This window comes from Polynucleobacter sp. AP-Elch-400A-B2 (genome assembly GCF_018688355.1).
Classification (GTDB): Bacteria; Pseudomonadota; Gammaproteobacteria; order Burkholderiales; family Burkholderiaceae; genus Polynucleobacter.
Genome location: NZ_CP061317.1, coordinates 876,091 through 1,798,836, shown reverse-complemented (window position 1 = coordinate 1,798,836; position 922,746 = coordinate 876,091). Strand labels below are relative to the sequence as shown.

The window sequence follows — 922,746 nt, the reverse complement described above, 5'->3', positions numbered from 1 at the left end:
AGCGAGTTGAGTTTGCATAAGGGCGCTAAAAAAGATGCTTAGGGAAGGCGTGAAGTAGCAAATATGCCTGCTGGATCAAAGGCAGTTCTGAGGCGCGCTTGTACTGCCTCTAAAGCAGTGGAGTGCGCTTGCTCACTCAGTAAGGTAAAGCGTTGTTTGCCTGAGTCAACATTACTTCCTTGTTTAAAACGAGTTGCATGCCCGCCATGAGCGCTAGCTAAGGCCTTAATAGATGCAAAAGTGGCATCATCGCCCGGCGCTTTTAGCCAGCGTTGTTGGCCATGCCATTCCAAAGCAATATCACTGTTCACATTTTCAAAGGCAAGCGGTCCGCAGGCGGCTGGAAGTGCGAGACGATATAAAGTTTCATCACTATTGAGGCTTGAAAAAACAGCTAATTGCTGTTCGCGCAAAGCGGCCCAAAATTCTGAAGCAACTTGAGGGTCTAATTCGCTAGCTTTGACAGCTGCGCCCATAATCGGAATCGCCGCTTTAACTGCAGCAGCAGCACCAGCTAAGCGAATAGTGAGTTCACCATCGCCACCTATTGGGCTGCCGATCCAGCAGCTTGCTGAGAGCGGTAAAGGCTGCCCAGCCCATTCATTTAGGAGCTGCAGTGCACGTGCTTGGGTAATATTGCAACGAAGAGATGCTGTAGCAGCTGGTCGCGGTAATACTTTTACAGAAGCCTCTAGCAACAGCGACAAGGTCCCCATGGATCCAGGTAATAAGCGTGAAACATCATATCCCGCAACGTTCTTCATCACCTTGCCGCCAAAGGATAGGTCTTGGCCTTTACCGTCTAGTATGCGAGCACCCAGAACAAAATCACGTAAATTACCGGCGCTAATGCGCCCTGGGCCTGCCAAGCCTGCAGCAATCGCTCCACCAAAAGTCGCGCTCTCGCCAAAGTGAGGCGGCTCGAATGCCAGCACTTGATTCTTATCGGCTAGAGCAGCTTCAATTTCTTTTAGTGGTGTACCAGCGCACGCAGTAATCACCAGCTCTTCAGGCTGGTATTCCAAGATCCCCGAGTAAGTGCGGGTATCTAACTTGGTATAAGAATTGGCGTTCCCATACCAGGACTTTGTGCCACCACCTTCAATGGATAAAGGAGTTTTGTTTTTAACTGCTGCCAGAATTTGTTCTTGAAATAAGTCAATATTTGTATTGCTAGATGCCGACATTAAAAACGCTCCAACTCAGGATGCGGTAAGTTGCCACCACTAATGCGCATGCGGCCATATTCAGCACAACGGTTCAAAGTAGGAATAGCCTTATCAGGATTTAATAAGCGCTCTGGATCAAATGCGGATTTAACGCCCCAAAATGATTCGCGTTCGCCTTCACCAAATTGAACGCACATGGAGTTAATTTTTTCAATACCAACACCGTGTTCACCAGTGATCGTGCCATCAAGTTCAACACAGGCTTCTAAAATTTCAGTACCAAATTCTTCGGCGCGATGCCACTCTTCTTGATCCGCACCGTTAAATAAAATGAGGGGGTGCATATTGCCATCGCCCGCATGAAATACATTTAAGCAGGCAAGCCCATATTTCTTTTCCATACCCTGAATACGTTTTAGTAGGGTGCCAATATTTCTACGCGGAATAGTGCCATCCATGCAGTAGTAGTCTGCAGCTAAGCGACCGGCTGCTGGGAAAGCATTTTTGCGACCGCTCCAAAACTTCAAGCGCTCCGCTTCGTTCTGAGAAATCTGAATACCGCTAGCGCCCGCTTGCTCTAAAACTGTTGTCATGCGCTCAATTTCTTCTGCAACCTCTTCAGGCGTGCCGTCGGATTCGCAAAGCAGAATTGTTTCGGCCTCGAGGTCATATCCCGCATGAACAAATTCTTCTACTGCGCGCGTTGTGGCTTTGTCCATCATCTCTAGGCCGGCTGGAATAATCCCAGCAGCAATGATGGCCGCTACTGCATCAGCGCCCTTTTCAATATCGTCAAAGCTAGCCATGATGACGCGCGCCAACTTGGGTTTAGCAACTAGCTTTACTGTGACTTCAGTCACGACAGCAAGCATGCCTTCACTACCCATCACAATTGCTAACAAATCGAGTCCTGGGGAGTCTGGTGCAAGACTGCCGAACTCTACGATCTCGCCGTTCATCAAGATGCCGCGCACCTTTAAAACGTTATGAAGTGTCAGGCCATATTTGAGGCAGTGCACGCCGCCGGAGTTTTCATTGACATTCCCGCCAATAGAGCAGGCGATCTGTGAGGATGGATCTGGAGCGTAATACAGTCCGAGATGAGCCACCGCTTCGGAGATCGCTAAATTACGAACACCTGGTTGCACAACTGCAGTTCTCGTGAACGGATCGATGTTGATGATCTTTTTGAGTTTGGCTAGCGAGAGTACCAGGCCCTGGGAGATGGGCATGGCCCCTCCCGATAGACCGGTGCCAGATCCGCGGGGTACGATGGGCACCTGCATCGCAAAGCAAGTCTTCAAAATCTGGGCAACCTGCTCCTCAGTCTCCGGTAGAGCTACCGCTAGCGGCATACGTCGATAGGCTGCCAGGCCATCGCATTCATAAGGAATCGTGTCCTCAGGCTCCCATAGTAAGGCATGTTCGGGCAGGATAGGGCGCAAGGCCGATACCAATTTGGATTGCAGGGCGGTAATAGCCGCGAGTTCGGGGGGTGGGGTCACCATATTCATAGGAATCATTTTAGCCATTTACCTATAATTAGTTTTATGGGAAATCGACTTTCAAAAATAGCCACCAGAACTGGTGATGCCGGCATGACCGGGCTTGGCGATGGTAGCCGGGTAGAAAAGGATCATTTGCGCATTTGCGCTATGGGCGATGTGGATGAATTGAACTCCGAAATCGGGGTTTTGATGACTGAATCGATCCCCGAGAGCCTTGCAGAGGAGCTCAAAAACCTATTTTTGCAAGTACAGCATGACTTATTTGACCTGGGTGGGGAGCTTTGCATTCCTAACTACACCCTACTCAAACCAGAGCAAGTGGCTCAGTTGGATATTTGGCTGGAAAAATTCAATGCGACTTTGCCTCCTCTGACTGAATTTATTCTTCCGGGCGGCACTCGCGCAGCTTCTCAGGCCCACGTCTGCCGCACAGTCTGTAGACGGGCAGAGAGATCGATTGTGCGTTTGGGTTGGGAGGAGCCTTTGTATGATGCTCCGCGTCAATACGTTAATCGCTTATCGGATCTATTATTTGTATTAGCGCGGGTTCTGAATCGTGCGGCAGGCGGTCAAGACGTTTTATGGAAGCATGAAAAAAAAGAGACTAAATAAATTAGTCTCTTTTAAAGTTAATAAGGCAAGCTTGCCTTATTGTTCCATTTCTTCACTTCTTCACTTTTCTGCGATTCTTCACAGCTAAAGCCAAGCGTTGTAATACGTTGGCTGAGTCTTCCCAATTAATGCAAGCATCGGTAATACTCTTGCCGTATTCCAATTTGTTTGGATCGTCTTTTCCAGGTGAGAATTTTTGTGCACCATCATTGAGGTGACTTTCAATCATCACACCAAAAATGTGATGTGAGCCAGATTCAATTTGTTCGGCAATATTTTCTGCCACCACAATTTGACGCTCATGTTTTTTGCTGGAATTCGCATGAGATAAGTCAATCATCAAGCTGGCTGGAAGCTTAGCTACTTCTAGCTCGGAGCAGGCTGCTTGAACATATTGCGCTTCATAATTAGGCTCTTTTCCGCCACGTAAAATAACGTGACAGTCTTTATTGCCCTTAGTTTCCACAATAGATACTTGGCCGTTCTTATGCACTGATAAGAAGTGGTGTGGGCGGCTGGCTGCCTGAATGGCATCGGTAGCAATCTTGATATTGCCATCGGTGCCATTCTTAAATCCGATTGGTGCTGAGAGGCCAGAAGCGAGTTCGCGATGCACTTGACTCTCGGTTGTGCGTGCGCCAATAGCACCCCAAGAAATCAGATCTGCAATATATTGCGGAGAAATTACATCCAAAAATTCGCTACCTGCAGGCATGCCTAGGCGATTGATTTCCATCAACACTTGGCGAGCCATTCGCAGACCTTCTTCAATGCGATAGCTCTCATCTAAGTACGGGTCATTAATTAAGCCCTTCCAGCCAACCGTTGTGCGTGGCTTTTCAAAATAGACACGCATCACAATTTCGAGTTCACCCGCAAAACGATCACGCTCTGCGAGTAATCTTTGGCAGTACTCTAGCGCTGCACGCGGGTCGTGAATCGAGCAAGGCCCAATGATCACGAGCAGGCGATCATCTTTTCCATGAATGATGTCGCGAATCTTTTTACGTGTCTTGCTGATGAGTGCTTCTGTAGGTGTTCCAGCGATCGGAAAGAAGCGAATCAAATGCTCTGGTGGTGGCAGAACAGTAATGTTGTGAATGCGTTGATCATCCGTATCTGACGTTTTATCAACGGCAGCGTACCAGTTTGCGGGATTCGTATTTTGTTGGCTCATCCGATTATTTTAAGCCGTATTAAGCCGTACCTCCGACAGTCAGGCTATCGATGCGTAAAGTTGGCTGCCCAACACCCACAGGGACGCTCTGACCTTCCTTGCCGCAAACCCCGATGCCGCCGTCTAATTTCAGGTCATTTCCGATCATAGAGACCTGTTTTAAGGACTCCGGGCCGCTACCAATGATGGTGGCGCCCTTAACTGGATATTGAATTTTGCCGTTTTCTACCCAATAGGCTTCTGAGGCTGAAAATACGAATTTACCGCTAGTAATATCGACTTGACCGCCTCCAAAGTTAACTGCATATAGGCCACGTTTAATGCTGGCTACGATTTCTTGAGGATCATCCTTGCCCGCCAACATATAGGTATTGGTCATGCGGGGCATCGGTAGGGAGGCAAAACTCTCGCGCCGTCCATTGCCTGTCAGGGGCATATTCATGAGCCTGGCATTCAGGCTATCCTGAATGTAACCCTTCAAAATACCATCTTCGATCAAGGTAGTGCATTGGGTGGGCGTGCCTTCATCATCAATATTGAGTGAGCCACGACGACCGGAAAGTGTTCCATCATCCACCACAGTGACACCTTTAGCAGCAACGCGTTGTCCAATGCAGCCAGCAAAAGCAGATGAGCCCTTGCGATTAAAGTCCCCTTCAAGGCCGTGACCTACCGCTTCGTGCAATAAAACGCCAGGCCATCCTGGTCCCATTACTACTGTCATTGGGCCAGCTGGGGCGGGGCGAGAGTCTAAATTAATCAGTGCGCCATCAACCGCTTCATCAACATATTGATTAATGAGTTCTGTATTGAAGTAGTGGTAATCATGACGAGCGCCACCTCCCGAAGATCCAGATTCGCGACGACCATTTTGTTCGGCAATCACATGGACCGACACCCGCACTAGCGGACGTACGTCAGCTGCTAATAGGCCATCCGCTCGAACTACGAGCACCACATCAAACTCACCAGCCAAGCTAGCCATAACCTGGATGATGCGCGGGTCACGTGCTTTTGCGCGACGCTCAATGCTTTCAAGCAAAGCAATCTTTTCTTGGGGCGCTAGTGAATCTAGGGGATTTAAGTCTGAGTAGAGTTCGTTGGATACGGGTGTGAAGATTTTGCTTGCAACCGCACGTGTACCACCTTGGGGTCCAATCACGCGCGTAGATTTGGCTGCCTTGTTGAGGGCCTCTAAATTGATTTCATCAGAGTAAGCAAAAGCGGTCTTATCACCATAGATTGCGCGCACGCCAACACCTTGGCCAATGTTAAAGCTGCCGGATTTCACAATACCTTCTTCAAGGCTCCAGCTCTCGCTACGGGTGTGTTGGAAATAAAGGTCGGCATCGTCGAGCTGATGCGTAAACATATTGCCGAAGGTATGATGCAAATCTTGCTCAGAGAGCCCGCTTGGCTCAAGCAAAATAGATTTAGCCAGCTTGAGAAGGTCGGCCTGTTTTTTGGGCTTAGTCCAATCACTTGGAAATAATGCTTCTGGTGCTCTCATCTTGATTTTGCTGAACTTTCTGTATTAAAGCTTGCGGTGTTTTAGTGCGGGTAGCTTAGAGCGTACCTCTTTTAATTTATCTTTGCTGAGCGTGCCCTGAATAAAACCTTCACCTTCAGGAAGATTGCTCAATATCTCTCCCCATGGGTCAATTAGCATGCTCTCACCCCAGGTGCGCCGCTGATTCAAGTGAAGGCCGCCTTGGGCTGATGCTAGGACATAGCATTGGTTTTCGATTGCACGAGCCCGCAGAAGAATTTCCCAATGATCTTTACCAGTGGTGAAAGTAAATGCAGCTGGAATAATGTGGCAATCCACTTGGCCAAGGGCACGGTACAACTCTGGAAAACGTAGGTCATAACAAATGCTTAAGCCAAAACGCCATTCAACTTCATTTAGCTGGATTACAAATTGGCCTGGTTGGCTACCCGCTGAAATAGTTTCAGACTCTTCGTAACGCTCCGTTGGAGTTTGAAAACCAAACAAATGAATCTTATCGTAACGAGCGATTTGTGTGCCTTGGGGATCAAATACTAGTGAGGTATTGAGAACCTTATTGGATTCTTTGGCCTCCAAAGGAATGGTTCCGGCAACTAGATAAATATTATTTTCTTGTGCGATTGAGGCAAGTCGCTCTTGAATCGGACCAGACCCAGCTGGCTCCCGTGCATTGATCTTATCGGTATCTTTTAAACCCATTAAGCAAAAATATTCCGGCAACACAGCAAGCTGTGCTCCGCAAGCTGAAGCAGCCTTAATTAAGCGAGCTGCAGTCTCGAGGTTTTCATTGAGACTAGGAGTCGACACCATTTGTATCGATGCTATCTTGAGTTCAGAAGCATTTCTTGGTGCGTTCATCTATTTAACCTGGTATTTGGGTAGTGGTGTTTTGGTTTGCAGGTGGATTTACAGGAGCAGAATTAAGGGGGTTTGGTTTTGTTTGTTCTTTCAGTAGATTCTTAGTACGAATCGTCTCTAAAGTTTTAGCATCGAGTGGCTGACCCTTTTGATCTAGCGGGATCACTTCTGGATTTTCCCATGATCCTTGAACTAAATAATCTGTCTGCATGGTGCGGTTAATTTGATTAGTGATGAGGTACTGCCCTAACACTGCTCCTAGGCCAATAATGGGGTTGATTGCAAATGCTGCTAGTGAGCCTGCGGTGGCGTCAATCGTAGGAAAGATAGTGATTCGGAGATCCTGGGTTTCTTTAGCGACATTAATTTGACCTGTCATGGCAACCCGAGCTTGATCCAGAATCATGGTGAATTGTTTGGTTTGCGCAACGCCTTGCGTAATCTCAAAGTTACTAGCAATGGAATTAAAGGGCGTGCCTTTGGTTGCTAAATTTCCTAGACTACCTTTTAGGTCAAGGGTTGCAAATCTAAAGAGGCTTTGCAGACTCAGAACATCTAGTAACTTAGCGCCATCAGTGTTGACCTCTAGTAAGCGTCCTTTGGTGAGGTCTAGGCTAATGCTGCCAGCAAGAGAATCATATGCTGGAGAAAAGGGTGAGCCAGACCATGACATTGAGGCATTGAGCTTTCCTTCACCACCCTCTACCGACTTAGAGTTACTCCAATGGGCAATAATCTGCCCCGCATCTTTAATATTCACGTCCGCAGTGAATGCGCTCAGTTCAGGGTTATTTGGGGTGCGAGCCTGCCACTGACCTTTAATGGTTGAATTACCTTGAGGATTATTAATTTGCATTGACTCAAGCTTCACGAGATCGCGATTAGTTTTAGATTTGATCTTGACGGCACCGAGTTGTGCCTTGGCCCAACTCAAATCATCGATCGTTAAATCTAAGCTGGGGATAGCATTTGGATCGACAGGGGTCTTGAGGGGGGTTGCTTTTTGTGGGGCACTTTCCTTAGATACAAATTCTGGAGATATACGTTGATCTGGAACTTTTAGGCGTGTAAGTCTTCCAGAGACAAATCCACTAGGGTGATCACTGCCGCCGGGTTGCCATTGCACCTGACCAGCGATCTGGGGTGAATTTAAACGCAGTTGCCAAGCGATGTTTTTTTTCTGAGACTGCATGCTGACATCAGTCCACTCGCGGTCTAGGGCAATTAATTTCTTCACTTGGGCAGAGATTTGTACATCCTCCTCAAGGGTATTTGACGGATTAACTTCATTCGTTTTACCCTTTGGTTTTCCTGCCCCTAAAAATGCTACCCACTGATCAAGATCTAGCTCATTGCTTGCCAAGTGGAGTGAAGTGCCTTGTTGTGGCAATGCTGTTGGAGACCCAATGCCGACTGCATTTTTAATTTCATTCGCAGAATTGAGATTGCCCTGAAGGAAATATTGACCTCCTAATTTTCCAGACCAATCTGCGCGCACTAAATTCGTTTTGCTGGCTGGATAAATTTTTAGATTGAGCTCTCCCAACATAGGAGTTCCTGCTAATTTCTTGGCAGGTGAGGGGGCGGAACTAGCCCAATTACGTAAATCAAAATTGAGTTTGGTTTGGCTGCCTGCTTTATTAAAGTTAATCAGACCTTCATATTTAGCTGATCCACTCATCGCACTCAGGAGTGCTGGGTGAGCTCGAGATCTTAAATCTCCCGAAATGTAATCTTTGATGAAGCTAGCATTAATATTGCCTCCAATGCTAAAGCTAGTGTTGCCTGCCGAAGAGGGTGCGCTAGCAATTTTGAAAGCGCCACCTAAAAAGTTTGCGGTGACATTATCAAACTCAGGATTGACTTCGGTAATGCGCACCTTACCCTTTAGATTTTCCAAGGGGGGAGCCTGTCCCCATTGCACTTGATTTCCGGGAAGGTTAATTTTTGCATCGAAGCTAACATCGTCGCTGCCAGCTAGCGGAATTTTTAAGTCAAGACCCATATTCACAGGGCCTTTGAGAGTGAGATTTTTGGCTAAGTTGGCTTGCGCAATACCTACGGGTGATGCAAATAGGTATTCGAGGATTTCAGGGCTATCACCCTCAATGGAGCCATTCATGAGCAAGGCCAGATTTTTAGCGCTGAGATCTGGAATTTGAGCTTTGACCTTGGTAATACCCACCTTTTGATAGCTTGCTTTATCGACGTCAATATTCAAAGCTGCTTGTTTCAATTTGATGGTGCCGCTGACATTATTGAGTACCGACCAAACCCCTTGGCTTTTTGGTAGCAGAGGTGCTGGCTTGAAGCTTGTTTTGGAGAAAGGTAGATTTAAGCTGAGCTCTCCGACTGTGCCAGCTGGGTAAGGCGCTTGATTGGGGTCGCCCTTGATGTGCAAAGAGCCGTTTTGAATCTCCCCAGACTCAAAGGCTTTGCTAAGGTATAGGCGGCTATCTTTATCTATTCCTACTGGCAGATAGCGATGTGCTGTTGCTAGCTTAGCTTTAACAAACTCCATATCTAGCGTTATTTGATCGGGTTGTTTGGTTTCGCCGATCAGATAGCTGAGATCAAAATTGGTGGTGATTTCAGAGTTACTAAGCTGCAGTTTCTTAGCATTGATTAGCCAGCCCCCTTTTTGTTTGGACCAACTAATCTCACCTTTAGCGCGGTCTAATTGAATTTCAGAAGCGGATAAAAAGTCACTCATCTCTAATTCAAGATTGCTCGAATCTAGTGTGAGGTTACCTTGCTTCTGATTGCTCACTAAGTTGCCAGATAAATGTGAGGCTGAGGGCATCGATTTATTCACTCCAGTGAAGCTAATGTCATTGAGCCTTGCACTGATAGTGAAGTCGAGTTTGTTAGAGGAAAACCAATTTCCCGGAATGGGTAAAGCTGATAGTGCGGATTGGCTTTCGGACCAATTCATATCGACATTCTCTAACTCACCATCTGCTTCGGAAATTTTGATCCATTGATGGATCTTTTTTGACAGAGGAAGATTGAGTGCAAAAAGAGCGATATCTTCTAATTGTATTTTTGGTGATGAGAAGCCGAACTCTTTTATCTCGCCACCATCTTTTGGCGGACGCCAACGGAAAGTAATGGGGCTTAATTTTTCAAGGGGCGCTGTTTGTGGACTATCGATATTGCGCCATGCCAAGGTTTTTGTTGTGATGGAATTTAAGCCGCCATCTGTATCTTGGATGAGCTCTGTCTCCAGCCTGCCAAACTCAAGGGGATCCTCATCCTTGTTTAATTGCACTATCAGTTGATCGGCTATTAAGAATATTTGCCCGCCATTAGCCTTGCCGCCATCCAGCTTCAGGCTACCCTTAGAGTTGATTCTGCCGCCCAAGTCATATATCGGAAGACTGAGATCTTTAGAAATTTGACCGAGTTTGAGTTCAGCAAAATCCCATGAAACAGTTCCGACCCAGTCGCGCCAATTACCCGCCTGGCCACCAAGGTGATGGACAAAGTCAGCCTGGAGTTTGATTGGATTTGGACTCCAAGGAGTTTGAGTGATGAGCTGCCCCTCGTGACTACGAATGCCATTTATTAAGTGGAGGCTCTGAATATCAATGGTAGTTTTTAGTTTTCGACTTTGTTGGTCTTCCCAATAAATTTTGGCATTGTTAATTTGGATATCGTTTTGAGCGAGCAACCAGTTACCGGTTGAAAAATTATCAGCATCGCCTTGAATCGGAATTCCGGCAATGGAAACAATGCCTTTTGCATCGCGCTGTGCGTATAGCTGCGCCCGATCAATGACGATCTCGTGAAAATAGGGTGCTAAATAATAGAAAGAGAGCCAACTGAGTTGCCCGCTGATATTCTCAATGAGTAAGGGCGGGGTGGAAGTGCTTGCGCTATTAAATCGTAATCCTTGAATCGCAAAGCTTGGTCGAACTCCAGTCCAAGATACCTGGACATCATCCATCGTGACATTGGTCCCCAAGCGAGCACTCATTAAGCGCTCAATAGTGGGCTTTGATTTCTCAATCTGTGGCCATAAAACAAAACGCACCCCAAGATGGCCTAATACAAAAAAAGCCACAGTGACACCTGCAAGAATGAGGGCGCGCTTACGCCAGCGACCACCAGAACCTGGAGGACGTTTTTGAAGCACGCTCAGCAGGCGAGTCCAGATGATATTTACAAGCATGGACTCTATTATCCGTCAGCTATTAGGTGATCGCCAAGCTTCTGCAAGTTTGAGTCGAGAGTCGGATTAAGATGGAGAAATGACTGATTTTGCCGCTCAAATTGAATTTCTAAAGCAGCACTCCAGCTACGCGCAACGCTGGCTCAACTCCCACCCTGATTGGGTTGATTGGCTTCGTTCTCAGGGCGCCCAAAAAGTGGATCTGATTGGAATTGGAGATCTATTGAGTCCTTGCCAAGATGCTTTAGCAGCCCCTGAGCAAGATGAGGCTCAGTTTATGGCGGATCTGAGGCTGGCAAGGCAACGCCTCATGCTCTGGATTGCCTTCCGAGACCTCAATGGTATGGCCGATCTCAGTGAGGTAACGCAGGCATTGAGTCATTTTGCTGAGGAGGTAATAGCCCTTGCGATTGCCTATATCCGAGCAGATCAGCAGCGTCGTTTTGGCTTGCCTTGGAGTCGGGTTACAGATTCAGAGATGCCTTTAATGGTCGTGGGTATGGGTAAGTTGGGTGGGCTAGAGCTCAACCTTTCTTCTGATATTGACCTGATCTTTTTGTATGAGCACGAAGGTGATACTCAGGGTGGACCTAAGAGCCTGTCGTATCACGAGTGGTTTACACGAATGGGTAAGCGTCTGATTAAGTTATTGGCAGAGCATGATGCCAATGGGTTTGTATTTCGGGTGGACATGCGTCTGAGGCCTAATGGAGATTCAGGGCCCCTAGTCTGTAGTCTCGATATGCTCGAAGAATATCTATTGGTACAAGGTAGGGAGTGGGAGCGCTACGCTTGGATTAAGAGTAGGTTGATCTCGCCTTTATCTGACTCATCTTCCTTTGCCTATTGCGAGCGTGAGCTAGACCAACTGATTCGCCCTTTTGTTTATCGCCGCCATTTAGATTACGGTGTGATTGCTTCTATCCGTGAATTGCATAGGCAGATACAGCATGAAGCTGAGAAGCGCTCGTCCAATCATCATGGTCGATCTAGGGATATTAAGTTGGGTCGTGGTGGTATCCGCGAAATTGAGTTCTTGGCACAAATGTTTCAATTGATGCGCGGTGGGACAGATCCGCGTTTTCGCATTCGGCCTACTCTAGAGGTGTTGGAGTTGGTAAAGCAGCAAGGTATTTTGCCCGCTAAAGAGGTTGATGATTTAAAGGCGGCTTACGTTTACTTGCGTCGCTTAGAGCATCGGATCCAGGTTTGGGAAGATCAGCAGACACACTATTTGCCCGAGGACGAGGGTCCTCGTACTCGTTTAGCGGCGAGTATGGTCGGCCCTGATCAGATTCAAGAGCAAGCCCGTTTTTTATCTGAGCTCGATAAACACCAAACGGCAGTAGCCCAGTATTTCGAAAAAGCTTTTGTACTCGATGATGCTACACGCTTAGACAATACCTCATTGCCAGCAGGCTGGGAACCTGATACCACGCTGTTCCCAGAGGCTACAGCCCGTTGGTTAGCTTGGGGGGACAGCTCTAAGCAAAGACAGTTATCAGAAAAAAGCAGGATCATTTTCAACAACCTCATTCGCAAGGCGGCAGAGAACTTGCAAATGGATCAGCCTATTGTGATTAGCGCAGATCAAACCTTACTACGTTTTTTTGATTTGCTAGAAGCGGTTGCAAGGCGCAGTGCCTATCTATCTATCTTGTCTGAATATCCTCAGGCACTATTAAATGTATTAGCTTTACTCAAGACCTCTCAATGGGGAGCGCAATATTTAACTCGCCATCCCCATCTCTTGGATTACTTACTCAACTCGCGTACTGAGAAAGCCCTGATTGAAAATCCAGAGCAGTATTGGCAGGAAGTAAAAGCGACTTTAGATATGCGTCTTGATGACGTGATGGCAGATGGTGATGGCTCAGAGCAGGCGATGGATATTTTACGTATTACCCATCACACCGAAACCTTTATTACTTTGCTCGCGGATTTAGGAATTGGTGTGGATCACGAGCTTTCAGTAGAGAAGGTGAGTGATCATCTATCTGCTTTGGCAGACTTGATATTGCAGACCACTTTTGAGCGGGTATGGCCTGGCGTTGCCCAGAAGTTTGCATTGCCGCTGGATACGACTGCGCCATTCGCAGTCATTTCTTATGGCAAGTTGGGTGGTAAAGAGTTGGGCTATGCCTCCGACTTAGACTTGGTTTTTTTATATCAAGCCGAAGAAACTGATTTTGCTGCTCAAGAAATTTATGCCTTACTCGCTAAGCGGATGATTAACTGGTTAACTGCCTACACATCAGCTGGCAACTTATTTGAAATCGACACACGTCTTCGTCCAAATGGCTCTGCTGGTTTTTTGGTAACCAGTGTTGATGCATTTAAAAAATACCAGATGCGGGAGGGTGGTAATGCTGCGTGGGTGTGGGAACATCAAGCTCTGACGCGAGCTAGATTCTCGGCAGGATCCAGAGTGGTTGGAGAATTCTTTGACGGTGTGCGATTTGAAGTTTTAAGTCAGAAGCGTGATGTTGGACAACTGCGCCATGAGATTTTGGAAATGCGTCGCAAGGTTCATGCTGGACATCCAAACCCTAGCCCCGACTTTGATTTGAAGCATGATGCCGGCGGCATGGTGGATATTGAATTTATCGTGCAATTTTTAGTACTGGCATTCTCAAACACCTATCCACAGCTGATTGGCAATCTAGGAAACATCGCTTTACTTCGGATTGCTGGAGAGGCAGGCTTAATTCAAACTGCAATAGCGCAAGAGGTAGGAGATGCCTATCGCTTTCTTCGGGCGCGTCAACACCGCTTACGTTTAGATGGTGCAGAAAAGACGCGGGTAGATTTGGGGCTTGAGCCACAACTGGTTCAAGCAAGAGATATGGTTCTGACTTTATGGCAAGAAATATTTCTGGCCCCTTCGAACGCTGAACCGGCTTAGTTTTGCTCTAGGAGCTCGCGAGCGTGTCGGCGTGTGGTATCGGTAATCGTTGCCCCGCCAAGCATGCGCGCAACTTCCTCTACTCGCTCAGACCTTCCAAGTGGAGTGACCTGAGAGAGGGTTTTATCACCCGCCTGAGATTTACTGACTTTGAGATGGTGATTGCCTTGCGCAGCTACTTGCGGCAAATGGGTCACACACAGAATTTGATGAGACTCGCCAAGTTGTCGCAACAACTTCCCAACCGTCTCCGCAACAGCGCCGCCAATACCAGCATCGACTTCATCAAATATCAGCGTAGGTGTAAAGGATGCCTTGCTGGTGATGACGCTAATAGCTAAGCTAATACGAGCTAATTCACCGCCGGAAGCTACTTTAGCTAGTGAACGTGGAGTGCTGCCAGCATGGCCTGCAACCAGAAACTCAATTTGCTCAAGACCATGAGCGCCACCCTCGGCTAAAGGTAGTAAGGCAATCTCTAATTGTCCACCTGCCATCGATAGATCTTGCATTGCAGTGGTAACTTGCTTACCTAAATCTAGTGCAGCCTTGCTGCGTTTTTGTGAAAGCTGCTTTGCTTGCTTTAGGTAGGCGAGCTCTTCTTGTTTCACCCTCTCACGTAAAGCTTCTATATTTTGCGAGGCCGTTAATGCCTCTAAGCGTTCAGTAGTATCTAAAAGAAGCTTTGGTAATTCATCTGCTTCGGTACGGTATTTTCTAGCTGCACCATGAAGCGCTTGCATGCGCTCTTCCACCTCGCTGAGACGTGCAGGATCTAAATCGAGTTTTTGTAAATAACGATTGAGGCCATGGACCGCTTCATCAATCTGAATTTGGGCTGACTCTAAGGCTTGGCTGATATCACTGAGTGCAGAATCATGCTCTGCTAAGGTGCTGATATTGGCGCTGGCCTTAGAGAGGGTAGATTCGACAGAGTTATCTGCATCGCTCAAGGTATCAATTGCTTCTTGGCAGCCGCTCATAATTTTTGCGCCATTGGCCAGACGTGCATGCTCACTTTGAATGGCAGTCCATTCGCCTTCTTGCGGAGAAAGTTCGGTGAGCTCTTCTAATTGCCATTCCAAACGCTCACGCTCGCGTTCAATATCTTGTCCAGCATTTTCAGCTTGCTCGAGTCTGCGACGCGAGTCATTCAGGGTTTTAAATAATTGGGAGACCTCAGTAACCAGATCTAGGTGGTTGGCATGGCGATCCAGTAGTTCGCGTTGCGCGCCACCTTTAAGCAATAGTTGATGTGCATGTTGACCATGAATATCCACTAACTGATCACCTGCTTCTCGCAGTTGTACCAAGGTTGCTACGCTGCCATTAATAAAGGCGCGGCTACGGCCATTAGTCTCTACAGTTCTTTTCAGTAAAAGACTTTGTCCACCATCTTCCAGTGGAAAGCCTTGCTCATCTAGCCATTGATTGAAATGTTCAATTTGCTGTGGATCAATCCGAAAGAGGGCGCTAATTTCTGCGCGGTTGCAGCCTTCACGAATTTGGCTGCTATCTGCACGTTCGCCCAATACCAAGCTGAGAGCATCTAAGAGGATGGACTTACCAGCACCTGTTTCACCAGTTAAGACTGTAAACCCGGAGGAAAAGTCGAGCTCTAGCTGGTCAACAATGACAAAGTCGCGAAGCGATAGTGTTTGTAGCATGGTTTAGCGTACCAAAAAATTCGACATCAGAATGTCGATGGGTACTCATTCCAATGTAACTTCTCGCGCAAGGTTTTGTAGTCACTATGGCTGCGAGGGTGGAGTAGGGTGATAGTTTTTTCAGATTGACTGACTTCAATGATGTCACCGGAGTGCAAATGCGTTTGTGATTGCATGTCAAAGTTCACAATCACTTCTCTGCCATCAACTACCTCAATGCTCACCAGAATATCTTGTGGCAAGACGATGGGGCGATTAGATAAAGAATGCGGTGCAATTGGTGCCAATAGAATTCCGGCAACCCGTGGATGCAGAATCGGTCCGCCAGCGGAAAGGGCATAGGCCGTTGAGCCGGTAGGAGTGGACACAATTAAGCCATCTGATCGCTGGTTGTACATAAATGAACCGTTGACGCGCACTGCAAGCTCCACCATTCCTGATATTCCGGAGCGATTAACTACAACATCATTGAGGGCGAGGGCTTGATTAATTTTTTTGCCATCACGCAATACGACTGCATCTAGTAGTGTTCTGGTATCGGCTTCGTAGTCACCAGCAATAATTTGCGGCAAAACTGTTTCAACGTTCTGAATGGCGATATCGGTCATATAACCCAAGCGACCCATATTGATGCCAACGAGGGGGACATTACTGCCCGCCAGTTGACGTCCAATCCCCAGCATTGTTCCGTCACCACCTAAAACTACTGCTAAATCAATAGCTCCTGCAAACTCCTCTACTTTTTTGATCGGGTAGGCAGTTAGGCTTAAGTGGCTGGCGGTAGCGCTTTCAATATAGACCTCACAGCCTTGCTGGCCAAGTAGCACTGCCAGGTCCTTAAGGCGCTCTTGTATGCCGTCAGCCTGATATTTGCCGACAAGTGCAACCCGGCTAAAGGCCTTTTTGCTGGAATTTGGGGATGGGCTTAACATATAACGATTAAACCATACGCATAAAATCCCTTCCACCATGGATGATCGTTCCCGCGCCTTACTGAAAACCCTCATCGAGCGCTATATCGAAGAGGGGCAGCCTATTGGCTCACGCACCCTATCTCGATTCTCGGGATTGGATCTTTCTGCGGCCACGATTCGTAATGTCATGGCGGATCTAGAGGAAATGGGGCTGGTAACCAGCCCCCATACCTCAGCGGGCCGCATCCCAACCCCAAGGGGCTATCGCCTCTTTGTGGATACGATGGTGACCGTTCGCCCTCTAGAAGAAATTGCCGCTCGCGAGATGGAAAAAGGGCTTTTGCCAGATTCGCCCCAAAGGGTGCTGAATTCCGCTGCGCAAATTCTGTCCAATTTGACTCATTTTGCCGGGGTGGTGATGACGCCTAAGCGGGCTCAGGTCTTTAAGCATATTGAATTCTTGAGGCTGGGTGAAGGCAAAATCCTGCTCATTATGGTTACTCCTGAAGGCGATGTTCAAAACCGTATTCTCCCCACCTCGCAGGACTACACTCCAAGTCAGCTAGTTGAGGCCGGAAATTACATCAATACTCAGTTTGCCGGCAAGAGTTTTGCTCAGGTACGCGCTCATCTTGCCTCTGATTTAGATAACTTGCGAACCGATATCTCGGGGCTAATGACCTTAGCGTTACACAGTGGTGTTAGTGATTACGGTATGGGTCAAGGAGATATGTTGCTATCAGGTGAGCGACGCTTACTGAATGTGGGCGATCTCAGTACTAATTTGGATAAGCTGCGCAAGATGTTTGATATGTTGGAGCAAAAGTCGGTCCTTATGCAGTTGTTAGACGTATCTAGTCATGCCGATGGCATTCAAATCTTCATTGGCGGTGAAAGTGATTTGCTGCCATATGAAGATTTGGCGGTCATCAGTGCACCCTACAGTGTGGATGGTCAGATCGTTGGAACCCTTGGTGTGATTGGACCTACTCGTATGGCATACGATCGAGTAATTCCGATTGTCGACATCACCTCTAAGTTGTTATCGGGCGCATTAAGTGCGCCAATCAGTTCTTAGTAAAATTTATATCTTTTGGCTCTCTTTAATAAAGACGAATATTCCTTGAATCAAAATCCCCACTTACGCCCCTCTAAGACAGCAGTGTTATTGCTTAACTTGGGCACTCCTTCTGCTCCAACGGCTAAGGCAGTCAGACTCTATCTCAAAGAATTTCTATCCGATCCACGTGTTGTAGAAATCCCCCGCATTATTTGGTGGTGTATTTTGAACGGTATTATTTTGCCGATTCGTAGTGGTGCGTCTGCAAAAAAATATGCCTCAATTTGGTTGCCAAAATTAGGTTCTCCATTGATGCATTACTCACGCCTACAAGCAAAAGAGTTGGGTGAGAAATTCGCCAATCACGGTCAAGTCGTGTTGGTAGATTTAGCCATGCGTTATGGCGAACCTTCGACTCAACAAGCCCTAGAAGCCTTACAGGCACAGGGTATGGAGCGTCTTTTATTACTACCGCTGTATCCGCAGTATTCGGCAACTACTACTGCGTCGAGTTTTGATGAAGTGTTTCGCGTACTGGGGACTTGGCGCAATCAACCCGAGTTGCGTTTGGTTAAGTACTATCACGACAACCCTGCCTATATTGCAGCATTACGTGACCAAGTACTCGGCGCATGGGATAAAGATGGTCGCCCAGATTTTGCTGCAGGTGACCGCTTTGTGATGTCTTTCCACGGTCTACCCAAGCGCAATTTAATGAAGGGCGATCCCTACCATTGTGAGTGCTTGAAAACTGGCCGCCTGCTTGGTGAGTCATTAGGTCTAGAGCCTGGACAATACTTAGTCACTTTTCAATCTCGCTTTGGTAAAGCGGAGTGGCTTAAGCCTTATACGGCTCCGATAATTGAAGAGTTGGGTAAAGCAGGTTGTAAACGAGTGGATATTTTTTGCCCAGGATTTCCGGCCGATTGCTTAGAAACCCTAGAAGAGATTGCAATGGAAGCGCGTGAGATCTTTTTGGAGCATGGCGGCAAAGACTACCGCTATATCCCTTGCTTAAATAGCAATCCAAAGTGGATCGATGCCATGTACGACATTGCCCAGCAGCATCTATCTGGTTGGAGTTTAGGTGTTGAATCAGATGCGGTATTGCAGGAGCGCGACCGCTTGGCTGAGTTAGCTAAAGCGAAGATTACTTAAAGTTTGGCGCACTTGAAATTGCCTAAATCGGCCCCATATTGTTGAGAAGTAGCCATCCTGATAGAAAAGTGAATTTGCACCCATGACCCAAGAAAATCAAAATCCATCTCCTGAGCAAGAAAATACTGCTGCCGATCCTCAAGCTGTAGGTGGTTCTGAAGCCGCCCCTGCGGAGGCTGAAGTAAAAACTCCAGAGCAAGAAATTGCCGAGTTAAATCAAAAGCTCACCGAGATGCAGGATAACTTCCTACGCACTAAGGCCGAAGGTGAAAACATTCGCCGCCGTGCCGCCGAAGATATCTCAAAGGCACATAAGTTTGCGATTGAAAGTTTTGCTGAGCACCTCGTGCCGGTTACAGATAGTTTGTATGCAGCCCTGAACGCAGAAACTGTAGATGCCAAGGCCTTCAAAGAGGGCTTGGAGATCACCCTTAAACAACTACTGTCTGCCTTTGAAAAAGGTCGCTTGACTGAGATTAATCCTGCTGTAGGTGATAAGTTCGATCCGCACCACCACCAGGCTATTGCTTCAGTTCCTTCAGACCAGGAGGCCAATACGGTGGTTTCAGTCTTGCAAAGGGGTTATTCCATTGCTGATCGTATTTTGCGCCCAGCCTTGGTAACTGTGAGCGCGCCTAAATAAGGTGCTAAAAGTCCCTAAAAAAGCCTCTAAATGGGGTTTTTGGGGTCAAAAAAGATAAAAAAGGGCAGAAATCTGCCTTTTTTGCTTTTGAACCCTTGAATTTCTCTTCTTCGACCCCATTTATTCCTTATCGAATTATTCGCAGTTTGACGGAATTACACGTAACTTAATTTTTTGGAGCCATTATGGGAAAGATTATCGGAATTGACTTAGGAACCACGAACTCGTGCGTTTCGGTTGTTGAAAACAATGCACCTAAAGTTGTCGAGAACGCAGAAGGCGGCCGCACAACTCCCTCCATCATCGCTTATGTTGAAGACGGCGAAGTGTTGGTTGGTGCACCCGCAAAACGCCAATCAGTAACTAATCCTAAAAACACTATCTACGCAGTAAAGCGTTTGATGGGTCGTAAATTTACTGATGCGGAAGTGCAAAAAGATATTGGCCTAATGCCTTACAAAATTGTGCAAGCGGACAACGGTGACGCCTGGGTAGAAGCACGCGACAAAAAAATGGCACCACAACAAGTGTCAGCAGAAATTCTGCGCAAAATGAAAAAGACCGCCGAAGATTATCTCGGCGAAGAAGTGACTGAGGCAGTGATTACTGTTCCTGCTTACTTTAACGATAGCCAACGTCAAGCCACTAAAGACGCAGGTCGTATCGCTGGTTTAGATGTTAAGCGCATCATCAATGAGCCAACTGCTGCTGCATTGGCATTTGGTTTGGACAAGCAAGACAAAGTGGATCGTAAGATCGCTGTGTATGACTTGGGTGGCGGTACATTCGACGTATCCATTATTGAGATTGCTAACGTAGATGGTGAGAAGCAATTTGAAGTGCTCTCTACTAACGGCGATACCTTCTTGGGTGGTGAAGATTTTGACCAGCGCATCATTGACTGGATCATTGCTGAGTTCAAGAAAGAGCAAGGCGTAGATTTGAGTAAGGACGTATTGGCATTGCAGCGTTTGAAAGATGCTGCTGAGAAAGCCAAGATCGAATTGTCATCTGCACAACAGACTGAAATCAATTTGCCATATGTGACTGCTGATGCAGGCGGCCCTAAGCACTTGAACTTGAAGTTGACCCGCGCTAAGTTGGAATCTTTGGTAGAAGAGTTGATCAACCGTACGGCTGGTCCTTGCTTGACTGCAATTAAAGACGCTGGCGTAAATCCCGCTGAAATCGATGATGTGATTTTGGTCGGCGGTCAAACCCGTATGCCTGCTGTTCAGGACAAGGTAAAAGAAATTTTCGGTAAAGAGCCACGCAAAGATGTGAACCCAGATGAGGCAGTTGCAGTGGGTGCCGCGATTCAGGGATCAGTATTGTCTGGTGATCGTAAAGACGTATTGCTCCTGGACGTAACCCCATTGTCTTTGGGTATCGAAACCTTGGGCGGCGTCATGACCAAGATGATTCCGAAGAATACGACCATTCCGACGAAGCATTCACAGGTTTACTCTACAGCGGAAGATAACCAGCCTGCGGTAACCATTAAGTGCTTCCAAGGTGAGCGTGAGATGGCTGCTGCCAACAAATTACTCGGTGAGTTCAATTTGGAGGGTATTGCTCCGGCACAACGCGGTATGCCACAAATTGAAGTGACTTTTGATATTGATGCCAACGGTATTTTGCATGTCACTGCAAAAGACAAAACGACTGGCAAAGAGAACAAGATCACCATCAAGGCAAACTCAGGCTTGACTGAAGAAGAAATTTTACGCATGGTGAAAGATGCTGAGGCGAATGCCGATGAAGATAAAAAAGCATTGGAATTAGTTACCGCACGTAACACTGCTGACGCTTTAGCTCACTCCACTAAGAAGACTTTGGAAGAGCATGGCTCTGCTTTAGAGGCTTCCGAGAAAGAAGCAATCGAAGTTGCCTTGAAAGAATTGGACGAAGCCATCAAGGGTAGCGATAAAGCTGCTATTGAGGCTAAGACTGAGGCTTTGGGTAAAGCAAGTCAGAAGCTGGGTGAAAAAGCCATGGCTGCAGAACAGGCTAAGGCTGGTGGTGCTCCTGGCGCAGCGCCTGGTGGCGCACAAGCTGCTGCTCCCGATGCTGACGTGGTGGATGCGGATTTTAAAGAAGTGAATGACAAGAAATAAACCCTTAATTAAGAGTCATTTAACGTAGTTTAGAGGTACTTAAATAACAAGTCGGCCATGCGCCGACTTGTGTCATTCAGGTTGTTGAGAGGAATTTTGTGTCTACAAGTAAACGCGATTATTACGAGGTCCTTGGAGTTGCCAAAGGCGCAAGCGATGAGGAGCTAAAAAAAGCTTATCGAAAAATGGCGATGAAGCATCATCCTGATCGCAACCCCGATAGCAAAACAGCGGAAGCGCAATTTAAAGAAGTTAAAGAAGCTTACGAAACTTTAACGGATCCAAATAAGCGCGCTACATATGATCAGTATGGTCATGCTGGCCTTGATCAATCAGGTGGTTTTGGTAGCGGTGGCGGTGGCTTTGGCGGTGGCGGTTTTGCTGACGCTTTTGGCGATATCTTTGGCGATATTTTTGGACAAGGTGGCGGACGTCAGTCAGGACCGCAGGTCTATAAAGGTGCCGATTTACGTTACAACATGGAGATCACTCTTGAGCAAGCTGCCGAGGGTTACACGACTCAAATTCGGGTGCCAAGCTGGAGCAATTGCAAGCCGTGTCATGGCACTGGCGCTGAACCTGGTAGCAAAGCCGAGAGATGCACTACTTGCGGCGGTCATGGCCAAGTCCGTGTCCAGCAAGGCTTTTTCTCAATGCAACAAACTTGCCCCAAGTGTCGTGGCACTGGTGAGTACATTCCAAAACCATGCAAGACTTGTCATGGCAGCGGTAAACATAAAGAACAAAAAACACTTGAAATTAAAATCCCTGTGGGTATTGATGATGGTATGCGCGTGCGCTCGGTTGGAAATGGCGAGCCCGGCGTCAATGGTGGACCATCCGGCGATCTTTATGTAGAGGTGAGAGTAAAACCCCATAAGGTATTTGAGCGTGATGGCAGTGATTTACATGTCCAAATGCCGATCTCGTTTGCAACTGCAACGATTGGTGGAGATATAGAAGTTCCAACGCTTTCAGGGCGGGTTGAGTTTCCGATTCCTGAGGGTACGCAAACTGGAAAAACATTCCGCTTGCGTAACAAGGGTATCAAAGGTTTGCGCTCGACTATCGTGGGCGATCTCTTCGTTCACGTTGCGATCGAGACTCCAGTCAAGTTAACTGATGAACAGAGAAAATTACTGCAGAGCTTTGACGATAGCCTGAAATCGGGTGGCGATAAACATAACCCCCATCAAAAGGGTTGGTTCGACGGCGTCAAGAGCTTTTTTAGTTAACTAGTAGTTTGAACTTATCCAGCAAAGCCGTGTTCGGGTCCGGGGAACTTTCCGGATTTCACTTCTCGAACATAGGCTTTGACTGCCGCCTCAATTGAGGCGTGCCCATCCATAAAGTTTTTAACAAACTTTGGCGGCTTTCCAGGGCTGATACCCAACATATCTTGCAGCACCAATACTTGGCCAGAGCAATTTGCGCCTGCACCAATTCCAATGGTGGGGATAGAAAGTGACTCGGTAATGAGCTTGCCCAATGAGGATGGAATGGCTTCGAGCACAATCATTTGTGCGCCAGCTTGCTCGCACGCTATTGCCTGCTCAAGCATCAGGCTTGCAGCATCTTTGGATTTACCTTGAACTTTATAGCCACCCAGGATGTGAACGGACTGAGGTAATAAACCTAAGTGCGCACAAACAGGAACACTACGTTCTACTAAATACTGAATGATGCCAACTTGCCAATCACCACCTTCCAGTTTGACCATATCTGCACCTGCGCGCATGAGTTCTGCTGCTGAATCTAAGGCTTGAACAGGATCGCCATAGCTGGCAAAAGGCAGATCAGCAATGATGAAGGCGTGAGAGTTGGCGCGGGCCACACATTCGGTGTGATATGCCACTTGCTCAACGGTTACCGGAGTGGTGCTGGAGTGACCTTGAATCACATTCCCTAATGAGTCTCCAATCAGGATGGTGTCTACTCCGCTGCGATTTAACAAGGCTGACATGGTTGAATCGTATGCTGTCAGCATCGTAATTTTTTCACCCTCAGCACGCATGGCGAGGAGTTTAGAAATCGTCATTGGCTTATCGCCTTGTAAGTAACCCATGGCGTGAGTTTAATGAATTAATGCGCTGATTGGCTATAAACCTGTTTTTCACCGCAATTACAGTTGCGACAAGAGAGTTTTTCAATGCGCTGATCGGCTACATCAGGTAAATACGCCTTGAGTTCGCCCAGATTCGGCAAAAAGAAATCTGGAGCAATTTCCAGTAAAGGAAGCAGAACAAAGGAGCGTTCAATCATTCTGGGGTGAGGGATGGTGAGTTCTGTGTCCGTTTGAGATACGCCCTCAAAGGACAGGATATCGAGATCAATTGTGCGGGGTGCATTTGCATAGGGACGCTCGCGGCCAAATTCTTGTTCGACTGCTTGGCAGACATGCAAAAGGCCATACGGACTTAATTGCGTTTCAATTTCAATCACAGAGTTGATATAGTCGCCCCCGGTAGCTTGAAAGGGCGCACTTTGGTAAAAACAGCTTTTAGCTAGTATTTGGAGCTCACAACGCTGTGCGAGGCACACAATCGCATCAGTAATAAGCTGACGCGTGTCACCGACATTTCCACCAAATCCAATAAAAGCTCGAGCCATGCTCATTCCAAACGAGAGAAGGGTACACAAAGACTACTGAAACTACTTTACTGAATTTTTCTCAAGTCTGCTTAGTCCGCTGCACTTTCGGTAGGTTCGGCCACTTTGGCTTTTCTACGGCGACGTCGTTTTGTTGGGGAGGCGCTATTGCCAGTCTCGTTTTTAACGCTCGCCATCAGGGCTTCTTGCCCAGTCGGGTCAGTTTCAATAAAACTGGTCCACCATTCGCCTAGGGCTGGATTCTTTTCTCCTGTGGCACAGCGCAGGAGCATAAAGTCATAACCCGCTCTAAAGCGTGGAGATTCAATGAGGCGATAGGGGTAGCGTCCAACACGCTTTTCAAAGCGGGGTTGCATTGACCAGATTTCCCGCATATCGCTCTCGAAGCGACGCTGAATCACCATGCCACTGCTTTGACTGGCAATCGTCTCATCCATCGCATCATGCAGTGCAGGAATATTGGAAATCCCTTTGGCAATATTCTTTTTCCAGTTGCCTAGTAGATCTGGCCAGAGCAAAGTCGCGAACAAGAATCCGGCCGAAACACTTTTGCCGGATTGAATACGTTGGTCAGTATTGGCAAGGGCAATACGAACAAAATCATTCGCTTCTTTAGAGTCTGCACTCTGATCTAAGATGTGATCAAGTAAAGGCAAGAGGCCGTGGTGTAAACCTGCATCCTTTAAACCTTGAATCGCAGCCCATGAATAACCAGACATGAGTAGCTTGAGAATTTCATCAAAGAGGCGAGCCGATGGAACATCATGAATTAGCTTACCTAACTTAGCGATGGGCGCGCGTGTTGCAACATCCAATGTAAAGCCTGTCTTAGCAGCAAAACGAATGGCGCGCAGCATACGAATAGGGTCTTCACGATAGCGCTTCGCTGGGTCACCAATCATGCGCAAGGTTTTCTTCTGCATGTCAGCCATACCGCCGTGATAGTCGAGTACGGTTTCAGTAGCGGGGTCGTAGTACATCGCATTGATGCTGAAATCTCTGCGTGCAGCATCTTCATGCTGACTACCCCAGACGTTATCGCGCAAGATGCGGCCATTTTCTGCCACATGCTCGCCAGCGTTCTCTAATAGGGCTCTAAAGGTGGATACCTCAATAATTTCCGGTTGGCCTTTGCCGAAGAAAGTGACATGCACAATCTGAAAGCGACGACCAATGAGGCGTGCTTTACGAAAAAGTTTTTGCACTTGCTCTGGGGTGGCATTCGTTGCTACATCGAAGTCCTTAGGACCAATGCCCAAAGCTAAATCTCGTACGGCGCCACCCACAATAAAAGCATCATAGCCGGCCTGCTGCAAAGTCTGAGTTACCTTCACGGCATTTTTCGAAAGTAAGTCTGGGTCAATGCGGTGAGTTTTTTTAGGAACTCTTTTCGGCGCACCAGAGGTATGGGCTGCAGTATGTCGGATCATGGGATCACGACGCAAAATACGTTTAATAAATTTGGTAATCATGCAAACAGTTCAAGTATGGGCCAGTGACGTTTTAAGGCTTCATCACGTAGGCGAGCATCTGGATTAGTAGCAACAGGATTGCTCACTTTCTCCAGGAGAGGTAAATCATTCATCGAGTCTGAATAAAAATAACTTTGTGGCAATTCATCGAATGCGATCTTTTGAGTAGCGAGCCAATCATGCACTCGTTGAATTTTTCCTTCCCGAAAACTCGGGATTCCCTTAACCTCACCCGTGAAATCAGCGAAAGGCTGATCCCCCACAGTGGCAGGTTCTGTAGCGACAAGATGTTCAATCCCAAAACTTTCTACGATGGGGCGAGTAACAAAGCTATTGGTTGCAGTTACAACGCAGCAAAGATCGCCAGCATCTTGGTGACGCTTCACCAGATCAAGCGCCTGTTGACGAAGCTGGCCAGTAATGACTTCTTGCATGAAGGCGTCATGCCATTCTTTAAGCTGAGCGCGGGAATGTTCGGAGAGTGGCTTTAATGCAAAGCGAAGAAACTCTTGAATATTCAGCTTTCCATCCTTGTAATCTTGATAAAAGCGTTCATTCTGCTCCGCATAGTATTTGCTATCGACTACACCAATGCGTGCCAAGAATTGACCCCATTCGTAATCGCTATCGCAGGGGAGAAGAGTGTGATCTAAATCGAACAGTGCTAATTGAGTCATTAATATTTATTTAGGCTGCAAGAGCTCTCTAACGAGGGGCAATGTAACAGCACGTTTTGTTTCTAGTGAGTAAGCATCTAAGGCATCAATCAAGGCCATCAGGCTGGGCATGTCGCGATAAAAGCGATTGAGCAACCAAGGCAATACATCTGACGATAAAACCAAGCCGCGCGCTTGTGCTGCTTGTTGTAAGGCTTCTATTTTCTCATCATCGCCCAAAAGATGAGTTTGAAAGATCAAACCCCATCCCAGGCGGGTGCGCAGGTCTTCGCGAAGTTTTAATGCGCCAGGAGCGGCGTTACCTGCCATGAAAATATGAATTGCTTTACTACCCTGAATGGCATTCAGAATCCGAAATAAGGAGGCTACCAGGCGCTCATCCAGTCGATCCACGTCATCAACCGTAATAACTGAGGGCGTATCGCTGATGCACAGGGCAGGCAGGCCCTCCTCGAGACTCACCCAGGAAATGGGTTCACTGGGAGTCAGGTGGAAGCATTTCAAATCTAATTGCTGAGCAGCATTGCCAATTGCACCGAGTAAATGGGTGCGACCAGAGCCTTCGGGGCCCCACCAATAGATCCAGCGTTGATTAAGAGGATTCTCACTAGCTAATCTTGGAGCATGCGCTTCCCAGGATTTGGCTACAGCCAGCAAGGTAGAGTGCAGCGCTAGATTTTCCCCGGCTAAAAAATTACTCAAGCTGGGTTTAGGTGTGTGACCGATGTCGAGAGCAAACTGTCTTGGTAGTGAGGGGCTATTCATTGCTGCAGTAATTTACTTTTGGTACCACGGACTTTGGGTGTAGCGTGTCCAGCCATATTGCAAAAGTACTAAACCCACAGCGCTGATGGGTAATGCAAGTAGTACGCCAAAGAAACCAAATAACTTTCCAAATAACAATAAGGCAAAGAGCACGGCAACGGGGTGTAGGCCAATTCGCTCACCTACGAGACGTGGCGTCAGAAAGAAGCCTTCAATGAATTGACCCAGTCCATACAGTACTAGAACGCCGATAATTGCACCGCCAGGGCCAAACTGCAGAAGGGCTGCAAGGACGGCTAGAGTAAAGCCTAGAGTAATGCCGATGTAGGGAATCACAATCATGAGCGCAGTGAAGACGCCTAGAGCCGCTGCACCCTGCACTCCAATGACACTTAACCCTACACTGTAAAAGACGGACATGATCGAAATCACAATCAACATACCCCGGAGGTATTGCGAGAGTAAGCCATCAGCGTGCATTGCGAGGTGGTGAATTGTCTCTTGTGCGCGGACTGGAACAATCGTTCTAATGAGTTTGAAAAGATGGTCCCAGTCGATCAATAAATAAAACATCACAAACAAGATCAGAACCGCATTAACGAATCCTGCAATCACCGAGCTACCTGACATCAGTACAGTCTCCAAGGTGGAGGACATTAGCGCATCAGAGTTGTCGTTGAGGTGCGTAGTAATTTTTTGGGTAGCGCTGGATTTGAGCGTGCCCCAATCCACATCAATATGAAATTCACTCAACTTAGGCTCGAGCCAGGCTTGCGTGTTTTGGATCCAAGTCGGAAATTGCGCCTTAATTAGCGGGATTTCGGTTTTCAGGAGGGTAATAAAGAGGGTCAGTATTGAAAATATGACTACCAAGCCAATAATCATGGCAATCCCAGCGGCCGCTGCGCGGGGTAGGCTACGCCTCTCAAGCCACAAGCAAACTGGGCGTAAGGCGTAAGCCAGAATAAATGCAGTCAGAAAAGGGGTAAAAATTTCAGCCATCGTCCTCGAATCCTCTAGAATTCAATGATTCTACCGACCAAGTAGCGTTTCTTACTAATCTTCTATCTCTGCCATGAACTCATCTACCAATTCTTCCTCAAAAGGCCTCTCCTACCGTGACGCAGGTGTCGATATCGATGCTGGGGATGACTTGGTGGATCGCATTAAGCCTTTGGCCAAGAAAACCATGCGGGAAGGCGTGCTGGCTGGGATTGGTGGCTTTGGTGCCCTGTTTGAGGTCCCAAAACGCTACAAAGAGCCAGTGTTGGTATCCGGTACTGATGGGGTTGGTACAAAGCTCAGATTGGCCTTTGAGTGGAATCGTCACGATACGATCGGCCAGGATTTGGTGGCGATGAGCGTGAATGACATTTTGGTCCAGGGCGCTGAACCCCTCTTTTTCTTAGATTACTTCGCTTGCGGCAAGCTCACTGTGGATACTGCGGCTACTGTCGTTGGTGGAATAGCACAAGGTTGTGAGTTATCTGGTTGCGCACTCATCGGCGGTGAAACTGCTGAGATGCCCGGTATGTATCCTCCTGGTGAATATGATTTAGCCGGCTTTGCTGTTGGTGCGGTTGAAAAATCCAAAATTATTACTGGTGCAACGATTGCCCCGGGCGATGTCGTGTTGGCGATAGCTTCGAGCGGCGCACACTCCAATGGTTATTCGCTAGTTCGTAAAATTATTGAGCGTGCTGGAGCTAAGCCAACTGATGACTTGGGTGGCCGACCTTTGGGTGATGTAGTCATGGCCCCTACACAAATTTATGTGAAGCCTTTGCTCAAGTTGATTGGAGAGATCAATGTAAAGGGTATGGCTCACATCACTGGTGGCGGTTTAGTGGACAACGTTCCACGCGTACTTCCAGAAAATACTCAAGCTGTACTGCATCGCGATAGCTGGCAAATGCCAGAACTCTTCCGCTGGTTGCAGATGAAGGGTGGCGTGGCCGATGCAGAAATGGTGCGTGTATTTAACTGCGGTATTGGTATGGTGGTAATTGTGTCTACTGACCAGGCAGATGTTGCAATTCAATCTCTCAAGGCTGAAGGTTTACATGCTTGGACGGTTGGCGAGGTCGTAGAGCGTCCTGCTGGCGCGCCACAAACTATCGTTATTTAATGCGCGGTAAAAGCCTATTTATCTATCTAGGTTTTGCTTGCAATACTCCAGGGCTAGGTTTAATTCAGTTGGGTTGAACGGGTCAAACGTTTTTCGTCCAGCGATTGCGCGCAACCAAGTTAATTGCCGTTTACCAAGCTGCCGAGTAGCGGCTAATGCCTTGTAGCGCATTTCGGCTTGATCTACTTCACCAGATAAATATTCCCAGACTTGTCGATAGCCGACCGAGCGAATAGCAGGTAGATCGCCATGCAAGCCTGGATTTTTTCTCAACCGCTCAACTTCTTCTAATAATCCTCCGGTGAGCATTTCATCAAAGCGCTTTTCTAAGTTCTGATGTAGGCGGGAGCGATCGCTGGGCTCTAATGAAATGAGATCAATCCATTCTGGAATAGTCGATCCTTCTCGACCATCTTCGCTTGGTGAATCTGCCAGTAGTTCTGACATAGGCTTACCCGTAATTTCATAAACCTCTAAGGCACGTTGTACTCGTTGAGAATCATTGGGCTGTAAACGCGCGGCAGTCATAGGGTCCACTTTCGCTAATTCAGTGTGCATCGCAGGCCAGCCAATTGCCTTACCTTGCTCATCGAGGCGGGCGCGGATTTCTGGATCTGCAGGCGGTAGGGATGAGAGGCCATATGCCCAAGCCCGCCAGTACAACATCGTGCCACCCACTACCACGGGAATATTTCCACGCGCTCGAATTTCTTCGCTTAGCCGTTTGGCATCATTTGCGAAGCGCGCGGCTGAATAGGATTCGGTGGGCTCCAAGATATCAATTAGGTGATGCTGAACGGCAGCTTGCTCGGCCACAGTGGGCTTAGCGCTGCCAATATCCAAGCCGCGATAGACCAGCGCAGAGTCCATGCTGATTAACTCTACGGTTTGACCTCGGGATTTGGCATGCTCAGCCAATGCCATTGCGAGATGGGTTTTGCCTGCGCCCGTGGGGCCAACAATACAGAGTATGGGTGGCTGATGAGGTGAATGCGTAGGCTGAATGTGAGGTTCAGTTTGCATACCGCATTATAAGAATGAAATGTCGCAATCTGTATTGTTAGCCTGTTAATATCCTTGCAACAAATAGATGGAGCACGATTTGATCGATACCTTATTGCAGTTGGGTGACTTGCTATTGCACATTGATCGTCATTTAGACGTGGTGATTCAGCAATACGGCTACTGGGCTTATGGCTTGCTCTTTGCCATCGTATTTGCTGAGACTGGTTTAGTGGTAGCCCCCTTCTTGCCTGGGGATTCATTATTGTTTATTGCTGGAGCCTATTGCGCTACCGAGCACTTTAATCTGTGGACACTCTGTATTGGATTATTGATTGCCGCAATTGCTGGTAATACAGTGAACTACTTTATCGGTCGCTGGATTGGCGAACGAATTTTTAGCAGCGAATCACGTTGGATCGATCAGGCAGCTTTGCGAAAAACCCATTCTTTTTATGAGAAGCACGGCGGCAAGACCATCATCGTGGCACGCTTTTTGCCGATCATTCGTACCTTTGCACCATTTGTTGCTGGTGTTTCCGCAATGAACTTCTCTCGCTTCCAGTTTTTCAATGTGACTGGCGCACTCTTGTGGGTCTTTGGTTTAGTGATTGCTGGCTACTTCTTCGGAAATATCCCCATCATTCGCCAAAACCTCAATGTGATCGTATTGATTGGCATTGGTGCAGCAGCTATTCCAATTGTGTTGGCTGCTATCTATAAATTATTTCAAGGTAAAAAGAAATAAGGTCGCCCAATAGGGCTGCTTAGTGCAGTTTGGTTTGACTCTCTAGCGTAGCGATGTGCTCACGAATATCTGCCGCATCTTCTGCGCCAGGCATTTCGCTTAAGTAGTGATGCAGATCAGCTATCGCAGGTCGCACATACTCTAGTTGTGCAAAGATCAAGCCGCGATCACGAACCTCTTCAGCTGAGTCTGGCAACAAAATCACAAGACGCTCTTGAATACCCAGCAAACGTTCCCAGCGCTCATTTTCTGAATAAATCATTTTGAGATTTCTCATGAAGCGCGAGAGAATTTCTCGAGAACTAGAGGCTCGCAAGAAAATATTGAGTGGCAGACTGAGCTCACCCCGATAACCTTTGGCATCAAGATAGGGATCGAGCATTTCTTGTAACTGATTTTTGGAAAGGGATTCGCCATTCAGAGGATCCATGATGATTTCGCCTTGTTGCAAAGAAATGCGCATCATGAAGTGGTTTGGAAAAGATACTCCGCGAATATTCAAGCCAATTTGCTGTCCAAGCTCCATCATTAAGACCGCCAATGAGATTGGAATGCCGCGTCGACTCTCAATGATCTGGTGGAGGTAAGAATTCTCGGGCGCGTAAAAATCATTCTGGTTTGGGCCAAACCCTAGCTCGTTATAGAAAACATGTTTGAGCAACTGCAGGCGCTGCATCGGTGGTGTATCTGGAGTAATGCGCTGCTTAATTTTGTTACCCCATTGATCTATCTGATCAAGTACGCCCTGAACATCGAGATCTGGGTAGGCATGTTGTGCAACTGCGACCGCCGCCTCGGTTAAGGGGAAGTGCTCGTCTTCAGCTACGAGGGATGTGAAATAGTCTAATTGTTGTGTAGGCATAAGATCTATTTTGCATGACGCAGGAATTTTTGCCAGCGGATGCCGACAAGCCATAAAGCTGAGAAATACACCACAGCGGCAGCGGCTAGCCAGGCAGCCAGCAGTCCAACTCGACTCCAGGGGCTAGATTGCAGTGCAATCCAATTATGTGCAGTGGCGGCGTAATACAAGAGGAGCGCAAAAGGGATTAAGGCAAGCAATAACTGCCCCAAATACTTTAACCATGCGAAGCTAGGTAGTGCGCCAAGTCGATGCAGACCTACCCAGAGTAGTGCGGCATTTAAGCAGGCGCCTGCGCCAACCGACAGCGCAAGGCCGGCATGTCCCAACCAGGGAACAAAAACTAAATTGGCTAGTTGGGTTGCCACTAAAACTAGTAAGCCAATTTTTACTGGTGTACGGATATCTTGGCGGGAATAAAAGCCAGGAGCTAAGATCTTCACCAGAATGAGGCCAATCAGTCCAACGCCATAAGCTGCCAGAGCACGCTGTGTCATCAAGACGTCTAATGCTGTGAACTTGCCGTAGTGATACAAAACTGCTGCTAGCGGCTCGCCAAAAATAAAGAGGGCAATCGCACAAGGCGCTGCCAGTAAAAAGGTGAGTTGTAAGCCCCAAATTAAAAGCTCACCCGCATGTACCAAATCATTTTTTGCGTTTGCTTTACTTAGGCTCGGTAGTAAGACTGTTCCCAGCGCTACCCCCAAAAGTGCTGTTGGAAACTCCATGAGGCGATCAGCATAGGACAGCCAAGATACGCTACCTGTTTGTAGGCGAGAGGCAATATTAGTATTAATGATCAGAGAAATTTGGGCGACTGAAACCGCAAACACGGCAGGCCCCATTAATTTCATGACACGACGGGCATCCGGATTTTGAACTGCTGCTTTAATTGCACCTGGGAGAAGTCCCACCCTGGGGAGTAAGCCCAAATGCGCGAGAGCCGGAACTTGAATGGCCAGTTGTAATACGCCGCCTAGCAGTACGCCGATACTCAGGGCGTAAATGGGTTGATCTAAGTGGGGTGCTAAAAAGATGGCGCTGCCAATCAGGGCCAAATTGAGTAAAACTGGCGTAAATGCTGGAATGGCAAAGCGGCCAAAGGTATTGAGGATTCCCGCAGAGAGGGAAACCATCGAAATAAGCCCAATGTAAGGGAACATGATTCTGGTCATCACGACACTCGCATCGTAGGCTGGACCACCCTCAAAGCCTGTAGCAATCGCCAGAATCAACAAGGGCGCGCCCACAACTCCAAGGAGTACCGTGAGCAGCAAGGCCCAAAATAAGAGCGTAGCGACCGCGTTTACGAGGATTTGGGACTGTTTTACATCTCCCTTGCTCGAGATTTCTCCCAAAATGGGGACAAATGCCTGAGAAAAGGCGCCCTCGGCAAAGAGTCTGCGGAGCAAATTGGGTAGTCTGAAGGCCACATTAAAGGCATCAGTCCACTCGGAGGCCCCAAAACTACGGGCAATCAGGGTTTCCCGGAGTAGTCCGGTAATCCTGGAGAGCATGGTGAGGGAGCTGACCTTAGCGGCAGCTGAAAGCAGATTCATGGGCTAATTTTCCCCTATTTATCAAGCGGCTGGGCTTTTTTAGTCCTTTAATGTAAAATCTTGGGTTTTGGTGAGTCAGCTTACAAATTTGGCGAACCCACACAGAATTTTAGTTAACCGTATTTTGTAATTTTTATATAGCAAGGTTTAAAGATGGCCAATACCGCACAAGCGCGTAAACGCGCACGGCAGGCAGTAAAACAGAATGAGCACAACTCTAGCTTGCGTTCAAAGCTCCGCACTTCCATCAAGGCAGTTCGTAAAGCAATTGAAACTGGCGATAAGGATGCTGCTGCTAAAGTATTCGCAGCAACTCAGTCCACAATCGACAAGATTGCTGACAAAAAGATTGCTCACAAAAATACTGCATCACGTCAGAAGTCACGTTTGTCTGCAGCCATTAAGGCGATGGCAGCGTAAGACTTTTATAGATTTAGGCAGACTTTAGAGTAATCTGAGTCTAAGCCCGCTCCTTATCAGAGCGGGTTTTTGTTTTTAGGGCTGAGAATGCGACTTCGGTTCGAATTCACAGGCTTCTTCGATTGGCAGACAGTTGTCTTTGGCGAAGTTCATGACAAAGTCGAGCGCTCTTGGATCGAGATCTCTTAGCCTAGTGTCAATAACGACACATGTTACGTTTGCAATAACCACTGGTGTGGCATAGGGTGAGTAAGTGAAGCGGGGATCGCCAGAGTCGCCTGGCGGGCGAAATGTGGCCATCACTCCGCAAAGACGTTCGGCCCAGTCACTAGGGCGAAAAGGTTTGCCAGCGTTTGTAATGCCTTGAATGAAAAGCTTTTTGTGGTTCAAGTTGGCGTAGAAATCGTAGTAAGGAATCGGTGTTACTTAGACCTTAGCTTAACAGTCTGCGAAGGCTCTAAGATGACTTTAGTAACTATTTTCGTGCAGTTCGATGCCCCAAACAAAAAATGCAAGCTAAACCTTTTGTAGAAAGCTCAACAATGACATCTTTGGCAAAGCCCCAAGTGCCCGGCCAGGTTAAGCATTACTTGCAGTTTGCTGACCTGACGCGCGAAGAATACGACTATCTCCTCAAGCGCTCTGCTTGGCTTAAGACCAAGTTCAAAAGTTACGAGACTTGGCATCCCTTGCACGATCGTACTTTAGCGATGATCTTTGAGAAGCATTCGACTCGTACCCGCCTTTCGTTTGAGGCGGGTATACACCAGCTTGGCGGCCATGCTGTATACCTAAATACTCGAGATACCCAGTTAGGCCGTGGCGAGCCTGTAGAGGATGCTGCGCAGGTGATTTCTAGGATGACAGACATCATCATGATCCGTACCTTTGGCCAAGAGATTATTGAGCGCTTCGCAGCAAATTCTCGTGTGCCCGTGATCAATGGCCTTACTAATGAATACCATCCTTGCCAAGTATTGGCTGATATCTTTACTTTTGTAGAGGCACGCGGCCCGATTCAGGGTAAAACGGTCGCTTGGGTAGGGGATGCCAACAATATGGCGTACACCTGGATTCAGGCGGCGGAATGTTTGGATTTCCAAATTCGTTTCTCCGCTCCTGGCGGTTATCAGTTGGATGATTCCAGATTGACTCCGAAAGCTTTAAGGCACCTGACGATTTGCGCTGATCCAAAAGATGCCTGTAAGGGCGCTGACTTAGTTACTACCGATGTATGGACTAGCATGGGTTACGAGGATGAAAATACTTCTCGTATGGCTGCTTTTAAAGACTGGATGGTCGATGAAGAGTTAATGGCATTGGCAAAACCAGAAGCTTTATTTATGCATTGCTTGCCAGCGCATCGTGGTGAAGAGGTTTCTGCAGAAGTGATTGATGGTCCTCAAAGCATCGTTTGGGAAGAGGCTGAAAATCGTTTACATGTTCAAAAGGCCTTGATGGAGTATTTACTCTGCGGCCGTTTGGACTAAGTATTGAAGTAATTTATCTTTGTTAGTTATTAGTTAATTTTTTGATTGAATAGAAATCATGTCTGATATTAAAAAAGTAGTTCTAGCGTATTCCGGTGGTCTTGATACCAGTGTGATTCTTAAATGGCTTCAAGATACTTATCAATGTGAGATCGTTACTTTCACAGCGGATTTAGGTCAGGGTGAAGAGCTGGAGCCAGCACGGGCTAAGGCTCTACAGTTTGGCATCAAGCCAGAAAATATCTTTATCGACGACTTGCGTGAAGAGTTCGTGCGTGACTTTGTGTTCCCCATGTTCCGCGCTAATACGATTTACGAAGGTGAGTACCTTTTAGGTACCTCCATCGCACGTCCGTTAATTGCTAAGCGTCAAATTGGAATCGCGCGTGCGACTGGTGCTGACTCTGTATCGCATGGCGCTACTGGTAAAGGTAATGACCAAGTACGTTTTGAGTTGGGCTACTACGCACTCGAGCCAGGAATTAAGGTCATTGCACCATGGCGCGAGTGGGATTTACTCTCCCGTGAGAAATTGATGGCCTATGCAGAAAAGCATGGCATCCCAGTAGAGATGAAGCATAAGCAGGGCGGCTCACCTTATTCAATGGATGCTAACTTATTGCACATCAGCTACGAAGGTCGTCATCTCGAGAACCCAAATGCTGAAGCAGAAGAATCGATGTGGCGTTGGACGGTATCTCCTGAAAAGGCTCCAGACGCAGCAGAGATTATTGAAATTGAATTCCGTGCTGGTGATCCAGTGGCGATTAATGGCAAGGCTTACAAGCCACATGAGCTATTAGCCGAACTCAATCGCATTGGTGGCATGCACGGCATTGGTCGTCTTGACTTAGTTGAGAACCGCTTTGTAGGCATGAAGAGCCGTGGCTGTTATGAAACCCCTGGCGGCACTATCTTGTTAAAAGCACACCGCGGTATTGAGAGTATTACTTTGGACCGTGAAGTAGCTCACCTCAAAGATGACCTAATGCCACGTTACGCAAGCTTAATCTACAACGGTCTGTGGTGGGCGCCAGAGCGTCTGGCTCTACAGACCTTAATCGATCACACGCAGCAAATGGTGAATGGTGTTGTACGTTTGAAGCTCTACAAAGGATCTGTCTCTGTGATCTCGCGCGATTCAGCGAATACTTTGTTTGATCAGACTATCGCTACCTTTGATGATGATGGCGGCGCATACAACCAGGCTGATGCTGGTGGATTTATTAAGCTCAATGCCTTACGTATGCGGATTGCTGAAATTGCAAGACGTAAGCGCGCGAAATAATTTAGATAAATAACAAACTAGTAATTCGGATTAGAAAGAATAAAGATGCAATTTGATCAAGTTTCTGTAGGCAAAAAAGCCAATGTATTTTTCGATGGTAAATGTGTATCCCATGCCGTGACCCTGCCAAACGGTGTTCGTAAATCTGTTGGCGTAGTACTGCCAAGCACTTTACGTTTCGACCTGAGCACCAAAGAAATCATGGAAGTAGTTGATGGCAATGCGTTTGTCAGCATTAACGGTGCCCCAGAAGTGGAGTTCAAAGCGGGTCAAAGCTGGGAAGTAGAAAAGGGCGGTTATTTCATTATTCGTGCCGAGTCTCCAGTGCACTACGTTTGCCACTTTGAATAAAGTCCTTTGGCTAAGAGTAGAAAAACCACCTACGGGTGGTTTTTTCATGTGGATCGGTGTACAAAAGAGAGCATGAAGCTAGTACAAATAACCTTTTTTATTGGGATCGCGTTCTCTAATTTAGTGAGTGCGCAGATTTTTGATGTCCCGTACAAGGATGACCCACCAACAAGAACGCTACTGATACCGACACCAAAGGCAAAGGCAGTAGTTTTATTGTTTCCCGGTGGTGGTGGCATGTTGCGTCTTCAGGATGATGGATCTAGTACTAACTTCCATACTTTCGTGCGCTCAAAGAATTTATGGGCTCAATACGGAATAGATGCCATATTGGTTGATACGCCCTATGATTTAGGGGGCGGAATGAGAAACTCCAGATCTATTAGAAATCACCAGCAAAGAATCTTGAATGTTGTGCGCTATTACAAAGAGAAGCTCAATTTACCTATTTGGATTTTTGGTCACAGCATGGGGACTGTGAGTGTTACAGAGTTTGCGAATGGTGGAAAAGATCAGGCGGCATTAATTTCTGGAGTTATTGTTGCCGGTACCTATCGCTCGGCCTCCATTGACTCGGATGTCACTATGCCAGTACAAGCCATTCATCATGTGGATGACGGCTGTGCAAGCACTCCTTTTTCTACCTCAGAGGGAATTATTAAAAATAGACCCAGCAAATCTCCATCCCAGTTTATTGCGATGGAGGGCGGTGTGAGCGAGGGTGATGTATGTGGCTCAAAGGCATACCACGGCTTTAATGAAAAGGAGCCTGAATTTATTAAGGCCGCAGCGCAATTTATCTTAAAGAACTAGATGCTCTACCTTTTAGGTAATCCCTGAATGACCGTGCCTGGCACGATGACTCTCTCGGAGAACCACTGTTTATTCATCTCAAGTGCATAACGCACTGCTGCCTTAGGGCAGTGGTTGTTGGTGGTCTCCGCTTGCATCTCTTCGATATTCACGATCTTGCCGTCATCAGCAATGAACGCAATCGATAAGGGAATCTTGGTGTTGTTCATCCAGAAGCAATGCCCTGCTTTTTGCTCAAAGATAAAAAGCATGCCAGAGTTCGTAGGCATACTGGTGCGATTCATAAGTCCGACCTCGCGAGCCTTGGGTGTATCGGCTAACTCGGCCTGAATACGATAGATGCCTGTCTTTAGTTCAATTATTGGCAAGCCTACATTCTGCTGTGCAAAAGTAGTGCTTGAAAATATGCCAGCAATCACCGTCAGTGAAAAGATGAATTGTTTGATGTTGTGTGAGCGCATGGTGTTTTGATTAGTGGGTGTGAACTGATTCTAAGGCAGGGCTGGCAAGACAAGAAAATGTAGGCGAAAAAAAACCCAGGAACAAGTCCTGGGTTTTAGTAATGATCTAAAGCAGATTAAGCTGCTTGGATATTAGTAGCTTGCTTGCCCTTAGGACCTTGGGTAATGTCAAACGTTACCTTTTGGTTTTCCTTGAGTGTTTTAAACCCAGGCATTGTGATTGCGCTGAAATGCGCAAACAACTCTTCTTCACCATCATCAGGTTTGATAAAGCCAAAACCTTTTGCATCATTGAACCACTTAACAATTCCGGTCGCCATGCGAACTCCATTACATAAACTTAAAACAACCGTGATGAGGGTGAATACTTTTTAATCAGTCTCGCTCTACAACACGCCTAAATAGGACTTCAAATAAAGCCTACCCCCTGATTGTTTGCCCTTTATGGTGGGGTGTCAAGGGGGTGGGTAAATATAGTTACTCTTTAACCCCCCTTTTTTTATCGAAAAATGCCCCAATATAGTGTTTAAGGCCCTTTCTTGATGGTTTTTTTGCAACAAAGCTTTCAAATCCTAATTTTTATATCTGTGTTTAGAATGTTTCATATGAGTCGTACAACGAAAAATCCAACGGTTGGCAATCCAAACAACCCCCACATTGAAGACACCATTCTTCTCGAAAAACAGGCCGAGAAACTAAAGTCGCCTTCGATGTATAAAGTTTTATTATTGAATGACGACTACACGCCAATGGAATTTGTGGTGATGGTCATTCAGGAGTATTTTAATAAGGATCATGAGACAGCTACACGGATCATGTTGCAGGTTCATTTAGTTGGTAAAGGCATTTGCGGTTTATTTACACGTGATGTTGCAGCAACAAAAGTGCATCAAGTTATCGAGCTCTCCCGCGAAGCGGGTCACCCACTACAGTGCACTATGGAGGAAGCATGATTGCCCAGGAATTAGAAGTAAGTTTGCACATGGCGTTTGTTGATGCGCGAGCTTCAAGACATGAATTTATTACGGTGGAGCATTTGCTCGCCGCCTTACTAGACAATGCAACCGCGGTGGAGGTTTTAAAAGCCTGCGCTGTCAATATTGCTGAGCTTCGTGCCCAGCTCAAAAATTTTATTAACGACAACACGCCTGTGGTTCCGGGTAACGATGAAGTTGATACCCAGCCAACCCTGGGTTTTCAGCGAGTGATCCAGCGCGCCATCATGCACGTGCAATCTACTTCAAATGGGAAGAAGGAAGTTACCGGAGCAAATGTGCTCGTAGCTATCTTTGGTGAAAAAGATTCTCATGCGGTGTATTTCTTGCAACAGCAAGGCGTTACTCGTTTGGATGTGGTGAACTTTATTAGCCACGGTGTACGTAAAGATCAAACTGAGAGTGTGAAGCCTGCTGAGGCTGCCCAAGAGACCGAGGATGCATCGTCTGGTGGCAAGGAGAGCCCCTTAGAGCAATACACCCAGAACCTCAATGTATTGGCTAAGCAGGGCAAGATTGATCCGCTGATTGGCCGCGATAGTGAGGTTGAGCGTGTGATTCAGGTGCTGTGCCGTCGCCGTAAAAATAATCCGCTATTGGTAGGTGAGGCAGGCGTGGGTAAGACCGCGATTGCTGAAGGCTTAGCCTGGAGAATTGTGAAGGGTGATGTCCCTGAGATCTTGGCTGACGCCACAGTCTATTCATTAGATATGGGCGCGCTATTGGCGGGCACTAAGTACCGCGGAGATTTTGAGCAACGCTTGAAGAGTGTTCTGAAGTCTTTAAAAGATAGCGCCCATGGTGTTTTATTTATCGATGAAATTCACACCTTAATTGGTGCGGGTGCTGCATCGGGCGGTACATTGGATGCAAGCAATTTATTAAAGCCTGCGCTATCCAATGGCCAACTTAAGTGTATCGGTGCAACCACCTTTACTGAGTACCGCGGCATTTTTGAGAAAGATGCAGCGCTGTCACGTCGTTTCCAGAAGGTGGATGTGGTTGAGCCAACTGTCGATCAGACCGTGCAAATTTTGCGTGGCTTAAAGTCACGCTTCGAAGAGCATCACGGTGTTAAGTACGCCTCCGCTGCATTAGTAGCCGCAGCTGAATTATCTTCACGCTACATTAATGATCGCCATTTGCCAGACAAAGCAATTGATGTGATTGATGAGGCGGGTGCAGCGCAACGTATTTTGCCTAAGTCCAAACAGAAGAAAACTATTGGTCGCCCAGAGATCGAAGAGATCGTTGCAAAAATCGCCCGTATACCGCCACAATCTGTCACGGTGGACGATCGTAGCAAGCTTCAAACCTTAGATCGGGATATTAAGAGTGTGGTGTTCGGTCAAGATCCTGCCATTGAGGCTCTAGCGAGCGCAATTAAGATGACACGTGCCGGTCTTGGCAAAATCGATAGACCAATTGGTTCATTCTTATTCTCTGGCCCAACTGGTGTGGGTAAGACAGAGGTTGCGAAGCAGCTTGCTTACATATTAGGGATCGAGCTCCTGCGCTTTGATATGTCTGAGTACATGGAGCGTCATGCTGTCAGTCGCTTAATTGGTGCGCCTCCAGGATATGTAGGCTTTGATCAAGGTGGCTTACTCACTGAGGCTGTTAATAAGAAGCCACATTGCGTTCTCTTGCTTGACGAGGTTGAAAAAGCCCATCCAGATATTTTCAATATTCTCTTGCAGGTCATGGATCATGGCACTCTCACGGATAACAATGGTCGCAAGACTGACTTCCGTAATGTCATCATCATCATGACAACGAATGCCGGTGCTGAAGCAATGCAGAAGTCCACCATCGGCTTTACTAATGCGCGTGAGTCTGGTGATGAGATGGCGGATATTAAGAAGTTCTTTACGCCAGAGTTCCGTAACCGCTTAGATGCGATTGTTTCCTTCAAGGCGCTTGATGAGACCATCATCATGCGTGTGGTAGACAAGTTCTTGATGCAGTTAGAAGAGCAACTCCATGAGAAGAAGGTGGATGCTACATTTAGCCCAGCATTGCGTGCCCATTTAGCTAAGCATGGATTTGATCCACTCATGGGCGCAAGACCAATGCAACGCATCATTCAAGATACGGTGCGCAAAGCACTTGCTGATGAATTGCTATTTGGCAAGCTGGCGCAAGGCGGTCATGTGGATGTCGACATTGATGCTGATGGCAAAGTTCAGCTTCAGTTTGATGCTCCAGTAGTTCCGGGTAAACGTCCTAAAGTTGATGCAGCTCCGGTTGAGGAGATTTAAGGAAAATAAAAAAACCACCTACGGGTGGTTTTTTTATTTAGTACGACCGAAACATCTAAATCAGCCACGACCTGTACTGCCAAACCCACCAGCCCCACGACTACTCTCAGTAAACTCCTCAACGACTTTGAGTTCTACTTGTTGTACTGGCATCACTACCAGTTGCGCTAAGCGCTCCATGGGCTCTAATTTGAATGCTGTAGATCCACGATTCCACGTGCTCACCATCAGTTGGCCTTGGTAATCCGAATCGATTAATCCCACTAAATTTCCGAGAACGATTCCATGCTTATGGCCAAGACCAGAACGCGGCAGGATAAATGCAGCATAGCGTGGATCTTCTACATAAATCGCTAAACCTGTTGGTACAAGGATCGTTTGTCCAGGAGCAATTTCAATTGCTTCATCAATACAGGCGCGCAGATCTAATCCAGCACTACCAGGAGTTCCATATGCGGGTAATTGGTCCCGCATACGCTCATCGAGAATTTTGACTTGAAGTTGTTGCATGGGATTTCCTAAAACTGGGTTTGAGTATTATATTTTTTTGGCAACTAGTTGAATGAGCTGACGTGCAAGCTGGAGTTTTTCAGCTTTGGCCATTTTTTTGCTACCACTCTCATCAACGATGAGGAGTTGATTGAGGTCGCTACCAAAGGTATCTGGGCCAATATTGCCGATGACCATCGGAATGGCTTTGCGTTTACGCTTTTCTTCCGCATGCTTTTGGAGCTCAGTAGACTCAGCTGCAAAGCCAACACAGTAGGGGTATGGCTTCCCACCTTTAGTTTTAACCATTTTTGCTACATCAGCAAGAATATCGGGGTTGGCGACAAATTCTAAATTTGGAGCTTGCTTACCTTGGCGCTTGATCTTTTCTTTGGCTAGCTTTGCAATACCCCAATCAGCTACTGCAGCTACTGCAAAGAAAATATCGTAGTCAGTCGATTGCATAGTGGCTGCATGCATTTCTTTGGCGCTGACCACATTAGTGCGGGTAATTTTTCCTGTTGCCTCTAATGGTGTGCTGAGATCGCACGGACCTGCCACTAAGTGCACTTCTGCGCCAGCCTCAAGAGCTGCCCGGGCAATAGCAAAGCCCATCTTGCCTGAGCTACGGTTAGTGATGCCACGCACTGGATCAATGGCTTCAAAAGTCGGTCCAGCTGTAATAAGAACGCATTTGCCGAGGAGCGGCTTCTTCTGAAAGAAAGCAATCAGTTGCTCGGTGATCTCTGCTGGCTCGAGCATGCGCCCAAAGCCGACTTCACCACATGCTTGGAATCCGCTTGCAGGACCAAGTAATGTGACCTTGTCAGCAATGAGCCGTTCTGCACTTCTTTGTGTGGCCGCATGCTCCCACATTTGCTTGTTCATGGCAGGAGCCATGAGAAGCGGGCAATCTCTTGCTAGGCACAAGGTGCTGAGTAAATCATCGGCCAATCCAAGTGAAAGTTTAGCCATCAGATCTGCACTGGCAGGTGCAATCAAAATCGCATCGGCAGCTCTAGAGAGTTCAATATGCGCCATGTTGTTAGGAATGCTGCTATCCCATTGGTTGGTGTATACGGGATTGCCCGTGAGTGCTTGCATAGTGACAGGTGTCACAAATTGCTGCGCGGCTTCTGTCATCACTACTTGGACGCTGGCACCTTCTTGTATCAACTGACGTGCTAGCTCTGCAGACTTGTAGGCCGCAATGCCACCAGAAATGCCGAGAACGATTTTCTTATTTAAAAGTGATTGCATGGCGTCAGCTTACTGGGGTTGCGAGGTTTTGCCAAATGACTTCCGTAACTCACCCCAAATAATGAGGGCTGCACCGATACAAATAGCACTATCAGCAATATTGAAGGCTGGCCAATGCCAATTAGCGTAATGCAGGTCAATAAAGTCCACTACCGCGCCATACATGATGCGGTCTAAGACGTTGCCTAGTGCGCCGCCTAGAATGAGGCTGAGGGCCCAGCACAGCATTTTGTCACCCAAGCTCTTTCGTAGTAGCCACAGAATATAAGCCGATGCCGCTAAGCCCAGGACTGTAAAGAACCAACGTTGCCAACCAGAGCCCTGAGCTAAAAATGAGAATGCTGCTCCTGGGTTAAACAGTAACAACCAGTTCATGAATGGCAAAACAGGTTCAGGCATACCTAACTGCAAGTTACTTAAGGCAGACCATTTACTCAGTTGGTCTAGTAAGAGCGTAATGATTGCAATTGCTAGATAACGGAGAAAAGAGAGTTTTGTGCTCATGATGTGGTTGTGATCTTTTTACTATATTGCTTATGCAAATAGGCGAGATTCACCGCTTCCAAAAAGATTGCTAATGCAGCGACCACATAACTCTGAATGTTCAGCATTCGCACCAATATCTTGAGTGTGGTGCCAGCAGCGACCACACTTCTTATATTGACTGCCGCGAACAAGTACTTCAAGGCCTGCATTACTGAGCTCTAGTTTGGCGCTAGAAGTAATGGTGACAAAGCGCAGGTCATCTTCAAGAGAATGTAGAATTGCAAAATCAACATCACCTACTTTGATAGTCAGCTCAGCTTGCAGGGATGAACCTACATTGCCAGCTTCACGCTCAATCTCAATGGCTTTAGTGACCTCGGAGCGGATTTCTCGAACACGATTCCATTTGGCCAGGAGCTCAGTAGCATGAGCGATTTCTGGGAAAGTGCCGAACTCTTCCATGAAGATAGACTCTTTGGCTTTTTCATCCGCACCATGTGGGAATGACAACCAGGCTTCCTCAGCAGTAAAGGAGAGGAAAGGGGCTAACCATTTGAGCAGGTTGCGAGTGATATGAAATAGAGCACTCTGTGCTGCGCGACGTTCTTTGGAGTCCGGGGCACTTGTGTAGAGACGGTCTTTCAGGATGTCTAAGTAGAAGCCGCCTAAATCTTCTGAGCAGAAAGTCAGCATACGCGCTACGGCCGGCTGGAACTCATAAGCTTTGTAGTGCGCTTGGACATCTTGCTGCAACTGATTGGCTAGTGCAACAGCGTAGCGATCAATTTCTAGCCATTCGCTTGCAGGCATCGCATGCTTGCTTGGATCAAAGTCAGATAGGTTGGCTAACAAAAAACGCAATGTATTGCGAATACGGCGATAGCTTTCAACTACACGTTTCAGAATTTCATCAGAGATCGTCATCTCGCCAGAGTAGTCAGTAGAAGCTACCCACAAACGAATAATCTCTGCACCCAACTTATCAGCAACTTGTTGCGGGGCAATCACGTTGCCTACCGACTTACTCATCTTGCGGCCTTGGCCATCAACGGTAAAGCCGTGTGTCAACAGCGCCTTGTAAGGCGGCTTACCATCGAGCATAGCGCCTGTAAGCAGGGAAGAGTGGAACCAGCCGCGATGTTGATCCGAGCCTTCTAGATATAGGTCAGCTAATCGACCATCTGCATTTTCAGCTTCAGGGCGATAGAGTTCAGCGCGATGCGAGCCACGAATGACGTGCCAATGCGTAGTACCTGAATCAAACCACACATCTAAGGTGTCACGATTCTTTTCATATTGAGTCGCTTCTTCACCCAGTAGTTCGGCTACTTCTAGTTTTTGCCAAGCTTCAATACCTTCTTTTTCAACACGCTTCGCAATTTCTTCGAGCAATTCAACGGTGCGAGGATGTGGCTCGCCACTTTCCTTGTGAACAAAGAAAGCCATGGGTACGCCCCATTGGCGTTGACGTGACAAAGTCCAGTCAGGACGGTTGGCAATCATGCTGTTTAAGCGTTGCTTGCCCCACGCAGGGAAAAACTCGGTATTCTCAATACCCGCTAATGCAGTCTCGCGCAAACTTGCACTGCCATCAGAGGGTTTCTTATCCATGCTTGCAAACCACTGTGAGGTTGCACGATAAATAATCGGCGACTTGTGACGCCAGCAATGCATGTAAGAGTGGGTATAGGTCTTGTCTCGCAAGAGGCTGCCTGCTTCACGCATAGCCTCAACAATCTTCGGATTGGCTTTCCAGATATATTCATTGGCAAAGAGTGGGAGCCAAGAGGCGTAGACACCATTACCCATGACTGGATTCAAGATATCTTTATCTGCGAGCTTATTTGCTTTGCAAGACTTAAAGTCTTCCTCACCATAGGCGGGTGCAGAGTGCACGACGCCAGTACCTGTGTCGAGTGTGACGTACTCAGCAGGGTAGATTGGTGAAAGTCGCTTATAACCTTCATGCAGTGGAGCTAGCGGATGCCAGAAAGAAATATTGGCTAACTGACTACCCAGACAAGTGGCAATGACCTTGCCCTCGAGACCAAAATCTTCCAAACAAGTTTCTACGCGGTCTTCTGCCAGGATGAGTAACTTGTCACCAGTGTCGACCAAAGCGTAGCTGAGTTCAGGGTGAACATTCAATGCTTGATTAGAAGGAATGGTCCAAGGTGTGGTTGTCCAGATCACAATCATTCCAGGCTTAGCTGGGATCTCAGATAAGCCAAATGCTTTTGCCAGTTGTGGACGCTGCGCATCATCAAAAGCAAATCCCACATCTACTGTTGGATCAGTTTTGTCCTGGTATTCGACTTCAGCTTCTGCCAGTGCGGAGCCGCAGTCGAAACACCAGTTCACTGGTTTTAGGCCGCGGAAAACATAACCCTTTCCCCAGATCTTCCCAAGCGCACGAATCTCATCGGCCTCATTGCGAAAGTTCATGGTGAGGTAGGGGTTGTTCCAATCACCCAAAACACCTAAGCGCTCAAAGTCAACTTTTTGCTTATCTACCTGAACTTTTGCATACGCACGTGCTTTAGCTTGTACTTCAGCCGTCGGCAGATTTTTGCCAAACTGCTTTTCAATCTGAATCTCAATCGGCATACCGTGGCAATCCCAGCCTGGAACGTAGGCAGAGTCAAAGCCCATTAACCAGCGGGACTTCACGATCATGTCTTTGAGAATCTTATTTACCGCATGGCCAATATGAATGTCGCCGTTTGCATAAGGGGGACCATCATGCAAAATGAACTTCGGTTGATTGGCATGCGCTGCACGAATCTTTTCGTAGAGTTTATTTTTCTGCCACTGTGTAACCCATTGCGGTTCGCGCTTCGGCAAATCTCCCCTCATCGGAAACGGTGTTTCTAGAAGATTAACGGGATAAGAGTTTTCTTTTTCAGACATAAGATTTTTTCTGGAAATAATTTCTGGCATGCTCTGCATCAGATGCAATCGCTTTGGTAAGTGTATCGAGATCGGAGTACTTCGCCTCATCCCGAATTTTTTCTAAGAGCTCCACGGTAATAATTTTTCCGTAGACATCGGCGTTGTAATCAAAGATATGAGTCTCAAGCAATACCCGACCTTCATCTTCTACTGTCGGCCTCACGCCTAGACTTGCTACCGCAGGCAGTGGCTTATCTCCAAGGCCTAATACCTGTGCAGTAAAGATGCCAGAGCATGCGGGCTTGCGATGATGTAGATGATTGGCAACGGCGAGATTCAGTGTGGGAAAGCCTAAAGTGCGACCCAGCTTTTGCCCATGAATGACGTGGCCAGAGATACCGTAAGGTCGACCTAGTAATTTGCTAGCTTGATCCATATCCCCATTTGCCAAGGCATCGCGCAATGCTGAGCTAGAAATTCTTTCGCCATCTTCTTGCACGGTATGAATACTAGAAACTTCAAAACCAAACTGTTCGCCAGCGGCTTTCAGACTTACAAAGTTGCCCGCACGTTTGGCGCCATAACAAAAGTCATCACCAATCAAAATCCATTTGGCATTGAGCTGCTTCACAATAATCTCAGAAACAAATTCTTCTGGAGTGAGGCGAGCAAATGCGGAATTAAAGTGTTCCACTACTATGCGATCGACACCAATGTCGGCAAAGGCAGCAAGCTTGTCGCGCAAATTTAGAATTCGTGGCGGCGCTTGTTCTGGAGAAAAGAATTCTTTAGGGTGCGGTTCGAAAGTCATAACGCAGCTAACTAAACCGCGTGCTTGCGCGCCATCCTTCAGCTCCTTGAGCAGGGCGTGATGACCCCTGTGCACGCCATCGAAATTACCGATGGTTAAGGCACAAGCCGGTCCTGCAGAAAACTGGGTAGGGCCACGGAATACGTTCACTAAATCACTTTCAAGGTCGCTTTCGGGGTAACCATCAATTATATTGTGGGCATGCCATCTATCGTCACCTTAATCTCTGGCCGCGGATCTAATTTCGAGGCTATCGTCAAAACAGCTCAAAAAGAGCAGTGGCCGGTTACTTTTGCCGGGGTTATTGCAAACCACTCTGCCGCCAAAGGCCTTGATTTTGCTCGCTCTCAGGGTATTCCGGCCTTTGCCATTGAACATCACGAGCACGCTACTCGAGAGTCCTTTGATGCAGCTCTCATGGCGAAAATCGATGAATTAGGCGCTGATTTAGTGGTTCTAGCGGGTTTTATGAGGATTTTGACCCCGGGCTTTATTCGTCATTTTGAGGGTCGCCTGATCAATATTCATCCCGCCTTGCTACCAGCCTTCCCAGGATTGCATACCCATGAGCGCGCTTTGGAGGCTGGAGTGGCTGAACATGGCGCCAGCGTACATTTTGTTACCGAGGGTGTGGATGAGGGTCCTATCATCTGCCAAGCCTCGGTTCCAGTGCTTCCCGGAGATGATGCAAGTAGCTTGGCAGCGCGAGTTTTGGCTGCTGAGCATCAGATTTACCCGCGGGCCGTAAAATGGTTCCTAGATGGACGATTGCGAATAGAAGGTAATCAAGTTCAGGTTAAACCACCGGAGTCGCAATTAATAAAATTATGAGTAAAGAACGTTCATCCCGCGCAGCTAGCGCAGGCAGTAAATCTGGATCAAGATCTGGGTCACGCTTAGGCCCACAAAAAAGTTATGCCGCTAAATCTAAAGATCCATTGCGTCGCCCGGAGCGTCGCAATGCGAGTGGCAACATCATTGCACCAGAAGGCCAAAAAAACTTTTCTAATGCGAAGGCTTTGCCTCAGCATGCAATTCATTTGGAGCGTCTGCTTCCAGAGTTGCTGAATTTCGAGCAACCAGCTGATCGTGTGGTGAGTCGGTATTTCCGCTCTGAGCCTCAGCTGGGTAACCGTGATCGCGCCTTGATTGCAGAGAGTGCGTTTGCCATTCTGCGTCGCAAGAATGAGTTCTCGCAATTTGCTTCCAGCGGCGAGGGTTCGCAGGCTAGACGCCTAGCTCTATTGGGTTTGCTGTCCGCTTTGTCTGAGGGTGGTTTAGGTTCTGCTAACCGTGCTGAGAGTGCTATTGCCGACTTAGCTCACGTATTGAAGACAGGCGAGTACGAATGGTTGCAACGTTTTGCTACGGTCGATCCATCAGCACTTAATCCCTTAGTACAGAATAATTTGCCTGAATGGCTTTGGGATGCCTTTGGAAAATATCCCGGTGAAGAATCACGTGAAGCATTAGCTAAGTCACTCATGCATCCAGCCCTTTTGGATTTGCGTGCCAACACCATGAAGACGACTCGTGAGCAATTGCTTGCCGAGATGAACGCTCTTGGCGGTCGCTATCAAGCCATTCCAACTCCGTACGCGCCTGATGGTGTTCGCATTATGGGTAAGCCCGCTTTGCAAAATACTGTCAGCTTTAAGACGGGGATGTTTGAGGTTCAAGATGAGGGTAGTCAGTTATTGGCTTACTTACTTGCGCCTAAGCGTGGCGAGATGGTGGTGGACTTTTGTGCTGGCGCCGGCGGCAAGACTTTGGCAATTGGGGCAATCATGCGATCTACAGGCCGCTTGTATGCTCTGGATACATCAGAGCGTCGCTTAGCTAATTTAAAGCCTAGACAAGCCCGCAGCGGTCTCTCTAACGTTCATCCCGTCTGGATTGATAGTGAGAATGACTCCAAGATCAAGCGCTTGGCTGGGAAGATTGATCGCGTCCTAGTAGACGCTCCTTGTAGTGGCATGGGTACTTTGCGACGCAACCCGGATCTCAAATGGCGCCAGACCCCAGAAGGTGTTTTGGAGCTCAATCAAAAGCAGATGAATATTCTGGCCTCTGCAAGCCGCTTGCTTAAACCGGGTGGCCGCTTGGTTTATGCCACCTGCAGTCTGTTGCCACAAGAAAACCAGCAAATTGCAGAGGATTTCTTGGTTAAGCACCCTAATTTTGAAGTTGTGCCTGCAGCTGAAGTTCTTAAGCCATTGTTTCCAAAGGATAAAATTCCTTTGGGCTGTAGCCCTGACAACCCTTGGTGGCAGTTATGGCCCCATATTCACGGTACAGATGGCTTCTTTGGGGCTGTTTTTCAGAGAAAAGCGGCTGTTTCTGCAGTAACTGTCGACAAAGATGATGAAAAGTCGGTAAAAGTCAAAAGCAAGAAAGCGGATAAAGAACTAAAATAGGGTTTTAGACCTTCTTGGAAATCTCCTTTTGAACACAGCTTCTAGTTTTGATTTATTCCTGAATTGGCTTTCAAGTGGTTATTTAAATTGGGCTTGGTGGCAAATCCTTGTTTTTACCCTGGTTGCCACCCACATCACCATTGCTGCGGTGACTATTTTCCTGCACCGTTGCCAAGCGCACCGCGCTTTGGAACTGCATCCAATCATGTCCCACTTCTTCCGGTTTTGGCTTTGGCTAACCACTGGCATGGTGACCAAAGAGTGGGCAGCGATTCATCGCAAGCATCACGCCAAGTGTGAGACTGTAGATGATCCACATAGCCCACAAGTTTTAGGCATCAACACCGTGCTTTCTCGTGGTGCTGAGTTATATAAAAATGAGTCACGTAATCAAGAGACCTTAGATAAGTTTGGTCACGGTACGCCAGATGATTGGCTTGAGCGCAACATCTATGCAAAGTACTCATGGCAAGGCGTAGCTTTGATGTTGATCATCGATGTATTTTTGTTCGGTGCAATTGGTTTGACTGTGTGGGCAGTACAGATGCTGTGGATTCCTATTACTGCCGCTGGAGTTATTAATGGCATTGGCCACTTTTGGGGTTACCGTAATTACGATTGCGAAGATGCCTCAAGAAATATTATGCCTTGGGGTATTTTGATTGGTGGCGAAGAGTTGCATAACAACCACCACACCTTTGCTACTAGCGCTAAGCTTTCTAGTAAATGGTATGAGTTTGATATTGGCTGGATGTACATTCAAATCATGAGTGCAGTTGGCTTGGCCAAAGTAAAAAAGACTTCTCCAAAGCCGGTGCTGAGCGACTTACGTCCTGCAGATCAAAACACACTCGAAGCTATCATTGCGAACCGTTATGAAATCATGGCACGCTACAGTAAGACCTTGAGTACCTTCTTTAGTAATGAAGTTCAGCACATGCAGGTATTGGCTGCCCACTTAAAAGATGCTCGTGCCTGGCTGGGTAAAGATGAGTCTCGTTTGACTGTAGAAGAAAAAATCAAACTTGAAGAGCTGATGGCAACTAATGCGCAGCTACGAAAGATGATTGAGATGCGTCGTGACTTGCATGCTATCTGGGGTCGATCTAACGCTACTGGCGATCAACTGCTGACTCAGTTGCATGTATGGTGTCAGCACGCTGAAGAGAGTGGTTTATCGAGTCTGCGTGACTTCTCTTTAAGGTTACGTCGCTACGCTTAAAGGAAATAAGGACAATAAAAAACCCGCTGAAGTAGCGGGTTTTTTATTTGCTGCAAATAAATACCGAATCGATAAATTACTTGAGCTTGGTTTCTTTGTAAGCAACGTGCTTGCGAATGGTTGGATCAAACTTCATGATCTCCATTTTTTCAGGCTTAGTACGCTTGTTTTTTGATGTTGTATAGAAGTGACCAGTACCAGCTGATGACTCTAATTTGATTTTTTCTCTACCGCCTTTAGCCATTTGTGCGCTCCTTAAATTTCGCCACGTGCACGGAGATCAGACAATACGGCGTCAATGCCGTTTTTGTCGATAACGCGCAAACCAGCATTGGTTAAGCGCAAGCTAATCCAGCGGTTTTCAGATTCAACCCAGAAACGACGATTTTGCAAATTCGGCAAAAAGCGACGCTTCGTTTTATTGTTTGCATGGGATACATTGTTGCCAACCATCGGCTTCTTCCCAGTGACTTGGCAAACTTTTGCCATGACATAACTCCATTAATTGCGAAAAAAGAAGATTGTATCAGTCTCCGAGTACTTTGATCTAGCCCTAATTGGCTTTAGTTTTGGGGGTAAGGATAAATTGTGGTCAATATGGGTCAAAAAATACCATTAAGTTAGTAGTCACTTCTATTTATGGTCATTCTTCATAAGACCCTCATCTGAAAATGAGAAAAACCCACCATGACTTACGATGCAGTGGTCAAGCAGGGGGATATCTACCAACTGCAAGGCTTTAGCTAGTGTCTTGGTCAATTCTTGATCAGCAATACTGGGTTGTGGATTTCCGCTGGGGTGGTTATGTGCCACGATGAGAGCGCTAGCATTCCTAGCAAGAGCTTCCTTGAGGATTTCTCGTGGGTAGACAGCGGTGTGGCTTAGGGAGCCCCTAAAGAGCTCCTGGCACTCAATCAGGCGAAGGCGGGAGTCAAGGTATAGGCATATGAAGACTTCGTGTGGCAAGCGCCCAAATCTGGCCTGCAAGAACTCTCGGACATAGCCTGGTGAGGTCAGGACAGACTCCTGGGAGAGGGTTTCCTCAAGGCTGCGCTTGACCAGCTCGTAGGCCGCCTGGATTTGCGACCATTTAGAAATACCCATGCCATGAATCTGGGTTAATTCTTCTGGGGTGCAGGACATGAGGCGCGGCAAATTGCCGAAATGGTGGAGCAGGTCCTCGGCTAAAGCCACGGCAGTTTTGCCTTTGACGCCAACGCGCAGAAAGATCGCCAGTAACTCGGCATCGCTGAGGGCTGCCGCACCAAGGGCGCGTAGTTTTTCGCGAGGTTGCTCCATTTTTGGCCAATCCGTAATCGGCAAGTGCACGCCGGGGTCGGGCCTAGATACAATTACCTTATGAATAAGCTTACGGTTTTGCCCAATTCCTTTCTGACCCTGAACTATCGGCTGACTTTGCCCAGCGGGGATGACTACATCAATACGTTTATCGATCGCCCTGCGACGGTGTTGATGGGTTCTGGACAATTTGCGCCTTGTTTTGAAAAAGTATTAATCGGATTGGGAGTGGGTGATCAGAAAAGTGCCTTATTGCCACCAGAAGAAAGTTTTGGTGAGCGCAAAGAAGAATTAATTCAATGGGTTTCTTTGGGTGCCCTAAAAGAGGGTCGCGATGATGATGCGCAATTTAATCCTGGCGACGTCATTGAATTTAATGCGCCAGGTGGCGCTCAATACGCAGGCGTATTGCAATCGATTAACGAAGAGGGTGCCTGGTTTGATTTCAATCACCCGCTTGCTGGAAGGCCCGTTACCTTTGAAGCTCAAATTGTTGCGATTCTGTAACCAATGAATAAACAAACTATTACACAAGCCGGCGGTGATAGCACCTCCGAAATCTTGATGGCGCAGCCCCGTGGCTTTTGCGCTGGTGTTGATCGTGCAATCAATATTGTGAATGAAGCGCTGATACGTTTTGGTGCCCCAATTTATGTACGTCATGAGATTGTTCACAATGCTTATGTCGTGAACGAGCTGCGTGAAAAGGGTGCTGTATTTGTTGAAGAGTTGCATGAAGTTCCCAAAGGCGGCATTGTGGTGTTTAGTGCCCACGGTGTTTCTCAAGAAGTTCGTCAAGATGCTGAGACGCGTGGCTTGCAGGTATATGACGCAACTTGCCCCTTGGTTACAAAGGTGCATGTTGAGGTCATCAAGATGTGCAAGGATGGTTTTACCGTTTTGATGATTGGCCATGCAGGGCACCCGGAGGTCGAAGGTACGATGGGGCAGGTTAATGAAGGTGTTCATTTGATTGAGAAGGTGGCAGATATTACTAAGCTGCCTTTTACTGAGAATGAAAAAATCGCCTTTGTCACGCAAACGACACTCTCTGTGGATGAGACCAAAGAAATTGTCGATGCCTTAATTCAAAAATTCCCGAATATCGTGCAACCTCGTAAGCAAGACATTTGTTATGCCACTCAAAATCGCCAGGATGCTGTGAAATTTATGGCCCCTCAAGTTGAGGTAGTTATTGTGGTTGGAAGCAAGGCAAGCTCGAACTCGAATCGCTTGCGTGAATTAGCTGAAAAACTGGGTGTACCAGCCTACATGGTTGATGCACCAGAGCAACTTCAGGCTGAATGGTTTGTTGGTAAGAGGCGCGTCGGCTTGACTGCAGGGGCATCAGCCCCTGAAAGCCTAGCCCTCTCGATTGTGGCCAAGATTCAAGAATTTGGACCGCGCAGTATTCGTAATCTGGAGGGCGTGGTGGAGGATGTCACCTTCTCACTGCCAAAGAATTTAGTTGGCTAGCAAGTGGCGCCATTGTTAGAGTGATTACTGCAATAAAAGATAAAGGGGCTTAGAGCCCCTTTATTACATTTAGCCTGAGTATTGTTTAGCTAATTTGTTTGAGCAACTCTCTCAAAATATTACACATCTGACGGATTTCATCATCAGTGACATTGAGAGCTGGCATAAAGCGAAGCAGATTAGGTCTTGGTGAATTAATTAATAGCCCCTCTGGAGTTCTATCGCGAGCTAGTTCAACCAGCTTCCCGCCGATATCACTGCTCAACATCAGGGCGCGCAACAACCCTTCGCCACGCTCGCCATCCAGATTAAATTCTGCGGAGATGGCAAGGAGTTCCTTGCTAAGCAACTCACCCTTGGCGCGCACAGAATCCAGGAAACCTGGCGCTAATAATTGTTCAATCACACTGATGCCTACTGCAACCATCAGTGGATTACCGTTATAGGTGCCACCCTGATCGCCAGGTACAAAACAAGCAACCGCATCAGTTGCCATCAGTGCAGCTAATGGTACGCCACCACCAATGCCTTTACCCAAGGTCATGATGTCTGGTTCGATGCCGTAATGCTGATAGGCAAAGAGAGTGCCAGTACGACCGCAACCGGCCTGCACTTCATCCACGATTAACAAAATATTATTTTCTTTGGTGAATTTACGCAGGCTTTGCATAAACTCTTTAGTGGTGGGGATGACGCCCCCTTCACCTTGTACCGGCTCTAGCATGACCGCAACTGTTTTATCCGTTACCAGTTTTTTGACGGAATCCAAATCATTCAAATCGGCCTTTGGAAACCCGGGAACTTGTGGGGCAAACATCGTGTCCCAGCCTGGTTTGCCAGATGCGCTCATCGTCGCTAAGGTGCGACCATGAAAGCTGTGATCAAAAGTAATGATTTCAAAGGCGCCTGATTTATTTAGCTGCCCCCATTTGCGTGCCAACTTAATCGCGCCTTCATTGGCCTCAGCTCCACTATTGGCGAAAAATACTTTGTTAAAGCAACTGTTTTCAGTCAGAAGATTCGATAGACGAATCATTGGCTCGTTATAAAACGCAGGACTCGGATTAATGAGTTTCTTTGCTTGTGCGTTGAGCGCTTCAATCATGCCGGGGTTGCTATGACCGAGACAGTTCACTGCCCAGCCTTGCAAGAAATCCAAATAACGCTTGCCGTTGTTATCAGTCAGCCATGAGCCTTTACCCTCAACCATAGTTAACTCTGGGCGCGGAGTAATAAACATCACTGAGTGGGCATCTACGGATTGGGCTGGCTTATTCATATCGTATGCAAAGTGAAATCAAATGAGGTTTCTATTATCACGCTTAGCAGGCTAGTTTGTCGCGATGTCAGCAGCGCTAGTGAAAGAGTCTGCAAAGAATTCCTCTTCGGGCAAGCTGCACTGGGATGCAAAGTCCTGACGGGCCGCATTGACCATCACTGGGGCGCCGCAGGCATAGACCTGGTAAGGGCTCATATTAAGATGGTCGGCCATCACGGCTTGGTGCACAAAGCCTGTACGCCCAGTCCATTGGTCCTCCGGTAGTGCATCTGATATGACCGGGATGTACTTGAAGTCAGGAGTATCTTTTGCCCATGCTTGACAGAGCTCATTGTGGTAGAGGTCGCTCGGGCGCCGTCCACCCCAATACAGATGAATCGGGCGACTAATCTTTTTGAATTGCATTTGCTCAATGATGGATTTAATCGGTGCAAAGCCAGTCCCCGCCGCAACAAAAATAATAGGTTTTTTAGAATCTTCTCTTAAGAAGAAGCTACCTAATGGCCCTTCAAAGCGGAGGATATCTTTTTCTTTTAAGGTAGGATCTTTTGCACCAAAGACTAGATCGGTAAAGAGTCCGCCCGGCAAGTGTCGAATATGTAGCTCGAGTGGACCTTCTTGATCAGGGGCATTAGCAATGGAATAAGCGCGGCGCTGACCATCCTTAAGGAGGAATTCTAAATACTGCCCAGCCAGAAATTGAAAGCGCTCGGCAGCTGGTAATTGCAATTGAAGGATGGCCACATCTGCGCTCGGTTTTGTAATGGTGTTCACGCGACACGGCACTTTCCGAATGGCGATATCACCAGCACCTTGAACTTCACGAGCTTCAATGAGAAGGTCTGATTTGGGATGGGCGCAGCAAAACAAGGTGCCACCGGCAGCTTCATCAGCTGGGCTTAGGGCGGCAGCACTATGCTGACCATGCTCTACCTGACCTTCTAGAATCTTGCCTTTACAAGATCCACAGGCACCATTTTTACAGCCATAGGGCAGGGTGATGCCCTGCTGTAAGGCTGCCTCCAGGAGGGTCTCATCCTTCTGGACAGTAAATTTTTTACCGCTCGCCTTGAGCGTGACTTGATAAGACACTCTCATTCCTTTCAATAAATCGTTACGATGTGATCTATGCAATCTTTTGGTAAATCTCGAATCCTGATCGTTGGCTGTGGTGACATTGGTCTGCGTGTTGCCAAGCAGCTCGCTCGAAGTCATCGCGTATATGCCTTAACTTCCCAGAAAACCCGTTTTCAGGAGTTGAGAGCGGTTGGCGCGATTCCGATTTTGGGGGATCTGGATAAGCCCGATAGCTTGTGGCGTTTAAGTGGATTAGCACAAACCGTGATCCACTTAGCACCACCCCAAAATACAGGTCATCGTGATTGCCGAACTCGCAACCTCCTTCGAATTTTAGCCCAAGGCTCTGATATTGTTGGGCGTCTGATTTATGTGAGTACAACGGGTGTTTATGGCGATCACGCAGGCGCCAAGGTAACTGAAGTGACGCCAGTTAAACCCCAAAGCGAGCGAGCCAAGCGACGGGTAGATGCAGAAAACTGCCTACGTCTTTGGGCTCCAGCTCATGGAGTCGCCCTGACTATTCTGCGTGTCCCTGGCATCTACGCTGCTGACCGCTTGCCGGTTGAGCGCATCCAGGCGAGAACGCCTGCCTTAGTTGCGGCAGAGGATGCCTATTCAAACCATATTCAGAGTGATGACTTGGCAAGATTGGTTTGTGCCGCCGTCTATCACGGCAAGCCACAGCGTGTTATTAACGCTTGTGACGGTGGTGAAACCAAAATGGGTGATTACTTTGATGAAGTGGCTGATGCGTTTGGTTTGGAGCGACCACCCAGATTACCAGCTGAGCAGTTGGAGAAAATCGTATCCCCCATGCTCTGGTCGTTTATGCGGGAGTCTCGGCGCGTAACGAATGCGCGCCTCTCAGAATTAAAGACTCCGCTACGCTATCCCAGCGTTGCCGAGTTTTTAAAAACTATTTCCAAGAATCTTTAAGCCCGACCGTACGGTTAAATACCGGTTGTCCTGGTTTTGAATCGCTTTGATCCGCAACAAAGTAGCCATGGCGCTCAAACTGAAAGCGATCCTCCGCTTTAACGTCTTTCATACACGGCTCTAAGTACGCAGTAATCGTTTCCTTAGAGTGAGGGTTGATTGCGTCAAGGAAGTTTTTATCGCCACTATCGGGATGTGGATCATTAAACAGGTGATCGTAGAGGCGCACTTGTGCAGGCACAGCTTCCGCTGCGCTGACCCAATGAATATTGCCCTTTACCTTGTAGTTGTTTGAGCCGGGGGTGCCACTCTTGCTATCTGCGAAGTGCGTTACATTCACTTGAATTACCTTGCCATTGGCATCCACTTCAAAGCCAGTGCACTCAATCACAAAGCCATGACGCAAACGCACACGTCCACCAGCTTGATCACCAATCGGTGGGTAGAGTCTAAAGAACCCCTTGATGGGCTCTTGCATAAAGTCATCTTCTTCAATCCACAATTCTTTTGTGAAATGAAACTCGCGATTACCCCATTCAGGATGCTGTGGATGGCGAGGAGCTGAGCAAGGCTCGCTCGCGGATGCATCAAAATTATCAATCACGAGTTTGAGTGGCTTGAGAACCGCTGTAGCCCGTGGAGCCTTGGCCTCAAGATCATCCCGTAAGGCTTGATCTAGGGTGCTCATGTCAATCCAACTATCCGCTTTAGAGACACCAATGCGTTCACAGAACAGACGAATACTCTCAGGTGTATAACCCCTGCGACGAATACCTACGATGGTTGGCATCCGTGGATCATCCCAGCCATCCACATGTTTTTCTTCTACCAATTGCAGTAGCTTGCGCTTGCTAGTGATGGTGTAAGTTAAGTTGAGGCGGGCGAATTCATATTGATGCGGAACGGGATTTTTAAAGATTCCCAGCTCCGCTAATGAGGCAACAATCCAGTCGTAGAGCGGGCGATTATTTTCAAACTCCAGAGTACAAATCGAGTGCGAAACATTTTCCAGTGCATCAGAAATGCAGTGGGTGAAATCATATAAAGGATAGATGCACCATTTGCTACCAGTGCGGTGGTGATCAACATGGCGAATGCGATAGACCACAGGATCACGCATCACAATATTCGGATGCCCCATGTCGATCTTCAAGCGCAGTACATGCTCACCATCTTTATATTTGCTGTCACGCATCTCGCGGAACAAGGTAAGATTCTCATCGGGCGTGCGATCGCGGTACGGGCTATTTTTTCCAGCTTGGCCAAAGTTGCCACGGTTGGTATGGATGTCATCTGCACTCTGACTATCAACATAGGCTTTGCCATTCTGAATCAGAATTTCGGCAAACTCATAGAGTCGCTCAAAGTAATCACTCGCGTGATACAAGTGTGCACCCCAATCAAAGCCAAGCCATTTCACCGCATCCAAAATACTATCGGCATACTCAATGTCTTCTTTGACTGGATTGGTGTCATCCAAGCGCATGTTGCAACGCGCACCACCTGCTTGATTGTTGTAATCAGCAGCTAAGCCAAAGTTCAAGCAAATGCTTTTGGCATGACCAATATGAAGGTAGCCATTGGGTTCTGGTGGAAAGCGCGTAATGATCGAGGGAATAGCTTGACCATCTCGATTAGTACGATTTTGGTAGGCGCCACTTGCCAGGTCATGATCGATGATCTGGCGCAAAAAGTTGGAGGGCTCAGCAAGAGTGCCGGCAGGCGTTTTATATGGTTTGCTATCTTGGGACATGTGTCCATTGTAGAGAAAACCCCTGCCTATCAAGAAAAAAGCCCGCAAACTGCTGCGGGCTCGTTTCTGGGAAGTGCTCGAGTATTACTCTTCTACGAAAGCCTCTTCACGGGTTTTCTTAACCGCTGGTAAGGCCACGATCACCACTAATAGGGCTGCTGCGATGAGCAAGCCTAAAGAGAGTGGGCGGGTTAAGAAGGTTGTGAAGTCACCACGTGACAACAAGAGGGCGCGACGGAAATTCTCTTCCATCATCGGCCCAAGTACGAATCCTAAGAGCAATGGGGGTGGCTCGCAACCCAACTTAAAGAAGAGGTAACCAATTAAACCAAAGGCTGCGGTGACATAAACGTCAAATACAGTGTTGTTGACGGTATATACGCCGATACAGCAGAAGACCAAAATGGCTGGGTACATAAAGCGATAAGGAATCTTCAAGAGCTTTACCCAAATACCGATGAGTGGCAAGTTCAAGAGAATCAACATCACATTACCAATCCACATGGAGGCGATCAGACCCCAGAACAAGGCTGGGTTGCTAGTCATGACTTGTGGACCAGGCTGAATGTTATGAATGGTCATCGCACCAACCATCAAAGCCATCACAGCATTCGGTGGAATACCTAAGGTCAGCAATGGGATGAAGGAGGTTTGAGCGGCAGCATTGTTTGCTGCTTCAGGACCGGCTACACCCTCAATTGCACCCTTACCAAACTCATGGCTGTACTTGGAGGATTTCTTTTCTACTGAGTAGGCACCAAAGGCGGCCAAAGCTGCGCCACCACCTGGCAAGATACCTAGAATCGAACCAATAGTAGTGCCGCGCAGGATGGAGGGGATCATGCGCTTCACATCTTGTTTGGTTGGGATCATGGTGGTCATCTTATTCAAGAAGCCTTCGTCCTCACCCTTTTTCTCAAGGTTGCTCATGATTTCGGCAAAGCCAAAAACACCCATAGCAACTGCCACGAAACCAATACCGTCACTTAATTCAGGGATGTCAAAAGCATAGCGTGATACGCCAGAATTCACGTCGGTACCGATCAAGCCCATCAAGAGACCCAGGATGATCATGCCGATCGCCTTGATCAAAGAGCCAGAGGCAAGTACAACCGCACCAATTAGTCCAAGAACCATTAAGGAGAAGTACTCAGCGGGGCCGAACTTAAATGCTAACTGGGATAGTGGGGCGGCAAATGCAGCCAAAACCAATGTTGCTACGCAACCAGCAAAAAATGAACCCATGCCAGCAGTAAAGAGAGCTACACCTGCCCGACCATTTCTGGCCATTTGATAGCCGTCAATCGCCGTCACCACCGAGGACGTTTCTCCTGGGATGTTGAGCAAAATCGCAGTAGTTGAGCCGCCGTACTGTGATCCGTAGTAAATACCGGCCAACATAATCAAAGCAGCAATTGGAGGCAATGCATAGGTGGCTGGCAGGAGCATCGCAATCGTCGCGATTGGACCCAGACCGGGCAAAACACCAATTAAAGTACCCAAAATACAGCCAATCAGGCAGTAGAGTAGGTTTTGTAAGGTAAACGCTGTGTCGAAACCGAGCGCTAAATTAGCAAATAAATCCATTTTTAGAGTCCCGGTTCGTTATTGTTGTAAGAAGAAAGGTAGTAATGGGAACTGAAGCTTCAGCCCCAATACAAACACCGAGTAGGTGAATGCAACTAAAAAGGAGGCATTAATTAAAGTGCCCTTCCAGTGGAATTCATGGCTTGCGCTGGCAGACATGAATACCAGTACAAAGACCGCTACAACAAAGCCCATGGTTGGCAAGAGGATGCCGTAAAGGACAACAGAGCCAGTAATTAGGCCTATGATGCGCCAGTTAAATTTAGGAATGCTTTCAATGGCAGCCTTCGCCCCCAAGGACTTAACGAGCACTAGTAAGCCAAGTAGCGTCATGAGGATGCCCAGAAAGAAGGGGAAATAACCGGGCCCCATCTTGGCTGCTGTACCCATGGGATATTTACTAGCCACTATGGTGAAGAACAGGCCGATAACCATATACATGATTCCGGCACCAAAATCCCGTTGATTGCGAATTTTCAAGTTGAGCTCCTTATATCGACTTAAGGGTCGATCTATTTATTAACGTTACGGGATTGTAAGGCAGGATTGAGGTGCTTTACCAAGGGTTTGCCCCCGACAAGTGCCAATGCGATAATTATTCGCATGAAAGTCTCTCAAATTCGCCAGGCGTACCTGGACTACTTCGCCCAAAAAGGCCATCAAATTGTCCCATCTAGCCCAGTGGTGCCTGGAGACGACCCAACCCTGTTGTTTACCAATGCGGGGATGAACCAGTTTAAGGACGTATTTTTAGGCTTTGATAAGCGCCCGTATAACCGAGCTACCACCGCTCAGAAATGTATTCGTGCCGGTGGCAAACATAATGACTTAGATAACGTGGGCTACACAGCTCGTCATCACACCTTTTTTGAAATGCTGGGCAATTTCTCTTTTGGGGATTATTTTAAGAAGGATGCGATTCAGTTTGCTTGGGGTTTGCTGACTGAGGTCTTTCAATTGCCAGAAGAAAAGCTGCTCGTCACTGTTTATGCGGAAGACGATGAGGCTTATGAGATTTGGAACAAGCAAATCGGCGTTCCAGCGGAGCGCATCATTCGCATCGGCGATAACAAGGGTGCTCGTTACGCTTCAGACAACTTCTGGATGATGGGCGATACAGGACCATGCGGCCCCTGTACTGAAATCTTCTATGACCATGGCCCACATATTGCTGGTGGCCCTCCTGGTAGCCCTGATGAAGATGGCGATCGCTATATTGAGATCTGGAATAACGTATTCATGCAGTTCAATCGCGATGAAGCGGGCAATATGAATCCATTGCCCAAGCCGAGCGTCGATACTGGCATGGGCCTTGAGCGAATTGCGGCGGTGTTGCAGCACGTGCACTCGAACTATGAGATTGACCTATTTGTTAATTTGCTCAAAGCAGCTAAAGAAGCTGTTGATGCAGCAGGTGGTGAGAATTGCGATCCAACTAGTCCATCTCTCAAAGTCATTGCTGATCACATTCGTGCTTGTAGTTTTATTGTGGTGGATGGTGTGATTCCGGGTAATACTGGCCGTGGTTATGTTTTGCGCCGTATTACACGCCGTGCGATTCGTCATGGCTACAAATTAGGCGCACGCAAACCTTTCTTTTATCAACTCGTTCCTGCCCTCGTAAAAGAGATGGGTCAGGCTTATCCAGAGTTGCAGGCAGCGAAAGATAAAGTGAGTGAAGTGATTAAGCAGGAGGAAGAGCGTTTCTTCCAGACAATCGCTAACGGTATGGAGATTTTAGAGACTGCGCTTGCTGGTGGTACCAAGACACTTGATGGTGAAACTGCCTTCCGCTTGCACGATACCTTTGGCTTCCCATTGGATCTCACTGCTGACGTGTGCCGTGAGCGCGATGTCACAGTCGATGCAGAAGGTTTCGACTTGGCAATGCAAAAGCAGCGTGATCAAGCAAGAGCGGCTGGTAAGTTCAAGGTGGCTCAAGGATTGGAGTATTCCGGTAAGCCAACCCAGTTCCATGGCTACGACACCTTGAAGCATGATGGTGCCAAAGTCACTGCGCTTTATGTTGATGGCTCTGCAGTGCAGTCTATCAAGGCGGGGGATGCTGCAGTGATCGTATTAGATAACACGCCTTTTTATGCTGAGTCTGGTGGACAGGTTGGCGATAAAGGTGAGTTGCGTAATGAAGCGGTGCGTTTTGCAGTTGAAGATACCTTCAAGATTCAGGCGGATGTTTTTGGACATCAAGGTGAAGTGCAAGAAGGGGAGCTCAAGGTGGGCGATATGCTAAATGCCTCAGTCGATGCTCAGCAAAGAATAGAAACAATGCGTAACCATAGCGCTACGCACATTTTGCATAAAGCCTTACGTGAAGTATTGGGCGACCATGTGCAGCAAAAAGGATCTTTGGTGGATGCCGGCAAAACACGTTTTGACTTTACGCATAACGCACCTATAGCTCCACAAGAAATTCGTCGGGTAGAAGATATTGTGAATGCCGAGATTTTGGCAAATACTGCGACCTCCGGAAAAGTGATGTCCTTAGACGATGCTCAGAAAACCGGTGCCACGATGCTCTTCGGCGAAAAGTATGCAGACGAAGTGCGCGTACTAGAAATCGGTAGTTCTAAAGAGCTGTGCGGCGGAACTCACGTTGTGCGTACTGGTGATATCGGTAGCTTGAAGATTGTTTCTGAAGGTGGTGTAGCGGCTGGTATCCGTCGTGTTGAGGCGGTGACTGGCAAAAATGCCTTGAACTTCTTGCAAGGCTTAGAAGATAAGATCAATGAAGCGGCGATGATTCTGAAAACCCATCCAGGTGATTTAGTGAATCGCGTTACTCAACTTCAAGATAGTTTGCGTCAGGCAGAAAGAGAGTTAGATAAGGTCAATTCCAAGTTCGCTGCTAGCCAAGGTGATGAATTGGCAACGCAAGCAGTTGATGTCAATGGCCTCAAAGTATTGGCCGCTCGCTTAGATGGTGCTGATGCGCAAGTCTTGCGTGAGACTATGGATGCCCTGAAAGTAAAGTTAAAGACTGCAGCAATTGTCTTGGCTTCAGTGCAGGGCGATAAGGTGAGTCTGATTGCTGGTGTGACTGCGGATTCGATTGCTAAGGTAAAAGCAGGGGACTTAGTGAACTTCGTTGCTCAGCAAGTTGGTGGTAAGGGCGGTGGCAAACCGGAGATGGCGATGGCTGGCGGCACCGACCCAAGCAAGTTGGGTGCGGCTTTAGCTGGCGTAAAAGATTGGGTGGCATCTAAATGAGTGATGTCATCGAATTTAATCTCGAGGTTGATGCGATTGGCATGAATTGCCCGCTCCCAATCTTGCGCACCAAGAAGGCCCTAGCGACTATGCAATCAGGCGAAGTTTTGAAAGTGAAGGCCACGGATGCTGGTGCTGCGCATGACTTTCCTGCATTTGCTAAGCAGACCGGCAATGAACTACTTGCCAGTACTACTGAGGGTGACGTATTGGTTTTCTTCCTCAAGAGAAGATAAGGCGCGCTGAAACATTCGGCACTAAAGAAAAAGGCAGAAAGTGATTTCTGCCTTTTTACTTTTCTCGCTCTGGAGATTGACTGTGAAGCTTAGCTTAAAGAACGGCTCTTTAAGTAAGCCGCAAACTCGGTGCTGACTTCTGGATGCCGCAAAGCAAATTCTACTGAAGCCTTGAGGTAGCCAAGCTTGCTACCGCAGTCATAGCGCACGCCATCGTATTCATAAGCAAATACAGGCTCTTCTTTTAGTAAAGAGGCGATCGCATCAGTAAGCTGGATTTCACCACCAGCACCGGGCTTCAGATTACGAATGTGATTAAAGATATCTGAAGACAGAACATAGCGACCCACTACCGCTAAGTTAGATGGCGCATCCTTAGGCTGCGGCTTTTCTACAATGCCATTTAAGCGATAAATACCTTTGGATACTTCTGCTCCAGAAATAATGCCGTAAGAGCTACTTTTAGAGGGGTCAATTTTTTCCACCGCTAAGACGGAGCCATTTTGCTCATCAAATACTTTGAGCATTTGCTTGAGTACTGGTGGCTGGCCATCGAGTAAGTCATCGGCCAGGATGATGGCAAAAGGCTCATCACGTACAAGTTTTTCTGCGCATAAAACCGCATGGCCTAAGCCCAAAGCTTCAGGCTGGCGTACATAGACACAATCTACATGGCTGGGTTTGACGCTACGAACAATCTCCAGTAAAGCAGTTTTATTCTTGGCTTCGAGTTCAGCTTCTAATTCATAAGCTTTATCAAAGTGATCTTCGATGGCACGCTTACTTCGACCAGTGACAAAAATCATTTCGGTAATGCCAGCAGCAATCGCTTCCTCCACTGCGTACTGTATGAGCGGTTTATCTACGACATTGAGCATCTCTTTCGGGCTAGCCTTGGTGGCTGGCAAGAAGCGTGTGCCCAAACCTGCAACGGGGAAGACGACTTTGGTAACGGCTTTAGTGCTTAATGGCATTGCAATTCCGATCAGTTTTATTGATGCTTTATTTCAGTCGTTCTAATTGTGCAACAAGCTTCTCGTGGTTTTGCTCAAAGCCCGTAAGGCGTTGTTTTTCTTGGGCAACCACCTCTTCTGGGGCGCGAGCTACAAAGCTTTCATTACTAAGTTTGCTGCGTGCTTTGGTGATCTCATTGGCTAGGCGCTCAATTTCTTTACTTAGGCGAATTCTTTCAGCTGCTATGTCTACTTCAATTTTGAGTAACAACTTCAGATTGCCAACCAGGGCCATTGGTGCGCCAGGGGCATCCTTCTCTAAAGCGGACTCGTCATCGTAGATTTTGACTTCAGATAGTTTGGCTAAAGCAGTCACGTACGGACTTGCCTGTTTCAAGAAATCTTGCGGTCCGCTAATCCAGAGAGGCACTTTGAGTGCAGGAGAAACTTGCATCTCGCCACGTAGATTGCGACACGCATCCACAATCGATTTAATCTGGGCCACCCAAGCTTCGCTTTGCTCATCAATCTTATCGAGTTGAGCAATTGGGTATGGCTGCAGTGCAATGGTTTGCTTATCTTGCTTAGCCAACTCTTTACCAATCTTCGGCCCAACGGTTTGCCAGAGGGTTTCAGTAATGAATGGAATCAGTGGATGAGCCAGGCGCAAGATGGTTTCTAAAACACGTAAGAGGGTACGACGAGTGGCACGTTGCTGTGCAGGCGTGCCAGTCTGGAGCTGTACCTTAGCTAACTCTAAATACCAATCGCAGTATTCATCCCAAACAAACTGATAGATACTCGTAGCAATGTTGTCAAAGCGATAGTTTTGGAAGCTTTTAGCAACATCAGCTTCGGTTCTTTGTAATATCGAAACAATCCAACGATCTGCCGGAGAGAAATCAAGCTGTCCTTCTGGGCCGCATTGGCTGTCACAAGGAGCAAAGCCGTTCTCTTGGTCATTGCCAGGGCAATTCATGAGAACAAAACGAGTGGCATTCCAGAGTTTGTTGCAGAAGTTGCGATAACCCTCGCAGCGCTTCTGATCAAAATTAATATTTCGACCCAGTGACGCGAGTGAGGCGAAGGTAAAGCGCAGGGCATCTGTACCAAATGCAGGAATGCCTTCTGGAAACTCTTTCTTGGTTTTCTTACCAATGCTTTCAGCTTGCTTTGGATTCATCAAGCCGGTAGTACGCTTAGCCACCAAGTCTTCAATCTTGATGCCGTCAATTAAATCGATTGGATCCAAAGTATTTCCTTTGGACTTACTCATCTTTTGACCTTCAGCATCACGGACTAAGCCGTGTACGTACACGGTATGGAAAGGCACCTTGCCAGTGAAGTGGCAAGTCATCATGACCATTCTGGCTACCCAAAAGAAGATGATGTCAAAGCCGGTTACTAACACTGAAGAAGGTAAGAAGTGATTTAGAGCTGGCGTTTCTTCTGGCCAGCCTAGCGAGCTAAATGGCACCAGTGCAGAGCTAAACCAAGTATCCAAGACATCGGGGTCACGATTGAGCTGACCGCTATAACCGGCAGCAGCAGCCTTCACTTTTGCTTCTTCTGCAGAGCGCGCTACAAAAATCTGCCCATCATCACCATACCAGGCGGGGATTTGATGGCCCCACCAGAGTTGGCGTGAGATGCACCAGTCCTGAATATTTTCCAGCCACTGAGAGTAGGTGCTAATCCAATTTTCTGGAACCAGCTTAATGTCACCATTTTTTACTGCATCTAGCGCAGCGCTTGCAATAGAAGAGCCTGGTTGATATTTGTTATCTGGACTTGGTTTGGATACTGCGACAAACCATTGGTCAGTGAGCATTGGTTCAATAATGGTTTGGGTGCGATCACCGCGTGGCACCATTAATTTATGTGGCTGTACTTTTTCCAATAATCCGGCTGCATCTAAGTCGGCAACGATTTGTTTGCGGGCAGCAAAACGCTCAAGACCTTGGTACACCGCAGGTGCATTCTCATTAATCTTGGCATCGAGAGTCAAGATATTGATGAGTGGCAATTGATGACGTTGTCCAACAGCATAGTCGTTGAAGTCATGCGCAGGTGTCACTTTAACAACACCAGTACCAAAAGCTAAATCAACATAATCATCGGCAATGATTGGAATCTCGCGATTGCACAGCGGTAGCTGTACTGATTTACCAATGAGGTGTTTGTAGCGCTCGTCTTCTGGATTGACCATGACGGCTACGTCACCCAATAAAGTCTCTGGGCGCGTGGTGGCAACGGTCAGGTGTCCGGAGCCATCGGCTAATGGATAGCGAATGTGCCACATGGAACCATCTTCTTCTTCGCTCACCACTTCTAAATCAGAGACCGCAGTCCCTAAAGCGGGATCCCAGTTCACCAAACGTTTGCCGCGGTAAATTAATCCTTGCTCATGTAAGCGAACAAATACTTCGACAACCGCTTTGGACATCTTGCTGTCCATCGTGAAATATTCCTTACCCCAATCAATCGAGGCGCCTAAGCGACGAATCTGACGGGTAATCGTGTTGCCGGAAGTTTCTTTCCACTCCCACACTTTTTCTAAGAATTTTTCGCGACCTAAATCATGGCGAGATATTTTCTGCGCATCAAGTTGACGCTCAACGACGATTTGTGTAGCGATACCGGCATGGTCCGTACCTGGAACCCACAAGGTATTTTTGCCAGACATGCGGGCATGACGCACCAAGCCATCCATGATGGTTTGATTAAACGCGTGACCCATGTGGAGGGTGCCCGTCACATTCGGTGGCGGCAGCTGAATCGAGAAATCTCCCTTGCCCTCGTCTAGGGTGGCGTCGGCAATGCCGCGGCGTTCCCACTCCGGACCCCAATAAGCTTCAATTGGGGCGGGTTCGTAGGATTTGGCCAGTTCGTCTACAGAACTAGTTAATGGGGAGTCGGGTGAATTAGGGGTATTCGAAGCATTTGGCATAAGAGGCAAATTATAATTGGGGCGATGTACTCAGACCTACTCGCAAACCTTAATCCAGAACAACGCGAGGCAGTGACCCTCCCGCCAGTAAATGAAAATGGCCAGGCCCAGTCAGCCCTGATTTTGGCTGGCGCTGGTAGTGGAAAAACCCGCGTCCTGACGACCCGTATAGCTTGGTTGATCCAAACGGGTCAGGTTTCACCTATTGGTGTCCTGGCGGTGACCTTCACCAATAAGGCCGCTAAGGAGATGATGTTGCGTCTGAGCGCCATGTTGCCGATTAACACCCGAGGCATGTGGATTGGTACTTTCCATGGACTTTGTAACCGTTTATTGCGTGCGCATCACAAAGAAGCAGGTTTGCCGTCCACTTTTCAGATTTTGGATACCCAAGATCAGCTTTCTGCCATTAAGCGGCTTTTAAAGGGCTTAAAGGTCGATGATGAGAAATACCCCCCTAAGCAGTTGCAATATTTCATTGCCCACGCCAAAGAGCGTGGTCAGCGTGCCAAAGAATTATCTGTAGGGGATGATTTTCAGGCCAAGATGGCCCAGTTGTACGAGGCTTATGACGAGCAGTGCCAGCGTGAAGGCGTAGTCGACTTTGCTGAACTCTTGTTACGCAGTTATGAATTGCTCAAACATAACGAGGCTATTCGTACGCATTACCAAGAACGATTCCGTCATATTTTGATTGATGAGTTCCAAGATACTAATGCCTTGCAATACGCATGGCTCAAATTACTCTCTGGTCATGATGCTAGCCGCGTTAATGTCAGCGGCATGGGAAGTAGTGCAGTTTTTGCGGTAGGTGATGATGATCAGAGTATTTATGCTTTCCGCGGCGCAGATGTGGAGAACATGCGTCTTTATGAAAAGCAATACCACCCGATGATGGTCAAGCTTGAGCAGAACTACCGCTCGCATGGTCATATCTTAGATACAGCCAACTACCTCATTTCTAACAATACAGATCGTCTTGGTAAAAACTTGCGCACTGATGCAGGACATGGCGAGCCAGTCCGCATTTACGACGCGCCGAGCGATCATGCTGAAGCCGCTTGGCTTGTAGATGAAATAAAAGCTTTAGTCAGTAGCGGTATTAAGCGTACTGAAATTGCCCTGCTCTACAGAAGTAATGCTCAGTCACGCATTATTGAGCATGCCTTATTTTCTGCGGCGATTCCGTATCGGGTTTATGGTGGATTGCGCTTCTTCGAGCGTGCAGAGATTAAACATGCCTTAGCGTATTTACGTCTTCTAGAAAACCCGAACGATGACACTTCTTTCTCACGCGTAGTCAATTTCCCGACACGCGGTATTGGGGCGAGATCGATTGAAGCTGTGCAAGATTCAGCTCGTGCACAAAACAGTTCTTTGTATTTGGCGGCATCGACATTAGATGGCAAAGCTGGCGCCTCCTTGGGTGGCTTTGTGCGCCTTGTTGATCATATGCGTGAAGCTACCCGTCACAACACATTGCCTGAGACAGTGGAATTCGTGATTCAAAATAGTGGCCTGATTCAGCACTATCTCTCGGAGCGCGAAGGTCAGGACCGTGTAGAAAACTTACAAGAATTGATTAATGCCGCAACCGCATTTATTGCCGAAGAAGGCTATGGTCAGGATGCCACTGCTGCCACACTGCCGGGTGAGAATGCCCTTGGCATAGTCGAAGTCTCGCCATTAGCTGCATTCCTCTCACATGCTTCATTGGAGGCTGGAGATAACCAAGCTCAGGCAGGCCAAGATGCTGTGCAGTTGATGACGGTGCACTCTGCAAAAGGCTTGGAGTTCATCTCTGTATTTATTACTGGCTTAGAAGAGGGCTTGTTCCCACATGAGAACAGTATTAACGAGCAGCATGGTTTAGAAGAAGAGCGACGCCTAATGTATGTGGCGATTACTCGCGCAAAGGAACGCCTCTATCTCTCTCATACCCAGTCAAGGATGTTGCACGGTCAAGTTCGTTACAACATGCCATCCCGCTTCTTGGAAGAGTTGCCATCGGATTCACTGAAGTGGCTCACTCCAAAAGTAAAAGATGCCCGTTGGGGTAGTGCTAGCAATGGAAATAGCGGCCGCTCAGGGTCGACTTGGCAAGATGGCTACACCCGTCAGCGCGAGTTTGGATCGAATGATTTCTTTGACAGTGGTAATGAGCGTGAGCGACCTGCAAGGCAGATTGGTCGAGTAGGTTCTGCCTCAACCGCCGTGACCAGAATGGCCTCGCCACCACGGGGAAATTACCCATTTACGATTGGGCAAAATGTATTCCATACTAAGTTTGGTGAAGGGCGCGTTACAGGCCTAGAGGGTAACGATGCTGATGCGCGCGCTCAGGTGAATTTCAAGCGCCACGGTGTGAAATGGCTACAGCTCAGCATTGCTAAGTTGGCTGCGATAGATTAAGCGATTAAAGCAGCCGATTCTTTTTCAGCAAAGCATGCTTTCCAAGTGGCGAAGAAAGAGCAATGCATCACAGTCAGCCCCGCCATAGAAATAGGTGCGATGATGAATGATGCAGCTTGACCCAAGTCGAGAGCATCAAAAATAGAGCCAATCGTTAAAGGAATAGCGATTAAGATCGCACCCCAAATCGCGAGATATAAAAAGAATGCACCCCGATTGGTCCAGCAAGCAACAGCACTGGAAAAGAGTGCTTGCGCTATAGACATATCAGCCCAAGCAACGAGTACAGGAGAAAACCACATCAACATTGCTACTGGCACATAAAGCAGGCCACCAAAAAAGAGTATCAGGTAAATCTGACTGATGGCCTCTGAAGTAATGGGCTTTTCGTTAGTCATTAGTGGAATGAGCAACTCAAAATCTACCAACAAGCTTAAGATAAAGCTGAGGGCTAGGATTAGCGCGGCATAGACCAAACCTAATTGGAGAATACGTTTACGAACTAAGGGGTTGGATTGCAGGGCAACCACGTATACCGAGGGTCGAATACGTTCTTTTTGAATCGCTAGGCGACAGGCGGTCATAAAGCCCACTGATAAGGTAGGTGTGAGTAATAAGACGGCAAAAATACCAATCACGGGTACGAGTACTGCAAGTTGCGCTGCAAATATGTACATGAATACCAGCATTAAAAAACCCAAAGGATTTTGTTTAAAAAGCCAAATGCCTTGACGTATCCAGGTGTAACCCTCTTTTGGAGTGACGGAATTGAGTTTCATATTGCCTTGCGACTTAAGAGAATATTTTCAAAATGACGAGGGTCATGCGGGGTGAGCATTTGCGCGTCACGTGGCAAATAAAAATCCCACAGGCGGGAGATCCAAAATCGTAGAGCTGCGGCGCGTACCATTAGTGGCCAACTTGCTTGCTCTTCAGTAGTGAGTGGACGAACAGCCTGATAGGCATCCATCAGCGCCTTGAAGCGAGCAGGGTCTAAATCTTGTTTGTTGTCAGCGAGACACCAGTCATTTGCAGTGACCGCTAAATCAAATAACCACTTATCTGTTCCGGCGAAATAAAAGTCGAAGAAACCGCCTAGCTGATCTTGAGAGTCATCACTTGCGCCGTGAGGATTAAACAGTACGTTATCTCTAAAGAGATCGCAATGACTTGCCCCCTGTGGCAGTGATTGATAGGCTTCTGAGCTAAAGAATTGCTCTTGAGTTGCGAGCTCGCTAGTCAGTAATTCTTTTTGTGCGCCACTTAAATGTGACAACACTTGAGGCACTGTTTTTTGCCACCAAGCAAGACTGCGAAGATTCTCTTGAGTGTGCTTAAAGTCACTACTGGCCAAATGCATTTTGGCTAAATACTCGCCAACCAAAGCGCAATGCTGAGCTTTGGGTGCAAGCCTAGAAAGACCTGGAAGCTTGCTCACAATGGCTGCAGGCTTACCTTTGAGCGTAAATAAGATTTGCCCCTGTTTATTTTCAAGCGGCTTTGGTACGGGAATACTTTTATTCGCCAAGTGACGCATTAGCTCTAAGTAGTAGGGAAGTTGCTCTGCCGATAGTCTTTCAAAAATTGTCAGAACATATTCTTGTTTCTTGCCATCTTTCTCTGTGTCGAGAAAGAAATTGGAATTCTCAATCCCACCATGAATTCCACGAATGTCGATGGCCTGCCCGATATCAAAGTCGCTTGAGATCCAAGTAGAGATATCACTTAGTTCAATGGGAGTAAAGACGGCCATGAGTAAAGATTAAAAAGGAACTCTGATGCTCGGTACGCTGATTAGGTCAGTTTCTTTCGGTACGCCAGGCATGACTGTTGCCGGAGGAGCCATTTCGTAGTTGGTATAACGCGTCTTCACGTCTACCTGAGTAGGTGAGTTGGCATCCTTATATTCAGTAATTTCAGTGCCAGTAGCTTCTTTATGCTGAAAGCTCGGTTTGCGACCTTCGGGCGTATTCGTTACCTGAGAGGCGCTCACCGGAGGCGCCAAGGGCTGATTATTAATGCGCTGCAACTCGGAGGGGCTCAGCGCTTGAGAATTATTCTGGGCATGCGCTGAATGCAGGCCAAAAGAGGCAAAAGCCACTAAAAAGCTTGTTATAACAAGGGTTTGGCTCACACAAGCGTGGAGTAAGTTAGTTAGAGCGTGCATCATTTTTCACCTTTTTAGGCCTCTTTTCAGGAGGATTTGATCCTGATCTGTAGGCAGTTAGCAACTAGATTGTACGATTGCGGTATGACTAAACATAGACTCTTGTTGGTAGACGGCTCTAGCTACCTTTATCGCGCCTTTCATGCCATGCCAGACCTCAGAAATGGGGCAGGCGACCCAACGGGAGCCATCTACGGCATGGTAAATATGATGCGCCGAGCTCGCTCAGAACTCAAGGCTGACCACATTGCCTGTGTTTTCGACGCCAAAGGCAAGACTTTCCGGGATGAAATGTATCCCGAGTACAAAGCGCATCGCTCCCCCATGCCTGAAGATTTGGTTAAGCAGATTGAGCCAATCCATGCGATGGTAAAAGCTTTGGGCTGGCCAGTATTAATGGTTTCTGGAGTTGAGGCTGATGATGTGATTGCCACCTTAGCTAGTCAAGCAACCCAAGCTGGCTGGGAAACGATTATTTCTACTGGCGATAAAGATTTAGCTCAGTTAGTGAATGCTTCTGTCACCTTAATTAATACGATGACCAATGAGAAGTTGGATATCAATGGTGTGATTGAAAAATTTGGCGTATCTCCGGAGCGCATCGTAGATTACCTTTCCATCATTGGCGATACGGTTGATAACGTACCGGGTGTTCCTAAAGCCGGCCCTAAAACGGCAAACAAATGGTTAGCTGAGTTTGGCGATTTAGATAACTTGATGGCAAACGCCGACCAAGTGAAGGGTGTTGTTGGCGAGAACTTGCGAAATAGTTTGGAGTGGCTTCCTCAAGCACGTCAGCTCATTACCGTCAAAACCGATTGCGATTTATCGCCCCACCTTCCAGGCTTAGATGACCTGCATGCGAAATCAGAAGATGCGCCACTTTTGCGCGAGCTGTTTGAGCGCTATGCATTTAAGACTTGGTTGCGTGACGTGGAGAGACAGTTGGGTGATACTACTCCTGAAACCAACAGCAACTTTGATTTAGCTGGTAGTCCCATAAAAAATAGCTCAGAGGAAAATGTAAAAAGCGAGGCTAAGAAATTTGGCCCCACGGCTACAGAAGCGACCACTGCCTTATCGCAAGAAACAACGGATCTGCAAGGTGCGATTGCAAAACACTATGAGTGTGTAGTGGATGAAGTATCGCTAGATCGTTGGATTAAAAAAATTGAAGGCGCTACTCTTACGGCGGTGGATACCGAGACTACTAGCTTAGATGCATTGGCTGCAGAGCTTGTCGGCATATCACTTTGTGTTACCCCTGGGGAGGCTTGTTACATCCCAGTAGCGCATCGCAATGGAGAGACTCAGCTCAGTCGCGAACTGGTTTTAGCACGTATGAAGCCCTGGCTAGAAAGCGCTACTAATTTAAAGGTGGGGCAAAACCTGAAGTACGACAGCCACATCTTTGCAAACTACGGCATTACTTTACAGGGCATTGCTTTTGACACCATGTTGGAATCTTATGTGCTCGAATCGCATATGCCGCACAACATGGATAACTTGGCTGAGCGACATCTTGGCATGAAGACTATTAAGTATGAAGAGGTCTGCGGTAAAGGCGTTCATCAGATTGGCTTTGATCAAGTAGATCTAAAAATTGCTACCGACTATGCAGCAGAAGATGCTGACATTACCATGCGACTGCATCACGTGTTGTGGCCACAAATTCAGACAAGTCCAGGTCTTCTGTACATTTATGAAGATATCGAGATGCCAGCAATGCGGGTTCTGGGCATCATGGAGCGTAATGGCATTCGGATTGACTCTGCCTTGCTATCTCAGCAAGGTCAAGAAGTTGGTAAACGTCTGCTCGCTCTAGAGGGAGAGATTCACAAGCTAGCTGGGCAGCCATTTAACATTCAATCACCCAAGCAGATCGCAGAGATTTTATTTGGGCAGTTAGAGCTCCCCGTAATTAAGAAGACGCCATCGGGCGCGCCATCGACTGATGAGGAAGTGTTGCAGAAGTTGGCAGAAGACTATCCCTTGCCTGCGCGTATTTTGGACTACCGCAGTCTTGCTAAATTGATGTCAACCTATATCGAGAAACTCCCGCGCATGGCTGATCCTAAAACAGGACGAGTACATACGAGTTTTTCTCAGGCGACTGCGGTGACGGGGCGCTTGGCTTCAAGCGATCCGAACTTACAAAATATTCCTGTGCGCACGGAAGAAGGTCGTCGAATTCGGGAGGCGTTCATTCCGGCTGAGGGTTGTAAGTTGCTTTCGGCTGACTATTCACAAATTGAACTACGCATCATGGCGCACATTGCTGAGGATGAAAACCTATTAGCTGCATTCGCTGCAGGTAAGGATGTGCACCAAGCAACTGCCGCTGAGATTTTTGGCGTGCCGCTCGAGAGCGTTAATTCAGAACAGCGTCGCTATGCCAAGGTCATTAACTTTGGCTTAATTTATGGCATGAGCGCCTTTGGCCTAGCCGGTAATCTGGGTATTGAGCGCTCAGCAGCCCAAAACTATATTGCTAAGTACTTTGATCGCTATCCAGGGGTTGCTCAGTACATGGAGCGCACTCGCTTGGAGGCTAGGGAGAATGGTTATGTTGAGACAGTCTTTGGCAGGCGCCTATGGCTTCCAGAAATTAAGAGTAGCGGCCCTCGCCGCCAAGGTGCGGAGCGGGCCGCAATTAATGCGCCAATGCAGGGAACGGCAGCTGACTTGATTAAATTGGCTATGATTGCGGTCGAAAACTGGTTGGAAAAAGAGCAGCTCAAGACTCGCATGTTGCTCCAGGTCCACGATGAGCTGGTATTTGACGTACCACTGGATGAGCTGGAGCTTTTGCAAGCAAAACTGCCTGATTTGATGTGTAAGGTAGCTGAGCTGAAGGTTCCGCTGGTAGTGGGTATTGGGATTGGCGATAATTGGGAAGAAGCGCACTAAATTAGGAGACCAAGAGATGACAACTAAAAAAGATCAGGATTCAAAAATGGTGTCTAGCGATAGAAGAGGTTTTATGAAAGCCTCCGCCATTACAGCAACCACTATGGGAATTGGTTTTGTAGCCGCTTCTGAGCCAGTCATGGCCGCAGCGATTGAAACTGATTTCACTGGTATCAAAGCGGGCGAGCAAATGATTCCAGTGGGAAGTTTTCAGATGCCTGCTTATGTTTCACGTCCAGAAAAAGCCAAAGGTAATTTGCCGATTGTGATTGTTGCCAGTGAAATCTTTGGTGTGCATGAATACATTGCAGACGTCACAAGACGTTTTGCTAAATTAGGTTACTTGGCTATTGCCCCAGAATTCTTTACGCGCGCTGGCGATCCGAACACTTACGGCACTATTGCCGAAATTCAAAAAAATATCGTTGCCCCAACGGGGGATACTCAAGTTCTCAATGACTTACAAGCTGCCTTATTGTGGGCCGGCAAGAACGGCGGCAACTTGAAAAAAGTGGGTGTTACTGGATTTTGTTGGGGTGGTCGCATTACTTGGTTATCGGCCACACTGCCTCAGATTAAAGCTGGTGTAGCTTGGTATGGTCGTGTCATTGGTGAGAAAACCGAGGGCAACCCGCGCCATCCAGTCGATATCGCTGCTGATCTCAAGGCGCCAGTGCTTGGCTTGTATGGCGGGGCTGATACTGGCATCTCTCTGGAGAGTGTTGAGCAAATGCGTGAAGCACTTGCCAAAGCAGCTCCCAAAAATCCAGCAGCCAAAGCATCTCGTTTTGAAATCTATCCTGATGCACCACATGCTTTCCATGCGGACTACCGCGCTACCTATCGCGAAGGCCCTGCAAAAGATGGTTGGGAAAAATGCATTGCCTGGTTTAAACAAAACGGGGTTGCCTAACTTCCATGTCAGTACTGCAAACCATCTTGTTAGTCACAGCGTTAGCGGGAACCGCTAGCGTTCTCGTTGCCGCGAGTTTTTCTTTGTCTTTACTATCAAAGATGGTCCACAGCATGGTGAGCGTGTCAGTAGGTATTTTGCTGGCCACCGCCTTGCTGCATTCATTACCCGAAGCATTCACGATGCCGGGTGTGAACCCTCAACTCTTATTTGCTACCTTGCTTGCAGGCCTCTTAGGCTTTTTCTTGCTCGAGAAAATTTCTTTACTGCGTCATAGCCATCATCACGAAGGGGATGGCCATGATCATCACCATGGTCATGATGCAGAAGTCGCGGGTAGAAGCGGTTGGATGATTCTGGTCGGCGACGGCATACACAATTTTGTAGATGGTGTTTTGATTGCTGCCGCCTTTATGGCTGATTACCAAGTGGGTATCTTTACTGCGATTGCCATTATTGCTCACGAGATTCCGCAAGAGATTGGTGATTTCATCGTATTACTAAATGCTGGATTTACCCGTACTCGTGCTTTGATGTACAACTTCATTTGCGGCCTAGCTGCGGTACTAGGTGGCGTATTGGCTTACTTCTTTCTGGAGAGGGCTCATGCGGCAATGCCTTATTTATTGGTCATCGCCTCAAGTAGTTTTATTTATATTGCGGTGAGCGATCTGATTCCACAAATGCACCGGCGTCCACATTGGGCTGAGTCTTTACGTCAAACGATTTTGATTGCCGGTGGCGTTGGCTTGGTAATTCTGCTTTCACTCTTGCATTAAAGAGCCACTGGTCGGCTGGGGTCGGCACACCATTCGCTCCAGCTACCTGCGTACACTCGTGAGCCCTTGAGGCCCGCGACTTCCATGGCTAGTAGGTTATGACAGGCCGTGACTCCAGAACCGCATTGATGAATCACTTCAGAAGCTTTAGTTGAGCCCAAGAGATCTACAAAGTCTTTGAAGAGTTGTTCTGGGGCCTTAAAACTTTTTCTGGAAAGATTTTCTCTGAAGCAGTAATTAACTGCATCGGGAATATGTCCGCCAACAGGATCTAAAGTTTCATTTTGACCATGGAAGCGATCGTTTGCACGAGCATCAACAATGACATTTGTTTTAGCTTGGAGATTGTGCACAACCTCTTCTACTGTCACTAAGCCAACATAAGGCATTGAGGGTACTGGCGTTGTTGTTGGATTTGCTTCGCGTGGCAATGTGCCGATGGGGCCATTCCAAGCATCTAGACCGCCATCTAAGACTTGTACATTGGCATGGCCAGTGGCTTTGAGCATCCACCATAAGCGACTGGCATATACAGAGCCCTGATTGTCATAGGCAATAACTAAAGTATTGGAGTCAATACCTAAGCGAGATTTGGTTTGGGCCCAGGCTTCTGGGGTGGGCAGTGGGTGACGACCATTTTTACCTGTCTTTTCGCTAGATAAATCGTGGTCTAAATCAACATACAGCGCGCCTGGAATATGGCCTTCTAAATAAGACTTACGACCGGCTAGTGGGTCGACTAAATCAAAGCGGCAATCACAGACCAATACATTCTCGCCACTATTAATCATTTCTTCTAACTGGTTTGCAGTAATGAGAGGTGTCATGATGGCTTCCTATAAGGGGGCGTAATGGATGTTACTGAATTATGCGCCTTGATAGTTCATGGCACGACGGTACCATTCATGAAAATGTTGCATGCCGTCTTCCATGGGGCTTTGATATGGGCCCACTTCATTTTGACCACGGGCAAGCAGGGCAGCGCGACCCGCATCCATGCGCTCCGCGATTTCATCATCTTCAATGCAGGTTTCCATATAGGCCGCACGTTCTGCCTCTACAAATTCGCGTTCAAACAGAGCGATTTCTTCAGGGTAATAAAACTCCACCACATTACGTGTTTTATTGGGACCCATCGGATGTAGGGTGGAAACGCATAAAACACCTGGGTACCACTCGACCATCACATTAGGATAGTAGGTCAGCCAGATGGCGCCATGGCGTGGTGTCTTGCCTTGATGATGACGCAATACAGCTTCATGCCACTTTTGATAGACGGGTGAGCCAGGCTTCTCTAGGTCCTTGTGAATACCAACCGTTTGCACGCTGTGCCAGTCACCGAATTCCCAGCGTAAGTCTTCGCAAGAAACAAACTTACCCAAGCCTGGATGAAAGGGCACTACGTGATAGTCCTCAAGGTAGACCTCAATAAAAGTCTTCCAGTTGTAATTGCACTCATGAACCTCAACATGATCGAGGATGTAGCCTTCAAAATTGAGATCATCAGCTACGCCAAGCTTGGCTAGATCGGTACGTACATCACGCGGACCTTCAAATAGGAGCCCTTGCCAATTTTGCAAAGGGGACTTACCGAGATTGAGGCAAGGCTTGTCTTCAAAATGGGGTGCGCCCATGAGTTGACCGTTTAAATCATAGGTCCAGCGATGCAAGGGACAAACAATGTTGTCTACCTTGCCTTTGCCATTAAGCATAAGTGCTTGGCGATGACGGCAGACATTGGAGAGGAGTTCAACGCCAGCTTGGTTTCGGACCAATAAGCGGCCTTCATTCTCTGCTGTCAACGTTTGGTAGGAGCCCATCTCGGGAACCATGAGTTCGTGACCAACATAGCCTGGGCCCCGCTTAAAAAGCAGTTCAATTTCACGCTGATAGAGATCAACGTCAAAATAGGCCGAAACCGGCAGTTGTAAGTTGGACGGCGCAAGCTGCTGCGCGGTAGCCAGATTAGTCATTCTCCCCACCCCCGAAAACGTCAGCCGAAGCTAAGCGGAATAACCAATCCAACCATCGACGGATCGATATTGGAAAGGAAGGAGGCAATTATACCCATCTGACCCCTGTCTCGCTTTAATATATAGGACTACATCTCTAAGAAATTTGAAGGAAACAAGCCAATGCCAGCGAAGAAATCTGAAGATCAGAAGCCCGGTCTTGAGCTACAAATCGACCCTAATTTGCGTTATGAGCAGGCTGTCAAGGAGCTGGAAAAGCTAATTTCGGATATGGAATCAGGCAAATTCTCTTTGGAAGAGACGCTTTTAGCTTATCAACGTGGTGCAGCACTCTTAAAACATTGCCAGGCCATGCTTGCTCAAGTTGAGCAGCAAGTTCGGGTATTCGAGGCCTAAGTTGCCCTAAGGCTTTACTTTTATGAACAACGCACTTTCATTTGAAGATTGGGTTCGTGCTCACGGGCAGCGAACTGAATTTGCTCTCGATAGTTGGCTTGATGCAGTGAATGTTAACCCTGCACGTCTACATGAAGCGATGCGTTATGCCGCTCAAGGTGGCGGCAAGCGCATTCGTCCTTTATTGGTTTATGCCGCTGGTGAGTTAGGTAATGATTCCAATGAAGAGAAAAATACTGCTTTAGATTCGGCTGCGTTTGCAATTGAATGTATTCATGCGTATTCCTTAGTGCACGATGATTTGCCCTGTATGGATGATGATGATTTACGCCGAGGGCGACCTACTGTACATAAGGCTTATGACGAGGCGACTGCTTTATTAGTTGGTGATGCATTGCAGACTCGTGCATTTGAGGTTTTGGCAAATACGCAGTGCGATGCTGATATGCGCTTGGCGATGATCAGTGCACTGGCCAGTGCGTCTGGTTCGCGTGGCATGGCTGGTGGTCAGGCGATTGATCTGGAGAGCGTGGGAAAGAAACTGGACCTTGCTGGATTAAAACAAATGCACGCCATGAAAACAGGCGCTCTGCTTTCTTGTTCAGTGCAGATAGGCGGTATTGCTGCCAAGCTGAATCCGACTCAAATGCAGCATCTCAAAAATTACTCTGAAGCTTTGGGGCTGGCCTTTCAAATTGTGGATGATGTTTTGGATGCCACTGCAGATAGTCAAACCTTGGGTAAAACCGCAGGAAAAGACGCGGCCAATGACAAGCCGACCTATGTGACCTTGATGGGTTTAGACTATGCCAAGCAAGCAGCAGCCGATTTACAAGAAACAGCGATTGCTAGCTTAGAGAGTTTTGGCGCTAAAGCCGGGGCCCTGAAAGATTTGGCTCTATTGGTGGTTAATAGAGGCAAATAAGATTACTAAAGATTTGATGACTTTAAATTCCATTCACTCACCTGCAGACCTAAAAAAACTCTCGCGCGAGCAGCTTCCTGCGCTTGCAGATGAGTTGCGTCAGTTTGTCTTGGATTCTGTTTCCAAGACGGGCGGACATCTTTCTTCTAACTTAGGTACGGTCGAGTTATCCATTGCCTTGCACTACGTTTTTGATACACCACAGGATCGAATTGTGTGGGATGTGGGTCACCAAAGTTATCCGCACAAAATTTTGACTGGCCGTCGTGAGCGTATGGGTAGCTTGCGCCAGTTAGATGGTTTGTCAGGTTTCCCCCGTCGCGCTGAAAGTGAATACGATGCCTTTGGTACTGGCCACTCTTCAACCAGTATTTCTGCGGCGATGGGTATGGCCCGCGCTTTCCAAACCAAGGGCGAGAAGCAAGTCGCTGTTGCAGTGATTGGCGATAGCGCGATGACTGGAGGTATGGCATTTGAAGCGATGAACAATGCGGGCGTGTATGAGGACCTACCATTAGTAGTCATTCTGAATGACAACGATATGTCGATCTCGCCAGCCGTAGGTGCACTCAATCGACACCTCGCTAGACTATTGAGTGGCAACATTTACTCTGCAACGAAGAAGGGCATCGATAGCGTTTTATCTATTGCGCCACCTTTGCGCGAGTTTGCTAAGCGTTTGGAAGATCATGCTAAAGGCATGGTTTCTCCATCCACTATTTTTGAAGAGTTTGGTTTTAATTACTTTGGCCCAATCGATGGTCATGATTTAGATGCCCTCGTTCCGATGTTGCAAAATGTCCGCCGCTTGGCGCTTGAGGGGCGCGGTCCCCAGTTCTTGCATGTAGTCACTCGCAAAGGTCAGGGCTATGAGTTGGCTGAAGCAGACCCAGTGCTGTATCACGGCCCAAGTAAGTTCAATCCGGAAGAGGGTGTGAAGAAGTCTGCCGCCCCTTCTCAAAAAACCTTTACTCAAGTGTTTGGTGAATGGCTGTGCGATATGGCGCACGCTGATCCATTGCTGGTTGGTATTACACCCGCAATGCGTGAAGGCTCTGGCCTGGTGGAGTTTGAAAAGAATTTCCCTAAGCGTTATTACGATGTCGGTATTGCTGAGCAGCATGCAGTCACTTTTGCTGCCGGTATGGCATGTGAAGGTATGAAGCCAGTAGTGGCGATTTACTCAACATTCCTGCAGCGCGCATACGATCAACTCATTCATGATGTAGCGATTCAGGATCTGCCGGTTTTATTTGCATTGGATCGTGCCGGTTTAGTGGGTGCAGATGGCGCAACCCATGCTGGTGCGTACGACATTCCGTTCTTACGTTGCATTCCGAATATGTTGGTCTTGACACCGGCAGATGAAGCGGAGTGCCGTGATTTATTGACTACGGCATTTCATCAGCCGCATCCTAGCGCTGTGCGCTATCCGCGAGGTGCTGGTGTTGGGACCATTCCTTCAAAAGAGTTGCGTACCGTGCCACTAGGTAAAGGCGAAGTACGTCGTAAGTCGAGTGCACCTGCGGGTCAGCGCATAGCGATCTTGGCTTTTGGAACTTTGCTCTACCCAGCACTTGAAGTGGCTGAACAAATAGATGCTTCAGTTGCCAATATGCGTTTTGTTAAACCATTGGATCTTGAGCTACTCAAATCCTTGGCGCAAGATCATGATTATTTTGTGACGATTGAAGATGGTGCGATTCAGGGTGGCGCAGGTAGTGCGTGCTTAGAGGCACTTTCTGCAATGGGGGTAAACAAACCCCTTTTACAATTAGGTCTTCCTGATGTATTCGTGGAGCATGGCGATTACAAACTCCTGATGAGTCAGTGTGGCTTGGACGTTGCAGGGATTGCAAAGGCTATTTCCCAACGTTTTCCAGCTAAAACTGCAACAAATCCTGCGGCTGTGGGCAAATAAGTCATTTTTGCCTGAAAATAGAGTCATGAACGACATCAACACCGCCTTTCTCAAACCAAAAGCCATGCCTGACATTCAGTCTTCGCATGATGAGCGGGCCTTGCCAATTGAGCAGGTAGGGATTCGGGGATTGCGCCATCCGCTGAATATTCGTACTCAGACGGGTGTGATGCCAGCGGTCGGTAATTTTGAAATGGATGTGGCTTTGCCTGCGCATGTGAAGGGCACGCATATGTCCCGTTTCATTGCGCTCTTGCAAAAACACCATGAGCCGATTGATAGTGCATCTGTAGTTGCCATGGTGCGTGAGATGCTCCCATTGCTCAATGCAAATGAAGGTCGTATTCAATTTACCTATACCCACTTTGTAAAAAAAGCTGCACCCGTATCTGGTGTTGAAAGCTTGATGGATTACGAAGTGACTTGGACTGCAAAGGCAAAACAAAATGCAGCTGGTGCAATTGATGTTGAGTTAAACCTGCGCGCTGTAGTTCCAGTGATGAGTCTATGTCCTTGCTCTAAAGAGATTTCGGAGTATGGTGCGCACAATCAACGCTCGCATGTGACGATGTCAGTAGAGCTTGATTCGCAGACCAAGATGACGGTAGAAGATTTAGTTGCAGCCGCTGAGAGTCAGGCCTCCAGTGAGTTGTGGGGCTTGCTTAAGCGCCCTGATGAGAAGTGGGTTACCGAGCGTGCTTATGACAATCCGAAGTTTGTGGAAGACTTAGTGCGTGATGTAGCGGGCCAACTCAAAGGCGATCAGCGTATTTTGTCTTTAGTGGTTGAGGCTGAGAACTTTGAGTCGATTCATAACCACAGCGCCTACGCCAAAATTAGTCTGACTAAGTAATAAATTCAGCAATAATTTAAGTAAGATTATTGCTCGCCAAATCCCAGCGGGGTTTGATATCAAAAGCGCCTGAAGTAGTTGAGCCATTATTTTCTGCCAACATGCGCAGTGCTCCAGCAAATGCAATCATCACTCCATTATCGGTACATAGGTCGACTGGTGGATAGTGCACTTCAAATCGATTCTTCTTAGCGCTCGCATTCAGAGCTGCGCGTAATTGCAAATTGGCACCCACACCCCCTGCCAGCACAACATGTTTGCAGCCAGTTTGTTTTAGCGCTTTCTCTGATTTGCTAACGAGTACTGCGACTAAGGAATCGACAAAGCTTCGTGCGAGATCCGCATGAAAAGTTGCGATCTCATCAAAATCCGTAATACCCAGCGCCTCAAATTTTTTCACCTGGTTCAGAACCGCTGTTTTGAGTCCGGAGAAAGAAAAGTCTAAATCCCCCGAGTGCAGCATTGGCTTGGGTAGGTCAAATCTTCCAGATTGACCTTTTTCTGCTAATTTGGAGATGGCGGCTCCGCCTGGGTAGTCCAAGCCTAGTAATTTGGCTGTTTTATCAAAGGCTTCGCCAGCGGCATCGTCCAAGGTTTCACCTAGAAGTTGGTACTTACCAACTCCACTCACTAGCATCAGCTGGGTATGCCCACCCGAGACTAGAAGAGCAATAAAGGGGAATTCTGGTACAGAAACCCCTAAAAGCGGTGAAAGCAGGTGCCCTTCGAGGTGATGCACCCCAATTGAGGGCAGATTGAGACCCTGGGCTAGGGATTTGGCAAAAGCACTCCCCACGAGCAGGGCGCCAGCTAAGCCAGGACCCTGGGTGTAGGCGACCGCATCGATATCCTTTAATTTGAGCCCGGCCTCATGCAAAGTGTCGTCTAAAAGGGGTAAAACCCTTCTTATATGGTCCCTAGAGGCCAATTCCGGGACAACGCCCCCGTAGTCCCGATGCATGGCAATTTGGGAGTGCAGTGCCTGTCCTAGGATGCCCTGATGGGCTGGGGCGTGGTTTTCCCAGGGGGTGGTGTCATATATGGCTACCCCGGTCTCGTCACAAGAAGTTTCTATGCCTAAAACAATCATTTTTGTACTTGGTCGTGCTAGAATCGCATTTCAGTTAATTTATCGATATTTTTCGAGCATATACGAGTTAAACAAGTATGACTACAGTCCGCCTCCGTGAGAACGAACCTTTTGAAGTGGCATTGCGCCGTTTCAAGCGCACCATTGAAAAGAATGGCCTTTTGACAGACTTGCGTGCCCGCGAGTTCTACGAGAAGCCAACGGCTGAACGTAAGCGCAAGAAGGCCGCTGCTGCCAAACGCCATTACAAGCGTATTCGCAGCCAGATGTTGCCTAAAAAGCTTTATTAATCGAATTTAAAAGCTCTCCTCACCGAGAGGCTTTGAAACCCGCTGACGGTGAAACGCAGCGGGTTTTTGCTTTTGAATCGCCAGCAATTTATGAGATATTGAATACCGGGAAAAAATACCATGAGTCTGAAAGATCAAATTACTGAAGATATGAAAAACGCGATGCGTGCAAAAGCAGTGGCACGCCTTGGAACTATTCGTCTTCTATTAGCAGCCATCAAGCAGCGTGAAGTAGATGATCGCATTGTGATGGATGATGCCAGTGTCATCGCTACGATTGAAAAGATGATTAAGCAGCGCAAAGACTCCATCTCTCAATTTGAAAAAGCCAATCGTGATGACTTAGTAGCGATCGAAGCAGCTGAGATGGTCATCCTGCAAGATTACTTGCCGGCACAGTTATCTGATGCTGAAGTAGAGGCTGCTGTTGCTGCAGCAGTTGCATCCACTGGTGCTACTGGTCCACAAGATATGGGCAAAGTGATCGGCGTTCTTAAAGGTCAATTGGCTGGTAAAGCCGATATGGGCAAAGTTTCTGGTTTAGTAAAAGCGGCGCTAGCTAAGTAAGTTCACAAGCTAAGCCTCATCCCATACTGATGGCTCTCATACCCCAATCCTTCATTGCCGATTTACTAAATCGGGTCGACATCGTGGATGTGGTTGGGCAGCACGTGAAGTTAAAAAAAGCGGGTGCGAACTTTCAAGGTTTGTGCCCCTTTCATTCTGAGAAATCCCCTTCATTTTCTGTATCACCTACCAAACAGTTTTATCACTGCTTTGGTTGTGGAGCGCACGGCTCTGCTATTAGTTTTCTGATGGAGTATTCCGGTCTTGGCTATGTAGATGCGATTGAGGACTTAGCGCGTTCCGCAGGATTAGATGTGCCGCGTGAAGAGCGCACTGCGAATGATGTTGCGCGCCAACAGCAGACGATGGCACTAAGTGAAGTAATGAGTGCAGCTGCCGATTGGTATCGCCAACAACTGAAAGTAGCGCCCCGTGCTGTGGAGTACTTGAAGGGGCGCGGTCTCACTGGTGAGATCGCTAAACGGTATTCCCTGGGTTATGCACCCGATGGTTGGCAAGGCCTTGAGGCAGTCTTTGGTACTTATGCCAACGATGAAGTAGCTAAGACTTTGCTTGAGGGTGGCTTACTCATTCAGAGTGAGCAGACGGACAATAATCAGACTACCAGACGCTACGATCGCTTTCGTGATCGCATCATGTTTCCGATTCGTAGTCCTAAGGGGCAGACCATTGGTTTTGGTGGACGCATCCTGGATCAAGGTGAGCCTAAGTATTTAAATTCTCCAGAGACACCACTGTTCTCTAAAGGCAATACGCTTTACGGATTATTCGAAGCAAGACAAGCTATCCGCTCGCAAGAATATGTTTTGGTATGCGAGGGCTATATGGATGTCGTAGCACTCGCGCAATTGGGTTTTCCTAATGCGGTAGCTACATTGGGTACAGCCTGTACTGCAAACCACGTGCGCATGTTGTTGCGCCAAACCGATAAAGTCGTGTTTTCATTTGATGGTGACTCTGCCGGACAGCGTGCGGCACAACGTGCGCTGGAAGCGTGTCTCCCATTAATGTCGGATGACAAAGAAATTCGTTTCTTATTTTTGCCTACAGAGCACGACCCCGATAGTTATGTCCGAGCCTATGGTGCACCCGCCTTTGAAAAAGTCATCAAAGAAGCGATGTCGCTCTCAAGTTTCTTTTTTAAGATTGCAAGTCAAGATCATGAGCTGACAACGCCTGAAGGAAGAGCGCAAACGCATCATGCAGCAAAACCAATGCTGCTATCCATGCCACCAATTGCTCTGCGTACGCAAATCTTGCGTGAGCTTGCTATCCGAACGAATTCAACACCTGCAGAGTTAGAGTCTTTCTGTGGATTGACGATAGTGCCTGCACCAGTACAGCAAGGTTCTTATGCAACAACAAATCAACGCGCACCCAACTTTGTGCAAGCTAATAACGGCAACCGGACCCAGGGCGCGCCTTGGCAGGCTTCTAAGGGTTCGGCGAAAAGAGCCCCTGTACTCAATATCCCACCTCCGCAAGCCCCTACAGATTTGGCTGAGCAGATGTTGCGCGTCTTGATTCAGTTTCCACATTTAGGAAAAGCTCTAGATGCCAACAAGAGGGCGCTCGCTTTACAGGCTTCTGAGTTACGCTCAGAAAAAGCATTGGAACTCATGAAGGATTTATTGACTCAATGTGATCAGGTTGAATTGATTCCTGGTGAGAACGGTAAGCCACCAGCAGTAGGTGCCGGCGCATTTGCTTTATTTCAAGAGCAACTATCTCGCAGCGAGTTGGCCCCGCTCTATGAGGTACTAAGAAAGCGGGTCATGGGCTCCGATTTAGAGATTGAAGGAGCTATGGCAGATTTAGATGGGGCTTTCAAAAAGCTGGAGATTACCCACCTAAAAACAGAGATGACAGAAATTGCCCAAAAGATTGCTGGCAGCACAGCTACGGAGCAAGATCGAGCTCGATATCGCGAACTGGGCGAAAGACTGAAATTTTCCTAGGAATTTTCTGATTTAAGCCTAGAAAAACCCGAAATTTACCCCATATTTTGAGTGCGTATAGGGGTAAAAAAGTCGTAATCGACTATAATCCTCTATTCCCAGAAAAAAACCGATTTAATTCAGCCACTTGCGCTTTATTTTGAAGAAATTTGGGGCAAGTGGACTAAGTGGCTGCGCCTAAGCAGTCGAGAACAATCATCAGTAACGTGAGTAAGTGCTAATAAATGCCTAATACCAAGAAAAAACCAGCAGCTAAACCAGCAAAGCCAGTAGCAAAAGCCAAAGCCAAAGCACCAGCCAAGCCAGCGGCAAAAGCCAAGGCACCTGCTAAACCAGTGGCTAAAGCAAAAGCACCTGTAAAACCAGCCAAGCCAGTAGCGAAAGCTAAAGCACCAGCCAAGCCAGCGGCTAAAGCGAAGGCGCCTGCTAAACCAGCGGCTAGAGCTAAGACACCAGCAAAAGCACCAGCCAAGCCAGCGACAAAAGCAAAGGCACCTGCCAAACCAGTTGCTAAAGCTAAAGCAACAGCAAAAACAACAGCAAAAGCACCAGCCAAGCCAGTAAAGGCTCCCGCTAAAGCGGCAAAAGCTCCAATAAAGACCGCATCAAAGCCAGTAGCGAAAGTAGAGGCACCTAAAAAGGCTAAAGCTGCTAAGGAAGTTCCCGCAGCTAAAGAAGCTAAGGGTAAAAAAGCAAAAGCAGTTGAGCCGGGGACTGAACTTGTTGCGACTGAAGAAGTAAAAAAAGGTCGCAAACCCAAGGCGGATGCTCTTCCAGAGGGTGCTGAACCAGTTCTGACTGATCGTCAAAAAGCACGTGAGCGTAAGGCAAAAGAAAAAGCACTCTTAAAAGAATTCGCAGCACAACAGTTAGGCTCTGAAGAGCAGCAAGAATTACGTCGTACTCGTCTGAAGACATTGATCAAGATGGGTAAGTCCAAGGGTTACTTAACTCATGGCGAAATGAATGACGTGATGTCTGATGAGTTGTCAGATGCTGACGCATTAGAAACATTGATCAGCCTCTTAAATGACATCAACATTACTGTGTATGAGCAGGCTCCAGATGCTGAGACGCTCCTCCTGAATGAGAATGCCTCAGCAACAACCTCCGAAGAAGAGGCTGAAGAAGAGGCTGAAGCTGCTTTAGCTACTGTTGACTCCGAGTTCGGTCGTACAACCGATCCAGTACGTATGTATATGCGCGAGATGGGTACTGTGGATTTGCTGACTCGCGAAGGTGAGATCGTCATTGCGAAGAAGATTGAAGCAGGCCTTAAAGACATGGTGATGGCCTTGGCCGCTTGCCCCGTCACGATCGGCGAGATCTTAGCTAACGTAGACAAGATTACTAGTGGTGAGATGGAGATTGATCAATTTGTCGATGGACTAGTTGACCCTAACGCTGAAGATATTAAGCTTGGACCAGAAGAGCCAGAAATCGACCCAGATGCTGAAGTGGGTGACGAAGAAGGCGGTGAAGACGAAGGAGGCGGTGGTGGTGGCGCAGCTACAGCCAACGCTAAGCAACTTGAAGAATTAAAGCAGATCTCTCTGGAGAAGTTTGCAATTGTGCGCACTCAATCTGACAAGATGCGTCGTGCTTTTGATAAAGAGGGTTATAACTGTCCTGCTTATATCAAGGCACAAGAAGCTATTCGTGGCGAGTTGCTTGGTTTCCGCTTAACTGCAAAGAGTGTTGAGAAGTTGTGTGACACCATGCGTTCTCAAGTAGATCAAGTTTGGAAGCTCGAGCGCGGCATTGTAAGTTTGTTGGTAGATAAGGTTGGCGTTAATCGTGGTGAAGTATTAAAAGACTTCCCGAAAATGTCGATGAATCTAGAGTGGGTAAATAAACTCCTCAAAGAAAACAAGCCATATACAGCATTACTGCAACGTAACGTTCCAGCGATTCAGGAATTACAGCAGAAGTTGATCGATATTCAGACGCGTGTTGTATTACCACTTCCAGAATTAAAAGAAGTAAACAAGCGGATGACTGCTGGCGAGAAGCGTGCGCGTGAAGCTAAACGTGAGATGACTGTAGCTAACTTACGCTTGGTAATTTCGATTGCTAAGAAATACACCAACCGAGGTTTACAGTTCTTGGATTTAATTCAGGAAGGTAATATCGGTTTGATGAAGGCGGTAGATAAGTTTGAATACCGTCGTGGTTATAAGTTCTCTACCTATGCAACTTGGTGGATTCGTCAGGCGATTACTCGTTCGATTGCTGACCAGGCACGCACGATCCGTATCCCAGTTCACATGATTGAGACGATCAACAAGATGAATCGTATTAGCCGTCAAATCTTGCAAGAAACTGGTCATGAGCCAGATGCTGCAACCTTGGCTCTCAAAATGGAAATTCCTGAGGATAAGATTCGCAAGATTATGAAGATTGCTAAAGAGCCAATCTCCATGGAGACACCAATTGGTGACGATGCGGATTCAAACTTGGGTGACTTTATTGAAGATAGCAATACCTTGGCTCCAGCTGAAGCAGCCTTGCATGAATCGATGCGCGATGTAGTGAAGGATGTTCTGGATTCATTAACACCACGCGAAGCAAAAGTATTGCGTATGCGCTTTGGTGTTGAGATGAGTACAGACCATACTCTCGAAGAAGTTGGTAAGCAATTTGATGTGACTCGTGAGCGTATTCGTCAGATTGAAGCCAAGGCCTTGAGAAAGATGCGTCATCCAAGCCGCAGCGACAAACTCAAGACCTTCCTCGAAGAGGATTGATCCAAAGACTAACGGGCCTATAGCTCAGTTGGTTAGAGCAGAGGACTCATAATCCTTTGGTCCCAGGTTCAAGTCCTGGTGGGCCCACCAATAAAATCAATGACTTAGCGTGAGAACGCTAGGTCATTTTTTGTTAATGTGTAGTCGGTGTGTAGCAAATATTACCGCTAGACCCCAATAGATATATGGCTCTAGCTTGCAGCAATCAACTATTTGTTCATTGCGCCAGCTTCTCCGCTGCCAAGCTTGTTAATACCGTCTGCCTATGTTAATATGCATGAAACTTTAATAAAAAATCATGCAAAAAGAGCCTGTAACCCCCCCCTTAAATACTTCGCCTGAATTACGCGATAGCGCATTGGGGAGACTTCGCTCGCAGCTTAAGAGGGGTCATGTCTATAGAAGAGAGGATCTTTTAGGTAACTCCAATGCGGTTGACCGTCATTTAAAACAATTGGTTGATGCGGGTGATTTAGAGAAGCTTGCCCAAGGACTATATTACGCACCCAAATCATCTGTATTTGGTAGGGTGCCTCCGAAAGACAATGAGCTAGTAGAAGCTTTTTTAAAAGACGAGAACTTTTTGTTGCTTTCACCTAATAGCTATAACTCACTGGGCTTGGGAACAACTCAGCTATATAACAAGACTGTGGTGTACAACCATAAACGCCATGGCGTCTTTAAATTAGGCAATAGAAGTTTTGAATTTCGGGTAAAACCGCGCTTTCCAAAAAAGGTGGATAAAGAATTCTTATTGGTGGATCTATTGAATAATCTAGATTCGCTTGCCGAGAATAAAGATGATGTATTGACTAAGGCAGAGAAGCAGTTAAATAAGTTTGAAACTTCTAAATTGCAAAAAACAGTTAGTGCTTATGGGGCAGGGAGAACGAAGAAGCGGGTTTCATCTTGGTTGCGTGATACGCAGAGAGCGAGTGCTTAGTGCTTTTGCATGAACATAAGGATTTCAAAGATCTGATTGCTGCTGTATCAGACAATATGGGTATTGATCCCACATTGGTTGAAAAGGATTATTGGATCATGCATTGCCTTTGGGGATTGCAGCAACAAGGATTTACATTTGAATTGAAGGGCGGAACTTCATTATCCAAGGGGTTTGGATTAATCTATCGCTTTTCCGAAGATATTGATATCCGCATTGAGCCGCCAGTAGGCATGGATGTTAAGGCTGGTAAAAATCAAGATAAAGAAGCGCATATAAAATCTCGATCTGATTTTTACGATTGGGTTGCCAGTGAGCTAAAGATTCTTGGCATACAAGATGTTATACGAGATTATGCATTTGATGATCCAGAAAAAATGCGCAGTGGCGGGATCCGCTTAAATTACCAATCAATAATGCCATCGGTGGGTGGTTTAAAAGATGGTGTTTTATTAGAGTTAGGCTTTGACGATACGGCACCCAATCAGCCGGTAGATATTTCATCGTGGGCATACGATTATGCGATTAAGTACGTCAAAGAAATTGATGACAATAGAGCCAAAAATGTCTTGTGTTACTTGCCTGAATATACTTTTGTGGAAAAACTGCAAACCATCTCTACGAAGTATCGCCAATACAAAGATGGCAAAGGATTTCCTAAGAACTTCCTAAGGCATTACTACGACGTATATTGCCTCTTGGATTGCTCATCAGTGTTGGAATTTATTAAGACTGATAGGTATCAGACTAGGAAGGTAGAGCGTTTTCCCAAGTCCGATAACTTAATTATTTCTCAAAACCCAGCTTTTCTTCTGTGTGATTCGGAAGACCGAAAGTTGTTTGAATCAGAATATCAAAAAGTAGCTAGCCTATATTACAAAGGTCAGCCAAATTTTCCTGATCTATTAAATCGGATTAGTCATCATCTAAAGGTTTTGTAGGTAAATCCACCTTGGAGCAACGAAGTGTTAGATGGTTGCTCCAAAAATCCTTTGGTTTCGAAAACCAAAGAGTGAGGGATTACATTTTGTGATCTTGTTAATCTAGTTACACAAATACTCACACACCGATATTTAGGAGACGTAACCTCTTGAAATCTTAGTGGTTTTCTTTGGATGTCTGCTCTCATAACCAGAGAACCTAATCTCAACTTAAAACTCATAAAAAGCTAGCATTTGAGGCTAAAGGTTAGGTTCGGTCATTTGAGCGTTACTTTAAGTAACGCTGGGCATGCTAGAAAGTGTGCAGGCGATTACTGCACAGTTTGCCGATTGGCAAGACTAGATATATCAATTCAAGCTTATAAATTCATTTTTTAATAAGTGGAAACTTCTCTAAGGTTTTATTGAAAAAATAAACTGCTATCAGCAATATAAGAACATCAATTGCAATTGGATCAAAAGCCAGGGTGTAGTCCCTCAATCTCTCGCTAATAATCATAATAGGCAACATTATTGCGGGAGGGTGTAAGCATTCAAGCACCAGCATGAGAAAGAAGCTAATTACAAAGGCGGCGATCATTACCCATTGGGCATAGTCAAATACATATACAAATGCAAAGCCAATGAGTGAACATAAAAGATAAGATTGAAAAATTACACTAGCAGAGGTCATTTTCTTGCTTGGCATTGTAAATATCATTAATGCGCTAGCGATGAATGGCGCAAGCAGTAGCAAATTTTCTTTATCTAAGAGATGGTTAACCAATGATAGGATGCAGATAGTAGCGGTCGTGCCTATGGTGATGATAAATTGCTGCGTAAGAGAAAATTCAGAAGGGGTTGGCTTGAGCGCCTCATAAAGCTTATGGCACCAGATTTTTAATTTATTCATTAATCTATCGAGTAATTATTTAATAGTAGATAGCCACTAATTTAAACGATTTAATTTAGTTTTGGTGGTGCGAGAGTTATTAAACAAATTTTTTTGTCAAATATATCAACTGGGCCATTCTGTTTAAAATGTTGATGTATACGAGCTGGCATCTGGCCTATCTTTATTAGGCTTATGGGTTGAGATGGTTCCGATAGTGATGAAACATAAGGGCTGCTCTTTATCTTTTAATAAAAATAACTCTCTCATTTTTTGACTATAAAGAGCTTTGCCACTCGAAAGCCCAGATCCAAATCCTAAAGCGTTTGCCATTAATAAAATATTTTGAATTGCGCATCCCGCAGAGATGATTTTTTCTTGTTCGGGAATGTTATCTAGCTCATTATTGAGATTGACAGTTGCCAATAGCAACAAGGGACCTCGAAAAGCTTTCTGCTTGGCTTCATCAACCTGAGTTAGAGTTGCGCTTGGATCTCTTGCGATGAGAGCATCGGCAAATAAGTCGCCTAGTAAATTACGACTTTTGGAGCTAACTTCATAAAAGTGCCAGGGCGTTATTTTTCCATGATCAGGGGCAGCTCCTGCAGCATTGAGGATTTCTAATTTCTGAAATGGGCTTGGACCAGGATCAATTAGCCTTTTAGGCGAAACATGCTGGCGACTATGGATTAGTCCATGTGCAAAACTACCGAGCGAATCTAAATTACTAGAAGCCAAAATGACTCAGCCCCGGGTGATCATCCGGCCTTCTTCCAAGGGGCCAAAAGAATTTTCGATCTGATTCTTTAATAGGTAAATCATTAATACTAGCAAAACGCCTCATCATGAAGCCATTTTCATTAAACTCCCAATTCTCATTACCAAAGCTGCGGCTCCAGTTTCCCGAGTCATCATGGCACTCATAAGCGAAGCGAACTGCGATACGGTTACCTGTAAACGCCCATAATTCCTTTATCAATCGGTAATCAAGCTCCTTTGCCCATTTACGATGGAGAAACTCTTTTACTTGTTCTCGACCTTTCGGAAATTCAGCTCGATTTCTCCAAATGGTATCTTCAGTGTAGACCAAGGAGACTTTTTCAGGATCTCGGGTATTCCAAGCATCCTCAGCCATTCGAATCTTTTGGATAGCGGTTTCATTATTAAAGGGGGGTAATGGTGCTTTTTGTTCCATGGCTCTCTCTGTTTAATTTTAAATATTTGATCCCAACTACCCCCAAACGCTCCAGTCATTTGATTTCGGGGAGGGCTCGTTCCATTTCACCGGGTAATGCAGCGCCTTGCCAGGAGTTAATCGACTCCAGACGGCAGCTACTATTGCAAGAATCGTAACGCTTACTAAAACAACTGCTATGAGATGGCCAAAGCCAGCGTGCGCCTGAATCATAATCAGTGGATTAGCTCCCGCTGGTGGATGTACAGTTTGCGTTAATAATAGGATGCATAACGTAAGTACCTCTGCCAATAAGTAAACCCACAATGCGTCCTCAAAAAGTTGATAGCAAACTACTCCAATGAGGGCGCTGATTAAGTGACCACCAAATAAGGCTCGTGGTTGTGCCGCGGGAGCACCAGTCAGGCCAAATAGAAATATTGTTGAACCGCCTAGGGAGGCAAGTAGTAATGGGGTTGTCGGTGGTTTAGTAGCAAGAAGGGCCAAGCCAAGCGCAACGATTGCCCCCAATGAAACCCATGCCAAACGTTTAACTATTCTAAGCATGGTTTAGTGTAATCCAGCCATCGTCGATATTTGGGTAGCTTGTCTTATGATTGAGTTCGGACATATGACTTGTCCAGAGAGAATTTTCTGGGTAATAGACGCTGTTGATATGGCATCAATTTCAATAAACGGGGTGGGATCTTCGAATCGCTCTTCTGGGCTAGTAACTTGATTTCCATTTGAAGGTAAAAAATGCATTTCAGGTAATCGTTGTAGGGAGGCAGTGGGTTCACCCTCGCTTCCTCTCATCAAAATTGCATTTGCTGAACGAAGTTGAAAAAACTCCCGCAATTTTTCTGGATACTCTGGATGAGTGTAATTGGATACTTGCCAAGGGCTCTGAAGAGTTGGATTAATGAGTTTTGCAAGGACATGACCAGTATTCCGTAGGCCTATTCTTTCTCTGACGTCTAACAATCTTTGCAGCGCTGGGGAAATAACATTGAGGGGGCAAAAAATTGGCTGATTGGAATTTAAGAGGGTGCCAAATTCATTCTTAGTGTTTAGAATTGGCCACCCAAGCGATTTAAAAATTTCATGGCTCGTTACCCTAGTTTGATCTTTTTCTATTCCCTGAACAAGAACAGTAAAACCATAACTAGAAAGCATGCTGGCAAGAAGCGGCGTGAGATTTGCTTGCTTTCTAGCTCCGTTATAGCTTGGTAAGATTATGGTTGGACGAGAGCCTAGGTTGAGTAAATTTAGATGTGGTTCTAAAGCATCCATAAAGCCCATTAGCTCAGATACTGATTCACCCTTGATGCGCATAGCAATACAAAAAGCACCTAACTCAAGATCGCTTACGTTACCCTCTAGAATTTGAGCAAACACTTCTATGGCCTGATTGCGATCAAGATCGCAAGCGCCTTTACTACCTCGGCCAATGACCTTTAGGAATGATGTGATGCTCATTACAAGATTATGCAGCTACTTCTACTTGCTTGAGAAAGCTCGAAATAATTTGCTTGACTTCGGGTTTGCAAGAGCCACAATTGGTTCCACATTGAGTTTCAGATTGAAGCGAGTTCATAGCTTGATCGGGAGAGGTTCCTGTTGGCATTTTGCTTAAGCATTGCGTCATTGTGTCTGCAGAGATATTAAAGCAGTTACAAATTGCTTTGCCCTTAGACTTTATTTCCACAGGAGGTTTGCTGACGGGCATCAATAGAGATCGACCGAGCGTTTTTGCATCCAAGCCGCTCTCTAGGTACTCTCTTAGCCAGGCGGTACTTGCTAGACTATCAATGGAACCAGTGAGCATTGCAGATAGAACTTTCTCTTGAGCACGTACGAGCCGTACTATGCCTCTGCGTTTATCGCTATAGCGCATTACTGGCTCTCCAGAGGCCTCATCTAATTTGAATTTCTCCATCACTTGCTTTAGAGCTTGTGCGGCAAGAGATTCGGATTCTTCTAGCGGGTCATCGTGATGGGCAGCTTTGAATGAAACCCCAATCAGTTCACCATCTTGCTCTCTGCCAAATAAGACGCATTGGGCCGAGTCAAAGTGAGGCAAGATGCTGCGCAAACTGTTTTGAACAGAAAAGACTTCCTCTTTCGGGAATAGGCCGAAGGCAACGAGTTGCCAAGGAAGATTTGCTGGCAAAATCTTCACAGCTGCATGCTTCAACTCTGGCTGACCTGATACAGGATCAATCATGTTGCAGGTTAGTCCGTTGACTCCGCGGCCTGGTGTTTTACCAGCAGCGCCTGAAATAAACTCAGAACCCCAGTGCATCGCAATAAAGGCTTGCGAGGAGGCAATATCATCCGAAACTTTAATCGGAAAGATTTCGCTGCCTCTGCGACTAGTGACATGAACTAAATCACCATTTTCTAGATTCATCCTGCCTGCATCTTTGGGTGATAGCTCTACACAAGGCTCGGGTGAGTGCCCATAGAGTGTTCCAATCGTTCCGGTTCTACTCATACCGTGCCATTGATCTCTCAGGCGTCCCGTATTTAAGGCAAAGGGATAGCGTGCATCTACTGATTCTGCAGGTGCCTTATAAGGCGCAGCGATAAAGTGCGCTTTCTGATCTTTAGTGGGGAAGATACCATTTTCGTAAAGTCGCTTTTTGCCAAAGTAAGACCCTTTTGGCATTGGCCATTGTTGTGGCCCGCGTTCCTCGAGGATTTGGTAGCTCAGGCCAGTGATATCGAGATCACGACCGGCCGTACTCTCACGATGTTCATTCCAAATATCTTCTGGTCCGGCATAAGGGAAAAGCGTGGTAATTCCATCCTTTCTGTTTCCTGGAAGCAGCTCTTCTATAGCGTGTCCAATCTCCAAAGCAATTTGCCAATCATGTTTTGCAGATTCAAAGGGATCAATTGCGGGATTGACTTTGGAGATGCGGCGCTCTGAATTGGTAACAGTACCTACTTTTTCTGCCCAGGTAGTGGCGGGTAATAAGACATCCGCATAGAGGGTGGTTGCTGTATGCGCATAGGCTTCCTGAACCACAACAAACTCGGCTTTACTTAAGCCCTCATGAACGGCATTAAGATCGGGCATAGATTGTGCTGGGTTTGTGCAGACGATCCAAATAGCCTTAAGCTTTTCAGTGCGCAATGCTTCAAACATGGGGATGGCGCTAAGACCTGGTTTCTCCGGCACAGAGTGCACTCCCCAAAGGTTGGCAACTTCTGTGCGGTGCTCTGGATTGGCAAGATCGCGATGTGCAGATAGTAGATTTGCTAAGCCTCCAACTTCTCGGCCGCCCATCGCATTAGGTTGCCCGGTCAAAGAGAATGGACCTGCACCAGCTTTGCCTATTTGACCAGTAGCCAAATGCAGATTGACTAAAGCCGCATTCTTAGCGGTGCCTGATGCTGATTGATTTAATCCTTGGCAATACATCGATAAGGTTGCAGGTGAAGTAGCAAACCATTGCGCTGCTTGGAACAAGTCTTTTTCATTGATGCCGCAGATCTGACTCACTGCCTTAGGCGTGAAGTCCCTTACGAGATCACGCAGGGCATCAAAACCTGCTGTGTAAGAGTTGATATAAGACTCATCAATCCATTTCTCCCAGAGCATGATGTAAAGCATGCCGTGATATAGCGCAACATCAGTACCAGGCTGTATCTGAAGATAGAGATCGGCTTCTTTAGCGGTATCTGTTTTTCTGGGATCAACAACAATAACTTTGAGGTCTGGATTATTTTTACGGGCATCCTCAAGACGTCTATACAGAATTGGGTGAGCAAAAGCAGTATTAGATCCTGTAATAAAGATCGTGGATGCCGAATCTATATCTTCATAGCAGCAGGGTGGGGCATCCATCCCCAAAGTTTGCTTGTAGCCAGCTACTGCGCTAGACATACATAGGCGTGAATTGGTATCAATGTTATTGGAGCCAATTAAGCCCTTCATTAACTTATTGAAGATGTAATAGTCTTCGGTCAATAATTGACCAGAGACATAAATGCCAACGGACTCTGGACCATGCTCTTTAATGATGTCGGCAAATTTTTGGGCAACGGTTTGTATTGCTTCGGGCCAAGCAATATCTATCGGATCTTCGCCTCTTGTTTTGCGAATAGCCGGTGAACCTAACCGCGCTTGCATTTGAAGGCTTGGTTTTGCGGTGAGATGGAGGGTAGAGCCCTTACTGCAGAGTCTGCCAAAGTTTGCAGGGTGATCGGGATCGCCACGAACTCCGGTAATCTCGATCTTCCCATTGCTTGTAACTGCAGTTTCAATAATGACACCACAGCCAACACCACAGTAGCAACAAGTGCTTTTAACTTCAGCCATGTTTGTTTTGCAATTCCTCGCGGCTGAGCCAAACCACACCAGAATCAACTTTGACTGCAAAGGATTTAGCACAGCCCTCATCCGGAGCAACGGCGCAGCCAGTAGAAAGATCTATGTTCCAGGAGTGCAGTGGACAGGTTACAGATTTACCATGAACAATACCCTGTGAGAGAGGGCCACCCTTGTGTGGACACTTATCCAATACGGCAAATACTTCGTCTTCTGAATTTCTGAAAATTGCAATTTGACCAGCGGGTGCTTGAATAACCCGAGACCCTAGAACGGGAATCTCATCAACTGTTGTGATTTTCTGCCACTGATCAAGTTGGGTGGTGTTAGACATTGCCAACCTCAACAATAGGAATGGTTTTAAATTGACGAATATCTACACCAGCACGTTCAAACTCTTTCCAAGGATCTGGGGCATCTTTGAGATCAAATAGGAGTCTTTCATAAAGGGCTTTACGGCTTTCAGAATCTTCAACAACTTTTTGCTTAATGTATTCCATGCCAACTCGAGCTAGGTAATGGACGGTACGATCCAGATACCAAGCTTCTTCACGATATAACTGCAAGAATGCACCTGAGTACTCACGTACTTCTTCATCTGTTTTGACTTTACAGAGGAATTCAGCAACTTCAGTTTTAATACCGCCGTTTCCGCCAATATAAAGTTCCCAGCCAGACTCAACGCCTATGATGCCAACGTCTTTGATGCCAGCTTCTGCGCAGTTTCTGGGACAACCTGAAACCGCAAGCTTGACTTTATGAGGTGCGTACATGCCAAAAAGCATACGCTCAAGCTCAACACCCATTTTCATGGAAGACTGGGTACCAAAGCGACAATGTTCATCACCAACACAGGTCTTGACTGTACGAATAGATTTGCCATAGGCATGACCTGATGGCATATCTAATTCCTTCCATACTGCTGGAAGATCATCTTTTTTGATGCCAAGCAAGTCGATGCGTTGACCGCCAGTTACTTTTACTGTTGGTACTTGATATTTCTCAGCAACGTCAGCAATTCTGCGTAGCTCAGCAGGAGTGGTTAGTCCACCAAACATCCTGGGTATTACTGAGTAGGTGCCGTCTTTCTGAATATTGGCATGAGCACGCTCATTAATGAAGCGTGATTGTGGATCATCAATTGCTTCATGCGGCCATGTAGAAATCAGATAGTAGTTTAGGGCTGGGCGACAAGTCGCGCAACCGTTAGGTGTTCTCCAGCTCAATTCAGTGCGAACTTGTTCTTGGGATATAAGGTGACCAGAGCGTATTGCTTGACGAATCTCATCATGAGAAAGATCGGAGCATCCGCAAATCGACTTCTTTCTAGGGGTGGCTGAGTAGTCTGTACCAAGAACATTCATCAGTACTTGTTCAACAAGTCCAGTGCATGAGCCACAGGAACTACTAGCCTTAGTACACTTCTTCACTTCATCTAATGTAAAGAGACCTTGTTCACGAATGGCCTTAACAATCGTACCTTTTGTCACGCCATTACATCCGCAGATTTCATCTGCATCGGTCATACCAGCGGCTTTATTGTGACCTTGATGTCCAACGTCGCCAATATTGGATTCACCAAACATCAAAGTATCACGAATTTCAGCAACGCTTTGTTCGTCGCGCATGAGTTTGAAATACCAAGTGCTATCTGCGGTATCGCCAAACATACAAGCCCCAATCAAACGGTCATCTTTCAGAACTAATTTTTTATATACGCCGCCAATAGGATCAGCAAGCGTGATTTCTTCTGTGCCTTCGCCCCCCATAAAGTTCCCAGCGGAGAAGAGATCAACCCCAGTAACCTTCAGTTTTGTTGAGGTGACAGAGCCTTCATAACGACCGATACCGTATTCAGCCAGATGATTGGCACAAACTTTAGCTTGCTCAAATAAGGGGGCAACTAAACCATAGGCTGTGCCGCGGTGGCTTGCACACTCACCAACGGCATAAACTCTTGGATCAAATGTTTGCAGGGTGTCGTTAACAACAATGCCCCTGCTGCAATGTAAGCCTGCGGATTCAGCTAAGGCTGTATTAGGTTTAATACCTGCAGCCATGACAACTAAATCTGCAGGAATCTCAAGACCACCTTTAAAGCGAATAGAGCCTACGCGATCACCAACAGCATTAGGGCTGATTGCCTCAGTAGAGGTCTTAAGTAAAAACTTGAGACCTTTCTCTTCTAAAGATTTTTGTAGTAAATCAGCGGCCGCTTTATCTAATTGCCTTTCCATCAGCCAGTCTGCAAGATGGACCACGGTAACACTCATACCCCTGAGAGCTAGACCATTTGCAGCTTCTAGACCAAGTAGGCCTCCACCAATCACCACTGCATTTTTGTAGCGGGTTGCTACATCGATCATCTCGTTGGTATCTTTAATATCGCGGTAGGCAATAACACCAGGTAAATCATTTCCAGGTACTGGAAGGATGAAAGGAAGTGAGCCTGTTGCAAGTAGTAAGCGGTCGTATTTCTCAACTGTGCCATCATTGGCGGTAACAGTTCGCTCTTTACGATCAATCTTAGTAATCGTTTTGCCGAGATGAAGATGAATGCCATTGCTCTTGTACCAATCAAGGTCATTTAAAACAATTTGCTCTAGCGTCTGTTCACCAGCCAATACCGGAGAGAGAAGAATGCGGTTGTAATTGGGATGCGGCTCGGCACCAAAGATAGTGATGTCATAAAGCTCTGGGTCAAGCTTTAACAATTCTTCGATGGTCCGAACACCGGCCATCCCATTGCCAATCATGACTAGTTTTTGTTTTTTCATGCTTTGATCTTGAAGCTATCTGCGTAAGCTGCGGGGTTAGAGCCATTCCATACAACACCATCAAACAATTTGCTCGAGCGCATATCACTTTTTGGTATTGGAGTTTTTGAAGCCGTAGCAGCATCTTTGTAGATCGCGATATTGTTTACTTTTTTCGCAACCGCCAAGTAATCCGGATGTTCTTTGAGTAAACCCCAGCGCTTATGCTGAGTCATAAACCACATGCCATCAGATAGGTAAGGGAAGGTTGCTAAACCGTCGTTATAAAATTTCATAGCATGAGGATCGTCCCAAGTCTTGCCGATGCCATTGTTATAGCGGCCCATCATACGATCTTGGATTACGTTAACATCTGTGTTTACAAAGGATGGTGCAGAAACTAATTCTGCTGTTTTATGTTTGTTGGTTGTTGAAGAGTCGATATATTTTCCAGCCTCTAGAATGGCTGCTGTAACTGCCCGACAGGTGTTGGGATATTTTTTAGCGAAGTCAGAGGTTGTCCCTAAGGCTTTTTCTGGATGATCTTGCCAAATGGCTTGTGTGGTCATTGCTGTAAAGCCAACACCGTCAATGATCGCGCGGGCATTCCAAGGCTCTCCCACACAATAACCATCCATATTCCCGCTGCGCATATTGGCCACCATTTGGGGAGGAGGAACAGTAATGATCTTCGCATCTTTGAATGGATTAATGCCGTAGTTCGCAAGCCAGTAGTAGAGCCACATAGCGTGTGTGCCAGTAGGGAAGGTTTGTGCAAAAGTGTAATCACGCTTTTCTTTATCCATTAGGGCTTTGAGAGTTGCGCCATCGCTCACACCTTTTTGATAAAGTGCTTTTGACAAAGTAATTGCCTGTCCATTGTTATTCAATGACATTAGCAAAGACATGTCCTTTTGTTGACCGCCGATACCCATTTGCAGTCCGTACATCAAACCATAAAGGATATGCGACATGTCATTCTCACCATTGACTAGCTTGTCGCGAATTGCAGCCCATGAAGCTTCTTTGGTAGGAATGATCTTGACACCGTACTTTTTATCTAAGCCAAGATGGTTGGCCATGATGACTGAAGAGCAGTCGGTAAGGGCGATGAAGCTGATCTTTACATCAGTTTTTTCGGGGGCATCAGATCCAGCAGCCCATGCACCCGCCTTCACCATTGGGTCTATTAAAGACAATATGCTGGCAGAGCTAATACCTTGAATGAGTTTGCGTCGCGCAGGGTTGATATCGGAAGTTGTTGAAATAACAGTTTCTGGTGTTATCAGACTAGCTTTGATGTTTTCTTTCATACTGGGCTCCTTTGGTCGATAACTAACAATAAGGAATTTTAGTTTCTAGGAATTTTCTGAATGCTCTGAAATGGTGCACCAAAATAATGCATGAACCCTTTTGGTTCATTCATAAGTTTTAGAGGGATTCCCGACTGTTACAAATGATGCATGGAACAAATTGCACCATTAAGAGTTAAAGCCCTTAAATTAGATGGGCTAGTGTCCGGCGTTTACCTCATTGGTGCCGGACCTGGAGCTGCCGATCTTATTACTGTTCGCGGCTCGAGAATTTTGGCTCAGGCAGACATCGTTTTCTATGACGCACTCATTGATCTTTCCATGTTAGATTGGTGTTCTAGCACTAAATTGGTGCAAGTTGGTAAAAGATGTGGGTCACATTCGAGCTCTCAGCACTTTATTAACAAGCAATTAGTGGACGCTGCTAGCAAGTATTCAATAGTGGTGCGCCTCAAGGGTGGGGATCCACTAATCTTCGGTCGAGCGCAGGAGGAAATTGACGCCCTTGAGAAGTCAAATATTCCTTATGAAATTGTTCCAGGAATTACTACAGCCTTAGCGGCTTCTGCTGAATTGAAACAGCCGCCCACAACACGCGAACTAAGCCGTACCTTGACACTGACAACCTTGCCTGGTCGTTGTGCGCACGAAGATCATAAAACCGCCATTTATTACATGGCGCGTGACCAGTTATCTGAGGTTGCTACAGCCTTGATTACTCAAGGCTACTCAGCGGATACACCTGTTTGTTTAATGGAGTCAGTAAGCCTTCCAGCGCAGCGTAGTTTTGCTTGCACCTTAGAGCAATTGCGTTTTGGTGATGTTCATCATCATTTTTTAGATAAGCAACCAGTAGTAGTGATGGTGGGAGAAGTCTATAGAAAAAAACTTCAGACTTTATTTCCTTTCTTTGAGTCACAAAATCATTTAAATCTTTTGCAAAAAGCATCTTAATTATTTACTAGGAGATACATATGAATTCATATCGCCCGTTTGATCCAGATAGACCGCTATTTAGTAACCGCTGCAGTTGTGGACAGCATGCTTCTGAGTTAGACCATGCAAATTCTCTGTCAGCAAAAATGGATGTCGAGCAAGAAAGTGCAGATTTTGTCGAGGCTAGTTTAGTAAAAGCATTGTTTCCACAAGAGGCGCGTAGACGCGCATTCTTAAAAGCTGTAGGTGCTGGTGGTGCAATGAGTGCCTTATCAGGCTTCTTGCCGGTGGGTTCTTTGCAGGCAATGGCTCAAGAGAAGGCGCCACTCGAAAAACCAGATCTAAAAATTGGTTTTATTGCGATCACCTGTGCAACACCTTTGATTATGTCTGATCCACTAGGATTTTATAAAAAGCAGGGCCTCAATGTCACATTAAATAAAACGGCAGGCTGGGCTTTAATTCGTGACAAGATGCTCAACAAAGAACATGATGCATCCCACTTCTTGTCACCAATGCCGATTTCGATGTCTATGGGATTGGGTTCAGATCCTACCCAGATGCGTGTAGCAACCATTCAGAACGTAAATGGCCAAGCAATTACTTTAGCTAATAAACATAAAGATAATCGCGATCCTAAAAACTGGAAGGGCATGAAGTTCGCTGTACCGTTTGAATACTCAATGCATAATTTCTTATTGCGTTATTACGTTGCGCAAGCGGGGTTAGATCCAGATAAGGATATTCAGATTCGTGTAACGCCACCGCCAGAAATGGTTGCGAATTTACGTGCAGGCAATATCGATGGTTTCTTGGGGCCAGATCCATTTAATCAGCGTGCGGTATACGACGAAGTTGGATTCATTCATATCCTGACTAAGCAGATCTGGGATGGTCATCCTTGCTGTGCTTTTGGAACTTCAGAGGATTTCATTAAAAAAAATCCAAATACATTTGCAGCCTTATACCGTGCGGTACTAAATGCCTCCACTATGGCACGTGATCCAGCAAATAGACCTTTGATTGCCAAAGTGATTTCCGCGCCGAACTACCTTAATCAACCTGAGACAGTGGTAATGCAGGTTCTTACTGGTAAGTTTGCAGATGGCTTAGGTAATGTGCAAAACGTACCAGACCGCATCGACTTCAATCCAATTCCTTGGTACTCCATGGCGACTTGGATGTTGACTCAAATGCAGCGCTGGGGCTATGTCAAAGGTGACGTGAATTACAAAGACATCTCTGAAAAAGTGTTTCTACTTACTGATGCCAAAAAGTATATGGGCGAGACTGGTATTGCTGTGCCCCCATTGGCTAAGGTTGGATACAGAAAAGACAAAATTATGGGTAAAGAGTTTGATCCTAGCCAGCCAGCAGCCTACTTGAAATCCTTTGCAACTACCAAAGCCTAAACTCAGGGTTAATGAATGAAAACAGTATCAATTAAGGTTAAGGGCGCAATCCTATCAGTTGTGATTTTGCTAATGTGTCTTCTTATATGGCATATTGCAACGACTCAAAAGGTTGCGCCGCCTCCAGGTATCTCAACAAACTCTAGTGAGTACAACAGCCTCATGGGTCAAGGTGGTAGTGAGCCAGTTCAAAAAACTGGGTTTCCAACCTTAACGCAGATGGGGCAAACCATCTATAAGCAACTATCACATCCTTTTTATGACAATGGACCAAATGACAAAGGTATTGGCATTCAGCTTGCATATTCCTTAGCTCGTGTAGGTTTAGGTTTTTTTCTGGCAATGATAGTAGCTATCCCATTAGGATTTTGGATTGGTATGTCACCGTTGGCATATGCAGCATTCAATCCGTTTATTCAAATTCTTAAACCTATCTCTCCTTTGGCTTGGATGCCTATTGCCCTATACACCATTAAAGACTCTTCGATTTCTGGAATCTTTGTGATCTTTATTTGCTCAGTATGGCCAATGCTTCTAAATACTGCATTTGGAGTTGCCAGCGTCCGTAAGGAATTATTAAACGTTACCAAAACGTTAGAAGTCTCTTCATTACGCAAGGCATTCTTAGTAATTCTTCCTGCTGCTGCGCCAACAATACTTACTGGTATGCGTATTTCTATGGGCATTGCATGGCTGGTGATCGTCGCTGCTGAGATGCTTGTTGGTGGGACGGGAATCGGTTACTTCTTATGGAATGAGTGGAATAACTTATCGCTCTCCAGTGTAATTTTTGCAATTCTTTTAATTGGTATTGTTGGAATGTTGTTAGATACCGCATTCGCGAAGTTACAAAAGGCGGTTTCGTATGCAGAATGAAAATACCTTCCTTAAAGTCTCAAGCCTCAGTAAATCATTTAAAGCTGATGCACCCCCAGTATTTGAGGGTATCGATTTTGAAATCGAAAGAGGTGAGTTTGTTTGTATTATTGGACACTCTGGATGTGGCAAAACTACTATTCTGAATGTATTGGCCGGTCTTGAAGAGGCATCTGGTGGCGATGCGATCATGCTAGGTAAGCGCATTCAAGGGCCTGGCTTGGAGCGTGGGGTCGTTTTTCAAGGGCATGCATTAATGCCTTGGATGACTGTATTGCAGAACGTGGCCTTTGCAGTGAAGTCAAGGTATCCCGACTGGTCAAAGCAGCAGATTTCTGATCATTCCAAAAAATATTTGGCAATGGTTGGCTTAGTCAATGCTGAAAATAAAAAACCATCAGAATTATCTGGCGGTATGAAGCAAAGGGTTGGTATTGCAAGAGCTTTTGCAATTGAGCCCAAAATGCTACTGCTTGATGAGCCCTTTGGTGCTTTAGATGCATTAACACGTGGGGTTATTCAAGACGAACTCTTAAAAATCTGCAAAGAGACAAATCAAACTGTCTTCATGATCACCCATGATGTTGATGAGGCAATCTTGCTTTCAGACAAAATCATGCTGATGAGTAATGGTCCTAATGCACGCATTGCTGAAATCGTTGTCAATACCTTACCCAAAGGAAGAAAGCGAGCTAATTTACATCACGATGCTATGTACTATCCGATGAGGAATCATCTGGTTGATTTCTTGGTGAATCGATCAAAGGATTTGCAGATCAAGGGTGCAAATGGTGAGTTAGATGGCTATAAGCCTGTGAAAGTCCTTCCGGGCGTTGATACGGCTGTTGCTTAATATATTAAAACTAGGAGAAAAAGATGGATCGTTCAGTAGTTACACAGAAAATTATCGAAGCCAAAGTTCGTAAAGGAATGAAGTGGAGTGATATTGCCAAAGCCATTGGTGAGTCCAAGGAGTGGGTTACTGCTGGCTGCTTAGGTCAAATGACCTTCACTAAAGCCCAGGCTGAAGCTGCTGGCAAGTTATTTGAATTAACTGATGAAGAAATGGCATGGTTGCAGATTGTTCCTTACAAGGGTTCATTGCCTACCGCTGTTCCAACGGATCCGCTGATCTATCGTTGGTATGAAATTGTGAGCGTCTATGGCACTACTATCAAAGAATTAATTCATGAAGAGTTCGGTGATGGCATTATGAGTGCGATCGATTTTTCGATGGATATTCAGCGTGAGCCAGATCCAAAAGGTGACCGAGTGCAGGTAGTGCTATCAGGCAAGTATCTTTCTTATAAGACTTATTAATCAACCTAGCCTGTCCGTAAGCCACCTTCGGGTGGCTTTTTATTGGAGTATTCTTAGTAATCAATGACTAAACAATAGAGATTAAGCATGTCAGATAGCATTAATTTCAAAACGGTGGTGAGTCAAATCGGCGAGGCTGTGATTATTTCTGATCGGGATGAAAATATCTTGTTCTGGAATGCTTCCGCTGAGCGAATTTTTGGCTACAGTGAAGATGAGGCTTTAGGAAAAACTCTCAGCATCATTACGCCTGAGCGTTTTAGGGAGCGCCATTCTAAGGGCTACTTTCACACGATGGAAACTGGCAAAACCAAGTATGGCAATACTTTACTGCGGGTTCCAGCGATTCATAAAGATGGTAGATCTATTTCAATCGCCTTTTCAGTCACCATGATCTTTGATGACCATAATCAGCCTATGGCAATTGCAGCCATTGTTCGCGATGAAACAGAGCGATTCCAGGAGGAGCGCAAGCTCAAGGAAAAATTAGCCGCCCTTGAGAGCAGGATACAGCCTTAATATGAAAGCTATTATTTTTTTTGGGCATGGTGCGCGTGATTTACGTTGGCGTGAGCCTTTTGATCGTCTTGCTGCTTTGTGGCAAGCGCAGAATCCTGGTACTCCTGTAGAGCTTGCTTTCTTAGAGCTTATGCAGCCTTCTTTGTCTGGTGCAGTTCAAAAAATTGTTATACAAGGAATCAAGGATATTGTTGTTGTTCCAGTATTTTTTGGGCAAGGGAGTCACTTGCGCAATGACTTTCCTAAAATATTAGAAGACTGTCGGAGCGAGTTTTCAGAAATTTCTTTGAGTTCTACGCCTGCAGTAGGGGAAAATCTACTTGTTCTGCAGGCGATCATTAATTACAGCGAACATGCTTTGCGTTGATTTTTATAAAGAATTTTTTCTCCTATAGTTCGCTAGCAGTCATTATCTAAGGTCAGCAAATACAGCGTTACTTTAAGTAACGCTGTGGAGGCTACTTTCGACTAATAGTTGATTGATCTGTTAGATATTTAAAAAACCGGGTTGAATTTAGACTTTTTTCTTTGCTGGAGTCTTCTTAGCTATTGGCATAGATGGCTCGACAGTTTTTTTCTGCCTAACTTTTGGCGGCTGCCCATGAATCACTACTGCACTCATCTTTTTTGCAGGCGCAGAAATGGCACTAGATTTATTGGCGCCGCTCCAGCTTGGTTCAGGAATAGAATTAAATGCAGCTCGTAGCTTCTCTCCCCATACCTGATGGATCATTTTGTAATAGGGATTGGATTCATCTAAAGTCACTAGCTTACTTGCCTTAAGGGAATTCTTTTCGTAAACCAATAAATCTAGAGGTAGCCCAACAGAGATGTTGCTATTTAAGGTTGAGTCCATCGAAATCAAAGCGCACTTAGTAGCCAGATTTAGTGGAGTCAAAAAATTCAGAACCCGATCCAGAATAGGTTTGCCGTATTTGGATTCGCCAATTTGGAAGTAGCAAGTCTCTGGCGTTGCCTCAATAAAATTGCCAGCAGAGTAGATATTAAATAGACGTGGCCGCTCACCTTTTACCTGACCTCCAAAGATCAAGTTGCAGTTGAAATCAATGCCTGCTTTTTCTAAGGCCTTGTGATCGCGATCATAAACTTGCTTAATGGCATCTCCAACCACTACAGCTGCATCATGGGCGTTATCCACATTCCATAGATTTTTACCATTGAGCGTCTCACCTTGCAGAAGGATTTCTTTGGCAGCTTGGGTAATGGCTAGATTACCGGCGCTCATCATTGTAAAAAAGCGATCCTTGTCTTTTTGGAACAAGGTCATCTTTCTAAAGGTCCCGATTTGATCTACGCCGGCATTCGTGCGGGTATCCGATAAAAATACAAGCCCATCTTTTAAGCAAATCCCAACACAATACGTCATACCTTAATCCTTTGATTTAATCCCTAGAATTATCGCGCAATTATCTGAGGATGGTTTAAGGTAATTTTTGAATGGAAATAGTAGCGCTGAGCTCTTCACCGCCGCCACCTGTCCGAACTCCCTTAACGGGAGCAGCAGAGTAATAGTCTTTGCCAATAGCTAGACGAATATGGCGGGCATCTACTAGACATGCGTGAGTAATGTCAACACTGGTCCAGATTCCTTTATCGATATCACTGCAAAAATCAATCCAAGCATGGCTAGCTAAGTTTGGAGATTCTTCTGCAAAGAAATATCCGCTCACATAGCGCGCTGGAATATGGGATGCACGACATAAGCCGAGCATGACATGTGCATGGTCTTGGCAAACACCGGATTTCATGATGAAAGATTGCGCAGCCGTGGTCGCAAAATTGGTCTGTCCGGGTACGTATTGGATGGTCTCTTGAATAGCAGTTGCCAACTTGAGCACATCATCGACAGAATTCTTCTTGGGAAGTTTGCTAGCATAATAGGCCAGCATTTCTTCGCTTGGCTCGGTCAGGTTAGTTTGCTGCAAAAGATAGTATGGAGATACAGCTTTTTGGTTATCGATAAACTCATAGGCATCTTGGGTTCGTATTTCTCCTTCTGCCTCAATCATCATGGAGGTATAGGGGCTTTCTTGAACAAAGACGCTGCAGTGATTACCAAAGGCATCGATTGAATTCGAGGCTTTAATCGGAGTATTGATTTTCCATTTACCGACTTCCTGACCTGCATTGGTAATTGGTGTTAGACGTAGCTCTTGAATGGAATAGCGTACTGGGGTTTCATAGCGGTATTCGGTGCGATGGCGGATCTTTAGATGCATATATTTTTAAATTCTTTAGATAGCAGCTAATGGGATAAGGTAGGCACTACTAAACTCATCGGCAATATGATTGATGCGTTCCAAGAAGGTCTCAATAAACTCCTCTAAACCTTGCTCAAAGACTTCATCAATATCGGAGTAATCAAGACTTGCTTTGAGCTTTCCTAATAGACGATCAATTTCTTTTGATTGCTGGTTTTTCATCTCTGAGAGCAGTGGGATCAATTCATTGATACAGCATACTAATGAGCGTGGCATTTGCTTGTTGAAAATCAATAACTGAGCTACTTGCTTTGGTGTGACTTGATCTGAATAAATTTGTCGATAAATTTCAAAAGCGGATACAGAACGGAGTAGTGATGCCCAGTGGTAAAAATCAAAAAAGTTATCGTCATTGCCATCCTCTAACGCTTGAATAGCATCTTGTTCTTCATATTTATTTTCTAGAATGCGGGCGGTGTTATCAGCGCGTTCTAATAGCGTTCCTACGCTAATAAAGTAGAAGGCTTCATTTTTTAACATCGTGCCATGCATGACTCCTCTAAAGAGATGGCAACGGTGCTTTACCCATTCCAGTAATCTACTGGGGTCAGCTTGATGCCTTGCCTCTAGAATTTGCTGTAATTCCAGCCAGGTAGTATTTTGTGTTTCCCATACCTCAGAAGTAATTCGACCTCGTATGACGCGAGCATTTTCTCGAGCTGCAAATAAACAAGAAACAATGCTGGATGGATTGCTGGTTTCATAAATCATGAAGTCCAATACATTTTCACGATTGATCACATCATGTTTGCTTAGAAAGCTCTCTTCTAATTTCGAGATTGTGAGTAATTTTTTCCAGCTTTGCTCTAGAAATTGAGCAGGTTGAGGTAATAGTGATGTTTGATGATTCACATCAAGCATCCGAGCAGTATTTTCCGCTCGTTCAGTGTAGCGAGCCATCCAATAAAGGCAATCAGCCGTGCGACTTAACATGTTTGCTCTTTCTTCATTCCTCAAGCACCCAAGTATCTTTGGTGCCACCGCCTTGGGAGGAATTAACAACTAAAGAACCTTCTTTCAGGGCGACTCTAGTCAATCCGCCAGGGACCATTTTGATAGTTTTTCCCGAGAGCACAAATGGTCTCAAATCAATATGTCGAGGCGCAATGCCTGACTCCACAAAGGTAGGGCAGGTAGATAATGCTAAGGTGGGTTGTGCAATGTATCTATCTGGATTCGCAATCAAATGGGCTCTAAATTCTTCAATCTCTGCTTTTGTGGATGCTGGGCCAACCAACATTCCGTAACCACCAGCACCGTGAGTTAGCTTCACTACTAATTTCTCTAGGTTCGCTAGGGTGTACTCTAAATCATCTGGCTTGCGGCATTGAAAAGTTGGCACATTATTTAGAATTGGTTTTTCGCCAAGATAGAACTCGATCATCTTTGGAACGTAAGGGTAGATCGATTTATCATCGGCGATTCCAGTGCCAATAGCGTTAGCTAGGGTTACATTGCCAGCGCGATAAGCAGAAAGTAGGCCTGCCACTCCAAGAGTAGTGTCTGAGCGAAAGGTTAGTGGATCTAAGAAGTCATCATCAATACGGCGATAGATCACATCAACTCTCTCAGGCCCCTGAGTGGTACGCATAAAGACTTGTTCATTCTTTACAAATAAATCTTTACCCTCGACCAACTCAACACCCATTTGCTGTGCAAGATAGCTATGCTCAAAATATGCGGAGTTATACATACCTGGTGTCAGCACTACTACGTTCGGCTTTTTGACATCATCTGGTTTGACAGCTTTCAAGCACTCCAATAGAAGATCTGGGTAATGACCTACGGGGGCAACACGATATTTTTGAAATAGATCCGGAAAAAGGCGCATCATCATCTTGCGGTCTTCAACCATATAAGAAACACCAGAAGGAACGCGCAGATTATCTTCTAGAACATAAAATTCACCCTCGCCTGCTCTAACAATATCAATGCCTGCAATTTGTGCATAGATGTCACGAGGCACACTCACATTGCGCATCTCTGGGCGATATTGAGCATTGTTAAATATTTGCTCTGCGGGAACAATGCCGGCTCTGATGATATCTTCATCGTGGTACACATCGTAGATAAAACGGTTGAGTGCTTTAACGCGTTGCCGTAAACCTGTTTCTAGAAGTTCCCATTCCTTGGCGCTAAAGATGCGGGGTACTTGATCAAATGGAATAGTTCTTTCTGCACCCAGGTCATCTCCATAAACAGCGAAGGTAATGCCAACACGCCTAAAGATTAGGTCAGCTTCTGCACGCTTTAAACCCATCAAGGTTTCACTTTGTTGCATTAACCATTGATGAAAAATTTGGTAATGGGGACGGGGTTTGCCGTTAGCATCGAGCATTTCGTCATATGGCAAGTTCATAGTTCCTCAACATACGCCTGTAAAAAATACTGAGCCAAATTGATGGGAACAGCTTGGTGCTTTAGTGCACTACTTTAGTGCATTTATGAGATGAGACCGCCTATTTCAAACTTTCCATTCATGCTCTTTCGGGGTGTAGCAAGCAATGCATTCTCAATCTATTGAACTTGCATAGCTACCGCTATATTTTTGGGTAATCTGGCAAGTATCTTATGAGCGACTTTTAAGACTGAGACAATTTAAATAGCCACTTAGCTCACCGAAAAGAAACAAACCAAAAATATCTTCGAGTGATTTTTTTTGAGCGTTACTTTAAGTGACGCTTATTTCCTCAAAAATACTTTGGAGCAACGAGGTGTTAGATGGTTGCTCCAAAAATCCTTTGGTTTCGAAAACCAAAGAGTGAGGGGCCACTTCCTTTAAATCCCCGAATCTGCTTACACATTTGCTTACACACCGACACTGACCACCCGCAGACCCCCTGTTTATATGGCTCTATCTTGGGCTTCTGCTCTCATAAGAAAGAAGCCCTAGGGGTCTTGTAACAAAGACCTCAATAGATTCAAGAGGTTAGTGGTCGATTAGGCGGTCAAAATTGCTTACACACCGCTTACACACCAGAGCAAAAACCGAGGTGTGTAGTAAATGCGGTTTTAGTGTGGTTTTGCAGTGGTAAACACCAGCAGCAAGGTGTGTAGTAAATGTAATGATTAAGGGCCCATAGCTCAGTTGGTTAGAGCAGAGGACTCATAGCGAAAGTTGTGCCTTATGCGTGGAAACTGCATAAGGGATGGTGTCAAATTCGGAGAAAGCTAAGTTCAGCAATGAATACGCTAACGCCGAGCCAAGCTTCAGCGTGAAAGTGCTGTTGAAGGTGTAGAGACTAGACGGCACCCATCTAAGTTGAGCAATCAATATGATGAAGGCATAGTCCAGGGAGTAGTGAAAGCTACACAAACCGGAATCCTTTGGTCCCAGGTTCAAGTCCTGGTGGGCCCACCAGAAATGAAAATACCAACCTTCGGGTTGGTATTTTTTTGTCCATAATTAGGTATGCAGAAAAAAATTAAAGAATTCGAGAAAGCTAAAGAGCTAATAGAGCTTATGTCCTCAGTATCTAATCTAGAGGAGTATGAAGAGTATTGGAAAGAATTTCTACACAGTTTAGATAGAGGCTTTAATAAGCTAAAAGATTTATATAAAAATGATAAGCGAGCTAAAAGGGTAATTGATACTATAAACACGGCTAGAAATTCAGATCCTTTAATAGCCTACCTAATGCAAGCAAGAAATTCGGATGAGCATTCTATGCGTCAGATTACCGATAAGGCTGGAGGTTATACAAAAATTACAGGCGGATTGGGTGGTGGAAAAATAATTAGAGGAATTCTTGAAGGTGGAAAAGCGCCCGATAATTTAGTAATAGAGGGAAATTTTGATATTGAATTCAAAATTGATTCTTTACATATTATTTCGGTAATCAATTGTGGGAAAAAATTTGATCCGCCTAAAATATGTGCAGGTAAAGATATTTCTACCGAAACCCCGCATATCATTGCAGCAATTGGTCTAGATTTTTATCTTGAAAAAATATCTCAAATAGAAATAGCAATTGGCACATCATAGATAAGCGTTACTTTAAGTTACGCTCGTTCCCCGCAATCTCCCCAATAATCACCAAAAATAGCCACACTTTCTTTTGGCTAAATTGACCCCTGTTTTTGCTCCAATCAGGTTGCTCTAGCCTAGCGTCAGAAGCTAAAGTATGTGTATGGCAACTAAAAAAGAAAGTACACATCAACTCATACACCGTAACCTAACCCTCTATTAACGCGAGCATAGTGCCGTATGGCAATGTCGCTATAAGGTAGATAACAAGTGGATACGAGCCACTACTAAAGAGACTCAGCTTGACTTGGCAGTGAATAAAGCTAAAGAGCTTTTAGAGGGGTTTAAATGATATTTTTTGATGTTTCTTGTCAATCTCTGGCATAAAACTTTACAATAATTTCATAAAACTTTACAATAATTTCATAATACTTTACAAAAATAGACATGAAATTTGCTAAAACAAAACGCTCCCAAGAAGTACGTCAGTTCTTGGTGGATGGCGTTAAAGCCAATCAACTCGATTTAGCTCATTCCGCAATGGAAAGGTTTGGCCTCACTAGGCAGGCTATCCATGCGCATTTTGCAGCCTTAGTCAGCGATGGATTTTTAGCTTCCAGTGGTAGTACAAAGGCACGGGTATATCAGTTAGGCGTAAAGCGATTTCATGATGGCCTATTTAAATTAAAGGGACTAGAGGAGTCTGAAGTCTATTCACGTGACTTTAGTGAAATATTTAATGGCTTGCCTAAAGAAATTGCCAATATTTGTCATTACGGTTTTACTGAAATGCTAAATAACGCCATTGATCATTCGGAAGGCACCGAGGTCTATATTCATGTAGAAAGAACGCCCGATTTTGTTTCAATATCAATTATTGACAATGGCGAGGGAATTTTTAACCATATAGCTAGATTATTAAAGTTACATGATCCACGTGAATCTATTTTGGAGTTGAGCAAAGGAAAGCTCACTACGGATCCAAGCAATCATACTGGGCAAGGAATCTTTTTCTCATCTCGTGCTTTCGATGAATTTTTTATTTTTTCTGGTGATTTAGTCTTTACACATGCAGACGACTCGGGAATAGATTTTTTACTTCATAACGAAAAAAGTCATCAAGGAACCAGGGTTGTCATGAAGATAGCGCTTAATTCAGAAAGAATATTGCGTACAGTATTTGATAGTTTCAGCGGCACGGAAGACGAAGATTACGCGTTTAATAAAACCGTTGTTCCCGTTAAGCTAGCTCTATACGAAGGTGGGCAGCTTATTTCGCGTTCACAGGCGAAGCGTATTTTAAATCGCGTTGATCGTTTTAAAACTGTCCTATTGGATTTTAAGGGTGTTGAATCAATTGGTCAGGCATTTGCAGATGAAGTATTTCGTGTTTTTGTTAAACAAAATCCGCAAATTACCATTCACTCTATTAATGAGAGTCTTGAGGTGAAAAAAATGATTAAGGCTGCTCAAAGTAATTTTGGGTAAAGACTAGACTGCACCCATCTAAGTCCAGTAACGGATATGATGAGTCTATAAGCTGGGGAGTAGTGAAAGCTACGCAAACTGGAATCCTTTGATCCCAGGTTCAAGTCCTGGTGGGCGCACTAGAAATAAAAATACCAACCCTCAGGTTGGCATTTTTACATTCTTAGTAAGATAAGTTGAATAGTGCAAAAACTCGCTTATCTTATTTGTCAAAAGCTTGTTGTAATGATTTTTGATCCTTGGTGCCTTGCTGTAAAAGCAGCATTAACAAAATTCTGGCTTTCTGAGCGCGCAAGTCATCTGCCATAACTGCTCCTGCATCAACCGTAGTTTTTCCTCCACCAATAAATCCATAGCTACCCATAACGCGGCCATTAAGAACGCGAGTGGAAATCACCACGGGAATATTTTTTGAAATTGCGTATTTAACCCCCTCATACATGGATTCATTCATGTTACCCATGCCTAGAGCTTGAACTACTATTCCATCAGCCCCGCGATCCACGGCTGACTTTAGTGCAATTCCATCTGCACCACCATACATTGCCACGATATCTACCGTTGGCATTTTGTCAGACTTAATCTTGATGTACTGGCGTCTAATCGGATTGTAAGCATAAAAAATACGATCCTGGTAAACCTCGCCAATAATTCCAAAGATTCCAGAATTAAATGTTTCCACGTTAGCTGTATGAGTCTTGGTGACGTATCTGGCTGAGTTGATCTGGTTATTCATTGCCAGTAGAACCCCTTTGCCCTCTGATTGTTTGTCAACAACAATCCGTACAGCATTGGTCAGGTTTCTTGGGCCATCAAAATCGGATACAGATGCATTCCTTTGGGCTCCAATCAAAACGACGGGTTTATTAGACTTAATTGTTAAATCAAGCCAAAAAGCTGTCTCTTCTAATGTATCTGTTCCATGCGAAACAATGACGCCGGCTATATCTGAGCGCTCCAGGGCTTCTTGTACTGCTTTTGTAAGGCTTACCCATCGCTCGGGATTCATATAGTCCGATGGAACATTAGAAATATTGCTAACTTCAATTTTGGCGTATTTACCAACTTCTGGAGCTGCAGCAAGTAAGTCATCTCCATTGATGGCCGGTACAGGGGCATTTTTTACAGGATCAATCTTCATCGCAATCGTACCGCCAGTTGCAATGAATTTGACTGTCGGAAGATTTTGTGCGGCAACTTGCTTGAGCGGTATTAAAGAAATAAGGCTCAAAATTATTAGATGTTTGTATTTCATTTTGTAAGCGTACCCCTGTGCATATTTTTAGAATAATTAATGAATTTGGTAAATCTGTAATGAAATTTATCCTATTCACCCAAAGCTTAGGGTTTTTACTGGTTTTTTAGATTTCGCATCTTGGAGCAGTTATGAATTGGTAATTAGATTTACTGGCATCAGTAGTTTCCATTAACCCTGCACTAATTTGGAGCCTGATAGATTACGATGAAGTAGCAGTAATTAAAAATAAAAAATACGGGGATATGTAATGACTAATAAGAAACTCAATCCATCTTTAAAAATGCGTCGCGGTTTTATGCAAGCTTCAGGTATGGCGGCAATATCGCCACTTATCCCAGACTTTGCATTTGCACAGCCTGCATCAAAGAGTGCGCTGGCTACTTCGGGTAAGGGTATGGTGACAAGTCCACACGAGCTGGCGACAGAGGCGGGATTGAAAGTACTGCAATCTGGCGGAAATGCAATTGAAGCGGTTATTGCTATTTCTTCTTGCCTGTCGGTAACTTATCCGCATTTCTCAGGATACGGCGGTGACGCATTCATGATTATTAGTGATGCCAATGGTAAAGCCCAGACAATTTCCGGGATTGGGCAGGCGCCACAGGATATTAGCGGGTACTCGGGTAGTATCCCTGTTCGAGGCCCAAAATCCATGCTGACAAGTGCTGCTTATGTCGATACTTTGGGTAAGGCATATGAAATTAGCAAAAAAGATCTTCAAGGTAAGAAATCATGGTCATCACTATTGACACCGGCTATTAAATTAGCAAAAGATGGCTTTCCTGTTTCAGCATCGGAAGTGTTTTGGCTCAATTTCCGCTTAAAAGAAATGGGTTCACTGCCTGGAGTTGAGTCTGGTTATTTGATTAATGGAAAAGTCCCCGCAGTTGGTGAAATCTTTAAGCAAGCAAAGCTGGCTAAAACAATCGAGATGATTGCGGAGCGTGGATATAGAGATTTCTATGAAGGTAAGCTCGCTGCAATTTTGGCAAAAGGACTAAAGGATGCGGGCTCACCGTTAACAGCACGGGATCTGGCCTTAACCCAAGCACAAATTGAGCCGCCATTAAGTGTTGCGTATCGCGGAGGAACTTTGCTTGGCAACCAACCTCCAACTCAGGCTATTACAACTTTAGAGATCATGGGTATCTTAGAGCGCTTTGATTTATCTAAGATTCCTGAGGGTAGTCCTGATTATTACCATCTCTTAGTGGAGGCGGTGAAGCTGGCCTTTATTGATAGAAACAAGTTTGTGGCTGATCCGAAGTTTGTAGACGTTCCAAGTCAAAGACTGCTATCTAATGCTTACCTAGATCAGCAAGCCAAGAAGATTCAAATGGAATCGGCCATGCCTTGGCCATATGTTTACAAGAACGGCGATACAGTATTTTTAGCGGCAGTAGATAGCAAGGGAAACTGCGCTTCTATGCTCACTACGGTTTATTTCGACTGGGGTAGCGGTGTGCAAGTTGGTGATACCGGAATGCTTTGGCACAATCGTGGAGCCTCTTTTAACTTGGATCCAAAGTCACCCAATCGTCTTGAGTCTGGCAAGCGCCCATTTCATACACTGAATCCTGGTATGTATATTAAAGATGGAAAACCAACCATTCTTTACGGCACTCAAGGGGCGGATGGTCAGCCACAGACATTGGCAGCTGTATTAACTAGATTGATTGACTACAAGATGGATCCATTAACGGCATTGACCAAGCCTAGATTCTTGTTAGGTAAAACATTCTCAGATACTAGGGACTCCTTAAAGCTTGAAAAAGATGCTGGGCAAGAGGTATTTGTTGAGCTCGGCAAGCGTGGTCATGAAATGAGTGAGATTGCCGCTCAAAGCCCATTAGCTGGACACCCTGGCGCCATAGTGATTGACTACCAAGCTAAGAAGATCACTGGAGCACATGATCCAAGAAGTGATGGAAGGGCCTTAGGAGTTTAGATTCGATCTTTTAGTTTTAGGTTGAAGTCCTAGTGAACCACTAGCAAAAAAACCCTCATCAGCAATGGTGGGGGTTTTTGTCTTTTTAGTCCTTCTGGAGGATTTGCTCAAATGCATTTACGAATGACTCAGGAGCTTGGGCTCCTTGCAAGAGGTATTCCCCATTGAGAATGATGGATGGGACCGAGCTGATACCAGCGCCTGTATAAGTCACTTCTTCTTCTCGCACTTCGTTTGTAAACTCTTTGCCATTGAGTATCTCTTGGGCCCTGTCTTTATCGAGTCCAGCCCGTAGTACTGCATCTATTACATTTTCTTGTTTATCTAGATTTACTGCGAGGCAAAAGTAAGTATTGAGCAATTCTTTTTTTAGCTTAGCCTGTTTTTGTAGGTCATATTCTTTGCTAGCCCAATATAAGAGGCGATGAGCATCAAAAGTGTTGTAAACCCTTTTCCGTCCTTCTGGATGAAACTCAAAGCCTGCCTCTAGCGCCTTGGCCCGAATATTTGCTTGGTTGGCTTGGACCTGTTCTACGGTTAAGCCATATTTTTCAGTGAGGTGCTCAATGGCATCCTGACCACCCAAGGGCATCTTAGGATTGAGCTCAAAGGGCCGAAAATGAACCTCAAAATTTGCTTTGTCACTTAATTGGGCAATTGCCTGATTGAGATTGCCTAAGCCTACGGCACACCAAGGGCAAGCAACATCGGATACATAGTCAATTTTGATCGTTGGTTTCATGGGATTCATTCTACAGAAGCCAATGTATTGTGAAATGATTTAGAAGGTCAGATACATTGAGTGTCTCCTAGGGGCAACTACTTAAATACGCCCCAATTTATCTGAAGTACAGTAGATGAAAATAATACAAGGAGACAGTAAATGATTCGCTATACATTCAATACCATTTTGCTCATCTGTACTGCGGGCTTACTAGGGACTACTACCCCTCTATTCGCGCAAGTTGGATTCCCACCACCACCCCCGAAAGTGAGTCCGGCTGCTGGGGTGATTGATATGCATGTGCATCCAGATCCCGATGTATTTGGTAGATCGCTGACGGATATTGAGCTTGCAATGATCGCTAAACGCAAAGGCATGCTCGGTTTTGTAATTAAAAATCACGTTGTTACGACTGCAGACAGAGCTGCACTTGTGATGCAGCAAGTTCCGGGCATTGAAGTTTGGGGCGGAATTGTCCTCAATAAATCTGTCGGGGGTGTAAATCCATCTGCAGTGGAGTGGATGCACCGTATGTCAGGCGGTCGCGGCAAAGTGGTATGGCTCCCTACCTTTGACTCCGATAAGCATGTGAAGACACTAGTTGATAAAAATAAATCTGGTCTTGTTGTAACTGCTAATGGCAATGTCACGCCAGAGATGGAAGAAGTTTTAAAGATCATTGCGCGAGAAAATTTAATTTTGGCAACAGGCCACGTTTCAGCTGAGGAAATTATGGTGGTAGTTAAGCGTGCAAAAGAGTTGGGGGTAAACAATATTTTAATTACCCATGGCTTAACCAATATTCCAGGTCTGAGCATGGAGCAAGCTAAGCAAGTTGCTGCGATGGGTGCAAAGATTGAGATTTGTTACTTGCAGTTTATGACTGGCCCAGATGCTCAATACAAGTGGATGACGCATTGGGAGAAGGTAGATGCCAATACTGTGGCAAAGGCAGTCAAGGAAATCGGTGCAGAGCACTTAGTGTTATCGACCGACCTAGGTCAGCAAGGGATGATGACGCCTCCTGATGGAGTTGAAAATGAGATTGCAGCCGTTAAGGCTGCAGGCGTTTCTCAGTCAGATATTGACACTATGATGAAAAAGAATCCTGCCAAGTTATTAGGGTTGAAATATTAACTTTTGACTGTGGTTTTAGGGCCTAGGCCCAAGTGGCCTCACTAGCAACATTAATGCCAACTCTAGGGTTGGCATTTTTTTATTGCATTGAGTTTAAAGAGTTATATGAATCAGCTTAGTATTACTGTAGATTAAATCAATATACGAATGGTACTTATGTCATCAGATGCATTATTTCCTGGATTTCAGGCGCGTGTTTTTGAGGTGAATGGAATTCAAATTGCTGGCCATGTGGGTGGGTCTGGTTCACCACTATTGCTATTGCATGGACATCCCCAAACCCATGCTATTTGGCATAAGGTTGCCCCAGAGCTCATGAAAAAGCACACATTAGTCATGACGGACCTACGGGGTTATGGAGACTCTTCTAAACCTGAGGGTACAAGTGACCATAGTAATTATTCAAAGAGAGAGATGGCACAGGATCAAGTTGAGGTGATGCGCCAACTTGGATTTAATCGTTTTGATGTGCTGGCGCATGATCGGGGTGCGCGAGTCGCACATCGTTTAGCGATGGATCATGCTGCCTCAGTTAGAAGCTTGATCATGCTTGATATTGCACCCACCCTCTCTATGTATGAAAAAACCAATGATGCATTTGCTAAAGCCTACTGGCACTGGTTCTTTTTAATACAGCCTTCGCCTCTGCCGGAGCGACTCATTGAAGCGGATCCTGCAGCTTATATTCGGGATTTAATGGGAAGGCGCCATGCCGGTCTAAAGCCCTTTGATCCCAGGGCCTTAGCTGAATACATGCGCTGTATTGCCTTGCCTGGAGCGGCGCATGGGATGTGCGAGGATTACCGCGCTGCAGCCGGAATTGATTTGATTCACGATCGTGAAGACATTGCAACTGGAAGGAAGTTGGAGATGCCCACGATGGTGCTGTGGGGTGCGGATGGCGTGGTTGATAAATGCTTTAAGCCCCTCCAAGAGTGGCAGGCGATTTGTCGAAATGTGATTGGTGAGACTTTGCCTTGTGGGCACTATCTTCCAGAAGAGGCGCCAGATATTCTGCTGGAAAAAGTAATGCCATTTTTAAATCGAGATAGTCGATGAGCGCTAAAACTCTGTATCAAAAATTAGTGGATTCTCATACGGTAGTGAAGTTAGATGAGGAGAATGTGCTGCTCTTCTGCGATTTACATTTGATGAATGAATACACTAGTCCACAAGCGTTTTCAGGTCTGGATGAAAAAGGTCGTGAAGTGCTTATGCCGGGACAGAATATCTCTGTTGTGAGCCATATCATTCCTACTCATCATGAAATGCCTAGAAAGATTGCTGATCCAGCCTCTTCATTGCAAGCGTTAAATCTGAAGAAGAATTGTGTAAAGCACAACATCCCCTTGTTTGACACCAATCACCCATTGCAAGGCATTGAGCATGTCGTATCACCCGAGCATGGCATGGTACGTCCAGGTATGGTGATCATTTGTGGTGATAGCCACACTACTACCTATGGCGCTTTAGGGGCGCTGGGTTTCGGTATTGGAACATCCGAAGTTGAGCATGTACTGGCTACCCAAACCTTGGTATACCGCTTAGCTAAAAATATGCGTATCCAGATCAATGGAGTATTGCCAGCTGGCACCACTTCTAAAGACATGATATTGAACATCATTAGCCAGATTGGTGCTAAGGGTGCAATTGGCTACGTAGTTGAGTTCAGTGGATCGGCGCTAATAGATTTGAGTACTGAGGCACGCTTTACTTTATGCAATATGGCAGTGGAGGCGGGCGCTCGAGGAGCCTTAATCGCACCAGATAAAACAGCTATCGATTACGTGCTGGCGAGATGTCCTGATATTACGGGTAAGATAAAAGACCGTGCATTAGCGTACTGGGCAAGCTTATATTCAGATGCAGATGCTCAGTTTGAAAAAGAATATGAGTTTGATGCAAGTGATATGGCGCCCTTTGTAACTTGGGGAACCAGTCCAGATCAAGCCATTGCTATTAACGCTACTATTCCAATAAAGGATTCTATTCAAGATCCAATTGATCAGTTGAGTCTTGAACAAGCCTTGAGATATACCAAGCTATCTGATGGTCAAACATTAGAGGGTACGCCAATTGACCATGTATTTATCGGCTCTTGCACTAATGGCCGTATTGAAGACTTGCGGAATGTGATTGCCGCAATCGGTGATCGCAAAGTAGCGCCCGGTGTTCGAGCGATGGTTGTGCCGGGCTCTGGCGCCGTTAAAGCTCAGGCTGAAAAAGAGGGCATTGCCGACAAGCTCATTGCCGCTGGTTTTGAATGGCGCAAGCCGGGTTGCTCCATGTGCCTTGCCATGAACGATGATGTTTTAACTTCTGGCACACGCTGCGCCTCCACAACTAATCGCAATTTTGAGGGTCGTCAAGGTAGGGATGCAATTACCCATTTGATGAGTCCTGCAATGGCAGCTGCTGCTGCAGTCACGGGCAAGATTACAGATGTACGTAAGTTACAAGGAGCTAACAATGCATAAGCTATCCAAAATTAATGGACACGCCGCCTCGTTACGTATTGCTAATTTTGATACTGACCAAGTCATGCCAAAGCAGTTTTTACGCGGCATCGATAAGTCTGGCTTAGCGCAGGGTTTATTTTATGATCTGCGCTTTGATGAGCATGGAGAGCCAAAGCAAAACTTCTTTTTGAACCAGCCTGCTTATGCAAAAACGGATGTTTTGATCGCAGGCTCAAACTATGGCTGTGGTTCTAGTCGTGAACATGCTGTTTGGGGGATGCAGCAGTTTGGATTTAAGGCAGTCATTGCTTCTAGCTTTGCAGAGATTTTCTACTCCAATGCAATGGGTAATGGTTTATTGCTGGTTGTTTTGCCTGAAGATCAAGTGCAAGCTTTAATGAAAGAAGCTGATGATAAAGGCGCACCAATCAGCCTGGATATTGATATTGAGAGCCTCACGGTTCGCACTATCAATCATCAGTTCGCATTTGCCATGTCAGCAAGACATCGCCGCATGTTCTTGGAAGGCTTAGATGTGATTGGCCTTACCTTAAAGTACAAGGCAGAAATCGATGCTTTTGCCCAGGAGCACTGGAATAAGCAAGCTTGGGTAAAGGATGTTGCAAGAAAAACGATGGACAGGCTCAGTTGAGTGTACTGAGCGGCCATCTGTTGTGTAATTAGTACTTACGAAAACTATTTTGGCAAAAGAATAATCTCTCCAACGCCAGAGTGATCATGCCTATCGCCAAAACTGCGACTAAACTCAGCTTGAGCAAATTCTCCAGAACAATGGCCTGCAGCCACTCTTTCGATACCCCATTTATTCTTAAAGTTAGAAGCAATTTGAGTAATTTGTTGGTCGCTAACATCCACTAGATGGAGTCCTCCGGCCAGTGTATAAATTTTGGGATCAATTTCAGAGGCGGCTGCTAGTATTTTTTCAATACCCGGATGAGAGCATCCCACGATAACTGCTAGTCCCTTAGGGGTCTTAATGGCTAATGAAAGTTCATTCAACTCCATAGTTCCTTTATTCTCGGATATGGTCTTAAATAGATAAAATCCAGGCATTACTTCGGTTGGTTTATCGATTAATGTGATGTTTGCTGTTGGCCAAGCTGAGTCAACTTTGTACCTATCCTCATACTTACCATCAAAGTAATGTAGATCATGTGGAACATCATCTACTTTCCTAGATATCAATTTTCCAAGTGGACTGGCGCCATTAATTGGATTGCCAAACGAGCCGGGTTCAGTGGGGGCATAAAACTGAACCTTGGGGTTTTGCTCTAAAACAAATTGGATTCCTGATGTGTGGTCACCATGTCTGTGAGAGAGCACAACAAAGTCTAAGTTCTTCAGGTTAATTTTTAGTTTTTTAACATTTTCCGCAAATACTTTATATTGCCCGCCGGTATCAAACAGAATCCGTTTTCCACCATACTCGATAAGTGCCGCGTATCCCCAGCCACGACCCAGGTCAGAGGGTTTCCCAAAGGCATCATAAATAATCGTTATTTGTGCTGGCTTACTGTTCTGAGCGAGTAGAAACCCCGGCACAGAAATGACACTTGATGCGACCAACATTTTTAGTATCTGACGACGTTGCATATTTCCTCCTGGGTTGTGAATAGTCTAAGTCGATATCAAGCAACTTATTCCAATGAAGATTTGGTAAATACCCTTAGCAAGGGTTTTTTTCTTGATAGCCCTCCTATTTTGAGTCGGGATTCTGGATTTATCCACATCTACTAAAATTGCTTGCTATGCTTAGCCATCCTTTTAAATATCTGAATGTAATAAATGAATATCAACTCTGACTACAGTAAGAGAGTCGTGATTAATCATCATGATCTACCTTGGGTTCCTAGCCCTGAAGCGGGTATTGAAAGACGTATGCTGGATCGTGTTGGCGATGAAATTGCAAAGGCAAGCTCGATCGTTCGTTATTTACCTAATTCTCATTTTCCAACGCACACCCATGAATTTGGTGAGGAGATATTGGTGCTTGATGGAGTATTTAGCGATGAAGCCGGCGATTATCCGGCTGGCACCTACATCATGAATCCCCCTGGATCTTCTCATGCTCCTCATAGTCAAACGGGTTGCACTCTTTTTGTGAAGCTGCGACATCTTGGAGTTGAGCAAGTGGAGCGAGAGCTCGTTGATACCAAATCAGCGCCTTGGCATCAAGGCATGGTTCCTGGTCTTCATGTAATGCCGCTCATGCGGCAGGGTAATGGATCCACTTTGGTTCGATGGGCTCCCCAAACCTATTTCAACCCACATAAGCACTATGGAGGTGAAGAAATCTTTGTGGTGGACGGTGTGTTTGAGGATGAACATGGGCGCTATCCCGCTGGCTCATGGATCAGAAGCCCCCATTTGAGTTTGCATCAGCCTTTCAGTAAAGAGGGATGTACTATATTTGTTAAGACTGGTCATTTATTAGTTTGATTGTGTTTACAGGATTTTTTATGAAAAATTTATTCAAGATATTTTTATTGCCCCTATTCTTTATTGGCTCACTTCCCTTGTGCGTTCAAGCAGCTCCACCGCTTCCGCCTTTTTATGAAGCTGTCACAAAAATGAGCCCCGCAGGAAAATTGGGGCAAATCGTAAAGCAAGAGAAAATTAAAACATCAGTGCAGGGTGCGCAAGCATGGAGAATTGCTTATATTTCATCTGATGTAGCTGAGCGCAAGACTATTGCCACGGCGGTCATCATTGCCCCTCTGGGAGCCGCCCCAAAAGAAGGAAGACCTATTTTGGCGTGGGCGCACGGTACCACGGGATCGGCTCAAAGTTGTGGCCCATCCCAAATTGTTGATCCAACCGCTCCCTTGAATGAATATTTTTTAGCGGATGGCAACTCTTGGACCGACTACGGCATTCCGAATGTTGAGCAATTCATTAAGGAAGGCTATGTGATTATTGCCACGGATTACCAAGGGCTGGGCGGTGGTGGTAAACATCAATATGCGATTGCGGGGACCAATGGTAGAGATGTTATTAATTCTGTAAGAGCAGCAAGCTCAATGAAAGAGCCTGGCGCTGGCAAGAGGGCGATTGCTTACGGTTGGTCGCAGGGTGGCGGAGCAATTCTAGCTGCTGCAAGTTTGCTTGACTACCAATCCCTTCAAGGCACTGCCGCAGATAATCTTCAATTTCTTGGGTTTATTGGCTTGGCACCAGATGATCAAGCAGCTATGCTCCGTAACCCACCGACTGATGAGCTTGGCGCGAACAAGTTGATCAATGAATTTACTCAGGCCAATGTCCCGAATATATTTTTATTCGCTCACTATGTAATGGGTCTTTGGGGTGCTCAAGCCGCATATCCACATCTCAAGTTGACAGATATCCTGACTGATGAGGGCGCGCAGTTTGTGGATAAATTGGCTAGTAATAAGTGTGTTCATGTGATGGCTGATTCTTTTAATTATGCTTATGGAGACAAGTACAAGTCTTTGTTGAAGCCTCAGGCTAGCAACTCCTTAGCCTGGGTAAAAGCGTTAATTGATGGTAGTGTGAAGCCAATTAAACCTGTTGTACCAGTTGTTATTTACTGGGGCACTAAAGACACTGCAGTTCCCCCAATTGAGCATGAGCTATATCAAAAGCAGATGTGCGCTATGGGTGCAAACATACAGAGAGTCCAGTTGCCAGGAGAGCAAACCCACTTTAGTACTCCCGGCGTTTCAGCTCCCATGTATCTGACTTGGATTAAAGATCGTATTGCTGGAAAGCAATTGGCTAATGGATGTCCAGTTAATTAGATCGACGTTCACTTTCAAGGCGCTAAACTCTAAAATAGAAACTATTTTTAACGGCTTACTTTTTGCTTATTATGAAAAATATCTCATCATTGATTTTTTTGCTAGCTGCAAGCTTTGTATCTGCGGGATTAACTCATGCGGCAGAAGATGTTAGTCCTATTCCTGCAATTTCTGAAGCTTGGCGCTTTGAAGTAACGCCTTACGTTTGGGCGCCTGGTATTAGAGGCACTCTCGGTCTTGATAGTGGACTTGCGAAGTCGGCTAGCTTTAATTCAAGTGATGTTGTGAGTAATCTTAAATCTGGGGGCATGATTTCTGCAGAAGCGCATAAGGGGAATTGGGGTGTCATAGGCGATGTAGTTTCTGCCACTTTGCAAAAAACTGGTGTGATTCCAAATACAGGTAATACCGTTGGAGATAAGATTACTTTGCAGCAGACGATATTGACTGGTATGGCAAGCTATACAGTCGCTAATACCAAAGACGTTTATCTAGATGCCTTGCTTGGTGCAAGAGCGATCTATGCGACAGCTACATTAAATGTGAATGGATATGGCGCAGCATCTAAAACTACTTCTACAGTCGATCCTATTATTGGTGCTAAAGGTCGTTATCGAATTGCAGATTCCACTTGGTATGTACCGTTCTATGGCGATATTGGTAGCGGAGGAGGTGCGACAAACTTAACTTGGCAAGCAATGGCTGGAGTAGGTAAAACCTTTGGTAAGTTGATTGATGCTTCGCTGACCTATCGTGCTTTGTACTATGACATGAAAGAGGGTGGTGTTTTGCAAAAAACCACTATGCTGGGGCCCCAAGTTGCTGTGACATTTAAATTTTAATTTTCTTAAAAGATAGCCCATTCAAGCGTAAATATGGAGCCATTAGCCAAGCTAAAAGTGATTGAGATGGGCCAGTTAATCGCTGGACCATTTGCCGCTAAAACGCTGGGAGATTTTGGTGCTGATGTCATCAAGATTGAGCCACCCAAAGTAGGGGATGCCTTGCGTAAATGGCGCTTGCTTAAAGATGGCACTTCAGTCTGGTGGCAGGTTCAGTCGCGCAATAAGCGCTCTCTCTCATTGGATTTAAAGCAAGCTGAAGCTCAAGAAATTGTTCGCACCTTAATCAAAGAAGCAGATGTTCTGATCGAGAATTTTCGACCGGGCACTTTAGAGGGTTGGGGACTTGATCCAGAGAAATTGCTTGAGCTCAATCCTAAGCTGATTGTTTTAAGAATTAGTGGTTATGGCCAAACTGGACCTTATCGAGATAAGCCGGGATTTGGTGTGGTTGCTGAGGCGATGGGCGGCTTGCGACATTTAACTGCTGAGCCAGGAAGAGTGCCAGTTCGTGTTGGTATTAGCATCGGCGATACCTTGGCATCATTGCATGGCGTGATTGGAATTTTATTGGCACTACAAGAGCGTCATCAGAGTGGCAAAGGCCAAATCATTGATATTGCCTTATATGAGGCGGTCTTCAATTGCATGGAAAGCTTGGTGCCTGAATACAGCGCTTTTGGAGAAGTACGGCAAGCAGGCGGTAGTGCCTTACCCGGCATTGCTCCGAGCAATGCCTACCTTTGCGTTGACGGCGGCTATGTATTAATTGCCGGTAATGGTGATAGCATCTTTAAGCGCCTGATGAATCTCGTTGGTCGAGCAGATTTAGCGAATGATCCGGCACTTGAAAATAATGATGGCAGGGTAGCGCGGGTTGCGGAGTTAGATCAGGCGATTGGTATTTGGGCTCAAACAATGACGACTGATCAGGCTCTACAGTTACTCGATTCAGTGGCGGTTCCTGCTGGGAAAATATATACCGTCGCTGATATCGTCAGCGACCCCCATTACAAAGCGCGTGGCAATATCGAAAGTATTCAGATGCATGACGGGACCAAATTAGATGTTCCAAGCGTGCTGCCAAAGCTTTCGCGTACCCCTGGATCAATTAAAACTCTGGCTCCGGATATTGGAGAAAATACAGATGAAATTTTACAAAGCATCGGTTTGACGGAGGCTCAAGTGGCATCCTTAAAAGAGCGCGGTATTGCCTTCACTAAATAATCAACAACTTAAGCAAACGATTCAATCTTATGACTAGAATTTATTTCAATGATGTGGTGACTAGGGATGGGTTCCAGATTGAACCCAATTTCATTCCTACTGATGACAAGATAAAGTTAGTAGATGAGCTTAGCCAGTGTGGATTCGCCAAGATTGAGGTGACCTCATTTACATCGCCTAAAGCTATTCCTATGCTGCGCGATGCAGAAGAAGTCATGGGTAGAATCACGCGCGTACCTGGGGTTGAATATACGGTCTTAGTGCCGAATTTACGCGGCGCTGAGCGTGCCTTTGAATCTCGTGCAGATGAATTTAATCTGGTGATGTCTGCTTCTGAAACTCATAATTTAGCTAATTTGCGAATGGGCCGAGAAAAAAGTTTTGCTGGATTGGCTGAAGTGATCCAGTATGTAGACGGTAGAACCCCCATCAATGTTTCACTATCCACTGCTTTTGGTTGCCCGATGGAAGGCGATGTACCGCAAAGCGTAGTAGAGAATTTGGTGCAACGCTTTGCAGACTTGGGTATACGTGGTGTCTCTATTTGCGATACCACCGGTATGGCACATCCTGCACAAGTGGCGACCATGGCAAATGATTTACAGAAGAAGTTTTCTGACCTGCAATTGACCTTCCATTTTCACAATACTCGTGGAATGGGCTTAGCCAACCTGCTAGCTGCTGTGCAGTCTGGGATTACTCGGTTTGATGGCTCTCTTGGTGGATTAGGGGGATGTCCTTACGCGCCAGGTGCTAGCGGCAATATTTCCAGTGAAGATGCTGTTCATATGCTCGATGCCATGGGATACGATACAGGCATTAATATCTCTAAATTAATCGATTTGGCACGTGAGTTGCCTTTGATTGTTGGACATCCCGTGCCGGGACAAGTTGCCAAGGCTGGTAGTAGCTGCACTTTACATCCAGCCCCAGCTTACGTGGCTGAATTGCGTTAATTTGCTTTGCTTAAATTGAAAGTTAGTTCAATGCGTACCTATTTTTCTCGGATCAACTTTTTGGCTCTGATTCTGCTAAGTCAAGTATCTATTGCTGGCTATAGTCAGGATTCGGGTAAGTATCCGAATCGCCCGATTACATTCATCGCCTCTTCTGCCCCAGGCGGTACGACAGATTTCACGGCCAGGGTCTTGGCTCTACCTCTTGGGGCTGCTTTAGGCCAAACGATTGTGGTTGAAAATAAAGCGGGAGCATCTGGTGCGATTGCTGCTGCTGCTGTTAAGAAAGCAGATCCTGATGGCTACACTTTATTGGTTCAGTATTCTGGCTACCATGTCATTACGCCGTTGGTTAGCAAAAATCCATTGCCATGGGAGCTTAAAGATTTCAAGTCTGTAGCAAATGTGATCTCAGCACCACAAATTGTAGTGATACGTGCAGACCTAGCATTTAAGACAATGAATGATCTGATCGCCTATGCAAAGGCAAATCCTGGTAAGTTAAATTATGCGTCCTCAGGCAATGGCTCATTGCAACATGTTACTGGGGCGATGTTAGAGCAGCAGGCCGGTATCAAAATGACCCATATTCCTTACAAAGGTACTGGGCCGGCATTAGCTGATTTATTGGGTGGCCAGGTTGATTTGACATTTGGAACGCCTCCTCCATTTATTCCTCACATCCAAACTGGCAAACTGCGTGCATTAGCAACAACAGGCAAGAAGCGTTTGCAAAGTTTGCCTGATGTCCCTACAGCCGCTGAAGCAGGATTACCAAAGCTAGACGCGACATCATGGTTCGCAGTTTTTGCTCCAGTCAACACACCTACAACTATTGTCAATCAACTAACAACTGAAATCGCTAAGGTGATGACCGAACCGGCATTCAAACAAAAAGCGTTGGAGATGGGTGCTGAGGCCGTCTATATGAATCCCAAGCAGTTAGATGAGTTTATTAAGACTGAAAATACCAGGTGGACTGCGGTGGTCAAAGCAGCCAAGATTGAAGCTGATTGAGGCAGTTGCATTAGATAATCGATCATAAAGACCGCCTCGTATACCTACCGCTAATAAGAGTGTATGCGTGGACTTTTATACCCGAATTTTATTGTCGATAGACCTCTAGTTATTAAGATGCAGAAATACTGGACTACTTATAAAGCCAATCGGTATTGAGTAATACGATTAAAACTCTTTCATGAGTCTGACAGCAAGTAAGCGCGTTTGAACATAGCCGTTTTTAATTTCTGTGTCACGTCCGTATTGCAAAGAAATTCTACCAATCGATGTGTGGGCTTGCCCACTTAATAAGAATCTTTGTGTATTGGTAACGTTATTCTGATAGTTGTTGTTAATTGATGTTGCACCACCAGCGACATAAAAGTAAGAGGCTGCTACGGTAAAGGTTTGATTGATACGGTAGATGGGGCCTAGCTGAGTGGTTGTCAGTGGCTTTTGAGTTAAGGATCCGTTAGTAGTTAAGTTGCATGCAGTAGCACATTGACTATTGCTGCCAAACCACATGGTGTCGACTGCAATCATGCCATCCACATTGGAGGTGATCGGTGTTTGAAAGCCCACCTGCAAGTCCGTGCGAAAGCGATTCTCACCCACATTAAAAGCTCGCTGACTGGAGTAGCTGCCAGTTGGACTAATGAGGTATCCCGCTAGGCCAAGATAGGTTCTGGTGACTCTGTTGTGATACGGCCATATTGCTGTTGCAATCGTGAGATCACCAATCCCAGTATCGCCTGCTTGACTTACTAGTGAGCCCCCTGGTTGAATAGATCCGTAGGGTAGCTGAATAAAGCTGACTGCTGGCAGGCTGCCTAGATCATACGTTCTGGTGCCACGAAAAATTGCGCTCTGAGTATCAATGATAGGGCTGCTCGATGCAGCGCTACCGTTTCGATAGAACGTGTTGTTCTCGGTATTCAGGTAGCTCACCGTGACGTAATTTTTATTGGGCAGTGGCGCAACAATATCGTTAGGTTGCAAATCTATCGCCCACGTTAGAAGTGGTTTAGTTAAGGCTAATAAGACTAGGGCGGTTCGAATGTAAATCATGGTGAGCGTATTGTAGGGTAACTCAACCGTATTGCTGTTGAAACTGAAGTGCAGTTTGGATGGTCTGAAAATGAATGTCCACGGTTGACTGAATTTCTCTGCCATATCCGCCCGCCATACTAAAGGCAATTGGAATCTGGCGATCTAAGCCATACTGAAAAACAGCCTCATCTCGCTGCCGCATTCCTGCTTGAGTCAGACTGAGCTTGCCTAAGCGATCTCCCTCATGGGGGTCGGCCCCAGCTAAGTAAATAATGCAATTGGGCTTAAAGCGTGTGTCTATTATTTCTAGACTTTGATGAAGCGCTGCTAAATAGATCGCATCTCCCGTTTCGTCTGGTAAGCCAACATCAAGATCGCTACGCTCTTTTGTAAAAGGGAAGTTATTTTCCCCATGTATAGATAAGGTAAATATAGAAGCATCATTTTCTAAAATAGCAGCAGTACCATTGCCCTGATGAACATCCAAATCGATGATGGCGATCTTTAGGTTTGGATTGATTTCTTTCTGAAGTGCTCGAGCGGCAATCGCAGAGTCATTAAAGACGCAAAATCCACTCCCTTTATTGCGGTAAGCATGATGCGTACCGCCAGCGAGATTGGCTGCTAAGCCCTCACTGAGTGCCACCTTCGCAGCGGCAAGGGTGGCACCAGCAGAGCGACGTGAGCGCTCCACCATGAGCTCGCTCCAAGGAAAGCCAATCTCTTGCTGCTCCTTAGGACTTAAATTACCTGAGAGGATTTTGATGAGATAACTGGGATCATGCGCATACAGAATCTGAGTATCAGAGACAGCGGGAGCCTCTACTAGCTCTAGCCCTACTAGCTTACTCACTAAATCACGCAGCCGGCTGTACTTTTCCATCGGAAAGCGGTGTCCCGGTGGAAGTGGTAAAACATAGTGGTCGGTATAAAAGGCTTTCAATGCGTTCCGGTCTTTTCTTAGCTCTTGAATGAGTTGAATAGTCTATTCGTTTTTAAATAGGTAAGTATGGCTCGAGCTGAAAAATTAAGTTTTAAAGGAAATAAATCATTCCTGCCTAGCAAGACTTGTGCGGTCTGCGCTAAAGAAATGACTTGGCGTAAGTCCTGGGCTAAAAATTGGGATGAAGTGAAGTACTGCTCCGATGCTTGCCGCTCTAAAAAAACAACTACAAATACCGTAGCTAGCACTAGTGGAAAGAATAAGTGACAGTCATCGTCTATTGGTTTCGAAATGATTTACGTTTGGCAGACAATCCTGCCTTTGCTCAGGCATGTTTGAAAGCTGACCAGCTCTTGCCGGTTTATGTGCACGATTCAAAAGAACAAGGGAAGGTTTATGGCTTTGAGCGACAAGGACCGTATCGGCAGACTTTTTTAAGGGCATCCTTAGATGATTTAAAGGCTCAGCTTCAAGCTCAAGGGTCAGACCTATTGGAATTGTCCGGCGAGTCAGCAGAGGTATTACTGCAGCTAGTCAAAAGTACTGCTGCAATCGCAATCTATTGCGAGCAAATCGAAGCCCCTGAAGAGATTGAGCAAGTCAGAATAATGCAGGAGCAGGGTGTTGATGTTGAAGAGTTTTGGCAATCGAGTATGCTAGATCCACAAGCCTTTCCATTCTCCTTGGAAAAAATGCCCGATGTATTTACGGCATTTCGGCGTGATGTAGAGCGGGCACAACTCAAGTTCGCTCGGCCCATCAATGCGCCTAAGCAGATTCCGATGTTGCCGGCAGCCTTGCCTCAGAGTTCAATGCCATTCTGTAGCCCTCAATCTGATGCTCACCCTTTCTTTTTAGGAGGTGCTACTGCCGCACAAGTACACCTCAGTCAATATTTAGAGCGACGCCTTCCTGATAGTTATAAGGAGACGCGGAATCAACTCATTGGGAGAGATTACTCCAGTAAGTTTTCAGCATGGTTGGCTTTAGGTTGCATTTCAGCACGGGATATCGCAGCGCAAATCAACGAGTATGAAAATCACTTTGGCGCCAACGATGGGACCTATTGGCTTTGGTTTGAATTACTTTGGCGTGACTACTTCCGTTTTATTCATTTTAAGTATGGTCAGAAGTTGTATCGCGCCAGTGGTTTAACTGGTGTACCCGTAAAACCATCGTATGCAGCCAGTTTTGAACAATGGCGTACGGGCACCACGGGCACTGTTTTAGTTGATGCAGGTATGCGCGAGTTGCAGCAGAGTGGTTATCTATCGAACCGTATGCGTCAGATTGTGGCTAGTTACTGGATATACGATATGAAAGGTGATTGGCGCGCAGGCGCAGCGTGGTTTGAGTCTCAGCTAATTGATTATGACGTCTATAGCAATCAAGGAAATTGGCTTTATATTGCCGGGCGCGGAACGGATCCTAGGGGTGGTAGACCTTTTAATGTAGCCAAGCAAACTCAAGACCACGATCCAAAAGAAATCTACCGCAAACTTTGGCTCTCACCCCAATAGGGTTTAAAACTGCTCTACCACTGCATATTGTTCTAGTACTTCTAGCGAGACTTTCTTCAAAGCTTTGATGTGCGTGCTCTCTAGCTTAATCCTAGGCGCACAGTTGGCTTCTAAGGCCTCGATCCAGCGGTTCAAACAAAGACACCACTGATCTCCAGCAATCAGTCCTGGGAACTGATATTCAGGACGCGGGGTAATGAGATCGTTGCCACGTTTGAGGCTAAATTGCAGAAAGTCATTGCTCACAATCGCGCAGACTAAGTGACTACCAAGATCTTGTTCATTAGTCTTGCAGCAACCATCCCTAAAAAATCCAGTGAGTGGATCAAACGAGCAGGCAACCAAGGGTTGACCTAAAACATTGAGGGGTAGATCAGTAGACATGAATGTTCTTTAAGTGGTGATGTATGGACGATTGATAGATTGATGCATCAAGCTAAGGGCTAGGGTAGAGCTTATGGGACAAAGCTTGACCAGATGAATTTACTTTTACCAAAACCATATCCCCTGAATTAACAACCTTGCCGGTAAAGGATTGGATATTGACATGGTGGGTTACCATGATGATGGGTGCTTTAGGATATTTGATACGCTCATCCTGAATCAGCTTGGCTAAATCATCAGTTTGTTTTTTGGCCTGACTCATATCATCGAAAAAAGAACCCAATGCTGCCTCCTTGGTAACGGCACCCTTATTCAGAAGAATTGCCGTATCAAAGCAACGACACCAAGGACTGCTATAGACCTGTGCTTTGCTAATGCCCTGCTTAGCTAGCCATTCACCAGTCAGCTGAGCCTGGCGATTACCTGCTTCACCCAGATTGCGTTGGGTGGAGCACTGAGTTAATTGATAGCCTCTAGGATCTCCATACCCTGGTGCATCGGCATGCCGCATGAGTAAAACGTGCCGACCATCTTGCATTGCGCTGGCCAACTCAGTTTGGGCGAGAGCAGTACCTTGAGCACCAATGAGGGTCGTTAGAACAACAAGTAGTGGAGGTAAAAATTTCATCATCATGATTGGGTTACCAAGGCAACTTTTCTCCTGAATAACTCAGAAAACTACCTGAATCAGTTTTTTGAAGTGAGAGTAATACCGCAAGCATATCGCTTGCAGCATCTAAAGCAGGTCTACCTATTTGCTCGCCTTTAAAAGGCTTAGATAAACGCGAGTTTACCGTTCCCGGATGCAAGGCTACTAAGGCCGTATTGGGTTTAGTTCTGGCAAATTCAATTGAGGCTGTTTTGATCAGCATATTTAGGGCTGCTTTAGAAGCGCGATAGCTAAACCAGCCACCCAATCGATTGTCCTCAATGCTACCTACTTTAGCGGAAAGGGTTGCCATAACGGACCCCGCTGGGTCGAGTAATTTGGAGAAATACTTGATTGTCAATCCAGGGCCAATGGCATTGGTCTGCATCAACATCTGTAGCTGTTCGGCGTTGAGATCATCTAATTTCTTTTCAGGCATCCAGTGCTCAGAATGTAATACACCAATCGTATTAATGATGAGCTGAAAAGGACCCTTCTGAATAAGACTAGCTGCAGCAGATTCAATCGTGGTGAGATCTTGGTAATTGATTGGCTGCGCCGAGTTGCGATTTAGGCCCCAAACAAGCTCGCAATTAGGGGAGGCCTCTAATAACTCCATAAACGCTGTTCCTATGCTTCCAGAGGATCCAATAATCAAAGCACGAAAGGGTTGCGGAACTAGTGGCATAAATAAAGAGGCTCAAATGTTGGGTGAAGGCTGGCTCAGCTAGTTTATTGAATAAGTCTTAAACTTGCTTGATGGGCACCAAGATAACTCAAGCACTCTCCGCTGCCGATCTCTCACGGGTGATCGAGATGGCATGGGAAGATCGCACACCATTTGATGCTATTGAGCAACATTTTGGACTATCCGAGCCTCAAGTGATTGCGCTGATGCGCAAAGAGCTCAAGAGAGGCTCATTCAATTTATGGCGTCAGCGGGTAACCGGTAGGGCAACTAAGCATGTTGCTTTAAGAAGTAAGTTGGTAACCCGTGCCTATTGCTCGATGCAGTACAAGCAGAAGTAACAGTCATGAAGAAACTCACCATGTTCTACGATGGCCTTTGTCCTCTATGTCAGGCAGAGATTCTGTTTTTGTCTGGCCGTAATCAAGCAGGTTTACTCAGCTTTGTAGATGTCAACTCAAATCATTACAGCGCTGATAAGGTCGGTGTATCTTGCCAACAGGCCTTAGATTCGATGTACGCTCAGTATGACGATGGTGAGTTGATTAATGGTGTAGATGTTTTCTCGGCCGCGTATGCGAGAGCGAATTTACCGAAGTTGGCTTGGTTGTTTTCTCGACCAAGCCTGCGCCCTATATTGACCATGGCGTATCGTTTTTTTGCTAAGAACCGACATACCATTTCAGGTCTATTTGGACCATCTGCTTTATGGTTGGTGAATGCAACTCGTAAACATAAATAAAGGGGCGATGATGAAAATAATTTCACAAGGTAGTGCCGTCCTATGGCTGTCTTTGGCCCTGCTGAGTAGTCCTGTATCGGCCAAGAGCTTGGCGCACATTGAGAACGTCATTAATCAAGTGCAGCCTCAGGGTACTGGTCGCCTAAACTTTTGGGGTTTTCATGTTTACGACGCAACTCTATATCGCCCTGCGGGCAAGGATTCTGCAGAATTTGCCTTGGATATTAAATATCAAAAATCATTTTCTGGGGCGGCCATTGCAAGCCGTACTGCTGATGAAATGAAGAGCATTGGTGTATCTGAAGCGCAGTCCGCCATTTGGGGAAAAGAGCTTGCTGCAGTTTTGCCCAATATAGAGCCTGGACAAACACTCACTGGAGTCTACTCACCAAAACAAGGCACCACCTTTTTTTATGACGGCAAGAAAATTGCCCAATTTCCGGGGGCAGATTTTTCAAAGGCATTTTTCGGGATTTGGCTTGATTCCAAAACGAGCGTACCCAAGTTGAGATCTGAATTACTGGGCAATGGATGCCCACCCCCACTAATCACTGGAGCCTGCTAATGTCTAAGATCTATTTCGTTAAAAAGTATCTAGCTATTTATTTGATTGCATTTGGCCTATTAGGTTGCTCCTCACCTTCAGTCAATCAATATGCACAAGAGACACCCAAGCTTGATCTAAGTGAATACTTCAACGGCACGATTGATGCGTATGGCATCTTTACCGATCGTAGTGGTGAAGTTAAAAAACGCTTCTCCGTTTTATTGGTTGCTAAATGGTCAGTTGTGAATGGTAAAAAGACGGGTATTTTGGATGAGAGCTTTGAGTATTCCGATGGCACGAAGCAAAAGCGCATTTGGACTTTGGTTGAAACGGCTCCAGGCAAATACATTGGTACTGCAGATGATGTCATCGGCGAAGCTTTGGGAGAATCTGCTGGCAATGCATTGAACTGGGCTTACACATTGGCGCTGCCTGTAGACAATTCCATCTACCATGTGCAATTTAATGACTGGATGTATTTAGTCACACCTAAGGTAATGATTAATAAGGCGCAAATGAGCAAATTTGGTATCAATCTGGGTGAAGTGACTCTCAGTTTTTACAAGCGCTAAGTAGTCCTCTGATGTTGCGCGCTTTATACCCAGTATTTAGTATCTCTTCGAAAGATTAGAATTGAAAAAGCTTGTTCTCATTCTGGGTGACCAGCTTGATATCGATAGCCCGATATTAAAAAACCTGAATCCTAAGACTGAGCAAGTCGTCATGATTGAGTCTATCGATGAGGCTCAGTATGTTTGGTCGCATAAGGCCAAAATCGTTTTGTTCTTATCGGCGATGCGGCATTTTGCCGAGCAACTAAAAGAGCGGAGTTTGCCACTAATCTATATTGAGCAGTCTCCGCAGTCAATTGGCGATACGCTACGAGAAATAATTACCAAGAAAAAATTTACACACTTGGTATGTCTTGAGCCTGGAGAGTATCGACTCAAGTGCGAAATAGAGAATTTGGCATCTGAATTAAACATCGATTTAGAACTGCAAGAAGATCCCCATTTTTATTGTTCACGTCATGAGTTTGAAAATTGGGTTGCTGGTAAGAAAGAATTGCGTTTGGAGTATTTCTACCGACTGATGCGTAAGACCCACAACATCTTGGTTAATAAAGAGGGTAATCCTGAGGGTGGGCAGTGGAACTTTGATCGAGATAATCGTAAGCCGTTTCCAAAAAAAGGACCTGGCTTAATTCCGCCGCCGGAGTTATTTGAGCCCGATGACATTACTCAAGAAGTAATTGCACTGGTTGAGAAAAAATTTCCCAAACATCCTGGATCCCTGGAGCACTTTCAGTGGCCAGTCACACGCGCACAGGCTTTGCAGGCACTTAAAGGGTTTGTAGAGCATCGCTTAGTGACCTTTGGTATTCATGAAGATGCGATGTGGACGGATACACCTTTTGGTTGGCACTCCTTACTCTCCAGTTCAATGAATTTAAAGTTGCTCAATCCCAGAGAGGTGATTGCTGCTGTCCTCAAGGCATGGAAGAAAGACGATTTAGATCTTGCTACGGTAGAGGGATTTATTCGTCAAATCCTAGGTTGGCGAGAATTTGTACGGGGCATGTACTACCTTGATATGCCGCAAATGGCGCTTGATAATTTTTACGATCACCAGAATGCATTGCCTTCCTGGTATTGGACTGGCAACACCAAGATGAAGTGTATGCAGCAAGCAATAGGCCAAACGCTGGAGTATGGATATGCCCACCATATTCAACGCCTGATGGTGACAGGCAACTTTGCATTGCTCGCAGAAATCTTGCCAAAAGAGGTTTGTGATTGGTATTTGGCGGTTTATGTTGATGCGATTGAATGGGTAGAGTTACCCAATACAGCGGGCATGGCCTTATTTGCCAGTGGCGGCCGCTTTACTAGCAAACCTTATATTGCCAGTGGCGCCTATATTAAGAGAATGAGTAACTATTGCGGCTCCTGCCAATACAAGCCCGATATTCGATTTGGAGAGGGTGCCTGCCCGATGACTACCCTTTATTGGAACTTCCTTATCAAGCATCGCACCCAATTTGAGGCAAGCCCCCGTACCCGCCTGATGACAGCCAATCTATCCCGAATTAGTGAAGAAGATCAGCAGGCCATCCAACTTCATGCCAAAGGCCTTTTAGGGGATTTAAACTCCCTGTAAGAGTCTTGCCTTATTTATAGCTGGAAAAAACGCATTTTGTGAATTTGTGTCACACTTTCACCATATAAATCAGCAGGTTAAAAAGTTATGAGAATTGAAGATACTGATCCAGCACGGCATGCTGGCATTGAATATCCCATGGAAGTGGGTGCGCCTGTATTTGCACCGATTAAGGTCTTAGAAGAAAAAGATAAGGCGGTCAATGTCGCCCGCCAAAACGCCAAGCTAGAATACGATCGTATCATGGAGCAGGCTGAAGTATTGATGAAGCAGGCACGCTCTCTTCAGGCTCGTTTGGATGCCACAGAAATGGTCCATAGTGCCAAATTTAGTTTTAACCCCCTCCATGGAAAAACCTACCATCTCTACTTTGATAGCCGTATTGGCACTAATGTATTGATTCAAAATGGGCCTGATCAATGGAGTTGCGGCATTCCTGATGCTTGGACCTACTCGATGGCAGTCAAAAAGCTTGGGGATAGTACCTGGGCTATCGTTGAGGAGGAAGAGGCCGTCTCCTCCACGCTTGCAGTAAGATAATTTTTTTATAAAAATAATAAGGTGACTTGTGACAACTGCTCGAATTGTTAGTCTTTCAGAACTCGGCAATGCCGATGTGATTCAATTAATCGATAAAGAGCTTCCGGCTCCAGGTAAAGGTGAAGTGCAACTTCGTCAAACCGCTATTGGTTTTAACTTTATTGATGTGTACCAGCGCTCTGGTGTTTATCCCTTGGAACTACCAACGGGTTTAGGTCACGAGGCGGTCGGTGTTGTTGAGGCGCTTGGTGAGGGTGTTACTCGATTCAAGATAGGCGATCGTGTGACGTACATGAACGCCGGTATCGGTGCTTATGCCAGTGCGCGCAATGTTGCAGTCGATAAATTGGTTTCAGTACCAGATAATGTATCTGATGAAGTTGTTGCTGCTGTGTTTTTCAAAGCAATGACTGCCCAGTACTTGGTTCAAAAAACCTACAAGGTAAAGTCTGGAGACGTCGTCTTAGTTCACGCTGCTGCTGGTGGTGTAGGCCAAATCCTATCGGGATGGGCAAAATCTTTGGGTGCCTTTGTAGTGGGCACAGTAGGGTCTGAAGCCAAGTTTGCCGCTGCAAAAGAAGCAGGCTGTGATGCTGTGGTGGACTACTCAAAACCAAATTGGGTCGAAGAGTTTATGAAGGCAACAGGCGGCCGTAAAGCAAATGTAGTGTATGACTCAGTTGCTAAGACTACTTTCTTGGGCTCACTCGATTGTGCTGCACCATTTGGCATGGTGGCTTTGTTTGGTGCCGCCTCTGGACCTGCTCCAGAGATTCAGCCGGAGATTCTCAATAAGAAGGGTTGCCTCTTCTTAACAAGGCCTTCCGTATTCCCGCACAACGCTACTCCCGAGTTGCTTCAGGAAAATGCTCGCGCAGTATTTGATGCGATTGCTCAAGGCCGTGTGAAAGTGCAGATTGGCGCCAAGTTTAAGCTTGAGCAGGCAGTTGATGCTCATAAAGCTGCAGAAGGTAGAAAAGTTTCGGGCGCGATCGTCATTACCCCATAAAAGAAATGCTGAGTCATGAGAACCCCGCTACGGCGGGGTTTTTTATTGGAGACATGCAATATCTATAAATTGATGCAGTGCCATATAAACTCAGTTCCCAAAACCAATTCCACTTTCTCGGCTATAGTTTCATAAGATAAATCGTAAAAACTCGGAGGCAGTAATGCGTAAATATATTTTGTTGGACTCTTTTCTAGCTGGGATTGCTACTGCATTCTTACTGGCTTCCCCAGTATCTGCCCAAGCTCAAGCGCCTGGTAAATCTGGTATGCAGCCCGCAGCCGAAGTTCTGTGGTTAGGGCAGGCTGGATTTCGCATCAAAACTTCGGGCGGCAAGACAATCTTGATCGACCCATGGATTACTGGCGGTCCTAAAACCCCCGCTATTTATAAGAACGATTTGAATGCTATCGGCCCAATTGATTTGTTATTGGTAACGCATGCCCACGTCGACCATATTGGCGATGCACCTGCGCTTGCAAAAATGAATAACACCAAGTTATATGGACCTGCAGATATGGTGACCCCGTTAATTACTTTGGGAATATTGCCTGCCGATCTTGGTCATCGCTTCAACAAAACTGGCCGTGTTACACCATTGCCTGGCATCAAGGTTACAGCAGTACAGGCTGAGCACTCCTCCTTGCTGGTATGGAAAAATCCAGCAACTGAAAAGATGGAGTCTCACCCAGCAGGCGAGGCGATGGGTTACATCATTGAGCTTGAGAATGGCTTAAAAATTTGGCACATGGGTGATACGGGACTTTTTGGCGATATGAAATTTATCGGCGAGCATTACAAGCCGGATTTGGTAATGATTCCTATTGGTGGTAATTTCACTATGGCGCCAGATGATGCTGCTTATGCCTTGCGTACCTGGGTAAAGCCAAAAATGGTGATACCAATGCATTACAACTCCAACCCATTGACAAAGGGTACCTTGGCGGAATTCCAAGAGGCCATGAAGGGAAGTGCAATTAAGATTATTCCGATGACTGAGGGGCAGACAGTTCAGTTCTAAGTATGGGAATGCACTGTTAATTAGAAATTTTATGGGTTTTATTTCGCCTGAAGTCAGGATGCAACTTGCGCCTAATGGCATTCTGTCTGCTGCAGTGTATTTAGGTAATTTCTTACTAGTAACTGGCCGCTCATCTTCTGGCGAACCTATTGGTATCGCGCCTGATATCTGCCGAGCGATTGCAAAACGCTTGGGCGTAGAGTTAAGTTTGCAGGGCTTCAATACGCAAGATGAGGTCGTCGAGGCCGCTGTCAGCGGAAGATGTGGCATCTGCTTATTGGGCTCTGATCCCATGCGCGCTCAGAAGGTCACTTTTACTCCTGCTTATGTCGAGTTAGAGGCTTGCTATTTAGTGCCTGCCAACTCCCCCATCACTGAGTTGTCACAGGTAGATCAGCCAGGAGTGAGGATTGCATCTTTTTACAAAAGCGCTTATGACCTTTGGTTACAGCGTCATCTTAAACATGCTAGCTTAGTGCATGCTGATAGCGTGAAAGCCAGCAATGAATTGTTTGTCAGTGAGAAATTAGATGCTTTGGCAGGCTTGAAAACTGGCCTAGTTGCTGCTGCTCAAGATATCCCTGGCTCCAGAATTCTGGATGGTCAATTTACTGGAATACAACAGGCGATTGCCACACAAAAAACTCACCTAGAGTCGATTGAGTTTTTGAATGCTTGTGTAGAGGAATTCATTAGATCTGGCTTGGTGGCTGATCTCATTCGTCAATATCAGGTAGAGGGTCTATCTGTTGCACCACTGCCTTAAATAACCTCAGAAAAATAATATGCAAAAGTTACTCACAGCCCTTATTTTGGGCTCAAGTTTATTTACTCAAGTTGCGATTGCTCAAGTAGCCACTTATCCAAATCATCAAATTAAAATCATCTCTCCATTTGCTACCGGTGGTATCGCAGACGGCTTTTCACGAATCATTGCCCAGGGATTAAGCGAGGCTTTTGGGCAGCCAGTGATAGTAGAAAATAAAACGGGTGGTGGAGGCAATATCGGGGCTGATTTTGTGGCTAAATCACCGGCAGATGGCTACACCTTGATTATGGGCAGTATTGGTACGCATGCAGTAAACCCTTACTTAGTAAAGAGCATGCCCTATGACCCCTTCAAGGATTTTGTACCAGTAGCTTTTGTGCTGGATGCCGAAGGTTTGTTAGCGGTGAATCCTAGCGTCCCGGTAAAAAATGTCAGTGAACTCATTAGCTATATCAAAGCTAACCCAGGAAAAGTATCTTATGGGTCGGGTGGCATCGGTACCGCTAGTCATTTGGCGGGAGAGGTTTTTATTCTCACCGCAAAGGTTGATATGACGCATATTCCTTACAAAGGAAATGCATTGGCGATTACCGATTTGATTGGCGGCCAAACTCAATTAATGTTCGCGACGATGCCTACAATTCTGCCTTATGTGAAGAGTGATAAATTACGTGGCTTAGCGGTAACAGGTGCCACCAGAGATCCTTCGATGCCGGATTTGCCGAGTATGAGTGAGACACTACCGGGATTCGATGTCAAAAATTGGATTGGATTATTTGCTCCCGCAGGCACTCCCCCTGCAATTGTGAAGAAGCTCAATGCTGAAGTGGGAAAAATTATGCAACAGCCAGCCGTGCAGAAAAAGCTGGAGTCAGAAGGGGCAAAGTATTACGCCATGTCACCCGAAGCTTTTGGAGTGTTTCAGAAGAAAGAATCAGCCCGCTGGGGCAAGATTATTAAAAGTGCCGGCATTAAGCCCGAATAGTGCCAAGATTCAAGTGAGGGGCGCTTCCCCCTCACTCCGCATATAATTGTGTAAGCGATTGAATTAAAAGAAATTTATTCTTTAAATACTGTTTTAGGTGGTTTGACAGTCCCGAGTGGGTCTTAGACAATGCCTGAGGTGGTTTTATTCAAGCCATTGCTTCCAATGACAACGACCATTTCCTCCTTCCCAATATCTGTAACCGCAGCCCTCGAGGCTCAGAAAATCACTTGCGTGCGCGGTGATAGGGAGCTTTTCTCAGGCATTGATCTACAGTTATTTGCTGGACAGTGTCTCCATATTCGTGGTGAGAATGGCGTTGGTAAAACAAGCCTCTTGCGCTTACTCACTGGCTTGGCTGCTCCTGAGTCTGGCGAGATACTTTGGTGTGGCCATCCTATTAAAAAACAGGCATCGGAATATCACAGCAAGTTATTATTTTTAGGTCATCGCGATGCACTGAAAGAAGACCTCAGTGCGATTGAAAATTTGCGTATGTATGCAGCGATCGATGGCATTGCGCTCTCTGAGCAAGATGCGTTTGCTAGCTTATGGCGATTTGGCCTGAAGGGGCGCGAAGACCTGCCTGTCAATTGTTTATCAGCCGGACAGAAAAAACGTGTTTTGATGGCGCGCATGCTAACGCGACGGGCGCAAGTCTGGATTTTGGATGAACCCTTTAATGCCTTAGACACCCATGCCGTGGGAGAGTTACAAGATTTGATTGTCGAGCATCTTCAGGGTAATGGCTTGGTCCTACTGACAAGTCATCAGACCTTGACTATTTCCGGTCTGCGAGTATTGGATCTATGAACGCCTTTATTGCCATTATTCATCGCGATCTATTGTTAGTGATGCGTCGCAAGAGCGAGGTCCTTACTGCCTTATTCTTCTTTGTCATTGTGACGAGCTTATTTCCATTGGGGATTGGTGCTGATACTGCCTTGCTGAGAAAGATTGCGCCTGGCGTGATTTGGGTTGCGGCCTTACTCTCAACCTTGCTGGGTTTGCAGCGGATGTTTGCAGCGGATTATGCAGACGGCACCCTAGAGCAACTGGTCTTGTCCCCGAATTCATTTACTGCCTTAGTGTTTGGTAAGATCGTCGCCCATTGGCTGGTGTGTGGCCTACCCTTGGTTTTATTGGCGCCGGTGATCGGTATTCAGTTTGACTTAGATGCCCAGTCTTTAAAAGTGCTGATGGCAGCCTTATTGCTCGGAACACCTGTTTTATCATTGCTTGGCTCGGTTGGGGCGGCCCTCACTCTTGGGGTGAGGGGTGGTAGCGTATTGATGAGCCTGCTGATCTTGCCGCTCTATATTCCGGTGTTAATCTTTGGGGCAGGTGCCGTATACGCTAGCAGTGTAGGACTGGATATCACGGGGCATTTTTCACTGTTAGGCGCTTTATTGATTTTGGCATTAGCATTTGTACCTTGGGTTAGTGCGAGCGCTGTAAAGATTGCTATCGAATGAGTAATGTAAACAATTTATCTTCTAGTCACGTAATGAGCTGGTTCAAATTCTCGAGTCCGAGTGCTTTTTATCCACTGGCTGGAAAAATGATTCCTTGGTTCTGGGTGCTCACCATTATTTTTGGAGTTGCCGGCTTGTGGGTGAGTTTCTTTGTGGCGCCAGTAGATGCAGTCCAAGGTCAGGGATACCGCATTATTTTTGTTCATGTGCCCGTATCGTGGATGTCCATGTTCATCTATGTGGTGATGGCTGCATGGGCGGGATTAGGTCTGATATTGAATACTCGTCTATCAGCCATGATGGCTCAGGCTCTGGCCCCGATTGGTGCCTGGATGGCTTTCTTATCCCTGTGGACTGGTGCATTTTGGGGCAAGCCGATGTGGGGCGCTTGGTGGGTATGGGATGCGCGCTTAACTTCGGAATTAATCCTACTGTTTTTGTATCTCGGTTTTATCGCCCTGCAGGCCTCGATTGATAATGTCCGCCGTGCCGATAAAGCGGGCGCGATCCTCGCCTTGGTAGGCGTGGTGAATGTACCTATTATTTATTTTTCAGTGAAATGGTGGAATACCTTGCATCAAGGCGCCTCCGTTTCGCTAACTAAAGCACCAGCCATGGCTCAGACCATGCTTTGGGGGATGTTCTTAATGGCTTTATGCTTATGGATGTACTCAATTGCAGTAGGGTTAATGCGTGTGCGCGCCATCATTTTGGAGCGCGAGGCTCATACTGATTGGGTTAGGCAATTAAATGAGGTAAAGCAGTAATGTGGAATAGTTCGGCTGAATTCTTTGCCATGGGTGGTTATGCCCTCTATGTATGGTGCAGCTTTGGTGCCTGTGCTTTGGTGTTCTTATTAGAGCCCCTGGCTGTTCGAGCGCGCCATAAGACCATCGTACGCAGACTGCAACGTGAAGTTTTAGCGGAGCAGTTTGATCAAAAAGGTAGCAAGTGAAACCAAGATATAAGCGAGCTGCCATTATTGTTGGCGCACTGATTGTCATCAGTATTGCAGCAGTATTAATTTTGAATGCCCTCAATAGCAATATTGCGCTGTATGTCACCCCGAGTGAGGTGGCTGCTGGTAAGTCACCAGCTGGTCAAGTCTTCCGCATTGGTGGCATGGTCAAGGATGGATCGGTTAAGCGAGATGGTTTAACAGTGAACTTTGTCATTACTGATATGGTGAAAGATATTTCGGTGGCCTACACTGGCATTCTTCCGGATTTGTTTAAAGAGGGTAAGGGCGCAGTCATTCAAGGTCGCCTTGATCCAAGTGGAAAATTCGTTGCGAGTGAAGTATTGGCTAAGCACGATGAAAACTATATGCCTCCAGAGGCTAAGCATGCTTTAGAGCAAGCTCAAAAAAATGGAAATAAATAATGATTCCTGAGTTTGGGCATTACGCACTCATACTGGCCCTATGTGTCGCCATTATTCAAGGGACACTTCCGTTGGTCGGTGCACATCAAAGCCGCCGTGAATGGATTTTGTTGGCGAGGCCGGCTGCGCAAACCACTTTCCTATTGCTTGCTATCGCGTTTGTGATTTTGGCATGGAGTTTTTACTCGAATGATTTTTCTGTTCTTTATGTGGCAGAGCATTCCAATTCGCAAATGCCCGTCATTTACCGCTTAGGTGCTGTATGGGGTGGTCATGAGGGTTCCTTGTTACTCTGGATCTTCTTATTGTCTACCTGGACTTTTTTAGTGGCGCAGCTTTCTAAAGCGCTAGATGAATTTATGGTGGCGCGTGTAATCGGCGTATTGGGTTTGGTGACCACCGGTCTATTATTGTTTGTGCTCGCCACCTCCAATCCCTTTGAAAGGCTGCTGCCAGCCGCTCAGGATGGACGATCTTTAAATCCACTCCTACAAGATCCAGGTTTAGTGTTTCATCCGCCAATGTTATATATGGGATATGTTGGCTTCTCAGTAGCGTTTGCATTTGCTATTGCTTCTTTATTATCCGGCCGTCTAGATGCTGCTTGGGCGCGCTGGTCACGTCCATGGACAACGGCTGCTTGGATATTTCTGACTCTCGGTATTGCACTGGGTTCTTGGTGGGCTTATTACGAACTCGGTTGGGGTGGCTGGTGGTTCTGGGATCCCGTGGAGAACGCATCATTCATCCCTTGGCTGGTTGGTACCGCCTTGCTTCATTCGCTTGCGGTCACCGAAAAGCGTGGGGGCTTTAAGAGTTGGACGGTGTTGCTAGCCATTACTGCTTTCTCACTATCACTTTTGGGAACCTTCTTAGTTCGATCTGGGGTGCTCACTTCAGTACATGCATTCGCAACTGACCCTACGCGTGGCGTCTTTATTTTGATTTTCCTGGTTCTGGTGGTGGGCTCTTCTTTAACGCTTTACGCTTGGCGCGCTCCCAAAAGTACCCTTGGCGGTAAGTTCAGCCTAACATCGCGTGAAACCTTTATCTTGCTTGGCAACGTTTTCTTAGTAGTGTCTGCTGCATCAGTACTCTTAGGCACTCTTTACCCTTTGCTGATTGATGCGCTACATTTAGGCAAGATCTCAGTAGGGCCTCCATATTTCAATAGCGTCTTTGTGCCCATCATGATCCCTTTATTAGTGCTGATGGGGGTTGGGCCTTGGACAAGCTGGAAGAACTCTAATCTCCTAGATGTGATTAAGCGCTTGTGGATTGCTGCCCTAGTCGCAGTGATTGCTGCAGCTTTAATTTCGTTTGCGATGGGTGCATTTACTTGGCTCAGTAGCCTTGGTTTCTTACTGGCTTTCTGGGTGATTACTTCTGGCGTACTACAAATTATTCGCCAAGCAAAAGCAGGCAAACCAACACGTTCATTTATTGGTATGCAGGTAGCGCATTTGGGGATAGCAGTCTTTACGATTGGTGTCACCATGGTGGGTGCCTATCAAGAGGAGAAAGATGTGCGTATGCTCGCTGGTGAAAGTGTGAGTGTCGGCGGCTACGACATTCAGCTTCAGGGTGTAAGACCTGTTCCTGGACCGAATTATAAAGCGATGCAAGGTACTTTCTTATTAACTCGCAATGGGAAGCTGGAAGCGACGATGTACCCAGAAAAGCGTAATTATTTTTCATCAACGATGCCTATGACTGAGGCGGCGATTGATGCGAGTCTTACTAGAGATATCTATATTTCATTGGGCGAAGAGTTGGATGACAAAGCCTGGGCAGTCCGAGTGTATTACAAACCTTTTGTTGATTGGATTTGGGGCGGTTGTGTATTGATGGCTCTAGGTGGTTTGCTGGCGATGTCCGATAAGCGCTATCGCATGAAGTTGAAGAAGGTAGCAGCATGAAAGCCAAGTTTTTAATCCCACTGATTTTGTTTGTCATTTTGGTTGGATTTTTAGCGGTAGGTTTAAATCGTGATCCACAGGAAATACCGTCGCCACTAATTGGTAAGCAGGCGCCTGCCTTTGAAGTGCCTCAACTGGCAGATCCTCAAAAAATATTTTCACCAGAGAGTATGAAAGGTAAGCCTTGGATTTTGAATGTCTGGGCTTCTTGGTGTGTTGCTTGCCGTGAGGAGCACCCCGTTCTTGTTGAGCTGGGTAAATTGCAAGTGGCACCAATTATTGGATTGGATTACAAAGATAAGCGTGACGACGCAATAGCCATGCTTGCTCGTCAAGGCAATCCGTATCTATTATCAGCTTTTGATGCCAATGGCCGAGTAGGTATTGATTATGGTGTCTATGGCGTTCCAGAGACCTACGTAATTGACAAAGCTGGTGTTATTCGGTTTAAACATATAGGACCGATCACGATGGAATTACTTCGTAAGAAGATCATTCCTTTATTAGATGAGCTCAAATAATGTTGAGAAAGACGCTTCAATCCCTCTTGCTTACTTTTACCGTGTTGTGCTCTATCGGTGCAACCGCTAAGGATGCAGTCCCGTTAGCTGATGACCCGGTCACCGAGCAGCGTCTTATTGTGATTTCAGAAGAAATGCGCTGCTTAGTTTGTCAGAATGAATCCCTTGCCGGCTCACGCTCTGATTTAGCAAATGACTTGCGCCGAGAAATTCGCATCCTGATTAATGAGGGTAAGACAGACGAGCAAATTCGGAATTTTATGGTGGAGCGTTATGGCGACTTCGTCCTATATCGCCCGCCTGTGAAGCCAATCACCTGGCTCTTATGGATAGGCCCTTTTGTAATTTTGCTCGCAGGAATTATTGGCTTGCTGGTATATCTGCGTCGCAGAAATCAGGCTATGCCCAGTACCACGCTTTCTGAAGAAGATAATCATCGCATTGATGCGCTACTTCAGAATGCCAAGTCCAGTTCAATAGAAAAATAACATGACTAGTTTTGTAATCTCCGCTCTTCTTTTGTTGATCCTAGTCTTGGTGCTGTTATTACGCCCATTATTTTTTCCTGCAAAAGAATCCTCAACCTCGCGTCGTCAGATGAATGCAGCTATCTACCGAGAAGAGCTTGATAAGCTCGAGGCTGATCGTATGGCGGGTACTGTAGATAGCCATAGCTATGAGCAGACTCATGCAGAAATGCGTCAGCGGCTTTTTCAGGATACGGATGAAGCCGATGATCATGCAGTACTGGGCTCTCCTAAAAAAACTATTATTGGGATTTGTCTTTTTGTGGCAACACTCTCGGCGGGTTTCTATTTCTACCTTGGTGATGCTGCTCAGATTGCCCAAAAGAGCGCTGAGAAGCCGATGACTCAAGAGTCGGTTGAAAAGATGGTTGACGAGTTTGCCGCTAAGATGGATAAAGAGCCTGACAATCTCAAGGGTTGGGCTATGCTAGCTCGCTCCTATCGGATTTTGGGTCGCAATACTGAGGCTGCAAATGCCTATGCTCGTGCCGGCTCTTTTGTTGATTCGGACCCGCAATTATTGGCTGATTATGCTGATGTATTGGCGGCTAATGCAAATGGTAATTTTGCTGGTAAGCCACAGCAACTCATTAATAAGGCATTAGCCCAAGACCCAAATAATTTATTAGCTCTTTGGCTTTCTGGAACTGCTGCTTTTAATGTGCAGAATTATAAGGCTGCAGTGCAGTCTTGGGAGAGGCTGGCAAAGCAATTGCCCGCCGAGTCCGAAGAGGCGCGTGCAATCGCAGCTTCTATTGCAGAGGCGCGTAGCAAGGGTGGCCTTGCGCCGGCTAGTAAGCCAGTCATTAGCAATCAAGGTGTAGGCGTAACTGGGCAAGTAGAGATTGCGCCAGAACTGAAGTCTAAAATTAAACCAGGTGATGTTTTGATGGTGATCGCCCGTAAGCCAGGTGAGCGTATGCCAGTGGCTGTTCTCAAAACCCCGGTTACTGCATTCCCAATCAACTTTGTTTTGAATGATGATTTGGCAATGAGTCCCAATGCATTGATTTCTCAAATGTTTGAAGTGTCAGTTGAGGTGCGCATTTCTAAAACAGGAATGGCAATGCCAGAATCTGGCGATTTGATATCTGAGCCGCAAACAATCAAGGTGGGTACTGCTAATGCCCGCCTCATCATTGGACAGATTAGGCCTTAATTAGCCCCGACCAACAAATGGCATATTACTTGCCATGATAGTCATCGACAGAATATTGCTCTCTAAAGGCAGTTGAGCCATCTGCAGGACGGCTTGCCCAACATGATCCACATCCATGAGTGGCTCAACCTTTTTTGAGCCATCTGGTTGCAAAATGCCGGCAGCCATAGGGATGGTCATTTCAGTACCGGCATTACCGATATCGATCTGACCGCAGGTAATGTTAAAAGGACGACCATCTAATGCAATAGATTTGGTTAATCCAGTCATAGCATGTTTAGTGGCGGTGTATGGGGCAGACATCGGGCGGGGCGCATGTGCTGAGATCGAGCCATTATTAATAATCCGGCCACCTTGCGGAGACTGAGCCTTCATCATGCGGATAGCCTCTTGAGCGCATAGGAAAGCGCCGCAGAGATTGGCATTAACTACATTCATCCACTGTTCGTAGCTCAGCTCTTCCATGGGGATGGCTGGCGCTCCCATGCCGGCATTATTAAAGAGTACGTCAATGCGTCCAAACTGTTTTTGGATTTCTGCAAATAATTTCTTTACTTGCTCTGGTTTGCCGACATCACAGCTCACTGCGAGGCAGTTTTGACTGTTCCCACCAATATCATGAATGGCTAAATTGAGCTTCTCCAGATTTCTACCGGTCAGAACAACCCTGAATCCACCTCGCAACAGTGCCTTTGCTGCAGCTTTTCCGATCCCCGTTCCAGCGCCTGTGACCAGGGCTACTTTGTTGGCGGCTGAATTCATGATTGTCCTAATGGTCCCTTAAAACCCCCATCTTATCTCGAAACAATTCAAATCAATTCATTCCGCTCTAGATCCTTGGGCTCGGGGCATAATGGCAAAAACAAGCAGAATTCTGATGAACTTCATACGCAAAAATATCTATAACCCCGCGGCAGTTGCCATCGCCTTTTTGGGTCTAGTGGCCCTGCTGTTTGCCACGCTCTGGGTGCTCGTACCGCCTCCACCGAGATCGATTGAATTGGCAACAGGCTTCCCAACCGGTCTTTATCAGAAATTTGGTGAAAAGCTCCAAAGTGAGCTTGCTGAGGAGGGCATTTCTCTCAAGCTAAGAACCACTGGCGGAACCAGTGATAACTTGACGCTGTTAAAGGATCCGCACTCTGGCGTTGACTTTGCCATGGTTCAGAGTGGTGTAGCGGATCTATCCAAGTACCCTGATTTTATTTCTATTGCTGGCGTGTTTTATGAGCCAGTATGGGTTTGGTACAGAGAGTCGAGTTTTCCAAGTGAATCGGGGCGCTTAGGTTTATTGAGTCAGTTAAAAGGGAAGCGAGTATCCATCGGTAATGAAGGCAGTGGCACACTATCTCTGACCTCTCAACTACTTGCAGCGAGTGGATTGAGTCTTGGCGATATTCGTGCCGAAAAATTAAAGCCACTTGATGCATTGGAGAAGTTTAAAAAAGGGGAGTTAGATGCTGTATTTTTGGTAAGTGCTGCGGAGGCGCCTGTAGTCAAAAAGTTTTACGAAACTCCCGGCATACGCTTAATGAACTTTGAGCAGGCTGAAGCTTATGTCCACCTATTCCCTTTTCTCTCAAAGGTAACGGTGCCACGTGGTATCGTCAGTATTGCCTATGATCTTCCGCGTCAAGATATTCAGGTACTGGCCGCAACAGCTACCTTGGTGGGTAAGAATGATATTAGTCCTGCATTGGTAACGCTGTTGCTTAGCTCTACCTACGATATTTTAAAAACGTATTCCTACTTACAAAAGCCAGGAGAGTTTCCATCTGGAACTGGCCTTGATTTTCCTTTACATGTAGATGCTGAAATCTATCTAAAGGATGGCCCATCTTTATTGCATCGCTACCTACCTTTCTGGACGGCAGTATGGATTGGGCGTTTCGCTAAAATTGTGATTCCACTTCTAGTGATTTTGGTTCCCTTATTTACCTATATTCCTGCAGCTAAAAGCTTACTCTTACGACTGAAGTTATCCCGGGTGTATGAGGAGCTTAAGGCGGTAGAAAGAAATGCATCTAATCCAGACTTAAAAGAAAAGAACCTCAAGGATTTGGAAAATATTGAGCGCAGGATTAGTAATATTAAAATTTCTATGCTAGATGCAAAAGAGTTGTACGACTTAAAAGGTCATGTGGGAGAGGTGCGCAGCCGTTTGAACCTGTATCCCTAATTGATTGCTATACGCCTAAAATAAACCCATGACTCTTTCCAGCCTTTTACCTCCACTAACACCCGCTAAGGACCTGGTTCAATCTTTACGAGATGATGGTTTTGCAGTTGTCTCTGCTCAGGATGTTACACAAATTGCACATGTGGGTCTTGATCAGCTACGCAATCTCACTCAGTTCTGGGAAGGGTTACCCAGAGACCCCTATCTTAAGGATGGTGGACGGTATCGCTTTCGCCGCCATTCAAGTTTTGAGATCAAGGGGGCATCTTTGGCTACCGTACCGCATCGTGCCCACTGGCAGTCTGTCAATTACAACGCCCTGCATGGTGGTATCGAGCGTTGGTTTGAGCCTTCTCAAACTGAGCTCACTAGTGATCCTGCTTGGCATGCTCTTTTACTGGGACTGACTCATATTCTGGATGGCGTTAAGCAAGTAAATACCTGGTTTATTGAGGCTCACCAATTTCGGATCGATACGACCGATGGGATTGGCCGACCAACGCCTGAGGGGGCTCATCGTGATGGCGTTGATTTTGTAGCTGTCTTTTTAATCAATCGAGTCAATGTCAAGGGTGGCGAGACCCGAATTTTTAGTGCAACCGGTTCTACTGGTTTGCGATTTACTCTCACGGAGCCTTGGTCTTTATTGCTCATGAATGATGAAAGAATGATTCATGAATCTACCCCCATTCAGCCCTTAGGGCAGTACGGCTATAGAGATACTCTGGTACTCACGTTTCGCTCGAACGGCTTTCAAGATTCCCCTAATAGTATTCAGCAGTAATTTCTAATGCGTTTAAAGCCTACTGGTTACACACCCTTGATGCTGATGGCGCAAACTTGTGCGCTATTGGGTTTTACCTGTTATGCGGTGGTGTTAACCACACTACAAGATGAATGGAATCTGAGTAATTTGCAGTCTGGCTTAATTGCTAGTGCTTTCTTCTTTGGTTACATGCTGATGGTCCCATTGGCAACTGCTCTCACCGATCGCGTTGATGCAAAAAAAGTCTATCTCGTAGGTGGTCTTTCAGCGACCTGTGGATTACTCGGTATGGGTCTATTTGCCTATAACTTTTGGACCGCCTTAATATTTATGGCGCTCAATGGTGTCGGTTTAGCGGGCACTTATATGCCGGGCTTAAAAATTCTGTCAGATCGCATTAAGACCGGTGAGCTGACTCGTCACATTGCCTTCTATACCGCATTCTTTGGTATTGGCACTGGCTTCTCTTATATTTGCTCTGGTTGGATCTTAAATAGCTTGGGCTGGCGCTATGTTTTTGGAATCATCGCCTTAGGCCCATTTACTGCATTGTTGATTGTGTTTTTATTTATTCCTGCGCTCACCCATGAAAAGTGGCACGGCCCAATACGTATTCGCTTACATGATATTTTTCCGATGGATAAGTGGCGCCTAGTCTTGCAAGATAAAACAGCCTCAGGATTTATCTTTGGCTATACCGCCCACTCCATCGAGTTGTTTGCTTGCCGTAGTTGGATCGTAGCTTTTTTTGGTTTCTGTGCCATTGTGACAGGCGACCACTTTCTATTCACTGCAACCACTCTTGCGGGTGTGATTAATTTCTTTGGTGTTCCTGCATCCATTATTGGAAACGAGATTGCCTTAAGAATAGGGCGCCAAAAATGGATTTTCTTTGTCATGCTATCTAGTGCAGCATTTGGAGTGGCGCTCGCTTGGTCAACAGGACAATCTTGGTGGTTGATTATTGCCCTAGCAGTGGGGCATACGATTTTTATCATGGCCGATTCTTCCACCTTAACTGCGGGCTTAGTCATAAGTGCTAAAGACGATATAAAAGGTGCTGCAATGGGGCTGCATTCTCTAATGGGCTTTGGGGGTGGTTTGCTGGGCCCAGCTATTTTTGGTTTTGTACTGGATTTAACTGGCTCGCGTGCCTCACAAATATCTTGGGTTTGGGCCTATGCTGCGGTGGTAGTGTGGGGTGTTCTGTTTGTACTGTACGAGCGTCGTAACGGCTGGGTTACTGGATCTATCACCCGTCAGTCATGATTCATTCATGAACTCTAGCCTGCCAAGTAATAGTTGCTATCACTGCGGCAGCTTTATTCTTCCGAACGATTCTTACGAGCTTGAGCTTGCCGGCATCAATAGAAAATTCTGTTGTGCTGGTTGCATGGCCATTGCGCAAACAATTCATGGTGAAGGCCTAGAAGTATTCTATGCACGGCGTGCACAGTCAAGCGATAAGCCTGCAGCCTACCTTGCTTCAAGTGACATTCCTGACAGTTTAGCTCCCTATGATGATCCCTCTTTGCTCGGTAGATATACTCGCCCGAGTGGTGATGTCGACTATTTAGAGACCACTTTACGATTGGAGAAGATTCGCTGTGCTGCTTGTGTGTGGTTATGCGAGCAGCACTTACGACGTATCCCTGGCGTAAAAGATGTACAGATTAATTATGTTAGTCAAAAGGTCAAGGTGGAATTTTCACCTGAGAAAACCAGTCTGGCTCGCTTACTCTTTGAAATAGAACGCATTGGTTACGAGGCGTGGCCTTTTGAGCCCTCACTCTCCATTGAGAAATCTAAAAAAGAACGTCGGCAATTACTTACTAGACTGGGGGTTGCATTACTAGGCATGATGCAAGTCATGATGTATGCCTGGCCAACGTATGTGGGTGATAGTGATATTACGGTGGAGTATGACCTGCTGTTGGGCTGGACTAGCTGGGCGCTCACGGTTCCAGTAATCACTTATTCAGCAGGCCCTATTTTTCAGGCAGCTTGGCGGAGCATGGTTTCATTTCGGCAAACGCATATATTGGGCATGGATGTGCCGATTGCTCTAGCTCTAGCTCTAGCATTTGGTGTGGGAACTGTGAATCTCGTGACAGGCTCAGGTCAAGGCTATTTTGATTCCATCACTATGTTTGTCGCCTTTATTTTGGCGGCACGCTACGTAGAATTATTAGCACGACAAGATGCGCAGGGTGGAGCAGAGGCCCTAGCAAAACAATTGCCAGCTACGTGTGAGAGAGTTCCGAACTATCCCACGTCTTTGCAAGTTGAAATTGTGCCGGTGGTGAACTGTAACCCTGGTGAAGTGATTCGTGTTCCCCCAGGTGATGTCATTCCAGCTGATGGAATTGTGATTGAGTCTGAGAGCTCTTTAGATGAGTCACTTCTTACTGGTGAATCTAAGCCAATTGATAAAAAGATCGGTGACCGAGTATACGCAGGCACGCATAATATTCTCAATCCCATATTGATCAAAATTGATGCTGTAGGTCAAGCTACTCGTATTGCTGGTATCGCCTCGTTACTTGATCAAGCATTGCAGGCGAAGCCTGTCATGGTGAGTCTTGCAGAAAAGTGGGCCGGGTATTTTGTGGGATTTCTGCTGGTAGTTGCTTTTTTATCTTCAGCAATTTGGTACTACGTCGATCCCAGTAAAGCTTGGACTGTTTTGGTCTCGGTACTGGTTGCTAGTTGCCCTTGTGCTCTATCTCTCGCAGTGCCAACGGCGATGGCTGCAGCCCAGGGCGCCGTAACAAAACTCGGCTTGTTGATTGTGCGCGGCCATGTACTGGAAGGTTTGGTCAAAGCGACAGATTTAGTGCTGGACAAAACTGGCACCCTCACTATGGGTCAACCAGAATTAAAAGAAGTCTTAGTTGTTCGCTCAGAGTTTTCCCGAGCAGATGTATTGAGAATTGCTGCGTCCATGGAGATGGGTCAAAAACATCCCCTTGCGCTTTCACTGTTGCGTGCTGCAGAAGGTGATAATCTTTCGCTCAGCACCTTGCCTGAGGCAGTGATTAATCAATTAGGCAAAGGCCTGAGCTCGGGTGTTTATCGACTGGGAAGTGCTGAGTGGGTGGGTGCTCAGCAGATTGCGCAAGACGGTCAATATGGGCAAGTACATCTAGCAGATGACCAGGGGTTGATTGCGAGCTTTCTATTCTTAGATACTCCAAGAGCGGGGTTGGAAAAGTTATTAACTGCAGCGAGGTCTCGCAAGATTGCGGTCCATTTGGTTTCAGGAGATGATGAAGTGACGGTGGCATGGTGGGCGCACCATGTTGGTATCGATCGGTTCAAAGGTGCGTGCTCTCCAGAAGATAAATATCGCTATATTGAGAGCCTGCAAAAAAAGGATCGGGTTGTTTGGGCAATTGGTGATGGTATTAACGATGCCCCTTTATTGGCGCGAGCAGATGTTTCTATTGCGGTCGGAGCGGGTGCACCCCTCGCTACAGCGGGTGCGGATGCGATCTTGACTGCAAGCTCCCTAGCTCCTTTGGCCCAATCGCTACTATTGGCTGATAAAACGCAGCGGGTGATTAAAGAAAACTTGATTTGGGCGCTGGCCTATAACTTGCTGGCCATTCCAGTGGCGATGATGGGGTGGGTCAACCCCTGGGTTGCTGGTATTGGTATGTCTCTATCCTCCTTGGCGGTCACATTAAACGCCTGGCGCCTCAGAAAGGCCTAGACTAGAGGTATGGAAAGCCTTTTTCTATTAATTCCTATTTCCTTGCTGTTGATCGGCCTCTTGGCTTGGATTTTCTTTTGGTCTGTGAAGGCAGGTCAATTTGATGATCTAGAGGGCCCAGGGGAAGCAATTTTGATGGATGACGATACGCCTAAATCCAAGAATATAAGTGATCACTATAAAAAATAACTCTATTTTTTAAGTACTTAGGTAGTACAAGCACCTCATTCGAGTTGCAGGATGTCTAAATGCAGGCATCCTTTTTGACATAGATCAAAACGCCCCATAAAGCTTACTTTGATAATGACTTCAGTCTATTCGAATTATGTCGTTGTTGGGTCACAAAAAAGGAGAAACCATGGGACTTACCGTGGGGAGCAATCAAGATACCTTTAATTACAAGGTTGTCAGCCAATTTGCCATCGTTACGGTGCTTTGGGGAATCGTGGGAATGCTCGTGGGAGTTGTCCTTGCCGCACAGCTGATTTGGCCTGATATCACTTTTAATATTCCCTGGTTAAGTTACGGTCGCTTGCGTCCATTGCATACCAATGCGGTCATTTTCGCATTCGGTGGATCAGCTTTATTTGCAACGTCCTATTACATCGTGCAACGTACGTGCCAGGCAAGACTCTTTTGTGACAAGCTAGCGGCCTTTACTTTCTGGGGTTGGCAGGCTGTGATTGTGTTGGCAGCGGTAACCTTGCCTTTAGGTATTTCAACTTCTAAAGAATATGCAGAGTTGGAGTGGCCAATTGACATCCTGATCACTTTGGTTTGGGTTGCCTATGCTGTGGTGTTTTTTGGCACCATTATGAAACGCAAAACTAAGCATATATATGTTTCCAATTGGTTCTTCGGCGCGTATATCCTGACGATTGCCATTTTGCATATTTTTAATAATTTAGAAATGCCGGCAAGCATGTGGAAATCCTATTCTGCATATGCTGGTGTGCAAGATGCTATGGTGCAGTGGTGGTATGGCCACAATGCAGTTGGCTTCTTCTTAACAACTAGCTTCTTAGGCATGATGTATTACTTCATTCCTAAGCAGGCAGAGCGTCCAATCTATTCCTATCGCTTATCTATCGTCCACTTCTGGGCTTTGAACTTTACCTATATGTGGGCGGGTCCCCATCATTTACAACACACGTCTTTACCTGACTGGACTCAGTCGCTTGGTACTGTGTTCTCCATTATTTTGTTAGCTCCATCTTGGGGCGGCATGATCAACGGCATCATGACTTTGTCTGGCGCTTGGTTTAAATTGCGCACCGATCCCATCTTGAAATTCTTGGTAGTGGCATTGTCTTTCTACGGTATGTCTACGTTTGAGGGTTCAATGATGTCTATCAAGACTGTCAATAGCTTGTCGCATTACACCGACTGGACTATTGGCCATGTTCACTCAGGTGCTCTTGGGTGGGTTGCCATGATTACGATTGGCTCCCTGTACTACCTCATCCCCCGTTTAGTTGGACAGAAAGACATGTACAGCACCCGCTTAATTGAGGTGCACTTCTGGATCGCTACGATCGGTGTGGTTCTTTACATTGCCGCAATGTGGATTGCTGGAGTAATGCAAGGCTTGATGTGGAGAGCATTTGAACCAGACGGCACATTAACTTACAGCTTTGTTGAGTCTGTAAAAGCAACCTATCCTTTCTATGTGATTCGTTTATTAGGCGGCCTCTGTTACTTAAGCGGCATGTTCTTAATGGCATATAACGTTTACAAGACAGTGATTGGTAAAACATTCGTCAATGCCCCCATTCCACAAACTTCTGCAACTGCTCACTAAGGGGAAGAAAAATGTCTAGTGAAAATAAATTCTTTTCCCACGGAACGCTTGAGAAAAACGTTGGCTGGTTAATAGTTGCCACCATCGTTGTGGTGTCGATTGCCGGCTTAGTGCAAATTGTCCCGCTATTTTTTCAGCACACAACAACTGAACCAAGTCCTGGCGTAGCACCATACACAGCATTACGTTTAGCTGGCCGCGATATCTACCAGCGTGAAGGTTGTGTTGGCTGTCACTCACAGCAGATCCGCACATTGCGTTCAGAGGTGGAGCGTTACGGCCCTTATTCCTTAGCTGGTGAATCCGTATTCGATCGCCCATTCTTGTGGGGTAGCAAGCGCACTGGCCCTGATTTAGCTCGGGTTGGCGCTCGTTACTCTGATGATTGGCATCGCATTCACTTACGTAACCCGCGTGATGTAGTTCCCGAGTCCAATATGCCTGGATATCCTTGGTTGCAGAAGAGTGCTGCCGACGCTTCCTCGATTCAGGCTCATATGGTGGCAATGCGCCGTTTGGGTGTTCCTTACACAGATGACATGATTGCAGAAGCCCCCAAGGAATTAGAAGGCAAGACTGAAGAGGATGCTTTGATTGCTTACCTTCAAGGTTTAGGTATCAATCGTCGCTACATCATGGTTGATGAAGTTGTGGCGAAATAAATCAAATGGAACAGATTACCGCTTATCTCTCCGCTTTTTCGACCGTCATTGGACTCGCGTTTTTTGTAGGGATTGTTTGGTGGGCTTGGTCTCCAGGTAGAAAGTCTGCCAATGAAGAATCAGCCGAACTGCCATTTGATCTCCCAGATGAATTTAGTAAGGACAAATCATGAGTGACTTTTTTAATAGCGGTTGGAGTAATTACATTGCGCTAGTTTCATTAGTCGGTATTGTTTGGTGTATTTGGCTTCTAGCTTCACAACGTAAAGCCAAGGTAATCCATACCGCAGACGGTGCAGTAGCCGATACGGGTCATGTTTGGGATGGTGATTTGCGCGAACTTAATAATCCATTGCCACGCTGGTGGGCCTGGATGTTCTTACTATCTTGCATCTTTGCCTTGGTCTACCTAGTTTTATTTCCGGGCTTGGGTTCATTCCCAGGGGTAGTTGGCTACACCACTGACGGCGCTTTAATGAGTTCAATGACAGAAGCAAATGATGAGTTAAAGCCCATATACGCTAAATACGTGAAGATGGATATTGAGGAAGTTGCTGCAGATCCCAAGGCACGTCAAATGGGTCAGCGTTTATTTTTAAACTCCTGTGCTCAGTGCCATGGTTCAGATGCTGGCGGCTCTAAAGGCTTTCCAAATTTAACGGATGGTGACTGGCTTTACGGCGGATCTCCTGAAAATATTAAGACGACTCTCATTAATGGACGCAATGGAGTGATGCCAGCATATGGACATCTCGAGACTGCGCAGATTGTAGATTTAGCCAACTATGTTCGCAGTCTGTCTGGTTTGCCTGCTGATGATGCAAAAGTTGCTCGTGGCGCAGAATTATTTAAATCCAATTGCGTAGCTTGTCATGGTGCAGACGGTAAAGGCAATATTGCCATGGGAGCACCTAACCTAACTGATAAGACTTGGCTATATGGTGGATCAGAGGCAACCATAGTTGAGACTCTCACTAAAGGCCGAATGGCTATGATGCCGTCTCAAGATAAGGTGTTGAGCCCCGAAAAAATTCATCTTTTGACGGCTTATGTTTGGGGTTTGTCCAACAACAAGACGGCTGCAGCTAAGTAATCAGTGTCAGATCATTCGCCGGTAGGCAAGCCTATTCCGATAGATGTGATTGAGCAATCTCTTTACGAGATCCGGCGAAAGATTTACCCGCGATCTGTAAGTGGCTTATTTGCTCGTTGGCGTCTCATTTTGGTATTTGCAACGCAATTATTGTTTTATGGTCTGCCTTGGATTAGTTGGAATGGTCGTCAAGCAGTACTGTTTGATTTAATTCAGCGTAAGTTTTATATCTTCGGCCTCGTGCTGTGGCCACAGGACGTAATTTATCTCACGCTCCTGTTAATTCTCTCTGCATTGGCCCTCTTTTTATTTACTGCCATTGCGGGTCGATTATTTTGTGGCTACGCTTGTCCCCAAACAGTCTATACCGAAATTTTTATGTGGATCGAGCGTCAAGTTGAGGGGGATCGTTTTGCCCGTATTCGCTTAGATGGTGAAGATTGGCCTTGGGGTGTCCGTAAGTGGCGCCTCAAAATTACTAAGCATTTTCTGTGGCTCTTAATAGCCTTCCTGACTGGGTTTACTTTTATTGGCTATTTCACTCCAATTGAAACCCTCAGCGCCTCCATCTTGCATCTTTCTTTGGGACCATGGCAAAACTTTTGGTTATGTTTTTATAGCTTTGCAACCTGGGGTAATGCGGGTTTCATGCGCGAGCAAGTGTGTAAATATATGTGCCCTTATGCACGCTTTCAAAGTGTCATGGTCGACAAGGATACTTTCTTGGTTACCTACGATAAGGTTCGTGGCGAGCCACGAGGGAGTCGTAATAAGATAGCGGATCATGTAAATCTCGGTCTAGGTGATTGCGTGGATTGCAGTATTTGTGTACAAGTTTGCCCAACCGGCATTGATATCCGTGATGGCCTGCAATATATGTGTATTGGTTGTGGCGCCTGTATTGATGCTTGCGATCAAGTAATGGAGAAGGTGGATTATCCAAAAGGCTTGATTCGCTATACAACCGAGCGAGCTATTGAAGAAAAACAAACCAATCAAAGTGCAATGCGTCATATCTTACGACCACGTGTTTTGATCTACATTGCCTTTATTACCGTACTTACCAGTGCCTTCCTAATCTCATTACTTACTCGCAACCCCCTCAGGGTCGATGTGATGCGTGATCGAGGTGCATTAGCTCGCGAAGTAGATGGGTTGCGTATCGAAAATATCTACCGCATTCAGATCATGAATGCATCAGAAAGTAGTATGAACGTACAGCTCAAAGCAAGTGGTTTATCTGATTTAAGAATACTCAATTCTCAAGGAGAGCTAGTTACAGAGATTGCAGTAGGCCCGGCCAGTAATTTGTTGATACCGGTAAAAGTAAGTACTACTGTGGGTATGCATGAGCCTGGTAATTACCCAATTCACTTTGATGTGATTGGACAAGAGGTATCCGGTAAGGAGTTCATTACCAGAGTCCGTGATGAAAAATCTAGTTTTATTATTCCTCGCTAAGCTGTATAGCGAATGATAGAGAGAGGATAAATATGTCAGAACATGAAGCGAATAAGCCTTGGTTTAAACAGCTTTGGCCTTGGTTGCTAATTAGTGGTCCAGCAGTTGCTGCTATTGGCTGTGTGATTACTATTTATTTAGCGGTCAATCTCTATTCAGATAAGCCAGTGCGAGATGGTGTGGTGAAGCAAGGACTCAAAGTAGAGCAGCTTAAAGTGGAGCAGGACCGCAAATGAAGTACCGCCTATTCATCTGGATTATGTGGCCTTCATTCTTGGTCTCTATCTTGGCCGAAGGTCTCCTCTTTAGCATTGTGCATCCTGCTGAGATATTGTTTTTTGGTCATCACCCCAATATCTCTGATGAGGGTATTTACACTATTGGATTTTTTGTTATTTGGATCTTTTGCTCATTTTCGAGCGCGCTTACAGCCTATATTCTTCCGGGAATTCATGCTGATGCTAAGGGCTCGGATAAAAGCTTGATATAGGCTTTAACTAGATACAAGGTTTGATCTGAACTGTGCGTTCAGGGTTTGAGGTGCCTGCCAGTTCATGCAGTCCGTCCATGTCAATGAGTTTGATATGACGTTGTTTAATTTGAATAAGTCCTGATTCTGCAAAGCGTGAGAGCATTCGGCTCACCGTTTCAATCTGAATACCAAGATAGCTGCCAATTTCTACGCGACTCATGCGCAAATCAAATTCATTATTGAGATAGCCTCGTGCAGCCAGACGCTGAGAAAGATTGAGTAGAAAGGTTGCTAAACGCTCCTCAGCGCGCAAACTACCGAGTGAGAGTAGGTGACGTTGATCTTGTGTGAGTTCGCGGCTCAAAATGCGGTGAAATTGCTTTTGCAGTGCCGGAATTTGCAGTGCCAAATCCTCAAATGCCTCATAGCGAATAATACAAACCTCACTGTCTTCTAGGGCAATTGCTTCAGATTGATAGCTACCGTCTCCGATACCATCAAGTCCTAAGATCTCGCCAGGTAGATGAAAGCCGATGACTTGTTGACGCCCATCTTCTAAACCATACTCAGTCTTGAGAGTGCCAAAACGAATGCTGTAGACCGCAGAAAGTGGATCACCGTGGCGGTAGAGACTTTCACCTTTCTGTAGGTGAACCCGCTCTTTTACGAGGGTGTCAATCTTGGCAATGTCCGATGAGCTAACACCCACTGGCAAGCAAAACTGACCTAGTACACAGACTGAGCATTTGCCACTGGGCACATCTGAGTTGGTGTAATTCATATTAGATCATTTACCAGATCGGTTTATTCTACTCGGATAATGTGCAATTTTAATATTTCTCTCGAATGCTGACTTCCAGTCTTCTATTGGCGGTCTTCTTGGGCGCTTTAGTCAGTGGGTGGCACTGTGCTTTGATGTGTGGCGGTATTGCTGCAGCAGTTGAGCGTCAAGGCAACTCCAATGAAGTGATTTATGCCCCACTGCAAAGTAAGTCTGAACTCTTTTATCTTCAGCTCGTCATGCACTCTGGACGTTTGATGACCTATGCTTTGCTTGGTGGCCTGGCTGCATGGGCAGGCGCAATTCTTTGGCAGCAAAATATCGTGCCTATTCAGCGTCCTTTATTTGCCATTACATCACTCCTTTTATTAGTGATGGGTTTGCGTCTTTTACGTCCGAGGTCAAGTAGTCCTCTGTTTCTTGGAAAGTGGCTTGGAGCACGAATGGCTACTTATTGGGCTCAATATTTAGGGGGTTTCACAGGCCGTTCATCCCGCTGGTTTAGTGGGATGGTATGGGGTCTGGTTCCCTGTGGTTTGGTCTATAGCGTTTTACCGCTCGCTTTTTTATCGGGGGACGTCTTAACAGGTGCAGCGCTCATGCTGGCGTTTGGCTTGGGTACTTTACCTAACCTATTGCTGATTTCAAAATTTTCAGCGGCTCTAGCCCAACTGAGTCAATATGCTTTGGTGAGATACATTGCTGCAGGTCTTTTGTTGTCAGCCGCACTATTGGGTCTTTATCGCGCCTGGTATTTGCCGGACGCTTTACTGAAGGACGGTTTCTGTATCAGTTAATGCGATTGATTGCTCTAGCGATGCCGTGTTTCAAATCTGGATAGATGCAATCGACAGGTATGCGTTCGAAGAGACCCGCTCGAGTGGCCATCTCGTAGGGTTGATGGGCTAGCCCACAAATCATGAGCGTGATGTTGCGATTTTTACAAACTACTTCAAGTTCAAGCACCGCATCTATTCCGGAAACGTCGATATAGATCACATTCTTGAGGTCAAGTATCAATACTTGTGAGGGCAATTCGTTTTCAATGTTCTCCAGAATTTTGACTGCGCCGAAAAAGATAGCGCCATAAATTCTGAATGCAGCAATCCTTCCTTGATGCTGCTTTAGCTCTGGAAAATCAGTGAGATTGACCGGCTCATAGCGCGACAAACTTGAGATGCGGTAAATGAAGGTAATGAATGCAAGTAGTAAGCCCACTTGTATTGCAATGGTGAGGTCTAACACGATAGTCAGAAAAAATACACTCAACATCGTTAAGCGATAAGGTAGGCGAAATTGCTTGAGGTCTGCAAACTTTCTCCATTCACCCATATTCCAAGCAATAAACATCAGGATGGCGGCTAGGCTAGCCAAAGGAATACTTTCTGCTAGCGGAGCTCCAAATAAAATAATCACTAGCAAAGTTACTGAGTGAATGATCCCAGAAATTGGAGTACTCCCCCCACTCTGTATGTTGGTAACCGTTCTGGCAATCGTTCCTGTAGCCGGCATACCACCAAAGAATGGGGTGACTACATTAGCAACACCCTGAGCCATCAGCTCTTGATTGGACTCATGACGATCATGAATCAGCCCATCAGCAATTCGGGCGCACAGTAGCGATTCAATCGCCCCAAGTAGAGCGAGAGTAATTGCAGGTGCAATCACAAATTGTGCGGTGCCCCAGCTAATGGGAATCCATTCAAAACTCGGCAGACCAGAGGGGATGCCGCCAAAACGACTGCCAATGGTATCTACTGGAAGGTTAAATGTACTCGTCACTATGGTGGCCACAGCCATTGCAATGACGGTACCCGGTAGATGACTAAGATGTCCAAGCTGTTTTTGAAAGACTCGCCAAGTAATTAAAAAGGCGAGAGTTCCGCTGGAAAGCATGAGGGCAACAGGGTTAACCGTGTCGGCAGCAGCATACAGAGTTTGGACTGCTTGAAAAAACTCAGCAGGCATTTTGGCAATTTGAAGGCCAAAAAATTCTTTTACTTGAGATAGTCCAATTAGCACAGCGATACCGTTGGTAAAACCAATAATGACTGCTACTGGAATAAAGCGAATTAATGCCCCTAGCCTAAAGAGCCCCATGAGAAATAAAAAGACTCCAGACATGACAGTCGCTAGAAGCAAATTAGCAACGCCATAGTGCTCAACAATGCCGTAAACGATGACGATGAATGCGCCAGCTGGTCCACCAATTTGCACGCGACTGCCGCCCAAGACGGAAACTAAGCTGCCAGCAATAATTGCGGTAAAAATGCCAGCTTCTGGCTTGAGTCCGCTAGCAATCGCAAATGCCATTGCCAATGGGAGCGCAACTATTCCAACCGTAATGCCTGCTAAAACATCTTTGCTTAAAAGGGCGCCGTTATAACCCTGAAGGGAGTCAAGTAGTTTGGGGTGAAAAAAACGCATGTGCGAAAGGCTCTTAAGCCATCCGATTGCCAACCCAGTAGGCAATGGTTGCGGATAGTGCAGTAACAGCAGATCCCCAGGCAATGTCTACAAATGCCAGGCGCATGGGAAAGTCACGAATCACTGCGAGATTGGTGAGATCGTAAGTCATGTAGCAAAAGAAACCAAATAGGGCGCCATACTGCGCTGCATACACCCAAGACTGTTTTGAGATTGCTGGAAAGATCACGAAAATCGATGCCCCAAGCGCATATAAGAGATAAAAAGCCAGTCCTGCCCACAATTTTGGCTCGCTAGCCATGAGTGAGCCCATTTCGTCACGATAGAGGTTTCTGGCAATGCCAAGCAGCCAAATCAAATCAATGATGATCAGTGTTAAGAGGAACGAAAAATACACTGCAAAGTACTTGAGCAATTTAGTTTCCTTTTTTATGCTTTTACAGTTGAACAATAAAGACTATGATGGAATGAAAGGTATTAGGGTTAATTTAACAGGAGTTAAATATGTTTAAGCACTTATTAGTACCAGTCGATGGTTCAGATGTGAGTAAAAGGTCCTTAAAAAAGGTAGCTGAGCTTGCAAAGGCCGATAAAGCTGCCGTGACATTGCTTTATGTTTCTGATCCAATGCCGCCGATGGTGTATTCCGATAGCTCGATGGGTTACGGAATTTCTCAAAAAGATCATAAGAAGGTCTGCGAAGCTTATGCCGCAGATGTCTTTAAAAAGGCCTCTCTGTTATTGGGTGCTAGCGTAAAAGCAAGCAGCCTTCATATCTCTAATAGCAATTTATCAGAGGGTATTTTGGATGCTGCTAAGAAATCCAAAGCTGATGTGATTGTGATGGCCTCACACAAGCGGGCCGGTATTAAGAGCGTCTTACTAGGTAGCGAAACGCACGAGGTGATTGTGCATTCCAAGATGCCAGTATTGGTGCTTGGTTAATACCTAAGCATTAAAAAATAAAGGGGCCTTATGGGCCCCTTTTCAATTGCTGATTTGCATCTCCTAATTCATGGGTGGCGAACCCAGCAATAGAATTTCTCGAGTGAGTAATCCACTATCGCTATCGCGCATATTCCACAAATCCAGCTGGGTTTTGACTGCATAGGGATCAACATAGACCCCATCCTTTCTCAATTCAAAATGGAGATGGGGGCCGGTGGAGCGTCCAGTTGATCCGACATAGCCAATCTCAAGGCCACGCCGTACTTCATTGCCTACTTCCAGTTCTGCGTTGTAGCTACTCAAGTGTGCATAGTAAGTGCGGTAGTTTCCGGGATGCTCCAGAATGATGAGATTGCCAAACGCGCCGCTATAACCCAAATGCACTACCTTGCCTGTGGCTACGCTAAAGATTGGCGTCCCAATTGGCGCAGAATAATCAATTCCCATATGGGTGCGATATCTTTGCTTGGGGGCGGCAACAACAGCGCTACTGTTCTTTGGTGGCGCAGCTTTTTTGCTTGATGCTCTGACACTACCAACCCCGCGGGAGATGCGTCGATAGCTCAGGGGATTAGTCCAGAAGGTGCGTTCAATCGATTCTCCACTGGCAGTATAAAAACCCCCAGGGATATCGCTTCTCTCAACCCAAAAAGCGCTGGCAAATACTTCGCTGGAGGATGGTTCAATGATTTCTACCGCCCAAATTTGAGCCCAACGTTCCTTGTCGCCAAAATCCACAATCAGGCGAACAATGCTATTTGTATTTTCAAGCGCATTATTTTCTTCGGGGTAAATTTGCTTAATGATGGAGTTCAACTCCCAAACCAGTTCAACGGGTAATTTATCACCCACTTTTTTGGGGTCATATAAAACAGCACTCAGAGCTATTTGAATTTCCGTAAAGCGCTTGGACTCCTCTCTGAGGTAGTCCTGCTGAATTAAAAAATTACCTGCTGCTGATGGTGTAAAAGTCCAAATCTCAGTCTTCGCATCCTGAAGTGGGCCATTCATTACGCTCAAGGATTCAAAGCGGTTACGGTTACCAAGGGCTAATGCATAAGGAATGCAATTGCCCCGCATCCGATTAAAAAAACCTTTAGTTTGAGATTTGAAGAAATCATTGAAGTCTCGGTTTTGTAAACCTAGAGTTGCGGGAAGATTCTCTTCGCCAAAACTCCGACGCAAGCAACCACGCTGGACGCGATAGTCCAGATTCGCACCACTTTCATTGCTATCCGCACTCTCAATCCGTTTAAACAATTCAGGATTTAAGCTCATACTTTTGGTAGAGCGATTGAGTGAATTTTCTTTCAGCTGAATACCGGCCTGCTTATTACTAGTGCTGACCGTTTTTTGCTTTACCTGAGGGGTTTTGTTAGTTTTACTCGTTGAACTTGCTTGTTGAGCTTGCGTACTAGAAACGAATACGATCAGTGAGAGTCCAAAAACGCTGATGACGTTTTTCAATAAGTAAGGCAATTGGCTCGCTATTTTTTTCACCGCTCAATTATCCGATATTGTTGCCAAGCTCCCCGTTTTTTATGTTGTAGTGCAGCAATTTTCTGTTGAAGTTGGTCAAGGAAAGTAGCAAAAGTTGTAGATACAATTAATTTTTCGCTAAAGGAATTTTCATGCCCATTATTGAGTCAGTATCAGTTGCTGCAGTAGCGGTGCCCCTAGATAAGGTCACCTCCTTTTCCACTAGAACGGTTTCAGAGCGGCACTATTGCTTGGTCAAGGTACGTGGCAAGGATGGTAATGAGGGTATTGGATTTTGTTATGTCGGCAGTGCGGGTGGAGATATTGCCAAGATTGCAGTTGAGCAATTGCTGGCCCCAAAACTGATTGGTCAAAATAGTCACCGCAGCGAAGGTCTGTGGATCGACATGTATAACGAGTCTATTTTGCAAGGGCGCGCTGGTGCGGTGATGCGTGGCATCTCCATTCTCGATACGGCACTCTGGGACTTAAATGCCCGTGCTGCGAAATTACCTCTTCACCAATACTTAGGATCTGTCGTAGATGATCGCGTTCCAGCTTATGCCAGCGGTGGCTACTATCTGGATGGTAAAACGCCCGCCAAGTTGGGCAAAGAAATGGAATCCTACGTAAAACAGGGCTTTAAGGCTGTCAAAATGAAAGTAGGGCGCCTCTCACCAAGAGAAGAGGAGGCACGGGTTAAAGCTGCTCGTAAGGCCGTAGGTGAGGACGTTTTGCTTACCCTAGATGCCAATAATGCTTGGCGCGACCTGCCGACTGCTCTTGAATACATACGTCGTTTTGAGGCTTACAACCCCTATTGGATCGAGGAGCCATTTTCCCCAGATGCTATTGATCTGCATGCGGCCCTGGCCCGTCAAACCAAGATCAACGTGGCTACTGGTGAGATGGAGGCTGGACGCTGGCGCTTTAGAGAGCTCATTGAAGCTGGTGGCGTCGCTATTTTGCAGTCTGATGCGGCAGTCTGTGGCGGTATCACGGAGTGGCGTCGTATTTCTGCTTACGCAGATTTAAAGGGCGTGATTGTTTGCCCGCATTGGATGCATGATCTGCATGCTCCTTTAGTTGCAGCAACCCCAAATGCGCGTTTTGTGGAATTCTTCTTGGATGATCAGGTCTTGAACTTCCGCAGATTGATTAATAAGCAGCTCACCTTCAAGAATGGCGACTTGATTTTGCATAAGACGCCAGGCTTAGGATTTGAGTTTGATGAAAGTGCTATCAAAAAGTATGCTGGTAAGGCTGCTTGGACAAAGATTATTTAAAGTATTTAAATTCTCGGCAATAAAAAATCCCGCACAAGAGGCGGGATTTTTTATGATCTTGAACTACTTAAAAAAGGTTTAGGTGGATTTAGGATTCAGTTTGAAGTGGGTGATTGACTGGGTAATTAATACCAAGCCAAATCCGACGAATCCAATAATGTCAGCTTCAGTAGATGGGTAGGCAAGTGCCACACCAGCAATCACCATGATGACGCGTTCAAAGACTTTGGTCTTTTCAATAAACCAACCCTGCAAGCCGCCAGCCAAACAAATGATGCCAACTACAGCAGTAAATGAAATCCAGGCAATCTGCATCCAGTCAGCCTGCTCTAGAGCACTGGTAGATCCCATCAGGAGCAAGCTCACACCCGATTCATCGAGGACAAACATAAATGGCACCAAAATTGCTGGGGCAACGTATTTCCATGTCTGTAGCGTTGTCTTATAGGGATTGCCTTTGCAGATTGCCGCTGCTGCAAAAGGAGAAAGTGCAGTTGGGGGTGATACCTCTGAAAGTACGGCGTAATAGAAGATGAACATGTGTGCGGCAAATGCGGGAACACCTAAGTTAATGAGTGCTGGCGCAGCGATCACAGCACAAATAATGTAAGAGGCCGTTACTGGTACTGCAAGGCCGACGATCCAGACAATCAATGCTGTAAAGATGGCCGTTAGCAATAGTGAACCTCCCGCATACTGAATCACGATGGAGCTAAATTTGAGACCCAGACCAGTGAGGGTAACGGTACCTACGATGAGACCCGCACCCGCACAGGTTGCTGCAATTGCCAATACGCCTGTAGAGCCAGATGAGAGCGCCTTAGATAAGCTGGAATTGTAGAGACCAGAGAGAATGGGTTCTTTACCTTTAAACCAGGCCCATGGAATGATCGCGGTATCTTCGCGCAACATACTAGACAGTGCAGATACAACGGTAGCCCAAAATACTGACATCACTGGCGAGAAGCCAAACATCATAAAAACTACAATAGAAATTAAAGAGAAAAAATGAAACCAATATTTTTTGGTTAACTGCCAGGCGCTTTCCGCGGATGGAAAGTGAATATTTTTCATGCCGTACTTACGTACGTCGATTTCCACCATGACAAACAAACCGAGGTAGAACAGAATCGTAGGGATGGTTGCCATGAGCAACACATCTAAGTAGGAAATTTTGAGGAAGTCGGCAATCAGAAAGGCGGCCGCTCCTAATACTGGTGGTGAGATGATCGCACCAAGTCCACCTGCAGCTAAAAGACCACCTGCGGCATTTTTTTCGTAACCTACTTTATCAAGCATCGGTGCAGCGACAGAGCCGACTGTTACGGTAGTTGCAACACCGGATCCTGATGGGCCACCCATGAGGAAGGAGGATAAAACAATCGTTCTACCTACCCCAGATGATTTACCGCCCATTGCGGCAAAAGAGAAGTCGATAAAGAATTTTCCTGCGCCAGTGAATTGCAAAAAGGCACCAAAGATGGTGAAAAGAATAATCAGGGTTGCAGAGACGTCGACTGCGGTGCCATAGATGCCCTCAAGACTCATGTACATGTAACCCACAAGCCGATCTAAGTCATAACCTTTGTGAGTCCAAGGGGCGGGCAGGTAGTTGCCAAAGAAAGCATATAACAAGAAAAGTACAGTAACGGTGACGAGCACCATACCGTTGGTTCTTCTCACGCCCTCAAGGATGAGTAGTATGAGAGCGATACCAACCATGACATCAGTAGAGTTTGGGGCGGTGTTTCTATCCATGAGATCATCGCCGCCTGCCAGAATGTAATAGGCGATAGCAACTGAGCATATGGCAAATAAAACATCCCAAAATTTCAACTGGTTTTTAAAACGAGCAGCAATAGGAAAGCTTAAGAACACTAAAAACAAGACTAGGGCAACGTGGATGACTCTGAGTTGATGTGTTGGAACAATCGAATAGGCTGCATATAGATGAAATAAAGACATACCTATTGCCACCAGCGTAATGAATATAGCTAGCAGACCTTTGTAGTCATTAGAGTCACCCTCTTCTTGCTTAATGAAGGCATCTAATTTTGCTTGGGTTTCGTTATCAATTACATTTTGATTCATGTCTTTATCAGTCTATTTTTTTATATTTACATACAGCCCTAAAGCAAAAGGGTGAGATTAACTCACCCCGATATGGCTTAGTTTACTTTGATACCTTTTTCTTTAAAGTACTTGAGTGCGCCTGGATGATAGGCAATTGGTGAGGCATTTGCTTTTTGGTTCTCTAACTTGATATTTCTGTACTCAGCATGTGAGCGGACAAGTTCAAGCTGATTATCAAAAATAGCTTTAACAATTTTGTATGCCTCTGCATCAGACATCGAGGCGTTCACAACCAAAAGATTGGCAACCGCTGCAACTTTATTGTCTTTCTCCATACCGCTATAAGTTTGCTTTGTAATTACGGTTGGGAAATAAAGATTGCCATATTTTTTATTCATAGCAGGAACTTCAGCAGTAGTGTCAATCATGACAATTTTCATGCCAGGACTATTTGCTAAGTCGGTAACGGCAGCAGTTGGTAATCCGCCTACCCAAAAGAAAGCGTCAATCTTGCGGTCTTTGACAGCATTGACAGATTCTGCAACGCTCAAACGCTCGCGCTTGACGTCTTTATCTTTGTCCAGCCCTGCAGCCTCTAACAAGCGAAAGGCCATTACTTCAGTAGCGCTTCCTGGTGAGCCTGTACTGATGCGCTTACCTTTGAGATCTTTCATGGTCTTAATGCCAGTAGATTCCACGGTAGCAACGTGCATGAGGTTTGGATACAGTATGAGTAGGTTACGTAAATCTACTGGCTTACCCTTGAATTTATCCTCACCATCTTGAGCATCTTTGGCAGCATCAGCCATTGCGAAACCAACGTAAGGTTTACCAGTGCCGACGAGCTTTAAATTATCAACCGAGCCACCTGTCACTTCAGCAGTTGCTGACATTCCTGGAACATGCTTGGATAAGACTGAGGCTAAGCCTCCACCCATTGGGTAATAAACGCCACCAGTACCGCCAGTTGCGATAGAAATGTTTTGTGCTTGTGCAGTACCGAACAGCATCGTGATAGATACGGCAATTGTTTTTATAAGCTTCATTTTTTGTCTCCTGTTATGTGGCTTGGTAATCAAAGGCCCGGCATGCTGAAATTTATTTTTTGTAGCTCGCCCAATAACTTTGCCTGCTGGTCTGCGCTCAGTTGCATGAGTGGTGGGCGTACACGCAACCACTCTGAATCCTTACTGTAATGCGCAACTGCAGTTTTCATACCAGCAATCATTTGATATTGAGCAAAAATCGAGCGTACTTGATCTAGAGCGGTTTGGTGTTGATCTGCATCAGATTCTTGCCAATGGGCTGCTAATTGAGCGATCGCTTTAGGGTTTACGTTAGCTGTGGCAGAGATGCAGCCTACACCACCAGCGTGCAAGGTACGCATGAGAAAGACTTCGCTACCAGCATAAACCCTGAAACCGGATGGGGCCAATAATTTAATCACGGATTCTGTATAAGCCCAATCTCCAGAACTATCTTTCATGCCAACGATTGTTTTTGGATAGGCTTTTGCAAGGCGCTCTAAAAGAGAGAGACTCAAATTAATCTTGGTAACTGGCGGGATGTTGTAAATGTAAATTTGTAAACCAGCATCACCCACTTTTTGAATGACTTCTGAGTAAAAGGCAAACAAACCATCATCTGTGACATCTTTGTAATAGAACGGAGGCAGCATCAATACGCCAGCACATTTGTGCTGAACGGCATGACGGGTCATTGTGACAGTGGCATCAATCGAAGTGGCGCCAGTGCCAGGCATCATATGGGCGGGATTCAGGCCGCCTTGAACGAGTGCTGATAGCGTATCCATTTTTTGTGGAGCTGAGATGGAATTGGCTTCTGAATTTGTGCCGAAGATTGCTTGGCCAACACCATTGGCTTCGAGCCATTGGCATTGTTTGAGTAATTTTTGTGTATCTGGGCTGCCGTCAGCTTTAAACGGAGTCAATACAGGCGAGAGCACCGCAGGAAGTGTTGAGGGGTGTAAGGTCATTGTCATACTTGCTCCGTTTTAATTTTTTACTTCAGTCAGAAGTGGTCTTTTATTATAGAAAGCTTCTAAGTTATCTATTGCTAAATTTGTCATCAATTGCCGCGTTTCGGAGGTTGCACTGCCAATATGCGGAGTTAATAGAACATTATCGAGATTTAAGAACTCGGGGTTTGGATTAGGTTCATTTTCAAATACGTCAAGCGCTGCCCCGGCAATCCATTTTTGCTGCAGTGCAACTAAAAGTGCAGCCTCATCCACTACGCTACCGCGTGCAATATTGATTAGATAGCCCTGTGGACCTAGAGCCTTTAGGACTTCAGCATTCATCATTTTTTCTGTTTCTGGCGTGGCAGGGCAAGCAAGAAACAGAACATCAGAGGCCTTTGCTAACGATTGGATATCAGGAAAGTACTCGTAAGGCAGCTCTTTTCGGGTTGGGCCGGTGTAAGCCAAATTCACCTTAAACGGCTCTAAACGTTTTGCTAGATCTTGTCCAATGCGACCCATCCCTGCAATCCCGACCTGCTTGCCAGCAAGCGTGGTGGTGACGGTAAATAAACCCTTGGACCAGGCAGCGCTTTTAACAAACTCGTAAGCCTGGGGAATGCGACGTAATAAGCCAAAGAGCATGCCAATGGCTAGCTCGCAAACCGCGTCATTTAACACGCCTGGGGTATTACTGGCTTTGATTCCATGGGCCTTCAGGTAATCGAGGGGAAGATTGTCATAACCTACGCCACAAGTGGCCACCATCTTTACCGTCGGGAGTTTCTCGAGTAATTGGGCGGGTAGCTGGGTGTTTGAGCGAATCAAAATACTCTCAAAAGAGCCTGGTGGTAGATCGGCCTTGAGGTCGGGAAAGCGAACCGGGCTAATGCGCCGGTCAACTGCCGCTTGCATTACCTCAGGAAATTGCCCGACCTGCAGCACTGAATTGACTGGAATCATGTCTCACTTACTTTTTTATTGGAATAATGAGGGCATTGTAAGAGGATTTGTGATCCTTATCTTGTTCCCGAAGGAGAAATTGAGATGTTATTTACCCCATCTGAAACTAAAGTCATCATCGTTGGTGGCGGCACTATGGGTGCTGATGTAGCGGCGGTTTGTGCACGCGGGGGTTGTGCGGTTCAGGTGCTGGAACCTACGACCGAGCGCCGTGCACTTTTACCGGATTATTTTGCCAACACCATGATCGATCTGGGTTATGAGCACCGCTTACATTTACTCTCGACAGCTGGTTCTTTGGAAGAGATAGATTGGTCTGAAATCGACTTGGTAATTGAATGCGTGCCTGAACGCTTGGATATTAAGCAAGAGTTATTTGCCAAGCTAGAGCAGTATGCAAAACCAGAAGCGGTCTTGGCGAGCAATAGCACCAGCTTTCCAATTAGTGATATTTCAGCGGGACTAAAAACAGCGGCACGAATGATTGGCTTGCATTTCTTCATGCCTGCACACTTAGTACCTTGCGTTGAAGTGGTCTATGGTACAAAGACTTCGCCGATGGTGGGCGAAAGTCTGTCTCGTTTGATGACGGCTTGCGGTATGGTTCCCGTTGCCGTGAAAAAAGATTTACCAGGCTTCTTGGCAAATCGCTTACAGCATGCCTTATCGCGTGAAGCTTTCGCCATGGTCGACGCCGGCATTGCTAGCTTAGAAGATATCGATAAGGCCGTTCGCTTTGGCTTTGGCTTTCGTTATATTGCCGCAGGACCTGCAATGCAGAGAGACCATGCAGGACTTGATGTGCATGGTGCCGGCGGTGCAACAATTTACCCAACTCTCAATAACTCCCCGGATATTGCCAAGTGTTTAAGTGATCGTATCGCTAGTGGCAAGCTGGGTATGAAAACAGGCGAAGGTTTTTATTCTTGGACTGCAGAGACCATGAAGGCCGAGCGAGAGCGCTACCAGGAGGCCTTACGTGAAGGCCTGAAGATTATTCAAAAAGATTTGCCTAAGATTGACTGAGGTTAACTAGGTAAGGTCTTTGAGATTAAGGTTTTTTAGTTGAGGCGCAAGCTTGTAGGTCAGCAAGACAACCAGCAAGGTCGCTCCTCCTCCAAATACGATTGATGGAACAAGTCCCATCAGACTGGCTGCAATTCCAGATTCAAGTGCCCCCAATTCATTAGAGGAGCCAATAAATATCCCATTGATCGCACTGATCCTGCCCCGCATCTGATCTGGGGTAGTCAATTGCATAATGCTGCCACGGATGACTACCGAGATAGAGTCAAAGCAACCAGAGATAAATAAGAAGAGTGCACACAGCCAAAGATTGTTAGAAAGTCCAAAGGCAATAATGGCAATCCCAAAGCCGCTGACTGATAACAATAAATGCCTCCCCGAATCTTCTAGTAGGGGTCGACGCGCTAAGTAAAGGCCTGTAATCACGGCTCCAGCTGCTGGCGCTGCCCTCAGAATTCCTAGGGTTTCAGGACCAGCATTGAGAACCTCTTTAACAAAGGCGGGGAGTATCGATACTGCGCCGCCAAAAAGTACAGCAAACATGTCGAGCAGCATGATGCTGACAATCAGTTCGTGTTTTCGGACGTAATGAAAACCTTCCAAAAAGCTTTTTAAGAAATCATTGCTCATGCCTTCTGACTTTTCATGTTTTATGCGAATGAAGCTCACTCCATAGAGGCCGATTGCTCCACTCAACGCAGCTAGAGCATAGGTCCACTCCAACCCAGCAAATCCAATCATGAGTCCGCCTAGACCCGGCCCAGTTACCACGCAAATCTGAAATGCAGAGGATGCATAAGCGGTATAGCGCGGCATTTGATCTCGGGGAATAATTTGTCCAAAGATGGCTTGATAAGAAGGGCGCAATAGTGCACGAGCTAAACCTAAAAAAGCTACCGCTAAATAAATCAAGGGAACGGGCGGGGCCAACCAGTCAAGAGCTATTGCAACTAGAAACAAGGCAACGGCAATGTGAAAGGTGCAAGCAATCGCAGCGATCCATTTTCGAGAATGGCGATCTACTGCATGGCCAGCATAGAGGGCTAATGCAAAGTAGGGAATGAGTTCCGCAAGACCAATCAGACCAAGGGAAATGACGCTATTGGTAATCTCATAGATATGCCAACCCACTGCAACCATCATGATTTGATAGCTCAGGGTTGCGCCTATGCGGTAGAGCAGCAGAGTTTTGAAGGCTTGGCTAGTTTTCATGAATTTTTCTTATTCTAAAGGGGGTAGTGATTTATCCTTTAGATATGAAGAAAACCATCCGTGTCTGGGATTTGCCGATTCGACTGTTTCATTGGCTTTTGGTGGTCGGCATTATTCTGAGTTTTGTCACTGTCAAGATTGGCGGTAATGCCATGAGTTCGCATGCGCTTTCTGGCTACTGCGTGCTCAGCTTGATTATCTTCAGAATTGTGTGGGGCTTTGTTGGCTCTTACCATGCACGCTTTATTCATTTTGTACCTAGCCCAAAAGGCTTAATACATTTCTTAATGGGTAAAGCCAAAGCAGGATTAGGTCATAACCCCTTAGGTGCTTTATCTGTGCTGGCCTTACTCTTCTCAGTTAGCCTTCAAGCAGCAACCGGTCTTTTTGCAAATGACGATATTGCCTTCGAAGGACCTTTTGCAAAATATGTTTCCAGTGGAACAGTTGAGCTGCTAACTTCCATTCACCGTCAGAATGAAATAGTCTTAATGATTTTGATTGCACTGCATCTGTGCGCAATCCTGTATTACCAAAAATTCAAAGGTGAGAATTTAATCAAGCCCATGTTGGTGGGCGATAAAGAAATTGACCCAAGCGAAACAGAAATCAATCTCTCTGCAGACTTGGGTCATGCTTCCAAGGATGGAAGTTGGCAAAGAGGCTTTGCGCTATTACTGCTCAGCCTTATTGCGGTAACTCTGGACTACTTCATTACTAGCTGATTACTTTTTCTTAAAGTCATCATGACAAGTTTTGCAGGTAGCGCCTGCTGCACCAAAAGCCTTTTTGATTGCCTCTTGATCGCCTGACTGCGCAGCAGTATTGAGGCTCGCAACAGCTAACTGCATTTTCTCTCCAGCCGCTTTAAATTTAGCGTTATCTGACCATACGCCTGGGAGTGCATTACCACCCTCAGTGCCTGGACCAAATGCTTGCCATGGCAGAGTCGAGATCATTGCAACCACTGCTGCATCTTTTGCCACTTCATCTTTATTAAACGGCGCCTCACCTTTAACAACCGCACCAATTTTCCCAAAGGAATTGGCCATCACAGTAAAAGCACTTTGACGATATTTAATAGCGTCATCTGGTTTTTTAAATTGCGCATAAGCAATGCCTGTTCCAGCTACTAGTGTGGGTACGATGGCGGCCAAAATTACCTGTTTTAGTTTCATAGTTAAGCTCCAGTGAGGTCAGTGGGGTACTGCCGATCAATTCGGATTTTTAGAATACTTCAGAAAAGCATTTGTAGGGGGAGTGTGACAACGTAAACAACACTCTTAAAAAAGGCTGTCAAGGGCTCCATCCAAAAGCTGCCAATGACGCCCGTAAAGATGAGGGCCAGAACAATAAAAAATCCATAAGGCTCTAGTTTTCCAAAGGCGATGGATTGTCGTGCTGGTAATAAGCTCGCCAAAATACGACCACCATCTAGTGGGGGCAGAGGGAAGAGGTTGAACACCAGCAAGACTAAGTTCCAGGTGATCCCCGCTTGGGCCATGGCCAAGAGAAACCGTTCATTCACTCCAAAACCAAAGAGGATGATCAGGAAGATGGCCCAAATGAGGGCTTGAATGAAATTAGAGCCTGGGCCAGCTAGGGCTACCCAGATAGAGTCAATTCGGGGATTACGTAGACGCCCAAAATTGACTGGTACTGGCTTGGCATAGCCGACTAAAAAAGGAGCTCCACTCAGAATCAACAGCAGGGGGATGAGGATAGTGCCCACAGGATCTATATGTTTAATGGGGTTAAGGGTGACTCTCCCAAGCATGTAAGCGGTATTGTCACCAAATTTCCGGGCTGCATAGCCATGGGCAGCCTCATGAATGGTGATGGCAAAAATCAAAGGAATCGCATTAATGGCGACGGCTTGGATAGAATAGTCAGTAATCATGACAATATGATATCCATAGGAGCTTAAAGTGACTGAAGATAAAAAACCTGAATCAAAAATCCCCGCTAAGCCCACAGCAGCTAAGCCAGTAGCCCGTCCACCAGCCCCAAAAGGCCCATCTGGTCCTGGCGGCAGGCCTCAGGCAGGCTTTGGGGGCGGAAAAGCCATGATGCGCAAGGCTGGCCGCGGCCGATAGTGGATAATTGCACTATCAAATAATGTGATTAATAAGGGTTTAGCATGAACGAATGGCATAAAGAGTCGAAAGAAGAAATCAATAAGAAAATCATCACCTTGATCGTGATGTTGGCAGCTGCCACTAGCTTGGCTATTTTGTTTGCATTGGTTGCGGCTCACACTGGCTACGTATTCGGCTAATCTGCATTAATGACTAGCCATCGCCAACCTGCAGTATTTGCTGGTCATGGCAGTCCGATGTACGCCATTGAGCCCAATCGCTATACGGCTGCTTGGGCCAATCTGGGTAAGTCGCTTAAACGCCCAGATGCCATCTTGGTCATCTCGGCCCATTGGGTAACCCGCGGAGTGTGGGTTACTGCAATGCCAAAACCCAAAACCATTCATGACTTTGGCGGATTTCCGCAAGTCCTGTCTGATATTGAGTATCCAGCGCCTGGCAGTCCTGCGCTGGCAGATCGCGTAAAAGAATTATTAGATATTCCCGTAGTGCTTGAGGAGAACGAGTGGGGTATTGATCATGGCGCATGGTCTGTTCTGACATACCTCTATCCAAATGCAGATGTGCCGGTAGTGCAGCTGAGTCTAGATGGCTCCATGTCTGCCAATGAGCATTACGAGCTTGCTAAAAAATTACGACCTTTGCGTGACGAGAATATCCTAATCTTGGCTAGCGGTAATATTGTGCATAACCTGCGCACTATTCATTGGGAGGAGGGTGCAACACCTTATCCCTGGGCTAGAGAGTTCAATGATTTTTTTGTTTCTGAGATGCGCGCCAATCATCACGACAATTTAATTCATTGGGAGCAGTGCGGTGATGCCGCACATTTATCTATCCCAACCCCTGAGCATTATTGGCCTGCTTTATATGCGCTTGCTCTGCAAGAGCAAGGTGAGGCTCCTAAGGTATTAATTGATGGAGTAGAAATGGGCTCCATTAGCATGCTTACTTTCTCAATCCAATAAATATCTAATATGTGGCTATCCATTCTTGCAATTTTTTTTGGAGCTGGTCTTGGTGCTTTACTAAGGGCAGGCTTTAACCTGGCAACAGTCAGTATTGCCTCAACCCTTCCATTGGGAACTTTTATTTCCAATATGGTTGGCGGATATTTCATCGGAATTGCTATAGCCTTTTTTGGCAATAACCAAAGCCTCTCTCCTGAATGGAAGCTATTTGTGATTACGGGTTTTTTGGGTGGCCTCACCACCTTCTCCAGCTTCTCTGCTGAAGTGGTCGGTTTTATGCAGCGTGGCGAAGTGAGTTGGGCGCTAGGTACTGCGCTCTTACATTTATTTGGCTCACTCTGTCTAACCTTTTTGGGTATTCTGACTTACCAAGCGCTGAAGTAATTTTGCGTATCCAGCTTACTCAGGCTTAATATTTCCAGCCCTGACTACGGCACTCCATTTTGCAGCCTCGGATTTAATGAGGGCTGCGAAATCGGCAGGACTACCACCACCAATCTCATTTCCTTGGGAGAGCATTAACTCTCTGAGTTGTGGATCTTTAAGAGCTTCATTAGCGGCTTTATTTAATGTGTCGATAATCGATTTAGGTGTGCCAGCAGGCGCAATGAACCCTTGCCAATTGAGCACCTCAACTTTAGGGTAAGTAAGCTCTGCAAAACTGGGCACGCTCGGAAAGAGTGGCGATCTCTTTTTGCTGGTGATGGCAATAGGACGCAGTTTATCTGCTCTGATATTAGGAACTGCAGAGTACATCTGATCAAACATCATATCGACATTACCTGCCATCAAATCAGTCAGTGCAGCAGAGCCACTCTTATAAGGAACATGAATCATTTGGATGCCAGCATTTTGCATAAATAGCTCAGCTGAGAGTTGATGGCTACCACCGATTCCTCCCGAAGAGAATGTCAGAGTCCCTGGCTTTGCTTTAGCTGCTGTAACAATATCTTGAATAGTCTTGTATTGCGAATTTGGATTCACCACCAGAATTAGCGGACCCTTTTCGACTAGGATGATGGGAGTGAGAGCAGTTTCTGGGTCATATCGTAAGTTTCCAAAAAGCGTTTTGTTTACTGCCATGGGCGCAAAGTTTCCCATACCAATGGTGTAGCCATCCGGAGCAGATCTTGCGACAAACTCAGTACCGATATTTCCGCCAGCACCTGGTTTGTTATCAACCACAATCGGCTGCTTCAGAATGACACTCATTTTCTGAGCCAGCTGTCTGCTCCGAGAGTCTGCGCTGCCGCCTGCACCATAAGGCACAACTAAATTGATAGATTTATTAGGGTAACTACTTTGAGCTTGAGAAGTTAGCGCTAACGAGAGCGCTGCACCAGCAATAGTAATACTTAGAAGTGAAAAGAGTTTCATATCAATCCCATTGTTCCAAGGGCTGCGCCCAGTGCAATCAAATATAAAGGATGCCAGCGGGTAAAGACAGTCAACCCAATAGTTAGTAGAGTCAATCCATAGGCAGCATAGCTATGATTGATTTGTAAGGCAATCTGCCATGCAGAAGAAAGCACTAAGCCAATTGCCAGTGCGGCAGCAGCGTACTGAATCGACTTCTTTTTTTGTTCGTTATTCATGCTTAGGATCAGCCGTTGTACAAAGTACACCAAAATAGATGATGGCCAGGCAATTGCAAAAGTGGCGAGAAGTGCCCCCAGAATCCCTCCAACATGCCAGCCGATCAAGGTAACCGTCATAAAATTTGGGCCAGGAGCAGCTTGAGCAATTGCAAAGTAATCGGCAAAAGTTTGTAGGTCAATCCACCGTTCTTGATGAACCGATAGCTCTAAGAGGCTAGGAAGTAATGCATTGATTCCTCCGAAGGCAATCAGAGAAAAAGCAGAAAGCTTTAAGAATAGACTGAGGAGTATGCCCATTACTTGCGAGCCTTCCTGAATGCTAAAAGCAAAGCAAGCGGTGATACCAGAAGAACAACCCAGCCAAGACCTAAATGGAAGTAGCTTGCGGCTGTCACAGTCAGGGCTACGACTAAAAGCATTGCAGGATATTTAAACTCATCACGCAACATTTTGATGCCGGTGGAAGCAATTAATCCCACGCCCACTGCAGAGATGCCCCTGAGTAGACCTTGAACACTTTCTAAATTACTGTAATGCTGATACAAAACTGCTAGCAACATCACAACACAGATTGGTCCAAGAGTCAGACCAAGCGCTGCGGCAAAGGCGCCTTTAGCCCCACAGAGGCGTGAGCCAATACAGACAGCGAGATTCAGAATATTGGGTCCTGGAACAATCTGACATATTCCAAGAATGGCACTAAACTCTTCTGAACTGAGTACCTTATCCTGCTCTACCAAGGTGCGGCGAGCCCAGGGTAGCACTCCACCAAAACCAGACATGCCGATCTTGCTAAAGGTAATAAATAATTCTGTTGGAGTCAGTGTTTTCAAAGGCGTTAAGGCTGGTATGGATGAGGTACTGGCTTTTGATCTAACCATGCTTCCAGAGTTTCAGTAATCCCCTGGGAGAACATTTTAAAGACAGGCTCTGCGATAAAGCCTAGGTGGGGAGTTGCTAATAAATTTGGGGTACTACGTAAGGGATCATTCGATGGTAATGGCTCAATATCAAATACGTCTACAGCAGCTTGTCCTGGGCAACCTTTTTTGAGGGCAGCACATAAGTCGGACATATTAATCAATGCAGAGCGTGAGGTATTGACCAGAATGGAGTCTGGGCGCATTAAGGCGAGTTGATCGGCGCTGATCAGGCCTTTAGTGCCGGGGCCCGCTACTAAGTGCAGGGTAACTACTTTTGATGTGCGTAGTAATTCATCGAGACTAACGGAAGTGGCATGTTCAACTGCAGCGCGCTCTGGAGTCATGTTCGGGCTCCAGGTGACGATCTCCATGCCGAATGCCTTGCCAACGCGAGCAACAGCACTGCCGATAGCGCCTAGACCAAGAACGCCCAAGCGCTCACCGGAGAGTATGGGCAGAACGGAGAGTTCATCGCGCCAGCCACCGGTGCTCACGAGATTATTTTGGCGAATCAATTGTTTTGAGGCGCCCAAAATTAATGCCCAGGTTAACTCGGCAGTAGTTTCTTTCGAAGGGCCTCCTGGCGTGCAGGCAATCGGAATATTGCGAGAAGTAAGGGCGGCGCTGTCTAGCGTGCCATTTCGCTTACCTGTGAACATCAATAATTTGAGCTTTGGTAGCCTCGCAATCATGGCTTCGTTAAAGGGGGAGCGGTCACGTACGATGGCAATGACATCGGCATCTTTGACTGCCTCATACAAGGCCTCATCTCGCAATGGCTCATGATGAATTGTGAGATTTGAATTTTGCTCTATCCGATCCCATTGAGAAAAGCGACGCAGGGCGCGCTCGTAATCTCCGAGAATGACGATATTCGGTAGCTTGGTCATGATGACTGGTTTCTTCTTTAGGGGTGAGTTAGTCGGGAGTGCAAAGACTCAATATTTTCTTGAGATCAGGTGCGCTTCCCAGATTCCATAATGCTGCAATCAGTTGAGTAGTTTTTTCTTTGCCAATTACTGGCTCAGTCAAGCTAGTGAACTTTTGCTCTAAATTAGCGTCGCTCATTGGATTCTCAACAGACCCAATTGCATTTTTAACGAAGATGTGGACTTCTTTTCCATCCTTCAGAATCGCCTTGACATCCACCGATGCTTCGCTTATGGATGTATCAGTTGTGGCGTTTACTTTGGCGCGTAAGGCAACTACATCAGGACGATTGACAATATCGTCGGCATATTCACCTTCACCTGCTTGACCGAAAATTAAGCCGACGGCACAGCCATGATAGACACTGAATTTACCTTCTAGACCATCTTTAGGTGTTTTCTTGCCAGTTAATTCAAGTACGAGTGGGTGAACGCGTAACTCAATACGTTCCACTTCCTCCGCTTTAACGCCCTGCGCTTTGAGTTGTGCACACGCATCAATGGCAGGGTGAATCACAATTCCACAAGCGAATGGCTTGTAGGTATTCAACGAAATCTCAAATGATTTACCAAGCTCTCGATCAATCTCTGACCAGTCGCATTTAGTTGAAACGGTTTGCATATAGCCACGGCCCGCTTCTAAAGCTTTAGGACTGGCAGTAAAGCCATGCTTTGCCAATAGAGCAGAGAGTTGTCCTGCGCGTGCAGCACCGCCTGGGTGAAAAGGTTTTGTCATTGTGCCAAATTGCTCGCGCATACCCACTGGCTGTGATGCTGCGATGCCTAATGCCATAGTCGTTTTCTGGAGATCTAGCCCCATGAGGCGTGAGCAAGCTGCAGCAGAGCCTAGCATGCCAGTAGAGCCAGTGATGTGCCAGCCACGATGGTAGTGATCTGGGTACATGGCATTACCAACACGGCAAGCAACATCAATTCCTAAAACGAGTGAATCAATTATTTGACGACCTGTGACATTGGTATGTTCACCCAAAGCCAGGATGGCAGAGGCAACTGGGCCTGCGGGGTGTATCACCGTTTTGAGATGCGTGTCATCAAAGTCAAAGGTGTGCGAGCTAATGCCATTGATGAGCGCTGCACCACCCATATCCACACGATCTTTGCGACCCAGAATACTCGCCTGAGGCGCTGGTTGAAATTCACGGATGGCAGCTAATGAGGATTCAACGCTCTCGTGTTTAGCTGCACCAATTGCGCATCCAAGCCAATTTAAAAAGGTGCGATGCGCCTCATGGTCTACCTCAGTACTCCAGCCTTGACTGGCGTGTGAAGTAACAAACTCAGCCAATATTTTAGTGACTGGTGGCGCATTGAGATCGGCTGCTGCTTGAATAGCATGGGACATGTTATTTCCTATTTTTATAAGTATCGAATTTAGTAAAAGTGAGTAGCTGGGTAACTTTGTAACTGAATTTATTCCAATTCAATATTGCGTTCTTTGGCAACCTTAGCCCAGCGCGCAATATCTTCTTTAATATAGTTTTCAAATTGTTGTGGAGACATCGGCATTAATGTCATGGCTTCACTGGTCATTTTTTCTGAGAAATCGGGAAGTGCCAATGCTTTATTGAGCTCCGAATTGAGTTTCTTAATAATGGCAGGCGGCAGGTTGGCGGGGCCAACGATTCCATACCACTGCTGCCCATCAAAGCCGTTGTAGCCAAGCTCCTTGAAGGTGGGAATATTGGGGGCAGCAGGATTGCGCTTGGCGCCAGTGATAGCTAAGCCACGAACTCGATTGGTATTTAAGTAGGGCATGGCGGCAAATAGGGTTGGAAGCATTGCTTGAGTTTGACCTGCTAACAAATCCGTATAGGCTGGCCCTACACCACGATAAGGGACGTGAACCATAGAGATTCCTGCAGCTAGCTTTAATTGCTCCATCCCTAAATGGGTCAAAGTCCCTGGGCCAGCAGAGCCATAACTTATTTTGTCTGGATTCTTCTTGGCGTAATCAATAAATTCTTTTAAGTTTTTGATCGGTAACTCGGGATTGATTACCAGGGCGTTTGGTGTTGCTCCTATCATGCCAACCGCCGTGAAATCTTTAATGGCATCGTAAGGTAGCTTGCGAACTGCCGGGTTAGTTCCATGCGAGCCAACGTAGGCAACCATCAAGGTGTAGCCATCTGGGGTGGCTTTTGCAACTGATTGTGAAGCAATGGTGCCCCCACCCCCACCAATATTTTCTACAACGATGGTTTGACCAATGGATTTGGACATTTTCTCTGCGAGCGAGCGAGCGATGTTATCAAGACCACCCCCAGCCGCTACTGGGGCAATCAACTTAATTGGCTTGTTGGGGTAGCCCTGAGTTGATTGCGCTGCAGCATTGAAACTCGCCACTAAGCTTGTGCATGAAAAAATCAGGGCAGATAAAAAAATCGGCATTTGCCGATGGAGGGTATTAGACATGTCTCGAGCCCAGATATTTTTTGGATTAAGCTTCTTTTATAAATGAATTTTACTATTGATATAAAAATACTTTTTTAAAAAGGAAGCATCATGATTTTAGAGCACTGCGATATAGAAATTGACCCAACTAGGGGCGCTGAGTTTGAAGAGGCCATTTTGCGTGGCGTCAATACGGTAATAGCAAAAGCTAAGGGATTTCGTGGATTCAAGGTGAATCACAGCATTGAAACTCCTGCTCGCTACCTATTACTGATTTACTGGGATACCCTAGAGAACCATACGATGGACTTTAGGGGATCTGATGCTTTTGCTGATTGGCGAGCCATTGTTGGCCCATTCTTCGCAAAACCACCTTTTGTTGAGCACATGACTTTGGTGGGTAAGTCAGACTAATACCTTTAGTAGTTATGCACTTTGTTTTTTTCGGATCGAGCGTTCCAGTGGGATGGTGTCTAGATTAGGTTCTAGCGCTTCCCGTTCATCAAATACGAAGCAGCTGCCGGTGTAATGTGCGGAGCCAACGTCTTCAAAGTACTTGAGGATGCCACCCTCAAGCTGATAGCTGTGTTGCATGCCAATTTCGCGCATATAGAGCCCAGACTTTTCACAACGAATTCCACCGGTACAAAAGCTCACCAAAGTTTTATCCGCTAGCTCGTCCTTATGAGCTGAAATTGCCTTAGGAAATTCTGTAAATTTCTCGATATTGAAATGCAGCGCATTTTCAAAAGTCCCATACTCGACTTCAAAAGCATTACGCGTGTCCACCAAGACTACCGGACGTCCCAAGTCGTCTGTTCCACGATCAAGCCACTCTTGTAATTTTTTCGGTGTGATGAAGTTTGCGCGACCCTCTTCCGGACGAATCGCTGGGTGATTCATTCGAATGATTTCATTCTTAATTTTCACCAACATCTTTTTAAAGGGCTGTGTTTCTGACCAGCTATCTTTAGTTTGAAGGGGTGCAAAGCGCGGATCCTGGCGCAAGTAATTTAGAAAGCCGCGTAATTCGGGTTCGCTACCGGCTAAGAACATATTGATACCTTCGCCAGTCAAGAGAATGGTGCCCTTTAACTCGCCAGCATTGCACTCATCTAAGATCTTGGCGCGTAGCTCAGTTAAATTGTCTAGACTGACAAATAAGTAGGCAGCCACGTTCAATATTGGTTTCATAGGTAATCTCATCTTGCTCCGGTATCCATTATCAAACAAGCGGCGAGGATGGGTGGTAATCTTGCAGTCTTAATCGAGGGAGATAATGCATGCCGATTTACTTGAAAATAACTAAAAAAGCGCTTTTATTTGGCCTATTTATGATGTTTGCTGGTTCTTTTGCTGGCGCTCAAACTGCCGGTGTGGGCGCTTGGCCTACCCAAAAGCCGATTCGCCTGATTGCTGTTTTTCCGCCGGGTGGCTCTGTGGATCAAGTGGCACGTACCTTGGCCCCGGCTTTACAAGCAGAATTAAAGCAAAACGTCATTGTTGAAAATATTGGTGGGGCATCTGGTGTGATTGGAACTGCCGCGATGACCAGGTCAGATCCTGATGGTTATACCTTTGCAGTGGTTTTTGACACGCACGGCGTCAATCCAATCCTTAAAGATAAGCTTCCGTATGACACGATTAAAGATATTGCGCCTGTGACCTTAATTGGTACTTCGCCGATGGTATTGGTTGCTAGTAAGAATTCTGGGATCACGAGCTTCAAGCAGTTGGTAGACTTGTCTAAGACTGGTAAACAATTTAGCTATGGATCCATTGGCATTGGCAGCTTGGGTCATTTGGCTATGGCGCGTTTGGCTAAGCAAGCAGGCTTTGATTGGAATCATGTTCCTTACCGTGGTGGGGGCCCATTGATGCAAGATGTACTCGGTGGTCAAGTTCAACTAGCTGTTGGCTCAGAATTCTTGGTGAAGCCCCATGTTGATAGTGGCGGTGTCATTCCTTTGGTTATCACTACTGCCAAAAGATCTCCTGAGTTACCAAATGTACCAACGATTGCTGAGAGTGGATTCCCTGGATTTAATGCACCAGCATGGTGGGCAGTTTTGGCTCCAGGCAAAACTCCACCAGCGATCGTCAATGCCATGAACCAGGCTGTCACGAAAGCGCTCAAAACGCCTGCAGTTGCGTCTAAATTAAAATCACAAGGTATTGAAGTTGTTGCTGGTAATCCAGAAACTTTGCGCGACTTTATCGGCAAGCAAATTGCAGTATGGGGTAAGTTTGTGATTGAAAACAATATTAAAGAAACACAATAAGGAATTGATATGAGTGAGCGTTTAATTCCCTATCAGCCGATGGATCTAGCTGAGCCTGCTGAGTTGGTAGCGGCTATTCGTAAAAGACGAGGTGGCCAGTTCATTAACTTGGATCGCATGCTTTTACATAGCACCCCTATCGCCGAGGGCTGGAATCATTTTGTGGGCGAGATCCGCAATAACCTCTCCTTAGATCCAAAGCTGCGTGAGCTTGCGATGTGCGGGGTAGCTGTTCTCAATGGCGCTGAATATGAGTTTTTTCACCATGCCCCGCCGTTTATCAAGGCAGGCGGTACTGAAGAGCAAGTTCAAGCGCTGCGTTTAATTGGACAGCCAAGCTTTCCTAGCGCCTTATTCTCTGCTGTAGAGAATGACGCTGCAGAACTCACGTTTCAGATGACTCGCAATATCCAGGTGGATAGCGCTCTGATGAAGCGTTTGCAGACCGCTTTGGGTAACACCAATACCGTTGAGCTTGTCACTGTAGTGGCAGCTTACAACATGGTCTCTCGGTTTTTGATCGCCTTAGATGTCAATCCCGAGGAACATCCTCCTGAGTAATTTATGAGCCAAGGTGGCTCCATTCACTGGGAAGAGGGTGGCCAGAATTGCTCAGCAGTTTGGCATTCTGAAAATGGCATTGCAGCACATAAAAAAGTGGTGATTGCCGACGACACATTTACGGCTGATGATGCCTACCGTTTGGCATGTGAAGGTACGGCTATTCTTTGGAAAGGCGATTTCCAAAATGCCCGACAGCTATTGCAGGCCTTGGTTCGTCGCATAGATAAACCATCCAAAAAATCAAAGCGTGCCGGCAAGAGGGTGGATAAGTCTACTGATGTCACCCCCAAAAAAACAGCAAAAGATATTTTCAATCAACACCGGCTGATTCAATCTCAGCGTGCCCGAATATTGGGGATGTTGTTAATTCAATGTAATTCGGACCATACTATCCCCTTACGTCGTGCGCCCGATATCACGCAAGCATGTTCAGAAGCATATGGCACCGTTGATCACTCTTATATAGTTTCTTTGCGTGAACTTTTGGGCGTGATTAGCGCTCATGAATGGCGCAAGAATGGATTGCCTATTTTGGCCGATGAAAATGGTGAGCCAATCTACGTTCATCCGCATTACGGCGTTTTCTCACCCGTTCGCGGCGAGTACATTGAGTTAGTTTGTAGCGCCCCTCTGCCCAAATCCATCGATGGGGCATCCACAGCTTTTGATATTGGCGTGGGCACTGGTGTGCTATCGATTATTTTGGCAATGCGGGATGTCCAAGAAATTGTTGCCACCGATCAAGACGATCGAGCGCTTACCTGTGCCAAAGAAAATATTGCACTCTTAGGTTTGGGTTCTCAAATAGACATTGTGAAGGCCAATTTATTTCCAGCAGGAAAGGCTTCATTAATTGTCTGCAATCCACCATGGGTGCCCGCAAGACCTAGCTCCTTATTAGAGCATGCGGTCTATGATCCAGAGAGTCAGATGCTTAAAGGATTTTTAGCTGGGTTAAAAGAACATTTACTGCCTCAAGGTGAGGGTTGGTTGATTCTGTCTGATTTAGCCGAACATCTTGAGCTCAGATCCAGACAAGAGCTACTCTCTTGGATTGAAGACGCTGGATTAGTTGTTCTTGAGCGTATTGATACCAAACCTAAACATCCGAAAGCATTTGATGATTCAGACTCTCTTCATTTTGCAAGAGCTGCTGAAATCACTTCACTCTGGCGCTTACAAATTCATCAGAAGTATTAGATTCATCTAGCCAATCCGCTGAATACCCTTTGAGCCTGCGGGCTTTTAATTTAAAGGGTTGTTGGCCGAGAGAACATCCAATAAAATAAATGAGAATGATTATCATCTTTCATTTTGAGTTGATGCATGTAAGGGCTTTGTTTCTTGATAGGAAAAAAATTAAAGATTAGTGCGTCTAAGCTCATTCCTCTTTGGGTAATTGGGGCGCATATTTCTATTATTTTTGGAGTGGGAATATTTCAACAGAAGACTTCGCAGACTTTTGTACCAGAGAGGCTAAATCTCAGTTTGAGGGACTCGCTTGATCATCGCGTTATATCCAGGGTATCAAAACAAAATCAGGATATTAGTGCCACTCATCATTTTCTTGCGTCATCGATTGCAAAGGACTCAAGTAATCATGAGTCGATCATATCGTCTCCGGCAGTGAAAACCTTTCGTGATAGGGATATTTTTATAAATCCAAAACCGATTTATCCCCTTTTAAGTAGGCGTATGCGTGAACAAGGCGCCGTTCACCTCAAGCTATGTATTGATGAGCGAGGGGATGTGGAAAGTATTCTATTAGCCAAAAGCTCTGGCTACGAAAAATTAGATAGATCCGCTATGGATGGTGTCAGACGGTGGAAATTTTCTGCCCTAGGATCTCAGGATCAGACCATATCTCACTGCTACCATCTCCCGATCCACTTCAGGTTAGAGACTTAAATTGAAACCAGAGTTCAATGTCTCGGTAGTAGATTTTGTAAATCCTCAATTGAGCTTAAATAAGACGATTGCTAGTACGAGTTTGTTTGGCAAAGAGAAAACCGTTGTCATCATCCATGATGGCGAAAGATATATTTTAAGAATTACTAAATTAAAGAAGCTTATTTTGACTAAATAGTGATGTACTAAGCACCCTAATTTATTAGCCAGCAAAAGTGTTTTGATATGCGATTAGCCAGCGATTTGATGTTTTTATCTCTGGAGATTGCATATGAAACAAAAAAAATTGTTCTGGGCTTTACGCTTTGCCTTGATTTGTGGGTGTTCCTTGAATTCGGGTATTCAGGCTAAAGAAATAGATTTACCAAGAATGGATATTGTCGGCAGCGAGGAAAATGCGCGTTCGAAAATTCCGGGCACGGTCGACGTAATTAATCAAAAGCAGTTGGAGTTACTTCAGCCCTTATCCATTCAAGATGCTCTTAAGACCATTCCGGGTATTAATATCCGGGGCGATGAAGGTGGTTTAGGTTCCATTCCTAATATTGGGATTCGTGGGCTGAATCCTAGCCGTAGTCAGAAAGTGTTGTTGCTGGAGGATGGTGCACCTATTCATCCCAGCCTATTTATTTCTAGCGCCTCTTATTACAGCCCGCCTGTTGATCGTATGAGTGGCATTGAGGTTTTAAAGGGGGCATCTGGCTTGCAGTATGGTCCTTCCAATATTGGTGGCGTGATTAATTACCTCACCAAAACTCCAGAGGAGGGCTTTAAGCTTTCCGGTAAAGCGGGTAATTATGGTTATCAATTAGCTCAAATTGAGGCCGGCGGAAAGTCGGATAGTAATGGAGCGATTGCAGGCATCAACATCATTAAGTCAGAGAGTGATGGGTATCAAGGCAATGGCTTCAAGATGTACGACATTCTTTTTAAGGGCGGGGTGGCCATTGATCAAAATCAATGGCTAAGCCTTAAATATACTCACTATGACAACAATATTAATACCTCGTATGTCGGTTTGAGACCAAATCAATATGCCACTCGATTTTCAGGAAATCCCGCTCCCAATGATTATTTTGTTACGCAGAGAAATGCTGTTGATCTGAATCACTCCTGGGAGCTCGGCGCTGCCACAAAGCTGAACACCTTACTTTACTGGAGTCGCCTAGATCGAGATTACTGGCGTCAAAGCATCAGTAGTCGTACTTCGGACAAAACCAGTTTTACTCCGTGCAATGGCGATAATGATTGTATGTTTGGGCGTAATCGTGAGTTTCAAATGCTCGGAGTAGATTCAAGGGTGACTCATGCTTATGAGGCAATGGGTATAGGCAATGAATTTGAATTCGGACTGCGCTTACATACTGAGACGCAATCAAACCAGCTAGTGGCATCCCGCAGCTTAGCTCAGTCTGGAACAGTGTCTGGGCATGAGGAAAATAAAGCCAATTCAATCGCTTTCTTTGCACAAAATAGATTCTTACTATCAAAAGACTTTGCAGTTACTCCTGGGGTACGTATTGAAAGTTACAACCAATCCCGAAATAATGTCCTGACTGAAAAGTCAGGGAGTGCAAAGAATTTAGAAACTGTTCCACAAATTGGAGCAAGCTGGCAACTGATTCCAGAACTACAGCTTTACTCAAGCGTATATAAAGGATTTGCGCCTGCTCAATTAGCAACTGCCATTAGTGACAAGGGCGTGGATCAGCAATTGGATCCTGAGAGATCAACTAATTTTGAGTTTGGACTACGGGGTGTGAATAGTGGTTTTAGCTATGATGCGGCAATATTTAGCATGAACTTTAGTAATCAAATCGTCAATCAAAGTCTTGCTGCGGGCATTACTAAAGCTAATGGCGGCAAGAGCTTACATCAGGGCATGGAATTATCTTTAGGGTATGGACTTCAATCTGGATGGGGTCTGAGTGGGAATCTCACTTATATTCCCGTTGCTAAATTTGTTGGTAATTCATCTATGGGGAAAGATGGAAACCGTATCCCATACACATCAGAGTTGGTATCGAATTTAGGTGTCAGCTATCAGAAAAATGGCCTTAACACCTTAGTTAGTCTGAATTACTTATCGCCTCAATTTGCCGATTCAGCAAATACTGTCTTGCCAAACTCCATTGGTACTCTCGGGGAAATTTCTGCTATCACTACTGTTAATTGGAGTGCGAATTATGCGATCAATAAAAGTTTGAAAGTATTTGGTGTGGTTAATAACCTGTTAAACAAGCGCTATATTTCCAGTAGAAGTCCTGATGGAATTTTTGCTGGCGCACCCATCAATTTCCAGGCGGGTATGAGTTACCAGTTTTTCTGATGCGGTAGATAGCTTGTAGTCAGTTTTTTATCTCGGCCAATTATTTAGCAAATAGCTGGCTGGGATCCTCGAATGCCTTGAACTCTAGGGCATTACCAGCAGGATCAAGAAAGAACATGGTGGCTTGCTCACCTACTTTTCCTTTAAAGCGAATCTGTGGCTCGATGATGAACTTCATGCCACTGCTGCTTAATCTATCGGCCAATGCATGCCAATCTGGCATCGTTAGCACCACCCCAAAGTGTTTTACGGGAACTTGATGTCCGTCAACCTCATTTGAGGCTGCATGACTGCATTCTTCAGGTGCAAGGTGGGCAACTAATTGGTGTCCAAAGAAGTCAAAATCAATCCATTCATCAGAGCTGCGACCTTCTGCGCAACCTAAGGTGCTGCCGTAAAAAGTACGAGCTGCTTCCAGGTTGTCTACAGGAAAAGCCAGGTGAAAAGGTTGAATATTTGACATAACGGTCCTTGGCAAGATGTGGAATTAGGCTCAGCAAGCTTAAATGGATGTAATGATGAAGTTTAGTATATTGAGAGCATAAATATAAAACTGTGACACGGAGATAAAAATGATCACTTTTCAATTGGGTAAGATTTGCCGTTCTATCGCCCAGGCAACCCTGATCCTGAGCTTTTCTGGTTTGGTGCATGCCGCTTATCCGGACAGGCCAATTAAACTGATCGTACCCTATCCTCCTGGTGGGGCTACCGATGTCATTGGACGAATTCTAGCCAAGAACTTAGGCGACTCTTTGGGTCAGCAAGTGTTGGTTGAGAATCGCGGTGGAGCTGGTGGCAATATCGGCGCAGAAGCGGTAGCTAAAGCAAATCCAGATGGTTACACCTTATTGATGGGTGCGGTCACCTCACATTCCACTATGGCTACGCTTGAGAAGGGCAAATTACGTTACGATCTTTTGAAGGATTTCACCCCAGTCATGATTGTGGGTTCTGTGCCTTTGGTGGTGGTGGTGAACCCCAATGTTCCTGTAAGAACCTTAAAAGGCTTAGTGGATTACGCCAAAGCCAATCCAGATAAATTAAATTACGCCTCTTCGGGTGCAGGCGCACCACAAAGAATGGGTGCAGAAATTTTCCAAAAAGAAGCGGGTCTCAAAATCACGCACGTGCCATATAAAGGTAGCGGCCCAGCTATGACCGATTTGGTTGCGGGACAAGTCAATATGATGGTGGAAACGGTTCCGGCTGCATTACCATTTATCAACGCCGGGCAATTACGTCCTTTAGCGGTGACAACAGCAAAACGCATTTCGATGCTGCCTGATGTTCCTACGACCGCTGAATCTGGTATGCCCGCACTGGAAGTGAGCTCTACCTTTGGTGTTCTAGCGCCAGTCGGTACGCCCATGCCTATCGTTGACCAGTTAAATAGTGCTATCGCTAAACTATTGCTTAATCCTGAGGTGAAGGAAGCATTTCTAAAGCAGGGTGTTTACGCTGCAGCACCAACTAAGCCTAAGAAATCAGCTGAGTTGCTAGCTACTGAAGTGAAGCGTTGGGAAAAAGTCATTAGAGAAGCTGATATCAAAGCTGAGTAAGCACCATTTATTTTTTAATTTAAAGAATGATTTATGACAAGCAATATAGATAAAGAAAAAAAGCAGTCCACAGAGAGTGGTTTGCGTAAGGGCTTAACCAGTTATGGTGATAAAGGCTTCTCCTTGTTTTTGCGTAAAGCATTTATCAAGGGTGCTGGCTATACCAATAGCGCCTTAGACCGCCCCGTCATTGGCATTATTAATACTGGTAGTGCTTATAACCCCTGTCACGGCAATATGCCGCAACTGATTGAGGCCGTAAAACGTGGCGTGATGTTGGCTGGTGGTTTGCCGATGGATTTCCCCACCATCTCCATTCATGAAAGCTTTGCTGCTCCTACCAGCATGTATTTGCGTAACCTCATGTCAATGGATACGGAGGAGATGTTGCGTGCTCAGCCGATGGATGCGGTAGTGATGATTGGTGGTTGCGATAAAACTGTACCCGCACAAATGATGGGTGCTGCCTCTGCTGGTCTGCCAGCAATTCAGTTGATCACTGGTTCCATGCTGACCGGCTCCCATCGAAGTGAGCGTGTGGGTGCATGCACTGACTGTCGCCGCTATTGGGGAAAATTCCGCGCTGGCGAAATTGATGAAGTTGAAAAAGATGAAGTGAACGACCAATTAGTAGCCAGTGTAGGCACCTGCTCAGTCATGGGCACTGCTAGTACGATGGCTTGTATCTCTGAGGCGCTTGGTATGACTGTGCCTGGTGGCGCGACACCGCCAGCAGTTACTGCCGACCGTATTCGGATTGCAGAAGAGACTGGTACTCGCGCTGTACAAATGGCAAAAGACGGCCTAACAATTGATAAGGTATTAACAGCAGACGCTTTTGAAAACGCGATGCGTGTTTTATTGGCAATTGGTGGCTCGACTAACGGCATCGTACATTTAGCTGCCATCGCTGGTCGTATGGGCCTAGAGATTGACTTGGATGCACTCGATAAGATGGGTGATGAGACGCCAGTGTTAGTGGATTTAAAGCCCTCTGGTGATCACTACATGGAGAACTTCCATGATGCTGGTGGTATTACTACGCTGCTACGTGAGCTCAAGCCTTTACTAAAGCTAGATGCGATGACGGTAACAGGTCGCACTTTAGGCGAGGAGATTGATGCGGCCCCTCCAAGCTTTAAGCAAGATGTAGTGCGCAAGTTCGATAACCCGATTTATCCACGTGGCAGCATTGCAGTATTGCATGGCAACCTAGCACCCGGTGCCGCCATCATTAAACAATCAGCAGCTAATGAAAAGCTCATGGAGCATGAGGGTCGCGCTGTTGTGTTTGAAAACAGTGAAGACCTAGCCAATCGCATTGATAGTCCAGACTTAGATGTCACGGCAGATGATATTTTGGTGCTAAAGAACATTGGCCCCAAAGGCGCACCTGGTATGCCAGAGGCGGGGTACATTCCGATTCCGATGAAGTTAGCTCGTGCTGGCGTAAAAGATATTGTGCGAATTTCTGATGGGCGCATGAGTGGTACGGCTTTCGGAACGATTGTGTTGCACGTCACTCCAGAGGCTGCAGTAGGTGGACCATTGGCGTTTGTACATAATGGTGACCGCATCCGCTTGAGCGTGAAGAATCGTGAGATTAGCTTGTTGGTCTCAGATGAAGAGTTGGCTAAGCGTGCAAAAGAAAATCCAGTAATAGAGCCCACTGCAGAGCGTGGCTATCTCAAGCTATTCTTAGATACAGTCACTCAAGCAGACAAAGGTGTTGACTTTGATTTCTTGAGGGCGGTGAAGATAGTGGGCAAAACACCAAAGCGTTGAATCAAGATTGCGCAATATAAAGAGGGGCCTGATATCGATCTCAACCTATACGGGCGCGAACAGCAGATCTGGGTGCACCAGTGGCTAGCTCTGATCAACCGATGGATCGTATTACCCAGCACCTAGGCAATATGGGTATTTAGCCTTCTAGCGAGAAAGACTTGGTAGGGCTAGCTTAAGAGTTCTATGGAATGCAGAGAGCGCATCTTCAAATGAGGGTGCGTTCTTGTCATAGACCATCACCCTAATGAATTGATCATAGATTTCTTTGGTCTTCGCATCAGACTTTGCGTACTCCATCGCTTTATGAATTTCACCAAGCGGATCAGTCACAAAGGCGCTATGTTGACTTGCAAAATCTTCCGCATCCTTTTGGATTACTTGATTTACTAGGTTTGACAGATTGTCTTGGTTATCACTCAGGATGGATGAGTTCTTTTGGATAATCTGATAAACGTCGTAAAGGTGACGTACTAATGCGGTATCAAGCCCCTCATCATCCTTTGCCATCGATAGAGCTAGGCGCCTTGGGAAAGTAATGAGCTTCTCCGCTAATGCTTCACTTAAGTCTACGCAGGGCACCATGAAGCTAGGACCAGTATTCATGCCTGCCAATGAATCAAATAAGAGGGTAATTGCCCTATCTCGTTTGGGCGCGCGCAATGGGCTATAGCTCACTTCAAGCTTGAGGTTCGCGCGCATCCCAGGGCTTACTTCAAAGTGGGTGGAGTACTGGATATCAAATTCAATAAAGTTATTTCTATCTTTTGCATTTCTTGAAATGAACTCGGATTTGAAGCCTGCATTATTCAATGCCAATTCAATATCGGCCTTAAGCTTGCTCATCCTTGATTTGACTTTACTGTTTGTCAGTGCCTCTGTAGATTTTGGTGATGCCTTGATATCTACATCTTCAGAGACTCGCTCCAACAAGCCATAGGCCTTGGACAGGCAAGTGCCCCCGCAGAAGATTAAATCAAAGTCTGTGTTATTAATGCTGGCAATACCGGCCAAGGCATCAGTAACTATGAAATCTTTTTCAAGGGCGAATTCAGAAATGCCAAGCTCTAACTCATTGATGACATCTAAAACTTGGAGTCTTTGGGTGTCGCTAATTCTTTTCATAGACTAGGCAACGACTGCCTACTGAGAGCTTGCGACATACCCTGGCATTACCAATATTGAGAATGGGAAGCATGGGAACCTGAGTGCTGTCACCTTGAATCAGGGCGCGCATATCTTTACCTACATCAGCTTTGATACCCAGTTTTTTCATGGCCTCAAGGCCGATGTTGATCAGGCTTTCATCTGCGACGGGTTTGCCAGAGATAGAGGAGGGGCGCGCCTTTACATACGTGCCATACCCAAGGCGCATTAGTTTGCCTTCATCTGAGAGTTCTTTCACTACACGGCATACCTGGCGGTAGTTACCAAATCGATTGAAGTCATCACGCAAGAAGACCTTGCCTTTGGAATTACGTAGGCTGGCCAAGATACGGTCTTTAGTTGTTGCTTTAGCCATCTTGGCCTCCTTTCCTGATTAAGCCTTAATTATATACAAAAATAAGACATTGATGTCCTATTTTTGTATAAGTAGATTATGACGTAAATCCATATAAAACATGACTTAAAAGTTATTTTAATGGGTAAAAACCCCCTAGGTATACATAGTTAATAAACGAGGTCATATTTAGTCAAGGGCACCCAAAAGGGGTGGCTTGCGTACCCTTGACAAGCCTTTATATATAAAGAAAAACGCCACCCTGGTGGGTGGCGTTGGACTGTTACATACTTCAAAATGGTGGAGTCGGCGGGAATCGAACCCGCGTCCGCAAATCCTCTACAACAAGTTCTACATACTTAGTCATGTCATTTAATTTAGCTAGCTAGTCACAGACTGACATGTTCCACGCTGGCGATTCACTAAGTTTTCGAATCATTCCCCGTGACATGAAATGATCTTATCTCTTGTAAATGACCCTGATCTAGCTTGCGCTAGCTGACCCAAGAGAGAATCAGTTCAGGGGCAACCGCAATTAAGCGGCTAGTGCGAAACGTTCGTCGTTTGCAGTTATTACATTCCCATTGATTTACGAGATAACGGGTCCTCGGTATGCCCTTGATGCTTTGTAATCCACGTCGAAACCATGTCGACCCCGGAGTTTATGCATTGGAAGCTCCATTTTAAGGTGCTTACTCCTAAATTGCTCATTATCTTTTTATCTCCCTACTGCGGGAAGATGATTTCCAGCAATTCTTTTGGGTGATATACGAGATAATCCGCGCCCCAGGCCTCTGGGGGCTCCTCACAGCCACAATAGCCATAGGCTGCTGCGATTGTCTTCATACCCGCCGCTTTGCCCGCCACGATGTCTCTAATGTCATCACCAACATAGACAGATTTAGTCGGGTCAATATTGGCGAGTCTGGCAGCGTGCAAGATGGGCTCAGGATGGGGTTTTGAATGTGGGGTGGTATCGCCAGAGACTGTTGATGCTGCTCTTTGGCGTAAGCCCATTAACTCAGTTAGGGGATTGGTAAAGCGTTCGCTTTTATTGGTAACAATGCCCCAAGGTAGCTTTGCGCCATCTAATTGATCTAGTAAATGATCAACACCATCAAAAATAATGCTGTTGACCAATAGTGCTTTTTCATAGTTTGAGAAGAACTCATCCCGAAGTGGAATGAAATCGGGGTGATCAGCGTCGATCCCAAATGCCCCCTTAATTAGTCCACGAGCCCCTGCCGAAGCGCGTGGGCGCAATACCTCATATTGCATAGCTGGAAGATTGCGAGCGATGAGGAGTTGGTTAGCAGCTGCGACAAGGTCTGGAGCCGTATCGGCAAGAGTGCCGTCTAGGTCAAAAAAGATGCCATTGTAAGGGCTTACTAACCCGCTACTCATTTGCGTACAGCAATCATGTAGTTCACATCCACATCTTCACCCAATTTGTAAACTTGCGTAATGGGGTTGTATGTCATCCCCTTCATGCCGAGCATTTCTAATCCGGCGTGACGGGTAAATGCAACTAATTCAGAAGGCTTGATGAATTTGGCGTATTCATGGGTACCCTTGGGGAGCAGTCGCAAAATATATTCAGCGCCAATAATGGCAAATAAGTAGGACTTAGGATTGCGGTTCAGGGTGCTAAAAAAGAGGGTTCCACCTGGTTTACACAGCTTTGCACAGGCACGGACTACAGATGAAGGGTCTGGCACATGCTCAAGCATCTCCATACAAGTCACAACGTCATATTGCCCTGGCTCTTCCTCAGCTAGCGCTTCAGCTGAAATAGAGCGGTATTTCAGGGTTGCGCCTACCTCTAGCGCATGTAACTCAGCGACTTTAAGGGCCTTTTCGGATAAGTCGATGCCACAGGTGTCAGCGCCTGACTGTGCAATTGACTCTGCCAGAATCCCACCGCCACAACCGACATCGAGAACCTTCTTGCCTTGGAGATCAACGAAAGACTTGATCCAATTAAGGCGTAGGGGGTTGATGGCATGCAAAGGCTTGAATTCGCTTTGGGGATCCCACCAGCGATGGGCTAGGGCGCTAAATTTAGCGATTTCAGATTGATCGACGTTCATAGGGTTGAAAGCGCGGTAAGCGCGTTGATATAGGTGGATTATGAATATAGCGGAAATAAAAAAGCCCGGCAGAACCGGGCTTTTTTACAAGTAAAAAGAATTACTTAACTGCAGATGTACCAACAACTTCGATGTCGGTGCGGCGGTTCTTAGCGCGGCCTTCAGCAGTTGCATTGCTTGCAACTGGATTGCTCTTGCCTTTTGATTCTGTGTAAATACGGCTACCGTCAACACCTTTACTTACTAAGTAAGCTTTAACTGACTGAGCGCGACGCTGGCCGAGAGCCATGTTGTAGGCATCAGTACCAACGCTATCGGTGTTACCAACAGCAATAATTACTTCTAATTTGATCTTGTTCAAGTCAGCAGCGATCTTGTTCAAGGTTGCTTGACCTTCTGCCTTCAATGTTGCTTTATCGAAGTCATAGAGTGTGTCAGCTTGCAAAGTGATTTTGCTTTGGCTAACTCCAGATGTAGCAGCCTTGGGAGCCAAGAAGCCATCACAACCTTTAGCTGCAGTTGCAGGTGTCCAGCTGTTATCACGCCAGCACAATGTGCCATCGCCGTTTTTCCAAGAAGTACCAGTTGAGTTGACCCAGTTGTCAACGTTTTGGGCGGAAGTAGCAGTAGCAGCAACAGTGATTACGCCAGCAAGTACCAGTTTTAGGGTTTTGTTCATTTTTAGTCCTCAAAAATCTCTTTTTAATTAAAGTCAAACTTAAATGTAATTCGCCCTACTTTGAAGCAAAAGACCGCAAAGCGACACATCTCAATTTCGTACAAACTGACAGAATTTTAGCATAGGGGCTATCAGTCATCAAAATGATATTATTTCTAAATGGAACAAGCCGCTAAAGAAACACTACCAATATCCCTAGAAGACGAAATGCGGCGGTCCTATTTGGACTACGCAATGAGCGTCATTGTCGGCAGAGCCCTGCCAGACGTACGTGACGGGCTCAAGCCGGTCCATCGCCGGGTCTTATTCGCGATGTATGAATTAAACAACGATTGGAACCGTGCTTACAAAAAATCTGCCCGTATAGTTGGCGATGTGATCGGTAAATACCATCCACATGGCGATTCTGCGGTGTATGACACCATTGTTCGCATGGCCCAGGACTTCTCCCTGCGCTATATGCTGGTTGACGGGCAGGGTAACTTTGGCTCTGTAGACGGTGATAACGCTGCTGCAATGCGGTATACGGAGATCCGCCTTCGTAAGATCGCCCATGAGCTTTTGGCTGATTTGGATAAAGAAACCGTGGATTTCGGGCCAAATTACGACGGTAGCGAGAAAGAACCCTTGATTCTTCCTGCAAAAGTGCCTAATTTGCTGATTAACGGCAGCTCTGGCATTGCCGTGGGTATGGCTACCAATATCCCTCCCCATAACCTGGATGAGGTGGTTACAGCCTGTTTACACGTATTGCACAACCCAGAATGCACGATCGACGAATTAATCGAGATCATTCCGGCGCCTGATTTCCCGACCGCCGGCATTATTTATGGCGTTCAAGGAGTTCGTGAGGGCTATCGCACCGGCCGTGGCCGTGTGGTGATGCGGGCTAAAACCCACTTTGAAGACCTCGACAAGGGCGCTCGTCAGGCCATCATCGTGGATGAGTTGCCATACCAGGTAAACAAAAAGAACTTACTCGAGCGAATTGCTGAGTTGGTGAATGAGAAAAAAGTAGAAGGTATCTCTGATCTACGCGACGAGTCTGATAAGTCAGGCATGCGCGTAGTAATCGAGCTCAAGCGCGGCGAAGTGCCTGAAGTAGTTCTCAATAATTTATACAAGAGCACTCAACTGCAAGATAACTTCGGCATGAACATGGTGGCTCTAGTAGATAACCAGCCGCGCCTGTTGAACTTGAAGCAAATGCTGGAGTACTTCTTGCAGCATCGTCGTGAAGTAGTCACACGTCGCACAATTTTTGAATTACGCAAAGCGCGTGAGCGTGGTCATGTCTTAGAAGGTTTGGCAGTTGCGTTGGCAAACATTGACGAATTCATTGCCATCATTAAAGCTGCTGCGAACCCAGTAGTTGCTAAGCAAGAATTAATGAGTAAACCTTGGGACTCTTCCATGGTGCGCGAGATGCTGGCGCGTGCTGAGACAGATACTCCAGGTGGTCGCAACGCTTACCGTCCTGAAGGTTTGTTGCCAGAGTACGGCATGCAAACCTCTGGTCTCTATCGTCTATCGGATAGCCAAGCACAAGAAATTTTGCAGATGCGTTTACAACGCTTGACTGGCCTTGAGCAAGACAAGATCGTAAATGAGTACAAAGATGTGATGGCGGAGATTTCTGATTTGCTCGACTTACTTGCTAAGCCAGAGCGTGTTACTCAAGTCATTGAGTCTGAGTTGAAAGAAGTGCAAGCTGAGTTTGGTATTGCTGGTGGTGACTCTGGCCGTCGTTCATTTATTGAAATGAATGCAACCGAGTTGTTTACAGAAGATCTGATCACTCCGCAAGATATGGTGGTTACGCTCTCTAACACTGGTTACATGAAGAGCCAGCCTTTGAGTGAATATCGTGCGCAAAAACGTGGTGGTCGCGGTAAACAAGCTGCAGCTACCAAGAATGAAGATTGGATTGAGACACTCTTCGTTGCGAATACGCATGACATCATTTTGTGTTTCTCCGATCGTGGCCGTATGTATTGGCTCAAAGTGTGGGAAGTTCCACAAGGAAGTCGTAATTCACGCGGCAAGCCAATCGTGAATATGTTCCCGCTGATTGAAGGTGAAAAGATTACCGTGATTCTCCCGATTAAGGGATATCAAGATGATTATTACGTCTTCATGGCAACGAGCTTGGGTACTGTGAAAAAGACACGTTTATCTGACTTCTCTAATCCACGTAAGGCCGGAATTATTGCTGTCGATTTAAACGAGAATGACTTCTTAGTTGGTGCAGCGATTACTGACGGGCAGCATGATGTGATGTTGTTCTCGGATGCTGGTAAGGCAGTGCGCTTTGATGAGAACGATGTGCGTCCAATGGGTCGTACAGCGCGCGGTGTGCGTGGTATGAACTTGGGTGAAGGTCATCAAGTGATCGCCATGTTAGTTGCTCCAGCCGAAGCCGCTGAAGGTGCCGAGGCAGCTGTCGTTGATGCGAATGGTCTCGCAATTCCGAGCAGCGTACTAACTGCAACTGAAAATGGTTTTGGTAAGCGCACTCCGATTGGTGAATACACCCGTCATGGTCGTGGTACTAAAGGCATGATTGCGATTCAGACAACCGAGCGCAACGGTAAAGTGGTTGCCGCTGCTTTGGTATCTCCTGAAGATCAAATTATGTTGATCACTACTGGCGGCATCTTGGTGCGTACACGCGTTTCAGAGATTCGTGAGATGGGTCGCGCCACACAAGGTGTCACATTGATTAACGTTGATGAAGGCACTCGTTTGTCTGGCTTGCAGCGTATTGCTGAAAGCGATTCTGATGATGAGAATGATTTAGATGATGGTGAAGACGGTGAGGGTGGAGTTGTTTCCGCTGATCCAGCGCTTGGTTCCAATTCTGCTGAAGCTGGCGATGCCTAATTGGCATCCACATAAGGTCAACTAACTCATCATGACGTTTGACCGCCGCATTTTCAATTTCGCTGCGGGGCCCGCTACCTTGCCTGAAGAGGTATTGAGGCAGGCTGCTGCAGAGATGTTGAATTGGCGGGGCTTGGGCGCCAGCGTCATGGAAGTCAGTCATCGGGGCAAAGAGTTCATGGCCTTGTATGAGGAAGTGCTGCAAGACTTACGTACCCTCATGGGCATTCCTGACTCCTATGAAATATTGATGCTTCAAGGTGGTGGTTTGGGTCAGAATGCTGCCATCCCCATGAACCTGATGCCTTTGGCCAAAAATGGCCCCAAGGCCGATTTTTTAGTAACTGGCATTTGGTCAGAAAAGTCGTATAAAGAAGCGGACAAGTATGGCGTTGCTCATCTAGCAGCCTCTTCTGCGGCTGAAAAATTCAATACGATCCCAGATCGCTCTAGTTGGCAGCTATCAGATGATGCTGCTTATGTTCATTACTGTGCGAATGAAACCATTGGTGGCGTAGAGTTCCCCGATGTTCCCGATGTCAATGGCAAGTTATTGGTCGCAGATATTTCTAGCAATATGCTCTCTAGAGAAATCGATGTCACAAAGTGTGGCGTTTGGTTTGGCGGCGCTCAAAAAAATATTGGCCCATCCGGCGTAACGATTGTGATCATTCGCAAAGATCTGATGGGGCACAGTATGAAAATTACACCATCGATTTGGGACTGGTCTAAGCAAGCGGCAACTGATTCCATGTTGAACACGCCACCTACCTTTGCCATCTATATGGCTGGTCTTGGCTTTAAGTGGTTGATGAAGCAAGGCGGTGTAAAAGCGATTGAGAAACGCAATCAAGAAAAAGCAGACTTGCTCTATAACTTCCTAGATCAAAGTAGCTTGTATGAGACTCGCGTTACCAAGGAATATCGCTCCAGAATGAATGTCACATTCTTTTTGAAGGATGAGAACTTAAATGCCCAGTTTTTGGAGCAATCCAATGCATCAGGCTTAGTTGCCTTGCGCGGTCATAAGGCGGCAGGCGGTATGCGCGCTAGTATTTACAACGCAATGCCGCTTGAGGGCGTTAAAGCCTTAGTGGAATTTATGCGTGACTTTGAAAGGCGTGCCTAATGAGCTCTAAAGACCAGAGTACCGAAGAACAGCGCCTAGCGCCAATCCGCGACAAGATTGATATGTTGGATGCGCAGATTTTAGAATTGTTATCACAGCGTGCAAAAGCTGCTCAAGAGGTTGGCCATATTAAAGGTGGGTTTTCATCGCCCGTGTTTAGGCCAGAGCGTGAGCGTCAAGTAGTTGCGCGTTTACAGGAACTCAGTAAGGGTCCGTTGTTGCCTGATGGTATCGCTGCCATTTGGCGTGAGGTGATGTCTGCCTGTCGTGCTTTAGAAGCGCGTCAGACAATTGCTTATCTTGGGCCAGTAGGCACATTTTCAGAGCAAGCAGCGCAAACCTATTTTGGCCACTCGATTGCCGGTCTTCCTTGCAACAGTTTGGATGAAGTATTTAAGGCAGTAGAGAAGGGCGCGGCGCAGTTTGGTGTTGTGCCTGTAGAAAATTCCAGTGAGGGTGCGATTTCAAGAACCTTGGACTTGCTTCTAGATTCTCCGATGCGGATTAGTGGTGAAGTGGTGCTAGCTATTCGTCACCATCTTCTCACTAAGAGTGGGAGCTTAGATGGCGTGACTACGGTTTGTGCTCATGCCCAAGCTTTGGCGCAATGTCAGCAATGGTTGAGTTTGCATGCTCCCCACTTAAAGCGTCAGGCAGTGAGCAGTAATGCAGAGGCTGCTCGGATGGCCGCCAATGATCCGACTTTAGCGGCGATTGCTGGAGACCCTGCGCAAGAGGCTTATGGATTGCAGGCAGTAGCCGCACAGATTCAGGATGATCCACAAAACCGTACCCGTTTTGTGGTGGTCGGTACTTACGAGTGTCAGCCTACCGGCAAAGACCAAACATCTCTGGTGCTATCAGTAGATAACCAACCAGGTGCCGTACATCGTTTATTGGAGCCTTTAGCTAAGCATGGCGTTTCTATGAATCGCTTTGAATCTCGCCCTGCTCGCAAGGGAACATGGGAGTACCACTTCTATATTGATGTAGCGGGACATGCTGAAGATGCAAAAGTAGCTAAAGCCTTGGAAGAGTTAAAAACGACAGCTGCTTTTTATAAAAATCTCGGCTCATATCCTCATTCAGCATGACATCAAAATCTAACATTGGTTTAAAGCATATTCATGCGATAGCGCCCTATGTTGGTGGGCGACCCATCAGCGAGGTTGCGCGTGAGTACGGCCTTGATGAAAACAAGATTGTGAAGCTCGCATCCAATGAGAATCCATTAGGCATGCCAAAGTCGGCGCAAGACGCGATGCTCAAGGCTGCGAGTGACTTAGGTCGCTATCCAGATTCCAATGGTTTTGAATTAAAGAATGTTTTATCAGCGCGTTTAGGTGTTCCGGCGGATTGGATTACCCTGGGCAATGGTAGTAACGACATTTTGGAGTTGGCTGCACGCGCAGTAGCTCAAGCTGGCGATGAGGTAATTTTCTCTAAACATGCCTTTGCGGTTTATCCATTGGCAACACAAGCTGTTGGCGCCAAGGCGATTGAAGTGGCTGCCACTGCAATGTATGGCCATGATTTACCTGCCATGTTGCAAGCAATTAAAGCCTCAGGTGATAAAGCGAAGTTGGTGTTTGTGGCTAACCCAAATAATCCAACCGGTAGCTACTTAACTGCCAAAGAGATCGAAGATTGCTTAATGGCTGTGCCTGCTCATGTGGTGGTTGTATTGGATGAGGCTTATAACGAGTACCTCGCCCCAGAGCAGCGCTATGACGCAATTGCTTGGGTGAAGCGCTTTCCTAATATGATTTTGTCGCGTAGCTTTTCTAAGGCGTATGGTTTGGCAGGCTTACGAATCGGGTATGGCGTGGCTCAGCCTGCCTTGACGGATTTACTCAATCGTATCCGTCAGCCATTTAACGTCAATAGCCTGGCGCAAGCAGCAGCTATCGCCGCATTTCAGGATTCCGCTTTCTTACAGCAAGGTTTTGAATTGAATCGCGCTGGCTTAGTTCAACTAACGCAAGCATTTGATGCGCTTGACTTAACTTACCTTCCTTCGGCTGGCAACTTTGTGCTCGTGAGAGTGGGCGAGGATGATGGCGCTGGTGCTCGTATTAATTTAGAGCTCCTCAAGCGCGGCATCATTGTTCGGCCAGTTGGCAATTACGGTTTGCCGCAATGGTTGCGTATTTCCATCGGCTTACCCGAAGAGAATTCAGCTTTTATTGATGCCCTTAAAGATATTTTGGCTCAGCAGTAATTCATTACTAATTAGACAAATTTCATAAGCCAATGGCCATCATCAACCCATCTAGTAATTACGGTACCGTCGCGATTGTTGGTGTTGGATTAATTGGTGCCTCCTTAGGTCTAGCATTAAAAAAAGCAGGTATGGTCAATCAGGTCTTGGGTGTCGGCCGTAGTGCCCCAAATCTAGATCAAGCCCTCAAGATGGGTGCTATAGATGCTGTAGTCGACCTGGCTGAGGCGGCTAAGCAAGCTGACGTGATTGTGTTGTGCGTGCCAGTGGCCCAGATGCGTGCGGCCTTTGAAACCATCGAACCTCATCTCGAGCCCAGAACAATGATTACCGATGCGGGCAGCACTAAGGGTGATGTGATTTTGGCTGCCAAAGAAGTCTTGGGTAAAAAAGCTTGTCAGTTTGTACCGGCACATCCGATTGCAGGTGGTGCGCAACATGGTGCTAGCGCTGCGAAAGCAGATTTATTTGAGGGTAAGCAAACCATTCTTTGCCCCCTACAAGAAAACTCTCCACAAGATACCGATTTAATCGAAGGCTTTTGGCAGTCAGTTGGTTCTGTTGTCAAAAAGATTTCTTGTGTCCAGCATGATGCAATTTACGCAGCAGTCTCTCATTTGCCGCATCTCTTGTCTTATGCACTGATGGCCAGTGTTGTGAACTCAGAGGATGCTGATCAAAAGCTCAGTCATGTGGGTGCAGGCTTTAAAGATTTCACACGCATTGCAGCTTCGAGCCCAGAGATGTGGCGTGATATTTGCTTGGGTAATCGCACCGCAGTTCTCAAAGAGCTTGATCAATATTTACTCATCGTGACTCACATGCGTAAATTGATTGCTGACAATGATGGTGCTGGCTTAGAGAAGTTATTCAACAAGGCCAGCAAAGCACGCCAAGATTTGGATGAGCTTTGATGAGTGGCTTGCCGGATATCAAAATTGGACCATTCAAGCGAGCACAAGGCTCGATAGTCTTGCCAGGCTCTAAGAGCATTTCTAATCGAGCTTTATTACTAGCTGCCCTTTCTTCAGGCACAACAACCCTTAAAAATCTCCTAGATGCTGACGATACCCAGGTGATGCGTAATGCACTACGCCAGTTGGGGCTATCGGTAACCGATCAAGAAAATAAGGTCTGCGTAGTTGAAGGATGTGGCGGTAAGTTCCCCATACAAAATGCAGATCTCTTCATGGGCAATGCGGGTACAGCAATTCGCCCATTAACAGCAGCTCTTGCAATGCAAGGTGGTAACTACCGTTTATCTGGTGTGCCACGCATGCATGAGCGTCCGATTCGCGATTTAGTGGATGGTCTGCGCCAAGTGGGCGCAAAGGTTGACTACGAATTACAAGAAGGTTATCCGCCGATCAAGATTCTTGCCGCTGATATTGGAATCAAAGATGTTGTGAGGGTGCGCGGCGATGTCTCTAGCCAATTCCTGACCGCCTTGTTGATGGCCTTACCTTTAGTTGCAAAAGAGCCCGTCAGGATCGAAGTGATTGGTGAGTTGATTTCCCGTCCTTATATTGACATCACGCTCAAGCTGATGGCGCGCTTTGGCGTCAAGGTGACTTGTCCTGATGCCCAGTCGTTTGTGATTCCCGCCAAGTCCTCTGGTGCGGTATATCAAAGCCCTGGGGTCATATCGGTAGAGGGTGATGCGTCTTCCGCTTCTTACTTCTTAGCGCTTGGTGTGATTGGTAATGGACCAGTGCGTGTCTTAGGTGTTGGTAGTCAAAGTATTCAGGGTGATGTGGCTTTTGCTGATGCACTCGAACTGATGGGTGCAAAGATTTCTTCGGGTGAGGATTGGATTGAAGTTGCTGGCGTTAAGAATGCTAATGGCAAGCTCAATGGCATCACGATCGATTGCACAGAGATTCCAGATGCAGCGATGACTTTAGCTGTTGCGGCTTTGTTTGCTGAAGGCCCTACGCGCTTGAACAATATTGCGAGCTGGCGCGTAAAAGAAACTGATCGTATTGCGGCCATGGCAAAAGAATTAAAAAAGGTGGGCGCTATTGTCGAAGAGGGTGCTGATTACATCGTAGTGCAAGCGCCATCATCTGTTTCTGATTGGAAGTCTCCTGATGAGGGTATTGATACTTATGATGACCATCGCATGGCCATGTGTTTCTCTTTGGCTGCTTTTGGTCCCAATCCGCTCAAGATCAATGATCCCAATTGCGTTGCAAAAACCTTCCCAACTTACTTTGCTGAATTTGCAAAGATCGTTTCCTAAAAGTCGCTTTTGATGAATTTGCCTCCAGTCATCGCCATTGATGGACCCACCGCCTCTGGCAAAGGGACGGTTGCTTCCTTGGTAGCGGAAAAGTTGGGCTTTCATTATCTGGATAGTGGTGCGCTCTACCGGCTTGTTGCTTTGGGGAGTGAAAAAGCATCTGTTGATCCTCAAAATGGCCCGGAATTGGGTATTTTGGCCAAAAAACTGGTGATTTCGTTCAAAAATGGCCAAATTCTGCTCAATTCGGAAGATGTGACCGATGCCATTCGTACAGAAAGTATTGGTTTGCGTGCTTCTGCAATAGCGGTGCATCCAGAAGTTAGGCAGGCCTTAGTGGCTGTTCAGCAGGGTTTTAGGCTTGCTCCGGGCTTAGTTGCCGATGGTCGCGATATGGCCAGCGTGATATTTCCAGATGCGGTTTTGAAGATTTTCCTCACTGCGACAGCCCAAGCTAGAGCTGAACGTCGGTATAAGCAATTGATAGCTAAGGGAATTTCTGTTAAACTAGAAGACTTGTTGCACGATTTGCAAGAGCGCGATGCCAGAGACAGTAGTCGAGGTGCCGCACCTTTGTTGGTCGCAGACGGCGCCAAAGAGCTAGAAACATCGGAATTATCGATAGATCAAGCAGTTAAGACGGTTTTAGATTGGTATCAATCAAAAACAGCTTAGTTTTTGGCGGGCAGTAAAGAGTAGTAGAAGTTGTTTTGGCGTCTTAAGGAACTCTACAACGCGATTATCTAATTTAGCGTGTTTCTTGGGACTTTTTTTAACCTAACCCGTCAGGCCTTCTGGCGGCACAAAGTGAATATATAAATGTCTGAATCATTTGCAGAGCTATTTGAAGAATCATTAACCCGATCGAATATGAAGACCGGCCAAGTTATTTCGGCTGAAGTACTTCGCATCGACCATAACTTCGTCGTTGTTAACGCTGGATTGAAATCCGAGGCGTTTATTCCTGTTGAAGAATTCCATAACGACGCTGGCGAGATTGAAGTAGCTCCTGGCGATTTCGTTTCTGTTGCTATTGACGCTCTTGAGAACGGCTATGGCGACACTATCCTTTCCCGTGATAAAGCGAAACGCTTGGCATCATGGATGAACTTGGAGAAAGCGCTTGAGCAAGCTGAGATCGTTACTGGTACTGTTACCGGTAAGGTTAAAGGCGGCTTGACAGTCATGGTTAACGGTATCCGCGCATTCTTGCCTGGATCACTCGTTGATACACGCCCTATCAAAGACACCAGCCCTTACGAAGGTAAGACGATGGAGTTTAAGGTTATCAAGCTTGACCGCAAACGTAACAACGTAGTGTTGTCACGTCGTGCAGTGGTAGAGGCTAGCCAAGGTGAAGAGCGCGCGAAGTTGATGTCTAACCTCAAAGAAGGTAGCGTTGTTCAAGGTATCGTTAAGAACATCACTGACTACGGCGCGTTCGTGGACCTCGGTGGTATCGATGGCCTCTTGCATATTACCGATTTGGCATGGCGTCGTGTGCGTCACCCAAGCGAGATGTTGACTGTTGGTCAAGAAGTTACCGCAAAGATTTTGAAGTTCGATCAAGAGAAGAATCGTGTTTCACTCGGCGTGAAACAACTTGGTGATGATCCATGGGTTGGTATCGCTCGTCGCTACCCACCAAACACCCGTTTATTCGGCAAGGTAACCAACCTGACTGATTACGGCGCGTTCGTAGAAATCGAATCTGGTATCGAAGGTTTGGTACACGTTTCTGAAATGGACTGGACTAACAAGAACGTTGCTCCAAGCAAAGCTACTGCACTAGGAACCGAAGTTGAAGTCATGGTTCTGGATATTGATGAAGACAAGCGTCGTATCAGCTTGGGCATCAAGCAGTGCAAAGCAAATCCATGGGAAGAGTTCTCACGTGGCCAACAAAAAGGCGACAAGTTGACTGGCGCAATCAAGTCTATTACTGACTTTGGCGTGTTCATTGGCTTGCCTGGCGGTATTGATGGTTTGGTTCACCTCTCAGACATTTCTTGGAATGAGCCTGGTGAAGAAGCTGTTAAGAAATACAAAAAAGGCGATGAAGTTGAAGCTACTGTATTGGCCATTGATGTTGAGAAAGAGCGTATCTCTCTCGGTATCAAGCAATTGTCTGGTGACCCATTCAATAACTACACATCCGTAAGCGACAAGGGTAGCCTTGTAACTGGTACTGTGAAGGCTGTTGATGCTAAGGGTGCAACCATTCACTTGGCTGATGAAGTTGAAGCTTACTTGCGCGCTTCTGAGATCTCAACAGATCGCGTTGAAGATGCACGCAATGTATTGAAAGAAGGCGATAGCGTAACTGCAATGATCATTAATATTGATCGCAAGTCACGTGCAATCAATCTTTCAATCAAAGCTAAAGACAGCTCTGATCAACAAGATGCTATGAGCAAGCTCCAAGGTGATGCGCAGTCTGGCACAACCAACTTGGGCGCCTTGTTAAAAGCAAAAATGGACAATCAAGGCTAAATCAATATCGCCGCTTTCCATTGGGAGAGCGGCGGTTTTTTATTGATAGATATGTCAGATCAAGAGCAACAAGCAATTACTCGCTCCGAACTCGTGGAGAGCTTGGCGGAACAGTTTCCCCAGCTATTACCTAGAGATGTGGAGTTGGCAGTAAAAACATTGCTAGACACCATGACTCACGCTTTGGCCGAAGGCAAGCGAATTGAGTTACGTGGTGTGGGTAGCTTTGTTTTGCATCACCGTCCTGCGCGCACTGGTCGTAATCCGAAATCTGGTGAGAAGGTATTGATCCCAGAAAAACGGGTACCCCATTTCAAGCCAGGTAAAGAATTACGTGAGCGCGTTGATTACAAGCCTTTGAAGCAGGTGAGCCCTAAAGAGGGTTCTGGTGCCTAGTCACATAGCACATATCCAGTGGTCCATTCGGACCATTTTTTTATTTAAATTCTGCACAGCATGATTCAGATCGCAACCTCCTGGCTGTTATTAATACCAGTGATGTTTGGCATTGGTTGGTTGGCTAGTCGCTGGGATCTGCGCCTTGAAAATCGCATGGATGAGCGTGAGCGCATGCGTCAGCAGCGTTCAACCTTTAAGGGCTTGAGTCTCTTATTGAATGAGCAGCCTGATCAGGCAATTGAAACCTTAGTCAAGATTGCTCAGCTTGATCCTGAAACAATCGATCTTCACTTTGCTTTAGGTAATTTATTCCGTCGTCGCGGTGAGACCGAGCGTGCAATTCGAGTTCACCAACACCTAGCTAATCGCGATGACTTAAAGCCACGTGATCGAGATCACGCTGCCTATGAATTAGGCCGTGATTTTCTGCGTGCTGGTTTATTAGATCGCGCCGAAGCATCATTAAACCGCGTGGGTGAAGGCAAGTTTGCCGCCCCAGCAAAAGAGAGTCTGCTCGAGATGTATCAAATTGAGCGGGACTGGAAAAAAGCCATCATCGCTGCAAGCGAGCTCGAGGCCTTGCAAGGAAAATCACATCACACCGAGATTGCACAGTTTCATTGTGAGCTTGGTCAAGAAGCATTGCGTCGTAAAGATTTACCAGCGGTTGAACAGTCTGTTCAGTTGGCATTACAAGCGGTTCCGCATCACGCCCGTGCACTCATTTTGCAGGGTGATTATTTGATAGCTATGGATCGTCCAGCCCAGGCAATCGAGGTGTGGGCTGTCATTGCGAAGACTCATCCTGCTTATATGCATTTGCTTGCAGATCGCTGGATGTCTGCGCACACATCGCTTGATAAAGCAGATTCAGGCTTGAGTGCGCTATGTGAGTTGCTCAAAACCCAAGCCTCTGGTGAGTTGCTCGACATTGTGCAAAAGCATATGACCCAAATTCGTGGGGCTCAGGCTGCTGAGGTGATGCTAGTTGAGGTGATGCAGCACTCACCCAGTTTGAGTGCTCTCTCAAAATTAGCTGAGACCCGTTTGGTATTAGCTGAGAGTAATGGCACGCCAGAGAGAGTGTCTGATTTACAGGCAACATTGAGTTTATTGAAGCAGCGTACGACCAGTTTGGCCCGTTATACCTGTGGTAACTGTGGTTTTCGCGCGCGACGTTTTTACTGGCAGTGTCCGGGCTGTAATTATTGGGAGGCATACTCTCCAAGACGAAGTGAGGGAGCTGTTCCTAGTGGCCCCTCAATGTAATCTGAGCTGCAATTACTAATCTAATACTGAATTACTTGGAGATATCTTGAAAGTCACCATCATCGGCAGCGGTTACGTTGGTCTTGTTACTGGCGCTTGCTTAGCAGAGCAGGGCAATAATGTCTTTTGTGTAGACGTAGATTCTAAAAAGATTGAGATTCTCAACTCAGGTGGTGTGCCAATTTACGAGCCAGGCCTCATAGAGATGATTGAGCGCAATCGCGCTGCTGGCCGCCTGCAGTTCTCTACTGATATCGCCGCCTCTGTCGATCATGGCGATATTCAGTTTATTGCTGTTGGCACCCCTCCTGATGAGGATGGCTCTGCAGATCTTCAGTACGTTGTGGCAGCTGCTCGTAATATCGGTCGTCATATGACCACCCCTAAAGTGATCGTCGATAAATCCACTGTTCCAGTCGGTACGGCTGACAAAGTATCTGCTGCCATCAGCGAAGAACTGAGTAAAAGAGGTCTCTCATCGGAACTGTGTTCCGTAGTCTCTAATCCCGAGTTCCTTAAAGAGGGCGCAGCTGTAGAAGACTTTATGCGCCCAGATCGCATTGTGATTGGTACGCAAAGCACTCCAGCAGGTCTGCGTGCTAAAGAGCAAATGCGCAAACTCTACGCCCCATTTAATCGTCATCACGAGCGCACCTATTACATGGACGTGAAGAGCGCTGAGCTCACTAAATATGCAGCCAATGCCATGTTAGCTACCCGCATCTCTTTTATGAACGAGTTAGCTAATCTGGCTGACTTAGTCGGTGCTGATATTGAAGCAGTTCGCCAGGGTATTGGTTCAGACTCCCGGATTGGTTATGGCTTTTTGTACTCTGGTACTGGATATGGCGGCTCTTGCTTTCCGAAGGATGTTTCAGCCTTGTCTAAAACTGCTATTGAGCATGGACGTGATTTGAAGATTCTGGATGCTGTCGAAGCGGTGAACGAAGCTCAAAAGTACATCCTCGTAGAAAAGATTGAAAAACGATTTGGTAAGAATCTAGCTGGCAAAAAGTTTGCTATGTGGGGCTTGGCATTTAAGCCTAATACTGACGATATGCGCGAAGCCCCTAGTCGCGTCATTATCCAGGAGCTGGTCAAGCGTGGTGCCCAGATCGTGGCACACGATCCAGTAGCGATGCCAGAAGCCAAACATTGTCTTGAAGTAGACTTCAAAGGCAATCCAGAAGGCCTCAAGCAAGTGACTTTGGTAGATGATCCCATGGTAGCAACCCAAGGTGCCGATGCCTTGGTAATCGTGACGGAGTGGAAAGCCTTTCGTAGCCCGGATTTCGACCTTCTCAAAGCCAAACTCAAGAACCCAATTATCTTTGATGGTCGCAATTTATATGAGCCACAAGCTATGCAAGAATTAGGTATTGAGTACCAAGGCATTGGCCGTCATAATTAATTAGTAGTACAAAAAGAATTCCTTAGAGAGATTGGTTATATCGTGGAAAAAGCTAACCGAGAACAATTTTCTAAAGCCCGCTTATTGGTAGTGGGTGACGTCATGCTCGATCGTTATTGGTTTGGTGATACGAATCGTATTTCTCCTGAGGCACCAGTGCCAGTTGTTCAGGTAGGCAAGATTGATGAGCGTTTAGGCGGTGCTGCTAACGTTGCCCGTAACGTTGCAGCGCTTGGAGCTAAGACAACCATTTTGGGTGTGATTGGTGATGATGAGGCAGGACGACGTGTTACAGATCTCTTAAAATCCAGTGGCGTTAATAGTCAATTGGAGATTGATAGCAAAGTGCCGACAACTGTGAAGTTGCGCGTCATTGCAAGACAGCAACAATTGATTCGCTTGGACTTCGAGGAAGCTCCAAGTGAGGCAGCTTTGGCTCACAAACTCGAGCGTTATGAGAAGTTGGTTGGTGATGCTGATGTGGTGATTTTGTCTGACTATGGTAAAGGTGCCTTAGGTCAGGTAGCTTTGATGATTGAGCAGGCACGCGCTCAAAAGAAAATGATCCTAGTCGATCCTAAGGGTGACGACTACGCTAAATATCGTGGCGCTACTGTGCTCACTCCAAATCGTAGCGAGCTCCGCCAAGTCGTGGGTAAATGGACTAGTGAAGAGAATCTCACCAAGAGAGCGCAAGATCTCAGAAAGTCATTAAACCTCGAGGCGCTTCTTCTCACTCGCTCCGAAGAGGGTATGAGTTTGTTTACCGATGCTGGTGTGAGCCATGTGAAGGCGCAGGCACGCGAAGTATTTGATGTGTCAGGTGCGGGTGATACCGTTATAGGAACGCTAGCAGTAGCATTGGCAGCTGGTTGGCCACTGGAAAGAGCGATGGCTTTGGCTAATCGGGCTGGTGGTATTGTGGTTGGAAAGTTAGGTACAGCCACTGTTACTTCTGAGGAATTGCAATGACTATTATCGTAACCGGCGCAGCTGGGTTTATTGGTGCCAATATTGTTCAAGCGCTCAATGCGCGTGGCGAGAAAAATATTATTGCGGTCGATGATTTGCGTCCTGCAGATAAGTATCGCAATCTTGCTGATCTAGACATCATTGATTATCTTGATAAAGACGAGTTTCTAGAGGCATTTAGAAGCGGTCGCTTTGGCAAGGTGAGGGCAGTCTTTCATGAAGGGGCTTGCTCCGATACGATGGAGACGGACGGCATCTTCATGATGGCGAATAATTTCCGTTACACCATGGATTTGCTCGATATCTGTACAGAGCAAAAAGTGCAGTTGCTCTACGCTTCATCCGCAGCTACTTATGGTGGTTCTGATGTATTTGTAGAAAGTCGTGAGCACGAGAAGCCCTTGAATATTTACGGCTACTCCAAGTTTCTATTCGATCAAGTGATGCGCAAGCGCTTTGCTGAAAAAGCGAATACTGTACAAGTGGTTGGTTTCCGTTACTTCAATGTCTACGGTCCACGTGAATTACATAAAGGTCGCATGGCTTCAGTAGCATTCCACCAGTATCACCAATACAAAGCTAACGGCAAAGTTAAGCTCTTTGGTGAATATGGTGGTTATGGCGCTGGTGAGCAAAGTCGTGACTTTGTATCAGTGGAAGATGTGGTGAAAGTGAATTTGTATTTCTTGGATCATCCAGAAATCAGTGGCATCTTCAATCTCGGTAGTGGCCGCGCACAACCATTCAACGATGTTGCTCACGCCGTAGCTAACGCCATGCGCAAAATTGATAAAGCCAACCCTGCTAGCCTAGAAGAGTTGGTTAAAGAAAAGGCGATTGAGTACATCCCATTCCCAGATGCGCTCAAAGGTAAGTACCAGTGCTTCACGCAAGCAGATTTAACTAAGCTACGTGCTGCTGGATACTCGGAACCCTTCCTCAATGTGGAGCAGGGTGTCAGTCGTTATATCGCCTGGCTATCAGCTAATACGGATTTCTTAGCAAGCCCACTCTAGGAAGCTAAAAGTAGTCAACCGACTGAATCTTTATTCGTTGTAACTAATCCACTTGCACTTTGTGTAGGTGGATTTTTTATTAACTGATGGAGATTAAATGAATCAATTATTAAAGTCTTTAGTGTTTTCAGTATTTGTAGCTGTCACAGGCCTAGCTGCCGCCTCGCCAATCAATGTCAATACTGCAACCCAGTCTGAATTAGAAAGTATCAAAGGAATTGGACCATCTAAGGCAAAAACAATCATTGCCGAACGTTTAGATGGCGGGCATTTTCAGGATGCCAATGACCTCCAAAAACGGGTGCGTGGCATTGGTATGAAATCCGTAGAAAAGATGGTGGATAACGGCTTAACTATTGAGGCACCAAGTTCTTTTCGTGAACCGCACGGCCGCACCAATAAAGAGGGCGCAAAGGCTAGCAGACGTGGCTCACGCGGTCAAAGTGGTGCGCGCCATCATTCGGATCGTGCGGAACCAAGTCGCCGAAATTAAACCCTTTTACGTCTAGCCTAGCTTATGGCTAAAATGGTTTCATGAACACACCCTCTTACTTAACTATTTCACAGACCGTGGGTAATACACCCCTGGTTCGTTTGCTACGCATTCCGGGCGCTGAAAACGATTCCAAAAATAATCTGATCTTAGGAAAGTTGGAGGGCAATAATCCAGCGGGGTCGGTTAAAGACCGACCTGCGCTGTCGATGATCCTGCGCGCACAAGAGCGTGGCGAAATTAAACCTGGCGATACCCTGATTGAGGCTACCAGCGGTAATACTGGCATTGCTTTGGCAATGACTGCTGCAATGTTGGGCTATAAGATGGTCTTGGTAATGCCGGAAAACCAAAGTATTGAACGCCGTCAAAGTATGGCTGCCTATGGAGCGGAACTCATTCTGACAGCAGCTTCTGGTGGCATGGAATTTGCGCGTGACTATGCATCACAATTGCAGAAGGAAGGTCGTGGCAGATTATTGGATCAATTTGCAAATCCAGATAATCCACGGGCTCACATCGAGACGACTGGTCCAGAGATATGGCGCGATACCCATGGTCAGGTGACACACTTTGTCTCATCGATGGGCACTACTGGAACCATTACAGGAGTTTCCACTTATTTAAAAACCATGAATCCCAATATCCAGATTATTGGCGCGCAACCAGAAGAAGGTTCGCAGATTCCAGGTATTCGTAAATGGGCTCCAGAGTATTTGCCTAAAATTTACCAAGGCGATAGGGTTGATCGCATAGAGTATGTAAGCCAAGCAGATGCCGAAGAAATGGCGCGTCGCCTTGCGGCCCAAGAGGGTATCTTCTGCGGGATTTCAGCTGGTGGTGCTTTAGTAGTTGCCTTGCGAATTGCTCGCCAGGTAGAAAACGCCACGATTGTCTTTATCGTTTGCGACCGTGGTGATCGTTATCTATCCACTGGAGTTTTTCCAGCGTAAGTCATTCAAACTTCAGTATTAAGTCTGCCTTGGTTTTTTCTTATTGGCAGTTTTCTTTGGCTTGGATTTTGCTGATTCGCTCGCCTTTGTCTCAGACTTTGCTTTAGATATACTTGCCGGCACTACGCTTTGGTTCTTGTAGCCCAGAGCTTCTGCAAACTCTGCAATACTTTGCGCGTAAAAGTAACTGCGGTTATATTGCACAATCGTCAGGAAGTTGTTTAAGCCAACAACATAGCGCACCTGATCGTTGTCATCTTTATCGGGGTAAGAAAGATCAACAATGAGAGCCTTACTTTGTGGCTCAACGCCACCAGACTGAAGGTCGCCTTGCTCATTGATGAGGATGCCTTTTGTAATGAGTTCTTGAATAGTGTATTTGAGTTGAGGCTCACCATCAGCTAGGACTCTTGCTTCGCTGATCGCCGCTTCCTGTACCGGGAAGTAAATCGGCATACCAGGCTGCCAGCCATGTTTTTTCATAAAATTGCCCACACTAGCGATAGCATCTTTAGGACTTTGCTTAAGGTCAATACGACCATCGCCATCGCCATCCACCGCAAAGTTACGGATGCTGCCAGGCATAAATTGCGGTAAGCCAATAGCACCTGCATAAGAGCTATTTTGATTGAGGCAGCTATTAAAGCGAGATGGACTCAAGCCTTGATTACTATTATTTGCCGGCAAGCTGCCACCGCCCTCAGTCCAGCACATGAGGATGAGTTCTTGAAGCTGATCTTTAAACAGTTGCTCTCTACTCTCTTTATTAGGGGTGTCGGGATAGCTGAAGGCCAAGGTAGAAAGCACGTCCTTCACTCGAAAATTGCCAGTTTGACGGCCATAGATCGTTTCAATACCAATAATGGAGACAATGACTTCAGCTGGAACTCCAGATTCTTGTTCAACTTTACTGAGGAATGCTTGGTTTTGCTCCCAAAAAGCCTTGCCAGCCTTCAAGCGAACTGGCTCAATAAAGCGCTTGCGATAGGCCACCCAATTCTTTTTGAAGTTGCCCGACGGGGGTAATACCAATTTGCGTATGGACGGAATTGTTTTAGCATCTGAGAAGCCTGATTCAAGGCTTGCCTGAGGGATTCCCTGGGTTTGAGCAATTTGAGCGATTAATTGGTTGAGGTTTTGGCTAAAACGGGCTTCTGTCGCATCATCCTCAGACTGGTTTACGATAGTCTCTGTAGGGCTAACTTGCTGAACATGTGTGCTGGAGCAGGCGCTAAGTAATAGCGCTACTAATAGTGTTGAAGCAAGATAGGAGAAGCGAAAATTCATGGATATGAGGATGGGTTTTTGAAGAGTTGGCAAATTAAATTAGATTATAAAAACTACAGTTTTGCTATTGAGGATTTCCAGTAATGACAACAGGATACATAACTCACCCCGATTTTCTGAAACATGAGATGGGTAGCCATCATCCTGAGTGCCCGGAGCGTATTCAGGCAATCAATGATCAATTAATTCGAAGTGGCATTGATCGCTTTCTACACCACCTCGATGCTCCTTTGGCAACTGAAGAGCAGCTAGAGTTGGTTCATAGCCCAGATCATGTTGCCTTCGTTAAAGAGCGCTCACCAGCGAGCGGTTACTTTATGCTCGATGGTGACACCATTATGAACCCCCATACTTGGAGTGCTGCGCTACGTGCGGCCGGTGCTGCTATTGCGGGTGTTGATGCGGTAATGAAGGGTGAAGTTGAAAACGTGTTTTGCGCAGTTCGCCCTCCAGGGCACCATGCAGAGCCAACCCGCTCAATGGGATTTTGTGTTTTTGATAACGTTGCCGTAGCAGCGCGATATGCGATGGAGACATACGGTATCGAGCGCGTGGCCATCATTGATTTCGATGTTCACCACGGCAACGGTACTGAAGCAGCATTTTTTAATGACCCTAATGTGCTCATGTGCAGTTTCTTTCAGCATCCGTTTTATCCATACAGCGGCTTAGATAGAGCAAGTAATATGGTGAATGTTCCGCTTCCAGCATCTACGCATGGTGATGTGGTGCGCTCCATAGTGGAAGAACAATGGTTACCACGCCTAAGAGATTTTGAGCCTGAGCTCATCATCATTTCTGCGGGATTTGATGCTCACCGTGAAGATGATTTGGGTCAGATGGGTTTGGTAGAAGATGACTACGCCTGGATTACCAAGCAGTTAAAAGGCGTTGCAAGCCAATACGCTCAGGGTCGTATCGTCAGCTGCCTAGAGGGTGGTTACAACCTGTCTGCTTTGGGTCGTAGTGTGGTGGCGCATGTCAAAGCTCTTGCTGATATTTAATTGCAGTCAGACTCCAGAAATCTAGAAACAGAGAAGATCCATATTCAAGGAACGCATGGCTAATATTTTTGAGCAGGGCTTAGAGCGTAATCCCGCAAACTACACTCCGATTACCCCCTTATTGTTTTTGGAGAGATCCGCCCAAGTCTACCCAGATCGCTTGGCGGTGATTCATGGTAAGCTCCGTCAGACTTGGGGTCAGACTTATGAGCGCTGTCGTCGCTTAGCAAGTGCCCTACAAAAATACGGCATTGGCCTGGGTGATACGGTTGCCGTGATGTTGCCCAATACACCGCCCATGGTTGAGGCACATTTTGCAATTCCAATGTCGGGTGCGGTATTGAATGCTTTAAATACCCGCCTTGATCCTGAATCAATTGCTTTTATGCTCAATCATGGTGAAGCAAAAGTCGTAATCGTAGATCCCGAATTTTCGGGAGTGATGAAAAAAGCCCTTGAGATTGCCAAGAAAGAAAGCGGTCGTGAGTTTCTGGTGATTGATGTCGAGGAAAAAGAGTTTGATGTCCCTGGTGAAAAGCTTGGCAAACTCACTTATGAAAAGTTCTTATCTGAAGGCGATCCTCAGTTCGCCTGGCAAGTCCCTGCAGATGAATGGCAAGCCATTTGCCTAAACTACACCTCAGGCACTACTGGTAATCCAAAGGGGGTGGTGTATCACCATCGCGGTGCAGCGATCAATGCGATCTCGAATATTTTGGACTGGGATATCAGTAAGCATCCCACCTATCTCTGGACGCTCCCGATGTTCCATTGCAATGGCTGGTGTTTTCCGTGGACGGTAGCGGCACGCGCTGGCATTAATGTATGTCTACGTCGAGTAGATGCGCAGCATATCTTTGCCGCCATTAAAGATCACGGCGTCACCCATTACTGCGCCGCACCCATTGTGCATAACCTATTAGTTAATGCTCCTGACGAATTAAAAGTAGGGGTGCCGGTAGGCGTAAAAGGCTTGATCGCAGGCGCTGCACCTCCCGCATCCATCATTGAAGGAATGGAAAAGCTAGGGTTTGATTTAACGCATGTCTATGGATTAACGGAGACCTACGGACCAGCAGCGGTATGTGTTAAGCAAGATGAATGGAATGACCTTGATATTGGTGAGAGGGCTCGCCTCAATGCGAGACAAGGCGTTCGATATCACCTACAGCAGGCGATTGCTGTGCTTAACCCCGAAACTCTCGAGCCCGTTCCTGCTGATGGCGAAACGATGGGCGAGATTATGTTTAAGGGCAATATTGCCATGAAGGGCTACCTTAAAAATGAGAAGGCAAGTAAAGAGGCTTTTGAGGGTGGTTGGTTTCATTCGGGTGATTTGGCAGTGATGAACCCCGATGGCTATGTGAAGATGAAGGATCGTAGCAAAGACATCATCATCTCTGGTGGCGAAAATATTTCTTCCGTGGAGGTTGAAGATGTTCTGTATCGCCACCCAGCTGTTATGGCTGCTGCAGTAGTTGCCAAGCCAGACCCTAAGTGGGGAGAAACGCCTTGCGCCTTCTTGGAAATTAAGCCTGGAATGGAGGTTACACCCGCTGACATCATTGCCCATTGCAAGCAGCATCTAGCTGGCTTTAAGGTGCCCAAAGCCATTGTGTTTTGTGAGTTACCCAAGACCTCTACTGGCAAGATTCAGAAGTTTGAACTTCGCAAGCAGGCGGGCTCGGCTTCAGCAATCGACGTCTAGCCCTAAATAGCGTTGGGCGGATAAAATAGAAGAGTTACTCAAAAAATAGAGATCCAGCATGAAAATCTTAGTGGCGGTAAAGCGGGTTGTTGATTACAACGTTAAAATTCGGGTGAAATCAGATAACTCCGGTGTTGATCTGGCAAACGTCAAAATGAGTATGAATCCATTTGATGAGATCGCGGTAGAAGAAGCGGTTCGCTTAAAAGAGGCTGGCGTTGCTGCTGAGATAGTAGTCGTTTCTGCTGGCTCCACTCAATGCCAAGAAACACTGCGTACTGCACTAGCGATTGGCGCAGATCGTGCCATCTTGGTAGAGACCGATACTGAATTACAGCCTTTAGCCGTTGCAAAAATTCTCAAGGCGCTTTCTGAAAAAGAGCAGGCTCAGATCATTATCTTGGGTAAGCAGGCGATTGATGACGATAGCAATCAAACAGGTCAGATGTTAGCTAGCTTGATGGATATCCCACAGGCAACTTTTGCTTCTAAAGTAGTAGTTGCTGACGGTAAAGCGAATGTGACTCGTGAGGTAGATGGTGGCTTGGAAACTATTGCGATTACTCTGCCCGCAGTCATTACTACTGACTTGCGTTTGAATGAGCCACGTTATGTGACTTTGCCAAACATTATGAAAGCTAAAAAGAAGACTTTAGAAATCGTGAAGCCTGAAGAGCTTGGCGTTGATATTGCCCCACGTCTCAAAACCCTCAAAGTAGAAGAGCCGCCAAAGCGCTCTGCTGGCGTAATGGTGGCTGATGTGGCAGCTTTGGTAGATAAACTTAAAAATGAAGCGAAGGTGATTTAAATGGCCGCACTCGTTATTGCTGAACACGACAATCAATCTTTGAAGGCAGCTACGCTCAATGCAGTAGCTGCAGCTCTCCAATGCTCTCCTGAGGTGGATGTATTAGTGGCTGGTAGCGGTACTGATGCTGCCGCTTCTGCCGCCGCTCAAATCGCTGGAGTGCGTCAAGTGATTCAAGTAGATGCTGCATCTTTAGCCGATCAACTCGCTGAACCCTTAGCCGCACAGATTCTCTCCATTGCCAGTGGTTACAGTCACATCCTGGCTCCAGCAACTGCTAACGGTAAGAATGTCTTACCACGCGTTGCCGCGAAGTTAGATGTAGCTCAGTTATCCGATGTCACTAAGGTTGTTTCATCCGATACCTTTGAGCGTCCAATTTATGCGGGTAATGCGATTGCTACCGTGCAATCTGCCGACCCAGTTAAAGTCATTACCGTTCGCACTACTGGTTTTGATCCCGTTGCTGCAAGTGGTGGATCAGCTGTAGTAGAAAAGCAAGCTGCTACTGAAGTTTCTGGTGGATCGACTTTTGTAGGCCGCGAACTCACAAAGTCAGACCGTCCCGAACTTACTGCCGCCAAAATCATTGTGTCTGGTGGTCGTGGCTTAGGTTCTGGTGAGAAGTATCAAGAAATTATTGCGCCCTTAGCCGACAAGCTTGGTGCAGCACTAGGCGCATCTCGCGCTGCAGTCGATGCAGGTTATGTTCCAAACGACTATCAGGTAGGTCAGACAGGTAAGATCGTGGCTCCGCAGTTGTATGTTGCCGTTGGTATCTCTGGTGCTATTCAGCACTTAGCAGGCATGAAGGACTCTAAGGTAATCGTAGCGATTAATAAAGACCCTGAGGCACCCATTTTTAGTGTTGCTGATTATGGTTTAGTTGCAGACCTTAATATCGCTGTCCCTGAATTAACTAACTTACTTGCTTAAGGCTTTAAGAGATCTCTGTAACTATCCCCACTTCTGATCTATAGGAATACCTATGCCGTATGTAGCTCCAGTAAAAGACATGCTGTTCGTGATGAACGAACTAGCAGGGCTATCTGAAGTTGTTTCCTATCCCTCTTATGCTGAGGCTGGCGCTGATGTAGATTTAGCCCCGGCGATTTTGGAAGAATCTGCCAAATTTAATCAAGATGTTGTAGCGCCTCTCAATTGGCCTAGTGATCAACATCCTAGCTCATTGAAGGATGGTGTCGTCACCACTTCTCCTGGCTTTAAAGCAGCCTTTGAGCAATTTGCTGCAGCAGGTTGGCAAGGTGTCGTGCACCCTGCAGAGTTTGGTGGTCAAGGTTTGCCAAAACTGATTGCCACGGCGTGCTTTGAGATGCTGCACACTGCAAGTCTTTCATTTGCTTTATGCCCCATGCTGACCGATGGTGCGATTGAAGCCTTGTTAACTGCAGCAAGCCCCGAGCTACAAGAGCGCTATATCCCTAAGATGATCTCGGGAGAATGGACTGGATCCATGTGCCTCACTGAACCTCAAGCTGGTTCCGATCTATCGATGGTCCGTTCGCGCGCCGTCCCTGAATCTGATGGCACATACAAAGTCTTTGCTACCAAGATCTACATCACCTATGGTGAGCACGACATGGCAAAAAATATTGTCCATCTCGTACTAGCCAGAACACCAGATGCACCAGAGGGCGTGAAGGGTATTTCTTTATTTGTGGTGCCCAAGCTCTTGGTAAATACAGACGGCTCACTTGGTGAGCGTAATGATGTGCACTGTGTCTCGATTGAGCACAAGCTGGGTATTAAGGCCAGCCCAACTGCAGTCTTGCAGTTTGGCGATCATGGTGGCGCAACTGGCTACTTAGTTGGTGAAGAAAATCGTGGCCTGGAATATATGTTCGTCATGATGAACGCGGCCCGCTTTGCAGTGGGTATGCAGGGTATTGCCGTTGCAGAGCGCGCCTATCAAAAAGCGGTGCAGTATGCCAAAGACCGTGTTCAGAGTCGTGATCTAGAGGGCTCTCCAGGTCCCGTAGCCATCATTCATCAGCCAGACGTGAAGCGGATGTTGATGACCATGCGTGGCTACATTGAGGCATCTAGAGCCTTAGCGTATTACGCGGCAGCTGCTTATGATGCACAGCATGCCTCGCCTGATGAGGTCGCTCGCAAGGAGAATCAAGCGGTATATGAATTTCTGGTGCCGATTGTGAAAGGTTTCTCAACTGAGATGTCGATTGAGGTTGCAAGCTTGGGTGTTCAGGTGCACGGTGGTATGGGCTTTATCGAAGAGACGGGCGCAGCACAACACTATCGTGATGCTCGTATCCTGACCATTTATGAAGGCACCACAGCGATTCAGGCAAATGATTTGATTGGCAGAAAGACAGTGCGTGATGGTGGAGTAACTGCGAAACTGTTCTCGGAAAGAATCCAGCAAACTGAAAAAGATTTAGCAAGTAGTGGCACTGCAGATGCAAAAGCGGTATTGAAGCAGCTCACCTCCGCGCGTGAAGCGTTCGAAGTTTCAGTAGCTTACATTGTGGCTAATGCAAAAACAGATATCAAAGCAGTGTATGCGGGTAGTTTTGCTTATTTGCGTTTATGTGGCTTGGTGTTAGGAGCGTGGCAAATGGCACGTGCTTTACTAGCCGCACAAGAGTTGCGTGCAGGAGATCCGAATTTCTATGGCGCCAAGATTGCAACTGCACGCTTCTTTGCAGAAAATCTATTGCCACAATCTCAAGCTCTTGCAACTTCGATATTAGAGAGTGGCCAATCTACTAATGCGCTGACAGCGGAGCAGTTTTAAGATTTAAATAACTTTCGCCGACTATCAACAGTTGTTGATCAAAAAGCTATCCGCATTACTGAGATAGCTTTCTTGCTTCTTGAAGTTGGGAGATGAAGAATTGTTCAAATGCAATTGCTAAGAAGGTCATCATCACACCGGCACCCAAGACCAAAGAAAAAATCACGGTCAGCACAACCGGCCAACCAGACTGAGTTGCTCTACTAGGCTCTAGACCTGGATTAAATTGGGCATCCCACTTTTCATCAGCGCGCAAGCCATAAGTGATAGTGGTCAACCAACTGGCTTCAAGGGTGATAAAGCCGAAGATGATAAGCGCCCAACCTGGTGCAGATTGAAAGTGCGCCTCTTTCAGAATGAGCCATCCAGCAATTCCGCCGATAAAAGAAAGTAGTTGTGCCCAACCCCAGAAGGATTTCAATCCTTGCAAATAAAAACAGTTCAAGCCAGTTCCAGGAAAAAATAATCCAAGTGAGCAGAATAGGAGTTTGTATTTTTTCATTCAGACTTTCAGTAGTGAACCATTTTTTATTTTGATGAATTGCTTTTTTGCATAAAACTGAGGACTTCGCGATCTGCACCTATGATTAGCAGTTGATCACCATTGCGAATAATCGAGCGGTAATCATTTAATTCGTAGAGAAAATCATTTTCTAATTCCATGCGTTGGGGAGTGCAAGCCATCTTTGTGCTCGCGATTTGGTCTAGCGTAAAGCCTCTGGCATCTTCACTAATACGTGCAGTAAAGCGATTGCAGCCAGTAGACCCGCTAATCCGCTCACCGTTGGCATCAAAGATGATTTGGATGGGGTTGCTGTTGTCACCCTGGGGAATTTGTCGGGTACGCACTTCACCTTTGCTGTTAGGTGCAAGATTCCAGCGAACCAGCTCCCATTTAGTATTTCGAAACTCACTGCTTGGAGGGCTGGTTTTGGCATTGCAGGGTGGAATGACATTGGCGCAGGCCGTCAAAAGACCTAGGCCGAGACAAGAAAGCGTGAGAAAAAAGCGCTTTAAGGGGCCTTTGGATGGTCTAAAAGTGGCTATTTTCATGGTAATATTTCTGTAAGCTATTGTTTTTAATCATAATTTTATGATTTACTGGATACCATTCTACTGTTGAAGCTAAAGAGATGTTCGTTTAAATAGGTGGATCAAGTAGGGGTTTTCGTCTAGAATATGAGGTTTTCCGCTATACCGTGCATTTGTTTTGTTAATTTGCGCTTTAGCTGGAGCCCAAGATTTTGTAGTAATTTCATTGGGTTGTACTCAACCTGTTTTCATTTTAGATTTTAAGGAATAAGTATGGTCGTCATTCGACTGGCACGCGGCGGTTCAAAGAAGCGCCCTTTTTATAGCATCGTAGCTACAGACAAGCGCAATCGTCGCGACTCGAACTTTATCGAGCGTATTGGTTACTTCAATCCACAGGCAGCAGCGACAGAGCAAGCAATGCGCATTGCCCAAGATCGTTTGACCTATTGGACTGGTGTTGGCGCGCAGATCTCTCCAACTGTAGTTCGTTTGATCAAAAACAATCCTGCGGTTTAAAGACTTCAATTCTAAAGACTCTCTCTTCGCGATAAAGTCTTTGGTAGCAGAATTTACTGGTAGTGTTATTTGGGGATTTGAGGTGGCTTCAATATGAATACACCTTCCCTAAATGATTTGATTGAGCTCGGTGCAGTCCAAGACGCTCAAGGCTTACAGGGTCAGATTAAGGTTCGCCCTCATTCTTCCGATCCAGTAGCCCTCTTATCTAGCAAAGAATTGTGGTTATCTCTCATTCCTCGTCGGAGTGCGGGTGTTACTACATCTCACGAGCAGGCTTCGTTGACTTTGTATCAGGTGAAGCAATCCAAAATGCATAGCGGTACGGTAGTGATTACTTTGGATGGTATTTCTGACCGCGATCAGGCGGAGGCCTTAAAAGGTGCTCGCATCTTAGTTACGCGTGAGGTATTTCCCAAGACAGATAGCGATAGTTATTACTGGGTTGATCTGATCGGCTGTAAAGCAATCAATCTGCAGGGCGAGAGTCTGGGTGAGGTGCTTGATGTCAACGATAACGGCGCTCATGGAATCATTGCTCTTGGCGATGCGAAAACTAAAACGGTAAAACAGTTAGTGCCTTTTGTAAAAGAAGCAGTGCAAAATGTTGACTTGCCCAATAGGTTGATTACCCTAGACTGGCAATCCGACTGGTAATCTGAAAAGTCATTGATCTCCCATATGCGCTTTGATGTAGTCACCTTATTCCCTGAAATGTTCTCCGCTTTAACGCAGTGGGGCATCACTGGACGCGCTTGCGAACAAGGCCTTGCCAATATCAGCCTCTGGAATCCTCGAGATTATTGCCCTGACCCTCGCAAGACAGTGGATGATCGGGCATATGGTGGTGGTCCGGGCATGGTCATGATGGCAATGCCGCTGGAAGATACGATATCTGCTGTTAAAGCGGCGCACCAGTCTGAAAATGTCATTTCTGGCCCAATCTGTCTCCTTGCCCCCCAAGGAGAGGTCTTTTCTCAAAAGATAGCGACAGACATTCTGAACCATGGCAATTTCACCTTTATTTGCGGTCGATATGAGGCTGTTGATCAGCGCTTCATTGATCGAAATGTCGATTTACAGCTTTCAATGGGTGATTTTGTGGTTTCTGGCGGGGAATTACCTGCTATGACCATGATGGATGCCGTCATTCGCCTCATTCCTGGTGCCTTGGGTGATGGGGAGTCTGCCGTCCAGGACAGCTTTATAAATGGCCTTTTGGACCATCCGCATTACACACGCCCTGAAATATATGAAAATTTATCCGTTCCGGACGTGCTTTTAGGCGGACATCACGCTAAAATAGCGGACTGGCGTCGGCAGAAGTCTTTGGAGCTGACGCTAAGGCTTAGACCTGATTTAATTAAATCGGCAAGAGCTAATGGGTTGCTAAGTAAAGAAGATGAGCAATTTCTTCGAACGCTGTAAGTAATTACGGTTTTGAATAAAGTGTTTGTGTTTTGATTTAGCGAAATGGTTTTAACTGCATCCTCTGTCTGGTCCGTTGATGAAAGTCTCGGGATTAAACGCTGACAAGATGTTTAAGGATTAATAATGAATTTGATCGAAAAAATTGAGCAAGAAGAAATTGCTCGCTTAAGTGTTAACAAAGTACTTCCTGCTTTCGCTCCTGGCGACACAGTCGTTGTTGGCGTAAACGTAGTTGAAGGTACACGTAAGCGTACCCAGGCCTTTGAAGGCGTTGTGATTGCTAAGCGCAATCGCGGACTGAACTCCAGCTTTATCGTTCGCAAGATTTCATCTGGCGAAGGTGTAGAGCGTACATTCCAAACTTACTCACCATTGATCGCTAGCATTGAAGTGAAGCGTCGCGGTGATGTACGTCGCGCGAAGTTGTACTACTTGCGTGATCGTTCAGGTAAGTCTGCACGTATTAAAGAAAAACTTCCTGCTCGCAAAGTCAAGGCAGTTGCTGAGACAGCAGCGGAATAAGGTTTGCTTTAATCCAAAAAGAAGGCGGCCTAGGCTGCCTTTTTTATTGTCCTAAAATAAAAACACATGCCAAAGAATTTCAAACCCCAGGAGCCAGTATTGAGTATTGCTACGCCATTGAATTTTGATGCGCAGGCAATTCCAATTCATGAGGTTTGTACGGATCAGCCCAAAGTAATTGCGCATTATTTAGACCCATTCAAGCTAAAGCATCGCTTTCAGAATCCGCCTGTTTGGCAGCCAGAGATTACTGATGAGAATCGACATGTGATCGCTGCAGATATTATTTCCAAGCGTCAGGCCGCCGGAAAAGTGACCCGGGCAGCAGTGTTAATCCCTTTGCTTCTAAAGAGGGATGGGCTATCTGTGTTGCTGACCCAAAGAACAGATCATTTACACGACCATGCTGGTCAAATTAGCTTTCCAGGTGGGCGGATGGATCCGAGTGATTCAGACCCTAATCACACTGCCTTACGGGAAAGTGAAGAGGAAATCGGTTTGGACCCACAGGGGGTCGAGATCATTGGCCATTTACCTCAATATTTAACGGTTTCGGGCTATAGTGTGACGCCAGTTGTGGGCTTGGTAAAACCTCAGGCAGAATATGCATTAGATGCATTTGAAGTGGCGGATGTTTTTGAAGTGCCTTTACATTTTTTAATGGATCCTGCAAATCATCAAGTGCGGGTCTGGGAGAGTGATCAGGGTAGTCGTCGGTTTTATTCAATGCCCTATGAGAATCGTTTTATCTGGGGTGCTACTGCTGGAATGTTACGTAACCTTTACCATTTATTAAAAGTATGACTTTCTTTTCTATTCTCTTCGCCCTCATTGCTGAGCAATATCGCCCAGTAACCTCGAGCCATTGGATCACGCGTATGAGCGCTCGCTGGCTTGATTGGGTCGCTGGTGAATTCGGTGGCAAGACTGAGCAAGGTGCAAGTCCTGTAGGTGCGCGCATGGCCTGCTTGGTGGCGTTCATTCTGCCAACATTCTTGGTCTTCGTGCTGTATGTTGTTTTCATGGTGACCTTCCCAATTCTGGGATTCCTCTGGAACGTATTAATTGCCTATCTATTTTTTGGCTTTCGCCAATTTAGCCACTCCTTCACGTTGGTTCACGAAGCGATTGCAAACCATGATTTGCCAGCAGCTCGCTTAGCACTGGCGCAGTGGTATGGCCCTGAATTAGATGCTTCTGAGCTCACCGAGACTGAAGTAATTTCACTTGCACTTGAGCGTGCCATTATTGGCTCACACCACCATGTATTTGGTGTGTTGTTCTGGTTCTTAATGCCCATGGGCCCTGCAGGCGTAGTGTTGTATCGCTTAGCTGACACTGCTGCTCAGCGTTGGTCAGAAAAAGGCGACTTTAATTTGAGTGAAGCAGCACGCCACTTTTTCTACGTATTAGATTGGGTGCCTGCACGCATCACTGCAATGGGCTTTGCGATTGTGGGTAACTTCGAAGGTGCTGTCTACGCATGGCGTCACCTGACCAGTAAATGGTCTGACTCTCTATCAGCAGTAATCTTGGCATCTGGAAGTGGCGCCTTAGGTGTTCGCTTGGGTGAGCCCATGAGTGAGCCAGATAGTGATGAAGCTTTACGTATGGCTGAAGCTGGTGAACCTGTTTTTTACGAAGTGGGTCAGGAGCCAAATGAGCGCACCATGCGCTCTGCCGTTGGCTTGGTGTGGCGTTTAGTTATCGCTTGGATGGCTTTATTGCTAATGCTGACCATCGCTCTTTGGCTTGGCTAATACCCTGAATTTGCGTATCGGCGGTTTTTGAGTCGGAACGTAACTGCCTAAATAGCGCTAGTCTTTCTGGCGCTATTTCATTTTTGTCGACAGCTTCTCGTATTGCACAATCTGGCTCTGATTGGTGCGCACAGTTATGAAAGCGACACTTCCCCAGCAGATCATGAAACTCTCTAAAGGCATGCTCTAGCTCGCTCACCGACATGTGTGCCAAGCCAAACTCCTGAAAGCCTGGAGAATCAATTAAAGCGCCTAGTTTGCCACTCGCATCACGCCCCCAAGCTTCGGGTAGCTCAAAGTAGCGGCAAGCGGTGGTGGTGTGTTTGCCGGTATCTAGACGTACTGAATATTCTTGGGTAATCGCTGCTGCATTGGGAACCCAGGCATTCAGTAGGCTGGATTTTCCCATGCCAGATTGACCGACGAACACAGATACTTTCCCGCAAATGGCAGGGCGCAATGCTTCGATGGAGGCCTCATCAAACTTGGCGGAAACTTCTGTAACGGGATAGCCCATAAGAGCGTAAGGCGCAATGATCTTACGAGCGTGTTCCAAGTTATCTTTAAGATCACACTTGTTCAGCAAGATATGCAGGCCAATTTGATTGGTCTCAGCAGCAACAACCGCTCTTCCTAAAAGATCGGGAGAGAAGGCTGGTTGCGTAGCTAGCACGACTAATATTTGATCAACATTGGAAGCAATGAGTTTGCTTTTAAAAGCATCGGATCGATAGAGTAAATTTTCTCGTGTCTCGATGCGAATAATCCGCGCTTGGTCAATCGAAGTCATCTCGAGCAACATGCGGTCACCCACGGCGCCAATATGTTGCTTTGCCGGAGTGCTGACTTGAATCAATTCACCGGCAGGGGATTCATTTCCGTGCTCGTCTTTAACTAAGCGCTGCGCTAAATAATGCCTTCCATAGGAGGCAGTCAGTAGTGCATGAAATTGTTCCATTAATTAAACAATTCCAGATTACCTAGTTAAATCGCTTGAGATTAGCAATGCGCAATGGAGCGGGTGGATGCGAGCTATAAAAAGCGGTATAGATCGGATCTGGCGTTAAGGTCGATGCGTTGTCTTGATAGAGTTTGACTAAAGCGGAGATCAAATCACTCGCAGAAGATTTATCTGCAGCAAAACCATCTGCTTCATATTCGTGCTTACGTGATGCCAGGCTGGATAGCGGTGTCAGGAAGAAGCTAAATACTGGCGCAATGAGCATGAAGAGCGCTAAAGCCAAACCACCGTTATAACCATTTAGATTAGGCATCACACCCAGATCGCTATAGAACCATGGCTGGGTGCTAATCCATCCCAAGAGTGCAAATGTCAGAAAGCTCATGGCGAATGAGACTAGTAAACGCTTGCGGATATGGTTGCACTTGTAGTGACCCAGTTCATGAGCCAAGACGGCCTCTACTTCGCCGGGATTGAGCTTCTCAATCAAGGTATCAAAAAAGACAATACGCTTTGCTTTACCCATGCCTGCGAAAAATGCATTGCCGTGCGCACTACGCTTACTACCATCCATCACAAATAAACCTTGGCTAGCAAAATCACAGCGGCTTAATAAAGCTTCAATTTGGGTTTTCAGTGGTCCTTCTTCTAGCGCTTGAAACTTATTAAAGATCGGTGCGATGAAGGTCGGAAATATCCACTGCATTAATAAACTAAATGCAGTGATTACACCCCAAGCCCACAGCCACCAAAAATCACCTGCTTGAGCCATTAGACTAAGGATGACCCAGAGGAGGGGAACGCCAATTGCGCCACCAACTCCCAAGCCCTTGAACATATCGCTAAAAAAGAGTTTGCCGTTCATGCGATTAAAACCAAAGCGCTCTTCTAGGTAAAACTGTTTGTACCAAGAGAAAGGCAAATCCAGAATTCCGGAGATCAAGACGATGGATATCAGCAGAGCCATTTGCTGAGCAATGCCCTCACCCAATAGCTGTAGAAGCGATAGATTTAAAATCTGTAAACCACCCAAGAGTGTGAAGCCGATCAAGATAATGGCACTAACACCATTCTCTAAAATACCCAGGCGTAGTTTGGCGATCGTATAGTCTGCAGCCTTTTGATGCTCGGCCAAAGAGATCTGGGATGCAAACTCAGCAGGCACCATATCGCGATTAATAGCGACGTGCCGAATTTGGCGTTGGGATAACCAGTGGCGTAGACCAAAGCTGGCGATGAAGGCGATTAGAAAAACAATTGTGAATGTCATGAGATGATTATAGATATGAGTGAAAAAACAAGTACTCCAACACCAAAGGCGGCGCCAGCTAATGAGCACCTGATTTGGGTGGATATGGAGATGTCAGGCTTAGATCCTGAAAAAGAGCGCATTTTAGAAATTGCGGTGATCGTGACCGATGCGCACCTCAACACTATCGCTACCGCTCCTGTCTGGGTGATCCGTCAGGAAGACGCCCTATTGGAGGCGATGGATGCCTGGAATAAGGGTACTCATGGCCGTTCTGGCCTGATTGACAAGGTCAAGGCCTCAACCACGGATGAAGCCACTGCTGAAGCTGAATGCATCGCCTTTCTAAAGCAATATATCAAGCCGGGTATTGCGCCAATGTGTGGCAATACGATTGGTCAGGATCGACGCTTTATGGCAAAGTACATGCCAAAACTAGAGGCATTCTTTCATTACCGAAATATTGACGTTTCAACACTCAAGGAGCTCTGCAAACGCTGGCATCCGGAGTTGGTTAAGGGTTTCACCAAAAAGCAGGCGCATACTGCCTTGGCTGATATTGAGGAATCTATAGAAGAACTCAAGTATTACCGTGAAAAGTTTATCGTGCCTTTGCCAGAGTAATTCTGTATTCAAAGCCATCGCTCAGCTTATTTCTTAATGGCACTCTTTGGCCTAAAGGCTTTTACGATAGTTTCATCGGTCTCGATATAGGGGCCACCGATCAGGTCAATGCAATAAGGTACGGCAGCAAAGATACCTGGAGCAATAGATTTGCCCTCGGCATCCTTCAAACCCTCAAGGGTTTCTTTGATGGATTTGGGTTGACCTGGCAGGTTGATGATGAGGGCGGTATGCCCCTCGATTTCTCGTAAAACTGCGGTCTGGCGTGACAAGATCGCCGTAGGTACAAAGCGCAGGCTAATTTGGCGCATTTGCTCCCCAAATCCGGGCATTTCCCGGGTTCCAGCATCAATTGTGGCCTCAGGGGTGACATCTCTTCGGGACGGGCCTGTACCCCCTGTAGTGAGGACTAAATCACAGCCCAGATCATCTGTGAGTTCCACTATGGTTTCGGTGATGATCTCCCGCTCATCTGCAATCAGACGCTCATGAAAGACGCAGGGGGTGCTAATGGTAGTTTGTAGCCACAATTGCAGCGCAGGGATGCCCTCATCGGTATAAATGCCCTTACTAGCTCTATCGGAGATCGAGATGAGACCAATTTTGATTTCGTTGGGGGAGGATCTTTTTCGAGCTTCGGTATGCTTCATGTTTCTATTCTAGCTATTATTAGGGCATGTTTACACACTCATCAAATCAGTTTCAAGAAATCATCGATTTCATGCTCACAGAAGCCAAAAGACGCGGTGCCTCCGATGCCGTGGCTGAGGTTTCTGAAGGCCAAGGCCTCTCGGTTACCGTTCGCAAAGGCGAGGTTGAGACGATTGAGCAAAGCTTAGACAAGCAGGTTGGCGTAACGGTATTTTTAGGTCATCGTCGCGGTAATGCCAGTACTAGTGATTTCTCTAAGGATTCTTTAAAGGCGACCGTTGAGGCTGCGTACCATATTGCTCAACATACAGCGGAAGATCTGTGTGCCGGTCCTGCTGAAAAAGAGCTTCTAGAAAAACATCCACTCGATCTCGATTTATTTCATCCGTGGGATTTGGATTCGGCAACGGCAATCGATATTGCTCGAACTGCTGAGGGTGCTGCCTTTGCAGTCAGTAAGCAAATTCAAAATAGTGATGGCGCTTCGGTATCTGCCCATCATGCGCATTTTATGATGGGAACCAGTCACGGATTTATGGGCGGCTACCCATTCTCACGCCACTATATTTCCTGTGCACCGATTGCAAATGAGGGTGGCAAAAAGTCACTCATGCAGCGGGATGATTGGTATTCCAGCTCACGTATTCCTGGGGAGTTGGCTGATCCAGCTGCCATTGGTAAATACGCAGCAGAGCGTGCACTTTCACGTCTTAAGGCAAGATCGCTCAGTACGCGCCGTTGCCCAGTGATATTTGAAGCCCCCTTAGCAGCAGGTCTACTGGGTGGATTAGTGCAAGCAGTATCTGGTGGTGCTTTATATCGACGCTCTAGTTTTCTATTGGATAGCTTGGGCAAGCAAGTGCTACCAAAGCACATTAGCGTCTTTGAAAACCCTCACCTCAAGGCAATGACAGGAAGCGTACCTTTTGATGAAGAAGGTGTGAAGACCTCGGCGAGGACTGTGGTTGAAAAAGGGATTTTGCAAGGCTATTTCTTATCCACCTATTCCGCCAGAAAACTCGGCATGAAGACCACTGGTAATGCAGGCGGCTCTCACCATCTGACATTACAAAGTCGCAAGACGCCGAAGGGTGGACTACCCGCACTCCTTAAAGAGATGGGCACAGGTTTACTGGTTACCGAACTCATGGGGCAGGGCGTGAACTATGTCACTGGTGATTACTCGCGCGGTGCCTTTGGTTACTGGGTAGAGAATGGTGAGATTCAATATCCGGTTGAGGGTATTACGATTGCCAGTAACCTGCGTGATATGTTGATGGATATTCAGATGATTGGTAGCGACACGCTGATTCGGGGCACCAAGGAAACCGGTTCGATCCTAATTGGGTCAATGACGGTTGGTGGTAAGTAAATCAACAACATTATAAAAATACAGAGAACATCAATAAGAAAAAATTATCTTAGAGGAGAAGACAATGCAAAGACGTTCCTTTTTAAAGAAAGCCACTATCGGTGCAGGCGCGGCAGCATTAGCTGCACCATCGATCGCACAGAGTTTGCCAACCTTGAATTGGCGTTTAGTCTCCAGCTTTCCTAAATCTTTAGATACTTTATTTGGCACTCCAGAAGTCTTTGCCAATGCCTTGCGTAAGGCAACTGATGGTAAGTTCAATGTCAAAGTATTTGCTGCTGGTGAAGTCGTTCCAGCCCTGCAAGTATTGGATGCTGTTCAAAACGGCACAGTGGAGTGTGGCCATACTGCCAGCTATTACTACTTAGGCAAGAACAGCGCATTTATTTTTGATACGGCAGCACCTTTTGGCATGACAGCACGTCAACAAACTGCCTGGATGTTACATGGCAACGGTATGAAGCTGATGCGTGAGCTCTACGCTAGTTACAACATCGTTAATTTCTTGGGTGGACAAACTGGCACTCAAATGGGTGGCTGGTTTCGTAAAGAAATTAAATCCCCAGAGGATCTTAAAGGGCTCAAATTCCGTATCGCTGGTTTTGCAGGGCAAGTGCTGGCGAAGTTAGGTGTAGTGCCGCAACAGTTACCTGCTGGTGAGATTTACTCAGCATTAGAAAAGGGCACTATTGATGCTGCAGAATTTGTTGGCCCCTATGATGATGAGAAGTTAGGTTTAGCTAAGGTTGCGAAAAACTATTACTACCCTGCATTTTGGGAGGGCGCGGCTGGACTCTCATTCTTGGTGAATAAGAAGCAGTGGGATTCATTACCACCTTCATACCAAGCGGCATGGGAATCAGCCTGCTTTGAAGCGCATGTGGATATGTGCGCTAAGTACGATGCCTTAAATCCACCAGCTTTACAGCGCCTCATTCAGAATGGCGCTGTCTTGCGTAAGTTCAATACCTCTGTAATGGATGCCTGCTTTAAGGCAAGCCAAGAAACCTATGCCGAAGAGTCCGCTAAGAATCCTCAATTTAAGAAAATCTTCGAGGACTATCGTGTGTTCAGAAACATGGAAGCGCAGTGGTTCAATGTGGCAGAGCAGGCATTCGCTCAATATAGCTTTGCTAAGAAGCTTTAAGGCCTAAGCTATGAGCGAAAAACTTTAGCTGTGGATACAGAAAAACCACCCTCGGGTGGTTTTTCTTATAAGGCAAATGAAAGTATTTTTTACTGCTTCTTAAATACCTGTTTTCCATTAACCCAGGTTTCATTCACTTCAATATCTCTAATTTTGTAGGCATCCGTTTTCATTGGATTCTGATTCACGATAGCGAAGTCAGCATATTTGCCTTCCTGAATCGATCCAATCTTGTCATCCATCTTTAGTTGATAGGCAGCATCAATCGTGATGGCTTTTAGCGCATTATTGATGGAAATCTTTTGACTTGGATTCAGTACCTTTTGGGGTGAGACTTGCCATAAGCGAGCAGCACCTTCGGAGGCGTATTTGAGTGGATGAATTGGTGAGACAGGGGAGTCACTATGGTATGCAAAATGCATACCTCTTTTAATCAAGCTCGCGCTAGGGTCAATTCGATCAGCTCTTTCTGGCCCAATGAGGTGATTATGAAATGCCTCGCCCCAATAGTCGGTGTGCCCAATAGTAAAGCCAGGAACAACGCCAAGCTTTGCCGCTTTAGTAATCTGCGCTTCAGTTGCTACAGTGAAGTGCTCAATTCTTAATCTTGTTTTAGCATCGCTTGGTTTTGTAACTAACCTCGCAAAAACATTCAAAGTCTGCTCAATTGATCTATCACCATTTGAGTGAACGGAAAGTTGCCAACCCTGATCAAATCTTGGCTTGGCAAGATCATAAAGTTCTTGCTCAGTGAAGTTGAGGGTGCCCGTATTACTTGTACCTGTTGGGTAGTCATATGGCTTACTCATTGCACCAGTCAGGCCTTGATTGGAGCCATCAGCCACAATTTTGACGCCGATTAATTTAAAGGTGTCATCACCTTGCCCTGGCTTGTACTTGTTGTTCGTAGTTGGATATGCATTTGAATACATATAACCCCTCACTCGAACTGGAAGCTTGCCACTTTGGGTCATGGCATTAAACAGGGCGTATTCCTTATCAACGCCAAGGTACCCACCAACCGTAATTTCTGCTGAAGTGGTGACGCCCTTGCTAACGAGCCTTTGGCCAACCTTGGCCACTGCCTGCTCAACCACCTCTTGTGTAGGCTGAGGCATCTTATCGAGGAATAAATAAAAAGCAGGCGATTCATACACCACACCAGTTAAGCGCCCCTTGCTATCTTTCAGTAACTTACCGCCCTTGGGATCTGGGCTGGAATCAGTTAATCCTGCGATTTCTAGAGCCTTATGATTCACGTAAGCAATATGCATACTTTGATTCATAACAAAGATAGGCTTGGTGGTGGATACCTTGTCTAATATGTCCGCAGTTAATTCAGACATAAATGGTTCTGTTCTGGATGGATCAACGCCAAAGGCATTAATCCATTCACCATCTTTAAAGTTTTTACTATATGCAGTTAGCTTCGCTACCAAGCTATCTAAGGTGTCATGGGGCATCGTGAAGTTGGAGAGATTAAGGAAAATCTCTTCTGAAAATGCGGTACCTATGATGTGTACATGTGGTTCAACTAAACCGGGCATCAAGGTTTGCCCATTTAGATTAATCAGCTTCGTATCTTGCGCTTGTAAAGTTCTGAGCTTGGCTAGAGAGCCGACCTTAATAATTTTCCCATCCTGAATGGCTACAGCCTCAGCAGTAGGTTGGGATTTATTCATTGTGACAATATCGCCACCATAGAAAATCATGTCTGCTTCGCTTTTTGCAAAAACAAACGCGCATTGAACCATCAATAGGGTGGAAAGTAATTTTGATGAAAATTTCATGGGCACTTCCTTTTAAAAGCTGACTAAAGACAGGCGTCAGGTTAGGTGGTATTTTTATTTGCGTTCAAGCGTAATGAAATTAAAAGTAATTTCACCCTCAGAGGCTGGAGTGCGTTCTACTTCTGTCCAATCGGATGGATTGGGCACTTCAAAGAAAGTATCGCCACCCTCTACATCGATATCAATTTCGGTGATGAAAAGGCGATCTGCTTTGGGAAAGGCTTGAGTAAAGAGCTGCTCTCCACCAATCACAAATACCCGCGGGAATTCACTCAGAGTGGCAAGTGCTGCATCCAGGGAGTTCACTACTTCTGCACCTGTTAGTTGCAATTCAGTATTGCGACTCACCACAATATTACGACGCCCCGGAAGAGGGCGGCCAATCGATTCCCAAGTCTTACGACCCATAATGACAGGATGACCCATTGTTATCTTTTTGAAGAACTGCAGATCAGCAGAAATCTTCCAAGGCATTTGATTGTCTTTACCAATCACGTGATCACGTGAGCGGGCAACAATCATGGAGATGGCAGGGTGCTTATTTGTGGTCATGAGATCTAATTTCTTAAACAGCTACAGGAGCTTTGATAGCAGGGTGGGATTCATAGCCAGCGATTTCAAAGTCTTCAAATTCGTAATCAAAGATGGAGTCTGGCTTGCGCAAAACATTGAGCTTAGGTAGCGGGAAGTAGTCTCTCGAGAGTTGAAGATTAACTTGTTCCAAATGATTGCTATAGAGGTGGCAGTCGCCACCAGTCCAGACAAAGTCACCTACCTCTAAATTGCACTGCTGCGCCATCATGTGAGTCAGTAGGGCGTAGCTAGCAATATTGAAGGGCACACCCAAGAAGATATCCGCACTGCGTTGATAGAGTTGGCAAGATAGCTTGCCATCAGCAACATAAAACTGAAAGAATGCGTGGCAAGGCGCCAAAGCCATGCGAGGAATATCAGCTACGTTCCAAGCGGAAACAATAATCCGGCGAGAGTCTGGATTCTTTTTCAGGGTTTCTACGACTTCGGTGATTTGATCAATATGCTCACCATTAGGCGCAGGCCACGAGCGCCACTGGTAGCCGTAAATCGGGCCTAAGTCACCATCTGGCGCTGCCCACTCATTCCAAATCGAAACACCACGCTCTTTAAGCCAGTTGTTATTTGTACTGCCTTTGAGGAACCAGAGTAATTCTAAAATGATGGACTTGAGATGCAACTTCTTAGTTGTCACCATCGGAAAGCCTTCAGCCAGATTGAAGCGCATCTGGTGGCCAAAGATGGAGATAGTGCCGGTGCCGGTTCTATCGGATTTTTGGACGCCCTTTTCAAGGACTTCCTTCATGAGATTGTGATATTGACGCATAGGTTTATTCAGTCAAATAATTCAGTGATGTTAAGAGCTTACTCGAATGTCGATGGGCTTACCCCAAGCGCTTTATGAAGCTTTGGGGAGGTGGTGGTGTATTGGAGTTGAATCTGCTTTTCTGGAGCCAGATAGGCTGCTGCTGCAAAGGCTGCCAAAGCTGCCTCATGAAAGCCTGACAAAATCAGTTTTTTCTTACCTGGATAGATATTGATATCCCCCACAGCGTATATGCCCGGAGTACTGGTCTGAAAATAGGCAGTATCCACAATAACTTGCTTGCGATCGATATCTAAGCCCCAGTCAGCGATTGGGCCTAATTTAGGAGAAAGGCCATAAAACAATAAAAGTGCATCTAAAGCAATATTTTGAACTTCGCCATCAATATTGGTGACGGTAATTTCAGTCAGTTTGTCATCAGACGATTCAATGCCAGTAATTTGTCCAATGATGAGTTGTATCTTGCCGGCAGTACAAAGAGCTCGCATCTTGGTAACGGATTGAGGAGCTGCTTTAAATTCATCTCGGCGATGTATGAGTGTCACACTGGCCGCCTGATCGGCAAAATGCAACGCCCAATCCAGCGCGGAATCCCCGCCACCACAAATCACCATGCGCTTACCAGCAAATTGCTCAGGATTTTTGACGCGATAGAAAACTTGTTTGTCGACAAAAGCCTCGATGCCATCTAGATTGAGTGTGCGTGGCTGAAATGCGCCAACGCCAGCGGCGACAAAAATCGCTTTACTCAAAAATTGCTGATCTTGGGATGTGCGAATCAGAAAGCGTCCATCAGCCTGTTTCTCGAGGGTAGAAACCTCTTGATTTAAGTGAAACTGTGGTTTGAATGGCTCAATTTGTTTGAGAAGATTGCTAACTAGCTCACGACCAGTGCAAACCGGAATTGCCGGAATGTCATAGATGGGTTTATCTGGATAGAGTTCGGTACATTGGCCGCCTACCTCAGGCAATGAGTCAATGACGTGCGCTTTAATTTCTAGGAGGCCAAGCTCGAATACTTGGAAGAGCCCCACCGGACCGGCGCCAATAATGACTGCATCGGTTTCAATGGGGGGGTGCAATTTACTTTACCAGTTGATCAATTTTATTTTTAACTTCTTTCCACTCGTCCGCATCAGGAAGGGCTGATTTGGATTTGGTGATAGATGTCCATCCTGCAGAAAGCTCTGCATTTAATTTAATGAAAGACTGTTGATCTCCTGGAACATCATCTTCAGCATAAATGGCATTGACTGGGCACTCAGGAACGCATACTGCGCAATCGATACATTCATCTGGATCGATTACTAAAAAGTTAGGACCTTCGCGAAAACAATCGACTGGGCAGACATCAACGCAATCAGTGTATTTGCAGCGGATACAAGCTTCGGTAACAACGTAAGTCATGATGGTTTACAGGTAATGGGTCCAAGCGAATGGACTACCGAGTTATAAAAGCCCATTTTAGCTGAATCAGCTTATTTTTCAGGCGGAAGCATCAATTTACTTGAGGTAAAGTCACCCTATGAACACTCTAGCAAATACCTCCAAAAGTATCCCAAAACCCAAAATTTTGGTCGCAAGGGCCATTTTTCCTGAGGCGTTAGCCAAATTAGAGGAATTCTATGAGGTTCGCTCCAACCAGTCCGACAAAATATTGACCCCAGGAGAGCTGCAAAAAGCACTTTCAGAAGTGCAGGGCGCCCTAGTGGCAGGAAGCGAGCGAATTGATGCTGCCGCTTTAGCTCAAGCCAAAGATTTAAAGGTAGTGGCCAATATCTCTGTTGGCTATAACAACTTTGATGTCCCGGCGATTACTGCAGCTGGTGTCATGGCTACGAATACCCCTGACGTTCTTACGGATACAACGGCTGATTTTGGCTTTGCCTTGTTAATGGCAACTGCTAGGCGTATTACAGAATCAGAGCATTGGGTGCGAGCGGGCAAGTGGGATCAATGGTCGATTGTGAATAATCCACTGGGCATGGACTTGCATCACAGCACAGTTGGCATTATTGGTATGGGCCGTATTGGCCAAGGGATTGCAAAACGTGCCTTAGGTTTTGGTATGAAAGTGATTTATCACAACCGCAGTCGCTTATCCTCTGAGGATGAACAAGCTTGTGGTGCAAGCTATGCTTCTAAGGAGGAATTACTACGTACTGCCGACCATGTAGTGTTGGTGCTGCCTTATACAGCTCAAAATCATCACACGATTGGCGCTGCAGAAATTGCGCTGATGAAATCCACTGCAACCCTGATTAATATAGCCCGTGGCGGTATTGTGGATGATGCGGCTTTAGCGCAAGCATTGCAAAGTGGCAAGATTTTTGCAGCGGGCTTAGATGTTTTTGAAGGCGAGCCTCAAGTGCATCCAGAGTTACTCAAGTGCAGCAATATTGTATTGGCTCCGCACATTGCTAGCGCTACAGAAAAGACACGCAGAGCGATGGTGGATCTTGCGGTTGAGAATTTGCGAGCAGCGCTTGGTGGGAAAAAACCACCAAGCTTAATTAATACAGAAGTATTTAAAGCCTAGCTTAAAAAAACTAATCTGCTTCTATTTCTTCTGGGAGCTCACGAAGAGCAAGTTCGATTCCACCAAACTTACCTGCTACCCAGTTGTAGACCTTGCAAGCAATCCACAGCAAAGCAAAACCAAGTAGAGCATTCAGAATCAATGCAGAGAGAACGGTAAATCCAGGAATGGCGCCGTCCCGAATGAAGGCTACAAATAAGGCTAACAACACAATCGGTACAGAGAAACAAAGATAAACCAAAACCAGAGTTTTGGCGGTATGCATTGGATCTACGTAGACAATTTCTTTTTTGGTGAGTTTCATGAGGTCTAATCTTAAAGCAGTCCGTCGAAAAGCGCTACATCTACCCAGTCACCGGCCGCCACATTTCCTTGGTTGTGAGCTAGGATGACAAAGCAATTTGCCTCACTCATTGATCGTAAAATTCCAGCACCTTGGCTACCGGTCAGCTTGACCGTAGGCTTCCCATCGGGACCACGCCCCATAACAGCACGCTGAAATTCTGTTCGACCCGACTTTTTCCGAATCGGTGCCTCGGCAATTGCTTGGGTCATTAGCTGCTCAGTCTGGCTTGCACCATTGAGCTGCAACAAAGCCGAGCGAACGAATTGGTAGAAGGTCACCATGACTGCGACGGGATTGCCAGGCAGGCCAAAGAAGAGGGTTTTTCGGCTAGAGCCATTAACAGGCTTGAGCATTCCAAAGGCCATGGGGCGACCTGGACGCATAGCGATCTTCCAAAAGCCCACATCACCCAGTTCTTGCATGATTTGCTTAGTAAAGTCTGCCTCACCAACGGAGACCCCACCAGAAGAGATCAGAACATCTGCTTCAGAGGCAGCCTCTATAAAGGCGGCTTTGAGTGAGGCAGGGTCATCACGCGCAATACCGCAGTCAATAATTTCTAGATTGAGTCGATTTAGAAGTCCGGTCAGGCTGTAGCGATTACTGTCATAAATACTGCCCGTATCAAGAGGCTGTCCAAGAGGACGCAATTCATCTCCAGAGGAAAGAATGGCTACCTTGAGTTTACGATGCACTTTGAGGCTGGCGATACCCAGGGACGCAGCAAGGCCAAGATCGGACGGTCGCAATAAGCGACCAGCTGCAATGGCGGCTTTACCGCTTTGTAAATCTTCGCCACATAAGCGACGGTTCTCTCCCCGCTTCAATTGGTTTTGTTTAAAGCCTACAGTTGACTCACTTACGGATTCGGTAAATTCTTGAGGAATAACGGTATCGCAGCCCTTGGGCATGAGAGCACCAGTCATGATCTTGAGACATTCGCCTGAACCGATGGTTCCCTCATGAGGTTTGCCAGCATAGGCTGTGCCAACGATCTTCAAGGTGGCTATCGTCTCGTTATTTCCCAAACAATCCCCATTAAATGCAAATCCATCCATGGCGGAGTTATCAGCAGCAGGGACATCTATTGGAGAAAGCAAGTCTTCAGCCAAAATGCGATTAATCGCTTGATCCAAAGTGACTAACTCAATATCACTCGCATTATTCAGTTGGCGAGACTCTAGAAGTAATTCATTGACTAGGTCTGAGATAGCCTTGCGCGCCTCATCCACATGGAGTGAAGCAGTCAAGAGGATGGGACTGTTTGGAGAGTGCTTGATTGAATCGGTCATGACGATACTTTTTCTAAGGCAGCTAATTCTTCTGGTGTGTTTACGTTGGCGAATGCTTGAGCATTTTCAAATACCACGGTACCAGAGCGCAATTCTTTAAACCAGCGGTCAATCTTCAAATCCCCTTTACTTAAAAAGTTATGCAAAGAATGTTGCAAATCACTTTTCATTAAACAGAAAACCGGTTGGGACCAAATCTTGCCGTCATCCTCTTTTGAAGAAGCAAAGACAAGCTCTAAATCATTGTCTTCCAATTGGCGCGCCATCTTTTCGGCAAGATCGGCTGGCAACAAAGGGGAGTCGCAAGGCGATGTCAGCAAGTAGGGCGTTTTGCAATGCTTCAGTCCAACCGAGAAGCCAGCTAGTGGGCCAGAAAAATCCGGAGTTTCATCCATGAGTACTGGATAGCCGTAGTGGGAATACTTTGTAATGCTACGGTTAGCATTAATCAGGATAGTGCTCACTTGAGGTTTGAGTCGGCTGATGGCCGATTCAATCAGGGGCTTGCCATGAAAGGGAATTAAGCCCTTATCAATACCGCCCATTCTTTGGGCGCGGCCCCCTGCCAAAATGAGCCCCGTAATGTGTTCTGAGCTAATCATTAGCCGCCGATGTAAGACATCTCTACTTTGCGAGCAGATTTTGATCCAGCGGTGTTGGATCCTCGAATTTCTGAGTAGTGATCATTGCGCCCTGACCATGTCGACATGATGGCGTTGGCAACTTCTAAATCACTTCTACCGGAACGCAATAGCGTTTTGAAATCAAAACCTTCGTTTGCAAACAGGCAAAGATAGAGCTGACCATCCGTAGAGATACGAGCGCGCGTGCACTCGTGACAAAAAGTTTGTGTGACGCTAGATATAAAGCCAATTTCACCAGAGCCATCAAGATAGCGCCAGCGCTGAGCCACTTCACCAGAATAGTTAGCCTCTATAGCCTCTATCGGAAAGACAGCATGAATACGATTAGCAACTTCTTGTGAGGGGAGTACTTGAGACATATCCCAGCCGTTAGAACTACCCACATCCATAAACTCAATAAAACGCAGTGTTACACCGCTGCCTTTGAAATGCTTAGCCATGCCAATAATCTCTTGATCGTTTGTGCCCTTCTTAACCACCATATTGACTTTGAGATTGGTGAAGCCCGCCTCTTGTGCTGCAGCAATTCCATCAAGCACATGCGTAACTGGAAAATCGACATCATTCATTTTTTTGAAGACATCATCATTTAGACCATCAAGGCTGATGGTGAGGCGATGCAAACCCGCGGCTTTTAATGCAGCCGCCTTCTTGCGCAAAATACTGCCATTAGTAGTTAAGGTGAGATCAAGCGGCTGATCTGCAGTAGTGCGTATCTTGGCTAGCATCTCAATCAGCACTTCGAGATTTTTGCGCAGCAACGGCTCACCACCAGTGAGGCGAATTTTTTCTACACCCAGTGAAGCAAAGATGGTCGTTAAACGGGTGATCTCTTCAAAGCTGAGTAATTCATCATGGGAGAGATAGGGATAATCTTTATCGAAAATTTCCTTAGGCATGCAATAGGTGCAGCGGAAATTACAGCGATCAGTAACGGAGATGCGTAAATCACGTAGCGGGCGTCCGCGGGTATCTTTGGTCGAGGCATTAGCAGCCAAAAGCTGTCCTGGTATGGACGGCGTCAGGCCTTTACCTTCATCTAAACGTATAGGGATTACTTTTTCAACCATACGTAATTATGGCCGTGAAACCGTGTTTCTGCCAAACTGCCAAATATCCTTGTGGGATAAATAGCAGTCTGGAGAAATTGGATTAAACCGTTTTTTCTTGGCCGCCGGTTTCAACTAAAACCATCGGACCATTTTGCAAACTAACAGGTGCCTTAGGAGTTCGGCCGATTGGCAAAATTTCTGGCTCTGCTTGAATTTGCGATTGCGCTTCTTGATGTTTACTGGAATCCGTTGCTACCCAGACCATGCCAGCAGACTGAACTACGCTGTGCAATGGAGTCTCCTCGAGTGCCTGGAAGGCAACCTTGGGTAGCTCAGGCATCGGTTTAGCAATCACTTCAATTGCTGGAGCTGGTGCAGCTACTGGAGTAGATGCTGGAGCAGCATTATCAGTGTGATTGCTTTGACGTGGTGCACGTTGCTCTCTTGGCTCTCTGGGCGCACGAGGTGCGCGCTCTTTCACTTCGCTAGAAGCCACAGGTGTAGTTGTATGCCCAAAGCTTTGAGCAAGGTTCTGAATCGGCATTGAAGCAGATGCTCCGGCCATTCCTACTGGAGGACCGGTGAATGAAGTCGCTACTGCAACAACAGAAGCAATTGCTGCATCACCAGTAGATTCAGTGCGCTCACCACGTTGACCACGACCACGACCACGACGGTTACGACCACGACCACGACGCTCTTCGCCATCTGCGCTAGGAGTTGCATCAGTTCCAGGTGCAGCTTCAGTAGCTGGAGTTACCGCAGCTTGATTTTCTGGTTTTGGATTTTGATTGTTCTGGTTACGGTTGCCGTTATTCCCGTTGCGGTTACGACCATCTTGACGGCCCCTACCTGAACCTGCTTCGCGTGGCGCATTTGTACCTTCAGTACTTGCCGCACCTTCAGCTGGACGCTCAGCACGATCGTTACGCTCGCCACGACGACCGCGATTGCGATTGCGATCGCCATTACGGTTGTTTGGATTGCGACCACGGGGTGCGCTAGGAGTAGGCTGCGCTTCTGGTTTAGGCGCTGATGAGAATAGACCTTTAATGAATCCGAAGAATCCACCAGTGCTAGCAGTTTCTGTAGCTACCTTTTCAGTACGTGCAGGACGCGGCTGACTTACTGGCGCTGGAGCATTTGGCGTAATGCCTTTGACAGCAGCTTCAGGGCGAACTTTAACGTCAGCATCTTTACGGCTTACAGCGGTATCCGTTTCGAGTTCACGCGCAGCTTCTTCAGCCATCACATAGCTGGCCTTTTGATCGTCAAGACGTGGATCATCATGACGTAAACGCTCAAGCTTGTAATGCGGTGTTTCTAAATGCTTATTCGGAATCATCAAGACATTCACTTTGAAGCGTGATTCGATCTTGATGACTTCAGCGCGCTTCTCATTAAGCAAGAATGCAGCCACTTCGACTGGAACTTGTGTATGAATAGCAGCAGTGTTTTCTTTCATTGCCTCTTCTTGGATGATGCGTAAGACTTGTAATGCAGAAGATTCGGTATCGCGGATATGGCCTGTGCCGTTACAACGTGGGCAGGTGACGTGGCTACCTTCAGAGAGAGCAGGTCGTAAGCGCTGACGGGACATTTCCATCAAGCCAAACTTGGAGATCTTGCCCATCTGAACGCGAGCACGGTCATGACGCAAAGCATCGCGAAGGCGATTCTCCACATCCTTTTGCGCCTTACTTGATTCCATATCAATGAAGTCGATCACGATCAAACCACCCAAGTCACGTAAACGTGCTTGACGGGCGATTTCATCGGCAGCTTCTAAGTTGGTACGAGTAGCAGTCTCTTCAATATCGGAGCCACGGGTTGCACGTGCAGAGTTGACGTCCACTGAAACTAAAGCTTCAGTATGGTCAATCACAATCGCGCCGCCTGAAGGCAATGGCACGGTACGTGAGTACGCAGTTTCAATTTGGTGCTCAATTTGGAAGCGGGAGAACAATGGAACATCGTCCTGGTAACGCTTCACTCTTGGTAGGTTATCTGGCATCACTACTGACATAAATGCCGCAGCTTGCTCGTAGATGTCATCGGTATCGATGAGGATCTCACCAATATCTGGCTGGAAGTAATCGCGAATCGCACGAATCACTAAGCTCGATTCGAGATAGATCAATAGTGGTGCTGAATTGCCTTTAGCGGCTTCATCAATGGCTGTCCACAACTGCATGAGATAACTTAAATCCCATTGCAATTCAGTAGCATCGCGACCAATACCTGCGGTACGAGCAATGATGCTCATGCCATCCGGTACTTCTAATTGAGACATCGCCTCACGGAGTTCCTGACGGTCTTCGCCTTCAATACGCCGAGAAACACCGCCTCCACGTGGGTTGTTTGGCATTAATACTAAATAGCGACCTGCTAAGGAGACGAAAGAGGTGAGGGCGGCGCCTTTTTGGCCACGCTCTTCTTTTTCTACCTGAACAATAATTTCTTGGCCTTCGCGTAAGGCATCTTTAATAGACGCATTACGGACATCAATACCTTCTTTAAAGTAGGTGCGTGCAACTTCTTTAAATGGCAGGAAGCCATGGCGTTCTTCGCCGTAATTTACAAAGCACGCTTCGAGCGAAGGCTCAATGCGAGTAATAACACCTTTGTAAATATTGCCTTTTCGTTGTTCACGACCGGCAGCTTCGATATCGATATCGATGAGTTTTTGACCATCGACGATGGCAACTCGCAACTCTTCTTGTTGAGTTGCATTAAATAACATGCGTTTCATAACACTCTCCTATTGGGAGTGTGTCGTTGCGCGCTGCGTTAGGGACAAGTTAAATACCGCTTGGGGCATAGCCCATTGGCGGCTTTGGAGTGTGGATCAAACAAATCCAGGCATTTTTTGCCCGGTACACCAGGTTCAATGTTGTTAAACCGGTGCCACACTTGACGATCGCCGCAGAGACCTCCTTTAGGTCATCAATGCAGGCGCGCGCCTGAAAACTGTCTTCTAATCGCGGGTCGCGGCATACGGCACACCAACCCTGCGCCTCATTACAACGGGGGAGGGGCAACCCCGGGAGTCTATTAAGGGCGACTCCAAGCTCCACGATCTAAACCTGAATCAGGTCTATCTTGGGCCAATAAATTGGCTAGAGCGTTGATTATACGGCACAAGTTGAAAGACAATGGGGTATTGTTAAGTCCCTTGTCGACCCCCGTCGGGGTGGCAAGAGAGATAAGTCATGAAATCCGAATCCATTTCCAAGCCCTTACAGGTCAAAACCAGTGCTCCAGCCGCTGTTCATCTTCAGACTATTGGTCCAGAAGAGGCTGGCCAGCGCCTAGATAATTACCTGCTGCGTTGGGCAAAAGGGGTTCCCAAAAGCCACGTTTATCGGATTATTCGCTCCGGCGAGGTTAGGGTGAATAAGAAAAGGGCTGAGCCGACTACGCGCTTAATTGAGGGGGATGTCATTAGAGTCCCGCCAGTTCGTATTGCTGAGCCTGCCCAAATGGCGGCCGTCAATACCGCCCAAACCAAGTCCCGGGCACAGGGGTATTCCGACAAAATGCCCATTTTGTTCGAGGATGAGGCTCTATTAATAGTGAATAAGCCCGCAGGTTTAGCTGTTCATGGCGGCTCGGGTATCGCCCTAGGCGTCATTGAGACCTTGCGCATTACCCGCCCTGAACTCAAATTCTTGGAATTGGTTCATCGCTTGGATCGAGATACATCAGGCGTATTGCTCTTGGCTAAAAAGCGGAGTGCTTTGGTGGAACTGCATCGACAGATTCGCGAAGGGCAAACAGATAAACGTTATTACTTGCTGGCCCATGGGGAAATTGCTCAGGGCGCAGGCACGATGCAACTCAAGTTTGCATTGCATAAGTATCTATTAGCCAACGGCGAGCGTCGCGTTCGTGTTGACCCAGACGGCCTACCAAGCCATACCGCTTTGCGTGTTACTCAGGTAATGAAACGTGGGGAAGTGGCGATTACTCTGGCTGAGGCCCAATTAAAAACCGGGCGTACTCACCAAATTCGAGTCCACTTACAAAAACTGGGCCACTCGATTTTGGGTGATGATAAGTACGGCTTTGAAGATCAAGACAAAATTGTGAAATCTAAACGCCTATATTTGCATGCCCACTTAGCTGGCTTTACTCATCCACGGACTGGCGAGAAAATGCGTATCGAATCACCACTACCTGCTGAATTTGCAGCAATGATGAAAACTTTTGAAGCACCCAATAATGTCTGAAGAACAAAAACCCGATAGACGTTACGACCTGATCGTATGGGATTGGGACGGAACCATCATGGATTCCACGCCGACAATCGTCGATTGTATTCAGCAAGCTTGCCGTGATTTGGGTTTCAAAGAGCCTGATGACACTTTGGCTAGCTCGGTCATTGGTTTGGGTATTCAGGATTCACTGAGAAGAGCGGTGCCTTGGATTGAGCCTGCGCATTTCCCTAATTTAACGGAGCGCTTTCGATTTCATTACCTGGCTAAAGATCACGAACTCGATTTATTTCCAGGTATTCGTGAATTACTCCAAAGCCTACGTGAGGATGGTTATCTCTTAGGCGTTGCTACTGGCAAATCTCGCGTTGGACTGGATCGATCTTTAAAACATCATCAGCTAGAACAGATGTTTCATGAAACCCGCACTGCAGACGAATCTTTCTCCAAGCCTCACCCTGGAATGCTCTTAGAGCTCTCAGATGTGATGCAAGTACCCATGCGCCGCATGCTGATGATTGGGGACACCACCCATGATTTAGATATGGCGGCTAACGCAGGCGTGGATGCGGTAGCGGTAACGTATGGCGCGCATCCTCCGAGTACTTTAAAAGAAGCGCCATCACTGATGCATGTGGATGATGTCGCGCAGTTGGCAGCTTGGCTCAGTCAGAATCTCACTATTAAAAACTAGTTAGTAAATAAGGATTAAGAAGATGGATCAAAATCAATCTGAGAATGCGAATCAAAATTGGGAGCGTCAAGCCCTTGAGCATTTATTGCTAGAGAATTTAAAAGAGACTCGTAAGGCGCGTCGCTGGAAAGCAGTGTTTCGTATTCTCACCCTCCTGATCTTTGTTGGCGTAATACTGGCTGTATTTGATTTTCATCTACCAGGGCGCGGCATGGGGATGGAGAAACACACCGCCTTAGTCACACTGGAAGGGGAGATTTCTTCAAGCTCGATGGCCAATGCTTTGGATATCAATTCTTCGCTTACGGCTGCTTTTGAGAATGAAAACAGTGCAGGCGTAGTCTTGCGTATCAATAGCCCTGGCGGCTCTCCTGTTCAGGCTGGCATGATGAATGATGAAATTCATCGCTTACGCAAACTCTATCCAAGCAAACCGTTTTATGTCGTAGTAGAAGATATCTGCGCTTCAGGTGGCTACTACGTCGCTGTTGCTGGCGATAAAATTTTGGTCGATAAGGCGAGCTTAGTGGGATCTATTGGCGTGATCATGGAAGGCTTTGGTTTTACTGGTTTGATGGATAAATTAGGCGTGACTCGTCGCATGATTACTGCCGGCTCGAATAAGGGGATGATGGATCCATTCTCCAAAGAAAATCCACAGCAAGTAGAAATGATTAAAACCATGATTGATGAGATTCATCAGCAATTTATTGCGGTGGTCAAAGCAGGTCGTGGCGATCGTCTTAAAGAAACTCCAGAGATGTTCACGGGCCGCGTTTGGAATGGCGAGCAAGCAATCAAAATTGGCTTAGTCGATGGTTATGGAACAGTAGAGACAGTAGCGCGCGATATCTTCAAAGCGCCAGATATTTTGGACTACACCATGAAAGAGAATTTCGCAGAACGTGTTGCTAAACGTTTCGGCGCTGAAGTTGGCGCTGCAGCAGGCAAGGCTTTAATTAAAACCCCTGATCTAAAGTAAAAAAACGATAGATCAGTAACCTAGCTAACAAGACATCTAGGCCAGCAATAGAAATACTGCTGGCCTATTTTGTAATGAGGCGCAGGCAGCCTCATTTGGAAAGCGCTTGCGCCAATCTGCAATGGATAGCGTAGTGATCATCTCAGTTGGCAAGCTCAAATCCATTCCCATGCAAAGCATGGATTGCGGTGACAGCGTATTCAGGCAGGCCATCAGCATTGCAGTATTGCGATACGGTGTCTCAATCCAAATTTGCGTCTGCTGTAATTTTCTAGATTCCACTTCCAGTTGTTTCAGTCGTGCTACACGGTCTTGCACGTCATGCGGAACATAACCCTGAAACGCAAAGCGCTGACCATTCAAACCGCTGGCCATGAGGCCCAGCAGAATAGAGCTTGGACCAACCAAAGGCTTTACTTTGGCACCCAGCTTATGCGCTGCCAGTACAAGCTCTGCACCAGGATCCGCCACCCCCGGAACGCCAGCTTCTGACATGAGCCCCATGTCTTTTCCGGCAATGAGGGGCTTGAGTAAATCTATCGGTTTAACAGCGTCACCATACTTAGCATTGCGTGCAACACCACGCCACTCACTCATCTGCATTTCTTGAATAGTGCAAGCTAAGGGCGAAACGCTATCGACTGCTTTTAAAAAAGCACGGGCAGTTTTTGCATCCTCCACAATCCAGTGGGTGAGTTTGGCAGTTTGGGTAATAGTTTCACTTGGCAAAACCCAAGGTAACTGCTCCACCCGAGCATCATCACCCAAGGTATTGGGAATCAAAAAGAGAGTACCTAGTGTTGAACCCATTATTTTTTACCTGGAATAACAAAGCCAGCTTCACGCAATAAGCTACTGAGTGCAATTAATGGCAAGCCAATTAATGCAGTGGGATCATCGCTCTTGATGGATTCCAAGAGTGAGATTCCCAAGCCTTCAGACTTAGCGCTACCAGCACAGTCATAGGGCTCCTCGGCATGGAGGTATGCCTCCAGAACATCATCAGCCAGTTTGCGAAAGGTAACCTGCGTAGGAACATTGATTGTCGTTTCGAAATCGCCATGCATGAGACACAGCGCTGTTTGAAAAGTCACAGTGGCACCACGCATGAGTTGTAGTTGCGCCATGGCGCGCTCAAAGTTTCCTGGCTTACCAATAGCCGCTCCACACAGGTCGGCCACTTGATCTGAGCCAATGATCCAAGCTTGCGGATGATCTTTGGCCACTGCCGCAGCTTTTGCTTTAGCTAAGCGCAAGGCTAAATTCACAGTGTCTTCTCCTGGAAGGGGGGTTTCATCCACTTGGGGGGAGATGACATCAAAGGGAATACGCAGGCGTTCTAAAAGCTCCCGACGGTAGACCGAGGTAGATGCCAGAATTAGTTTTTTTGCAGAATTACTCATCGCTACTTGTACTTTCGCTAAAGCCTTCATTTAGACTGATGTCATGAATCGTAATCAAGTTTTACCTCAAGTTGAGCTATCCGCTGATCCTAAGGCTTTGAGCCGGATCGACTTTTGCGCCCCTCAGTCCTATCAAGGAGCTGGATTTTTGGAGATTTCAGCCCTACCTAGGCTGACTGAAGAGGCCTCTAGTGTTGAGCCTGGCGATGGCTTTCATTGGGAATTAAAGACCCATTTTGCAGATTCTCCTGGTTCTGAGCCCCGGCAAATTTTGAAATTAGCTGTAAAAGGCCGTATTCACCTAGTTTGTCAGAGCTGTTTGCAGGACTGCGGCCTGGATTTGGCTCAAGAGAGTCGATTTGTCATGGTGGCCACCGAGGAGGAGGCTGACGCCTTTCCTATAGAGGATGATCAACAAGAACCTTTGGTGGCAAGTCAGCAATTTGACCTTCTAGGGCTGATTGAGGATGAAATCCTCCTTTCCATGCCCTTAATTCCAAAGCATCCAGAGGGCGCTTGCCAGCCCCATGCCTCCTCATTTGGCGAGGGCGATGAAGCTAGAGATGCCTCAGAAAAGCCTCAGAATCCCTTTAACATATTGAAAAATATAAAGAAAAATTGATTTAACCCCACCCTTTAGGGGTGGGTTTTCAAATCTGCTTTATCAGTCAATCAGGCATTTATCTCAATTTACATGCTAGAATGTCGCCTTGCTTAGGAGTTCAATATGGCCGTCCAACAGAATAAAAAATCCCCATCCAAACGTGGCATGCACCGTGCGCACGACTTTTTGACCGCACCTGCTACGGCTGTTGAAGCCACAACTGGTGAGGCTCATTTGCGCCACCACATTTCACCAAACGGCTACTACCGTGGCCGTAAAGTTGTTAAAACAAAAAACGACTAATTCTTTAGTCTGAAAGATAGAAGCGGCTCCATTTAAAGCCGCTTTTTTCTTTAAAAAAACCACTTGCAGCAATACCTGATTTTATGAGTGTCACACTTGCTATCGATGCTATGGGCGGAGATCATGGGATAGTCGTTACTGTCCCCGCTTGTTGCGATTTTCTCGAAAAACATGCTGATGTGAAGATTGTTTTAGTTGGCAATTCGGAGTCGCTCGAGCAAGCCCTGAGTCAATTTCCAAAAGCGCTTATGGAGCGCATTCAAATTATTTCCGCTAGTGAAGTCGTCTTGATGGATGACCCCATTGAGGTGGCATTGCGTCGTAAAAAAGATTCTTCCATGCGAGTTGCCATCGAGCAGGTTAAAGAAGGCCTGGCTGACGCGATCATCTCCTCTGGTAATACTGGCGCCTTGATGGCCATCTCTCGCTACATTCTCAAAACGCTGGATGGTGTGGATCGTCCCGCAATTGCTACTGCAATCCCGAATGAAAAAGGGCGCGGTACTACGATGTTGGATCTTGGCGCTAACGCAGACTGCGAGCCTATGCATTTGGTGCAATTTGCACAAATGGCTAACGTGATGGTTCAAGTAGTCGATGGTACACAAAATCCCTCCATCGGTCTTCTGAATATTGGCGAGGAAGTAATTAAAGGTAATGAAGTAGTGAAGCAGACGAGTGAGTTGCTACGCCAAACAAATCTCAACTTTTATGGCAATGTAGAAGGCAATGATATTTTTAAAGGCACTACGGATATCGTGGTGTGCGACGGTTTTGTGGGTAACGTTGTTCTCAAGGCTAGCGAAGGCTTAGCAAAGATGATGAGCGGCCTAATTAAACAAGAATTTAATCGCTCATGGCTGACTAAACTCATGGCGATCTGTGCCATGGTGCCCTTATTACGTGTTCGCAAGCGCGTGGATCATCGTCGCTATAACGGGGCGGTATTATTAGGTTTACGTGGTTGCGTGATTAAGAGCCACGGTTCAGCGGATCGTTTTGCATTTGGTTTTGCGCTCGAGCGCGCATATGAAGCAGCAAAAAATCGCATGGTAGAGCGGATCGCTCTAGCTTTTGCGGCGGAGACAAAGCAATCATGAGTACTTATTCACGGATAGCCGGAACTGGAAGTTATCTTCCGGAGCAGCGTTTGAGCAATCAAGACTTGGTTGAACGTTTAGCGAAGATTGGTCTTGAAACTAGTGATGAGTGGATCGTGACTCGCAGCGGAATTTCTGCTCGTCACTTTGCTGCAGAAAATCAACTCACGAGTGATCTGGCAGTCAAGGCAGCCCAAGCGGCATTAGAGGCGGCTGGCTGTACTTCTGAAGATCTCGATTTGATTATTTTGGCAACATCGACACCCGATCATTTGGGTGGCTTCCCCAGCACGGCTTGCGTAGTGCAAGACAAGTTGGGCGCTCATACCAATTGCGCAGCATTCGATGTCCAGGCAGTCTGTGCTGGCTTTACTTATGCTCTCGCAATTGCGGATGCATTTATTCGTACGGGCACTTACAAAAAAGTATTAGTTCTCGGTGCAGAAACTTTCTCTCGCATTTTGGATTTCCAAGATCGCACTACTTCTGTTTTGTTTGGTGATGGTGCTGGGGCAGTGGTTCTCGAAGCTTCGAAAGAGCCAGGTATTTTGGCAACAGCCTTACATGCGGATGGTAGTCAACGCGATATTCTGTGTGTGCCAGGGCGCGCTAAGCAGGGTGGGGTTGAGGGAACTGCTTACTTAACTATGGATGGCCCTGCAGTGTTTAAGTTGGCTGTCAAAGTACTTGAGCAAGTCGCTCATGAGGCTTTAGAAAAGGCCAATCTCAAACCAGAGCAAATTGATTGGTTGGTGCCACACCAAGCCAATATCCGCATTATGGAGAGCACGGCTCGCAAGATGGGCATGTCAATGGATAAAGTCATTGTGACTGTCCATGAACATGGCAATACTTCTGCTGCTTCTATTCCGCTTGCGCTCGATGTTGGCGTGCGCTCTGGTCAAATTCAACGTGGTCAACATCTCTTGCTAGAGGGTGTGGGCGGCGGTTTTGCTTGGGGCGCAGCAGTTGTAAAGTACTAAAGCGAAGTACTAAAGCAAAACACTAAAGCAAAGCACAAAAGCTAAAAATACATTCACAACTATTATTCAGCGATTAATCCTATGACATTTGCATTTGTATTCCCTGGCCAAGGTTCCCAATCTGTTGGGATGCTCAACACCATTGCTGATCGCCCTGAAGTCCGCGCGACTTTGCAGGAAGCTTCAGAAGCTTTAGGTGAAGATGTTGCAAAACTCATTGCTGATGGCCCCGCTGAGGCATTGTCCTTAACCACTAATACACAACCTGTGATGCTGACTGCAGCGATTGCGTTTTATCGCGCTTGGTTAGCTTCTGGTGGCGCCGTTCCCAAAATGATGGCTGGTCATAGTTTGGGTGAGTACTCTGCATTGGTTGCTTCAGGCGTAATTGCCTTTAAAGATGCCGTACCTTTGGTGCGCTTTCGTGCGCAAGCTATGCAAACAGCAGTACCTGTTGGCACTGGCGGTATGGCCGCAATCTTGGGCTTAGATGATGCGATAGTGAAGACGGTTTGTGCTGAGGCTGCTGCAGCCTCTGGTGGCGTAGTGGAGGCCGTAAACTTTAATGCTCCAGGGCAAGTAGTGATTGCTGGCGGTAGTGATGCAGTGACCAAGGCTTGTGAATTACTCAAGGCAGCTGGCGCAAAGCGTGCTTTGCCATTGCCCGTATCCGCACCATTTCATTCATCATTGCTACAACCTGCTTCTGAAAAACTCAAAGGCTACTTGGCTGATATTGAATTTAAAGTCCCGACTATCTCTGTAGTCAATAACGTGGATGTCAATGTATTAAATGACCCAGCAGCCATCAAGGATGCTTTAGTGCGTCAAGCTGCCAAGCCTGTGCGTTGGCAAGAGACAATTAATGCGATGGCGCAGCAGGGAATTACTCAAGTGGTTGAATGCGGTCCTGGCAAGGTATTGGCTGGATTAACTAAGCGCATCAATGAAAATGTTGTTGGGCTGCCTATCTTCGATGAGGTCAGCCTCAATGAGGCATTGGCTGCCGTAAAGTAATAATACGAATCAGCAATAGAAGAAATACGAAATAAAGAACGGAAGACAAATATGAATCTCGACTTAAGTGGACAAATTGCATTAGTGACCGGCGCATCGCGCGGTATTGGCCAAGCCATTGCGGACGAGCTAGTGAAATGTGGTGCCAAGGTAATTGGTACTGCCACTTCTGCAGATGGCGCTAAGGCTATCAACACCCGTTTACAAGCGAGTGGTGGTCGTGGTGAGGTATTGAATGTGACCGATCCAAAAGCTTGCGAAGACATTATTGATTTGATAGTCAAAGATTTTGGCGGTATCAGTATTTTGGTCAATAACGCAGGCATCACTCGCGATAACCTAGCGATGCGCATGAAAACAGATGAGTGGACCGATGTGATCGATACCAACTTAAGTGCGGTTTTCCGTTTGTCGCAGGCGGTGATGCGACCTATGATGAAAGCGCGCGCTGGCCGCATTATTAATATCACCTCGATTGTTGGTCATATGGGCAACCCTGGGCAGGCTAATTACGCTGCCGCAAAATCCGGTGTTTCAGGTATGACCCGTGCTTTGGCCCGCGAAATCGGTAGTCGCAATATCACTGTGAATTGTGTAGCCCCCGGCTTTATTGATACAGATATGACCCGTGCTTTGAGTGAAGAGCAGCAAAATGCCCTAAAAGCCAATATTCCTTTGGCACGTCTGGGTAGCCCAGAAGATGTAGCCCAGGCAGTGGCGTTTTTAGCCTCTCCAGCGGCCGGATATATCACTGGAAATACCTTACATGTCAATGGCGGACTCTATTTAGCCTAAAAACAAAGCAGGAATTGATCATTTTTTGGCGGATTTACTAATTTAGCCTGCCAAGCTGATAAAATCCTTTTCATCGTTTTTTTACAACCCTTGGGGGAATTAATGGATAACATCGAACAACGCGTTAAGAAGATCGTCGCTGAGCAATTGGGCGTCGCAGAAGCAGAGATCAAGAATGAATCTTCTTTTGTGAATGACTTAGGCGCGGACTCTCTTGACACTGTTGAATTGGTAATGGCTTTGGAAGATGAGTTCGGGATTGAAATTCCGGATGAAGAAGCTGAGAAAATTACTACTGTTCAGCTTGCTATCGATTTTGCTCAGTCAAAAGCTCAGGGTTAATTCCCTAGCTTAGTTAAAAGCTATTACTGTGTCAGCATCAAATGGCCGCCGCCGGGTTGTTGTTACCGGCCTAGGCCTGATTTCACCAGTTGGTAACTCGGTTGATGTAGCTTGGTCTAATTTGCTCGCGGGCAAATCAGGCATTGCTACCATCACGAAGTTTGACCATACTCCGCTCAGCGTGCATTTCGCTGGTGAGGTGAAAGATTTCAATGTCGAAGAATATGTTTCTGCCAAAGAGGCGCGCCATATGGATACCTTTATCCATTTCGGTATCGCAGCTGGTACGCAAGCGATTCGTGACAGTGGTTTACAGATAACCGAAGAGAACGCGGAGCGTGTAGGCGTCATGGTTGGCTCAGGCATTGGCGGTTTGCCGATGATTGAAGAGACTGGCGCTGAATTATTAGCTCGCGGCCCTCGTCGCATCTCTCCATTTTTTGTGCCAGGCTCAATCATTAATATGATTTCTGGTCATCTCAGCATCTTGTTTGGTCTTAAGGGGCCAAACGTGGCTGCAGTTACAGCTTGCACTACTGGCTTACACAGCATTGGTTTGGCAGCACGCTTAATTCAGTATGGCGATGCTGATGTGATGGTTGCTGGTGGGGCTGAATCCACTATCTCTGCATTGGGCGTTGGTGGCTTTGCCTCAGCTCGTGCACTATCCACTCGCAACGATGATCCTGCAACTGCTTCACGCCCATGGGACAGAGACCGTGATGGTTTCGTTCTAGGTGAGGGTGCAGGTGTTGTGGTGCTAGAAGAATACGAGCATGCTAAAGCACGTGGTGCAAAAATCTACTGCGAGCTCTTGGGCTTTGGTATGAGTGGTGATGCATATCACATGACTGCCCCAAATATGGATGGCCCACGTCGCTGTATGGTCAACGCCATGCGCGATGCCGGTTTAAATCCAGATCAAATTCAATACATCAACGCACACGGTACTTCTACACCTTTAGGTGATAAGAATGAAACCGGTGCGATTAAAGCTGCCCTTGGCGATCACGCTAGGAAGACATTGATTAACTCTACTAAATCGATGACCGGTCACCTCTTAGGTGGTGCTGGCGGCTTAGAGTCTGTCTTTACTATTCTGGCGCTGCACAACCAGAAATCTCCACCAACAATCAATATCTTCAATCAAGATCCAGAGTGTGATTTGGACTACTGCGCCAATACTGCTCGCGATGTGAAGATTGACCATGCCGTGAAAAACAACTTTGGCTTTGGGGGTACTAACGGTACCTTGATTTTTGGCAAACTGACCTAATATTCTTATTAGGTAGTTTCTTCCCTCTTTTCTTTAATTATTGGTTTTTACCAAGCAGGTCTATAGCACTATGAAAAAGTATCTTATTGCGTTCTTGGCTATGTTTAGCTTGGGGCAAATCGCGCTTATCCCCCAGGCCTATGCCCAGAGTCCACGTGTCTCCATTCCTGACTTTGCCGACTTGGTTGAGCGGGCTAGTCCTGCTGTGGTGAATATCCGAACTACTGAAAAAGTAATGCAGCAGCAAGCTCAGGGGGGTATTCCGGGGATGCCTGAGGATCAGGCGGAGTTTTTCCGTCGTTTCTTTGGTGTGCCTATGCCAGGATTGCCTGGCGGGCCTAAGCAAGCGCAACCTAATCCTGGTAAGCCTCAAGAGGCTGATCGCGGCGTAGGCTCTGGCTTCATTATTGAATCCAATGGCTTAATTTTGACGAATGCCCACGTTGTCGAGGGCGCGAATACCATCTACGTCACCTTGACGGACAAGCGCGAGTACAAAGCCAAGTTGTTGGGTATGGATAAGCGAACCGATATGGCGGTAGTCAAAATCGATGCACGTGATTTGCCTAAGTTGCCACTAGGTGACTCTTCTCGAGTGAGGGTAGGTGAATGGGTATTAGCAATTGGCTCCCCATTTGGCCTAGAAAACACCGTGACTGCTGGCATCGTGTCTGCCAAGAGCCGTGATACCGGGGATTACTTACCCTTCATTCAGACTGACGTCGCTGTGAATCCTGGCAACTCGGGTGGACCGCTATTAAATACAGCCGGACAGGTGATTGGTATTAACTCGCAAATCTTTAGTCGCTCTGGTGGATATATGGGTATTTCTTTTGCCATTCCCATTGATGAAGCAATGCGGGTTGCAGAGCAGTTGCGTACCAATGGAAAAATGACTCGTGGCCGGATTGGCGTCGCTTTGGGTGAGATGACTAAAGAGATTGCAGAGAGCTTGGGTCTAGGTAAGCCTCGTGGCGCCTTCGTTCGAAATGTTGAGCCAGGCGGCCCGGCGGCGGCGGGCGGCATTGAGTCTGGGGACGTGATTCTGAGCTTTAATGGTCGTGATATTGGCAAATCCACTGACCTACCAAGAGCTGTTGGGGAAACCAAGCCAGGAACCAGCGCTAACGTTCAGGTTTGGCGTAAAGGCTCCACTAAGGACTTGATGGTCTCTGTGGTGGATACCGAAGTAGGTCAAGCCGCTGTGAAGAAGTCCGACAACTCAGGTTCAGCCGGTGGAAACGCCAATTCTCTTGGGGTGGTAGTTTCTGAACTCTCAGATAGCAAGAAAAAAGAGCTCAACATCCGCGGAGGCGTTGAGGTTACCGGCCTAGGGGATGGCCCCTTAGCGCGCTCAGGGGTGCGCCCTGGGGACGTCATCATCCGAATTGCTGATGCCGATATCACTGGGGTAAAGCAGTTTGAGGGTCTTGTAAATGGTTTGGATGCCAATAAGTCAGTTCCGGTCTTTGTACGTCGGGCTGATAGCACTCTGATTATTCCGGTAAGGCCAAAATAAGCCAAAACCTTGTTTTTTGGATGAAATAAGGGGGTTTGGCGCTAATTTGGCGCCACCCATTACAATCATCCCAAGACGACTTTTTGCAGCGCATCATCGTGGTGCGTTCTGACAAGGCGTTTTTTGAAGACTACACAAGACGCTATGGATTTAATCCGCAATTTTTCTATCATCGCCCATATTGATCACGGCAAATCAACGCTTGCTGATCGCATTATTCAACTCTGTGGCGGTCTCTCTGATCGTGAAATGGAAGCCCAGGTTCTGGATTCGATGGATATCGAACGTGAGCGTGGCATCACTATTAAAGCCCAAACTGCAGCGCTGAGTTATAAATCTAAGGACGGTAAAACCTACAACATCAATTTGATTGATACCCCGGGACACGTTGATTTCTCCTATGAGGTTAGCCGCTCTTTGTCAGCATGCGAAGGTGCATTACTAGTGGTCGATGCCAGTCAAGGCGTTGAAGCCCAAACAGTCGCTAACTGCTACATGGCCCTAGAGTTAGGTGTTGAAGTGGTGCCCGTGCTCAATAAGATTGATTTGCCACAGGCTGATCCTGAGCGCGCGAAACAAGAGATTGAAGATGTCATTGGTATTGATGCATCTGAAGCGGTGACCTGTTCAGCTAAAACGGGATTAGGTGTGCAGGATGTCATCGAAGAAATGATTGCACGCGTGCCTCCGCCAAAAGGTAGCGCAACAGATCCATTGCAAGCATTGATTATCGATTCGTGGTTTGATAATTATGTTGGTGTAGTGATGTTAGTGCGTGTCGTAAACGGCACTCTCAAGCCAAAAGAAAAAATTACCTTGATGTCCAATGGCTCGAGTCATTTAGTTGAGCATGTTGGTGTCTTTAGTCCAAAGTCTGTAGACCGCCCAGAGTTGTCTGCCGGTCAGGTAGGCTTCGTCATTGCGGGCATTAAAGAATTAAAGGCTGCCAAGGTGGGTGATACGGTCACGCATACCCCGGGGCAGCAGGGTCGCATTCCTGCAACAGCACCACTTCCAGGTTTTAAAGAGGTCAAGCCTCAGGTGTTTGCTGGACTTTACCCAGTAGAGTCGAGCGAATACGATCAACTCCGTGAGTCTTTAGAGAAGCTGCAGTTAAATGATGCCTCGCTCTTGTATGAGCCAGAGGTATCACAAGCACTTGGTTTTGGATTCCGTTGCGGCTTCTTGGGTCTGCTTCATATGGAGATCGTGCAAGAGCGCTTAGAGCGTCAGTACGGTATGAATCTCATTACCACCGCGCCAACGGTGGTGTATCAGGTGGAGCAATCTGACGGCAGTATCTTGTCAGTAGATAACCCATCGAAGATGCCCGAGGCCAGCAAGATCAATACGATTCTTGAGCCAATCGTGACAGTCAATCTGTATATGCCGCAAGAGTATGTGGGCGCGATTATTACCCTGTGCGTTGGTAAGCGCGGTATTCAGATGGATATGAATTACCTTGGTCGCCAAGTGAAGCTGACTTATGAGTTGCCGATGGCGGAGATTGTCTTGGATTTCTTCGACAAAATGAAATCTATTTCTCGTGGCTATGCATCTATGGACTATGAGTTCAAGGAATATCGTCCGGCTGATGTGGTTAAAGTTGACATCCTGATTAATAGCGAGCGAGTTGATGCTCTATCGGTGATTGTTCACCGCAGCAACAGTCAGCACCGTGGTCGTGAAGTAGTCGCTAAGATGCGCGGCATTATTCCGCGTCAAATGTTTGATGTGGCTATTCAGGCAGCAATTGGCAGCAACATCGTTGCTCGTGAAAACGTCAAGGCATTGCGTAAGAACGTATTAGCTAAATGTTACGGTGGTGATATTTCCCGTAAGCGTAAATTATTAGAGAAACAAAAAGAAGGTAAGAAACGCATGAAGCAGGTGGGTAATGTGGAGATTCCGCAGGAAGCCTTCTTAGCCATTTTGCAGGTAGACGACTAATGAACTTTGCCCTCATCCTCTTTATCTTGGTAGTAGTGTCTGGCATTGCTTGGATTGCTGACCGCTATTACTTTGCTCCGCAAAGACGTAAGGTCGGCATCGATCGTATGCCCTTGTGGCTGGAATATACGGCGGGCTTCTTTCCAGTAATTTGCGCAGTATTTGTGTTGCGCTCATTTATTGTGGAGCCCTTCAAAATCCCATCAGGCTCGATGATCCCAACCTTGCAGATTGGTGACTTTATTCTGGTGAATAAATTTACTTACGGCATTCGTTTGCCAGTGATTAATCAGAAGGTTGTCGATCTAGGCTCCCCTCAGCGTGGCGATGTTGTGGTATTTCGCTATCCTCGTGATGAATCGATTGACTACATCAAACGTGTTGTGGCTTTGCCAGGCGACACCATTACTTATCAAGACAAGCGTTTAACCGTGAATAGTCAGCCATTACAATACAGTGGCGGCGAGCATTATCTTGATCCGGAAAATATGCGTTACGCCAAGCGATTTGCAGAATCTTTTCCTGCAGGCTTAGGTGGCAATCAGCATGAGATTTTGAATGATCCTGATCGCCCTGCTGGCATGTTCCCTGCAGAGCGTTTTCCTGGATTTGAAAACTGCCAATACATTAACGCTGGACTCACTTGTACTGTCCCAGCAGGACATTACTTTGCTATGGGCGATAACCGCGATAACAGTGCTGATTCCCGTTACTGGGGATTTGTGCCGGATAAGAATATTGTGGGTAGAGCATTCTTTGTTTGGCTAAATCTCGGAAATCTTGGCCGTATTGGCGGCTTCGAATAAGACCATGAACGCTCGCACCGCCATCGAAACTGCACCGCTGCAAGCGCAACTAGGCTATACGTTTAAAAAACTAGAGCTGCTTAATCAAGCTTTAACGCACCGAAGCCACAGCAAGAAAAATAATGAGCGCCTAGAGTTTTTAGGTGATTCGATTCTCAATTGCGTTGTTGCTGAAATGCTCTATGAGCGTTATTCAGATCTAGATGAAGGCGATCTTTCTCGCGTACGGGCTAACTTAGTCAAGCAGCAAGCGCTCTATGAGATTGCTCAAACGCTATTACTATCTGACTACCTGCGCTTAGGCGAGGGTGAGCTAAAGAGTGGTGGCTTCCGTCGCCCATCTATTTTGGCTGACACTCTTGAAGCAGTCACTGGCGCAATATTTTTAGATGGTGGGTTTGATGCTGCCAAGACCTGTTTGCGTAAACTCTATTCCATTATTTTGGCTAATGTTGACCCTAAAACCTTAGGTAAGGACGATAAGACTTTATTGCAGGAGTGTTTACAAAGCTATCAGTTGCCACTACCTACCTATAACGTCACAGGTACTACTGGCGCAGCCCACAATCAGCAGTTTGAAGTGGAATGTTTAATACCGAACCTGAAGGTTGCTGTGAAAGGCGAGGGCGCCTCACGACGTGCAGCAGAGCAAGCAGCAGCAAAGCTGGCACTCATCGCAGCACTGAAGGCCTTGCCCCAAGTGCTGGGTAAGCCCAAAAAGACTCGGTCGGCTAAAAAGAAAGCGGCAAAAAAAGTGGCAACCGAAGAGCAGTTTAATCTTAAGCTGAAGGGCTAATCGTGTTTAGATGCGGCACCATCGCCATCGTTGGCCGTCCCAATATGGGCAAATCGACTCTCTTGAATTCTTTGGTTGGGCAGAAGATCAGCATTACCTCGCGTAAGGCACAAACTACACGCCATCGTATTTTAGGTATTCAGAATCGCGAAGAGGCGCAGTTCATTTTCATTGATACGCCGGGCTTTCAGACGCGTTTAATGAACACCCTCAACAAGGCCTTGAACCGTACGGTAACCACAGCCCTGCAAGATGTGAATGTAGCGTGCTTTGTAGTTGAGGCTGGTTACTTTGGCGAGGATGACAAGAAGGTTTTGAAATTACTGCCACATGACTTACCTGTTGTCCTAGTCTTAAATAAATTGGATCTATTTAATAGCCGTTTTCAGACTCCCTCTGAGCGCGATCAAGCATTACTTAATTTCATGAAAGAAATGAGTCAGCCTTGGTATGAATTAGGTGGGCATGAAGATCAGAAGTGTGAGTTTTCTGAAATCGTCCCGATGAGCGCCAAGAGTCCTGGGGATATTGAAAGATTATTAGATGTGCTTGAGGGTTATTTGCCTGAAGCACCGGCAGTCTACGATGGCGATACCATTACTGATCGCAGTGAGCGCTTCTTGGCGGCCGAGATTCTGCGCGAGAAAGTTTTCCGCTTCACTGGTGAGGAGTTGCCTTACACCAGCACAGTAGTCATTGATCAGTTCAAGATGGATGGCAAGATGCGCAGGATTGCAGCAACGATTTTGGTTGATCGTGATAGTCATAAGGCGATGATTATTGGCGCCAAGGGTGAGCGACTCAAGAAGATCTCTACCGATGCCCGTATTGATATGGAAAAGCTCTTTGACGGCAAAGTCTTCTTAGAGACTTGGGTTAAGGTCAAACGTGGCTGGGCAGACGATCGTGCTGAATTACGGGCTCAGGGTCTAGAGTAAGTAGCTATGGCCTCCATTCGTGTTGCTGACGAACCTGCTTTTGTATTGCACAGCATTCCTTATAAGGAAACTAGCTTAATTCTGGATGTGTTTACACGGCAATATGGTCGTATGGCCCTGATTGCTAAAGGCGCCAAGCGTCCCCATTCGGTATTGCGTCCAGTCTTACAGCGTTTTCAACCGCTTTTGGTTTCTTGGAGCGGCAAGTCTGAGCTGCGTACTTTAACGAAATCAGAGTGGGTCGGTGGTACACCCTCTTTAGTAGGCGATGCCTTGCTCTGTGGCTTCTATCTCAATGAGTTGCTAGTCAAGTTTCTGGCTCGTGAAGACGACTATGAAAAACTCTACGACCATTACACCGATACCATCTCCGCCTTATCGAATCTCGAATTTGAATCCAAGGGCTTAGAAGAAATTTTGCGCCCATTTGAGTTAACGCTCTTGCAAGAGACCGGCTATGCAGCAACGTTAGACCGCTGTGTTGAAACCAATAGCGCCCCCATCTCAAATGAGCAGTACGTTTATCAGCCAGAACGTGGTGTCAGGCCTGCGCAAGGAGATGATCCAGGCCATTGGCCAGTCTTAAGCGGCAAATCCCTCCTAGCCATTGCAGCGGGAGACTTTTCAGATCAAGAGACGCTTTCTGAGAGTAAGCAGTTGATGCGCTTCTTGTTGGGTTTGCATCTACAGGATCAGGTGCTCACTACCCGTCAGATTTTGATTGATCTTAAGAAAATCTAGTAATCTACAAGAATGAGTAATCCTAATATCCTTGAGCTTGGCATCAACATCGATCACGTCGCTACCCTGCGTAATGCGCGTGGTACGACCTACCCTGATCCATTAAAAGCTGCTCGCTTGGCTGAAGAAGTTGGCGCTGATTTAATTACCTTACATTTACGTGAGGATCGTCGCCATATTAAGGATGCAGATTTATTGGCGCTTCGTCCTTTGATTCAGACGCGTATGAACTTAGAGTGTGCCGTTACTCCCGAGATGATTAATATCGCCTGTCGGGTTCAGCCACACGATGTGTGTCTTGTTCCTGAAAAGCGAGAGGAAGTAACTACTGAGGGTGGCTTAGATGTCATAGGCCACTTTGAAGCAGTCAAAGCTGCCACTACGCAATTAAAAGCTGCTGGTATACGGGTTTCACTTTTTATTGATCCCGAAGAGCGGCAAATCCAAGCCGCTAAAGATGTGGGTGCCACAGTAGTTGAATTACATACTGGTCGTTACGCAGATCTAGCTGGTGATCAACAGAAGCAAGAGCTCGAGCGCATCAGAACAGCAGCCCAGTTTGGAAAAAACATTGGCTTACGGGTTAATGCTGGCCATGGTTTACACGAGGGCAATGTAATTCCAGTTGCTGGCATTGTCGAGCTATCTGAGCTCAATATTGGTCATGCCATTGTTGCTGAGGCACTCTTTAAAGGTTGGCAAAAAGCAATTACGGACATGAAGGCCCTGATGGTTCAGGGTAGGGCACACACTTAAAAGATTCAACATCAAATGATCATTGGCATAGGTACAGACATTCTGCAGATCGAGCGGCTTCAAGCTGCTTACGACCGTACCAATGGTCGCCTTGCTGAAAAAATCTTAGGCCCAGATGAGTTGTTGGTTTTTAAACATCGCTTAGCCAGAAATCACAAGCGGGGCATTGCTTTCTTGGCAACACGCTTTGCCGCAAAAGAGGCATTCTCCAAAGCCATTGGCCTGGGTATGAGAATGCCAATGACCTGGAGATTGCTCCAAACCCTGAATGAGCCTAGCGGTAAACCAGTGACATCGTATTTGGGCGCACTCGCACAATTTATGCAGGATAAAAATTGGGAAGCTCAGGTCACTGTCAGTGATGAGCAAGACATGGCTATTGCCCACGTTATCGTAGTTCAAAAATAAAACCACTCTCAAAAGTATATAAAACAAAAAATTTCGAGGAATGCATGACTAAGTCGACTATGAAACCAGGCCCAGTTACTTTAGATGTTGTTGGTCTCGAGTTAAATGCAGAAGATCGTCGTCGCATCTTGCACCCCCTTACCGGTGGTGTGATTTTATTTGGAAGAAACTTTGCTAATCGCAAGCAGCTCACTAAACTCACTGCAGAGATTAAAAAACTCCGTCCCGATGTATTGATCTCGATTGATCATGAGGGTGGACGTGTGCAGCGCTGCAGAACGGATGGCTTTACCCATTTGCCTGCTATGCGCAAGCTTGGCGAGCTTTGGGGGACAAAAAATAAATCAACAGATAAATCAAAACATGCCGCTGAATCAGCCGCCATCGCTATGGCTGCAGCTACTGCCTGTGGCTATGTCTTAGCTGCCGAGTTAAGAGCTTGTGGTGTGGACTTTAGTTTTACTCCTGTCCTGGATTTAGACTTTGGTCGTAGCGGTGTAATCGGTGATCGTGCCTTTAGTCGTGATCCACAAATTACCTTTGCATTGGCTAAGAGTTTGAATGAGGGCCTTCGCCTTGCGGGTATGGCGAACTGCGGAAAGCATTTTCCTGGTCATGGTTGGGCAGAGGCGGATTCTCATGTGGCTATTCCAGTGGATGAGCGTCCATTAGAGAACATTCTGAATGATGATGCTAAGCCTTATGAGTGGTTAGATCTGAGCTTGACTGCAGTAATGCCGGCGCATGTGATTTACCCAAAAGTAGATAAAAGTCCAGCAGGATTTTCTAAGGTTTGGCTGCATTCTATTTTGCGTCAAGAGTTAGGTTTTGAAGGGGTGATCTTTAGTGATGACCTTTCAATGGAGGGTGCCAGTGTCGCTGGTTCTGTAGTTAAGGGCGCCGACATAGCACTTGAAGCAGGCTGCGATGCAGTGTTGATTTGCAATCGCCCTGATCTTGCAGATCAATTACTCAGTCAGTTAAAAGTTTCTAAAGCAAAACAAGCGGAGTCTGCTATTCGATTAAATCGCTTGATGCCGACTGCCATAGCTCCTGCCTGGGATGAGTTGCAAGATGAGGCTCAATACCAGCATGCCAAAGGCTTGCTCCGGCAGTTGAAGCTCATTGCTTAGGAAATAAAAAAGCCCGGCGTACCGGGCTTTTCCTTATCGAGTGAGCTAATTAGTTAGCGCGGCTACGATATTCACCAGTACGCGTATCGATCTCGATCTTGTCGCCGGTGTTACAGAACAGTGGCACTTGCAATTCATAGCCAGTAGCCAATTTTGCATTCTTCAATACTTTGCCTGAGCTGGTATCGCCTTTAACTGCTGGCTCTGTGTAAATGATTTCACGAACCAAAGAGTTTGGCATGGCTACTGAGAGTGCTTTGCCTTCGTAGAACACAACTTCGCAAGGCATGCTTTCTTCGAGGTAATGCAATGCATCGCCCATGAATTCAGCTTCTACTTCATATTGGTTGTACTCGGTGTCCATAAATACATACATTGGATCTGCGAAGTAAGAGTAGGTGCAATCTTTCTTATCCAAGATCACCACATCGAACTTGTCATCTGCTTTGAATACGCCTTCGTTGGGCGCGCCAGTTAACAAGTTCTTAAATTTCATTTTCACAACAGAGGAGTTACGGCCTGAGCGGCTGTATTCTGCTTTTAAAACGACCATGGCATCAGTGCCGATCATTACTACGTTACCAACGCGGAGTTCTTGTGCTGTTTTCATCTTGCTATTCCTGGGTGCAGAGCTGATTTTCTGCGGTTTTTATCAAAAACAAGATTGTAACCGCCCGCAGGCGTAATTCGCCCAAGATCAGGCTACAAAACTCATTAGACGGGCAGCTAGGCCACCATCAGCTTGTTTTTCAAGTAAATCTGCTCGCCAAGCCTTGGAATGGGCGTTCCAGGCATCAATGGAGTGATACCACTTGCTGGGCATTGCCCAAGTCATTGCTGCAATGACAGCATGCTTAAGCTCTTGCGATGCATCTTCAAGATAGAGATCTAAAAATGCAGCCAACTTGGTTTCGTGAGCGCGATCTGCTTGTGGGTAAATATGCCAGATGAAGGGCTTGCCAGCCAACTGCGCTCGGACAAAAGAATCTTCACCCCGAACAATATTGAAGTCACATTGAGAAAGGACCCAATCGTATTCATCTTGAGAGAGAAAGGGAATGGAGATGAGTTGAATGGATTCAGGGAGAACAAGTGCTTTGCTTGGATGGCCTGAGCTGAACTGCAATTGCTCAAGCTGGCCATGAGTCAGCACAATATCGAAGTTCTCATCCAATGTTGCTAGATCTTCTAACCATTTGAGGAGCGGTACACCTGGGTAGCAAAAAACACTGATACGTTTTGCATTAGGTCGCAATAACTTCCAGTTTTTCTTGAGGCTCTCGGGAATTAATTGCTCAGTTAGCGATGATTCCTGAGGAATTGGATCAGTCAAAATGCCACCCGCATTCGTCTGGAAGCCAGGAAAGAAAAAGTATTTCGGAATACCGTGTGCCTGCGGGGATGCTTTCTGATGAAAGTCTACTATCCACGGCTCTGCAGTTAAATACTCCAGATTAATGATGATAGGTTTTTTGGGGGCAATCAGTAGGCCTCTCAGGTAACGCTCCGGAAGATCGCACCCAAATGCCTCAATCACCACATCGGGAGCCTCACCCGGATGACGGCTGTTGTTATGACTTGCTTCCCAAGCTTGGATGTCGATACGACGCTTGATTTCTGGGTCAACCCCAGAAGCGAGTAAATTAAGGGTTGGGAGATCGTCACAGAAAATGCGCACGTCTTGGCCATGAAGACTTGTTAAGCTTCTTGCTAGGCGCCAGCAAACACCGGCATCACCATAGTTGTCTACGATTTGACAGAAAATATCCCAACGCATGAGCAATTCGCTTTTTGAAACCCTTCAGCAGGATGTTAAACGGCTACCCGGATTGCCGGGGGTGTATCGCTTCTTTGACGAGGCGGGACATATTTTGTATGTCGGAAAAGCGCGCAACCTCAAAAAGCGGGTATCTAGTTACTTCCAGCGAACTCAGCTTTCACCACGGATAGAGCTGATGGTGGGAAAAATTGCCCGCTACGAAACTACAGTAACACGCTCAGAAACCGAAGCCTTAATTCTAGAGAACAATTTGATTAAGGAGTTAGCTCCTCCATTCAATATTCTCTTTCGAGATGATAAGTCCTATCCCTATGTCATGTTGACGGGGCACCAGTTTCCACGTCTAGCCTCCTATCGAGGAAAAACGGATAAGCGCAATCACTACTTTGGCCCATTTCCGAATTCATGGGCGGTGCGTAATAGCGTTCAGATTTTGCAAAAAGTCTTTCGTCTGAGAACCTGTGAAGACTCTGTTTTTAAAAACCGAAGCCGTCCTTGTTTATTGCATCAAATTCATCGCTGTAGTGCACCTTGTGTTGGTCGCCTGAACGTAGAGCAGTATGGGCAAGATGTTGCTCAGGCAAAACGTTTCTTAGAGGGTGACCATAGTCGCGTACTCTCTGAGCTTGAAAAAAAGATGCACGCTTACAGCGATGCTATGGAATTTGAAATGGCTGCAGTACTAAGGGATCGCATTGCGGATCTTTCTAGTGTCTTGCAACAGCAGTCGATGGACACCGTTGCTGATGGCGAAGGTGATGTTGATGTTATTGCTGTAGCTCAAATGGAAGGTGTGGTCTGCGTCAATCTGGCAATGATTCGTGGTGGTCGCCATTTGGGTGACCGCGCTTACTTCCCTAAGGGCCTGCGCTCAACGTCTGGAGAGCTTCCTCCACCCGCTGAAATTCTGGAAGCCTTTATCGCTCAGCATTACCTGGAGGAAAAATCCGGTGATGGTGAGGCGACTACCAATTTAATTCCACCCGTACTGATTCTGAATCACCCCTTGAGAAAGTTAGTGGATGATATTGCGGCGCCTGAAGAAGCTACTGAAGATATTACCGAGCACTCAGCCCCAGAGGGTTTGCATGATTTACTCAATGCGCAAGCTGGTAAACGTATTACTTTCCTGCACCAGCCACAAGGCCAGAGACGGCATTGGTTGGCGATGGCTGAGGGTAATGCCAAGATTGCGATAGCGAAGCGTCTGGTCGAGACTGGTGGACAACTAGCGAGAGCAAGAGCACTGGCTGATGTTTTGGTTTTGGAATTAGAAAGTCTCGAGCAGTTGCGTATAGAGTGTTTTGACATTAGTCATACCTCTGGTGAGGCTACGCAAGCTTCTTGTGTGGTGTATTCCAAAAATGCGATGCAGCCTAGCGAATACCGCCGCTTCAATATTAATGACATTACCCCTGGCGATGATTACGCCGCAATGCGTCAGGTCTTACAGCGCCGTTATGCCAACTTCCAAGAGCTCCCTGTCGAGAAGATGCCGCAAGTCATTTTGATTGATGGTGGCAAGGGCCAGGTTGAGATGGCAAGACAAGTGCTTTCTGAATTTGGTATGGATATCAGCTTGATTGTTGGAGTCGCTAAAGGTGAGGGGCGTAAGGTAGGTCTTGAGACACTCATTTTTGCGGACGGACGAAAATCGCTCGAACTCGGCATCGATAGCGTAGCTTTGTTATTGGTGGCGCAAATTCGAGACGAGGCGCATCGCTTTGCCATTACGGGCATGCGCGCAAAGCGTGCAAAAGCGAGGACAGTTTCTCAGTTGGAAGAGATTGAGGGTATCGGAGCGAAACGTCGTCAAAAATTACTAGCCCGTTTTGGGGGTTTGCGTGGCGTTTCCAATGCCACTATCGAAGAGCTCTCCAGTGTTGAGGGAATATCCACGGCATTGGCCGAGCAAATCTATAAGCAACTCCATTGATTGCCCAGCTCACTCGCATTGGTTTATGCTTCAGTTATGCCGTTTAATTTACCCATTGCCCTGACCTGGTTGCGCGTTGCCGCAATCCCGCTTGTTGTCGCAGTGTTCTATTTGCCCAATAGCTGGCTAACTCCTTTTGAAAAGAATCTCACAGCCACAGTCATTTTTGTTTTTGCAGCAGCTACTGACTGGTTGGATGGTTACTTAGCGCGCAAAATGAAACAAGAGTCGGCGTTTGGTCAATTCTTAGACCCGGTAGCAGATAAGTTGATTGTTGCTGCTGCATTGTTGGTTCTTCTCAATATGGATCGTGTACAGGTTTGGGTTGCCCTCATCATTATTGGACGTGAAATTACTATCTCAGCACTAAGAGAATGGATGGCGCTCTTGGGTGCCGGAAAAAGCGTTGCTGTGCATATGGTCGGCAAACTCAAGACAACGGCTCAACTTGTGGCGATTCCATTTTTATTGTTGAACGACACTATATTTGGCTGGTTGAATTGCGCACAAGTCGGCACTTGGTTAATCTGGATTGCATCCTTTTTGACACTTTGGTCCATGTTCTATTACATGAAAAAGGCCTTGCCTCAGCTAGTTGATAAAATCGAGTAATGTCCACAAGCCTATGGCTGATAAGGGTCTGCTGTAAGCATCAGTCCCGTGAGTAGGGAGTCTTCTTCGTAATTCATGCGCTCCCTCCAATTGTTTGCTAAACTGTTGCCCTGTTATGCGGGAATAGCTCAGCTGGTAGAGCGATACCTTGCCAAGGTATAGGTCGGGAGTTCGAACCTCCTTTCCCGCTCCAAGTTCGATGGGAAGCCCTAAAAAAGCTTCCCATTTTTGATTCAAGCATATGGCGCGTTGGCCGAGTGGTTAGGCAGGAGCCTGCAAAGCTTCGTACGGGGGTTCGATTCCCTCACGCGCCTCCAGTAATGTAGATTGATTACCAGGGCAAGAAGATGATCCAACTTAAACAAGTTCAGCAACTTTCATTAGCTTTTGCGCTATCTATGCTGCTAGCAGCGTGCGCATCTTCCGGTGACTCTCCAACAGGTACGCCTAGTGAAGTTCAGGAAATTCAATCGCAACTTTTGGGCGATATGCCATTACCGGCTGCATCAAAAATGATTGGCTCTGATTCACTGATTATTGGTCGTGGCGATAACTGGGTTGGGCGCGTAGTTTTATCTGGCGTGCAAACCCCAACAGATATTTATGCATTCTTCCAAGCCGAGTATCCCAAAGTGGGTTGGACTACCGTGAGTGCAGTGAAATCAAAAACCAGTATTTTGGTTTTCACTAAAGGTGATCGCACCTCAACCGTAGAATTAAATGAAGGTCCATTCACTGGCCCAAAGACAATCATCACTATTACTGCATCCCCTAAGAATGCAAACGTAGTTGCGCCTACTAAGAAATAACAATAGTTATATTGGCGAGCAATAGCAAAAGGCCTCTAACGAGGCCTTTTGCTTAAGGGGTCGGGGCTTATAGTCCGCCAGCCCTAATGAGGCCAACTGCTTGTCCTTCAACTGCAAAGTTCGGTTGGTGTTTATCTACCAAAATATTTTTGAAGTCTGGGTTCTCGGCTTGTAATTCAATCACCATGCCATACGCAGTTTTCTTTTGGTTCCAACGTTTTACTGTAACTTCATCATCTAAGCGCGCAACCACGATATCGCCGTTACGAACCTCAGAAGTTTTTCGCACTGCGAGATAGTCACCATCCAAAATACCAGCATCACGCATGCTCATCCCAACCACCTTGAGTAAGTAGTCAGCACCTTTGCTAAACAAGCTTGGATCAATTGGCACTTGTTTTTCAATGTGCTCAACAGCCATGATTGGAGAGCCCGCTGCAACACGACCAATGAGTGGCAGTGTCAGTTGCTGAAGCGCGCCAGAAGGCAATGACATTTGGCGATATTTATTGGGATTATGTGTTTGATTAAATCGTTGTGGAATGCGAATGCCACGTGAAGTTCCCGGTGTCAGTTCGATATACCCTTTTTTTGCTAATGCGCGTAAGTGCTCTTCAGCAGCGTTGGCAGAAGCAAAGCCCAGTTGCGTCGCAATTTCAGCGCGCGTAGGTGGCGAACCACTTTCATCGATGGCCTTGGTAATCAATTCCAAAATCTCACTTTGACGTGAGGTGAGTTTGGGGAGGGCAGTCAGCTCCTCTGGAAAATCGACTGTATTTATATCCATACTGGGATTGTATACAGCAGTATTTGAATTTTCAAGCAATTTAGAGGTGGATAATATAGAAATGACCTCAAATCATAGTATTTCTGAAAATACTCCCCATCTCCTGGTTTTGGGTATGGGTGGCACCATTGCTGGCCTGGCACCAAACCCAGAAAATCCCCATCAATACCAAGCTGGCCAAGTAGGGGTTGATACATTGGTGGCGCAGATTCAGTCGGTGGTGCCTGCAGGGGTCAAGCTGGTTTCGCGTCAACTGGCCAATATCAACAGCCGCAATCTGACTGACATTCACCTCACCGCGCTCGGGCTTGCTGTAAGAGAGGCTCTGTTGGATGCTTCTGTGAGGGGTATTGTGATTACCCACGGCACCGATACGATTGAGGAAACGGGCTTATTTTTGCAGGTAACTTGCGGAAAGTTAGCTCATACTCAGTCTAAGAGGGTTATTTTGACTGGGGCCATGCTCCCGAGCAATGTGCCTGGAGCCGATGGACCCTCTAATTTATTGGACGCCTTGCGCTGGGCTTCCACGCCCATTGATAACTGTCCTGGCGGAATTTATGCAGTGATAGACGGGCGCGGATGTCTGGCGATGGAATTAGCTAAGCGTCATGCTACAGCCCTTAATGCACCATTACAGAATTCCCCATCAAGTTCGGTGAGCCTAATTAATCCCTCTTGGCTATCTGGGGTGAAGGCTATTCAAGCAGCCTGGAATGAAGATTTACCTATTCCCCAGGAGGGCGAGTGGCCTTGGGTGGAAATTCTGACTAGTCATGCGGGTGCTCGTCCTGAAACTATCTCACATTGGCTTAGTAGCGCCGTTCAGGGCTTTGTGCTTGCTGGTTCCGGGCAGGGCGGCTTTCATGATGACTGGATCAAACCTTTGAACCAGGCGATGGCTCAGGGTATTGCTTTGGTCAGAACAACTAGAACGGGTGCTGGGACTACTTTGCACAACATTCCCGAGGCAGACGCGCCCGGATGCCATGCTTCGGGGGCTCTGACTGCACCTAGAGCCAGAATTGCCCTTCAATTGGCTCTAAATGCCTCAAAGCAGGCAAATAAAGCAGGTAAACCCCTGACTTGGCAGGATTTTTTTGCTAGAATAGCGGACTTACCTGAAATACGGTGAGGACTTAAAAGCTGTAAATATGTGTAGTTAGTTTTATCTACAATTTGTTACTACCTTGTCACACTGGCGCTAACTTTAAAACCATCGGAAGTTAGCAAGACGCCCAGGTGACTTTATCCTTAAGGAGTGTTAGATGCGTCATTATGAAATCGTCTTTATCGTCCACCCGGACCAAAGCGAGCAAGTGCCTGCGATGATCGATCGCTACAAAGCGACATTAGCTGCTGCTGGCGGCAAAATTCATCGTATGGAAGATTGGGGTCGTCGTCAGATGGCTTACATGATCGACAAACTTGCTAAAGCCCATTACGTTTGCATGAATATTGAGTGCGACCAGAAAACTCTGGACGAGCTCGAGCACGCATTCAAATTTAACGATGCTGTTTTGCGTCACCTCATCATCAAGACGAAGAAAGCTGAAACAGAGCCTTCCATCATGATGAAAGAAGTGCAACGTGAAGAAGCGCGCAAATCAGCTCAATCCGACGCTCCTGTAGTAGCGGCTTAAGTTAGAAATTTGAAGAGGAATACACAGACTAGAAAACGTATCAGAGTGACGGAGCGGCGTTGAATCATTTCACCCTAACTGCATTCTTGGTATCTAAAGACGCGATTCGATTTACACCAGCAGGAATACCGGTGATGCATTGCCAGCTAGAACATAGCGGCGAAGTAAACGAGGTAGGAGTGGCTAGGAAAATTCAGATGAGTGTTGAAGCCATAGCAATTGGTCCGATACAAAAGGGCTTAGAGCAAATGGATTTAGGAGCCGAGGCAGTGTTTGAAGGATTCTTAGCACCCAAGACTCTACGTAATCAAAGACTTGTTTTCCATATCATCCATATTCAATTGAAAAATTAAAGAGGAAATCATCATGGCGTTTGGAAAGAAACCCGATTTCAAAAAGAAACCAGCTCAGAACCCATTGTTCAAGCGTAAGCGTTATTGCCGTTTCACTGTTGCTGGCGTAGAACAGATTGACTACAAAGATGTAGACACATTGAAGGACTTCATTGGCGAAAACGCCAAGATCACTCCTGCACGTTTAACAGGCACAAAAGCTAAATATCAGCGTCAGTTAGACACTGCTATCAAGCGTGCCCGTTACTTGGCTTTGTTGCCATTCTCCGATCAACACAAGAAATAATTGGGAGCCCTCAATGCAAATCATTCTTTTAGAAAAAGTAATTAACCTGGGCAACCTCGGTGACATCGTTCGTGTTAAAGACGGTTATGCTCGTAATTTCCTAATCCCACAACGTAAAGCTCGTCGTGCAACTGAAACAGCCATCGCCGACTTTGCAGTACGTCGTGCTGAGTTGGAGAAGCTGGCTGCTGAGAAGTTGGCTGCCGCTGAAGCGGTTGGCGCAAAGCTCAAAGACTTGGTTCTTGAAATCGGTCAAAAAGCAGGCGTTGACGGTCGTTTGTTTGGTTCTGTAACCAACCATGACATCGCTGATGCTTTGAAAGCCAAAGGCTTTGTAATCGAAAAAGCTTCTGTACGTATGCCTACTGGCCCGTTGAAGATGGTTGGTGATCACCCTGTAGCGGTTGCTGTTCATACCGATGTAGTGGCTGACATTACTATCCGTGTAGTTGGCGAGCAAGCGTAAGTTTTAGATCTTCGGTTTTTTATTAAATCGCTAGCCTCATGGCTGAATCCCGCTCACGTTCCCTTATGTCGAATCCCGGCATGATGGGTTCTGGGGATGCAGCCTTGCAGGCTTTAAAAGTACCGCCGCATTCTGTAGAAGCCGAGCAATCTTTGCTCGGCGGTCTACTGATCGATAACACAGCCTGGGATCGCCTGGGTGGCGTGTTAACTGATAAAGATTTCTATCGTCCTGAACATGCTCTGATCTACAAGGTCATTCAGCGTTTAGTTGGCGACAATCATCCCGCTGACGTCATTACTGTCCATGAGGCTGTTAAGTCCGAGCAGGGTGGCGACTTAGTTGGTATCGATTACCTTAATTCATTAGCTCAAAGCACGCCTAGTGCAGCGAACATTAAAGGCTATGCCGACATTGTTCGTGATCGCAGCATTCTGCGTCGCCTAATCGAAGTGTCTGACAACATTGTGAACTCTGCATTTGTTCCAGAGGGTCGTTCTGTAAGAACGCTCTTGGATGAAGCGGAGTCACGCATTCTGCAAATCGGTGAAGAGGGTAGTCGCAAAGCTGATTACCTCGAGATCGAACCATTACTTAAAACTGTTGTCGCTCGTATTGATGAACTCTACAACCGTCAAGGTGGCAGTGATATCACCGGCATTGCAACTGGCTTCATTGATCTAGATAAACAAACTAGCGGTCTGCAAAAAGGTGACTTAGTGATTGTTGCTGGTAGACCGTCGATGGGTAAAGCGCAGCCACTGGATGCCAAAGTAAAAACGGTTGACGGCTGGAAGCTGATGGGCGATTTGCGTTTTGGCGATCGCCTTGCCTCTGTGGATGGCCAGCATTCCATGGTTACCGGTATCTATCCGCAAGGTATTAAACAGATTTACAAAGTCACTTTCTCTGATGGTCGTGAAGCTGAGTGCTGCGATGAGCATCTCTGGCGCGTCATGTATCGGGATTGGGATGCACCCAAAGTTATTAATACTGCGCGTTTAATGGAAATGCTTTCTTGTGTTCGCTACAAGAACCGTCTGTGGATAGATCCTGTTTCAGGTGATTTTGGTCACTCAAATGCATTGCCAATAAACCCTTGGGTACTAGGTGCACTGCTCGGCGATGGAACTTTGGCCTTGTCTCACGGTAGCGTGATGTTCTCAACTAAATCTCCTGAGCTCATTGAGCGCATGAATGCTCTAGCTGGCTATGAGATGGAGTTGGTTCATGCCAACGCATATGACTGGAGATTGGTCTCAAAAGCCAGATTCGCTGCTAATGGTCAACGTCAGTCTGTGCCAACAAATTACTTCCGCTCTGCCTTACAAGATATAGGCGTTCTCGGTTGCAGAAACTTTGATAAATATATTCCTGCGACTTATCTCGAGGCGAATAAGACTTCTCGTGTCGCGCTGTTTCAGGGTTTGATGGACACTGATGGCTGGATTGAGAAGTGGGGATCTATTCGTTTTTGTACTGCAAGTAAGCAACTATCAGAAGACGTGGCTTCTTTGGCTAGATCATTAGGCGGTTTTTGCTCAATCGCGCACAAACAGTCAAGCTACACTTACAAAGGCGAGAAGAAGCAGGGTCGTTTGGCTTACGTTTTAAATATGAGTTTTGCTCCTGGCTTCCAGGCATTTACTTTGCCTGAAAAGAAGGAAAGACTCAGATCAACGTGGGATCGCCAACGCAGAATTACCTTTAAAAGTATCGAGCCATCCAGAGTAACTGAGGCTCAATGTATCTCCGTTAGTCACCCAGACAGAACTTATGTAACTAATGATTACGTAGTGACCCACAACACTGCATTTGCACTCAATATCGCTGAGAACGTCGCCTTAGCTGAAGGCTTGCCAGTCGTTGTTTTCTCAATGGAGATGTCAGGTGAGCAATTAGCAGCCCGTTTACTTGGTTCGGTAGGGCGCGTTGACCAAAGTCGTATGCGTACCGGCAAGCTGCAAGATGATGAGTGGCCACGTGTCACGGATGCCATTGCGCGTTTAAGTAATACCCAAATTTTGATTGATGAGACAGGTGCCTTATCAAGTTTAGAGCTACGTGCCCGTGCACGTCGTATTGCGCGTAACTTTGGTGGAACACTTGGTCTGGTTGTGATTGATTACTTGCAGTTAATGAGCGGTTCAGGTTCTGAGAATCGTGCAACAGAGATCTCTGAGATCTCGCGCTCACTCAAGTCGCTCGCAAAAGAATTGCAGTGTCCAGTAGTTGCTTTGTCACAGTTAAACCGTGGCCTAGAGCAGCGCCCTAACAAGCGCCCAATCATGTCTGACTTGCGAGAGTCGGGTGCAATCGAGCAGGATGCCGACTTAATTATGTTCATCTACCGTGATGAGGTATATCACCCAGATACAACCCAAGACAAAGGTATGGCAGAGATCATTATCGGCAAACAGCGTAATGGACCAATTGGTACTGTGCGCTTAAGCTGGCAAGGTCCATATACAAAGTTCGACAACTTGGCGATGGGATCAGTTGGATATTCCTCTGGTGGATACGAGCCGTTCTAATTCAGAAGAAAAAAACTGAAGCTAATAAGTAATAACAGATAAGAATAAAAAAGCCTCGCATTGCGAGGCTTTTTAACTTGATGCGAAAGGTATTTACTTGCCGCCTTCACATTTCTTAATAGATGCAGATTTGGCAGCTCCATAAAGCGGCTTACCGTCTTTGCTTAGAGCTTTAGCTTCGCAATCATTAGGTTTGGCATCGCCCATACATTTCTTAATAGATGCGTCTTTAGCTGCGCCGTAGAGTGGCTTGCCTTCTTTACTAACTGCTTTGGCTTCACAGGCTGCTTGATCTGCAAAGGCAACAGATGGAATTGTAAAACTAAATGCAATACTTAAAGCGATGATAATTTTCTTCATACGAGCCACTCCCAAATGAGAAATCTAAAGAACCAATTGTTCTGCTTATTAATGTAAACAATATTTAAGATTTTGGGAATACGGTGTAATGCTATCAGCTCAAAGGCTAATGGTTAGGGCGTCAATCTTCTAGCCTCAGTAAATCTAGCCGCCCAGTAGGGGGTAGTGATGTATTCCAAGCGCACAGTTCCACCAGCGCTTGGGGCGTGCACAAATCTTCCTTGACCTACATAGATGCCTGCATGCGAGTACTTTGTACCAGTAGTGTTGAAGAAGACGAGGTCTCCTGGTGCGGGTGGGCCACTATCTACGCTTTGACCTCGATTACTCATCTCCTGAATAGTCCTAGGTAACTTGATGTTTGCAGATTTGTTATAGACATAAGCAATGAAGCCACTGCAATCAAACCCTCCGCTAGGGTTGTTTCCTCCATAACGATAAGGAACCCCAACTAAACCCACTGCAGCAATCGAGATATCTTCGGTGCCTACACTGGTATCTTGTTTGAACTGGGTAACTTTAGCTGCACTATTCTTTGAGCCAAAGCTGCTGCAACCCGACAGTATTGCTAGGACGCAAATAAAAATGCCGCACCCCATCAGAGTGCGGCATGAGAGGGTTTGCTTAGAGTGCGTCAGCAGCATGATCCGCAAGACGTGAACGCTCACCGCGAGCCAGTGTCACATGCCCACCATGACGCCAGCCTTTGAAGCGATCCACTACATAAGTGAGACCTGAAGAGCCTTCGGTTAAGTAAGGTGTATCGATCTGCGCAATATTACCTAAACAAATAATTTTGGTTCCTGGACCTGCACGCGTAACCAAGGTTTTCATTTGCTTTGGTGTTAAGTTTTGCGCTTCATCAATAATCACAAACTTACTGACAAAAGTTCTACCACGCATGAAGTTCATGCTCTTGACCTTAATGCGTGAACGAATCAATTCTTGTGTGGCAGCACGACCCCATTCACCAGCGCTACCGTCTTCATTGCGTTGTAGTACTTCAAGGTTGTCATCAAATGCACCCATCCAAGGCTGCATTTTCTCTTCTTCGGTACCTGGCAAAAATCCAATATCTTCACCTACGGGAACAGTAGCTCGGGTAATAATGATCTCGTTATAGCGCTTACTATCCAGCACTTGCTCCAGGCCGGCAGCTAAGGCTAGCAGAGTTTTACCAGTACCTGCTTGCCCCAGCAATGTGATGAAATCCACATCCGGGTTCATGAGCAGGTTCATGGCAAAGTTCTGCTCGCGATTGCGCGCGGTCACACTCCATACATTATTTTTTTGATGAGAAAAGTCCCTCAAGGTTTGGAGGAGGGCAGTCTTGCCGTTGATCTCTTTAACTTGGGCGTAGAAGGGTGTAGAGCCATCAGGGTTTTCTTGATAGACAAACTGATTTACTAACATGCCGAGAACTGAAGGGCCGGTTACGCGATAAAACATCGTTCCAGATTTACCGTCAGCCCAGCTCTCCATATCTTTGCCATGCTTTGGCCAAAAGTCTGCAGGTAGTGCCATAACGCCGGAATACATTAAGTCACGATCTTCTAAGACCTGGTCGTTGAAGTAATCTTCAGCAGGCAAACCAAGCGCGCGCGCCTTAATGCGCATATTGATATCTTTAGATACCAGAACAACTTCCTGTCCCTTACGTGTCTTTTGTAGCTCACTGACTACTGCCAAGATGAGGTTATCGCCCTTACCTTCAGGCAAGCCCTCTGGTAGAGCTTGAGTAGTCAGCTTTGTCTGGAAGAAGAGTCGACCAGATACATCTTGATTGCCAAGCTTATTCAGGGGAATACCATCGTCTAATGTGCCGCTGGTGCCGGCTACCAATTGATCTAAGGAGCGACTTACTGTACGGGCGTTGCGAGCAACCTCCGTCATGCCCTTCTTATGGTTGTCCAGCTCCTCAAGAGTAGTCATCGGCAAGAAGAGATCATGCTCGGAGAAGCGAAACAGCGAGCTAGGATCATGCATCAATACATTGGTATCGAGTACAAATAGGCTTGGTGGACCTGTGCGAATAATGCGCTTTGGTTTTTCGGGAACATTCGCTATCTTGTTATCACTACGACCACTACGCACAACTACTGGATTGTGGTCACTTTTGATTTTCTCAAGCACTACTTCAGCATCAGAAAGATCTTCCTCTGCATCTGTTGTCCAATCTGGCGCATGGCTTTCCATCACAACAGTTTTTGCTGGCGCAGGACGTTTCTTTAAATTCGGGGTGTCCTTGCTATTAATTTTTACTTGGCCAGCAATTTGAGTTGGGATTGGGGGCAATGGCATGCAGACTCTCCTAAAAGAAAAAACCGTCAAGCGGGTTGCATTGACGGCTTATAACGAAACTAGGTGTAAAGCGAACTGTAAAACGGCGGGGGTTGTTTACCAAGCCTACTCTTAAATGTTTAGGCTGGTGAGTCAAACGGATTGTGAGACTTTCCCGTCGTTTACGGTGCATAAGAACTACTTTACCCCAAATTTTAGGCTTTGCAAGTGCCCCAGATTAAATTAATTTAAAAATTATTTAGTGGCTTGGGCTGCTTGTAATACCTCTGTCACATGTCCGGGAATCTTAAGGCCACGCCACTCTTTTACCAGCTTGCCCGAAGAGTCAAAGAGGAAGGTGCTGCGCTCGACGCCACGAACTTGCTTGCCATACATATTCTTCATTTTCATGACGCCAAAAAGCTGACATAGGGTTTCTTCGGTATCGGCAACGAGTTCGAATGGCAGCTCTAGTTTGCTGCGGAAATTGTCGTGAGATTTGAGGCTATCTCGAGATACGCCAACGATCAAAGTATTGGCTTTAGTGAAGGCATCTATGTTGTCCCGAAATTCACCAGACTCCGCGGTGCAGCCTGGAGTCATATCTTTTGGATAAAAGTAGACAACCAGTTTTTTGCCTTTGGCTGAGTCTGGGGTAAAGGTCAATCCTGATGTTGCCGGGATTGCACATCGGGGCATTGATTTACCAATTTCTACTGTCATGATGGAACTCTCTTATTTAACTTGATGTATTACGTATTCTGAGCTAACTCATACCGTTTGCAAAATGAGCTCGCCACTTCTATTGGGTATTTCCCCCCAGGAGACTGGCTGTACGGCTATTTTATCCAGTTGCTTAGTGGCTGCCCAGGATTGATGCAGCTCCCCCATGGTAACTAGATCATGTCCTTGATTTAACCAGCCCGCTAAGAGTTTCTCAAAGGCGGGTAGAAGCTTCTGACCCTCAAGCTCTGCATGCAGCGTAAACACCTGATCGTTCGGATTGCTTTGGGTAATCTCAAGCAGTTTTTTTACGGCCCCAAATTCATCGGCATCATCTATTCCAATCAACTCATCAAAAGTTGGTAGGGTGGTTGGATATTGCACGTGCTTTGCTTTGCCAGAAGGCAGGTCAAAACGATAAGGCATCAAGTTAGGCTCAGCTCTGCCATCGGAAGAATATTGAATGCCCCATTGATCAAGTTGCTCAAAGGCTGCTTCATTCATTTGCCAACCAGCGGCACCATAAGTGGCTGGTGGGTGACCAAAGATTTCTACAAAACGATCCCAGCTTTTTTGCATCTGCGCTTTAGTCCATTGGGCATCGCGATGACGCACAGCATCTTGCCAAGCTACGTGATCCCAGGTATGAATACCAGTCTCATGACCAGCCGCATCTATGGCACGCATTTCAGCGGCAGCTTGTTTGCCAATATCGGGGCCGGGAAGAAGGACGCCGTAAAGCAAAGTCTTAATACCGTAGTGTTCAACAACGGAAGTGCGGCTCACTTTCTTAAGAAAGCCCGGCTTAAAAACTCGCTTGAGTGCCCAGCCAGTGTGGTCAGGGCCTAGGCTAAATAGGAAGGTGGCTTTCAGGCCAAAGCGCTCAAGCGTGCGCGCTAGGTTCGGGACACCTTCTTTGGTCCCGCGCAGAGTATCAACATCTACCTTGAGTGCAATCTTAGCCATGAAGCCCTAAACGTACTTTCGCTTATTCTTTGTCAACTAAATGACGTGCGTTTTCTACGTCATGGCGATAGGCTTCAAAAATGTTCTTCAGCGCATCGCTCATATTGATCGTTGGCTTCCAACTTAATTCAGTCATCGTGTTATCAATTGCAGGAACACGGTTCTGAACATCCTGATAGCCTTCGCCATAGTAAGCGCCAGAAGTGGTTTCTACGATTTTCACTTCATTCGCCATCTTTGCGTACTCTGGAATACTTCGGGCGATATCAAGCATCTGATTAGCAAGTTCACGAATAGAGTGATTGTTCTTTGGATTACCGATGTTGTAGATCTTGCCATCAGCAATGCCATCTTTATTGTCGATGATGCGCATTAAGGCATCGATACCATCATCAATATAAGTAAAGGCACGTTTTTGCGCGCCACCGTCAACCACGTTGATGGGTTCGCCGCGAACGATATGACCTAAGAACTGGGTAACGACACGGGAAGAACCTTCTTTTGGTGTGTAGATACTATCAAGTCCAGGGCCAATCCAGTTAAATGGACGAAAGAGGGTGAAGCGCAAACCTTCCATGCCGTAACCCCAGATCACACGATCCATCAACTGCTTAGAGCAAGCATAGATCCAGCGTGGCTTGTTGATTGGGCCGTAAACCATATTCGACGCAGCGGGATCAAACTCACCGTCTTCACACATGCCATAGACTTCGGATGTGGATGGGAAGACCAAATGCTTTTTGTATTTAACTGCTGAGCGCACGATTGGTAAGTTAGCTTCGAAGTCGAGCTCAAATACTTTTAATGGCTGCTGAACATATGTTGCTGGCGTCGCAATCGCTACTAAGGGTAGGATGACATCGCATTTACGGATATGGTATTCAACCCATTCTTTATTGATGGTGATATCACCTTCAAAGAAGTGCATGCGGGGATGGTTTACTAAATCACCAAGGCGATCGTTTTGCATATCCATGCCATAGACATCCCAATCAGTTGTCTCCAGGATGCGCTTTGAAAGGTGGTGGCCAATAAAGCCGTTTACACCAAGAATGAGTACTTTTTTCATCTTTACTGCCTCGTTTTTTAATCTAAAGAGTGCTACTTGTAATTTGTTAGCTATTTGCTGGGAACCAGTCCAGTATCGCTACCGCTTTTTGGTCACCACAAACGCCGAATACCTGATTATCAACCACTTGGATGCCGGGAGTCTGAAGATCTAGCTCCCTCGGAAATGGGCCTTCTAGGCTGGTCCGAGCCACAATCTGGCGCTGACCTTGCCAGTCTGTAAAAGCCCCTGGATAAGGGGGCGCAACGGCTCTCACCAGGTTGTGAACCTGTTGAGCGGTCTGATGCCACAGAATTTGCCCATCAGCAGGCTTACGGCCCCCAAAATAGCTCCCCTGAGACAGATCATTGGGTTTTTTGGGAATGTGGCCTTGAACAAGCTTGGGTAGAACCTGATGCATTACCGTGACAGCTGCCTGGCTAACCTTAGTAAAGACATCGGTGGCAGTTTCATTGGGTCCAATCGAGACTGCTGACTGTCCCACAATATCACCCGCATCCGGTTTGATTTCCATCATGTGTAAGGTCGCACCGGTTTCCGTTGCACCATGCAGGATGGCCCAATTGATTGGTGCCCGTCCTCGGAATTTGGGTAACAGTGAGCCGTGCATATTCAGAGCCGCAATCTTGGCGCAGGCCAAAAGTTCTGCTGGAATCATGTGACGATAGTAAAAAGAGAAAAGGTAATCTGGCGCCAACTTTTGAAGTTGCGGTACTAGATCCATCAACTGATTGGCATCTGGTGTGATGTAAGGAATCTGTTGATCCTCACACAGTTTTGCAACGCTCCCAAACCAGACATTCTCATTAGGATCATCTTGATGGGTAACTACAAGATCAATCTCAATGCCTGCACCGAGTAATGCCTTAAGGCAGTTAACGCCAACATCGTGATAAGCAAAGACGACTGCGTGCAATTATTTTTTCTCTAAAACAGTTTGCACAACATAGCGTGGACGCTCGCGAACCTGTTGGTAGATGCGGCCAATGTACTCACCGAGTAGACCAAGACCAAAAAGCATCACGCCAATCAGGAAGAAGGTGAGGGCGAAGAGGGTGAATACCCCTTCAACCTCAGCACCGAGTACAAAGCGGCGAACCAAAAGGTAGATAAATAGACTGCCCGCAGCCATTGCCAGCAACATGCCTAGAATCGAGAAAATCTGCAAAGGCATTACAGAAAAGCCAGTCACTAAATCAAAGTTCAGGCGAATGAGTTGATAAAGGCTGTACTTGGACTCACCGGCAAAACGCTCTTCATGTTTAACGGTAATTTCGGTTGGATTGGATGCGAAGGTGTAAGCCAGCGCCGGAATAAAGGTGTTGCTCTCATCGCACTGACGTACGAGATCAACAATACGACGGCTATAGCCACGCAGCATGCAACCTTGATCAGTCATGGTGATGCGCGTGATTTTTTGACGCAAATGATTCATTGCGCGTGAGGCGAATTTTCTGAAGAAGCTATCGCGACGATCGGCGCGAATAGTGCCAACGTAGTCATGACCTTGAAGCAATTCATTTACCAAGGCATCGATTTCTTCTGGGGGATTCTGCAAGTCAGCGTCGAGCGTGATGATGTACTCGCCACGAGAGTATTCAAAGCCAGCCATGATCGCCATGTGCTGACCAAAATTGCTGTGAAATAACACCGCACGTGTGACATCCGGGCGCAGCTCAACTTGCTTGGCCAGGATGCCGGCGGAGCGATCTTTGCTGCCATCATTCACAAACACCACTTCATAAGTAATTTTGCGCTTACTGGCCATGACATCTAGCGCAGGGTATAAGCGATCAAAGAGTGCTTGAAGGCCGTCTTCCTCGTTGTAAACGGGAATGACAATGCTGAGTGTTGGATTGCAGGCTTGGGTAGCTAAATTTGCAGTCATGCTGCAATTTTGCCTGATTCCGTTCTCGACCCTAGTTTTTACGATGTTTCTTCAGAATTCCAGTCAAACCCTTGGCTATACGGCCAATATCTTCATCTGCCATGCCTGGAAAAAGGGGGAGGGTCAAAATGGAGCGGCCAATACGCATTGCAACTGGAGTGACCTCCATTTTGTAGCCCAGCTTTTGGTAAAGCGTAAATCCAGTAATTAAGGGGTAGTGAACGCCAGTACCAATACCCAAATCTTTGAGTTCAGACATCACCTGCGCGCGATCCACATTCAATTGCTCAAGTGGAAGTACAACTTGGAACATGTGCCAGTTGCTGTCGATAAAGTTCTCCACAGGCAGCTCTAAATTAAGAGTCATTAAGTCAGCAGATTTCATTTCACTACGAATGGCATCGAAATACTGTTTAGCCAAAGCACTTCTGCGCGCCTGAAACTCCGGCAACTGTTTGAGTTGGTGCAGGCCGATAACTGCGTTCACATCCGTCAAATTATCTTTGCCACCTAGTACATCCACATCCATTCCATCCATGCCTTGGCGTGTGAGACCTTGAAGGCGAAACTTCTCTGCGAGCTTTGCTTCATCTATATTGTTAAAAACAAGACAGCCGCCTTCAACAGTGGATAAGTTTTTGTTTGCCTGAAAACTAAAACTCACGAGGTCGCCAATACTCCCAATCTTTCGACCTTTCCACTGAGACCCAAATGCTTGTGCGGCATCCTCAATTACTCGGAGCTTATATTGCTTGGCCAAGTCATAAAGTTGATCCATATCGACAGGTAGTCCAGCTAAATAGACGGGCATGATGGCCCGAGTCTTCGGCGTAATGGCTGCAGCTATCTGGTTTAAATCGATGTTACGTGTAATGGGGTCAATGTCTACAAACACAGGTGTAGCACCTACGCTCAGAATCACATTCGAAGTAGCCACCCAAGAAATCGGTGTAGTGATGACTTCATCGCCAGGACAAATACCAGCAACCTGAAGGGCGATTTTCATAGTGGCTGTGCCGTTGGCAAAACAACGCACAGGGCGACCGCCAAAATAGTCACTCAAGGTGGCCTCGAATTCAGCTAACTTTGGACCTGAAGTAACCCAACCAGAACGCAGAACCTCGGCAACCGCATCAATCGTTTCTTGATTAAAGTCTGGGCGCGTAAATGGAATAAAAGGCAGGGTGTTTTGAGTGACTGACATGGTGGCCTTAAGAATTTATTGTGCTGATCTACTTTGTGATTCAGGATGTTTAACAATCACGCGCCGAGAATCTCTACCCACTTCTTGCATTGGTACATTGAGTTTCTGCAGCTCGATGTATTGCTCTGGAACCATCAAGGCATAAGCGGTTTGATCTTCTTTCCACCGCTCGATAAACGCATCTAACGTAGGTAGCCACAACTCAGGTTCTTGCTGGGCGCCAAACTTCAGCTCATCTAAAAATTCCACCATCGTCATAGTTCTGCCAAGATAGAACGGCACTGTGTGATCTAGAATTCTGACGGAATAAAAATTCACTTTTTCCGGAATGCCTGGTTTAACTTTCTCGACTAGATCAATGCCCGATACCACGCGACCTAGAGTCTCATGTCCTGTACCTGCGATAAGTGCGCAGAGAAAAAAGCCGCAAGCAAAGCTGGTAATGCTGGCAAAACCATTTCGCTTACTTTGTATGAGCGTTAGGAGGTTAAATGTAATTAGGGCAATCAGCGCGGCAACTATCCAATAGATATATTGCGCATAGGACTCGATTTCATCAGGCCTTGCTTGTTTACTAACCTCGCCTAAAAAGAAAAATCCAACGCCACCCAGGATTGCAAAGAAGAGGGCTTGTAATTTCCAAGGTAAGCCTAGCGTATTACCAAGGCCCAAATTGCGATCTAAGCAATGACCAACAAGGATTGCCAGTGCCGGAAAGACTGGGATGATGTAGCCAGGTAATTTTGATTGAGAGATGCTAAAAAATCCCATGATGACGGCAAACCAGCAGGTGAGTAACCAGCCGCTGGAAAACTGTCGATTGCGCTCTTGCCAAGCCTGAGCAAGAGCTCCAGGGGTCTGTGCAATCCATGGCAAAAAGCCGATTAGCAGAAGTGGTATGAAGTAATAAATCGGACCAGTGCGGCTATGAGCTGTTTGCGTAAATCGTTGCAGGTGTTCATGAATAAAAAAGAACTCTAGAAACTCTGGATTGCGCTGGGACACCAGGAAAAACCAGGGCATAGTAATTGCTAAAAATAAAATTGCGCCGCTAATGATGTGCAGTCGCTTCCAGATTTTCCAGTCCCACGCAGTAATCGAATAAACAGCAAATACCATGCCGGGGATCGCAAGCCCAACAACACCTTTGGATAAGGTCGCCAAGGCCATGAATGCCCAGCAGGCCCACATCCAACCTTTGGTGCCACTCGAGTTACGAGAAGTTTGTGCCAACAAAAGGCTGCATAGTGCCGCAACCAAAAATGCTGACAATCCCATGTCGAGTGAGTTGATGTGTCCACCAATCACCCACATTGGACTTGAGGCTAACGCGATGGCAGCTAACCAGCCTGCTCGCGGGCTGTAGATGCGTGCACCAGTAAATCCAATAAATACTATTGTTAGAAATCCAGTAAGCGCTGTCCATAAGCGTGCTTGCCAATCACCAATACCAAAAAGATTGAAAGTAGCGGCGGTAGCCCAAATTTGTAGCGGAGGTTTTTCAAAATACTTATAACCGTTGTAGCGTGGGGTGACCCAATCTCCGGTGACGAGCATCTCACGGGCAATCTCGGCATAACGTCCTTCATCTGATGGAATGAGGTGACGGTAATTTAAGGTGCCAAACCACAGTAAGGCATAGATCAAGACCAGAACCAAAATAGTTGCTGGGTTGAGGGCGCTTGACTGTCGAATTTGGCCAAACTGCATTAGACGGCTTCCACAATAAGGGCTAGAAGGACTTGGCGGCCTTCGCCGACAAGGATGTTGTAAGTGCGACAAGCAGCCTGAGAATCCATTACCTCAAAGCCAAGCTTGGCTTCAATAAGTGTTTTTAAAAGCTCAGGTCTTGGGAAGCGCTGGCGTTTACCAGTGCCAATAATGATTAATTCAGGCTTAAGAGAAGCCATTTGAGCGAAATCTGCTGAACTCAGCTCCTCAAAGGACTTTACGGCCCATTCCAAGATTTCACCGTCAGAACTCAGTAAAACCGCGTGACTATAGGGGATCTTATTGATCTCAATGTAGCCATCGCCGTAACCGGTGATCGTATTGGCTCCGGAATGGGGGTCAGATTGAAGCTTCACATGGACTCTCTGTCATAATTGTGCTGATTATAGCCAGCTGTTTTTTCCTAGATTTCAAGAACTTATCCTTTAATTTATTGTGAAACCGATCCTAAAGTCCGAAAAACTCAATCACGTCTGTTATGACATTCGTGGACCCGTGCTGGAACTCGCGCAGCGCATGGAGGAAGAGGGCCACAAAATCATCAAATTAAACATCGGCAATGTGGGTGTTTTTGGATTTGATCCTCCAGAAGAGATTCAGTTGGACATGATCCGTAATTTGGGTAATGCCTCAGCGTACTCCGATTCCAAAGGAATTTTTGCGGCCCGAAAAGCCATCATGCAATATTGCCAGGAAAAGGGCATCCAGGGCGTTACTTTGGATGACATCTATACCGGCAATGGGGTTTCTGAATTGATTGTTCTGGCAATGAATGCATTACTCAACAACGGTGATGAAGTATTAGTACCAGCCCCAGATTACCCCTTATGGACTGCTGCGGTGAGCCTATCTGGCGGCACCCCAGTGCATTACTTGTGTGATGAGTCTAAAGAGTGGGCGCCAGATTTGGCCGATCTGCGCAAAAAGATTACACCGCGCACCAAAGCGATTGTAGTAATCAACCCGAATAATCCAACCGGCGCAATTTATTCCAAAGAAGTGTTGACAGAGTTAACTTCGATTGCGCGTGAGCATGACTTAATTTTGTTTGCTGACGAGATTTACGACAAGATGCTGTACGACCAAGAGAAGCATGTCTCTTTAGCATCCTTATCCACTGACGTAGTCACCATCACCTTCAATGGTTTATCCAAAAACTATCGCTCTTGCGGCTACCGCGCTGGCTGGATGGTAGTTTCTGGGGACAAGGAGATGATCCGTGATTACATCGAAGGTCTCAATATGTTGTCCTCGATGCGCCTATGTGCCAACGTGCCAGGCCAGTACGCCATTCAGACGGCTTTGGGCGGCTATCAAAGTATTAATGATCTAGTGGCTGAAGGTGGCCGCTTGGCGAAACAGCGCGATCTCGCTTGGAAACTCATTACTTCAATTCCGGGTGTGACTTGCGTTAAGCCAAAATCTGCTTTGTATTTATTTCCAAAACTGGATCCCGAGATGTACCCGATTGAAGATGATCAGCAATTTGTAGCCGACCTTCTCAGAGAAGAAAAAGTATTGTTGGTGCAAGGCTCTGGTTTTAACTGGATCAAGTCAGATCACTTCCGCGTAGTGTTCTTACCTCATGAAGATGTGCTGAAAGAGGCGATTGGTCGTCTTGCACGTTTCCTAGAACGTTATCGTCAAAAACACAGTCGTAAAGTAAATAATTCGACTAATTCAACAGCAGCAAAGGCATCATGAAACCGATTCAAGTTGGTCTATTAGGTATTGGCACTGTAGGTGGCGGTGTATTTACTGTCCTCGAGCGTAACCAAGATGAAATTACCCGTCGTGCTGGCCGCAGCATTCGTATTAATACGGTTGCCGACCTCAATGTAGAGCGTGCCAAAGAGCTAGTAAAAGACCGTGCACAAGTTGTGAGTGATGCACGTGCTGTGATTAACAACCCTGAAATTGATATCGTTGTTGAATTGATCGGCGGTTACGGTATTGCTAAGGACCTGGTTCTTGAGGCAATTGCCGCTGGTAAGCATGTAGTCACAGCCAATAAGGCTTTGATTGCGGTGCATGGCAATGAGATTTTTAAAGCTGCCCACGAAAAGGGTGTGATGGTCGCCTTTGAAGCGGCTGTTGCTGGCGGTATTCCAATTATTAAAGCGCTTCGTGAAGGCTTAACTGCGAACCGCATCGAGTGGATCGCTGGCATCATCAATGGCACAACTAATTTCATTCTTTCTGAGATGCGCGACAAAGGCTTAGACTTTGCGACGGTCTTGAAAGAGGCTCAGCGTTTGGGTTATGCAGAGGCAGATCCGACATTTGATATTGAAGGTGTAGATGCTGCCCACAAGGCCACCATCATGAGTGCAATTGCATTTGGTATTCCGATGCAATTTGAGAAGGCGCACGTTGAGGGTATTACCAAGTTAGATGCCATCGACATTAAATATGCTGAGCAGTTAGGCTACCGTATCAAGTTGCTTGGTATTGCGAAAAAGACAACTACTGGAGTTGAGTTGCGTGTGCATCCAACATTGATTCCGACCAAGCGTTTAATTGCAAATGTGGAAGGCGCCATGAATGCCGTTCAGGTATTTGGTGATGCTGTAGGCACTACGCTCTACTACGGTAAAGGCGCAGGCTCAGAGCCAACCGCTTCTGCTGTGATTGCTGACTTAGTAGATATCACGCGTTTATTGGGCGCAAGCCCAGAGAGCCGAGTTCCTTACTTGGCGTTTCAGCCAGATGCGGTGCGTGACATCACCGTATTGCCCATGGGTGAAATTACTACGAGCTACTACTTGCGTTTGCGCGTAGCGGATCAAGCCGGTGTGTTAGCTGACATTACCAAGATCTTGGCCGCTCATAGCATCTCGATCGATGCTCTCTTGCAAAAAGAGGCTGATGAAGGTGAAAGTCAAACCGACTTGGTTGCGCTCACCCACGAGACTAAAGAAAAGCACATGCTGGCAGCAATTGGGGAAATTCAGAATCTGAAAACTGTTGCCGGTGAAGTAGTGAAGATCCGCTTAGAAAATCTGTCCTAATACAAATACATGCGTTACCAATCTACTCGGGGCAATAGCCCACAGCAATCCTTTTTAGAAATTCTGCTTGGCGGATTGGCGCCAGACGGCGGCTTATATCTGCCGACAGAGTATCCGCAAGTCACTAAAGCGCAGTTAGATGCTTGGCGTGGCATGCCCTATGCCGATCTCGCTTATGAGGTCTTAAGTCTGTATTGCGACGACATTCCAGAGGCAGATCTGCGTGCTCTATTGCGTAAGACTTACACGGAGCAGGTCTACTGCAATGGCCGCAAAGAAGATAACGCTAAAGACATCACGCCATTGCATTGGTTGGGTGAAGAGCAGGGCACACGTATTGGTCTGCTTGGCTTGTCTAATGGACCCACATTGGCATTTAAAGACATGGCGATGCAGTTTCTCGGCAATCTCTTTGAATACGCCTTAAAGAAGAATGGTCAGGAGCTCAATATTTTGGGCGCGACATCCGGGGATACTGGAAGTGCTGCTGAATACGCAATGCGTGGCAAAGAGGGCGTCAAGGTATTTATGCTTTCACCACGTGGCAAGATGAGCTCATTCCAGTCTGCCCAAATGTATTCTCTGCAAGATCCCAATATCTTTAACTTAGCAGTTGCTGGTGTATTTGACGATTGTCAAGATATTGTTAAAGCAGTGAGTAACGACCATAGCTTTAAAGCGAATCACCAAATTGGTACGGTCAACTCCATTAACTGGGGTCGTGTGGTTGCTCAGGTGGTGTATTACTTCCAGGGCTATCTGCTGGCTACAAAATCTAGCGATGAAAAAGTGTCATTCACAGTACCCTCTGGCAACTTTGGCAATATCTGCGCTGGTCATATTGCCCGCATGATGGGTTTGCCAATTGCGCATTTGATTGCTGCCACGAATGAGAACGATGTTCTCGACGAGTTCTTCCGCACCGGCGTTTATCGTGCACGAAAGTCTGCTGAAACTCTGCATACCTCTAGCCCGTCTATGGATATTTCTAAGGCGAGCAACTTTGAGCGCTTTGTATTTGATTTCATGGGCAAGGACGGCAAAGCTACTGCAGCTATGTTCAAGCAGGTCGATCAAGCTGGTGGCTTTGATATTTCTAAAGACGCTGTCTTTAAAGGCCTTGCGCAGTATGGATTTCAATCTGGCCGCAGTACCCATGACAATCGCCTAGAAACGATTCGTAATGTTGATGCGCAGTATGGCGTGATGATTGATACACACACAGCAGATGGCGTGAAGGTTGCACGCGAACACTTGCAGGCAGGTATTTCTATGATTGTGTTAGAAACTGCTTTGCCCATTAAGTTCGAAGAAACGATTGAAATAGCATTGGGGCGCCCAGCAGAATGCCCGCCAGCATTTAAAGATATCAAGTCAAAGCCACAGCGCGTTGAAAATATCGAGGCCGATGTCGATCAAGTTAAAAACTTCATTACTGCTCACACTAATTAACTCAGAAATCAATTGCCATGGCTAAGCCTCCGATGTTGACTGCTCAGCAGGCTTTAGATCACTTACTTTCTCATGCAAAGCCCCTGCACGAAACTGAAACACTTGCAATGCAAGTTGCTCTGGGTCGTGTACTTGCGGAGAATGTAAATAGCCTTGTAGATGTACCTCCACTCGATAACACCTCGATGGATGGTTATGCAGTGCGCACAGCGGATACCAGCTCCCCAGGTCAAACACTCACAATTGCACAACGCATTGCGGCGGGATCCATGGGAACTCAGCTTGAGCCTGGTACTGCTGCCAGAATCTTTACTGGCGCCCCAGTTCCTCCGGGTGCTGATGCCGTGGTGATGCAAGAGGATTGCTCTATTCCAGAAGGAGCAAGCAAGCAAGTCCAAGTCAATATCTCACCAATATCAGGTCAATGGATTCGTCGCAGAGGTGAAGACCTGACTGCTGGCAAAGTAGCGCTTACGGCAGGGACTTATCTCCGACCTCAGGAGCTTGGAGTTGCAGCCTCTGCCGGCCTAACGCATTTAACTGTAAAACGTAAAGTGAGAGTTGCTGCATTTTTCACTGGTGATGAGCTGTCTCTGCCGGGTGAGCCACTAAAACCAGGTGGTATCTATAACTCCAATCGCGACACGCTATTAGCGTGTATTCAATCTTTGGGCTGCGATGCCACAGACTTTGGGATTGTTCCTGATAGTCTTGAGGCTACTAAAGAAACGCTTCGCAAGGCTAGCAAAGACCATGACTTAATCATTACATCAGGCGGCGTCTCCGTTGGCGAGGAAGATCACATCAAGCCAGCAGTTACCGCTGAAGGCAGGCTAGACCTCTGGCAGATTGCGATGAAGCCCGGCAAGCCTTTGGCTTTTGGCGCTGTGCGTAAATCAGATAGTTCACAAAGTAATGCGGAAACTTGGTTTATTGGTTTACCTGGTAACCCGGTATCCAGTTTTGTGACCTTCTTATTATTTGTACGCCCATTTATTCTCAAGTTACAAGGGCGAGATGCAGGTTTACCGCAGTCTTACCCTATGCGTGCCGACTTTGATTGGCTGAAGGCTGATCGCCGTAATGAGTTTCTAAGGGTCAAGATCAACGTGCAGGGTGGATTGGATCTATTCCCCAATCAAAGCTCTGGGGTGCTTACTAGCGCCTCTTGGGGGGATGGCTTAGTAGACTGTCCGCCGGGCCAAGCATTAAAAGCGGGCGATATGGTGAAGTACATTCCATTTAGTGCACTTCTTTCCTAGTCGTATTACGATTCTGATATGAAACTCGAATTACGATTCTTTGCCTCCTTAAGAGAGGGTCTTGGACTTTCTAGTGAGAGTCTTGCTGCTCCACCAGAGGTAAAAACCATTGCCGACTTAAGAAACCTCCTTGCTCAACGAGGCAATCCTTGGACTGAAGTGTTAGCAAGCAACAAAGTGATTCGTTGCGCCTTAAATCAAGAGATGGTGAGTGACTCTACTGCGCTGGTGGAGGGGGCTGAGGTGGCTTTCTTTCCTCCGGTTACTGGCGGCTAAGATGCAGAATGATTTCATCCGTATTCAAGAGGCTGACTTTGATCTAACAACCGAGGTGAAGGCCCTGCGCAAGAATGATCCCCGAGTGGGCGCAGTGGTGACTTTTCTAGGTACAGTCCGAGATATGAATGACGGTAGTCATGTTCAGGGCATGACTCTAGAGCACTACCCCGGTATGACAGAAAAATCCCTAGAAGAAATCATCACGCAAGCTAGAGGCCGCTGGGATCTTTATAAGACGCTAGTCATCCATCGGGTAGGACCACTTCTGCCTGAAGATCAAATTGTTCTAGTGGCAGTTACCAGTGCCCATAGAGGTGAAGCATTTGCTGCTTGTGAGTTCATCATGGATTACCTCAAAACGGCGGCACCATTTTGGAAAAAAGAGGCGACGCCCGAAGGCAGTAAGTGGGTTGACGCCCGCGTGACTGACGATGCTGCAATGGCACGCTGGAGTTAATCTAGTTTTATGCCTGTTTGAGTGCTAAAGCTAGATTAAAACCGCTGAGCCAGGCACCTTCGACTCTGCCGCCATTGAGCCAGTCTCCACAAAGCCCCAAGCCAATATTAGGCAGTGATAAAAATCCAACGCTATTTTCTAGACCTCCACTGGCATAGCGCCAGCGGTGCATACTGATCTCAGCATCCTCATAATTAAAACCTAGCGTTGTCAGGCACTGCAGCATTTGGTCTTGAGCCTGTTCTTTGCTTAACTCAACATTGTCTTGGCTCCAGTGAGGGCTGCCATGGATCGTCCATGCACCTCCCTGACGCATTGGCTTTGATCCGTTTTGACAAATCCAGCTAATGATTTCTTGATTAATAAATGCTGCATCAAATTCCACATTGAGCTGATGTGGAAAATTTGCCATCATGGTCCAGCAGGCATTCATCTGCGCCGAGTCAGCGATATGAGCAGCTCCACTATCCAGATGCTTAAGCAGGGCGCTTGCCTGAGGAGCGGGTATAGCCAAGACTACAAAATCATATAGTGTTGTAATCTCATTGGCTTCACTGCATTGCAGATGCCATTTACCATCTCTGCGCTCTAACTCGGAAATGGTTCTCTCATATTGAATAGAGAGACCCTCAGCAAGATGCTTGCCTGGTGAATTCATATAAGGAGTACCAACATAGCGAATGTCTTGTGAGTGACTTTCACGCCATGCCTTAGCCTCATACACCTTGAGTTTCGGTTTCCAAATAGCAGCAGTGCCGGCCAGTACCCAGCTTTGCACTTCCTCAATAAATCGTGGATCTCTAGCAGTAAAGTACTGGGCACCATGATCAGCAGACCATTCTTGTGTGCGCCGCGTACTCATGCGCCCACTAGGACCGCGACTTTTTTCATAGACATCTACTGATATGCCATATGACCGTAGCTCGCTTGCACAAGCAAGGCCTGCAATTCCTGCGCCAATGACCGCTACCTGATTAATTGCTTTGCTACTGTTCATATTCTGGGAAGTATTTTTCGAAAGGTTAGATTAATTCGAGGACTCGTGACTGTCTTCGTTTTGAGAAGACTGTGATGCCAGTAATCTTGAACAGGGGCGTGCATGATGAGAAGGCTACCGTGCTCAAGAAATACCGACACAGTCGTTTTATCCTGCTTGTGACGAAATGCAAATTTACGTGTAGCACCCAAGCTGATTGATGCGATAGGGCTTGTGCTATCCAACTCTTTTTCATTATCACTATGCCAGCCCATACCTTCATCCCCATTGTGATACAGATTGAGTAAGCAAGAGTTGTAGCTATAGCCCGTCACTGTTTCAAGTTGGTGCTTGATTTGAAGCAACTCTTCCGTCCAGGCCTGAGGAATTTTTTCGATACCCGAGTAGGTATAACGACATTCGGGATCTCCCACCCAAGCAACTTTTCTCGCGGTAGTTACTAACTTACCAAACATATTAATCTGATCTGTTTTCCAAATGAGGGAGTGCAGCAGGCTTTCAAAAAAATGATCAGATTCATCTGCTTTGTAAAAATGACTGAAGTATTCAGCCCGACCATCCCTCTCCAATAGGCAGATTGGGTCGGACGATTCTGGGGGGTCGAATAAGGGACTTTGCATTTTTTACTGGTAAGGCTGGGGTTGTACGTTATTTCAATAAAAACTCTAGAATAGACTGCATTAAGGATTTTTCAGGACTAAGAGGTTGATTATGAAAGCACCCGATAAACGTTGCTGCGGCTCAGGGGTTTGCATTATTAATGAAGCAGGAGAATGCTGGTGTGGCCAAGTGTGGGATGGCGAGAAAATGAGTGCGCCACCGCTGATGTCAGCAAAAAGCCAGCCCACCGATTCTGAATCTACAGGCTCTAAACCTGAATCCCAGGACCCGCTTATTTAGTTGATCCGTAAACTCTGCGGAGCGAGTGAGCAGCTACACCATCTTTCAGAGCCTCCCTTACAGGAATTGCCATCACTCGAATAGCAGATTGCACTGCTAGGTGCTCTAGCTGGCTTGGCAGAGGTCGTTGAATAATCGGATATGCCCAATCGGGCAAATTCAGAAAGCCTGCCCGACTGATCATTCTTACGAAAGGTTTAGCGCTGAGGTTACTGGGAAAGTTATCTAGCATCCCAATAATGCTTTTGGCTCTCTCGCCGTAATGAAGTTGGGGAATATATTGCCTGATAGCTTGCTCCGTACCAGCATAGGTGTCGGGTAGATCGATCGCTCCCAATCTTTCTCCTAGCATTTTCATTTCTGTAAAGTACTGGTCTTTTTGCTTTGTGCTAAGAGCTTCACTGCGGTATGACTCATAAGAGCACATAAAACTGCGAGTTTCTGTTAAGTGAACCCATGCAAGTAGCTCTGGATCATCCGCTCTATAGGGTTGATTGAATTCATCAAACCCAGTGACCTTTTGATGAATTTGATTAACGCGATTGATAGCCTTATCCGCCATGTCCTGTGAGCCATAGGTGGTTGCGGCAATGAAGAACGCCGTTCTTCCTAGTCTGCCTTTCAGGTCTTGTCTAAAGCTGGAATGATCCCATACGCCAGCGAGCGCTTTTGGATGAAGAGCTTGTAGTACTAGCGAGCTAATGCCACCGATCATCATGGAAATGAAATCTGCATGTACCTTCCAAGCGATAGACTCCGGGCCAAACAAGCCTCTATCGCCCGCAGGCTCCAAAAATGCGACAGGTGGACCGCCACCGCCCACCATTTCTCGAATTGACCGACGAATGAGCTCCTCAATCATTTGCTTAATGAATCACGATATTGCGTAAGCCATCATCCTCAATGATTTCGGAAATTAAATCGAGTCGGATTCTGGGATTGCTTTGAGCAAGTAAGTGGTTCTTCTGGGCCGGGGGAAGTGGTAAGAGTTCAGCCAATCGGTTGGATACCCAGCCACAGTCATCTTGGTTCATCGGCATTTTGAACGCATCTTCACCCAGTAAATCTTCATTTTTGATGACAGAAATAATCTCATTCAAAAGCGCAGCTACCTTTTCATGTTCTTTTGCTAACGGTATCTCTGGGTCAGCATCAATTAGTTCAACTTCGCCCATCCACAAGCCATCAGATTCTTGCTTAATATTGAGCACTTTAAAGCGTTGCGTTCCATAAGATTTGGTCATATACAGGGCGGGTTGAATCGCATCAAACTCTTCCAATTTCGCCAGTGTGCCAATATTTGAAAAGTTGGCCACTGCATCGGCATTCGATTCAATTGGCTTGTTATCGAGAATGCTGATAACCCCAAAAGGCGTGTCTTCACGTAGGCAACGCTTCATCATATCTAGGTAGCGCGCTTCAAAGATTTTGAGGGCAATCACTCCGCCCGGAAAGAGGGTAGTTCCCAAGGGAAAAAGTGGGATCCAGCGGGTTGTCAAAGAGGATGTTGTCATGCGTTTAATTTAAAGGATTTACATTTAGTTTGCTGAGTAGTCAAAATGGCAGCGTGTTCAGCAGTAATCCTGAATTTCGGCCAAAATAGACCTAATCACAGGAGAGTAAACATGATTCAAAAATTACGGGTTAAGCTCGCACGCTGGATTTTAGGTAAGCATTGTCCTTGCTACCAAATGGGTTACCACTCCATGGTTGATTTTCAGCAGCGCAGTGCGGATCAGCTGGAAAAGGCTAAACAAGCGCAATCTACTAAGCACTAGTCAGCAAGCCTTACCCCTATCCGATAATGAAAATCTGGAAGATGAGGCGAAATTGTGCATTGACTCCCAGTCAATTGCTCAAGTTCTATATCGCGCTAGTTTGCCTTTCCTTAACTGTAGCCACTGGTTTTTTATTGGTTGGCGTAAAAATTATTCTCATCTTTACTGCAATAGAGTTGACTGCGGTCACCGCCGGTTTTTTGGTTTACTGTCGACATGCCTTGGATTTTGAGGAGATAGAAATCAGCGGTACCCGTTTGCTGGTCAGAAAATTCATTGCCTACAAAGAGTCAGTAACTGAATTTAATACACACTGGGTCAGACTCTCGCACCCAGACGAGCACCAAAAGGTATTTTTTATTGAGCAGACGGATCAGCGGGTTGAGGTTGGCCAGTTTCTGAGGCGCGAGCAATTTAAAAGTCTGATTGCTGAGCTACGGCCTTACTTGGGTTGACTACAACCATAAGTTCAAAAGGGTTAAAGCTTGGCACTCAGCAGAAATATGGATTCAACTCGATACTTTATCTAATTCAACATATTTGCTAAATCCACCATGAACGTTAATACAGCAGTAAAAGCCGCACTCAATACCTTGGTTGATATTGCATCCCATTCCAATGGTGTTCAGCCGGTTACTGGCTTAGAGCTGGCTCAGCGCCAAAAATTGTCGGTGAGCAGAATAGAGCTCTTACTCAGCGCATTGCGTGCAGCGGGAATCGTGAAGGGTACTAAGGGCCGCAACGGGGGTTACACGCTGTTGCAGGATCCCCGCATGATCACCATCAAAGATGTGGTCCTGGCGATGAATTACATCAAAAAGCGCAAAGTTGAGGCTTGTGATATCGCTAGCGAGCTATACCAATCTCTAGAGGCTTACATGCTCAGCTGTATGGCCAGCGTGAACCTATCAGATGCCATTAAAGATTATGTGCCGCGATTTAGCGAAGCTAAAACCGCTCCCGAGCGTCAGGCTTTTGTTTATTCCGACTTCAGAGTTGAAAAGCCTTCCAAAGGCGAAGTACAGAGAGTAATCAAGGCGCCATTTAAGAAAGTGGAGGATGTGCCTTTAGGACCAAACTCCATTTTTAGTTTTGGTGACTACTTACATAAAGCAGGATAACAACAAGGATCTTTATGATGCAGGCAATGAAATGGAATTTCGCTAGCAAGCTATTGGCATCTATTTTGCTGGTAACAGCACCGTGGATAGTTTCTGTAGCTGCTGACACCGCTCCGACTAAATCTGACCCAGCTTGGCTAACGGATGCCCGGGCCAGCATCAAATCCAATAATTATGAGCAAGCATTAAAGCAATTGCAGTCTGCTAATGAAGTTAACTCTGCAGACTGGAATAACCTAATGGGATACAGCTTGCGTAAAAAGCAGCCGCCAGATTTGGCTGCATCTGAAAAGTATTACCAGGCAGCCTTGAAAATCGATCCAAGCCATAGATCAGCTTTGGAGTACTACGGTGAGCTACTTTTGATGAAGAAGGACTTGCCTGGAGCGGAGGCAATGCTAGCAAGACTTAATAAGGCCTGCTTTTTTGGTTGTGAAGAGTACAGTGACCTCAAAGAGAGTATTGCCAAGTATCAAGGTAAAAAGTAATTTCTCAACCGCTCATGTCATCAAGTGCTTATGAATATCCTCCATTAGCATTTGTTGATATTGAGACTACGGGCTCAAACTTCGAGCGCGACCGCATTACGGAAGTTGGTATCAAATCGCTGATCCATGATCAGATAGAGATTTGGGAAAGCCTCATTAATCCCCAAACATTTATTCCGCAGAATATTCAAAGTTTGACGGGCATTCGGCCCGAGATGGTTCGTCAGCAGCCTGCTTTTGAGGGCTTAGCGACAGAGATCGCTCGCGAGCTCGAGGGCAAGATTTTTGTAGCCCACAATGCCCGTTTTGATTATGGATTTTTGAAGGCATCGTTTAAGCGGGTGGGCATCGGCTTTAAGCCTAAAGTTCTTTGTACCGTAAAGCTCTCCCGTTTACTCTTTCCCGATCAGGCAAGGCACAATCTCGACACCATCATTAGTGCCCACCGCCTCAAAATTAGCGCACGGCACCGTGCATTGGGTGACGCTGATTTATTGCTTCAGTTCTGGCGAGTTTGTGAAGAAAAGCTGGGGCGTGAAGCGCTTCTCAAGGCGGTTAATCAACTCATTGGTAATCCAAGCTTACCGCCCAATATCGATAAAGCACTGATAGATTCGATTCCAGAAAAGCCGGGTTGCTATATTTTTTATGGTGAGAATCAAATCCCACTGTATATCGGCAAAAGTATTTCTCTACGCAGCAGAGTGATGGGTCATTTTCAAGGGGCGCTCACCCAGCGTAAGGAAATGAAGCTCTCGATGCAAGTCAGGGATATCGATTGGATTGAGACTAGCGGAGAGTTGGGCGCATTAATTTTAGAATCCCGACTCATTAAAGAGCGCATGCCTAGCATGAACATCAAATTGCGCCGCTCAAAAGATCTCTGCGCCTGGAAATTGGAGCTTGCTGAGGATGGTGTACTTACTCCGCATCTAGTAGGTCATCGCGAATTGGATCCCGGTATTCAAGAAAACTTATTTGGCTTGTTCTATAGTAAGCGAGAGGCCAATGCTTACCTTAAGGCAATTGCAAAAAAATATCGCCTCTGTGAGGCGCTGCTCGGTCTGGAGAAACGCATTGAAGGTAAGGCTTGCTTTGGTTATCAAGTAAAGCAATGTGGTGGCGCTTGTATTGGAGGCTCTCCTATCGAGTTACACAATCTTCAACTCAAAACTGCTCTGGAATTATTTCAGGTGCAAGTCTGGCCATATCCTGGACCAGTGGCAGTAAAAGAGGCAGGTCATATGCATGTGGTGGATCGTTGGCGTTATTTAGGTACGGCGATCAACGAAGAAGAGCTCTATGAGTTGGCTGATTCAGGGGAAGCTGAGTTTGATCTAGATATTTATAAGATCTTGAAAAAAGCCCTGGCTGGAAGCTTCAAGAGCCAGGTGATTCCTCTAGCAGTCAAAGACACAGTCTAAATAGCCACTAAAAGCCTAGGCTTTAAAAAATCCCAGCTTTTCTGATCTAGCTAGCTTCTTCAATCTAGCTTCAGCTTTAGACGCCTCAGATCGATCTGGGTGCTCTTGGCTTGCCAAAAGGACGACTGGTCTGCGAGCCCTTGTATAACGAGCACCTTCCCCTGAATTATGGGCTGCTAAACGATGTTCTAAGCGGTTTGTAATGCCAGCGTAATAGCTGCCATCAGAGCACTCTAGAAGGTAAACAAGCCAGGTCAAAATAGGGTTCAGTTCACTTAAAAATGGGCGTAGCACACTTGAAATTACCAAGAATGTCCCTATATTCTATAGATAGATACCAATAAAAAATATTCAGACTGAATAGGGTAAAGAATGAGAATAGATAAATTAACTACAAAGTTTCAAGAGGCCCTCAGTGAGGCGCAAAGCCTTGCCTTAGCAAAAGACAATCAATATATCGAGCCAGCCCATTTGCTACTAGCAATGCTGCGTGACTCAGATGGTGGTGCCAAGAGTTTATTGACACGCGCTGGCGTTAACGTACCGGGTCTTGAGAAGGCAACCGAGAAGCTCATTGCTAATCTCCCAGAAGTGCAGGGCACTAGTGGTGAGGTTCAGGTGGGCCGTGATTTAAGTAACTGGCTGAACTTATGCGAAAAAGAAGCCAATAAGCGTAATGACCAATTTATTGCTGGCGAGTTATTTTTGTTGGTGGTGGCAGATGATAAAGGTGAGCTCGGCAAGATTGCTCGTGAGAATGGTTTAAATCGTAAATCGTTAGAAGCAGCTATTAATTTAGTGCGTGGAGGAGAGTCAGTGAATAGTGCGGACGCTGAAGGTCAACGTGAGGCCTTAAAGAAATACACCATTGATTTAACTGAGCGGGCTCGTATGGGTAAGCTCGATCCTGTGATTGGTCGTGATGATGAGATTCGTCGCACCATCCAGATTCTGCAACGTCGCGGTAAGAACAATCCGGTCCTCATTGGAGAGCCAGGTGTTGGTAAGACTGCTATTGTTGAGGGCTTAGCCCAACGTATCGTCAACGGTGAAGTTCCTGAAACTCTCAAGAACAAGCGTGTCCTTGTATTGGATATGGCTTTGTTACTGGCGGGCGCCAAGTACCGTGGTGAATTCGAGGAGCGTCTTAAGGCTGTTCTGAGTGATGTTGCTAAGGACGAGGGTCAAACCATCATCTTTATTGATGAGATTCATACGATGGTGGGTGCAGGTAAGGGCGATGGCGCAATGGATGCCGGTAATATGCTCAAACCTGCTCTGGCACGCGGTGAGTTGCATTGCATCGGCGCAACCACCCTAGATGAATACCGCAAGTACATTGAGAAAGATGCCGCACTCGAGCGCCGCTTCCAAAAAGTGATGGTAGAAGAGCCTAGCGTGGAAGCGACTATTGCCATCTTGCGCGGTTTACAAGAGCGTTACGAGCTTCACCATGGTATTGAGATCACTGACCCTGCCATCGTGGCTGCGGCAGAGTTGTCTCATCGCTACATTACCGATCGATTCTTGCCAGATAAGGCTATCGACCTCATTGATGAGGCTGGCTCACGCATTCGGATGGAGATTGATTCCAAGCCAGAGGTCATGGATAAGCTAGAGCGCCGTCTCATTCAACTCAAGATTGAGCGTGAAGCGGTGAAGAAGGAAAAAGATGAAGCTTCGCAAAAACGTCTTGGCTTGATTGAAGATGAGATCAAGCGCTTGGGTGCTGAGTATGCTGATTTAGAGGAAATCTGGAAAGCGGAAAAAGGTGCTGTATTAGGCGCGGCTCATCTCAAAGAGGAGATCGAAAAAGTTCGCGCAGATATCAATAAGTTACAGCGTGAGGGAAAGCTAGAGAAAGTTGCAGAATTGCAATATGGCAAATTACCCGAGCTCGAGGCAAAGCTGAAGTCTGCTGCGGCAGCGGAGGCAAAAGGAAGTAAAGATGGCGTAGTGAAGAACAAGCTCTTACGTACCCAAGTCGGTGCAGAAGAAATTGCTGAAGTAGTTTCTCGTGCTACGGGTATCCCGGTATCGAAGATGATGCAGGGTGAGCGCGATAAGTTGCTCAAGATGGAGGAGCTATTACATCAGCGCGTAGTGGGCCAAGAAGAGGCTATACGTGCGGTGTCTGATGCTATTCGCCGTTCCCGTGCAGGTCTTTCTGAAGAGAATCGCCCTTATGGTTCATTCTTATTCTTAGGACCTACTGGCGTTGGTAAGACTGAGCTTTGTAAAGCCTTAGCTGGTTTCTTATTTGACAGTGAAGATCACCTCATTCGTATTGATATGAGTGAGTTTATGGAGAAGCATAGCGTTGCCCGTTTAATCGGCGCGCCTCCAGGCTATGTAGGCTACGAAGAAGGTGGTTACCTCACTGAGCAAGTACGTCGTCATCCATATAGCGTCATCTTATTTGATGAGATTGAAAAAGCGCATCCGGATGTCTTCAATGTACTCTTGCAAGTATTGGACGATGGCCGCTTAACGGATGGTCAAGGTCGTACCGTAGACTTTAAGAACACTGTGATTGTGATGACTAGTAATATTGGCTCACATCTGATTCAGTCGATGGTGGGTAAGAAACAGTTGGAAATTAAAGAAGCGGTATTTGAAGAACTAAAGAGTCATTTCCGTCCTGAGTTCTTAAACCGAATTGATGAGATCGTAGTCTTTCACGGTTTAGATAAAGGCAATATCGCTAATATCGCAAAGATCTTACTCAAAAACTTGTCAGATCGTTTGGCTAAGATCGATATGCAGATGGATGTGAGCGATGCTGCTTTAAGTAAGATTGCGGAAGTCGGCTTTGATCCTGTATTCGGAGCGAGACCACTCAAGCGTGCGATTCAGCAATATATCGAGAATCCAGTTTCCAAGATGATCTTGGAAGGCAAGTTTGGCCCTAAGGACACTGTTCCTGTGGGCGTTGATCAGAACGGCGATTTCAGCTTTAGCAAGTAATTCATTAGTAAATTAGCAGGAATATGCCTGCACCAGTAAACTCCGTACATGACTGACGTCCTCAAAATGAGGCGCGCCAGTGATGTTCGGGTTGTTGGTCTCATCAGCCTGGCTCACGGTAGCTCCCATTTCTTTCATTTAATCCTGCCGCCCATGTTCCCATGGCTGAAAGCGGAGTTCGGCTTTAACTATGCCGAATTGGGCTTGCTCATGACCATCTTCTTTGTGGTCTCTTGTATTGTGCAAGCGGCATCTGGATTTTTAGTAGACCGCATTGGCTCTCGCCCCGTTTTATTCGCCGGCGTTGCTTTACTTGGATTGGCTGCACTCACTTACTCACAAAGCAATGGTTACGCCATGTTGGTGCTGGGCGCGGTAATTGCGGGATGTGGCAATGGCGTCTTCCACCCTGTGGATTACACGCTAATTAATCACAAAATTTCACCACCGAATTTGCCTTACGCTTATTCCATTCATGGGGTAACAGGTTATATCGGCTGGGCTGCTGCTCCAGCGTTCATGGTGGCTATAACCACCATTGCAGATTGGCGCATCGCGTTTTTGTCCGCCGCAGTATTGGAGGTGCTGATTCTGGCGACTCTCTGGTTCAGTCGCGCTCGTTTAGTGGATGATGTCCAGGCCAGGCGCGATGAATCAGAGGCCACTCATATTGCGAACAATCCTGGTGGCGCACCCATGAGTACTTTTGGTTTTCTGAAGCTGCCGGTCGTTTGGCTTTGCTGGATTTTCTTTTTCTTTAGCATGGCTGCTACAACCGGCTTGCAATCCTTTGCCCCAACTGCACTTTTTAAAATCTACGAAATTGCCGTGAGCTCTGGTAACTATTATTTAACACTCATGTCTTTAGGCGGCGCAGGAGGAATGTTATTGGGTGGCTACTTGGCGACCAAATTAAAAGTGCCTGAGCGCATCATTACGATCTGCTTCACTGTGAATATCGTCATGGGCCTTTTAATGGCTACTGGTTTAGTGCCTATGGAATTAATCATCGTTGCTTTCATTGTGATTGGACTTGGTCTTGGAATAGCGGCACCATCCCGTGACTTAATGATTCGCTCTGCAACACCCTCTGGCTCATCGGGCAGGGTGTACGGTATTGTGTATTCGGGTATTGATTTGGGTGCCGCCCTAAGTCCACTGATCTTTGGAATCTTCTTGGACGTAGGTTTACCAAAGCTCTTATTTATTGGCGTAGCTCTTCTTCAGCTCATGATTATCTTGACTGGATTTAAGGTGGCAAATATCAGTCCTCCCAAAGCTAGCGGATAGACTCCTTTCTTTTCACAATGTGAAAAGTCATTCCCATACGCAAAATGCAGTGCAACATTTCAAGCTGAGCATTATTCCGTCGCATGGATTTGAATTTCACATTGTAAAAAAATAATTATAAGTAACTGAATTTATTGAAATTATTTTTTTCAATCATTATTGAAATAGTGCTTGCATGCTTTCCCCAGCTACTTAAACTCTTATATAAGACATAAGACTTCATTGTCCGTACTAAATGTCTCAATATTCGATGTACTGGTTTAACTTAGGGAGAAAAACATGGCAGATCGCAAAGCAGAAATCGCAGCACTACAAAAAGACTGGGATACCAATCCACGCTGGAAAGGCATTACTCGTGGTTACACGGCTGAAGACGTTGTTCGTTTGCGTGGTTCATTAAAGATTGAGCACACACTAGCCAAACATGGCGCAGAGCGTCTCTGGGAGTTGGTGAATAACGAAGCGTACGTTAACTGTTTAGGTGCTCTGACTGGCGGTCAGGCAATGCAACAGGTTAAGGCTGGTGTGCAAGCAATTTACTTGTCAGGATGGCAAGTGGCTGCTGACGGTAACTCTTCTGCAGCGATGTATCCAGACCAATCTTTGTATCCAGTAGATTCAGTTCCGAAGATGGTAGAGCGTATTAATAACTCATTCCAGCGTGCTGATGAAATCCAAACGTCTAAGGGTGTTAATAAAGGTGATGCTGGCTACATCGAGTATTTTGCTCCCATCGTTGCCGATGCTGAAGCTGGTTTCGGTGGCGTATTGAATGCATTTGAGCTCAGCAAAGCATTGATCAAGCAGGGTGCTGCTGGCGTTCACTTCGAAGACCAATTATCTTCTGTTAAGAAGTGCGGTCACTTGGGTGGCAAAGTGTTATTACCTACGGCTGAGTCAGTACAGAAATTGATTTCTGCACGTTTGGCTGCTGACGTAATGGGTGTTTCAACCATCATCTTGGCTCGTACCGATGCTGAAGCTGCTGACTTGCTGACATCGGATTACGATGCAAACGACAAGCCATTCTTAACAGGCGAGCGCACTCCAGAAGGCTTTTACAAAACACGTAAGGGTTTGGATCAAGCGATCTCCCGTGGCCTGGCATATGCTGCCTATGCTGACATGGTGTGGTGTGAAACCGGTACACCAGACTTGGATTTTGCTCGTAAGTTCGCTGAAGCAATTCGTGCAAAGTTCCCAGGCAAGATGTTGGCCTACAACTGCTCACCCTCTTTTAATTGGAAGAAGAACTTGGATGACGCAACAATTGCGAAGTTCCAGCGCGAATTAGGTGCAATGGGTTACAAGTATCAATTTATTACCCTCGCTGGCATTCACTCGATGTGGTACAACATGTTCGACTTGGCACAGGACTACATGAAGCGTGGCATGACTGCCTACATTGAGAAAGTACAAGAGCCAGAATTCGCTGCTCGTGATCGTGGCTACACATTTGTATCGCATCAGCAGGAAGTAGGTACTGGTTACTTCGATGATGTCACTACTGTGATTCAAGGTGGTAAGTCTTCAGTAACTGCATTGACTGGCTCTACAGAAGAAGAACAGTTCCACTAAGCAATCCCTCAGTAATTCGTAATAGCACAGTAAAAGAATCCACCCTTACTGTTGCGGCATCTAAATTACCCCATAAGGGTGACTTAGATGCCGTTTTCGTTTACATTCTTCCCATGACTAATTGCGTACTTTGTAAAGAAGATCTCAAGCCAGAGGAGGGTCAGTTAATTTGGCGTGGCGATGATTGCCGAGTCATCCTGATCAATGATCCTGATCTGCCTGGCTTTTGTCGTGTGATTTGGAATCATCATGTTGCCGAAATGACAGATCTGACCTATGGTGAGCGCGAACATCTGATGTCCCTAGTCTTTGCAGTAGAAGAGGCGATAAGGCATGTGATGTGTCCGGATAAGGTCAATATTGCAGCCTTGGGTAATATGGTTCCTCACATACATTGGCATGTCATCCCGAGGTATCAAGACGATGCTTTCTTTCCAGGATCGGCTTGGTCCAAGAGAGTTCAAGAGGTAAAAGACGCTGTACTAGAGACAAGAAGGAAAAAAGTACTAGAGCTTCCTGGGGTTGTTCGGGCGGCTATCGCCAAGCTCTTTTAAAGACTGATAGGCAAGATGCGATTTTCTCCCCTGATATTTGTGATCGGTATATTACTGATTCCGATTTCGTACGCAGCGGATATTCAGGTAATTACCTCGGGTGCATTTGCTGAGGCACTAAAAGAGCTGGCCCCTGAGTACGAAAAACAATCTCCCAATAAAGTGATTATTTCTTATGGATCATCAATGGGAGTTGCGCCCGACTCCATTCCCTCTAGATTGGCGAAGGGAGAGCAGTTTGACGTCTTAATTCTGGCTGCACCCGCACTAGAGGGTTTTATAAAAAGTGGCGTACTTCAGCCTGGGGTTCGAGTAGATTTAGTAGCCTCAGTAATGGGAGGGGTAGTGAGGGTTGGCGCACCCAAGCCTGACATCAGTACTATGGCTGGACTTAAATCGGCGTTACTTAATGCGAAGTCAATAGCCTATTCAGCAAGTGCCAGTGGCGTTTATTTATCTACGGAGCTTTTCCCAAAAATGGGAATTTCTGAGCAGATGGATAGAACTGCGAGGAAAATTTATAGCGAGAGAGTGGCATCGGTCGTAGCCAGAGGAGATGCAGATTTGGGTTTCCAGCAAGTCAGTGAGTTGCTTCCGATTCCTGGTGTAGATTTCATTGGCGAGTTACCTCAAGAGGCACAGAAGACGGTTCTATTTTCTGCGGGTATTACTATCAACACAAAAAATCTTGATGAATCTAAAGACTTGATAAAGTTTTTAGCATCGCCTAAGGCCGTTCCAACTATTCAAAAGGCAGGTTTAAAGCCGGTATTACCAGCTTTGCCTTGGTAGGATTAAAAGGGAAATAAAAAATGAAGCTGTTGTACAAAGTAACTCTGATTACATTCTTATGTTTAGTCCTTGGACGGGCTTTTGCTGCTGATCCATGGCCAAATCATCCTATCAAATTTATCGTTGGCTTTGGTCCTGGTGGCGCAAATGATACGGTTGCCAGAGTGGTCGCTGAAGCGGCCTCTAAAGAACTTGGGCAATCCATTATTGTGGAGAATAAGCCTGGAGCCGGATCCGTGTTGGGCGCAGATTTTGTGGCTAAGAGTGCGCCTGATGGATACACCTTCTTTGTTAGCGCAGGTGGAATTGTTACCAATCCTATGATTAAGACATCAATGCCTTATAGGGAGGGTGATCTTGTTCCGGTTGGTTTGTTAACGATTAGTCCATCCATTATTGTTGTTTCGGCGGATTCAAAAATTAACAATATAAAGGATTTGCTGGTGTCGGCTAGAGATGCAAAAGGCCTTAACTTCTCCACCGCTGGCACTGGGAGTACTCCTCATTTCGTTGCGGAGATGCTCAAAGTAAAAGCAGGCGGCAAGTATGAAATCATTCCTTATAAGAGTGGTTCAGAAGGAATGGTTGCTGTTATCTCCAATCAGGTTGACGTTACATCAGAGGCTAGTGTGGTTGTGATTCCGCAAATCCAAGGCGGTAAATTAAAAGCTATTGCATCAACTTGGAATAAAAGAATCGCTGCCCTCCCAAATGTACCAACAACTAAAGAGCAGGGTTATCCGGAGGTGTTGATTGGCCACTGGGCCGGGGTTTTTGCTCCCAAGGGCACACCTGATGCTATTTTAGAAAAAATGAATCAGGCGATTAATATAGGCCTCAAAACCGCTGGAGTACAGAGTCGTTTGACTCCACAGGGGATCGAGCCTTCACCAGGAACAAGAGCCTCATTCATAAAATTCTTAGCTGATGAAAAGGCAAGGTTGGAGCCAATCGTGAAGCGCGCTAATATGAAAGAGGATTAAACCAATTTCTTTAAAGCTGTTTGATATTTTTATACTCAGTTATATTAGTATCAACAAAAGAAGTTAATATAAATTACCTTATACTTTATTAATACTCGCTAGGAGATCAACATGAGCACTTGCGTACTTGCAAAATCCAAGCTTTGGGCTTTAGCATTTTTCAGCTTTTTAGCTATGAGCGTAAATGCTCAAACTAAGTGGGACTTAGCCAGCGCTTATCCAGTCAGCAACTTTCACACAGAGAACTTGCAGCAATTGGCTGCAGATGTTGATAAAGCAACAGATGGTAAGTTAAAGATTGTGGTTCATCCCAACGGATCCTTGTTTCCTGCAAATGGTATCAAGCGGGGCGTTCAAACTGGCCAAGCCCAGATGGGTGAGGTCCTCATCTCTGTTCTTGCTAATGAAAACCCTATTTTTGGCGTAGACTCAATTCCTTTTTTAGCAACGAGCTTTAAGGAGTCGGCAAAACTCTGGAAGCTATCCAAGAGCGCTACAGAATCTGCTTTACAAAAGCAGGGTCTAAAAGTTGTGTATGCCGTTCCTTGGCCACCTCAGGGCTTGTATTCGAAAAATCCTATTAATTCAGGCGCTGATATGAAGGGTCTGAAGTGGAGAGCCTATAACCCAGCAACTTCGAAGATTGCTGAATTAATAGGTGCCCAACCAGTAACAGTTCAGGTGGCTGATTTGGCTCAAGCAATGGCAACAGGTACGATTAATTCCATGATGACCTCTGGGGCAACAGGCGTTGATATCAAGGCATGGGAAAGTTTGAAGTACTACTACGAGGTTGATGCTTGGCTTCCGAAGAATATTTTGATGGTAAATCAAAAAGCATTTGATGCCCTAGATAAGCCCACACAAAATGCATTATTAAAAGCATGTGCTGAAGCAGAAAAGCGCGGAACTAGAGTTTCTGAAGAAAAGACCAAGATGTATAACGAAGTATTGGCTAAGAATGGCATGAGCGTTCAAAAGCCATCACCACAGCTGAAAAATGACTTAGATAGAGTTGGTCGAATCATGGTTGCAGAATGGATCCGTTCTGCTGGTGATGAAGGACAAAAAATCATTGAAGATTTTAAGAAATAAAAATTCATGTCAACATCGCGAAGTTATTATGGCCGTCTTTTAGATGGCTTGATTCAAGGGGCCGCCGCACTGGCGGCCTTGTGTATTCTCAGTATTTGCATTTTGATGGTTTCCATGTCCTTGTCCCGAGAGTTCGGGATCAATTTGCGTGGCGCCGATGATTTAATTTCCTGGCTTTGCGCCGCCTCGGCATTCCTCATATTGGCTCAAACATTTCAGCATGGCGGCATCGTGCGGGTGGAGATTTTTTTAGGCACCTTGAGCCCTCAATGGAGGCAGCGTCTTGAAATCATTGGCCTAACCGTGATGTCAGGTTTTTGTTTGTTTGCTTTGGCTGCTTTTTCTTTATTCGTGTATCAAAGTTGGGACTTTAATGATGTCTCGCAAGGACAAATTATTGTTCCATTATGGATACCGCAAATCTTTGCAGCAATCGGCTGCCTAATCTTTTTCTTGGCCGTTGTGGATGAGTTAATCAGGGTTCTTAAGGGTAATAAACCGCGCTATCAACAGATGGCCGAAGATCGTTTGAGTGCCGGTGATTTTGGAGAGACTTTGTGAGCATTACCCTTATTGCCTTAATTTTGCTGGCCTTGATGTCTTTTCTGCTGTTGATGGGCATTTGGATTCCAGCTGGGGTTGCAATTACTGCCTGGTTTGGGCTGGCATTCTTCTCCGATAAAGATACGATGATGAATTTAGCCAACGTTTGGTGGAATTCAAGTTCATCCTATACATTAGCCTCTCTGCCCCTGTTTGTTTGGATGGGTGAGATCCTATTTAGAACGAAACTATCAGAACAAATGTTTACTGGTCTTTCGCCATGGCTAAATTGGTTGCCGGGTAGATTGATGCATGTGAATATTTTAGGGTGCGGAATTTTTGGTTCTGTATCAGGCTCTTCTGCAGCAACCTGTGCAACCATTGCTAAATCCGCATTACCCGAGCTGACTAAGCGTGGCTATGATGAAAAAATCACACTCGGCTCTTTGTCCTGTGCTGGAACACTTGGTATTTTAATTCCACCATCAATCACCATGGTGGTGTATGCGGTTGCTGCCGATCAATCAATCATCCGAATTTTTTTAGCAGGATTCATTCCTGCCGCCATATTGATGCTGCTATTTTCTGGATACATTATTGTGTGGGCCTTACTAAATCCAGATAAAACACCTCCAGCAGAGAAATACTCCTTACAGCAACGCTTGTACTCTATTGGGCAATTATTACCCTGTACAGCTTTGATTATTTTTATTGCCTGGGTCATGCTTGCCGGGTACTCTACTGCTACTGAGGCTGCTGCCTATGGAGTTGTAGGTTCTTTGATTCTGGCGGCTGCCGGACGTAACTTATGTTGGAGCAATTTTTGGGAAAGCTTGCTTTCGGCAACCCGACTCACTGCCATGATTATGTTTGTGTTGGGCGCTACCTCATTTCTATCTATCGTGATGAGTTACACGGGTATACCTAGAGGCTTAGCTGAATGGGTGCAAAGCATGCATCTTTCACCTTGGGCCCTCATCTTTGTCCTCACTATTATTTATATTTTGCTGGGTACCGCCTTAGACGGCATATCCATGATTGCCTTGACTACCGTCACTGTCTTGCCAATGGTCCAAGCCGCCGGCTTTGACTTGGTTTGGTTTGGTATCTTCATCGTACTGTTGGTCGAGATTGCTGAGGTCACACCTCCAGTTGGCTTTAACTTATTCGTACTACAAAGTATGACTGGAAAAGACAGTAATTACATTGCAAAAGTTTCCTTGCCCTTCTTTTCCATGATGGTTTTAGCCGTAGCTTTAATTACTATATGGCCCGAACTAGTTACATGGTTACCAGATCAGTTTTTGCAAAAAGAAATTAAGTAAAGGCAATGGCTTTAAAAAAAACAAAAAAAGTTATTTCTAAAGTAGAAATTCTCGATTTGGGCGATACGGCGCTCTTAATAAATTTTCAAGAGCATACTCAGGCCCTACATCAGATTCATCAGTTGTGCGAGGCTTTATTTACGCGGTCTCCACCCTGGTTATTAGATGCGATTCCTGGAATAGACACCCTTCTGGTGAGTCTTCGTTTTCAAGATTTTCAATATGCATTGATTCGATCAACAGCCCGCGCTGAAATTAATGAATTGCTTGCAAATATTCTGGGTGATAAAGAATTCATTGCTGCTAAAGATTCGGTGCATCGAATTCGTGTTTGTTATGACCCAGCACTAGCGCCTGACTTATTGGCGAGCGCGGAGAAATGTAAGCTCACGGTACGAGAGTTTATTAATAGACATAAAAATTCCGAGATCACTGTCGATATTTTGGGTTTCATGCCTGGTTTTGCTTATTGCAGTGGCTTGGATCCTAGTTTAAAGCTACCTCGCTTAGAGAAACCTCGTACGGGTGTTCCCCCAGGTTCGGTAGCGATAGCGGAGTTACAAACCGCCATTTATCCTAAGACCACTCCTGGTGGCTGGAACATTATCGGGAGGAGTCCTGATCTTTTGTTTGATCCTCTGAAAGAGCGCCCCAGCTTATTGCATGCTGGCGATCGGGTACAGTTTATTGAGATCGATATAGATCAGTTTAAAAAAATTCAAGCTGAAGAGTCATTAAATACAAGTCAGCATATCAAAAAATATGACTCACAAAAGGGTGCTATTGAAGTGATTTCCTCGGGCCTACTAACCACGATACAGGCCTTGCCTCGTTATGGTTTGGCCCGTCTTGCTCTAAGCGCTGGGGGGCCAATGGATAAAGAGGGCGCTCGCCTCGCAAACGCCTTGGTAGGAAATTCAGAGCAAGCTGCTGGACTTGAAATCACAGGTACGGGTCCAAAACTATTATTTCATTTGGATACGTGGGTTGCCTGGGTTGGGTCCTATTGTGCTGCTCAGATTGATGGCGAAGTAATCTTGGGGAATCGTCCGGTCTTTATTCGCCAAGGTCAAACTTTGAGCTTTGGCAAAATAACCCAGGGGTATCGAATTTTCTTAGCGTTCAGCGGTGGAATAGAAAGTGAATTTATTTTGGGTGGTTGCGGCTCTCACCTGAGCGCGGGCATTGGAGATAAGCAAGTGCAAAAAGGCGATATTTTATATTTACCTAAGCTATTGCGAGAAACTCCTATGTTAAAAAAGCTTAAACAAGAACATCGCACGCACCCAAAATGGTCAGTAGCCTCCCCATCATTGTCGGGGAAAAATATCCAACTCATTAAAGCAATTCCAAGCATGCATTTGAATGTACTTAACACTAAAGAGCAAGCCTCTTTATGGAAGACCGTCTGGACGGTATCCTCGCAAAGTAATCGGATGGGTATGCGATTAGATGGTAACTTTAGTATCTCAGCTCCGATTACTGGTATTGCCTCACAGGGGATCTGGTTTGGTACGGTTCAGTTGCCGCCCTCAGGGCAGCCTATCCTTATGATGGCCGAACATGCAACCACTGGAGGTTATCCGCGTTTAGTTGAAACAATCGAGTCTGAGCGATCAAAGTTGGCCCAATTAAGACCCGGTGACAAAATTCAATTTGTGCCGATTACACTAGAAGAAGCTGATCAAATAAATGCTGTATTTTTTGGTGAGCAAAAAGTAACTGTGAGTAACATAAAGGCTGTTCTCGAGGCTAAATCATGAAACGAAAAATTGATCTTAATAGTGATATGGGGGAGGGTTTTGGAGTTTGGGAGATGGGTAATGATTTTGCGCTCCTAGATTACATAGACTCAACAAATATTGCCTGTGGATGGCATGCAGGTGACCCTGAGAGAATGAAAAATTTAGTTGGGGCGGCGATCCAGAAAAATGTCATGATTGGTGCACACCCCAGCCTTCCTGATCTGTCTGGGTTTGGTAGGCGAGAAATGGCTATCACCCCTAACGACGCCTACAATTTTGTTATTTATCAGGCTGGCGCTCTACAAGCGTTTATTAATGCTCAGGGCGGGGTACTTCATCATGTAAAACCCCATGGCGCTTTTTATAACCAGGCAGCAAAAGATCTGAACCTGGCTCGCGCTATTGCTCAAGCTGTAAAAGATTTGGGTAAGGATGTCATTTTGTACGGACTAGCCTCCAGCTGTTTTGTTGAGGCGACGCAAGAGCTTGGGGTGCCACTATGGCAGGAAGTATTCGCTGATCGCCGATATACTTCTGAAGGCTACCTTGTCCCTCGCACTCAGACAAATGCCTTGATTCAGAGTGAGGACGAGGCGGCTGATCAGGTATTGCGAATGGCGCGTGATGGCGAGGTGCTTTCAATCGACGGCAGCATTGTTAAAGTTCAGGCGGATACGCTTTGTATCCACGGGGATAGTCCATCGGCCCTGGATTTTGTGAGAAAAATTAAACCCTTGCTCTAATTGCATCTAATGATGAGCCATGAAGCTAAGGGATTTCTATCGGTATCGATACAAAAAAATAGCCAAAAGAAATGTATACATCCTTGCTAGTTATTTTTAACCCTTAGAGTAAATATGAATAAAGAAACTAAGGGAATGCTCATTGGCTTTATTGGCATTCTTGTTTTTAGCCTAACCTTACCGGTAAGCAAAATTACCGTTCAAAGCTTCAATCCTTACTTCATTGCATTTGGTAGGGCTTCCTTAGCCGGTTTAGTTGCTTTAAGCTATCTTGCGTATAAGCAAGTACCACTTCCCAGTAAAACTGACTTAGTGAAGTTTGCTGTAATTGCGCTGGGGGTAGTTTTGGGATTTCCAATTTTTACGACACTGGCTATGAAAGAGGGTTCATCCTCTCATGGCGCCGTCATTTTAGGGATGATGCCCTTAGCAACTACAGTGATTGGAGTCATCCGCTTTAAGGAGCGCCCCTCGATCGGTTTTTGGCTTGTATCTATCTTGGGTGCTGCGCTGGTGATGATGTATGCCCTCCTTAAAAACTCTGGAAGTTTTACCTATATTGATATCCTGCTTGTACTTGGTGGCATTTGTGCTTGCGTAGGATATGTGGAGGGCGGAGAGTTATCTCGAAAGATGAACCCGCGGGTAGTCATTTCTTGGGCGCTAGTGATTTCATTGCCGATTAATATCGTGGCAACGTACTTCACATTTTCTTCATCGTATTGGGGCGCTGATGTAGTTGCTTGGACAAGCTTTGTCTATCTGAGTATATTTCCGATGTATTTAGGATTTTTCTTTTGGTATGAAGGCCTTGCGATCGGTGGAATCGCTAGGGTTAGCCAAGTGCAATTAATTCAGCCTTTTTGTACGCTACTGGCCTCAAGTTTTTTCTTGGATGATCGCATCACCTTAATGAATATGGTCTTTGCTTTTTTGGTTGTCTCTACAGTAATCCTTAGCAAGCGAATGCTCGTGAAGCGCAGTCACTAGATCAGTTTTTGTAGTGCCTCAAGATATTTCTCAGGGCTCAGTGCGCAGCCTTCACGTTGTGCCTCCCACATCACTTGTCCTAAGCATTCCATGATGGCGTGCTGAGCGTCATGTTCGGATCCCATTTTCTTAGCCAGCTTTTCTGAGATCGCTTTAATGCCTGGTGGTTGATCAATCGATATTTGCTCGCTAATCGATAGGTGCATGGAGAGATGTAAAAAGGGATTAGTCTCACCACGCTCTGGCGTGTAGTCTTGAGCAACTGCGCCTTCTGGATCTGCTAGGAGGGCATGATATTCCGGGTGCTCGGCCATCCAGTCACTAGCAATCGTTTCCATTGGTGTCAGAATATGATCCCCGGTTTTCTTCTTCCAGGTGTCGCAGAAAAATCGCCTGACTTCTTCGCGGGTGGGATTAAATATTGCCACGAACTTTTCCTTTACCAGTTTTCTGTTTAAAGCCGCAGAGTGGTTCAACAATACATTGTTCACAATCGGGTGTACGGGCTTTGCAGGTATATCTGCCATGCAAGATAAGCCAATGATGCGCATCCATTAAAAACTCTTTTGGGATGCGTTTGAGCAATTGCTCTTCAACTTTCACAACATCTTTACCAGGTGCCAAACCAGTTCGGTTTGAGACTCTAAAAATATGGGTATCGACTGCCATAGTAGGTTGACCAAAAGCGGTATTGAGAATCACGTTGGCAGTCTTTCTGCCAACACCGGGTAACAACTCTAGCTCTTCACGATGTTGAGGTACTTCACCACCATGCTTTTCAAGTAGCAGTCGACAAGTCTCTTGAATATGTTTGCCTTTGGAGTTGAATAAGCCAATGTGCTGGATGAAGGGCTTTACGCCTTGTTCGCCCAGATCCAGAAGGGCTTGGGGTGTGTTAGCAATCTTAAATAGCTGACGCGTACCTTTGTTTACTGAAATATCGGTTGCTTGTGCCGATAGCAAGACGGCAATGAGCAGTTCAAACGGAGAGCTGTACTCAAGCTCGGTTTCTGGATGGGGATTATTTTCCCTGAGTAGCTCAAAGAAGGCTTGGCGCTTTTCGAGATTCATCATTTTTGTAGCTGAGCTCGCGCGATCGCAGCGGCAATAATGGCCCGCTTTCTTTCCTGCTCTTTTAGAGCTGCTTCTGAATTGGGAATCTCTGCATTCACGGCAACGAGTTTGGCGGCAGCTTTCTTTGCTAGCCGCTCATCGTTATCACGTTGCTCACGATCTAATCTGAGATTGCGAGCTGCATATCTTGCGCGCGCTGTGTCTGCTAATTCTGGAGACCAAGCATCCCAACCCGTTTTTTGGTCAGTTACATCTAGCATGGTGATGCAGTCTACAGGGCAAGGGGGAATGCATAGATCACAGCCTGTACACCAATCATTTAAGACCACATGCATCTGCTTAGAGGCGCCCACAATCGCATCTACAGGACAAGCCTGAATACAAAGTGTGCAACCAATGCAAGTCTTAGGGTCTATGAATGCAACGGGTCGAGGGCGCTCTATGCCACATTCAGGATCAATGCTGGGATGTAGTTCAAACGCATCCTGAGGAAATATAGGCGACAGAATTGCGCTCAGCCGCCCAATACCTTCGACTCCGCCAGGAGGGCAGCGATTGGGTAGGGCCTCACCTGTTGCCATTGCTTCTGCATAGGCTCGGCAATCCGGGTAGCTGCATTTAGTACATTGGGTTTGAGGAAGGATATCCTCGAGACGATCTGTAAGTTCTTTCGTCTGTTGCTTATTCATTGCAATGGGAATCCCTAAAGCGAGTAGCGCGACCCTGGAGTCGCGCTACTGTTTTATGCGGACTTTGAACCCTCTAGTTTTGGAGGCCTAGCGCGGGTTTTCTTCTGAACACCTTGGTGCTCACGAATAAATGATTTAATTTTTGGATACACCTTCTCGCGCCAACGACGACCTGAGAAGATTCCGTAGTGACCAGCACCGGCAACTTCGTAATGGTCTTTGGCAGTCTTTGGAATGCCAACACATAGTGCATGTGCTGCCCGAGTTTGTCCGCTACCAGAAATATCATCCAACTCACCTTCCACTGTGAGAAGGGCAGTCTTTTTAATATCCTGCGGTTTCACTAAGTCGCCCGAGACTAACCAGGTGCCATTTGGCAAAGCATGATCTTGAAATACGGTCTTAATAGTGTCTAAGTAATACTTCGCATCCATATCTATCACTGCGTTGTACTCATCGTAGAAGCGAATATGGGATTCAGCATCTTGCTCGTCACCACGCACTAGGTTTTGGAAATAATCCCAATGAGATTGCATGTGATTCTGAGGGTTCATAGCAATAAAGCCAGAGTGCTGCAAAAAGCCTGGGTAAACATCGCGACCAGCGCCCGGATAGTTTGGAGGTACCTTATAGATCACGTGACTTGCAAACCAGTTATATGATTTTTGATCAGCCAAGTCATTTACTGCGGTAGGTGATTTACGAGCATCGATAGGGCCACCCATCATGATCATCGAGGCAGGTGTTTTTTCACCGGCAGATGCCATTAAGGAGATTGCACCTAATGTGGGTACTGTTGGCTGGCAAACAGAAATCACATGTAAGTTCTCTGCACCAATGGTGCGGATGAAATCTTGTACGTAGTGAACATAGTCATCTAAACCAAAGGCAGCCTCATCAGCAGGAACGATACGTGCATCAATCCAGTCGGTGATGTAAACCTTATGATCCTGCAAAAGAGTACGTACAGTGTCGCGTAGCAATGTGGAGTGATGGCCGGATAATGGGGCTACAACCAAGACTACTGGATCGTCCTTTAATTTCTTAATGACATCAAGATCATCAGAGAAGCGTTTGAAGCGAATTAAATTACAAAACGGTTTAGCAGTAATTGTTTTTTCATGGATCGCTACTTCACGACCATGGGCTTTTACGGAGCGAATACCAAATTCGGGTTTATCGTAGTTTTTGCCTAAGCGATAGAGGAGTTCATAGCTAGCAGCTAAGCGATCGGACCCCGGAATTTTGGATGCTGGATTTGAGGCGTCGATAAATGCCTTTGAGGCTGCGCGAGCCCATGAACTAATGGGTTGCAGTAGCGCTGTTTGAAACTCATGTAGTTGATATAGCATGGTACCTCCTGGTAATTCAGTTTAACTGCTTGTTACACCTATTTAAGCCAATACACGGGCGATTGCTTGAGCTACCTTGTCAATATTTTTGGTATTAAGGGCGGCTACACAAATACGGCCTGTAGAGAGGGCATAAATACCATCTTCCTTTTGTAAGCGCTCGACTTGCTCAGCGCTCAAGCCTGAGTAAGAGAACATACCGCGCTGCGCTTCAATAAAAGCAAAGTCTTGCTTTACACCAGCAGCAGCCAGTTTTTCAACTAATCCGTGACGCATTGCTTTAATACGATCGCGCATCTGCGCTAATTCATCTTCCCAGAGCTGTCTGAGTTCTGGTGAATTCAAAACAGCAGCAGCAATTGCAGCGCCGTGAGTTGGGGGATTGGAATAATTTGTACGAATCACGCGCTTCAATTGAGAGAGTACGCGAGTGGATTCATCTTTACTTTGGGTCACGATAGATAAAGCGCCAACGCGCTCACCATAGAGTGAGAATGATTTGGAGAAAGAGCTCGATACAAAGAAGGACATCCCAGACTCGGCAAATAGACGAACTGCAACACCATCTTGCTCAATACCAGCGGCAAAGCCTTGGTAAGCTACGTCTAAAAATGGAATGAGATCTTTCGCTTTACAGATATCAATCACTTGACGCCATTGCGCTTCAGTAATGTCAGCGCCGGTGGGGTTGTGGCAGCAAGCATGCAGCAAAACGGTGGTGTATTTTGGGAAAGACTCTAAAGACTTCACCATGCCATCAAAATCTACGCCACGGGTTTTGCCATCGAAGTAGGTGTACTCAACTACTTCAAAGCCAGCGGATTCAAAAATACCGCGGTGGTTTTCCCAGGTTGGATTGCTAATAGCGCAAGGCGCGTTTAAGTTAAGGCGCTTGATAAAGTCGGCGCCAACACGCAATGCACCAGTTCCACCAAGGCACTCTGCAGTAACAATGCGACCATCTTTGATGAGTGATGAGTCGGTACCGAACAATAAGTTCTGAACTGCACTGTTGTATGGATTTGGACCTTCGATTGGAATGTAGCTGCGCGGTGAATGCTTTGCAACTATCGCCTCCTCAGCCTGAATCACTGCCTTCAAAAGAGGTACTTTGCCTTCGTCGGTGTAATAGACGCCAACACCTAGGTTGACCTTGTCTGCGCGTTGATCGGCGACATAGGCTTCTGTGAGGCCAAAAATAGGGTCTTTAGGGGCTAGCTGGACTGAAGTAAAAAGGTTCATTTGATGGTCAGAAAGGGTGGATAAGGGGATATTTCAGTTAAATTTGCTTTGAATGGCTGTTTTTGAGGCTGGATTCAACTATTTCTAAATAAAAACGGCAAAATCGATGTTTGTACAAAATTCGCTGTGAACTAAAACTTACAGTTGAAATGATATCTGAGATGCCTCCCAAGTTGCCTAAAACTTCCTCGAATTCCCAAGTTGCCGAAAGCAAGAAAACCCCTGTAGCCGATCCTTTGGGCGAGGTGGGCCATGATTTAGATCCAGCCAAATTCGTTTCATTCCCAGATTCTCCGTTTCATCTCTATCAACCGTTTCCACCCGCAGGCGATCAGCCGGCTGCAATTGATGCTTTGGTAGCTGGCATTGAGGATGGCCTGACCTTTCAGACGCTGTTGGGGGTTACTGGCTCGGGTAAGACCTTCACCATGGCCAATGTGATTGCCAGAACAGGTCGTCCCGCCATCATTTTTGCCCCAAACAAGACCTTGGCTGCCCAGCTCTACAGTGAGTTTCGGGAGTTTTTCCCCAAAAATGCGGTGGAGTACTTTGTTAGTTACTACGATTACTACCAGCCGGAGGCCTACGTTCCGACACGCGATTTGTTTATTGAAAAGGACTCATCGATCAATGAGCATATCGAGCAAATGCGACTGTCTGCCACTAAGAGTTTGTTGGAGAGACGCGATGTCATCATCGTAGCTACTGTATCCGCCATTTACGGTATCGGTAATCCAGGTGACTATCACAGCATGGTGATGACTTTACGTCCTGGTGACAAGATGAGTCAGCGCGATATTTTGATGCGCTTAATTGCGATGCAATACGACCGCAATGAAACCGATTTCAAGCGCGGTGTTTTCCGAGTTCGGGGTGACACGATTGATATCTTTCCAGCTGAGCATAATGAATTAGCAGTGCGCGTTGAACTCTTTGATGATGTGATCGAGAGCTTGCAATTCTTCGACCCACTCACTGGAAAAATTCGTCAGAAGATTCCGCGCTTTACCGTCTACCCAAGTTCGCACTATGTCACGCCGCGTGATACCGTTCTCAAGGCGATTGAAACTATCAAAGCAGAGTTGCGGATTCGTTTGGATGAGTTTGTAAAAGACGGCAAGCTGGTTGAGGCGCAGCGCTTAGAGCAACGCACCCGCTTTGATCTGGAGATGCTTAATGAATTAGGCTTCTGTAAGGGCATTGAGAACTACTCTCGCCACCTCTCTGGCGCCATGCCTGGTGAGGCGCCACCTACCTTGGTGGACTACTTGCCCAATGATGCACTCATGTTCTTAGATGAGAGTCATGTCCTCATCGGTCAGCTTAATGCGATGTACAACGGTGATAAGTCTCGCAAACATACCTTAGTAGAGTTTGGATTCCGCTTACCTTCAGCCATGGATAACCGCCCACTCAAATTTACTGAGTTTGAGACCAAGATGCGTCAAACCGTATTTGTTTCTGCAACACCGGCTGATTACGAAAATACGCACACTGGACAAGTGGTAGAGCAAGTTGCTAGACCAACTGGATTGGTTGATCCAGAAATTGAGGTGTTACCAGCAAGTACGCAGGTAGATGATTTACTGAATCAGATTCATGAACGCGTCAAAGTTCACGAACGTGTTTTAGTAACAGTATTAACAAAGCGCATGGCTGAGCAACTCACAGATTACTTATCAGATAACGGAGTAAAAGTACGCTACGTGCATTCTGATATTGATACGGTGGAGCGTGTAGAAATTCTGCGTGACTTACGCTTAGGCGTCTTTGACGTATTGGTGGGTATTAATTTATTACGTGAGGGCTTAGATATCCCAGAGGTCTCACTGGTCGCCATCTTGGATGCAGATAAAGAGGGCTTCTTGCGTTCTGAGCGCAGTTTGATTCAAACCATTGGTAGGGCGGCCCGAAACGTCAAAGGTAAGGCGATTTTGTATGCTGACCGCATTACCGATTCCATGAAGCGGGCGATGGGCGAAACCGAGCGCCGCCGCACCAAACAGATTGCCTTCAACAAGGCCAATGGTATTGAGCCGCGCGGCGTTAAAAAGCGGATTAAAGACATCATTGACGGAGTCTATGACGTCAAAGAGAAGCGCTCTGAGATGCAGGTTGAGCAGGAGCGGGCACGCTATGAGGATATGAGTGAGAAGGATTTAGCGAGCGAAATCAAGCGTTTAGAGAAGCAAATGAACTCTGAGGCCAAGAATTTGGAGTTTGAAAAGGCAGCCTCTTCCCGCGATAGATTGACTAAAGTGAAGGAAATGGCCTTTGGTGCCCGCTCTCGGGACGCCATTTGAATTGAGGGGTTAATGCCTGAGCAATTTAGTGGGGTATATGGTAAAGTTGAGTGGAATGGTCGGGTATTACCCGCCCGACTGTTAGCTGTCCATAACAATCCATTACCAAGGTGACATATGAGACTTACAACTAAAGGCCGTTTTGCAGTAACCGCAATGATCGATTTAGCCCTGCGTGAGACGCACGGGCCTGTAACTTTGGCCGGAATCAGCCAAAGACAGAAGATTTCCCTCTCTTATTTAGAGCAATTGTTTGGCAAGTTACGCCGCTTCAACATCGTTGAAAGTACTCGCGGTCCTGGTGGTGGTTACACCCTAGCCCGTAAATCCGAGGAAATTAGCGTAGCTGACATCATCGTGGCTGTAGATGAGCCACTGGATGCAACTCAATGTGGCGGCAAAGGCAACTGTCATACCGATGAAGAAACCCAAGGCCATTGCATGACCCATGATCTTTGGTCAAATCTCAATGCCAAGATGGTGGAGTACTTGAGCTCAGTGTCATTACGAGACTTGGTTCACCAGCAATCTGGACGTGGGATCGTATTGCATGATTTGCGACCCAAGAAAATTAAGGCTGACAGTGTTAAGACTGAAAAGTCAGCACCAGCAGTCGCAGCAAAGAAAGAAGATGCTCCGAAGCGTCCTCTCGTGAATTCTGTTTTTAATCTAGCCCGGCAAAGTTAATCAAGAGATCTATCTCTTTACCCATAAATCGATAAGCAAAAAATGAACGCTCCACAAGACATTCCCCAGCAATCAATACCGATGTTTAGTCCTAAGCATTTTCCGGTTTATATGGACTATTCGGCTACTACGCCGATTGATCCGCGCGTGGTAGATAAGATGTTGCCTTACTTGCGTGAGCAGTTTGGTAATGCCGCATCTCGTAGCCATGCCTACGGTTGGGCTGCGGAGGAAGCAGTTGAGTGGGCGCGTTCAGAAGTGGCTCAGTTAGTTCACGCTGACCCAAGAGAGATTGTGTTTACCAGTGGCGCAACTGAAAGTATTAATTTGGCACTTAAAGGTGCGGCGCATTTTTATAAAGACCGTGGCAATCACATCATTACCGTGAAGACAGAGCACAAGGCTACTTTAGATACCTGTCGTGAGCTCGAGCGCGAAGGTTTTGAGGTAACTTACTTAGATGTTCTTCCAAATGGTTTGATTGATTTTGCTGGGCTGGAAGCAGCAATGAAGCCAGGCACTATTTTGTTATCAGTGATGTACGTTAACAATGAGATTGGCGTGATCCAAGATATTCCAGGTATTGGAGAGTTATGTCGCTCACGTGGTGTGATTTTTCACGTAGATGCAGCGCAAGCTACTGGCAAGGTTGAAATTGATTTAGAGAAAACCAAAGTAGATTTAATGAGCTTTTCTGCTCATAAGTCCTATGGCCCTAAAGGTATCGGCGCCTTATTTGTGCGTCGTAAGCCCCGTATTCGTATTGAGGCGCAGATTCATGGTGGCGGTCATGAGCGCGGTATGCGTTCAGGCACCTTAGCTGTTCATCAAATCGTTGGCCTGGGCGAGGCTTTCCGCATCGCACGCCTTGAGATGGCCTCAGGCAATGCTCGTATTCGTGCTTTGCGCGATCGCCTGCTCAATGGTTTGAAGGATATTGAAGAGGTTTACGTTAACGGAGATATGGACCACCGTGTTCCCCATAACCTCAACATCAGCTTTAACTATGTTGAGGGCGAGTCGATGTTGATGGCGTTGAAAGACCTAGCCATTTCCTCTGGCTCTGCATGTACCTCAGCATCCTTAGAGCCTTCTTATGTATTACGCGCTCTTGGTCGTAATGATGAATTGGCGCATAGCTCAATTCGTTTTACCTTGGGACGCTTTACTACTGAGGAAGAAGTAGATTTCACGATCAAATTAGTTAAAGAGAAGATTGCAAAGTTACGCGAACTTTCACCTTTGTGGGAAATGTTTAAGGATGGTATTGATCTCAGCACCATCCAGTGGGCAGCGCACTAAGCAGTACTGAATATATTTAAGCAAGATAAAAGACAAAAGAGATAGCGAGAAAATACCATGGCATATAGCGACAAAGTAATTGATCATTATGAAAATCCCCGCAATGTGGGTTCTTTTGAAAAAGGCGATGACCAAGTGGGTACTGGCATGGTCGGTGCACCTGCCTGTGGTGACGTCATGAAGCTACAGATTCGTGTAAACGATCAGGGCGTGATTGAAGATGCCAAGTTCAAGACCTACGGTTGTGGTTCTGCGATTGCATCTTCCTCATTAGTCACTGAGTGGGTTAAAGGCAAAACCTTGGATCAGGCTTTAGAGATCAAGAACTCTTTGATTGCTGCAGAGTTGGCTTTGCCACCAGTAAAAATTCACTGCTCTATTTTGGCTGAAGATGCCATCAAGGCAGCAGTGGCCGATTACAAAGAAAAGCATCCGGCCCTGTAAAGATAAAGAGGCTTTCATCATGGCAATTACCTTAACCGACAAAGCAGCAAAACATGTTCAGCGCAATTTAGACAAGCGCGGAAAAGGTTGCGGCTTACGCTTGGGTGTTCGCACTACTGGTTGCTCGGGCTTAGCCTATCAACTGGAATATGTGGATGAGGCTGCCCCTGAAGATGCGAAATTTGAATCTAATGGCATCACCATCTTTATCGATCCTAAGAGCTTGGCCTATTTAGATGGCACCGAATTAGACTTTGTACGTGAAGGTTTGAACGAAGGCTTTAAGTTCCAAAACCCGAACGTAAAAGATGAGTGTGGTTGTGGTGAATCCTTCCGCGTCTGATAATTACTTTCGTTTCTTTGGCCTAGAGCAACAATTCAACCTGGATTTGTCTGCATTAGATCAAGCCTATTTGGCGATCCAAAAAGAAGTGCATCCTGATCGCCATGCTCGTGGTAGCGACACTGAGCGCAGACTAGCCATGCAAATGGCTACCTTAGCCAATACTGCGCTTCAGACTTTAAAAAATCCCATTCAGCGTGGACTCTATCTTTGCCAACTCCACAAAGTAGATGCGCGTCTCGAGACTAATACAGCCATGCCAGCTGCTTTTCTGATGAAGCAAATGGAATGGCGTGAAAGTCTCGAAGATCAAGATGAGGATCTCGGTGCTCTGGAAGCTCTAGCTGAAGAGGTTGATCAAGCTAAACGAGATGTCTTGGTAGAAATCGCACAGGCTATCGATGGTGCTAAGAACTATGAGCGCGCAGCTGAGTTACTCAGAGGTCTGCTTTTTATTGATAAGTTTGCGCTAGAGCTAGATGATGCTATCTCAGCTTTGGTATAACTTTACACTCTAGACCCCATGGCCTTATTGCAAATCTCCGAACCTGGTAAATCACTTGCTCCGCATCAGCGTCGGATTGCGGTAGGTATTGATTTAGGTACTACTAACTCCTTAGTTGCCATTGTGCGGGATGCTTTGCCTAAGGTTCTCCCTGATTCAGAGGGGCGCGAATTGCTTCCTTCGGTGGTACGTTATCTCCCAAATGGCAGAACCCAAGCCGGTTTCGAGGCTGCTGAAAGTATTGTCTCTGATCCTAAAAATACAATTGTTTCCGTGAAGCGTTTCATGGGTCGGGGTATTGTGGATGTGGAGAATATCGAAAGCGCTCCCTACGACTTCGTCGATGAGCCTGGGATGTTAAAGATCAAAACGGTGGCGGGTGACAAGAGTCCGATTGAAGTTTCAGCAGAAATTCTCGCACGCTTGCGCCAGTTGGCGGAAGACTCGGTAAATGACGACATCGTTGGTGCAGTGATTACGGTGCCTGCTTATTTTGATGATGCTCAGCGTCAGGCAACTAAAGATGCTGCGAAGTTAGCTGGTATTGAAGTTTTACGTCTGCTCAATGAGCCTACTGCTGCTGCCATTGCCTATGGTTTAGATAATGCCTCCGAGGGAATCTACGCGGTTTACGATTTGGGTGGCGGTACTTTTGACATCTCCATTTTGCGTATGAGCAGAGGGGTATTTGAAGTGCTTTCCACAGGCGGCGACTCTGCATTGGGTGGCGATGATTTTGACCATCGCCTTTATTGTTGGGTGATTGAGCAAGCTAAGCTTTCACCACTGTCGATTCAAGATCACCGTAAACTCTTACTCTCTTGTAGACATGCTAAAGAGCAATTAAGTCATAACCCATTAGCGCGCGTTCATGAAACCCTCACTGATGGCACTGTGATTAATGTCGGAGTTAGCCAGGCGCAGTTTTTTGAAATCACCCAGCACCTAATCAACAAGACCTTGGTCGCCGTGAAGAAGGCTTTGCGCGATGCAGGCCTTAAGGCGGATGAAGTCAAAGGCGTTGTGATGGTTGGTGGCGCAACTCGCATGCCTCATGTACAACGTGCGGTTGGTGAGCTCTTCGGCACAAAACCCTTAAATAATCTCAATCCAGACCAAGTTGTCGCTCTAGGGGCCGCAATGCAGGCTGACTTACTTGCTGGTAATCAAAGCAAGGATGATGAGTGGCTCCTATTGGATGTTATTCCACTGTCGCTTGGTATTGAAACCATGGGTGGCTTGGTAGAAAAAATTATTCCTCGCAATACGCCTATTCCGGTAGCGCGCGCCCAGGATTTCACGACCTTTAAGGATGGCCAAACCGCCCTAGCGATTCAGGTGGTGCAGGGCGAGAGAGAGTTAGCGCAAGACTGCCGCTCCTTGGGTAAATTTGAATTGCGTGGTATCCCACCAATGGCTGCTGGTGCTGCTCGTATTCGTGTGACCTATCAGGTAGATGCGGATGGATTACTTTCTGTAAGTGCTATGGAGCAGGGCTCTGGCGTTCAAGCCTCAATAGATATCAAACCATCATATGGTTTGACGGATGCCGAGATTGCTCGCATGCTGCAAGATGGCTTTGCTTCGGCCAAAGTAGACCTTCTATCCAGATCTTTGCGTGAAGAGCAGGTGAATGCACAACGTTTATTGGATGCTGTGCAAACCGCTTTGGATTCTGATCGTGAATTATTGAACTCTCAAGAACAGGCTGAGGTTGATCAAGAAATGACTGTCTTACAGAAGACGCTTGCAGAAGAAACTGATAGCGCCATTCTCAGAAAAGCAGTCGACCATGCCGCCAAGGCTACCGACGAATTTGCCCAAAAGCGTATGAATGCCAGCATTAAGAGGGCATTGGCCGGTAAGAATGTTGCAGAAATTTAAGAAAAGAAAATTACCCAAATGACTCAGATCGTTGTTCTACCCCATAGCGAGTATTGCCCTGAAGGCGCTGTACTTGAAGTGACTCCAGGCACCTCCGTTTGTGAGGCCTTGCTAGAAAACAATATTTCCATTGAGCATGCTTGCGATATGGTCTGTGCTTGTACAACCTGTCACGTGATTGTAAGAGAGGGTTATCAGAGCCTGAATGAGCCTGATGAGAACGAAGAAGATTTGTTAGACCGTGCATGGGGTCTGAATCCTCAGTCTCGCTTATCTTGCCAGGCTATTGTGGCGCGCCAAGACTTAGTCATTGAAATTCCGAAATACTCCATCAACCACGCTAAAGAAAATCACTGATTTCTGGCTCGGTATTACACTCCAGAAATACAAGAGGATGAATGAGTGTATGAATATTCAGAATAAAGCAGGGTGTTTGATTGGGCTTGCAGTGCTATTGAGCGCCTGTTCAAACAATAACGATCCCTACCAAAATATGGACTACCCGCAGTCCTTTACCCAAAGCGGCGGCTATAACAGTTCGCCACAGTTGATTTCAGCTGAGCAATTGCAGTCCTTACTGTCTCCGATTGCCTTGTACCCCGACTCCTTGCTTTCCTTGATGCTGTTGGCATCCACTTATCCACTAGAGGTGGCCGAGGCCTATAACTGGCGCAATAGCAATTCCAGTCTAAACAGCGCTGCATTGCAAGATGCTCTCAAAGCGCAATCGTGGAATGATAGCGTGAAGTCGCTGATCTCATTCCCACAAGCATTTAACATGATGGGTAGTAAGTTACAGTGGACCCAAAATCTAGGTAATGCTTACAAGTTACAACCAGCGGATACGATGAAGGCGGTACAGGTTTTACGTAAACGCGCCGTTCAAGCTGGAACTCTGAAGTCAAATCAGCAAATTACAGTGAGCACTGACGCTAACTCGAACGTATTAATTAGTCCTGCTAATGCTCAAGTGGTCTACGTACCGAGCTATAACCCCACCGTTGTTTATGGGGCGTGGCCTTATCCAGATTACCCACCATATCCTGCCTACAACCCCGCCTGGGGAATGATGTCATTTAGTCTTGGTATGGCAGTAGGTGGTGCATTTTGGTCCACACCTAGCTGGTCTGACGGTACGATTAATGTGAATAATACAAACTCTCCCGGAAGGGCGAATAGGGGGCTGATTGGTCCAAGTAGTATTCAGAACCAGCAGCGTCTTCTGAATGATTGGAAAAACAATGCGACTCCGCAAGATCGGCAATCGGCCAGAGCAGCGGGGCAACGAGCAGATAGCGCTTTTCAGAAAAATGCTACGCCACAAGAGCGCGCTCAAGCTGACCGCTTAAATCAAGAGGCAAGAAATGATTACCAGCAGGATCGTAGTAATCCAAATACCTATCGTGAGGCAGCACAGGAAAATGCGATGCGAGAGCAGGCGCGTGCCGACCGAATGAATGATGACCGATTTGGTGGGCGTGGCGGTTTTGGTGCTGGCCGTATGGGTGGATTTAGGCGCTAATCTATAAAAAAGATAATATGAAACTTTTCCGAAAAACCCCACTCATCATCAGCGCAGTCTTACTGTTGCAGGCAAATACTTTTGCTCAGTCTGACCTTCCAAAGAATGATGTCTCTACCTCCGCATTGGTTGATCTGTGCAAAAACCTCAACGATGCAGATGCGCAGAACTTTTGCTTTGGCTTTGGTGAGGGTGTTTATCAGGCCTACCTTGCTAACCGTAATCCAAAACAAAAGCCGAGAATTTGTTTCTCATCCGATGCTGGTACTAGAGAGGTAATTCTCGAAGAGTTTCTGACCTGGAATCAAAGCAATCCCCAATTCAATCAGGAGCGCGCAGCTAAGACGCTAGTCCGATTCTTTGAGGCAAAGTATCCCTGCAAATAGCGGACGATTAATAACAACATGCATTGCACCAATATGAGGCATCACGCACATTAAGTAAGCAATACCTGATAGATGAATGCTTTTAATGGAATACCATGAACTTGTTGTTCATTCTTAGTTTTACCTCCATAGTTTTTCTTTCAAACCACCCTAAGGGGTGGTTTTTCTTTTTGCAATCACTTCATCTAAGAAGTATTTCTTAATCTCTTGGGTGATATTTTCACGAGAATGTTTACGTTTTTCTAGTAAGCCAACTTTTCGGTAAATTGTTTTTCCAGGTAACTCGGATATTTTTAGTTGTCGGTCGTTTTTCCAAGAGACGTTAGCTAGCTTGGGAACAATTGAATACCCCAGACCCTGCCTTACAAGTTCAATAATCGCCTCTACTGAGTTGAGCTCCATACCTTCTTTAATATTTAATTTATTCACCCGAATGGTTTGATCTACGAGATGGCCAGTCCATGTGTTTCGCTCAAAACGGATAAACGGAAATTGAGCGGCCAACTCTTTTGGTGTAAATCCCTTTTTATTTTTGCTTGCTGGGTGGATCACAATCATGGGCTCTGTGTATAGTTCCGTCCACTGAACATTTTGAGGTAAGGCATAGGGTGACTCAGTCACTATTGCTGCATCTAGACTGCCTTCAATGACCTGCTCTAGAAAGTTACTGGAAAGGCCGGCAATGAGTTTAATTTCAAGTTCTGGGTAGTTCTGCTTGAGTTCATTTAAGGTATTTCCAAAGGCGCCCATTAAGGTTGAGACCAGTGCGCCCAGAACAATGGTGCCGCTGAGTTCAGATTTAAAGTCCGATCCTAGGGCCTCATAGCGAGCAATGATTTCTTGAATTGGCTCAACCAAGGATCTGCCATGGTGATTGAGGGTCATAGAGCGTTTGGTTCTATCAAATAGCTCCACTCCGATATCTGCCTCTAGTTGCTGCAATTGCTGTCCTGCGGCGGCGGCAGTAAGACCTATTTCGCGTGCAGCAGCTGCCACGCTCTTATGGCGAGCAATGGCTAAAAAATTCTTGAGTACTTTGATGCTGGACATGGAATTTAATATAAAGTATTTATTTATCTCAAAGAAAATTATATTCGATTTATTTTTTACTATCTATCGATATAATCAAGCTATGTCTAATTCAGATCTCAAAGTTAAAGTCTGGCGCGGTGCTCAAGAGGGTGAGTTTGTTGAGTATTTGGTGCCTCGCAATCCAAATCAAACGGTGCTAGATGTCGTTACCTTTATTCAGCGTAAGCTCGATCCAACCCTGAGTTACCGATTTGCTTGTCGGGTGGGTATGTGCGGTTCTTGTGCCATGACAGTCAACGGCGTTGCTCGCTGGACCTGTCGTACTCACGTTTCCCAGATTGTTGAAGGGGATTCTCTAGAGATTGCCCCTCTGAATAATCTGCCAGTCATTAAAGACCTTGCTACTGATATGCGAGAGTTCTTTGATAAATGGAAGGGTGCAGTTGGTTTCTTCAAAGGCGATAAAACCCGTCACGATGACTTTGCAAGAGTAGAGCCACAATCACCTGAACGCCAGTTAGCTAATGCCGGAATTGAATGTATTGGATGTGGAGTGTGCTACTCCTCTTGTGAAGTTGTTCAGAGCCGTCCCAACTATCTCGGGCCAGCCGCCTTGAATCGTGCTTGGACCTTAACGAATGATGTGCGTGATGTGCAGCAATTAGATCGGCTACGTGCCGTTGCTGGTGATGAAGGTTGCCACGCATGCCATACGCAAGGATCTTGTACAGAGCGTTGCCCTAAGAAGCTTGAACCTACAGCCAGTATTGCTGGGTTGAAAAAGTTAGTGGCAAGAGCTGCTGTGCGAGGAAGCAAGTGGGGCAAGTTATGAGCCAAGCTGTACTTCAAGCAAAGCTCTGGTATGCCCAAAGAATTAGCGCCATGGTTTTAGGTCTCTGTGTCAGCATTCACCTCATCATTATTTTCTACGCAATACGCGGCGGCTTAACTGCTGAGGAAATTCTGGGGCGGACTCAAGGCAATATTGCTTTTGCTATTTTTTATGAGATTTTTGTTTTAGCCTGCTTTGTACATGCGCCGATTGGCTTGGCAAATATTCTTGAGGAAACGTTTTCTAAAGGGGTTATTTCTAAAGCACTATCTTCCTTGCTAGCAGTTCTCATACTCATTCTGGGTACCACGGCAGTAATTGGTGTCTACACCGGAGGTGCGCTATGAGCCCGAGGCCAAAGCTCGATTTACGCGCGAAGTCTCATCTCTCTTACTTTGCTTATGCATGCCATCGCTTCTCCGGCTTGCTGCTCGCTTGCTTCATCCCCTTGCACTTCTTAATGCTTTCTCAGTCTTTGCGTGGCGCTAGTGAATTTGAGCGCTATCTGGGATTAACGGACTTTTGGGTTTTTAAGTTCGGTGAGTGGGCGCTGGTTATTTTGTTAGCGATCCATTTAGTGGGCGGAATTCGACTCATCATGATTGAATTTGGCCCATGGCGCGGATTACGTAAGGCTTGGACCCAAGTAGCTATTTTGTTTGGCATTGCTTGCGGCCTTCTATTTTTGTATTTGGCAAATTGATCGGGTAATTTATGCAGTTGCAAATGAAAGTAGTTGAAGAGGCTTGCAAGGAGCTCTATGTTCGCGCCTTAAAGGTGCTTCCAGATGATGTTAAGGCTGGTATTGAGCGCTTAAATCAGGGCGAATCAGATGCACGTGCACAGGTGGTTCTCAAAACCATGATCACCAACATTGCTGTTGCAGAGCGCGAGGACAACTTACTTTGCCAGGACACTGGTTTACCCATTTACAAGGTCAAGATTGGCCGCAATGTACAGCTAGATGGCATGGAGCTCAAGGCAGCGATTCGTAAAGGCTGCGAGCGTGCAACTACGGAATACCCATTGAGATCTTCTGTAGTGCATCCGATTACGCGCAAGAATAATCACACATCCTGCGGTATTGATATGCCAGCAATCAGCATCGATTTTTGTGATGATGATGAGATGCTTGAAATCGAGATGGTTCCTAAAGGAAGCGGTTCAGAAAACAATTCTTTTTTAAAGATGGCTATTCCTGCCGATGGAATTAATGGTGTTAAAGCCTTTGTGATCGAGAGCGTTGTTTCTGCGGGAGGCAAGACTTGTCCACCAACCATTGTCGGTGTTGGTATCGGTGGCACCTCTGAGCAATGTGTCACGATGGCCAAGCGTGCTGCTACAAGAGCATTGGGAAGCGTGTGCAGCGATGAAGAGGGTGCTAAGTTAGAACAAGAATTAACTGCTGCCGTGAACAAATTAGGCATTGGCCCCCAAGGTTTGGGCGGTGACGGCACAGCATTTGCTGTTCATGTAGAACTTGCTCATACTCACATCACCTTAAATCCAGTGGCCGTCAATATGCAGTGCCACTCGGCGCGTAGAGCGCGAGCAACCTTCACACCTGATGGTGTGACTTACGGATTCTAGGAAAAAGATGGCTCATTACAACCTTCCAACTCCTGTTAGCGAATCAGATATTCGCAAGCTGCGAATTAATGACACGGTGACTCTGCAAAATACTTTATTCGGTATTCGGGATGCTACGCAAATTCATATGTTTGATAAGGGTCGAAAAACTCGCTTTGATCTGAATGGTCATGCGGTGATTCATACGGCACCTAATGTGCGCAAGGTGGTAGTGAGTGAAGAATTCCCAGCCGGGTATCAGCCAATCTGTATTGGTACAACCACATCAGATCGGATGGAGCGTTTTACTCGCCCATTGATGACTGAAAATGGCGTTCGAATGATTGTAGGTAAGGGCGGTATGCGCGATGACTCTGCAGCAGCCTTTCAGGAAATTGGCGGCGTGTATCTAGCAATTATTGGCGGTACAGCAGCATTAGAGACAACATGGATTGAGCAAATTGAAGATGTAGATATGGATGATCTCAACCCAGAGTCTCTGTGGCGTTTCAAGATTAAAGACTTTGGCCCCTTGCTAGTAGCAATGGATAGTCATGGCGGTAGTATTTATCAAGAAGTGAAAAGTGACGTTGCGCGCAATAAAGAGGCCGTATTAAAGAGCTTAGGAATTTCCTTATGAATATCGCCACGCTTGAGACAGACATTCTTATTCTCGGTTCTGGTGGTGCAGGACTTTTTGCAGCTTTGCATGCGCACCAAACCAACCCCAATCTACACATCACCATTGCCGTAAAGGGATTGCTGGGTAAGTGTGGTTGTACTCGTATGGTGCAGGGTGGTTATAACGTGGCACTGGCAGAGGGCGACTCTGTTGAACGTCACTTTATGGACACAATCGAAGGTGGTAAATGGTTATCGGACCAAGAGTTAGCTTGGACATTAGTCAATAAGGCGGTTGAACGTATTCGTGAGCTTGAGAATGAGCTTGGCTGTTTCTTTGATCGCAACCCTGATGGCACGATTCATCAAAAAGCATTTGCTGGACAAACTTTTGATCGCACAGTCCACAAGGGCGATTTAACTGGAATTGAAATTATCAGTCGACTGGCTGAGCAAGTATGGGCAAGAGGGATTCATCGTCTTGAAGAGCATAGGGCGGTCGAGTTAATTCATAGCGCTGATGGAAAGTCGCTTGCCGGTGTATTGATGCTCAATATGACGACTGGTCAGTTCTCCCTGGTGCGAGCGAAGGCAGTTCTACTGGCTACAGGTGGCGGACCCACAATGTATAAGTACCACACACCCTCTGGCGATAAGAGTTGTGATGGCCTAGCTATGGCACTTCGTGCGGGTCTTACTTTGCGTGACATGGAGATGGTGCAGTTTCATCCTACTGGATTACTGGCGGGGCCTGGTACCAGGATGACGGGGACTGTACTCGAGGAAGGGCTCCGTGGTGCAGGTGGATATTTGCTCAATGGTAATAAAGAACGTTTCATGGGTAACTATGATCCGCGCAATGAACGCGCTACTCGAGATATCGTTTCTCGCTCTATTAATTCTGAAATTAGGGCGGGTAGAGCTACCCCCAATGGCGGTGTCTATATTCAGATGAGTCACCTTGGTCCCGATAATGTGCGCCAGCAATTTAAAGGCATGGTCGAGCGATGTGCAGACAGCGGCTTTGATTTGGCAGGAGATTTAGTAGAGGTAGTTCCCACTGCACATTACATGATGGGTGGATTGATTTTTAAAGCCGATTGCAGCACAGAATTACCGGGCTTATTTGCAGCTGGAGAAGATACTGGTGGTGTTCACGGAGCAAATCGCCTAGGCGGCAATGGTGTTGCAAACTCAACGGTATATGGCGGTATAGCTGGCGAGGAAATGGCACATTGGGTGATGTCTCAAACTTTACAAGAGTGCAATATGGATGAGGTGCGCACGAGTATTAAAGCGCATGAGGCTCCATTGGAGCGACCAGCAGGTGATATCGAATTGATTCGAGATGCTCTTGCAGAGTGCATGTGGGATGACGTGGGTATATCTAGAACTAAAGACAGTTTATTGCGTGCTCGTACTAAGTTAGATCAGTTAGGTCAGCATTTAGACCAAATGGGAGTGGGTGATATCCAAAGGCAGTACAGTGTTACATGGCAGGATTGGATGAATCTAAATAATCTCATTTTGGTGAGCAAGTCCGTCACAGAGGCCGCTCTTTCTCGTGAAAACTCAAGAGGGGCACACTATCGCGAAGATTATCCTGATGCAGGATCTCTGGAAGAGTCTTATTTCACGGCAGTCCATCTGCAATCTCGAGGTTTAGAAATTGAAAACAGACCCGTTCAATTTACGATGGTCAAGCCGGGCGAGACTATTTTAGTAGAGGCTTAATATCTTTGAATTAATTGAGCCGGTCTCATTTGCGCTAGCAGCTTTAATAGTTCTTTGCGGATTCTTCATCTTTGGAATTTCTGGATTTGGCTCGTCAATAGTATCTGTACCTCTATTGGTTCAGATGTATCCGCTAAAGGTTGTGGTGCCAATGATGGTCATCATTGATATTTGTGCCTCCCTTTACGTCGGAAGAAAGTCATCTGGCGATGCGAATATTCAAGAATTGAAATGGCTGTTTCCTTTTAGCTTAATCGGAATGGTATTAGGGATCTTTTTATTGATAAGAGCACCAAGCGAACCCTTGCTGCTAATTCTTGGGACATTTGCAGCCATTAACGGTATTCGTGTTTTGGTACAGCGAAATGTCGAGTCTCGAGATCCAATTAATAAATGGTGGGCAGTGCCATTTGGATTTTTTGGCGGTATATTTACAGCTCTTTTTGCGACTGGCGGGCCGGTATACGTCTCTTATCTCGGTTTAAGAATTAATAATCCCAAGGTACTTCGCGCAACTATGGCATTCGCTATTTTTATGCTGACATTTTTGCGACTCACCTTAATGCTGGTGACGGGACTCATCTTGAGCTGGGAGGTAATCGGCCTTGCAGTTTGTTTGATGCCAGTGACTTTCTTGGGAATTTGGGCAGGTACCCATGTCCACACTAAGCTCAGCAATGCTTCTATGCGTATTGCCTATGGGTCAATATTGGTGTTTGCTGGTTCGATGTTGTTAATTAGGCAGATTACATAAAAATATTATTCGTGAAAAGGAAAAAGCGAGGACCTATCCTCGCTTTTTGCATTCAACTAGCAGTGTTTACTGGGCGATGATATTGCGACCCTTAATTACTTTCTCCCAGTTAGCCAACTCAGCTTTAATCTGAGCATCAAAGTCTTTCTGAGAATTCACAACCGGGGTCAAGCCATTAAGCTCCAAGCTCTTTTGCATAGCATCTGACTTCACCGCCTTAACAGTAGCGTCATAGATTTTGTCTGTAATCACCTTAGGAGTGTTGGCTGGTGCCACTAAGCCAAACCAACCAGTACTTTCAAAGCCAGGAATGCCGCTTTCAGCAACTGTTGGCACATCGGGAAGCTGCTTGACTCGCTTTGCACTGGTAACGGCAATTGGCTTAATTTGCCCGGTTTTTGCAAAGCCAGTTGCCGCCGTTAAATTGCCAACCATGAAGTCAATCTGACCAGCTACTAGATCATTGATGGCTGCAGACTCGCCCTTATAAGGTACGTGAGTCGCAGGAATGTTGGCTGCGTAATTGAGGTTCTCGCCTGCCATATGAACCTGGCTACCGATACCCGCAGATCCAAAATTGAGATCCTTGGTTTTTGTATAGGTAATGAATTCATTTAAATTCTTGACTGGGATTTTGGTGCTGACAGATAGCAACATTGGGCCGCTAGCTACATTGGTAATGTTTACAAAATCTTTACTGTAATTGACTGGTAACTTTTTATATAAACTAGGATTCACGGTAAGCATGCTTCCCGAGGCAAGCATGATGGTGTAACCATCTGCAGGTGCTTGCGCTACAAATTCAGCGGCGATATTGCCACCGGCGCCACCTTTATTTTCAACGATGACGTTCTGTCCCAGATCTTTTGTTAATTGCTGAGCTAAGAGTCGACCAAGAATATCGGTAGTACCTCCGGCTACAAAAGGAATAATTAATTTGATTGGTTTTGTTGGCCACGATTGCGCTGTTGCTAATTGAGGCAATGCAAGGGTAAGTGCCCCTACAAGTAAAACTAAACGTCTATTTAAATTATATTTTTTATTCTCAAACATCGATGAGCTCCAGTGGTAATTTGATCTTTATATCTTAGCTACTTAGCTATGAAAAAAATATACTCAACTGCTATTTAATAGTTATATGCTTATTTATTACTGCTGTCTCCTCCACCCATCCTGCAGCACTTCAAGACACTCTCTGAGATGCACTACGAATTGGGTATTGCAAGATATCTAAATCATCTATATGATTCAGATATGCCAGTTATTTTGATCCCTAAAGCTAGATCTAGTCAAGCCCTGAAAACCCTGCTTTTGAGTGGCCTTATCCGCGGTAAGCATTCATGAATCTGAGCTATCCAGAGATTCTTGCGCTAGCAAACTCAGGCCTTCAGGCCGCTGGGATCAATTCAAAGTCGGCTTATGAAACGGCCCAGTTTCTGGCGCTAGCGGAGTTAGATGGGCTGGCCTCCCATGGTTTGGCGAGAGTTTCCCAATATGCTGCGCATGCAAAAAATGGCCGTATTGAATTGGATTCTAAATTACGGGTACGTCCATTTAAAACGGCAGCCGCTTTGGTCGATGCGCGTGATGGCCTAGCTTTTCCTGCGCTTCGGTTTGCAACTGACCTATCAGTCAATCTAGCCTCCAAAAATGGTCTTGGTCTAGTAGCTGTGACCAATAGCCATCATTTTGGTGTCGCGGGGCATTATGTTGAGGCTGCAGCACGAGCAGGCTATGTCTCCTTGCTATTTGGAAATACTCCAGCTGCGATGCCTATGGTTGGCGGTACAAAAGCAATCTTTGGAACTAACCCCCTTGCTGCAGCTTTTCCTACCAGCAGCGATCCTTTAGTTATAGATATGTCGCTTTCTGCAGTAGCTCGCGGAAAACTCTTGGTTGCAGCAAAAAATGGTCAAGCGATTCCGGAAGGGTGGGCATTGACTGCGGATGGCAAGCCAACTACTGATCCACAAGAAGGCTTAAAGGGCTTGATGCTTCCTTTGGGTGGCGATAAAGGGGCCTTACTTGCCCTCATCGTTGAGTTGCTGGTGGTCGGACTTTCAGGCAGCCGTTTTTCTTATGAAGCGGATTCCTTTTTTGACCCTAAAGGCAATCGTCCGCGTATTGGTCAACTGATATTGACTATTGATACAGGTTTGGCAGGTAAGTCTGTTTTTGCCAGTCGCATCCAAGACTTTATCAAGGTCTTAAGTGTCGATGCAGGAACCCGTCTTCCTGGACAACGTCGTTTTCAGCAGCGTGCTACAGGATTTCGTAACGGTGTGACAGTTTCAGATGTGGTTGTAGAAGAAATTCAGACTGGCATCCGCCAGTCATGGACTGAGTAGTTTTTTATAAACGAGATTATTGAGGAGATAGTAATGATCCACTTTGTCGTGCATGAGCCAGCAGATGGCGTAGGTGTAGTAGTAGTTGAGGGCGTCAAGGCCGGAACTGAATTAATTGGTTGGGTAATGGACGGCGACCTTACTTTGAATATCAAGTCTGAAAGTGATATTCCTATTGGTCACAAAATTTCATTGAACGATTTCAAGCCAGGTGACACAGTAATGAAATACGGCGTTGATATTGGTAAGGTAGTAGCCCCAATTAAAAAGGGTGAGCACCTTCACGTCCAAAACGTAAAAACTAAGCGCTGGTAATCCGGCACCTTAACTACCTATTCATTGAGAGAGATATAAAAAATGACTAATTTGAAAGACGCGACCTTTTTAGGTTATCGCCGTGAAAACGGCCGCATGGGTATTCGTAATCACGTATTGATTTTGCCTTTGGATGACTTATCCAATGCAGCCTGTGAAGCAGTAGCTAACAACATCAAAGGAACGATGGCGATTCCTCACTCCTATGGTCGTTTACAGTTCGGAGCTGACTTGGATTTACACTTTCGCACCTTAATTGGTACAGGCTCTAATCCAAACGTAGCTGCTGTAGTGGTTATTGGTATCGAGCCACAGTGGACCAAAATTATCGTTGATGGCATCAAGGCATCAGGCAAGCCAGTTGAGGGATTCTGGATTGAAGGTAATGGCGACACAGCAACCATTGCTTCCGCTAGTAAATCTGCCTACAACATGATGAAGCATGCATCAAAGCAAAAACGTGTTTCTGCTCCATTATCTGAGTTATGGGTTTCCACAAAATGCGGCGAATCCGATACGACTTCTGGTTGTGGTGCAAACCCAACCGTAGGTGATGCTTTTGATAAGTTGTATGCAATTGGCTCCACCATGGTGTTTGGTGAGACTACCGAGTTAACTGGTGGCGAGCATCTGGTTGAAGCGCGTTGCCGTACTCCAGAAGTAAAGAAAAAGTTCCGCGAGATGTTTGATCGCTACCAGGATGTGATTGAGCGTCATAAGACGAGCGATCTGTCCGACTCTCAGCCAACTAAAGGCAATATTGCAGGTGGTTTAACAACCATCGAAGAGAAGGCTTTGGGCAATATCCAAAAAATTGGTAAGAAATGTATTGTGGATAGCGTTCTGGATAAGGGTGAAGAGCCAAAGATTCCTGGTTTGCATTTCATGGACTCATCATCAGCTGCTGCTGAAATGGTCACCTTGTGTGCGGCTGCTGGTTTTACTGCCCACTTCTTCCCAACGGGTCAAGGTAATGTGATCGGCAATGCAATTCTTCCGGTGATTAAGATTTGCGCTAATCCAAAGACTGTTCGCACTATGGGTGAGCATATCGACGTTGATGTGTCTGGCTTATTGCGTCGCGAAGAGAATATGGATCAAGCGGGAGATAAGCTCTTGGATTGCTTGCAGCGTACAGCTGACGGTGAGTTGACTGCTTCTGAAATTCTTGGTCACCGTGAGTTTGTATTGACTCGTTTATACGAATCAGCATAAGACTGCAGCATGAGAAACCTGACCGCTTACGAGGAAGTCAAGCAAAAGATCACCGAGGATTTGGTCAGGGGTCGATATCCTATGGGGCAGGCATTGCCTGCCGAAAAGGATTTATCAAAAGAGTTAGATGTATCGATAGGTACCCTGCGCAAAGCGGTGGACGAGTTGGTTGCGGAAGGTATCGTAGTCCGACGCCAAGGCAGGGGCACCTATGTTGTTGAGCATGATCTCAAAAGACTTCTATATTATTTTTTCCACATTGTTAAACACGATGCTGAAAAAAAGGTTTACCCCAAAGTTGAGCTTGTCTCCTTAAATAGCGCTACTGCCAATAAAGAAGAGGCAAGTAAGCTGGAGATTAAAGAAGGCGCCCCCATTTGGAGAATTACCAATCGCCTGTCATTGGAAGGGCAGTGCGTCATGATCGATCAGATCACGCTAGATAAACAAAGGTTTAAAAATTTAAGCCGAGCAGACTTTATTGATCGTAAAGGTAGCATCTACCAAATGTATCAAATGGAATACGGTCAGACCGTTGTGCGAAGTAGTGAGCGTTTGCGTGCCGGCTTAGCAGGGAAGCAACATGCTGAATGGCTTGGATTAAATCTAGATTCTCCCGTGCTAGTGATTAGAAGGGTGGCGCTGGGCATTCAGGATGAGCCTCTAGAGTGGCGTGTCTCCACTTTAAACACTACTCAACATGAGTATTTCAGTGAGTTAGTGGCTTAGTTTGATGTTGAATACCATTCGGAAGAATATTCCAGGGCTGTTGGTTTGCTTGGTCATTGCCATGTCTACCAGTTTTCTTTCTGAGAACTATGGTGGCCCACAGTTGTTGTACGCATTACTGATTGGTTTGTCACTTCATTTTTTATATCTCAATGAGGCCGTAAAGCCAGGGATTGATTTTTGCGCCAAGACGGTTCTACGACTGGGCGTTGCATTTCTAGGTATTCGGGTTACATTTGCTGATATTGGCGCAATCGGTTTAAATACCGGATTAATGGTGATGTTTGCAGTTGCTGCCACGGTAGCCCTTGGATTCTTCTTAGCTAAACTATTAAAGCTGTCCCCAGACTTTGGATTGATTGCAGGTGGATCCGTTGGTATTTGCGGAGCTTCAGCTGCTTTAGCGGTTGCCTCTGTACTGCCAAAAACGAAAGAGAATGAGCGATTTACTCTACTGGTAGTAGTTGGGGTAACCGTCCTCTCCACGATTGCCATGGTGGTGTATCCCTTCGCGTTGCAGTTACTCAATATCACCGCCGTACCTGCAGGCATCTTTCTCGGAGCCACCATTCATGATGTGGCACAGGTAGTTGCTGCAGGCATGTTGTTTGGCCCTGAGGCGGGTGATGTAGCGACTGTTGTGAAGTTGTTCCGAGTCGCTCTTTTGCTACCTGTCGTTTTATTTATCTCTATTTTCTTTGGTGCTGAAAAATCATCTCAGCGCTTAGGTTGGGGTAGCCTACGTCTGATACCGACATTCTTATTGGGATTCGTGGCGCTTTCAGTCGTTGCATCTATGCAGATTTTGCCAAGCTCTGTTGCGCAATCTATTGGCGGAATATCCCGCTGGATGTTGGTGATTGCTATTGGCGCTGCTGGACTGAAAACAAACTTTCAGGAGTTGGCAAAGTTGGGTTGGCAGCCTGTTGTGATGTTGCTAGTGGAAACCCTATTTATCGCTTTAATCGGTTTAATATTTATCCTGAATCTCTCTTAACGGGATTACCAATCATTATTTTGGCGGTATTCTATAAAAAGTGCTCATACGTAATGCATGTATTTTAAAAAGGTGAACTACCTATGTCGGATAAAGGCAATCTTTCTAGCCGTCGAAAATTTTTAAAAAGTTCTGCTGGCGTTGGCGCGGGTCTTAGTGCTGCAATGGTCTCTGGTACCGCTTTGGCTCAAGCCTCTGCTAATGAATTTTTACAAGTAGACCCCTGGACTAAGGTGCAGGGCTCTACCTTCATCAATCCACCTTACGGCCTCCCCTCAAAATACGAAAAAAATGTAGTTCGAGTCTTACCATCTCCTGCACCCACTTTTTTAACGGGCTCCAGAACGCCATTGCAAAATTTGCATGGCATTATTACGCCCAACGGACTCTTCTTTGAGAGACATCATGCCGGTGTGCCTGATATCAATCCTGATCAGCATCGCTTAGTTATTCATGGCATGGTTGATAGGCCCCTGATGTTGACTATGGAAGACATTGTTCGTTTCCCGTCAGAATCCCGCATTTATTTTTTGGAATGCTCCGGCAATAGTGCTGCTGAATTAAAGAAGGCAACCGGTAAAACCGCCCAGGAAATTCACGGACTACTTTCTTGTTGTGAGTGGACTGGGGTTCGTCTCTCGACCATCTTTCAAGAATGCGGAGTTCAGCCCGGCGCCACATGGGCCCTAGCAGAAGGTGCTGATGGTGCTGCAATGACTCGTAGTATTCCGATGAGCAAAATGATGGATGATGCGCTATTGGTTTATGCCCAGAACGGTGAGATGTTGCGGGCTGAGCAAGGCTATCCTTTGCGTCTATTGTTGCCGGGCTTTGAGGGGAACATGAGTATTAAGTGGCTAAGACGCCTTAAATTAGGCTCTGAACCTTGGCAAACTCGTGAAGAAACATCGGCCTATACCGACTTACAAGCTGATGGCAAAGCCCTTCAATTTACTTTTGCTATGGATGTGAAGTCGGTCATTACGCAACCATCCGGCATGATGAAACTTAAGTCCAAGGGATTCTATGAAGTTTCAGGCATTGCTTGGTCTGGTAACGGAAAGATTAAAAGGGTTGAAGTGTCAACGGATGGTGGAAAGTCTTGGGCCGATGCCATCTTGCAAGAGCCAGTCATGGATAAATCTCTGGTGCGCTTCCGTTATCCCTGGGTTTGGAATGGTGAGCCGACTGTATTCATGAGTCGAGCGATTGACTCTAGTGGCGATACTCAGCCAAGTATGGAGGCTTTATTAAAGGCAAAAAGTTCCAATAGCTTCTATCACAACAATGCAATTCAGCCATGGCGTGTTGCTGCTAATGGGGAGATTACAAATGGCCGCTAAATCTTTTGTGAAACTGCCTCTGACTTTTGCATTATCCGGAGTTTTAGTAGCTTGCTCGAGCGGATATCAGGCTAATGGACCAGTTGGCCTTGGTAAGCCAGTTACCGAAAATCAAATCAAAGCCTGGAACATTGATGTTGGTCCAAATGGAGCAGGTTTGCCCTCTGGATCTGGTACAGCTGCAACTGGTGAAATCATTTACCAGCAAAAATGCGCATCTTGTCATGGTGACAAGGGGCAGGGTGGAATCTCTAACCGTTTGGTTGGTGGGGGTGGCTTAAATACTGACAAGCCTGTTAAAACGGTTGGTAGTTTTTGGCCTTACGCTACAACTATATTTGACTATGTGAAGAGGGCTATGCCACATCAGGCGCCGCAATCTCTGACAGATGATCAGGTGTACGCTCTAACTGCTTACATCTTGTATATGAATAAAATTATTTCAACGGATGAGGTAATGAATGCAAAGTCATTACCGTTGGTCAAGATGCCAAATCGAGATGGGTTTATTCCAATCGTAAAGTAGGCATCTGGGCTGAGTTTGCTTATGCGTAAGAGTCCTCAAACTCTTCCATCTTGATAGTAGTCATCAAGAACAGAATTCTGCGTTGGAAGTTTTTTCGTTCAGTCACATTCTCATGTGGCAAGCGATCATGTTCACGTAATAACTGCGTAATGATTGGGTTGTAGTGCTCTCGTACGGGTGACATCTCAATTCCTTGGTAAATATCTTCTGAGGACTAATTTACCAAGGTGTCTATATATCCACAAGAAACATATAGCGATAACTAAATTACTTTTGGGTATATAGCTTATTTATTTTTCTACGAATGCGCGCTCGAATACGTAGTCACCTAATTGACCAAGGCTAGGTGATACCTTGAAGCCCTTGGAATCGAGCATCTCAGCAGTTTCTTTGAGCATGGATGGGCTACCGCAGATCATGGCGCGATCGACTGCTGGATCTAATGGGGGTAAGCCAATATCTTTAAAGAGTTGACCTGATTCAATCGCAGTAGTTAAGCGACCAGTGTGCTTAAAAGCTTCGCGAGTTACGGTTGGGTAGTAGATTAACTTCTCGCGAATGATTTCACCAATGTATTCGTCTTGAGTGAGCTCATCTTTAATGTACTCACCATAAGCCAGTTCGCTTACCAAACGAACACCGTGAATCAAGACTACTTTTTCAAACTTCTCATAAGTATCCGGATCACGAATAATGCTCATGAAAGGGGCTAGTCCTGTACCGGTACTGAATAAATAAAGATGTTTACCTGGATTCAAGTCATCTATGACTAGGGTGCCCACGGATTTCTCGCTGACCAAAATGGGGTCACCTACCTGAATCTTCTGAAGACGGGAGGTGAGGGGGCCATCTTGAACCTTGATACTTAAGAACTCTAAATGCTCTTCATAATTCGGACTCGCCACACTGTAGGCTCGAACCAATGGCTTACCTTCGACTTCCAGGCCAATCATCAAAAAATGGCCGCTGCGGAAGCGTAGACCTTTGTTTCTGGTGGTGGTGAAGCTGAACAGGGTGTCATTCCAGTGATGAACGGTGAGGACGGTTTCAGTGTTGTAGGCAGCCATAAATACGAAATATTAAGGTGTAAATTCCAATTATCCTCATTCTAGTGGTGGCTCTATAGATAAAAAAGTATTTAGCATATAAAAAGGGAGTCTTTTACTTATATCGGCTAGCCCCCTATGATCCTTTTATGCCCAATCAAGAGAACCATATGTCCGCTAAGCCTACAGTTCAGAAGCCCTTATTTTTGACCATCATCCAGATATTTTTGGGTTTTGCTCTACTGAGCTTATCCACCCACCTAGCCTTAGAAAGTGCCCTGTATCTTGATGCCCTTAATCAGAGCGGCCTAAATCAATATCATACTTTTGGAGTGCTGGTTTGCCTGAGTTTCATTTCAGGCGTTTTCTTGATTGCACAGCATGTGTTGACCCAAGACGAGGCTAGCGTTGATGAGCACTTTAATAAGGCTCTAAACTTCTAAATCAAGCTAGACTGTGGTCTTATCTTAATAAGGCCACACCATGACTTCATCGCCACATCAATCAATCTTTGAGAGGGGTGCATGGTATGTGGTGGTTCAGGGAATTCTGATTGGCTTGATTTTGTTTGGCCCCCAAGGTTCTCTTCTGGTTAGCTCAGAATCAATTGCCTCGATTCTCCAATCCTGTGGCATTGCCATCGGCTTACTAGCCACTGTAATTATGGTGATTGCCGTCATTAATCTGGGTAAAAATCTCACCCCCTTGCCATGCCCAAAAGACAATGCAGTTCTGATTCAGAATGGCTTATATCAATTTGTGAGGCACCCGATCTACTTTGGAGTGCTCTTAGCAGCACTTGCTTGGCTTCTCATCTTCCCTGGACTCTATATATTGATCTATGCCATTAGCCTATTTTTCTTATTTGACATCAAAGCAAGGCGGGAAGAGCTCTGGCTGGTGGAACGTTTTCCAGATTACAGGGACTATCAGCGTAGAGTCAAAAAGTTAATTCCTGCCATCTATTAATATGGTGTTTTAAGTTATTGGAGTTTTTATGAGTGGTGAGCCTTCCGTAAGACTAGTTCAGCAAGCTGATTATCAGTTTGCTATTTATTACAACGAAGAGCGTGATCCCATTTACGGAGATGAGCCGCCACCCCTGGGAAAATCACAAGGTGCTACGCCATCTCAGTTCTTGCTGGCAGGCGTGGCTAATTGCTTGTCTGATTCCTTACTCTTTGCACTCAGAAAGTTTAAGCAAAATCCTGAGCCAATCGAAACAAAGGCCAGTTGCGAAATCGGTAGAAACGCAGAAAACCGTTTACGTATCTTGGCTATCAATGTTGAGATTCGGATTGGCGTGCCAGGCAATACTCTTGAGAACCTTGAGCGTGTATTAGCGCAGTTTCAGGATTTCTGTACCGTATCTTCTAGTGTGAGCTTGGGCATACCCGTTAATGTCACTGTGATCGATAGTGAGGACCTTAAGCTATATCCAGCTGGTTAGCTGCCTTATATTCAAATCACTCTAACGGAACAATGATTTAATCGTTTGTTTTGTGTTCAATGTCATATATGGTTACATTTTTAATGATTGGTATTTAAATGAAAATCTTACAAAATAAGACACTTAAAAGCATAGTCTTTGCAATAAGTCTTCTCACCGTCTCAAGCACGCTTTTCGCACAAGATTCTTGGCCAAACAAGCCAATCAAAATCGTAGTTCCAGTACCAGCCGGGGCAAGCCTAGATACCTTAGCGCGCACCATTGGAAAAGGAGTCTCTGAAAAAATAGGTCAAGCTGTTGTAGTAGAAAATATGGCTGGGGGTGGAAGCAATATTGCGTTTGGTTACGTCGCTAAAGCAGCACCTGATGGTTACACACTGCTTTTGGGTTGGGATAGTCTGACTATCAATCCCGCTTTATACAGCAACCCCCCTTACAAACTCGAGCAGTTTGCGCCCATCACAATGGCAATCACAGCACCCCAGGTTTTGTTAGTAGGACCAAAGCTGCCCGTTAAAAATCTGCGATCTCTCATTGAAGTGGCAAGACTAAGCCCAGGGAAAATTACGCTAGCTAATGCTGGCAGTGGAAGCCCAGGTCATCTTGCTGGAGCATTATTAGAAAGTATGGCTGATATTAAATTTACCAATGTGCCCTACAAAGGCGGCGCCCCTGGAGTTGCGGATTTATTGGCTGGTCACGTTGATGCCATGTTTGTAACACTGCCAGCGGCCCTGCAGTATGTGCGATCAGGCAAACTGACTGCCCTGGGAGTTAGCCCTGCCAAAAGATCTACCGGCGCACCCAGCATCCCCACTATTGCTGAAGCAGGTGTACCGGGTTACGACCTAAATTCTTGGCAAGGAATTTTAGCCCCAGCAGGTACGCCCCAAGCTATCATTACCAAGCTGAATAAAGAAATTGTTCAGACTTTAAAGCAGCCTGCAGTAAAAGAACAATTAATCTCACAGGGATTTGAGATTGTGGCTAGCTCACCTGAATACCTGGCCAAGCAATTGGCAATTCAAACACCTCAGTGGGCAAAACTGGTCAAAGAATCTGGAGCAAAAGTCGACTAACTAAAGGATGTATATGACCTCAAAAAGAAAAATAGATTTTTACTTTAGCTTTATTTCGCTGTATACCTATATTGGCTATGCAGCATTTGAAGAGCTAGTGCAAAAGTACGATCTGGAAGTCACATACAAACCCATAGATCTGCATGCAGTATTTTCCGTCAGCGGTGGATTGCCGGTTTCTAAGCGACCACCCCAAAGGCAGGCATATCGATTCGTTGAAATGCAGCGTTGGGCAATTGCACGAAACATCCCATTAGTGCTCAAACCAAAACACCACCCATCAGACCCGGTAATTGGGCATCGGATGTTAATTGCCGCCATGGCCAAAAATTTAAATGCGCAGGAATTTATTCGTAATTCCTTAAAAATTTTATGGGTCGATGATTTGGACATTAAAGATTCAGCAGTAATGGTGGACGTTGCCAATAAATCAGGTTTAGATGGTGAGCAATTGCTTAAAGCGAGCGCTAGTCAAGAGATTGACGCTGAAGTGGGTCGATTAACAGAAGAGGCGGTTAAAAGGCAGGTGTTTGGTACACCTTTCTTCTTTTATAGGGATGAGCCATTTTGGGGTCAGGACCGGTTGGACTTACTTGAAGAAGCCATCAAGTCAGATCGAGATCCAATCCCATTTGGACTGGTTAAGTAAGCGGTATTTCTGGTTGGCAGCCAGGACTAGAACCTGGCGCCAGAGATTATTCTTCTTCGCGACGCAAGTGTGGGAACAGGATCACATCACGAATATTAGGCACGTCAGTTAGTAGCATGACTAAGCGGTCAATACCAATACCGCAACCACCAGTCGGAGGCATGCCGTATTCCAGCGCACGAATGAAGTCATGGTCAAAGTACATTGCCTCTTCGTCCCCCGCTTCTTTTTGCTCTACTTGCTTACGGAAGCGATTGGCTTGATCTTCAGCATCGTTTAGCTCGGAGAAGCCATTAGCAATCTCACGACCGGTGATGAACAATTCAAAGCGCTCGGTAATGCCAGGGCGGGTATCCGACTCGCGGGCAAGAGGGCTTACTTCGATTGGGTAATCGATGATGTAGGTTGGTTCCCATAGGTGTGACTCAGCAACCAATTCAAAGAGAGCTAATTGAAGGGCGCCAATGCCAGCATTCTTGAGGGTAGGGCTATCTGGGTTCTCGCCACCTTTTTTCAATTCAGCGCGAATGAATGCAGCATTCTCTAATTGAGCCGCTTCATAACTCTTGTTTGACTGGCCGCAATATTTCAGGATGGCTTCAGTAATTGTTAAGCGCTGAAAAGGTTTGCTGAGATCCAGTTCGCGACCTTGGTGGGTCAAAACTGCAGTACCTTGTGCATCCATTGCGGCAGCACGAATTAAGCTCTCCGTGAAATCCATCAGCCAACGGTAATCGGTATAGGCCGCATAGAATTCCATCATCGTGAATTCTGGATTGTGACGTGGGCTGACACCTTCGTTACGGAAATTGCGGTTAATTTCAAACACACGCTCAAAGCCACCCACTACTAGGCGCTTTAAATACAACTCTGGTGCAATGCGCAAGAACATTTGCATGTCTAAAGCATTGTGGTGCGTAATAAATGGCTTAGCAGTTGCGCCACCAGGAATCGGGTGGAGCATGGGTGTTTCAACTTCCATGAAGTCTGCATCGAGCATATGGCGACGCAAAGAAGCAATCGTATTGCTACGTGCTCTGAAAGTATTGCGACTTTCTGGATTGACGATCAAGTCAACATAGCGTTGGCGATACTTTGTCTCGAGGTCCGATAAACCATGGAACTTATCTGGCAGTGGACGTAAGGACTTGCTCAGCAGGCGCAGCTTGCTGCATTCAACTGAGAGTTCACCTTTATTGGTCTTAAATAAATTGCCTTCAGCGGAGATAAAGTCTCCCATATCCCAGTGTTTAAATGCACCATGAATATCGACACCACTGATTTCATCATTAATGTAGAACTGAATTTGCCCACTGCGATCTTGGATGGTGGCAAAGCTTGCCTTACCCATCACCCGCTTAAGCACCATGCGGCCAGCCACTTTGACATGCACCTTCTTGGCAGCCAATTCTTCTTTAGTGAGACTGTCGTAGTGAGTATGAAGATCTGCTGCTAAGTGGGTCGGTACGAAGTCGTTCGGAAATGCGATGCCACCTTCACGAAGTTTGGCTAATTTCTCACGACGCTCGGCAATGATGTGGTTTTCATCTACAGCTTCAGTAGCTGCAGCTTGCTTAGGAGTTGAATTCACTTGATCGTTCATATGGAATATTAATAACTGGAATAGGGGTAGTAAATCAGACGCCTTGCTTCAGGCTGGCTTCAATAAAGGCATCAAGATCACCGTCTAATACTTTTTGTGTATTTGAAATCTCAACGTTGGTACGTAAGTCTTTAATCCGACTTTGGTCCAGTACGTAGGAGCGGATCTGATGACCCCAGCCCACATCAGTTTTACTGGCTTCAAGCTTATCTTGTTCAGCACGACGTTTTTGCATCTCATGCTCATACAGGCGTGATTTCAGCATCGTCATCGCCTCAGCCCTATTGCGGTGCTGGCTTCGGTCATTCTGACACTGCACCACGATTCCGGTAGGTAGGTGGGTTAAGCGAACAGCAGAGTCGGTCTTGTTGATATGCTGACCACCCGCACCCGAGGCGCGATAGGTGTCAGTACGAATGTCTGCTGGATTGACATCAATCTCAATCGAGTCATCAATCTCTGGGTATACGTAGATACTGGCAAAAGAAGTGTGACGGCCATTGGAGGAGTCAAAGGGTGACTTGCGTACCAAACGGTGCACACCAGTTTCTGAGCGCAGGTGTCCGTAAGCATATTCACCATCCACCTTGATAGTGGCACTCTTGATACCGGCAACATCACCATCGGATTCTTCAAGGATTTCTGTCTTGTAGCCTTTGCGCTCGCAATACTTAAGATATTGGCGAAGAAGTATGCTGGCCCAGTCACAAGCCTCTGTTCCGCCGGCACCTGCTTGAACATCGATAAAGCAATTGCAAGAATCCATTTCGTTATGGAACATACGGCGGAACTCAAGATCATGAATGATCTTGCTGTATCCCTCAACGTCTTGTTCGATAGCGCTAATCGTTTCAAAATCACTCTCTTCTTTAGCCATGTCGAATAATTCAAGGGCACCAGTGATATTGCTATTTAAATCGGTGAGAGTGGCAACAACACCATCGAGCAATTTCTTCTCTTTGCCGAGGGCTTGAGCTTTCTTTTGATCATCCCAGATGGTGGGATCTTCCAGAATAGAGTTAACTTCAGTAAGGCGTCGTGACTTTACTTCGAAGTCAAAGATACCCCCGAAGTGCTTGCTCACGAGTGAGCAGATCGGACAGGGTATTTGAAATAATATTGAGTTGTTCGGCTTCCATCCCCTGATTATAAGGGGGTTATTACAGCCTAAGCCTCGTCGTGGGCCTCAATCATGAGTTGTACGCGTGCCTGCCCTTGAAAACGGTCAGTGACTAGGCGATAGGCCAGCTTGGCCTTAGTTGGCAAGGGTTGGGTATGGTTAAACCAGACCCCAGTAAATGGTTTGCTAGCCATTGGACCGCTTCCGATCGGACGTAGCTGCAAACGCAGATGTTTTTCTTTCATGAGACTTTGCTGACTAATCTCAAATTCCCCATAAAAAATGGGTTGAGGAAAGCCCTGACCCCAGATTTCTTCGGCAAGGAGATCGCCGGTTTCGGGTGTGAATTCAGATAGATCCAGTGGGCCATCATGAATATGGCGACGCTCGAGTAATTCATCATTGAGTAAGCCATTGGCAACCTGCTGAAATACTGTATCAAATTTTTCAAAATCGGCTTTTCTAATACTCAGGCCTGCTGCCATAGCATGTCCACCAAACTTCAGAATTAAGCCAGGCTCGCGCTTAGAAACAAGATCCAAAGCATCACGTAGATGAAAACCTGTCAATGATCTACCTGAGCCACGCAACTCTTCCCCGCTAGCACCATCAGCTGGAGCAAAGACAATCGCAGGTCTATTAAAGCGTTCTTTTAAACGAGAGGCCACGATGCCAACCACACCCTGGTGCCACTCTGCATTCCAAAGGCAGATGCTGGAACGCTCTGCCATGGTGCCTGCTAGTTGATCCTCAGCAAGATGGGCGAGAGCGGCTTCTTGCATGCCGCCTTCAATGACACGTCGCTCACGATTGATGCGATCGAGTTCGTAAGCTAGCTCAATGGCTTCTTCGGGCTTGTCGCAAATTAATAAGCGAATACCCAAAGTCATGTCCGCCAGACGTCCTGCTGCATTTAAACGAGGACCGATAGCAAAACCTAGGTCAAAGGTATTAGCCTTGCGAGGATCGCGCACAGCCGCCTGGAATAGTGCCTGAATGCCTGCTTGAGATGCTCCTGTACGAATGCGCTTCAGACCATTAGAAACCAAGATGCGGTTATTACGATCCAGCTGCGCCACATCCGCTACCGTGCCTAAAGCCACGAGATCCAAGAGGTTTTCAATCTTGGGTTGAGTCTCTGCAGTAAATTTTCCGCGCTTTCGCAGTTCTGCTCGTAGAGCAACTAATAAATAGAACATCACACCTACACCGGCAAGCGCTTTACTTGGGAAGCTGCAGCCCGGTTGATTAGGATTGACGATTGCAGTGGCTTTAGGCAGTCGATCGCCTGGTAGGTGGTGGTCAGTCACAATGACTTCCATTCCTAGCTCGCGAGCTCGGTCTACTCCAGCTTCGCTAGCAATGCCGTTATCAACGGTGATGAGATATTTGGGTTTGGGAATTTGCTGGGCAGCAAGATCAACTACCTCTGGTGTTAGTCCGTAGCCCATCGTAAAGCGATTTGGCACCAAGAACTGAATAGGAGTATCTGCCCCACCCAACATCTTCAATCCACGCAGAGCAACAGCACATGCGGTAGCACCGTCACAGTCATAGTCTGCTACCACCAGCATAGGCTCTTTGCGCTCCAAAATATCCGCTAGCAGAGCGGCAGTGCTGATGCAGTTCTTGAGCTCTACTGGTGAAAGTAGTTGCTTCAGATCTAAAGAGAGCTCATCTGGCTTATCAATGCCGCGAGCCGCATATAGTCTTGCTAGCAAAGGGTGTAGACCACTTTGCTGTAACCAGATAGCTGTTCGATCAGAGAAGGGGCGCTGGGAGAATAGACTCATACTGAAATGATTTCTTGCCAAGTTAAGGGTTCTGATTTTTTCCAGAAAGCCCATGACTTTTTGTTTAAGTCTTTAGCTGTGAAGATTCTGTGGCGAGTTTGGCCCCTAGGAAAATCGATCACTTCGATTGCATCTAGTCCATTACTCAAAAGCGCTTTTCTCAAGTTATCCCAAATGCTCTCGGGACGATCAATCCACGCAAATGCATTTTGCAGCCTTGAGAAATCAATTTCACCTTGCTGGGGGATTGCAAGGTATTTAGCTAAACCAGCCAAGAGGGGATGATTTCCATATATCTGATTTACATTCTCAAGCAATGGAGGGGTCTGAATATCAGCTAGTTTGCCAATACCGCTAATCCATAAAGAGTTGATACTGGGGTAGCCACGTTGTTCACGCTCCTGATTGACTGGATCAATGTGCCAGAGCATCTGAATTTCATTTTGGAGTTTGCGCCAAAGCTTAGCAATACCAGCGTCGTTTGTATCGCGTGGCATCCACCAGTCAATATTGCGACCATGCGCTTGATCAATCGAGTGCGTTGCAAGACTAGCAAATGGACCTGCTGAAATAAACCAATCACGCTGGCCCTGAAATAAGACCTTACTTCTAAAATCTTCTTCGATGAAAGGAAGGGCAATTTGCAACAAGTTGGCAGATTCATTTACTGTCAGATCAATCTGACTTTGCGCCATCAGGATTAAATGATCTCGAGTGGCATGCAGGTGGACTGGCTGTAGACAGGCAATCACTTCATTTGGATTCACTGCTAGCTCGCTTTGGCCCAATAGCAAGACTGGGGCAATCGGTAGTCGATCGCCCACTAGAAAACGCTCTTGTGGAAGTCCGCTGGGCGGGGTATCCCGCTCTAATCCAGCGTCAACAGTATCTTCCCCTGACACCATCAGGGTAAAGCGTCGCAAAGAACTTGTTTGGGAGGTCAAATTGGCAGTCATTCCCTTGATTTTAGGTGGCATTTACAGAATCCATCGGTTTGCTCGTTTAATTCACTAAACTGTAAGCATGTTGAGACTTCCTATTGAACTGGAAATTGGCCTGCGCTACACCCGATCTAAGCGTCGCAAGACGGTAGGTAAGCGTGATGGCTTCCTGTCTTTTATTTCTGGAATCTCCACTGCTGGCATTGCTTTGGGCGTTGCCGCCCTGATTGTGGTGCTCTCAGTTATGAACGGCTTCCAGAAGGAAGTGCGTGACCGCATGCTGTCCGTCCTTTCTCATATTGAAATTACTGCCCCAGATGGCTTAGCCAATTGGGAGCCCGTTGCACTCAAGGTAGCTGCTCAGCCCCACGTAGTAGGTGTCGCTCCGATGGTTAGTTCGCAAGGTTTACTCAGTCGCGAGAACGTCATGCGTGGCGTCTCAATTCGTGGCGTATTACCCAGCGAGGAAGGTAAGGTCTCTGATTTACCTAAGCAGTTTGTTACCGGCAGCATCGATGATTTAAAACCAGGCGCCTTTGGGGTTGCCTTAGGCGCTCAGCTTGCCAATATGGTTGGTGCTCGCCTTGGCGATCGTATTAATTTGATCGTGCCAGAGAGTGATCTCACTCCGGCAGGCGCCATGCCCAGAATGCGGACGCTACAAGTAGTCGGCATCGTGGATAGCGGTCATTATGAATACGACAGCTCTCTAGCCATCATGCATTGGAAAGATGCCGCCGCTTTACTGCGCTTGCAAGATCCATCTGGCTTGCGCGTGAAGGTCGATGATATGCAGCGTGCTCCAGAGATTGCTGCTGAGTTAGCTCAAGTTGTGCCACAAGCCTTGTGGGTGAGCGACTGGTCACGTTCCAATCGAAATTGGTTTGCTGCTGTTCAAACTGAAAGAAAGATGATGTTCATCATCCTGACCTTGATTATTGCGGTTGCCGCTTTTAATTTGGTATCCACCCTTGTAATGACGGTGAATGAGAAGCAGGCTGATATTGCTATCTTAAGAACGATGGGCGCGAGTCCAGGACTTATTCAGAGAATCTTCTTGGTGCAAGGTTTAGCAATTGGCTTACTAGGCTCTCTAGCCGGGGTTGGCTTGGGTCTCCTGATTGCTTTAAATATTGATGTGATTGTTCCTGCAATTGAAGCCATCTTCCGCGTACGCTTCTTGCCACGGGATGTGTACTTCATTAGCGAGCTTCCATCGGATGTTCGTTTATCTGATGTCGTTATAGTAGGTTTGATGGCTTTTGGCCTTTCCATATTAGCCACCTTATATCCAAGTCGACGAGCCGCTCAAGTTCAGCCTGCGGAGGCATTGCGCTATGAGTGATTCCAATCAAATTATTCTGAGTGCATCAGGTCTGGCAAAGACCTATGGCAAGGGACCGACTGCAGTTGATGTTTTGAAAGAAATTGATTTGCAGGTAAGCGCTTCTGAGAAGGTCGCCATTGTTGGGTCCTCAGGCTCAGGTAAAAGTACCTTGTTGCATCTATTAGGCGGCTTAGATACTCCCAGCGCTGGTACTGTCATGCTTGCTGGGCAGAATCTCCATAAATTGTCAGTAAGCAAATTAGATCAACTACGCAATCACAATCTGGGTTTTATTTACCAGTTCCATCATCTCCTAGATGAATTCAGCGCCGTTGAGAATGTCGCCTTGCCTTTGCGTATTCGTGGCCTGAGTAACGAAGAGTCTATGGAGCGAGCAAATACGATGCTGCATGCAGTTGGCTTAGCGAGGCGTGTTCAGCACACACCTGGTGAACTGTCTGGTGGTGAGCGTCAGCGTGTTGCAGTTGCCCGTGCATTAGTTGGTAACCCCTCTTGTGTTCTGGCAGATGAGCCGACGGGTAATCTCGATACCGAAACTGCCGATGGTGTATTTGACTTGATGTTAGATATTGCTCGTGAGCAGGGCACAGCTTTTGTGATCGTCACTCACGATCCTATTCGCGCGAAACGTTGTGACCGGATTTTGCATTTAGAGCGCGGAGTATTAAAGACCTTCGCACAATGAGCGAAGTGAATAAAGAACTTGCATGGGTGGATACCCATTGCCACTTAGATGCGTCAGAGTTCATAGATATTCTTCCGGAGATTATTTCAGGTGCAGCGAATAAAGGCGTTAAAGCTATTTTGCTACCTACTGTTCAGGCTTCTGATTGGGGCCCAGCAAAACATTTAGCCAACCAGTACGGTAAGCAAATTCCAGGATTGGTCTACACGCTAGGTATTCATCCGTTGTATATCAATCGTGCTCAAGAGGGCGATATCGAGACTCTTAAAAATCAGATTGAGCAATCATTATATGATCCACGATTTGTGGGTGTTGGTGAGATTGGCCTTGACTACTTTGTCGAAGGGCTTGATCCCCAGTGTCAAGAGTTTTTCTTTCACAAGCAATTAGATTTAGCGCAGCAATTTCAGTTACCAGTGATTTTGCATGTGCGTCGTTCACAGGATGCCATTCTGAAAGCGCTGCGTAAAAGAACTATTCCTAGCGGTATCGCGCATGCTTTTAATGGCAGCCATCAGCAAGCTGAGCAATTTATTGAGCTCGGATTTAAGTTAGGCTTCGGTGGCGCAGCTACCTACGATCGAGCTTTGCAGATTCGACGACTTCTGCAAGAGATGCCATTAGATTGCATCGTTACCGAAACCGACTCTCCTGACATTCCGCCAGCCTGGTTAAAAGAGGAGGGCGGCAAGTTCAATGAACCTGCTTTGCTCCCCAGAATTACTCAGGAATTAGCGGGCATTCGTGGAATCGGTGAGGATGTATTTTCAAAAGCAGTCTGGCAAAACACCATGCAAGCATTACCCCGTTGGTCATCCCTCATGACTGACAACCCAAACCTACAATCCGCTTCTTAATAACTTGCGTACCAATATTGCGGCGTTTATCGCCGGGGGATCGCTACTTCTATTTTTACCTGCTGTGCCAGGGTATTGGGGTTGGATATGTGCGACGACCATCATCATTTCTCTATTAGGCGTTTACCTCAATCGCTCATCGATTCGATATCGTAATGCTAGTAGCGTATTAATAGCAATCTGTTGTTGCACCTTGGGGTTTGCTTGGAATGCAGACTATGCGCAAGGTCGTTTAAATAATATTCTCCCAATCGAGTATGAGGGTAAAGACCTTGTGCTTGAGGGCAGAGTCAATGCCTTGCCACAGAGCTCACCCAGTGGTGCCAAGTTTTCTTTTGAGGTAGATCAGGCATTCTTAGGTAAAGGGCTGATTGAATCTTTTCCTACGCAGATCTATTTGAGTTGGCAGCCCGCATGGCGGAATCCTCAGGATGTACCAGAAGTCATTCCAGGGCAACGCTGGGAATTGAAGGTCAAAATCAAAAGACCTTACGGGTCTCTCAATCCCCATACTTTTGATTTTGAGCGTTGGTCCTTCCATCAAGACTTTGGTGCCAGTGGATCAGTCAGGTCAGGAAAGTTAATCCTTGAGAAAGATATCGCCTTTACAGAATTTGCGCTAGCCATGGAGTATCAGCGCTGGAAGTTAAGGCAAAAGATTCAGCGCTTATTACCAAAAGATGCTCGCTATGGCGGTGTGATTGCTGCCCTGGTGATGGGCGATCAAAATTCAATCGACCAAGATGATTGGCGTGTATTTAATGCTACTGGTATTGGACATCTCATCTCCATATCAGGGCTCCATGTCACGATGTTGGCTGGATTTGGTGCCATGCTTGCCACTTTTCTCTGGCGTCGCAGCACGCTACCACTCTGGGTTCCGGTTGGTAAGGTTGCTGCTGCAGTAGGTTTTTTGATAGCTTTCATCTATGCATGGCTGGCAGGTTTTCAAATACCGGCGCAGCGAACGATGTACATGGTTGGGGTAGTTGCATTTGCCTTATGGTCCGGCAGAAATCCTCGCTCATTTGATATTTGGTGGTGGGCTCTATTTTTTGTACTAGTCATTGATCCGATGGCACCTTACACGCCAGGTTTCTGGCTGTCGTTTGGAGCGGTAGCGGCGATCTTGTATGCCATGCAAGATTCCGATGGTTTATTGGGCTTGCCTACCGGTAGAGAGTTGGAAGTGCATTGGAAAGATAGAATGATTCAGGCACTCCGTGAGGCTTGCCGAGTGCAAACGGTTGTCACTATCGCACTTTTACCATTGACCTTATATTGGTTTTATCAAGCCTCGATTGTTTCGCCACTGGCAAATGCTATTGCTATTCCTGTAGTGAGCTATATCGTGACGCCTCTTGCAATTGCTGGTGCTTTGCTGCCTGACTTCTTTGGCAAATGGTTGTTGATACCAGCGCATGCCACGATGGACTACTTGGCCATCATGCTTACATGGATGGCGAACTGGAAATGGTCAATTGCTTGGTCTAGCCAGCCTGCTTGGTGGGCGATAGCCTTATCCATTATCGGAATCATCATAGCGATTCGTCCTGGATCTATTCAAGAGAGCTGGATATCAAGAGTAGCGGGTCTCGTATTGTGTGTAACCCTATTCATTGAGCCACTGACTAATCACCATTTGGCAAAAGGCGAGTTTCGCGCAACCGTATTGGATATCGGCCAGGGTACAGCCGTCCTGATTGAAACCAAAACAAAACGACTGCTGTACGACACCGGACCTATTCAGGGAAAAGACAATGCTGGGCAAAGAATCATCTTGCCTTACTTGAGGGGTAGAGGAATTCATCACATTGATCGCATGGTGATTAGCCATAGTGATAGCGATCACATTGGAGGCGCTGCAACTCTGCTTAAAGAAATGAGCTTCGATTCCATGATGGGATCCTTACCCAGTACTAACCCCTTGCTCGCCAATTTAGAGGACAGAAAGATCCCCGCGATTCCCTGTCGCTTTGGTCAGCAATGGTCATGGGATGGGGTGGACTTTCAGATTTGGCATCCACATGAGAATACAGTTTTTGAGGATCAGCACCCCAGAAAGCCCAATGAAGTCAGTTGCGTTCTGGAAGTTCGCAATCAAGTAACTTCATTTTGGTTAACGGGTGATGTAGAAAAGCAGGGTGAAGCAGAAATCACTGAGCGCTTAACCCCAACAGCACTCAATCATTTAAAGGATAAGAATTTGATATTCATGGCGCCACACCACGGTAGCAAAACATCTTCTTCGCAAGAGCTCTTAACGGCACTCAGTCCCGATGAAGCATTTGCACAGAACGGTTATCGCAATCGATACGGCCATCCACACCCTACAGTCACCGCCCGATACCAAAGTATGAATATTCCGTTTTATCAAACACCAACTACTGGTGCACAGGTTTGGAAATTTCCGGCCAAATCAGAGCGTAAGCAAGATGAGTTGCTATTTTGGCGACAGGATAGCAGGCGACTATGGCATCGAGAGCCAAGCTAGAGCAAATGAATTGTGTTGTGTGTATGATGTGTATAATATAAGGGAGGTCAATGCATAGCAAAAAGCTAATTGAGCTTTTGAAGGGTGAAGGATGGGTGTTGAGCAGAACAAAAGGATCGCATCACATATTTACTCATAAAACAAAGTCTGGACATGTCTGTATCCCACATCCAAAAAAAGATTTGGGTTTGGGGTTGGCAGAAAAAATACTGAAACAAGCCGGATTAAGGGAGGGTCTTAGATGAAATATCCAATAGCGATTGAGCCTGGAAGCGAGAAAAATGCATGGGGAGTTGTTGTCCCGGATTTGCCTGGTTGTTTTTCTGCTGCTGATAGCGGCCTTGATGAAGCAATAGATCAGGCCAAAGAGGCTATAGAGCTTTGGATTGAGATGGCTTTAGATAGAGGTCAAGCAATACCAAAGCCTAGCTCCCTAAGAGAACTACAGAAGAAAAAAGAATATAAGGGTTGGGCTTGGGCGATTGTGGAAATTGATCCAGCATTGCTTTCGGATGAAATCGAGCGAATAAATATCACCCTGCCAAAAAGAGTATTGGCAAGATTAGATGCAAAAGCAAAAAAGGCTGGAGAAAACAGATCTGCATTTATTGCACATTTGGCACTAACTGCTTGATGTGCCCGATCTTTTGGCATCCTAATATTGATATTCAGCGTAAACTAAAAGTATGAAGAAATTCATCGCACTTCTCTTCTTTAGTTTTTTCGTTAGCCAAATTAACGCTGCGATGATGCCTGTTGATTTAAATGTAGCTAGTAGTGTTGTTGTAGCATCGAGTCATGATCACTGCCAAGAGGCGGCATCTGCTGGCCTCACTGAGGATGGTAAGTCTAGTACTAATGCTAGCGCTACCCATTATTGCTGTGCAGTAGTTGCTATTCTGAGTGTTTCACCTGAGTTTTTTGCATCACAGCAGGTCGATGTTTACTTACACAGCGACGCTTCAACACCCGCATCCAATATTGCCGAATCCATTTACAAGCCTCCCAGAAATTATCTGTAATCACTTTTGATTGTGGCATTGAGATGCCTTTTGATAATTTTCGTTTTGGAGAATCGTAATGAACATGACTCACTACATGGAGCTATTGGCTGATAATCAGCCTTGGAACCTACTAATCTTTATGGCTATACCGATAGTGCTTGCTGAGACTCTAGCAATCACTGAGTTATATATTTTGTTTACCCGAAAGTTCGATGGCTTTGTCTATCACCTGAATCGATTTGCGGGTACAACGGTGGGGTTGTATTTCATTGGCGTTATCGCATACTTAATGACTACTGCAGTACTACCCATCACCAAAAATAATGAATGGCGTACCGCTATCGATGTAATTGCGGTTGCTAGTTATCTGGTTGGTGGCTTACCTCTGATTTGGATTGCCCTGCAAGAGTTTGGTTTTGTGAACAAAGCCTTAGATCAAATGGGTAAGTTGAAAATTCATGCGATCTGCGTTGCCTTGTTTTTGGTCTTTGGACACATTGCCATGATTGCCGGAATGCTTGATCCTGCCTTATTGGGGTACAAGAGTGCTAACACGCATCAAATGGGTGGTGGCACCAGTAGCGCCGGTCATGAGTACTGCGATCCAGCAATGCATGAAGAGATGAAAGCAATTCACCAGCAGATGATGAATGGTGGAAATATGCCCAATAGCAATCCCAACAAGATGCCCATGAACCCCAAAAGTCACATGCACTAAGCTCTAACGTTGCCATGCATTCTGTACATGGCAACTACATGATCCCGAGAAAGCAAAAAGGCTTCTGAGTCAATTGACCTAGAAGCCTTGTACTGTTTGGTTGCGGGGGCAGGATTTGAACCTACGACCTTCGGGTTATGAGCCCGACGAGCTGCCAGACTGCTCCACCCCGCGTCTGAAGCTGTAATTCTAGCATTTTTTTAACCTCGCCGTCGAGCTATTCCTTAATTTGGTGCTTAAAAAAGCGGTTTTTAAACAGAAATATGACTTGAGAGTCAGTCTGCATAAGGTGTAACATACCGCAACACAATATTTCTCAAAGGTGATGAGATGTCCATTAGCAATCCTGAGTTTTCAAGTTCTGATTTATTAAAGCCCGTTGATCTGCATGGTGATCACGATACTAATAAAAAAGGCTTGGGAACGATGATGTTGGCTGCCATTGGTGTAGTGTTTGGAGATATTGGCACCAGCCCTTTATATGCGCTCAAAGAATGCTTTGATCCAGATCACGGTATTGCATTTTCACCAGAAGCACTGTTTGGCGTGATTGCCATGATGATTTGGTCATTAATTCTTGTCGTTACTGTTAAATATGTGATCTTTGTGATGAGGGCTGACAATAAAGGTGAGGGTGGAGTGCTGTCCCTCATGACTTTAGCCTTGAGGTCCTTTAAGAGCGACTCTAAAACTTATTACTGTTTGATGATTCTAGGTATGCTCGGATCTTGCATGTTACTGGGCGAGTCCGTGATTACCCCAGCGATCTCGGTACTTTCTGCTGTAGAGGGCATTGAGATTGCAACACCGAGTCTGCACAAATTTATTTTGCCAATATCGTTGGCAATTCTTATTGCACTCTTTTGTATCCAAAGATATGGCACGGCAGCAGTGGGTAAACTTTTTGGCCCTATTACGCTGTTATGGTTTATTGTGCTGGCCGTTCTTGGGGTGATTAATATAGGGGCTGCACCACAAATTATTGGTGCTCTCAACCCTGCACATGCTTTGCAATTTATCATCGACCATCCTACTGTCGCCTACATTGTGATGGGCGGTGTCGTATTGGTAGTGACTGGTGTTGAAGCACTTTATTTAGATATGGGTCATTTTGGTCGTAACCCTGTGCGTTACGCTTGGCTTTTAATTGTGTTACCTAGCCTGTTAATTAATTATCTAGGTCAGGGCGCATTGTTGTTGTCTAATCCAGAAGCTGCCGCTAATCCATTTTACTTAATGGTTCCAGAGTGGGCATTATGGCCAGTGGTAGGCTTGGCAACAGCAGCGACCGTGATTGCTTCTCAAGCAGTTATTTCTGGAGCCTACTCCCTCGTGAGTCAAGCCATCTTGCTCGGTTTCATGCCGCGGATGACTATCATGCATACATCGGATTCTGAGCAGGGGCAAATTTATGTGCCTGTAGTGAACTGGGCTTTGTTATTCATGGTGATAGTTACCATCATCGAATTTAAAGCGTCGGTTAACTTGGCGGCGGCTTATGGTATTTCAGTAACCTCGACCATGATGATCACGGCTGTTCTACTAGCAGTAGTGATGTATCGCGAATGGAAGATGAATATCTTGCTAGTGATTGCCTTAACTGTAGTGTTCTTTACCTTGGATTTTGCATTCTGGACGGCCAATTTAATTAAGATTAAAGATGGCGGTTGGTACCCATTATTCCTGGGCCTATTGATTTTTACTTGCTTGATCACCTGGTATCGAGGCCGCAAACTCTTGCGCGATAAATTGATTGCAGGATCGATCCATTTACAGGAATTTGTGGCTGGTTTATTGGCCCATCCTCCACACCGTGTTGAGGGAACAGCTATCTTTTTAACCGCGCACATTGATTATGTGCCAATCGCAATGTTGCACAACTTAAAACATAACCGGGTCATGCATGAGCGCATCTTTTTTGTGAAGCTCAGCACATGGGACGTGCCTTACGTTAATGATCAGGAGCGACTGAGCATCAACGATTTGGGCGGCAATATATTCTTAGTCAGAGCGGTTTATGGCTTTAAAGAATCGCCCGACATCAATAAGGTATTGTCATTACTTAGTGAGCAGAAAAATATTGAATTTAATTTAATGGATACCTCATTCTTTGTTGCACGTGACACTATCGTTCCATCGGCAAATCCTGGGATGGCCTTATGGAGAGAGAAGCTGTTTGGTTGGATGATGCAAAACGCAGCCAAGCCATCTGACTTCTTTAAGATTCCTACTAATCGCTTAGTTGAGCTTGGTGCAAAGGTAGAGATTTGAGCAAGCTGTTTTCTTTGCGCACAGTATGCTCGTTCGGCGTTTTTTTGTTAGTTTGCTTCTTCAGCACTCTGTCGTTAGCGACTCCGGCCGAGGAAGCGCAGTTGGAGCAATTGGATAAGATTGAACGTGATCTTGAGTTACAACGTGATTGGGCTAAGTATCGCTGGGATAAAGCCAACTTCGAGTGCTATCAAAAGTATTGGGTTAATGACTGCCTAAAAGATTCGCGGGCACAATATCGTAAAGAGATTGATCCCATACGTGTGCAAGAAGTAGAGTTGCATGAAGTGCAGCGTAAGTTACGGGCTAGCATTAAAGATCAACGTGATGCTGCTAAGATTGCTGAACGTGCCTCTACTGAAAAAGCAGCTGAGCGCATGTCCAATCAAAAAGAATTTGAAGAGAAACAAAAAGCAGCCGCTGCTCGTGCAGCAGATGTAGAGCAACGCCGTAAAGATGCGCCTAAGCGTGCTCAAGAAAACAAAGCGGGCACTCAGCTCGATTAATCCTTTGGCCAAAATAAAAACAATCTATATCTGTCAGTCGTGTGGTGGCAGCTCTGCTAAATGGCAGGGGCAGTGCCCCTCATGTCAGGCATGGAATACCTTGGAAGAGGGTGTTCCTGAGGTCAGCTCAAATACCCGCTTTCAGGGGCTGGCACAGTCGCTCCCTCGTCAAAAGCTTTCCGCTATATCTGCTGAAGATCTTCCGCGCTTTAGCACGGGTGTAGAAGAGTTTGATCGCGTATTAGGTGGCGGATTAGTGCCTGGTGGCGTTGTGCTGTTGGGTGGTGATCCTGGCATTGGCAAATCTACTCTCTTACTCCAAGCCCTTGCTGAGATGAGTGCTGCAGGTATGAACGTGCTCTATAGCAGTGGTGAAGAATCTGCGGCGCAAATTGCATTACGTGCCAAACGTATTGCGCTCGATGCGCCGCAATTAGAGGTGCTGGCTGAGATTCAGTTAGAAAAGCTCTTATCTATTATGGATACGGTCAAGCCACAGGTCTTGGTGGTCGATTCCATTCAGACTTTGTATTCAGAAGTATTGAGCTCAGCTCCAGGTTCGGTTGCCCAAGTGCGAGAGTGTGCTGCGCAATTAACCAGAGCCGCTAAATCTAGCGGTATCTGTGTCTTGATGGTGGGGCATGTTACTAAGGATGGTCATTTAGCCGGCCCCCGTGTGCTCGAGCACATTGTTGATACCGTCTTGTATTTTGAGGGTGATACGCATTCCTCCTTTAGATTGGTGCGCTCGATTAAAAACCGTTTTGGCGCAGTCAATGAGCTTGGTGTATTTGCTATGACTGAAAAAGGTTTACGTGGCGTTGCAAACCCTTCAGCAATTTTTCTTTCTCAGCATGCGGAGATGGTGCCGGGTGCCTGCGTATTGGTGACACAAGAAGGTAGTCGACCGCTCTTGGTTGAAATTCAGGCGCTGGTAGATACAGCGCATATTCCAAATCCTCGCCGCCTAGCCGTTGGTTTAGAGCAAGCCCGTTTAGCTATGCTCTTGGCGGTACTGCATCGTCACGCCGGTGTTGCCTGCTTTGATCAAGACGTCTTCTTAAATGCAGTAGGTGGCGTGAAGATCTCAGAACCAGCAGCTGACTTAGCAGTGTTGTTGGCAATTCAATCTTCGATTCGCAACAAGGCCTTACCTAAAGAGTTGATCGTATTTGGTGAGGTTGGTTTAGCTGGGGAAATTCGTCCCTGCCCACGTGGTCAGGAGCGCCTGAAAGAGGCTGCCAAACTCGGATTTACTGTAGCCATTATTCCGAAGGCCAATATGCCGAAGACTAAGATTCCAGGATTAATAGTGATCCCAGTAGAGCGTATTGATCAAGCGATCTCTGCGGCAGCAGAGCTGAGCTAAGCTAAGCTAAGTCTCAGAATTGAATTTAGCGCAAGTCTTCCGCTTGAATCAGTAGCACTTGCTCATCGCCCGCAGATACTTCCATCCAGATGACAGGAATTTGAGGGAAGGCTTTTTTAAAGTACTCATACTCATTACCAATCTCAATCAGAATTGCACCACGTTCAGATAGATAGTCGGGAGCGCCCGCAATAATCTTCCGAATCAGATCCATGCCATCATCGCCGCCAGCTAATGCAAGAGCAGGCTCTGCATGGTATTCAGCTGGCAGGGCGTTCATCGAGTTGGCATTGACGTAAGGTGGATTGCAAATGATGAGATCAAAGAGATTATCTTCATGGGGTTCTGGGAGTGCATTCCAGAGATCGCCCTCAAACAGTTCTATCTGTGAAGTCAGGCCATGACGATCGAGATTACGTGATGCCACTGCTAATGCAGGCAAGCTAATGTCACATGCACTCACATGAATATCGGGGCAAGTTAAAGCTAACAAAATTGCTAAAGAGCCATTGCCGGTACAAAGGTCTAGGGCTTTGCCATCAGCCGGCAACCAAGGTTCTAGCGAGCCATCTACGATGAGCTCGGCTATCCAGGAGCGGGGAATAATACTCTGTTCACTAGAGAAAAAAGGTACACCCATTAACCAAGCTTCACCCAGGATATAAGCCAGTGGTTTGCGTGTGGAGATGCGGGTTTGTGTCACCTCAAGCGCCTGAGCAATTTGCTCAGCACTCATCACTTGCTCTAAGTGATCCAGTGCATCTGTAGGACTTAAGTTAAGTTGTTTACTGACAATCCAGAGAGCTTCACTCTGTGCATCAATGGCACCATGACCATAATGCAAATCTGCCGTCTCTAGTTCTTGTGCAATCTGATCAATGCATTGATCAAGCGTCAGAGATTGCTGGGGCGCAGGGTCCATAAGGAGTATTTATCAGAAAGGTAATTGACGAGACAGCCTTAAGCAACAAGTTGCTCAAGTGTCTTGCGGTAGATATTTTTGAGTGGCACCACATCGTCCACAATCACGCACTCATCAATCTTATGGCTAGTCGCATTGAGCGGACCAAACTCAACCACCTCATTGCAAATCTTCGCAATAAATCGACCATCACTCGTACCGCCAGTGGTGGAGAGCTCTGTATTAATCTTCATTTCAGCTTTAATGGCCTTACGTAGGGCGCCAGCAAGAGCACCATCCCCGGTAATGAATGGACTGCCACCTAAGACCCAATCAATTTCAAAGTCGAGACCTGCGGTAGTGAGAATGCCCTCTAGGCGACTGCGCAACTCTTCTGGCTTGCTCTCGGTAGAGAAGCGGAAATTGAAATCAATTACCAACTCCCCAGGAATCACGTTATTCGCACCAGTACCCGCATGAATGTTGGAGATTTGAAAGCTCGTAGGCTGGAAATATTGATTACCCTTGTCCCACTCAGTCTCAACGAGCGCTTGAATCGCTGGCGCAGACAAGTGGATCGGATTTTTACCCAGGTGAGGGTAGGCAATATGCGCCTGAATACCTTTAACTTGAAGCTTGCCCGAGAGTGATCCACGGCGACCGTTCTTAATCATGTCACCGAGTTGATCAACTGAAGTTGGCTCACCAATGACACAGTAATCCAAACGCTGACCTTGCTTTTGCAAGCGCTCGCACATGATGACAGTGCCGTCGTTGGCTGGACCCTCTTCATCACTGGTAATCAAAAAGGCAATCGTACCTTTGTGATCAGGGTGGGTGATAACAAACTCTTCGGTCGCGACCACAAATCCCGCGAGAGAGGTTTTCATATCTGCAGCGCCACGACCATAGAGCATCCCATCTCTAATGGTTGGGGAAAACGGATCATTGGTCCATTTTTCTAATGGGCCAGTAGGCACAACATCCGTATGGCCAGCAAACACTAAGACCTTGCCCTGATCTCCAGATGCACCTTTTTTGATTGCCCACAAATTAGTCACCTGAAAATTATCAGGACCACTCACAACGCTCTCTGTGTGAAAGCCAATGGCTTGAAGGCGTTTGGCAATGAGTTCCTGGCAACCTCCGTCCGCCGGGGTTACCGAACGGCAGGAGATAAGGGCTTCAGTTAACTCTAGGGTGGCACTCATGTATTTAGCTTTAAAACTTAATCACGCAAGAGTTCGTTAATCGCAGTCTTAGCTCTAGTTTGAGCATCCACCTTTTTCACAATGATTGCGGCGTACAGGCTGTACTTGCCACAAGCAGAGGGGAGGGAGCCTGGAACTACAACAGAACCTGCTGGTACGCGGCCGTAATGGATCTCACCGGTTTCGCGGTCGTAGATCTTGGTGCTTTGACCAATGTAAACGCCCATAGAGAGAACAGCATTTTCTTCAATAACGACGCCTTCAACGACCTCAGAGCGGGCTCCAATAAAGCAGTTATCTTCAATAATCACTGGACCAGCTTGAATTGGTTCCAAAACACCACCAATACCGACGCCACCAGAAAGATGTACGTTTTTACCGATTTGGGCACATGAGCCTACGGTTGCCCAGGTATCGACCATGGTGCCTTCACCGACATAAGCGCCGATATTGACGTAGGAAGGCATTAAAACGGCATTCTTACCGATAAATGAGCCACGACGAGCCATTGCTGGGGGAACCACGCGGAAACCGCCGTTGGCGAAGTCTTCGGCAGTGTAGTTCTCAAACTTGCTCGGTACCTTGTCGTAAAACTGGGTATAGCCACCAGCGCCCATAGGTTTGTTGTCTTCCAGGCGGAAAGACAGCAAAACTGCCTTTTTGACCCACTGGTTTACTTCCCATTTACCAACGCTAAGGCGCTCAGCCACGCGAATAGTGCCTGTATTGAGGCCCTCGAGTACGGCGTTCACGGCGTTACGGATTTCCCCGGAAACGGCCTCAGGAGACAGGTTTGCGCGGTTTTCCCAGGCTTGATCGATGATGCTTTGTGGTGATTTGCTCATGCTTTTCAGTTAACTATCAGATTGTTAAGGGGTTTTGTCCCTGGATATAGATTGATCATTATATCGGTGAGGCAAAAACCCGTGTGGGGAGCCTTAAGCTTGCTATCATCTTCCCACTTTAGTAATAATTTTTACCCCCTTATTTGAACCCCCTTTTTCCCTGCAAAGTACGCCGTGCAACTGAAATCCATCAAACTTTCCGGCTTTAAGTCCTTCGTCGATCCAACCCATTTTGAAATGCCAGGTCAATTGATCGGTGTTGTGGGACCTAACGGTTGCGGAAAGTCGAACATCATTGACGCCGTGCGCTGGGTTTTGGGTGAGTCTCGCGCAAGTGAATTACGAGGCGAATCAATGCAAGACGTCATCTTTAATGGCTCTGGTTTACGTAAACCTTCGGGTCGTGCCAGCGTCGAACTCATTTTTGATAATTCAGAAGGACGCGCTCAAGGTCAGTGGAGTGCTTTTACAGAATTGGGCATCAAACGCGTTTTGACGCGTGATGGTAATTCTAGTTATTACGTCAATAATCAAGTCGTTCGCCGTAAAGATATTCAAGATATTTTCTTGGGTACCGGCATGGGTCCAAGAGGCTACGCGATCATCGGACAGGGCACTATCAATCGCATCTTGGAAGCAAAGCCGGAAGAGTTGCGTGTGTTCTTGGAAGAAGCAGCTGGTGTCTCTAAGTACAAAGAGCGCCGTAAAGAAACTGCCTCCCGCCTTGAAGATACAAAAGAAAACTTAGTACGCGTAGAAGATATTCTGCGTGAGCTCGATCAACAGGTCACTCGTTTAGAGAAGCAGGCTACTGTTGCTGAGCGCCATGCTGAATTATCTGCTGCAATGAAGTCGCAACAGCAGTTACTCTGGTTTGTACGTCAGACTGAAGCTGGCAAGGAGCAAGAGCGTCATGCTAACGGTATTCGTGACACGCAAGTGAGTTTAGAAGAACAGACTGCCAAAATGCGTCATGTGGAGACTGAGCTCGAGACAATGCGTACTGAGCAGTACGCTCTACAAGATAAAGTTTCTCAAGCTCAAGGCGATTTGTATCAAACAAATGCTGATGTCAGTCAAGTAGAGTCACAAATTCGTTACGTGCAAGAAGCACGCCAGCGTTTGCAGCAGCAATCTCAAGATTTACTAGCTCAGCTGCAGCGTTGGACTGTTCAAGAAACCGATGCAGCGCAAGCGCAGCGCACTGCTGAGCATGAGCTCAGCCTAGCTGCAGAAAAAGAGCAAACATTAATCGCGGACTTATCTGGCTTACAAGAGCAGATGCCAGCCCGTGAAGAGGCTTATCAAATTCATGCGCGCGAACTCAATGATGCGCGCGAGAACTTAGCTACGATTGATCAGCGCTTGGCTAGTTTGGGTGAGCGCGTTAAAGCCATTACTTCACAAGTAGAAGAGCTCAAGGGGCGCGATACCCGTCTTGAGGCTGAACTCGCTGGTATGCGTAGACCTGATGCTGAAGCATTGCAAATGGCCATTGATCGTCATGCGATGGCTCAGCGTAAGGTAGATGAAGCGAGACAAAAAGCAGGTGAGGCGCAACAACGTGTTCCTGCGGCTGATGAAGCTCGCAATACAGCACAACAACAAATTCAATCTGCTAACCAAGAGTTAGCGCAAACCGAAGCCAAACTCACTGCATTAACTGCCTTGCAAGCCAGTGTTCAAGCTCAAGGCAAGATTGGTCCGTGGCTTGAGAGTAAGGGCTTAAAAGAGAGTAAGCGGTTGTGGCAAGAGCTCAAGGTGGAGAGTGGTTGGGAAGCTGCCTTGGAGTCCGTGTTGCGCGAGCGCTTAGCTGCTGTTACAGCTAAGAGCGTTCAGGAAACACTAGCCTTAGCGAATGATGCGCCTCCAAGTCGTTTAGCGATCTTGCTCACAGAAGACATTTCTCCTGCGCACACTACCGTGCCAGCAGATTTCACACCCTTGTTAACTCGCGTTCAAAGTGCAGGCGCACCACGCGTAGCTGCTGTATTGCAAGAGTGGTTAGATAACATCTATATTGCCAATAGTTTGGAAGATGCATTGCATCGCCGTGAGAAGTTACCTGCTGGCGGTACTTTTGTTACTCAACAAGGCCACTTAGTGAGTCGTGTGGGTGTGCAGCTTTATGCAGCAGACTCTGAGCAAGCTGGCATGTTGGCTCGCGCTCAAGAGATGGAAGGTCTCGAGAAGCAATTACGTGCACAGAAATTAATTCAGAGTGAGTTGCAGGGTGAGCTGGATCAATGTGCTGCTAATTACCAAGCCGCCCATCAAGCTGCTGAGCAAACCCGTATTGCCGCAGAGCATGCCGTGCAAGAAGTACACGGCTTTGAAGTAGAGAGAATGCAGTTAACTCAGGCTGAAGAAAAGTATAGCCAACGCGCTGAACAAATCCAGGGTGAGTTAAGTGAGTTGCGTCAGCAAATAGAGCAACTGACTCAAGTGCAAGAGCAATCTTCACAAGAGCTCGCTCAGTCAGAAGAATCCAAACAGGGCTTGCAAGAGAATTTAGCTATTGCTCAAGAAAAACTAGAGCTAGCTACCCAAGAGCGCGATCGCCTTCGCGAATCCTTACGCTCTTCAGAAATGTCTGCCCAAGAAGCAGCATTTTCAACCCGTTCTTTACAACAGCGTATTTCAGACTTGCAACGTGACCAAAGTACTGCGCGTGTACAGATCATGGAGATTCAGGATAAGCAGGCCACTTCTGAGCAAGAGCTACAAACTCTCAGCGATGAAGAAGCTCAAGATAAATTACAAGGATTGCTTCTGGCTCGCAGTGCTCGTGAGGCAGCATTGGCTAACGCACGCACAGAACAAGACGCCCTGTTGCATCAATTGCGTGAAGCTGATGAAGTGCGCTTGCAGATTGAGCGCAGTCTTCAGCCCATGCGCGATAAAGTGGTCGACTTACAGTTGCGCGAACAGGCTGCCCGTTTGAACTTTGAACAGTTTGCAACCTTGCTGTCTGAGGCTGAAGCGGATCTATCTGCACTTGAAGTGAGTTTTAGCCCAGATCTGAAGGTAGGCGGGCTGCAAACTGAAGTAAATCGCCTCAATACAGAGATTCAATCTTTGGGCCCAGTCAACATGGCTGCCTTAGATGAACTCTCCAGTTCACGTGAGCGTAAACAGTTCTTAGATGCCCAATCGGCTGACTTGAATGAAGCCATGCAGACTTTGACAGATGCAATTGCCAAGATTGATGCAGAGACCCGCGATCTCTTGCAGGGTACTTTTGATCAGGTCAATATACATTTCGGTAAGTTATTTCCCGAGCTGTTTGGTGGTGGTCATGCGGAGTTGGTCATGACTGGTGAGGAGATCTTGGATGCTGGTGTTCAGGTCATGGCTCAGCCTCCAGGCAAGAAACTTAGTTCCATCTATTTGTTATCCGGCGGCGAAAAAGCGCTAACCGCAATTGCCCTAGTCTTTTCTCTCTTCCTACTCAATCCAGCGCCGTTCTGCTTGCTTGATGAGGTTGATGCACCATTGGATGATGCGAATACCTTGCGTTATGCGCAGATGGTTGCCAAAATGTCCAGTAAGACTCAATTTGTATTCATCTCACATAACAAGATCACTATGGAAATCGCTCATCAGTTGATTGGCGTCACCATGCAAGAGCAGGGTGTATCCCGTATTGTGGCGGTGGATATCTCTTCCGCGGTATCGATGGTGGAGGCAGCTTAAGTGGATCTAGAGCAAATCATGACAGCACTGGGTTTGTCTGACTTGCAGTTCGCTTTGGCGGTTATTGGCCTGCTGATTCTGATTTTAGTGGCTATTCTGAATGTTAAATATGCTCGCGCGCTGCGTAAAGCAAAAGCGAGCGTTGAGTATTACGCCACTGAGCGAAGTGCGCGTGAACCAACTTTTAAGGCCGGTTTTGCTGACCCTATTCCTGGCGAACAGATTGAACCAGTTTTTAAACAAGGCGCCTTGCCAGTCTTTACGATTGATCCAAGAATAGATTGTGTTATTACTTTACGCTTTTCCCAGTCAATCATCGGATCAGAGATCCTAAAGGAAATACATTCCTGGGAAGATTTATCTGCTCCATCATCAGCCCGTTGGATGTGCGAGGGTTTCAATGTGGATCATGGCTCTTCTGAGGCATGGGGTTTGCTTATGCCTGACTCTTCTTATTCAGAGCTTCAGCTTGCTATTCAATTAGCAAGTCGTCGTGGTCCCATAGGCGTGCTGGAGTTATCCGACTTTTGTTCTAGAGCTCAGGCGCTTGCCTTAACACTTGGCTCGCAGATTGATATGCCAAGCGTAACTACGATGTTGGATAAGGCTAAAGATTTGGATTTCATGGCTGCTGAAAGCGATATTCAATTGAGCATCAATGTACTATTTGATGAAGCATACTCTTGGAATAGTCTTGATTCTTTGATGCGTCAACGTGGATTTATCTTGTCGCGCAGCGGCCGCACTTATGAGTACTTTAGTAATCGAGCACCTATTTTTAGCAGTAATGACCTGAACCCTGGCAAGCCTGTGCAGCAACTGACCTTACTTCTTGAGCTGCCTTTGGTTTCCTTTGAGGAGAAAGCATTCGAGCGCATGCTGGCAGAGGGCCTTGAAATTGCACAAGTTGCTCAGGGTCGTTTAGTCGATGACAACGGCATCAATTTATCTGAAATTTCTATTCAAAGCATTCGTAAACACCTCGATGGTTTATATGAAAATCTCGAGAGAAACGGTGTTCCTGCTGGATCTTCTGCTGCCAGTAGGCTTTTTAGCTGAGGAATCACTTGTCGTCCTCTAATCCGACAAATTTAGCGGATCGCTATGCATTATTACAAGCCGATCTAGCGCGCTTAGAGCATGCCTATTACGTTCTAGATAATCCAATAGTTCCTGATAGTGAGTACGATCGTCTTTATCGTGAGTTGCTTGAGATAGAGGCTTTGCACCCTGAATGGATTACAAAGGATTCACTCTCGCAAAGGGTGGGTGGTGCCGCACTGAAGGAATTTGATTCGGTAACTCACGCAGTGCCGATGCTTTCTTTGAACAATGCGTTTGAAGACGCTGAGTTAATTGCCTTTGATCGTCGCTGTCGTGAAGGTCTGCATGTTGATCAAGTTGATTATGCAGGCGAACTTAAATTCGATGGCTTAGCAATCTCCTTGCGCTACGAGCATGGCTCTTTGGTAAGAGCTGCTACCCGAGGTGATGGCGCCAGTGGTGAAGATGTCACTGCTAACATCAAAACTATTCGGGCCATTCCACTCAAACTGACAGGTACTAATATCCCGGCGGTATTAGAAGTGCGCGGTGAAGTCTTTATGTATCTGAAAGATTTCCAGAAAATGAACGCACAAGCTGTCGCCCAGGGTGAGAAGGAGTTTGCTAACCCCCGTAATGCTGCAGCAGGAAGTTTGCGACAATTAGATTCAAAGATTACCGCCAAAAGACCACTCTCTTTCTTTGCGTATGGGCTAGGGGCTCTAGAGCCACAGTCTTGGCTGCCAAAAACCCATGAAGAGCTTCTCAATGCTTACGTGAAGTTGGGTTTGCCAGTTTGCGCTGAGCGCCGTGTACTGAAATCTGTTGAAGATATTTTGGCCTTCTACAACCAAGTTGCTACAAAGCGCGTTTCCTTGCCTTATGACATTGATGGTGTGGTTTACAAGGTCAACTCTTTTGCAGAGCAAGCTAAGTTGGGTTTTGTATCCAGAGCCCCACGCTTTGCCTTGGCCCATAAGTTTCCAGCGCAAGAGGCCTTAACTACCGTCCTCGGTATTGATGTCCAAGTAGGCCGTACTGGCGCAATTACTCCAGTCGCAAGACTTGCTCCAGTTGAAGTGGGTGGCGTCACTGTTACGAATGCTACTTTGCACAATGAAGATGAGGTGAAGCGTAAAGATGTGCGCATTGGCGATACCGTCTCTGTTAGAAGAGCGGGGGATGTCATTCCTGAGGTGGTGTCGGTTATTAAGGAGCGTAGACCAGCCAACACATTAGAATTTGTCATGCCAACAAATTGCCCAGTATGCGATTCACACATCGAGCGCTTGGCTGATGAAGCGATTGCCCGTTGTAGTGGTGGTTTATTTTGTGGGGCTCAACGTAAGCAGGCATTAATTCATTTTGCACATAGAAGAGCGTTAGATATTGAAGGCCTAGGCGAGAAGATCGTCGATCAATTGGTTGATCACAATCTAGTCAGAACGCCAGCTGATCTTTATAGCTTAGGCTTTACCGCAATCGCCAACCTAGAGCGCATGGGCGAAAAGTCAGCAGACAACCTCATTCAATCTATTAACCAATCTAGAAACACCACGCTAGCGAGATTCATCTTTGCATTAGGTATACGTCACGTAGGTGAGACCACTGCCAAAGACTTGGCCAATCACTACCAGTCTATGCACGCCCTGATGGATGCCAAGCTCCAAGACTTGCTGACAGTAAAAGATGTTGGTCCTGTGGTCGCAGACTCGATAACCAGCTTTATGGAAGAAGCCCACAACCGTGAAGTGATTGAGCAACTCTTAGCCTCAGGAATGCAGCTCTCAGTAGAAGAAAAAGTCATCAGTGCAGCAGTCGCAGGAAAAACCTTTGTACTTACAGGCACATTCCCAACGATGACAAGAGATGATGCAAAAGATCTTCTCGAAAAAGCAGGTGCCAAAGTAGCAGGCTCAGTTTCTAAGAAAACTGACTATGTAGTTGCAGGTACGGATGCTGGAAGCAAACTCACCAAAGCAGAAGAGTTAGGCATTCCAGTAATTGATGAAGCGGCTATGTTGGAGTTGCTAAATTAAACTGTATACCAGTCCATATGGCCGCTTTCGGCCAATAAGGGGCAGTGAGCCGTATGAATTGGGGTGTTCAATTACAGCTTAGTGGGATGACCAAGATTACAGATTTAATTGGATTGAAGCTAGGATTTGCAACCACTGGGCTTGGCATTTGTTGAGGCTATTTCTAAGTGTGCTGGTTCGATATTAGGGTTTGCTAATGCTTTAATCGATTGGCTACGCAAGAGAAAATTCTTCCATTCACTACCAGTATTTTTATTTTTAATAGCGATGCAGCGGTTTTCATTTAGTTGGCTTTTAATCTCAATATAGTTCATTCCAAAAAGATTACAAGTGCGCACCATTACATCTGGTGAATTTTGTTGAACCTTTCTCCATGTAGAAAGTCCGTCACATTCACTTGTCTCATAGGCGTAAGCATTAAATGTAAACGTACAAAAAGTGGTCAGTATCAAGATTTTTTTCATCAGCCCATTCTTTCAAAGTTATATTGGATAACTATGAGAATAAATTTGAGAACTGGTGATTGAAATACAACTTTGGTTCTAATACACACAGTTTTATTTAATACTTTAGTCCTAGTCTTTAAAGGATGTAATGAGGTTTGCCAGCTCAGGGATGGATATATTCATAAAAGAGCTGGCAAAAAAAGTAATTCTGATGGGAAGTTATTAAAAGCGATAGCCGACACCAAGTATGAAGTCATAGCCTGTTGCATTAGCAGTAGACTTTACGGTAGCGCCGCTATCCGTTACTACAGTTACCGCTTTTTCTTTATTGACAGCATAATTACCCTCTCCAAAAAAGTAGATGGATTCGGTAATCAGTTGCTTATATCCCAGTCCATAAACAGTCCCATTGACATGGGTGGTTTGTTGGGGGTAGTTACCAGGGGAGTTGGCATTGAGTGTGGATCCAGTGTACCCAATCTTTCCATAGACTAAATGTGTTTTATCAATTACGTAGCCAGGGAGCAATGAAAAGCTAAATATATTAGACACATTGTATGTACCGTGACTAACAGATGCACCGCTAGGCAAATTTGTAACCGATGTTGAGCTTACAGTCTTTGAGTGACCTGGATACAAAGCCGCCCCAATTCCTAAAATATAATTTTCGCTAACTCCGAAGTTATAACCTGCGCCGATATTGGCAACTAGACCATTTGCATGGTTGGCAGTTGCTGTATTAGAGAATGTATAGTTACCAACAGATGTTGTTCCACTTGCGCTTTTCGGAATATAGCTTGCATAGCCAATGATTCCAACTTGCCCATATACTCCTGCCCATGGATTTAGCTGTGAGTCAGCATAAACATTGAGTGAAAGTAATGAAGTCAGTAGAGCTGCAATATGACGAAATTGAATACTTGGCATTGCTATTTCCTTAATATAAAGTTATTTTTTTAAAAGTAGTTTGATTGCATCAACAATGTCGCTATAGCCAATTGGCTTATAGAGCATCTCAATGTTTAACTCCCGAAACAATTGAATATGTCGAGGTGAGGTATCAGCAGTAATAATGATGGCAGGAATTTCTATCCCAAAACTATCACGGAGCTCTTGAATAATCAGATCCCCGGTAGTCGCTTCAAGGCGGTAATCGCTCAAAATACAATCAATGCTATTTATATTAGCGAGCTGTCTCATGAGTGTCTGGTGATTCTCAGAGAGAGAAAGAACTTTAAATCCATTTTGAGTCAAGGCTTGTTTATAGGCTTCCAAAATGGTGTGATCATCTTCAAAAATTGCAATTGTTTTTGCTTCCAAAAGATGATCGTCTGACGTAAAACTCAGTTCAGCTGAATCATTGTTAAATATTTCAATATGATCGGATAGGGTGGTAGTCGAGAAGGGCGTCTGGAGACTAAAGGTTGAGCCAGATCCAAGTGTGGATGTCACGGAAAGATCCGTATTGGATATTTTGCAGAGTCTTTTGACTATTGAGAGTCCCAGCCCAAGTCCATCGTGCATGTTCCGCGTACTATCCACCCTAAAAAATTCCTCAAAAATTTTATCTAGTAGGGTTGCATCTATTCCACAGCCTGTATCTTCAATGCTAATGTGCAGGCAATCATTATTAGAGACGAGGTGAACCCGAATTTCTCCCGATGTGGTGTATTGAATGGCATTAGATATTAAGTTGCCAATTAATTGCTGTAGCAAAAACTTATCCCCATTTACACCCATATTCATAAAATTAAACTGGAGTATTAAACCCTTACCACCTGCAATTGGGGTAAAGGTATTGGACAAGAAGCTAACTAGTTCTATAAGCTCAAATGGCTTGTCGAACTTATTTGAGGCACCTGCATCAAGTTTGCTTAAATCTAATAAAGAATTAAACATCGAGTTTAGGGTCTGTATGCTTTTTCTGATCTGAAGAAAATTAACCTTTTCTCTCTCTTTGAGTTTGTTTGGCTCTAACAAGTCTAAGTAAATATTGACAGCATGAAGAGGCTGCCTCAGGTCGTGGCTAGCAGTTGCAATAAACTTCGATTTGGCAATATTTGCTTCAATTGCAGTATTACGCTCGTATTCAAGCTCCTTATTCAGAGACTGGTTCTGAATTTGTAGGCTGACAGTTTCTATCCAAGACTTCGAAAAATATGAAGCCATCTTAATGGTGTAAAGAAAGAATGCGAAGTTGCCCAACTGAATAGGCCATGGGAACATGACTGGAGGGACAATGGATGCGATAAATTGACAGCTGAAGATTGGCAATGCAAAGCATATAACCGTTGATCGATGAATAGAGTAACCATATAAACCAACGAATACCGCTGTTGAGCTCATTAATAAATAGATACATTGCAAGCTAAAGGGTAAGGTAGTAGCAATAATTAGCCACCCGACTCCCCAGCAAGATGTTACCGATACGACACCAAGATTTAAGTTGAATATCTTTTTCTTAGTTGAAAGTTTCGTGTCTTTATTTCTCGCAAAGATCATGTAGGCTCTAAACATTACGCACAGGATCATTGCTATTAGCCAAATAGCAAGATTGAGCAGGGGCGTGTCCTGAAAAATCAGAATCCCTGTAAATAATGGCCCTATAACGGTACCTGCCGTATTGGTCCGCGAGGCTATTTCAAGAAACTTATACTTTTCCTCTAACAACGATTCGTTGTTATCGTGCGCAGAGAAGATGCCCATGCGCTATACCCAGCCGTTTTCTTTTGCTTTGATAACAGCTTGCGTCCTATTAAATACTTTGATCTTCTTAAAGATCTCGCCTAAATGAACCTTTACTGTCTGCTCACTGATATTTAGGGAGTAGGCGATCATCTTATTTGAATCTCCCTTGGAAATATGGGTGAGGATTTCTTTCTGCCTCCCTGTAAGTTTGGTTTCTTCGCCCTCATTCGGCCTTAAACCCATCAAATTGCATAGACTTTGATAAATATGGGAGGTGTCACTACTTTTGGGTATGAAGATGCTGCAACCAGCCTCTATGCATTCTTTTTCAAGGCCCTCTTTTTCAAGACCGGAAATTACGGCAATAGCCACTACCTCTTCAAGATTTCTAAATTCTTTAATTCCGCCAAATTGGGTTACAGAGTCTGGTACCAGAAGATCTAGAAGTACTACCCATTTTGATTTTTTAGAGCGAGCTATTTTTAGCCCCTCTTTAATTGAATCTGCAGAATATACCTGGCTGCCCAATGAAGAGAATTTGCGAGTTAGGTACTGGTGAAGCGCATCCCTGTATACAGGATGGTCATCTACGATCAGTATTGATACAGACATCATTGACACTTCATCTTAAGTCTATTTGGTAGTTGTATTTATGTTGAGAATTATTGCATTCATAGACTTTATATTTGTAATGCTTTAGTACTAGAAAATTGGTTGACCAAGATCAATAAATTATTTAATAACCATATATTTGCTGCCTAAATTAGGGCTTACACCAAGTGTGGGCGGATGAGCGACCGCTTCAAATCCGGTCTAGAGCTAAAGTTGTATATCAAACGGTTATCCCTCTTTCTAACATGACATCAAATAGGAGGCGGGATTATGAAAAGAATTATGAATTTCTTAAATATTTTATTTCAGAGCCATACTGACGCATATATGGTGGCCCGTTCTAGGAAGTATTTTCGCTTTGAATCCTACTAATAAGAGCCAGGATAATGCAAAAAAATAATCGCACATCCTTAGGGGGTGGACCCCTTTTAAATTATGCAAGGATATTTAGAGTTCTAGGTCAAGAGAGTCGGCTTGAAGTTCTCAACTTAATTTATCTATCCGGGGAGGATGGTATTAAACCCAAGGAAATTATTGGGAAATTGGGCGTAGATGGTGGAACATTGCACTTTCATCTTGATAGGTTAAGGGCGTTCAATTTGATCGTTACAAAAGCAGGCGATCCAAGAGGCATTTACTATCCGAATAACAGTGCCTTAATGGAGTTGGCGGGGTTTTTTGCTCCAATACAAGCTGAAGATAAAAGAGATATCGCATTGGCAGCCTAAGGCTTGCATGTTGAATGCTCCCGCTGCCGGGAGGTATTACGAGTTGTCCTCTATGGGTCGAGCTCTGCCCGATCACCCAAATTGCGCTATGTGGCTCAGTCCGGACACTAAGCGATATTCATGAATTTTTAATTCCACAAGGTTATTGGTTAACCAAGATCAATAAATTATTTAATAACCATATATTTGCTGCCTAAATTAGGGCTTACACCAAGTGTGGGCGGATGAGCGACCGCTTCAAATCCGGTCTAGAGCTAAAGTTCTATGGTTATTAATGCAAGCTACTTTTAGGATGCTTTAAGTTCAACCTTTGGAGATCTCTCATGCCTTTAACCTCTTTTATTGGCCGTCACTCACTCATTACGTTGTTGTCAATTTCTATCTTTATCTGCAGTTCAGTGGTAATTGCTAATACCAAGATTCAAGAGGACATTGATGCTCAAGCTCAGGTGGATCTGGATAACCCGCACCACATTCCAAGCCACATGAATCCGAAGTTATACAGAATCTCTAATGAGGTTGTAGTTGCCAGAGATGAAATTAGTAAAGAGGTTGCAGAGGTGGCTGATACTTTTCACAGTATTGCCTTTAGAGGTCATCGCAGTTATGCGGAGCCAATTCTTGATTACACAACCGGAACATTAAATTAAGATGTTTATTGCAATTTTAGATTTAGATCTCCAAGGGTCAATTGTATGAAAGCTTCCCGTTATCTCCCAATCTTTGAGGCCCTTGGTCAAGAGGCAAGATTTAATCTTTTTGAGTTGATTTATCAATCAGGAAGCAAGGGTGTTAGACCAAAACAGATGATTGAGAAATTTGGTTATGGTGCTGGGACACTTAGCTTCCACCTAAAGAAGTTGTTTGCCTCCGAGCTGGTTGTCTTTAAAGTGGATGGTCGAAGGGTTATTTATTAGGTTAATGAAAGTAGCCCTAAAGTTTTAGTTGAGCTATTTAAATAATTTTTTGATGTATCTCATTGATGGCTATGATTTGAATACTTGCTTTGGGCCGTTAGTGGTGATTTCGGAGGTATGCTCTACCAAGGTCCACTTTGGGTCGTTAGCGGCCATTCATTTTTTTCCAGATGCGAGCCAACTGGACTTTGTTACGCCCCCAAGGCCTCTAACAAATCTGTCTCAAGCATGATCTGCAGCTTAGGGTTCTTACTCAAGTTAGCCGCATCCAATAAGAATACGTCTTCGACTCGCTCACCTAGCGTATTGATGCGTGCGGTATGTAATGAGACTTGATGCTTGGCTAATATTCTGGAGATTGCATACAGTAGGCCGGTGCGATCACTCGTTGAGAGAGATAGGGCGTAGTAATGACCGCGTTCATCTGGAGTCATGTGTACACGTGGCTGAACAGGGAAGGTGCGAGACTGTCTCGAGAGTCTGCCCATGCTGGGTGATGGCAGCGGACTATTGTTTTGCAGTGCTGCCGTGAGCTCATATTCCACCAGCTGAATAAGATCGCGGTAACTGCCACCCTCATCTACCAAGTTACTGCCGGAGATTTGGAATGTATCGAGTGCATAGCCATGCTTTGTCGTGTGAATGCGTGCATCCCAAATCGAGAAGCCATGGCGCTCAAAGTAAGCGCAAATTCTGGCGAAAAGATCTTCCTGATCTTTCACGTAGACAGCAATCTGTAGGCCCTCACCAACTGGAGAGAGGCGAGCGCGTACAACCGGGATTTCGCTATCCACTTTGTCAAATAGATGGCGAGTTAACCAAGCGATATCCGCGGCATCTTGGCGCAGGAAGAAGGCAACATCCAATTGCTTCCAGAGATTGTCATAAGCAAAGTCTTCAATTGCATTGAGGCGTAACATGGCGCGGGATTCTTCTTGGTGCTGCGCAAGCTCAGAAGAGGCATCTGGTTTTGCACCACCTAAGACCCGCAAGGTTACGCGATAGAGGTCTTCTAATAGCTTACCTTTCCAGGCATTCCATACTTTGGGGCTGGTTCCACGGACATCAGCCACGGTGAGCAAGTAAAGTGCAGTGAGATGGCGCTCATCACCCACCTTTTTAGCAAATGCCTGCACTACATCTGGATCGGTGATGTCTTGTTTCTGAGCTACTTGACTCATGTTCAAGTGCTCTGCAACCAACCAAATTAAGAGCTCGGTATCTGCTTTATCTAAACCATGGTCTTTGGCAAACTTGCGCATGTCTGCTTTACCAAGTGCGGAGTGATCACCGCCTCGCCCCTTAGCAATGTCATGAAAGAGTGCGGCGATGACAAGTAGCCAAGGTTTTTCAAAATGGGCAATCAGGCTACTGCAGAATGGAAACTCATGCGTATGCTCAACCACCATAAAGCGGCGTACGTTACGCAGCACCATCAGGATGTGTTGATCCACTGTGTAAACGTGAAACAAGTCATGCTGCATCTGGCCAACGATTCTTCTAAAGGCGGGCAGATAGCGACCGAGCACGCTGGTGCGGTTCATGAGTTGAAAAGCGCGACTAACCCCATCGGGCTCTTTGAGAATCTCCATAAAGAGTGCGCGGTTGACCGGATCTTTGCGCCATTGACTATCCATGTTTTGGCGAGCGTTATACAGGGCTCTAAAGATCGTTGCCGATAGACTCTTGACGTTCGCTGTTTGCGCGAAAACCAAGAAGGTTCGCAGGATTTGCTCTGGATGCTTCTGAAACAATTGAGGGTCAGTAATATCTAGGACGCCTTGACGCTCAATAAAGCATTCATTGCCCACGCCGGCAATAGCATGGGTTGTTTTGGATTCTTGAGGGAAAAGAAGTGCCTCAATGTTTTGAAGTAGTACATCATTTAACTGACTGACTGCTTTGGCCGCCCAGTAGTAGCGGCGCATGATGGCCTCACTGGCCAGCCTTGAGGATTCTTCTGTAATGCCCATCGCCGCTGCTAAGGGTGTCTGTAAGTCAAACACCAAAACATCCTGCCTACGCTTGGCTAGTAGATGTAAGTTTGCGCGCAGGGTCTCTAAAAAACGCTGGTTGCGATTAAGCTCGGTTAATTCACGTTGGGTAATGAGGCCGGTAAGACTGAGGTCCTTAAATGTATTTCCTAAGTGCGCTGCTTTGCTGACCCAGGAGATTACCTGTAGGTCACGTAAGCCGCCAGGACTCTCTTTGCAATTAGGCTCTAAGGAATAGGGTGTGTCTTGATATTTATAGTGACGTTGGATTTGCTCAGCTAACTTAGCCTGAAAGAATGACTTTGGATCCAAAGTCTTTTCATAAACAGATTCAAATTCTTTCAAGAGGGCTTTCTTGCCACAGATGAGTCGTGACTCCAGTAGGGAGGTGCGAACGGTAATATCTTGCTCTGCCTCGGTTGTGCACTCAGCAACGGTTCTCACTGAAGAGCCAATTTCTAATCCAGTATCCCAGCATTGCGCTACAAACTTTTCAATCTTGCTGGCAAGTACCTCTTCAAAGTATTGCTTATCTTCAGGCAGCAAAATCAGAATATCAATATCTGAGTAAGGAAATAGCGCTCCTCTACCGAACCCACCCACCGCTACCAGAGCAGCATCCGCATTTAAATCACAGGAATTCCATAAGCTGATGAGGAGTTCATCGCTAAGCTTACTCAGTTGCTTAGTTAATCGTCCAACTACTTGATGTTCACGAAAATCATCATAGGCTAATTCTCGAGCAGCCCTTAAGCTAGCAATATCTGCAATAGGTTTCATCGCTGCGAGAGTTTGACCCATTGCGCTTGAACTAATTGAGTAATTAAGCGTTGGCTAGATTTGGTCTATACGACAGACCTTTAACGCAATCAGGAATTGGATTGCTACCCTCTGACCAAGTTAACACTTCAACGCCAGTTGCTGTTACTAAAAGTGTGTGCTCCCATTGTGCTGAGAGGCTGCGGTCTTTAGTCTTTACCGTCCATTGATCAGGCATTGTCCGAATATCACGCTTACCGGCATTGATCATTGGCTCAATCGTAAAGGTCATACCTTCTGTTAACTTTTCACCGGTGCCAGGACGGCCGTAGTGAAGAATCTGTGGATCTTGATGAAACACTTTGCCAATACCATGACCGCAATATTCACGAACCACTGAATAGCCAGCTTTTTCAGCATGGGTCTGAATGACGTGGCCAATATCGCCTAGTGATGCACCAGGTTTCACTTGCGCAATTCCAAGCCACATACATTCAAAGGTGATTTGGGTGAGGCGTTTAGCCAATACTGAAACTTCACCGACCATAAACATGCGGCTGGTATCGCCGTAGTAGCCATCAGACGTAATCACAGTGATATCTAGGTTAACAACATCACCACTTTTTAAAATCTTTTCACCAGGAATGCCATGGCAGATCACATCGTTGACCGAGGTGCAGATCGATGCCGGAAAGGGTGGGTAGCCTGGCGGTTGGTAGTTCAGCGGGGCTGGAATGGTCTTTTGGACATCACGCATGTACTCATGACAAATGCGATCCAATTCAGCTGTGCTCACACCAGCTTTGACGTGAGGGGCAACATGATCAAGAACTTCACTTGCCAAGCGGCCAGCTTCGCGCATCCCTTGGATGTCTTTTTCGGCAGTAAATACACTATTCATGCCTTGATTATCAACGACTTGGAGCTTTTTGCTAGTGGGAATATGCCTAAATAATAGGCAGATGCACCATTTAATGGCATTTCTGAGTAGGTTTTCTAGTGAGGCGCTAGGGGTGGGGCGTCTAGACCATTGATATTTAAGCTATAATTTCGTTCTCAGATTAATTTTGATCTGAAATAGCGGGTTGAGCCCTCCAGGGTGGCGTTTTTTAGCGCAGCTAGGACTCAATCTCAGAAACCAACCCTCAGGAGAAGTTATGTCAGTAACTATGCGTCAAATGCTGGAAGCCGGTTGCCATTTTGGTCACCAAACCCGTTTCTGGTCCCCAAGAATGGCCCCTTATATTTTCGGCCATCGCAACAAAATTCACATCATCAACTTAGAAAAAACATTGCCAATGTTTCAGGACGCCCTGAAATTTGCAAAACAAGTTGCTGCTAACCGTGGAACTATCTTATTCGTTGGCACTAAGCGTCAATCACGCGAGATCATTGCTGAAGAAGCTGCTCGTGCTGGTATGCCTTACATCGACAGCCGTTGGTTGGGCGGTACGCTAACAAACTTCAAAACTGTTAAAGGCTCCCTCAAGCGTTTGAAGGACATGGCAGTTGCTAAAGAAGCTGGCGACTGGGAAAAGCTCTCCAAGAAAGAAGCCTTGACTAATGATCGTGATCTCGACAAGCTGCAAAAAGCGCTTGGCGGTATTCAAGATTTGAACGGCGTTCCTGATGCGATCTTTGTAGTGGACGTTGGCTATCACAAGATTGCTATTACTGAAGCTAACAAGCTCGGTATTCCGGTTATCGCTGTAGTGGATACCAATCACTCACCAGAAGGTGTTGATTACATCATCCCTGGTAACGATGACTCCAGCAAGGCTGTTCTTCTCTACGCTCGTGGCATTGCTGACGCAATCCTCGAAGGTAAATCAAACTCTGTTCAAGAAATCTTGACCGCCGTTAAAGAAGGTGAAGAAGAGTTTGTTGAAGAAGGGAAAGCTGAATAATGGCCGCTATTACCGCTGCAATGGTTGGCGAGTTACGCGCCAAGACCGATGCTCCGATGATGGAGTGCAAAAAAGCATTGACTGAGGCTGATGGCGATATGGCTCGTGCAGAAGAAATTCTGCGTGTAAAGCTTGGTAGCAAAGCTGGTAAAGCTGCATCTCGTGTAACGGCTGAAGGTATTGTGGTTTCATTCATCAATGGCACTACTGGTGCTTTGTTGGAAGTGAACTGCGAAACTGACTTTGTTTCTAAGAACGATGACTTCTTGGCCTTTACTGCTGAATGCGTCAAGTTGGTTGCTGAAAAGAATCCAGCTGACGTTGCTGCCTTACTTGCATTGCCAATGAATGGCCAAACTGTGGATGAAGTTCGTAGCGCCTTGATCGGTAAGATCGGCGAGAACATCATGCCGCGTCGCTTCAAGCGTTTCGCTGGTAGCAACAAGTTGGTCTCTTACCTCCATGGCACTCGTATTGGCGTGATGGTTGAGTTCGAAGGTGATGAGACTGCAGCTAAAGACGTAGCAATGCATATTGCTGCAATGAAGCCAGTGGCTTTATCGATGGCTGATGTTCCTGCTGAAGCCATTGCTGTTGAGCGTAGTGTTGCCGTTCAAAAGGCTGCTGAATCTGGCAAACCACCAGAAATCGTTGAGAAGATGGTTGAAGGTTCTATTCAGAAGTACCTCAAAGAGGTTTCTTTGTTGAACCAAACTTTCGTTAAAAACGACAAGCAATCGGTTGAGCAAATGCTCAAAGCTGCCAACACCGCAATTAAGAGTTTCACTATGTTTGTTGTGGGTGAGGGCATTGAGAAGCGTCAAGACGACTTTGCGGCTGAAGTGGCTGCTCAGGTTGCCGCTGCTAAAGGCGCTTAATTAGCTCCAAGCTTCCTGGGATCTTACAGTAGGGCTGTAATACCCAAAAGGGCATAGAAACCTCGGTTTCCATGCCCTTTTCTTTGATCTGTGCCAAGCCCTTTATAATTTGGGCAAGATATTAAAAAGTACTTAAAGATCAATAAGCTAAGCAGATAATTTGCTTGGCAAATTACGGAAAATAAAACAATGCCAGCCTACAAACGTGTTCTCTTAAAACTCTCTGGTGAAGCCCTCATGGGGGATGATGCTTTTGGAATTAATCCAACTACGATTGATTCCATGGTGAAAGAAATAGCCGACGTAGTAAATAGTGGCGTTGAATTAGCTATCGTGATTGGTGGCGGAAACATTTTCCGAGGTGTAGCAGGTGGCGCGGCCGGCATGGATCGCGCAACAGCTGACTATATGGGAATGCTCGCTACCATGATGAATTCTCTTGCACTACAAGATGCTTTACGCCAAAAAGGTGTTGAAGCTCGTGTGCAATCTGCCTTAAGGATGGATCAAGTCGTTGAGCCCTACATTCGTCCTCGTGCGATTCGTGCTCTGAGTGAAGGTAAGGTGGTGATCTTTGCAGCTGGCACAGGAAATCCATTTTTTACTACCGATACTGCCGCCGCTTTGCGTGGCGCAGAGATGGGGGTTGAAATCATGCTCAAGGCTACTAAGGTAGATGGCATTTACAGCGCCGATCCAATGAAAGACCCAACAGCTACTTTATATAAAACAATGACTTTTGACGAGGCAATCATCAAAAACTTGCAGGTCATGGATGCAACTGCTTTTGCATTGTGCCGTGACCGAAAATTACCAATCAAAGTGTTTTCGATTCTCAAACCAGGCGCATTGATGCGCGTGGTTCAGGGTGAGTCTGAAGGCACTTTAGTACACGTTTAATAGGAGGCCTGATGTCCGCAGCAGAAATTAAAACCACTACCGATCAAAAGATGCAGAAGTCTCTTGAGGCTCTGAAATCCAACTTAGCGAAGATTCGCTCTGGTCGCGCAAATCCTGGAATCTTGGAACACATCCAGGTGGATTACTACGGTAATCCAACGCCACTAAGCCAGGTTGCTAGCCTAGGTTTGGCTGATGCCAGAACAATCAACGTACAGCCATTTGAAAAAACGATGGTTGGCGCAATTGAGAAAGCCATTCGTGACTCAGATTTGGGTTTGAACCCAGCCTCGCAAGGCACTGTGATTCGAGTACCTATGCCTGCATTAACTGAGGAGCGTCGTCGTGATTTGACTAAGGTTGTCAAAAACGAAGGTGAAGATACGAAGATTGCTGTGCGTAATCTGCGCCGTGATGCCAATGAGCATTTAAAGCGCCTCACCAAAGATAAAGAAATTTCTGAGGACGATGAGCGTCGTGCAACCGATGATATTCAGAAGATGACTGATCGCGCGGTGATTGATATCGACAAGATCGTTTCTGAAAAAGAAAAAGAGATCATGACGGTTTAATCGTCAGATTCATTCTTATTATTCGACTTATGACTCAGCACACAAGCTCAACCTTAGTCATTCCAAAGGTTAGTGCTATTCCTCGCCATGTCACCATCATCATGGACGGTAATGGGCGGTGGGCCAGTAAGCGCTTCATGCCGCGTGTAGCGGGTCACTCAGAAGGTTTGAGTGCTGTTCGTAAAATTGTTCAAGAGTGCCGCCAACTAGGCGTGGAATATCTCACTCTGTTTGCGTTTAGCTCTGAAAATTGGCGTCGCCCCCCAGAAGAGGTTAGCTTTTTAATGAAGCTATTCCTGAAATCCCTAAAGGGTGAAGTCTCTCGTTTGGCTGAAAACGATATCCGTCTTCGCCTGATTGGGGATTTAAGTCGCTTTGATTCCGGGATTCAGGAAATGGTGCGGTTCTCGGAAGAGAAGACGGCTACTTGCAAAGGGCTTACGCTCACCATTGCTGCTAACTATGGTGGACGCTGGGATATTTTGCAGGCGATGCGCCAAGCTTTGGTTGCCAACCCAAGTCTGAAACCAGACCAAGTATCTGAAGAATTGTTGCAACCCTATCTCTCCATGGCTTATGCGCCAGAACCAGATTTGTTCATTCGAACCGGTGGCGAGCAGCGCGTCAGCAACTTCCTGCTATGGCAACTGGCCTATACCGAGCTGTACTTCACGGATACCCTCTGGCCTGATTTTGATGAAGCTCAGTTACATAAAGCTTTTGATTGGTTTAGTCAGCGCGAGCGTCGCTTTGGGCGGACTAGCGCTCAGTTAGCATCTGAGTCATTGATTGACGCAGTCTAAAACTCTCCTTATTTCCCCATGCTAAAAACCCGAATCATTACTGCCACCATCCTGATGGCAGTGCTATTACCTATTTTATTTTTCTTGCCACCGATTTACTTGGGCATATTTTTCCTGATTGCCCTAGTTGCTGCCGCTTGGGAATGGAGTCGCATGATTGCTCCAGAAGCGAAAAAAGCGGCATGGCTCTACGCTGTTTTTTGTCTGGTTATCATCTTATTATTGCTAGGCATGCAAGCAATTACATGGCAGTTTTCTTTGCTGATGATGGCGGTTTTGTTTTGGTTCTTTCTGGCGCCATTTATCTTGGCCAAAGGAATGAACCTCTCGCTTCAAAAATTCAAACCTTTCTACAGCATTGTCGGCTTGATCATTCTGCCGGCAACTTGGTTTGCATTAGTCTTCTTGCGTGAATTAGGCCTAGTGTTTTTACTATCAGCGATGGCCTTAGTTTGGGTTGCTGATATTGGAGCCTATTTTGTTGGTAAAGCTTTTGGTAAACACAAGCTGGCCGTGAACATCAGCCCGGGAAAATCGATTGAGGGCGCGCTGGGTGGTTTACTGCTTTGCTATCTCTATGCATTCCTATGCGTTACGTATTTACCGCTAGGCGATACTTTATTTGGTGCTTGGGCTATTCAATTTGGTTGGGTGCCAATGTTCCTGATGGTGACAGTATTAACAGCCTTCAGCATCTTCGGAGATTTATTTGAATCTCAGTTAAAGCGTTTGGCTGGCGTTAAAGATAGCAGTCATTTACTGCCAGGTCACGGTGGCGTATTGGATCGCGTTGATGCACTCATTCCAACAATGCCGATTGCCGCATTACTGGCAGGGTGGATTTGATGGTTCTTAAACAGCTCGCTATCCTAGGATCTACTGGATCGATTGGTGTTAACACCTTAGATGTCATCCGTGCCCATCCTGATCGCTTTAAGGTAGTCGCTCTGACCGCCGCAAAACAAATTGAGCGTTTAGCCGAGCAATGTATCGAGTTCAAGCCTGCTATTGCAGTGGTGGCTGATGCGAATGGTGCCGCTCAACTGAGCCAACTGTTGCAGGAAGAAAAGATTCCCACTCAAGTTCTCTATGGACCCGAGGCTTTGGTCAGCGCAGTAATCGAGTCTGGGTGCGATACGGTGATGGCAGCGATTGTGGGAGCCGCCGGCTTAGTCCCAACTTTGGCGGCAGCAAAAGCAGGTAAGCGAGTATTGCTTGCTAATAAAGAAGCGCTAGTGATGTCGGGCAATTTATTTATGCAGGCGATGAAAGCGGGCGGTGGTGAACTGCTCCCGATTGATAGCGAGCACAATGCGATTTTTCAATGCCTACCCGATCGCTTTACAAAAAATCCATCTGTCCATTTAGGCGTTGAAGAGCTCTGGTTAACCGCTTCTGGTGGACCGTTCAGGGATAGACCTCTTGTAGACTTGGCAGGTATTACGCCTGATCAAGCCTGCGCCCACCCGAACTGGGTGATGGGTCGTAAGATTTCGGTGGATTCTGCGACGATGATGAATAAAGGTCTTGAAGTGATTGAGGCTTTTTGGTTATTTGGTTTGCCACTAGAAAAAATTAAGGTTTTGATTCATCCGCAGAGCGTAGTGCACTCGATGGTGCGTTATCGCGATGGCTCAGTTTTAGCGCAAATGGGTCAACCAGATATGCGTACTCCGATTGCCTATGGACTCGCTTGGCCTGAACGGATTACTGCTGGTGTTGCTCCTTTAAATCTGACGCAGTTGAGCGGCCTCAGTTTTACAGAACCGAATTTTTCTCAATTTCCTTGTTTGAGCTTGGCCTTTGCAGCAGCAAAAGCAGGGGGAACTTCACCTGCCGTTCTCAATGCTGCCAATGAAGTCGCCGTTGCAGCTTTCTTAGAGCTTGGATTGCCTTACTTAAGTATTCCGAAGGTAGTGGAACACTGCTTAAATACCTTGCCATCCTCTCCTGCGGATTCTTTAGAAATTATTCTTGGGGCGGATGCTCAGGCTCGTCAAGCTGCCAATCAATTCATTCGCAACATTCATAAATAGATTGATCTTCTGATGCAGGCCTTAATCACTCTTGCTGCATTCTTAGTCACGCTCGGTGTACTGGTCAGTTTTCATGAGTATGGCCACTTTCTAGCGGCTCGTTTGTGTGGGGTCAAAGTACTTCGCTTTGCCCTGGGATTTGGTAAGCCGCTATTTACTTATCACGCTAGTAACGGCACTGAGTGGGTTCTTGCTTCCATTCCTTTGGGCGGCTATGTCAAGTTGCTGGATGGCTGTGATCGTGAGCAGATGATTCCAGCAGAAGAGCGCCCTCAATCCTTCGATGTTAAGCCTCTATGGCAGCGTTCTATGATTGTGGCAGCAGGCCCTTTTGCTAATTTCCTGTTGGCAGTTATTTTGTTCTCCGTGATTTATGTCTCGGGCGTCCCCCAGCTGCCCGCTCGACTTCAAGCTCCGCCCGAGCAATCGATTGCTGCAAAACTGGGGGTAGCGGCAGGTGATCAGGTTGTTGGTTGGCAATCCCTTTCATCCAATTACAAAGGCGCCCCCATTCTTGAAGAGTTTGACTCAGTCCCCAGTTGGAATGCATTGCGTTGGCTTCTTTTAGATGCCATTACCGGGGAGCAAGGTTTTGCCATAGAGATTCGGGATGCTGCTGGCACCCGTCAGATCAAATCCTTTAGGCAGGGTGATTTACCGCCGATTACTCCCGAATCCGATCCATTTCAGGCGCTAGGCTTGTTTCCCCAAGTGAGTCCACCCTCGGAGTGGAAAGAGCTCAAGTTAGGGCCGATAGATGCCATCGGTTTTGCATATCAGCGGGTGTCTTTGATAACCAAGGTCTCTGTAAGGCTAATGTTGGGTTTATTTACGGGTAAAACGACCTTAAAGCAGCTCGGTGGACCCTTGAGTATTGCGGATATGGCAGGTAAGTCTGCCCAGGTCGGCTGGCAGCCATTTGTAGCCTTTTTAGCCCTTATGAGCATCAGTATTGGACTCTTGAATTTAGTGCCTTTACCAATGCTCGATGGGGGTCAGCTCCTGTATGATGCATGGGAGTTGGTTGCTGGTAAGCGAATGTCTTTATCACTGCAGGAAAAGCTCCAAAAAGTGGGTTTTTTGCTTCTGATATCGCTTTCCTTGCTAGCCTTGTTTAACGATTTGCAACGCTACCTTTCATCTTGAATTTTCTGATCCCCTCTATTCGCTCTGTGACTCGATTTCTTGCTCAATTAGTCCTGATTGTTGCTGCTAGTGTTTGTGTAAATGCACAGGCAGCCGACTCCTTTGTGATCAAAGATATTCGAATCGAGGGCTTGCAACGAGTAGAGCCAGGAACTGTATTTAGCTATTTGCCCGTTCAGGTCGGTGACACCTTTTCGGATGAGAAGAGTGCTGAAGCTATTAAGGCTTTATATAGCACCGGTTTTTTCCGAGATGTACAGATTCAGGCTCAAGGCAATGTTTTGATTGTGATTGTTGAAGAGCGTCCCACCATCTCCCGGATTGAATTTACTGGGATGAAAGAGTTTGATCAAGAAATTGTCCGCAAATCTTTAAAAGCAGTAGGTGTAGCTGAAGCCCGCTTCTACGACAAAGCGCTGATTGACAAGGCGGAGCAAGAGCTCAAGCGTCAATATGTCGGTAAGGGTATGTACGCCGCTGAGGTAGTTGCCACCGTTACCCCAGTAGAGCGTAATCAAGTAGCGATTTATTTCAATATCGATGAAGGCCCTGTAGCCAAAATCGAAGAGATTAATTTTATCGGCAACAATGTCTTTAGTGAGGGCACTCTCAGAAGCGAGATGCAGTTGAAGACAGGTGGATGGCTTTCTTGGTACAGCAAAGATAATTTGTACTCTAAGCAAAAGCTTACTGCAGACTTAGAGAACATTCGCTCTTACTACCTTAATCGTGGCTACCTCGAATTTGTCATCGAATCTACTCAGGTATCTATTACCCCGGACAAAAAAGGCATCTATCTCACGGTGAGTATTCGTGAAGGTAATAAGTTCACAGTCAAGAATGTGCGTTTAGCTGGGGATTTATTGGGTAAAGAGGCCGAGCTGACTCAGCTGGTAACCCTTAAGCCAGGCGACACCTTCTCATCCGCTAAGTTGACTGAAAGTACCAAGGCGATTGCAGAAATTCTGGGTTCGTATGGCTATGCGTTTGCAACCATCAACCCACAGCCGGATATTCGTCGTGACTTAAGCGAAGTGGATTTGACCTTAGTGGTTGATCCGGGTCGACGTGTTTATGTTCGCCAAGTGAATGTTACTGGTAATGCCAAAACTCGAGATATGGTGATTCGCCGCGAGATGCGTCAGTTTGAGAGCTCCTGGTTTGATAGTGACAAGATTGACCTGTCTAAAAAACGTTTAGGCCGTTTGGGTTACTTCACTGAGACTGATATTTCTACTCAGGACGTTCCTGGGTCTCCAGATCAAGTGGACGTCAATGTGAAAGTAACTGAGAAGCCAACCGGTGCCGTCACGATTGGTGCGGGCTTCTCTTCAACTGAAAAATTGATTCTCTCTGCCGGTATTAATCAAGACAATGCATTTGGTACGGGTACTGCAGTAGGTTTGAATATGTCTTTGGGTAAGATTAATCAGAGCTTGGCCTTGTCTAACTACGACCCTTATTTCACCGAGGATGGTATTAGCCGTTATACCGATCTGTACTACCGATCATCCAAGCCTTTGTATTACGTCGGCGATCCTGATTATCAAATTAAGAATGTTGGTAGCAATATTAAGTTTGGAGTTCCGTACACAGAGGTTGACCGGGTATTCTTTGGAACTGGGGTAGAGGCATTTCAGATTCAGACTACAGTCAATACCCCCATCCCTTATTTAAATTATGCTCAGAGCTACGGAGTGGCTGCACCCGGTTACCCTGCCACATTGACGACATACAACATACCTGTCACTGTAGGCTGGTCACGAGATGGTCGTGATAGCGCTTTAATTCCATCTTCTGGCTCATTACAGCAGTTGAGCGCTGAAGCTGGAACCCCGCTGGGAAATATGATGTTTTACCGGATATTTGGCCAGTATCAGAAATACCACTCTTTCTCAAAAGGCAATATTTTGTCCTTTAATGGCGAAGTAGGTTACAGCGAAGCCTACGGTAAGTACCCATTCCCAATCACCAAAAACTACTATGTTGGTGGTATTGGATCGGTTCGAGGCTATGCCCCAGGCTCACTAGGTCCCACTTTCTATAATCCAAATACAGGCTTGAATCAGCCTACTGGTGGCCAGTCCAAGATCGTCAGTAACGTAGAGTACACCGTACCTGTTCCTGGATCCGGAGTGGACAAAACCTTGCGGGTATTTGGTTTCGTAGACGGCGGTAATGTCTATGCGGAGAATATCAATCTCGTCTTGCGATATTCTTATGGCTTGGGTTTATCATGGATATCACCATTGGGTCCGCTCAAGTTTAGTTACGGTATTCCAATCAAATCATTGCCTACGGATAACGTCCAACGTTTGCAGTTCCAAGTGGGTACAGCGTTTTAATTGTTTAAGGAAAGTTTTATGAAGCTTCATCAATCTTCCAAATGGATTCAATACGGCTTAATTGCTGTTTCGTCATTCATCGCTTTGCCATCGGCATTTGCTCAGGATGCTGGAACCCGGATTGCGGCTGTGAATGTTGAAAAAGTATTTAATGAATCCAATATGGCTAAAGCTAGCCAGACTAAATTGCAGAATGAATTTACGAAACGCCAAAACGAAATTCGTGACAGCGCCCAAAAAATCAAATCTGCTGCAGAAAAGTTAGATCGTGATTCAGCAGTCATGTCTGAGGCTGAGCGTGCACGTCGTCAGCGCGAGCTGGCCGACCAGGATCGTGAATTGCAGCGTAAACAGCGTGAGTACACCGAGGATCTCAATCAGCGTAACTTTGAAGAGCGTGCCAAGATTGCTGAAAAAGCCAATCAGGCACTCAAGCAGATTGCTGAACAAAGAAAAATTGATGTCATTATTCAAGATCCAGCCTATGCCAATCCTAAGGTTGATGTTACTGATGATGTCATCAAGGCTTTGAATAGTCTTAAGTAAGTTTTATGCCCACCGCCATCGAGCTGGCCGAACAGTTTCAAGTAAGCTTGGTGGGGGATGGCTCCCTCTTGCTTCAAGGCCTCGCTCCTCTCGAGCGAGCCCAATCCAGTCAAATCTCCTTTCTTTCAAATCCGCTGTATCGCCAGCAGGCTAGCGATAGTGCTGCAGGTGGTTTGATTGTCAGTCAGGCGGATTTAGATTTTCTCCAGGCAAACCCAGGAGGCAACTCAGCGGGGCGAGTGTTTTTTGTCTCTAAAAATCCCTACGCTACATTTGCCAGAATGGCGCAGCACTTTGCTAAGGCTTCTGCACCTGTTTATGCGCCTGGAGTGCATCCCAGTGCCGCCATTGATTCTAGCGTCAGCATTCCAGTTTCATGCCATATCGGACCGTTTGTGCAGATCGGTCCTGGCGTTAAATTAGGTGAGCGAGTTGTCCTGTTGGGAAATACTTCTGTCGCCAGAAATTCCAATATTGGCAGCGATACCTTGATCTATCCCAATGTCTCTGTTTATTCAGAAACGAAGCTTGGTGAGCGCTGCATTATTCATAGTGGAGCGGTAATTGGTGCGGATGGTTTTGGCTTTGCCCCTGACTTTTCTGCTACCGGTGCTGAGTGGGTCAAGATCCCGCAAACAGGTGCTGTGGTTATCGGCAATGATGTTGAGGTGGGCGCATCAAGCACAATCGATCGTGGCGCCATGAGTGATACCATCATCGGTAACGGCACCAAGATTGATAACCAAGTTCAAATTGCCCACAACGTAGTGGTAGGCAATTGTTGTGTGATTGCTGGTTGTGCTGCCATTTCGGGAAGTACTAAGATTGGCAACTTTTGTATTATTGGTGGGGCAGCCAATTTTGCCGGTCACCTCACGATTGCAGATAGAACAACTGTGTCAGGCAATACCTCCATTATTCGTTCGATTACAGAGCCAGGGCAGCATTACACGGGCGTTTACCCTTCAATGCTCCACAGTGCTTGGGAGAAAAATGCGGCAATTCTGCGGGGTCTCGATAAAATACGCCAACGCTTACGATTATTAGACAAATCTAAATAATTTCGTCACCATATTTAAAAAACTAAAAACTTTATTCAGCAGGTAATTACATGAGCAAACCCATCGCTATCGACATCAATCAAATTTTGAAGTTGCTTCCACATCGCTACCCATTTTTATTGGTTGATCGCGTATTGGAGCTTGAGCCTCGTCAAAGCATTACTGCGCTGAAGAATGTCACTATGAATGAGCCTTTCTTTCAGGGTCACTTCCCAGATTTTCCGGTCATGCCAGGGGTTTTAATTATTGAGGCGCTTGCCCAGACTGCGGCACTCCTGACCTTTTCTGAAGTGCGAGAAGAAAATGCGGTTTATTACTTCGCCGGTATTGATGGTGCTCGTTTTAAGAAGCCGGTATTACCTGGTGATCAATTGATCATGACGGCTAAGTTAGAGCGCGAACGTGCCGGTATCTATAAGTTCCAAGTGCAGGCGACCGTGGATGGTGAGTTGGCTGCCGAAGCGAATATCACTTGTGCCGTTCGTACGAAAGGTGCGTAATGACTCGGATTCATGTGACTGCTGTAGTTGATAGTAAAGCGGAGATTGCCGGCGACGTAGAGATTGGTCCGTACTCTGTCATTGGGTCAAACGTCAAAATTGGTGCTGGCAGCAAAATTGGCTCTCACACAGTGATCGAGGGTTACACCACGATCGGTAAAGAAAATAACTTTGCGCACTTTGCTGCTATTGGTGGCGCTCCCCAGGATATGAAATACCGCGGCGAACCTACCCAGTTGATTATTGGCGATCGCAACACTATTCGTGAGTTCACGACCATCCATACGGGCACATCTCAGGATGAGGGCATCACCAGAATTGGTGATGACAACTGGATCATGGCTTATGTGCACATTGCACATGACTGCCAAATTGGTAATCACACGATTTTCTCTAGCAATGCACAAATTGCTGGCCACGTAAAAGTGAGCGACTGGGCGATTATGGGTGGCATGTCTGGCGTTCATCAATTTGTGCGCATCGGTCAACACGCGATGTTGGGCGGCGCCTCCGCATTAGTGCAAGACATTCCGCCGTTTGTGATTGCAGCCGGCGATAAAGCATCTCCCCATGGTATTAATGTGGAAGGTCTGAAGCGACGTGGTTTCTCAAGCGAAACGATTTCTGCATTACGTCAGGCATATAAGGTTCTCTATAAAGATGGTCTCAGCTTTGAAGAAGCTAAGGTGGAGATTCAGAAGATGGCGCTCGCTAGTGCATCCGATGCCCAAACTGCAGAAAAGCTAACAGAGTTCCATGACTTTATTGCCGCCTCGACACGCGGCATTATTCGATAGAGAAAATCCAGTGTCTAAACTTGCTTGTGTTGCCGGAGAGCCTTCGGGTGACTTGCTGGCAGCGCCAGTATTGAGTGCACTAAAGCAGATCCCTGATACCTCTCATCTGGAGGTCTATGGTATTGGCGGCCCTCGCATGCAAGCAGAAGGGCTACGCTCAGATTGGCCAATGGAGACATTAAGTGTCCGTGGTTACGTAGAGGCAATTAAACAGTTACCCGCTATTCTGAAGTTGCGTAAAGAGTTGATTGCCAATCTCACGGGCGAAGGTCGACCCGATGTGTATCTAGGTATTGATGCACCAGATTTCAATTTAGGCGTCGAGTTAGCTTTGCGCAAAGCAGGTATTCCGACTTTGCATTTTGTTTCCCCATCCATTTGGGCCTGGAGAGCAGGGCGCATTACGAAGATCAAGCAAGCAGTTGAACGCATGCTCTGTATCTTCCCATTTGAGAGTGAGATTTATGAGCGGGCTGGCATAAGTGCAACTTATGTTGGACACCCGCTTGCCAGTGAAATACCTCTTGAGCCAAATCCAGCAAGCGCCAAGCAAAGAATAGAAAAAATCTTAAATCTACCAAGCAATACATTAAGCGGAACAGTTATCTCTGTATTGCCGGGTAGTCGCGGCTCTGAGATTGAGCTGATTGCACCAGTCTTTTTTGAGACGATGGCAGAACTTACTAAGCGTATACCAGGACAGCTTTTACATTTTGTAATCCCAGTGGCAACACCACGCCTGCGTGAACCGCTAGAAGCCTTACTCAAAAATGCGCTCAATAAAAACCCTGACCTTCATATTTATTTGATTGATGGCGAGGCCGACGCAGTACTTGAGGCTGCTGATGTTGTGCTCATTGCTAGTGGTACAGCGACATTACAGGCGGCGCTCTGGAAAAAGCCGATGGTGATTTCTTATAAGGTACCCTGGCTGACAGCGCAGATCATGAAACGACAGGGCTATCTGCCGTATGTTGGTTTACCCAATATTCTGTGCGGGGAGTTTGTTGTCCCCGAACTTCTACAAGACGACGCCACTCGGAATAAGTTGGCCGATGCCTTGCTAGTCTGGTTAAACAACCCTAGTAAAGCCACTCAATTAAAAACCCGTTTTGCAGAAATGCATGAGACCTTGCGCAGACCCACTGGTTTATTGGTTGCACAGGCGGTAGCGCAAACCATTGCTGCCGCAAAACATCGGGTTACTGTGTGAGCTTGATTTGGGTCTGTGGTGTTGATGAAGCAGGGCGTGGCCCATTGGCAGGAGCGGTGGTTGCAGGTGCCGTCGTGCTCGATCCTGAGAACCCGATCACTGGATTAAAAGATTCTAAGAAGCTATCAGCTGCAAGACGTGAGTTTTTGTTTGAGCAAATTCAGTTAAAGGCTAAAGCCTGGGGCATTGGTGAGGCGAGCCCAGCCGAGATTGATGAGATCAATATTTTGCAAGCGACGATGTTGGCAATGCGTCGTGCAATTGAAGATCTCACTACCCGCTTAGGTGGCTGGCCGGATAAAGCTTTGATTGACGGCAATCGCTGTCCTGAACTTCCCATAGCAGCCGAGGCTATTGTCAAGGGTGATGCTAAAGAGCCAGCAATTTCTGCCGCCTCTATCTTGGCAAAAGTCACGCGTGATCGCCAAATGATGGCCTTGCATGAACTGCACCCCCAATATGGCTTTGCTCAGCACATGGGATATCCAACTGAAGCGCATTTCGCTGCACTGAAGGAATTTGGCGCGTGCGATCAACATCGCCGTAGTTTTTCTCCGGTTCGTAATGTCTTGGCTCTGCATAGTCGATAATCCCAACTATGAAAATGGAATTTATCAGTTCAAAAGACAACTCCTTGTTTAGGGAGATTCGTCAATTGCAGGCTACCGGCCCCAAAGGACAAAAAGCGAGATTTGCTTTCGGGCAAGCTTTGTTAGAAGGTATTCATTTAGTACAAACCTGGGTGGGTAATCCGGCACTCAAGACATTGATTACCTCTGAGTTGGGTTTGCAAAATCCAGAAATTGCTCAAGCCGTTTACGACCATGTAGAAATCTGTCCTGAGACTCGCGTTTATCAATTAGATAAAGGTTTATGGGATTTGCTATCAGATTTGGTAAACGCTCCGCAAATTGCGGGATTGCTAGATCTGCCTGAGTCTGCCTTAAATCCCCAAAAGTCAGTTGCTACGCTTGAAGGCGATGTCATTATTTTGGATCGCATTCAAGATGCTGGTAATGTGGGCTCTATCTTGCGCACTGCCGCGGCAGCAGGCTTTACTCAAGTAGTTGCGCTATCAGGTTGCGCCCACCTCTGGTCAAGCAAAGTATTGCGCGCCGGCATGGGCGCTCATCGCTTGCTAGATCTTTATGAAGGTTGGTCATCTCAGCAAGTCCTTAGCGCAGTCACTGCACCATTGTTAGCTGCTACTGCCGATGGCGAGTTCGATCTCTACAACATGCCCAAGGTACTAATGCATCCGGTTGCCTGGGTAATGGGAAGTGAAGGACAGGGCGTTTCTGAGGATCTGATGGCCCAAGCCAAAGGTGTATCAATCCCGATTGACCCCAGAGTCGAATCGCTCAATGTTTCTACTGCTGCGGCAATCTGTCTATTTGAAACAGTACGAATTCGTCGCAACTGAAACTAGCTGATACTTTAGCCCAGAATTGTTTTATCTGACTTAATAGATTGCAATATCGTAGTAGCAATCTCTTCAATCGATTTGCTGGTCGTAGCTACCCAAGGAATCGATTCTTTTTTCATCATGGCGGTGGCTTCATTAATTTCATAGCGGCAGTTTTCTAACTTAGCGTAATTACTGCCAGGGCGTCGCTCATTACGAATCTCTGACAAGCGTTCAGCATCAATCATTAAGCCGAAAATCTTGCTCCGGTAGGGAATTAAATCCTTTGGTAGTTGCCCACGTTCGAAGTCTTCTGGAATAAGAGGGTAGTTTGCTGCTTTCATGCCATATTGCATTGCTAAGTAAAGACTAGTTGGTGTTTTGCCAACCCGGGAAATGCCAACCAGAATGACGTCAGCCTCGGCTAGGTTTTTATTAGATTGACCATCATCATGAGCCAAAGAGTAGTTAATGGCCTCGATCCGATTTTTGTAGGCCTCAGTATCTGCATTGTGGTGCAGACGGTTCATCGCATGGGTTGATTTAACCCCGAGAGCCTGCTCCAAGGGCGCCACAAAAGTCTGGAACATATCCAAAATCAGGCCATTGGCTTTGCTGACAATGGCGTTCAGTTCGGGATTCACTAAAGTGGTGAAAACAATCGGCTGGACCTCATATTTAGAGGCTGCCTGATTGATGCTAGAGACCGCATCGTGGGCTTTATCAGGACTATCAACAAATGGTACCCGAATGTGCTTAAAAGTGGCCTCAAATTGGGCCAAAATCGATTGGCTGAAGTTCTCGGCAGTAATACCGGTGCCATCAGAAACAATAAAAACAATACGCGTTTGGGTAGACATGAGATTGGCCTAGAGGTCTTGGTCAGCACTACAATATGTAGTTAATGAAGTATGCCGTATTTTATCCGGCCGCTCGACCAGTTTCCTTATCCTTAGAGAGTATTTTATGTCCAACCAACAGCAACAAAGTAACGATGTAGCAAATGCCTATGTTCTGCCTTTTGAGCAACTCCGCATGACCGATGTTGAGTCAGTCGGCGGTAAAAATGCCTCACTTGGCGAAATGATTTCTCAGTTGTCCTCCACGGGTGTTCGTGTACCCACTGGATTTGCAACTACCTCATTGGCGTTTCGTGATTTCTTAGAGCATAACAACTTGACCGAGCGCATTCAGAAGCGTTTGGAAAATCTCAACATTGATGACGTACGCGCGCTAGCCGAGGCTGGAAAAGAAATCCGCGGTTGGATTGAGACTGCTCCGTTTCAGGCGCGTCTGGATGAAGAAGTTCGTACCGCATTCAAAACATTAGATGACTCCGGTAAAGGCTCCTTTGCAGTACGCTCTTCTGCTACCGCAGAAGACTTGCCTGATGCTTCATTTGCAGGACAGCAAGAAACCTTCTTGAACGTTGAAGGTATTGATGATGTTCTGAAGAAGATTCGTGAAGTATTTGCCTCTTTGTATAACGACCGTGCGATTTCTTATCGAGTTCATAAGGGCTTTGCCCACGCTGAAGTAGCGCTATCGGCTGGTATTCAGCGTATGGTGCGCTCTGACCTGGGTGCAGCTGGTGTGATGTTTACCTTGGATACGGAGTCTGGCTTCGAAGATGTAGTGTTTATCACTTCCAGCTATGGCTTGGGCGAGACAGTAGTGCAGGGTGCAGTCAACCCAGATGAATTCTATGTATTCAAAACAACTTTGGCAAAAGATAAGAAAGCGATTATTCGTCGCTCTTTAGGTTCCAAGTTAATCCAGATGCAATTTGCCCCGGCAGGTTCTGCTGAGAAGGTAATGACTGTAGATGTAGCCCCAGAAAAGCGTAATCGTTTTTCATTGGAAGATGCTGACATTACTGAATTAGCCAAATATGCCGTCATTATTGAAAAGCATTACGGTCGTCCAATGGATATCGAGTGGGGTAAAGATGGTCAAGATGGCCGTATTTACATCTTGCAAGCTCGTCCTGAGACGGTGAAGAGCCAAGCTGCTGGTCAAGTGGAGATGCGCTACAAGTTAAAAGGTAGCTCTAAGGTATTGGCTAAAGGTCGTGCGATTGGTCAAAAGATTGGTGCAGGCCCAGTTCGTATTATTCGTGACCCAAGCGAGATGGATCGTGTGCAGCCAGGTGATGTATTGGTTGCTGATATGACTGATCCTAACTGGGAGCCAGTGATGAAGCGTGCCTCTGCGATTGTTACCAATCGTGGTGGTCGTACTTGTCACGCAGCGATTATTGCTCGCGAGTTAGGTGTCCCTGCGGTAGTAGGTTGTGGTGATGCTACTGAGCATTTGCAAGACGGCATGATGGTTACCGTGTCTTGTGCAGAAGGTGACGAAGGTCATATCTATGATGGCTTGATTGAGACCGAAGTAACTGAAGTTTCTCGTGGTGTATTGCCAGAGATTCCAGTCAAGATCACCATGAATATCGGTAATCCTCAGTTGGCCTTTGATTTCTGTCAAATCCCCAATGCTGGTGTCGGCTTAGCTCGTCTTGAGTTCATTATCAATAACTACATTGGTGTGCATCCGCGCGCTGTCTTGGAGTATCCAAACATTGATCCTGATCTCAAGCGCGCTGTAGAAAGCGTTGCTCGTGGCTATGCAAGCCCACGTCAGTTCTATGAAGACAAATTGGTTGAAGGTGTAGCAACGATTGCTGCGGCTTTCTATCCAAAACCGGTGATCGTACGTTTGTCTGACTTCAAGTCAAATGAATACAAGAAACTCATTGGTGGTTCACGCTATGAGCCGGATGAAGAGAATCCAATGTTGGGCTTCCGTGGCGCATCCCGTTACGTATCAGCGGATTTTGGTGAAGCCTTTGCTTTGGAGTGCGCTGCAATGAAGCGCGTTCGTGAAGATATGGGTCTGGATAATGTCGAGATCATGGTGCCTTTTGTTCGCACTATCAAGCAAGCTGAGCGTGTTATCGACATGATGGCAAAGTTAGGTCTCAAGCGTGGTGAGAATGGCCTGCGCCTGATCATGATGTGCGAGATTCCTTCTAATGCGATCTTGGCAGATCAATTCCTCGAGCATTTCGATGGATTCTCAATCGGTTCAAACGATATGACTCAGTTAACCCTAGGCCTAGATCGTGACTCCGGTATGGAATTACTAGCAATTGACTTTGATGAGCGTGACCCTGCAGTAGAGTTCATGATTGCTCGCTCTATTGAAGCTTGTCTTAAGCAAAACAAATACGTTGGTATCTGTGGCCAAGGCCCTTCAGATCATCCAGACTTTGCGCGTTGGTTGGTTGCTAAGGGCATTACTTCGATCTCCCTCAATCCAGATAGCGTAGTAGCGACCTGGGAAATGTTGGGTAAGAAAGAGGCGTAAGCTATCTTCCCTTAACTGCTAATCACTAGCAAGATGTAAAAAATGCCTAGATGCGAATCTAGGCATTTTGTTTTGGGCTGAATATTCCAAGCTTTGATAGCTAGGCACTTACTTGCCCAATCAAGCGTTGAGATCGCCCCGAGCAATTCGGCCCTTTTGAACTTCCCATTCACGCTCTTTGGTGGCTGCGCGTTTGTCATGCTGCTTCTTGCCTCGCGCTAGGCCAATCTCGCACTTCACATTCCCTTTGGAGAAATGCAGATTCAATGGGACCAGGGTGTAGCCTTTTTGCTCTACCTTGCCGATAAGTTTTTTAATCTCAATGGCATTGAGGAGGAGTTTGCGGGTGCGGGTACTGTCGGGGACTATGTGAGTGGAGGCAGATAGCAGGGGGGTGATGTGGCAGCCGATCAGGAACAGCTCCGCCTGACGGATGACAACATACGCTTCTTTGACGTGCACGCGACCGGCGCGGATGGCTTTTACTTCCCAGCCTTCCAGAACCAGTCCTGCCTCGAACCGTTCCTCGATAAAATAATCGAAGAAGGCTTTTTTGTTATCGACGATACTCATATTTATTTAGCTTCTCAAGATCGATTATGGCAGACGTCAACAAGACCGTTTTAATTGGCCAATCCGCGGACCGCATGTACGGTTTGGTAACTGATGTTGCGCGCTACCCAGAGTTCTTGCCCTGGTGCGGCGGCGTGGAAATTTTTGAGCAATCTGAGACTGTTTTGGATGCCAAAATCAATATCCACTTTAAGGGTATTAATCAGTATTTTCATACTCGAAACACCAATCGTCGCCCCGAAAGCATTGATATGGTCTTTGTGGATGGCCCATTCAAGCATTTTTCTGGGCAGTGGAACTTCATTCCCCTCAAAGAGGATGCCTGTAAGGTGGAATTTAAGCTCCACTGGGAGTTCAAAAGCGTCATCCTAGACAAGATCATTGGCCCAGTCTTTGGGCATATTGCAGGCACCTTTGTTGATTGCTTCGTTAAGCGAGCTGAAGACCTCTATGGCTAGTCAATCCATGGAGATTTGGATTTGCGATGCCCGCCTGGGTGAGCCTGAGTTAAGCCCTTTTACGCTGCAATTATTGCCCTCCGAGGCTGCCACTGTAGGGCTTGCTCTCATTAAAGCGGGAATTGCCCAAGGTCCCGAAGACTCCAACTTAGCCAGAAAAGGCTGTTTTGGCGTCTTTGGCAAGCGTAAGGATTGGGACAGCCCTATTTACGAGGGTGATCGCTTGGAGCTCTATTCTGCGCTCCTGGTTGACCCCAAGGCCGTCCGCCGCAAGAAGGCTAATCAGAACCAAGATGCCAAATTCCAGGCTGCCGCAGCTAAAAGAAAGGCGAGGAGGCTATAATCTTCTTTTGTGACTAGGGGTTTTGCATGCGACTCATTCAAAAAGCACTCACTTTTGACGATGTGCTCCTCGTACCGGCTTATTCTTCGGTACTCCCTCGAGATGCCAGCTTGGCAAGTAAGTTAACTCGAGATATTTCACTCAATACACCGTTGGTGTCCGCAGCCATGGATACCGTCACTGAAGGCCGCTTGGCAATTGCCATGGCTAGTGAGGGTGGTATTGGTATTGTTCATAAAAATCTCAAGCCTGCTGAACAGGCTAGGGAAGTGGCTAAGGTCAAACGTTACGAATCTGGCATTTTGCGCGATCCTATTACGGTGGATCCACATGCCACGCTACGCCAAGTGATTCAACTTTCTCGTGAGCATGGTTTCTCCGGATTTCCAGTGCTCACTGGCAAAGAGGTGGTGGGCATTATTACCAACCGCGACTTGCGCTTTGAGGAAGACTTAGATGCGCCTGTGAAATCCAAGATGACTCCACGCGAGCGCTTGATTACAGTTAAAGAAGGTTGCTCGCTAGAAGAGGCGAAGCGCTTGATGAGCCAGCATCGCTTAGAGCGCGTGCTGGTAGTAAACGATAAGTTTGAACTGCGCGGCCTCATCACTGTTAAAGATATCTTGAAGGCTACCGAGCATCCAAATGCCTGTAAGGATAGCGAAGGTAAGTTACGTGTTGGAGCTGCTGTCGGCGTTGGTCCTGATAACGATGAGCGCATTGAGCTCTTAGTTCGTGCAGGTGTCGATGTGATTGTGGTGGATACCGCACACGGCCATAGCCAAGGCGTATTAGATCGCGTGAAGTGGGTTAAGAAAAATTACCCGCACGTACAAGTGATCGGTGGAAATATTGCCACTGGCGAAGCCGCTAAAGCATTAGCTGATCATGGCGCTGATGGCGTGAAGGTCGGTATTGGTCCTGGCTCTATTTGCACTACCCGGATTGTTGCGGGTGTAGGTGTTCCCCAGATTAGCGCCATTGTGAATGTGGCTGCTGCCCTCAAAGGTACGGGCATTCCGTTAATTGCTGATGGTGGTGTGCGTTACTCCGGTGACGTTGCTAAAGCCTTAGCTGCTGGTGCAAGCTCCGTCATGATGGGCGGTTTGTTCGCAGGTACTGAAGAAGCTCCTGGTGAAGTATTCCTGTATCAAGGTCGTTCATACAAGAGTTATCGCGGCATGGGATCTTTGGGCGCGATGGCAGATGGCTCTGCAGATCGTTACTTCCAGAGCGATATTAGTGCGGCGAATGCTGAGAAGCTGGTGCCCGAAGGTATTGAAGGTCAAGTGCCTTACAAAGGTAGTGTCCTTGCCATCTTGCATCAACTGACTGGTGGTATTCGTTCTTCAATGGGTTACTTGGGTTGCAAGACGATTGATGAACTTCATGAGAAAGCGAATTTTGTGGAAATCACTTCAGCGGGTGTTCGCGAGTCACACGTTCATGATGTGAAGATCACTAAGGAAGCACCGAATTACCATATTGATTAAGAAGTAAACAAAAGCTGAAATGCAGGCTGAATTTAAGGTAATCCTTTCGTGCACGACAAAATACTGATTCTTGACTTTGGTTCACAAGTCACCCAATTGATTGCCCGGCGCGTGCGTGATGCGCGCGTCTATTCTGAAATCCATCCCTACGATTGCGATCCAGAATTCATTCGCAAGTTCATTCAAGAGCAGGGTGGTAAAGGCATCATTCTTTCAGGTGGACCTAGCTCTGTAACCGAAGAGGGTAGTCCTCGTGCGCCGCAAATCGTTTTTGAACTCGGCGTTCCCGTCTTAGGCATTTGCTACGGCATGCAAACCATGGCAACCCAATTGGGTGGCGCAGTTGCCTCTGCCGAGTCCTTGGGTAAAGCCCGTGAGTTTGGTTACTCCGAAGTGCGTGCCCATGGCCATACCAATTTACTTAAAGGTATCCAAGACTTTTCTACCAGTGAAGGCTACGGCATTCTGAAGGTATGGATGAGCCATGGTGATTCAGTAACTGCAATGCCACCAGCTTTTAAGCTGATGGCTTCAACAGAGTCCTGCCCGATTGCAGGTATGGCTGATGAAGAGCATCGTTTCTATGCATTCCAATTCCATCCTGAAGTAACGCATACCTTACAAGGTGAAGCTATCTTGGGTCGCTTTGTGCATGAGATCTGTCAGTGCAAACCAGATTGGGTCATGGGTGACTACATTAGCGAGGCAGTTGAGCATATTCGAAAGCAAGTTGGTGACGAAGAAGTGATTCTCGGTTTATCAGGCGGCGTTGACTCTAGTGTGGCAGCAGCTTTAATACATCGCGCCATTGGTGAGCAACTCACTTGTGTATTTGTTGATCATGGCTTGCTTCGTTTAAACGAAGGCGACATGGTGATGGAGATGTTTGCTCGCAACCTCGGCGTCAAAGTGATTCGTGTAGACGCCAAGGAGAAGTTTATGTCTGAGCTTGCTGGCGTTGCAGATCCTGAAGCCAAGCGCAAAATCATTGGCAAAGAATTCGTAGAGATTTTCCAAACTGAGTCTGGCAAGATTAAAAATGCGAAGTGGCTTGCTCAAGGAACCATTTACCCAGACGTGATTGAGTCTGCCGGTAAGGGTAAGAAGGGCGCGCATACGATTAAGAGCCACCACAATGTGGGTGGTTTGCCTGAAGACATGCATCTCAAGTTACTCGAACCCTTGCGTGAATTATTTAAAGACGAAGTGCGTGAACTCGGCGTTGCATTAGGTTTACCACGTGAGATGGTGTATCGCCATCCATTCCCAGGACCTGGTCTTGGTGTGCGCATCTTGGGTGAAGTCAAATCGGAATTTGCCGACTTACTACAACGTGCTGATGCTATCTTCATTGAAGAATTACGCAATACGATTGATGAAGCCAGTCAGAAATCTTGGTATGACCTCACCAGCCAAGCTTTCGCAGTGTTCTTACCAGTGAAGTCTGTGGGCGTGATGGGTGATGGTAGAACCTATGAATACGTCGTTGCTCTCAGGGCAGTGCAAACACAAGACTTCATGACTGCACACTGGGCCCACTTACCGCATGATTTATTGGGCAAAGTATCAAACCGCATTATTAATGAAGTGCGTGGCATCAACAGAGTGGTCTATGACATCAGTGGAAAACCGCCAGCAACTATTGAGTGGGAATGAAAAGCTATCAACATTAATTTATAAAGATTTTCTTATCCGCATTTGAGGTATTATTTCCTCGGAGTAAAGCCTCAATCAATGCACTTCTCGCTGTATATTTAAATAGATATTTAATTTTTTAATATTGCTTATCAAAAGCCTAGGCAGGAGGTCTTTAATTGCGTTATTCCAGATATTTTTTTTGGCTCTCAACCGGCATACTCGCCCCCCTTTCTTTTTTATATAGTCCATATTTAGCTATATTTTTCTTAGGATTATTTTTGATTGGCCTAAAAGATTCAATTCAAAAGCATCATTCAATATTGCGCAATTATCCTTTGATAGGGCATTTTCGATTCTTACTTGAATATATCCGCCCTGAGATTCGTCAATACTTTTTAGAGAATGATGAGGAGAAAATTCCTTTTTCAAGAAATCAAAGAGCTATGGTTTATAGCCGCTCTAAAAAAGATAACGATAAGCGGGGATTTGGTTCAATCAAGTCGATGTATGGTCCTGAAGGCGAATGGTTGGGACACTCAAATTCTCCATGCCATCCTGACCCGAGCCAATTTCGTATTCAGGTTGGTGGTTCAAGCTGTCTTCAGCCTTACTCTTTATCTATATTTAATATTTCTGCGATGAGTTTTGGGTCGCTTTCACCAAATGCAATTAGAGCGCTGAATAGAGGCGCAAAGCTGGGTGGATTTGCTCATGATACTGGCGAAGGCTCAATCTCTTCATATCATCGCGAGTTTGGCGGCGATATTATTTGGGAAATTGGATCTGGATACTTTGGCTGTCGCACCGCGGATGGTCGATTTTCAGAGGAAAAATTTTCTACCCAGGTAGTTGATCCGCAAATCAAGATGGTGGAAATTAAGCTATCACAGGGCGCTAAGCCAGGTCATGGTGGGGTCTTGCCTGGCGCTAAAGTTACTGCTGAAATTGCTGCGACTAGGGGTGTCCCGATTGCCGAGGATTGTGTCTCTCCAGCCCATCATGCTGAATTTTCATCTCCATTAGAGCTAATGAAATTCATTGCGCGTTTGCGTAAGTTGAGCGGCGGTAAGCCCGTTGGCTTTAAATTATGCGTTGGCCAGCCATGGGAGTTTTTTGGTATTGCTAAGGCGATGCTAGAGATAGGCATTAGCCCCGACTTCATAGTGGTTGATGGAAGCGAGGGCGGTACTGGTGCCGCCCCTGTTGAATTTACAGATCATGTGGGGATGCCGCTTCGTGATGGCCTTAGGTTAGTGCATAACACCTTAGTCGGAATCAATAAGCGCAAGGAGATTGCGATTGGAGCCTCTGGAAAAATTATTTCTGGCTATGACATTATTCGCGCCATTGCATTAGGGGCTGATTGGTGTAATTCTGCAAGAGGGTTTATGTTTGCATTGGGTTGCATTCAGTCACGAACATGCCATACGGACAAGTGTCCTACAGGTGTTGCAACTCAGGATTTAGGTCGTCAAAGAGCATTGGTGGTCCCTGATAAGGCTGAGCGAGTATTTGCATTCCATCAGAATACTGTTGCATCTTTGGCAGATTTAATTGGCTCTGCAGGTCTAATGCATCCTAATGAAATTACACCTGATTATCTTTTGTGTAGAGATGGTTCTGGCAAGATAACTTCATTAGCATCTCAGCTCCCAACCCTGTCTCCTGGAGCGCTATTACAAGGTGCTGACGCCCCATTGCAAAAAGATTTACCTCAGGAGTATGTTCAGTATTGGGATAGGGCTCAAACCAGTAAATTTGGCTTAGCCCCACTATAAGTTCCACTGAATTCCACCCTCGCTATTTGAGCTCAAGTGCACTAAATTCTTTTTTGTCTTAATATAAGCAAAGATTAATAATTCAATTTTAGGAATCAATATGTTTGCTAAAACAATACTCAGCGTTCTTTCCCTTGGTATAGCGATAGTGGGTTTGCTCTATTTTTTCAACACGGGTGAGTATTTCATCTTTGTTATTGGAATGGTGCTCTACTTCTCAGCAGCTATTTCAGACTCCATTTGCAAAAGAATCAGTAAATAATTTTCTGGTGGGGCTGCTTTAATCCCTAAACCAAGCCTTTAGGTAAAGAAAATTTGATGTTTTCATCAATGCCTTTCATAGGTAGCACCACACCTTTTGAAAGCGTTTTGATGGCTTTGATCACTTTTGCTGTTAATTCCTCGGGAGCGGATGCTCCGGCTGTAATGCCGATATTGTTCACTCCAGTAAACCACTCTGGTTTTATCTCCAGCGGATCATCCACTAAAAATGCAGGAACCTGCATCTTTAAGGATAATTCCTGAAGTCTTTTGGAGTTTGAGCTATTTGGGCTACCAACGACTATCACGACCTCTACTAAGGGCAGCATGGCTTTAACAGCATCTTGTCGATTTTGCGTGGCGTAACAAATATCTTGTTTCTTAGGTGCATGAATATGCGGATATTTTTTTACTAGGGCGGCAGTGATTTCAGAGGTTTCGTCTACCGATAGGGTGGTTTGAGTAACAAAGGCTAGTAATTCATCTTGTTGAAAACTTAGGCCCTCTATATCAGCTACTTTTTCTATGAGGTGAACTGGAGCATCAATTTGCCCTATCGTGCCCTCAACCTCCGGATGTCCGAGGTGGCCGATCATAATGATTTGGTAACCACTCGCATTTAAGCGAATGACCTCAGCATGCACTTTTGAAACTAAAGGGCAGGTTGCATCAAAAACTTTTAGATTGCGAAATTGAGCTTCATTTTTAACTGCTGTAGCTACACCATGCGCACTAAAGATTAGGATAGATCCCTCGGGCGCTTCCGATACGTCGTTGACAAAAATAACTCCTCTTGCCTGAAAATCTTTTACAACATAGGCATTATGAATAATCTCATGCCTGACATAAATGGGGCTGCCATATTTCTTCAAGGCTTCTTCAACAATCGTGATTGCCCTTTCAACGCCGGCACAAAAACCTCTAGGTTGGGCTAAAAAAATTTGCTTATATTGATTGGCGTCTGAGGAAAGCATGGAGTGTTTTCAGTTTTACTAGTCAACTACTGTTGAAATGCTCTTTAAACAATAAGCCTAAATGCCAATAATTTTTTCGTTAACTAGTGTTTACTCTAATCATCGGTATAAACCCTAGGACTCCATAGAACTCTTAACTCCTGAATTTACTCCCTAAGGGGGGGGATGCTCTGTTATCGATCGGTAAATTGAAGTTTAGCTAAACGGGCATAAAGCCCACTTCGTTGAATTAAATCAGCGTGTGTACCCGTTTCAATGATCCGCCCATGCTCCAGTACGATTATTTTGTCGGCTTGCTTTACTGTGGAAAGTCGATGAGCAATCACAATGGTCGTCCGATGATCCATTGCTGCCTCAAGCGCGCGCTGTACGAGTAATTCAGACTCAGCATCTAGGGCGCTAGTGGCTTCATCTAAGAGCAACAGGGCAGGATTTTTTAATAATACTCGTGCAATCGCAATTCGCTGTTTTTGCCCGCCAGATAAGCGGATGCCTCGATCACCTAAGAAGGTTTGATATCCCTCTGGTAGTTTGGAAATAAATTCATCTGCTATGGCAAGGCGAGCTGCAACTAGCACCTCATCATCAGTCGCATCCATTCTTCCAAAACGAATATTCTCCATAGCGTTGTCTGAGAAAATCACAATGTCCTGTGGAACAATCCCGATTAATTTCCTCAGTGTTTCGAGCTGAAGGTTTCGAATATTGGTGCCATTAAAAAGAATTTCCCCGCTAGTGGGGTCATAGAAGCGCTGCAATAGCTGGAAGAGTGTAGTCTTTCCAGCGCCTGAAGGGCCTACGATAGCAATTCTTTGGCCAGGTTTAATTTCTAGGGATAGGTCTGATAAAACACTATTTTGATTTGATGGATAGTGAAAGCTGAGATTGTCAATTTGCACTTCGATGCCAGCTGCATTGACTTGGGTTATTGATTTCACGTTAGCGAGTGCTTTAACGGAAGACTCAACATTTAAGAGCTCCAAAAGGCGATCACTAGCACCAATTGCTCTTTGCGTATCGCCAATCACTTCAGAAATACCTGCTATAGCTCCAGCAACAATCACGGCATATAAAATAAACTGAGACAGTTCTCCGGCAGTAATTTGATTGTCCATGACTGCATAAGCACCAAGCCAAAGCACCAAGATAATGCTGGTAAAGCCAAATAATATGGCTACGAATGTAAGTAATGCTCTTGCCCGTGTTCGAGTAATGGCTGCATCAAGAGCGGTATGAATGGATTGATTAAAACGATGAATTTCAATGTTCTCATTAGTAAATGATTGAATTGTCGGTATCGCATTTAATTTTTCACTTGCCATTGCAGAGGCGTTCGCAATCTTATCTTGTGAGTTGCGAGAAAGCTTTCTGACTCGTCTACCCATGATGACGGTTGGAATGATGGTGAGTAATAGCGTAGCGAAAATCAGTACCGATAATTTAGGGCTGGTAATAAACATCATTACTAAGCCGCCTGCCAGCAATAGAAGATTTCTAATGGCCATTGAGACGCTAGTTCCAATCAGTGTCTGGATCAGCACCGTATCCGTATTTAAGCGTGAAAGTATTTCACCGCTATGAGTGGACTCGAAGAACTCTGGACTTTGCTTGATGACATGACTATAGACAGCCGAACGAATATCAGTTGTAATTTTTTCGCCTAACCAGGACACCATGTAGAAACGCAGAGACGTTCCTAGAGCTACTAAGCCAGCAACAACAAATAGCGTTAAAAAAGTGGTGTTGATTTGGTTTCCGCTGTTGGCATTAAATCCCAAATCGATAATTTGTCTAAAGGAGAAGGGGACGGCTAAGGTGGCGCTTGCAGCAAGCACCAAGCTAAAGACAGCCAAGACGAATTGTTTTTTATACGGCTTTAAAAAAGGGAGTAGCGCTGCTAGGGTGCGAAATCCACGGGGACTTGTTTTGTTGCTCTGCTTGGTCATTGAATAATCCCTAATAATTATCTATGATAGTTCACTTGGATTAGATTGAATTTGTTTTTAAGTGACCGCAAGAAGATGACAGGCGAAAGCTCCGTAACTCATAAAGTACCCCTCTATAAAAGAAGCCCTTGGCTACCTCGTGGTCAAGTGCGTAGGCTCATTTTTCTGGGGCTCATTACATTGGGTGCCTATGGATCTACAAGGCATTGGTCCTTCTGCATCTTATTGCTTTCTTCAATTATTGCCCTCTCTCCAAAGGTATTGCTAGCCACCGCTTATTACTACGGAAGATCTGCATTATTTCTTGGCCAGCTTTTTAGCAAATGAAGATCTTTTTGACTGGGGCTAGTGGTTTTGTAGGTAGTCATTTGACTGACTCTTTAATTGCAGAGGGCCATGAGCTTGTATCTCACTTTCGTAAACCACAAACTATCAATATTCAATCTCACTCTAATACTGCGGTTTGGTCAGGAAGCCTGAATGATGTGGAGGGTTTATCAAAGAGGCTTCATGGTTTAGATGTCGTAATTCATTGCGCAGCAGAGATGAAGTTGTGGAATTCAGAAAAATCATTACTAGAGACTAACGTTTTCATGACGAAAAATATTCTTGAGTCATCAAGGCGAGCGAGTATTAAGCAGTTCATTTATATGAGTGATGCTTCAATTGCTAAAAATCCATTGGGTCAAAATCTGAATATTTCAGAATCTCGAGCTTTGCCATCATTACAAAACTTTCCTTATAGCCATAGTAAGTCGCAAGCAGAGCAGTGGGTTCTTGAAGCCGGTGATGAGACTTTTCGTACTCTGAGTCTGAGGCCCGCAACTATTTGGGGTAGAGGCGATGTCGTTGATCAGATCTTAGGCAGAGCTGCAGATCTCAATAAATTTGGCTGGTTTGATCAGGGTGATTACCTCTTCTCAACTTGCTATATTCAAAATCTTTGTGAAGCGGTTAATAAATCGCTATTGTCGGATTCAAATCAAGAGAGTTTTTTTATCAGCGATGGACCACCAATGCAATTTAGGCAATGGATGAGCACGAGACTGAAAGCGGGTCATTACAAGGTGCCAACCTTGTCCATACCCCGTTTCTTTGCCCGACCCCTGGCGCATTTCGCAGAAAATGGCTGGAAATACTTGCCGCTTCGTGGTGAGCCTCCCTTAATCAGGGAAATGGTTCATTTAATGGCACACCCTTTTTCTGTCTCTATTCAAAAGGCCAAAGATCAATTGGGATATGAACCGCTCTATGCCATGGAAGATGGCATGCTTGAGATCGAGAAAGCAGCTGATCAATAAAGGGTTTACCCTAAATGACTCCACCAATAACGAGGTTTACAGTTTTCTCAGTCAGTCAGCGATCATGAATTGATGATCTGATTTACAGAAGAGATAAACCTTGAAAGGATGCAGAATATGTTTAAATTTCACGATATGAGAGACCGGATTTCCAAGATAGCAGGATTTTTCGGGATGGTAGTCAGCATCACAGTCGCCTTTTATCTGATCTTTCCTACAGGCCAGACCCAATCTAAATTTGCCATGTTTTTAGTGTCTCTAGGCATTGCAATTGCTCTGAGTGTTCTGACATTCAAGGCATTGCTGAAGTCACAAAGATAAGGTTCTACTCTTAGGTAGTAAAGCCCCCCAAATACCCCGGTTTTTGGGGTTTTTTAATTGGATTCGTGAATAAATCATTTCTTGATCTTGGTCAATTGATGGGTATAAACACTTATATCTAATAGCTCTTAAGAGGCTTTTATTGTGTAAGATTATTGTTACATTTAAATGAATAACTATTTTCTGGCGCCTGACCCTTTTTGAAATTAATCCCATGATTCACAGCTTTAATCTTCGATTCAAGTCGCATATCAACGCTAGGGGCCAGAATTGAATTCTGTAACCCAGGAAGTGAAGATAGATTTCCAGCCCTTAAAAGAGCGTGGCCAAAGAGAGGTTTTCTGCGGGCTCACTGGGATTATCTGGCTTCATCGAAAAATTCAAGATGCCTTTTTTTTAGTGGTCGGCTCTCGTACTTGTGCTCACTTGATTCAATCTGCAGCAGGCGTGATGATCTTCGCAGAGCCACGTTTTGCAACTGCCATTATTGATGATCGTGATTTAGCTGGCCTTGCAGATGCAAATGATGAATTGGACAAGGTGGTAAAGCAATTACTTGAACGTCGTCCAGATATCAAACTATTGTTCTTGGTGGGCTCTTGTCCTTCTGAAGTGATTAAGTTGGATTTATCAAGGGCGGCACAACGCCTGGGCAAAACATTTGCTCCGAGTGTGCGTATTCTGAATTACTCTGGCAGCGGCATTGAAACAACCTTTACCCAAGGCGAAGATGCTTGTTTGGCTGCGCTAGTGCAGGATTTACCTCAGTCAACCAAATCTGATGAAGTTGAGCTATTGGTAGTAGGTTGCTTGGCTGATGTTGTTGAGGATCAATTCCATCGCATTTTTAAAGAGCTGGGCTTAAAGTCTTTTGCTTTTTTCCCGCCACGTGAATCTACTCAAAAAATCGTTGTCGGCCCAAAGACTAAATATTTATTGGCTCAGCCATTTCTGACGGATACCGCTAGGTTTCTAGAGAATATGGGGGCTCAAAGAATTGCCGCACCTTTTCCATTGGGGGTAGAAGGGACTGAAAAATGGTTCTCAGCCGCTGCTACAGCTTTGAATGTTTCTCCCGAGATATTTGAAAAAGTGATTGCCCCTCAGAGGGATCGTGCCAATAAGTCACTTGAGCCGCATCGTGAAGTTTTACAAGGTAAATCTATTTTCTTCTTCCCAGACTCTCAGTTGGAAATACCGTTAGCGCGTTATTTAAATAGAGAGCTGGGTATGAATCTAATGGAAGTGGGCGTTCCTTATTTGCATCGTCAGCATATGGCAGAAGAATTGGCGATGTTGGATCCTAAGACCCAATTATCAGAAGGGCAAAACGTAGAGAATCAGTTAGACCGTTGTCGTGAGCAACAACCAGACATGGTTGTTTGTGGACTGGGTCTGGCTAATCCATTAGAAGCTGAGGGCTTTACGACTAAGTGGTCCATTGAGCTTGTCTTTACGCCGATTCAAGGATTCAATCAAGCGGCTGATCTAGCGGAGTTGTTTGCGCGTCCCTTAACGAGAAAAGCGAAGCTCATGATGACGGAGGCTGCATGAAGTTAACCCTCTGGACTTATGAGGGTCCGCCACATGTGGGCGCCATGCGGATTGCTACTGCAATGGAGAAAGTGCATTACGTACTGCATGCTCCACAGGGAGATACCTATGCTGATCTCCTGTTCACCATGATTGAGCGGATGAAGAAACGGCCACCGGTGACCTATACGACTTTTCAGGCGCGTGATTTAGGTAGTGATACTGCAGAGTTATTTAAAGATGCTGCAAGAACAGCTTATGCCCGTTTTAAACCCGATTTATTGATGGTAGGCGCTTCTTGTACAGCCGAGCTCATTCAAGATGATCCAGGTGGATTAGCTGCTGCCCTGGATTTACCAGTGCCAATATTGCCGCTTGAATTACCGGCATATCAAAAGAAAGAGAACTGGGGTGCAGCAGAAACCTTTTATCAGATGGTCCGCCTATTAGGGCAGTCATTTATTTTGCCTCCAGGCCAGCAACGCCCAGCCCGGGCATCGGATGCAAAGCCTAGTTGCAATATTTTGGGTCCTACCGCTTTGGGTTTTCGTCATCGCGATGATGTTGAGGAAATTTCACGCTTATTGCGTGACTTGGGTATTGAGATCAATGTGGTTGCACCACTAGGTGCTGATCCAGCGGATATTGCGCGCTTGCATGAGGCTGACTTTAATGTCAATTTATATCCAGAGACTGCAAATACTGCGGTAACTTGGATGAGCCGTAGCTTTGGTCAACCCTCAACCAAAACGATTCCTATTGGATTTAAAGGTACTAAAGCGTTTATAGCTGAAGTCTGCCAGTTAGCGGGTATTGAATGTGATGTCGAAAAATTAAGCCAATCATCCAAGGCGCGTTGGTATGCCTTATCGGTAGACTCAACCTATCTCACCAATAAAAGAGTATTTATTTTTGGTGATGCTACGCATGCAATCGCTGCAGCAAAGGTAGCTGCCCATGAAATGGGCTTCAAGGTAGTTGGATTGGGAACCTATAGTCGCGAATTGGCTCGTGAAGTACGTGAAGCTGCCGCCGAACTTGGCCTTGAAGCAATCATCACAGACGATTATTTAGAAGTTGAAGAAAAGATTACCGAGCTTCAACCAGAGTTAATCCTGGGTACCCAGATGGAACGCCATATTGCCAAGCGCTTGAAAATACCTTGTGCAGTGATTTCATCGCCAGTTCACGTGCAAGACTTTCCATCTCGCTACTCCCCACAAATGGGTTTTGAAGGTGCTTGCGTATTATTTGATTCTTGGGTTCATCCACTCATGATGGGCCTAGAAGAGCATTTAATTGGCATGTTCAAAGGGGATTTTGAATTCCATGACGGTGCCATGCCATCGCATCTGGGTCATGCCACAGCTCCTGCTAAAGAAAACTTGGATAAATTACCTGCTATGGCCCCCTCTAAAAATGGAGCGCCCGCTTGGGAAACTGATGCAGAAAAAGAACTCAATAAGATTCCCTTTTTTGTAAGGGGTAAAGCCAGAAGAAATACAGAGAGTTATGCGGTAGAGCAGGGGCTTATGAGTATTACATTAGAAACTTTGTATGATGCAAAGGCACATTTTAGAAGTTAAATATCGACCTCGTGTCGAGAAGAGTGAAGGTTAGAAAGCATGAAAGAAATTAATATCCCCATTTCAGATTTTCGTAGCGCACCACCTGATGGCGAGGGTAGTCTTCAGGTTCAACTCGATCCCAATTTAAAAATTGGTAAGGCTAAAGTATTTGCGATCTATGGTAAGGGCGGTATTGGTAAGAGCACCACCTCATCTAACTTATCAGTTGCTTTTTCTAAATTGGGAAAGCGGGTCATCCAGATTGGTTGCGATCCTAAACATGACTCGACATTTACGCTCACAAAAAAGCTCATGCCTACTGTCATCGATGTGCTTGAGAAAGTAGACTTTCATTCTGAAGAGTTGCGCGTTGAAGACTTTGTTTATGAGGGTTATAACGGCGTAATGTGTGTAGAGGCAGGCGGTCCGCCAGCTGGTACGGGTTGTGGCGGTTACGTTGTCGGTCAAACCGTGAAACTCCTTAAAGAGCACCATTTGCTAGACGATACCGATGTCGTTATTTTTGACGTTTTGGGTGACGTGGTGTGTGGTGGCTTTGCTGCACCATTACAGCATGCTGATCGCGCATTGATTGTTACAGCTAATGACTTTGATTCTATCTTTGCAATGAATCGCATTATTCAGGCGATTGGTGCAAAAGCCAAAAACTACAACGTGCGATTGGGTGGTGTGATTGCTAATCGCAGCAAAGACACTGATCAAATTGATAAATTTAATTCCCAAGTAGGATTAAAGACGATGGCGCACTTTCCTGACTTGGATGTGATTCGTCGTAGTCGCCTGAAGAAATCCACTTTATTTGAAATGGAATATTCACCTGAACTTGAATTAGTCCAGCAAGAGTACATGCGCTTGGCTGCAGCACTTTGGCTCGGAGCGGATCCATTGCCATCTATCCCTATGAAAGATCGGGATATATTTGATTTGCTCGGCTTTGATTAAATAGCTTAGTTAGCTATTTAATCATTGGGCATGCCGACGAGCTTGGCAGTAATTTCCCAGAGATCTCTGCTGAGTTTTTCACTCTTGGCTTTCATGGAGAGCTCTTGAGCAAAGGGCTCTCTAATTGCAGAGTTACGATTACCCCAGCTCCAGTGAACGCCGGATTGGGTAAAGCGTGGATCGGCTACTACTTGAGCAACCCGCTCACCCGCAAGCTCTTGACTGACAAAACCTTTAGTAATATTTTTCTGAAACCAGGGAAATATTTTCTGGAAGAGTGGTGGCGTATCTCTAAAAAGTGCCGTCTCAGCTACGCATCCAGGATAGAGGGTATTGAAGATCACCCCAGTGCTTGCGTGATATCTTTTTTGCAACTCTCGATTCATGATCATATTGCATAACTTACTGTCTTTGTAAGCTTTGCCTGGCTTAAAGGGTTTCCCATTAATCATCGCAATAGGTGCCTTAAAGCCAGCTACTAGACCTTCTAAGGCGCCAATATCTGCAGGGGCCGGAATCGGAACTTTACCCCCGAATTCTTCTGAGTTTGCTGTCACAGTCCCCAAGGTTATGAGGCGAGCATGCTCACCTTTTGCTGCCGTTTGCTTAAGGTTTTCCAGCAGCATTCTGCTTAGTACATAGTGCCCAAAGTAATTCGTTGCTACGCTGATCTCAAATCCCTGGGGCGAGCGTGCTGGTTCTTTTAACAGTGGCAGGTATGTAGCGGCATTACAGAGCAAGGCATTGAGTTTTTGACCGCTATCATTAAAGCGCTTTACAAATGCATGAACACTGTCCAGACTACCTAAGTCCAATTGCCAGATTTCATATTGGTTTGAATCAAATTGATGAGCCTTAGCAAGCAACTCCATCTTTTGGGGATCTCGGACGGCTAGTATCAGTCGCCAGTTTCGGGCTAGAAGGGCCTTGGCGGTATGTAAACCAACGCCAGATGAGGATCCGGTAATAATTGCGAGCGGTTGAGTTGTAGTGGAGTTCATTTTTCTATTACAGTCTTAGTTTTGGTAATCATGAATTATTGTCATTTTAAGGCTAGACGCAATGTTTCTAAAAGTACTCAAGATTATTGCTATTGCACTGACGGCACTGTTATTTCTTACCGCCCTCTATTTATGGACTCCCGACAAGTCCAAAGAAGAGTTGGAGAAAATCTATGGATCACCTAAAACTGCTTATATCAGTGCCTTGGGTGTCAATATTCATTATCAAGATACTGGGCCCTCTAAAAATCCAATCCCTCTTCTATTTTTGCACGGCTTCGGATCTAGCTTGCAGACATGGGATTCCTGGTCAGAAGCTTTAAGTAGTGAGTACCGTGTTATTTCCCTAGACTTACCTGGATTTGGTCTCACGGGTGAGGACCCTAGCGGAATCTATACCGATCAGAGAAGCGTGGAAGTATTAGAAGCTTTTCTCAAAGAGCTGCAGATTCCTAAGGTAGTGCTGGTAGGCAACTCTATGGGTGGAAAGTTTGCTTGGCAATTTGCAGCCCGCTATCCGGATCAAGTTGCCAAGCTGGTACTCATATCTCCAGATGGATATGCTAGCCCAGGAATGGAGTACGGTAAAAAGACAGAAGTTCCCGCTATCGCCGAGCTTTATCGCTACTTCTTTTCTAAAACTTTTTTAGCAATGAATCTAGAGCCAGCTTACGCTAATCCAAAAACATTAAATGATGCTTTAGTGAATCGTTACTATGATCTGATGTTAGCCCCAGGAGTGAGGGGGGCAATTTTGACTCGTATGCAGCAAACAGTTTTACAAGACCCAATCCCCTCCTTGGCAACTATCAAGGTATCCACATTGTTACTTTGGGGTGAAAAAGATGCTTTTATCCCCATTGCCAATTCCAATGATTATTTGAAGGTGATGCCTAATGCGAAGAGAGTATCCTTGCCTAATATTGGACACTTACCGCAAGAAGAGCAGCCAACCATCGGTCTTGCTGCACTCAAAGAATTTTTATAAGTCATGAAACGCATACCCCTAGATTGGCCCAATCGACAACATAGCAGGCTTATCTCTATTGGGGATTTGGATTGGCATGTTCAACTCACAGGTAAGGGCCCAGTAGTTTTACTGCTGCACGGCACTGGAAGCTCAACCCACTCTTGGTCAGATCTGATTCCTCTGCTGGAGCCCCATGCGCAAGTACTAGTGCCAGATTTACCAGGCCATGCCTTTACTCAAGGAGCAAAATTAGAGGACCTCAAGCTAGATGTCATTGCTCGTTCATTGCAACTACTCATCGAGCAACTGGGAATTGAAGCGCCTTCGATCGTAGTAGGACATTCTGCTGGGGCGCCCTTGGCGATTCGTTTTGCTGTAGCTGCAGTAAAACAGCCAAAGCTAGTCATTGCTTTAAACCCGTCTTTTATACCGCCACCGCCTGTCTACACTAGTTTCTTTGGGCCGCTCTTAGGACCCATTACCAGATCTTCCACTCTTTCTAGTTTGCTGGCTTCACTTTCACCTAATTTGGGAATGGTAGACAAGTTACTAGACTCAACTAACACTATTTTGCCGGAGGCGCGGAGAGTGTATTACCGTAAACTCTTTGAGCGTTCAGACCACGTGCGTGGCTCTATGAATTTCATGGCAGCGGCAGACATTCAAAAAGTGTTAGCCGAAGCCAATTTGTATCGCGGTAAATTAATTTGCGTATTAGGTAAGCAGGATGCATGGATTCCGGCCAAGCCTCTAGAGAAAATTATTCAGGAACATTTCCCTGCCGCAGAAATTTTGAAGTGGGAGGGTGGTCACATCATGCATGAGCTCGAACCAAGCAAAGTGGCGAAACTGATTCTAGAAGGGCTAGCTTAGCTAAGCCTTTTTAAGCCCCTGCATGATTGCTTGAGAAACCTCATTGGCTCCTGCATTCGGGAGAGGTAAGTACATCGACCCAAGCATTGCTGCGAGAGCCTTGCCTTCGTCTCTGGCTTGGGGCGAGGTATCAATCCATAAGGATTTAAAAGAGTAATGAGAGGCAGCGCGTGCTGACTGCTGAGCATCTTCCATTGCTTTCGATCTGCCGGGAGAACCATCTTTAGCAATGTTGGCTCTGCCATCCGTTAAGAAGACGAGAGCAGGGGTAAGCCCTTTTCTCATTGATGCGCTAGCTATTTCAAAAGACTCATCAATGGCCCGTGATAGAGGAGTCCCACCTCCACCAGGTAGCCCACTTAAAGCCCGCTTTGCCTTTACTAATGAACGAGTAGGGGCAAGAACGAGTTCAGCAACACTGCCCCTGAATGACATCACTGCTACTTGATCACGTCTTACATAACATTCAGCCAATAAGAGCTCTACAGCCCCCTTGGCTTCAGCAAGGCGATGCATTGCTGAAGAACCAGAAGCATCCACGATAAACATCGTTAAAGTTTGAGTCCGCTCTTGATAGCGCTTGATTCTAAAATCTTCTTTGCGAATGAGGATTTTTCCTGCGGGGATAAACTTATCAGCTGCGATCATTTCTGCCTTACGTATACCTTGCCAAGGAACAGCAGCTCGCAAGGTATCAATGATGCTCAAGGTTTTACCGCCCTCAGGCATGCCTGGCATATTGCCTAAGGGGCGACCACGCACACGACCGACTTTGATAGCACCTGTCTTACCGCCCATTCCCTTGGGTGTTTTCAAATCCGCTAAATCAGCTAAGCGTGCTAAGAGATCGGCGGGAATCGCAGCTTGAGCTGCTTCGAGAATTTCATCATCGAGAGCTTGGGGATTTTCCGAATCTGTTTTCTCAGACTCATTCTCATCCTTCTCGTTCTCCTCCTTTTTTTCTTGATCCTGGTTTTGATCTTCAGTAGGTTCTGGCTGAGGCTGCTGATCTTGGTCTACGTTTTCTTCTGGCTGGTCATCTGGTTGTTCTTCATCAGTCGGAGCTTCGTTTTCATCTTCAGGTGGAGGCGCGTTTTGCGGTAAGCGAGTTGCTCTGGGTGATAACACTAAAGCAATAGCGCGCTGGAGGTGCATGCTACTGACTTCTGATTCTCTATCAAAAGCAGCTAAACATTTTGCAGTATTGAGTGCCAAGTTCAGCGCACGTATTGACACAACGCCGAGTTGCTCAGCGACACCTACAAGCGCACTCAGACTATCTTCGCTGATACTGATATTTGAAAAGTATTTACTAGCGTAATCCAGCGACTGCTTATCTGGCAGAAAATCATCATCTGTTTCTGGTAAATCTCTCCAGCCGATGATGTCGAGATTTAAAAGAAAGGCTGTTCTTTGCCGAATTTTTTCATTGGGGTGTTCATCATCTTCGATCCCTTCATCTAAAGCAACAATACCAAAGTGACTCTCAATTCTGCGGCTTTGACCATCACGCTCAATCGCAATGAATCCATTGTCTAAAGCGCTCACCACTTTTGCTACGGCGCCCACTTCAACTCTCTCTGCCATTGGCATAAGTAATAACTGCTGATCACATTGGGCCAGCAGGCCCTGCCTGAGAACAGCTTTACCGGTACGTAATGTTTGATCGAGATCGATTCCACCAATCAGGTTTTCATCAGAGATTCCAAGTGGCATCTTGCGTAGGGGTAGGCGCATACCGCTTAATTGAGCGATGGTATTGAGATAAGCTAACCAGCGATCCCTCACTGGGCCCGAGCGTGCCCGAAGGATGACGCCACCCAAACCATGCGGGTTAATGACTAAGAGCTGAGCGACCTGGAGCGCGCGCAACCAAGTTTCAAGTTTTGCACTCTTACTGATCTCTTGCGTTTGTTCTGGATTTTCCAAAAGACAGTATTTGCTTATTCAGTTACTTACTTTTTTCTGGGAACAACTCTTCTATGGCTCTTTTGACTCTGACGCCAGAACTAGAGTCATCTAGTGGATTGCGCCTGAGTCGATGCTGAAGAGCAGGCACGGCAATCTTTTTCAGATGCTCAATCGTCACATGGTTTTTTCCGCACAAAGCTGCGTAAGCACGCATTGCCCGAAGAAGGGTAAGTTCCCCACGCAAACCATCAGTTCCCAAATGGCTACAAAGCTGAGTTACTTTTTCTAGCATGGCATCATCGACTTTCACAGTCGGTAACTTCTTCTTCCCCGCCTGAATTTGTTGTCGAATGATGTCGTCTTCTTTTTCCCAGATCTCCATGAATTTGGCTTGATTGCGCTCAAATTCATCACGTCGTTTGATGATCTCTACCCGAGACTTTGGTTCTTGAGGCGTCTTGACTTCCACCGCAAGTCCAAAACGATCAAGTAGTTGTGGACGCAATTCACCTTCCTCAGGATTTCCGCTGCCGACTAATACAAACTTAGCTGGGTGACGAATACTCAAGCCTTCCCTCTCAACTACGTTTGTGCCAGAAGCAGCAACGTCTATCAATAAATCGACCAAGTGATCCTCTAAAAGGTTTACTTCATCAATATAGAGAAATCCTCGATGTGCTTTAGCAAGTAGACCGGGTTCGTATGCCTTCTCACCGGAGCTCAAGGCTTTTTCAATATCCAATGCGCCGATGACTCGGTCTTCAGTAGCACCTAATGGCAAGTCAACAACTGGCACAGCCTTCTTAATCGCCTTCAGTTTGCCGCCAATTTTGAGTTTGGCCCTAAGCTCATCGCAAACTGGGCAAGTACCTGATGCAGCATTTGGATCGCAGGCATATACACAATCTTGAACTGAGCTCATCTCCGGAAGTAGTGCGGCTAGTGCGCGCACTGCCGTTGATTTACCAGTACCACGGTCGCCCATCACTAGCACCCCCCCAACGCTCGAGTCGAGTGCCGCAATCAGGATTGCTAATTTCATATCTTCTTGCCCAACAATTGCAGAGAAAGGGTAGTTACGTGCCATGCAGATTCCTTGATATTGTTTAATTCAAACCCTATGAATTAATTTATTGCAATGCAGCAAATCAATCAATAACTACTTAATCCTATAAATATACTGGCATTAATTTTTTACTAGGATTTACCCTTAAATGATAGCTTTATATCAAATTAAGTGTCAATTTTAGTTGACAGTATTGTAGGATTCTTAAAGAATCAAACTTAGACAAAAAAGTAAAAAGTAAATTTTTTAAATTTGATCTTTTTAATAAAACTTATTCAATGCTGACAAAAACAAAAGCTTCTAACCTGCATGAGTCTATCAAGCTGGTGCTTGTTACGATGGATACCCATTTAAATAGTGCTGCAAACCGCGCCTATGAGGACCTCAAGAAGACGATTCCGGGAGCGACTTTAAAGATTCATTCAGCTAGTGAATTTGCGGGTAATCCAGAGCATTTGCAAAGTTGTAAAGATGACATTGCTAGTGGCGACATTGTGATTGCCACAATGTTGTTCTTGGAGGATCACTATTTACCCATCCTAGATGATCTCAAAGCAAGACGAGATCATTGTGATGCCATGGTTTGCGCCATGTCTGCAGGAGACGTTACTAAGCTAACAAAAATTGGCAAGCTGGATATGAGTCAGCCAGCCAGTGGTTTAATGGCGATGCTCAAAAAGCTGCGTCCAAGCGCTAAAGATAAAGATGGTAAGAGTAAAGCTTCGACTGCTGGGGCAAAGCAAATGAAAATGTTGCGTGTGATTCCGCAGATGTTGCGTTTTGTACCGGGTACAGCTCAAGACCTCAGAGCTTATTTCTTATCGCTGCAGTATTGGTTAGGCGGCTCTCAAGAAAACATGTACAACATGATGGTCAACCTCATCAATCGATACGCCTCTGGCTCGCGTGAGTCCTTGCGTAAAAATGCTAAGGCACTTGATCCAGTTGAATATCCAGATTCTGGTGTGTATCACCCACGCATGAAGGATCGGCTTAGCAATAAGTTGAGTGATTTGCCCAAGGTGGTGCCAGATGCAAAAGCCCGTGGCAGAGTAGGGCTCTTAGTACTCCGGTCTTACTTGGTATCTGGTAATAGCGGTCACTACGATCCTGTTATTGCCGCTTTAGAGGCTCAAGGTTTGCAGGTAGTACCTGCTTTTGCTGCTGGCTTAGATGCTCGTCCAGCAATTGATGATTACTTCAGTCAAGACGGTAAACCAACCATCGATGCCATGATTTCTTTAACAGGCTTCTCTTTGGTAGGTGGGCCGGCTTATAACGATGCCCATGCAGCTGAAGAGGTGTTGGCGAAATTAGATATTCCCTATATTGCTGCGCACCCAGTGGAGTTTCAGAATCTGGAGCAGTGGGGCAAATCCGAGCGCGGCTTACTTCCAGTTGAGAGCACCATCATGGTGGCTATTCCTGAGTTAGACGGCTCCACCATCCCAATGGTTTATGGCGGACGTCCTGGTGCATCTGGAACGACTTGCACTGGTTGTCATAAGCAATGCTCATTTACGGATGACCACAATCCTCAGGATATGTTCACCTGTACCGAGCGCGTGGGGATGTTAGCCGCACGGGTGGGTAAATTGGTTGACATGCGTCGCTCAGAGCGTGCTGAGCGAAAAGTGGGCATTGTGTTGTTCAATTTCCCGCCAAATGCCGGAAATATTGGTAGTGCAGCTTACCTCAGCGTATTTCAGTCTCTGCAGAATTTATTAGTCGGTATGAAAGACCGTGGCTATACGGTCGATGTTCCAGAGTCGGTTGATGAGTTGCGTGACTCGATTTTAAAAGGCAACGCTCAGCAATATGGTGCAGATGCTAATGTACATACCTTGATTCCCGTAGATGATCATGTACGTCGTGAACGCTGGTTAAAAGAAATCGAGGCTCAATGGGGGCCAGCTCCTGGTAAGCAACTTTCTAACGGCAGCTCGATCTTTGTTCTTGGTAAACAGTTCGGCAATGTACTCATTTCTGTTCAACCTTCTTTTGGTTATGAAGGTGATCCAATGCGCTTGTTATTTGAGCGTGGCTTTGCTCCGACTCACGCTTTCTCTGCTTACTACCGTTACTTGCGGGAAGACTTTGCTGCTACAGCAGTAATTCACTTTGGTACCCATGGTGCACTAGAGTTCATGCCTGGCAAACAAACTGGTATGAGTGGCGCTTGCTGGCCTGATCGCTTAATTAATGATTTACCAAATATTTATTTATACGCCTCAAACAATCCTTCGGAGGGCGCGATTGCGAAGCGTCGTTCTGGAGCAACGCTGATTAGTTACCTCACGCCTCCGGTAACGCAAGCAGGTCTGTATGCTGGCCTGGCAGATTTGAAAGCCTCAATCGAGCGTTTTAGATCCTTAGATGTAGATGCGCACCAAGAACGTCTTGATTTAGCTGAATTGATTCAGGCCCAAGCTGCAGAGATTGATCTGTGTAAAGCGGAACCCGTATGGGACAAGTCTGACGTGAATGGCTTGCAAAATACAGTGAGCAATCTCTTTAATGAATTGCTTGAGCTTGAGTACACCTTGATACCCCATGGCTTGCATGTAGTTGGTGCTGTACCTCCGCTTGCTGAGCGCTTTGGCTTATTGAAGGCGATGGCTGATGTGGCATTGGATCACCCTATAGAGGATGTCGTAGTCGAGGCTCTCATGAATGGTGAGAAGTTTGACAAGGTGATTGATGCCAATCCGGAGTTACTTGAGTTAGGTAGCCGTGAAACTCTAGAAGATTTATTTGGTAAGATGGTCAAGTCTAACGAGCTGATGTCTGCTGAGACTGAAGTGACTGGGATGCTGGATGCCTTAGACGGCCGCTTTATTCGACCTGCTGCAGGCGGTGATGTGATGCGCAACCCCGAAGTACTCCCTACAGGCCGTAATTTGCATGGCTTTGACCCTTTTAGAATTCCAAGCGTCTTCGCTGTTAGGGATGGCGCTAAGCAAGCTCAGCGCATTCTCGATAAGTACCAAGAAGATAGTCATGAGCTCCCAGAATCGATTGCGATGGTTCTATGGGGCAGTGATAACTTGAAATCTGAAGGTGGGCAAATTGGTCAGGCCCTTGCATTGATGGGCGCTAAACCACGCTTTGATAGTTATGGCCGATTGGCTGGCGCACAATTAATTCCTTTGAGTGAGCTTGGTCGTCCTAGAGTCGACGTAGTCATTACTCTGTCTGGCATCTTCCGAGATCTCTTGCCTTTGCAAATTAAATTGTTAGCCGAAGCCGCATTTATGGCCGCCTCTGCTGAAGATGAACCGCTGGAGCAAAACTTCATTCGTAAACATTCATTAGCTTACCAAAAAGAACATGGTTGTGACCTAGAAACTGCCTCACTGCGTGTGTATGGCAATGCTGATGGCGCCTATGGATCGAATGTCAGCAATATGATTGAAAACAGCGTGTGGGAAGAGGAAGATGAGTTGGCTGAAACCTATACCCGCAGAAAAGGTTTTGCTTTTGGACGTGCCGGTGTACCGATTCAGAACAACGCTTTGTTAAAGAGTGTTTTATCCGACGTGCAGATGACGTATCAAAATCTGGACTCAATGGAGTTGGGTGTGACTACGATTGATAACTACTTTGATACCTTGGGAGGCATTACTAGGGCAGTAAAGCGTGCCAAAGGCGGAGTAGATGTCCCTGTGTTTATTGGCGATCAAACCAAGGGTGAGGGTGCCGTAAGAACGCTCTCGGAACAAGTGTCTTTAGAAACTCGTACTCGTATGCTCAATCCAAAGTGGTATGAAGGTATGTTAGAGAGTGGTTATGAGGGCGTACGACAAATTGAGGTTCATATCACCAATACCATGGGGTGGTCAGCAACCACAGGTCAAGTTCAACCGTGGGTATATAAGCAGCTGACTGAGACTTTCATGCTGAACCCAGAAATGCGTGAACGTTTGGCAAAGCTCAATCCTACCGCCGCGGCGCGTTTAGCGAATCGCCTGACAGAGGCATCACAAAGAAATTACTGGCAGCCTGATGCAGAGATGTTGAAGCAAATGCAAGAAGCAAACGATGAGCTTGAGGATCGTCTCGAAGGTATTTATGACAACGTTGCTATAGCCGCTTGAGGGAATAAATATGAGCATACTAGATCGAATCAATCAAAGCCTTGAAGATGCAATGCATTTGTCCTGCTCTAAGCAGGGGCCTCAGCTATTGCAGGAGGCAATGCATTACTCGGTATTTCCTGGTGGAGCCAGAATTCGTCCTCAATTATGTTTAGCAGTGGCATCTGCTTGTGGGGATGATGATCCCGCTCTATCCAATGCAGCTGCTAGCGCAATTGAGTTATTGCATTGCGCGTCTCTGGTCCACGATGACTTACCTTGTTTTGATGATGCAGCATTGCGACGTGGCAGACCTTCGGTGCACGCGGCCTATGGTGAGCGTATTGCTGTTCTCGCGGGCGATGCCCTCATCGTTTTGGCTTTTCAGTGTCTAGCAAGCTCAGGTACTCGTTCAATATTCCGCTTAGCCCCATTGATGAACACAATTGCAATGAGCGTGGGATCTCCCCATGGAATTGTTGCCGGCCAGGCGTGGGAGTGTGAATCAAAAGTAGATTTGGGTGATTATCAGCGAGCCAAAACAGGGTCTCTATTTGAAGCGGCGACTGCGGCTGGTGCCCAAGCTGCGGGAGCAGATGCGGCAACTTGGAGACCTTTGGGGGAGTGGCTCGGCGAAGCCTATCAAGTAGCCGATGATATTCGTGACGTAGTTGCAGACCAGAGTGTTTTAGGAAAACCCTGTGGCCAGGACATTGCTCATAATCGCCCCAGCTCTGCAAAAGATTTAGGTTTAACGGGAGCAGTGCAACGTTTTGATGAATTAGTGCAAAAGGCAATTGCCTCAATACCCCATTGCAAAGGCGAAAAAATGTTGCGTGGCTTAGTGCGACAAGAGTCGGAGCGGCTAGTGCCATCAGATTGGTTTAAGGATAAAGAGAGAAAGATTCTAGTCCGCCAAACTAGTCATTCTTAAGCCACACCCTGTTTTTTCTCATTCATCAATTGCCATTCATGGAACGTTTCTTCGATTGGCGTAATCGTCTTATTGCCTCACCAAGCTTTCAGCGCTGGGCCACCTGTTTTCCACTCACTCGCTGGATAGTCCGAAAGCAAGCCTCCAGCATCTTTGATTTAATGGCGGGCTTTGTCTACACCCAAGTTCTGCTTGCTTGCACCCAAGTAAATCTTTTTGACATCTTGGCAAAGGGTGCTGTGAGCTTTAACGATCTTCAAAAACAAGTACCCTTAAAGCCAGCCGGCTTAAGGCGTTTACTAGATGCAGCAGTTGCCATCCAATTGCTGGTCAAACGTAGCGATGATCGTTATGCCCTTAGTATGAAAAGCGCTCCATTAGTCGGCAATGTTGCCATTCTGGATATGGTCAAACACCATGCTGATTTTTATCGCGACTTGTCTGATCCAATTGCTTTGTTACAGGGCGATAAAAGCTCTGTCGCTCTAAATGAATACTGGTCTTACATCACGCCTGAGCAGGGCGCTGCACCAGAAAATTTATCTGCCGAAACAGTTGCTGATTACTCTAGATTGATGGCACATACCCAATCACTCGTGACAGATGAGATTATCGATGCCTATCCAATGGGCAAACACCAAATGGTTCTCGATATCGGCGGTGGTCAGGGTGTTTTTATTAAAAGATTAGCCAGCCGCTACCCCCACCTTACTTTTAAATTATTTGATATTCCTGGCGTTGCAGAGCTCTCCAATGCTCACTTTGAGGAAATTGGCCTATCAAACAGGGCGCAGGCAATAGGCGGAAACTTTTTCCAAGATCCGCTACCCAAAGGTTGTGATCTGGCAACCCTAGTCCGAGTGATCTTCGATCATGATGACGTTCGAGTAAGGCAGTTGCTTGCCAATGTGTTTGATGCCCTCAATCCAGGCGGGACTTTATTGCTTGCAGAGCCCATGGCTGAGACCAAGGGATTTGAGGCGATGGGACATGCTTATTTCGGCTTTTATCTCCTAGCGATGGGCAGGGGAAGGCCTAGAACTGAGGCAGAAATCAGTAGTTTATTAAGTCAAGCGGGCTTTACGGGTATCAGGCTACTAAATTCTTATATGCCACTAAATGCGCAAATATTGCAGTGCAATAAACCTAGCAATATTAGCTAATAAAAGTGTGAAAAAGACCTATTCGGACAGGTTTTTTCAAATTAATTGAGTTAGTAGAGAAAACCCCTAGATGACAAGTGGGTAAATACAGGTTAAAAAGAAAGTGTAAATATTTTTATACACTTTTAATCTAAAAAATAAGAATCCTTAGCTAGAAATGACCAGTCAATATCAAACAAGAGCAATCGTTCTGGAAAGACCAGAAAGCGTTGCTCTTACCGATCTTGAATTAACCCCCATGACCCCCATTGATGTCTTGGTTGATATGGAGTGGAGCGGAATCAGTACGGGTACAGAAAAATTATTGTGGACTGGAAAAATGCCTAATTTTCCTGGCATGGGCTATCCATTGGTACCCGGTTACGAGTCTGTTGGCAGAGTAGTGAAAGCAGGTGCAGATTCCAATTTAAAGATCGGTCAAAGAGTATTTGTTCCTGGAGCCAAGTGCTACGGAGAGATCAAAGGCTTGTTTGGTGGTGCAGCTTCGCGGGTGGTCGTAGACAGTAATCGCGTGATTGCTATTCAAGATCATTTAGGTGAAGAAGCAATCCTTTTTGCTTTGGCTGCAACTGGCTACCACGTGACTTCTGGTTCCGGACAAGAGCAACCAGATTTGATTATTGGTCATGGCGTATTAGGCCGCTTGCTTGCACGGATTGCAGTTGCTAAGGGTAAGCGCCCAGTTGTTTGGGAGACCAACGCAGGGCGTCGCGAAGGTGCCGTGGGTTATGACGCAATAGATCCCAAAGATGACCAAGTTAAAAAATACAAAACGATTGTGGATGTCAGTGGTGATGCCCGCTTAGTTGATACGCTAATCAGCTGCCTTGCTCCTGGCGGCGAAATTGTTTTGGCAGGATTTTATGACACGATTTCCTTTTCATTCCCTCAGGCCTTTATGCGCGAAGCACGCATTCGCATTGCAGCGCAGTGGGCACCTGGAGATTTAGTGGCAATAAAAGATTTAGTCGAGTCCGGTAAATTAAGTTTGGACGGTTTGATTACGCATCGCTCCTCACCGAATGATGCAAATGCGGCCTATCACACGGCTTTCAACAATATTGATTGTTTAAAAATGGTTCTAGATTGGAGAAATCTGCAATGAGTTCATCAAGCATCCCAGCAACAGCAACAATTCAGTTTATGGACTTAAAAAAAGAGGCTGCTATTGAGCCTGATCCAGTTTCCACTGGTCCAGTGACTAAAGAAACCCAAATCATTGCTATTTATGGCAAGGGCGGTATTGGTAAGAGCTTTACCCTTGCCAACCTGTCATACATGATGGCTCAACAAGGCAAGAAAGTTTTATTGATTGGATGCGATCCCAAAAGTGACACGACTTCACTCTTGTTCGGCGGCAAAGCTTGCCCAACCATTATTGAAACTTCCTCTAAGAAAAAATTAGCTGGTGAGTCTGTTTCGATTGGCGATGTTTGCTTTATTCGTGATGGTGTATTTGCGATGGAGCTCGGCGGTCCAGAAGTAGGACGTGGCTGTGGTGGCCGCGGCATTATTCATGGCTTTGAAACATTGGAAAAATTAGGCTTCCACGATTGGGGCTTTGATTATGTATTGCTCGACTTCTTAGGAGATGTAGTCTGCGGCGGATTTGGTTTACCAATCGCCAGGGACATGTGCCAAAAAGTGATCGTGGTTGCTAGTAACGATTTGCAATCTCTTTATGTTGCAAACAATGTTTGCTCAGCCGTGGAGTACTTCCGCAAACTCGGCGGTAACGTTGGCGTAGCTGGCATGGTAATTAATAAAGATGACCTGACTGGCGAAGCCCAGGCTTTTGCTGAAAAGGCCGGCATTCCAGTTTTAGCGGCTATCCCTGCAAACGAAGATATTCGTCGTAAGAGTGCTAGCTATGAAATTATTGGTCAGCCTGGTACGCAGTGGGCTCCGCTATTCGAAGAGCTGGCTACCAATGTTTCAGAGGCTCCACCAGTGCGTCCTAAGCCATTAAGTCAAGATGATTTATTGGGACTGTTCTCTTCAGAAATTACTGGTCGGGATGTTGTCTTGAAACCCGCCACTGTGAAAGACATGATGGGTAAAGACGAAGTCATTAAGAAAACACTCGAAGTTATCTACGATCAAGCCTAAAGAGATAGAGAGCTATTCGCTGCTATGAATAAAACCATTATTCCCATTACCCCAGAGGAAAAGTTAAAGACTGATCCTACTTTAGGAGATGGCTTAGGTTGTCACTCCGGTGAAGCAGAGATGCTAGCTGCTGCTAAGGCAGCTGGTAAGTCTGAAACATTGCAGCAGTATGCAAAAGACTATCCAAAGGGGCCGCATGATCAACCACAAAGCATGTGCCCTGCATTTGGAGCATTGCGGGTAGGTTTGCGGATGCGTAGAACTGCCACGATTCTTTCTGGCTCCGCATGCTGCGTTTATGGCCTCACTTTTACGTCTCATTTTTATGGTGCACGCCGTAGTGTTGGATATGTGCCATTTAATTCAGAGACATTGGTCACTGGTAAGTTGTTTGAAGATATTCGTGATTCAGTCTATCAAGAAGCCGATCCAGAAAAGTATGACGCTATCGTCATTATTAATTTATGCGTACCAACAGCTAGTGGCGTGCCACTGCAATTGTTACCAAAAGAAATTAATGGTGTACGTATCATCGGCATTGATGTCCCAGGTTTTGGCGTGCCAACTCATGCTGAAGCGAAGGATGTACTAGCAGGCGCAATGCTCAATTACGCTCGCAATGAGGCTATGTCTGGTCCAGTCCAGGCACCACGAGCTGGTCGTTCAAGCAAACCAACGATTACTTTATTAGGTGAAATTTTCCCCGCTGATCCGGTTGGCATCGGTATGATGATTGAGCCGATGGGTTTAGCAGTCGGCGCGTCGGTACCCACTCGTGAATGGCGTGAAATGTATCAAGCGCTTGATTGTGTAACGGTTGCAGCATTGCATCCCTTTTACACCTCATGTATTCGTGAATTTCAAGCAGCGGGAAGATCTATTGTTGGATCCGCCCCGGTGGGTTACGAAGGAACCGCCCGTTGGTTAGAGGCCATCGGTAAATCAACCAACACCCCGCAAGATTTAATTGCTGCTGCACAAAATCGTATCCTCCCAGCAATTAAGGGCGTGCTTGCTGCTGCCCCAATTAAAGGACGCATTACCTTAAGTGGTTACGAAGGTTCGGAGCTCATCGTGGCACGTTTGCTGATTGAAAGTGGTGCTGATGTCCGTTACGTTGGCTCAGCATGCCCACGCACTCCTTGGAGCGATGAAGATCGCGAATGGTTAGAGGCAAAAGGCGTTCACGTTCAATTCCGCGCTTCTTTAGAGCAAGATTTAGCCGCAATGAAAGAGTTCAAGCCAGACTTGGCAATTGGTACAACGCCAGTGGTACAGGCTGCTAAGCAAGCTTCAATTCCATCGCTTTACTTTACGAATTTGATTTCAGCAAGACCGCTGATGGGTCCTGCAGGCGCTGGTTCACTAGCACAAGTGATCAATGCTGCAATTGGTAATCAAGCCCGCTTTGATGAGATGAAGGCATTCTTTGGTGATGTTGGGTCTGGCTATAAATCAGGCGTTTGGGAGAATGTTCCACAAGATCACCCAGAGTTCAAGGCCGAGGTTCGCCGCAAGCTAGAGAAGAAATTGAAGAAGCGCAAAGCTGAGGAGATGATGTAATGTTTGTCATCGATCATGATCGTGCTGGTGGATATTGGGGTGCAGTATATGTATTTACTGCTATCAAAGGCTTACAAGTGGTGATTGATGGGCCTGTTGGTTGTGAAAACTTACCAGTAACTTCTGTCCTACACTATACCGATGCACTACCTCCACATGAGTTGCCGATTGTAGTTACCGGTTTAGAGGAAGAGCAGTTAGGTCGTGAAGGTACTGAGGGCGCAATGAAACGTGCCCACGCCACTTTAGATCCTGATCTCCCAGCAGTAGTCGTAACTGGCTCTATTGCAGAAATGATTGGTGGTGGTGTTACTCCAGAGGGTATGAATATTGCCCGTTTCTTACCAAGAACGATTGATGAAGATCAATGGCAATGTGCTAACCGTGCTATGTATTGGTTATGGAGTGAATACGGTACTCGCAAGATTCCAGAACGTAAACCCAGAGCCGAAGGCGAAAAGCCCCGTGTCAATATTATTGGCCCATGCTATGGCACCTTTAATATGCCTAGCGACTTAGCAGAAATTCGCCGTTTAGCCGAAGGCATTGGTGCTGAAATTAATATGGTCTTTCCATTAGGATCTCACTTGGCTGAAGTGGAGAACTTAGTGAATGCAGATGTAAATATCTGTATGTATCGTGAATTTGGTCGTATGCTTTGCGAAGCTCTAGAGCGTCCATATTTGCAAGCACCTCTGGGTTTGCATAGCACTACTCAATTCTTGCGCAAACTTGGTGAGTTGCTTGGTTTAGATCCAGAGCCATTTATTGAGCGTGAAAAACACACCACCATTAAGCCAATCTGGGACTTATGGCGTTCAGTGACCCAAGATTTTTTCAGTACAGCCAGTTATGCAGTGGTTGCTAATGAAACTTATACCCGAGGTATTCGTCATTTCTTATCAGATGAGATGGGTCTGCCTTGTAGCTTTGCGGTTCCCAGGAAGCCTGGAGAGAAAACAAATAATCAAGAAGTCCGCAAGCTCACCAAAGAGAAGCCACCACTAGTGATGTTTGGCAGCTACAACGAAAGAATGTATCTGGCTGAAACTGGTAGTAAAGCTTCTTATATCCCCTCATCCTTTCCTGGTGCGATTATTCGCCGCCATACTGGCACACCATTTATGGGTTACGCCGGTGCGACGTACATTATTCAAGAATTTTGTAACGGATTGTTTGACGCGCTCTTTTATATCTTGCCATTAGGCACTGATATGGACAAGGTAGACGCATCACTAACCCGTACCTATCGCTCCAACGCTTTACCTTGGGATCAGGATGCTCAGAAATTAGTTGCTGATTTTATTAAAACCAGGCCAGTGCTGATTCAGATTTCTGCAGCCAAAGAGATGCGTGATCGTGTAGAGCAAGATGCAGAGAAGGCTGGTGAAGAAAGAATTACGGCTGCCAGAGTGAAGTCTTCTTGTAAAGAAATTATTGAAGAGGTCGAAGCATGATCGCTTCCTTAGTCAAAGTTAATTACAACAAATTAATTGATTTGTTGAAAACAGAATGTGGCAAGCCGTACGCTACAGCCCATGTCGCGCGGGTTAAGCGCGGTAACGGCCGCAAGGCTATTTTTGAAGGAGGTAATTGGTTATGAGCGATCACAGAACAGGTTCAATATCTGGCCTTACTGATGACGAAGCCAAGGAGTTTCACCAGTTGTATATCCAAGGTTTAGTTGGTTTTACTTCTATAGCTGTAGTAGCCCATATTTTGGTTTGGGCATGGCGTCCTTGGTTCCACTGAAACCGGAATAAATCTTAGGGGAATGATATGAAAATGAATCACGTTATGAGCAAAGAAAAAAATATGATTAGAGAAGACTCAATCACTTTTAATCTTATTTTTATTTTGTGTTTTTTAGTGTGTTTTGCTATTTCTTTATTCACCCAGATTTTGCCAACGAAGTGGAGTTCTTGGCTTCCTGGAGCTGAAGAAAAATCACTTATCGATGGTACGAGGTCGGCAGTTTATGGTTTTATGTCTTATTTAAATTAGGAGAAGATTATGTGGAGAATTTGGAAACTTTATGATCCCTTGCGATCAATGGTTGTTCAAGGTGTTTTCCTGTTTGGTCTTGCAGCGATGATTCACTTGATTTTGCTCAGTAGTGTTCGTTTCAACTGGTTGGATGGTTTAAGCCAAGCCCAGTTCAAGGCGATGGACGCAAAAACAGGTTCTGCAATGCCACCATCAGTTCCAGCAGCAAAGTAATTTGTATAAAAAATGGTGAATAGGGTTAGGTTAAATTATTTCTTAGCCCAACCCTATTTATCCATTCATTGGAGAGCATAAAAAATGGCCATGCTTAGTTTTGAAAGAAAGTATCGTGTTCGAGGCGGTACATTAGTCGGTGGGGACTTATTCGATTTTTGGGTGGGGCCGTTTTATGTAGGATTTTTTGGTGTCACTACCGTTTTCTTCGCTTTTTTAGGTACCGCACTAATCCTGTGGGGTGCTTCACAAGGTCCAACATGGAATCCTTGGCAGATCAATATTGCGCCACCAGATATTAGTTATGGATTAGGTTTTGCCCCCTTATTAAAAGGTGGTCTTTGGCAGCTAATTACGGTTTGTGCATTAGGCGCATTCCTTTCATGGGCCTTACGTGAAATTGAAATTTGCCGAAAACTGGGCATGGGACTTCATGTTCCTTTTGCCTATTTAATGGCGGTATTTGCTTATTTCACTCTGGTAGTTATTCGGCCTATATTGATGGGTGCATGGGGTCACGGATTCCCATACGGCATCTTGAGTCACTTAGATTGGGTTTCCAACACAGGTTATCAGTACCTACATTTCCATTACAACCCAGCTCACATGATTGCTGTGTCCTTATTCTTTGCAACTACATTTGCTTTGGTATTGCATGGTGGCTTGGTTTTGTCCTCTACTAATCCTCAAAAGGGCGAGTTTGTAAAAACCCCTGAGCATGAAGACACCTTCTTTAGAGATGCAATTGGCTATTCGATTGGTACTTTAGGAATCCATCGCCTTGGATTATTTTTAGCCTTAGCAGCAGTTTTCTGGAGCGCTGTATGTATTGTGATCAGCGGCCCATTCTGGTCTCGTGGTTGGCCGGAGTGGTGGGGTTGGTGGTTGAACTTACCAATTTGGCGTTAAGAGGAACATACTAATTATGGAATATCAAAACCTATTTACTCAAGTTCAAGTAGTTGCTCCGCCACATCATGGGGTTCATATAGATCCTCGAGATGAACGAGAGCGTTTTGGCGAGCCAGTCTTAATCCATTTATTTGGTCGTTTGGGTAATGCTCAGCTTGGGCCAATTTATCTCGGCGGTTTAGGTATCGCCTCTTTATTTTTTGGAATTATTGCAATCCAGATCATGGGTTGGAATATGTTAGCTTCGGTCAATTGGAACCCCATTGAATTTGTGCGCCAATTATTTTGGTTGTCTTTAGATCCACCTTTACCTAAACATGGCCTGTCTTTATTCATGCCGCTCAATGAGGGTGGTTGGTGGATGATGGCGGGCTTCTTCTTGACCGTCTCGATTCTTTTATGGTGGGCAAGAATGTATCGCCGCGCTGTTGCCTTGGGTATGGGTACCCATATCGCTTGGGGCTTCTTAGCAGCGATCTGGTTATATCTGGTATTAGGATTTATACGTCCTATCATGATGGGTAGCTGGAGTGAGGCGGTTCCCTTTGGAATCTTCTCGCACTTAGATTGGACTGCCGCTTTCTCATTACGTTACGGCAATTTGTTCTACAACCCATTCCACATGCTGTCGATTGTTTTCCTATATGGATCAGCACTTTTATTTGCAATGCATGGCGCAACCATTCTGGCAGTTAGCCGATTTGGTGGTGAACGTGAAATTGAGCAAATTGTAGATCGCGGTACAGCCTCAGAAAGAGCGGCTTTATTCTGGAGATGGACCATGGGCTTTAATGCAACCATGGAATCGATTCACCGTTGGGCTTGGTGGTTTGCAGTCCTAACACCATTAGTTGGTGGCATTGGTATTCTGCTAACTGGTACTGTAGTGGATAACTGGTATTTATGGGCAGTCAAACACAATGTTGCACCTTCTTATCCGGGTGTGTTTGGCGTTCCAATACCTGACCCTGCTACCTCTGGTTTTGTCCCTCCTGCTGCACCTACCAACATAGGAGTGAAGCCATGAAGCAATTAAGAAAATTTCTGATATTGCCGGCTCTATTGGCAAGTGTTCTATTGCTTTCAGGCTGTGAGAGGCCGCCAATAGAAGCTGTTCAGCATGGTTACCGTGGAACAGGCATGGATTTAATTTACAACCCGCGCACATTGGCTGAGCAGGCCGAGAAAAATACAGTCCCCGTGTCGTATGGACCAGCTCCAGCAGATGGACCTAAAGCAGGGGCTGTATATCAAAATGTGAAGGTGCTCAATAATTTGAGCGTTGCCCAATTTAGCGCGTTCATGGTTTCAATGACAAGTTGGGTTGCACCAGAGCAGGGGTGTACTTACTGTCATAACGCGGCAAACTTTGCAGATGACTCGCTGTATACAAAGCAAGTTGCGCGTAAGATGATTTTGATGACTCAACGAGTAAATACTCAGTGGCAAGACCACGTTGCTCAGACTGGTGTTACTTGTTATACATGTCATCGTGGCAAGAATATTCCTGAGCAAGTTTGGTTTAAAGAGCCGAAACAACAAACAGGCAATGGTCTTTTGGGTAATAAGGATGGGCAAAATACACCAGTGAGCGCATCAGCTTATTCATCTCTGCCGAATGATTATTTTGCTCAATACCTCACAAAATCAAGCAACATTCGCGTGCAGGGAGATACAGCATTACCAACTGGCAATAAACATAGCATCAATGAGACTGAATCGACTTATGGTCTGATGATGCATTTCTCAAAATCATTGGGAGTCAATTGCACCTACTGTCATAACACTCGTAACTTCTCATCTTGGGAAGAAAGCCCTCCACAAAGATCGAAGGCTTGGTATGCAATTCGGATGGCACAAGACATCAATAATAACTATATGGAGCCGATCCAGGGATTATTCCCTCCGCATCGTTTAGGTCCAACGGGTGATGTTGCGAAAGCCAATTGCGGTACTTGCCACCAAGGAGCTTACAAGCCTCTCTATGGTGTATCGATGTTGCCAGATTATCCTTTCTTAACTGGTCCAGCTAAGCCAGCCCTGAAGGCTAAGGATCCTGCTCCACCGGCAAAATCTGTCGCAATGAAGTAATCTATAGTTTGTTCTAACCAATAGCGTCATAGGAAGAATATGACGCTATTTTTTTATAGAAAAGTTGGTTTGAGGAAATGTTAAAAAAGGCTGACTTGAGAGCAGATGATGTCTCTACCGCCATTGTCATTGGCAGCGGCTTTGGTGGGTTGGCTGCTGCTATCCGCTTGTCTTGCAAAGGCTATAAGGTCATTGTTTTAGAAAAGCTGGACGCACCCGGTGGTAGGGCATATGTTCATCATCGTGATGGCTTTACCTTTGATGCCGGTCCTACTATTATTACGGCTCCATTCCTACTCGAAGAATTATGGGAATTGTGTGGCAAGAAAATGTCAGATGATGTTGATCTGCGCCCAATGGATCCTTTTTATCGGATCCGTTTTGATGACGGTACTCACTTTGATTACACGGGTGATCCCGCCAGAATGCGCGCCGAAGTTGCTAAGTTTGCACCAGAAGACTTACCGGGTTACGAGCGATTTTTGGCTGAGGCGGAAAAATGCTACAAGCTGGGATTTCAAGAGCTCAGTTCAACTGCATTTGACTCGATCGGCGATTTAATTCGTGCAATTCCATCGATGATTAAGATGCGGGCTTGGGAAAGTATCTACAAATTGGTTGCGCGTCATTTAAAGAATGACAAGATACGTCAAGTAATGAGTTTTCATCCGCTATTAATTGGCGGCAATCCTTTTTCAGTTACCGCAGTCTATGCACTGATCAATTCTTTAGAGCGCCGTCATGGGGTTCATTCCGCGATGGGTGGAACAGGCTCTTTAATTAAAGGCATGGCTGGCCTATTAGCTGGTAGAGGGGTGGAAATTCGCCTGAACTCTGAGGTAAAGCGTATTGAAGTGGTTGATGGTAAGACTCAGGGCGTCACGCTTGCTAATGGTGAATTTATTCCATCCGATATTGTGGTCTCAAATGCGGATGCTGCCTGGACATACCAAAAACTCATCGCGCCTGAGCATCGTAAAGTGTGGACCGACGCTAAGGTCAATAAGAGCAAATACTCGATGAGTCTTTTTGTTTGGTATTTCGGCACAGATAATCAGTATCCTGATGTTCCGCACCATATGATTTTATTGGGTAAGCGTTATAAAGAGCTATTGACGGATATCTTTAAGAGACATATTTTGGCAGATGACTTTAGTCTCTATTTACATAGACCAACTGCTACTGATCCATCCTTAGCGCCTGCTGGAGGTGATGCATTCTATGTATTGGCCCCAGTGCCGAATTTAGAAAGCGGCACAGACTGGGCTAAAGAAGCTGAGCCCTATCGTCAAGCAATTGCTAAGTACTTGGATGAAAGTGTTTTACCTGGATTTGAAAAGCACCTTAAAACATCATTTCTCATGACTCCTCAAGATTTTCAGGATCGTCTCTTGTCAGTCAAAGGTGCTGCCTTTGGTTTTGAGCCACTCTTACTTCAAAGCGCTTGGTTTAGACCGCACAATCGTAGTGAAGATATTCAGGGGCTTTATATGGTTGGTGCTGGCACTCACCCGGGTGCGGGTATCCCCGGTGTTTTATCTTCGGCAAAAGCATTAATGTCTGTAGTAGCTGAACCTAAAAAAGTGACTGTATGAGTCAAAACATTAAAGATCTTCAAGAGTGTGTCGCAACTATGCGAGATGGATCCAAGTCCTTCTTCGCCGCTTCCAGAGTTTTGCCTCAGAGAGTGAGGGATCCTGCAACTGCGCTCTATGCATTTTGTCGGATTACTGACGATGTTGCGGATGCAGTCGATGCAGAGCCTGATGCAATTCCTAAGTTGCGTGAACGTCTTGATCGAATCTATCAAGGAACGCCAGACGATATTGCTGCAGATCGAGCCTTATCCATTGTTGTTAAAGAATTTGATCTTCCTATTAGCTTACCCCTAGCCTTAATTGAGGGTTATGAATGGGATACCCAGTTCAGAACCTATAACTCCTTAGAGGACTTATTGGACTACTGCGCTAGAGTTGCCGGCACAGTTGGAGCGATGATGTGTGTCATCATGGATCGTCGGGAACCAGAGACCTTAGCAAGAGCTTGTGAGCTGGGTCTTGCAATGCAATTGACTAATATTGCGCGTGATGTGGGTGAAGACGCAGCTAACGGCCGTATTTATTTACCCTTGAATTGGCTTAGAGAGGCGGGATTAGACCCTCAAGTTTGGTTAAGCAAGCCGGAGTTTAATGAGCAAATCGCGAGCGTGATTGCTCGTCTCTTAAAGCATGCGGATGTTTTGTACTCACGTGCTGAGAGCGGAATTTCTGATCTACCATGGGATTGTCGACCAGCAATTCAGGCGGCTAGACTGATTTATGCAGAGATTGGTCGCCAGGTAGAAAAACTGAACTTGGATTCTATATCGACAAGGGCTTATGTGCCCTCCAAGAGAAAAGTGATTCTTTTAGCAGAAGCTTTTACAGCCATCTCTAAGATATTTTCTCGGAAGCTTGACGTAGATGCTGATAAAGCTATTCAGTATTTAGTGAATGCCGTCATTGAGGTGCCACATGAAAAGCGTTTTGATGGAACAGCCCATGATCGTTTATTGTGGTTCGTAGAGCTCATGGAGCGACAAGAGCGTCGCCGCAATCATCGTAAGAGTGGTAGGGCTCTACAGTAGCTATTGGAGAAAGTTACCAGGTCTTGCGGGGCATTCTCCAAGGCAGCATGAGCTGAGTTGTTGCCAAGGTTAACTTTGGAACACTTAAGGTTTCATGAAAGGAGAGCACTTTTTCTCCCAACAGTTCAGAATTTAAAACAGAGCGAGTATAAAAAGGCGTATTTTCTAAAACCTTTTGCACTCTCAAGGTCTCAGAGTTTTGATTGCGCATATGCCCTCGAATCCCCCATATCGTTTTTGGTAGAACCTGCCTTGGGGGAGGTTCAAAGTGGTCAATTGTTCCATTGGGGTTGAAAGTGAGTGCCAATAGATTTTCTTGAGCATTCTTTTCTCGCACATCATAGATCACCGAAGTTCTGCCACCACTCATCTCTGCACGTGACCAGTCCCATTCATGAAAAGCTTCGCTGATAGGCTCATCACCTTCATTAGAGTCTAAATAAGCATTGCCTTCCCATTGCAAATCTGGAGAATGTAAGTTCACCTTGACTCGCGCTGATGGGGCAAGAGGCCCCCATCGATGTTTGCCAGCAGCATCTAGTGGTGTACTAAAGTTAAATAAAGTATTGGGGTAGAGTTCAACGGTACCTGCAATCTTTTGCCCAAAAGGCACTGCACGCTCCCGTATCTGAACTGTTAACTTATTGCCATCCCAATGCAGGCTGCTTGGTCCAATGACGAAATCGGAGGAGTTTCGGGAGACTTGTTTTTCTCCTCGCTCAGTCATTGCCCAACGGTTTTTCCCTGGGCTATAAATAGCAACATTTAGGGAGCAGTGATTTTCGGGGTTAACTGAAGAATCATTTCTTCTTGCCCAGGCATAGTAGGGCGAGAAAACGCTACCAACAAATGCAATCAGTACTATGCCGTTCTTGCCATCATCACTTAGAGCATCGATGTACCACCAGAGATAAGCGTTCTGCCCGACAGCTTGATCAAACCGAGGTGATCCATCAGAGTTGCGGCCGCCATTCGTCCCGATAGTGCTGCCATTGGCACTCCCGGCCCTGGATGTACGCTGCCCCCCGCTAGATAAAGGCCTGGAATCGGGCTTTGCGCTGAAGCTCGCCCAAAAGTTTCCATCCAGCCATGATTGGCTTGGCCGTATAGAGCTCCCCCCGTTGCTGGAAAGAGTTGATTGAAAAGAGAGGGCGTTGTACGTTGGCATATTGCGCTATCCAAGTCGATATTAAGACCACACTGTTGTAGAAGATTAAAAGTTTCGCGTTCACATGCGTCGATTTCTTGCGTACTAAATTCTGACTGATCGCCCTTTGCTGGTGCATTGACTAGGCATAGCAGTCTTTGTGATTTCAAACTGGCTTGATATGTATCGCCTTGATCTTGTGCACATACGTAAACCGTTGGCTTTTTAGGAAGGCGTTGCTTTTGAAAAATATCATCAAACTCAGCACGATAGCCTTGATTAAAAAACACATTATGTCTGACCAAAGGAAAGCCATCTGTTTTCGTATTGATCGACCAGGTAACAGCAGAAAGCGACCTTTTGGTAGGGCTAGGCGGAGTCATTTTGGCATTTAATGATTGTTTGCTAGAGGGGTTGAGTAAACCTGTTTGAAGCGCAGCCAGGTCACCATTAAAAATGACTGCTTGGGCTTTAATACTGGTGCCATCAGCTAATCTCACCCCACTAGCACGACCTCGCTCTATTAAGATTTCTTCACAAGCTTGGCCAGTCACCAGTTTGACACCTTTATCTTGCGCTAACTTCTGAAGGGCTTTGACTAGGCTGTACATACCCCCCTCAATTGCCCATACCCCTTGCGCCTCAACATCGGCAATCAACATTAAGGTGGCGGGTGCTTGATAGGGCGACGAACCACAATAGGTTGCATATCGCCCAAACAATTGGTGCAATCTGGGGTCATGGAAGTAGTCACCGAGTGATTTCCATAAGCTATTAAATAAGCCAATCTCGTATAAGACCTTAGAGCCAGATATTCCGAGATCAGTAATCATGCCGCCAAAGCTGGGCTTTTCAGAAAGCATGTAAGGTTTTTCAAGTGCTCGATAGAGTTTGCGGCATTGCTTAGAAAATTGAACAAAGCGATCCGCTTCCGCCGCAGAAGAAAATTCCTTAATCGCTTCAGCTGATTGATCGGCATTAGCAAATAAATCCAGCCGCTCATCTTTGCTCCAGGCATGACGAGCCAGGACTTCTAACTTGGTAATCTTTAATTCAGATTCTAAGGTGGTACCTGCTTTTTGAAAGAGTGCATCAAAAACCCAGCGCATGGTGAAGACAGTAGGCCCAGAATCTATTGGTGCAGGAGAGGTGGGATCGCTAGAGCAATTTAATTGCCGAATCTTACCTCCCAATTGACCCTCTTTTTCAATCAGAATCACTTCAACTCCAGAGGATGCTAGATCCAGTGCGCAACTTAAGCCACCAATGCCGCCGCCGACAATAACGACTGGCAATTTAGACAAGGGTGCGACCTTTCCAGCTGCCATCTGCATCAAAAGGGATGTAGCGCGAAAACATAGATTCAGAAAAATAATGCCCACTTAAGGAGGCTCGAATCGCATTTTGATGAGCACCTTGTCGGGCATATTGATCCATTGCTATTTGGGAATCCCAAATAGTAAAAGTCGCCTGTCGAAAGAAAGGGGCTTCACCAACTCCAGCAGCAATAATGCAGCCAGATGAGTGTTGAAGCGAGACTTCTGCGGCAGGTTGCTTGCGCCAAAAGGGGATGCAATACTGCGGCTTAATAGATGCTCTGGTGATCGATACGATTGGACCGGAAGAGGGTGCTTCAGCTGTAATCTGTGGGGCAAAGCCTGACCACTGGCCCTTGATGGAGTATGCCTTCAGTTTGACTGAAAAAAAATCCTGAGCATGCGCTCTATACCAGCGAATTAATCTAGAGGATTGGTAAAACTGTTCTAGGCTGGCTATGTCTTGAAAAACGCAAAATAGTGCCTGATGGGTTCCGCTTGGATGAATGGAGAAGCCACCATTTTTTCCTGAACCCATATGTTTATAGAATTTAAGTCCCGGAGTCTTCCAGAGTCCTAGGCGGGCAAACATGAGTCTGAGAATGCCGCTAATTTTTGCTGATAATTGGATATCAACCAGAACCATTAAGGCAACTTGGCCGTTCATTACGGGCTTTCTAGTCAATCGCCTTAATATCGCTATCTACTAAGCCGTATTTTCGTAATTTAATGTATAGGCTTTGACGTGATAAGCCTAAGATTTCAGAGGCTGACACGCGATTGTCATTGCTTAAATCTAGAGCAGCTTTGATGCAAAGCTCTTCAATCAAGTCAGTTGTCTCGGTAAGGATATCTTTAAGGGGAACTTTTCCAACCAGCATGGATAGTTCTTCAGAGCTGCGCACCAGTTTTTTGTCTATGCGTTTTTCTTTATTTTCTCTCGAATCCATTTGACGGAAGATCATCCCAATACATGCGCGAGGATGAGCCACAGATACCGCTGAAATATCGACCAATTTAAAGCCACTACTATTGTTGCTAATAGAGGAGATGCAGGATTGCGCACTAGCTCTTCCCTTGAGGGATTGCATCATGCGATCAAAATCCGCCGTCTCTGAGCCTAGATAATTTTGTACAGAGGTGCCAATTAATTCTTGCTCACCCTTGGCATTACTTAATTTAATAAAGGCTTTATTGGCTTTTAGAATCTGACCTTCCGGAGTACAAACAACAAAACCGTAAGTATTATTTTCTATGGCCTTCACAGTTAAAGAGTCAGACTCCAGCATAAGGGCTGCTTGAGCGTGATCCAGTGGCTTGAGGTTCAGCAGTAAGTGGAGCTTCCCGCCATTGGTAAAAGAGCTTGCGCTAATTTGAATTTTTTTGCCACCAACAAAAGAAGTATCTAATTCTCTGGACTCCCCGATTTCGAGCATCTCTTGAAAAAAGCTGGTTACTTTACTGAGTTCATCGGCAGGTAGAAGGGATAGAAACGATCTTCCAATGCAATCTTTTTTGGCAACCAGCAGTTGCTTAATAGCATTGCTATTCATCTCGACTATTGGATACCCATCGCCTGCTTGAAGAATGATGATGGATTCAGATCCAATTTCAAAGATAGAGCGAAAACGCTCTTCTAGCTGATTGATTTGTAGAAAGTTTTGACTAATCTGTTTCTGAGCTATAACCAAATCTTGTTGTAGCTGAGCGATTTCTGCAAGATCTCTGCCAATAACAATGATCTTTTGATTCGATAGCGCCTTGATTGAGGCACACATTATGGGCAGCGACGTATCTTTCGCATTGCTAGAGAGATTAATTTGTCTAAATTTGGAAATATTGTCTTGATTGGCATCGTCCAGCAAGTACTGAACTTTTTTTCTGCTGTCAGGCTCAACCACCTCCAACCATTTTTTCCCAATGAGGTTATCTGGAATATGCTTGGCTAAGCTTTGTTTATGGGAGTAGATATCTTGAATTGATCCGGAGTCGTCTAATACAAAAGAGATGTCCGCGGATGCTTGCGCTAAATGGCTAAGCTCTTCACTGCTTAAGTTCTGAAAGAGATTATGTGGTTGCAGTGAAATGGTCATCTTAATTCAAGCGATTTCTTTGTGATAACAGGTCAGAAACTCGCTTAATAGCTTCTTCTGCCGTAAGGGCGCAAACATCTGCAGAGCAGGCGCTAACTAGCTCCGGTTTGAAGTCGAATAACGGGCCACCCACCATCGTCAATATCTCTTTATTTTTTGAGACTATTTTTATTTCTTTCAGCAACGATTCCATTGTATCCCACTGAGCCTCGGTTGAGACTGAAATGGCAACTAAATCACAGGCTTGCAAGCGAATACGGTCCTTTAACTCTTCGCTAGAAATTTCAATTTCAACCATTGCATTCCAGCCGGCTAGTTTGAAAAACTCTCCCAACATTAAGATGCCTAGGGTGTGCTGTGATCCCGGCACATTAACAAGAAGAGCATTTCCCTGAAACTCATTGAAATTGCTTTGATTTACAAAGATGGGGCTAAGCTGGTGAATCAGGTTCTGAGCACGCCCAAGGGCTAATGTAACCTCCGTAAAACTGTTTTCATCGTTCTCCCAAAGCTCTTGTAAGCGCCTAGTAGAAGCTGGGATGAGATTTACATAGAGGGAGATAAGAGAATGCCCCGATTTTTTCATGCGTTCTATAAAGGAGAAGCAGTCCTCTACTGGCCCATCTATTAATGTTTGGCAAAAGTCGACAATTTCAGACTGCTTCACCTCAATCTCAGTTTCATCGCCATTTAAACCATTGGCGGAAACTAATTTATGCCCCATGAGTAAGCGGGGGATGATTTCAGACTCGATGGTTTTATTGAGCCACAGCATCATTTCAGTATTATCTAATTCGCCTAAATTAGATTGAATTGTTTTTTTCAGCGATTCCGACAAGGCCCATCTCCCAAAGATGTAATTAGGAACACAAAATGTAGGGTGTCAAATTCACACCGAAAATATGCTGCATTGCAAAAAAATGCCCAATTTGTCCTAAAAAGACAACATTTGGCTTGCGTACTATTTAGCCTTCTTCTTGACAGACTTTCCATAGGGGAAACGCTAGTCTAGGGTTATCCCGAGGACTTTCTTTCCTTAAATACCGTAAACTTTCTGTGACACTTTTTGCTTTAAAAAGTGCGTTAACGATTGTCTAAAAGTTGTTTTGGAAAATACAGCAGACTGTGCATGGAAAAAACATATAAGCCACTTTACACCCCAGAGGAAAGGGTAAGAAGAGACGAGACTAAATGGACCTTGGTCCAAGGAATCTTAGCGCCTGTTCAATTTTTGGTTTTTTTAGTGAGCTTATATTTAGTGCTGCGTTTTTTGTGGACAGGAGAAGGGGAGTCTGCAGCCAATATCTCGGTGGTGGTGAAAACCTTAACGCTCTACACCATCATGCTTACTGGATGCATTTGGGAAAAAGTGGTTTTCAATTGCTACTTATTTGCACCGGCATTCTTCTGGGAAGATGTCTTCAGTATGTTGGTATTGCTTTTACACACTTTATATCTAGTGGCTTTAGCAACAGGATACTTAGATCAATATCAATTAATGATTTTGGCATTAGCTGCATATGCAACTTATGTGATCAATGCAGGCCAATTTATTTGGAAGTTGCGGATGGCGCGCTTAGATCAGGAGAAGAAGCAGCGCGAGTCTCAGCTTGGCGCTGAGGCTATTCGCCTTGAAGCTGCTCAAGCAGCAAGCGTTAATAGCTCTCACGCTACTTTAACCGGCTTAAGTGTGGATGAGGCGGAAGAGTTGCATCGCAATCTGGTTCAAGGGGCACAATTTTTTGGATTTATAGCGATCATTGCGCATCTCCTTGCCTATATATATTCCCCTTGGTTGAAATAATCTAAAAGACTCTGTGAACTAATGCAAAAAAACTCCTACACCCAAAAACGTAGCCAACTAGAGGAATACTTTGATCGAACGGCAGTCGATGCTTGGGCGAAGTTAACTTCGACTGCGAAGGTGAGCGGTATTCGTGCCAAGGTCAGAGCAGGCCGTGAAGAGATGCGCCACCTACTGCTCAGTTATTTACCTAGCGATTTGACTGGCCATCGAGTGTTGGATGCTGGCTGTGGCACTGGTGTGTTAGCAGCCGATTTAGCTAAGCGCGGAGCACATGTCCTGGCGATTGACTTATCACCCACTTTAGTTGATTTGGCTCGCGAGAGAATTGGTAATGATTTTGGAGCGGGCTCTATTGAGTTTCGTTCAGGCGATATGCTTGATCCTGCCCTGGGTGAATTTGATCATGTTGTTTGTATGGACTCCATGATTCACTATCACCATTTAGATATTGCTGATGCTATGGCCAAGCTTGCCGATCGTACGCGATCCAATATCGCCTTTACTTTTGCTCCTAACAATGCAGCACTGAGTACATTGCTCACTCTTGGTAGCTTATTTCCTCGTAGCGATCGATCACCGTTTATTCAACCGATTTCGATAGATTCCCTCACCAGAACTTTTAGTCAGCATGATGGTCTAGCTGATTGGGCACCAGTAAGCACCCAAAAAGTACAGCGTGCTTTTTATTTTTCACAGGCTATGCGTCTCAGCAAGAAGCAGGCCAAGCAAAATACGGCGCGATAGCAATGAAAATGTTTACTCTGACCTGGCGCGGCAAAGAGCTATTTGAAAATTGGAAGCGAGTAAGTCCAAGATTCTTGCCTTTTGCTGATATCGCCACAAAAGAGTTACCACTCAGTCGCCTCTTGAGGCTATCGCTATTTCAGGTCTCGGTAGGCATGGCAATGGTGATGCTGATTGGCACTCTCAATCGCGTGATGATTGTTGAGTTGCAAGTAAGCGCTGCTTTAGTGTCGATCATGGTTGCTCTACCTTTGCTATTTGCTCCTTTTAGAGCATTAATTGGGTTTAAGAGTGATAGTCATAAGTCTTTTCTTGGCTGGCGTAGAGTGCCCTATATCTGGATTGGCTCTTGGTTGCAATTTGGTGGCTTTGCAATCATGCCGTTTGCATTAATTCTGCTGTCAGGTGACACCACATGGCCTACTTGGTTTGCACAAGCAGCAACTGGGCTAGCCTTTTTATTAGTGGGTGCTGGCATGCAGACAACCCAAACTGCCGGTCTTGCCTTAGCATCAGATCTGGCTGAACCTGAGGCTAGGCCTAGAGTAGTCGCACTCATGTATATGATGCTGTTGGTTGGTATGGCGGTGAGTAGTGCGATCTTTGGTTATTTGCTCATTGATGTCACACCTATTTTGTTAATTCGTGTTGTGCAGGGTGTTGCAGCCACTACTTTGTTGCTCAATGTCATTGCAGTCTGGAAGCAAGAACCTCGCCAACCCCATTTAACGGCTTACTCAATTCAAACTCCAAGCTTTAAAGAGACTTGGGCTACCTTTGCGAAACAAGGCAAAGTGATGCGTTTTTTAGTGGCCTTGGGTTTGGGTACTGCAGCATTTAGTATGCAAGACATTATCTTGGAGCCATATGGTGCTGAAGTGTTGGGCTTATCTGTCAGCGCAACTACAGTATTGACCAGCCTAACTTCATTAGGGGCTCTGACTGCTTTTGCTGTAGCGGCACGTTACTTAAATCGCTCCATTGATCCCTATCGCCTCGCCTCAATTGGCGCCTTGTTTGGCATTCTGGCATTTAGTTGCGTCATTTTTTCTGAGCCTTTACTTTCGCCTCTGTTATTTCGTTGCGGTGCATTTTTGATTGGCTTTGGAGGTGGCTTATTTTCCGTAAGCACCTTAACTGCTGCAATGAGTTTTGAATCAGGCGGCATGAATGGTTTAGTACTTGGTGCTTGGGGTGCAGTACACGCTACCGCATCGGGCATTGCTATTGCAGCTGGCGGCGTGATTCGTGATGTGATTTCTAGTCTAGCGACCAGTGGCTTGCTAGGTGATGGCCTGATTTCCGCTGCTACAGGTTATAGCTTTGTGTACCACATTGAATTTTATTTGTTGTTTATTACTTTGATCGCAATTGGACCTCTAGTTGTTATGAACAAGCAGCCCAGGATCAATGTTTCTCAGAAGTTTGGTTTAGATGAATTGCCAAGTTAATTAGTGGCACAGTATGTTTTTTCACGATAAGCGTTATTGTTAAAAGGGAGAGCAAGATGGCAACCGGAGCAATTACAGAATATGTAGATGTTGCGCAATTGGTGCTGTATGCATTTTGGGTATTTTTTGCAGCACTTGTGTACTACCTTACTGTCGAAAGTAAGCGTGAAGGTTTTCCACTCGAATACGATGTTCGTGGTGAAACGCGCCGAGCTGCCGGAATTGCGGGTATGCCAGCGCCGAAAACTTTTCATACGGAATATTGGGGTGATGTCACCGTCCCAAAAGATGAGCCCCTTGAAAAGGTAGCCGCTAGACCTTCAAGTTATTTAAATGGCGCTCCTTTAGTCCCAACCGGAAACCCAATGTTAGATGGGGTTGGACCTGGCGCGTTTACAAAGCGTGCAGACATTCCTGATATGACATCAGAAGGTCAAAAGCGCATTCTGCCTGGACGTCTACTCGGTCAATTTACTGTAGCCAAACAAGATAAGACTCCAGTTGGCATGGAGGTCATGGGTGACGATGGATTGATCGCCGGCACCGTGAAAGAACTTTGGATTGATCAGGCCGAGGTAGTGATTCGCTATTTTGAAATTGAAACCTTGCCAGAGTTTGGCGGTAGAAGAGTATTACTACCGATCAATTTCACTCGAATTCATCAGGACTATATCAAAGTTGAATCGATTCTTGCCAATCAATTTGCTTTGGTGCCAGGCTTAAGGAGTCAGGATCAAATTACCTTACTGGAAGAAGAGAAAATCATGGCTTACTTTGGTGGTGGCACTTTGTATGCAACCCCTGAGCGCCAAGAACCTCTTATTTAATAGCTATTTATTGAAAGTAATTTGTGAATCAAAAACCACATCAATCAGCAGAGTATGAGTTTGAAGCTGCCTTAGGGCTGCCAGAACCATTGCCACAAGATGAAGTGATCTTGTGGCAGGGCGCTCCCAATTGGATCTCTATGGCAAAGCATGTATTTCGTTTGCAGTGGCTTAGCTTGTACTTTGCGGTGATTGTGATTTGGCAAGCGATTTCAGTATCAGGTAGTGAGGGTGGTTTGGCTGAAGGGTGGAGTAGCTTAGCGCTTGCCTTCTTCCTAGCCGTGATTGGTCTTGTGTTGGTTGGACTATTGGCCTACTGGTCAGCAACAACGACTATGTACACCTTAACAAACCGTCGCATCGTGATGAGAGTTGGTATTGTTTTAACAGTAACATTTAATCTCCCTTATAAGACTCTGGGCAGTGCAGATCTCAAGCTATACAAAGATGGAACGGGCGATATTCCGATGCAGATTGCTACCGAGGATAAGATTGCCTTCTTTCATTTATGGCCCCATGTGCGTCCATGGCGTTTAGCGACACCAGAGCCTATGATGCGTTGCGTTCCTAATGCCAAGGCAGTTGCAACCATATTGACAGAAGCCTGGATGGCATCTACCGGACTAAGCAAAATGGAAGTTCATGAGGCTCAAGTTGAGCAAGCGGGAGTGCAGGCGGCATGAGTGCTCCAGAAAGAAAAGATTTTCTATCGCCCGTGGCTAAGATACTAGTAGCCGCTGGCATTGTCATTGTGTTGCTGTTGGTTTTTATTAATAGCCGCGATTTAAGTCAGGTGAGAGAGCCGGATGCAGCGCCTGTGAAAGTCTTGCAGTTACGCTTTGAAGATCGGCCAGATGGCTCGATTGCTGTATTGAATTACAAAACTGGGCAGCAGATCGACTCCGTTCAGGGTGAGGCAGGATTTATTAGGGGTACTTTGCGCGGGCTTGCTCAAGAAAGAAAGCGCAGGGGGCTCGATAGTGGGCCACCGTTTGAGCTTATTTATAGAGCGGATGGTCGCTTAACTTTATCTGATACCGCAACGGGTCGCATGGTCGATCTGGAGTCTTTTGGACCTACCAATGCTGGAACATTTTTTAAATTGCTTGACCCAGTGCAATTAGCAGCAACAGTGAAATAATTTTTTTCTTTTTTATTTGGAGTAGGAAATGAATTTAGATAGCGCAGAAAGTATGTTGCAAAGTCAAATCCCTGCAAAGGGTGAAATTAATGAATCTACCAAGATGGCATTGGAAGATGCTGTATTGAGCCCGCGCTTTTATACAACCAATTTTAAAGAGATGGATCGTATCAGCATCGATTCCTTGCGCCCTGAGTGGGATGCATTGATGGCAGAGTATGAAGGTGACAATAATCATGATCACTTTCAACGCCCTGCAGATATGGACAAAAATTACTCCAATCTACATCCAGCCTTATATGACGAGTTTGTGGATTTCTTGATCAGCTCTATTACTTCTGAGTTCTCTGGATGCATTTTGTATGCAGAGATTAAGCGTAAGGTCACTAATCCAGATATGCGCATGTTATTTGGTTACATGGCCAGAGATGAAAGCCGTCACGCTGGCTTTATTAATCAGTGGCTCAAGGATTTCAATATCGGTATTGATTTAGGCTTTTTAGCGAAATCTAAGAAATATACATACTTTAGACCTAAGTTTATTTTTTACGCCACCTATCTTTCAGAGAAGATTGGTTATGCCCGTTACATCACCATTTTCCGAGAACTTGAAAATCGCCCTGAAACACGCTTTCATCCGATCTTTTTATGGTTTGAGCGCTGGTGTAACGATGAGTTCCGCCATGGTGAATCCTTTGCATTAATCATGCGTGCCAATCCGAAGTTGCTCCAAGGTGTTAATAAGCTATGGATTCGTTTCTTCATCCTTGCGGTATATGCCACGATGTATGTGCGTGACCATACTCGCATTGAACTCTACAAGGCGATGAAGATCTCCCCAACGGATTACGACAAGAAGGTTCTTTTCATCACCAATGAAATTATTAAGCAGGTATTCCCAATTTCTGTGAATTTGGATGACCCCCGTTTCTATCAGTACCTTGAAGAGATGAGGGCGCTGTTCGAAAAGATGGATGTTTATAAAAAAGAGGGTGGCCTGATCAACAAGTTGAAAACTGCCGTTTTAGGCGCTCGTGCTGGTATTGTATTTTTGAAGTTGTATTTCATGCCAGTTCAAGACAATGCCTTGCCGGCTGATGTTCGCATGGTTCCTTCCTGGTAATCTGATGAGCATTGTTTGGCCCATCCTCTACTCCATTTTTATATGGTGGTTTAGCACGGGAATTATTCTCTTGCTAAACCAACGTCATCCTTCGACCTATAAAAATGCTTTTTGGGTGAGCGGTATGGTTTTAGCTTTAGCTTTAGTCGGACTAAAAACCAGTGCTAATTTAAGTACAGTAGCCGGTGCTTATTGCGGCTTTACCTGTGCCATTTTGGTTTGGGGTTGGCAAGAAATCGGCTTCTTATTTGGTTACGTTACCGGTCCTCGTCGAGATCCTTGCCCAGAAAATTGTCGGGGTTGGCAAAAGGCATTTCTTGCATTTAAGACGATCCAGCATCATGAGGTTGCGTTGGTAATCCTGGCACTTGCTGTGACCGTAATGACTTGGGGTGGCTCAAATCAGACTGGATTTTGGACTTTTATGATTCTTTGGCTCATGAGGCAAAGTGCGAAGTTAAATATCTTTTTGGGCGTTCTAAATCTCAATGAGCGCTTCCTGCCAAATCATCTCAAATATATCTTTACTTACTTCACCTGTAAGCCAATGAATCCATTGCTACCGATATCAGTGATTGGCGGTGCTCTTTGTGCAATTCCATTATGGCAAGCTGCGCTCGATCCGAATGCGAGTGATTTCGTGGTTGCCTCAATGTCATTGACTGGCGCTATTTTGTCCTTGGCAGTCTTAGAGCATATTTTGATGGTGGTTCCTTTTTCTAGCGAAGGCTTGTGGAAATGGGGGATGCGATCATAAACACGTCCACTATGCGCCGCTTTCCTGCGCCATCCGCAATTTTAGAGTTGCTCAAACCCATTACTTGGTTTCCACCCATGTGGGCTTTTGCCTGTGGAGTGATTGCAACTGGCGTTTCCTTTGAGGGGCGTTGGCACTTGCTGGTCGCTGGAGTCATTCTCGCTGGTCCGATGGTCTGCGCTGCTAGTCAGGCAGTAAACGATTGGTTTGACCGTGAAGTGGATGCTATTAACGAACCGCAGCGTCCTATTCCCTCTGGTCGGATGCCTGGGGCTTGGGGTTTATACGTTGCCATTATTTGGACTGGTCTCTCACTCTTATTGGGCTGGCTAATTAGTCCCTGGGCATGTGTGGCAACACTACTCGGTCTTTTGTTGGCCTGGTTCTACAGCATGCCGCCATTACGCTTTAAGCAAAACGGTTGGTTAGGTAATGCGGCTTGTGGAATTTCTTATGAGGGTCTTGCTTGGTTTACAGGATCAGCAGTAATGATGGGTGATTTGTTTCCCTCAACCCCTTCTATTTTGCTGGCTATTTTGTATAGTATCGGCGCACACGGCATCATGACCTTGAATGACTTCAAAGCAATTGAGGGTGATCGTCAAATGGGGGTACTTTCCTTGCCTGTCCAACTCGGTGTTGCAGGCGCCGCTGAGAATGCATGTTTGATGATGTTGGCCCCACAGTTTGGCGTCTTTGGCCTCCTGTTGATCTGGGGTGCTTACTGGCAGGCTGGTGTGATTGTGCTGTTGATAGCAGGGCAAATAGTGATGATGCGTAATTTCTTGCTTGATCCAGTCAAGCAGGCATTATTTCTGAGTGGTTTTGGGGTGCCATTGTTTGTTGCAGGAATGATGGTAAGTGCATTTGCAGTGGCAGGACGTTTCTCGGTCAATTAATTTATTTCACTATGAGCGCTTCTGAATCCACCTATCTCACTTGGCCCCAAATTGCACGGCTTGGTTTAGTCCAAGCGTCTTTGGGATCAATTGTGGTTCTAACTACTTCACTGTTAAATCGTGTGATGGTAGTTGAATTAGCTCTACCAGCAATCCTGCCTGGTGCATTAGTAGCGATTCATTATTTTATTCAGCTAATACGTCCACGCATGGGTTTTGGCTCCGACCAAACACGTAGAGCTACTCCTTGGATTCGCGGGGGAATATTAGTATTAGCTAGCGGCGGGGTACTTGCTGCTGCCTCAACGATTCTGTTAAATAGCTCAGTAGGATTAGGTATTGCACTAGCCACTATCGCCTTCTTAATGATTGGTGTTGGCGTTAGTTCTAGTGGCACTGCATTGTTGGTTCTTCTGGCAAAACGTGTGGAGCCTAAAAAGAAGGCTGCTGCTGCTACCTGCGTTTGGTTAATGATGATTTTCGGTTTTGCTTTTACGGCCAGTGTCAGCGGAAAGTTTCTGACACCTTTTTCATTTGAGCGCCTCTTAATAGTATCTTCTACCGTCTCTGCCATTGCAGTGGCGGTGACATTCCTAGCAATTTGGGGAATGGAGTCCCCAGCGTCAAAAACTCAGCTGTCCACCGCCAACACAGATGCGATTCAATCAGAGGTAACTCCTGCCAAAGCAAATTTTCGTGAAGCCTTTGCTGAGGTTTGGAAAGAAAGTAGGGTGCGTTCGTTTACTTGGTTTGTCTTTGTGTCGATGCTCGCCTATAGCTCCCAAGATTTAATCTTGGAACCTTTTGCAGCAGTTGCCTTTGGGTTCTCTCCCGCAGAGACAACGACATTATCTGGCTTACAAAATGGTGGCGTCCTCCTTGGAATGCTCTTTTTAGCCTTTATCACCACCAAAGCGAAATCTCAGACTTTAACGTCATTAAGCACTTGGACTATTGGCGGCTGTCTTGCTTCAGCCTTGGCGATGCTAGGCCTTGTTTTATCGGGCCCCATTGATAACGTGATTTTCTTTAAGGTGGCTGTTTTCTTATTGGGCATTTTCAATGGCGCATTTTCTATTGCCGCTATTGGATCGATGATGCAATTTGCCAGTGTTGGTAGCGCACAGCGTGAAGGTGTTCGAATGGGTATTTGGGGTGCATCGCAAGCGATGGCCTTTGGCTTAGGTGGAATTATTGGAACTGGCTTAAGCGATATCGCGAGGATTGTTTTAGGTGATCCTGCCTCTGCGTATGCCTTTGTCTTTTTCTTAGAAGGTGTTTTATTTGTGGTGGCTGCCTACTTGTCTTATCAGACACGCACGCAAAAACAAACAAACGAATTATCAAAGCAATTGGTTGGCGTGTAAGTTATTAATGATGAAGTAATGCACTCAATATATGGAGATCAGAATGAGTACTTTAGAAACCTTTGATGTCGTAGTTGTTGGTGGTGGTCCTACTGGAGCTACTGCTGCAAGTGACCTTGCTAAGAAAGGTCGTAAAGTACTCTTATTGGATCGTATGGGCCGAATTAAGCCTTGCGGTGGGGCTATCCCTCCACGCTTGATAAAGGATTTTGAAATCCCTGATGAGCTTTTAGTCGCCAAGGCCAATTGCGCCAGAATGATTGCGCCATCAGATAAGGCAGTAGATATGCATATTGAGGGTGGCTTTGTAGGGATGGTCGATCGCGATAAGTTTGATGAATTTTTGCGTGTCCGTGCCGCCAATGATGGCGCCGAAAGAAGAACGGGTATTTTTGAAAAACTCAGTCGTGATGAAGATGGCGTCTCAGTGGTCCAATATGTCGTCCGAGGTGGCAAGCAAAGTGTGCCTGACACAACCGTATCGGTACGTGCCAGGGCAGTAATTGGTGCAGATGGTGCCAAATCCGGAGTTGGGCGCCAGGCTATCCCCGGCGCGAAGGAAGTTGAATATGTCTTTGCGTACCACGAGATCGTCAAGGTTCCTGAAAATCCGCCGGCAGACTTTGATGGCAGCCGCTGCGATGTGTTTTATCAAGGCGCTTTATCTCCTGACTTTTATGGCTGGATATTCCCGCATGGTAATACCATGAGCATTGGTACAGGAACTGCTGATAAAGGCTTTTCCTTACGCAGCGCAGTTACCGCCCTTAAAAAACAGACTGGTCTTGAGAATGCTGAAATGCTGCGACACGAGGGCGCACCCTTACCAATGAAGCCCTTGAAGAAATGGGATAACGGTAGAGATGTAGTGTTAGCCGGTGATGCTGCTGGCGTGGTAGCTCCAGCTTCGGGTGAAGGGATTTACTATGGCATGTATGGTGGCCGAGTAGCTGCAGAAGCAGTAGAAGAGCTTCTCGTTACTGGCAATGGCAAGGTTTTAGCAAAAGCCCGTAAAAAATTTATGAAAGAACACGGTACCGTATTCTTAGTTCTCGGAATCATGCAGCGTTTTTGGTACAACAACGACAAACGTCGCGAGCGCTTTGTCAAAATGTGTGAAGATAAAGACGTTCAGCGCTTAACCTTTGAATCCTATATGAACAAAAAACTTGTACGCCGTGACCCTTTGGCGCACATCAAGATTTTCTTTAAAGATACCGCCCATTTATTGGGTTTTGCGAAAGTTTAAAGGGTCATTCAGCAGCAGTTGTAAATTCGTTCTAACTACTGAAGGGAAATGGAAATGAGAGATAACAGCGCAACAAACTTACGAAATAAAACCGGCAAAATCTATGTGATTGGGATCATCGCATTTTCTGGATTGATTATCGGAATTACCTTTATCAAATTCTTATTTTCAGTTTAATTTTGTGGTGTCAGGCTCAGTTGTTCGAGACTGAAGCCGTTGTCATTTACTAGGCGGTTTAGCAGCGCCTGATACTTTTTGGGCTCAACCGTCTTGGTGCGGGAAAGAATCCAAAGGTATTGCCTTCTGGGGTCACTCACGGCTGCTAATTGATATTCGGGGTCAATGTCGATTACCCAGTAATCACCCCAGACCATTGGCAGAAATCCAAGCCAAGCTGGAGCAAAGCGAACCTCCAAGGTGGGGGAGGTGGAGTTGCCAATTTGCCTTGCAGTACCTATGGCCCCACCTTTTTCACCATTTTCAAAGGTGCAGCGGTTAGTGACGCTGACATTGCCATCATCCTTGATCTTGTAAGTGGCATTCGTATCGGCTATACATTTTCTCTGAAACCAATTTGGAAATTTCGCGATCTCATACCATGTGCCTTGGTAGCGAGGTACATCAAGCGAAGCAATTGTTTTAATGGGTGCAATGGGTTTTTGATCCCCTTGCGCAATCGCTACATTGTGAATAAGACTAAATGCCAGCAGACCAATGATGGAGTAGATTTTATTCATAGTATTTTCGATTAGTTAAGAGTAAGGGTTATGAAGATCTTAATTGTGTTGCGCAAGATTCAATGCGTTCCTGAGCTTTACGTAATTGAATCAATTCGGTGCCAGCTTTATTGATTTTGAGTTGTCCAATTGCTGGATCAAAGCGCATTAATATTTGATAAAAGTCTTTTACTTCAAGTAAGTTAACTTTAATCTCCTTGTCCCCCAAAAACAGATTGGCATCCAATGAACCTTTGGTGATATCTATTCGTAGCGGACTAGCATTCAGAGTACATTGAATAGACTTATTTTGATTATTAATGGACTCCAATACTGGCCCACTAGCATCGCAGCCCAATAGAAGCAGTGGGATTAGATATAAGTGAAAATGCTTGAAGTACATATAGTTAGTGAACTTACCTTGCTCCGAGTGGCGAAACTCCAATCAAGTATTGATGTAGTCCAAATATAAATGCAGCCCAAATCACAATTCCTGTGACAACTACAGTAATCGTAGCTTTAGTGCTTATCGCAGCGTTTTCTGGCATATGAATAGGGCGCTTTCTAGCTGAACGGAAATCCAGCACTGCCCACAGTAAAAAGGATCCAAATAAAATCAGGTCCACTAATGTTCCATTTGCCAGTAGGTGAGCAAGTGCCCATACCTTGACACCTAAAATCATTGGGTGCTTTAGCTTTAGCCGAATAGCATTATTGCTTGGTGAACTTCCTGCCAGGAAAATAAAGGCGACTAAGTTTAATAGGATTGCAATATGGATCAGGTAGGTTGCTGGCTGCCATAGAACAATGGGTGCCTGTCTGGCTTGACCATAGCCAACTACAACCAAAATCAATCCAATTAAGGAGATGATGGTGTACAGACCCTTCCATTTCACCTCGCCTAAGCGATCAATCATGTGATTGCGCCATGGTTCAGCAAAGATGCGGCAAGAGTGGCTGCCAAGAAAAATAATAAGACCAATGATGAGTAGGGACATGCAAGGCTCCAGTAAGAATAGTTATTCTAGGGGTTTATGAGTTTCAGAGTCAGTGGGTTTGATACCGTAAGGCTCTACTAGTGGCCAGATGTGATTTGGAATCATGGAAGCCATCTTTGCTGGCTGCTCTCTTCTGAGATGAAGTACTGTTTCAATCGCTTTCATTTCTACACGCGTTCTCGCAAACTCCAAGCCACGAGGACCCACTCTAGGCATTAACCAACCCACAATTGGTCTTAACCAATTCGGCATTTTTCTTAAGGGTAGTCCGCCTGCTGCACGCTCGACATTCTTCATGAATCCAACTACAGCAGAGTGGCGTTTACCTGCAGTACCCGGAGCAGATGTTGTTACTTCATCTCCAAGTAGATTAAGCAGTTCTTCGCCGCGGTGATTGCGCACGATAAGCCATTGCTCTCCCTGTCCACCCATATAGCCAACGGTAATATCAGACAGCACATTGGTGTAATCGACGCACGTACGGCAGGTTAAAGGAAAGAAGTCATTTGGTAGGGTGGATAGGGGTAATTGAAGAAATGGAATTTCTTTCTTCTTGCCATTCTTAAAGCGGACTTCAACATGGTAGTCAGCCCTAAATTCAAGATAGTTAATCTCTTCGGGCTCCGCACTAATGAGCGATAGAAAGTGATGAAAGTTTTCTGTAGTCGTATTGTCTGAACAGGGGGTGCCAATGACGTAGAGTTTTTCAAGGCCCAATTCTTTTTCAAGTGCTCTTAAGGCATAAACCTGGCAAGGGATGCCAATAACGGCCATTTTCTTGTAACCCTTGGCAATGGCTGGCTCCAATAGAGAGAGTAGTGGCGCATATCCCATTCTCATGCCACGACATTTAGCCATATCCGATGCTTTATCAATAATGATAGGCAATGGCTTCCAGCGATCGTTAGGATCTTCAGTCATCGTCAGAATGGCATCAACCGCACCAGTCTCCAATAAACGTTCACCAATGCGTGTAGTAATCCCAGTCCACTGGGCTCCTGTACTGGGATTTTTAAGTCCCGCACGCAGCATTTTGGTAAATGGACCAAAATGAAGCTCATCCGGTCGATTGAGGTCTCTGGCTCTGCCGTGCACCTGAGTTTCTAGTTCGGGATATTTCGGCTTGATGAACTGGCAGGCGTCACCACAGCGTTTTGGGTTACTGGTACGAGAGATGCCGCAGTCGGTACACAAGCTTCGATATGGTGCTGTATCCAGAGTCACGCTAGCCTTTCATTATTCGGATGTTCGGGTGGGATAAAGCTATATAGCTAAAGCTTCCCAATCCATTTATTATGACCTGAATATTCAATATTTGCAGAGCGTTTTAATCATTTTGGAGAATGAATTATGTTGCCGAATATCCCCCTAAAAAGACTCAATGGAGTCCAAGAAAATCTCCAGGATTATGCTGGCAAGGTTCTTCTTATAGTCAATGTGGCTAGTCGCTGCGGGTTTACACCGCAATACCGGGATTTACAAAATTTGTATGAAGAAAATAAGGCCCATGGCCTGGAAATTTTAGGATTTCCTTGCAACCAATTTGGAGCTCAAGAGCCTGGCTCAGCAGATGAGATTGGGCAATTTTGCAGCGCAAATTATGGCGTAACGTTTCCGATGTTCGAGAAGATAGATGTGAATGGTGCGGCCGAACATCCTTTGTATGCATTTCTAAAGGAGCAGGCTCCAGGCATTCTAGGAACCACTAGTATTAAGTGGAACTTCACTAAATTTCTGGTGAGCAAAGATGGTAAGTCCGTTACACGCTTGGCATCTGCCGATGGCGCAAATAAAATGTCAGAGGCGATTAAAAAGCTGCTGTAGTTTTAATGCGGCCTGATGGGCGCTATTTAAGGCGAGTGGCGCTCACTTCTTTTTCTTCTGATCGGAATCTAGCCATTCATTTACGTCTGGGAATGCGTCTTGCACTTCTCCCATAAATTCCCTGACCATAAAATATAGGCCGGCGATTAATAGGCAAAAAACAAAGATCGATACGAGGAGTAATGTTGTATTACTCATTTTTTACGATTCAGCAATGCTGACAATTTGAAATAAATCCCAAAGCAAAATATTGAGGGCACCCAAAGCGCCGTGAAGATAGACTGCTCTCGATCCTGAACTACGAACCATAAATAGGCTGAAGTGAAGAAAGAAATCACCACAGCCATGAGAATGAAGTAATCTGACTTTTTAAACACACTCACTCCTTTACTTCGTTATTAAAATAATCCCTGATTCCGAAGCCAATTGCACTCAGAAGGCATCCCATGATAGCGCAGCTGCCTAATACGCGAATGCCAGAGGAAAGACCAAAGGCGAATACCTCTTCAGAAATAAAGCCCCATAAGCTCAAGCTAATCAATATAAAACTAATTGAGCTAATGAAGAAGCCTAAAAATATGAAAACCTTTTCAGCTAATAGCGCTAATTTATTCATTGGGTTGAGCGCTGCAACAGGATTGAAGGTCTTTTGGTGACTTCAATTAAGCCGCCGATGCCACTGACTTGGTTGGCCATGAAAAGTTGGCCATTGCAATGATGGTAATAAATAGCAAGATGATTTCTATCAGATAGACGCCACAATATCCGGTTGCTGCATTATTCAGATCTGCACCAAAATAATTTCTTGAGGCCATGCCGGCAATGATGTCCCGAAATATTCCCCCGACACCTATTGCAATACCTGCGGCGGTAGCTTGTACAGCTCCCCATGCACCTAATGCCAAACCGCTTTGATTTTCAGGGGCGTATCTCATTGTGGCAGTTAAGGTCCCATGACTAAATAGACCATTGCCAAATCCAATTAGTAACACCCCCACAATAAAAATGAGTGTGCTACCAAGGGGCGCAGCCACAATCACCAAAATGAATGCCGGAATACCAATTTTGGCGCCATTACTAGCCATCTTAAAGGGGTCGTAACCAGCGCTTAATACTTTGGAGGCAATACTAAATCCAAATAAACAACCAAGGGCTAGAGTGGCTGTTAATACAGTTGTAGCACTCACACTCATGTTTAATAATTCACCGCCATAGGGCTCCAACAAAACATCATTCATGCTAAATGCCATAGTGCCAAAACCCACGGCGATTAAGCGACGAATAGCTTGCCCACCTTCTTTAAAAGTTTCCCAAGATTCTTTAAAATTTTGCTCTCTGGCTGCTTGCGCTCTTGCCCGCGCTTCTTCGCGACTTTCTTGCTTCCAAAGGGCGATCGCATTCAAAACAATAGTTACAACAGCACTTCCTTGAATTACTTGGATTAGACGACCTGGGCTGTACTCTTCTAATAGTTGACCAAAAATCAGCGCACTGCCAATCATGCCAATTAATAGCATCACAAACATCAACCCAACAATATTCGGTTGTGATTTAGGTGGGGCAAGATCACACGCCAATGCAAGACCTACAGTTTGAGTGGTGTGAATACCGGCACCAACAAATAAGAAAGAGAGTCCAGCAGCCGCCAGTCCAACCCATGATGGTGCTTGACTGGCATTGCCGGCGCCCGCTAAGACCAGTAGGGCAAAAGGCATGATCGCTAGTCCGCCAAATTGAACCATGGTTCCCATCCAAATATAAGGAACACGACGCCAACCTAGGGCGGATTTATGGGTATCAGAGCGAAAACCAATTAACGCTCTAATGGGTGCAAAAATAATGGGCAAGGAAACCATGATCGACACTAGCGATGCTGGTACTTGCAACTCCACAATCATCACTCGATTTAGAGTGCCGACCAAAAGTACCAGGGCCATGCCAACCGATACTTGGAATAGGGATAGTCTGAGTAATCTGCCTAGTGGTAGTTCAGCAGAAGCGGCGTCTGCAAAAGGTAAAAATCTGGGGCCTAGATTCGCCCAAGTATTGATTAATTTTTGACTAAAACGATTCATGTAAAACTTAGTTTAACTGACCGATGCGCAAAACAAAAACATAAGACCTAGATGTTTAGATCTAGGTCTTATGAGGTAGGGTACAACTTATTTTTTTGCTAATGGTGCTGCAGGTGCCGTAGAAGCGGCAGCAGCTTTTGCAGCTTGACCACCCTCTAAAAAACCTTTCACCCAAGTTGTATTATTTAATAATGCCAAATGAACTGAAAAAGAACCAACAGCTACTGCACCCAAAAACAATGGGATGCCAACAGTTGGTTTTACTACTGTCCACATTTTTCCGTAGATCATCTTAAGCTCCTTAAATTACTTCAACCAAGGTGAATAGATGTAAGCAAGTAAATGGGCGAGTGCTGCAATCATCCCAAAAAATTGCGTACCTTGTATGAGGTTGCGATGCAACTCTTCCGCCTCCTCAACACTCAGACCTGTAAGAGTGTTATTTGTCATAGCGTTTCCTCTCAAATCTAACTGCGTCGTGCTAACCCACACGAGGGCACTGAATAACCTTCTGTACTACAAGGTGAATTTTATACCAATGTGTATAAAAAAATATACAGTTTTATGGGTAATTTCCCTTACAAGTTCTTTTATTGCGGTGCAAAATAATTGATTCATCACGCTGATTTTTAGGGGCTGTTTAGTCTAAATGGGATATAGAATGACTAGCTTTAGAGGCTGTTTTAGGGCGTCAAATCAACCTAACTAGTGATCTTTGCCATGATAAAAATACTATTTGAGATTGCGTGTGCTGCAGTTGGATTTGCCATGTCTTTGTTGTTTGCCAAGCAACTGGATCTGGGAACTGTACCTGCAGTATTTATGGGGCTTATGGGGGCAATATTTGCCTTTATTCTTGCCCAAGGCCTTACAAGCTTCATATTTCGTATACTGAGACGAGATTAATTTGGGGCTCAGCCTCCTTAACCATAAGGATAAGTAATGAAAGAGCAATCTGTACCAGGGCAAGTAGACGCAAAATTGAAAAGAACCCTGCTTTGGCTCAAATTTGCCATTGTTGTATTTCCCTTGGCCTTAATTGGCCAGATCTGGATTCTGTATCAAGAGTATTCCTTTACGAATCTCGCCTTTGTGCTGATTACGGCTTTAGCCTTGTATTCCACCATCAATTCGTACAAAAAATTTAAAGCCTACGAAGCTGCTATCAAAAATCAGTAGCAGCAGCCCTTATGCGGGTTTTCCCTATTAGGTGATACTCAAATAGGTGTCAATCTTGATTGACATATTGCGAATCAAGATGAAGAATCATTTCTATGATTTTTCTTGATCCGTCCAAGCTATTTTTAAATAGCCACTAGCATGCAAATACTGAATCTTGGTGTCAATCATCACACTGCTCCAATTGATATTCGGGAGAGGGTTGCTATTGCCCCAGAGCATTTACAGGATTCCTTATTGGATCTTCGTAATCATTTGAAGGGGAAGTATTCCGATTTGACGCCAGAGGTAGCCATTTTATCTACCTGCAACCGCATGGAAATTTATTGTGCAGCTAATGACGCTACTTATCCTGATCATTATTTAGAGGAGCGCACTTTTGATTGGCTGACATCTCAAAAGCGTTTGCAGGGCGATGCATTGAAGCCATATATTTATTCTGCAAAAGAGACTGATGCAGTAAAGCACGTATTTAGAGTGAGCTGTGGAATGGACTCCATGGTTTTGGGGGAGACTCAAATACTGGGTCAAATGAAGAAGGCTGTGGAGTTAGCAGACCAAGTAGGCACACTCGGGCCGTTTCTAAAACCTTTATTTCATAAAACTTTTTCAGTTGCTAAAGCGGTTCGATCATCAACAGATATTGGTACGCATTCAGTATCCATGGCTGGTGCCTCTGTTCGCCTAGCAGAAAGAATTTTTGGCGACCTCAAGAACTCCAAAATTTTATTTATTGGTGCAGGTGAGATGATTCAGCTATGCGCCTCCCACTTTGCCGGTAAAAGGCCAAAAGAAATTGCAATCAGCAACCGCACAGTTGATCGTGGCGATGAGATGGCAAGGGTTTTTGCTGCAAAAGGTTTGCAAACAGATTCCTTTCCACTGCAATCCTTGCCAACTCGCCTACATGATTTTGATGTGATTGTTTCCTGCACTGCAAGTGCATTGCCCATCATTGGTATGGGCATGATTAAAACAGCCTTAAAAGCCAGAAATAGTAGGCCGATTGTATTGATTGATTTAGCAGTGCCGCGTGATATCGAGCCAGAGATTCGATCCCTGAAAGATGCCTACCTCTATTCAGTAGATGACTTAGGTGGCGTTGTTAATGAAGGTCGCAATATCCGCGAACTTTCAATGGCGAATGCTGAAATCATTATTGACAAAGGTGTCAGTGAATTTTTTCAGATACTCCAAAAAAGAACGCTTGTACCGATTATTCAATCCTTGCAGACTACTGCAGAGCGTCTCAAAGAAATTGAATTGGAAAAAGCAGTACGTCGTATTAAAAAGGGTGAAGACCCGGTTGAGGTTTTATCCATCATGGCTCAGGCCTTGGCCAACAAATTTATGCATGCCCCTATTAACGCATTACAAAATTCACCGAACAATGAGATTGAAGACTTTAAACGAATCCTCTCTAGTATCTACTCTCAAAAATAATTACGGTATCGAATATGCTTAAGGCGACTAACTTACTTCATACAATTAATTCTTCACAAGAATTAAAGCAGCTCGAAGAGTCTCAATTGCCACTATTGGCAGATGAGCTACGTGAATTTATCCTTCAATCTGTTGCCAGTACTGGTGGGCATCTGTCGTCCAATTTAGGAACAGTGGAGCTAGCAATTGCTCTGCATTATGTTTTTGATACGCCTGAAGATCGGATTGTTTGGGATGTCGGGCATCAAAGTTACGCCCATAAAATTTTGACTGGGCGCAGAGAGATGATGCCAAGTTTGCGTCAGTTTGGAGGTTTATCGGGGTTTCCGAAACGCTCAGAAAGTCCATACGATGCTTTTGGCACGGCACATTCATCCACTAGTATTTCAGCGGCTCTTGGGATGGCGGTGGCTAGCAAAGTTAAAGGGGAAAAGCGGAATGTAATAGCAGTGATTGGCGATGGCTCAATGAGCGCTGGCATGGCCTATGAAGGCTTAAATAATGCTGGCGTTGATAAGTCGATCCCCCTAATCGTGATTCTGAATGACAACGAAATGTCGATTTCTCCGGCTGTTGGAGCCCTTAATCGATATTTAGCAAAACTCATTAGTGGTTCTCTTTATGGTGCGACTAAAAAAGGCTTGGATAAGATGCTTTCCTATACGCCTCCATTAAGAGAGTTTGCTAAAAGACTTGAAGGTCATGCAAAGGGGATGATTGGTCCAGCCACTATTTTTGAAGAGTTTGGTTTTGACTACTATGGCCCAATCGATGGTCATAATCTCGCTGATCTCATTGTCACCCTGAGTAATTTGAAAAAAATTGCCCAGACCGATGGCCCACAATTTTTGCATATCGTTACCAAAAAAGGCAAAGGATACGAGAGGGCAGAGTCTAATCCGATTTCATATCATGGTCCCGGAAAATTTAATCCCAGTGAAGGCCTCAAGCCTTCTGCAGTAAGTAAAAAAACCTACACCGAAGTCTTTGGTGAGTGGCTTTGTGATATGGCTAAACAAGATGAACGTCTTATTGGTATCACGCCAGCAATGCGTGAAGGTTCTGGTTTAGTTCAGTTTGAAGAGCAATTTCCTAATCGTTACTTTGATGTTGGAATCGCAGAGCAGCATGCGGTTACTTTTGCAGCGGGTATTGCGTGCGAAGGATTAAAGCCAGTAGTGGCAATCTACTCTACCTTTTTACAAAGAGGTTACGACCAACTCATACACGATGTGACTTTGCAGAACTTGCCAATCGTCTTTGCGATTGACCGAGCTGGCATGGTTGGTGCAGACGGACCAACTCATGCCGGTGTATTTGATATCGCTTTTTTAAGATGCCTACCGAATTTAGTCGTCATGACGCCATCAAATCAGGCGGATTGTAGAAATATGCTGACGACTGCTTTTAGTTTGGATAGTCCCTCCGTAGTGCGCTATCCACGAGGATCTGGAGAGGGCCCAGAGGCATCTCGGACACTCGAGATCATTCCTGTTGGAAAGGGATCTATTGCTCGTCGGATAAAAAGTGCAGAAACCGTTGAAAAAAAGATTGCCTTTGTTTGCTTTGGCCCATTGCTCTACAGTGCGCTGAAAGCAGCAGAAGAGCTTGATGCCACTGTTGCTGATATGCGCTTTGTGAAGCCCTTGGACGAAGCCTTGCTGCTTGATCTTGCAAAAAATCATGATGCTTTGGTTTTTATTGAAGACAGCGCAATTCAGGGGGGAGCAGGTAGCGCTTGTTTGGAGGTGCTATCAAGGCACCATTTTCAGATACCGACCTTGCAAATTGGCTTACCTGATGAGTACGTCGAGCATGGTGATATCAATCTGCTCTTAGATTTATATGGACTATCCCCTAAGAAAATCCTGATCAAAGTACAAGAGCATTTTCAATTAACACTCTAACCACCTTACTTATATGTTTAATAAAGAAAACGCACATATCAACGGTTTGTCAAAAGAGAAGAAGTGGGAATATATTGGTAAACCGGTTGCCATCATATTTGGCAGCCTGAACCTCTCTATTCTGATATTTTTCTTGATCTCCTATTACGCTTAATTGCTGAGATAAAGGCCTACTCAATTCTATGATGATTAAGAGAATGGTAGTGCCATTAGCCTGGGGTTTAACGGTAGCGATTCTGGGCGGACTATCGACAGATCTAGGCCCATGGTATCAAGCCTTAAAAGAACCTTTTTGGAAACCTCCTGACATAGCATTTGGCCCAATCTGGTCAACTATTTTTATTTTGTCTGGCGTAGCTTGGGTGGCAGCCAAATATTGCACTTTAGATGCCGCGATTCTGAGTCGCTTGAATATTCTATTTTGGGTAAATGGTTTACTCAATATCCTTTGGAGTGTTCTATATTTTCGCTTACAAAGACCCGACTGGTCTTTATATGAATCGGTATTTCTATGGCTTTCAGTGCTCGCCATATTGCTGACCATTAAAAAGATTTCCCCTAAATATAGTCTTTATATGCTGCCCCATTTAATATGGGTGAGTATTGCCATTGTTTTAAATTGGGACACGGTTCGACTGAATGGGCCCTTCACCTAAAGCGTCAATATCTTTTAGATTCAAAAGAGGGGCTCAGGGAAGCAGGCTATCTATATAAAGTTGCCAAAGACAGAAATCAGTTAGAGTTTCTACTACTAAGCTATTTAATAAATTTATTTTTTGAGAATATCAGAAAAGCAACAGATAAGATGCCCAAGGAAAACAGTAAAAAAGAGCCTGTTTTCACAAAGACAGCAAAACCCAATAGCACTAAGCCAAATGCAAATAATCCTAACTTATCTCTAGACATTGAATCGCCTCCTGAATAATTGAATTGGACCTGAACCGTACTTTGTGCAAAAAAATCTTAAGATGATCTCATTCAAATAATAACTGAAGATTTTTATTTTTTCGCTATGAAATTGGCTATTAATCATCCAAATTTCAGAAAACACCCAGATCATCCCTATTCCCGCTCTACAAGCTTAAGTATCTGCGTACAATACTTTATTCATCAGCTCTTCCACTTTGGCTAAACACAAAATCACTAAGCTAATGAAGTAAACGTTAAGCAGATCTATTTAATCCCTACGGCCAATATTTTTTTGTATTTAATTCTATAAATGATCGAGTTACGTCAAGCTGCGCTTGAGATACTAGCGCTTACTGATGCCCAAATCAAAGTCAGTCGATTATTTGGGCTATTTGACGATTACCAGCGACAACTTGTCGGCCTCAATATTTCTGCAACTTTTAGCTCTCAAGATCTTGAATTGCCAGGCCGCCCTGAAAAGCCCGAGCTTATTCCACCCCTACAGGTTCCCAAAAGAAGAATGGATAGCGTAGAGGGCAGAGCTTCTTTGTTGCATTCACTTGCACACATCGAATTCAATGCGATGAATCTTGCACTTGATGCCATTTGGCGTTTCCCTGATATGCCTAAGCAATATTACGAAGATTGGCTTCAGGTTGCCAAAGAAGAGTCTCACCACTTCACGTTGGTGAATGAATACATTCAGACATTGGGATTTAAGTACGGCGATTTTCCTGCCCACAATAGTTTGTGGGAGATGGTTGAGAGAACTACCGATTCAGTGATTGCCAGAATGGCGTTAGTACCCAGAACGATGGAGGCCAGAGGCCTTGATGCGGTTCCTGGAATTCGGGATAGGTTTAAGCAAATCAAAGATGATAAGGCAGTAGAGATATTGGAGATTATTCTCCATGATGAAATTGGTCATGTGTTCATTGGAAATCGTTGGTTTAATTATTTATGTGGGAATAGCGGTTTATCCCCGATCACTGCTTATAGAGAATTAGCCAAAAAATATCAGGCGCCCACTTTGAGGGGGCCATTTAACTTGGTTGCACGTCAGCAAGCGGGATTTACTGCGGAAGAGTTGGATTTGCTTAGATCTCTTAGCGATAAACGGTCACAATCAGTATGAAAATTCTGAGTCTCATCCCACCGATGACACAGCTAAACACGCCGTATCCATCGACAGCCTATCTCACTGGGTTTTTGCGATCCCAAGGATTTAATGCTGTTCAAGAGGATTTGGCATTGGCACTAGTGCTCGGGTTTTTTACTGTTGATGGCTTGGCAGAGGTGAGAGATGCAGCAATAAAGCTTCCAGAAGAAAATCGTAGTGCTAGCGTCAACTTTTTCCTGGATTATTTTTCAGACTATCAAAGTACTATTGCGCTAGCCATTGCATTCTTGCAGGGGCGTGACAGCACTCTTGCTCATCGCATCAATAGTCGAGCTTTATTGCCGGAGGGTCCGAGGTTTGTACCTTTGGATACTTATGGTGAAGAGGAGGGTGGTGATTCACTGGCTTGGGCCTTTGGTGCTCTGGGCTCTCAGGATCGGGCACGTCATCTGGCAACGCTTTATCTCAATGATTTATCGGATGTATTGCGGGATGCAGTAGATGCTCGTTTTGAGTTTGTCCGTTATGCAGAATCTTTGGCAAGTAGCCAGCCGACCTTCACACCTTTGGCACAGGCTTTAGCAGCCCCGCCAACGTTAATGGATCGCCACCTTCAAGAGCTCACCAAAACAGCCGTTATTAAACATCAACCGAGTTTGGTGTTGTTGTCAGTGCCATTTCCCGGCGCGATGTATGCTGCATTACGCATTGCTCAAACGATCAAGGAAAGCTATCCAAGTATCAAGATTGGCCTTGGTGGTGGTTACGTTAATACTGAATTGCGTGAACTCACTGAGCCACGGATCTTTGATTATGTAGATTTCATTACCTTAGATTCTGGTGAGAGACCCTTATTGGCTTTAATAGAGCATCAGAATGGTAAGCGTTCACAGCAACGTTTGGTTCGTACCTTCATACGAAATACCGACAATCAAGTACGTTATATCAATTGGCAAGAGCCTGATGTTCCCTTTGAGGAGGTTGGTACCGCAACTTGGGATGGATTGCCATTAGATTCTTATCTATCATTATTGGATATGCTTAATCCGATGCATCGACTTTGGAGCGATGGTCGCTGGAATAAGCTGACCGTTGCTCATGGCTGCTATTGGAAAAAATGTAGCTTCTGTGATGTGAGTCTGGATTACATCTCGCGTTACGAAACTGCTTCAGCCAGTCTATTGGTTGATCGCATCGAGGCAATTGTTGCAGAGACCGGTCAAACTGGATTTCATTTTGTAGATGAGGCTGCACCACCGAAGATTTTGAAAGCACTTGCTGAAGAATTAATCCGCCGCAAGGTAATCATTTCTTGGTGGGGCAATATTCGTTTTGAAAAGACCTTCACTCCTGAACTATCCCAATTACTGGCGCAAAGTGGCTGCATAGCCATGTCTGGCGGCTTAGAGGTGGCTTCCGACAGATTACTCAATCTCATGAAAAAAGGGGTTTCAGTAGACCAAGTAGCCCAAGTGACCAAAGGTTTTTCTGATGCTGGGATTTTGGTGCACGCCTATTTGATGTATGGCTTTCCAACCCAAACCGTTCAAGAAACAGTAGACGCCTTGGAGTATGTCCGTCAGTTATTTGAAAACGGCTGTATTCAGAGTGGATTTTTTCATCGTTTCACTTGTACCGTGCATTCGCCAGTAGGGCTTGACCCAGCAGATTATGGAATTGAGCTTGTGCCATTACCCCCCATTTCTTTTGCAAAGAATGATATTTCTTTTATAGACCCAACTGGCGTGGATCATGATGCACTGGGTGTCGGTTTAAAGAAGGCAATTTATAACTTCATGCATGGCCTAGGATTTGAGGTAAAGGCTCAAGATTGGTTTGAGATGCCAAATATTCCTAAAGCCTCCGTACCACGAAATAAGATAGCGAAAATTTTAGGCTATGTATAAACTTTCAGAACAGATTTCAATTCCATTTAACTCACACTCTTAGCCAATCTATGAATCTATCCCGTCGAACCTTTATTGCTTCCGCTGCATTAGCTCCAGTAGCCTGCGGTGGCCTATCTTATGAGCACGGCACACCAGTGGCTCAGCCAAAACTATTGCCAATGGTTCGGCCTCCTCAAGTAGGGCAAGAATGGACTTACATTAAAAAAGATATCTTTGATGGCAAAACGCTAGATGTGATTAATGAGCGAGTTGCTAGTGTTGGTGCAACTATTGTGCTTGAGCGTTCCACGGCGAATGGATTCCGTCTACCTGATGAGATTCAGTCTTCATGGGGAATGGTTTCAACAGATCCCCAGTGGCCACGCTTACTGAACTTCAATCCACCTCTACCACTTTGGCCTGAAACGCTCTCCACGACATGGACAAAACAGATCAATAGCAAATACAGTATCGCTGGATATTCTGAATCCAGAATGGGTTGGCAGGAATATATGAGCGTTCAGGGTTGGGAAAAAATTACGGTTCCTGCGGGCGAGTTTGTGGCATTGCGTTTTCAGAGTCTCATCAATTATGAGAGTGAAGATCCTAATAAAGTGGATTGCATTCGCAAGGAGACTATTTGGTTTGTGCCGCAGATTGGTCGCTGGGTTGCTCGAGAAACTTCTGGGTCCTATCAAATTCAGGGGCAAATTGGAGCTGTGATTTTGGAGGGTAGCCACCAGTTGCAACTGACTTCTTATAAATGAAGCTATTACAAAAGATCAGTTTTGTATTTCTGCCGGCATTGCTGGTGGCTTGTATTTCATCTCAACCTTATCCAAAAGGTACGGCCTTATCTCAACCCGTAAATCCGCCGCAGATGAGAGCCCCTCAAATAGGTCAGCAATGGGTTTACAACGTTCGCAATGTTTTTAATCAAGAGATTGTGGATGTTGTTACAGAGACAGTGGTTGCCGTTGGTCCGCAAGTACGGATTGAGCGAACAGGGCTTAAGTACGGACGCTTGCCTGATGAAATCCAGCAGCCTTGGGGTTTTATTCTGCAAGATCCTCATTGGAGCCCCCCACAAAAGTTTTTACAAGCTATGCCTTTGTGGCCTGAGCAATTGGTCTCGGGTTGGTCTGGTTTTTATCGAAATCGCTACCAAGTAGCAGGTTATCCGGATAATGATTATTACTTGGGCTTAAATATCGACGCATTGAAATGGGAGCGCGTGAAGGTTCCTGCAGGTGAGTTTAATACCTTGCTCTATCGTAATGGCATGCCATTCTTCACCAGCAATGACTTCTCACGAGTAGCCAATATTCGCAGTGAAGATATCTGGCTTGCCCCTGAAATTGGCCGCTGGGTCATTAGGCGAAGTTCCGGTCAATACCTTTGGGCTGGGATGTTTTGGGGCGCTGCCCTCTGGGAAGATTATCTGGAATGGGAGCTTGTGTCCTGGAAGTAAGTAAAGCGCTTAAAATCAGCACATAGCTATGTATACCGTTAAAGAACTCTTTCCAACCCTGCAGGGTGAGGGCGCCCACACTGGTCGTGCAGCAGTGTTTTGCCGTTTTGCTGGATGCAATCTTTGGAGTGGTCGTGAGGAAGATCGTGCATCGGCAATTTGCCAGTTTTGCGATACTGACTTTGTAGGTACAAATGGTACAGGCGGAGGTAAGTTCGAAACCGCCTCCCAGTTGGCCGAATCTATTGAAGAGACTTGGAGTAGTACTGCTGCTGGACCACAGCAACGCTATGTAGTGTTTACTGGTGGTGAACCTTTACTCCAGTTAGATACTGCTTTAATCGACGCTCTTCATCTTCTAGGGTTTGCTATCGCTATCGAAACGAATGGGACGATTAAAGTGCCCAAAGGAGTGGATTGGGTTTGTGTTAGCCCTAAAGCGGGCTCTGAACTGATCGTCCTTCAGGCAGACGAAATCAAGTTAGTTATTCCTCAAGTAGGCCATACCCATATCGAAACACTTCTAGCCAGATTTGAAAAGATGGACTACCGCAATCGTTTCTTGCAGGCGATGGATGGGCCCCAAATTCAAGAAAACTTGGCCTTGGCGATTAAGCTATGTCAAAAACGGCCTCTGTGGCGTTTGAGCGTGCAGACTCATAAAATGATCGGTATTCGCTAGCTAGTATCAGAAGGTGAATTTTTAGAAAAGTAAACATGACTACTCAGCAAGAAGCTATTTCGATTACCCGGCGCCTAGAGTTCGATGCGGGCCATCGTATTCCAAACCATGATGGTCAATGCCGCCATTTGCATGGTCATCGCTATGCAATTGAAGTGACCTTAATGGGTGTCATTGCCGATCATCCCGGTAAAGCAGATGACGGTATGGTTTTAGACTTTGGTGAGATTAAGCGTCTTACCAATCAGTATGTAGTCGAGCCATGGGATCATGCCTTCTTGGTTGCTAAAGAAGATGCAGGTTTGGTAGAGTATTTGGATTCCATTCCCAATCATAAAACTGTCGTGATGGATCATGTTCCTACAGTAGAGAACTTGGCCAGCGCCGCATTCAGGCTCTTGCAGCCCGCATTTGATAAGGCATTTGATGGTCGGTTGAGGCTATCATCGATCCGCCTTTATGAAACCCCCAATTGTTGGGCAGACGTTTCGCATTTATAAGCATCCATTTAATTAACCATGCAAGCTGAGCTTGATCGCCAATACATGCAGCAGGCTATAGAGCAGGCTATGCTCGCTGCTTCTGCTGGCGAGGTGCCGGTTGGTGCCGTGCTGGTTCGCGATGGCAAAGTCATTTCTAAGGGCTTCAATCAACCTATCTCCAACAGTGATCCCAGCGCTCATGCTGAAATGCTTGCTTTAAGAGGTGCTGCTCAATCAGAGGCCAACTACCGATTGCCTGGGACGACGCTCTATGTCACCTTAGAGCCTTGCACAATGTGCGCAGGAGCAATTTTGCATGCTAGGGTCGATCGAGTTGTTTTTGGTGCCAGTGACCCAAAAACAGGAGCGGCAGGTAGCGTTCTCAATGTATTCTCACAAAAGCAAATTAACCACCAGACCCAAGTTGAGGGTGGCATTATGAGTGAAGAATGTGGCCAGATATTGCGTCAATTTTTTAAGGAGCGACGTTGAAGCAAATTCATTTGATTGCTCCATCAGGAGCGAGTCTTGATGCTCGAAGTCCTGAAGCTGGTATTAGCTGGTTAGGGCAGCAGGGGATCGAAGTTTTAAATGCTGATTGTGCTACTCGGGTTGAACAGCGTTTTGCTGGTACCGATGCACAACGCTTAGCTGAAATCAATCAGCTTGCGAAACTCCCTCCACAGGTAGTCGTTGTTGCCATGCGAGGTGGCTATGGCTTACATCGCTTACTTCCAGATATCGATTGGACTGGCATAGCTAAGGCTGTTCAAAATGGACTACAGATTTGTGGCCACAGTGATTTCACAGCATTTGAATTAGGCTTGCTGGCAAAGACAGGAGCCGTCACACTAGCGGGACCAATGCTGAACTTTGACTTTGCTTGTCAGGGTGAGCAGGGTGAAGGCATTACACCTAATGCATTTATGTGGCAGCATTTTCAAGAAGCAGTAACTGAGCGATCATTGCAATGCAAGATCACTGCAACACAGCAATATCTTGAGCAGGCAGAAGGCCAATGCTCAGGCATGCTTTGGGGCGGTAATCTTACCGTCCTGTCTGGTTTAGTGGGCACCCCCTATTTGCCAAGTCATGAGCAAACCAAGGGAGGAATATTATTCCTTGAGGATGTGAATGAGCATCCCTATCGGATCGAGCGCATGCTAATCCAATTGCTTGATGCGGGTGTGCTGGCTAATCAAAGCGCAATTCTTTTTGGCGGTTTCTCTGCTTATCGTCTTTACGATAACGATCGCGGGTATGACTTAGATAGCGCTATTGAAACCATCCGCAAACGTCTTCCAAGTGACATCCCAATATTAACGAACCTTCCTTTTGGGCATCAGGCTGAAAAGTTAACCTTACCAGTGGGTGCGCAAGCGCACATTGAATATCGTACGGCGGGTTTTAGTATTAACGCTTCGTGGTAACGCATGAATCACCTAAGGCCCTCCTTGAAAGCACTACTCTTTTTAAGTAGCATTCTGATCGCAGGCAGCACAATGGCAACTGAAGAGCCCAAATATACCCTCCTAGAAAAATCAGAACCATTCGAGTTAAGGGCCTATGCTCCACAGCTGATTGCTGAGGTCACAGTCGAGGGTGATTTAGATAAAGCCTCAGGCCAAGGTTTTCGTTTAATAGCTGCCTTCATCTTTGGTCAAAACCAAGTGAGTGAAAAAATTGCGATGACTACCCCGGTTGGGATAGAGTCAAATGATCAGCAGAAAAGTGCAAAAATTGCGATGACCGTTCCAGTTGGCGTTGAATCTGCTAAGCCTGAAAAGGGTGTCGCCAATCAATGGACCATCTCGTTTGTCATGCCCTCTGAATACACCCTAGAAACTTTGCCTAAACCCTTAAATCCTCAAGTCAAAATTAGGCAACTGCCTGCAGAGATTAAGGCGGCGATTACTTTCTCTGGTTTTTATAGTGAAGATACAGTTTTGGAAAAAACCAAGGCTCTAGAGGATTGGATTAAGACCAAGAATATGCAAGCCATTGGCCCGCCGCAGTTTGCGCGTTACAACCCGCCCTGGACACTCCCTTTTATGCGACGCAATGAGGTGCTGATTCGGGTGCGCAATTAAAACTGAAGCCTCGAAGCTCTTAAGTAAATATTCTGCGCAAACCTAGGGATTGCTTGAAAGATATTGAATTCGACCTCCCGACCTTGGAATAAAGGGGTCTAGGGAAAGTACTTAAGATATTTCATTTGAGTATCGTCACAAATGAGCTTATAAAGTAAATATTCCCATTTATAGGCTCTTAGGCAGTCATGGTGATCTCAAGTAGTGATTTGAGACTGTGATCTGATCAGGTGATGTTGATGAATTTATCCAGACTAGTGAGCATCACTAAATCTCAAGCCAGCACTAGCCAAGGCGACTCTAAACGTCAGCAAAATCCCTCTTCACATCAGTCCAATAGTATTTGGGAAGATGCCTTGGAAAAGGCAACTTGTTCTATTGAGCGATTGCGCTAGTTAATAGGTATCAATGTATGGTGGCAGAATTAGAAAACGATCTTTTTTTAAGAGCTTGTTGTTCTCAAAAAACAGAAAGAACGCCTGTTTGGTTAATGCGGCAGGCTGGACGATACCTCCCTGAGTATCGCCAAACTAGAGCTAAGGCAGGAAGTTTCCTCGACTTAGCTAAAAGTCCAGAGTACGCAACAGAAGTCACCTTGCAGCCTATCGATCGCTATGGGCTAGATGCCGCAATACTATTTTCAGATATTCTGACCGTTCCAGATGCAATGGGTTTGGGCCTGACTTTTGATAGTGGTGAAGGGCCGAGATTTTTACACCCCATCAGATCCGAAGAGGATGTTAAAAAGCTTCCAGTGGCCGATATGGAGCAGCTCCGTTATGTTTTTGATGCTGTAGCGTCAATCTCAAAAGCGCTCACCTCCAATGGCAAACAGCAGGTCCCCTTAATCGGATTTTCAGGCAGCCCCTGGACTTTGGCTTGTTACATGATTGAAGGGGGTGGATCAAAAGACTTTGCCAAGACAAAGAAGATGCTTTACGACCGCAAAGATCTCATTCAAAAAATATTGAATATCAACGTTCAATCCATCACCGAATACCTCACACTGCAAGCGGACTCTGGTGCTCAGGCTCTCATGATTTTCGATACTTGGGGCGGCCTATTAACCCCTAGTGACTATTTCGAGTACTCCCTGGCTCCCATGTCAGCAATCATCAGCAGTATTAAAAGTAATCCCAAATACAAAGACCTACCTATCATTCTGTTTACTAAAGGAGGAGGTCTTTGGTTAAGTGAGATTGCGCAATCGGGCGCCAATGTGATTGGCCTGGATTGGACTATCGAACTTAAAAATGCGCGACAAACCATTAACAGTGCATCCAAAAATCCAATTGCAATTCAGGGTAATTTAGACCCCTCGATTTTGTTGGCAAACCCTGCTGAAATAGATGCTCGCGTGATGCAATTATTTCAAGGTTTATCAACGGCTGATGTTGTTGGTGGTAATCCGCTCGATGGACATATTTTTAATCTGGGCCATGGTATTTCGCAATTTACTCCCCCGGACAATGTTGCTGTTTTAGTCGATGCCGTAAAGCGTTATTCAACAAGCCTGAGGGCAAGCGCTCAATAAGAGAAGTCATTTTTTAAGGTCAGATTCTGAGGTGAAGCAAAGGAACTAATATGACGATTATGAAATTTTGTAGAGTGTTTGAAGCCTTGGGTTGTGAAATCAGATTAAAAGTGTTTGATTTCATCATGCAGGCAGGTGAGGACGGTGTTGCACCCAAGGAAATAGTTGAACAGTTTGGGGTGGACTCAGGTACTCTGCAATTTCACCTTAAAAAACTCATGAACGTTAATCTCGTAAGCAAAAAAAATACCAGAAGAAATAGACGTTATTACTGCGCAAGTAATATCCCAGTAGTTTTTCAGCAATTAGTCTTACAAAGTGACGCCACTTAATTCCTCTGATGTCTATTTAGGGTGCATATAGTATGAAAATTTATGACTGGATTACTGCGGCTGAAAAAGCTATTTTGATTCTTATTGCTTTTTTTACTATCTTTAGTGTCGGCATAGAGATGTATAACGTTCTTCTCATTGGAAAAATTACTTTAACCGATCTGTTGTTAATGTTCATTTATGCCGAGGTGCTAGGTATGGTGGCAGCTTTTTACAAGTACAACAAGATTCCAATCACTATCCCCATCTTCATTGCCATTACAGCCCTCTGTAGGCTTATTATTCTGCAGGGTAAGGGAATTAGTACGATTGACTTGATATATGAGAGTGGAGCGGTATTGTTGCTGGCTCTCTCGGCAATCATCATTAAAAAAGCCATGAGCACTAAAGATTCAGAGGTATAAAACCCCTTAACTGATGATGACTAGAAGCCTAGCTCCGCTCAGGCCTCAAAACTTTTTAATACAAATGAGGCGCCGCTATCTTGTCCCAGCGCCTTCACAAGAATGGGTAAGCTTTCAGATAGCTGCTTTTCAAGAGTCCACGGTGGATTGATGATGAACATGCCGCTAGCCTGAAGTCGGCGCTCTTTGGGTGCGTTCTCAACCCGAAGCTCAACTTGTAACCAGGACCGTTTATGAGCCGTCGCAATTTTTTTCATATGATCCGGTAGAGAAGCAGATTCTCTTCTGGAGAGGCAGGGATACCAAATTGCGTAACATCCGGTAGCGAAACGAAGCAAAGCCTCTTCCATCGCCGTTTCGAGATAACGATAATCCTGCTTATCCTCGTAAGAGGGATCAATTAATACCAGCCCACGCCTACTAGGTGGCGGCATCAAGCCTTTCAGTCTTGCAAAGCCATCTTCTGCATAAATATCGACTTGTTTTGACTGCTTGAGCTGACTAATATTGTGGCGCAGGATATCAATTTCTTTGGGGTGTAACTCAAAGAGCTTCAGACGATCTTGTGCTCTCAGTAGTTGTGCCAAGATAAATGGAGAGCCAGGATAGACGTTAATTTCATTAGCAGTATTTTCGGAGCGAACGCAGTCCAGATATTGAGCTAAGCCAGGACTTACCGGATTGCTCTCTGCAAATTTAGCCAAGCGGTAAATGCCCTGATCAGCTTCTTTACTGACGGTTGCAAAACCATCAATCAGACTATAGATGCCAGCACCAGCATGCGTATCGACAATCGTTAAAGCACCTGGCTTTTCTTGTAAATATTCAACTAAATGAATCATCACGAGATGCTTCAGAATATCGGCATGACTACCTGCATGAAAAGCATGGCGATAACTAAACATCTTTATATAGCCTTAGGTTTTTGCGCTTTAATGAACAACACTAAAGTAATGCTAATTAAAGCCACACACGCGTATTGCAAAGACTGATTCAGTTCTGAGTCTAAAGTTTGCGTAAGAAGCGCATAGATAGTGGTAAGGCCACCTAGTGCAAGCAAGCGAGGCCCAATCTGATTAACTGCCATCTGCTTTTCTGGAATCAACCCAGCTAATATCGCTCCCAGCATTCCGGACCATATTCCAATAGCGCAGCCCGCCAATACATCAGTGAGCCAGTGGGCGCCAAGCGCATTACGAGAGATGCCTGAAAAAATTGCCATGATGAAGATCCACCACAAAGAGCTTCTTTTATCTCGATCACTAGCAAAGTAGATTCCAGAAGCTACCGCAAAGGCAGTCAACGTATGGCCAGAGGGCATTGCTTTATACAATAGAGGCTCTCCGATGCGATAAAAGTCTTCTAAAGCAAGAACCCCAGCAGGACGAGGAAGATCTAATAGAGGCTTGATAACTTGGCTGATACTGCCGCCAATTAAAGATGCCAATAATCCAGCGCTCAATAATCTAGGCGCTAGTAGTAAGAGGGGAAAGCACAGCGCAAAGATACCCCAGCCATTGCCAATAAAAGTGAGCCAAGCCCAAAAAGTATCTGGGAGTAACTGGGTATAGCGATTAATAAATAAAAATGTCGGTGTTTGTAATTCACCAAAGTAAATGGCGATTGCTAGACTCAGTGGCAGAAGCGGAACACACCAAACTCCAATTGATGCAATTGCTAAAGCCGATTTGCGCTGCTCAGCCATGCGACTTAATGTGCCCGCTCTTGATCGGCTTCATTCAATTGATGCGCCATCTTTTCTAGCACCTGAGCAACCGTAATGGCTTGCATGCAGACATTGTCATGGCACGGTGTTTTGCGATGATTGGCTGCACTAACGCAGGGTGAACATGCCAGATTAGCAGTAATGGCAATCGATTTACCAATAGAGCCGTACAAAGCCGGCGTTTCTGGTCCGAAAAGGACGACTGTCCGCAATGGAGTAACAGCGGAGAAGTGGCCAGGCCCAGAATCATTGGTAACCATTACATCAGACAGGGTGTAGAGCGGTGGCAACTCTGCAAAACTCACTTGACCTGCAAAGTTCAGCGCATTTTTAACATTGGCAATTGCACGGACTTTTTCAACATAGTCAAATTCAGCTGGTGAGCCAGTGATCAGTATGAGATCATTTGGATAGCGTTGATTTAATCCCTGAATCAGCTCAGAAAAGCGCTGTTGAGCCCAACGCCTTTGTGGCAAGAGATCGCTAGCATTGGGGTTGACCAAGATGAGGCGTTGCTCACCTTGCTTAAACGCAATGCTAAAACTCGCACTCAATTTCTCAATACGATCGCGAACTTTGTTCAATACTGTTGGATCAATTACCGCTTGTTCTAAGCGAACTTCTGAATCTGCAATATGGATTTTGCTAAACGGTACCTCAATCTCTTTAGCAAATGCCGCATGAATCAGAGAGAGAAAATTCTTCGTAATGTGAATATGCGGGTTGTAATGAACTTTGCGAGTCAACATAAAGCCACGCCACAAGCCCTCACCATGAAAGATGTGATAACCCACGCGGCGACGCGCACCACATAAGCCAGTCAGCAGGGCAGTAAAGCGAGAGAACAACTCCAAATCAATCACGGTATCGATACGGTGCTTGTGAGCTAGTAGTAAAAATTTGAGCGTGTCTTTAATTAAGCCGCCTAAGCTTGAAGAGTCAATTGTGAAAATATTCTCAGGCTTCACTGTGTTTAACAAAGTCAGGCTGGCACGGTTGCTTTTGAAGATCAGGAAAAATAATTCAGCGCCACGAGCTTGTGCATTGCGCATGGCAGGATCCACCAAGATTGCGCTACCCATTTCAGATAGCTCAATGAAGAGTAATTTGCGGGGCGTTTCTGGATTGCGAGCAAAGATATTCTTAACGCTATCAATCAGAGCAACGACTGGGCTTGCTATCGCGCAGAGTGGTACACCGACCCAGTGGTCAATCGCACGCATGGTGTTGACGCTAATACTCATAGTAGGGCTCTAAAAGATTATTTCCGTTTTAATAAAAAGTAAGCGCCAGGCAAAACCGATAAGACGGTAATGGCGCCATAACTAATGGATGCTAGTACTGTCATGGATGGACTAACGCCCCACAATGCAAGTACAGAAGAGAGTGTAGCTTCACGCAAGCCCCAGCCAGAGATGCTGATTGGCAGCATTAATAAAAGACTCAAGGCAGGCAAGCCAATCATGAGGGCTTCAATCGGCGCATCAACTCCATAGGCTTTGAGGCAGAAGAGCAGCGTCAGAATAGTGAGCGAGTGAATGCCAATTGCAAATGCGGCTTGAGCGACATTCATGGGCCAAGAAAAAGCGAGTTTGATGCCAGGCAGGGCGTGATTCATGTGAATGCGGTCTAGTAATTTTTGCAATAAATTACAGCTAGGCCCCCACGCCAAAATAGCGGCGAGTAATAAACCTGCGGCCACCATGATCCCGGTAACTGCGTATCCTAAATCAGTACCCCAGGCGGCCAAGGTTGCGCCACCCAGAATGAGGCCAAGTCCGCCCAGTAAATTATTTCCCGCTAAGCCCAGCAAGCGATCCACCAACACCATAGAAAAACTCAGGCGCAGTTTAGGAGTTGCGTACTCTAGGTCAACCGAGTGATGCAGCTCCTCATCAAGCTCCTTCGCCTCAATCAACTTGCCACTGCTGTTTAAGTGAGTAGCAGTAATGGCGCGATAACTATCACCACCTAGCGTGCTGGGTAAACCTTGATTGATGAGTCCGCCAGCAAAGTAGAGCGCAACAAAATTAGCAAGACTTCCCTGAAAACCGACTTTGTGCATCAAAAATCCCCAGCGTAGTCCACCACAAACAAACGCTGAGATCATGGTTAATCCGGCTGCCAAAAACCACCAGGGTCTCATCTGAATATCAGAATCTAATAGGGCGTGCCAATCAATTCCGCTGGTGGCCTTCCAGAGAAGAGCGACCGACAACAAAATGCGAATTGTGGGCCAAGCCCGCTTGAGGATTACTTTCCACCCAGATGTGGCTTTGGGGGTGGCTTGGGGTTGTGAACTCATAGGCGTAAGGATAATGCCTACGGCTCCTAAGGTCCTGAATTTGGGGAATTAAGGCGCTGCGCCAGCATCCTGCCAGTCCCGGCAGAGGCTGTAGTCAAATTTGGATAAAACTTGCCCAAATCGAATAATTTCTAGCTGGTCCAGTGGTTCACAGACTTCAAAGGCCAGATTTCCGCCGACAGGAGGTCTAAAAGTCATCCCCGACCAGTTAATCAGTAAGACGTTTGCACCGGCCGGTAATTGCCCAAACCAAAGGTCAAACTGATCCTGTCTTTGGTCCAGCACAAAGACCGGAAGAGGCTGAGCGTACCAAGCAGCACGACTACCCAAGGTCCAGTTTTGTACTGCGATCCCATTAGCTTTACTAGCTTGCGCTAATTGAGCTGCTTTCTGGCCAGCGAGCTTCCAGCCATAGAGATCGGTAATGGGGTTGGATTTCACTGCTGAGCTAGTGATACCTCCAGCCAGAACAAAGCTAAAGCCTAGCAAGCAAATCAATAACTGCCCAATAACTAATATCCGAATTGCCACACGACGTTGCATAGCCCATGCTTTAGCAAGACCGATGCCAGCGAATGGCGCAAGACAAAACCAAGCAGGCGTAGTCCAGTGGGGCAGGCTGCCTCCACCGGATAAGGCAGCAAAAATCACGAAAGGAATTGTGAAGAAACTCAGCAGAGCAATCAGAACCAACTTGTGCGAGTGGAGGCAATGCCTTAAAAAAGTATAGGCACCCAAAATCAATAGGGGTCCAAAGCACACAATCTGAATACCTACAAAGGCGCCGACTCTACGCCACGCCCAAGCACCACCACCGCCATGAGCAATTTGATATTTGAACGAGATCCAATCATTGACCCAGTTCCAATAGAGCACAGGGCTAATTACGATCAATGCAATTACTGCCGCAAGCCAAAAACCAGCTTGAGTAATCCAGACTTTTTTGGGTGAAGCTAACAATACGAAGAGCAAAGCAAATGCAGTAAACGCAGCGGTGTACTTGCTCAGACCTGCCAAGCCCAGTATTAATCCGGTAATGATCCAGTCCGCAATGGTGAAGTGATCTTTGCGAGTCCAACGTAAGGCCATCAACATTAAGCCAAGACTTAAGGGGGCAAGTAGGGTGTCAGGCAAAAGACCGATTGCTAAAACATGGGGCAATGGCGCTGCAATGATGGCTAAGACAGCCATCAACCCACACAGATTTGCTGAAGGCAGGGCGGTAGTGAGGTAGCCTGCATTACGGCCTTGTATCAAGCGGTGAATTTCTATAGTCACTCGATACACCAAGAAAGCCGAGAGCACCCAAAGTAATTCGGGAATCAAGCGAATGATTCCCTCGGCTGAAGTCAGACTCACTAGCGGCCACTGGATCCAGCCTACCAGTGGTGGGTGATCAAAATAACTCCAGGCAAGATGTTTTGCGTATAAAGCGTAGTGCGCTTCATCGACAGAAAACTCAATTGAGAAACCCAGAGCAAAATGCACTAGTGCAGCAATGCAGATGCTGATGACAGCCCAGCTTAAGGGTGATTGATGGCGCATGTATTGATTTTAGACTTAAGCAAGCCATTCTTTGGGACAATAAACCGAATGTTTATAAAAACTCCCCTCCGATCCCTGTTGCTTTTGACCGCTATCGCTATCTCATTGGCGGGTTGTGCAGGCTTGACTGGAAACTCCGTTGAGAACGAGGCGGGGCAGGCATTCAATGCGGATCAATTGCTGGCTCAAGAGGATTTACCCAAGTTTTCTGCAGAGAAGCCACATGCTGGCATGCCAGATGGTTGGCATTTCTATCGCATCGCACCCTATAAAACGAACACGCTTTATCGCCTTGAAAATGATCAAGGCCGCACAGTGCTTGCTGCTAATTCCAAAACCTCAGCATCTGGTCTTGCGGTAAAACTACGTCCCCGCTCAGCGCAGAACTTATGGTTGCAATGGGAGTGGAAGGCAGTAGGTGTAATTCCGCAGGCAGATAATGCAGACAGTCAGCATGACGATGCACCACTACGTATCTTAGTAGCCTTTGATGGGAATAAATCCAAACTTCCCCTCAAAGAAAAACTCACCTTTGAGATGGCTAGCTTAATTAGTGGTCAAGAAATGCCTTACGCCACAGTGATGTACATCTGGTCGGGTAAGAATTCAATCAATACAGTTTTGAACAATGCCCATACTTCTCGAGTGAAGATGATTGTGGTGGACTCTGGTTCAGATAGTTTGGGTGAGTGGCGCAAGCACGAGCGAGATTTAGCGGCGGACTACAAGTTGGCTTATGGAGAGGCGCCGGGCAATGTCATTGGCATCGCACTTTTGACTGATACAGACAATACAAAATCAGAGGCCCGTGCTCTTTACGGTGATATTGAATTATTGCGCAAGAACTCCAAATAGCTTATACATTCTGAGGGCGCCAGCGCTTTAAGAGTAGGGCATTGCTTAACACGCAAAAACTGGAGAGTGCCATTGCACTGCCAGCTAGCATGGGCGATAAATAACCTACAGCTGCCATCGGAATACCAATCGTATTAAATGCAAATGCCCAAAATAAATTCTGGGCAATCTTATTCCAAGTTTTTTTGGAGATATCAATTGCATCAGCCACCAAAGTCGGATCGCCACGCATTAAGGTGATGCCAGCCGCTTGCATGGCAACATCAGTCCCGGTAGACATGGCCATACCCACATCCGCCATCGCCAATGCCGGCGCATCATTCACGCCATCGCCAATCATCGCGACATACTGTTTCTGAACTGCAGGCGGATTTTGGAGTTGATAAATCATTTGCGCTTTATCGCTGGGCATAATTTGTGCGAAGACTTCATCAATACCAATAATTTTTCCTACGCGAGTAGCGGCAGCTAAATTATCACCAGATAGCATCACCGTCCGAATATGTAATGCATGCAATGCATCGACCGCTGATTTTGCATTGGGTTTCAATTCATCCCCAAAAGCAATTACAGCAACTGGTGAGGGCAACCCAGTACTTTCGCTACCCGGGCTGATCAATACGGAAACAGTCTGACCCTGTTCAAAATAAGTCTGTGCTTTTTGCAAAACGAGTTTGTGCTGATTGCTCCCCTCGAGGGAGGCTACGCTCTGTAAACGCAGTGTTTGACCTGCAAAAGGACCACTACTTGGAATACCTTCAATTCCAATACCAGGCAAGCCCTTGCTAAATGAGGTGGCAATTGGTGCAATACCTTTTTCCTTTGATGAAGCTAGCAGTGCTTTAGCTAAAGGATGTTCACTTCCTAATTGCAAGCCTGCAGCAGTAGCAAGGATCTGATCGGCATCGGCAAGTGATGTATCTAAGGGCAGTAGGGCGAGCATGCGTGGCTTGCCCATCGTTAAGGTACCAGTCTTATCAAAGGCAACGATATTGAGCTTATGAGCTAGCTCTAATACTTGTGGATCCTTAATCAAAATACCAAAACGTGCGGCTATGCCAGTGCCGGCCATGATTGCAGCTGGAGTAGCTAAGCCAAGCGCGCAAGGACAAGCAATCACTAAGACCGATACCGCGCGCAAGATAGCAGTGGAGACGGAGTCTAAGTAAAGCCAATTGCCTAGGCCTGTCAAGAGCGCAAGCACAATAACGGTGGGCACAAATATGGCGCTCACCCGATCAACCAACTTTTGAATCGGTGCTTTTTGTGTTTGTGCTTCCTCTACCAGGTTAATAATTTGTGAGAGCACGCTTTCAACACCAACGGCTTGCGCCATGACTACCAGTGCACCTTCACCATTTAAGGCGCCCCCAATGACTTTTGACTCAACTGATTTCTTAACGGGTTCGCTTTCGCCGGTGAGTAGGGATTCATCAACATGGCTGCTACCAAAAATAATGACACCATCTACCGGAATGCGTTCACCGGGAAGAATGAAGACCTTATCGCCAGGCAATACTTGATCTAAAGGTAAGTCGCGATATTGATTGGCGCCGATACCTGTATTCCCCTGGAGATCAACATTAGCGTTCAACACTTTGGCATGCTCTGGCCAGAGTTTTTGCAGGGCGCGAATCGCTTCACTTGTTTGTTGCTTGGCGCGTGCCTCAAGCCATTTACCCAATAAGACCATGCAGATGATGACCGCTGATCCTTCGAAGTAAAGTTCATGTGCGTGACTTGAAGTGAGTAAGATATAGAGACTAAGTCCATAAGCAGCGCTGGTACCTAAAGCAACGAGTAGGTCCATATTGCCCGCACCAGCTATGACTGATTTATAGCCCGCTACGTAGAATCGCCATCCCAAAATGAACTGGACTGGTGTGGCCAAGGCAAGTTGCCACCAGCCTGATAAAGACCAATGAATGGCAAATGACATGAAAAGCATGGGCAAGAAGAGGGGGGCTGATAGCGCAAAACTCAGAATCACTCGGCCTAAGCCCTCAGCAGCCCAAAATGGCTTACCAATTTTCTGATCTGGATTGCCCCGAGCGGAGCTTTCTTTGGCTTCGTAGCCTGTCTTTTTCACTAGCGCGATGATGTCCGCCAAGCTTGATGAGCCCCGATGAACACGAACTCTTGCCTGCTCGGTGGCTAGGTTGACGCTAGCCGCCTCTACCCCGGGAATCTTGTCTAAAGCCTTTTCTACCCTGCTAACACAGGAAGCGCAGGTCATTCCGCCGATATCGAGGGTATAAAACTCTGAATTAGACGATTCTGTGGGGCTCATGTAGAAGATAATCTACTGATGGGTGAAAAAAAGCCATTAACAACTGTATTTTTACTGTTTTAAAGGGTTAGCCATGTTTACGCTCAAGGTTTCAGGAATGACTTGTGGTGGCTGCATCAACGCAGTCACTCGGGCTGTGCAAGCCCAAGATCCTCAGGCTCAGGTTCAGGTGGACCTGGCGACTCAGGTGGTCACGCTAGAAACGACTCTTTCTCCAGAGTTAGCCTCTGGGCTCATCACGGAGGCTGGATTTCCAGTTTCTCATTAACTCTGAATTTGACTTTAGCAATTTTTTGTATGTGCGGTTAATCTACGCACTATTTGATTTTTCAACATTAGGCTTAATAAAAGAGGTAGAGCCGGCTTTCAAAAGCCCGCCCTTCTCAATAGGAGAGAGTTTTGTCGCTTACTGTAGAGACTGTGCAAGCAGCACTAAAGGGTCTGATTGACCCAAATACTAAAATTGATTTCGTAACATCCAAGAGTGTTAAAAACTTACGCGTGGATGGTAGCGATGTCAGTTTGGATATTGTCTTAGGCTATCCAGCAAAAAGCCAATTTGATGCCATTCGTAAATCGGTGATTGCCGTTCTCCGTGAATTACCTGAGGTTAAAAACGTCAGCGTGAATGTCAGCAGTCAAATCGTTGCACACTCTGTTCAGCGCGGCGTCAAACTATTGCCTAATGTAAAAAATATCATTGCTGTAGCTAGTGGTAAGGGCGGCGTCGGCAAGTCAACTACCGCAGTCAATCTTGCTTTAGCTTTAGCCGCTGAAGGTGCGCAAGTAGGCATGTTGGATGCAGACATCTATGGACCAAGCCAGCCGATGATGTTGGGTATTACCGGTAGACCAGAATCCATAGAAGAAAACACGATGGAGCCCATGGAAGGTCATGGCCTCCAAGCGAGTTCGATTGGTTTTTTGATCGACAACGATGCCCCTATGGTTTGGCGTGGCCCCATGGTGACCTCTGCCTTAGAGCAACTTCTGCGTCAAACCCGTTGGCGTGATCTCGACTATTTGATCGTAGATATGCCTCCTGGCACCGGCGATATTCAACTCACGCTTGCCCAAAAGGTGCCTGTCACAGGTGCGGTGATCGTGACTACCCCACAAGACATTGCTTTGTTAGATGCGCGTAAGGGCCTTAAGATGTTTGAAAAGGTGGGCGTACCGATTGTGGGCATCATCGAAAATATGAGTACCTATATCTGCCCAAGTTGTGGACATGAAGAGCATGTGTTTGGTACCGGCGGTGGTCAAAAGATGTGCCAAGAATATGGCGTCGACTTTTTGGGTTCATTGCCCCTGAACTTATCTATTCGTGAGCAGGCAGACGCGGGTCGACCCACCGTAGTGGCAGATCCTGATGGAGCCATCAGCGAAATCTATAAAACGATTGCAAGACGAGTTGCTATCAAAGTAGCAGCGCTATCTAAAGATATGAGTAATAAATTTCCGAACATTGTGGTTCAAAACACCTGAGGCCTTATGCGTTTTGCTGTGATCATGCGCAAGCAGTTTGTTGATAACCCGTGGATTTCATATCGGTGGGTACCTCACGAGGTATTGCCGGATTTTGGAGAGTTCACCAATACAGCCAGTGTCGAGAACAAAATCGTGGGGCAATTTTTAGGGCGCGATGAGCAAGGTGAATCTTGGTTATTCACTGGTTATGAACTTAACCTTTTTCCAGATGAGGGTGAGGGCTATTACCTCAATCTTTCAGCTACTCAACCGTGTTGGTTTGTGATGTGGCGCTTAGAGGAAGATATTGAGCGCTATATCGATGCTCAGTCTATTGAACTCGCTAAATCAGAGACGACGATTGCAGTTCCACACCGCATTAGCGTCAGCTACAACGAAGCAGGGCGCTTATTGGATGGCGGCGAGTCAGTAGATAGCGTGCCACTCTCTTCAGAGCACGCCTCTTGGTTACAAGAATATGTGAATGAAAATTACCGTCCTGAGCCCAAGAAGCGACATCGCCCTGAGTCTTTCAAAGGCGCTAATCGTGGGGTGGAAGATTAATGGCCGGCGGATTTCTGGGCCGTTGGTCACGTCTCAAGGCTGGTGAGCAGGTAGAGCCTAAAAAAAAACCAGTCGAGCAGACTAAGCAAGATTTAGTAGCTAGTCCTGAAGTACAGCAGCCCACTGCGGACACTCCCCCACCGGCAACTTTGGATGATGTCGAGAAGATAGATCGTTTTGCACCTGACTTCTCTGCTTTTATGAAGCCGGATGTAGACCCAGTAGTTCAGCAAGCTGCCATGAAGAAGATGTTCTCAGATCCGCATTTCAACATCATGGATGGTTTGGATATTTATATTGACGACTATTCCAAACCTGACCCCATCCCCCTAGAAATGCTCAAACGCATGGTGCAATCGGACATGCTCAATATCTTCCGCAAGGACGGCGATGAGGAGGCCGACGATAAGAAAACTGTTGCCAAGGTACCGCCTGAACCAGCAGGGCAGGCTTTACCCCTAAGCGCTCAGACTGATTTAATATCCACACCAACGAATATTCAGGAAGTAGGGGATAAAGACTCCTTGCCCGTGGATAAAAAAACCAGTTGAGAAAAAATCAATGAGTCAAAAACTAGTCTGTAATTGCAATGGAACCATGCCCTTGGATGCTAAGGCCCTGGGTCTCACCATGCACACTTCCTTGTGTAGACAAGAAGTGGGTTCAGTCATTAAGGCATTTGATGGTAGCGACTCCATCGTGATTGCGTGTACTCAAGAGAGCGCTTTATTTAGTGAGTTGGCTGAGCAATCAACAAAGCCTTTAGTTGCGCCATTGCGTTTCGTCAATATTCGTGAGGTAGCAGGTTGGACTCAAGAGGCAAAAGCTTCTACTCCAAAGATTGCGGCACTGCTGGCATTAGCTGAGATGCCCCAAGCAGAGCCCGTCCCAGTCGTTAATTATGAAAGCCAAGGGCGCCTGCTGATCGTTGGTCCTGGTAAACAAGCTTTGCCTTGGGCTGAAAAGCTTAGTGACTCTCTTGATGTCTCTGTTTTATGTACCGAGCCGGGCGCACTACCCATCGCCAGAAACTTTCCGATATACACCGGTAGTCTTACTAAGTTAGATGGTTATCTAGGTAATTTCTCCGTAGATTGGGATTTGCAAAACCCAATTGATCCAGAGATGTGCACCCGCTGCGGGGCCTGCGTTGAAGTTTGTCCTGAGGGCGCAATTGATGATGCCTTTCAGATTGATTTAGATAAATGCAAATCCCATCGTGCCTGTGTCACGGCTTGTGCCGGTATTGGTGCGATTAATTTTGATCGAGTAGAGCGTAAGCGCAGTGCTGAGTTTGATTTGATCATGGATCTGCGTGTTGATCCGCAGATGCGCATGAGTCAGACTCCAAAAGGCTACTTTGCTCCCGGCAATGATTCTTTGGAGCAAGCATTAGTTGCCAGCCAACTATTAGGTCTAGTCGGCGAGTTTGAAAAGCCAAAGTACTTTGCCTATAACGAGAAAGTCTGTGCCCATGGACGTAATGGCAAAGTCGGGTGCAATGCTTGTATCGATGTTTGCTCTACAGGTGCCATTTCTTCTCTATTCAAAAATGGCCAGGGCACTATAGAAGTCAATCCAAATCTGTGTATGGGCTGTGGAGCTTGCTCGACAGTTTGCCCATCTAGCGCAATGCGCTACAACTACCCAAGCGTGCCTCATCAAGGTAAAGAGATTAAAACTCTCGCGAACATCTTTGCCCTCGAGAGCGCTAAGACTAAACAAGCGCAAGCACCTGTATTGCTATTGCATACACTTCAAGCTGGAACCCAAGCTTTAGATTCTCTAGGACGATTGGCTCACTTAAAGCCAAAGCAGTCTGAAGGATTGCCATCTTTTGTATTACCCTATGGCATTGAGCATATTGCTTCTACTGGATTGGATTTATGGCTAGGTGCGCTCAGTTATGGTTTTGGCGAAGTGATTCTGTTGCTAACAGGTGATGAGGATCCTGCTTATCGCGCCGCACTAGAGACGCAAACCGATTTAGGGAATGCCATTCTGGCTGCCTATGGATTTGATGCCAGGTTCTCGTTAATACAGATCGACTCCATTGGGGGCCTGCAGCCAGCATCTTCTGCCATGGCCAAGCTTCGTCAGCGTGGTGCTCTGCCGGCTATTTGTTCTCCGGCCAGTTTTGGTTTGGGGAATCAGAAACGCGAAACCATAGAGATGGTCTTGGAGCATTTGCAAAAGCAAGCCAAAACACCACTTCCAGTGGCTGGGGCAGTATTGCCAAAGTCATCCTTCTTAGGCGGACTCAATATCAACAAGGATGCTTGCACTCTCTGTATGTCTTGTGTGGGTAGCTGCCCTGAGGGCGCGCTATTGGATAACCTGGATGAGCCGAAGCTTTCCTTTATTGAAAAGCACTGCGTTCAATGTGGTATCTGCGTTCAGACCTGCCCCGAGCAGGCCTTAGCACTATCACCTCGATTGCTTTCAGTAGAGCAGCGCAAGGAAAAGGTTGAGCTAAATGAAACCAAGCCCTTTCACTGCATTAGCTGTGGGAAGGTATTTGGAACTTCCAAGATGGTGGATTTGATGCTCTCCAAGTTGGGCGCTCACGGGGCTTTTGCTGGCGCTGCCTTAGAGAGACTCAAGATGTGTAGTGATTGTCGTGTGGTTGATATGGTGAATAAAGAACAATGAGTGAAAAGATACAAGAAGGTGCGGTAACCACTGTTGGTGATGAGGGCTTGCCCGAGGAGCTTGCTCGTGCAGACCTGTATGGTTTGATTGCTCGACTCTTTCATCAACCACCCGACCAGGAGTTACTGAATCAAATTGCCGCCTCCATTCCGGATGGAGAAGAGAGCCGGGCAGAAGATGCTCCACTGGCGAAGGTTTGGCATAGCGTAGTTGAAGCTGCTAAAAATAACCCCGCTAAGGCCTGGCACGATGAGTTTGATCTGAACTTCATTAGCGTAGGGCGACCCAACATCATTTTGAACGGCTCCTTTTACATGGCTGGCCATTTAAACGAGAAGCCTTTAGTCGAGATCCGTCGATCTCTAGACACTTTCGGCTTGGAGTCTGCAGAAGAGGTTACTGAGACTGAGGACCATATCTCAGCCCTATGTGAGGTCATGAGATACCTCATCGCAGGCGATGATGTGGAGATTTCAAACCTTACAAATCAAAGGGTCTTTTTCAATAGCCATATCCGTCCTTGGTACGACGAACTCTGCGATTCAATAGAAAATATCCCTGAAATGCACCTCTATCACCCAGTAGCCGCCTTGGCTCGGGAGTTTCTCGCCATTGAAGGCCAAAGTTTCGACATGCTTTAAGCCCTAAATTGCATCAAAAAGAGGGGTTAGTGTTTACCCCCCCTTTTTATATAAATTTTGTGTCGCTAATATGACAGAAATGCAATTACCAACTAAACTTGATAAATATCAAATTAGCACTAAATAGGAGCATACGATGAGCACCAAATCTACAGCCACAGTAAACGAAGAAAACAAGCCTTCCCGTAGGAAGTTTTTCATCGGGGCAGGTGCCACTGTTGGAGCGGTAGCAATAGCTTCCCAAACGCCGATTGGCAAAGCAGTGATTCAAGAAATTGGCAGCACAGTGCAGGGTAAAGATGATGGCTATCAGCTCACAGCGCACATTCGTAAGTATTACGAAACCACCATGCTTTAAATCAAGTTCTTAATTAAGCCATTTCCAAATAATTAAATAAAAATTTCTCAGGGACAACATATGAGTCTGACTCGTAAATCCAATACCCCACAGAGCGGTCGCTCTACACCTGCATCACGCCTCATTGGCAGCTTGTCACGTGGACTTCAGTCTGCCGTGCCAACGATGGATCGTCGTACCTTCCTCAAGCGCTCCGGAGTGGGTGTTGGTGCTGGTATCGCGGCAAGCCAATTAACGCTGGTGCAAAAGGCATCCGCTGAGCAAAGCAAGACAATGCTGGACGGCAAGGGTAAGATCGAGGTCAAGAGAACAATTTGTACTCACTGCTCCGTAGGTTGCGCAACTGACGCTACCGTTGAGAATGGTGTTTGGGTTCGTCAAGACTCCGCATTTGATTCCCCTATTAACTTGGGTGCTTACTGCGCTAAGGGCGCATCTTTGCGCGAGCATGGCCACGGCGATTTCCGTTTGCGCTACCCAATGAAGTTGGTTGACGGCAAATATCAACGCATTTCTTGGGATCAGGCTTTGACTGAAATCACTGCGCAGATGAAAGATTTGCGTAGCAAGTACAGTCCAGATTCACTCTTTTTTATTGGCTCTTCAAAGCACAATAACGAGCAAGCTTACTTAATGCGTAAGTGGGTTTCTTTCTTTGGAACCAACAATACAGACCACCAAGCTCGTATTTGCCACTCCACTACTGTTGCCGGTGTTGCTAACACCTGGGGCTATGGTGCGATGACCAATAGCTACAACGACATGATGAATTCGAAGGCGGCTTTGTACATTGGTTCTAACGCTGCAGAAGCGCACCCAGTGTCTATGCTCAGCTTATTGCATGCAAAAGAAAATGGTTGCAAGGTTATCGTAGTTGACCCACGCTATACCCGTACTGCAGCGAAGTCTGATCAGTATGTTCGTATTCGTTCAGGCACTGATATTCCATTCTTATTCGGTGTTCTCTATCACATCTTCAACAATGGTTGGGAAGATAAGAAGTACATTAATGACCGTGTTTACGGTATGGACGAGATCCGCAAAGAAGTGATGGAAAAGTGGACTCCTAAAAATGTAGAAGAGGCTTGTGGCGTTCCAGAAGCGCAGATGTACAAAGTTGCTGAAACAATGGCGAAGAATCGTCCAAGCACTTTGGTCTGGTGTATGGGTCAAACACAACACACCATCGGCAACGCCATGGTTCGTGCATCTTGCATTCTGCAATTGGCTTTGGGCAACATCGGTAAGTCCGGTGGTGGTGCAAATATTTTCCGCGGTCACGATAACGTTCAAGGTGCAACTGACGTTGGTCCTAACCCAGATTCATTGCCTGGTTACTATGGCCTTGCTGCAGGCTCATGGAAGCACTTTGCAACTGTATGGGGTGTTGACTATGAGTGGATTAAAGGTCGCTACGCTCCCGACATGATGGAGAAATCCGGTACTACGGTTTCTCGTTGGGTTGACGCGGTACTTGAAAAGAATGACATGATTGATCAACAGACCAACGTCAAAGGTTTGTTCTTCTGGGGTCATGCGCCGAACTCACAAACACGCGGTTTGGATATGAAGCGTGCGATGGATAAATTGGATTTGTTGGTAGTGGTTGATCCCTATCCAAGTGCTACTGCGGCAATGGCAGCAATGCCTCCTGCTGAAGGCCAGTCTATAAACAAAAATCGCAATGTGTACTTATTGCCTGCTACAACCCAGTTCGAGACAACAGGTTCAGCTACCGCTTCAAACCGCTCATTGCAGTGGCGCGAGAAAGTCATTGATCCATTGTTTGAGTCAGTTCCTGACCATGTGATCATGCAAGCATTTGCAGATCGCCTTGGCTTTGGAGAAGAGCTCTCCAAGAATTACAAGATGCTCAATTCAAAGTTTGCTGGCAAGCAGTGGAAAGAGCCAGAGATCGAATCAATTTTGCGCGAGATCAACCGCTCCGTATGGACTATTGGTTACACCGGTCAAACTCCTGAGCGCTTAAAAGCGCACATGAGAATGGCGGGTTCATTTGATCCGAAAACATTGAAGTCACGTGGTGGCGTTGATCCAGTAACTGGTTACGACACGACAGGTGATTACTATGGTTTGCCTTGGCCTTGCTACGGCACTGCCTCAATTAAGCATCCAGGATCACCAAACCTCTATGACACCAGTAAGAGTGTGATGGAAGGTGGCGGTAACTTCCGTGCGAACTTCGGTGTGGAAAAAGATGGTAAGAATTTATTGGCTGAAGATGGTTCTTGCTCTAAGGGTTCAGCGATCACCACTGGTTACCCAGAGTTTGATCACGTACTTGTGAAGAAACTCGGCTGGTGGAATCAATTAACTGAAGAAGAGCAAAAGCTTGCAGATGGCAAGAACTGGAAGACTGATCTCTCTGGTGGTATTCAGCGCGTGGTCATGAAAAACGGTTGCCATCCATTTGGTAATGCGAAAGCACGTGCCGTGGTGTGGAACTTCCCAGATGCTATTCCGACTCACCGCGAGGCGCTCTACAGTACCAATGAGCCAATGATGCGTAAGTACCCAACATCTGCGGATAAGAAGAATTTCTGGCGCTTACCAACTCTATACAAAACGCTACAAGACAAGAACTTGAGCGACAAGCTCTATGAAAAGTTCCCAATCGTTCTGACTTCTGGTCGTTTGGTTGAGTACGAAGGTGGAGGTGATGAAACTCGTTCCAACCCATGGTTAGCTGAGTTACAGCAAGAGAACTTCGTAGAGATCAATCCTAAGGCAGCAGAAGCTCGCGGCATTGAGAATTGGGACTATGTGTGGGTTAAGTCTCCAACGGGTGCCAAGATCAAGGTGCGTGCGATGGTTACTGAGCGTGTTGATCAAGACACTGCCTTCGTACCATTCCACTTCGCTGGCTGGTGGCAGGGTAACGACTTGCGCAAATATTACCCAGAGGGCGCTGCCCCAGTAGTTTTAGGTGAAGCGGTAAATACCGCCACAACCTATGGCTACGATCAGGTAACGATGATGCAAGAAACTAAAACCACCATGTGCCAAATCGAAAAATTTGCCTAAGTTAAAAAATAAAGTCAGGAGAACACAATGGCAAGAATGAAATTTATATGTGATACAGAACGATGCATTGAGTGCAATGGCTGTGTTACTGCTTGTAAGAACGACAACGAAGTGCCTTGGGGTATTACTCGTCGCCGCGTTGTTACGGTTAACGACGGTATTGTCGGTAAAGAAAAGTCTATTTCAGTTGCATGTATGCACTGTTCGGATGCGCCTTGTATGGCTGTCTGTCCAGTGGATTGCTTCTATCGCACTGATGAAGGCGTAGTCTTACATGACAAAGATATTTGCATCGGTTGTGGCTATTGCTCTTTTGCCTGCCCATTTGGTGCACCTCAGTTCCTGAGCAAGGGCGCCTTCGGCGTCCGCAGCAAAATGGACAAGTGCACATTCTGTAGCGGTGGTCCAGAAGCCAACGGTAGCGTTGCTGAGTTTGAGAAATATGGCCGTAACCGTTTAGCTGAAGGTAAGTTGCCTTTATGTGCTGAGATGTGTTCTACCAAAGCATTGATTGGTGGAGATGGCGATGTGATTTCTAGTATTTACGCTAAGCGTGTTTCAGTGCGTGAAGCAAATGGTAGATATCCAAGCAATGACATCTTTGGTTGGTCAACTGCTTATGGTCCTGCAGGTTCACCAGCTCCAGCCCCAACACCAGCCGCCAAAATTCCAGGAGCGAAATCATGAAATTGAATTTCAAAATTCTCGCCATCGGACTGGTAGCAGGTACGTTGTTATCCGCTTGCTCTGAACCGCCTGAACTTGCAGCTTATGCAGCTAAGCGCCCAGATGTAGCACCATATATGGGTGCTGACAATGGGTTCATGACTAAAGGATGGAAGCCTGGTGATCAAGTAAGTTGGACGGAAGCGATTAACAAGCGCAATCAGGGTCAATCTGAATATTCACGCGCTAAGTGATCAGTTAAACAACAATAAATAAAACGAAAACGTTTAAGGATATTTGTATGAATCGATCATTTATTAATGTCAGTCGCTCCTGGGCTTTAGCTCTTGGTGTCTCGCTAAGCCTCTTAAGTGGTATTGCCTTAGCTGAACGTGCAGCAATGCCACCTCTGCCTAGCCCCAGCGGAATTGATTACCCAAAGAATCTCAATGAAATTCCAAAGGGGACTCAAGCACAATCGCAGCCAGCAAATACCGCTCCTAAAGAGGGTGCGATATGGGATACCGCTAATAGCGATCCATATAACTATGTCAGCATTCCTGATAAAGAGGCGAGCGTATTAATTCAGCGTGCTGGTCAACAGTGGCGCTTGATTCGTAATGGTGTCATTACCGTCTACGGAGCTTGGATCTTGGCAATTGCCTTCTTTGGTATTGCTGCCCTGTTCTTAGTTAAGGGCCCAATTAAACTGCACGCCCCTTTGTCTGGCCAGAAAATTAAGCGATTTAACGGCTTTGAGCGTTTCACCCACTGGGTAATGGCTGCCAGCTTTATTGGACTAGCTTTAACCGGTATGTTGATTTTGTGGGGCAAGTACTTTGCACTACCTTTAATGGGTGGTTTAGCCTATGGATCATTCCTGATGATTTGTAAGAACATTCATAACTACTCTGGACCATTGTTCACTTTGAGCGTTGTCATTTTCTTCTTACTGTTTGCTACTCGCAACATCCCAGGCAAGGGTGACCTTACTTGGTTGATGACGCTTGGCGGCGCATTGACTGGTAAGCACCCACCTGCAGGTTTCTTTAACATGGGTGAAAAAATCTGGTTCTGGTTTGGTATGGTTGTTTTAGGCCTCACTATTTCGGCTTCAGGGTTTGTACTTGATATGATCGTGCCGTTTATGGATGTGCAGTATCTCCGTGGCACTATGCAGTTGGCTAATATTATTCATAGCGCTGCTGCTATCTTGATGACTGCAATGGCAATGGGGCACATCTACATTGGCTCTATCGGTATGCAAGGTTCAATTGACGGTATGAAAACTGGCTACGTTGATGCTACTTGGGCCAAAGAGCACCATGAGCTCTGGTACGACAAAGTTAATAAATAAGGACATGGCCATGAAAAAAATCATCGCTCTCACACTCTGTTCATTAGCAAGTGCAGTTGCATTTGCTGCTTTGCCACCGTTAACGCCTGAAGCTCAAGAGGCTGCTGCTTTGACAAAAGCAAAGGCTGCCTACGGCGATAGAATGGGCGCATTCCAGCTATGCCAAGCTCAAAATAAGGTAGCTGAACGCTATAGAGTTTCTGGGACTCCGGCTCCAGCAGCTTGTGTGGCTCCGCCACCATTCGTTGCGCCTGTGGCTGCAGCAAAGTAATTAGTCGACGAGCAACTCTTGATGTAAGTAGCGTTTAGCTGCTTGTGTCTGGGGATCGGCAAAGAAGGGACCTACGGGTCCCTTTTCTTTTATCTGACCCTGATCAATGAAGATGATGTACTCAGCGATTCTTTGTACTTGTGCAAGTTGGTGGGATGTGAAGATGACGTCAGAGCCTTGAGACTTAAATTGGCGAATGATCTCTTCTACTTGCTCTGTGGTGTTTGGATCTAAATTAGCAGTAGGTTCATCTAGCAAAACCAAATGAGGATTTTGCAGAATGACTCGACCCAAGCAAAGCTTTTGTCTTTCACCTGCCGAGAGTTTGTTTGCAGGACTGTTAGCAAGATGGCTCAATCCAATTTGCTCCATCACCAAATCGATAGCAATAGAGTTGATTGAGGAGTCTGAGTCTTTCACCATCGCAATATTAGTTCGTGCTGAGGCTTTGATCATCGGCGTATGGTGCAATATCAGAGATGATTTGATGGAGGTGCTTGAGTGGGCGACAGTGCCTGAATCTGGTTTGATTAAGCCATCAATTAACTTCAGTAAGGTCGTCTTACCGGCACCATTAGGTCCAATACATGCGCAAATTCTGTCGGCAGGAATAATTGCATCAGGGATATCTAAGATGATGCGCCCATCACGTTTAACAATGACGTCTTTGAACTCGACAAATTGCTGGAATTGTTCGGAATGATTAACCATAGCGACGCTCCGCAATTTGGCGAACTGCAAATGTAAAGAGATTTGCCAGCAAAACAATGCCCAATAAAACTATACCCAAGGCAAGTGCCAATGGGAGATCGCCTTTGCTAGTTTCTAGGGCAATTGCTGTTGTCATGGTACGAGTAGATTGATTAATATTGCCGCCGACGATCATGACGGCGCCTACTTCAGATATTGCCCTAGCAAGTCCAGCCAGAATGGCAATGGTGAGTGAGAAGCGGCAATCCCAAAGAAGCCATTTCAGGGCAGAAAGTCTAGGTAGGCGAAGTGCCATAAAGGAATCCCGGTGAATTCTCCAAGAATCCTCAAGGATTTGGCGGCTCAGAGCGGCAATGAGCGGGGTTGTGAGCAGTGTTTGGGCCAGGATCATGCCCTTGTGTGTGAAAAGCCATCCCCACACTCCTAAAGGCCCTGTTCTGGAGAGTAGTAGATACACAATGACGCCAATAATCACGGTTGGCACTCCCATGAGGGTATTCAAGATCAGCGTAATGGTTTGTTTGCCCTGAAATTCCTCTGTAGCTAACAGGGCACCAATGGGCAGTCCTAGTAGGGCGCCCAGTAATAAAGCGCTCAAACTGACCTGAAGCGAGACCAGCACAATGCCAATCACTCCAGCATCTAAATGCAAAAGTAGTCCGAAAGCATCCTGAAAGGTCATCAACATGGGCTAGATTCTAGCAAGGCGATGGCAAAATGGCATAAATGCAAACAATTTCCCTTTTCTGAACTCATGGCTGAAGTCATTTGCCTCTGTAATGAGGTCCTTGATGTTGATCTTCGCGAATATCTCGATGGGCATCCGATCGATTCGATTGAAGACTTGCGCGAGCAGGCCTCTATTTGTAATAAGTGCATGCAGTGCCAAGAATTAGTTGAGGTTGAAATCTATTTGGCGCGGGTGCGACGACAGCGCGCCGCAGGACAGTTTTGATGACACCAGTGCAATTCGGTCGGTTTAGCGTCATGACTATGAATGTCCACAAAGGACTATCGCCTCTGCACAGAAAATCCACTATTTATGAGTTGCGTCAAAAAATGCGTAGCCATCATCCAGACTTGCTATTTCTACAAGAGCTTCAGCAAGAACATCGTGGGCGGATCAGGAGATTTGGCCATTGGCCACTAACAGAGCTCACCCATTTTTTATCAGAAGACTTTTGGCATGATTGGCACTACGGTAAAAATGTTGAGTATCCAGACGGTCATCATGGCAACGCTATTCTTTCAAAGAGACCATTGCACAAGGGTGAAAACTACGATATCTCAGCCTATCGATTCGAGAGGCGGGGCTTGCTTCATAGCGTTACTCAGTTAGAAGGCAATGAAACGCCGATCCATTGTTTTTGTGTCCACTTGGCTTTATTTGAAAGAGGACGAGAGCGTCAATTAGATGAAATTATTCGTTATATTGACTCACTCGCAGAGGGCGGACCAACCATTGTGGCTGGCGACTTTAATGATTGGCGTAATCGCGTGAGTGCCCCGATGCGCGCCGCTGGTTTTCAAGAGGTTTTTGAGGTGCTTACAGGCGCTCCTGCAAAAACCTTTCCCAGTGTAAAGCCTATGCTTCCCATGGACCGAATTTATGTACGAGGCTTAAAGATTCATTCAGCAGCAGTTTTGCATGAATGCTTAAAGCTCTCCGATCACTTAGGTATTACTGCTGAACTGGAAATCATATGAGCATATTAAATTTTCTATTGGGCTCTATTTTTGGGTTCTCTTTAATTTGGGTTCCCATAGTTCATGCAGTCATTGTGATTCTGTTTGGATTTAGATTAATTTCTGTGAGAAGACCAGTCGGTGTTGCGATTGCATGGTTTTTGATTGTGATCTTATTTCCAATTCTAGGTATCAGTCTCTATATCTTGATTGGGGAACGCCCCGTAGGTCGCAAGCTCACGAGAAAAATTATTCGGATGGATAAAGAATATGCGGCCATCACGGCAGAGATGCGTCAGCACTATCAAGCCGATAAGTTGCAACTCCCAATCGAGGGTAGGGCTCTTAGCTTATTGGCAGAATCCAAAAATGGATCCCCTGTGATTGCTGGCAACAAGATCGAGTTATTTACGAGCTCACTAGTAATCCTGCAGGATTTCATTAACGAAATTAATCAGGCAAAAAAATCACTACATTTAGAGTTTTATATATGGGCATTGGGTGGTGATGCTGATCGAGTGGGTGAGGCCTTAATTGCAGCAGCTCAACGTGGCGTGGTTTGTAAGGTGTTATTGGATTCATTGGGAAGTAAAGATTGGTTTAAATCCAGCTGGCCTAAGCGCTTTAGAGATGCTGGTATTCAAGTGACTGAGGCATTACCAATTCAAATTGGACGCTTCCAATTTCGCCGTGCGGATCTCAGGCTACATCGCAAAATATTTGTGATTGATAACGCTGTCGTTTGGACTGGCAGTATGAATATGGTTGATCCGCGCACTTTTAAGCAAGACTCCGGTGTGGGTGAGTGGGTAGATGCTATGGTCAGGATTGAAGGCCCGGTTGCATCTCAGTTTGAGCTGACATTCTCTTTTGACTGGAGTGTGGACAACACAAAAATCAATCACTTCAAAGCTGTGGCACCCGCTCCCAGTCCGATTGAGGGGCAAGTGCTTGCCCAAGAGTTTTCTTCTGGGCCGGTGTATCGCGATGACATCTTGTATCAAGTATTACTCTCCGCCATCATGGATGCTCGCAAAGAGCTCATCATTACTACGCCTTACTTTGGTCCGGATGATGGCTTGATTCAGGCGCTGATGGCAGCAGCTGGCCGTGGAGTAAAGGTCACTTTGATTGTTCCTAAATTGAATGATTCAGCGCTAGTCGCCTGGAGTAGTCGTAGCTTTTATGCTGACCTGATGAGTGCAGGCGTCAATATCGCTGAATTTCATGGTGGCTTGTTGCATACCAAGAGCTTGCTAATAGATAAGCAAGTAGCAATTTTTGGTTCAGTAAATTTCGATCAACGTAGCTTGCGTCTCAATTTTGAGATCAGCTTGATTGTTTACAACGAAGCGTTTTGCGCCAAACTCGAGACTTTGATTGAGTCCTACTTAGCTCAATCTGATTTGGTTGATCCAGTAAGTTGGTCTAAGCGACCACGTTGGCGTGTTTTGCTAGAGAACGCAGCGCACTTAGCTTCACCTCTACTTTAAATCGCTCCTTGGCTGCGCATGACTTCAATCTCGCTTGCGGTAATACCAAGCTCAGATAGGATTGCTTCTGTATGCTGACCTACAGCAGGAATATCATCCATACGGTAATCAAAGCTGTTATTGCTACCAGGCGGTAGCATCGCTGGAATAGGGCCTACGGGTGATCCGACTTGCACCCAGCGCTCGCGTGCTTTGAGTTGATCATGATTCCATAAACCCTGCATATCATTGAGTCGAGCGTTGGCGATTTGGGCTTGATCCAGCTTTGCGATGACCTGCTCGGTAGTGAGTTTGCTAAAACACGCATCAATGATGGAGAGTAATTCATCGCGCTTTTCATTGCGTTTGAAGTTTTTATCAAAGCGCTCATCCTTGGCCAGCGCTTGATTCTCAAGCACTATCTCACAGAATAAAACCCACTCACGATCATTTTGTAAGCCCAGCATGATGGTGCCGCCATCGCCCGCCTTAAATGGCCCATAAGGATAGATCGTGGCATGGGATGCACCATTACGAGGAGGGGGCGTTGCACCCTCATAGGCATAGTAGAGTGGATAACTCATCCATTCACCTAAAGACTCGAGCATTGAAACATCGATCGTAGATCCCTTGCCGGTCTTGCCCCGTTGCAATAATGCCGCTAGTACATTGGTGTACGCATACATGCCTGCAGCAATATCGGCAATCGAGTTACCTGCTTTGCTAGGGGTATCTGGAGTGCCGGTAACGGATAAGAAACCAGCCTCACTCTGAATCAATAGGTCATAGGCCTTTTTGTCGCGATAAGGACCATTGTTTCCATAGCCTGAGATGTCGCACAAAATTAAGCAAGGATTCTCTTTTTGCAAGAGCTCTGCAGTCAATCCCATCCGTGCCGCTGCACCAGGCGCCAAATTCTGCACTAGAACGTCAGCCGTTTTGAGTAGCATCTTTAGTGCTGCTAGCGCAGATTCTTGCTTGAGATCTAAGGTCAGGCTTTCTTTGGAGCGATTGACCCAAGTGAAGTGAGAGGATATGCCATTGACGCGCTCATCATAGGCGCGGGCGAAGTCTCCAGCACCAGGTCTCTCTACTTTAATAACGCGCGCACCCAAGTCTGCTAACTGACGTGTGCAAAAAGGAGCAGCAATTGCATGCTCTAAAGAAACCACGGTAATGCCATCCAAAGGACGAATACTCATGTCATTACTTATCTAAAAATAGAATCAATCAAAACGTCTGCAACATCAGAAGGAGCGTGGTAGACCCAAAATATGTTCTGCAACGTAGGAGTAGATTAAGTTCGTGGAGATCGGTGCAACTTGATAGAGACGGGTCTCGCGGAACTTACGCTCCACATCATATTCATTAGCAAAGCCAAAACCACCATGCGTTTGTAGGCAAACATTAGCTGCTTCCCAAGAGGCTTTTGCAGCTAAGTACTTTGCCATATTAGACTCTGCACCACAAGCTTGATTGTTGTCAAAAAGCTCGCACGCTTTAAAACGCATCAGGTTAGCTGCCTCAGTCTCAATAAAAGCATCAGCAATGGGGAACTGAATACCTTGATTCTTACCAATGGGGCGATCAAACACAACGCGGTCATTAGCATAACGACGTGCTTTATCTACAAACCAATAGGCATCACCAATACACTCAGCTGCAATGAGGACCCGCTCAGCATTGAGGCCATCTAAGATGTACTTAAAGCCTTTACCTTCTTCGCCAATGAGATTCTCAGCTGGAATCTCTAAGTTATCAAAGAAGACCTCATTGGTTTCATGATTGACCATATTGGCAATCGGCTGAATAGACATACCGTTACTGATAGCGTCTTTAAGGTTAACGATAAAAATCGACATACCTTCTGATTTTTTCTTTACCTCTGCCAGGGGAGTGGTACGCGCGAGCAGAATCATCAAATCAGAATGCTGAATACGAGAGATCCACACCTTCTGACCATTCACAATGTACTTATCACCTTTTTTGACAGCAGTAGTTTTAAGTTTGGTAGTGTCGGTGCCTGTAGTGGGTTCAGTCACTGCCATACTTTGGAGGCGTAATTCACCGGTAGCGATTTTGGGGAGATAGAGTTTCTTCTGTAGGTCGGAGCCATGGCGCAATAATGTGCCCATGTTATACATCTGACCATGACAAGAGCCTGCATTCCCACCGGAAAAATTAATTTCTTCCATGATGACTGAGGCCTCAGCTAAACCCAAGCCAGAGCCACCGTATTCCTCAGGAATTAATGCTGCTAACCAGCCTGCTTGGGCCATAGCATCTACAAACGCCTCAGGATAGTCACGCGCGTGATCTACCTTTTGCCAGTAAGCAGAGTCAAAGCTGCCACAGAGGTCGCGCAAAGCTTCACGCATGTCTTGATATTGGTCTGGCTTAGGAATGGGATGATTCATAGATGAATGAGTGAGTTAATAAAGCAATTAATGTGTAAGACCCATAGTTTAAGCAAGATTTCAGAATAGCGGGCGGTCGAGGATGGGGCATACTGAGCTTATGTTTCAGCCCTTTAATATCCACCTATCGGGAGTCATTGCTTAATGGAGCAAATGCTCAGCCAATTCTTTGACTTCTTTGGAATGCCGTCGATTGGTTTACCAGCGGTATTTATCAGTGCTTTTATCTCCGCAACCTTACTACCCGTTGGCTCAGAGCCGATACTGTTTGGGTACGTTTCAGTCAACCCCCACTTATATTGGATCGCCATTATGGTGGCCACTATCGGCAATACATTAGGGGGTATGTTTGATTGGTGGCTCGGACTGATTAGCCGTAATAGTTTTGAGTCCCTCAAAGGGCCCACTAATGGCAGAATGCAGCGCTGGCTCGAGGAGCGGGGGCCAAAGATGCTCTTGTTATCTTGGTTGCCTGGCTTTGGCGACCCCTTATGTTTGGCAGCAGGCTGGCTTAGATTAGCTTGGGGACCATGCTTAATCTATATGTTTATTGGTAAGTTACTACGCTATCTCACGATGACTTGGCTATTAACTTTGGTGCCCTCCAGCGTTTGGCACCAATTAGGACATTGGCTAGGCATAATCTAGGCAAGACTTTGAAAGATTAAACAGCGCAGTATTTTTGCTGAATCTCGTCGTTATTCAAGAGATTTTGAGCGGTGTCATGGAAAACAATTTCACCCTGATCCAAAATATAAGCTCTATCCGAAATCTTCAGTGCTTGCTGAACATTTTGCTCTACGAGGAGAATGGTTAATCCCTGTTGCTTTAGTTTGGCAAACAGTTCAAACATTTCTTCAACCAATACCGGCATGATCCCTTCCGATGGTTCGTCCAGCAAGATTACTTTTGGCTTGCCAATCATAGCGCGAGCAATCGCTAGCATCTGCTGCTCACCACCTGACATGGAAGTGCCATCTTGCTGCAACCGCTCCTTCAGGCGAGGGAAAGTTTCTGCGATTTCATCAACCAGAGCACTCATATCGCCACGACTTTTCTTGGCAATCACACCCAACTCTAAATTTTCTTTGACAGTTAGTCCTGGAACAATGCGTCTATCTTCTGGGACATAAGCTAAGCCTAGGTGATAGCGTTCATGTGCCGCAAGATCCAAGAAGGAGGTGCCATCAATCGAGGCTTTACCTTCTCTCTTCGACAGTAGGCCCATTAGTGAACGTAAGGTAGTGGTCTTGCCCGCACCATTACGGCCCATTAAGGTAACGATTTCACCGCTATTGACTTCTAAGGAGACGCCTTGCAGAACATGGCTACGGTCGTACCAGGCATTTAAATTTTCTACACGCAACATATATAAACCTTTAACCTTGACCTAGGTACACACGTCGTACCTCTGCATTATTTTGAATTTCTTCTGGTGTGCCTTCAGCTAAAAACTCACCATGATGCAGAACGATGATACGTTTGCATAAACCCATGATGAGCTTCATCTTGTGTTCAACCAAAATTACCGTTCTTTCATTTGCTAGTGTGCGAATGAGGTCCATCATGACGAGTGTTTCCTCAGGAGACATGCCTGCGGTTGGCTCATCTAGTAAAAGAAGGCTGGGGTTGCAGGCGAGGGCCATCGCAATTTCTAAGGCGCGTTGTTGACCATGAGCCAAGTCACCCGTTTTTTTATTTCTGAGGTGCTCTAAGTTGACGCGACGTAAAAGCTGGTCCGCAAGCTCAATAGGCTCTGGATAACTTTGTGCATTACGTAAAAAGTTATAACGCGCCGTTTCCATTTGGGCGGCCACGCGCACATTTTCATGAACGGTGAGCTGCTTAAATACATTGGTAATCTGAAAGCTCTTAGAGATACCGATACGAGCAAACTCATATTGCTCCATACCAGTAATATCTTTACCGTTAAATAAGATTTGTCCGCTAGAGGGCGCAAAGGCGCCACTAAGCACATTAAAGAAGGTACTCTTGCCTGCGCCATTCGGTCCAATGATCGCCGTAAGGGAGTCAGGCATAAATGTGGTTGAGACATTCTGCAGCGCTTTAAATTTCCCAAAGCTCTTACTGACATTTCGAGCTTCTAGAATTGGGGTTTGATTTAAGCTGCTCATGATTTCGAATCCTGATTGAGATTTAGCTTGCTCAAGATGGTTCCCCAAATTCCTTTAGGGAAGAACAGAACGAAGAACATAAAGACCAGTCCAATAACAGCCATCCAATGCTTTGTAAAGGTAGTGACCACATCTTCTAGGTAGAGCATGACAGCGGCACCAATAAATGGTCCGAAGAAAGTGCCCATACCACCCAAGATGCTCATCATGACCGCTTGTCCAGACTGGAGGTAGTGGAGTGAATCAATGGGAACAATGGAAAGGTGTAGAGCGCGCAATGAACCTGCTAAGCCACAGATTGCAGCTGACAACACAAACACCAACAGTTTTGTTCGAGCGACATCAAAGCCACAGGCCGCAGCCCGTTTTTCATTTTCACGAATGGCCTCCATTACGGCGCCAAGAGGGGAGCTCAAGATTCGGGATATGAGCCACATTGCGATGACTACAAAAAAGAGAATGATGTAGTACTTCACTAAGGGGTTTAGAAAATCTACCGTGATACCAAGAATGTTGAAGTTATCAACGCGGACGCCCCGTAAGCCATTTTCCCCACCAGTCAGACTCTCAGCCTTGTAAAAGCAATAAAACACAATTTGACCTAATGCGAGTGTCACCATAGAGAAGTAAATGCCTCTAGTGCGAATGGCTAGAAAGCCCATCAGTAGTCCGCCGATAGCCGCACCAATGACGCCTACTAATATCGCTGAACCCCAGGGCATAGAGTAATGGACGATCCCAATGCCGGTCAGATAGCTGCCGATACCAAGGAAGGCTGCATGTCCGAAGGATAGTAGTCCCATGTAGCCAAACAAGAGATTGAATCCCATGGCGAATAAGCCAAAGATCAGGATATTAATAGCAAGCGCTTCATACGGCATGATGAAAGGAAAAATCATCAAGAAGAGGGTGCTTGCTAGCACGCGGTGGCGTGCAATGAGCTGGAAAAATGATTTCATAAATATTCGGGGAATTAACCCATCGCCCCCGCTTTACCAAATAAACCTTGTGGGCGAATTAAGAGTACAACTGCCATCAGCACGAAGATCGAAAGTTCTGCAAGGTCAGGGAAAAATAGGGAGGTCATGCTGTAAACCACGCCAACCAATAGACCTGCGACAACAGCGCCAACCGGTGATCCCATCCCACCAACAACCGTCACAACAAAGGACTCCGCCAAGATCGGAATACCCATTTCTGGGTTAACCGAACGAGTAGGCGAGGCTAATATTCCAGAGAGGCCAGCGATCGCACAGCCCAGTCCAAACACCATTAACCACACTTTAGCAATATCTATACCAAGCACCTTGACGATATCTTGGTCGGCAGCACCTGCTTTGATGATGAGGCCGTAGCGAGTCTTTTGAATGAAAAACCAGACTGCAAAAATGATGACAGCTGTAGCTGCAATCAGGAACAGACGATATTTAGGGAAGAAGCCAATGCCAACGTCGAGGGTGCCTTTTAGTCCGTCGGGAGTAACGGAGGGTAGACCTTCGATACCAAAAGTGACGCGCATTGCCTCAATGAGTACATAAGATAAGCCGAAGGTGAGGAGCAGCGGGTAGTCAATGCCTCGGCCATATAAGGGGCGCACCAAGAATCTCTCGGTCAATAATCCGAGGACTCCAGTGGCAAGCGGTGTGAGAATTAAGCTGAACCAAAAGTTGCCAGTGACGCCTAAAAAGTAGACGCCCATAAATGCGCCAACCATGAAGAAAGCGCCGTGAGCAAAGTTCACTACATTGAGCATGCCAAAAATAAGGCACAAGCCCAGCGCTAGAAGTGCATAGATACTACCCAGAGCAATTCCTGTGAGTAGCTGCATGCAGAGAAGTTCAAATGTAAGACCGGTCATATATATACTCAGAAAAACTCCCCATCAGCTATTCGCATCAGGGGAGGTGCTCAGGGCAAATCAGTTGATCTGCCCTGAAATTTCAGATTTAAGCCTTGTGGCCTAGCTCCGCGCAACTACGCATATTCTTCTCAGTAGTCGGTTCAATCGTCAGAATATTAAAGACGTCAAACTTGTCCTTCATATTCTTGGATTTGGATTCCACAATGATGACCGTTTGCACTGCCTGATGATCACACTTGCGATAGTACTCAGGACCTTTATAAAAGTCATATTTGAGATTCTCTAATGCGGTAATGACCTTATTTGTATCGGTAGATTTAGCATTCTTCACAGCAGTAAGAACTGTTTTTACTCCGGCGTAACCTAGCGCACCGTAGTCTGATGGCACTGAACCGTTGTACATCTTACGGAATGCATCATTGAAAGTCTTGGCTGTAGGGATGCGGTCCTCAAGACCCCAGTAGTAAGAAGTGCCACCGACGATACCTTCGAATGCTTCTGGTCCACCAGCAAGGCGTGCAGTGTAGAGCAAGACTGGCGTCACAATTTTCATGCTGGACTTCAAGCCAAAGTCGGTACATTGTTTAGCCGCATTTACGAGGTCACGACCAAAATTACAAAGCACCAAGATGTCGGGATTCAAGGCCTTAATACGCGGTAAGAATGCGGAGTAATCAGATGCGCCCAAGGGATGGCGAATATCAGCCAATGTAGTGGCACCCATTTCCTTACCTACACGCTCAAAAGCGCGCACCATCTCGTGGCCATAAGCATAGTCAGCAGTGAGGAACACAATCTTTTTGCCGAAACGGGGAATGGAGTAGCGCGCCACTGCGCCTGCTGTCATGGTTGGATTAAGCGCTTCGTGGAATGTGTAAACACTCCAGTCTTTTACTTCGTTAATCGCATCAGACTGACTAATTGAGTTAAAGAGAACTTTACGCTCTTTACAAACGGCATTGATAGAGAGCTGGGTTGCAGCAGACAGTGAACCCACAACAAAATTCACCTTATCTTTTTCGATCAACTCAAGAGTGCGCGTTGCGGCTTCACCTGGATTGAGTTTGTCATCACGAACCAACAGTTCAGCTTTGCGACCGTTAAAGCCACCAGCATCATTAAATTCTTTAATAGCTAATTCGGCTGCTTTTACTTGATCTTGCGCCTCTGCAGAAAATGGCCCTGTTAGCGGTGTCGGAAAACCAATCTTAATTGTTTCAGACTGCGCGCTGGCTACATTCATCCACAGTGGAGTACTTGCAGCAGCAGCTCCGCCGATCAACATTTTTCTTCTAGTTTGATTCGTTACCTTTTGTTTCATGGTTGTCTCCTCCATTTAAAGCAGTTTGTTAATAGGGCTACTTCGTAATATATAAATCTTAACTGAATGCTTCTGGTGATACTAAAATCTACAACGGTTTTAAGTTAATACGACTCTGGCACTGCCTTTCCAGCCACCAACAGAGTGCTGATATCGATGGCCGTTTCTGCCATGACAGTATCTGCATTTCTACGAAGGCTAGTGTTATCTCTGCTGCCTTTGCTACCTTGTGCTTGCATATAGCGCCCTAAGTATTGCGCTCTTGCAACAACCTGTTGCCCAAACTCAAGACGCTCCTTGCTGTACGCTTCGAGTGCTGCAGGGCTTGCCCCTAAGGCTGCGATGTGACGTGCAATTGCCATCGCCTCATCACCGGCTTTAGTTACTCCCATACCAACATGAGGCCTACCAACAAAAGCAGCATCACCCATCAAGGCAATTCTCCCGAAGACGATTTGCTCCGAACGAACGTCATAGATGGTTTGCAAAAAAGGTGAGGGTGTTTTCTCTAAAATTTCTGCATATTGCGGCGCCAGAATATCGCGCGCAACTGTGCGCATTTCGGCAATATGCTTCCAGGAGACTTTTTGTGGCGGGATACCAGTAGGATAATAGTGACCATCCGCATCAGTCAGTAGCCTGACTAGCTCATCACCTTCAGATGCAGGGCGATACCAAACAAAGTTATAACGACGCTTGCCAGGCCTAGTGTCATTGCCAGGTCCTGCAACTGGATAGCCCAGCATCTGTTCACCATTAGGTAAGCAGAATCCAAAATAATTAAATAGGGTATCTAGGGTGTAATTTGATAAATTACTCTCATCGCAAACTCCACGCCACGCAATATACCCAGCGTATTCAGGTTGAATGTTTGGTGCTACTTGGGATCGGACTGTGGAGCGTATGCCATCTGATGCAATCAGGAGCTCTGCCTGATAAGTGCTGCCATCTTCACAGCTGACCTGAACACTATGGGAGTCTTGTGTCACCACTTTGACATTCTTACCTTGCAAGTAACGCTCGCTTGGAAAATTCTTTTTTAATAGATGATATAAACGGCTCCATGAAGTCAAGATTTGTGGGAGCGGCATTTCACCTAGGTTTTCGCCATCAATTCCCAAGGTAACCCGCTTTGATACGGCAACCCCCAGGCTGTCATCTACTTGAATACCTGCCTCACTTAAAGCATCTGCAAGAGCATCGTGGGTCACGATTCCAGCACCTCGACCATCTAAAGAGCCTATGGCTTTTTCTAGCAAGGTGACATCATGCCCTTGGCGCAACAATATATTGGCTGCAAATAAGCCTCCAAGAGATCCGCCGATGACAAGTATTTTGGCCATCTTTACTTATGCAGCCTTGGCATCCAGCGCTGCCTTTTCTGCAGCAGGGTAGTTCAGTTCAACCACAATCCCATTAGGATCATCCATAAACACTTGGTGTAATTTAATTGCGGGCACGGTACGCTGTCTGCAAGGTACGCCCAACTTCTCCAGCAGTGCCAGTTTGGTCTCTAATCCCGTGGCAAAGAAAGCGATGTGATCTACTGCCCCAGAGCCATAGAGTGAGCTAGGATCTCGTTCGCCAAGATATTGTTTCAAACCATTCGGATTGTTCTTATCAATCGCAATGAGATGCACAACTGCGTTAGCCCAATCGTTTTGATCGCCGTTATATAGCCAGACGCCCGGGAAAGGAAAGTCCGGACGAGGCCCAACTGTGAATCCAAAGACATCACAGTAAAACTTGGTAGTTTGTTCAATCTCTAGGCTGCGAATGGAGAAGTGATTTAAGCTTAAGTTAGTCATTTTATTTTTTACCAATATTAAATAAAGTTTTTGCTGAAGTAAGGTAAGAGCTAATGCGATCTTGAATAATTTCTTGTTCGGTATGGGGGTTGCCGGAGTCATAAATGGCTTGCCCATAAATCCAACGTCGCATCCCAATATAAAAGATGCCGCCATGCAAGCCCATTAAAAACTCTAATTCTCGCTGCGAAGGCTTACTACGCGAGCTACGACCGCAGTGTTTGCGGGTTTCCCGGATAAGGCGCGGTAATAGGCGATCGCGTAATAATTCAAAGAAGCGGTCACTGATGGAGTGATCACTTAGGCCTGAGAAAATCAAAATACGTACAAAATCGTAGGTCAGTACGGTGTTTGAGTAGTCGATATAGAAGGCATTGAATTTTTCTTCGGGAGAAAGATGCTTGTCATCGAGCAGTTGCTCCCACTCCGGCTTCCAACGTGACTCGAAGACATCCGCATAGACTGCTTTAATTAAAGCGTCCTTAGTGGGGAAGTAGTGATAAAGCAGGGTGTGGGTAATGCCCAATCCCTTTGTTAGGTTCCTGAGTTGCCCATCCATTCCATGCTTTGCAAAGTATTGGATAGCACGATCCAGAATCTGACGCTTACGATCTACAGTACTCATTCTGCGACGTGCAGGCGTACTAGATGAAGCTACTTCTGTAGCGATACTGCTTCTAGCGCTGCTGTCTCGATCGAAACTCATTGTCATCAGGGTTTATCCGAATTTGGGCTTATTGACCAAAAGTTAAATAATGGTACATTGTTGAGCAATTGGTAGATAAGACTCTATTCGTACAAACCCCGAGGAGATGTAATGGAATTAAATGGCGAGCAACTCATTGCAGCCCCAATCCCAGATGTGTGGAAGGGCTTGAATGACATTGATGTGCTGGCAAAGTCCATTCCAGGTTGCGAGGAAATCAGTCGCGTCTCTCCAGAGGAGATTCATGCCAAGGTGATGTTCAAAATTGGGCCTGTCAGAGCCAGATTCTCAGGAAAGCTATTTTTAAGTGATGTCATTCCGGATCAGTCCTGTTCTATGGCCTTTGAGGGCTCGGGTGGCGCTGCAGGATTTGCAAAAGGTCGTTCGCGGGTTGAGTTGAAGCCTGCCGAGGGCGGGACACTGGTTTCCTATACGACTGAGGCCTCTATTGGCGGCAAGTTGGGGCAAATTGGTGGGCGACTCATTAGCGCTTCTGCTAAAAAGATCGCAGATGATTTTTTCCAGCGATTTGCTAAAGAGTTGGGTGGTGAAATAACACCAGTGGAATCAGACCCGCAAGCTGAATAATGCGAGGCGATGTCAATATAAAAGTAGTGGAGGAGACACAATGAAAGCAGCAGCATTTGATTATGCAAAACCGAAGGCTCTCAGCGAGGCCTTAGCTATGTTGGCCGAAGCTGGCGAAGACGCGCAATTGATTGCGGGTGGACAGACGCTTTTAGCTACCTTGAACCTGCGTCTTTCTGAACCTAGCTTACTGATTGACATCACGAATTTAGATGAATTAAAAGGCATTTCAGTTATCGGAGATCAATTACGTATTGGGGCATTAGTAACCCATACCGAGATTGAAGACTCCAAACTGATTGCGCAGCATGCACCACTTCTTAAGGCTGCAGCCCCCCATATTGCACACAGAGCGATCCGCAATTTAGGAACTTGGGGTGGCTCTTTGGCCTATGGAGATCCTGCGGCTGAATGGCCTGCTTGTAGCTTGGCACTGAATGCCACCATGCTGATCGGCGGCCCTGATGGAGAGCGTCGAATTTCAGCGCAAGATTTTTTCATTGATCTCTACACCACCTCCTTGGAGCCCAATGAAATTCTGATAGCAACAGAAATCCCCATTGCAAGCAGTAATCAAGTGTTTTATTTCCATGAGCTAGCTCGCCGTCACGGAGACTATGCGATTGCGGGAATAGCTCTGGTTGCCAATAAGGCAGGCAATGTTCTGAGTGATTGCACTTTCACTTTCTTCTCTGTTTGCGCTACCCCGATTATGGCGAAGAAGGCTCAAGCCTTAGTGGATGGTAAGCCACTTAATGACGAATTAATCGCAAATGCAGTTGCTGCCGCAAGGCAAGAGATTGAGTCGATCGCAGACATCACTAACAGTGCAGAAACTAAGCAACATCTGATTGGTGTTTTATTAGAGCGTGGCTTAAAGCACTTAATTGCTTAAGTAATCAATATATAAAAAGATAAAATTTAGTTCGGAGATTCCAATGAGCTTAAAGAAAAAAATTACGATGACCGTCAATGGTTTGACAGTCAATGCGGAGATTGAGCCACGTCGTCATCTGGTGGATTTTTTACGAGAAGATCTCCATCTCAAGGGTCCGCACCTCGGTTGTGAGCAGGGAGCTTGTGGCGCCTGTACCGTGAAAGTGGATGGCAAAATTATTCGTGGTTGTTTATATCTGGCCGTGCAAGCTGATGGATGTGTAGTAGAAACAATCGAGGGATTGACTAAGAGCGGGGCACTAGCAGATTTACAAGAAGCCTTTATGCGCCATAACGCAATGCAGTGTGGCTTCTGCTCTTCTGGAATGTTGCTTGCTGCAGCTGAATTGGTAGAAAAACAACCCAAATCGACTCGTGAAGAAGTGCGCGAATGGATCTCTGGAAACTACTGCAGATGTACCGGCTACCATTCCATAGTGGACGCCATCATGGCCGTGCTTGAAGCTCGTGCCAAAGGTGAAAAAATTAAACCTGTTGTTGCTCTCGCTTAAGAAGACCGGGAAAACTGATTATGAATAAGCCAGTAGATCTCAAAGGATTGGTACTTGATCCAGTAACTAATGACCAACGCTATATCGGTAGCAGTGAACCTCGACATGGGGCGCGTCGACTCATCGAGGGTCAGGGCACTTATGTCGATGATATTCAGCTTCCGAGGATGGGTCATGTCGTCTATTGGCGTTCGCCAGTAGCGCATATGAAAATTGGAAAAATTCATACTGAACAAGCTAGCAAGATGCCAGGTGTTCTGGCTATTGTCGATGGCGTGAAAATGGCTGAGCTGTGTAAGCCATGGGTTGCTACCTTAGGCCACCTTGCGGGTATGAAATCCGCCCCTCAATATGCATTGGCAATTGATAGAGCTTGCTGGCAAGGTGAGCCTGTAGTTGCGGTAGTTGCTGAGACACGCGCACAGGCAGAAGATGCTTTGCAGTTCGTTGATGTTGAGTGGGAAGAGCTGCCCGCAGTAGTTTCAATGGAAACAGCATTAGACGCAGATACTCCGGTAATTCATCCTGAACTAGGCGACAACCTTTGCTTTACCCGTACCTTGGATGTTGGTCAGGTAGATGAAGTGTTTGCAACCGCAGATATTGTGGCTGAAGCTACCTTTGGATTTGGCCGACATACAGGAGTTACCTTAGAGCCGCGCTGCCAAATTGCCGACTACAATCCCGGCGATCGTCGCCTCACGGTGTATCACTCGCAACAAGCGCCGCACATGATGCAAGATTTATATTGCCGTCAGTTTGGCTTATCTGAGTCTGATGTCCATGTCATTTGTAAAGACGTAGGCGGATCCTTTGGTATTAAGGTGCATGCATATCCCGATGATTTTGCAACGGTGGGTTTGGCGATGATGTTGGAGCGCCCGGTCAAATTTGTTGCAGATCGACTTGAATCATTTACGAGTGATATTCATGCGCGTGAGCATCGGATTAAAGGACGTATTGCAGCCAATAAAGAGGGTGATATCCTGGCTTTCGAGATCGACGATCTCACGGCCATTGGCCCTTACTCCATGTTCCCAAGAACCAGTGCGATCGAGGGCAACCAGGTGGTCAACTTGGTTGGTGGACCATATAAGCATCAAAACTACCGTGCCAAACTCAATGTGGTGTTTCAGAATAAAACACCTACCTGCCAATATCGTGGCGTAGGCCATCCAATTGCCTGTGCTGTGACTGAGGGCTTGGTTGATTTAGCAGCTCAAAAGTTAAAGATGGATCCTTTAGAGTTCCGTAAGCGCAATGTGATTCCTGATGATGCTTATCCTTGCTCGGGAATTTCCGGAATTAAGTTGGAAGTATTGTCACACGAGCAATGCTTGCGAACCATCGAAAAGATGATGGACTATTCTGCTTTGCGCAAAGAGCAGGCTGAGTTGCGTAAAAAAGGTATTTATCGCGGAATTGGTTTTGCCACACTAATCGAGTTGACAAATCCAAGTCCGGCGTTCTACGGTGTGGGTGGGGCACGTATTGCGTCTCAGGATGGCGCCTCTGCGCGTCTTGATCCAAGCGGCGTTGTATCGATATTGATCGGTGTTGGTGAGCAGGGCCAAGGTACCGAAGGTATTTATGCGCAAATTGCTGCTGATGCTGTCGGCCTTTCCATTAAAAATGTGCGCATCATTACGGGCGATACCGATGTGACTCCTTATGGTGGTGGCACTTGGGCTTCGCGTGGTGCTGGAGTGGGTGGTGAAGCGGTCTTATTGGCTTGCCAGGCACTGCAAGAAAATATCTTGAAGCTTGCGGGTGCAATACTGAATAGATCACCTGAAGAGTTGTCCGTTCGCCGTGGTCACTTATTAGATAAGGCCACCGGTGAGCAACTTCTGCCATTTAGTGAGATTGGACGGATAGGTTATTTCCGGACAGATACTTTGCCAGTAGGGTTCTCGGCTGATCTGATGGTCACACGTCATTACACCCAAAAAGAATATCCATTTATTTTCACGAATGGCGTTCAGGCTTCTTATGTTGAAGTCGATCCGGATACTGGATTTGTAAAGCTTTTAAAACATTGGGCGGTTGAGGATTGCGGTCGGGTATTAAATCCTATGTTGGTGGATGAGCAAGTTCGCGGAGCCATTGTTCAGGGTATCGGCGGAGTCCTTTTCGAAGAGTGTATCTACGACGAGAGTGGGCTATTGCGAAATGGCAGTATGGCTGATTATTTGGTGCCTATGGCTAATGAAATGCCAGATATTGAAGTAGCTCACGTAGAGACTCCAACTCAGTCATCTAAATTGGGCGCAAAAGGTGCTGGTGAGGCTGGTACTGCTGGTGCTCCTGGAGCGGTTCAGAATGCGATTAATGATGCTCTGGCACCCTTTAAGACGGCAGTGTTTGACCAACCCATTACTTGTGAAAAAATTCTCAAGGCCCTTGGAAAAGTCTAATTTAGAGCCCTTCTAAATTAGGTGCATCCTGTAATATCCAGCTTTGACCATACGCAAATTCCCTCCCTGGGGATTTGCAATTAATTTGATATTGCGAATAAAAATATGTCCTATTTAAAAGGTAAAACAGCCCTAGTGACCGGCTCAACAAGCGGTATTGGTTTGGCAATGGCTATTGGCTTAGCAAAGCAGGGCGTCAATATTATGGTGAATGGCTTTGGTGAAAAAGATGCCGCGATTGCCGCCATCAAAGCTTGTGGTGTTGAAGTGGAATATCACGGCGCTGATATGAGTAAGCCTGCCGAGATTGAGGATCTCATCAAACAAACTGAAAAACGCTTTGGCTCGCTAGATATATTAGTGAACAACGCAGGTATTCAGCACACAGCAAATGTTGAAGACTTTCCAGAAGATAAGTGGGAGTCGATTATTGCCATCAACTTAAGCTCAGCCTTTTATACCTCCCACCATGCCTTGCCAGGAATGAAGAAGCGCAACTGGGGCCGCATCATTAACATTGCCTCCGTTCATGGCCTGGTTGGTTCTGTTCAAAAATCAGCTTATGTTGCTGCTAAGCATGGCATCGTTGGCTTAACCAAGGTGACCGCTCTTGAGAATGCCAAAACAGGGATTACTTGCAATGCGATTTGCCCAGGCTGGGTTTTAACTCCCTTGGTACAAAAGCAAGTAGATGCACGGGCAGAGCGTGAGGGGATTTCGAATGAAGAAGCCAAAAAAGCCTTGGTTTCTGAGAAGCAGCCCTCCGGTGAATTCGTAGCTCCAGAACAATTAGCAGCATTGGCCGTTTTCCTGTGCAGTCCAGATGCTTCTGAGGTGCGTGGAGCGGCCTGGAATATGGATGGTGGCTGGACAGCTCAGTAACCTTTAAAAGGGTCACCAGCCCTCCTTTAGTGCTTCGTACCCAACAAATCCGTCATAATCGTCTATAGTTAGGGCGGTTGTGGCTGTTGTAGCCACTGATTTTCACGTTTTATAATGTAGTGAACTTGGATTTTGCAAGTAAGAATTTTGCTTAAATCCTGCCTGATATATTTACCTTTTTTAGGAAGCTCTCATGTCATCTATCTTTACCTCATTAGGTCGCACTGTTTTAGCCGGCTTTGTGCTCCTCGCATTGATCGTCCTTGCCATGGGCGCAAACCTCGGATCGGTTGAGTTGCCATTTTTATTCCGCTGGATTCACGTGATGGTTGGCGTGATGTGGATAGGCTTACTTTGGTATTTCAATTTTGTACAGATTCCATCTATGTCCAAGATTCCGGATGAGCAAAAGCCGGCAATCGGAAAAGTAATCGCTCCAACAGCGCTCTTTTGGTTCCGTTGGGCTGCCTTAGTGACTGTACTTAGTGGTTTGATTTTATCCATATTGAATGGATATGCGCACCAAGCATTTACTTTGCAGGCGCCTTTCCGCGCAATTGGTTTAGGTATGTGGATTGCCTTGATCATGGCGTTTAACGTTTGGTTCATTATTTGGCCAAATCAAAAACGCGCTCTTGGCATCGTTGCGGTTGAGCCTGATGTCAAAGCAAAGTCTGCACGCATTGCAATGTTGACTTCCCGCTTGAATACGATGCTCTCTATCCCAATGCTATTTTTGATGAGTGCTCAGTCACACAACACAACGTGGTTTGTGATTGCCTCATAAAGCAAGCTGTCTTAGTTCATGCAAAAGGCCCGCTGAGCGGGCCTTTTTCTTTGGTATAGATCCTTGAGAGATATCAGTCAGCTTGATTACAAGATGGGTGGTAGATCTTTTGTCAATGCGCCACGTTGTGCAGTAGCTGTACCCATCAGAGCAAAGCCAAGTAGCTTACCATCACTAGATTCAAAGCGCGCTTCAAGACCGCCTTCAACTGAATTGATTTTCCAATCACCGACTGCACCTTTGGCCGGTGGTGAAACAATGGTTGGCAGGGCAGGAGTTTTCACCATCACCGGCATAGCAGGATAGTTGAGGACAGTCGCTTGCCCAAGCAGGTTAGGGGCTAATGCCCGCGCTGCCTGCATGATCGGCATGACATAAGGCAGAACCAAGCCCTCGACTTCGGCACAGTCGCCAATCGCATAAACATTCTTGGCGCTAGTTTCTAATTGACGATTTACTGTAATGCCTACGCCTGTGGCAATTCCGGCTGATTGGGCTAAATCTAAGCGAGGCCTTAAACCAACCGCAGATAGAAATGCATCACTATGAATTGCTGATCCGTTGGCAAGGGTAATCGAGAGAGAGTCACCGTTTCGATCAATCGATTGCACAGTAGTGGCGAAGTGCCAACGCACGCCTGCTGCACTGAGCTTAGCTTGAAGTGCTTGTGCTGCCGCCTCGGGAAGTAGTCTGCCCAAAGCCTGCGGTGCTAAGTCGATGACCTCTACTTCATATGAACCTAAAACTAAATCATTCGCAAACTCACATCCAATCAAGCCAGCGCCTAAGATAGCGATTCTTTTTTTACCTTCAATTGTCTTGCGAAATTGGGCGTAGTCTTCTAGATCATTGACGGTAATCACTTCATTAGCTGCATTGCCTTCTAGAGCTAGGCGAATTTGATCAGCCCCCAATCCCAGTACTAACTTCCCATAGGAAATGTTGCCTTTAGAGGTGGCAACTGTTTGTGCGCCAGTATCAATTGCAGTGACATCAGCATCGCCCAAAATCGTAATGTCTAGCTGTGTTGCCATACTCTCAGCATTAGTGGAGACTAATTGCTCTGCAGATTTGCTACTTGCCAATGCTGTAGAGAGCATCGGCTTTGAGTAAAAGTAGCCTGGCTCCCTTGTTACTAAGGTAATTGGAATTTCCTTATCGATTTTGCGAAGCTCACGAATGACGGTGTAGCCAGCTAAGCCGCTACCGATAATGACAATCCCCAATGAGGATGATTGATTCTGATGATCCAAAACTGGACTCCCTAATAATACGTTTAAAGGCGTTACGTGTGGCTTGAGTTAAGAAACTTGCACCATTTCAAAGTCGGATTTTGATACGCCGCAATCTGGGCATTCCCAATCTTCAGGAACGTCAGCCCAAGCGGTACCAGCAGGAATGCCGTCTTCAGGTAAGCCTTTCGCCTCGTCATAGACAAAACCACAAACGATACATTGCCAAGATTTCATAGTGATTCCTTGTTTTAATAGATTAAAGGCAGTTTAAATTGAATTTCAAATTCACTTGCTAGTCAAAGCTCTGCTTGTTTTGTATCTAGCAAGTAAGTAATGATTTATAAGGTGAATAGAAATGATATTATTTATCTGATAATTAGATTATAGGGATAAGAACAGAATATGGCTGCTCTACCTTCATTACGACAACTTCGCTATTTTGTAGCGGTTGCTCAGGAGCTCAATTTTACTAGGGCTGCAGAGGTCTGCTTCGTAGGCCAATCGACGCTAAGCGCCGGTTTAAAAGAGTTGGAAGATGTTTTGGGAGTCCGCCTAGTAGAGCGGGATAGACAAAATGTAGCCATCACTCCAATCGGTGCAGAGATTTTAGAAAGGGCTAAGGTGATCTTGGCCTCATCTCAAGATCTAGTGGAATATGCGAGCGCCTCTGGCGAGCCAATGGCGGGGACTATTCGATTGGGAGTCATCCCAACTATCACACCATTTTTATTGCCAAATGTGTTGCCTGATATTCGGGAGCATTACCCTAAGTTAAAAATTGCTCTGCGTGAAGATTTAACCGCTAATCTATTGGCGCGCTTAGTAGATCATCAGCTCGATTTTGCATTAATTGCATTGCCCTATGACACGACCGGCCTCTTGGTGAAGGAGCTTTTTGTCGATGAATTTTGGTTGGTTGCAGGCACAAATGATCCTGCATTAAAAGGTAAGGAAATTCATTTGCCCACCAAAATGGCAGAGAGACTACTTTTGCTAGAGGAGGGGCATTGTCTGCGTGATCACACGATGCAAGCTTGTAAGCATTCTGATATTCGCAATGCCGAGGGTATGGAAGCAACTAGCTTATTGACTCTCTTGCAAATGGTGGAGTCTGGCATGGGCATTGCGCTGCTTCCTGAGATGGCGGTGAAAGGCGGGATTTTAAATGGCACGACACTGATTGCTCGGCCTCTAGCACCACCCGCCCCCAAGAGGGTGATTGCACTTGTAGCCCGTTTATCAACCGCGCATCATGATGAGTTCCAGGCACTTGCCCATAGCATTGAATCAAGATTTAAATCTAGCCCAAGAATGAGTCGGGGTAGTCGAAAGAGTTTTCAAAGAGTCTAGTATGGTGTCGGCGGGACTTTAATATCCCTGCTAAAGTTGCGCATTAATTGAAGTATTCACTCCCAAAAAAGAAAGTAGTCCATGTCTGGAAAAGAAATCATGTTTACCCCCGTCAAGCTCGGTGCGATTGAATTAAAGAATCGCCTGGTGATGGCGCCTCTGACCAGAATGCGGGCCATCGATGGGGATGTGCCACACCCCCTGGCAAAAACTTACTACGAGCAAAGGGCAACTGCTGGCCTCATCATCAGCGAAGCAACGCAAATTTCTGCTATTGGTAAAGGTTATCCGGGAACGCCTGGAATCTATTCTGCTGAGCAAACAGCGGCTTGGAAAGAGATTGTGAGTGCAGTCCATGCCAAAGGTGGCAAGATGATTGCGCAGTTATGGCATGTTGGGCGCATCTCTCATTCCTCTTTGCATCCCGAGCAGGGCATTCCTGAAGCTCCATCTGCGATTACGCCTGCTGGTCAAACCTATGGTGCTGATTGGAAGTTGCACGATTACGAAACTCCTAAGGCAATGACTACTGGAGATATTGCCGGTCTCTTGAAAGACTTTGAATTGGCTGCTGCTAATGCAAAAGCGGCAGGTTTTGATGGCGTAGAAATTCATTCTGCAAATGGCTATTTACTCGATCAGTTTTTGCAAGACAAAACCAATCATCGTACTGATGGCTATGGCGGTTCAATCGAAAATCGTATGCGCTTGTTAGGCGAGGTGATTGAGTCGATTGCCAAGGTATATCCAAGCGATCGTATCGGGGTGCGTTTATCACCCTACGGTAGCTTTAATGATATGGCTGACAGCGATCCAGTTGCCTTATTCACTGCCGTGATTCAGAAGCTCAATGGCTATTACTTATCTTATGTACATATGATCGAACCACGTTCCACAAGTGCAGGTGGTAATGATCAAGTAAACGAAGAGGCACCTATTACTTCAGAGATGTTCCGGACAGCCTATCAAGGTCAATTTATTAGTGCCGGTGGATATGATCAGGCTATGGGTGAAGCTGTTTTAGAGGCTGGCTTGGCAGATGCGGTGGCCTATGGACGTTTGTATATTTCTAATCCAGATTTAGTTGAGCGCTTTAAGCAGGGCGCAGCACTCAATCCTTATAACCGCGCCACTTTTTACGGCGGGGCAGAAGTCGGGTATACGGATTACCCAACACTCTAATCTGCTAAAGATGAATCAGGGTCGCTATCGAAAGATAGCGACCTTATTTTTTGTCTTCAGGATCTTTCAATAAGCCGTAGTGATTCGCAACGAGTAGCATTGCAATGGACGTACATCCCATTGCGAAGAATTCCCATTGATGCAGCATGGCAGTGCCAGTAACGGTCATTAAGATTGTCCATCCCACTGCCATCTTGGCTTTTTTGCTTAAAGGTTTCATATTTCGGAACTAAGGTAAAAAATTATCGAACGGTAAGTCTAGCTCTGGCGCTCAACTCGCTTGGCGTACCGCGTTTGTCAAGTTGAGAGAGTCGCAGTGCCTCTTGCTCAAAATCAGTTTGGGCCGGGTGAAATTCAAGATTGCCAAGGTGAACAACATAAGTCCACACCAGCTCTCGACCCCTATCTTTATATACGTCAACAATGCGCTTCATTTATGAAAACCTCTGGAGTTGGCTAAGTATGGAATATTAAAAAGTCCCTGGATACAAAATATCTTTAGTCACATTCTGGATATCACGGTGTCCTGTAAACGCCATGGTGATATCTAATTCATTATGAATAATTTCTAAGCATTTAGTCACGCCGGCCTCGCCCATAGCACCCAAGCCATAAAGAAAGGGGCGACCAATCAATGTACCGCGTGCACCTAGTGCCCAAGCTTTCAAAACATCTTGCCCTGAACGAATACCGCCATCCATCCACACCTCAATATCTTTACCAACGGCATTCACGATGCCTGGTAATGCTTTGATGCTGGAGATCGCGCCATCCAACTGACGGCCACCATGATTGGAAACGATCAAGGCATCTGCACCGGAGTTGGCGGCAAAGCGGGCGTCCTCTTCATCCAAGATGCCTTTAATAATTAACTTGCCACCCCAAAGTTTTTTAATCCACTCCACATCATCCCAGCTAAGACCTGGGTCGAACTGCTCGGCAGTCCATGAGGAGAGGGAAGACATATTGCCAACACCCGTAGCGTGACCAACAATGTTGCGGAAAGTTCTGCGGGGAGTCATTGCCATCCCCATGCACCAGCGTGGCTTAGTCATCATATTGATGATGTTAGCGATCGTTAGCTTTGGTGGTGCGGATAAACCATTTTTTAAATCCTTATGGCGCTGTCCCAGAATCTGTAAGTCTAAAGTGAGAACTAAGGCGGAGCATTTAGCTGCTTTAGCGCGCTCAATGAGGCGCTCAATAAAGCCGCGGTCTTTCATGACATAGAGCTGAAACCAAAAAGGTTTAGTGGTGCGTTCTGCTACATCTTCAATCGAGCAAATACTCATCGTAGAAAGGCAGAAAGGAACACCAAATTTTTCTGCCGCTTGGGCTGCCAGAATTTCACCATCAGCATGTTGCATGCCGGTTAGTCCAGTAGGTGCTAATGCGACTGGCATAGCAACTTCTTCTCCGACCATCGTTGTTTTGGTGGTGCGGTTAATCATATTGACAGCAACACGCTGACGCAGTTTGATTTTCTGAAAATCCGACTCATTCGCACGGTAGGTAGATTCAGTCCATGACCCGGAGTCTGCATAGTCATAAAACATCTTAGGGGTGCGCTTCTGATGCAGAACTCGTAAATCTTCAATATTGGTGATGATTGCCACTAAAACCCCTTTGTATATTGCAAATGCCTGAGAGCAAGAGCTAATTTAAGCTCTATCTTAGCAATACCGAGCATTTGTTTCTACAATGCGTAGGCAAAGCCCTTCTTGAGGCTCCAAATAGCCACTCATCTACTCACATATCTCCGAATGCCCCAAATACCCCTGTCGACCGTCTTTTATTTAACGCTTGCGACCCTTCTTTGGGCGGGTAATGCAATAGCTGGAAGAGTCTTAGTGGGTAGTGTTTCACCGATCACCCTCAGTGCTGTCCGCTGGGGTTTGGCAGCCTTATTGCTACTACCTCTTGGCTGGCGCATCCTAAAGCCAGGTAGCGCCCTGTGGCAAAACAAGAGTCGCTTTCTTGTCTTGGGATTACTAGGGGTAGGTAGCTATAACGTGCTCTTGTATCTTGCCTTACAAACCTCGACGGCAATTAATGTCACCCTCATTGGGGCGAGTATGCCGATCTGGATGCTCCTGATCGGCGCTATCTTTTATCAAGTGAGGCCGACCCTGTTACAGCTCTTAGGGGCAGTCGTCTCCCTAGTAGGCGTGACGGTAGTCCTCACGCGTGGTGAGCCTGCCAGTCTCTTGAGCATGGAAGTAGTCATGGGTGATTTACTCATTATGTTAGCCACGATTCTCTGGGCCTTTTATAGCTGGATGATTAGCCGCCCGGGTAAGAGTACTGAGCGGCAGTGGCCATGGGCTGAGTTTTTGATGGCACAGGTCTTGATTGGATTCTTGTGGACGATGTTATTTGAGGGTGCAGAAATTGCCACAGGGCACGCCTTTATTGATCTCAATTATTGGACTGGGTCATTGATCTTATTTGTGGCCATTGGCCCATCCTTAATTGCTTATCGTTGCTGGGGTTTGGGGGTGAATGGTGCCGGACCTACGGTGGCGGCATTCTTTGCGAATCTCATTCCCTTATTTACCGCGCTTCTCTCTGCTGCCATCCTGGGGGATCCACCCCAGCTTTTTCATGGTCTGGCTTTTGTCCTAATTGTGGCCGGAATACTGGTTTCTTCCGTAACGCAGAAAAGTGCCTAAGCCCCTTTATTTGCTCAAAAAGCCTGTTTTTAAAGGCTAAGTACCAAAACAGCGCTAAATCAGTATCATTTAGGGCTAATCACACGATTTATTAGGAAATTACTATGCCAGGCTTGCTCCCAAATGTTGATCCAGACGGTCTTTTAGAGTTCTCGGTTGTTTACACCGACCGCTCGCTCAATCATATGTCTGAAGAATTCAAGAAAGTCATCGTCGATATTTCTAGCGTCCTGAAAGATGCCTACAACGCAAGTTCTGCAGTGATCGTTCCTGGTAGCGGCACTTTTGGCATGGAAGCTGTTGCTCGTCAATTTGCCAATAACGAAAAATGTCTTATTTTGCGCAATGGCTGGTTTAGCTATCGCTGGACGCAGATTTTTGATTTAGCCAATATCACCAAGGACATTACCGTTATTAAAGGTAAGCAATTGGAAGATGCTACGCAAGGTGTATTTGCCCCTGCTCCGATAGAAGAAGTAGTAGCTTTTATTAAAAAGGAAAAGCCAGCAGTTGTCTTCGCTCCTCACGTAGAAACTTCTGCAGGCATCATCTTGCCGGATGGTTACCTCAAGGCAGTGGGTGAAGCGGTACGCTCGGTGAATGGTTTGTTTGTTCTCGATTGCATCGCATCAGGTGCAACCTGGGTAGATATGAAGGCTTGCAATGTCGATGTGTTGATTACTGCGCCTCAAAAAGGCTGGAGTAGTTCACCTTGCTGCGCGATGGTGGCTATGGGTGAAAGAGCCCGCGAGCGTATTGAATCCACTCAAAGCAGCAGCTTCTCAATGGATTTGAAGAAGTGGCTCCAAATTATGGAAGCCTATGAAAAGGGTGGTCACGTGTATCACACCACCATGCCAACCGATGCGCTCAAAATCTTGCGCAACGTGATGAAAGAAACTCAGTCTTTAGGTTTTGCTGCACTCAAAGCAAAGCAACAAGAGTTGGGTGATAAGGTTCGTGCCTTATTGGTATCCAATGGTTACCACTCAGTCGCAGCAAAAGGCTTTCAGTCTCCAGGCGTAGTTGTGAGCTATACCAGAGACCCCGAAATTCAGTCAGGCAAGAAGTTTATTGCGATGGGCTTGCAAACAGCGGCAGGTGTACCTTTGCAGTGTGATGAGCGTCCAGACTTCCGTACTTTCCGTCTCGGTTTATTTGGTCTAGAGAAGTTGGCCCATGTTGACCGTACAGTGGACCACCTTGCAACAGCATTAGCAAAAATTACAGAGACTGAAGCTCAGCCAGCCTAAATAGCGATCACTCTGTAGTCTGAAAGGGCCGTCTTAGGACGGCTTTTTTATTTTCTCGAGTATGGGCAGGGTCAGAGTGTATCTGGGCACTTTGCGCAAATAAAGTATTACAAGCAATTATTGGGTATGATTAAATCATCTACCAATCTCTTGGAGTCTCAAATGAGCACTCGCTTAATAAAACTGACTTTAGCCACACTCATTTCTGCCTCCATTGGTGTATCTCCTTTTACGGTAATGGCTGCTGATCCAGCTCCAGCAGGAGTACCTGCAGCCGCTCCTGTAGCAACGCCTGATACACAGCCAGAAAAAGGCATCAAGAAGACCGCGAAGAAATCCAAGAAAGATAAAAAAGCAGAGAAGAAAGCTAAGAAAAAATCTCAGAAGAAAGTAAAAGCAACTCAAGAGCCTGCAGCTCCTCAGCAATAAATTAGCAACTAACTGAGAGGATCAGATCCCTCAGGATCTAAGGGCTTTATAGGGTTCTGACCCTCTTGTTTGTTCGGCGCATCGTTGCGCACCAGTAACCACATCGCCCCCATCACCAAACTCATTCCACCCATCTGAATCCAGGTAATTGGTTCAGACAGTACGATCCAGCCCATCAATAGGGTTGAGACTGGGCCCAGTATTCCGGCTTGAGCAACTAGCGGTGAGCCAATACGATTAATGGCAATCATGATTAACAACATTGGAATGACCGTGCATAGACTTGCATTGAGCAGGCTAAGCCAATAGATTTGCGGTGCTTGTATAAACACAGCTGTAGGATCGTAGATCAGAATTTGAATGACGCTCATGAATGCTGATGCAGAGCTAGCATAGACTACTAAGCGCACGCTACCGACGCGCCTCACCATTTCTCCAGAACCAATCATATAGATTGCATACGAGCATGCGCTAGCAAAGACCAATAACATGCCGAGCAGAGCCATTGATCCGGTTGAACTGGCATCTTGGATAAATACGACGATCACGCCAAGATATCCCACTGCGAGTGCATACCACTGCAAGCGACTAATGGATTTTTTTAATACAAAGTAAGAAATCAACAATACGATGGTGGGGGTCAGGTAAAGCACGATACGTTCCAGTCCAACGGAAATATATTGCAGCCCTAAAAAATCAAGATAGCTGGAAAGAAAGTAACCCATAAATCCCAGGGAAAATATCTTAATTTGATCTTTGAATGTGAGCGGGCTCATGACTTGCCTATGCGCTTGCCACCAATAAATTCCCCAGAAGAGGGGAAGCGCCATCAGCATTCTTAAGGCAATCAGCGTCTCAGCATTTGCGCCGTAGCCAAAAGCGAGTTTGACTAGAATCGCCTTGCCGGAAAATAATATGGAGCCGAGTCCGGCCATTAATAGGCCGTAGATATAACGGCGATGATGAAGAGTTCTACTGGCTGATTGCATGATGCTTTATAACAGTTTGTTGAGTAGACTCCGCATCTCCAAAATGACCTCTGTTGGAGTAAGTCCAATGGGACCAATTTGCTGTGCTACCAAGCTATCGGCCGCTGAGGCGTGTAGTTGCACCCCAATACAACTAGACTCCCATAAATTGAGATTGTGGTGGATGCCTTGGGCTACGATGGCTGCGATAGTGCCAGTTAAGATATCACCCATTCCGCCAACAGCCATACCGGGATTGCCTTGAGCGCACTGCACTGCCGGATGAAGAGGGGAGGCAACGAGCGTATGTTGACCTTTAAGAGCGACGATGCAATCGGTGAGTTTGACCAAGTTCAATACCGCGGTAAGGCGATCCCCCTGAATGACTGAAGCAATCGTATTGAGAAGATGGGCGGCCTCTCCAGGGTGTGGCGTGAGCACAGTCATGCCGGGGAATACTTGATTACGCTGTTTGAGAAGATCCAAAAATTCAGGGTTATCGGCAATCAGGCCGAGTGCATCGGCATCAATCACGAGCGGCACTTTTGGATAGCATAGTGAAGCTGTTAACCAATCTCTGGCCAGTGCAGAAAAACCAAGGCCCGGTCCGATCGCAATCACATCCGGTGCTGTAGTTTTTAATTGTTCTTGGGCGTTAAAGCTGGCTAGGCGAACCATTAGCTCGGCTTGTTCTGGCATTGCATGGGCAGCTGTAGGATCCAGCATTTCTAATATGGTCCAGCCTGCTCCCAAGTGTAGTGCGGCACTACCTGTCAAGATGAGTGCGCCAGCCATTCCGGGTGCACCACCAATGAGCAAAACTTTGCCCGCATTCCCCTTATGTTCTGAGGGTGCTCGCTTGAGGCGGGTAATGAGCTCGAGTGATCTCAGTTCAGTAGGAGGAGTCATTTAATTAGTATCGCTCTTATATGTGGCTTAACAATGAATTTTATCGGGAGTATGCTTAAGTCATGAAAATACAATTTCTTGGTGCGGCAGGTGAAGTTACGGGATCAAGGCATTCCGTGGAGGCTACTGTTGGTGGTCGAGATATGCGATTCATGGTCGACTTCGGTATGTTCCAGGGTGGGCGCGAAGCTACTACTAAGAATCTAGAGCCGCTACCATTTTCACCAAAGGAAATTGATTTTGTTGTACTGACGCATGCCCACATTGACCATAGCGGTCTCTTGCCAAGACTCTGTGCCCAAGGCTTTACAGGCCCTATTTACTGCACAGATGCCACATTTGAGTTGCTGAAGATTATGTTGCCCGATAGCGCGCATTTACAGCGCTACGATGTTGAGCGAGCGGTGCGCAGAAAAAAAGCAGGCAAGTGGCGCGGGGACTTACCAGTTGCACTTTATTCGATGGAAGAAGCGGAGTTAGCGCTTGGGCAATGTGAAGTACTTGCCTATGGAAAATCCATGGAGCTCTGTAAAGGTATTGGGCTTGAGTTCCAGAATGCAGGCCATATTTTGGGATCTGCAATTGCGGTCATGGATATCAGCGAAGATCATGCCAAGAAAAAGCGCTGCGTTTTCTCGGGAGATATTGGTATGAAAGGCAAGATATTGATGCCGGATCCCACCATCATTTCTCAAACAGATGTCGTAGTGGTGGAGTCAACCTATGGCGATCGATTACATAAAACACTAGCGGATACTGAGGCTGAGTTAATTAAAGTCGTGACTGAGACTCTAGATGGCCATGGAAATATTGTGATCCCTGCCTTTGCGGTAGGGCGTACCCAAGAAATTCTGTTCCTGCTCATTGATTTGGTTAAACGCAATTTATTACCCCATCTCAGCATTTGGGTCGATTCTCCAATGGCAACAGCGGCCACCCATCTCACTCAGCATTTTTTTGCGCAATTAGATCAAGAGTCGCAATCCACTTTTGAATGGTTTAAAAAAAATCCGAGTGCAGTCGATCTGCGATTTATTGCCGACGTTGAAGAATCAAAAGCGCTCAATAAAATTAAAGGTGGCGCCATCATTATTTCTGCGAGTGGCATGTGTGATGCGGGTCGTATCGTTCATCACCTCCAAAACAATTTACCTCGGGCACAAAACGCGATCGTGATTACCGGGTTTCAGGCCTATGGCAGCTTAGGTCGTCGTCTGGTAGATAGGGCTACAAAAGTACGTCTTTTTGGTGAGGAGGTTCCGGTGCGAGCATCGATTCATACCATTGGCGGACTTTCTGCCCATGCGGATCAAGCTGGCTTAATGGAATGGTTAGGAGGCTTTCAATCAGAGCCTCAATCGGTCTTCGTAGTTCATGGTGAACCCGAAGCTTCTGCAGTTCTAGCTCAATCCATTAGGGACGAGTTGGAGTGGAGGAATGTCATTATTCCAGAGCGTCTTCACTCCTATTCTTGCTAGCTTTTTTACTCTGCTACCTTAGCGCCTTCGATGCCATGTTTTTTCATGGAGTTGGCGATAAAACCCGAAGTCTTTAATTCTGCAACGAGGTTGCTTAAATAGAGAGTTATTTTTTCGAACTCAGCGCGTGATTTTGGTACTCCCATTGCCTGATGAATCACCATAAATCTACCCGGCAGCATGCGTACATTGCTATATCGCTTTGAATCCGCCTCTAGCTGTTGTTTCACTCCTGCAGCAACATTGCCTTTTCCGCTCATAAAGTCATCAACGACCGATTGAGAGTTGATTGACCGAAGCAGGGTAGCTTTTTTAATTTCACGTTTTAGATAAAGGTCATAGGCACTAGCATTGCCAACCACAATCTCATTCCCAGCAGCGTCAACCTCTTCATTGCTCTGTATAGGGGAGGAGGTTTTGACCATATAAGCTCCCTCAATTTGGATATAGGCGGGGGTATAACTAATGTCTGCACCACGAACAGGATCGATGGCAACAAAGATGAGATCAAGCTGATTGGCTTTCAGGGCTTCCACTGTGGCTCCAGCGCTTTTAAAGGAGACGAGCTCAACTGGTAGACCGGACCGCCTGCCAATTTCATGGGCAATATCTATCGTTACGCCCTTAGGCTGAGGCGCACTCTGATCAATTGAGCCTGCTAAAACTGGATTGCCGAGGTTAATACCAACACGAAGTGTGCCGGTCGGTGCGAAAGATGTGAGCATGGCCTTATCGATGGATTTACTCAGTACTGTATTCGGTGTTTCAGCCAAAACTAACTGGCTTATGAACAGCAGACTGCATCCAAGTATTTTTTTCATAAAAGGGTAAGGGCAAATAAATCGGTACAAAAAAACCGCGGCGAACCGCGGCTTATTCTTCTCAAGGAGAGATTATTTCTTAGCGTCAGCTGCAGGAGCTTCTGCGGGTGCGGCAGGAGCAGGAGCAACCTTCTTTGCTTCCTCTACATGAACCGCCTCAGCACCATGCTTCTCACCACCCATATCAATGTCGCCGTCGCCTTTGAGGAGTAAATAGGCTGTGGCACCAATTAATACCAGTACCATGATGATAATTGAACGATTGCTCATTGCTTTTCCTTCGGGTTGGTTAATGTCTTCCAATATTAACTCTTGAAGCACAGGCGGTATATCCGAATAAGCCCTAGATGTGAAATTAATGCAATATTCTAGGTAGTAATACTAATTCTGAGCTTGTATCCTAGGGCTTGCGTGTTTGCTGATTTGAAGATGAGCTATTTTTTAAAGGTTGAAATAAAGGTTTATATGAGCCCAAGACTCCCTCTGAACAACTCCCAAACTATTACTGATTTTTTAAAGCTTCAGAAAAGCCAGTTAGCAGAAAGCGATTCTGATGATTCCTATAGATTTGCATTTGATGATCCGGCCTTTTTGGCGCGCCGTGAAACTCTAGGTCTACGCTTTCAGTTGGAGTTACTCAAGCCAGAGATCTTGTTACATGAGCACGGTATTGAGCATACCATCACCGTGTTTGGTTCAACCCGTTTTGTAAGCTGTCAAACGGCCCAAGAATTAGAGAAGAGCGCCAAAACACCCGATGCCAAAGCAGAGGCAAAACGGGCTTTACTACACTGTAAGTACTATGACTCAGCTAGAGAATTCGGGACAATCGTTGCGGGTTATAACGCCACCCAATCTGAAGCTCGCAATAAGTTACATATCGCTACTGGTGGAGGCCCCGGAATTATGGAGGCTGTTAATCGTGGTGCATTTGAAGCAGGCGATAAATCCATTGGTTTCAATATCAGCCTGCCAAGAGAGCAGCACCCCAATCCTTACCTGACTCCGGGTTTAAGTTTTCGCTTTCATTACTTCGCTATACGGAAAATGCATTTCATGCTCAGGGCAAGAGCGATTGTGGCCTACCCAGGCGGCTTTGGTTCATTTGATGAGCTTTTTGAAGTGCTGACCTTAATGCAAACAAAAAAGGTCGAGCGTTTTCCAATCATTCTGGTGGGGAAATCATTCTGGCAAGAAGTGATCAATTTCAAGGAGATGTTGAACCATGGTGTAATAGATCAGGTGGACATGGAGCTACTCCATTTTGTTGAGACAGCTGAGGAGGCTTGGGCAGTCATTCGAGACTGGTATCAATTAGCCTAAGATGACCCATAAGAACTGTAAGATAGCCCTCTAAAGATCATGTCCATTACTAATACCGTTACCCTTACTTCCGAGCTAGATTTACCAGCCTACTTGTTTGGCATCGCTATGCTCCTCATTGTGATGTTGGTACATGGGTTTGCTTTGCTCCAAATTGCCAAGCGCTATGAAGTGAAGTCATTTTTATACTTATCGGAGTACAAGTATTCCTCAGTAGCTTTCGTGTTTTATGTCAGTGTGCTGTGTTTATTCCTGACTCACATCTTTGAGATCATTCTCTGGGGTATCTCACTTCGAGTATTTAATCTTTTACCGAATTTAGGTGAGAGCATCTTGTTCAGCGGCAGCACCTATACAGCAATGGGTTTTATGGATGATCTCTTGCCGAGTGGCTGGAAGATGCTAGCAATCATCATTGCCTTTTCGGGAATGTTTGCCTTTGCCTGGACCGCATCCGTCATGATCTCCATGACCAAGAATTTTCGTCAGGCTTATACCCGATTGCATATGCAAAAACTGAAGATGGCGCCTGAAGTCATTGAGCGCTTTAAGTAAGGCATGGGCAAAATATGAGTAAGGCATGGGATGCCATCATCATTGGCGGTGGAGCTGCTGGACTCTTTTGCGCTGGTATTGCTGGTCAGTTAGGCAAGAAGGTCTTGGTACTCGACCATGCTGATGTCTTGTGCGAGAAAATTCGGATTAGTGGTGGGGGAAGATGTAATTTCACCAACTTGCATAGCAGTCCAGCTAATTTTCTATCCCAAAATCTCCATTTTGCAAAAAGCGCCTTAGCGCGCTATCCCGCAAAGGAATTTATCAAGTTAGTACAGTCTTATCGCATTGCGTATCACGAGAAACATCAGGGTCAGTTATTTTGCGATGATTCAGCAAAGCAAATAATCGAGATGTTGCTTGCGGAATGCGCTAAAGGTCATGTCGATATCCGTCATCCAGTTTCAGTGCAGTCGATTTCAAATGTAGCTGGAGAATGGATTGTTAAAACCAATGCTGGTGAAGAGCGAGCCAAATCATTGGTAATGGCAACAGGTGGTCTGCCAGTCCCAGCGATTGGCGCAACGGCATATTCTTTGGATATTGCCAAGCAATTCGGATTGAAGATTGTGGATCCGCGTCCTGCACTAGTGCCGCTCTCGTTTACATCTGGTGAGTTTGATAACCTGATTGAATTATCTGGCCTAAGCTTGCCGGTGCGTATTGCGGCAGGCTCTAAGGGGAAGCGCTATGGCGCGTGTCGCTTTAACGAGGATCTACTCTTAACGCATAAGGGCCTCTCCGGACCCGCAGTTTTACAGGCTAGTAGTTACTGGGTCGAAGGTGAGGAAATTCATGTTGATTGGTTGGGTGCAGTAGAGGCTCATGGCCAATTTACTTGCGATGAATTATTTAATCATGAAGATAACCGCCTCAAGCTGACAGAAAATATCTTAGCTTCAGTGATGCCATTGCGCCTAGCAAAAGCATTTGCTGAGCAGAAAAACCTTCTAGGTAAAAAATGGGCTGAGGTTTCTAAAAAGGATCGTCAGTCACTTAAAGAGCTCATTACCAATTGGTCGGTAAAGCCAGCTGGAACGCTGGGTTGGAAAAAGGCCGAAGTGATGTTGGGCGGTGTAGACACCAAAGAGCTTGACGGTCAAACCATGATGGCCCGAAATCATCCAGGTTTATATTTCATTGGCGAATGTGTCGATGTCACGGGGCATCTTGGGGGCCATAACTTCCAGTGGGCCTGGGCTAGCGGTTTTGCTTGCGCTCAATCGATCTAAAGAGTTCCTAACACTTCAATAAGTTGTTTAGTTTGGCTGATTTCTCATCCAGTCAGCAGTATTAAAAAAAGACTCTTCTAGCTGGGCGCCAATTTGACTATCAATTCCGCAGTCTTCTATCGCGCGATACATACAGGCTAACCATTGATTACGTTCTTTGAGACCAATCTTGAATGGTAAGTGCCGTGCGCGTAGCATGGGGTGGCCATGCTTTGGAGAGTAGACGTCTGGGCCGCCTATCCAGCCTGATAAAAAGAGTTTGAGCTTATCTCTCGAGTTCGATAGATCTTCAGAATGTAATGCTCTCAAGTCTTTAAAGGCCTCTTCTAAGGCCATCAAATCATAGAAACGATCCACCAACTCTTCAAGCTTTGCAGCGCCGCCAATCGTCTCGTATAGGTTTTTTCTGTCACTCATAGCTTAATTTTAATGCTATTAAAGCAAGCAATTGGCAAGTCTTTAAATTGGGTATAGAGTGGAACTGTCAGTTTTTAATTTCACTGTTATGTTTATTTAACTTAAAGGGGGGTTGTAATGGACAAGAAAGACATTCAAGCATGGCAACAAGAGAAGGCGAAGGAGTTATTTGCCTACTCTCATAAATTACTGGATGCCGCTAAAGATCTGAGCGAGCATCATCTTGAAGAAATTCAGTGGGGCATGAAAAATGCCATGGAGAGCGTTAAGTCTGCCGCCAAAAATGACCTCGCTAAGCTCAAAGAGCTTCAGGAGTTAGCTACCCAGGAAGCTGCAAAACGCGCGACCGTTTATCAAAAGAAAGTGAAATCTGTTCTCAAGGATATCGGCGATGACGCGGCTGACGGAACTGAAAAGCATTTAGAGAAAGTTCGCAGCTCTTTGGTGAACTGGCTTGAGGATGTTGAAGGTAAATTGCCAGGACATGCTGATAAGTTATCTAAAGTTGTTCATGACATGTCAACTGCTGGGCAGAAGATGTTCAAAGAAGGGCGAAAAATTGTGAATCAAGTTGCTGATACTGCAGAGAAAAATATTGAGGAGCATTTGAGAAAATCTTCGAATTCCAAGAAGAATTCTAAGTAGCCAAACACTACGCAAGATTGACGGCCACCCGAATGGGTGGCTTTTTTATACCCAGCCCTGTAACCAGGTATCGATATCCTTGAGCTCGCGCCAAGGAATGATTTGAGAGTGCTGATCAAAAACAGCTTCTAGCTCGACAAACTCAATGGCCGCTTCTGGTAACTCGGGCAGGATGACTTTGCTGACTAAAAAGTGTTTCCGCTTATGACTTGGTTTTACTGCCGTCCATTTGCTCAGCAGGAGTTTTTTGGGGCTAAGAAGATTTTGTTCTTTAGAGCTCATTGCACTGAAATTCATTTGTGTTGCTGACGAGTTTGCCTGAGCTGGTCGTAAAGATATTGCTGGAGTCCTGTATTTGAGCAGGGCATTTCAGGTCAAAATAACTCAGAGGGCCAAGGCTTCCACAGTAGTCGTATTGGCGATCCTGAAACTGCATCTGCGCTTTTTTCAGAATCATCGGAGATTTATTCCCAGCGCTATCTGTACACGACCAGGTAGTGTAGGTTTCTCGCCCACAAGCTGAGAGTCCTAAAGTCAATATCAAGAGGGCGCTTGCTCTGTTCATCACTATTATCAGAGGACCCAGAAGTGATGAGTGCCATCCTTGCCAAGCTGCTCTACCAAACCAAATTCCCAATCTAAGTAGGCCTGCATCGCTGCGGGATCAACGCTAGTCCCCTCATATGGTCGTTTGTAGCGATCCATTGGGGGTGATGCTAAATGCGTAGCGCCTTTTTCAATATCCAGGCCAGCCTTGATCCATGCTGCATTGCCTCCAGTCAATACGAATACTTCCGCTTGAGGAGCAAGGGATTGAACGAGAGATTGAATTTCTTGAGCAGCAAATACAGCTAAGTCACCTGTAGTGCTAGTGAGTATGTAGCGATTTGCTATGGGAAGATTTTTCAGAGCGTTAGCAAACTGAGAGCGTAGTGCAAACCAACTACCAGGAACATGGCCTTTGACATAATTTGCGTGGGTACTGAGATCGATGCAAATTGTCTTGGCGTCCTCTTTTAACCATGATGCAGCCGTATTCGCATCCACCATCTGGATAGGTGGTGTTTGTGGCTGAGGCGCAATCCAGACTCCTTTCTCCATCAGATCAACTGCTTTGATGTCATCAATCACATAGACATCCCATGCCATCTGGGCGAGCCATGAGGCTGGCATATTAGCTCTCACGCTAGCCGGATCGGATAACACGATGCGTGCACCACGAACAGGCGCTACCATTTCGGTCTCTTGAACTAATTGCCCGCCGGGCGTTGACCTAAATCCTGGTAGGTGGCCGGCTTCATATTCTTCAGGCGTTCTTGGGTCAAAGAAATAGGTAGTTCGTTCCGTCTGAGATTTCCATTGCTCGATATCGGCAAGCTTCACTCGCTTCACCCCAGCCTGATCAGCGACGCTGCGTGCGCGCTCAGCAGCTGTGGCGGCAGTACTTTCACTTACCTCTTTAAATTTACGACTTTGACCTTTATCTAATTCTTGACCAGCTAAGGTCCAGCCAATCGTTCCATTGCGCAATGCATTGACTTCATTTGGGATGCCGGCATTAATGAGCGATTGAGTGCCAATAATACTGCGTGTTCTTCCTGCGCAATTGACGATGATCTTCGTCTTGGGATTTGGTGCTAATTCTGGAAGGCGTAAAACTAATTCGGCACCAGGGACGCTAATACCTGTCGGGATACTCATGGTTTGATATTCATCAAAGCGACGTACATCTACAACGACTACATCTTCCTTGGCATCAATTAACTTCTTTACTTCTTGCGCTGATAGGGAGGGAGTGTGTCGCTTAGATTCCACGAATTCACCAAAGGATTTGCTGGGAACATTCACATCTTTAAAGACCTCTCCGCCAGCAGCCTTCCATGCTGTAACACCGCCTGCAAACACTGAAACATCTACATAGCCAAGCTTGGAGAGTCTTTCTGCTGCCAATTGCGCAAGTCCCTCACCATCATCAAGCGTAACAATGGGCACATCTTTTCTAGGAAGCTTACTCAGTGCATCAAGCTCAATCCGTGATAGCGGAAGATTGGCAGCAAACAAAGGATGCTCTTGTGCATGAGGATCTTCCTCGCGAACATCTAATAGGGCGATTTCTTCTTTTTTAAGGAGCTTATTGCGGACAAATGCATAATCTTGATTTTTAATGGACATCATTCTTTTCTGTATTGATTGGGGTGGTTAATTTAGGCGTAAATCCAATGGAGGTGTGTAATTCTTACATGACATTGGTGGGGTGTTTATGTCCTGCAAGATGGGGGGCTTAACGGGCCTAGAGAGCTCATGTTTGCTCATTTAAAGCGCCAGTCCGTAAAAAAGGTTTTTCTGCTTTTCACCTATTTTTCCCTTGTTTTTAATGGTTTTTTTCATTTTCGAGGATTTGGGCTGTATAAGAGTTATCCCTAGGGGTATACCTAGAATTCCCCGCTTTTTATGGGGATATACTATTTTCGAGCTCATTACTCAAACTTTAATTAAAGATCTAGGAGACAAGATGTCACAACACGATACATTGTTGGCTGCGTTTGAAACTTACAAAGCAGAAAACGAAAAGTTTATTGAAAAGGGTGTCAAGGCATCTGCTGCTCGCGCTCGCAAAGCCTTGCAAGAAATTGCTGGCGCATGCAAAGAGCGTCGCAAAGAAATTACTGCTACCAAAGAAGCTATGGAAGCTAAGAAGTAACTCTTCTTAACTTAAATTGAATTCAGCCTGGCCCCCACAAGGAGCCGGGCTTTATTTTTATAGGCTGACAGAAAATAAAGTGAGCTTCATCGCTTTACTGCGAATCGCTAGTAAGTTTTGATACTCTGGGCTATTGGCCCATGATTCTGATTGCTCTAGATCTGGGAACTCTAGCTCTACAAAGGTGCTAAAGGAATCACACTTCAATTCATTCCATAAAACAGTATTGAGCGATCCACGAGAGATGATCTTGCCCTGATAGAGGCTTACTGTATCCCCCACTTGTGAGCGGTATTCCTCAAATGCCTCAAGATCATTTAGCTGAATAAGACCAATTACCTTAATAGCCATTTCATTCTCCAAAAATTAATCAAGCTAGTGTATTAGCAAGCTATAGTGAGATATTAGAACTTTACTATTGCATACGGGGCGTATATGAAAGTCGCATTTTTAGGTTTGGGCAATATGGGTCTTCCTATGGCCCTCAATTTAGTAAAAGCAGGTCATCGGGTTCAGGGATTTGATCTCGTTCAGGCTCAACTAGATGCGTTTAAGGCTGGCGGAGGAGTTTCCGTACCCAGCGCATCCGACGCTGCTCTTGATGCGGATGTCATTATTAGCATGCTGCCGGCTTCACGACATGTCGAGGCTTTGTACCTAGGTAATTCTGGCTTGCTTACTGTGGCCAATCCCAAGTCTTTACTCATTGACTGCTCCACGATTTCTCCTAAGGTATCGCAAGCTGTGGCTGCCCAAGCAAAAGCCAAGGGCTTTGCCATGATGGATGCGCCCGTATCCGGCGGAACCGCCGGTGCCCAGGCTGGAACCTTAACCTTCATGGTGGGTGGAGATAGTGTTGATGTTGATCGGGCTCGACCATTGTTAGAGAAGATGGGTAAGAATATTTTCCATGCAGGTGCGAGCGGCAGCGGCCAAACCGTGAAGGTCTGCAACAACATGCTCTTGGGCATCCAGATGCTCGGTACGAGCGAGGCATTGCGCCTGGGCATAGCTAACGGCATGGACCCGAAGGTGCTCTCGGACATCATGTCTAAGAGCTCTGGGCGCAACTGGACCTTAGAGCTCTATAACCCTTGTCCTGGGGTCATGGAGAACGTGCCATCCTCAAAAGGCTATGCGGGTGGCTTTGGCGTAGATCTGATGTTGAAAGATCTCGGCTTAGCCACTGAGAATGCAAGTGATTTGGATGCGAGCGTCCCACTTGGAGAGTTATCCCGCAGACTCTACGAAGTCCACAGTAAGGCCGGCAATGGGCAGCTCGACTTCTCCAGCGTGTTTAATCTAAAGGTAGATTGAGATTGAGCCGTTAACTGCAGCCCTTCTCATACTCTACATTTATCGATTAAAGCTACGTTTGGGCGGGCTACTGCGTTTAGCTGCAGGCCTGGCTCCGCCATTACCGCCACCAGCATTGCCCGGTCGAGGCTTTCTGGATTGTTGGTGTTGCTGGCTTCGCAATTGGATTGGTTGTGCCACGGCATTCGGATCTGGCTCAAATCCAGCAATGACGTCTTGCGGTAGCTTTTGCTTAATCAGTTTTTCGATATCTCGAAGCATCTCATGCTCGTCAACGCAGACTAAAGAGACCGCAACTCCGTTTGAGCCAGCTCTGCCAGTTCTGCCAATGCGGTGAACATAATCCTCGGAAACGTTTGGTAGGTCGTAGTTCACAACGTGGGGTAGTTGATCAATATCGATACCGCGCGCAGCAATATCAGTAGCTACTAAAACAGTGATTTTCCCATCCTTAAATTCTGCTAAAGCTTTGGTGCGAGCACTTTGACTCTTATTGCCATGAATCGCCATAGCGGTGATGCCATCTTTTTCTAGCTGAGTCACTAATTTATTAGCACCATGTTTTGTACGAGTAAACACGAGAACCTGCTGCCACTGATTCGTTTTAATCAGATGCGCTAACAAAGGGTGTTTCTGGTTTCTATCGACTGGATGGATCAGCTGAGCGATAGCGTCATTGGTGCTATTGCTCCGCGCCACTTCAATTAATGCTGGTGAATTCAGCAGGCCATCAGCTAGGGCTTTAATCTCGGTAGAGAAGGTCGCTGAAAACAGTAAGTTCTGACGTTGCTTTGGTAATGCCGCCAAGATCTTTTTAATATCTCGTAAGAAGCCCATGTCTAGCATGCGATCAGCTTCATCCAGAACCAGAATTTCTATATTGGCAAGTGAGACACAGTTCTGTGACATGAGATCAAGCAAACGACCCGGTGTTGCTACCAAGATATCAAGTCCTGCAGCAATGGCTTTGATTTGGGGGTTAGCGCCAACACCACCAAAAATAACAGTCGATTTGAGGCCAGTATATTTGCCGTAGGTCACGACGGATTCTTGAACCTGAGCAGCGAGTTCGCGAGTGGGGGTTAAAATCAAGACACGTAATTGACGCTTGCCACCAGTCTGGGCTGTACTACTTAAGCGCTGCAGGATTGGTAGGGTAAAGCCGGCAGTTTTACCGGTACCAGTTTGAGCGGCGGCGAGTAAATCTCCACCCTTCAATACAGCGGGAATCGATTTTGCTTGAATGGGGGTAGGGCTGGTATAGCCTTCCTCGCTAATCGCGCGAAGAATGGGTTCTGATAAACCAAGATCTGTAAATAACATAGGAGCCAATTAAATATTGGCCCGTATTCAATTAAACGACTATCCCGGCCAATGGGGTGAGCTGCCACACTTGCAGTGTTTGCAGAAAGAGTCGCTATTTTAAGCTATCGGGCAGCACTCCAAAGATTTGGCGTTACAGAATTGGCATATCCCGAGATAAATAATTTCTCTGCACCTGTAAGTGGGTCAAATACAGCTCGTTCGATACGGCCAATATTTCCACCATAAACATGGATGCTGATAGAGGTTTGGTCGCTCAAGGCGTTCTCAACTACATGGATGTCATGTGTGCTGGGGGATACGGTAGCCACTTGACCGGGCTCGCAAATACAAGATTCACCAGCTTGATAGCTGCCATCAGGCTGGCGGTAATAGTTGGCGCCACGTTCTTGACCGCGTAACTGCCCAATCATTCCCCAGACGGTATGGTTATGCAGTGGCGTCTTTTGACCAGGACCCCATACAAAGCTCACTACTGAAAAGCGATCCAATGGATCTGCGTACAGCAAGTATTGCTGGTAATACTGTGGATGTGGTTTACAAAATTCCTCTGACAGCCAGTCATCCGACTGAATTAAGTTTTCTAAAAGTTTTTTACCCTTGGAAAAAATGATCTCTTCACTCGGATGAGTTTCCAGTAGCGTCGCAAGACCTTTCACAAAGCTCAGTAATTTTCCTTCTTGCATGCATGCTCCTCAATTGAGATCTTATTGATCGGCTGCAAACAGCCAATCAGGAAGGCCCTTAGGTTTAAGGGTGGTGGTATCAACACAAACAATATGCAGAACAGCGCTGGCAATCAGCTCTGGCTCGCTACCTGTAACAATCCGCTTAGCAGTTTGCTTGACTGCAATTTGAGTACGACCTCGATGTTCAATGACCTGATCAATACTTAAAAGATCATCCAAGCGCCCCGGCCTATGAAAGTTCATCGTGAGTTCTCGAACGGGCAGAAGAATGCCAAACTCATTTACCAATTTTGTTGGGCTTAAACCTCTTTGCTGAAGCCATTCTGAGCGACTGCGCTCAAAGATCTCTAAATAACGCGCGTGATACACAAAGCCTGCTGCATCGGTATCGGAGTAGCAAACACGAAAAAGGAAGGGCGGGTGATTTGTTTGAGTCATGGTAATTTCAATACTGTTGAATATGTAGAATCATATCGCGATGTGGGATGCCTGCTTCATCGTAAATATCGCCTTGTGCAATAAACCCAAATTGCTCGTAAAACGGGATTACAGACACCTGTGCATGTAACTCTACTTGTTTGATGTCCTGAGATTGGGATACTTTCAACAAAGTCTCCAGTAGTTGCCTGCCAATACCTTGCCCCCGATACCTTGGCAATACCGCCATACGTCCAATTCTCCCAAGATTCCCGGGGAGGGTAACTAGGCGAGCTGTACCGATGCATTCTGAGTCTACATAGGCAAGCGCATGCCTAGCATGGAGGTCGAATTCATCAAGCTCCATCTCTTCGGGCACGCCTTGTTCCTCGATAAAGACGCGCTTTCGAATGGGGTAAGCATCTTGCTTGGCATCCTGCCAAGTTTTAATCAGGATCACAATAGGGATCTGCGAATGAGTCATAAACGCTTCTAATGTAGCAAATTGCACCCATCAAAGCCGTAAATATGATCTCTAAGACTTAAAAGTAACTCACTTCATGGTTAGAATGAATCGGTGGTGTCAGAGATTGGCATCCCTTAAAACCTTTATCTAGGAGTTATCTTGAAGAAATCTTTACTAGCTACATTAGTTGCTTCACTCGGTTTGCTTGCTGCAGGTTCGGTATTTGCTCAAACTCCTGCAAAGATGTTGCCTTTGGCAGCCGAAGCAGTTGTATTGACTGCTACTGTTGATTCAGTGGACGCAAAGAAGCGCATCGTAGTTCTTAAGGATGCGAACGGTAACTTAGCTCAAATGAACGTATCTAAGCAAGTCAATGATTTGGATAAAGTAAAGAAGGGCGATCTATTTGTAGTTGAACACGCTCAAGCAATTGCAGTTGGTTTGGTTGCAGCTCCCAAGGATGCTAAGCCAGGCGTTTCAGGTGTCCGTGCGGTTGTCATTTCTGGCAAAGGTTCAGCTAAGCCATTTGAAGAGACTACGGATACTGTTTATGCAACTGTCAAAATTACTACGATCGATGCAAAGACTCGTATCGTGACTTTCACATTGCCATCAGGTGAGAAGCAAAAAGTGAAAGTGGATCAAAGCGTTTTAGGTCTTGAGAAATTTAAAGCTGGTGATGACATATTGGTGGAGTTTGTTGACGATACAGTAATTGGTTTCGTAACACCAAAGAAGTAAGCATGTAATATTGAATTTAGCATTAGCAAATGCTGAAGAAGTAAAGTACAAGGCCCGCATTGCGGGCCTTGTGTCTTAATTGAAGCAATGTATTCGGCTCTATTATTTCTTAGCATTCGGGAAGAAGAGTTGCTCGCCACCAATTTGATAGCTGGCAATCACGTCTTGACCATTTTTAGAAGTAATCCAATCAATGAATTCTTGGCCTTCGGCTTTTTTTACATGCGGGAACTTAGCTGGGTTAACTAACATCACGCCATATTGATTAAATAGCTTTGGATCGCCTTGAACCAGGATTGTCAAATCACCACGGTTCTTAAAAGAAAGCCAAGTGGCGCGATCAGCCAAGATATAGCCATTCATTGCGGAAGCCGTATTTAAGGCTGGACCCATACCTGAGCCAGTTTCTTTGTACCAGGCGCTTGGAGCTACCGTGACAGCGGCATCTTTCCAGTAACGTAATTCAGCCGCATGTGTACCACTCTTATCACCACGCGATACAAATGGTGCCTGAGCTGTAGCAATCTTTTGAAATGCGACTTTGATGTCCTTGCCACCACCGATTTTGGCTGGATCTGATTTAGGTCCAATTAAAACGAAGTCGTTGTACATGACTTCAATACGTTTTGTGGCAAAGCCCTCAGCAACAAACTTTTCTTCAGCAGGTTTGTCATGAACAAAAACAACATCAGCATCGCCCCGACGTCCAATGTCTAGAGCTTGTCCAGTTCCAACAGCAACTACCTTGACATCAATCCCGCTCTTCATTTTGAAGATTGGCAAGATAAAACCAAAAAGACCAGATTGCTCTGTGGAGGTGGTTGAGGAAACGACAATACTTTTCTCTTGCGCGTAAGCTGAGCTACCTACAAGCAAAAGTGCGGTAATGGCGTTTACCAGTAATTGCTTGAATGAGAATGTCATTTGAATTGCGCTCCATTGGTTCGGTTCGGTTAAGATTTGTTATGATACAAAACATCAATATGCAAAAAATTACATATGAGAATTCAGATCCGACCAACCCTAGTTTTTGGAAGTAAGAATGCTAAAGATCCAGCTGTAGTCGATTTGGTGTGGTTAACCGCCTTATTAAAGGATATTGATCACGGCAAAACGCTGATGTCTGCCTGCAAAAAGAAGGGGCTTTCTTATAGAAATATTTGGCAAAAACTTAATGAAGTTGAGCTGGCTTTAGGTTTTAAGCTCATTGATCGTGTGAGGGGGCATGGCTCCCAATTATCTGAATACGCAAGATACTTGATTCAATTTACCGAAGACTTCGATCAAAAGACCATACGATTGGGGCAATCTAGCCTCTCTCACTTAGAAGAAGGTTTTGCTCAGTTTAGAGTGAAGGCCAAAAAACAATGGCGCTTTGCTAGTAGCAGTGATCCGATGATTCAAAAAGCGGTTTTAAATATTGGCGGCTTCGAACTTATTACTGCTGGATCTGGTGAGGCCCTGGAGCGTCTGCTGAACTATGAAGTTGATATTGCCGGCTACCACGTTTCAGATCCACAAAGTTCTTTGATTATTTCTAAGCGACTGCAAAAAGATGGCATGCAAATATTCCCTGTGATGAAGCGTGTACAAGGTCTTTTGGTGGCTAAAGGAAATCCTCTCAATATTATTTCAGCTAAAGATTTAACGAAACCGAAAGTACGCTTCATCAATCGCCAGAAGGGATCCGGTACGCGCCTACTCCTAGATACCATTCTGGCTAAAGAGGGTATTGACGCACACGGCATCAAGGGCTACGAAAATGAAGAGTTCACCCACTCTGCAATTGCTACGGCGATATTGGCTAAAAAAGCGGATGCCGGTATGGGCGTCAAAAGCATTGCATTGGAGAATGGCTTGGATTTCATTCAATTGAAAGACGAAATCTTCTTTCTGGCAATGAATAAGGACCTTAGTCTGAATACGGATTTTGCAAAACTCATTCGGAAAATTCGCGTTCTATCTAGCGCCAGTCCGGGCTATAAGTCGATTGGATTAAAGCGGCAGATTGCGGGTTGGCTTTAAGTGCCGGGAGCCCAAACGAGTGCGACGTCTGAAAATGAGATAAATTATGAGATGTACCCACTTATCTCAAAGAGACTTTCCATGAAATCGCTACTTCGCCCCTATATTCTTGCCGCTTGTTTCTTCTCCCCGTTAGCTGCCTTTGCTGAGCCTGGTGAGAATACCTATAAGCAAGTCTGCGCGGCCTGCCATAGCGCTGGCGTTCTAAAGGCTCCTAAGTTTGGTGATAAAGCTCAGTGGGCCCCATTGATTGCCGAAGGTCAGGTCACCCTCACTGCACACGGTTATGTTGGCGTGAGAGGAATGCCTGCAAAAGGTGGTAACCCCAATCTCACAGTCGAAGGATTTGCAGACGCAGTGGCTTACATGGTCAATGAGGCAGGTGGTAACTGGAAGACTCCTGATGCAAAAACCCTAGCAGCTATCAATAAAGAAATTGAAGCGCGTAAGGCCGGCTTAAATAAAAAGCAGTAAATACATGAATTTATTGCCACACCAGATTGAGATCATTGGTTATTGCGCTGCATTTTTAACTACCATTGCCTTTTTACCTCAGGCCATTCAATCCTGGCGTACCCGAGATCTTTCTGGGATCTCAGTGGGTATGTATAGCTTGTTTACCGCTGGGGTAGGTTTGTGGCTTATCTATGGTCTGATTATTGAGAAGTGGCCTTTGATTCTGGCTAACGCCTTGACCTTTGCCTTGGCTCTGAGCATCTTAATGCTCAAGCTCCGTAGCAAGCGGCAGTAATGACATCCATTCAAGTAATATCATCATTTATTCAGATCAGAATGTTTAAGAAATTAGATATCCATTACAAAGGTCATATATGAGCACTACATACGTTATCGATCCACCTATCGTTCCATCACTACCTGTAGTAGGCGATACCCGCCGTTTTGCTGTGAATCGCATCTATTGCGTTGGGCGTAATTATGCTGATCATGCTCGTGAGATGGGTCATGACCCTGATCGTGAGCCGCCATTCTTTTTTATGAAGCCGGCCAACTCGATTGTTACTGACGGTAAAGATATGCAATATCCAAACCTGTCAAATGATGTGCATCATGAGATTGAGATGGTCGTTGCGATTGGTAAGGGTGGCGCGAACATTTCTGCGGATAAAGCGTTAGAACATGTTTATGGTTACGGAGTTGGTTTGGATATGACTCGTCGTGACTTGCAAGGCGAAGCTAAAAAAATGGGTCGCCCTTGGGATACCGGCAAGGCATTTGATCAATCCGCGCCATGTGCGGCGCTGACACCTGCCACTCAGTTTGGCCATCCCGCTAAAGGGACAGTCAAACTCTTGGTCAACGGTGAAGTGCGCCAAGAAGGCGACTTAAACCAATTGATTTGGAATATTCCCGACACCATTGCATACCTCTCTACTTTATTTACGCTGGAGCCAGGCGATTTAATTATGTCTGGCACACCTGCAGGCGTAGGTCCTGTAAAGAAAGGTGATGTACTTGAGGGATCGGTTGAAGGTTTAAGCCCTCTAAAAATCAAGATCGTTTAATTAGACTAAATAGTTCAAAGAGACAATGGGGCGGAGATGAAAATAAAGACACTAGGAATAGCTTTAGTGCTGTGTGTGAGCGGAGTCTTCATCTCAGCGTGTACATCAGTTGATCAGTCTAAAGTGGAAGCGCCACCACCCAGTCGCTATGCCAATGCAAGTCCTTTAGATTTACGCCTCAGTGCTTGGCCTTATCCTTATCCCACTAAAGAATTTAAAACCTCCCTTCAGGGTCAGTCTGCCACCATGGTTTATATGGACGTGCCTGCAGTTGGTCAGCAGAAGGGTGTAGTAGTTTTATTTCATGGGAAGAACTTCTCAAGCGATTATTGGGCGCCTACGCTCAAAGGGTTGACTTCAGCAGGCTATCGAGTCATTGCTCCGGATCAGATTGGCTTTGGAAAATCTTCCAAGCCAGATGTTGCATATCACTTTGATGACCTTGCTCAGAACACACAAGCTCTGTTGAAATCGCTCAGTATTAGCAAGACCTCAGTAATTGCTAACTCGATGGGTGGCATGGTGGGCATTCGGTTTGCACGCCTCTATCCTAAAACTGTCCAGAAGCTGGCCTTAGAAAACCCATTGGGCCTTGAGGACTACAGCAAAGATATCCCGCCACAAACGAATGACAACCTACTCAAGCTAGAAATGGCACAAACAGAAACCAGCTATCGCCGTTTCTTGCAGTCTTATTTTCCAGTTTGGCAGCCAAGCTTTGAGCAGTTTGTAGAGGTGTATGTCAGGATTCAAAAAGGACCTGACTACCCAGCCTATGCAAAGACCTCAGTGTTAACTTATCAGATGATTGCTGAAAAGCCAGTAGTGGGTGACTTACCTCAATTAAAGATGCCGGTATTGCTAGTGATTGGCCAGAAAGACAGAACCGTATTTGGTCGCCGCTTTGCTCCGCCTGAAGCAGTGAAGTCCTTGGGTAATTATCCTGAGCTAGGTCGTAAAGCAGCGCAGGCGATTCCGAATGCCAAGTTAGTGCCTTTGGATAATGTTGGGCATATTCCCCACATTGAATCACCAGATATTTTTATTCAGACAGTAGTAGATTTCTTAAACTCGAAATCCTAAATCAGGCGGTCATCGATAAGGTGACTCGTCGCCAATCTTTACTTACCAAGCCACTGAGGTGGGCGTCCTTTAAGGAAGGCATTCACTCCTTCTTTGAAGTCAACGCTGTTGTACGTCTCTCTCATAAGTTCAGTGCAATCCGGTAAGTTACTCTCCATCAAGCGCGCTAAAGTGAGTTTGCTTGCCTTTTGCGTAATTGGTGCAAGCGCTGCTAGTTTGCTAGCCAAGACTTCAGTTACTTCTGTAATGGCATCAGGTGAAGTAGTCTGGTAGAGGTAGCCTGAGCTCAGTAACTCAGGCGCTTTAATGAGCTCTGCACTCAGTAGCATGCGCTTCACCATTGGCACGCCCAAGTGATAAGCGATCCAAGATAGATTGCTAGGCGATAGACAGTTACCTAAAGTTTTTGCAATTGGAATACCAAAGCGCGCATCATCAACCGATATTCTGAAATCACATGCAGTGGCAATGAGTAAGCCACTGCCCACTGCCAATCCTTCGATGAGTGCAATTGTCGGAATCGGCAAATGTTGGAGAGGGTGAAAAATAGCATCCACCGCAACTTCATAGGCCTCATCTTTTTGAAGATCTACAAATTGCTGTATGTCGCTGCCTGATACAAAGGCTTTGTCACCGGCACCCCTAAAAATAGCCACCCTGATCTCTGGCGTATTAGCTATCGCATCGCAAATTCTCTTGAGTTCTTCATACATAGGCCACGTTAAGGCATTGCGTGTAGCAGGATTATTGAAGGTGATTCGGGCAATAGACCCATCCAGCTTTAGGTCAATACAAGGTGGGTTGGATTTCATAGTCTCATTCTATACAAAAGACCCTTTGAGGCACTTGTTTTTAACTCTGGATCGACCTGCGATAGAATTCATTCATGTATATGTTTCTACCTTTTCTGACAGCCTTTATCGGTCTTGTCCTTGTATGGTTTGAGAAACGTCTGGCAGGCCTATTTGTACTTGCTATTACTGTCGGCATTTTGATATTCTGGTTCCGTATTCATGCCAACAGTCATCTCAATCTCAATTTCTAAAGAAGATGAGTAAGCAATCTTTTTCTTCTTTGGCGGGTCTTGGCAACCAGCTGGCTTTAGCTGTGATTATTGGCATGTTGTCTTATGCCTTTGTCGACCAACTGTATTTCGGTGCATTGCCATGCCCACTCTGTCTTATGCAGCGTATGGGTTTTATCATTATCGGCTTTGCACTAGTGCTCAATATTCGTTGTGGAGCGCATTCCGCTCATTACGGCTGGGGCATTATTGGCGGATTGGTTGGCATGATGGTTTCATTGCGCCAGGTACTCTTGCATGTGTTGCCGGGAGATAAAGGATTTGGAGTAACCTTTTTAGAGCTGCACTTTTATACCTGGGCTTTTCTGGCTTACCTTGGCCTCATTGCAGGATTAGCAATTTTATTGATGTTACCTAACCGAGACGTGCGCTCACGATCACTGTGTGCCAATACATTAATTATTCTATTTATTGTTTTAGTCTTTGCTAACTTAGCTTCCACTCTGTTGGAGTGTGGCATTGGCTCTTGTACTGACGATCCCGTTAAATATGAGGGATGGATTTGGTTGCGTACGCGTTTTGGTTTTTAAGTCGGCTTCCGTGAAGTATCTTGTAGCTCTGCTTTTTTGCTTAGGCCTTACTGGCCCTGCCACATCCCAAATAATCAAAACCGATACTGCTTGGCCTAAACAGGCTATCAAAATAGTGGTGACCTTTACGCCCGGTGGAGCCCCCGATATTTTGGCGCGTGTACTGGCTGAGAGCTGGCAAAAAAGTCTTGGTGTGCCAGTACTAGTAGAAAATCGTCCCGGCTACGGTGGCAATATTGGCGCTGACCTTGTGGCAAAGAGTGAGCCTGATGGCTACACACTCCTCATCGGTACGGTGGGCATCCATGCAATCAACGGCGCTCTTTATGACAAGTTGTCTTTTCATCCGATCAACGATTTCACGCCCATTAGTTTTTTGGCGAGTACGCCCAATGTATTGGTGGTGAACAAGAAGTTAGGCGTCAACAATCTCCATGAGTTGATTGAGCTCGCCAAAGCTAAGCCTAATGAGTTAACTTTTGGCTCCTCTGGTGTTGGCACTTCATTGCACATGTCTGGCGAACTCTTTAAAGAAATGACGGGTGTGCAAATTCGTCATATTCCATACAAAGGTAGAGCCCAATCCTTGCCCGATCTCCTCAGCGGACGTATTTCTATGCTGTTTGATAACCTGTCTTCATCACTACCTTTAATTAAAGCAGGAGAGGTTCAGGCTTTAGGGGTAACGACCCAAAAACGCTCACCAGCAGCTCCAGAGATTCTGACTATGGCAGAGCAAGGTTTACCTGGATTTGAGGCCACATCGTGGTTTTCTCTCATGGCGCCTGCAAATCTCCCTCCAGCCCTACAAAAGCGTTTAAATACCCTGACTCGCCAAACTCTTAATCACACCGAAGTCAAAAACAAGCTTCGCGCCAGTGGTTTGGAGCCAGCACCAGGAAGCACTCAAGAGCTCAATAAGTTGATTCAGTCCGAGACTAATAAATGGGGTAGGGTTATTTACAAATCAGGCGCAAAATTAGAGTAGTAGTTCAATGCAGCAAAGTAATAAATATCTCAATAAAAACCTAATTCCTGTCAGCCTAGATTTGGATGAAGCGTTAAAGATAGTAGCAGGCGACCATTTAAGGGGATCCACTATGAATACAGTTCAACTGCAACACCCATTTGGCATCACTAAGGTGATGCTAGCGCTCCTCACGGCAGCTGGATTACTAGCGCTTGCACCATTAACGGCTCAAGCAGGTAATGTCGGCTGGTCGGTCGCCGTTGGGGGTGGTTACGGCGGCGGCCATGGTGGCGGTTGGCGTCCAGCAGCATATGGACCTGGTTACGGCGGTGGATGGGGTCCAGGCTGGCGGGGCGGATATTACGGTCCTGGCTACGGCTACCCTTACGCTGGTGCTTACTATGCGCCACCCGTAGTGAGCTATGCAGCTCCTCAGCAACCTATGGTTTTAGCTTCCCAGCCTCAAGCGCCAGTTTGGTATTACTGTGAAGCTAGTGAGCAATATTTCCCATACGTGCAAAGTTGTGCGTCAGGTTGGCAGACTCAGCCAGCAATGCCGCCATCAGGTAATGCGCCTACCAGGCAGTACAGACAAAATTAACCAATTAACTAAGTGACTCAATTTAGGAAATGAATATGAAACGTGCAGTATTGACTTTGGCCATCATTAGCTCTTTAGCCTCTTTAGCTGCTTGTGTCTCTGCGCCAACTGGCCCAACCATCGCGATCATGCCTCGTGAAGGCAAACCTTTTGAAGTATTTCAGAAGGACGATGAGCAGTGTCGTGAATTTGCTGCAAATGCGATCAAAGATACTAGTAATGCTGCCTTAAAAGAAGGTGCGACCAGTGCTGCTATCGGCGCTGCTTTAGGCGCAGCAGCGGGTGCCGTGATTCAGGGTGGTAGTAGTCAGAACATTGGTACTGGTGCTGGTGTTGGCTTACTGGGCGGCGCAGCGATGGGCGCCATGAATTCTTCGGGCAAACAAAATCAGGCTCAGGCGCAATACAACATCGCTTATCAGCAGTGTATGTACTCCAAAGGCAATCAGGTGCCGAGTTATCCATCCCAGGGAGGTGGCCCTAACTACAGACCTCCAAGCAGTGGATTTAAACCCATTCAGTAAAACATCTACTGAAATTAAACCTCAACTGGCGGATGCGTTTTCTCAAAGCGTGCCGCCGTTCTTCTAAAGAGGTAAAGCAATAAGAGCGCAGCTAATCCTAAGCTGATGCTATTACCAGCCCAAAAGCCATTGGCTCCTTGTAAAAACTCCGGGGTATTGCCAAAGACATTAAAGCCCATCAAGTATCCGCCGCCTAAACCAACACCCCACAGTGAACCTGCATAAATCAGCATAGGCCAAAAGGCAATACGATAGGCGCGCAGAATAAATGCGGCAGTCACTTGCAGAGCATCAAAGAGTTGGTAAAAAGCAATAAACAAAAAGAGTGGAATAGAAAATACCTTCACCTCTTCTGGTGGGTCGTAAAGATCTAGCAAGGTCACTCTAAAAATCCATACCATCACACCAATAAAAACGCACAAGGTCGTCGTGAAGAAAACAGATGACCAGCCAATTTCTTCTGCACGTTCTTGTTTATCTGCGCCAATCGATTGGGATACTAGGGTCATCGTAGCAATCGATAAGGACAAAGGCACCATGTAAATTACCGTTCCCATATTGGCCACAATTTGATGGCCTGCTAGAGCGGTGGTACCCAGACGCGCAATAAAGAGCGACATGAAGGTGAAGGAGGTCACTTCAATTAGATAACTAAAACCAATTGGCGCACCCAATTTCAGGAGAGTCCAGATGCGATGCCAGTCAGGCCAGCTAAAGCGTGCAAAGATTTTGAACGGCTTATAGAAATTATCAAAGAGTACAAAGCCCAGAGTGATGATGAGCCAGAACCAGCTGATGATGACAGTGGCTACTGCGCAACCTGGGCCGCCCATACCCTCAATGCCAAAGCCGCCATAAATAAATAAGAGATTGAGTGGTAGTTTTAAGCCCAAACCAATCAGTTGCACTACCGTAATGACGGTTGGTCTTGACACAGCATTGTGAAGCGCCATGAGCACGCGCATGGCCATACTGGCGGGTAAACCAATCGCGAGGATATTCAGATAGAGCCTAGCCTTGCCCTCTATGTCTGGCGTTACCCGAGAGATTTGTAGCAAGTAATCTGCATTGAGCAAGATTGCCGTACCTAAGAAGGTGAGACCAAGAGCGAGCCAGGTGGCTTGACGCACTTCTTCACCAATCTCGTCAAAACGCTCAGCACCAAAGAGTTGGCCAGCAATTGGGGCGAGGGCAGAGATCACGCCGGTAAGGCCAACATAGATGCTGATAAAGATAGCGGAAGCCATCGCCAAAGCAGCTAAGTCATCGGCAGAATAGCGCGCAGTCATCGCAGTATCTAAAACACCAAAGGCAATGACTGCTAACTGACCAATCAGTAATGGACCAGCGAGTTTTAGGAGGGAGGGAATATCCTCGCGCAAACGCGAAAATTTAAAGTGCAGCACGTTTTATTCCTTACCTGCAGAAGTAATTTGATACAGGCGCAGGCGCTCATCACGGTCAGACGCACGGCGATCTTCCCAGAGTAATTCAATTTTCTTTTTATTAAGGCTGGCATAAGCCTTTGCCTCTAAAGAGCTATGAGTCAACATCAGATTGCAGCTGGAATCATCACGTAAGGGAAGTTTTGTGAAATAACTAAATGAAGCTAGTTGAGCTGGACCTAGATTAGTGGTATCAATACATCCTGGTGTATTGGCAATAACTTGAACTAAGCGATCGGATACATAGCGATAGGTCTTAGCGTAATTAATTGTTGGTAACCACAAAGTCATCAAGAGAACCCACATCAAAGTAGTGCCAGAGGCCGAGATGATGAGGCAACGCCAGATTTCTTTAGGGGCGCGAGAAGTTCTCCAGCGCACAATCGCTAACCAGATGCCGGTGATGATGAGGGCAATGACAAAACCAATGTAATCAAACTGTGCCTGAAAGCCAGGTAACAGCCTTGCCAAATTGGCAGCGGTGGATTCTGGGAAGCCGGTCACCTTAGCAAGCCAAATAATCCAAATGGCTAAAGCAATCATGGTGAAGCTAAACATCGCAAACCAATCAATAAAGCTAATCAGGCCACGTTTAAGAATCGGCAAACTAAATGTAGCAATAATTGACAAACTCGGAATCAAAATGATGAGGTCATGTTCATTTGCTTCTAAGCGGAACAGAACATAAATCAAGCAACCAATAAATAAACTCAGCGGAATACATAGATGAGGAGCGCGCCATTGCCCCGCCTCTTTTACTCGACCCCAATGTGCGAGGGAGATGATGGCTAATGGCCAAACTGGCCAAGCGTAAGCCCAGAAGTTGATGCTTAAAAATCCTAGGGATTCAATAGATGGCGTTGCGCGCATCTCTGGCATATTGCGCCAGCCTTCCTCGGCGATATGACGCCACTCAGGACTGAGGTTGCCTAAGTACCAGAGCGCAGGCCAAAGCGCAAAACCAATCAGCCCCAAAACAGTACTAGTTAAGGTCCAGCGAAAGCGCAACTTCGCATTGCTCGCAATCACTGCAATGATGGTGGAGCTCACGATGATTAGGCTCAGCGTGAGATTGCTGGAGAGGGCAACGATCGCAATACCAAGACCAGTCCAAAAGCCGCCTTGCCAAGGTTTATCTAAACCACGGACGGTGCCGTACAAAACAATACTGATGCCCATCAGTTGCGCCATCATCGGCGTAGTCTCATGCGCACGCTGTGCAAGTCCAACGCAGGCTAAGAAAATCAATAGAGCGCCATCAGCCAAAGTCATGCCGTAATTTTTACGACCCGGTTGACCACCCACTGCCAGTACCATCGGCTGCACTTCTGGGCGACGTCCCAATAAATAAGTTGCATACCAAATGGCTAGAGCAGCAGCAAAGAAGCAAACTGCCGCATAGAGGCGTGCTGCATTAGCCATGCCAATCAATGAACCAAATAGATCCATTAGGGTGGCACCTAGCCAGTAGGGAAAGGGTGCGCCAAGAGAAACGTCGCGCCCCGCAAGGTGCGGAACAATCCAATCAAGTGTTGTGCCGTGTTGCAAAGCCCACATGCCACCAAATCCGATGGCATCTTCGTTCTTCCATGGATCGCGCAGAAAGAGGCCAGCAAAACCATAGATCAAAGTCAACGCAAAAATAATGATGCGTGGAATGGAGGTGGTGGCGGCGGCGGTGAGTTTAACCATAAAAAACTAGCAATAAAAAAGGCAGCAAACGCTGCCTTGATTATCTCGCAGGGGAGGATGAATAGTGAATACCCAGCCCCTTATTTGAGTAAGCCTATTATTAAGCCTTCTTCTTGGCTGGCTTTTCAGCAGCTTTAGCTTCTGCAGCAGCCGCTTTTTTCTCAGCTGTTTTAGCAGCGCCATCACCAGCAGCTTTAGCAACCGCTTTAGTGCCGAATTTCTGACGGAATTTCTCAACACGACCGGCAGTATCCATAATCTTCTGGGTACCAGTGTAGAAAGGGTGTGACTCAGATGAAGTCTCGATCTTGGACAAAGGATATTCCTTGCCATCTTCCCACTTGATTGTCTCTCTAGTAGACATAGTGGAGCGAGTCTTGAAGCTGAAGTTATTAGAAACGTCTACAAAGACGATTTCACGATATTCGGGGTGAATGCCAGGTTTCATTATTGAGTCCTATTAGCGGGCAGCCGTTTTGGTCCAAAGACCTAAATACTTACCCAAGTTAAATGCAGATTATTAAAGCGGTAAAGGCAAAATTATGCCATGAAATCAACAACAAAGCGCACTTTTACCGACTCTGAGAGCCTAAATTAGCCACCCTTACGCATTAAATCGAAGAATTCACCATTATTTTTGGTTGATTTGAGCTTATCAACAATAAAGTTCATCGCCTCAATATCGTCCATATCGGCCAATAATTTACGCAATACCCAGATTTTCTGTAGGTTTTCAGCTTTCACCAGCAACTCTTCACGGCGGGTGCCGGACTTATTGAGGTTAATCGATGGGTAAACACGACGCTCAGCTAAACGACGCTCAAGGTGTACTTCCATATTGCCGGTGCCTTTGAACTCCTCGTAGATGAGGTCATCCATACGGCTGCCGGTTTCAATCAAGGCAGTTGCGATGATGGTGAGTGAACCACCTTCTTCCACGTTACGCGCCGCACCGAAGAAGCGCTTTGGACGTTGCAATGCATTGGCATCCACACCACCAGAGAGTACTTTGCCGGATGAAGGGATGACGGTGTTGTAAGCACGAGCCAGACGGGTTATCGAGTCCAGCAAGATGATGACGTCTTTTTTCATCTCAACTAAACGCTTAGCCTTTTCAATCACCATCTCGGCAACTTGAACGTGACGCACAGCTGGTTCATCAAATGTTGAGGCAACCACTTCGCCGCGTACAGAGCGCTGCATTTCAGTAACTTCTTCAGGGCGCTCATCAACCAATAATACGATCAAGATTGCATCAGGATTGTTCGCAGAAATCGCATGGGCGATGTGCTGCATCATCACGGTCTTACCGGATTTAGGTGAAGACACGATCAGGCCGCGCTGGCCATAGCCAATTGGGGAGATCATATCGATGATGCGACCAGTTAAATTCTCTTCAGCTTTGATGTCACGCTCTAGTTGAATCACGCGATTTGGGTGTAAAGGCGTTAAGTTCTCGAACATGATGCGGTTCTTCAAGGCCTCAGGAGCCAAACCGTTGATCTTGTCTACCTTCACTAATGCAAAGTAACGCTCACCATCTTTAGGTGTGCGAACCTCACCTTCAACGCTGTCACCAGTGTGCAGGTTAAAGCGGCGGATCTGCGCAGGGGAGATATAGATGTCATCCGGAGAAGCCATATAAGAGGCATCTGGGGATCGTAAGAAACCAAAGCCGTCAGGCAACACTTCCAAAGTACCGTCACCGAAAACAGATTCACCTTCCTTGGCGCGCTTCTTGAGGATGGCAAACATCAACTCTTGTTTGCGCATCCGCTGGGTATTTTCAATCTCCAGGCTGGCTGCCATTTCAAGCAGGGCGGATACGTGGAGTACTTTGAGTTCAGATAATTGCATGTGGTTCTCGGGTGTAGAAAGGGGTGTAAGTGTGTTTTGGGATATCGCTGTCTAGATGGACATCAGACAGAATTGAAAAGCAGAATGTTTGGGGAGTTTGCTAGAAAAAGAGGGGCACTTGATGTGCGTTGAACTACTAATGAAACAGATACTACACTAAAAACAGCTAAAAACCACAGGCTCACCCAGTGAACCTGTGATCTGGGACTATTTACAGATGACTATCAATAAATGCAGTCAACTGAGATTTGGCCAAAGCGCCTACTTTTTGAGCAGCAACAGTGCCGTTCTTAAAGAGGATCAATGTAGGAATGCCACGAATATTGAACTGGGCAGGAACGCCTTGGTTCTCATCCACATTCATCTTAGCGATTTGAATCTTGTCGCCGTACTCACCAGCCAGCTCTTCAAGGATAGGGCCGATCATCTTGCAAGGACCACACCACTCAGCCCAGAAGTCCAAGAGAACAGGTTTATCGGACTTGAGAACGTCTTCCTCGAAAGAAGCGTCAGTTACATACTTGATGCCGGCACTCATGAAAATTCCTTAATTAGTCTTATTTAGTTTTATATTTTATTGCGCTACAACGCTTATATTAGCAATAAGCCACACTTTCTGCCTAAATTCTCAAAAGAAGCCATAGAACCACCCTCAATGCCGCACCCGTTCCCAACCCTATCTGAGCAAAAGCAGCCACATGCTTGGACAATAGCACCCAATGCTAGTGCTCTGAAATCACTCGCTGAGGGTATTTGGAATTGTGCAGTGCAAACCAAACAGCGCCCCTTAGTGGTGCTGAGCACGGCAGGCCCATTAATGGGGGTGAGAACCGCTTTAGAGAAATATCGCCCCAAGGATCTACCAAGTCATATTGCCTTCTTGCCCCAAGTGATGAGTTTTAACGACTGGCTAGAAGCAGCGCCAGGCGCATGGAAGTTTCCTAAAAAACAAACCGATTTAGAGCGCTGGTTGTCTGTATATGCCACGCTTCGTAAGCACAAAGAGCTGCAAGCCTGGTTTAAGGCAGAAACTGAAGCAGGGTCATGGGGATTAGCGCAGGCCATTATTGCAGCTTGCGATACATTATCTAACTCAATAGCGCCTAGCCTTCAGCAAGAGCTACGCAATCTGATTACCAATCAAGACCAAGCGATTACCCAAAATACACAATCTTGGATCGAAATTCTAGAACCACTATTGGATCGCGCTATTGGTGAAGCATACCCAGCCCTGGCTAAAAAAGTAGTGGATCAAGAGGCGCAAGTACTGCTGACGTTTTGGAGGTACATCACCAGCTCAAGCGATCCTGCCTTTAGAAAGCAATATGCACTGGCGACTCATCTCGAGGCTGCCCAGAAAATTGCACTAGCAAATGTCAGACCCTTAATTTGGGTAGAGACGGCAGATCCAACTCCGATTGATAAACAGCTCATTCAGGGATATTTAGCGGACTATGCGCAATACGCCCCAGCAGTTGAAGTAACTATGAATTGGGAGTCGGTTGCGCTCTGGGCGGAAGCATTAGATCCCGGCACTCCTGAAGAGCAAAAGCTACAAACAATCAAAACAAATATCGACAATTCGTATCCAGAGCATTGGCATCTGATTGCCGCTAAGCGATTTGAAGAGTTGGCGTGGGCAACAGCCAAAACCATTGAACAACAGTTAATCAACGGTAAAACGAATATCGCCTTAGTAGCGCAAGATCGTCTTGTTGCCAGAAGGGCGCGCGCATTACTGGCACGCCTTGGACCATCCCTCAAGATCCAAGATGAAACTGGTTGGAAGTTATCCACCACCAGAGCAGCAGCGGCGCTCAATAGTTGGCTCGAGTTATTACGTGCTCCACCTGAAGGGCCTAGCGCCGCTGACCTATTGGAGTTCTTGCAAAATCCATTCTTAGATCTGGGAAAGTGCCTTAACTCCAACGCTACTCGTGATACAGAATCTTTAAATGGATTAGTGGCGCAGTTTGAGGATATTTTGATTGCTAGCCAAGCTAAATCCGGTTGGGAAACCTTTCATATGGCGATCGAGGGATCGGTTGCGCATAGTTCAGCTGCACCTAATCCACTTTTATTAGAGTTCCTGCAATCGATTCGTGGCCGACTCAATCGCTGGCGTGGAATCAAGATCAATTGCGCTCTTGCGCATCAGTATCTGATGGATGATCTGATTCAAATGGGAATGACCCAAGGCTTAGAAATAGATTCTGCTGGCAAACAATTGCTCGAGCTTTTGGAAACATTTGATTTTGATGTGGAGCATCAGCAAATTGCCATGCGTCTCAATGAGTGGTTGAGCTTATTAAAGACCGTCATCGAAGAGTCTTCATATGAAGAGAAGGGTGTCAATGCCGCAGCTACTTTAAGTATCCTGCCACTGAGCTCCACTCGTTTTAGAGAATTTGAATCTGTTGTGATGGTGGGCTGTGACGAGCAGCAACTTCCCGCATTTTCAGAGCCACCATTATTTTTCTCCGATGCTTTAAATCGTCTCTTGGGTGGATCAAGTATCGAGGCCCAGTTTATTCAGCAGGCACGAGATCTATCTCAACTACTCATCTCTTTTCAAAGTGTTGATCTCCTTTGGCAGAGCAAGAGTAAGAGTGGAGAGCCATTAAGACCATCCGCCTGGATTCAGCGACTCCAAATGGATTTGCCTAATTGGCAGGCGCAAAATGCCAGCGCCTTATTTGCGCCTCGGAATGGCGCAGCAGCACCATCGCAAATGGCAATAGCTAAATTGGATTCAGATTTGCCAATGCCGGTCTCGATGAGTCCAAGTGCTTATAAGGCCTTGCGTGACTGTCCTTATCGATACTATGTGCGTAGCCTACTGGGCCTACGCAAACTCAAAGGCTTTGAAGAGGGCTTTGATGCCTCTCTTGCTGGGCAAACGCTCCACAAGATCTTGCGTAATTTCTATCACGCTATGAAAAGCGAGGCGCCAAAATCCAACTCACCAACCACCAATGATTCAGGACTACGCCGCGCTTGGATGCAAGATCAGCTAACACTCATCTCTGAACAAGTCTTTAAGCGTTTAATCGAAGGTGATGCCAGAGTCTTAGGTGTCTTAAGGGATTGGCAAAAACAAATTCCCAGTTTTATTCAGTGGCAGTTAGATCGTGAGGCTCAAGGTTGGCAGTTCCACGATGCCGAAGTGAAGGTCGGCTTTGATCTGCCATTTACGGATGTAGATGGCAACGGGCGTCACATTCGCATTGAGGGCTATGCGGACCGCTTTGATGTGAGCATCCATGATCCTCAAGCCGCATCAGTCATTGACTATAAGAATCAGAGCCTCACTAAAGTCGAGCAGCGCTCTGAGATAGTGCTAGATGACCCACAATTATTAATCTATGCCAGAGCTTCTAATGAGAGCAACAAGATCCCTGGGCGCGCAGTCAATGCGGCTGAGTGGGTTGCTTTAAAGGCTGATGTGAAAAAGGATGGCGATGAAGCGGAGCGTTCAGTAGTCATCGCAGAAATGCCAGACCTAATGCAAGCATTTTCTGAGCAAATGACTGAAGATGTGCAATCGCTTTGGTCTGGCAAACCCCTCAAGGCGTTTGCACCCGATAGCGTTTGTCAGTATTGCGAAGCTCGGGGTATTTGTAGAAAGGGGATGTGGTGAGTAACTCTACATTCCCAGTCGAGATTGCTTGCGATCCCAATCGCTCGGTGATTGTGTCTGCTTGCGCAGGCAGCGGTAAGACCTGGTTATTGGTTACCCGCATGGCTCGCCTCCTTTTGGCTGGTGCCAAGCCTCAAGAGATCCTTGCACTCACGTTTACCAGAAAAGCTGCGCAAGAGATGCGTGATCGCCTCTATCGTTTGTTGGAGGAGTTTTCACAATCGAGTGATGAGCAGCTATTCCAGCATTTAACTGATCGGGGTCTGACTACCGATGAGGCGAAGGCACTACTACCTACCGCCAAGTCTTTGTATGCCAAAGTACTGTCAAGCCCACAAGGGATTGTGATTGATACCTTCCATGGTTGGTTTGGCAGACTCTTAGGTGCGGCTCCAATCTCAACCGGTATTCAGCCTGGCTTTAGTTTGCGAGAAGATGGAAAGCGTTTGCAAGATGAGTGCCTGGATGACTGGTGGGGTAATTTGCCTGCAGGTATTGCAGTGCATTACGACACCCTATTAAAGGCGCTTGGTGCAAGTGAGACCCAAAAGTTCCTGATGAGTAATTACAGCCTTTTTAAGCAAAGAGGCGCTTGGACCTTCTTCTCGCAAGCATGCAAAGCGCATGGCACTACCCCGATTGAGAAACTCAAAACGGATTTAACGAGACTGACGATCGATAATCCGCTCAATGTAATTTGGAGTGCCATTAACGCTAAAGCAGACTTAGAGTATTTGCATCGCTGCTTTAGTAATAGCAGTGCTACAGAAATGGCTTACGCACCCAGCATTCAGATGGCAATCGACCTCAAGGCCAAGGGTGGTGATGTGATGGAGATAGCATCGATATTGCAGTTAGTATTTTTGACCCAAGACGACACCAATCGCACTTCGAATGACAAAGCTGCCGGCGATCTTAAGAAATACCTTAAAAAAGAGGGTGAGCTAGATCGCGAGCAAGAGCATGTGACTTATAAACAAGCTTGGGCAACAGCGTTCTTAGAATTTGTTGCTTGGAAAAAAGAGCAAGAGGCCTTCGCGCTCAATGAAGCTTGGTTTGCAATGAGCGCCGCAATGATGGACCACGTCAACATCACCAAAGAGTCCATGCGTGTGCGTGACTTTGATGATCTGGAGATTGGTGTCAGCCAGTTAATGGCGGACTCTGCTAATGCAGCCTACTTGCAGTCGAGACTAGATGCGAAGTACAAACACATTCTGGTTGATGAGTTTCAGGACACCAATCCTTTACAGTGGCAAATTCTGCGGGCATGGTTAGAAGGTTATGGTCAGGATGAGTCTAAACCCACCGTCTTTATCGTAGGGGATCCCAAACAATCGATTTACCGATTCCGCCGCGCCGACCCGAGATTATTTAATGATGCGCAGGCTTTCTTGGTAAAAGAAATGAACGCAGCATCCTTAAATCAAAACACGACCCGCCGTAATGCACCAAGAATCAACGATGCAGTAAATCAGATCTTCGGCACTGAACAATTGCCAGAGTCATATCCATTTACTGCGCAAAACACTTTGTGGAAAGCGCCACCAGGAAATACTACAGAAGCGCCATATTCAAACGAGGGTGAAGCCTATTTATTGCCTCTCGTGAAATACGAGGCCCAGGATCTAGAGCAAAGAGCTGGCAATGCTTTTGAGCAAGCCATTGTGGATACGCGGCAAACTGCTGATGTCACTCAGCGCTATGTCGAGGGGCAACAGGTCAGTGCATTGATGCAGCATCTCATTCAGACACGTCCTGTAGTGGATCGCATCAATGGTCAAGAAGTCTGGCGCAAGGCAAGGGAGAGTGATTTCTTATTATTGGTGAAGCGCCGCAAGTACCTCCCGCAATTCGAGCGTGCTCTACGTGAGGCAGGTGTAGCGTTCGAGAGTTCAAGGCTCGGTGGTTTACTCAATACCCTAGAGATTGATGATCTGATTGCACTCTTAACTGTCTTGGTAACGCCGCGCCATGATTTGCCGCTGGCACAGGTGTTGAGAAGTCCGATCTTTGCGTTTACTGAAAGCCAAATGCAAATCCTTGCTAAGGCAGTCGCTTCACATCAATACCGCTCTTGGTGGGATGCTTTGCAAGACAGCCCAGATGCCAGCTTGATGCAGGCAGCGCGGTATTTAGAGCATTGGCGCATGCTGGGTGAGCGCCTTCCAGTGCACGACTTGCTGGACCACATCTATCAAGAGAGCGATTTGCGGATTAAATACGCAAGCGTTTCTCAAGAAATTGCCCGCGCGCAAGTCTTGGCGAACCTCGATGCCTTCCTAGAGCTGGCACTCAATCAAGATGGCGGCCGTTATCCAAGCTTGGGTCGCTTTATTGAAGAGATCAATACCATTCGTCGTGGCGATGATGATGAAACTCCAGATGAAGGAGATGTGGATGCTGAGCCTGATTTAGTAGAGCTCGATGAAGAGAGTGAGTTATCGGAGGAAGATAAAAACAAGCGCGTTCGTATGATGACGATTCATGGAGCAAAAGGCTTGGAATCTCCGTTTGTAATCATGCTCGATGCGAACCACACTGAAGGCAAGGCAGATCATCGTGGCGTCTTATTGGATTGGCCGCCTGAGAGTGAGAGTCCTAGTCATTTATCGATGTATACCTTAGCCACCTTAACCAATCCTCGTAGTGAAGTGCGTGAACGCGAGCTACTCATTGGTAAGAACGAGAACTGGAATCTACTCTACGTGGCAATGACCAGGGCGAAGCAGGGGCTGTGGATTAGTGGTGTCGCAAAGGCACCCACCGCAAAGAATCCTTCAGGCTTAGATGAGAAGTCTTGGTATGGCAGAGCGAGGCTAGGGCAGTTGGCTGTTCTTGAGGATCAACCCGCACCATTAAAAAACACAAGCCCAGCGCCAACAAGTCAGAAACCAGGCAATCCAAAGGATTTCATGATGGATGACTTTGAGGTTTCCTGGGTTGCGGCCAAGGTGAGTCATGAGCAGCAACTCAAAGATATCGAGAGTGGCATGACGCTCAAAGTCTTCCAGGAAGATAGCAGTACACCAGATAACTCCAAAATATTAGAAGAGGGCGTGCACTTTCATCAACTGCTAGAGCATCTCACCCTGCAAACTGGAGCAACAGAACCAGAAGCCATGAGCACAGAACAAATCGCTCGCTGGCTTGGCATTAGTAATGAATCAGCAAGCAAAGCGCTAGACCAAGCAACCACTGTTCTCAACACGCAAGAGCTTGCGCAATACCTCACTTCAAATCAGTGGGTGCAAGCTTGGAATGAGATTGATGTTGTGAGCTTGGATGGCAAAAGTTTCCGCCTAGACCGCTTAGTAGAGTGTGATGATCACTTAGCCATCTTGGATTACAAGCTCACGATCCCTGAGGTGGGCAGTGAAGCTCACAATAAATACCGCGCACAGCTCAATAACTACAAACAGGAGCTTGCCAGAATACGTCCAGATAAGCCTACCAAAGCCTTTTTAATATCCGCTAGAGGTGAGATTTCAGAAGTTAATTAAGTGTAATCTTAGGCGGCAATTTTTAGTTTGTTTGATATTAAATTGCCCTTGATGATTTTCTTCTCAACCGCCGATATCGATTTAGCTTCTTTTTTAATCTCACCCAATACTAGATTGATAAAGGTCTGCCAACCTTCACCCTTGGATTTGTAGAAATCTAAAACATCTTTATCGATTCTCAGGGTAACTTGCTCTTTGCTGCCGCTGCCTAATGGTCTGCCGCGACCGCGAACCATCGTGTGCTTGGCTTTCTCCCACTCTTCATCGGTGAACGGAATGGAGTCTGGATCTTCCATGGCGGCTTTGGTGATTGCAGCATCTTCTGCAGCGCTATGTCTAATTAGTTTTTTCTTCATAGGTATTCATCTCGCGGTTATTTGCTTTTCTTAAGCTGATTATTCTCACGCTCGTTTTAAGCCCAACATAAACTACACAATGCAGGCGTTTATTAATTAGAGCCAACGCTACGCGCCTTTCCTCACCATAATTTTTTCTATGATCAACCCAGCTGATAGCTGAGCCCCAATCAATAAGCTCTGCCTCGGAGAGTGACAATCCATGTTTTGCAATATTGGAATCATTTTTAGCTGAGTCATAAGATAATTTCATCTGAAATATTGTAGTTACGTTAAATCATATCAGCAATGAATTAATATAGCTACAAAAAATAAGGATACTCAATCTCTAGAATTGCGACACCCCCTTGAAATTCATCCTAAAGACCCTATATAAGTAGGGAATAGCAAAAATCCCCAAACTAGGGATAATGAAATTCACACGAAACATCCTACAAGGAGTCTTGATGAACATTCGTAAGGTAATTAATTTATTCGTTGGCGTATGCGCAGCAGCGCTACTGTTAACCAGCAATGCTGTGTTTGCCGAGGCAACTTTGCCAGAGGTATACAAGGCTGTGCAATCTGGGCAGATGGCTAAAGCCGATGCCATGATGAAAGAGGTTCTGCAAAATCATCCTAATAGTGCAAAGGCGCACTATGTGGCAGCTGAGCTTTATGCCAAAGAGGGTAAGGTAGAAGCAGCGCGCAATCATTTCATCACGGCTCAAAACTTAGCTCCTGGTTTGCCATTTGCGCAAGCGGAGTCTGTACAAAAACTCCAAGTGCAATTAGCCAGCACTCAAGTTGCACCCGCTGCCACTCAGACATCCATTTTCAGTAACCCACTCTTTTGGGGTTTGATTGCCATTTTGGTCATCGGTGTCATGATTGTGATGAAGCGTCGTAAGGCAGAAGCAGTTCAGGTCTACAACGCACCAAGCGCTGGATACCCTGGTACTCCAAGCGGTCCTGCTGGCTATCCTGGTGGTCCTGGATACCCTGGAGCTCCAGCTGCAGGTGGCATGGGTAGCGGCTTGATGGGTAGTCTTGCAACTGGTGCTGCATTAGGTGCTGGTATGTACGCTGGTCAAGCACTAGCAAGCAACCTCATGGGTGGTCACGATAACGGCCATTCCAATGCCGGCACTAACCCCAATCTAAATCAAGTGGGCGGCCCAGCATCTTTAGATCCAAACTTTGGTGTGAATGATGCCAGCTCTTGGGATGATGGCGGCTCCAGTTCATGGGATGACAGTGGTGGTGGCGACTTTATGAGTGACGTTTAATTTTCACTCTGCCCACAAAACAAAAGCTACCGACATGGTAGCTTTTGTTTTTATGAAGATAAATTAATATATTGCTTTATCAACTGATTCAGTCGTTACTTAATCATCCCAGCATTCTTTGCATCTTCCATTGCCTGAGGGATTTTCTCTTTCATAAACGCAGGCATTTTTGAGAGTGGAACATCGACAATTACAAAGCCCGAGTCTTCTAGTTTCTTCTTCGTTTCAGGATCGGCATTGAGCTGTGCAAAATAATCAGACATTTTTTGCTGCAAAACTAGTGGTGTAGCCTTAGGTACTGCAACGCCGCGGTAAGCGCCATCCACCCAGTTCAAGCCCAATTCTTTAAATGTAGGTACATCTGGTAGGGCGGGGTTCCGTTTTTCAGTAGCAATCGCGAGAGTGCGTACCTTAGATTTTTGCTGAATCGCTAGGGGGAGATAACCCATAGCGCCATCTACGTGCATCCCAATTAAGGCGGTAATTAAATCTCCAGTACCTTTAAACGGAACGTAATTAATTTTCACGCCGGCTAATTTATTTAGGCGCTCTACTGCCATATGGTTTGCAGAGTATTGCGCAGAGCCAGCAAGATTGATCTTGCCAGGTTCTTTTTTGGCAGCGGCAATAAACTCTTGATAGGTTTTGTAGGGGCTATCAGCAGAGACCATCAGGGCATCTGGAGTGAAGTGGTAGTAGTAGATTGCACTGATGTCATCAGTCTTGTACTGAATTCCTTCTTGCAATGGCTGCAAGATCGTATGGGGAATATTGACGCCGACTACGGTAGTGCCATCAGCGGGATAGGTATTGAGAGCGCTCCAGACGAGTGCACCACCGGCGCCTGCGCGATTCATGACCACCATTGGTTGCTTGAACTTTTTGGCGGAAATATCGGCTTGATAGCGCGCTACTAAGTCAGACTCTCCAGCGGGTGGGAAGGGGATGATGTATTGGATGGTTTTATCAGGGAATGGCTGTGCGCTGACCACTGAGATAAGGCTTAAAGAGAGCACAGCAAACTTCATTAGTGAAAATACATTCATTTGGATATCTCCTCAATTACTGCATTAGTAACATCACTCATCATTGCAGAACCTCCTAAATCTCGGGTATGTAATTGGGGATTAGCGGTGACGACTTCAATTGCATGCATGAGTATCTTGCCAAGCTCTTTTTCTCCTAAGAAGTCGAGCATCATGACTGCGGACCAAAATGTACCGATGGGATTTGCCAAGCCCTGACCCATAATGTCAAATGCTGAACCATGAATCGGCTCAAACATCGATGGATAGCGCCTTTCTGGATCAAGATTAGCGGTAGGGGCAATGCCCAAGCTGCCGGCAAGCGCTGCTGCCAAGTCACTCAAAACATCCGCGTGCAAATTAGTAGCCACAATCGTATCGAGTGATTCAGGGCGATTGACCATGCGAGCGGTAGCAGCATCGACTAGTTCTTTATCCCAAGTTACATCTGGAAAATCTTTGGCTACCAGCTTAGCGATTTCATCCCACATCACCATGCCGTGTCGCTGGGCATTGGACTTGGTAATCACTGTAAGGTGTTTGCGGGGTCGAGACTGCGCGAGCTTAAAGGCAAAGCGCTGTACACGCTCTACGCCAACGCGTGTCATGATGCTCATATCGGATGCCACTTCAATTGGGTGACCTTGGTGGGCTCTACCACCCACCCCGGAATACTCGCCTTCTGAGTTCTCCCGTACAATCACCCAGTCCAATTGTTCTGGTTTGCAATTGCGCAAGGGAGTTTGAATGCCAGGAAGAATGCGAGTGGGGCGCACATTGGCATATTGATCAAAGCCCTGACAAATCTTGAGACGCAAACCCCACAGCGTAATGTGATCCGGAATATCAGGGTCGCCAGCCGAACCAAATAAGATGGCATCTTTAGAGCGTAGGGGTTCTAGACCGTCATTAGGCATCATGATGCCGTGCTTGCGGTAGTAGTCGCCGCCCCAATCAAAATGCTCAAAGGCAAAGGCGACCTGAGGATGTTTTTTGCTTAAAGCGTTTAATACTTTCTCGCATTCAGGGATTACTTCTTTGCCAATGCCATCACCCGGAATCGAGGCTATTTTGTAAGTCTTCATTCGTCTCCTACTGCCATTTTCTAATTAGTGCATGCGCTTTGATATACATTCTCAAAGCCATTATGTGATGCTTCCCCCGCTAAAGAACTTGGGGTTTATGACTAGAAAAAGGGGGCGGTCAGCAGCAAAACAACAAAAAGAGCGTCATTTTTAAGGTTTTTACATATACTGTATGGATATACAGTATATTAATAAACATGACGACTCAAATGATCCCTTCAAAAGCGACCTTAAGCCAGGCTCCACAAGTCTTAGCGGTTCATGACGCCTATGAGTTCAAACTTCTGAGTCACCGTATTTCAGCAGGATTTCCGAGTCCAGCAGCCGATTATGCCGAGGAAGGTCTTGATCTCAATAGCTACCTAGTTCAAAACAAACCAGCCACCTTCATGTTCACCGTCAAGGGGGACTCGATGATGGGCGCGGGTATTTGTGATGGTGACAAGGTGGTGGTCGATAAAGCCCTCAAACCAAAGCACAAAGATATCGTGGTTGCCGTAGTGGACGATGAGTACACCATCAAGCGCCTCTATCAATTACGCGGCAAAACTGAGCTTCAGCCAGAGAATCCCAATTACGAGCCCATTACCTTTAATGAGAACAGCGAACTCCAAATCTGGGGTGTAGTTGTTGGGGTAGTTCGTAAGTACAGCCATGCTAGCAGCAGAAACGGTAGGTCCGCATGAACCAAGCCGGCCAAATCAATCAACTCTTCGCACTGGTTGATGTAAATAATTTCTATGTATCTTGCGAGCGTGTATTTGCACCCAAGCTGGAAGATGTACCGATGGTGGTGCTATCAAATAATGATGGTTGCGCCGTAGCGCGTAGTGCCGAAGTCAAAGCGCTAGGCGTAAAGATGGGTACGCCCTGGTTTCAGATGAAAGATCTGGCTCAGCAGCATGGCATCCAAGCCTATTCATCAAACTACACCCTGTATGGCGATATGAGTGGCAGGGTAGTAGAAGTCTTAAGAAAGTTCACGCCTAATTTAGAGGTCTACAGTATTGATGAGAGCTTTCTGCAAATTGAGACAGTGCTCAAGCAATATGCTGACCCCACTAGCTTGGGTCAAATCATCAAACAAGATGTTAAAGACACTACAGGCTTGCCAGTATGCGTTGGCATTGGTGCTAGTAAGACACTGGCCAAGTTAGCCAATCACTTGGCCAAAAAGAATCCTCAGTTTGCTGGCGTGTGTGACATCAGCTCTATGCCAAAAGCAATGCTCTATCAGTGGATGGCTGAGACGGCAGTAGGTGAGGTGTGGGGTGTTGGTGGAAAGACTGCTAAGAAACTCAAAGAGCTCAAGATCAATAGCATATTTGATTTAGTACAAATATCACCACAAGCGATGCGTCAACAGTTTGGCGTTGTGATCGAGCGTATTTGCTATGAGTTGCGCGGAGTATCGTGCTTGCAGTTAGAAGAAGTGGCGCCAGCTAAACAGCAGATTATTTCCTCAAGAAGTTTTGGTAAGCCAGTCACTTCACTGGAAGGATTATCTGAGTCCGTTGCCACTCATGCCGCAAGAGGTGCTGAGAAGCTCAGAAGCCAGAAGTCAGTCACGGGCGCGCTCACGATCTTTGTGCAAACTAACCCGCACAAACCATTTGAGCCACAACATCATCAAAGCATCACAGTAGTTCTGAGTGATCCTAGCGATAACACCTTAACGCTCACTAGCGCCGCATTAAAAGGTTTGAAGCAAATCTATAAAGCAGGCTTTAAATACAAGAAGGCGGGAGTCATTCTGAATCTCTTGGCCGATAAACCGACGATGCAGCAATCGCTATTTGATGACATGGAAGTCAAAGGCAAGTCCGCTGGACTCATGAAGGCTATGGACTCCATTAATAGCCGCTTTGGTAATGCCGCCATTAAAACCGCAGCAGTTGGAACGAAGCAAGATTGGCAAATGAGGTCAAACAACAGGTCACCGAACTACACCACCCAGTGGGATGAGTTGCCGGTAGTGCGCTAAAGAGTAAGCAAAAAAATGAAACAAAAAATGAATAAAAAACAACAAATAACAAAGCTAATTTTACTAGCTCATTTCGTGAGCTAGTAAGTCAATATTCTGAACACATAAAAACAAAACAGTAATAAGCAATAGCAACAAAATCTCATTAACGCAGAAATATATCAGGAGAAATCAAATGGAACTATTAAATAACTTTAACGGCATCTCACTAGCAGTGATTATGGTTTTGTCTTACTGCGCAGTATTGAAAAATACGAAGCGCAATGAGCGTAGCAATACTCCAGTATTTGGCCGCAAGTATCAGTAAGCAAAATTAGCAGTAGAGAAAAAACAAGCAGCAGCTGCCTAGAAGGGGAATAAGGAAATCACGGATTCCTTATTCCCTAGTAAAGGCGAGAGTCATCAGAATCACCCTACACAAGATATGTGTAATGAGGCTATAAAAATGTCATAAATATGGATAAAATCCAAATATGATCGATGACAAGCAAACCTACATAGATAAGAAACTACGCCCACTGCCACGCTGGATATTTATGTCCCGCTGGTTGCAGGCACCACTCTACATTGGCCTGATTGTTGCCCAGGGCGTCTATGTTTGGCAGTTCTGGTTAGAGTTGGCCCATTTAATCAGCATGATGTCAGAGAAAAACATGACAGAGACTTCACTCATGCTCATTGTGTTGGGCTTGATTGATGTAGTGATGATCTCGAACTTGCTAGTCATGGTGATTGTTGGCGGTTGGGAGACTTTTGTTTCTCGTTTAGAGCTAGAGAATCACCCAGATCAACCCGAGTGGTTGTCGCATGTCAATGCAGGCGTACTGAAGGTGAAGTTGGCAACGGCAATTATTGGTATCTCATCGATCCATTTGCTGAAGACCTTTATTAATGCGTCCTCACACGATGAAAAAACTTTGCTGTGGCAAACCGTCATTCACATGACCTTTGTATTTTCAGCCGTAGCGATTGCTTATACAGAAAAACTAGTGACCTCAACACATAAGCAAAATTAAGGTAATAAGATGCGAAGCTTTAAGCCTGTAGTGCTTTGCGCAGGTATTCAGAGACATTGTCCTGACGCAGCATCCATTGTTTGTAATCGGATGGTACCTGGCCAATGAGTTCGCCCTTGTGTTTGCCAAAAGGCATGATCGTGGGAATGCGGGCCTTCTCAGACATTTCCCACAAAGCATCCAGAGAAGTGGGTTTGAGCTTCTCAATAATCTGTCCAAGTATCTTGGAGCAAATCCACACATCCGCTAAAGCGCTATGGGCATCACGTAGTTGCTCTCTAGCGGTTGAACGTTCAAAGTGATAGAGCAGGGCACTTTGGGTGTGGCTATCTAAGTTAGGCCAAAGACTTCGGGTAAGCGCTAGTGTGCAAATACGTTTGACAGCGGGTTTACCAATCGCCTCCCAGTCAAAATCCACGCTATGGCCAATGATGTACTTGGTGTCGGTAGATAATTGAAAGGTGCTGCTAGAGGGGCAATTGACGAGCTCCTCATCCATGATGTGATGGGTTGCTAATGCGCCCAGACTAATCGGTTTACCCGGGTTGTAGCGCTGCACCCAAGGGTTGCCAACAACGAGCGGCTGAATAGAGCTCACATCTAAAGAGGCCGCCTCAATAATGACGGCATCCTGCTTGTCAGTAGCTTCCACATCAAAAATAATGGCTTGTGGCATAAAAATCTTTAAAAGAAGGGCGGTTAGCTAGGCTATTTATTAGCTGGGGAATCTGGGTTTTTAACAAGCTCGGCGTCAAAACCCTGGTTTTTATCGTGTTCTGCCAGTTTTTGCATTATGCTTTGAGCCATTGGGGATAAATCTTTCGCACGCTCAGTTGGCTCCAAGCTCTTTCTCTTCAATAAGCTTTGCAGTAGTGTTTGGAAAAACATTAATACCCCCTAATTAGCCGTCTTAGTAACTGAAATTTGAATATACAGGAATTGAAAGCAGCAAGATAGCCGCTTAAATAAACCGTGAATTAGGAGAGCATGTTGGGCAAGAATATTCAGAGTCTATTTCGAGGCATGCATTTTTGGAACTTTTTCTTTATTTTGGTCTTATTGGCCAATCTGATTCTAGTAATCTATCTAGGATTAGGGAACTATCAAAATGCCGCGAAGGTAGCAGCATCACAAGATAATGCCGAAGAGATTATTACCTGGTTTGAGGCTCTTGCCAGTAAGAGTGAAGCCAATGAGCCCATTGAACCTGCAGCATGCACCCCCATTGATGAAGATACTAAATTGATTCAAGGTATGAAGCCAAATCAATGGAAAAATTGTGTCGAAGCACTTTTTGCAGCCAAAGGTCCCTTTGAGAGCTATGTCAATCTATTAAATCCAGCTGGACCAGCGTACACATCTAAATGCAATAAAACCAATCTGCTCAATAGTGGATCTCTTATCTTTGAAAAACTGACCGTCAACCCGGCGGGACCTCCTGCTGCATCTCCGTTAGAGCCTGGGGAGAAACTCGTAAGGGGCTTGCAGATTCGCCTCAGTCTTTGCGATACCGGTTTTTACCTTATTAGGATTGGAGAATTTAAGTTATGAATCTCCGGCCCATTTCATTTACTAGCCTGAACTTACACATCCGTAAGCGGGTGTTTGATTTATTCTTTAATCACCAGATTAAAACGAATTATTGCAACCAGTTTGAGCGCTTCATTACTTATATGATTGTGCTCAATATGGCAGGCTTGATGCTTGAGCATATCCCAGTATTTTACGAGACTCGGGAACACCTGTTTCATATTTTTGATGTGGTCTCGCTAGCAATTTTCTCGATTGAGTATGTCTTGCGACTGTATGTAGCACCAGAGGATCCAGTTTTTAGCTCTGCCAAATACCCTCGTCTTGCCTATTTCAAGAGCCCCTTTGCCCTCATTGATTTAGTATCCATTTTGCCTTTCTACTTAGGCGCCTTCATTGATACCGACTTACGTGTCTTACGAGCTTTACGGTTACTGCGTTTATTTAAACTCTTCCGCGCTTTAGCGCCAGCAGTCAATGAGTTTTTAGAGAAAAATAAAGATAAATCCTTTCGCTACAAAATTTATGCGCTAGTGAATGAAACACCGACCAGTGGCAATCTACATCACATCTTTGATATGTTTATTGTGACCTGGGTTATTGTGTCAGTGCTAGCCGTGATTTTTGAATCAGTCCATAGCATTAGCTACCATCTGCATTCTGAATTTATTATTCTCGATACGATTGCGGTGCTGATCTTCTCTACTGAATATTTAATGAGGATCTACAGTGCCCCTGAAGATCCAAAGTACCAGGCTTTGTTCAAAGGACGCTTAAGCTTCTCATGTAAGCCAACGAGCATTATTGATTTCTTGGCAATCGTGCCGTTCTATTTAGAGAGCTTGCTGCATCACCTCTTTGACTTGCGTTTCTTGCGGGTCTTTAGACTGATGCGTTTACTAAAGTTAGCGCGTTATTCCGGTGCTACTCAATCCTTATTTACCGTGATTAAGCGCGAGTGGCCTGTCATGAAGGCGGCTGTTTTCATTCTGTTGTTACTGGTGATGCTCGCCGCATGCTTAGGGTATGTATTTGAGCACGAAGCCCAGCCCGATAAATTTGAAAATATTCCCCAAGCCATTTATTGGTCTGTGATTACTTTAGCCAGCGTGGGTTATGGTGATATCTCTCCGATTACCCCAGCAGGTAGAGCCATTACGATTGTCATAGCGCTCTTGGGTATTGGTATTTTTGCGATTCCGGCGGCGATTCTCTCATCAGCGCTGGGTGATCAATTGCGGATTGAACGCGAAGCAATGATGAATGAGCTCTATCACATGCTGGAGGACGGTGTCATTTCACCGGATGAGCAAGAGATGATTGAGGCTGAGGCCAAACGTTTACATCTGTCTAAAACAGAGCTGGACCGCTTGCTTGAAAAAGCTAAGGTGCAGATGGGTCTAGAGCAGGCATCAGTCAAAGATGCTAAGGGCGATAAAGGTGCTACTAGCGAAATGAGTCTCGAGTTTTTGTCAAAGCATCCTGAGCTTGCTGCAGAGCAACTGAAGATCACTATCTCCAAATTGCAGCAAATTGTGAGTGTGTCGGATCGACAAGAGTTAAATAAATATGTCAATAATCCTGATAACGTGACGGGGCTGCAAAGTAGTATGCTCAAATTACTATTGCAAAACGCTACGGCAAAAGAACAGAAGAAAGATTAATAGCTCATCCTTATAATAGATGACATCATGATTAATCATTTTGTTCTTGCCTTGGCATTTTCAGCTGAGAAGCATAAAAATCAACGGCGTAAAGACGCGCAAATCACGCCGTATATTAATCACCCCATTCAGCTAGTTAATGTTTTGGTGAACGAGGGCGGAGTGATGTCTTGGGATGTGCTATGTGCAGCACTCTTGCATGATGTGCTTGAAGATACCCAAACGACTGAAGAAGAGTTAATCACCCATTTTGCTAAAAAAGTGACTGGGATTGTGAAAGAGTTGACCGACGACAAATCGCTTGCCAAAGAGATGCGCAAAAGCTTGCAAATAGCCCACGCCCCTTTTGCTAGCCATGAGGCAAAGCTTGTCAAACTGGCTGATAAGATTTGTAATCTCCGTGATATATTGGTCGCCCCGCCAGCTGGCTGGGATCTTCAGCGCAAGCAAGAGTACGTTACTTGGTCTGAAGCAGTGGTGGCCGGCATTAGAGGGACAAATTCCAAGCTAGAAAAGGTATTTGATGGCTTGCTAAAAGAGGCTCAGCAAATGCAATAGGCGGGTCTGGATACTGGGTTTAGGTGTCGAGTTTGCTGGTGATTGATAATTCACCCCACATCACGATATCCATATCGACTAATTGCCAACCTTTGTGTTGAAAGCCAATATCAAAATCATCTGTGGTCTTGCTTTGTTGAAAAATAGCATTTAAGGCTGCTTGCTCATCTTGTGGCACGGTCTCAGAGAAGTAGATGAGGTGCTGACCCTCACTAGAGAGGTTTACCTCCGTAAAGTCCTGACTCCCCACGCTAATGCCAAGATGCTCATCATATTCGGCTAAAAAATTGGGTGGATCCTCGGTAACGAAAGACCCGCTTTTCCAAAGAAAGCCGCAATTCATTTCTTTATTATCTTTGCGGTAGGTCATGCGCTCAGTGATGTGAAATTCATTTTTAGGTGAAATTCTAAAAGCCATAAAAAACTCCGTTTGCTAACAGCGGTTTAGATCATTTAAAAGAGTTTTTTAAGAGGCAATCTTTTGAATAGGCTCAAAAGAAATTACTTCTGATTTATTAGGCTTGACTACGTCTAAGGCTACGCAAGACAAGATGCCGTTGACTCTAGCATCGGGGTGAATATCAATGGATTTGTAGCGGATATTACCCAAAATCACGGCACTGGGATGCACCACCATTTGTTCGTCTACCGTAATGGAGCCTTCAATAGTTCCGGCAACAATCAGGTTGGAATAATGCAAATCGCCAGTCAAAAACCCCTCTTTATCGATCACAAGGGTAGATTTGCTGCTTTCTGCTTCTAGGATGTTGCCCACAAAGTGCCCCGCAACTCGGATATTGCCGTTGCCTTCCAGATTTCCAAGCACTTTGGAGCCTGCTCCAATTTCATTAGTAAATTGAAGTTGGTAATTGGTCGATTTTTTGGTGTCAAACATACTCATATTTACTTAGCTTAATCTAGCTTCCAATGACGATACTCTTGCTCTGGGATGTCATGCATTTTATTCATTTTACGTCTGGCGAGATGTTGCCAAATAAGCCTCTCCTCGACTAATTCATAACTTTGTAATACAGATTCTTCAACAGAAAGGCTGTCTTTTTCAATTTCTAATTGCGCAATATTCATGATGTACTCCTCAAGAATGTCTATTTGGTTGCCAACAAATCGGCTAATGCATGCTGTGTCGAAACGGGACAGTTCGCACGCTTACCTGATTTATTGACATGGCTTTATCGTGCCTTTCAAGTGCTCACTTGTCCAATCAATTTTTTATATTTTTTACGAGATGAAATTTCGTTGCAGGGCAACAAATAAAATGCTTTCTAAGTGCTTGATTTATTTATACCGAGGGTAAGCTATTGAAAGAGATGCGACAAAATAATGACGCATTCCCCTATGCAAATAAGGTGATTGTCTATATCGTTTACATCAGTAATCTATATTGATTAGGTGCAGGAGGGTGCAATACTTTCCTACACACCAATCATCCTGGATCCCTGTTCATTTTTAATGCAAACCTCTACGCTGAACTTTTCTAGCTAATAGGGGTTTGTCATGCAAGTTTCAGTTGAATGCACTCACAAGCAATTACGTTTATTTAGATTGGTCATGGACGCACGAACTGTTGTTGTCTTATTGATCATTTTGATGATCTGGCAAATCATGAAAATTCTTCATATTCTTTAAATTGCTAAAAATGCCTCCTTCAAAAGATCGCGGTAATATTCTGATGATGAATGACTCTGCATTCATAACTGACTTAGGAGGCTTTCATGGACGATTTGGTATATAAAAAGCGTGGCAAAGGGCCTGCCATCGCTTCTGCTGCGAGTACAGCCAATGCAAATGCCCAGATACCCTCATTTGCCCAGCTCCAAGAAAAGCAGCGCAGTGAACTCATTGAGATGGCTCAAGTGCGCTTTGGCATTAAGGGCAGTGCTGTGCAAATCAATTTGGCGCCATTACAGATTCATTTGGGTATGACTCAAAAAGAAATCTTTAAGGCCTTATTAGATGCCCCAGAAGCTGAGCACGCTGATCAAGTGCTCTATGCATTAGCTAAAGGGGAGATTGATGCAGATATGGCCAATCAAATCTTAGCTAGCTTGGCACTTTTAGATAAGTTTAAGAAAATCAAAATAGAGTCCTAAGAGCGTGACCCTAGGTCCATAACCCTAAGGGCGTCAATATTCTCAATATAGGGGGAGTGGACGAGCCCGACCCCCGGCACTGACAGAATTGGGTTTGGCTGCTTCGTTCCCGACCTGACCAGGTTATCCAAACCGCCATGCGGGGAGGCCCGTCCAATTCCATTTTAGCTTGTTAGAATGGAGTACATGACAGCATTGGCTTTAGCCCGTTCGTGGCGCCCTAAAACATTCTCCCAATTGGTAGGACAAGACCATGTGGTTAAGGCTTTAACCCATGCCTTAGACCAAGGTCGACTACATCACGCATGGCTCTTTACCGGCACTCGCGGGGTCGGAAAGACCACGATTGCCCGAATTATGGCCAAAGCCCTCAATTGCACCGGAGAAGATGGCCAAGGTCGCATGACCTCTGAGCCTTGCGGAAAATGCCCAGCCTGCCTAGAAATCGATGCAGGACGCTTTGTTGACTATATAGAGATGGATGCTGCGAGTAATCGTGGGGTAGACGACATTGCCGCTCTATTAGAAAAAGCAGCCTACGCACCGAGTAATGCGCGTTACAAGGTCTACATGATTGACGAGGTGCACATGCTCACCAATCATGCCTTTAATGCCATGCTCAAAACGCTCGAAGAGCCGCCTGAACATGTGAAGTTCATACTGGCAACTACAGATCCACAGAAGATCCCCGTCACTATTTTGTCGCGTTGCTTACAGTTCAATCTCAAGCAAATGCCAGTACCGCTCATCGTGGAGCATTTAGAAAAAGTACTCGCTGCAGAAAAAGTCGATTGTGAAACTAATGCACTGCGTGTTTTGGCAAAAGCAGCACAAGGCTCAATGCGTGATGCGCTATCACTGACTGATCAAGCCATTGCCTACGCCGCAGGTAAAGTATCTGAAGAAGCCGTGCGCGGGATGCTCGGCACTCTAGATGATGCCTATCTCATTAAAATTTTAGATGCACTCATTGCAAAAGATGGCGCTACATTATTAGCTATCTCAAATGAAATGGGTGAGCGCAGTATGTCTTTCTCATTAGCGCTTGCGGATCTATCTAGCCTCATTCAGAAAATCGCTGCCGCGCAAATTGTTCCTGAGTCAGTCTTAGAAGACTGGCCAGAAGCAGCAGAGATTCGTCGCTTAGCTAGCGCACTGACAAAAGAAGAGGCACAACTCTTTTATCAAATTAGCATTACTAGCCGTCCCGATTTATCACTAGCGCCGGATGAGCAAACGGGCTTTGCCATGACACTCCTGCGGATGCTAGCCTTTCGCCCAGGAAATGAAACTCCCAGCAGAGCAGGGGGTAATGTCAGTAACTCCGCACCGCCGGTAGCTTCGGTGGCATCGGCGCCTAGAGCATCTGCACCAGCAAACCAAACAGCTGTTCCAGTCAGGTCTGTAGCTCCAGCACCAGCTCCAGTAGCTAAGCCTGCCGCATCAGCGCCAACTGCGTCTAGCGCAGATCGTCCTGACTGGCATACCTTGATGCGCCAGTTACCGATTAAAGGTTTGGTGCAACAGTTGGCATTTCAGACAGAGCTACAAGATTGGGAAGATTCACCAGCAGGCGTGCGCGCTACGGTGGTGACGCCCATGCCGCAATTGGCTTCTGAAGCTTCTGTTGGCCGTCTTGCAGATGCACTGACTGCACACTTTGGCAAACCCGTGAAAGTCATCATCGAAAAAGGTGAAGTGGAAGGCAAAACCGTTGCTAAAGTCGATGCCCAGATTCATCAAGAGAAAAGACTCAATGCAGAGCAAATGATTGCGCAAGATCCATTTATTCAGCAATTACAAAAAGAGTTTGGAGCCAAAGTAGTTGGTGGCTCTGTGAAGCCAATCTAAAGATCAGAAAACAAAAGGAAATCAAGCGATGATGAAAGGCGGCCTTGCAGGTTTGATGAAACAAGCCCAGCAGATGCAAGAGAAGATGAAAGTAGCGCAAGAGCAATTGGCTGCGTTAGAAGTCACTGGCCAAGCTGCTGGTGGTTTAGTGAAAGTCACCATCTCTGGCAAACACGAAATGAAGCGTGTACAGATTGATCCAGGCGCAATGGATGATCGCGAAATGCTCGAAGACTTGCTTGTTACTGCCTATACAGAAGCATTCAAACAAGTAGAAGCGGCTAGCTCACAAGTAATGTCTGGTGCTACTGCGGGTATGCCAATGCCTCCTGGCTTTAAGTTGCCGTTTTAATCATTCATAAAAAACTGTTCAATTAATGGCACGTCCAGAAGCTCCGCAAGATGCACTTGGTCGTTTGATCGAGGCATTGCGTGTATTGCCTGGAGTAGGGCCTAAGTCTGCACAGCGCATGGCTTTTTATCTGCTGCAACATGATCGTAATGGCGCAGCAGTGCTTGCTCAGTCATTAGGTGAAGCAGTTGAGACTGTAGGCCACTGTGCCCGTTGCAATACATTTTCAGAGACTCAAATCTGTGGCACTTGTATGGATGACCGCCGTGATCCATCCTTACTGTGCATCGTGGAAACACCAGCCGATCAGGTGATGGTCGAGCAGACCCTGAGTTTCAAGGGAAACTATTTCGTATTAATGGGCCGCATCTCACCACTTGATGGTATGGGCCCTAATGAAATTCATTTTGATCGATTACTTAATCGTATTGAAGCGCCTGACACTGGAGTGCCGGTCAGAGAAGTAGTTCTAGCAACGAATTTCACAAGTGAAGGTGAGGCTACTGCCCACTACATTGGTGAAGTGCTTAAATCCAAAGGCATCAAAGTCACTAGAATTGCCAGAGGTATTCCGGTAGGTGGTGAGCTGGAGTATGTAGACGCCGGCACCTTAGCTAGAGCGCTGATGGATCGTCGCTAAGTCTAGTAGATATAAGCTATACCCTAATTCCCCTTGAGTGGAGTGCTTAATAAAAAGTTGCTTTTTACAACCTTTTGTATTAAATTGGTACCAACTTAATAAGGGGTTCATTATGGCTATAGCAATCAAGTTATCCGATCTTTTGGTGGAAGACGCCAAGCCTTATGCTCAAGCAATGCATAGATCGGTACCTAAGCAAATTGAATACTGGGCCCGTTTGGGAAAAGTGGCTGAGGAAAATCCTGATCTACCAATTCACATGCTTCAAGATATGCTTGTGAGTATTGAAGAGGTAAAAGCTGGCAATCTTTCCCCATATAAATTCGGATGAAGGTATTAACAACTCCTCGATTTGATCGAGCTATTAAGAAAATCTCCCCCGCCGAAAAGAAGACCCTTGATTCAGCAGTGAAAGTCATCACTTCCGAGCCATTTGCTGGCGAGATGAAAAAGGGTGATTTATTGGGTGTACAGGTTTATAAGTTTCGCCATCTTCAGCAACAAATGTTGTTAGCTTATTCAGTTAGTCTGGATGGAACTCAGATTGCATTAATTGGCTATGGTGTCCATGAAAACTTTTATCGAGACCTTAAAAGATAGGGCACTGGCTAACTTCAGGGTCTCATGGTCACTAATTCGACATAAATTCTAGGTAAATTAACGCTTTTTGGGGATAATTTGGTCTGCACCCCTGTTGAGATTCAATCTCACGCCGTGCCTATCCGAGTTGTCTTGTTTTTACCCCGGTAGATCTGGCCTTTAGTTATTTTTAGTTATTCATTGGTCATTGACACTAAGTATTGTGAAATTCTGAATGACCCACAAATCCTATCTTCTTCTACCTTGCTTGTTTGCTTTCTTGCTTAGTACGACTGCGCACGCCCAGAAGGCAGGATCTGGTTCAGATCAAATCGCAACGTTTGCATCTCCTATTGAGGGCTTGCCTACTGAAGGGGAGCTCTTTGGATTGCCAGTAAATATCCACGGTCAAACTACGTATATCAATCAGCGTTACAACAACTTCACATCCTCTTACTCCGGCATGCGAAGCCTATCTAACGATAAGGCGATGAGCTACACCTGGTCAGGCACTTTATTCCTTGGCACCCGTATCTCATCAAATACCGACATTTATTTCAATCCAGAGGTAATTTCTGGAGTTCCTTTTTCTGGTTTAAATGGTTTGGGTGGCTTCTCAAACGGTGAGGCAACTAAAGCCAATGGCGCGCAAGCGAAGTTTTATTCTGCTCGTGCCTTTGCGCGCCACACAATAAATCAAGAGGGCGATAAAGTCGTTCTAGAGAATGAAGCCAATCAAATTACACAAACAGTCAGCAGTAATCGCGTAGTACTAACTGGTGGTCAGTTCTCTACCTTGGATATTTTTGATGACAGTCGTTATGCCAAGGACCCCCGTGTTCAGTTCATGAACTGGGGCAATATGACTTATTTGGCTTACGATTACGCAGCTGATGCGAGAGGCTATAGCTGGGGCCTAGCAGGTGAGTGGTATGTCGATCACTGGGTAATGCGCGCCTCACGCATGCTCGCCCCTAAATCCCCGAATGGTCGTGACCTCAATTGGCAAATCTTCAATACCTATGGCGATCAAGTGGAAGTAGAGCGCCAACACAATATTGCAGATCTGCCTGGCAAGGTCAGTGTCTTAGCCTATCGCAACAAAATGATGTTGGCGCGATTCTCAGATGCAACGAATTACGTCATCCAAAATAATGCACAGGGTACTCAAGCAATTAATAATGTGCGTAACAACATGCAGTACAAAACCGGTATTGGTTTACATGGGGAGCAAGCTTTAACAAAAGATCTTGGTATCTATGGTCGCGCATTTACATCGGATGGTCATACAGAGACCATGTCTTTTACTGAGGCAGATAATTCCATATCTGTGGGCATGGGTATGAATGGCACAAGTTGGAAGCGGCCGCATGACAGTATTGGTGTCTCTGCAATGCAAAATGGTTTATCAAGCTATCGCCGCGGCTATCTAAAAGCAGGGGGTGTGTCTTATTTCATTGGTGACTACGCTAGCCCAAGTCAGACGATTGCTTATTCACCTGAGCGGATTGGTGAGATCTATTACAACGCCACCGTTATTAAGAATGTTTTAGCTGGTCTGAACTTCCAGCACATCATCAATCCTGCCTATAACTCTGCCCGCGGACCGGTCAATATCCTGTCATTCAGGATTCATGCCGAGTTTTAAGCCTTTGAAGGCAGCTTATATTAATTATTTTCTTTATAATCAATAAGTTATAAAACTCCAATAATTCGACTTTTGGAGTTTCTCACCTATAATCTTCTAATTCCCTTGTAAACATAGGTAAGCCTGTGTTTTGAGCTACAAAAACAGCATTAGTACAGATTTAGAGGTAGCCGATTTGATTAACGGCCAAATAAAAACGAGCGAATTTGTTATTGCTACTGCAATCCCCATAAAACGGGTTGCCTGCGCCTTGGCTTCACTATTTTTTGCCTCCCCTGTAATTGCTCAGTTAAATGCTCCGATTCCAGCCAGCGTCACGGTTCAAGTGAGTCAATCCAATGAATTTTTATCGGTGCCGCCAGTAGTTAGTAATGAGGCTGCCAGTCCTTCAAATTCCACCTTGCTATTTGCACCAGTAACGAAGAGCGATACCCCCAAGATTTATACCAAGGGTGCGCCATCCGGTCCAACGGATATGGATTTACGCCAACTGTGGAATGAGCTCAAACTCAATAATCCACAACTGTCTTCATTGCGTGAAGCCTATTTGTCGGCCAAGGCAACTGTGCCGCAGATTAATGCGCCAAGCAATCCTCAGGTTGGTTTGGTGTGGTCTGGTATGCCGGTGAATTCACCGTTTGCTTTGGGTGCTGCTAATACGCCAACATCGCAATACCAAAATGGCATTAGCAGTAATAACGCGATCTCGATAGCCCAGCCATTTCAGTTCCCAGGTAAGAAGAGTCTGGCTTCAGACATAGCTAATACCAACGCTGAAGCTCTGCTTGCACAAAGTGAAGCTACCTATTTACAGCTAGGCGCTCAACTATCAACTCTGTATTACGGTGCATTAGCATCACAAAAGCAATTGCAAGTCTTAAAAGAATCTGTCATGCGCTTGGAGATGATTAAGAACGTAGCAAAAGCGCGTTACTCTAATAATGCTGCTGCTTATGTTGAATACCTTAACGCACAGGTATCGCAAAGCGCGGCGCAAGCAGATCAATTTAATGTTGAACGTCAACTACAAGTAGCGCTCAACAATATCAATACTTTGGTTGGCCGTCACTCTAGAGAGAAGCTCGTGTTACGAGGCGATGTGCGCCGTGCCATGAACAGTATGCCCACTTTGATCGAGTTGGAAGACTATGCTGAAACCAGTCATCCATCATTGAAGAGTTCTGCTTTGCAATTAGATGCTGCTCGTAAGGGTGTTGATTTAGCGAAGAAGGCTTATTTGCCAGACTTCCAAGTAATAGGCTCATCCTATACTCCGCGTGGCCCGTTCTCGGCCAATAATGGCGCCATGTTCTATCAGTTTGAGCTGGACTTAATCATTCCACTGTATTTCTTTACCAAAGAAAAATATGGCGTAGAGCAGGCGCAGCGTAATCAAGCGGCTGCAGAGGCGGGTAATATCTCCAATCGTCAACAAATTGTGTTGGCTGTGAACAGTGCCTTTGCTAGCTACGAGCAAGCTAAGAATCAAACGCAATTTCTGAAAGAGCGCCAAGTTCCTCAAGCGGATGCTGCTTACAAAGTGGGCTTAACTCAGTACTCAAATAATGGTCAGGGATTTAACGATTTGCTGACAGCGCAAACGCAATTGCGCAATCTCGAAGTTCAATTAGCGCTGGCTGAAAGTAATTTATTGCAAGCACAAGCAGTATTGCTGGCGACATCTGGCAAAGAACCTTTTTAAGGAGCAGTGTTGAAGGACAAAATTCTTTCTTTCTTAAAGTCTGCACTCAAGACATTAGAGCGGATCTGGAGCCAGCTGCTTCATCGCGCTAGCGTTAAACAGGAGGAGATTCGTAAAAATTATTGGGCACTTCCAGTTACTAGCCGAGAGCGTATACGGTTGATTGCAATCTGCACTTCTATCCTGATGTTGGGAATTGTGATCGGCCTAGCGGTCAACGTGAATCGTCCAGTAAAGCTTGAGAAGAGTGATAAGAGCCTCAAGATCGAAAAGACGGGCGCAATGGAGTTGCGTTTACAAGGGGTTGAGCTTAATCCCAATATTTATATTTTTCAGACGGCCGTTAAGGCTTCAGTTCCTGTTGAGTTGAATGTGCCGGGTCGTCTAGCTTTTAATGCTGAAAAAGCTAAAGTACTTTCTGCTCGAGCACCAGGAAGAGTGGAGCGCATCTTTGCTTTTGATGGTGCTGAGGTAAGTCTGGGTTCTGCAGTGGTTGAGGTGTATAGCCCTGAGTTCATATCCGCCCAGCAAGAATATTTACTCTCTTCGCAAACTGCAAAAGTGCTTGAAGCTAATAAGACCATGAGTGATTTATTGGGAGATGCCAGGATTACTCAGCAAGCAGCTGCTAATCGTATGCGCAATTTAGGTGCTGGCGACGGTGATATTAAGTCTCTGGAGAGGAGCGGCAGAACCCAATCTAATCTAGTGATGCGCTCGCCGTTGCAGGGTATTGTGGTCAAACGCGCGGTCGAACCGGGATCAGTCGTGAATGCCGGTGATGTTTTAGTTACATTGGCGAATCAAAAAGAATTATGGTTCTTGGGCAATGTATATGAGCAAGATATTCGTAAAATTCAAAAAGGCCAGACAATGATCCTGCGCTCTCAGTCCTATCCAGATAAGGAATTTATAGCAACTGCGAATTACATTGCACCGGTAATTGACCCTGAGACACATGCTTTATTAATCCGCTGTGATGTGGAGAATTCTGAGGGCCTATTGCGTCCTGACATGTATGTGAGTGCTAAATTAAAAGTAGGCGAGGCTGAGGCGGTAGTCGTTCCTCAATCTGCGATTGTGCGTGTACGCGAGATGCGCTATGTCATCATCAAAATTGGATCTGATACATTCCGTCGTTTTGTAGTGAAGGGCTATGACTTGGATGGCAAACGATTTGCGGTTACAGAAGGCTTGGAGCCCGGCATGCAAGTTCTGACTGATGGTGCGGTCTTACTGAATGACCGTTTTGCTAAGCAGGAGGAATAATTGAGTTTAGTTACTTCATTTATTCGTGGAGTTTTAGAAAAGCGCGTCATCATTCTGATGGCGGCTGGAGTATTACTTTGCTTAGGCGCTTTTAGTCTTAAGGAGCTGCCGATTCAGCCTTACCCAGGCGTAGCTCCACTGACAATTCAGGCTATATCTCAATGGCCTGGTAGAAGTACTACAGAGGTAGAGCAGCAAGTTACCATCCCTGTTGAAAATGCGCTGGCTGGTATCCCCGGTGTAAAGACCTTTCGTTCGGTCTCTCTTTTTGGGCTCTCTGTTGTTACCCTTAAGTTCACTGACAATGCCGATGCATTTAAAGCACGTCAAATATTTATTACTAGCCTCGCGAATGTTACCTTTCCAACGGGTGTTAGTTCAAGTGTTAGCCCAGATTCGGATGCAACCGGAGAAATCCTGCGCTATCAGGTGACATCTGACTATGCCTCACCAACTCGCTTGAAAACGCTACAGAACTATGAGATCTATAAAGAGCTCAAACAAACACCTGGCGTTGCTGACGTCTCATCATTTGGCGGCAAGGTTCGCCAATACCAAGTTATTGTTAGTCCGGAAAGTCTTCAATCCAAAAGCGTGACAGTACCTCAATTAATAGATGCCTTGTCTAAAGCTAATGACAATACTGGCGGCGGAGTTTTACCCAGTGGCGAGCAGCAATTCGTAGTTCGTGGCGTTGGCTTATTGCGAAATATTGAAGATATTAAGCAAGTCGTTATTGCTGTTAATAAAGGCCTACCCGTTCGAATTGGGGACGTTGCCTCCGTCCAAATTGGTAACGCTCCACGATTAGGCTTATTCCAATTTGACGACAACCCAGATTCTGTAGAAGGCATTGTTTATTTGCGTCGTGGTGAGAATGCGTCTGAAGTTTTGGCTCGAGTTCGGGATAAGGTAGCCAATATTAATAAACACATCTTACCTCCTGGCATTGAGATTAAACCTTTTTATGATCGTCAAGTACTTTTAGATATTACGGTTGGCACTGTTAAGCACACGATGTTTTTTGGTATCACGATGGTATTGGCGTTGCTATATGTCTTTCTAGGCAATCTACGTGCTGCCGCTGTTGTTGCTGCGGTTATCCCTCTGGCTCTGTGTTTTTCATTTATTCAAATGTATCTGTTCAACGTTCCCGCGAATTTAATTTCTTTAGGGGCGATTGACTTTGGGGTGATTGTCGACGCCGCTGTAATTATTACGGAGAATGTAATGCGACACCTTGAGGAAGGCGGCAATCGACTCAAGCAGAGCATTATTTTGGCAACTAGTGAAGTGCAACGTGCGATGGTGTATTCAACCAGCATCATTATTGTTGCCTATTCACCTCTATTTTTAATGGGTGGTGTAGAGGGCATTATCTTCAAGCCTATGGCCTTTACTATGGGTTTTGCCTTAATAGCTTCCATTATCTTAAGCTTAACCTTTTTGCCGGCAGCCATTTCTTTGGTTTTTGGTGAAAAGTTCCATCATGCGCCCCCTAAGTTCATTACTTGGATGCTTGAGCGTTATAAGCCTTTATTGCGTAAATTGATGGACCATCCACGCCATGTCATTACTGTTTCCGTTTTCATTCTAGGCGTAACACTATTGAGCGCTACTCGTTTAGGTACTGCATTCTTGCCCACCCTGGAAGAGAATAATATTTGGTTGCGCGTTACCTTGCCTAATACGGTTGATTTAGATTATTCCATCAAGGTGGCTAATCAACTACGCGAAATATTCTTGAAGCAACCCGAGCTCGATAAAGTAGCCGTACAAATTGGACGACCGGATGATGGCACTGACTCGACCGGTGTTTTCAACCAAGAGTATGGTCTATATTTAAAGTCACCCGAAGAAATGCCAAAGGGTTCAAGTAAGCATTTATTGTTACAACATCTTCAAACGGAATTGGGTAAGATTCCCGGCGTCAATTTTAGTTTTTCTCAATATATTCAAGATAACGTCAATGAGGCTCTTTCTGGGGTGAAGGGTGAGAACTCGGTCAAGATTTATGGATCCGATCTTGATGTTTTAAATCAAAAGGCTCATGAAGTTGTTTCCCAGCTAAAAAAAGTTCGAGGTATTGAAGACGAGAATATCTTGAAAGAGTTGGGTCAGCCAACTTTAAATATCCAGATTAATCGTGAGGCGGCTGCTCGTTACGGAATTAATGTAAGTGATATTCAAACAGTTGTCGCCAATGCAATTGGCGGCGCTCCTGTTTCTAATTTTCTTGAGGACGAGAAAACTTTTGGTATTGCTGTGCGTTTAAATGAAGCTAGTCGTAATGATATTCCTGATGTAGCGAGTTTGTTGATTGACACGCCCAATGGTCAAAAAGTACCCTTATCAATGGTTGCTAACGTTCAATTAACGGATGGGCCTTTTTTCATTTATCGTGAAACGGGTAGGCGGTATATTGCCGTTATTTTTAGTGTTCGCGGTAGGGATTTAGGTGGAGCTGTAGAGGATGCTAAGTACTTAGTCGAGAAAAATGTAGCGCTACCAACTAACTATACGATTTTATGGGATGGTCAATTTAATCAAATGAAGGCCGCGCAACAAAAGCTGATGGTCATCATTCCATTAACGCTATTAGCCATCTTCCTGTTGCTCGTTGCTGCCTTGGGCAATATTCGTGATGCGGTAATCGTTTTAATTAATGTACCGTTTGCTGCAATCGGAGGAATTATTGCCTTACATCTGGGCGGCGAGACGCTGAGTATTTCAGCGCTCTTCGGATTTTTATCTTTGTTCGGTATCGCAATTCAGGATGGCGTCATTCTAATTTCTTATATTAATAAGACGGTTGCTGAGGAGCATGGCGCCATGAAGGATGCAATGGTGGATGGCGCTGCTTTGCGAGTGCGTCCAGTCTTAATGACAGCAATGCTTGCTGGACTAGGCCTTTTGCCTGCCGCCTTATCTCACGCGATTGGATCTGAGGCGCAGAGACCCCTTGCTTTGGTAATTGTTGGCGGTATGGTTACAACGACTGTATTAACCTTGTTAGTACTTCCGGTTTTATACGCCTCTCTCAGAGGTAGAGGCAAGCATGCACCAGGGTTGGTTTAGCCATGGTAGTTAATAAAGTTCCTCATATTCTGATTTCTAATGATGATGGCTATCTCGCTCCTGGTCTTTTAGCTCTAGTTAATGCCATTCGCCCATTAGGTCGTGTGACTGTGATTGCTCCCGAGCAAAATCATAGTGGCGCATCGAACTCACTAACACTCTCACGACCACTCTCGATTCATCGGGTTACTGGTGGAGAGCGCGATGGATTTTTATTCATCAATGGCACCCCAACGGATTGCGTGCATATTGCCATGACTGGCTTCTTAGATGAGAAACCAGACTTGGTAGTATCTGGCATCAATCAAGGCGAGAACATGGGTGAAGACACTTTGTACTCCGGCACTGTTGCCGCTGCTGTTGAAGGTGTGATGTTTGGCGTCCCCGGAATTGCCTTTTCACAAATCGATAAAGGCTGGAACCAAATTGAGGATGCTGCAAAAGTAGCGCACGACATCGTTGTGCAAATGCTGACATCTAAGTTGACTCATGCCGATGGCGCTGCTACTTTGCTGAACGTCAATATTCCGAATCGCCCCTATGCCGACCTTCATCGCTGGCGTGTGACGCGTTTAGGTAATCGCCATCACTCGCAGCCAGTGGTAGTGCAAAAAAGTCCCCGTGGTGATGACATTTATTGGATTGGTGCTGCAGGGCATGCTAAAGACAGTTCTGAAGGTACAGACTTTCATGCCATTGATGAGGGGTGCATCTCGATCACGCCGATGCAATTAGATCTCACACATCATGCGCGCTTGGCTGCCATGCGAGCTAATGGCTGGACACGCGGTTGAAGTCAGCGGCAGAGCGTAATGCCGGTCATCGGCAAGCTTTAGCTGCGAAAGTACTCGCAGCTGGGGTGAAGCATGGCAAAACCCTAGAGGCCATCGCCACTGTTCCGCGACATGCTTTTATGGACGCTGGGATGCATCCCCAAGCTTACGAAGATACAGCTTTACCAATCGGCCATTCGCAAACGATTTCCAAGCCATCGGTAGTGGCACGCATGATTGAGCTTTTGCATAAACCTAAACAATCTTTGGGAAAAGTATTAGAGATCGGTACTGGCTGTGGCTACCAAGCAGCGGTTCTCAGCTTGTTATCAGATGAGGTGTATTCGATTGAGCGTATTCGTCCTTTGCACGATATGGCGAGAGATAAGCTGCGACCTTTTCGGATTAAAAACCTGCGCCTCATTTACGGGGATGGCATCCTGGGCTTACCTCAAGCGGCCCCGTTTGATGGCATCATTTTGGCAGCAGCTGGCTTGGGTATCCCGGATGCCCTATTGGAGCAACTGGCTATTGGTGGGCGCCTAGTGGCCCCGGTTGCCAAGAATGAGAAAGAGCAGCAATTGGTTATGGTGGAGAGGATGAGCTCCCAGCGCTATCAAAGAACCGTTCTAGACGAGGTCTTTTTTGTGCCCTTACAATCAGGGGTAGTATGAAAATCCTTATGAATACTTTACCTAAATACCTCCTATTGCTACTGGCAATGACTTCTTTGCTGCTCAATGTGGGTTGCTCAACAACGCCTAGAGCAAAACCCGCAACGGTAGTTGACAGAAGTGGTGGTATCAGCCCCAGTGCAACAAGCGAGGCTACGCCGCCGGGCTACTATCGCGTCAAGAGCGGTGATACCTTAGCCCGCATTGCTCTAGATAATGGGCAATCCCCGCGGGACATAGCGCAGTGGAATAATTTATCGAACCCAAACTTAATTGAAGTAGATGATCTCATTTTGGTAAGGCCACCGGCTAATAGCAAAATGACTGTTAAGTCCATTCCTAAAACCGCTGGTGAACTACCCAAAACCGATGCGCCAAAAGTAGACGCTGCTAAAGAAACTCCCAAAGAAATCGTTGCTGAACCAGGTATTCGTTTATCTTGGCCAGCCAAAGGTAAGGTCACCGATGATTTCAGTGAAAAGACCAAGGGTATTGATATTGCTGGTAAGTTAGGCGAGCCTGTAACAGCAGCCTCTGAAGGTAAGGTGGTTTACGCTGGTAATAGCTTGCGTGGCTATGGCAACCTTGTCATCATCAAGCATGACAATACGTATCTCACTGCATATGCCCACAACCGCACACTCTTAGTGAAAGAGGGCGATTCAGTAAAGAAGGGTCAGAAGATTGCCGAGATGGGTGATACCGATGCGACTTCAGTCAAGCTCCATTTTGAATTACGTGTGAATGGCAAGCCGGTAAATCCAACGCCATACATACAGTAATTGCTTTCAATTAATTGCTAGCGATTTAAGTATGGCAACCGTTCTTGTCTTTGATATTGAAACTATTCCTGATGTTGCGGGACTGCGTCGCCTCAATGACTATCCCGATACGCTTTCAGATAGTGAAATTGCCGCTAAAGCCATGGCGGAGCGCGCCGAGAAAACTGGTAGCGAATTTCTCCCGCTGTATTTGCAACGTATCTGTGCTATCTCGTGCGTCATTCGCAGAACCAGCAAAGACGGCTCGCCACAAATTAAGGTGGGAACGCTAGGCACTGCGCAAGATGATGAGAAGGTATTAATCCAGACCTTCTTTGAGCTTGTTGAAAAATATACCCCACAGCTAGTTTCTTGGAATGGCAGTGGTTTTGATTTACCAGTACTGCACTATCGCGCTTTAGCAAATCACATTCAAGCACCACGCTATTGGGAGATGGGCGAGAGCCAAGAAAACGATAGCCGTGAATTTAAGTGGAACAACTACATCAGCCGTTATCACATGCGCCATTTAGATCTAATGGATCTCTTGGCTAAATTTAATGGTCGCGCTAATGCACCCTTGGATGGTTTAGCAAAACTCTGCGGTTTCCCAGGCAAGATGGGAATGGATGGTAGCCAAGTATGGCCTGCGTATCAAGAGGGCAGAATTGATGAGATTCGTCGCTATTGTGAAACCGATGTGGTCAATACCTATCTGATGTATTGCCGCTTTCAGTTAATGCGTGGTGGTTTTTCAGCAGCAGAATACAAAGAAGAAATTGCTTTCGTTAAAGCGTATTTAGAGAAAGAATCTAAAGAGCCGCATGGCGAGCAGTGGCAAGAATATCTCCTAGGTTTTACTCCGGATGCGTAGAGGAGAAAAGCCAGTCAATATTGTGGTGACTGAGCCAGTACGAGTTGATTCCCTTGATTTAGATGCGCAAGGCATTGCGCGCTTGGCGTCCAATGAGGGGGAAGCTGCTCAAGGTCAAAGCGGTAAAGTCATTTTTATTCAAGGTGCGCTACCAACTGAACTAGTCACTTATATTGTTACCCGTGACAAGGCTCGCTTTAGTAAAGCCAAAGTACTCGACATTCTCAAGCCTGCCGTATTTAGGGCAGAACCTAAGTGCAAAGCGTTCGGCATATGCGGTGGTTGCACTATGCAGCACTTGGATATTCGAGCGCAGGTAGCCATGAAGCAGCGTGTATTGGAAGATGATCTAAAGCACATTGCTAAAGTTACTCCAGAAGAAATTCTTCGCCCGATGGGTGGTCCCGCTTGGGAATATCGCCATCGTGCACGCTTGAGCGCTGTCAATCGCTCGATTAAAAAAGGTACCGTACTGATTGGATTTCATGAGGGCAAGAGTGGCTACGTTGCTGATATGACTGCTTGCGAGATTTTGCCTAAGCATGTGTCTGATTTATTGCCAGAGATGCGTAAATTGGTGATGGGTCTATCGATCGTAGATCGTATGCCACAAATCGAAATCGCTGTAGGTGAACCTGAGGATCCTAATTCAGATGATCCTAAAAAAACAAAGCCCGTCACTGCCTTGGTATTCAGAAACCTCCTGCCACTTACACCAGCAGATGAGCAGTTACTCAGAGACTTTGCTGATCAATATCAGGTTTGGATTTGGTTGCAGCCCAAAGGAATAGAGACTGTTGCACCGTTCTACCCTCTAACAGGCAAGCTTTGTTACCGGCTGCCTGAGTTTGAAATCGAGATGCCCTTTAAGCCAGCGGATTTCACACAAGTTAATCATATGATGAATCGCGCTTTGGTCAGCAGGGCGATCCGTCTCTTAGATGTTCAGGCAAGTGATCGAGTACTCGACTTATTCTGCGGCATTGGCAATTTCACCTTACCGCTCGCAAGACGGGCAAACACAGTCCTAGGCATTGAGGGTTTAGAAAGCTTGACCACCAGAGCCAAAGCTAATGCGGAGCACAATCAGCTCACTGATAAAGCCAGCTTTATGCAAAGTAATTTGTTTGAAGTTACAACAGAAACGATTGCTTCATGGGGTAAAGCTGAGTGCTGGTTAATGGATCCGCCACGTGAAGGCGCGATGGAGATCTGCCAAGCCCTAGCTCAATTACACAAGGGGGGTAGTGATCTGCCACCGCAACGTATTGTCTATGTCTCCTGTAATCCCAAAACCTTAGCTAGGGATACGGAGATCTTGTGTCACCAAGCTGGCTATACCCTCAAGAGTGCAGGTATCGTCAATATGTTCCCTCACACTTCACACGTGGAGTCGATGGCGGTATTTGAAAGAGTCTGAGAGCTCAGTAGTTTGTAATCTAGGTAAAGAAAAAGGCGCCCGCAGGCGCCTTTTCTATTGAAGCTTAAATAATGCTTAGTCTCTGTTGCCACCCACAATGCCCAAGAGTGCGAGCAAGTTGGTGAAGACGTTATAGACATCTAGGTAGATAGCTAAAGTAGCCATGACGTAGTTGGTTTCGCCACCGTTGATGATGCGCTGTACATCAACCAAGATGAAAGCTGAGAAGATCGCAATTGCGAGAATCATCACAGTGAGCATCAAAGCTGGTAGTTGCAGCCAGATGTTGGCCAATGAAGCCACGATCAAGAGTAGTACACCTACCATCAACCATTTGCCCATGCCCGAGAAGTCGCTCTTGCTCACAGTAGCAATGGATGCCATAACAGCAAAAATTGCAGCTGTTCCGCCAAAGGCAAGCATGATCAAGGTAGCGCCATTGCTGTAGCTATTTAAGGTGTAGCCAACTAGGCCGGACATCATGATGCCCATGAAGAAGGTGAAGCCTAAAAGCAGCAGAACGCCTGCCCCAGTGTCTTTGTTTTTCTCAATCGCCCAAAAGAAGCCAAAAGCGATTGCCATAAAGACGATGAAGCCTAGGAAAGGACTGCCTGCCATGAAGTTAAGCCCAAAAGCAACGCCAAGCCATGCGCCGATGACAGTAGGAACCATCGAGAGCGCCAAAAGGGCGTAAGTGTTGCGCAGTACGCGGTTGCGTACTTGAGGGGTGCTAATCGAGCCAGTTTGCCCAAAGCCGTAAGAGTTAAGATCGCTCATATTGACTCCTTTTTTCAAAGTAAATACACGAGCCCACTAGGGGCTGTTGACACTAAGTATAGACAAAATGGGGTAATTTCAAGCCCCCCATGAAAAGGACTACAACTTAAAGGGTTATGCCCTGTAAATTCAAGGGCTTAGCCACGCTAGGATCAGGGTAAATACGGTCAGCCGATGTATAATTTGGGGGTCGCCGAAATCCTGGCGCGTTGTAGGAAGTAGGGGAGAACTTCTCTCTGGACCCAAATCAGCGCCATTTCAGCAAAATCTTTGAAATCACTATTGGAGTTTTACATGGCTATTGAACGCACCCTTTCTATCATCAAACCTGACGCTGTAGCAAAAAACGTGATCGGCAAGATCTATGACCGTTTCGAGTCTGCTGGTTTGAAGATTATTGCGTCCAGAATGGCGCATTTGTCACAAGCTGAAGCTGAGCAGTTCTACGGTGTTCATGCAGCACGTCCTTTCTTTAAAGATTTAGTGAGCTTCATGATCTCTGGCCCTGTCATGATTCAGGTATTAGAAGGCGAAGGCGCAATTGCTAAGAATCGCGACTTGATGGGCGCTACCGATCCTAAGAAGGCAGACAAAGGCACTATCCGTGCTGACTTTGCTGACAGCATCGATGCAAACGCAGTTCATGGCTCTGACGCTCCTGAAACTGCTGCTGTCGAAGTTGCATTCTTCTTCGCTGGTATGAACGTTTTCAATCGTTAATTCACGATTGAAAACGAAAAAGCTATTTAATACATAAGTAGGCGCATTGACCTCCCCGCGCGTAAATCTCTTAGATTTTGACGCTGACCAAATGGCAGCGTATGTCGCGGGGTTGAATGAAAAGCCCTTTCGGGCGAAGCAACTCTTGCAGTGGATCCACCAACGCGGTGTTTCCAACATTAACGACATGAGTGACTTAGCAAAAAGCTTTAGAGCAACCCTGCTCGACAAGGCGGAAGTTCTTTCTCTTCCAATAATTAAAGACGAGCATGCAGCCGATGGCACCCGTAAATGGTTGCTCGATGTTGGCGCTGGAAATGCTGTCGAGTCCGTATTTATTCCTGAAGATGATCGTGGCACCTTGTGCATTTCATCTCAGGCTGGTTGTGCAGTCAATTGCCGTTTTTGCTCAACCGGACATCAAGGCTTCTCGCGCAACCTCACCGCCGGTGAAATCATTGGTCAACTCTGGTTTGCAGAGCATTTACTCCGCTCTGATCCAAATGCAGTTCGCCGTATTGAGAAATACCCAACACCAGGTTGGGAACACACCGGTCGCGTGATCTCCAATGTGGTGTTAATGGGCATGGGTGAACCGCTACTCAACTATGACAACGTGATAACTGCTTTACGTTTGATGCTTGATGACAGAGCCTATGGTTTATCGCGTCGTCGCGTGACTCTCTCCACTTCTGGCGTAGTCCCGATGATTGATCGCTTGGCACAAGATTGCCCAGTTGCTTTGGCGGTGTCATTACATGCACCAAACGATAAGCTACGCGATCAACTCGTCCCGCTTAATCAAAAATATCCCTTAAGAGAATTACTTGCTGCGTGCGAACGGTATTTACCCTTTGCCCCAAGAGATTTCTTAACCTTTGAATATTGCATGCTTGATGGCGTTAATGACTCTGACATTCAGGCAAAAGAACTAGTGCGTTTATTGGCAAACATCAAGTGCAAAATTAATCTGATTCCGTTTAATCCATTCCCAGAGTCTGGATTAAAACGCTCATCAGAGCAGCGCGTCCATGCCTTTGCCAGCATTTTGTTAGACGCAGGTATGGTGGCTACGGTACGCAAAACCCGTGGCGATGATATTGCCGCAGCCTGTGGTCAATTAGCAGGTGATGTAGTTGACCGTACTAAGGTGCGTGAGCGTGCCGTGCATGACAAGCAGATTCATCTGGGTCAAGATGATGAAACCGATAGTCTTGAAGATCATGATGAAGAAGAGCAAGAGTACCAAGCCGAGCACCCAGTGCAATGGCTTAAAAGATTAGACGACTAATTTATAAAAAGAGTCCTATGAGTGATACATCTAGCAATCCTCCTCAGCTGCCATTAGGCCCATCGCCAAAGCGGGAAACACGTCAGGCAACGGTTGCCTGGAAAACCAACATCATTACGATTGGTGGCAATGCGCCAGTGCGCGTGCAATCGATGACCAATACCGACACTGCTGATGCAGTCGGTACCGCTATTCAGGTCAAGGAATTGGCCCGAGCTGGTTCAGAGATGGTGCGCATTACTGTGGATACGCCAGCTGCGGCTGCAGCAGTTCCTTATATTCGTGAGCAGTTAGACAAGATGGATGTCTTGGTGCCATTGATTGGTGACTTTCACTACAACGGTCACACCCTCTTAAAAGATTATCCTGAGTGTGCCAAGGCTTTATCAAAGTATCGAATTAATCCCGGTAACGTAGGTAAGGGCGCTAAACGTGATCCGCAATTTGCGCAAATGATTGAGGCGGCCTGCACATACGACAAGCCGATTCGGATTGGCGTGAACTGGGGTAGCTTGGATCAAGACTTGCTAGCCAGCATCATGGATGCCAATGCAGCACTGCCAGTTCCCAAGACTGCGCAAGAGGTCATGATTGAGGCTTTGATTCAGTCAGCTTTGCAGTCCGCTGAAAAAGCAGTGGAGTTTGGTATGAACCCAAACCAAATTATTTTGTCTTGCAAAGTTAGTAATGTCCAAGATTTGGTAGCGGTGTACCGTGATCTTGCCAATCGCTCAGATTACCCATTGCATTTAGGCTTAACCGAGGCAGGCATGGGAAGCAAAGGGATTGTTTCTTCTACTGCTGCATTGGGAATCTTATTGCAAGAGGGTATTGGCGACACCATTCGTGTTTCCTTAACGCCTGACCCAGGTGCGCCACGAGAGAATGAAATCATTGTGGCTCAAGAGATTTTGCAAACCATGGGATTGCGTAATTTCACACCCATGGTGATTGCTTGTCCGGGTTGTGGCAGAACGACGAGTACCACCTTTCAAGAGCTAGCAGCTGATATTCAATCGTATCTACGTCAACAAATGCCAGTATGGAAAAAAACCCATCCAGGTGTTGAGGCTATGAATGTGGCTGTGATGGGTTGTATTGTCAATGGCCCAGGTGAGAGTAAGCATGCCAATATTGGCATCTCATTGCCGGGTACTGGCGAGACTCCTGCTGCACCGGTATTCGTGGATGGTGTCAAATTCAAAACTTTGCGTGGCGAGAATATTGCTCAAGAGTTTCAGGTCATTGTCGATGAGTACGTCAAACAGAACTACGCTCCGAAGTAACAATAAAAAAGAAATCCACTAAAGCACCTCATGACAGACCAGGCAAATCCAGCTAAAGCGCAAAAGATTCAGAAAATTAATGGCGTGCGCGGCATGAATGATCTCTTGCCGGCAGATGCTGCTCAGTGGACACATTTAGAGCATGTTTTGCGTGACCTCACACGTGCCTACGGCTATGAATTCTTACGCACTCCGATTGTTGAGGCGACTGCAGTATTTCAGCGTGGTATCGGTGAAGTCACCGATATTGTTGAAAAAGAAATGTATTCGTTTGAAGACCGCCTGAATGGTGAGCAACTCACATTGCGTCCAGAAGGCACTGCCGCTGTCGTGCGCGCCGTGGTTGAAAACAATTTACTGTACGAAGGACCAAAGCGTCTTTGGTACATCGGACCGATGTTCCGCCATGAGCGTCCACAGCGTGGTCGCTATCGCCAGTTTCATCAATTCGGTATTGAAGCCATGGGCTTTGCTGGCCCAGATATCGATGCAGAAATCATTTTGATGGGCCAACGCCTTTGGGATGAGCTAGGTCTGAAGGGTGTGCGTCTAGAGATTAATTCTTTGGGGCAAGCTCCTGAGCGTGCAGAACATCGTGCTGCTTTAGTAACGTACTTCGATAAAAACAAAGAGCAGCTCGATGAAGATTCGCAGCGCCGTTTATTAACGAACCCATTGCGCATCTTGGATTCTAAGAATCCGGCAATGCAAGATTTGATTGAAGGCGCACCCAAGTTATTGGATTTTTTGGGCGAAGAATCACTTCAGCATTTTGAGGCCGTGCAAGCATTACTCAAGGCCAATAACATCCCTTGCAAAATCAACCCCCGTCTAGTGCGTGGTTTGGATTACTACAATCTGACTGTCTTCGAGTGGATTACCGAAGAGTTAGGGGCTCAAGGCACGATTGCTGGTGGCGGTCGCTATGACCCCTTGATTGAACGTATGGGTGGTAAAGCTGCTCCAGCTTGCGGTTGGGCAATGGGAATGGAGCGAGTCTTGGAGCTGATGAAGGTTTCGGGGTCTTTGCCAGAAGCACAAGCTCAATGCGATGCGTTTGTAATTCACCAGGGCGGTGAAACCCTGACTGCGGCCATGATTATTGCTGAGCGCCTACGTAATGCGGGTATCGATGTCATCCTGTTTTGCCCACCCGATGGTCAGACTGCCAGCTTTAAATCACAAATGAAGAAGGCGGATTCGAGTGGGGCAGCCTATGCTGTCATCATTGGGCCAGATGAATTGGCTAAGAATGAGGCTCAGCTCAAAGATTTGCGTAGCACCGGTGTACAGAAGGCAGTAGACCTCGACAGCGTTGTAGAAGCAGTAATTGATGCCATTGTTGGCGCCACCGAATAGAATTAAGACATTGATTATTAATACTGTATTTATTTGCTTGGATTGACATGCCTTTAGACCTAGAAGAACAAGAACAATTAGATCAACTTAAAGCGTTTTGGCAAAAGTATCGCAACCTGATTACTAGTGTGATTACGGCTGCTTTATTTGCCTATGCAGGGTATAGCGGATATCAATGGTGGCGTACTAGCCAAGCTGCAGCGGCATCTCAGTTATACGAGACTATGGTTACTGCCATCAACAAGAGCGATAAAGATCAAACTTTACGTGCCGCCGATGATTTGCAAAAACAGTTTTCTGGTACACCCTATGCTGCAATGTCCAGTTTAGTAGCTGCGAAGATTGCCTCCGATGCGGGTGACTCGGCAAAAGCGATGGATTATTTGCGCTGGGCTACGAAGAATTCATCTGACCAGGGATATTTAGCATTAGCCAAATTACGCCTCACCGCCCAGTTAATTGAGCTTGGTACAGAAAAAGATTTTGCAGAAGCGGATGCAATCCTGAAAGAAAAACCCATCTCCGGTTTTGAGGCCTTGTGGTTAGAGCGTCGCGGCGATTGGTATTTAGCGCAAAAGAATACGGCTGATGCACGCAAGAGCTATGAAGCTGCTTGGAAGCATTTAAATGATGCAAAAGAATTCCCTGAAGAGGCGCGTCGTCTCTTGAAGGTTAAATTAGATGCGGTCGGAGGAGTAGCTCAGTGATGATGGATTGCAAACGCGTAGCAAAACTAGCAAGTACAGCTTTAGTACTGGGCTCCGTGGTAGTGGCCCTAGTAGCTTGTTCAGGCAGCTCGCGTGTACGTAAGCCTGCGGAGCTAGTGCCTGTTAGCAATCAATTTGACTTTACTCCCGTATGGACAACTAGCGTAGGTTCATCTGAGCCGTTTAATTTTCATCCTGCAGTAGCGGGTGATGCTGTTTATGCCGCTTCTCATCGCGGTAATCTCGCCAAGATTGATTTACGCAGTGGTCAAAAAGTATGGGAAGTATCTGTGCCAGATCGCCTATCGATTGGGCCTGGATCGGATGGTCGCACTACAGCAGTAGTCACCACCAAAGGAACGGTCTATGCCTACGACGATACGGGTAAGGCTATTTGGAATGTGAGCGTTGGCAGTGAGGTCTTATCAGAGCCAGTCGTTGCTGGCGGTGTTGTCATCATTCGTACCTTAGATAATCGCTTTGTTGGTTTTGATACGCAGACAGGCGTGCGCAAGTGGACTTATCAACGTCAACAGTCTGCGCTGTCATTGCGTGTTGGCTACGGCATGCTTGCCATTGGTAATGAGGTGATTGTGACTGGGTTTTCTGGTGGTCGCTTTGGCATGATTGCGATTGCAAATGGGGGACTCGTCTGGGAAACCCCAGTTTCGTTTCCAAAAGGATTTTCTGAAATCGAACGCCTCAATGATGTAACAGCTAAACCAAGTATGGAAGGCGAAATCATTTGCGCCGTCTCTTATCAAGGTCGAATTGGTTGTGGTCAAGCGCGCACAGGTAATTTATTGTGGTTCAAAGATTATTCAAGCTATACCGGCACAGCGCAAAGTCCTGATTTAGTTTTTTCCTCAAACGAAAAATCCCATGTCACTGCATTTGCGGTGAAAGATGGTTCACAAGCTTGGGAAAATACGCAGCTGACATTTAGAGATGTCGGCGAGCCGATGGCTATTGGTAAAGTATTACTTCTTGGTGATGCGCAAGGTTATGTGCATGCACTCTCACAAGCGAATGGTGAAATGCTGGCACGCATTCGTCATGACAGTAGTCCCATCACAGCCGCACCGATTGCGGTGAACGGCCTCATCTTGGTTCAGTCTCAAGGTGGAAAACTAGCGGCGTACAGTCCAAAATGAATCCAGTAATCACTATTGTCGGTCGTCCTAACGTTGGTAAATCGACACTCTTTAATCGCTTAACGCGTTCACGTGATGCTTTGGTTGCTGACTTCTCGGGTCTGACCCGCGACCGTCACTACGGTAAAGGCCGCATTGGCGAACGTGCGTTTATTTGTGTAGACACCGGTGGTTTTGAGCCTGTAGCCAAGACCGGCATTGTTGCCGAGATGGCCAAGCAAACCAAGCAAGCTGTTGCTGAATCCGACATCATTATTTTCTTGGTAGATGGTCGTTTGGGGATGGCTCCACAAGATCGCGTGATTGCGGATTTCTTGCGCAAGACGGGTAGACCGATCATCCTGGCAGTGAACAAAACTGAAGGTATGCAGGCTGGCGTGGTTACTGCGGACTTTCATGAGCTGGGTTTAGGAGAGCCATTTCCGATCTCATCAGCGCACGGTGATGGTGTACGTGGTCTGATTGATGATGCTTTAGATTCTTTAGGCATTCCAGAGCCAGAACCAGAAGAACAAGAAAACGATCCTAATCGCCCGATGAAGATTGCGGTAGTGGGTCGTCCTAACGTGGGTAAATCTACCCTGATCAATAAATTGATCGGTGAAGAGCGCGTGATTGCATTTGATATGCCAGGTACTACCCGTGATGCAATCGAAGTTCCATTTGAGCGTAATGGCAAGCCTTATATCTTGGTGGACACTGCAGGTCTGCGCCGTCGCGGTAAAGTATTTGAAGCGATTGAGAAATTCTCCGTTGTTAAAACATTGCAAGCGATTGCTGATTGCAATGTGGTGATTTTGATGCTCGATGCCCAGCAGGATATTTCTGAGCAAGATGCTCATATTGCTGGATTTATTGTGGAGGCAGGGCGTGCATTAGTTGTTGCTGTGAACAAGTGGGACGGTCTTGATACTTACGTTAAAGAGCGCGCGCGTTTAGAGATTGCTCAAAAATTACGCTTCCTTGATTTTGCAAACGTACACCCGATTTCTGCTAAGAAGGGCACCGGCCTCAAAGAGCTATTTAAGGACGTTGATCTAGCTTATGCCGCAGCCATGGCGAAATTGCCAACCCCGAAACTCACCCGCATTTTGCAAGATGCCATCGAGCACCAGCAGCCTAAGCGTGTGGGTATGGGCCGTCCAAAATTGCGCTATGCCCACCAAGGCGGCATGAATCCTCCTATTGTGGTGATTCATGGAACCTCTTTGAGTGGCGTAACCGATAGCTACAAGCGCTACCTAGAGGGTCGTTTTAGAGAAGTCTTCAAGTTACGCGGCACTCCATTGCGCATTCAGATGAATACCGCTAAAAACCCTTACGTTGATGCGGACAAAGGTAAAAAAGGTAAAAAGAAGTAAAAAGTAAAAATAGCGCTACAGTTTTAATTATGTTTTAAGCAAGGGGCTTGATTTCTGACTATCAGACCCCCTTATGTTGGAGGTAGGCAGTAAAAGCAAGCAGTAGAAGTAAGTAGTGAAATAAGCAGCAAAACGATAAATAAAAAAAGCAAGACTCCCAAAATAGCAACAGCAAATAAAAACCATTAAGGAGCAGTATGAATACCAGCAAAATCCAATTACTACAGGATCCTTTCCTCAATGCCTTGCGCAAAGAGCATGTTCCTGTCTCCATCTATCTTGTCAACGGCATCAAGCTCCAAGGCAATATTGAATCATTTGATCAATACGTAGTGCTCTTGCGCAATACCGTAACTCAGATGGTCTATAAACACGCCATTTCTACAATTGTTCCTGCTCGTGCAGTGGAGTTCCGCACGGAAGAAGTTAGCTCTGTTTAAAACCGGTGTAGATGCGGCGCGTGCCGTTTTAGTTGGTGTCGATACAGGCCGTGAAGATTTTGCGGACAGCATGGCAGAGCTCAGCCTGCTTGCACAGAGTGCCGGCTCTGTACCCATTACCAGCGTGATTGCCCGCAAGGGTAAGACGGATCCCGCTTTATTTATTGGCTCGGGTAAGGCGAACGAAGTTAAAAAAGCAATGGAAGAGCAAGGTGCCGAGTTAGTCATCTTCAACCATCCGCTATCCCCAACCCAGCAACGCAATTTAGAGCGCCATATTGGGTTCCATGTAATGGATCGTACTGGCCTGATTTTGGACATCTTTAGCCAAAGAGCGCAAAGTCATATTGGTAAAACGCAGGTTGAGTTAGCCCAGGTTCGCTACCGTATGTCTAGGCTAGTGCGTGCCTGGAGTCACTTAGAGCGTCAACGCGGCGGTATTGGTGTCCGTGGCGGTCCTGGTGAAACCCAGATGGAGCTCGATCGACGGATGCTGGCAACCAAGGCGAAGCGTCTTGAGACTGAGTTGGAGAAGCTTCAGCGCCAGCAAAGAACCCAAAGAAGGGCTCGTAACCGCAGGGACGTTTTTTCAGTTTCTCTGGTTGGTTACACCAATGCTGGTAAATCCACCTTGTTCAATTCCCTCACAAAAGCAGGGACTTATGCCGCAGATCAGTTATTTGCAACCCTGGATACGACCTCCCGTAAAGTCCATTTAGAGGGTGTGGGTTCAATTGTGGTTTCCGACACAGTAGGTTTTATCCGTGAGTTACCACACCAGCTGGTAGAGGCCTTCAGGGCCACCTTAGATGAAACCATTCACGCGGACCTGATTCTGCACGTGATTGACGCCTGTAGCCCAGTCGCACGGGAGCAAAAGGCTGAAGTTGAGGCTGTTTTAAGGGAAATTGGGGCCGATGACATTCCCCGTATCGAGATCATGAACAAGATTGACCAGATGCCCCAGACCTTTACGGAAGGCGCTGTCCTAGTGCGCGATTCTGAGGGCATTCCGAGTCAGGTTTTCCTTTCCGCTAAGACAGGCCTAGGCCTTGATTTATTGCGATCAGCCCTTGCCGAATGCTCTCAAATGACTGATAGAATAAGGGTCGAGCTAAATCGAGCTAAAGTTCAAATGGACTCAGGCGAGTTTTTGGCTCCCTTACCAGAACGACCAGAAACTTCCGAATTTAATCCGATACCTAACCGTAAGTACTCACCAAACGATGCGTAAATTTCTCGAACTGTTTTCGGTCAATGATCCAGGCTGGGGTAACAGCGTCCCAGGTAACGGATCTAAAGACGCCAAAGAGAGTCAGGGTTCTGATCAGGTCCCTAAAGTAGATCCTGCCAATCCAGGGTCAGATAAGCCTGCTGAAACCCCACCGCAAAATCAGCCTGCACGGCCCAATGGTCCGCCAGACCTTGATGAGTTGTGGCGCGACTTTAATGATCGTTTGAGCGGTATTTTTGGCGGTAAGAAAAAGCCAGGCTCATCATCAAGCACGCCAGCGAATAAGCCCAACAATACTGATATCCCCCCCCCATCGCAGCGCGGCAATGGCGGTGGTAATGGTGGCGGTGGCTTTACTCCACCCAACTTCAATTTCACCAACCCTTTTGGCTCAAAAGTCACGGCAATAATCGCTGCAGGTGGCGTAGTGTTGCTTTGGATTTTTAGCGGTTTCTACATCATTCAAGAAGGCCAGTCGGGCGTGGTCACTACCTTTGGTAAATATGCGTACACCGCAGGCCCTGGTATTAACTGGCGTATGCCTTGGCCCGTTCAGGCTGAGCAGGTTGTCAATGTCTCCGGAGTTCGTTCCGTTGAGGTTGGTCGCTCTATTTTGATTAAAGCAACCAATCAAAAAGACACTTCCATGCTCACGGAAGACGAAAACATTATTGATGTACGTTTTGCAGTTCAGTACCGCCTTAAAGATCCAACCGATTATTTATTTAACAATCGCGATCCCGATACTACTGTGGTGCAAGCTGCCGAAACAGCAGTACGTGAAATCGTGGCTCGGAGCAAGATGGATACCGTTTTGTATGAAGGCCGTGAAAAGATTGCGATTGATTTGGCTGCCTCAATACAGAAAATTCTAGATAGCTATAAAACTGGTATTTATGTGACGAGCGTGACTGTTCAAAACGTTCAGCCACCTGAGCAAGTGCAAGCTTCATTTGATGATGCTGTTAAGGCTGGTCAAGATCAGGAACGCCTCAAGAGTGAAGGTCAAGCCTATGCGAACGACATCATTCCACGTGCAAAGGGTACGGCTGATCGACTCATTCAAGAGGCTGAAGGATATAAGGCTAGGGTGGTTGCAACTGCAGAGGGTGATGCAAATCGCTTCAAGCAAGTCCAGACTGAATATGCAAAAGCACCCGGCGTGACTCGTGATCGTATGTACATAGATAGCATGCGCGAGATGTATAACAACGTGTCTAAAGTTTTGGTAGATACCACCAAGAGCAATAGCATGCTGTATTTACCACTCGATAAGATTATTGCTCAAGTCAGTGCAGAAAGTACACAAGTCGCTACTGGTCAGGCAGCAGCTGCAACGCCTACTGGGTCTGTGACAGTGGGTGGCGCGACAGGTAATCCAGCGGCCCCATTTAGCAACAATGCAACTAGCCCAAGCCCTAGCAATACCTCAGGCGTTGGCGCTTCCGAAAAACGTGACGGCCTGAGAAACCGTGATAGAGGGGATGCAAGATAATGAATGCAAATCGTCTCTTGGCTGCTATAGCTGGTCTGATTGGTCTTTTCTATATTTTGACTTCAAGTATTTTTGTAGTCGATCAGCGTAACTATGCTGTGGTGTTTTCTTTCGGGCAAATTGTGCGTGTGATTGAACAACCTGGCTTGCAAGTGAAGCTGCCAGCGCCTTTTGAAAATGTACGCTTCTTTGATCGTCGTATTTTGACTATCGACACACCAGAAGCCGAGCGCTTTATTACCTCTGAGAAGAAAAATCTCTTGGTAGATTCTTATGTGAAGTGGCGTATTGTTGATCCCCGTAAGTTTTTTGTCAGCTTTAAAGGCGATGAACGATTGGCACAAGACCGCTTAACTCAGTTAGTGCGTTCTGCCTTGAACGAGGAGTTTACTAAGCGCACGGTCAGAGAAATTATTTCTGATCAACGTGAGCAAGTGATGCAAGGCATTCGTAAAAAGGTAGCTGATGATGCATCTGACATTGGCGTTGAGATTGTTGACGTTCGCCTCAAGCGAGTAGATCTATTGGCAGAAATCAGTGACTCCGTTTATAGGCGGATGGAAGCAGAGCGTAAACGCGTCGCTAACGAGCTACGCTCCACAGGTGCTGCAGAGTCAGACAAGATTCGAGCCAATGCAGAGCGTCAGCGTGACACGATTTTGGCTGAGGCCTATCGTGAAGCCCAGAAAATTAAGGGATCTGGTGATGCCACAGCTACTGCTTTGTATGCCGATGCATTTGGACGTGACCCTCAGTTTGCACAGTTCTATCAAAGTCTTCAGGCCTACCGAAGCTCCTTTAAAGATAAGAAGGACGTCATGGTGCTTGAGCCTAACGGCGAATTCTTTAAATTCATGCACAAAAAAAATTAAGAGCGAATATTTCAAATCATGAATCGCTGGTTACTCCCTGAAGATATTGCCGATGTTTTGCCAGCCGAGGCTCGTAAGGTAGAGACTCTGCGGCGCGCTATTCTCGATTTGTATCAGTCCTATGGCTATGAGCTAGTTGCCCCTCCTATATTGGAGTTCCTGGATTCTTTGCTCACTGGTACTGGTTCAGATCTTAATTTACAGACATTTAAATTGGTTGATCAGTTGTCTGGCCGTACACTAGGTCTACGTGCCGATATGACACCGCAAGTGGCTCGTATCGATGCACACTTACTCAATCGTAAAGGCGTAACCCGCCTTTGCTATGCAGGATCTGTTGCCCATGCACGCACACCAGTAGGCAGCTCTGCTCGTGAAGAATTGCAACTTGGCGCAGAGATTTATGGATGCGCTACTTGGGAAGCAGATTTTGAGGCAATCTCCTTATTGCTAAAAACCTTGAGTGTTGCTGGCTTGAATAAGGTCTATCTCGATCTCTCGCACGCGGGTGTGCTTGAAGGTATTCTGGATGGGCAAGTTAAAGAGATGGCTGATGTAGAGGCTCTATATAGCTTATTGCAAAGCAAAGATCGCCCACGCTTAGCGATTTGGTCTAAATGCTTGCCGGCCAAGTCTGCACAAGCCCTCATGGCTCTTACTGAACTAAATGGTCCTTGTACGCAAGTATTGGCTGGCGCTAGAGAGTCTTTACCGAAACATCCATTGATTGATGAGGCCTTGGCTCAATTAGAAAAATTAGCTGCAGCAACAGATGCACTTCTAGGCAAGGTTGAACTCAGTATTGATCTGGCGGATTTGCGTGGATATCAATATCACAGCGGTGTGATGTTCGCGGCTTATGTTGACCAGTTGCCACAACCAATTGCGAGAGGTGGTAGATACGATCATGTTGGCCAAGCATTTGGACGCTCCCGTCCTGCCACTGGCTTTTCAATGGATTTATTGACTCTGGCTAACCTTGCGCCTTCAGCACAAAGAAGACCCGCTATCGTAGCGCCTTGGACTCTAGATGCCGACCTAACTAGCATGATTGCCGAATTGCGTGATGCTGGTGAAGTAGTTATCCAGGTTCCTAATGGTGATGCAGTAGAAACTGCTGAATATCTTTGTGATCGTGAGCTAGTAAAGCAAGGCGGCTCATGGGTAGTAAAAAAGAAGTAAGCGCTATTTGAACAACACATTAATTCTGTAATTATTTTTTGGATTTCATTATGTCTTTAAAGCAACAAGCCCATGGTCGTAACGTCGTTGTCATTGGCACCCAGTGGGGTGACGAGGGCAAGGGCAAAGTAGTGGATTGGTTAACCGACCATGCTCAAGCAGTTGTGCGTTTTCAGGGTGGACATAATGCTGGGCATACGCTGATTATTGGCGGTAAAAAAACAATTTTGCGTCTGATCCCCTCCGGAATCATGCACAAGAACGTGATTTGCTACATTGGTAATGGTGTTGTACTTTCTCCAGAAGCGCTCTTTAAAGAAATTGGTGAGTTAGAGGCTGCGGGCTTAGATGTTCAATCCCGTTTGAAGATTTCTGAAGCGACAACCTTAATCTTGCCTTATCACGTAGCGATTGATCATGCCCGTGAGAAAAAGCGTGGTGATGCCAAGATTGGCACTACTGGCCGCGGTATCGGACCAGCCTATGAAGATAAGGTGGCTCGCCGCGCTTTACGTGTTCAAGATTTGTTTTATCCGGAAAAGTTTGCCGCGCAATTGCGTGAGAACTTGGAATATCACAACTTCATGCTCACAAACTACTATGGGGCCGAGCCAGTAGATTTTCAAAAGACTTTAGAAGAAGCCATGTCTTATGCAGGGCGCATTAAGCCAATGGTGGTTGATGTCTCCAGCGCCTTATATGCAGCAGAGCAAGCAGGCCAAAATTTATTGTTCGAAGGTGCGCAAGGCACTTTGCTGGATATCGATCATGGTACCTATCCATACGTGACTTCCAGTAACTGTGTGGCTGGTAATGCTGCTGCTGGATCTGGCGTTGGCCCAGATTCTCTGCAATATATCTTGGGTATCACCAAGGCTTATTGCACGCGTGTTGGCGCTGGCCCATTCCCAAGTGAGTTATACGACTTTGATAACCCAGCCAAGCAAGATCCCGTTGGCATTCGTTTGGCTGAAGTGGGCAAGGAGTTTGGTTCCGTTACCGGCCGTCCACGTCGCACTGGTTGGTTAGATGCTGCCGCACTCAAGCGCTCTATTCAGATCAATGGATTGTCTGGCCTTTGCATTACTAAGCTGGATGTATTGGATGGTTTTGAGACTATTCGTCTTTGTGTTGGTTACATCCTTGATGGTCAAAAATTAGATGTATTACCGCGCGGCGCTGAAGCTGTTGCGCATTGCGAACCAATTTATGAGGATTTCCCAGGATGGAGGGGAACAACCTTTGGTATTCGTGAATGGGACAAACTCCCAATAGAGGCACAGAAGTTCCTGCGTCGCATTGAAGAAGTTGCAGGAAAGCCGATCGCTATGGTCTCAACAGGACCTGACCGTGATGAAACAATTCTTCTACAACATCCATTCAAAGGTTAATAAAGCATTTCCTTTTTAATTTTTTTATATTTAATTTACACATTAGCTTTGGGATTTAGAAATGACAGCACGTACACAATGTAATAGCCTTCAAGTAGCTACACCGCTTTACCGTTTTATTGAAGATCAAGTTTTGCCGGGCACAGGAATTAAAAGTGCAGACTTTTGGAAAGGTTTTGACGATATCGTTAAAGATCTGAGCCCAAAGAATGAAGCATTACTAGCTAAGCGTGATCGCTTGCAATTAGATTTAGATAAATGGCATCAAGCCAATCCTGGCCCGATCAAAGATATGCCCGCTTATCGTAAGTACTTGAAAGAAATCGGTTACATCGACGATGTGCCTGCTAAAGTTTTGGCTACTACTCAGAATGTGGATGACGAACTCGCTCTACAAGCCGGTCCTCAACTGGTTGTTCCGGTGCTCAATGCGCGCTATGCCTTAAATGCTGCAAACGCGCGTTGGGGCTCTTTGTATGATGCCCTGTACGGCACAGATGTTATTTCTGAAGAAGATGGCGCTACCAAGGCCGGAGCCTACAACCCGATTCGGGGTGCTAAGGTAGTTGCTTACGCACGTCAATTTTTAGATCAAGCCGCTCCTTTGGCTAAAGCCTCTTACACCGATGTAGTTGCCTATGCCGTTGTAGATAAAAAACTGTCCGTGAAATTAAAAGATGGCAGCACAACGGGTTTAATTGATGAGAAACAGTTTGTTGGCTATCAAGGCGATGCCTCTGAACCATCGTCTGTTTTGTTGCGTAACCATGGTATTCATATTGATATTCAAATTGATAAGACTAAAACCATTGGCGCTTCTGATTCAGCGGGCGTAAATGATGTGGTGCTTGAAGCTGCACTCTCAACCATTTTGGATCTAGAAGACTCAGTAGCAGTTGTGGATGGCGATGACAAAGTACTGGCTTATGAGAATTGGTTAGGCATTCTCAAAGGCACCTTAGTTGAAGAAGTCAGCAAAGGTGGTAAGACTTTTACCCGCACACTGAATGCAGATCGCAAATATACAGCCGGTATTGGCGCTGTCAATGCTAAAGATGGCGTTGTGACTTTGCATGGTCGATCACTCTTGTTTCTGCGTAACGTTGGTCACTTGATGACTAACCCCGCCATCATTACTGGCGAAGGCAAGGAAATCTACGAAGGCATCTTAGATGCAGTAGTGACGGTGCTGATTGCTTTGTATGACATCAATCGCCCAGCGACTCAGGCTATTGGCAATACACGTAAGGGCTCGGTCTATATTGTTAAACCAAAAATGCACAGTGCTGAGGAAGTGGCATTTGCTGGCGAACTCTTTGGTCGAGTTGAGAAATTACTTGGCTTGCCTGAGAACACAGTCAAATTAGGCATCATGGATGAAGAGCGCCGTATGAGCGTCAACATTAAGGCTGCTATTGCTGCAGCCGGTGCTCGTGTTGCCTTTATTAATACTGGATTCTTAGACCGCACTGGTGATGAAATGCACACTGGCATGTATGGCGGAGCTATGGTTCGTAAGGGCAGAATGAAGATTGCTAAATGGTTTGGAGCTTATGAGCGCCGTAACGTGTTAGCAGGTTTAGATTGTGGCCTACGTGGTCGCGCACAGATTGGTAAGGGCATGTGGCCTGCGCCAGATCTCATGAAGGAAATGGTGGAGCAAAAAGCTGCACATCCTCAAGCTGGAGCGAATACTGCCTGGGTACCATCACCTACTGCTGCTACTTTGCATGCCATTCACTATCACCAGGTCGATGTAGCAAAGATCCAAGAGGATATGGAGAAGCAGGATACTGCAGCCGAGTATGAGGCCTTAACTGATGATCTCTTGACCGTACCAATCGCGCTATTTCCGGATTGGACTAAAGAGGAGATTCGCGAAGCCCTGAATAATAATTGCCAAGGTATTTTGGGTTATGTAGTGCGCTGGATTGACCAAGGCGTTGGTTGCTCTAAGGTGCCTGATATTTATAATGTAGGCTTAATGGAAGATCGCGCAACATTGCGTATTTCTAGTCAGCACATTGCCAACTGGTTGCTGCATAAGTATGTAAGCAAAGCCGAAGTAGAGGAAGCTATGCAACGAATGGCTACTATCGTGGATAGTCAAAATGCTGGCGATCCCTTGTATAAGCCGATGATGCCAAACTATAAGGATTCCTACGCCTTTCAAGCTGCAAGCGATCTGATCTTTAAGGGTCTTGAGCAGCCAAACGGATATACCGAGCCCTTGTTGCATGCTTGGCGTTTGAAGGTTAAGCAGGCGCAAGCAAAGTAATCTGAAGTGAGCAGCAAATTTGAATGGATTTGTCGAAAGGCAAGTCCATTTTTTTTTGATCTTCTCTGAATTCTCCTAAAATCCCGATCGCCTTATGCTGAATTTTTTAAATCTCTTCACCAGACTTTCCAATGGTCGTGGGCAAGAGTTGGGCTTTCAACTCAACGATGGGGGTAGGGAGCTTGCGGGTTTCAAGGGCGGGGCTGGTGACTGTGTAGTTCGAGCGATTGCGATTGCTGCCCAATTACCTTATTTACAAGTCTACGAAGATCTTCGCGCTGCCAATGCAGTTTATGCCGATCAACGAAACGACAAGTTGGCTAGGCGTCTCAACGCTCAGGGTGCTTCACCCCGTAACGGCAATCATCGCAATGTATTTCATGACTACATTGTGAGTCATGGCTTTGATTGGGTGCCTACTATGCAGGTTGGCGCTGGCTGTAAAGTGCATTTATTGGCAAATGAGTTGCCCCCGGGTAGATTAATTGTGAGGGTTTCTAAGCACCTGACGGCTGTCATTGATGGTGTTATTCAAGATACCCACAACCCGTCTCGGGGTGGGTCACGCTGTGTCTATGGTTACTACGTTCAGCGCTAGAGATGCTGTTTAAAAGAAAAAGCCTCCAAAGAGCGGAGGCTTGTTTCTTAAAAAAAACGACACAAAATGGCCTAAAACAGGGTTAAATCAGCAATAAATTACCAATTTCCACTTGTTCTACGTGATTTCTGCTCCAATACCTTAGCTTCGCTGAAAGCTTCTGCTAATAAGACAAAAATGTCTTTAATTGCTGTCAAAGGCTTGATACTAATAGCAGGTGTCTGTTGAAATTGTACTGAGTTTGAATGTGCCATGGTGAGCTCCTTAAGGGTTAACCCTAATAATACACCTTTTACTTTTCAATTGCAGGAAGTGCCCGTAAAACCCATTCCTGGTATTCGGCGTCATCAATGAAGTGCTAGTAGGTTCAGTTCAAGCCCCTAGGTTGATAATGACGTATCCCTAATCTACTGCAAAGAATCCCTTGACCGAGCATCACATGCCAGGTGGCAAGAAGAAAGAATACTTTTTCTTATTCTCCTTGGCTGGAATTCAGTTCACTCACATCCTAGACTTCATGATCATGATGCCTTTGGGCCCGGAATTTATTCGTGAGCTCAATATCAACACCCATGAGTTTGGTCTATTACTTTCTTCCTATACTTTTGCCGCAGCCCTTGCCGGTGTCTTTGCCACCTACTTTGTAGATCGTTTCGAGAGGCGAGTACTGCTTCTAAGTTTGTATGCCTGTTTCATTATTGCCACCTTGGTGTGTGGTTTGGCGCCGGATTACCATTCTCTTTTTATTGCTCGGGCATTTGCAGGGGCCTTTGGCGGCATCTTGGGTTCATTAGTTCAAACCATCGTTGCGGATTCTATACCGTTTGAGCGCAGAGGCAAAGCTTTGGGTACGGTGATGTCTGCTTTCTCGGTGTCGACTGTAGCGGGAGTTCCTCTCAGTCTATTGTTGGCTAACCACATTCCATACTTAGGTTGGCGTGCGCCATTCTTTTTTATTGCTCTGATATCCAGTCTCATTTTGTATTTGGCTTATCGCAATATTCCTAGAATCATCGGTCATTTAGATCAGGCTCATGAAGGTAGTCGCTTAAGTCAAATTTGGAATGTGTTTAGCGCACACCAGCATCTACGCGTATTCTTTTTTATGGCGCTGATTATGTTGACTGGATTTTCGGTTATTCCGTATATTGCGCTCTATCTCACCTCCAATGTGGGGATTGATAACGGCTATATTCCATTGATCTATCTTTGTGGCGGGATTGCGACTTTGATGAGTTCTCGAGTGATTGGGCAAATGGCTGATCGCTATGGCAAGGTGAAAATTTTTAAAATATTGGCTATCGCCAGCCTCATTCCTTTGCTAGTCACTACCAATCTGATGCCCGTGCCGCTATGGGTAGCCTTGATAAATTCAACGGCATTTTTCATCTTGATATCCGGGCGCATGATTCCGGCGATGGCAATTGCTAGCCAAATGGTAGAGGCGAAAATTCGGGGTACCTTTATGAGCTTGGTGGGCTCAGTGCAAATGTTAGCATCGGGACTTGCCTCAGTACTTGCTGGCATGGTGGTGACTATTGGTGCAGATGGAAAAATGGAGCACTATAACCTGGTTGGTTATGGAGCGGCTTTATGTGGCTTGCTTACTTTCTGCTTGGTAGGCTATATTCATACTGATAAAAAAGCGCAGTAAACCGAATTTATTTGAAAAGAAAGATTGTGATGATTTCATTTAAGAGACCAGACGGCGCCTCAGTAGAGGCCTATTTAATTGAGCCAGCCAATCCAATAAATGCCCCTGGCGTGGTGGTGATTCAAGAATGGTGGGGTCTTGATGATGAGATCAAGAATGTTGCCAATCGCCTAGCTAAAGCAGGATATCGTGCCTTGGTTCCGGATCTGTACCGTGGCAAGCTCGCCCTGGAAGCAAATGAAGCAGAGCACCTCATGAATGATCTAAATTTTGGTGATGCCGCCAGCCAAGATATTCGTGGCGCTGTTCAGTACCTCAAGGCAACAAGCAGTGCCAAAGTTGCTGTCACCGGTTTTTGTATGGGTGGTGCGCTCACAGTCCTGTCAGCCGGCCTTGTTCCAGAATGTGATGGAACCGTGGTCTGGTATGGTTACCCTCCACTCGAATACGTGGATGCACCCGCTATTCAAAAGCCAATGTTGGGGCACTGGGCTCTGCACGATGAATTTTTCTCCATCGCTGGTGTAGATCAACTAGAGCAGAAGTTGAAATCCGCTGGAGTTCATTATGATTTCCAGCGCTACGATGCTAAGCATGCATTCGCCAATCCAAAGTCAGATACTAGGGGACTGCCACCATTGCAATACAACCCAGCTGCCGCTGATTTAGCCTGGGATCGCACGATGACTTTCCTAAAAACTCAGCTCACTCCATAAGCACTTTACTTACAGATTTATTTTATGCATCTCTTTTCCGAAAACCTCGCTGTTGAACTTTCTTCTTATTATCGAAATCTTGCCTTAGGGCATGGGGTGATTCCTAAGGTTTTTACTTTAGTTAATGGAGAGGGGAGTCAATACCTCTTTTTTATTGATGACCTGCATATGGAGCAAGACCAGGAAAATCAATTCTTAGCTTACATTGTTCAGGAGCATGAGGCAGTTTGCTACGCTAGAGGTACTCTGGTCATCCTAGACAAGTCCCAGCAGTTGATTGAATTTGCCGTGATTGATCAAGACGAACATGAAGCTATTGTTTGCTCTGCTCAATTAACTCGGGATATGGACGACAAGCCGGTTGGATTAACGGAGTTTGAAAAGATCTTGGCTCCCAAAAAGACAATCTTCTTTAGTGGACTCTTTGAGCCGATTGAGATGTCCGAAGATAGGGCGGAGGAGTTTGAAGGTCTTTGGGAAGAAATGAAACCCAAGATTTTGCATCGCTCTATGGGGCTTTAGTTCTTCGATATGATGAATCAAACTGAGGAACAAGTTCGAATCAATTTAGCTGCAGCGTATCGTCTCGCTGCGTTGAAGGGGTGGGATGACGGTATTTATACCCATATTTCAGCTTCCATTCCAAATGAAGATGACGCTTATCTAATCAATCAATTTGGTTTGCGCTTTGATGAAGTATCTCCAGAAAATTTAGTCAAGGTGAATGTCCAAGGAGAAATCCTCTCAGGCATAGGGCCGGTAAATCAATCTGGTTTTGCTATTCATGGAGCGGTGCATGCGGCCAGACCGGATGCTGCGTGTGTACTTCATCTACATATTGATTCTGTCATTGCTGTCTCAGCACAAAAGCAAGGTCTACTTCCACTATCGCAGCATGCTTTACGTTTCTATGGTGATATCGAAAGGCATCGCTATCAAGGGCTGGCCTTATCGGCCTCAGAGCAAGTGGGACTCATATCGGCACTTGGAGATAAAAAGGCTTTATTGTTAGAGAACCACGGCAGCATCATCTGTGGTGTGAGTATTCAGCAGGCATTTTATTTAATGGACGTATTAGATAGGGCCTGCAAAATTCAACTATTAGCAGGTGAGGTAGAGGGATTGATAGTTCCCGATCCGGCAATTTGCAGGATGACTTACGAGCAATTGTGCTGTGATGGTGATGAGGAAGGTCAGATAGAGTGGCCAGCTTATCTAGGTTTATTAAAAAAATAGTGAAAAGGAGATATCCATGCCATTAATTCAAGTTCAAATATTTGAGGGTCGTAGCGATGAGGTTAAGCGCGAGTACGCTAAGGCAATTACAGAAGCGGCGGTCAAAATTATGGGATGCAGTGCTGAATCAGTAGATGTTATTTATCGAGACGTTAAGAAATCAGATTGGGCGACTGCAGGCAAGTTATGGAGTGATTAATATTTGCGTAAGAAGGAATGCTCGATCTGGGAACCAAAACGGGGCTTGTATTTAAGAGAGACGCCCCCATATAAGCTCTATCTGTTTTTATGTAGAAACGGCCAGTTTTCTCTATATTGACCTTGTATTATTAGGCGCAGAGCGCTGTTAAACCTTGTTTGGTGCCCAGGAAGGGACTCGAACCCCCACAACCTTACGATCGCCAGCACCTGAAGCTGGTGCGTCTACCAATTTCGCCACCTGGGCATGCCGTTATTATAAAGGTATGTGCCTTCAGGCCCACCTCTTAACTCGTTTTGACCTTTCACCCTTCAGACTTGATGGTTTGATACAGTAGGCTAATTCAGAATTTTTATTGAAATATAAGGCATGTATTGCCGAAGGAATTAAATGCGTAAAGCAAAAGACTTGGTGCCACGAGAGGCTGACCGCTTAGGTACAGTCCAGGGTCACCGAGATGGATTTGGATTTGTTATCCCAGATGACGGCGGTGAAGATATTTTTCTTTCTGAAAGAGAAATGTCCCGCGTCATGCACGCAGATAGAGTGAATGTCAGGGTATTGGGAACAGATCGGCGCGGTCGTCCAGAAGGCCAGATCGTCGATGTCATTTTGCATGCCAATAAAGTAGTCATTGGGCGTCTCTTGAATGAGAATGGTGTTTTGATTGTTGCGCCTGAAGACAAGCGCATTGGTCACGATATTTTGATTCCACCAAAAGGCCAGGGTAACGCTAAATTAGGTCAAGTGGTCAGCGTCGAAATCATTGACTATCCAGATAGCTACCGTCAAGCCGTTGGTCGTGTTGTCGAGGTACTAGGTGAAATTGATGATCCTGGTATGGAAATCGAAATCGCTGTCCGTAAATATGGCGTGCCCCACGAATTTTCAACAGCTGCAAAAAAAGAAGCAGATGCCTTACCTGATTCTGTTCAGCAATCTGATTTAGAAGGTCGAGTGGATTTGCGCGACGTTCCTTTGGTCACTATTGACGGTGCTGATGCTCGTGACTTTGATGATGCGGTGTATTGCGAACCAGTGATGCACGGTAAAAGCAAGGCTTGGCGCCTGATTGTCGCGATTGCCGATGTATCTCATTACGTAAAGCCAGGACATCCTTTGGATGATGAAGGACTTCTGCGTGCGACTTCAGTGTATTTCCCAAGAAGGGTAATACCAATGCTGCCGGAGAAGATCTCTAATGGTCTTTGCTCCCTGAATCCTGGAGTTGATCGCTTATGCATGGTGTGTGATTCAGTGGTGGATCAAAATGGTGTTGTTTTGGCCTATCAGTTCTACCCCGCAGTCATGCATTCTGCGCAGCGCTTTACATATGACATAGTCTGGGAGATTCTCTCGAATAGCAAAGGCCCTGAAGCAACACGCTTTGCCCAGCTCAGGCCTCTTCTGACTAATCTCTATTCCCTGTATAAGATTTTGCTAGACGCACGTCAAAAACGTGGCGCTATCGAGTTTGAAACTACTGAAACCCAAATTATCAGCAATGAGTTGGGCAAGATCTTACGCATTGAACCCCGTCTGCGTAATGACGCACACCGCTTAATCGAAGAGTGCATGTTGACAGCAAACGTCTGCGCTGCTGACTTTATTGATAAAAACAAGCATCTCAGTCTGTACCGTGTACACGGTGAACCTTCAGAAGAGAAGTTGGTGACTTTGCGCCAAGTTTTACGTACTTCAGGTTTGTCTTTGGGCGGCGGTGAAAAGCCGAAACCAAGAGACTATGCCAAGTTGATGCGCGAAATCAAAGAGCGTCCTGATGCCAATATGCTGCAGTCGGTTGTTTTGCGTTCTATGCAGCAGGCAATGTACCAGCCTGATAACGAGGGTCACTTTGGCCTTGCGTATCCTGCATATTCTCATTTCACAAGTCCGATTCGTCGCTACCCCGACCTCTTGACCCATCGTGTCATCAAAGCAATTCTCATTAAGAAACCGTATACGCCAGTATTGCCGCCAACGGTTCCATTGAATCTCACATTGCCACGCAAAGGCAAAGGTCGCGAAAATGCTGTGAATGCCAAGAAGTCTCATAGCGATGCAAAAGAGGCTGCAGCTAATGGCACACGTTTACCTAAGTTGCCTAAGGGCGCTAATGCGGCAATGCCTATTTGGGGTCAACTGGGCGTGCATTGCTCATCGAATGAGCGCCGTGCAGATGAGGCATCCCGCGATGTAGAGGCTTGGCTCAAGTGCTATTACATGCGCGATCATTTGGGTCAGGAATATGCTGGCACGGTTACTGGAGTGGCTACATTTGGTTTATTCATCCAATTGGAAAATCTCTTTGTTGAGGGCATGATCCATGTAACTGAGTTGGGTGGTGATTATTTCCAGTACGATGAAGCCCGTCAAGAATTGCGCGGTGAGAGAACGGGTATTCGGTATCGCTTGGGTGATCGGGTACATGTATTGGTCAGTCGAGTAGACTTAGATGCGCGTAAAATTGAATTTAGTCTAGTGAAATCGGTTGGCTTAGAGCCAGGTGGGACCACTAATCGCCGCCAAATTGTATTGGCTAGCGATACTGGTAGACCCAATAAGAAAGCTTCTCCCAAAAAAGGTCGCCCTGGGAGCAAAGAACCGCAGAAGCATTCTGGTGTAAATGTAAATGCTGCCAAATCTGCTGGTAACTTGGGTGCAAACCAATCGAAGAATCAAGCTGGGCGCACTGCAAGTAAAGTTGCGAAGTCTGGGAAGCCCACAAGACCTGCCGGTAAACCTGCAGGTACAAAACCACCTGTTCGCAGCACTAAAGCGCGTCGTAAATAAGTATCAATATCAGATCGAGATAAGTAAAGATGAAGCAAATATTAGTTGGTTTTCATGCAGTACAAGCGCGCTTACGAGTGGATGCAGCAAGTTTGAAGTCAGTTTATTTTGATCCTAGTCGGCGTGATCGCCGTATGGGTGATTTTCTTAAGCAAGCCGAAGAAATTCTAGGTGAAAGACTTCATGCTGCTGATGCCGAGCGCCTTCACAAGCTCGCAGGTCATGATCGCCATCAAGGTGTGGTGGCGTTAGCAGAGAAGATGACCATTGCTAGGACCATTACAGAGGTAGTTGAAGATGCAGAAAGTAATCAAAGTAAGGTGATGTTCTTAGTCTTAGATGGTGTCACTGACCCCCATAACTTTGGCGCATGCTTACGCGTGGCTGATGGTGCTGGTGTAGATGCTGTAGTGATTCCTAAAGATCGTTCAGCCTCAATTAATGCTACAGTCAGCAAAGTATCGAGCGGCGCTTCTGAAGTAATGCCTGTCATTACTGTTACCAATCTGGTTCGAAGCATGAAAGAAATGCAAGAAGCGGGTGTTTGGCTCATCGGCACCGATGATGAAGCTGAAAAATCGATTTACGATCTAGATCTGACCGGCCCCATCGGTATTGTTATGGGTGCAGAGGGTGAGGGTATGCGCCGCTTAACCCGTGAGACTTGTGATGAGTTGGTACGTATTCCGATGAAGGGTGTCGTAGAGAGTCTGAACGTATCCGTTGCCAGTGGCGTCTGTTTGTACGAAGCGTTGAGGCAGCGTTTATCCAAAGAGCCTAAATAGTCAACTGCTTTACAAATTGCTCTAGTTCGGCTGGCGGTAGAGCACCACTAACACGGTGCACTTCTTTTCCACCTTTAAATCCCGCTAGGGTTGGGATTGAGCGGATATTCCATTGCGATCCGAGTAGCTGCTCTGCTTCGGTGTTTACTTTCACAAACAAAACTTGATTTGCATGAGTAATAGCGCTCGCCTGAAAGGTGGGGCCAAACATCTTGCAGGGTCCGCACCATGGCGCCCAGAAATCCACTATCACTGGCATTACGGATTGAGTAACCAGTTCGCTAAAGTTTGCCGCAGTGGCATTGATGGGTAGCGATAGCAGTTCTTGTTGACAGGCTCCACAGACAGGGGTTTGATTGAGCTTTTCAGTGGGAACACGATTTCCTTTATTGCAATGTGGACAATGAATAATCATCTTGACTCCTCAATCTGGCAATTTACAGAATTAGTGACTTAAGAGCGTTTCTAGTTTTTCAGTATCGATACAGAAATTCCTTATACCTTCAGCCAACTTTTCAGTGGCCATTGCATCATTATTTAACTGCAATCTAAAGTTCGATTCATCTAGCTTGAGTGCTAGGATATTTTCACTGGCAAGCGCACTAGCTGCATTACTGGCATTTAGTTTTTTCTCAACCGCTGCATAACTATTTTGAAGATCGCCCAATAGCTCAGGGCTAATAGTCAATAAGTCACATCCAGCTAGCTCTAATATTTGACTGGTATTACGGAAGCTGGCCCCCATGATCTCGGTATTGATGCCGAAGTGTTTGTAATAGTGGAAGATACGCTTGACCGAGGTAACGCCAGGATCATTTGCTCCGCCATGGTTTTCATCACTCCAATTGCTGCCAAGTTTTGTTTTATGCCAATCGGTGATGCGCCCTACAAAAGGAGAAATCAATTTCGCATTAACTGCACCGCAAGCCGCCGCTTGTACTAAAGAGAAGAGTAGCGTCATGTTACAGTGAATGCCTTCAGCCTCTAAAGCTCTCGCCGCCTCAATTCCTTCCCATGTACCAGCTAGCTTAATCAAGACACGTTTGCGATCAATTCCGTGCGATTCATATAGCGAAATGAGATGATTGGCCTTCTGAATTGTTGCCTGAGTATTAAAAGAGAGGCGGGCATCGACTTCGGTCGAAACCCTGCCTGGGACGATCTTCAAAATCTCCAGACCAAAAGCTACCAGGATATGGTCGACTAAATCGACAGGTTTTAAGCCAGGATGCGAAGATTTGACTTGATTTACCAGGGTTTGGTAGTTGGCTTGCTGAGCAGCCTTCAGGATCAGGGAGGGATTGGTAGTAGCGTCTTGCGGTTGGTATTCGCGCATACGCTCAAAGTCGCCAGTATCGGCCACGACAGTAGTGAATTGTTTGAGTTGGCTCAGTGCGCTGGCGGGTGATGTCATGGGTATTGGTAATACTCTCGATGAATTAATCAGGTGAAATAGATTGAATATCATATGATAGATGGATAAATAAGGATATTGGGCAAGATCATGAATCAAGATCAACTAAAGCAATTGGTGGCTGAAGCGGCTCGGGATGAAGTATTAAAGCTACCCGCAGGGCAGATCTTGGGTATCGGGACGGGGTCTACCGCCAATTACTTCATTGATGCCTTATCACCCCACAAGGATCATTTTGCTGGAACGGTATCTAGTTCTAATGCCACGACTGAGCGCCTGTTAAAACACGGTTTTAAGGTCTTAGATCCGAATGAGGTGGATCATCTACCTGCCTATGTGGATGGCGCTGATGAAATCGATCCTGCTGGCCATATGATTAAAGGCGGCGGCGGCGCTTTGACCCGCGAAAAAATTATTGCCTCAATGGCCAAACAGTTTATCTGCATCTGCGATGCCTCAAAACAAGTTCCGGTATTGGGTAACTTTGCATTGCCTGTGGAGATCATTCCCTTATCAAAAGGCATTGTTACTCAAGAGCTGGCTCAGTTAGGCGGCACAGTCACACTCAGAATGAGCAAAGAAACTCGTGCAGACTTAGGTCAGACACCAAGCCAGCCTTTTTTGACGGATAACGGCGGCTGGATTTTGGATGTCGCTGGTTTAAAGATCGCCAACCCTATCGCCCTTGAGGCGCAAATCAATCAAATCGCTGGCGTAATCACTGTAGGTCTGTTCGCAAAAGAGAAGGCGGATATTTTGTTGGTGAGCAATGCATCTGGCGTGAGTAGGGTCATCTTTTAATTAAAAAACCCGACGGGGCAGCAAGCTGATCCATCGGGTTAGTTTGCCATGATGATTCATGGCGCAGGCAAAGGGAAGAATTAATGTTCCCAATGCCCATAAGCACATAGATATGCTTACAAGTAATGGCTTTCGCCAATGTAGCCGATCACACAAACTGACTGACTACGATTTCATCCTATGCTTCTGAATTTGACTCGTCAAGAGATATTCAAAAAGAATTATTCAGCAGGCGGTACATAGCCCTGAGCCATGTCTGCACCACCTTCAAAGAAGTATTTTTCAACTTGCTTGAGGAGGTACTGACGAGCACGAGGGTCAGCCATATTCAGGCGATTCTCATTAATGAGCATGGTTTGGTGTTTCAACCAAGCAGCCCAAGCCTCTTTGGAGACTTGATTCCAAACTTTCTTACCGAGATCGCCAGGTAGTGGTGCGAAGTCCATGCCTTCAGCTTCTTTATTCAGTTTGATGCATTGAACCATGCGTGCCATTTGTGTTGCCTTTCAAATACGGTGTGCTAAAGAGAAAATATAAAACGAATAGCTTATTAAAGATCTTTGGTTAAAACCATCGATTTGCGATCCCAGTTGTAAATTTGCTTTCTTTCTTCTGGAAGATCATCTACCGACGCACGCTTAAAGCCGCGCTTCAAAAACCAATGTTCTGTTCTAGTGGTCAAGACGAAAAGCTTCTTGATGCCTTCCTGTTTTGCTCGCATTTCAACGCGCTTGAGCAAACGCTCTCCATCGCCTGAACCTTGAACATCAGGATCTACTGCGAGACAAGCTAGTTCACCGACACCATTCGGAAATGGGAAGAGAGCTGCACATCCAAAGAGAACCCGGTCATGCTCAATCACAGAGAAGCGCTGAATATCACGCTCAATGACATCCTGACCCCGCGCAGCCAAAATACCCTCATCTTCGAGCGGGCTGGTGAGTTGCAAAATGCCACCAACGTCATCCTGATTGGCTTCACGTAAATTCTCAATATCGGATGAGGCCAGCATCATGCCAATACCATCATGGGTAAAGAGTTCTTCCAGAAGGGCGCCATCTCGGTTGCAAGGCAAGAAGTGCACCCGACTGACCCCAGCACGAATAGCCCTGCCAGAAATAGTTAACAAACTCTTCATACCTAAATCGAGTTCTGGATGTTGGGCTACATATTCTTGAAGCTGGGGCATCGAGAGTTCGGTGATGAAGTCATCTTCCTCATCTTTCAAACCGGTATAGGGGCTTAAGAAAATTAACTTATCCGCTTTAAGTGCTACAGCAGTAGATGCAGCTACATCCTCAAAGGCGAGATTAAATGCTTGACCAGTTGGTGAGAATCCCAAAGGCGAGAGCAGTACGATCTTATTGCTATCGAGCGAAAGCTTAATAGAGGTGGAGTCTACTTTACGCACCAAGCCAGTATGAATGTAATCAATTCCCTCAACTACACCGACAGGCATTGCTGTAATAAAGTTGCCCGAGATAACAGAGATTCGTGAGCCTGCCATCGGAGTGTTGGGTAATCCCCGACTAAATGCTGCTTCGATATCGAGGCGTAATTCACCAGCAGCTTCTTTGACACACTCTAGGGCAGCTGCATCGGTAATCCGGTAGCTGTGCATTGCGCTTTGGCCAAATTGACTCTTAATATTGCGGAGCATGAGTTGCTCTTCAATTTGCGGGCGGATACCGTGAACCAACACAATGCGCATGCCCATGGCATGCAGCATGGCGATATCTTCAATGAGGTTCTCAAGGCCAATTTCTTGAGCTAGTTCACCAGCAAAGGCAATAACAAAGGTCTTCTCGCGAAAGCTATGGATATAGGGCGCAACATCACGCAGCCATCCTACAAAAGGAAAGTTAGAGCTGGATTCTTCGGCATTTGAGCCGGGATTCGGTGCATTTGTTGGCATAGTGAGAAAATTATAGGGTGCAAGAGCCATTAAACCAACAAAAACCCAAAGCAAGCCCTGAGACTGTGCCTGCTTCCAACACCTCCCGACGGCTAGAGATTCGCTTTCCGGAGGAGTTGCCGGTATCGGGTCAACGTCAAATCATCAAAGATGCCTTGAGTTCCCACCAGGTTGTGATCGTCTGTGGTGAGACTGGTTCTGGCAAAACAACCCAATTACCCAAAATCTGTTTAGATCTGGGCAGGGGCACTATGAACGGTGGTCGCCTCATTGGGCACACACAACCTCGTCGTATTGCTGCTACAGCCACTGCAAAGCGTATCGCTCAGGAGTTGGGCACTCCAATTGGTCAAGACGTCGGCTACCAAGTGCGCTTTGCTGATAAGACCAGTCAGGGCGCTTCAATCAAGCTAATGACCGATGGCATCTTGCTGGCAGAAACGCAGCGAGACCCTCATCTACGCGGCTACGACACTCTCATTATTGATGAGGCTCATGAGCGCAGCCTCAATATTGATTTTCTATTAGGTTATCTGCGCCAGTTGCTACCTAAGCGCCCAGACCTCAAGTTGATCATTACTTCAGCGACTATTGATGCAAAGCGTTTTTCAGATCATTTCGCATTAAATGGCAAGTCTGCTCCGGTGATTGAGGTGAGCGGGCGACTTTTCCCGGTTGAGCAACGTTATGAGCCACTAGAGCCAGATGTAAAACCTGACGGAAAAAAAGAATCTAAAGAGGCCAAGGAGCTTTCGGATGCCGTAACAGAAGCAATCGCAAAAGTATGGCGTGAAGGTGTGTCTGGTGCAGGAGATGTACTGGTCTTCCTGCCAGGAGAACGGGAGATTCGGGATTGTGCTGAAACTCTCAGAAAAGACCATGTTCTCCAGCAGCGTTTTCATCCGGAGATTTTAAGTCTTTTTGCTCGTCAATCGGTTGCGGAACAAGAGCGTGTATTTAGCCCTGGTAATGGTCGACGTATTATTTTGACGACTAACGTTGCCGAGACCTCATTAACAGTTCCCAATATTCGTTATGTGGTCGATAGCGGCCTGGCACGAGTCAAGCGTTATTCCTACCGCAACAAAGTAGAGCAACTACAAATCGAGACAATTTCACAGGCAGCTGCCAATCAGCGAGCAGGTCGTTGTGGTCGTGTGTCTGATGGTATTTGCATTCGTCTCTATAGCGAGCAAGATTATTTAAGCCGCCCCAAATTTACTGATCCAGAAATTTTACGTAGCTCATTAGCGGCGGTCTTGCTTCGCATGAGCTCTCTACGTTTACCTCGTATACAAGAATTTCCATTTATTGATAAACCCTTGGGTCGCGCGATAGCCGATGGTGTACAGCTTCTAGATGAGTTGGGCGCTATCGTCTATGACGATGTCACCATCAATAACGATACGGATAGCAACAGCAGATTCAAGCTCACCCCTATTGGTAAGCAGTTAGCAGATTTGCCATTAGATCCTCGGATTGGTCGAATGCTCTTAGCGGCTAAGGAGCACAACGCATTACGTGAGGTCACCATCATTGCCTCCGCTTTGGCTACACAAGATCCACGTGATCGACCCATGGATCAAGCAGCTGCCGCTGACCAAGCGCATTTGCAGTTTGCAGATGAGCGCTCCGAGTTTCTAAGTTTCGTCAAACTGTGGGGTTGGCATCAAGATGCCTTGAAGCATAAGCATAGTAATCGACAATTAGAGAATTTATGCCGTAGTAAGTTTTTGTCACCAAGACGTCTGCGTGAATGGCGCGATGTTCATGCTCAACTGCATACGATGTTGGCTGAAAAGGGTTGGAAAGAAAATCCATCCGCCGCTACCTACGAACAAGTTCATCTTTCGCTATTAACTGGCCTCTTAGGTTATGTAGCTAAAAAAGAAGAGGATGAAAAATCTCAGGAGCGTGGCAGCAAGACGGGCAGCTATTTAGGCGCACGCGGTATTCGTCCCTTTATTTGGCCGGGTTCAACGATTGGCAAAAAAGCTGGCGCTTGGATTTTGGCTGGTGAACTTCAAGAAACCAATCGCATGTATGCGCGCACGATTGCCAAAATCGAGCCTGGTTGGGTTGAGAAGGTTGCAGCCCACCGCCTGATTAAATCTTTGAGTGAGCCATTCTGGGATAGCCGACAAGGAGAGGTCATGGCCTTTGAGCGCGGCACTTTATATGGCCTGCCGATTTATCACGGTCGTCGCGTCCGTTATGAGCCTCACGATCCAAAAGATGCTCGCAACTTGTTTATTACCCAGGCCTTAGTTCAAGAAGAGATGTTTGGCCGTATGGATAGCCCAGCATTAATGCGGGAGACTGAGGCTGATGCTAGAAAAAAATATCCCGGATCTTTTGAATTCTTTTGGCATAACCGCAGGCTAATTAAAGAGATCGAGGCACTCGAGCATCGCTCACGACGCCCTGATGTGTTGGTGGATGATGACCTCCTTTTTGCATTTTATGATTCACGCATTCCTGAGGATGTTCTGAGCAGGGAGAGTATGAAGGCTTGGTTGCTAAAGATATCAGCCAGTAAAGACGTTGCTGAGGAAGCACCCGACAGTCTTTTGCGCTTAGCTAAAGCAGATTTAATGCGCCACGAGGCAGCTGGAATTACGGTAGATCGCTATCCTAAAAAGATGATGGTTGGTGGTAGCGAACTGAGTTTGACTTATCACTTTGAGCCTGGCAGCCCCAAAGATGGAGTAACGCTGGTAGTGCCTCTAACTTTATTGAATCAGGTTGATGGTCGTCGATGTGATTGGTTAGTCCCGGGCATGTGTGAGGAAAAAATTGGCTTATTACTCAAATCACTTCCTCAGAAATTACGTCGCTACTGCGTCCCACTGCCCGAGTATGCAAAATCATTTTTAGAGCGGATGTTATCAAGCAAGCAGTTTGGGGTAGGTGACTTTTTGGATGTCCTCATTACCGATATTCGTAAAGAACGCGGCTTAGAAATTAAGCGGGCCGATTTCAGGCCCGAATCCTTGCCTTTACATTCTTCAATGAATTTCCGCCTAGTGGATGAGTACGGCCGCCAATTAGAATTGGAGCGTAATTTATCTAGATTGCGCGCTGAGTATGGAGAGACTGCTCGCACAGCCTTCCAAGCTCTAGCGCAGCAAGCAGTCCATGATGAGCTCGGGACTAGTGCCCCAGTAAGTAACGCTGCCCCTATTAGCAAAACCAATCAAAGTACCAATGCATCTTCAGTAAAAACGGTAGAGCAGGGTGGTTATCGAAGCTGGGACTTTGGTGAACTGCACGAGACTCTAGAAATTCAGAAAGGCAATAGCACCTTATTTGGCTATCCCGCATTAGTGGATCGTACTGAAGCATGCGATCTTGAAGTGTTTGATGATTTGCTGGAAGCTAGAAAACACCATTGGCAAGGATTGCGCAGATTATTCGCACTATCGAATAAAGACACGCTCAAGGCGTTACAAAAACAACTCCCTGGAATTCGGGAGCTTGGATTGCTGTTTATCAATATTGGATCTGTTGATAGCTTAATTGAGCAAATCCTCAATCTCGCCTTAGAGCGGGGATTTATGAATGACCCGCTACCAGTAAATGCTGAGCAATTTGCGGAGCGTTTGCAAGCAGGTAAGCCCCGTTTGGCTCTGATTGCGCAGGAGATTTCAAAGCATGCCTTGGCGGCATTGCAGGCTTATGCGGACCTTCAAAAGAAATTGTCCCAAGCCAAGGCTGCGTCAGCTACTGCTCATGTGGATATTCAGAATCAAGTCCAAGCTCTCATATTTCCTAAATTTGTTTCAGATACGCCATATAGCCAGTTAGTACATTTCCCTCGCTATCTCAAGGCTATTGCCATGCGCATTGATAAATTGCGTTCTAACCCTAGCCGGGATTCACAGTGCCAAAAAGACTGGGAGTCGGTTGCCAGACCATGGCAAAAACTTGTTCAGGCTGGCCATGGCTCTGCGGCATATGCTACTAATGAAGATCAGGCTTTAGTGGATTTTCGTTGGCAACTCGAGGAATTGAGAGTGGCTTTATATGCTCAGGAGTTAAAGACCCCAAGCCCAATGTCCTTAAAACGCCTAGAAAAGGTCTTGGCTAGCTTGCGATAGATCAAGGGATTCTAGTTAAAGGCCTACTTCGAACTAATCAATTGCTTACAATGTAAGGCATGCAAACTTACATTCGTAATGCCACATTTGGCAGTATTTCAATCCTAGCCTCATTTGCCCTGATAGGCCTTGCAAATGCTGCCTATGCTCAAAATGTAAGCTCATCCGAGCCTAAGTTAGCTGTTGTCTTGAATTCTGGTGAGGCTACCGTCAGTCTGATTGATATGCCCACCCGCAAAGTGATTAAGACAGTACCGGTTGGAAAAGAGCCGCATCACTTGATGATGACTCCAGATCAAAAGACTTTGCTAATTGCCAATGCAGCTGGCAATGATGTTGTGCTAATGAATCCCACCACTGGTGAGTTAACTGGCAGGATGCCGGACATCATTGATCCGTACCAAATCGGTTATTCGCCAAATCATAAGTGGTTTGTTGCAAACGGTAATCGTTTGGATAGGGTGGATGTCTATCTCGTGCAGGGTGCAGATCTCAAGTTGGCCAAAACAATCAAGCTTGGCAAGACACCAAGTCATGTCGCATTCACGGCAGATAGCAAGATCGCTTTTATTACTTTGCAAGACTCGAATGAACTTGCGGCAATTGATCTGGATACCCAGACTGTCATGTGGAAAATCACCACAGGTAAGGTGCCAGCAGGAGTCTGGATGACACCTGGTGATCAATACCTACTCATTGGCATTACTGGGGAGGACTATGTCCAAGTGATTGATTGGAAAACCCGTAAAGAGGTAAAGCGAATCTTTACTGGAAAAGGCGCTCACAACTTCCGTCCCTTAGGTGATAAAAAGCATGTGTTTGTAAGTAATCGTATTGCGTCAAGCATCAGCATGATTAATATGCAGACCTTAGAAAAGATGGGTGATATCACTGGGCTACCAGCAGGTCCTGATGATATGGAAATTACGCCTGACGGAAAAACAATGTGGGTCACTCTCCGCTTTTCTAAAAAGGTTGGGGTGATTGATATTCCTTCAATGAAATTAGTCTCAGTAATTCCTGTTGGTAGATCCCCTCATGGCGTTTTCTTTACGCCGCGTGCCAACTGGGAATAGCCCAGTAGATGTATTTGAATGCGACCCTCGTTAGACTGACGGCATGCATTATTTTGGCCGCATGCTCTGCGCTGGGTATTGCACAAGAGGTGAATTGTAAAAAAACGGTTTACCTGACTTTTGATACCGGTAATATGTCTGTAGCGCAAACAATCGCCGACATTTTGAATCGTCAAAATGTGAAAGCTACCTTTTTTCTAGCGAATGAAAAAACTAGCCGTGGTGATTTTTCTTTAGACGACTCTTGGAAATCGTATTGGCAAGATCGCGTTCGTGAAGGCCATCACTTTGGTAGTCATACCTATGACCATTTGTACTTTGTGAAGGACGGCCCTAGCGGAGAGATCTTTGCAAAGCCACAATTTGGACCAAAGGCTGGAGTGGCCACACTGTACAACGAAGCAGCTTATTGCCGAGAAATCCGCCGAGTAGATGAGCGCTTTAAAGAGTTAACTGGTACCAGTATTCAGAAAATTTGGCGTGCCCCTGGCGGGAAAACATCACCCCGTTCAATCAGGATGGGAGATCAATGCTCTTACCAGCATATTGGCTGGAATGCCGCGGGCTTTTTGGGTGATGAGCTGAGCTCACAGACGCACCCCAACAAAGTGCTTTTGGATAAGGCTAGTAGCCAGCTCCAGGATGGAGATATTGCTATGGCCCATCTGGGTATTTGGTCGCGCAAGGATCCCTGGGCTCCAGCAGTATTAGAGCAGCTGATATTGAATTTGAAGGCTCGGGGGTTTTGTTTTGCAACCCTGCCAAAACGGGATAAATAAGTGACAATTGAGTTTATGGATTCAAACCCTCTTTCAGCTGCCATCGCTTCAGCCTACGCTAGCGTTCAAGAATTCTTGTTCACCTATGTTGCTGGGCCAATTTTGTATCAATTTGACCTGATGTCGATGGCTGAGGATGTGTTTGATGGTATCGACTGGTTTTTATTTGGGTGCATTCAGATTTTCTTGATTGCTGTCATTCTCAGAGTCTGGGAGAGATTTTCCCCGGCAGAGATACAAGAGCGGTTTGCAAAGAACTCCAAGGCAGATATTTTTTACACCTTGTTTCATCGCCTAGGCATTTTTCATGGCCTGATTTTTATTACCTTATCTGGATTTTTCTTTCAGATTGATTCGGTCTTGCATGATTTTCGTTTTGGCAGGCTGAATGTCGAATCCTGGTGGCCGTCAGTGACATCGATACCCTTGGTGAGTTTTTGTATCTACTTTATATTGCTCGATTTTGTGGAGTATTTATATCACCGGGCTTCCCATGTTTTTAATTGGTGGTGGAAACTGCATGCCTTGCATCATAGTCAAACAGTGATGACTGCTTGGTCTGATGATCGCAATCACATTGTCGATGACATCATGCATGCGTTTGTGTTTTCCCTTTTTGCTCTTTTATTTGGAGTATCACCTGCCCAATTTATTGTATTGGTGGTATTGAGCCAACTCATTCAGAGCTGGCAACATGCTAATTTAAAGATTGATCTTGGACCTTTAAAATATGTATTGATTTCTCCAGTGTATCACCGGCTACATCACGCGGTAGGTTATGGTCACGAGGCCAAAGGTAAGCCAGGCGTATTGGGTGGGTGCAACTTTGGTGTCTTATTTCCTTGGTGGGACATGATCTTCAATACGGCAATCTTTTCAAAAGAGGTTCATCCTACTGGAGTCAGAGATTTGGTTTTGTCGCCCAATGTATTGCAGCACCAGTGGCAGACTCTCATGCACTCGATTCGAGAAATCTTTCCTAAAGCAAAATAGAAGTTAGTAGTTCACACAGCAGCAATGGAAATATATGAATAGCATGCAGCAAGTTTTTAAGTCTTTTGGCTTGGCTTTGGTTGGTGCGATGCATCCCAAAATGCTGTGGCTTAGTCTGCGACCATTTTTAATGGTCTCGGTCTTGTGGGGCCTCTTAATTTGGCTGACTTGGACGCCAGCATTGGAGATGCTGAGTACTTTTCTGACGGCATCCATATTTACTAGCTGGATTGCGGATGGTTTAATCTGGGCCGGGTTTGAGGGTGCACGTGCATGGATTGCACCGCTCTTCTTTGTGATGTTGCTGATTCCTTTAATCGCCATTAGCTTATTGGTTTTCATCGCTTTGACCACCGTGCCAACCATCGTCAAGGTGGTCGCGCGCCAATATGCTTATAAAGATATTGCTAAGAAAAAAGGCGGCGGTCTGTTGGGTAGTTTTGCTTATACCCTTTGGTCTGCTTTGATCTGTTTGGCGCTAGTGATGCTCACTTTGCCGGTGTGGTGGATTCCGCCACTAGTTGCTGTTTTGCCGCCATTGCTCTGGGGCTGGCTGACCATGCGCTTGATGTCTTACGATGTATTAGCGCTGCATGCTACTGCAGAAGAGCGCGATATCCTTTTGCATCAACACCGTTGGCCACTATTGGCTATGGGAGTTATTTCTGGGATGTTGGGAGCCGTACCTACCTTTTTCTGGGCAACCTCTGTTTTAGCTCTTGTCTTATTTCCCATAGTCAGCTTTATTGCGCTCTGGATCTATTCTTTAATCTTTGTCTTCGCTGCGCTCTGGTTTACACATTATTTGCTTGAGGCTTTAAAGGAATTACGTAGTAATGAGTCAGATCGATCTTTAAATCTTGAAGCGCGTGTGATTGATACGGAGTTGCCTAGCCATGGTTGAGGTCTTAAAAAATCCGAGTCTCGAGGACTCTGAAGTGAATACTCGTCGTTTCGGTTTAATTGTGATTGGTGATGAAATTCTGTCTGGTCGTCGTCAAGATAAACATCTAAGTAAATTGATTGAGCTTTTAAATGAGCGCGGCCTTAGCTTATCTTGGGCTAAATATGTTGCAGATGATCCCGAGCAAATTACCGCCACCTTGAAAGATAGCTTCGCAAGTGGTGATGTGGTTTTTAGTACTGGCGGTATCGGAGCTACGCCTGACGACCACACGAGACAATGTGCCGCTTTAGCTTTGGGCACACAAACGCAATTACATGCGACTGCACAAGAGCTTATTGCAGGACGGATTCGGATCATGGCAGAGGGTGATCCTACAAAGGCGGATCTGAGTACTGCGGAAAATCAGCATCGCTTTAAGATGGGGGAGTTTCCGATTGGAAGCGACATCATCCCTAATCCCTATAACCAGATCCCGGGTTTTTCTATTCGCGAGCACTATTTTGTTCCTGGCTTTCCTGTCATGGCTGCACCCATGATGGCCTGGTGCTTGGATACCTACTATCAGAATTTATTTCATCGTGAAAATTGGGCAGAGCAAAGTTTTATTGTCCCAAAAGGGATTGAGTCCGTCTTAACGCCCCTAATGGAGCGCATCGAGGCTTCTTATCCAGGCGTAAAGGTCTTTAGCCTCCCGTCAGTTGGCGACTCCTCTAGAGGCGGTGTCTATGCCGAGCGGCATATTGAATTGGGTATCAAGGGCAATGCCAGTCTCCTAGATGATGCCTGGATTGCCTTGCGAACAGGCACTGAGGCCTTGGGTTATGCAATTCATGAAATTGCAAAATCTGATTAAGCACTAGTTTGGTGCAAATAGAGCTATTTATAGGGTTTTGAGAGGCTTTTCAGCACTTAATTAGTGCAATAATGACTGTTCCCGTTTGTTTGCTTCAGTAAATTAGATACATCCCAAGGGCATATTTGATGCCTGGAATAAACAAGGGTGTACACCTTAGGTTTGTATTCCGAATTCAGTTAATAGAGGAGATTTGCATGACGAAGACCGTCGCTGATGTGATGAAGTTGGTTAAAGAGAAAGAATGTACTTTCGTTGATTTCCGCTTTGTAGATACAAAGGGTAAAGAGCAACACACAACAGTACCTATTTCCCATTTTGACGAAGACAAGTTTGAGAGCGGTCATGCGTTTGACGGTTCATCTATTGCTGGTTGGAAAGGTATTGAAGCCTCTGATATGTTGTTGATGCCAGATCCAACAGCTTGCTACATCGACCCATTCTATGAAGAGCCAACATTGGTGATCACATGCGATGTGATCGAGCCTTCAGATGGCAAAGGTTACGACCGCGACCCACGTTCGATTGCGAAGCGTGCTGAGTCCTATTTGAAGAGCACTGGTTTAGGCGATACAGCCTTCTTTGGTCCAGAGCCAGAATTCTTTATTTTTGATGGCGTCCGTTGGGGTGCTGACATGCAAGGTTGTTTCGTTAAGGTAGATTCTGAAGAAGCTCCATGGTCTTCAGCTGCTGAAATCGAAGGTGGCAACACTGGACATCGTCCAGGTAAAAAGGGTGGTTACTTCCCAGTTGCTCCAGTAGATACATTTCATGACATGCGTTCTGAAATGTGTTTGATCCTCGAATCTTTAGGTATTCCGGTTGAAGTGCATCACCATGAAGTGGCTGGTCAAGGCCAAAATGAATTAGGCACTAGATTTAGCACATTGGTTCAACGTGCTGACTGGACTATCTGGCAGAAATATGTTGTTCAAAACGTTGCTCACGCATACGGCAAGACAGCTACATTTATGCCAAAGCCTATCGTTGGTGACAACGGTTCTGGTATGCACGTTCACCAATCTATTTGGAAGAACGGCGAGAACTTGTTTGCTGGTAACGGCTATGCAGGTTTGTCAGAGTTCGCATTGTTCTACATCGGCGGCATCATTAAGCACGCTAAAGCATTGAATGCGATCACCAACCCAGGTACAAACTCATACAAGCGTTTAGTTCCAGGCTTTGAGGCTCCAGTGAAGTTAGCTTACTCTGCGCGTAACCGTTCTGCTTCGATTCGTATTCCACACGTTTCAAGTCCTAAGGGTCGCCGCATCGAAACTCGCTTCCCTGATCCATTGGCTAACCCATACCTCTGCTTCTCAGCATTGATGATGGCTGGTCTAGATGGTGTTCAGAACAAGATTCATCCAGGTGAAGCTGCTGACAAGAATTTGTATGACTTGCCACCAGAAGAAGATGCAAAGATCCCAACCGTTTGTGCAAGCTTGGAAGAGGCATTGGAAGCTTTGAACAAAGACCGTGAGTTCTTAACTCGTGGCGGTGTCTTTACAGACTCTATGATCGACGCATATATCGCTTTGAAGATGGAAGATGTCACACGTTTCCGTATGACGACTCATCCTATCGAATTCGATATGTACTACTCCCTGTAAGCGAAGGAGAAATGTTGAGCGCAGGTCTGTTGCGCAATTCGTTCAAAGGGGCAGCTTCGGCTGCTCCTTTTTTTCCGACATTGCTTGATCAGATGCCCAATGCCGTCGTGGTATTTGAGGCTGATAACCAACAATTGGTTTATGTGAATCCGGCGGCAGAGTCTGCGTTGGATCTTTCTCGTAAATCACTTGAGGGTCAATCTGTGCGTGAATTATTTGGATCCAATGAAGCCCTCAATCACATGATTGAAGAAGTCAAGGCGGGGCACTTTTCTGCAAAACGACAGGAAATGATGTTGCATTCTTTGCCTGGTAGCATTCATCAAGAATCTATTCCTGCACATGTGGTGGTAGCTAGCCTTGAAGACCCAACACTCATCATGATGGAGTGGTTCCCAATAGATCAGCAGTTGCGTAGTGAGCGTGATGAGCGTGTAACACAGCAAGTTGAAGCAAATAAACAGTTAATGCGTAACTTAGCGCATGAAATCAAAAATCCTTTGGGTGGTATTCGTGGTGCTGCCCAATTGCTCGAGTTCGAGCTGCCAGAAAAGGGCTTGCGCGAATATACCCAAGTCATCATTAAAGAATCTGATCGTCTACAGAACTTAGTTGATCGATTGCTTGCACCGCATCGCAAAGCGCATGCTATGGAGTCATTTAATGTTCACGAAGCGCTAGAGCGAGTTCGCAGCCTTGTATTAGCTGAGTTTCCTAAAGGGCTCAGAATCATTCGTAACTATGACACCAGTCTTCCTGATGTTTTGGGTGATCGCGAACAGTTGATTCAAGCCGTCTTAAATATTGCCCACAATGCAGCCCAAGCGCTTACTGCAGAAATTGCTCAAGGCACAGCCCAAATTGAATTGAAGACAAGAGTAGCGCGGTCAGTGACTATTTCTAAACAACGCTACAAGATGGCAATGGATTTACATGTGATTGATAACGGACCTGGTATCCCAGAAGATATTCGCGAGCGCATTTTCTTTCCCCTGGTATCCGGTAGAGATGGTGGCAGTGGTCTTGGTCTCACCTTGGCCCAAACTTTTGTGCAGCAACATCAAGGTTTTATTGCTTGTAACAGCCGTCCTGGACGGACTGATTTCCAGATTCAAATTCCTTACCGTAGGCAGGAGAAAGTATTATGAAACCCGTTTGGATCGTGGATGATGATCAATCTATTCGTTGGGTCTTAGAAAAGGCGCTTTCTCGCGAAAATATTCCTCATAAGAGTTTTTCTAATCCTAATGATGTACTGGATGCGCTAGAAAAAGATGCTCCGCAGGTATTGATATCAGATATTCGTATGCCACGTGGCAATGGTTTAGATCTTTTGCAGAATGTAAAAGAAACCCATCCACTGTTGCCGGTCATCATCATGACTGCTTATTCTGATTTAGACTCCGCAGTCTCGTCCTTTCAAGGTGGCGCATTTGAATATCTAACAAAGCCATTTGATATTGATAAAGCGGTTGAGTTAATTCGTCGTGCTATGGAGCAGAGTGAGCGCAACCAATCTGGCAATAAAGAGATGAATGGTTGGAGACAAGATTCCACTGAAATGATTGGCCAAGCTCCGGCAGTGCAGGAAGTCTTTAGGGCGATCGGACGTCTAGCTCAGTCTCATTCAACAGTATTAATTACAGGTGAATCTGGTACTGGTAAAGAGTTAGTAGCGCAAGCGTTGCATAAGCATAGTCCCCGCGCGAAAGGTCCATTTGTTTCCTTTAGTGCTGCAGCAGTTCCCAAGGATTTATTGGAGTCTGAGTTGTTTGGCCACGAGCGCGGTGCTTTTCCTGGAGCCTTGACTTTACGTCGTGGTCGTTTTGAGCAGGCGGATGGCGGCACTTTATTCTTAGATGAGATTGGCGATATTCCATTCGACCTACAAACACGTTTGTTGCGCGCGCTAACTGATGGTCATTTTTATCGTGTTGGCGGTCAAGATCCGATTAAAGCAAATGTACGCATCATTGCATCGACTCACCAAAACTTAGAGGCCAGAGTAGCTGCTGGCGTTTTCCGAGAAGATTTATTACACCGCTTAAATGTCATTCGTTTGCGCATGCCAGCATTACGTGAGCGCGCAGAGGATATTCCTGTTTTAGCGCGGCATTTTATGTTGTCCTGTGCAAAGTCTTTAGGTGTTGAAGCTAAAAATCTTTCTGACGACGTTTTAAAAGAAATAAGTGCTATGCCATTTCCTGGCAATGTACGTCAATTAGAAAATCTCTGTCACTGGTTGACGGTAATGACGCCATCCAATGTCATTGGAGTCAGTGATTTGCCAGCTGATATTCTGGCAGAAGCCAGTGAGCAGCCAGTTCCGCTACAGGGCGAGTCTAGCTCTAATGTGCAGCAGCTTGCAGCTAGAACTAGCTCTGTCGATTGGGAGGGTGGTTTAGCGCGCCTTGCAGTCAAAATGTTGCAGGATGGAGATTCAGAAGTGTATGACGTGTTGTGCTCTAAATTTGAAAAGGCGGTACTGCAAGCTGCACTAGAGGTAACTCGTGGCAGACGTGTAGAAGCAGCTCAACGACTGGGCATCGGTCGTAATACCATTACTCGGAAATTGCAGGAGCTAGGAATTAATGACTGATTCAATCAGAATAGCTGCCTGGAATGTGAACTCCTTGAAGGTGCGTTTACCGCAGGTGCTCAAGTGGTTGCAGGATCAAGAGCGAGCAAAAACACCTATTGATGCGCTTTGCCTTCAGGAGCTCAAGTTAACTGATGATAAGTACCCGCATCAAGAGCTTGAAGAGGCGGGATATATCAGCATTGCTGCTGGGCAAAAAACCTATAACGGTGTGGCTATTATTGCTCGCAAAGCTGCCTTAGCGCCTATTGCTACTGATCATGACACTACTTTTCTAAAGCCAGTGAGAAATATTCCGGCTCATGTAGATGAACAACAGCGCATCTTAGCTGCCACAGTGTGCTTTAAGGGAATGCAGCCTATCCGCCTGGTATCAGCCTATTTCCCTAATGGGCAATCACCCGATAGCGTTAAGTTTATTTATAAACTAGGCTGGCTCAAAGCGCTAGAAAATTGGTTAAGAGAGGAATTAACTCAGAATAGTCGCTTAGCCCTTTTGGGTGACTTCAATATTGCACCCAGTGATATTGACGTACATGATCCCTCGAAATGGATCGGGCAAAACCTAGTTTCTCCAGAAGAACGTAAAGCTTTCCAACAACTACTGGAATTAGGCTTGACAGATTCTTTCCGCATGTTTGAGCAAGCGCCCAAATCTTTTAGCTGGTGGGATTACCGCATGATGGGCTTCCGAAGAAACGCTGGTATGCGTATCGACCATATTCTTCTAAGTGATGCGCTAAAAGAAAAGTGCAACTCAAGCATTATCGATAAAGAGCCTCGTACTTGGGAGCAGCCTTCGGATCATGCCCCCGTCATTGCAGAAATTAAAGCTTAGATCCTTATCTTTACTGAGTCACTAACTAAGTTACTAACTAAGTCACTAAGCCGCCGTGACGAAGTAAGGCATCGATGCTGGGCTCGCGACCTCTGAATGCCTTAAATGATTCGGCAGCAGGGCGGCTACCACCCACCTCCAGAATTTCTTGGCGATAGCGTATACCCGTTTTTTCATCAAGGACGCTGCCGGTCAGTTTGGCAGCTTCTTCAAAAGCAGAATAGACATCAGCAGAGAGTACTTCCGCCCATTTATAACTGTAATAACCAGCAGCATAGCCCCCAGCAAAAATATGACTAAAGGTATTTATCCAGCGTGAGATGGATGCCTGCGGTATGACATTAAATTGATCTGCAATATTTCTAGACAGATCGAGCACATCTTGAGCTTGGGAGTTTTTCGGATCAAAGCTGGCATGAAGACGCCAATCAGTCAGTGACATTACAACCTGTCGCAAAGTCATATAGCCATTCTGAAAATTCTTAGCAGCCAGTATTTTTTCAAATAATTCACGCGGCAGTGGTTTGCCAGTTTCAGCATGTGCTGTCATTTTTTCTAAAACCTCCCATTCCCAGCAGAAGTTTTCCATGAACTGGCTTGGTAACTCTACGGCATCCCATTCAACACCATTGATGCCAGATACGCCTAATGCGCTGACTTGCGTTAAGAGGTGGTGTAGGCCATGACCACTTTCATGAAAGAGTGTGATCACATCATCATGAGTGATTGTCGGTTGGCGCAATACACCATTGACTTTGACCGGAGGTGCAAAGTTACAGACCAGATACGCTACTGGTATCTGGATCTCTCCATTAGATAATTCAAGGCGACCGCGCGCATCATCCATCCAAGCTCCGCCACGTTTGCCTGATCTAGCATAGGGGTCTAAGTAAAAATAGGCCACTATATTATTTGCAGTATTTTTGACTGAGAAGGACTGCACATCTGCATGCCAAGTTGGCAGATTAGCCTTTTCAATCTTCACCCCAAATAAAGTTTGAATGACGCTAAATAGGCCCTCCAACACTTTAGGTAAAGGGAAGTATTGTTTCAACTCATTTTCAGAAAAGGAGTAGCGCTCTTGCTTCAATCTTTCGGAGGCGTAGGCAACATCCCAAGGCTCTAATCCATTGGCAATAGATAGTTCAGTCTTGGCAAAGTCAGAAAGTTCTTGCCAATCCTTTAATGCAAAAGGTTTTGCTTTTTGAGCAAAATTCGTTAAGAAGGTATCGACTTCCTCAACGGTACTTGCCATTTTAGGCGCCAAACTCAGGGCGGCATAGTTTTTAAACCCCAGCATGCGCGCTTCTTCATCGCGTAGATTTAATTGCTCAAGCATGTTTTGCGTATTATCCCAATCAAGTTTGCCTTGAGAGTATTGCGGGGCTAGTTCAGAAGCTCGAGTTACGTAGGCCTCATACATTTGGCGACGTAGTGCCCGGTTCTCGGAGTACTGCATTACCGGGTAATAAGAAGGGAAGTGCAATGAAAATGCCCAACCCTGAAGATTCTTTTGCTGGGCAAGATCGGCTGCAGCAGCAATAGCATCTTCAGGTAAGCCAGCCAAATTGGCATCATCAGTAATGAGATGAATAAATCCATCAGTGGCATCTAATACATGATCGGAAAAGGCCTTGCCTAATAATGCTTGCTCATCTTGAATTGCTGCAAAACGGGGCTTATCGGCATCACTCAGCTCTGAACCACCAAGGCGGAACTCTCTTAATGAGTTTTCAATCACTTTTTTCTGTGCAGAATTGAGTTTCGAAAAGTTACTATCTTGACTCAGGGCTTTAAACTTTTCATACAGTGCAAGATTTTGTCCCAAGCTTGAAAAGAAGGCGGTCACCTTGGGCATCATCTCGCCATAAGCAGCGCGTAGCTCAGGCGTATCTCCGACGCTATTTAAGTGAGAAACAACACCCCATGAGCGACTTAGGGATTCAGTTGCGTCCTCAAGGGGTTCGAGCAAATCATTCCAGTTTGCAGGGGTGCTTGCGTCTACTGCATGATCCACTGCATATTGCGCCCGCTGCAAAAGGAAATCGATTGCCGGCGCAATGTCGGATGGCTTTACCTCAGAGTAGGCGCAAATACCTCTTCCGAATGCAATCAGTGGATTTTTTAGAAGTTCGGTAGAAGGCTTTGATGTGATTGATGTAGTCATCCCCATAGCTTAATGGACGACAGAAACTTTTGCTAATTAGGCCCTAAAAAAGGTCTCAAGCGAACCCACCTATTAAGACGGCTTGGCCGCTTTTTCTGCTGCCTCTAAGGTATTCATCAGAAGCATGGTGATAGTCATGGGGCCTACGCCACCTGGCACAGGTGTGATCCAACCAGCAACATATTGAACAGCATCAAAATCAACGTCGCCACAGAGTTTCCCATCGGGCATGCGATTAATGCCCACGTCAATGACTACGGCACCATTTTTGACCATATCACCGGTAATCATTTTCGGCTTGCCAGTCGCCACTACCAAAATATCAGCATCTTTAGTGTGATGCGCCAAGTCACGGGTCTTGCTATTGCAAATAGTGACTGTTGCACCTGCCTGTAGCAAGAGCATAGCCATCGGTTTGCCAACAATATTAGAGGCGCCAACGATCACCGCACGTGCACCGCGGATGGGGTATTCAATGCTTTCCAGAATTTTCATACAGCCATAAGGAGTACAGGGCTTGAATTCTGGCTGGCCTACCATGAGGGCGCCAGCATTGGCTACGTGAAAACCATCCACATCTTTTTCTGGTGCGATTGCCTCAAGTACGCGTTCAGCCGCAATGTGCTCAGGAAGCGGTAGTTGGACCAAGATGCCGTGGATGACTGGATCAGCATTGAGAGTAGCAATACGAGCTAGCAATTCCTCTTCGCCTAATTCTACGGAGTAGCGCTCAAGCACAGAGTGGAAACCAACATCTTCGCAGGCTTTTACTTTATTCCTGACATAAACCTGGCTAGCAGGATTTTCGCCAACAACGATGACTGCTAAACCTGGTCTAACGCCCTTGGCGGTAACGATAGCGCCACGTGCAGCAATTTCAGTACGTAATTTTTTTGATAGCGCGATGCCATCGAGTAACTGTGCAGGCATAAAAATTAGTTGGGTTGTGGGTCAGAAAGGGCAAGACGCAGAAGATCTGCAACGGTATTTACGTTGAGCTTTTCCATAATATTAGCGCGATGAGCCTCTACAGTTTTGATTGAGATACTTAGATCATCTGCGATTTGTTTGTTTAAGCGACCGGCTACGATGCGCTCGAGTACTTGGCGTTCACGCCCAGTGAGTTTGCTCAAGAGGCTTTGGGTGACCTTGCGCTGACTTGCTTGGGAGTAATCAATTCGCGCTTTTCCAAGCATGCGATCTACTAAGCCGCAGAGATCGTTTTCTTTGAATGGTTTTTCGATAAAGTCCACCGCACCGCGCTTCATCGTCGAAACTGCCATCGATACATCGCCGTGACCGGTAATAAAGGCAACTGGCATGGGCAGGTTTTCACTAATGAGGCGCTCTTGTAGTTCTAGGCCAGACATACCGGACATGCGGACATCCAGAATAGCGCAAGAGATGGTTGACTTATCAGTGCTTTGAAGTGACTGCAAGAAACGCTCAGCACTTGCATGACAGCGAACAACATAACCATTGCTTTCGAGTAGCCAGGTAAGGGAGTCGCGAACTGCCTCATCATCATCTACAACATAAACTACTTCGGCTTGATTGGGTTTGGTGGCAGCACTGATATTCATATTAGCTCTCGAAGATAAACCTAAAAAATTGCATAAATTAAATACTATCGCTAGAACCCGGGGACTCTAAGGGTAATAGTATTGTAAAGGTGCAGCCCGACAACTTCGTATGTTCGGCATCCATCAGATTGGTTGCCCAAAGACGACCCTGATGGGACTCAATGACGGATCGACAGATATTCAGACCCATGCCCATACCATCGCTTTTGGTGCTAAAAAAGGGCTCAAACATGCGCTCAATCACTGATTTTGCGATTCCGCCGCCCGCGTCCCGCACCTGGATGCGCAACATGGCGGGGAAGGCGCTGGTGTCTAAATCTGCTGAAATCCTTACAGGGGGGGCCGACCAGCGTGAGGAAAGGGGGTAAACCTCTCTCAGACTATCTAATGAGTTTTTCAGGAGATTGACCAAGACCTGCAGAATTAAGACTGGATCTAAGTCGACTTGGGGAAGATTTTCAGCGATTTCAGTGTTGATACTCAAGCGATGGCGATGGGCGTCAATTTCTACCAATCCAACGGCATCATGAATAATTTCAGCAATGTCACAGGACTTCCTTTGAGGTTCACTACGTTTTACAAAGCCCTTAATACGTTGAATGATCGTGCCAGCGCGATGAGCCTGATCAGATGCCTTCTCTAGCGCCGGAAGAATATCTTTTTGCAAGGCAGGATCAAGTTGACCCTGTAAGCGCTTTGCCACACCCATGCAGTAGTTTGAAATTGCAGCCAGCGGTTGATTTAATTCGTGGGCTAAAGAAGAGGCCATTTCGCCCATGGTTGTTAAGCGGCTGGTAAATTGCATCCGCTCTTCTTGTTGTCGAGCCAAGTCATCAGCTTCGACGCGCAGCGTAATATCTGTGGCAATTAATAATTGTGCCAAGTGACCATCTACCCATGGGACATTCCGTCTGCGAACTTCATACCATTTTGAGATTCCCGTTGCCTCATCTAGCAATTGAATTTCTTCTGATGCAGTTTCCTGATATGGTGATTGGGCTGAAATACCCTCGGACGTCTTATCGCTACCAGTTAATTCAAAGTGGCCCTTGGCAGTATTACCAAAGCGTTCACGATAGAAGCGATTTGTAAATAATAGTTCACCGTTCTCATTTGATACTACTGAAACTGCAGCATCAAGCCCTTCTAATACCGCAACAAATCGCTCTTGTGAGGCTGCCAACTCTTCTCGAATTTTCTTAGGTTCGGAGATATCAATTAATGAAGTTACCCAGCCAGTTTGCTGACTCTTTTCGTTTACAAGGGGTGCAATAAATGTGCGCGTCTGAATAACTGATCCATCCCTGTGAAGAATTGAGCCTTCAATCCCAATGGTCCTCTCTTCGCTCATTGCTATTTTGAGGGCCTTATTCATTTTGTCAGTCAGCTCATTTTTCTGACCTTCGGGCCAGAAGGCAAAAGGGGGGCTTTGTCCGATGAGTTCTTCTGCAGACCACCCAGTCATCTCACAAAATGCGGGATTCACATAAGTAATTACTCTATTCATATCGTGCGCACGGATACCTACTGGAGTGGAATTTTCCATTGCACTACGGAAATTAGTTTCTGCTCGAAGATTTGCTTCTGCCTCTTGCCTAACCTGCATCTGTTTGAGAACGGACCATAAGCTCCAAATCACAAACGCACTCAAACCCAGCACCACGCCTATCAACATTCTAAAAGTTAAATTCGTGGCAGGCGGGTAGGTATCGATGCGTAGGCTGAGATTTGGGCTAAGCACTCCAATATCCAAACTTGTTTGATTGCTAAATGCACGCTTTGGTGTATTTTTATCGGACGAGATCGCTAGGACTCTGTCATCGTCTGTAATTAATGTGAAGCGATACTGGCTCTTGAGCTCGCCAGGAATAATTTCAAGCAAGCCTTGTGTGGTGTAAAGAACAGCTACCATGCCATTAATTTCATTACCAGAAATCTGGGGAACTGTTTGCCAAAATACGTTACGGATTTCTCTTGAGATGACTTCATCGCTAGGAACTTCGAGCGTCATGAATTGACTAAAAGCTGGTCGGCTCGTTGCTGTACTGAGCTCAAGTGTTTTTCTTAAACCTTGATTGACAGTCTCAGCGTTAACATCTTTATTAAGCCAGACTGTTCTTAAGTTATTTAGCGGAACTCTCCACTGTCGTTGTCCTGCTTTATCAATCCAAACGATTTGTGCAATTTCATGATTACTTTGTAATAAATTTTCAGCCTGTATGAAGAGGTTTTCTCTTGACTTAACCGACTCACCACTACTTATATATTCACGTCCAAGCGACTGAAGTACATCGGTATTGTTTGCAAAGCGCAATTGGATACGTTGCTTCGCAAAAGAGAGTTCTCTAAAAAGAGCGGCTTCTTGCTGACTTTTTTCTTGTAGTTGTAGGGTGCCCATAATGACACCCATAACAACAGTGAACAGCACAATGGCTATTAATGGCGTATAGACAAGCTTAAACCCCCGTATTCGACGGATCCACTTCACAGGCTGTAGTTGCCTTATTGAAAATACTATTTTTTTCATGTAATCCGCTTATTTTGCCCTATGGATAGGCTTTTCTTGCTTTACTGTACTTTTTTAGCTGATTTGAGTGCGATGCAACAATATCCCACATAGTGAGAAATACTATCATTATGTGGGAAATTGCTTGTTTACACCCATAGACCTTCCTAGAATATTGCCTATAAAGTGAATCAATAAAAACGATGTAACAAATGGAGGCAATTTATGGCAGCGGTTCCAGAACAAATTTTGGGTAGCGCAGGAAAACAAGATGCTGATCCAGGCGAAACCCAAGAGTGGTTACAGGCCCTTGATGGTGTTATTCGGAATGAGGGTCCAGAGCGTGCTGCCTATCTTATTGATCAGCAAATTTCTCATGCCCGAGTGAATGGGGTGAATCAACCCTTTCATGCTGAAACTCCATACATCAACACAATCCCTGTGGAGCAGCAAGCACGTCTACCAGGCGATCAAAATGTTGAGCACCGCATCCGTTCCTACACGCGTTGGAACGCAATGGCTATGGTCTTGCGTGCTAATAAAGATACCAACGTTGGTGGTCATATTTCTTCTTTCCAGTCGGCGGCCACTCTATATGACGTCGGCTTTAACCATTTCTGGCATGCCCCATCTCCAGAGCATGGTGGCGATCTCATATTTGTTCAAGGACATTCTGCCCCCGGTGTGTACGCCCGAGCTTACATGCTCGGTCGCTTGTCTGATGAGCAGCTGAATAACTTCCGTCAAGAAGTGGGTGGCAAAGGCATCTCTAGTTATCCGCACCCTTGGTTGATGCCGGATTTTTGGCAGTTCCCTACAGTGTCGATGGGTCTTGGCCCAATCATGGCTATTTATCAAGCGCGCTTTATGCGCTACATGCAGGATCGAGGATTCATTCAAGCGGAAGGTAGAAAGGTTTGGGCCTTCCTCGGCGATGGTGAAACTGATGAACCGGAATCACTCGGTGCTATTGGTATGGCCGGCCGTGAAAAATTAGATAACCTGATTTTTGTAGTGAACTGCAACCTTCAACGTCTTGATGGGCCTGTACGTGGTAACGGTAAGATTATTCAAGAGCTCGAAGGTGAGTTCCGCGGCGCCGGTTGGAATGTAATCAAGGTGGTTTGGGGCGGTCATTGGGATGCTTTGTTTGCTCGCGATAAAAAAGGTATCTTGATGCAGCGTCTTGGTCAGATTGTCGATGGTGAATACCAGACTATGAAAGCCAAGAGTGGTGCCTACGTGCGCGAAATCGTTTTCAATACACCCGAGCTAAAGGCATTGGTCAGTGACTGGAGTGATGACGAGATTTGGCAACTCAATCGCGGTGGTCATGATCCCCATAAAGTATTTGCAGCATTTCATTCAGCCGTAAATCATAAGGATCAGCCAACCGTTATTTTGGCTCACACCATTAAAGGTTACGGTATGGGTGCCTCGGGTGAGGCAATGAATATTGCCCACCAAGCGAAGAAGATGAATGCAGATGATGTACGTCGTTTCCGCGATCGTTTTGAGATCCCCGTAAAAGATGAGCAACTAGAAGAAATGCCTTTAGTGAAATTTGCGGAAGGAAGCCCAGAGCTTGAGTATATGAAAGCTCGCCGTCAAGAGTTGGGCGGCTATTTGCCACAGCGTCGCATGAAGGCCGAGAGCCTGCCGGTTCCAGCGCTTGAGGTATTCGCACCATTACTAGAGGCAACTACCGATGGCCGTGAGATTTCTACCACGATGGCCTTTGTTCGCATACTCAATACGATTGTGCGCGACAAGGTGTTGGGTAAACGAGTTGTTCCAATTGTTCCGGATGAGTCACGCACCTTTGGCATGGAAGGTATGTTCCGTCAATTAGGTATCTGGAATCAGCTAGGCCAGCTTTACACCCCAGAAGATCATGATCAACTGATGTTCTATAAAGAGGACAAGACTGGTCAGATTTTGCAAGAAGGTATTAATGAAGCGGGTGGTATGTGCGACTGGATCGCTGCTGCCACTTCATACTCAACGCACGGCGTACCGATGCTGCCTTTTTATATCTTCTATTCCATGTTTGGTTTCCAGCGGATTGGTGACCTCTGTTGGGCTGCTGGTGATATGCGTAGCCGTGGATTTTTACTGGGCGGTACTGCCGGTAGAACGACTTTGAATGGTGAAGGCCTTCAGCATGAAGATGGACACAGCCAAGTATGGAGCGCTTCAATTCCAAACTGTATTAGCTACGACCCTTCATTCTCATTTGAAGTAGCTGTAGTAATTCAAGATGGTATGCGCCGTATGCTGGCTGAACAAGAAGATGTGTACTACTACATCACTCTGATGAATGAGAACTACGCTCATCCAGCCATGCCAAAAGGTGCAGAGCAAGACATCATTAAAGGTATGTACAAACTCAAGTCGGTTGGCGATGCTAACGCGAAATTGCATGTACAGCTTTTAGGTTCGGGAACTATTTTCCGTGAAGTTATTGAAGCCGCTGAAATCCTACATAAAGATTGGGGTGTTGCTTCTGATTTGTGGGGCTGCCCAAGCTTTACTGAGTTAGGTCGTAACTGGAATACAGTCCATCGTAATAATCTTCTAAATCCAACTGCAGTACCTGCTTTATCTCATGTAGAGCAGTGCCTCAAAGATACTGTGGGCCCGATCATCGCTGCAACTGACTATGTCCGTTTGTTTGCTGAGCAAATTCGCCCAGCTATCCAGCATATGGGTCGTCGCTTCGAGGTATTGGGAACAGACGGTTTTGGACGTTCCGATACTCGTGAAAAATTACGTGATTTCTTTGAAGTAGATCGTCGCTGGGTCGTTATCACAGCCTTGCGCTCTTTGGTGGATGCTGGCCAGTTGGATCGCCAAAAGTTAGCCGAAGCAATTCAGAAGTACGGCATCGACACCACCAAGCCAAATCCAATGACGGTTTGATAAGAGACAGATACTATGAGCCAACTAATTGATATTAAAGTCCCAGATATTGGGGATTACAAAGATGTGCCCGTCATTGAGGTATTGGTAAAAGCCGGTGATCGTATTGAGAAAGAGCAATCTATTGTTGTTCTGGAGTCGGACAAGGCAACCATGGACGTTCCCTCATCGCACTCCGGTCTTGTGAAAGAGGTCAAGGTTAAGGTGGGTGACTCTATTTCAGAGGGCGCCATTGTTCTGGTGCTTGAGGAGAGTGGCGCAACTGTAGCTCCAGCTGCCACACAAACTGCTGCTCCCGCAGTAGCAAAAACCGAACCTGCTGTGGCACCGGCTCCAAAAGTAGAGCCACCAATTGTGCGTGCACCAGTTCCATCTCCTATTAGTAATACCCCGGTTGAAATGGATCCAACAGCTAGTCACGCAAGTCCTTCAGTCCGTAAATTTGCGCGTGAACTCGGTGTTACGGTTCATCAAGTTAAAGGCTCCGGCCCTAAAGGCAGAGTCACCCAAGAAGACGTGCAGGCTTTTGTAAAGACTGCAATGAGTGGTGGAGCTGGCAGCACATCAACTGCATCTGGCGGAAGCTTGGGCGGCCTCAATCTAATTCCTTGGCCAAAAGTCGATTTTTCTAAATTTGGTGAGACTGAGCGTCAGCCACTCAATCGTATTAAGAAGCTGACCGCCGCTAATCTGGGTCGTAACTGGGTCATGATTCCTGCCGTGACATATCACGAGGATGCGGATATTACTGAGCTCGAGGCATTTAGAGTGCTGACCAACAAAGAGAACGAAAAGCAGGGCCTCAAAATCACCATGCTGGCGTTCATGATGAAAGCTGCTGTAGCTGCGCTCAAAAAATTTCCTGAGTTCAATAGCTCTATTGATGGCGATGACTTGGTGTTGAAGAAGTATTTCAATATCGCTTTTGCCGCTGATACGCCAAATGGTTTAGTGGTGCCAGTGATTCGTGATGCAGATAAAAAAGGTATTTTTGAGCTTGCTCGTGAAACCTCAGAGTTAGCCGCGCTAGCGCGAGACGGAAAACTGAAGCCCGAGCAAATGCAGGGTGCTAGTTTCACTATCTCCTCCTTGGGAGGCATTGGCGGTACCTATTTCTCACCCATCGTGAACGCTCCTGAGGTAGCCATCTTGGGTGTCAGCAAGGCTGCTATGAAGCCAGTGTGGGATGGTAAGCAATTTGTGCCACGCTTAATTTGTCCATTGTCACTCAGTGCCGACCATCGTGTAATTGATGGTGCTTTGGCAACGCGTTTCAACGTCTACATCGCTCAGCTGATGTCCGACTTCCGTCGCGCGGCGCTATAAGGAAAAGATATGGCTAAGCAAATTATTCTCGTGCCGGATATTGGTGATTATTCAGATGTGCCAGTGATTGAAGTGCTCATCAAAGTGGGTGATGTCATCGAAAAGGAGCAGCCACTGCTCGTTCTAGAGTCTGACAAAGCAACGATGGAAATTCCAGCCGATGCAGCTGGAACTGTTTTGAGTATTTCAGTCAAAGCTGGCGATAAGGTTGGTAAAGGTAGTGTCGTAGCGGAGATTGAAGTGGGGGTGGCAACAGCTACACCTCAAGCTTCTGCGCCTGCAGCCTCAGCAGTCTCAACCCCTGCTCCTGTAGCAGCGCCTGTCATCAGTGCTCCTATTGCCGGTCAATACAGCGGCAAAGTAGATCATGAGTGCGAATTGCTCGTCTTAGGTGCAGGTCCAGGCGGCTATAGCGCTGCATTCCGAAGTGCGGACTTGGGTATGAGCACTATTTTGATAGAGCGCTATCCAACTTTAGGCGGTGTTTGCTTAAACGTGGGTTGTATTCCATCGAAAGCCTTACTTCATACAACTGCAGTGATGGATGAAGTGAAAACGATGTCCAAGCATGGCATTAGCTATGGCGCTCCCAAGATTGAAATTGATCAATTACGCGGCTACAAAAATTCAGTTATTGCTAAGTTAACAGGTGGTTTGGCCGGCATGGCAAAAGCCCGTAAGGTTAGTGTAGTGCGTGGATTAGGCCGATTCTTAGATGCAAATCACGTAGAAGTGGAGTTAACAAAGGGTGATGGCCAAGACTTAACAGGGCAAAAAGAAGTGATTCGCTTTCAGAAAGCGATTATTGCAGCGGGAAGTCAGCCAGTAAAATTACCATTTTTGCCAGAAGATTCTCGTATCGTAGATAGCACTGGCGCCTTATTACTCAAGAGTATTCCAAAGCGCATGTTGGTCATCGGTGGCGGCATTATTGGTTTAGAGATGGCTACTGTTTACAGCACCCTAGGCTCCCGTATTGATATTGCTGAAATGATGGATGGCCTCATGGCGGGCGCAGATCGTGATTTAGAAAAGGTCTGGGAGAAGTTTAATGCCGGCCGTTTCGAAAAGATCATGTTGAAAACCCGAGCATCTAAAGCTGAAGTCAAGGCTGACGGTATTTCGGTGAGCTTTGAAGGTGAGGGCGCTCCCTCAGAGTCGCAGACTTACGACTTAGTATTGGTTGCAGTTGGACGCACACCGAATGGCAAGAAGATTGATGCATCGGCTGCAGGTGTTGTTGTAGATGAGCGTGGCTTCGTTCCTGTCGACAATCAAATGCGCACTAATGTGAACAACATCTTTGCGATTGGCGACATCGTTGGCCAACCCATGCTTGCGCACAAAGCAGTACATGAGGGCCACGTTGCCGCTGAAGTCGCTGCGGGTGAAAAGTCCTACTTTGACGCCAAGCAAATTCCATCGGTGGCATACACTGACCCAGAGGTGGCTTGGGCTGGTTTGACCGAAGAGCAGTGTAAAGCTCAAGGGATTGCCTACGAAAAAGGTTTATTTCCATGGGCAGCTAGCGGAAGGGCGATTGCCAATGGTCGTGATGAAGGCTTTACCAAGCTGATTTTTGATGCTACTAGCAAACGTATTATTGGTGGCGGTATCGTTGGTACGCATGCGGGCGATTTAATTGGCGAAGTCTGTCTTGCCATAGAGATGGGTGCTGATGCTGTAGATATTGGCAAAACGATTCATCCACATCCAACCCTAGGTGAATCTGTTGGCTTAGCTGCAGAGACTGCTCTTGGTCACTGCACTGATCTACCACCAGTAAAGAAGAAGACGCATTAAATAATCCTCTTTGTACATCTTTTCAATAAGAGTGATGTAGTCATTACATAGTCATTATTTCTTATTGTTTTTTTTACTCACCGTTTTATTGCCTGATTGCACCTTCGTTTCAACTGCGCTAGCAGCATGGTTCATATTTGTTTGCGCAACTTCTACAGCATGCTTCACTGCCTTCTGGCTAGTTTCAAATACATTAGCAGCAGAAGTGATTGCATGTTTCATAGCATGTACTGCAGCATCTGAGCCCGCTGGCGCAGCCTTAGTCCAGTCTTCTACTAAGGCATTCATTTTTCTCTGGCCCGCTTGAAATTCTTTTTCAGCAGACTTAGTAAAACTTGCTTGAGTCTCATGCGCTAATTCATAAAGATGGCGGCTATAGGCCATAATTTTCTCAGCCATAGGTTGGACTGCTTCCGCCTGATGGGCAAGGAGTTGTTGAATATCTTTGACTTCAAGTGCTTTCTTGGCACTACTCATGCTTTCACTTAGGCTTTGCTTGGCGATATGCATATTAAGCTCAATTAATTTCTCTATGCTCTGTAGTGCTTGATTGGTTAGCCCGCTTAAAGTTTCTAGGTTCGCTTTTTGTGCTGCAGCTATTTGTTCGGGCGTTAATTTCATATCAATACCTTTCTTCATGATTTCATGGCTTTGCTTACTATGAGCTATATCTGCACAATGTCAATTCATTTAGGCTGCATTGAGTAGTATTTAATGTTTATATTGCAGTGCCCCAAGATCTGGACAGAGGCTTAAGAAATAGGCCTAAAATCATAGCTTAATTAAAAATCCCACACTTTCAATAAGTTATCCATGAGATTCAAGCTTGACAGCCTAATTGCCCCCTTATTTGTATTGATTTGGAGTACGGGCTTTGTTATTGCACGCTTAGCCATGCCTTATGTTGAACCCGCCACCTTCCTGTTTTGGCGTTTCTCAGGGGTACTAATGGCTATGGCATGCCTAAGCCTTGTCTGGAGAATCAGCTGGCCAAGTTGGTCTCAATTCAAGCACATAGCGGTTGCTGGCATATTGCTCCAGTTCGGCTATCTATTAGGGGTTTGGTTCGCAGTCCGCCTGGGGATGACTGCAGGTCTGGTAGCAATCATCGTGGGCTTGCAGCCCATTCTGACCGCTTGGTTCGCTGCCTGGGTATCTGAAAAAGTTACGGGACGCCAGTGGATTGGTTTGGGTTTCGGATTTGCTGGGGTAGCTCTGGTTGTAGCTGAAAAAATTGTCTTCACCTACATTCCTCCATTGAGTTACGTATTGGCTTTTGCTGCCTTACTCTCAATTACGTTTGGCACTCTCTATCAAAAGAAATTCTGTCCAGTCTTTGACTTACGGGCAGGCTCATCGATTCAGTTTGGCGTATCCGCCATACTTTGCTTTGTTTGTATGTATTACTTTGAGTCTGCTGTCATGGTCTGGAATGCCCCAGTCATTGGAGCATTGCTGTGGGCGATTTTCCCGCTCTCGATAGGCTCCATCAGCTTGCTCTTTATGATGATTCGTAAGGGGGCTGCAACTAAGGTAACGAGTCTCCTGTATTTAACGCCACCCACCACTGCGGCGATGGCATGGTTCTTATTCGGCGAACCCTTTACCTTTATGATGGCAGGTGGTTTATTGCTCACGATGACTGGAGTTGTTCTAGTTAATCGAGGTCAAACAGGCGCTGTTGCTACGATTGCAGAATAAGCTACCTCTAATGGTAAAAAAACTGCAGCCGAGAAGTAAAAGTTATTTATCATTCCGTATGTTAAAAGTTTTGGAAGGCAATTTGGGATGTGTTTGAATCGTTTTTGGCCCCTTGTCCACATCTGCCTTATCTCGTTTGGAGTTGCTAGCTCCTCTCTGGTAATCGCTGCTAACTCAGATTCCCAAACTGCAAAGTCCACCAAATCAGCAGCAAAGGCACCTGCAAAATCAGAGTCTAAAAAGCTAGTTAAATCATCTAAAAAACCAAAAACAGTGAGGACTACTGTTACTCGTTCAGTCGAGTCTGTTATCCCAGCAAGACCTTCATTTGCAACGGCGCTGGGTTTACGAGGTCAAAACGACGATTTGAGCTTGAAGTCCAGCGTGGCCATGGTCGTTAATCAAGATACTAAGGAAGTGTATTTTGAAAAGAACTCCTCGGTCAGTTTGCCGATCGCTTCCATTACTAAGCTGATGACTGCAATGGTTGTACTTGACTCCAAATTGCCTCTAGATGAAACCATTGTCATCAATGCCGATGACGTCAATATATATCGCACGTCCCGTCTTGCTGGGGGAACGGTATTGACGAGAGAGGAGGCGCTCTTGTTAGCGCTAATGTCCTCTGAGAATCGCGCAGCCTACACGCTTGGACGAAACTACCCAGGTGGCATTTCTGCATTTATTGATGCCATGAACCGGAAAGCAAAAGAGATCGGGATGACACATTCTCATTTTGCTGATCCTACTGGCCTTTTAAGTGAAAACGTTGCTTCCGCAGAAGACCTGGCACGTATGTTGAGTGTTGCTTATCAATACAAAATGATTCGTGAGTTTTCTACCTGGCCAGATTTGACGATGATGATTGGCAAGCGACCACAGAAGTTTCTCAATACCAATCGCTTGGTACGTGCAGGTGATATGAATATCGGCTTGCAAAAAACAGGATTTATTAACGCAGCAGGCAAGTGCTTAGTGATGCAGGCCCGTGTGAACAACACACCATTGCTACTGGTTTTCTTGGATTCTGTTGGAACGCAATCGCGTTTTGCCGATGCTGTGAGAGTGCGCGATTGGTATGAACGTATGCCAATGGGTGAACCTCAGGCAATTCGTCGCTTGATGTAGGAATTGCATTCCTAAGCAGGCTTGAGTTTTAAGAATGAGGGTCGCTGATTTTGGGTTTGTAACCCATCCCCTTAGAAATTTGCAGTGCAGTATCTTGCAGAAGCTTGAGCCACTCCGTCTGAATACGATCGGTAGGTGAGCTTAATGAGAGTCCTGCAACCAACTTACCACTGTCATCATAAATTTCGGCTGCTACGCAACTGACACCCAACTCTAGCTCCTCATTGTCACTCGCATGGCCTAACTTGCGAACTTGATTGAGTTCTGAATCTAATTTTCCCAATTCGGTAATGCTGTTTTTGGTGTGGCCAGCTAAACCGGTGCGTGTGACATAAGCACGAACTTGGCTTGGATCATCGCTTGCCAGAAATAGTTTGCCAACTGATGTTAGGTGTAGCGGTGCGCGACCACCAATAGCCCGAACCACTTGCATGCCAGATCGTTCGCTATAGGCGCGGTCAATATAGACAATCTCATCACCTTGGCGAACAGAAAGGTTGATAGTTTCTCCGGTAAGCTTGTGCAATGCCCGCATGGGCGCTTGTGCTGCCTCACGGACCGATAAACGGGCTTTGACGAGGTTGCCCAGCTCAAGTAGCTTCAGACCAAGGCGGTATGTACCACCATCGCCACGCTCCACCAAGCGGCAGGCTACCAAGTCATTGAGAATGCGGTGAGCTGTGGAGGGGTGTAAATCAGTCTCTTCTGCAAGGTTTTTAAGGCTACTGGACTCTTCGTGGGATGCAAGGGCATCGAGCAGGTTCATCATGCGTTCCACCACCTGAATCGCTGTTTTGCCAGCTTCGCCTGGTGATTTTGTAACTTTTTCTGATCTATTCAATGCCATGCTGTCAATTGTAGCGATTTTTACTCAAATTGCACAATATGAAATACCATCGCAATTCTAAAAAAGTGTTTTTTGGGGCCTAATGGCCCTTTAGGGCAGCAGCGCACTCAGAGATTAATTTAGGCCCACGATAGATCAAGCCACTATAAATTTGAACTAGGCTGGCACCAGCAGCAAGCTTTTCTTTGGCATCCTTACCAGTCATAATGCCGCCAACGCCAACAATCGGAATGGCATCGCCTAAATACTCTTTTAGGCTTCTGACTACTTCGGTAGAGACCTGACGCACAGGCGCCCCAGAGAGGCCACCAGCTTCTTTGCCGAATTCAAGCTCTTGGACAGCATCTCGGGCAATCGTTGTATTGGTAGCAATGATGGCATCAATCTTAAATTCCACCAAGAGATCAGCAATGAGTTTGATATCGTTTTGCTCAAGGTCTGGTGCGATTTTTAAAAAGAGGGGTTTACGTACACCGAATCGATCACTCAAAGCTTCACGCGCAATATGCAGCGATTGCAATAAAGAGCGCAGCATATCTTCACCTTGGAGAGCGCGTAAATTCTGGGTATTAGGCGATGAGATATTGACAGTGATGTACGAGGCCACCTCATAGACTGCTTCCATGGCCGTTACGTAATCGCTTGCAGCATCTTCGATGGGGGTGCTCGCATTCTTGCCGATATTGAGACCAACAATACCGCCATTCTGCCAATAAGCGGAATTGCGTACACGCTTTACGCAAGTATCAACACCATCATTATTAAAGCCCATGCGATTAATGAGAGCCTGGGCTTGTGGCAAACGAAACATCCGAGGTTTTGGGTTGCCGGGTTGCGGTTTTGGGGTAACAGTACCAATTTCTAAAAAGCCAAAGCCTAGGGTCCCCAGCGCATCAATATGCCTACCATCTTTATCGAGGCCAGCAGCAAGCCCCACTGGATTTGGAAAAGTAATGCCGCACAATGTTCGTGGATCTAGGGCGGGTTGATCGATCAAGTGGCGCAATAAACCCCAGCGCTCAGCACGATCTAGATTGCTCATGGTGAGGTTGTGGGCTTGCTCTGGATCTAAAGAAAAAAGCCAGGAACGCAGAAGAGGGTAGCTATCAATCATGAATGGATATTATGGCCCAATGATGGGCTGCCAGTGATCGTCGATCAAGCCCTCGATAGGCTGAAACTTCGCCTTATAGGACATTTTTTCGCTTTGCTCAATGTAGTAACCAAGGTAGAGATAAGGAAGGTCTAACTCCAGAGCCTGCTGAATTTGCCACAAGATGCTGAAGCTTCCGTAGCTTGCAGAGCCATTGCTGGTATCAAAGAAGGTATAAACCGAAGAGATTCCTTGATCTAAGATATCGATCATACTGACCATGCGCAGACGCCCTGGGTGTGAATCATGTGGGCCATCCCGAAACTCAACAATTCTGGAGTTAACACGGCTTTGCAATAAAAACTGCATGTACTGATCTTGATCGTCTTGATCTACATCCCCACCAGCATGACGTTCATGTTGATAACGTTGATAGAGTTGATAGTGTTCTTCTTGATAGCCTAGATTGAGAACGAGAATATCCAGTCCCACATGTTTTTTCCAGCTGCGTTTTTGACTACGGTTAGGTGAGAAATGCTTCACTGGAATGCGCGTGGCAGTACAGGCATTGCATTCATCGCAATAAGGTCGATAAGTGTATAAACCACTGCGACGAAATCCCGCATTGACTAGCTCACCATACAAATCAGCGTGTATTAAATGGGAGGGAGTTGCGACTTGCGAGCGTGCAGTCTTTCCTGGTAGATAGCTACAGGGATAGGGTGCAGTTGCATAAAACTGCAATTCAGTAAGAGGAAGCTCTTTTAGTTGAGTCATAACCAGTGACCAAGAATCTGTTTATCAAATTTCCAAGGAATCTCTATATTAGTTTGATTTAAAGCAACTTGCAGATGCGCTAAAAATTCATTGCGAGAAATTGGTGCAGCCCCTAAAGAATTAAGGTGAGCGGTCTCTTGCTGACAATCGATCATCCCCACTTGATTTTGCTCGCACCAGGCAGCAAGAGCAGCTAAAGCAATTTTTGAGGCATCCGTTTGATGGCTAAACATCGATTCACCAAAAACCATCCCGCCAAATGAGACGCAATAGAGACCGCCTACCAAGCGACCATCTTCCATGATGGCAATACTATGAGCATGACCCTCTTCATGAAGCTTGGTGTAAGCATCCATGATTTCATGGGTAATCCAAGTGCCATCCTGATCCTTGCGGTTCGCAGTTGCACAGGAGCGGACCACAGCACTAAAGTCTTCATCAACCCAGATTTCTTTACGAGGGTCAGATAAAAAATGACGAATGGATTTTTTCAACGAGTCATGGCATTTAAAGTGATCGGGCTTTAATACCATCCGGGGATTGGGTGACCACCACAACACTGGTTGATTATCGGAGTACCAGGGAAAGATTCCCATTTGATATGCGCGAGCTAACTGTCCTGGATATATTCGCTCACTGACTGCAATTAAACCGGGAACGCTCGGGTCGGGATCTGGATGATGAATTGGATTGGGAAATTCATCCTGAGAACCCAGCCAGTTGATGTTGCTCATGAGTTTGTGACGCTTAGATTTTTTCGGTTGGCAGAATGTCCCTGCTGCGAACACTAAATTCATTACCAGAATCAAATACTCCAGCAGCACGATCAGCAAAGAACCATTCTAGAGTTTGCTTTACCGTTGGAAAGGCAATGTCATCCCATGGGATATCCTGCTCATCAAATAGAGCAACTTCTAGACTCTCTTCACCTGCCTGAAAGTTTGGCGAATTCATCGAAGCTAGATAAAAAAGATGTACTTGTTCGGCATGCGGGACATTGAGAAGAGAGTAGAGCGGGCCCATCTGAACAACAGCGCCAGCCTCTTCATGTGTTTCACGTGCTGCCCCAGTACTGGTGCTTTCACCAAGCTCCATGAATCCAGCAGGCAGAGTCCAATAACCATGGCGAGGTTCTATGGCGCGACGGCACAGTAAAACTTGCTTGCCAAAGACCGGAATGCTGCCAACTACATTACGTGGATTGAAATAATGGATACTTCCACAAGAGTCACAGACATGGCGCTCCCGCGAATCATCCGCAGGAATCTTGATGCTGATAGGCGCTGCACAGTGCGAGCAAAACTTCATGCGGACTTTCTAAAAATGGGCGGGAATGTGACCGCGTATGGCATTACTAAGCATAATCTCTTTTGCATTCTGAATATCATCAATAGTCAGGCTGACTTCATGGGCATTCCACTGGGGATCGTTCAATATGATGGATCTCATAACCCCTGGTAACAGACCTGCAGATAGGGGGGGTGTAAGCCACCGATCTCCAGATTTTACAAAAACACTGCTTCTTCCACCCTCGGTGACATAACCTTGCTCATTTGTAAATAGAGCATCAAAGCCACTAAGGCTTTCTGCCAATCTCCAGGCTTGGTCATAGACCTTGCGAATGTTTACCTTATGCCTTAATAAAATATTGCCAGAGTGAAAGGTCGCCATGCTTGAGTCGGGCAGAATATCTTTTGCCCAAAATATTTTTACTGAACCTTCTAATGGTTTGATGGGGGCTATTTGATAACTTGCCATGCCAAGATGATCGAGATCCAAGCGTAATCGATACTCGCTATCAATTGAGCAGTTTGCACACCCATGCTCAATTATTTGCATCATGTCCGGCATAGAGCAAGGAATACCAAACGCTAAAGCAGAATTAGCCAAGCGCGCTAGATGAGCTTGTACATGCTGAGCCTGACCTTGGCGGACCAAGATAGTTTCAAACAAGCCCAATTGACTGGGTAACTTGCTCAAGAACGCAGCTTTAATTTGGCACTCTTCCCACTCCTGCTCGGGCTCAGAGTCAATCGTGATACCAGCACCTATACCCAAGGAAAAGGGCGAAGCATGTGTTTTTGGATCATGACTCACTTCAAGGGTGCGGATAGGAACGCTAAACGCAAAGTCACCACCAGGATCAATCCAACCCAGAGCGCCACAATAGTAGCCTCGATTTTGCGGCTCTAATTCTTGAATGATTTCCATACTGCGCTTCTTGGGAGCGCCCGTTACCGATCCACAAGGAAATACTGCATTAAGTACATCACGTAATTGCATTTCAGGCTTGATCTCAGCTTGAACTGTCGATGTCATTTGCAGTACATCGCCGTACTGAGTAACCTCAAAGAGCTTGGGTACGGTGACCGTTCCTAGTAAGGCAAGTCGACTCAGATCATTGCGCAATAAATCGACGATCATGACATTTTCGGCTTGATTCTTTGCATCTGCGGATAAATGCTCGGCTGAGTCATTCAATGCGCTAGCAGTACCTTTCATCGGCATGGCTTTCAAAGTATTACCTTGCTTCTGAATAAATAATTCGGGCGATTGGGACAAAATAAAGTGTGAGTCTTGCGCAATAAATGCGCCAAATCTTCCCGGCTGACGCTCCCTTAATCGTGCATACAGTGAGAGTGGGTCACCATAGACTTCACCTGTAATCCGAAACGTGTGATTAATTTGATAAGTATCGCCATTGCGAATGTACTCTTGAATAGCCTGAATATCAGAGGTGAACTTCTCTTGATCAAGAGAAAATTGAAGATTGGCAACACCTGCAACTTGAGATTCAGGCTCTAGGGTTGCTATCTTTTTTTCAATGTAAGTATCGACATCCGCTTTGCTAAATCTTTCATAGGACTTAAAAGACCATGCCTGTATTAATGGGTGCTCATTACTTTCACGCTGAGTTAGTCCGTCAATATTGTGTATGTATAGACCTAGCTCATATGCAAACGCAGCGACAACGTATTCTCCCTGCGCCAATGCTGTATTGATATCTTGCAGGCATTGATCTACAGCTGCAATTGTCTGTGCATGGTTGGACTGAGGATAGATGGTCCAAAGCTGGAGCGCATACTCATACAGGCGACTGCTCAGCTTTGCTGTGGTGCTTTGGGCATCATCAAGCAATATCATGCTATTGGTCGTCAGTGCTCAAATAAGCTAGTAGTAATTACTTTAAAACAGTAGCTGATTCAATCGTGACAGTCTTGCTAGGCACGTCTGACATACGGCCCATCTTTGGTGATGATGCCACCATGGTTGGGATTTTACGAATAGCGTCGATGGTTTGCGTGCCAGAAACGACTATGCCGAAAACGGTATAGCCATTGCCCATCGCATTTGGATAATTCAGACCCTCATTGTCTTTCACATTAATAAAGAACTGGGCTGTTGCTGAATCGGGGTCAGAGGTACGCGCCATAGCGATGGTGTAAGTTTGATTCCTGAGGCCATTTTGAGCTTCTGAAACTACAGGCGTATTAGTTGGTTTTTGTGTCAAGTCCGAAGTAAACCCACCCCCCTGAATCATGAAGCCATCTATCACACGGTGAAAAATCGTACCGTTATAAAAACCACTGTTTACATAGTTCAAAAAGTTGGCAGAAGTTTTTGGTGCCTTTACTGAATCAAGCTCAACAACAAAATTACCCATGTTGGTTTTAAATTCCACTCTAGGGCCAGCAAAGCTTGCGGCACTAGCAATGAGGCTGGAAACTAAAAATAGGGAAGCAATGATTTTGCGCATACTGAGTATCCTTAAGAATCGAGTGAAAAATATAGTTGATTAGATTGTATTGCTCAAAGCCCAAAGGGAACTTGACCGGCATAGTGATAAGTAGCTTCTTCAAACATATTCGGCCTATCTAGATAATCTAAGGCCCAATCGATGGTATCGACACCCCAAAAAGCATGCCCAGCGATAACAAGGGTGGGCACACCAAATGCCCCATCCGCTTTTGCTCTCTCTGTATTGCCAATAAGCTTAGCTTTAACCTCTGGCCTATCTGGTTTTGGAGTATCTGCAGCTAAGCCAAGGTATTGACAAAATTCCGGCCACGATAAATTGGGATCTTTACCTTCCACCCAGACATACTCAAAAGCGCGCTCAACCATATCCCATTGAGCATTTTGCTGAACTAGCAAACGCTGTGCTGCAACGGTAAGAAAAGGGTGGTGCTCTGGAAAGCGAAAAGGGATGCCTAACTTTTCAGCGAGCCATACGCAATATTGATAGGTATGAGGGCGCTTGGCTTCCACTTCCCCAGGTCCGCGATTGTCAGTCCCGCGTAGTAAGCCACCCAATAAGATAGGTAGGGGTTGAATATCGATTCGTTTTTTCAGACGATGGCGTTGCTTGGTATAAAAATAAGAGAATGGAGAAATGATGTCGTAGTAGAGCGTTCCTTTAATCCGTTTTTCATCTACCGGATCTTGGCTCATTTCTGATTCGACTCCTGATCCAACTTGCGCAAGAAGGCCATTTTCTCGGCAATCTGACTCTCTAAGCCCCGATCAACTGGCTGGTACCAATGAGGCTCTGCCATGCCATCGGGCAAGTAAGTTTCTCCAGCGGCATAGGCATGGGGCTCATCATGTGCATAACGGTATTCTTTGCCGTGACCTAGCTCTTTCATGAGTTTAGTTGGGGCATTGCGCAAATGGTTGGGAACAGGTTTGCTTTGATCGGCAGCAACATAAGCTCTTGCCGCGTTGTAAGCGTTATAACTTGCATTACTCTTAGCAGCGATAGCTAGGTAGACGACGGCTTGACCTAGTGCTAATTCACCTTCAGGCGAGCCAAGTCGCTCAAAAGTTTGAGCTGCATCATTGGCTAGTTGCATTGCTCTGGGATCGGCAAGCCCAATATCTTCCCAAGCCATGCGGATAATTCTGCGTGCAAGATACCGGGGGTCGGCACCGCCATCTATCATGCGACAAAACCAATACAGCGCAGCATCAGGATTAGAGCCACGCACCGATTTATGTAGAGCAGATATTTGATCATAAAATTGGTCTCCGCCTTTATCAAAGCGACGTGCCTGAGCTGCTAATGCATTTTCAATAAATTGCTGATCTACTTTGCGAATCTGAGAGTTTGGTATTGAGACAGCATTGCGCACTTGCTCCACTAAATTTAATAATCGCCTAGCATCACCATCTGCATGTGAAATTAAGCTATCGATTGCATCTGCCTCAAAAGGAATATCTGGCATTGCATATTGATACGCACGATCAAATAACTGCTTGAGCTCCACAGCGTTTAATGATTTCAGGACATAGACCTGTGCGCGTGAGAGCAGGGCTGAGTTCACCTCAAATGAAGGGTTTTCAGTTGTAGCGCCAATGAAGTTGAATAGGCCAGACTCAACATGTGGCAACAAGGCATCTTGTTGACTTTTGTTAAATCGATGAATCTCATCTACAAACAAAATAGTTTGTCTGCCATATTGAGACATGCTCTGCTGTGCTTGCTCGATAGCCTCGCGAATTTCTTTTACCCCGGCAAGCACAGCTGAAATGGCGATAAATTCTCGATCAAAGGCTTTTGCTGACAGTCTTGCCAGGGTCGTCTTGCCAACTCCCGGCGGACCCCAGAGAATCATCGAATGCGGCTTACCAGAACCAAAAGCGAGACTAAGTGGTTTACCGCTTGCTAAAAGATGCGTCTGTCCGATTACTTCTTCTATAGATTTTGGGCGCAAGACTTCCGCTAATGGTGGCGGAGGTGCTTGATCAAATAGATTGCCCATCAGCGCTGATTTAGTTTTGTACAAACAAAATAACCAATGCGGCCCAAATTAAACACCCAGCAGAAACTAGTGTGAGTCGATTACGCATGGTGATGAATGCATTCAGCGCCTCTTCATTGGAAAAATAATATTGATAAGTTTCTTTATCAATATTGCGCTGAATCACTAATGCTGAGGCTAAGATGACTAGGCCAACAGGTATATAAATGTGTAGTGCAAGCCAAGCAACTAAAGCTGGTATTACGCCCCAGATCCATGCATTACGATCTCCCCACCGATCGCCGCTGGGGGTTTTGCCTAGCTTATGTAAATTGGCACCCCAATGCATGGCACCCATGAATGCAGTGATTACCGCACCGTAACCTGCTAGCGATTCAGCACTTAAATAATTCAGTGGTGTTGGCGCAAGCTGCACCATCAGCGCAAGACCAACAAAAGGAATTAGACCAGCATAGGCTAATTTAGTAACTAGAGGAGGCAGTGGGTTCACAAAAACTTCTTTATCTGGGTTGGTTGGTGGTGGATAGTGGAAAGTGAATCGCAAAATCATTGATCGTAGGTAAAGACGCCGCGTCCAGACTTGCGACCGAGGTAGCCGGCGGCAACCATCTCGCGTAACAGTGGGCAAGGGCGATATTTAGAGTCGCTGAAGTTCTCAAAATAGACTTCCATTACAGCTAAGCAGGTATCTAGACCAATTAAATCAGCGAGGGCAAGTGGCCCAATAGGCTGGTTGCAGCCCAATTTCATACCCTCATCTATATCTTCTGGGCTAGCAAGGCCTTCATGCAGAACAAAGAAGGCTTCGTTAATCATTGGCAACAAAATACGATTCACCACAAAGCCGGGAGAGTTCTTCACAGTGATGGGCTCTTTACCAATGCGCTTGGCCATTTCAATAATGGCGGCATGGGTTGTGTCAGAGGTTTGTAAGCCTCGAATCACTTCAACTAACGCCATCAGCGGCGGCGGATTAAAAAAGTGCATACCAATGAAGCGACCTGGATTGGAATCTAAGGCTGCAAGTTTGGTAATAGAGAGTGAAGAGGTGTTCGTAGCAATAATGGTTTCTTTACTGACGATCTCATCAACCTGCTTTAGGATCTTTTCTTTGATAGCTTGATTCTCAGTAGCAGCCTCAATGACTAGTTGAAGTCCCTTGAAGTCGGCATATGAAGTTCCACCTTTGATGCGTTTAAGTGCAGCATCTTTATTCTCAATGGTAAGTATTTCTTTTTTCACCAAGCGATCTAAGCTTTTGCTAATTTGATTCAAGCCGCGTTCAACGGCAGCATCGCTGATATCAACCATGACAACATCAAGACCGGCAACTGCACAGACTTGCGCAATACCATTGCCCATCGTACCTGCCCCAATGACTCCGACTGATTGAATCTTCATGCTATTTCCTTTTTTGATACTGTGATGAACCAAATAATTGTTCCCTTGCTTTGTCATCATGTAAGGGCTTGCGTAATGCTGTTAATACTTCAACGCCACGCTTAACAGCAGGGCGCTCACCAATCATTTCAAACCAACGCTTAAAATGAGGATATTCGTTGATATCAATGCCTTGGTTCTTCCAGTTACGCGTCCAAGGAAAGATAGCAATGTCTGCTATGGAGTAACTTTTGCCAGCAATATAAGCATTATCTTTCAGTTGATGATCTATTACTCCATACAAGCGTTTGGCTTCGTTGGTATAGCGATTAATTGCGTAATCAATTTTCTCCGGGGCGTAGATTCGAAAGTGGTGGTTTTGTCCTAAAAGTGGCCCTAAGCCCCCCATTTGGAACATGAGCCATTGCAACACCTCATATTTGCCCCGGATAGATTTAGGTAAAAACTTTCCTGTTTTGGCGGCTAGGTATAGCAAGATTGCACCTGATTCGAACAGATGGACGGGTTTGCCATCGGGTCCATTGGGATCAGTGATGGCTGGAATCTTGTTATTCGGGCTGATGGCCAAGAAATCTTTCTTAAATTGATAGCCGGCGCCAATATCAATGGGATGGGCAAACCAATCTTTACCTAACTTATAGCCACACTCCTCGAGCATGATGTGAACTTTATGTCCATTTGGTGTTGGCCAGCTGTAAACATCAATGATGTCTTTATTGGGTTTGCTTATCGCCACGATTAATTCCTTTTCTATAGGGTTTGTAAACGCTCTAATGCGTTTGAAAGCGTCTTTTCTTCTTTAGCAAAACAAAAACGAATGACACCTGACTCCACTGGCTTGGCGTAAAAAGCAGAAACTGGAATAGCAGCTACGCCAATCTCGGTAGTTAACCAGGAGCAAAAATCTGCTTCACTTAATTTAGCCTGTGGGATGCCCAGCCCGGTGTAATTGACACACTGAAAATAGCTTGCCGGCGCAGGCAGTAACTTGAACTTAGTTTGCTGCAAACCTTGACGAAAGTAATCCCGCTTGGCTTGGTAAAAAGGCGGCAATCCTAAATAGTGATCTGCGTTCTTAAGGTACTCAGCAAGACCATATTGCATTGGCGTATTTACTGTAAACACGTTGAACTGATGAACCTTACGAAACTCTTTCATCATCGCTGCGGGTGCCGCAACATAGCCTATCTTCCAGCCAGTGACATGATAGGTCTTGCCAAAACTGGATATCAAAAAACTACGGGCTGCTAATTCAGGGTGACTTGCAATGCTGATATGTCGATGTCCATCAAACACCATGTGCTCGTAGACCTCGTCGCTCAAGATGAGTGCATTGGTATTTCTGACTAAATTTGCTAAGCGCTCAAGATCGGATTTTTGCCACACCATACCGGTTGGATTGTGCGGTGTATTGATCATGATGAGACGTGTTTTTGTATTGATTACTTTTGCTAGATCATCCCAAGGTATTGAATAAGAACTCACCATGCCTTGATCATCACGATTGGCAGTCAAAGATACGGCAACCGTTTTACCTCCCGCCAGATCAATGGATGGGCGATAGCTGTCGTAGGCGGGTTCAACGATGACCACTTCATCGCCTGGACCGACGCAGCACAAAATGGCGGTCATGATTCCTTGAGTGCCACCGGCAGTAATGGTGATCTCTTTATCAGGATCGTAATCATGACCATATAAAGCCAATATTTTTTGTGATACACCTTGGCGTAACTCTGCAATCCCCATCATCGGTGGATATTGATTGTGATCAGCCAGCATGGCCGCATGAACCTCGGATATCAGCTTTCGATCGCAAGGGAAGTCCGGAAAACCTTGGCCCAAATTAATCGCTTGATGTTTTGCAGCTAGGGCTGACATGATCGTAAAGACGGTTGTACCTACCTTGGGTAGGCGACTTGGAAATTCTGGGCTTAGGGCGAGGTTTTGGTCCATTAAGGCGGTTTAAGGCAAATAAGAGAGGTAGTCGCTAGAATGGTAGAAATTCATCTTCAAATTGTGCCATGTTGATCGTCCTTTCACCCGCAAAATCCCTAGATTACAAAACCCCAGCCAAGGTCAAGGCTCCAACCTTGCCAGAGTTTGTCTCAGAATCAGCTAAGTTGATAGCCGATCTCAAGAAGCTCTCGCCTCAAGAGGTCGCCGATCTGATGGGTCTTTCGGATCAGTTGGCTGCACTTAATGTGGGTCGCTATCGGGATTGGTCTAAGAAATTTACGGATGCCAACAGCAAACCCGCTATTTATGCTTTTGATGGGGATGTCTATGATGGATTTGACGTTAAGACACTGAATTCCAAAGCCATGGATTTTGCGCAAGATCATCTGCGCATTTTGTCAGGCTTGTATGGCGCTCTGCGTCCTTTAGATTTAATGCAGCCTTACCGCCTAGAGATGGGCACTTCCTTTAAGAATGCCCGGGGCAAGGATCTCTACGCTTTTTGGGGTGAGCGCGTTACTGACTCACTAAAGAAGCTGTTGGAGCAGCAAAAGAAGCCCGTGCTTCTGAATTTAGCCTCTGAAGAATATTTCAAGGTTTTGCAAGCCAAAAACTTGGATTGCCCAGTGATTTCTCCGGTATTTCAAGATGGTAAGGATGGTAAATACAAAATCATCTCCTTTTACGCCAAGCGAGCCAGGGGATTAATGGCCCGCTATGTTGTCGAAAACCGGATCACCGATCCCACAGATTTGAAGGGTTTTAATTTAGATGGCTACAAATATGTTGCCTCTGAATCTAAACCAGAAAAACCCTTATTTAGACGTCCTGAAAGAAAGTAGGAGAGTGCACCATGGCTGTTCACCGCACTAAATCCTCGCAACGCGCTTCTCCAGATGTTGAGCGCCTAGTAGCTGATGCTATTTCTTTGGCGGCTTCTGGCAGCCATATTGAAGACCAGTTTTGGGAGGAGCGCTTAAATGTTCGCTTAATGCGTCTTCTCAAAAGCCAAAACCAAAATGTGATCGATGCTTCCTTAGATCAAACGTTTCGCATTAATACGCTAGCCTTCGAGGTGCTTGCTGATTGTGCGGAGACGCTGGCCGAATCCTTAGTCATGGAGCATGAGGGTCAGAATTGGGATGTACTGCTCTTGGCTTTACCAATCGTTGCCCACACCCGTTATCAGATTCCCTCTGGGGCATTGCCTGTAAATGTGATTGAGTCTACCGCCGCCGCATTGCATAACTCAATAGCTTCTACTGATACACGCTTAGCGATTGTTCCTTGGCTGTACAGCATCGATCAAATGCCACACTCCCATTGTCAAACACGCTTGCTAACCGAGGCTTTATCTAGCGCCGCCATTACTGCCAGTGAAGTGAAGATAGAACTACGTGATATGTCAGAGACCATTGCGGTTTTAGCTGATCCACGCTTTATCATCGCCGCTATTGCTGCCCCTTCTGGAATGCCCTTATTCCGTTGGCAAGCCGAAGTACCAACACGTCAAGAGCGTGGCATGAGCTTGATTGGTTGGCAAAACGCAATGCAGGAACCTATCGCTGCACTCTTGCCGGGTTGCGAATTTGAACTCTTATTACCAGAAGCGTACTTCACCAACTGTCGGTTGGCGGATAAACATGTACGTCCACTGAGCATTCGAGCTGCCGTGAATTTTCTTGAGAGCACTCTCGGTGTGATGCCTGCTGGATTATCCTGCGTAGTGGGGGCGTTTGGTGAAGATCAGGCCGATGAGTATCGAATTTCTTTTAGCGTAAAAGGCTCTTCTGAAGTGGTGTACGGAGTCATTTGGCCTTTGTACGATCGCGAGAGTGTTGCTAACGATGCGCTTAATGATTTGTCTGATGACGAAAGTCCAATGAAGCGAATTGCAGATGCGCTTCGTAATGCTGGCGTTGAAGACGTCTTCCGCCATGCAATGCTCTTTGACCCAGAGCTTTGTGATGACTGTGGAGCGCCGCTGTTTCCGGATCGATCGGGTGACGCTGTGCATGCTGAGTTACCAGATGATGCACCGATACAGCAACCTTTATTTCACTGAGCAAATTCAGTCAGCTTTAAAACTAAAAGATGCAGATAAAAAAGTCGAGAATCTCTCGGCTTTTTTACTATGAAGCATTACTTTTAGTTCTGTACAAAAGGCTCTGAATTCGCAAACAAGTGCGGGAGCTTGCCGGTTTTCATTTCTGCTGTTTGGCAGAAATCAGCCAGGCGAGTTCCAGACTTAATATTGAAGAGCATGGCCTTATTACCCAACACTACAAGATCGTGTCCAGTAGCGGCATTTTTATAACGCAAGCTTCCTGGTAGGGAATTTTCGCGCTTCAAGTCAAACGTTTTGGATTCCCAAGTGAGGCGAATCGTTTCTGTTGTACCTGAAGTTTTAAATTGCTTACTTTCGCTACAAGTCCAAGTGGATACTTCTTCGCTAGCAGTGACTGGGGCCGAACCTAAAAGGCCGGCTGCAAGCAAGCTAGCGATGAGAAGGGTTTGCTTCATATGTATAAATCCTTATGAGAGGAGATGCTTAACGCCAGCTTGCTCTTCAAGCAATTCATTGAGCGTGTGGTTCATGCGTTCGCGAGAGAACTCATCAATTTCTAAACCTTCCACCATCTTGTATTCACCATTCTCGCAAACTACTGGATAACCGTAGATTACTTCAGCGGGAATACCGTATTCGCCCTTGGATGCAATACCCATAGTGACCCATTTACCATTGGTGCCCAGAACCCAATCGCGCACATGATCAATTGCCGCATTAGCTGCTGATGCTGCAGAAGAAAGGCCACGCGCTTCAATAATGGCAGCGCCACGTTTACCGACTGTAGGAATGAAAGTATCTTTATTCCATGCTGCATCGTTGATGCTGTCTTTTACAGACTTACCATCGATAGTCGCAAAGCGATAGTCTGGGTACATTGTTGGGCTATGGTTACCCCAAACAACCAATTTCTCAATATCTGCAACAGGCTTATTCAGCTTGTTAGCCAATTGTGAGAGAGCACGGTTGTGATCCAAGCGCAACATGGCTGTGAAATTCTTCGCAGGAATATCTGGTGCAGACTTCATAGCGATGTAGGCGTTCGTGTTTGCTGGATTGCCAACTACCAATACTTTTACTGTTTTTTTGGCTACGGCATTCAATGCCTTGCCTTGCGCTGTAAAAATCTGGGCATTGGCTGAGAGCAAATCTTTGCGCTCCATGCCTGGGCCGCGCGGACGTGCACCAACCAATAAAGCAACATCAATGTCTTTGAATGCTGTCATTGGGTCAGAGTGGGCTGTCATGCCTGCCAATAGGGGGAAAGCGCAGTCCTCGAGCTCCATCATTACGCCAGCAAGGGCTTTTTGAGCTTTTTCGTCTGGAATTTCTAGTAGCTGCAGGATAACTGGCTGATCTTTGCCTAACAAATCGCCATTGGCGATACGAAAGAGGAGTGAATATCCGATTTGACCGGCTGCACCGGTGACTGCAACACGCATTGGGGCTTTTGCCATTACTAATAACTCCAGTTGAGGTTAATTAACTATTTTTTCTATTATCCATTTAAGTGTATGTACTTTTCCATTTACACTAGCAATATGTCTTATATAAGATATGAGATAAGTCTCAATTTTATCCAACATCAGTTGTCCTGGAGCTAATTTGTCCCTGATATCCGAACCCATTGCCTCATTTAGCCCTCTATATGAGCAGATTAAAGCCATGATTTTGGCGAGCTTGCAGGCCTCCGAATGGTTGCCTGGTGATGCAATACCCAGTGAGATGGAGCTTGCAGCACGGTATGCGGTGAGCCAGGGAACTGTTCGTAAGGCGATTGATGAGTTAGCCGCCCAAAACTTGCTAATACGTCGCCAGGGTAAGGGTACCTTTGTGGCAACCCACCAAGAGGAAGACTTCCAGTATCGTTTTTTGCGTTTAGAGCCAGATTCTGGTGAGAAGTTGCACTTGAAAAATCAGTTTTTAGCCTGTGAGAACATCAAATCGGATCCCTATATTGCTCAGTTGCTCAAGATAAAGCCAGATGATTTAATTATCCGGATCGAGCGAGTGCAAAGCTCAGCAGGTAGACCTATCGTTTTTGAAGAAATTTGGCTGCCAGAAGCCCGCTTTAAGGGCTTAAACCTAGAAACGCTCAATGCTTGGTTTGGTCCGATGTATGCCTTTTATGAGTCTGAATATGCCACGCATATGGTTCGGGCGGAGGAAAAAATCAAGGCCGTCTTGGCGGGACCAGACCTTGCCAAATATCTGCAAGTTTCAGAGGGCACCGCCTTACTTTCAGTTGAGCGTGTGGCTTTTACCTACGGGAATAAACCAGTAGAAATTCGACGGGCTAGATATGACACTGATGGGCAGCATTACGACAATAAATTGAACTAGGTAGTACACTCAAAATCAGCAAAAACCAGTTTTTAACCCCTTTAAACGCTAAAAAGTCCCCACCAGCCCCAGGTTTCTAATAGAATATGTTGCAACACAACAAAACCGCACTGAACCTCCACCGAAAGATTGAGATTGCCCATGGTTGACGCACAGCAAAATGCAAAAAAAGACAGACCCGTTTTCCGAAATATTGGTCTTGCTCAGTTAATCAAGTACCGCCTTCCTTGGGCTGGGAAAGTTTCCATTCTTCACCGCATCAGCGGAGCGGCACTGTTCTTGATGTTGCCATTCTTGCTCTACCTCTTAGACCAAAGCTTAGCCTCTGAAATCAGTTATCAAACCTTTCAGGCAATTACCGGTCATGCGCTAGTAAAAATTGTTCTTCTTGGATTGATTTGGTCTTTTTTGCACCACTTTTGTGCTGGAATTCGCTATCTCTTATTGGATTTGGAGATTGGCGTTGAAAAGGCTGATGCCAACCGCTCAGCGATTTTCGTATTTTGCTTAGGGCTAGCTCTAACTGCGATTGTTGGTCTCAAATTATTCGGCTTGTACTAAGCGCTTCTCTATTTAAGGAAATCGAATGCCTATTTATCAAATTGGACCTAAGCGCTTAGTTGTTGGCGCCCATTACGGCCTCAAAGAGTGGATTATTCAGCGCGCCACAGCCATCGTGATGGTAGTTTTTACGATCGTTCTTTTGGTGGACTACTGCATCACCGGTAGTGCGACTTATGAGGGTTGGGCTGCCTTATTTAGCAACCAGTTCATGAAGCTCTTGACACTGTTATTTTTCATCAGCTTGTTCTATCACGCTTGGATTGGCATTCGTGATATCTGGATGGATTACATCAAGCCTGTCAGCATTCGTTTAACACTCCAAGTGTTAACGGTTTTGTATCTTGTAGCCTGTGCGGCCTATGCCGTACAAATTTTGTGGAAAGTGTAATTCAATGACCGCGATTAAAAAAGTGTTACCACGCCGTCGGTTCGACGCGGTAATTATCGGTGCAGGTGGTTCAGGCATGCGCGCTTCTTTGCAGTTAGCAGAAGCTGGCCTGAATGTTGCGGTACTAACTAAAGTTTTCCCGACACGTTCACATACTGTTGCTGCTCAGGGCGGTATCGGTGCTTCACTCGGTAATATGAGTGAAGACAACTGGCACTATCATTTTTACGACACGATCAAAGGTTCAGACTGGTTAGGCGACCAAGACGTAATCGAGTTTATGTGCCGCGAAGCTCCCAAAGTTGTTTATGAGCTTGAGCACTTCGGTATGCCGTTCGACCGCAATCCAGATGGCACTATTTATCAGCGCCCATTTGGTGGGCACACAGCAAACTATGGCGAGAAAGCAGTCCAACGTGCTTGCGCTGCAGCTGACCGTACTGGCCATGCCATGTTGCACACCTTGTACCAACGAAACGTTCGTGCAAAGACAAACTTCTTCGTTGAGTGGTTAGCTCTGGATTTGATTCGTGATGACGCAGGTGATGTTGTTGGTGTGACTGCGCTCGAAATGGAAACGGGCCAAGTATATATTTTAGAAACCAAAGTAGTCATGATGGCTACTGGCGGTGCGGGCCGTATTTGGGATGCGTCTACCAATGCGTTCATTAATACTGGCGATGGTATGGGTCTCGCTGCGCGTGCAGGTATTCCATTGGAAGATATGGAGTTCTGGCAATTCCACCCAACCGGCGTAGCTGGTGCAGGCGTGCTGTTGACAGAGGGCTGTCGCGGTGAGGGCGCTATCTTGCGTAACAAGGATGGCGAGCGTTTCATGGAGCGTTATGCCCCTACCTATAAAGACTTGGCTCCACGTGACTTTATTTCACGCTGCATGGACCAAGAGATTAAAGAAGGGCGCGGTTGTGGCCCCAACGGTGACTATGTGGTTTTGGATTTGACACACATCGGCGCTGAGACCATCATGAAGCGTTTGCCTTCTGTCTATGAAATCGGCATCAACTTCGCTAACGTAGACGTTACTAAAGAACCAATTCCTGTTGTGCCAACTATTCACTATCAGATGGGCGGCATTCCTACCAACATTAACGGCCAAGTAGTTGTGCCGGGCAATGGTAAGCATAACGACATCGTTAATGGCTTGTACGCTATTGGAGAGTGCTCTTGTGTATCCGTTCACGGTGCAAACCGTTTAGGCACGAATTCATTGCTCGACTTGTTAGTATTTGGTCGTGCTGCAGGTAACCACATTGTTGCAATGGATCTCAAGAGCCGCGAATTCAAACCATTACCTGAAAATGCTGGCGAGAAAACTTTGGCTCGCATTGCTGCCCTTGATAACTCGACTTCTGGTGAGTATGCACAAGATGTTGCAAACGATATTCGCAAGACTATGCAGAAATACGCCGGCGTATTCCGCAATCAAGAATTGATGGACGAGGGCGTTCGTCAAATGGCCAAGCTAACTGAGCGTGCTAAGCACATATGGCTTAAGGATAAGTCTGAGATTTTCAATACTGCGCGTATCGAAGCTTTAGAGGTTGCGAACTTAATTGAAACTGCAAACGCGACCATGATTTCAGCGGCTGCCCGTAAAGAAAGTCGTGGCGCACATTCACATGATGACCATCAACATCGTGATGATGAGCACTGGATGAAACATACGCTTTGGTACAGCGAAGGTAATCGACTTGACTATAAGCCGGTTGTCCTCAAGCCATTGACGGTTGAGTCTTTCCCTCCTAAAGAACGTACTTTCTAAGCGAAGAGAAATTAAAATGAGTGATATTCGTGTATTTGAAATTTACCGCTACGACCCAGATGTCGATACTGCCCCACGTATGGAGCGCTATGAGCTTGAATTAACTGGTGAGCGTATGTTGCTGGACGCCTTGATTTCTTTAAAGAAACAAGATGAAAGTATTACCTATCGTCGTTCATGTCGTGAAGGTGTTTGTGGTTCAGATGCTATGAACATTAACGGTAAGAACGGATTGGCCTGCTTAACTAATATGTTGACCTTGCCTAAAGTCATTACATTGCGCCCATTGCCTGGTTTACCAGTGGTGCGTGATTTGATCGTGGATATGACTTTGTTCTTTAAACAATATCTCTCTATCAAGCCTTACTTGGTGAATGACAATCCATTCCCAGAGAAAGAGCGTCTCCAGAGCCCTGAAGAGCGTGAAGAGTTGAATGGTTTGTATGAGTGCATCTTGTGCGCCTCTTGCTCAACTTCATGTCCATCTTTCTGGTGGAATCCAGATAAGTTTGTTGGACCGGCTGGCTTGCTTCAGGCGTATCGCTTTATTGCAGACAGCCGTGATGAAGATACAGCGCAGCGTTTAGATAACTTAGAAGACCCATACCGTTTATTCCGTTGCCATACCATCATGAATTGCGTGGATGTTTGCCCTAAGCATCTCAATCCAACCAAGGCAATTGGAAAGATCAAGGAATTGATGGTACGTAGGGCGGTATGACCCTCAGTAATGCAGAGTTATATCGCTTAAAGAGTGATGCCCGTAGGGGTTTGCTTGAAAACGACCTTATTCTGCAGCGTTTTTTTGAGCGCTATGGCTCTCAATTAAGCGTAGAAGATGGAAAAGTATTGAGCCTATTATTTGCTTTAGAAGACAATGACTTGATGGACCTTTTAATTAGTCGCAGGGATTCTGTGGCTGGATTGGAAAAAGAATCTCAAGAGGCCTCTTTTAAGGCGGTTTTACAAAAGCTGAGACAGAAGTGATTCAGCACCGTGTTGCAGTTGGATGCTTGATCGCATGTTGTGGTAATTATCAATTTGAATGACTAAGGATTAGAAATGATTGAATCGGACATCAAGGCAAAACTATCGTTTTCGGACGGCACACCAGATATCGACTTGCCAATATACAAAGGCACCGTTGGTCCTGATGTAATTGATATTCGTAAGCTTTACGGTCAAACCGGTAAGTTTACTTACGATTCAGGTTTTTTGTCTACCGCTTCCTGTAATAGCAAAATCACTTATATCGATGGCGATAAAGGGGAGTTGCTCTATCGTGGTTACCCAATTGAAGACCTTGCGCATAACTGCGATTTCTTGGAAGTTTGCTATCTTCTAATCAATGGTGAGCTTCCAAATGCCACCGTGAAAAAAGATTTCGAGAATTTGGTGACCCATCACACGATGGTTCATGAGCAAATGCAATTCTTTTTGCGCGGTTTCCGACGTGATGCACATCCAATGTCTGTATTAACTGGTTTGGTTGGTGCGATGGCAGCCTTTTACCATGACGCCATTGATTACAGCCAACCTAAGGCGCGTGAAATTGCACAGATTCGTCTGATTGCTAAGATGCCAACCTTGGTTGCAATGTCTTATAAGTATTCTGTGGGACAGCCATTTATCTACCCAGATAACTCTTTGTCTTACACAGCTAACTTTATGCGCATGATGTTTGCGACACCTTGTGAAGAGTACAAGACCAATCCAGTGTTGGTTCGCGCTTTGGATCGCATCTTTATTTTGCATGCTGACCATGAGCAAAATGCCTCGACTTCAACAGTGCGTTTGTGCGGATCCTCTGGTACCAATCCATTTGCTGCAATCTCTGCTGGTATTGCTTGTCTCTGGGGCCCAGCCCACGGCGGTGCAAACGAAGCTTGCTTAGAGATGCTTAATGACATACAGGCTAGCGGTGGTGTAGATAATATTCATGAGTTTATTGCCCAAGTTAAAGATAAGAACTCTAGCGTTCGCTTGATGGGCTTTGGTCATCGCGTTTACAAAAACTTCGATCCACGTGCAAAGTTGATGCGTGAAACTTGTCATGAAGTATTGAAAGAACTGGGTCTGGAGAATGATCCATTGTTCAAGCTGGCCATGACTCTTGAGAAGATTGCTTTGGAAGATGAATATTTTGTCAGCCGCAAGCTCTATCCAAACGTGGACTTCTACTCCGGAATCGTTCAGCGCGCTTTAGGCATCCCAACTGAAATGTTTACTTGTGTATTTGCCTTAGCGAGAACGGTAGGTTGGATTGCTCAGTGGGAAGAAATGATTACTGATTCTGAGTACAAGATTGGCCGTCCACGTCAGTTATATGTTGGAGAGACTTCGCGTAAAGTTCCTAACATCTCTGTTCGTAAATAAAAGTTTTCGAGGGTATTTATGTCACGCACGCTCTATGACAAATTGTGGGATGACCATGTCGTCTATTCCGAAGATGATGGCACGGCCACGATTTATATCGATCGTCAGTTATTGCATGAAGTAACAAGCCCTCAGGCTTTTGAGGGGCTCAATTTAGCTGGTCGTCCAGTGTGGCGGATCTCTGCCAATCTGGCTGTTTCAGATCACAATGTTCCAACAACGGATCGCTCCGAAGGGATTGCTGATCCGATATCGAAGTTACAAGTAGACACCTTAGATCAAAACTGCGACGCCTTTGGTATTACGCAATACAAAATGAACGATACCCGCCAAGGAATTGTTCACGTCATTGGACCAGAGCAGGGCGCTACCTTGCCTGGCATGACTGTAGTCTGCGGTGATTCACATACTAGCACTCATGGCGCCTTTGGTGCGCTGGCTTTTGGTATTGGGACATCTGAAGTGGAGCACGTATTAGCTACCCAAACTTTGCTGATGAAAAAAAGCAAGAACATGTTGGTGAAGGTAGATGGACGCCTTCAACCTGGCTCTACAGCAAAAGATATCGTACTTGCCGTCATTGGTAAGATCGGCACTGCAGGCGGAACTGGTTACACCATCGAGTTTGCTGGGGAAGCTATTCGTAACCTCTCCATGGAGGGTCGCATGACTGTCTGCAATATGGCAATTGAGGCGGGCGCTCGTGCTGGAATTGTGGCAGTGGATGAAAGCACGATCGAATATATCCAAGGCAGACCTTATGCTCCCAAAGGTGAGGCTTTACGTCATGCTTTGCAATATTGGCGCACCCTACATTCAGATTCAGATGCGCAGTTTGATGCTGTAGTTGAGTTACGTGCGGAAGAAATTGCTCCCCAAGTGACTTGGGGGACTTCTCCTGAAATGGTATTAGCCATTAGTGAGCGTGTTCCCGATCCTGAAAAAGAACGCGATGCAAACAAGCGTTCTGCAATGGAGCGTGCACTTGAATACATGGGTCTTGTGCCCAACACTCCATTAAGCAACATCTCTATTGATAAAGTATTTATCGGGTCTTGCACCAATAGTCGTATCGAAGATATTCGCGCTGCTGCCAAAGTGGTTGATCGTCTAGGTAAGAAGTTGGCTTCTAATGTGAAGTTGGCATTAGTAGTTCCTGGCTCTGGATTGGTTAAAGCCCAAGCTGAACGTGAAGGTTTAGATCGTGTATTTAAAGCTGCTGGCTTTGAGTGGCGTGAGCCTGGTTGCTCTATGTGTTTGGCAATGAATGCCGATCGACTTGAGCCTGGTGAGCGTTGTGCATCTACATCTAATCGTAACTTTGAGGGTCGCCAAGGTAATGGTGGCAGAACGCACTTAGTGAGCCCAGCGATGGCTGCCGCTGCTGCGATTGAAGGTCATTTTGTTGATGTTCGTAAGATTTCTTAAGGAGATATAGTGTTTAAATGGTCCTCATTCACAATGATTAAAAAATTGACGATAGTTGCTGCCATCGGCATCATCCTATCTGCTTGTGCAAACACAATGGAAGGCATGGGTAAAGATCTTCAAACCATGGGCAATTCTATGGGCGGAAGTAAAAATACCAACACATCCAATCAGTCCCAAACTCAAGGGAAAGATGTTGTTGTGACTCCAGTCAAATAAGCACACACAGTCAATATTTAGTAAAGATCACCATGGAAAAATTTACGGTATACAAAGGCTTGGTAGTTCCGCTTAATCGCGAAAATGTAGATACCGATGCCATCATCCCCAAGCAATTCTTAAAATCAATTAAGAAAACAGGTTTTGGCCATAATTTGTTTGATGAATGGCGTTATCTGGATCATGGTGAGCCTGGTCAAGACTGTAGTACGCGCCCAATTAATCCAGACTTTGTTTTAAACCAACCGCGCTATAAAGATGCCGGAATATTGCTTGCCCGCAAGAACTTTGGCTGTGGCAGCTCCCGCGAGCACGCACCTTGGGCTTTGGATCAATATGGCTTTAGAGCGGTCATTGCCCCTAGTTTTGCAGACATCTTTAACAATAATTGCTTTAAGAATGGCCTTTTACCGATTGCCCTCTCTGAGTTGCAGGTAGATCATTTATTTAATGAAACCCTTGCTTTTAGCGGCTATCAGCTCACAATTGATCTAGAGGCTCAGCAAGTCATCTTGCCTGATGGAACCACTTATAGCTTTGATGTGGCGCCATTCAGAAAGCATTGCCTGCTGAACGGCTTAGACGATATTGGCTTAACCCTGCAACATGCAGATAAAATCAAGGCTTACGAAGCTGAGCGCATTCTCAAGATGCCTTGGCTTGCGACACAACTGCCGTAGTTTTATAGAGTTAAAGGCCTTTTCATGAAAATTGCAGTCCTACCGGGCGATGGTATCGGCCCGGAAATCGTCGCTGAAGCAGTTAAGGTGTTAAACGCGCTCGGCCCTAAATTTGACCTTGAGTCAGCCCCAGTTGGTGGCGCTGCTTATGATGTGTCCGGCCATCCATTGCCACCTGTGACTCTAGAGCTTGCTAAAAAAGCAGATGCTATTTTGTTTGGTGCGGTGGGCGACTGGAAATATGACGCCTTGGCTCGCGAACTCCGCCCAGAGCAAGCCATCTTAGGCTTGCGTAAGCATCTTGAACTATTTGCTAATTTCAGACCTGCTATTTGTTATGACGAGCTTACCTCAGCATCAAGCTTGAAACCTGAAATTGTTAGCGGCCTCGATATCTTGATTATTCGCGAACTGAACGGCGATATCTACTTTGGTCAGCCACGGGGTATTCGTACTTCTGAATTGCCTTTATTCAAGGGTGCGCGCGAAGGCTTTGACATGATGCATTACAGCGAGCCTGAAGTCGAGCGTATCGGCCGCGTAGCTTTTGAAGCAGCCCGCAAACGTGGCAAGAAGGTGTGCAGCGTAGATAAGGCTAATGTATTAGAGACTTCGCAGTTGTGGCGCGAAGTCATGATTCGCGTGAGCAAAGATTATCCCGATATCGAGTTATCTCATATGTATGTAGATAACGCAGCTATGCAACTAGTTAAAGCGCCTAAAGCATTTGATGTTGTAGTGACTGGCAACCTGTTTGGTGACATTTTGTCTGACGAGGCGGCTATGTTAACTGGCTCAATTGGTATGTTGCCATCCGCTTCATTGGATAAAAACAATAAAGGCTTGTATGAGCCGAGCCATGGCTCTGCGCCAGATATTGCTGGTAAAGGTATCGCCAATCCATTGGCAACGATTCTTTCTGCTGCCATGATGCTGCGTTACTCATTGGGTTTACCTGCGGAAGCGGATCGGATTGAGGCGGCAGTCCAAAAGGTGTTATCTCAAGGTTTACGTACCACTGATATCTACACTGAAGGTACTAAAAAAGTTTCTACCGTTGAAATGGGCGATGCCGTTGTTGCCGCTCTTTCCAAATGAGAATTACTCACACTCGAAAATATTGCAACATCCTGAATAGATAGTTGATCATCATGTTAAATACAAAAAATCCTTTAGTAGGCTTAGTCGGCTGGCGCGGTATGGTTGGTAGCGTTCTCATGGAGAGAATGCTGGCTGAAAAGGATTTTGATTTAATTGAGCCTGTTTTTTTCAGCACTAGTCAGGCTGGTGGTGCAGTTCCACTCCTAAACGGTCAAAAAGTGACCAAGAGTGAAAATATCTTGCTAGATGCGAATGACATCAAGGCACTTGCGCGTTGTGACATCATTTTGACTTGTCAGGGCGGTGATTACACCAATGAGATTTTCCCTAAGCTACGTGCTGCTGGTTGGCAAGGTCATTGGATTGATGCGGCAAGTGCGTTGCGCATGAAGGATGATGCAGTCCTAGTCCTTGATCCAGTAAATCGTCCAGTGATTGATAAAGCATTAGCAGCCGGTGGAAAAAACTGGATTGGTAGTAACTGTACAGTCAGCCTCATGATGATGGCTATGGGCGGGCTAGTGAAAGCCGATATGGTTGAGTGGATCAGCGCTATGACTTATCAGGCTGCTTCTGGTGCTGGTGCGCAAAATATGCGCGAGCTACTGTTGCAGATGGGTGCTTTGCGCGATAGCGTAGCAACCGAGTTGGCTGATCCTTCTTCTTGGATTCTGGATATTGATCGCAAAATCACTGAAACATTACGTTCACCTGATTTTCCAAAGAAAAACTTTCGCAATACTCCTTTAGCGGGTAGTTTGATTCCTTGGATTGATGTTCCTGTGGAGAATGGTCAAACCAAAGAAGAGTGGAAAGGCGGAGCTGAATTTAATAAGATCTTAGGCCGCCCTGCGTTTAGAACCCCAGGGAGCATTCCAATAGATGGTTTATGTGTTCGTGTTGGAGCGATGCGCTGCCACTCACAAGGTCTCACCATCAAACTTAAAAAAGATATTCCGCTCAAAGAGATTGAGTCAATATTGGCCAATGACAATCAATGGGTCAAGGTGATTCCAAATGATCGCGAGACTACTGAGCGTGAACTATCTCCAGCAGCTGTTAGCGGCACATTGACGGTACCCATCGGACGATTGCATAAAATGGCGATGGGCCCTGAATATCTTGGAGCTTTTACTGTAGGCGATCAACTATTGTGGGGTGCTGCTGAGCCCTTACGTCGAATGTTAAAAATTCTATTGGATAGCAATGCGTAATACTCAAATGCTGAAATTTATCTTTGCTAGTTTTATCGGTCTTGCGCTATCAACCAGTGCCCTTGCCGTTAGCTTAGGCAAGGCGAATCTGGTATCTAACCCTGGCGAAAGTCTTCGAATTGAGGTGCCCATTGAATTAGCTCCAGATGAGCAAGCTCTTTTAACAACTTTATCGGCATCAATACCAACTGCAAGCGCTTATGAGCGCCTCGGTATTTCACCTAAAATTTTGGACTTTAATACCCAAGTAATGGTGTATCGATCAAAGGATGAGCGTTTGATGGTTTTGGTAGAAACGGTGAAAGCCGTGCCGATCTCTGAGGATATCTTCGTAGATTTATTACTCACCTTAAATTGGTCAACAGGTTCAATAACCAGAATATATACATTTTTAAACGGGACTATTCCGAAGTTCATTGTTGAGCCTGGACAAACGCTATCTTCGATAGCTTCACAGATGGATCCAGGTTCACCAGAGTTTTCGATGGACCAGAAAATGATGGCTTTATATCAAGCCAACCCAGATGCTTTCGCGGGTGGCAATATTAATCGTTTGCGGGCTGGTTCCGAGCTCTTGATTCCTGATTCCGCCTCAGTACAGGCGATTGATTCTAAGCTTGCTAAAGATTTTGTAGACTCGGCGGCGCAACAATTGACTGGGAAAAAGAGTGACCAGTCTAGTGTAGAGGTTAGTGTAGATGATGTTGTTAACTCTGCAAATCGCTTAAAAATCGGTTCTAGTGGTGACAGTGATGCAGATACTAAGCGCATTACAGAAGAAATAGTGGCGCAAGAAAAAATTCTCGAACAAACTAATGCTAGAGCACAAGAGCTAGAGAAGAATATTGCAGACTTAAAAAAATTATTAGCTGAACCTCAAGGTGCCTCAGAGGTGTCTGATTCTGGAAAGATTGGGTTTAACGCAAAGATACTCTTTCTTGGCTTGCTTGCCCTTGTTTTAATTGCCGGTCTTTTGATTTGGTTCTTTATCAGTCATTCACGTAAAACTCCATTGCCTCACATCCACGCTCGTGACTACTCGGCCGAGCAAGTACAAGTGCAATCTCCATCGTCCGATCACCATGCTAGAGATCATGCTCATCATGAGGGAATGTCCGATAAAGCCAAGACATTATTCGGAAGCATTAATCTGGATTTGCCTGTTGCAAAGCCTGCCACGTCAGATCTGACACCTGACGAACTGAGAGTTAGATTAAATCTAGCCCGAGCCTATATCACTATTGAAGATTTTTCCGCTGCCAAGAAATCGCTTGAAGAGATTGTCCGTATTGGCGCATCAATTGACCCTGAGATTGTGGTTGAAGCGCAAGGTGTTTTGGCCGAGCTTTCAAATAACAATAGTTAAATCTTAATGCGCATTGCCCTTGGACTTCAGTATGACGGCAGTGCTTTTTCTGGATGGCAGACACAGGTAAATCAGCCTACTATTCAAGCTGAGTTGGAGAAGGCCATTACCTCGTTTGTCGGTAATGAGGCCCAGTACTCTGATCCTATTCGCGTAACTACTGCCGGCCGAACAGATACTGGTGTGCATGCATTGGGTCAAGTTGTTCACTTTGATGTCGAAGTTGAGCGTGAAAACTGGTCTTGGGTAAGGGGGGTTAATGCATTCCTCCCAGAATCTATTGTGATCAATTGGGCTCAGCCAGTTTCGGATGAGTTTAGCGCTCGCTATTCTGCTCATGAGCGTACTTATATTTATGCCTTGCATGCAGGTCCTTGTCGATCCCCTATGACTGCCGACCGTGCTGGTTATGTAATGCTTCCAGCAGATCGCTGGTTTGATATTGATGCGATAAGATTGGCTTCCGAATGTCTGATTGGTGAGCATGATTTCACCTCTTTCCGCTCCTCAGAATGTCAAAGTAAGACTCCAGTGAAGACCATGTATTCCATCGAAATTTTCTCCAGTGAGCCATGGCTGTATTTCAGGATCAAAGGGAATGCCTTCTTGCATCACATGGTTCGCAATTTAGTAGGGAGCTTCATCCAAATTGGCGTAGGTAAACAATCAGCTAATTGGATGGCCGAGGTTTTGGCCGCAAAAGATCGTAGTGTTGCAGCCCCTACGTTTTCACCTGCAGGCCTCTATTTAGCTCAAATTGCCTACCCAGAAGAATTTAACATCCCAAAACCATGGCTTTCGAATTCTTGGTTGCCTAAGGCGATTTTCGTTTAAATATGCCTTTAATAGCTCAAGACCCTTATCATTTCCCCATATGGGCTTAATAACAAACTCCCCAGGCCGAACTAGGGTCAAAATCTGCGGTCTCAAGACACCGGGTGATGTCGACGCTGCTATTGCCTCTGGTGTTGATGCACTCGGCTTCGTCTTTTATCCCCCTAGCCCTAGAGCCGTTACGCCAAATATAGCCGCGACATTGATTTCTAGGCTTCCTGCAGGGGTTGATGCAGTCGGATTAGTCGTCAATGCGACCGATGCTGAATTCGAGGCTATCAGAGCCACTGCCCCGATTACTTTGTGGCAGTTTCATGGGGATGAGTCACCAGAGGAATGCCACCGCCTAGCTGCAGGTCAGCCTTGGATGAAGGCTGCACGTATTGGAGCAGGCTTCGCGTTTGATGATTTTTCCCTACAATATAGGCAAGCAAATGCTCTTTTGCTCGATGCGCTCGTTGTGGGCTATGGAGGAGGGGGCATTCCTTTTGATTGGTCAGGAATTCCACAAGCATGGATAAGCGCAAACGCGCCTCGGGTCGTTTTGAGTGGTGGATTGAACGTTCACAACGTGGGCGAAGCTATTGCTCGTCTACATCCTTGCGCGGTTGACGTCTCTAGTGGCGTAGAAATCAGCAAAGGTGTAAAAGACCACGCCTTGATGAAAGAGTTTATCGAGGCAGTGCGTGCGGCAGATGCAAGCACGCTAACCTAATCATTTGCTGTAACTATTAAAAGAGGTATTTATGTACGATAAGCCAGATGCACGAGGACACTTCGGTCCTTATGGTGGCGTATTTGTTTCAGAAACGCTGATGTTTGCTTTGGATGAGTTGAAAGCAGCTTATGCAAAATACCAATATGATCCAGAATTTTTAGAAGAATTTCATTACGAACTCAAACATTTTGTTGGTCGTCCGTCGCCGGTTTATCACGCCAAGCGTTGGAGTGAGATATTGGGTGGCGCACAAATTTATCTTAAGCGAGAAGATTTAAATCACACTGGCGCACATAAAATCAATAACGTGATTGGTCAAGCGATGTTGGCTAAACGTATGGGTAAGCCACGCATCATCGCTGAGACTGGAGCAGGGCAGCATGGTGTTGCTACTGCAACTATTTGCGCTCGCTTTGGTTTAGATTGCACTGTTTATCAGGGTTCTGTTGATGTAGCACGTCAAGCCCAAAATGTGTTCCGTATGAAATTGCTTGGCGCAAAAGTGGTGCCTGTTGAATCTGGAACGAAGACGCTGAAAGATGCATTAAATGAAGCAATGCGTGACTGGGTTACTAATGTGGAAGATACCTTCTACATTATCGGCACCGTCGCTGGACCCCATCCTTACCCAATGATGGTCCGAGACTTTCAAAGCGTGATCGGTGAGGAATGCAAAATACAAATGCCTGTCATGACTGGGCGTCAGCCAGACTATGTCATGGCCTGTGTTGGCGGTGGTTCTAACGCCATGGGCATTTTCTATCCCTACATTGATTTCCCAGAAGTGAAATTGATTGGTGTCGAGGCTGCAGGCCACGGTCTCAATAGTGGCCTTCATTCTGCAGCCCTTTGCGTTGGAAAGCCAGGCGTATTGCACGGCAATCGTACCTATCTTTTGCAAGATGAAAATGGGCAAATATCTGAAACACATTCTGTTTCTGCTGGTATGGATTACCCCGGAGTTGGTCCCGAGCATGCATGGTTAAAAGACTCAGGTCGCGCTGACTATGTGGCGATAACTGACCATGAGGCATTGAAAGCTTTTCATGACTGCTGTCGTATTGAGGGCATTATTCCTGCCCTAGAATCTGCCCATGCAATTGCATATGCATGCAAATTGGCACCTACGCTTTCTAAAGATAAAACTATTTTGGTGAACTTATCTGGTCGAGGTGACAAGGATATGCATACCGTTGCGCAAGCCACTGGTTCAGAGGGTTAATCCATAGCTAATCATTTGCCTACATACAAGAATAATTACGAATTGCCATGTCAAAAATTACTGCACTCTTCACTGAGCTAAAAGCTAGCGGAAAAAAAGGTCTGATCCCCTTTATTACTGCTGGTGACCCCGATCCAAAACTTACTGTTGAATTAATGCACGCATTAGTCCGCGGTGGCTCTAACGTTATTGAGCTTGGGGTGCCATTTTCCGATCCAATGGCTGATGGACCAGTGATTCAACGCTCGTCTGAAAGAGCGCTCACTCAAGGTGTTACCTTGCATGGCTGCTTACAGATGGTGAAAGAGTTTCGTAAAACCGATGTAGATACACCAGTCGTTTTAATGGGCTATGCCAATCCAGTCGAGCAGATGGGAGCAGAGCGCTTTGCGACGGAAGCTAAAGCTGCCGGGGTTGATGGTGTTCTGATCGTGGACTACCCTCCAGAAGAGTGTGTCGATTTTGCTACCCAAATGAAGGCTGCTGGAGTTGACCCTATTTTTCTATTGGCACCCACTTCATCACCAGAGCGTATAAAAGACGCGGCCAAAATAGCTTCTGGTTATATCTATTACGTTTCCATGCGGGGGGTAACAGGTGCATCTCATCTGAATACTCAGGATGTGGCCAGCATTATTCCCACGATTCGTGAAGTTACGTCAATTCCGATCGCGGTGGGTTTTGGTATTAATGATGCTGAAAGTGCCCGGGCAGTATCAAAAACAGCGGATGCGGTGGTGATTGGCAGTCGAATTATTCGTCTTTTGGAGGATTCTGCTCCTGGCCAGGCGGTACAATCACTCGAAACCTTTATACGTGAGATTCGCGTTGCTTTAGATAGTTAATGTACTGGATAGTTAAAGACTGATGAGCTGGATCGATAAATTACTACCCCCACAAATCCAACATACGGATCCTGCTAATCGCAAATCTGTCCCTGAGGGACTTTGGATTAAGTGCCCCAGCTGTGAAACCGTACTTTATAGCACTGATATCGAAGCAAATTTATCGGTTTGCCCAAAATGCAGTCACCACATGCGCATTGGTGCACGTCAGCGCCTAGATAGTCTTTTGGACCCGAAAGGCCGCTATGAGATTGGCGCCGATATCTTTCCAATCGACCCACTCAAATTTAAAGATTCCAAAAAGTATCCCGATCGTCTTAAAGAAGCTAGCGATGCCTCTGGTGAATCCGAGGCCTTAATTGTTCTTGGTGGAAAGATTGAAAGCATTCCAGTAGTAGCTGCCTGTTTTGAATTCCAATACATGGGTGGTTCAATGGGTTCGGTTGTAGGTGAGCGTTTTGCCCGTGGCGTACAAGAGGCCATTGCTAAGAAGTGTGCTTTTATTTGCGTCACCGCAACCGGCGGTGCACGTATGCAAGAAAGTTTGCTGTCTCTATTTCAGATGGCTAAAACAAACTCGATGCTGACTTTGCTATCTAAAAAAGGTTTGCCTTACATCAGCGTCTTAACAGACCCAACGATGGGCGGAATTTCTGCTAGCTTCGCGTTTATGGGTGATGTTGTCATGGCTGAACCCAAGGCCTTAATTGGTTTTGCGGGGCCGCGCGTGATCGAGCAAACTGTCCGTGAAAAATTACCAGAAGGTTTTCAGCGCTCTGAGTTTTTGTTGCAAAAGGGCGGCATCGACATGATTGTTGATCGTCGACAGATGCGTGGTGAGATTGCCCGTTTGTTGGCTTTGCTCCAGCAACTCCCTGAGCCTGCGATTGCGGGTAGCGCAGCTGTATAAAGCGCTTGAACCCCGCCCTCCAAACCCCCACCCTTTTTTCTAGCTTAACAGCTTGGCTTAGTCACCTCGAAACGGCTCACCCTGTTGGTATCGACATGGGCCTTGATCGTATTAGTCGTGTAAAAGATGCGCTAGGCCTTCAATTTGATTGCCCCGTTATTACCGTGGCTGGCACCAATGGCAAAGGTTCAACCTGTGCTTATCTTGAAAGTATTTTGCTGGCGTCTGGCTATAAGGTTGGTTGCCATATGTCTCCCCATTTACTCGTCTTTAATGAGCGTGCACGCGTTAACGGCGAAGAGGTAAAAGATGATCTTTTGCTAGAGCATTTTGCAGTCGTTGAAAAAGCGCGCGCCAGCTTAGCGGATGCACCAACCTTAACGTATTTTGAATTCACCACCTTGGCCATTATGCATTTGTTTTCCAAGGCAAACTTAGATGCAGTAGTCCTTGAAGTAGGTATGGGCGGTCGCTTGGATGCTGTCAATATTGTTGATACAGATTGCGCGATTGTTACGAGCATTGATATTGATCATGCTGATTTTTTGGGCGGCACACGCGAGGCAATCGGTTTTGAAAAGGCTGGCATTTTCAGGGCCGGCAGTATCGCGGTCTGTGGTGACCCTGTGCCTCCACAATCTTTGATTGATCACGCAGAAAAACTCGGATGTGATTTGTGGTTACAGGGCCGTGACTATAACTTTCAAGGTGATAAGCAGCAGTGGGCTTGGGCAGGTCGTCAAAAGCGTTTCAGTGGTTTGAGCTATCCCGCATTACGGGGTGCCAATCAGATTCTGAATGCATCCGCTGTGATTGCCGCTTTGATGGCTTTACATCAGCGACTGCCAGTTAGCGCACAGGATATTCGTAATGGCTTTGCTATGGTGGAGCTGCCTGGTCGTTTTCAGGTTCTACCAGGTCAGCCAACCATTGTTTTAGATGTCGCCCACAATCCGCATGCAGCAGCTACCTTAGGGCAAGGCTTGGACAAGATGGGATACCACCCATATACGTATGCCATTTTTGGCGCAATGGCGGATAAGGATATTGCTGGGGTTATTAAGCCCCTGTTAAATAACGTGGACTTCTGGTTTTGTACTAATTTACCAACCCCACGCGCCGCTAGTGCCACAGCACTATCTGAGAAGCTGGTAGATCTGGGTGTAGCCGTCAAAAATGGTGAAGATGGCGGTATTGAGTGCTTCCCAGATCCTGCTGCAGCGTATCAAAAAGCGCTTTCTATGGCTGGTGAGGGTGATAGAATTGTCATCTTCGGATCCTTCTATACCGTTGCCGGCGTAATGGCATATCGAAATAACCAGGCCCATTGATCCATGATTCGTTTACCGAAGCTTTTTAAGCGAAACCCTGAGACTGAAGCCCTTGATCGGGCTTCGGTGAGGGGTCATCGTACAGTCAATAAATTAGCCCCCCGTAGTTTTCAGCGTGCTCAAGAAAATGAAGAGCTAGCGCTTACAGAAGATCCAGATCAGCAACGTGCCCGTCATCGTCTGATTGGTGCGGCCGTCCTAGTGTTAATTGCGGTAGTCGGCCTTCCTCGTATTTTGGATAACAAGCCTAAGTCTGTGAATAACGATATTGCTGTCAATATTGTGACTAGCTTGCCTAGTCCTAATGCTGTAATGCCCGCAAATAATGAGAGAGCAAGTTCGGCTGCTGCCGTTGAGCTAGCAGCGAAAGAAAAAGCATCTACTCCACCCAAAGAAGCTGTAAAGACACCACCTCCTGCAGGAAAGATAAATTCTATTAATGGTTTGGCTGCTGGCGAAGAAGTGATTGCTGCACCAGAGGCAATCACCAAATCAAAAACTGAAGAGCTTCCTAAAAAAGTGGGGCCTGGTAAATATGTCATTCAGATTGGGGCTTTTGCATCTGAAGAGCGGGCTAAGGGCTGGATAGCTAAGATGAAGGATCAAAAGATTCCCAACTATGTTTTAAATAAAACCGGCGCTGACGGCGTAAAGCTTTATGTATTAAGAGCCGGACCTTTTGCCGACAAAGACGCAGCTGAAACTGCCGAGAAAAAAGTCAAAGCTATGGGTTTGTCTCCAAGGCTAGTTGAGTTAGAGGCCCCTTAATGGAATATTTATCCACCCTGAAATTAACCACGGTGGATTATTTCACCCTCGTAGTGCTATTGGTTTCTGGATTGGTGGGAATTTCTCGGGGTCTTTTTAAGGAGGTATTAGCGCTAGCCTCTTGGTTTGTTGCTGCTTGGGTTGCTTATCACTACACCAACTACCTTTCTGTTGAATGGCTATCTACTTTTCACATGGATGAGTTGCTGAGTTTGGGTGTGAGTTTCCTCATTCTATTTATTCTTACCTTGATTGTTTGCGGCTTGATCGGTAATGTGATTCAGAAAATCATTTTGTCTGCTGGATTGAGCATGACAGATCGATTTCTCGGTCTTGTTTTTGGCTTAGCGCGTGGCGGTGTAGTTGTAGTTGTGATGGCCACATTAGCAGCTTTGACTCCTATCCCCCAAAGCGTTGCCTGGCAGAAGGCTATTACACGACCAGCCATCGATATGGCGACTAGTTTAATTAAAGGGTGGTTGCCGGCTGATTGGGCAAAGCAATTAGGTGATGCAATGCCTAAAATTACACCCACCATTGCACCTTCATTAAAAATAGGGATCTAGGCTTATGTGCGGCGTTGTCGGAACAGTTTCCCACTCCCCAGTGAATCAACTCATTTATGATGCGCTGTTGTTACTCCAACATCGCGGTCAAGATGCTGCCGGTATGGCGACGATGAATGGTAATTCATTCACGATGCATAAAGCCAATGGACTTGTGCGAGATGTATTTAGAACGCGCAATATGCGAAGTCTGGTAGGTAGCGCCGGCATTGGTCAGGTCCGCTATCCAACTGCTGGCTCTGCAAGTAGTGAGGAAGAGGCTCAGCCGTTTTACGTGAGCGCTCCTTACGGTATTATTTTGGCCCACAATGGCAATCTCACTAATGCAGCTAGCCTGCGTGTAGAGATGGCGTATCGTGATCGTCGCCATATCAATACCAGCTCAGATACAGAAGTGTTATTGAACGTATTGGCCGATGAACTTCAAAAAGAAACCAATAGCGCAGCATTAGATGAGGACGCTATGTTTAACGCCGTTACACAAGTAACTAAGCGCGTTAAGGGTTCTTATGCGGTTGTTTCTTTAATTGCCGGTTATGGCTTGCTAGCATTTCGCGATCCGTTTGGAATTCGTCCCCTCTGTATTGGGCGCATGGATACACCGAAGGGTCCAGAGTGGATGATTGCTTCTGAGTCTGTTGCGCTTGATGGTCTTGGCTTTACCTTTGTACGTGATGTCAATCCTGGCGAAGCAATTTATATTGATTTAGATGGTAATTTCACTTCACGTCAGTGCGTTGCAGATGCGGTCCTGACGCCTTGCATTTTTGAATACGTTTATATGGCTCGTCCAGACTCTACGATTGATGGTGTGACTGTTTATAACGTTCGGATGCGTATGGGTGACTATCTTGCCGAAAAGATCCGAAAAGAAACCATTCCGGGTGAGATTGATGTTGTCATGCCGATCCCTGACTCTAGTCGCCCAGCAGCAATGCAGGTTGCTAAACGTCTAGGTGTAGATTACCGTGAAGGATTCTTTAAGAATCGCTATATCGGTAGAACCTTCATCATGCCAGGTCAGGCTGTTCGTAAAAAATCAGTTCGTCAAAAACTCAATGCCATGCGCATTGAGTTCAAAGACAAGACCGTCTTAATTGTCGACGACTCTATTGTTCGCGGTACTACCTCATTTGAGATTGTGCAGATGGCACGAGAGTCCGGCGCCAAGAAAGTGATTTTTGCTTCTGCGGCACCACCCGTGCGCTTCCCTAATGTATATGGCATCGATATGCCAACGCGTAGTGAGTTGGTTGCTTACGGCCGCACCGATGAAGAGATCAATAAGATGATTGGTGCAGACCAATTAATTTACCAAAGCGTCGAAGATATGAAGCAGGCCGTGAAAGATATCAACCCTGATATCCAGAACTTTGAGGCATCTTGTTTTGATGGCCATTATGTTACCGGCGATATCAATGAATCGTATTTAGATGCTCTAGAGGCCGCTCGTAATACTTCTGAGGCCAAAGCTGACCGCCAACGGGATTCTAGTGACTTTGCCCGTTCGCAGCTGCATTTGCACTTAGCTACAGAAGACTAAAAACAACGATCGAGTTCCTCAGGCATGCGTGTCTGAGGCAATTCTGTAATTCGGTGTCAAAATAGCGGTATGAAGAGTAAAACTATCCGTAAAAAACCTGATTTCTCCAAGCTTGCGCTTGAAACCTTAGCGGTTCGTGCAGGTACACGCCGTACCGCTGAATATCAAGAGCACTCCGAGGCTATGTTCCTCACTTCTAGCTTTTGCTTTGATAGTGCTGAACTTGCAGCTGATGGCTTTGCACATGCAGATCAAGGCTTTATTTATTCTCGCTTTACTAATCCCACTGTTAGCATGTTCCAAGATCGATTGGCTGCGCTAGAGGGTGGCGAAGCTTGCATTGCAACTTCTTCTGGTATGGCTGCTATTTTGACAATGGCAATGTCACATCTCAAGACGGGAGATCACGTTGTTTGTTCTCGCTCAGTATTTGGTGCCACCATCCAATTATTTAGTAATATTCTGGGGCGCTTTGGTATTACAACGACCTATGTAGATTTGTCGGATACCAAGGCTTGGCAGAGTGCTGTCCAAGCAAACACCAAAATGTTTTACTTGGAAACGCCGTCCAATCCCTTAACTGAGATTGCTGATATCAAAGCTATCTCCAAGATAGCAAAGAAAGCCAAGGTGCTATTTGCTGTTGATAACTGCTTTTGTACACCAGCGTTACAAAAGCCACTTGCATTAGGTGCTGACATAGTGATTCATTCGGCAACCAAATACTTGGATGGCCAGGGTCGCGTAGTGGGTGGCGCGATTGTGGGTAGCAAGGATTTCATCATGGGCAAAGTATTTCCCTATGTACGAACTGCCGGCCCAACACTTTCAGCATTCAACGCCTGGGTGTTCTTAAAAGGCTTAGAGACTCTAGAGTTGCGTATGAAGCAGCAGAGTCAAAATGCGCTAGAGATTGCTCAATGGCTTGAGAAGCAGCCGGGAGTAGAGCGCGTTTATCATCCTGGCCTGAAATCTCATCCCCAACATGCCTTGGCTAAGCGCCAGCAAAAAACAGGTGGCGCTATTTTGTCTTTCACGCTTAAGGGTGGAAAAAAAGCGGCCTTCAATTTGATAAATCAAACCAAGCTTTGCTCCATTACAGCAAACCTTGGCGATACCCGCACCACGATTACGCATCCTGCTACAACGACACACTGCCGAGTAAGCCCAGAGGCTCGTAAAGCTGCAGGTATTACTGATGGCTTGGTCCGTATCGCGGTTGGACTTGAGAGCGTAGTAGATTTAAAGAGTGATCTCATTGGTGGTTTGAAGAAGTAATTCATGGGCTTTGCCGACGCTACCCAGTTCTGGAATGAACGCTTTGATAAAAAAGAGTTCATCTTTGGTAAAGAGCCGAATGAATATCTGGTTGAGCAAGCCTTACGTTATCTAAAGCCTAATTTCTCTGTCCTCTGCATTGCTGATGGAGAAGGGCGCAATGGCGTTTGGCTCGCCAAGCAAGGAATGCGCGTTACGGGCTTTGATGTTTCTGATATCGCACTAGCTAAAGCCAATCAGTTCGCAAAAGAAAACCAAGTCAACATTCAGTACAGTCTCTGTGACACCGATGGTTTCGACTGGCAGGCTAATTCTTATGATGCGGTAATGGGGATCTTCATCCAGTTTGCCGACCCCGAAATGCGCACCAGAATTTTCAAACAAGCACATCAGACTCTGAAACAAGGTGGCCTATTTATTCTGCAGGGATATACCCCAAAGCAGTTGGAGTACAAAACAGGTGGCCCATCACTGATAGAGCATCTCTATACAGAAGAAATGATTCGTGAACTAAGCAAAGATTTTGAAATACTCGATCTGCAATGTTACGAAAAAGAATTATCAGAGGGTGCAAGGCATGCTGGTATGTCGGCATTACTGGGAATGGTAGCTAAAAAGAAGGCATAAAAAAAGCTGCCGAAGCAGCTTTTTTATTAGGCGTTGTAGCTTAAGCGCCAGCCTTCTTAGCATAAGCAGAGCACCAGCCTTTACCAGCAACTTGCTTGCCAGCAAATAATGCGCAACCACCAGCAGCTGCATCAGCTTTACCTTGGAACAAAGCACAATTAGTGCATGCCTGACCAGCAGCATATTTAGGGTACTTTGCCTTATCAACAGTAGTAGCGTTTGCTTTGTAACCTAAAGCAGTAGCCTGCGGATCGGTTTCAGCAACCATGGCTTGAGCTTGAGCTTTACCATTCAAAGCCAAGGTGCAAGCACCAGCGGCAGACAAAATCATAAATTGGCGACGACTATTTTGCATTTAAAGCTCCATATTTCCAAAGGGGTTATTAAAGTTATCAACTTCAAGCTAACATAATAATCAAAATACCACTTCTATGCATAGGGTAATAAACATTAGCGTTTTAGTGGGACATTAATGAACAGTGCCAGCTCGAGAGCTGACTAATATCTCAGATCAAACCCCCTTTTTAATGCCCTATAAAGCGCCTAGGATCATTAATGAGGCGTAAGGGCATGATGTGAATTTGATTGCCATCGAGCTCGATATGCATTTGCTTACCAACTTCCATCTCCAGCCTCTTTACTTCAGCAGAGGAGGCTTCCCATTCAATCGTATTTTGACTATTCTGAATTCGCAATTGAATAACGGCTATTTGGCCAAGACTGCTCATCTTTTCAACTAAGGCGGGTATGCTGGTTTGCGTTGCTTTGTTATGAACGCTTAAGCCACTTTGGGGAATAACCCAGGCAACCCGTGCTTTCGGTGGAATCTTTCCTTTGTCGGCGACTGTAAAGACCTTTGTGCAGCCATCCCAACTCAAGCTGCCGGTATCGAATACGCCATTAAACATATTGCTAATACCAACTAATTCTGCAACCCTTGAATTTCGAGGTTTCTCAAACAGTACCTGCGGCGCTGCAGTTTGCAGGCTGATGCCTTGGTCAATAACAGTAATTCGATCAGCCAATAAATCAGCCTCTCGTAGATCATGTGTGACTAATAAGATGGGGATATGTAAATCTGTACGTAAGTCTGCCAATGTTTTATAAAGACCTTGGCGTGTTGGTGTATCGATCGCCGAAAATGGTTCATCCAGCAGCAGAACTTTAGGCTGTCTAGCTAGAGCTCTTGCGAGAGCAACGCGTTGCTGTTGTCCCCCAGATAATTGATTTGGCATGCGCTCTGCGAGATTAGCAATCCCCATGCGGTCCAGTAGATCTAGGCTAATCGCCTTGCGCTCAAAGGTGCTGAGTTCAGAGTTTTGCAATGGAATTGTTACATTACCTAAGGCGCTAAGATGAGGAAAAAGGGCATATTGCTGAAATAAGAAACCGCAAGACCGTTCTGCGGGTGAGAGTTGTTGGACTTTACTGCCCAGACCATCAGATTCAAACCAGACCTCATCATTGCACTCAATTTTTCCACTGGCTGGTTTATTCAGGCCTGCAATGGTTCTGAGCGCAGTAGTTTTGCCGCTACCAGAAGGTCCAACTAATGCATGCAGCTCACCTAGTTCGCATTCCAAGCTGATTTGCAATGGACTTGGGATGATCTGCGCAATCTTGACCTTTAGCATTGGTTGAAACCTTTGCGCAGATTTGGCTTACGCCCTAACAATCCATAGGAGAGAGCAATGCATATGAGAGATATACCCAAGAGCACAAGAGCGATGGCTCCAGCACCAGTAGTGTCAAAGCTCTGCACTTTGTCATAAATTGCAATAGAGGCTGTTTTTGTCTCGCCTGGTATTGCGCCACCAACCATCAGAACGACGCCGAATTCCCCAAGGGTATGGGCGAAGGTGAGGGCAGCAGCGCCAGTAATGCCGCGCCAAGAAAGTGGCAGTTCAATTAAACGAAAGATTTGCCAATTACTGAGACCGCTGACTTGGGCAGCCTCTCGGATTTCAGGATTAATGGCCTCAAAGGCGCGCTGTATAGGTTGAATGGCAAATGGGATATTGGCAATTAGAGATGCGAGGAGGATCCCTGTAAATGAAAATACGAGGGGAGCACCAAAAATACTGGTGTTAGCAAATGAAACAAGAAAATAGTAGCCCAAAACTGTGGGCGGTAGAACCAAGGGAAGTGCCAGGGCAGCCTCAACCCATGGCCGGCTTTGATTGAGATTCATTAGCTTATGGGCAGCCCATATCCCAAATGGCAACATCAGAGCCGTGGTCCAAAAAGCAAGCTTTAAGGACAGCAGAATTGCGTCAATATCCATACTCGCATTGTATTGCCTTCACAGGCTAGGGTATTTCTCTATATGAATACATGACTCTTAGGTATTTAATAAATACATATATACGCATATATGATTATTAATAATGAATATAAAAGCTAAAGCAAAAAAAGCCACCAAAGATCTCTCACCACAAGCGATGGAAGAAGTTTTTTCTCGTGTTGCGGAATACTTCAATGTTCTTTCGGAGCCGTCACGCCTACGCATCATGTACGCAGTGTGTAGCGGTGAAAAGTCTGTATCCGAGGTTGTTGAGTTATGTGGCTCGAGCCAGGCCAATGTTTCACGACACCTTTCTGCTCTCCATAAAGCAGGAATTTTGCTTAGACGCAAAGAAGGCATCACTGTCTTTTACTCAATTGCTGATAACGCAACGGTAGAAATGTGCCAAACCGTGTGCGCAAAAATTGCTGAGAGTTTGCATTAATTTTGAAGAATCTATTGACCAAAGCAAATATCAAATGACCAAAAAACAAATTGAGATCAGTGCTAAGGACATCAGCGCAATCGAAAAGCCAGCCAATCAGGCTCGTCTTGTAAAGGCACCTGAACATTTCATTTCTCAGGAGCTGATCGCCGATATCAATACAAATGGTTTAGATGAAAAGCGTCGCAACTTCTTGCAAAAAGGTTTTATGTCTGCTCTGGGTGGCGTAAGCGCTGGACTAGTATCCCCAATAGCGATGGCAGCAGGTGAGGGTGATCCAGCTATTCTGGAAAAACAAGAATGGCAAACAACACTTGGCAAGAATGTGGCAACCATGCCATATGGTGTGCCATCTATTTATGAATCCAATTTAATTCGCCGTGAGTCGCCTGGGCTTACCCGTGTCTCTGCTGCATCTGTAGCCTTTACACCTCTTCAAGGTCTATTTGGAACTATCACTCCAAACGGTTTACATTTTGAACGACACCACCAAGGCTGGTACAACGTCGATCCAGATAAACATCGTTTGATGGTGAATGGCATAGTGAAAAACCCACGCGTTTTCACGATGAACGACTTAATGCGCTTGCCATCAGTTTCACGTACTCACTTCATTGAATGCGGTGCAAATACTGGATTGGAATGGGGTAATGTAGCTGTTCCAACCGTCCAATACACGCACGGTATGCTCTCTTGCTGTGAATTCACAGGAGTTCCTTTAAAAGTATTATTAGAAGAGTGTGGCGCTGACTTCAAAAATGGCAAGTTCATGCTGGCCGAGGGTGGTGATGGCTCAGGAATGACGCGTACCATCAATCTAGAGAGCTGCCTTAACGACACCATAGTTGCTTGGGCTATGAACGGTGAGATGTTGCGCCCAGAAAATGGCTTCCCCTTGCGCTTGGTAGTTCCTGGGGTACAAGGTGTTAGCTGGGTGAAGTGGTTACGTCGTTTAGAAGTTGGGGATATGCCTTGGAATACCAAAGACGAAGCGGTTCACTATATTGAGTTAATGCCGAGTGGTGATCACCGTCAATATGCCTCAATTCAGGAATGCAAATCTGTTATCACCACGCCATCGGGTGGCCAACAGCTATTGGATAAGGGTTTTTATAACGTGAGTGGTATGGCTTGGTCTGGTCGCGGAAAAATTACTCGAGTGGATGTTTCTTTTGATGGTGGTAATAATTGGCGAACAGCCCGCCTTGAAACGCCTGTACTCACTAAATCTATTACGCGTTTCAATATCGATTGGGTATGGGATGGCTCCCCAGCAATCATGCAATCAAGAGCCGTGGATGACACTGGCTATATTCAACCGTCGATTAAAACGTTACGTAATGTACGCGGTACACGCTCTATCTATCACAACAATGCAATCCAATCATGGAAATTGGATTCAAACGGCGAGGTGAGCAATGTTCAAGTTGGATAAATTGAAGATCCGCCTAGGTGTTGCGGCACTCATCACAGTAACTGCGCAATTCACATTTGCCCAATCAGGTTCAGCTAAGTTTCCTGGTATTGGCAGGGTAGCTACTCCTGCTGAAGTTACAGCTTGGGATATCGATGTGCGCCCAGACTTTAAGGGCTTGCCAAAAGGATCTGGTTCTGTTGAAAAAGGCCAGATTATTTGGGAAGCTCAATGCGCCAGTTGTCACGGTACCTTTGGTGAGTCTAACGAAATCTTTACGCCTATCGCTGGTGGTACCTCCAAGGAAGATCTGAAGACAGGTCGAGTTGCCTCATTAAAAGATATGAAGCAGCCACAAAGAACAACCTTAATGAAAGTACCTACAGTATCTACATTATGGGATTACATTTATCGCGCTATGCCATGGAATGCTCCTAGATCACTGACCCCGGATGACACTTATGCATTAGTTGCATTTATTTTGAGTCTCGGTGAAATCGTTCCAGATGATTTTGTTCTCAGCGATAAGAATATCGCTGAAATTAAAATGCCAAATCGTAATGGCATGACGACTAAACACGGCTTCTGGAATGTCAAAGATAAGCCTGACGTCAACGGTAGTGCATGCATGCATAACTGCGTGCCATTTGTACAAATTGGGTCAACCTTGCCGGATTTTGCTCGTAATGCGCATGAAAATATTGCAGAGCAAAATCGTATGTATGGCCCATATCGCGGTGCAGACACTACAAAGCCACCGATTAAGCAATTACCTGGAGCTTCAGGTCTTGGTTTAGCGCACGCAGCGGATACCCATTCTTCTGCAGCAAAAGGTCCCTCAGCCCTCTTCAAAAATGAGAACTGCTCCGCTTGCCATGCGCCTAATGCAAAGTTAGTGGGGCCTTCAATAGTAGATATTGCTAAAAAATATGAGGGTCAGAGTGGTGCAGTGGATAAGTTAATGACCAAGGTAAAAGTTGGGGGAGCAGGAGTATGGGGCTCTATCCCGATGCCGGCTCAAGCTCAGCTTTCTGACGAAGATCGCAAAGCTTTAGTGGTCTGGATGCTTACCGGCGGTAAATAAAAAGCTATTTTTGGTAGTTGGCAGAGTGTTTTAATGCAAAATAAGCAATAAATTGAGAGAAGTAAAGATTAATAAAGGAGTTTTTATGAATCAGCAGCGTCGCAGTGTATTGAAGTACTCAGCAGTATTTGGCTTGATGGCTTCTGCAGGCCTTATTAGTACTGCTCAGGCACAAGAGTGGAATAAAGCCGCTTTTGAAGGCAAGGGTATCGATGATGTATTTAAGATCATGGGTGCTAGTAGCCCAGAAAAATCATCCGCAGTGACTTTAAATGCCCCTGATATTGCTGAAAACGGTGCAGTCGTTCCTGTCGGAATTATCACTTCGCTCAAAGCAGATCAAATGGCAATCTTAGTTGAAAAGAATCCAAGTGCACTTGCAGCTCAATTCTTCATCCCGGCTGGTACAGACGCTTTTGTCACTACCCGTATCAAGATGGGTCAAACATCTAATGTATATGGCTTAGTCAAGGCTGATGGTAAGTGGCTAATGACTGTTAAAGAGGTCAAAGTAACGCTTGGTGGTTGCGGCGGTTAATTCCACGGCAATCCAATAGAACAATTCATTTATATAAAGAGTAAAAAAGGAACCAAAATGGCTGATCCAATGCGCGTAAGAGCTGCTGAAAATGGTGGCACTGTAGACGTAAAAATTTTGATGAAACACGATATGGAATCTGGTCAGCGTAAAGACGCTGCCGGTAAAACTATTCCAGCATGGTTTATCAGCACAATTAATGTAAAAGCAAATGGCAAGGATGTATTTAATGGCCAATTTGGTCCAGCGGTTTCTAAGGATCCATTTTTGAACTTTAAGTACAAGGGCGCTAAGGGCGACAAAATTGTTGTGACCTGGAATGATAATAAGGGCGACAAACGCACTGACGAAGCAACTGCTTCTTAATTATTTTTTTGCTTTAATAAATCTTTACCGCCTCCGTGGTTTTGAAAGGGTAGGAAATGCAGCGTAAATTGACCTTAGGGCTAGCTACTGGTTTAGTGGCAGCTTTATTAACAATGACATCTTCAGTGTCAGCACAAAAGAGTGCTACAGACGATATTGCTAAATATCGCGAGATGATTGCTGACGGAAATCCTTCAGAGCTCTACGAGGCGGCAGGTGAAGAGCTGTGGAAAAAACCGGCCGGTCCAAAGAATGTAACTCTTGAGAAATGTAATCTAGGTTTAGGGCCTGGGGTAGTGAAGGGTGCAGCTGCACAACTGCCACGCTACTTCAAAGACACAAATAAGGTTCAAGATTTAGAGTCACGCTTGATGACGTGTATGCAAGTGCTGCAGGGCCGAGATCCACAGGAAATGATTGATGCTCCATTCCAAAAGGGTCCTAAAAAGGATATGGAAGCTATTGTTGCCTATGTTGTTACTTTATCTAAGGGTGACAAGATAAAGGTAAGTACAGCGCATCCTAAAGAGAGAGAGATGTATGACCTTGGTAAGCGCGCTTTCTTCTTCCAGGGTGGTCCGATGGACTTCTCCTGCGCTTCTTGCCATGCTGAAAACGATAAGCGTATTCGTTTGCAAGATTTACCGAATATTACAGAGCAAAAGGGTGCTGCTTTGGGTTGGGGTTATTGGCCCGCCTATCGAGTATCGAGTGGTCAATTTTGGACGATGCAACAACGTTTAAATGATTGTTTCCGTCAGCAACGCTTTCCTTTTCCAATTTATGGCTCAGATGTCACCTTAGCCTTGTCCATGTATATGGCTAAAAATGCGAATGGTGGAATTGTTGAAACACCTGGCTTAAAGCGTTAATGGATAAGAGATGAATATGAAAATGACACACTTAAAACAACTCTTAGCTGCTTCAGGATTTATTTTTGTCGCTGGTTTAGCGCAAACGCCTGCTCTTGCTCAGCAGAAAAATGATCCAAAATTTATTAAGATGATTCAAGAAAGCTTCCGCGCTGACGGTATCGCTGGATTAAATCGGATTGATCAAGATGCTACTCAGAAGTTCTGCTCAGATCCTCAGTTTGCCAATAGCAAGCAAGGTCAAGCTACGCGCGAAAAAATTCAGAAGATGAATATGGATTCGATTAAACAACCGTCTGATGGTAAGTATATTGGTGATTGGAAGAATGGTGAGCGGATCGCACAAAGTGGTCGTGGGGCAACCTGGAGCGATACTGCTGAAACTCCGATTGGTGGCGGTTGTTACAACTGTCATCAAATTGATGCCAAAGAAATCTCTTATGGGAATATTGGCCCATCGCTAACTGGTTATGGAAAAATTCGTGGCTATTCCAAAGAGGTTGTCACCTATACCTGGAATCGTATTAATAACTCAAAGGCCTATAACGCATGTAGTAATATGCCGCGCTTTGCCCACTTCAAATTATTGAATGAGCAGCAAATGCAAGATGTCATGGCTTTGCTGCTGGATCCAGAATCACCTGTGAACAAATAGCACATTTAAACGGGCCGTGAGGCCTGTTTTTTTAAGGAATCACTATGTCATTAAATCGACGCGAATTTTTGCAAGCGTTGGCTATCGCCTCTGCTGGTGGTATGAGTTTGCAATCTAATTTCGCTAGTGCGCAGTCAACTGCTAAAAAATTCTATGATTTACCAAAGTTTGGTAACGTACATTTTCTCCACTTCACGGACTGCCATGCGCAACTACTACCAATTTATTTCCGTGAGCCTAATGTCAATCTTGGTATCGGCGCGCAAGAAGGTAAAACGCCGCACCTAGTTGGAGAGTATTTTCTAAAGACTAACGGTATTCAGCCGGGGACGCGTGATGCGCATGCCTTTACCTATCTGGATTACGTCGCAGCTGCGCAAAACTACGGCAAGATGGGTGGTTTCGCTCATATGGCAACTTTGATTAAACAAATTAAAGCTAGTCGTCCGGGTGCGATGTTATTGGATGGTGGTGATACCTGGCAGGGATCTGCTACAGCACTTTGGACTAACGGTCAGGATATGGTTGACGCAGCTTTGCTCTTGGGAGTCGATGTGATGACTGCGCACTGGGAAATGACCCTAGGTGAGAAGCGCGTCATGGAAATCGTGAACGGGGACTTCAAGGGCAAGGTTTCTTTTCTAGCTCAAAATATTAAGACTGCAGACTTTGGTGACTCAGTCTTCAATCCGTATTTAATGAAGGTACAAAACGGTATTCAAGTAGCCATTATTGGTCAGGCCTTCCCATATACGCCGATTGCTAACCCGCGTTATTTCACGCCAGACTGGACATTTGGTATTCAGGAAGAAAATCTTCAGAAGACCATTAATGAAGTAAAGGCCAAAGGCGCAAAAGTAGTTGTGTTGCTGTCACATAACGGCATGGATGTTGATTTAAAGATGGCATCACGTATCAGTGGCTTAGATGCGATTATGGGAGGCCATACGCATGATGGTGTTCCGACTCCAGTCAAGGTGAAGAATTCAGGTGGAGTAACTTTAGTTACCAATGCAGGTTCAAATAGTAAATTCTTGGGAGTGCTTGATTTTGATGTGAGGGGTGGTAAGCCAGTAGATTTCCGCTACAAGCTTTTCCCAATCTTCTCGAATATGATTCCGGCCGATCCTGCGATGAATAAGCTGATCGCTAAGATACGGGCGCCATATGAAACTAAGTTGAATGAGAAATTAGCCACTACTGATGGTCTTTTGTATCGTCGAGGTAACTTCAATGGTAGTTTCGATCAGTTAATTTTAGATGGATTGATGGCTCAGAAGAATGCAGAGATTGCTTTCTCTCCGGGCTTTCGTTGGGGCACCAGCTTATTACCAGGGCAAGCCATTACCCGTGAGAACCTGCTAGACCAAACCGCCATCACCTATCCATACACCACAGTTACCAATATGACTGGTGAAACAATCAAGACTATTTTGGAAGATGTTGCGGACAACTTGTTTAACCCCGATCCGTATTACCAGCAGGGTGGTGACATGGTTCGTGTGGGTGGAATGCAATACACCATTGATCCAGCAGCATCTGCCGGTAAGCGGATTAGTGATATGCGTTTAAATGGCAAGGACATTGATCCCAGCAAGACATATAAGGTTGCTGGTTGGGCACCGGTTAGCGAAGATGCTAAGAATATTGGTGGCGAGCCGATTTGGGATGTGATGGAGCGCCATTTGCGTGATGTGAAGGTGGTTAAAGCTGTGAAGCTCAATGAGCCGATCATTAAGGGTGTAAAAAATAATCCTGGAATGATTTCACTCTAATACTTTTTATCTGAGATCGATAATGAAAAAATTACTTCAATGCCTGGCTGTTACTTCTACCCTGTTTGCCAGCGGAGCCTATGCAGCGGGACCCACAGAAGTGGTTTATCACATTGATGATGCCGAATCTCAGGGCATTAAAGGGCTGCGTAATATACGGAATCATTTGGATGTATCCCCAAAGACCAAGATCATTGTTGTTACTCATGCCAATGGTGTCGATATCATGATGGAAGGTGCAAAAGATAAGAGGAATGGTATTGAATATGCACCCCTAGTAGGTGCATTGAAGTCACGTGGTGTTCGTTTTGAAGTCTGCGAGATTACCTTAACGAATCGCAATCTGAAGAAAGATCAATTTACTCTAGATACGGACTTCACCCCATCAGGAGTAGTTCGAGTTGCCGATCTTCAGTTTCAAAATCATTTCGCTTATATCAAGCCTTAAGCTTATGCAACTGTTGTATCTTGAGTTGCGCGAACGTGAACTGCGTGCACTTGCCTTTGGTGTACTCTGGCTGCTGATATCTATATCCACCGTTTATGCTTCTGATGACTTAATCTTAAAGCCCATTCAGGTTGCGCCACATACCTATTTCGTAAAAGGTTTGGCGGAGATGGGTAGCAGTAAAAATCAAAACTTTATTTCAAATGCGGGGTTTGTGGTTACGCCAAAGGGTGTTGTTGTCGTTGATGCCCTGGGTTCACCAGCACTTGCTAAGAAACTCATTGTGGAAATTAAAAAGCTCACATCCAAAAAAATAGTTGCCGTCATCGTCACGCACTACCATGCGGACCACGTCTACGGACTCCAAGAGTTTAAGCAGGTTGGGGCGAAGATTTATGCACAAGGTGAGGGTAGAAACTACATCTCCTCCGAAACTGCTAAACAGCGTCTGATCGCATCACGCACTGATTTTGCCCCTTGGGTAAACGCATCCACTCATTTAATATCAGCAGACGTCTGGATAGATCAGAGTTTCACGCTCACTGTCGGCGGCATCGAATTTAAGATTAGTAGAGTGGGGCCCGCTCATGCGCCCGAGGACTTAATTATTTATGTACCATCTGAAAAAGTCCTTTTTGCAGGAGACTTGGTCTTTCGGGGTCGGATTCCCTTTGTTGGCAATGCTGATAGCAAGGGCTGGTTGCAAGCTTTGAATGAAATTGAATCACTAAACCCCAGTATTGTGATTCCTGGCCATGGAGCTCCTTCCATTAATCCAATTCAAGATATTGGCTTCACCAGAGAATATTTGCAGTATTTACGTCAATCGATGGCAAAGTCAGCTATCGATATGGATCCTTTTGAGGAGGCCTATCAACGGGCTGATTGGTCAGAATACGAAGGAATGCCCTTGTTTAGGGCGGCAAACCGCATGAATGCCTATAACGTTTACCTCTCAATTCAGGCGGAATAAGGCATATTTGTCATCTGGCTTTAAAATAGCGGTTTACTTCGCTAAATGACTGATTTCAAATGAAATTGCCACTGATTAAGCTTGTATTTACCTTTGTTGCCATGTTCGGTCTGCATTTATCCGCCCATGCCACGCCGGATCTTGCAAATGGCAAAAAAATTGATCAGCAAAAATGCTATGCTTGCCACGCCAAAAAATCCGGGTTTGGCAATGGAGACATGATCTACACCCGTAGCGATAGCAAGGTTAAAAACCTTCAGAACTTAAAGACGATGGTCGCTTTATGCAATACAGAATTACGTCTTGATCTTTTTCCTGAGGATGAGGTTGACGTAACAGCCTTTCTCAATAAACAGTTTTATAAATTTAAATAATTTCAGTAAAGATTTTTATTATGGATGCGGTAGATACTTCTTCTCTCAGCAAATCAGTTTTACTTGCTACTTTTGCAGTGACTTTCTTGCTTGGCGCAGTGATGCAAAAAACCGGTTTTTGTAGCATGGGTGCAGTCTCAGATATTTTTATCATGTCAAGCTGGGGTCGTTTAAAGCAGTGGTTTCTGGCCATCGGTGTTGCGATCATTGGGTTTGCTTTGATGTCTTACTTGGGCCTGATTGATCCACTTAAAAGTTTCTACACCGGTAATAAGCTTTTATGGCTATCTTCCATTGTAGGTAGCACCTTATTTGGTTTTGGTATGGTGCTTTCTTCTGGTTGCGGTAGCAAGACTCTTGTCCGCATTGGCGGCGGTAATCTCAAATCCGTTATTGTTTTCCTCGTTCTTGGGCTCACCGCTTATATGACTATGAAGGGCTTTCTCGGTGTTATACGCATCAACACCTTTGACTCTGTCTTCATAGCACTGAATACGCCTCAAGATCTTCCAAGCATCTTAAGTTCAGTCACAGGTATTGCTCGCAACAACTTACACCTAGCTCTAGGTTTAGTAGTGGGGTCTGCCTTTATTGCTTACGCACTTACAAGCAAAGCTTTTTGGACTGCTGAAAACCTATTTGCTGGAACTTTTGTTGGTCTGGCTATTTGCGCTGTATGGTGGATATCAGGTAACTTGGGCTTTGTTGCCGAGGATCCCAACACCTTAGAAGAGGTTTTCTTAGTAACCAATTCTGGTCGTATGGAGAGCCTCTCGTTTGTTGCGCCTTATGCCTTTTCTCTGGATTGGTTAATGATGTATAGCGATACTTCAAAGGTAATCACAGTCGGCATCGCTGCTGTCATTGGAATGATTTCTGGATCTTTCTGCGTTTCTATTCTGACTAAGTCATTCCGTTGGGAGAGCTTTCGCGATACGGAAGATACAGCCAACCATTTAATTGGCGCATCTTTGATGGGATTTGGCGGTGTTACTGCACTTGGTTGTACTGTTGGACAAGGCTTAAGCGGCATTTCCACTTTGGCAGTTGGATCGCTACTTGCCTTGCCAGGATTTATCTTCGGCGCCTACCTAGCACTTCGTTATTTAGAAACGCGTAATGCGCCTAATCCCTGTAGTTAACTCATAAACTAGGCTGAATTATATGCAGATAGATTGGCTTACTTTTACTCCTGGCCCCGCATTTCTAGGTGGAATTTTGTTGGGCCTTGCAGCTGCCTTGTATGTCATCCTCCATGGCCGAATCTTAGGTATCAGTGGAATTGTTTCTGGATTACTGCCCCCCAAAGAGGGCGATACTAATTGGCGCTTAAGTCTTGTTTTGGGATTGTTGAGTGCCCCAATCTTAGCGGGCCTCTTTTTTGGGCTTCACACAATAACTGTGATTGATGCCGATTGGATCACCATCATCATTGCTGGTCTTCTAGTAGGTTTTGGCGCAAACTATGGCTCGGGTTGCACTAGCGGTCATGGTGTTTGCGGCCTGTCCCGTCTTTCGCCAAGATCTTTAGTTGCTACAGTGTCTTTCATGGGTGCTGGATTTTTTATAGTGTTTGTCATTCGTCATGTGCTGGGCCTATAAATCATGAGAAGACATTTCAATTTTTTTAGTCAGTATTTTATTGGTGTTTTATTCGGAACTGGTCTGATCATTTCCGGCATGAGTAACCCGCAGAAGATTCTGAATTTTCTTGATCTTGCTGGAAACTGGGACCCATCCTTAATCTTTGTGATGGGTGGTGCAATTCTGGTTGGCCTTGCCGGTTTCTATCTGGTCTCCAAGCGTTCGGAAGCTTTTTTTGGTGGTGCGTTACATATTCCCACTCGGAGAGATATTTCGAAGCCCCTTATCATAGGTAGCCTCATTTTTGGAGCGGGGTGGGGTATTGCTGGTTTCTGTCCAGGCCCTGCAATTGTTGCTCTCGGGGCAGGTCACCTTAAGGCTCTCGTCTTTATATTGGCAATGCTTGCTGGTATGGCTATCTGCAACCGCTTCTTTACAGGCCACAAAAAGTAAGTCTGATTTAGAATCTAAGTTATTGGTTTTTAAATTCTTATTATTTTTTGAGGTTTAGATGAGTCTTCCTATTGCCTGCCATACCGATCACTTCGGTACATTGGGTCAAATCGACCCTAGCCACTTAGCTGAGATTGTTAAACAAGGTTACAAAAGCGTCATCAATAATCGCCCAGATTTTGAAGGTGGTCCTGATCAGCCTACAAATGCAGAAATTCAGGCTCAAGCTGAAGCTTTAGGTTTAAATTACGTTTTTTTACCAGTGATTCCTGGTGCATTTACGCCAGATCAAGTGCTTGAGATGGCGCGCTTACTGAAGACTATGCCGAGCCCTATTTTGGCTTTTTGTCGGTCTGGTGCTCGCTCTACCAATTTGTATCACATGGCTTTACAAGTTCGTTAATGAATGATCGTTCAGTAAATATTCATGCGTATTGAAATCCCAGAAGAAAAAAAGTTTGTACACCAAATGTGTATGCCAATTCGTTGGGGTGATATGGACGCATATGGACATGTTAATAACACGGTGTACTTTCGGTATATGGAGCAGGCTAGGGTAGAGTGGATTACATCCATGGGATATAGCATTACTCCTGGTAACGAGTCTATGTTGATGATCAATGGCTTTTGTAATTTCTATCAACAACTTACCTATCCAGGCGAACTGATTCTAAAAACCTATATTGGTAATATTGGGCGCTCTAGTGTGGATGTTTACACTACGATGGCTCTAACTACTGAGCCAGATGCGATGTCTGCGGTCGGCGGCGCTACTATGGTGTGGGTGGACATGAAGACAGGTAAATCGGCACCTTGGCCTGATCACGTGATCTCTAAGCTGCAATAGGATATTTTTTGCAACCCATTAACCCGCATATTCTGAGCATTGAAAAGCTGGCATCCTCTTTAGCTGAACTTGATGCCATTATTGATGTGAGAACACCTGCGGAGTTTGCTTTAGATCATATACCCGGTGCAATCAATCTTCCGGTCCTAAGTAATGATGAGCGTATTGAGATTGGGACTCTGTACAAGCAAGCCTCCCCATTTGTTGCCAAGAAATTGGGTGCTGCTTATGTTTCGCGTAATATTGCCGATCATTTAGAAAACTCCCTGATTGATTTTCCGAGAGAGTGGCGCCCCTTAATTTATTGTTGGCGTGGTGGTGAGCGTAGTGGTGCCTTTACTCATATCCTCAATCGCATTGGCTGGAAAGCCCTGCAATTGCAAAGTGGTTACCAAGGCTTTCGGCGTGTCGTGATTAATGATCTCGACCAAGCTGCTAAAGATTTTTCTTTTCAGGTGATTGCTGGCATGACCGGAAGTGGTAAGACACGCATTCTTCAGGAAATTGGTTTACTTAATCAGCAGATACTAGATCTAGAAGGCTTGGCTATTCACCGTGGATCGGTACTGGGTAACGAACCCAATATAGAGCAGCCTTCACAAAAAGGCTTTGAGACGAATCTATGGAATGCATTGAATTCATTAGATCCGTCCAAGACAGTGTTTGTCGAATCTGAAAGCAAAAAGGTTGGCGGATTGCACATTCCCGATCTCTTGATGGAGCGCATTCGTGAGGGGCAATGCATAGAGCTTCGCTCTAACACCCATACGCGAGTATCCTGGTTGCTAAGGGAGTATCAGCATTTCTTATCTTATCCCGACAACTTTAAAGAAAAGCTAAGCTTGCTGACATCACGTTATGGCAAGGAGCAAATCAATAAATGGCATGAGGCCATTGATGTAGGTGATTTTGAGAGTTTGGTCGAGGAGTTATTGGTGATGCATTACGACCCATCCTATCAATCCTCAATTATTCGTAATTTTCCGAGCTATCGCGAAGATCACTTTGTACAACTTGAGAATGACAGTGATGAAGCATTTGCAAAAACAGCAAAAGATCTGATCACCAAGCTTGGACTTTAACTAAAAGCCTGAATTCCAGTTTGTGCACGACCCAAGATGAGGGCGTGAATATCATGTGTACCTTCATAAGTATTGACGACTTCCAGATTGAGCATATGACGAATGACGCCATACTCATCAGAGATGCCGTTACCGCCGTGCATATCTCTCGCTAGGCGGGCAATATCCAATGATTTTCCACAAGAGTTGCGCTTCATGATGGAGGTGATTTCTGGCGCTGCAATCCCTTCATCTTTCATACGACCTAAACGTAGGCAGCCTTGTAGCGCTAAGGTAATTTCAGTTTGCATATCTGCAAGTTTCTTTTGTACCAGCTGATTTGCTGCGAGAGGGCGATCAAATTGCTTGCGATCCATGGTGTATTGGCGCGCTGCATACCAACACCACTCAGCAGCCCCAAGCGTACCCCAGGCAATGCCATAGCGTGCTGAGTTTAAGCAAGTAAATGGGCCCTTGAGACCAGTAACTTCTGGGAACTCATTTTCGGCTGGAACGAAGACTTCATCCATGACGATTTCACCGGTGATGGAGGCGCGTAGACCCATTTTGCCACTGATCTTGGGTGCGGATAAGCCCTTCATACCTTTTTCTAGAATGAAGCCTCTAATCAAGCCCTCATCATTTTTAGCCCAGACAACAAATACATCTGCGATTGGAGAATTAGAGATCCACATCTTGGATCCAGTTAATGAAAAGCCGCCCGGAACCTTTTTGGCTCTAGTGATCATGCCACCGGCATCAGAACCATAGTTGGGCTCAGTTAAGCCAAAGCAACCAATCCATTCGCCGGTGGCTAATTTTGGTAAGTATTTTTGCTTTTGTGCTTCAGTACCAAATTCATTAATGGGCACCATCACTAAAGAAGATTGCACACTCATCATGGAGCGGTAACCAGAATCAACGCGCTCAATTTCGCGAGCGATCAGTCCATAAGAAACGTAATTTAGATTTGCACCACCGTACTGCTCAGGAATAGTGATTCCTAAAAGGCCCAGCTCGCCCATTTCACGGAAGATTGCAGAGTCAGTAGTCTCATTACGAAAAGCATCATGTACACGTGGCATCAATCGACCCTGTGCATATTCGGCTGCCGCATCACGAATCATGCGCTCGTCTTCTGTCAGTTGTGTATCAAGGAGTAGGGGGTCGGCCCAATTAAAACTAGCTTTGCTCATGGTTCTTAATGATCCTTTAGGGGGTTTTAATCAGCATTTTGTTTATTTTCAAGAATGCGGATATTCTTTTATCTATTATCCATTTTTCTAGACTTATGGACGCACCTAGACGTCATCATCGCTATTACGACCTGATATTGGCTGCCTTTGTGGTGGTTCTGCTGTGCTCCAACTTTATAGGCGCTGGCAAGGCTGCCACATTAGATTTGCCCTATTTTGGCAATCTCACCTTTGGGGCTGGAATCCTCTTTTTTCCGATTGCTTACTTTTTTGGCGATATCCTGACTGAGGTCTATGGCTACGCTTACGATCGCCGGGCAGTTTGGGCGGGTTTTGCAGCCCTCGCTTTTGCCGCGATCATGGCACAATTGGTGATTGCTTTGCCAGTCGCACCCGGCTCCTATATGGCCAACTACCAGCAGGGTATGGAAACGGTATTTGGCAATTCTTGGCGAGTAGCACTTGCCTCAATGATTGCTTTTTGCTGCGGAAGTTTCGTAAATAGCTATACCTTGGCGAAAATGAAGATCCTGACCCAAGGGCGCCATCTCTGGATGCGTACCATTGGTTCTACCGCTTGCGGAGAATTGGTCGACTCCTCACTCTTTTATATTCTGGCCTTTTACGGTCTATGGCCGATAAATGAGGTCTTGGCTGTCGCGGCGTCTCAATATGTCCTAAAGACTGCCTGGGAGGTTCTAGCAACCCCTCTGACCTATTGGGTGATTGGTTTTCTCAAGCGTCAGGAAAATCAGGACCACTACGATATTCATACTGATTTCACGCCATTTAAGCTGAAAGTCTAATTTACGGCTTTTTTAGCCGCAAGCCGTTAAAATAATGCTCTTTGATGCAAAACCTGCATCCGCATCCTTGAATTGACCTATCAGAAAGTAAGAATACATCCGTGCTGTCCGCATCTAATATCACTATGCAGTTTGGGGCAAAACCCCTGTTCGAAAACATTTCCGTTAAGTTTGGCGGCGGTAATCGCTATGGCCTGATCGGCGCAAACGGTTGCGGTAAATCCACTTTCATGAAGATTTTGGGGGGAGAGCTAGAGCCAACCAGCGGAAACGTGAGCCTCGATCCTGGTATTCGTTTGGGTAAATTGCGCCAAGACCAATTTGCGTATGAAGATGAGCGCGTACTTGATGTGGTGATGATGGGTCACGAAGAGATGTGGAAAGCTGCAGCTGAACGCGATGCTATCTATGCCAACGCAGATGCCACTGATGAAGATTACATGAAGGCTGCTGAGCTCGAAGGTAAATATGCCGAGTACGGTGGCTATACCGCAGAGGCAAAAGCAGGTGAGCTGTTGTTAGGTATTGGTATTCCAATCGAGCAACATAATGGGCCAATGAGTGCCGTGGCCCCGGGTTGGAAATTGCGCGTATTGTTGGCGCAAGCTTTGTTCTCCGATCCAGATGTATTGCTACTGGATGAGCCAACCAATAACTTGGATATTCACTCCATTCATTGGCTTGAAGACATTCTGAACCAAATTAAGAGCACGATCGTCATCATTTCCCATGATCGCCACTTCCTCAATGAGGTATGCACGCATATGGCGGATATGGACTTTGGAACATTGAAGGTGTATCCGGGAAATTACGACTCCTACATGCTGGCATCCGTTCAGGCAAGAACACAGCAACTTAGCAATAACGTTAAAGCCAAAGAAAAGATTGCTGAATTAGCGGCTTTCGTGGCCCGATTCTCTGCAAATGCATCGAAGGCACGTCAGGCTACCTCACGTCAAAAACAATTAGAGAAAATTGAGATTGTTGAAGTGAAGCCCTCTTCACGTCAGAACCCATTTATTCGTTTTGATTCTGAGAAGAAGTTACACAATATGGCTGTTGAGTGCAATGCGCTGACTAAGGCCTATGACCGTACCATCTTCAAAAATTTTAAGCTAGCTGTGCGTGCCGGTGAAAAGATTGCCATCATTGGACAAAACGGTGCAGGTAAGACAACGCTGCTTAAAACTATTTTGAGTAAACGCTTTGATGGAATTTCCGCCGACAGCGGTGATGTGAAGTGGGCAGAAAACGCCTACGTGGGCGTAATGCCACAAGACAATACTGAGATGTTCGCAAAAGACGAATTGCTCATGGATTGGATGAATAGCTGGCGTAATACAGGTGACGATGATCAATCGATTCGTGGCACATTAGGTCGCTTACTATTCTCTGGCGATGATATTGGCAAGTCCGTCAAAGTACTATCTGGTGGCGAGAAGGGCAGAATGATTTGGGGCAAATTGATGCTTCAAAAATATAACGTACTTGCAATGGATGAGCCTACGAACCACATGGATATGGAATCCATTGAGAGCTTGCAAATTGCGCTTGAGAAATACGAAGGCACTTTAATTTTTGTATCCCATGATCGTGAGTTTGTCTCAGCACTGGCTAATCGTATCCTCGAAGTGAAGATGGATGGTTCAATTGCCGACTACTCGGGAACCTACGAAGAATATCTACGTAGTCAAGCTTTAGCTGGCTAAATTTCTTACTTGGCTTGACGTTGGAATCGCATTGCAGTGCCTTCTGCACGGATGCGTTTCCAGACAGAATCTTTTTCTTCTTGGCTAAAAAAGACCCAATTACTGACTTCACCTAGAGTGCGGCCACAACCTTGGCAGACGTCATCGTACAGTGTCGTGCAGACTCCAATGCAAGGGGAGTCAGAGCTGTCGTCACCAACAGCTAAAGAATTTGCCCCAGCTTGTTCTGGTGAGTTGTTAATGGATTCGGTCATAGCAGTACTTTAGACGATTTCAAAGGAATATGTTGCTCGAGCTCATCAACATAAGCTGCCATACCTGCACGTTCACGCTCTAAAAAACGCTTCACTGCATTTGAAAAGCCAGCATCCGCTATCCAGTGGGCTGATTGCAGAGTGGTTGGTAAAAAGCCTCTAGCCATCTTGTGTTCGCCTTGGGCTCCACCTTCAAATACTTGAATGCCCTCCTTAATACAATACTCAATTGCCTGGTAATAAGCTAATTCAAAATGTAGACAGGGGATATGTTCGATTGCTCCCCAATAACGCCCGTATGCTTTTGAGTTCGGGCGATCCACTACCAGCAACGATGATGCAATTGGCCTTTCATCCTGGATGGCAATAATGAGGTGAAAATTCTCAGGTAAATCCTTTCCAAGCATTTGAATAGATTCTTCCGTTAAGTAAGGGGAAGAGCGATGCTCAATATACGTATTTTCATAGCAGCGATAAAAGAATGCCCAATCATCTTTCGTTGCTTGCGTTCCTGGAATATGTTGATAGCTCATTTTGTGCATGGCTACAGATGCACGCTCTCGCCGAATATTCTTGCGACGTTTCATGGTGAGATCTGCAAGAAATTGCTCAAAGTCTTGGTAACCGATGTTTTGCCAGTGAAACTGTACTGAGTTACGCAACATAAATCCTTGTTTTTCCAGCTCCAATAGTTCGCTGCTCTCGGGAAAGAGGACGTGGGCAGACGAAAGTGCGTTTTGATCAACTAGTGTCTTTAATCCAGAGACTAAGATCTCTTGTACTGCATTCTTATCCGCTGTTTGCGCTACGAGTAGTCTGGGTCCGCGTACGGGAGTAAAGGGAATGGCGGAGAGCGCTTTGGGATAGTAGGGCATATTGTTCTGCTCGTATGCCTGAGCCCATGCCCAGTCGAAAACAAACTCTCCATAGGAGTGTCGCTTTAGATAGAGGGGCATGGCACCGAGGAGTCTTGATTCAGAATCCTCAACGAGTAAGTGAGTAGCTTGCCAGCCAGTATTGCCGCCCACACATCCGCTAAGCTCTAATGCATTGAGAAATGCATGCTTTAGAAATGGGCCTGCTTCAGGCGATAGCAGGGCATTCCAATCATCTTCAGCAATCTGCGAAAGACTATCAATAACTCGAAGTTGGATGGCGCCTTGCTTCAACTAAATAAAAAATATCTAGCGTTGAATTAATTCGATTTTATAGCCGTCAGGGTCGGTGACGAAAGCGATGACGGTATCACCACCCATGACCGGGCCAGCCTCACGCGTAACATTTCCGCCGGCGGCTTTGATTTTTTCACAAGCGGCATAGGCGTCATCAACGCCAATAGCAATGTGTCCGTAGGCGTCACCAAGTTGATAGCTCTCTACACCATGGTTGTATGTGAGTTCAATCTCAGACTGGCCGTCTGCATTCCCTTTTCCGAAACCTACAAATGCAAGAGAATATTTTTGCTCTGGGCGTTCAGTGCTACGAAGCAGGTTCATTCCCAAAACTTTGGTATAGAAATCAATCGAACGAGTCATATTGCCAACTCTGAGCATAGTGTGAAGAATCATCATTCTGCCAATATAAAGGTAAATCTGGTTTCCCGTTGCTCAAGAAAAAACCCAGGGAGTTGGCCTGGGTTTGTAATCTTGAAGTACAAACTTCTTATTGAATCTTGGCCTTAGCGCGGAGCTTTTGCATCAACTCAGAGAACTTCATTTTTTGCCAATTTTGATCTGCTGTGATCATCTGCTTTAGCTGGTCTTTGATTTCTTCCATGCTTGGCGCCTTGACATCGCGAACATCATCCATTCTGATGATGTGCCAGCCATATTGGGTCTTTACGGGTTTGTCTGTAATCTTCCCTTTTTTTAGCTGCACCATCGCTTTGGAAAATTCCGGGACAAGCGCTTTATCGCTTACCCAGCCCAGATCTCCGCCATTTGGTGCAGAGCCGGGATCCTTGGACTTCTCCTTAGCAATTTGTGCAAAGTTAGCACCGGCTTTGATTTGGGCGGTAATGGATTTTGCATCCACTTCTTTTTCTACCAAAATATGCTCTACGTGATACTCCTTACCGGTGTACTGGCCTTTCACTTGCTCGTATGCTGCTTTCAGCTCGGACTCTGCAACGCCTTCACGCTCTACGTAGTCTTCAAAAACCGCTGCTATCAAAACACCCATCTTGGATTGTTCGAGTTGATCGCGTACTGATTCTTTTTGCATGACACCGCGATTGTTAGCTTCTTGCAAAATGAGTTCACGAGTAACCAGCATTTCTCTTGCTTGATCTCGTACTTGCGGATTATCTGGTTGATTGGATTTTTGAACCAATTTGTCTAGTTGCGCCTTCGGAATTGCCTTGCCATTAACAATGGCGGCGTTTTGGGCATAAACGGCTGTTGAGAAAAGCGCAGCAGCGCAGGCGCTGATAGTCAAAAATTGGCGTGTGTTGAACATGGAGAGGAATTTAAATATTGGTAAAAGAGAATCTTAAAGCAATCTAGGTTGAATGGGTGCTTTCGCTAGCGGTGTATGCCAGGATGGTCAGAGCATGGATTGCATCAGGAAAGTGGCTATTTAAAGCAGCATAGATAGCTCTATGACGGGCTACCTTAGTCATTCCCTCAAATTCTGGGGCTACGATGGTCAGTTTAAAGTGACCCCCACCAGAAGCGGCACCCGCATGACCTGCATGAAGATGGCTTTCATCCTCAATATGTAAATGACTTACCTGAAACGCTAACCTGAGGTCAGATTCAAATCGGACAATTCGCTCTTGATTGATATTCATTCTGCAGGATGCTCCATATGGCGAGTGAGCCAGACACCTTGAAGGATCACAAATATTACTAGCAATCCTGTGCTGCCAAATAGCTTAAAGTTGACCCAAGTTTCCTCAGAGTACTCAAAGGCGATATAGAGATTGAGTGCACCCATAAAAAAGAAAAATAATGCCCAGGCCATATTCACTTGATGCCAAATTGATTTTGAGCTGTGCTCTTTTAGAGTAATTTGTTTAGCCATCAACACTTGGATCCAATTTTTCTGAAAAAATTGAGCGCTAATAAATAGGGCGCCTGCAAATAGCCAGTAAAGCGCAGTTGGCTTTAGTTGAATAAAAGTCTTATCGTGCAAGAAGATGGTGAGGCTTCCAAATACCAGAATCATGACAAGGCTGACCCACTGCATGGCGTCAATCTTACGATGTCGGTAATACACCCAGAGTATTTGGCCAATCGTGGCGACCATTGCGACGATAGTTGCGGTGTAGATGTCACCAAATTTAAAGGCGATAAAAAAGAGGATGATCGGGAATAAGTCGAATAGAAATTTCATGGGCTTGATTATCCAGCTATTTGTAATTTATTCCGCTTTACTTGGGGCGGCATTCTCAGAGGGTTCAAATGCTAAGGATGCTGAATTGATGCAATAGCGCAGTCCAGTGGGTTGTGGACCATCTTCAAATACGTGGCCTAAATGCGCATCACATGCCGTACAACGCACTTCAGTGCGAATCATTCCATGAGTTACGTCCCGAATTTCAGTAATCACCTCGTTATTTTCCGGTGCGTTATAGCTGGGCCAGCCACAACCTGCATCAAACTTAGTTGCGGATTGAAATAGCGGGGTGTCGCAGCAAATGCAGCGGTATTGACCGGCAGTCCAGTGATCCCAGAATTCTCCAGAAAACGGTCTTTCTGTAGCAGCCTCACGGGTCACTCGATATTGAATATCACTCAGTGATTTTTTATATTCTTGATCTGTTTTCTTGTTCATGGCTATAAAGTAGTAGGTTATGAGGAGCAGCTGACTTCTATGCGCTGCATATCTATAGGTGGTGGTTTTGCGTAACCCTCAAATGACTCCTGCTCATCAAAGGGCTTGCTGAGTATGAGCTGCAATCGTTCAATTTCAGAAAAATCATCTTGCTGCGCCTTTTCAATTGCAGCCTGAGCAAGGTGGTTCCTGAGGATATATTTAGGATTGACCTGGTCCATCATTCCTTTTCTGGCCTCGTCACTGAAGACTTCTACTTGAAGTCTATGGATGTAATCCGAAAACCATTGATCAATACTATCGCGGTCAATGAATTCATTTCTTTGGACAGTATCTGTCGACTGAGAATCTTTACGAATATTACTGAGCTGACGGAAGAATGTAGTGAAGTCTATTTTTGAATCATTCATCGCTTGTAAGAGTCGCTCAATGAGCTCAATATCACTATCTTGCTCTAACTGAAAGCCTAATTTAGAGCGAAATATTTTTTGCCATTCTTTCGCATAAATAACGGGGAACTCTTCCAGTGCCGAACGTAAAAGAGCTTGGGATTCTTCTGGTGAATGCTCTAACCCCAATAGGGGGAGCATGGCACTAGCGAGGCAGGCCATATTCCAATGCATGATTTGTGGCTGGCGATGATAAGCATATCGGCCGCCATGATCGCTATGATTGCAAATATGGTCTATTTCAAAATGATCCAGAAATCCAAATGGTCCGTAGTCAATTGTGAGCCCAAGGGCACTGATGTTGTCACTATTTAATACGCCATGACAAAATCCTACTGATTGCCACTGTGCGACCAATTTCGCATTGCGAGCGCTGATCTCTTTAAATAAACTTAAGTAGGGATCTTTTGCATTAAGACACTCTTGATAGAATTCGCTCATGAGCAAATCTGCTAGCTCCTTGAGGCGTGCAGTATTTTGCAGTGAAGCAAAATGTTCAAAGTGGCCAACCCGAATAAAGCTTGGGGCAATGCGTGAACATACTGCTGCGGTTTCAACCGTTTCCCTGATAACGCGTTGCTTTGATCCAACTACTGAAAGAGCTCTGCTGGTCGGTATACCTAAAGCATACATTGCCTCGCTACAAAGGAACTCACGTATAGAAGATCTTAAGACGGCTCTGCCATCACCCATTCTGGAGTAGTGCGTCTTACCGGCCCCTTTTAGTTGGAGCTCAAGCTCATTGATATCACCTAGGAGGATGGCGCGACCATCGCCTAGCTGTCCTGCCCAGGATCCAAATTGATGGCCGCTATAGGCAGTTGAAATTGGACTAGAGAAAGTAAGTGCACCCGCATTTAACTGATTTCCCGCTAAAAGTTCAAGCCAATCAGGATCCTTGGGTAAGCCAATGGCTTCGAGCTCAAGATTTATCAGTTTGGCAGCAGAGGCTGAAAATGCAACCCAATAGGGGTTGGATATGGGGGTAGGTGGGGTTGGCTGGCATACATCATCGCCGCGGAGTGTAAAAGGCATATTTTGTATTCTATGGGTAATTCACAAGCGTCGCAGAAGCCTCTAAAATGACCTTATGACAAATAAAGTACAACTCAATGTAGAAACTCAACTTGCCAACCTGGGTGAAGAGCTTAATGTTCCTTTTTTAAAGTTACTAGGTGTACGGCTTATCACTGCCGAAATGGGTAAAGGTGAAATACTCCTAGCCCTTAAGCCCGAGCATACCAATACTTGGGATGTGGCCCATGGCGGTGTTTTACTTACCTTAATGGATGTAGCTATGGCTGTTGCGGCTCGCTCAAGTGATCCTAGTGATCGCAGTGTCGTTACCGTTGAGATGAAAAATAACTTCATGCAAGCTGCTAACGGCATCTTGCGTGTAAAGGCAGATACCGTACGCCGCACTGCCACGATGGCCTTTTGCGAAGCCAAACTCTACAACGATCAAGGTGAGATCTGCTGCATGTCAACCGGGACGTTTCAGTTTATCAAGCGACTGGCAAGCAAAAATGCGGATGGCGAGCGCGTCATAAACGAGGACTCCCGTCAGCAGAAATAATTCAAACTGATTGGTCGCTTAGACCGAAAGGTTGGATCCCGGTGCAGCAGTGAGTTCACCCGTGACAACATCGTGACCCACGGTGCCATTGGCATCAAAGCGTCTCTCCACCATCTCAAACTGACCATCCTTACGAACGCGCAAAATCGTACTTGAGCGTGTTCCATAACTTGGAGTCTTAATAAATGCAGCAGATAAAGCTTTTTCCCAATCAGGATTAATGCCGGTATTAGGTAACTCTTGTGGACTTGCTTCATGAGTATCTGCCAATAAGCGCAAATAGTGATCTGCATTTTTGAGATGCCCGCTATCCATTGCCAATGTTTGCGCAAATGCCGCTACTCGGTGATTGACTTTAGGCCATGGTGTATCCAACATCGCGTTTGATAGGCCGTAGACTCCAGGACTGAGTGCTTGCTCAGGAAATACCTTCCTTGGGCGAATATTTTGACCCATCATGAGGCGATTACTTACCCAATGCATTTCAGCATTCTCTGGATCGCTGAGGTCAGCCATCAAGAGATTAAATCCGTTATACAGTTCAAACCGTTTGGCATTTTCTTGGATATAAGCATACGGCTTGTGCTGACCCGTAAGATAGTGCAGGCTGAGCTCCCCACGCGTTCTTGCATCCGGATTTTTTTCGCTAGGCGCCCTGACATTCGTTAATGCAGCAAAGCGACCCGTTTTTGTGAAGCCCAACCAAGTTCCCGGACTGCCTAATACATCCGCGCGGTCTTTACCGGCTAACACATGAGGGTGTTCGGACCACCACCCCATGGGATCGGTATCGCGCTCATAAAACTCATCACGGTTTGCCGCGACCACCAAAGGGTAGTCTGGATGAGATTTCCAGGCAAAGAGAATTAGGCACATAGCAAGATTAGCGAAATAAGGGAGGGATTAAATTTCTAATAAAGGGTAGGGGAGTGAATCTATCATTAGGACGGGCCCATCGCTTGCACCAAGATGTATTGCTCCAATTTCTAAGGCATCTAGCTTGCATTCCACCTGCAGATCAATACGAGCCAAATTTTCCGCATTGCTAGCCGCCAGTACCACCATACCGCATGGCTGGCTGGCATCACCTTCTTGAAATAATTCTACGCCTGGTTTTGAAAGCTCCAGTGCAGTTGCGTTCGAATCAACATGCACAAGTTGAAGTCTACGTTTTACTGCGCCACGGTATTGGCTCCGAGCAACAATTTCTTGACCAGGGTAACAACCTTTTTTGAAATCCACGCCAGCAACGGATTCAAAGTTAATCATCTGCGGAACAAATTGCTCCTGTGTTGCTAGAACAATTCTGGGGATTGCACTCATCACCTCTAAAGAATTCCACTGATCAAGAGCGGCTTGATCAACTGTTGTTAGAGTGACCCCCACTTTTTTCTGGGCGATGAGGGTGCGCTGAAAAGATTGATTTTGAATCAGCACGTCAGGCATACGCAATGAGAGGGCGTCTTTGGGTAGATTGGAGGATTGGCCAGCATTCTGGGTTTGATAGGCGCCAAATACTTCCCAGTCATCCGAGGCATCCACCACTTTTACTTTTGAGCGCAGCACGTACATCGACAATCGTTTTGCAGTGCTCGCTGCAATATCTTTAGTGACAAAAAGGGCGAAACGGTCATCCGAATCAAGGGATTCCGGAAACAAACCAAGCCAAGCACTAGAGAGAAGACGCCCTTTGGGGCTGCAATAGCCAACCAACCGAACCGCATCGGAACCATGGGCAATATCACCCGTCATAGTGCGCTTGAGGCTATGCACGGAATTGCTTAATTGACTCTGTAAAAGGGCTGCGGCATCGGGCCCCTCAACCAAGATCAAGCCCCAATGGGTCAGAGGGGTAAATCCATGGTTTAGGTTGGAGGCAGGCATTGTGGCGTTTTCTGTGCTGAAGGTCATGAGCTTTTATCATAGCTTGATGAGCAGAAAATTTCAGAGAAGTCTTTTTATTAAACCTTCAAAGGATGGCGGTTGGAAATTCTATGCCCTCATCTTGATTTCCCTAGCGCTTCTGTTGTGCGCAGCCATCTTTTTATGGCCGGTTGTACCAGCCACATCAAATGTGGATAAGGGATCTGCCTATAAAGTCAAAATAACACCCCAATCTGGCCTTTCTGCAATTGCAGCTCAGCTGTCTGAGCAGGGCGTATCTACAAATGTAGTTAGCTTTCAAGTTGCAGCAAGAGCACTGTTTGTCAGCTCTAAGTTAAAGCCGGGGACCTATTTGCTAGCTCCCCGCGCTAGCTTGGGAAATATCTTGTTACAAATTGCTCGTGGTGATCGAGTTCGAGAGAGTGTAGCTATCATTCCCGGCATGACCATATGGCAGCTGAGAAACCTAATTGATAAACATCCAGCGCTCATTCATCAAACTAAAGGCATGAGCTCTAAGGAGCTACTAAAGACTATCGGGCTCACTTATTCAGGCGATGAGGGACTCTTTTACCCAGATACCTATATTTTTGACCCAGATGATTCGGATACCTCCATCTATCGAAGAGCTTCACAGGCTATGCAAAAACAGCTCACGGCTGCTTGGGAGCAAAGGGACTCAGCCACGCCCTTAAAAACCCCATATGAACTACTCATTTTGGCCTCGATTGTGGAAAAGGAGACAGGACGTTCTAGTGACAGGTCCCTGGTCTCAGCAGTTTTCGTGAATCGTCTCAATTTAAAGATGCCCCTCCAGACTGATCCAACCGTAATTTACGGTATTGGCCCTAAATTTGATGGCAATCTACGAAAAACAGATTTACGCATAGACAGTCCCTACAATACTTATATGCACAAGGGTTTGCCACCAACGCCAATAGCCATGCCGAGCAAGGAGTCGCTCCTCGCTGTGATGCATCCGGCAAAAAGTGATGCGATATATTTTGTGGCACGCGGTGATGGCTCTAGCCATTTTTCGAAAACCTTGAAAGAGCATGAAAGCGCAGTTGATCAGTTTCAACGTAAACGCAATTCCTCCAATCAATCTAAGTCTCAGTAATTGTTATGACAGCTCAATTTCCAGGTTATTTCATTAGTTTTGAAGGTATTGATGGTGCTGGAAAAAGTACGCATATTGAATCTTTCAGTAACTTGATTCAGCAGCGATACCCTGATCACGATGTTGTGATGACTAGAGAGCCTGGTGGTACTCAATTAGGTGAACAGCTGCGCGCTTTATTACTTGAAGCGGCAATGAATTTAGAAACCGAGGCATTACTGATGTTTGCCGCTCGACGTGAACATATTGCACAAGTAATAGAGCCAGCACTGAAAGCCGGAAAGATTGTGATCTCTGATCGTTTCACGGATGCCAGCTTTGCCTATCAAGGTGGTGGTCGCGGCTTAAGCTTAGCGAAGTTAAATGATTTGGAGAAATGGGTTCAGGGTCGCCCTGATGGTTCATTGCTTCAACCTAATTTGACCTTCCTATTTGATCTACCTGGATCGGTTGCACAAGCGAGAAGATCAAAGGTAAGAGCACCCGATAAATTTGAAAAGATGGATTTAGATTTTTTTGAAAAAGTTCGTCAAGAGTATTTGCGTAGAGCAAAGGCGGATCCAGATCGCTTTTATTTAGTCGATGCTACTAAAACACCAGAGGCTATTTGGCATGAGCTCGAGTCATTAAAGATAAAGCTCTAAATGAGTGATGCGATGTTAGCAAATGCGTCGGTGAAAAAAATAGCCCCGTGGCTTGAGCCTATCTGGGATGGCATGAACTTAGCCGCGTTTCCTAACGCAGTTTTAATTCATGGTCAGTCGGGTATTGGTAAGTTTGAGTTTTCCATTGAATTGGCTAGAGCGCTTTTGTGTGAGACTTCCTCTTCTATAAAGCCTTGTAAACAATGTGAAGCTTGTCGGTGGTTTGACTCTGGAAACCACCCTGACTTTATTGCGCTAGTCCCAGAAACGCATCGCAAGCTTTTGCCGCAGGGTGATTTTGATTCGGATGCTGACGCACCAAAAAAATCCAAGGCCAGTCAAGCTGATGCCGATGGTGATGCACCCGAGAAAAAAGAAAAGAAGAGTATTTCAATAGAGGATGCCCGCAGTGCAATTGAAGGACTCTCTATTGGATCTCACCGCGGCGGAAACCGCGTCATTCTGGTTTATCCGCTAGAAATGCTCAGATCAGACTCTGCAAATACTTTACTGAAATCTCTTGAAGAGCCCCCAAAAAATACTATCTTTATTTTGTTGGCAGATCGCCTTGATCGCGTCCTGCCAACCATTCGTTCTCGCTGCCGCTTGCTGTCCGCGCCGCGACCAGATCGATCGAGTGGGCTCAATTGGTTGCGTACCCAGTTGGGTATGATTCCTGGCTTAAAAATGAGTGATGCTGATGTCGAGTCTATTTACGATGAGCAGGGTGGGGCACCCTATGCAGTATTGGATTCCTTAATAGCACGTCACAATAAAGATGAAAAGGATGAGCTGACGATTGCTATCCAGGCTTCACGTTACCTATTGCAAGCGATGGCGCAGGGCGCTCGGATCAATTGGCTAGATGCTGCGGATAAGACGCAAAAAGCGCGGTATTCAGTTTTGTTGGCCACTATGCAGCGATGGGTCTCTGATGTGCAAAGTTGCGCACAAATGGGTTCGCCTCGCTATTACCCTAAGCATGAGGCTACTAGCAGGACGCTTGCGCAACAAGCGCGCCTTCCAAAGCTTCTAAGCTTTTGGAAATCCCTGACACAAGCGCGGCGTCATGAAAATCACCCGCTAGCTACCCGCATTCAGTTAGAAGCATTGCTTTCTCAGTACCAGCAGGTATTTGAAGACTAAAATAGCGAGTCATGTTTATAGACTCACATTGCCATCTCGATTTTCCAGAATTTCAAGCCCGTCTACCTGAGGTTTTGTCTAACATGGCTGCCTGTAAGGTGAGCCACGCTTTGTGCGTGTCGGTAGACATTCCTGACTTTCCCAAGGTGCGAAAGCTAGCTGAGGATCATGCTCATTTATACGCTTCGGTCGGAGTGCACCCAGATTACGAAGACACGCCAGAACCTAGTTTTGAATTCCTGGTTGAAGAGGCAAAGCACCCCAAAATCATTGCGATTGGCGAAACGGGGCTTGATTACTTTCGCATGGGTGATCGCAGCTATGAATCTATGGAATGGCAGAGAGAGCGGTTCAGAACGCATATACGCGCCGCTATTGCAGCTAAAAAGCCCCTCATCATCCATACGCGCGCCTCTTCTGCTGACACCCTCAGAATCCTTAAAGAAGAGGGCGCTGATCAGATTGGAGGTGTCATGCATTGCTTTACAGAAACCACTGAAGTTGCCAAGGCTGCTATTGACATGGGCTTTTACATTTCGTTTTCTGGCATCGTGACTTTCAAGAGCGCCAAGGACCTACAGGAAACCTGTAGAGAAGTTCCTCTGGATCGCATGCTAATTGAGACAGATTCGCCTTATTTAGCCCCAATTCCCTATCGCGGCAAGACTAATGAGCCAGCTTGGGTTTCCAAGGTTGGTGAATTTGTTGCTGAGCTAAAGGGTGTTTCAGTTGAATTACTGGCAGAACAGACTTCAAGGAACTTTTTCCAATGTTTTCAGATAACTAGAGCAATATCATGAGAAGTTCGCTTAAATTTAGTCATCTTTTTCCTGCCTACTTATTGTGCTTTTCTAGCCTGGTAATTGCACAAACTGCAGATCAGATTACGGATTTCACTAAAGCTGCGAAGTTTGATGACGTCAATGAGGTGCAGTCTTTAATAAAATCAGGCGTTACCCCAAATACTCTAGATCCTAGAGGCACCCCCATGCTGATCCTGGCTATTCGAGATAAATCATCTAAGGTAATGGATTTATTGCTTGCCAATCCAGCTACGAACGTCAATTTGACCAATAAAAGCGGTGAAAATGCTCTTATGATGGCTGCTTTTGATGGGCAGCTGCCCTTAGTGAAGACCTTGGTTGTTGATAAAAAAGCAGCAGTCAATAAACCTGGCTGGGCACCAATTCACTATGCGGCCACCAACGGTCACTTAGAAATAACTCAATTCTTAATGGCAAACGGCGCTCAGGTAAACGCATTGAGTCCAAGTGAGACAACGCCATTAATGATGTCTATTGGCTCCGGCAATGATCAATTAATCAAATACTTGCTTGATAGCGGTGCAGACTTGCGCATGCGAAATCATGAGGGTTATACGGCTATAGATATTGCTCAATTATTTGGCAATGATGATATTCGTAATGGCTTAATGTCACGTTGGGTAAAGCTCTATAAGCAGCCATATCCAGGTGGCCCCAAGAAGACTCCTTAATAAGTGACATATCTTCTTAATGCGTATAATCATTATTATGTCAAACAAGAAATGTAACTGGTTTTAACGGATACCATCGATGACTTTGAGCGGCTTGTTAGACAAGCTTCCCGGCCTTAACTCCCTGCCCAGCTTCAGCACGCTCTTGGCTGAAATTAATGCGGATATGGGCGATAGCGATATTTGGGTGCTGTTATTTCTAACGTGTTTGATGCTGACATTCCATGGCTTAAGCGTTCTATCAATCGCAGGTATCTTTCATTGGATTGACCAAAAACTCGAAAATAAGCGGGTCTATGGAGCTAACTTTGTATCGTATTTCGTGGCAATTTTATTGATTATTGCTATCCACCTGCTCGAAATCATTGCCTGGGCGTATATTTGTTTGGGGCTGCAGGTATTCCCAACCAACCTTCAAACCCTGTATTTTGCTGGTGAGATGTATACAACCGTTGGCTATGGTGAATATGTTCTTGCTACGCGCTGGCGAATTCTCCCCATCATCATTTCTTTCTCCGGAATCTTTGCTGTATCGATGTCTGGGGCTGCGCTTTACACCATGATGGGTGCTTTATTGGGAAGACCAAAACAAAACCCAAGATCAGGCTCTGGGTTCTAAATGAGTAGCTGTAGTCCCCTTGGGTTTAGTTCTTAGTTCACTAGCTTGGATTTATCAATGGGTGCCCTTTGCTTAAATACAAGCTCCAAGATGCGTCCATTGGATTCCAGGGAGCGCATTCTGCCAGGTAGCCAATCAAGGTCTCTCGCCAGCCAGATATCGACCTGACGCTTGAAAGGACTACTCTCCCTCTGCATTAGAGCGTAATGGCGATTTACAGACTTTCCTAGACTTGGAACATCTTCTGACACTAGCTCTCCGTAGCTTTTAAATTGCCACATCTCGAGTGTGTCGTAGTCCACCACAGGAATGCCTCGAATACTGCCAGCCTCATCGATCTTATCGCTGCCATTGAGTAAAGAGGCCAATTGAAAAAGTAGGCTAAATCGATCTTGAGTGCCTGGCAGCAAATCCGGTGTGAATTCTGGCTTTTCAGAGAAGAACATCTTCCCTGCTCCGCTCTGATCACGATCAAAACGGGAATAGCGCGGTGGTTTTGTACCCCGCTGCGTCCAGTAAATGGATGGCGCTATGCCGTAGGCATCGACAGTGCCTCTGGATTCAAAAACAAAGGGACCGACAATGGCGTAAGGTATGTTGATGTGCAAGCGGTAATTATTGCCCTCAGTAATCCAGTCCAGTTGAGCGGCTTGAATGAGTTGGCCATCAACATAGGCGTCAAAATAATACGTACCAGATTCAGGAAGGCGAAATGCCTGCCCAGATTGATTGCCGAATGCGCCCCGCTCTCCCTTTCCCTGATCTGTTAAAGGGTCCGCTGAGACGGCTTTAGTTTCCTTGGGCGGCGTTTTTTTCTTTGGCGCCGTAGTCATCTGTATTTTCTTTGGAGGTTCGACCCGAAGCTCTGTTTTGATAATAAGATCTTCGGCAATAGGTGTCGCACTACCAAAAGAGAGGAATGGAATGCCAAAAAATAAAATCAAGTGTCCCAAAAGGGAAAGAAAAAAAGCAGCAGTCAGAATCAACAGGGATTTTTTTGGCACAAATTGAAGCAGATTGCCGATTGCATCCATCAAGACATTAATGCTTAATAAAGTCGACTACTGCTGACAAATGATTGGCATAGTCAGAAATTCCGTGATCACCACCTTCGAGGATAAGTTGTTTGGCGCCAGGGTAAAAAGCTACCATTTCTTTCCAGTCCAAAAGCTCATCACCTTTTGCGGCAATTAAAAAATAACGCTCTGGATCAGTTATTGGGTCTACCTGTAAGGCACGTAATTCATCGATGTACTCGGCCTTAAAATCAAACGGCTCTTCGCTATCATAGGCAGTCATCATGCCAACATGGGGCTCTAATTCTCTAGCAGCATATACGGCAGGATTAAGAGTGATACCTTTGCAATGATATTTTTCTGCAAGGTAGTTGGTATAAAAACCGCCTAAGGAGGATCCGACGATTACTATGCGATCGAATTTAGTTTGATCGATATATTTAGTCACCATCTCCAGACTTGCTTTTGGAGATGCAGGAAGTTGAGGGCAATACCACTCATAAGAATGGTGTGCCGATGAGAGTGCCCTCACCGCCTCCCCAGTCATGACCGCCTTGGTTGAGTTTGGTGAGGACCGAAAGCCATGCAAATAAACAACCAAGGTTACTGCCATACTTCTTCCTCTAGCTTTTTTGACCTATTTCAAAATTAGCCATTTTTTCTAATGCTTTGACCATGGCAGAATGATCCCACGATTTTCCACCGTGCGCTGCACAGGAATTAAATAACTCTTGTGCGCTAGCTGTATTCGGCAAACTAACGCCTAGGGCCTTAGCGCTGCTGAGGGCCAAACTTAAATCTTTCTGGTGCAGCTCAATCCTGAAGCCAGGATCAAAGGTGCGATTGATCATGCGCTCGCCATGAACTTCCAGTATTTTTGAGCTAGCAAAGCCACCCATTAATGCCTGTCTAACTTTTGCTGGATCAGCACCCGCCTTAGATGCAAACACCAAAGCTTCTGCAACCGCTTCAATATTCAAGGCGACAATAATTTGATTGGCTACTTTAGTAACTTGACCGGCGCCATTATCACCAACTAGGGTGATATTTTTTCCCATCAAATCAAATACGGGTTTGACCTTGTCAAAAATTGCTTGCTTACCACCAACCATAATGGTGAGGCTTGCACCCTTGGCACCTAACTGGCCACCAGACACAGGAGCATCTAGATATTCACAAGCTAAATCATTGATGCGCTTCGCAAAATCTTTTGTAGAGATGGGAGAGATAGAACTCATATCAACAACAATCTTGCCCTTGCTAAGACCTGATGCAATACCATTCTCTCCAAAAAGAACTTTTTCTACATCGGGAGTATCTGGAACCATCGTAATAATGATGTCTGCCTTAGTCGCAACTTCTGCAGGAGTTGCACAAAGAACGGCGGCAGTATTAGCTAACTCATCCGGAACTTTACTGCGTGTGTTGATAAACAGTTCATGACCTGCTGCGACCAAATGCCCTGCCATTGGCGCGCCCATAATACCTAAACCCACAAAGCCTAGTTTTAACTTACTCATTATTTATTTCCAAATTATTATTAATTTATTGATATACAGATCAACCGATATTACTGCTCGTATTGACCCATCCAATGTAGGCCAGCCTCAGTCGTTTTCAAGGGCTTGTATTCACAGCCGATGTAGCCTGTGTATCCAAGACGAGCTAATAAATCAAATAAGTAGCTGTAATTTATTTCTCCGGTACCAGGCTCATTACGACCTGGATTATCTGCTAACTGAATGTGCGCAATTCGATCAAAGTATTTTTGAATCGTATTGGCTAGCTCACCTTCCATACGCTGGGCATGGTAGATGTCGTATTGTAAAAAAGCATTATCAGCAGCAACCGCATCGAGTATTGCAATGCCTTGAGCAGTTTTAGAGAGATAGAAACCAGGGATATCAAAGGTATTGATTGGCTCAATCAACAGTTTTAACCCTGACTTCTTCAGTTCAGCAGCAGCAAACTGTAAGTTATCGACAAAGGTGTCATGTACTAAAGCTGGATCAACTCCCTCGGGAGTCTTTCCTGCTAAGCAGTTAAGTTGGGGTACGCCCAAAATACTGGCGTACTCAATCGCCTTGGTAACACCAGAGCGAAACTCAGCAACACGGTCTGGGTGACATGCGATACCCCTCTCCCCTGCGTCCCAATCACCAGCCGGTAAGTTGTGTAATACCAACTTTAAGGCATTGTTATCTAGAGCGGATTTGATTTCGCTCGCTTTAAAAGCATAAGGAAATAGGAATTCAACGGCTTTGAAGCCTCCAATTTTGGCTAGCGCAAAGCGCTCCAAAAATGATTTTTCATTAAACAACATCGTGAGGTTGGCTGCAAACTTGGGCATTCCTATTCCTTAATAACAATCAAACTGGATGATACATGGGTAAATACAAGGCAATGAAGCGATTACTCTAAAAGACCAGCAGCTACCAATCCTTCTGTTCCAGCAGGATGGCGGCAATCAATATCTTCAAATTCATTCACATTATTGATTTCGGTACCCATTGCAATATTGGTGATCTTTTCAAGAATGATCTCCACTACTACAGGTACACGATGCTCTTTGGCCATCTTTTGCGCTTCAATCAATGCAGCATTGATTTTATTTGGATCCGAGACTCTGATAGCTTTACAACCAAGTCCTTCAACTACTTGAACGTGATCAACGCCATAGCCCTTCAGGTTTTGATCATCTACGTTGATATTGTCAAAAGCCAATTGCACGCAATAGTCCATCTCAAAACCACGCTGAGCTTGACGGATCAAACCGAGGTAACTGTTATTTACTAAGACCATCACTAATGGCAAGTTAAATTGTGCTCCAACTGCTAATTCCTCAATCAAGAATTGGAAGTCGTAATCACCCGCAAGTCCGACTACAGTCTTTGTTGTATCGGAGGCCAATGCACCCAATGCAGCTGGAATTGTCCAGCCAAGAGGGCCCGCTTGTCCGCAGTTGATCCATTGGCGAGCACCATAGACATGGAGGAATTGTCCACCAGCAATTTGCGATAGGCCAATAGTCGATACATATACGGTATCGCGACCGAATACGGAATTCATCTCTTGATAAACGCGTTGTGGCTTGATAGGTACATTATCAAAGTTGGTTTTACGTAGCATCAAGCTCTTACGCTCCTGGCAACGCTCAACCCACTCACTGTAGTTAGATAACTTGCCTTTTGCTTTCCATTCTTTGGCAACTTCAACAAACAACTCTAAAGCTGCTTTTGCATCTGAAACAATGCCGTAGTCGGGATTAAATACGCGACCAATTTGCGTTGGCTCAATATCAACGTGAATAAACTTGCGATCTTTGCAATACACATCGATTGATCCTGTATGACGGTTAGCCCAACGATTACCGATACCCAACACAAGATCACTAGCTAACAAGGTTGCATTGCCATAACGATGTGAAGTTTGAAGACCAACCATACCTGCCATCAATGGATGATCATCCGGAATGGTTCCCCAGCCCATCAGAGTTGGGATCACTGGAATACCAGTCAATTCTGCAAACTCTACTAATAGCGCATCTGCATCAGCATTAATAATGCCGCCGCCGGCAACGATTAATGGCTTTTTAGCAGACATCAACATGTCTAATGCTTTCGCGATCTGCTTGCGGCTAGCTGCTGGTTTGTATACCGGCAATGGCTCATACGTATCGATATCAAATTCAATTTCAGCTAATTGAACATCAATCGGCAAGTCGATCAATACTGGGCCTGGACGGCCTGAGCGCATTACGTGGAATGCCTGTTGGAAAACGCGTGGCACTAAGCCTGGCTCTCGCACAGTTACAGACATCTTCGTTACTGGCTTAGAAATCGTCTCGATATCAACAGCCTGAAAATCTTCCTTGTAAAGACGGGCACGAGGAGCTTGTCCAGTAATGCAAAGAATAGGAATAGAGTCAGCACTTGCGGAATACAGTCCTGTGATCATGTCAGTACCGGCTGGGCCAGAAGTTCCGATACAAACTCCAATATTGCCTGCTTTAGCTCTTGTGTAGCCTTCAGCCATATGTGAAGCGCCCTCAACATGTCGGGCTAGAATATGGGTGATTGACTGACGTTCGCGTAATTGTGCGTAAAGTGGATTAATAGCAGCTCCAGGAACACCAAATGCAGTGGTGATACCTTCTTTTTCCATTACAAGAACTGCTGCCATTGCGGCTTTCATTTTGGCCATGATGTTTCCCTCGCTGTTAAAGAATGGGTACATCATCAACACTTAATGATGAAATGAGAATGCCAGTCGCCATCATATGTGCTATTCCAAAATGGAATACGCAGACTAAATCCAGTTAGAATTGATAAATGGATCGTATTCAGGGAATAGCCCTTTTTGTCCGAGTCGTAGAAACAGGCTCATTTAGCAAGGCTGCAGCCAGCCTGGGCATTACTCAACCCACCGCAACCAAACACATCGCCTTTTTAGAAAAGCGTCTTGGCTCTCTTTTATTGCACCGCAGCACAAGAGGAGTCACACCAACGGAAATTGGTGAGATCTACTATGAAAAATGCAAGATCATTTCTAGGGAGCTTGAGGAGGCAGATAATCTAGCCGCCCTACTACAAGGTGAGACGCAGGGTAAATTGATTATTAGCTCCTCTGTTGCCTTTGGGCGCCGTATATTGACCCCGCTGGTACTTCAGTTTATGAGTCAGAACCCAAAACTAGAGATACATCTGAGTCTTGAGGATCAATTTGTCAATTTGGTTGAAAGTGGCGTTGATCTTGCGATCCGCATGGGTCGCCTCGCAGACTCCTCACTGGGCTCACGCTATTTAGGTCTAAATCCATGGGTCTTGGTGGCTAGTCCAGATTACCTTAGGCAGCACGGCACTCCAAGTCATCCAGAAGATTTGGTGTCACATCAGGCTCTAATTTATAGCTCAGTTCAAGATAATCACCGCTGGCACTTTAGTGGAGGTGACGGGGAGACAATCTCAATACCTGTTAAGGGCCCGTTGTACTCCAATAACTTATCTGCTTTGCTTGCTGCAACGATTGGGAACATGGGCTTGGCTACCATCCCGTGGTACGTCGCTTATCACTCGATTAATAAAGGCACCTTACAGCCGATATTGACGGATTGGAGCCTGCCCTCACAGGAAATCCACGCTGTATTCTCATCGCCTCGTTTAGTACCGGGAAAGGTAAGCCAGTGCATAGACTGGTTGCAATGCCACTTCTCTGGGAACTGGTGGGAGCAAATGTAAACCAATTGCTTTCAACTGAAACGCCACCCCACTCTTCTGTGGGCTTACCAACAGATTTTTGCAACTGAAATACGCTAATATCGTTAAAGATACTCAATATCAAGGAAATTTATGAAAATCAAAATCGCCCAAATTATCCTAGTAGTAGCAACATTATTGGCTAGCCCAGTATTAGTAATGGCACAAGCACCTGCTGCCAATGCCGTAGTGGTAGACGCAGCTATCACCGACAATATTTTTCAATTGTACGAAGGCACTGTTACGAAGATTGATAAGAAAACTCGCACGATTTTCTTTAAAAACAACGATGGTGAATCTAAGTTCATTGCCGGTCCTGAAATCAAGAACTTTGATCAGATAAAAATAGGTGACCGACTCAATGTGACCTATGAACTTGCCGTTGCAATTGAATTGATTAAGACTAAGAGTGATGGTATTCGTAGCAAAGTGGAGACTTCATCAGAAGTAGCCTCTAAACCAGGTGAAAAACCAACTCGCACCATTTCCAACACCACGACTATCATTGCTGACATCGTAGCCGTAGATCGCACTAAGAAGTTGGTTTCAGTCAAAGGGCCAAGTGGCAAAGTAACCGTTGTTACTGTTAAGAACTCGCAGCTTCTGGCTGATGTCAATGTTGGTGAGCAGGTTCGAGTTATTTACTTTGATGCGATGGCTGCAACGATTACGCCTCCAAAGAAGAAGTAAAAAAAGTAACGGGCATTAGCAGGGATTTAATTTGAGCATTCGTACTTTTTGGATCCTTGCAGTTGTTGCTTTACTCTCGGCGTGCGCTAGCACTACCCGCTCGGGAGCGGTCGGAGTTAACCGATCTCAATTTATGATGGCTTCTTCGGAAGAGGTTAATCGACTTTCTGCAGTGAGCTATAACGAGCAAAATAAAAAAGCAAAAGAGAAAAATATACTGGTCACCTCTGGCCCTGCCTATGATCGGTTGAAGTTCATTGCTAATAGGTTGATTCCGCAGACCGAAGCATTCCGAGATGACACCAAGCAATGGGATTGGCGGCTAACCCTAATCGATGCCCCCGTACTAAATGCTACCTGCGCACCCGGTGGAAAGATTACTTTTTACACCGGAATTATTGAGCAACTGAATTTAAATGATGATGAAATTGCAGCCATCATGGGCCATGAAATTGCTCATGCCTTAAGAGAGCATGGTCGGGAGCGCGTATCCCAAGCGGTTGCACAAAACGTCTTGGTGAATATAGCAATGGCCGTAGCCGGCCCCTATGGCTCGGCAGTGAGCGCTGCAAATCAAGTAGCTCAATATGCAATTATTTTGCCAAATTCAAGAGAGAATGAATCTGAAGCTGATGCCATTGGATTGGAGCTCGCAGCAAGAGCGGGATACAACCCTATGGGCGCAATTAGCGTTTGGCAAAAAATGTTGAAGGCAACCAAAGGTAGTAGCTCTCCAGAATTCTTATCCACCCACCCTTCTGGCGAAACCCGAATCGAGCAACTCACTGCGCTAATGCCGGCAGTTGAGCCTCTGTACAAAGTGGCACCAAAACCAGGGCTCACAAAGTAAAGCCTCAATGGTTCGTGGTCGAATCAATGAGTAAATTATTTAAAACGATAAGCAAGCGCCATAAACATCGTATCTTGAAATGAACGAGTTAGAACTGGGCTGTTGTTGACTCCAGAACCTAACCACTTTCGTTTGACGTATAGGTTAAGGTACCAGTCCTCTACTACTGGTATTTCAAGTAAAAATCCTGCTAATGGGTTATTTGAACTAGATGCTGTAAACGCTCGGTATCCAGTAGCTTGCGCCTGCTCAGGAGTGACTCCATAGTAGTAATTCGCAAAAGAGCCTGATTGACGCTCCATGCCTACTTGCGGATAGAGGGTAACTTTACTAATTAACTCGATTTCCCCAAAATAATTAACCTCAAGTAAATTGCCTTTAGACTTACCAAAGTCATGATAGGCATTCAGAAAGAATGCCCCAATAGGAGTATCTTGAAATGTTCCAAGGCCAATGGGTACTTGATAGCCTTTGTTAATTGTTTGAGCATTAATGGTTGACTTGACCTTATAAGAATCAGGATCGACTTTACCAACGATTTCAAGGAATCCATATCCGACAGGCAAAGTTTTAAAGGCCAACTGATCAATGCGCATGGCAAAGCGCTTGTAATCAAAAAATCCATAGGGTAATGCCGCTGATTGGGTACCATAGCTGCCAATATTCAGATTAGTGCTGTACACAGCAGCTCCGATATCGCCCACAATACGGTCTGGAATCCCGTTTGGAATATCAGAATCTACGCTATTTGCAGCGTAAACAACAGATGTGCTCGATAAAAAACAAATTAATAACAAGCTTACGGTTAGTTTTCTACATTCAATCATGTTGAGAATCTAACACGAAATTCGGAAATCTATAGAATCACCTAAACCACTTAATGGAAACCTTATGACTAACCCATTGCAAATCATTAAAAAATTTTCCCAACTCACAGTTTTAAGTGCTTTCCTTTTCATAAGTTATGGCAATGCACAATCATTGGACCCAGTGCTTGGTATTTGGAAAACGATTGATGAGAAAACAAATCAACCCTCTTCATTAATTCGATTAGACGAGAAAAATGGTGAACTAATCGGCACCGTTACTGAGTTGATTCCCAGCCCTGGCGAAACACTGGTCACCCACTGCAATTTGTGCAAAGATGAGCGAAAAGGCAAGCCTATTATCGGAATGATAATCATGAAAGGTCTTAGAAAGTCCAGCCCGGGAGTTTGGTTGGGTGGAGAAATTTTAGACCCTGAGGAAGGTGAGATTTATAAGGTAAAAATCACCATAGTCAATGACAAAACATTGGATGTAAGAGGATATATTGGCATTCCATTGTTGGGTAGAACTCAAAAATGGGTACGTTAGGCCATATTTCAAACATCAAGTAAACCACGCAGTAATCAGACTATCTAAGTTAAAAAGATAAATTTACTTTTTAGTTTGTTGGGGCGCTAAGCTGTTTGCCGGAGGGGATGCCGGTTTAGGTTGTGGAGCAACAACTGGTGAAGGGGGTTTTGGAACGGTTGCAGAAGATGGATTGGCTGGGCGATTATTTTGAGCGCCGCCTGGAGATGTCGGCGAGCCTTTTTCAAAAGGATTGAAACCCAAACCGGCGGCACTCGCAGGCAGAGTCAAAAAACTTAGAAAAAAGATGAATAAATTATGCACCGCATTATTTTGGCACATTCCTTGATAAAAGTCACAGTTCTGTTTGCTCTTAACGCAAAAGGTAAATTTTAAGGCTTAATAAGAGGGTCTTTATCTTTTGGAATGAGATTTAGTGCATTTTTCAGACTTCGGCTGGCATCACTTAAAAGCTGAAAATTGCTATCACTAACGCGGGTCAGTAATATCGCCTTGTACCGCTCCCGTTGCAACCACTCTACGATACCAACGGCAATAAAAGCTATCAGGATGTATGAGATAAATACAAAAGAATCTTGGGGTGTTGGAAAATCAAATGAGTCAAAAGGTGGGACAAAGAAAAAGAATGCCAAGGGAACTGAAAGAAAGATCGTCATTAGACTGGGTAGAAAGCCATAAAAAAGGGCTACTAAGATAGTATTAAGAATAAAAAAAGTCATCGGGAGACTGCTCTGCAAAAATGTATGCAAGCTGTAGCGTATGGAAAAAGCCACAAACACTCCAAACATAGCTAAAAAAAAGACTTGAGGCCCATTTTTTGCCCAGCGCTTCGAATTTTGTATTTTCATGAGTAATAATGACGTTATTAATAAATAGGCACTAGAAACACCCAATGACAGCCACACCAGATCAACAAGATCGCTACGAAACATTCTATCAAGGTAATTCTGGTCATGCAGTGATTCTTTTGCCCGGGCTTTGTGGATCTGAATTGGAAATGGGCGTTATTCCCAGACTCTTACGTCAATCTGGCCACACGTACGCGATCCCAAAAATACCTGGCTACTCAGCACATACGGGTTTAAAAGGCTACCAAGAGTGGATTGATATGGTAGATCATCTTGTTTACGACTTAAGTTCTACCTATGAATCTGTATCACTTGTTGGGTTAAGTATGGGAGCTACGCTTGCACTTGCAGTTGCCGAAAGAAATACAACTATTAGATGTATTTCTCTGCTTTCCCCAGTCATTTTTTTTGATGGATGGTCTGTGCCTTGGTATCACCCATTCTTATCATTAATTTATAAATTAGGATTTCGAAATTGGCATTACAAGGAATCTGAGCCATTCGGCGTTAAAAACAAAGAGTTACGTAGGCATATTAAAAAGGCCGTTATGGCTAACTCTGTAAGCGAACTAGGCGCAGCACATCTCCCGGCAAAACATCTCTATCAGTCTTTGCAATTGGTCGCAGAAACCAAAAAAAATCTCGAAGACGTCACATCGGACGTGTTGATCATTCATGCTATCGACGATGAAACTGCCTCTCCTAAAAATCCTGACTTAATAATCAGAAGAATTAGCTCAGAAACATGTCGAGTAATTTGGTTGGGCAATTCTTACCATATGATTACTGTAGATAATGAGCGTGAAGTTGTAGCCAATGAAGTCATTAAATTTATTGGCATATCCCAGCAAAAAAGTGATCTTATGGCGCAGCATGATGCTTCATCCCCCAGCCTCATTATCAAAAATCGACATGAAGGCTAGATACACTAAATTGAGGTTGGTATTTGGTTGGGCTTTTGTTTTTACCTGCCTACTACCCCATCTATCTCATGGGCAAACAACACCCCCTTTCAAGTCATCCGACACAAACTACCAGGCTATTCCATTAAGCACCTACCTAACTGAGCTTAATGAAAAAAATCACTCCTTAAAGGTAAAAAAAATAAATTCTGATTCTGCGATATCCATTGCCAAACAAGCTGGAATACCGAACTTGAGCCCCATCGTAACTTATGCACGCGGTAGTATCTATACTCAAGCGCCCTATGCCGGCTACACAAATCCATCATCTAATACGCTTGGAGCGACAGTCACTATTGAGGGATGGGGTAAACGTTCTGCCCGTGAGGCCTATGCTCAAGCTGAAGCAAACCGACAGTTGTCTGAGATGGTTGTTGAGGCAAGATCGCTTGAAACCCAAGCAATTTTTAACTATATCGATGCGCTGAGAACAAAATTATTATGGCAATCCTATCAATTAGCACTTGATAAACTGAGCACTATTAAGTCTCCATCTATAACAGCTCAAAAAGCTGAATTGCAAGCGGCTCAAAAAGTGCTTGCTAATGATTTGAAATACTATTCATATGGCTTATTGGGTCTACTTGGAACTCAAGATCACCAGCTGCCACTTCCACTGGGTACTTTAAAAATAGAGCCGCAAAAATTGAAGGTTGAGGAACTTGTTGAGTACGCCCAAAATAATAGAGCGGAGCTTATATCCAATAAAGCCTTAATCGAATCTGCTAATGCTAATTTAGAGCTTGTTAAGGCCGGGAAAAATCCAGATTTCTTACCCGGAATCTACTATAACGAGACCCCGCCATACACTTCAAGCGGAGTGGGCTATGGAACTCAAAAATCATTTAGCCTTTTACTTTCCATTCCTCTTGGTAATGGTATGTTAAATAATTCTGATTTGATCGCTGCCTCAAATAGCGTTACTGAGCAAGAGGTAAATTTAATTGCCGTGAAATCAAAAATCGTTACTGAAATTAACCAAACTTACTTACAGTATCAGTCCGCCAGGGAGCGACTTGAAACTTCGACAAATGCCTACAACCAAGCTAAATTAATGCAAAATTCGGGTCTTCAAGGATTACTAAGATTTCGCGATGCGGAATATGAATTGATAGACGCGCGCACTGTTCATGCAAAAACACTGATATTGTTACAAAGATTAAGCGGGAACTTTGAAGTCCCCAATTTGCATTGAGTTCGACAGGAGATAAAAATGAATACCAGAGTGCAATCATTATCAACTTCTGTATTGATATCATTGTTATTGATCTTAACGACACCTGTTGACGCAGCGCAAACTCAAGCACAGCAGCAAGCTGCTGCTGCTGCGGCAGCATCTAAAGCTGCTGCTGCTGCGGCAGCATCTAAAGCTGCTGCTGCTGCAGCAGCATCTAAAGCTGCTGCTGCTGCGGCAGCCAAAACTGCAGCGATGAATGCATCAACCAAAACTAATTCAACAGCATCAACAATGACTGCTACAAAGAGCACCACTAGCGTTGCCAGTCCCACACCAATAACAAGCAAGACTGCAGTCAGTACAAGCATTAGCCCCAGTTCGTCCAATGCAAAGAACCCTGCTCTAGCGACTTCAAATAATCCACAAGTAATAAATCGTGCTGACAACAGCAAATCAATTCAGCCTGGGAATGCTGGAGGACCTACAGATAGTGGCAATTATGTAGGCACTTCACCTACTAACCAGTAATTTTCTAAACAAATTTAGGAAATGAAAAAGCCCTTGTTGAAAGGGCTTTTTTAATGAAACTGGCGGAGCGGACGGGACTCGAACCCGCGACCCTCGGCGTGACAGGCCGATATTCTAACCAACTGAACTACCGCTCCAATTACATCGCTTGCTACTTGTGTCACTTCTTACTACTCACAACTAGCCAAAATTTCTGGCGTCCCCAGGGGGATTCGAACCCCCGTACTCACCGTGAAAGGGTGATGTCCTAGGCCTCTAGACGATGGGGACCTGGACTACTACTAAACCAATTATCACAATTCTAAATGCTTGGTGGAGATAAGCGGGATCGAACCGCTGACCTCTTGCATGCCATGCAAGCGCTCTCCCAGCTGAGCTATACCCCCGTAATCTCGTTAAAAACCTACAAGACACTCAAAACAATCCAAGATTTTATCCTATTTTTGTAGGAGGAGGCAAGTTCTGGTTTAGACCACCTTGGAAAGCCTTGCTACCGCCTCATTCTTACCTATCACGAGCAAGACAGAATCAATGGCTGGCGTCTGTGTGGTGGCAAATAAAGCGTAACGTACAGGCATTGCTAATGCTGGCATTTTAATTTGATGCTTGGTTAGTACCTCTTTAAAAGCTGCCCCATATGCTGCTTTTGTATGTTCAGCAGAATGAATGGCTTCAATCAAATCCTTTAGAGCAGGAATGATTTCAGCGGGGATATTTTCTGCAATTTGTTCGCTGTTATGAGCAGGTGCTGGGAGATAGAATAGCTTTGCACCTTCCGCAATTTCAATCAGCGTATTAGCACGATCTTTTAGGAGCGCAACTACTTGCACAAAATCTGGGCCATTTTCTGTATCGATACCAAGTTCATGTGCAAATGGCTTAGTTGCTTGCGCTAGTTTTTCTGGATCTGCATTCTGAATATATTGATGGTTTAACCAGAGCAACTTTTCAGGGTTATGTTGCGCAGGTGATCGGCCAAGACTGCCTAAGTCGAACCAGTTCACAAACTGCTCTTTCGTGAAAATCTCGGCATCACCATGTGACCAACCTAGCCTTGCTAGGTAATTCAGAATAGCTTCAGGTAGGTAGCCTGCTTTTTGATAATCACGCACACTCATGGCGCCATTACGCTTACTCATTTTTTCACCAGAGTCATTTAGTACTGTTGGTAAATGGGCGTATACCGGTGGCGTACCGCCGAGCGCCTTCATGATATTAATTTGACGTGGTGTATTGTTGACATGATCATCACCACGAATCACATGGGTGATATTCATATCAAGGTCATCCACTACAACGCAAAAGTTATAAGTTGGCGTGCCATCGGGACGGGCAATCACCAAATCATCTAACTCGTCATTGCTGATTTCGATCTTGCCCTTAACTGCATCCTCCCAAATTACAGATCCACCAATGGGATTCTTGAAGCGAATCACTGGCAAAACACCCTCGGGTATTATTGGCAGAGTTTTACCCGGCTCAGGACGCCATTGGCCGTTATAGCGCGGCTTTTCTTTATCGGCCATCTGTTGGTCGCGTAGCTTATTGAGCTCTTCTTCGCTCATATAGCAAGGATAAGCAAGGCCGGCATCAAGCATCTGCTTTACAACTGCACGATAACGATCAATACGCTGCATTTGATAAATGGGGCCTTCGTCTAAATCTAATCCAAGCCAGGCCATGCCTTCAATAATGACGTCGACAGCTTCCTGCGTGGAGCGCTCTAAATCAGTATCCTCAATACGCAAAATAAAGTCGCCTTGGTTATGGCGTGCAAAAGCCCAAGGATATAAAGCGCTGCGAAGGTTGCCCAAATGAATAAAGCCCGTTGGACTGGGGGCGAAACGTGTTCTGATATGCATAATTGGCATTATCTCAGGTCAGCTTTAGATTTGATTATTTGGCACTCTGATCGTCAAAAAAGTGGATACTTTCACTTATGAACGAATTACTCGTATTTATATGTGATGGCGCCCCGGTCCGCGGGGAGATTGTTTCCATTAGCAGTGCTTGGCAGGCTGTATTAGAGCGTCGTAATGATCCCTCTGTAATCAGGCGAATCCTGGGTGATTTTGTGGGTGCAGCCACCCTGTTGAGCGCTAGCCTCAAATTTGATGGGACGCTGATTATTCAAGCCCAAAGTAAAGGTCCTATTCAGCTTCTCGTCGTGGAATGCAAGTCCGACCTGACCATGCGAGCTACCGTAAAACTGTCTGTAGACCCCGCCAGCATCGATCCTAATGCCACTCTGGGTGAGTTACTGGATGCAGATAATACTGGGCGTCTAGTAATCACCCTAGATCCATCTGACCGTCAGCCTGGTCAAGCGCCCTACCAAGGGATCGTGGCCCTTCAAGAGCACCGCGGCACCGTCATTAAGCCTGTTACCAGCGCTGCCGAAGCGATTGCCCTGTATATGCAAAACTCAGAACAATTGGATACCCGCATTTGGTTGGCATCCAATGACACCCATGTCGGCGGATTGCTGTTGCAGCGCTTGCCAGATTCAGGGGGTCATGCCCATCTTGATCCTCAACTTGCGGCTGAAGGTTGGGCCAGAATTCAGACATTGGGTGAAACGATTACCAATGAAGAGTTGCTCACGCTTTCGCCGGACACTATCCTTCGCCGCCTCTTTTTAGAAGAGTCCACAGAAAGCGGTGTCCGAAGCTTCCCATCTCGCCCTATTCGCTTTAGCTGCCGCTGTTCACGCACCAAGGTGGCCGATATTCTGAGAATGCTAGGCGAAGAAGAAGTTGAAAGCATTCTTGCAGAGCAAGGCGCCGTGGAAACTGAGTGCGATTTTTGTGCAAAGGCCTATCGCTTCGATGCGGTTGATTGTAGGCAGGTCTTTAAAACAGATCTATTAGCAGATGCTACAAGACCGCCCTCTAGTGGGCATTAAGTGATTTATGGCTTAGTTACTATTTTGTTATAGTTGGCTTTACGCCATCAGCAGTATTAGAGGCAGATTTTTCGCTTGGTAGGATTTGTACAAAGAATTCACCCTCTCTAAGCATCCCATGCTCCACCCGAGCCCGCTCTTCAATCGCGCGGGTACCATCTTTTAAATCCTTAACATCGCCAGTGAGTTTGGCATTACGCAAGCTCAACAGGCTATTTTTAGCCTGTTGTAACTCAAGCTGCTTCTCCATCTCGTATACCTTCAGCCATCCACCCTTACCCAACCAAAGCGGGTACTGTATTGCGATTAGCAATAACAGCATCGAGTAGATGACAATGCGCATGAACTAAAGGCTAACTAGTAATTAGCGTTTGAGGTTATAGAAAACCGACTTACCTGGGTAGCTAGCAACATCACCCAAGTCTTCTTCAATGCGCAATAACTGGTTGTACTTGGCAATCCGATCCGAGCGTGACAAAGAGCCGGTCTTAATCTGACCTGCATTTGTACCAACAGCAATATCAGCAATGGTACTGTCTTCAGTTTCACCAGAGCGATGCGAAATGACGGCCGTGTAATTAGCGCGCTTCGCCATTTCAATCGCAGCAAAGGTCTCAGTTAAGGTGCCAATTTGATTAATCTTGATCAGGATGGAGTTAGCAATGCCCTTCTCAATCCCTTCCTTGAGAATACGAGTATTAGTAACGAAGAGGTCATCACCAACCAATTGAATCTTCTTGCCCAATTTTTGAGTGATGTCTGCCCATCCATCCCAGTCACTCTCATGCATACCATCCTCAATCGATACGATTGGGAATTGATCAGCCAAATTACCAAGATAGTCGGAGAATTCGCTTGAAGTGAGTTGCAATCCTTCACCTGCCAAGTGGTACTTACCGTCTTTATAGAATTCACTAGCAGCGCAATCCAATGCTAGCAAGACATCTTCACCAGCTTGGTAACCAGCGCCCTCAATTGCCTTCATGATGGTTTGCAAGCACTCTTGATTGCTCTTAAAGTTAGGTGCAAAGCCACCCTCATCTCCAACAGTGGTTGGCATGCCTTGAGCACCCAGAATCTTTTTTAACTCATGGAAGATTTCAGCACCACAGCGAAGTGCTTCACGGAAGCTTTGCGCCCCTACTGGCATCACCATGAATTCCTGAATATCAAGACTATTATTTGCGTGAGCACCGCCATTGACGATGTTCATCATCGGCACAGGTAATTGCATACCACCTGATCCACCAAAGTAGCGATACAAAGGCAAACCAGCTTCTTCTGCAGCAGCGCGCGCTACAGCCATAGAAACAGCTAAAGTTGCATTTGCGCCTAAGCGTGCTTTGTTATGCGTTCCGTCCAGCTCGATCAAGGTGTGATCAAGAAATGCTTGTTCACTTGCATCAAGGCCCAAAATGGATTCAGCGATCTCGATATTGATATTTTGAACAGCTTTAAGTACGCCCTTACCTAAGTAACGCGCTTGATCTCCATCACGCAGCTCAATCGCTTCCCGTGAACCAGTCGATGCGCCTGAAGGCACTGCAGCTCGCCCCATCACGCCCGATTCAAGTAATACATCGCATTCCACTGTGGGATTGCCGCGTGAATCCAGAATTTCTCTACCGATGATGTCAACAATGGCGCTCATGCACCTTCTCCTAAATTAAATGAATATGGGGTGTTACTTAAAACTGTCTTCTAAAAACGATCCAGGCTTCTTCACAACAGAATCAATTGCCACTAAAGACTCAAGTAATTCTTTGATACGGTTCAATGGCACAGCATTTGGGCCATCAGAAAGTGCTTTAGCTGGATCTGGGTGCGTCTCCATAAATAAACCACTGATGCCTACTGCAACAGCAGCACGTGCCAGGACAGGAACAAATTCACGTTGGCCACCACTGGCATTGCCTTGACCACCAGGAAGCTGCACTGAATGGGTGGCATCAAATACGACTGGCGCTTTTGCTTCACGCAAAATAGCCAAACTACGCATATCAGAAACTAAGTTGTTGTAGCCAAATGAAGCGCCACGCTCACAAACCATAAATTGATCTGGCAGATTTACTTCTTTAGCTGCTGCACGTGCTTTATCAATCACGTTGAGCATTTCATGAGGGGATAAAAATTGACCCTTCTTGAAATTCACTGGCTTGCCACTTTGAGCGCAAGCCCGTATGAAATCCGTTTGCCTGCACAAAAAAGCGGGAGTTTGAAGCACATCCACTACTTTTGATACGGGCACAATTTCACTAATGTCATGGATGTCAGTCAAGACCGGCACACCAATCTCACGCTTCACCCGAGCCAGAATTTCCAGGCCCTTCTCCATACCTAAGCCGCGGAAAGAAGTTCCAGAGGAGCGATTGGCTTTATCAAAAGAAGACTTATAAATAAATGGAATACCAAGCGCAGCGGTAATCTCTTTGAGCTCACCTGCGATATCCAAGGCGGATTGCTCGGACTCAATAACGCAAGGTCCTGCAATCAAAAAGAAGCGATGGTCTAAGCCAACATCAAAACCACATAACTTAAATACACTCATGTGTTTCTCCTAGGCAGCTTGCTTTTGAGTTGCAACTTGACGAACTAATGATGCCTTAATGAATGCAGAAAACAATGGGTGACCATCACGTGGAGTTGAAGTGAACTCTGGATGGAACTGCACACCAAAGAACCAGGGATGCATAGCACTAGGCAATTCCATCATTTCAGGCAAAGACTCATTTGGAGTTCTAGCAGAAATAATAAGACCAGACTTCTCAAGACGAGGGACGTAAACATTATTGACTTCATAGCGATGACGGTGACGTTCATTGACCTCATCACCATAGATCTCATGAGCCAGAGTGCCAGCCTTAACGGGGCAACGTTGTGAGCCAAGGCGCATGGTTCCACCCAGATCAGAATCGTTGCTGCGCTTCTCAACACGACCTTCGCGATCAACCCACTCGGTAATTAATGCAACCACAGGATTTTCAGTCTCCGGATCAAACTCAGTGCTGTTAGCCTGTGCAATATTGGCAACATGGCGAGCAAATTCGATGACGGCCAATTGCATACCTAAGCAAATACCTAGGTATGGAATATTGTTTTCACGGGCATAACGAATGGCAGCAATCTTTCCTTCGGTGCCGCGCTTACCAAATCCGCCTGGCACCAAGATGGCATCTAAATTTTGCAGGCAATCGATACCATCTTTTTCAATCACTTCAGAATCAATGTAGTTGATGTTGACGCGAGTGTGATTATGAATTCCAGCATGACGCAAAGCTTCGATTAATGACTTGTAAGATTCAGTTAACTCAACGTACTTACCAACCATGCCAATAGTGACATCATGTTGCGGGTTGGCCAACTCATAAACTAAGTTTGCCCAAACTGATAGGTCTGCAGGTTTAGCCTCAATATCCAATTCGCGACAAATCAAGTCATCCATACCTTGCGCTTGCAGCATCTCTGGAATCTTATAGATGGTATCAACATCCCAAACCGAGATTACTGCCTCTTCACGCACATTTGAGAAAAGAGAAATCTTAGCGCGCTCGTCTTCTGGAATTGGGCGATCTGCACGGCACAACAGTACCGTAGGCATGATGCCGATTTCACGTAACTTCTGTACGGAGTGTTGGGTGGGCTTAGTTTTTAACTCACCTGCACTACTCAGATAGGGCACCAGAGTAAGGTGGATAAAGGCACAGCTGTGCCTTGGAAGGCGAATGCTCATTTGTCGAGCAGCTTCTAAAAATGGTAATGACTCGATGTCACCAACAGTGCCACCGATCTCACAAATTGCAATATCAGCCTGACCATCATGACTTGCTTTAGCGCCCCGCTCTATAAAAGCCTGTATCTCATTCGTAATGTGTGGAATCACCTGGACAGTTTTACCTAGGTACTCGCCGCGTCGTTCTTTACTGATGACAGACTCATAGATCTGCCCAGTGGTGAAGTTGTTGCTCTTGCGCATCTTTGCAGAAACAAAGCGCTCATAGTGCCCAAGATCAAGGTCGGTTTCAGCGCCATCCTCAGTAACAAAGACTTCACCATGTTGAAGCGGGCTCATTGTCCCTGGGTCAACGTTGATATAAGGGTCTAATTTTAGGAGGGTGACTTTCAGGCCGCGGGATTCGAGAATCGCGGCAAGCGAGGCAGCTGCGATTCCTTTCCCTAAAGAAGAAACCACACCACCAGTGACAAAAACGTATTTGGTCATCGCTTAAGCTCTGTTGGAAATGGTAATTATAACGACAGCGACCGAGCCATTAAAAATTCTTTAGAGACTCAATTAATCAGGGTGTTGATTGAGTTTATTTAGGCAGTAGTAACTTTTTAGAATTGTATTTTTGCAATGTGGAATGGTTTGTGACTCTTTAAAGCACCATTTAATGTGACCAGATCCCTTTTGTACTGTCATTAGACTTAGAAATAGTATGTCGAATATCCGAGCTGATGAGTAATTGCCTATTTTTTAAGCAATATAGGATATTTTTGATGATTAAGTCTTATATAAGACATGAATTAGCAATTACAATAGAGTAATCAAGGGACACACCCTGCTTAGTCATACTGTTGATAACTTTCACCCAATAGGAAACACGATGCTAGAAGCCTACAACGCTCAAGTCGCCGAACGCGCAGCCCTGGGAATTCCGGCCCTCCCCCTGTCTAAAGATCAGACTGCTGAATTAGTAGGTTTGCTCAAAAATCCACCAAAGGGTAAAGAATCCCAATTAGTTGAGCTAATTACTCATCGAGTGCCTGCTGGTGTTGATGAGGCAGCGAAGGTAAAAGCGGAGTTTTTGGATGCCATAGCTAAAGGAACTGAGAAGTCTCCTTTGATTTCACGCATTATGGCAACTGAGCTTCTGGGTACCATGCTAGGCGGTTACAACATTAAGCCTTTAGTTGAGTTGCTGTCGGATGCTGAGTGCGCAGCAGCTGCAGCAAATGCATTGAAAAAGACCTTATTGATGTTTGACTACTTCCATGATGTTCAGGAATTGGCGGAAAAAGGTAATGCGCAGGCTAAGGCAGTCATGCAAAGCTGGGCAGATGCGGAATGGTTTACAAGCCGCACAGCTGTTCAAGAAAGTATGAAGCTCACTGTATTTAAAGTGACCGGCGAAACCAATACCGATGACCTGTCCCCTGCACCTGACGCATGGAGCCGTCCAGATATTCCATTACACGCAACCATCATGTTAAAAAACCCACGTCCAGGTATTGATCCAGACGAGGTTGGTGTGCGTGGTCCGATGAAACAAATTGAAGCTCTCCAAAAGAAAGGCAACCAAATTGCCTATGTGGGAGACGTAGTGGGTACTGGATCCTCACGTAAATCCGCAACGAACTCCTTGTTGTGGTGGACCGGCAAAGATATTCCCTTCGTTCCAAACAAACGCTTTGGCGGTGTTTGCTTAGGCAACAAGATTGCTCCAATTTTCTTTAATACGATGGAAGATGCTGGCGCATTGCCAGTTGAGCTCGATGTTTCCGATATGAATATGGGCGACGAAATTGAACTACGTCCATACGAAGGTAAAGCCTTTAAAAACGGTAAAGAAATTGCTTCATTCTCATTGAAGTCACCGGTCATCCTGGATGAAGTTCGTGCGGGTGGACGCATTCCTTTGATCGTGGGTCGTGGTCTCACTGCCAAAGCTCGCGCAGCCCTAGGCTTGCCAGCCTCAACAGAATTCCGCATTCCTGTTAGCCCACCTGATAACAAAAAAGGCTTTAGCTTGGGACAGAAGATGGTCGGTCGTGCGTGTGGCCTACCTGAGGGTCAAGGCGTTCGCCCAGGCACTTATTGTGAGCCACACATGACTACTGTAGGTTCGCAAGATACTACTGGTCCAATGACCCGCGATGAACTAAAAGACCTTGCTTGCCTAGGCTTCTCCGCTGATTTAGTCATGCAATCTTTTTGTCACACCTCTGCTTATCCAAAGCCAGTAGACATTCGTACTCACCATGAACTACCAGCGTTTATGACCAACCGAGGTGGTGTTTCATTACGCCCAGGTGACGGTGTAATTCATAGTTGGTTAAATCGTCTGCTCATGCCAGATACTTGTGGAACTGGTGGCGATAGCCATACTCGCTTTCCGATTGGGATCTCTTTCCCTGCTGGCTCTGGCTTAGTTGCTTTCGCGGCTGCTACTGGCGTAATGCCTTTGGATATGCCTGAGTCTGTATTGATACGCTTTAAAGGCAAGATGCAACCCGGCATTACTTTGCGCGATATGGTCAATGCCATTCCTTTGTATGCAATCAAAAAAGGTTTATTGACAGTTGAGAAACAAGGCAAGAAAAATATTTTCTCTGGCCGTATTTTAGAAATTGAAGGTCTGCCTGACCTCAAGGTTGAACAAGCATTTGAATTATCAGATGCCTCAGCTGAACGTTCTGCTGGCGGTTGCGCCGTTCAATTAAACAAAGAGCCAATCATTGAATACATGCGCTCAAACATCACTTTAATGAAGTGGATGATCGCCAATGGCTACGAAGATAAGCGTACTTTAGGCCGTCGTATCAAAGCAATGGAAGCTTGGATTGCTAAGCCTGAGTTGCTCGAGGCAGATGCTAATGCAGACTATGCTGAGATTATCGAGATCGATATGAACGAGATTAAAGAGCCGATCTTAGCCTGCCCTAATGACCCAGATGACGTGAAGTTCTTATCCGAAGTATCTGGCGAGAAAATCGACGAAGTATTTATCGGCTCTTGCATGACGAACATTGGCCACTTCCGCGCTGCAGGCCAGGTTCTTCAGGGCAAAAAAGATATGCCTACACGTCTATGGATTGCGCCACCAACCAAGATGGATCAAATGATTCTGACTGAGGAAGGTTATTACGGCATTCTGGGTGCCACTGGTGCTCGTATGGAAACTCCGGGTTGCTCACTCTGTATGGGTAACCAGGCGCAAATCCGTAAAGGCTCAACGGCAGTTTCTACCTCGACACGTAATTTTCCGAATCGCTTAGGTATCGATACTCGAGTCTACTTAGCTTCAGCCGAGCTCTCAGCCGTAGCTGCACTCTTGGGTCGTCTGCCAACCCCGAAAGAATATTTCGAGCAAGTTGAGTCCTTGAATGCTAAGGCTGGCGAAGTCTATAAGTATATGAACTTCGACAAGATTAAGTCATTTAGCGATGTTGCTGACACAGTCACAATTTAAGTCATAGCTACCCTGAATTTGAGGGTAACAAAAAAGGCGATCAATTGATCGCCTTTTTTCTCAATCAATTCTCCTTAAATCGATAGTTTATTTTCTTGATGTGCATTTTCACGATTCAATCCAGATACCCAGGTATTGGTTGGTAAGTCCGTTTTTTGCATAATCAGCTTGGCACGCTGTGAGACCTCTTTCCACTCGACATCGAGTAGTGGGCCTTTGAAAGCGATTGCTACAACATTGCAATCATGCGATTCTGGAAATAAGAGTACTCGGTTATCAAATGCTTCACAAATATTATTGAGATTGACATCAAAACTCTTATGGCGAGAGAATAAATTTACGGTTAATACGCCAGGCGATTTCAGGATATCGAAACAGCCCTTATAAAAATCTAAGGAGCTCGCAGATGGGCCATCACAAATCGCATCATAGAGGTCAACTTGAAGTGCATCAAAGTGATTTTGATATTTAGCATTCTTCACAAAGGCTTTTGCATCAAGCTGAAGAGTTTCAAGACGACGATCATCAGACGGCGTGAAAAACATACTTCTAGCGGAAACAATCACGGCGGGATTGAGCTCGACGACCGTGGTCTTGACCGCGGGACAATAGCGATGTGCAAACTTAGTCAGAGCGCCGGTGCCAAGGCCAAGTTGAGCAATACGCATGCCTGGCTTGGTCTCCAGAAACAATAACCAAGCCATCATCTGCTGGTTATATTCAAGATAAATCTCATCCGGGTTGCGGATACGCATGGCACCTTGAATCAATTCACTACCAAAATGTAAGTAACGCACCCCACCACTTTCAGAAAACGTCACTGGCTCCATGGCCATGGATATATCTGACATTAAATTATTTGGCCCAGACTCTGGCATTACGGAACAGGCGCATCCAAGGACTTGCTCCATCGGGATTGTCCAGCCATTCTTTTGGCGCCCAACTCATTTGCACGGTCCTGAACACCCGCTCAGGATGCGGCATCATCACGGTAAATCGACCATCTGGCGTAGTAACTCCTGTCAGGCCACTAGGCGAACCATTCGGGTTCATTGGGTAGATTTCAGTTGGGCTGCCTTGGTGATCTACAAAACGTAAAGCAGCTAATCCTTGTTTCTGCAAAATCTCTAAGCTACCCTGTTGGCTAAAGTTCGCAAAGCCTTCGCCATGCGCTATTGCAATCGGCAACTGACTACCTGCCATGCCTTGTGTAAAGATTGACGGTGAGGCAATTACCTCGGCCATGACCAAGCGAGCTTCATATTGCTCTGACTGATTGCGCGTAAATTTTGGCCAAGCTTCTGCACCTGGAATAATGCCAGCTAGATTGCTCATCATTTGGCAACCATTACAAACGCCTAGCGCAAAGCTATCCTGACGGCCAAAGAATGCAGAGAACTGATCACGTAATTGAGTATTAAATAGAATTGTCTTAGCCCAGCCTTCGCCAGCACCTAATACATCTCCGTAGCTAAATCCACCACAGGCAACCAGACCACGGAAATCATCTAACTTGGATTTACCAGAGAGTAAATCTGACATGTGCACGTCATAGCTATCAAAACCAGCCCAGTTCATAGCATATGCCATCTCCATATGGGAGTTGACACCCTGCTCGCGCAAGATCGCTACTTTAGGTCGAGCATTCTGATTAATGAATGGCGCCGCAATAGCATCCGCAATGTCAAAGGTTAACTTGGGAGACATTCCTGGATCAGCAATATTATCGAGAAGTGAAAACTCGCTATCAGCACAGTCTGGGTTATCGCGTAAGCGCGCAATCTGATAGCTGGTATTAGCCCACATCTTTTGAAGTACTTCACGTGGCTCTGCAAAAATATTCTTAGCATCACGCCAAATCTCAATACGGCCATTGTTATTTATCTTTGCAATCACATGACTGTAAGCGCTGAGATTTAACTTTCGTAGAACGGCAAATACGGCATCACGATCTGCTTTACAAATCTGAATCACTGCGCCGAGTTCCTCATTAAATAAGGCACGCATAGTCTGTTCATGACGAAGACCAGAAACTTGCTCTGTCCAGTTCTTAGCATCACCCCAATCAGCTTCTTGCCCAACATCTACAGCAATCATGTCGACATTGATGGAAATGCCAGTATGTGATGCGAAAGCCATCTCTGCGATACAAGCAAATAAACCACCATCAGAACGATCGTGATATGCCAGTAATTGATTGTCTTTACGCAACTCGATGATCGCGGCGGCCAAAGCCTTAAGATCTTCTGGGTGATCTACATTGGGAGCTGATTTACCAGATTGATTGAGTACTTGGGCCAGGATACTTCCAGCCATACGGTTTTTACCGCGGCCCAAATCAATCAGAATTAATTCAGTTTCTAAGGCTACGCCAGACTCGTCTTGGAGTTTGAGCAAAGGCGTTGTTGTTTTGCGAACGTCCTGAACAGATGCAAAAGCAGAGATGATGAGAGAAACTGGGGAAACCACTTTTTTAGCTTGATCACCCTCTTGCCAGGCTGTTGCCATGGATAGGGAGTCTTTGCCAACCGGAATAGAAATTCCTAGCGCTGGACATAAATCCATACCAATCGCTTTAACCGAGTCATACAACTTTGCATCTTCCCCAGGCGAACCGCAAGCGGCCATCCAGTTAGCAGAGAGCTTCACGCCCTCTAAGCTGCGTATATCTGCGGCCAATAAATTGGTAATGGCTTCACCTACAGCCATTTTGGCGGCTGCTGGTGCATTGATCACAGCTAATGGAGTGCGCTCACCCATTGACATTGCTTCACCGTGATAGCCCTTGTAATCCATTAAGGTAACGGCACAATCAGCCACAGGCACTTGCCAAGGACCTACAAATGGATCGCGCGCGTTAAGGCCGCCGACGGTACGGTCACCGATAGTGATTAAAAATGACTTACTGGCAACAGTGGGTTGCTGTAGAACCCAGGCAATACATTGCGCTAGATCAGCGTCAGTGACATCCAACTCTTCAAAAGCTTGAGCGACACGCTTCACGTCGCGATGCATACGTGGAGGCTTGCCAAGCAATACCTCCATGGGCATATCAATTGGCATGGCAGCATCACTACCAACAACTTCTTTGCTATCGCATAACTGAAGTTGCCGCTCTGTGGTGGCTTCACCAACTACTGCAAATGGACAACGCTCACGTTCACATAAGGATTTGAAAAGCTCTAGATCTTTAGCCTCTATTGCCAGAACATAACGCTCCTGAGATTCATTACACCAAATTTCTGCAGGACTCATACCGCTTTCTTCTAGCGGCACTTTACGTAATTGAAACTGCGCACCCAATCCAGCGCCATCTGCAAGCTCTGGGAATGCATTAGATACACCGCCAGCGCCCACGTCATGAATCGAAACAATCGGGTTTTTCGTACCCATGGTGATACAGGAGTTAATCACCTCTTGCGCACGACGTTCCATCTCCGGGTTACCGCGCTGGACTGAATCAAAATCCAAGTCTGCAGTATTAGTACCGGTTGCAACAGAACTACCTGTTGCACCACCCATACCAATACGCATACCAGGACCACCCAATTGAATAAACAAGTGCCCCGCTTTAATCTGTTTCTTTGCTGTGTGAATAGAATCAATACTACCAATGCCACCCGCAATCATGATGGGTTTGTGATAACCGCGACGAACACCCTCTAAGGTTTGTTCGAATACGCGGAAATAACCACCCAAAATAGGGCGGCCGAATTCATTATTAAATGCAGCGCCACCCAATGGGCCATCAATCATGATTTGGAGTGGTGTAGCGATGCGCTCAGGTTTGCCGTATTTCTCAGCTTCCCACGGTAAATCAGTGCCCGGAATATTGAGGTTGGATACAGTGAAGCCAGTGAGGCCCGCTTTAGGGCGTCCACCTACACCTGTTGCACCCTCATCACGAATCTCACCACCAGCACCAGTAGAGGCGCCTTGGTAGGGTGCAATTGCTGTTGGGTGATTATGTGTCTCCACCTTCATCAGGGTGTGCACTAGTCGCATGTCTTTTTCGTAACGAAAATCCTGACCTTTGGCTGACCAAGTTTCTGATTCAGCCCCTACCATCACCGCTGAGTTATCAGAGTAGGCCACGATAGTGCCTTCAGGCTGAAGTTGATGCGTATTGCGAATCATCGCAAAGAGGGATTTTTCCTGATCATCTCCATCAATCGTCCAACTGGAATTAAATATCTTGTGACGGCAATGCTCGCTGTTCGCCTGAGCAAACATAATCAACTCAACATCACTTGGATTGCGCTCTAAGCGTATAAAGTTCTCAACTAGATAAAGTACTTCATCTTCAGATAGAGCAAGGCCTAAATCCTGATTGGCTTTATCCAATGCCGCTCTACCCTCAGCAAGAACGGGGATACGAACAAAAGGTTTATCGGGAAGAGATTGGTATAAAGCGCTTGCTTCATTGACATCGCCAATAACAACTTCCGTCATCCGATCATGCAGAGCAGCTAATACCAGTTGATCTTGTTGCGCATTGAGCGATTTTTTACTTTGCCACGCATATTGAACGCCACGTTCAATGCGTAAAATGTGAAGGCCGCACTGACGAGCGATATCCGTAGCTTTACTAGCCCATGGAGAAACTGTTCCGAAGCGGGGAATTGAAATCGCAGCTTGTTTGTCAGCGGCCTTACTGAATATGAAGGCGCCATCCTTCATTTTCGATACGAAAGGCTGGCCGTAAGTCAGTAAACTTTCGAGTATCCCTCTATCTTTGGTATTGAGTTCAGACTCAGACCAAATGAAATGAAGGTATTGAGCCTCAATGGACTCAAGTTGAATTCCTTGGGCTGCGAGCGAAGCTAAAAGTCGCTGTTGGCGGAAGGCAGAAAGGGCATTTGCCCCGGGCAAGCAACAGAATGATGACATGCCAAGATTATAAGGTTTTGATTAAGCCAATCGTCCGCCATGCAGGCTCAATTGGCGTCCACACCGAGCAGCCAAGGCCGGGTCATGGGTTACCAAAACCAGCGTTGATGAATTCTCCCGATTTAGCTCAAAAAGTAGTTCAATCACCCTATTTCCGCTAGCCTCATCCAGGCTTCCAGTGGGCTCATCAGCAAATAGGATAGCTGGCTTGTTAATAAAAGCTCGCGCTAGTGCCACGCGTTGTTGCTCTCCCCCAGAAAGGGTTTTGGGGAAATGATTGGCCCTCGGAGTTAAGCCGACCTTTTCAAGCCATTCAAGGGCAGATAGTCGTGCTTCGGCCTGGGATTTCCCAGCAATCTCCAGCGGGAGCATCACATTCTCTAGGGCAGTCAGGAGAGGCAAGAGCTGAAATGATTGAAAAACAAAGCCAACTAACTGACCGCGTAAACGAGCCCTGCCATCCTCATCGAGCAAGTTCAAGTTTTGCCCCATAAGATCAATTTGTCCTGCGCTTGGTAGGTCTAGTCCAGCCAGCAGGCTCAATAAAGTACTTTTTCCAGAGCCCGAGGCACCTACAATGGCCACGCTTTCGCCTTGCTCGATCTGAAAGCTCAGGTCGTGCAAAATACCCAGGTTGCCATCAGCCGTATTAACCAGCTTGCTTACCCGATCGGCAACAATGGAATCAGACTGTTTGTTCATGTGAAAAATTTTCAAGAATGGAAAAATGCAGACTCAGCTTTTAATCGCCAATAAATTCATTACAGGTCTATTTTGCCTCTTAATGAGTATTTGTTCTTGGGCTCAAGTAAAGCCGGTAATTCTGGTGTTAGGCGATAGTCTTTCAGCTGAATACGGTCTACCACGTGGTACTGGCTGGGTGACGCTGCTTGAGGGAGAACTTACAAAAGAGAAAAGTCCTTGGAGCGTATTTAATGCCAGCATTAGCGGTGAGACTAGCTCTGGTGGATTAACTCGCCTTCCCGCCCTCTTGAGTCAGAAAAAACCGGGGATTGTCTTGATCGAGTTAGGTGCTAACGATGCCTTACGTGGCTTGCCTGTAAATCAAACTGAGACCAATCTACGGCAGATGATTCAGATGAGTAAAAAATCAGGCGCCAAGGTTTTGCTCTGTGGTATTCAGATTCCCTCGAACTATGGCCAAACCTATACAAAACAATTTAAACAACTCTATCCTCAATTAGCGAATCAAGAGCGAGTGGAGTTGCTACCTTTCTTCTTGGAGGGCGTCGCTACTAAACCAGAATTATTTCAAGCAGATCGTCTGCATCCCAATGTAGAAGCACAAAGTATTATCTTTAAAAACGTATGGGGCTCAATGGCCCCATACAGTAACTTGCTAAAAAAACTGCCTTAGCTTAACTTCCCGCGCTTCCAGCACTTGCTTGCTTCAGTGGATTAATGATCTTAACGCCAGCGCCATTACGCCAGTAGCCCATAAAGCCTGCGAACTCTGACTGCGCAGCCAATGCTTGAATCTGTTGTGCTTGCGCTTTGCGAACCTTAGTATCAACTGCTGATGGTTGACGAACCTGATCAATGCGATAAATCGTACTGCCAATACCAGGATTCGTAACTGAAACAATCGCTGGTAGCTTAGCTTCATTTACGGACATGACTTGATCCATGGAGGGGCCTACTAAGCTTCCAGGCTTATTACGTGAAATCCAAGTAGCGCTACTGAAGCCGGCAACATTCCTAGGATCCTTTTCAAGAGCAGCTAATTTTTCGCTAGCAGCAGCAATAGCCAGCTTCTCTGCAGCAACTTGACTCACTTGACGCTTCACTTCTGCCGCCACATCTTTATATGGTAGAACTTGCGCTGGATACAAAGTTACTACTCGAGCGGATGCAAATACACCAGGTGCTATTTGCACAGCCTCGGTGTTGCGCTTGTTTTTTAACGCCTCATCACCATAGAGTGACTGAATTACTTTGGCATTGGCTAAAGGATGATCTCTAGACACACCAGCTGCACCACCACGAGTAACACCCTTCTGAGTTTGAATACTGAGCTTCAATTTGTCTGCGGCCGGCTTTAAGCTATCGGACTGGTCATAAGTGATATTGGCAAACTGATCTGCTTTTTCATTAAATGCTTTAGAATCCTCTTTCGGATCAGCCTTTAGCACGATGTATTCGACATCCATATATTCAGGACGTTCAAACAACTTGGCATTGGCCTCATAAAAAGCCTGCAACTCTTCAGTGCTTGGATTTACTTTAGCTAAATAATCTTTAGCATTAAATTGCAAAGTCTGAACCTGTCTTTCAGTCTCATATAAGGATGAAATAATTTCAGATAATTTTGGACTGGCTAATTCTGTACGTGCAACTGAATTGACTAGCTGTTGAATTTTTAAATCAAAACTTTGGCCAGCATAAAACTGCTCTTCATTCATGCCGTTGCTAGCAAGTAACTGTTTAAAGCGTACATCATCAAATGTACCGTCTTGTCGATATAAAGCACGGATCTGTGGAATCTTTTGCAGGCTATTGACTAGCTCTTGCTTGCCTACTTGAAGGCGAAGGTCGCTGACCGCAAAACCGAGGATGCGTTGCTGCAGTAACTCGTTTAAGATCGCCTGGCGGAAAGGCAGGCTTTGAGCGATCTGCGCATTACCACCAACACGCTCAGCTTGACGTTTTGCAGCAGCATCAACTTCTTGCGCAGTAATAGGCTTACCGTTGACCTTCACAATGTCAGTTTCTTTATCCATAAATCCGGAATAACTTGAGATACCGAACAAGGCGAAAGAAGGCACTATGAACAACATCAAAACAAACTGTAGAACTCTTTGGTGTTTACGTACTGAATCAAACATAAATTAATCGCTCGAAAATAAAATCAATGATACGAGTGTACTAGGCGGAAGGTCTAGAAGAAACTAGAAAGCCTATGGGAAGGAAATTAAAGCAAATGGGAAACTGGTGGGCGCTGACGGGATCGAACCGCCGACATTCTGCGTGTAAGGCAGACGCTCTACCATCTGAGCTAAGCGCCCCAAATTAATACAGACGAGATTGTAACCTAGTGTGAGAATAAAAGAGGGATTCTTCGGCAAAGTGGGCAACAGTAAACCACTCAATCTGACTCAAAATCCCTCAAACATCGACTGGGATCAATGCTTCAAGACCTCTCCAGAAGAAATCTTTTCATTGGCTTTACTAGCTTCAGCTGCCTTTTTAGCAAGTTCTTCTGGCGTTGGATCAGACAAAGCAACTGGTTTTCGCTCTAAAGCCAACTCCAAAACTTTATCAATCCATCGCACCGGCACGATCTCAATAGCATTCTTGACGTTGTCAGGAATATCAATTAAATCTTTAACGTTCTCTTCTGGAATCAATGCCAACTTGATGCCACCACGATGCGCTGCCAATAGCTTCTCTTTTAATCCGCCAATCGGAAGCACTTCACCGCGCAAGGTAATTTCACCCGTCATTGCCACATCTGAACGGATTGGAATACCTGTAAATACAGATACCAAGGCGGTGGTGATGGCGATACCAGCTGATGGACCATCTTTCGGGGTTGCACCATCAGGAAAGTGAATATGAATATCCTTCTTCTCGAATGCTTCATCAGTGATGCCAAGCGCTCTTGCTCGTGAGCGGACCACCGTTTTTGCCGCTTCTACAGATTCCTTCATGACATCACCAATGGAGCCTGTACGAGTAATGACGCCCTTACCCGGCATCACTGCTGCTTCGATGGTGAGTAGATCGCCGCCAACTTCAGTCCAGGCCAGACCAGTGACTTGGCCAACTTGATTCTCTTTTGCTGCAAGACCAAAGTCATACATCTTCACAGACAGAAACTTCTCTAGATTGTCAGCATTCACCGTAACTGGAGCAGCTTCTTTTTTCAGGAGCAGCAGTTTCACTACTTTACGGCAAATCTTGCTGATTTCTCGCTCCAAGGAACGAACACCGGCTTCACGAGTGTAATAACGAATCATGCTACGCACAGCAGATTCCTCGATCTTCAGTTCATCTTTCTTAAGGCCGTTATTTTTAATCTGTTTAGGGATTAAATAATTAATAGCAATGCTGGTCTTCTCATCTTCCGTATAGCCAGCAAGACGAATAATTTCCAGACGATCTAATAGTGGACCAGGAATATTCAATGAGTTCGATGTGGCAACAAACATCACATCCGAGAGATCAAAATCAACTTCAACATAATGATCTTGGAATGTGTGATTCTGCTCCGGATCCAATACCTCTAGCAGGGCACTGGCAGGATCTCCGCGGAAATCCATACCCATCTTATCGACTTCGTCCAATAGGAATAAAGGGTTACGCACGCCCACTTTAGTCAGGCTAGACAGAATCTTGCCCGGCATAGAGCCAATATAGGTACGACGATGCCCCCGAATTTCAGATTCGTCACGAACTCCACCCAAGGCCATACGCACAAACTTGCGGTTGGTTGCACGGGCAATAGATTGGCCTAGAGAAGTTTTACCGACACCTGGAGGGCCAACTAAACAGAGGATTGGCGCCTTCACACGATCAACTCGTTGTTGAACCGCGAGATATTCCAAAATACGCTCTTTGACTTTATCAAGACCGTAGTGATCTTCATCCAATACTTTTTCGGCATTCGTCAAATCATTATTGATCTTGGTTTTTTTCTTCCAAGGAAGCGTCACCAAAGTATCGATAAAGTTACGAATCACCGTGGCTTCAGCAGACATTGGTGACATTAGCTTGAGCTTCTTCAGCTCGGACTCAGCTTTTTTAAGCGCTTCTTTAGGCATACGAGCGGCTTTAATGCGCTTCTCGAGTTCCTCGAGATCAGCACCCTCTTCGCCCTCACCCAATTCTTTTTGAATGGCTTTAACTTGCTCGTTCAAGTAGTACTCGCGCTGACTCTTTTCCATCTGACGCTTTACGCGTCCACGAATTCGCTTCTCAACTTGCAAGATATCGATCTCACTCTCAAGATCAGCCAAAAGACTTTCCAGTCGTTGTACTACGTCACCCATCTCCAGCAAACGTTGCTTTTGCTCAAGCTTGACTGGCAGATGTGCACAAATGGTGTCGGCCAAACGGCTTGGATCATCAATGCCGCCTAATGAGGAGAGAATTTCTTGAGGTACTTTTTTGTTCAGCTTCACATACTGATCAAATTGGGCCATGATGGCGCGACGTAATGCCTCGGTCTCGTGAGCATCTAATGAGGACATAGCCGTTGGAGTGGCTTCGCAAGAGAAATAGCCTTGACTATCTTCCACTTGACTAACATCAGCGCGTTGAACACCTTCCACCAATACTTTGACAGTACCGTCAGGAAGTTTCAGCATCTGCAGAATATTGGCAATGCAGCCAACCTCGTAGAGGTCCTCCACACTAGGCTCATCTTTTGCGGCAGTCTTTTGCGCGACTAGAAGAACGTTTTTGCCTGTTTCCATGGCCGCTTCTAGTGCTTTGATGGATTTTGGGCGCCCCACAAACAATGGAATCACCATGTGAGGAAATACCACCACATCCCTTAATGGGAGTAGTGGCAGTTGAATAGGTTCAGAGGGTAGTAATAAGTGGCCAGGCATGGGGCAATTCCTCCAAAGTAGTCGTTCCGTAAAAATCTCTAAAAATGCCGTACCACTAGATACGGACATTATTTAAGAACAGGATACTACCTATGTGGGTGCCGACTGGCGGAAAACAAGGGGGAAATATGCAAAAAGTGGCAAAAAACTACTGAAAACAGCAAAAAACAGCAAAAATTAGGCTTTTTTACTCAATTCTGTAGATTCTTCAGCTTGCTTGTAGACCAAAATGGGCTTCCCACCCTCAGCGATGGTGCTTTCATCAATGACAACCTTTTGAACATTCTTCAATGATGGCAGGTCATACATCACATCCATGAGGGATCCCTCAAGAATGGATCGAAGGCCACGAGCACCCGTCTTACGGGCAATCGCTTTTAAGGCAATGGCTGAGAGTGCTGCTGGACGAACCTCAAGCTCAGAGCCTTCCATCGTTAATAGCGCCTGGTACTGCTTCACTAAGGCGTTCTTAGGCTCAGTCAAGATCTGGATCAAAGCTGCTTCATCAAGTTGCATCAAAGTCGCTACCACTGGCAAGCGGCCGATCAACTCAGGAATGAGGCCGAACTTAATGAGATCTTCCGGCTCCACTTCGATTAAGAGGTCGCTAATGCCGCGATCATCTTTACCTGGAACGGTAGCATTAAATCCAATACCGGTCTTCGCAGTACGCTGCTGAATGACCTTCTCTAGACCATCAAATGCACCACCACAGATAAACAAAATGTTGGTGGTATCGACTTGCAAGAAATCTTGGTTTGGATGCTTACGTCCACCTTGAGGCGGCACAGAAGCCATGGTGCCCTCAACAAGCTTTAACAGCGCTTGTTGCACACCCTCACCCGATACATCACGAGTGATGGATGGATTATCTGATTTACGAGAGATTTTATCGATCTCGTCGATATACACGATGCCACGTTGCGCTTTTTCTACGTTGTAGTCGCAAGCCTGTAATAACTTTTGAATAATATTCTCTACGTCTTCACCAACATAACCAGCTTCGGTCAAGGTAGTTGCATCAGCCATGACAAACGGCACATCCAACATACGCGCTAAAGTCTGGGCTAATAATGTTTTACCAGAGCCAGTTGGGCCGATCAGCAAGATGTTGCTCTTTGCTAATTCGACACCGTCGACCATGGCTTTAGCGGGAAGCTTGGATTCTTTTTTATCAACAGCTTCTACAGGCTTGCCGTCTTTATCCAGTTTCTCTTTTTTTGGCTTTGGCAAATACTGTAGACGTTTGTAGTGGTTGTAAACCGCTACCGCTAGAGTCTTCTTGGCATGATCTTGGCCAATCACATACTGATCCAGATTCTCGCGAATCTGATGGGGCGTTGGTAAAGAATCATCGCCTTCAAGCTTAGGTAACTTTGATAATTCTTCTTGAATGATGTCTGTACAGAGGTCAATACACTCATCACAAATAAATACCGATGGACCAGCGATCAGCTTTTTAACTTCGTGCTGACTCTTGCCGCAAAATGAGCAATACAGAACTTTGTCTGTGCTAGTGGTGTTTTTAATATCGCTCAAAATAACTATCTAAAAATGAAATTTGAATTAAGGGCGCTTATCAATGACTTTATCGATCAAGCCATACTCTTGGGCCTGGTCTGCAGACATAAAGTTATCGCGATCAGTATCTTTGGCAATTGTTTCAATCGTTTGACCTGTGCGGTCAGACAAAATTTTATTCAAGCGCTCGCGCAGGTAAAGAATTTCACGAGCTTGAATCTCAATGTCTGAAGCTTGACCACGTGCACCGCCTAATGGCTGGTGAATCATCACGCGTGAATTCGGTAAAGCGTAGCGCTTACCCTTCTCGCCAGCACATAACAAGAATGCGCCCATACTAGCAGCCATACCCATACACAAAGTGCTGACGTGTGGCTTGATGAATTGCATGGTGTCGTAAATCGCTAAACCAGCTGAAACAGAACCGCCAGGAGAGTTAATGTACAGAGAAATTTCTTTATCTGGGTTCTCACTCTCGAGAAATAACAGCTGTGCAATCACTAAATTTGCAGTTTGATCATTTACTTCACCAACTAAAAAAACTACGCGCTCTCTAAGTAGGCGCGAATAAATGTCATAGGCTCTCTCACCCCGACCAGAGGTTTCAATCACCATTGGAACTAAACCCAAACCTTTGGGCTCTAAATTCTCAGACTGGAAATGATTCTGGTTCATATGATCAGACCTTTATAAATTAGTGACTTAATTAAGCTTGCTGAGTTCTTCGAAAGTAATTGCCTTGTCAATCACTTTAGCCTGCGAAGTGAAAAACTTGATCACGTTATCCTCAAGTACCACGTTCTCAACATCTTTGAGGCGGCTAGGGTTGCTGTAGAACCAACGCACCACTTCTTTTGGATCTTCGTAAGTAGCAGCTTGCTCATCAATTTCTGCTTTAATTTGATCTGCAGTGGCAGCCAAATTCTGCTGCTTTACTAAATCGCTCAAAATCAATCCAAGGCGAACACGTTTCATGGCTTGCTCAGCAAACATCTCAGAAGGAATCGGGGCATCCTTAGCGTTTGGAATACCGCGCTGTATGAGGTCTTGACGTGCAGACTCAACCAAACGCTCTTGCTCTTGAGCAACCAAAGATTTTGGTGTGTCAAGCTCGCAAATACTATTGAGCTTCTCCATTACTTCGCCTTTTAACAAGGTAGTAATGCGACGCTTGGTTTCGCGATCTAAATTTTCTTTTATTTCTTCACGCATCTTCGCAACGCCACCAGCGGCAACGCCTAAAGACAATGCAAACGCATCGTCAATTACCGGGAGGTGCGCCCAATTGACTGACTTTACAGTGATGGTGAAATCAGCAGTTTTACCGGCAACATCTTTACCGTGGTAATCAGCTGGAAAGCTTAATGGGAAAGTTTTGCTATCACCTGCTTTGAGGCCCAATGTAGCAGCTTCAAATTCTGGGAGCATACGGCCCTCGCCGAGCACGTATTCAAAGTTTTCTGCTTTACCGCCAGCAAATTCAACACCATCGATCTTGCCAACAAAGTCAATAATCACTTGGTCGCCAGCTTGCGCTGCGGTATTTGCACCGCCATCGCCATGATCACCGGCATCGCCGCGTGGATGGTAATGCACTTGCTGCTTGCGCAATACGTCGAGCGCACGATCAATCTCTGCATCGGAGATATCCGTTGTGTACTTAGTTACTTCTGCTTTACTGAAATCGCCAATCTTTACTTCTGGCAATACTTCAAAGTAAGCATCGAACACGATTTTGTCCGCGTCTAATTCTGATTTAGGATCGAGACGAGGTTGACCAGCCAATTGAATTTTTTCTTTTTGAGCTAGCTCGTAGAACAGTTCAGAGGCTTTATCGAACTGGAGCTCGAAATCTACTTGCATGCCATATTGCTTTTCAACCATAGTCTTAGGCACTTTGCCTGGACGGAAGCCTGGGGCCTTCATGGTTTTACCCAATTTAGCCAAACGGTCTTCTCTCGCCTTAGCCAAATCGGCACGAGCGAACTCTAAGGTCACTTTGCGGTCTAACTGACCTAAATTTTCTATCTGCACAGCCATTCTCGTCTCTTAATTGAAAATCGGATTATGTGAAGCCCAAGCCAAGTAGCTATCTTGTGGTGCGAGGAGGGGGACTCGAACCCCCACACCATTGCTGGCGTCAGGACCTAAACCTGGTGCGTCTACCAATTTCGCCATCCTCGCGCGAATTCCGCAAACACTACCGAGCTGAAGCTTCACTCTAAAGACCCTAATTCTACAATGCTTAGCGGTTTTGGAGGATATTTAGGCCTTGTAGAGCAAAGCCACGGCATGGACTGCTATGCCCTCGCCCCTTCCAAGGTGTCCAAGAGATTCATTGGTTTTAGCTTTGAGGTTGACATGGCTGGGCGTAACCAGCAAATCTGCTGCGATATTGCGGACCATTTCCGGCAAGAAAGTAGCTAATTTGGGTTTTTGACAAATAATCGTTGCATCCACATTGCCCACATGAAATCCAGCTGCTTGGATCTTTTGCAAAGCTGCTCTGAGCAAAATACGGCTATCCATATCCTTAAACTGGGGATCCGTATCCGGAAATAACTGGCCAATATCATTCAAGCCTGCAGCGCCAAGCAATGCATCCGTTAAGGCGTGCAACAAGGCATCCGCATCCGAATGTCCTAACAAGCCCTTGTCACTTGGGACATGAACCCCACCTAGTATGAGCTTGCGACCCTCGACTAAGGCATGAACGTCGTAGCCTTGGCCGATTCGAAATTGAGGAATATGGGGTGCACTTGATGTCATGGGGTGGTGGATATTCTCTTGAGGCTTATTTAACGGAGGTTTGCAAGATGTTTTGCATCAAATCCCAATCTGCTGGGTGGGTTACCTTGAAGTTACTAGTCGCACCTTCAATTAATAAAGGGGTTTTGCCAGCAAGCTCGATGGCACTGGCCTCATCCGTAATATCCGCCTCCAAGCGAATACCTTCTTCAATCGCATCGTGCAGATCCTTTAAACCAAACATCTGTGGGGTTTGGGCCTGCCATAGGTGATCTCGAGATATCGTTTTCACAGCTCGGTTGGGATTACCAGTAATTGCGGAATGAGCTTCAGCCATTTTGAGGGTGTCAGCAAGGGGGATTGCTAATAAGCCGCCCTCACCCGCTTGGATTACTGCAAGAATGAGTTTTTGTATGAGTTGAGGTGTGATTCCGGGTCTAGCGGCATCGTGCACCAGAACCCAATCGTTCTCAGGAATCCCTGCTTTGAGCATCTCTGCCAAAGTATTTCGGACTGTTTCTTGGCGGCTAGGTCCACCGCTCGAAGTGAAACGAATCAAGGGGGATTTACTGGATAGCTCACCTAGGATGGGGTTATCAATAAAACTAGGGCTGACGCCTACCCAAATGGAGGCAATCTCTGGAGTGTTAACAAAAGTATCTAAGGCGTAAGCCAGCATCGGCTTTCCTGCCAGCTCCTGAAACTGCTTTGGCAAAGTTCCTCCAAGCCGAGACCCGGTCCCTGCCGTAGGTAAGAGGGCATGGCATTGGGCTACAGACGGTGAAGTTTGATTTCCAGTGGGCATACCTGATTCTATAATGAGCTCAGATGTCTGATGCATTAAAACTAGCACCCCCCATACCTGCGCCGCAGGCTGGGCAGCGCTTTACCTTTTCAGGCCTAGTTGGCTCGTCAGATGCAGCACTCATCGCCCAATCTGCTCTTCGGCACCGCTCAGACTTCTCAGTCATGGTCATTTTCTGTGCCCAGGCACAGGAGGCACAGCGCCTTCTGGAGGAAATTCCAGCTTTTGTGCCGCAACTCAAAACACGCCTGCTGCCAGACTGGGAAATCCTGCCCTACGACCATTTCTCGCCACACCAGGATTTGGTTTCTGAACGCTTAGCCACTCTTTATGAATTACTCAACGGCAGCTGCGACATTGTTCTGGTTCCAATTACTACAGCACTGCAAAGACTGGGCCCGCCAAACTTTTTATCTGGTCACACCTTCTTTTTTAGGCAGGGTGACAAGCTCAATGAAGTCGCACTAAAACTACAACTGCAGCAGGCGGGTTACGATCCCGTTAGTTCGGTAATGCGCCCCGGTGAATACAGTATTCGTGGTGGATTGATTGATTTATTTCCAATGGGCTCTAGCTTGCCTTATCGCCTTGATCTTTTTGGTGATGAAATTGAGCAGATTAGAGCCTTTGATCCCGATACTCAGCGCAGTCTCTATCCAGTAAAAGAAGTTCGCTTATTGCCAGGTCACGAATTCCCATTTGATGATGCTTCACGTACGGCGTTCCGTGGGCGCTGGCGCGAAGTATTTGAAGGTGATCCAACGCGGTGCTCAATTTACAAAGATGCCAACCTCGGAATTCCTAGTGCGGGTATTGAGTCTTATCTACCCCTCTTCTTTGAAGAGTCATCGACAGTCTTTGATTACTTTCCCCGCTCAGGCGATCCTGTTTGGGCTGTAAGCATTGGTGATGTTGAAGAATCTATCAAGGGTTTTTGGAAAGACACCGTCTCTCGATATGAATTCTTAAAGCATGATCTTGATCGCCCTATTCTGCCGCCATCTGAATTATTTCTGGATGCAGATCAATTTTTTATAGCAGCCAAGCCAAATGCGCGCTTGGCATTAAATAAAGAGGCAGATAAAGATACCAAAGAGTCACCACAATTTTTAGCTGTTCCCGACCTAGCTGTTCATCGGCGGGACACTGACCCCATCAATCGACTGCGCACTTTAGTTTCTCAAGAAAAAGTACGTGTGCTCATTTGCAGCGATAGCAATGGTCGTAAAGAATCGATTCGTCAACTCTTTGAAGAGAGCAATTCAGTAGCTGGTCAACATGGCAAACCGCTCTATCCACTGAAACCAGAAGGTTTTGAAGGCGTCTCTGATTTTATTAAGAGTGATGCTCTATTTGGCCTTGTAACAGCACAATTATTTAATGGCTTCACCTGGTCCGCTGAAAACTTAATTATCGTAACCGAGGCAGAGCTATTTACAGCTACTGCTCGTCAAAGACGTAAGGGTAAGGAGAGTGAGAGCGCTGATCCAGATATGCTCTTTAAAGATTTATCTGAACTCAAAATCGGTGATCCGGTTGTGCATTCTGATCATGGGATTGGTCGTTACCAAGGTTTAGTGCTTCTGAATTTAGCGCCACCAAAAGAAGAGCCGATTTTTGAAGAGTTTCTGCACTTGGTCTACGCCAAGGATGCCACTCTTTATGTGCCAGTTCAACAACTACAAATGGTTACCCGATATGCTGGCTCCGATCCTGATTCGGCACCATTGCATCAGTTGGGCTCGGGCCAGTGGGATAAGGCAAGACGTAAGGCCGCTCAACAAATACGCGATACCGCAGCTGAGCTTTTAAATCTATATGCCGCTAGAGCCATTCGTAAAGGTCACGCTTTTGAATTCTCAGCCCATGATTACGCTGCGTTTGCAGAAAGCTTTGGCTTTGAAGAAACCCCCGATCAAGCTAATGCCATTGCGGCAGTCATTGGGGATATGACTAGTGGTACGCCTATGGATAGACTGGTGTGTGGTGATGTAGGCTTTGGTAAAACAGAGGTCGCCCTACGCGCCAGTTTTGTTGCGGTTATGGGTGGCAAGCAGGTGGCTATCCTGGCTCCAACTACTCTACTCGCTGAACAACATGTCGCAACCTGGAAAGATCGCTTTGCTGATTGGCCTGTGCGCGTCGTTGAACTCTCCCGCTTCAGAACCACTAAAGAAATTAATGCTGCCTTAGAAGCTATTAGCAAGGGCGAGGCTGACATCATTATCGGAACTCACAAGCTACTATCTAAAGAAACCCAGTTCGCCAATTTAGGCTTAGTCATTGTGGATGAGGAACATCGCTTTGGTGTCCGTCAAAAAGATGCGCTCAAAGCATTGCGTGCTGAAGTAGATATCCTGACTTTAACCGCCACCCCCATTCCACGAACTCTTGGTATGGCGATGGAGGGTTTGCGGGAGTTTTCAGTCATAGCAACTGCTCCACAGAAGCGCCTGGCCATCAAAACCTTTGTACGACGAGAAGGTGATGGCGTGATTCGTGAAGCAGTTCTTCGAGAGATTAAGCGCGGTGGACAGGTCTACTTCCTCCATAACGAAGTAGAAACCATTCAAAATCGTAAACACGCATTACAAGAACTCATTCCAGAAGCGCGCATTAGCGTAGCGCACGGTCAAATGCACGAACGTGAGTTGGAATCGGTCATGCGTGATTTTGTGACTCAGCGCACGAACATCTTGTTATGTACGACCATTATTGAAACCGGTATTGACGTTCCTACTGCTAACACCATCATCATGCATCGTGCAGATAAGTTTGGCTTGGCACAGTTGCATCAATTGCGGGGACGTGTTGGGCGATCACATCATCAGGCCTATGCCTATTTACTAGTGCCAGATCCTGAGGCCCTCAGCAAGCAAGCGCAATTACGGTTAAATGCTATTCAAGCGATGGAAGAGCTTGGATCTGGTTTTTATTTGGCAATGCACGATTTAGAGATTCGTGGTGCTGGTGAAGTTCTTGGGGATAAGCAGTCCGGTGAGATTCATGAGATTGGATTTCAGCTTTATACCGAGATGCTTAACCGCGCGGTCAAATCGCTGCGTAGCGGTAAGGAGCCAGATCTCTTGTCTCCACTCCAAGCGACAACCGATGTCAATTTAGGTGTGCCAGCTCTCTTTCCCAATGACTATTGCCCTGACGTCCACGAACGACTCTCCATGTATAAGCGCTTTGCTGGTACAAATGACTTTTCTGAACTCATGGGATTGCGCGAGGAACTAGTAGATCGCTATGGTGATTTACCTGACCAGGCTAAATCTCTTTATGAAACCCATCGCTTACGCCTAGAGATGGCCAGCTTTGGAATTAAGAAGATTGATGCTAGCCCGTTATCGATACAGATTCAGTTCATTCCCAATCCACCAATTGACCCGATGAAGATCATTCAATTGATCCAATCATCAAAATATATCCAACTCAACGGCCAAGATAAATTAAAAATTCTTCCCCAGAAAGAGAAAGATTTTGAGAAACTAGAGCAACGTTTGGAGCATATTCGGAAAATTCTCAGAAGTCTGAATTCATCTGCCATGCTCAATACTGCTCAAGCCAATTAATTATTGTTTGCCAACCCTCTATGTCTAGTCACCTCACACTTGTCGTCCTGGCTAATACTGCGATCCCTGCAGAATTAACTACTGCATTTATTGAGCATGCAAAAGTCTTAGGTATTTCGATTGCCAAGGAAAGTGCAGAGCATGCGCACTCGAAATACTTCACTGCTCTCTGGACTTGCGATCAAGCTTTAACAGCAGAAGCTAGGGTTGCCATGCGAAATATTGCTGGTGAGCATGATGCAGATTTAGCTTTTCTATCACCAGGATTTAAGCCGGATGAGGTGAAAGTGCTGGCCATGGATATGGACTCCACACTCATCAATATTGAGTGCATTGATGAGATTGCTGACTTTACTGGCAAGAAAGCAGCTGTTTCAGAAATCACTGAGGCCACCATGCGTGGCGAAATTAAAGACTTTAAAGAAAGCTTGCGCAGGCGCGTAGCCCTTTTAGCCGGGGTATCTGCTGATGTATTAGATTCAGTCTATCGTGAGCGTTTGCGACCTAACCCTGGTGCCACTCATTTACTTGCTGGAGCAAATGCTAGAGGTCTGCATACGCTTCTAGTTTCTGGTGGCTTTACCTTCTTCACTGAAAAGCTTCAACAAGAGTTAGGCTTCAAACAAACCCAAGCCAATACTTTGGAAATCATCGACGGCAAACTAACAGGTAAAGTCATTGGCGATATTGTGGATGGCGCAGCTAAAAATGCCTATTTAGAACAAGCCTGCACTTTGATGAATTGCCATAAGAAGAATGCCATCACCATGGGCGACGGATCTAACGATCTGCAAATGATGCATGGCTCTGGTATCAGTATTGCCTATAGAGCAAAACCGATTGTTAAAGAAAAAGCCGACGCGGCTTTTGACCGAGTCGGCTTAGATGCTGCCTTACTGCTGATTGCTTAGAGGCGCTCAAAAATCGTTGCAATACCTTGTCCGCCACCAATGCACATGGTGACCAAAGCATATTTGCCTTGAACTCGATGTAACTCATGAATGGCTTTAGTCGCAATCGCAGCACCAGAACAACCGATTGGGTGACCCAGTGCAATCGCACCACCATTCACGTTAGTCTTGGCTGGATCTAAGCCTAAACCTTTAGTAACGGCCAATGCCTGAGCAGCAAAAGCTTCGTTGGATTCAATCACATCGATTTGATCTAATTTGAGTCCAGCGCGCTCAAGAGCGATCTTGGTTGCTGGGATTGGACCCTCACCCATGATGTGGTTAGGTACGCCAGCAATCGCATAAGAAACTAAGCGGGCGATTGGCTTATGACCTGCCTTCTTCGCCACTTCTGCATCTGCCAATACAAAGAATGCTGCGCCATCATTAATGCCTGATGCATTACCTGCAGTAACACTACCACCCTCTTTTTTGAAGACTGCTTTCATCTTCGCTAAAGTTTCCATCGTAGTTTCTGGCTTGCAATGCTCATCTGTGTCAAACACCACATCGCCCTTGCGAGTTTTGATGGTAATCGGAACAATTTGAGATTTGAAGCGACCTTCTTTGATGGCATGTGCAGCACGGCGATGGGACTCTACTGCGAGAGCGTCTTGCTCTTCACGGGTAAGCTTCCACTTTTCAACTAGATTCTCAGCTGTTACGCCCATATGACCAACACCAAATGGATCCGTCAGGACAGAAACCATCAAGTCAATCATTTTGGTATCGCCCATACGCGCACCACTGCGCATGGCTGGTGAGCCATACATACCACGTGACATTACCTCTACGCCACCACCAACACCATAATCACAGTCGCCCAACATAATGGCTTGAGCTGTGGTCACAATTGCTTGTAAACCAGAGCTGCACAAACGATTCAAGGCCATCGCCACAGATTCCATTGGCAAACCTGCCTGAATAGAGGCTACACGAGCAACATAGGCATAACGGTTGTCAGTCGGAATCGTATTGCCTACCGTGATGTAATTAATTAATGATGGATCTACGCCGGAGCGTGCAACGGCTTCTTTCATCACAATACCGCCGAGCTCACTTGGCTCAAGGCTACTGAGCGATCCATTAAAGGCGCCAATTGCGGAACGTACAGCACTTAAAACGACGACATCACGACTCATAACAATCCCCTTTACGATACCTAATTAAGTAAAACAATTGACCCAATACAGGGCCAAGACACCAGTTTTATTCTAATAGTCAAGTTTCGGCTATTAGGTCATGCCCTTGGGAGCTAATCACCGTTGCTTTGATGATTTCACCAACGCGGTAGCGCTTGGATGGCTTGCTTGGCGCTAGAACCCGCACCAAGCCGTCAATTTCAGGGGCATCGCCAATGGTTCGACCTACTCCACCCGACTCATCAACCCGATCAATAATGACCTGAATCCGCTTACCTATTTTTTTTGCAAGTCGCTTGATTGAGATTTCCTCAGCTTTAGCCATGAAGCGAGCACGACGCTCCTCTCGTAACTCACACGGAACTGGATTATCCAAAGCATTGGCAGTTGCTCCATCTACTGGCGAGTAAGCAAAACAACCCGCGCGATCGATTTGAGCATCGTCAAGGAAGTTCAACAAATGTAAAAACTCACCTTCGGTTTCGCCAGGGAAGCCCGCAATAAAAGTACTGCGAATTACCAAGTCGGGACAAGCTGCTCGCCATGCTTGAATCCGTTCTAAATTCTTTTCGCCACTGGCGGGACGCTTCATCCGCTTAAGAACATCTGGATGCGAATGTTGCAAAGGAATATCTAGATAAGGAAGTACGCCAAAGCCGTGGTCAGCAAACTCAGCCATTAAAGGCAAAACATCATCGACATGTGGGTATGGGTAAACATAATGCAAGCGCACCCAAGCTTGATGCTCTCTTGCAATTTGGTTTAAAGCATTTACCAGGTCAAACATTCGTGTCTTGACAGGTTTGCCATCCCAAAAGCCAGTGCGATATTGGATATCAACACCATAAGCACTCGTATCTTGCGAAACCACTAGCAACTCTTTCACACCTGATTCAAATAATTTTTTCGCCTCTAGCAAGACTTCACCGATCGGACGCGAAACTAAATCCCCTCGCATGCTTGGAATAATGCAGAAAGTACAGCGGTGATTGCATCCCTCAGATATCTTTAAGTAGGCATAGTGTTTTGGTGTGAGCTTGACGCCAATCGGTGGCAGCAAATCAATAAAGGGATCATGCGGTTTTGGCAGGTGCAAATGAATAGCCTGCATCACCTCTTGGGTGGCATGCGGCCCAGTCACAGCAAGGACCTTAGGGTGAATGCTCTGAATCAGATCGCTGCCATCTGCGTTTTTTCGGGCACCTAAGCAACCCGTCACAATCACCTTGCCATTTTCAGCTAAGGCCTCACCAATCGCTGCGAGACTCTCCTCTACCGCGGAATCAATAAAGCCACAGGTGTTCACAACCACCAGATCGGCACCAGAATAATCTTTGGCAGTCTCATAACCTTCAGCGCTGAGTTGCGTGAGGATGAGTTCGGAATCAACCAGCGCCTTAGGGCATCCTAAGGAAACAAAACCAACTTTACCTGCCACAATTATTCTTTTTCAGTCTTATTGGCTTGCCCAGAAAACGGGAAGCTACTAAACATGCTCGGGGAATTTTGCATCTGCTCTTGCATTTTCACGAACAGATCTTTACTTTGCTCCATATAGTTACCCATGAGACCTTGCATCATTGGGTTTTGCAGATTCATCATCTTGGCCCAAGCCTCGGGTGTGCTACCTGCGCCCATGCCCTCAGTCTGATCGCCTAACTTATTGTGAATATCCACAAAAGATTGCATGGTCTTTTCAAGATAGCTACCCATTAAACCTTGCATGGAATTTCCATAGAAGCGGATGATTTGAGAAAGCATTTGAGTTGAAAAAACTGGAGCGCCACCAGCCTCTTCTTCCAGAATAATTTGTAGCAAAATATTGCGAGTTAGATCATCTTCAGTTTTTGCATCTACAACACTAAAAGCATCGCCAGCCATCACTAAATTTTTAATATCAGCCAGCGTCACATAGGCGCTGGTTTGGGTGTCATATAAACGACGATTGGGATACTTCTTGATTAAGCGGCTGTCGCCGGCTTTTTTAGAACGTGTGGCCATGTAGTTTTTTCCTAACTCTTGGTACTGCAATGCAACATCGGCATAGTTTATCTCTAGTTTGAGCTAAAGGTAAATATGCCGATGATGAGACCACTAAAACTCTATTTTTATAAGATTTAGCCCGTGTGCAGGCCGCCATTTAAGGAGAAGTCAGCCCCGGTAGCGTAGCCACCATCAACAGAAGCAATCCAGCAGCAGATCGAGGCGATCTCCTCGGGGGTACCCAAGCGCTTTACTGGAACACCGGCAACAATCTTTTCAAGGACATCTTCGCGAATGGCTTTGACCATATCGGTGCCGATATAACCGGGGGAAACCGTATTCACAGTTACGCCTTTAGAGGCGAGCTCTTGTGACAAAGCCATCGTAAATCCGTGCAAGCCCGCTTTTGCCGTTGAGTAGTTAGACTGACCGAACTGACCCTTTTGACCATTAACAGAGGAGATGTTGATAATGCGACCCCAGCCGTTATCAGCCATGCCATCCACCACTTGTTTGGTGACGTTGAATAAAGAATTGAGATTGGTATCAATCACTGCTTTCCACTGATCTGGAGTCATTTTGCGAAATACGCTGTCTTTAGTGATACCGGCGTTATTTACCAAAACATCGACCCGTCCCACTTCAGCCTTCACCTTATCAAAGGCAATCACCGTACTATCCCAGTCAGAAACATTACCTTCAGAGGCGATAAAGTCGTAACCCAAAGCTTTTTGCTCACCAATCCAGCGATCTTTGCGCGGAGAATTCGGGCCGCAGCCAGCGATGACCTTAAAGCCATCTTTAGCAAGACGCTGACAAATAGCGGTACCAATGCCACCCATACCTCCAGTTACGTATGCAATCTTTTGAGTCATGTATTTCCCCTTATAAAAATATTATTGAGCAGTTGTGGATATTTTTTCTTTCACGTACTTACCAGGCGCTGCTTCTAGTTTTTTGTAGCGCGCATTACCAAACGCTTTACTAGCTTCCACTCTCTTGCCACCAAACTCTTCTAACCATTTAGCGTAGTTAGGCCACCAACTACCTTTAATATCCTTTGCCGCAGCCAACCACTCATCTGCAGTCTTGGCTAATTTATTGTTTTCAAAATAATGGCGCTTATTTTTTGCTGGTGGATTAATCACGCCAGCAATATGTCCAGAAGCACCCAAAACAAAACGGCTCTTACCCTTCAAGATATGCGTAGACTCATAAGCAGATTTCCAAGGCACGATGTGATCATCATGCGATGCGTAGATATAGGCTGGAACAGTAATTTTGCCGAGATCCACTTTTTCTCCGCAAACGGTGAGCTTGCCGGGTTTGATTAATTCATTTTGTAAGTAGGTATAGCGCAGGTACCAACAGTACATTGGGCCAGGCAGATTGGTCGAATCGCCATTCCAATAGAGCAAATCAAATGGCGGCGGCGAATTACCTTTTAAATAATTCTCCACAACATAATTCCAGACTAGGTCATTCGGGCGCAAGAAGGAAAAGGTATTGCCCAAGTCTAAGCCAGACATCATGCCGAATTGACCGCCTTCGCCACCAATAGTACCCTCACGCAACTTCACCATGCCTTCATCGATGAACACATCCAGGATGCCGCTATCGCTAAAATCCAGCAGAGTAGTTAGCAAGGTTAAGCTAGCAACGTAATTCTTTTTCCGTGCCGCTAGTACTGCCAAAGCGGTAGAAGTTAACGTTCCGCCGACACAAAAACCGAGAACGTTAATTAGATCAGTACCGCCAATATCTTTGACGACTTCAATCGCCTTAATGACGCCATCACCTACATAGTCATCCCAAGTAATTTTGGACATTGAAGCATCTGGATTTTTCCAGGAAACCAAGAAAACAGTGTGACCTTGCTCAACCATGTAACGCACAACTGAGTTATCGGGTTGTAAGTCTAAAATGTAGTACTTGTTAATGCAAGGCGGCACCATTAAGTATGGGCGTTCAAACACCGTTTCGGTTAGCGGCGTGTACTGAATTAATTCAAACAGATCATTACGAAATACCACTTGACCTTCAGTTGTTGCAATATTTTTTCCGACTTCAAAAGCGCTTTCATCCGTCTGAGAAACTTTCCCTTTTTTGAGATCACCAAGCAAATTCACAATGCCGTTTTGAATGGATTGGCCTTGTGAGCTGATTATGTTTTCAAGAACCTCGGGATTGGTTGCAATAAAGTTGGATGGTGACAATGCATCAATCATTTGCTCGGTAGTGAACAAAATCTTGATCTTCGTTTTTTCATCCGCATCTACTGCTTTAGCAAGGGCAATTAAATGTTTTGAATTCAGCAAATAGGTTGCCGCAATCATTTTGCTCCATGAGGAGTGCCAGGCTTTGCCAGAGAAACGGCGATCCTTTACTTCAACGGCTTCAGGATTGGTTGCAAGATGAGAGAACTCAGTAAAATATTCTTTTTGAATTTCCGCTAAGCGTTCTGGGGGAATTAACGCCATATGGTGTGGGGCCAACGATGGCGCTACACCTGTATTCATGCCTGCAAACATAATGATCTCGTAAAGTTATTAAGATCATTCTCCATCTATCAGGCTAGAAGGGTTATACGCAATAACCCTAGCCCCAAAGCTGGGCTAGTAATAACCCCAAGATTAAGCGCTTTCTGCAATCCAAATAAGAGAGGCAAAGCGACCCGTGGCCTTATCCCGGCGGTATGAAAAGAAGCGCTCTGGGTCACTAACGGTGCAAAACTCACCGCCAGTAATTTGTTCTATACCTAGAGAACGTAAGCGATCTCTTGCCAGTAAATATAGATCAGCCAAACACTTTCCAGGGATGCCGATTATTGGAATAAAGGCCTTGGATAGGATGTCTTTGCCCTGCTGAGCAAAGGCTTGCAAAACATCTTCACCCACTTCAAATGCGCTCGTCCCAATCGCTGGACCCAGCCACGCACTGATATCACTTGTCGTCAGGCCTGGAGAAAGGGCAATCATTTCATTGATCGTGTTTTCCAGAACGCCACTGCTCAAACCGCGCCAACCTGCATGAGCCGCCCCAATCACATCACCACTCCTGCTGGCAAACAATGCTGGCATGCAATCGGCAGCCAGAATGGCCAGCACCTCATTTGGGATGTTGGTGACTGCAGCATCTGCCTCAAATGGCCCATTGCCCAAAGCATTCCTCGAGGCTGGGGTACTTACCGTGACGCCATGAATCTGTTTGAGCCAAAGCGGCTCAGCGGGTAACTCTGACCTGACGATGCTCCGGTTTTGGAGAACATCCGCCAAATTGTCACCCGCATTAAGCCCAAGGTTAAGACTATTGAATGGTGGCTTACTAATGCCGCCTTGCCTGGTAGTGCAAAAAGCCTGAATTCGCTGTGACACAGTCCAGCTTGGTTCAATCCTATTGAGCGCGTTGATCATTTTTAATTGAGGCTAATAGAGCCTCTTCTCTTGGCAAGTCGGCTTCAGTCATTCCCACTAAAGGCAATAAATCAATCAAATCCTGGGGAGGCAATCTAAACCAGGTCATGACTTCTTGAGTTACTGGGTGCTGCAGACTTAAGGCGTAAGCATGTAGAGCTTGGCGACTAAATGGTAATGATTTAGCCACTCCAGGGGTCCTCTTGCGATAGACCGGATCACCCAAAAGAGGGAAACCCAAAGACTCCAAATGAACCCGAATTTGATGGGTGCGGCCAGTCTCTAAGCGGCACTCCAGTAAAGCAACTGAACTTTCTGTAAAGCTCCCTTTAGCCAAGCGCCGAAATAAGGTAGCGGCAGGTTTACCTTGAGCAGAACCCGCGGACATTTTGAGCCGATCGCGCTGATCTCGACCAACAGTCGCCAGCACCTTACCCTGAGAAGGGGCATCACCCCAGACCCATGATAGATAACGTCTCCCGACTGTCCGCTCTTGAAGCTGTCTTACCAAGGAGGTTTGGGCAATATCGGTTCTGGCAACTACCATGAGTCCAGAGGTATCTTTATCTAGTCGATGAACAATGCCCGCTCTTGGAAGCTGCTTGAGCTCCGGAAAACGATATAGCAAGGCATTTAACAGGGTTCCCGTCCAATTACCAGCGGCAGGATGAACCACGAGTCCAGCAGGTTTATTGACCACAATAATGGAGTCATCTTCATAAACGACATCTAGGGGGATGTTTTCAGGAGAAAAAGCGAACTGTTCAGGCATTTCTTGAGGAAACACCTTAATACTTTCGCTCCCACGAAGTAAATGACGGACTTTGGTGACTTTTCCATCGACCGTTACCGCCCCAGCCTCAACCCAGGATTTAAGGCGATTGCGGGAATAATCAGGCAAAGCGCCGCCAAGAAACTTATCCAAACGCTCTCCGCTGACCTCGGGAGGAACTTCTAGGGCTATGAAATCCTCATCATCGATATAATCAATGGGATTCGAATCTGGAGTATGCGGCAATGCCACGCTTAAAGAGCCTTTTAGTTATGTCGGACGTTATTACAGACGCCAGTTTAAGGCTTGCGACCACCCTTGGGACATCTTCCAGAAAATCCCTCATTTCTCTCATTGTCGGCGCTAGCGTTGCTTGCCTTGTCCTGAGTGGATGTGCAGGCAGTGATGGCCAAAAAGATGACACGGATATTTGGTCAGAAACAAAACTGTATTCCGAAGCCAATGAGAAACTGAAAGATGCGGACTATGCAAAGTGCGGCAAGTATTTTGAAAAGCTAGAAGGTCGGTTCCCATTTGGACCTTATTCTCAACAGGCACAAATTAATGCTGCCTTTTGCTATTGGAAAGCACAAGAGCAAGCCCAAGCCCTAGTTGCGATCGATCGATTTATTAAGCTGCATCAAGGTAGTCCCAACTTAGATTACGGCTATTACCTCAAAGGCTTAATCAGCTTTAATGATGATTTAGGTTGGCTCGGTAAATTTACAGGGCAAGATTTGAGTGAGCGAGACCCGAAGGCGGCTAAAGAAGCTTTTGAATCTTTCAAAGTTGTTGTTGAACGTTTTCCTGATAGTAAATATGCTCCCGACTCTTTAGATCGGATGCGCTATATTGTGAATTCATTAGCAGAGGCAGATGTCATTGTGGCCCGCTTCTACTATCAACGCGGCGCCTACTTAGCATCAGCTAATAGAGCTCAGCTCGTGATTCGAGATTATGATCGCGCACCAGCGGTTGAGGAAGCGCTCTACCTGTTGACGAAGTCTTATGAAAAGCTGGGCATGACTGATCTGAGTAACGATGCAGCTCGTGTCTTTAAGCTCAATTTCCCCGACAGTCAAATGTTGATAACTGGTCAACGAGTTCAAAAAGAACGTCGCTGGTGGCAGATCTGGAATAAGTAAGAGCTAATAAGAATTAATAAACATCAATAACGCCGGTGACTTCACTCAGTAAGAACCGGCACTCTCTGCGCTAATGCGCAAATCAATTCATAGCCGATGGTGCCACTCATTTGAGCCACATCATCTACCGGTACTTCATTACCCCATAGCTCCACTACACTGCCAATCTTGGCATTAGGTGCCTCGCGCAGATCAATCGTCAACATGTCCATAGAGACTCTCCCAACAATCGGGCAAATGACGCCATCGCCCTGAGCATCGGCAGCCTCAACCCAAACTGGCGTGCCATCTTCCGCATGACGTGGATATCCATCGGCATAGCCACCAGCGATCACACCAACGCGCATATCTTCTGGAGCCTCATAGCGACTACCGTAACCCACATGATCACCTTTCTTGAGGTTTTGGATATCGATGATTTCACTGCGCAAACTCATCACCGCTTGAAATTCAGAGCGGATGATGTCGGCATGCACCCCAGTTGGCGAAACGCCATAAAGCAAAATACCCGGACGCACCCAGTCCCCCAATGCGTTGCGATGCCAAAGGATCGCAGCTGAATTCGCCAAGGAAGATGGCGCCTCAAGACCTTCGGTAGTTTTGTTGAAACACTCCATTTGCTCTCCGACCGTTGGCGAATGATCAACCTGGTCCGCATTAGCAAAGTGCGTCATGTGATGCAGATGGTATCCGGCAGCATGCAAGCGATGAAAAGCCGTGCGATATTCTTCTGGCCTAAAACCAAGGCGATTCATGCCAGAATTCAGTTTTAGAAAGACGTTTATTGGGCGGCCCGAATGATTTTGGACGCTTTCTAGCCATAGGACCTGCTTCTCACTATGAACCACTAAGTCACATTGAAGCTTAATTACTAGCTCTAGCTCTCTCTGACTAAAAAGACCCTCTAAAAGGAGAATGCGACCCCCCCAACCATGATCTCTTAGCCATTGAGCATCAGCAATATCCAGCAAGGCAAAGCCATCGGTAGATTCCAGCCCCTTAAATGCGGCTTCTAGGCTATGGCCATAGGCTTTAGCCTTCACAACAGACCAAATCTTAGATTCTGGGGCAAGCTCCCGAATACGGCCTAAATTATGTCGAAAGGCAGCAGTGTGTATAGTTGCCACAATAGGCCTACTAATAAAGCGGTTAGCCGACTGACTCAATACACCCTCCTTTCATGTTTTAATTAATTAATGACTAGATTGTACGAATGAACCGTAGTTTTTACATCATTATGGCGGCGCAATTTTTTTCGTCGCTTGCAGATAACGCCTTGCTGATAGCAGCAATCGCCCTCTTGGTCCAGCTTAATGCTCCGGCCTGGATGACTCCTTTACTCAAATTATTCTTTGTCCTCTCCTATGTATTGCTGGCAGCCTTTGTGGGAGCCTTTGCTGATTCACGCCCTAAGGGCAATGTCATGTTCATCACCAATACGATTAAGTTTATCGGTTGCGTAGTCATGCTGTTCGGAAGCCATCCTTTACTGGCCTATGCGATTGTGGGCTTGGGAGCTGCTGCCTATTCACCTGCTAAATACGGCATTCTCACAGAGCTTCTCCCTCCTGAAAAGCTGGTAGCTGCCAACGGCTGGATTGAGGGGCTTACTGTAGGCTCCATCATCATGGGTACCGTTCTTGGCGGCGTCCTGATTAGCAAGTCTGTATCTGAAAGCCTCCTAGGATTTGATATACCAGTCCTAGAAACTGGCATTGATACTGCGGCAGAGTCCGCCATCATGATCATCATGATGATTTATGTGCTGGCAGCCCTGATTAATTTACGCATCCCCGACACTGGGGCCCGCTATGAGTCCCAAAAGACCAATCCAATCGAGTTGGTAAAAGATTTTGCTGTCTGCTTTAAGACGCTTTGGGATGATCGTCTTGGTCAGATCTCATTGGCAGTCACCACTCTGTTTTGGGGTGCTGGTGCCACTTTACAATTTATTGTGATTAAGTGGGCTCAGGTTGCCCTTCATATGACCCTATCCCAAGGCGCCATTCTTCAAGCAATATCCGCATTTGGAGTTGCCGGAGGAGCTATGTATGCTGCCTGGCGTATCCCTCTCAGAAGCTCACTAAAGGTACTCCCATATGGTATTGCCATGGGATTAGTCGTTTGCGTCATGGCTATCTATAACTCAGACATGCTGCCTAATATTACCGTCTTGACTGTCGGGGAGTTTGAGCTTTCGCTCAAATTGCTGCCAGCATACTTCTTATTGATTTTGGTGGGCTGGTTAGCGGGCTATTTTGTAGTGCCCATGAATGCCCTTCTGCAACATCGTGGGCACGTACTGATGTCAGCCGGCCACTCCATTGCAGTTCAAAACTTTAATGAAAATATTTCTGTTTTGATGATGCTGCTAATCTACTCCGGATTGATTTGGTTGGATGCGCCAATTCAGGCGGTCATTATTGGCTTTGGCGTAGTGGTAAGCGTGATCATGTGGCTGGTCATTAAACGTCATGCTGCCAATCAAGCCGAATACGACTCCATGCATTTAATTGGTGAGCACAAGCACTAAGCACAAGGCTTAGATATTTTGTAATACTGACTTAGCAAGTAGTAGATCTTGCCAAAATAGAGCCTTATCCTTTGGCCTTGAAAGTAATTGATTCAATTCAAAAGTAGCTATCAGCGGCAGATCCTCTGCACCATCAGCATTAATTGCTAAAACAGTTTCGCGAAGTTCTGGCAGCGCATCGCGTTCACCAGATAATTTTTGAGCAGCAGCGCCACCGAATGCCAAGGCAACTATGGGTGTTCCATCTTGCGGCAACAACTCGGGATTTAATTTGTCCGCAGGATTTTTCCAAGACCACTCTTGTGGGGTTAAACCAAGAACCCGAATGGCATTCTGAAAAAGAACTTCGGCATCACCCTGAGGTTTATTGCCAAAAAACCACCATATTCCTAAAGAGTGACGTTCATATGTTTCTGTGGCAGCCTGATCATTACTTACCTCGGCAGCAAGTATCGCTTGATTAGGCTCTGGAGCAGCATCGCGCGATGTCCACTCAGTGATACCCATTTCTTTGAGAAAGGTGGAGTTGGTGCTCATATTCATGCCTCAAGCTTAATCGATTTAGCCAAAACTAGTGCGTCTTCACGTACACCATAAACAGAATCAACTGGGTAATAATTTTTGCGCAAACCAATTTGCTCATACCCAAGGCTTTGATAGAGTTGCAGGGCTGATTCGTTGCTGGGGCGAACCTCCAGAATGATGCGGGGCATATTTTGTTGGGCAGCTACACCCTCAATTGCATTCATCATTTTTACGCCGATACCTAAGCGACGTAATTTTGGAGAAACCGTAATGTTCAGAAGGTGCAATTCATCTACAGCAGGAAACAAGATGCAATAGGCCCAAAGAATATCTGGATCTAAATAGCTGCCTTTTACCTCATCTGCTAATTGGGGTCTGACACAATAAGCCCAATGACCCGCAGCCAATGAGTCTGAGAAATTACCCTTAGTCCATGGGTGAATGTGTGAAACCGCTTCAATAGCCAGAACCGAATCCAAATCTGCCGCAGTCATAGGCAAAAATGAAAGCTCAGAAACACCTTCAGTATTCGATTGCTCGGAGTTAAGGCTATCAGCCATGTTGTTGACTCCGCTCCGCAGAGGTCAGCGCTACCTTATTACGAATGTATAGGGGCTCCAAGAGGTGAACATCTTGTTGTAGGCCCTTGCTCCACATATCTTGGGCGCAAGCTAAAACGCCTAAGGCATTCACTCCGATAGTTGAATCGAGATGCGTACTAGGAAATGAACTGGGAGCGCTAGCAAAGAGGCGATCCCCAAACTCCATGATTGCACTACCCGCTAAAAAATCAATCTGCGCAAGCTCGACTCTCTCTGGAGCAGTCAGATGAATATCACCCTGACGTTCAAGCAATAGATTGGCTCCAGCTCGATAGCTAGCCCAGTAAACCTCACCCATGCGAGCATCAACAGCAATGACACAAGACTGCGCCCCAGATGCGATAAATGAAGGGGTTTGAGCCAGTTGACTGGCGATGGCGTCCAAACTGGCAATGGGAAGCACTGGCAAGCGAGCAGCTGTTGCCAAACCCTGAACAGCAGCAACGCCAAGGCGAACACCTGTGAAAGCCCCAGGACCGATTCCTATGGCAATGGCATCCAGGTCGGTAAGTTCGATCGAAGCTTCAGATAGCAACTCTTGAACCCAAGGCAATAAAAGTTGGCTAGCCCCAGCCGACACCTTTTGGTGGCGAACTACGGGGGGAGCATTAGCTAAAGATAAAGCCACCGAACACCAGGCTGAGGAGGTATCGATGGCCAATATATGGGTCAATTGGAACTCTCTTGATCTTATGAACTCAAGCTTGCAATGATATCTAGTGGTGCCTGAACTAGTTCAATCAATACGCCCTCACCGCACAGAGGAAACTCCTCATTTCCTTTGGGGTGAACAAATGTAATGTCATAACCAGCGGCGCCCATACGTATCCCGCCAGGAGCAAAGCGAAGACCTTGGGCAGATAACCATTCGACAGCCTTTGGAAGGTCATCAACCCATAAGCCAACGTGATTGAGGGGGGTTTGATGAACAGCGGGCTTCTTTTCAATATCGAATGGCTGCATCAAATCCACTTCAATCTCATGGGGCCCCTTACCGATTGCACAAATATCTTCATCAACGTTTTCACGTTCGGACACAAAAGTGCTTTTGTACTCAAAACCTAATAAGTCAATCCAAAGCTTACGAAGACGATCCTTATCTTCGCCGCCGATGGCAATCTGCTGAATCCCCAATATCTTGAATGGTTTAGTCATGATTGCCTTAGTCAAAACGAATGATCATCTGATCAACTGCTAAGCTTTCACCAACATTGGCACAGATTTCAGCAACGACACCATCTTGAGCAGCAACAAGCGTGTTTTCCATCTTCATCGCTTCAATGGCAGCTAATTTTTGACCGGCTGTAACAGTCTCGCCAACTTTGACAGAAACATTTGTCAATAGACCTGGCATAGGCGACATTACTAACTTAGAAGTATCTGGCGGAATCTTGACCAACATACGGCGCTGAAGCTCGGCACCGAGGGGGCTAAGCACCATGCACTCAAAATGGGCGCCATCTAAAACAAGAGCGTATTTCACACCCTTACGCTCAACCTGCGCAGTAATTTTTTGCGTGCCATTGATGGTAGCGTGTAAACAAATTTCACCTGGACGCCATTTGCTAACGATGTTGTAAGCAGTAATATCACCTCCATCTTCAATGTAGACAGAGTAAAGGCCATCTTTAAGTTCAACCCGGATAGGGATTTCTTTGATGTCTTCGCTTGAGCCTACCCTCGATCCAGTAACAACGACAAACCTCTTCGCAATGGTCATTTCATGACCAGCTAGCTGGCCATCAATCATTTTGATGTGCTCAAGATAGCGATATCGCATGAATGCCGCTAGAGCTGCTAAACGTTTAGGATCGGCTGGTTGCACTGAATCCTTTTTGAAGCCATCTGGATACTCTTCAGCAATAAAGCCAGTCGTAAAGTCTCCCGATACAAACCGGGGGTGCTGCAATAAAGCGGCTTGAAAAGGAATATTTGAGTGGATGCCACGAATGACAAAGTCATTGAGCGCAGAGCGCATCTTTACTATTGCTTCAGTACGATCCTTGCCATGCACGATCAGTTTGGCAATCATGGAGTCGTAATACATCGGAATCTCGCCACCCTCATAGACGCCAGTATCAACACGCACGCCATCTTGCTCTGCTGGCGGACGGTATTTAACTAAGCGGCCAGTCGATGGCAAGAAGTTACGAAATGGATCGTCTGCATTAATACGGCACTCCATCGACCAACCATACAGTTTGATGTCTTCCTGCTTAAATGCCAGCTTTTCGCCAGCAGCTACACGAATCATCTGCTCAACCAAATCGAGACCAGTAATACCTTCAGTTACTGGGTGCTCCACTTGCAGGCGGGTATTCATCTCGAGGAAGTAGAAGGACTTGTCTTTGCCTACTACGAACTCTACGGTACCAGCAGATTGATAGTTGACAGCCTTTGCTAAAGCAACGGCTTGCTCACCCATAGCCTTGCGTGTTGCAGGATCAATAAAGGGAGACGGAGCCTCTTCAATGACCTTTTGATGACGGCGCTGAATCGAGCAATCTCGCTCACCAAGATACACAATATTGCCATGCGCATCACCCAGCACCTGAATCTCAATATGACGAGGGCCTTCAACAAATTTTTCAATGAAGACACGATCATCACCGAAGCTATTGAGAGCTTCAGTACGGCAGGCTGTAAATCCTTCGAAAGTCTCTTTATCATTAAAGGCTACCCGCAGGCCTTTACCACCACCTCCTGCTGATGCCTTAATCATGACGGGATAGCCAATACCTTGGGCAATCTTGACAGCATCTTCCGCTTTTTCAATTGCCTCGTTAAATCCAGGGATCGTATTAACCTTAGCTTCTAAGGCAAGCTTTTTGGAAGCAATCTTGTCGCCCATTGCTGCGATAGATTGATGTTTAGGACCGATAAAAACAATGCCCTCTTCCTCACAACGACGTGCAAATTGCTCATTCTCAGATAAGAAACCGTATCCAGGATGGACTGCTTCGGCGCCAGTATCCTTGCAGGCCTGAATGATGCGATCCATTACAAGATAGGATTCACGTGACGGTGCAGGCCCAATATAAACTGCTTCATCAGCCATCTGCACATGGCGAGCCTCTTTGTCAGCTTCAGAGTAGACGGCAACGGTCTTAATGCCCATCTTTTTGGCGGTTTTCATCACACGGCAAGCTATCTCGCCGCGGTTAGCAATCAGAATTTTCTTAAACATTTTTGTAGTCATGATTTTTCCAGCGCCTTAAAGGGGGATGTTGCCGTGTTTGCGCGGTGGATTTGTAAGCTCTTTGTCCTTGAGCATTGCCAAAGAGCGTGAGATACGCTTACGTGTTTCGTGAGGCAAGATCACGTCATCAATATACCCACGACGACCAGCTACAAAGGGATTAGCAAACTTGGCCTTGTACTCAGCTTCCCGAGCCGCAATTTTTGCCGGATCAGACTTTTCTTCGCGGAAGATAATTTCAACAGCTCCTTTTGGGCCCATGACTGCAATTTCAGCTGAGGGCCAAGCGAAGTTCACATCGCCACGCAAGTGCTTAGAAGCCATCACATCATAGGCACCACCGTATGCCTTGCGAGTAATCAGCGTGACCTTAGGAACGGTGCAATCCGCATAGGCGTAGAGCAGTTTTGCGCCATGCTTGATGATGCCGCCATATTCTTGAGATGTGCCCGGCATAAAACCTGGGACATCAACTAAAGTGACTACTGGAATATTGAAGGCATCGCAAAAGCGAACGAAACGTGCAGCTTTGATAGATGCCTTAATATCTAAGCAGCCAGCTAAAACTAAGGGCTGATTAGCGACGATACCAATTGAGCGACCTTCCATACGCGCAAAACCAATCAAGATGTTTTTAGCGTAATCAGGCTGGAGCTCAAAGAACTCACCATCATCAACAATTTTCCTGACCAATTCTTTCATATCGTAAGGCTGGTTTGGATTGCTCGGCACTAATGTATCAAGTGAGAAGTCAGGCTCTTCAGTACGCTGTGCCCCATTGATCATGGGCGGCTTTTCACGATTCGATAATGGGAGATAGTTAAAGAAACGACGGAGCATCATGATGGCATCAACGTCATTATCAAAAGCGAGGTCGCAAACCCCTGAAATAGTTGAATGCGTTATTGCACCGCCGAGCTCTTCAGCAGTCACATCCTCATGCGTTACCGTCTTCACGACTTCAGGGCCAGTAACAAACATATAAGAACTATCCTTCACCATAAAGATGAAGTCTGTGAGTGCGGGCGAGTAAACAGCGCCACCCGCTGATGGGCCCATGATCAAAGAGATTTGTGGAATCACACCCGAAGCGGTGACATTACGTTGGAAAATTTCAGCATAGCCGCCTAGAGAAGCAACGCCCTCTTGAATACGCGCACCACCAGAATCATTCAAGCCAATAACAGGCGCACCCACCTTAAGTGCCTGATCCATGATCTTACAAATCTTCTCCGCATGAGCCTCAGAAAGCGAGCCCCCCAATACGGTAAAGTCCTGTGAAAATACAAAAACCAAGCGGCCATTAATCATGCCATAGCCAGTAACAACACCATCACCAGGAACAGTCTGATCAGCCATACCAAAGTCATGGCAACGATGCTCAACAAACATATCCCACTCTTCAAAGGTACCAGCATCCAGCAAGAGTTCAATACGCTCGCGTGCAGTTAACTTACCTTTGGAGTGTTGAGCAGCTATACGTTTTTGTCCACCACCTAATCTGGCGAGCTCACGCTTTGCTTCTAGCTGTTGAATGATTTCCTTCATGACTACTCCTTAGAAAAATTCGTGGCCCATTGCCTCGAGTAAACGTCTGGCAGCAACCGAGGCGGCCATCGTTCCTTGATTAACCTCGGCGCTCAGGCTGGGCAAAAGTGCTTGTACTGCTGGATGGTTCTGAAAAGCATTCTTGAGTCCCGCATCAATCCGATCCCACATCCAAGCCCCCGCTTGTTGCTTACGGCGCGATGCTAATTGACCATTCGCATTTTGTAGTTTCTGAAAATGCAGAATTTTTTCCCACAGCTCAGGAATGCCATCACCCTCAAGGGCACTCAAACACATGACGGTCGGATGCCAAAACTCCAAATCATGTGAGGCGTGATCAGGATTGCCTTGGAAGCCCAATAGTCGCAAAGAGCTGGTGATAAATAATTGCGCGCGCATAGCGGCATCAGGATCGATATCCACCTTATTGATCACAATCAGATCAGCAATTTCCATCACGCCTTTTTTAATTGCTTGCAGATCATCACCTGCATTAGGAAGCTGCATTAAGAGAAACATATCCGTCATACCAGCAACGGCAATTTCACTTTGACCTACGCCTACAGTTTCAATAATCACAATATCAAATCCTGCGGCTTCGGCAACTAACATCGCCTCCCGAGTTTTCTCAGCTACGCCACCTAATGTGAGCGATGAAGGACTCGGACGAATAAAGGCGTTATCTAAAACGGATAATCTCTCCATGCGAGTCTTATCACCTAAAATCGAGCCGCCCGATAAGCTCGAGGAAGGGTCAATAGCTAGAACAGCAACGCGATGGCCTTTTGCAATTAAATCCAAGCCTAGCGTTTCGATGAGAGTAGATTTACCAACGCCTGGTACACCTGAGATCCCTAAACGAAATGACTTACCCGTCTTGGGTAATAAAGTATTGAGAACCTCATCCGCACGCTGACGGTGATCCATGCGGGTAGATTCAAGCAAAGTAATGATCTTGGCCAATGCACGGCGCTGCGCCGCTGAGGGCGCACCGGTGAGGTCATTCACTAAGGCTTGGTCTACTACATTGAGCATGCTGATTTTCTTTTTTATCTAAAGTTAAGCGGGCTTTGCAGATTTGCGAATCTGCTCGAGTACATCCTTAGCAGATGCTGGAATCGGAGTACCTGGGCCATATATACCCTTAACTCCAGCCTCATATAAGAACTCATAATCTTGTCGTGGAATGACTCCGCCTACGAAGACAATAATGTCGTCGGCACCCTGCTTTTTCAATTCAGCAATGATGGCAGGAACTAAAGTCTTATGACCCGCCGCCAAAGTGGAAACCCCTAAAGCATGGACATCATTCTCAATGGCTTGACGCGCGCACTCTTCAGGCGTTTGGAACAAAGGTCCAATATCTACGTCAAAACCTAAATCAGCAAAGGCGGTCGCAACCACTTTAGCGCCACGATCATGGCCATCCTGACCAAGCTTGGCAATCATCACACGCGGGCGACGGCCAAAGTCTTTTGCGAAATCAGCGATCTCGACTTTCAATTTATCCCAACCTTCGGCTGAGTCATAAGCAGCTGCATACACACCGGTCACCTTTTGAGTATCGGCGCGATGGCGCCCGTAAACTTTTTCTAATGCATCAGAAACTTCGCCAACCGTAGCGCGCAAACGGATCGCTTGCACAGCCAACTCCAATAGGTTGCCAGTGTTTTCTTCTGCGGCTTTAGTCAATGCTTCTAATGACGCTTCTACTTTCTTGGTGTCACGTTTTGCTTTGATATCTTTTAAGCGAGCAACTTGGCTTTCTCGAACCTTATCGTTGTCAATCATCAAAACATCAACCAAGTCTTCTTTTCCAAGCTTGTACTTATTGACGCCCACAATCACATCAGAGCCTGAATCAATCTTCGCTTGTTTCTCAGCAGCCGCAGCTTCAATCTTGAGCTTTGCCCAACCACTCTCTACTGCCTTGGTCATACCGCCCATGGCATCGACCTCTTGAACAATCTCCCAGGCTTTATCAGCCATCTCTTGAGTAAGACTTTCCATCATGTAAGAGCCGGCCCATGGATCGATCACACTGGTGATGTGAGTTTCTTCTTGCAGAATTAATTGAGTGTTGCGGGCTATACGACTAGAGAACTCAGACGGCAAGGCAATCGCCTCGTCAAAGGAATTGGTATGCAACGATTGTGTGCCACCAAATACAGCGGCCATGGCTTCAACTGTGGTGCGAACAATGTTGTTATAGGGGTCTTGCTCAGTCAAAGACCAGCCAGATGTTTGGCAGTGGGTGCGTAACATCAAGGACTTTGGATTCTTTGGTTCGAAGGACTTCATGATGCGCCACCAGAGAAGACGTGCAGCACGTAACTTGGCAACCTCTAAGTAAAAGTTCATGCCGATAGCAAAGAAGAAGGAGAGTCGGCCAGCAAAGCCATCTACATCCAAGCCTTTTGCCAAAGCAGTTTTGACATACTCTTTACCGTCAGCCAATGTGAATGCCAATTCGAGAACTTGGTTTGCACCCGCCTCTTGCATGTGATAACCCGAAATCGAGATCGAATTAAATTTCGGCATGTGTTTGGCGGTGTATTCAATAATGTCGCCGATGATGCGGATCGAAGGTTCTGGTGGATAGATGTAGGTATTGCGCACCATAAACTCTTTCAGAATGTCATTCTGAATCGTGCCTGACAGTAACTCTTGCTTCACGCCCTGCTCTTCACCAGCAACGATGTAACCTGCCAACACCGGTAGTACTGCTCCGTTCATCGTCATTGAAACGGATACCTTGTCTAGCGGAATCCCATCGAACAAGATTTTCATATCTTCTACTGAATCAATGGCCACACCTGCCTTACCAACGTCACCCGTCACGCGCGGATGATCTGAGTCGTAACCACGATGAGTCGCCAAGTCAAAAGCGACGGAAACACCTTGACCGCCTGCATCTAACGCCTTGCGATAAAACGCATTGGACTCTTCTGCAGTTGAGAAACCAGCGTACTGGCGAATCGTCCAAGGACGCACTGCATACATGGTTGCCTGTGGTCCACGTACGAAAGGCTCAAATCCTGGCAAAGAATGTGTGTACTGAAGACCCTCGGTATCTTTGGCCGTATACAAGGCTTTTAGATGAATACCGTCTGGCGTTTGCCAACCCAACTTATCAACATCGCCATTAGGCGCTGATTTTTGGGCTGATTTTTTCCAAGCATCTAAATCGCAATCTGGCACATTGGGCCAAGTATTAGATGAACTCGGTGCAGACTTTTTATCACTTGTACTCACAAAGCACTCCCGGTTGGCTTTTTACATCATCACTAATTCTGTAGGGCTATTTTGCTTGACTTTTCCGAATTTGTCTAGATACTGTATACATAATTATGAATACAAAACTTATAAATAGGCCTTTATATGAGGATGTTGCGGAGCGCTTACGAGAGCAAATCTTCTCCCATGAATTAGCCCCAGGAAGCTGGCTAGATGAACAAAGCTTGGCTGCTGCCTTCGGAATTAGCCGCACGCCTATGCGTGAAGCCATCAAGGTGCTTGCTTCCGAAGGGCTTGTAACAAGCAAAATGAATAAAGGCTCTTATGTCACTGAGGTTGATAGGCGTGATTTGGAGCAAATTTTTACCGTTCTATCCCTGCTAGAGGGTCAGGCAGCCAAAGAAACAGCTATAAATGCTACTGAAGCCCAGCTAACCCAATTGGATGATTTACATCACCGCCTCGAAAAAGCTGCTGCAGATCGAGATATCGGGCAGTTTTTTGAATTTAATGTCAAATTTCATGAATTAATCCAAGAAATTGCAGGAAATAAGTGGATGAATGGCGTTATTGATGACCTGCGTAAGGTTCTCAAGCTCCAAAGACGTGATTCTTTAAGTAGAGGGGGCCGCCTTTTAAGTTCCCTGCTTGAGCATCGGGAAATTCTTCAGGCCATTCTCAAAAGAGATCCTGTAGCAGCAGAGCTGGCTATGCGCAATCACCTCGCTAGAGGGCTTGAGGCTACTAAATAATAGATACGCTACAAATGCTATAAAGAACAAAGGCTTAGGTGATTAACCTAAGCCTTTTAGAGTGGATCTAGTTAATTAAGAAAATTACTTCTTAACAACAAAGTTTCCTGGCAATTTAGCGATATAGGCAGCCATGTCGAGAAGATCTGCATCGCTGTAAGGCTTAGCCTGAGAAGACATTACTGCATTGTTACGACCAAACTGCGGATTAGATCCGCCAACTTGGTAAGCGCGCAAAGCGTAGTAAAGGTAATCAGCATGCTGGCCAGCTAACTTTGGATAAGCGGGCAAGATAGGTGCATTAAGCCCGGCACCATGACAGGAGGCGCAGTTGCCCTTCTCTACAAGAGCCTGACCTTTTTCGGCGCTAGCTGCTTGAGCCAAGCCAATGCTGGATAACAAAATGGCGGTAGTTAGTGCGAATTTCATAAACGTGCCTCTAAATATCACTTCAATGGGTTATTAGGTGAGCTGGCAGTTTGCGCAGCATAGTATTCGCCGAGGTCAGCCATGTCTTGATCAGACAAGCTACCTGCGATCGAACGCATCGTTGGATGCTTTCTTTCACCTTTTTTGTAGGCCGCCAAGGAGCTGGCAATGTAAGCAGCATTTTGACCGCCAATCATGGGGACTTTGTATACCAAAGGATAGTCAGCGCGGTATTCAGGGATGGCATGGCAGCCAATGCAGAGCCAAACCTTGCCTTGTCCAGCTTGGGCGGAACCTTTGACGTCTTGAGCTTGAGCTGAAAATCCAGCAAAGGCCAAAGCAGCGCAGAGGGTCAATTGGGAAAGAATGAGGTGTTTTTTCATAGAAATCTGTAGTAACGAGTTTGATTCAAATCAATTTGGAAAGAGTATAGCGGAGACGAGCCAAGATCCCCTGTTTTCACCCCTTGAAATGAGTAAAAACACAGAAAGTAGCGACCCTTTTACATATACTTGACGGCTATTCACAGACAAATTAATTGCCCTCACCATGACTAAGATCCAATCCCGCTTCGACGGTTCGCAAAGCTATGTAGCTACAGATGACTTGAAATTAGCCGTCAATGCGGCGATACAGCTTCAGCGCCCTCTTTTAATTAAAGGGGAACCGGGAACAGGTAAAACCATGCTGGCCGAGGAAGTGGCTGCAGCCCTGAACATGCCACTAATGCAATGGCACATTAAATCGACCACCAAGGCTCAACAAGGCCTTTATGAATACGATGCCGTCAGCCGATTAAGAGACTCCCAACTGGGCGATGAAAAGGTCAATGACATTCGCAATTACATTGTGAAAGGTGTTCTTTGGCAAGCATTTGAAGCAGATGAGTCTGTTGTTCTATTGATTGATGAGATTGATAAGGCCGATATTGAGTTTCCAAACGACCTCTTGCGAGAAATCGACCGTATGGAGTTCTATGTATACGAGACGCGTGAGTTGATCAAAGCGAAGCACCGCCCTCTTGTCATCATCACTTCAAATAATGAAAAAGAATTGCCAGACGCATTTTTGCGTCGTTGCTTCTTTCACTACATCTCTTTTCCAGATGCAGGAACAATGCAGAGCATTGTGGATGTCCACCACCCCAACATCAAGCAAGAATTATTAGAGGCAGCGCTCCAATCTTTTTATCAAATCCGCGCTTTACCGGGCTTAAAAAAGAAACCTTCCACTTCTGAGCTCATCGATTGGTTAAAGCTATTGCTTGCAGAAGATATTCCTGCCGAGGCCCTGTATAGCGGTGATGACAAAATTACCATTCCTCCACTGCATGGAGCGCTTCTTAAAAATGAACAAGACATACATCTCTTTGAGCGTTTGGTGATGATGAACCGCAATCACCGCTAATCTAACAAGTCAATTCTTTAAATAGCTGAATCATGTTGATTCAATTCTTTCTCAATCTCAAAGAGGCCAAGGTGCCTGTTTCCGTACGGGAATTTTTAACGCTGCTAGAAGCGCTAAAGGAAGATGTTATTGAACCGTCGATTGATGAGTTTTATCAACTAGCCCGGATGACCCTAGTCAAGGATGAGCAACACTTTGATCGCTTTGATCAAGTGTTTGGATCCTACTTTAATGGTGTGGAGCAAATCATCGCCTTAGCTCCCGATATTCCTTTGGACTGGCTTGAGAAAAAATTACAACGCGTATTAACTGAAGAAGAAAAAGCGGCACTCAAAAAATTGGGTGGGCCTGAAGCCCTACAAAAGCGCCTTCAAGAACTTTTGAAAGAGCAAAAGGAATGGCATGGCGGTGGCAATAAATGGATTGGTGCAGGGGGCTCATCACCCTTCGGGCATAGCGGCTTCCACCCAGAAGGCATTCGTATTGGTGGTGAGAGCGCAGGCAATCGTACGGCCATCAAAGTCTGGGAGGCCCGAGAATTTAAAGACTACGACAGCGATCTCAGTTTAGGAACACGCAATATCAAAATGGCTTTGCGTCGCTTACGTCGCTTTGCCAGAGAAGGCTCAAATCTAGAGTTAGATCTCGATAAAACAATTCACTCTACTGCTGCAAACGCAGGGATGCTCGACATTCAAATGCGTCCAGAGCGTCACAACCAGGTCAAAGTCCTGTTACTGATGGATGTGGGCGGTTCGATGGATGATCATATTGCGCGCATATCTGAATTATTTACCGCCGTCAAAACAGAATTCAAACACTTAGAGTATTACTACTTTCATAACTGCGTATATGAAAATCTCTGGCAAAGCAATCGCCGCAGGCGCGATCAAGTCACAGCAACTCAAGACATCATCAATAAGTATGGCCCCGACTACAAGCTTATTTTCATTGGCGATGCCACCATGTCTCCTTATGAGATTCTTAACCCCAACGGATCAGTTGAATATAACAACCGAGAAGCTGGTGCGGCGTGGATTAATCGCCTCATTGAGCACTTCCCTCACTTTGCCTGGCTCAATCCTGAGCCAGAATCAGTTTGGCAATATCGACAATCCATCGACATCATGAAAGGTCTTATGAAAGACCGGATGTATCCTGTGACCTTAAATGGTCTCGAGAACGCCATGCGTCAACTATCAAAGTAATCCAGTAAGATTTAAATCAACCGTCTTTATTTTTCTTTGCTTTACTTTTTTTCGACTGAAACCCCATGACAAACCACATTAGTGATCGCCTGAAAACTCTTGGTATTGACTTACCTCCAGCTGGACCGCCTGCTGCCGCCTATGTTATGGCTGCAACGACTGGCAATACTGTTTTTCTATCGGGTCATATTGCTAAGCGAGATGGCAAGCCCTGGGTTGGTAAGTTGGGTCTTGATATGGATACTGAGACCGGTAAATCTGCGGCCAAATCCATTGCAATTGATCTCATTGCCACACTACAAAATCACTTAGGCTCACTGGATAAAGTAAAGCGCATAGTCAAAGTGATGGGTCTAGTGAACTCGACCTCTGAATTTACAGAACAACACTTAGTAGTGAACGGTTGCTCAGAACTACTCTTTGAAGTATTCGGTGATGCAGGAAAACATGCCCGTAGCGCATTTGGTGTAGCGCAAATCCCTCTGGGTGCTTGTGTTGAAATCGAACTGATTGCAGAGATTTAAAAAAGAAATAGATTTAATTGGTGTCTTTGGATGTCTTCCGGTGTGTCGACATCCATCACAAATGCCTGATTACTGGTGGGCATAGCTCTTACCTTGTCCGGATGGGCATCCATGAAGGATCGACAAACCATGCCTGGCTTGGCCAATACATCCGAAACTGCTTTATAAGAAAACAACACAGGATTGCCCCGCTTACCATCCACTAATGGCAGAATAATTTCCTGCTCACCTTCTCGCTTAGCGTATTCATCAAGCAATTCTTGAATTTCTTTTGCACCCACTTCGGGCTGATCGGATAGTGCTACTAGCAAGACATCAAAGTCAGCTCGCAGTGATTCAAGACCCAAGCGAACAGAGGATGGCTGACCCTCCTCTGGTGAAGCATTTCTAATGATCTTCATCGGATGAGTCAAAGAGGTATTCATCTTTTCGATCTCAGACTCAATCAACTGAGCATGAAAGCCAGTGACCACAAGGCATTCGACGGGACTAAATCCTTGAATTGCACGTGAAAAACGCCCTAAAAGAGTCTTCCCGTCACGATGAAGTAAAGCTTTTGGATGGGTACCTAGCCGACTACCCTCACCCGCTGCCAATAAGAGCACGGCTATACGTAATTGTGAATCTTGGGCTGATGGGCTAGAACTTGTCATTAGAGAGATAATAATTAGATTGCTAGCAATAAATAATAAATACAAAAAATTAAACGTAAGAAATTAAAGACAGTAAATGAATAGTACCGATTTAAGTGTATTGAAGGCTGCGGTAGATTGGCTCAAATCGGGCCATCCGGTTGCCATTGCCACGGTTGTTCAAACTTGGGGTTCAGCCCCAAGACCTATTGGCTCTTGGTTGGCTATTCGAGGTGACGGGCAAGTCACCGGCTCAGTTTCCGGTGGATGTGTCGAGGATGACCTGATTCGCCGAGTACAAACTGAAATCCTGACCAGAGATCTACCAGAAATGGTGGTCTATGGCGTTAGCCAACAAGAGGCTGCCCGCTTTGGCTTGCCTTGTGGTGGAACGCTTCGATTGCTTGTAGAGCCAAAACCAGAGTTAGCTATTTTGGAAGCCATTCTAGAGTCCATCAGCAATCATCAAATTACTTCACGCACAGTAGATCTTGCTACCGGTAAATCTACGCTCGAAGTTGGCAATCGTAATGAGGCATTCATCTGCGATGAGTACTTAATGAAAACTACTTATGGCCCTCGCTGGCGCATGGTGATCATTGGAGCCGGACAGCTGTCACTGTATACCGCTGACTTTGCTCTCGCCTCGGACTTTGAAGTGATCGTCATTGACCCGCGCGAAGAATATGCAGAAGGCATCAATCGTGATCAGATTCAGTTTATTAAGGGCATGCCAGATGACGTGCTGCTAGAAATTGGGGTTGACTCCCATACTGCGGTGGTTGCCTTAACGCATGACCCCAAGCTTGATGACATGGCTTTGATGGAGGCATTGAAGTCCTCTGCTTTTTATGTGGGAGCGCTGGGCAGCAGAATCAATACTCAGAAACGTAAAGACCGCTTGCTAGAATTTGATGTGACACAGGAGCAGGTTGAACGTCTTCACGGACCCGTTGGTCTATTTATTGGCGCTTTGACTCCACCAGAGATCGCCGTATCGATCTTAGCGGAAGTCATTGCCGTCAAGTACGGCGTCCCAATACCTCAGAAGGTCTAGCTCAAATTAAAAAACCCGATCAACTCCTGACCGGGTTTTTTAATTCAGTAAAGCTAGATTAGCTTCTTAGTTCGCTGTGAGCTTCCCGTCTTTGAGTCTTGGCTCAACGAAGTGACCTTTACGAGCACGATTACCTGCAAAGGACTTCAAGGTTTTCGCATCAAGACTGAGCTCCGTTGGTTTACCAGCGCGTCCTGCTCCTGAATACGTAGCGCCATCAGGCCCAACCGCAATGGCAGACGCCAACTTCTCTTTATCATCCAAGCCCATCAGAATGACGCCTTTACCACCAGTAGGCAAACGCTTTAGCTCATCCAGCGGGAAGACCAATAATTTAGAGCTTTCGGATAAGCAAGCTACCTGCTTCATGCCTGCGGTAACCTTAGCAGCTCCGAGAGGTGCATCACCACCCGGAAATTTGCTATCGATACCAACAAACGATTTACCAGCCTTATTACGGGTAGTCATGTCTGCCACGTTTGCCAGGAAGCCATTACCAGATCTTGTAGAAATCAGTACGAGATCATCAGACTGACCTGCATAGTAAGCAACCATTTGTGATCCAGCGGCTAAATTCACAAAGCTAGTTAACGGTGAGCCATCGCCACGTGCACCAGGCAATTCACTGACTGGCACGGTATAGACGCGGCCATCACTACCAAAGCCTTGCATCACATCGACTGTGCGGCACTCAAATGTGCCATACAAGGCATCACCCGCTTTAAAGGCAAACTGCGTTGCATCATGTTCATGACCTTGGCGCACGCGCACCCAACCTTTTTGCGACACGATCACGGTCACTGGCTCATCTAATATTTTAGTCTCAGCTACAGCGCGCTTGTCTTCCTGAATTAAGGTACGACGATCATCACCGAAATCCTTCATGTCGGATTCGATTTCTTTGATTATGCGTTTACGTAGAATGGTATCGCTCTGCAATAAACCTTCAAGATCATCACGCTCAGACTTGAGTTCTTTCAACTCTTGCTCAATCTTGATGCCCTCAAGGCGAGCTAATTGTCGCAAGCGGATATCTAGGATATCTTCCGCTTGACGATCACTCAGCTTGAACTCTTTGATAAGATCAGCCTTAGGTTCATCGCTACTACGAATGATCTTAATGACCTTATCAATATTCAGAAGAACGATTAAGCGCCCTTCCAAAATATGCATCCGGTCGTTTACTTTACCTAAACGATATTGAGTACGTCTTGTAACAGTAGCCACTCTGAAAGAAATCCATTCAGAAATAATCTCTTTAAGACCTTTTTGACGTGGACGACCATCAGTACCAATCATGACCAAGTTCATTGGTGCATTGGACTCTAGCGATGTATGGGCTAGCAGTAGGTTGGCAAACTCATTGACATCAATATTTTTGCTCTTAGGCTCAAACACCAAGCGTACAGCTGCATCTTTACTAGATTCGTCACGTACGCCATCAAGGACATTCAGAATGGTGGATTTGAGATTGCTTTGCTCTGGAGTTAAAGTCTTTTTACCAACTTTGACTTTAGGATTGGTAATCTCTTCAATCTCTTGCAATACGCGCTGCGATGACGTTGATGGTGGAAGTTCATTCACCACGATTTGCCATTGACCACGCGCCAATTCTTCAACAGACCAACGGGCACGTACTTTTAAGCTGCCGCGACCTGCCTCATAAATCTGCGCAATTTCTGCTGGAGAAGAAATAATTTGACCGCCACCAGGATAGTCCGGGCCAGGTATGATTTCTAGCAACTCTGACGTGCTCATCTTTGGAGACTTCATCAAGGCAATAGCTGCACTTGCCACTTCACGCAAATTGTGTGAAGGAATCTCCGTTGCCATACCTACCGCAATACCCGATGCACCATTCAATAGAACAAAAGGTAAGCGTGCTGGTAACAACCTAGGCTCTTGGAAAGAGCCGTCGTAGTTCGGAGCAAAATCGACCGTACCTTCATCAATCTCGCTTAGCAATAAACCGGCAATTTTGGTTAAACGCGCTTCGGTGTAACGCATGGCCGCTGCGCCATCACCATCACGGGAACCAAAGTTACCTTGACCATCAATCAATGGATAACGTAATGAGAAGCTTTGGGCAAGACGTACTAATGCGTCATAAGCGGATTGATCACCATGGGGATGAAATTTACCCAGTACATCACCAACTACACGAGCACTCTTGACTGGCTTTGCATCAGCACGCAAACCCATCTCACTCATCGAGAACAGAATGCGGCGTTGAACTGGCTTTTGACCATCGGATACATCAGGTAATGCGCGACCTTTGACGACGCTAATGGCGTAATCTAAGTAAGCGCGTTCAGCATAGACGGCTAGCGTGAGGCTATCTTTGTCATCCTCATTAAGCTCAATCTTTTTCGGATCATGTGGATCATTAGGCCCACCTGCCTCAGTAGAAATAGGTTCATCGACTGCAAACAAGTCAGCTTGCTCTACTGGTTTATTGCTACCTGGAGTTTTTTTGATTGCCATTAGATATCCGCCTCTACTTCGTTACCGCGCTCTTCCAACCAATCACGACGCGCCCCGGATTCGGATTTACCCATCAACATATCCATTGTTTTAATTGTTTCATCTTCTGTCCATGCGCCTAAGGTCACCGGTAAGAGACGGCGGGTATCCGGATTGAGGGTGGTATCCCACAGTTGCTCAGCACTCATCTCGCCCAAACCTTTAAAGCGAGATATCTGCCAGGCAGACTCTTTGACACCATCTTTACGTAACTTATCTTCAATTGCTTGTAGTTCGCTTGCATCCAGTGCGTAAATCTTTTGCGCCGGTTTTTTACCGCGCGCTGGCGCATCCACTCTAAATAAGGGTGGCCGCGAAATATGAATATGTCCTAATTCAATTAGCTTAGGGAAATGCTTGTAGAACAAGGTGAGTAGCAATACCTGAATATGCGCGCCATCGACGTCAGCATCAGACAAAATACAGACCTTACCGTAACGCAAGTTCGATAAATCTGGCGTGTCGTTAGCACCATGTGGATCAACACCAATGGCCACCGCAATGTCATGCACTTCATTATTAGCAAACAGGCGATCGCGCTCGGCTTCCCAAGTATTGAGAACCTTGCCACGCAAAGGCAGGATCGCCTGATATTCTTTGTTGCGCCCCATCTTGGCTGAGCCGCCCGCTGAATCTCCCTCAACAAGAAAGATTTCATTTAGGCTGATATCTTCGCTCTCGCAATCCGTTAGCTTTCCAGGGAGAACCGCTACGCCAGAAGATTTTTTCTTCTCTACCTTTTGACCAGCACGGGTTCTGGCTTGGGCTTGCTTAATTACTAAGTCCGCCAATTTACGGCCGTAATCTACGTGCTCATTAAGCCAAAGCTCTAATGCAGATTTAGCGTAGCCAGAAACTAGGCGCACTGCGTCTCTTGAATTCAGACGCTCTTTAATTTGCCCCTGAAATTGTGGATCCAAAACCTTGGCAGACAAAATAAATGAAGCACGCGCAAAGACGTCTTCAGGCATGAGTTTCACACCCTTAGGTTGCAATGCATGCATCTCAATAAAACCTTTGACCGCGTTAAAGAGGCCTTCGCGTAGACCACTTTCATGCGTGCCACCGGCAGGGGTCGGAATCAAGTTCACATAACTCTCACGCACAGGTGGGCCATCTTCAGTCCAGGTTACAACCCAAGCAGCGCCCTCGCCTTCAGCAAAGGAATCGTCATCTCCATTGCCGGTAGCGTATTGCTCACCCTCAAATGGAGGAATCACTTCTGCACCATGACCTGCTTGAGCCATTGCTTCATTTAAGTAGCCACGCAAGCCCTGGGCATATTGCCAAGTTTGGCTCTCGCCAGACTTTTCTTGAATCAGTGTCACTTTTACGCCAGGCAATAAGACTGCCTTCGAGCGCAACAAGCGAATCAGTTCAGGCATTGGGATGGCTGCGTTATCAAAATACTTACCATCAGGCCACGCACGTACACGTGTACCGTGAGACTTATCCTCTTTGCCAGCGGCACTGGTTTTGAGTTTTTCAATCACCCTACCGTCAGCAAAGGTCAATGTAGAGACCTGACCCTCACGCCATACGGTCACCTCTAGTCGCTTGGATAAGGCATTGGTTACAGAGACACCGACACCATGCAAACCACCTGAGAAGGCATACGCACCACCGGAGCCTTTTTCGAATTTACCGCCGGCATGTAGCTGAGTAAAAACGATTTCTACTACCGGGAGCTTCTCAGTTGGATGCATTCCAACAGGAATACCCCGACCATCATCCTCAACGCTCACGCTGCTATCGGTATGCAAAGTCACAGTGATGTGCTTGCCAAACCCACCTAGCGCCTCGTCAGAAGCGTTATCCAACACCTCCTGAATGATATGCAAGGGATTGTCAGTGCGGGTGTACATTCCCGGCCGCTGACGGACGGGTTCAAGCCCTTTTAAGACTTGAATCGATGATTCGCTGTATTCGGATGTTTTACGGGTAGCCATGCGCGCAAATTGTAGTCATGTCTGAACGAAAACCTGAATTTTCCTGAATTACCCTTTTTTTCATGCCAAAATTGCAGGATGGGAGCCTTAAGTCATATTCGCGTTTTAGACCTCAGCCGTGTGCTTGCCGGCCCGTGGTGTACTCAAAACCTCGCTGACCTCGGTGCAGACGTTATTAAGGTTGAAAAACCTGGTGAGGGCGACGATACACGTCACTGGGGCCCTCCGTTTGCCAGAGATCAAAACGGTCAAGATACGGCTGAAAGTGCCTATTTCATATCCATTAACCGCAATAAACGCTCCATTACGGTCGATATTAGCAAGCCTGAAGGCCAAGAAATCATTCGCCAGCTCGCAAAAGAGTCTGATGTAGTCATTGAGAACTACAAAGTGGGGCAGTTGGCTAAGTACGGACTGGATTACGAGAGCTTAATCAAAGTGAAGTCGGATCTCATTTACTGCTCAATTACTGGATTCGGGCAATTTGGGCCCTATTCAAAACGCCCTGGATATGATTTTATTGTCCAAGGAATGGGTGGCTTTATGAGCGTTACCGGTGAGGCGGATGACTTTCCAGGAGCTAGCCCACAAAAAGCGGGAGTTGCAATCGCCGATATTTTTACCGGGATGTACGCCACCACCTCCATCTTGGCAGCCATTGCCCATAAAAACCATACTGGCGAAGGTCAATACATTGACTTGGCCCTCTTGGATACGCAAATAGCAGTCATGGCAAATGTGGCTAGCGCCTATTTATGCTCAGATGAAATCCCCAAACGTTGGGGCAATGCATCCCCAACGATAGTGCCCTATCAAACACTTCCCACATCAGATGGCTGGATGATTGTTGCCGCTGGAAATAACGGCCAATTCAGGCATTTTGTTACCGCAGGTAATGAAGCCCATTTAGCCGATAACCCTCTGTACTCAGAGAATCCAATGCGGGTAAAGCACCGCGAACAGCTAGTCCCTCTGCTAGAGGAAATGACGAGAAAGAAAACTAAGGCAGAGTGGATCGCCTTACTTGAAAAAGCAAACGTACCCTGCGGACCAATTAATAATTTTCAAGAAGTATTTGAAAATGAACAGGTCAAAGCCCGTGATATCCAAATGAATGTGCCCCACCCCACGGCTGGCAGCATGAAGTTGGTAGCGAGCCCAATGCGACTTTCAAAAACGCCTGTGGAAGTCAGAATGGCACCCCCAACCTTGGGACAACATACTGATGAGATCCTACGCGAGAGACTGGGTCTTAACGCGCAGGATATCAATTCACTGAGAGAAAATGGTTCGATCTAATCGAGCTTGCCAATTTTTCTAACTACTTCATTCATCTTGGCAATGTCCTTATCCCAAAAGATTTGGAATTCAGGTTCGTCAAGATAGTCGATTGGACTACCTGCATTGCCAATGGTTGAGCGAATGGAATTGTCGTTAACAGCAACTCTCAATGCATCGCGATACTTTTTGACAATCGGCTCAGGCGTACTCTTCGGTACGAAAATCCCAGTCCATTGATTGTATTCAACGGGTATTCCGAGCTCTTTCAGAGATGGCACATCTGGTAGTGCAGCCATCCTACCTGTTCCAGTGTGAGCTAAAGCTCTGAGTTTTCCAGCCTTGACGTTTTGAACCACGGTTGATGGGCCACTAGCGACAATGTCTACCTCTCCACTTAGTACAGCCAATACAGCAGGGCCAGCACCACCATAGGGAATATGAACAACGAAAATATTCTGATTTGTTTTCAGCATCTCCATTGGCAACTGCATCGTTCCGTAGTTACCAGAAGAGCTGAAATTGTATTTACCAGGATACTTTTTAGCATCAGCAACAAACTCAGTCATGGTTTTCCATGGAGCATCATTCTTCACCACAATCACTAATGGATCAGAAGTAATGCGGCCAATTGGTCTAAGCTGATTCGTGGAGTACGAAGCTGTTTTGCCAGCAATCTTATCTGTCTCTGGAATGGTTGAAACAGAGGACATCGCAAACAATACGTTATAACCATCTGGCTTTGCTTTTGCTACAAAGGCATTACCGATTCCGCCGCCTGCACCAGGTTTGTTTTCCATGATGATGGGCTTTTCAAGATTTTTAGCCATACCATCAGCAATGGGTCTGCCTACAACCGTGGCAACCCCACCCGGCGGAAATGGAATGATCATGGAAATGGGTCTGTTAGGCCATGACTCTTCCGCAGACGCTGACTGGCCAGAGGCGCTCTGGCTAAACAGCGATACTGCAGCGAACAAACAGCCTAATAAGATTCCGATTTTTTGTTTTTTCTTGGAATACATTATTTTGTCTCCCCCATCTATTTTTTTATAGGCCTACGCAGACATACTTCATCTCGAGGTATTCATCAATACCCCAAGAGCTACCTTCTCTACCTAAGCCGGATTGCTTAACGCCGCCAAATGGGGCAACCTCGTTAGAAAACAGACCAGTATTGACACCGACCATGCCAAACTCCAGAGCCTCAGCCACTTTCCAGATACGGCCGATATCACGGCTGTAGAAATAAGAGGCCAATCCAAATTGACTGTTATTGGCCAGTTTGACAACTTCCTCATCAGACTCAAAAGGAATGACTGGGGCAACCGGTCCAAAGGTTTCTTCAGTTACCACCAACATGGAATTGCTTACATTAGCCAAAATGGTGGGCTCAAAAAAAGTACCGCCTCGCTCAGAAGACTTACCGCCGGTAACCAAGGTTGCTCCCTTAGCCACTGCATCAGCAATATGCCTCTGGACTTTAGCCAGTGCATGCTCATCAATCAAGGGGCCTTGAGTTACCCCAGGCTCTAGACCATGACCCACTTTGAGTAATTTTGTAGCAGCAGCAAACTTTTCAACAAATTCGTTATGAACTTTTTTATGCACATAAAAGCGATTGGCTGCAACACAAGCTTGGCCAGCATTACGGTACTTGGCAAACATGGCTCCAGCAACTGCATTGTCAATGTTGGCATCTTCAAAAACAATAAATGGCGCATGACCACCCAACTCAAGAGCAATCTTTTTCACTGTTGGAGCGCACTGCATCATCAGCAACTTGCCAACCTCAGTAGATCCGGTGAACGAGAGATGCTTCACTACTTGAGAGTCACAAAGTGCTTTACCAATTGCAATGGAATTGTGAGCATCCGCGGTTAAAATATTGATCACCCCATCAGGGACGCCTGCACGAGAAGCGAGTTCAGCCAATGCCAATGCTGACAACGGTGTTTGTTCAGCAGGCTTGATGACAATGGAGCAACCTGCGGCCAGTGCTGGAGATACTTTTCTAGTGATCATGGCGCTTGGGAAGTTCCAAGGAGTAATTGCTACGCACACTCCAATAGGTTGTTTGAGAACCATCAAACGTTTGTCTTCCCAAGTTGAGCTAGGAATGGCGCCAGTTACTCGTTTCGCTTCTTCAGCAAACCACTCAATAAAAGAGGATCCATAATGAATCTCACCTTTAGCTTCAACCAAAGGCTTGCCTTGCTCTAGAGACATGATGATCCCAAGATCTTCGGTGTGCTCTGTAATTAAGTCAAACCACTTACGCATAACTGCAGCACGCTCTTTGCCAGTTTTTGTACGCCATTGCGTAAATGCAGTTTCAGCTAATGCAACAGCGTCCAGTGCATCAGCAACATCGAGATTGGGAACCTGGGCGATTTCTTCGCCAGTTGCAGGGTTGCTTACTGAAAAAACTTTGCCAGATTTAGCTTGAAGCCATTTACCACCGATAAATGCATCGCCCTTCAGGAGATTTTTATCTTTCAATAACGAACTAATGTGATTTACTGCTGACATAAATAAATACTCCAAAGAATCTTGTAAGTGGCAAAATTGCTCATTAATTTAAAAAGTGTTTTGACCCCACCAATCAGTAAAAACCCTAGGCATATTGCTTTGCCAAGGTACTGATTATTGGATACGAAGAAAATTTTGCAATAAAAAAATGAATACTAAAATTATTCTGCGTAACAGGCCAAATCAAACCGTAACACAAGATAACTTTGAATGCATTGACGCCGATATAGAGCCTCTCAGGAGCGATCAAGTCCTGGTTTTAAATCAATGGCTTTCGCTGGATCCCTATGTGCGCGGCAGAATGAGTGAGCGCAAATCATATGCGCCCTCAATTGCGCTTGGCGATGTTGTTATGGGCGAAGGTATTGGAATCGTTATCGATTCCCAGTCTGATCAATTTAAGCCGGGAGATAAAGTCATTGGCATGCTGGGATGGCAAACCCATGCCGTCATGAATTGCGCTGCGATCAAGCTCATTCCTGAAATTCCTTTTTCTGAAACCTGGCTCCTGGGAGCCGCAGGAATGCCTGGGATCACCGCCTGGATTGGAATGATGGATATTTGCAAGCCCCAGACTGGTGAAACCATCCTCATTACCTCTGCCGCAGGTACCGTAGGTAGTGTTGCCGGCCAACTCGCCAAACTACAGGGCGCCAATGTCATTGGAGTTGCAGGCTCTGAGGAAAAATGCGCTTATGTGCAGGATGTATTCAATTTTGATCTTTGCCTGTCTTATCAGCACAGCAATTGGCTTAGCAACTTAAATAAATATGCCCCCAATGGCATCGATGGGGTATTTGAGAATGTTGGAGGCACCCTATTTGACAGCATGATTCCTCAAATGAACCCCTTCTCCCGCATTGCCATCTGCGGACTGATTGCCGAAGGCCTTGAAGAGCATCTCCACAGCATCAATCTGCGCACCTTACTAGCCAATCGCATGTTAATTCAGGGATTTATCGTCTCAGATCATGTTTCTCGCTGGAAGGATATACAAAAGCAGCTAATAGACCTCATAGTCAAAAAAAAGATCCAGGTGCACGAAAAAATCACTGAAAACCTGCAAAACGCACCTCAGACCTTCATTGATTTGCTTGAGGGCAGTTATTTGGGCAAACAAATAATCAAGCTATCCTAAGCGCTAGACATACCGAGAAAACATCCATGACAGCGCAAACCAGCCCATCTAATATCCTCACACTAAAGAATCTGCTGATCTTTGGGGGGCTGATGGTGACTTTTTCCATGGGTATACGTCATGGATTTGGACTCTTTAACCTACCCATCACCTTCGCCAATGGTTGGGGTCGTGAAACTTTTGCTCTCACTATCGCATTACAAAATTTGATTTGGGGTGCTGTTCAACCTATCACCGGAGCATTGGCTGATCGTTACGGCGCACTCAAAATTATGATTGCCGGGGGCGCATTGTATGCACTCGGTTTAGCCGGCATGGCGATCTCTACAGACGCACTGAGTTTTGCATTTGCAGGTGGATTACTCATTGGTCTTGCACAAACTGCAACCACCTATAGCGTGGTGTATGGAATCTTAGGTCGCAACGTTGCCCCTGAAAAAAGAGTGTGGGCTATGGGCATCACTGCAGCTGCTGGATCATTCGGACAATTTTTAATGATTCCAGTTGAGCAAGGCTTGCTTTCAAACTTTGGTGCTAATGATGCGCTACTCGTATTGGCGCTCATGGCGAGCCTCATGATTCCGATTGCGTTTATGTTGCGCGAACCTAATGCCGCAAATATGCAGCAAGCTAGCAATCAAACTATCAAAGAAGCTTTAAAAGAGGCGATGGGTAACCCGAGCTTTAGATTGCTTACTTTGGGATATTTTGTTTGCGGATTTCAGGTGGTATTTATTGCGGTTCATTTAGCGCCCTACCTAAAAGATTTATCCAAGATATATCCCGATGTTGGCGCACCTTTTGTAGCCACTACCGCCCTCGCATTGATTGGTCTATTTAATATTTTTGGAACCTATGCCGCCGGAATATTAGGCCAACGCCTGCCAAAGCGCTACCTCTTGTCAGGGATCTATATCAGCAGATCTGTGGCGATCATCGCCTTTGTTTATATGCCTCTGAGCCCAACAACCACTTATATTTTTGCGGCCATCATGGGCTTCTTGTGGCTCTCTACCATCCCATTGACCAATGCCATCGTTGCACAGATTTTTGGTGTGAAATACCTCTCTATGCTGTCTGGTCTCGTATTTTTCTCTCATCAACTTGGCAGCTTCTGCGGGGCTTATTTTGGTGGCTACCTATTTGATCGCACTGGCTCCTATCTGATCGTTTGGAATATTTCGATTGCCTTAGGTGTGTTTGCATTCTTAATTAATTTGCCAGTAAAAGAGCGAGCGATTCATCGCATCACTACCGCTTAATTTTTTAATGAATATTTCCATTTCGCGCTTCGTTTCACACACCCTATTGGCAGCAATATTAGGAATTATTTTCTGCGCATACTTCGCGCCAGAGTTAACGGTCGCAATCACTAATCAAGTGTGGGCGCTGTGTGGTTGGTAATCGGTGGATAATGCAACTTGCACTAGCATCTTTTTTATAAAACGTTTTAATTTTTTTAATCTTGCCGTAGCACAATGGATAGTGCACATGCCTCCTAAGCGTGGGATACAGGTTCGATTCCTGTCGGCGGGACCACTTCCAAGTCAGAACTTATCCACAGCCTTTGTGGATAAATACCCAAAAGTTTTCGTAAGTCTAAGATTTGTATAGAGTGACCTAGCTTGCTTAATTTATGAGCACTTACCATTAACAAAAATATACGTAAATCGTTGTTGACAATTCAAATTTATTTATAGATTTTTAGATCAGTTTTTGGTAATCAGAATTTCTCTTACACTTAGGGCATGCATAAGCTCAATACCAAGCTCACCAGCAGCACTATCGCTGCACTAGAGGAATTACTCCAAAATACGGCAAGGCCAGCTCCGCCCGATTATTTACCCATCCATTTTTTAGGTGGCTACACAGCTGGGCAGGTTATTGGGCATATAAGCCCTGATTTCACGGCCTTTTTACTCGAATTCTTAGCAAAAAACCCAATCCCTCATATCGAAATGGGCCACGATCGTCTGACTATTCACCATGCGAGGCCTGTGGAGCTCTCTGAAAGTCTTTCGAAAATGGCTGATCGGATGCGCCAAGGTGGGTTTATTCCAGGGTGGAGGAATGAGAATTTCGCTTGGATTGATCAAAATGGTCACGAATACTTCCGTTTAGAGCGCTCCGCCTTCCGTGCTTTTGGCTTTCGTAGCATGGCAACCCACATCAATGGCCATACCAAGGCGGGAAATCTATGGCTTGGACGACGGAGCGAAACCAAATCTACTGACCCTGGCCGTCTCGATAACCTGGCCGCAGGCGGTATTGGGGCAGATGAAACCCCGTGGGTTAATGCCCGCAGGGAATTATGGGAAGAGGCGGGTGTGCCAGCCCAGATTTCCGATCAAATTGAGCCCGTGGGTCGTATACACATGCGCCGCACTATCCCAGGACGGGGCTTTCATGATGAGCAGCTCTATATTTACGACCTAGAACTGGCCGATAACTTTGTACCCACCAATCATGACGGGGAAGTGAGCGGTTTTATTGAAATCTCGCTTTCAGAGGCTGCAGCCCGCATTTTGGCCGATGAATTCACTAATGATGCTGCCTTGGTGACTGCGGATTTCATTTTGCGCAATACCAGGGCGGAATAAATCTTCCAAATTGGATTTAAGCGCTTTATTTTGATCGCCCAGCTTAAAGTCATTTCGTGGTTAAATAAGACCTAAGGATGAAACAGGGGTGCCCTTGAGTGGTGTTTGCTACAAGGCGCTGAGAAAGACCCTATAACCCGATCCAGGTAATGCTGGCGTGGGGAGTTTTCCATCAGACCGTCACCCGGTTTCGTCCATCTAAAAAACAGTCAGGAGATGGACATGAGCGATACCAATACAAAATCAAAACAAGAAATTCCTAGCTTAAAAAGCTTAGAGCGTGACTTTGGCCAAAAATTTGCCTACCCCGCCTCTACTAAAACCTATCTAGAGGGTTCGCGTCCAGATATCAAGGCGCCGATTCGTATGATCGAGCAACTATCAACACGCGTTGGCGAGGAGATGGTCCCTAATCCTCCTGTGCCGGTTTATGACACATCAGGCCCTTATAGCGATCCAGAGATTGTGATCAATCTTGAAAAAGGTTTGCCTTTACTGCGCAAGAACTGGATTGAAGAGCGTGGTGACACAGTTCAGTTAACTGGACCCAGTTCCGAATACGGTGTTGCCCGCTCACAAGATGCGGCTACTCAGAATTTGCGTTTCGCCCACATCAATCCTCCGCGTGTCGCTAAAGTGGGTCAGAATGTGAGCCAAATGTATTACGCCCGCAAAGGTATCGTGACACCTGAGATGGAATACGTGGCTTTGCGTGAATCCATGGGTCTTGAGCAATTACGCAAGAACCCAGAATACAAACAACTGCTCAAGCAACATCCTGGCAAGAGCTATGGCGCGAATCTTCCTGACATCGTTACTGGTGAATTTGTCCGCTCTGAAATCGCTGCTGGTCGTGCGATTATTCCAGCTAACATTAATCACCCAGAGCTCGAGCCAATGATTATTGGCCGTAACTTCCGCGTGAAGATTAACGGCAACTTGGGTAACTCTGCTGTGACTTCTTCTATTAATGAAGAAGTGGAAAAAATGGTGTGGTCAATCCGTTGGGGTGCAGATACCATCATGGATCTTTCTACAGGAAAGCATATTCATGAAACTCGTGAGTGGATTATTCGTAACTCACCAGTTCCAATCGGTACCGTTCCAATCTACCAAGCACTCGATAAGACCGGCGGCATTGCAGAAGACCTTACCTGGGAAATGTTCCGCGACACTCTGGTAGAGCAAGCTGAGCAAGGTGTCGACTACTTCACTATTCATGCTGGCGTATTACTGCGTTATGTACCTTTAACAGCTGATCGTATTACTGGCATCGTCTCTCGTGGCGGCTCCATCATGGCGAAGTGGTGCTTGGCTCACCATAAAGAAAACTTCCTCTATACAAAGTTTGATGAAATTTGCGAAATCATGAAAGCCTATGACGTGTCATTTAGCTTGGGCGATGGCTTGCGTCCTGGCTGTATTGCTGACTCCAATGATGCCGCGCAGTTTGGCGAGCTACACACCCTTGGTGAACTCACTGCCAAAGCCTGGAAGCATGATGTCCAAGTCATGATCGAAGGTCCTGGTCACGTGCCAATGCAGCGCATTGAAGAAAATATGACTGAAGAGCTGAAGCACTGCCTAGAGGCGCCCTTCTACACTCTCGGACCATTGATTACTGACATCGCTCCTGGTTACGATCACATTACCAGCGGTATTGGTGCGGCACAAATTGGTTGGTACGGTACAGCGATGCTTTGCTATGTCACACCAAAAGAGCATTTAGGTTTACCGGATAAAGAAGATGTGCGTACCGGCATCATCACTTATAAAATTGCTGCCCATGGTGCAGACTTGGCTAAAGGTTTACCGGGCGCTCAAGTACGCGATAACGCTTTATCCAAAGCCCGCTTTGAGTTCCGCTGGGAAGACCAATTTAATCTTGGCCTAGACCCTGAGCGTGCTCGTGAATACCACGACGCTACTTTGCCTGCAGAGGGCGCGAAGATTGCCCACTTCTGTTCAATGTGTGGGCCGAAGTTCTGCTCGATGAAGATCACTCAAGAAGTACGTGACTACGCTGCTACTTTAGATGCGGATGGCAATCCTAAGTCGAAAGTCATTCCGATCACTGCAGAAGCCCCTACCGATCCACAAAAAGGAATGGAAGAGATGTCAGCAGAGTTTCGTAAGCGCGGTAGCGAGATTTATCAGTAAGTGAGTCACGTATTCTCAAACGGCAAATATGCCATCGTTGGCGCCGGCCTCATGGGTCGGTTGCTGGCGGTCGCGCTTGCTAAACGCGGCGCTCAGGTAGAACTGTTTGAGAAAGGTGGTTCGGATGGCAACTTAGCGGCAGCTCGAATTGCGGCTGCTATGTTGGCTCCTTTAGCAGAATCTGCTATTACCGAAGATAACGTGGTGCGCATGGGTGTTCACAGTCTGCCTCGCTGGAAGCAACTCATCGATGAATTAGCAAAGCCAGTATTCTTTCAACAAGATGGCACGCTCATCTTATGGCATCGTCAAGATACCAGCGATGCAGAGCGCTTTGCGTCCCATCTGGAAAGAAATTGCGATCACAATCAGGCACTTTCTAAACCGATTCATTTGGATAGTCAGTCTCTTGCAGAAATTGAGCCTAGCGTTTCTGAGCGCTTTACCCAAGGCCTCTACCTTCCCAATGAAGGTCAGCTCGATAATCGCCAATTACTTGAGGCTTTATTAGTTGAGCTCACTTTAATGAAGGTGCCTTGCCATTGGAATCAGGCTACCGATCCTGCACAACTTCGCACTCAAAAGAATGGTTTTGATTGGGTGATCGATTGTCGTGGTCTGGGTGCTAAAACTTCTTGGGGCGAAGCTGGTAGAGCTTCTAAAGATTTAAGGGGCGTGCGCGGTGAAGTGATTCGCCTACATGCGCCTGAAGTAAAACTACGTCGCCCTACTCGCCTAATCCATCCACGCTATCCAATTTACATCGCCCCCAAAGAAGATGATGTCTACGTTGTTGGCGCAACAGAGATTGAATCTGAGGATCTTTCTCCGATGAGTGTGCGCTCCGCCCTAGAATTACTTAGTGCGGTTTATACCGTCCATAGCGGCTTTGCTGAAGCGCGTATTTTGGAAATGGCAACGCAATGTCGCCCTACGCTCAAAGATAATTTGCCGGAGATTGCTGTTGATCGAAAACCAAATCAAGCTGGCCTGATGATGATCAATGGACTCTATCGACATGGTTTTATGATCTCACCAGCGATTTTGGATTGCGCATTAGAGATATTGCATTCAGGGTCTAGCAGTACCGCTATTGACTTAGATCTTCAGGTATCGGCTGCTGCTGATCAGGAGCTCAGTGCATGCGCATAATGGTGAATCAAGTTGCCAAAGAGGTTCCTGATCAGTGCACGATTGATGATGTTCTTCTGCTCATCGATGCAAAACCACCCTTTGCCGTTGCCATCAATTACGAATTTGTTCCCAAGACTAGGCATGCAGAAGAAGTATTGCGTGAAGGCGATGAGATGGAAGTGATTGCACCAGTGACTGGCGGCTAATTTAGTAACGAACACATTAAGAAATTAATACAGACAAAAGTAAGCAAAAGAATTCATTAATCAACATGACTGCCCCATTACCAAACTCTTTAAATACAGCCGATCCATTAGTGCTGTATGGCGAGACTTTTGCTAGTCGCTTATTACTAGGAAGCTCGCGTTACCCTTCTCCACAGGTCTTAGAGAATGCGGTGAAGCAATCTAATCCTGGAATGATTACGGTGAGCCTGCGCAGGCAAGGTACCTCTACAACTGAAGCGCACTCTGGCTTTTGGGATCTCTTAAAGAAAATGGCTGTACCAGTTTTACCAAATACCGCAGGATGTCATAGCCCGAAAGAGGTAATTACTACCGCGCAGATGGCACGTGAAGTATTTGAGACGAATTGGATTAAGTTGGAGCTCATTGGCGATGACTACACTTTGCAACCGGATACTTTACGTTTAGTTGCCACTGCAGAAACTTTGATCAAAGATGGCTTCAAGGTCTTGCCTTATTGCACTGAAGATCTGATTTTGTGCCAACGCTTAGTGGATGTGGGATGCCAGGCGGTGATGCCATGGGCCGCTCCAATTGGTACTGGTCAAGGCCCTTTAAATCCTTATGCATTAAAACTCTTACGTGACCGCTTAAAAGTTCCGCTGCTGGTGGATGCTGGTTTAGGCCTGCCCTCACATGCATGCAGTGTGATGGAGTGGGGCTTTGATGGTGTCTTACTCAATACGGCTGTTGCATTAGCTGATGACCCAGTGGCGATGGCTAAAGCGTTTGCGATGTCAGTCGATGCTGGCCGCACCGCCTACCTCTCTGGTGCCATGAAAGCCCAACAGTCTGCTCAAGCTAGTACGCCTTTAGTTGGCACGCCTTTTTGGCATCAAAGTTAAAAAGTTAATAAGATGAGCTTAGTACGCGACCTTGCAGATCAAATTGTTGCAGCCCATGTCAAGGATGATGTGTGCTTACCGATCCCAACGTACAGCATCTCATCCCCCCCACCACAAATTGATAATGAGCACGCAGCGGATCACTATGAGCTAGCAGGCGCACTTGCCTCAATTGAGATGGGCTTTATCGAATGTGATGCCAAAGTATTGGGTAAGGCATGGTCACGCATGGCTCACCAAGATGGTGGCTTTAATCCATCTAAATGGCCCTCAAGGCCGGAGCATTTTGATTTGCTCCCCTGGACACGCAATATGAACCCCAATGCATTTGCGGAGTGTCCTCAGCGCTTGGGTTTATATGCCGTCATGCCCGATGCTGATTCGGTAAAGCGTGCCATTGAGGCTGAAGTGCCAACGGTGCAACTGCGCCTCAAATCAGATGATCGCAGGCTGATCCGCAAGCAGATTGCGCAATCTGTTGAGGCAGTCAAAGGCAGTAAGAGTCTGCTCTTTATTAATGATTTTTGGCAGGAAGCAATTGAAGCCGATGCCTATGGTGTTCATCTGGGGCAAGAAGATTTAGCAGTGGCAGACTTAGATGCAATTCGGTCTGCAGGTCTACGCTTAGGTCTGAGTACCCACGGCTATGCTGAAATGGTTTATTCAGATCGCTTCTGCCCGAGTTATATCGCTATGGGCGCAGTCTTTGCAACCAATCTGAAAAAGATGGCTACTGCACCTCAAGGCTTGGGGCGTTTATACAAGTATGCCCAATTGATGAGTCACTATCCTTTAGTAGCTATTGGCGGCATTGATGAAACTAGTATTCACGCAGTAGCCCAAAGCGGTGTTGGCTCGGTTGCAGTTGTCAGGGCAATCAATGGATCGAGTGATCCAAAGGCAGCTGTGAAGCGACTGCAAGAACTCATGAAAACCTAGCCCTTAATCTTGAGTCTTTAATTCTTAATACTTACCTTCTTCTTCTGGCAATGCAGTCGGATAAAAATCATGCATGTGCCATAAAGGTCCCGGACCCTCACCAATAATTAAGAAGCGCCCTTTTTCCAATCCCGCCTCAACATAAGAAATTGCCTTAGCGACCGCATGAGATAGATCGTGACCATCTGCTAAATAAGTTGCAATTGCTGATGACAGCGAGCAACCAGTGCCATGGGTGTTAAGCGTATTTACACGATAGTGTTTGAATTCTTTTGATTGAACTACTTCAAGACCATCTTCAATGGTTCGCCACATCAGAAAATCTGTTAGCTGAGTATGACTAGCGTCCAGATGTCCGCCCTTGAGCAAGACTGCCTGAGGACCCATCTCGAGTAACTCTTGTGCCGCTAGCTTGAAGTCATTCGCCCCTTCAATCTCACGACCCAAGAGCAAGCCCGCTTCTTCCATATTAGGAGTAATTAAGCTTGCCATCGGAAATAGCTCTTTAATCATGGCTTGAGCGGTATCGTCCCCACCAAGACTGGCGCCTGAAGTAGCCCTGAGTACGGGATCGAGGACGATTCTTTTAGCGCCATGGCGCTTGAGGGCTGATGCCACAGTGCGAACGATTTCTGGGCTGGCCAACATGCCAATCTTGACGATATCCACCCCAATATCCATAAATACTGCGTCGATTTGAGCCTCAACCACATCAAGATCAATATCCTGAATACGAGTTACACCCAAAGTATTCTGTGCGGTAATAGCCGTGATGACCGTCATTCCATATCCACCCAGGGCTGTGATGACTTTGAGGTCGGCCTGAATGCCCGCGCCACCGCCACTATCGGACCCAGCGATGGTCAATACTTTGGGGATCTGTACAGAACTTGGGCTAGATATTTTCATCTTGCTATAATATCGGCTTATTCCTCGATAGCTCAGCGGTAGAGCAGCAGACTGTTAATCTGTTGGTCCGTGGTTCGATCCCACGTCGAGGAGCCAAATACAAGAAAACCACCTTTTTAGGTGGTTTTTTCTTTGGTAGTCGAGATGAATCGATTGAGCCTAGATCAAGCCCCTCTTTTTTAGATTGGCAAGGCGGTTATTTAAGGTCTTGATGGTGAGCAGGTTGAACTTGTCACCCTCCGACCAATTGCTGCCTTTCCACTCGATACCTTCTGACGTGACATTAGCAAAAGGCTCTTTACCCTCTTTTGCGTAGCCTTCCAAAATAGTAATCAGTGCTAGGCGATCATCCGATCCTCCGGCATCTTTAATGGCATCCAAGATTGGCTTGGTAATCGTATCGCCATAGGTCACTTTGGAGTCTGGGTGTTTTGCTGCTACTGGCTCGTCAAAGATGTACTCATGTGGCCACTCAAATACATTTCTGGCTGAATTTTTTACTGCCTCTGGGCTGACTGCGCCACTCTCGGGATTTTTTGGATCTGCTGGAAGATTTAATTCCGTAATCCAGGCTTCAAATTCTGCGATACGGGCATAGCGCTTTTCTTCACTATCGCGCTTTTGCTCTTCTTGAGAAAGTAGCAAAGTGACCCAAGCCCAGGCGATGTCCTTAGGCATAGCAAACTCTTGCGCCAAAATGCCGCTGGCTTTTTTCAGGATAGGCTTGGATGTGAGTTTTGTCATTGTGTACTTTCTGCATTCTTTACTGGCGCCTTCAATTCAAGGTGGAAGGCTCGCCACAGCCCCGTAGGATACTCTTCATTGGGTTAGATTGAGGTCAAAATAGATCTTTTAACCACCTGGAACCCAGTTACCACTTGCTCTGTTATGCTTTTGGCACTGAATTAAAAATCATTATTAGAATGAATTTAGTAAACAGGAGATAGCTATGATTCAAAACAAACTTTTAAATGTATTTATTCGTTTGCCCCTATTCTTTACAGTTGTGACGGCGATATTGTTTGGCACTAGCCATACATCTGTCGCTCAATCAGATTACCCCAATAAACCAATACGTTTTATCGTTCCCTTTCCTGCTGGCGGGGCAACCGATAACATTGCCCGACCACTCCAAAACGAGCTACTAAATTCCGTAAAGTGGAATGTCATCATTGACAATAAGCCAGGTGCAGGCGGCAATATTGGCGCGGAAATTGTTTCTAAAGCAGTCCCAGATGGCTATACCTGGCTCATGGCATCAGTCGGTACGCATGGTATTAATTTACCGCTCTACACCCAGGGCGGCGGAAAATTACCATTTGATCCGGTTAAGGATTTCACTCCCATTACTTTGGTAGCGGAGTTACCTAACGTCTTAGTTCTCAATCCTGAATTTGCCGCTAAAAATAAAATTAATACCGTGAATGATTTGATTGCCTACGCCAGAGCTAACCCAGGAAAAGTCAACATGGCTTCGAGTGGTAATGGCACCTCCATTCATATGGCGGGGGAGCTATTTAAATCCATGACAAAAACGTATATGGTGCACTTACCCTATAAGGGAAGCCCTCCAGCAGTCACCGATTTAATGGCGGGAAATGTAGACATCATGTTCGACAATCTCCCTTCTTCCATTAACTTTATTCGTGCAGGTCGCTTAAAGGCATTAGCAGTGACTAGCGCCAAACGCTCTCCTGCATTTCCGGATATGCCCACCATTGCTGAGGCAGCAAACTTACCAGGCTATGAAGCAACCTCTTGGTTCGGTGTTGTCGGCCCTGCAAATATGCCAGCAGATATTCTGAATAAAGATAGCGCCGTCTTAATGGCTGCTATTAATAGCCCTGCTGTGAGGGAAAAATATTTAGCAATGGGTGCACAGCCTGTTGGTAATACACCAGCTCAATTCTCAGTCTTCATTAAGAATGAAATTGCAAAGTGGACAAAGGTTGTAAAAGATTCTGGAGCAAAAGTAGATTAAGATTTAGAGAGCTAGCTAGCTTGCTTAGTTACTTAGTTACTTAGTTAAAGAGGAGCCTAGCTCCTCTTTTTTATTACCCCAATTGAGAAAGAAGTTTTGTTGGAGTAATTACCTCTGGATCTAAGACTAGTTCAATCAAGGCACCTTTTTTACTAGCCAGTGCTTTTGCAAATGCGGGTGCAAATTCCTCAGTCTTGCTGACTCTAAAACCAGGTACTCCAAAACTATCTGCAAACTTCACAAAATCGGGGTTGGTTAAACCAGTCGCAATCACGCGAGACTTAAACTCTCTCTCCTGATGCATACGGATAGTGCCAAGCATGCTGTTATTGACTACTAAAACAATTGGATAAGCATCGTAACGAGCAGCTGTAGCCAATTCTTGGCAGTTCATCATAAAGTCGCCGTCACCACACACTGCGATAACTACTTTTTCTGGGCTAGCAATCTTGGCAGCAATTGCGGCAGGAAGACCGTAGCCCATGGATCCATTTGCAGGCGCCAATTGGGTTTTGTATTTCCCATAGGGATAAAAACGGTGCACCCAGGTTGCAAAATTACCAGCACCATTAGTAATAATTGCATCGCGCGGTATGAGATCTGGCAATGAGTCCATGATGAATGCCAATTGCAGGTCACCTTTGACAGTCACTGGGCTAGAGAAAGCGAGATATTCATCATGAGCCTGATTCATAGCGCTGCGATCATGCTGAGCATTCATCTTCACCCTAGTTAATGCTGAACAGAAGTTTTCTGTGCTGCAATTTAAGGCAAAGTCAGGTCGATATACACGGCCTAATTCTTCTGGGCCTGATAGCACGTGAATTAATTTTGCTTTCGCTTGAGGAACAGTCAATATGCTGTATCCAGCAGTTGTCATCTCTCCGAGGCGCTCTCCAATGACCAACAAGACATCTGCCTCTTGAATGCGCCTTACCAAAGTAGGATTAGCGCCAATACCCAGGTCACCTGCAAATGCAGGATCTAGATTATCGATGACATCTTGAGAGCGAAAGCTGCTTGCAACTGGGATGGCCTGCGCATTTGCCCAAGAACGTAAGGCTTCGCATGCAGTGCTATTCCAATTACCACCGCCTGCGATCACCATAGGCTTTTTAGCGGAGGTAAAAGCAGACATTGCCTGATCAAAACTGTGGAGATCTAAGCCTGGCTGAACGATATGGGCAGCTTTGACAGGGTTTTCTTGACCAGTCATGTACAACACGTCTTCAGGCAAAGCTAATACAACCGGACCTTTTCGACCCGCCTGAGCCACATGAAATGCATGAGAAACAAATTCATCAATGCGATCGACACGATCGATGCTGCCAACCCATTTTGCACATTCGGAATACATCCGGCGATAGTCAATTTCTTGGAAGGCCTCACGCTCAACCATGTCAGTCCCAACTTGTCCGACCAATAAAACCATTGGTGTTGAGTCTTGATAGGCTGTGTGCATTCCAATCATGGCATTCGAGGCGCCGGGCCCACGAGTCACCATTAAGACGCCGGGGCGACCCGTTAGTTTTGCATAGGCCTCTGCCATATAAGCAGCGCCCCCCTCTTGTCGACAGGTGATGAATCGAAACTCAGGGTGATCAAGCAAGCCATTCAATAAAGGCAGAAAGCTTTCGCCAGGAACGCCAAAGGCAATATCGACAACCTGTCTTGCCAACGCATTGGCGAGAATTTGGCCACCATTTAGCACTTTACTTGGGGTCTCCATGATATTGATAGGCTTTCTAAGGATTTTGGTTATATATAACGAGTAGTAGCAAGTTATCACACTTTATCCAGTAATGAAGCCAATTGGACGGCTGGTTTAGGAGGCTTATCAGTCTCTTGGACTGCCCTATACTGCCATCACTAACAACCAATAAACCAATGTAATTGGAGGCTTTGCAATGAGACTATTTAGCTATCGAGATTCAAGTGGCCAGGACGGCGTGGGCGCTCTCTTAACAGGGAGTTCAAATACATTCATTAATCTATCTGCCACAGATCCTTTGATACCCAATAGCTTGCAAGCAATTATTGAATCGCCAGAAGCTTTAAATCGTGCTGCAGCAGCGCTCCAAAATTCCAAGGCAATTAAAGGAGAGATAGACGCCATCACTTTTAGATCCCCAATAGAGAAGCCTGGAAAAATTATCTGCATGGGTCTGAACTATGCTGATCATGCAAAAGAGGGTGGTAATGCCAGACCTGAATACCCCAGTTTTTTTATGCGTGGCCCCAGCTCATTAACAGCCCACTTGAGCCCCATCATTCGTCCTCGGGTTTCTGATAAGTTAGATTACGAAGCGGAGCTCGCCTTTGTAGTTGGTAAAAAGGCGCGCCATCTGACATTGGATAATGCTTTGGAGTGTGTTGCGGGATACAGCATTTTTAATGATGGCAGTCTTCGAGATTACCAACGCAAAACGACTCAATGGACTATTGGTAAAAACTTTGATCAAACTGGTGCTTTTGGGCCATGGCTAGTGACACCAGACGAGCTCCCCCTTGGCTGCGATGGCTTGAGAATTCAGTCGCGCTTAAATGGTCAAGTGATGCAAAACGCCAATACCAAAGACTTTTTATGGAACGTGGCAGAGACCATTGCGCTGATAACCGAGTGCATGACGCTGGAGCCGGGTGATCTGGTCATTACCGGCACCCCCGCTGGCGTTGGCTATGCAAGGACACCCCCTGTTTTTATGAAACCAGGGGATATTTGTGAAATTGAAATTGAATCCATTGGAATACTGCGCAACTCTATAGCGGATGAGTAATTGGGCTAGAGATCTCAGTAGACCTTAAAATACCGCTATGACCAAGATTCCAGAACTTCTCGCCCCTGCCGGCAGCCTTTCCATGCTGCGTACTGCCTTTGACTTTGGTGCCGATGCTATTTATGCCGGACAGCCACGTTATTCCCTGCGAGTACGTAATAACGACTTCGGAAAAATGGAGACGCTCAAAGAAGGTATTGATACTGCCCATGCTTTGGGTAAGAAGTTTTACCTTGTGTCCAATCTACTGCCCCATGGTGGTAAGACACGTACTTATATTAAAGATATGGATCCTGTGGTTGCCTTAAAGCCTGATGCCATGATCATGTCAGATCCCGGCCTCATCATGATGGCCAGAGAAGCATGGCCAGATATGCCGATTCATTTATCGGTGCAAGCCAATACGGTCAATGGCGCTTCTGCAAAATTCTGGCGCTCTGTAGGCATCAGTCGAGTGATTTTGTCGCGCGAGCTTTCTTTTGATGAGATTGAAGAAGTTCGTCAAGACTGCCCAGAAATGGAATTAGAAGTATTCGTACATGGCGCTTTGTGTATTGCCTACTCCGGTCGCTGCCTACTATCTGGCTACATGTCCCATCGTGACTCTAACCAAGGCGCCTGTACTAATGCCTGTCGTTGGGATTACAAGGTCAAGCCTGGCCAACAAAATACTAGCGGTGATGTAGTTCTTCTGCAGGAAGCGCGACGTCCAGATGATTTAATGCCTATGGAAGAAGATGAGCATGGTACTTACATCATGAACTCCAAGGATTTACGTGCCATTGAGCATATTGAACGCTTAACCAAGATGGGTGTGGATTCATTCAAGATTGAAGGTCGCACTAAGTCGCCCTATTATGTTTCTCGCACCTGCCAATCCTATCGCACTGCGATTGATGATGCGGTAGCGGGTCGTCCCATGAATATGTCCCTGATTGGCAATCTAGAAGGTCTTGCAAATCGTGGCTATACCGACGGCTTCTATGAGCGTCACCACGATAAAGAATATCAACTCTATATGCGCGGCCACTCCCTCTCGGGTAGAAGTCTGTATGTTGGCGAGACCTTAGAGATTGATGAGGCCTCAGGTCGCGTCAAGGTAGATGTAAAGAATCGTTTCTCGATTGGCGATAAGTTAGAAATCATTGAACCCGAGGGCAATCAAGATATGGCATTGGATGCCATGTGGAATCTCAAAAATGAGCCAATTGATGTTGCTCCTGGCTCAGGTCACTTTGTGTGGATTAAATTGCCGCTCAAGAGTCAGCATGCATTTATCGCGCGCTACACCCAAGAACCAGCGCCAGTTGAGGCTAGCTCTTGCAGCAACTGCTAATGCAGTTCTTCAGAAAGTTTTTATGAGCACCTCGACACCCAACTCAGCCCCTGCTCATGGTTTTAAAGAAAAAGCCAAAGAAGCATTTATCAAAGCATTGCAATTAACCATTTACTTCGGATCTTGGTTTTGTACTCTTGCCTTTTTAGCAGCAACATCATTGGATGAGAGACCAATTCCTTTATCCATCTTTGGCTTTGCATTGTTCAAAGCAGCAATCTGTGCCAAATTTATGTTGATCGCTCAGGCTGCATATCCAATTAAAGTCAATAAACAGCATGGGATTGTTGGCTCACTCTTCTTGGAGTCTCTCTTTTATCTTCTGGTTGTTTTAGCCTTAAATTACTTAGAAGCCGGAGTGCATGGCTTAATTCATGGAAAACCGTTTTTGATCTCTATGACTGATTTTGGACAATCCAATCCCTTGCGCGTAGTAGCCATGTCGATTGTGTACTGGTTAATTGTGTGGCCTTATTTACTCTTAACGGGGATGACCATCATGCTTGGCGGCAACGCTACCCTCAAGATTTTGTTTGGTGACAAATCAAAACTTAATTAATCTAACTTGAGTCATATAGCTCGAATGATTAAGTTGCACTCCATTTTTCAAGGTCGGGCTTTTGCAATAGGCGCTTTGCTATTGCTTATTTTGGGTACCTCACTGCCCGCCCTATCTTATGCTCAAGAAATCGAGGCGCGTACTTATTCCAATGCACCCGTTGGGATTAACTTCATCAGCGCTGGGTTTGCACAAGCTAAATCTGGTAATTACACCCTGACTAGCGAAGTCATGGGTCTTACTCATATCTTTGATGCAGGAGGCCAATCCGGCAAGCTCACTTTAGTGCTTCCTTATGGCCAACTCACTGGGTCGAGCAGTATTGGCGGGAGAACAGTTAATGCTAGTACTGAGGGGCTATCAGATCCACTCATCAAAGCAGCAGTTAACCTTTATGGCGCTCCAGCATTAACGCTAGATCAATTTAAGAGTTATCAGCAAGATCTCATTGTTGGTGTCAGTCTTGCAGCATCAGTGCCATGGGGCAAGTACAACGACAATCAACTCATTAATGTGGGCGCAAATCGCTGGTTTATTCAGCCAGGTCTAGGAGTCTCTAAAGCACTTGGTCCTTGGCGATTTGAGCTCGCTGGCGCTGGTATTTTTTACACCAGTAATACCAATTTCATGGGTGGTAACTCACTATCTCAGAACCCGGTTTACTCAACACAAACACACGGCATTTATTACTTTCAGAATACCGCGTGGATCTCAGTAGATGCCACCTACTTTACTGGCGGACAGTCTTACCTTAATGGCAACCCGATTAGCGGTAATCAAGAGAATTGGCGCTTTGGAACAACGATGTCCTACCCGGTAGATAAGAATAATTCGATTCGGCTATCGGCTAGCACGGGGGCATACTCGAGGACTAATAACAGCTATGACTTATATGGGATTACTTGGCAATACCGCTTCGGCGGTGGCCTATAGTTTTTGTTTTTTTGTTTATTTATAAGTCGCGTAGATGACGGCGCAAGATTTTGCCCACATTAGACTTGGGCATTTCCTCAATAAAAGCAATCTTTCTAGGGCGTTTGTAACTGGTCATTTGCTCTTTGCAATACTGAATGACTTCAGCCTCAGTTAATTCAGGCTTATCCTTGACGATATAAGCCTTGACGATCTCACCGAGCTTACGGTGCGTTAATCCAATCACAGCACATTCTCTTACGCCAGGCATTTGAGAAATCACTTCCTCGATTTCATTAGGGAATACTTTATAGCCAGCAACGACGATCATGTCCTTCTTACGATCCACAATCTGGACAAAGCCATCGGGACTCATGATGCCGATGTCGCCAGACTTAAAATATCCCTCTGCAGTCATGGATTGCTCAGTCTCTTCAGGTCTATTCCAGTAGCCCGCCATCACCTGTGGGCCCTTGATACAGATCTCTCCAGGCATGCCGAATGGAACTTCTACTCCGTCATCATCGAGTATCAATACATCTGTGCTTGGCACTGGCATGCCAATGGATCCCGTAAATTCTTTTACAAATGGCGTGTTCACACAAACTACTGGGGAAGTTTCCGACAGTCCATATCCTTGCGCAATCGGTACCCCCATCATTTTCTGCCAAAGTTCAGCTGTCTTCTGTAGAACTGCCATACCACCGCCGATGGTGACCAAAAGATTAGGTAAGCGCACATGTTTGAATTCTGGGCGATGTATCAGTGCATGAAATAGCGTATTGACGCCTGGAAAAATATTGATATCAGGGTGGTTCATCAACAACTTTATAAAGCCCGTGATATCACGGGGATTAGCGACTAATAATAATTTGGCACCCTTACGCATTCCAAGGAAACCGCAGGCAGTGAGAGCAAAGATATGTGTCATGGGTAGCGCACATAAAAAAACTAACTGCTGCTGACGATTTTTTAAAGCAGGCTCAAGCCAAGATTCGATCTGAATAATATTAGCCAGGATGTTGCGATGTAATAAAACTGCGCCTTTAGAAACCCCCGTAGTACCGCCGGTGTATTGCAAAAAAGCAATGTCATCCAGCCATAGATTGGGTTTAGTAAAGCCATGGCCAGAGCCAATTTTGAAAGCTTGGTTCAATTTGACGCAAGGAAAGTTCCAATACGGAATCAGCTTTTTAATATGGCGAGCAATCAAATTGATGATGACGCCCTTCGGGCCTAAGCTCTCACCTATGCTACTTATGATCACTTTCTTTACAAGCCCTTGATTGGCAATCTCCTGATACACGTGAGCAAAGTTTTCTAGCATTACCAAGACCGACGCACCACTATCTTGTAGCTGATGCTCTAGCTCACGAGCCGTATAGAGTGGATTGATATTGACTACGACAAAGCCTGCACGAAGAGTCCCTAGCATTGCAATGAAGTATTGCGGCACATTCGGGAACATGACGGCAATACGCGATCCCGCTTCAAGCCCCAATGTTTGTAAATACGCGGCGAAGTCCTTAGAAAGAATATCGAGTTGACGATAGCTGATGGTATGCCCCATCGACTCCATCACTATGCGATTGGGATAATGATTAAAAGATTGTTCTATTAAATCAGCGATAGATGAATGGCCCGCTAAATCAATCTCATGAGGAACGCCCTCGAGATAGTTTTTAAGCCAAGGTTTTTGAGTGTTCATTTGCTTAAGCAATTGGGGAATTATGTTGGGTGCGTCTTAAGCACTTAAAAGCTCTTTGAGCTTTTCTAGATAGAGTTCTTGGCCATGGTTAACGCGATGAGTCCATTCGTTGCCTGAGTCAGCGTTAGCATCATCAGTCACATACTTAAATGATTGCCATGGAATATTTGATTGATAAGCAATACTAGCAATCGCAAATAACTCCATATCCACTACATCAATCTCCTGCGAGATTAACCAAGGATCGTGCGCTGTCACAAAGCTATCTCCAGTGCCGCAAGTATGCTCACCACCTAGAGAGAGATAGTGGGATGGTTTAGGGCAAAAAGGGGTTTGGCCTCTAGGTGCTAAGGGAACTGCCATCATGTCGCGCTGCATTACTTTACCGATTTCTAATAAGCCTTGTAGAGCAGAGTTAATTTTTCCGACGGTACCAAAGTTCACTATCCTCTTTGGTTGATATTGATGTATAGCCTGAATACTGGCAGCGGTTGCATTGATTTTGCCAACTCCAGAATACACAATATCAACACCTGCCGGTAAAGCGCTTTTATCCAGCTCTGACTCTAATGCGGTAATAATGAGCAATTGTGTTTTCATATCAGCCAATAATGAATTTATTAGATTATCTACCCGGAGTCCCCGACTTTCCTAAGCCAGGAATCCTTTTTCGGGATATCTCGCCTTTATTGGCTAATCCGAGTGCCTTTAAGGAGGCTACGCTACAACTAGAGGAACTTGCACAGCAGTTTGATTACAGCCATATTTTAGGTATTGAATCACGTGGCTTTATCTTTGGCACCGCCCTCGCCTTTAAAGCCCATAAAGGCCTCGCTTTAGCCCGGAAACCCAATAAGCTGCCATTAGCTAGCCATCGAGAATCCTATGGCTTGGAGTACGGCTCAGATTCTCTGGAAATTCAGGAATCTACTTTACCGTCCGGCTCTCGGGTGTTGATTATTGACGACGTGCTGGCTACCGGTGGCACCATAGTCGCAGCAAGTAAATTACTCAAAAAGGCTGGCTTTAACGTTGCTGGCGCTCTCACGTTTTTAGAAATTGCTGGTTTACATGGTGGCGATGTCCTGACCCAACATGGAATCGCCAATAAGACAGTCTTGATTGCCTAAAGCGGGTCTTACAAAAGACTCTTAGCGCCTTTGAGAAGCTTGACAGTGCCCCAGCCTACTGCGAGCACTTTACTGGCAAGCTTGGGTTTGTAGTGCGCTAGTACTGCGAACGCACTAGTCCACAAGATCGGCCTACTCTTCATGAAATTAAATGCATCCATACCTTTATCAGCCCATGACAAGGGCTTTTCTATGGGCTCAAAATGCAAGGCAAAGTCAGCACGCTCTTGGGCTGCCCTCCCCTGCAGCACTTTTTGCCTAGCTTGAAGTTCAGCTAGCGTTTTACTCATTGTTTTGAGAGCTCCTGACGATCTTTAGCTAACTCAGCAATCGTTGCCTCGAATAATTTAGGCATAGTTTTGAGTGAGCGAAAAACTACCAGCGCCAAAATGATGCCTACCGCTAAGAAACCACTAGTTAGCAAGCTCAGCGCCAAGACCCGATCAGTCTCCCAGCTATAAATCACAATAAGTAAGGCCAGCATCACCAAGCCAAAGAATAAGAAAAATAATGTAAAGATCACCATAACCAATAGACTCAGAAACTTAGTGCGCGCAATCTGCACATCGGTAGAGATCAACTCCAGACGAGTCTGCGCAATGGATGCTCCGGTGGAGACGAGATTCTTGAGGGAGGATAAAAGGTTTTCTTGTGACATGAATTCCTAGCGACGACGAATGAATAGGCCGATTAAAAGTCCGAGACCTGCAGCGACACCTACCGCCTCCCAGGGATTTCGATGGACAAACTCATCAGTGCGCTCGGCAACTACCTTAGCCTTTTCAGTCACAGTACCCTCAACAGAGGATAGACTTTCTTTTGCACTATTGAGCGTCTCCAAAGCCTTTGAACGAATTGCGCCAAGCGAGCCATCGTCATGGATTGCGGTTGCCTTAATGAGATCCTCAGCATCTGCCATAAGCGCCTTAAAGTCACTTATCAAATCCTCTGAATGGATCTCAGCTTCTTCCTGCGTGCTGATCGGTTTTTTAGTAGTCATCGTTCTATTCTAAGCAATTGATCCCAAAGATCACAGTATTAATACCGTCATCCCAGCGTTTCCTTCTTTAAAGTGTTTGAGATAAGCTTTTAATCCAGGCCTTCTTCTCAAAAGTGCGTGGTAAGCCTCGCAACCAAATGCGGTTTGCTCGCCAAAGTGATATTCATCAACACGGTCTGAGAAATAGTTATTTTCTAGGGCATCATGAACGGCCCGCTTGATCTTGCCACCCTCACCGCTAGCTCCATAGCCATGGATCAAGATGATTGCCTTGATACCCACTTCCGAAGCTCGACGAAGCCCAATAGTTAATCGATCCAAAGCTTCCTCAGTACTGGGACTATCAAACTTTAAATTCAGTACCATCGTGTCGCTATGCGGAATAGGAAGCTCCTCACTTCCGCATTGACGACACTCCCCAAGCATGCCCCTAGGATTGCCACATTCTGGACACTCAAATGTATGGGTCATCAAACGCCATTAAGAACAATACTTTGCTTCTAAAGCAGATGTTGAATTGACCTGATCATCAACCATTCGGTTCAGAGTTATTTGCGCAGCATCTTTATTCTCTTGGACTTTTAGATTTAAGTTAATCAATCCGACTACATCTTTGCGAATCGAGGTATTGCCGTAGCGTAAGCCCTTTAATGTAGAGACTGCTTCAGCGGAAATCTTGCATTGCTGGCTTAGCAACTCGGAAGAATCCGATGAGGTATTTGCATATGCCACTGCAGCTACAGAGATTGAGACAACGGCCAATAGAGTCTTCTTCATCTTATTTCCTTAATTTGTGACCACATGTTGGACAACAACCTGAATCTTTTGCTTTTGTTTTTCTTAAGGCGGCATAGACGCTAGATTCTGAAATTTCCATCTTCCTGGCGGCCTGAGCTGCAGTCATTCCTTTCCCTATCCAATCTAAAGCTTGATGTGTTTTTGGTATCACTTTTCTCATTTCCCCCTCCTTTGGTAGTACTATACTACAGAAGTTGTGAAGTTGTGAACTTTAATTTATACGTTGTTTTTTGATGCTGAATGAATGGCGAAGAGGCTAAAAAATGTATACGAATGCGGTATAAAGTACTTAGCGCAGATCAGAGAAAAAGAAATGGCCATGAAAATACAAAATAGCCTTGTGAAAGCTTGCGAGCTCATTCAAAAGGAACAACTTTCGATAGATGACTATTTGGGGCAATGCGTGGTGCTGGCAGATGCATTGGAGCCAACATTAAGAGCGTTTACCGTCAGAGCGTCACTACCCGCACTAATAAAACAATCAGGCTTGGGTCCACTTAGAGGCATTCCAGTAGCAATCAAAGATCTGATCGATACGAAAGATTTTGTAACAAGCTATGGCTCACCAATCTATCGAAATTTTGTACCTACTGAGGATGCTGAAATAGTCAAAAAGATTCGAAACTTAGGTGGCGTTATCTTTGGCAAAAGCGTCACAACCGAATTTGCATGGCGTAAGTCGGGAGCTACAAGTAATCCATGGAATGGTGATCACACTCCTGGGGGATCTTCAAGCGGCTCAGCAGCAGCGGTTGCAAGCGGGATTGTGCCGCTGGCAATAGGCTCCCAAACTGCTGGATCCATTATTAGGCCCGCCTCATACTGTGGAATCGTTGGATTTAAGGCGAGTTATGGAGCAGTTCCCCGCAATGGAGTCCATCCCGTCTCTAGCTCACTAGATCACGTCGGTTTTTTTACTAGATCCGTTGCAGATGCAGTTTACGCATTTAATTTACTCAAAAATTCCTCAACTCAAGAGGATGATTCAATTGTGATTCCTGAGCTTATTCTTAAGCCAGTGAATGTAGTTTTGGATCAGCAGAAGCCCCGTTTTGCCATTCTCAGTTCTCCATTCGATGAATTGTTAAGCCAAGAACAAGTGGATACCGTAAAAAATGCGGCAGCGTTATTAAAAGCCTCAGGCGCCAGCATAGAAGAATTATCGTTACCGCAGACTTATTGGGATGGAATTGAAGCATTGGCAGTGCTGATGTCGTGTGAAGCTGCGGTAGTCCATAAAAAACATCTTGAGCAGTTTCCTGAACTGCTGGGCGCAGATATAAAAGAATTGATTGAAAAGGGAAATGCGCACTCGGAAAGGGATTACCTGGAAGCCAAAAATCTGCAGATTGCGTTACGTAAGTCTATCGGCGACTATTTTGAGCGTTTTGATGCAATCTTGGCACCTCCTGCAACCGGCGAGGCGCCAAAAGGTCTCAGCTTTACTGGAAATCCGATCTTCTGCTCTCTTTGGACTTTTATAGGCACTCCAGCCATTGCGCTACCGGTAGGAAAATCCAGCAACGGACTTCCACTGGGTGTTCAGCTCATCGGTGATTACCGTGCGGACGAAAAATTAGTCAATATGGCCGCTTTCGCCGAGGCAAGCTTTAAGGCCCCATACAACTAGCAGTGTTATAAATGAATCATAGCCAGATATGAATCTGGGGCATGAAAAGTACTGAACTCAGGAGAAGCGTAATGTCCTTATATTTCGAGAAGCGTAGAGGCTTACTTGTATTGCTCACTGCCCTAGCCTGCTGTGCGGTAGGAGTAGCAAACGCTCAAACGAACGCAAGTTGGCCTGATAAACCCATCAAGATCATTGTTGGTTACTCTGCTGGAGGGGCTACAGATATATTGGCACGTTTAGTTGCAGTAAAAATGGGTAACACCTTGGGTCAGTCAGTGATTGTTGAAAACAAGCCTGGCGCCAATAGCAATGTAGGGGCAGAAATCGTTGCACGGTCATCGGCCGATGGGTATACCCTTTACGCCTTTTCAATTGCCAACACCATCAATATGTCACTGTATCCAAAACTTGGGTACGACGCACTCAAGGATTTAGAGCCTGTTGGCATGATTGCCAAAATCCCCAACATTTTGGTGGTCAATCCAAACCTTCCAATCAAAACAGTTGCGGACTATGTGCGCTACGCCAAAGAATCAAAAGATGGCGTGACTTTTGCATCCTCCGGTAGTGGCTCATCTATTCATCTCTCCGGTGAAATGTTTAAGATGCAATCGAAAATCCAAATGCTGCACATCCCTTACAAGGGGAGCGCTCCTGCCGTCACAGATTTACTAGGGGGTCAGGTTGATTCCATGTTTGACAACGCCCCTTCTGCAATGCCTCATATTCAAAGCGGAAAGCTTCGTGCAGTTGGCATTACCAGTGCGCAACGATCCCCATTACTGCCGGAGCTACCTACACTTGCCGAATCTGGTTACCCCAATTTTGACGTGCAGTCCTGGTTTGCCTTGGCCGCTCCTGCTGGAACTCCGAAGCCGATCATCGAAAAGCTCAATGCAGCACTAAATAAAGCCCTCACATCACCAGATGTGCGTCAACGCCTCCAAGAGTTGGGTGCTACACCTGAACCTGGCTCGCCAGAGAAAATGCGTGACTTCGCAACAGCTGAGGTAAAACGCTGGCGTGAAGTGGTTAGAGCATCTGGCGCAAAAGCCGAATAAAAGACACCAGAAAGAAGAAAGTCCCCGCATGTTTCCAATCGACTTCTTTTGGCGAGCATCTTTGCGCTGGCCAAAGCGTACAGCCATCGATACGCCTACCGGCCCGATTAGCTATGAAGAATTGGCCTCCAAAGTTAAGGCGCTTGCTAGCGCCCTTGTGGAATTGGATCCCCATCTTCAAAGCCGTGTAGCAATTTGCTCTGGCAATAGCGCGGAGCACATCATCGCCCTATTAGCAGTACTTGCCTCAGGAAAAGTATGGGTTCCACTCAACCCTAAAAGTACTCGACCTGAAATACGACGCATCATCGACATCACAGAACCAAGCCTCATCATTCATGATCAAGCCTTAGATGACTTACTAACTGATGCCCCAGGTATTTTTATTCTGACCAGCATGGATGATGGGCAAGCATCAAGCAAAACGATGGGTAGCCTGATCCAAGGTCACGATGGCGCCCCACTCCCGTCATTTGACTTGCCTTTAGATGCCACTCAAGCCATCAAATTTACTGGCGGTACTACAGGCGCTCCAAAAGGGGTAATGCAACCCTATCGCGCCTGGTTAGCTAATATTACTAACCAGATTCAGTCGTGGGGCTTTGATGAGCAAGAGCGCTACATTGTTGCGGCGCCAATTACTCACGGTACATCAACTTATATTTTGCCTATTCTTGCGCAAGGCGGATGTCATGTCATCTTAGACGGAGCCGGTGCTGAAGTAGTTCGCACAGCCTTTAGAGAGCGCGGAGGTACCGCCTCCTTTATGCCACCAACATTGCTATACATGTTGATGGCATTACCCAATGCCTCACGCAAAGATTTTCCCAAGCTACGTAGGCTGATATATGGTGGTGCTCCAATGCCTGCTGAAAAAGTGCGTGCTGTACGGGAATTTTTTGGTCCCGTGCTTTGCACTACCTATGGTCAAACTGAAGCCCCTCAAATACTAACCGTCATGAAACCAGAGGATTTTGAAGATCCTCAAAATTGGGCTGCCGTAGGTTGCACTACCTGGTTTACTGATGTCGCCATCATGGCACCCGACGGCAGCTTCCTTCCCACAGGCGAAATCGGGGAGGTAGTAGCACGTGGCGATCTTCTCATGACAGGTTACTGGCGCATGCCAGAAAAAACTGCAGAAACAATCATTAACGGTTGGCTTCACACTGGCGATCGCGGTCTGATTGATCAGCGTGGCTACCTCTACTTAAAAGACCGTCTCAAGGATATTGTGATTACTGGCGGATTTAATGTCTATCCAGTAGATGTTGAAAATGCTTTAAGCCAACACCCCGCCGTTCATGAATGTCTTGTTTTTGGCGTACCAGATGATAAGTGGGGAGAAAGCGTGCAAGCCGCAGTACAACTTCGCCCTGAGCAGCAAGCGGATGAGGCAGCGCTGATTGCGTTTGTGCGAGAACTTTTGGGCCCAGTTCAGACACCAAAACGGATCCACTTTTATGACAGTCTGCCTCGCTCTAATGTGGGCAAATTACTCAAGAGCGCCGTCCTCCAAAACATTCTTAACTCTTCAACACATTCTTAATTAAGCCATCATGACTAATTCATCTAGCAAAACACCAGTAACGAGTTTGTGTACTCATACCCTTACAAACCTGCACTATCGCGATGCAGACCTTGTCGAAGACTTGATGGGGAAAAAAACGTTTACTGAAGTGATGTTGATGCAAATCTTAGGCAGAACTCCACGACCTGTAGATATTCGAATTACTGACGTTGTGCTCATTGTTCTCATGGAGCATGGCCTCACACCTAGCGCAATTGCAACGCGATTGATTTACATGAGCGCTCCAGAAAATCTTCAAGGAGCGGTATCGGCTGGCTTGCTGGCTGTCGGCAGTTCTTTCATTGGCACCATGGAAAATTGTTCTGGCTTATTAGATCGGATTACAGCGGCAAGTAATCCTGAGGCAGAAGCACTCGACATAGCGCAACATTACAAAGCGATCAAGGCAGCCGTTCCGGGATTTGGGCATCATCTTCATAAACCCGTAGACCCACGTGCATACAAATTATTGGAAATGGGTCGGGCTGAACCAGACCTCAAGGGCGATAAGATCCGCGCACTGGAAATCTTATCAAAAGCCGTTGATACGGTAGTTGGTCGCCCGATTACGATCAATGCTACTGGTGCGGTAGCTGCGCTGCTGGGTGAGATCGGCATTCCGACTGCGGTCATGCGCGGCTTTGCCGTTATCTCACGCTCAGCAGGTTTGGTAGCCCATATTGTTGAAGAGCAACAAAGTCCCTCTGGCCGTTTTATTTGGGATACCGTTGAACATGCCATTCCCTTCGTGGATGGCGCCAATAAGATTGGCTAAGCATGGCCTCTCAAACCCAAGTAGCTAAAGAATGTGTATTGATTACAGGCGCTAGCCGCGGTATCGGGCGAGCAATTGCAGAGCGTCTGATTGCCGATGGGATGCATGTCATTAACTTTGACAAAATTACTCCCAAAGAAATCTCTACTCATGAGAGTTTCTATGAGGTCGATGTATCAAATGAAACTGCATTGCGAAGTACGATGTTAGAGGTAATATCAAAACATTCCATTACCCGTTTAGTCAATAATGCAGGCATTGTGCGCCCTGCCACAATTGAAAACACCAGCATTGAAGATTTTTATGCAGTGATGAATGTGAATGTCGCGGCAGCCATTATTTGCGTACAGGAACTTCTCCCCACCATGAAAGCCGCTCACTTTGGACGGATTGTGAATATCTCTAGTCGCGCAGCTTTAGGCAAAGAAGAGCGCATTGCGTATGCCACTTCTAAAGCAGGCTTACTGGGGCTCACGCGCACATTGGCTTTAGAGCTTGCAGCCGATGGCATCACTGCGAATGCCATTGGACCTGGCCCTATAGCAACAGAGCTCTTTCAGAGTGCAAACCCTCCAGGTGCACCTGCTACGCAACGCATTCTAGAAAGCGTACCCCTGGGTCGCATAGGTCAGCCTGAGGAAGTGGCGCATATTGTTGCTTCTCTACTAGATCAACGTGCCGGATTTACTACCGGTCAAGTAGTGTATGTTTGTGGTGGCATGACTGTAGGACTACATCAATAAATGAACTCAACTGCACATCATCCCGGCTTGCCAACTGATCTGACTGGTCGCACTATTTTTGTTTCTGGCGGCGGCTCGGCTGGACCGGGTTGGAGTATTGGTAGAGCATCTTGCGTCACTTACGCCAGACTGGGTGCTAATGTCTGTGTAGTTGATCGAGATGCAGCCTCTGCAGAAGAAACCGCCAAGATCATTCTGCGAGAAGGTGGCATTGCACAGACCTTTGTCGGTGATGTTTCTGAAGAGGATGAAGTGAAGCGACTTTTTAGTGAGACTCGTAATCAATTTGGTCCTATCGATGTTTTGCATCACAACGTAGGCATCGGTAAAGTTGGTGGACCCATGGAGACGAGTGCTGAGGATTTTGATCGCATTCATAAAGTGAATGTACGCAGTCTCTTGCTGGCAGCTCATGAGGTTTTGCCTGAAATGGCATCCAGAGGCACGGGAAATATTCTCGCTATTTCATCGGTAGCGGGTATGCGCTACATGGGCTATCCACATTTAGCCTATAGCGTCACTAAGGCAGCCAACACCCAATTTATTCGGATGATTGCTCAGCAATACGCAGGTCAAGGCATTCGTGCCAATACGGTGGTGCCCGGTTTGATTGATACCCCACGTATTGCCAATACCGTAGCGAAGATGTTCTCTGAAAATGGCCTAGATGAGGCTCGTGCTGCTAGGGATAAGCAAGTTCCTATGGGTAGATCAGGAACAGCATGGGATGTGGCTCACGCCTGCGCCTTCCTGGTATCGGATGCTGCCGCCTACATTACCGGGACTGAACTGGTAGTGGATGGGGGAATCACCGGGAAATACACCTAACAACACTCAGGGTCAGCACCCATTTCCCTACTGGATCATATTGAGGTATTTTTTAACCTTATTTCAAATTAAAGAGACTCTAATGAACCGCCTCCTGCAATTAGGACTACTGACTTGTTTCTGCTTATTTGCTAGCTTAGCAGCTGCCTATCCAAATAAACCAATCACCATTATTGTTCCCCAAGCACCAGGCGGAACAAATGATATTGTGGGTCGAGTAGTTGCACAGCGGCTCGGGGAGCAAATCAAAGCCTCTGTGGTTGTCGAGAATAAACCAGGGGCTGGCGGCAATATTGGCACTCAGTTTGTTGCCAATGCCCCGAAGGATGGTCATACGCTTTTAATGACGATTAGTAGTGCGCAAGCGATTAATCCGGCCCTCTATAAAAATCCAGGATTTGATCCAGTTAATGACTTTATTCCTCTAGCCATGGTCGGATCAGTTCCGAATGTTTTAGTAGTAAATGCTAATTTTCCAGCTAAGAATCTAGATGATTTTTTAAAGTTAGTTAAATCAAAACCTCCAGAGACTTACCAATTTGCATCAGCTGGCAATGGGACGCTAAATCACCTCTTAGGTGAAATGCTGAATCAAAGTTATGGGATATCGTTGCAACATATTCCTTACAAGGGGGTTGCACCCGCACTCAATGATCTCTTGGGTGGGCAAATTCAAATTGCTTTTGCTAGCTTGCCATCTGTTTTGCAATACATCAATACTCAAAAATTAGTTGCTCTAGGTGTGAGCTCTTCAAAGCGCTCGCCCCTGCTGCCCGAGGTCCCATCTATATCAGAAAAGATTCCAGGCTTTTCTGGAACTCTTTGGATAGGTTTATTTGCACCTAAAGGCACGCCTAAGCCAGTGATCGATAAACTACAAAAGGAAATGCAGTTAACCTTGACCAATCCTGAGTTAAAAGAAAAACTGCAAGCCACTGGAGTAGAGCTCGCAAACATGACTCCAGCAGAATTTGCTAAACAACTGCAAGAAGATATTACGCGTTGGGCAAAGATCGTAAAAGCATCAGGTGCCTCTCTGGACTGAACTGTATTAATGCAATATCGAATGACAAAAAAATAGAGCCCCATGGTTAGGGGCTCTTCTATGGTACATGGCGGAGACGAGAGGATTCGAACCTCCGATCAGAGTTTTAGCCCCGATGCTCCCTTAGCAGGGGAGTGCCTTCGACCAGCTCGGCCACGTCTCCGTATTCCATACTAGTACAACGAACCATAGTGTAACGGATAACCGCTACCCAGAGGTTTCTTTTACTTCTGATCTAGCTCAAACACCTTGTGCAGAGCACGTACAGCTAGCTCCATGTATTTCTCGTCGATCACTACTGAAATCTTGATTTCACTGGTAGAAATCATGAGGATATTGATGCCCTCTTCGGATAATGTGCGGAACATTTTGCTGGCAACGCCCACATGGGAGCGCATGCCTACACCAACTACAGATACCTTTGAGACCTTAGGATCGCCATTAATTTCTTTTGCTTCAATGTGGGCCTGCACATTCTTCTTGAGCAAGTCCAATGCCTTTTGATAATCAGCGCGTGGAACTGTAAAGGTAAAGTCTGTCTTACCTTCAAATGATTGATTCTGAATAATCATGTCCACGTCAATATTGGCATCCGCAATCGGACCCAAGATTTGATAGGCGATACCTGGGCGATCAGGAACTCCCAGAACGGTAATTTTTGCTTCATCACGCGCAAAGGCGATGCCGGAAATAACTGCGGCTTCCATAGTACTGTCCTCTTCAAATGTAATCAAGGTGCCCGACTTCATCTCTTGGTCTAAAGGCATCAACGGATCTGTCAGTGATGACAGAACACGGGTTTTAACTTTGTACTTACCAGCAAACTCCACTGAACGAATCTGCAACACTTTTGAACCAAGACTTGCCATCTCCAGCATCTCTTCAAAAGTAATCTTGTCTAGGCGACGCGCATCTTCACAAACACGTGGATCAGTTGTATAGACACCATCCACGTCGGTGTAGATCAAACACTCATCTGCTTTGAGCGCTGCAGCCATGGCAACAGCTGATGTGTCAGAACCCCCACGACCTAAAGTAGTGATATTGCCATTGGGATCAACACCCTGAAAACCGGTAACAACTACGGCACGCCCAGCATTGAGATCAGCCAGGATTTTTTTGTCATCAATACTCTTGATGCGCGCTTTAGTAAATGAGGAATCTGTATGGACAGTTACCTGCCAACCGGCATAGCTCACTGCATCAACACCTTCACGCAATAAAGCCAAGGCCAATAAGCCAGAGCTAACTTGCTCACCTGTGGAGGCAATTTGATCGAGTTCGCGAGGATTTGCATCGGGATTGATGTCTTTTGCCAAACCAAGCAAACGATTGGTTTCGCCGGACATCGCTGAAGGCACCACAACCACCTGGTGACCTGCACGCATCCATTTGGCAACGCGTTTAGCGACGTTCTGAATGCGCTCAACCGAGCCCATTGAGGTGCCGCCATACTTATGAACGATAAGAGCCATAAAAACCGTTGTATTGTCTATTTACAGGGAATTACATTCCCTAGGGTCTAAAAGGGGCTTATTTTACAGGGTTTTTATCGCTCAAAACTAAGGTGATTGACAGTAGATCAATCTGACTATACGATTTGGTGTTACCTAAGTAACACCAGGAGACCGATTATGAGCATTATCAGCACAACCTCTTTAAAGCTCACAGAAGAAATTAAGCTGCAAGCTGCAAATGCCGCCAAAGAACTGGGCATGACCCCCCATGCATTTATGGTGGAAGCAATCAAGCAAGCCAGCATCAATGCGGAAATACGCAGAAACTTCATTCAGCAGGCCAACATTGCTCGCGAAGGGGTTATGAAGAATGGTAAGGTCTACGAATCAGATAAAGTTTTCGAGGCCATGAAAGCCCGCATCACTGGAAAAAAATCCACACTGAAGGTTAGCAATTGCTAAGAATTGTTTTTGCACCGCAAGCAGTTGATGATTTAGAGAGACTTACTGACTTCCTAATTGAAAATGACAAAAATGCTGCGTTTCACACTATCGAACTCATTGAAGAAGCGATTCAAATCCTAGCGAGACATCCTCTCGTAGGACGCCTATGCGATGCCCACCTGAGAGAGTTAGTAATCTCACGCGGAAAGAGTGGCTATGTCGCCCTATATAGTTTTGAAGAATCAAGCAATATGATTCTGGTCAATGCCATTCGCCACCAAAAAGAATCTGGTGGGCTTTACTGAGTTACAGCAACTCCCAGGAAGGCAGAACTCTTTTTCCTGATGAGATTAAATGCGGGTAACTCGTCCCCACCCCAGCAACGCCTACGAGTTGATCGTTTATATATAGCAGCGGAGCCTGTCGCTCCCAAGGTGGCGTATCTGATTCTTGAAAGAGATTCTTGAGGGTTTTGCGCGGGGTATTCGGCTTAATTTGTAGCTTTTCTGCACCCTGGCGTAGTCTTTCCTCAATCAGCCCTTGCTCTTGGGCTGCATTGACCCAATCAGCAGGCAAGCCAAGCAACTTACTTCTTGCAGGCACGCTTTGAAAAACCCAGCGCCCTGCCTTGCAATGAGTAATCTGTAAGACATTGCGCCACAAATAAATATTCGCCTCATCATGCTGCCACTCCAAGTTCGAGTCTGGTTTTACAGCCTTCAGGTCTTTCCACCAAGACTCAAGACGCTCCTGGGATGGCATTGCCAGATCATTTAACCTCAACCAATAACGCATGACATTATTCGCAGCAGGTTGATCTATCTTAGCAAGGGCTAAGAGAGGGGCTAGCTTTACCTTATTACCTTCAAAGATATTTTTTCCATCTTGCTTCGCTAGGCGATCGAGCAATACTTGGGATTGAGCCAATACAGTAGCACTGCGAGCTAAGTTGGAAATGGCACCAGGCTGAATTTTTTCCAACCTCGGAATGATGTCTTTACGAATAGCATTGCGTCGATAGCGTGTATTTTGATTGCTGGGATCCTCCACCCATTTAAGCTTGTGTTCTTTGGCATAGGCCTCTAACTCTGCCCTGCTTTGATTGAGCAATGGGCGCCAGAGAGTAATAGGGCCGCCCTGGTTTGCGTTGGCACGATGGAGAGGCATACCAGACAGACCGGCTACGCCAGAGCCACGTAGGAGTTGCAAGAGCACAGTTTCAGCTTGGTCGTTTTGATGGTGCGCAAGCAGCAAATCTTCAATGCCATGTTCGATACATAAATCAGTCAAGGCATCGTAGCGTTCCGCTCTTGCTCGGGCTTCAATATTGCCCTGAGATGAATCAGCAAAGTGCAGTAGACGGAAATCAAAATGCACTTGGTATTTTTTAGCTAACTTTTCACAAAACTCTAGCCATTGATCAGCAGACTTTTGTAAGCCATGATGAATGTGAAATACCCAAACCTCAGTTGGGTCATTGGAGTTTGCTTTGACTGCCTTACAAACGGTATCAAGCAAGACAACGGAATCAAGCCCACCGCTTAAGGCAAGCCCAATTCGTTTGGCCGCTGGTGAAGCCGCCTTAAGACTTGGCTTCGATTTCCTTGAACTTGCCATAGCTCATCAAGCGTTCATGGCGACGCTCTAGTAGCGCATCCACTTTCATTCCATCAAAAGTCTTGAGTGACTCAGCCAAAGCTTTGCGCATATTATTCATCATCGTGTCGTAATCGCGATGTGCGCCGCCAATAGGCTCAGCGACGATCTTATCAATCAAGCCAATCGCTTTTAAACGTTGTGCAGTCAAACCTAATTGCTCAGCAGCTTCAGGGGCCTTATCTGCAGTCTTCCAAAGAATAGATGCACAGCCTTCGGGTGAAATTACTGAGTAAGTTGAGTTTTGCAACATCAACACCACGTCACCCATCGCAATCGCTAGTGCACCACCGGAGCCACCCTCACCAATAATCGTCGCGATGATTGGTACTTCTAATTCTGCTTGAACATAAAGGTTGTGGCCAATCGCTTCTGATTGGTTACGCTCTTCTGCATCAATCCCCGGAAATGCACCCGGCGTATCAACAAAGGTAAACACCGGTAATTTAAATTTTTCCGCCAAGCGCATAACACGCTTTGCTTTTCGGTAACCCTCAGGGCGACTCATGCCAAAGTTTCTTAAGGCACGCTCTTTTGTATCACGGCCTTTTTGATGGCCAATGACCATGCAGGGCTGATTCTGAAAACGGGCTAAGCCAGTAATAATGGATTGGTCGTCTGCAAAATTACGATCACCATGAAGTTCATGAAAATCGGTGAACAAGGCGCCAACGTAATCTAGGGTGTAAGGACGCTGAGGATGACGCGCCACTTGAGAAACTTGCCATGGGCTTAAATTGGCATAGACGTCTTTAGTGAGTTGCTGACTTTTTTCAGTCAGCGTTTTGATCTCATCAGAAATATCTACCGATGATTCATCTTGCACAAATTGCAGCTCTTCAATCTTTGACTCTAGTTCAGCGATTGACTGCTCAAAATCCAGGAAAGTCGTTTTCATAGTCTGATTTTAATATTCAACTGGCTTGGGGTCGATACTTCTCCACATATACCAAGTAGCTACCGTACGCCAAGGAGCCCAATTTGCAGCTACTTCACGCGCTTCATGCCTACTCACAGGCTCTCCGCTGAAGTAGTTGAGGGAAATGGCCTTAATCAGTCCGGCATCGTCCATGGGGAGGATATTTGGCCTAATCATGTTGAAAATCAAGAACATTTCCGCTGTCCAGCGACCAATTCCCCGAATCCCACACAATTCTTTGATGATGGCCTCATCTTCCATACCCTTCCACTGATTGGCATGCAAACGACCAGAATCAAAGTGTTCAGCCAAATCACGGATGTATTCCACCTTGCGACCTGATAATCCCGCTGCACGCAAATCATCAACACTTAGGGTCAGAATATTTTTAGGGTTTACTTTGTTTTTAGATGCTAACAAAACCTTAGTCCAGACAGACTGAGCTGCAGCAACTGAAATTTGCTGGCCAACGATCGATCTTGCTAGGGTAGTAAATGCATCACCACGTGTCCGCAAAAAACCTGAGCCATATTTTGGAATCAGTTTTTTTAAAATACGATCGTGCTTCATCAGCTCTGCACAAGCTTGCTCCCAATAATCGGGAGCAATTTCTTCAATGATGACTTGCTGTGCAACTTTACTCAAAATAAATATTCTTCAATTAACTTTTACGCCATTCGGTAATACCACCAGGCTTATCTTCTAATACTACGCCCTGATCCAATAAAGTCTTGCGAATTAAATCAGCCTTAGCAAAATCCTTAGCTAGCTTTGCGGCTACTCGTGCTGCAATCTGCTCTTCAATAGCGGCAGCAGATAAGCTTGCATCGCCACCTCGGGATCCTTCTTGCAAAAATACGATCGGGTCACGTTGCAAGAAATTGAGAGTGTTAGCCAACTCCTTGAGCGTATTAGCTAACTGCACTTTGTCTTCGCCCTGCGCACGGTTTACTTCGGTGGCTAGATCGAATAGAGCTGCGACTGCCTCAGGTGTATTGAAGTCATCATTCATTGCCTCAGCAAAGCGCTGAGCCCATGGTGAATGGGGGTCTACAGGTTTACCGCTTAAAGGCACTTGGGCTAAAGCGGTGTAAAGACGAACCAGTCCAGCACGAGCCTCTTCAAGCTGTGCATCACTATAGTTAATTGGGCTGCGATAGTGGGCACGCAACATAAAGAAACGCAAGACCTCAGGATCAAAGCTCTTCAAGACATCACGAATGAGGAAAAAATTACCCAATGACTTGGACATCTTCTCTTCGTTTACCCGAATATGCCCGTTATGCATCCAGTAATTTACAAAAGGCGCATCGCTAGCCTGGTGATCTTGGCCGTAGAGAACTCCTTCGCTCTGAGCAATCTCATTCTCATGGTGTGGAAACTGCAAATCCGCACCGCCACCATGAATATCAAAATGTTCGCCTAGCAAATCACATGACATGGCTGAGCATTCAATATGCCATCCAGGACGACCTTCTCCCCAAGGAGATTTCCAACGCGTATCCGCAGGCTCCTCTGGTTTAGCGCTCTTCCATAGAACAAAATCCAATGGATCTCGTTTGCCACCGCCAACAGCGACACGCTCACCGGCATTTAATTCATCTAGAGATTTGCCAGAAAGGCGACCGTATTCTGGAAACAAACGAACGGCAAAATTGACATCGCCATCCTCGCCTTGATAGGCTAATTCTTTTTCAATCAAGCGACCAATGATGCCCTGCATTTGCCCGATGTAATCGGTTGCACGAGGCTCATGATCGGGGTGCATCAAGCCCAATTCATTTGAGTCGGCATGCATCGCGTCAATAAAACGCTGTGTCAAAGCGGAAATATGCTCACCATTCTCAATCGCACGTTTGATGATCTTGTCATCAATGTCGGTAATATTGCGGACGTAAACAACCTCATAGCCACACGCACGTAGCCAGCGCACCACCATGTCAAAGACAATCATCACCCGGGCGTGGCCAATGTGGCAAAAGTCATAAACCGTCATTCCGCAGACATACATCTTCACCTTGCCCGGCTCAATGGGTTTAAAGGCCTGCTTGGAACGACTGAGGGTGTTATAGATTTGCAGCATGGGGGCTATAAAGGTGGGCAAGTAGCGCCAATTTGTTAGACTGAGCGCTGAGTATATCGAATGAGCCCGTTTTTCACCCCAAACCTTATGTCAGCTAACCATTTTTCACTACGTCCAGCCCAACTGGGTAGCTTGTGCGCCATTTTTGCCGTTTTACTCCTTGTGGGCTGCAGCACCCCTGGGCAACAGTTAGCAGAGGCTGAAATTAAGGCCCTTAATAGCTCCCCCGCTGGCGCTCAAGGTGCTCAAGCGCCCTATCTAGGATCTTATGGCCCGAATGACCCCCCAAGACTAGCTGGTAATGACGCTAGCTATGATCAATTTAATGCTGAACTGTCAGATTCTGTTGCTGTTCCGTTTTTATCCTTTTTAATTATTGAGCCTGATCCCGTAACTAAAAATGGGGTTCCGTCCGACATTGAAAAGTTGGTCAAAGCCAAGAAATATCCTGAAGCTATCGATAGCATTAATAAGCAACTCAAGAAAACACCCGGTAATGTTCAATTACGTTACGTCAAAGCGCGTATGCAGATTGAAATGCGCCAGTGGGCAGAGGCCAAAATGACCTTAGTTGAAATTACCCAGAAATTTCCGGAGCTACCTGAGCCGTACAACAACTTGGCTGCGCTAGCAGCAAATCAAGGAAACTGGATTGAGGCAAGAGATTATTTAGAGCTCGCCTTGAAATTACGCCCGAGCTATACAGTTGCCTCTGCTAATTTAGGCGAGGTCTATATTCGCCTTGCTGCCCAGGCCTATGACAATGCCGCAAAGGATGCGGTCTTAAATCAGCGTCAATATACCAATCGCGCAAAAGCATTAGTGGAGATACTGAAGCCATCTAAAAAGGTGACTGCACCCATGGCACCTACTCCAAAATAATTTTTTAGTATTTTTACCCCCCCAACACATAGAAAGTGAATTCATCATGACCAAAGTTCTGCTCAAAACGAATAAGGGCGACATCACGCTCACACTGGATGCTGCTAAAGCCCCAAAGACTGTTGCTAATTTTGTGCAGTACGTCAAAAGCGGTCACTACGATGGCACGATTTTCCATCGCGTGATTGATAATTTTATGATTCAAGGTGGCGGCATGACTGCTGGCCTGAAAGAAAAAAAATCTGGCGCCCAAATTGAGAATGAAGCCAACAACGGTCTCAAGAACGATCGTGGCACAGTGGCTATGGCTCGTACAAGCGATCCGCACTCTGCAACAGCGCAATTTTTTATTAACGTCAATGACAATGACTTCTTAAACCACACCGCTCCTAATGCTCAAGGTTGGGGTTACGCTGTATTTGGCAAAGTCACTGATGGTCTTGATGTGGTTGATGCCATTCGTAAAGTCAAGACAGGTAATGCCGGCTTTCATCAAGATGTTCCTGCAGAAGATATCCTCCTTGAAAAGGTAAGTGTTCTCGAGGAATGATTCCGCAATACGCGAGCGCGCTGCTCATTTCTGACTTACATCTCACGCCGTCAATGCCCTTGACGGCGCAACGCTTCTTTGATTTTTGCGAAAAAGATGCTCCCAAGGTAGAGTCTGTATTGATCTTGGGCGACCTATTTGAGTATTGGGTTGGGGATGACGCCGCTTTACTTTCACCTTTTCAACAAGAGGTAAAAAATGCGCTGGCAACACTGTCCACCAAAGTAAAAACCTATTACCTTCACGGTAATCGCGACTTCTTAGTTGGCAAGCATTTTTTAAGTAAAACCGGCATGACACTCTTGCCTGATCCCAGCAAGATGAATATTGCAGGCTCTGAATATATTCTCTGTCATGGCGACTCGCTTTGCACGGCAGATATTGGCTACCAAATTTTCCGTAGCTGGGTTCGTAAACCCTGGATCCAAAAACTATTCTTGAGATTACCTCTAAGCTGGCGCCGCTCGATTGCTAATCATCTGCGCAGCAATAGTGGCGTGCAATATCAACGATCAATGCAGTCTTCAGCTGAGGCGCAAGCAAAAACGGATGTCACCTTGACTGCCTGCGCAGCAGTTCTTAAGGATCAAGCTGGGAATCAATTGATACATGGTCATACCCATCTGCCAAAACACCATCAAGAGCATCTACAAGATCAAGAATGGCAACGCTGGGTTCTATCAGACTGGGATTTAGATCATCCCGAGAGTGGGCGGCCACGCGCAAGCGCCCTACTCATTAATCAAGACGGTGTACGTTACGCCGACCTAATCAAAACTTAATACTGGCACCGAATTAACTGGTGGAATATTTGGATAAGCACTGCACCATCTGAGCAAAGATACGGGGGTTTGCGCACATTACTTCACCACTTTGCAGGAAGCCTTCTTCACCGCGGTAGTTACCGACAAGTCCACCTGACTCAGTAATCAATAAAGCGCCTGCGGCCATATCCCATGGCTTAAGATCACTTTCAAAAAATCCATCGTAACGACCAGCAGCAACATAGGCTAAATCAAGAGATGCTGCACCAGGACGACGTAGACCAGCACACTGGCGCGACATATCTGCAAAGATTTTTAAATACTTTTCTAAGTCCTGGTCTTCGCGATAAGGAAAACCAGTGCCTAACAATGAATTGGCTAAACGATCTTGCGAGGCAACGCGTAAACGCCGACGATCTAAATAAGCACCTGCACCACGCGTAGCAGTGAATAACTCATCACGTGTTGGGTCATACACTACTGCTTGTTGGGTTACCCCATTTACAGATAGTGCAATGGAAACTGCATATTGCGGGAAGCCGTGAATAAAGTTGGTTGTGCCATCGAGCGGATCGATGATCCAAACGTTTTCAGCGTCAATGTTTTGGGCGCCAGTTTCTTCCGCCAAGAATCCATGTGAAGGATAGGCTTCGCTGAGCGTTTCAATAATGGCCGCTTCAGCTTGTCTGTCCACCTCAGTTACGAAATCATTATGTTGTTTGCGGTCAACCTGAAGTCGCTCTAAATTTAGAGAGGCTCTATTAATCACGGTTCCGGCACGACGGGCAGCCTTAACGGCCACATTTAACATGGGATGCATAGTATTGATGGACAAATTAAATAAGAACAAGCTCACCAGATTGCAAACTGCGGGACAATAAGGAGCTAACACTCTGATTCTAAACGATTGCTACATTGAAATCCCAAGCCACTAGAGAACTCCTGTTGATATGAATGCCTCACAAGCACAGTTACTCCGCTGGGTTTTAGTTGAAACCAGCCACCCAGGAAACGTGGGATCGACAGCCCGTGCACTAAAAACCATGGGGTTTAGTGATCTGCGCCTGATTGCGCCGAAGATTGCGGGGGTTGCCCAGACGCCCGAGGCCATTGCTCTAGCCAGTGGTGCGGTCGATGTCTTGGAATCTAGTCAAGAGACCTCGTCTTTGGACTCAGCCGTTCAAGGCTGCACTCTTGTCTTGGGACTCACCAGTCGTGATCGTGAATTCGGACCACCAGCATTAAATTGGCAAGATGCTCGCCCATTAGTACAGGCAGCTATCGCAGGTAATCAGCAAGTTGCCCTCCTCTTTGGGCCAGAGCGCACTGGGCTAGATAATCACCACCTCTCACTGTGCACCCATCGCGTCTGGCTTGATGCGAACCCACTCTACTCCTCCCTAAACCTGGCCCAAGCCATCATGGTTTGCGCCTTCACCCTCAGAGAATCCCTGGGAGAGGGGTTGGGGCTTACACCCTCAAGCCCTGATACTGAGCCGGTGGATTATGCGGATCCTGCAGCTGTTGCTGCCATGCTGGAGCACTGGCGCGAGGGTCTAGAGGCCATTGGCTACCTTGATCCCACTAACCCCAAGAAACTCATGCCCCGCTTACAAGCGCTGTTTGCCAGAACACGCCTCCATAAAGAAGAAATCGACCTGCTCCGGGGCATTGCTAAGCAGATGCTCCTGAAAAAATAGATTGGGCTTTACCCGTTAAAATCAACTTATATGCTTAATTCGCTCTTCGACCAAGTCGACTCCATCATTGTTCGTGACCCTGCCGCAAGAAATCGCCTAGAGGTCATTACCTGCTACCCAGGCTTACATGCTGTTTGGATCCATCGGGCATCACATGGTCTATGGAACATGGGTTTGAAATGGATTGCGCGTCTTTTATCCATGCTAGCCCGCTTCATCACTGGTATTGAAATTCATCCTGGAGCCAAGATTGGTCGCAGGGTATTTTTAGATCACGGTCTTGGCATTGTGATTGGAGAGACTACTGAAATTGGTGATGACTGCACCATCTATCAAGGCGTTACCTTAGGTGGAACATCCCTCTATAAAGGTGTAAAACGTCACCCCACTTTAGGTAAAGGTGTAGTCATCAGTGCGGGAGCTAAGGTTCTAGGCGGCTTCACGGTAGGTGATGGCGCTCGCGTTGGATCTAATGCTGTAGTTTTAAAAGAAATTCCAGCTGGCGCAACTGCAGTCGGGATTCCTGCGCGCATCTTGCATCCTGATTTGCCGCAGGCTAGCACGCCAGATAGCAAAGCTAAAGAATACTTCTCAGCCTATGGCGTAACACCTAACGTAGATGATCCAGTTTCTATGGCACTAAAAGGTTTGATTGATGCCACTCTAGAACAAGAGGCCAAAATCGCTGCACTTGAAAAAGCGCTGGCAAAATTGAGCAATACGCCATCGTCACATACGAATGAATCTAGCGACACCAAGCGTGACCTAGACGTCTTAAAAGAATGGCTTAAGGAGTAGTCTTTAGTCTTAATGCAAAGTTGGTGATGAGCTACCAGGGTGGGAGATTGGGACAACAGAGTCATCCTCGCCATCATCTGAATCATCGGGCATTCCAAATGTAAATGCTTCACCGCCCTCAGGCTGTTGATTTTCAATCTCTTCATCCGTAGCAGTTCGGATATCTTCCACCTGAACCCAGAAGCGTAAAGCCATACCAGCAAGCGGATGATTCCCATCTAAAACGACTTGGCTATCAGCCACATCGGTAACGGTATAGATCAAGGGGTCTTCATCTTCATCATCAGAGTCTTCCCCTTCTTCATCAGGAACACCCTCAAACTGCATACCGACTTCCAAAGGCTCAGGAAAGCGTGCACGCGGCTCAATCTTGAGCAACTCGGGGTCGTACTCTCCAAAGGCTTCGCTAGGTTCAAGCTGAATACTCGCTTCGTAGCCCACATCCTGACCATCCAATAAAGTTTCAATTTTGGGAAAAGTGCCCTCATATCCGCCATGCAGGTATACCATCGGAGAGTCTGGTTCCTCGATAATATTATTTTGCGCATCAGTTAATTTGTAGCGCAGAGATACAACGGTATTTTTTTCGATCTTCATGCGTAATTCATTCAACATTGTGTTTTAAACAGCTTCTTACTGATATGACAGCATTTTACTTGAGCAAGGCCTACGATCCACCACAGGCACCCCAAAACCTCCCACTAGATCGCCCCTGGGCACTTCTAGGAGGTAATAGCCCTCAGCAGTTCATGAAAACCTATTGGCAAAAGAAGCCGCTATTAGTACGAGGCGCCATCCCCGCTTTTGAGCTTGCCAAACAAATAGGCGAGCCCTTGGGTAGCGCGATATCACCTGAAGAGTTGCTCAAAATAGCGGCTGATGATGCGGTGGAGTCTAGATTAATTAAGGCAAAGCCTTGGACTTTCACAAACGGTCCATTTAAAAAGAAATTGATTCCCTCCATTGAGAAGTCAGATTGGACGCTACTCATTCAAGGTATGGAGGCAAAACATCCTGCAGCTGCAAAAGTACTCTCCTGGTTTCGCTTTATTCCGGATGCGCGCTTAGATGATTTGATGATTAGTATTGCCGGTCCTAGCGGCGGCGTAGGCCCCCACTTTGATTCTTATGACGTCTTTTTAATCCAGATGTCAGGACGTAGACGTTGGCGTATTTCTGAGCAAAAGGATTTAACCTTAAATCCAAATCTGCCGATGAAAATTCTGCAGGACTTTAGGGTCGAGCAGGAATGGGATCTGGAACCAGGCGACATGTTGTACCTGCCACCCCATGTTGCTCATGATGGCATTGCTTTGGATGCAGGCTGTCAAACTTGGTCAGTTGGTTTTAGATCGCAAAGCTATAAAGAAATCTTACAAGAAGGCTTATGGCGTTTAGCTGAATCGCTGGAAGATATTCCTGAACTCAATAAGCACTTTGCGGATCCCAAGCAAGGAGCAACTCATTATGCGGAGCAACTTCCAGCAGAAATCATTACGCAAGTAGAGCAAAAGTTAAAAAGCTTAAAACTCGATCGCGTAGAAACGTTTCTTCCTGGTATAGCTGCCTATCTTAGTGAACCAAAACCCCAGGCCTACTTTGATGGAAGCGCCAATAATCTCTCGCCTGAGCAATTTAGACGCCAACTTACCAAGCAAGCTATACGAGCACACCCAAATACAAGACTTCTCGCTTTGGGCACCAGAATTTACTGTAACGGCGAAGAGATGACCGGCGGTCAAGCCGCCCCTGTCAAGGCGGCCTGGCGCTCACTAGCAAGTAGTAAACAGTTCAAAGGCTCCTTAGAAAAAATTGGAATGAACAACAGCCTTTTTGAGGCTTTTGAAGCTGGATGGCTGCTTTTTTAACGCTTATTTAGTAGATGGCTATAATAAGCGCTGGAAAGTACCTAGGGTCGAACCCTGCACTTACCAAGTATCAATAACCGGTTATTAATGATAATTTTTTAAGAGGAAATTACAAATGAAGAAGTCACTAGCACTCGTAGCAATGTTGGCAATCGCTTTGGCCGCTTGCGGTAAAAAAGAAGAAGCAAAACCTGTTGAAGCTGCACCTGCTGCTCCTGCTGCTGCTCCAGCTGCTGACGCTCCTGCTGCTGCTCCAGCCGCTCCAGCTGCACCTGCTGCTGACGCTAAGAAGTAATCTTCTTCTTGAAGAAAAAAAGCCGCTGAGAAGCGGCTTTTTTATTTACTCAGTTTTCTAAGCTTTAATACCTATCTAGCCATTTGCTCCGTCAGCAATGTTAGAAGCTGCAATCCAGCAGCGGTATTTTCAGGCTTACCATCTGCGTTTTGAACGTATACACTTGAAGAATTTTCACCAGTCGATTTAACCACGACGAGGTATTTCTTAGCCTTCAAGCTTGAGTCGTCTTTGCTGCTAAACAGATTAGTGAAAAATCCTTTGGTATCACCCAAATCTTTAGGATTCACATAACGTACGTAGTAAACGCCATTCGTACGATTACGATCTTCAACGGTAAAGTTGGAGCGATCTAAGGCAAGTCCAGTATCACGCCATGCACGATCAAAGCCAGCAGCCATCTCGATATAAGCGGTATTTACGCCCTCTTGAACTAGTTTTGCCTTAGGTGTCTTCGGACCCAGTGGTGCTGCAACCTGAGCCTTCGCCATTTCTTGAGTCATACCCAAGCGCTCCATCAAGCGAGCCAAGAATGCTGCTTCGAGCTCAGGATCATTTGGGCGTGCAGTCCAGATAGTTGATATACAAGAGCCAGTACTATCGGTTGTACATTTTTCGATCGCACCTCGTTGGGTGATATAAATTTCTGTTTCGTCAGGCTTACTGACTTCAAGACGGGTCTTGTACTTATCGCGCTCACCAGTATCGTAAAGAGAATCTAATGCACCACCAATTGCAGAGCGAATAAAGTCTTGCGCGATCCTAGCGCGGTTCTCCGCCCAATCAGTTTCCATAATGCCGGTAGAGGGTGAGTCAATCACCAATAGGAAACCATTCTCTTGCCAGAAATCTTTAATTTGTGGATATAGCTCTGGAGCTGGCTTTTCTACAACCAACCAACGACGCTCTCCATCACGTGCGATACGCATACCTGGAATGCCGGTCATGACATTCTTGCGAGTCTGTACTGATTTTTTTACTGCAGCGTTGTACTCAGACATGGTGGCAGAACCATCCTGAACGATATAACGACGGTCAGCTTGAGCAGTAATCAGGTCTGGCGGATAAGATAAATTAGGCCCACGCACAGCACCAGCAGACTTGTAGTCGACCGTGTCATTCGTTGTTACAGATTTACAGCCAAGCAAAACAATACTTACTAAAGAGAGCATTAGTAGAGTTGCACAGTGTTGGCGCAGGAGTTGCATCGAATTCATCATAGTAAGCCAGCCTGTTTTAATGCAGTCTTCAAAGGTTCGCGTAAGGCAACACTCAAAGGGGTTAAAGGTAATCGAATACCTGAGGTCACTTTACCCATTTGATGTAGGGCCCATTTCACAGGAATTGGATTTGCCTCAGTAAACATGGCTTTATGTACAGCCAGTAATTGATATTGAATCGCGCGCGTCTTGACGACATTATCGGACATTGCAGCCTGACACAGCTCATGCATCAAACGGGGTGCAATATTAGCCGTTACAGAAATATTGCCCTTGCCACCCATCAGCATCAGCATTGCTGCACTCAGATCATCGCCAGAAAATACGGAAAAGTCTTGGTGCCCAGCACGCTGGAGATCGGCTAATAACAAAGTGCCGCGCTCAATACTTCCGGTAGCATCTTTGATGCCGATGATGCCTGGAACTCCTGCTAGGCGCACAGTAGTCTCGCCAGCAAGATCAGCAACGGTTCTACCGGGAACGTTATACAGAATTACAGGCAGATCAACCGACTCTGCAATCTTCTTAAAATGGGCATACATGCCATCTTGGGTTGGCTTATTGTAATAAGGCACCACCTGCAGACTGGCATCAGCGCCAACCGACTTGGCAAAATTAGTTAGCTCGATTGCCTCAGTAGTGGAATTACCACCAGTGCCAGCGATCACTGGAATACGCCCAGCAATATGATCAACAGTCACTTTAATGAGCTCACAATGTTCTTCTACGGATACCGTGGGAGACTCTCCACTAGTACCAACAATCACAATGCCATCAGAACCTTCGGCTACATGCCAATCGAGCAAGGAACGTAAAGCCGGAAAATCCAGACTTCCATCCTCGAACATTGGCGTCACAATCGCAGGCATACTTCCTGCGATAGGCTTTTTACTGACTTTGGATTGTGTTGTATTAGTCACTGAATGTGTCTGATTTTTCTGAATGTTAACCAACAAATTGTAACGGAATGCACCCTTTTAAATGCCCTTTTACGGCACAAATCCGCTGAATCATCGCTGGTTTAGGTTGATCGAGATAAATATCCTCATAGGCAATCACTTTCAGACCTGAACGCTCTGCCAAAGCCAGCAATTCCCCTGAATTTAGCAAGAAATTGGGGTTTGAAGGTTTACCGAATACCGCATTCCCATCGGCAAAGGTCTCATAGATGAGTACGCCACCCTCAGATAGCATTTTGGGCAACTCTTCTAAAAATGGTCGATAAAGATAGTTCGTCACCACAATTCCTGAAAACCGCTGGCCTAGCAAGGGCAAAACTGAGCCCTCTAGGTCGAGTTTTTGGATTTGAACAGCATCACTTTTCAGGGGCTCAATAGCCGAAATATCTTGGTCAACTGCCAGAATGCGATGACCTAAAGAAGCAAGCAAGCTAGTATGTCGACCGGAGCCACAGGCCAGGTCAAGAGCTACCCCTTCTGTTGGGATTGCTGCAGCAAAACGCTTCACCCAAGGCGAAGCATTTGCGATTGCATCATGCATTGCAGTCAAGATTGCCTCAGTCGTAAGCCAAGCCCATGGACTCTCGGACCTCGCGCATGGTTTCTTGAGCAACCTTACGCGCTTTATCGGAACCATCAGCAATGATGGAGCGCAATAAGCTTGGGTCATCCAAGTATTTCTGGGCGCGCTCAAACATGGGCTGCTGTTCGGCAAGAATGGCATCAATTACAGGCTGCTTGCACTCTAAGCAACCGATACCTGCAGATTGGCATTCTTTTTGAACCCAAGTTTTGGTGTCTTCGTTCGAGTACACCGTATGAAGTTGCCACACAGGACAACGCGCAGGATCACCTGGATCAGTTCTACGCACCCTGGCAGGATCGGTTGGCATAGTGCGGATTGAGCGAATCACTTCTTCAGGTTTTTCGCGAATGCTAATCGTATTACCGTAAGACTTGGACATCTTCTGTCCATCGATACCCGGCATGCGGGAAGCCGAAGTTAACAAAGCTTGTGGTTCTGGCAGAATAATTTTGCGAGCACCTTCTAAGAAACCAAACAGTCTCTCGCGATCAGCCATCGACAAACTTTGCGCTTCTTGTAATAGTGCTTGAGCTTGCTCTAGAGCTTCTTCATCGCCCCGCTCCTGAAAAGCGATACGCAATTCAGCATACATTTTGGCGCGCTTACTACCCAATTTTTTAACCGCCTCCAAGGCTTTCTCTTCAAAGCCAGGCTCGCGTCCATAGAGATAGTTAAAACGACGCGCAACTTCACGAGTCATCTCCACGTGTGGCACTTGATCTTCGCCCACCGGCACAAACTGAGCGCGGTACATCAAAATATCAGCAGCTTGCAACAAGGGGTAACCCAAGAAACCGTAAGTCTGTAAATCTTTCTCTTTGAGTTTTTCGATTTGATCTTTATACGTTGGCACGCGCTCCAACCAACCCAAAGGAGTACCCATCGCCAGCAATAGAAATAGCTCTGCATGCTCCGGCACTTTGCTCTGGATAAATAAAGTTGCTTGGTTCGGATCTACACCACATGCTAACCAGTCAATCACCATATCCCAAACCGATTTCTCGATCACATCTGGAGTTTCGTAATGGGTAGTTAAGGCGTGCCAGTCTGCGACAAAAAAGTAGCAGGGATACTCGGACTGTAAGCGAACCCAGTTCTTTAAAACACCATGGTAATGGCCGAGGTGCAAGCTACCTGTTGGTCGCATGCCAGAGAGAACACGTTCTGCAAACATCTTGATCTTTATTCTTTAAGGGTAATTAATTAGGTTGAGTGTAAAGGCCGCTTAATGAAACAGCGACCATACTGGAGTCAAATGATCCGGCAAATGTGGCAAGGTACCAAGGTCAATATAACTTTCCTCTGGGTCATGAAAATCGGACCCACGAGAAGCTAAAAATCCATAATGCTGAGCAATCTTGCCATAGGTTTGATATTGATTCGGACTATGACTGCCAGTAATGACTTCAATGGCCATGCCGCCGATTTCTTTAAAGTGCTTGTAGAGTTCATCCATCTGCATAGCGTTCAGTTTGTAACGGCCAGGATGCGCAATCACAGCAGCACCCCCCGCCCTTTTAATCCAGGCAACCGCATCATCTAGTGTTGCCCAGAGGTGCGGCACATAACCCGGCTTGTCTTCCACCAGATATCTTTTAAAGACCTGGTCAGTATCTTTGCAAATGCCCTGCTCCACCAGAAAGCGTGCAAAGTGGGTACGAGAAATCAGTTCTTGGTTACCCGCAAAAAGCAATGCACCTTCATAGGCACCAGGTATCCCAGCTTTCAATAATTGTTCGGCCATCTGCTTCGCGCGATTACCGCGTCCTTCGCGAGTGCGACGCAAGCCCTCTAGAATCCCTGTATGGCTAGCATCAATGCCTAGGCCAACGATATGGATGGTTTGCCCCATCCAAGTTACCGAAATCTCGACCCCAGGTAAATAGTCCATACCCAGTGCGCTTGCAGCAATCTGTGCCCTCGCTTGGCCACCCAGCTCATCATGATCGGTCAATGCCCATAAACGCACTCCGTTAGCATAGGCGCGTTCAGCCAACTGCTCAGGCGTGAGCGTGCCATCAGAAACAACGGAGTGGCAGTGTAAATCTGCGTTTAGGCTGGAATTGCTAGTCATCACCCTATTTTAGGTCAAGCTGGTATCAATTACCCGGCGAGGTGCATCCAGGTAATCACGAGACTGCATCTCAATTAAACGAGAAACCGTTCTGGAGAACTCACTGGTAATCTGGCCCTCGGTATATAAATCGGCCGCCGGGACCTCTGCAGAGATGATTAGTTTGATTTTATGGTCATAGAGAACGTCAATCAGCCAAATAAAGCGGCGAGCTTCATTGGTCATTCTGGGGGGCATATAAGGCACCCCAGACAAAATTACCGTATGAAACAGCTTAGCAATCTCCAAATAGTCGTTTTGTGACCTTGGGCCACAGCACAGTGTTTGAAAATCAAACCAAACCACCCCTTCGGCCATATGTACGGGCCTTAGCTCTCGAGATTCAATCCGCAGTACTGGACGGGCAGTCTCTTTTTCATTACCAATTAAGCCTTTAAACATCTGCATCAAGATCGCATGGTTTGCGGCATTAACTGGTGTCAGGTAAGCCTCAACTTGAGCCATCTGCACGCGGCGATAGTCATTGCCAGCATCGACATTCATGACATCAAGCTGCTCCTCCAATAGCTTAATAGCCGGCAGCAAGCGATCGCGATGCAAGCCGTTGGGATAAAGCTGGTTAGGCTGATAATTTGAGGTCATCACAAACTGGACGCGATCTTCAAAGAGTGCGCTCAGCAAGCGATACAAAATCATGGCATCGGCAATGTCATTAATATGAAACTCATCAAAACAGATGAGCCGGTATCTATTGGCAATTCTTTTGGCAAGTTCATCCAGTGGATCTGCCATACCAGAGAGCTCATGAAGCTCGCGATGCACTTCTCGCATAAATTCATGAAAATGAATACGGATCTTTTTCTCTAGAGGGGATGCAGCAAAAAAGATATCCATCAAAAAGGATTTGCCGCGACCGACTCCGCCCCATAAGTAGACGCCACGAGGGAGTTTTGGTTTAAAGAGTTTCTTTTTTAAACCACTGTTGCGAATTTCTTTGTAAGCAACCCACTCATCTTCGCAGCGCTGCAAACGCTCAATAGCAGCGAGCTGCGCGGGATCGCTTTGATACCCGCGCGCCTTTAACTCTTGATGGTAGTACTCTAATGCTTTCAATTACATGTTTAATGCACGTTTATCCGTCGCTAATGCTGCCTCGCGAACCACTTCCGATAGACTTGGATGTGGATGACAGATACGTGCAATATCTTCTGCTGCTGCTTTAAATTCCATTGCTACGGCCGCTTCAGCAATTAAGTCAGAAGCATTCGGTCCAATGATGTGAACGCCCAAGATTTCATCTGTTTTTTCATCGGCCAATACTTTGACAAAACCATCAGCACGATCCATGCCTAGGGCACGACCGTTCGCTGCGAATGGGAACTGTCCTGCTTTATAAGCAATACCAGCCTGCTTAAGCTGCTCTTCAGTTCTACCAACCCAAGCAATTTCAGGATCGGTATAAATCACCCAAGGGATACAGTTGTAATCAATATGTGGTTTTTGACCAGCAATAATTTCAGCAACGAGCACACCTTCGTCTTCAGCTTTATGAGCCAACATCGGCCCACGCACGACATCACCCACAGCGTAAACGCCAGGCGCTGCTGTTGCACAAGTATGGTCATCAACTGGAATAAACCCACGCTCATCCACTTTTAGACCGATCTTATCGAGACCTAGTTTGTCCGTATTGGGAACCCTGCCAACAGAAACGATTAAACGATCGCACTCCAACTTCTGAGCCTTGCCTTCGCTATCAGTGTAGTTAACTACAACACCTTTTTTATCTGCCTTAACTTCACCAATTTTGACGCCCATATTCATCTTGAGGCCTTGCTTGATGAAGATCTTGTGTGCTTCTTTTGCAATACCTTGATCACATGCACCCAAGAAAGTGGGGAGCGCCTCCAGAATCGTCACATCAGAACCAACACGGCGCCATACAGATCCGAGCTCCAGGCCGATTACACCAGCACCAATGACGCCAAGCTTCTTCGGAATGGAATCAAACTTGAGACCTCCTTCGTTATCGCTTATCAACACGTTATCAACAGGAATGCCTGGCAAATGACGCGCTTTAGATCCAGTAGCAATGATCACGTTTTTAGCGGTAATCACTTCTTTATCTTTACCGTTAATTTTGACTTGATAACCATCAGTACCCTTACCTTCAAAAGACGCATGGCCTTTTAATAAGGTAATTTTGTTTTTACGAAACAAGAACTGAATACCAGCAGTCATCTTGGTCACAATCGCATCTTTACGAGCAATCATCTTGCCGGAATCTAACTTCACTGATCCAACGGTAATGCCGTGGTCTGCTAGGTGATGACTAACTTTCTCAAACTCTTCAGAAGAGGCAAGCAAGGCTTTAGAAGGAATACAGCCGACGTTCAAGCAAGTTCCGCCAAGGCGTATTTCACCCTTTGGATCGTCAAAAGAATTTGATTCAGCGCAGGCAACCTTAAAGCCGAGTTGCGCCGCACGAATCGCAGCGATGTAACCACCAGGGCCACCGCCGATTACTACTACGTCAAATGATTGGCTCATGCTCTTCTCTCTTAAAGGTCGAGGAGAAGACGTGAAGGATCTTCCAATGCATCTTTCATGGCGACTAAACCAAGCACTGCCTCACGACCGTCAATAATGCGGTGGTCATATGACAAAGCTAGGTAGTTAATCGGACGAATCACGATTTGACCGTTCTCAACCACTGCACGCTCTTTAGTTGCATGAATGCCTAAGATCGCAGACTGTGGAGGGTTAATGATTGGGGTAGAAAGCATCGAACCAAACACACCACCATTAGAGATGGAGAATGTTCCGCCGGTTAAGTCTTCTAATGACAACTTACCATCGCGAGCTTTTGCACCAAACTCCGCAATCTTTTTCTCGATGTCAGCTAAATTCATTTGATCCACATCACGCAGAATTGGAACTACCAAGCCACGCGGTGAGCTCACTGCAATGCCGATGTCAAAGTAACCGTGATATACGATGTCATTGCCATCAACAGATGCATTCAGTAATGGGAACTTCTTCAATGCATGGGTAGCCGCTTTAACAAAGAAGGACATAAAGCCTAACTTCACGCCATGCACTTTTTCAAACTGATCTTTGTACTTATTACGCATAGCAATGACTGGAGCCATGTTGACTTCGTTAAAAGTAGTCAAAATTGCGTTGTTTGCTTGAGACTCGAGTAAACGCTCAGCAATACGGGCACGCAAGCGGCTCATTGGCACACGCTCTTCTGGACGGTTACCCGACAGAATTGGTGCACTTGGCAATACAGCTGAAGATGAACCCCCGGCAACAGCATTGAGCGCATCACCTTTAGTAACGCGACCATCACGACCAGAGCCTGCAACTTGGCCAGCGGTCATATTGTTTTCAGCCAAAATTTTTGCTGCAGAAGGTGCGGCAGCAGCGCCAGTTGATTTTGCTGCGGGCGCAGCTTTAGCTGGCGCAGCAGCTGGAGCGGCTGCAGGTGCCGGTGCAGCAGCTGCAGGAGCTGCAGCAGCAACAGCTGTACTATCAATTTTCGCAATCAATTGCTCAGCAATTACTGTGCCACCATCAGCAATCAGGATTTCTGTAACCACGCCAGCAGACGGTGAAGGAACTTCCAGTACAACTTTGTCAGTCTCAATTTCAATCAAGATCTCATCTTGACCGACAGCATCGCCAACTTTCTTTTTCCATTGCAACAAAGTAGCTTCTGCTACTGACTCTGAGAGCTGGGGAACTTTAACTTCAAAAATAGCCATGATTAATCCTGTTTAGTATTTATATGTGAGTGAGGTCTACGATTACTTCGTAATGACATAACCCTTGAGTTTTGCGAATGCTGCATTCAGAAGTGACTTCTGTTGTTCTTGATGGAGGTGAGCGTAGCCACAAGCTGGTGAAGCAGAAGCTGGACGGCCTGCATAGGCCAACTTCATCCCCTCAGACATATTCTCCAAAATATTGTGCTGAACAAAGAACCAAGCGCCTTGGTTTTGCGGCTCATCTTGACACCACACCACCTCTTCCAAGTTTGGATATTTCTTTAACTCAACAGTCAACGCTTTGTGCGGGAATGGATAGAGCTGCTCCAAACGAATAATCGCCACATCCTCTAGTTTTTTCTCGGTACGCGCTTTGGCTAAGTCGTAATAGACTTTGCCAGAACACATGATCAATCGAGTGACCTTTTTGCCATCGATACTCTCATCGCGCTCCCCAAGAATGGTATGAAAACCACCCTTTGTAAACTCAGACAATGGCGAAGCAGCTTCTTTATTACGCAACAATGATTTTGGTGTCATCAAGATCAGCGGCTTACGGAACTGACGAATCATTTGGCGACGCAAGACGTGGAAGATCTGCGATGCGGTCGTTGGCTGAATCACTTGCATATTAGTGTCGGCACATAACTGCATAAAGCGCTCTAAACGTGCAGATGAGTGCTCCGGACCTTGACCCTCATAGCCATGAGGCAACATCATGACCAGGCCGTTTGCACGACCCCACTTCACTTCTCCTGAGGCGATAAATTGGTCGATTACCACTTGAGCACCATTTGCAAAGTCACCGAACTGAGCTTCCCAAATAGTCAGGGTATTTGGCTCTGCAGCGGCGTAACCATACTCAAAACCCAGCACTGCCTCTTCGGAGAGGATGGAATCAATCACTAAGAAAGGAGCTTGATCTTTGGCGATATGGCGCAGGGGAATGTAGACCCCAGTGTCCCATTTTTCGCGGTTTTGATTATGCAAAACGGCATGACGATGAGTGAAGGTGCCGCGGCCACTATCCTCGCCTGATAAGCGAACTGGATAACCGCTCGCCACCAGGGATGCAAAAGCCATATGCTCACCCATACCCCAGTCAACATTAGTTTCACCGCGGCCCATGGCAGAACGATCTTTTAAGACCTTTTCAACCAACGGGTGCACCTTGAATCCTTCTCTCGCAGTAGACACTCGCTCTGCTAAGCGCTTCCACTCAGTCAATGGGATCGCAGTATCCGCCTCATCGGTCCAACGCTTATTCAGAAATGGAGACCAATCAACTGCAAACTTACCTTTGAAGTTACTGAGAACGGGGTCAGAAGTCTGCTTACCAGCATCCATGGCCGCGCGATACTCTTTCACCATTAATTCACCGGTGCCGGCAGGTAATACACCTTGAGCTTCTAATTTATCTGCATACAACTTACGTGTACCCGGATGAGCTGCGATGATCTTGTACATCAACGGCTGCGTCATTGCTGGAGTGTCTTGCTCGTTATGGCCCAGCTTTCTGAAGCAAACAATATCAATGGCCACATCTTTGTGGAACTGAGTACGGAACTCAACGGCTAGCTGGGTAGCCAAAACAACCGCTTCAGGATCATCGCCGTTCACATGCAATACAGGCGCATCAATCACCTTCATGATGTCTGTGCAATACAAGCTAGAACGCAAATCACGAGGATCAGATGTAGTGAAACCAATCTGATTATTAATCACGATATGAATCGTGCCGCCAGTGTAGTAACCGCGCACCTCTGCCATTGCCAAGGTTTCCTGCATCACACCTTGACCTGCAATAGCCGCATCTCCATGCACTAATACTGGCAATACTTGCTCACCCACCATATCACCACGGCGCTCCATACGAGCGCGTGCAGAACCCTCTACTACTGGGTTCACGATTTCTAAATGGGAGGGGTTAAATGCTAGCGATAGATGGACGGGTCCGGCTGGAGTAGAAATATCACTCGAGAACCCTTGGTGATACTTCACATCACCCGCAGGCAATGTTTCTGGGCCTTTGTGCTCAAACTCAGCAAAAAGATCTGAAGGCATTTTTCCTAAGACGTTCACCAGCACATTCAGTCGGCCACGATGGGCCATACCAATCACAATCTCTTGAACGCCCTTAGCACCTGACTCACGAATCAACTCATCCATACAGGCAATGAAGCTCTCACCACCCTCGAGAGAGAAACGCTTTTGACCAACATACTTGGCTTGAAGATAACGCTCTAAACCTTCTGCTGAAGTCACGCGATCCAAAATATGGCGCTTCTCATCGATATTAAAGCTTGGAGTCGAACGAATCGACTCTAATTTTTCTTGCCACCATTTCTTAATGGTCTGATCCGCAATGAACATGTACTCAGCACCCAAGGTGCCACAGTAAGTTTGACGCAATGCTTGCAGTAAATCACGCAAGGTCATTTCGTTACGACCAAAGAAGGTATTGCTAGTATTGAAGACGATATCCATATCGCCATCAGTGAAGCCATAAAAAGCAGGATCTAACTCTGGAATATCCTTGCGCTCAATTCGCTTCAAAGGATCAATATCAGCCCAGCGGTTACCAACGTTACGATATGCGGCGATTAACTGCTGAACGGCAACGCGTTTGCGCCCCATCTCAGAGTCAGCCGAATCAGAAACTGTTCTGATAGGGCCTTGCTTAGCTCGCTCAGCAAAGGAAGCAACAATAGGTCCATGGGCGACGTCTGATCTAGAAGAGCCATCCACTGCTGGGACTTGCTTCACATTATCAAAATAATCTCGCCAATGGTCAGCTACCGAGCCTGGATCATGCAAATAGGATTCGTAGAGTTCCTCTACGTAAGGGGCGTTTCCACCGAAGAGATAGGAGCTATCTCTTTGATCTTGCATCATGATGCTCACCTTTCATCGGGTTTCCCGAATAAAGACTGTGGTTAAAACCATTCGCTCTGCGGCTAAACCACTTTACGAATTGATCTGTGCGAATACTCTTACAACCTATCTAATTTAACACGACTACCCATTGATTCATAAAGGACTTTCCCTAATTAGGGGGCTTTCAAGGCAATCCTCACTTTTTAAGGGCTGAATAAGAATTTTCCTACTCTGATTTAAACCATGCCTGACAGATTCCCCCAGACTTGATTCGTATTCTCTAAATCTCCAAATAAATTAATGAGATTAGGGACATATGAAAGCGATTACCCCAGAATTGGAATATCTAAGCACCCGTCAAAGCGCAAAAGTGCTACAGGTATCACTTGGCACAGTCCAGAAAATGGTTGAATTAGGTGAATTAATCGCCTGGAAGACGCGTGGGGGTCACCGGCGCATCTTGGCAAGCTCTCTAGAGCAGCAACTTGCTCGTCGTAAAAGAGCAATGCGCCAAAAGACTACTCAAAACTGCATTGCCATGGGGATATTCAGAAGGGCTGAAAATAGCCATGAATTAATCGAATCCATTCAATGCTGGCAGCTAAAGGTGGATATGGAAGTATCTGTTGATAGCCTTGAGGGTCTAATGAAGGCAGTTTCAATTTCCCCCGACCTCATATTCCTAGACGCCCTGATTCCACCAGTTGAGCAAGTGCATCTCATCCATTACTTGAGCAAAAACAGGGATACACAGCGCATTCCCATTTTGGTAGACGAGGGATTTATTCGCCTTCATCCTGGGGTTATCGGCCTGGCCGATGAAAATACAGTTCGCGTAAAGACGCGCTACCCAGAAGTTCTGCAAGAGGAGCTTGAAAATGGCCTGATTGACCAAAATCCTCTGATTATTGGCTATCCAGCTACTAATCCAGAGTTTGAGAATACCGTGGGGGATAAAAATCGCCACGAACTCTTAGAGCCTATATTTATTCAGGCGCTCAATAGAAAGTGCGCCTAGACTCTAAAGTAGCTTCAAAAAAACATAAAAGCCGCTCAATCTTGCAATGAGCGGCTTTTTTAAATAAAAAAATCTATTTAAATCAATGGTTTATATTAAGAAGTTACTGCGATCTCTACCTTCAATCCATTTTGGCGCCTTACCGCGACCAGTCCAAGTATCACCAGTAGAGGGATTGCGGTACTTTGGAGCAACCTTAGCACCAGAACTGCGCGCACCAGTTTTACGGCTGAATAAGTCTGAAGCGCTTAAGTCGTATTGCTCAATGATGAGTTTAGCTTTAGCAATCCCATCAGCCTTTTCACGTAAAACTGCTTCTTTAATCTGTTTATCCAACAATTCACGTTGGGCTAACAACTCTTTATATGATGACATATTTAATTTATCCAGATAATAGGTTGTTGGAGTAAAAAATAATTTTTTACTCCTAGAACTCTATTATATCAATATATTAAAAAATAATCATTTATATTGAAAATTCACTTATAACCCTATGAAAATAAGCCTATATTGCAATAATGAACTAGATAACCAACATAATCATTATAAATACTATATTTATAATGGGTATATAAATATTACCTTCTCAGCATAAATGTACCGCTAGATTTAGCAGTAACTTCACCAGCCTCATTCAATACGACGGCCTCGCAGTAATGAATCGTCTTACCAAACTTCAGAACACTGCCCTCCACCACAATCTTGCCAATACTTGGGCGCAGGAAGCTGACGTTCATGTCAATGGTCATAGCGCCAAGTTGCTGGTTCACAGTACTGCGAGCTGCCGCCCCCATCGCAAAGTCCAGAAGGGTCATGACAACACCGCCATGAGCAATCTGAAAGCTATTCTCAAATTCTGGTTTGATGACCAGGCTAATGCGCGACTTCCCCCCTTCGGCATACTCAGGAACAACCCCTAAGTGAGCTAAAAACGGGATGGTCAATCCAAAATACGTAGTGTTATTTGAGTTTGATGTCATAGGAAGAGGATGCGAAGTTGAATGGTCGGGGCGAGAGGATTTGAACCTCCGACCACATGCACCCCATGCATGTACGCTACCAGGCTGCGCTACGCCCCGACGGGAAAAGAAATTGTATCAGTAACTATTTAGAGAGAATTTGCAGGACAGCTTGCAACTCATCGCGCAAGCGAAGCTCACCACGAGCCTCATCAAGGCGATTGCGGGCGCCACTGATTGTGAAGCCCTCTTCATATAAAAGCGCCCTAATCTTGCGAATTAGGACAACTTCATGATGTTGATAGTAGCGACGATTACCGCGACGCTTTTGCGGACTTAATTGGGTGAACTCTTGCTCCCAATAGCGCAATACATGAGAACGAACGCCGCAAAGGTCAGATACCTCACCGATAGTGAAATAACGCTTAGCGGGAATTGGGGGGAGCTGCGAACTTAGCAGCACCGACCCAGCATCAAATGCTGTTTTCTCGAGCATGAGACTCAACTACATCCTTGAGCTTTTGGCTTGCATGAAATGTTACAACGCGACGGGCTGCAATTGGAATCATTTGACCGGTTTTCGGATTACGACCTGGACGGGCAGATTTATTGCGTAGCTGGAAATTACCAAATCCAGAAATCTTTACCTCAACGCCTGTCTCGAGAGATTTCCCAATACGGTCAAAGAAGGCGTCAATCATATCCTTGGCTTCGCGCTTATTTAAGCCAACTTGATCAAAGAGAGCTTCCGAGAGCTCATTCTTGGTAACGGTATCGTTGCTAACTAAATCATTCATGGCGAAAGTCTCTTCTTACTTGATCTGTTACTAATATTAAACCTAGCGCAGACGGGCTGCGCAATTTTTTTCGAGTGTCGCTAATAAAGCAGTCATTACCGCTTCAATTTGTGCATCCTGTAGCGTTTCCTGTGGATTGAGCAAAGTCACACGGTAGGCCAAGCTCTTCTCATCATCAGCCATACTGCTAGAGCCAGCTTTTGGCTTGAACTCATCAAAGAGCTCAATTGCCTTAACAAAGTTTTGCTTCTTCGCATTCATTGCATCAAGCAAAGTCTGTGAGGAAACGGCCTGCTTTACCACTACTGCCAAATCTCGTTGCACTGCAGGAAATTTACTCAACTCTTCTGGCTGCGGAATACCTAAATTGCGAATGGCTTCTAAATCCATTTCAAAGAGCACTGGTGCTTGTGGCAACTCGTAAGCTTGCTGCAAGCCTGGGTGTAATTCGCCAATCCAGCCAATATTGAGCTTGCCAGCTGGTGTTATTAACTGAATTTGTGCACTGCGGCCAGGATGGAGCGCTGGATGAACGGCTGCCTCAGTTGTGAAATACAAGGGATCGAGCACACGCTCCAAATCACCCTTCACGTCAAAGAAATCAACTGCACGATCAGCGCTTGCCCACTGCTCTGCTACGAATGAGCCGTAAGCCAGGCCACCAAGCTGCTGCGGCTGATGAAAGCCCGCAACTTTACCAGCCCCTTCATGCACGCTAGGATCACGCTTAAATACACGACCCGTCTCGAACAGGCGGACACGACCAGCACCACGATTCAGATTTGACTTGAGATTACCCAGCAAACCACCCCACAGATTGCTGCGCATGACGCCATATTGATTGGCAATGGGGTTAAGTACCGAAATAAGATCTTTTTCAGTAGCTGCGGCTAAACGCTGCTCACTCTCAAGATCGGTAAATCCAAAGTTCACCGCCTCTTGATAGCCTTGTAGAGCTAAACGCTGGCGCAATAAATGCACTCCGCGCTTTGCCTCAGCCCTAGCACTCATTTTTAAAGAGGAGACTGGCGGCACATCAGGAATATTTTCAAAGCCGTACATGCGTGCGACTTCTTCGATTAAATCTTCCTCAATTTCGATATCAAAGCGATAGCTTGGTGGTGTCACCACAAATACATCGCCTGCTTCTTGTTTGAACTCAAAACCGAGACGTTTAAACACATCAGTAACAATTTCAGCAGTTAGCGGAATACCAATGACTTTCATGGCACGTGCTAAACGCATGCTGACTGGTTTACGCTCAGGGATAGCCAATACTTGATCATCCATTGGGCCAACTTGGCCACCGCATACTTCGACAATCAGAGTTGTTAGATACTCTAGGCAGTTAGCTGTATTTTGTGGATCAACACCACGCTCAAAGCGATGCGCTGCATCGGTACTGAAATTAAAACGACGAGCACGCCCCTGAATTGCTGAAGGCTGCCAATAAGCAGCTTCAACATAAATATTTTTAGTGTCATCGGTCACTGCGCAATGATTACCACCCATGATGCCGGCTAATGCTACGGGGCCACTTTGGTCAGCAACCACACCAGCATCTTGAATCTTACCTGCAGAATCTGGGCCTTGCAAAAAAACTGTCTGGCCATTCAATAACTCAAGGCTTTCACCGGACTTTGCCCAGCGAACTGATAAGTCGCCAGTTAATTTATCAATATCAAATACATGGGTTGGCTGACCCATTTCTAACATCACATAGTTAGACAAATCAACTAGAGGAGAAATCCTTCTTTGGCCTGCACGAGATAAACGCTGCACAATCCAATCCGGTGTTTTAGCTTTTGGATTAACACCACGAATCACGCGACCAGCAAAACGACCACAAAGATCAGTGTTTTCAACACTCACTTTGAGCTTGTCCTGTATAGAAACATCTACAGGAGTCCACTTAGGGGCACACAATGCAGCGCCTGTAATTGCTGACACTTCACGTGCCATGCCCATTAGAGATAAACAATCAGCCTTGTTCGGCGTTAACTTAATCACAAAGATCTGGTCATCTAGGTTTAAGTATTTGCGAATATCCTCACCCACTGGTGCATCTGCAGGCAACTCCAGAATACCCTCGTGATCATCACCTAGACCAAGCTCACGACCAGAGCACAGCATGCCTTGGCTTTCTGCGCCGCGCAGCTTGCCAATCTTAATCATGAAGGGCTTTCCACCAGCTTCTGCTGGTGGTAACTCTGCTCCAACCATTGCGCAAGGGATTTTGATGCCAGCACGTGCATTCGGTGCACCGCAAACAATTTGTAACTCTTGGCCAGTTCCCGCATCTACCTTGCAAACACGCAAGCGGTCTGCATCAGGATGCTGCTCTGCCGAAAGAATTTGAGCAACCACAATTTTTGTGAATGCAGGCGCAACTGAATGCTGCTCTTCAACTTCAAGGCCTGCCATCGTCATTGCATGACCTAAGGCATTGCTATCAAGCGAAGGATTTACGTATTGGCGTAACCAAGATTCAGAAAATTGCATATGCGCTATCTACTATTAAAAGGTTAGCCGATTAAGCTGGAAATTGCGCCAAGAAACGGAGGTCGTTCTCAAAGAAAAGACGTAAATCATCAACGCCGTAACGCAACATCGTCAAACGCTCTAATCCAGATCCAAAAGCAAAACCGGTATAGCGCTCTGGATCAATACCCATATTGCGCAATACATTGGGATGAACCTGCCCTGCGCCAGAAATCTCTAACCAACGGCCGGCTAGCTTACCGCTACCGAAGGCCATATCGATTTCAGCTGAAGGCTCAGTGAATGGGAAATACGATGGGCGAAAACGAACTTGCAATTCATTCGTCTCAAAAAAGGTTCTTAAGAAATCGGTGTACACACCCTTAAGATCAGCAAAAGAAACACCCTCGGCAATCCACAAGCCTTCTACCTGATGAAACATCGGTGAATGGGTTGCGTCGCTATCCACGCGATAGGTTCTGCCAGGCGCAATCACTTTGATTGGTGGCATGACATCAGCATGGGCATATTTCTTAACATGCTCGCTTGCATAGCGAACCTGTATCGGGCTGGTGTGCGTGCGCAATAACAAAGGTTTCCCATTGGAATCTTTGCCATCAATATAGAAGGTGTCCTGCATTGAACGCGCAGGATGATTCTCGGGACTATTTAAGGCGGTGAAATTAAACCAATCGGTTTCAATTTCAGGACCGTCAGCTACATCAAAACCAATAGAGCGGAAGATCTCTTCAACACGTTCCCAGGTGCGCATCACAGGATGCAAGCTACCTACTGCTTGGCCGCGGCCAGGCAAAGAAACGTCAATCGATTCCGCCGCAAGACGTTGCAGCAATACCGCATCAGCCAATGCTTGGCGACGCTCTTGTAATGCAACTTCTACTTGGGTTTTGATTTGATTAATTTGGGCGCCAGCACTCTTACGTTCATCAGGCGACATTCCACCAAGCGCTTTTAAACGCTCAGTGAGAACACCTGACTTACCGAGATACTTGGCTTTCGCGTCCTCAAGAGCTGCCGAATCGGCAGCTCCGTGGAAATCACGTTTAGCATCCTCGACAATGTGGTCGAGAGAAACCATTGCAGCTTAGTTTTTTAATGAACTAAGAATTAAGCTGCAGCGCTTACTACGGATTTAATCCGAGTAACCAAAGCAGCGAAAGCTGCCTTGTCAGCAATGGCCATATCAGAAAGCACTTTGCGGTCGAGTTCGATCGCAGCTTTCTTCATACCATTCATGAATACGCTATAGGTCATGTCATGCTGACGAACTGCCGCGTTGATACGAGCAATCCACAATGCGCGGAATACACGTTTCTTATTGCGACGGTCGCGGTATGCATATTGACCAGCACGCATAACTGCTTGCTTAGCAATACGGAATACGTTTTTACGACGTCCACGATAGCCTGTTGCGGCATCGGTGATTTTCTTATGACGGGCTCTTGCTGTAACCCCACGTTTGACTCTTGGCATTTATTTCTCCTAATCTAGTCTGAGGTTAAGCGTATGGAAGCATGGAGCGAATTGACTTAACGTCTGCCTTCGCAACTTCGGTAGTACCACGTAGGTGACGCTTATTCTTTGTGGTCTTCTTGGTGAGGATGTGGCGTTTGAAAGCCTGGCCTCGTTTAATCGTTCCGCCTGCGCGAACCGTGAAGCGCTTTTTAGCGCTACTCTTGCTCTTCATCTTGGGCATAAAGCACCCCTTCAATTACTTGTGCAACATAGGTGGTAACCGACGGTTACGCTTCCTGTACCTAGAAGCACTTCTAACTACCAGAGTCCTTATTAATTCTTAGGGACTCCTCCCTACTTAAACAACAAACCCCATCTTGCGATTTGGTTTATTACTTAGCTTTACGGATGGGGGCCAATACCATCACCATCTGGCGACCTTCCATCTTTGGAAACTGCTCTACTTGACCATGCTCAATCAGGTCTGACTTCAAACGTTCCAACATTCTGACTCCGATTTCTTGGTGGGCCATTTCACGACCCCGAAATCGCAGCGTAATCTTTGTCTTATCGCCATCTTCCAAAAAGCGGATTAGATTGCGTAGCTTCACACCATAGTCACCATCATCTGTGCCGGGACGGAATTTCACTTCCTTCACCTGAATCACTTTTTGCTTGAGCTTAGCTTCATGCAAACGTTTGGCTTCTTGGTACTTGAATTTGCCGAAGTCCATGATCCGGACTACAGGTGGCACAGCTGTCGGAGCAATTTCAACCAAATCGGTCTCTTTCTCTTCTGCTAAAGCCAGGGCTTCACTCAACTTAACTACACCGATGGGTTCTCCATCCAGTCCAATCAGACGCACTTCAGGAGCAGTAATCTCCCGATTTATGCGCTGCGATTTATCAGTAGCGATCTTCTTAATTCCTTTAAAAAAACAATAAAAACCATTCCACCCCTAGCTAAGCTCGGGTCCGACTTTCTGAGAAATATCCTGCTGGAGTCGGGCAACGAAGGCATCAAGAGGCATTACGCCTAAATCCACTCCGCCACGGGCACGAACGGCCACCGAATTACTTTCTGCTTCTTTATCCCCTACAACTAACAAAAATGGGAGCTTCTGTAATGCGTGCTCGCGTATTTTATACGTAATTTTCTCATTCCGCAAATCCGATTCGACTCTAAACCCTTGTTTTTTCAGAGATTGCTGGACTTTTTGAGCATATGCAGCCGAATTATCGGAAATATTAAGGACTACAGCCTGAGTCGGAGCGAGCCAAACTGGCATATTTCCAGCGTGGTTTTCGATCAAAATACCGATAAAACGCTCCAAAGAGCCCACAATTGCCCTATGAAGCATCACTGGAGCCTTGCGGGTGTTCTCTTCAGTGACATATTCAGCACCTAAACGGGCTGGCATCGAGAAATCCACCTGAATCGTGCCGCACTGCCAAGTGCGGCCAATCGAGTCTTTGAGGTGATATTCGATCTTCGGACCATAAAAAGCACCCTCGCCTGGCAATTCTTCCCATTCTTGGCCTGAAGCGGTCAAGGCGCCACGTAAGGCAGCCTCCGCTTTATCCCAAATAGCGTCATCACCAACACGCTTCGCAGGACGCAAGGCCAGCTTAACAGCTACTTCAGTAAAGCCAAAGTCTTGGTAGACCTCACGAACCGCTTTATCGAATGCAGCTACTTCAGACTGAATCTGATCTTCAGTACAGAAAATATGGCCATCATCTTGCGTGAATCCACGAACGCGCATCAAACCATGCAATGCACCCGACGGTTCGTTACGGTGACATTGACCAAACTCGCCGTAGCGTAATGGCAATTCACGATAGCTATGCAAGCCAGAATTAAAAATCTGCACATGTCCTGGGCAGTTCATCGGCTTTAATGCATAAGCGCGATTCTCCGACTCCGTTGTGAACATGTTTTCTTTGTAGTTATCCCAGTGGCCAGACTTTTCCCAAAGGCCACGATCCAAAATTTGTGGGGCTTTTACTTCTTGATAGCCTTCGCGCTGATAAACGCGACGCATGTACTGTTCAACTTCTTGCCAAATAGACCAGCCTTTTGGGTGCCAGAAAATTAAACCCGGCGCTTCAGGTTGAAAATGAAATAAATCTAAGAACTTACCCAGGCGACGGTGGTCACGCTTCTCAGCCTCTTCGAGCATATGCAAATGGGCGTCTTGATCTTCTTTTTTCAACCAAGCTGTACCGTAAATCCGTTGCAACATCTCATTCTTGCTATCGCCACGCCAGTAAGCACCAGCAACGCTCAGAAGCTTGAACACTTTGAGCTTGCCAGTAGATGGCACATGGGGTCCGCGGCATAAGTCAGTGAACTTACCTTCAGCATACAAAGACACATCTTCACCCTGTGGGATGCTAGAAATAATCTCTGCTTTGTAATTTTCGCCTTGATCTTTGAAGAACTTCACCGCCTCATCACGCGGCATTACTGTACGAATCACTGGCTCGTCTTTTTTAGCCAACTCAGCCATCTTCTTCTCAATGGCTACCAAATCTTCAGGCGTAAATGCCCGATGAAATGAGAAGTCATAATAAAAACCGTTTTCGATGACCGGGCCAATAGTGACTTGCGCTTCCGGGAACAACTCTTTAACGGCATAGGCCAATAAGTGGGCAGTGGAATGGCGCACAATCTCCAGCGCTTCTGGGCTTTTATCGGTAATGATTGCCAATTGGCTATCTTTATCGATAAGAAAGCTGGCATCAACCATCTTGCCGTCAACTATGCCGCCGAGGGCAGCTTTGGCAAGGCCGCTTCCAATGCTTTGGGCAACATCAAGAACGCGTACGGGAGCTTCGAACTCACGTTTAGATCCATCTGGCAGAGTAACTACAAGCATGATCGCTCCATCTTATTAAGATTCAGCCGAAAGACTGATTTACTGCACAACATCCACCAAAAAGAAAGCGCGGGAGCTTTTGGGCAACCGCGCACTTTGGGTCTTTATTCGTTGGTAGGCTCGATTGGACTCGAACCAACGACCCCCACCATGTCAAGGTGGTGCTCTAACCAGCTGAGCTACGAGCCTATTTAAGCCATAGAGTTTATCACCGGCGGCGTACTTGGGTCACCCCTTTGACTTCTTCAAGGGCGTTTTGGACGAGTCGCAAGGCCTCCGCGTCTTTAATCTCCACTGTCAACAGTATTTGCGCAAGGCCTCGCTTAGCAGATTTGCGAAGATCAATGACGTGGACACCCTGCCTTGTCAGAATCTCAAACAGCTCGCGCATCAGCTCAGGGCGATCTAGCCCAGTTACCGCTAAATCCGCAGGAAATACCCGCTTTGGATCATTTACGGCAGTTGTTTCAAGTCCAGAATCATTCCAGGCGGTTTGGATAACGCGCTCAGGGGCTCGCTCCAATAAACCTCTAAACGTTTTGCAAGAGCGCCGATGAATCGATACACCGCGACCTTGGGTCACAAAACCTGCGATCGCATCGGGTGGTACCGGCCGGCAGCACCGTGCCAACTGGGTCATCAAGGAATCTACCCCCACCACCAAAACATCACCAACCTGACCCTGCTTGCGAGCGCTTTGTTTAAGAACAATTTCTGGGGCTGGAGTAATTACTTTCGTCTCCGTCTTTTGCTCCACCTTGGAGTCGGTGGACTTAGACCCCGCTTCTTCATCATCCAAAGCATTAAACCAAGCGCGTACACGTGTGCGAGCACGCTGCGAGCGCAAGTAATTGCGGCTAGGGCTAATCCAATCGCGTGAGGGACCGCCATGTTTTACGGCAACGATTTCAATAGTCTGGCCATTTTGCAATGGCGTGTCTAAAGGTACCATCGCACCATCTACTCGAGCCCCACGACAGCGGTGACCCAGGTCGGTATGAACTGCATATGCAAAATCGATGGGTGATGAACCCTTCTCCAAGGAAATCACTTTTCCTAATGGAGTGAGTACATAAATATGGTCATCGATCTCATGGTGCTTGAGTTGCTCCCAAGCATCCTCTTTCCAGGAAATGAGCTGCCTTGCCCAAGCAATTTGGCGCTCATAGGCAACAGCAGCACTATGGGTGCCCGTTTGATGACTGGGATTTGTGTCCTTGGGTTTATTTTTTGGCGGAGTTGCAGTGCCAACATAAGCACCCTCTTTATAACGCCAGTGCGCAGCCAAGCCATACTCAGCCTGTTGATGCATTTCATTGGTACGCACCTGAATCTCAAATGCAGTCCCATGTTCATCCATTACTACAGTATGTAAAGATTGGTAGCCGTTTGGCTTTGGTCTAGCAATGTAATCATCAAATTCACGGGGCACTGGCTGCCAGACGTTATGCACTATTCCTAAAATGGCATAACAGGACTTAACGTCATCCACTAAAACTCTAAACGCCCTGACGTCATAGAGATTGGCAAAATCGAGTGACTTACCCTGCATCTTTTTCCAAATACTATAGATGTGCTTTGGACGACCCTGAACTTCACCTTCAATACGGGCAGCATTTAATTCTTCTTTCAGCTTGCTCACAATCTGATGAATAAAAGATTCACGCTCAATACGCTTGCCATCCAACATCTTGGCGATATCGCGATAGACCTCTGGAGAGAGAACTCGAAATGCCAAGTCCTCCATCTCCCATTTCATTTGCCAAATACCGAGGCGATTAGCAAGCGATGCATCAATGTTCAGAATCTCTTGTGCCCAAGCTTTTGGCATCTCGATTTTTTCTTGGTTGATCCAACGCAGCGTTTGCAAGCGCGAAGCAAGATAAATCAAAACGACGCGTAAGTCATCACCAAAAGCGAGCAACATCTTTCTGAGCATTTCTTCTTGCCCAGAAATACTCAGACCACCATCATTACGCACCAGCTTGGCTTGAGCCTGCCTCAGGCCGCGATAGCCAATCAACAATCTGGCTGACTCATCGCCAATCAGTTTGGTGAGTGATTCTTTGCCATGGGTTCGGGCAATATGATGTGCAGCGGTAAGTGTTGCTTCATCTAAGTGGAGCAGCTTCAGTATGCTGAGAACGCCAGCAGCATGATTTTCAGAAGGCTCACCATGCCAACCATCAATAATTTTGATGCTCTCAGATGCAGAAGAAGCATTTGACATGGGCGACTGAAATCCTTAACTAAAGAATTCTTTTGCTAACGCCACTTGTTCTGATTTCACAAAGGCAGGTGCATGACCCACTTGCGGAATTTCAATACTCCGAATATGAGGGTTGACCTTGCACATCTCGGCAACAGTTTTAGCGGAAAGTAAATCTGACTCACCACCACGCACAATCAACATCGGGATATGGATTTGCTTGAAGGCGTGCCACATCGCCATCTCTCCCGCCTTTGCCATAATCGGATTGACCGATGCAAACGGCACAGAAATATCAGGGTCGTAATGCATTACCCAAAAACCATCTTTTTGCACGAGCATGGGGCCGTTATAAATCTCCCACTCTTCTGGAGTGTGACTACCAAAAGATGCGCAGATCTCATTGAGGCGCTGCAAAGCATCTGCACGATTAGAAAAACTAAAAGGTTGGCCAACATAGGAGCCTAAACGTTTGATGGCCTCAGGCTCAATGCGAGGACCCACATCATTAATTAACATGCGACGAATTGGGCTCTTGGGCATTGCGGCATAGACCATGCCAATCAAACCACCCATGGAGGTTCCAAACCAATTCACTTGTGTAACGTTAAGCTGTTTAATTAAGTTCGACATATCTGCGACGTATTGAGGAACGCCGTAGAGCATGGGATTTTTGAGTCGATCAGAATCACCTCGTCCCACTACATCTGGACAAACAACGTAATAGTCCTGACTCATTGCTTCAGCTAGGGTTTTGAAATCACTCCCCCTGCGCGTCAGTCCATGGACACAAACTAAAACCTTTGGATTGCTAGGATTACCCCAGGCGTGATACGCCATGCGATGAGGACCATCAGGGCTTGTGCAAGTGACAAAGAAAGTATCGCCATGGTGAATCACCTGCGGCTTTTGAATCTCATCATTCAGGTCTTCGTCGTGCGCATGCTCAGCAGCCATACCAGGAACTTCTGGCTGCAGCGTTACATGATCAATACTGTGTTTGGTAAGCAACATTGCGTTGATGCGCGCCATAATTTCTGGCCACTCAGACATATGCTCAATTTCGATATGGCCAATCAGTGCTGGGAAGCTAGGAGTCATCTCCCAGACATGCAGGTCATGCACTGCTAAAACACCTGGTACCTTCTTTAAATCCTGACCGACTTGTAAATAATCTATATGTAGAGGCACTCCCTCCATTAGGAAGTGATAGGACTCTTTCAAAATAGAAATCGTGGACTTCAAAATTAAGAGAGAGACCAAAATAGATAAGATGGCATCAATCGGCATCCATCCAGTAAGCTGAATCACAATACCTGCAATCAGAGCAGCTATAGAGCCTAGCAAGTCACCCATGACATGAACTAAGGCAGCGCGGGTATTGACACTCTTTTTATCGCGCGACAGCACCCATGCCACCACAATATTCATTGCCAGACCAATGGCAGCTACTATCGTGACTGTTAAGCCATCTACCTTATGCGGGTCATAGAATCGACTCACTGCCTCAAACATGATCCATGCGACTAAGGCTAGCATCGCAATACTATTGACAAAAGCCGCTAAGGCCTCTGCTCTTCCAAATCCAAATGAATGTTTTGGTGATGGCGGACGACGGGAAATGATTTGCGCTAGCAATGCTAAACCCAGCGCTGCAGCATCGGTCACCATGTGACCCGCATCCGAAATCAGCGCTAAAGAATTCGCAAAGTAAGCAGCGGCACCCTCAACCCCTGAAAACCCAAGTGTGAGCACCAAGGCAATCAGCAAGAGATTCTGATTAGAGACTTCCTTGCTATGGGTATGCTTAGCATCACCCTGCTTGTGTGCGTGAAGTGAATGATCTACAACGCTCATAAAGAAATCTTTAAAAAAGAAAATGGGGTCATTGACCCCATTATTTCACTATCTATCAAAAAAGGTCAGAAACCTGCTACGTCTATAGGGGCACCTGTTTTGGCTATAACCTCATCTTTAGTTACGCCAGGAGCCAACTCCACCAACTTCAAGCCCTTTGGCGTGATGTCGAGTACGCAAAGGTCAGTAATGATGCGACTAATAACACCCACACCAGTTAATGGCAGAGTGCACTTCGGTAGGATCTTGATTTCTTCTGTGCCATCTTTTTTCTTGGCAACGTGCTCCATCAAGACAACCACATGCTTTACGCCAGCAACCAAGTCCATGGCGCCGCCCATGCCCTTCACCATCTTGCCAGGGATCATCCAGTTTGCTAAGTCACCATGCTCGCTGACCTGCATTGCACCCAAAATCGCGATGTTAATTTTTCCACCACGAATCATTCCAAAGGAATCTGCAGAAGAAAAAATGGAGGAGCCAGGCAAAGTCGTAATCGTTTGCTTGCCTGCATTAATTAAATCTGCATCAATCGTTTTTTCAGTTGGGAATGGGCCAATACCTAATAGTCCATTCTCCGACTGAAGCCACACTTCCATGCCTTCTGGCACATGATTGGCTACCAAGGTTGGCATGCCAATACCTAAATTGACGTAATAACCATCCTTTAACTCTTTAGCAGCACGTGCTGCCATTTCATCTCTATTCCAAGGCATATCGATCTTCCTAAATATTCTGTACTGTTTTTTTATGGTGTCTAAAGGTATTAAGCGGCAGACAAAGTGCGTTGCTCAATACGCTTCTCAGGCGTAGTGTTCAGCACCAAGCGATGCACATAAATACCTGGCGTATGAATCTCATCGGGATCTAATTCGCCGTTCTCCACAATTTCTTCCACTTCAGCAACAGTAATCTTGCCAGCCATAGCTACCACTGGATTAAAGTTGCGAGCTGTAAGGCGATACACCAAATTACCTGACTTATCAGCCTTCCATGCTTTCACGAGTGAGATATCAGACACGATTGCACGCTCCATGATGTAGCGTTCACCATCAAATTCTTTTTCTTCTTTGCCCTCAGCTACCAATGTGCCAACACCTGTTTTGGTAAAGAAAGCAGGAATACCGCAACCGCCAGCACGCAACTTCTCAGCCAGGGTTCCTTGCGGAGTAAATTCCAACTCGAGCTCGCCAGCCAAAAACTGACGCTCAAATTCTTTGTTCTCGCCTACATAGGAGGCAACCATTTTTTTTACTTGTCTTGAATTGAGCAACACGCCCAAACCAAAGCCATCAACCCCAGCATTATTGGCAATAGCCGTCAAATTTTGTGCGCCAAGATCCTTTACTGCAGCGATCAATGCCTCAGGAATACCGCACAAGCCAAAACCGCCAACAGCCAGTTTTTGACCATCCTTCAAGATATCCCGCAGGGCATCTACAGCCGATGGGTAAGTTTTATTCATAAATTCGTCCTAATATTGCCAATAAAGGTAAAAAAGTAATCATAACGCTTTAGGCCAAACGCCCATTAGCATTGGGCACTTACTCGGTTTTGATGACTTAGAACTAAACTATAGATGTGGCTTGGGGCTTTAAAAGTGGCAGAAATGCTCAAAACACCCCTATTAATAAGCAATGCCGGAGAAATAAAATGACTGCCCAGGAATTACTCGAACAGTTTGGACCTAGAGAATCCATGGACTACGACCTCGTCATCGTGGGAGGTGGTCCTGCAGGATTGTCCGCAGCCATTAAAGCAAAACAGCTAGCCAATGAATCTGGCAAAGAGATTAGCGTCTGCGTGCTCGAAAAAGGCTCTGAAATCGGGGCGCATATCTTGTCTGGCGCCGTCATGGACCCCAAAGCGTTAACCGAACTCTTCCCCAGCTGGAAAGAGTTAGGCGCGCCACTAGATACCGAAGTAAACCAAGACCAGTTTTTATTTCTGACTAAAGAGAGCGCATTTCAGGTTCCCAATTGGATGCTGCCCCATTGCTTTAAAAATGAAGGTAACTATATTGTTAGCTTGGCTAATGTCACTCGCTGGCTTGGTCAACAAGCCGAGAACCTGGGTGTAGAAATCTTTCCAGGCTTTCCGGCCTCGGACATTCTCTATAACGAGCAAGGCGCAGTTTGTGGCGTCGTCACCGGCTCAATGGGTTTGGATAAAGCAGGTCAACCCACCGATCAATTTCAACTTGGTATGGAATTGCGTGCCAAGTACACCTTATTTGCTGAAGGTTCACGCGGACATTTAGGCAAACAACTGATTGCCAAGTTTGCATTGGATAAAGATGCTGATCCACAAAGTTACGGTATTGGCATTAAAGAATTATGGGAAGTCGAACCATCCAAGAGTAAGCCTGGTCTAGTGGTTCATACCGCTGGCTGGCCATTAGAGAGTGATACCTATGGCGGCTCATTCTTGTATCACTTGGGTGATAACAAAGTTGCAGTAGGTCTAGTAGTAGGCCTTTCTTATAAAAACCCATACCTTTCTCCGTTTGAGGAGTTTCAACGTTATAAGTTGCATCCCAAGATTCGCGAAACCTTTGAAGGCGGTAAGCGCCTAGCTTACGGTGCACGGGCACTGACGGCTGGTGGTTTAAATAGCCTACCTAAAACAGTTTTCCCCGGTGGCGCACTGATTGGTTGTGATGCTGGATTCTTGAACGCCTCACGTATTAAAGGAAGTCATGCTGCTATTAAGACTGGCATGCTTGCAGCTGAGGCTGCGGTTGCCGCACTTGCTGAAAATCGCTCTGCTGATGTCTTGGCTGCATATCCAAATGCCTTTAAAAATAGCTGGTTACATACCGAGCTAAACCAAGCGCGTAACTTTAAGCCGTGGATGTCAAAAGGACTCTACCTTGGTACTCTCATGGTGGGCCTTGAGCAAAAACTCTTGGGCGGCAATATGCCTTGGACGATTCATTTAAAGCATGCAGATCATGAATGCCTAGAGCCAGCAGCTCAGCATCAGCCGATTGACTATCCAAAACCGGATGGCAGGATTACCTTTGATCGCCTCTCATCAGTATTTATCTCCAATACCAATCATGCTGAGAATCAACCTATCCACCTCACCTTAAAAGATGCATCGGTACCAGTGAGCTTGAATCTCAAAACCTATGCGGGTCCAGAGCAACGCTACTGCCCTGCCGGTGTTTATGAGTATGTAGAAAAAGATGGTCAGCCGCAGTTGCAGATTAATTCGCAAAACTGTGTGCATTGCAAGACTTGTGACATCAAGGATCCAAGTCAAAATATTGTTTGGATTACCCCTGAAGGTGGTGGTGGTCCGAACTACGCATCGATGTAAATCATCTGGCGTATTACTTCTTCATTTATCTAGCCGGCTAGCGGCTGGGGCTCAGCTTCCCAATCGCCATGCCTCCTAGACCGCAGGCTAAGGCCGCCATCACAAATACATTTCGAGGCTGGGTAGCATCCCATAACCAACCAGCAAGCAAACCACCCAGTGTTCCACCTAAGCCATAGGACACGGTTGCCATTAAAGCTTGTCCTCGTGCCTGCAATGGACCAGTAAACCAGCGTTGCAATAGTTTCGTAGCAGCACTGTGGTGTGCGCCAAAAGTACCGGCGTGCATGAGCTGAGCCAGAATCAGAACCCAAGTGAATGGGAAGAAAGCCATCAAGATAAATCGAAACACGCCTATACCAAAAGCAATCTGCAAAATAATCTCGGGATCTAAGCGACTGAGCACTTTACTTTGGAAATAAAAGAAGATTACTTCGGCTGCAACGCCTAAAGCCCAGAACAAACCAATCTGAAATTTATCGTAACCTAAATCGGCTAGGTAGAGCGAATAGAACACATATAAAGCAGCGTGCGCAAAAATCATAAAAAATCCGGAGAGCAAGAACCAACGCACATCGGGATTCAATAAAACAATCAGCAGCTCACCCTTAACCATCTTGCGGCGCTCCAACTTGGGCTCATGCAAGCGAAAGGTAACCAGTGCCAAGCAGGTCAAAATCACCGCGCCCACGATGGGATAAAGCTCTATACCTTTACGCTGAAATAACTCACCCGCAAATAAGACCATAGTAATAAAACCAATCGAGCCCCACAAACGCAAACGGCCATAACGCTTGTCAAATGAATTGTCTTTAAACAAAGCATGCACAGTGGCTGATTCACCTAGAGGCATTAGGCTACTGAGGATGGTATGTAAGACAAACATCCAAATGAAGAATGCAACATAGCTATTGAGAAAAAAGATGCTCAAGAAAGTCACTGCCGCTAAACAAGCGCAGAATCGAATGATACCGATGCGATTGGATAGGTAGTCAGACAACCACCCCCAAGAGAACGGCCCGACTATTCGTGTGATTTGTAGCATAGACATTAAGACCGCAATCTCGATGACACTAAAGCCACGATCTAGAAAAAAGAGGCTAGCGTATGGAGAAACTAAACCAACATAAGCGAAATACAAAAAGAAAAAGGACCCGAAGGCCCAACGCACTGAAGGTGTCATTTTCTTTTTAGTTTTCTAAAGTAGATTTAATTAATCCGTTGCAGAGCCGGGACGTGCAGCTGGAATCGACTCAACACTGTGTTTCACATCACCGCACTGAGCGCGGTGACGCAAAGCGTGATCAATCAAAACTAAGGCTAGCATCGCTTCCGCAATTGGAGTAGCGCGAATACCTACACAAGGATCATGACGACCCTTAGTCTGAACAGTCATAGGCTTGCCATCTAAATCCACTGATTCTTTTGGACTCAAGATACTAGATGTTGGCTTGATGGCAATCGACACCCGCAAATCTTGACCAGTACTGATACCACCTAAAGTGCCGCCCGCATTATTGCTGGCGAATCCATCTGGATGCAACTCATCGCCATGCTCACTGCCGCGCTGCATTACTGACTTAAAGCCAGAGCCAATCTCAACGCCCTTGACCGCATTAATACCCATCATGGCATGTGCAATATCCGCATCTAACTTATCGAATAGAGGCTCACCCAATCCGATGGGCACATTACGCGCCCGCACTTCAATCTTTGCTCCACAAGAATCCCCTGCCTTGCGCAGTACATCCATATACGCCTCTAACTGAGGAACGATATCGGCATTGGCAGCAAAGAAAGGATTGCTCTCAATAAGTGCTGCATCTTTAAATGGGATTTCAATTTCACCGAGCTGGCTCATGTAGCCATAAAACACCGTGCCATATTGTTCTTTGAGCCACTTCTTGGCAATCGCTGCTGCAGCTACAACAGGTGCAGTTAATCTTGCTGAAGAGCGCCCACCCCCACGAGGATCACGCAAACCATATTTGTAGTGATAAGCGTAATCAGCGTGACCGGGTCTAAATGTTTGTAGGATGTTGCCGTAATCTTGACTGCGCTGATCAGTATTCCGAATTAACAAGCCAATAGGCGTGCCCGTGGTTTTGCCTTCATACACACCAGACAGAATTTCTACCCTGTCGGCCTCTTGACGTTGGGTCACATGACGTGAGGTTCCTGGCTTGCGGCGATCTAAATCAAGCTGCAAGTCTGCTTCGCACAGAGACATGCCTGGAGGGCAGCCATCAACAATAGCGCCAATGGCGGGACCGTGGGATTCACCAAAAGTGGTGACAGTAAAGAGAAGGCCTAATGTATTTCCTGACATATTGACATTATGTCATTGCTCGGGGGCTTGGGCTAGGCTGAGCCTATGGATTAGCTTTTTCGACCTCTTCTGGCCAGTCGCGGATGTAAGCCTTGAGCATCGTGTTTTCAAAGTCCTGAGCCTCAACAACGGATTTAGCCACGTCGTAGAAAGAAATCACACCCATCAGCATCTTTTGATCAATCACCGGCAAGTAACGGGCATGGTCAACTAGCATCATGCGGCGAACCTCGTCAATATCTGTCTCCATATTGCATGTCAAGGGCTTGGCATTCATGACGCCTTGGACTTTGAGCTCATCTAATTTGCCATGGTTTTTTGCTAAGGCTGCAATCACTTCACGGAATGTCAGGATACCCACCAGTTTGTCGTACTCCATCACTACCAATGAACCGATGTCATGCTCACTCATCACCAAGACGGCAGTTTGCAAAGCAGTATCCGGTGCCACTGTAAATAGTGTGCTGCCCTTAACGCGCAATATGTCGCAAACTTTCATTGGATCTCCAGCAATGGGTTCTGATTGAACCAATATATGCTTATGCCCCCAAGGAATCAAGCGGCATGAGCAGTATTTCAGTAACGAATAACCCTAAGCAACCCATTCCGAATGCTGGGAAGATTGGCAACCAAGACCGCCCCAGCCAAGGTGATCCACCAGGTCAGGTAAATCCAAATCAGCGCTAAAGGAAAGATCGCAAAAGCACCATAGACCGTTTTGTAAAAACCGACATTACCTAAAAAGAGACCAAATCCAAACTTCATTAACTCAAAAGTGAGGGCTGCAAAGAAGGCACCGCTCAAAGCATCACGCCACTCAATTTGGGCATAAGGGAGGATTTTGTAAGCTACTGAGAATACGGCCATGGCCAGAAGTATGGGTACCACCGTTGCCACAAAACCCAAACCAAAGCTCAGAGTTTCCGTCCAACCCTCTGCCGCACTAAATAGAAGACCGCTTAAGTAAGTTCCAATACCTAAAAGGATGGGTCCCAATATGGTTGCAGAGGAATAGATCGCAATCTTCTTCAAAATCGGTCGCCTTTCAGAGATGCGAAAGATCTGATTAAAGGCGTTTTCAATCACTGCCAACGTCATGATGGTCGTAATTACCAAGCCGAGCAAACCAATCAAGGTAAGGCCTTTGGCCTGCGCTGAAAATTGATCCAAATAATTAAAGACCTGCTGATTTAAGCCCCCTGGCATATAGGTGTCTAGCAACCAGGCCTGAAAGGCATACTTAATTCGCACCACGCTGGGGAGATAGCCAATCAAAATGGAAGCCACCGTTAGCATCGGAATCAAGGCCAGCGTAGTAGTATAGGCCAGGCTAGCCGCTACTTGCTTTAGATTTTGACCCCGGTTACGCTCCCAGATCTCTTTTCCAAGAGAGAGCCATAATTGAGGATTCTGAATAAGCCGCATCGCCCATATCATAAGAGATAAGAGAACCATATGAGCCAATCTGACATTTTAGTTTTGTACTACTCACGCTATGGAGCAACCCGAGACTTAGCTCGACTGATTGCTGAAGGTATTGAAAGTATGCCGGGTGTTAACGCCAGGCTACGCACCGTGCCAGCGATCTCCGCAGTATGCGAGGCTACGGAAGCTGCTGTCCCAACTGATGGCGCCCCCTATGTTGAATATGCCGATTTAAAGGAATGTATTGGTCTAGCTCTAGGCTCCCCTACGCGCTTTGGCAATATGGCCGCTCCCATGAAATACTTTTGGGATGGCAGTTCCTCAGAATGGCTCAATGGGGCTCTCGTTGGTAAACCAGCCTGCGTCTTTACTAGTTCAGGCAGCCTGCACGGCGGTCAAGAAAGCACCCTTCTGACTATGATGATTCCCCTACTTCACCACGGCATGATGCTCATGGGTATTCCGTATAGTGAACCCGACCTGATGAGTACCTCAAGCGGTGGCAGTCCTTATGGCGTTACCCACCTGGCACATGCTGATGGTCGAGCACCGATTAGCGCTGAAGAACAGCGCCTAGCCATTGCCCAGGGTAAACGCCTGGCAATTGCAGCACTCAAACTCAATCAAGGGTAATTTATGCTTAAAAACTGGCACTCGAAAAACCCTTACCAACTCATCGCTACAGCAGCTTTTGTTGACCTATTTATTCTGTGCGTGGCTTGGGAATGGTTTATCTCGCCACTGAGGCCAGGAGGCTCTTGGCTCGTTCTCAAGGCTATCCCCTTGTTATTTGCCATTCCAGGCCTATGGAAAGGCAATGTTTACACCATGCAATGGGCCTCCATGCTGATCCTGCTCTATATTACCGAGGGCTTAGTGCGTATTTTGGAAACTGGAGTTAATTTCTGGATGGCCGCCCTAGAAACGGCTATTGGAGCGGTTGGGTTTGTATGTCTGCTGATGTTCCTCAAACCCATTAAAGCCCGGGCTAAGGCAGCAAAAAAGGAGCGGGCCGCGGCAGAAAACAGCCTTAAAGGATAAAAAACCATCAATTTGACTGGTTTTTGTTAATTTCTTTAAAAATATTACTTATCTCTGTCATCCCGGCGACTTTTCCATGCGTTGTATGCTCATGGAGGTAGTAAATATGTCAACAAGACTAAAACGTTGGGCCCGCACAATTGAACAGATCGACTTGTCCAAAAGGACGCCTGAGGTCGCTATTGGCTATCTAGACAGCAAATACCGCGATATCGCCTGGCGTTACATCCGTATTTTGGGCTTTGAGCGCACTATTAGCTTTATGGCCAGCAATAACTTCCACCCAGAATAATCTGCTTCACTCAAAAAAACCCCAGAAGGCCTCCTCTCTGGGGTTTTTCACTTTAGGGCCCTAAGGGACCAGCCAATAGAAGGGATTAATTGCTGCTTTTGGCCTTTAAAGCCTCTTCCAGCTGAGTAATCTTGTTTTGCATTGCAGATATTTTGGCATTGAGAGCGCCTACATTTAAGAAGCTTTCCTCGGACACTTGGGCCTTGAGGTTATTTCCCCAGCCCAACCATGATGAGTCGTAAACCTTTACCTTCTTAAAGCCCAGATTTTTGAGGACTGTGGCTGTTTCGGCAGCACGCACACCGCTTTGGCAATACACCACCGTCTCTTGATTAGGATCCAGGCTTGAGTACAACTTTTTCAGATCTGTCTGGCTTTTTAGAGTCATTCCAGAATTATCAGAAACCTGCTTCTTGCCAAGCTTAATAGACGTTGCAGGGTCCTGCCAATTTTCCTCGTAAGGAATATTGATAGCATTGGGTATATGGCCCCCTCGAATCGCACGAACATCTTTGCCATAAAACTCATCAGGAGTGCGCACATCAATAATCTGGACTGATTTAGATTGAGCTAACTTGAGCATCTCCTCATTCGTCACTAGCAACTGGGGTTGAGGCACGAGAGCTACGGAGACGGCCGTAAGATTGGGGCGCTCCTTTTGAAGAGCTAATCCAGCTGACTTCCAAGCATCAATGCCGTCATGATAGATTTGGGCCTGCTTACCACCAAAATACTGAACCGTATAAAGGCCGAAGTAAGCATATGGATTTCCACGAGAGCCATACACCACAACATCTTTATTCACATCAAGTCCAGCAGCATTAAAAATGGCTTGAATTTTTGCAGTGGCGATGTAGTCTTCTTTGTTTGCATCTCTCAGAATGTTGCCTGCATCACCAATATTGATTGCACCAGGAATATGCCCCTCTAAGTAACTCTTTTCATCGCGCACATCCCAAAGAATTGCGCCTCGGGCTATGGCCTCCTGCACTTGCCCTGTCTGAATAATGGCATCATTTTTTTGAGCTGCAGCCATAGAACTCAAGAGTAAGAAGCTAATGGAAAAGATGTATTTGATGGATAGACGCATATAGATGCCTTCTTTTAATGATGGTACGTAAGGTTAAATATTAACTCGCTACTCTTGATGAGAATGAAATACCCAAAAAGCCAGCAAAAGAAAGGCTAAGACAGCACACGAGCCTGAGAACAAAAAGGCATAACTGGGGCTAAATGATTCATAAAGCCAACCAAATATGAGGGAAGCTGGCAAGAGCATCAAGCCGGAAATCAGGTTAAACCAACCAAAGGCGGTGCCAGCCATTCCTTGGGGAGCCAAGTCTGCCACTAAAGCCTTTTCTACCCCTTCGGTTGCCGCCTTAAATAATCCATAAATTGCGAATAATCCACAGAGCATCCATAAAGAGATTCCAGAAAAACTCATTGCAATATAAAAGAATGCAAAAGCAGCCCAAGCAATCAGAATAAAGTGCTTGCGACTGAATCGATCTGAGAGTGCCGATAGCGGCGTTCCAAAGATGGTGGTGATTAAAGAGATGGCTGCCCACAATAAAGGGATTTGCTCTTGAGGCACACCAAGCTCCCTTGCCCTTAATAATAAAAACATATCCGATGAATTAGCTAGGGCAAAAATTCCAGCAACCAAAATGTAGCGTTTAAATTGTGGTGGAAGGCCCTCAAGCGACCAAGAAAATGGCTTCACTGCCACTTGCTCGCGAGGGGGTTCTTTGAGACAAAGGGCCAAAACTACAGCAACGATGCCGGGCACGATTGCCCATAAAAAGATATCCCGCAGTGGAACCTGCATCCACAGTAAAAATGCTGCCATCAAAGGTCCGAAGACTGCACCAGCATTGTCCATAGAACGATGCAAGCCGAAGGTAATGCCGCGCTGGTTGGGCGCAACGCTCTCTGCCAATAGAGCATCCCGCGGAGAGCTTCTGAGCCCCTTACCAAGACGATCTGTAAACCGAATACATAAAAACCAGGTCCAAGAATTGGCGATCGCAATCAAGGGTCTACCAATCCCAGCCAAGAAATAACCAATCACAATCCAAGGCTTGGTTTTTTTAGTGTGATCGACAATCACACCAGACACCAGCTTAAAAATACTGGATGTAGCCTCTGCAATCCCCTCAATTAAGCCCAGGGCCTTAGGGCCAGCCATGAGCACGGTGGCAAGATATAGAGGCATCAAAGGGTAAAGCATCTCACTTGCAGCATCATTCACAAAGCTAATCAGACCGATGAGCCAAACCGTTCGTGGGAGGGAGAATAATGTTTTCAACATATCAACCCAATGTAGCACCAAATTAAAAGTGGCTCCGACTGTCACAATCGCTTGAAACTCATCCTAATAAAACGTAGGATCAAGAGCTAGACATCAGCTATTTACGCAGATTGAATAAACAGTACTCTCTTGAAAGGAATACACCATGAGTCAAAAAAAATTAGTGAAGCAGTTATTGAAAAAACTAGACAAGCTCGAGGTAGATAGAGAAAAACTCATCGACAAATTAGCGAAAGCCTTAGATAAGCTCGAGAAAAAAGCGCCAGCCAAAAAGGTAGCCTCCAAAAAAGCAGTAGCGAAAAAAGTTCCTGCAAAAAAAGCAGCCGTTAAAAAAGTCGTAGCTAAGAAAGTACCGGCAAAAAAAGCTCCCGCTAAAAAGGCTGTAGCAAAGAGAGTTGTTGTTAAAAAAGTGGCCCCAGAAACACCTACTGCTGCATAGTCAATTGCATAAGTGAAGGCTGCCCGTGAGTAAATCAGAAATTCATGAACATACTTACGAGGCAGACCTCAGACTTCTTCAAATTGAATTAGTCAAACTTCAGCGTCACATTATTCAAACAGGTAAGCGTCTCTTAGTCATCTTAGAGGGGCGTGACACTGCTGGTAAAGATGGCTCAATCAAAAGCATTACCGAACATTTAAGCCCCAGAGATAGTCGAGTGGTTGCTTTGAACAAGCCCTCCCCTCGCGAGGAAGGTGAATGGCACTTCCAAAGATATATTGCGCAGCTACCGACTGCTGGTGAATTCGTATTGTTCAACCGCAGTTGGTATAACCGTGCGGGCGTTGAAAAAGTCATGGGATTTTGCACTGATGCGCAGTACAAGCAGTTTATGAATACAGTCAATGATTTTGAATCTTTACTAGTTGGATCGGATATTCAGCTAATGAAGTATTACCTAGACATCAGCAAAGAAGAGCAAGCAGCCAGGCTCAAGGATCGCGCCAAAGATCCACTAAAGCAATGGAAGATTAGTCCAATAGACCAAAAAGCTCAGAAGATGTGGGATGCCTATTCAGATGCTAGAAATAGCATGCTCAAGAAAACCAGCTCATCAGATGCCCCATGGACCGTTGTCAGTGCCAATGATAAAAAGCTTGCACACCTTAATCTGATTGCTGATTTATTGACGCGAGTTGACTACCCGGATAAAGATAAGAAGATCCTAAAAGTTGATCCGAAGATTGTGTTGACTTTGCCTGCGAATTCTAAAAAGTTACCGAAGCTCGCTCAATAGATTAACGATCTGCTAATGGCATAGTCGCATTTATTAAAATGGAAGTTGAGGTCAGTGATCTAAGATTTTTGAAAGAAAATCTTTGGCTCTCGGTGATCTCGCTTCTGGATTGCCAAAGAACTCGTCTTTAGTGCAGTCCTCAATGATTTTGCCTTGATCCATAAAAATCACGCGGTGACTCACCTTGCGAGCGAAACCCATTTCATGGGTAACGCAGCACATTGTCATCCCTTCATGAGCGAGTTTCACCATGACATCCAATACCTCTCCCACCATCTCGGGGTCCAAGGCTGACGTTGGCTCATCAAATAACATCACGATCGGATCCATGCTCAAAGCACGCGCAATCGCAACTCGTTGCTGCTGACCACCAGACAACTGCCCAGGAAACTTGTCCTTTTGAGCCATTAGCCCAACACGCTCTAAATACTTCAGGCCATGCGTCTTAGCTTCATCTGCCGACCTACCTAAGACTCTCATTTGAGCAAGCGTTAGATTTTCGGTAACACTGAGATGTGGAAAAAGCTCAAAGTGTTGAAACACCATACCAACACGTGAACGCAGTTTGGGTAGATTAGTTTTTGGGTCATGTAGCGCAATTCCATCAACCGTAATCTCACCTGCCTGAAAGGGCTCGAGCGCGTTAATGGTTTTAATCAGAGTGGATTTACCAGAGCCAGAGGGGCCGCAAATTACCACCACCTCACCTTTTTGAATCGATGTTGAGCAATCAGTGAGTACCTGAAATGAGCCATACCATTTGGACACGTTTTGAAGTTCAATCATGATGATCTATTTAATTTATACCGGATGAGATTAGCGAATAATGGCGACTCTAGCTTGTATCTTACGAACTACTTTAGAGAGCGAGAAACAAATTACAAAATAAGTTGCTGCAGCCAAAATATAGGTTTCAATTGGGCGGCCATAATTTTTACCAGCAATCTCAAATCCCTTAAGTAGATCGTATGCGCCAATGGCATAGACCAATGAGGTATCTTGAAACAAAACAATGGTCTGAGTCATAAAAACAGGGATCATATTTCTAAAAGCTTGGGGCAAAACTACCAGACGCATGTTCTGGCCATAAGTCATACCCAAGGCTTCCCCTGCATAGCTCTGACCCTTCGGCACGGATTGAATACCAGCGCGCACAATCTCCGAGAAAAATGCCGCCTCAAATGCAATGAAAGTAATCGTGGCCGAAAGATCAGCGCCAATGGGTCTGCCAATTAACATCGGGATCAGCAAGAAAAACCAGAGGATCACCATTACCAAGGGAATGGATCGCATTGTATTTACGTAAAAGGTTGCGGGATATACCAATGCTGGCCTTCCAGACAAACGCATTAAAGCTAAAAATGTCCCAAATAGGATCCCTCCCACTGTTGCAAAGACAGTTAACTGAACACTAAATACTAGGCCCTTCAAAATATAGTTGGTAAATAATTCCCAATTATAAAAACTCAGATCTAAGCTCAACATGTCATAGCCCCATCAACATCTAGTGAGCCAAGCTTGCGTCATTGGAAACAATAAAACCCGGAATACGATTACGCTTTTCAATTAGCGTCATTACTCGATTCACTGCGAATGCCGAAAGCGCGTATAGCAAGGTCACTGCTAAGTAGATTTCAACACCCTTAGATGTTTCTTCTTGGGCCTGCATTGCAAATAAGGTTAGCTCTGGTACAGAAACCGCAAAAGCCACGGAGGAGTTTTTAATGAGATTCATACACTCCGAGGTCAGTGGTGGCATCACAATCCGTAATGCCATTGGCAAGATAACGTAACGGTAACTTTGCAGGGTTGTTAAGCCTAATGCAGTTGCAGCAGCCGTTTGTCCGCTAGGTAGGGATTGAATACCCGCCCTGACCTGCTCAGCTATACGAGCAGATGTAAAGAAACCCAGAGCAATACTCACTAACCAATAAGATGGCAAAGACTTTAAGGGCAATACAAAAGATGGAATGACGTGATACCAAAGAAAGACTTGTACCAAAATGGGGATGTTTCTGAATAGCTCCACCCAAGCAGTAGAAATACGAATTAACCATCTATTCAGAAAGCTGGTAGCTGGCAGAGTACGGAGGGTACCCATCACCGCACCCAGAATGAAAGCAATCATCAAGCTTAGGGCTGCTACCGCCAAAGTCCAGCCCCAGGCCTTCATCAGCCAATCTAGATAGCTTGGATCACTATTTTGAGCTAAGCCAAACAGCGCGGAGAAGCAGTGATCCACCACTTCTCCGTCTAAGGTGTTCTTACAAAAAACACCTAAATCTAAAGACATAGGGTTGGCTCGTATTTAGTGATCACTACCGATTATTTTTTGTTGTAGTCTTCAGCAGGCTTATCATTGAGGTTAGCCCATGCGTTTTTAGTTGCTGGGGACAATTCAAGACCAACAACAATATTCTTAGGTGGAATTGGAGCTAAGAACCATTTATTCCAAAGCTTAGGCATATTGCCGTTAGCCACAATCTTGGCAATCGCAGCATTTACTGCAGCCTTAAATTCCGGATCATTTTTGGGGACCATGATGGCAATAGGCTCAGTTGCCAATACCTCACCAACAATCTTGTAGTCCTTTGGATTTTTGGAGTTGGCAATATTACCAGCCAGAATAGAACCATCCATAACGAAAGCATCAGCACGGCCAGACTCTAGCAATAAGAAGCTATCAGCATGATCCTTACCAAATACTTCGTCAAAATTAACGCCATTGGCTTTTTCATGTTTACGTAATAACTGTACTGAAGTAGTACCGGTAGTGGTAGCAACTTTTTTACCAGCTAGCTGAGCAATTGAAGTAATGCCAGAGTTTGCTTTGACTGCAATCCGAACCTCTTCAACGTAAAGGGTGTTTGCAAAACCCACGTCCTTGGCACGCGCAGTATTGTTAGTCGTTGTACCGCACTCAATATCAACTGTGCCGTTTTGAACTAAAGGTACGCGATTCTGAGATGTCACGGGTTGATAGTTAATACGTAAAGTGCTCATGCTAAGCTTATCTTTTACGTCAGCCAAAATCATGCGGCAAACTTCAACGTGATAGCCATCAAAGCGGCTATCACCAATGGTGTATGACATTGGAATAGACGATTCGCGGACACCCATAGTGATGGCACCAGTAGATTTCATCTTATCCATTGTTGCGCTGACAGCAAAAACAGATGTAGCGCCCAAAAATAATGTTGTAGCGATTAAGTAGTTAAGACTGAGTTTTTTGTATTTCATGAATATCTCCCTCTTGTTAGACATATTAATATTAACAGCCAGTATTTCGATGCGAAAAGAGTGAAGCCATCGTCGTAGTCGTTAAAAGAGGGGCGAGCTATATATGGCAAGAATGCACCTCTAAAATGAAAACCATCTGAACTTCTCGTTTAGATCTGCACTAAATTCAAATAGCGCATCGCTCAATTACTGTAATTGTGACAGATAGTGGGCAATTGCTTTTAAATCATCATCCGTCATACCGTATAGAGATGCCGCCATGATCGTATCTCTACCTGTAGCTTGATTTGAACGAAACTGTCTCATACTGTACAAAAGGTAATCTTCTCTCTGAGCAGCAATTCTTGGCATCTGATCTCTGCCAACATAGCTAGGCAAATGACATGTTCCGCATAAGGCCTCTTTTGAAATCACTTGGCCCTTTTCAAATAAAGCAGCATTCCTAGAGCCCGCTTGTGAAATGGCTAGACTATTGGTGTAAAACTTTGCAATCGCAACAATGGCAGCATCATTTAAGCCATCAAGCTGCCCCTTCATAACGGGGATATCCCGCATGCCTTCACGAATCATAATGAGATTGTTTTCCAAAAATATCTTAGGTTGACCCGCTAGTGATGGAATACCCGCCATCGTGGAATTACCATCGGCGCCATGGCAAGCGCCACAGACAGCCAGCTTGGCACCCATGTCTTGCCCATAAGAATGCGGCGTAACTATCGAGAGATAAACCCCCGAGAGTAACGCCGCTATTTTTACCAATCTCATTAAAGCCAATACGATCTATATCACTGCTTATTTCTTGTAAGTAATTCTGTAGATAGCGCCTAGCTGTTCATCTGTTAGCAACATAGAGCCATCACGCAATTGCATGAAGAATGTAGGGCGACCCCAAAATGATTGATCGGCAGAATTCATAAAGCCAGTAATGAATGGTGTGATCTTGGCATTCTTACCATCAGCATCTGCTTTCACCGTCACTACATCATAGCCTGACTTGACGTTGCGATTCCATGAACCTTTGCGCGCTATGAATGCCACATTTTTATATTCAGCCGGGAACATATTGCCGGTATAAAACTTAATGTCCATTGCAGCTGCATGAGCCCCTAATAAGGCAACAGGTTTAGTGACGCCCTCACAAGCATTTGGCTTAATAATTTTGTCATCAGGCATGTTGCCCTCATGACAATAAGGGAAGCCAAAGTTTTCACCTTTTTTAGCGAGGATGTTCAGAGTGTCATTGGGCTTGTCATCCCCCATCCAATCGCGGCCATGGTTTGTAAACCACAGTTGCTTGGTAACGGGATGCCAATCAAAGCCTTGGGTATTTCTAACGCCGGTGGCTAATACTTCCATGCCTGATCCATCTGCGTTATAGCGACGGATCTGAGCATACTCAGGGGTTGGCAGTTCGCAAATATTGCAAGGCGCGCCAAAAGGTACATACAACTTACCATCTGGACCAAAAGCTAAATATTTCCAGTTGTGATGTTGTTCTGGTGGCAATTTAAACTTAGACGTTAAATCGACTGGTGCCACATTGGGATTTTTGCCAATGCCGTCATAGCGTAAGACTTTATCAATTGCCATCACATAGAGCGATCCATTTTTATAGGCAACACCTGAAGGCTGTACCAACTTATCAACCACAACTCGGCTGGTACGTTCTTTGCCGTTATCGCTGACTTCATAGACACGACCAATTGCACGGGTACCGATGTAAATCTTGCCATTGTCACCCATGGCCATTTCACGAGCACCGGGAATACCAGTTGCATAGACTTCAATCTTGAAGCCAGGAGGCAATTTCAATGTATTGAGTGGAATTTCGCTTGCTGCTGTTGTGGTCATCTTTCCAGGCATTGGCGCCAAGGTCGAAGTGGCCATATCTGCACCAATGCCCTGCTTCCATGCTGGCGCTGGGGCAGTCTCGGCTTTAGGAGGTGGTGTAGTTGAGCAGCCTTGCAGAATCATCAAGGACATGGTCAAGGTAGAAAGTGTTGCTGACGAAATAAGTCGCTGGGACATGGTTGTTTCCATTCTTTTTTTATGACTAAATTTTTTATACAGTTAGTACTATCAATTTAATTCTTTTTTAGCGTAATGGCTATAGTCTGGTACTAGGGTTTTGCCTTATAAAGCAGCAACAAATTGACTCTGGGGCACATTTTGAGCTTACTTAAATTGATAGCTTACATTGCCACCGATGATCCAATTGCGCCCGGGGGCAGACTCATAAAACTGGCTGCTAGTCTGATTAACAATGACAGACCCAACGTATGAGCGATCCAATACGTTGTTGATCCTAAAAAATTGTGAGGACGACCAGCCACTAGTGAGCTCTTGACGCAAAACACCACGTATATTCATCACAGCATAGCCATTTGCCATGCTCAAGCTATTAATGTCATTGACCGCCATCGAGCCATTGACCCTCGCCTCTACTGCAGCCTCCATCGATTTATTAGGTTTGGCCCAAAGGAGTTCAGAAAACAGGCCTTGATTAGGAACGCCAGGAATTCGATTACCGCTGAGCACAACATTGGTTGTGGTCGGGATACCGGTAGCTTGATAAGTATATGAATATGCCTCTTTGACAGTTGCGTTTAACCAAGTGTATGCAAGATTCATTTCAAAATCATAGGGCAATTTAAATTGCGAACCGAGCTCCATCCCCTGTCGATTCGTCTTTGGAGCATTGGTAAATGCAGTTCTTCCAGAGCTCGAAGCGCCGACCACGATATCGTTTGTGGTGTTGGCATTAAATAGGGCTACATTGATTTGAGCTGACTTTGATACTTTTGATTTAAAGCCAACCTCAAGCTGTTTGGTAGTAGCAGCAGATAAACCGAAATTTGAGCTACTAAAATTAGAGTTATAGGTTACTTGATTTAGCGTAGGAGTATCAAAGCTAGATCCATACGAGATATATACATTCGAAAGCTCGGTTAAATAATATTGCAATGACATCATGCTAGTGAGCGCCTGATAAGTATTGGAGCCACTACTTGTATTATTTAATGCAGGACTATTACTAATTGAGCTCAAAGTGGTTGTGGAATTTCTGGCGCCCATATTGAGTGATAGACGCTCAAGCAAACGCCAATCTAAATGAGCATATTGATCAAAGTTTTTGGCACTCATGCGGTAATTTTGACCAAGCGCTCCCTGCACGCCCCCATTATTTTGATAGGTCATGCGCTGATCATCATTCTCGTTCATGTCAACGCCACCGACCAAAGTAAATGGCATCTCTAGCATTTGGCTTTTATGAACCCATTTGCTATCCATGCCATAAAAGTTTCGCTTTAAATCAATGACCCCGTTACTCTGGGCGGCCAGGAATTGAGTGACATGACGCTGGCCGTAATAAGGAGTAAACAACAGCTGATTTTCTTGATCCACACGGGTATCAATCGTAGCGCCCGTCTGAGACTGCAAAACTGACTTACGTGTATTTTGGCTAATGGCACTATTGCCAGCTTGTTTTGGGTTAGTAACTAATTGCGATGACGTTAGTCCCAGTGGATCTTGAGCACTTAAATTAACATTATTAGCAATGAACGTGACGGCTGTATCACCACCCATCTTAAACTTCAGCTTTGAATTTGCATTAAATCGATCTGCTACGCTATGCTCCCGATAGCCGTTGGTATGAAAGTCTCCTACATCTAGAAGATAGTTAGTATCGCGATAAATACCGCTTGCCTTAACGCCTGCTTTTCTTTGCGAGTAAGACCCCACCTCAAAGTAAGGTTCTACCTCGTTATTTGGTCCGCCATCTTGCGTAAAGATACTGATCACTCCGCCAGATGAATTGCCATAGAGAACAGAATATGGGCCGCGCATGACCTCAATTCGCTCAGTAGATGGCAAATCAATATGTGAGATCTGACCCTGTCCGTCCGCAACGGTACCGGGAATATTATCAACAAAAATTTTGATGCCCCGCGTACCAAAAGTAGAGTTTGCTCCAAAACCGCGGGAGGATATTTGAAGATCCTGTGCATAGTTTTGACGATTTAAGGCAAAGATACCTGGAACTCGATTCAATGGCTCGGCAAGATTATCCATTGCCTGACCGTTTTCAATCTGATTGCGGTTAACTACATTAATAGAGGCTGCGGTGTCTAATATTTTCTGCTCATATCCACTGGCTGAGACCACAATCTCATCAAGTGGCGGGGCTTCATACTCAGGCTGATTTGCAAGCGCTGGCTTAATGAAAATACTACTTGCGAATAGTGCAATTGCCTTTTTACGAAAAGCAGGACTTCTAGAATTCATTTTTCATATAAAGCTGAGGATTTATAAGCAAGGGCTCATCGTAAATTTTGGCATGCCCAGCAAGACTCGAACATGTGACCTAAGCCTTAATAGGCTAGACCATTAATCATATTCACTGGCAAATTGATGGTTTGTATCTCGGTGATGAGCCTCATCATTTCGGACGGCAATCACAACATCACGCAAGGTTGCGTTGGCATCCAGTTTCCAATAATCGATAGCGATCTTAGGAGCAAGAACATTCGGCGTGCGTCCCTCATCAATTTCTTTTAAATATTCGGTATAGGAGTAGACAGCCTCCTCCTCAAAATAGCCGACTATACGATGTGCCGTCCTTGGAAATAAGACATAGATAATGAAAAAGAAATTCCAGAAAATAGCTTGTGTGATCAAGACTAGATAGCGCTCAAACATATTAGGCTTTGCAATCTCGATAAAGGTCATTAAGTGCATTCTTTCGTTCTCAGCTTCTGCTAAGAGCGTACGGATCTTTGGTCCATAGCCAACCTTCATACTGCGTAGGCTGGTTAAATGAGTCCACATACCGGCCACCATTCCTGGAACTCCTGCGACGGTTTCCAAAACAACAGCTCGGTGCCCATAGCGTTTTTTAAAAAAAGTATCAGCAAAAAAACGCATGCCCTTAGTAAACGATAGAGCAACTCGATCAGAAAAACCAATGGGGGTGTAGTGGGCGATCTCTTTCATATCAAATACTTTAAGCGTTTTTTAGCTTTCTTGCCCGCAAGACCTCTTTTTACTTATTGGTGCTTGAGTATTTGGCCTGCTCGGCATGATTTGAGGGTGTGGCCTAGACCCTAAAAACCCCAGCTATTGCTAACTGGGGCTGTTAATTGACGATCAGGCTGGAGTCAATGACTTTGAAGACTTGCAGAAATCCACTATCAACTCTGAAAAGCCAAGGTGGCGAGCGCTCATTTTTCTGAAGCTCTCTAATTCGGCAATCGCTGGTGAAACTTCATTTTTATAGGAAGCATCCTCATATCCAGGATGAAAAGGTGCTTCTTGGACTAGTTTATTGCTCATGGTATGTATCCCTATTCAGTAAGTGAAAATGTAAACAATTGATCTGCAATAGCAAAAACTGAATTAGCTCGGAATTGTGTGCATGCGAAGTCTCCTAAAGTGCCATATCGATATGGCTGCCGCTCCCCCTGTCCCTGATACCTGAGAGATTCACACTACAGCGTAGCTGAGTGCTTGCTCCTTCGGTGCACCATAAAGATGGTGACTCTCCAGACGGCTATTTAGGATAAGCAGTACCTTCCTAATGGATACCTGAGCGTTCATGGGAGTTTGCGCCTTCGGTGGAGATTAGATCTCACTCTCCTGCTTGAGCAAAAGTATATCTTCAAGATTGAAACTTATTCAAGCCTTATTTAATAGAAATGTTGCTTTGAGTAAAAATGAGCTGCAAAGCATTGATTTAAAAGAACTAGTTGTTTTAGCAAAGTGATCTGCACAGCACCTAAAGTGTCAAGGTACCGCCAAACTAAAAAACCCCCACCATTTCTGATGAGGGCTTTAGGTTCTTAATCAGGCTACGGTAAATTTGAGGTTACCTAGCTTCTCAATACGGGTCTCTAGCTTATCGCCGGGCTTTAGCCAAACCTGTTTATCTTTTGGATACCCTGTTATCACCCCTTCCGGGGTGCCAGTAAAGATAATATCGCCTGGCTCTAGGGTAAAGATCTTAGAGGCATAGCTAATAATCTGTGCGCAATTAAAGACCATATCGTTAGTATTGGATGACTGACGAACCTCACCATTAACGTACTGCTCAATCTTTAGTTGATTTGGATTTCCAACTAAATCTGATGTCAAGATATAGGGGCCTATAGGCGCGAAACCATCATTGGTTTTGCCAATCATCCACTGGCTACTGCGTTGCTGTAAGTCACGCGCTGTAAAGTCTTGTCCTGTAGCATAGCCAAATACATATGACAAAGCATCGGCCTCACTAACGTTATATGCACGCCTACCCATCACAATAACTAACTCTGCTTCATAATCAAACTTTTCTGCATTGACTAATGATGCCTTTACAACGCCGTTATGGCTATTCAATGTGTTGTTGAATTTATTGAACAGAATTGGTAAGGTTGGGATGGGATTATTGGTTTCTTTAGCATGCTTTGCATAGTTCAATCCCACACAGATGATTTTCTCGGGATTAGTAACAGCCGGTGCATATTCAATTTTAGATTCATCTAAAAACAAATTTGGGCCGCCCTTACTCAATGCCAGACCTACCAGCTTACCCAGACCTTGATCACCATTCTGAATCAAATCATCAGTATTAATTGGTGCCTTAACCTTGAACTGCTTTGCTGCCTTAGCAACATCTAAAATACCTTTGTCCGTCTTTACACCTAAAACATATTTATTGTCGACTTTGTAATTGAGAACAGTCATGTTCTTTGCCATGTCAGGATTAGCAACTCTAACAGCGCCCGCACCAGGTCCAGCTGCCTCAGCCTGATTTGCAATAAAAGGGGTGGTTAGCGCAGCACCGCCGGCTAAAGCAGATACCTTTAGGAATTCACGTCTTTGATTGCTCATAGTCTCTCCATATTCACTTCTTGTAATAAAAGTTTTGCGACTAACAACAATCTAACATGAGGGTTGGCATCGTTATCGTAGGGATTACCCGAGAATGCTTTACAGAATATGTAAAGTTTTTTCAGTCATTTAAAGTGATCCAAGATATAAATATCCCTAGGTTCGAGTATCGAGAATTCACCAAATAGGTTTTAAGTCTTGTACGTGAGATGTTAGCCTGCCCAGCACGATTTGAACGTGCGACCTACGCCTTAGAAAAGCTCTTGGCTGCTGTGAAATCTCTCTATTTTAATAACTTACAGTAAAAATCGAACTATATTAATAATCATTACAACATGTTGGGTAATTTGATTATTTATTTCAGAGCGCTGATTTAATTGCTTTAGTAGCCACGTCCTCTAACCAAGCGAAGTCTATTTGACCATGGGCCTCACAGATAAACCAAGGCTCTCTTGAATCTGGCTCGAGCATTACTCCATACTCAATTAATTTCCAGGCAAATTTTTTATATAAGGTGTTGTTGACTTTTCGCCACTGACGATAATTATTGGGCACTTCGCTCGAAAAATGAATACCTAGCATTGCGGGAGGACCTGCAAAGGCATGCTCAATTCCCGCGGTGGTAAAGACGCGGCCTAATAGTGCTTGAATCTTTTGCCCCGCCTCGTCTACTGTTTTAAGGGCATTCGTATTTGCCAAAATATCTAAGGTTGCATGCGCAGCACTTAATCCGACTAAATTGGCTGTATAGGTTCCACCATGCACAACACCACCAGCATGAGAACCAACCACATCCATCACCTCAGCCCTTCCACCGAAAGCAGCAACAGGATAGCCATTACCCATAGCCTTGGCATACGTTGTCAGATCTGCATAAATCCCATACAAAGATTGGGCGCCACCCTTAGCTACCCGAAACCCCGTTTTGACTTCATCAATAATGAGGATCGTACCGTTTTGGCTACATAGCTCACGCAATCTTTGCAACCAACAATGGCAGGCGGCAATACTGCCTGCATTACCAATAATGGGCTCCAATAAAACACAGGCTAAAGAATCTTTCCGTGAGATAAAGAGTTGCTCAAGAGCCTCAAAATTATTGAGCTCAACAAAGTCAACGAGCTCACGGGTATTGTTGGGAATACCTGCCCCAAATGGAATGATTTTGGGGGGATGAAGATCGCCAGAATTCCAATTTTCGATATCAGACTTCCACATCATTTCATCAACTAGACCATGAAAGCTGCCTTCTACAATAGCAACTCGATCTCTGCCAGTAAAACCACGCGCCGTTCTGACTGCGCCCATCACGGCTTCGGTACCGGAATTAGCAAACCGTAACTTATCAATTTGCGGGCATAGGGCTTTGATTTGCTTGACTACCTCAGTATCCAGCGATGTAGAAAAACCTGACAGTGTTCCGCCTTCCTGAATTTGTCGAATGACCGCTTGATCTACTCGATCATCGCGATAGCCCAAAATAATTGGGCCATATCCCAAACGAAAATCAATATATTTTTTGCCATCACAGTCGGTCAGCTGAGCGCCCTTGGCTGAAGATATAAATACAGTTTGCTCATCACCCCAATAGCGATAGTTTTCTGCAACCCCTTGAGGCATATGCAAGTGTGCCTCTTGCATGAGTTTGACTTGATTTTTTAATGTCATGATCTGTGTAACGATTATGGGAGTGGATTTTGCAAGCTAGGGCGCAAATACGTGCCAACTCGATCTTCTAATAATTTGACTACATGTAACTCAGCAGCAGATGCGCCATAAGTCTTTTGAGCCTCCTCGAAGAGGCCTTGAACAAATTGACCCATAGTCAAGGTAAAGCCCTGAGACTGGGCAATTTGATTGACTAAATCCAAATCCTTACAACATAGCGCTAAAGAAAAACTTGGGTCATAGTGCCCTGCAAAAATAGATGGAATGTCATGTTGCGCTACCCAGCTATTACCAGCACTTGATTGAATCGCTTCAGCAACAATTTCAAGCGGAATATCAGCCTTAGCCCCTAACATCAAGGCCTCACCGATCACAGCAGCATGTGTAAACCATAGTAGATTGGTAAGCAACTTAATCGTAGCCCCATTACCAGGCTTGCCAACATAGAAGATTTTTTCGCCAAGCACTTCAAAAATGGGTTTGTATTTATCAAAATCCGATTGCTTGCCGGCAACAAAAATAGATAACTTACCAAGTGCTGCAAAGTCAACAGCATTAGTCACTGGCGCCTCTAAAAAGCCTACATTCTTTTGCTCTAGTAGGTTTGATAATTCTTGTGCAAGCTCTACCGAGCTAGTAGAGGTATCAATAATGATTGATCCTGGCTTGATTACATTAATAAGCCCACCTTCACCAAACATTACCTCTTTGACTTGTGCTGGGCCAGGTAATGAACAAATCACTACTTGAGATTGCTGACCAAGTTGCGTGATATTTTCTGCAAGATTTGCGCCCAAGGATACTAAATTTAGCGCCTTGTGAGGCTCACGATCAAAAACATTGACCCTATAACCTGCCTTTAATAAATTGGCAGCCATGGGATTACCCATATTACCTACACCAATAAAACCAACCAAAGGATCGCTAATCTTGATGGGCATCTTTAAATACGCTTAAATTCAAGAAAATGTTGGTGCTTTTCTGTCCGTTCCTCATACTCAAAACCATAACTCGAGAGTAATTGCTTAGCATCGCTAAAATTATAAGTACGGTAGTGGATCGTTTGAGCCATTACTCGATGACCTTTATCATCCAGGTAATAGTGCTTAGTGAATCCTAGCTCTAAAGGTTCGATCTTTTGTGAGTAAATCATCCCATTAGAAATAGGCTTCTCATAATCATGGTGCGGTCCTTGAATTCCTAGTAGCAATTTTCCACCGGACTGAACAAATTTACTTAAACTTTCAAGCCCAAGATGATTTGCATGCTCATCGTAGATATGGCTAACTAGAAACGGTTCTTTATCGCCATCAATTACAAAATACCAAACCCCACCATATGAAAATGCCAAACGATATTGCTGCTCAAGGCTTAACTCTGTAATATTTTGTTGGCTTAACTTAATGTTTGGATAAGACTCTAAACGTTTTTGGGCGATTTCAAGCATCGATTGGGTTAAGTCAATGCCGCGGATATTTGCGGTTGGCTCACGTTTAGCAATCTCTTCCAAAATTAAACCCGTACCACACCCAATCTCCAAAACATTCTCAAAAGGATGATGATTGAGTAACCCATCAACAATTGCCTGATAGTCGTAATACCCTGAGGTCATAATCGTGTCGTAATGTGCCGACATCTTGGTGTAATCACCCATCTGCTTTCCATTTCTAATAATGATCTTGCAATTTAAGAGATTAGCAGCTGTAAACGGGTGCTTTTTGTACTATAAACGAAGATAACTAAGTAATAGGTGTGATCTGATCCAAAATCTTACCAATTGAGCACAACAGTAAAGCTAGGATAGTCATTAACAATAAATTTTGGCCTGCTCAGCATGATTCAGACGTGCGACCCGTACCTTAGAAGTATGAATTAATACTTGAAAGTCTATATAATTCAATGGGTTACATCAATAAAATAGGATTGTGCAATACTTAAATATCTTTTAAGGTGGCACCTTAAGGACAAGACCCCCACCATTCCTGATGAGAGTTTTTGGATGTCTCAGAGCGAAATCAACTAGGAGCTAGGATCCACCATCCGGCCCCATAGCATTCTTAAATTCACTTCAATCTTTTCTCTAGAGAGATAGAATTTTGATACCAGTAGATATCACACCGTAGGCAGCAAAGGCGGCAGTACTCAAAACAGCAGTAAAAACCGAAACGGCCGAAGCGGTTACATAAAAGCTTGGTTTGTGCTTTGTAATTAATTTATCGTGCTTCTCGGGTTTCTGCTGCTGATTTGGTTTGTGTTGCATATTTGATTTCCTGAGGGGTGATGGTCGCCAGTTAGTTCTAATATTTCTATGAAGGTCATAATTATGTTACGACTAGTTAATCTAGCTTTCAGCCAAAATTGAACTAATAAGGTGCAGTGTGCACCAAATAGATGAAACTTTTATGACTGCCCATTTAATATTCAGAATGCTGATTAAACTTGGTTTGACCCCATGAAATTTGGCCTGCCCAGCACGATTCGAACGTGCGACCTACGCCTTAGAAGAATTCGTGGCTGCTGGAATGTGTATATATTTCAATGGCTTACAGCATAAAAATGACACTGTGTAATGAACTGTGCAACAGGTATGCGAGACAGAGTGCTTAATTAACCAAATCATAAGTTTAATTTACGCAAAATATGAACTCTAGTTTGAGTTTTCAAACTCAATCTCCGGCCCATAACCTACCTGATAAGAAACAAGTAAAGACTTCCGATGTATATCATGCACTTTAGACATGACTTCTCTCAAGTTCTCGCCATACATTCTGATCTTGGAGGTGTGAGATCCGCTCTCATCAAAATGACGAACTTTAATAGTCTAATACATTACTCAACCCATTGTCTCGATTAAAGATAAAAACTGATGCTCTGAAAGACCGAGAGAACCTCCAATTCTCTTAGCCGCCTGTATCTTAATGGCCATTGTGTAGAAGGTCAAAAAGGTCTCTGCTTCTTCGAGCTCCTTAATTTGCCATTTTTTAAGACAGGCTATTTCAGCAAGCTCTTCATGACTTAAGCCCCGCTCCTCACGAGCGGCTTTTAACGCTTCTTTGAGAATTACTGTTACTACCTTTGGTTTGGAGATAAAGGACATGGAGACTTAAGGAGAGAATTTGTGACAAGCTGATGCTAAAGTAATTTGTTGACAGTTTTATTACCACTTATAGGATTAAGGCGGTAATACCAATGTTTTTAAAAAAGAAGTACCGCTCATATCAAATTCATCCATGGGGAGTCTTTCCAATGAGGGCCTGCCTCAAAGCAATGAGCTTATTAAACCAATCCAAGGTAAGCCAGCGGTACCTGCAGAAGAAAATTCAACTCAGATGGTAAATCTAGCTGTTGGTAAAGGAGTTTGCTTACGGGGCTCTTTCAACGCGCCTAATAAAACTATAGTAGCCGGCCTAATTGAGGGCAACCTAATCACTAAAGAATTATTGGTAAAAGAATATGGTGAGGTCCAAGGTCAAGTTGATTGTCAGTTAGCCGATATTGCCGGTTACGTTGAAAACGATCTTCAAATCCATATCGCCCTAACTCTTAGGGCGAGCGCAGTAATTACGGGTAATATTTTTTTACCAAGAAATTACTATTGAAAAAGGAGCCAGAATTACTGGTAAATTGGCAAGGCTCAAATTAATCTTAGCTTACTTACTTCAATTGATAATCTTCATGTGCGCATTTTTTACACCCTCAAAATCCTTCCAATGCTTTAAATCAAAAGAAAATTGAATCAATGTGCAGGTTTGCATAACAACCCGCTCGCCTGAAAGGATTTGGGCAAATTCTTCCAGGCCAGGATTGTGTCCCACTAATAAAACCTTTGCGGCTTTTTTATGCAATCCTGTTACTAGATTTAAAAATATATCTGGACTAGCTTGATATAGCTTTTTCAGAACCTCTAAATGATGTTGACGATGATCAAGCGTTTTAGCAATTATTTGTGCTGTTGAGATTGCTCGAATAGCTGGGCTCGTAGCAATCAAGTCAAAATTCAACTCTTTTTTGTGTAACTTAGCCGCCAATTTATGCGCATCATTGACACCTTTTTCAGTTAAAGCACGATCCTCATCCAAGAGTTTAGGATCAGCACTCTCTGCTTTGGCATGTCGCAATAGGTATAGCAATTTAGTAGCCATACGCCCCTTAGATTTCAACTGCTTTGCTACAGTAATTTAACCATTATTAGATCCAAAGGCAAATGGAGGGAAATTGTCGCCACAAGATCTATTAAATAGAATTACAGCGATGGATATTTCTTGCAGTTGGCATTTGAAGTAATTTGCTGTTGAGTGACCCGCTCAGCCATGACTTCAAAGCGCTTTCTGGCACTATTTTCTAGGAAATATTGAATAATAAATAGTGGGATTGAGGTCTCTAACTCAAAACTGGCATGATGGATAAAACGTGTACCATTTTTATCAGGTTCAATTACCCAACTACCCTTATAAGATTTAGCGTCTCCTTCTAGCTGAATAAATTCTAGACGCTTATCTGAAATTTCAGAAAATTCCAAAAGGGAGCGCAAGTATATTGGAATAAACAGTACCCGCTCCTCTGCAACCCTTTCGACTTTCACTTTATTCGCATTGCGATGAATCACTTTAGACTCACTGATGCCTGGAATATTTTTAGCAGCTTCATAGTCAGTTAAAAAAGCGTAGGCATAGCATTCACCTACCGGTACAACATAACTAGCATGCACTTGAAAATTTGCGCCAGACCTTTCTATTGAGACCTTTATATCAAATGCAGGTTGAGCAGTTACCGTAGAACAAACAAAATATGCTAACCATATCAATATATTGAAATAGAGAGATGGGCTTTTAAAATTTACAAGCATATTAATTAAATCCGATGATGAATGACTTCATGATGATGCCCAAATGTGAACATTTGGTGTCAGTTTGATGACTTTGATATAACAACTCACTAGTGAGGTTAAATAAATTCGTAATAAATGTGTCACTACTTTGACTTGATTTATGACTTTAATGATCTTATGTTAACTAATCAATGAAAGCCATGGATAACCTTACAGCACTACCCGAGTCAAACCTATCGCGCTCAAAAAAACTCCTCAAAGACGCTGTATACGCAAAAAAGAAAAAGATCTCACTGCATGATCGGCTTTTTGCCCTTTGGTTTGAGCGCTTAGTCTATCCTCAAATTTGGGAAGACCCCGTAGTTGATCTCAAAGCTCTTGAACTAAAACCTACAGATCATCTCATCACAATTGCTTCTGGCGGTTGTAATGCCCTCTCCTACCTCACCGCTAGCCCTAAAAAAATTACTGCAGTAGATCTAAACCATACTCATGTCGCATTAGTGCATCTAAAGATGGAGGGAATTAGAAGACTCGAATATAAGAATTTCTATAAGTTTTTTGGCGAAGCAAAATCAGTGAATAATCCTAGGCTATACAGAGATCTGCTAGCACCTCAGTTAAATAAAGCTACACGAGACTACTGGGAAGGTGGTATTAAAGGTTTTGAGCGTATCCGCATGTTTGAAAAAGGGTTTTATAAATACGGCTTACTCGGCAAGCTCATTGGATTAATTCACATAAGTGCCAAACTCTATCGTGTCAAATTAGATGATCTGCTAAAGCAACCTTCAATAGAGGCCCAAGGAAAATGGTTTGATGAAAATGTAGCTAAGATATTTGACTCTAGACTAGTGAAAAAGATTATGGGTAGCCCAGTAGCTTTATACAATCTGGGCATACCACCAAGCCAGCATGCCAGCCTTTGCGAAGATCGCCCTGAGAGCATGGCACAGGTCCTCAAAGAACGAGCCAGAAAATTGGCAACGATTGATAATATCAACAACAATTACTTCGCCTGTCAGGCCTACGGCAGAAGCTATGATCACAATAACCCAACAAATAAGCCGCTGTATTTGCAAGAACAGTACTTTGAACTCATACGCAATAACATCGACAGACTCTCTATAGAGCAAAATAATGTACTAGATGCTCTCAAGCGTATGCCAGCCAATTCAGTTGATGCAGTGGTGCTACTCGATGCCCAAGATTGGATGGCAGCAGAAGAAATATGTACCTTGTGGACAGAAATTACTCGGACAGCTAACCCAGGCGCCAGAATTGTTTTCAGAACCGCCGGTAAGTCCTCACCAATTGAAGCAGCCCTGAGTGAGGATTTAAATGCTCTATGGAAGCGAAATCACGCTGCATCAGATCAACTCATTCATGAGGATCGCTCTGCAATTTATGGCGGCTTCCATCTTTATGAATTGACTACCTAAGATCTTAGTAATATGACTGATAAATGGCCCATGGTGAAGCTAACAGATTGGGTTAGCAATGCATGCGCTACCTTGTTATGGGAGGGCGATACGAAAGTGCCTATCAGTATTGCCTTTCCCATACGACAAAAAAATACCAGCTATCTTTTTTCACCGAGGAGTGGCTGGTTTGACTATTTAACCCATGAGTGTAGACACCAACCTGTTGTTGCTCTTTTAATCGCGGCACTTGGAAAACTTTCTTATTTTTTGGGCATTGATAAAACCATATTTATTGGGAATTATCCAATCTCAACCTCGATTTGGAATACGGAACAGGAAAATGAACTGCTGAGTATTGCAAGTAAAATGAGTAGATTAAATCCTGGCTACTACATCGGCGTTCGAAATCTCTTGCCCCATAGGCATCCAACACTCATTAGTAATTTAAAGTCACTCGGATATTTTGGCATCCCCTCTCGAGTGATCTATGAATTTGATTTACGTGATGAAAATAAGCCAATACCATCACACCTTAAAAGGGATCTTGCGCTTCTAAAAAAACTTAATCTAGATGTACAAGTTTGCAGCAAGCTTGACCAAGATAGTCTGATGCAAATTCATGATCTGTATCAAAAAATCTATCTTCATAAGCATTCTTTATTAAACCCTCAATACACAACTCAATTCTTTGATGATGTAGTTAATCAAGGGGTGATGTCATGCCTTGTTGTACGTGTGCCAGATCAGCAGATTTACTCTTTTGCATTGCTTCTAAGAACCGGTCATACATTGACAGTCCCGGCGCTAGGTTACGACACTAAATTCAATCTTGAAGGATCATATAGAGTGCTTTTTGCAGCGATCTATACATATACAAAAGATCAACGACTATTATTGAATTACAGCTCGGGAGCTGGTGACTTTAAAAGAAAAAGGGGGGGTATAGCTTACCTAGAGTACACCTATCTCATCTGTCCGCTTAATAGCTGTAATATTAAAAAGTTTACTCTTGCTTTAGTGGCAAAAAAAACTGCACCCTTAAAGGCACAAGATTTAATTGAACTAGGTGCATAGCCATTGATGATGAATTGTTAGCAAGTTTAAAAAACTAGCTTCTCGCTACTAAAATTACACCGATAAAAATTGCAGCCACTCCAATGATTCGACTTGTAGTGATAGGCTCTCCGTGCAACAAGCCCACCAACAAGGTCAGTACAAAGCCTATACCCATCATTGGGTAAGCCTTACTTACATCCCAATCAGCCAGCACCCGCAGCCAAATTAAGGCCGAGGTCGAGTAGCATGCAAATCCAGCCCATATCTTCCAATTTTTTGCCAAGTGTAAGTAGGCCGAAAATCCGTCGGGACTCAATCCCTGAATGCCTGACTTGAGCAGAAACTGAGCAAGTACAGAAAAACAGATACTCAAAACTGCGATCAATAATGTACTCATTCAGGCCTCACCTCCTATACATCAAGTTAAATTAAGACTTAATGATGATTTCGAGCTAAATCTCGATTAAGAAACGATTTGGTCCAATGGGCCAAGCTATTCTTGTCAAGCATTCAGTCTGATTATTCAAACTCCAGCTCGAGATGCAGGCAAAATTCTGCGTCAGCTAGCTCTGCACATTCCGTCGCATTCATCTGATCTTCAAATGACAGTTGCGCAAAACGCTCTGAAGCAACGAAATTATTTTCTCTGTAGTTATCTAGCGCTAATAACTGATTCCAGGCTGCCTTCTGATAATACTCAGCAGACATTCTTCTTAATTCAATAATTTTGTCACTTAGATTTTGATTTAGCATTTTTATCTCCTTCAATTTTTATTGAACTTGACTGTAATGCTCCACTTTTCTCATGACATCTCTATGAATACTTAAAACTCTTTGTCACATTTGAAGTCGTTTTATCAAGCTCAAATGTGACAATTTCACCTCTTAAAATTTAGCCCTCAATATTTCAGTTAAAGATAGATTTGTCATATTTATTGATTGAGAATGCAATCTACTTATGGGAGATGAAGAGCAATTCTGCTCCTTTCCGGTCTCCTCAGTTTGCTCTAACAGCCCATAGGTAACCACTGCTAATCAATTTAAGGGGAGCACTAATGACTACCTTTACTACTGAAGATCGTGAGCTTGCTGAAAAAGAACCCATACCCTTTTATGGCTTCTACCATTTAACTGATCCATCGCCAAAGGATACGGACCCACTTTTACATCCGGTATTGAAGAAAATACAACTGGAATACCGAGTAGATGACAGTAGCGAGGATTTAGAAGATTAGGCTTTAATGCTTTTTATGTTTCTTACCAAGTTTCTCGGGTTTGCCATTGCCATAAAGACACCACTCTTTGATTTCTTCGGCAAGGACTTCAAGCTCTTTCATCTTCAGACTTCTAAAGTCTTCTAGACCGATGGTTCCAGTCTCTTTTAATTTCTCAACAGTCTCTTGCAATGCGTCCATAGAAGTATCCTTTCTCGTTGAATAAAGTTGGATTTACATTCTATCCTGTAACTTTATATTGACATTTTGAGTGCCAAAATCAAATTGATCTATTTTTTATTCCTTTTAGGGCCTTAGTTAAAAATCTTGCATTTTTAATATAAATAAAAGGGTTTTATTAGCCAATAGTGCTTTGCTGTCATGCAATATTCACAAATAAAGCACATACTGACTAAGTATTAACCCTAACATATTTTAGATAAGGAGCCTTAAATGACACAATTATTGAGTCTCTTGAATCAAGTCTTTGGCAACCAGTCCAAGGGCAATGATTTAGAGCGATATATCAACAGCCGCAACCCTGTTAGCCATCAGCAAGTTGAAGAACTGACTCGTGACTATCTGTATCACTTCGACACTTCAAGGGGGCTTTAAATCATGAAAAAGATTGGACGAGTATTCCAAGACCTATGGTTCGCTTGGATCGAAGCTAGAACCCAGCAAGCAAAATATTACAGAACTCATAGTCATATTGAGTAATGCCATGCTGACTACTGAGTTTCTATTGCGAAATCAGTACTCAAAATATGGATCTTGGTTAAAAGACCAAGATCCGCAAACTCTTCATGACTATTTCGGCTACACAATGGGCCAAGAGGCAATTGATCTGCTAATTGACCAGCTTGTAAGCAATTCCAAAAGAAATCATTTCCTTGTTGCTAAGATTAATGGCAGGTGGGCTGGCACGATTCATATTGCTACTCATGAACAAGAAGTGGAGTTTGGCGTGATTGTTAGCTTGCTATATCGTAAGCAAGGCATCGCCAATCGGATGATGGATGAGGCTATTACCTGGGCTCGTAATCGTTACTACAAAGATTTATTCATGCACTGTATTAGCTGGAATAGGCCGATTAAGCACTTGTGCCAAAAACATGGCTTAGTGCCCCGCAACATGATGGGTGATTCAGAAGTTAACTTGATACTACAGCCACCAACGCCAGCGACCTTTTTCAAAGAACAAATGATTGTTGCCAATCGTAATTGGTTATCGATGTCTCCATTTCATCAGCTTGGCCTAGCTTTCAGAACTTAGTAAGATCAACTGCTCTAATAGCTCGAATAAATAGCCAATGCTTGTACAGATATCTTTGAACATCATGGCCTTAGATTATTCGCTTAATTAATTTAGCAAAATACTAAATGAAGTTCACTGTATTTCGTTACTAAGAATTGAGCATCGTTTAAGTCAATGCCTCAGGACGCCAAGATTTGTCCCTTTAAAAAACCTGAGGCTTATAAAGCATAGCCTGCCTTGCCTTAAAAGAAAATAGCCCAATAAATGGGCTATTTTGATTATTGGTGGCCCGAGATTAATGAATGAATGTAATGACTAAGTAATAAAGAGTGCGTATATTGCTCTCTTTGTTCTAACTACCCCTATTTCATGACCTCCTTTCAAAAAGTTTTATTGACCCTTTTATTTATATGGGCTCCCATGCTGGCCAACTCTTCAGAAGTGGAATATGTCATCCTTCTAGAAAATGGGGTCAAAGCAGGTCATCAGACCGTTAAACGTCACGGTAATAAGGTCGACGTTAGCTTTAACTTTAAAGAAAATGGTAGAGGGCCAACCCTAGAAGAACGCATAATTTTAGCCTCCGATGGCACTATGAAAGACTATCGTGTTTCAGGTACATCTGAAATGGGAGGCAAGGTAAACGAGAGATTTACTGCTAAAAATAATTTAATTGCATGGCACTCCAATTCTGAAGATGGCTCTAAAAAAATAAATCAAAGTGGGTTTTTTCTTCCCATGAATGCTTCTTGGGAAGTGAACTCATTAATGATTACTGCTCTTAGCAAAAGCAAGAATAATTATTTGCCATTACTTCCCTCTGGAGGCCTAAAACAGGAAGTTATCTATGAAACCATTGTCAAAAAAGACTCAAAACAACAAAACGTAAAGCTGGTTATGCAGGTTGGCATGGGGCTAAAGCCAGACTTTTTTTGGGCTACTTCAGGAAATAATCCTAGACTATTCGCCGCGATTATTCCTGGATACTCATATTTAATAGAAAAAGGCTGGGAAGAAAGTCTTGCAACACTTAGCGAAAAACAAAATTTAGCAAATCAAAAAGTTCTTCATCAAAAGAGCCAAGAACTTCAACACCCAATCAATGGCGCTTTATTAATTAAAAATATTCGTCTATTTGATAGTGAGAATGCATCCTTGACTGAACCCCATGACATATTGATCGAGAATAAAAGAATCGTCAAAATTTCTTCAGTCAATTCCCCAATTGAATTTGGAGGCGATACGATAAACGGCTCTGGAAAAACACTTCTACCTGGACTATTTGATATGCATACCCATATTAATAAATGGTCTGGCTTGTATCACTTGTCTTCCGGCGTGACAACAGTTCGTGATATGGGTAATTCAAATACAGAAGTACAAGAAATTATTAGTGAAAGTATAAATAATCAATTACTGTTTCCACACATCATCCCTGCCGGCTTTATAGAAGGTAAAAGTGAATACTCCTCCTCAGATGGAATCATGATCGAAAACCTAGCTCAGGCAAAGGAATCTGTTGATTGGTATTTTGAGCATGGTTATCGTCACATCAAAATTTACAGTTCTTTTCCCAAAGACTTAGTTAAGGAAACCAGCACCTATGCTCATGAAAAAGGAATGACGGTTGGAGGTCATGTTCCTGGGTTTATGAAAGCTAATGAAGCGATTGATTCTGGATTTAATGAACTAAACCATATCAATCAAGTAGTGCTCAACTTTTTAGCAGACAATAAGACTGATACAAGAACATTGGAAAGGTTTTATTTGCCAGCAGAGCAAACTGGCTCAATAGACCTTGATTCTCTGGAAGTAAGAGAGTTTATTAAGTTACTCAAAGACAAAAAAATCACCGTTGATCCAACCTTATCTGCATTTGATTTTATAAAGCAACAAGATGGGGAAATGGCAGATCCTTTTGCCGGCATTGCCGAACATTTACCGCCAGATCTACAGCGCAGTTTTAAAACTGGAACTATGAACATTCCGGATGCAGTTACCGCAAATAGATATAAAAACTCGTACAACAAAATGATTGAGTTTGTAGGTCTTCTGCATAAGAACGGGGTATCTCTTGTTGCAGGTACTGACACCTTGGCAGGATTTGGATTACATAGTGAATTAGAGCTTTACGTCAAAGCTGGAATTTCTCCTGCAGAAGCTCTTCAAATTGCAACATGGAATGGGGCTAAAGTCACCAAAACACTCCAGGATAGAGGCTCTATTGAGATTAATAAACTTGCTGATTTAATCATTGTAGATGGCGACCCAACTAGTAATATTGAAGACATTAGAAAAATTTCTACTGTGATTACGAATGGCAAAGTGATTTATCCCCACGAGATTCATATTGCGCTTGGTGTCATACCCTTTGTTTCAGGTAGCATCAAAATTGCTGAACAATCGGTAGTCAATCGTCAATTGAACAAATAGAGCATTTGGCGTTTAAAACGACATTACACGTAACAACCCTAAATGACCGTCACTTAACCCGACACTCCACGGTCGGGTCAAACCGACACTAAATCGTCAGGGTCAAAGATTTATCTAGCTTAACTAATTTTGTCGGTTAACCTGACAAAATAAAACCACCCGAAAGTGGTTTTAGTGTTTCATGGTGCTGAGGAGAGGCCGACCAAGGCCTAGGATGCTCGATCCAAGCTCTTTTTAATTTTGTTGTACTCAAATCGAGCTTTTGGATTTACCTTGGAATGTTACTGAGCCCATTGCTCACAAAATGAAGTTGGGTTTGAATATCCCCGCCCATTTCCCAACCCAGAATTCATGCAATAGTTAAATCTTTCTAAAGCACGCCCAGTTAAGCCTGTGTTGTATACGCCCGCTCCTGACGTTCCTACTGAAGGAGGCGGCCCCCCAGAGCAAACCAATTGACCGTTTTGTGCAGAGATATTCGTACATTGGGTGGCATTTGTAAGTCTTGCCGCTACCCATTGGCCTCGCCCATTCTGACAAGACGCTACCATAGTTGTCCCCTCCATAGCTGATGCTTGACATGAATTAGACCAATTGCCAGGAATCATTCGATATGGCTGAGCATTTGTCTGAAATGCAAGAAGTGTGAAGAAAGTAAAAACCGATACTCTAAGAAATAACATGGCAGTTCCTTTTAATTATTTAAATATCCGTTGGTGATAAGAACAAACTTAATCTCCCTCTCTTTGGAGGCTGTACTTCAGAGTGAAGTCATACTGTCTGGCAAAAAGCATGCTGGACATTAACGCAAGAGAATTCCTGGTGATGCTGGAATACTGCCAGGGACTTTATTAAGACTTAATAATTGCGAAATAATCTTCAAGACCATTGGGGAATAGCCGTTATCGTTTGCTGGAATACTATGAACATCGTCATCAATATTTTTTACTCTTGCAAAATTTTTATTACTTGAGTCATTTTTTCTGACAATCAATAAGGCATATTGATTTTCTTGGCCAATTTTTCGAGCTTGAGTAGTTGCTGATGGAGGCAATGTAACAATGAAGGGGTTTTCTTGATTCTGGGCGGATACTACCTGTCCAAGATATTCGAAGACTGTATTGGGTGATCGAATGGTTAAGATCAGTTCAGATTTAGAGCTCCTATTTTTAGGGGCGTTTAGACTTGCTTTGCAAAAAATGTCAGAGCTAAATTCTTCTTTAACAAAGTTGGCAAATTTGTTCTCATCAACGCAAATCTTAAATTGAGGTTGCAGTTGCATTTGGCCGTACATTCCACCATAAGCACCGGATGATCCACCATACCCGCCATACCCGCCATACCCACCTGGACTTTGATAAGGCGATGGCATGTTAGGTTGTGAATAGTTTGCTGTTCTACCTAATGCAGGAGAACTATTTTTCTTTGGCCCCTCTTTGACCTGATCAACAGTCAAGCCGTAACTTAGCAACTTATAAAGCTCGGCTTGGAAGGCCGGATATTCTGGTAGAAGCGGATTGTTTATATACCGAGTAGATTTACCATCAGATTGCTTAATTTCAATTGAAGCAACTACTAGACTAAACATTACCTCTCTCGGGATATTATCGGAAATAAAAAACTTGGCAGTTCCAATGGGGATTTGAGATAAAAATCCTTGCAGAAAAGTGGCGTTATCAAGTGAGGACTGGGAAAAGTTAAAACTATTACCAAAAGATGGGTTGAGACTTGGGCTAAATGAGCTTATGCCAAGAGGGCCGCCTGCAAGCCCTCCAATGAAACCATTCATTGATGGACCTAATCCTGTATTAAAACTTACATTACCAGATCCAGTGATGCTGGGAATATCTAGAAAACTTAACGGGCGCTCATTGGATGCGCGGATGATATTAATCAGGATGCTATTTAATTGGTACTGCTCCAAAATGACGGCGTAGCGTGCCGACATCTCTGTAAAGTCTGGAGTGACGGGAGTAGTGCAACCCCCAATCAATATGGTTATTGAAATTGAGCTACAAATTGCTTTGATGCCATTAATGATGGTGGAATTCACTGACACCCCAAGAATTGAACTATGTTCGAAATCTAGGGCGGTAGGTTTGGCAAGATGCCAAGTCAGCTCGGAGAGATATTGGAACCATTCTACATAGTGCCGGGGATATAACAAGGCGTAGCTCTACTGATACACAAAAATACTCCATTGAGGCTTGTAAACTGAGGTTTTTTAATAAAACTCATCAGCCAGTTGGATTCTTGGCCTGCCCAGCACGATTCGAACGTGCGACCTACGCCTTAGAAGCTGTAAAAATGATATAAATCAATAGCTTAGACAATGGTTTAAGCCTGGCTAGATCAGGTGTGGCATACGCACCGAGATCTGTGGAATCATGTGGAATTGACTGTGTGGTTTGTGGCATCCGCAGATGTAGAGTCGGTTAAACCGACACTAAATGGTGTCGCGTTACGTGACAATTGAGAAGTTCTAAATATCATCCTCATCAGTAACTGGAATCTTAACTTTACAGGTATAGCACTTCATATATTGCTGCTCAGCTTCATCTAATCCCAGTTGATAAAGCCCTCTTGAATCTTTGACATCATTCATAAAGCACTCTGGACATGGAATAGCAATTGCTTCCAAAGAGTTTAGATCATCATTACTTTCCCACTGATCTCTAAAATTAGCGACCTTCTCCATTGAAAAGCTTTTAACCTGGCAGTATCGAATAAGATCATCAAGAATCGGGGGAAGCGACATTTAGAAATTCCTTAAAAAATATATTTTGTTGAGACTATCGAGTGATTGCCTCCAATCTAGTCTGAGGTACCTCCTCCAATGCACATTACAAAAATTGTTGCTAAGCACGAATAATACTGAGATCATTCTAGTAATCATAAGGAGACTTATATGCATAATTTTAATGATATTAATGAAGCCTGGAAGCAAGGATTTATTGATGGATGTATAGATGTAAAAGGTACCTATACTGGCGTACCTCCGATCCCAATCTTAAAAGTTAAACCAGGCGAAGATCCGATTGATGTCTATTACAAGGATGGTTTCGCAAAAGGGGGCATCTATGCCATGCAAACACTGGCTGGAAACAATAAATCCCTAAGAAACTGATGTTGACCGACCCAACTCCGACTGCCCAGCCTTAATCTTCTGTCTAGCCCGCTCAGCCTTAACAGCCTCTTGGTCACGCTTTACACGATCCTTCATTGATTTCAACCTAGCTTGCTCAGGACTTAGCGGCTTTTGAGCAGCAATTTCATCAAATCTCATAGTTAACCAATCTGTAGCGGTTGATGTGGCACGTTATTGGCGCCAAAGATAGCTTGAAACAGCTTATATGCCTGGGCCGGATTTTGGGCGTAGAGAATAGTTTCTACCCACATGCCCGCCGCATTGACCGTTGCCTTATATCTTTTCATATAGATATTTAGCAAAATGCAAATATAACAATCACTCTCTCCTAGCTTATGATGAATGGACCAGAAAAAGGAGAACATCTTGAACATGGGGCCGATAGATCATTTAGTACATTGCACAACAAGGATCGAATCCACGACAAAAGATGGTAAAGGTTCATGTGGTACTGGTTTTTTCATGAACTTTTTAGAAGAAAATGGAAAATCTATTCCTGCAATAGTTTCTAATAAACATGTAATTAAAGATGCATTAAGCGGTGGATTCAACTTGACGCTTAAGGGCTCCGACGGCAAGCCTTTAATTGGCAATCACAAAAAATTTACTTTCAATAATTTTGAGAGCCTATGGATCAAACACCCAAGTGATAAAGTTGATTTGGCTATTTTTTTGCTAGGGCCGCTACTTAATGAAGTTAAAGATAGCGGAGCAGAAATTTTCTTTACTCCACTATCAAAAGCAATAATTCCAGAAAATGATGTGCGCGAGAGCCTTTCGCCGATGGAAGACATAATAATGATTGGCTATCCTAGCGGAATCTGGGACTCACTAAATAACTTACCCGTAATTAGAAGAGGAGTAACTGCCACCCATCCATATATCAATTGGAACGGAAAATTAGAATTTCTAACAGATATTGCGAGTTACCCCGGATCAAGTGGATCTCCAGTTTTGCTTGCTAATTTAAATGGATTTTCCGATAGAAATGGGAATACATTTATAACTGGTAAGAGAATTTTATTGCTAGGTATTCATTACGCTGGAGCAATGCATACCGCAGAAGGTGAAATAGCAATTGTTACTACGCCAACTTCACTAATGCCTATACCTATTACTCAAATACCAAACAATATTGGTGTAGCCATTAACTCGAATTGCTTACTTGAGTTTGAGCCTATTATTAAATCCCTATTACCACCAACACTTAACGTCTAAATCCACTCCGCAATCCAGCACTAGCTGCCTCAATTTGCTCATCGAGCTCCCCTGCTTCTACTGCCGCTTTAATGGATTCCAAGGCTTTAATTAAAGCCTCACCACTAGCTACTTCAACGCTGGGCTTACCTTTGACCAACTCTATAGTCCAGCTCCCGTATTTCACGGAAACGCAGACTTTACCTTCTTCACTCTGAAACCACCATGGCTTAATGCGCTTGGGCACTTCTACTTGTTTGCGTAGTCCTGTTTCACGATCTTTCACTGTTTTGTATTTCATAACTACAAACGGTGTTCCTTCTAACTGACTTTTAGCTAGCTGGATCTGCTCCCAGAGTTTTGATCCCAATTTATTCCTACGTATAACGATTGCCGGCATATTGCGAGGCTTTTTGACTGCGACTAGCTTTAAGTGACTTAATTGGCTCATTTGATTCTCCTGTGTAGTTAATGGGCCCATTAAGTGTGTTTTCGATATGGCGCTTTGGTCGACCTCTTTTTAGATCACGAGCAAATCGGCTCATTTTGGACATAAAAAATATGGTTTTTATTAACAAGGGCTAAATATTTACGAGTCGCGTAATGAGTTGCATTGAGATGCGATTAAGAAATAAGTTGCAGTAAAAGATGCAGTTAGTTGCTGTATTTGGGACAAATGAGTAGCTCTGAACAGCAACTCACGCAACAGCAACTATCTTTTGTCTCTGCCACTCCCTGCATCTCAAGCAACACCGCGACTCCTTTCAACATTCAAGGAGATTAAAAATGAAAGAAATCACAGCCCGCTTATGGGAAAACAAAATGTACGGAACAACCTTCGGCAAAGGTCAATATCGCAAAGCCATCTACAACGGCACATTAGAGATCCCAAGTCCTTATGCCAAGTATTTAGTAGATTTTGAGGAGGTCGAAGCTTGGTTTCATTTCCCCAAGAGCCCTATACATACGGAAATGGCAGCTCGACTAAGCAATATCCCAACAAATGAAGACGGAGTATTAATGAGCTGGATTTATCGGTATGAGAATGGCGTTAAGAGTGCTATTGAAGGGTATGCGGCTTTAGATATGAACTACAGCAGAATTACCATCCAAATAGATGACTCTTCACATGGGATCAATGAATACCGGGAGCTGCCTGTACGTGGCTGTATTGCCAGAATTCCCGGAAAACCCACTCCAGCACTAATAGCCACTTCGCAATCCGAGCTGAATTCACCTCAAAAACCGTCTACAAACGGCGTATTTGCCGGTGGATATAAGCAAGCACTTGAGAACCTCAAAAAGTACGCCATCCAGTGATTTGAAGTGTTTGCTAAGGTCGTCGTCTAAAGACGACAGATCTTGGCGATCTTTGCTAAATACTTATAAGCAAAATCAGGTTAAGAAAATTACACTTTTCTTAACCTGTCTTGTAAGTCATTGATTCTTGGAAGGTCTTTTTGTCCTGTTACGTGACACTTGCAAAACAATCTGAGGTCGACCTTTTCCTAATAAGAAAACATACTTAAAACGTACATTTTATTTATGACAGGAAAACCAAATGGCACAAGCAAAAACCTTATCTCAAGCAGAACTTGATCAAGTTCTTAATTACGTCAGCACCAAAAAGTACGCTCTACGCGATAGAGCAATCATTCTTACCAGTTTCTTAGGTGGCCTAAGGGTCGCCGAAATAGCCTCACTCACCATGGGTGACGTAGTAAACCCCGATGGCACCATTAAGAATGAGATTCGCCTATCGGCAGCGCAGACCAAGGGTAAGCACCCAAGAACGGTGTTTGTTTCTCAGCGTTTACAAACCGAACTCGCTAATTACCTAACTACTAGGCACATTAAAAGCTCGGATATCCCTTTCTTTCATACCGATCATCGTCTGCGCTTTAGCCCTAATGGCTTATGTGTTTGGTTTCATCAGCTTTATAAGAATGTGGGCATAAGTGGCGGGAGCAGCCATTCGGGAAGAAAATTCTTTATTACTACTTTGGCTAATAAAGGGATCGGTGTTCGAATCTTAGCCTCTTTAGCTGGCCACAGATCAATCGCAGTTACGCAAAGATACATTGATGTAAATGATGAGCAAAAGAGAAATGCAGTTGAATTAATTTAGTAATTTCTCCTCATAAATTTTTCAAACAGAGTTTTTTGGTGATTTTTTCTCAAAAATAAAATCGCCCTACAAGCCAATATCTACCTGGCTTTGATTTTTCACAATTTTGTGTCAAGGAAATAAAACAACAGCGAAATTTGCGCGAAAAATACGAAAAAAATTAGACTGCTTCCATCAACACAAAAAGCATCACCGGCAATCTCGCCAAAACCGTGTTGATAATTTTTAAAAAATGAAGGAGCAGCACAATGAGAATCACAGCAAATCAAAAGCAAGAAATTGTTAACGCAACCTTGGTAAAGCTCGATGCCTTAGCAAATCGTCGTCAAGTTTGGCAACGTGACTTTTTCGACAAATCCAATAAAGGTCTTTACACCCTACTTTCGGAGTGTCTTGGTATGTATTACGAAATTAAGGGTAGCTCTGCTGAAAAGGCCGTTCTTGAGAATATCAAGATTACTTTGGATAGTCGTGGTGTCAAAGTCCAAGCTAGTACCCCGGTACTTACCTTAATCGTAAAGTACGTGTTTAACGCTGAGCGTCGTAGAGCTTCCGCGTATTCTCGCGCTCTGCGAGTAGCGGCGAAGGAATTGATCTCTGTCAAAGACTTTGCCGAATGGGTCACCAAAGTTGGCGGTATCGAAGAAGTGGCTAGCACCAAAGGCATCACTGATGAGACCATTCAAAAACGTGGTCAGTTAGACACCAAGGTAGCCGAAGTGAAGCAATTGCTGGTTAATCAGCTGCAACATCCTTTGGCTTTGGTACCTAAGACAGCATTAGCTCACCCTGCTGATTCGGCTGAATACACCTTGTTAATTGGCAAGATGCTAGCTAGTGGTCAAACGCAAGTCTTAAGCGTAGTACCAGGCTCTACCACTGCCATGATTGAGCAAGCCATACGCAAAATAGCTCAAGAGTTAGTCAATAAGGTGGAAGAGCACGTCAAAGCCCAAGCAGAACTTGCAGCGCAAGCGGCAATTAGTGAGGCCGCAAACCAAGCCTTCTTCAAAGAAATGGCTTAAGTAATTGATCAATTAACAGGGGTTTAGGACTGATCAACCTCCCCTGCTTTTTACACTTCATAAAGGAAATACTATGAGCTTTGCATACAAGTACGCACCCAAAACCCTTGAGGATGTGGTGCTAGGCAGTAATAGCCTAAAAGCAAAATTGGCTGATTACATCAATGGCAGGGATTTAAAACCTTTGATTTTGCATGGCGGCTTTGGAACTGGCAAAACCACGATTGCCAATCTATTGCCCGATGCTATTGAAGGTAAGCCTGCTGAAATCACCCGCTTAAAGGCAGTGGAATTTAGCTCTATAACGGATGTGACTGAAGTATTTGGTGGTCCACCCATGTTTTATAAGCTATTTACTACCAATGATCAAAAGCGCACTTATGTGTTGTCTAACGAGATCAATTTCACCCTAAAAGCAGCCATTGCCTTTAGAGATATCGTTGATGACATGGTCGGTCATACGCAGTTCATCTTTACAACGAACTACATCGATCAAGTGGATATGGCATTGCGTGATCGCAGTTCATGTTTGATGGTGCCTCCAGTAACCGCTAAAGACTGGTTATCTCGGGCGCAATGGATTTTGCAACAAGAAGGCATTGCCCTACCTGATGATCAATTACTTAAAGTCTTATCAGCTCAACTGCAAGTGAGCTCAAGTAATCGCAAGTTATTAGAGCGCTTGGAAGATTTTGTGCGATCAGTCCGTAATCCGCCAGGTAACTCTGGTGGCGTTATTCAAGCAGAAACTAGCCCGCAACCTACTAACCCACTTATGGCAGCTTAGCGCCAAAACTAACAAGAGAGGAATCATCATGACTATGTATCGAGTAAAAACCAATCAAGCAAGTGACAACATCTATCAAATCGAAGCTGATTCAGAAATGGGTGCCATGATCAACTGGGTAGTATTTTGCCTAGATGAATGGGCAGATGGTAGAGGAAAGGATTTTGGGGAGATTATTTCTGTAAAGAAAATGAGATCTCCAAGAATATCCAAGAAGTAAGGTTTTAAGCTAACTTGGCGGCCGCCATCATAGGAGTGAGCTTTGAGTAATGTTTTTCAATCATTAAAGTCGAAGTACCCATTTGCCTAGCTAAGGTATGTATGTCAATACCTTCAGCTAGTGCGAATGTGGCATAAGTATGTCGTAGGCTATACAAGGTTCTATTCTTGCCAGTAGCATCCTTAAACAAACCAGATTCAACCATGAGCCGCTCAAACACACTATCTAGACTGTGAGGCGCATCACCTTCTGGAAATACGAAGACCTTGCGATCCAACTTTGCTTCAATCACAGCATCTAGGTTTGGATAAGGTAAAGCTTGCCAAGCAATTAATCGTTCTAGACTATCGATGACAAAGTGGCGGGCAATCAAATATCTCGGCCCCGTCTTGCCTGATACCCAAATCCGTAAGTAGCGTTTTTCACCAATCCAATGCCATTGCAGACTACGCCAACGTATTGGCATGCTCTCCGTTCCTTGTCTAATGCCTGTTCCTAACAAGAACTCCACATAGACCCTGCAGAGCCTTCTCATGTGATTACTGCGTTGATTGCGGCCAAAACGCTCCCAATCCCACATGTATTCCAATAGGTAATGGACTTCTTGTTGATTGAATGCTGGCCTGATCTCTGCCCTATCGGCATTAACTTCCAATAATGGAATAGTTCGATGCCGGTGAATTAATCCCTGATCCCTGGCTCGCTCTATTACACGCTTATAAAGACCAGCATGGCGCCTTTGGGTATAGGTCTTGGGATTCTTGCCCATCCGGGATATTCGCCAGGCTACATAGTCATCCACTACTTCCTGGGTAATGTCATTGATTTGATAAGCACCAAAGAACGGGATCAGGTACTTGGTAAAGATATGAATGTAGTCCGCATGAGTACGTTTATTAGGATTGGCTTGAACTACTCGGGCAGCTGCAGCCAGTTCTTGCGTAGCCAATTGGCGAAAGGTGCGAGTCTTAACGGCTAGATCGCTGGCTAGCTTGACCTTGACTGTTTCATAGATGGCAATGGCTTGGGTCGTGGCCTCGGCCACTTGATCGGATCCAGTACTGGCAGAATGCCAAGAGCCAGTAGCGAGCTTGAAACGGCATTGCCAATGGTGACTATTAGGTCTCTTATAGAGAGTGAGAAGACCGTCAAGGAGTTTGATGGGCTCTTCAGCGATAGCTGAAGCAAACAACAACGATAAATTATTCATTACAAGCGTCTCGTTACGTGACACTTGTAGCATAGTTTCAGATTTGGGTTTGGGCGACCTGAATTATTTAGAATCGGTCAAACCGACACCACATCGTCAGGGCCGCAACAGGCTGTTGCTGATCTTAAAGCAGACCTTAGTCTAAATTGAGTATGGCAGGCAGAGATCGACCCACTGCTGTCGTTCACCCAAAAGTAAAAAAACCACCCGAAGGTGGCCATCTCATTCATCAATATTGAGATTAAGAAGCGGTAATTGCTTTGCGAGCTTTAGTAGCTGTCTGAACAACATGTTCATTCGAATTTAATGCGCCATCTGCACTCTTCTCAAAATTAGCATAAGCAGTATGTACAGATGAGCGAACTTGATCAAAGCCTTGGAGCGCAGCCTCAAATACAGCCTTAAAAGAGGCTGTAAATGCCTCAGAGCCCGTGGGAGCTTTAGCAGAAGCTTCGTCCACCAAGTCATTTAATCGCTCTTTAGCATGCTCAATTGCAGAATCAGTCATTTCAACTAACTCATGATGACTTTTACGCAATACTGAATTCACTTTAGCTTGATATGCAACAACACCAGCGGATGCCTCTTGAAGAGCATGAACACTAAAGATGGTCATAATTTCTTTGGGGTCTTTTAGCTTGAGAATTTCTGCTGATTTTTCTTGAACCATTGCAAGCATTTCTTTAGTTGCATCATAGTGAATTTGAGCCAAACTTTGATTATTCTCAAAAGCAAGTTGACTTAAAGCATGAACTGATTCCATTGATTTATGATGGGCTTGAACTAATTTTTCATTTGCTTGATACATAAGACCCTCCTAAGGGGTAGTAAAACCAATCGTTTGTCACGAGAGCTTATATTGGAGTGATATTAAGTCAATAGCAATACAGTCAACTAGTGTGACCACCAGAAGACTTACAGCCCATAGGTAACCAAACAAAGTAATCTTGGGTAGGTGGATCATGGCCGATATGAGCTCTTAAATCCAAAAGCTCGCAATAGACCTGATCCGACCCAAAGGGGGCTTGAACGTTAATCACCAACAAGCAATCATCTTCATTCCTAACCCTCTGGATTAGCATGGACTGCAAAAAAATGAATTGAGTTTTGTAATCAATTTAATAGATCAGTAAAACTTATTTAATTCATTAGACGGATCGATTGCTAAGGAACAATATAAACCCATTGCAACACACAACACGAAGGCAATTAAAAATGAGAATCCAAAATAGATTAGCTGGGATAGCGGAAGGCTTGTACTTCCTTAAAAATCAATACGACAGGGATTTGGTAAGAATTTCGAAGCCCGGGCCCACCAAAGGAGGCGGATCATGAATATTCTGATCGTATACATGGCTGGTGAATAGATAAGTCAGCCCAATATATACGAACAATTGCTTTATCAGTTAGTCTGAACTAGTCAAGGTTGAAAAACCACAAATGATTTACCTACAAGGAGATCTAAATGACATCACAAGGAATGTGCCCAGTTGCTCACGGTGCCAATACCGAATCAAGTAACACCCCTATGGCATGGTGGCCAAAATCACTGAATCTCGATATTCTGCATCAGCAAGATGCCAAGACAAACCCCATGGGTCCGTCATTTAACTACCGAGATGAATTAAAAAAACTCGACGTAAGTGCACTCAAGCAGGATATGAAAGAACTGCTACTCAATAGCCAAGATTGGTGGCCAGCAGATTGGGGGCATTACGGCGGCTTGATGATTCGTTTGGCCTGGCACTCTGCAGGTAGCTATCGTATTGCTGATGGTCGCGGTGGAGCCGGTACAGGTAATCAACGCTTCGCCCCATTGAATTCTTGGCCTGACAACACTAATCTCGATAAAGCCCGTCGCCTCTTATGGCCCATCAAAAAGAAATACGGCAATAAAGTCAGTTGGGCCGATCTCATGATCTTGGCTGGCACTATTGCCTACGAATCTATGGGACTCAAGACATTTGGCTTCTCATTTGGACGTGAAGATATTTGGCATCCAGAAAAAGACACTTATTGGGGCTCTGAAAAAGAATGGCTCCAAAAAAGTGGTGGGGAAGGCAGCCGCTATTCTGGTGAACGAGATTTAGCCAATCCTCTTGCAGCCGTCATGATGGGTTTAATCTATGTAAATCCAGAAGGTGTTGATGGCAATCCTGATCCTCTAAAAACCGCGCAAGATATTCGGATAACTTTTGCTCGCATGGCAATGAATGATGAAGAGACTGTTGCGCTAACGGCTGGTGGGCATACTGTTGGTAAAGCACATGGCAATGGCAACGCAGCCAATCTTGGACCAGCACCAGAAGCAGCCCCCATAGAGGAGCAAGGTCTTGGCTGGATGAATCATAAAACTCGTGGTATAGGCAGAGATACCGTCACCAGTGGAATTGAGGGTGCATGGACAACAAATCCAACTCAGTGGGATAGCGGTTACTTCCATTTATTACTCAATTACGACTGGAAGCTGACCAAGAGCCCAGCAGGTGCTTGGCAGTATGAGCCTATTAACATCAAAGAAGAGGATAAGCCAGTTGATGTTGAGGATGCCTCCATTCGCTGCATGCCGATGATGACAGATGCGGATATGGCAATGAAGATGGATCCTGAATATCGCAAAATCTCAGAAAAGTTCCATCAGGATCAGGCCTATTTCTCCGAAACGTTTTCTAGAGCTTGGTATAAGTTAACCCATCGAGACATGGGGCCTAAAGCAAGATATTTCGGACCTGATGTTCCTAAAGAAGAATTGATTTGGCAAGATCCCGTACCAGCAGGTGCAAAAGACTATGGCATTGAGGCCGTTAAGACCAAGATCAAAGCTAGTGGCTTATCCATTAGTGATCTAGTAACGACCGCCTGGGATAGTGCTCACACTTATCGCGGCTCAGATAAACGTGGTGGTGCGAATGGTGCACGTATTCGTTTGGCTCCCCAAAAAGACTGGGCAGGCAATGAGCCAGAGCGCTTGGCAAGAATACTCTCAGTCTATGAAAAAATTGCCAAAGAATCTGGCATCAGTATTGCCGACACGATTGTTCTTGGCGGCAATATCGGTATCGAGCAGGCCGCCAAGGCTGGAGGCTTTGACATTAAAATGCCGTTTACTTCAGGCCGTGGTGATGCTACTCAAGAAATGACAGATGTAGAGTCATTTGAAGTGCTTGAACCACTAGCAGATGGTTATCGCAATTGGTTAAAAGAAAACTATGTTGTCATGCCGGAGGAAATGCTCCTAGATCGCACCCAGTTAATGGGGCTCACTGCCCAAGAGATGACTGCGCTGATTGGAGGCATGCGTGTTCTGGGTACTAACTACGGAGGAACCAAGCATGGCGTATTCACAGAAAGAGAAGGCGTATTAAGCAATGACTTTTTCGTGAATATGACTGATATGAATTACGAGTGGAAACCTACCGGTCGTAATAGCTACGATATTGTTAAGCGCAATACAGGCAATGCTAAATGGACTGCAACTAGAGTTGATTTGGTGTTTGGCTCTAACTCTATCCTAAGGGCCTACTCAGAAGTCTATGCACAAGACGATAATAAGGAGAAGTTTGTGAATGACTTTGTTGCCGCATGGACTAAAGTGATGAACGCAGATATGTTCATTTAGGATATCTGGGGGTGCCTTTAAGAGATAGTAATTGCTACTTCTTTTGTATTAGATAGGGTTTATCGCTTTTTAAAGACGCCTCCAGCACCGACTTTAGAGTTGGGAAAAATGACTCCACAAGCCTCAATCTAATCTCTGCAAATCCAATTCTATCTTGGAGTATCCTACAATCTTTAAAGGGTTTGTAGAGTCAAGCTCTATGGAGTCTGAAGTAATTAGAATCGATGAATTACTCATCATAAGCGTCTCGTTACACGACACTTGCTAGCTTAATTTCAGATTTGCGTTTGGGCGATCTGAATTATTTACTGTCGTTTTACCCGACACGACAGCATCAGAGCTGCGATGAACTACTGCTGCTCAGAAAACAGTCTTACACTATGATTACTAATGAATGACAAAGTCTAATCTAAAGTAGTTAGTGATCCTTATATTTTGAATGGATAGCCAAAAATCCAGCTTTTTCCAACATAAAAGCATCTACTACTAGAGGGTCAAAGTGTGCGCCACGTTGAGATGCTATTTCGCTTTCAGCATCCTCATGACTCAATCCAGATTTATAAATAGGCTTACTCATCAGGCCATCATAAAAATCTGCAAGCGCCATAATGCGTGCAGGTAACGATATTTCCTCACCTTTTAAACCGCTTGGGTATCCGGAGCCATCCCATTTTTCATGATGCTCCGCGGCAATCTTAATCGCCACTGCTATTACACCACTACCGCCTTTAGTTTTGAGCTCAGCAGATGCAAGAATAGCTTGGCCAATAGAAGCGTGTGTTTTCATAACCTGCCACTCTTCATCATTTAATCGTCCCGGCTTGTGTAGGATGCTATCGGGAATTCCTATCTTTCCGATATCGTGCAATGATGCAGCCTCAAATAGAAGTTTAATCATTTCATCGCTCAACTCAATTTTGTAATTTCCCATTTCTTTTAATCTTAATGCGATTGTTTTAACATAATGCTGGGTGCGAAGAATGTGGTTTTCTGTTTCGTTATCACGAGCCATGGCAAGAGCATTAAGACATGATAAGAATTGAGACTCAGTTTGATAAACTTTTTTATTAGTTGAGTTCTTGCCCAATAGCATGGCCTCAAGTTCAGCTGCACGATCAGCTTTTTCACTAATAGCGATGACTAGTTCTGCTGCACGATCAGCTTTTTCACTAATAGCAATAACTAGTTCTGCTGCACGATCAGCTTTTTCACCAATAGCAATAACTAGTTCTGCTGCACGATCAGCCTTTTCACTATTGGCAATAACTAGTTCTGCTGCACGATCAGCCTTTTCACTATTGGCAATGACGAGTTCATGGGCCCGCTTTGCCTTTTCTTTATTTTGGAAACTTAGTTCCTCGTTAGCAATGACTAGTTCTGCTGCACGATAAGTCTTTTCATCGTTAGCAATGACTAGTTCTGCTGCACGATAAGTTTTCGCAACATTAGCATTAACTAGCTCTTCAGCCCGCTTTGCCTTTTCCTTATTTTGGAAGCTTAGTTCCTCGTTAGCAATGACTAGTTCTGCTGCACGATTAGCTTTCTCACTATTAGCAATGACAAGTTCTTGAGCTCGCTTTGCCTTTTCTTTATTTTGGAAACTTAGTTCCTCGTTAGCAATGACTAGTTCTGCTGCACGATCAGCTTTTTCACTATTTGCAATAACAAGTTCTTCAGCCCGCTTTGCCTTTTCTTTATTTTGGAAACTTAGTTCCTCGTTAGCAATGACAGCCTTGTACGCATTAAATTTATGCTGAGCCTCTCCACGAGACTTTACATTCATCTTGAAATAGATGGACTTCATGTGCCCATTAACGGTGTGTGTGGATATATCGAGATTCTTTGCAAGGGCCTTTACTGTCAGTCCTTCATTTAAATAACTCAAAACACTCAATTCTTGTTTGGTTAGGTTGAATCTATGCATGAAAATAGATCCTCAATGGGTAATTTATTGAAATTAGATTAAGTGTTGGGACGGGCATATTTCAATTTCACGGAGTTTGTATTGCACCATGGGAGATTGGCAAAATAATTTAGGGGTCATATTTAAGAAGGTTATCGCTTTAGGATACTCTTAATTCCTAAATGAAAAATCTTATTCTTATAACAACATCCCCCTTACATAAGGGGGATAAATAGGCAAATAAGATTTTAAAATTGATCGTTAATCACTAGTTGGCGCCAAATGATTTACTCAAACCAAATAGTTATCGGAGTCAAATGATCACTTTAAAAGAAAATGTTTTGCTGCACGATGAATTAAACATACCAGACACCGAGCAAGACTCTATCGTAGGCCGCAGTATTTTCATCATTGAAACTACTGGAAAGGGCATTTTAGTTCAAACCTCCTTTGAGACTGAGGACGGTAGGCTATTAGAAATGCCTGCAATATTTCCTAATATTGAATATGCCTTAGCGCAAATAGATGAAATGCGACGTTTAGTGGTGAGCAAATTTTCTGAAGCTGCAACCATTGGCATTCAATCGATTTCATCAGACACACTTAAAAAAAGGGCGCGTGAAGAAGCTCTTGCCTATATTGCCGTCCATAAATCTGCATTGATATAGCCACCAATTAAAGAGCTAGATTTTAATTAGCTCTAAATTTCCGACTTATTCGGCCCTTCACATTCATGCGAATTTAAATTTGAAGGGATTAACAAATCCAGGGGTTCACTTATCAAAACTATCAATACAACTCACAAAAAAAAATTAACGGATTGTTTTCTAGTTTTTTTTATATATCCAGTGATGACGCTTGCTTTACTTTTATTGATGCCTAATTCATTTGCACAACAAACTTCTGCCGGCTCAATTTTGCAGGAAATTCGAAGTCAAGAGCAAGATGCTGCCCTACCTCAAGTCACACCTAACATTATTCAACCTAAGTTAGACAAGGGCGCAACCTCTAAAGCAGGAACTATCATTGCAAAGCAGTTTATATTTATTGGCAATACTAAAGTTTCTTCTGAGAAGCTTAATAGTTTAGTTATTGGGTATCTTAATCGCCCCATCACCTTTAATGATCTCATAGGGGCGGCAGACCTTATCGCTGAATTTTATCGAGATAAAGGTTGGCTCATTAAGACCCAGATTCCCCAGCAAGATGTCACCGAGGGAATTGTCACTATTGAAATCATGGAAGCTTCTTTAGGTGGGGTTCTGATTGACAATAAATCAAAACGTGTCAGCAAGGCTCGTGTTGAAAATTGGATCTATAGCGCCATTCCCCGTAATACGCCCCTATCACTATCTACACTAGATAGAGCCTTATTAACATTAAATGATCTACCTGAGATACAGGTAAGCAGCTCACTACAAGAAGGTAAAAAGCGAGGGGAAACCAACATCTTGCTAACTGTTACGGATAAACCATTGGTTGATGGTATGGTAGGAGTTGATAATTTTGGCCAATCTTCAACCGGCCAAAACAGAGCAACAGCAAGTCTTAATATTAACGGGCCTCTTGGCTTAGGCGAACAGGTCAACGTGTATGGTCTTTATACAGAAGGCACCAACTACGGCCGAGTTGCGCTAACTACCCCTATCGGATCTGACGGACTTCGAGTTGGCATTAACGGTAGCTATCTTTCCTATCGGGTCGTTAATTCCAGCTTTAATCAATTATTTGCTAACGGCACCTCCAGCACCGGTGGGGCAGAATTAACCTACCCAATTATTCGGAGTCGACCAGCCAATCTTTTCTTGCTGGGTAATTACAACTACAGTAGCTTTAACAATAACGCTAATGGCGCAACAACCAGTCAATACAGTACTTCCGTTTTTCTAGGCGGCCTCAGTGGTAACTTACTGGATAGTTTTGCTGGCGGCGGTATTAACACTGGATCTTTAATGGCTTCTGGGGGAGCGGTTAACCTCAATACCTCACCATCTTTATCATCTGATGTCATTGGGCCCCAAGTAAACGGTAACTTTACTAAGCTACGTTATGCAGCCAATCGACTCCAAGCAATTACATCTAGCCTATCAGCTTATCTTGGCGCCTCAGGACAGTTTGCTAGCAAAAATTTAGACTCTTCGGAGCAGCTTTATTTAGGCGGACCTTATAGTGTTCGAGCCTACGCAACGGGCCAAGGAAATGCTAGTCAAGGAAATTTAATGACCTTTGAATTACGCCAGACACTCCCTATGAAATTATTGCTCACAGGCTTTTATGACTACGCTAATGTGCAAACCTATAAAACAAGCAATTTCAACAGCGCCCCCTTGAACAATACTTATGTACTGCAAGGTCTTGGAAGTAGCCTTGGCTGGTCTGGACCCTTGGGATTACAAATTAAAGCAATCTGGGCAATGCGTACTGGAACCCTTCCCACATTGGTAACCCAATCATTCAATGGTAATGGCGGGACTAGCAGCAATCGTTTCTGGTTAACAGCCTCACTACCAATATAAGCAAGGTGTATTTCGTCTAATTCACTCAATCGCTCATTTAAGGTTATCTGGAGTATTTCTTGTAACGCTTGGGTAGCTGTAAGCGAAATCACTAAATCACACGGCAAACAAAAATCAGCTTCACGCCGATGTCGTCATATTTTCTTTGCTGGAGCAATGCTGTCGGGAGTGAGTATTGCCGCCCCACCATCTCCAAATCAATTACCCGTTGGGGGTACAGTTGCTGCAGGTAGCGCAACGATCAATACTGCTGGTAGCACTATGAATATCAACCAGACTAGTAATCGCGTAGCGATCAACTGGAATGGCTTTGATATTGGCTCAAACGCGACAGTGAACTTTGTTCAGCCCAGTGCTAGCGCGGTGGCACTAAATCGGGTCAATAGTGCCAATCCAAGTCAGATATACGGCAACCTCAATGCCAATGGCCAAGTATTTTTAATGAATTCAGCGGGGGTGTACTTTGCCCCTGGAGCTAATGTCAATGTTGGCGGCATTGTGGCAACTACTCACCAAATGGGCGATGCTGATTTTATGAACGGTAGCAATACCTTTAGCCGTAATGGCTCGACTGGTTCCGTTATTAATGATGGCACGATTAAATCTGGTATTAGTGGTTACATCGCCCTACTTGCTCCAGAAGTTCAAAATAATGGCGTCCTAGTAGCACATCAAGGAACGGTTGCATTGGCTGGCGGCGAAGCTATTACGCTTAACTTTGGGGATCTTGCAAAGCTCAGTAGCTTAACAATCGCTCCTAGTCTGATTAAGACCTTAGTAGAAAATAAACTTGCGATTCAAGCGCCTGATGGCCTAATTATTCTTTCGGCACGAGCAGTCAATCAGCTCACAGGAAGCGTTATTAATTCAGGGAATATTCAGGCTGATGGTATTACCCAAAGCGGTGGCCGTATTATTTTGGAGGCTAGCAGCTCTATTACTCATAGTGGGAATATGAGCGCTAATGCAGCACCCACCAGTAAAGGTAATGGTGGAACTATTGCCATCATTGCGGACTTAAGTAACCTATCAAGCACTACTAGTATTAATGGAAGTATTAGCGCTAAAGCTGGCAACCTTGGTGGTGATGGCGGAGCTATTGAAACCTCAGCAAGCAAAGTTTCTATTGGCGATTTAACAACCGTTAATACAAGCGCCCCTCAAGGTAAATCCGGGACTTGGGCAATAGATCCAACCGACTATACGATAGCGGCAAGTGGTGGCAATATGACTGGCGCCACACTATCAAGCAATCTATCAACGACTAATGTTGATATTTTAAGTACTAGCGGCTCATCAGGTACTGCAGGCAACATCAATATTAATGATGTTATTACTTGGTCAAGCAATTTTGCGTTAACTTTAAATGCACAAAGTAATATCAATATCAATAGCGCAATTACTGCCAGTGGAGCAAATGCTAAGCTAGCCCTACAATATGGGCAAGGTGCAATTAGCACAGGAAATCTTTCTAATTATTTTGTTAATGCGCCAATTAATCTCCAGTCTGGAAATAATTTCAGCACTAAACTGGGTAGCGATGGCTCTACCCTTAACTACATAGTAATCAATAGCCTAGGTGCTGCAGGTAGTATGAGTGGATCTGATTTACAAGGTATGAACGGTACTTTAGGTGGCAATTTTGCCTTGGGTTCAAATCTGAATGCAAGCGCAACCTCAAGCTGGAATGGTGGCGCTGGTTTTACCCCAATTGGATCTACAGTCAACAATAAATTATTTACCGGACGATTTGATGGTCTTGGTCATACTATTTCTGATCTCACGATCCATCAAGCAGCTAGCCCAAATATTGGTTTATTTGGTATTACACATGGAGTAACCATAATCCAAAATATTGGATTACTAAACGGTACAACTATTGGGGCTGCTGGTACAGGTGGATTGGTTGGGAATAATGATGCTGGCCTAATTAATAATAGCTACAACACGGGTTCAGTAAACGGGGCAGCTGGAACGGGTGGATTAGTTGGTAGCAATATCACTGGAACCTTAATCAAAAATTATGCAACCGGCAATATTAAAGGTGCAGCAGGAACAGGCGGTCTATTGGGATCAAGCACTAGTGGTAGTGTGAGCAATAGTTATGCCACTGGGATAGTGGATGGAACTGTAAATCAAAATTTAGTAGGTATAGGCGCAGCTGGAGTTGGTGGGTTGGTTGGGTCAATGACTTCGGGAAATATTAGCAACAGTTATGCTACTGGCGCTGTATATGGAGCGGCTGGATCTGGAGGGTTGGTAGGGTCAATGACCTCAGGAACAATCGATAGTAGTTATGCAACTGGCAATATTTATGGCGCAGCTGGAACTGGCGGGGTTGCAGGATCCTCCGCTGGAGTAGTTTCTAATACCTACGCAACGGGAAATGTTACCGGCGCAGCTGGTACACATGCATTAGTAGGTGGCGGTGCTAGTGGCACAGCAGGTTCTGTCAATATAGTTAATAGTGCCGGTATCGGCTCAGCTAATGGGGTCGCAACAGTGAATGACTTTGCAGGCGCTACTGCAATTACAGTAACAACAACTAGCCTTTCAAAAGTTTATGATGGCTTAACATATTCTGGTGGGTATAGCGTAAGTTACTCCGCTCCATTAAGCGGAGTAGTGTTGGGAACAATAAACTACTCCGGTTCAAGTCAATCAGCGATTGATGTAAATAGCTATTCAATAGTTAGTGCTGGACTTATTTCGAGTCAAACGTATAAGTACACTTTCGTTAATGGCAACTTGGCCATTACTAAAGCGCATCTAACAGTGACTGCCAATGATGCAACTAAAACCTATGGTGATGCTAATCCGCTCTTAAGTAGTACAGTCAGTGGCTTTGTTAATAGCCAGAGCTTGGCTAACTCTGGGGTCACTGGTGCTGGCGCAGCTACAACTAACGCCACCGCAATGACAGATGTGGGAACTGCTGTCATTGCTGCTGGTACAGGCAGCTTGATGGCCAGTAACTACGATTTCACAAACCCCGTTAATGGCAACTTGGCCATTACTAAAGCGCATCTAACAGTGACTGCCAATGATGCAACTAAAACCTATGGTGATGCTAATCCGCTCTTAAGTAGTACAGTCAGTGGCTTTGTTAATAGCCAGAGCT

The 922,746-nt window shown here is 45.9% G+C and carries 927 protein-coding genes, 15 tRNA genes, 2 other RNA genes, 3 pseudogenes and 2 riboswitches (1 of these 949 only partly in view); of the genes and pseudogenes, 555 read left to right on the top strand and 392 right to left on the bottom strand.

Going from position 1 to position 922,746, the window contains the following annotated elements; all coding sequences use genetic code 11:
* The 3 genes in view from glcF to FD977_RS09245 are tightly spaced (at most 20 nt apart) and all read right to left on the bottom strand, a layout consistent with a single transcriptional unit that may run on beyond the window.
* Window positions 1-18 carry the 5' end (the start) of a glycolate oxidase subunit GlcF gene (glcF, locus tag FD977_RS09255; RefSeq protein WP_215305212.1) on the bottom strand. Its footprint begins 1,263 nt before the window's first position, so the window shows 18 of its 1,281 coding nt (coding positions 1-18); it begins with the start codon at window positions 16-18; its stop codon lies off the left edge, out of view.
* Between the two features lie 20 nt (window positions 19-38).
* A complete protein-coding gene (gene glcE, locus FD977_RS09250) occupies window positions 39-1,187 on the bottom strand; it encodes a glycolate oxidase subunit GlcE (protein ID WP_215305210.1) in 1,149 nt (382 codons plus the stop codon).
* Window positions 1,187-2,692 carry an FAD-linked oxidase C-terminal domain-containing protein gene (locus FD977_RS09245; protein WP_215307116.1) on the bottom strand — a complete coding sequence of 502 codons (1,506 nt, stop codon included), beginning with the start codon at window positions 2,690-2,692 and terminating at the stop codon, window positions 1,187-1,189. Before FD977_RS09245 ends, glcE begins: the two co-directional genes overlap by 1 nt.
* Window positions 2,693-2,719: 27 nt before the next feature.
* Between FD977_RS09245 and FD977_RS09240 the strand changes: the two genes are divergently transcribed.
* Window positions 2,720-3,289 carry a cob(I)yrinic acid a,c-diamide adenosyltransferase gene (locus FD977_RS09240; RefSeq protein ID WP_215305209.1) on the top strand — a complete coding sequence of 190 codons (570 nt, stop codon included), beginning with the start codon at window positions 2,720-2,722 and terminating at the stop codon, window positions 3,287-3,289.
* 52 nt (window positions 3,290-3,341) lie between these two features.
* Here FD977_RS09240 and FD977_RS09235 read toward each other — a convergent pair whose 3' ends face one another.
* From FD977_RS09235 to FD977_RS09220, 4 genes are read right to left on the bottom strand one after another with little or no spacing between them, the layout of a single operon-like run.
* Window positions 3,342-4,466 (bottom strand): 3-deoxy-7-phosphoheptulonate synthase, encoded by a 1,125-nt coding sequence (locus FD977_RS09235; protein WP_215305207.1) that lies wholly within the window; start codon window positions 4,464-4,466, stop codon window positions 3,342-3,344.
* 19 nt (window positions 4,467-4,485) lie between these two features.
* Complete coding sequence (gene tldD / locus FD977_RS09230; RefSeq protein ID WP_251369477.1) at window positions 4,486-5,976, bottom strand: metalloprotease TldD; 1,491 nt, start codon at window positions 5,974-5,976, stop codon at window positions 4,486-4,488.
* A gap of 24 nt (window positions 5,977-6,000) precedes the next feature.
* On the bottom strand, window positions 6,001-6,834 hold the full coding sequence (locus tag FD977_RS09225; protein WP_215305205.1) for a carbon-nitrogen hydrolase family protein: 834 nt from the start codon (window positions 6,832-6,834) through the stop codon (window positions 6,001-6,003).
* 4 nt (window positions 6,835-6,838) lie between these two features.
* On the bottom strand, window positions 6,839-11,008 hold the full coding sequence (locus FD977_RS09220) for a YhdP family protein (RefSeq protein WP_215305203.1): 4,170 nt from the start codon (window positions 11,006-11,008) through the stop codon (window positions 6,839-6,841).
* A gap of 79 nt (window positions 11,009-11,087) precedes the next feature.
* Here FD977_RS09220 and glnE point away from each other — a divergent pair, with 79 nt between their 5' ends.
* The gene (gene glnE, locus FD977_RS09215) at window positions 11,088-13,913 is read left to right on the top strand and encodes a bifunctional [glutamate--ammonia ligase]-adenylyl-L-tyrosine phosphorylase/[glutamate--ammonia-ligase] adenylyltransferase (RefSeq protein WP_215305201.1); all 2,826 of its coding nucleotides are present in this window, start codon (window positions 11,088-11,090) and stop codon (window positions 13,911-13,913) included.
* Here glnE and recN read toward each other — a convergent pair.
* Window positions 13,910-15,580 carry a DNA repair protein RecN gene (gene recN / locus FD977_RS09210; RefSeq protein WP_215305199.1) on the bottom strand — a complete coding sequence of 557 codons (1,671 nt, stop codon included), beginning with the start codon at window positions 15,578-15,580 and terminating at the stop codon, window positions 13,910-13,912. The two genes, glnE and recN, sit on opposite strands and share 4 nt — an antisense overlap.
* A 26-nt stretch (window positions 15,581-15,606) precedes the next feature.
* The gene (locus FD977_RS09205) at window positions 15,607-16,512 is read right to left on the bottom strand and encodes an NAD kinase (protein WP_215305197.1); all 906 of its coding nucleotides are present in this window, start codon (window positions 16,510-16,512) and stop codon (window positions 15,607-15,609) included.
* 37 nt (window positions 16,513-16,549) lie between these two features.
* Here FD977_RS09205 and hrcA point away from each other — a divergent pair, with 37 nt between their 5' ends.
* The 5 genes from hrcA (at window position 16,550) to dnaJ (ending at window position 22,707) form a co-directional block, all read left to right on the top strand.
* Window positions 16,550-17,572: a heat-inducible transcriptional repressor HrcA gene (gene hrcA / locus FD977_RS09200; RefSeq protein WP_215305196.1), complete on the top strand. Its 1,023-nt coding sequence runs from the start codon at window positions 16,550-16,552 to the stop codon at window positions 17,570-17,572.
* A 45-nt stretch (window positions 17,573-17,617) separates the two neighbouring features.
* Complete coding sequence (hemH, locus tag FD977_RS09195) at window positions 17,618-18,712, top strand: ferrochelatase (protein WP_215305194.1); 1,095 nt, start codon at window positions 17,618-17,620, stop codon at window positions 18,710-18,712.
* A gap of 82 nt (window positions 18,713-18,794) precedes the next feature.
* A complete protein-coding gene (gene grpE / locus FD977_RS09190; RefSeq protein ID WP_215305192.1) occupies window positions 18,795-19,355 on the top strand; it encodes a nucleotide exchange factor GrpE in 561 nt (186 codons plus the stop codon).
* Window positions 19,356-19,540: 185 nt separating this feature from the next.
* Window positions 19,541-21,472 carry a molecular chaperone DnaK gene (gene dnaK, locus FD977_RS09185; protein ID WP_215305191.1) on the top strand — a complete coding sequence of 644 codons (1,932 nt, stop codon included), beginning with the start codon at window positions 19,541-19,543 and terminating at the stop codon, window positions 21,470-21,472.
* 98 nt (window positions 21,473-21,570) lie between these two features.
* Complete coding sequence (gene dnaJ, locus FD977_RS09180) at window positions 21,571-22,707, top strand: molecular chaperone DnaJ (RefSeq protein ID WP_215305189.1); 1,137 nt, start codon at window positions 21,571-21,573, stop codon at window positions 22,705-22,707.
* 14 nt (window positions 22,708-22,721) lie between these two features.
* Here dnaJ and panB read toward each other — a convergent pair whose 3' ends face one another.
* The 6 genes from panB to FD977_RS09150 form a co-directional block, all read right to left on the bottom strand.
* Window positions 22,722-23,537 carry a 3-methyl-2-oxobutanoate hydroxymethyltransferase gene (gene panB / locus FD977_RS09175; protein WP_215305187.1) on the bottom strand — a complete coding sequence of 272 codons (816 nt, stop codon included), beginning with the start codon at window positions 23,535-23,537 and terminating at the stop codon, window positions 22,722-22,724.
* A 17-nt stretch (window positions 23,538-23,554) separates the two neighbouring features.
* Complete coding sequence (folK, locus tag FD977_RS09170) at window positions 23,555-24,082, bottom strand: 2-amino-4-hydroxy-6-hydroxymethyldihydropteridine diphosphokinase (RefSeq protein ID WP_215305185.1); 528 nt, start codon at window positions 24,080-24,082, stop codon at window positions 23,555-23,557.
* Between the two features lie 71 nt (window positions 24,083-24,153).
* On the bottom strand, window positions 24,154-25,554 hold the full coding sequence (pcnB, locus tag FD977_RS09165; RefSeq protein ID WP_215305183.1) for a polynucleotide adenylyltransferase PcnB: 1,401 nt from the start codon (window positions 25,552-25,554) through the stop codon (window positions 24,154-24,156).
* A complete protein-coding gene (locus tag FD977_RS09160; protein ID WP_215305181.1) occupies window positions 25,551-26,231 on the bottom strand; it encodes an HAD family phosphatase in 681 nt (226 codons plus the stop codon). Before FD977_RS09160 ends, pcnB begins: the two co-directional genes overlap by 4 nt.
* Window positions 26,232-26,237: 6 nt before the next feature.
* Window positions 26,238-26,996 carry a DnaA regulatory inactivator Hda gene (gene hda / locus FD977_RS09155; RefSeq protein ID WP_215305179.1) on the bottom strand — a complete coding sequence of 253 codons (759 nt, stop codon included), beginning with the start codon at window positions 26,994-26,996 and terminating at the stop codon, window positions 26,238-26,240.
* A 12-nt stretch (window positions 26,997-27,008) separates the two neighbouring features.
* Entirely contained in the window at window positions 27,009-27,998 is a 990-nt protein-coding gene (locus FD977_RS09150) for an AI-2E family transporter (protein ID WP_215305178.1), read from the bottom strand.
* 73 nt (window positions 27,999-28,071) lie between these two features.
* On the opposite strand from FD977_RS09150, the gene purM reads away from it, so the two are divergent.
* A complete protein-coding gene (purM, locus tag FD977_RS09145; protein WP_215305176.1) occupies window positions 28,072-29,124 on the top strand; it encodes a phosphoribosylformylglycinamidine cyclo-ligase in 1,053 nt (350 codons plus the stop codon).
* Between the two features lie 18 nt (window positions 29,125-29,142).
* Here purM and miaA read toward each other — a convergent pair whose 3' ends face one another.
* On the bottom strand, window positions 29,143-30,147 hold the full coding sequence (gene miaA, locus FD977_RS09140; RefSeq protein ID WP_215305174.1) for a tRNA (adenosine(37)-N6)-dimethylallyltransferase MiaA: 1,005 nt from the start codon (window positions 30,145-30,147) through the stop codon (window positions 29,143-29,145).
* Window positions 30,148-30,214: 67 nt separating this feature from the next.
* Between miaA and FD977_RS09135 the strand changes: the two genes are divergently transcribed.
* A complete protein-coding gene (locus tag FD977_RS09135; RefSeq protein WP_215305172.1) occupies window positions 30,215-30,874 on the top strand; it encodes a DedA family protein in 660 nt (219 codons plus the stop codon).
* Window positions 30,875-30,893: 19 nt separating this feature from the next.
* Here FD977_RS09135 and FD977_RS09130 read toward each other — a convergent pair whose 3' ends face one another.
* A complete protein-coding gene (locus FD977_RS09130) occupies window positions 30,894-31,736 on the bottom strand; it encodes a SirB1 family protein (protein ID WP_215305170.1) in 843 nt (280 codons plus the stop codon).
* 5 nt (window positions 31,737-31,741) lie between these two features.
* The gene (murJ, locus tag FD977_RS09125) at window positions 31,742-33,295 is read right to left on the bottom strand and encodes a murein biosynthesis integral membrane protein MurJ (RefSeq protein ID WP_215305168.1); all 1,554 of its coding nucleotides are present in this window, start codon (window positions 33,293-33,295) and stop codon (window positions 31,742-31,744) included.
* Window positions 33,296-33,448: 153 nt separating this feature from the next.
* Here murJ and rpsT point away from each other — a divergent pair, with 153 nt between their 5' ends.
* Window positions 33,449-33,715, top strand: coding sequence for a 30S ribosomal protein S20 (gene rpsT / locus FD977_RS09120; protein ID WP_046330744.1), 267 nt, complete (start codon window positions 33,449-33,451; stop codon window positions 33,713-33,715).
* A 75-nt stretch (window positions 33,716-33,790) separates the two neighbouring features.
* Here rpsT and FD977_RS09115 read toward each other — a convergent pair whose 3' ends face one another.
* Window positions 33,791-34,105 carry a DUF3579 domain-containing protein gene (locus tag FD977_RS09115; protein ID WP_215305166.1) on the bottom strand — a complete coding sequence of 105 codons (315 nt, stop codon included), beginning with the start codon at window positions 34,103-34,105 and terminating at the stop codon, window positions 33,791-33,793.
* A gap of 152 nt (window positions 34,106-34,257) precedes the next feature.
* Here FD977_RS09115 and argF point away from each other — a divergent pair, with 152 nt between their 5' ends.
* The 4 genes from argF to FD977_RS09095 all read left to right on the top strand — a co-directional run bounded on the left by argF (window position 34,258) and on the right by FD977_RS09095 (window position 37,657).
* Complete coding sequence (gene argF, locus FD977_RS09110) at window positions 34,258-35,205, top strand: ornithine carbamoyltransferase (protein ID WP_215305164.1); 948 nt, start codon at window positions 34,258-34,260, stop codon at window positions 35,203-35,205.
* A 58-nt stretch (window positions 35,206-35,263) separates the two neighbouring features.
* On the top strand, window positions 35,264-36,493 hold the full coding sequence (locus FD977_RS09105; protein WP_215305162.1) for an argininosuccinate synthase: 1,230 nt from the start codon (window positions 35,264-35,266) through the stop codon (window positions 36,491-36,493).
* A gap of 45 nt (window positions 36,494-36,538) precedes the next feature.
* Complete coding sequence (locus tag FD977_RS09100) at window positions 36,539-36,844, top strand: pyrimidine/purine nucleoside phosphorylase (RefSeq protein ID WP_215305160.1); 306 nt, start codon at window positions 36,539-36,541, stop codon at window positions 36,842-36,844.
* Between the two features lie 72 nt (window positions 36,845-36,916).
* Window positions 36,917-37,657 (top strand): hypothetical protein, encoded by a 741-nt coding sequence (locus tag FD977_RS09095; protein WP_215305159.1) that lies wholly within the window; start codon window positions 36,917-36,919, stop codon window positions 37,655-37,657.
* A gap of 5 nt (window positions 37,658-37,662) precedes the next feature.
* On the opposite strand, the gene FD977_RS09090 is transcribed toward FD977_RS09095, so the two are convergent.
* Together FD977_RS09090 and FD977_RS09085 are read right to left on the bottom strand one after the other, a co-directional pair.
* On the bottom strand, window positions 37,663-38,118 hold the full coding sequence (locus FD977_RS09090; protein WP_215305157.1) for a DUF192 domain-containing protein: 456 nt from the start codon (window positions 38,116-38,118) through the stop codon (window positions 37,663-37,665).
* Between the two features lie 116 nt (window positions 38,119-38,234).
* Window positions 38,235-38,438, bottom strand: a complete 204-nt coding sequence (locus FD977_RS09085) for a cold-shock protein (protein WP_011903586.1) — start codon at window positions 38,436-38,438, stop codon at window positions 38,235-38,237.
* Between the two features lie 276 nt (window positions 38,439-38,714).
* Between FD977_RS09085 and clpS the strand changes: the two genes are divergently transcribed.
* Both clpS and clpA read left to right on the top strand, forming a co-directional pair.
* The gene (gene clpS, locus FD977_RS09080; RefSeq protein ID WP_046331280.1) at window positions 38,715-39,071 is read left to right on the top strand and encodes an ATP-dependent Clp protease adapter ClpS; all 357 of its coding nucleotides are present in this window, start codon (window positions 38,715-38,717) and stop codon (window positions 39,069-39,071) included.
* Window positions 39,068-41,374: an ATP-dependent Clp protease ATP-binding subunit ClpA gene (gene clpA, locus FD977_RS09075; RefSeq protein ID WP_215305155.1), complete on the top strand. Its 2,307-nt coding sequence runs from the start codon at window positions 39,068-39,070 to the stop codon at window positions 41,372-41,374. Before clpS ends, clpA begins: the two co-directional genes overlap by 4 nt.
* A gap of 60 nt (window positions 41,375-41,434) precedes the next feature.
* On the opposite strand, the gene dut is transcribed toward clpA, so the two are convergent.
* The 5 genes from dut to FD977_RS09050 are packed head-to-tail and all read right to left on the bottom strand — an operon-like array spanning window position 41,435 to window position 47,462.
* Window positions 41,435-41,884, bottom strand: coding sequence for a dUTP diphosphatase (gene dut, locus FD977_RS09070; protein ID WP_215305153.1), 450 nt, complete (start codon window positions 41,882-41,884; stop codon window positions 41,435-41,437).
* Window positions 41,885-41,911: 27 nt separating this feature from the next.
* The gene (coaBC, locus tag FD977_RS09065) at window positions 41,912-43,123 is read right to left on the bottom strand and encodes a bifunctional phosphopantothenoylcysteine decarboxylase/phosphopantothenate--cysteine ligase CoaBC (RefSeq protein ID WP_215305152.1); all 1,212 of its coding nucleotides are present in this window, start codon (window positions 43,121-43,123) and stop codon (window positions 41,912-41,914) included.
* 9 nt (window positions 43,124-43,132) lie between these two features.
* Window positions 43,133-43,627, bottom strand: a complete 495-nt coding sequence (gene lspA / locus FD977_RS09060; RefSeq protein ID WP_215305150.1) for a signal peptidase II — start codon at window positions 43,625-43,627, stop codon at window positions 43,133-43,135.
* Window positions 43,628-43,657: 30 nt separating this feature from the next.
* The gene (gene ileS, locus FD977_RS09055) at window positions 43,658-46,519 is read right to left on the bottom strand and encodes an isoleucine--tRNA ligase (protein WP_215305148.1); all 2,862 of its coding nucleotides are present in this window, start codon (window positions 46,517-46,519) and stop codon (window positions 43,658-43,660) included.
* Window positions 46,512-47,462 (bottom strand): bifunctional riboflavin kinase/FAD synthetase, encoded by a 951-nt coding sequence (locus FD977_RS09050; protein WP_215305146.1) that lies wholly within the window; start codon window positions 47,460-47,462, stop codon window positions 46,512-46,514. The genes ileS and FD977_RS09050 overlap by 8 nt, the downstream gene beginning before the upstream one ends.
* Window positions 47,463-47,513: 51 nt before the next feature.
* On the opposite strand from FD977_RS09050, the gene purN reads away from it, so the two are divergent.
* From purN to FD977_RS09035, 3 genes are read left to right on the top strand one after another with little or no spacing between them, the layout of a single operon-like run.
* Complete coding sequence (gene purN / locus FD977_RS09045) at window positions 47,514-48,143, top strand: phosphoribosylglycinamide formyltransferase (protein WP_215305144.1); 630 nt, start codon at window positions 47,514-47,516, stop codon at window positions 48,141-48,143.
* Entirely contained in the window at window positions 48,140-49,729 is a 1,590-nt protein-coding gene (locus FD977_RS09040; protein WP_215305142.1) for an RsmB/NOP family class I SAM-dependent RNA methyltransferase, read from the top strand. The genes purN and FD977_RS09040 overlap by 4 nt, the downstream gene beginning before the upstream one ends.
* 28 nt (window positions 49,730-49,757) lie before the next feature.
* Window positions 49,758-50,951 carry a fatty acid desaturase gene (locus FD977_RS09035; protein WP_215305135.1) on the top strand — a complete coding sequence of 398 codons (1,194 nt, stop codon included), beginning with the start codon at window positions 49,758-49,760 and terminating at the stop codon, window positions 50,949-50,951.
* A 76-nt stretch (window positions 50,952-51,027) separates the two neighbouring features.
* Here the strand turns inward: FD977_RS09035 and rpmG are convergent, their stop codons facing one another.
* The 3 genes from rpmG to radC form a co-directional block, all read right to left on the bottom strand.
* The gene (rpmG, locus tag FD977_RS09030; RefSeq protein WP_015421876.1) at window positions 51,028-51,195 is read right to left on the bottom strand and encodes a 50S ribosomal protein L33; all 168 of its coding nucleotides are present in this window, start codon (window positions 51,193-51,195) and stop codon (window positions 51,028-51,030) included.
* Between the two features lie 11 nt (window positions 51,196-51,206).
* A complete protein-coding gene (rpmB, locus tag FD977_RS09025; protein ID WP_011903570.1) occupies window positions 51,207-51,440 on the bottom strand; it encodes a 50S ribosomal protein L28 in 234 nt (77 codons plus the stop codon).
* Window positions 51,441-51,584: 144 nt separating this feature from the next.
* Window positions 51,585-52,280 carry a DNA repair protein RadC gene (gene radC / locus FD977_RS09020; RefSeq protein ID WP_371743105.1) on the bottom strand — a complete coding sequence of 232 codons (696 nt, stop codon included), beginning with the start codon at window positions 52,278-52,280 and terminating at the stop codon, window positions 51,585-51,587.
* A 30-nt stretch (window positions 52,281-52,310) separates the two neighbouring features.
* On the opposite strand from radC, the gene FD977_RS09015 reads away from it, so the two are divergent.
* Both FD977_RS09015 and ispH (FD977_RS09010) read left to right on the top strand, forming a co-directional pair.
* Window positions 52,311-52,757, top strand: a complete 447-nt coding sequence (locus tag FD977_RS09015) for a peptidylprolyl isomerase (RefSeq protein ID WP_215305131.1) — start codon at window positions 52,311-52,313, stop codon at window positions 52,755-52,757.
* A 3-nt stretch (window positions 52,758-52,760) separates the two neighbouring features.
* Window positions 52,761-53,726, top strand: coding sequence for a 4-hydroxy-3-methylbut-2-enyl diphosphate reductase (gene ispH, locus FD977_RS09010; protein ID WP_215305129.1), 966 nt, complete (start codon window positions 52,761-52,763; stop codon window positions 53,724-53,726).
* 85 nt (window positions 53,727-53,811) lie between these two features.
* Here ispH (FD977_RS09010) and FD977_RS09005 read toward each other — a convergent pair whose 3' ends face one another.
* Both FD977_RS09005 and FD977_RS09000 read right to left on the bottom strand, forming a co-directional pair.
* Window positions 53,812-55,005, bottom strand: coding sequence for an acetylornithine transaminase (locus tag FD977_RS09005; RefSeq protein WP_215305127.1), 1,194 nt, complete (start codon window positions 55,003-55,005; stop codon window positions 53,812-53,814).
* A 51-nt stretch (window positions 55,006-55,056) separates the two neighbouring features.
* Window positions 55,057-56,097 carry a CDP-6-deoxy-delta-3,4-glucoseen reductase gene (locus FD977_RS09000; RefSeq protein WP_215305125.1) on the bottom strand — a complete coding sequence of 347 codons (1,041 nt, stop codon included), beginning with the start codon at window positions 56,095-56,097 and terminating at the stop codon, window positions 55,057-55,059.
* A gap of 36 nt (window positions 56,098-56,133) precedes the next feature.
* On the opposite strand from FD977_RS09000, the gene FD977_RS08995 reads away from it, so the two are divergent.
* On the top strand, window positions 56,134-57,021 hold the full coding sequence (locus FD977_RS08995) for an SDR family oxidoreductase (protein ID WP_215305123.1): 888 nt from the start codon (window positions 56,134-56,136) through the stop codon (window positions 57,019-57,021).
* On the opposite strand, the gene FD977_RS08990 is transcribed toward FD977_RS08995, so the two are convergent.
* The 3 genes from FD977_RS08990 to FD977_RS08980 form a co-directional block, all read right to left on the bottom strand.
* Window positions 57,002-58,774, bottom strand: coding sequence for a glutamine--tRNA ligase/YqeY domain fusion protein (locus tag FD977_RS08990; RefSeq protein WP_215305121.1), 1,773 nt, complete (start codon window positions 58,772-58,774; stop codon window positions 57,002-57,004). The two genes, FD977_RS08995 and FD977_RS08990, sit on opposite strands and share 20 nt — an antisense overlap.
* A gap of 84 nt (window positions 58,775-58,858) precedes the next feature.
* Complete coding sequence (locus FD977_RS08985; protein ID WP_215305119.1) at window positions 58,859-60,361, bottom strand: tripartite tricarboxylate transporter permease; 1,503 nt, start codon at window positions 60,359-60,361, stop codon at window positions 58,859-58,861.
* An 18-nt stretch (window positions 60,362-60,379) separates the two neighbouring features.
* Window positions 60,380-60,841 carry a tripartite tricarboxylate transporter TctB family protein gene (locus FD977_RS08980; protein WP_215305117.1) on the bottom strand — a complete coding sequence of 154 codons (462 nt, stop codon included), beginning with the start codon at window positions 60,839-60,841 and terminating at the stop codon, window positions 60,380-60,382.
* 123 nt (window positions 60,842-60,964) lie between these two features.
* On the opposite strand from FD977_RS08980, the gene alaS reads away from it, so the two are divergent.
* Together alaS and FD977_RS08970 are read left to right on the top strand one after the other, a co-directional pair.
* Complete coding sequence (gene alaS / locus FD977_RS08975; protein ID WP_215305115.1) at window positions 60,965-63,589, top strand: alanine--tRNA ligase; 2,625 nt, start codon at window positions 60,965-60,967, stop codon at window positions 63,587-63,589.
* An 8-nt stretch (window positions 63,590-63,597) separates the two neighbouring features.
* A complete protein-coding gene (locus FD977_RS08970) occupies window positions 63,598-63,825 on the top strand; it encodes a sulfurtransferase TusA family protein (RefSeq protein WP_215307114.1) in 228 nt (75 codons plus the stop codon).
* Window positions 63,826-63,914: 89 nt separating this feature from the next.
* Here FD977_RS08970 and galU read toward each other — a convergent pair whose 3' ends face one another.
* Both galU and FD977_RS08960 read right to left on the bottom strand, forming a co-directional pair.
* On the bottom strand, window positions 63,915-64,799 hold the full coding sequence (galU, locus tag FD977_RS08965; protein WP_215305114.1) for a UTP--glucose-1-phosphate uridylyltransferase GalU: 885 nt from the start codon (window positions 64,797-64,799) through the stop codon (window positions 63,915-63,917).
* 28 nt (window positions 64,800-64,827) lie between these two features.
* A complete protein-coding gene (locus FD977_RS08960) occupies window positions 64,828-67,728 on the bottom strand; it encodes a valine--tRNA ligase (RefSeq protein WP_215305112.1) in 2,901 nt (966 codons plus the stop codon).
* Window positions 67,729-67,752: 24 nt separating this feature from the next.
* Here FD977_RS08960 and FD977_RS08955 point away from each other — a divergent pair, with 24 nt between their 5' ends.
* Window positions 67,753-70,140: a UvrD-helicase domain-containing protein gene (locus tag FD977_RS08955; protein ID WP_215305107.1), complete on the top strand. Its 2,388-nt coding sequence runs from the start codon at window positions 67,753-67,755 to the stop codon at window positions 70,138-70,140.
* On the opposite strand, the gene FD977_RS08950 is transcribed toward FD977_RS08955, so the two are convergent.
* The 3 genes from FD977_RS08950 to FD977_RS08940 are packed head-to-tail and all read right to left on the bottom strand — an operon-like array spanning window position 70,137 to window position 72,310.
* A complete protein-coding gene (locus tag FD977_RS08950; RefSeq protein ID WP_215305105.1) occupies window positions 70,137-70,919 on the bottom strand; it encodes a BPSS1780 family membrane protein in 783 nt (260 codons plus the stop codon). The two genes, FD977_RS08955 and FD977_RS08950, sit on opposite strands and share 4 nt — an antisense overlap.
* Window positions 70,916-71,893, bottom strand: a complete 978-nt coding sequence (locus FD977_RS08945) for a homoserine kinase (protein ID WP_215305103.1) — start codon at window positions 71,891-71,893, stop codon at window positions 70,916-70,918. Before FD977_RS08945 ends, FD977_RS08950 begins: the two co-directional genes overlap by 4 nt.
* A gap of 9 nt (window positions 71,894-71,902) precedes the next feature.
* The gene (locus FD977_RS08940) at window positions 71,903-72,310 is read right to left on the bottom strand and encodes a hypothetical protein (protein WP_251369475.1); all 408 of its coding nucleotides are present in this window, start codon (window positions 72,308-72,310) and stop codon (window positions 71,903-71,905) included.
* Between the two features lie 81 nt (window positions 72,311-72,391).
* On the opposite strand from FD977_RS08940, the gene polA reads away from it, so the two are divergent.
* Genes polA through FD977_RS08925 form a run of 3 tightly spaced genes read left to right on the top strand, consistent with a single transcriptional unit; the run spans window position 72,392 to window position 76,909 of the window.
* Window positions 72,392-75,217: a DNA polymerase I gene (polA, locus tag FD977_RS08935; RefSeq protein WP_215305101.1), complete on the top strand. Its 2,826-nt coding sequence runs from the start codon at window positions 72,392-72,394 to the stop codon at window positions 75,215-75,217.
* A gap of 16 nt (window positions 75,218-75,233) precedes the next feature.
* Window positions 75,234-76,130 (top strand): dienelactone hydrolase family protein, encoded by an 897-nt coding sequence (locus tag FD977_RS08930; protein ID WP_215305100.1) that lies wholly within the window; start codon window positions 75,234-75,236, stop codon window positions 76,128-76,130.
* A 5-nt stretch (window positions 76,131-76,135) separates the two neighbouring features.
* Window positions 76,136-76,909, top strand: coding sequence for a ZIP family metal transporter (locus FD977_RS08925; protein WP_215305098.1), 774 nt, complete (start codon window positions 76,136-76,138; stop codon window positions 76,907-76,909).
* On the opposite strand, the gene FD977_RS08920 is transcribed toward FD977_RS08925, so the two are convergent.
* Complete coding sequence (locus tag FD977_RS08920; protein ID WP_215305096.1) at window positions 76,906-77,736, bottom strand: sulfurtransferase; 831 nt, start codon at window positions 77,734-77,736, stop codon at window positions 76,906-76,908. The genes FD977_RS08925 and FD977_RS08920 overlap by 4 nt on opposite strands.
* 39 nt (window positions 77,737-77,775) lie before the next feature.
* Window positions 77,776-78,882, bottom strand: a complete 1,107-nt coding sequence (locus FD977_RS08915) for an SRPBCC family protein (RefSeq protein ID WP_215305094.1) — start codon at window positions 78,880-78,882, stop codon at window positions 77,776-77,778.
* Between the two features lie 162 nt (window positions 78,883-79,044).
* Here FD977_RS08915 and xseB point away from each other — a divergent pair, with 162 nt between their 5' ends.
* From xseB to folE2, 4 genes are read left to right on the top strand one after another with little or no spacing between them, the layout of a single operon-like run.
* Window positions 79,045-79,278: an exodeoxyribonuclease VII small subunit gene (xseB, locus tag FD977_RS08910; protein WP_046330712.1), complete on the top strand. Its 234-nt coding sequence runs from the start codon at window positions 79,045-79,047 to the stop codon at window positions 79,276-79,278.
* A gap of 22 nt (window positions 79,279-79,300) precedes the next feature.
* Entirely contained in the window at window positions 79,301-80,203 is a 903-nt protein-coding gene (locus FD977_RS08905; RefSeq protein WP_215305093.1) for a polyprenyl synthetase family protein, read from the top strand.
* 16 nt (window positions 80,204-80,219) lie between these two features.
* The gene (gene dxs / locus FD977_RS08900; protein WP_215305091.1) at window positions 80,220-82,124 is read left to right on the top strand and encodes a 1-deoxy-D-xylulose-5-phosphate synthase; all 1,905 of its coding nucleotides are present in this window, start codon (window positions 80,220-80,222) and stop codon (window positions 82,122-82,124) included.
* 25 nt (window positions 82,125-82,149) lie between these two features.
* Window positions 82,150-82,977, top strand: coding sequence for a GTP cyclohydrolase FolE2 (gene folE2 / locus FD977_RS08895; RefSeq protein ID WP_215305089.1), 828 nt, complete (start codon window positions 82,150-82,152; stop codon window positions 82,975-82,977).
* Window positions 82,978-82,993: 16 nt separating this feature from the next.
* On the opposite strand, the gene tsaD is transcribed toward folE2, so the two are convergent.
* Window positions 82,994-84,067 (bottom strand): tRNA (adenosine(37)-N6)-threonylcarbamoyltransferase complex transferase subunit TsaD, encoded by a 1,074-nt coding sequence (tsaD, locus tag FD977_RS08890; protein WP_215305087.1) that lies wholly within the window; start codon window positions 84,065-84,067, stop codon window positions 82,994-82,996.
* 77 nt (window positions 84,068-84,144) lie between these two features.
* Here tsaD and rpsU point away from each other — a divergent pair, with 77 nt between their 5' ends.
* The 7 genes from rpsU to FD977_RS08855 all read left to right on the top strand — a co-directional run bounded on the left by rpsU (window position 84,145) and on the right by FD977_RS08855 (window position 91,534).
* The gene (gene rpsU / locus FD977_RS08885; RefSeq protein WP_011903537.1) at window positions 84,145-84,357 is read left to right on the top strand and encodes a 30S ribosomal protein S21; all 213 of its coding nucleotides are present in this window, start codon (window positions 84,145-84,147) and stop codon (window positions 84,355-84,357) included.
* Window positions 84,358-84,477: 120 nt separating this feature from the next.
* Window positions 84,478-84,924, top strand: a complete 447-nt coding sequence (locus FD977_RS08880) for a GatB/YqeY domain-containing protein (RefSeq protein WP_215305085.1) — start codon at window positions 84,478-84,480, stop codon at window positions 84,922-84,924.
* A 29-nt stretch (window positions 84,925-84,953) separates the two neighbouring features.
* The gene (gene dnaG / locus FD977_RS08875) at window positions 84,954-86,903 is read left to right on the top strand and encodes a DNA primase (protein WP_215305083.1); all 1,950 of its coding nucleotides are present in this window, start codon (window positions 84,954-84,956) and stop codon (window positions 86,901-86,903) included.
* A 224-nt stretch (window positions 86,904-87,127) separates the two neighbouring features.
* A complete protein-coding gene (gene rpoD / locus FD977_RS08870) occupies window positions 87,128-89,650 on the top strand; it encodes an RNA polymerase sigma factor RpoD (RefSeq protein WP_215305081.1) in 2,523 nt (840 codons plus the stop codon).
* A 13-nt stretch (window positions 89,651-89,663) separates the two neighbouring features.
* Window positions 89,664-89,740 (top strand) — tRNA-Ile (locus FD977_RS08865).
* 208 nt (window positions 89,741-89,948) lie between these two features.
* Complete coding sequence (locus FD977_RS10835) at window positions 89,949-90,593, top strand: DUF6088 family protein (protein WP_251369474.1); 645 nt, start codon at window positions 89,949-89,951, stop codon at window positions 90,591-90,593.
* Window positions 90,593-91,534 (top strand): nucleotidyl transferase AbiEii/AbiGii toxin family protein, encoded by a 942-nt coding sequence (locus FD977_RS08855; RefSeq protein WP_251369473.1) that lies wholly within the window; start codon window positions 90,593-90,595, stop codon window positions 91,532-91,534. Before FD977_RS10835 ends, FD977_RS08855 begins: the two co-directional genes overlap by 1 nt.
* Before the next feature lie 367 nt (window positions 91,535-91,901).
* Here FD977_RS08855 and FD977_RS08850 read toward each other — a convergent pair whose 3' ends face one another.
* The 9 genes from FD977_RS08850 to FD977_RS08810 all read right to left on the bottom strand — a co-directional run bounded on the left by FD977_RS08850 (window position 91,902) and on the right by FD977_RS08810 (window position 101,987).
* Entirely contained in the window at window positions 91,902-92,426 is a 525-nt protein-coding gene (locus FD977_RS08850) for an HPP family protein (protein WP_215305079.1), read from the bottom strand.
* 123 nt (window positions 92,427-92,549) lie between these two features.
* Window positions 92,550-93,143 carry a nitroreductase gene (locus tag FD977_RS08845; protein ID WP_215305077.1) on the bottom strand — a complete coding sequence of 198 codons (594 nt, stop codon included), beginning with the start codon at window positions 93,141-93,143 and terminating at the stop codon, window positions 92,550-92,552.
* Entirely contained in the window at window positions 93,133-93,600 is a 468-nt protein-coding gene (locus FD977_RS08840) for a nuclear transport factor 2 family protein (RefSeq protein WP_215305075.1), read from the bottom strand. The genes FD977_RS08845 and FD977_RS08840 overlap by 11 nt, the downstream gene beginning before the upstream one ends.
* Before the next feature lie 36 nt (window positions 93,601-93,636).
* Complete coding sequence (locus FD977_RS08835) at window positions 93,637-94,146, bottom strand: HPP family protein (protein WP_215305074.1); 510 nt, start codon at window positions 94,144-94,146, stop codon at window positions 93,637-93,639.
* Between the two features lie 3 nt (window positions 94,147-94,149).
* Window positions 94,150-95,058, bottom strand: coding sequence for a DNA-binding protein YbiB (gene ybiB / locus FD977_RS08830; RefSeq protein ID WP_215305072.1), 909 nt, complete (start codon window positions 95,056-95,058; stop codon window positions 94,150-94,152).
* A 7-nt stretch (window positions 95,059-95,065) separates the two neighbouring features.
* The gene (locus FD977_RS08825; protein WP_215305069.1) at window positions 95,066-97,909 is read right to left on the bottom strand and encodes a nitrate reductase; all 2,844 of its coding nucleotides are present in this window, start codon (window positions 97,907-97,909) and stop codon (window positions 95,066-95,068) included.
* Window positions 97,902-98,252: a nitrite reductase small subunit NirD gene (gene nirD / locus FD977_RS08820; RefSeq protein WP_215305067.1), complete on the bottom strand. Its 351-nt coding sequence runs from the start codon at window positions 98,250-98,252 to the stop codon at window positions 97,902-97,904. The genes FD977_RS08825 and nirD overlap by 8 nt, the downstream gene beginning before the upstream one ends.
* A complete protein-coding gene (gene nirB / locus FD977_RS08815; RefSeq protein ID WP_215305065.1) occupies window positions 98,245-100,695 on the bottom strand; it encodes a nitrite reductase large subunit NirB in 2,451 nt (816 codons plus the stop codon). Before nirB ends, nirD begins: the two co-directional genes overlap by 8 nt.
* Entirely contained in the window at window positions 100,692-101,987 is a 1,296-nt protein-coding gene (locus tag FD977_RS08810; RefSeq protein ID WP_215305064.1) for a CmpA/NrtA family ABC transporter substrate-binding protein, read from the bottom strand. The genes nirB and FD977_RS08810 overlap by 4 nt, the downstream gene beginning before the upstream one ends.
* Window positions 101,988-102,137: 150 nt before the next feature.
* Between FD977_RS08810 and cobA the strand changes: the two genes are divergently transcribed.
* The 7 genes from cobA (at window position 102,138) to FD977_RS08775 (ending at window position 107,417) form a co-directional block, all read left to right on the top strand.
* Window positions 102,138-102,941: a uroporphyrinogen-III C-methyltransferase gene (gene cobA, locus FD977_RS08805; protein WP_251369472.1), complete on the top strand. Its 804-nt coding sequence runs from the start codon at window positions 102,138-102,140 to the stop codon at window positions 102,939-102,941.
* 20 nt (window positions 102,942-102,961) lie between these two features.
* Complete coding sequence (locus FD977_RS08800) at window positions 102,962-104,335, top strand: CmpA/NrtA family ABC transporter substrate-binding protein (RefSeq protein WP_215305062.1); 1,374 nt, start codon at window positions 102,962-102,964, stop codon at window positions 104,333-104,335.
* A gap of 15 nt (window positions 104,336-104,350) precedes the next feature.
* Window positions 104,351-105,211: a nitrate ABC transporter permease gene (gene ntrB / locus FD977_RS08795; RefSeq protein WP_215305060.1), complete on the top strand. Its 861-nt coding sequence runs from the start codon at window positions 104,351-104,353 to the stop codon at window positions 105,209-105,211.
* Window positions 105,201-106,064 (top strand): ABC transporter ATP-binding protein, encoded by an 864-nt coding sequence (locus tag FD977_RS08790; RefSeq protein WP_215305058.1) that lies wholly within the window; start codon window positions 105,201-105,203, stop codon window positions 106,062-106,064. Before ntrB ends, FD977_RS08790 begins: the two co-directional genes overlap by 11 nt.
* Window positions 106,065-106,087: 23 nt before the next feature.
* Window positions 106,088-106,531 carry a cyanase gene (cynS, locus tag FD977_RS08785; RefSeq protein ID WP_215305056.1) on the top strand — a complete coding sequence of 148 codons (444 nt, stop codon included), beginning with the start codon at window positions 106,088-106,090 and terminating at the stop codon, window positions 106,529-106,531.
* Window positions 106,532-106,618: 87 nt separating this feature from the next.
* Window positions 106,619-107,050 (top strand): PAS domain S-box protein, encoded by a 432-nt coding sequence (locus FD977_RS08780; protein WP_215305054.1) that lies wholly within the window; start codon window positions 106,619-106,621, stop codon window positions 107,048-107,050.
* A 1-nt stretch (window position 107,051) separates the two neighbouring features.
* Window positions 107,052-107,417 carry a sirohydrochlorin chelatase gene (locus tag FD977_RS08775; protein WP_215305052.1) on the top strand — a complete coding sequence of 122 codons (366 nt, stop codon included), beginning with the start codon at window positions 107,052-107,054 and terminating at the stop codon, window positions 107,415-107,417.
* A gap of 147 nt (window positions 107,418-107,564) precedes the next feature.
* Here the strand turns inward: FD977_RS08775 and FD977_RS08770 are convergent, their stop codons facing one another.
* The 4 genes from FD977_RS08770 to FD977_RS08755 are packed head-to-tail and all read right to left on the bottom strand — an operon-like array spanning window position 107,565 to window position 111,691.
* Complete coding sequence (locus tag FD977_RS08770) at window positions 107,565-108,437, bottom strand: peptidase (protein ID WP_215305050.1); 873 nt, start codon at window positions 108,435-108,437, stop codon at window positions 107,565-107,567.
* Window positions 108,438-108,492: 55 nt separating this feature from the next.
* Complete coding sequence (locus tag FD977_RS08765) at window positions 108,493-109,290, bottom strand: transglutaminase family protein (RefSeq protein WP_215305048.1); 798 nt, start codon at window positions 109,288-109,290, stop codon at window positions 108,493-108,495.
* Window positions 109,291-109,305: 15 nt separating this feature from the next.
* Window positions 109,306-110,265 (bottom strand): alpha-E domain-containing protein, encoded by a 960-nt coding sequence (locus tag FD977_RS08760; protein ID WP_215305046.1) that lies wholly within the window; start codon window positions 110,263-110,265, stop codon window positions 109,306-109,308.
* 13 nt (window positions 110,266-110,278) lie between these two features.
* Window positions 110,279-111,691, bottom strand: coding sequence for a circularly permuted type 2 ATP-grasp protein (locus FD977_RS08755; RefSeq protein WP_215305044.1), 1,413 nt, complete (start codon window positions 111,689-111,691; stop codon window positions 110,279-110,281).
* A 1,053-nt stretch (window positions 111,692-112,744) separates the two neighbouring features.
* On the opposite strand from FD977_RS08755, the gene FD977_RS08750 reads away from it, so the two are divergent.
* Window positions 112,745-113,317, top strand: a complete 573-nt coding sequence (locus tag FD977_RS08750) for a hypothetical protein (RefSeq protein ID WP_215305042.1) — start codon at window positions 112,745-112,747, stop codon at window positions 113,315-113,317.
* A gap of 429 nt (window positions 113,318-113,746) precedes the next feature.
* Window positions 113,747-114,787 carry an STAS-like domain-containing protein gene (locus FD977_RS08745; protein WP_215305040.1) on the top strand — a complete coding sequence of 347 codons (1,041 nt, stop codon included), beginning with the start codon at window positions 113,747-113,749 and terminating at the stop codon, window positions 114,785-114,787.
* 202 nt (window positions 114,788-114,989) lie between these two features.
* Here FD977_RS08745 and FD977_RS08740 read toward each other — a convergent pair whose 3' ends face one another.
* Window positions 114,990-116,042: an asparaginase gene (locus tag FD977_RS08740; protein WP_215305038.1), complete on the bottom strand. Its 1,053-nt coding sequence runs from the start codon at window positions 116,040-116,042 to the stop codon at window positions 114,990-114,992.
* 250 nt (window positions 116,043-116,292) lie between these two features.
* Between FD977_RS08740 and ggt the strand changes: the two genes are divergently transcribed.
* Window positions 116,293-117,993 carry a gamma-glutamyltransferase gene (gene ggt / locus FD977_RS08735; protein ID WP_215305036.1) on the top strand — a complete coding sequence of 567 codons (1,701 nt, stop codon included), beginning with the start codon at window positions 116,293-116,295 and terminating at the stop codon, window positions 117,991-117,993.
* 85 nt (window positions 117,994-118,078) lie between these two features.
* Here the strand turns inward: ggt and FD977_RS08730 are convergent, their stop codons facing one another.
* Entirely contained in the window at window positions 118,079-118,735 is a 657-nt protein-coding gene (locus tag FD977_RS08730) for a DsbA family oxidoreductase (protein WP_215305034.1), read from the bottom strand.
* Window positions 118,736-118,876: 141 nt separating this feature from the next.
* On the opposite strand from FD977_RS08730, the gene FD977_RS08725 reads away from it, so the two are divergent.
* From FD977_RS08725 to leuD (FD977_RS08710), 4 genes are all read left to right on the top strand, one after another.
* Entirely contained in the window at window positions 118,877-119,854 is a 978-nt protein-coding gene (locus FD977_RS08725; protein WP_215305032.1) for a DUF6282 family protein, read from the top strand.
* A 156-nt stretch (window positions 119,855-120,010) separates the two neighbouring features.
* The gene (locus tag FD977_RS08720; protein ID WP_215305030.1) at window positions 120,011-120,913 is read left to right on the top strand and encodes an alpha/beta fold hydrolase; all 903 of its coding nucleotides are present in this window, start codon (window positions 120,011-120,013) and stop codon (window positions 120,911-120,913) included.
* Window positions 120,910-122,331 carry a 3-isopropylmalate dehydratase large subunit gene (gene leuC / locus FD977_RS08715; RefSeq protein ID WP_215305028.1) on the top strand — a complete coding sequence of 474 codons (1,422 nt, stop codon included), beginning with the start codon at window positions 120,910-120,912 and terminating at the stop codon, window positions 122,329-122,331. The genes FD977_RS08720 and leuC (FD977_RS08715) overlap by 4 nt, the downstream gene beginning before the upstream one ends.
* Window positions 122,324-122,965, top strand: coding sequence for a 3-isopropylmalate dehydratase small subunit (gene leuD, locus FD977_RS08710; RefSeq protein ID WP_215305027.1), 642 nt, complete (start codon window positions 122,324-122,326; stop codon window positions 122,963-122,965). The genes leuC (FD977_RS08715) and leuD (FD977_RS08710) overlap by 8 nt, the downstream gene beginning before the upstream one ends.
* Before the next feature lie 44 nt (window positions 122,966-123,009).
* Here the strand turns inward: leuD (FD977_RS08710) and FD977_RS08705 are convergent, their stop codons facing one another.
* Window positions 123,010-123,927 carry an MBL fold metallo-hydrolase gene (locus tag FD977_RS08705; RefSeq protein WP_215305025.1) on the bottom strand — a complete coding sequence of 306 codons (918 nt, stop codon included), beginning with the start codon at window positions 123,925-123,927 and terminating at the stop codon, window positions 123,010-123,012.
* Between the two features lie 192 nt (window positions 123,928-124,119).
* On the opposite strand from FD977_RS08705, the gene FD977_RS08700 reads away from it, so the two are divergent.
* The 6 genes from FD977_RS08700 to FD977_RS08675 all read left to right on the top strand — a co-directional run bounded on the left by FD977_RS08700 (window position 124,120) and on the right by FD977_RS08675 (window position 130,137).
* On the top strand, window positions 124,120-124,773 hold the full coding sequence (locus tag FD977_RS08700) for a cupin domain-containing protein (protein ID WP_215305023.1): 654 nt from the start codon (window positions 124,120-124,122) through the stop codon (window positions 124,771-124,773).
* A gap of 20 nt (window positions 124,774-124,793) precedes the next feature.
* Window positions 124,794-126,095 (top strand): lipase family protein, encoded by a 1,302-nt coding sequence (locus FD977_RS08695; protein ID WP_215305022.1) that lies wholly within the window; start codon window positions 124,794-124,796, stop codon window positions 126,093-126,095.
* Window positions 126,096-126,166: 71 nt separating this feature from the next.
* Window positions 126,167-126,937, top strand: coding sequence for a hypothetical protein (locus FD977_RS08690; RefSeq protein ID WP_215305020.1), 771 nt, complete (start codon window positions 126,167-126,169; stop codon window positions 126,935-126,937).
* A 33-nt stretch (window positions 126,938-126,970) separates the two neighbouring features.
* A complete protein-coding gene (locus tag FD977_RS08685) occupies window positions 126,971-128,164 on the top strand; it encodes a CaiB/BaiF CoA-transferase family protein (protein WP_215305018.1) in 1,194 nt (397 codons plus the stop codon).
* A gap of 29 nt (window positions 128,165-128,193) precedes the next feature.
* Entirely contained in the window at window positions 128,194-129,120 is a 927-nt protein-coding gene (locus tag FD977_RS08680) for a hydroxymethylglutaryl-CoA lyase (RefSeq protein ID WP_215305016.1), read from the top strand.
* Between the two features lie 30 nt (window positions 129,121-129,150).
* The gene (locus tag FD977_RS08675; RefSeq protein WP_215305015.1) at window positions 129,151-130,137 is read left to right on the top strand and encodes a tripartite tricarboxylate transporter substrate binding protein; all 987 of its coding nucleotides are present in this window, start codon (window positions 129,151-129,153) and stop codon (window positions 130,135-130,137) included.
* 168 nt (window positions 130,138-130,305) lie between these two features.
* Here the strand turns inward: FD977_RS08675 and FD977_RS08670 are convergent, their stop codons facing one another.
* Both FD977_RS08670 and FD977_RS08665 read right to left on the bottom strand, forming a co-directional pair.
* Window positions 130,306-131,187, bottom strand: coding sequence for a transporter (locus FD977_RS08670; protein ID WP_215305014.1), 882 nt, complete (start codon window positions 131,185-131,187; stop codon window positions 130,306-130,308).
* A gap of 22 nt (window positions 131,188-131,209) precedes the next feature.
* On the bottom strand, window positions 131,210-132,112 hold the full coding sequence (locus FD977_RS08665; protein WP_215305013.1) for a histone deacetylase: 903 nt from the start codon (window positions 132,110-132,112) through the stop codon (window positions 131,210-131,212).
* A gap of 66 nt (window positions 132,113-132,178) precedes the next feature.
* Between FD977_RS08665 and FD977_RS08660 the strand changes: the two genes are divergently transcribed.
* Both FD977_RS08660 and FD977_RS08655 read left to right on the top strand, forming a co-directional pair.
* Window positions 132,179-132,379, top strand: a complete 201-nt coding sequence (locus FD977_RS08660) for a DUF2256 domain-containing protein (RefSeq protein ID WP_215305012.1) — start codon at window positions 132,179-132,181, stop codon at window positions 132,377-132,379.
* A complete protein-coding gene (locus FD977_RS08655; protein WP_215305011.1) occupies window positions 132,376-133,632 on the top strand; it encodes a DASH family cryptochrome in 1,257 nt (418 codons plus the stop codon). The genes FD977_RS08660 and FD977_RS08655 overlap by 4 nt, the downstream gene beginning before the upstream one ends.
* A gap of 3 nt (window positions 133,633-133,635) precedes the next feature.
* Here FD977_RS08655 and FD977_RS08650 read toward each other — a convergent pair whose 3' ends face one another.
* The 3 genes from FD977_RS08650 to FD977_RS08640 are packed head-to-tail and all read right to left on the bottom strand — an operon-like array spanning window position 133,636 to window position 135,353.
* Window positions 133,636-134,016 (bottom strand): DUF2237 family protein, encoded by a 381-nt coding sequence (locus FD977_RS08650; protein WP_215305010.1) that lies wholly within the window; start codon window positions 134,014-134,016, stop codon window positions 133,636-133,638.
* Window positions 134,017-134,068: 52 nt separating this feature from the next.
* Window positions 134,069-134,650 (bottom strand): histidine phosphatase family protein, encoded by a 582-nt coding sequence (locus FD977_RS08645; protein ID WP_251369471.1) that lies wholly within the window; start codon window positions 134,648-134,650, stop codon window positions 134,069-134,071.
* A gap of 7 nt (window positions 134,651-134,657) precedes the next feature.
* A complete protein-coding gene (locus FD977_RS08640) occupies window positions 134,658-135,353 on the bottom strand; it encodes an SDR family NAD(P)-dependent oxidoreductase (RefSeq protein WP_215305009.1) in 696 nt (231 codons plus the stop codon).
* Window positions 135,354-135,424: 71 nt separating this feature from the next.
* Here FD977_RS08640 and FD977_RS08635 point away from each other — a divergent pair, with 71 nt between their 5' ends.
* The 19 genes from FD977_RS08635 (at window position 135,425) to ccmI (ending at window position 150,110) form a co-directional block, all read left to right on the top strand.
* Window positions 135,425-135,694, top strand: a complete 270-nt coding sequence (locus tag FD977_RS08635) for a TIGR03643 family protein (protein ID WP_215305008.1) — start codon at window positions 135,425-135,427, stop codon at window positions 135,692-135,694.
* A gap of 5 nt (window positions 135,695-135,699) precedes the next feature.
* On the top strand, window positions 135,700-136,095 hold the full coding sequence (locus FD977_RS08630; RefSeq protein ID WP_215305007.1) for a thiol-disulfide oxidoreductase DCC family protein: 396 nt from the start codon (window positions 135,700-135,702) through the stop codon (window positions 136,093-136,095).
* Between the two features lie 7 nt (window positions 136,096-136,102).
* The gene (locus tag FD977_RS08625) at window positions 136,103-136,660 is read left to right on the top strand and encodes a chalcone isomerase family protein (protein WP_251369470.1); all 558 of its coding nucleotides are present in this window, start codon (window positions 136,103-136,105) and stop codon (window positions 136,658-136,660) included.
* Window positions 136,660-137,214 (top strand): DUF3833 domain-containing protein, encoded by a 555-nt coding sequence (locus FD977_RS08620; protein WP_215305006.1) that lies wholly within the window; start codon window positions 136,660-136,662, stop codon window positions 137,212-137,214. The genes FD977_RS08625 and FD977_RS08620 overlap by 1 nt, the downstream gene beginning before the upstream one ends.
* A 61-nt stretch (window positions 137,215-137,275) precedes the next feature.
* Window positions 137,276-138,802, top strand: a complete 1,527-nt coding sequence (locus tag FD977_RS08615) for a cryptochrome/photolyase family protein (RefSeq protein WP_215305005.1) — start codon at window positions 137,276-137,278, stop codon at window positions 138,800-138,802.
* Window positions 138,803-138,889: 87 nt separating this feature from the next.
* Entirely contained in the window at window positions 138,890-139,342 is a 453-nt protein-coding gene (locus tag FD977_RS08610) for a DUF2452 domain-containing protein (RefSeq protein WP_215305003.1), read from the top strand.
* A 28-nt stretch (window positions 139,343-139,370) separates the two neighbouring features.
* Window positions 139,371-140,351, top strand: coding sequence for a quinone oxidoreductase (locus tag FD977_RS08605; RefSeq protein WP_215305001.1), 981 nt, complete (start codon window positions 139,371-139,373; stop codon window positions 140,349-140,351).
* 163 nt (window positions 140,352-140,514) lie between these two features.
* Entirely contained in the window at window positions 140,515-141,372 is an 858-nt protein-coding gene (locus FD977_RS08600; protein ID WP_215304999.1) for a metal-dependent hydrolase, read from the top strand.
* A gap of 58 nt (window positions 141,373-141,430) precedes the next feature.
* Complete coding sequence (locus FD977_RS08595; RefSeq protein ID WP_215304997.1) at window positions 141,431-142,138, top strand: transporter substrate-binding domain-containing protein; 708 nt, start codon at window positions 141,431-141,433, stop codon at window positions 142,136-142,138.
* Between the two features lie 19 nt (window positions 142,139-142,157).
* Window positions 142,158-143,126, top strand: coding sequence for a tripartite tricarboxylate transporter substrate binding protein (locus FD977_RS08590; protein WP_215304995.1), 969 nt, complete (start codon window positions 142,158-142,160; stop codon window positions 143,124-143,126).
* Window positions 143,127-143,291: 165 nt separating this feature from the next.
* Window positions 143,292-143,939 carry a cytochrome c biogenesis heme-transporting ATPase CcmA gene (gene ccmA, locus FD977_RS08585; protein WP_215304993.1) on the top strand — a complete coding sequence of 216 codons (648 nt, stop codon included), beginning with the start codon at window positions 143,292-143,294 and terminating at the stop codon, window positions 143,937-143,939.
* On the top strand, window positions 143,936-144,601 hold the full coding sequence (gene ccmB / locus FD977_RS08580) for a heme exporter protein CcmB (protein WP_215304991.1): 666 nt from the start codon (window positions 143,936-143,938) through the stop codon (window positions 144,599-144,601). Before ccmA ends, ccmB begins: the two co-directional genes overlap by 4 nt.
* Window positions 144,598-145,368 carry a heme ABC transporter permease CcmC gene (ccmC, locus tag FD977_RS08575; protein WP_215304989.1) on the top strand — a complete coding sequence of 257 codons (771 nt, stop codon included), beginning with the start codon at window positions 144,598-144,600 and terminating at the stop codon, window positions 145,366-145,368. The genes ccmB and ccmC overlap by 4 nt, the downstream gene beginning before the upstream one ends.
* Entirely contained in the window at window positions 145,368-145,556 is a 189-nt protein-coding gene (gene ccmD / locus FD977_RS08570) for a heme exporter protein CcmD (RefSeq protein WP_215304987.1), read from the top strand. The genes ccmC and ccmD overlap by 1 nt, the downstream gene beginning before the upstream one ends.
* Window positions 145,553-145,984, top strand: a complete 432-nt coding sequence (gene ccmE, locus FD977_RS08565; RefSeq protein ID WP_215304985.1) for a cytochrome c maturation protein CcmE — start codon at window positions 145,553-145,555, stop codon at window positions 145,982-145,984. Before ccmD ends, ccmE begins: the two co-directional genes overlap by 4 nt.
* The gene (locus FD977_RS08560; protein ID WP_215304983.1) at window positions 145,984-147,903 is read left to right on the top strand and encodes a heme lyase CcmF/NrfE family subunit; all 1,920 of its coding nucleotides are present in this window, start codon (window positions 145,984-145,986) and stop codon (window positions 147,901-147,903) included. Before ccmE ends, FD977_RS08560 begins: the two co-directional genes overlap by 1 nt.
* Window positions 147,900-148,424 (top strand): DsbE family thiol:disulfide interchange protein, encoded by a 525-nt coding sequence (locus FD977_RS08555; protein WP_215304981.1) that lies wholly within the window; start codon window positions 147,900-147,902, stop codon window positions 148,422-148,424. Before FD977_RS08560 ends, FD977_RS08555 begins: the two co-directional genes overlap by 4 nt.
* Complete coding sequence (locus FD977_RS08550; RefSeq protein ID WP_215304979.1) at window positions 148,424-148,912, top strand: cytochrome c-type biogenesis protein; 489 nt, start codon at window positions 148,424-148,426, stop codon at window positions 148,910-148,912. The genes FD977_RS08555 and FD977_RS08550 overlap by 1 nt, the downstream gene beginning before the upstream one ends.
* Window position 148,913: 1 nt before the next feature.
* The gene (gene ccmI, locus FD977_RS08545; protein ID WP_215304977.1) at window positions 148,914-150,110 is read left to right on the top strand and encodes a c-type cytochrome biogenesis protein CcmI; all 1,197 of its coding nucleotides are present in this window, start codon (window positions 148,914-148,916) and stop codon (window positions 150,108-150,110) included.
* Here the strand turns inward: ccmI and FD977_RS08540 are convergent, their stop codons facing one another.
* A complete protein-coding gene (locus FD977_RS08540) occupies window positions 150,111-150,872 on the bottom strand; it encodes an SDR family oxidoreductase (RefSeq protein ID WP_215304975.1) in 762 nt (253 codons plus the stop codon).
* Window positions 150,873-150,987: 115 nt separating this feature from the next.
* Between FD977_RS08540 and FD977_RS08535 the strand changes: the two genes are divergently transcribed.
* From FD977_RS08535 to FD977_RS08480, 12 genes are all read left to right on the top strand, one after another.
* Window positions 150,988-152,289 (top strand): TAXI family TRAP transporter solute-binding subunit, encoded by a 1,302-nt coding sequence (locus FD977_RS08535; RefSeq protein WP_215304973.1) that lies wholly within the window; start codon window positions 150,988-150,990, stop codon window positions 152,287-152,289.
* A 28-nt stretch (window positions 152,290-152,317) separates the two neighbouring features.
* Window positions 152,318-153,073, top strand: a complete 756-nt coding sequence (locus FD977_RS08530; RefSeq protein WP_215304971.1) for a 2OG-Fe dioxygenase family protein — start codon at window positions 152,318-152,320, stop codon at window positions 153,071-153,073.
* Between the two features lie 6 nt (window positions 153,074-153,079).
* Window positions 153,080-154,324, top strand: a complete 1,245-nt coding sequence (locus FD977_RS08525) for an MFS transporter (protein WP_215304969.1) — start codon at window positions 153,080-153,082, stop codon at window positions 154,322-154,324.
* A gap of 7 nt (window positions 154,325-154,331) precedes the next feature.
* Entirely contained in the window at window positions 154,332-156,770 is a 2,439-nt protein-coding gene (locus tag FD977_RS08520) for a heavy metal translocating P-type ATPase (protein WP_215304967.1), read from the top strand.
* A 9-nt stretch (window positions 156,771-156,779) separates the two neighbouring features.
* Window positions 156,780-156,959 (top strand): cbb3-type cytochrome oxidase assembly protein CcoS, encoded by a 180-nt coding sequence (gene ccoS, locus FD977_RS08515; RefSeq protein ID WP_215304965.1) that lies wholly within the window; start codon window positions 156,780-156,782, stop codon window positions 156,957-156,959.
* A 169-nt stretch (window positions 156,960-157,128) separates the two neighbouring features.
* Entirely contained in the window at window positions 157,129-158,571 is a 1,443-nt protein-coding gene (gene ccoN / locus FD977_RS08510; protein ID WP_215304963.1) for a cytochrome-c oxidase, cbb3-type subunit I, read from the top strand.
* A gap of 11 nt (window positions 158,572-158,582) precedes the next feature.
* A complete protein-coding gene (gene ccoO / locus FD977_RS08505; RefSeq protein ID WP_215304961.1) occupies window positions 158,583-159,233 on the top strand; it encodes a cytochrome-c oxidase, cbb3-type subunit II in 651 nt (216 codons plus the stop codon).
* A gap of 5 nt (window positions 159,234-159,238) precedes the next feature.
* Window positions 159,239-159,406 (top strand): CcoQ/FixQ family Cbb3-type cytochrome c oxidase assembly chaperone, encoded by a 168-nt coding sequence (locus FD977_RS08500; RefSeq protein ID WP_046330648.1) that lies wholly within the window; start codon window positions 159,239-159,241, stop codon window positions 159,404-159,406.
* Window positions 159,403-160,326: a cytochrome-c oxidase, cbb3-type subunit III gene (ccoP, locus tag FD977_RS08495; protein WP_215304959.1), complete on the top strand. Its 924-nt coding sequence runs from the start codon at window positions 159,403-159,405 to the stop codon at window positions 160,324-160,326. Before FD977_RS08500 ends, ccoP begins: the two co-directional genes overlap by 4 nt.
* Before the next feature lie 3 nt (window positions 160,327-160,329).
* Window positions 160,330-161,787: a cytochrome c oxidase accessory protein CcoG gene (gene ccoG / locus FD977_RS08490; protein ID WP_215304957.1), complete on the top strand. Its 1,458-nt coding sequence runs from the start codon at window positions 160,330-160,332 to the stop codon at window positions 161,785-161,787.
* 32 nt (window positions 161,788-161,819) lie between these two features.
* Window positions 161,820-162,023 carry a FixH family protein gene (locus FD977_RS08485; protein ID WP_215304955.1) on the top strand — a complete coding sequence of 68 codons (204 nt, stop codon included), beginning with the start codon at window positions 161,820-161,822 and terminating at the stop codon, window positions 162,021-162,023.
* On the top strand, window positions 162,020-162,277 hold the full coding sequence (locus tag FD977_RS08480; RefSeq protein WP_215304954.1) for a hypothetical protein: 258 nt from the start codon (window positions 162,020-162,022) through the stop codon (window positions 162,275-162,277). Before FD977_RS08485 ends, FD977_RS08480 begins: the two co-directional genes overlap by 4 nt.
* A gap of 7 nt (window positions 162,278-162,284) precedes the next feature.
* Here FD977_RS08480 and FD977_RS08475 read toward each other — a convergent pair whose 3' ends face one another.
* Window positions 162,285-163,040 carry a helix-turn-helix domain-containing protein gene (locus FD977_RS08475; protein WP_215304952.1) on the bottom strand — a complete coding sequence of 252 codons (756 nt, stop codon included), beginning with the start codon at window positions 163,038-163,040 and terminating at the stop codon, window positions 162,285-162,287.
* A gap of 65 nt (window positions 163,041-163,105) precedes the next feature.
* Between FD977_RS08475 and FD977_RS08470 the strand changes: the two genes are divergently transcribed.
* A complete protein-coding gene (locus FD977_RS08470) occupies window positions 163,106-163,837 on the top strand; it encodes a sulfite exporter TauE/SafE family protein (protein ID WP_215304950.1) in 732 nt (243 codons plus the stop codon).
* Here the strand turns inward: FD977_RS08470 and FD977_RS08465 are convergent.
* Both FD977_RS08465 and FD977_RS08460 read right to left on the bottom strand, forming a co-directional pair.
* A complete protein-coding gene (locus FD977_RS08465) occupies window positions 163,830-165,467 on the bottom strand; it encodes a SulP family inorganic anion transporter (protein WP_215304949.1) in 1,638 nt (545 codons plus the stop codon). The genes FD977_RS08470 and FD977_RS08465 overlap by 8 nt on opposite strands.
* Window positions 165,468-165,480: 13 nt before the next feature.
* Window positions 165,481-165,864 (bottom strand): DUF2177 family protein, encoded by a 384-nt coding sequence (locus FD977_RS08460; protein ID WP_251369469.1) that lies wholly within the window; start codon window positions 165,862-165,864, stop codon window positions 165,481-165,483.
* Window positions 165,865-165,971: 107 nt separating this feature from the next.
* On the opposite strand from FD977_RS08460, the gene FD977_RS08455 reads away from it, so the two are divergent.
* Window positions 165,972-166,412: a universal stress protein gene (locus tag FD977_RS08455; RefSeq protein WP_215304945.1), complete on the top strand. Its 441-nt coding sequence runs from the start codon at window positions 165,972-165,974 to the stop codon at window positions 166,410-166,412.
* Between the two features lie 63 nt (window positions 166,413-166,475).
* Here FD977_RS08455 and FD977_RS08450 read toward each other — a convergent pair whose 3' ends face one another.
* Window positions 166,476-167,915 (bottom strand): M23 family metallopeptidase, encoded by a 1,440-nt coding sequence (locus FD977_RS08450; RefSeq protein WP_251369468.1) that lies wholly within the window; start codon window positions 167,913-167,915, stop codon window positions 166,476-166,478.
* Between the two features lie 131 nt (window positions 167,916-168,046).
* Between FD977_RS08450 and FD977_RS08445 the strand changes: the two genes are divergently transcribed.
* Window positions 168,047-169,180, top strand: a complete 1,134-nt coding sequence (locus FD977_RS08445; RefSeq protein WP_215304943.1) for a mandelate racemase/muconate lactonizing enzyme family protein — start codon at window positions 168,047-168,049, stop codon at window positions 169,178-169,180.
* A 78-nt stretch (window positions 169,181-169,258) separates the two neighbouring features.
* On the opposite strand, the gene FD977_RS08440 is transcribed toward FD977_RS08445, so the two are convergent.
* The 4 genes from FD977_RS08440 to FD977_RS08425 form a co-directional block, all read right to left on the bottom strand.
* The gene (locus FD977_RS08440) at window positions 169,259-171,271 is read right to left on the bottom strand and encodes a TRAP transporter fused permease subunit (protein WP_215304941.1); all 2,013 of its coding nucleotides are present in this window, start codon (window positions 171,269-171,271) and stop codon (window positions 169,259-169,261) included.
* Between the two features lie 77 nt (window positions 171,272-171,348).
* Window positions 171,349-172,299: a TAXI family TRAP transporter solute-binding subunit gene (locus FD977_RS08435; protein ID WP_215304939.1), complete on the bottom strand. Its 951-nt coding sequence runs from the start codon at window positions 172,297-172,299 to the stop codon at window positions 171,349-171,351.
* Between the two features lie 29 nt (window positions 172,300-172,328).
* On the bottom strand, window positions 172,329-173,255 hold the full coding sequence (locus FD977_RS08430; protein WP_215304937.1) for a dihydrodipicolinate synthase family protein: 927 nt from the start codon (window positions 173,253-173,255) through the stop codon (window positions 172,329-172,331).
* Window positions 173,256-173,267: 12 nt separating this feature from the next.
* Entirely contained in the window at window positions 173,268-174,197 is a 930-nt protein-coding gene (locus tag FD977_RS08425; protein WP_215304935.1) for a 2-hydroxyacid dehydrogenase, read from the bottom strand.
* An 84-nt stretch (window positions 174,198-174,281) separates the two neighbouring features.
* Here FD977_RS08425 and FD977_RS08420 point away from each other — a divergent pair, with 84 nt between their 5' ends.
* Window positions 174,282-175,223 carry a 3-hydroxyacyl-CoA dehydrogenase family protein gene (locus FD977_RS08420; RefSeq protein ID WP_215304934.1) on the top strand — a complete coding sequence of 314 codons (942 nt, stop codon included), beginning with the start codon at window positions 174,282-174,284 and terminating at the stop codon, window positions 175,221-175,223.
* A gap of 6 nt (window positions 175,224-175,229) precedes the next feature.
* Here FD977_RS08420 and FD977_RS08415 read toward each other — a convergent pair whose 3' ends face one another.
* Window positions 175,230-176,435, bottom strand: coding sequence for an MFS transporter (locus FD977_RS08415; RefSeq protein WP_215304933.1), 1,206 nt, complete (start codon window positions 176,433-176,435; stop codon window positions 175,230-175,232).
* 44 nt (window positions 176,436-176,479) lie between these two features.
* On the opposite strand from FD977_RS08415, the gene FD977_RS08410 reads away from it, so the two are divergent.
* Window positions 176,480-177,160 carry a cytochrome b/b6 domain-containing protein gene (locus tag FD977_RS08410; protein WP_215304931.1) on the top strand — a complete coding sequence of 227 codons (681 nt, stop codon included), beginning with the start codon at window positions 176,480-176,482 and terminating at the stop codon, window positions 177,158-177,160.
* Here the strand turns inward: FD977_RS08410 and FD977_RS08405 are convergent, their stop codons facing one another.
* Together FD977_RS08405 and FD977_RS08400 are read right to left on the bottom strand one after the other, a co-directional pair.
* On the bottom strand, window positions 177,161-177,613 hold the full coding sequence (locus tag FD977_RS08405; RefSeq protein ID WP_215304929.1) for a cytochrome c: 453 nt from the start codon (window positions 177,611-177,613) through the stop codon (window positions 177,161-177,163). It abuts the gene before it with no gap.
* Between the two features lie 59 nt (window positions 177,614-177,672).
* Entirely contained in the window at window positions 177,673-178,335 is a 663-nt protein-coding gene (locus FD977_RS08400; RefSeq protein WP_215304927.1) for a site-2 protease family protein, read from the bottom strand.
* A gap of 28 nt (window positions 178,336-178,363) precedes the next feature.
* Between FD977_RS08400 and FD977_RS08395 the strand changes: the two genes are divergently transcribed.
* The 4 genes from FD977_RS08395 to crcB are packed head-to-tail and all read left to right on the top strand — an operon-like array spanning window position 178,364 to window position 179,889.
* Window positions 178,364-178,531, top strand: coding sequence for a hypothetical protein (locus FD977_RS08395; RefSeq protein WP_215304926.1), 168 nt, complete (start codon window positions 178,364-178,366; stop codon window positions 178,529-178,531).
* Between the two features lie 44 nt (window positions 178,532-178,575).
* The gene (locus tag FD977_RS08390; RefSeq protein ID WP_215304924.1) at window positions 178,576-178,713 is read left to right on the top strand and encodes a hypothetical protein; all 138 of its coding nucleotides are present in this window, start codon (window positions 178,576-178,578) and stop codon (window positions 178,711-178,713) included.
* Window positions 178,714-178,722: 9 nt separating this feature from the next.
* The gene (gene ygiD, locus FD977_RS08385; RefSeq protein WP_215304922.1) at window positions 178,723-179,502 is read left to right on the top strand and encodes a 4,5-DOPA dioxygenase extradiol; all 780 of its coding nucleotides are present in this window, start codon (window positions 178,723-178,725) and stop codon (window positions 179,500-179,502) included.
* Between the two features lie 9 nt (window positions 179,503-179,511).
* Window positions 179,512-179,889: a fluoride efflux transporter CrcB gene (gene crcB, locus FD977_RS08380; protein WP_215304920.1), complete on the top strand. Its 378-nt coding sequence runs from the start codon at window positions 179,512-179,514 to the stop codon at window positions 179,887-179,889.
* A 15-nt stretch (window positions 179,890-179,904) separates the two neighbouring features.
* Here the strand turns inward: crcB and FD977_RS08375 are convergent, their stop codons facing one another.
* The 6 genes from FD977_RS08375 to FD977_RS08350 form a co-directional block, all read right to left on the bottom strand.
* A complete protein-coding gene (locus tag FD977_RS08375) occupies window positions 179,905-180,882 on the bottom strand; it encodes a tripartite tricarboxylate transporter substrate binding protein (RefSeq protein WP_215304918.1) in 978 nt (325 codons plus the stop codon).
* Window positions 180,879-181,400 carry a chromate transporter gene (locus FD977_RS08370; protein ID WP_251369467.1) on the bottom strand — a complete coding sequence of 174 codons (522 nt, stop codon included), beginning with the start codon at window positions 181,398-181,400 and terminating at the stop codon, window positions 180,879-180,881. Before FD977_RS08370 ends, FD977_RS08375 begins: the two co-directional genes overlap by 4 nt.
* Window positions 181,400-181,984: a chromate transporter gene (locus FD977_RS08365; RefSeq protein ID WP_251369466.1), complete on the bottom strand. Its 585-nt coding sequence runs from the start codon at window positions 181,982-181,984 to the stop codon at window positions 181,400-181,402. The genes FD977_RS08370 and FD977_RS08365 overlap by 1 nt, the downstream gene beginning before the upstream one ends.
* Window positions 181,942-182,916 carry a D-2-hydroxyacid dehydrogenase family protein gene (locus FD977_RS08360; RefSeq protein WP_215304916.1) on the bottom strand — a complete coding sequence of 325 codons (975 nt, stop codon included), beginning with the start codon at window positions 182,914-182,916 and terminating at the stop codon, window positions 181,942-181,944. The genes FD977_RS08365 and FD977_RS08360 overlap by 43 nt, the downstream gene beginning before the upstream one ends.
* Window positions 182,917-182,944: 28 nt before the next feature.
* On the bottom strand, window positions 182,945-184,318 hold the full coding sequence (locus FD977_RS08355; protein ID WP_215304914.1) for an MmgE/PrpD family protein: 1,374 nt from the start codon (window positions 184,316-184,318) through the stop codon (window positions 182,945-182,947).
* Window positions 184,319-184,386: 68 nt separating this feature from the next.
* Window positions 184,387-185,388 carry a tripartite tricarboxylate transporter substrate binding protein gene (locus FD977_RS08350; protein WP_215304912.1) on the bottom strand — a complete coding sequence of 334 codons (1,002 nt, stop codon included), beginning with the start codon at window positions 185,386-185,388 and terminating at the stop codon, window positions 184,387-184,389.
* A 90-nt stretch (window positions 185,389-185,478) separates the two neighbouring features.
* Between FD977_RS08350 and FD977_RS08345 the strand changes: the two genes are divergently transcribed.
* Complete coding sequence (locus tag FD977_RS08345) at window positions 185,479-185,781, top strand: antibiotic biosynthesis monooxygenase (RefSeq protein WP_215304910.1); 303 nt, start codon at window positions 185,479-185,481, stop codon at window positions 185,779-185,781.
* A 12-nt stretch (window positions 185,782-185,793) separates the two neighbouring features.
* On the opposite strand, the gene FD977_RS08340 is transcribed toward FD977_RS08345, so the two are convergent.
* On the bottom strand, window positions 185,794-186,561 hold the full coding sequence (locus FD977_RS08340; protein ID WP_215304908.1) for a sulfurtransferase: 768 nt from the start codon (window positions 186,559-186,561) through the stop codon (window positions 185,794-185,796).
* An 89-nt stretch (window positions 186,562-186,650) separates the two neighbouring features.
* Here FD977_RS08340 and FD977_RS08335 point away from each other — a divergent pair, with 89 nt between their 5' ends.
* The 6 genes from FD977_RS08335 to FD977_RS08310 all read left to right on the top strand — a co-directional run bounded on the left by FD977_RS08335 (window position 186,651) and on the right by FD977_RS08310 (window position 192,450).
* On the top strand, window positions 186,651-187,649 hold the full coding sequence (locus FD977_RS08335; protein WP_215304905.1) for a tripartite tricarboxylate transporter substrate binding protein: 999 nt from the start codon (window positions 186,651-186,653) through the stop codon (window positions 187,647-187,649).
* Between the two features lie 9 nt (window positions 187,650-187,658).
* Entirely contained in the window at window positions 187,659-188,210 is a 552-nt protein-coding gene (locus FD977_RS08330) for a carboxymuconolactone decarboxylase family protein (protein WP_215304903.1), read from the top strand.
* Between the two features lie 3 nt (window positions 188,211-188,213).
* Entirely contained in the window at window positions 188,214-189,413 is a 1,200-nt protein-coding gene (locus FD977_RS08325) for a class I SAM-dependent methyltransferase (protein ID WP_215304901.1), read from the top strand.
* A 228-nt stretch (window positions 189,414-189,641) separates the two neighbouring features.
* On the top strand, window positions 189,642-190,121 hold the full coding sequence (locus FD977_RS10905; protein ID WP_371743130.1) for an energy transducer TonB: 480 nt from the start codon (window positions 189,642-189,644) through the stop codon (window positions 190,119-190,121).
* 1 nt (window position 190,122) lies between these two features.
* Window positions 190,123-190,299 carry a hemin uptake protein HemP gene (gene hemP, locus FD977_RS10900; protein ID WP_215304899.1) on the top strand — a complete coding sequence of 59 codons (177 nt, stop codon included), beginning with the start codon at window positions 190,123-190,125 and terminating at the stop codon, window positions 190,297-190,299.
* Window positions 190,300-190,392: 93 nt separating this feature from the next.
* Window positions 190,393-192,450, top strand: coding sequence for a TonB-dependent receptor domain-containing protein (locus FD977_RS08310; RefSeq protein WP_215304898.1), 2,058 nt, complete (start codon window positions 190,393-190,395; stop codon window positions 192,448-192,450).
* A 40-nt stretch (window positions 192,451-192,490) separates the two neighbouring features.
* Here FD977_RS08310 and FD977_RS08305 read toward each other — a convergent pair whose 3' ends face one another.
* Complete coding sequence (locus FD977_RS08305; protein WP_215304897.1) at window positions 192,491-192,913, bottom strand: VOC family protein; 423 nt, start codon at window positions 192,911-192,913, stop codon at window positions 192,491-192,493.
* 109 nt (window positions 192,914-193,022) lie between these two features.
* On the opposite strand from FD977_RS08305, the gene FD977_RS08300 reads away from it, so the two are divergent.
* Complete coding sequence (locus FD977_RS08300) at window positions 193,023-194,012, top strand: tripartite tricarboxylate transporter substrate binding protein (RefSeq protein WP_215304896.1); 990 nt, start codon at window positions 193,023-193,025, stop codon at window positions 194,010-194,012.
* A 33-nt stretch (window positions 194,013-194,045) separates the two neighbouring features.
* Window positions 194,046-195,797, top strand: a complete 1,752-nt coding sequence (locus FD977_RS08295) for an IlvD/Edd family dehydratase (protein ID WP_215304895.1) — start codon at window positions 194,046-194,048, stop codon at window positions 195,795-195,797.
* Window positions 195,798-195,944: 147 nt separating this feature from the next.
* Here FD977_RS08295 and FD977_RS08290 read toward each other — a convergent pair whose 3' ends face one another.
* The 6 genes from FD977_RS08290 to ompA all read right to left on the bottom strand — a co-directional run bounded on the left by FD977_RS08290 (window position 195,945) and on the right by ompA (window position 200,067).
* Window positions 195,945-196,922, bottom strand: coding sequence for a nucleotidyl transferase AbiEii/AbiGii toxin family protein (locus tag FD977_RS08290; protein WP_215304894.1), 978 nt, complete (start codon window positions 196,920-196,922; stop codon window positions 195,945-195,947).
* Window positions 196,909-197,319, bottom strand: a complete 411-nt coding sequence (locus FD977_RS08285) for a DUF6088 family protein (protein ID WP_215304893.1) — start codon at window positions 197,317-197,319, stop codon at window positions 196,909-196,911. The genes FD977_RS08290 and FD977_RS08285 overlap by 14 nt, the downstream gene beginning before the upstream one ends.
* A gap of 277 nt (window positions 197,320-197,596) precedes the next feature.
* Window positions 197,597-197,955: a transfer-messenger RNA gene (ssrA, locus tag FD977_RS08280) on the bottom strand.
* A 69-nt stretch (window positions 197,956-198,024) separates the two neighbouring features.
* The gene (locus tag FD977_RS08275; protein ID WP_215304891.1) at window positions 198,025-198,702 is read right to left on the bottom strand and encodes an HAD family hydrolase; all 678 of its coding nucleotides are present in this window, start codon (window positions 198,700-198,702) and stop codon (window positions 198,025-198,027) included.
* Window positions 198,699-199,388, bottom strand: a complete 690-nt coding sequence (gene ubiG, locus FD977_RS08270; RefSeq protein WP_215304889.1) for a bifunctional 2-polyprenyl-6-hydroxyphenol methylase/3-demethylubiquinol 3-O-methyltransferase UbiG — start codon at window positions 199,386-199,388, stop codon at window positions 198,699-198,701. Before ubiG ends, FD977_RS08275 begins: the two co-directional genes overlap by 4 nt.
* 100 nt (window positions 199,389-199,488) lie before the next feature.
* On the bottom strand, window positions 199,489-200,067 hold the full coding sequence (gene ompA, locus FD977_RS08265; protein WP_215304887.1) for an outer membrane protein OmpA: 579 nt from the start codon (window positions 200,065-200,067) through the stop codon (window positions 199,489-199,491).
* Window positions 200,068-200,226: 159 nt separating this feature from the next.
* Between ompA and gyrA the strand changes: the two genes are divergently transcribed.
* From gyrA to cysM, 15 genes and pseudogenes are all read left to right on the top strand, one after another.
* On the top strand, window positions 200,227-202,950 hold the full coding sequence (gene gyrA / locus FD977_RS08260; RefSeq protein ID WP_215304886.1) for a DNA gyrase subunit A: 2,724 nt from the start codon (window positions 200,227-200,229) through the stop codon (window positions 202,948-202,950).
* Window positions 202,951-202,981: 31 nt separating this feature from the next.
* Window positions 202,982-204,079 (top strand): 3-phosphoserine/phosphohydroxythreonine transaminase, encoded by a 1,098-nt coding sequence (gene serC, locus FD977_RS08255; RefSeq protein WP_215304884.1) that lies wholly within the window; start codon window positions 202,982-202,984, stop codon window positions 204,077-204,079.
* A complete protein-coding gene (gene pheA, locus FD977_RS08250; RefSeq protein WP_215304882.1) occupies window positions 204,079-205,173 on the top strand; it encodes a prephenate dehydratase in 1,095 nt (364 codons plus the stop codon). The genes serC and pheA overlap by 1 nt, the downstream gene beginning before the upstream one ends.
* Window positions 205,170-206,300: a histidinol-phosphate transaminase gene (gene hisC, locus FD977_RS08245; protein WP_215304880.1), complete on the top strand. Its 1,131-nt coding sequence runs from the start codon at window positions 205,170-205,172 to the stop codon at window positions 206,298-206,300. The genes pheA and hisC overlap by 4 nt, the downstream gene beginning before the upstream one ends.
* 32 nt (window positions 206,301-206,332) lie before the next feature.
* Window positions 206,333-207,214 (top strand): prephenate dehydrogenase/arogenate dehydrogenase family protein, encoded by an 882-nt coding sequence (locus FD977_RS08240; RefSeq protein WP_215304879.1) that lies wholly within the window; start codon window positions 206,333-206,335, stop codon window positions 207,212-207,214.
* 8 nt (window positions 207,215-207,222) lie between these two features.
* On the top strand, window positions 207,223-208,542 hold the full coding sequence (gene aroA, locus FD977_RS08235; RefSeq protein ID WP_215307105.1) for a 3-phosphoshikimate 1-carboxyvinyltransferase: 1,320 nt from the start codon (window positions 207,223-207,225) through the stop codon (window positions 208,540-208,542).
* A gap of 12 nt (window positions 208,543-208,554) precedes the next feature.
* Window positions 208,555-209,217, top strand: coding sequence for a (d)CMP kinase (gene cmk, locus FD977_RS08230; protein ID WP_215304877.1), 663 nt, complete (start codon window positions 208,555-208,557; stop codon window positions 209,215-209,217).
* Window positions 209,218-209,361: 144 nt separating this feature from the next.
* Entirely contained in the window at window positions 209,362-211,035 is a 1,674-nt protein-coding gene (gene rpsA, locus FD977_RS08225; protein ID WP_215304875.1) for a 30S ribosomal protein S1, read from the top strand.
* Window positions 211,036-211,086: 51 nt separating this feature from the next.
* Window positions 211,087-211,383 (top strand): annotated as a pseudogene (locus FD977_RS08220) (integration host factor subunit beta); the annotation flags it as partial.
* 108 nt (window positions 211,384-211,491) lie between these two features.
* A complete protein-coding gene (lapB, locus tag FD977_RS08215; RefSeq protein WP_215304873.1) occupies window positions 211,492-212,703 on the top strand; it encodes a lipopolysaccharide assembly protein LapB in 1,212 nt (403 codons plus the stop codon).
* Between the two features lie 46 nt (window positions 212,704-212,749).
* Window positions 212,750-214,114 carry a UDP-glucose/GDP-mannose dehydrogenase family protein gene (locus FD977_RS08210; protein WP_215304871.1) on the top strand — a complete coding sequence of 455 codons (1,365 nt, stop codon included), beginning with the start codon at window positions 212,750-212,752 and terminating at the stop codon, window positions 214,112-214,114.
* Between the two features lie 42 nt (window positions 214,115-214,156).
* The gene (gene rfaE1, locus FD977_RS08205) at window positions 214,157-215,086 is read left to right on the top strand and encodes a D-glycero-beta-D-manno-heptose-7-phosphate kinase (protein WP_215304869.1); all 930 of its coding nucleotides are present in this window, start codon (window positions 214,157-214,159) and stop codon (window positions 215,084-215,086) included.
* Window positions 215,083-216,102, top strand: coding sequence for an ADP-glyceromanno-heptose 6-epimerase (gene rfaD / locus FD977_RS08200; RefSeq protein ID WP_215304868.1), 1,020 nt, complete (start codon window positions 215,083-215,085; stop codon window positions 216,100-216,102). The genes rfaE1 and rfaD overlap by 4 nt, the downstream gene beginning before the upstream one ends.
* Window positions 216,103-216,199: 97 nt before the next feature.
* The gene (locus FD977_RS08195; RefSeq protein WP_215304866.1) at window positions 216,200-216,595 is read left to right on the top strand and encodes a helix-hairpin-helix domain-containing protein; all 396 of its coding nucleotides are present in this window, start codon (window positions 216,200-216,202) and stop codon (window positions 216,593-216,595) included.
* A gap of 41 nt (window positions 216,596-216,636) precedes the next feature.
* Window positions 216,637-217,548 (top strand): cysteine synthase CysM, encoded by a 912-nt coding sequence (gene cysM, locus FD977_RS08190; protein WP_215304865.1) that lies wholly within the window; start codon window positions 216,637-216,639, stop codon window positions 217,546-217,548.
* Between the two features lie 18 nt (window positions 217,549-217,566).
* On the opposite strand, the gene FD977_RS08185 is transcribed toward cysM, so the two are convergent.
* Window positions 217,567-218,835: a lytic transglycosylase domain-containing protein gene (locus FD977_RS08185; RefSeq protein ID WP_215304863.1), complete on the bottom strand. Its 1,269-nt coding sequence runs from the start codon at window positions 218,833-218,835 to the stop codon at window positions 217,567-217,569.
* 83 nt (window positions 218,836-218,918) lie between these two features.
* Here FD977_RS08185 and FD977_RS08180 point away from each other — a divergent pair, with 83 nt between their 5' ends.
* From FD977_RS08180 to FD977_RS08160, 5 genes are read left to right on the top strand one after another with little or no spacing between them, the layout of a single operon-like run.
* The gene (locus FD977_RS08180; RefSeq protein ID WP_215304861.1) at window positions 218,919-219,839 is read left to right on the top strand and encodes a histone deacetylase family protein; all 921 of its coding nucleotides are present in this window, start codon (window positions 218,919-218,921) and stop codon (window positions 219,837-219,839) included.
* Between the two features lie 55 nt (window positions 219,840-219,894).
* Window positions 219,895-221,547 carry an acyl-CoA synthetase gene (locus FD977_RS08175; RefSeq protein ID WP_215304859.1) on the top strand — a complete coding sequence of 551 codons (1,653 nt, stop codon included), beginning with the start codon at window positions 219,895-219,897 and terminating at the stop codon, window positions 221,545-221,547.
* Between the two features lie 58 nt (window positions 221,548-221,605).
* A complete protein-coding gene (locus FD977_RS08170) occupies window positions 221,606-222,355 on the top strand; it encodes an electron transfer flavoprotein subunit beta/FixA family protein (protein WP_215304857.1) in 750 nt (249 codons plus the stop codon).
* Entirely contained in the window at window positions 222,356-223,291 is a 936-nt protein-coding gene (locus FD977_RS08165; protein WP_215304855.1) for an electron transfer flavoprotein subunit alpha/FixB family protein, read from the top strand.
* A 52-nt stretch (window positions 223,292-223,343) separates the two neighbouring features.
* Window positions 223,344-225,131 carry an acyl-CoA dehydrogenase gene (locus FD977_RS08160; RefSeq protein WP_215304853.1) on the top strand — a complete coding sequence of 596 codons (1,788 nt, stop codon included), beginning with the start codon at window positions 223,344-223,346 and terminating at the stop codon, window positions 225,129-225,131.
* Window positions 225,132-225,186: 55 nt separating this feature from the next.
* Here FD977_RS08160 and FD977_RS08155 read toward each other — a convergent pair whose 3' ends face one another.
* Together FD977_RS08155 and FD977_RS08150 are read right to left on the bottom strand one after the other, a co-directional pair.
* The gene (locus FD977_RS08155; RefSeq protein ID WP_215304851.1) at window positions 225,187-225,633 is read right to left on the bottom strand and encodes a hypothetical protein; all 447 of its coding nucleotides are present in this window, start codon (window positions 225,631-225,633) and stop codon (window positions 225,187-225,189) included.
* Window positions 225,634-225,659: 26 nt separating this feature from the next.
* A complete protein-coding gene (locus tag FD977_RS08150) occupies window positions 225,660-226,184 on the bottom strand; it encodes an META domain-containing protein (RefSeq protein ID WP_215304849.1) in 525 nt (174 codons plus the stop codon).
* 252 nt (window positions 226,185-226,436) lie between these two features.
* Between FD977_RS08150 and rpsP the strand changes: the two genes are divergently transcribed.
* From rpsP to FD977_RS08120, 6 genes are all read left to right on the top strand, one after another.
* Window positions 226,437-226,682, top strand: coding sequence for a 30S ribosomal protein S16 (gene rpsP, locus FD977_RS08145; protein ID WP_011902362.1), 246 nt, complete (start codon window positions 226,437-226,439; stop codon window positions 226,680-226,682).
* Between the two features lie 93 nt (window positions 226,683-226,775).
* Complete coding sequence (gene rimM, locus FD977_RS08140) at window positions 226,776-227,339, top strand: ribosome maturation factor RimM (RefSeq protein ID WP_215304847.1); 564 nt, start codon at window positions 226,776-226,778, stop codon at window positions 227,337-227,339.
* Between the two features lie 24 nt (window positions 227,340-227,363).
* Window positions 227,364-228,110, top strand: coding sequence for a tRNA (guanosine(37)-N1)-methyltransferase TrmD (trmD, locus tag FD977_RS08135; protein WP_215307104.1), 747 nt, complete (start codon window positions 227,364-227,366; stop codon window positions 228,108-228,110).
* 126 nt (window positions 228,111-228,236) lie between these two features.
* A complete protein-coding gene (gene rplS, locus FD977_RS08130; RefSeq protein WP_215304837.1) occupies window positions 228,237-228,635 on the top strand; it encodes a 50S ribosomal protein L19 in 399 nt (132 codons plus the stop codon).
* Between the two features lie 66 nt (window positions 228,636-228,701).
* Window positions 228,702-229,439 carry a CoA pyrophosphatase gene (locus FD977_RS08125; RefSeq protein WP_215304835.1) on the top strand — a complete coding sequence of 246 codons (738 nt, stop codon included), beginning with the start codon at window positions 228,702-228,704 and terminating at the stop codon, window positions 229,437-229,439.
* The gene (locus FD977_RS08120; RefSeq protein ID WP_215304833.1) at window positions 229,436-230,395 is read left to right on the top strand and encodes a CobD/CbiB family protein; all 960 of its coding nucleotides are present in this window, start codon (window positions 229,436-229,438) and stop codon (window positions 230,393-230,395) included. Before FD977_RS08125 ends, FD977_RS08120 begins: the two co-directional genes overlap by 4 nt.
* Here the strand turns inward: FD977_RS08120 and rsgA are convergent.
* Both rsgA and FD977_RS08110 read right to left on the bottom strand, forming a co-directional pair.
* Window positions 230,340-231,353, bottom strand: coding sequence for a ribosome small subunit-dependent GTPase A (gene rsgA, locus FD977_RS08115; protein WP_215304831.1), 1,014 nt, complete (start codon window positions 231,351-231,353; stop codon window positions 230,340-230,342). The two genes, FD977_RS08120 and rsgA, sit on opposite strands and share 56 nt — an antisense overlap.
* A gap of 22 nt (window positions 231,354-231,375) precedes the next feature.
* Window positions 231,376-232,626 (bottom strand): M48 family metallopeptidase, encoded by a 1,251-nt coding sequence (locus FD977_RS08110; protein ID WP_215304830.1) that lies wholly within the window; start codon window positions 232,624-232,626, stop codon window positions 231,376-231,378.
* Between the two features lie 15 nt (window positions 232,627-232,641).
* On the opposite strand from FD977_RS08110, the gene orn reads away from it, so the two are divergent.
* The gene (gene orn, locus FD977_RS08105; RefSeq protein ID WP_215304828.1) at window positions 232,642-233,229 is read left to right on the top strand and encodes an oligoribonuclease; all 588 of its coding nucleotides are present in this window, start codon (window positions 232,642-232,644) and stop codon (window positions 233,227-233,229) included.
* 26 nt (window positions 233,230-233,255) lie between these two features.
* On the opposite strand, the gene mog is transcribed toward orn, so the two are convergent.
* Window positions 233,256-233,879, bottom strand: coding sequence for a molybdopterin adenylyltransferase (mog, locus tag FD977_RS08100; RefSeq protein ID WP_215304826.1), 624 nt, complete (start codon window positions 233,877-233,879; stop codon window positions 233,256-233,258).
* Window positions 233,880-233,905: 26 nt separating this feature from the next.
* Between mog and pmbA the strand changes: the two genes are divergently transcribed.
* Both pmbA and FD977_RS08090 read left to right on the top strand, forming a co-directional pair.
* Window positions 233,906-235,252, top strand: a complete 1,347-nt coding sequence (pmbA, locus tag FD977_RS08095; protein WP_215304824.1) for a metalloprotease PmbA — start codon at window positions 233,906-233,908, stop codon at window positions 235,250-235,252.
* Between the two features lie 64 nt (window positions 235,253-235,316).
* Complete coding sequence (locus tag FD977_RS08090) at window positions 235,317-236,399, top strand: TRAP transporter substrate-binding protein (protein WP_215304822.1); 1,083 nt, start codon at window positions 235,317-235,319, stop codon at window positions 236,397-236,399.
* Between the two features lie 89 nt (window positions 236,400-236,488).
* Here the strand turns inward: FD977_RS08090 and FD977_RS08085 are convergent, their stop codons facing one another.
* The 5 genes from FD977_RS08085 to fdxA are packed head-to-tail and all read right to left on the bottom strand — an operon-like array spanning window position 236,489 to window position 240,956.
* Window positions 236,489-238,189: an amidohydrolase gene (locus tag FD977_RS08085; protein WP_215304820.1), complete on the bottom strand. Its 1,701-nt coding sequence runs from the start codon at window positions 238,187-238,189 to the stop codon at window positions 236,489-236,491.
* A 54-nt stretch (window positions 238,190-238,243) separates the two neighbouring features.
* Window positions 238,244-238,741 (bottom strand): dihydrofolate reductase, encoded by a 498-nt coding sequence (locus FD977_RS08080; RefSeq protein WP_215304819.1) that lies wholly within the window; start codon window positions 238,739-238,741, stop codon window positions 238,244-238,246.
* A 13-nt stretch (window positions 238,742-238,754) separates the two neighbouring features.
* A complete protein-coding gene (locus FD977_RS08075) occupies window positions 238,755-239,549 on the bottom strand; it encodes a thymidylate synthase (RefSeq protein ID WP_215304817.1) in 795 nt (264 codons plus the stop codon).
* A 38-nt stretch (window positions 239,550-239,587) separates the two neighbouring features.
* Window positions 239,588-240,631, bottom strand: coding sequence for an NAD(P)/FAD-dependent oxidoreductase (locus FD977_RS08070; protein ID WP_215304815.1), 1,044 nt, complete (start codon window positions 240,629-240,631; stop codon window positions 239,588-239,590).
* 1 nt (window position 240,632) lies between these two features.
* Window positions 240,633-240,956, bottom strand: coding sequence for a ferredoxin FdxA (gene fdxA, locus FD977_RS08065; RefSeq protein ID WP_215304813.1), 324 nt, complete (start codon window positions 240,954-240,956; stop codon window positions 240,633-240,635).
* A gap of 118 nt (window positions 240,957-241,074) precedes the next feature.
* Between fdxA and FD977_RS08060 the strand changes: the two genes are divergently transcribed.
* Window positions 241,075-242,088, top strand: coding sequence for a D-glycerate dehydrogenase (locus FD977_RS08060; protein ID WP_215304811.1), 1,014 nt, complete (start codon window positions 241,075-241,077; stop codon window positions 242,086-242,088).
* 10 nt (window positions 242,089-242,098) lie between these two features.
* On the opposite strand, the gene FD977_RS08055 is transcribed toward FD977_RS08060, so the two are convergent.
* From FD977_RS08055 to FD977_RS08035, 5 genes are all read right to left on the bottom strand, one after another.
* The gene (locus FD977_RS08055) at window positions 242,099-242,392 is read right to left on the bottom strand and encodes a hypothetical protein (protein WP_215304809.1); all 294 of its coding nucleotides are present in this window, start codon (window positions 242,390-242,392) and stop codon (window positions 242,099-242,101) included.
* Window positions 242,393-242,403: 11 nt separating this feature from the next.
* Window positions 242,404-243,726, bottom strand: coding sequence for a gephyrin-like molybdotransferase Glp (gene glp / locus FD977_RS08050; RefSeq protein ID WP_215304807.1), 1,323 nt, complete (start codon window positions 243,724-243,726; stop codon window positions 242,404-242,406).
* The gene (gene mobA, locus FD977_RS08045; RefSeq protein WP_215304805.1) at window positions 243,723-244,328 is read right to left on the bottom strand and encodes a molybdenum cofactor guanylyltransferase MobA; all 606 of its coding nucleotides are present in this window, start codon (window positions 244,326-244,328) and stop codon (window positions 243,723-243,725) included. The genes glp (FD977_RS08050) and mobA overlap by 4 nt, the downstream gene beginning before the upstream one ends.
* The gene (gene moaA / locus FD977_RS08040) at window positions 244,328-245,440 is read right to left on the bottom strand and encodes a GTP 3',8-cyclase MoaA (protein WP_215304804.1); all 1,113 of its coding nucleotides are present in this window, start codon (window positions 245,438-245,440) and stop codon (window positions 244,328-244,330) included. The genes mobA and moaA overlap by 1 nt, the downstream gene beginning before the upstream one ends.
* A gap of 82 nt (window positions 245,441-245,522) precedes the next feature.
* A complete protein-coding gene (locus tag FD977_RS08035) occupies window positions 245,523-248,174 on the bottom strand; it encodes an Rne/Rng family ribonuclease (protein ID WP_215304802.1) in 2,652 nt (883 codons plus the stop codon).
* 460 nt (window positions 248,175-248,634) lie between these two features.
* On the opposite strand from FD977_RS08035, the gene FD977_RS08030 reads away from it, so the two are divergent.
* Genes FD977_RS08030 through FD977_RS08020 form a run of 3 tightly spaced genes read left to right on the top strand, consistent with a single transcriptional unit; the run spans window position 248,635 to window position 251,315 of the window.
* On the top strand, window positions 248,635-249,654 hold the full coding sequence (locus FD977_RS08030; protein WP_215304800.1) for an RluA family pseudouridine synthase: 1,020 nt from the start codon (window positions 248,635-248,637) through the stop codon (window positions 249,652-249,654).
* Window positions 249,647-250,333: an HAD-IIIA family hydrolase gene (locus FD977_RS08025; RefSeq protein ID WP_215304798.1), complete on the top strand. Its 687-nt coding sequence runs from the start codon at window positions 249,647-249,649 to the stop codon at window positions 250,331-250,333. Before FD977_RS08030 ends, FD977_RS08025 begins: the two co-directional genes overlap by 8 nt.
* A 22-nt stretch (window positions 250,334-250,355) precedes the next feature.
* Window positions 250,356-251,315, top strand: a complete 960-nt coding sequence (locus FD977_RS08020) for a S49 family peptidase (protein ID WP_215304796.1) — start codon at window positions 250,356-250,358, stop codon at window positions 251,313-251,315.
* A gap of 36 nt (window positions 251,316-251,351) precedes the next feature.
* Here the strand turns inward: FD977_RS08020 and FD977_RS08015 are convergent, their stop codons facing one another.
* Both FD977_RS08015 and FD977_RS08010 read right to left on the bottom strand, forming a co-directional pair.
* A complete protein-coding gene (locus FD977_RS08015) occupies window positions 251,352-252,125 on the bottom strand; it encodes an SAM-dependent methyltransferase (protein ID WP_215304794.1) in 774 nt (257 codons plus the stop codon).
* Entirely contained in the window at window positions 252,125-252,718 is a 594-nt protein-coding gene (locus FD977_RS08010; RefSeq protein ID WP_215304792.1) for a Maf family nucleotide pyrophosphatase, read from the bottom strand. The genes FD977_RS08015 and FD977_RS08010 overlap by 1 nt, the downstream gene beginning before the upstream one ends.
* Before the next feature lie 43 nt (window positions 252,719-252,761).
* Here FD977_RS08010 and FD977_RS08005 point away from each other — a divergent pair, with 43 nt between their 5' ends.
* The 17 genes from FD977_RS08005 to nagZ all read left to right on the top strand — a co-directional run bounded on the left by FD977_RS08005 (window position 252,762) and on the right by nagZ (window position 268,185).
* Window positions 252,762-253,340 carry a YceD family protein gene (locus FD977_RS08005; RefSeq protein WP_215304791.1) on the top strand — a complete coding sequence of 193 codons (579 nt, stop codon included), beginning with the start codon at window positions 252,762-252,764 and terminating at the stop codon, window positions 253,338-253,340.
* A gap of 105 nt (window positions 253,341-253,445) precedes the next feature.
* Window positions 253,446-253,625, top strand: a complete 180-nt coding sequence (gene rpmF, locus FD977_RS08000) for a 50S ribosomal protein L32 (protein ID WP_011902241.1) — start codon at window positions 253,446-253,448, stop codon at window positions 253,623-253,625.
* Between the two features lie 83 nt (window positions 253,626-253,708).
* Complete coding sequence (plsX, locus tag FD977_RS07995) at window positions 253,709-254,725, top strand: phosphate acyltransferase PlsX (protein ID WP_215304789.1); 1,017 nt, start codon at window positions 253,709-253,711, stop codon at window positions 254,723-254,725.
* The gene (locus FD977_RS07990) at window positions 254,722-255,708 is read left to right on the top strand and encodes a beta-ketoacyl-ACP synthase III (RefSeq protein ID WP_215304787.1); all 987 of its coding nucleotides are present in this window, start codon (window positions 254,722-254,724) and stop codon (window positions 255,706-255,708) included. Before plsX ends, FD977_RS07990 begins: the two co-directional genes overlap by 4 nt.
* Before the next feature lie 81 nt (window positions 255,709-255,789).
* On the top strand, window positions 255,790-256,725 hold the full coding sequence (gene fabD, locus FD977_RS07985) for an ACP S-malonyltransferase (RefSeq protein ID WP_215304785.1): 936 nt from the start codon (window positions 255,790-255,792) through the stop codon (window positions 256,723-256,725).
* A 51-nt stretch (window positions 256,726-256,776) separates the two neighbouring features.
* Window positions 256,777-257,520 carry a 3-oxoacyl-ACP reductase FabG gene (fabG, locus tag FD977_RS07980; RefSeq protein ID WP_215304783.1) on the top strand — a complete coding sequence of 248 codons (744 nt, stop codon included), beginning with the start codon at window positions 256,777-256,779 and terminating at the stop codon, window positions 257,518-257,520.
* Between the two features lie 102 nt (window positions 257,521-257,622).
* Window positions 257,623-257,862 carry an acyl carrier protein gene (gene acpP / locus FD977_RS07975; protein ID WP_046330561.1) on the top strand — a complete coding sequence of 80 codons (240 nt, stop codon included), beginning with the start codon at window positions 257,623-257,625 and terminating at the stop codon, window positions 257,860-257,862.
* Window positions 257,863-257,890: 28 nt separating this feature from the next.
* Window positions 257,891-259,138, top strand: coding sequence for a beta-ketoacyl-ACP synthase II (gene fabF, locus FD977_RS07970; RefSeq protein WP_215304781.1), 1,248 nt, complete (start codon window positions 257,891-257,893; stop codon window positions 259,136-259,138).
* A 70-nt stretch (window positions 259,139-259,208) separates the two neighbouring features.
* Window positions 259,209-260,657, top strand: a complete 1,449-nt coding sequence (locus FD977_RS07965) for a DegQ family serine endoprotease (RefSeq protein WP_215304780.1) — start codon at window positions 259,209-259,211, stop codon at window positions 260,655-260,657.
* A gap of 144 nt (window positions 260,658-260,801) precedes the next feature.
* Window positions 260,802-262,607: a translation elongation factor 4 gene (gene lepA / locus FD977_RS07960; protein WP_215307103.1), complete on the top strand. Its 1,806-nt coding sequence runs from the start codon at window positions 260,802-260,804 to the stop codon at window positions 262,605-262,607.
* Window positions 262,607-263,413, top strand: a complete 807-nt coding sequence (gene lepB, locus FD977_RS07955; protein WP_215304778.1) for a signal peptidase I — start codon at window positions 262,607-262,609, stop codon at window positions 263,411-263,413. The genes lepA and lepB overlap by 1 nt, the downstream gene beginning before the upstream one ends.
* Window positions 263,414-263,417: 4 nt before the next feature.
* A complete protein-coding gene (gene rnc, locus FD977_RS07950; RefSeq protein WP_215304776.1) occupies window positions 263,418-264,209 on the top strand; it encodes a ribonuclease III in 792 nt (263 codons plus the stop codon).
* A 2-nt stretch (window positions 264,210-264,211) separates the two neighbouring features.
* Window positions 264,212-265,147: a GTPase Era gene (gene era / locus FD977_RS07945; protein WP_215304774.1), complete on the top strand. Its 936-nt coding sequence runs from the start codon at window positions 264,212-264,214 to the stop codon at window positions 265,145-265,147.
* Between the two features lie 6 nt (window positions 265,148-265,153).
* Window positions 265,154-265,888 carry a DNA repair protein RecO gene (gene recO / locus FD977_RS07940; protein WP_215304772.1) on the top strand — a complete coding sequence of 245 codons (735 nt, stop codon included), beginning with the start codon at window positions 265,154-265,156 and terminating at the stop codon, window positions 265,886-265,888.
* A 12-nt stretch (window positions 265,889-265,900) separates the two neighbouring features.
* On the top strand, window positions 265,901-266,644 hold the full coding sequence (gene pdxJ / locus FD977_RS07935; RefSeq protein WP_215304770.1) for a pyridoxine 5'-phosphate synthase: 744 nt from the start codon (window positions 265,901-265,903) through the stop codon (window positions 266,642-266,644).
* Between the two features lie 15 nt (window positions 266,645-266,659).
* The gene (gene acpS / locus FD977_RS07930; RefSeq protein WP_215304769.1) at window positions 266,660-267,052 is read left to right on the top strand and encodes a holo-ACP synthase; all 393 of its coding nucleotides are present in this window, start codon (window positions 266,660-266,662) and stop codon (window positions 267,050-267,052) included.
* A gap of 44 nt (window positions 267,053-267,096) precedes the next feature.
* Entirely contained in the window at window positions 267,097-268,185 is a 1,089-nt protein-coding gene (nagZ, locus tag FD977_RS07925) for a beta-N-acetylhexosaminidase (protein ID WP_215304767.1), read from the top strand.
* A gap of 49 nt (window positions 268,186-268,234) precedes the next feature.
* Here nagZ and efp read toward each other — a convergent pair whose 3' ends face one another.
* Both efp and earP read right to left on the bottom strand, forming a co-directional pair.
* Entirely contained in the window at window positions 268,235-268,795 is a 561-nt protein-coding gene (gene efp, locus FD977_RS07920; protein ID WP_215304765.1) for an elongation factor P, read from the bottom strand.
* 87 nt (window positions 268,796-268,882) lie between these two features.
* On the bottom strand, window positions 268,883-269,962 hold the full coding sequence (gene earP, locus FD977_RS07915) for an elongation factor P maturation arginine rhamnosyltransferase EarP (RefSeq protein WP_215304763.1): 1,080 nt from the start codon (window positions 269,960-269,962) through the stop codon (window positions 268,883-268,885).
* Here earP and uvrC point away from each other — a divergent pair.
* The 5 genes from uvrC to FD977_RS07890 all read left to right on the top strand — a co-directional run bounded on the left by uvrC (window position 269,961) and on the right by FD977_RS07890 (window position 273,322).
* The gene (gene uvrC / locus FD977_RS07910) at window positions 269,961-271,901 is read left to right on the top strand and encodes an excinuclease ABC subunit UvrC (RefSeq protein ID WP_215304761.1); all 1,941 of its coding nucleotides are present in this window, start codon (window positions 269,961-269,963) and stop codon (window positions 271,899-271,901) included. The genes earP and uvrC overlap by 2 nt on opposite strands.
* Before the next feature lie 36 nt (window positions 271,902-271,937).
* The gene (pgsA, locus tag FD977_RS07905; protein ID WP_215304759.1) at window positions 271,938-272,513 is read left to right on the top strand and encodes a CDP-diacylglycerol--glycerol-3-phosphate 3-phosphatidyltransferase; all 576 of its coding nucleotides are present in this window, start codon (window positions 271,938-271,940) and stop codon (window positions 272,511-272,513) included.
* A 117-nt stretch (window positions 272,514-272,630) separates the two neighbouring features.
* A tRNA-Gly gene (locus tag FD977_RS07900) sits at window positions 272,631-272,706 on the top strand.
* A gap of 50 nt (window positions 272,707-272,756) precedes the next feature.
* Window positions 272,757-272,830, top strand: a tRNA-Cys gene (locus FD977_RS07895).
* Window positions 272,831-272,860: 30 nt separating this feature from the next.
* Window positions 272,861-273,322, top strand: coding sequence for a hypothetical protein (locus FD977_RS07890; RefSeq protein ID WP_215304757.1), 462 nt, complete (start codon window positions 272,861-272,863; stop codon window positions 273,320-273,322).
* Between the two features lie 67 nt (window positions 273,323-273,389).
* On the opposite strand, the gene lexA is transcribed toward FD977_RS07890, so the two are convergent.
* Window positions 273,390-274,109 (bottom strand): transcriptional repressor LexA, encoded by a 720-nt coding sequence (lexA, locus tag FD977_RS07885; RefSeq protein WP_215304756.1) that lies wholly within the window; start codon window positions 274,107-274,109, stop codon window positions 273,390-273,392.
* A gap of 61 nt (window positions 274,110-274,170) precedes the next feature.
* On the opposite strand from lexA, the gene FD977_RS07880 reads away from it, so the two are divergent.
* The 6 genes from FD977_RS07880 (at window position 274,171) to dnaB (ending at window position 279,391) form a co-directional block, all read left to right on the top strand.
* The gene (locus FD977_RS07880) at window positions 274,171-275,244 is read left to right on the top strand and encodes an asparaginase domain-containing protein (protein ID WP_215304754.1); all 1,074 of its coding nucleotides are present in this window, start codon (window positions 274,171-274,173) and stop codon (window positions 275,242-275,244) included.
* Window positions 275,245-275,377: 133 nt separating this feature from the next.
* The gene (gene rpsF, locus FD977_RS07875) at window positions 275,378-275,752 is read left to right on the top strand and encodes a 30S ribosomal protein S6 (RefSeq protein WP_215304752.1); all 375 of its coding nucleotides are present in this window, start codon (window positions 275,378-275,380) and stop codon (window positions 275,750-275,752) included.
* 59 nt (window positions 275,753-275,811) lie between these two features.
* Window positions 275,812-276,105, top strand: coding sequence for a primosomal replication protein N (priB, locus tag FD977_RS07870; RefSeq protein WP_215304750.1), 294 nt, complete (start codon window positions 275,812-275,814; stop codon window positions 276,103-276,105).
* 13 nt (window positions 276,106-276,118) lie between these two features.
* Window positions 276,119-276,391, top strand: a complete 273-nt coding sequence (gene rpsR / locus FD977_RS07865) for a 30S ribosomal protein S18 (RefSeq protein WP_011902267.1) — start codon at window positions 276,119-276,121, stop codon at window positions 276,389-276,391.
* Window positions 276,392-276,404: 13 nt separating this feature from the next.
* Entirely contained in the window at window positions 276,405-276,857 is a 453-nt protein-coding gene (gene rplI / locus FD977_RS07860; protein WP_015421571.1) for a 50S ribosomal protein L9, read from the top strand.
* 38 nt (window positions 276,858-276,895) lie between these two features.
* Complete coding sequence (gene dnaB / locus FD977_RS07855; RefSeq protein ID WP_371743104.1) at window positions 276,896-279,391, top strand: replicative DNA helicase; 2,496 nt, start codon at window positions 276,896-276,898, stop codon at window positions 279,389-279,391.
* A gap of 93 nt (window positions 279,392-279,484) precedes the next feature.
* On the opposite strand, the gene FD977_RS07850 is transcribed toward dnaB, so the two are convergent.
* From FD977_RS07850 to FD977_RS07800, 11 genes are all read right to left on the bottom strand, one after another.
* Window positions 279,485-279,751: a hypothetical protein gene (locus FD977_RS07850; RefSeq protein WP_215304748.1), complete on the bottom strand. Its 267-nt coding sequence runs from the start codon at window positions 279,749-279,751 to the stop codon at window positions 279,485-279,487.
* A 113-nt stretch (window positions 279,752-279,864) separates the two neighbouring features.
* Complete coding sequence (locus FD977_RS07845; protein ID WP_215304746.1) at window positions 279,865-280,395, bottom strand: C40 family peptidase; 531 nt, start codon at window positions 280,393-280,395, stop codon at window positions 279,865-279,867.
* Window positions 280,376-282,052 carry a PhoH family protein gene (locus FD977_RS07840; protein ID WP_215304744.1) on the bottom strand — a complete coding sequence of 559 codons (1,677 nt, stop codon included), beginning with the start codon at window positions 282,050-282,052 and terminating at the stop codon, window positions 280,376-280,378. The genes FD977_RS07845 and FD977_RS07840 overlap by 20 nt, the downstream gene beginning before the upstream one ends.
* A 234-nt stretch (window positions 282,053-282,286) precedes the next feature.
* A complete protein-coding gene (locus FD977_RS07835; protein ID WP_215304742.1) occupies window positions 282,287-282,754 on the bottom strand; it encodes a peroxiredoxin in 468 nt (155 codons plus the stop codon).
* Window positions 282,755-282,802: 48 nt separating this feature from the next.
* Window positions 282,803-283,720: a polysaccharide deacetylase family protein gene (locus FD977_RS07830; protein ID WP_215304740.1), complete on the bottom strand. Its 918-nt coding sequence runs from the start codon at window positions 283,718-283,720 to the stop codon at window positions 282,803-282,805.
* Between the two features lie 22 nt (window positions 283,721-283,742).
* The gene (locus FD977_RS07825) at window positions 283,743-284,789 is read right to left on the bottom strand and encodes a bifunctional UDP-4-keto-pentose/UDP-xylose synthase (protein ID WP_215304739.1); all 1,047 of its coding nucleotides are present in this window, start codon (window positions 284,787-284,789) and stop codon (window positions 283,743-283,745) included.
* A gap of 46 nt (window positions 284,790-284,835) precedes the next feature.
* Entirely contained in the window at window positions 284,836-285,705 is an 870-nt protein-coding gene (locus FD977_RS07820) for a formyltransferase (RefSeq protein ID WP_215304737.1), read from the bottom strand.
* A complete protein-coding gene (locus tag FD977_RS07815; protein WP_215304735.1) occupies window positions 285,706-286,677 on the bottom strand; it encodes a glycosyltransferase in 972 nt (323 codons plus the stop codon).
* A gap of 31 nt (window positions 286,678-286,708) precedes the next feature.
* The gene (locus FD977_RS07810) at window positions 286,709-287,881 is read right to left on the bottom strand and encodes a DegT/DnrJ/EryC1/StrS aminotransferase family protein (protein ID WP_215304734.1); all 1,173 of its coding nucleotides are present in this window, start codon (window positions 287,879-287,881) and stop codon (window positions 286,709-286,711) included.
* Window positions 287,882-287,896: 15 nt separating this feature from the next.
* The gene (locus FD977_RS07805; RefSeq protein ID WP_215304732.1) at window positions 287,897-289,591 is read right to left on the bottom strand and encodes a glycosyltransferase family 39 protein; all 1,695 of its coding nucleotides are present in this window, start codon (window positions 289,589-289,591) and stop codon (window positions 287,897-287,899) included.
* Window positions 289,591-289,968 carry an Mth938-like domain-containing protein gene (locus FD977_RS07800; RefSeq protein WP_215304730.1) on the bottom strand — a complete coding sequence of 126 codons (378 nt, stop codon included), beginning with the start codon at window positions 289,966-289,968 and terminating at the stop codon, window positions 289,591-289,593. Before FD977_RS07800 ends, FD977_RS07805 begins: the two co-directional genes overlap by 1 nt.
* 79 nt (window positions 289,969-290,047) lie before the next feature.
* Between FD977_RS07800 and FD977_RS07795 the strand changes: the two genes are divergently transcribed.
* From FD977_RS07795 to moaE, 6 genes are read left to right on the top strand one after another with little or no spacing between them, the layout of a single operon-like run.
* Window positions 290,048-291,316 (top strand): pyridoxal phosphate-dependent aminotransferase, encoded by a 1,269-nt coding sequence (locus FD977_RS07795; RefSeq protein WP_215304728.1) that lies wholly within the window; start codon window positions 290,048-290,050, stop codon window positions 291,314-291,316.
* Window positions 291,313-292,623 carry a homoserine dehydrogenase gene (locus tag FD977_RS07790; protein ID WP_215304726.1) on the top strand — a complete coding sequence of 437 codons (1,311 nt, stop codon included), beginning with the start codon at window positions 291,313-291,315 and terminating at the stop codon, window positions 292,621-292,623. The genes FD977_RS07795 and FD977_RS07790 overlap by 4 nt, the downstream gene beginning before the upstream one ends.
* A 9-nt stretch (window positions 292,624-292,632) precedes the next feature.
* Complete coding sequence (gene thrC / locus FD977_RS07785; RefSeq protein WP_215304725.1) at window positions 292,633-294,075, top strand: threonine synthase; 1,443 nt, start codon at window positions 292,633-292,635, stop codon at window positions 294,073-294,075.
* A gap of 32 nt (window positions 294,076-294,107) precedes the next feature.
* Window positions 294,108-295,337: a gephyrin-like molybdotransferase Glp gene (gene glp / locus FD977_RS07780; protein ID WP_215307101.1), complete on the top strand. Its 1,230-nt coding sequence runs from the start codon at window positions 294,108-294,110 to the stop codon at window positions 295,335-295,337.
* An 18-nt stretch (window positions 295,338-295,355) separates the two neighbouring features.
* Window positions 295,356-295,613: a molybdopterin converting factor subunit 1 gene (moaD, locus tag FD977_RS07775; protein WP_215304723.1), complete on the top strand. Its 258-nt coding sequence runs from the start codon at window positions 295,356-295,358 to the stop codon at window positions 295,611-295,613.
* A 1-nt stretch (window position 295,614) separates the two neighbouring features.
* Window positions 295,615-296,073: a molybdopterin synthase catalytic subunit MoaE gene (gene moaE / locus FD977_RS07770; RefSeq protein WP_215304721.1), complete on the top strand. Its 459-nt coding sequence runs from the start codon at window positions 295,615-295,617 to the stop codon at window positions 296,071-296,073.
* Window positions 296,074-296,080: 7 nt separating this feature from the next.
* On the opposite strand, the gene FD977_RS07765 is transcribed toward moaE, so the two are convergent.
* Together FD977_RS07765 and FD977_RS07760 are read right to left on the bottom strand one after the other, a co-directional pair.
* The gene (locus tag FD977_RS07765) at window positions 296,081-297,070 is read right to left on the bottom strand and encodes an NAD(P)/FAD-dependent oxidoreductase (RefSeq protein ID WP_215304719.1); all 990 of its coding nucleotides are present in this window, start codon (window positions 297,068-297,070) and stop codon (window positions 296,081-296,083) included.
* Window positions 297,067-297,690: an alpha-ketoglutarate-dependent dioxygenase AlkB gene (locus tag FD977_RS07760; RefSeq protein WP_215304717.1), complete on the bottom strand. Its 624-nt coding sequence runs from the start codon at window positions 297,688-297,690 to the stop codon at window positions 297,067-297,069. The genes FD977_RS07765 and FD977_RS07760 overlap by 4 nt, the downstream gene beginning before the upstream one ends.
* Window positions 297,691-297,781: 91 nt before the next feature.
* Here FD977_RS07760 and FD977_RS07755 point away from each other — a divergent pair, with 91 nt between their 5' ends.
* Entirely contained in the window at window positions 297,782-297,970 is a 189-nt protein-coding gene (locus FD977_RS07755; protein ID WP_215304715.1) for a hypothetical protein, read from the top strand.
* On the opposite strand, the gene FD977_RS07750 is transcribed toward FD977_RS07755, so the two are convergent.
* Together FD977_RS07750 and FD977_RS07745 are read right to left on the bottom strand one after the other, a co-directional pair.
* Window positions 297,963-298,832, bottom strand: coding sequence for an oxygenase MpaB family protein (locus tag FD977_RS07750; protein WP_215304713.1), 870 nt, complete (start codon window positions 298,830-298,832; stop codon window positions 297,963-297,965). The two genes, FD977_RS07755 and FD977_RS07750, sit on opposite strands and share 8 nt — an antisense overlap.
* 4 nt (window positions 298,833-298,836) lie before the next feature.
* Window positions 298,837-299,484, bottom strand: a complete 648-nt coding sequence (locus tag FD977_RS07745; protein ID WP_215304712.1) for an LON peptidase substrate-binding domain-containing protein — start codon at window positions 299,482-299,484, stop codon at window positions 298,837-298,839.
* Window positions 299,485-299,595: 111 nt separating this feature from the next.
* On the opposite strand from FD977_RS07745, the gene FD977_RS07740 reads away from it, so the two are divergent.
* From FD977_RS07740 to FD977_RS07720, 5 genes are all read left to right on the top strand, one after another.
* Window positions 299,596-299,748, top strand: coding sequence for a hypothetical protein (locus tag FD977_RS07740; RefSeq protein ID WP_215304710.1), 153 nt, complete (start codon window positions 299,596-299,598; stop codon window positions 299,746-299,748).
* A 26-nt stretch (window positions 299,749-299,774) separates the two neighbouring features.
* On the top strand, window positions 299,775-300,203 hold the full coding sequence (locus tag FD977_RS07735; RefSeq protein WP_215304708.1) for a DUF2244 domain-containing protein: 429 nt from the start codon (window positions 299,775-299,777) through the stop codon (window positions 300,201-300,203).
* Between the two features lie 99 nt (window positions 300,204-300,302).
* The gene (locus FD977_RS07730; protein ID WP_215304706.1) at window positions 300,303-300,869 is read left to right on the top strand and encodes an Rrf2 family transcriptional regulator; all 567 of its coding nucleotides are present in this window, start codon (window positions 300,303-300,305) and stop codon (window positions 300,867-300,869) included.
* Between the two features lie 26 nt (window positions 300,870-300,895).
* Window positions 300,896-301,357: a tetratricopeptide repeat protein gene (locus FD977_RS07725; RefSeq protein ID WP_215304704.1), complete on the top strand. Its 462-nt coding sequence runs from the start codon at window positions 300,896-300,898 to the stop codon at window positions 301,355-301,357.
* A gap of 14 nt (window positions 301,358-301,371) precedes the next feature.
* Window positions 301,372-302,781, top strand: a complete 1,410-nt coding sequence (locus FD977_RS07720; RefSeq protein WP_215304703.1) for an exonuclease domain-containing protein — start codon at window positions 301,372-301,374, stop codon at window positions 302,779-302,781.
* Between the two features lie 15 nt (window positions 302,782-302,796).
* On the opposite strand, the gene FD977_RS07715 is transcribed toward FD977_RS07720, so the two are convergent.
* A complete protein-coding gene (locus FD977_RS07715; RefSeq protein ID WP_251369464.1) occupies window positions 302,797-303,090 on the bottom strand; it encodes a GIY-YIG nuclease family protein in 294 nt (97 codons plus the stop codon).
* 63 nt (window positions 303,091-303,153) lie between these two features.
* Here FD977_RS07715 and clpB point away from each other — a divergent pair, with 63 nt between their 5' ends.
* The 12 genes from clpB (at window position 303,154) to FD977_RS07655 (ending at window position 317,386) form a co-directional block, all read left to right on the top strand.
* Window positions 303,154-305,748: an ATP-dependent chaperone ClpB gene (gene clpB / locus FD977_RS07710; protein ID WP_215304701.1), complete on the top strand. Its 2,595-nt coding sequence runs from the start codon at window positions 303,154-303,156 to the stop codon at window positions 305,746-305,748.
* Between the two features lie 48 nt (window positions 305,749-305,796).
* The gene (locus FD977_RS07705) at window positions 305,797-307,038 is read left to right on the top strand and encodes an MFS transporter (RefSeq protein ID WP_215304699.1); all 1,242 of its coding nucleotides are present in this window, start codon (window positions 305,797-305,799) and stop codon (window positions 307,036-307,038) included.
* Between the two features lie 279 nt (window positions 307,039-307,317).
* Entirely contained in the window at window positions 307,318-308,616 is a 1,299-nt protein-coding gene (aceA, locus tag FD977_RS07700) for an isocitrate lyase (protein ID WP_215304697.1), read from the top strand.
* Between the two features lie 113 nt (window positions 308,617-308,729).
* A complete protein-coding gene (locus tag FD977_RS07695) occupies window positions 308,730-309,170 on the top strand; it encodes an HIT family protein (RefSeq protein WP_215304695.1) in 441 nt (146 codons plus the stop codon).
* Window positions 309,171-309,185: 15 nt separating this feature from the next.
* A complete protein-coding gene (locus FD977_RS07690) occupies window positions 309,186-309,962 on the top strand; it encodes a substrate-binding domain-containing protein (RefSeq protein ID WP_215304694.1) in 777 nt (258 codons plus the stop codon).
* Window positions 309,963-309,982: 20 nt separating this feature from the next.
* Window positions 309,983-310,945, top strand: a complete 963-nt coding sequence (locus tag FD977_RS07685; protein ID WP_215304692.1) for a tripartite tricarboxylate transporter substrate binding protein — start codon at window positions 309,983-309,985, stop codon at window positions 310,943-310,945.
* Window positions 310,946-311,056: 111 nt separating this feature from the next.
* Entirely contained in the window at window positions 311,057-312,040 is a 984-nt protein-coding gene (locus FD977_RS07680; protein ID WP_215304690.1) for a TRAP transporter substrate-binding protein, read from the top strand.
* Window positions 312,041-312,046: 6 nt separating this feature from the next.
* A complete protein-coding gene (locus FD977_RS07675) occupies window positions 312,047-312,601 on the top strand; it encodes a TRAP transporter small permease subunit (RefSeq protein ID WP_215304688.1) in 555 nt (184 codons plus the stop codon).
* Window positions 312,598-313,908, top strand: a complete 1,311-nt coding sequence (locus tag FD977_RS07670) for a TRAP transporter large permease (protein WP_215304686.1) — start codon at window positions 312,598-312,600, stop codon at window positions 313,906-313,908. Before FD977_RS07675 ends, FD977_RS07670 begins: the two co-directional genes overlap by 4 nt.
* 5 nt (window positions 313,909-313,913) lie before the next feature.
* A complete protein-coding gene (locus FD977_RS07665) occupies window positions 313,914-315,671 on the top strand; it encodes a 5-oxoprolinase/urea amidolyase family protein (protein WP_215304684.1) in 1,758 nt (585 codons plus the stop codon).
* On the top strand, window positions 315,668-316,396 hold the full coding sequence (locus FD977_RS07660) for a 5-oxoprolinase subunit PxpA (RefSeq protein ID WP_215304682.1): 729 nt from the start codon (window positions 315,668-315,670) through the stop codon (window positions 316,394-316,396). The genes FD977_RS07665 and FD977_RS07660 overlap by 4 nt, the downstream gene beginning before the upstream one ends.
* A gap of 114 nt (window positions 316,397-316,510) precedes the next feature.
* The gene (locus tag FD977_RS07655; RefSeq protein WP_215304680.1) at window positions 316,511-317,386 is read left to right on the top strand and encodes a DMT family transporter; all 876 of its coding nucleotides are present in this window, start codon (window positions 316,511-316,513) and stop codon (window positions 317,384-317,386) included.
* Here the strand turns inward: FD977_RS07655 and FD977_RS07650 are convergent.
* The 5 genes from FD977_RS07650 to FD977_RS07630 are packed head-to-tail and all read right to left on the bottom strand — an operon-like array spanning window position 317,383 to window position 321,743.
* Window positions 317,383-317,808 (bottom strand): DUF1841 family protein, encoded by a 426-nt coding sequence (locus FD977_RS07650; protein ID WP_215307099.1) that lies wholly within the window; start codon window positions 317,806-317,808, stop codon window positions 317,383-317,385. The two genes, FD977_RS07655 and FD977_RS07650, sit on opposite strands and share 4 nt — an antisense overlap.
* Window positions 317,801-318,457, bottom strand: coding sequence for an endonuclease III (nth, locus tag FD977_RS07645; protein WP_215307097.1), 657 nt, complete (start codon window positions 318,455-318,457; stop codon window positions 317,801-317,803). The genes FD977_RS07650 and nth overlap by 8 nt, the downstream gene beginning before the upstream one ends.
* Window positions 318,457-319,155 (bottom strand): electron transport complex subunit RsxB, encoded by a 699-nt coding sequence (rsxB, locus tag FD977_RS07640; protein ID WP_371743129.1) that lies wholly within the window; start codon window positions 319,153-319,155, stop codon window positions 318,457-318,459. Before rsxB ends, nth begins: the two co-directional genes overlap by 1 nt.
* 47 nt (window positions 319,156-319,202) lie before the next feature.
* Complete coding sequence (locus tag FD977_RS07635) at window positions 319,203-320,501, bottom strand: polyhydroxyalkanoate depolymerase (protein WP_215304678.1); 1,299 nt, start codon at window positions 320,499-320,501, stop codon at window positions 319,203-319,205.
* Window positions 320,502-320,543: 42 nt separating this feature from the next.
* Window positions 320,544-321,743 (bottom strand): amino acid aminotransferase, encoded by a 1,200-nt coding sequence (locus FD977_RS07630; RefSeq protein ID WP_215304676.1) that lies wholly within the window; start codon window positions 321,741-321,743, stop codon window positions 320,544-320,546.
* A gap of 149 nt (window positions 321,744-321,892) precedes the next feature.
* On the opposite strand from FD977_RS07630, the gene uvrB reads away from it, so the two are divergent.
* The 10 genes from uvrB to FD977_RS07580 all read left to right on the top strand — a co-directional run bounded on the left by uvrB (window position 321,893) and on the right by FD977_RS07580 (window position 331,119).
* The gene (gene uvrB / locus FD977_RS07625) at window positions 321,893-324,046 is read left to right on the top strand and encodes an excinuclease ABC subunit UvrB (protein ID WP_251369462.1); all 2,154 of its coding nucleotides are present in this window, start codon (window positions 321,893-321,895) and stop codon (window positions 324,044-324,046) included.
* A 117-nt stretch (window positions 324,047-324,163) separates the two neighbouring features.
* The gene (locus FD977_RS07620) at window positions 324,164-324,733 is read left to right on the top strand and encodes a Fe-S cluster assembly transcription factor (protein ID WP_215304674.1); all 570 of its coding nucleotides are present in this window, start codon (window positions 324,164-324,166) and stop codon (window positions 324,731-324,733) included.
* A gap of 42 nt (window positions 324,734-324,775) precedes the next feature.
* Window positions 324,776-326,035: an IscS subfamily cysteine desulfurase gene (locus FD977_RS07615; RefSeq protein WP_371743103.1), complete on the top strand. Its 1,260-nt coding sequence runs from the start codon at window positions 324,776-324,778 to the stop codon at window positions 326,033-326,035.
* A 57-nt stretch (window positions 326,036-326,092) separates the two neighbouring features.
* The gene (gene iscU, locus FD977_RS07610) at window positions 326,093-326,479 is read left to right on the top strand and encodes a Fe-S cluster assembly scaffold IscU (RefSeq protein WP_215304672.1); all 387 of its coding nucleotides are present in this window, start codon (window positions 326,093-326,095) and stop codon (window positions 326,477-326,479) included.
* Window positions 326,480-326,498: 19 nt separating this feature from the next.
* Window positions 326,499-326,822, top strand: coding sequence for an iron-sulfur cluster assembly protein IscA (iscA, locus tag FD977_RS07605; protein ID WP_046330505.1), 324 nt, complete (start codon window positions 326,499-326,501; stop codon window positions 326,820-326,822).
* The gene (gene hscB / locus FD977_RS07600) at window positions 326,803-327,327 is read left to right on the top strand and encodes a Fe-S protein assembly co-chaperone HscB (protein ID WP_251369461.1); all 525 of its coding nucleotides are present in this window, start codon (window positions 326,803-326,805) and stop codon (window positions 327,325-327,327) included. Before iscA ends, hscB begins: the two co-directional genes overlap by 20 nt.
* An 18-nt stretch (window positions 327,328-327,345) precedes the next feature.
* Window positions 327,346-329,211, top strand: a complete 1,866-nt coding sequence (gene hscA / locus FD977_RS07595; protein WP_215304669.1) for a Fe-S protein assembly chaperone HscA — start codon at window positions 327,346-327,348, stop codon at window positions 329,209-329,211.
* Between the two features lie 18 nt (window positions 329,212-329,229).
* Window positions 329,230-329,568, top strand: a complete 339-nt coding sequence (gene fdx, locus FD977_RS07590; protein WP_215304667.1) for an ISC system 2Fe-2S type ferredoxin — start codon at window positions 329,230-329,232, stop codon at window positions 329,566-329,568.
* Window positions 329,569-329,617: 49 nt separating this feature from the next.
* Entirely contained in the window at window positions 329,618-330,733 is a 1,116-nt protein-coding gene (locus tag FD977_RS07585) for a DUF3300 domain-containing protein (RefSeq protein WP_215304665.1), read from the top strand.
* A 17-nt stretch (window positions 330,734-330,750) separates the two neighbouring features.
* Window positions 330,751-331,119 (top strand): Rap1a/Tai family immunity protein, encoded by a 369-nt coding sequence (locus tag FD977_RS07580; protein ID WP_215304663.1) that lies wholly within the window; start codon window positions 330,751-330,753, stop codon window positions 331,117-331,119.
* A 150-nt stretch (window positions 331,120-331,269) separates the two neighbouring features.
* Here FD977_RS07580 and FD977_RS07575 read toward each other — a convergent pair whose 3' ends face one another.
* Window positions 331,270-332,169: a LysR family transcriptional regulator gene (locus tag FD977_RS07575; RefSeq protein WP_215304662.1), complete on the bottom strand. Its 900-nt coding sequence runs from the start codon at window positions 332,167-332,169 to the stop codon at window positions 331,270-331,272.
* Window positions 332,170-332,251: 82 nt separating this feature from the next.
* Here FD977_RS07575 and FD977_RS07570 point away from each other — a divergent pair, with 82 nt between their 5' ends.
* From FD977_RS07570 to FD977_RS07540, 7 genes are read left to right on the top strand one after another with little or no spacing between them, the layout of a single operon-like run.
* The gene (locus FD977_RS07570; RefSeq protein ID WP_215304660.1) at window positions 332,252-332,983 is read left to right on the top strand and encodes a succinate dehydrogenase/fumarate reductase iron-sulfur subunit; all 732 of its coding nucleotides are present in this window, start codon (window positions 332,252-332,254) and stop codon (window positions 332,981-332,983) included.
* A complete protein-coding gene (locus FD977_RS07565; RefSeq protein WP_215304658.1) occupies window positions 332,980-333,330 on the top strand; it encodes a succinate dehydrogenase in 351 nt (116 codons plus the stop codon). Before FD977_RS07570 ends, FD977_RS07565 begins: the two co-directional genes overlap by 4 nt.
* A complete protein-coding gene (gene sdhC, locus FD977_RS07560) occupies window positions 333,327-333,686 on the top strand; it encodes a succinate dehydrogenase, cytochrome b556 subunit (RefSeq protein WP_215304656.1) in 360 nt (119 codons plus the stop codon). The genes FD977_RS07565 and sdhC (FD977_RS07560) overlap by 4 nt, the downstream gene beginning before the upstream one ends.
* Window positions 333,687-333,697: 11 nt before the next feature.
* On the top strand, window positions 333,698-334,573 hold the full coding sequence (locus FD977_RS07555) for a fumarate hydratase (RefSeq protein ID WP_215304654.1): 876 nt from the start codon (window positions 333,698-333,700) through the stop codon (window positions 334,571-334,573).
* 7 nt (window positions 334,574-334,580) lie between these two features.
* Window positions 334,581-335,192 carry a fumarate hydratase C-terminal domain-containing protein gene (locus tag FD977_RS07550; RefSeq protein WP_215304652.1) on the top strand — a complete coding sequence of 204 codons (612 nt, stop codon included), beginning with the start codon at window positions 334,581-334,583 and terminating at the stop codon, window positions 335,190-335,192.
* Window positions 335,189-336,907 (top strand): L-aspartate oxidase, encoded by a 1,719-nt coding sequence (locus FD977_RS07545; protein ID WP_215304650.1) that lies wholly within the window; start codon window positions 335,189-335,191, stop codon window positions 336,905-336,907. Before FD977_RS07550 ends, FD977_RS07545 begins: the two co-directional genes overlap by 4 nt.
* 1 nt (window position 336,908) lies before the next feature.
* Window positions 336,909-337,661 carry a sulfite exporter TauE/SafE family protein gene (locus FD977_RS07540; RefSeq protein WP_215307094.1) on the top strand — a complete coding sequence of 251 codons (753 nt, stop codon included), beginning with the start codon at window positions 336,909-336,911 and terminating at the stop codon, window positions 337,659-337,661.
* Between the two features lie 66 nt (window positions 337,662-337,727).
* On the opposite strand, the gene FD977_RS07535 is transcribed toward FD977_RS07540, so the two are convergent.
* Window positions 337,728-338,714, bottom strand: a complete 987-nt coding sequence (locus FD977_RS07535; protein WP_215304648.1) for a tripartite tricarboxylate transporter substrate binding protein — start codon at window positions 338,712-338,714, stop codon at window positions 337,728-337,730.
* Window positions 338,715-339,001: 287 nt separating this feature from the next.
* On the opposite strand from FD977_RS07535, the gene FD977_RS07530 reads away from it, so the two are divergent.
* From FD977_RS07530 to FD977_RS07500, 7 genes are all read left to right on the top strand, one after another.
* Entirely contained in the window at window positions 339,002-340,009 is a 1,008-nt protein-coding gene (locus tag FD977_RS07530; protein ID WP_215304647.1) for an Ldh family oxidoreductase, read from the top strand.
* Between the two features lie 33 nt (window positions 340,010-340,042).
* Entirely contained in the window at window positions 340,043-340,324 is a 282-nt protein-coding gene (locus tag FD977_RS07525; RefSeq protein ID WP_215304645.1) for a UxaA family hydrolase, read from the top strand.
* Window positions 340,325-340,366: 42 nt separating this feature from the next.
* The gene (locus FD977_RS07520) at window positions 340,367-341,539 is read left to right on the top strand and encodes a UxaA family hydrolase (RefSeq protein ID WP_215304643.1); all 1,173 of its coding nucleotides are present in this window, start codon (window positions 340,367-340,369) and stop codon (window positions 341,537-341,539) included.
* Window positions 341,540-341,548: 9 nt separating this feature from the next.
* Window positions 341,549-342,268 carry a GntR family transcriptional regulator gene (locus FD977_RS07515; protein WP_215304641.1) on the top strand — a complete coding sequence of 240 codons (720 nt, stop codon included), beginning with the start codon at window positions 341,549-341,551 and terminating at the stop codon, window positions 342,266-342,268.
* A gap of 4 nt (window positions 342,269-342,272) precedes the next feature.
* Window positions 342,273-343,265, top strand: a complete 993-nt coding sequence (locus FD977_RS07510) for a YeiH family protein (RefSeq protein WP_215304639.1) — start codon at window positions 342,273-342,275, stop codon at window positions 343,263-343,265.
* Window positions 343,266-343,348: 83 nt separating this feature from the next.
* Entirely contained in the window at window positions 343,349-344,608 is a 1,260-nt protein-coding gene (gene soxC, locus FD977_RS07505; RefSeq protein WP_215304637.1) for a sulfite dehydrogenase, read from the top strand.
* A complete protein-coding gene (locus tag FD977_RS07500) occupies window positions 344,598-345,134 on the top strand; it encodes a c-type cytochrome (protein WP_215304635.1) in 537 nt (178 codons plus the stop codon). The genes soxC (FD977_RS07505) and FD977_RS07500 overlap by 11 nt, the downstream gene beginning before the upstream one ends.
* Window positions 345,135-345,153: 19 nt before the next feature.
* Here FD977_RS07500 and FD977_RS07495 read toward each other — a convergent pair whose 3' ends face one another.
* Window positions 345,154-345,318 carry a hypothetical protein gene (locus tag FD977_RS07495; protein WP_215304633.1) on the bottom strand — a complete coding sequence of 55 codons (165 nt, stop codon included), beginning with the start codon at window positions 345,316-345,318 and terminating at the stop codon, window positions 345,154-345,156.
* Between the two features lie 106 nt (window positions 345,319-345,424).
* The gene (locus FD977_RS07490; protein ID WP_215304632.1) at window positions 345,425-346,201 is read right to left on the bottom strand and encodes a ferredoxin--NADP reductase; all 777 of its coding nucleotides are present in this window, start codon (window positions 346,199-346,201) and stop codon (window positions 345,425-345,427) included.
* A gap of 149 nt (window positions 346,202-346,350) precedes the next feature.
* Between FD977_RS07490 and FD977_RS07485 the strand changes: the two genes are divergently transcribed.
* From FD977_RS07485 to FD977_RS07465, 5 genes are all read left to right on the top strand, one after another.
* Entirely contained in the window at window positions 346,351-346,623 is a 273-nt protein-coding gene (locus tag FD977_RS07485) for a hypothetical protein (RefSeq protein ID WP_215304630.1), read from the top strand.
* A gap of 40 nt (window positions 346,624-346,663) precedes the next feature.
* Window positions 346,664-347,149, top strand: coding sequence for an isoprenylcysteine carboxylmethyltransferase family protein (locus FD977_RS07480; protein ID WP_215304628.1), 486 nt, complete (start codon window positions 346,664-346,666; stop codon window positions 347,147-347,149).
* A 28-nt stretch (window positions 347,150-347,177) separates the two neighbouring features.
* The gene (locus FD977_RS07475) at window positions 347,178-347,630 is read left to right on the top strand and encodes an OsmC family protein (protein ID WP_215304626.1); all 453 of its coding nucleotides are present in this window, start codon (window positions 347,178-347,180) and stop codon (window positions 347,628-347,630) included.
* 98 nt (window positions 347,631-347,728) lie between these two features.
* A complete protein-coding gene (locus tag FD977_RS07470; RefSeq protein ID WP_215304625.1) occupies window positions 347,729-348,709 on the top strand; it encodes a tripartite tricarboxylate transporter substrate binding protein in 981 nt (326 codons plus the stop codon).
* Between the two features lie 13 nt (window positions 348,710-348,722).
* Window positions 348,723-349,358, top strand: a complete 636-nt coding sequence (locus FD977_RS07465) for a 2-hydroxychromene-2-carboxylate isomerase (RefSeq protein ID WP_215304623.1) — start codon at window positions 348,723-348,725, stop codon at window positions 349,356-349,358.
* A gap of 46 nt (window positions 349,359-349,404) precedes the next feature.
* Here FD977_RS07465 and lysS read toward each other — a convergent pair whose 3' ends face one another.
* From lysS to FD977_RS07445, 4 genes are all read right to left on the bottom strand, one after another.
* A complete protein-coding gene (gene lysS, locus FD977_RS07460) occupies window positions 349,405-350,961 on the bottom strand; it encodes a lysine--tRNA ligase (RefSeq protein WP_215304621.1) in 1,557 nt (518 codons plus the stop codon).
* A 34-nt stretch (window positions 350,962-350,995) separates the two neighbouring features.
* A protein-coding gene (prfB, locus tag FD977_RS07455; RefSeq protein WP_215304619.1) for a peptide chain release factor 2 occupies window positions 350,996-352,100 on the bottom strand; the annotation gives its coding sequence in 2 pieces (ribosomal slippage) (window positions 350,996-352,018 and window positions 352,020-352,100; 1,104 coding nt in all).
* Window positions 352,101-352,128: 28 nt separating this feature from the next.
* Complete coding sequence (recJ, locus tag FD977_RS07450; RefSeq protein WP_215304617.1) at window positions 352,129-353,874, bottom strand: single-stranded-DNA-specific exonuclease RecJ; 1,746 nt, start codon at window positions 353,872-353,874, stop codon at window positions 352,129-352,131.
* Window positions 353,871-354,851: a hypothetical protein gene (locus FD977_RS07445; RefSeq protein WP_215304616.1), complete on the bottom strand. Its 981-nt coding sequence runs from the start codon at window positions 354,849-354,851 to the stop codon at window positions 353,871-353,873. Before FD977_RS07445 ends, recJ begins: the two co-directional genes overlap by 4 nt.
* Before the next feature lie 49 nt (window positions 354,852-354,900).
* Between FD977_RS07445 and FD977_RS07440 the strand changes: the two genes are divergently transcribed.
* The 8 genes from FD977_RS07440 to FD977_RS07405 are packed head-to-tail and all read left to right on the top strand — an operon-like array spanning window position 354,901 to window position 361,921.
* Window positions 354,901-356,160 carry a lipoprotein-releasing ABC transporter permease subunit gene (locus FD977_RS07440; protein WP_215307093.1) on the top strand — a complete coding sequence of 420 codons (1,260 nt, stop codon included), beginning with the start codon at window positions 354,901-354,903 and terminating at the stop codon, window positions 356,158-356,160.
* Complete coding sequence (lolD, locus tag FD977_RS07435) at window positions 356,153-356,848, top strand: lipoprotein-releasing ABC transporter ATP-binding protein LolD (RefSeq protein WP_215304614.1); 696 nt, start codon at window positions 356,153-356,155, stop codon at window positions 356,846-356,848. The genes FD977_RS07440 and lolD overlap by 8 nt, the downstream gene beginning before the upstream one ends.
* Window positions 356,845-357,705, top strand: coding sequence for a TatD family hydrolase (locus tag FD977_RS07430; protein WP_215304612.1), 861 nt, complete (start codon window positions 356,845-356,847; stop codon window positions 357,703-357,705). The genes lolD and FD977_RS07430 overlap by 4 nt, the downstream gene beginning before the upstream one ends.
* A gap of 4 nt (window positions 357,706-357,709) precedes the next feature.
* Window positions 357,710-360,199 (top strand): DNA internalization-related competence protein ComEC/Rec2, encoded by a 2,490-nt coding sequence (locus FD977_RS07425; RefSeq protein WP_251369460.1) that lies wholly within the window; start codon window positions 357,710-357,712, stop codon window positions 360,197-360,199.
* 50 nt (window positions 360,200-360,249) lie between these two features.
* Window positions 360,250-360,444, top strand: coding sequence for a type II toxin-antitoxin system HicA family toxin (locus FD977_RS07420; RefSeq protein ID WP_215304610.1), 195 nt, complete (start codon window positions 360,250-360,252; stop codon window positions 360,442-360,444).
* Window positions 360,441-360,833, top strand: a complete 393-nt coding sequence (locus tag FD977_RS07415) for a type II toxin-antitoxin system HicB family antitoxin (RefSeq protein ID WP_215304608.1) — start codon at window positions 360,441-360,443, stop codon at window positions 360,831-360,833. The genes FD977_RS07420 and FD977_RS07415 overlap by 4 nt, the downstream gene beginning before the upstream one ends.
* 52 nt (window positions 360,834-360,885) lie before the next feature.
* Window positions 360,886-361,221, top strand: a complete 336-nt coding sequence (locus tag FD977_RS07410) for a hypothetical protein (protein ID WP_215304606.1) — start codon at window positions 360,886-360,888, stop codon at window positions 361,219-361,221.
* A 58-nt stretch (window positions 361,222-361,279) separates the two neighbouring features.
* Complete coding sequence (locus FD977_RS07405) at window positions 361,280-361,921, top strand: DUF6803 family protein (protein WP_215304604.1); 642 nt, start codon at window positions 361,280-361,282, stop codon at window positions 361,919-361,921.
* Between the two features lie 97 nt (window positions 361,922-362,018).
* Here FD977_RS07405 and FD977_RS07400 read toward each other — a convergent pair.
* A tRNA-Met gene (locus tag FD977_RS07400) sits at window positions 362,019-362,095 on the bottom strand.
* A gap of 156 nt (window positions 362,096-362,251) precedes the next feature.
* Here FD977_RS07400 and FD977_RS07395 point away from each other — a divergent pair.
* From FD977_RS07395 to radA, 3 genes are read left to right on the top strand one after another with little or no spacing between them, the layout of a single operon-like run.
* The gene (locus tag FD977_RS07395; protein WP_215304602.1) at window positions 362,252-364,192 is read left to right on the top strand and encodes a potassium transporter Kup; all 1,941 of its coding nucleotides are present in this window, start codon (window positions 362,252-362,254) and stop codon (window positions 364,190-364,192) included.
* On the top strand, window positions 364,189-364,698 hold the full coding sequence (locus FD977_RS07390) for a hypothetical protein (protein WP_215304601.1): 510 nt from the start codon (window positions 364,189-364,191) through the stop codon (window positions 364,696-364,698). Before FD977_RS07395 ends, FD977_RS07390 begins: the two co-directional genes overlap by 4 nt.
* A gap of 4 nt (window positions 364,699-364,702) precedes the next feature.
* Window positions 364,703-366,067, top strand: coding sequence for a DNA repair protein RadA (gene radA, locus FD977_RS07385; protein ID WP_215307091.1), 1,365 nt, complete (start codon window positions 364,703-364,705; stop codon window positions 366,065-366,067).
* A 25-nt stretch (window positions 366,068-366,092) separates the two neighbouring features.
* Here radA and prmB read toward each other — a convergent pair whose 3' ends face one another.
* From prmB to dapD, 3 genes are read right to left on the bottom strand one after another with little or no spacing between them, the layout of a single operon-like run.
* Complete coding sequence (prmB, locus tag FD977_RS07380; RefSeq protein WP_215304599.1) at window positions 366,093-366,989, bottom strand: 50S ribosomal protein L3 N(5)-glutamine methyltransferase; 897 nt, start codon at window positions 366,987-366,989, stop codon at window positions 366,093-366,095.
* Window positions 366,990-367,027: 38 nt separating this feature from the next.
* Complete coding sequence (gene dapE, locus FD977_RS07375; RefSeq protein WP_215304597.1) at window positions 367,028-368,179, bottom strand: succinyl-diaminopimelate desuccinylase; 1,152 nt, start codon at window positions 368,177-368,179, stop codon at window positions 367,028-367,030.
* A 17-nt stretch (window positions 368,180-368,196) separates the two neighbouring features.
* Window positions 368,197-369,024 (bottom strand): 2,3,4,5-tetrahydropyridine-2,6-dicarboxylate N-succinyltransferase, encoded by an 828-nt coding sequence (gene dapD, locus FD977_RS07370; RefSeq protein WP_215304595.1) that lies wholly within the window; start codon window positions 369,022-369,024, stop codon window positions 368,197-368,199.
* A 174-nt stretch (window positions 369,025-369,198) separates the two neighbouring features.
* On the opposite strand from dapD, the gene smc reads away from it, so the two are divergent.
* Genes smc through ligA form a run of 3 tightly spaced genes read left to right on the top strand, consistent with a single transcriptional unit; the run spans window position 369,199 to window position 375,803 of the window.
* Window positions 369,199-372,720, top strand: coding sequence for a chromosome segregation protein SMC (gene smc / locus FD977_RS07365; protein WP_215304588.1), 3,522 nt, complete (start codon window positions 369,199-369,201; stop codon window positions 372,718-372,720).
* Window positions 372,721-372,738: 18 nt separating this feature from the next.
* Window positions 372,739-373,779 carry a cell division protein ZipA C-terminal FtsZ-binding domain-containing protein gene (locus FD977_RS07360; protein ID WP_215304586.1) on the top strand — a complete coding sequence of 347 codons (1,041 nt, stop codon included), beginning with the start codon at window positions 372,739-372,741 and terminating at the stop codon, window positions 373,777-373,779.
* 8 nt (window positions 373,780-373,787) lie between these two features.
* Complete coding sequence (gene ligA, locus FD977_RS07355) at window positions 373,788-375,803, top strand: NAD-dependent DNA ligase LigA (protein WP_215304585.1); 2,016 nt, start codon at window positions 373,788-373,790, stop codon at window positions 375,801-375,803.
* Window positions 375,804-375,922: 119 nt separating this feature from the next.
* Here the strand turns inward: ligA and FD977_RS07350 are convergent, their stop codons facing one another.
* The 4 genes from FD977_RS07350 to FD977_RS07335 form a co-directional block, all read right to left on the bottom strand.
* On the bottom strand, window positions 375,923-376,267 hold the full coding sequence (locus FD977_RS07350) for a hypothetical protein (RefSeq protein WP_215304583.1): 345 nt from the start codon (window positions 376,265-376,267) through the stop codon (window positions 375,923-375,925).
* A gap of 204 nt (window positions 376,268-376,471) precedes the next feature.
* Complete coding sequence (locus FD977_RS07345; RefSeq protein WP_215304581.1) at window positions 376,472-377,176, bottom strand: outer membrane protein; 705 nt, start codon at window positions 377,174-377,176, stop codon at window positions 376,472-376,474.
* Window positions 377,177-377,197: 21 nt separating this feature from the next.
* The gene (locus tag FD977_RS07340; protein WP_215304580.1) at window positions 377,198-378,955 is read right to left on the bottom strand and encodes a hybrid sensor histidine kinase/response regulator; all 1,758 of its coding nucleotides are present in this window, start codon (window positions 378,953-378,955) and stop codon (window positions 377,198-377,200) included.
* 3 nt (window positions 378,956-378,958) lie between these two features.
* On the bottom strand, window positions 378,959-379,552 hold the full coding sequence (locus FD977_RS07335; RefSeq protein WP_215304578.1) for a response regulator transcription factor: 594 nt from the start codon (window positions 379,550-379,552) through the stop codon (window positions 378,959-378,961).
* Window positions 379,553-379,935: 383 nt separating this feature from the next.
* Between FD977_RS07335 and FD977_RS07330 the strand changes: the two genes are divergently transcribed.
* The 3 genes from FD977_RS07330 (at window position 379,936) to FD977_RS07320 (ending at window position 381,194) form a co-directional block, all read left to right on the top strand.
* Window positions 379,936-380,277: a winged helix-turn-helix domain-containing protein gene (locus FD977_RS07330; RefSeq protein WP_215304576.1), complete on the top strand. Its 342-nt coding sequence runs from the start codon at window positions 379,936-379,938 to the stop codon at window positions 380,275-380,277.
* Between the two features lie 323 nt (window positions 380,278-380,600).
* A complete protein-coding gene (locus tag FD977_RS07325) occupies window positions 380,601-380,927 on the top strand; it encodes a hypothetical protein (RefSeq protein ID WP_215304574.1) in 327 nt (108 codons plus the stop codon).
* A 45-nt stretch (window positions 380,928-380,972) separates the two neighbouring features.
* Window positions 380,973-381,194, top strand: a complete 222-nt coding sequence (locus FD977_RS07320; protein ID WP_215304572.1) for a helix-turn-helix transcriptional regulator — start codon at window positions 380,973-380,975, stop codon at window positions 381,192-381,194.
* 191 nt (window positions 381,195-381,385) lie between these two features.
* Here FD977_RS07320 and FD977_RS07315 read toward each other — a convergent pair whose 3' ends face one another.
* Window positions 381,386-383,989 carry a [protein-PII] uridylyltransferase gene (locus FD977_RS07315; RefSeq protein WP_215304571.1) on the bottom strand — a complete coding sequence of 868 codons (2,604 nt, stop codon included), beginning with the start codon at window positions 383,987-383,989 and terminating at the stop codon, window positions 381,386-381,388.
* Between the two features lie 22 nt (window positions 383,990-384,011).
* The gene (gene map / locus FD977_RS07310; protein ID WP_215304569.1) at window positions 384,012-384,848 is read right to left on the bottom strand and encodes a type I methionyl aminopeptidase; all 837 of its coding nucleotides are present in this window, start codon (window positions 384,846-384,848) and stop codon (window positions 384,012-384,014) included.
* A gap of 256 nt (window positions 384,849-385,104) precedes the next feature.
* Here map and rpsB point away from each other — a divergent pair, with 256 nt between their 5' ends.
* The 16 genes from rpsB to FD977_RS07230 all read left to right on the top strand — a co-directional run bounded on the left by rpsB (window position 385,105) and on the right by FD977_RS07230 (window position 400,074).
* Complete coding sequence (rpsB, locus tag FD977_RS07305) at window positions 385,105-385,854, top strand: 30S ribosomal protein S2 (protein WP_015421433.1); 750 nt, start codon at window positions 385,105-385,107, stop codon at window positions 385,852-385,854.
* Complete coding sequence (tsf, locus tag FD977_RS07300; RefSeq protein WP_215304567.1) at window positions 385,854-386,732, top strand: translation elongation factor Ts; 879 nt, start codon at window positions 385,854-385,856, stop codon at window positions 386,730-386,732. The genes rpsB and tsf overlap by 1 nt, the downstream gene beginning before the upstream one ends.
* 189 nt (window positions 386,733-386,921) lie before the next feature.
* On the top strand, window positions 386,922-387,632 hold the full coding sequence (pyrH, locus tag FD977_RS07295) for a UMP kinase (protein WP_215304565.1): 711 nt from the start codon (window positions 386,922-386,924) through the stop codon (window positions 387,630-387,632).
* Window positions 387,633-387,643: 11 nt separating this feature from the next.
* Window positions 387,644-388,204, top strand: coding sequence for a ribosome recycling factor (frr, locus tag FD977_RS07290; RefSeq protein ID WP_215304563.1), 561 nt, complete (start codon window positions 387,644-387,646; stop codon window positions 388,202-388,204).
* Window positions 388,205-388,233: 29 nt separating this feature from the next.
* A complete protein-coding gene (locus tag FD977_RS07285) occupies window positions 388,234-389,007 on the top strand; it encodes an isoprenyl transferase (RefSeq protein ID WP_215304561.1) in 774 nt (257 codons plus the stop codon).
* Between the two features lie 18 nt (window positions 389,008-389,025).
* Window positions 389,026-389,853, top strand: a complete 828-nt coding sequence (locus tag FD977_RS07280) for a phosphatidate cytidylyltransferase (protein ID WP_215304559.1) — start codon at window positions 389,026-389,028, stop codon at window positions 389,851-389,853.
* The gene (gene ispC / locus FD977_RS07275; RefSeq protein WP_215304557.1) at window positions 389,853-391,043 is read left to right on the top strand and encodes a 1-deoxy-D-xylulose-5-phosphate reductoisomerase; all 1,191 of its coding nucleotides are present in this window, start codon (window positions 389,853-389,855) and stop codon (window positions 391,041-391,043) included. Before FD977_RS07280 ends, ispC begins: the two co-directional genes overlap by 1 nt.
* 12 nt (window positions 391,044-391,055) lie before the next feature.
* Window positions 391,056-392,189 (top strand): RIP metalloprotease, encoded by a 1,134-nt coding sequence (locus FD977_RS07270; RefSeq protein WP_215304555.1) that lies wholly within the window; start codon window positions 391,056-391,058, stop codon window positions 392,187-392,189.
* A 26-nt stretch (window positions 392,190-392,215) separates the two neighbouring features.
* Window positions 392,216-394,534 carry an outer membrane protein assembly factor BamA gene (bamA, locus tag FD977_RS07265; protein WP_371743102.1) on the top strand — a complete coding sequence of 773 codons (2,319 nt, stop codon included), beginning with the start codon at window positions 392,216-392,218 and terminating at the stop codon, window positions 394,532-394,534.
* An 18-nt stretch (window positions 394,535-394,552) separates the two neighbouring features.
* Window positions 394,553-395,080 carry an OmpH family outer membrane protein gene (locus FD977_RS07260; protein WP_215304553.1) on the top strand — a complete coding sequence of 176 codons (528 nt, stop codon included), beginning with the start codon at window positions 394,553-394,555 and terminating at the stop codon, window positions 395,078-395,080.
* Window positions 395,081-395,085: 5 nt separating this feature from the next.
* Entirely contained in the window at window positions 395,086-396,141 is a 1,056-nt protein-coding gene (gene lpxD, locus FD977_RS07255) for a UDP-3-O-(3-hydroxymyristoyl)glucosamine N-acyltransferase (RefSeq protein WP_215304552.1), read from the top strand.
* A 50-nt stretch (window positions 396,142-396,191) separates the two neighbouring features.
* Window positions 396,192-396,641: a 3-hydroxyacyl-ACP dehydratase FabZ gene (gene fabZ / locus FD977_RS07250; protein ID WP_215304550.1), complete on the top strand. Its 450-nt coding sequence runs from the start codon at window positions 396,192-396,194 to the stop codon at window positions 396,639-396,641.
* The gene (gene lpxA, locus FD977_RS07245; RefSeq protein ID WP_215304548.1) at window positions 396,641-397,438 is read left to right on the top strand and encodes an acyl-ACP--UDP-N-acetylglucosamine O-acyltransferase; all 798 of its coding nucleotides are present in this window, start codon (window positions 396,641-396,643) and stop codon (window positions 397,436-397,438) included. Before fabZ ends, lpxA begins: the two co-directional genes overlap by 1 nt.
* The gene (gene lpxB, locus FD977_RS07240; RefSeq protein WP_215304546.1) at window positions 397,398-398,651 is read left to right on the top strand and encodes a lipid-A-disaccharide synthase; all 1,254 of its coding nucleotides are present in this window, start codon (window positions 397,398-397,400) and stop codon (window positions 398,649-398,651) included. The genes lpxA and lpxB overlap by 41 nt, the downstream gene beginning before the upstream one ends.
* A complete protein-coding gene (gene rnhB, locus FD977_RS07235; RefSeq protein ID WP_215304544.1) occupies window positions 398,648-399,241 on the top strand; it encodes a ribonuclease HII in 594 nt (197 codons plus the stop codon). The genes lpxB and rnhB overlap by 4 nt, the downstream gene beginning before the upstream one ends.
* Before the next feature lie 14 nt (window positions 399,242-399,255).
* A complete protein-coding gene (locus tag FD977_RS07230; protein WP_251369459.1) occupies window positions 399,256-400,074 on the top strand; it encodes an RNA methyltransferase in 819 nt (272 codons plus the stop codon).
* 14 nt (window positions 400,075-400,088) lie between these two features.
* On the opposite strand, the gene FD977_RS07225 is transcribed toward FD977_RS07230, so the two are convergent.
* Window positions 400,089-400,916: a pyruvate, water dikinase regulatory protein gene (locus tag FD977_RS07225; protein ID WP_215304541.1), complete on the bottom strand. Its 828-nt coding sequence runs from the start codon at window positions 400,914-400,916 to the stop codon at window positions 400,089-400,091.
* Between the two features lie 106 nt (window positions 400,917-401,022).
* On the opposite strand from FD977_RS07225, the gene ppsA reads away from it, so the two are divergent.
* A complete protein-coding gene (ppsA, locus tag FD977_RS07220) occupies window positions 401,023-403,425 on the top strand; it encodes a phosphoenolpyruvate synthase (RefSeq protein WP_215304539.1) in 2,403 nt (800 codons plus the stop codon).
* Between the two features lie 120 nt (window positions 403,426-403,545).
* Here ppsA and smpB read toward each other — a convergent pair whose 3' ends face one another.
* Window positions 403,546-403,998 carry an SsrA-binding protein SmpB gene (gene smpB / locus FD977_RS07215; RefSeq protein ID WP_046330447.1) on the bottom strand — a complete coding sequence of 151 codons (453 nt, stop codon included), beginning with the start codon at window positions 403,996-403,998 and terminating at the stop codon, window positions 403,546-403,548.
* Window positions 403,999-404,024: 26 nt separating this feature from the next.
* Between smpB and FD977_RS07210 the strand changes: the two genes are divergently transcribed.
* The 5 genes from FD977_RS07210 to FD977_RS07190 all read left to right on the top strand — a co-directional run bounded on the left by FD977_RS07210 (window position 404,025) and on the right by FD977_RS07190 (window position 409,708).
* Window positions 404,025-404,456, top strand: a complete 432-nt coding sequence (locus tag FD977_RS07210; RefSeq protein WP_215304538.1) for a type II toxin-antitoxin system RatA family toxin — start codon at window positions 404,025-404,027, stop codon at window positions 404,454-404,456.
* Window positions 404,449-404,799, top strand: coding sequence for an RnfH family protein (locus FD977_RS07205; RefSeq protein WP_215304536.1), 351 nt, complete (start codon window positions 404,449-404,451; stop codon window positions 404,797-404,799). Before FD977_RS07210 ends, FD977_RS07205 begins: the two co-directional genes overlap by 8 nt.
* Window positions 404,800-404,825: 26 nt before the next feature.
* Complete coding sequence (gene guaB, locus FD977_RS07200; RefSeq protein ID WP_215304534.1) at window positions 404,826-406,292, top strand: IMP dehydrogenase; 1,467 nt, start codon at window positions 404,826-404,828, stop codon at window positions 406,290-406,292.
* 48 nt (window positions 406,293-406,340) lie between these two features.
* Entirely contained in the window at window positions 406,341-407,948 is a 1,608-nt protein-coding gene (gene guaA / locus FD977_RS07195) for a glutamine-hydrolyzing GMP synthase (protein ID WP_215304533.1), read from the top strand.
* A 197-nt stretch (window positions 407,949-408,145) separates the two neighbouring features.
* On the top strand, window positions 408,146-409,708 hold the full coding sequence (locus tag FD977_RS07190) for an FMN-binding glutamate synthase family protein (RefSeq protein WP_371743128.1): 1,563 nt from the start codon (window positions 408,146-408,148) through the stop codon (window positions 409,706-409,708).
* A 287-nt stretch (window positions 409,709-409,995) separates the two neighbouring features.
* On the opposite strand, the gene ispH (FD977_RS07185) is transcribed toward FD977_RS07190, so the two are convergent.
* Window positions 409,996-410,943 carry a 4-hydroxy-3-methylbut-2-enyl diphosphate reductase gene (gene ispH, locus FD977_RS07185; protein ID WP_215304531.1) on the bottom strand — a complete coding sequence of 316 codons (948 nt, stop codon included), beginning with the start codon at window positions 410,941-410,943 and terminating at the stop codon, window positions 409,996-409,998.
* Window positions 410,944-411,116: 173 nt separating this feature from the next.
* Window positions 411,117-412,889 (bottom strand): ABC transporter transmembrane domain-containing protein, encoded by a 1,773-nt coding sequence (locus tag FD977_RS07180; RefSeq protein ID WP_215304524.1) that lies wholly within the window; start codon window positions 412,887-412,889, stop codon window positions 411,117-411,119.
* Window positions 412,890-413,212: 323 nt separating this feature from the next.
* Between FD977_RS07180 and FD977_RS07175 the strand changes: the two genes are divergently transcribed.
* From FD977_RS07175 to bchL, 5 genes are all read left to right on the top strand, one after another.
* Entirely contained in the window at window positions 413,213-414,190 is a 978-nt protein-coding gene (locus FD977_RS07175; RefSeq protein ID WP_215304522.1) for an NAD-dependent epimerase/dehydratase family protein, read from the top strand.
* 117 nt (window positions 414,191-414,307) lie between these two features.
* Window positions 414,308-414,511, top strand: a complete 204-nt coding sequence (locus FD977_RS07170) for a hypothetical protein (RefSeq protein WP_215304520.1) — start codon at window positions 414,308-414,310, stop codon at window positions 414,509-414,511.
* A 270-nt stretch (window positions 414,512-414,781) separates the two neighbouring features.
* Complete coding sequence (locus tag FD977_RS07165; RefSeq protein WP_215304518.1) at window positions 414,782-416,065, top strand: ferredoxin:protochlorophyllide reductase (ATP-dependent) subunit N; 1,284 nt, start codon at window positions 414,782-414,784, stop codon at window positions 416,063-416,065.
* The gene (gene bchB / locus FD977_RS07160) at window positions 416,062-417,630 is read left to right on the top strand and encodes a ferredoxin:protochlorophyllide reductase (ATP-dependent) subunit B (RefSeq protein WP_215304517.1); all 1,569 of its coding nucleotides are present in this window, start codon (window positions 416,062-416,064) and stop codon (window positions 417,628-417,630) included. Before FD977_RS07165 ends, bchB begins: the two co-directional genes overlap by 4 nt.
* 60 nt (window positions 417,631-417,690) lie before the next feature.
* On the top strand, window positions 417,691-418,575 hold the full coding sequence (gene bchL, locus FD977_RS07155) for a ferredoxin:protochlorophyllide reductase (ATP-dependent) iron-sulfur ATP-binding protein (RefSeq protein ID WP_371743127.1): 885 nt from the start codon (window positions 417,691-417,693) through the stop codon (window positions 418,573-418,575).
* A gap of 17 nt (window positions 418,576-418,592) precedes the next feature.
* On the opposite strand, the gene FD977_RS07150 is transcribed toward bchL, so the two are convergent.
* Window positions 418,593-419,576: a protochlorophyllide reductase gene (locus FD977_RS07150; protein ID WP_215304513.1), complete on the bottom strand. Its 984-nt coding sequence runs from the start codon at window positions 419,574-419,576 to the stop codon at window positions 418,593-418,595.
* 61 nt (window positions 419,577-419,637) lie between these two features.
* On the opposite strand from FD977_RS07150, the gene FD977_RS07145 reads away from it, so the two are divergent.
* Together FD977_RS07145 and bchO are read left to right on the top strand one after the other, a co-directional pair.
* Window positions 419,638-420,564: an alpha/beta fold hydrolase gene (locus tag FD977_RS07145; RefSeq protein ID WP_215304511.1), complete on the top strand. Its 927-nt coding sequence runs from the start codon at window positions 419,638-419,640 to the stop codon at window positions 420,562-420,564.
* Between the two features lie 3 nt (window positions 420,565-420,567).
* Window positions 420,568-421,419: an alpha/beta fold hydrolase BchO gene (bchO, locus tag FD977_RS07140; RefSeq protein ID WP_215304509.1), complete on the top strand. Its 852-nt coding sequence runs from the start codon at window positions 420,568-420,570 to the stop codon at window positions 421,417-421,419.
* Here the strand turns inward: bchO and FD977_RS07135 are convergent, their stop codons facing one another.
* Together FD977_RS07135 and bchI are read right to left on the bottom strand one after the other, a co-directional pair.
* Complete coding sequence (locus tag FD977_RS07135) at window positions 421,420-423,348, bottom strand: VWA domain-containing protein (RefSeq protein WP_215304508.1); 1,929 nt, start codon at window positions 423,346-423,348, stop codon at window positions 421,420-421,422.
* Window positions 423,349-423,370: 22 nt separating this feature from the next.
* Window positions 423,371-424,417, bottom strand: a complete 1,047-nt coding sequence (bchI, locus tag FD977_RS07130) for a magnesium chelatase ATPase subunit I (RefSeq protein WP_215304506.1) — start codon at window positions 424,415-424,417, stop codon at window positions 423,371-423,373.
* A gap of 257 nt (window positions 424,418-424,674) precedes the next feature.
* On the opposite strand from bchI, the gene FD977_RS07125 reads away from it, so the two are divergent.
* From FD977_RS07125 to FD977_RS07050, 16 genes are all read left to right on the top strand, one after another.
* A complete protein-coding gene (locus FD977_RS07125) occupies window positions 424,675-428,493 on the top strand; it encodes a magnesium chelatase subunit H (protein ID WP_215304504.1) in 3,819 nt (1,272 codons plus the stop codon).
* Window positions 428,494-428,503: 10 nt separating this feature from the next.
* Complete coding sequence (locus FD977_RS07120) at window positions 428,504-429,406, top strand: polyprenyl synthetase family protein (RefSeq protein WP_215304502.1); 903 nt, start codon at window positions 428,504-428,506, stop codon at window positions 429,404-429,406.
* Window positions 429,407-429,444: 38 nt separating this feature from the next.
* Window positions 429,445-430,569 (top strand): methyltransferase, encoded by a 1,125-nt coding sequence (locus FD977_RS07115; protein WP_215304500.1) that lies wholly within the window; start codon window positions 429,445-429,447, stop codon window positions 430,567-430,569.
* Window positions 430,570-430,726: 157 nt separating this feature from the next.
* Window positions 430,727-431,674 (top strand): chlorophyll synthesis pathway protein BchC, encoded by a 948-nt coding sequence (bchC, locus tag FD977_RS07110; RefSeq protein WP_215304498.1) that lies wholly within the window; start codon window positions 430,727-430,729, stop codon window positions 431,672-431,674.
* Window positions 431,671-432,678, top strand: coding sequence for a chlorophyllide a reductase iron protein subunit X (locus FD977_RS07105; protein ID WP_215304496.1), 1,008 nt, complete (start codon window positions 431,671-431,673; stop codon window positions 432,676-432,678). The genes bchC and FD977_RS07105 overlap by 4 nt, the downstream gene beginning before the upstream one ends.
* 24 nt (window positions 432,679-432,702) lie before the next feature.
* Window positions 432,703-434,241 (top strand): chlorophyllide a reductase subunit Y, encoded by a 1,539-nt coding sequence (bchY, locus tag FD977_RS07100; RefSeq protein WP_251369005.1) that lies wholly within the window; start codon window positions 432,703-432,705, stop codon window positions 434,239-434,241.
* Window positions 434,241-435,698, top strand: a complete 1,458-nt coding sequence (gene bchZ / locus FD977_RS07095) for a chlorophyllide a reductase subunit Z (protein ID WP_215304494.1) — start codon at window positions 434,241-434,243, stop codon at window positions 435,696-435,698. The genes bchY and bchZ overlap by 1 nt, the downstream gene beginning before the upstream one ends.
* Window positions 435,695-435,844, top strand: a complete 150-nt coding sequence (locus tag FD977_RS07090) for a hypothetical protein (RefSeq protein WP_215304492.1) — start codon at window positions 435,695-435,697, stop codon at window positions 435,842-435,844. Before bchZ ends, FD977_RS07090 begins: the two co-directional genes overlap by 4 nt.
* Window positions 435,841-435,993 carry a light-harvesting antenna LH1, beta subunit gene (gene pufB, locus FD977_RS07085; RefSeq protein WP_112294336.1) on the top strand — a complete coding sequence of 51 codons (153 nt, stop codon included), beginning with the start codon at window positions 435,841-435,843 and terminating at the stop codon, window positions 435,991-435,993. The genes FD977_RS07090 and pufB (FD977_RS07085) overlap by 4 nt, the downstream gene beginning before the upstream one ends.
* Window positions 435,994-436,020: 27 nt before the next feature.
* A complete protein-coding gene (locus FD977_RS07080) occupies window positions 436,021-436,245 on the top strand; it encodes a hypothetical protein (protein ID WP_215304490.1) in 225 nt (74 codons plus the stop codon).
* A gap of 9 nt (window positions 436,246-436,254) precedes the next feature.
* On the top strand, window positions 436,255-436,461 hold the full coding sequence (gene pufA / locus FD977_RS07075; protein ID WP_215304488.1) for a light-harvesting antenna LH1, alpha subunit: 207 nt from the start codon (window positions 436,255-436,257) through the stop codon (window positions 436,459-436,461).
* An 84-nt stretch (window positions 436,462-436,545) separates the two neighbouring features.
* Window positions 436,546-437,370, top strand: a complete 825-nt coding sequence (gene pufL, locus FD977_RS07070; RefSeq protein WP_215304486.1) for a photosynthetic reaction center subunit L — start codon at window positions 436,546-436,548, stop codon at window positions 437,368-437,370.
* Window positions 437,371-437,386: 16 nt separating this feature from the next.
* A complete protein-coding gene (gene pufM / locus FD977_RS07065; RefSeq protein ID WP_251369458.1) occupies window positions 437,387-438,400 on the top strand; it encodes a photosynthetic reaction center subunit M in 1,014 nt (337 codons plus the stop codon).
* A complete protein-coding gene (gene pufC / locus FD977_RS07060; RefSeq protein ID WP_215304484.1) occupies window positions 438,397-439,464 on the top strand; it encodes a photosynthetic reaction center cytochrome PufC in 1,068 nt (355 codons plus the stop codon). Before pufM ends, pufC begins: the two co-directional genes overlap by 4 nt.
* A gap of 77 nt (window positions 439,465-439,541) precedes the next feature.
* Window positions 439,542-441,059, top strand: coding sequence for a phytoene desaturase (locus tag FD977_RS07055; RefSeq protein WP_215304482.1), 1,518 nt, complete (start codon window positions 439,542-439,544; stop codon window positions 441,057-441,059).
* Window positions 441,056-442,090: a phytoene/squalene synthase family protein gene (locus FD977_RS07050; RefSeq protein ID WP_215304480.1), complete on the top strand. Its 1,035-nt coding sequence runs from the start codon at window positions 441,056-441,058 to the stop codon at window positions 442,088-442,090. Before FD977_RS07055 ends, FD977_RS07050 begins: the two co-directional genes overlap by 4 nt.
* 13 nt (window positions 442,091-442,103) lie before the next feature.
* Here the strand turns inward: FD977_RS07050 and FD977_RS07045 are convergent, their stop codons facing one another.
* From FD977_RS07045 to FD977_RS07025, 5 genes are all read right to left on the bottom strand, one after another.
* The gene (locus FD977_RS07045; protein WP_251369457.1) at window positions 442,104-442,817 is read right to left on the bottom strand and encodes a carotenoid 1,2-hydratase; all 714 of its coding nucleotides are present in this window, start codon (window positions 442,815-442,817) and stop codon (window positions 442,104-442,106) included.
* Window positions 442,818-442,975: 158 nt separating this feature from the next.
* Window positions 442,976-444,565: a 1-hydroxycarotenoid 3,4-desaturase CrtD gene (crtD, locus tag FD977_RS07040; RefSeq protein ID WP_305849423.1), complete on the bottom strand. Its 1,590-nt coding sequence runs from the start codon at window positions 444,563-444,565 to the stop codon at window positions 442,976-442,978.
* Window positions 444,534-445,220 (bottom strand): spheroidene monooxygenase, encoded by a 687-nt coding sequence (locus FD977_RS07035; protein WP_215304478.1) that lies wholly within the window; start codon window positions 445,218-445,220, stop codon window positions 444,534-444,536. The genes crtD and FD977_RS07035 overlap by 32 nt, the downstream gene beginning before the upstream one ends.
* Before the next feature lie 10 nt (window positions 445,221-445,230).
* Complete coding sequence (ppsR, locus tag FD977_RS07030) at window positions 445,231-446,646, bottom strand: transcriptional regulator PpsR (protein WP_215304476.1); 1,416 nt, start codon at window positions 446,644-446,646, stop codon at window positions 445,231-445,233.
* A gap of 1 nt (window position 446,647) precedes the next feature.
* Window positions 446,648-447,424 carry a B12-binding domain-containing protein gene (locus FD977_RS07025; RefSeq protein WP_215304474.1) on the bottom strand — a complete coding sequence of 259 codons (777 nt, stop codon included), beginning with the start codon at window positions 447,422-447,424 and terminating at the stop codon, window positions 446,648-446,650.
* A 351-nt stretch (window positions 447,425-447,775) separates the two neighbouring features.
* On the opposite strand from FD977_RS07025, the gene bchF reads away from it, so the two are divergent.
* From bchF to FD977_RS06965, 11 genes are read left to right on the top strand one after another with little or no spacing between them, the layout of a single operon-like run.
* Complete coding sequence (bchF, locus tag FD977_RS07020; protein ID WP_251369456.1) at window positions 447,776-448,450, top strand: 2-vinyl bacteriochlorophyllide hydratase; 675 nt, start codon at window positions 447,776-447,778, stop codon at window positions 448,448-448,450.
* A 21-nt stretch (window positions 448,451-448,471) separates the two neighbouring features.
* A complete protein-coding gene (bchM, locus tag FD977_RS07010; protein WP_215304472.1) occupies window positions 448,472-449,197 on the top strand; it encodes a magnesium protoporphyrin IX methyltransferase in 726 nt (241 codons plus the stop codon).
* Window positions 449,198-449,199: 2 nt separating this feature from the next.
* Entirely contained in the window at window positions 449,200-450,648 is a 1,449-nt protein-coding gene (locus tag FD977_RS07005; RefSeq protein WP_305849422.1) for a BCD family MFS transporter, read from the top strand.
* 56 nt (window positions 450,649-450,704) lie between these two features.
* Window positions 450,705-451,475, top strand: coding sequence for a photosynthetic reaction center subunit H (gene puhA / locus FD977_RS07000; protein ID WP_215304470.1), 771 nt, complete (start codon window positions 450,705-450,707; stop codon window positions 451,473-451,475).
* A gap of 23 nt (window positions 451,476-451,498) precedes the next feature.
* The gene (puhB, locus tag FD977_RS06995; protein WP_215304469.1) at window positions 451,499-452,158 is read left to right on the top strand and encodes a photosynthetic complex putative assembly protein PuhB; all 660 of its coding nucleotides are present in this window, start codon (window positions 451,499-451,501) and stop codon (window positions 452,156-452,158) included.
* Window positions 452,159-452,190: 32 nt separating this feature from the next.
* Window positions 452,191-452,616, top strand: coding sequence for a photosynthetic complex assembly protein PuhC (gene puhC / locus FD977_RS06990; RefSeq protein WP_251369455.1), 426 nt, complete (start codon window positions 452,191-452,193; stop codon window positions 452,614-452,616).
* A 28-nt stretch (window positions 452,617-452,644) separates the two neighbouring features.
* Window positions 452,645-453,739, top strand: a complete 1,095-nt coding sequence (gene acsF / locus FD977_RS06985; protein WP_251369454.1) for a magnesium-protoporphyrin IX monomethyl ester (oxidative) cyclase — start codon at window positions 452,645-452,647, stop codon at window positions 453,737-453,739.
* A gap of 4 nt (window positions 453,740-453,743) precedes the next feature.
* Window positions 453,744-454,496: a putative photosynthetic complex assembly protein PuhE gene (gene puhE, locus FD977_RS06980; protein WP_215304465.1), complete on the top strand. Its 753-nt coding sequence runs from the start codon at window positions 453,744-453,746 to the stop codon at window positions 454,494-454,496.
* 11 nt (window positions 454,497-454,507) lie between these two features.
* Window positions 454,508-455,395 carry a chlorophyll synthase ChlG gene (gene chlG / locus FD977_RS06975; RefSeq protein WP_215304462.1) on the top strand — a complete coding sequence of 296 codons (888 nt, stop codon included), beginning with the start codon at window positions 454,508-454,510 and terminating at the stop codon, window positions 455,393-455,395.
* Between the two features lie 11 nt (window positions 455,396-455,406).
* The gene (locus tag FD977_RS06970; protein WP_215304460.1) at window positions 455,407-456,762 is read left to right on the top strand and encodes a BCD family MFS transporter; all 1,356 of its coding nucleotides are present in this window, start codon (window positions 455,407-455,409) and stop codon (window positions 456,760-456,762) included.
* Between the two features lie 43 nt (window positions 456,763-456,805).
* Window positions 456,806-458,011, top strand: a complete 1,206-nt coding sequence (locus tag FD977_RS06965) for a geranylgeranyl diphosphate reductase (RefSeq protein ID WP_215304459.1) — start codon at window positions 456,806-456,808, stop codon at window positions 458,009-458,011.
* 173 nt (window positions 458,012-458,184) lie between these two features.
* Here FD977_RS06965 and FD977_RS06960 read toward each other — a convergent pair whose 3' ends face one another.
* From FD977_RS06960 to FD977_RS06945, 4 genes are all read right to left on the bottom strand, one after another.
* Window positions 458,185-458,748, bottom strand: a complete 564-nt coding sequence (locus tag FD977_RS06960; RefSeq protein WP_215304457.1) for a lipocalin family protein — start codon at window positions 458,746-458,748, stop codon at window positions 458,185-458,187.
* Window positions 458,749-458,776: 28 nt separating this feature from the next.
* Entirely contained in the window at window positions 458,777-459,058 is a 282-nt protein-coding gene (locus tag FD977_RS06955) for a hypothetical protein (protein WP_215304455.1), read from the bottom strand.
* Between the two features lie 85 nt (window positions 459,059-459,143).
* Window positions 459,144-459,725 carry an NnrU family protein gene (locus tag FD977_RS06950; protein ID WP_215304454.1) on the bottom strand — a complete coding sequence of 194 codons (582 nt, stop codon included), beginning with the start codon at window positions 459,723-459,725 and terminating at the stop codon, window positions 459,144-459,146.
* Between the two features lie 21 nt (window positions 459,726-459,746).
* On the bottom strand, window positions 459,747-460,949 hold the full coding sequence (locus tag FD977_RS06945; RefSeq protein ID WP_215304452.1) for a Coenzyme F420 hydrogenase/dehydrogenase, beta subunit C-terminal domain: 1,203 nt from the start codon (window positions 460,947-460,949) through the stop codon (window positions 459,747-459,749).
* A gap of 123 nt (window positions 460,950-461,072) precedes the next feature.
* Between FD977_RS06945 and FD977_RS06940 the strand changes: the two genes are divergently transcribed.
* The gene (locus FD977_RS06940; RefSeq protein WP_371743126.1) at window positions 461,073-461,549 is read left to right on the top strand and encodes a glutathione peroxidase; all 477 of its coding nucleotides are present in this window, start codon (window positions 461,073-461,075) and stop codon (window positions 461,547-461,549) included.
* Between the two features lie 194 nt (window positions 461,550-461,743).
* Here FD977_RS06940 and FD977_RS06935 read toward each other — a convergent pair whose 3' ends face one another.
* The 4 genes from FD977_RS06935 to pufB (FD977_RS06920) form a co-directional block, all read right to left on the bottom strand.
* Window positions 461,744-461,926 carry a hypothetical protein gene (locus tag FD977_RS06935; RefSeq protein ID WP_215295283.1) on the bottom strand — a complete coding sequence of 61 codons (183 nt, stop codon included), beginning with the start codon at window positions 461,924-461,926 and terminating at the stop codon, window positions 461,744-461,746.
* 285 nt (window positions 461,927-462,211) lie between these two features.
* The gene (locus tag FD977_RS06930) at window positions 462,212-463,624 is read right to left on the bottom strand and encodes a PucC family protein (RefSeq protein ID WP_215304448.1); all 1,413 of its coding nucleotides are present in this window, start codon (window positions 463,622-463,624) and stop codon (window positions 462,212-462,214) included.
* 87 nt (window positions 463,625-463,711) lie between these two features.
* Complete coding sequence (locus FD977_RS06925) at window positions 463,712-463,915, bottom strand: light-harvesting protein (RefSeq protein WP_215304446.1); 204 nt, start codon at window positions 463,913-463,915, stop codon at window positions 463,712-463,714.
* Window positions 463,916-463,930: 15 nt separating this feature from the next.
* Window positions 463,931-464,074 (bottom strand): light-harvesting antenna LH1, beta subunit, encoded by a 144-nt coding sequence (gene pufB, locus FD977_RS06920; protein WP_112294365.1) that lies wholly within the window; start codon window positions 464,072-464,074, stop codon window positions 463,931-463,933.
* 492 nt (window positions 464,075-464,566) lie between these two features.
* Between pufB (FD977_RS06920) and FD977_RS06915 the strand changes: the two genes are divergently transcribed.
* The 18 genes from FD977_RS06915 (at window position 464,567) to FD977_RS06830 (ending at window position 479,066) form a co-directional block, all read left to right on the top strand.
* A complete protein-coding gene (locus FD977_RS06915; RefSeq protein WP_215304445.1) occupies window positions 464,567-464,803 on the top strand; it encodes a hypothetical protein in 237 nt (78 codons plus the stop codon).
* Window positions 464,804-464,944: 141 nt separating this feature from the next.
* A complete protein-coding gene (gene hemA / locus FD977_RS06910; protein WP_215304443.1) occupies window positions 464,945-466,246 on the top strand; it encodes a glutamyl-tRNA reductase in 1,302 nt (433 codons plus the stop codon).
* 14 nt (window positions 466,247-466,260) lie between these two features.
* Window positions 466,261-468,153 carry a 1-deoxy-D-xylulose-5-phosphate synthase gene (dxs, locus tag FD977_RS06905; protein WP_215304441.1) on the top strand — a complete coding sequence of 631 codons (1,893 nt, stop codon included), beginning with the start codon at window positions 466,261-466,263 and terminating at the stop codon, window positions 468,151-468,153.
* Window positions 468,154-468,166: 13 nt separating this feature from the next.
* Window positions 468,167-468,307 (top strand): hypothetical protein, encoded by a 141-nt coding sequence (locus FD977_RS06900; RefSeq protein WP_215304439.1) that lies wholly within the window; start codon window positions 468,167-468,169, stop codon window positions 468,305-468,307.
* A 28-nt stretch (window positions 468,308-468,335) separates the two neighbouring features.
* Entirely contained in the window at window positions 468,336-468,809 is a 474-nt protein-coding gene (locus FD977_RS06895; RefSeq protein ID WP_215304437.1) for a TspO/MBR family protein, read from the top strand.
* Window positions 468,810-469,372: 563 nt separating this feature from the next.
* Window positions 469,373-470,197, top strand: coding sequence for a ferritin-like domain-containing protein (locus FD977_RS06890; protein ID WP_215304435.1), 825 nt, complete (start codon window positions 469,373-469,375; stop codon window positions 470,195-470,197).
* Window positions 470,194-472,089, top strand: coding sequence for a radical SAM protein (locus FD977_RS06885; RefSeq protein ID WP_215304433.1), 1,896 nt, complete (start codon window positions 470,194-470,196; stop codon window positions 472,087-472,089). Before FD977_RS06890 ends, FD977_RS06885 begins: the two co-directional genes overlap by 4 nt.
* Window positions 472,090-472,139: 50 nt before the next feature.
* A complete protein-coding gene (locus FD977_RS06880; protein WP_215304431.1) occupies window positions 472,140-472,838 on the top strand; it encodes a hypothetical protein in 699 nt (232 codons plus the stop codon).
* Entirely contained in the window at window positions 472,835-473,542 is a 708-nt protein-coding gene (locus FD977_RS06875) for a hypothetical protein (protein ID WP_215304429.1), read from the top strand. Before FD977_RS06880 ends, FD977_RS06875 begins: the two co-directional genes overlap by 4 nt.
* A 28-nt stretch (window positions 473,543-473,570) precedes the next feature.
* A complete protein-coding gene (gene queE / locus FD977_RS06870; protein ID WP_215304428.1) occupies window positions 473,571-474,224 on the top strand; it encodes a 7-carboxy-7-deazaguanine synthase in 654 nt (217 codons plus the stop codon).
* 35 nt (window positions 474,225-474,259) lie between these two features.
* On the top strand, window positions 474,260-474,724 hold the full coding sequence (gene queD, locus FD977_RS06865; RefSeq protein ID WP_215304426.1) for a 6-carboxytetrahydropterin synthase QueD: 465 nt from the start codon (window positions 474,260-474,262) through the stop codon (window positions 474,722-474,724).
* An 18-nt stretch (window positions 474,725-474,742) separates the two neighbouring features.
* Window positions 474,743-475,198 (top strand): tRNA adenosine(34) deaminase TadA, encoded by a 456-nt coding sequence (gene tadA / locus FD977_RS06860; RefSeq protein WP_215304424.1) that lies wholly within the window; start codon window positions 474,743-474,745, stop codon window positions 475,196-475,198.
* Window positions 475,195-476,136 carry an LD-carboxypeptidase gene (locus tag FD977_RS06855; protein WP_215304422.1) on the top strand — a complete coding sequence of 314 codons (942 nt, stop codon included), beginning with the start codon at window positions 475,195-475,197 and terminating at the stop codon, window positions 476,134-476,136. The genes tadA and FD977_RS06855 overlap by 4 nt, the downstream gene beginning before the upstream one ends.
* Before the next feature lie 24 nt (window positions 476,137-476,160).
* Window positions 476,161-476,796 (top strand): heme-binding protein, encoded by a 636-nt coding sequence (locus FD977_RS06850; RefSeq protein WP_251369452.1) that lies wholly within the window; start codon window positions 476,161-476,163, stop codon window positions 476,794-476,796.
* A gap of 239 nt (window positions 476,797-477,035) precedes the next feature.
* Window positions 477,036-477,191 carry a hypothetical protein gene (locus tag FD977_RS06845; protein ID WP_215304420.1) on the top strand — a complete coding sequence of 52 codons (156 nt, stop codon included), beginning with the start codon at window positions 477,036-477,038 and terminating at the stop codon, window positions 477,189-477,191.
* A 17-nt stretch (window positions 477,192-477,208) separates the two neighbouring features.
* Window positions 477,209-478,330, top strand: coding sequence for a uroporphyrinogen decarboxylase (gene hemE, locus FD977_RS06840; RefSeq protein ID WP_215304418.1), 1,122 nt, complete (start codon window positions 477,209-477,211; stop codon window positions 478,328-478,330).
* A 50-nt stretch (window positions 478,331-478,380) separates the two neighbouring features.
* The gene (locus FD977_RS06835; RefSeq protein WP_215304416.1) at window positions 478,381-478,662 is read left to right on the top strand and encodes a winged helix-turn-helix domain-containing protein; all 282 of its coding nucleotides are present in this window, start codon (window positions 478,381-478,383) and stop codon (window positions 478,660-478,662) included.
* Between the two features lie 32 nt (window positions 478,663-478,694).
* Complete coding sequence (locus FD977_RS06830; protein WP_215304414.1) at window positions 478,695-479,066, top strand: phosphate-starvation-inducible PsiE family protein; 372 nt, start codon at window positions 478,695-478,697, stop codon at window positions 479,064-479,066.
* Between the two features lie 38 nt (window positions 479,067-479,104).
* On the opposite strand, the gene FD977_RS06825 is transcribed toward FD977_RS06830, so the two are convergent.
* Genes FD977_RS06825 through FD977_RS06805 form a run of 5 tightly spaced genes read right to left on the bottom strand, consistent with a single transcriptional unit; the run spans window position 479,105 to window position 484,642 of the window.
* Entirely contained in the window at window positions 479,105-479,971 is an 867-nt protein-coding gene (locus FD977_RS06825; RefSeq protein ID WP_215304412.1) for a 23S rRNA (adenine(2030)-N(6))-methyltransferase RlmJ, read from the bottom strand.
* 2 nt (window positions 479,972-479,973) lie between these two features.
* Complete coding sequence (locus tag FD977_RS06820) at window positions 479,974-480,771, bottom strand: phosphatase PAP2 family protein (protein WP_215304410.1); 798 nt, start codon at window positions 480,769-480,771, stop codon at window positions 479,974-479,976.
* A gap of 5 nt (window positions 480,772-480,776) precedes the next feature.
* A complete protein-coding gene (locus tag FD977_RS06815; protein WP_215304409.1) occupies window positions 480,777-482,036 on the bottom strand; it encodes a glycosyltransferase family 9 protein in 1,260 nt (419 codons plus the stop codon).
* Window positions 482,037-482,053: 17 nt separating this feature from the next.
* Window positions 482,054-483,097 (bottom strand): lysylphosphatidylglycerol synthase transmembrane domain-containing protein, encoded by a 1,044-nt coding sequence (locus FD977_RS06810; RefSeq protein ID WP_215304407.1) that lies wholly within the window; start codon window positions 483,095-483,097, stop codon window positions 482,054-482,056.
* Between the two features lie 48 nt (window positions 483,098-483,145).
* Window positions 483,146-484,642 carry a glycosyltransferase family 39 protein gene (locus FD977_RS06805; protein WP_215304405.1) on the bottom strand — a complete coding sequence of 499 codons (1,497 nt, stop codon included), beginning with the start codon at window positions 484,640-484,642 and terminating at the stop codon, window positions 483,146-483,148.
* A 48-nt stretch (window positions 484,643-484,690) separates the two neighbouring features.
* Between FD977_RS06805 and FD977_RS06800 the strand changes: the two genes are divergently transcribed.
* Window positions 484,691-485,497 (top strand): DUF3047 domain-containing protein, encoded by an 807-nt coding sequence (locus tag FD977_RS06800; RefSeq protein ID WP_215304403.1) that lies wholly within the window; start codon window positions 484,691-484,693, stop codon window positions 485,495-485,497.
* 1 nt (window position 485,498) lies between these two features.
* Here FD977_RS06800 and FD977_RS06795 read toward each other — a convergent pair whose 3' ends face one another.
* Complete coding sequence (locus FD977_RS06795; RefSeq protein WP_215304402.1) at window positions 485,499-487,787, bottom strand: cation-translocating P-type ATPase; 2,289 nt, start codon at window positions 487,785-487,787, stop codon at window positions 485,499-485,501.
* Window positions 487,788-487,860: 73 nt separating this feature from the next.
* Between FD977_RS06795 and FD977_RS06790 the strand changes: the two genes are divergently transcribed.
* The 12 genes from FD977_RS06790 to FD977_RS06735 all read left to right on the top strand — a co-directional run bounded on the left by FD977_RS06790 (window position 487,861) and on the right by FD977_RS06735 (window position 498,811).
* Window positions 487,861-488,055, top strand: a complete 195-nt coding sequence (locus FD977_RS06790) for a heavy-metal-associated domain-containing protein (RefSeq protein ID WP_215304400.1) — start codon at window positions 487,861-487,863, stop codon at window positions 488,053-488,055.
* A gap of 131 nt (window positions 488,056-488,186) precedes the next feature.
* Window positions 488,187-489,275 (top strand): iron-sulfur cluster carrier protein ApbC, encoded by a 1,089-nt coding sequence (apbC, locus tag FD977_RS06785; protein ID WP_215304398.1) that lies wholly within the window; start codon window positions 488,187-488,189, stop codon window positions 489,273-489,275.
* Window positions 489,276-489,281: 6 nt separating this feature from the next.
* A complete protein-coding gene (locus FD977_RS06780; RefSeq protein ID WP_215304396.1) occupies window positions 489,282-489,821 on the top strand; it encodes a DUF3305 domain-containing protein in 540 nt (179 codons plus the stop codon).
* Window positions 489,821-490,372, top strand: coding sequence for a DUF3306 domain-containing protein (locus FD977_RS06775; protein WP_215304395.1), 552 nt, complete (start codon window positions 489,821-489,823; stop codon window positions 490,370-490,372). Before FD977_RS06780 ends, FD977_RS06775 begins: the two co-directional genes overlap by 1 nt.
* Before the next feature lie 10 nt (window positions 490,373-490,382).
* On the top strand, window positions 490,383-492,473 hold the full coding sequence (locus FD977_RS06770; RefSeq protein ID WP_215304393.1) for a 4Fe-4S dicluster domain-containing protein: 2,091 nt from the start codon (window positions 490,383-490,385) through the stop codon (window positions 492,471-492,473).
* Window positions 492,470-493,114, top strand: coding sequence for a molecular chaperone (locus FD977_RS06765; RefSeq protein WP_215304391.1), 645 nt, complete (start codon window positions 492,470-492,472; stop codon window positions 493,112-493,114). Before FD977_RS06770 ends, FD977_RS06765 begins: the two co-directional genes overlap by 4 nt.
* Before the next feature lie 136 nt (window positions 493,115-493,250).
* Window positions 493,251-493,472, top strand: a complete 222-nt coding sequence (locus FD977_RS06760; RefSeq protein ID WP_215304390.1) for a formate dehydrogenase — start codon at window positions 493,251-493,253, stop codon at window positions 493,470-493,472.
* 60 nt (window positions 493,473-493,532) lie between these two features.
* Window positions 493,533-496,517 carry a formate dehydrogenase subunit alpha gene (locus FD977_RS06755; RefSeq protein ID WP_215304388.1) on the top strand — a complete coding sequence of 995 codons (2,985 nt, stop codon included), beginning with the start codon at window positions 493,533-493,535 and terminating at the stop codon, window positions 496,515-496,517.
* A 27-nt stretch (window positions 496,518-496,544) separates the two neighbouring features.
* On the top strand, window positions 496,545-497,204 hold the full coding sequence (fdh3B, locus tag FD977_RS06750) for a formate dehydrogenase FDH3 subunit beta (protein ID WP_215304386.1): 660 nt from the start codon (window positions 496,545-496,547) through the stop codon (window positions 497,202-497,204).
* Entirely contained in the window at window positions 497,201-497,437 is a 237-nt protein-coding gene (locus tag FD977_RS06745; protein WP_215304384.1) for a hypothetical protein, read from the top strand. Before fdh3B ends, FD977_RS06745 begins: the two co-directional genes overlap by 4 nt.
* 47 nt (window positions 497,438-497,484) lie before the next feature.
* Window positions 497,485-498,540: a formate dehydrogenase subunit gamma gene (locus tag FD977_RS06740; protein WP_215304382.1), complete on the top strand. Its 1,056-nt coding sequence runs from the start codon at window positions 497,485-497,487 to the stop codon at window positions 498,538-498,540.
* A gap of 10 nt (window positions 498,541-498,550) precedes the next feature.
* A complete protein-coding gene (locus FD977_RS06735) occupies window positions 498,551-498,811 on the top strand; it encodes a hypothetical protein (RefSeq protein ID WP_215304380.1) in 261 nt (86 codons plus the stop codon).
* Here the strand turns inward: FD977_RS06735 and FD977_RS06730 are convergent, their stop codons facing one another.
* Both FD977_RS06730 and FD977_RS06725 read right to left on the bottom strand, forming a co-directional pair.
* Window positions 498,812-499,522, bottom strand: coding sequence for an ATP-binding cassette domain-containing protein (locus tag FD977_RS06730; RefSeq protein ID WP_215304378.1), 711 nt, complete (start codon window positions 499,520-499,522; stop codon window positions 498,812-498,814).
* Window positions 499,515-500,210 (bottom strand): ABC transporter permease, encoded by a 696-nt coding sequence (locus FD977_RS06725; RefSeq protein ID WP_215304376.1) that lies wholly within the window; start codon window positions 500,208-500,210, stop codon window positions 499,515-499,517. The genes FD977_RS06730 and FD977_RS06725 overlap by 8 nt, the downstream gene beginning before the upstream one ends.
* A 21-nt stretch (window positions 500,211-500,231) precedes the next feature.
* Here FD977_RS06725 and FD977_RS06720 point away from each other — a divergent pair, with 21 nt between their 5' ends.
* The 3 genes from FD977_RS06720 to cls are packed head-to-tail and all read left to right on the top strand — an operon-like array spanning window position 500,232 to window position 502,701.
* On the top strand, window positions 500,232-500,477 hold the full coding sequence (locus FD977_RS06720) for a hypothetical protein (RefSeq protein WP_215304374.1): 246 nt from the start codon (window positions 500,232-500,234) through the stop codon (window positions 500,475-500,477).
* On the top strand, window positions 500,477-501,229 hold the full coding sequence (locus FD977_RS06715) for an endonuclease/exonuclease/phosphatase family protein (protein WP_215304372.1): 753 nt from the start codon (window positions 500,477-500,479) through the stop codon (window positions 501,227-501,229). Before FD977_RS06720 ends, FD977_RS06715 begins: the two co-directional genes overlap by 1 nt.
* The gene (gene cls, locus FD977_RS06710; RefSeq protein WP_215304370.1) at window positions 501,226-502,701 is read left to right on the top strand and encodes a cardiolipin synthase; all 1,476 of its coding nucleotides are present in this window, start codon (window positions 501,226-501,228) and stop codon (window positions 502,699-502,701) included. Before FD977_RS06715 ends, cls begins: the two co-directional genes overlap by 4 nt.
* Here cls and FD977_RS06705 read toward each other — a convergent pair.
* Window positions 502,698-503,882 (bottom strand): CaiB/BaiF CoA-transferase family protein, encoded by a 1,185-nt coding sequence (locus FD977_RS06705; protein WP_215304368.1) that lies wholly within the window; start codon window positions 503,880-503,882, stop codon window positions 502,698-502,700. The genes cls and FD977_RS06705 overlap by 4 nt on opposite strands.
* Before the next feature lie 45 nt (window positions 503,883-503,927).
* Window positions 503,928-505,097, bottom strand: coding sequence for an acyl-CoA dehydrogenase family protein (locus FD977_RS06700; RefSeq protein WP_215304367.1), 1,170 nt, complete (start codon window positions 505,095-505,097; stop codon window positions 503,928-503,930).
* Window positions 505,098-505,241: 144 nt separating this feature from the next.
* Here FD977_RS06700 and FD977_RS06695 point away from each other — a divergent pair, with 144 nt between their 5' ends.
* Entirely contained in the window at window positions 505,242-505,745 is a 504-nt protein-coding gene (locus FD977_RS06695) for a YqaA family protein (RefSeq protein ID WP_215304365.1), read from the top strand.
* A 16-nt stretch (window positions 505,746-505,761) separates the two neighbouring features.
* Here FD977_RS06695 and FD977_RS06690 read toward each other — a convergent pair whose 3' ends face one another.
* From FD977_RS06690 to FD977_RS06655, 8 genes are all read right to left on the bottom strand, one after another.
* Window positions 505,762-506,466: an ABC transporter ATP-binding protein gene (locus FD977_RS06690; RefSeq protein WP_215304364.1), complete on the bottom strand. Its 705-nt coding sequence runs from the start codon at window positions 506,464-506,466 to the stop codon at window positions 505,762-505,764.
* A gap of 10 nt (window positions 506,467-506,476) precedes the next feature.
* Window positions 506,477-507,232: an ABC transporter ATP-binding protein gene (locus FD977_RS06685; protein WP_215304362.1), complete on the bottom strand. Its 756-nt coding sequence runs from the start codon at window positions 507,230-507,232 to the stop codon at window positions 506,477-506,479.
* Window positions 507,229-508,191, bottom strand: a complete 963-nt coding sequence (locus FD977_RS06680) for a branched-chain amino acid ABC transporter permease (RefSeq protein ID WP_215304360.1) — start codon at window positions 508,189-508,191, stop codon at window positions 507,229-507,231. Before FD977_RS06680 ends, FD977_RS06685 begins: the two co-directional genes overlap by 4 nt.
* Window positions 508,192-508,205: 14 nt before the next feature.
* Complete coding sequence (locus FD977_RS06675; RefSeq protein WP_251369451.1) at window positions 508,206-509,060, bottom strand: branched-chain amino acid ABC transporter permease; 855 nt, start codon at window positions 509,058-509,060, stop codon at window positions 508,206-508,208.
* Window positions 509,061-509,178: 118 nt separating this feature from the next.
* Window positions 509,179-510,414: an ABC transporter substrate-binding protein gene (locus FD977_RS06670; RefSeq protein WP_251369450.1), complete on the bottom strand. Its 1,236-nt coding sequence runs from the start codon at window positions 510,412-510,414 to the stop codon at window positions 509,179-509,181.
* 104 nt (window positions 510,415-510,518) lie between these two features.
* Window positions 510,519-511,757 (bottom strand): FAD binding domain-containing protein, encoded by a 1,239-nt coding sequence (locus FD977_RS06665; RefSeq protein WP_215304356.1) that lies wholly within the window; start codon window positions 511,755-511,757, stop codon window positions 510,519-510,521.
* A gap of 6 nt (window positions 511,758-511,763) precedes the next feature.
* The gene (locus FD977_RS06660) at window positions 511,764-512,222 is read right to left on the bottom strand and encodes a VOC family protein (RefSeq protein WP_215304354.1); all 459 of its coding nucleotides are present in this window, start codon (window positions 512,220-512,222) and stop codon (window positions 511,764-511,766) included.
* 1 nt (window position 512,223) lies between these two features.
* Window positions 512,224-512,934, bottom strand: coding sequence for a TetR/AcrR family transcriptional regulator (locus FD977_RS06655; RefSeq protein WP_215304352.1), 711 nt, complete (start codon window positions 512,932-512,934; stop codon window positions 512,224-512,226).
* Between the two features lie 105 nt (window positions 512,935-513,039).
* Between FD977_RS06655 and FD977_RS06650 the strand changes: the two genes are divergently transcribed.
* The 6 genes from FD977_RS06650 to FD977_RS06625 all read left to right on the top strand — a co-directional run bounded on the left by FD977_RS06650 (window position 513,040) and on the right by FD977_RS06625 (window position 519,050).
* Entirely contained in the window at window positions 513,040-513,516 is a 477-nt protein-coding gene (locus tag FD977_RS06650; RefSeq protein ID WP_215304350.1) for a CoxG family protein, read from the top strand.
* Window positions 513,517-513,556: 40 nt separating this feature from the next.
* The gene (locus FD977_RS06645; protein ID WP_215304349.1) at window positions 513,557-514,411 is read left to right on the top strand and encodes a xanthine dehydrogenase family protein subunit M; all 855 of its coding nucleotides are present in this window, start codon (window positions 513,557-513,559) and stop codon (window positions 514,409-514,411) included.
* Window positions 514,412-514,454: 43 nt separating this feature from the next.
* Entirely contained in the window at window positions 514,455-514,964 is a 510-nt protein-coding gene (locus tag FD977_RS06640; RefSeq protein WP_215304347.1) for a (2Fe-2S)-binding protein, read from the top strand.
* Between the two features lie 20 nt (window positions 514,965-514,984).
* Entirely contained in the window at window positions 514,985-517,381 is a 2,397-nt protein-coding gene (locus FD977_RS06635) for a xanthine dehydrogenase family protein molybdopterin-binding subunit (RefSeq protein WP_215304345.1), read from the top strand.
* 105 nt (window positions 517,382-517,486) lie between these two features.
* On the top strand, window positions 517,487-518,263 hold the full coding sequence (locus FD977_RS06630; protein ID WP_215304343.1) for a 3-hydroxybutyrate dehydrogenase: 777 nt from the start codon (window positions 517,487-517,489) through the stop codon (window positions 518,261-518,263).
* A 193-nt stretch (window positions 518,264-518,456) separates the two neighbouring features.
* Window positions 518,457-519,050 carry a urate hydroxylase PuuD gene (locus FD977_RS06625; RefSeq protein ID WP_215304341.1) on the top strand — a complete coding sequence of 198 codons (594 nt, stop codon included), beginning with the start codon at window positions 518,457-518,459 and terminating at the stop codon, window positions 519,048-519,050.
* Window positions 519,051-519,136: 86 nt separating this feature from the next.
* Here FD977_RS06625 and FD977_RS06620 read toward each other — a convergent pair whose 3' ends face one another.
* Window positions 519,137-520,303, bottom strand: coding sequence for an NAD(P)/FAD-dependent oxidoreductase (locus FD977_RS06620; protein ID WP_251369449.1), 1,167 nt, complete (start codon window positions 520,301-520,303; stop codon window positions 519,137-519,139).
* A gap of 48 nt (window positions 520,304-520,351) precedes the next feature.
* Window positions 520,352-520,519: a rubredoxin gene (locus tag FD977_RS06615; protein ID WP_215304339.1), complete on the bottom strand. Its 168-nt coding sequence runs from the start codon at window positions 520,517-520,519 to the stop codon at window positions 520,352-520,354.
* 168 nt (window positions 520,520-520,687) lie between these two features.
* On the opposite strand from FD977_RS06615, the gene FD977_RS06610 reads away from it, so the two are divergent.
* Both FD977_RS06610 and FD977_RS06605 read left to right on the top strand, forming a co-directional pair.
* On the top strand, window positions 520,688-521,635 hold the full coding sequence (locus tag FD977_RS06610; RefSeq protein ID WP_215304337.1) for a hydrogen peroxide-inducible genes activator: 948 nt from the start codon (window positions 520,688-520,690) through the stop codon (window positions 521,633-521,635).
* An 81-nt stretch (window positions 521,636-521,716) separates the two neighbouring features.
* Window positions 521,717-522,817, top strand: a complete 1,101-nt coding sequence (locus FD977_RS06605; RefSeq protein WP_215304335.1) for an alkene reductase — start codon at window positions 521,717-521,719, stop codon at window positions 522,815-522,817.
* A 43-nt stretch (window positions 522,818-522,860) separates the two neighbouring features.
* Here the strand turns inward: FD977_RS06605 and FD977_RS06600 are convergent, their stop codons facing one another.
* The 3 genes from FD977_RS06600 to FD977_RS06590 are packed head-to-tail and all read right to left on the bottom strand — an operon-like array spanning window position 522,861 to window position 524,433.
* Entirely contained in the window at window positions 522,861-523,037 is a 177-nt protein-coding gene (locus FD977_RS06600) for a hypothetical protein (RefSeq protein WP_215304316.1), read from the bottom strand.
* 22 nt (window positions 523,038-523,059) lie between these two features.
* Window positions 523,060-523,251 carry a hypothetical protein gene (locus tag FD977_RS06595; RefSeq protein WP_215304315.1) on the bottom strand — a complete coding sequence of 64 codons (192 nt, stop codon included), beginning with the start codon at window positions 523,249-523,251 and terminating at the stop codon, window positions 523,060-523,062.
* Window positions 523,252-523,287: 36 nt separating this feature from the next.
* Entirely contained in the window at window positions 523,288-524,433 is a 1,146-nt protein-coding gene (locus tag FD977_RS06590) for an alpha-hydroxy acid oxidase (protein WP_215304314.1), read from the bottom strand.
* Between the two features lie 147 nt (window positions 524,434-524,580).
* Between FD977_RS06590 and FD977_RS06585 the strand changes: the two genes are divergently transcribed.
* The 3 genes from FD977_RS06585 to FD977_RS06575 all read left to right on the top strand — a co-directional run bounded on the left by FD977_RS06585 (window position 524,581) and on the right by FD977_RS06575 (window position 527,171).
* A complete protein-coding gene (locus FD977_RS06585; RefSeq protein ID WP_215304312.1) occupies window positions 524,581-525,489 on the top strand; it encodes a DMT family transporter in 909 nt (302 codons plus the stop codon).
* 104 nt (window positions 525,490-525,593) lie between these two features.
* Window positions 525,594-526,742, top strand: coding sequence for an aminotransferase class V-fold PLP-dependent enzyme (locus FD977_RS06580; RefSeq protein ID WP_215304311.1), 1,149 nt, complete (start codon window positions 525,594-525,596; stop codon window positions 526,740-526,742).
* Between the two features lie 162 nt (window positions 526,743-526,904).
* Window positions 526,905-527,171 (top strand): protein tyrosine phosphatase, encoded by a 267-nt coding sequence (locus FD977_RS06575; protein WP_215304310.1) that lies wholly within the window; start codon window positions 526,905-526,907, stop codon window positions 527,169-527,171.
* A gap of 8 nt (window positions 527,172-527,179) precedes the next feature.
* Here FD977_RS06575 and FD977_RS06570 read toward each other — a convergent pair whose 3' ends face one another.
* Window positions 527,180-528,160 carry a DMT family transporter gene (locus FD977_RS06570; protein ID WP_215304309.1) on the bottom strand — a complete coding sequence of 327 codons (981 nt, stop codon included), beginning with the start codon at window positions 528,158-528,160 and terminating at the stop codon, window positions 527,180-527,182.
* A gap of 6 nt (window positions 528,161-528,166) precedes the next feature.
* Window positions 528,167-529,048, bottom strand: a complete 882-nt coding sequence (locus tag FD977_RS06565) for an NAD(P)H-hydrate dehydratase (protein ID WP_215304307.1) — start codon at window positions 529,046-529,048, stop codon at window positions 528,167-528,169.
* A 62-nt stretch (window positions 529,049-529,110) separates the two neighbouring features.
* On the opposite strand from FD977_RS06565, the gene FD977_RS06560 reads away from it, so the two are divergent.
* Window positions 529,111-530,526, top strand: coding sequence for an MBL fold metallo-hydrolase RNA specificity domain-containing protein (locus FD977_RS06560; protein ID WP_215304305.1), 1,416 nt, complete (start codon window positions 529,111-529,113; stop codon window positions 530,524-530,526).
* Between the two features lie 5 nt (window positions 530,527-530,531).
* Here FD977_RS06560 and FD977_RS06555 read toward each other — a convergent pair whose 3' ends face one another.
* Window positions 530,532-531,347 carry an ABC transporter substrate-binding protein gene (locus tag FD977_RS06555; RefSeq protein WP_251369448.1) on the bottom strand — a complete coding sequence of 272 codons (816 nt, stop codon included), beginning with the start codon at window positions 531,345-531,347 and terminating at the stop codon, window positions 530,532-530,534.
* A gap of 72 nt (window positions 531,348-531,419) precedes the next feature.
* The gene (locus tag FD977_RS06550; RefSeq protein ID WP_215304303.1) at window positions 531,420-531,617 is read right to left on the bottom strand and encodes a hypothetical protein; all 198 of its coding nucleotides are present in this window, start codon (window positions 531,615-531,617) and stop codon (window positions 531,420-531,422) included.
* A 195-nt stretch (window positions 531,618-531,812) separates the two neighbouring features.
* On the opposite strand from FD977_RS06550, the gene FD977_RS06545 reads away from it, so the two are divergent.
* Genes FD977_RS06545 through FD977_RS06535 form a run of 3 tightly spaced genes read left to right on the top strand, consistent with a single transcriptional unit; the run spans window position 531,813 to window position 534,457 of the window.
* Window positions 531,813-532,670 (top strand): LOG family protein, encoded by an 858-nt coding sequence (locus FD977_RS06545; protein WP_215304302.1) that lies wholly within the window; start codon window positions 531,813-531,815, stop codon window positions 532,668-532,670.
* A gap of 39 nt (window positions 532,671-532,709) precedes the next feature.
* The gene (locus tag FD977_RS06540; protein WP_215304301.1) at window positions 532,710-533,225 is read left to right on the top strand and encodes a hypothetical protein; all 516 of its coding nucleotides are present in this window, start codon (window positions 532,710-532,712) and stop codon (window positions 533,223-533,225) included.
* A gap of 14 nt (window positions 533,226-533,239) precedes the next feature.
* Complete coding sequence (locus tag FD977_RS06535; protein WP_215304300.1) at window positions 533,240-534,457, top strand: aminoacetone oxidase family FAD-binding enzyme; 1,218 nt, start codon at window positions 533,240-533,242, stop codon at window positions 534,455-534,457.
* A 27-nt stretch (window positions 534,458-534,484) separates the two neighbouring features.
* Here the strand turns inward: FD977_RS06535 and FD977_RS06530 are convergent, their stop codons facing one another.
* Entirely contained in the window at window positions 534,485-534,874 is a 390-nt protein-coding gene (locus FD977_RS06530) for a group II truncated hemoglobin (RefSeq protein WP_215304299.1), read from the bottom strand.
* Between the two features lie 117 nt (window positions 534,875-534,991).
* Between FD977_RS06530 and FD977_RS06525 the strand changes: the two genes are divergently transcribed.
* Complete coding sequence (locus FD977_RS06525; protein ID WP_215304298.1) at window positions 534,992-535,519, top strand: hypothetical protein; 528 nt, start codon at window positions 534,992-534,994, stop codon at window positions 535,517-535,519.
* Window positions 535,520-535,564: 45 nt separating this feature from the next.
* Here FD977_RS06525 and FD977_RS06520 read toward each other — a convergent pair whose 3' ends face one another.
* The 3 genes from FD977_RS06520 to FD977_RS06510 are packed head-to-tail and all read right to left on the bottom strand — an operon-like array spanning window position 535,565 to window position 537,691.
* Window positions 535,565-535,801 carry a TIGR02450 family Trp-rich protein gene (locus FD977_RS06520; RefSeq protein WP_215304296.1) on the bottom strand — a complete coding sequence of 79 codons (237 nt, stop codon included), beginning with the start codon at window positions 535,799-535,801 and terminating at the stop codon, window positions 535,565-535,567.
* Window positions 535,791-536,084: a hypothetical protein gene (locus FD977_RS06515; RefSeq protein WP_215304295.1), complete on the bottom strand. Its 294-nt coding sequence runs from the start codon at window positions 536,082-536,084 to the stop codon at window positions 535,791-535,793. The genes FD977_RS06520 and FD977_RS06515 overlap by 11 nt, the downstream gene beginning before the upstream one ends.
* An 8-nt stretch (window positions 536,085-536,092) precedes the next feature.
* Window positions 536,093-537,691 (bottom strand): rhodanese homology domain-containing protein, encoded by a 1,599-nt coding sequence (locus FD977_RS06510; protein WP_215307078.1) that lies wholly within the window; start codon window positions 537,689-537,691, stop codon window positions 536,093-536,095.
* A gap of 340 nt (window positions 537,692-538,031) precedes the next feature.
* Here FD977_RS06510 and FD977_RS06505 point away from each other — a divergent pair, with 340 nt between their 5' ends.
* Window positions 538,032-538,220 carry a hypothetical protein gene (locus FD977_RS06505; RefSeq protein ID WP_015421310.1) on the top strand — a complete coding sequence of 63 codons (189 nt, stop codon included), beginning with the start codon at window positions 538,032-538,034 and terminating at the stop codon, window positions 538,218-538,220.
* 57 nt (window positions 538,221-538,277) lie between these two features.
* Here FD977_RS06505 and FD977_RS06500 read toward each other — a convergent pair whose 3' ends face one another.
* Window positions 538,278-538,571: a DUF1330 domain-containing protein gene (locus FD977_RS06500; protein ID WP_215304294.1), complete on the bottom strand. Its 294-nt coding sequence runs from the start codon at window positions 538,569-538,571 to the stop codon at window positions 538,278-538,280.
* A gap of 84 nt (window positions 538,572-538,655) precedes the next feature.
* On the opposite strand from FD977_RS06500, the gene mmsB reads away from it, so the two are divergent.
* A complete protein-coding gene (gene mmsB / locus FD977_RS06495; protein ID WP_215304293.1) occupies window positions 538,656-539,537 on the top strand; it encodes a 3-hydroxyisobutyrate dehydrogenase in 882 nt (293 codons plus the stop codon).
* A gap of 39 nt (window positions 539,538-539,576) precedes the next feature.
* Here mmsB and FD977_RS06490 read toward each other — a convergent pair whose 3' ends face one another.
* The 4 genes from FD977_RS06490 to FD977_RS06475 all read right to left on the bottom strand — a co-directional run bounded on the left by FD977_RS06490 (window position 539,577) and on the right by FD977_RS06475 (window position 542,450).
* Complete coding sequence (locus tag FD977_RS06490; RefSeq protein ID WP_215304292.1) at window positions 539,577-540,860, bottom strand: DEAD/DEAH box helicase; 1,284 nt, start codon at window positions 540,858-540,860, stop codon at window positions 539,577-539,579.
* Between the two features lie 104 nt (window positions 540,861-540,964).
* On the bottom strand, window positions 540,965-541,546 hold the full coding sequence (locus FD977_RS06485) for a hypothetical protein (RefSeq protein ID WP_215304291.1): 582 nt from the start codon (window positions 541,544-541,546) through the stop codon (window positions 540,965-540,967).
* Window positions 541,547-541,567: 21 nt separating this feature from the next.
* Window positions 541,568-541,987, bottom strand: coding sequence for a YbgC/FadM family acyl-CoA thioesterase (locus FD977_RS06480; protein ID WP_215304289.1), 420 nt, complete (start codon window positions 541,985-541,987; stop codon window positions 541,568-541,570).
* Between the two features lie 7 nt (window positions 541,988-541,994).
* A complete protein-coding gene (locus tag FD977_RS06475) occupies window positions 541,995-542,450 on the bottom strand; it encodes a GNAT family N-acetyltransferase (protein ID WP_215304288.1) in 456 nt (151 codons plus the stop codon).
* 141 nt (window positions 542,451-542,591) lie between these two features.
* On the opposite strand from FD977_RS06475, the gene FD977_RS06470 reads away from it, so the two are divergent.
* Complete coding sequence (locus FD977_RS06470; RefSeq protein WP_251369447.1) at window positions 542,592-543,173, top strand: hypothetical protein; 582 nt, start codon at window positions 542,592-542,594, stop codon at window positions 543,171-543,173.
* A gap of 102 nt (window positions 543,174-543,275) precedes the next feature.
* Here FD977_RS06470 and FD977_RS06465 read toward each other — a convergent pair whose 3' ends face one another.
* Window positions 543,276-544,097 carry a substrate-binding domain-containing protein gene (locus tag FD977_RS06465; RefSeq protein WP_215304286.1) on the bottom strand — a complete coding sequence of 274 codons (822 nt, stop codon included), beginning with the start codon at window positions 544,095-544,097 and terminating at the stop codon, window positions 543,276-543,278.
* Window positions 544,098-544,172: 75 nt separating this feature from the next.
* Between FD977_RS06465 and FD977_RS06460 the strand changes: the two genes are divergently transcribed.
* The 5 genes from FD977_RS06460 to FD977_RS06440 all read left to right on the top strand — a co-directional run bounded on the left by FD977_RS06460 (window position 544,173) and on the right by FD977_RS06440 (window position 547,804).
* On the top strand, window positions 544,173-545,198 hold the full coding sequence (locus FD977_RS06460) for a substrate-binding domain-containing protein (protein WP_215304284.1): 1,026 nt from the start codon (window positions 544,173-544,175) through the stop codon (window positions 545,196-545,198).
* A gap of 81 nt (window positions 545,199-545,279) precedes the next feature.
* A complete protein-coding gene (locus tag FD977_RS06455; RefSeq protein WP_251369446.1) occupies window positions 545,280-545,672 on the top strand; it encodes a cytochrome c5 family protein in 393 nt (130 codons plus the stop codon).
* A gap of 4 nt (window positions 545,673-545,676) precedes the next feature.
* Window positions 545,677-545,949 (top strand): SemiSWEET transporter, encoded by a 273-nt coding sequence (locus FD977_RS06450; RefSeq protein ID WP_215304282.1) that lies wholly within the window; start codon window positions 545,677-545,679, stop codon window positions 545,947-545,949.
* 79 nt (window positions 545,950-546,028) lie between these two features.
* A complete protein-coding gene (locus FD977_RS06445; protein WP_215304281.1) occupies window positions 546,029-546,721 on the top strand; it encodes a fumarylacetoacetate hydrolase family protein in 693 nt (230 codons plus the stop codon).
* 36 nt (window positions 546,722-546,757) lie between these two features.
* Complete coding sequence (locus FD977_RS06440) at window positions 546,758-547,804, top strand: alpha/beta fold hydrolase (RefSeq protein ID WP_215304280.1); 1,047 nt, start codon at window positions 546,758-546,760, stop codon at window positions 547,802-547,804.
* Between the two features lie 38 nt (window positions 547,805-547,842).
* Here the strand turns inward: FD977_RS06440 and FD977_RS06435 are convergent, their stop codons facing one another.
* On the bottom strand, window positions 547,843-548,616 hold the full coding sequence (locus FD977_RS06435; protein WP_215304279.1) for an enoyl-CoA hydratase/isomerase family protein: 774 nt from the start codon (window positions 548,614-548,616) through the stop codon (window positions 547,843-547,845).
* Between the two features lie 74 nt (window positions 548,617-548,690).
* On the opposite strand from FD977_RS06435, the gene FD977_RS06430 reads away from it, so the two are divergent.
* The 5 genes from FD977_RS06430 (at window position 548,691) to FD977_RS06410 (ending at window position 551,513) form a co-directional block, all read left to right on the top strand.
* The gene (locus tag FD977_RS06430; RefSeq protein WP_215304278.1) at window positions 548,691-548,849 is read left to right on the top strand and encodes a DUF5993 family protein; all 159 of its coding nucleotides are present in this window, start codon (window positions 548,691-548,693) and stop codon (window positions 548,847-548,849) included.
* 5 nt (window positions 548,850-548,854) lie between these two features.
* Window positions 548,855-549,418 (top strand): disulfide bond formation protein B, encoded by a 564-nt coding sequence (locus FD977_RS06425; protein ID WP_215304277.1) that lies wholly within the window; start codon window positions 548,855-548,857, stop codon window positions 549,416-549,418.
* Between the two features lie 10 nt (window positions 549,419-549,428).
* Window positions 549,429-550,406 (top strand): tripartite tricarboxylate transporter substrate binding protein, encoded by a 978-nt coding sequence (locus FD977_RS06420; RefSeq protein WP_251369445.1) that lies wholly within the window; start codon window positions 549,429-549,431, stop codon window positions 550,404-550,406.
* Window positions 550,407-550,518: 112 nt separating this feature from the next.
* Window positions 550,519-550,989: a hypothetical protein gene (locus FD977_RS06415; RefSeq protein WP_251369444.1), complete on the top strand. Its 471-nt coding sequence runs from the start codon at window positions 550,519-550,521 to the stop codon at window positions 550,987-550,989.
* 35 nt (window positions 550,990-551,024) lie between these two features.
* Entirely contained in the window at window positions 551,025-551,513 is a 489-nt protein-coding gene (locus tag FD977_RS06410) for a glycine zipper family protein (RefSeq protein ID WP_215304276.1), read from the top strand.
* 14 nt (window positions 551,514-551,527) lie between these two features.
* Here the strand turns inward: FD977_RS06410 and FD977_RS06405 are convergent, their stop codons facing one another.
* The 5 genes from FD977_RS06405 to trxA all read right to left on the bottom strand — a co-directional run bounded on the left by FD977_RS06405 (window position 551,528) and on the right by trxA (window position 557,045).
* Complete coding sequence (locus tag FD977_RS06405; protein WP_215304275.1) at window positions 551,528-552,919, bottom strand: MATE family efflux transporter; 1,392 nt, start codon at window positions 552,917-552,919, stop codon at window positions 551,528-551,530.
* A 3-nt stretch (window positions 552,920-552,922) separates the two neighbouring features.
* A complete protein-coding gene (locus tag FD977_RS06400; protein ID WP_215304273.1) occupies window positions 552,923-554,650 on the bottom strand; it encodes a glycosyltransferase family 39 protein in 1,728 nt (575 codons plus the stop codon).
* 100 nt (window positions 554,651-554,750) lie between these two features.
* Window positions 554,751-555,098, bottom strand: coding sequence for a type B 50S ribosomal protein L31 (locus FD977_RS06395; protein WP_173960509.1), 348 nt, complete (start codon window positions 555,096-555,098; stop codon window positions 554,751-554,753).
* Between the two features lie 146 nt (window positions 555,099-555,244).
* A complete protein-coding gene (rho, locus tag FD977_RS06390; RefSeq protein WP_046330324.1) occupies window positions 555,245-556,507 on the bottom strand; it encodes a transcription termination factor Rho in 1,263 nt (420 codons plus the stop codon).
* A gap of 211 nt (window positions 556,508-556,718) precedes the next feature.
* Complete coding sequence (gene trxA, locus FD977_RS06385) at window positions 556,719-557,045, bottom strand: thioredoxin TrxA (protein ID WP_215304272.1); 327 nt, start codon at window positions 557,043-557,045, stop codon at window positions 556,719-556,721.
* Window positions 557,046-557,162: 117 nt separating this feature from the next.
* Here trxA and FD977_RS06380 point away from each other — a divergent pair, with 117 nt between their 5' ends.
* Both FD977_RS06380 and FD977_RS06375 read left to right on the top strand, forming a co-directional pair.
* A complete protein-coding gene (locus FD977_RS06380) occupies window positions 557,163-560,147 on the top strand; it encodes a PD-(D/E)XK nuclease family protein (RefSeq protein WP_215304271.1) in 2,985 nt (994 codons plus the stop codon).
* A complete protein-coding gene (locus FD977_RS06375) occupies window positions 560,144-563,650 on the top strand; it encodes an exodeoxyribonuclease V subunit beta (RefSeq protein ID WP_251369443.1) in 3,507 nt (1,168 codons plus the stop codon). Before FD977_RS06380 ends, FD977_RS06375 begins: the two co-directional genes overlap by 4 nt.
* An 8-nt stretch (window positions 563,651-563,658) precedes the next feature.
* Here the strand turns inward: FD977_RS06375 and FD977_RS06370 are convergent, their stop codons facing one another.
* Both FD977_RS06370 and FD977_RS06365 read right to left on the bottom strand, forming a co-directional pair.
* The gene (locus FD977_RS06370) at window positions 563,659-564,006 is read right to left on the bottom strand and encodes a BrnA antitoxin family protein (RefSeq protein ID WP_215304270.1); all 348 of its coding nucleotides are present in this window, start codon (window positions 564,004-564,006) and stop codon (window positions 563,659-563,661) included.
* Window positions 563,987-564,259, bottom strand: a complete 273-nt coding sequence (locus FD977_RS06365; RefSeq protein ID WP_215304269.1) for a BrnT family toxin — start codon at window positions 564,257-564,259, stop codon at window positions 563,987-563,989. The genes FD977_RS06370 and FD977_RS06365 overlap by 20 nt, the downstream gene beginning before the upstream one ends.
* A 193-nt stretch (window positions 564,260-564,452) precedes the next feature.
* Here FD977_RS06365 and FD977_RS06360 point away from each other — a divergent pair, with 193 nt between their 5' ends.
* A complete protein-coding gene (locus tag FD977_RS06360) occupies window positions 564,453-565,274 on the top strand; it encodes a tetratricopeptide repeat protein (RefSeq protein WP_215304268.1) in 822 nt (273 codons plus the stop codon).
* Window positions 565,275-565,369: 95 nt separating this feature from the next.
* Here FD977_RS06360 and FD977_RS06355 read toward each other — a convergent pair whose 3' ends face one another.
* Together FD977_RS06355 and FD977_RS06350 are read right to left on the bottom strand one after the other, a co-directional pair.
* Window positions 565,370-566,320 carry a tripartite tricarboxylate transporter substrate binding protein gene (locus FD977_RS06355; protein ID WP_215304267.1) on the bottom strand — a complete coding sequence of 317 codons (951 nt, stop codon included), beginning with the start codon at window positions 566,318-566,320 and terminating at the stop codon, window positions 565,370-565,372.
* Complete coding sequence (locus tag FD977_RS06350; protein ID WP_215304266.1) at window positions 566,317-567,384, bottom strand: tartrate dehydrogenase; 1,068 nt, start codon at window positions 567,382-567,384, stop codon at window positions 566,317-566,319. Before FD977_RS06350 ends, FD977_RS06355 begins: the two co-directional genes overlap by 4 nt.
* A gap of 197 nt (window positions 567,385-567,581) precedes the next feature.
* Here FD977_RS06350 and FD977_RS06345 point away from each other — a divergent pair, with 197 nt between their 5' ends.
* From FD977_RS06345 to FD977_RS06335, 4 genes are all read left to right on the top strand, one after another.
* On the top strand, window positions 567,582-568,070 hold the full coding sequence (locus FD977_RS06345) for a LexA family transcriptional regulator (protein WP_215304265.1): 489 nt from the start codon (window positions 567,582-567,584) through the stop codon (window positions 568,068-568,070).
* Window positions 568,067-569,368, top strand: coding sequence for a Y-family DNA polymerase (locus FD977_RS06340; RefSeq protein ID WP_215304264.1), 1,302 nt, complete (start codon window positions 568,067-568,069; stop codon window positions 569,366-569,368). The genes FD977_RS06345 and FD977_RS06340 overlap by 4 nt, the downstream gene beginning before the upstream one ends.
* Window positions 569,369-569,543: 175 nt before the next feature.
* Window positions 569,544-569,675, top strand: a complete 132-nt coding sequence (locus tag FD977_RS10855; protein ID WP_256442644.1) for a hypothetical protein — start codon at window positions 569,544-569,546, stop codon at window positions 569,673-569,675.
* 166 nt (window positions 569,676-569,841) lie between these two features.
* Window positions 569,842-570,384 carry a TIGR00645 family protein gene (locus FD977_RS06335; protein ID WP_215304262.1) on the top strand — a complete coding sequence of 181 codons (543 nt, stop codon included), beginning with the start codon at window positions 569,842-569,844 and terminating at the stop codon, window positions 570,382-570,384.
* 19 nt (window positions 570,385-570,403) lie between these two features.
* Here the strand turns inward: FD977_RS06335 and FD977_RS06330 are convergent, their stop codons facing one another.
* Entirely contained in the window at window positions 570,404-571,060 is a 657-nt protein-coding gene (locus FD977_RS06330) for a putative quorum-sensing-regulated virulence factor (RefSeq protein WP_215304261.1), read from the bottom strand.
* 311 nt (window positions 571,061-571,371) lie between these two features.
* Here FD977_RS06330 and FD977_RS06325 point away from each other — a divergent pair, with 311 nt between their 5' ends.
* From FD977_RS06325 to FD977_RS06315, 3 genes are read left to right on the top strand one after another with little or no spacing between them, the layout of a single operon-like run.
* Window positions 571,372-571,935: a hypothetical protein gene (locus FD977_RS06325; RefSeq protein WP_215304259.1), complete on the top strand. Its 564-nt coding sequence runs from the start codon at window positions 571,372-571,374 to the stop codon at window positions 571,933-571,935.
* On the top strand, window positions 571,932-573,578 hold the full coding sequence (locus FD977_RS06320; RefSeq protein ID WP_215304258.1) for an ion transporter: 1,647 nt from the start codon (window positions 571,932-571,934) through the stop codon (window positions 573,576-573,578). The genes FD977_RS06325 and FD977_RS06320 overlap by 4 nt, the downstream gene beginning before the upstream one ends.
* 30 nt (window positions 573,579-573,608) lie before the next feature.
* A complete protein-coding gene (locus FD977_RS06315) occupies window positions 573,609-574,136 on the top strand; it encodes an HD domain-containing protein (protein ID WP_215307075.1) in 528 nt (175 codons plus the stop codon).
* A 19-nt stretch (window positions 574,137-574,155) separates the two neighbouring features.
* Here FD977_RS06315 and FD977_RS06310 read toward each other — a convergent pair whose 3' ends face one another.
* From FD977_RS06310 to FD977_RS06300, 3 genes are read right to left on the bottom strand one after another with little or no spacing between them, the layout of a single operon-like run.
* Entirely contained in the window at window positions 574,156-574,554 is a 399-nt protein-coding gene (locus tag FD977_RS06310; protein ID WP_215304257.1) for a hypothetical protein, read from the bottom strand.
* Between the two features lie 48 nt (window positions 574,555-574,602).
* Window positions 574,603-575,037, bottom strand: a complete 435-nt coding sequence (locus tag FD977_RS06305; protein WP_215304256.1) for a polymer-forming cytoskeletal protein — start codon at window positions 575,035-575,037, stop codon at window positions 574,603-574,605.
* Window positions 575,038-575,048: 11 nt separating this feature from the next.
* Window positions 575,049-575,222 carry a hypothetical protein gene (locus FD977_RS06300; RefSeq protein ID WP_215304255.1) on the bottom strand — a complete coding sequence of 58 codons (174 nt, stop codon included), beginning with the start codon at window positions 575,220-575,222 and terminating at the stop codon, window positions 575,049-575,051.
* 429 nt (window positions 575,223-575,651) lie between these two features.
* On the opposite strand from FD977_RS06300, the gene FD977_RS10850 reads away from it, so the two are divergent.
* Both FD977_RS10850 and FD977_RS06295 read left to right on the top strand, forming a co-directional pair.
* The gene (locus FD977_RS10850; protein WP_256442643.1) at window positions 575,652-575,783 is read left to right on the top strand and encodes a hypothetical protein; all 132 of its coding nucleotides are present in this window, start codon (window positions 575,652-575,654) and stop codon (window positions 575,781-575,783) included.
* Window positions 575,784-575,869: 86 nt separating this feature from the next.
* A complete protein-coding gene (locus FD977_RS06295; protein WP_215304254.1) occupies window positions 575,870-576,247 on the top strand; it encodes a hypothetical protein in 378 nt (125 codons plus the stop codon).
* A gap of 56 nt (window positions 576,248-576,303) precedes the next feature.
* Here the strand turns inward: FD977_RS06295 and ffs are convergent.
* Window positions 576,304-576,401, bottom strand: an RNA gene (gene ffs, locus FD977_RS06290) — signal recognition particle sRNA small type.
* Between the two features lie 32 nt (window positions 576,402-576,433).
* Here ffs and dnaX point away from each other — a divergent pair.
* The 14 genes and pseudogenes from dnaX to rlmD all read left to right on the top strand — a co-directional run bounded on the left by dnaX (window position 576,434) and on the right by rlmD (window position 591,868).
* On the top strand, window positions 576,434-578,098 hold the full coding sequence (gene dnaX / locus FD977_RS06285) for a DNA polymerase III subunit gamma/tau (RefSeq protein WP_215304253.1): 1,665 nt from the start codon (window positions 576,434-576,436) through the stop codon (window positions 578,096-578,098).
* Between the two features lie 28 nt (window positions 578,099-578,126).
* Window positions 578,127-578,450 (top strand): YbaB/EbfC family nucleoid-associated protein, encoded by a 324-nt coding sequence (locus tag FD977_RS06280; RefSeq protein ID WP_046330302.1) that lies wholly within the window; start codon window positions 578,127-578,129, stop codon window positions 578,448-578,450.
* A gap of 25 nt (window positions 578,451-578,475) precedes the next feature.
* On the top strand, window positions 578,476-579,090 hold the full coding sequence (gene recR, locus FD977_RS06275; RefSeq protein ID WP_215304252.1) for a recombination mediator RecR: 615 nt from the start codon (window positions 578,476-578,478) through the stop codon (window positions 579,088-579,090).
* Window positions 579,091-579,202: 112 nt separating this feature from the next.
* Window positions 579,203-579,421: a ParD-like family protein gene (locus FD977_RS06270; protein WP_215304251.1), complete on the top strand. Its 219-nt coding sequence runs from the start codon at window positions 579,203-579,205 to the stop codon at window positions 579,419-579,421.
* The gene (locus FD977_RS06265; RefSeq protein WP_215304249.1) at window positions 579,418-579,690 is read left to right on the top strand and encodes a type II toxin-antitoxin system RelE/ParE family toxin; all 273 of its coding nucleotides are present in this window, start codon (window positions 579,418-579,420) and stop codon (window positions 579,688-579,690) included. Before FD977_RS06270 ends, FD977_RS06265 begins: the two co-directional genes overlap by 4 nt.
* A gap of 214 nt (window positions 579,691-579,904) precedes the next feature.
* The gene (locus FD977_RS06260; RefSeq protein WP_215304248.1) at window positions 579,905-581,317 is read left to right on the top strand and encodes a carbohydrate porin; all 1,413 of its coding nucleotides are present in this window, start codon (window positions 579,905-579,907) and stop codon (window positions 581,315-581,317) included.
* Between the two features lie 130 nt (window positions 581,318-581,447).
* Window positions 581,448-583,019, top strand: a complete 1,572-nt coding sequence (locus tag FD977_RS06255) for a TolC family protein (protein WP_251369442.1) — start codon at window positions 581,448-581,450, stop codon at window positions 583,017-583,019.
* 9 nt (window positions 583,020-583,028) lie between these two features.
* Window positions 583,029-584,288, top strand: coding sequence for an efflux RND transporter periplasmic adaptor subunit (locus tag FD977_RS06250; RefSeq protein ID WP_215304247.1), 1,260 nt, complete (start codon window positions 583,029-583,031; stop codon window positions 584,286-584,288).
* Window positions 584,289-587,366, top strand: coding sequence for an efflux RND transporter permease subunit (locus FD977_RS06245; RefSeq protein ID WP_215304246.1), 3,078 nt, complete (start codon window positions 584,289-584,291; stop codon window positions 587,364-587,366). It begins immediately after the preceding gene.
* Between the two features lie 2 nt (window positions 587,367-587,368).
* Window positions 587,369-588,160, top strand: coding sequence for a 5'/3'-nucleotidase SurE (gene surE, locus FD977_RS06240; RefSeq protein WP_215304245.1), 792 nt, complete (start codon window positions 587,369-587,371; stop codon window positions 588,158-588,160).
* 29 nt (window positions 588,161-588,189) lie between these two features.
* Window positions 588,190-588,813: pseudogene (locus tag FD977_RS06235) on the top strand (protein-L-isoaspartate(D-aspartate) O-methyltransferase); the annotation flags it as partial.
* Between the two features lie 8 nt (window positions 588,814-588,821).
* Window positions 588,822-589,595, top strand: coding sequence for a peptidoglycan DD-metalloendopeptidase family protein (locus FD977_RS06230; RefSeq protein ID WP_251369441.1), 774 nt, complete (start codon window positions 588,822-588,824; stop codon window positions 589,593-589,595).
* Between the two features lie 31 nt (window positions 589,596-589,626).
* Entirely contained in the window at window positions 589,627-590,448 is an 822-nt protein-coding gene (locus FD977_RS06225) for a 3'-5' exonuclease (RefSeq protein ID WP_215304242.1), read from the top strand.
* A complete protein-coding gene (gene rlmD / locus FD977_RS06220; protein ID WP_215304241.1) occupies window positions 590,441-591,868 on the top strand; it encodes a 23S rRNA (uracil(1939)-C(5))-methyltransferase RlmD in 1,428 nt (475 codons plus the stop codon). Before FD977_RS06225 ends, rlmD begins: the two co-directional genes overlap by 8 nt.
* A gap of 75 nt (window positions 591,869-591,943) precedes the next feature.
* Here rlmD and FD977_RS06215 read toward each other — a convergent pair whose 3' ends face one another.
* On the bottom strand, window positions 591,944-592,645 hold the full coding sequence (locus FD977_RS06215) for a Bax inhibitor-1 family protein (protein WP_215304240.1): 702 nt from the start codon (window positions 592,643-592,645) through the stop codon (window positions 591,944-591,946).
* Window positions 592,646-592,939: 294 nt separating this feature from the next.
* Here FD977_RS06215 and ndk point away from each other — a divergent pair, with 294 nt between their 5' ends.
* The 15 genes from ndk (at window position 592,940) to FD977_RS06140 (ending at window position 610,013) form a co-directional block, all read left to right on the top strand.
* On the top strand, window positions 592,940-593,365 hold the full coding sequence (ndk, locus tag FD977_RS06210) for a nucleoside-diphosphate kinase (RefSeq protein ID WP_215304238.1): 426 nt from the start codon (window positions 592,940-592,942) through the stop codon (window positions 593,363-593,365).
* Window positions 593,366-593,456: 91 nt separating this feature from the next.
* On the top strand, window positions 593,457-594,656 hold the full coding sequence (gene rlmN / locus FD977_RS06205; RefSeq protein WP_215307073.1) for a 23S rRNA (adenine(2503)-C(2))-methyltransferase RlmN: 1,200 nt from the start codon (window positions 593,457-593,459) through the stop codon (window positions 594,654-594,656).
* A 17-nt stretch (window positions 594,657-594,673) separates the two neighbouring features.
* The gene (gene ispG, locus FD977_RS06200) at window positions 594,674-595,942 is read left to right on the top strand and encodes a flavodoxin-dependent (E)-4-hydroxy-3-methylbut-2-enyl-diphosphate synthase (protein WP_215304237.1); all 1,269 of its coding nucleotides are present in this window, start codon (window positions 594,674-594,676) and stop codon (window positions 595,940-595,942) included.
* Window positions 595,943-595,972: 30 nt separating this feature from the next.
* Window positions 595,973-597,301 (top strand): histidine--tRNA ligase, encoded by a 1,329-nt coding sequence (gene hisS, locus FD977_RS06195; protein WP_215304236.1) that lies wholly within the window; start codon window positions 595,973-595,975, stop codon window positions 597,299-597,301.
* A 47-nt stretch (window positions 597,302-597,348) separates the two neighbouring features.
* The gene (locus tag FD977_RS06190) at window positions 597,349-598,008 is read left to right on the top strand and encodes a tetratricopeptide repeat protein (protein WP_215304235.1); all 660 of its coding nucleotides are present in this window, start codon (window positions 597,349-597,351) and stop codon (window positions 598,006-598,008) included.
* On the top strand, window positions 598,008-599,162 hold the full coding sequence (bamB, locus tag FD977_RS06185) for an outer membrane protein assembly factor BamB (RefSeq protein ID WP_215304234.1): 1,155 nt from the start codon (window positions 598,008-598,010) through the stop codon (window positions 599,160-599,162). The genes FD977_RS06190 and bamB overlap by 1 nt, the downstream gene beginning before the upstream one ends.
* Window positions 599,159-600,523 carry a ribosome biogenesis GTPase Der gene (gene der / locus FD977_RS06180; RefSeq protein WP_215304233.1) on the top strand — a complete coding sequence of 455 codons (1,365 nt, stop codon included), beginning with the start codon at window positions 599,159-599,161 and terminating at the stop codon, window positions 600,521-600,523. Before bamB ends, der begins: the two co-directional genes overlap by 4 nt.
* Before the next feature lie 197 nt (window positions 600,524-600,720).
* Entirely contained in the window at window positions 600,721-600,963 is a 243-nt protein-coding gene (hfq, locus tag FD977_RS06175; protein WP_215304232.1) for an RNA chaperone Hfq, read from the top strand.
* A complete protein-coding gene (gene hflX / locus FD977_RS06170; protein ID WP_256442641.1) occupies window positions 600,923-602,197 on the top strand; it encodes a GTPase HflX in 1,275 nt (424 codons plus the stop codon). The genes hfq and hflX overlap by 41 nt, the downstream gene beginning before the upstream one ends.
* Window positions 602,190-603,692 (top strand): FtsH protease activity modulator HflK, encoded by a 1,503-nt coding sequence (hflK, locus tag FD977_RS06165; protein ID WP_215304231.1) that lies wholly within the window; start codon window positions 602,190-602,192, stop codon window positions 603,690-603,692. Before hflX ends, hflK begins: the two co-directional genes overlap by 8 nt.
* Complete coding sequence (gene hflC, locus FD977_RS06160) at window positions 603,692-604,564, top strand: protease modulator HflC (protein ID WP_215304230.1); 873 nt, start codon at window positions 603,692-603,694, stop codon at window positions 604,562-604,564. The genes hflK and hflC overlap by 1 nt, the downstream gene beginning before the upstream one ends.
* Before the next feature lie 18 nt (window positions 604,565-604,582).
* Window positions 604,583-605,746, top strand: a complete 1,164-nt coding sequence (locus tag FD977_RS06155; protein ID WP_215304229.1) for an ATP phosphoribosyltransferase regulatory subunit — start codon at window positions 604,583-604,585, stop codon at window positions 605,744-605,746.
* A 50-nt stretch (window positions 605,747-605,796) separates the two neighbouring features.
* On the top strand, window positions 605,797-607,137 hold the full coding sequence (locus FD977_RS06150; RefSeq protein WP_215304228.1) for an adenylosuccinate synthase: 1,341 nt from the start codon (window positions 605,797-605,799) through the stop codon (window positions 607,135-607,137).
* A gap of 61 nt (window positions 607,138-607,198) precedes the next feature.
* Window positions 607,199-609,415, top strand: coding sequence for a malate synthase G (locus FD977_RS06145; RefSeq protein WP_215304227.1), 2,217 nt, complete (start codon window positions 607,199-607,201; stop codon window positions 609,413-609,415).
* Between the two features lie 94 nt (window positions 609,416-609,509).
* Window positions 609,510-610,013, top strand: a complete 504-nt coding sequence (locus FD977_RS06140; protein WP_215304226.1) for a hypothetical protein — start codon at window positions 609,510-609,512, stop codon at window positions 610,011-610,013.
* Window positions 610,014-610,111: 98 nt separating this feature from the next.
* Here the strand turns inward: FD977_RS06140 and FD977_RS06135 are convergent, their stop codons facing one another.
* Entirely contained in the window at window positions 610,112-610,267 is a 156-nt protein-coding gene (locus FD977_RS06135) for a hypothetical protein (protein ID WP_215304225.1), read from the bottom strand.
* A gap of 170 nt (window positions 610,268-610,437) precedes the next feature.
* On the opposite strand from FD977_RS06135, the gene FD977_RS06130 reads away from it, so the two are divergent.
* The 5 genes from FD977_RS06130 to FD977_RS06110 are packed head-to-tail and all read left to right on the top strand — an operon-like array spanning window position 610,438 to window position 613,818.
* Window positions 610,438-611,667, top strand: coding sequence for an MFS transporter (locus FD977_RS06130; protein ID WP_251369440.1), 1,230 nt, complete (start codon window positions 610,438-610,440; stop codon window positions 611,665-611,667).
* Window positions 611,668-611,696: 29 nt separating this feature from the next.
* A complete protein-coding gene (locus tag FD977_RS06125; protein ID WP_215304224.1) occupies window positions 611,697-612,383 on the top strand; it encodes a dienelactone hydrolase family protein in 687 nt (228 codons plus the stop codon).
* A 24-nt stretch (window positions 612,384-612,407) separates the two neighbouring features.
* Window positions 612,408-612,905 carry a hypothetical protein gene (locus tag FD977_RS06120; RefSeq protein ID WP_215304223.1) on the top strand — a complete coding sequence of 166 codons (498 nt, stop codon included), beginning with the start codon at window positions 612,408-612,410 and terminating at the stop codon, window positions 612,903-612,905.
* A gap of 9 nt (window positions 612,906-612,914) precedes the next feature.
* Window positions 612,915-613,619, top strand: a complete 705-nt coding sequence (locus FD977_RS06115) for a class II aldolase/adducin family protein (protein WP_251369439.1) — start codon at window positions 612,915-612,917, stop codon at window positions 613,617-613,619.
* A 16-nt stretch (window positions 613,620-613,635) separates the two neighbouring features.
* Window positions 613,636-613,818 carry a 4-oxalocrotonate tautomerase gene (locus FD977_RS06110; protein WP_215304222.1) on the top strand — a complete coding sequence of 61 codons (183 nt, stop codon included), beginning with the start codon at window positions 613,636-613,638 and terminating at the stop codon, window positions 613,816-613,818.
* 159 nt (window positions 613,819-613,977) lie between these two features.
* On the opposite strand, the gene FD977_RS06105 is transcribed toward FD977_RS06110, so the two are convergent.
* Window positions 613,978-614,064: transfer RNA gene (locus FD977_RS06105), tRNA-Leu, on the bottom strand.
* 144 nt (window positions 614,065-614,208) lie between these two features.
* On the opposite strand from FD977_RS06105, the gene rnr reads away from it, so the two are divergent.
* Both rnr and rlmB read left to right on the top strand, forming a co-directional pair.
* Window positions 614,209-616,611, top strand: a complete 2,403-nt coding sequence (gene rnr, locus FD977_RS06100) for a ribonuclease R (protein WP_215304221.1) — start codon at window positions 614,209-614,211, stop codon at window positions 616,609-616,611.
* A gap of 29 nt (window positions 616,612-616,640) precedes the next feature.
* Window positions 616,641-617,396 (top strand): 23S rRNA (guanosine(2251)-2'-O)-methyltransferase RlmB, encoded by a 756-nt coding sequence (rlmB, locus tag FD977_RS06095; RefSeq protein ID WP_215304220.1) that lies wholly within the window; start codon window positions 616,641-616,643, stop codon window positions 617,394-617,396.
* Here rlmB and trxC read toward each other — a convergent pair.
* The gene (gene trxC, locus FD977_RS06090) at window positions 617,389-617,811 is read right to left on the bottom strand and encodes a thioredoxin TrxC (protein WP_215304219.1); all 423 of its coding nucleotides are present in this window, start codon (window positions 617,809-617,811) and stop codon (window positions 617,389-617,391) included. The genes rlmB and trxC overlap by 8 nt on opposite strands.
* A gap of 30 nt (window positions 617,812-617,841) precedes the next feature.
* A complete protein-coding gene (gene tal, locus FD977_RS06085) occupies window positions 617,842-618,810 on the bottom strand; it encodes a transaldolase (protein ID WP_215304218.1) in 969 nt (322 codons plus the stop codon).
* Window positions 618,811-618,900: 90 nt separating this feature from the next.
* On the opposite strand from tal, the gene rpiA reads away from it, so the two are divergent.
* Entirely contained in the window at window positions 618,901-619,611 is a 711-nt protein-coding gene (rpiA, locus tag FD977_RS06080; protein WP_215304217.1) for a ribose-5-phosphate isomerase RpiA, read from the top strand.
* Window positions 619,612-619,832: 221 nt separating this feature from the next.
* Here rpiA and FD977_RS06075 read toward each other — a convergent pair whose 3' ends face one another.
* Window positions 619,833-620,105, bottom strand: a complete 273-nt coding sequence (locus FD977_RS06075; RefSeq protein WP_215304216.1) for an oxidative damage protection protein — start codon at window positions 620,103-620,105, stop codon at window positions 619,833-619,835.
* A 56-nt stretch (window positions 620,106-620,161) separates the two neighbouring features.
* On the bottom strand, window positions 620,162-621,526 hold the full coding sequence (argA, locus tag FD977_RS06070) for an amino-acid N-acetyltransferase (protein ID WP_215304215.1): 1,365 nt from the start codon (window positions 621,524-621,526) through the stop codon (window positions 620,162-620,164).
* A 17-nt stretch (window positions 621,527-621,543) separates the two neighbouring features.
* Between argA and hrpA the strand changes: the two genes are divergently transcribed.
* From hrpA to xth, 10 genes are all read left to right on the top strand, one after another.
* Window positions 621,544-625,626 (top strand): ATP-dependent RNA helicase HrpA, encoded by a 4,083-nt coding sequence (gene hrpA, locus FD977_RS06065; RefSeq protein WP_251369438.1) that lies wholly within the window; start codon window positions 621,544-621,546, stop codon window positions 625,624-625,626.
* 59 nt (window positions 625,627-625,685) lie between these two features.
* The gene (locus tag FD977_RS06060) at window positions 625,686-626,702 is read left to right on the top strand and encodes a cytochrome D1 domain-containing protein (protein WP_215304214.1); all 1,017 of its coding nucleotides are present in this window, start codon (window positions 625,686-625,688) and stop codon (window positions 626,700-626,702) included.
* A gap of 8 nt (window positions 626,703-626,710) precedes the next feature.
* Window positions 626,711-627,481, top strand: coding sequence for a polysaccharide deacetylase family protein (locus FD977_RS06055; RefSeq protein ID WP_215304213.1), 771 nt, complete (start codon window positions 626,711-626,713; stop codon window positions 627,479-627,481).
* Between the two features lie 15 nt (window positions 627,482-627,496).
* Window positions 627,497-628,474 carry a sterol desaturase family protein gene (locus FD977_RS06050; protein WP_215304212.1) on the top strand — a complete coding sequence of 326 codons (978 nt, stop codon included), beginning with the start codon at window positions 627,497-627,499 and terminating at the stop codon, window positions 628,472-628,474.
* Between the two features lie 43 nt (window positions 628,475-628,517).
* A complete protein-coding gene (locus tag FD977_RS06045) occupies window positions 628,518-629,378 on the top strand; it encodes an EI24 domain-containing protein (RefSeq protein ID WP_251369436.1) in 861 nt (286 codons plus the stop codon).
* Entirely contained in the window at window positions 629,371-630,234 is an 864-nt protein-coding gene (locus tag FD977_RS06040; RefSeq protein ID WP_215304210.1) for a molybdopterin-binding protein, read from the top strand. Before FD977_RS06045 ends, FD977_RS06040 begins: the two co-directional genes overlap by 8 nt.
* 197 nt (window positions 630,235-630,431) lie before the next feature.
* On the top strand, window positions 630,432-631,847 hold the full coding sequence (gene glnA, locus FD977_RS06035; protein ID WP_215304209.1) for a type I glutamate--ammonia ligase: 1,416 nt from the start codon (window positions 630,432-630,434) through the stop codon (window positions 631,845-631,847).
* 11 nt (window positions 631,848-631,858) lie between these two features.
* A complete protein-coding gene (gene glnL, locus FD977_RS06030) occupies window positions 631,859-632,995 on the top strand; it encodes a nitrogen regulation protein NR(II) (protein ID WP_215304208.1) in 1,137 nt (378 codons plus the stop codon).
* Complete coding sequence (gene ntrC / locus FD977_RS06025) at window positions 632,992-634,446, top strand: nitrogen regulation protein NR(I) (RefSeq protein ID WP_215304207.1); 1,455 nt, start codon at window positions 632,992-632,994, stop codon at window positions 634,444-634,446. The genes glnL and ntrC overlap by 4 nt, the downstream gene beginning before the upstream one ends.
* Complete coding sequence (gene xth, locus FD977_RS06020; RefSeq protein WP_215304206.1) at window positions 634,439-635,284, top strand: exodeoxyribonuclease III; 846 nt, start codon at window positions 634,439-634,441, stop codon at window positions 635,282-635,284. Before ntrC ends, xth begins: the two co-directional genes overlap by 8 nt.
* A 37-nt stretch (window positions 635,285-635,321) precedes the next feature.
* Here xth and FD977_RS06015 read toward each other — a convergent pair whose 3' ends face one another.
* The 4 genes from FD977_RS06015 to FD977_RS06000 all read right to left on the bottom strand — a co-directional run bounded on the left by FD977_RS06015 (window position 635,322) and on the right by FD977_RS06000 (window position 641,561).
* On the bottom strand, window positions 635,322-637,451 hold the full coding sequence (locus tag FD977_RS06015) for a M3 family metallopeptidase (RefSeq protein ID WP_215304205.1): 2,130 nt from the start codon (window positions 637,449-637,451) through the stop codon (window positions 635,322-635,324).
* A 72-nt stretch (window positions 637,452-637,523) separates the two neighbouring features.
* A complete protein-coding gene (gene folD, locus FD977_RS06010; protein WP_215304204.1) occupies window positions 637,524-638,381 on the bottom strand; it encodes a bifunctional methylenetetrahydrofolate dehydrogenase/methenyltetrahydrofolate cyclohydrolase FolD in 858 nt (285 codons plus the stop codon).
* Window positions 638,382-638,386: 5 nt separating this feature from the next.
* Window positions 638,387-639,034: a response regulator transcription factor gene (locus tag FD977_RS06005; RefSeq protein WP_215304203.1), complete on the bottom strand. Its 648-nt coding sequence runs from the start codon at window positions 639,032-639,034 to the stop codon at window positions 638,387-638,389.
* 37 nt (window positions 639,035-639,071) lie between these two features.
* Window positions 639,072-641,561: a PAS domain-containing sensor histidine kinase gene (locus FD977_RS06000; RefSeq protein WP_215304202.1), complete on the bottom strand. Its 2,490-nt coding sequence runs from the start codon at window positions 641,559-641,561 to the stop codon at window positions 639,072-639,074.
* Window positions 641,562-641,765: 204 nt separating this feature from the next.
* Here FD977_RS06000 and aceE point away from each other — a divergent pair, with 204 nt between their 5' ends.
* From aceE to lpdA (FD977_RS05985), 3 genes are read left to right on the top strand one after another with little or no spacing between them, the layout of a single operon-like run.
* Complete coding sequence (aceE, locus tag FD977_RS05995) at window positions 641,766-644,462, top strand: pyruvate dehydrogenase (acetyl-transferring), homodimeric type (RefSeq protein ID WP_215304201.1); 2,697 nt, start codon at window positions 641,766-641,768, stop codon at window positions 644,460-644,462.
* A 15-nt stretch (window positions 644,463-644,477) separates the two neighbouring features.
* Window positions 644,478-645,788: a dihydrolipoyllysine-residue acetyltransferase gene (gene aceF / locus FD977_RS05990; protein ID WP_215304200.1), complete on the top strand. Its 1,311-nt coding sequence runs from the start codon at window positions 644,478-644,480 to the stop codon at window positions 645,786-645,788.
* A 9-nt stretch (window positions 645,789-645,797) separates the two neighbouring features.
* Entirely contained in the window at window positions 645,798-647,591 is a 1,794-nt protein-coding gene (lpdA, locus tag FD977_RS05985) for a dihydrolipoyl dehydrogenase (RefSeq protein ID WP_215304199.1), read from the top strand.
* 54 nt (window positions 647,592-647,645) lie between these two features.
* Here lpdA (FD977_RS05985) and FD977_RS05980 read toward each other — a convergent pair whose 3' ends face one another.
* On the bottom strand, window positions 647,646-648,212 hold the full coding sequence (locus FD977_RS05980) for a phasin family protein (protein ID WP_371743125.1): 567 nt from the start codon (window positions 648,210-648,212) through the stop codon (window positions 647,646-647,648).
* A gap of 192 nt (window positions 648,213-648,404) precedes the next feature.
* On the opposite strand from FD977_RS05980, the gene FD977_RS05975 reads away from it, so the two are divergent.
* Together FD977_RS05975 and FD977_RS05970 are read left to right on the top strand one after the other, a co-directional pair.
* Window positions 648,405-649,292: a DMT family transporter gene (locus tag FD977_RS05975; RefSeq protein WP_215304198.1), complete on the top strand. Its 888-nt coding sequence runs from the start codon at window positions 648,405-648,407 to the stop codon at window positions 649,290-649,292.
* Window positions 649,293-649,379: 87 nt separating this feature from the next.
* Entirely contained in the window at window positions 649,380-650,420 is a 1,041-nt protein-coding gene (locus FD977_RS05970) for a serine hydrolase (protein WP_215304197.1), read from the top strand.
* A 28-nt stretch (window positions 650,421-650,448) separates the two neighbouring features.
* On the opposite strand, the gene FD977_RS05965 is transcribed toward FD977_RS05970, so the two are convergent.
* The 13 genes from FD977_RS05965 to FD977_RS05905 form a co-directional block, all read right to left on the bottom strand.
* Window positions 650,449-651,267 carry an IclR family transcriptional regulator gene (locus FD977_RS05965; RefSeq protein ID WP_215304196.1) on the bottom strand — a complete coding sequence of 273 codons (819 nt, stop codon included), beginning with the start codon at window positions 651,265-651,267 and terminating at the stop codon, window positions 650,449-650,451.
* Window positions 651,268-651,346: 79 nt separating this feature from the next.
* Window positions 651,347-652,381, bottom strand: a complete 1,035-nt coding sequence (locus FD977_RS05960; RefSeq protein ID WP_215304195.1) for a quinone-dependent dihydroorotate dehydrogenase — start codon at window positions 652,379-652,381, stop codon at window positions 651,347-651,349.
* 9 nt (window positions 652,382-652,390) lie between these two features.
* Complete coding sequence (locus tag FD977_RS05955; protein ID WP_215304194.1) at window positions 652,391-653,137, bottom strand: arginyltransferase; 747 nt, start codon at window positions 653,135-653,137, stop codon at window positions 652,391-652,393.
* Window positions 653,134-653,871, bottom strand: coding sequence for a leucyl/phenylalanyl-tRNA--protein transferase (gene aat, locus FD977_RS05950; RefSeq protein WP_215304193.1), 738 nt, complete (start codon window positions 653,869-653,871; stop codon window positions 653,134-653,136). Before aat ends, FD977_RS05955 begins: the two co-directional genes overlap by 4 nt.
* Before the next feature lie 13 nt (window positions 653,872-653,884).
* Window positions 653,885-654,445 (bottom strand): NUDIX hydrolase, encoded by a 561-nt coding sequence (locus FD977_RS05945; RefSeq protein WP_215304192.1) that lies wholly within the window; start codon window positions 654,443-654,445, stop codon window positions 653,885-653,887.
* Between the two features lie 9 nt (window positions 654,446-654,454).
* Entirely contained in the window at window positions 654,455-656,281 is a 1,827-nt protein-coding gene (locus FD977_RS05940) for a bifunctional chorismate-binding protein/class IV aminotransferase (RefSeq protein WP_215304191.1), read from the bottom strand.
* Window positions 656,282-656,318: 37 nt separating this feature from the next.
* Entirely contained in the window at window positions 656,319-656,894 is a 576-nt protein-coding gene (locus FD977_RS05935; RefSeq protein ID WP_215304190.1) for a peptidylprolyl isomerase, read from the bottom strand.
* Between the two features lie 53 nt (window positions 656,895-656,947).
* Entirely contained in the window at window positions 656,948-657,589 is a 642-nt protein-coding gene (locus tag FD977_RS05930) for a 2-hydroxychromene-2-carboxylate isomerase (RefSeq protein ID WP_215304189.1), read from the bottom strand.
* Window positions 657,586-658,899, bottom strand: a complete 1,314-nt coding sequence (locus tag FD977_RS05925; RefSeq protein ID WP_215304188.1) for a replication-associated recombination protein A — start codon at window positions 658,897-658,899, stop codon at window positions 657,586-657,588. The genes FD977_RS05930 and FD977_RS05925 overlap by 4 nt, the downstream gene beginning before the upstream one ends.
* A gap of 10 nt (window positions 658,900-658,909) precedes the next feature.
* A complete protein-coding gene (locus FD977_RS05920; RefSeq protein WP_215304187.1) occupies window positions 658,910-659,449 on the bottom strand; it encodes a DUF3429 domain-containing protein in 540 nt (179 codons plus the stop codon).
* On the bottom strand, window positions 659,446-660,300 hold the full coding sequence (locus tag FD977_RS05915; RefSeq protein WP_215304186.1) for a 3-hydroxybutyryl-CoA dehydrogenase: 855 nt from the start codon (window positions 660,298-660,300) through the stop codon (window positions 659,446-659,448). The genes FD977_RS05920 and FD977_RS05915 overlap by 4 nt, the downstream gene beginning before the upstream one ends.
* Before the next feature lies 1 nt (window position 660,301).
* Window positions 660,302-661,009: a glutathione binding-like protein gene (locus FD977_RS05910; protein WP_215307067.1), complete on the bottom strand. Its 708-nt coding sequence runs from the start codon at window positions 661,007-661,009 to the stop codon at window positions 660,302-660,304.
* 41 nt (window positions 661,010-661,050) lie between these two features.
* Window positions 661,051-662,253, bottom strand: coding sequence for a methionine aminotransferase (locus FD977_RS05905; RefSeq protein WP_215304185.1), 1,203 nt, complete (start codon window positions 662,251-662,253; stop codon window positions 661,051-661,053).
* A 68-nt stretch (window positions 662,254-662,321) separates the two neighbouring features.
* Between FD977_RS05905 and yaaA the strand changes: the two genes are divergently transcribed.
* Both yaaA and FD977_RS05895 read left to right on the top strand, forming a co-directional pair.
* Window positions 662,322-663,098 carry a peroxide stress protein YaaA gene (gene yaaA / locus FD977_RS05900; protein ID WP_215304184.1) on the top strand — a complete coding sequence of 259 codons (777 nt, stop codon included), beginning with the start codon at window positions 662,322-662,324 and terminating at the stop codon, window positions 663,096-663,098.
* A gap of 11 nt (window positions 663,099-663,109) precedes the next feature.
* On the top strand, window positions 663,110-664,321 hold the full coding sequence (locus tag FD977_RS05895; RefSeq protein ID WP_215304183.1) for a DUF2863 family protein: 1,212 nt from the start codon (window positions 663,110-663,112) through the stop codon (window positions 664,319-664,321).
* An 83-nt stretch (window positions 664,322-664,404) separates the two neighbouring features.
* Here FD977_RS05895 and FD977_RS05890 read toward each other — a convergent pair whose 3' ends face one another.
* Window positions 664,405-664,779, bottom strand: a complete 375-nt coding sequence (locus FD977_RS05890) for a hypothetical protein (RefSeq protein WP_215304182.1) — start codon at window positions 664,777-664,779, stop codon at window positions 664,405-664,407.
* 12 nt (window positions 664,780-664,791) lie between these two features.
* Entirely contained in the window at window positions 664,792-665,781 is a 990-nt protein-coding gene (locus tag FD977_RS05885; RefSeq protein ID WP_215304181.1) for a malate dehydrogenase, read from the bottom strand.
* 148 nt (window positions 665,782-665,929) lie between these two features.
* On the opposite strand from FD977_RS05885, the gene FD977_RS05880 reads away from it, so the two are divergent.
* The 24 genes from FD977_RS05880 (at window position 665,930) to FD977_RS05765 (ending at window position 688,428) form a co-directional block, all read left to right on the top strand.
* The gene (locus tag FD977_RS05880) at window positions 665,930-666,667 is read left to right on the top strand and encodes a GntR family transcriptional regulator (protein ID WP_215304180.1); all 738 of its coding nucleotides are present in this window, start codon (window positions 665,930-665,932) and stop codon (window positions 666,665-666,667) included.
* A gap of 141 nt (window positions 666,668-666,808) precedes the next feature.
* Complete coding sequence (gene sdhC, locus FD977_RS05875; protein WP_215304179.1) at window positions 666,809-667,228, top strand: succinate dehydrogenase, cytochrome b556 subunit; 420 nt, start codon at window positions 666,809-666,811, stop codon at window positions 667,226-667,228.
* A 25-nt stretch (window positions 667,229-667,253) separates the two neighbouring features.
* Window positions 667,254-667,619: a succinate dehydrogenase, hydrophobic membrane anchor protein gene (sdhD, locus tag FD977_RS05870; protein WP_215304178.1), complete on the top strand. Its 366-nt coding sequence runs from the start codon at window positions 667,254-667,256 to the stop codon at window positions 667,617-667,619.
* A 4-nt stretch (window positions 667,620-667,623) separates the two neighbouring features.
* Window positions 667,624-669,402 (top strand): succinate dehydrogenase flavoprotein subunit, encoded by a 1,779-nt coding sequence (gene sdhA / locus FD977_RS05865; RefSeq protein ID WP_215304177.1) that lies wholly within the window; start codon window positions 667,624-667,626, stop codon window positions 669,400-669,402.
* A gap of 16 nt (window positions 669,403-669,418) precedes the next feature.
* Window positions 669,419-670,123 (top strand): succinate dehydrogenase iron-sulfur subunit, encoded by a 705-nt coding sequence (locus FD977_RS05860; protein WP_215304176.1) that lies wholly within the window; start codon window positions 669,419-669,421, stop codon window positions 670,121-670,123.
* Window positions 670,120-670,389: a succinate dehydrogenase assembly factor 2 gene (locus tag FD977_RS05855; protein WP_215304175.1), complete on the top strand. Its 270-nt coding sequence runs from the start codon at window positions 670,120-670,122 to the stop codon at window positions 670,387-670,389. Before FD977_RS05860 ends, FD977_RS05855 begins: the two co-directional genes overlap by 4 nt.
* A 75-nt stretch (window positions 670,390-670,464) precedes the next feature.
* The gene (gltA, locus tag FD977_RS05850; RefSeq protein ID WP_215304174.1) at window positions 670,465-671,778 is read left to right on the top strand and encodes a citrate synthase; all 1,314 of its coding nucleotides are present in this window, start codon (window positions 670,465-670,467) and stop codon (window positions 671,776-671,778) included.
* Window positions 671,779-671,796: 18 nt separating this feature from the next.
* Window positions 671,797-673,206, top strand: coding sequence for a 3-isopropylmalate dehydratase large subunit (gene leuC / locus FD977_RS05845; protein ID WP_215304173.1), 1,410 nt, complete (start codon window positions 671,797-671,799; stop codon window positions 673,204-673,206).
* 33 nt (window positions 673,207-673,239) lie between these two features.
* Entirely contained in the window at window positions 673,240-673,425 is a 186-nt protein-coding gene (locus tag FD977_RS05840) for a hypothetical protein (protein ID WP_215304172.1), read from the top strand.
* A gap of 32 nt (window positions 673,426-673,457) precedes the next feature.
* Window positions 673,458-674,105, top strand: coding sequence for a 3-isopropylmalate dehydratase small subunit (gene leuD / locus FD977_RS05835; protein WP_215304171.1), 648 nt, complete (start codon window positions 673,458-673,460; stop codon window positions 674,103-674,105).
* 24 nt (window positions 674,106-674,129) lie between these two features.
* Window positions 674,130-675,203 carry a 3-isopropylmalate dehydrogenase gene (gene leuB, locus FD977_RS05830; protein ID WP_215304170.1) on the top strand — a complete coding sequence of 358 codons (1,074 nt, stop codon included), beginning with the start codon at window positions 674,130-674,132 and terminating at the stop codon, window positions 675,201-675,203.
* Between the two features lie 53 nt (window positions 675,204-675,256).
* Complete coding sequence (gene asd / locus FD977_RS05825) at window positions 675,257-676,420, top strand: aspartate-semialdehyde dehydrogenase (RefSeq protein WP_215304169.1); 1,164 nt, start codon at window positions 675,257-675,259, stop codon at window positions 676,418-676,420.
* On the top strand, window positions 676,413-677,786 hold the full coding sequence (locus FD977_RS05820) for a FimV/HubP family polar landmark protein (RefSeq protein ID WP_215304168.1): 1,374 nt from the start codon (window positions 676,413-676,415) through the stop codon (window positions 677,784-677,786). The genes asd and FD977_RS05820 overlap by 8 nt, the downstream gene beginning before the upstream one ends.
* Window positions 677,787-677,792: 6 nt before the next feature.
* A complete protein-coding gene (gene truA, locus FD977_RS05815; RefSeq protein WP_215304167.1) occupies window positions 677,793-678,620 on the top strand; it encodes a tRNA pseudouridine(38-40) synthase TruA in 828 nt (275 codons plus the stop codon).
* 40 nt (window positions 678,621-678,660) lie between these two features.
* Complete coding sequence (locus tag FD977_RS05810) at window positions 678,661-679,335, top strand: phosphoribosylanthranilate isomerase (RefSeq protein ID WP_215304166.1); 675 nt, start codon at window positions 678,661-678,663, stop codon at window positions 679,333-679,335.
* Between the two features lie 31 nt (window positions 679,336-679,366).
* Window positions 679,367-680,560, top strand: coding sequence for a tryptophan synthase subunit beta (trpB, locus tag FD977_RS05805; protein ID WP_215304165.1), 1,194 nt, complete (start codon window positions 679,367-679,369; stop codon window positions 680,558-680,560).
* Window positions 680,561-680,607: 47 nt separating this feature from the next.
* Entirely contained in the window at window positions 680,608-681,405 is a 798-nt protein-coding gene (gene trpA / locus FD977_RS05800; RefSeq protein ID WP_215304164.1) for a tryptophan synthase subunit alpha, read from the top strand.
* 22 nt (window positions 681,406-681,427) lie between these two features.
* Window positions 681,428-682,315, top strand: coding sequence for an acetyl-CoA carboxylase, carboxyltransferase subunit beta (gene accD, locus FD977_RS05795; RefSeq protein WP_215304163.1), 888 nt, complete (start codon window positions 681,428-681,430; stop codon window positions 682,313-682,315).
* Window positions 682,316-682,320: 5 nt separating this feature from the next.
* Window positions 682,321-683,646: a bifunctional tetrahydrofolate synthase/dihydrofolate synthase gene (folC, locus tag FD977_RS05790; RefSeq protein WP_215304162.1), complete on the top strand. Its 1,326-nt coding sequence runs from the start codon at window positions 682,321-682,323 to the stop codon at window positions 683,644-683,646.
* 3 nt (window positions 683,647-683,649) lie between these two features.
* Window positions 683,650-684,414: an SPOR domain-containing protein gene (locus FD977_RS05785; protein ID WP_215304161.1), complete on the top strand. Its 765-nt coding sequence runs from the start codon at window positions 683,650-683,652 to the stop codon at window positions 684,412-684,414.
* On the top strand, window positions 684,414-684,980 hold the full coding sequence (locus tag FD977_RS05780) for a CvpA family protein (RefSeq protein ID WP_215304160.1): 567 nt from the start codon (window positions 684,414-684,416) through the stop codon (window positions 684,978-684,980). The genes FD977_RS05785 and FD977_RS05780 overlap by 1 nt, the downstream gene beginning before the upstream one ends.
* A gap of 4 nt (window positions 684,981-684,984) precedes the next feature.
* Window positions 684,985-686,523 carry an amidophosphoribosyltransferase gene (purF, locus tag FD977_RS05775; protein ID WP_215304159.1) on the top strand — a complete coding sequence of 513 codons (1,539 nt, stop codon included), beginning with the start codon at window positions 684,985-684,987 and terminating at the stop codon, window positions 686,521-686,523.
* A gap of 69 nt (window positions 686,524-686,592) precedes the next feature.
* Window positions 686,593-687,801 (top strand): O-succinylhomoserine sulfhydrylase, encoded by a 1,209-nt coding sequence (locus FD977_RS05770; RefSeq protein WP_215304158.1) that lies wholly within the window; start codon window positions 686,593-686,595, stop codon window positions 687,799-687,801.
* A 3-nt stretch (window positions 687,802-687,804) separates the two neighbouring features.
* Window positions 687,805-688,428: a bifunctional 2-polyprenyl-6-hydroxyphenol methylase/3-demethylubiquinol 3-O-methyltransferase UbiG gene (locus tag FD977_RS05765; RefSeq protein WP_215304157.1), complete on the top strand. Its 624-nt coding sequence runs from the start codon at window positions 687,805-687,807 to the stop codon at window positions 688,426-688,428.
* A gap of 40 nt (window positions 688,429-688,468) precedes the next feature.
* Here FD977_RS05765 and FD977_RS05760 read toward each other — a convergent pair whose 3' ends face one another.
* The 3 genes from FD977_RS05760 to modB all read right to left on the bottom strand — a co-directional run bounded on the left by FD977_RS05760 (window position 688,469) and on the right by modB (window position 690,712).
* Window positions 688,469-688,783, bottom strand: a complete 315-nt coding sequence (locus tag FD977_RS05760) for a high-potential iron-sulfur protein (protein WP_215304156.1) — start codon at window positions 688,781-688,783, stop codon at window positions 688,469-688,471.
* A gap of 169 nt (window positions 688,784-688,952) precedes the next feature.
* On the bottom strand, window positions 688,953-690,062 hold the full coding sequence (locus FD977_RS05755) for an ABC transporter ATP-binding protein (protein WP_215304155.1): 1,110 nt from the start codon (window positions 690,060-690,062) through the stop codon (window positions 688,953-688,955).
* Complete coding sequence (modB, locus tag FD977_RS05750) at window positions 690,056-690,712, bottom strand: molybdate ABC transporter permease subunit (RefSeq protein WP_215304154.1); 657 nt, start codon at window positions 690,710-690,712, stop codon at window positions 690,056-690,058. The genes FD977_RS05755 and modB overlap by 7 nt, the downstream gene beginning before the upstream one ends.
* Before the next feature lie 103 nt (window positions 690,713-690,815).
* Between modB and FD977_RS05745 the strand changes: the two genes are divergently transcribed.
* The 17 genes from FD977_RS05745 (at window position 690,816) to mnmH (ending at window position 703,622) form a co-directional block, all read left to right on the top strand.
* Complete coding sequence (locus FD977_RS05745) at window positions 690,816-691,157, top strand: metalloregulator ArsR/SmtB family transcription factor (RefSeq protein WP_215304153.1); 342 nt, start codon at window positions 690,816-690,818, stop codon at window positions 691,155-691,157.
* A gap of 79 nt (window positions 691,158-691,236) precedes the next feature.
* A complete protein-coding gene (soxC, locus tag FD977_RS05740) occupies window positions 691,237-692,592 on the top strand; it encodes a sulfite dehydrogenase (protein WP_371743124.1) in 1,356 nt (451 codons plus the stop codon).
* Complete coding sequence (locus tag FD977_RS05735) at window positions 692,576-693,655, top strand: c-type cytochrome (protein ID WP_215304151.1); 1,080 nt, start codon at window positions 692,576-692,578, stop codon at window positions 693,653-693,655. The genes soxC (FD977_RS05740) and FD977_RS05735 overlap by 17 nt, the downstream gene beginning before the upstream one ends.
* Window positions 693,656-693,740: 85 nt before the next feature.
* A complete protein-coding gene (gene soxY, locus FD977_RS05730) occupies window positions 693,741-694,193 on the top strand; it encodes a thiosulfate oxidation carrier protein SoxY (protein WP_215304150.1) in 453 nt (150 codons plus the stop codon).
* 57 nt (window positions 694,194-694,250) lie between these two features.
* Complete coding sequence (gene soxZ / locus FD977_RS05725; protein ID WP_215304149.1) at window positions 694,251-694,559, top strand: thiosulfate oxidation carrier complex protein SoxZ; 309 nt, start codon at window positions 694,251-694,253, stop codon at window positions 694,557-694,559.
* A 56-nt stretch (window positions 694,560-694,615) separates the two neighbouring features.
* A complete protein-coding gene (gene soxA / locus FD977_RS05720) occupies window positions 694,616-695,431 on the top strand; it encodes a sulfur oxidation c-type cytochrome SoxA (RefSeq protein ID WP_215304148.1) in 816 nt (271 codons plus the stop codon).
* A 16-nt stretch (window positions 695,432-695,447) separates the two neighbouring features.
* Window positions 695,448-696,086: a sulfur oxidation c-type cytochrome SoxX gene (gene soxX, locus FD977_RS05715; protein ID WP_215304147.1), complete on the top strand. Its 639-nt coding sequence runs from the start codon at window positions 695,448-695,450 to the stop codon at window positions 696,084-696,086.
* Between the two features lie 44 nt (window positions 696,087-696,130).
* Window positions 696,131-697,861: a thiosulfohydrolase SoxB gene (soxB, locus tag FD977_RS05710; protein WP_215304146.1), complete on the top strand. Its 1,731-nt coding sequence runs from the start codon at window positions 696,131-696,133 to the stop codon at window positions 697,859-697,861.
* A 22-nt stretch (window positions 697,862-697,883) separates the two neighbouring features.
* The gene (locus FD977_RS05705) at window positions 697,884-698,309 is read left to right on the top strand and encodes a DsrE family protein (protein WP_215304145.1); all 426 of its coding nucleotides are present in this window, start codon (window positions 697,884-697,886) and stop codon (window positions 698,307-698,309) included.
* Window positions 698,310-698,313: 4 nt separating this feature from the next.
* A complete protein-coding gene (locus tag FD977_RS05700) occupies window positions 698,314-699,282 on the top strand; it encodes an MBL fold metallo-hydrolase (RefSeq protein ID WP_215304144.1) in 969 nt (322 codons plus the stop codon).
* Between the two features lie 59 nt (window positions 699,283-699,341).
* Window positions 699,342-699,656, top strand: a complete 315-nt coding sequence (locus tag FD977_RS05695) for a hypothetical protein (RefSeq protein WP_251369435.1) — start codon at window positions 699,342-699,344, stop codon at window positions 699,654-699,656.
* A 20-nt stretch (window positions 699,657-699,676) separates the two neighbouring features.
* A complete protein-coding gene (locus FD977_RS05690) occupies window positions 699,677-700,798 on the top strand; it encodes a YeeE/YedE family protein (RefSeq protein ID WP_215304143.1) in 1,122 nt (373 codons plus the stop codon).
* Window positions 700,799-700,820: 22 nt separating this feature from the next.
* Window positions 700,821-701,258 (top strand): YeeE/YedE family protein, encoded by a 438-nt coding sequence (locus FD977_RS05685; protein WP_215304142.1) that lies wholly within the window; start codon window positions 700,821-700,823, stop codon window positions 701,256-701,258.
* A 3-nt stretch (window positions 701,259-701,261) separates the two neighbouring features.
* Window positions 701,262-701,693, top strand: a complete 432-nt coding sequence (locus FD977_RS05680) for a DUF6691 family protein (protein WP_215304141.1) — start codon at window positions 701,262-701,264, stop codon at window positions 701,691-701,693.
* 58 nt (window positions 701,694-701,751) lie between these two features.
* Window positions 701,752-702,096 carry a TIGR01244 family sulfur transferase gene (locus FD977_RS05675; protein ID WP_215304140.1) on the top strand — a complete coding sequence of 115 codons (345 nt, stop codon included), beginning with the start codon at window positions 701,752-701,754 and terminating at the stop codon, window positions 702,094-702,096.
* Window positions 702,097-702,120: 24 nt separating this feature from the next.
* Entirely contained in the window at window positions 702,121-702,540 is a 420-nt protein-coding gene (locus FD977_RS05670) for a thioesterase family protein (protein ID WP_215304139.1), read from the top strand.
* Window positions 702,541-702,548: 8 nt separating this feature from the next.
* Entirely contained in the window at window positions 702,549-703,622 is a 1,074-nt protein-coding gene (mnmH, locus tag FD977_RS05665; RefSeq protein WP_215304138.1) for a tRNA 2-selenouridine(34) synthase MnmH, read from the top strand.
* On the opposite strand, the gene FD977_RS05660 is transcribed toward mnmH, so the two are convergent.
* A complete protein-coding gene (locus FD977_RS05660) occupies window positions 703,619-704,797 on the bottom strand; it encodes an acyl-CoA dehydrogenase (RefSeq protein ID WP_215304137.1) in 1,179 nt (392 codons plus the stop codon). The two genes, mnmH and FD977_RS05660, sit on opposite strands and share 4 nt — an antisense overlap.
* A 95-nt stretch (window positions 704,798-704,892) precedes the next feature.
* Between FD977_RS05660 and FD977_RS05655 the strand changes: the two genes are divergently transcribed.
* Window positions 704,893-705,603, top strand: coding sequence for a queuosine precursor transporter (locus FD977_RS05655; RefSeq protein ID WP_215304136.1), 711 nt, complete (start codon window positions 704,893-704,895; stop codon window positions 705,601-705,603).
* Between the two features lie 101 nt (window positions 705,604-705,704).
* Window positions 705,705-707,312 carry an ABC-F family ATPase gene (locus tag FD977_RS05650; RefSeq protein WP_215304135.1) on the top strand — a complete coding sequence of 536 codons (1,608 nt, stop codon included), beginning with the start codon at window positions 705,705-705,707 and terminating at the stop codon, window positions 707,310-707,312.
* Between the two features lie 5 nt (window positions 707,313-707,317).
* Here the strand turns inward: FD977_RS05650 and FD977_RS05645 are convergent, their stop codons facing one another.
* From FD977_RS05645 to FD977_RS05610, 8 genes are all read right to left on the bottom strand, one after another.
* On the bottom strand, window positions 707,318-707,566 hold the full coding sequence (locus FD977_RS05645) for a DUF1289 domain-containing protein (RefSeq protein ID WP_215304134.1): 249 nt from the start codon (window positions 707,564-707,566) through the stop codon (window positions 707,318-707,320).
* Window positions 707,563-708,735: a GNAT family N-acetyltransferase gene (locus tag FD977_RS05640; RefSeq protein WP_215304133.1), complete on the bottom strand. Its 1,173-nt coding sequence runs from the start codon at window positions 708,733-708,735 to the stop codon at window positions 707,563-707,565. Before FD977_RS05640 ends, FD977_RS05645 begins: the two co-directional genes overlap by 4 nt.
* A gap of 15 nt (window positions 708,736-708,750) precedes the next feature.
* Window positions 708,751-709,137: a lactoylglutathione lyase gene (gene gloA / locus FD977_RS05635; RefSeq protein WP_215304132.1), complete on the bottom strand. Its 387-nt coding sequence runs from the start codon at window positions 709,135-709,137 to the stop codon at window positions 708,751-708,753.
* 91 nt (window positions 709,138-709,228) lie between these two features.
* Window positions 709,229-710,023, bottom strand: coding sequence for a peptidylprolyl isomerase (locus FD977_RS05630; protein WP_215304131.1), 795 nt, complete (start codon window positions 710,021-710,023; stop codon window positions 709,229-709,231).
* Window positions 710,024-710,066: 43 nt separating this feature from the next.
* Entirely contained in the window at window positions 710,067-710,357 is a 291-nt protein-coding gene (locus FD977_RS05625) for a BolA family transcriptional regulator (RefSeq protein ID WP_215304130.1), read from the bottom strand.
* Window positions 710,354-710,902, bottom strand: coding sequence for a septation protein A (locus FD977_RS05620; protein WP_215304129.1), 549 nt, complete (start codon window positions 710,900-710,902; stop codon window positions 710,354-710,356). The genes FD977_RS05625 and FD977_RS05620 overlap by 4 nt, the downstream gene beginning before the upstream one ends.
* 27 nt (window positions 710,903-710,929) lie before the next feature.
* Window positions 710,930-711,343, bottom strand: coding sequence for a peptide-methionine (R)-S-oxide reductase MsrB (gene msrB / locus FD977_RS05615; RefSeq protein WP_215304128.1), 414 nt, complete (start codon window positions 711,341-711,343; stop codon window positions 710,930-710,932).
* 17 nt (window positions 711,344-711,360) lie between these two features.
* Complete coding sequence (locus FD977_RS05610; RefSeq protein WP_215304127.1) at window positions 711,361-712,827, bottom strand: YdiU family protein; 1,467 nt, start codon at window positions 712,825-712,827, stop codon at window positions 711,361-711,363.
* 55 nt (window positions 712,828-712,882) lie between these two features.
* Between FD977_RS05610 and FD977_RS05605 the strand changes: the two genes are divergently transcribed.
* Window positions 712,883-713,368, top strand: a complete 486-nt coding sequence (locus tag FD977_RS05605; protein ID WP_215304126.1) for a PaaI family thioesterase — start codon at window positions 712,883-712,885, stop codon at window positions 713,366-713,368.
* 18 nt (window positions 713,369-713,386) lie between these two features.
* Here FD977_RS05605 and FD977_RS05600 read toward each other — a convergent pair whose 3' ends face one another.
* Both FD977_RS05600 and FD977_RS05595 read right to left on the bottom strand, forming a co-directional pair.
* The gene (locus FD977_RS05600) at window positions 713,387-714,244 is read right to left on the bottom strand and encodes an NRDE family protein (protein WP_215304125.1); all 858 of its coding nucleotides are present in this window, start codon (window positions 714,242-714,244) and stop codon (window positions 713,387-713,389) included.
* 27 nt (window positions 714,245-714,271) lie between these two features.
* Complete coding sequence (locus FD977_RS05595) at window positions 714,272-715,279, bottom strand: folate-binding protein YgfZ (RefSeq protein ID WP_215304124.1); 1,008 nt, start codon at window positions 715,277-715,279, stop codon at window positions 714,272-714,274.
* Between the two features lie 19 nt (window positions 715,280-715,298).
* Here FD977_RS05595 and mltG point away from each other — a divergent pair, with 19 nt between their 5' ends.
* The 6 genes from mltG to FD977_RS05565 all read left to right on the top strand — a co-directional run bounded on the left by mltG (window position 715,299) and on the right by FD977_RS05565 (window position 720,276).
* The gene (gene mltG / locus FD977_RS05590; protein ID WP_215304123.1) at window positions 715,299-716,372 is read left to right on the top strand and encodes an endolytic transglycosylase MltG; all 1,074 of its coding nucleotides are present in this window, start codon (window positions 715,299-715,301) and stop codon (window positions 716,370-716,372) included.
* A 5-nt stretch (window positions 716,373-716,377) separates the two neighbouring features.
* Window positions 716,378-717,016 (top strand): dTMP kinase, encoded by a 639-nt coding sequence (tmk, locus tag FD977_RS05585; RefSeq protein WP_215304122.1) that lies wholly within the window; start codon window positions 716,378-716,380, stop codon window positions 717,014-717,016.
* Complete coding sequence (locus tag FD977_RS05580) at window positions 717,017-718,162, top strand: DNA polymerase III subunit delta' (protein ID WP_251369434.1); 1,146 nt, start codon at window positions 717,017-717,019, stop codon at window positions 718,160-718,162.
* Between the two features lie 11 nt (window positions 718,163-718,173).
* Complete coding sequence (locus FD977_RS05575) at window positions 718,174-718,962, top strand: TatD family hydrolase (RefSeq protein WP_215304121.1); 789 nt, start codon at window positions 718,174-718,176, stop codon at window positions 718,960-718,962.
* Window positions 718,959-719,657, top strand: a complete 699-nt coding sequence (locus tag FD977_RS05570; protein ID WP_215304120.1) for an ankyrin repeat domain-containing protein — start codon at window positions 718,959-718,961, stop codon at window positions 719,655-719,657. The genes FD977_RS05575 and FD977_RS05570 overlap by 4 nt, the downstream gene beginning before the upstream one ends.
* Window positions 719,658-719,736: 79 nt before the next feature.
* Window positions 719,737-720,276: an ion channel gene (locus FD977_RS05565; protein WP_215304119.1), complete on the top strand. Its 540-nt coding sequence runs from the start codon at window positions 719,737-719,739 to the stop codon at window positions 720,274-720,276.
* A 32-nt stretch (window positions 720,277-720,308) separates the two neighbouring features.
* Here FD977_RS05565 and FD977_RS05560 read toward each other — a convergent pair whose 3' ends face one another.
* The 5 genes from FD977_RS05560 to gcl all read right to left on the bottom strand — a co-directional run bounded on the left by FD977_RS05560 (window position 720,309) and on the right by gcl (window position 725,495).
* Window positions 720,309-721,109, bottom strand: a complete 801-nt coding sequence (locus tag FD977_RS05560) for a DUF3108 domain-containing protein (protein WP_251369433.1) — start codon at window positions 721,107-721,109, stop codon at window positions 720,309-720,311.
* 208 nt (window positions 721,110-721,317) lie between these two features.
* Window positions 721,318-721,905, bottom strand: a complete 588-nt coding sequence (locus FD977_RS05555; RefSeq protein WP_215304118.1) for a YqiA/YcfP family alpha/beta fold hydrolase — start codon at window positions 721,903-721,905, stop codon at window positions 721,318-721,320.
* A gap of 10 nt (window positions 721,906-721,915) precedes the next feature.
* Window positions 721,916-722,812: a 2-hydroxy-3-oxopropionate reductase gene (gene glxR / locus FD977_RS05550; protein WP_215304117.1), complete on the bottom strand. Its 897-nt coding sequence runs from the start codon at window positions 722,810-722,812 to the stop codon at window positions 721,916-721,918.
* Between the two features lie 50 nt (window positions 722,813-722,862).
* On the bottom strand, window positions 722,863-723,642 hold the full coding sequence (gene hyi / locus FD977_RS05545) for a hydroxypyruvate isomerase (protein ID WP_215304116.1): 780 nt from the start codon (window positions 723,640-723,642) through the stop codon (window positions 722,863-722,865).
* 62 nt (window positions 723,643-723,704) lie between these two features.
* On the bottom strand, window positions 723,705-725,495 hold the full coding sequence (gene gcl / locus FD977_RS05540; protein WP_215304115.1) for a glyoxylate carboligase: 1,791 nt from the start codon (window positions 725,493-725,495) through the stop codon (window positions 723,705-723,707).
* Between the two features lie 128 nt (window positions 725,496-725,623).
* Here gcl and FD977_RS05535 point away from each other — a divergent pair, with 128 nt between their 5' ends.
* The 3 genes from FD977_RS05535 to FD977_RS05525 all read left to right on the top strand — a co-directional run bounded on the left by FD977_RS05535 (window position 725,624) and on the right by FD977_RS05525 (window position 728,087).
* The gene (locus FD977_RS05535; RefSeq protein WP_215304114.1) at window positions 725,624-726,529 is read left to right on the top strand and encodes a LysR family transcriptional regulator; all 906 of its coding nucleotides are present in this window, start codon (window positions 725,624-725,626) and stop codon (window positions 726,527-726,529) included.
* 111 nt (window positions 726,530-726,640) lie between these two features.
* Window positions 726,641-727,237, top strand: coding sequence for a hypothetical protein (locus tag FD977_RS05530; protein ID WP_215304113.1), 597 nt, complete (start codon window positions 726,641-726,643; stop codon window positions 727,235-727,237).
* A gap of 31 nt (window positions 727,238-727,268) precedes the next feature.
* Complete coding sequence (locus FD977_RS05525; protein WP_251369432.1) at window positions 727,269-728,087, top strand: M48 family metallopeptidase; 819 nt, start codon at window positions 727,269-727,271, stop codon at window positions 728,085-728,087.
* A 35-nt stretch (window positions 728,088-728,122) separates the two neighbouring features.
* Here the strand turns inward: FD977_RS05525 and FD977_RS05520 are convergent, their stop codons facing one another.
* Entirely contained in the window at window positions 728,123-728,914 is a 792-nt protein-coding gene (locus tag FD977_RS05520) for a MipA/OmpV family protein (protein WP_215304112.1), read from the bottom strand.
* 64 nt (window positions 728,915-728,978) lie between these two features.
* Between FD977_RS05520 and FD977_RS05515 the strand changes: the two genes are divergently transcribed.
* Window positions 728,979-729,443 (top strand): DUF2147 domain-containing protein, encoded by a 465-nt coding sequence (locus FD977_RS05515; RefSeq protein WP_215304111.1) that lies wholly within the window; start codon window positions 728,979-728,981, stop codon window positions 729,441-729,443.
* 63 nt (window positions 729,444-729,506) lie between these two features.
* On the opposite strand, the gene FD977_RS05510 is transcribed toward FD977_RS05515, so the two are convergent.
* Both FD977_RS05510 and FD977_RS05505 read right to left on the bottom strand, forming a co-directional pair.
* Window positions 729,507-729,713 (bottom strand): hypothetical protein, encoded by a 207-nt coding sequence (locus FD977_RS05510; protein WP_215304110.1) that lies wholly within the window; start codon window positions 729,711-729,713, stop codon window positions 729,507-729,509.
* Window positions 729,714-729,814: 101 nt separating this feature from the next.
* Window positions 729,815-730,375: a DUF4118 domain-containing protein gene (locus FD977_RS05505; RefSeq protein ID WP_215304109.1), complete on the bottom strand. Its 561-nt coding sequence runs from the start codon at window positions 730,373-730,375 to the stop codon at window positions 729,815-729,817.
* On the opposite strand from FD977_RS05505, the gene FD977_RS05500 reads away from it, so the two are divergent.
* Both FD977_RS05500 and FD977_RS05495 read left to right on the top strand, forming a co-directional pair.
* Window positions 730,336-731,214 carry a carboxylesterase gene (locus FD977_RS05500; RefSeq protein ID WP_215304108.1) on the top strand — a complete coding sequence of 293 codons (879 nt, stop codon included), beginning with the start codon at window positions 730,336-730,338 and terminating at the stop codon, window positions 731,212-731,214. The genes FD977_RS05505 and FD977_RS05500 overlap by 40 nt on opposite strands.
* Window positions 731,165-732,448 carry a TolC family protein gene (locus FD977_RS05495; RefSeq protein ID WP_215304107.1) on the top strand — a complete coding sequence of 428 codons (1,284 nt, stop codon included), beginning with the start codon at window positions 731,165-731,167 and terminating at the stop codon, window positions 732,446-732,448. The genes FD977_RS05500 and FD977_RS05495 overlap by 50 nt, the downstream gene beginning before the upstream one ends.
* A gap of 104 nt (window positions 732,449-732,552) precedes the next feature.
* On the opposite strand, the gene FD977_RS05490 is transcribed toward FD977_RS05495, so the two are convergent.
* The 5 genes from FD977_RS05490 to gltX all read right to left on the bottom strand — a co-directional run bounded on the left by FD977_RS05490 (window position 732,553) and on the right by gltX (window position 734,829).
* Window positions 732,553-732,876 carry a hypothetical protein gene (locus tag FD977_RS05490; protein ID WP_215304106.1) on the bottom strand — a complete coding sequence of 108 codons (324 nt, stop codon included), beginning with the start codon at window positions 732,874-732,876 and terminating at the stop codon, window positions 732,553-732,555.
* A gap of 142 nt (window positions 732,877-733,018) precedes the next feature.
* Window positions 733,019-733,095, bottom strand: a tRNA-Asp gene (locus FD977_RS05485).
* Window positions 733,096-733,152: 57 nt separating this feature from the next.
* Window positions 733,153-733,228, bottom strand: a tRNA-Glu gene (locus FD977_RS05480).
* A gap of 40 nt (window positions 733,229-733,268) precedes the next feature.
* Window positions 733,269-733,344, bottom strand: a tRNA-Ala gene (locus tag FD977_RS05475).
* 81 nt (window positions 733,345-733,425) lie between these two features.
* A complete protein-coding gene (gene gltX, locus FD977_RS05470; protein WP_215304105.1) occupies window positions 733,426-734,829 on the bottom strand; it encodes a glutamate--tRNA ligase in 1,404 nt (467 codons plus the stop codon).
* A gap of 68 nt (window positions 734,830-734,897) precedes the next feature.
* Between gltX and FD977_RS05465 the strand changes: the two genes are divergently transcribed.
* A complete protein-coding gene (locus tag FD977_RS05465; RefSeq protein ID WP_215304104.1) occupies window positions 734,898-735,863 on the top strand; it encodes an Hsp33 family molecular chaperone HslO in 966 nt (321 codons plus the stop codon).
* Between the two features lie 19 nt (window positions 735,864-735,882).
* Here FD977_RS05465 and ftsB read toward each other — a convergent pair whose 3' ends face one another.
* The 4 genes from ftsB to FD977_RS05445 are packed head-to-tail and all read right to left on the bottom strand — an operon-like array spanning window position 735,883 to window position 740,082.
* A complete protein-coding gene (gene ftsB / locus FD977_RS05460; protein WP_215304103.1) occupies window positions 735,883-736,206 on the bottom strand; it encodes a cell division protein FtsB in 324 nt (107 codons plus the stop codon).
* Between the two features lie 21 nt (window positions 736,207-736,227).
* Window positions 736,228-737,514, bottom strand: a complete 1,287-nt coding sequence (eno, locus tag FD977_RS05455) for a phosphopyruvate hydratase (protein ID WP_215304102.1) — start codon at window positions 737,512-737,514, stop codon at window positions 736,228-736,230.
* A gap of 33 nt (window positions 737,515-737,547) precedes the next feature.
* Complete coding sequence (gene kdsA, locus FD977_RS05450; RefSeq protein WP_215304101.1) at window positions 737,548-738,411, bottom strand: 3-deoxy-8-phosphooctulonate synthase; 864 nt, start codon at window positions 738,409-738,411, stop codon at window positions 737,548-737,550.
* A gap of 9 nt (window positions 738,412-738,420) precedes the next feature.
* Window positions 738,421-740,082 carry a CTP synthase gene (locus FD977_RS05445; RefSeq protein ID WP_215304100.1) on the bottom strand — a complete coding sequence of 554 codons (1,662 nt, stop codon included), beginning with the start codon at window positions 740,080-740,082 and terminating at the stop codon, window positions 738,421-738,423.
* Between the two features lie 385 nt (window positions 740,083-740,467).
* Here FD977_RS05445 and FD977_RS05440 point away from each other — a divergent pair, with 385 nt between their 5' ends.
* A complete protein-coding gene (locus FD977_RS05440; RefSeq protein ID WP_215304099.1) occupies window positions 740,468-743,053 on the top strand; it encodes a bifunctional aconitate hydratase 2/2-methylisocitrate dehydratase in 2,586 nt (861 codons plus the stop codon).
* A gap of 74 nt (window positions 743,054-743,127) precedes the next feature.
* On the opposite strand, the gene FD977_RS05435 is transcribed toward FD977_RS05440, so the two are convergent.
* From FD977_RS05435 to FD977_RS05425, 3 genes are read right to left on the bottom strand one after another with little or no spacing between them, the layout of a single operon-like run.
* Window positions 743,128-743,904: a spermidine synthase gene (locus tag FD977_RS05435; protein ID WP_251369431.1), complete on the bottom strand. Its 777-nt coding sequence runs from the start codon at window positions 743,902-743,904 to the stop codon at window positions 743,128-743,130.
* Between the two features lie 4 nt (window positions 743,905-743,908).
* Window positions 743,909-747,943 carry a phosphoribosylformylglycinamidine synthase gene (purL, locus tag FD977_RS05430; protein WP_215304098.1) on the bottom strand — a complete coding sequence of 1,345 codons (4,035 nt, stop codon included), beginning with the start codon at window positions 747,941-747,943 and terminating at the stop codon, window positions 743,909-743,911.
* A 21-nt stretch (window positions 747,944-747,964) separates the two neighbouring features.
* Complete coding sequence (locus FD977_RS05425) at window positions 747,965-748,645, bottom strand: ABC transporter ATP-binding protein (RefSeq protein WP_215304097.1); 681 nt, start codon at window positions 748,643-748,645, stop codon at window positions 747,965-747,967.
* Window positions 748,646-748,670: 25 nt separating this feature from the next.
* Between FD977_RS05425 and FD977_RS05420 the strand changes: the two genes are divergently transcribed.
* A complete protein-coding gene (locus FD977_RS05420; protein ID WP_215304096.1) occupies window positions 748,671-749,321 on the top strand; it encodes an arylesterase in 651 nt (216 codons plus the stop codon).
* A 1-nt stretch (window position 749,322) separates the two neighbouring features.
* On the opposite strand, the gene FD977_RS05415 is transcribed toward FD977_RS05420, so the two are convergent.
* The 9 genes from FD977_RS05415 to ispD all read right to left on the bottom strand — a co-directional run bounded on the left by FD977_RS05415 (window position 749,323) and on the right by ispD (window position 758,593).
* Window positions 749,323-750,789: a peptidylprolyl isomerase gene (locus FD977_RS05415; protein WP_215304095.1), complete on the bottom strand. Its 1,467-nt coding sequence runs from the start codon at window positions 750,787-750,789 to the stop codon at window positions 749,323-749,325.
* Between the two features lie 104 nt (window positions 750,790-750,893).
* A tRNA-Val gene (locus tag FD977_RS05410) sits at window positions 750,894-750,969 on the bottom strand.
* A gap of 117 nt (window positions 750,970-751,086) precedes the next feature.
* Window positions 751,087-753,519 carry an endopeptidase La gene (gene lon, locus FD977_RS05405; RefSeq protein WP_215306978.1) on the bottom strand — a complete coding sequence of 811 codons (2,433 nt, stop codon included), beginning with the start codon at window positions 753,517-753,519 and terminating at the stop codon, window positions 751,087-751,089.
* Between the two features lie 177 nt (window positions 753,520-753,696).
* Window positions 753,697-755,058, bottom strand: coding sequence for an ATP-dependent Clp protease ATP-binding subunit ClpX (clpX, locus tag FD977_RS05400; RefSeq protein WP_215306977.1), 1,362 nt, complete (start codon window positions 755,056-755,058; stop codon window positions 753,697-753,699).
* A 27-nt stretch (window positions 755,059-755,085) separates the two neighbouring features.
* Complete coding sequence (clpP, locus tag FD977_RS05395; RefSeq protein ID WP_215306976.1) at window positions 755,086-755,715, bottom strand: ATP-dependent Clp endopeptidase proteolytic subunit ClpP; 630 nt, start codon at window positions 755,713-755,715, stop codon at window positions 755,086-755,088.
* A gap of 27 nt (window positions 755,716-755,742) precedes the next feature.
* Window positions 755,743-757,080, bottom strand: a complete 1,338-nt coding sequence (gene tig / locus FD977_RS05390; RefSeq protein WP_215306974.1) for a trigger factor — start codon at window positions 757,078-757,080, stop codon at window positions 755,743-755,745.
* Window positions 757,081-757,137: 57 nt separating this feature from the next.
* Window positions 757,138-757,224: transfer RNA gene (locus FD977_RS05385), tRNA-Leu, on the bottom strand.
* A gap of 81 nt (window positions 757,225-757,305) precedes the next feature.
* Entirely contained in the window at window positions 757,306-757,809 is a 504-nt protein-coding gene (gene ispF, locus FD977_RS05380) for a 2-C-methyl-D-erythritol 2,4-cyclodiphosphate synthase (RefSeq protein WP_215306972.1), read from the bottom strand.
* Between the two features lie 25 nt (window positions 757,810-757,834).
* Window positions 757,835-758,593, bottom strand: a complete 759-nt coding sequence (gene ispD, locus FD977_RS05375) for a 2-C-methyl-D-erythritol 4-phosphate cytidylyltransferase (RefSeq protein WP_215306970.1) — start codon at window positions 758,591-758,593, stop codon at window positions 757,835-757,837.
* Between the two features lie 23 nt (window positions 758,594-758,616).
* On the opposite strand from ispD, the gene mfd reads away from it, so the two are divergent.
* Together mfd and serB are read left to right on the top strand one after the other, a co-directional pair.
* Window positions 758,617-762,171: a transcription-repair coupling factor gene (gene mfd, locus FD977_RS05370; protein ID WP_215306968.1), complete on the top strand. Its 3,555-nt coding sequence runs from the start codon at window positions 758,617-758,619 to the stop codon at window positions 762,169-762,171.
* Between the two features lie 20 nt (window positions 762,172-762,191).
* Complete coding sequence (gene serB / locus FD977_RS05365; protein WP_215306966.1) at window positions 762,192-763,082, top strand: phosphoserine phosphatase SerB; 891 nt, start codon at window positions 762,192-762,194, stop codon at window positions 763,080-763,082.
* Here the strand turns inward: serB and FD977_RS05360 are convergent.
* From FD977_RS05360 to FD977_RS05330, 7 genes are all read right to left on the bottom strand, one after another.
* Window positions 763,079-764,263 (bottom strand): acetyl-CoA C-acyltransferase family protein, encoded by a 1,185-nt coding sequence (locus FD977_RS05360; RefSeq protein ID WP_215306964.1) that lies wholly within the window; start codon window positions 764,261-764,263, stop codon window positions 763,079-763,081. The two genes, serB and FD977_RS05360, sit on opposite strands and share 4 nt — an antisense overlap.
* A 79-nt stretch (window positions 764,264-764,342) precedes the next feature.
* Complete coding sequence (gene rimO, locus FD977_RS05355; protein ID WP_215306962.1) at window positions 764,343-765,701, bottom strand: 30S ribosomal protein S12 methylthiotransferase RimO; 1,359 nt, start codon at window positions 765,699-765,701, stop codon at window positions 764,343-764,345.
* 2 nt (window positions 765,702-765,703) lie between these two features.
* Window positions 765,704-766,264, bottom strand: a complete 561-nt coding sequence (gene phaR / locus FD977_RS05350) for a polyhydroxyalkanoate synthesis repressor PhaR (RefSeq protein WP_215306960.1) — start codon at window positions 766,262-766,264, stop codon at window positions 765,704-765,706.
* 116 nt (window positions 766,265-766,380) lie between these two features.
* Entirely contained in the window at window positions 766,381-767,121 is a 741-nt protein-coding gene (locus tag FD977_RS05345; protein WP_215306958.1) for a 3-ketoacyl-ACP reductase, read from the bottom strand.
* A 21-nt stretch (window positions 767,122-767,142) separates the two neighbouring features.
* Entirely contained in the window at window positions 767,143-768,777 is a 1,635-nt protein-coding gene (gene phaC / locus FD977_RS05340; RefSeq protein ID WP_215306956.1) for a class I poly(R)-hydroxyalkanoic acid synthase, read from the bottom strand.
* Window positions 768,778-768,879: 102 nt separating this feature from the next.
* Complete coding sequence (gene pgeF, locus FD977_RS05335; protein ID WP_215306954.1) at window positions 768,880-769,659, bottom strand: peptidoglycan editing factor PgeF; 780 nt, start codon at window positions 769,657-769,659, stop codon at window positions 768,880-768,882.
* Window positions 769,640-770,683 carry an RluA family pseudouridine synthase gene (locus FD977_RS05330; RefSeq protein WP_215306952.1) on the bottom strand — a complete coding sequence of 348 codons (1,044 nt, stop codon included), beginning with the start codon at window positions 770,681-770,683 and terminating at the stop codon, window positions 769,640-769,642. The genes pgeF and FD977_RS05330 overlap by 20 nt, the downstream gene beginning before the upstream one ends.
* A 20-nt stretch (window positions 770,684-770,703) precedes the next feature.
* Here FD977_RS05330 and FD977_RS05325 point away from each other — a divergent pair, with 20 nt between their 5' ends.
* Complete coding sequence (locus FD977_RS05325; protein ID WP_215306950.1) at window positions 770,704-771,576, top strand: outer membrane protein assembly factor BamD; 873 nt, start codon at window positions 770,704-770,706, stop codon at window positions 771,574-771,576.
* A gap of 41 nt (window positions 771,577-771,617) precedes the next feature.
* On the opposite strand, the gene alr is transcribed toward FD977_RS05325, so the two are convergent.
* Complete coding sequence (gene alr / locus FD977_RS05320) at window positions 771,618-772,718, bottom strand: alanine racemase (RefSeq protein ID WP_215307061.1); 1,101 nt, start codon at window positions 772,716-772,718, stop codon at window positions 771,618-771,620.
* Window positions 772,719-772,789: 71 nt separating this feature from the next.
* Here alr and lplT point away from each other — a divergent pair, with 71 nt between their 5' ends.
* Window positions 772,790-774,109: a lysophospholipid transporter LplT gene (gene lplT / locus FD977_RS05315; RefSeq protein WP_215306948.1), complete on the top strand. Its 1,320-nt coding sequence runs from the start codon at window positions 772,790-772,792 to the stop codon at window positions 774,107-774,109.
* 9 nt (window positions 774,110-774,118) lie between these two features.
* Here lplT and FD977_RS05310 read toward each other — a convergent pair whose 3' ends face one another.
* The 8 genes from FD977_RS05310 to scpA are packed head-to-tail and all read right to left on the bottom strand — an operon-like array spanning window position 774,119 to window position 783,184.
* Window positions 774,119-774,646, bottom strand: a complete 528-nt coding sequence (locus FD977_RS05310) for a hypothetical protein (protein WP_215306946.1) — start codon at window positions 774,644-774,646, stop codon at window positions 774,119-774,121.
* A gap of 2 nt (window positions 774,647-774,648) precedes the next feature.
* The gene (gene rimI / locus FD977_RS05305) at window positions 774,649-775,194 is read right to left on the bottom strand and encodes a ribosomal protein S18-alanine N-acetyltransferase (protein WP_215306945.1); all 546 of its coding nucleotides are present in this window, start codon (window positions 775,192-775,194) and stop codon (window positions 774,649-774,651) included.
* Entirely contained in the window at window positions 775,187-775,909 is a 723-nt protein-coding gene (gene tsaB, locus FD977_RS05300) for a tRNA (adenosine(37)-N6)-threonylcarbamoyltransferase complex dimerization subunit type 1 TsaB (protein WP_251369555.1), read from the bottom strand. Before tsaB ends, rimI begins: the two co-directional genes overlap by 8 nt.
* A gap of 17 nt (window positions 775,910-775,926) precedes the next feature.
* Entirely contained in the window at window positions 775,927-776,391 is a 465-nt protein-coding gene (locus FD977_RS05295) for a VOC family protein (RefSeq protein WP_215306943.1), read from the bottom strand.
* Window positions 776,392-776,398: 7 nt separating this feature from the next.
* Window positions 776,399-778,423, bottom strand: a complete 2,025-nt coding sequence (gene accC, locus FD977_RS05290; RefSeq protein WP_215307059.1) for an acetyl-CoA carboxylase biotin carboxylase subunit — start codon at window positions 778,421-778,423, stop codon at window positions 776,399-776,401.
* Window positions 778,424-778,450: 27 nt separating this feature from the next.
* Window positions 778,451-779,983: an acyl-CoA carboxylase subunit beta gene (locus tag FD977_RS05285; RefSeq protein WP_215306941.1), complete on the bottom strand. Its 1,533-nt coding sequence runs from the start codon at window positions 779,981-779,983 to the stop codon at window positions 778,451-778,453.
* Between the two features lie 9 nt (window positions 779,984-779,992).
* A complete protein-coding gene (gene meaB / locus FD977_RS05280; protein ID WP_215306939.1) occupies window positions 779,993-781,018 on the bottom strand; it encodes a methylmalonyl Co-A mutase-associated GTPase MeaB in 1,026 nt (341 codons plus the stop codon).
* A 24-nt stretch (window positions 781,019-781,042) separates the two neighbouring features.
* Window positions 781,043-783,184, bottom strand: coding sequence for a methylmalonyl-CoA mutase (scpA, locus tag FD977_RS05275; protein WP_215307058.1), 2,142 nt, complete (start codon window positions 783,182-783,184; stop codon window positions 781,043-781,045).
* A 149-nt stretch (window positions 783,185-783,333) separates the two neighbouring features.
* On the opposite strand from scpA, the gene FD977_RS05270 reads away from it, so the two are divergent.
* The gene (locus FD977_RS05270) at window positions 783,334-783,972 is read left to right on the top strand and encodes a GntR family transcriptional regulator (RefSeq protein ID WP_215306938.1); all 639 of its coding nucleotides are present in this window, start codon (window positions 783,334-783,336) and stop codon (window positions 783,970-783,972) included.
* Between the two features lie 84 nt (window positions 783,973-784,056).
* Here FD977_RS05270 and FD977_RS05265 read toward each other — a convergent pair whose 3' ends face one another.
* Both FD977_RS05265 and FD977_RS05260 read right to left on the bottom strand, forming a co-directional pair.
* Window positions 784,057-784,401, bottom strand: coding sequence for a cytochrome c (locus FD977_RS05265; RefSeq protein WP_215306936.1), 345 nt, complete (start codon window positions 784,399-784,401; stop codon window positions 784,057-784,059).
* Between the two features lie 17 nt (window positions 784,402-784,418).
* Entirely contained in the window at window positions 784,419-784,784 is a 366-nt protein-coding gene (locus FD977_RS05260; protein ID WP_215306935.1) for a cytochrome c, read from the bottom strand.
* A gap of 166 nt (window positions 784,785-784,950) precedes the next feature.
* Between FD977_RS05260 and FD977_RS05255 the strand changes: the two genes are divergently transcribed.
* From FD977_RS05255 to FD977_RS05245, 3 genes are all read left to right on the top strand, one after another.
* On the top strand, window positions 784,951-785,808 hold the full coding sequence (locus tag FD977_RS05255; protein ID WP_215306934.1) for a MoxR family ATPase: 858 nt from the start codon (window positions 784,951-784,953) through the stop codon (window positions 785,806-785,808).
* A gap of 32 nt (window positions 785,809-785,840) precedes the next feature.
* The gene (locus FD977_RS05250; RefSeq protein WP_215306932.1) at window positions 785,841-787,016 is read left to right on the top strand and encodes a VWA domain-containing protein; all 1,176 of its coding nucleotides are present in this window, start codon (window positions 785,841-785,843) and stop codon (window positions 787,014-787,016) included.
* Window positions 787,017-787,081: 65 nt separating this feature from the next.
* The gene (locus tag FD977_RS05245; RefSeq protein ID WP_215306930.1) at window positions 787,082-787,540 is read left to right on the top strand and encodes a RidA family protein; all 459 of its coding nucleotides are present in this window, start codon (window positions 787,082-787,084) and stop codon (window positions 787,538-787,540) included.
* Here the strand turns inward: FD977_RS05245 and FD977_RS05240 are convergent.
* Window positions 787,537-788,193, bottom strand: coding sequence for an NTP transferase domain-containing protein (locus tag FD977_RS05240; RefSeq protein WP_215306928.1), 657 nt, complete (start codon window positions 788,191-788,193; stop codon window positions 787,537-787,539). The two genes, FD977_RS05245 and FD977_RS05240, sit on opposite strands and share 4 nt — an antisense overlap.
* Window positions 788,194-788,269: 76 nt before the next feature.
* Between FD977_RS05240 and FD977_RS05235 the strand changes: the two genes are divergently transcribed.
* Window positions 788,270-789,229, top strand: coding sequence for an XdhC family protein (locus FD977_RS05235; RefSeq protein WP_215306927.1), 960 nt, complete (start codon window positions 788,270-788,272; stop codon window positions 789,227-789,229).
* 66 nt (window positions 789,230-789,295) lie between these two features.
* On the opposite strand, the gene parC is transcribed toward FD977_RS05235, so the two are convergent.
* Both parC and FD977_RS05225 read right to left on the bottom strand, forming a co-directional pair.
* The gene (gene parC, locus FD977_RS05230) at window positions 789,296-791,713 is read right to left on the bottom strand and encodes a DNA topoisomerase IV subunit A (RefSeq protein ID WP_251369554.1); all 2,418 of its coding nucleotides are present in this window, start codon (window positions 791,711-791,713) and stop codon (window positions 789,296-789,298) included.
* Window positions 791,713-793,701, bottom strand: coding sequence for a DNA topoisomerase IV subunit B (locus FD977_RS05225; protein WP_215306925.1), 1,989 nt, complete (start codon window positions 793,699-793,701; stop codon window positions 791,713-791,715). Before FD977_RS05225 ends, parC begins: the two co-directional genes overlap by 1 nt.
* 78 nt (window positions 793,702-793,779) lie before the next feature.
* Between FD977_RS05225 and FD977_RS05220 the strand changes: the two genes are divergently transcribed.
* Window positions 793,780-795,000 carry a CaiB/BaiF CoA-transferase family protein gene (locus tag FD977_RS05220; RefSeq protein WP_215306923.1) on the top strand — a complete coding sequence of 407 codons (1,221 nt, stop codon included), beginning with the start codon at window positions 793,780-793,782 and terminating at the stop codon, window positions 794,998-795,000.
* Here the strand turns inward: FD977_RS05220 and FD977_RS05215 are convergent.
* Window positions 794,997-796,004: a tripartite tricarboxylate transporter substrate binding protein gene (locus tag FD977_RS05215; RefSeq protein ID WP_215306921.1), complete on the bottom strand. Its 1,008-nt coding sequence runs from the start codon at window positions 796,002-796,004 to the stop codon at window positions 794,997-794,999. The genes FD977_RS05220 and FD977_RS05215 overlap by 4 nt on opposite strands.
* A gap of 25 nt (window positions 796,005-796,029) precedes the next feature.
* Window positions 796,030-797,511, bottom strand: coding sequence for an NAD-dependent succinate-semialdehyde dehydrogenase (locus tag FD977_RS05210; RefSeq protein WP_215306919.1), 1,482 nt, complete (start codon window positions 797,509-797,511; stop codon window positions 796,030-796,032).
* A gap of 148 nt (window positions 797,512-797,659) precedes the next feature.
* On the opposite strand from FD977_RS05210, the gene FD977_RS05205 reads away from it, so the two are divergent.
* From FD977_RS05205 to FD977_RS05165, 9 genes are all read left to right on the top strand, one after another.
* Complete coding sequence (locus FD977_RS05205; RefSeq protein ID WP_215306917.1) at window positions 797,660-798,649, top strand: NADP-dependent oxidoreductase; 990 nt, start codon at window positions 797,660-797,662, stop codon at window positions 798,647-798,649.
* A 26-nt stretch (window positions 798,650-798,675) separates the two neighbouring features.
* Entirely contained in the window at window positions 798,676-799,911 is a 1,236-nt protein-coding gene (locus FD977_RS05200; RefSeq protein WP_215306916.1) for an MFS transporter, read from the top strand.
* Window positions 799,912-800,113: 202 nt separating this feature from the next.
* Window positions 800,114-800,188, top strand: a tRNA-Arg gene (locus FD977_RS05195).
* Window positions 800,189-800,397: 209 nt separating this feature from the next.
* Entirely contained in the window at window positions 800,398-801,249 is an 852-nt protein-coding gene (locus tag FD977_RS05190; protein WP_215306914.1) for an NUDIX hydrolase family protein, read from the top strand.
* Window positions 801,250-801,323: 74 nt separating this feature from the next.
* Window positions 801,324-801,430, top strand: a riboswitch (TPP riboswitch).
* A gap of 41 nt (window positions 801,431-801,471) precedes the next feature.
* Window positions 801,472-803,409 carry a phosphomethylpyrimidine synthase ThiC gene (gene thiC, locus FD977_RS05185; RefSeq protein WP_251369553.1) on the top strand — a complete coding sequence of 646 codons (1,938 nt, stop codon included), beginning with the start codon at window positions 801,472-801,474 and terminating at the stop codon, window positions 803,407-803,409.
* A complete protein-coding gene (locus FD977_RS05180) occupies window positions 803,410-804,561 on the top strand; it encodes an FAD-dependent oxidoreductase (protein WP_256442657.1) in 1,152 nt (383 codons plus the stop codon). It begins immediately after the preceding gene.
* Window positions 804,552-804,749 carry a sulfur carrier protein ThiS gene (gene thiS / locus FD977_RS05175; protein ID WP_215306912.1) on the top strand — a complete coding sequence of 66 codons (198 nt, stop codon included), beginning with the start codon at window positions 804,552-804,554 and terminating at the stop codon, window positions 804,747-804,749. The genes FD977_RS05180 and thiS overlap by 10 nt, the downstream gene beginning before the upstream one ends.
* Before the next feature lie 65 nt (window positions 804,750-804,814).
* The gene (locus tag FD977_RS05170; RefSeq protein ID WP_215306910.1) at window positions 804,815-805,633 is read left to right on the top strand and encodes a thiazole synthase; all 819 of its coding nucleotides are present in this window, start codon (window positions 804,815-804,817) and stop codon (window positions 805,631-805,633) included.
* Window positions 805,634-805,645: 12 nt separating this feature from the next.
* Window positions 805,646-806,572: a thiamine phosphate synthase gene (locus FD977_RS05165; protein ID WP_215306908.1), complete on the top strand. Its 927-nt coding sequence runs from the start codon at window positions 805,646-805,648 to the stop codon at window positions 806,570-806,572.
* A gap of 24 nt (window positions 806,573-806,596) precedes the next feature.
* Here FD977_RS05165 and thiD read toward each other — a convergent pair whose 3' ends face one another.
* The gene (thiD, locus tag FD977_RS05160; protein WP_215306906.1) at window positions 806,597-807,481 is read right to left on the bottom strand and encodes a bifunctional hydroxymethylpyrimidine kinase/phosphomethylpyrimidine kinase; all 885 of its coding nucleotides are present in this window, start codon (window positions 807,479-807,481) and stop codon (window positions 806,597-806,599) included.
* Window positions 807,482-807,502: 21 nt separating this feature from the next.
* Between thiD and FD977_RS05155 the strand changes: the two genes are divergently transcribed.
* Window positions 807,503-807,577 (top strand) — tRNA-Asn (locus tag FD977_RS05155).
* A 63-nt stretch (window positions 807,578-807,640) separates the two neighbouring features.
* Here FD977_RS05155 and FD977_RS05150 read toward each other — a convergent pair.
* Window positions 807,641-808,225 (bottom strand): hypothetical protein, encoded by a 585-nt coding sequence (locus tag FD977_RS05150; RefSeq protein WP_215306904.1) that lies wholly within the window; start codon window positions 808,223-808,225, stop codon window positions 807,641-807,643.
* Between the two features lie 205 nt (window positions 808,226-808,430).
* On the opposite strand from FD977_RS05150, the gene FD977_RS05145 reads away from it, so the two are divergent.
* Window positions 808,431-809,462 (top strand): tripartite tricarboxylate transporter substrate binding protein, encoded by a 1,032-nt coding sequence (locus tag FD977_RS05145; protein ID WP_215306902.1) that lies wholly within the window; start codon window positions 808,431-808,433, stop codon window positions 809,460-809,462.
* A gap of 73 nt (window positions 809,463-809,535) precedes the next feature.
* Here FD977_RS05145 and FD977_RS05140 read toward each other — a convergent pair whose 3' ends face one another.
* Window positions 809,536-811,191 carry a thiamine pyrophosphate-binding protein gene (locus FD977_RS05140; protein ID WP_215306900.1) on the bottom strand — a complete coding sequence of 552 codons (1,656 nt, stop codon included), beginning with the start codon at window positions 811,189-811,191 and terminating at the stop codon, window positions 809,536-809,538.
* Window positions 811,192-811,369: 178 nt separating this feature from the next.
* Here FD977_RS05140 and FD977_RS05135 point away from each other — a divergent pair, with 178 nt between their 5' ends.
* The 4 genes from FD977_RS05135 to FD977_RS05120 are packed head-to-tail and all read left to right on the top strand — an operon-like array spanning window position 811,370 to window position 815,067.
* Entirely contained in the window at window positions 811,370-812,239 is an 870-nt protein-coding gene (locus tag FD977_RS05135; RefSeq protein ID WP_215306898.1) for a fumarylacetoacetate hydrolase family protein, read from the top strand.
* A gap of 37 nt (window positions 812,240-812,276) precedes the next feature.
* Entirely contained in the window at window positions 812,277-813,575 is a 1,299-nt protein-coding gene (locus tag FD977_RS05130; protein ID WP_215306896.1) for a U32 family peptidase, read from the top strand.
* A 22-nt stretch (window positions 813,576-813,597) separates the two neighbouring features.
* Window positions 813,598-814,134 carry a hypothetical protein gene (locus FD977_RS05125; RefSeq protein WP_215306894.1) on the top strand — a complete coding sequence of 179 codons (537 nt, stop codon included), beginning with the start codon at window positions 813,598-813,600 and terminating at the stop codon, window positions 814,132-814,134.
* Between the two features lie 24 nt (window positions 814,135-814,158).
* Entirely contained in the window at window positions 814,159-815,067 is a 909-nt protein-coding gene (locus tag FD977_RS05120; protein ID WP_215306892.1) for a transporter, read from the top strand.
* A gap of 19 nt (window positions 815,068-815,086) precedes the next feature.
* On the opposite strand, the gene FD977_RS05115 is transcribed toward FD977_RS05120, so the two are convergent.
* Together FD977_RS05115 and FD977_RS05110 are read right to left on the bottom strand one after the other, a co-directional pair.
* A complete protein-coding gene (locus FD977_RS05115; RefSeq protein WP_215306890.1) occupies window positions 815,087-816,754 on the bottom strand; it encodes an AMP-binding protein in 1,668 nt (555 codons plus the stop codon).
* A 36-nt stretch (window positions 816,755-816,790) separates the two neighbouring features.
* Window positions 816,791-817,354, bottom strand: a complete 564-nt coding sequence (locus tag FD977_RS05110; protein WP_215306888.1) for a 5'-methylthioadenosine nucleosidase — start codon at window positions 817,352-817,354, stop codon at window positions 816,791-816,793.
* Window positions 817,355-817,365: 11 nt separating this feature from the next.
* Here FD977_RS05110 and FD977_RS05105 point away from each other — a divergent pair, with 11 nt between their 5' ends.
* Window positions 817,366-817,884: an adenine phosphoribosyltransferase gene (locus FD977_RS05105; RefSeq protein WP_215306886.1), complete on the top strand. Its 519-nt coding sequence runs from the start codon at window positions 817,366-817,368 to the stop codon at window positions 817,882-817,884.
* 8 nt (window positions 817,885-817,892) lie between these two features.
* Here FD977_RS05105 and FD977_RS05100 read toward each other — a convergent pair whose 3' ends face one another.
* Genes FD977_RS05100 through FD977_RS05075 form a run of 6 tightly spaced genes read right to left on the bottom strand, consistent with a single transcriptional unit; the run spans window position 817,893 to window position 819,842 of the window.
* Window positions 817,893-818,174: a YqjK-like family protein gene (locus tag FD977_RS05100; RefSeq protein ID WP_215306884.1), complete on the bottom strand. Its 282-nt coding sequence runs from the start codon at window positions 818,172-818,174 to the stop codon at window positions 817,893-817,895.
* Window positions 818,171-818,542 carry a phage holin family protein gene (locus FD977_RS05095; protein WP_215306882.1) on the bottom strand — a complete coding sequence of 124 codons (372 nt, stop codon included), beginning with the start codon at window positions 818,540-818,542 and terminating at the stop codon, window positions 818,171-818,173. Before FD977_RS05095 ends, FD977_RS05100 begins: the two co-directional genes overlap by 4 nt.
* 6 nt (window positions 818,543-818,548) lie before the next feature.
* Window positions 818,549-818,884: a YqjD family protein gene (locus tag FD977_RS05090; RefSeq protein WP_215306881.1), complete on the bottom strand. Its 336-nt coding sequence runs from the start codon at window positions 818,882-818,884 to the stop codon at window positions 818,549-818,551.
* A 30-nt stretch (window positions 818,885-818,914) separates the two neighbouring features.
* Window positions 818,915-819,355 carry a Smr/MutS family protein gene (locus FD977_RS05085; protein WP_215306879.1) on the bottom strand — a complete coding sequence of 147 codons (441 nt, stop codon included), beginning with the start codon at window positions 819,353-819,355 and terminating at the stop codon, window positions 818,915-818,917.
* 9 nt (window positions 819,356-819,364) lie between these two features.
* The gene (locus FD977_RS05080) at window positions 819,365-819,661 is read right to left on the bottom strand and encodes a hypothetical protein (protein ID WP_215306878.1); all 297 of its coding nucleotides are present in this window, start codon (window positions 819,659-819,661) and stop codon (window positions 819,365-819,367) included.
* Between the two features lies 1 nt (window position 819,662).
* Window positions 819,663-819,842 (bottom strand): hypothetical protein, encoded by a 180-nt coding sequence (locus tag FD977_RS05075; RefSeq protein WP_215306876.1) that lies wholly within the window; start codon window positions 819,840-819,842, stop codon window positions 819,663-819,665.
* Between the two features lie 159 nt (window positions 819,843-820,001).
* On the opposite strand from FD977_RS05075, the gene FD977_RS05070 reads away from it, so the two are divergent.
* The 7 genes from FD977_RS05070 (at window position 820,002) to FD977_RS05040 (ending at window position 827,337) form a co-directional block, all read left to right on the top strand.
* Complete coding sequence (locus FD977_RS05070; protein WP_215306874.1) at window positions 820,002-821,312, top strand: amidase; 1,311 nt, start codon at window positions 820,002-820,004, stop codon at window positions 821,310-821,312.
* 71 nt (window positions 821,313-821,383) lie between these two features.
* On the top strand, window positions 821,384-822,376 hold the full coding sequence (locus FD977_RS05065; protein WP_215306873.1) for a tripartite tricarboxylate transporter substrate binding protein: 993 nt from the start codon (window positions 821,384-821,386) through the stop codon (window positions 822,374-822,376).
* Between the two features lie 28 nt (window positions 822,377-822,404).
* A complete protein-coding gene (locus tag FD977_RS05060; RefSeq protein ID WP_215306871.1) occupies window positions 822,405-823,925 on the top strand; it encodes a class I adenylate-forming enzyme family protein in 1,521 nt (506 codons plus the stop codon).
* Window positions 823,926-823,935: 10 nt separating this feature from the next.
* Window positions 823,936-824,721, top strand: coding sequence for a citryl-CoA lyase (locus FD977_RS05055; RefSeq protein WP_215306869.1), 786 nt, complete (start codon window positions 823,936-823,938; stop codon window positions 824,719-824,721).
* Window positions 824,722-824,723: 2 nt separating this feature from the next.
* A complete protein-coding gene (locus FD977_RS05050; protein WP_215306867.1) occupies window positions 824,724-825,464 on the top strand; it encodes an SDR family oxidoreductase in 741 nt (246 codons plus the stop codon).
* Window positions 825,465-826,292, top strand: a complete 828-nt coding sequence (locus FD977_RS05045; RefSeq protein WP_215306865.1) for an SDR family NAD(P)-dependent oxidoreductase — start codon at window positions 825,465-825,467, stop codon at window positions 826,290-826,292.
* An 82-nt stretch (window positions 826,293-826,374) separates the two neighbouring features.
* Entirely contained in the window at window positions 826,375-827,337 is a 963-nt protein-coding gene (locus FD977_RS05040) for a tripartite tricarboxylate transporter substrate binding protein (protein WP_215306863.1), read from the top strand.
* Between the two features lie 68 nt (window positions 827,338-827,405).
* On the opposite strand, the gene FD977_RS05035 is transcribed toward FD977_RS05040, so the two are convergent.
* Both FD977_RS05035 and FD977_RS05030 read right to left on the bottom strand, forming a co-directional pair.
* A tRNA-Ser gene (locus tag FD977_RS05035) sits at window positions 827,406-827,500 on the bottom strand.
* Window positions 827,501-827,561: 61 nt separating this feature from the next.
* The gene (locus tag FD977_RS05030) at window positions 827,562-828,812 is read right to left on the bottom strand and encodes an aspartate kinase (protein WP_215306861.1); all 1,251 of its coding nucleotides are present in this window, start codon (window positions 828,810-828,812) and stop codon (window positions 827,562-827,564) included.
* A gap of 159 nt (window positions 828,813-828,971) precedes the next feature.
* Between FD977_RS05030 and FD977_RS05025 the strand changes: the two genes are divergently transcribed.
* Window positions 828,972-829,256 carry a hypothetical protein gene (locus FD977_RS05025; RefSeq protein ID WP_215306859.1) on the top strand — a complete coding sequence of 95 codons (285 nt, stop codon included), beginning with the start codon at window positions 828,972-828,974 and terminating at the stop codon, window positions 829,254-829,256.
* Window positions 829,250-829,543 (top strand): type II toxin-antitoxin system RelE/ParE family toxin, encoded by a 294-nt coding sequence (locus FD977_RS05020; protein WP_215306857.1) that lies wholly within the window; start codon window positions 829,250-829,252, stop codon window positions 829,541-829,543. Before FD977_RS05025 ends, FD977_RS05020 begins: the two co-directional genes overlap by 7 nt.
* A gap of 1 nt (window position 829,544) precedes the next feature.
* Here FD977_RS05020 and tilS read toward each other — a convergent pair whose 3' ends face one another.
* Genes tilS through cysS form a run of 4 tightly spaced genes read right to left on the bottom strand, consistent with a single transcriptional unit; the run spans window position 829,545 to window position 833,896 of the window.
* Window positions 829,545-830,855 (bottom strand): tRNA lysidine(34) synthetase TilS, encoded by a 1,311-nt coding sequence (gene tilS / locus FD977_RS05015; protein ID WP_215306855.1) that lies wholly within the window; start codon window positions 830,853-830,855, stop codon window positions 829,545-829,547.
* On the bottom strand, window positions 830,821-831,792 hold the full coding sequence (locus tag FD977_RS05010) for an acetyl-CoA carboxylase carboxyltransferase subunit alpha (RefSeq protein WP_215306853.1): 972 nt from the start codon (window positions 831,790-831,792) through the stop codon (window positions 830,821-830,823). The genes tilS and FD977_RS05010 overlap by 35 nt, the downstream gene beginning before the upstream one ends.
* A gap of 9 nt (window positions 831,793-831,801) precedes the next feature.
* Window positions 831,802-832,458 (bottom strand): DNA-3-methyladenine glycosylase, encoded by a 657-nt coding sequence (locus tag FD977_RS05005; RefSeq protein ID WP_251369551.1) that lies wholly within the window; start codon window positions 832,456-832,458, stop codon window positions 831,802-831,804.
* 16 nt (window positions 832,459-832,474) lie between these two features.
* Window positions 832,475-833,896, bottom strand: coding sequence for a cysteine--tRNA ligase (gene cysS, locus FD977_RS05000; RefSeq protein WP_215306851.1), 1,422 nt, complete (start codon window positions 833,894-833,896; stop codon window positions 832,475-832,477).
* Window positions 833,897-833,983: 87 nt separating this feature from the next.
* Between cysS and FD977_RS04995 the strand changes: the two genes are divergently transcribed.
* Genes FD977_RS04995 through FD977_RS04985 form a run of 3 tightly spaced genes read left to right on the top strand, consistent with a single transcriptional unit; the run spans window position 833,984 to window position 836,110 of the window.
* Window positions 833,984-834,778 (top strand): tetratricopeptide repeat protein, encoded by a 795-nt coding sequence (locus FD977_RS04995; protein WP_215306849.1) that lies wholly within the window; start codon window positions 833,984-833,986, stop codon window positions 834,776-834,778.
* A 46-nt stretch (window positions 834,779-834,824) separates the two neighbouring features.
* Window positions 834,825-835,328, top strand: a complete 504-nt coding sequence (locus tag FD977_RS04990; RefSeq protein WP_215306848.1) for a peptidylprolyl isomerase — start codon at window positions 834,825-834,827, stop codon at window positions 835,326-835,328.
* On the top strand, window positions 835,325-836,110 hold the full coding sequence (locus FD977_RS04985; protein ID WP_215306846.1) for a UDP-2,3-diacylglucosamine diphosphatase: 786 nt from the start codon (window positions 835,325-835,327) through the stop codon (window positions 836,108-836,110). The genes FD977_RS04990 and FD977_RS04985 overlap by 4 nt, the downstream gene beginning before the upstream one ends.
* 13 nt (window positions 836,111-836,123) lie before the next feature.
* Here FD977_RS04985 and FD977_RS04980 read toward each other — a convergent pair whose 3' ends face one another.
* Window positions 836,124-836,912, bottom strand: a complete 789-nt coding sequence (locus FD977_RS04980) for an inositol monophosphatase family protein (protein WP_215306844.1) — start codon at window positions 836,910-836,912, stop codon at window positions 836,124-836,126.
* A 130-nt stretch (window positions 836,913-837,042) separates the two neighbouring features.
* Here FD977_RS04980 and FD977_RS04975 point away from each other — a divergent pair, with 130 nt between their 5' ends.
* Together FD977_RS04975 and cysE are read left to right on the top strand one after the other, a co-directional pair.
* Window positions 837,043-837,792: an RNA methyltransferase gene (locus FD977_RS04975; protein WP_215306842.1), complete on the top strand. Its 750-nt coding sequence runs from the start codon at window positions 837,043-837,045 to the stop codon at window positions 837,790-837,792.
* Between the two features lie 30 nt (window positions 837,793-837,822).
* On the top strand, window positions 837,823-838,590 hold the full coding sequence (gene cysE / locus FD977_RS04970; protein ID WP_215306840.1) for a serine O-acetyltransferase: 768 nt from the start codon (window positions 837,823-837,825) through the stop codon (window positions 838,588-838,590).
* A 9-nt stretch (window positions 838,591-838,599) separates the two neighbouring features.
* On the opposite strand, the gene FD977_RS04965 is transcribed toward cysE, so the two are convergent.
* Window positions 838,600-839,187 carry a peptidylprolyl isomerase gene (locus FD977_RS04965; protein WP_251369577.1) on the bottom strand — a complete coding sequence of 196 codons (588 nt, stop codon included), beginning with the start codon at window positions 839,185-839,187 and terminating at the stop codon, window positions 838,600-838,602.
* 44 nt (window positions 839,188-839,231) lie between these two features.
* On the opposite strand from FD977_RS04965, the gene FD977_RS04960 reads away from it, so the two are divergent.
* The gene (locus tag FD977_RS04960; RefSeq protein WP_215306836.1) at window positions 839,232-840,458 is read left to right on the top strand and encodes a cupin domain-containing protein; all 1,227 of its coding nucleotides are present in this window, start codon (window positions 839,232-839,234) and stop codon (window positions 840,456-840,458) included.
* 115 nt (window positions 840,459-840,573) lie between these two features.
* Window positions 840,574-840,753: a hypothetical protein gene (locus tag FD977_RS04955; protein WP_062308574.1), complete on the top strand. Its 180-nt coding sequence runs from the start codon at window positions 840,574-840,576 to the stop codon at window positions 840,751-840,753.
* A 71-nt stretch (window positions 840,754-840,824) separates the two neighbouring features.
* Here FD977_RS04955 and bamC read toward each other — a convergent pair whose 3' ends face one another.
* The 9 genes from bamC to FD977_RS04910 form a co-directional block, all read right to left on the bottom strand.
* A complete protein-coding gene (gene bamC, locus FD977_RS04950) occupies window positions 840,825-841,973 on the bottom strand; it encodes an outer membrane protein assembly factor BamC (protein WP_215306834.1) in 1,149 nt (382 codons plus the stop codon).
* Window positions 841,970-842,842 carry a 4-hydroxy-tetrahydrodipicolinate synthase gene (gene dapA / locus FD977_RS04945; RefSeq protein WP_215307053.1) on the bottom strand — a complete coding sequence of 291 codons (873 nt, stop codon included), beginning with the start codon at window positions 842,840-842,842 and terminating at the stop codon, window positions 841,970-841,972. Before dapA ends, bamC begins: the two co-directional genes overlap by 4 nt.
* 76 nt (window positions 842,843-842,918) lie before the next feature.
* On the bottom strand, window positions 842,919-843,473 hold the full coding sequence (locus FD977_RS04940; protein WP_215307052.1) for a bifunctional 2-polyprenyl-6-hydroxyphenol methylase/3-demethylubiquinol 3-O-methyltransferase UbiG: 555 nt from the start codon (window positions 843,471-843,473) through the stop codon (window positions 842,919-842,921).
* Between the two features lie 16 nt (window positions 843,474-843,489).
* Window positions 843,490-844,692 (bottom strand): tryptophan--tRNA ligase, encoded by a 1,203-nt coding sequence (locus FD977_RS04935; RefSeq protein WP_215306832.1) that lies wholly within the window; start codon window positions 844,690-844,692, stop codon window positions 843,490-843,492.
* Window positions 844,693-844,743: 51 nt separating this feature from the next.
* Window positions 844,744-845,592, bottom strand: a complete 849-nt coding sequence (locus FD977_RS04930; RefSeq protein ID WP_215306831.1) for a 3',5'-nucleoside bisphosphate phosphatase — start codon at window positions 845,590-845,592, stop codon at window positions 844,744-844,746.
* Between the two features lie 9 nt (window positions 845,593-845,601).
* A complete protein-coding gene (zapE, locus tag FD977_RS04925) occupies window positions 845,602-846,705 on the bottom strand; it encodes a cell division protein ZapE (protein WP_215306829.1) in 1,104 nt (367 codons plus the stop codon).
* Entirely contained in the window at window positions 846,706-848,142 is a 1,437-nt protein-coding gene (gene lpdA / locus FD977_RS04920; protein WP_215306827.1) for a dihydrolipoyl dehydrogenase, read from the bottom strand.
* Window positions 848,143-848,153: 11 nt separating this feature from the next.
* Window positions 848,154-849,362 (bottom strand): 2-oxoglutarate dehydrogenase complex dihydrolipoyllysine-residue succinyltransferase, encoded by a 1,209-nt coding sequence (gene odhB, locus FD977_RS04915; RefSeq protein ID WP_215306826.1) that lies wholly within the window; start codon window positions 849,360-849,362, stop codon window positions 848,154-848,156.
* Between the two features lie 42 nt (window positions 849,363-849,404).
* Window positions 849,405-852,260: a 2-oxoglutarate dehydrogenase E1 component gene (locus FD977_RS04910; RefSeq protein WP_215306824.1), complete on the bottom strand. Its 2,856-nt coding sequence runs from the start codon at window positions 852,258-852,260 to the stop codon at window positions 849,405-849,407.
* Between the two features lie 298 nt (window positions 852,261-852,558).
* Here FD977_RS04910 and FD977_RS04905 point away from each other — a divergent pair, with 298 nt between their 5' ends.
* On the top strand, window positions 852,559-853,260 hold the full coding sequence (locus tag FD977_RS04905; RefSeq protein ID WP_215306822.1) for an excisionase family DNA-binding protein: 702 nt from the start codon (window positions 852,559-852,561) through the stop codon (window positions 853,258-853,260).
* Between the two features lie 90 nt (window positions 853,261-853,350).
* Here the strand turns inward: FD977_RS04905 and FD977_RS04900 are convergent, their stop codons facing one another.
* From FD977_RS04900 to FD977_RS04825, 16 genes are all read right to left on the bottom strand, one after another.
* The gene (locus FD977_RS04900; RefSeq protein WP_215306821.1) at window positions 853,351-853,635 is read right to left on the bottom strand and encodes an H-NS family nucleoid-associated regulatory protein; all 285 of its coding nucleotides are present in this window, start codon (window positions 853,633-853,635) and stop codon (window positions 853,351-853,353) included.
* A 203-nt stretch (window positions 853,636-853,838) separates the two neighbouring features.
* On the bottom strand, window positions 853,839-854,240 hold the full coding sequence (locus FD977_RS04895; RefSeq protein WP_215306819.1) for a PaaI family thioesterase: 402 nt from the start codon (window positions 854,238-854,240) through the stop codon (window positions 853,839-853,841).
* Between the two features lie 22 nt (window positions 854,241-854,262).
* Window positions 854,263-854,339 (bottom strand) — tRNA-Pro (locus FD977_RS04890).
* 25 nt (window positions 854,340-854,364) lie between these two features.
* Window positions 854,365-854,715: a MerR family transcriptional regulator gene (locus tag FD977_RS04885; protein WP_215306817.1), complete on the bottom strand. Its 351-nt coding sequence runs from the start codon at window positions 854,713-854,715 to the stop codon at window positions 854,365-854,367.
* Window positions 854,693-855,016 carry an integration host factor subunit alpha gene (locus FD977_RS04880; protein ID WP_046330087.1) on the bottom strand — a complete coding sequence of 108 codons (324 nt, stop codon included), beginning with the start codon at window positions 855,014-855,016 and terminating at the stop codon, window positions 854,693-854,695. The genes FD977_RS04885 and FD977_RS04880 overlap by 23 nt, the downstream gene beginning before the upstream one ends.
* A gap of 42 nt (window positions 855,017-855,058) precedes the next feature.
* A complete protein-coding gene (pheT, locus tag FD977_RS04875) occupies window positions 855,059-857,518 on the bottom strand; it encodes a phenylalanine--tRNA ligase subunit beta (protein WP_215306815.1) in 2,460 nt (819 codons plus the stop codon).
* A 31-nt stretch (window positions 857,519-857,549) separates the two neighbouring features.
* Window positions 857,550-858,596, bottom strand: coding sequence for a phenylalanine--tRNA ligase subunit alpha (gene pheS, locus FD977_RS04870; protein WP_215306813.1), 1,047 nt, complete (start codon window positions 858,594-858,596; stop codon window positions 857,550-857,552).
* 29 nt (window positions 858,597-858,625) lie between these two features.
* A complete protein-coding gene (gene rplT / locus FD977_RS04865) occupies window positions 858,626-858,991 on the bottom strand; it encodes a 50S ribosomal protein L20 (RefSeq protein WP_015421011.1) in 366 nt (121 codons plus the stop codon).
* A gap of 25 nt (window positions 858,992-859,016) precedes the next feature.
* Window positions 859,017-859,214, bottom strand: a complete 198-nt coding sequence (gene rpmI / locus FD977_RS04860; RefSeq protein ID WP_046330084.1) for a 50S ribosomal protein L35 — start codon at window positions 859,212-859,214, stop codon at window positions 859,017-859,019.
* A 151-nt stretch (window positions 859,215-859,365) separates the two neighbouring features.
* Window positions 859,366-859,899 carry a translation initiation factor IF-3 gene (infC, locus tag FD977_RS04855; protein ID WP_370624483.1) on the bottom strand — a complete coding sequence of 178 codons (534 nt, stop codon included), beginning with the start codon at window positions 859,897-859,899 and terminating at the stop codon, window positions 859,366-859,368.
* Between the two features lie 33 nt (window positions 859,900-859,932).
* Window positions 859,933-861,855 (bottom strand): threonine--tRNA ligase, encoded by a 1,923-nt coding sequence (gene thrS, locus FD977_RS04850; RefSeq protein WP_215306811.1) that lies wholly within the window; start codon window positions 861,853-861,855, stop codon window positions 859,933-859,935.
* A 112-nt stretch (window positions 861,856-861,967) separates the two neighbouring features.
* Window positions 861,968-862,044: transfer RNA gene (locus FD977_RS04845), tRNA-Val, on the bottom strand.
* Window positions 862,045-862,063: 19 nt separating this feature from the next.
* Entirely contained in the window at window positions 862,064-864,085 is a 2,022-nt protein-coding gene (locus tag FD977_RS04840) for a bifunctional (p)ppGpp synthetase/guanosine-3',5'-bis(diphosphate) 3'-pyrophosphohydrolase (RefSeq protein ID WP_215306809.1), read from the bottom strand.
* Window positions 864,086-864,100: 15 nt separating this feature from the next.
* Window positions 864,101-865,921, bottom strand: coding sequence for an alpha/beta fold hydrolase (locus tag FD977_RS10895; protein WP_215306807.1), 1,821 nt, complete (start codon window positions 865,919-865,921; stop codon window positions 864,101-864,103).
* A gap of 65 nt (window positions 865,922-865,986) precedes the next feature.
* Window positions 865,987-866,637: a CoA transferase subunit B gene (locus FD977_RS04830; protein ID WP_215306805.1), complete on the bottom strand. Its 651-nt coding sequence runs from the start codon at window positions 866,635-866,637 to the stop codon at window positions 865,987-865,989.
* Window positions 866,638-866,687: 50 nt separating this feature from the next.
* Window positions 866,688-867,386, bottom strand: a complete 699-nt coding sequence (locus FD977_RS04825; protein WP_215306803.1) for a CoA transferase subunit A — start codon at window positions 867,384-867,386, stop codon at window positions 866,688-866,690.
* 188 nt (window positions 867,387-867,574) lie between these two features.
* On the opposite strand from FD977_RS04825, the gene FD977_RS04820 reads away from it, so the two are divergent.
* On the top strand, window positions 867,575-869,245 hold the full coding sequence (locus FD977_RS04820) for an electron transfer flavoprotein-ubiquinone oxidoreductase (RefSeq protein WP_215306801.1): 1,671 nt from the start codon (window positions 867,575-867,577) through the stop codon (window positions 869,243-869,245).
* A gap of 37 nt (window positions 869,246-869,282) precedes the next feature.
* Here FD977_RS04820 and FD977_RS04815 read toward each other — a convergent pair whose 3' ends face one another.
* From FD977_RS04815 to FD977_RS04800, 4 genes are all read right to left on the bottom strand, one after another.
* Entirely contained in the window at window positions 869,283-870,428 is a 1,146-nt protein-coding gene (locus FD977_RS04815; protein WP_215306800.1) for an MFS transporter, read from the bottom strand.
* 30 nt (window positions 870,429-870,458) lie between these two features.
* Window positions 870,459-871,574: a chorismate synthase gene (gene aroC / locus FD977_RS04810; protein ID WP_215306797.1), complete on the bottom strand. Its 1,116-nt coding sequence runs from the start codon at window positions 871,572-871,574 to the stop codon at window positions 870,459-870,461.
* A gap of 43 nt (window positions 871,575-871,617) precedes the next feature.
* The gene (locus FD977_RS04805) at window positions 871,618-872,073 is read right to left on the bottom strand and encodes a CBS domain-containing protein (RefSeq protein WP_215306795.1); all 456 of its coding nucleotides are present in this window, start codon (window positions 872,071-872,073) and stop codon (window positions 871,618-871,620) included.
* A gap of 77 nt (window positions 872,074-872,150) precedes the next feature.
* A complete protein-coding gene (locus FD977_RS04800) occupies window positions 872,151-872,999 on the bottom strand; it encodes a YhjD/YihY/BrkB family envelope integrity protein (RefSeq protein ID WP_215306793.1) in 849 nt (282 codons plus the stop codon).
* A 30-nt stretch (window positions 873,000-873,029) separates the two neighbouring features.
* On the opposite strand from FD977_RS04800, the gene wrbA reads away from it, so the two are divergent.
* The 3 genes from wrbA to FD977_RS04785 all read left to right on the top strand — a co-directional run bounded on the left by wrbA (window position 873,030) and on the right by FD977_RS04785 (window position 874,332).
* Complete coding sequence (gene wrbA / locus FD977_RS04795; RefSeq protein ID WP_215306792.1) at window positions 873,030-873,632, top strand: NAD(P)H:quinone oxidoreductase; 603 nt, start codon at window positions 873,030-873,032, stop codon at window positions 873,630-873,632.
* Window positions 873,633-873,635: 3 nt separating this feature from the next.
* Complete coding sequence (locus FD977_RS04790; protein WP_215306790.1) at window positions 873,636-874,040, top strand: DUF2069 domain-containing protein; 405 nt, start codon at window positions 873,636-873,638, stop codon at window positions 874,038-874,040.
* 106 nt (window positions 874,041-874,146) lie between these two features.
* Entirely contained in the window at window positions 874,147-874,332 is a 186-nt protein-coding gene (locus FD977_RS04785) for a hypothetical protein (RefSeq protein WP_046330073.1), read from the top strand.
* 85 nt (window positions 874,333-874,417) lie between these two features.
* Here the strand turns inward: FD977_RS04785 and FD977_RS04780 are convergent, their stop codons facing one another.
* A complete protein-coding gene (locus tag FD977_RS04780; protein WP_215306788.1) occupies window positions 874,418-875,422 on the bottom strand; it encodes a sulfurtransferase in 1,005 nt (334 codons plus the stop codon).
* A 48-nt stretch (window positions 875,423-875,470) separates the two neighbouring features.
* Window positions 875,471-876,643 (bottom strand): MFS transporter, encoded by a 1,173-nt coding sequence (locus FD977_RS04775; protein WP_215306787.1) that lies wholly within the window; start codon window positions 876,641-876,643, stop codon window positions 875,471-875,473.
* Between the two features lie 145 nt (window positions 876,644-876,788).
* Between FD977_RS04775 and FD977_RS04770 the strand changes: the two genes are divergently transcribed.
* Entirely contained in the window at window positions 876,789-877,082 is a 294-nt protein-coding gene (locus FD977_RS04770; RefSeq protein WP_215306785.1) for a serine/threonine protein kinase, read from the top strand.
* A gap of 25 nt (window positions 877,083-877,107) precedes the next feature.
* Window positions 877,108-877,881, top strand: a complete 774-nt coding sequence (gene ppk2 / locus FD977_RS04765) for a polyphosphate kinase 2 (RefSeq protein WP_251369550.1) — start codon at window positions 877,108-877,110, stop codon at window positions 877,879-877,881.
* 51 nt (window positions 877,882-877,932) lie between these two features.
* Here the strand turns inward: ppk2 and FD977_RS04760 are convergent, their stop codons facing one another.
* The 15 genes from FD977_RS04760 to FD977_RS04690 form a co-directional block, all read right to left on the bottom strand.
* Window positions 877,933-878,667, bottom strand: coding sequence for an amino acid ABC transporter ATP-binding protein (locus FD977_RS04760; RefSeq protein WP_215306783.1), 735 nt, complete (start codon window positions 878,665-878,667; stop codon window positions 877,933-877,935).
* A 30-nt stretch (window positions 878,668-878,697) separates the two neighbouring features.
* Window positions 878,698-879,366, bottom strand: coding sequence for an amino acid ABC transporter permease (locus FD977_RS04755; RefSeq protein ID WP_215306781.1), 669 nt, complete (start codon window positions 879,364-879,366; stop codon window positions 878,698-878,700).
* Between the two features lie 19 nt (window positions 879,367-879,385).
* Entirely contained in the window at window positions 879,386-880,174 is a 789-nt protein-coding gene (locus FD977_RS04750) for an amino acid ABC transporter permease (RefSeq protein ID WP_215306779.1), read from the bottom strand.
* 32 nt (window positions 880,175-880,206) lie between these two features.
* The gene (locus FD977_RS04745) at window positions 880,207-881,121 is read right to left on the bottom strand and encodes an amino acid ABC transporter substrate-binding protein (RefSeq protein ID WP_215306777.1); all 915 of its coding nucleotides are present in this window, start codon (window positions 881,119-881,121) and stop codon (window positions 880,207-880,209) included.
* Window positions 881,122-881,307: 186 nt separating this feature from the next.
* The gene (locus FD977_RS04740) at window positions 881,308-881,808 is read right to left on the bottom strand and encodes a c-type cytochrome (RefSeq protein WP_251369549.1); all 501 of its coding nucleotides are present in this window, start codon (window positions 881,806-881,808) and stop codon (window positions 881,308-881,310) included.
* A 105-nt stretch (window positions 881,809-881,913) separates the two neighbouring features.
* Window positions 881,914-883,149: a sorbosone dehydrogenase family protein gene (locus FD977_RS04735; protein ID WP_215306775.1), complete on the bottom strand. Its 1,236-nt coding sequence runs from the start codon at window positions 883,147-883,149 to the stop codon at window positions 881,914-881,916.
* Between the two features lie 147 nt (window positions 883,150-883,296).
* The gene (locus FD977_RS04730) at window positions 883,297-885,408 is read right to left on the bottom strand and encodes a TonB-dependent receptor domain-containing protein (protein ID WP_215306773.1); all 2,112 of its coding nucleotides are present in this window, start codon (window positions 885,406-885,408) and stop codon (window positions 883,297-883,299) included.
* Between the two features lie 102 nt (window positions 885,409-885,510).
* A complete protein-coding gene (locus FD977_RS04725; protein ID WP_215306770.1) occupies window positions 885,511-886,116 on the bottom strand; it encodes an alternative oxidase in 606 nt (201 codons plus the stop codon).
* 153 nt (window positions 886,117-886,269) lie between these two features.
* Window positions 886,270-886,455 (bottom strand): hypothetical protein, encoded by a 186-nt coding sequence (locus tag FD977_RS04720; protein ID WP_215306768.1) that lies wholly within the window; start codon window positions 886,453-886,455, stop codon window positions 886,270-886,272.
* Between the two features lie 118 nt (window positions 886,456-886,573).
* Window positions 886,574-886,678, bottom strand: a riboswitch (glycine riboswitch).
* 287 nt (window positions 886,679-886,965) lie between these two features.
* Complete coding sequence (locus FD977_RS04715) at window positions 886,966-887,991, bottom strand: fumarylacetoacetate hydrolase family protein (protein ID WP_215306767.1); 1,026 nt, start codon at window positions 887,989-887,991, stop codon at window positions 886,966-886,968.
* Between the two features lie 360 nt (window positions 887,992-888,351).
* The gene (locus FD977_RS04710; RefSeq protein WP_215306764.1) at window positions 888,352-889,659 is read right to left on the bottom strand and encodes an aspartate aminotransferase family protein; all 1,308 of its coding nucleotides are present in this window, start codon (window positions 889,657-889,659) and stop codon (window positions 888,352-888,354) included.
* A 14-nt stretch (window positions 889,660-889,673) separates the two neighbouring features.
* Window positions 889,674-890,600 carry an NAD(P)-dependent oxidoreductase gene (locus FD977_RS04705; RefSeq protein ID WP_215306763.1) on the bottom strand — a complete coding sequence of 309 codons (927 nt, stop codon included), beginning with the start codon at window positions 890,598-890,600 and terminating at the stop codon, window positions 889,674-889,676.
* A 2-nt stretch (window positions 890,601-890,602) separates the two neighbouring features.
* On the bottom strand, window positions 890,603-891,313 hold the full coding sequence (locus FD977_RS04700) for a trans-aconitate 2-methyltransferase (protein ID WP_215306761.1): 711 nt from the start codon (window positions 891,311-891,313) through the stop codon (window positions 890,603-890,605).
* 426 nt (window positions 891,314-891,739) lie between these two features.
* On the bottom strand, window positions 891,740-891,919 hold the full coding sequence (locus FD977_RS04695) for a hypothetical protein (protein WP_215306759.1): 180 nt from the start codon (window positions 891,917-891,919) through the stop codon (window positions 891,740-891,742).
* Window positions 891,920-892,492: 573 nt separating this feature from the next.
* Window positions 892,493-892,756: a RodZ family helix-turn-helix domain-containing protein gene (locus tag FD977_RS04690; protein ID WP_215306757.1), complete on the bottom strand. Its 264-nt coding sequence runs from the start codon at window positions 892,754-892,756 to the stop codon at window positions 892,493-892,495.
* Window positions 892,757-892,889: 133 nt separating this feature from the next.
* Between FD977_RS04690 and FD977_RS04685 the strand changes: the two genes are divergently transcribed.
* Complete coding sequence (locus tag FD977_RS04685; protein ID WP_215306755.1) at window positions 892,890-893,258, top strand: polymer-forming cytoskeletal protein; 369 nt, start codon at window positions 892,890-892,892, stop codon at window positions 893,256-893,258.
* Window positions 893,259-893,318: 60 nt separating this feature from the next.
* Here the strand turns inward: FD977_RS04685 and FD977_RS04680 are convergent, their stop codons facing one another.
* Window positions 893,319-893,801, bottom strand: a complete 483-nt coding sequence (locus tag FD977_RS04680; protein WP_215306754.1) for a histidine phosphatase family protein — start codon at window positions 893,799-893,801, stop codon at window positions 893,319-893,321.
* 101 nt (window positions 893,802-893,902) lie between these two features.
* Window positions 893,903-894,505, bottom strand: a complete 603-nt coding sequence (locus FD977_RS04675; RefSeq protein WP_215306752.1) for an SRPBCC family protein — start codon at window positions 894,503-894,505, stop codon at window positions 893,903-893,905.
* Between the two features lie 182 nt (window positions 894,506-894,687).
* On the opposite strand from FD977_RS04675, the gene FD977_RS04670 reads away from it, so the two are divergent.
* Both FD977_RS04670 and FD977_RS04665 read left to right on the top strand, forming a co-directional pair.
* Window positions 894,688-895,929, top strand: coding sequence for a DUF3419 family protein (locus FD977_RS04670; RefSeq protein WP_215306750.1), 1,242 nt, complete (start codon window positions 894,688-894,690; stop codon window positions 895,927-895,929).
* A 12-nt stretch (window positions 895,930-895,941) separates the two neighbouring features.
* On the top strand, window positions 895,942-896,985 hold the full coding sequence (locus FD977_RS04665; RefSeq protein ID WP_215306748.1) for a GNAT family N-acetyltransferase: 1,044 nt from the start codon (window positions 895,942-895,944) through the stop codon (window positions 896,983-896,985).
* 34 nt (window positions 896,986-897,019) lie between these two features.
* Here FD977_RS04665 and FD977_RS04660 read toward each other — a convergent pair whose 3' ends face one another.
* Together FD977_RS04660 and FD977_RS04655 are read right to left on the bottom strand one after the other, a co-directional pair.
* The gene (locus FD977_RS04660) at window positions 897,020-897,364 is read right to left on the bottom strand and encodes a hypothetical protein (RefSeq protein ID WP_215306746.1); all 345 of its coding nucleotides are present in this window, start codon (window positions 897,362-897,364) and stop codon (window positions 897,020-897,022) included.
* 122 nt (window positions 897,365-897,486) lie between these two features.
* The gene (locus FD977_RS04655) at window positions 897,487-897,720 is read right to left on the bottom strand and encodes a hypothetical protein (RefSeq protein ID WP_215306744.1); all 234 of its coding nucleotides are present in this window, start codon (window positions 897,718-897,720) and stop codon (window positions 897,487-897,489) included.
* A gap of 302 nt (window positions 897,721-898,022) precedes the next feature.
* Here FD977_RS04655 and FD977_RS04650 point away from each other — a divergent pair, with 302 nt between their 5' ends.
* Window positions 898,023-898,202, top strand: a complete 180-nt coding sequence (locus FD977_RS04650) for a hypothetical protein (protein ID WP_215306743.1) — start codon at window positions 898,023-898,025, stop codon at window positions 898,200-898,202.
* A gap of 3 nt (window positions 898,203-898,205) precedes the next feature.
* Here the strand turns inward: FD977_RS04650 and FD977_RS04645 are convergent, their stop codons facing one another.
* Window positions 898,206-898,382 carry a hypothetical protein gene (locus FD977_RS04645; RefSeq protein ID WP_215306741.1) on the bottom strand — a complete coding sequence of 59 codons (177 nt, stop codon included), beginning with the start codon at window positions 898,380-898,382 and terminating at the stop codon, window positions 898,206-898,208.
* Window positions 898,383-898,634: 252 nt separating this feature from the next.
* Between FD977_RS04645 and FD977_RS04640 the strand changes: the two genes are divergently transcribed.
* The 3 genes from FD977_RS04640 (at window position 898,635) to FD977_RS04630 (ending at window position 901,872) form a co-directional block, all read left to right on the top strand.
* Window positions 898,635-898,796: a hypothetical protein gene (locus tag FD977_RS04640; protein WP_215306740.1), complete on the top strand. Its 162-nt coding sequence runs from the start codon at window positions 898,635-898,637 to the stop codon at window positions 898,794-898,796.
* 13 nt (window positions 898,797-898,809) lie between these two features.
* On the top strand, window positions 898,810-899,457 hold the full coding sequence (locus FD977_RS04635; RefSeq protein WP_215306738.1) for a GNAT family N-acetyltransferase: 648 nt from the start codon (window positions 898,810-898,812) through the stop codon (window positions 899,455-899,457).
* A gap of 351 nt (window positions 899,458-899,808) precedes the next feature.
* A complete protein-coding gene (locus FD977_RS04630; RefSeq protein WP_215306736.1) occupies window positions 899,809-901,872 on the top strand; it encodes an amidohydrolase family protein in 2,064 nt (687 codons plus the stop codon).
* Window positions 901,873-902,674: 802 nt separating this feature from the next.
* Here the strand turns inward: FD977_RS04630 and FD977_RS04625 are convergent.
* Together FD977_RS04625 and FD977_RS04620 are read right to left on the bottom strand one after the other, a co-directional pair.
* On the bottom strand, window positions 902,675-903,925 hold the full coding sequence (locus tag FD977_RS04625) for a hypothetical protein (protein WP_215306734.1): 1,251 nt from the start codon (window positions 903,923-903,925) through the stop codon (window positions 902,675-902,677).
* Window positions 903,926-904,354: 429 nt separating this feature from the next.
* A complete protein-coding gene (locus FD977_RS04620; RefSeq protein ID WP_215306732.1) occupies window positions 904,355-904,630 on the bottom strand; it encodes a hypothetical protein in 276 nt (91 codons plus the stop codon).
* A gap of 150 nt (window positions 904,631-904,780) precedes the next feature.
* Between FD977_RS04620 and FD977_RS04615 the strand changes: the two genes are divergently transcribed.
* The gene (locus FD977_RS04615; RefSeq protein ID WP_215306730.1) at window positions 904,781-904,999 is read left to right on the top strand and encodes a hypothetical protein; all 219 of its coding nucleotides are present in this window, start codon (window positions 904,781-904,783) and stop codon (window positions 904,997-904,999) included.
* On the opposite strand, the gene FD977_RS04610 is transcribed toward FD977_RS04615, so the two are convergent.
* On the bottom strand, window positions 904,988-905,158 hold the full coding sequence (locus tag FD977_RS04610) for a hypothetical protein (protein WP_215306728.1): 171 nt from the start codon (window positions 905,156-905,158) through the stop codon (window positions 904,988-904,990). The genes FD977_RS04615 and FD977_RS04610 overlap by 12 nt on opposite strands.
* A gap of 2 nt (window positions 905,159-905,160) precedes the next feature.
* Complete coding sequence (locus FD977_RS04605; RefSeq protein WP_215306726.1) at window positions 905,161-905,307, bottom strand: hypothetical protein; 147 nt, start codon at window positions 905,305-905,307, stop codon at window positions 905,161-905,163.
* 55 nt (window positions 905,308-905,362) lie between these two features.
* Here FD977_RS04605 and FD977_RS04600 point away from each other — a divergent pair, with 55 nt between their 5' ends.
* Window positions 905,363-906,238, top strand: a complete 876-nt coding sequence (locus tag FD977_RS04600) for a serine protease (protein ID WP_371743118.1) — start codon at window positions 905,363-905,365, stop codon at window positions 906,236-906,238.
* Here FD977_RS04600 and FD977_RS04595 read toward each other — a convergent pair.
* Window positions 906,228-906,698: a DUF6641 family protein gene (locus FD977_RS04595; protein ID WP_371743117.1), complete on the bottom strand. Its 471-nt coding sequence runs from the start codon at window positions 906,696-906,698 to the stop codon at window positions 906,228-906,230. The genes FD977_RS04600 and FD977_RS04595 overlap by 11 nt on opposite strands.
* 305 nt (window positions 906,699-907,003) lie before the next feature.
* On the opposite strand from FD977_RS04595, the gene FD977_RS04590 reads away from it, so the two are divergent.
* From FD977_RS04590 to FD977_RS04570, 5 genes are all read left to right on the top strand, one after another.
* A complete protein-coding gene (locus tag FD977_RS04590) occupies window positions 907,004-907,537 on the top strand; it encodes a hypothetical protein (RefSeq protein WP_215306720.1) in 534 nt (177 codons plus the stop codon).
* 241 nt (window positions 907,538-907,778) lie between these two features.
* The gene (locus FD977_RS04585; RefSeq protein ID WP_215306718.1) at window positions 907,779-908,345 is read left to right on the top strand and encodes a site-specific integrase; all 567 of its coding nucleotides are present in this window, start codon (window positions 907,779-907,781) and stop codon (window positions 908,343-908,345) included.
* 248 nt (window positions 908,346-908,593) lie between these two features.
* Window positions 908,594-909,370 (top strand): hypothetical protein, encoded by a 777-nt coding sequence (locus FD977_RS04580; protein WP_215306717.1) that lies wholly within the window; start codon window positions 908,594-908,596, stop codon window positions 909,368-909,370.
* A gap of 73 nt (window positions 909,371-909,443) precedes the next feature.
* Entirely contained in the window at window positions 909,444-910,157 is a 714-nt protein-coding gene (locus FD977_RS04575) for a hypothetical protein (protein ID WP_215306715.1), read from the top strand.
* Between the two features lie 28 nt (window positions 910,158-910,185).
* Window positions 910,186-910,377: a hypothetical protein gene (locus tag FD977_RS04570; RefSeq protein WP_215274725.1), complete on the top strand. Its 192-nt coding sequence runs from the start codon at window positions 910,186-910,188 to the stop codon at window positions 910,375-910,377.
* Between the two features lie 4 nt (window positions 910,378-910,381).
* On the opposite strand, the gene FD977_RS04565 is transcribed toward FD977_RS04570, so the two are convergent.
* Together FD977_RS04565 and FD977_RS04560 are read right to left on the bottom strand one after the other, a co-directional pair.
* Window positions 910,382-911,587: an integrase gene (locus FD977_RS04565; protein WP_215306713.1), complete on the bottom strand. Its 1,206-nt coding sequence runs from the start codon at window positions 911,585-911,587 to the stop codon at window positions 910,382-910,384.
* Between the two features lie 241 nt (window positions 911,588-911,828).
* A complete protein-coding gene (locus FD977_RS04560) occupies window positions 911,829-912,395 on the bottom strand; it encodes a phasin family protein (RefSeq protein ID WP_215306711.1) in 567 nt (188 codons plus the stop codon).
* A gap of 657 nt (window positions 912,396-913,052) precedes the next feature.
* Here FD977_RS04560 and katG point away from each other — a divergent pair.
* Window positions 913,053-915,206, top strand: coding sequence for a catalase/peroxidase HPI (gene katG / locus FD977_RS04555; RefSeq protein WP_215306709.1), 2,154 nt, complete (start codon window positions 913,053-913,055; stop codon window positions 915,204-915,206).
* 418 nt (window positions 915,207-915,624) lie between these two features.
* Here the strand turns inward: katG and FD977_RS04550 are convergent, their stop codons facing one another.
* Entirely contained in the window at window positions 915,625-917,130 is a 1,506-nt protein-coding gene (locus FD977_RS04550) for an HD domain-containing phosphohydrolase (protein ID WP_215306708.1), read from the bottom strand.
* 296 nt (window positions 917,131-917,426) lie between these two features.
* Between FD977_RS04550 and FD977_RS04545 the strand changes: the two genes are divergently transcribed.
* From FD977_RS04545 to FD977_RS04530, 4 genes and pseudogenes are all read left to right on the top strand, one after another.
* On the top strand, window positions 917,427-917,777 hold the full coding sequence (locus tag FD977_RS04545; RefSeq protein WP_215306706.1) for a hypothetical protein: 351 nt from the start codon (window positions 917,427-917,429) through the stop codon (window positions 917,775-917,777).
* Window positions 917,778-917,960: 183 nt separating this feature from the next.
* Window positions 917,961-919,625: a ShlB/FhaC/HecB family hemolysin secretion/activation protein gene (locus FD977_RS04540; protein WP_215306704.1), complete on the top strand. Its 1,665-nt coding sequence runs from the start codon at window positions 917,961-917,963 to the stop codon at window positions 919,623-919,625.
* Window positions 919,626-919,634: 9 nt separating this feature from the next.
* Window positions 919,635-919,778: pseudogene (locus FD977_RS10890) on the top strand (ESPR domain-containing protein); the annotation flags it as partial.
* 15 nt (window positions 919,779-919,793) lie between these two features.
* Window positions 919,794-922,746: S-layer family protein (locus tag FD977_RS04530; protein ID WP_215306702.1), on the top strand; the 2,953-nt coding region annotated here is incomplete at its 3' end.

Coding starts and splice junctions, on each gene's coding strand:
- glcE (WP_215305210.1), bottom strand. CDS start 1,187: ATGTCGGCATCTAGCAATACAAATATTGACTTATTTCAAGAACAAATT.
- FD977_RS09245 (WP_215307116.1), bottom strand. CDS start 2,692: ATGATTCCTATGAATATGGTGACCCCACCCCCCGAACTCGCGGCTATT.
- FD977_RS09240 (WP_215305209.1), top strand. CDS start 2,720: ATGGGAAATCGACTTTCAAAAATAGCCACCAGAACTGGTGATGCCGGC.
- FD977_RS09235 (WP_215305207.1), bottom strand. CDS start 4,466: ATGAGCCAACAAAATACGAATCCCGCAAACTGGTACGCTGCCGTTGAT.
- tldD (WP_251369477.1), bottom strand. CDS start 5,976: ATGAGAGCACCAGAAGCATTATTTCCAAGTGATTGGACTAAGCCCAAA.
- FD977_RS09225 (WP_215305205.1), bottom strand. CDS start 6,834: ATGAACGCACCAAGAAATGCTTCTGAACTCAAGATAGCATCGATACAA.
- FD977_RS09220 (WP_215305203.1), bottom strand. CDS start 11,008: ATGCTTGTAAATATCATCTGGACTCGCCTGCTGAGCGTGCTTCAAAAA.
- glnE (WP_215305201.1), top strand. CDS start 11,088: ATGACTGATTTTGCCGCTCAAATTGAATTTCTAAAGCAGCACTCCAGC.
- recN (WP_215305199.1), bottom strand. CDS start 15,580: ATGCTACAAACACTATCGCTTCGCGACTTTGTCATTGTTGACCAGCTA.
- FD977_RS09205 (WP_215305197.1), bottom strand. CDS start 16,512: ATGTTAAGCCCATCCCCAAATTCCAGCAAAAAGGCCTTTAGCCGGGTT.
- hrcA (WP_215305196.1), top strand. CDS start 16,550: ATGGATGATCGTTCCCGCGCCTTACTGAAAACCCTCATCGAGCGCTAT.
- grpE (WP_215305192.1), top strand. CDS start 18,795: ATGACCCAAGAAAATCAAAATCCATCTCCTGAGCAAGAAAATACTGCT.
- dnaK (WP_215305191.1), top strand. CDS start 19,541: ATGGGAAAGATTATCGGAATTGACTTAGGAACCACGAACTCGTGCGTT.
- panB (WP_215305187.1), bottom strand. CDS start 23,537: ATGGGTTACTTACAAGGCGATAAGCCAATGACGATTTCTAAACTCCTC.
- folK (WP_215305185.1), bottom strand. CDS start 24,082: ATGGCTCGAGCTTTTATTGGATTTGGTGGAAATGTCGGTGACACGCGT.
- pcnB (WP_215305183.1), bottom strand. CDS start 25,554: ATGATTACCAAATTTATTAAACGTATTTTGCGTCGTGATCCCATGATC.
- FD977_RS09160 (WP_215305181.1), bottom strand. CDS start 26,231: ATGACTCAATTAGCACTGTTCGATTTAGATCACACTCTTCTCCCCTGC.
- hda (WP_215305179.1), bottom strand. CDS start 26,996: ATGAATAGCCCCTCACTACCAAGACAGTTTGCTCTCGACATCGGTCAC.
- FD977_RS09150 (WP_215305178.1), bottom strand. CDS start 27,998: ATGGCTGAAATTTTTACCCCTTTTCTGACTGCATTTATTCTGGCTTAC.
- purM (WP_215305176.1), top strand. CDS start 28,072: ATGAACTCATCTACCAATTCTTCCTCAAAAGGCCTCTCCTACCGTGAC.
- miaA (WP_215305174.1), bottom strand. CDS start 30,147: ATGCAAACTGAACCTCACATTCAGCCTACGCATTCACCTCATCAGCCA.
- FD977_RS09135 (WP_215305172.1), top strand. CDS start 30,215: ATGGAGCACGATTTGATCGATACCTTATTGCAGTTGGGTGACTTGCTA.
- FD977_RS09130 (WP_215305170.1), bottom strand. CDS start 31,736: ATGCCTACACAACAATTAGACTATTTCACATCCCTCGTAGCTGAAGAC.
- murJ (WP_215305168.1), bottom strand. CDS start 33,295: ATGAATCTGCTTTCAGCTGCCGCTAAGGTCAGCTCCCTCACCATGCTC.
- rpsT (WP_046330744.1), top strand. CDS start 33,449: ATGGCCAATACCGCACAAGCGCGTAAACGCGCACGGCAGGCAGTAAAA.
- argF (WP_215305164.1), top strand. CDS start 34,258: ATGACATCTTTGGCAAAGCCCCAAGTGCCCGGCCAGGTTAAGCATTAC.
- FD977_RS09105 (WP_215305162.1), top strand. CDS start 35,264: ATGTCTGATATTAAAAAAGTAGTTCTAGCGTATTCCGGTGGTCTTGAT.
- FD977_RS09100 (WP_215305160.1), top strand. CDS start 36,539: ATGCAATTTGATCAAGTTTCTGTAGGCAAAAAAGCCAATGTATTTTTC.
- FD977_RS09095 (WP_215305159.1), top strand. CDS start 36,917: ATGAAGCTAGTACAAATAACCTTTTTTATTGGGATCGCGTTCTCTAAT.
- FD977_RS09090 (WP_215305157.1), bottom strand. CDS start 38,118: ATGCGCTCACACAACATCAAACAATTCATCTTTTCACTGACGGTGATT.
- FD977_RS09085 (WP_011903586.1), bottom strand. CDS start 38,438: ATGGCGACCGGAATTGTTAAGTGGTTCAATGATGCAAAAGGTTTTGGC.
- clpS (WP_046331280.1), top strand. CDS start 38,715: ATGTTTCATATGAGTCGTACAACGAAAAATCCAACGGTTGGCAATCCA.
- clpA (WP_215305155.1), top strand. CDS start 39,068: ATGATTGCCCAGGAATTAGAAGTAAGTTTGCACATGGCGTTTGTTGAT.
- dut (WP_215305153.1), bottom strand. CDS start 41,884: ATGCAACAACTTCAAGTCAAAATTCTCGATGAGCGTATGCGGGACCAA.
- coaBC (WP_215305152.1), bottom strand. CDS start 43,123: ATGCAATCACTTTTAAATAAGAAAATCGTTCTCGGCATTTCTGGTGGC.
- lspA (WP_215305150.1), bottom strand. CDS start 43,627: ATGAGCACAAAACTCTCTTTTCTCCGTTATCTAGCAATTGCAATCATT.
- ileS (WP_215305148.1), bottom strand. CDS start 46,519: ATGTCTGAAAAAGAAAACTCTTATCCCGTTAATCTTCTAGAAACACCG.
- purN (WP_215305144.1), top strand. CDS start 47,514: ATGCCATCTATCGTCACCTTAATCTCTGGCCGCGGATCTAATTTCGAG.
- FD977_RS09040 (WP_215305142.1), top strand. CDS start 48,140: ATGAGTAAAGAACGTTCATCCCGCGCAGCTAGCGCAGGCAGTAAATCT.
- rpmG (WP_015421876.1), bottom strand. CDS start 51,195: ATGGCTAAAGGCGGTAGAGAAAAAATCAAATTAGAGTCATCAGCTGGT.
- rpmB (WP_011903570.1), bottom strand. CDS start 51,440: ATGGCAAAAGTTTGCCAAGTCACTGGGAAGAAGCCGATGGTTGGCAAC.
- FD977_RS09015 (WP_215305131.1), top strand. CDS start 52,311: ATGAATAAGCTTACGGTTTTGCCCAATTCCTTTCTGACCCTGAACTAT.
- ispH (WP_215305129.1), top strand. CDS start 52,761: ATGAATAAACAAACTATTACACAAGCCGGCGGTGATAGCACCTCCGAA.
- FD977_RS09005 (WP_215305127.1), bottom strand. CDS start 55,005: ATGAATAAGCCAGCCCAATCCGTAGATGCCCACTCAGTGATGTTTATT.
- FD977_RS08995 (WP_215305123.1), top strand. CDS start 56,134: ATGCAATCTTTTGGTAAATCTCGAATCCTGATCGTTGGCTGTGGTGAC.
- FD977_RS08990 (WP_215305121.1), bottom strand. CDS start 58,774: ATGTCCCAAGATAGCAAACCATATAAAACGCCTGCCGGCACTCTTGCT.
- FD977_RS08985 (WP_215305119.1), bottom strand. CDS start 60,361: ATGGATTTATTTGCTAATTTAGCGCTCGGTTTCGACACAGCGTTTACC.
- alaS (WP_215305115.1), top strand. CDS start 60,965: ATGAAAGTCTCTCAAATTCGCCAGGCGTACCTGGACTACTTCGCCCAA.
- galU (WP_215305114.1), bottom strand. CDS start 64,799: ATGCCATTAAGCACTAAAGCCGTTACCAAAGTCGTCTTCCCCGTTGCA.
- FD977_RS08960 (WP_215305112.1), bottom strand. CDS start 67,728: ATGCCAAATGCTTCGAATACCCCTAATTCACCCGACTCCCCATTAACT.
- FD977_RS08955 (WP_215305107.1), top strand. CDS start 67,753: ATGTACTCAGACCTACTCGCAAACCTTAATCCAGAACAACGCGAGGCA.
- FD977_RS08950 (WP_215305105.1), bottom strand. CDS start 70,919: ATGAAACTCAATTCCGTCACTCCAAAAGAGGGTTACACCTGGATACGT.
- FD977_RS08945 (WP_215305103.1), bottom strand. CDS start 71,893: ATGGCCGTCTTTACTCCCATTGAACTAAGTGATATCTCTACTTGGATC.
- FD977_RS08940 (WP_251369475.1), bottom strand. CDS start 72,310: ATGATGCACGCTCTAACTAACTTACTCCACGCTTGTGTGAGCCAAACC.
- polA (WP_215305101.1), top strand. CDS start 72,392: ATGACTAAACATAGACTCTTGTTGGTAGACGGCTCTAGCTACCTTTAT.
- FD977_RS08930 (WP_215305100.1), top strand. CDS start 75,234: ATGACAACTAAAAAAGATCAGGATTCAAAAATGGTGTCTAGCGATAGA.
- FD977_RS08925 (WP_215305098.1), top strand. CDS start 76,136: ATGTCAGTACTGCAAACCATCTTGTTAGTCACAGCGTTAGCGGGAACC.
- FD977_RS08920 (WP_215305096.1), bottom strand. CDS start 77,736: ATGACACCTCTCATTACTGCAAACCAGTTAGAAGAAATGATTAATAGT.
- FD977_RS08915 (WP_215305094.1), bottom strand. CDS start 78,882: ATGACTAATCTGGCTACCGCGCAGCAGCTTGCGCCGTCCAACTTACAA.
- xseB (WP_046330712.1), top strand. CDS start 79,045: ATGCCAGCGAAGAAATCTGAAGATCAGAAGCCCGGTCTTGAGCTACAA.
- FD977_RS08905 (WP_215305093.1), top strand. CDS start 79,301: ATGAACAACGCACTTTCATTTGAAGATTGGGTTCGTGCTCACGGGCAG.
- dxs (WP_215305091.1), top strand. CDS start 80,220: ATGACTTTAAATTCCATTCACTCACCTGCAGACCTAAAAAAACTCTCG.
- folE2 (WP_215305089.1), top strand. CDS start 82,150: ATGAACGACATCAACACCGCCTTTCTCAAACCAAAAGCCATGCCTGAC.
- tsaD (WP_215305087.1), bottom strand. CDS start 84,067: ATGATTGTTTTAGGCATAGAAACTTCTTGTGACGAGACCGGGGTAGCC.
- rpsU (WP_011903537.1), top strand. CDS start 84,145: ATGACTACAGTCCGCCTCCGTGAGAACGAACCTTTTGAAGTGGCATTG.
- FD977_RS08880 (WP_215305085.1), top strand. CDS start 84,478: ATGAGTCTGAAAGATCAAATTACTGAAGATATGAAAAACGCGATGCGT.
- dnaG (WP_215305083.1), top strand. CDS start 84,954: ATGGCTCTCATACCCCAATCCTTCATTGCCGATTTACTAAATCGGGTC.
- rpoD (WP_215305081.1), top strand. CDS start 87,128: ATGCCTAATACCAAGAAAAAACCAGCAGCTAAACCAGCAAAGCCAGTA.
- FD977_RS10835 (WP_251369474.1), top strand. CDS start 89,949: ATGCAAAAAGAGCCTGTAACCCCCCCCTTAAATACTTCGCCTGAATTA.
- FD977_RS08850 (WP_215305079.1), bottom strand. CDS start 92,426: ATGAATAAATTAAAAATCTGGTGCCATAAGCTTTATGAGGCGCTCAAG.
- FD977_RS08840 (WP_215305075.1), bottom strand. CDS start 93,600: ATGGAACAAAAAGCACCATTACCCCCCTTTAATAATGAAACCGCTATC.
- FD977_RS08835 (WP_215305074.1), bottom strand. CDS start 94,146: ATGCTTAGAATAGTTAAACGTTTGGCATGGGTTTCATTGGGGGCAATC.
- ybiB (WP_215305072.1), bottom strand. CDS start 95,058: ATGAGCATCACATCATTCCTAAAGGTCATTGGCCGAGGTAGTAAAGGC.
- FD977_RS08825 (WP_215305069.1), bottom strand. CDS start 97,909: ATGGCTGAAGTTAAAAGCACTTGTTGCTACTGTGGTGTTGGCTGTGGT.
- nirD (WP_215305067.1), bottom strand. CDS start 98,252: ATGTCTAACACCACCCAACTTGATCAGTGGCAGAAAATCACAACAGTT.
- nirB (WP_215305065.1), bottom strand. CDS start 100,695: ATGAAAAAACAAAAACTAGTCATGATTGGCAATGGGATGGCCGGTGTT.
- FD977_RS08810 (WP_215305064.1), bottom strand. CDS start 101,987: ATGAAAGAAAACATCAAAGCTAGTCTGATAACACCAGAAACTGTTATT.
- cobA (WP_251369472.1), top strand. CDS start 102,138: ATGGAACAAATTGCACCATTAAGAGTTAAAGCCCTTAAATTAGATGGG.
- FD977_RS08800 (WP_215305062.1), top strand. CDS start 102,962: ATGAATTCATATCGCCCGTTTGATCCAGATAGACCGCTATTTAGTAAC.
- ntrB (WP_215305060.1), top strand. CDS start 104,351: ATGAAAACAGTATCAATTAAGGTTAAGGGCGCAATCCTATCAGTTGTG.
- FD977_RS08790 (WP_215305058.1), top strand. CDS start 105,201: ATGCAGAATGAAAATACCTTCCTTAAAGTCTCAAGCCTCAGTAAATCA.
- cynS (WP_215305056.1), top strand. CDS start 106,088: ATGGATCGTTCAGTAGTTACACAGAAAATTATCGAAGCCAAAGTTCGT.
- FD977_RS08780 (WP_215305054.1), top strand. CDS start 106,619: ATGTCAGATAGCATTAATTTCAAAACGGTGGTGAGTCAAATCGGCGAG.
- FD977_RS08775 (WP_215305052.1), top strand. CDS start 107,052: ATGAAAGCTATTATTTTTTTTGGGCATGGTGCGCGTGATTTACGTTGG.
- FD977_RS08770 (WP_215305050.1), bottom strand. CDS start 108,437: ATGACGTATTGTGTTGGGATTTGCTTAAAAGATGGGCTTGTATTTTTA.
- FD977_RS08765 (WP_215305048.1), bottom strand. CDS start 109,290: ATGCATCTAAAGATCCGCCATCGCACCGAATACCGCTATGAAACCCCA.
- FD977_RS08760 (WP_215305046.1), bottom strand. CDS start 110,265: ATGTTAAGTCGCACGGCTGATTGCCTTTATTGGATGGCTCGCTACACT.
- FD977_RS08755 (WP_215305044.1), bottom strand. CDS start 111,691: ATGAACTTGCCATATGACGAAATGCTCGATGCTAACGGCAAACCCCGT.
- FD977_RS08750 (WP_215305042.1), top strand. CDS start 112,745: ATGCAGAAAAAAATTAAAGAATTCGAGAAAGCTAAAGAGCTAATAGAG.
- FD977_RS08745 (WP_215305040.1), top strand. CDS start 113,747: ATGAAATTTGCTAAAACAAAACGCTCCCAAGAAGTACGTCAGTTCTTG.
- FD977_RS08740 (WP_215305038.1), bottom strand. CDS start 116,042: ATGAAATACAAACATCTAATAATTTTGAGCCTTATTTCTTTAATACCG.
- ggt (WP_215305036.1), top strand. CDS start 116,293: ATGACTAATAAGAAACTCAATCCATCTTTAAAAATGCGTCGCGGTTTT.
- FD977_RS08730 (WP_215305034.1), bottom strand. CDS start 118,735: ATGAAACCAACGATCAAAATTGACTATGTATCCGATGTTGCTTGCCCT.
- FD977_RS08725 (WP_215305032.1), top strand. CDS start 118,877: ATGATTCGCTATACATTCAATACCATTTTGCTCATCTGTACTGCGGGC.
- FD977_RS08720 (WP_215305030.1), top strand. CDS start 120,011: ATGTCATCAGATGCATTATTTCCTGGATTTCAGGCGCGTGTTTTTGAG.
- leuC (WP_215305028.1), top strand. CDS start 120,910: ATGAGCGCTAAAACTCTGTATCAAAAATTAGTGGATTCTCATACGGTA.
- leuD (WP_215305027.1), top strand. CDS start 122,324: ATGCATAAGCTATCCAAAATTAATGGACACGCCGCCTCGTTACGTATT.
- FD977_RS08705 (WP_215305025.1), bottom strand. CDS start 123,927: ATGCAACGTCGTCAGATACTAAAAATGTTGGTCGCATCAAGTGTCATT.
- FD977_RS08700 (WP_215305023.1), top strand. CDS start 124,120: ATGAATATCAACTCTGACTACAGTAAGAGAGTCGTGATTAATCATCAT.
- FD977_RS08695 (WP_215305022.1), top strand. CDS start 124,794: ATGAAAAATTTATTCAAGATATTTTTATTGCCCCTATTCTTTATTGGC.
- FD977_RS08690 (WP_215305020.1), top strand. CDS start 126,167: ATGAAAAATATCTCATCATTGATTTTTTTGCTAGCTGCAAGCTTTGTA.
- FD977_RS08685 (WP_215305018.1), top strand. CDS start 126,971: ATGGAGCCATTAGCCAAGCTAAAAGTGATTGAGATGGGCCAGTTAATC.
- FD977_RS08680 (WP_215305016.1), top strand. CDS start 128,194: ATGACTAGAATTTATTTCAATGATGTGGTGACTAGGGATGGGTTCCAG.
- FD977_RS08675 (WP_215305015.1), top strand. CDS start 129,151: ATGCGTACCTATTTTTCTCGGATCAACTTTTTGGCTCTGATTCTGCTA.
- FD977_RS08670 (WP_215305014.1), bottom strand. CDS start 131,187: ATGATTTACATTCGAACCGCCCTAGTCTTATTAGCCTTAACTAAACCA.
- FD977_RS08660 (WP_215305012.1), top strand. CDS start 132,179: ATGGCTCGAGCTGAAAAATTAAGTTTTAAAGGAAATAAATCATTCCTG.
- FD977_RS08650 (WP_215305010.1), bottom strand. CDS start 134,016: ATGTCTACTGATCTACCCCTCAATGTTTTAGGTCAACCCTTGGTTGCC.
- FD977_RS08645 (WP_251369471.1), bottom strand. CDS start 134,650: ATGATGATGAAATTTTTACCTCCACTACTTGTTGTTCTAACGACCCTC.
- FD977_RS08640 (WP_215305009.1), bottom strand. CDS start 135,353: ATGCCACTAGTTCCGCAACCCTTTCGTGCTTTGATTATTGGATCCTCT.
- FD977_RS08635 (WP_215305008.1), top strand. CDS start 135,425: ATGGGCACCAAGATAACTCAAGCACTCTCCGCTGCCGATCTCTCACGG.
- FD977_RS08630 (WP_215305007.1), top strand. CDS start 135,700: ATGAAGAAACTCACCATGTTCTACGATGGCCTTTGTCCTCTATGTCAG.
- FD977_RS08625 (WP_251369470.1), top strand. CDS start 136,103: ATGATGAAAATAATTTCACAAGGTAGTGCCGTCCTATGGCTGTCTTTG.
- FD977_RS08620 (WP_215305006.1), top strand. CDS start 136,660: ATGTCTAAGATCTATTTCGTTAAAAAGTATCTAGCTATTTATTTGATT.
- FD977_RS08610 (WP_215305003.1), top strand. CDS start 138,890: ATGAGAATTGAAGATACTGATCCAGCACGGCATGCTGGCATTGAATAT.
- FD977_RS08600 (WP_215304999.1), top strand. CDS start 140,515: ATGCGTAAATATATTTTGTTGGACTCTTTTCTAGCTGGGATTGCTACT.
- FD977_RS08595 (WP_215304997.1), top strand. CDS start 141,431: ATGCAACTTGCGCCTAATGGCATTCTGTCTGCTGCAGTGTATTTAGGT.
- FD977_RS08590 (WP_215304995.1), top strand. CDS start 142,158: ATGCAAAAGTTACTCACAGCCCTTATTTTGGGCTCAAGTTTATTTACT.
- ccmA (WP_215304993.1), top strand. CDS start 143,292: ATGACAACGACCATTTCCTCCTTCCCAATATCTGTAACCGCAGCCCTC.
- ccmB (WP_215304991.1), top strand. CDS start 143,936: ATGAACGCCTTTATTGCCATTATTCATCGCGATCTATTGTTAGTGATG.
- ccmC (WP_215304989.1), top strand. CDS start 144,598: ATGAGTAATGTAAACAATTTATCTTCTAGTCACGTAATGAGCTGGTTC.
- ccmD (WP_215304987.1), top strand. CDS start 145,368: ATGTGGAATAGTTCGGCTGAATTCTTTGCCATGGGTGGTTATGCCCTC.
- FD977_RS08560 (WP_215304983.1), top strand. CDS start 145,984: ATGATTCCTGAGTTTGGGCATTACGCACTCATACTGGCCCTATGTGTC.
- FD977_RS08555 (WP_215304981.1), top strand. CDS start 147,900: ATGAAAGCCAAGTTTTTAATCCCACTGATTTTGTTTGTCATTTTGGTT.
- FD977_RS08550 (WP_215304979.1), top strand. CDS start 148,424: ATGTTGAGAAAGACGCTTCAATCCCTCTTGCTTACTTTTACCGTGTTG.
- ccmI (WP_215304977.1), top strand. CDS start 148,914: ATGACTAGTTTTGTAATCTCCGCTCTTCTTTTGTTGATCCTAGTCTTG.
- FD977_RS08540 (WP_215304975.1), bottom strand. CDS start 150,872: ATGAATTCAGCCGCCAACAAAGTAGCCCTGGTCACAGGCGCTGGAACG.
- FD977_RS08535 (WP_215304973.1), top strand. CDS start 150,988: ATGAACTTCATACGCAAAAATATCTATAACCCCGCGGCAGTTGCCATC.
- FD977_RS08530 (WP_215304971.1), top strand. CDS start 152,318: ATGACTCTTTCCAGCCTTTTACCTCCACTAACACCCGCTAAGGACCTG.
- FD977_RS08525 (WP_215304969.1), top strand. CDS start 153,080: ATGCGTTTAAAGCCTACTGGTTACACACCCTTGATGCTGATGGCGCAA.
- FD977_RS08520 (WP_215304967.1), top strand. CDS start 154,332: ATGAACTCTAGCCTGCCAAGTAATAGTTGCTATCACTGCGGCAGCTTT.
- ccoS (WP_215304965.1), top strand. CDS start 156,780: ATGGAAAGCCTTTTTCTATTAATTCCTATTTCCTTGCTGTTGATCGGC.
- ccoN (WP_215304963.1), top strand. CDS start 157,129: ATGGGACTTACCGTGGGGAGCAATCAAGATACCTTTAATTACAAGGTT.
- ccoO (WP_215304961.1), top strand. CDS start 158,583: ATGTCTAGTGAAAATAAATTCTTTTCCCACGGAACGCTTGAGAAAAAC.
- FD977_RS08500 (WP_046330648.1), top strand. CDS start 159,239: ATGGAACAGATTACCGCTTATCTCTCCGCTTTTTCGACCGTCATTGGA.
- ccoP (WP_215304959.1), top strand. CDS start 159,403: ATGAGTGACTTTTTTAATAGCGGTTGGAGTAATTACATTGCGCTAGTT.
- FD977_RS08485 (WP_215304955.1), top strand. CDS start 161,820: ATGTCAGAACATGAAGCGAATAAGCCTTGGTTTAAACAGCTTTGGCCT.
- FD977_RS08480 (WP_215304954.1), top strand. CDS start 162,020: ATGAAGTACCGCCTATTCATCTGGATTATGTGGCCTTCATTCTTGGTC.
- FD977_RS08475 (WP_215304952.1), bottom strand. CDS start 163,040: ATGAATTACACCAACTCAGATGTGCCCAGTGGCAAATGCTCAGTCTGT.
- FD977_RS08470 (WP_215304950.1), top strand. CDS start 163,106: ATGCTGACTTCCAGTCTTCTATTGGCGGTCTTCTTGGGCGCTTTAGTC.
- FD977_RS08465 (WP_215304949.1), bottom strand. CDS start 165,467: ATGCGTTTTTTTCACCCCAAACTACTTGACTCCCTTCAGGGTTATAAC.
- FD977_RS08455 (WP_215304945.1), top strand. CDS start 165,972: ATGTTTAAGCACTTATTAGTACCAGTCGATGGTTCAGATGTGAGTAAA.
- FD977_RS08445 (WP_215304943.1), top strand. CDS start 168,047: ATGCCCATTATTGAGTCAGTATCAGTTGCTGCAGTAGCGGTGCCCCTA.
- FD977_RS08440 (WP_215304941.1), bottom strand. CDS start 171,271: ATGAATCAAAATGTAATTGATAACGAAACCCAAGCAAAATTAGATGCC.
- FD977_RS08435 (WP_215304939.1), bottom strand. CDS start 172,299: ATGAAGCTTATAAAAACAATTGCCGTATCTATCACGATGCTGTTCGGT.
- FD977_RS08430 (WP_215304937.1), bottom strand. CDS start 173,255: ATGACAATGACCTTACACCCCTCAACACTTCCTGCGGTGCTCTCGCCT.
- FD977_RS08425 (WP_215304935.1), bottom strand. CDS start 174,197: ATGATTCCAGTCAATTCAGTGCTGCAGGTCGGGCAATTTCCTGAGGTA.
- FD977_RS08420 (WP_215304934.1), top strand. CDS start 174,282: ATGTTATTTACCCCATCTGAAACTAAAGTCATCATCGTTGGTGGCGGC.
- FD977_RS08415 (WP_215304933.1), bottom strand. CDS start 176,435: ATGAAAACTAGCCAAGCCTTCAAAACTCTGCTGCTCTACCGCATAGGC.
- FD977_RS08410 (WP_215304931.1), top strand. CDS start 176,480: ATGAAGAAAACCATCCGTGTCTGGGATTTGCCGATTCGACTGTTTCAT.
- FD977_RS08405 (WP_215304929.1), bottom strand. CDS start 177,613: ATGAAACTAAAACAGGTAATTTTGGCCGCCATCGTACCCACACTAGTA.
- FD977_RS08400 (WP_215304927.1), bottom strand. CDS start 178,335: ATGATTACTGACTATTCTATCCAAGCCGTCGCCATTAATGCGATTCCT.
- FD977_RS08390 (WP_215304924.1), top strand. CDS start 178,576: ATGAACGAATGGCATAAAGAGTCGAAAGAAGAAATCAATAAGAAAATC.
- ygiD (WP_215304922.1), top strand. CDS start 178,723: ATGACTAGCCATCGCCAACCTGCAGTATTTGCTGGTCATGGCAGTCCG.
- crcB (WP_215304920.1), top strand. CDS start 179,512: ATGTGGCTATCCATTCTTGCAATTTTTTTTGGAGCTGGTCTTGGTGCT.
- FD977_RS08375 (WP_215304918.1), bottom strand. CDS start 180,882: ATGAAACTCTTTTCACTTCTAAGTATTACTATTGCTGGTGCAGCGCTC.
- FD977_RS08370 (WP_251369467.1), bottom strand. CDS start 181,400: ATGGGCATACTCCTCAGTCTATTCTTAAAGCTTTCTGCTTTTTCTCTG.
- FD977_RS08365 (WP_251369466.1), bottom strand. CDS start 181,984: ATGGTTAGATCAAAAGCCAGTACCTCATCCATACCAGCCTTAACGCCT.
- FD977_RS08360 (WP_215304916.1), bottom strand. CDS start 182,916: ATGACCAAGCTACCGAATATCGTCATTCTCGGAGATTACGAGCGCGCC.
- FD977_RS08355 (WP_215304914.1), bottom strand. CDS start 184,318: ATGTCCCATGCTATTCAAGCAGCAGCCGATCTCAATGCGCCACCAGTC.
- FD977_RS08350 (WP_215304912.1), bottom strand. CDS start 185,388: ATGTCTAATACCCTCCATCGGCAAATGCCGATTTTTTTATCTGCCCTG.
- FD977_RS08345 (WP_215304910.1), top strand. CDS start 185,479: ATGATTTTAGAGCACTGCGATATAGAAATTGACCCAACTAGGGGCGCT.
- FD977_RS08340 (WP_215304908.1), bottom strand. CDS start 186,561: ATGAAACCAATATTGAACGTGGCTGCCTACTTATTTGTCAGTCTAGAC.
- FD977_RS08335 (WP_215304905.1), top strand. CDS start 186,651: ATGCCGATTTACTTGAAAATAACTAAAAAAGCGCTTTTATTTGGCCTA.
- FD977_RS08330 (WP_215304903.1), top strand. CDS start 187,659: ATGAGTGAGCGTTTAATTCCCTATCAGCCGATGGATCTAGCTGAGCCT.
- FD977_RS08325 (WP_215304901.1), top strand. CDS start 188,214: ATGAGCCAAGGTGGCTCCATTCACTGGGAAGAGGGTGGCCAGAATTGC.
- FD977_RS08310 (WP_215304898.1), top strand. CDS start 190,393: ATGAAACAAAAAAAATTGTTCTGGGCTTTACGCTTTGCCTTGATTTGT.
- FD977_RS08305 (WP_215304897.1), bottom strand. CDS start 192,913: ATGTCAAATATTCAACCTTTTCACCTGGCTTTTCCTGTAGACAACCTG.
- FD977_RS08300 (WP_215304896.1), top strand. CDS start 193,023: ATGATCACTTTTCAATTGGGTAAGATTTGCCGTTCTATCGCCCAGGCA.
- FD977_RS08295 (WP_215304895.1), top strand. CDS start 194,046: ATGACAAGCAATATAGATAAAGAAAAAAAGCAGTCCACAGAGAGTGGT.
- FD977_RS08290 (WP_215304894.1), bottom strand. CDS start 196,922: ATGAAAAGAATTAGCGACACCCAAAGACTCCAAGTTTTAGATGTCATC.
- FD977_RS08285 (WP_215304893.1), bottom strand. CDS start 197,319: ATGGCTAAAGCAACAACTAAAGACCGTATCTTGGCCAGCCTACGTAAT.
- FD977_RS08275 (WP_215304891.1), bottom strand. CDS start 198,702: ATGAGTAGCGGGTTAGTAAGCCCTTACAATGGCATCTTTTTTGACCTA.
- ubiG (WP_215304889.1), bottom strand. CDS start 199,388: ATGAACGTCGATCAATCTGAAATCGCTAAATTTAGCGCCCTAGCCCAT.
- ompA (WP_215304887.1), bottom strand. CDS start 200,067: ATGAACAAAACCCTAAAACTGGTACTTGCTGGCGTAATCACTGTTGCT.
- gyrA (WP_215304886.1), top strand. CDS start 200,227: ATGGAACAAGCCGCTAAAGAAACACTACCAATATCCCTAGAAGACGAA.
- serC (WP_215304884.1), top strand. CDS start 202,982: ATGACGTTTGACCGCCGCATTTTCAATTTCGCTGCGGGGCCCGCTACC.
- pheA (WP_215304882.1), top strand. CDS start 204,079: ATGAGCTCTAAAGACCAGAGTACCGAAGAACAGCGCCTAGCGCCAATC.
- hisC (WP_215304880.1), top strand. CDS start 205,170: ATGACATCAAAATCTAACATTGGTTTAAAGCATATTCATGCGATAGCG.
- FD977_RS08240 (WP_215304879.1), top strand. CDS start 206,333: ATGGCCATCATCAACCCATCTAGTAATTACGGTACCGTCGCGATTGTT.
- cmk (WP_215304877.1), top strand. CDS start 208,555: ATGAATTTGCCTCCAGTCATCGCCATTGATGGACCCACCGCCTCTGGC.
- rpsA (WP_215304875.1), top strand. CDS start 209,362: ATGTCTGAATCATTTGCAGAGCTATTTGAAGAATCATTAACCCGATCG.
- lapB (WP_215304873.1), top strand. CDS start 211,492: ATGATTCAGATCGCAACCTCCTGGCTGTTATTAATACCAGTGATGTTT.
- rfaD (WP_215304868.1), top strand. CDS start 215,083: ATGACTATTATCGTAACCGGCGCAGCTGGGTTTATTGGTGCCAATATT.
- FD977_RS08195 (WP_215304866.1), top strand. CDS start 216,200: ATGAATCAATTATTAAAGTCTTTAGTGTTTTCAGTATTTGTAGCTGTC.
- cysM (WP_215304865.1), top strand. CDS start 216,637: ATGAACACACCCTCTTACTTAACTATTTCACAGACCGTGGGTAATACA.
- FD977_RS08185 (WP_215304863.1), bottom strand. CDS start 218,835: ATGAATTTTCGCTTCTCCTATCTTGCTTCAACACTATTAGTAGCGCTA.
- FD977_RS08180 (WP_215304861.1), top strand. CDS start 218,919: ATGACAACAGGATACATAACTCACCCCGATTTTCTGAAACATGAGATG.
- FD977_RS08175 (WP_215304859.1), top strand. CDS start 219,895: ATGGCTAATATTTTTGAGCAGGGCTTAGAGCGTAATCCCGCAAACTAC.
- FD977_RS08170 (WP_215304857.1), top strand. CDS start 221,606: ATGAAAATCTTAGTGGCGGTAAAGCGGGTTGTTGATTACAACGTTAAA.
- FD977_RS08165 (WP_215304855.1), top strand. CDS start 222,356: ATGGCCGCACTCGTTATTGCTGAACACGACAATCAATCTTTGAAGGCA.
- FD977_RS08160 (WP_215304853.1), top strand. CDS start 223,344: ATGCCGTATGTAGCTCCAGTAAAAGACATGCTGTTCGTGATGAACGAA.
- FD977_RS08155 (WP_215304851.1), bottom strand. CDS start 225,633: ATGAAAAAATACAAACTCCTATTCTGCTCACTTGGATTATTTTTTCCT.
- FD977_RS08150 (WP_215304849.1), bottom strand. CDS start 226,184: ATGAAAATAGCCACTTTTAGACCATCCAAAGGCCCCTTAAAGCGCTTT.
- rpsP (WP_011902362.1), top strand. CDS start 226,437: ATGGTCGTCATTCGACTGGCACGCGGCGGTTCAAAGAAGCGCCCTTTT.
- rimM (WP_215304847.1), top strand. CDS start 226,776: ATGAATACACCTTCCCTAAATGATTTGATTGAGCTCGGTGCAGTCCAA.
- trmD (WP_215307104.1), top strand. CDS start 227,364: ATGCGCTTTGATGTAGTCACCTTATTCCCTGAAATGTTCTCCGCTTTA.
- rplS (WP_215304837.1), top strand. CDS start 228,237: ATGAATTTGATCGAAAAAATTGAGCAAGAAGAAATTGCTCGCTTAAGT.
- FD977_RS08125 (WP_215304835.1), top strand. CDS start 228,702: ATGCCAAAGAATTTCAAACCCCAGGAGCCAGTATTGAGTATTGCTACG.
- FD977_RS08120 (WP_215304833.1), top strand. CDS start 229,436: ATGACTTTCTTTTCTATTCTCTTCGCCCTCATTGCTGAGCAATATCGC.
- rsgA (WP_215304831.1), bottom strand. CDS start 231,353: ATGGAACAATTTCATGCACTACTGACTGCCTCCTATGGAAGGCATTAT.
- FD977_RS08110 (WP_215304830.1), bottom strand. CDS start 232,626: ATGACATTCACAATTGTTTTTCTAATCGCCTTCATCGCCAGCTTTGGT.
- orn (WP_215304828.1), top strand. CDS start 232,642: ATGAGTGAAAAAACAAGTACTCCAACACCAAAGGCGGCGCCAGCTAAT.
- mog (WP_215304826.1), bottom strand. CDS start 233,879: ATGAAGCATACCGAAGCTCGAAAAAGATCCTCCCCCAACGAAATCAAA.
- pmbA (WP_215304824.1), top strand. CDS start 233,906: ATGTTTACACACTCATCAAATCAGTTTCAAGAAATCATCGATTTCATG.
- FD977_RS08090 (WP_215304822.1), top strand. CDS start 235,317: ATGCAAAGACGTTCCTTTTTAAAGAAAGCCACTATCGGTGCAGGCGCG.
- FD977_RS08085 (WP_215304820.1), bottom strand. CDS start 238,189: ATGAAATTTTCATCAAAATTACTTTCCACCCTATTGATGGTTCAATGC.
- FD977_RS08080 (WP_215304819.1), bottom strand. CDS start 238,741: ATGACCACAAATAAGCACCCTGCCATCTCCATGATTGTTGCCCGCTCA.
- FD977_RS08075 (WP_215304817.1), bottom strand. CDS start 239,549: ATGCGTCAATATCACAATCTCATGAAGGAAGTCCTTGAAAAGGGCGTC.
- fdxA (WP_215304813.1), bottom strand. CDS start 240,956: ATGACTTACGTTGTTACCGAAGCTTGTATCCGCTGCAAATACACTGAT.
- FD977_RS08060 (WP_215304811.1), top strand. CDS start 241,075: ATGAACACTCTAGCAAATACCTCCAAAAGTATCCCAAAACCCAAAATT.
- FD977_RS08055 (WP_215304809.1), bottom strand. CDS start 242,392: ATGAAACTCACCAAAAAAGAAATTGTCTACGTAGATCCAATGCATACC.
- glp (WP_215304807.1), bottom strand. CDS start 243,726: ATGACCGATTCAATCAAGCACTCTCCAAACAGTCCCATCCTCTTGACT.
- mobA (WP_215304805.1), bottom strand. CDS start 244,328: ATGATTAGCTCAGAACACATTACGGGGCTCATTTTGGCAGGGGGCCGC.
- moaA (WP_215304804.1), bottom strand. CDS start 245,440: ATGGTTGAAAAAGTAATCCCTATACGTTTAGATGAAGGTAAAGGCCTG.
- FD977_RS08035 (WP_215304802.1), bottom strand. CDS start 248,174: ATGAAACGCATGTTATTTAATGCAACTCAACAAGAAGAGTTGCGAGTT.
- FD977_RS08030 (WP_215304800.1), top strand. CDS start 248,635: ATGAAATCCGAATCCATTTCCAAGCCCTTACAGGTCAAAACCAGTGCT.
- FD977_RS08025 (WP_215304798.1), top strand. CDS start 249,647: ATGTCTGAAGAACAAAAACCCGATAGACGTTACGACCTGATCGTATGG.
- FD977_RS08020 (WP_215304796.1), top strand. CDS start 250,356: ATGGATCAAAATCAATCTGAGAATGCGAATCAAAATTGGGAGCGTCAA.
- FD977_RS08015 (WP_215304794.1), bottom strand. CDS start 252,125: ATGGGTTCAACACTAGGTACTCTCTTTTTGATTCCCAATACCTTGGGT.
- FD977_RS08010 (WP_215304792.1), bottom strand. CDS start 252,718: ATGAGTAATTCTGCAAAAAAACTAATTCTGGCATCTACCTCGGTCTAC.
- FD977_RS08005 (WP_215304791.1), top strand. CDS start 252,762: ATGAATCGTAATCAAGTTTTACCTCAAGTTGAGCTATCCGCTGATCCT.
- rpmF (WP_011902241.1), top strand. CDS start 253,446: ATGGCCGTCCAACAGAATAAAAAATCCCCATCCAAACGTGGCATGCAC.
- plsX (WP_215304789.1), top strand. CDS start 253,709: ATGAGTGTCACACTTGCTATCGATGCTATGGGCGGAGATCATGGGATA.
- FD977_RS07990 (WP_215304787.1), top strand. CDS start 254,722: ATGAGTACTTATTCACGGATAGCCGGAACTGGAAGTTATCTTCCGGAG.
- fabD (WP_215304785.1), top strand. CDS start 255,790: ATGACATTTGCATTTGTATTCCCTGGCCAAGGTTCCCAATCTGTTGGG.
- fabG (WP_215304783.1), top strand. CDS start 256,777: ATGAATCTCGACTTAAGTGGACAAATTGCATTAGTGACCGGCGCATCG.
- acpP (WP_046330561.1), top strand. CDS start 257,623: ATGGATAACATCGAACAACGCGTTAAGAAGATCGTCGCTGAGCAATTG.
- FD977_RS07965 (WP_215304780.1), top strand. CDS start 259,209: ATGAAAAAGTATCTTATTGCGTTCTTGGCTATGTTTAGCTTGGGGCAA.
- lepA (WP_215307103.1), top strand. CDS start 260,802: ATGGATTTAATCCGCAATTTTTCTATCATCGCCCATATTGATCACGGC.
- lepB (WP_215304778.1), top strand. CDS start 262,607: ATGAACTTTGCCCTCATCCTCTTTATCTTGGTAGTAGTGTCTGGCATT.
- rnc (WP_215304776.1), top strand. CDS start 263,418: ATGAACGCTCGCACCGCCATCGAAACTGCACCGCTGCAAGCGCAACTA.
- recO (WP_215304772.1), top strand. CDS start 265,154: ATGGCCTCCATTCGTGTTGCTGACGAACCTGCTTTTGTATTGCACAGC.
- pdxJ (WP_215304770.1), top strand. CDS start 265,901: ATGAGTAATCCTAATATCCTTGAGCTTGGCATCAACATCGATCACGTC.
- acpS (WP_215304769.1), top strand. CDS start 266,660: ATGATCATTGGCATAGGTACAGACATTCTGCAGATCGAGCGGCTTCAA.
- nagZ (WP_215304767.1), top strand. CDS start 267,097: ATGACTAAGTCGACTATGAAACCAGGCCCAGTTACTTTAGATGTTGTT.
- efp (WP_215304765.1), bottom strand. CDS start 268,795: ATGAAAACAGCACAAGAACTCCGCGTTGGTAACGTAGTAATGATCGGC.
- uvrC (WP_215304761.1), top strand. CDS start 269,961: ATGAGCAATTCGCTTTTTGAAACCCTTCAGCAGGATGTTAAACGGCTA.
- earP (WP_215304763.1), bottom strand. CDS start 269,962: ATGCGTTGGGATATTTTCTGTCAAATCGTAGACAACTATGGTGATGCC.
- pgsA (WP_215304759.1), top strand. CDS start 271,938: ATGCCGTTTAATTTACCCATTGCCCTGACCTGGTTGCGCGTTGCCGCA.
- FD977_RS07890 (WP_215304757.1), top strand. CDS start 272,861: ATGATCCAACTTAAACAAGTTCAGCAACTTTCATTAGCTTTTGCGCTA.
- lexA (WP_215304756.1), bottom strand. CDS start 274,109: ATGGATATAAATACAGTCGATTTTCCAGAGGAGCTGACTGCCCTCCCC.
- FD977_RS07880 (WP_215304754.1), top strand. CDS start 274,171: ATGACCTCAAATCATAGTATTTCTGAAAATACTCCCCATCTCCTGGTT.
- rpsF (WP_215304752.1), top strand. CDS start 275,378: ATGCGTCATTATGAAATCGTCTTTATCGTCCACCCGGACCAAAGCGAG.
- rpsR (WP_011902267.1), top strand. CDS start 276,119: ATGGCGTTTGGAAAGAAACCCGATTTCAAAAAGAAACCAGCTCAGAAC.
- rplI (WP_015421571.1), top strand. CDS start 276,405: ATGCAAATCATTCTTTTAGAAAAAGTAATTAACCTGGGCAACCTCGGT.
- dnaB (WP_371743104.1), top strand. CDS start 276,896: ATGGCTGAATCCCGCTCACGTTCCCTTATGTCGAATCCCGGCATGATG.
- FD977_RS07850 (WP_215304748.1), bottom strand. CDS start 279,751: ATGAAGAAAATTATCATCGCTTTAAGTATTGCATTTAGTTTTACAATT.
- FD977_RS07845 (WP_215304746.1), bottom strand. CDS start 280,395: ATGCTGCTGACGCACTCTAAGCAAACCCTCTCATGCCGCACTCTGATG.
- FD977_RS07840 (WP_215304744.1), bottom strand. CDS start 282,052: ATGCCATTGCCCCCAATCCCAACTCAAATTGCTGGCCAAGTAAAAATT.
- FD977_RS07835 (WP_215304742.1), bottom strand. CDS start 282,754: ATGACAGTAGAAATTGGTAAATCAATGCCCCGATGTGCAATCCCGGCA.
- FD977_RS07830 (WP_215304740.1), bottom strand. CDS start 283,720: ATGGCTAAGATTGCACTCAAGGTAGATGTTGATACTCTGCGCGGGACC.
- FD977_RS07825 (WP_215304739.1), bottom strand. CDS start 284,789: ATGAAAAAAGTACTCATTCTTGGTGTAAACGGCTTTATTGGCCACCAC.
- FD977_RS07815 (WP_215304735.1), bottom strand. CDS start 286,677: ATGACTGCAAATTTAGCTACCCAAGCCTGCAATCCAACACTCAGCATT.
- FD977_RS07810 (WP_215304734.1), bottom strand. CDS start 287,881: ATGTCAGTCACTCAAAACACCCTGCCTTTTATTCCATTTACGCGCCCA.
- FD977_RS07805 (WP_215304732.1), bottom strand. CDS start 289,591: ATGCAGTTTGGCCAAATTCGACAGTCAAGCGCCCTCAACCCAGCAACT.
- FD977_RS07790 (WP_215304726.1), top strand. CDS start 291,313: ATGAAACCGATTCAAGTTGGTCTATTAGGTATTGGCACTGTAGGTGGC.
- thrC (WP_215304725.1), top strand. CDS start 292,633: ATGCGTTACCAATCTACTCGGGGCAATAGCCCACAGCAATCCTTTTTA.
- glp (WP_215307101.1), top strand. CDS start 294,108: ATGTTGACTGCTCAGCAGGCTTTAGATCACTTACTTTCTCATGCAAAG.
- moaD (WP_215304723.1), top strand. CDS start 295,356: ATGAAACTCGAATTACGATTCTTTGCCTCCTTAAGAGAGGGTCTTGGA.
- moaE (WP_215304721.1), top strand. CDS start 295,615: ATGCAGAATGATTTCATCCGTATTCAAGAGGCTGACTTTGATCTAACA.
- FD977_RS07765 (WP_215304719.1), bottom strand. CDS start 297,070: ATGAACAGTAGCAAAGCAATTAATCAGGTAGCGGTCATTGGCGCAGGA.
- FD977_RS07760 (WP_215304717.1), bottom strand. CDS start 297,690: ATGCAAAGTCCCTTATTCGACCCCCCAGAATCGTCCGACCCAATCTGC.
- FD977_RS07755 (WP_215304715.1), top strand. CDS start 297,782: ATGAAAGCACCCGATAAACGTTGCTGCGGCTCAGGGGTTTGCATTATT.
- FD977_RS07750 (WP_215304713.1), bottom strand. CDS start 298,832: ATGATTGAGGAGCTCATTCGTCGGTCAATTCGAGAAATGGTGGGCGGT.
- FD977_RS07745 (WP_215304712.1), bottom strand. CDS start 299,484: ATGACAACATCCTCTTTGACAACCCGCTGGATCCCACTTTTTCCCTTG.
- FD977_RS07740 (WP_215304710.1), top strand. CDS start 299,596: ATGATTCAAAAATTACGGGTTAAGCTCGCACGCTGGATTTTAGGTAAG.
- FD977_RS07735 (WP_215304708.1), top strand. CDS start 299,775: ATGAAAATCTGGAAGATGAGGCGAAATTGTGCATTGACTCCCAGTCAA.
- FD977_RS07730 (WP_215304706.1), top strand. CDS start 300,303: ATGAACGTTAATACAGCAGTAAAAGCCGCACTCAATACCTTGGTTGAT.
- FD977_RS07725 (WP_215304704.1), top strand. CDS start 300,896: ATGAAATGGAATTTCGCTAGCAAGCTATTGGCATCTATTTTGCTGGTA.
- FD977_RS07720 (WP_215304703.1), top strand. CDS start 301,372: ATGTCATCAAGTGCTTATGAATATCCTCCATTAGCATTTGTTGATATT.
- clpB (WP_215304701.1), top strand. CDS start 303,154: ATGAGAATAGATAAATTAACTACAAAGTTTCAAGAGGCCCTCAGTGAG.
- FD977_RS07705 (WP_215304699.1), top strand. CDS start 305,797: ATGACTGACGTCCTCAAAATGAGGCGCGCCAGTGATGTTCGGGTTGTT.
- aceA (WP_215304697.1), top strand. CDS start 307,318: ATGGCAGATCGCAAAGCAGAAATCGCAGCACTACAAAAAGACTGGGAT.
- FD977_RS07695 (WP_215304695.1), top strand. CDS start 308,730: ATGACTAATTGCGTACTTTGTAAAGAAGATCTCAAGCCAGAGGAGGGT.
- FD977_RS07690 (WP_215304694.1), top strand. CDS start 309,186: ATGCGATTTTCTCCCCTGATATTTGTGATCGGTATATTACTGATTCCG.
- FD977_RS07685 (WP_215304692.1), top strand. CDS start 309,983: ATGAAGCTGTTGTACAAAGTAACTCTGATTACATTCTTATGTTTAGTC.
- FD977_RS07680 (WP_215304690.1), top strand. CDS start 311,057: ATGAGCACTTGCGTACTTGCAAAATCCAAGCTTTGGGCTTTAGCATTT.
- FD977_RS07675 (WP_215304688.1), top strand. CDS start 312,047: ATGTCAACATCGCGAAGTTATTATGGCCGTCTTTTAGATGGCTTGATT.
- FD977_RS07665 (WP_215304684.1), top strand. CDS start 313,914: ATGGCTTTAAAAAAAACAAAAAAAGTTATTTCTAAAGTAGAAATTCTC.
- FD977_RS07660 (WP_215304682.1), top strand. CDS start 315,668: ATGAAACGAAAAATTGATCTTAATAGTGATATGGGGGAGGGTTTTGGA.
- FD977_RS07655 (WP_215304680.1), top strand. CDS start 316,511: ATGAATAAAGAAACTAAGGGAATGCTCATTGGCTTTATTGGCATTCTT.
- nth (WP_215307097.1), bottom strand. CDS start 318,457: ATGAATCTCGAAAAGCGCCAAGCCTTCTTTGAGCTACTCAGGGAAAAT.
- FD977_RS07635 (WP_215304678.1), bottom strand. CDS start 320,501: ATGCTATATCAACTACATGAGTTTCAAACAGCGCTACTGCAACCCATT.
- FD977_RS07630 (WP_215304676.1), bottom strand. CDS start 321,743: ATGAACCTTTTTACTTCAGTCCAGCTAGCCCCTAAAGACCCTATTTTT.
- uvrB (WP_251369462.1), top strand. CDS start 321,893: ATGATATCTGAGATGCCTCCCAAGTTGCCTAAAACTTCCTCGAATTCC.
- FD977_RS07620 (WP_215304674.1), top strand. CDS start 324,164: ATGAGACTTACAACTAAAGGCCGTTTTGCAGTAACCGCAATGATCGAT.
- FD977_RS07615 (WP_371743103.1), top strand. CDS start 324,776: ATGAACGCTCCACAAGACATTCCCCAGCAATCAATACCGATGTTTAGT.
- iscU (WP_215304672.1), top strand. CDS start 326,093: ATGGCATATAGCGACAAAGTAATTGATCATTATGAAAATCCCCGCAAT.
- iscA (WP_046330505.1), top strand. CDS start 326,499: ATGGCAATTACCTTAACCGACAAAGCAGCAAAACATGTTCAGCGCAAT.
- hscA (WP_215304669.1), top strand. CDS start 327,346: ATGGCCTTATTGCAAATCTCCGAACCTGGTAAATCACTTGCTCCGCAT.
- fdx (WP_215304667.1), top strand. CDS start 329,230: ATGACTCAGATCGTTGTTCTACCCCATAGCGAGTATTGCCCTGAAGGC.
- FD977_RS07585 (WP_215304665.1), top strand. CDS start 329,618: ATGAATATTCAGAATAAAGCAGGGTGTTTGATTGGGCTTGCAGTGCTA.
- FD977_RS07580 (WP_215304663.1), top strand. CDS start 330,751: ATGAAACTTTTCCGAAAAACCCCACTCATCATCAGCGCAGTCTTACTG.
- FD977_RS07575 (WP_215304662.1), bottom strand. CDS start 332,169: ATGTCCAGCATCAAAGTACTCAAGAATTTTTTAGCCATTGCTCGCCAT.
- FD977_RS07570 (WP_215304660.1), top strand. CDS start 332,252: ATGTCTAATTCAGATCTCAAAGTTAAAGTCTGGCGCGGTGCTCAAGAG.
- FD977_RS07565 (WP_215304658.1), top strand. CDS start 332,980: ATGAGCCAAGCTGTACTTCAAGCAAAGCTCTGGTATGCCCAAAGAATT.
- sdhC (WP_215304656.1), top strand. CDS start 333,327: ATGAGCCCGAGGCCAAAGCTCGATTTACGCGCGAAGTCTCATCTCTCT.
- FD977_RS07555 (WP_215304654.1), top strand. CDS start 333,698: ATGCAGTTGCAAATGAAAGTAGTTGAAGAGGCTTGCAAGGAGCTCTAT.
- FD977_RS07550 (WP_215304652.1), top strand. CDS start 334,581: ATGGCTCATTACAACCTTCCAACTCCTGTTAGCGAATCAGATATTCGC.
- FD977_RS07545 (WP_215304650.1), top strand. CDS start 335,189: ATGAATATCGCCACGCTTGAGACAGACATTCTTATTCTCGGTTCTGGT.
- FD977_RS07535 (WP_215304648.1), bottom strand. CDS start 338,714: ATGTTTGAGAATAAAAAATATAATTTAAATAGACGTTTAGTTTTACTT.
- FD977_RS07530 (WP_215304647.1), top strand. CDS start 339,002: ATGAATCTGAGCTATCCAGAGATTCTTGCGCTAGCAAACTCAGGCCTT.
- FD977_RS07525 (WP_215304645.1), top strand. CDS start 340,043: ATGATCCACTTTGTCGTGCATGAGCCAGCAGATGGCGTAGGTGTAGTA.
- FD977_RS07520 (WP_215304643.1), top strand. CDS start 340,367: ATGACTAATTTGAAAGACGCGACCTTTTTAGGTTATCGCCGTGAAAAC.
- FD977_RS07515 (WP_215304641.1), top strand. CDS start 341,549: ATGAGAAACCTGACCGCTTACGAGGAAGTCAAGCAAAAGATCACCGAG.
- FD977_RS07510 (WP_215304639.1), top strand. CDS start 342,273: ATGTTGAATACCATTCGGAAGAATATTCCAGGGCTGTTGGTTTGCTTG.
- soxC (WP_215304637.1), top strand. CDS start 343,349: ATGTCGGATAAAGGCAATCTTTCTAGCCGTCGAAAATTTTTAAAAAGT.
- FD977_RS07500 (WP_215304635.1), top strand. CDS start 344,598: ATGGCCGCTAAATCTTTTGTGAAACTGCCTCTGACTTTTGCATTATCC.
- FD977_RS07495 (WP_215304633.1), bottom strand. CDS start 345,318: ATGTCACCCGTACGAGAGCACTACAACCCAATCATTACGCAGTTATTA.
- FD977_RS07490 (WP_215304632.1), bottom strand. CDS start 346,201: ATGGCTGCCTACAACACTGAAACCGTCCTCACCGTTCATCACTGGAAT.
- FD977_RS07485 (WP_215304630.1), top strand. CDS start 346,351: ATGTCCGCTAAGCCTACAGTTCAGAAGCCCTTATTTTTGACCATCATC.
- FD977_RS07480 (WP_215304628.1), top strand. CDS start 346,664: ATGACTTCATCGCCACATCAATCAATCTTTGAGAGGGGTGCATGGTAT.
- FD977_RS07475 (WP_215304626.1), top strand. CDS start 347,178: ATGAGTGGTGAGCCTTCCGTAAGACTAGTTCAGCAAGCTGATTATCAG.
- FD977_RS07470 (WP_215304625.1), top strand. CDS start 347,729: ATGAAAATCTTACAAAATAAGACACTTAAAAGCATAGTCTTTGCAATA.
- FD977_RS07465 (WP_215304623.1), top strand. CDS start 348,723: ATGACCTCAAAAAGAAAAATAGATTTTTACTTTAGCTTTATTTCGCTG.
- lysS (WP_215304621.1), bottom strand. CDS start 350,961: ATGAACGATCAAGTGAATTCAACTCCTAAGCAAGCTGCAGCTACTGAA.
- recJ (WP_215304617.1), bottom strand. CDS start 353,874: ATGAGTCTATTCTCCCAGCGCCCCTTCTCTGATCGAACAGCTATCTGG.
- FD977_RS07445 (WP_215304616.1), bottom strand. CDS start 354,851: ATGCCACCTAAAATCAAGGGAATGACTGCCAATTTGACCTCCCAAACA.
- lolD (WP_215304614.1), top strand. CDS start 356,153: ATGAGTGATTCCAATCAAATTATTCTGAGTGCATCAGGTCTGGCAAAG.
- FD977_RS07430 (WP_215304612.1), top strand. CDS start 356,845: ATGAGCGAAGTGAATAAAGAACTTGCATGGGTGGATACCCATTGCCAC.
- FD977_RS07420 (WP_215304610.1), top strand. CDS start 360,250: ATGCATAGCAAAAAGCTAATTGAGCTTTTGAAGGGTGAAGGATGGGTG.
- FD977_RS07415 (WP_215304608.1), top strand. CDS start 360,441: ATGAAATATCCAATAGCGATTGAGCCTGGAAGCGAGAAAAATGCATGG.
- FD977_RS07410 (WP_215304606.1), top strand. CDS start 360,886: ATGAAGAAATTCATCGCACTTCTCTTCTTTAGTTTTTTCGTTAGCCAA.
- FD977_RS07405 (WP_215304604.1), top strand. CDS start 361,280: ATGAACATGACTCACTACATGGAGCTATTGGCTGATAATCAGCCTTGG.
- FD977_RS07395 (WP_215304602.1), top strand. CDS start 362,252: ATGTCCATTAGCAATCCTGAGTTTTCAAGTTCTGATTTATTAAAGCCC.
- prmB (WP_215304599.1), bottom strand. CDS start 366,989: ATGGACCCTGCGCCCCAGCAATCTCTGACGCTTGATCAATGCATTGAT.
- dapE (WP_215304597.1), bottom strand. CDS start 368,179: ATGAGTGCCACCCTAGAGTTAACTGAAGCCCTTATCTCCTGCCGTTCG.
- dapD (WP_215304595.1), bottom strand. CDS start 369,024: ATGAGCAAATCACCACAAAGCATCATCGATCAAGCCTGGGAAAACCGC.
- FD977_RS07360 (WP_215304586.1), top strand. CDS start 372,739: ATGACAGCACTGGGTTTGTCTGACTTGCAGTTCGCTTTGGCGGTTATT.
- FD977_RS07350 (WP_215304583.1), bottom strand. CDS start 376,267: ATGAAAAAAATCTTGATACTGACCACTTTTTGTACGTTTACATTTAAT.
- FD977_RS07345 (WP_215304581.1), bottom strand. CDS start 377,176: ATGCCAAGTATTCAATTTCGTCATATTGCAGCTCTACTGACTTCATTA.
- FD977_RS07340 (WP_215304580.1), bottom strand. CDS start 378,955: ATGGGCATCTTCTCTGCGCACGATAACAACGAATCGTTGTTAGAGGAA.
- FD977_RS07335 (WP_215304578.1), bottom strand. CDS start 379,552: ATGATGTCTGTATCAATACTGATCGTAGATGACCATCCTGTATACAGG.
- FD977_RS07330 (WP_215304576.1), top strand. CDS start 379,936: ATGCAAAAAAATAATCGCACATCCTTAGGGGGTGGACCCCTTTTAAAT.
- FD977_RS07325 (WP_215304574.1), top strand. CDS start 380,601: ATGCCTTTAACCTCTTTTATTGGCCGTCACTCACTCATTACGTTGTTG.
- FD977_RS07320 (WP_215304572.1), top strand. CDS start 380,973: ATGAAAGCTTCCCGTTATCTCCCAATCTTTGAGGCCCTTGGTCAAGAG.
- FD977_RS07315 (WP_215304571.1), bottom strand. CDS start 383,989: ATGGGTCAAACTCTCGCAGCGATGAAACCTATTGCAGATATTGCTAGC.
- map (WP_215304569.1), bottom strand. CDS start 384,848: ATGAATAGTGTATTTACTGCCGAAAAAGACATCCAAGGGATGCGCGAA.
- rpsB (WP_015421433.1), top strand. CDS start 385,105: ATGTCAGTAACTATGCGTCAAATGCTGGAAGCCGGTTGCCATTTTGGT.
- tsf (WP_215304567.1), top strand. CDS start 385,854: ATGGCCGCTATTACCGCTGCAATGGTTGGCGAGTTACGCGCCAAGACC.
- pyrH (WP_215304565.1), top strand. CDS start 386,922: ATGCCAGCCTACAAACGTGTTCTCTTAAAACTCTCTGGTGAAGCCCTC.
- frr (WP_215304563.1), top strand. CDS start 387,644: ATGTCCGCAGCAGAAATTAAAACCACTACCGATCAAAAGATGCAGAAG.
- FD977_RS07285 (WP_215304561.1), top strand. CDS start 388,234: ATGACTCAGCACACAAGCTCAACCTTAGTCATTCCAAAGGTTAGTGCT.
- FD977_RS07280 (WP_215304559.1), top strand. CDS start 389,026: ATGCTAAAAACCCGAATCATTACTGCCACCATCCTGATGGCAGTGCTA.
- ispC (WP_215304557.1), top strand. CDS start 389,853: ATGGTTCTTAAACAGCTCGCTATCCTAGGATCTACTGGATCGATTGGT.
- FD977_RS07270 (WP_215304555.1), top strand. CDS start 391,056: ATGCAGGCCTTAATCACTCTTGCTGCATTCTTAGTCACGCTCGGTGTA.
- FD977_RS07260 (WP_215304553.1), top strand. CDS start 394,553: ATGAAGCTTCATCAATCTTCCAAATGGATTCAATACGGCTTAATTGCT.
- lpxD (WP_215304552.1), top strand. CDS start 395,086: ATGCCCACCGCCATCGAGCTGGCCGAACAGTTTCAAGTAAGCTTGGTG.
- fabZ (WP_215304550.1), top strand. CDS start 396,192: ATGAGCAAACCCATCGCTATCGACATCAATCAAATTTTGAAGTTGCTT.
- lpxA (WP_215304548.1), top strand. CDS start 396,641: ATGACTCGGATTCATGTGACTGCTGTAGTTGATAGTAAAGCGGAGATT.
- lpxB (WP_215304546.1), top strand. CDS start 397,398: ATGACTTTATTGCCGCCTCGACACGCGGCATTATTCGATAGAGAAAAT.
- FD977_RS07230 (WP_251369459.1), top strand. CDS start 399,256: ATGGAATTTATCAGTTCAAAAGACAACTCCTTGTTTAGGGAGATTCGT.
- FD977_RS07225 (WP_215304541.1), bottom strand. CDS start 400,916: ATGTCTACCCAAACGCGTATTGTTTTTATTGTTTCTGATGGCACCGGT.
- ppsA (WP_215304539.1), top strand. CDS start 401,023: ATGTCCAACCAACAGCAACAAAGTAACGATGTAGCAAATGCCTATGTT.
- smpB (WP_046330447.1), bottom strand. CDS start 403,998: ATGAGTATCGTCGATAACAAAAAAGCCTTCTTCGATTATTTTATCGAG.
- FD977_RS07210 (WP_215304538.1), top strand. CDS start 404,025: ATGGCAGACGTCAACAAGACCGTTTTAATTGGCCAATCCGCGGACCGC.
- FD977_RS07205 (WP_215304536.1), top strand. CDS start 404,449: ATGGCTAGTCAATCCATGGAGATTTGGATTTGCGATGCCCGCCTGGGT.
- guaB (WP_215304534.1), top strand. CDS start 404,826: ATGCGACTCATTCAAAAAGCACTCACTTTTGACGATGTGCTCCTCGTA.
- ispH (WP_215304531.1), bottom strand. CDS start 410,943: ATGCTTTCCTCAGACGCCAATCAATATAAGCAAATTTTTTTAGCCCAA.
- FD977_RS07180 (WP_215304524.1), bottom strand. CDS start 412,889: ATGACCAAGCAGAGCAACAAAACAAGTCCCCGTGGATTTCGCACCCTA.
- FD977_RS07175 (WP_215304522.1), top strand. CDS start 413,213: ATGAAGATCTTTTTGACTGGGGCTAGTGGTTTTGTAGGTAGTCATTTG.
- FD977_RS07170 (WP_215304520.1), top strand. CDS start 414,308: ATGTTTAAATTTCACGATATGAGAGACCGGATTTCCAAGATAGCAGGA.
- bchB (WP_215304517.1), top strand. CDS start 416,062: ATGAAGTTAACCCTCTGGACTTATGAGGGTCCGCCACATGTGGGCGCC.
- FD977_RS07150 (WP_215304513.1), bottom strand. CDS start 419,576: ATGAACTCCACTACAACTCAACCGCTCGCAATTATTACCGGATCCTCA.
- FD977_RS07145 (WP_215304511.1), top strand. CDS start 419,638: ATGTTTCTAAAAGTACTCAAGATTATTGCTATTGCACTGACGGCACTG.
- bchO (WP_215304509.1), top strand. CDS start 420,568: ATGAAACGCATACCCCTAGATTGGCCCAATCGACAACATAGCAGGCTT.
- bchI (WP_215304506.1), bottom strand. CDS start 424,417: ATGGCACGTAACTACCCTTTCTCTGCAATTGTTGGGCAAGAAGATATG.
- FD977_RS07125 (WP_215304504.1), top strand. CDS start 424,675: ATGCTGACAAAAACAAAAGCTTCTAACCTGCATGAGTCTATCAAGCTG.
- FD977_RS07120 (WP_215304502.1), top strand. CDS start 428,504: ATGAGCATACTAGATCGAATCAATCAAAGCCTTGAAGATGCAATGCAT.
- FD977_RS07115 (WP_215304500.1), top strand. CDS start 429,445: ATGGAACGTTTCTTCGATTGGCGTAATCGTCTTATTGCCTCACCAAGC.
- bchC (WP_215304498.1), top strand. CDS start 430,727: ATGACCAGTCAATATCAAACAAGAGCAATCGTTCTGGAAAGACCAGAA.
- FD977_RS07105 (WP_215304496.1), top strand. CDS start 431,671: ATGAGTTCATCAAGCATCCCAGCAACAGCAACAATTCAGTTTATGGAC.
- bchY (WP_251369005.1), top strand. CDS start 432,703: ATGAATAAAACCATTATTCCCATTACCCCAGAGGAAAAGTTAAAGACT.
- bchZ (WP_215304494.1), top strand. CDS start 434,241: ATGTTTGTCATCGATCATGATCGTGCTGGTGGATATTGGGGTGCAGTA.
- FD977_RS07090 (WP_215304492.1), top strand. CDS start 435,695: ATGATCGCTTCCTTAGTCAAAGTTAATTACAACAAATTAATTGATTTG.
- pufB (WP_112294336.1), top strand. CDS start 435,841: ATGAGCGATCACAGAACAGGTTCAATATCTGGCCTTACTGATGACGAA.
- FD977_RS07080 (WP_215304490.1), top strand. CDS start 436,021: ATGAAAATGAATCACGTTATGAGCAAAGAAAAAAATATGATTAGAGAA.
- pufA (WP_215304488.1), top strand. CDS start 436,255: ATGTGGAGAATTTGGAAACTTTATGATCCCTTGCGATCAATGGTTGTT.
- pufL (WP_215304486.1), top strand. CDS start 436,546: ATGGCCATGCTTAGTTTTGAAAGAAAGTATCGTGTTCGAGGCGGTACA.
- pufM (WP_251369458.1), top strand. CDS start 437,387: ATGGAATATCAAAACCTATTTACTCAAGTTCAAGTAGTTGCTCCGCCA.
- pufC (WP_215304484.1), top strand. CDS start 438,397: ATGAAGCAATTAAGAAAATTTCTGATATTGCCGGCTCTATTGGCAAGT.
- FD977_RS07055 (WP_215304482.1), top strand. CDS start 439,542: ATGTTAAAAAAGGCTGACTTGAGAGCAGATGATGTCTCTACCGCCATT.
- FD977_RS07050 (WP_215304480.1), top strand. CDS start 441,056: ATGAGTCAAAACATTAAAGATCTTCAAGAGTGTGTCGCAACTATGCGA.
- FD977_RS07045 (WP_251369457.1), bottom strand. CDS start 442,817: ATGACTGAGCGAGGAGAAAAACAAGTCTCCCGAAACTCCTCCGATTTC.
- crtD (WP_305849423.1), bottom strand. CDS start 444,565: ATGGCAGCTGGAAAGGTCGCACCCTTGTCTAAATTGCCAGTCGTTATT.
- FD977_RS07035 (WP_215304478.1), bottom strand. CDS start 445,220: ATGAACGGCCAAGTTGCCTTAATGGTTCTGGTTGATATCCAATTATCA.
- ppsR (WP_215304476.1), bottom strand. CDS start 446,646: ATGACCATTTCACTGCAACCACATAATCTCTTTCAGAACTTAAGCAGT.
- FD977_RS07025 (WP_215304474.1), bottom strand. CDS start 447,424: ATGATGCTGTGGCTCAATAAAACCATCGAGTCTGAAATCATCCCCCGC.
- bchF (WP_251369456.1), top strand. CDS start 447,776: ATGGAAAAAACATATAAGCCACTTTACACCCCAGAGGAAAGGGTAAGA.
- bchM (WP_215304472.1), top strand. CDS start 448,472: ATGCAAAAAAACTCCTACACCCAAAAACGTAGCCAACTAGAGGAATAC.
- FD977_RS07005 (WP_305849422.1), top strand. CDS start 449,200: ATGAAAATGTTTACTCTGACCTGGCGCGGCAAAGAGCTATTTGAAAAT.
- puhA (WP_215304470.1), top strand. CDS start 450,705: ATGGCAACCGGAGCAATTACAGAATATGTAGATGTTGCGCAATTGGTG.
- acsF (WP_251369454.1), top strand. CDS start 452,645: ATGAATTTAGATAGCGCAGAAAGTATGTTGCAAAGTCAAATCCCTGCA.
- puhE (WP_215304465.1), top strand. CDS start 453,744: ATGAGCATTGTTTGGCCCATCCTCTACTCCATTTTTATATGGTGGTTT.
- chlG (WP_215304462.1), top strand. CDS start 454,508: ATGCGCCGCTTTCCTGCGCCATCCGCAATTTTAGAGTTGCTCAAACCC.
- FD977_RS06970 (WP_215304460.1), top strand. CDS start 455,407: ATGAGCGCTTCTGAATCCACCTATCTCACTTGGCCCCAAATTGCACGG.
- FD977_RS06965 (WP_215304459.1), top strand. CDS start 456,806: ATGAGTACTTTAGAAACCTTTGATGTCGTAGTTGTTGGTGGTGGTCCT.
- FD977_RS06960 (WP_215304457.1), bottom strand. CDS start 458,748: ATGAATAAAATCTACTCCATCATTGGTCTGCTGGCATTTAGTCTTATT.
- FD977_RS06950 (WP_215304454.1), bottom strand. CDS start 459,725: ATGTCCCTACTCATCATTGGTCTTATTATTTTTCTTGGCAGCCACTCT.
- FD977_RS06930 (WP_215304448.1), bottom strand. CDS start 463,624: ATGAATCGTTTTAGTCAAAAATTAATCAATACTTGGGCGAATCTAGGC.
- FD977_RS06925 (WP_215304446.1), bottom strand. CDS start 463,915: ATGATCTACGGAAAAATGTGGACAGTAGTAAAACCAACTGTTGGCATC.
- pufB (WP_112294365.1), bottom strand. CDS start 464,074: ATGACAAATAACACTCTTACAGGTCTGAGTGTTGAGGAGGCGGAAGAG.
- FD977_RS06915 (WP_215304445.1), top strand. CDS start 464,567: ATGAAAGAGCAATCTGTACCAGGGCAAGTAGACGCAAAATTGAAAAGA.
- hemA (WP_215304443.1), top strand. CDS start 464,945: ATGCAAATACTGAATCTTGGTGTCAATCATCACACTGCTCCAATTGAT.
- dxs (WP_215304441.1), top strand. CDS start 466,261: ATGCTTAAGGCGACTAACTTACTTCATACAATTAATTCTTCACAAGAA.
- FD977_RS06900 (WP_215304439.1), top strand. CDS start 468,167: ATGTTTAATAAAGAAAACGCACATATCAACGGTTTGTCAAAAGAGAAG.
- FD977_RS06895 (WP_215304437.1), top strand. CDS start 468,336: ATGATGATTAAGAGAATGGTAGTGCCATTAGCCTGGGGTTTAACGGTA.
- FD977_RS06890 (WP_215304435.1), top strand. CDS start 469,373: ATGATCGAGTTACGTCAAGCTGCGCTTGAGATACTAGCGCTTACTGAT.
- FD977_RS06885 (WP_215304433.1), top strand. CDS start 470,194: ATGAAAATTCTGAGTCTCATCCCACCGATGACACAGCTAAACACGCCG.
- FD977_RS06880 (WP_215304431.1), top strand. CDS start 472,140: ATGAATCTATCCCGTCGAACCTTTATTGCTTCCGCTGCATTAGCTCCA.
- FD977_RS06875 (WP_215304429.1), top strand. CDS start 472,835: ATGAAGCTATTACAAAAGATCAGTTTTGTATTTCTGCCGGCATTGCTG.
- queE (WP_215304428.1), top strand. CDS start 473,571: ATGTATACCGTTAAAGAACTCTTTCCAACCCTGCAGGGTGAGGGCGCC.
- queD (WP_215304426.1), top strand. CDS start 474,260: ATGACTACTCAGCAAGAAGCTATTTCGATTACCCGGCGCCTAGAGTTC.
- tadA (WP_215304424.1), top strand. CDS start 474,743: ATGCAAGCTGAGCTTGATCGCCAATACATGCAGCAGGCTATAGAGCAG.
- FD977_RS06845 (WP_215304420.1), top strand. CDS start 477,036: ATGAATTTATCCAGACTAGTGAGCATCACTAAATCTCAAGCCAGCACT.
- hemE (WP_215304418.1), top strand. CDS start 477,209: ATGGTGGCAGAATTAGAAAACGATCTTTTTTTAAGAGCTTGTTGTTCT.
- FD977_RS06835 (WP_215304416.1), top strand. CDS start 478,381: ATGACGATTATGAAATTTTGTAGAGTGTTTGAAGCCTTGGGTTGTGAA.
- FD977_RS06830 (WP_215304414.1), top strand. CDS start 478,695: ATGAAAATTTATGACTGGATTACTGCGGCTGAAAAAGCTATTTTGATT.
- FD977_RS06825 (WP_215304412.1), bottom strand. CDS start 479,971: ATGTTTAGTTATCGCCATGCTTTTCATGCAGGTAGTCATGCCGATATT.
- FD977_RS06820 (WP_215304410.1), bottom strand. CDS start 480,771: ATGGCTGAGCAGCGCAAATCGGCTTTAGCAATTGCATCAATTGGAGTT.
- FD977_RS06815 (WP_215304409.1), bottom strand. CDS start 482,036: ATGAGTATTAGCGTCAACACCATGCGTGCGATTGACCACTGGGTCGGT.
- FD977_RS06810 (WP_215304407.1), bottom strand. CDS start 483,097: ATGAGTTCACAACCCCAAGCCACCCCCAAAGCCACATCTGGGTGGAAA.
- FD977_RS06805 (WP_215304405.1), bottom strand. CDS start 484,642: ATGCGCCATCAATCACCCTTAAGCTGGGCTGTCATCAGCATCTGCATT.
- FD977_RS06800 (WP_215304403.1), top strand. CDS start 484,691: ATGTTTATAAAAACTCCCCTCCGATCCCTGTTGCTTTTGACCGCTATC.
- FD977_RS06795 (WP_215304402.1), bottom strand. CDS start 487,787: ATGAGCCCCACAGAATCGTCTAATTCAGAGTTTTATACCCTCGATATC.
- FD977_RS06790 (WP_215304400.1), top strand. CDS start 487,861: ATGTTTACGCTCAAGGTTTCAGGAATGACTTGTGGTGGCTGCATCAAC.
- FD977_RS06780 (WP_215304396.1), top strand. CDS start 489,282: ATGCGTTTTGCTGTGATCATGCGCAAGCAGTTTGTTGATAACCCGTGG.
- FD977_RS06775 (WP_215304395.1), top strand. CDS start 489,821: ATGGCCGGCGGATTTCTGGGCCGTTGGTCACGTCTCAAGGCTGGTGAG.
- FD977_RS06770 (WP_215304393.1), top strand. CDS start 490,383: ATGAGTCAAAAACTAGTCTGTAATTGCAATGGAACCATGCCCTTGGAT.
- FD977_RS06765 (WP_215304391.1), top strand. CDS start 492,470: ATGAGTGAAAAGATACAAGAAGGTGCGGTAACCACTGTTGGTGATGAG.
- FD977_RS06760 (WP_215304390.1), top strand. CDS start 493,251: ATGAGCACCAAATCTACAGCCACAGTAAACGAAGAAAACAAGCCTTCC.
- FD977_RS06755 (WP_215304388.1), top strand. CDS start 493,533: ATGAGTCTGACTCGTAAATCCAATACCCCACAGAGCGGTCGCTCTACA.
- fdh3B (WP_215304386.1), top strand. CDS start 496,545: ATGGCAAGAATGAAATTTATATGTGATACAGAACGATGCATTGAGTGC.
- FD977_RS06745 (WP_215304384.1), top strand. CDS start 497,201: ATGAAATTGAATTTCAAAATTCTCGCCATCGGACTGGTAGCAGGTACG.
- FD977_RS06740 (WP_215304382.1), top strand. CDS start 497,485: ATGAATCGATCATTTATTAATGTCAGTCGCTCCTGGGCTTTAGCTCTT.
- FD977_RS06735 (WP_215304380.1), top strand. CDS start 498,551: ATGAAAAAAATCATCGCTCTCACACTCTGTTCATTAGCAAGTGCAGTT.
- FD977_RS06730 (WP_215304378.1), bottom strand. CDS start 499,522: ATGGTTAATCATTCCGAACAATTCCAGCAATTTGTCGAGTTCAAAGAC.
- FD977_RS06725 (WP_215304376.1), bottom strand. CDS start 500,210: ATGTTGATGACCTTTCAGGATGCTTTCGGACTACTTTTGCATTTAGAT.
- FD977_RS06720 (WP_215304374.1), top strand. CDS start 500,232: ATGGCAAAATGGCATAAATGCAAACAATTTCCCTTTTCTGAACTCATG.
- FD977_RS06715 (WP_215304372.1), top strand. CDS start 500,477: ATGACACCAGTGCAATTCGGTCGGTTTAGCGTCATGACTATGAATGTC.
- cls (WP_215304370.1), top strand. CDS start 501,226: ATGAGCATATTAAATTTTCTATTGGGCTCTATTTTTGGGTTCTCTTTA.
- FD977_RS06705 (WP_215304368.1), bottom strand. CDS start 503,882: ATGAGTATTCGTCCTTTGGATGGCATTACCGTGGTTTCTTTAGAGCAT.
- FD977_RS06700 (WP_215304367.1), bottom strand. CDS start 505,097: ATGAATCATCCCATTCCTAAGCCAGACCAATATCAAGACATGCGTGAA.
- FD977_RS06695 (WP_215304365.1), top strand. CDS start 505,242: ATGGAGCAAATGCTCAGCCAATTCTTTGACTTCTTTGGAATGCCGTCG.
- FD977_RS06690 (WP_215304364.1), bottom strand. CDS start 506,466: ATGTTGCGTGTAGAAAATTTAAATGCCTGGTACGACCGTAGCCATGTT.
- FD977_RS06685 (WP_215304362.1), bottom strand. CDS start 507,232: ATGAGCAGCTTAAATCAAACCCCAATTCTAGAAGCTCGAAATGTCAGT.
- FD977_RS06680 (WP_215304360.1), bottom strand. CDS start 508,191: ATGAAATCATTTTTCCAGCTCATTGCACGCCACCGCGTGCTAGCAAGC.
- FD977_RS06675 (WP_251369451.1), bottom strand. CDS start 509,060: ATGCAGCTACTCACAGGAATTGCTCTGGGTAGTATCTATGCACTTCTA.
- FD977_RS06670 (WP_251369450.1), bottom strand. CDS start 510,414: ATGAAACAAAAGGTAACGAATCAAACTAGAAGAAAAATGTTGATCGGC.
- FD977_RS06665 (WP_215304356.1), bottom strand. CDS start 511,757: ATGGCCAAAATACTTGTCATCGGCGGATCTCTTGGAGGCTTATTTGCA.
- FD977_RS06660 (WP_215304354.1), bottom strand. CDS start 512,222: ATGACTAACTTAAGCTTAAATCACTTCTCCATTCGCAGCCTAGAGATT.
- FD977_RS06655 (WP_215304352.1), bottom strand. CDS start 512,934: ATGACAATGAGTTTCGATCGAGACAGCAGCGCTAGAAGCAGTATCGCT.
- FD977_RS06650 (WP_215304350.1), top strand. CDS start 513,040: ATGGAATTAAATGGCGAGCAACTCATTGCAGCCCCAATCCCAGATGTG.
- FD977_RS06645 (WP_215304349.1), top strand. CDS start 513,557: ATGAAAGCAGCAGCATTTGATTATGCAAAACCGAAGGCTCTCAGCGAG.
- FD977_RS06640 (WP_215304347.1), top strand. CDS start 514,455: ATGAGCTTAAAGAAAAAAATTACGATGACCGTCAATGGTTTGACAGTC.
- FD977_RS06635 (WP_215304345.1), top strand. CDS start 514,985: ATGAATAAGCCAGTAGATCTCAAAGGATTGGTACTTGATCCAGTAACT.
- FD977_RS06630 (WP_215304343.1), top strand. CDS start 517,487: ATGTCCTATTTAAAAGGTAAAACAGCCCTAGTGACCGGCTCAACAAGC.
- FD977_RS06625 (WP_215304341.1), top strand. CDS start 518,457: ATGTCATCTATCTTTACCTCATTAGGTCGCACTGTTTTAGCCGGCTTT.
- FD977_RS06615 (WP_215304339.1), bottom strand. CDS start 520,519: ATGAAATCTTGGCAATGTATCGTTTGTGGTTTTGTCTATGACGAGGCG.
- FD977_RS06610 (WP_215304337.1), top strand. CDS start 520,688: ATGGCTGCTCTACCTTCATTACGACAACTTCGCTATTTTGTAGCGGTT.
- FD977_RS06605 (WP_215304335.1), top strand. CDS start 521,717: ATGTCTGGAAAAGAAATCATGTTTACCCCCGTCAAGCTCGGTGCGATT.
- FD977_RS06600 (WP_215304316.1), bottom strand. CDS start 523,037: ATGAAACCTTTAAGCAAAAAAGCCAAGATGGCAGTGGGATGGACAATC.
- FD977_RS06595 (WP_215304315.1), bottom strand. CDS start 523,251: ATGAAGCGCATTGTTGACGTATATAAAGATAGGGGTCGAGAGCTGGTG.
- FD977_RS06585 (WP_215304312.1), top strand. CDS start 524,581: ATGCCCCAAATACCCCTGTCGACCGTCTTTTATTTAACGCTTGCGACC.
- FD977_RS06580 (WP_215304311.1), top strand. CDS start 525,594: ATGCCAGGCTTGCTCCCAAATGTTGATCCAGACGGTCTTTTAGAGTTC.
- FD977_RS06575 (WP_215304310.1), top strand. CDS start 526,905: ATGAGCACTCGCTTAATAAAACTGACTTTAGCCACACTCATTTCTGCC.
- FD977_RS06570 (WP_215304309.1), bottom strand. CDS start 528,160: ATGCAATCAGCCAGTAGAACTCTTCATCATCGCCGTTATATCTACGGC.
- FD977_RS06565 (WP_215304307.1), bottom strand. CDS start 529,048: ATGACTCCTCCTACTGAACTGAGATCACTCGAGCTCATTACCCGCCTC.
- FD977_RS06560 (WP_215304305.1), top strand. CDS start 529,111: ATGAAAATACAATTTCTTGGTGCGGCAGGTGAAGTTACGGGATCAAGG.
- FD977_RS06555 (WP_251369448.1), bottom strand. CDS start 531,347: ATGAAAAAAATACTTGGATGCAGTCTGCTGTTCATAAGCCAGTTAGTT.
- FD977_RS06550 (WP_215304303.1), bottom strand. CDS start 531,617: ATGAGCAATCGTTCAATTATCATCATGGTACTGGTATTAATTGGTGCC.
- FD977_RS06545 (WP_215304302.1), top strand. CDS start 531,813: ATGAGCCCAAGACTCCCTCTGAACAACTCCCAAACTATTACTGATTTT.
- FD977_RS06540 (WP_215304301.1), top strand. CDS start 532,710: ATGTCCATTACTAATACCGTTACCCTTACTTCCGAGCTAGATTTACCA.
- FD977_RS06535 (WP_215304300.1), top strand. CDS start 533,240: ATGAGTAAGGCATGGGATGCCATCATCATTGGCGGTGGAGCTGCTGGA.
- FD977_RS06530 (WP_215304299.1), bottom strand. CDS start 534,874: ATGAGTGACAGAAAAAACCTATACGAGACGATTGGCGGCGCTGCAAAG.
- FD977_RS06525 (WP_215304298.1), top strand. CDS start 534,992: ATGGACAAGAAAGACATTCAAGCATGGCAACAAGAGAAGGCGAAGGAG.
- FD977_RS06520 (WP_215304296.1), bottom strand. CDS start 535,801: ATGAGCTCTAAAGAACAAAATCTTCTTAGCCCCAAAAAACTCCTGCTG.
- FD977_RS06515 (WP_215304295.1), bottom strand. CDS start 536,084: ATGAACAGAGCAAGCGCCCTCTTGATATTGACTTTAGGACTCTCAGCT.
- FD977_RS06510 (WP_215307078.1), bottom strand. CDS start 537,691: ATGTCCATTAAAAATCAAGATTATGCATTTGTCCGCAATAAGCTCCTT.
- FD977_RS06505 (WP_015421310.1), top strand. CDS start 538,032: ATGTCACAACACGATACATTGTTGGCTGCGTTTGAAACTTACAAAGCA.
- FD977_RS06500 (WP_215304294.1), bottom strand. CDS start 538,571: ATGGCTATTAAGGTAATTGGTCTTATTCAGCTAAATGATCTTGAGGCA.
- mmsB (WP_215304293.1), top strand. CDS start 538,656: ATGAAAGTCGCATTTTTAGGTTTGGGCAATATGGGTCTTCCTATGGCC.
- FD977_RS06490 (WP_215304292.1), bottom strand. CDS start 540,860: ATGTTATTTACAGATCTTGGTTTATCAGAACCCATTCTTCGCGCGATT.
- FD977_RS06485 (WP_215304291.1), bottom strand. CDS start 541,546: ATGCAAGAAGGAAAATTACTGAGCTTTGTGAAAGGTCTTGCGACGCTA.
- FD977_RS06480 (WP_215304289.1), bottom strand. CDS start 541,987: ATGACTCAAACAAATCACCCGCCCTTCCTTTTTCGTGTTTGCTACTCC.
- FD977_RS06475 (WP_215304288.1), bottom strand. CDS start 542,450: ATGACTCATTCGCAGATCCCTATTGTGATCCTGATTAAAACTTGGCAG.
- FD977_RS06465 (WP_215304286.1), bottom strand. CDS start 544,097: ATGACATTCTCATTCAAGCAATTACTGGTAAACGCCATTACCGCACTT.
- FD977_RS06460 (WP_215304284.1), top strand. CDS start 544,173: ATGAGAATTCAGATCCGACCAACCCTAGTTTTTGGAAGTAAGAATGCT.
- FD977_RS06455 (WP_251369446.1), top strand. CDS start 545,280: ATGAAATCGCTACTTCGCCCCTATATTCTTGCCGCTTGTTTCTTCTCC.
- FD977_RS06450 (WP_215304282.1), top strand. CDS start 545,677: ATGAATTTATTGCCACACCAGATTGAGATCATTGGTTATTGCGCTGCA.
- FD977_RS06445 (WP_215304281.1), top strand. CDS start 546,029: ATGAGCACTACATACGTTATCGATCCACCTATCGTTCCATCACTACCT.
- FD977_RS06440 (WP_215304280.1), top strand. CDS start 546,758: ATGAAAATAAAGACACTAGGAATAGCTTTAGTGCTGTGTGTGAGCGGA.
- FD977_RS06435 (WP_215304279.1), bottom strand. CDS start 548,616: ATGAAATCCAACCCACCTTGTATTGACCTAAAGCTGGATGGGTCTATT.
- FD977_RS06430 (WP_215304278.1), top strand. CDS start 548,691: ATGTATATGTTTCTACCTTTTCTGACAGCCTTTATCGGTCTTGTCCTT.
- FD977_RS06425 (WP_215304277.1), top strand. CDS start 548,855: ATGAGTAAGCAATCTTTTTCTTCTTTGGCGGGTCTTGGCAACCAGCTG.
- FD977_RS06415 (WP_251369444.1), top strand. CDS start 550,519: ATGAATACAGTTCAACTGCAACACCCATTTGGCATCACTAAGGTGATG.
- FD977_RS06410 (WP_215304276.1), top strand. CDS start 551,025: ATGAAACGTGCAGTATTGACTTTGGCCATCATTAGCTCTTTAGCCTCT.
- FD977_RS06400 (WP_215304273.1), bottom strand. CDS start 554,650: ATGGTTAAACTCACCGCCGCCGCCACCACCTCCATTCCACGCATCATT.
- FD977_RS06395 (WP_173960509.1), bottom strand. CDS start 555,098: ATGAAACCTGGCATTCACCCCGAATATCGTGAAATCGTCTTTGTAGAC.
- rho (WP_046330324.1), bottom strand. CDS start 556,507: ATGCAATTATCTGAACTCAAAGTACTCCACGTATCCGCCCTGCTTGAA.
- trxA (WP_215304272.1), bottom strand. CDS start 557,045: ATGAGTGCCGGCATCAAGTATGTAACTGACGCTTCTTTCGAGGAAGAC.
- FD977_RS06380 (WP_215304271.1), top strand. CDS start 557,163: ATGCCGCACCCGTTCCCAACCCTATCTGAGCAAAAGCAGCCACATGCT.
- FD977_RS06370 (WP_215304270.1), bottom strand. CDS start 564,006: ATGAAGAAAAAACTAATTAGACATAGCGCTGCAGAAGATGCTGCAATC.
- FD977_RS06365 (WP_215304269.1), bottom strand. CDS start 564,259: ATGAAATTATCTTATGACTCAGCTAAAAATGATTCCAATATTGCAAAA.
- FD977_RS06360 (WP_215304268.1), top strand. CDS start 564,453: ATGAACATTCGTAAGGTAATTAATTTATTCGTTGGCGTATGCGCAGCA.
- FD977_RS06355 (WP_215304267.1), bottom strand. CDS start 566,320: ATGAATGTATTTTCACTAATGAAGTTTGCTGTGCTCTCTTTAAGCCTT.
- FD977_RS06350 (WP_215304266.1), bottom strand. CDS start 567,384: ATGAAGACTTACAAAATAGCCTCGATTCCGGGTGATGGCATTGGCAAA.
- FD977_RS06345 (WP_215304265.1), top strand. CDS start 567,582: ATGACGACTCAAATGATCCCTTCAAAAGCGACCTTAAGCCAGGCTCCA.
- FD977_RS06340 (WP_215304264.1), top strand. CDS start 568,067: ATGAACCAAGCCGGCCAAATCAATCAACTCTTCGCACTGGTTGATGTA.
- FD977_RS10855 (WP_256442644.1), top strand. CDS start 569,544: ATGGAACTATTAAATAACTTTAACGGCATCTCACTAGCAGTGATTATG.
- FD977_RS06335 (WP_215304262.1), top strand. CDS start 569,842: ATGATCGATGACAAGCAAACCTACATAGATAAGAAACTACGCCCACTG.
- FD977_RS06330 (WP_215304261.1), bottom strand. CDS start 571,060: ATGCCACAAGCCATTATTTTTGATGTGGAAGCTACTGACAAGCAGGAT.
- FD977_RS06325 (WP_215304259.1), top strand. CDS start 571,372: ATGTTGGGCAAGAATATTCAGAGTCTATTTCGAGGCATGCATTTTTGG.
- FD977_RS06320 (WP_215304258.1), top strand. CDS start 571,932: ATGAATCTCCGGCCCATTTCATTTACTAGCCTGAACTTACACATCCGT.
- FD977_RS06310 (WP_215304257.1), bottom strand. CDS start 574,554: ATGGCTTTTAGAATTTCACCTAAAAATGAATTTCACATCACTGAGCGC.
- FD977_RS06305 (WP_215304256.1), bottom strand. CDS start 575,037: ATGAGTATGTTTGACACCAAAAAATCGACCAATTACCAACTTCAATTT.
- FD977_RS06300 (WP_215304255.1), bottom strand. CDS start 575,222: ATGAATATTGCGCAATTAGAAATTGAAAAAGACAGCCTTTCTGTTGAA.
- FD977_RS10850 (WP_256442643.1), top strand. CDS start 575,652: ATGCAAGTTTCAGTTGAATGCACTCACAAGCAATTACGTTTATTTAGA.
- FD977_RS06295 (WP_215304254.1), top strand. CDS start 575,870: ATGGACGATTTGGTATATAAAAAGCGTGGCAAAGGGCCTGCCATCGCT.
- dnaX (WP_215304253.1), top strand. CDS start 576,434: ATGACAGCATTGGCTTTAGCCCGTTCGTGGCGCCCTAAAACATTCTCC.
- FD977_RS06280 (WP_046330302.1), top strand. CDS start 578,127: ATGATGAAAGGCGGCCTTGCAGGTTTGATGAAACAAGCCCAGCAGATG.
- recR (WP_215304252.1), top strand. CDS start 578,476: ATGGCACGTCCAGAAGCTCCGCAAGATGCACTTGGTCGTTTGATCGAG.
- FD977_RS06270 (WP_215304251.1), top strand. CDS start 579,203: ATGGCTATAGCAATCAAGTTATCCGATCTTTTGGTGGAAGACGCCAAG.
- FD977_RS06265 (WP_215304249.1), top strand. CDS start 579,418: ATGAAGGTATTAACAACTCCTCGATTTGATCGAGCTATTAAGAAAATC.
- FD977_RS06260 (WP_215304248.1), top strand. CDS start 579,905: ATGACCCACAAATCCTATCTTCTTCTACCTTGCTTGTTTGCTTTCTTG.
- surE (WP_215304245.1), top strand. CDS start 587,369: ATGGTAGTTAATAAAGTTCCTCATATTCTGATTTCTAATGATGATGGC.
- FD977_RS06230 (WP_251369441.1), top strand. CDS start 588,822: ATGAATACTTTACCTAAATACCTCCTATTGCTACTGGCAATGACTTCT.
- FD977_RS06225 (WP_215304242.1), top strand. CDS start 589,627: ATGGCAACCGTTCTTGTCTTTGATATTGAAACTATTCCTGATGTTGCG.
- rlmD (WP_215304241.1), top strand. CDS start 590,441: ATGCGTAGAGGAGAAAAGCCAGTCAATATTGTGGTGACTGAGCCAGTA.
- FD977_RS06215 (WP_215304240.1), bottom strand. CDS start 592,645: ATGAGCGATCTTAACTCTTACGGCTTTGGGCAAACTGGCTCGATTAGC.
- ndk (WP_215304238.1), top strand. CDS start 592,940: ATGGCTATTGAACGCACCCTTTCTATCATCAAACCTGACGCTGTAGCA.
- rlmN (WP_215307073.1), top strand. CDS start 593,457: ATGGCAGCGTATGTCGCGGGGTTGAATGAAAAGCCCTTTCGGGCGAAG.
- ispG (WP_215304237.1), top strand. CDS start 594,674: ATGAGTGATACATCTAGCAATCCTCCTCAGCTGCCATTAGGCCCATCG.
- hisS (WP_215304236.1), top strand. CDS start 595,973: ATGACAGACCAGGCAAATCCAGCTAAAGCGCAAAAGATTCAGAAAATT.
- FD977_RS06190 (WP_215304235.1), top strand. CDS start 597,349: ATGCCTTTAGACCTAGAAGAACAAGAACAATTAGATCAACTTAAAGCG.
- bamB (WP_215304234.1), top strand. CDS start 598,008: ATGATGGATTGCAAACGCGTAGCAAAACTAGCAAGTACAGCTTTAGTA.
- der (WP_215304233.1), top strand. CDS start 599,159: ATGAATCCAGTAATCACTATTGTCGGTCGTCCTAACGTTGGTAAATCG.
- hfq (WP_215304232.1), top strand. CDS start 600,721: ATGAATACCAGCAAAATCCAATTACTACAGGATCCTTTCCTCAATGCC.
- hflK (WP_215304231.1), top strand. CDS start 602,190: ATGCGTAAATTTCTCGAACTGTTTTCGGTCAATGATCCAGGCTGGGGT.
- hflC (WP_215304230.1), top strand. CDS start 603,692: ATGAATGCAAATCGTCTCTTGGCTGCTATAGCTGGTCTGATTGGTCTT.
- FD977_RS06155 (WP_215304229.1), top strand. CDS start 604,583: ATGAATCGCTGGTTACTCCCTGAAGATATTGCCGATGTTTTGCCAGCC.
- FD977_RS06150 (WP_215304228.1), top strand. CDS start 605,797: ATGTCTTTAAAGCAACAAGCCCATGGTCGTAACGTCGTTGTCATTGGC.
- FD977_RS06145 (WP_215304227.1), top strand. CDS start 607,199: ATGACAGCACGTACACAATGTAATAGCCTTCAAGTAGCTACACCGCTT.
- FD977_RS06140 (WP_215304226.1), top strand. CDS start 609,510: ATGCTGAATTTTTTAAATCTCTTCACCAGACTTTCCAATGGTCGTGGG.
- FD977_RS06135 (WP_215304225.1), bottom strand. CDS start 610,267: ATGGCACATTCAAACTCAGTACAATTTCAACAGACACCTGCTATTAGT.
- FD977_RS06125 (WP_215304224.1), top strand. CDS start 611,697: ATGATTTCATTTAAGAGACCAGACGGCGCCTCAGTAGAGGCCTATTTA.
- FD977_RS06120 (WP_215304223.1), top strand. CDS start 612,408: ATGCATCTCTTTTCCGAAAACCTCGCTGTTGAACTTTCTTCTTATTAT.
- FD977_RS06115 (WP_251369439.1), top strand. CDS start 612,915: ATGATGAATCAAACTGAGGAACAAGTTCGAATCAATTTAGCTGCAGCG.
- FD977_RS06110 (WP_215304222.1), top strand. CDS start 613,636: ATGCCATTAATTCAAGTTCAAATATTTGAGGGTCGTAGCGATGAGGTT.
- rnr (WP_215304221.1), top strand. CDS start 614,209: ATGCGTAAAGCAAAAGACTTGGTGCCACGAGAGGCTGACCGCTTAGGT.
- rlmB (WP_215304220.1), top strand. CDS start 616,641: ATGAAGCAAATATTAGTTGGTTTTCATGCAGTACAAGCGCGCTTACGA.
- trxC (WP_215304219.1), bottom strand. CDS start 617,811: ATGATTATTCATTGTCCACATTGCAATAAAGGAAATCGTGTTCCCACT.
- tal (WP_215304218.1), bottom strand. CDS start 618,810: ATGACATCACCCGCCAGCGCACTGAGCCAACTCAAACAATTCACTACT.
- rpiA (WP_215304217.1), top strand. CDS start 618,901: ATGAATCAAGATCAACTAAAGCAATTGGTGGCTGAAGCGGCTCGGGAT.
- FD977_RS06075 (WP_215304216.1), bottom strand. CDS start 620,105: ATGGCACGCATGGTTCAATGCATCAAACTGAATAAAGAAGCTGAAGGC.
- argA (WP_215304215.1), bottom strand. CDS start 621,526: ATGCCAACAAATGCACCGAATCCCGGCTCAAATGCCGAAGAATCCAGC.
- FD977_RS06060 (WP_215304214.1), top strand. CDS start 625,686: ATGCAAACTTACATTCGTAATGCCACATTTGGCAGTATTTCAATCCTA.
- FD977_RS06055 (WP_215304213.1), top strand. CDS start 626,711: ATGTATTTGAATGCGACCCTCGTTAGACTGACGGCATGCATTATTTTG.
- FD977_RS06050 (WP_215304212.1), top strand. CDS start 627,497: ATGGATTCAAACCCTCTTTCAGCTGCCATCGCTTCAGCCTACGCTAGC.
- FD977_RS06045 (WP_251369436.1), top strand. CDS start 628,518: ATGCAGCAAGTTTTTAAGTCTTTTGGCTTGGCTTTGGTTGGTGCGATG.
- FD977_RS06040 (WP_215304210.1), top strand. CDS start 629,371: ATGGTTGAGGTCTTAAAAAATCCGAGTCTCGAGGACTCTGAAGTGAAT.
- glnA (WP_215304209.1), top strand. CDS start 630,432: ATGACGAAGACCGTCGCTGATGTGATGAAGTTGGTTAAAGAGAAAGAA.
- glnL (WP_215304208.1), top strand. CDS start 631,859: ATGTTGAGCGCAGGTCTGTTGCGCAATTCGTTCAAAGGGGCAGCTTCG.
- ntrC (WP_215304207.1), top strand. CDS start 632,992: ATGAAACCCGTTTGGATCGTGGATGATGATCAATCTATTCGTTGGGTC.
- xth (WP_215304206.1), top strand. CDS start 634,439: ATGACTGATTCAATCAGAATAGCTGCCTGGAATGTGAACTCCTTGAAG.
- FD977_RS06015 (WP_215304205.1), bottom strand. CDS start 637,451: ATGACTACATCAATCACATCAAAGCCTTCTACCGAACTTCTAAAAAAT.
- folD (WP_215304204.1), bottom strand. CDS start 638,381: ATGCCTGCACAGTTACTCGATGGCATCGCGCTATCAAAAAAATTACGT.
- FD977_RS06005 (WP_215304203.1), bottom strand. CDS start 639,034: ATGAATATCAGTGCTGCCACCAAACCCAATCAAGCCGAAGTAGTTTAT.
- FD977_RS06000 (WP_215304202.1), bottom strand. CDS start 641,561: ATGAAAAAAATAGTATTTTCAATAAGGCAACTACAGCCTGTGAAGTGG.
- aceE (WP_215304201.1), top strand. CDS start 641,766: ATGGCAGCGGTTCCAGAACAAATTTTGGGTAGCGCAGGAAAACAAGAT.
- aceF (WP_215304200.1), top strand. CDS start 644,478: ATGAGCCAACTAATTGATATTAAAGTCCCAGATATTGGGGATTACAAA.
- lpdA (WP_215304199.1), top strand. CDS start 645,798: ATGGCTAAGCAAATTATTCTCGTGCCGGATATTGGTGATTATTCAGAT.
- FD977_RS05980 (WP_371743125.1), bottom strand. CDS start 648,212: ATGAAATTAACGCCCGAACAAATAGCTGCAGCACAAAAAGCGAACCTA.
- FD977_RS05975 (WP_215304198.1), top strand. CDS start 648,405: ATGAGATTCAAGCTTGACAGCCTAATTGCCCCCTTATTTGTATTGATT.
- FD977_RS05970 (WP_215304197.1), top strand. CDS start 649,380: ATGTGTTTGAATCGTTTTTGGCCCCTTGTCCACATCTGCCTTATCTCG.
- FD977_RS05965 (WP_215304196.1), bottom strand. CDS start 651,267: ATGGCATTGAATAGATCAGAAAAAGTTACAAAATCACCAGGCGAAGCT.
- FD977_RS05960 (WP_215304195.1), bottom strand. CDS start 652,381: ATGATTGATAGCTACCCTCTTCTGCGTTCCTGGCTTTTTTCTTTAGAT.
- FD977_RS05955 (WP_215304194.1), bottom strand. CDS start 653,137: ATGACTCAACTAAAAGAGCTTCCTCTTACTGAATTGCAGTTTTATGCA.
- aat (WP_215304193.1), bottom strand. CDS start 653,871: ATGAGCAACATCAACTGGCTGGGTTCTCAGGATGAATTTCCCAATCCA.
- FD977_RS05945 (WP_215304192.1), bottom strand. CDS start 654,445: ATGAAGTTTTGCTCGCACTGTGCAGCGCCTATCAGCATCAAGATTCCT.
- FD977_RS05940 (WP_215304191.1), bottom strand. CDS start 656,281: ATGATATTGCTTGATGATGCCCAAAGCACCACAGCAAAGCTGAGCAGT.
- FD977_RS05935 (WP_215304190.1), bottom strand. CDS start 656,894: ATGCGCAAAATCATTGCTTCCCTATTTTTAGTTTCCAGCCTCATTGCT.
- FD977_RS05930 (WP_215304189.1), bottom strand. CDS start 657,589: ATGAGCCAAGATCCGGTAGATGAAAAACGGATTAAAGGAACGCTCTAC.
- FD977_RS05925 (WP_215304188.1), bottom strand. CDS start 658,899: ATGGGCAATCTATTTGATCAAGCACCTCCGCCACCATTAGCGGAAGTC.
- FD977_RS05920 (WP_215304187.1), bottom strand. CDS start 659,449: ATGATTTTGCGATTCACTTTCCACTATCCACCACCAACCAACCCAGAT.
- FD977_RS05915 (WP_215304186.1), bottom strand. CDS start 660,300: ATGAAGATTCAATCAGTCGGAGTCATTGGGGCAGGTACGATGGGCAAT.
- FD977_RS05905 (WP_215304185.1), bottom strand. CDS start 662,253: ATGGACCAAAACCTCGCCCTAAGCCCAGAATTTCCAAGTCGCCTACCC.
- yaaA (WP_215304184.1), top strand. CDS start 662,322: ATGTTGATCGTCCTTTCACCCGCAAAATCCCTAGATTACAAAACCCCA.
- FD977_RS05895 (WP_215304183.1), top strand. CDS start 663,110: ATGGCTGTTCACCGCACTAAATCCTCGCAACGCGCTTCTCCAGATGTT.
- FD977_RS05890 (WP_215304182.1), bottom strand. CDS start 664,779: ATGAAGCAAACCCTTCTCATCGCTAGCTTGCTTGCAGCCGGCCTTTTA.
- FD977_RS05885 (WP_215304181.1), bottom strand. CDS start 665,781: ATGGCAAAAGCCCCAATGCGTGTTGCAGTCACCGGTGCAGCCGGTCAA.
- sdhC (WP_215304179.1), top strand. CDS start 666,809: ATGGTTGACGCACAGCAAAATGCAAAAAAAGACAGACCCGTTTTCCGA.
- sdhD (WP_215304178.1), top strand. CDS start 667,254: ATGCCTATTTATCAAATTGGACCTAAGCGCTTAGTTGTTGGCGCCCAT.
- sdhA (WP_215304177.1), top strand. CDS start 667,624: ATGACCGCGATTAAAAAAGTGTTACCACGCCGTCGGTTCGACGCGGTA.
- FD977_RS05860 (WP_215304176.1), top strand. CDS start 669,419: ATGAGTGATATTCGTGTATTTGAAATTTACCGCTACGACCCAGATGTC.
- FD977_RS05855 (WP_215304175.1), top strand. CDS start 670,120: ATGACCCTCAGTAATGCAGAGTTATATCGCTTAAAGAGTGATGCCCGT.
- gltA (WP_215304174.1), top strand. CDS start 670,465: ATGATTGAATCGGACATCAAGGCAAAACTATCGTTTTCGGACGGCACA.
- leuC (WP_215304173.1), top strand. CDS start 671,797: ATGTCACGCACGCTCTATGACAAATTGTGGGATGACCATGTCGTCTAT.
- FD977_RS05840 (WP_215304172.1), top strand. CDS start 673,240: ATGATTAAAAAATTGACGATAGTTGCTGCCATCGGCATCATCCTATCT.
- leuD (WP_215304171.1), top strand. CDS start 673,458: ATGGAAAAATTTACGGTATACAAAGGCTTGGTAGTTCCGCTTAATCGC.
- leuB (WP_215304170.1), top strand. CDS start 674,130: ATGAAAATTGCAGTCCTACCGGGCGATGGTATCGGCCCGGAAATCGTC.
- asd (WP_215304169.1), top strand. CDS start 675,257: ATGTTAAATACAAAAAATCCTTTAGTAGGCTTAGTCGGCTGGCGCGGT.
- FD977_RS05820 (WP_215304168.1), top strand. CDS start 676,413: ATGCGTAATACTCAAATGCTGAAATTTATCTTTGCTAGTTTTATCGGT.
- truA (WP_215304167.1), top strand. CDS start 677,793: ATGCGCATTGCCCTTGGACTTCAGTATGACGGCAGTGCTTTTTCTGGA.
- FD977_RS05810 (WP_215304166.1), top strand. CDS start 678,661: ATGGGCTTAATAACAAACTCCCCAGGCCGAACTAGGGTCAAAATCTGC.
- trpB (WP_215304165.1), top strand. CDS start 679,367: ATGTACGATAAGCCAGATGCACGAGGACACTTCGGTCCTTATGGTGGC.
- trpA (WP_215304164.1), top strand. CDS start 680,608: ATGTCAAAAATTACTGCACTCTTCACTGAGCTAAAAGCTAGCGGAAAA.
- accD (WP_215304163.1), top strand. CDS start 681,428: ATGAGCTGGATCGATAAATTACTACCCCCACAAATCCAACATACGGAT.
- FD977_RS05785 (WP_215304161.1), top strand. CDS start 683,650: ATGATTCGTTTACCGAAGCTTTTTAAGCGAAACCCTGAGACTGAAGCC.
- FD977_RS05780 (WP_215304160.1), top strand. CDS start 684,414: ATGGAATATTTATCCACCCTGAAATTAACCACGGTGGATTATTTCACC.
- purF (WP_215304159.1), top strand. CDS start 684,985: ATGTGCGGCGTTGTCGGAACAGTTTCCCACTCCCCAGTGAATCAACTC.
- FD977_RS05770 (WP_215304158.1), top strand. CDS start 686,593: ATGAAGAGTAAAACTATCCGTAAAAAACCTGATTTCTCCAAGCTTGCG.
- FD977_RS05765 (WP_215304157.1), top strand. CDS start 687,805: ATGGGCTTTGCCGACGCTACCCAGTTCTGGAATGAACGCTTTGATAAA.
- FD977_RS05760 (WP_215304156.1), bottom strand. CDS start 688,783: ATGCAAAATAGTCGTCGCCAATTTATGATTTTGTCTGCCGCTGGTGCT.
- FD977_RS05755 (WP_215304155.1), bottom strand. CDS start 690,062: ATGCTAAAGGTCAAGATTGCGCAGATCATCCCAAGTCCATTGCAAATC.
- modB (WP_215304154.1), bottom strand. CDS start 690,712: ATGGATATTGACGCAATTCTGCTGTCCTTAAAGCTTGCTTTTTGGACC.
- FD977_RS05745 (WP_215304153.1), top strand. CDS start 690,816: ATGAATATAAAAGCTAAAGCAAAAAAAGCCACCAAAGATCTCTCACCA.
- FD977_RS05735 (WP_215304151.1), top strand. CDS start 692,576: ATGTTCAAGTTGGATAAATTGAAGATCCGCCTAGGTGTTGCGGCACTC.
- soxY (WP_215304150.1), top strand. CDS start 693,741: ATGAATCAGCAGCGTCGCAGTGTATTGAAGTACTCAGCAGTATTTGGC.
- soxZ (WP_215304149.1), top strand. CDS start 694,251: ATGGCTGATCCAATGCGCGTAAGAGCTGCTGAAAATGGTGGCACTGTA.
- soxA (WP_215304148.1), top strand. CDS start 694,616: ATGCAGCGTAAATTGACCTTAGGGCTAGCTACTGGTTTAGTGGCAGCT.
- soxX (WP_215304147.1), top strand. CDS start 695,448: ATGAAAATGACACACTTAAAACAACTCTTAGCTGCTTCAGGATTTATT.
- soxB (WP_215304146.1), top strand. CDS start 696,131: ATGTCATTAAATCGACGCGAATTTTTGCAAGCGTTGGCTATCGCCTCT.
- FD977_RS05705 (WP_215304145.1), top strand. CDS start 697,884: ATGAAAAAATTACTTCAATGCCTGGCTGTTACTTCTACCCTGTTTGCC.
- FD977_RS05700 (WP_215304144.1), top strand. CDS start 698,314: ATGCAACTGTTGTATCTTGAGTTGCGCGAACGTGAACTGCGTGCACTT.
- FD977_RS05695 (WP_251369435.1), top strand. CDS start 699,342: ATGAAATTGCCACTGATTAAGCTTGTATTTACCTTTGTTGCCATGTTC.
- FD977_RS05690 (WP_215304143.1), top strand. CDS start 699,677: ATGGATGCGGTAGATACTTCTTCTCTCAGCAAATCAGTTTTACTTGCT.
- FD977_RS05685 (WP_215304142.1), top strand. CDS start 700,821: ATGCAGATAGATTGGCTTACTTTTACTCCTGGCCCCGCATTTCTAGGT.
- FD977_RS05680 (WP_215304141.1), top strand. CDS start 701,262: ATGAGAAGACATTTCAATTTTTTTAGTCAGTATTTTATTGGTGTTTTA.
- FD977_RS05675 (WP_215304140.1), top strand. CDS start 701,752: ATGAGTCTTCCTATTGCCTGCCATACCGATCACTTCGGTACATTGGGT.
- FD977_RS05670 (WP_215304139.1), top strand. CDS start 702,121: ATGCGTATTGAAATCCCAGAAGAAAAAAAGTTTGTACACCAAATGTGT.
- FD977_RS05660 (WP_215304137.1), bottom strand. CDS start 704,797: ATGAGCAAAGCTAGTTTTAATTGGGCCGACCCCCTACTCCTTGATACA.
- FD977_RS05655 (WP_215304136.1), top strand. CDS start 704,893: ATGGACGCACCTAGACGTCATCATCGCTATTACGACCTGATATTGGCT.
- FD977_RS05645 (WP_215304134.1), bottom strand. CDS start 707,566: ATGACCGAATCCATTAACAACTCACCAGAACAAGCTGGGGCAAATTCT.
- gloA (WP_215304132.1), bottom strand. CDS start 709,137: ATGATGATTCTTCACACTATGCTCAGAGTTGGCAATATGACTCGTTCG.
- FD977_RS05630 (WP_215304131.1), bottom strand. CDS start 710,023: ATGTTCAACACACGCCAATTTTTGACTATCAGCGCCTGCGCTGCTGCG.
- FD977_RS05625 (WP_215304130.1), bottom strand. CDS start 710,357: ATGAATATCAATCAAGAGCGAATTGTCCGATTTGAATCTGACCTCAGG.
- FD977_RS05620 (WP_215304129.1), bottom strand. CDS start 710,902: ATGAAATTTCTATTCGACTTATTCCCGATCATCCTCTTTTTTATCGCC.
- msrB (WP_215304128.1), bottom strand. CDS start 711,343: ATGAACAAGAAAACAGATCAAGAATATAAAAAATCACTGAGTGATATT.
- FD977_RS05610 (WP_215304127.1), bottom strand. CDS start 712,827: ATGCCTTTTACACTCCGCGGCGATGATGTATGCCAGCCAACCCCACCT.
- FD977_RS05605 (WP_215304126.1), top strand. CDS start 712,883: ATGACAAATAAAGTACAACTCAATGTAGAAACTCAACTTGCCAACCTG.
- FD977_RS05600 (WP_215304125.1), bottom strand. CDS start 714,244: ATGTGCCTAATTCTCTTTGCCTGGAAATCTCATCCAGACTACCCTTTG.
- FD977_RS05595 (WP_215304124.1), bottom strand. CDS start 715,279: ATGACCTTCAGCACAGAAAACGCCACAATGCCTGCCTCCAACCTAAAC.
- mltG (WP_215304123.1), top strand. CDS start 715,299: ATGAGCAGAAAATTTCAGAGAAGTCTTTTTATTAAACCTTCAAAGGAT.
- tmk (WP_215304122.1), top strand. CDS start 716,378: ATGACAGCTCAATTTCCAGGTTATTTCATTAGTTTTGAAGGTATTGAT.
- FD977_RS05580 (WP_251369434.1), top strand. CDS start 717,017: ATGAGTGATGCGATGTTAGCAAATGCGTCGGTGAAAAAAATAGCCCCG.
- FD977_RS05575 (WP_215304121.1), top strand. CDS start 718,174: ATGTTTATAGACTCACATTGCCATCTCGATTTTCCAGAATTTCAAGCC.
- FD977_RS05570 (WP_215304120.1), top strand. CDS start 718,959: ATGAGAAGTTCGCTTAAATTTAGTCATCTTTTTCCTGCCTACTTATTG.
- FD977_RS05565 (WP_215304119.1), top strand. CDS start 719,737: ATGACTTTGAGCGGCTTGTTAGACAAGCTTCCCGGCCTTAACTCCCTG.
- FD977_RS05560 (WP_251369433.1), bottom strand. CDS start 721,109: ATGACTACGGCGCCAAAGAAAAAAACGCCGCCCAAGGAAACTAAAGCC.
- FD977_RS05555 (WP_215304118.1), bottom strand. CDS start 721,905: ATGGCAGTAACCTTGGTTGTTTATTTGCATGGCTTTCGGTCCTCACCA.
- glxR (WP_215304117.1), bottom strand. CDS start 722,812: ATGAGTAAGTTAAAACTAGGCTTTGTGGGTTTAGGTATTATGGGCGCG.
- hyi (WP_215304116.1), bottom strand. CDS start 723,642: ATGCCCAAGTTTGCAGCCAACCTCACGATGTTGTTTAATGAAAAATCA.
- gcl (WP_215304115.1), bottom strand. CDS start 725,495: ATGGCCAAAATGAAAGCCGCAATGGCAGCAGTTCTTGTAATGGAAAAA.
- FD977_RS05535 (WP_215304114.1), top strand. CDS start 725,624: ATGGATCGTATTCAGGGAATAGCCCTTTTTGTCCGAGTCGTAGAAACA.
- FD977_RS05530 (WP_215304113.1), top strand. CDS start 726,641: ATGAAAATCAAAATCGCCCAAATTATCCTAGTAGTAGCAACATTATTG.
- FD977_RS05520 (WP_215304112.1), bottom strand. CDS start 728,914: ATGATTGAATGTAGAAAACTAACCGTAAGCTTGTTATTAATTTGTTTT.
- FD977_RS05515 (WP_215304111.1), top strand. CDS start 728,979: ATGACTAACCCATTGCAAATCATTAAAAAATTTTCCCAACTCACAGTT.
- FD977_RS05500 (WP_215304108.1), top strand. CDS start 730,336: ATGACAGCCACACCAGATCAACAAGATCGCTACGAAACATTCTATCAA.
- FD977_RS05505 (WP_215304109.1), bottom strand. CDS start 730,375: ATGTTTCGTAGCGATCTTGTTGATCTGGTGTGGCTGTCATTGGGTGTT.
- FD977_RS05495 (WP_215304107.1), top strand. CDS start 731,165: ATGATGCTTCATCCCCCAGCCTCATTATCAAAAATCGACATGAAGGCT.
- gltX (WP_215304105.1), bottom strand. CDS start 734,829: ATGCCAATTATGCATATCAGAACACGTTTCGCCCCCAGTCCAACGGGC.
- FD977_RS05465 (WP_215304104.1), top strand. CDS start 734,898: ATGAACGAATTACTCGTATTTATATGTGATGGCGCCCCGGTCCGCGGG.
- ftsB (WP_215304103.1), bottom strand. CDS start 736,206: ATGCGCATTGTCATCTACTCGATGCTGTTATTGCTAATCGCAATACAG.
- eno (WP_215304102.1), bottom strand. CDS start 737,514: ATGAGCGCCATTGTTGACATCATCGGTAGAGAAATTCTGGATTCACGC.
- kdsA (WP_215304101.1), bottom strand. CDS start 738,411: ATGAGTGTATTTAAGTTATGTGGTTTTGATGTTGGCTTAGACCATCGC.
- FD977_RS05445 (WP_215304100.1), bottom strand. CDS start 740,082: ATGACCAAATACGTTTTTGTCACTGGTGGTGTGGTTTCTTCTTTAGGG.
- FD977_RS05440 (WP_215304099.1), top strand. CDS start 740,468: ATGCTAGAAGCCTACAACGCTCAAGTCGCCGAACGCGCAGCCCTGGGA.
- FD977_RS05435 (WP_251369431.1), bottom strand. CDS start 743,904: ATGTCAGATATATCCATGGCCATGGAGCCAGTGACGTTTTCTGAAAGT.
- purL (WP_215304098.1), bottom strand. CDS start 747,943: ATGTCATCATTCTGTTGCTTGCCCGGGGCAAATGCCCTTTCTGCCTTC.
- FD977_RS05425 (WP_215304097.1), bottom strand. CDS start 748,645: ATGAACAAACAGTCTGATTCCATTGTTGCCGATCGGGTAAGCAAGCTG.
- FD977_RS05420 (WP_215304096.1), top strand. CDS start 748,671: ATGCAGACTCAGCTTTTAATCGCCAATAAATTCATTACAGGTCTATTT.
- FD977_RS05415 (WP_215304095.1), bottom strand. CDS start 750,789: ATGTTTGATTCAGTACGTAAACACCAAAGAGTTCTACAGTTTGTTTTG.
- lon (WP_215306978.1), bottom strand. CDS start 753,519: ATGCCTGGCCACTTATTACTACCCTCTGAACCTATTCAACTGCCACTA.
- clpP (WP_215306976.1), bottom strand. CDS start 755,715: ATGAACCAGAATCATTTCCAGTCTGAGAATTTAGAGCCCAAAGGTTTG.
- tig (WP_215306974.1), bottom strand. CDS start 757,080: ATGGCTGTGCAGATAGAAAATTTAGGTCAGTTAGACCGCAAAGTGACC.
- ispF (WP_215306972.1), bottom strand. CDS start 757,809: ATGACATCAAGTGCACCCCATATTCCTCAATTTCGAATCGGCCAAGGC.
- ispD (WP_215306970.1), bottom strand. CDS start 758,593: ATGCCCACTGGAAATCAAACTTCACCGTCTGTAGCCCAATGCCATGCC.
- mfd (WP_215306968.1), top strand. CDS start 758,617: ATGTCTGATGCATTAAAACTAGCACCCCCCATACCTGCGCCGCAGGCT.
- serB (WP_215306966.1), top strand. CDS start 762,192: ATGTCTAGTCACCTCACACTTGTCGTCCTGGCTAATACTGCGATCCCT.
- FD977_RS05360 (WP_215306964.1), bottom strand. CDS start 764,263: ATGAGTCGTGATGTCGTCGTTTTAAGTGCTGTACGTTCCGCAATTGGC.
- phaR (WP_215306960.1), bottom strand. CDS start 766,264: ATGGCCACACGTTCTAAAAAAGCCGGCGACAGCCGCTTAATCAAGAAG.
- FD977_RS05345 (WP_215306958.1), bottom strand. CDS start 767,121: ATGACTCAAAAGATTGCATACGTAACTGGAGGTATGGGTGGCATTGGT.
- phaC (WP_215306956.1), bottom strand. CDS start 768,777: ATGTTTGCAGGCATGAATACAGGTGTAGCGCCATCGTTGGCCCCACAC.
- pgeF (WP_215306954.1), bottom strand. CDS start 769,659: ATGATCAACGCGCTCAATAGGATTGAACCAAGCTGGACTGTGTCACAG.
- FD977_RS05325 (WP_215306950.1), top strand. CDS start 770,704: ATGTCGGACGTTATTACAGACGCCAGTTTAAGGCTTGCGACCACCCTT.
- lplT (WP_215306948.1), top strand. CDS start 772,790: ATGAACCGTAGTTTTTACATCATTATGGCGGCGCAATTTTTTTCGTCG.
- FD977_RS05310 (WP_215306946.1), bottom strand. CDS start 774,646: ATGAGCACCAACTCCACCTTTCTCAAAGAAATGGGTATCACTGAGTGG.
- rimI (WP_215306945.1), bottom strand. CDS start 775,194: ATGGCTGATAGCCTTAACTCCGAGCAATCGAATACTGAAGGTGTTTCT.
- FD977_RS05295 (WP_215306943.1), bottom strand. CDS start 776,391: ATGACTAAACCATTCAAGATATTGGGGATTCAGCAGATTGCCATCGGC.
- accC (WP_215307059.1), bottom strand. CDS start 778,423: ATGTTTAAGAAAATTCTGATTGCTAACCGCGGCGAGATAGCTTGCCGT.
- FD977_RS05285 (WP_215306941.1), bottom strand. CDS start 779,983: ATGAAGGAAATCATTCAACAGCTAGAAGCAAAGCGTGAGCTCGCCAGA.
- meaB (WP_215306939.1), bottom strand. CDS start 781,018: ATGCTCAATGTAGTAGACCAAGCCTTAGTGAATGACCTCACCGGTGCG.
- FD977_RS05270 (WP_215306938.1), top strand. CDS start 783,334: ATGAATACAAAACTTATAAATAGGCCTTTATATGAGGATGTTGCGGAG.
- FD977_RS05265 (WP_215306936.1), bottom strand. CDS start 784,401: ATGAAATTCGCACTAACTACCGCCATTTTGTTATCCAGCATTGGCTTG.
- FD977_RS05260 (WP_215306935.1), bottom strand. CDS start 784,784: ATGAAAAAACACCTCATTCTTTCCCAATTGACCCTCTGCGCTGCTTTG.
- FD977_RS05255 (WP_215306934.1), top strand. CDS start 784,951: ATGACTAAGATCCAATCCCGCTTCGACGGTTCGCAAAGCTATGTAGCT.
- FD977_RS05250 (WP_215306932.1), top strand. CDS start 785,841: ATGTTGATTCAATTCTTTCTCAATCTCAAAGAGGCCAAGGTGCCTGTT.
- FD977_RS05245 (WP_215306930.1), top strand. CDS start 787,082: ATGACAAACCACATTAGTGATCGCCTGAAAACTCTTGGTATTGACTTA.
- FD977_RS05240 (WP_215306928.1), bottom strand. CDS start 788,193: ATGACAAGTTCTAGCCCATCAGCCCAAGATTCACAATTACGTATAGCC.
- FD977_RS05235 (WP_215306927.1), top strand. CDS start 788,270: ATGAATAGTACCGATTTAAGTGTATTGAAGGCTGCGGTAGATTGGCTC.
- parC (WP_251369554.1), bottom strand. CDS start 791,713: ATGGCAATCAAAAAAACTCCAGGTAGCAATAAACCAGTAGAGCAAGCT.
- FD977_RS05225 (WP_215306925.1), bottom strand. CDS start 793,701: ATGGCTACCCGTAAAACATCCGAATACAGCGAATCATCGATTCAAGTC.
- FD977_RS05220 (WP_215306923.1), top strand. CDS start 793,780: ATGGGAGCCTTAAGTCATATTCGCGTTTTAGACCTCAGCCGTGTGCTT.
- FD977_RS05215 (WP_215306921.1), bottom strand. CDS start 796,004: ATGTATTCCAAGAAAAAACAAAAAATCGGAATCTTATTAGGCTGTTTG.
- FD977_RS05210 (WP_215306919.1), bottom strand. CDS start 797,511: ATGTCAGCAGTAAATCACATTAGTTCGTTATTGAAAGATAAAAATCTC.
- FD977_RS05205 (WP_215306917.1), top strand. CDS start 797,660: ATGAATACTAAAATTATTCTGCGTAACAGGCCAAATCAAACCGTAACA.
- FD977_RS05200 (WP_215306916.1), top strand. CDS start 798,676: ATGACAGCGCAAACCAGCCCATCTAATATCCTCACACTAAAGAATCTG.
- FD977_RS05190 (WP_215306914.1), top strand. CDS start 800,398: ATGCATAAGCTCAATACCAAGCTCACCAGCAGCACTATCGCTGCACTA.
- thiC (WP_251369553.1), top strand. CDS start 801,472: ATGAGCGATACCAATACAAAATCAAAACAAGAAATTCCTAGCTTAAAA.
- thiS (WP_215306912.1), top strand. CDS start 804,552: ATGCGCATAATGGTGAATCAAGTTGCCAAAGAGGTTCCTGATCAGTGC.
- FD977_RS05170 (WP_215306910.1), top strand. CDS start 804,815: ATGACTGCCCCATTACCAAACTCTTTAAATACAGCCGATCCATTAGTG.
- FD977_RS05165 (WP_215306908.1), top strand. CDS start 805,646: ATGAGCTTAGTACGCGACCTTGCAGATCAAATTGTTGCAGCCCATGTC.
- thiD (WP_215306906.1), bottom strand. CDS start 807,481: ATGAAAATATCTAGCCCAAGTTCTGTACAGATCCCCAAAGTATTGACC.
- FD977_RS05150 (WP_215306904.1), bottom strand. CDS start 808,225: ATGACAAAACTCACATCCAAGCCTATCCTGAAAAAAGCCAGCGGCATT.
- FD977_RS05145 (WP_215306902.1), top strand. CDS start 808,431: ATGATTCAAAACAAACTTTTAAATGTATTTATTCGTTTGCCCCTATTC.
- FD977_RS05140 (WP_215306900.1), bottom strand. CDS start 811,191: ATGGAGACCCCAAGTAAAGTGCTAAATGGTGGCCAAATTCTCGCCAAT.
- FD977_RS05135 (WP_215306898.1), top strand. CDS start 811,370: ATGAGACTATTTAGCTATCGAGATTCAAGTGGCCAGGACGGCGTGGGC.
- FD977_RS05130 (WP_215306896.1), top strand. CDS start 812,277: ATGACCAAGATTCCAGAACTTCTCGCCCCTGCCGGCAGCCTTTCCATG.
- FD977_RS05125 (WP_215306894.1), top strand. CDS start 813,598: ATGAGCACCTCGACACCCAACTCAGCCCCTGCTCATGGTTTTAAAGAA.
- FD977_RS05120 (WP_215306892.1), top strand. CDS start 814,159: ATGATTAAGTTGCACTCCATTTTTCAAGGTCGGGCTTTTGCAATAGGC.
- FD977_RS05115 (WP_215306890.1), bottom strand. CDS start 816,754: ATGAACACTCAAAAACCTTGGCTTAAAAACTATCTCGAGGGCGTTCCT.
- FD977_RS05110 (WP_215306888.1), bottom strand. CDS start 817,354: ATGAAAACACAATTGCTCATTATTACCGCATTAGAGTCAGAGCTGGAT.
- FD977_RS05105 (WP_215306886.1), top strand. CDS start 817,366: ATGAATTTATTAGATTATCTACCCGGAGTCCCCGACTTTCCTAAGCCA.
- FD977_RS05100 (WP_215306884.1), bottom strand. CDS start 818,174: ATGAGTAAAACGCTAGCTGAACTTCAAGCTAGGCAAAAAGTGCTGCAG.
- FD977_RS05095 (WP_215306882.1), bottom strand. CDS start 818,542: ATGTCACAAGAAAACCTTTTATCCTCCCTCAAGAATCTCGTCTCCACC.
- FD977_RS05090 (WP_215306881.1), bottom strand. CDS start 818,884: ATGACTACTAAAAAACCGATCAGCACGCAGGAAGAAGCTGAGATCCAT.
- FD977_RS05085 (WP_215306879.1), bottom strand. CDS start 819,355: ATGACCCATACATTTGAGTGTCCAGAATGTGGCAATCCTAGGGGCATG.
- FD977_RS05080 (WP_215306878.1), bottom strand. CDS start 819,661: ATGAAGAAGACTCTATTGGCCGTTGTCTCAATCTCTGTAGCTGCAGTG.
- FD977_RS05075 (WP_215306876.1), bottom strand. CDS start 819,842: ATGAGAAAAGTGATACCAAAAACACATCAAGCTTTAGATTGGATAGGG.
- FD977_RS05070 (WP_215306874.1), top strand. CDS start 820,002: ATGAAAATACAAAATAGCCTTGTGAAAGCTTGCGAGCTCATTCAAAAG.
- FD977_RS05065 (WP_215306873.1), top strand. CDS start 821,384: ATGTCCTTATATTTCGAGAAGCGTAGAGGCTTACTTGTATTGCTCACT.
- FD977_RS05060 (WP_215306871.1), top strand. CDS start 822,405: ATGTTTCCAATCGACTTCTTTTGGCGAGCATCTTTGCGCTGGCCAAAG.
- FD977_RS05055 (WP_215306869.1), top strand. CDS start 823,936: ATGACTAATTCATCTAGCAAAACACCAGTAACGAGTTTGTGTACTCAT.
- FD977_RS05050 (WP_215306867.1), top strand. CDS start 824,724: ATGGCCTCTCAAACCCAAGTAGCTAAAGAATGTGTATTGATTACAGGC.
- FD977_RS05045 (WP_215306865.1), top strand. CDS start 825,465: ATGAACTCAACTGCACATCATCCCGGCTTGCCAACTGATCTGACTGGT.
- FD977_RS05040 (WP_215306863.1), top strand. CDS start 826,375: ATGAACCGCCTCCTGCAATTAGGACTACTGACTTGTTTCTGCTTATTT.
- FD977_RS05030 (WP_215306861.1), bottom strand. CDS start 828,812: ATGGCTCTTATCGTTCATAAGTATGGCGGCACCTCAATGGGCTCGGTT.
- FD977_RS05025 (WP_215306859.1), top strand. CDS start 828,972: ATGAGCATTATCAGCACAACCTCTTTAAAGCTCACAGAAGAAATTAAG.
- tilS (WP_215306855.1), bottom strand. CDS start 830,855: ATGGCAAGTTCAAGGAAATCGAAGCCAAGTCTTAAGGCGGCTTCACCA.
- FD977_RS05010 (WP_215306853.1), bottom strand. CDS start 831,792: ATGAAAACGACTTTCCTGGATTTTGAGCAGTCAATCGCTGAACTAGAG.
- cysS (WP_215306851.1), bottom strand. CDS start 833,896: ATGCTGCAAATCTATAACACCCTCAGTCGTTCCAAGCAGGCCTTTAAA.
- FD977_RS04995 (WP_215306849.1), top strand. CDS start 833,984: ATGTCAGCTAACCATTTTTCACTACGTCCAGCCCAACTGGGTAGCTTG.
- FD977_RS04990 (WP_215306848.1), top strand. CDS start 834,825: ATGACCAAAGTTCTGCTCAAAACGAATAAGGGCGACATCACGCTCACA.
- FD977_RS04985 (WP_215306846.1), top strand. CDS start 835,325: ATGATTCCGCAATACGCGAGCGCGCTGCTCATTTCTGACTTACATCTC.
- FD977_RS04980 (WP_215306844.1), bottom strand. CDS start 836,912: ATGCATCCCATGTTAAATGTGGCCGTTAAGGCTGCCCGTCGTGCCGGA.
- FD977_RS04975 (WP_215306842.1), top strand. CDS start 837,043: ATGAATGCCTCACAAGCACAGTTACTCCGCTGGGTTTTAGTTGAAACC.
- cysE (WP_215306840.1), top strand. CDS start 837,823: ATGCTTAATTCGCTCTTCGACCAAGTCGACTCCATCATTGTTCGTGAC.
- FD977_RS04965 (WP_251369577.1), bottom strand. CDS start 839,187: ATGAAGATCGAAAAAAATACCGTTGTATCTCTGCGCTACAAATTAACT.
- FD977_RS04960 (WP_215306836.1), top strand. CDS start 839,232: ATGACAGCATTTTACTTGAGCAAGGCCTACGATCCACCACAGGCACCC.
- FD977_RS04955 (WP_062308574.1), top strand. CDS start 840,574: ATGAAGAAGTCACTAGCACTCGTAGCAATGTTGGCAATCGCTTTGGCC.
- bamC (WP_215306834.1), bottom strand. CDS start 841,973: ATGATGAATTCGATGCAACTCCTGCGCCAACACTGTGCAACTCTACTA.
- dapA (WP_215307053.1), bottom strand. CDS start 842,842: ATGCCTGCGATTGTGACGCCAATGTTCGAGGATGGAAGTCTGGATTTT.
- FD977_RS04940 (WP_215307052.1), bottom strand. CDS start 843,473: ATGCATGATGCAATCGCAAATGCTTCGCCTTGGGTGAAGCGTTTTGCT.
- FD977_RS04935 (WP_215306832.1), bottom strand. CDS start 844,692: ATGTTTGCAGAACGTGTTCTCTCTGGCATGCGACCAACAGGTAGCTTG.
- FD977_RS04930 (WP_215306831.1), bottom strand. CDS start 845,592: ATGACTAGCAATTCCAGCCTAAACGCAGATTTACACTGCCACTCCGTT.
- lpdA (WP_215306827.1), bottom strand. CDS start 848,142: ATGAGCCAATCATTTGACGTAGTAGTAATCGGCGGTGGCCCTGGTGGT.
- odhB (WP_215306826.1), bottom strand. CDS start 849,362: ATGGCTATTTTTGAAGTTAAAGTTCCCCAGCTCTCAGAGTCAGTAGCA.
- FD977_RS04910 (WP_215306824.1), bottom strand. CDS start 852,260: ATGATGCAAGATCAAAGAGATAGCTCCTATCTCTTCGGTGGAAACGCC.
- FD977_RS04905 (WP_215306822.1), top strand. CDS start 852,559: ATGAAAGCGATTACCCCAGAATTGGAATATCTAAGCACCCGTCAAAGC.
- FD977_RS04900 (WP_215306821.1), bottom strand. CDS start 853,635: ATGTCATCATATAAAGAGTTGTTAGCCCAACGTGAATTGTTGGATAAA.
- FD977_RS04895 (WP_215306819.1), bottom strand. CDS start 854,240: ATGACATCAAACTCAAATAACACTACGTATTTTGGATTGACCATCCCG.
- FD977_RS04885 (WP_215306817.1), bottom strand. CDS start 854,715: ATGCTCGAGAAAACAGCATTTGATGCTGGGTCGGTGCTGCTAAGTTCG.
- FD977_RS04880 (WP_046330087.1), bottom strand. CDS start 855,016: ATGAATGATTTAGTTAGCAACGATACCGTTACCAAGAATGAGCTCTCG.
- pheT (WP_215306815.1), bottom strand. CDS start 857,518: ATGCAATTTTCTGAATCTTGGTTACGCCAATACGTAAATCCTTCGCTT.
- pheS (WP_215306813.1), bottom strand. CDS start 858,596: ATGGTTTCTCTCGACCACATTGTCGAGGATGCTAAACGTGATTTCCAC.
- rplT (WP_015421011.1), bottom strand. CDS start 858,991: ATGCCAAGAGTCAAACGTGGGGTTACAGCAAGAGCCCGTCATAAGAAA.
- rpmI (WP_046330084.1), bottom strand. CDS start 859,214: ATGCCCAAGATGAAGAGCAAGAGTAGCGCTAAAAAGCGCTTCACGGTT.
- thrS (WP_215306811.1), bottom strand. CDS start 861,855: ATGCTTGTAGTTACTCTGCCAGATGGATCTAAACGTGAGTTCGAAGCT.
- FD977_RS04840 (WP_215306809.1), bottom strand. CDS start 864,085: ATGTCAAATGCTTCTTCTGCATCTGAGAGCATCAAAATTATTGATGGT.
- FD977_RS10895 (WP_215306807.1), bottom strand. CDS start 865,921: ATGAGCGTTGTAGATCATTCACTTCACGCACACAAGCAGGGTGATGCT.
- FD977_RS04830 (WP_215306805.1), bottom strand. CDS start 866,637: ATGCCTTGGAATAGAGATGAAATGGCAGCACGTGCTGCTAAAGAGTTA.
- FD977_RS04825 (WP_215306803.1), bottom strand. CDS start 867,386: ATGAATAAAACTTACCCATCGGCTGTAGATGCCCTGCGGGATATCTTG.
- FD977_RS04820 (WP_215306801.1), top strand. CDS start 867,575: ATGACTGCCCAGGAATTACTCGAACAGTTTGGACCTAGAGAATCCATG.
- FD977_RS04815 (WP_215306800.1), bottom strand. CDS start 870,428: ATGACACCTTCAGTGCGTTGGGCCTTCGGGTCCTTTTTCTTTTTGTAT.
- aroC (WP_215306797.1), bottom strand. CDS start 871,574: ATGTCAGGAAATACATTAGGCCTTCTCTTTACTGTCACCACTTTTGGT.
- FD977_RS04805 (WP_215306795.1), bottom strand. CDS start 872,073: ATGAAAGTTTGCGACATATTGCGCGTTAAGGGCAGCACACTATTTACA.
- FD977_RS04800 (WP_215306793.1), bottom strand. CDS start 872,999: ATGCGGCTTATTCAGAATCCTCAATTATGGCTCTCTCTTGGAAAAGAG.
- wrbA (WP_215306792.1), top strand. CDS start 873,030: ATGAGCCAATCTGACATTTTAGTTTTGTACTACTCACGCTATGGAGCA.
- FD977_RS04790 (WP_215306790.1), top strand. CDS start 873,636: ATGCTTAAAAACTGGCACTCGAAAAACCCTTACCAACTCATCGCTACA.
- FD977_RS04785 (WP_046330073.1), top strand. CDS start 874,147: ATGTCAACAAGACTAAAACGTTGGGCCCGCACAATTGAACAGATCGAC.
- FD977_RS04780 (WP_215306788.1), bottom strand. CDS start 875,422: ATGCGTCTATCCATCAAATACATCTTTTCCATTAGCTTCTTACTCTTG.
- FD977_RS04775 (WP_215306787.1), bottom strand. CDS start 876,643: ATGTTGAAAACATTATTCTCCCTCCCACGAACGGTTTGGCTCATCGGT.
- FD977_RS04770 (WP_215306785.1), top strand. CDS start 876,789: ATGAGTCAAAAAAAATTAGTGAAGCAGTTATTGAAAAAACTAGACAAG.
- FD977_RS04760 (WP_215306783.1), bottom strand. CDS start 878,667: ATGATTGAACTTCAAAACGTGTCCAAATGGTATGGCTCATTTCAGGTA.
- FD977_RS04755 (WP_215306781.1), bottom strand. CDS start 879,366: ATGTTGAGCTTAGATCTGAGTTTTTATAATTGGGAATTATTTACCAAC.
- FD977_RS04750 (WP_215306779.1), bottom strand. CDS start 880,174: ATGTCTTTAGATTTAGGTGTTTTTTGTAAGAACACCTTAGACGGAGAA.
- FD977_RS04745 (WP_215306777.1), bottom strand. CDS start 881,121: ATGAAATACAAAAAACTCAGTCTTAACTACTTAATCGCTACAACATTA.
- FD977_RS04740 (WP_251369549.1), bottom strand. CDS start 881,808: ATGGGTGCCAAGCTGGCTGTCTGTGGCGCTTGCCATGGCGCCGATGGT.
- FD977_RS04735 (WP_215306775.1), bottom strand. CDS start 883,149: ATGTCCCAGCGACTTATTTCGTCAGCAACACTTTCTACCTTGACCATG.
- FD977_RS04730 (WP_215306773.1), bottom strand. CDS start 885,408: ATGAATTCTAGAAGTCCTGCTTTTCGTAAAAAGGCAATTGCACTATTC.
- FD977_RS04725 (WP_215306770.1), bottom strand. CDS start 886,116: ATGAAAGAGATCGCCCACTACACCCCCATTGGTTTTTCTGATCGAGTT.
- FD977_RS04720 (WP_215306768.1), bottom strand. CDS start 886,455: ATGAGCAATAAACTAGTCCAAGAAGCACCTTTTCATCCTGGATATGAG.
- FD977_RS04715 (WP_215306767.1), bottom strand. CDS start 887,991: ATGAGCAATCAAAGACGTGAATTCCTAAAGGTATCTGCTTTAGCCGGC.
- FD977_RS04710 (WP_215306764.1), bottom strand. CDS start 889,659: ATGACATTAAAAAATCAAGTCAAACTCATGCAAGAGGCACACTTGCAT.
- FD977_RS04705 (WP_215306763.1), bottom strand. CDS start 890,600: ATGCCCATCAAGATTAGCGATCCTTTGGTTGGTTTTATTGGTGTAGGT.
- FD977_RS04700 (WP_215306761.1), bottom strand. CDS start 891,313: ATGGGTGATTACACCAAGATGTCGGCACATTACGACACGATTATGACC.
- FD977_RS04695 (WP_215306759.1), bottom strand. CDS start 891,919: ATGCAACACAAACCAAATCAGCAGCAGAAACCCGAGAAGCACGATAAA.
- FD977_RS04690 (WP_215306757.1), bottom strand. CDS start 892,756: ATGTCCTTTATCTCCAAACCAAAGGTAGTAACAGTAATTCTCAAAGAA.
- FD977_RS04685 (WP_215306755.1), top strand. CDS start 892,890: ATGGGGAGTCTTTCCAATGAGGGCCTGCCTCAAAGCAATGAGCTTATT.
- FD977_RS04680 (WP_215306754.1), bottom strand. CDS start 893,801: ATGGCTACTAAATTGCTATACCTATTGCGACATGCCAAAGCAGAGAGT.
- FD977_RS04675 (WP_215306752.1), bottom strand. CDS start 894,505: ATGCTTGTAAATTTTAAAAGCCCATCTCTCTATTTCAATATATTGATA.
- FD977_RS04670 (WP_215306750.1), top strand. CDS start 894,688: ATGGATAACCTTACAGCACTACCCGAGTCAAACCTATCGCGCTCAAAA.
- FD977_RS04665 (WP_215306748.1), top strand. CDS start 895,942: ATGACTGATAAATGGCCCATGGTGAAGCTAACAGATTGGGTTAGCAAT.
- FD977_RS04660 (WP_215306746.1), bottom strand. CDS start 897,364: ATGAGTACATTATTGATCGCAGTTTTGAGTATCTGTTTTTCTGTACTT.
- FD977_RS04655 (WP_215306744.1), bottom strand. CDS start 897,720: ATGCTAAATCAAAATCTAAGTGACAAAATTATTGAATTAAGAAGAATG.
- FD977_RS04650 (WP_215306743.1), top strand. CDS start 898,023: ATGACTACCTTTACTACTGAAGATCGTGAGCTTGCTGAAAAAGAACCC.
- FD977_RS04645 (WP_215306741.1), bottom strand. CDS start 898,382: ATGGACGCATTGCAAGAGACTGTTGAGAAATTAAAAGAGACTGGAACC.
- FD977_RS04640 (WP_215306740.1), top strand. CDS start 898,635: ATGACACAATTATTGAGTCTCTTGAATCAAGTCTTTGGCAACCAGTCC.
- FD977_RS04630 (WP_215306736.1), top strand. CDS start 899,809: ATGACCTCCTTTCAAAAAGTTTTATTGACCCTTTTATTTATATGGGCT.
- FD977_RS04620 (WP_215306732.1), bottom strand. CDS start 904,630: ATGTCGCTTCCCCCGATTCTTGATGATCTTATTCGATACTGCCAGGTT.
- FD977_RS04615 (WP_215306730.1), top strand. CDS start 904,781: ATGCATAATTTTAATGATATTAATGAAGCCTGGAAGCAAGGATTTATT.
- FD977_RS04610 (WP_215306728.1), bottom strand. CDS start 905,158: ATGAGATTTGATGAAATTGCTGCTCAAAAGCCGCTAAGTCCTGAGCAA.
- FD977_RS04605 (WP_215306726.1), bottom strand. CDS start 905,307: ATGAAAAGATATAAGGCAACGGTCAATGCGGCGGGCATGTGGGTAGAA.
- FD977_RS04600 (WP_371743118.1), top strand. CDS start 905,363: ATGGACCAGAAAAAGGAGAACATCTTGAACATGGGGCCGATAGATCAT.
- FD977_RS04595 (WP_371743117.1), bottom strand. CDS start 906,698: ATGGGCCCATTAACTACACAGGAGAATCAAATGAGCCAATTAAGTCAC.
- FD977_RS04590 (WP_215306720.1), top strand. CDS start 907,004: ATGAAAGAAATCACAGCCCGCTTATGGGAAAACAAAATGTACGGAACA.
- FD977_RS04585 (WP_215306718.1), top strand. CDS start 907,779: ATGGCACAAGCAAAAACCTTATCTCAAGCAGAACTTGATCAAGTTCTT.
- FD977_RS04580 (WP_215306717.1), top strand. CDS start 908,594: ATGAGAATCACAGCAAATCAAAAGCAAGAAATTGTTAACGCAACCTTG.
- FD977_RS04575 (WP_215306715.1), top strand. CDS start 909,444: ATGAGCTTTGCATACAAGTACGCACCCAAAACCCTTGAGGATGTGGTG.
- FD977_RS04570 (WP_215274725.1), top strand. CDS start 910,186: ATGACTATGTATCGAGTAAAAACCAATCAAGCAAGTGACAACATCTAT.
- FD977_RS04565 (WP_215306713.1), bottom strand. CDS start 911,587: ATGAATAATTTATCGTTGTTGTTTGCTTCAGCTATCGCTGAAGAGCCC.
- FD977_RS04560 (WP_215306711.1), bottom strand. CDS start 912,395: ATGTATCAAGCAAATGAAAAATTAGTTCAAGCCCATCATAAATCAATG.
- katG (WP_215306709.1), top strand. CDS start 913,053: ATGACATCACAAGGAATGTGCCCAGTTGCTCACGGTGCCAATACCGAA.
- FD977_RS04550 (WP_215306708.1), bottom strand. CDS start 917,130: ATGCATAGATTCAACCTAACCAAACAAGAATTGAGTGTTTTGAGTTAT.
- FD977_RS04545 (WP_215306706.1), top strand. CDS start 917,427: ATGATCACTTTAAAAGAAAATGTTTTGCTGCACGATGAATTAAACATA.
- FD977_RS04540 (WP_215306704.1), top strand. CDS start 917,961: ATGACGCTTGCTTTACTTTTATTGATGCCTAATTCATTTGCACAACAA.